This window comes from Fictibacillus sp. 26RED30, from assembly GCF_015903845.1.
Lineage (GTDB): Bacteria > Bacillota > Bacilli > Bacillales > Fictibacillaceae > Fictibacillus > Fictibacillus phosphorivorans.
In genome coordinates this window covers 921,757-1,844,502 of the sequence record NZ_JACZDV010000001.1, presented here as the reverse complement: position 1 = coordinate 1,844,502, position 922,746 = coordinate 921,757, and the positions used below count along the sequence as shown (strand labels likewise).

Annotated in this window: 951 protein-coding genes, 9 tRNA genes, 2 other RNA genes, 8 pseudogenes, 11 riboswitches and 5 other annotated features (2 of these 986 cut by a window edge); of the genes and pseudogenes, 398 read left to right on the top strand and 572 right to left on the bottom strand. The window is 38.6% G+C overall.

Annotated features, from left to right (window positions below):
* The 118 genes from smc to hfq form a co-directional block, all read left to right on the top strand.
* On the top strand, positions 1-2,480 hold the 3' portion of the coding sequence (smc, locus tag IHV11_RS09400) for a chromosome segregation protein SMC (protein WP_197194967.1). The gene continues 1,087 nt to the left of window position 1, outside the view; only the last 2,480 of its 3,567 coding nucleotides appear in the window; its start codon lies off the left edge, out of view; its stop codon occupies positions 2,478-2,480.
* Between the two features lie 14 nt (positions 2,481-2,494).
* On the top strand, positions 2,495-3,475 hold the full coding sequence (gene ftsY / locus IHV11_RS09395) for a signal recognition particle-docking protein FtsY (RefSeq protein ID WP_197194452.1): 981 nt from the start codon (positions 2,495-2,497) through the stop codon (positions 3,473-3,475).
* A 250-nt stretch (positions 3,476-3,725) separates the two neighbouring features.
* Positions 3,726-4,049: a putative DNA-binding protein gene (locus tag IHV11_RS09390; RefSeq protein WP_066393591.1), complete on the top strand. Its 324-nt coding sequence runs from the start codon at positions 3,726-3,728 to the stop codon at positions 4,047-4,049.
* A gap of 15 nt (positions 4,050-4,064) precedes the next feature.
* Positions 4,065-5,411, top strand: coding sequence for a signal recognition particle protein (ffh, locus tag IHV11_RS09385; protein ID WP_197194451.1), 1,347 nt, complete (start codon positions 4,065-4,067; stop codon positions 5,409-5,411).
* 82 nt (positions 5,412-5,493) lie between these two features.
* Positions 5,494-5,766, top strand: a complete 273-nt coding sequence (gene rpsP / locus IHV11_RS09380) for a 30S ribosomal protein S16 (protein ID WP_066393596.1) — start codon at positions 5,494-5,496, stop codon at positions 5,764-5,766.
* 21 nt (positions 5,767-5,787) lie between these two features.
* On the top strand, positions 5,788-6,015 hold the full coding sequence (locus IHV11_RS09375; RefSeq protein WP_066393598.1) for a KH domain-containing protein: 228 nt from the start codon (positions 5,788-5,790) through the stop codon (positions 6,013-6,015).
* Positions 6,016-6,420: 405 nt separating this feature from the next.
* Positions 6,421-6,936 carry a ribosome maturation factor RimM gene (gene rimM / locus IHV11_RS09370; protein WP_197127701.1) on the top strand — a complete coding sequence of 172 codons (516 nt, stop codon included), beginning with the start codon at positions 6,421-6,423 and terminating at the stop codon, positions 6,934-6,936.
* The gene (gene trmD / locus IHV11_RS09365; RefSeq protein ID WP_197194450.1) at positions 6,936-7,676 is read left to right on the top strand and encodes a tRNA (guanosine(37)-N1)-methyltransferase TrmD; all 741 of its coding nucleotides are present in this window, start codon (positions 6,936-6,938) and stop codon (positions 7,674-7,676) included. Before rimM ends, trmD begins: the two co-directional genes overlap by 1 nt.
* A 113-nt stretch (positions 7,677-7,789) precedes the next feature.
* Complete coding sequence (rplS, locus tag IHV11_RS09360; protein WP_066393605.1) at positions 7,790-8,131, top strand: 50S ribosomal protein L19; 342 nt, start codon at positions 7,790-7,792, stop codon at positions 8,129-8,131.
* A gap of 84 nt (positions 8,132-8,215) precedes the next feature.
* Positions 8,216-8,767, top strand: a complete 552-nt coding sequence (gene lepB / locus IHV11_RS09355) for a signal peptidase I (RefSeq protein ID WP_144700811.1) — start codon at positions 8,216-8,218, stop codon at positions 8,765-8,767.
* An 11-nt stretch (positions 8,768-8,778) separates the two neighbouring features.
* Positions 8,779-9,642 carry a ribosome biogenesis GTPase YlqF gene (gene ylqF / locus IHV11_RS09350; RefSeq protein ID WP_197191167.1) on the top strand — a complete coding sequence of 288 codons (864 nt, stop codon included), beginning with the start codon at positions 8,779-8,781 and terminating at the stop codon, positions 9,640-9,642.
* A 391-nt stretch (positions 9,643-10,033) separates the two neighbouring features.
* Positions 10,034-10,819, top strand: coding sequence for a ribonuclease HII (locus tag IHV11_RS09345; protein ID WP_305069355.1), 786 nt, complete (start codon positions 10,034-10,036; stop codon positions 10,817-10,819).
* The gene (locus IHV11_RS09340) at positions 10,812-12,278 is read left to right on the top strand and encodes a hypothetical protein (protein ID WP_197194448.1); all 1,467 of its coding nucleotides are present in this window, start codon (positions 10,812-10,814) and stop codon (positions 12,276-12,278) included. The genes IHV11_RS09345 and IHV11_RS09340 overlap by 8 nt, the downstream gene beginning before the upstream one ends.
* A complete protein-coding gene (locus IHV11_RS09335; protein WP_197194447.1) occupies positions 12,275-12,550 on the top strand; it encodes an EscU/YscU/HrcU family type III secretion system export apparatus switch protein in 276 nt (91 codons plus the stop codon). The genes IHV11_RS09340 and IHV11_RS09335 overlap by 4 nt, the downstream gene beginning before the upstream one ends.
* Before the next feature lie 46 nt (positions 12,551-12,596).
* On the top strand, positions 12,597-12,755 hold the full coding sequence (locus IHV11_RS09330) for a small, acid-soluble spore protein, alpha/beta type (RefSeq protein ID WP_197127707.1): 159 nt from the start codon (positions 12,597-12,599) through the stop codon (positions 12,753-12,755).
* Positions 12,756-12,956: 201 nt separating this feature from the next.
* A complete protein-coding gene (gene sucC / locus IHV11_RS09325) occupies positions 12,957-14,117 on the top strand; it encodes an ADP-forming succinate--CoA ligase subunit beta (protein ID WP_137789680.1) in 1,161 nt (386 codons plus the stop codon).
* A 34-nt stretch (positions 14,118-14,151) separates the two neighbouring features.
* Positions 14,152-15,066 (top strand): succinate--CoA ligase subunit alpha, encoded by a 915-nt coding sequence (gene sucD, locus IHV11_RS09320; RefSeq protein ID WP_153238551.1) that lies wholly within the window; start codon positions 14,152-14,154, stop codon positions 15,064-15,066.
* Positions 15,067-15,144: 78 nt separating this feature from the next.
* On the top strand, positions 15,145-16,011 hold the full coding sequence (gene dprA / locus IHV11_RS09315) for a DNA-processing protein DprA (protein ID WP_197194446.1): 867 nt from the start codon (positions 15,145-15,147) through the stop codon (positions 16,009-16,011).
* Positions 16,012-16,110: 99 nt separating this feature from the next.
* Positions 16,111-18,186: a type I DNA topoisomerase gene (topA, locus tag IHV11_RS09310; protein WP_197194445.1), complete on the top strand. Its 2,076-nt coding sequence runs from the start codon at positions 16,111-16,113 to the stop codon at positions 18,184-18,186.
* 13 nt (positions 18,187-18,199) lie between these two features.
* Positions 18,200-19,504: an FADH(2)-oxidizing methylenetetrahydrofolate--tRNA-(uracil(54)-C(5))-methyltransferase TrmFO gene (gene trmFO / locus IHV11_RS09305; RefSeq protein WP_197194444.1), complete on the top strand. Its 1,305-nt coding sequence runs from the start codon at positions 18,200-18,202 to the stop codon at positions 19,502-19,504.
* A gap of 61 nt (positions 19,505-19,565) precedes the next feature.
* Positions 19,566-20,471 (top strand): tyrosine recombinase XerC, encoded by a 906-nt coding sequence (gene xerC, locus IHV11_RS09300; protein WP_197194966.1) that lies wholly within the window; start codon positions 19,566-19,568, stop codon positions 20,469-20,471.
* 24 nt (positions 20,472-20,495) lie between these two features.
* Entirely contained in the window at positions 20,496-21,035 is a 540-nt protein-coding gene (gene hslV / locus IHV11_RS09295) for an ATP-dependent protease subunit HslV (protein ID WP_137789675.1), read from the top strand.
* A gap of 22 nt (positions 21,036-21,057) precedes the next feature.
* Positions 21,058-22,452, top strand: a complete 1,395-nt coding sequence (gene hslU / locus IHV11_RS09290; protein ID WP_197127712.1) for an HslU--HslV peptidase ATPase subunit — start codon at positions 21,058-21,060, stop codon at positions 22,450-22,452.
* 24 nt (positions 22,453-22,476) lie between these two features.
* Entirely contained in the window at positions 22,477-23,256 is a 780-nt protein-coding gene (gene codY / locus IHV11_RS09285) for a GTP-sensing pleiotropic transcriptional regulator CodY (protein ID WP_197127713.1), read from the top strand.
* 451 nt (positions 23,257-23,707) lie between these two features.
* Positions 23,708-24,094, top strand: a complete 387-nt coding sequence (flgB, locus tag IHV11_RS09280) for a flagellar basal body rod protein FlgB (RefSeq protein WP_197194443.1) — start codon at positions 23,708-23,710, stop codon at positions 24,092-24,094.
* Positions 24,095-24,096: 2 nt separating this feature from the next.
* Entirely contained in the window at positions 24,097-24,543 is a 447-nt protein-coding gene (gene flgC / locus IHV11_RS09275) for a flagellar basal body rod protein FlgC (RefSeq protein WP_197191161.1), read from the top strand.
* Positions 24,544-24,555: 12 nt separating this feature from the next.
* On the top strand, positions 24,556-24,858 hold the full coding sequence (gene fliE / locus IHV11_RS09270) for a flagellar hook-basal body complex protein FliE (protein ID WP_231618137.1): 303 nt from the start codon (positions 24,556-24,558) through the stop codon (positions 24,856-24,858).
* Positions 24,859-24,939: 81 nt separating this feature from the next.
* A complete protein-coding gene (gene fliF / locus IHV11_RS09265) occupies positions 24,940-26,532 on the top strand; it encodes a flagellar basal-body MS-ring/collar protein FliF (RefSeq protein WP_197194442.1) in 1,593 nt (530 codons plus the stop codon).
* Positions 26,533-26,546: 14 nt separating this feature from the next.
* Complete coding sequence (gene fliG, locus IHV11_RS09260) at positions 26,547-27,560, top strand: flagellar motor switch protein FliG (RefSeq protein ID WP_197194441.1); 1,014 nt, start codon at positions 26,547-26,549, stop codon at positions 27,558-27,560.
* Positions 27,553-28,350 (top strand): flagellar assembly protein FliH, encoded by a 798-nt coding sequence (gene fliH / locus IHV11_RS09255; RefSeq protein WP_197194440.1) that lies wholly within the window; start codon positions 27,553-27,555, stop codon positions 28,348-28,350. Before fliG ends, fliH begins: the two co-directional genes overlap by 8 nt.
* The gene (gene fliI, locus IHV11_RS09250) at positions 28,347-29,663 is read left to right on the top strand and encodes a flagellar protein export ATPase FliI (RefSeq protein ID WP_197194439.1); all 1,317 of its coding nucleotides are present in this window, start codon (positions 28,347-28,349) and stop codon (positions 29,661-29,663) included. The genes fliH and fliI overlap by 4 nt, the downstream gene beginning before the upstream one ends.
* Positions 29,663-30,100: a flagellar export protein FliJ gene (fliJ, locus tag IHV11_RS09245; protein ID WP_197194438.1), complete on the top strand. Its 438-nt coding sequence runs from the start codon at positions 29,663-29,665 to the stop codon at positions 30,098-30,100. The genes fliI and fliJ overlap by 1 nt, the downstream gene beginning before the upstream one ends.
* A 14-nt stretch (positions 30,101-30,114) precedes the next feature.
* Positions 30,115-30,681 (top strand): MotE family protein, encoded by a 567-nt coding sequence (locus IHV11_RS09240; RefSeq protein ID WP_197194437.1) that lies wholly within the window; start codon positions 30,115-30,117, stop codon positions 30,679-30,681.
* A gap of 16 nt (positions 30,682-30,697) precedes the next feature.
* Complete coding sequence (locus IHV11_RS09235; protein ID WP_197194436.1) at positions 30,698-31,864, top strand: flagellar hook-length control protein FliK; 1,167 nt, start codon at positions 30,698-30,700, stop codon at positions 31,862-31,864.
* Between the two features lie 6 nt (positions 31,865-31,870).
* Positions 31,871-32,323 (top strand): flagellar hook assembly protein FlgD, encoded by a 453-nt coding sequence (flgD, locus tag IHV11_RS09230; protein WP_197194435.1) that lies wholly within the window; start codon positions 31,871-31,873, stop codon positions 32,321-32,323.
* A gap of 12 nt (positions 32,324-32,335) precedes the next feature.
* Entirely contained in the window at positions 32,336-32,710 is a 375-nt protein-coding gene (locus IHV11_RS09225) for a TIGR02530 family flagellar biosynthesis protein (protein ID WP_197194434.1), read from the top strand.
* Positions 32,711-32,793: 83 nt separating this feature from the next.
* Positions 32,794-33,657, top strand: a complete 864-nt coding sequence (gene flgG, locus IHV11_RS09220; protein ID WP_197194433.1) for a flagellar basal body rod protein FlgG — start codon at positions 32,794-32,796, stop codon at positions 33,655-33,657.
* Positions 33,658-33,705: 48 nt separating this feature from the next.
* A complete protein-coding gene (locus IHV11_RS09215; protein ID WP_197127726.1) occupies positions 33,706-33,918 on the top strand; it encodes a flagellar FlbD family protein in 213 nt (70 codons plus the stop codon).
* The gene (fliL, locus tag IHV11_RS09210; protein WP_197191152.1) at positions 33,919-34,347 is read left to right on the top strand and encodes a flagellar basal body-associated protein FliL; all 429 of its coding nucleotides are present in this window, start codon (positions 33,919-33,921) and stop codon (positions 34,345-34,347) included. It abuts the gene before it with no gap.
* Positions 34,348-34,381: 34 nt separating this feature from the next.
* Complete coding sequence (fliM, locus tag IHV11_RS09205; RefSeq protein ID WP_137789658.1) at positions 34,382-35,374, top strand: flagellar motor switch protein FliM; 993 nt, start codon at positions 34,382-34,384, stop codon at positions 35,372-35,374.
* The gene (fliY, locus tag IHV11_RS09200) at positions 35,368-36,504 is read left to right on the top strand and encodes a flagellar motor switch phosphatase FliY (RefSeq protein ID WP_197194432.1); all 1,137 of its coding nucleotides are present in this window, start codon (positions 35,368-35,370) and stop codon (positions 36,502-36,504) included. Before fliM ends, fliY begins: the two co-directional genes overlap by 7 nt.
* A gap of 18 nt (positions 36,505-36,522) precedes the next feature.
* Positions 36,523-36,885: a response regulator gene (locus IHV11_RS09195; RefSeq protein WP_197127729.1), complete on the top strand. Its 363-nt coding sequence runs from the start codon at positions 36,523-36,525 to the stop codon at positions 36,883-36,885.
* 7 nt (positions 36,886-36,892) lie between these two features.
* Positions 36,893-37,564 carry a flagellar biosynthetic protein FliO gene (locus tag IHV11_RS09190; RefSeq protein WP_197194431.1) on the top strand — a complete coding sequence of 224 codons (672 nt, stop codon included), beginning with the start codon at positions 36,893-36,895 and terminating at the stop codon, positions 37,562-37,564.
* Complete coding sequence (fliP, locus tag IHV11_RS09185) at positions 37,557-38,237, top strand: flagellar type III secretion system pore protein FliP (protein ID WP_137789655.1); 681 nt, start codon at positions 37,557-37,559, stop codon at positions 38,235-38,237. The genes IHV11_RS09190 and fliP overlap by 8 nt, the downstream gene beginning before the upstream one ends.
* Positions 38,238-38,250: 13 nt before the next feature.
* Positions 38,251-38,520 (top strand): flagellar biosynthesis protein FliQ, encoded by a 270-nt coding sequence (fliQ, locus tag IHV11_RS09180; protein WP_066393686.1) that lies wholly within the window; start codon positions 38,251-38,253, stop codon positions 38,518-38,520.
* A gap of 4 nt (positions 38,521-38,524) precedes the next feature.
* On the top strand, positions 38,525-39,298 hold the full coding sequence (fliR, locus tag IHV11_RS09175) for a flagellar biosynthetic protein FliR (RefSeq protein WP_197194430.1): 774 nt from the start codon (positions 38,525-38,527) through the stop codon (positions 39,296-39,298).
* Positions 39,299-39,302: 4 nt separating this feature from the next.
* Positions 39,303-40,382 carry a flagellar biosynthesis protein FlhB gene (gene flhB / locus IHV11_RS09170; RefSeq protein WP_197194965.1) on the top strand — a complete coding sequence of 360 codons (1,080 nt, stop codon included), beginning with the start codon at positions 39,303-39,305 and terminating at the stop codon, positions 40,380-40,382.
* A gap of 23 nt (positions 40,383-40,405) precedes the next feature.
* Positions 40,406-42,439, top strand: coding sequence for a flagellar biosynthesis protein FlhA (gene flhA, locus IHV11_RS09165; RefSeq protein WP_197127732.1), 2,034 nt, complete (start codon positions 40,406-40,408; stop codon positions 42,437-42,439).
* Positions 42,439-43,560, top strand: coding sequence for a flagellar biosynthesis protein FlhF (gene flhF / locus IHV11_RS09160; RefSeq protein WP_197194429.1), 1,122 nt, complete (start codon positions 42,439-42,441; stop codon positions 43,558-43,560). Before flhA ends, flhF begins: the two co-directional genes overlap by 1 nt.
* Entirely contained in the window at positions 43,553-44,410 is an 858-nt protein-coding gene (locus IHV11_RS09155; RefSeq protein ID WP_197194428.1) for a MinD/ParA family protein, read from the top strand. The genes flhF and IHV11_RS09155 overlap by 8 nt, the downstream gene beginning before the upstream one ends.
* Before the next feature lie 7 nt (positions 44,411-44,417).
* Positions 44,418-45,464 carry a protein-glutamate methylesterase/protein-glutamine glutaminase gene (locus IHV11_RS09150; RefSeq protein WP_197194427.1) on the top strand — a complete coding sequence of 349 codons (1,047 nt, stop codon included), beginning with the start codon at positions 44,418-44,420 and terminating at the stop codon, positions 45,462-45,464.
* A gap of 18 nt (positions 45,465-45,482) precedes the next feature.
* Complete coding sequence (locus IHV11_RS09145; RefSeq protein ID WP_197194426.1) at positions 45,483-47,489, top strand: chemotaxis protein CheA; 2,007 nt, start codon at positions 45,483-45,485, stop codon at positions 47,487-47,489.
* An 11-nt stretch (positions 47,490-47,500) separates the two neighbouring features.
* Positions 47,501-47,965, top strand: a complete 465-nt coding sequence (locus IHV11_RS09140; protein ID WP_231618138.1) for a chemotaxis protein CheW — start codon at positions 47,501-47,503, stop codon at positions 47,963-47,965.
* A 1-nt stretch (position 47,966) separates the two neighbouring features.
* Positions 47,967-48,599, top strand: a complete 633-nt coding sequence (locus IHV11_RS09135; RefSeq protein ID WP_197194425.1) for a chemotaxis protein CheC — start codon at positions 47,967-47,969, stop codon at positions 48,597-48,599.
* Entirely contained in the window at positions 48,592-49,080 is a 489-nt protein-coding gene (locus IHV11_RS09130; protein WP_197194424.1) for a chemotaxis protein CheD, read from the top strand. Before IHV11_RS09135 ends, IHV11_RS09130 begins: the two co-directional genes overlap by 8 nt.
* A gap of 30 nt (positions 49,081-49,110) precedes the next feature.
* On the top strand, positions 49,111-49,875 hold the full coding sequence (locus tag IHV11_RS09125; RefSeq protein ID WP_197127739.1) for a FliA/WhiG family RNA polymerase sigma factor: 765 nt from the start codon (positions 49,111-49,113) through the stop codon (positions 49,873-49,875).
* An 11-nt stretch (positions 49,876-49,886) separates the two neighbouring features.
* Complete coding sequence (locus tag IHV11_RS09120; protein WP_197194423.1) at positions 49,887-51,227, top strand: DUF342 domain-containing protein; 1,341 nt, start codon at positions 49,887-49,889, stop codon at positions 51,225-51,227.
* Between the two features lie 18 nt (positions 51,228-51,245).
* Positions 51,246-51,515, top strand: a complete 270-nt coding sequence (locus tag IHV11_RS09115; protein WP_197194422.1) for a hypothetical protein — start codon at positions 51,246-51,248, stop codon at positions 51,513-51,515.
* 10 nt (positions 51,516-51,525) lie between these two features.
* Positions 51,526-51,948, top strand: coding sequence for a DUF6115 domain-containing protein (locus IHV11_RS09110; RefSeq protein ID WP_197194421.1), 423 nt, complete (start codon positions 51,526-51,528; stop codon positions 51,946-51,948).
* A 157-nt stretch (positions 51,949-52,105) separates the two neighbouring features.
* Positions 52,106-52,831 (top strand): 30S ribosomal protein S2, encoded by a 726-nt coding sequence (gene rpsB / locus IHV11_RS09105; protein WP_137789641.1) that lies wholly within the window; start codon positions 52,106-52,108, stop codon positions 52,829-52,831.
* A 102-nt stretch (positions 52,832-52,933) separates the two neighbouring features.
* The gene (tsf, locus tag IHV11_RS09100; protein WP_197127743.1) at positions 52,934-53,812 is read left to right on the top strand and encodes a translation elongation factor Ts; all 879 of its coding nucleotides are present in this window, start codon (positions 52,934-52,936) and stop codon (positions 53,810-53,812) included.
* 343 nt (positions 53,813-54,155) lie between these two features.
* Positions 54,156-54,881: a UMP kinase gene (gene pyrH, locus IHV11_RS09095; protein WP_066393724.1), complete on the top strand. Its 726-nt coding sequence runs from the start codon at positions 54,156-54,158 to the stop codon at positions 54,879-54,881.
* Positions 54,881-55,438: a ribosome recycling factor gene (frr, locus tag IHV11_RS09090; RefSeq protein ID WP_197194420.1), complete on the top strand. Its 558-nt coding sequence runs from the start codon at positions 54,881-54,883 to the stop codon at positions 55,436-55,438. Before pyrH ends, frr begins: the two co-directional genes overlap by 1 nt.
* Before the next feature lie 169 nt (positions 55,439-55,607).
* Positions 55,608-56,363, top strand: a complete 756-nt coding sequence (locus tag IHV11_RS09085; RefSeq protein WP_197194419.1) for an isoprenyl transferase — start codon at positions 55,608-55,610, stop codon at positions 56,361-56,363.
* Between the two features lie 13 nt (positions 56,364-56,376).
* Positions 56,377-57,165, top strand: a complete 789-nt coding sequence (locus IHV11_RS09080; RefSeq protein WP_197194418.1) for a phosphatidate cytidylyltransferase — start codon at positions 56,377-56,379, stop codon at positions 57,163-57,165.
* 16 nt (positions 57,166-57,181) lie between these two features.
* On the top strand, positions 57,182-58,339 hold the full coding sequence (gene dxr, locus IHV11_RS09075) for a 1-deoxy-D-xylulose-5-phosphate reductoisomerase (protein WP_197194417.1): 1,158 nt from the start codon (positions 57,182-57,184) through the stop codon (positions 58,337-58,339).
* A 5-nt stretch (positions 58,340-58,344) separates the two neighbouring features.
* Positions 58,345-59,607, top strand: a complete 1,263-nt coding sequence (gene rseP / locus IHV11_RS09070; RefSeq protein WP_197194416.1) for an RIP metalloprotease RseP — start codon at positions 58,345-58,347, stop codon at positions 59,605-59,607.
* 27 nt (positions 59,608-59,634) lie between these two features.
* Positions 59,635-61,347 (top strand): proline--tRNA ligase, encoded by a 1,713-nt coding sequence (locus IHV11_RS09065; RefSeq protein ID WP_197194415.1) that lies wholly within the window; start codon positions 59,635-59,637, stop codon positions 61,345-61,347.
* A gap of 218 nt (positions 61,348-61,565) precedes the next feature.
* A complete protein-coding gene (locus IHV11_RS09060) occupies positions 61,566-65,867 on the top strand; it encodes a PolC-type DNA polymerase III (protein ID WP_197194414.1) in 4,302 nt (1,433 codons plus the stop codon).
* Positions 65,868-66,023: 156 nt separating this feature from the next.
* Positions 66,024-66,494, top strand: a complete 471-nt coding sequence (rimP, locus tag IHV11_RS09055; protein ID WP_197127750.1) for a ribosome maturation factor RimP — start codon at positions 66,024-66,026, stop codon at positions 66,492-66,494.
* A 19-nt stretch (positions 66,495-66,513) separates the two neighbouring features.
* Positions 66,514-67,617 (top strand): transcription termination factor NusA, encoded by a 1,104-nt coding sequence (gene nusA / locus IHV11_RS09050; RefSeq protein ID WP_066393741.1) that lies wholly within the window; start codon positions 66,514-66,516, stop codon positions 67,615-67,617.
* A gap of 20 nt (positions 67,618-67,637) precedes the next feature.
* Positions 67,638-67,904 carry an RNase P modulator RnpM gene (rnpM, locus tag IHV11_RS09045; protein ID WP_197127751.1) on the top strand — a complete coding sequence of 89 codons (267 nt, stop codon included), beginning with the start codon at positions 67,638-67,640 and terminating at the stop codon, positions 67,902-67,904.
* Entirely contained in the window at positions 67,901-68,206 is a 306-nt protein-coding gene (locus IHV11_RS09040; protein WP_197127752.1) for a YlxQ family RNA-binding protein, read from the top strand. The genes rnpM and IHV11_RS09040 overlap by 4 nt, the downstream gene beginning before the upstream one ends.
* 15 nt (positions 68,207-68,221) lie before the next feature.
* A complete protein-coding gene (gene infB / locus IHV11_RS09035; RefSeq protein WP_197194413.1) occupies positions 68,222-70,546 on the top strand; it encodes a translation initiation factor IF-2 in 2,325 nt (774 codons plus the stop codon).
* Positions 70,543-70,821, top strand: coding sequence for a DUF503 domain-containing protein (locus IHV11_RS09030; RefSeq protein ID WP_197194412.1), 279 nt, complete (start codon positions 70,543-70,545; stop codon positions 70,819-70,821). The genes infB and IHV11_RS09030 overlap by 4 nt, the downstream gene beginning before the upstream one ends.
* A gap of 31 nt (positions 70,822-70,852) precedes the next feature.
* Positions 70,853-71,236, top strand: coding sequence for a 30S ribosome-binding factor RbfA (rbfA, locus tag IHV11_RS09025; protein WP_066393771.1), 384 nt, complete (start codon positions 70,853-70,855; stop codon positions 71,234-71,236).
* 82 nt (positions 71,237-71,318) lie between these two features.
* A complete protein-coding gene (truB, locus tag IHV11_RS09020) occupies positions 71,319-72,230 on the top strand; it encodes a tRNA pseudouridine(55) synthase TruB (protein WP_197194411.1) in 912 nt (303 codons plus the stop codon).
* 25 nt (positions 72,231-72,255) lie between these two features.
* On the top strand, positions 72,256-73,194 hold the full coding sequence (gene ribF, locus IHV11_RS09015) for a riboflavin biosynthesis protein RibF (protein ID WP_197127756.1): 939 nt from the start codon (positions 72,256-72,258) through the stop codon (positions 73,192-73,194).
* A 139-nt stretch (positions 73,195-73,333) separates the two neighbouring features.
* Positions 73,334-73,603, top strand: a complete 270-nt coding sequence (gene rpsO, locus IHV11_RS09010) for a 30S ribosomal protein S15 (protein WP_066240919.1) — start codon at positions 73,334-73,336, stop codon at positions 73,601-73,603.
* Positions 73,604-73,796: 193 nt separating this feature from the next.
* Positions 73,797-75,911, top strand: a complete 2,115-nt coding sequence (pnp, locus tag IHV11_RS09005) for a polyribonucleotide nucleotidyltransferase (protein ID WP_197127757.1) — start codon at positions 73,797-73,799, stop codon at positions 75,909-75,911.
* Positions 75,912-76,111: 200 nt separating this feature from the next.
* Positions 76,112-77,086, top strand: a complete 975-nt coding sequence (locus IHV11_RS09000; RefSeq protein ID WP_197191130.1) for a polysaccharide deacetylase family protein — start codon at positions 76,112-76,114, stop codon at positions 77,084-77,086.
* A 76-nt stretch (positions 77,087-77,162) separates the two neighbouring features.
* Complete coding sequence (locus IHV11_RS08995) at positions 77,163-78,404, top strand: M16 family metallopeptidase (RefSeq protein ID WP_197127759.1); 1,242 nt, start codon at positions 77,163-77,165, stop codon at positions 78,402-78,404.
* A 305-nt stretch (positions 78,405-78,709) separates the two neighbouring features.
* Positions 78,710-79,600, top strand: a complete 891-nt coding sequence (gene dpaA / locus IHV11_RS08990) for a dipicolinic acid synthetase subunit A (protein ID WP_197194410.1) — start codon at positions 78,710-78,712, stop codon at positions 79,598-79,600.
* A gap of 5 nt (positions 79,601-79,605) precedes the next feature.
* Positions 79,606-80,199, top strand: coding sequence for a dipicolinate synthase subunit B (dpaB, locus tag IHV11_RS08985; RefSeq protein WP_197127761.1), 594 nt, complete (start codon positions 79,606-79,608; stop codon positions 80,197-80,199).
* Positions 80,200-80,352: 153 nt separating this feature from the next.
* Positions 80,353-81,396, top strand: a complete 1,044-nt coding sequence (gene asd, locus IHV11_RS08980; RefSeq protein WP_197127762.1) for an aspartate-semialdehyde dehydrogenase — start codon at positions 80,353-80,355, stop codon at positions 81,394-81,396.
* A gap of 21 nt (positions 81,397-81,417) precedes the next feature.
* On the top strand, positions 81,418-82,683 hold the full coding sequence (gene dapG, locus IHV11_RS08975) for an aspartate kinase (RefSeq protein WP_197127763.1): 1,266 nt from the start codon (positions 81,418-81,420) through the stop codon (positions 82,681-82,683).
* Positions 82,684-82,695: 12 nt separating this feature from the next.
* Entirely contained in the window at positions 82,696-83,565 is an 870-nt protein-coding gene (gene dapA / locus IHV11_RS08970) for a 4-hydroxy-tetrahydrodipicolinate synthase (protein WP_197194409.1), read from the top strand.
* A 495-nt stretch (positions 83,566-84,060) separates the two neighbouring features.
* Positions 84,061-85,728, top strand: coding sequence for a ribonuclease J (locus IHV11_RS08965; protein WP_197127765.1), 1,668 nt, complete (start codon positions 84,061-84,063; stop codon positions 85,726-85,728).
* 91 nt (positions 85,729-85,819) lie between these two features.
* Complete coding sequence (locus tag IHV11_RS08960; RefSeq protein ID WP_197127766.1) at positions 85,820-86,563, top strand: ClpP family protease; 744 nt, start codon at positions 85,820-85,822, stop codon at positions 86,561-86,563.
* Positions 86,560-86,769 carry a YlzJ-like family protein gene (locus IHV11_RS08955; RefSeq protein ID WP_197194408.1) on the top strand — a complete coding sequence of 70 codons (210 nt, stop codon included), beginning with the start codon at positions 86,560-86,562 and terminating at the stop codon, positions 86,767-86,769. The genes IHV11_RS08960 and IHV11_RS08955 overlap by 4 nt, the downstream gene beginning before the upstream one ends.
* Before the next feature lie 119 nt (positions 86,770-86,888).
* Complete coding sequence (locus tag IHV11_RS08950) at positions 86,889-89,249, top strand: DNA translocase FtsK (RefSeq protein ID WP_197194407.1); 2,361 nt, start codon at positions 86,889-86,891, stop codon at positions 89,247-89,249.
* A gap of 196 nt (positions 89,250-89,445) precedes the next feature.
* On the top strand, positions 89,446-90,171 hold the full coding sequence (locus IHV11_RS08945) for a GntR family transcriptional regulator (protein WP_197194406.1): 726 nt from the start codon (positions 89,446-89,448) through the stop codon (positions 90,169-90,171).
* Between the two features lie 90 nt (positions 90,172-90,261).
* A complete protein-coding gene (locus IHV11_RS08940) occupies positions 90,262-91,329 on the top strand; it encodes a BMP family lipoprotein (RefSeq protein ID WP_305069354.1) in 1,068 nt (355 codons plus the stop codon).
* Positions 91,330-91,411: 82 nt separating this feature from the next.
* Complete coding sequence (locus IHV11_RS08935) at positions 91,412-92,938, top strand: ABC transporter ATP-binding protein (protein WP_197191126.1); 1,527 nt, start codon at positions 91,412-91,414, stop codon at positions 92,936-92,938.
* Positions 92,928-93,980, top strand: coding sequence for an ABC transporter permease (locus IHV11_RS08930; protein WP_197191125.1), 1,053 nt, complete (start codon positions 92,928-92,930; stop codon positions 93,978-93,980). The genes IHV11_RS08935 and IHV11_RS08930 overlap by 11 nt, the downstream gene beginning before the upstream one ends.
* Positions 93,980-94,942: an ABC transporter permease gene (locus IHV11_RS08925; protein WP_197127772.1), complete on the top strand. Its 963-nt coding sequence runs from the start codon at positions 93,980-93,982 to the stop codon at positions 94,940-94,942. The genes IHV11_RS08930 and IHV11_RS08925 overlap by 1 nt, the downstream gene beginning before the upstream one ends.
* 113 nt (positions 94,943-95,055) lie before the next feature.
* Complete coding sequence (yfmF, locus tag IHV11_RS08920) at positions 95,056-96,360, top strand: EF-P 5-aminopentanol modification-associated protein YfmF (RefSeq protein ID WP_231620215.1); 1,305 nt, start codon at positions 95,056-95,058, stop codon at positions 96,358-96,360.
* Entirely contained in the window at positions 96,341-97,630 is a 1,290-nt protein-coding gene (gene yfmH / locus IHV11_RS08915; RefSeq protein WP_197194405.1) for an EF-P 5-aminopentanol modification-associated protein YfmH, read from the top strand. Before yfmF ends, yfmH begins: the two co-directional genes overlap by 20 nt.
* A gap of 61 nt (positions 97,631-97,691) precedes the next feature.
* Positions 97,692-98,417: an elongation factor P 5-aminopentanone reductase gene (gene ymfI, locus IHV11_RS08910; RefSeq protein ID WP_197194404.1), complete on the top strand. Its 726-nt coding sequence runs from the start codon at positions 97,692-97,694 to the stop codon at positions 98,415-98,417.
* A gap of 69 nt (positions 98,418-98,486) precedes the next feature.
* On the top strand, positions 98,487-98,744 hold the full coding sequence (locus tag IHV11_RS08905; RefSeq protein WP_066393818.1) for a DUF3243 domain-containing protein: 258 nt from the start codon (positions 98,487-98,489) through the stop codon (positions 98,742-98,744).
* A 134-nt stretch (positions 98,745-98,878) separates the two neighbouring features.
* A complete protein-coding gene (locus tag IHV11_RS08900; protein ID WP_066393823.1) occupies positions 98,879-99,655 on the top strand; it encodes a DUF3388 domain-containing protein in 777 nt (258 codons plus the stop codon).
* A gap of 18 nt (positions 99,656-99,673) precedes the next feature.
* Positions 99,674-100,540, top strand: coding sequence for a helix-turn-helix domain-containing protein (locus IHV11_RS08895; protein ID WP_197127775.1), 867 nt, complete (start codon positions 99,674-99,676; stop codon positions 100,538-100,540).
* 42 nt (positions 100,541-100,582) lie between these two features.
* Positions 100,583-101,161: a CDP-diacylglycerol--glycerol-3-phosphate 3-phosphatidyltransferase gene (gene pgsA / locus IHV11_RS08890; RefSeq protein ID WP_066393829.1), complete on the top strand. Its 579-nt coding sequence runs from the start codon at positions 100,583-100,585 to the stop codon at positions 101,159-101,161.
* 154 nt (positions 101,162-101,315) lie between these two features.
* Complete coding sequence (locus IHV11_RS08885) at positions 101,316-102,557, top strand: competence/damage-inducible protein A (RefSeq protein ID WP_197194403.1); 1,242 nt, start codon at positions 101,316-101,318, stop codon at positions 102,555-102,557.
* 127 nt (positions 102,558-102,684) lie between these two features.
* On the top strand, positions 102,685-103,731 hold the full coding sequence (recA, locus tag IHV11_RS08880) for a recombinase RecA (RefSeq protein ID WP_197127777.1): 1,047 nt from the start codon (positions 102,685-102,687) through the stop codon (positions 103,729-103,731).
* 404 nt (positions 103,732-104,135) lie between these two features.
* Complete coding sequence (gene rny / locus IHV11_RS08875) at positions 104,136-105,701, top strand: ribonuclease Y (protein ID WP_197127778.1); 1,566 nt, start codon at positions 104,136-104,138, stop codon at positions 105,699-105,701.
* 340 nt (positions 105,702-106,041) lie between these two features.
* Positions 106,042-106,302 (top strand): stage V sporulation protein SpoVS, encoded by a 261-nt coding sequence (gene spoVS, locus IHV11_RS08870; RefSeq protein ID WP_010193268.1) that lies wholly within the window; start codon positions 106,042-106,044, stop codon positions 106,300-106,302.
* Positions 106,303-106,657: 355 nt separating this feature from the next.
* Positions 106,658-108,400, top strand: a complete 1,743-nt coding sequence (locus IHV11_RS08865; protein WP_197194402.1) for a 2-oxoacid:acceptor oxidoreductase subunit alpha — start codon at positions 106,658-106,660, stop codon at positions 108,398-108,400.
* A gap of 1 nt (position 108,401) precedes the next feature.
* The gene (locus IHV11_RS08860; protein WP_197194401.1) at positions 108,402-109,268 is read left to right on the top strand and encodes a 2-oxoacid:ferredoxin oxidoreductase subunit beta; all 867 of its coding nucleotides are present in this window, start codon (positions 108,402-108,404) and stop codon (positions 109,266-109,268) included.
* Between the two features lie 179 nt (positions 109,269-109,447).
* A complete protein-coding gene (gene tdh / locus IHV11_RS08855; RefSeq protein WP_370568645.1) occupies positions 109,448-110,488 on the top strand; it encodes an L-threonine 3-dehydrogenase in 1,041 nt (346 codons plus the stop codon).
* Positions 110,489-110,512: 24 nt separating this feature from the next.
* Entirely contained in the window at positions 110,513-111,688 is a 1,176-nt protein-coding gene (locus IHV11_RS08850) for a glycine C-acetyltransferase (RefSeq protein WP_197194963.1), read from the top strand.
* 229 nt (positions 111,689-111,917) lie between these two features.
* The gene (miaB, locus tag IHV11_RS08845) at positions 111,918-113,438 is read left to right on the top strand and encodes a tRNA (N6-isopentenyl adenosine(37)-C2)-methylthiotransferase MiaB (RefSeq protein WP_197194400.1); all 1,521 of its coding nucleotides are present in this window, start codon (positions 111,918-111,920) and stop codon (positions 113,436-113,438) included.
* Entirely contained in the window at positions 113,438-113,872 is a 435-nt protein-coding gene (locus tag IHV11_RS08840; protein ID WP_197127782.1) for a RicAFT regulatory complex protein RicA family protein, read from the top strand. Before miaB ends, IHV11_RS08840 begins: the two co-directional genes overlap by 1 nt.
* Positions 113,873-114,330: 458 nt before the next feature.
* Positions 114,331-114,903 (top strand): outer spore coat protein CotE, encoded by a 573-nt coding sequence (gene cotE, locus IHV11_RS08835; RefSeq protein ID WP_144700658.1) that lies wholly within the window; start codon positions 114,331-114,333, stop codon positions 114,901-114,903.
* Between the two features lie 104 nt (positions 114,904-115,007).
* Positions 115,008-117,596, top strand: coding sequence for a DNA mismatch repair protein MutS (gene mutS / locus IHV11_RS08830; RefSeq protein WP_197194399.1), 2,589 nt, complete (start codon positions 115,008-115,010; stop codon positions 117,594-117,596).
* A gap of 14 nt (positions 117,597-117,610) precedes the next feature.
* On the top strand, positions 117,611-119,485 hold the full coding sequence (gene mutL / locus IHV11_RS08825; protein WP_197194398.1) for a DNA mismatch repair endonuclease MutL: 1,875 nt from the start codon (positions 117,611-117,613) through the stop codon (positions 119,483-119,485).
* Positions 119,486-119,494: 9 nt separating this feature from the next.
* A complete protein-coding gene (gene miaA, locus IHV11_RS08820; protein WP_305069353.1) occupies positions 119,495-120,445 on the top strand; it encodes a tRNA (adenosine(37)-N6)-dimethylallyltransferase MiaA in 951 nt (316 codons plus the stop codon).
* 31 nt (positions 120,446-120,476) lie between these two features.
* The gene (hfq, locus tag IHV11_RS08815) at positions 120,477-120,713 is read left to right on the top strand and encodes an RNA chaperone Hfq (protein ID WP_066393852.1); all 237 of its coding nucleotides are present in this window, start codon (positions 120,477-120,479) and stop codon (positions 120,711-120,713) included.
* A 62-nt stretch (positions 120,714-120,775) separates the two neighbouring features.
* Here the strand turns inward: hfq and IHV11_RS08810 are convergent, their stop codons facing one another.
* The gene (locus IHV11_RS08810) at positions 120,776-121,753 is read right to left on the bottom strand and encodes a tyrosine-type recombinase/integrase (protein WP_197194396.1); all 978 of its coding nucleotides are present in this window, start codon (positions 121,751-121,753) and stop codon (positions 120,776-120,778) included.
* Between the two features lie 102 nt (positions 121,754-121,855).
* Here IHV11_RS08810 and IHV11_RS08805 point away from each other — a divergent pair, with 102 nt between their 5' ends.
* A complete protein-coding gene (locus IHV11_RS08805) occupies positions 121,856-122,434 on the top strand; it encodes a YhcN/YlaJ family sporulation lipoprotein (protein ID WP_197194395.1) in 579 nt (192 codons plus the stop codon).
* Positions 122,435-122,561: 127 nt separating this feature from the next.
* On the opposite strand, the gene IHV11_RS08800 is transcribed toward IHV11_RS08805, so the two are convergent.
* Complete coding sequence (locus IHV11_RS08800) at positions 122,562-123,185, bottom strand: YitT family protein (RefSeq protein WP_197194394.1); 624 nt, start codon at positions 123,183-123,185, stop codon at positions 122,562-122,564.
* Positions 123,186-123,459: 274 nt separating this feature from the next.
* Here IHV11_RS08800 and spoVK point away from each other — a divergent pair, with 274 nt between their 5' ends.
* The 5 genes from spoVK (at position 123,460) to glnA (ending at position 128,928) form a co-directional block, all read left to right on the top strand.
* Positions 123,460-124,413, top strand: coding sequence for a stage V sporulation protein K (gene spoVK / locus IHV11_RS08795; RefSeq protein WP_197194393.1), 954 nt, complete (start codon positions 123,460-123,462; stop codon positions 124,411-124,413).
* Positions 124,414-124,452: 39 nt separating this feature from the next.
* Positions 124,453-125,709 carry a GTPase HflX gene (gene hflX, locus IHV11_RS08790; RefSeq protein ID WP_197191112.1) on the top strand — a complete coding sequence of 419 codons (1,257 nt, stop codon included), beginning with the start codon at positions 124,453-124,455 and terminating at the stop codon, positions 125,707-125,709.
* A 1-nt stretch (position 125,710) separates the two neighbouring features.
* Positions 125,711-126,979, top strand: a complete 1,269-nt coding sequence (locus IHV11_RS08785) for an aminotransferase class I/II-fold pyridoxal phosphate-dependent enzyme (RefSeq protein WP_197194392.1) — start codon at positions 125,711-125,713, stop codon at positions 126,977-126,979.
* Between the two features lie 139 nt (positions 126,980-127,118).
* Entirely contained in the window at positions 127,119-127,520 is a 402-nt protein-coding gene (locus IHV11_RS08780; RefSeq protein WP_066393870.1) for a MerR family transcriptional regulator, read from the top strand.
* A gap of 73 nt (positions 127,521-127,593) precedes the next feature.
* Positions 127,594-128,928 carry a type I glutamate--ammonia ligase gene (gene glnA / locus IHV11_RS08775; protein ID WP_191753558.1) on the top strand — a complete coding sequence of 445 codons (1,335 nt, stop codon included), beginning with the start codon at positions 127,594-127,596 and terminating at the stop codon, positions 128,926-128,928.
* Positions 128,929-128,969: 41 nt separating this feature from the next.
* On the opposite strand, the gene IHV11_RS08770 is transcribed toward glnA, so the two are convergent.
* Positions 128,970-129,809 (bottom strand): LysR family transcriptional regulator, encoded by an 840-nt coding sequence (locus IHV11_RS08770; RefSeq protein ID WP_197194391.1) that lies wholly within the window; start codon positions 129,807-129,809, stop codon positions 128,970-128,972.
* 103 nt (positions 129,810-129,912) lie between these two features.
* On the opposite strand from IHV11_RS08770, the gene IHV11_RS08765 reads away from it, so the two are divergent.
* Both IHV11_RS08765 and IHV11_RS08760 read left to right on the top strand, forming a co-directional pair.
* The gene (locus IHV11_RS08765) at positions 129,913-130,755 is read left to right on the top strand and encodes a sulfite exporter TauE/SafE family protein (protein WP_197194390.1); all 843 of its coding nucleotides are present in this window, start codon (positions 129,913-129,915) and stop codon (positions 130,753-130,755) included.
* Between the two features lie 92 nt (positions 130,756-130,847).
* A complete protein-coding gene (locus tag IHV11_RS08760; protein ID WP_197194389.1) occupies positions 130,848-131,144 on the top strand; it encodes a rhodanese-like domain-containing protein in 297 nt (98 codons plus the stop codon).
* Between the two features lie 56 nt (positions 131,145-131,200).
* On the opposite strand, the pseudogene IHV11_RS08755 reads toward IHV11_RS08760, so the two are convergent.
* Positions 131,201-131,710: pseudogene (locus IHV11_RS08755) on the bottom strand (hypothetical protein); the annotation flags it as partial.
* Positions 131,711-132,152: 442 nt separating this feature from the next.
* The gene (gene lexA / locus IHV11_RS08750; protein ID WP_197127797.1) at positions 132,153-132,767 is read right to left on the bottom strand and encodes a transcriptional repressor LexA; all 615 of its coding nucleotides are present in this window, start codon (positions 132,765-132,767) and stop codon (positions 132,153-132,155) included.
* A gap of 160 nt (positions 132,768-132,927) precedes the next feature.
* Here lexA and yneA point away from each other — a divergent pair, with 160 nt between their 5' ends.
* The 14 genes from yneA (at position 132,928) to IHV11_RS08680 (ending at position 145,495) form a co-directional block, all read left to right on the top strand.
* Complete coding sequence (gene yneA, locus IHV11_RS08745; RefSeq protein WP_144700632.1) at positions 132,928-133,194, top strand: cell division suppressor protein YneA; 267 nt, start codon at positions 132,928-132,930, stop codon at positions 133,192-133,194.
* Between the two features lie 18 nt (positions 133,195-133,212).
* Positions 133,213-133,857, top strand: a complete 645-nt coding sequence (locus IHV11_RS08740) for a YneB family resolvase-like protein (RefSeq protein ID WP_197194387.1) — start codon at positions 133,213-133,215, stop codon at positions 133,855-133,857.
* A 60-nt stretch (positions 133,858-133,917) separates the two neighbouring features.
* Complete coding sequence (locus tag IHV11_RS08735; protein WP_197127799.1) at positions 133,918-134,157, top strand: DUF896 domain-containing protein; 240 nt, start codon at positions 133,918-133,920, stop codon at positions 134,155-134,157.
* A 104-nt stretch (positions 134,158-134,261) separates the two neighbouring features.
* Entirely contained in the window at positions 134,262-134,546 is a 285-nt protein-coding gene (locus tag IHV11_RS08730) for a HesB/YadR/YfhF family protein (protein ID WP_197127800.1), read from the top strand.
* Positions 134,547-134,719: 173 nt separating this feature from the next.
* The gene (gene tkt, locus IHV11_RS08725; RefSeq protein WP_370568644.1) at positions 134,720-136,723 is read left to right on the top strand and encodes a transketolase; all 2,004 of its coding nucleotides are present in this window, start codon (positions 134,720-134,722) and stop codon (positions 136,721-136,723) included.
* Between the two features lie 151 nt (positions 136,724-136,874).
* Positions 136,875-137,315 carry a sporulation inhibitor of replication protein SirA gene (sirA, locus tag IHV11_RS08720; RefSeq protein WP_197194385.1) on the top strand — a complete coding sequence of 147 codons (441 nt, stop codon included), beginning with the start codon at positions 136,875-136,877 and terminating at the stop codon, positions 137,313-137,315.
* Positions 137,316-137,392: 77 nt separating this feature from the next.
* Entirely contained in the window at positions 137,393-137,611 is a 219-nt protein-coding gene (locus IHV11_RS08715) for a YneF family protein (RefSeq protein ID WP_066241071.1), read from the top strand.
* 88 nt (positions 137,612-137,699) lie between these two features.
* Complete coding sequence (gene mnmH / locus IHV11_RS08710) at positions 137,700-138,746, top strand: tRNA 2-selenouridine(34) synthase MnmH (RefSeq protein WP_197194384.1); 1,047 nt, start codon at positions 137,700-137,702, stop codon at positions 138,744-138,746.
* Positions 138,747-138,884: 138 nt separating this feature from the next.
* Positions 138,885-140,636, top strand: coding sequence for an ABC transporter transmembrane domain-containing protein (locus IHV11_RS08705; protein ID WP_197194383.1), 1,752 nt, complete (start codon positions 138,885-138,887; stop codon positions 140,634-140,636).
* Positions 140,633-142,435 carry an ABC transporter ATP-binding protein gene (locus IHV11_RS08700; RefSeq protein ID WP_370568643.1) on the top strand — a complete coding sequence of 601 codons (1,803 nt, stop codon included), beginning with the start codon at positions 140,633-140,635 and terminating at the stop codon, positions 142,433-142,435. Before IHV11_RS08705 ends, IHV11_RS08700 begins: the two co-directional genes overlap by 4 nt.
* Before the next feature lie 448 nt (positions 142,436-142,883).
* Positions 142,884-143,729 carry a M15 family metallopeptidase gene (locus IHV11_RS08695; RefSeq protein ID WP_231620214.1) on the top strand — a complete coding sequence of 282 codons (846 nt, stop codon included), beginning with the start codon at positions 142,884-142,886 and terminating at the stop codon, positions 143,727-143,729.
* Between the two features lie 105 nt (positions 143,730-143,834).
* On the top strand, positions 143,835-144,545 hold the full coding sequence (locus IHV11_RS08690) for a cytochrome c biogenesis CcdA family protein (protein ID WP_197127827.1): 711 nt from the start codon (positions 143,835-143,837) through the stop codon (positions 144,543-144,545).
* A 24-nt stretch (positions 144,546-144,569) separates the two neighbouring features.
* Complete coding sequence (locus IHV11_RS08685) at positions 144,570-145,028, top strand: Na(+)/H(+) antiporter subunit B (RefSeq protein ID WP_260858765.1); 459 nt, start codon at positions 144,570-144,572, stop codon at positions 145,026-145,028.
* 2 nt (positions 145,029-145,030) lie between these two features.
* Positions 145,031-145,495, top strand: a complete 465-nt coding sequence (locus IHV11_RS08680) for a CcdC family protein (protein WP_197127828.1) — start codon at positions 145,031-145,033, stop codon at positions 145,493-145,495.
* Positions 145,496-145,539: 44 nt separating this feature from the next.
* On the opposite strand, the gene IHV11_RS08675 is transcribed toward IHV11_RS08680, so the two are convergent.
* Together IHV11_RS08675 and IHV11_RS08670 are read right to left on the bottom strand one after the other, a co-directional pair.
* Positions 145,540-145,965: a DUF2621 domain-containing protein gene (locus tag IHV11_RS08675; protein ID WP_191753544.1), complete on the bottom strand. Its 426-nt coding sequence runs from the start codon at positions 145,963-145,965 to the stop codon at positions 145,540-145,542.
* 28 nt (positions 145,966-145,993) lie between these two features.
* A tRNA-Sec gene (locus IHV11_RS08670) sits at positions 145,994-146,090 on the bottom strand.
* Positions 146,091-146,491: 401 nt separating this feature from the next.
* Here IHV11_RS08670 and selB point away from each other — a divergent pair.
* Genes selB through phnC form a run of 5 tightly spaced genes read left to right on the top strand, consistent with a single transcriptional unit; the run spans position 146,492 to position 151,812 of the window.
* Entirely contained in the window at positions 146,492-148,384 is a 1,893-nt protein-coding gene (gene selB, locus IHV11_RS08665; protein ID WP_197194382.1) for a selenocysteine-specific translation elongation factor, read from the top strand.
* Complete coding sequence (locus IHV11_RS08660) at positions 148,385-149,380, top strand: glycosyltransferase (protein WP_197194381.1); 996 nt, start codon at positions 148,385-148,387, stop codon at positions 149,378-149,380. It begins immediately after the preceding gene.
* Between the two features lie 21 nt (positions 149,381-149,401).
* The gene (gene phnD, locus IHV11_RS08655; protein ID WP_197194960.1) at positions 149,402-150,295 is read left to right on the top strand and encodes a phosphate/phosphite/phosphonate ABC transporter substrate-binding protein; all 894 of its coding nucleotides are present in this window, start codon (positions 149,402-149,404) and stop codon (positions 150,293-150,295) included.
* A 9-nt stretch (positions 150,296-150,304) separates the two neighbouring features.
* Positions 150,305-151,063: a phosphonate ABC transporter, permease protein PhnE gene (gene phnE / locus IHV11_RS08650; protein ID WP_197127831.1), complete on the top strand. Its 759-nt coding sequence runs from the start codon at positions 150,305-150,307 to the stop codon at positions 151,061-151,063.
* Positions 151,064-151,071: 8 nt separating this feature from the next.
* Positions 151,072-151,812, top strand: coding sequence for a phosphonate ABC transporter ATP-binding protein (gene phnC / locus IHV11_RS08645; RefSeq protein ID WP_197191102.1), 741 nt, complete (start codon positions 151,072-151,074; stop codon positions 151,810-151,812).
* Between the two features lie 35 nt (positions 151,813-151,847).
* Here the strand turns inward: phnC and selD are convergent, their stop codons facing one another.
* Positions 151,848-152,903, bottom strand: coding sequence for a selenide, water dikinase SelD (gene selD / locus IHV11_RS08640; RefSeq protein ID WP_197194380.1), 1,056 nt, complete (start codon positions 152,901-152,903; stop codon positions 151,848-151,850).
* A 93-nt stretch (positions 152,904-152,996) separates the two neighbouring features.
* Between selD and IHV11_RS21380 the strand changes: the two genes are divergently transcribed.
* Together IHV11_RS21380 and selA are read left to right on the top strand one after the other, a co-directional pair.
* The gene (locus IHV11_RS21380; RefSeq protein ID WP_305069352.1) at positions 152,997-153,233 is read left to right on the top strand and encodes an Rdx family protein; all 237 of its coding nucleotides are present in this window, start codon (positions 152,997-152,999) and stop codon (positions 153,231-153,233) included.
* A 50-nt stretch (positions 153,234-153,283) separates the two neighbouring features.
* Positions 153,284-154,663, top strand: coding sequence for an L-seryl-tRNA(Sec) selenium transferase (gene selA, locus IHV11_RS08630; protein ID WP_231620213.1), 1,380 nt, complete (start codon positions 153,284-153,286; stop codon positions 154,661-154,663).
* A 46-nt stretch (positions 154,664-154,709) separates the two neighbouring features.
* On the opposite strand, the gene IHV11_RS08625 is transcribed toward selA, so the two are convergent.
* Positions 154,710-154,850, bottom strand: coding sequence for a small acid-soluble spore protein P (locus IHV11_RS08625; protein WP_137789571.1), 141 nt, complete (start codon positions 154,848-154,850; stop codon positions 154,710-154,712).
* 240 nt (positions 154,851-155,090) lie between these two features.
* Here IHV11_RS08625 and IHV11_RS08620 point away from each other — a divergent pair, with 240 nt between their 5' ends.
* A complete protein-coding gene (locus IHV11_RS08620) occupies positions 155,091-155,348 on the top strand; it encodes a hypothetical protein (RefSeq protein ID WP_144700594.1) in 258 nt (85 codons plus the stop codon).
* On the opposite strand, the gene sspO is transcribed toward IHV11_RS08620, so the two are convergent.
* Together sspO and IHV11_RS08610 are read right to left on the bottom strand one after the other, a co-directional pair.
* Positions 155,345-155,515, bottom strand: coding sequence for a small acid-soluble spore protein O (sspO, locus tag IHV11_RS08615; RefSeq protein ID WP_197194379.1), 171 nt, complete (start codon positions 155,513-155,515; stop codon positions 155,345-155,347). The genes IHV11_RS08620 and sspO overlap by 4 nt on opposite strands.
* An 81-nt stretch (positions 155,516-155,596) precedes the next feature.
* A complete protein-coding gene (locus IHV11_RS08610; protein ID WP_197194378.1) occupies positions 155,597-155,785 on the bottom strand; it encodes a DUF378 domain-containing protein in 189 nt (62 codons plus the stop codon).
* 283 nt (positions 155,786-156,068) lie between these two features.
* Between IHV11_RS08610 and acnA the strand changes: the two genes are divergently transcribed.
* A complete protein-coding gene (gene acnA, locus IHV11_RS08605; RefSeq protein ID WP_197191100.1) occupies positions 156,069-158,795 on the top strand; it encodes an aconitate hydratase AcnA in 2,727 nt (908 codons plus the stop codon).
* A 41-nt stretch (positions 158,796-158,836) separates the two neighbouring features.
* Here the strand turns inward: acnA and IHV11_RS08600 are convergent, their stop codons facing one another.
* Positions 158,837-158,965 carry an FbpB family small basic protein gene (locus tag IHV11_RS08600; RefSeq protein WP_197127837.1) on the bottom strand — a complete coding sequence of 43 codons (129 nt, stop codon included), beginning with the start codon at positions 158,963-158,965 and terminating at the stop codon, positions 158,837-158,839.
* A 147-nt stretch (positions 158,966-159,112) separates the two neighbouring features.
* On the opposite strand from IHV11_RS08600, the gene IHV11_RS08595 reads away from it, so the two are divergent.
* The 5 genes from IHV11_RS08595 to IHV11_RS08575 all read left to right on the top strand — a co-directional run bounded on the left by IHV11_RS08595 (position 159,113) and on the right by IHV11_RS08575 (position 160,983).
* A complete protein-coding gene (locus tag IHV11_RS08595; protein WP_153238475.1) occupies positions 159,113-159,256 on the top strand; it encodes an acid-soluble spore protein N in 144 nt (47 codons plus the stop codon).
* Between the two features lie 107 nt (positions 159,257-159,363).
* Positions 159,364-159,873 carry a hypothetical protein gene (locus IHV11_RS08590; RefSeq protein ID WP_066393947.1) on the top strand — a complete coding sequence of 170 codons (510 nt, stop codon included), beginning with the start codon at positions 159,364-159,366 and terminating at the stop codon, positions 159,871-159,873.
* A gap of 68 nt (positions 159,874-159,941) precedes the next feature.
* Positions 159,942-160,178, top strand: a complete 237-nt coding sequence (gene tlp / locus IHV11_RS08585) for a small acid-soluble spore protein Tlp (RefSeq protein ID WP_066393949.1) — start codon at positions 159,942-159,944, stop codon at positions 160,176-160,178.
* 86 nt (positions 160,179-160,264) lie between these two features.
* Positions 160,265-160,687 carry an acyl-CoA thioesterase gene (locus IHV11_RS08580; RefSeq protein ID WP_197194377.1) on the top strand — a complete coding sequence of 141 codons (423 nt, stop codon included), beginning with the start codon at positions 160,265-160,267 and terminating at the stop codon, positions 160,685-160,687.
* Complete coding sequence (locus IHV11_RS08575) at positions 160,687-160,983, top strand: hypothetical protein (protein WP_137789564.1); 297 nt, start codon at positions 160,687-160,689, stop codon at positions 160,981-160,983. The genes IHV11_RS08580 and IHV11_RS08575 overlap by 1 nt, the downstream gene beginning before the upstream one ends.
* Position 160,984: 1 nt before the next feature.
* Here the strand turns inward: IHV11_RS08575 and IHV11_RS08570 are convergent, their stop codons facing one another.
* On the bottom strand, positions 160,985-161,278 hold the full coding sequence (locus IHV11_RS08570) for a HesB/YadR/YfhF family protein (protein ID WP_231620212.1): 294 nt from the start codon (positions 161,276-161,278) through the stop codon (positions 160,985-160,987).
* Between the two features lie 99 nt (positions 161,279-161,377).
* On the opposite strand from IHV11_RS08570, the gene IHV11_RS08565 reads away from it, so the two are divergent.
* Positions 161,378-162,004, top strand: coding sequence for a uracil-DNA glycosylase family protein (locus IHV11_RS08565; RefSeq protein ID WP_197194376.1), 627 nt, complete (start codon positions 161,378-161,380; stop codon positions 162,002-162,004).
* 10 nt (positions 162,005-162,014) lie between these two features.
* On the opposite strand, the gene IHV11_RS08560 is transcribed toward IHV11_RS08565, so the two are convergent.
* Positions 162,015-163,427 carry a Na+/H+ antiporter NhaC family protein gene (locus tag IHV11_RS08560; protein ID WP_197194375.1) on the bottom strand — a complete coding sequence of 471 codons (1,413 nt, stop codon included), beginning with the start codon at positions 163,425-163,427 and terminating at the stop codon, positions 162,015-162,017.
* 472 nt (positions 163,428-163,899) lie between these two features.
* On the opposite strand from IHV11_RS08560, the gene IHV11_RS08555 reads away from it, so the two are divergent.
* The 4 genes from IHV11_RS08555 to IHV11_RS08540 all read left to right on the top strand — a co-directional run bounded on the left by IHV11_RS08555 (position 163,900) and on the right by IHV11_RS08540 (position 170,326).
* Positions 163,900-165,438, top strand: coding sequence for a DEAD/DEAH box helicase (locus IHV11_RS08555; RefSeq protein WP_197194374.1), 1,539 nt, complete (start codon positions 163,900-163,902; stop codon positions 165,436-165,438).
* Positions 165,439-165,587: 149 nt separating this feature from the next.
* A complete protein-coding gene (locus tag IHV11_RS08550; RefSeq protein WP_197194373.1) occupies positions 165,588-166,088 on the top strand; it encodes a metallophosphoesterase family protein in 501 nt (166 codons plus the stop codon).
* A 67-nt stretch (positions 166,089-166,155) separates the two neighbouring features.
* Positions 166,156-166,704 (top strand): GNAT family N-acetyltransferase, encoded by a 549-nt coding sequence (locus IHV11_RS08545; protein WP_197127843.1) that lies wholly within the window; start codon positions 166,156-166,158, stop codon positions 166,702-166,704.
* 100 nt (positions 166,705-166,804) lie between these two features.
* Positions 166,805-170,326, top strand: a complete 3,522-nt coding sequence (locus tag IHV11_RS08540; protein WP_197194372.1) for a dynamin family protein — start codon at positions 166,805-166,807, stop codon at positions 170,324-170,326.
* Positions 170,327-170,481: 155 nt separating this feature from the next.
* Here the strand turns inward: IHV11_RS08540 and IHV11_RS08535 are convergent, their stop codons facing one another.
* Together IHV11_RS08535 and IHV11_RS08530 are read right to left on the bottom strand one after the other, a co-directional pair.
* A complete protein-coding gene (locus IHV11_RS08535) occupies positions 170,482-171,936 on the bottom strand; it encodes a UDP-N-acetylmuramoyl-L-alanyl-D-glutamate--2,6-diaminopimelate ligase (RefSeq protein ID WP_197194371.1) in 1,455 nt (484 codons plus the stop codon).
* Between the two features lie 128 nt (positions 171,937-172,064).
* Complete coding sequence (locus IHV11_RS08530; RefSeq protein WP_197194370.1) at positions 172,065-173,222, bottom strand: aminotransferase A; 1,158 nt, start codon at positions 173,220-173,222, stop codon at positions 172,065-172,067.
* Positions 173,223-173,383: 161 nt separating this feature from the next.
* Between IHV11_RS08530 and IHV11_RS08525 the strand changes: the two genes are divergently transcribed.
* Positions 173,384-174,643, top strand: a complete 1,260-nt coding sequence (locus IHV11_RS08525) for an MFS transporter (protein WP_197194369.1) — start codon at positions 173,384-173,386, stop codon at positions 174,641-174,643.
* Between the two features lie 59 nt (positions 174,644-174,702).
* Here IHV11_RS08525 and IHV11_RS08520 read toward each other — a convergent pair whose 3' ends face one another.
* Together IHV11_RS08520 and zwf are read right to left on the bottom strand one after the other, a co-directional pair.
* The gene (locus IHV11_RS08520; RefSeq protein ID WP_197127848.1) at positions 174,703-175,314 is read right to left on the bottom strand and encodes a cyclase family protein; all 612 of its coding nucleotides are present in this window, start codon (positions 175,312-175,314) and stop codon (positions 174,703-174,705) included.
* A 3-nt stretch (positions 175,315-175,317) separates the two neighbouring features.
* Positions 175,318-176,820, bottom strand: a complete 1,503-nt coding sequence (gene zwf, locus IHV11_RS08515; protein ID WP_197191091.1) for a glucose-6-phosphate dehydrogenase — start codon at positions 176,818-176,820, stop codon at positions 175,318-175,320.
* 94 nt (positions 176,821-176,914) lie between these two features.
* On the opposite strand from zwf, the gene IHV11_RS08510 reads away from it, so the two are divergent.
* The 14 genes from IHV11_RS08510 to IHV11_RS08445 all read left to right on the top strand — a co-directional run bounded on the left by IHV11_RS08510 (position 176,915) and on the right by IHV11_RS08445 (position 192,267).
* Entirely contained in the window at positions 176,915-177,754 is an 840-nt protein-coding gene (locus IHV11_RS08510) for a sulfurtransferase (protein WP_197194368.1), read from the top strand.
* A 42-nt stretch (positions 177,755-177,796) separates the two neighbouring features.
* Positions 177,797-178,627 (top strand): PHP domain-containing protein, encoded by an 831-nt coding sequence (locus IHV11_RS08505; protein WP_231620211.1) that lies wholly within the window; start codon positions 177,797-177,799, stop codon positions 178,625-178,627.
* A 70-nt stretch (positions 178,628-178,697) separates the two neighbouring features.
* Entirely contained in the window at positions 178,698-179,294 is a 597-nt protein-coding gene (locus IHV11_RS08500; protein WP_197194366.1) for a trimeric intracellular cation channel family protein, read from the top strand.
* A gap of 236 nt (positions 179,295-179,530) precedes the next feature.
* A complete protein-coding gene (gene ablB, locus IHV11_RS08495) occupies positions 179,531-180,385 on the top strand; it encodes a putative beta-lysine N-acetyltransferase (protein WP_197194365.1) in 855 nt (284 codons plus the stop codon).
* Between the two features lie 46 nt (positions 180,386-180,431).
* On the top strand, positions 180,432-181,838 hold the full coding sequence (locus tag IHV11_RS08490; protein WP_370568642.1) for a sigma-54 interaction domain-containing protein: 1,407 nt from the start codon (positions 180,432-180,434) through the stop codon (positions 181,836-181,838).
* A 168-nt stretch (positions 181,839-182,006) separates the two neighbouring features.
* Entirely contained in the window at positions 182,007-183,434 is a 1,428-nt protein-coding gene (gene ablA, locus IHV11_RS08485) for a lysine 2,3-aminomutase (RefSeq protein ID WP_197127852.1), read from the top strand.
* 13 nt (positions 183,435-183,447) lie between these two features.
* Entirely contained in the window at positions 183,448-183,720 is a 273-nt protein-coding gene (locus tag IHV11_RS08480; RefSeq protein WP_197127853.1) for a YokU family protein, read from the top strand.
* A 173-nt stretch (positions 183,721-183,893) separates the two neighbouring features.
* Positions 183,894-185,261: an aspartate aminotransferase family protein gene (locus tag IHV11_RS08475; protein ID WP_197194364.1), complete on the top strand. Its 1,368-nt coding sequence runs from the start codon at positions 183,894-183,896 to the stop codon at positions 185,259-185,261.
* A 14-nt stretch (positions 185,262-185,275) separates the two neighbouring features.
* Positions 185,276-186,007, top strand: coding sequence for a CoA transferase subunit A (locus IHV11_RS08470; RefSeq protein ID WP_197127855.1), 732 nt, complete (start codon positions 185,276-185,278; stop codon positions 186,005-186,007).
* Positions 185,950-186,612 (top strand): 3-oxoacid CoA-transferase subunit B, encoded by a 663-nt coding sequence (locus IHV11_RS08465; RefSeq protein WP_197127856.1) that lies wholly within the window; start codon positions 185,950-185,952, stop codon positions 186,610-186,612. The genes IHV11_RS08470 and IHV11_RS08465 overlap by 58 nt, the downstream gene beginning before the upstream one ends.
* Before the next feature lie 19 nt (positions 186,613-186,631).
* On the top strand, positions 186,632-187,894 hold the full coding sequence (locus IHV11_RS08460) for a peptidase (protein ID WP_197194363.1): 1,263 nt from the start codon (positions 186,632-186,634) through the stop codon (positions 187,892-187,894).
* Positions 187,891-189,198, top strand: a complete 1,308-nt coding sequence (gene gabT / locus IHV11_RS08455) for a 4-aminobutyrate--2-oxoglutarate transaminase (protein ID WP_197127858.1) — start codon at positions 187,891-187,893, stop codon at positions 189,196-189,198. The genes IHV11_RS08460 and gabT overlap by 4 nt, the downstream gene beginning before the upstream one ends.
* Positions 189,199-189,339: 141 nt before the next feature.
* Positions 189,340-190,794, top strand: a complete 1,455-nt coding sequence (locus IHV11_RS08450) for a hypothetical protein (RefSeq protein WP_197194362.1) — start codon at positions 189,340-189,342, stop codon at positions 190,792-190,794.
* Between the two features lie 36 nt (positions 190,795-190,830).
* Entirely contained in the window at positions 190,831-192,267 is a 1,437-nt protein-coding gene (locus IHV11_RS08445; protein ID WP_197194361.1) for a hypothetical protein, read from the top strand.
* Positions 192,268-192,305: 38 nt separating this feature from the next.
* Here IHV11_RS08445 and IHV11_RS08440 read toward each other — a convergent pair whose 3' ends face one another.
* On the bottom strand, positions 192,306-192,557 hold the full coding sequence (locus IHV11_RS08440; protein ID WP_197191082.1) for a DNA alkylation repair protein: 252 nt from the start codon (positions 192,555-192,557) through the stop codon (positions 192,306-192,308).
* A 106-nt stretch (positions 192,558-192,663) separates the two neighbouring features.
* Between IHV11_RS08440 and IHV11_RS08435 the strand changes: the two genes are divergently transcribed.
* The 3 genes from IHV11_RS08435 to IHV11_RS08425 all read left to right on the top strand — a co-directional run bounded on the left by IHV11_RS08435 (position 192,664) and on the right by IHV11_RS08425 (position 193,989).
* Complete coding sequence (locus tag IHV11_RS08435; RefSeq protein WP_197127861.1) at positions 192,664-192,804, top strand: hypothetical protein; 141 nt, start codon at positions 192,664-192,666, stop codon at positions 192,802-192,804.
* Between the two features lie 30 nt (positions 192,805-192,834).
* Positions 192,835-193,019: non-coding RNA, 6S RNA (gene ssrS, locus IHV11_RS08430), on the top strand.
* 82 nt (positions 193,020-193,101) lie between these two features.
* On the top strand, positions 193,102-193,989 hold the full coding sequence (locus IHV11_RS08425) for a 5'-3' exonuclease (RefSeq protein ID WP_197127862.1): 888 nt from the start codon (positions 193,102-193,104) through the stop codon (positions 193,987-193,989).
* Here IHV11_RS08425 and IHV11_RS08420 read toward each other — a convergent pair.
* Together IHV11_RS08420 and IHV11_RS08415 are read right to left on the bottom strand one after the other, a co-directional pair.
* Positions 193,986-194,915 carry a DMT family transporter gene (locus IHV11_RS08420; RefSeq protein ID WP_197194360.1) on the bottom strand — a complete coding sequence of 310 codons (930 nt, stop codon included), beginning with the start codon at positions 194,913-194,915 and terminating at the stop codon, positions 193,986-193,988. The two genes, IHV11_RS08425 and IHV11_RS08420, sit on opposite strands and share 4 nt — an antisense overlap.
* Positions 194,908-195,315: a reverse transcriptase-like protein gene (locus tag IHV11_RS08415; RefSeq protein WP_197194359.1), complete on the bottom strand. Its 408-nt coding sequence runs from the start codon at positions 195,313-195,315 to the stop codon at positions 194,908-194,910. The genes IHV11_RS08420 and IHV11_RS08415 overlap by 8 nt, the downstream gene beginning before the upstream one ends.
* Positions 195,316-195,385: 70 nt before the next feature.
* Here IHV11_RS08415 and IHV11_RS08410 point away from each other — a divergent pair, with 70 nt between their 5' ends.
* The 3 genes from IHV11_RS08410 to IHV11_RS08400 are packed head-to-tail and all read left to right on the top strand — an operon-like array spanning position 195,386 to position 197,053.
* Positions 195,386-196,054 (top strand): reverse transcriptase-like protein, encoded by a 669-nt coding sequence (locus IHV11_RS08410; protein WP_197194358.1) that lies wholly within the window; start codon positions 195,386-195,388, stop codon positions 196,052-196,054.
* 52 nt (positions 196,055-196,106) lie between these two features.
* Entirely contained in the window at positions 196,107-196,406 is a 300-nt protein-coding gene (locus tag IHV11_RS08405; protein ID WP_197127866.1) for a DUF6123 family protein, read from the top strand.
* Positions 196,407-196,408: 2 nt separating this feature from the next.
* The gene (locus IHV11_RS08400; protein WP_197194357.1) at positions 196,409-197,053 is read left to right on the top strand and encodes an HD domain-containing protein; all 645 of its coding nucleotides are present in this window, start codon (positions 196,409-196,411) and stop codon (positions 197,051-197,053) included.
* A 172-nt stretch (positions 197,054-197,225) separates the two neighbouring features.
* On the opposite strand, the gene IHV11_RS08395 is transcribed toward IHV11_RS08400, so the two are convergent.
* Entirely contained in the window at positions 197,226-197,552 is a 327-nt protein-coding gene (locus IHV11_RS08395; protein WP_137789531.1) for a 2Fe-2S iron-sulfur cluster-binding protein, read from the bottom strand.
* Positions 197,553-197,731: 179 nt separating this feature from the next.
* Here IHV11_RS08395 and IHV11_RS08390 point away from each other — a divergent pair, with 179 nt between their 5' ends.
* The 4 genes from IHV11_RS08390 (at position 197,732) to IHV11_RS08375 (ending at position 202,167) form a co-directional block, all read left to right on the top strand.
* A complete protein-coding gene (locus tag IHV11_RS08390; protein WP_197194356.1) occupies positions 197,732-199,420 on the top strand; it encodes a formate--tetrahydrofolate ligase in 1,689 nt (562 codons plus the stop codon).
* A 54-nt stretch (positions 199,421-199,474) separates the two neighbouring features.
* Complete coding sequence (locus IHV11_RS08385) at positions 199,475-199,624, top strand: YycC family protein (RefSeq protein WP_082861366.1); 150 nt, start codon at positions 199,475-199,477, stop codon at positions 199,622-199,624.
* A 79-nt stretch (positions 199,625-199,703) separates the two neighbouring features.
* Positions 199,704-200,564 (top strand): CvfB family protein, encoded by an 861-nt coding sequence (locus IHV11_RS08380; protein WP_197194355.1) that lies wholly within the window; start codon positions 199,704-199,706, stop codon positions 200,562-200,564.
* A gap of 184 nt (positions 200,565-200,748) precedes the next feature.
* Positions 200,749-202,167: an amino acid permease gene (locus tag IHV11_RS08375; protein ID WP_197194956.1), complete on the top strand. Its 1,419-nt coding sequence runs from the start codon at positions 200,749-200,751 to the stop codon at positions 202,165-202,167.
* A 205-nt stretch (positions 202,168-202,372) separates the two neighbouring features.
* On the opposite strand, the gene IHV11_RS08370 is transcribed toward IHV11_RS08375, so the two are convergent.
* Together IHV11_RS08370 and IHV11_RS08365 are read right to left on the bottom strand one after the other, a co-directional pair.
* Positions 202,373-203,914, bottom strand: a complete 1,542-nt coding sequence (locus IHV11_RS08370) for a solute symporter family protein (RefSeq protein WP_197127870.1) — start codon at positions 203,912-203,914, stop codon at positions 202,373-202,375.
* On the bottom strand, positions 203,911-204,246 hold the full coding sequence (locus IHV11_RS08365; protein ID WP_197194354.1) for a DUF485 domain-containing protein: 336 nt from the start codon (positions 204,244-204,246) through the stop codon (positions 203,911-203,913). Before IHV11_RS08365 ends, IHV11_RS08370 begins: the two co-directional genes overlap by 4 nt.
* A 209-nt stretch (positions 204,247-204,455) precedes the next feature.
* Here IHV11_RS08365 and IHV11_RS08360 point away from each other — a divergent pair, with 209 nt between their 5' ends.
* Together IHV11_RS08360 and IHV11_RS21195 are read left to right on the top strand one after the other, a co-directional pair.
* Positions 204,456-205,136: an MgtC/SapB family protein gene (locus IHV11_RS08360; RefSeq protein WP_197127872.1), complete on the top strand. Its 681-nt coding sequence runs from the start codon at positions 204,456-204,458 to the stop codon at positions 205,134-205,136.
* Between the two features lie 319 nt (positions 205,137-205,455).
* Positions 205,456-205,644 (top strand): isochorismatase family protein, encoded by a 189-nt coding sequence (locus IHV11_RS21195; protein ID WP_231620209.1) that lies wholly within the window; start codon positions 205,456-205,458, stop codon positions 205,642-205,644.
* A 30-nt stretch (positions 205,645-205,674) separates the two neighbouring features.
* On the opposite strand, the gene IHV11_RS08350 is transcribed toward IHV11_RS21195, so the two are convergent.
* On the bottom strand, positions 205,675-206,739 hold the full coding sequence (locus IHV11_RS08350; protein WP_197194353.1) for an SDR family oxidoreductase: 1,065 nt from the start codon (positions 206,737-206,739) through the stop codon (positions 205,675-205,677).
* Between the two features lie 60 nt (positions 206,740-206,799).
* Between IHV11_RS08350 and IHV11_RS08345 the strand changes: the two genes are divergently transcribed.
* Positions 206,800-207,471 (top strand): NAD(P)H-binding protein, encoded by a 672-nt coding sequence (locus tag IHV11_RS08345; RefSeq protein ID WP_197194352.1) that lies wholly within the window; start codon positions 206,800-206,802, stop codon positions 207,469-207,471.
* Positions 207,472-207,531: 60 nt separating this feature from the next.
* The gene (locus IHV11_RS08340) at positions 207,532-207,960 is read left to right on the top strand and encodes a BrxA/BrxB family bacilliredoxin (RefSeq protein ID WP_197127875.1); all 429 of its coding nucleotides are present in this window, start codon (positions 207,532-207,534) and stop codon (positions 207,958-207,960) included.
* Positions 207,961-208,123: 163 nt separating this feature from the next.
* On the opposite strand, the pseudogene IHV11_RS08335 reads toward IHV11_RS08340, so the two are convergent.
* The 3 genes and pseudogenes from IHV11_RS08335 to IHV11_RS08325 all read right to left on the bottom strand — a co-directional run.
* Positions 208,124-208,237 (bottom strand): annotated as a pseudogene (locus tag IHV11_RS08335) (YjcZ family sporulation protein); the annotation flags it as partial.
* Positions 208,238-208,546: 309 nt separating this feature from the next.
* The gene (plsY, locus tag IHV11_RS08330) at positions 208,547-209,134 is read right to left on the bottom strand and encodes a glycerol-3-phosphate 1-O-acyltransferase PlsY (protein ID WP_197194351.1); all 588 of its coding nucleotides are present in this window, start codon (positions 209,132-209,134) and stop codon (positions 208,547-208,549) included.
* Between the two features lie 89 nt (positions 209,135-209,223).
* Entirely contained in the window at positions 209,224-211,410 is a 2,187-nt protein-coding gene (locus IHV11_RS08325; RefSeq protein ID WP_197194350.1) for an MMPL family transporter, read from the bottom strand.
* 145 nt (positions 211,411-211,555) lie between these two features.
* Between IHV11_RS08325 and IHV11_RS08320 the strand changes: the two genes are divergently transcribed.
* Entirely contained in the window at positions 211,556-212,320 is a 765-nt protein-coding gene (locus tag IHV11_RS08320; protein ID WP_197194349.1) for a class I SAM-dependent methyltransferase, read from the top strand.
* A gap of 33 nt (positions 212,321-212,353) precedes the next feature.
* A complete protein-coding gene (ltaE, locus tag IHV11_RS08315) occupies positions 212,354-213,376 on the top strand; it encodes a low-specificity L-threonine aldolase (RefSeq protein WP_197194348.1) in 1,023 nt (340 codons plus the stop codon).
* Positions 213,377-213,594: 218 nt separating this feature from the next.
* On the opposite strand, the gene IHV11_RS08310 is transcribed toward ltaE, so the two are convergent.
* Together IHV11_RS08310 and IHV11_RS08305 are read right to left on the bottom strand one after the other, a co-directional pair.
* Complete coding sequence (locus tag IHV11_RS08310; RefSeq protein ID WP_197194347.1) at positions 213,595-215,049, bottom strand: amidase family protein; 1,455 nt, start codon at positions 215,047-215,049, stop codon at positions 213,595-213,597.
* Between the two features lie 139 nt (positions 215,050-215,188).
* Entirely contained in the window at positions 215,189-215,929 is a 741-nt protein-coding gene (locus IHV11_RS08305; protein WP_197194346.1) for a DUF6081 family protein, read from the bottom strand.
* A gap of 188 nt (positions 215,930-216,117) precedes the next feature.
* On the opposite strand from IHV11_RS08305, the gene IHV11_RS08300 reads away from it, so the two are divergent.
* The 11 genes from IHV11_RS08300 (at position 216,118) to IHV11_RS08250 (ending at position 223,084) form a co-directional block, all read left to right on the top strand.
* Positions 216,118-216,402: a hypothetical protein gene (locus IHV11_RS08300; protein ID WP_191753483.1), complete on the top strand. Its 285-nt coding sequence runs from the start codon at positions 216,118-216,120 to the stop codon at positions 216,400-216,402.
* 99 nt (positions 216,403-216,501) lie between these two features.
* The gene (locus IHV11_RS08295) at positions 216,502-216,876 is read left to right on the top strand and encodes a DUF2203 domain-containing protein (protein WP_197194345.1); all 375 of its coding nucleotides are present in this window, start codon (positions 216,502-216,504) and stop codon (positions 216,874-216,876) included.
* Positions 216,877-216,955: 79 nt separating this feature from the next.
* Positions 216,956-217,030, top strand: a tRNA-Arg gene (locus IHV11_RS08290).
* Positions 217,031-217,165: 135 nt separating this feature from the next.
* A complete protein-coding gene (locus IHV11_RS08285; protein WP_197128236.1) occupies positions 217,166-218,074 on the top strand; it encodes a rhodanese-related sulfurtransferase in 909 nt (302 codons plus the stop codon).
* A gap of 129 nt (positions 218,075-218,203) precedes the next feature.
* Positions 218,204-218,524 carry a hypothetical protein gene (locus tag IHV11_RS08280; protein WP_197194344.1) on the top strand — a complete coding sequence of 107 codons (321 nt, stop codon included), beginning with the start codon at positions 218,204-218,206 and terminating at the stop codon, positions 218,522-218,524.
* On the top strand, positions 218,517-218,891 hold the full coding sequence (locus IHV11_RS08275) for a kinase-associated lipoprotein B (RefSeq protein ID WP_197194343.1): 375 nt from the start codon (positions 218,517-218,519) through the stop codon (positions 218,889-218,891). Before IHV11_RS08280 ends, IHV11_RS08275 begins: the two co-directional genes overlap by 8 nt.
* A 53-nt stretch (positions 218,892-218,944) precedes the next feature.
* Positions 218,945-219,766 (top strand): ammonia-dependent NAD(+) synthetase, encoded by an 822-nt coding sequence (gene nadE, locus IHV11_RS08270; RefSeq protein ID WP_197194342.1) that lies wholly within the window; start codon positions 218,945-218,947, stop codon positions 219,764-219,766.
* A gap of 90 nt (positions 219,767-219,856) precedes the next feature.
* Entirely contained in the window at positions 219,857-220,108 is a 252-nt protein-coding gene (locus tag IHV11_RS08265) for a hypothetical protein (protein WP_137789510.1), read from the top strand.
* Positions 220,109-220,318: 210 nt separating this feature from the next.
* Entirely contained in the window at positions 220,319-221,185 is an 867-nt protein-coding gene (gene dat / locus IHV11_RS08260) for a D-amino-acid transaminase (RefSeq protein WP_197194341.1), read from the top strand.
* Between the two features lie 21 nt (positions 221,186-221,206).
* Positions 221,207-221,779, top strand: a complete 573-nt coding sequence (locus tag IHV11_RS08255; RefSeq protein ID WP_197191068.1) for a DUF502 domain-containing protein — start codon at positions 221,207-221,209, stop codon at positions 221,777-221,779.
* Between the two features lie 90 nt (positions 221,780-221,869).
* Positions 221,870-223,084 carry a DUF2515 family protein gene (locus IHV11_RS08250; RefSeq protein WP_197194340.1) on the top strand — a complete coding sequence of 405 codons (1,215 nt, stop codon included), beginning with the start codon at positions 221,870-221,872 and terminating at the stop codon, positions 223,082-223,084.
* A gap of 9 nt (positions 223,085-223,093) precedes the next feature.
* On the opposite strand, the gene IHV11_RS08245 is transcribed toward IHV11_RS08250, so the two are convergent.
* Positions 223,094-223,492, bottom strand: coding sequence for a hypothetical protein (locus IHV11_RS08245; RefSeq protein ID WP_197194339.1), 399 nt, complete (start codon positions 223,490-223,492; stop codon positions 223,094-223,096).
* Positions 223,493-223,651: 159 nt separating this feature from the next.
* Here IHV11_RS08245 and IHV11_RS08240 point away from each other — a divergent pair, with 159 nt between their 5' ends.
* On the top strand, positions 223,652-224,308 hold the full coding sequence (locus IHV11_RS08240) for a GDSL-type esterase/lipase family protein (protein WP_197194338.1): 657 nt from the start codon (positions 223,652-223,654) through the stop codon (positions 224,306-224,308).
* A 133-nt stretch (positions 224,309-224,441) separates the two neighbouring features.
* Here IHV11_RS08240 and proC (IHV11_RS08235) read toward each other — a convergent pair whose 3' ends face one another.
* Positions 224,442-225,281, bottom strand: a complete 840-nt coding sequence (proC, locus tag IHV11_RS08235; RefSeq protein WP_197194337.1) for a pyrroline-5-carboxylate reductase — start codon at positions 225,279-225,281, stop codon at positions 224,442-224,444.
* A 135-nt stretch (positions 225,282-225,416) separates the two neighbouring features.
* Between proC (IHV11_RS08235) and IHV11_RS08230 the strand changes: the two genes are divergently transcribed.
* Positions 225,417-225,824: a group-specific protein gene (locus IHV11_RS08230; RefSeq protein WP_197194336.1), complete on the top strand. Its 408-nt coding sequence runs from the start codon at positions 225,417-225,419 to the stop codon at positions 225,822-225,824.
* Here IHV11_RS08230 and IHV11_RS08225 read toward each other — a convergent pair.
* Entirely contained in the window at positions 225,806-226,630 is an 825-nt protein-coding gene (locus IHV11_RS08225; protein WP_197194335.1) for a GDSL-type esterase/lipase family protein, read from the bottom strand. The genes IHV11_RS08230 and IHV11_RS08225 overlap by 19 nt on opposite strands.
* 90 nt (positions 226,631-226,720) lie before the next feature.
* Between IHV11_RS08225 and IHV11_RS08220 the strand changes: the two genes are divergently transcribed.
* Positions 226,721-227,665, top strand: a complete 945-nt coding sequence (locus IHV11_RS08220) for a DMT family transporter (RefSeq protein WP_197194334.1) — start codon at positions 226,721-226,723, stop codon at positions 227,663-227,665.
* A 73-nt stretch (positions 227,666-227,738) separates the two neighbouring features.
* Positions 227,739-228,701 carry a peptide-methionine (S)-S-oxide reductase MsrA gene (msrA, locus tag IHV11_RS08215; protein WP_197194333.1) on the top strand — a complete coding sequence of 321 codons (963 nt, stop codon included), beginning with the start codon at positions 227,739-227,741 and terminating at the stop codon, positions 228,699-228,701.
* 17 nt (positions 228,702-228,718) lie between these two features.
* On the opposite strand, the gene IHV11_RS08210 is transcribed toward msrA (IHV11_RS08215), so the two are convergent.
* The gene (locus IHV11_RS08210) at positions 228,719-230,080 is read right to left on the bottom strand and encodes an MATE family efflux transporter (protein WP_197194332.1); all 1,362 of its coding nucleotides are present in this window, start codon (positions 230,078-230,080) and stop codon (positions 228,719-228,721) included.
* 87 nt (positions 230,081-230,167) lie between these two features.
* Here IHV11_RS08210 and IHV11_RS08205 point away from each other — a divergent pair, with 87 nt between their 5' ends.
* The 6 genes from IHV11_RS08205 (at position 230,168) to IHV11_RS08180 (ending at position 239,107) form a co-directional block, all read left to right on the top strand.
* Complete coding sequence (locus IHV11_RS08205) at positions 230,168-230,449, top strand: hypothetical protein (protein WP_197127898.1); 282 nt, start codon at positions 230,168-230,170, stop codon at positions 230,447-230,449.
* Between the two features lie 47 nt (positions 230,450-230,496).
* Positions 230,497-230,701: a binding site (T-box leader), on the top strand.
* Positions 230,702-230,747: 46 nt separating this feature from the next.
* On the top strand, positions 230,748-232,430 hold the full coding sequence (argS, locus tag IHV11_RS08200) for an arginine--tRNA ligase (protein WP_197194331.1): 1,683 nt from the start codon (positions 230,748-230,750) through the stop codon (positions 232,428-232,430).
* Between the two features lie 103 nt (positions 232,431-232,533).
* Positions 232,534-233,469 (top strand): EamA family transporter RarD, encoded by a 936-nt coding sequence (gene rarD / locus IHV11_RS08195; RefSeq protein WP_197194330.1) that lies wholly within the window; start codon positions 232,534-232,536, stop codon positions 233,467-233,469.
* 171 nt (positions 233,470-233,640) lie between these two features.
* Entirely contained in the window at positions 233,641-236,496 is a 2,856-nt protein-coding gene (locus IHV11_RS08190; RefSeq protein ID WP_197194329.1) for a 2-oxoglutarate dehydrogenase E1 component, read from the top strand.
* A complete protein-coding gene (gene odhB / locus IHV11_RS08185) occupies positions 236,489-237,763 on the top strand; it encodes a 2-oxoglutarate dehydrogenase complex dihydrolipoyllysine-residue succinyltransferase (RefSeq protein ID WP_197194328.1) in 1,275 nt (424 codons plus the stop codon). Before IHV11_RS08190 ends, odhB begins: the two co-directional genes overlap by 8 nt.
* A 372-nt stretch (positions 237,764-238,135) precedes the next feature.
* Positions 238,136-239,107, top strand: coding sequence for a nuclease-related domain-containing protein (locus IHV11_RS08180; protein WP_197194327.1), 972 nt, complete (start codon positions 238,136-238,138; stop codon positions 239,105-239,107).
* A gap of 207 nt (positions 239,108-239,314) precedes the next feature.
* Here the strand turns inward: IHV11_RS08180 and IHV11_RS08175 are convergent, their stop codons facing one another.
* Positions 239,315-240,277 carry a quinone oxidoreductase family protein gene (locus IHV11_RS08175; protein ID WP_197194326.1) on the bottom strand — a complete coding sequence of 321 codons (963 nt, stop codon included), beginning with the start codon at positions 240,275-240,277 and terminating at the stop codon, positions 239,315-239,317.
* Positions 240,278-240,432: 155 nt separating this feature from the next.
* On the opposite strand from IHV11_RS08175, the gene IHV11_RS08170 reads away from it, so the two are divergent.
* The gene (locus IHV11_RS08170; RefSeq protein WP_197194325.1) at positions 240,433-240,633 is read left to right on the top strand and encodes a DUF6501 family protein; all 201 of its coding nucleotides are present in this window, start codon (positions 240,433-240,435) and stop codon (positions 240,631-240,633) included.
* A 56-nt stretch (positions 240,634-240,689) separates the two neighbouring features.
* Here the strand turns inward: IHV11_RS08170 and IHV11_RS08165 are convergent, their stop codons facing one another.
* On the bottom strand, positions 240,690-241,769 hold the full coding sequence (locus IHV11_RS08165; RefSeq protein ID WP_197127905.1) for a bifunctional 3-deoxy-7-phosphoheptulonate synthase/chorismate mutase: 1,080 nt from the start codon (positions 241,767-241,769) through the stop codon (positions 240,690-240,692).
* A gap of 315 nt (positions 241,770-242,084) precedes the next feature.
* Positions 242,085-242,293, top strand: a binding site (T-box leader).
* Positions 242,294-242,446: 153 nt separating this feature from the next.
* On the opposite strand from IHV11_RS08165, the gene aroC reads away from it, so the two are divergent.
* From aroC to aroA, 4 genes are read left to right on the top strand one after another with little or no spacing between them, the layout of a single operon-like run.
* Positions 242,447-243,616: a chorismate synthase gene (gene aroC, locus IHV11_RS08160; protein WP_197194324.1), complete on the top strand. Its 1,170-nt coding sequence runs from the start codon at positions 242,447-242,449 to the stop codon at positions 243,614-243,616.
* The gene (gene aroB / locus IHV11_RS08155; protein ID WP_197191053.1) at positions 243,617-244,690 is read left to right on the top strand and encodes a 3-dehydroquinate synthase; all 1,074 of its coding nucleotides are present in this window, start codon (positions 243,617-243,619) and stop codon (positions 244,688-244,690) included. It begins immediately after the preceding gene.
* A 16-nt stretch (positions 244,691-244,706) separates the two neighbouring features.
* Positions 244,707-245,804 (top strand): prephenate dehydrogenase, encoded by a 1,098-nt coding sequence (locus tag IHV11_RS08150; RefSeq protein WP_197194323.1) that lies wholly within the window; start codon positions 244,707-244,709, stop codon positions 245,802-245,804.
* Between the two features lie 14 nt (positions 245,805-245,818).
* Entirely contained in the window at positions 245,819-247,102 is a 1,284-nt protein-coding gene (aroA, locus tag IHV11_RS08145) for a 3-phosphoshikimate 1-carboxyvinyltransferase (protein WP_197194322.1), read from the top strand.
* A gap of 44 nt (positions 247,103-247,146) precedes the next feature.
* Here the strand turns inward: aroA and cbpA are convergent, their stop codons facing one another.
* Positions 247,147-247,797 (bottom strand): cyclic di-AMP binding protein CbpA, encoded by a 651-nt coding sequence (cbpA, locus tag IHV11_RS08140; protein WP_197194321.1) that lies wholly within the window; start codon positions 247,795-247,797, stop codon positions 247,147-247,149.
* A gap of 164 nt (positions 247,798-247,961) precedes the next feature.
* Between cbpA and IHV11_RS21375 the strand changes: the two genes are divergently transcribed.
* The 7 genes from IHV11_RS21375 to IHV11_RS08110 all read left to right on the top strand — a co-directional run bounded on the left by IHV11_RS21375 (position 247,962) and on the right by IHV11_RS08110 (position 256,748).
* Positions 247,962-248,084 (top strand): hypothetical protein, encoded by a 123-nt coding sequence (locus IHV11_RS21375; RefSeq protein WP_255520073.1) that lies wholly within the window; start codon positions 247,962-247,964, stop codon positions 248,082-248,084.
* Between the two features lie 108 nt (positions 248,085-248,192).
* Positions 248,193-249,812 carry a ribosomal protection-like ABC-F family protein gene (gene abc-f / locus IHV11_RS08135; protein WP_197194320.1) on the top strand — a complete coding sequence of 540 codons (1,620 nt, stop codon included), beginning with the start codon at positions 248,193-248,195 and terminating at the stop codon, positions 249,810-249,812.
* 342 nt (positions 249,813-250,154) lie between these two features.
* Positions 250,155-251,696, top strand: a complete 1,542-nt coding sequence (locus tag IHV11_RS08130; protein WP_197194319.1) for an FAD-dependent oxidoreductase — start codon at positions 250,155-250,157, stop codon at positions 251,694-251,696.
* A gap of 221 nt (positions 251,697-251,917) precedes the next feature.
* A complete protein-coding gene (locus IHV11_RS08125) occupies positions 251,918-253,657 on the top strand; it encodes an ABC transporter ATP-binding protein (RefSeq protein WP_197194318.1) in 1,740 nt (579 codons plus the stop codon).
* Positions 253,654-255,432 carry an ABC transporter ATP-binding protein gene (locus IHV11_RS08120; protein WP_197194317.1) on the top strand — a complete coding sequence of 593 codons (1,779 nt, stop codon included), beginning with the start codon at positions 253,654-253,656 and terminating at the stop codon, positions 255,430-255,432. Before IHV11_RS08125 ends, IHV11_RS08120 begins: the two co-directional genes overlap by 4 nt.
* Positions 255,433-255,528: 96 nt before the next feature.
* Positions 255,529-256,284: a TspO/MBR family protein gene (locus IHV11_RS08115; RefSeq protein ID WP_197194316.1), complete on the top strand. Its 756-nt coding sequence runs from the start codon at positions 255,529-255,531 to the stop codon at positions 256,282-256,284.
* A gap of 23 nt (positions 256,285-256,307) precedes the next feature.
* Complete coding sequence (locus IHV11_RS08110) at positions 256,308-256,748, top strand: hypothetical protein (RefSeq protein WP_197194315.1); 441 nt, start codon at positions 256,308-256,310, stop codon at positions 256,746-256,748.
* A gap of 49 nt (positions 256,749-256,797) precedes the next feature.
* Here the strand turns inward: IHV11_RS08110 and IHV11_RS08105 are convergent, their stop codons facing one another.
* Positions 256,798-258,126 carry an oligosaccharide flippase family protein gene (locus IHV11_RS08105; protein ID WP_197194314.1) on the bottom strand — a complete coding sequence of 443 codons (1,329 nt, stop codon included), beginning with the start codon at positions 258,124-258,126 and terminating at the stop codon, positions 256,798-256,800.
* A gap of 128 nt (positions 258,127-258,254) precedes the next feature.
* On the opposite strand from IHV11_RS08105, the gene IHV11_RS21475 reads away from it, so the two are divergent.
* From IHV11_RS21475 to IHV11_RS08070, 7 genes and pseudogenes are all read left to right on the top strand, one after another.
* Positions 258,255-259,526 carry a M24 family metallopeptidase gene (locus IHV11_RS21475; RefSeq protein WP_197194313.1) on the top strand — a complete coding sequence of 424 codons (1,272 nt, stop codon included), beginning with the start codon at positions 258,255-258,257 and terminating at the stop codon, positions 259,524-259,526.
* An 85-nt stretch (positions 259,527-259,611) separates the two neighbouring features.
* Complete coding sequence (locus IHV11_RS08095) at positions 259,612-260,109, top strand: hypothetical protein (RefSeq protein ID WP_197194312.1); 498 nt, start codon at positions 259,612-259,614, stop codon at positions 260,107-260,109.
* 163 nt (positions 260,110-260,272) lie between these two features.
* Positions 260,273-261,478: a GTP-binding protein gene (locus IHV11_RS08090; RefSeq protein WP_197194311.1), complete on the top strand. Its 1,206-nt coding sequence runs from the start codon at positions 260,273-260,275 to the stop codon at positions 261,476-261,478.
* Between the two features lie 177 nt (positions 261,479-261,655).
* Entirely contained in the window at positions 261,656-262,399 is a 744-nt protein-coding gene (locus IHV11_RS08085) for a CBS domain-containing protein (RefSeq protein WP_231620208.1), read from the top strand.
* A 116-nt stretch (positions 262,400-262,515) separates the two neighbouring features.
* The gene (gene fdhF, locus IHV11_RS08080; RefSeq protein WP_197194310.1) at positions 262,516-265,500 is read left to right on the top strand and encodes a formate dehydrogenase subunit alpha; all 2,985 of its coding nucleotides are present in this window, start codon (positions 262,516-262,518) and stop codon (positions 265,498-265,500) included.
* Positions 265,493-266,038 (top strand): annotated as a pseudogene (locus IHV11_RS08075) (DUF1641 domain-containing protein). The gene fdhF and the pseudogene IHV11_RS08075 overlap by 8 nt, the downstream one beginning before the upstream one ends.
* A gap of 22 nt (positions 266,039-266,060) precedes the next feature.
* Positions 266,061-267,320, top strand: coding sequence for an L-lactate MFS transporter (locus IHV11_RS08070; protein WP_197194309.1), 1,260 nt, complete (start codon positions 266,061-266,063; stop codon positions 267,318-267,320).
* Positions 267,321-267,444: 124 nt separating this feature from the next.
* Here IHV11_RS08070 and IHV11_RS08065 read toward each other — a convergent pair whose 3' ends face one another.
* Positions 267,445-268,347, bottom strand: a complete 903-nt coding sequence (locus IHV11_RS08065) for a LysR family transcriptional regulator (RefSeq protein ID WP_197194308.1) — start codon at positions 268,345-268,347, stop codon at positions 267,445-267,447.
* 139 nt (positions 268,348-268,486) lie between these two features.
* Here IHV11_RS08065 and gltB point away from each other — a divergent pair, with 139 nt between their 5' ends.
* The 7 genes from gltB to IHV11_RS08030 all read left to right on the top strand — a co-directional run bounded on the left by gltB (position 268,487) and on the right by IHV11_RS08030 (position 279,444).
* Positions 268,487-273,043 carry a glutamate synthase large subunit gene (gene gltB / locus IHV11_RS08060; protein ID WP_197194307.1) on the top strand — a complete coding sequence of 1,519 codons (4,557 nt, stop codon included), beginning with the start codon at positions 268,487-268,489 and terminating at the stop codon, positions 273,041-273,043.
* A 25-nt stretch (positions 273,044-273,068) separates the two neighbouring features.
* Positions 273,069-274,547: a glutamate synthase subunit beta gene (locus IHV11_RS08055; protein WP_197194306.1), complete on the top strand. Its 1,479-nt coding sequence runs from the start codon at positions 273,069-273,071 to the stop codon at positions 274,545-274,547.
* A 105-nt stretch (positions 274,548-274,652) separates the two neighbouring features.
* The gene (locus IHV11_RS08050) at positions 274,653-275,582 is read left to right on the top strand and encodes a manganese-dependent inorganic pyrophosphatase (protein ID WP_197191037.1); all 930 of its coding nucleotides are present in this window, start codon (positions 274,653-274,655) and stop codon (positions 275,580-275,582) included.
* Between the two features lie 135 nt (positions 275,583-275,717).
* Positions 275,718-275,825: riboswitch (TPP riboswitch) on the top strand.
* 85 nt (positions 275,826-275,910) lie between these two features.
* Positions 275,911-276,615 (top strand): thiaminase II, encoded by a 705-nt coding sequence (gene tenA, locus IHV11_RS08045; protein ID WP_197194305.1) that lies wholly within the window; start codon positions 275,911-275,913, stop codon positions 276,613-276,615.
* Position 276,616: 1 nt separating this feature from the next.
* Positions 276,617-277,198: an ECF transporter S component gene (locus tag IHV11_RS08040; protein WP_197194304.1), complete on the top strand. Its 582-nt coding sequence runs from the start codon at positions 276,617-276,619 to the stop codon at positions 277,196-277,198.
* 13 nt (positions 277,199-277,211) lie between these two features.
* Positions 277,212-278,663, top strand: coding sequence for an ABC transporter ATP-binding protein (locus IHV11_RS08035; protein WP_197194303.1), 1,452 nt, complete (start codon positions 277,212-277,214; stop codon positions 278,661-278,663).
* Complete coding sequence (locus IHV11_RS08030) at positions 278,647-279,444, top strand: energy-coupling factor transporter transmembrane component T family protein (protein WP_197194302.1); 798 nt, start codon at positions 278,647-278,649, stop codon at positions 279,442-279,444. Before IHV11_RS08035 ends, IHV11_RS08030 begins: the two co-directional genes overlap by 17 nt.
* A gap of 29 nt (positions 279,445-279,473) precedes the next feature.
* Here IHV11_RS08030 and IHV11_RS08025 read toward each other — a convergent pair whose 3' ends face one another.
* Positions 279,474-279,773 carry a hypothetical protein gene (locus tag IHV11_RS08025; protein ID WP_197194301.1) on the bottom strand — a complete coding sequence of 100 codons (300 nt, stop codon included), beginning with the start codon at positions 279,771-279,773 and terminating at the stop codon, positions 279,474-279,476.
* An 89-nt stretch (positions 279,774-279,862) separates the two neighbouring features.
* A complete protein-coding gene (locus tag IHV11_RS08020; RefSeq protein ID WP_197194300.1) occupies positions 279,863-280,471 on the bottom strand; it encodes a DUF2238 domain-containing protein in 609 nt (202 codons plus the stop codon).
* Between the two features lie 97 nt (positions 280,472-280,568).
* Here IHV11_RS08020 and IHV11_RS08015 point away from each other — a divergent pair, with 97 nt between their 5' ends.
* The 3 genes from IHV11_RS08015 to IHV11_RS08005 are packed head-to-tail and all read left to right on the top strand — an operon-like array spanning position 280,569 to position 282,530.
* A complete protein-coding gene (locus IHV11_RS08015; RefSeq protein ID WP_197194299.1) occupies positions 280,569-281,444 on the top strand; it encodes a chemotaxis protein in 876 nt (291 codons plus the stop codon).
* 41 nt (positions 281,445-281,485) lie between these two features.
* Positions 281,486-282,052, top strand: a complete 567-nt coding sequence (locus IHV11_RS08010) for a DUF6944 family repetitive protein (RefSeq protein WP_197194298.1) — start codon at positions 281,486-281,488, stop codon at positions 282,050-282,052.
* Positions 282,053-282,065: 13 nt separating this feature from the next.
* Entirely contained in the window at positions 282,066-282,530 is a 465-nt protein-coding gene (locus IHV11_RS08005) for an aminoacyl-tRNA deacylase (RefSeq protein WP_312035118.1), read from the top strand.
* Between the two features lie 83 nt (positions 282,531-282,613).
* Here IHV11_RS08005 and IHV11_RS08000 read toward each other — a convergent pair whose 3' ends face one another.
* The gene (locus tag IHV11_RS08000; RefSeq protein ID WP_197194297.1) at positions 282,614-283,714 is read right to left on the bottom strand and encodes an AbrB family transcriptional regulator; all 1,101 of its coding nucleotides are present in this window, start codon (positions 283,712-283,714) and stop codon (positions 282,614-282,616) included.
* A gap of 473 nt (positions 283,715-284,187) precedes the next feature.
* Here IHV11_RS08000 and aac(6') point away from each other — a divergent pair, with 473 nt between their 5' ends.
* The 4 genes from aac(6') (at position 284,188) to IHV11_RS07980 (ending at position 287,932) form a co-directional block, all read left to right on the top strand.
* The gene (gene aac(6'), locus IHV11_RS07995) at positions 284,188-284,631 is read left to right on the top strand and encodes an aminoglycoside 6'-N-acetyltransferase (RefSeq protein WP_197194296.1); all 444 of its coding nucleotides are present in this window, start codon (positions 284,188-284,190) and stop codon (positions 284,629-284,631) included.
* Between the two features lie 189 nt (positions 284,632-284,820).
* Positions 284,821-285,396 carry a hypothetical protein gene (locus IHV11_RS07990; RefSeq protein WP_197194295.1) on the top strand — a complete coding sequence of 192 codons (576 nt, stop codon included), beginning with the start codon at positions 284,821-284,823 and terminating at the stop codon, positions 285,394-285,396.
* A 480-nt stretch (positions 285,397-285,876) separates the two neighbouring features.
* Complete coding sequence (locus IHV11_RS07985; protein WP_197127938.1) at positions 285,877-286,638, top strand: MerR family transcriptional regulator; 762 nt, start codon at positions 285,877-285,879, stop codon at positions 286,636-286,638.
* 118 nt (positions 286,639-286,756) lie between these two features.
* Complete coding sequence (locus IHV11_RS07980) at positions 286,757-287,932, top strand: alanyl-tRNA editing protein (protein WP_197194294.1); 1,176 nt, start codon at positions 286,757-286,759, stop codon at positions 287,930-287,932.
* A 126-nt stretch (positions 287,933-288,058) separates the two neighbouring features.
* Here the strand turns inward: IHV11_RS07980 and IHV11_RS07975 are convergent, their stop codons facing one another.
* Complete coding sequence (locus IHV11_RS07975; protein WP_197194293.1) at positions 288,059-289,459, bottom strand: hypothetical protein; 1,401 nt, start codon at positions 289,457-289,459, stop codon at positions 288,059-288,061.
* Between the two features lie 235 nt (positions 289,460-289,694).
* On the opposite strand from IHV11_RS07975, the gene IHV11_RS07970 reads away from it, so the two are divergent.
* The 9 genes from IHV11_RS07970 to IHV11_RS07930 all read left to right on the top strand — a co-directional run bounded on the left by IHV11_RS07970 (position 289,695) and on the right by IHV11_RS07930 (position 301,894).
* Positions 289,695-293,015 carry a hypothetical protein gene (locus IHV11_RS07970; RefSeq protein ID WP_197194292.1) on the top strand — a complete coding sequence of 1,107 codons (3,321 nt, stop codon included), beginning with the start codon at positions 289,695-289,697 and terminating at the stop codon, positions 293,013-293,015.
* Positions 293,016-293,077: 62 nt separating this feature from the next.
* Entirely contained in the window at positions 293,078-294,295 is a 1,218-nt protein-coding gene (locus IHV11_RS07965) for an MFS transporter (protein ID WP_197128238.1), read from the top strand.
* A gap of 375 nt (positions 294,296-294,670) precedes the next feature.
* Positions 294,671-295,489, top strand: a complete 819-nt coding sequence (gene speD / locus IHV11_RS07960; protein ID WP_197191027.1) for an adenosylmethionine decarboxylase — start codon at positions 294,671-294,673, stop codon at positions 295,487-295,489.
* A 166-nt stretch (positions 295,490-295,655) separates the two neighbouring features.
* Complete coding sequence (locus IHV11_RS07955) at positions 295,656-296,666, top strand: Bug family tripartite tricarboxylate transporter substrate binding protein (RefSeq protein WP_197194953.1); 1,011 nt, start codon at positions 295,656-295,658, stop codon at positions 296,664-296,666.
* Positions 296,667-296,723: 57 nt separating this feature from the next.
* Positions 296,724-297,185: a tripartite tricarboxylate transporter TctB family protein gene (locus tag IHV11_RS07950; RefSeq protein WP_197194291.1), complete on the top strand. Its 462-nt coding sequence runs from the start codon at positions 296,724-296,726 to the stop codon at positions 297,183-297,185.
* An 11-nt stretch (positions 297,186-297,196) separates the two neighbouring features.
* Positions 297,197-298,723 carry a tripartite tricarboxylate transporter permease gene (locus IHV11_RS07945; RefSeq protein ID WP_197194952.1) on the top strand — a complete coding sequence of 509 codons (1,527 nt, stop codon included), beginning with the start codon at positions 297,197-297,199 and terminating at the stop codon, positions 298,721-298,723.
* 65 nt (positions 298,724-298,788) lie between these two features.
* The gene (locus IHV11_RS07940) at positions 298,789-300,360 is read left to right on the top strand and encodes an ATP-binding protein (RefSeq protein WP_197194290.1); all 1,572 of its coding nucleotides are present in this window, start codon (positions 298,789-298,791) and stop codon (positions 300,358-300,360) included.
* Positions 300,361-300,372: 12 nt separating this feature from the next.
* Positions 300,373-301,062 (top strand): response regulator, encoded by a 690-nt coding sequence (locus tag IHV11_RS07935; RefSeq protein WP_197194289.1) that lies wholly within the window; start codon positions 300,373-300,375, stop codon positions 301,060-301,062.
* A 115-nt stretch (positions 301,063-301,177) separates the two neighbouring features.
* Positions 301,178-301,894, top strand: coding sequence for a YebC/PmpR family DNA-binding transcriptional regulator (locus IHV11_RS07930; protein WP_197194288.1), 717 nt, complete (start codon positions 301,178-301,180; stop codon positions 301,892-301,894).
* A 79-nt stretch (positions 301,895-301,973) separates the two neighbouring features.
* On the opposite strand, the gene IHV11_RS07925 is transcribed toward IHV11_RS07930, so the two are convergent.
* Together IHV11_RS07925 and IHV11_RS07920 are read right to left on the bottom strand one after the other, a co-directional pair.
* The gene (locus tag IHV11_RS07925; RefSeq protein ID WP_197194287.1) at positions 301,974-302,381 is read right to left on the bottom strand and encodes a disulfide oxidoreductase; all 408 of its coding nucleotides are present in this window, start codon (positions 302,379-302,381) and stop codon (positions 301,974-301,976) included.
* A 2-nt stretch (positions 302,382-302,383) separates the two neighbouring features.
* On the bottom strand, positions 302,384-303,103 hold the full coding sequence (locus IHV11_RS07920) for a DsbA family protein (protein ID WP_197194286.1): 720 nt from the start codon (positions 303,101-303,103) through the stop codon (positions 302,384-302,386).
* 231 nt (positions 303,104-303,334) lie between these two features.
* Here IHV11_RS07920 and IHV11_RS07915 point away from each other — a divergent pair, with 231 nt between their 5' ends.
* The 5 genes from IHV11_RS07915 to IHV11_RS07895 all read left to right on the top strand — a co-directional run bounded on the left by IHV11_RS07915 (position 303,335) and on the right by IHV11_RS07895 (position 308,378).
* On the top strand, positions 303,335-304,669 hold the full coding sequence (locus IHV11_RS07915; RefSeq protein WP_197194285.1) for a processed acidic surface protein: 1,335 nt from the start codon (positions 303,335-303,337) through the stop codon (positions 304,667-304,669).
* The gene (locus tag IHV11_RS07910) at positions 304,669-305,289 is read left to right on the top strand and encodes a class D sortase (protein ID WP_197194284.1); all 621 of its coding nucleotides are present in this window, start codon (positions 304,669-304,671) and stop codon (positions 305,287-305,289) included. Before IHV11_RS07915 ends, IHV11_RS07910 begins: the two co-directional genes overlap by 1 nt.
* Positions 305,290-305,471: 182 nt before the next feature.
* The gene (locus IHV11_RS07905) at positions 305,472-306,188 is read left to right on the top strand and encodes a GDSL-type esterase/lipase family protein (RefSeq protein WP_197194283.1); all 717 of its coding nucleotides are present in this window, start codon (positions 305,472-305,474) and stop codon (positions 306,186-306,188) included.
* 62 nt (positions 306,189-306,250) lie between these two features.
* A riboswitch (purine riboswitch) is annotated at positions 306,251-306,352 on the top strand.
* A gap of 134 nt (positions 306,353-306,486) precedes the next feature.
* The gene (locus tag IHV11_RS07900; protein WP_197194282.1) at positions 306,487-307,077 is read left to right on the top strand and encodes a xanthine phosphoribosyltransferase; all 591 of its coding nucleotides are present in this window, start codon (positions 306,487-306,489) and stop codon (positions 307,075-307,077) included.
* Entirely contained in the window at positions 307,074-308,378 is a 1,305-nt protein-coding gene (locus IHV11_RS07895) for a nucleobase:cation symporter-2 family protein (protein WP_197194281.1), read from the top strand. The genes IHV11_RS07900 and IHV11_RS07895 overlap by 4 nt, the downstream gene beginning before the upstream one ends.
* Here the strand turns inward: IHV11_RS07895 and IHV11_RS07890 are convergent.
* Positions 308,345-308,593 (bottom strand): hypothetical protein, encoded by a 249-nt coding sequence (locus IHV11_RS07890; RefSeq protein WP_197194280.1) that lies wholly within the window; start codon positions 308,591-308,593, stop codon positions 308,345-308,347. The genes IHV11_RS07895 and IHV11_RS07890 overlap by 34 nt on opposite strands.
* Positions 308,594-308,954: 361 nt before the next feature.
* Between IHV11_RS07890 and IHV11_RS07885 the strand changes: the two genes are divergently transcribed.
* The 4 genes from IHV11_RS07885 to IHV11_RS07870 all read left to right on the top strand — a co-directional run bounded on the left by IHV11_RS07885 (position 308,955) and on the right by IHV11_RS07870 (position 313,800).
* Positions 308,955-310,952, top strand: coding sequence for a bifunctional 2',3'-cyclic-nucleotide 2'-phosphodiesterase/3'-nucleotidase (locus tag IHV11_RS07885; RefSeq protein ID WP_370568639.1), 1,998 nt, complete (start codon positions 308,955-308,957; stop codon positions 310,950-310,952).
* 168 nt (positions 310,953-311,120) lie between these two features.
* Complete coding sequence (locus IHV11_RS07880; protein WP_197194279.1) at positions 311,121-311,546, top strand: VOC family protein; 426 nt, start codon at positions 311,121-311,123, stop codon at positions 311,544-311,546.
* Positions 311,547-311,770: 224 nt separating this feature from the next.
* Positions 311,771-313,156 carry an aldehyde dehydrogenase gene (locus tag IHV11_RS07875; RefSeq protein WP_197194950.1) on the top strand — a complete coding sequence of 462 codons (1,386 nt, stop codon included), beginning with the start codon at positions 311,771-311,773 and terminating at the stop codon, positions 313,154-313,156.
* A 215-nt stretch (positions 313,157-313,371) separates the two neighbouring features.
* Entirely contained in the window at positions 313,372-313,800 is a 429-nt protein-coding gene (locus IHV11_RS07870) for an LAGLIDADG family homing endonuclease (RefSeq protein ID WP_197194278.1), read from the top strand.
* Positions 313,801-313,953: 153 nt separating this feature from the next.
* Here the strand turns inward: IHV11_RS07870 and IHV11_RS07865 are convergent, their stop codons facing one another.
* Positions 313,954-314,598 (bottom strand): hypothetical protein, encoded by a 645-nt coding sequence (locus IHV11_RS07865; protein WP_197194277.1) that lies wholly within the window; start codon positions 314,596-314,598, stop codon positions 313,954-313,956.
* Positions 314,599-314,761: 163 nt separating this feature from the next.
* Here IHV11_RS07865 and IHV11_RS07860 point away from each other — a divergent pair, with 163 nt between their 5' ends.
* The gene (locus tag IHV11_RS07860) at positions 314,762-316,024 is read left to right on the top strand and encodes a YeeE/YedE family protein (protein WP_197194276.1); all 1,263 of its coding nucleotides are present in this window, start codon (positions 314,762-314,764) and stop codon (positions 316,022-316,024) included.
* 44 nt (positions 316,025-316,068) lie between these two features.
* Here the strand turns inward: IHV11_RS07860 and IHV11_RS07855 are convergent, their stop codons facing one another.
* The 12 genes from IHV11_RS07855 to IHV11_RS21180 all read right to left on the bottom strand — a co-directional run bounded on the left by IHV11_RS07855 (position 316,069) and on the right by IHV11_RS21180 (position 329,467).
* On the bottom strand, positions 316,069-316,875 hold the full coding sequence (locus IHV11_RS07855) for a serine hydrolase (RefSeq protein ID WP_197194275.1): 807 nt from the start codon (positions 316,873-316,875) through the stop codon (positions 316,069-316,071).
* Between the two features lie 287 nt (positions 316,876-317,162).
* Positions 317,163-320,615 carry a methionine synthase gene (gene metH, locus IHV11_RS07850; protein ID WP_197194274.1) on the bottom strand — a complete coding sequence of 1,151 codons (3,453 nt, stop codon included), beginning with the start codon at positions 320,613-320,615 and terminating at the stop codon, positions 317,163-317,165.
* Positions 320,608-322,458 (bottom strand): bifunctional homocysteine S-methyltransferase/methylenetetrahydrofolate reductase, encoded by a 1,851-nt coding sequence (locus IHV11_RS07845; protein WP_197194273.1) that lies wholly within the window; start codon positions 322,456-322,458, stop codon positions 320,608-320,610. Before IHV11_RS07845 ends, metH begins: the two co-directional genes overlap by 8 nt.
* A gap of 64 nt (positions 322,459-322,522) precedes the next feature.
* Positions 322,523-322,637: riboswitch (SAM riboswitch) on the bottom strand.
* A 1-nt stretch (position 322,638) separates the two neighbouring features.
* The gene (locus IHV11_RS07840) at positions 322,639-323,277 is read right to left on the bottom strand and encodes an NAD(P)-binding protein (protein WP_197194272.1); all 639 of its coding nucleotides are present in this window, start codon (positions 323,275-323,277) and stop codon (positions 322,639-322,641) included.
* Positions 323,278-323,292: 15 nt separating this feature from the next.
* Positions 323,293-324,045, bottom strand: a complete 753-nt coding sequence (locus IHV11_RS07835; RefSeq protein WP_197194271.1) for a sirohydrochlorin chelatase — start codon at positions 324,043-324,045, stop codon at positions 323,293-323,295.
* Complete coding sequence (gene cobA / locus IHV11_RS07830; protein ID WP_197194270.1) at positions 324,046-324,831, bottom strand: uroporphyrinogen-III C-methyltransferase; 786 nt, start codon at positions 324,829-324,831, stop codon at positions 324,046-324,048. It abuts the gene before it with no gap.
* 12 nt (positions 324,832-324,843) lie between these two features.
* Positions 324,844-325,065 (bottom strand): DUF3906 family protein, encoded by a 222-nt coding sequence (locus IHV11_RS07825; protein ID WP_197194269.1) that lies wholly within the window; start codon positions 325,063-325,065, stop codon positions 324,844-324,846.
* Between the two features lie 14 nt (positions 325,066-325,079).
* A complete protein-coding gene (locus IHV11_RS07820) occupies positions 325,080-326,708 on the bottom strand; it encodes a nitrite/sulfite reductase (RefSeq protein ID WP_197194268.1) in 1,629 nt (542 codons plus the stop codon).
* 24 nt (positions 326,709-326,732) lie between these two features.
* On the bottom strand, positions 326,733-327,332 hold the full coding sequence (gene cysC / locus IHV11_RS07815; RefSeq protein WP_197194267.1) for an adenylyl-sulfate kinase: 600 nt from the start codon (positions 327,330-327,332) through the stop codon (positions 326,733-326,735).
* A complete protein-coding gene (sat, locus tag IHV11_RS07810; RefSeq protein WP_197194266.1) occupies positions 327,298-328,494 on the bottom strand; it encodes a sulfate adenylyltransferase in 1,197 nt (398 codons plus the stop codon). Before sat ends, cysC begins: the two co-directional genes overlap by 35 nt.
* Before the next feature lie 26 nt (positions 328,495-328,520).
* Positions 328,521-329,228: a phosphoadenylyl-sulfate reductase gene (locus IHV11_RS07805; RefSeq protein WP_197194265.1), complete on the bottom strand. Its 708-nt coding sequence runs from the start codon at positions 329,226-329,228 to the stop codon at positions 328,521-328,523.
* 95 nt (positions 329,229-329,323) lie between these two features.
* A complete protein-coding gene (locus IHV11_RS21180; protein WP_286166257.1) occupies positions 329,324-329,467 on the bottom strand; it encodes a YezD family protein in 144 nt (47 codons plus the stop codon).
* Positions 329,468-329,719: 252 nt separating this feature from the next.
* A riboswitch (SAM riboswitch) is annotated at positions 329,720-329,824 on the bottom strand.
* Positions 329,825-330,036: 212 nt separating this feature from the next.
* Here IHV11_RS21180 and IHV11_RS07795 point away from each other — a divergent pair.
* The 6 genes from IHV11_RS07795 (at position 330,037) to IHV11_RS07770 (ending at position 337,362) form a co-directional block, all read left to right on the top strand.
* Positions 330,037-330,936: a sulfite exporter TauE/SafE family protein gene (locus IHV11_RS07795; protein ID WP_197194264.1), complete on the top strand. Its 900-nt coding sequence runs from the start codon at positions 330,037-330,039 to the stop codon at positions 330,934-330,936.
* 42 nt (positions 330,937-330,978) lie between these two features.
* Positions 330,979-331,083, top strand: a riboswitch (SAM riboswitch).
* A gap of 116 nt (positions 331,084-331,199) precedes the next feature.
* Positions 331,200-332,513 carry a homocysteine synthase gene (locus IHV11_RS07790; protein WP_197194263.1) on the top strand — a complete coding sequence of 438 codons (1,314 nt, stop codon included), beginning with the start codon at positions 331,200-331,202 and terminating at the stop codon, positions 332,511-332,513.
* Positions 332,514-332,700: 187 nt separating this feature from the next.
* Positions 332,701-333,489 carry a polysaccharide deacetylase family protein gene (locus tag IHV11_RS07785; RefSeq protein ID WP_197194262.1) on the top strand — a complete coding sequence of 263 codons (789 nt, stop codon included), beginning with the start codon at positions 332,701-332,703 and terminating at the stop codon, positions 333,487-333,489.
* A gap of 195 nt (positions 333,490-333,684) precedes the next feature.
* Complete coding sequence (locus IHV11_RS07780) at positions 333,685-334,416, top strand: GntR family transcriptional regulator (protein WP_197194261.1); 732 nt, start codon at positions 333,685-333,687, stop codon at positions 334,414-334,416.
* Positions 334,417-334,459: 43 nt separating this feature from the next.
* Complete coding sequence (gene gntK / locus IHV11_RS07775; RefSeq protein WP_197194949.1) at positions 334,460-335,998, top strand: gluconokinase; 1,539 nt, start codon at positions 334,460-334,462, stop codon at positions 335,996-335,998.
* A gap of 17 nt (positions 335,999-336,015) precedes the next feature.
* The gene (locus IHV11_RS07770; RefSeq protein ID WP_197194260.1) at positions 336,016-337,362 is read left to right on the top strand and encodes a GntP family permease; all 1,347 of its coding nucleotides are present in this window, start codon (positions 336,016-336,018) and stop codon (positions 337,360-337,362) included.
* A 74-nt stretch (positions 337,363-337,436) separates the two neighbouring features.
* Here IHV11_RS07770 and IHV11_RS07765 read toward each other — a convergent pair whose 3' ends face one another.
* Both IHV11_RS07765 and IHV11_RS07760 read right to left on the bottom strand, forming a co-directional pair.
* Complete coding sequence (locus tag IHV11_RS07765; protein ID WP_197194259.1) at positions 337,437-338,501, bottom strand: P1 family peptidase; 1,065 nt, start codon at positions 338,499-338,501, stop codon at positions 337,437-337,439.
* Positions 338,502-338,522: 21 nt separating this feature from the next.
* Entirely contained in the window at positions 338,523-338,891 is a 369-nt protein-coding gene (locus IHV11_RS07760; RefSeq protein WP_197194258.1) for a MerR family transcriptional regulator, read from the bottom strand.
* Between the two features lie 108 nt (positions 338,892-338,999).
* Here IHV11_RS07760 and IHV11_RS07755 point away from each other — a divergent pair, with 108 nt between their 5' ends.
* From IHV11_RS07755 to IHV11_RS07745, 3 genes are all read left to right on the top strand, one after another.
* Complete coding sequence (locus IHV11_RS07755) at positions 339,000-339,761, top strand: SDR family NAD(P)-dependent oxidoreductase (protein WP_197194257.1); 762 nt, start codon at positions 339,000-339,002, stop codon at positions 339,759-339,761.
* Between the two features lie 69 nt (positions 339,762-339,830).
* Positions 339,831-340,010 carry a hypothetical protein gene (locus IHV11_RS07750; RefSeq protein ID WP_197194256.1) on the top strand — a complete coding sequence of 60 codons (180 nt, stop codon included), beginning with the start codon at positions 339,831-339,833 and terminating at the stop codon, positions 340,008-340,010.
* Between the two features lie 129 nt (positions 340,011-340,139).
* On the top strand, positions 340,140-340,847 hold the full coding sequence (locus tag IHV11_RS07745; RefSeq protein ID WP_197194255.1) for a DUF421 domain-containing protein: 708 nt from the start codon (positions 340,140-340,142) through the stop codon (positions 340,845-340,847).
* A gap of 81 nt (positions 340,848-340,928) precedes the next feature.
* Here the strand turns inward: IHV11_RS07745 and msrA (IHV11_RS07740) are convergent, their stop codons facing one another.
* On the bottom strand, positions 340,929-341,453 hold the full coding sequence (gene msrA / locus IHV11_RS07740) for a peptide-methionine (S)-S-oxide reductase MsrA (RefSeq protein WP_197194254.1): 525 nt from the start codon (positions 341,451-341,453) through the stop codon (positions 340,929-340,931).
* Positions 341,454-341,602: 149 nt separating this feature from the next.
* Here msrA (IHV11_RS07740) and IHV11_RS07735 point away from each other — a divergent pair, with 149 nt between their 5' ends.
* Positions 341,603-343,435: a terpene cyclase/mutase family protein gene (locus IHV11_RS07735; RefSeq protein WP_197194253.1), complete on the top strand. Its 1,833-nt coding sequence runs from the start codon at positions 341,603-341,605 to the stop codon at positions 343,433-343,435.
* Here IHV11_RS07735 and IHV11_RS07730 read toward each other — a convergent pair.
* The 3 genes from IHV11_RS07730 to IHV11_RS07720 all read right to left on the bottom strand — a co-directional run bounded on the left by IHV11_RS07730 (position 343,429) and on the right by IHV11_RS07720 (position 347,402).
* Entirely contained in the window at positions 343,429-344,544 is a 1,116-nt protein-coding gene (locus IHV11_RS07730) for a GerAB/ArcD/ProY family transporter (RefSeq protein ID WP_197194252.1), read from the bottom strand. The two genes, IHV11_RS07735 and IHV11_RS07730, sit on opposite strands and share 7 nt — an antisense overlap.
* Positions 344,545-344,691: 147 nt before the next feature.
* Entirely contained in the window at positions 344,692-345,903 is a 1,212-nt protein-coding gene (locus IHV11_RS07725; protein WP_197194251.1) for a Ger(x)C family spore germination protein, read from the bottom strand.
* On the bottom strand, positions 345,900-347,402 hold the full coding sequence (locus tag IHV11_RS07720) for a spore germination protein (RefSeq protein WP_197190985.1): 1,503 nt from the start codon (positions 347,400-347,402) through the stop codon (positions 345,900-345,902). Before IHV11_RS07720 ends, IHV11_RS07725 begins: the two co-directional genes overlap by 4 nt.
* Positions 347,403-347,630: 228 nt before the next feature.
* On the opposite strand from IHV11_RS07720, the gene IHV11_RS07715 reads away from it, so the two are divergent.
* Both IHV11_RS07715 and IHV11_RS07710 read left to right on the top strand, forming a co-directional pair.
* Positions 347,631-348,329: a GntR family transcriptional regulator gene (locus tag IHV11_RS07715; RefSeq protein WP_197194250.1), complete on the top strand. Its 699-nt coding sequence runs from the start codon at positions 347,631-347,633 to the stop codon at positions 348,327-348,329.
* On the top strand, positions 348,319-348,942 hold the full coding sequence (locus IHV11_RS07710; RefSeq protein WP_231620207.1) for a sterol desaturase family protein: 624 nt from the start codon (positions 348,319-348,321) through the stop codon (positions 348,940-348,942). Before IHV11_RS07715 ends, IHV11_RS07710 begins: the two co-directional genes overlap by 11 nt.
* 52 nt (positions 348,943-348,994) lie before the next feature.
* Here IHV11_RS07710 and IHV11_RS07705 read toward each other — a convergent pair whose 3' ends face one another.
* The 17 genes from IHV11_RS07705 to IHV11_RS07625 all read right to left on the bottom strand — a co-directional run bounded on the left by IHV11_RS07705 (position 348,995) and on the right by IHV11_RS07625 (position 368,182).
* Entirely contained in the window at positions 348,995-349,552 is a 558-nt protein-coding gene (locus tag IHV11_RS07705) for a cysteine dioxygenase (protein ID WP_197194248.1), read from the bottom strand.
* 140 nt (positions 349,553-349,692) lie between these two features.
* Entirely contained in the window at positions 349,693-351,186 is a 1,494-nt protein-coding gene (locus IHV11_RS07700; RefSeq protein ID WP_197194247.1) for an amidase, read from the bottom strand.
* A gap of 84 nt (positions 351,187-351,270) precedes the next feature.
* Positions 351,271-351,504, bottom strand: a complete 234-nt coding sequence (locus tag IHV11_RS07695) for a hypothetical protein (protein ID WP_197194246.1) — start codon at positions 351,502-351,504, stop codon at positions 351,271-351,273.
* A 200-nt stretch (positions 351,505-351,704) separates the two neighbouring features.
* Positions 351,705-352,529, bottom strand: coding sequence for an EcsC family protein (locus tag IHV11_RS07690; protein ID WP_197194245.1), 825 nt, complete (start codon positions 352,527-352,529; stop codon positions 351,705-351,707).
* Positions 352,530-352,642: 113 nt separating this feature from the next.
* Entirely contained in the window at positions 352,643-353,158 is a 516-nt protein-coding gene (locus IHV11_RS07685) for a type 1 glutamine amidotransferase domain-containing protein (RefSeq protein ID WP_197128004.1), read from the bottom strand.
* An 83-nt stretch (positions 353,159-353,241) separates the two neighbouring features.
* Positions 353,242-353,748 carry a metal-dependent hydrolase gene (locus IHV11_RS07680; protein ID WP_197194244.1) on the bottom strand — a complete coding sequence of 169 codons (507 nt, stop codon included), beginning with the start codon at positions 353,746-353,748 and terminating at the stop codon, positions 353,242-353,244.
* A 305-nt stretch (positions 353,749-354,053) separates the two neighbouring features.
* A complete protein-coding gene (gene parC, locus IHV11_RS07675; protein ID WP_197194243.1) occupies positions 354,054-356,498 on the bottom strand; it encodes a DNA topoisomerase IV subunit A in 2,445 nt (814 codons plus the stop codon).
* Between the two features lie 13 nt (positions 356,499-356,511).
* Positions 356,512-358,452: a DNA topoisomerase IV subunit B gene (gene parE / locus IHV11_RS07670; protein ID WP_197128244.1), complete on the bottom strand. Its 1,941-nt coding sequence runs from the start codon at positions 358,450-358,452 to the stop codon at positions 356,512-356,514.
* Between the two features lie 227 nt (positions 358,453-358,679).
* Positions 358,680-359,087, bottom strand: a complete 408-nt coding sequence (locus IHV11_RS07665) for a CoA-binding protein (protein WP_197128007.1) — start codon at positions 359,085-359,087, stop codon at positions 358,680-358,682.
* Between the two features lie 189 nt (positions 359,088-359,276).
* A complete protein-coding gene (locus IHV11_RS07660) occupies positions 359,277-360,797 on the bottom strand; it encodes a carboxypeptidase M32 (RefSeq protein WP_197194242.1) in 1,521 nt (506 codons plus the stop codon).
* A 95-nt stretch (positions 360,798-360,892) separates the two neighbouring features.
* Entirely contained in the window at positions 360,893-361,072 is a 180-nt protein-coding gene (locus IHV11_RS07655) for a hypothetical protein (protein ID WP_197128009.1), read from the bottom strand.
* 442 nt (positions 361,073-361,514) lie between these two features.
* The gene (locus tag IHV11_RS07650) at positions 361,515-362,663 is read right to left on the bottom strand and encodes a THUMP domain-containing class I SAM-dependent RNA methyltransferase (RefSeq protein WP_153238330.1); all 1,149 of its coding nucleotides are present in this window, start codon (positions 362,661-362,663) and stop codon (positions 361,515-361,517) included.
* Between the two features lie 134 nt (positions 362,664-362,797).
* Positions 362,798-363,206: RNase P RNA component class B (gene rnpB, locus IHV11_RS07645), an RNA gene on the bottom strand.
* A gap of 75 nt (positions 363,207-363,281) precedes the next feature.
* Entirely contained in the window at positions 363,282-363,596 is a 315-nt protein-coding gene (gene gpsB / locus IHV11_RS07640; protein ID WP_197128011.1) for a cell division regulator GpsB, read from the bottom strand.
* Positions 363,597-363,678: 82 nt separating this feature from the next.
* Positions 363,679-364,239 (bottom strand): DUF1273 domain-containing protein, encoded by a 561-nt coding sequence (locus IHV11_RS07635; protein WP_197194241.1) that lies wholly within the window; start codon positions 364,237-364,239, stop codon positions 363,679-363,681.
* 411 nt (positions 364,240-364,650) lie between these two features.
* Positions 364,651-365,916 carry a ribonuclease H-like domain-containing protein gene (locus IHV11_RS07630; RefSeq protein ID WP_197194240.1) on the bottom strand — a complete coding sequence of 422 codons (1,266 nt, stop codon included), beginning with the start codon at positions 365,914-365,916 and terminating at the stop codon, positions 364,651-364,653.
* Complete coding sequence (locus IHV11_RS07625; RefSeq protein WP_197194239.1) at positions 365,900-368,182, bottom strand: DEAD/DEAH box helicase; 2,283 nt, start codon at positions 368,180-368,182, stop codon at positions 365,900-365,902. Before IHV11_RS07625 ends, IHV11_RS07630 begins: the two co-directional genes overlap by 17 nt.
* 372 nt (positions 368,183-368,554) lie before the next feature.
* On the opposite strand from IHV11_RS07625, the gene IHV11_RS07620 reads away from it, so the two are divergent.
* The gene (locus tag IHV11_RS07620) at positions 368,555-368,926 is read left to right on the top strand and encodes a cyclic-phosphate processing receiver domain-containing protein (RefSeq protein ID WP_197194238.1); all 372 of its coding nucleotides are present in this window, start codon (positions 368,555-368,557) and stop codon (positions 368,924-368,926) included.
* Between the two features lie 33 nt (positions 368,927-368,959).
* Here IHV11_RS07620 and IHV11_RS07615 read toward each other — a convergent pair whose 3' ends face one another.
* From IHV11_RS07615 to IHV11_RS07595, 5 genes are all read right to left on the bottom strand, one after another.
* On the bottom strand, positions 368,960-369,763 hold the full coding sequence (locus tag IHV11_RS07615; protein ID WP_197194237.1) for a protein phosphatase 2C domain-containing protein: 804 nt from the start codon (positions 369,761-369,763) through the stop codon (positions 368,960-368,962).
* A complete protein-coding gene (locus tag IHV11_RS07610; protein ID WP_197194236.1) occupies positions 369,756-370,211 on the bottom strand; it encodes an HIT family protein in 456 nt (151 codons plus the stop codon). Before IHV11_RS07610 ends, IHV11_RS07615 begins: the two co-directional genes overlap by 8 nt.
* A gap of 40 nt (positions 370,212-370,251) precedes the next feature.
* Positions 370,252-370,471: a binding site (T-box leader), on the bottom strand.
* 191 nt (positions 370,472-370,662) lie between these two features.
* On the bottom strand, positions 370,663-370,905 hold the full coding sequence (locus IHV11_RS07605; RefSeq protein WP_197194235.1) for a hypothetical protein: 243 nt from the start codon (positions 370,903-370,905) through the stop codon (positions 370,663-370,665).
* Positions 370,889-371,419: a GNAT family N-acetyltransferase gene (locus IHV11_RS07600; RefSeq protein ID WP_197194234.1), complete on the bottom strand. Its 531-nt coding sequence runs from the start codon at positions 371,417-371,419 to the stop codon at positions 370,889-370,891. Before IHV11_RS07600 ends, IHV11_RS07605 begins: the two co-directional genes overlap by 17 nt.
* 214 nt (positions 371,420-371,633) lie before the next feature.
* Entirely contained in the window at positions 371,634-373,823 is a 2,190-nt protein-coding gene (locus IHV11_RS07595; protein WP_370568637.1) for an FUSC family protein, read from the bottom strand.
* Positions 373,824-374,104: 281 nt separating this feature from the next.
* Here IHV11_RS07595 and IHV11_RS07590 point away from each other — a divergent pair, with 281 nt between their 5' ends.
* Positions 374,105-375,442, top strand: coding sequence for an FAD-binding oxidoreductase (locus tag IHV11_RS07590; protein ID WP_197194233.1), 1,338 nt, complete (start codon positions 374,105-374,107; stop codon positions 375,440-375,442).
* Positions 375,443-375,682: 240 nt separating this feature from the next.
* Positions 375,683-376,240 (top strand): aminoglycoside 6-adenylyltransferase, encoded by a 558-nt coding sequence (locus IHV11_RS07585; protein WP_197194232.1) that lies wholly within the window; start codon positions 375,683-375,685, stop codon positions 376,238-376,240.
* A 236-nt stretch (positions 376,241-376,476) separates the two neighbouring features.
* On the opposite strand, the gene IHV11_RS07580 is transcribed toward IHV11_RS07585, so the two are convergent.
* Genes IHV11_RS07580 through IHV11_RS07570 form a run of 3 tightly spaced genes read right to left on the bottom strand, consistent with a single transcriptional unit; the run spans position 376,477 to position 377,674 of the window.
* Positions 376,477-377,103, bottom strand: a complete 627-nt coding sequence (locus IHV11_RS07580; RefSeq protein ID WP_312035115.1) for a pyridoxamine 5'-phosphate oxidase family protein — start codon at positions 377,101-377,103, stop codon at positions 376,477-376,479.
* A gap of 15 nt (positions 377,104-377,118) precedes the next feature.
* Positions 377,119-377,409, bottom strand: a complete 291-nt coding sequence (locus IHV11_RS07575; RefSeq protein WP_231620206.1) for a hypothetical protein — start codon at positions 377,407-377,409, stop codon at positions 377,119-377,121.
* A gap of 22 nt (positions 377,410-377,431) precedes the next feature.
* Positions 377,432-377,674, bottom strand: coding sequence for a zinc ribbon domain-containing protein (locus IHV11_RS07570; protein WP_197128025.1), 243 nt, complete (start codon positions 377,672-377,674; stop codon positions 377,432-377,434).
* A 172-nt stretch (positions 377,675-377,846) separates the two neighbouring features.
* Here IHV11_RS07570 and IHV11_RS07565 point away from each other — a divergent pair, with 172 nt between their 5' ends.
* Complete coding sequence (locus IHV11_RS07565; protein ID WP_066394515.1) at positions 377,847-378,167, top strand: hypothetical protein; 321 nt, start codon at positions 377,847-377,849, stop codon at positions 378,165-378,167.
* Between the two features lie 266 nt (positions 378,168-378,433).
* On the opposite strand, the gene IHV11_RS07560 is transcribed toward IHV11_RS07565, so the two are convergent.
* Positions 378,434-379,699, bottom strand: a complete 1,266-nt coding sequence (locus tag IHV11_RS07560) for an MDR family MFS transporter (protein WP_197194231.1) — start codon at positions 379,697-379,699, stop codon at positions 378,434-378,436.
* A 100-nt stretch (positions 379,700-379,799) separates the two neighbouring features.
* On the opposite strand from IHV11_RS07560, the gene IHV11_RS07555 reads away from it, so the two are divergent.
* On the top strand, positions 379,800-381,452 hold the full coding sequence (locus IHV11_RS07555; protein WP_197194230.1) for an ABC transporter substrate-binding protein: 1,653 nt from the start codon (positions 379,800-379,802) through the stop codon (positions 381,450-381,452).
* 48 nt (positions 381,453-381,500) lie between these two features.
* Here IHV11_RS07555 and IHV11_RS07550 read toward each other — a convergent pair whose 3' ends face one another.
* The 5 genes from IHV11_RS07550 to IHV11_RS07530 form a co-directional block, all read right to left on the bottom strand.
* Positions 381,501-381,806 (bottom strand): hypothetical protein, encoded by a 306-nt coding sequence (locus IHV11_RS07550; RefSeq protein ID WP_197194229.1) that lies wholly within the window; start codon positions 381,804-381,806, stop codon positions 381,501-381,503.
* Positions 381,791-382,834 carry an anti-sigma factor gene (locus tag IHV11_RS07545; RefSeq protein ID WP_197194228.1) on the bottom strand — a complete coding sequence of 348 codons (1,044 nt, stop codon included), beginning with the start codon at positions 382,832-382,834 and terminating at the stop codon, positions 381,791-381,793. The genes IHV11_RS07550 and IHV11_RS07545 overlap by 16 nt, the downstream gene beginning before the upstream one ends.
* On the bottom strand, positions 382,818-383,324 hold the full coding sequence (locus IHV11_RS07540; protein ID WP_197194227.1) for a sigma-70 family RNA polymerase sigma factor: 507 nt from the start codon (positions 383,322-383,324) through the stop codon (positions 382,818-382,820). The genes IHV11_RS07545 and IHV11_RS07540 overlap by 17 nt, the downstream gene beginning before the upstream one ends.
* 82 nt (positions 383,325-383,406) lie before the next feature.
* Positions 383,407-383,886, bottom strand: coding sequence for a DUF5662 family protein (locus tag IHV11_RS07535; protein WP_231620205.1), 480 nt, complete (start codon positions 383,884-383,886; stop codon positions 383,407-383,409).
* Between the two features lie 183 nt (positions 383,887-384,069).
* Positions 384,070-384,360, bottom strand: a complete 291-nt coding sequence (locus IHV11_RS07530) for a hypothetical protein (protein ID WP_197194226.1) — start codon at positions 384,358-384,360, stop codon at positions 384,070-384,072.
* A gap of 150 nt (positions 384,361-384,510) precedes the next feature.
* Between IHV11_RS07530 and IHV11_RS07525 the strand changes: the two genes are divergently transcribed.
* Entirely contained in the window at positions 384,511-385,422 is a 912-nt protein-coding gene (locus IHV11_RS07525) for an NAD(P)-dependent alcohol dehydrogenase (protein WP_197128031.1), read from the top strand.
* Between the two features lie 22 nt (positions 385,423-385,444).
* On the opposite strand, the gene IHV11_RS07520 is transcribed toward IHV11_RS07525, so the two are convergent.
* Together IHV11_RS07520 and IHV11_RS07515 are read right to left on the bottom strand one after the other, a co-directional pair.
* Positions 385,445-386,365: an aminoglycoside phosphotransferase family protein gene (locus IHV11_RS07520; RefSeq protein ID WP_197194225.1), complete on the bottom strand. Its 921-nt coding sequence runs from the start codon at positions 386,363-386,365 to the stop codon at positions 385,445-385,447.
* Positions 386,366-386,376: 11 nt separating this feature from the next.
* Positions 386,377-387,153, bottom strand: a complete 777-nt coding sequence (locus tag IHV11_RS07515) for a serine hydrolase (protein ID WP_197194224.1) — start codon at positions 387,151-387,153, stop codon at positions 386,377-386,379.
* 153 nt (positions 387,154-387,306) lie between these two features.
* Between IHV11_RS07515 and IHV11_RS07510 the strand changes: the two genes are divergently transcribed.
* Positions 387,307-388,242, top strand: a complete 936-nt coding sequence (locus IHV11_RS07510) for an RNA polymerase sigma factor (RefSeq protein ID WP_197194223.1) — start codon at positions 387,307-387,309, stop codon at positions 388,240-388,242.
* A gap of 116 nt (positions 388,243-388,358) precedes the next feature.
* Here the strand turns inward: IHV11_RS07510 and IHV11_RS07505 are convergent, their stop codons facing one another.
* The 6 genes from IHV11_RS07505 to IHV11_RS07480 are packed head-to-tail and all read right to left on the bottom strand — an operon-like array spanning position 388,359 to position 392,789.
* Entirely contained in the window at positions 388,359-388,547 is a 189-nt protein-coding gene (locus tag IHV11_RS07505) for a hypothetical protein (protein ID WP_197194222.1), read from the bottom strand.
* A 58-nt stretch (positions 388,548-388,605) separates the two neighbouring features.
* A complete protein-coding gene (locus IHV11_RS07500) occupies positions 388,606-389,856 on the bottom strand; it encodes an ABC transporter permease (protein WP_197194221.1) in 1,251 nt (416 codons plus the stop codon).
* Entirely contained in the window at positions 389,849-390,778 is a 930-nt protein-coding gene (locus IHV11_RS07495; RefSeq protein WP_197194220.1) for an ABC transporter ATP-binding protein, read from the bottom strand. Before IHV11_RS07495 ends, IHV11_RS07500 begins: the two co-directional genes overlap by 8 nt.
* A 6-nt stretch (positions 390,779-390,784) precedes the next feature.
* Positions 390,785-391,639: an ATP-binding cassette domain-containing protein gene (locus tag IHV11_RS07490; protein ID WP_197194219.1), complete on the bottom strand. Its 855-nt coding sequence runs from the start codon at positions 391,637-391,639 to the stop codon at positions 390,785-390,787.
* On the bottom strand, positions 391,636-392,043 hold the full coding sequence (locus IHV11_RS07485; protein ID WP_197194218.1) for a GntR family transcriptional regulator: 408 nt from the start codon (positions 392,041-392,043) through the stop codon (positions 391,636-391,638). The genes IHV11_RS07490 and IHV11_RS07485 overlap by 4 nt, the downstream gene beginning before the upstream one ends.
* Positions 392,044-392,063: 20 nt before the next feature.
* Positions 392,064-392,789, bottom strand: a complete 726-nt coding sequence (locus IHV11_RS07480) for a hypothetical protein (protein WP_197194217.1) — start codon at positions 392,787-392,789, stop codon at positions 392,064-392,066.
* A gap of 209 nt (positions 392,790-392,998) precedes the next feature.
* Between IHV11_RS07480 and IHV11_RS07475 the strand changes: the two genes are divergently transcribed.
* Positions 392,999-393,463, top strand: coding sequence for an SRPBCC family protein (locus IHV11_RS07475; RefSeq protein ID WP_197194216.1), 465 nt, complete (start codon positions 392,999-393,001; stop codon positions 393,461-393,463).
* Between the two features lie 31 nt (positions 393,464-393,494).
* Here IHV11_RS07475 and IHV11_RS07470 read toward each other — a convergent pair whose 3' ends face one another.
* The 13 genes from IHV11_RS07470 to IHV11_RS07410 form a co-directional block, all read right to left on the bottom strand.
* A complete protein-coding gene (locus tag IHV11_RS07470; protein ID WP_197194215.1) occupies positions 393,495-394,055 on the bottom strand; it encodes an AAA family ATPase in 561 nt (186 codons plus the stop codon).
* A gap of 148 nt (positions 394,056-394,203) precedes the next feature.
* A complete protein-coding gene (locus IHV11_RS07465; protein WP_197194214.1) occupies positions 394,204-395,115 on the bottom strand; it encodes an alpha/beta fold hydrolase in 912 nt (303 codons plus the stop codon).
* A 33-nt stretch (positions 395,116-395,148) separates the two neighbouring features.
* A complete protein-coding gene (locus IHV11_RS07460) occupies positions 395,149-396,078 on the bottom strand; it encodes a GNAT family N-acetyltransferase (protein WP_197194213.1) in 930 nt (309 codons plus the stop codon).
* Between the two features lie 36 nt (positions 396,079-396,114).
* Positions 396,115-396,309: a DNA-binding protein gene (locus IHV11_RS07455; protein ID WP_197194212.1), complete on the bottom strand. Its 195-nt coding sequence runs from the start codon at positions 396,307-396,309 to the stop codon at positions 396,115-396,117.
* A gap of 35 nt (positions 396,310-396,344) precedes the next feature.
* A complete protein-coding gene (locus IHV11_RS07450; protein WP_197194211.1) occupies positions 396,345-396,692 on the bottom strand; it encodes a DUF3147 family protein in 348 nt (115 codons plus the stop codon).
* Positions 396,683-397,099: a MarR family winged helix-turn-helix transcriptional regulator gene (locus IHV11_RS07445; RefSeq protein ID WP_312035196.1), complete on the bottom strand. Its 417-nt coding sequence runs from the start codon at positions 397,097-397,099 to the stop codon at positions 396,683-396,685. Before IHV11_RS07445 ends, IHV11_RS07450 begins: the two co-directional genes overlap by 10 nt.
* A 61-nt stretch (positions 397,100-397,160) precedes the next feature.
* Positions 397,161-397,406: a hypothetical protein gene (locus IHV11_RS07440; protein WP_197194210.1), complete on the bottom strand. Its 246-nt coding sequence runs from the start codon at positions 397,404-397,406 to the stop codon at positions 397,161-397,163.
* Positions 397,407-397,531: 125 nt separating this feature from the next.
* Positions 397,532-397,798 (bottom strand): DUF4176 domain-containing protein, encoded by a 267-nt coding sequence (locus IHV11_RS07435; protein ID WP_197194209.1) that lies wholly within the window; start codon positions 397,796-397,798, stop codon positions 397,532-397,534.
* A gap of 94 nt (positions 397,799-397,892) precedes the next feature.
* Entirely contained in the window at positions 397,893-398,603 is a 711-nt protein-coding gene (locus tag IHV11_RS07430; protein ID WP_197194208.1) for a hypothetical protein, read from the bottom strand.
* A 20-nt stretch (positions 398,604-398,623) separates the two neighbouring features.
* Complete coding sequence (locus tag IHV11_RS07425) at positions 398,624-399,991, bottom strand: LXG domain-containing protein (protein WP_197194207.1); 1,368 nt, start codon at positions 399,989-399,991, stop codon at positions 398,624-398,626.
* 17 nt (positions 399,992-400,008) lie between these two features.
* Entirely contained in the window at positions 400,009-400,284 is a 276-nt protein-coding gene (locus IHV11_RS07420) for a YwqI/YxiC family protein (protein ID WP_197194206.1), read from the bottom strand.
* 23 nt (positions 400,285-400,307) lie between these two features.
* A complete protein-coding gene (locus tag IHV11_RS07415; protein ID WP_197194205.1) occupies positions 400,308-400,658 on the bottom strand; it encodes a YwqH-like family protein in 351 nt (116 codons plus the stop codon).
* A gap of 167 nt (positions 400,659-400,825) precedes the next feature.
* On the bottom strand, positions 400,826-401,083 hold the full coding sequence (locus IHV11_RS07410; protein WP_197194204.1) for a hypothetical protein: 258 nt from the start codon (positions 401,081-401,083) through the stop codon (positions 400,826-400,828).
* Positions 401,084-401,211: 128 nt separating this feature from the next.
* Between IHV11_RS07410 and IHV11_RS07405 the strand changes: the two genes are divergently transcribed.
* The 4 genes from IHV11_RS07405 (at position 401,212) to cyoE (ending at position 403,617) form a co-directional block, all read left to right on the top strand.
* Positions 401,212-401,529 carry an ArsR/SmtB family transcription factor gene (locus IHV11_RS07405; protein ID WP_197128055.1) on the top strand — a complete coding sequence of 106 codons (318 nt, stop codon included), beginning with the start codon at positions 401,212-401,214 and terminating at the stop codon, positions 401,527-401,529.
* A 63-nt stretch (positions 401,530-401,592) separates the two neighbouring features.
* Complete coding sequence (locus IHV11_RS07400; RefSeq protein ID WP_197190942.1) at positions 401,593-402,021, top strand: DMT family transporter; 429 nt, start codon at positions 401,593-401,595, stop codon at positions 402,019-402,021.
* Between the two features lie 18 nt (positions 402,022-402,039).
* Complete coding sequence (locus IHV11_RS07395; RefSeq protein ID WP_197194203.1) at positions 402,040-402,507, top strand: DMT family transporter; 468 nt, start codon at positions 402,040-402,042, stop codon at positions 402,505-402,507.
* 195 nt (positions 402,508-402,702) lie between these two features.
* A complete protein-coding gene (gene cyoE, locus IHV11_RS07390) occupies positions 402,703-403,617 on the top strand; it encodes a heme o synthase (protein ID WP_191753318.1) in 915 nt (304 codons plus the stop codon).
* Positions 403,618-403,908: 291 nt separating this feature from the next.
* On the opposite strand, the gene IHV11_RS07385 is transcribed toward cyoE, so the two are convergent.
* Positions 403,909-405,150, bottom strand: coding sequence for an MFS transporter (locus IHV11_RS07385; RefSeq protein ID WP_197194202.1), 1,242 nt, complete (start codon positions 405,148-405,150; stop codon positions 403,909-403,911).
* A gap of 167 nt (positions 405,151-405,317) precedes the next feature.
* Between IHV11_RS07385 and IHV11_RS07380 the strand changes: the two genes are divergently transcribed.
* A complete protein-coding gene (locus tag IHV11_RS07380) occupies positions 405,318-405,746 on the top strand; it encodes a MarR family winged helix-turn-helix transcriptional regulator (protein WP_197128060.1) in 429 nt (142 codons plus the stop codon).
* A gap of 38 nt (positions 405,747-405,784) precedes the next feature.
* Here the strand turns inward: IHV11_RS07380 and IHV11_RS07375 are convergent, their stop codons facing one another.
* From IHV11_RS07375 to IHV11_RS07360, 4 genes are all read right to left on the bottom strand, one after another.
* Positions 405,785-406,648: a 5'-methylthioadenosine/S-adenosylhomocysteine nucleosidase gene (locus tag IHV11_RS07375; protein WP_197194201.1), complete on the bottom strand. Its 864-nt coding sequence runs from the start codon at positions 406,646-406,648 to the stop codon at positions 405,785-405,787.
* A gap of 169 nt (positions 406,649-406,817) precedes the next feature.
* Positions 406,818-406,921, bottom strand: a riboswitch (purine riboswitch).
* A gap of 60 nt (positions 406,922-406,981) precedes the next feature.
* A complete protein-coding gene (locus IHV11_RS07370) occupies positions 406,982-407,542 on the bottom strand; it encodes a GNAT family N-acetyltransferase (RefSeq protein WP_197194200.1) in 561 nt (186 codons plus the stop codon).
* Between the two features lie 18 nt (positions 407,543-407,560).
* Positions 407,561-408,031, bottom strand: coding sequence for an HIT family protein (locus tag IHV11_RS07365; protein ID WP_197194199.1), 471 nt, complete (start codon positions 408,029-408,031; stop codon positions 407,561-407,563).
* A 45-nt stretch (positions 408,032-408,076) separates the two neighbouring features.
* Complete coding sequence (locus tag IHV11_RS07360; protein WP_197194943.1) at positions 408,077-408,523, bottom strand: NUDIX hydrolase; 447 nt, start codon at positions 408,521-408,523, stop codon at positions 408,077-408,079.
* 116 nt (positions 408,524-408,639) lie between these two features.
* Between IHV11_RS07360 and IHV11_RS07355 the strand changes: the two genes are divergently transcribed.
* Both IHV11_RS07355 and IHV11_RS07350 read left to right on the top strand, forming a co-directional pair.
* Positions 408,640-409,725, top strand: a complete 1,086-nt coding sequence (locus tag IHV11_RS07355) for a nitric oxide synthase oxygenase (protein WP_197194942.1) — start codon at positions 408,640-408,642, stop codon at positions 409,723-409,725.
* A gap of 111 nt (positions 409,726-409,836) precedes the next feature.
* Positions 409,837-410,760 (top strand): S66 peptidase family protein, encoded by a 924-nt coding sequence (locus IHV11_RS07350; protein ID WP_197194198.1) that lies wholly within the window; start codon positions 409,837-409,839, stop codon positions 410,758-410,760.
* Between the two features lie 168 nt (positions 410,761-410,928).
* Here IHV11_RS07350 and IHV11_RS07345 read toward each other — a convergent pair whose 3' ends face one another.
* Positions 410,929-411,636, bottom strand: coding sequence for a GNAT family N-acetyltransferase (locus IHV11_RS07345; protein ID WP_197194197.1), 708 nt, complete (start codon positions 411,634-411,636; stop codon positions 410,929-410,931).
* A 201-nt stretch (positions 411,637-411,837) separates the two neighbouring features.
* On the opposite strand from IHV11_RS07345, the gene IHV11_RS07340 reads away from it, so the two are divergent.
* Together IHV11_RS07340 and IHV11_RS07335 are read left to right on the top strand one after the other, a co-directional pair.
* On the top strand, positions 411,838-412,707 hold the full coding sequence (locus tag IHV11_RS07340; RefSeq protein ID WP_197194196.1) for an EAL domain-containing protein: 870 nt from the start codon (positions 411,838-411,840) through the stop codon (positions 412,705-412,707).
* Positions 412,708-412,710: 3 nt separating this feature from the next.
* Positions 412,711-413,649, top strand: coding sequence for a diguanylate cyclase domain-containing protein (locus IHV11_RS07335; protein WP_197194195.1), 939 nt, complete (start codon positions 412,711-412,713; stop codon positions 413,647-413,649).
* Positions 413,650-413,683: 34 nt separating this feature from the next.
* Here the strand turns inward: IHV11_RS07335 and tyrS are convergent, their stop codons facing one another.
* From tyrS to IHV11_RS07320, 3 genes are all read right to left on the bottom strand, one after another.
* On the bottom strand, positions 413,684-414,931 hold the full coding sequence (gene tyrS, locus IHV11_RS07330; protein ID WP_197194194.1) for a tyrosine--tRNA ligase: 1,248 nt from the start codon (positions 414,929-414,931) through the stop codon (positions 413,684-413,686).
* 72 nt (positions 414,932-415,003) lie between these two features.
* Positions 415,004-415,231: a binding site (T-box leader), on the bottom strand.
* Between the two features lie 9 nt (positions 415,232-415,240).
* Positions 415,241-415,753, bottom strand: coding sequence for a MarR family transcriptional regulator (locus tag IHV11_RS07325; protein ID WP_370568667.1), 513 nt, complete (start codon positions 415,751-415,753; stop codon positions 415,241-415,243).
* A gap of 87 nt (positions 415,754-415,840) precedes the next feature.
* The gene (locus IHV11_RS07320) at positions 415,841-416,938 is read right to left on the bottom strand and encodes a DUF3626 domain-containing protein (protein ID WP_197194193.1); all 1,098 of its coding nucleotides are present in this window, start codon (positions 416,936-416,938) and stop codon (positions 415,841-415,843) included.
* A 119-nt stretch (positions 416,939-417,057) separates the two neighbouring features.
* Between IHV11_RS07320 and IHV11_RS07315 the strand changes: the two genes are divergently transcribed.
* Positions 417,058-417,621 (top strand): hypothetical protein, encoded by a 564-nt coding sequence (locus IHV11_RS07315; RefSeq protein WP_197194192.1) that lies wholly within the window; start codon positions 417,058-417,060, stop codon positions 417,619-417,621.
* Between the two features lie 139 nt (positions 417,622-417,760).
* On the opposite strand, the gene modB is transcribed toward IHV11_RS07315, so the two are convergent.
* From modB to IHV11_RS07300, 3 genes are all read right to left on the bottom strand, one after another.
* Positions 417,761-418,417, bottom strand: a complete 657-nt coding sequence (gene modB, locus IHV11_RS07310) for a molybdate ABC transporter permease subunit (RefSeq protein WP_197194191.1) — start codon at positions 418,415-418,417, stop codon at positions 417,761-417,763.
* Between the two features lie 315 nt (positions 418,418-418,732).
* Positions 418,733-419,554, bottom strand: coding sequence for a MetQ/NlpA family ABC transporter substrate-binding protein (locus IHV11_RS07305; RefSeq protein ID WP_197194190.1), 822 nt, complete (start codon positions 419,552-419,554; stop codon positions 418,733-418,735).
* A 126-nt stretch (positions 419,555-419,680) separates the two neighbouring features.
* Positions 419,681-419,797, bottom strand: a riboswitch (SAM riboswitch).
* Between the two features lie 47 nt (positions 419,798-419,844).
* A complete protein-coding gene (locus IHV11_RS07300; RefSeq protein ID WP_197194189.1) occupies positions 419,845-420,651 on the bottom strand; it encodes an alpha/beta hydrolase in 807 nt (268 codons plus the stop codon).
* Between the two features lie 108 nt (positions 420,652-420,759).
* Positions 420,760-420,876, bottom strand: a riboswitch (SAM riboswitch).
* 160 nt (positions 420,877-421,036) lie between these two features.
* Here IHV11_RS07300 and IHV11_RS07295 point away from each other — a divergent pair.
* Genes IHV11_RS07295 through IHV11_RS07285 form a run of 3 tightly spaced genes read left to right on the top strand, consistent with a single transcriptional unit; the run spans position 421,037 to position 424,731 of the window.
* On the top strand, positions 421,037-422,548 hold the full coding sequence (locus IHV11_RS07295; RefSeq protein ID WP_197194188.1) for a spore germination protein: 1,512 nt from the start codon (positions 421,037-421,039) through the stop codon (positions 422,546-422,548).
* 16 nt (positions 422,549-422,564) lie between these two features.
* A complete protein-coding gene (locus tag IHV11_RS07290) occupies positions 422,565-423,659 on the top strand; it encodes a GerAB/ArcD/ProY family transporter (RefSeq protein WP_197194187.1) in 1,095 nt (364 codons plus the stop codon).
* Positions 423,652-424,731 carry a Ger(x)C family spore germination protein gene (locus IHV11_RS07285; protein WP_197194186.1) on the top strand — a complete coding sequence of 360 codons (1,080 nt, stop codon included), beginning with the start codon at positions 423,652-423,654 and terminating at the stop codon, positions 424,729-424,731. The genes IHV11_RS07290 and IHV11_RS07285 overlap by 8 nt, the downstream gene beginning before the upstream one ends.
* A 292-nt stretch (positions 424,732-425,023) precedes the next feature.
* Here the strand turns inward: IHV11_RS07285 and IHV11_RS07280 are convergent, their stop codons facing one another.
* Positions 425,024-425,521 (bottom strand): hypothetical protein, encoded by a 498-nt coding sequence (locus tag IHV11_RS07280; RefSeq protein WP_197194185.1) that lies wholly within the window; start codon positions 425,519-425,521, stop codon positions 425,024-425,026.
* 161 nt (positions 425,522-425,682) lie between these two features.
* Positions 425,683-427,071, bottom strand: coding sequence for a bifunctional metallophosphatase/5'-nucleotidase (locus IHV11_RS07275; RefSeq protein ID WP_197194184.1), 1,389 nt, complete (start codon positions 427,069-427,071; stop codon positions 425,683-425,685).
* 88 nt (positions 427,072-427,159) lie between these two features.
* On the opposite strand from IHV11_RS07275, the gene IHV11_RS07270 reads away from it, so the two are divergent.
* From IHV11_RS07270 to IHV11_RS07260, 3 genes are read left to right on the top strand one after another with little or no spacing between them, the layout of a single operon-like run.
* Positions 427,160-427,708: a GNAT family N-acetyltransferase gene (locus IHV11_RS07270; RefSeq protein WP_197194183.1), complete on the top strand. Its 549-nt coding sequence runs from the start codon at positions 427,160-427,162 to the stop codon at positions 427,706-427,708.
* A 4-nt stretch (positions 427,709-427,712) separates the two neighbouring features.
* A complete protein-coding gene (locus IHV11_RS07265; RefSeq protein ID WP_197194182.1) occupies positions 427,713-427,916 on the top strand; it encodes a hypothetical protein in 204 nt (67 codons plus the stop codon).
* Entirely contained in the window at positions 427,895-428,449 is a 555-nt protein-coding gene (locus IHV11_RS07260; RefSeq protein ID WP_197194181.1) for an NUDIX hydrolase, read from the top strand. The genes IHV11_RS07265 and IHV11_RS07260 overlap by 22 nt, the downstream gene beginning before the upstream one ends.
* 31 nt (positions 428,450-428,480) lie before the next feature.
* Here IHV11_RS07260 and IHV11_RS07255 read toward each other — a convergent pair whose 3' ends face one another.
* The 6 genes from IHV11_RS07255 to IHV11_RS07230 form a co-directional block, all read right to left on the bottom strand.
* Positions 428,481-429,263 (bottom strand): class I SAM-dependent methyltransferase, encoded by a 783-nt coding sequence (locus IHV11_RS07255; protein ID WP_197194180.1) that lies wholly within the window; start codon positions 429,261-429,263, stop codon positions 428,481-428,483.
* Between the two features lie 206 nt (positions 429,264-429,469).
* Positions 429,470-431,014: a malate:quinone oxidoreductase gene (locus IHV11_RS07250; protein WP_197194941.1), complete on the bottom strand. Its 1,545-nt coding sequence runs from the start codon at positions 431,012-431,014 to the stop codon at positions 429,470-429,472.
* Positions 431,015-431,364: 350 nt separating this feature from the next.
* Positions 431,365-431,907, bottom strand: a complete 543-nt coding sequence (locus IHV11_RS07245; RefSeq protein WP_197194179.1) for a competence protein ComK — start codon at positions 431,905-431,907, stop codon at positions 431,365-431,367.
* A 272-nt stretch (positions 431,908-432,179) separates the two neighbouring features.
* Positions 432,180-442,592, bottom strand: coding sequence for a carboxypeptidase regulatory-like domain-containing protein (locus tag IHV11_RS07240; RefSeq protein ID WP_197194178.1), 10,413 nt, complete (start codon positions 442,590-442,592; stop codon positions 432,180-432,182).
* A gap of 153 nt (positions 442,593-442,745) precedes the next feature.
* On the bottom strand, positions 442,746-443,276 hold the full coding sequence (locus IHV11_RS07235; protein WP_197194177.1) for a GNAT family N-acetyltransferase: 531 nt from the start codon (positions 443,274-443,276) through the stop codon (positions 442,746-442,748).
* 26 nt (positions 443,277-443,302) lie between these two features.
* Positions 443,303-444,127, bottom strand: coding sequence for an MBL fold metallo-hydrolase (locus tag IHV11_RS07230; RefSeq protein WP_197194176.1), 825 nt, complete (start codon positions 444,125-444,127; stop codon positions 443,303-443,305).
* A gap of 270 nt (positions 444,128-444,397) precedes the next feature.
* On the opposite strand from IHV11_RS07230, the gene IHV11_RS07225 reads away from it, so the two are divergent.
* Together IHV11_RS07225 and IHV11_RS21370 are read left to right on the top strand one after the other, a co-directional pair.
* Positions 444,398-445,477, top strand: coding sequence for a tetratricopeptide repeat protein (locus IHV11_RS07225; RefSeq protein ID WP_197194175.1), 1,080 nt, complete (start codon positions 444,398-444,400; stop codon positions 445,475-445,477).
* The gene (locus IHV11_RS21370; RefSeq protein WP_255547278.1) at positions 445,474-445,602 is read left to right on the top strand and encodes a hypothetical protein; all 129 of its coding nucleotides are present in this window, start codon (positions 445,474-445,476) and stop codon (positions 445,600-445,602) included. Before IHV11_RS07225 ends, IHV11_RS21370 begins: the two co-directional genes overlap by 4 nt.
* Positions 445,603-445,707: 105 nt before the next feature.
* On the opposite strand, the gene IHV11_RS07220 is transcribed toward IHV11_RS21370, so the two are convergent.
* The 6 genes from IHV11_RS07220 to IHV11_RS07195 all read right to left on the bottom strand — a co-directional run bounded on the left by IHV11_RS07220 (position 445,708) and on the right by IHV11_RS07195 (position 449,848).
* Entirely contained in the window at positions 445,708-446,181 is a 474-nt protein-coding gene (locus IHV11_RS07220; RefSeq protein WP_197194940.1) for a GNAT family N-acetyltransferase, read from the bottom strand.
* A 549-nt stretch (positions 446,182-446,730) separates the two neighbouring features.
* The gene (locus tag IHV11_RS07215; RefSeq protein WP_197194174.1) at positions 446,731-447,969 is read right to left on the bottom strand and encodes an ATP-binding protein; all 1,239 of its coding nucleotides are present in this window, start codon (positions 447,967-447,969) and stop codon (positions 446,731-446,733) included.
* Positions 447,970-448,133: 164 nt separating this feature from the next.
* Positions 448,134-448,538, bottom strand: a complete 405-nt coding sequence (locus IHV11_RS07210; RefSeq protein WP_197194173.1) for an NUDIX hydrolase — start codon at positions 448,536-448,538, stop codon at positions 448,134-448,136.
* Between the two features lie 67 nt (positions 448,539-448,605).
* Entirely contained in the window at positions 448,606-448,920 is a 315-nt protein-coding gene (locus IHV11_RS07205) for a DMT family transporter (protein WP_137789314.1), read from the bottom strand.
* A complete protein-coding gene (locus IHV11_RS07200; RefSeq protein ID WP_197194172.1) occupies positions 448,920-449,261 on the bottom strand; it encodes a DMT family transporter in 342 nt (113 codons plus the stop codon). The genes IHV11_RS07205 and IHV11_RS07200 overlap by 1 nt, the downstream gene beginning before the upstream one ends.
* Positions 449,261-449,848: a TetR/AcrR family transcriptional regulator gene (locus IHV11_RS07195; RefSeq protein ID WP_197194171.1), complete on the bottom strand. Its 588-nt coding sequence runs from the start codon at positions 449,846-449,848 to the stop codon at positions 449,261-449,263. Before IHV11_RS07195 ends, IHV11_RS07200 begins: the two co-directional genes overlap by 1 nt.
* Positions 449,849-450,000: 152 nt before the next feature.
* Between IHV11_RS07195 and IHV11_RS07190 the strand changes: the two genes are divergently transcribed.
* Positions 450,001-451,182, top strand: coding sequence for an FtsW/RodA/SpoVE family cell cycle protein (locus IHV11_RS07190; protein WP_197194170.1), 1,182 nt, complete (start codon positions 450,001-450,003; stop codon positions 451,180-451,182).
* Between the two features lie 73 nt (positions 451,183-451,255).
* On the opposite strand, the gene IHV11_RS07185 is transcribed toward IHV11_RS07190, so the two are convergent.
* The 9 genes from IHV11_RS07185 to IHV11_RS07150 form a co-directional block, all read right to left on the bottom strand.
* Positions 451,256-452,413 (bottom strand): DUF418 domain-containing protein, encoded by a 1,158-nt coding sequence (locus IHV11_RS07185; protein ID WP_231620203.1) that lies wholly within the window; start codon positions 452,411-452,413, stop codon positions 451,256-451,258.
* A 26-nt stretch (positions 452,414-452,439) separates the two neighbouring features.
* Positions 452,440-452,892, bottom strand: coding sequence for a helix-turn-helix domain-containing protein (locus IHV11_RS07180; RefSeq protein WP_197194169.1), 453 nt, complete (start codon positions 452,890-452,892; stop codon positions 452,440-452,442).
* 358 nt (positions 452,893-453,250) lie between these two features.
* Positions 453,251-453,385, bottom strand: a complete 135-nt coding sequence (locus tag IHV11_RS21365) for a hypothetical protein (protein ID WP_255547276.1) — start codon at positions 453,383-453,385, stop codon at positions 453,251-453,253.
* On the bottom strand, positions 453,382-455,583 hold the full coding sequence (locus tag IHV11_RS07175) for a histidine kinase dimerization/phospho-acceptor domain-containing protein (protein WP_197194168.1): 2,202 nt from the start codon (positions 455,581-455,583) through the stop codon (positions 453,382-453,384). Before IHV11_RS07175 ends, IHV11_RS21365 begins: the two co-directional genes overlap by 4 nt.
* A complete protein-coding gene (locus tag IHV11_RS07170; protein ID WP_197194167.1) occupies positions 455,561-456,253 on the bottom strand; it encodes a response regulator transcription factor in 693 nt (230 codons plus the stop codon). The genes IHV11_RS07175 and IHV11_RS07170 overlap by 23 nt, the downstream gene beginning before the upstream one ends.
* Before the next feature lie 194 nt (positions 456,254-456,447).
* On the bottom strand, positions 456,448-456,876 hold the full coding sequence (locus IHV11_RS07165) for an SRPBCC family protein (RefSeq protein ID WP_197194166.1): 429 nt from the start codon (positions 456,874-456,876) through the stop codon (positions 456,448-456,450).
* A 151-nt stretch (positions 456,877-457,027) separates the two neighbouring features.
* Positions 457,028-458,389 (bottom strand): ABC transporter substrate-binding protein, encoded by a 1,362-nt coding sequence (locus IHV11_RS07160; RefSeq protein WP_197194165.1) that lies wholly within the window; start codon positions 458,387-458,389, stop codon positions 457,028-457,030.
* Positions 458,390-458,424: 35 nt separating this feature from the next.
* Positions 458,425-459,603, bottom strand: coding sequence for a Gfo/Idh/MocA family protein (locus IHV11_RS07155; protein WP_197194164.1), 1,179 nt, complete (start codon positions 459,601-459,603; stop codon positions 458,425-458,427).
* Between the two features lie 4 nt (positions 459,604-459,607).
* Complete coding sequence (locus IHV11_RS07150; protein WP_197194163.1) at positions 459,608-460,393, bottom strand: sugar phosphate isomerase/epimerase family protein; 786 nt, start codon at positions 460,391-460,393, stop codon at positions 459,608-459,610.
* Positions 460,394-460,664: 271 nt separating this feature from the next.
* Here IHV11_RS07150 and IHV11_RS07145 point away from each other — a divergent pair, with 271 nt between their 5' ends.
* A complete protein-coding gene (locus IHV11_RS07145; RefSeq protein WP_197194162.1) occupies positions 460,665-461,441 on the top strand; it encodes a helix-turn-helix domain-containing protein in 777 nt (258 codons plus the stop codon).
* Positions 461,442-461,534: 93 nt separating this feature from the next.
* Here the strand turns inward: IHV11_RS07145 and IHV11_RS07140 are convergent, their stop codons facing one another.
* Both IHV11_RS07140 and IHV11_RS07135 read right to left on the bottom strand, forming a co-directional pair.
* Entirely contained in the window at positions 461,535-461,906 is a 372-nt protein-coding gene (locus tag IHV11_RS07140; protein WP_197194161.1) for an iron chaperone, read from the bottom strand.
* A gap of 186 nt (positions 461,907-462,092) precedes the next feature.
* Positions 462,093-462,953 carry a zinc-ribbon domain-containing protein gene (locus IHV11_RS07135; protein ID WP_197194160.1) on the bottom strand — a complete coding sequence of 287 codons (861 nt, stop codon included), beginning with the start codon at positions 462,951-462,953 and terminating at the stop codon, positions 462,093-462,095.
* Between the two features lie 255 nt (positions 462,954-463,208).
* On the opposite strand from IHV11_RS07135, the gene IHV11_RS07130 reads away from it, so the two are divergent.
* Positions 463,209-464,753, top strand: a complete 1,545-nt coding sequence (locus IHV11_RS07130; RefSeq protein WP_197194159.1) for a hypothetical protein — start codon at positions 463,209-463,211, stop codon at positions 464,751-464,753.
* Positions 464,754-464,829: 76 nt separating this feature from the next.
* On the opposite strand, the gene IHV11_RS07125 is transcribed toward IHV11_RS07130, so the two are convergent.
* The 16 genes from IHV11_RS07125 to IHV11_RS07055 form a co-directional block, all read right to left on the bottom strand.
* The gene (locus tag IHV11_RS07125; RefSeq protein ID WP_197194158.1) at positions 464,830-466,866 is read right to left on the bottom strand and encodes a molybdopterin-dependent oxidoreductase; all 2,037 of its coding nucleotides are present in this window, start codon (positions 466,864-466,866) and stop codon (positions 464,830-464,832) included.
* Between the two features lie 60 nt (positions 466,867-466,926).
* The gene (locus tag IHV11_RS07120) at positions 466,927-467,349 is read right to left on the bottom strand and encodes a VOC family protein (protein ID WP_197194157.1); all 423 of its coding nucleotides are present in this window, start codon (positions 467,347-467,349) and stop codon (positions 466,927-466,929) included.
* A gap of 71 nt (positions 467,350-467,420) precedes the next feature.
* Positions 467,421-468,179, bottom strand: a complete 759-nt coding sequence (locus tag IHV11_RS07115) for a kanamycin nucleotidyltransferase C-terminal domain-containing protein (protein ID WP_197194156.1) — start codon at positions 468,177-468,179, stop codon at positions 467,421-467,423.
* A 24-nt stretch (positions 468,180-468,203) separates the two neighbouring features.
* On the bottom strand, positions 468,204-468,956 hold the full coding sequence (locus tag IHV11_RS07110; protein ID WP_197194155.1) for a class I SAM-dependent methyltransferase: 753 nt from the start codon (positions 468,954-468,956) through the stop codon (positions 468,204-468,206).
* Between the two features lie 484 nt (positions 468,957-469,440).
* Complete coding sequence (locus IHV11_RS07105) at positions 469,441-470,220, bottom strand: TerC family protein (protein WP_197128107.1); 780 nt, start codon at positions 470,218-470,220, stop codon at positions 469,441-469,443.
* A 303-nt stretch (positions 470,221-470,523) separates the two neighbouring features.
* Positions 470,524-471,105: a PepSY domain-containing protein gene (locus IHV11_RS07100; protein ID WP_197194154.1), complete on the bottom strand. Its 582-nt coding sequence runs from the start codon at positions 471,103-471,105 to the stop codon at positions 470,524-470,526.
* Positions 471,106-471,245: 140 nt separating this feature from the next.
* On the bottom strand, positions 471,246-471,953 hold the full coding sequence (locus IHV11_RS07095) for a PepSY domain-containing protein (RefSeq protein WP_197194153.1): 708 nt from the start codon (positions 471,951-471,953) through the stop codon (positions 471,246-471,248).
* A 77-nt stretch (positions 471,954-472,030) separates the two neighbouring features.
* The gene (locus IHV11_RS07090; RefSeq protein ID WP_197194152.1) at positions 472,031-473,395 is read right to left on the bottom strand and encodes a sensor histidine kinase; all 1,365 of its coding nucleotides are present in this window, start codon (positions 473,393-473,395) and stop codon (positions 472,031-472,033) included.
* Between the two features lie 3 nt (positions 473,396-473,398).
* Positions 473,399-474,088: a response regulator transcription factor gene (locus tag IHV11_RS07085; RefSeq protein ID WP_197194151.1), complete on the bottom strand. Its 690-nt coding sequence runs from the start codon at positions 474,086-474,088 to the stop codon at positions 473,399-473,401.
* 177 nt (positions 474,089-474,265) lie between these two features.
* On the bottom strand, positions 474,266-474,778 hold the full coding sequence (locus IHV11_RS07080) for a DUF2199 domain-containing protein (RefSeq protein ID WP_197194150.1): 513 nt from the start codon (positions 474,776-474,778) through the stop codon (positions 474,266-474,268).
* Between the two features lie 33 nt (positions 474,779-474,811).
* Positions 474,812-475,570, bottom strand: coding sequence for a DUF695 domain-containing protein (locus IHV11_RS07075; RefSeq protein ID WP_197194149.1), 759 nt, complete (start codon positions 475,568-475,570; stop codon positions 474,812-474,814).
* Positions 475,571-475,626: 56 nt separating this feature from the next.
* The gene (locus tag IHV11_RS07070) at positions 475,627-476,322 is read right to left on the bottom strand and encodes an HAD family hydrolase (RefSeq protein WP_197194148.1); all 696 of its coding nucleotides are present in this window, start codon (positions 476,320-476,322) and stop codon (positions 475,627-475,629) included.
* Between the two features lie 40 nt (positions 476,323-476,362).
* Positions 476,363-477,022: a GAP family protein gene (locus IHV11_RS07065; protein WP_231620202.1), complete on the bottom strand. Its 660-nt coding sequence runs from the start codon at positions 477,020-477,022 to the stop codon at positions 476,363-476,365.
* A 9-nt stretch (positions 477,023-477,031) separates the two neighbouring features.
* Positions 477,032-477,790 (bottom strand): MerR family transcriptional regulator, encoded by a 759-nt coding sequence (locus IHV11_RS07060; protein ID WP_197194146.1) that lies wholly within the window; start codon positions 477,788-477,790, stop codon positions 477,032-477,034.
* A gap of 29 nt (positions 477,791-477,819) precedes the next feature.
* On the bottom strand, positions 477,820-477,954 hold the full coding sequence (locus IHV11_RS21360) for a hypothetical protein (protein WP_255520076.1): 135 nt from the start codon (positions 477,952-477,954) through the stop codon (positions 477,820-477,822).
* Between the two features lie 141 nt (positions 477,955-478,095).
* Complete coding sequence (locus IHV11_RS07055) at positions 478,096-478,566, bottom strand: DUF4188 domain-containing protein (protein ID WP_370568666.1); 471 nt, start codon at positions 478,564-478,566, stop codon at positions 478,096-478,098.
* 143 nt (positions 478,567-478,709) lie between these two features.
* Here IHV11_RS07055 and IHV11_RS07050 point away from each other — a divergent pair, with 143 nt between their 5' ends.
* From IHV11_RS07050 to IHV11_RS07040, 3 genes are all read left to right on the top strand, one after another.
* Positions 478,710-479,609, top strand: coding sequence for a M23 family metallopeptidase (locus IHV11_RS07050; RefSeq protein WP_197194144.1), 900 nt, complete (start codon positions 478,710-478,712; stop codon positions 479,607-479,609).
* Between the two features lie 206 nt (positions 479,610-479,815).
* Entirely contained in the window at positions 479,816-480,100 is a 285-nt protein-coding gene (locus IHV11_RS07045; protein WP_197128116.1) for an AbrB/MazE/SpoVT family DNA-binding domain-containing protein, read from the top strand.
* Between the two features lie 265 nt (positions 480,101-480,365).
* Positions 480,366-481,214, top strand: coding sequence for a mechanosensitive ion channel family protein (locus IHV11_RS07040; protein WP_197194143.1), 849 nt, complete (start codon positions 480,366-480,368; stop codon positions 481,212-481,214).
* 60 nt (positions 481,215-481,274) lie between these two features.
* Here the strand turns inward: IHV11_RS07040 and IHV11_RS07035 are convergent, their stop codons facing one another.
* Positions 481,275-481,811 (bottom strand): GNAT family N-acetyltransferase, encoded by a 537-nt coding sequence (locus tag IHV11_RS07035; RefSeq protein ID WP_197194142.1) that lies wholly within the window; start codon positions 481,809-481,811, stop codon positions 481,275-481,277.
* 167 nt (positions 481,812-481,978) lie between these two features.
* Between IHV11_RS07035 and IHV11_RS07030 the strand changes: the two genes are divergently transcribed.
* The 4 genes from IHV11_RS07030 (at position 481,979) to IHV11_RS07015 (ending at position 484,504) form a co-directional block, all read left to right on the top strand.
* Positions 481,979-482,188, top strand: coding sequence for a hypothetical protein (locus tag IHV11_RS07030; protein ID WP_197194141.1), 210 nt, complete (start codon positions 481,979-481,981; stop codon positions 482,186-482,188).
* Between the two features lie 98 nt (positions 482,189-482,286).
* Complete coding sequence (locus IHV11_RS07025) at positions 482,287-482,550, top strand: hypothetical protein (protein WP_197128120.1); 264 nt, start codon at positions 482,287-482,289, stop codon at positions 482,548-482,550.
* 390 nt (positions 482,551-482,940) lie between these two features.
* A complete protein-coding gene (locus IHV11_RS07020; protein ID WP_197194140.1) occupies positions 482,941-483,375 on the top strand; it encodes a GNAT family N-acetyltransferase in 435 nt (144 codons plus the stop codon).
* A gap of 181 nt (positions 483,376-483,556) precedes the next feature.
* Positions 483,557-484,504: a nucleoside hydrolase gene (locus tag IHV11_RS07015; protein ID WP_197194139.1), complete on the top strand. Its 948-nt coding sequence runs from the start codon at positions 483,557-483,559 to the stop codon at positions 484,502-484,504.
* A 74-nt stretch (positions 484,505-484,578) separates the two neighbouring features.
* Here IHV11_RS07015 and IHV11_RS07010 read toward each other — a convergent pair whose 3' ends face one another.
* The 9 genes from IHV11_RS07010 to IHV11_RS06970 form a co-directional block, all read right to left on the bottom strand.
* Positions 484,579-485,688: a Ger(x)C family spore germination protein gene (locus IHV11_RS07010; protein WP_197194138.1), complete on the bottom strand. Its 1,110-nt coding sequence runs from the start codon at positions 485,686-485,688 to the stop codon at positions 484,579-484,581.
* Entirely contained in the window at positions 485,685-486,794 is a 1,110-nt protein-coding gene (locus IHV11_RS07005; RefSeq protein ID WP_197194137.1) for a GerAB/ArcD/ProY family transporter, read from the bottom strand. The genes IHV11_RS07010 and IHV11_RS07005 overlap by 4 nt, the downstream gene beginning before the upstream one ends.
* A 15-nt stretch (positions 486,795-486,809) precedes the next feature.
* On the bottom strand, positions 486,810-488,321 hold the full coding sequence (locus tag IHV11_RS07000) for a spore germination protein (RefSeq protein WP_197194136.1): 1,512 nt from the start codon (positions 488,319-488,321) through the stop codon (positions 486,810-486,812).
* Between the two features lie 257 nt (positions 488,322-488,578).
* Entirely contained in the window at positions 488,579-489,424 is an 846-nt protein-coding gene (locus tag IHV11_RS06995) for a nucleotidyltransferase domain-containing protein (RefSeq protein WP_197194135.1), read from the bottom strand.
* 301 nt (positions 489,425-489,725) lie between these two features.
* The gene (locus IHV11_RS06990; RefSeq protein ID WP_197194134.1) at positions 489,726-490,475 is read right to left on the bottom strand and encodes a sulfotransferase domain-containing protein; all 750 of its coding nucleotides are present in this window, start codon (positions 490,473-490,475) and stop codon (positions 489,726-489,728) included.
* Between the two features lie 244 nt (positions 490,476-490,719).
* Positions 490,720-491,685, bottom strand: coding sequence for an arsenic resistance protein (locus IHV11_RS06985; protein ID WP_197194133.1), 966 nt, complete (start codon positions 491,683-491,685; stop codon positions 490,720-490,722).
* Between the two features lie 156 nt (positions 491,686-491,841).
* Positions 491,842-492,084, bottom strand: coding sequence for a hypothetical protein (locus IHV11_RS06980; RefSeq protein WP_197130069.1), 243 nt, complete (start codon positions 492,082-492,084; stop codon positions 491,842-491,844).
* Positions 492,085-492,139: 55 nt separating this feature from the next.
* Positions 492,140-492,781 (bottom strand): HNH endonuclease family protein, encoded by a 642-nt coding sequence (locus tag IHV11_RS06975; RefSeq protein WP_197194132.1) that lies wholly within the window; start codon positions 492,779-492,781, stop codon positions 492,140-492,142.
* A gap of 193 nt (positions 492,782-492,974) precedes the next feature.
* Positions 492,975-494,171, bottom strand: coding sequence for a metallophosphoesterase (locus tag IHV11_RS06970; protein ID WP_197194131.1), 1,197 nt, complete (start codon positions 494,169-494,171; stop codon positions 492,975-492,977).
* A 204-nt stretch (positions 494,172-494,375) separates the two neighbouring features.
* Between IHV11_RS06970 and IHV11_RS06965 the strand changes: the two genes are divergently transcribed.
* From IHV11_RS06965 to IHV11_RS06945, 5 genes are all read left to right on the top strand, one after another.
* Positions 494,376-495,260, top strand: coding sequence for a DUF4240 domain-containing protein (locus IHV11_RS06965; RefSeq protein WP_197194130.1), 885 nt, complete (start codon positions 494,376-494,378; stop codon positions 495,258-495,260).
* Between the two features lie 495 nt (positions 495,261-495,755).
* The gene (locus IHV11_RS06960) at positions 495,756-496,058 is read left to right on the top strand and encodes a hypothetical protein (protein WP_197194129.1); all 303 of its coding nucleotides are present in this window, start codon (positions 495,756-495,758) and stop codon (positions 496,056-496,058) included.
* Between the two features lie 337 nt (positions 496,059-496,395).
* Positions 496,396-498,270, top strand: a complete 1,875-nt coding sequence (locus IHV11_RS06955) for a bacteriocin maturation protein (RefSeq protein ID WP_197194128.1) — start codon at positions 496,396-496,398, stop codon at positions 498,268-498,270.
* Entirely contained in the window at positions 498,267-500,207 is a 1,941-nt protein-coding gene (locus tag IHV11_RS06950; protein ID WP_197194127.1) for a TOMM precursor leader peptide-binding protein, read from the top strand. Before IHV11_RS06955 ends, IHV11_RS06950 begins: the two co-directional genes overlap by 4 nt.
* Before the next feature lie 34 nt (positions 500,208-500,241).
* Positions 500,242-501,789, top strand: coding sequence for a SagB family peptide dehydrogenase (locus tag IHV11_RS06945; RefSeq protein ID WP_197194126.1), 1,548 nt, complete (start codon positions 500,242-500,244; stop codon positions 501,787-501,789).
* Between the two features lie 41 nt (positions 501,790-501,830).
* On the opposite strand, the gene IHV11_RS06940 is transcribed toward IHV11_RS06945, so the two are convergent.
* The 11 genes from IHV11_RS06940 to IHV11_RS21355 form a co-directional block, all read right to left on the bottom strand.
* Positions 501,831-503,006, bottom strand: coding sequence for a hypothetical protein (locus IHV11_RS06940; RefSeq protein ID WP_197194125.1), 1,176 nt, complete (start codon positions 503,004-503,006; stop codon positions 501,831-501,833).
* A gap of 156 nt (positions 503,007-503,162) precedes the next feature.
* A complete protein-coding gene (locus IHV11_RS06935; protein WP_197194124.1) occupies positions 503,163-503,813 on the bottom strand; it encodes an SdpI family protein in 651 nt (216 codons plus the stop codon).
* Positions 503,810-504,082 carry an autorepressor SdpR family transcription factor gene (locus tag IHV11_RS06930; protein ID WP_066394788.1) on the bottom strand — a complete coding sequence of 91 codons (273 nt, stop codon included), beginning with the start codon at positions 504,080-504,082 and terminating at the stop codon, positions 503,810-503,812. The genes IHV11_RS06935 and IHV11_RS06930 overlap by 4 nt, the downstream gene beginning before the upstream one ends.
* A 177-nt stretch (positions 504,083-504,259) precedes the next feature.
* Positions 504,260-504,727: a DinB family protein gene (locus IHV11_RS06925; RefSeq protein ID WP_197194123.1), complete on the bottom strand. Its 468-nt coding sequence runs from the start codon at positions 504,725-504,727 to the stop codon at positions 504,260-504,262.
* Positions 504,728-504,740: 13 nt separating this feature from the next.
* Entirely contained in the window at positions 504,741-505,238 is a 498-nt protein-coding gene (locus IHV11_RS06920) for a DinB family protein (RefSeq protein ID WP_197194122.1), read from the bottom strand.
* Positions 505,239-505,386: 148 nt separating this feature from the next.
* The gene (locus IHV11_RS06915; protein ID WP_197194121.1) at positions 505,387-506,559 is read right to left on the bottom strand and encodes an aminotransferase; all 1,173 of its coding nucleotides are present in this window, start codon (positions 506,557-506,559) and stop codon (positions 505,387-505,389) included.
* The gene (locus IHV11_RS06910; RefSeq protein ID WP_144699764.1) at positions 506,556-507,050 is read right to left on the bottom strand and encodes an Lrp/AsnC family transcriptional regulator; all 495 of its coding nucleotides are present in this window, start codon (positions 507,048-507,050) and stop codon (positions 506,556-506,558) included. Before IHV11_RS06910 ends, IHV11_RS06915 begins: the two co-directional genes overlap by 4 nt.
* Before the next feature lie 167 nt (positions 507,051-507,217).
* Entirely contained in the window at positions 507,218-507,862 is a 645-nt protein-coding gene (catA, locus tag IHV11_RS06905) for a type A chloramphenicol O-acetyltransferase (RefSeq protein ID WP_197194120.1), read from the bottom strand.
* Between the two features lie 97 nt (positions 507,863-507,959).
* Entirely contained in the window at positions 507,960-508,430 is a 471-nt protein-coding gene (locus IHV11_RS06900; RefSeq protein ID WP_197194119.1) for a hypothetical protein, read from the bottom strand.
* 207 nt (positions 508,431-508,637) lie between these two features.
* The gene (locus tag IHV11_RS06895) at positions 508,638-509,045 is read right to left on the bottom strand and encodes a DUF4871 domain-containing protein (protein ID WP_197194118.1); all 408 of its coding nucleotides are present in this window, start codon (positions 509,043-509,045) and stop codon (positions 508,638-508,640) included.
* Positions 509,046-509,146: 101 nt separating this feature from the next.
* Entirely contained in the window at positions 509,147-509,287 is a 141-nt protein-coding gene (locus IHV11_RS21355; protein ID WP_255547403.1) for an NUDIX hydrolase, read from the bottom strand.
* Between the two features lie 136 nt (positions 509,288-509,423).
* On the opposite strand from IHV11_RS21355, the gene bla reads away from it, so the two are divergent.
* Positions 509,424-510,350 (top strand): class A beta-lactamase, encoded by a 927-nt coding sequence (bla, locus tag IHV11_RS06885; RefSeq protein ID WP_197194117.1) that lies wholly within the window; start codon positions 509,424-509,426, stop codon positions 510,348-510,350.
* Positions 510,351-510,660: 310 nt separating this feature from the next.
* On the opposite strand, the gene IHV11_RS06880 is transcribed toward bla, so the two are convergent.
* From IHV11_RS06880 to IHV11_RS21350, 7 genes are all read right to left on the bottom strand, one after another.
* Positions 510,661-511,248, bottom strand: coding sequence for a DUF1349 domain-containing protein (locus tag IHV11_RS06880; protein ID WP_197194116.1), 588 nt, complete (start codon positions 511,246-511,248; stop codon positions 510,661-510,663).
* Positions 511,249-511,381: 133 nt separating this feature from the next.
* Complete coding sequence (locus tag IHV11_RS06875) at positions 511,382-511,825, bottom strand: YybH family protein (RefSeq protein ID WP_197194115.1); 444 nt, start codon at positions 511,823-511,825, stop codon at positions 511,382-511,384.
* A 157-nt stretch (positions 511,826-511,982) separates the two neighbouring features.
* Positions 511,983-512,846 carry a phosphotransferase family protein gene (locus IHV11_RS06870; protein WP_197194114.1) on the bottom strand — a complete coding sequence of 288 codons (864 nt, stop codon included), beginning with the start codon at positions 512,844-512,846 and terminating at the stop codon, positions 511,983-511,985.
* A gap of 51 nt (positions 512,847-512,897) precedes the next feature.
* Positions 512,898-513,413: a GrpB family protein gene (locus IHV11_RS06865; RefSeq protein ID WP_197194113.1), complete on the bottom strand. Its 516-nt coding sequence runs from the start codon at positions 513,411-513,413 to the stop codon at positions 512,898-512,900.
* A gap of 177 nt (positions 513,414-513,590) precedes the next feature.
* Positions 513,591-513,938 (bottom strand): DUF2178 domain-containing protein, encoded by a 348-nt coding sequence (locus tag IHV11_RS06860; RefSeq protein ID WP_197194112.1) that lies wholly within the window; start codon positions 513,936-513,938, stop codon positions 513,591-513,593.
* Entirely contained in the window at positions 513,928-514,167 is a 240-nt protein-coding gene (locus IHV11_RS06855; protein ID WP_144699746.1) for a helix-turn-helix transcriptional regulator, read from the bottom strand. The genes IHV11_RS06860 and IHV11_RS06855 overlap by 11 nt, the downstream gene beginning before the upstream one ends.
* A gap of 308 nt (positions 514,168-514,475) precedes the next feature.
* Positions 514,476-514,727, bottom strand: coding sequence for a transporter associated domain-containing protein (locus IHV11_RS21350; protein WP_197194111.1), 252 nt, complete (start codon positions 514,725-514,727; stop codon positions 514,476-514,478).
* Positions 514,728-515,020: 293 nt separating this feature from the next.
* Here IHV11_RS21350 and IHV11_RS06845 point away from each other — a divergent pair, with 293 nt between their 5' ends.
* From IHV11_RS06845 to IHV11_RS06830, 4 genes are all read left to right on the top strand, one after another.
* A complete protein-coding gene (locus IHV11_RS06845; protein WP_197194110.1) occupies positions 515,021-515,971 on the top strand; it encodes a response regulator transcription factor in 951 nt (316 codons plus the stop codon).
* 154 nt (positions 515,972-516,125) lie between these two features.
* Positions 516,126-516,974 (top strand): ABC transporter ATP-binding protein, encoded by an 849-nt coding sequence (locus IHV11_RS06840; RefSeq protein WP_197194109.1) that lies wholly within the window; start codon positions 516,126-516,128, stop codon positions 516,972-516,974.
* A complete protein-coding gene (locus tag IHV11_RS06835; RefSeq protein WP_197194108.1) occupies positions 516,974-517,666 on the top strand; it encodes an ABC transporter permease in 693 nt (230 codons plus the stop codon). The genes IHV11_RS06840 and IHV11_RS06835 overlap by 1 nt, the downstream gene beginning before the upstream one ends.
* A 302-nt stretch (positions 517,667-517,968) precedes the next feature.
* On the top strand, positions 517,969-518,166 hold the full coding sequence (locus IHV11_RS06830) for a DUF6440 family protein (protein ID WP_144699736.1): 198 nt from the start codon (positions 517,969-517,971) through the stop codon (positions 518,164-518,166).
* Positions 518,167-518,564: 398 nt separating this feature from the next.
* On the opposite strand, the gene IHV11_RS06825 is transcribed toward IHV11_RS06830, so the two are convergent.
* The 15 genes from IHV11_RS06825 to map form a co-directional block, all read right to left on the bottom strand.
* Positions 518,565-519,389 carry an MBL fold metallo-hydrolase gene (locus IHV11_RS06825; protein WP_197194107.1) on the bottom strand — a complete coding sequence of 275 codons (825 nt, stop codon included), beginning with the start codon at positions 519,387-519,389 and terminating at the stop codon, positions 518,565-518,567.
* Positions 519,390-519,542: 153 nt separating this feature from the next.
* Positions 519,543-519,998: a DUF3278 domain-containing protein gene (locus IHV11_RS06820; RefSeq protein ID WP_197194106.1), complete on the bottom strand. Its 456-nt coding sequence runs from the start codon at positions 519,996-519,998 to the stop codon at positions 519,543-519,545.
* Complete coding sequence (locus IHV11_RS06815) at positions 519,998-520,195, bottom strand: helix-turn-helix transcriptional regulator (protein WP_197194105.1); 198 nt, start codon at positions 520,193-520,195, stop codon at positions 519,998-520,000. Before IHV11_RS06815 ends, IHV11_RS06820 begins: the two co-directional genes overlap by 1 nt.
* A 331-nt stretch (positions 520,196-520,526) precedes the next feature.
* Positions 520,527-520,943 carry an NAD(+)--rifampin ADP-ribosyltransferase gene (arr, locus tag IHV11_RS06810; protein ID WP_197194104.1) on the bottom strand — a complete coding sequence of 139 codons (417 nt, stop codon included), beginning with the start codon at positions 520,941-520,943 and terminating at the stop codon, positions 520,527-520,529.
* Positions 520,944-521,179: 236 nt separating this feature from the next.
* Positions 521,180-521,329, bottom strand: a complete 150-nt coding sequence (locus IHV11_RS06805) for a hypothetical protein (protein WP_197194103.1) — start codon at positions 521,327-521,329, stop codon at positions 521,180-521,182.
* 138 nt (positions 521,330-521,467) lie between these two features.
* Positions 521,468-521,842 (bottom strand): YciI family protein, encoded by a 375-nt coding sequence (locus IHV11_RS06800; RefSeq protein ID WP_197194102.1) that lies wholly within the window; start codon positions 521,840-521,842, stop codon positions 521,468-521,470.
* A 188-nt stretch (positions 521,843-522,030) separates the two neighbouring features.
* Positions 522,031-522,318: a hypothetical protein gene (locus tag IHV11_RS06795; RefSeq protein ID WP_197194101.1), complete on the bottom strand. Its 288-nt coding sequence runs from the start codon at positions 522,316-522,318 to the stop codon at positions 522,031-522,033.
* Positions 522,319-522,560: 242 nt separating this feature from the next.
* The gene (locus IHV11_RS06790; protein ID WP_197194100.1) at positions 522,561-523,190 is read right to left on the bottom strand and encodes a type 1 glutamine amidotransferase family protein; all 630 of its coding nucleotides are present in this window, start codon (positions 523,188-523,190) and stop codon (positions 522,561-522,563) included.
* A 76-nt stretch (positions 523,191-523,266) separates the two neighbouring features.
* Entirely contained in the window at positions 523,267-524,229 is a 963-nt protein-coding gene (locus IHV11_RS06785; RefSeq protein WP_197194099.1) for a helix-turn-helix transcriptional regulator, read from the bottom strand.
* A 216-nt stretch (positions 524,230-524,445) separates the two neighbouring features.
* Positions 524,446-525,240: an SDR family NAD(P)-dependent oxidoreductase gene (locus IHV11_RS06780; protein ID WP_197194098.1), complete on the bottom strand. Its 795-nt coding sequence runs from the start codon at positions 525,238-525,240 to the stop codon at positions 524,446-524,448.
* A gap of 3 nt (positions 525,241-525,243) precedes the next feature.
* Positions 525,244-526,311, bottom strand: coding sequence for an AraC family transcriptional regulator (locus IHV11_RS06775; RefSeq protein WP_197194097.1), 1,068 nt, complete (start codon positions 526,309-526,311; stop codon positions 525,244-525,246).
* Between the two features lie 319 nt (positions 526,312-526,630).
* Entirely contained in the window at positions 526,631-527,623 is a 993-nt protein-coding gene (locus tag IHV11_RS06770) for a Gfo/Idh/MocA family protein (RefSeq protein ID WP_197194096.1), read from the bottom strand.
* Between the two features lie 165 nt (positions 527,624-527,788).
* Complete coding sequence (locus tag IHV11_RS06765; RefSeq protein WP_197194095.1) at positions 527,789-528,232, bottom strand: GNAT family N-acetyltransferase; 444 nt, start codon at positions 528,230-528,232, stop codon at positions 527,789-527,791.
* 663 nt (positions 528,233-528,895) lie between these two features.
* Positions 528,896-529,459 carry a GNAT family N-acetyltransferase gene (locus tag IHV11_RS06760; RefSeq protein ID WP_197194094.1) on the bottom strand — a complete coding sequence of 188 codons (564 nt, stop codon included), beginning with the start codon at positions 529,457-529,459 and terminating at the stop codon, positions 528,896-528,898.
* A 251-nt stretch (positions 529,460-529,710) separates the two neighbouring features.
* Complete coding sequence (gene map / locus IHV11_RS06755; protein WP_197194093.1) at positions 529,711-530,451, bottom strand: type I methionyl aminopeptidase; 741 nt, start codon at positions 530,449-530,451, stop codon at positions 529,711-529,713.
* A gap of 264 nt (positions 530,452-530,715) precedes the next feature.
* On the opposite strand from map, the gene IHV11_RS06750 reads away from it, so the two are divergent.
* Together IHV11_RS06750 and IHV11_RS06745 are read left to right on the top strand one after the other, a co-directional pair.
* Complete coding sequence (locus tag IHV11_RS06750) at positions 530,716-531,558, top strand: sialate O-acetylesterase (RefSeq protein ID WP_197194092.1); 843 nt, start codon at positions 530,716-530,718, stop codon at positions 531,556-531,558.
* The gene (locus IHV11_RS06745) at positions 531,555-532,094 is read left to right on the top strand and encodes a PadR family transcriptional regulator (protein WP_197194091.1); all 540 of its coding nucleotides are present in this window, start codon (positions 531,555-531,557) and stop codon (positions 532,092-532,094) included. The genes IHV11_RS06750 and IHV11_RS06745 overlap by 4 nt, the downstream gene beginning before the upstream one ends.
* Before the next feature lie 91 nt (positions 532,095-532,185).
* On the opposite strand, the gene IHV11_RS06740 is transcribed toward IHV11_RS06745, so the two are convergent.
* From IHV11_RS06740 to IHV11_RS06720, 5 genes are read right to left on the bottom strand one after another with little or no spacing between them, the layout of a single operon-like run.
* Positions 532,186-532,656: an NUDIX domain-containing protein gene (locus IHV11_RS06740; protein ID WP_197194090.1), complete on the bottom strand. Its 471-nt coding sequence runs from the start codon at positions 532,654-532,656 to the stop codon at positions 532,186-532,188.
* 2 nt (positions 532,657-532,658) lie between these two features.
* Positions 532,659-533,282, bottom strand: a complete 624-nt coding sequence (locus tag IHV11_RS06735; RefSeq protein WP_197194089.1) for a nucleotidyltransferase domain-containing protein — start codon at positions 533,280-533,282, stop codon at positions 532,659-532,661.
* A 12-nt stretch (positions 533,283-533,294) separates the two neighbouring features.
* A complete protein-coding gene (locus tag IHV11_RS06730; RefSeq protein ID WP_197194088.1) occupies positions 533,295-533,792 on the bottom strand; it encodes an HIT family protein in 498 nt (165 codons plus the stop codon).
* Positions 533,793-533,817: 25 nt separating this feature from the next.
* On the bottom strand, positions 533,818-534,678 hold the full coding sequence (locus IHV11_RS06725; protein ID WP_197194087.1) for an alpha/beta fold hydrolase: 861 nt from the start codon (positions 534,676-534,678) through the stop codon (positions 533,818-533,820).
* Positions 534,679-534,716: 38 nt separating this feature from the next.
* Positions 534,717-535,370 (bottom strand): DUF1801 domain-containing protein, encoded by a 654-nt coding sequence (locus tag IHV11_RS06720; RefSeq protein WP_197194086.1) that lies wholly within the window; start codon positions 535,368-535,370, stop codon positions 534,717-534,719.
* A gap of 267 nt (positions 535,371-535,637) precedes the next feature.
* On the opposite strand from IHV11_RS06720, the gene IHV11_RS06715 reads away from it, so the two are divergent.
* Positions 535,638-536,168 carry a GNAT family N-acetyltransferase gene (locus tag IHV11_RS06715; RefSeq protein WP_197194085.1) on the top strand — a complete coding sequence of 177 codons (531 nt, stop codon included), beginning with the start codon at positions 535,638-535,640 and terminating at the stop codon, positions 536,166-536,168.
* 363 nt (positions 536,169-536,531) lie between these two features.
* On the opposite strand, the gene IHV11_RS06710 is transcribed toward IHV11_RS06715, so the two are convergent.
* The 3 genes from IHV11_RS06710 to IHV11_RS06700 all read right to left on the bottom strand — a co-directional run bounded on the left by IHV11_RS06710 (position 536,532) and on the right by IHV11_RS06700 (position 538,058).
* Entirely contained in the window at positions 536,532-536,744 is a 213-nt protein-coding gene (locus IHV11_RS06710) for a cyclase (RefSeq protein WP_197194084.1), read from the bottom strand.
* 31 nt (positions 536,745-536,775) lie between these two features.
* Entirely contained in the window at positions 536,776-537,030 is a 255-nt protein-coding gene (locus IHV11_RS21170; RefSeq protein WP_225218974.1) for a hypothetical protein, read from the bottom strand.
* Positions 537,031-537,608: 578 nt separating this feature from the next.
* Entirely contained in the window at positions 537,609-538,058 is a 450-nt protein-coding gene (locus tag IHV11_RS06700) for a hypothetical protein (protein ID WP_197194083.1), read from the bottom strand.
* Between the two features lie 125 nt (positions 538,059-538,183).
* Between IHV11_RS06700 and IHV11_RS06695 the strand changes: the two genes are divergently transcribed.
* The 3 genes from IHV11_RS06695 to IHV11_RS06685 all read left to right on the top strand — a co-directional run bounded on the left by IHV11_RS06695 (position 538,184) and on the right by IHV11_RS06685 (position 539,521).
* Positions 538,184-538,492 carry a hypothetical protein gene (locus IHV11_RS06695; protein WP_197194082.1) on the top strand — a complete coding sequence of 103 codons (309 nt, stop codon included), beginning with the start codon at positions 538,184-538,186 and terminating at the stop codon, positions 538,490-538,492.
* 153 nt (positions 538,493-538,645) lie between these two features.
* Entirely contained in the window at positions 538,646-538,960 is a 315-nt protein-coding gene (locus IHV11_RS06690) for an ArsR/SmtB family transcription factor (protein ID WP_137789207.1), read from the top strand.
* A 39-nt stretch (positions 538,961-538,999) separates the two neighbouring features.
* On the top strand, positions 539,000-539,521 hold the full coding sequence (locus IHV11_RS06685) for an SRPBCC domain-containing protein (RefSeq protein ID WP_197194081.1): 522 nt from the start codon (positions 539,000-539,002) through the stop codon (positions 539,519-539,521).
* Between the two features lie 18 nt (positions 539,522-539,539).
* On the opposite strand, the gene IHV11_RS06680 is transcribed toward IHV11_RS06685, so the two are convergent.
* From IHV11_RS06680 to IHV11_RS06670, 3 genes are all read right to left on the bottom strand, one after another.
* Entirely contained in the window at positions 539,540-540,028 is a 489-nt protein-coding gene (locus tag IHV11_RS06680; protein WP_197194080.1) for a hypothetical protein, read from the bottom strand.
* 154 nt (positions 540,029-540,182) lie between these two features.
* The gene (locus tag IHV11_RS06675; RefSeq protein WP_197194079.1) at positions 540,183-540,659 is read right to left on the bottom strand and encodes a hypothetical protein; all 477 of its coding nucleotides are present in this window, start codon (positions 540,657-540,659) and stop codon (positions 540,183-540,185) included.
* Between the two features lie 106 nt (positions 540,660-540,765).
* Positions 540,766-541,509 carry a slipin family protein gene (locus tag IHV11_RS06670; protein WP_197194078.1) on the bottom strand — a complete coding sequence of 248 codons (744 nt, stop codon included), beginning with the start codon at positions 541,507-541,509 and terminating at the stop codon, positions 540,766-540,768.
* A 347-nt stretch (positions 541,510-541,856) separates the two neighbouring features.
* Between IHV11_RS06670 and IHV11_RS06665 the strand changes: the two genes are divergently transcribed.
* On the top strand, positions 541,857-542,090 hold the full coding sequence (locus IHV11_RS06665) for a hypothetical protein (protein WP_197194077.1): 234 nt from the start codon (positions 541,857-541,859) through the stop codon (positions 542,088-542,090).
* A gap of 14 nt (positions 542,091-542,104) precedes the next feature.
* Here the strand turns inward: IHV11_RS06665 and IHV11_RS06660 are convergent, their stop codons facing one another.
* Positions 542,105-542,665 (bottom strand): GNAT family N-acetyltransferase, encoded by a 561-nt coding sequence (locus IHV11_RS06660; protein ID WP_197194076.1) that lies wholly within the window; start codon positions 542,663-542,665, stop codon positions 542,105-542,107.
* 111 nt (positions 542,666-542,776) lie between these two features.
* On the opposite strand from IHV11_RS06660, the pseudogene IHV11_RS06655 reads away from it, so the two are divergent.
* A pseudogene (locus IHV11_RS06655) lies at positions 542,777-543,690 on the top strand (IS1595 family transposase); the annotation flags it as partial.
* 123 nt (positions 543,691-543,813) lie between these two features.
* The gene (locus IHV11_RS06650) at positions 543,814-544,095 is read left to right on the top strand and encodes a hypothetical protein (RefSeq protein ID WP_197130221.1); all 282 of its coding nucleotides are present in this window, start codon (positions 543,814-543,816) and stop codon (positions 544,093-544,095) included.
* A gap of 355 nt (positions 544,096-544,450) precedes the next feature.
* Here the strand turns inward: IHV11_RS06650 and IHV11_RS06645 are convergent, their stop codons facing one another.
* From IHV11_RS06645 to IHV11_RS06620, 6 genes are read right to left on the bottom strand one after another with little or no spacing between them, the layout of a single operon-like run.
* Entirely contained in the window at positions 544,451-544,849 is a 399-nt protein-coding gene (locus IHV11_RS06645) for a DUF4279 domain-containing protein (protein ID WP_197194075.1), read from the bottom strand.
* 33 nt (positions 544,850-544,882) lie between these two features.
* Positions 544,883-545,386 carry a DinB family protein gene (locus IHV11_RS06640; protein ID WP_197194074.1) on the bottom strand — a complete coding sequence of 168 codons (504 nt, stop codon included), beginning with the start codon at positions 545,384-545,386 and terminating at the stop codon, positions 544,883-544,885.
* Positions 545,387-545,443: 57 nt separating this feature from the next.
* Entirely contained in the window at positions 545,444-546,712 is a 1,269-nt protein-coding gene (locus tag IHV11_RS06635; RefSeq protein WP_197194073.1) for a hypothetical protein, read from the bottom strand.
* Positions 546,712-546,936 carry a hypothetical protein gene (locus IHV11_RS06630; protein ID WP_197194072.1) on the bottom strand — a complete coding sequence of 75 codons (225 nt, stop codon included), beginning with the start codon at positions 546,934-546,936 and terminating at the stop codon, positions 546,712-546,714. The genes IHV11_RS06635 and IHV11_RS06630 overlap by 1 nt, the downstream gene beginning before the upstream one ends.
* Before the next feature lie 21 nt (positions 546,937-546,957).
* Positions 546,958-547,266, bottom strand: coding sequence for a hypothetical protein (locus IHV11_RS06625; protein ID WP_197194071.1), 309 nt, complete (start codon positions 547,264-547,266; stop codon positions 546,958-546,960).
* Between the two features lie 26 nt (positions 547,267-547,292).
* Positions 547,293-548,123: a nucleotidyltransferase domain-containing protein gene (locus IHV11_RS06620; protein WP_197194070.1), complete on the bottom strand. Its 831-nt coding sequence runs from the start codon at positions 548,121-548,123 to the stop codon at positions 547,293-547,295.
* Positions 548,124-548,274: 151 nt separating this feature from the next.
* Between IHV11_RS06620 and IHV11_RS06615 the strand changes: the two genes are divergently transcribed.
* On the top strand, positions 548,275-548,694 hold the full coding sequence (locus tag IHV11_RS06615; protein WP_370568635.1) for an SRPBCC family protein: 420 nt from the start codon (positions 548,275-548,277) through the stop codon (positions 548,692-548,694).
* Positions 548,695-549,021 (top strand): ArsR/SmtB family transcription factor, encoded by a 327-nt coding sequence (locus IHV11_RS06610; protein ID WP_197194068.1) that lies wholly within the window; start codon positions 548,695-548,697, stop codon positions 549,019-549,021.
* Between the two features lie 983 nt (positions 549,022-550,004).
* On the opposite strand, the gene IHV11_RS06605 is transcribed toward IHV11_RS06610, so the two are convergent.
* Positions 550,005-550,148 (bottom strand): recombinase family protein, encoded by a 144-nt coding sequence (locus IHV11_RS06605; protein WP_197194067.1) that lies wholly within the window; start codon positions 550,146-550,148, stop codon positions 550,005-550,007.
* A 359-nt stretch (positions 550,149-550,507) separates the two neighbouring features.
* Between IHV11_RS06605 and IHV11_RS06600 the strand changes: the two genes are divergently transcribed.
* Positions 550,508-550,873 (top strand): BC1872 family protein, encoded by a 366-nt coding sequence (locus IHV11_RS06600; RefSeq protein ID WP_197194066.1) that lies wholly within the window; start codon positions 550,508-550,510, stop codon positions 550,871-550,873.
* Between the two features lie 29 nt (positions 550,874-550,902).
* Here IHV11_RS06600 and IHV11_RS06595 read toward each other — a convergent pair whose 3' ends face one another.
* The 15 genes and pseudogenes from IHV11_RS06595 to IHV11_RS06525 all read right to left on the bottom strand — a co-directional run bounded on the left by IHV11_RS06595 (position 550,903) and on the right by IHV11_RS06525 (position 575,170).
* The gene (locus IHV11_RS06595; RefSeq protein ID WP_197194065.1) at positions 550,903-553,530 is read right to left on the bottom strand and encodes an AAA family ATPase; all 2,628 of its coding nucleotides are present in this window, start codon (positions 553,528-553,530) and stop codon (positions 550,903-550,905) included.
* A 12-nt stretch (positions 553,531-553,542) separates the two neighbouring features.
* Positions 553,543-554,109, bottom strand: coding sequence for a hypothetical protein (locus IHV11_RS06590; protein WP_197194064.1), 567 nt, complete (start codon positions 554,107-554,109; stop codon positions 553,543-553,545).
* Positions 554,110-554,111: 2 nt separating this feature from the next.
* Entirely contained in the window at positions 554,112-555,629 is a 1,518-nt protein-coding gene (locus IHV11_RS06585) for a hypothetical protein (protein ID WP_197194063.1), read from the bottom strand.
* 683 nt (positions 555,630-556,312) lie between these two features.
* Positions 556,313-556,600 (bottom strand): hypothetical protein, encoded by a 288-nt coding sequence (locus IHV11_RS06580; protein WP_197194062.1) that lies wholly within the window; start codon positions 556,598-556,600, stop codon positions 556,313-556,315.
* 432 nt (positions 556,601-557,032) lie between these two features.
* Positions 557,033-560,116, bottom strand: a complete 3,084-nt coding sequence (locus IHV11_RS06575; protein WP_197194061.1) for a type I restriction endonuclease subunit R — start codon at positions 560,114-560,116, stop codon at positions 557,033-557,035.
* Between the two features lie 14 nt (positions 560,117-560,130).
* A complete protein-coding gene (locus IHV11_RS21470; protein ID WP_370568634.1) occupies positions 560,131-561,375 on the bottom strand; it encodes a restriction endonuclease subunit S in 1,245 nt (414 codons plus the stop codon).
* Positions 561,372-563,936 carry a type I restriction-modification system subunit M gene (locus tag IHV11_RS06565; RefSeq protein WP_197194060.1) on the bottom strand — a complete coding sequence of 855 codons (2,565 nt, stop codon included), beginning with the start codon at positions 563,934-563,936 and terminating at the stop codon, positions 561,372-561,374. Before IHV11_RS06565 ends, IHV11_RS21470 begins: the two co-directional genes overlap by 4 nt.
* Positions 563,937-564,401: 465 nt before the next feature.
* Positions 564,402-564,551 carry a hypothetical protein gene (locus IHV11_RS06560; protein ID WP_197194059.1) on the bottom strand — a complete coding sequence of 50 codons (150 nt, stop codon included), beginning with the start codon at positions 564,549-564,551 and terminating at the stop codon, positions 564,402-564,404.
* 79 nt (positions 564,552-564,630) lie between these two features.
* Positions 564,631-564,952, bottom strand: a pseudogene (locus IHV11_RS06555) (nucleoside triphosphate pyrophosphohydrolase).
* 59 nt (positions 564,953-565,011) lie between these two features.
* Positions 565,012-567,495, bottom strand: a complete 2,484-nt coding sequence (locus IHV11_RS06550; protein ID WP_197194058.1) for a restriction endonuclease-like protein — start codon at positions 567,493-567,495, stop codon at positions 565,012-565,014.
* Positions 567,464-569,512, bottom strand: coding sequence for an McrB family protein (locus tag IHV11_RS06545; protein WP_197194057.1), 2,049 nt, complete (start codon positions 569,510-569,512; stop codon positions 567,464-567,466). Before IHV11_RS06545 ends, IHV11_RS06550 begins: the two co-directional genes overlap by 32 nt.
* Positions 569,513-569,631: 119 nt before the next feature.
* On the bottom strand, positions 569,632-570,138 hold the full coding sequence (locus IHV11_RS06540) for a hypothetical protein (RefSeq protein ID WP_197194056.1): 507 nt from the start codon (positions 570,136-570,138) through the stop codon (positions 569,632-569,634).
* An 11-nt stretch (positions 570,139-570,149) separates the two neighbouring features.
* Positions 570,150-571,625, bottom strand: coding sequence for a DUF2357 domain-containing protein (locus IHV11_RS06535; protein ID WP_197194055.1), 1,476 nt, complete (start codon positions 571,623-571,625; stop codon positions 570,150-570,152).
* Positions 571,600-574,209 (bottom strand): McrB family protein, encoded by a 2,610-nt coding sequence (locus tag IHV11_RS06530; protein ID WP_197194054.1) that lies wholly within the window; start codon positions 574,207-574,209, stop codon positions 571,600-571,602. The genes IHV11_RS06535 and IHV11_RS06530 overlap by 26 nt, the downstream gene beginning before the upstream one ends.
* A 154-nt stretch (positions 574,210-574,363) precedes the next feature.
* Positions 574,364-575,170, bottom strand: coding sequence for an alpha/beta fold hydrolase (locus IHV11_RS06525; protein ID WP_197194053.1), 807 nt, complete (start codon positions 575,168-575,170; stop codon positions 574,364-574,366).
* 97 nt (positions 575,171-575,267) lie between these two features.
* Between IHV11_RS06525 and IHV11_RS06520 the strand changes: the two genes are divergently transcribed.
* Positions 575,268-575,483: a hypothetical protein gene (locus IHV11_RS06520; protein ID WP_197194052.1), complete on the top strand. Its 216-nt coding sequence runs from the start codon at positions 575,268-575,270 to the stop codon at positions 575,481-575,483.
* Between the two features lie 42 nt (positions 575,484-575,525).
* Entirely contained in the window at positions 575,526-575,720 is a 195-nt protein-coding gene (locus tag IHV11_RS06515; RefSeq protein ID WP_197194051.1) for a hypothetical protein, read from the top strand.
* Positions 575,721-575,795: 75 nt separating this feature from the next.
* Here IHV11_RS06515 and mutM read toward each other — a convergent pair whose 3' ends face one another.
* The 8 genes and pseudogenes from mutM to IHV11_RS06475 all read right to left on the bottom strand — a co-directional run bounded on the left by mutM (position 575,796) and on the right by IHV11_RS06475 (position 581,401).
* The gene (gene mutM / locus IHV11_RS06510) at positions 575,796-576,599 is read right to left on the bottom strand and encodes a DNA-formamidopyrimidine glycosylase (RefSeq protein WP_197194050.1); all 804 of its coding nucleotides are present in this window, start codon (positions 576,597-576,599) and stop codon (positions 575,796-575,798) included.
* 111 nt (positions 576,600-576,710) lie between these two features.
* Positions 576,711-577,502, bottom strand: a complete 792-nt coding sequence (locus tag IHV11_RS06505) for a phosphotransferase (RefSeq protein ID WP_197194049.1) — start codon at positions 577,500-577,502, stop codon at positions 576,711-576,713.
* 45 nt (positions 577,503-577,547) lie between these two features.
* On the bottom strand, positions 577,548-577,991 hold the full coding sequence (locus tag IHV11_RS06500) for an SRPBCC family protein (RefSeq protein WP_197194048.1): 444 nt from the start codon (positions 577,989-577,991) through the stop codon (positions 577,548-577,550).
* 43 nt (positions 577,992-578,034) lie between these two features.
* A pseudogene (locus IHV11_RS06495) lies at positions 578,035-578,535 on the bottom strand (GNAT family N-acetyltransferase); the annotation flags it as partial.
* A gap of 80 nt (positions 578,536-578,615) precedes the next feature.
* On the bottom strand, positions 578,616-579,101 hold the full coding sequence (locus IHV11_RS06490; RefSeq protein WP_197194046.1) for a hypothetical protein: 486 nt from the start codon (positions 579,099-579,101) through the stop codon (positions 578,616-578,618).
* 238 nt (positions 579,102-579,339) lie between these two features.
* A complete protein-coding gene (locus tag IHV11_RS06485; protein WP_370568633.1) occupies positions 579,340-579,858 on the bottom strand; it encodes a DinB family protein in 519 nt (172 codons plus the stop codon).
* 175 nt (positions 579,859-580,033) lie between these two features.
* Entirely contained in the window at positions 580,034-580,903 is an 870-nt protein-coding gene (locus tag IHV11_RS06480; protein ID WP_197194045.1) for a GNAT family N-acetyltransferase, read from the bottom strand.
* Positions 580,904-581,038: 135 nt separating this feature from the next.
* Positions 581,039-581,401, bottom strand: a complete 363-nt coding sequence (locus tag IHV11_RS06475) for a hypothetical protein (RefSeq protein ID WP_197194044.1) — start codon at positions 581,399-581,401, stop codon at positions 581,039-581,041.
* Between the two features lie 115 nt (positions 581,402-581,516).
* Here IHV11_RS06475 and IHV11_RS06470 point away from each other — a divergent pair, with 115 nt between their 5' ends.
* Together IHV11_RS06470 and IHV11_RS06465 are read left to right on the top strand one after the other, a co-directional pair.
* Positions 581,517-582,314 carry a helix-turn-helix domain-containing protein gene (locus IHV11_RS06470; protein ID WP_197194043.1) on the top strand — a complete coding sequence of 266 codons (798 nt, stop codon included), beginning with the start codon at positions 581,517-581,519 and terminating at the stop codon, positions 582,312-582,314.
* 106 nt (positions 582,315-582,420) lie between these two features.
* On the top strand, positions 582,421-582,636 hold the full coding sequence (locus tag IHV11_RS06465; protein ID WP_197194042.1) for a hypothetical protein: 216 nt from the start codon (positions 582,421-582,423) through the stop codon (positions 582,634-582,636).
* 86 nt (positions 582,637-582,722) lie between these two features.
* Here the strand turns inward: IHV11_RS06465 and IHV11_RS06460 are convergent, their stop codons facing one another.
* From IHV11_RS06460 to IHV11_RS06450, 3 genes are all read right to left on the bottom strand, one after another.
* Complete coding sequence (locus IHV11_RS06460; protein WP_197194041.1) at positions 582,723-583,040, bottom strand: hypothetical protein; 318 nt, start codon at positions 583,038-583,040, stop codon at positions 582,723-582,725.
* Between the two features lie 163 nt (positions 583,041-583,203).
* A complete protein-coding gene (locus tag IHV11_RS06455) occupies positions 583,204-583,752 on the bottom strand; it encodes a GrpB family protein (protein ID WP_370568632.1) in 549 nt (182 codons plus the stop codon).
* 157 nt (positions 583,753-583,909) lie between these two features.
* On the bottom strand, positions 583,910-584,821 hold the full coding sequence (locus IHV11_RS06450) for an SDR family oxidoreductase (RefSeq protein WP_197194039.1): 912 nt from the start codon (positions 584,819-584,821) through the stop codon (positions 583,910-583,912).
* An 86-nt stretch (positions 584,822-584,907) separates the two neighbouring features.
* Here IHV11_RS06450 and IHV11_RS06445 point away from each other — a divergent pair, with 86 nt between their 5' ends.
* Both IHV11_RS06445 and IHV11_RS06440 read left to right on the top strand, forming a co-directional pair.
* Complete coding sequence (locus tag IHV11_RS06445) at positions 584,908-585,864, top strand: helix-turn-helix transcriptional regulator (RefSeq protein ID WP_197194038.1); 957 nt, start codon at positions 584,908-584,910, stop codon at positions 585,862-585,864.
* 220 nt (positions 585,865-586,084) lie between these two features.
* Complete coding sequence (locus IHV11_RS06440; RefSeq protein WP_231620201.1) at positions 586,085-586,777, top strand: CPBP family intramembrane glutamic endopeptidase; 693 nt, start codon at positions 586,085-586,087, stop codon at positions 586,775-586,777.
* 51 nt (positions 586,778-586,828) lie between these two features.
* On the opposite strand, the gene IHV11_RS06435 is transcribed toward IHV11_RS06440, so the two are convergent.
* From IHV11_RS06435 to IHV11_RS06375, 13 genes are all read right to left on the bottom strand, one after another.
* Positions 586,829-587,176 (bottom strand): hypothetical protein, encoded by a 348-nt coding sequence (locus IHV11_RS06435; RefSeq protein ID WP_197194037.1) that lies wholly within the window; start codon positions 587,174-587,176, stop codon positions 586,829-586,831.
* Between the two features lie 327 nt (positions 587,177-587,503).
* Positions 587,504-587,899 carry a GNAT family N-acetyltransferase gene (locus IHV11_RS06430; protein ID WP_197194036.1) on the bottom strand — a complete coding sequence of 132 codons (396 nt, stop codon included), beginning with the start codon at positions 587,897-587,899 and terminating at the stop codon, positions 587,504-587,506.
* Positions 587,900-588,217: 318 nt separating this feature from the next.
* On the bottom strand, positions 588,218-590,173 hold the full coding sequence (locus IHV11_RS06425) for an ATP-dependent nuclease (RefSeq protein WP_197194035.1): 1,956 nt from the start codon (positions 590,171-590,173) through the stop codon (positions 588,218-588,220).
* Positions 590,174-590,273: 100 nt separating this feature from the next.
* Positions 590,274-591,056 carry a nucleotidyltransferase domain-containing protein gene (locus IHV11_RS06420; RefSeq protein WP_197194034.1) on the bottom strand — a complete coding sequence of 261 codons (783 nt, stop codon included), beginning with the start codon at positions 591,054-591,056 and terminating at the stop codon, positions 590,274-590,276.
* Between the two features lie 654 nt (positions 591,057-591,710).
* On the bottom strand, positions 591,711-592,181 hold the full coding sequence (locus IHV11_RS06415) for a DinB family protein (RefSeq protein ID WP_066395369.1): 471 nt from the start codon (positions 592,179-592,181) through the stop codon (positions 591,711-591,713).
* Positions 592,182-592,231: 50 nt separating this feature from the next.
* Complete coding sequence (locus tag IHV11_RS06410; protein WP_197194033.1) at positions 592,232-592,873, bottom strand: CPBP family intramembrane glutamic endopeptidase; 642 nt, start codon at positions 592,871-592,873, stop codon at positions 592,232-592,234.
* 310 nt (positions 592,874-593,183) lie between these two features.
* Positions 593,184-594,074, bottom strand: coding sequence for an alpha/beta fold hydrolase (locus IHV11_RS06405; RefSeq protein WP_197194032.1), 891 nt, complete (start codon positions 594,072-594,074; stop codon positions 593,184-593,186).
* Positions 594,075-594,463: 389 nt separating this feature from the next.
* Positions 594,464-595,312: a tryptophan 2,3-dioxygenase gene (gene kynA, locus IHV11_RS06400; RefSeq protein WP_066395379.1), complete on the bottom strand. Its 849-nt coding sequence runs from the start codon at positions 595,310-595,312 to the stop codon at positions 594,464-594,466.
* 140 nt (positions 595,313-595,452) lie between these two features.
* Positions 595,453-595,641 carry an alpha/beta-type small acid-soluble spore protein gene (locus IHV11_RS06395; RefSeq protein WP_066395381.1) on the bottom strand — a complete coding sequence of 63 codons (189 nt, stop codon included), beginning with the start codon at positions 595,639-595,641 and terminating at the stop codon, positions 595,453-595,455.
* Positions 595,642-595,768: 127 nt separating this feature from the next.
* Positions 595,769-595,957 carry a hypothetical protein gene (locus IHV11_RS06390; RefSeq protein ID WP_066395384.1) on the bottom strand — a complete coding sequence of 63 codons (189 nt, stop codon included), beginning with the start codon at positions 595,955-595,957 and terminating at the stop codon, positions 595,769-595,771.
* A 65-nt stretch (positions 595,958-596,022) separates the two neighbouring features.
* A complete protein-coding gene (locus tag IHV11_RS06385) occupies positions 596,023-596,649 on the bottom strand; it encodes a phosphatase PAP2 family protein (protein ID WP_197194031.1) in 627 nt (208 codons plus the stop codon).
* Between the two features lie 257 nt (positions 596,650-596,906).
* Positions 596,907-597,824, bottom strand: a complete 918-nt coding sequence (locus IHV11_RS06380; protein WP_066395389.1) for a rhodanese-related sulfurtransferase — start codon at positions 597,822-597,824, stop codon at positions 596,907-596,909.
* A 90-nt stretch (positions 597,825-597,914) separates the two neighbouring features.
* On the bottom strand, positions 597,915-598,403 hold the full coding sequence (locus tag IHV11_RS06375; protein ID WP_197194030.1) for an ankyrin repeat domain-containing protein: 489 nt from the start codon (positions 598,401-598,403) through the stop codon (positions 597,915-597,917).
* A gap of 177 nt (positions 598,404-598,580) precedes the next feature.
* On the opposite strand from IHV11_RS06375, the gene IHV11_RS06370 reads away from it, so the two are divergent.
* On the top strand, positions 598,581-599,360 hold the full coding sequence (locus IHV11_RS06370) for a LysM peptidoglycan-binding domain-containing protein (protein ID WP_231620200.1): 780 nt from the start codon (positions 598,581-598,583) through the stop codon (positions 599,358-599,360).
* Positions 599,361-599,416: 56 nt separating this feature from the next.
* On the opposite strand, the gene IHV11_RS06365 is transcribed toward IHV11_RS06370, so the two are convergent.
* The 10 genes from IHV11_RS06365 to IHV11_RS06320 form a co-directional block, all read right to left on the bottom strand.
* Entirely contained in the window at positions 599,417-599,950 is a 534-nt protein-coding gene (locus tag IHV11_RS06365) for an AAA family ATPase (RefSeq protein ID WP_197194935.1), read from the bottom strand.
* A gap of 22 nt (positions 599,951-599,972) precedes the next feature.
* On the bottom strand, positions 599,973-600,245 hold the full coding sequence (locus IHV11_RS06360; RefSeq protein WP_066395396.1) for an AbrB/MazE/SpoVT family DNA-binding domain-containing protein: 273 nt from the start codon (positions 600,243-600,245) through the stop codon (positions 599,973-599,975).
* 202 nt (positions 600,246-600,447) lie between these two features.
* Entirely contained in the window at positions 600,448-601,218 is a 771-nt protein-coding gene (locus IHV11_RS06355; RefSeq protein ID WP_197194934.1) for a class I SAM-dependent methyltransferase, read from the bottom strand.
* Between the two features lie 25 nt (positions 601,219-601,243).
* Positions 601,244-601,732, bottom strand: coding sequence for a DinB family protein (locus tag IHV11_RS06350; protein ID WP_197194029.1), 489 nt, complete (start codon positions 601,730-601,732; stop codon positions 601,244-601,246).
* Between the two features lie 130 nt (positions 601,733-601,862).
* Entirely contained in the window at positions 601,863-602,546 is a 684-nt protein-coding gene (locus IHV11_RS06345) for an N-acetylmuramoyl-L-alanine amidase family protein (RefSeq protein ID WP_197194028.1), read from the bottom strand.
* A 585-nt stretch (positions 602,547-603,131) separates the two neighbouring features.
* Complete coding sequence (locus IHV11_RS06340; protein WP_197194027.1) at positions 603,132-605,387, bottom strand: FkbM family methyltransferase; 2,256 nt, start codon at positions 605,385-605,387, stop codon at positions 603,132-603,134.
* Entirely contained in the window at positions 605,384-606,469 is a 1,086-nt protein-coding gene (locus IHV11_RS06335; RefSeq protein ID WP_197194026.1) for a glycosyltransferase, read from the bottom strand. Before IHV11_RS06335 ends, IHV11_RS06340 begins: the two co-directional genes overlap by 4 nt.
* A gap of 9 nt (positions 606,470-606,478) precedes the next feature.
* Positions 606,479-608,683 carry a collagen-like triple helix repeat-containing protein gene (locus IHV11_RS06330; RefSeq protein WP_425589497.1) on the bottom strand — a complete coding sequence of 735 codons (2,205 nt, stop codon included), beginning with the start codon at positions 608,681-608,683 and terminating at the stop codon, positions 606,479-606,481.
* Between the two features lie 201 nt (positions 608,684-608,884).
* Positions 608,885-609,439, bottom strand: coding sequence for an MEDS domain-containing protein (locus IHV11_RS06325; protein ID WP_197194025.1), 555 nt, complete (start codon positions 609,437-609,439; stop codon positions 608,885-608,887).
* 444 nt (positions 609,440-609,883) lie between these two features.
* Positions 609,884-611,095 (bottom strand): hypothetical protein, encoded by a 1,212-nt coding sequence (locus IHV11_RS06320; RefSeq protein WP_197194024.1) that lies wholly within the window; start codon positions 611,093-611,095, stop codon positions 609,884-609,886.
* 17 nt (positions 611,096-611,112) lie between these two features.
* Here IHV11_RS06320 and IHV11_RS06315 point away from each other — a divergent pair, with 17 nt between their 5' ends.
* Entirely contained in the window at positions 611,113-611,442 is a 330-nt protein-coding gene (locus IHV11_RS06315) for an SGNH/GDSL hydrolase family protein (protein ID WP_197194932.1), read from the top strand.
* A 33-nt stretch (positions 611,443-611,475) separates the two neighbouring features.
* Here IHV11_RS06315 and IHV11_RS06310 read toward each other — a convergent pair whose 3' ends face one another.
* Both IHV11_RS06310 and IHV11_RS06305 read right to left on the bottom strand, forming a co-directional pair.
* On the bottom strand, positions 611,476-612,348 hold the full coding sequence (locus IHV11_RS06310; RefSeq protein WP_197194023.1) for a helix-turn-helix transcriptional regulator: 873 nt from the start codon (positions 612,346-612,348) through the stop codon (positions 611,476-611,478).
* A gap of 180 nt (positions 612,349-612,528) precedes the next feature.
* Entirely contained in the window at positions 612,529-613,002 is a 474-nt protein-coding gene (locus IHV11_RS06305) for a YjdJ family protein (protein ID WP_197194022.1), read from the bottom strand.
* 187 nt (positions 613,003-613,189) lie between these two features.
* On the opposite strand from IHV11_RS06305, the gene IHV11_RS06300 reads away from it, so the two are divergent.
* Positions 613,190-613,447 carry a hypothetical protein gene (locus IHV11_RS06300; RefSeq protein ID WP_197194021.1) on the top strand — a complete coding sequence of 86 codons (258 nt, stop codon included), beginning with the start codon at positions 613,190-613,192 and terminating at the stop codon, positions 613,445-613,447.
* A 45-nt stretch (positions 613,448-613,492) separates the two neighbouring features.
* On the opposite strand, the gene IHV11_RS06295 is transcribed toward IHV11_RS06300, so the two are convergent.
* Complete coding sequence (locus IHV11_RS06295; protein WP_197194020.1) at positions 613,493-613,930, bottom strand: VOC family protein; 438 nt, start codon at positions 613,928-613,930, stop codon at positions 613,493-613,495.
* Between the two features lie 276 nt (positions 613,931-614,206).
* On the opposite strand from IHV11_RS06295, the gene IHV11_RS06290 reads away from it, so the two are divergent.
* The gene (locus tag IHV11_RS06290; protein ID WP_197194019.1) at positions 614,207-614,860 is read left to right on the top strand and encodes a M23 family metallopeptidase; all 654 of its coding nucleotides are present in this window, start codon (positions 614,207-614,209) and stop codon (positions 614,858-614,860) included.
* Between the two features lie 54 nt (positions 614,861-614,914).
* On the opposite strand, the gene IHV11_RS06285 is transcribed toward IHV11_RS06290, so the two are convergent.
* From IHV11_RS06285 to IHV11_RS06235, 11 genes are all read right to left on the bottom strand, one after another.
* A complete protein-coding gene (locus IHV11_RS06285; protein ID WP_197191615.1) occupies positions 614,915-615,664 on the bottom strand; it encodes an ABC transporter permease in 750 nt (249 codons plus the stop codon).
* Positions 615,665-616,426 (bottom strand): ABC transporter ATP-binding protein, encoded by a 762-nt coding sequence (locus IHV11_RS06280; protein ID WP_197194018.1) that lies wholly within the window; start codon positions 616,424-616,426, stop codon positions 615,665-615,667.
* A gap of 119 nt (positions 616,427-616,545) precedes the next feature.
* Positions 616,546-616,887: a DUF1048 domain-containing protein gene (locus tag IHV11_RS06275; RefSeq protein WP_197191613.1), complete on the bottom strand. Its 342-nt coding sequence runs from the start codon at positions 616,885-616,887 to the stop codon at positions 616,546-616,548.
* Between the two features lie 58 nt (positions 616,888-616,945).
* Positions 616,946-617,266 carry a PadR family transcriptional regulator gene (locus IHV11_RS06270; RefSeq protein WP_137789129.1) on the bottom strand — a complete coding sequence of 107 codons (321 nt, stop codon included), beginning with the start codon at positions 617,264-617,266 and terminating at the stop codon, positions 616,946-616,948.
* Positions 617,267-617,530: 264 nt separating this feature from the next.
* A complete protein-coding gene (gene topB / locus IHV11_RS06265) occupies positions 617,531-619,714 on the bottom strand; it encodes a type IA DNA topoisomerase (protein WP_197194017.1) in 2,184 nt (727 codons plus the stop codon).
* Positions 619,715-619,782: 68 nt separating this feature from the next.
* Entirely contained in the window at positions 619,783-620,427 is a 645-nt protein-coding gene (locus tag IHV11_RS06260) for a nucleotidyltransferase domain-containing protein (RefSeq protein ID WP_197194016.1), read from the bottom strand.
* 16 nt (positions 620,428-620,443) lie between these two features.
* Positions 620,444-620,716, bottom strand: a complete 273-nt coding sequence (locus IHV11_RS06255) for a hypothetical protein (protein ID WP_197194015.1) — start codon at positions 620,714-620,716, stop codon at positions 620,444-620,446.
* Positions 620,717-620,785: 69 nt separating this feature from the next.
* Positions 620,786-621,169 (bottom strand): hypothetical protein, encoded by a 384-nt coding sequence (locus tag IHV11_RS06250; RefSeq protein WP_197194014.1) that lies wholly within the window; start codon positions 621,167-621,169, stop codon positions 620,786-620,788.
* 32 nt (positions 621,170-621,201) lie between these two features.
* The gene (locus tag IHV11_RS06245; protein WP_197194013.1) at positions 621,202-621,729 is read right to left on the bottom strand and encodes an AAA family ATPase; all 528 of its coding nucleotides are present in this window, start codon (positions 621,727-621,729) and stop codon (positions 621,202-621,204) included.
* A gap of 291 nt (positions 621,730-622,020) precedes the next feature.
* Positions 622,021-622,719, bottom strand: a complete 699-nt coding sequence (locus IHV11_RS06240; protein ID WP_197194012.1) for a DUF2711 family protein — start codon at positions 622,717-622,719, stop codon at positions 622,021-622,023.
* A gap of 182 nt (positions 622,720-622,901) precedes the next feature.
* Positions 622,902-623,294 carry a GNAT family N-acetyltransferase gene (locus IHV11_RS06235; protein ID WP_197194931.1) on the bottom strand — a complete coding sequence of 131 codons (393 nt, stop codon included), beginning with the start codon at positions 623,292-623,294 and terminating at the stop codon, positions 622,902-622,904.
* Between the two features lie 205 nt (positions 623,295-623,499).
* Between IHV11_RS06235 and IHV11_RS06230 the strand changes: the two genes are divergently transcribed.
* The gene (locus tag IHV11_RS06230) at positions 623,500-624,129 is read left to right on the top strand and encodes a class I SAM-dependent methyltransferase (RefSeq protein WP_197194011.1); all 630 of its coding nucleotides are present in this window, start codon (positions 623,500-623,502) and stop codon (positions 624,127-624,129) included.
* Between the two features lie 77 nt (positions 624,130-624,206).
* Here IHV11_RS06230 and IHV11_RS06225 read toward each other — a convergent pair whose 3' ends face one another.
* The gene (locus IHV11_RS06225; RefSeq protein ID WP_197194010.1) at positions 624,207-624,767 is read right to left on the bottom strand and encodes an undecaprenyl-diphosphatase; all 561 of its coding nucleotides are present in this window, start codon (positions 624,765-624,767) and stop codon (positions 624,207-624,209) included.
* Positions 624,768-625,141: 374 nt separating this feature from the next.
* Positions 625,142-625,333, bottom strand: coding sequence for a DUF1272 domain-containing protein (locus IHV11_RS06220; protein ID WP_197194930.1), 192 nt, complete (start codon positions 625,331-625,333; stop codon positions 625,142-625,144).
* A 170-nt stretch (positions 625,334-625,503) separates the two neighbouring features.
* Between IHV11_RS06220 and IHV11_RS06215 the strand changes: the two genes are divergently transcribed.
* A complete protein-coding gene (locus IHV11_RS06215; RefSeq protein ID WP_197194009.1) occupies positions 625,504-625,926 on the top strand; it encodes an Lrp/AsnC family transcriptional regulator in 423 nt (140 codons plus the stop codon).
* 134 nt (positions 625,927-626,060) lie between these two features.
* On the opposite strand, the gene IHV11_RS06210 is transcribed toward IHV11_RS06215, so the two are convergent.
* Together IHV11_RS06210 and IHV11_RS06205 are read right to left on the bottom strand one after the other, a co-directional pair.
* Positions 626,061-626,681: a chloramphenicol phosphotransferase CPT family protein gene (locus IHV11_RS06210; RefSeq protein ID WP_197194008.1), complete on the bottom strand. Its 621-nt coding sequence runs from the start codon at positions 626,679-626,681 to the stop codon at positions 626,061-626,063.
* Between the two features lie 56 nt (positions 626,682-626,737).
* On the bottom strand, positions 626,738-627,412 hold the full coding sequence (locus IHV11_RS06205) for a GntR family transcriptional regulator (RefSeq protein ID WP_197194007.1): 675 nt from the start codon (positions 627,410-627,412) through the stop codon (positions 626,738-626,740).
* A gap of 141 nt (positions 627,413-627,553) precedes the next feature.
* Between IHV11_RS06205 and IHV11_RS06200 the strand changes: the two genes are divergently transcribed.
* The 3 genes from IHV11_RS06200 to IHV11_RS21150 all read left to right on the top strand — a co-directional run bounded on the left by IHV11_RS06200 (position 627,554) and on the right by IHV11_RS21150 (position 629,289).
* On the top strand, positions 627,554-628,387 hold the full coding sequence (locus IHV11_RS06200; protein WP_197191591.1) for a YitT family protein: 834 nt from the start codon (positions 627,554-627,556) through the stop codon (positions 628,385-628,387).
* A gap of 249 nt (positions 628,388-628,636) precedes the next feature.
* Positions 628,637-628,933 carry a hypothetical protein gene (locus IHV11_RS21155; protein WP_231620197.1) on the top strand — a complete coding sequence of 99 codons (297 nt, stop codon included), beginning with the start codon at positions 628,637-628,639 and terminating at the stop codon, positions 628,931-628,933.
* Positions 628,918-629,289 (top strand): ElyC/SanA/YdcF family protein, encoded by a 372-nt coding sequence (locus IHV11_RS21150; RefSeq protein ID WP_370568665.1) that lies wholly within the window; start codon positions 628,918-628,920, stop codon positions 629,287-629,289. The genes IHV11_RS21155 and IHV11_RS21150 overlap by 16 nt, the downstream gene beginning before the upstream one ends.
* A 110-nt stretch (positions 629,290-629,399) precedes the next feature.
* Here the strand turns inward: IHV11_RS21150 and IHV11_RS06190 are convergent, their stop codons facing one another.
* The 5 genes from IHV11_RS06190 to IHV11_RS06170 form a co-directional block, all read right to left on the bottom strand.
* The gene (locus IHV11_RS06190; RefSeq protein ID WP_197194006.1) at positions 629,400-630,179 is read right to left on the bottom strand and encodes a TVP38/TMEM64 family protein; all 780 of its coding nucleotides are present in this window, start codon (positions 630,177-630,179) and stop codon (positions 629,400-629,402) included.
* A 135-nt stretch (positions 630,180-630,314) separates the two neighbouring features.
* A complete protein-coding gene (locus IHV11_RS06185) occupies positions 630,315-631,397 on the bottom strand; it encodes a sensor histidine kinase (RefSeq protein WP_197194005.1) in 1,083 nt (360 codons plus the stop codon).
* Positions 631,394-632,080, bottom strand: a complete 687-nt coding sequence (locus IHV11_RS06180) for a response regulator transcription factor (protein ID WP_197194004.1) — start codon at positions 632,078-632,080, stop codon at positions 631,394-631,396. The genes IHV11_RS06185 and IHV11_RS06180 overlap by 4 nt, the downstream gene beginning before the upstream one ends.
* On the bottom strand, positions 632,070-632,660 hold the full coding sequence (locus IHV11_RS06175; protein WP_197194003.1) for a class I SAM-dependent methyltransferase: 591 nt from the start codon (positions 632,658-632,660) through the stop codon (positions 632,070-632,072). Before IHV11_RS06175 ends, IHV11_RS06180 begins: the two co-directional genes overlap by 11 nt.
* A gap of 147 nt (positions 632,661-632,807) precedes the next feature.
* Positions 632,808-633,302, bottom strand: a complete 495-nt coding sequence (locus IHV11_RS06170) for a DinB family protein (RefSeq protein WP_197194002.1) — start codon at positions 633,300-633,302, stop codon at positions 632,808-632,810.
* 149 nt (positions 633,303-633,451) lie between these two features.
* Between IHV11_RS06170 and IHV11_RS06165 the strand changes: the two genes are divergently transcribed.
* Positions 633,452-633,802: a hypothetical protein gene (locus tag IHV11_RS06165; RefSeq protein WP_197194001.1), complete on the top strand. Its 351-nt coding sequence runs from the start codon at positions 633,452-633,454 to the stop codon at positions 633,800-633,802.
* Positions 633,803-633,857: 55 nt separating this feature from the next.
* Here IHV11_RS06165 and IHV11_RS06160 read toward each other — a convergent pair whose 3' ends face one another.
* Positions 633,858-634,613, bottom strand: coding sequence for an alpha/beta hydrolase (locus IHV11_RS06160; protein ID WP_197194000.1), 756 nt, complete (start codon positions 634,611-634,613; stop codon positions 633,858-633,860).
* A 392-nt stretch (positions 634,614-635,005) separates the two neighbouring features.
* Between IHV11_RS06160 and IHV11_RS06155 the strand changes: the two genes are divergently transcribed.
* Positions 635,006-635,812 carry a YwqG family protein gene (locus tag IHV11_RS06155; protein ID WP_197193999.1) on the top strand — a complete coding sequence of 269 codons (807 nt, stop codon included), beginning with the start codon at positions 635,006-635,008 and terminating at the stop codon, positions 635,810-635,812.
* 43 nt (positions 635,813-635,855) lie between these two features.
* Here the strand turns inward: IHV11_RS06155 and IHV11_RS06150 are convergent, their stop codons facing one another.
* The 12 genes from IHV11_RS06150 to IHV11_RS06095 all read right to left on the bottom strand — a co-directional run bounded on the left by IHV11_RS06150 (position 635,856) and on the right by IHV11_RS06095 (position 649,405).
* Positions 635,856-636,323 carry a hypothetical protein gene (locus tag IHV11_RS06150; protein WP_197193998.1) on the bottom strand — a complete coding sequence of 156 codons (468 nt, stop codon included), beginning with the start codon at positions 636,321-636,323 and terminating at the stop codon, positions 635,856-635,858.
* A 31-nt stretch (positions 636,324-636,354) separates the two neighbouring features.
* On the bottom strand, positions 636,355-636,978 hold the full coding sequence (locus IHV11_RS06145; RefSeq protein WP_197193997.1) for a permease prefix domain 1-containing protein: 624 nt from the start codon (positions 636,976-636,978) through the stop codon (positions 636,355-636,357).
* Positions 636,975-637,301 carry a PadR family transcriptional regulator gene (locus IHV11_RS06140; RefSeq protein WP_197191580.1) on the bottom strand — a complete coding sequence of 109 codons (327 nt, stop codon included), beginning with the start codon at positions 637,299-637,301 and terminating at the stop codon, positions 636,975-636,977. The genes IHV11_RS06145 and IHV11_RS06140 overlap by 4 nt, the downstream gene beginning before the upstream one ends.
* Before the next feature lie 125 nt (positions 637,302-637,426).
* Positions 637,427-638,764, bottom strand: a complete 1,338-nt coding sequence (locus IHV11_RS06135; RefSeq protein ID WP_197193996.1) for an MATE family efflux transporter — start codon at positions 638,762-638,764, stop codon at positions 637,427-637,429.
* A 66-nt stretch (positions 638,765-638,830) separates the two neighbouring features.
* Complete coding sequence (locus IHV11_RS06130; protein ID WP_197193995.1) at positions 638,831-639,601, bottom strand: ABC transporter ATP-binding protein; 771 nt, start codon at positions 639,599-639,601, stop codon at positions 638,831-638,833.
* Positions 639,588-640,595 carry an ABC transporter ATP-binding protein gene (locus IHV11_RS06125; protein WP_197193994.1) on the bottom strand — a complete coding sequence of 336 codons (1,008 nt, stop codon included), beginning with the start codon at positions 640,593-640,595 and terminating at the stop codon, positions 639,588-639,590. The genes IHV11_RS06130 and IHV11_RS06125 overlap by 14 nt, the downstream gene beginning before the upstream one ends.
* Before the next feature lie 14 nt (positions 640,596-640,609).
* Positions 640,610-641,467 (bottom strand): nickel transporter permease, encoded by an 858-nt coding sequence (gene nikC / locus IHV11_RS06120; RefSeq protein WP_197193993.1) that lies wholly within the window; start codon positions 641,465-641,467, stop codon positions 640,610-640,612.
* On the bottom strand, positions 641,464-642,402 hold the full coding sequence (gene nikB / locus IHV11_RS06115) for a nickel ABC transporter permease (RefSeq protein ID WP_370568664.1): 939 nt from the start codon (positions 642,400-642,402) through the stop codon (positions 641,464-641,466). Before nikB ends, nikC begins: the two co-directional genes overlap by 4 nt.
* Before the next feature lie 4 nt (positions 642,403-642,406).
* Positions 642,407-643,954, bottom strand: a complete 1,548-nt coding sequence (gene nikA, locus IHV11_RS06110) for a nickel ABC transporter substrate-binding protein (RefSeq protein ID WP_197193992.1) — start codon at positions 643,952-643,954, stop codon at positions 642,407-642,409.
* 365 nt (positions 643,955-644,319) lie between these two features.
* On the bottom strand, positions 644,320-644,874 hold the full coding sequence (locus tag IHV11_RS06105) for a hypothetical protein (protein ID WP_197193991.1): 555 nt from the start codon (positions 644,872-644,874) through the stop codon (positions 644,320-644,322).
* A gap of 554 nt (positions 644,875-645,428) precedes the next feature.
* Positions 645,429-648,029, bottom strand: coding sequence for a polynucleotide kinase-phosphatase (locus tag IHV11_RS06100; RefSeq protein ID WP_197194928.1), 2,601 nt, complete (start codon positions 648,027-648,029; stop codon positions 645,429-645,431).
* 2 nt (positions 648,030-648,031) lie between these two features.
* Complete coding sequence (locus IHV11_RS06095) at positions 648,032-649,405, bottom strand: 3' terminal RNA ribose 2'-O-methyltransferase Hen1 (RefSeq protein WP_197193990.1); 1,374 nt, start codon at positions 649,403-649,405, stop codon at positions 648,032-648,034.
* Positions 649,406-649,639: 234 nt separating this feature from the next.
* Between IHV11_RS06095 and IHV11_RS06090 the strand changes: the two genes are divergently transcribed.
* Together IHV11_RS06090 and IHV11_RS06085 are read left to right on the top strand one after the other, a co-directional pair.
* Positions 649,640-649,981, top strand: coding sequence for a hypothetical protein (locus tag IHV11_RS06090; RefSeq protein ID WP_197193989.1), 342 nt, complete (start codon positions 649,640-649,642; stop codon positions 649,979-649,981).
* Between the two features lie 266 nt (positions 649,982-650,247).
* Complete coding sequence (locus IHV11_RS06085) at positions 650,248-650,901, top strand: cupin domain-containing protein (RefSeq protein ID WP_197193988.1); 654 nt, start codon at positions 650,248-650,250, stop codon at positions 650,899-650,901.
* 292 nt (positions 650,902-651,193) lie between these two features.
* Here IHV11_RS06085 and IHV11_RS06080 read toward each other — a convergent pair whose 3' ends face one another.
* From IHV11_RS06080 to IHV11_RS06055, 6 genes are all read right to left on the bottom strand, one after another.
* Positions 651,194-651,361, bottom strand: coding sequence for a hypothetical protein (locus IHV11_RS06080; protein WP_197193987.1), 168 nt, complete (start codon positions 651,359-651,361; stop codon positions 651,194-651,196).
* 515 nt (positions 651,362-651,876) lie between these two features.
* Complete coding sequence (locus tag IHV11_RS06075; RefSeq protein ID WP_197193986.1) at positions 651,877-652,173, bottom strand: YciI family protein; 297 nt, start codon at positions 652,171-652,173, stop codon at positions 651,877-651,879.
* Between the two features lie 61 nt (positions 652,174-652,234).
* Positions 652,235-653,452 (bottom strand): DEAD/DEAH box helicase, encoded by a 1,218-nt coding sequence (locus IHV11_RS06070; protein ID WP_197193985.1) that lies wholly within the window; start codon positions 653,450-653,452, stop codon positions 652,235-652,237.
* The gene (locus tag IHV11_RS06065; RefSeq protein ID WP_197193984.1) at positions 653,449-653,988 is read right to left on the bottom strand and encodes a hypothetical protein; all 540 of its coding nucleotides are present in this window, start codon (positions 653,986-653,988) and stop codon (positions 653,449-653,451) included. The genes IHV11_RS06070 and IHV11_RS06065 overlap by 4 nt, the downstream gene beginning before the upstream one ends.
* Positions 653,989-654,039: 51 nt before the next feature.
* Entirely contained in the window at positions 654,040-654,408 is a 369-nt protein-coding gene (locus tag IHV11_RS06060) for a YppE family protein (protein ID WP_197191568.1), read from the bottom strand.
* 266 nt (positions 654,409-654,674) lie between these two features.
* On the bottom strand, positions 654,675-655,190 hold the full coding sequence (locus IHV11_RS06055) for a MerR family transcriptional regulator (RefSeq protein ID WP_197193983.1): 516 nt from the start codon (positions 655,188-655,190) through the stop codon (positions 654,675-654,677).
* A gap of 213 nt (positions 655,191-655,403) precedes the next feature.
* Between IHV11_RS06055 and IHV11_RS06050 the strand changes: the two genes are divergently transcribed.
* Positions 655,404-655,544 carry a hypothetical protein gene (locus IHV11_RS06050; protein ID WP_197130538.1) on the top strand — a complete coding sequence of 47 codons (141 nt, stop codon included), beginning with the start codon at positions 655,404-655,406 and terminating at the stop codon, positions 655,542-655,544.
* 34 nt (positions 655,545-655,578) lie between these two features.
* On the opposite strand, the gene IHV11_RS06045 is transcribed toward IHV11_RS06050, so the two are convergent.
* On the bottom strand, positions 655,579-656,535 hold the full coding sequence (locus IHV11_RS06045; RefSeq protein WP_370568631.1) for a DUF2515 family protein: 957 nt from the start codon (positions 656,533-656,535) through the stop codon (positions 655,579-655,581).
* 131 nt (positions 656,536-656,666) lie between these two features.
* Between IHV11_RS06045 and IHV11_RS06040 the strand changes: the two genes are divergently transcribed.
* From IHV11_RS06040 to IHV11_RS06030, 3 genes are all read left to right on the top strand, one after another.
* Complete coding sequence (locus tag IHV11_RS06040; RefSeq protein ID WP_197193982.1) at positions 656,667-656,912, top strand: glutaredoxin family protein; 246 nt, start codon at positions 656,667-656,669, stop codon at positions 656,910-656,912.
* A gap of 69 nt (positions 656,913-656,981) precedes the next feature.
* The gene (gene recU, locus IHV11_RS06035) at positions 656,982-657,587 is read left to right on the top strand and encodes a Holliday junction resolvase RecU (RefSeq protein ID WP_197193981.1); all 606 of its coding nucleotides are present in this window, start codon (positions 656,982-656,984) and stop codon (positions 657,585-657,587) included.
* Positions 657,588-657,664: 77 nt separating this feature from the next.
* Positions 657,665-660,286 (top strand): transglycosylase domain-containing protein, encoded by a 2,622-nt coding sequence (locus IHV11_RS06030; RefSeq protein WP_197193980.1) that lies wholly within the window; start codon positions 657,665-657,667, stop codon positions 660,284-660,286.
* Between the two features lie 44 nt (positions 660,287-660,330).
* Here the strand turns inward: IHV11_RS06030 and IHV11_RS06025 are convergent, their stop codons facing one another.
* The 23 genes and pseudogenes from IHV11_RS06025 to IHV11_RS05920 all read right to left on the bottom strand — a co-directional run bounded on the left by IHV11_RS06025 (position 660,331) and on the right by IHV11_RS05920 (position 682,935).
* Complete coding sequence (locus tag IHV11_RS06025; RefSeq protein WP_197193979.1) at positions 660,331-661,593, bottom strand: glycosyl hydrolase family 18 protein; 1,263 nt, start codon at positions 661,591-661,593, stop codon at positions 660,331-660,333.
* A 56-nt stretch (positions 661,594-661,649) separates the two neighbouring features.
* On the bottom strand, positions 661,650-661,991 hold the full coding sequence (locus tag IHV11_RS06020) for a YpoC family protein (RefSeq protein ID WP_197193978.1): 342 nt from the start codon (positions 661,989-661,991) through the stop codon (positions 661,650-661,652).
* A gap of 77 nt (positions 661,992-662,068) precedes the next feature.
* Entirely contained in the window at positions 662,069-662,530 is a 462-nt protein-coding gene (locus tag IHV11_RS21145) for a peptidoglycan-binding domain-containing protein (protein ID WP_312035241.1), read from the bottom strand.
* Between the two features lie 81 nt (positions 662,531-662,611).
* Positions 662,612-663,112: pseudogene (locus IHV11_RS21140) on the bottom strand (peptidoglycan recognition protein family protein); the annotation flags it as partial.
* A 194-nt stretch (positions 663,113-663,306) separates the two neighbouring features.
* The gene (gene nth, locus IHV11_RS06010; protein ID WP_197191563.1) at positions 663,307-663,981 is read right to left on the bottom strand and encodes an endonuclease III; all 675 of its coding nucleotides are present in this window, start codon (positions 663,979-663,981) and stop codon (positions 663,307-663,309) included.
* A gap of 62 nt (positions 663,982-664,043) precedes the next feature.
* Positions 664,044-664,757, bottom strand: a complete 714-nt coding sequence (locus tag IHV11_RS06005) for a DnaD domain-containing protein (protein WP_197130564.1) — start codon at positions 664,755-664,757, stop codon at positions 664,044-664,046.
* A 326-nt stretch (positions 664,758-665,083) separates the two neighbouring features.
* Positions 665,084-666,376, bottom strand: a complete 1,293-nt coding sequence (gene asnS, locus IHV11_RS06000) for an asparagine--tRNA ligase (RefSeq protein ID WP_197193976.1) — start codon at positions 666,374-666,376, stop codon at positions 665,084-665,086.
* Positions 666,377-666,452: 76 nt separating this feature from the next.
* Positions 666,453-667,637, bottom strand: a complete 1,185-nt coding sequence (locus IHV11_RS05995; RefSeq protein WP_197193975.1) for a pyridoxal phosphate-dependent aminotransferase — start codon at positions 667,635-667,637, stop codon at positions 666,453-666,455.
* 37 nt (positions 667,638-667,674) lie between these two features.
* Entirely contained in the window at positions 667,675-668,160 is a 486-nt protein-coding gene (locus IHV11_RS05990; RefSeq protein WP_197193974.1) for a DUF5590 domain-containing protein, read from the bottom strand.
* 12 nt (positions 668,161-668,172) lie between these two features.
* Entirely contained in the window at positions 668,173-668,343 is a 171-nt protein-coding gene (locus tag IHV11_RS05985) for a YpmA family protein (protein WP_082861427.1), read from the bottom strand.
* Between the two features lie 199 nt (positions 668,344-668,542).
* Positions 668,543-671,080 (bottom strand): cyanophycinase, encoded by a 2,538-nt coding sequence (locus IHV11_RS05980; protein ID WP_197193973.1) that lies wholly within the window; start codon positions 671,078-671,080, stop codon positions 668,543-668,545.
* Positions 671,081-671,376: 296 nt separating this feature from the next.
* Positions 671,377-671,649 (bottom strand): annotated as a pseudogene (locus tag IHV11_RS21465) (GNAT family N-acetyltransferase); the annotation flags it as partial.
* A gap of 301 nt (positions 671,650-671,950) precedes the next feature.
* A complete protein-coding gene (gene dinG / locus IHV11_RS05970) occupies positions 671,951-674,758 on the bottom strand; it encodes an ATP-dependent DNA helicase DinG (protein ID WP_197193971.1) in 2,808 nt (935 codons plus the stop codon).
* Positions 674,759-674,798: 40 nt separating this feature from the next.
* Complete coding sequence (panD, locus tag IHV11_RS05965) at positions 674,799-675,182, bottom strand: aspartate 1-decarboxylase (RefSeq protein WP_066395605.1); 384 nt, start codon at positions 675,180-675,182, stop codon at positions 674,799-674,801.
* Positions 675,167-676,051 (bottom strand): pantoate--beta-alanine ligase, encoded by an 885-nt coding sequence (gene panC / locus IHV11_RS05960; RefSeq protein WP_197193970.1) that lies wholly within the window; start codon positions 676,049-676,051, stop codon positions 675,167-675,169. The genes panD and panC overlap by 16 nt, the downstream gene beginning before the upstream one ends.
* A complete protein-coding gene (gene panB, locus IHV11_RS05955) occupies positions 676,048-676,887 on the bottom strand; it encodes a 3-methyl-2-oxobutanoate hydroxymethyltransferase (protein ID WP_197194926.1) in 840 nt (279 codons plus the stop codon). The genes panC and panB overlap by 4 nt, the downstream gene beginning before the upstream one ends.
* Positions 676,888-677,374: 487 nt before the next feature.
* Positions 677,375-678,361 (bottom strand): biotin--[acetyl-CoA-carboxylase] ligase, encoded by a 987-nt coding sequence (locus IHV11_RS05950; protein WP_197193969.1) that lies wholly within the window; start codon positions 678,359-678,361, stop codon positions 677,375-677,377.
* Positions 678,349-679,530 carry a CCA tRNA nucleotidyltransferase gene (locus IHV11_RS05945; RefSeq protein WP_197193968.1) on the bottom strand — a complete coding sequence of 394 codons (1,182 nt, stop codon included), beginning with the start codon at positions 679,528-679,530 and terminating at the stop codon, positions 678,349-678,351. Before IHV11_RS05945 ends, IHV11_RS05950 begins: the two co-directional genes overlap by 13 nt.
* Positions 679,527-680,666: an N-acetyl-alpha-D-glucosaminyl L-malate synthase BshA gene (bshA, locus tag IHV11_RS05940; protein ID WP_197193967.1), complete on the bottom strand. Its 1,140-nt coding sequence runs from the start codon at positions 680,664-680,666 to the stop codon at positions 679,527-679,529. The genes IHV11_RS05945 and bshA overlap by 4 nt, the downstream gene beginning before the upstream one ends.
* A gap of 11 nt (positions 680,667-680,677) precedes the next feature.
* Positions 680,678-681,370 (bottom strand): bacillithiol biosynthesis deacetylase BshB1, encoded by a 693-nt coding sequence (bshB1, locus tag IHV11_RS05935; RefSeq protein ID WP_197193966.1) that lies wholly within the window; start codon positions 681,368-681,370, stop codon positions 680,678-680,680.
* Entirely contained in the window at positions 681,367-681,783 is a 417-nt protein-coding gene (mgsA, locus tag IHV11_RS05930) for a methylglyoxal synthase (protein WP_197193965.1), read from the bottom strand. The genes bshB1 and mgsA overlap by 4 nt, the downstream gene beginning before the upstream one ends.
* 11 nt (positions 681,784-681,794) lie before the next feature.
* Positions 681,795-682,598 (bottom strand): 4-hydroxy-tetrahydrodipicolinate reductase, encoded by an 804-nt coding sequence (dapB, locus tag IHV11_RS05925; protein ID WP_197193964.1) that lies wholly within the window; start codon positions 682,596-682,598, stop codon positions 681,795-681,797.
* Positions 682,591-682,935, bottom strand: coding sequence for a nucleotide pyrophosphohydrolase (locus IHV11_RS05920; RefSeq protein ID WP_137789064.1), 345 nt, complete (start codon positions 682,933-682,935; stop codon positions 682,591-682,593). Before IHV11_RS05920 ends, dapB begins: the two co-directional genes overlap by 8 nt.
* Before the next feature lie 142 nt (positions 682,936-683,077).
* On the opposite strand from IHV11_RS05920, the gene IHV11_RS05915 reads away from it, so the two are divergent.
* Positions 683,078-683,950, top strand: coding sequence for a YitT family protein (locus IHV11_RS05915; RefSeq protein WP_197130611.1), 873 nt, complete (start codon positions 683,078-683,080; stop codon positions 683,948-683,950).
* Positions 683,951-683,998: 48 nt separating this feature from the next.
* Here IHV11_RS05915 and IHV11_RS05910 read toward each other — a convergent pair whose 3' ends face one another.
* From IHV11_RS05910 to prsW, 43 genes are all read right to left on the bottom strand, one after another.
* Complete coding sequence (locus IHV11_RS05910; protein ID WP_137789062.1) at positions 683,999-684,679, bottom strand: zinc metallopeptidase; 681 nt, start codon at positions 684,677-684,679, stop codon at positions 683,999-684,001.
* A gap of 93 nt (positions 684,680-684,772) precedes the next feature.
* A complete protein-coding gene (locus tag IHV11_RS05905; protein WP_197193963.1) occupies positions 684,773-685,567 on the bottom strand; it encodes a sporulation protein YpjB in 795 nt (264 codons plus the stop codon).
* 85 nt (positions 685,568-685,652) lie between these two features.
* A complete protein-coding gene (locus IHV11_RS05900; protein ID WP_197130618.1) occupies positions 685,653-686,219 on the bottom strand; it encodes a DUF1405 domain-containing protein in 567 nt (188 codons plus the stop codon).
* Positions 686,220-686,299: 80 nt separating this feature from the next.
* Positions 686,300-687,067 carry a menaquinol-cytochrome c reductase cytochrome b/c subunit gene (locus tag IHV11_RS05895; protein WP_197130621.1) on the bottom strand — a complete coding sequence of 256 codons (768 nt, stop codon included), beginning with the start codon at positions 687,065-687,067 and terminating at the stop codon, positions 686,300-686,302.
* Positions 687,068-687,115: 48 nt separating this feature from the next.
* The gene (gene qcrB / locus IHV11_RS05890) at positions 687,116-687,787 is read right to left on the bottom strand and encodes a menaquinol-cytochrome c reductase cytochrome b subunit (protein WP_066241815.1); all 672 of its coding nucleotides are present in this window, start codon (positions 687,785-687,787) and stop codon (positions 687,116-687,118) included.
* Between the two features lie 3 nt (positions 687,788-687,790).
* Complete coding sequence (locus tag IHV11_RS05885) at positions 687,791-688,294, bottom strand: ubiquinol-cytochrome c reductase iron-sulfur subunit (RefSeq protein WP_137789058.1); 504 nt, start codon at positions 688,292-688,294, stop codon at positions 687,791-687,793.
* A 119-nt stretch (positions 688,295-688,413) separates the two neighbouring features.
* Positions 688,414-688,878 carry a YpiF family protein gene (locus tag IHV11_RS05880; RefSeq protein WP_197193962.1) on the bottom strand — a complete coding sequence of 155 codons (465 nt, stop codon included), beginning with the start codon at positions 688,876-688,878 and terminating at the stop codon, positions 688,414-688,416.
* Between the two features lie 308 nt (positions 688,879-689,186).
* Positions 689,187-689,738, bottom strand: a complete 552-nt coding sequence (locus tag IHV11_RS05875) for a ReoY family proteolytic degradation factor (protein WP_197130627.1) — start codon at positions 689,736-689,738, stop codon at positions 689,187-689,189.
* A 90-nt stretch (positions 689,739-689,828) separates the two neighbouring features.
* The gene (locus IHV11_RS05870) at positions 689,829-691,082 is read right to left on the bottom strand and encodes a tetratricopeptide repeat protein (protein WP_197193961.1); all 1,254 of its coding nucleotides are present in this window, start codon (positions 691,080-691,082) and stop codon (positions 689,829-689,831) included.
* A gap of 37 nt (positions 691,083-691,119) precedes the next feature.
* Positions 691,120-691,992: a hypothetical protein gene (locus tag IHV11_RS05865; RefSeq protein WP_197193960.1), complete on the bottom strand. Its 873-nt coding sequence runs from the start codon at positions 691,990-691,992 to the stop codon at positions 691,120-691,122.
* A 261-nt stretch (positions 691,993-692,253) separates the two neighbouring features.
* A complete protein-coding gene (gene hisC / locus IHV11_RS05860) occupies positions 692,254-693,360 on the bottom strand; it encodes a histidinol-phosphate transaminase (protein WP_197193959.1) in 1,107 nt (368 codons plus the stop codon).
* A 14-nt stretch (positions 693,361-693,374) separates the two neighbouring features.
* Positions 693,375-694,181, bottom strand: coding sequence for a tryptophan synthase subunit alpha (trpA, locus tag IHV11_RS05855; RefSeq protein ID WP_197193958.1), 807 nt, complete (start codon positions 694,179-694,181; stop codon positions 693,375-693,377).
* A gap of 2 nt (positions 694,182-694,183) precedes the next feature.
* Positions 694,184-695,383: a tryptophan synthase subunit beta gene (gene trpB, locus IHV11_RS05850; protein ID WP_197193957.1), complete on the bottom strand. Its 1,200-nt coding sequence runs from the start codon at positions 695,381-695,383 to the stop codon at positions 694,184-694,186.
* Positions 695,380-696,012, bottom strand: coding sequence for a phosphoribosylanthranilate isomerase (locus IHV11_RS05845; RefSeq protein WP_197193956.1), 633 nt, complete (start codon positions 696,010-696,012; stop codon positions 695,380-695,382). Before IHV11_RS05845 ends, trpB begins: the two co-directional genes overlap by 4 nt.
* The gene (gene trpC / locus IHV11_RS05840; RefSeq protein WP_197193955.1) at positions 695,996-696,772 is read right to left on the bottom strand and encodes an indole-3-glycerol phosphate synthase TrpC; all 777 of its coding nucleotides are present in this window, start codon (positions 696,770-696,772) and stop codon (positions 695,996-695,998) included. Before trpC ends, IHV11_RS05845 begins: the two co-directional genes overlap by 17 nt.
* Positions 696,762-697,790 carry an anthranilate phosphoribosyltransferase gene (gene trpD / locus IHV11_RS05835; RefSeq protein ID WP_197193954.1) on the bottom strand — a complete coding sequence of 343 codons (1,029 nt, stop codon included), beginning with the start codon at positions 697,788-697,790 and terminating at the stop codon, positions 696,762-696,764. The genes trpC and trpD overlap by 11 nt, the downstream gene beginning before the upstream one ends.
* Before the next feature lie 367 nt (positions 697,791-698,157).
* On the bottom strand, positions 698,158-698,937 hold the full coding sequence (locus IHV11_RS05830; RefSeq protein ID WP_197193953.1) for a CheR family methyltransferase: 780 nt from the start codon (positions 698,935-698,937) through the stop codon (positions 698,158-698,160).
* 334 nt (positions 698,938-699,271) lie between these two features.
* On the bottom strand, positions 699,272-699,715 hold the full coding sequence (ndk, locus tag IHV11_RS05825; RefSeq protein ID WP_197130658.1) for a nucleoside-diphosphate kinase: 444 nt from the start codon (positions 699,713-699,715) through the stop codon (positions 699,272-699,274).
* A gap of 84 nt (positions 699,716-699,799) precedes the next feature.
* The gene (locus tag IHV11_RS05820; protein WP_197193952.1) at positions 699,800-700,765 is read right to left on the bottom strand and encodes a polyprenyl synthetase family protein; all 966 of its coding nucleotides are present in this window, start codon (positions 700,763-700,765) and stop codon (positions 699,800-699,802) included.
* 22 nt (positions 700,766-700,787) lie between these two features.
* Positions 700,788-701,615, bottom strand: coding sequence for a menaquinone biosynthetic enzyme MqnA/MqnD family protein (locus tag IHV11_RS05815; protein WP_197193951.1), 828 nt, complete (start codon positions 701,613-701,615; stop codon positions 700,788-700,790).
* A 6-nt stretch (positions 701,616-701,621) separates the two neighbouring features.
* A complete protein-coding gene (locus IHV11_RS05810) occupies positions 701,622-702,212 on the bottom strand; it encodes a UbiX family flavin prenyltransferase (RefSeq protein WP_197130668.1) in 591 nt (196 codons plus the stop codon).
* Positions 702,209-703,042: a UbiA-like polyprenyltransferase gene (locus tag IHV11_RS05805; protein WP_231620281.1), complete on the bottom strand. Its 834-nt coding sequence runs from the start codon at positions 703,040-703,042 to the stop codon at positions 702,209-702,211. The genes IHV11_RS05810 and IHV11_RS05805 overlap by 4 nt, the downstream gene beginning before the upstream one ends.
* A 46-nt stretch (positions 703,043-703,088) precedes the next feature.
* Positions 703,089-703,793 carry a demethylmenaquinone methyltransferase gene (locus IHV11_RS05800; protein ID WP_197193949.1) on the bottom strand — a complete coding sequence of 235 codons (705 nt, stop codon included), beginning with the start codon at positions 703,791-703,793 and terminating at the stop codon, positions 703,089-703,091.
* Between the two features lie 4 nt (positions 703,794-703,797).
* Positions 703,798-704,511 (bottom strand): heptaprenyl diphosphate synthase component 1, encoded by a 714-nt coding sequence (locus IHV11_RS05795; RefSeq protein ID WP_197193948.1) that lies wholly within the window; start codon positions 704,509-704,511, stop codon positions 703,798-703,800.
* Between the two features lie 150 nt (positions 704,512-704,661).
* A complete protein-coding gene (gene mtrB / locus IHV11_RS05790) occupies positions 704,662-704,880 on the bottom strand; it encodes a trp RNA-binding attenuation protein MtrB (RefSeq protein ID WP_188402039.1) in 219 nt (72 codons plus the stop codon).
* A 12-nt stretch (positions 704,881-704,892) separates the two neighbouring features.
* Complete coding sequence (gene folE / locus IHV11_RS05785; RefSeq protein ID WP_197130680.1) at positions 704,893-705,459, bottom strand: GTP cyclohydrolase I FolE; 567 nt, start codon at positions 705,457-705,459, stop codon at positions 704,893-704,895.
* 318 nt (positions 705,460-705,777) lie between these two features.
* On the bottom strand, positions 705,778-706,050 hold the full coding sequence (locus IHV11_RS05780; RefSeq protein ID WP_197130683.1) for an HU family DNA-binding protein: 273 nt from the start codon (positions 706,048-706,050) through the stop codon (positions 705,778-705,780).
* A gap of 378 nt (positions 706,051-706,428) precedes the next feature.
* Entirely contained in the window at positions 706,429-707,907 is a 1,479-nt protein-coding gene (gene spoIVA / locus IHV11_RS05775) for a stage IV sporulation protein A (protein ID WP_137789039.1), read from the bottom strand.
* 261 nt (positions 707,908-708,168) lie between these two features.
* Positions 708,169-708,879 (bottom strand): hypothetical protein, encoded by a 711-nt coding sequence (locus tag IHV11_RS05770; RefSeq protein WP_197130686.1) that lies wholly within the window; start codon positions 708,877-708,879, stop codon positions 708,169-708,171.
* 14 nt (positions 708,880-708,893) lie between these two features.
* Positions 708,894-709,094 (bottom strand): DUF2768 domain-containing protein, encoded by a 201-nt coding sequence (locus IHV11_RS05765; RefSeq protein WP_197130689.1) that lies wholly within the window; start codon positions 709,092-709,094, stop codon positions 708,894-708,896.
* 271 nt (positions 709,095-709,365) lie between these two features.
* Positions 709,366-709,626 (bottom strand): stage VI sporulation protein F, encoded by a 261-nt coding sequence (locus tag IHV11_RS05760; RefSeq protein ID WP_066395705.1) that lies wholly within the window; start codon positions 709,624-709,626, stop codon positions 709,366-709,368.
* A gap of 120 nt (positions 709,627-709,746) precedes the next feature.
* Positions 709,747-710,772: an NAD(P)H-dependent glycerol-3-phosphate dehydrogenase gene (locus IHV11_RS05755; protein WP_197191550.1), complete on the bottom strand. Its 1,026-nt coding sequence runs from the start codon at positions 710,770-710,772 to the stop codon at positions 709,747-709,749.
* 18 nt (positions 710,773-710,790) lie between these two features.
* Positions 710,791-711,372: a glycerol-3-phosphate 1-O-acyltransferase PlsY gene (gene plsY, locus IHV11_RS05750; protein WP_197193947.1), complete on the bottom strand. Its 582-nt coding sequence runs from the start codon at positions 711,370-711,372 to the stop codon at positions 710,791-710,793.
* A 6-nt stretch (positions 711,373-711,378) separates the two neighbouring features.
* Complete coding sequence (der, locus tag IHV11_RS05745; protein WP_066395717.1) at positions 711,379-712,692, bottom strand: ribosome biogenesis GTPase Der; 1,314 nt, start codon at positions 712,690-712,692, stop codon at positions 711,379-711,381.
* A gap of 133 nt (positions 712,693-712,825) precedes the next feature.
* Positions 712,826-713,428: a YphA family membrane protein gene (locus IHV11_RS05740; RefSeq protein ID WP_197193946.1), complete on the bottom strand. Its 603-nt coding sequence runs from the start codon at positions 713,426-713,428 to the stop codon at positions 712,826-712,828.
* 101 nt (positions 713,429-713,529) lie between these two features.
* Positions 713,530-714,669 (bottom strand): 30S ribosomal protein S1, encoded by a 1,140-nt coding sequence (gene rpsA, locus IHV11_RS05735; protein ID WP_197130697.1) that lies wholly within the window; start codon positions 714,667-714,669, stop codon positions 713,530-713,532.
* A 297-nt stretch (positions 714,670-714,966) separates the two neighbouring features.
* Positions 714,967-715,548: a lysophospholipid acyltransferase family protein gene (locus IHV11_RS05730; RefSeq protein ID WP_197130700.1), complete on the bottom strand. Its 582-nt coding sequence runs from the start codon at positions 715,546-715,548 to the stop codon at positions 714,967-714,969.
* Between the two features lies 1 nt (position 715,549).
* Positions 715,550-716,224: a (d)CMP kinase gene (gene cmk, locus IHV11_RS05725; protein WP_197193945.1), complete on the bottom strand. Its 675-nt coding sequence runs from the start codon at positions 716,222-716,224 to the stop codon at positions 715,550-715,552.
* Positions 716,225-716,358: 134 nt separating this feature from the next.
* Complete coding sequence (locus IHV11_RS05720) at positions 716,359-716,535, bottom strand: DUF5359 family protein (RefSeq protein WP_171005421.1); 177 nt, start codon at positions 716,533-716,535, stop codon at positions 716,359-716,361.
* Between the two features lie 58 nt (positions 716,536-716,593).
* Positions 716,594-717,256 (bottom strand): flagellar brake protein, encoded by a 663-nt coding sequence (locus IHV11_RS05715; RefSeq protein ID WP_197193944.1) that lies wholly within the window; start codon positions 717,254-717,256, stop codon positions 716,594-716,596.
* Between the two features lie 319 nt (positions 717,257-717,575).
* Positions 717,576-718,925: a germination protein YpeB gene (gene ypeB / locus IHV11_RS05710; RefSeq protein WP_197130709.1), complete on the bottom strand. Its 1,350-nt coding sequence runs from the start codon at positions 718,923-718,925 to the stop codon at positions 717,576-717,578.
* A 17-nt stretch (positions 718,926-718,942) separates the two neighbouring features.
* Entirely contained in the window at positions 718,943-719,824 is an 882-nt protein-coding gene (gene sleB / locus IHV11_RS05705; protein ID WP_197130712.1) for a spore cortex-lytic enzyme, read from the bottom strand.
* A gap of 244 nt (positions 719,825-720,068) precedes the next feature.
* On the bottom strand, positions 720,069-720,749 hold the full coding sequence (gene prsW, locus IHV11_RS05700; protein WP_197130715.1) for a glutamic-type intramembrane protease PrsW: 681 nt from the start codon (positions 720,747-720,749) through the stop codon (positions 720,069-720,071).
* 91 nt (positions 720,750-720,840) lie between these two features.
* On the opposite strand from prsW, the gene IHV11_RS05695 reads away from it, so the two are divergent.
* Positions 720,841-721,809, top strand: a complete 969-nt coding sequence (locus tag IHV11_RS05695) for an asparaginase (RefSeq protein WP_197193943.1) — start codon at positions 720,841-720,843, stop codon at positions 721,807-721,809.
* Between the two features lie 93 nt (positions 721,810-721,902).
* Here the strand turns inward: IHV11_RS05695 and IHV11_RS05690 are convergent, their stop codons facing one another.
* From IHV11_RS05690 to IHV11_RS05665, 6 genes are all read right to left on the bottom strand, one after another.
* The gene (locus tag IHV11_RS05690; protein WP_197193942.1) at positions 721,903-722,904 is read right to left on the bottom strand and encodes a YpdA family putative bacillithiol disulfide reductase; all 1,002 of its coding nucleotides are present in this window, start codon (positions 722,902-722,904) and stop codon (positions 721,903-721,905) included.
* Positions 722,905-722,998: 94 nt separating this feature from the next.
* The gene (locus IHV11_RS05685; protein ID WP_197130725.1) at positions 722,999-724,282 is read right to left on the bottom strand and encodes a Glu/Leu/Phe/Val family dehydrogenase; all 1,284 of its coding nucleotides are present in this window, start codon (positions 724,280-724,282) and stop codon (positions 722,999-723,001) included.
* 260 nt (positions 724,283-724,542) lie between these two features.
* Positions 724,543-725,460, bottom strand: a complete 918-nt coding sequence (locus tag IHV11_RS05680) for a D-alanine--D-alanine ligase family protein (protein WP_197193941.1) — start codon at positions 725,458-725,460, stop codon at positions 724,543-724,545.
* Positions 725,461-725,835: 375 nt separating this feature from the next.
* Entirely contained in the window at positions 725,836-726,426 is a 591-nt protein-coding gene (locus tag IHV11_RS05675) for a genetic competence negative regulator (protein ID WP_137789023.1), read from the bottom strand.
* A 99-nt stretch (positions 726,427-726,525) separates the two neighbouring features.
* Positions 726,526-727,434, bottom strand: a complete 909-nt coding sequence (locus IHV11_RS05670; RefSeq protein ID WP_197193940.1) for a MerR family transcriptional regulator — start codon at positions 727,432-727,434, stop codon at positions 726,526-726,528.
* A gap of 65 nt (positions 727,435-727,499) precedes the next feature.
* On the bottom strand, positions 727,500-728,252 hold the full coding sequence (locus IHV11_RS05665) for a metallophosphoesterase (protein WP_197193939.1): 753 nt from the start codon (positions 728,250-728,252) through the stop codon (positions 727,500-727,502).
* Between the two features lie 175 nt (positions 728,253-728,427).
* Here IHV11_RS05665 and IHV11_RS05660 point away from each other — a divergent pair, with 175 nt between their 5' ends.
* Positions 728,428-728,643: a hypothetical protein gene (locus IHV11_RS05660; protein WP_197193938.1), complete on the top strand. Its 216-nt coding sequence runs from the start codon at positions 728,428-728,430 to the stop codon at positions 728,641-728,643.
* A gap of 6 nt (positions 728,644-728,649) precedes the next feature.
* Here the strand turns inward: IHV11_RS05660 and IHV11_RS05655 are convergent, their stop codons facing one another.
* The 5 genes from IHV11_RS05655 to IHV11_RS05635 form a co-directional block, all read right to left on the bottom strand.
* Positions 728,650-729,102, bottom strand: a complete 453-nt coding sequence (locus IHV11_RS05655; protein WP_197130739.1) for a DUF2663 family protein — start codon at positions 729,100-729,102, stop codon at positions 728,650-728,652.
* A 193-nt stretch (positions 729,103-729,295) separates the two neighbouring features.
* Entirely contained in the window at positions 729,296-729,607 is a 312-nt protein-coding gene (locus IHV11_RS05650) for a hypothetical protein (RefSeq protein WP_197193937.1), read from the bottom strand.
* The gene (locus IHV11_RS05645) at positions 729,594-730,226 is read right to left on the bottom strand and encodes a CPBP family intramembrane glutamic endopeptidase (protein ID WP_197193936.1); all 633 of its coding nucleotides are present in this window, start codon (positions 730,224-730,226) and stop codon (positions 729,594-729,596) included. Before IHV11_RS05645 ends, IHV11_RS05650 begins: the two co-directional genes overlap by 14 nt.
* Positions 730,227-730,229: 3 nt before the next feature.
* On the bottom strand, positions 730,230-731,729 hold the full coding sequence (locus IHV11_RS05640) for a RecQ family ATP-dependent DNA helicase (protein ID WP_197193935.1): 1,500 nt from the start codon (positions 731,727-731,729) through the stop codon (positions 730,230-730,232).
* Positions 731,707-732,699 (bottom strand): helix-turn-helix domain-containing protein, encoded by a 993-nt coding sequence (locus tag IHV11_RS05635; protein ID WP_197193934.1) that lies wholly within the window; start codon positions 732,697-732,699, stop codon positions 731,707-731,709. The genes IHV11_RS05640 and IHV11_RS05635 overlap by 23 nt, the downstream gene beginning before the upstream one ends.
* A gap of 305 nt (positions 732,700-733,004) precedes the next feature.
* Between IHV11_RS05635 and IHV11_RS05630 the strand changes: the two genes are divergently transcribed.
* The gene (locus IHV11_RS05630; protein ID WP_137789014.1) at positions 733,005-733,253 is read left to right on the top strand and encodes a ferredoxin; all 249 of its coding nucleotides are present in this window, start codon (positions 733,005-733,007) and stop codon (positions 733,251-733,253) included.
* A 192-nt stretch (positions 733,254-733,445) separates the two neighbouring features.
* Positions 733,446-735,020: a phosphoglycerate dehydrogenase gene (gene serA / locus IHV11_RS05625; RefSeq protein ID WP_197193933.1), complete on the top strand. Its 1,575-nt coding sequence runs from the start codon at positions 733,446-733,448 to the stop codon at positions 735,018-735,020.
* A 121-nt stretch (positions 735,021-735,141) separates the two neighbouring features.
* Here serA and IHV11_RS05620 read toward each other — a convergent pair whose 3' ends face one another.
* Entirely contained in the window at positions 735,142-735,954 is an 813-nt protein-coding gene (locus IHV11_RS05620; protein ID WP_197193932.1) for a histidinol-phosphatase, read from the bottom strand.
* 379 nt (positions 735,955-736,333) lie between these two features.
* Here IHV11_RS05620 and IHV11_RS05615 point away from each other — a divergent pair, with 379 nt between their 5' ends.
* Positions 736,334-736,564: a hypothetical protein gene (locus tag IHV11_RS05615; protein WP_197193931.1), complete on the top strand. Its 231-nt coding sequence runs from the start codon at positions 736,334-736,336 to the stop codon at positions 736,562-736,564.
* A 99-nt stretch (positions 736,565-736,663) separates the two neighbouring features.
* On the opposite strand, the gene IHV11_RS05610 is transcribed toward IHV11_RS05615, so the two are convergent.
* The 16 genes from IHV11_RS05610 to IHV11_RS05535 all read right to left on the bottom strand — a co-directional run bounded on the left by IHV11_RS05610 (position 736,664) and on the right by IHV11_RS05535 (position 751,273).
* On the bottom strand, positions 736,664-737,194 hold the full coding sequence (locus IHV11_RS05610) for an ECF transporter S component (RefSeq protein WP_197130761.1): 531 nt from the start codon (positions 737,192-737,194) through the stop codon (positions 736,664-736,666).
* Positions 737,187-737,588 (bottom strand): DUF4430 domain-containing protein, encoded by a 402-nt coding sequence (locus IHV11_RS21460; RefSeq protein ID WP_197193930.1) that lies wholly within the window; start codon positions 737,586-737,588, stop codon positions 737,187-737,189. Before IHV11_RS21460 ends, IHV11_RS05610 begins: the two co-directional genes overlap by 8 nt.
* A gap of 160 nt (positions 737,589-737,748) precedes the next feature.
* Positions 737,749-737,932, bottom strand: a riboswitch (cobalamin riboswitch).
* 113 nt (positions 737,933-738,045) lie between these two features.
* Positions 738,046-739,845 (bottom strand): ATP-binding protein, encoded by a 1,800-nt coding sequence (locus IHV11_RS05600; RefSeq protein ID WP_197193929.1) that lies wholly within the window; start codon positions 739,843-739,845, stop codon positions 738,046-738,048.
* Positions 739,842-740,558, bottom strand: a complete 717-nt coding sequence (locus tag IHV11_RS05595; protein WP_066395787.1) for a response regulator transcription factor — start codon at positions 740,556-740,558, stop codon at positions 739,842-739,844. The genes IHV11_RS05600 and IHV11_RS05595 overlap by 4 nt, the downstream gene beginning before the upstream one ends.
* Positions 740,559-741,035: 477 nt before the next feature.
* Positions 741,036-742,220, bottom strand: coding sequence for a c-type cytochrome biogenesis protein CcsB (ccsB, locus tag IHV11_RS05590; protein ID WP_197194925.1), 1,185 nt, complete (start codon positions 742,218-742,220; stop codon positions 741,036-741,038).
* Positions 742,221-742,245: 25 nt separating this feature from the next.
* Complete coding sequence (gene resB, locus IHV11_RS05585; protein ID WP_197194924.1) at positions 742,246-743,850, bottom strand: cytochrome c biogenesis protein ResB; 1,605 nt, start codon at positions 743,848-743,850, stop codon at positions 742,246-742,248.
* Positions 743,851-743,862: 12 nt separating this feature from the next.
* Entirely contained in the window at positions 743,863-744,387 is a 525-nt protein-coding gene (gene resA, locus IHV11_RS05580) for a thiol-disulfide oxidoreductase ResA (RefSeq protein ID WP_305069359.1), read from the bottom strand.
* Between the two features lie 54 nt (positions 744,388-744,441).
* Complete coding sequence (locus tag IHV11_RS05575) at positions 744,442-745,188, bottom strand: pseudouridine synthase (RefSeq protein ID WP_197130779.1); 747 nt, start codon at positions 745,186-745,188, stop codon at positions 744,442-744,444.
* 93 nt (positions 745,189-745,281) lie between these two features.
* Positions 745,282-745,815: a spore maturation protein gene (locus IHV11_RS05570; protein WP_066395796.1), complete on the bottom strand. Its 534-nt coding sequence runs from the start codon at positions 745,813-745,815 to the stop codon at positions 745,282-745,284.
* On the bottom strand, positions 745,816-746,409 hold the full coding sequence (locus IHV11_RS05565) for a nucleoside recognition domain-containing protein (protein WP_191753936.1): 594 nt from the start codon (positions 746,407-746,409) through the stop codon (positions 745,816-745,818).
* Entirely contained in the window at positions 746,403-747,578 is a 1,176-nt protein-coding gene (locus IHV11_RS05560; protein ID WP_197193927.1) for a D-alanyl-D-alanine carboxypeptidase family protein, read from the bottom strand. The genes IHV11_RS05565 and IHV11_RS05560 overlap by 7 nt, the downstream gene beginning before the upstream one ends.
* A gap of 79 nt (positions 747,579-747,657) precedes the next feature.
* A complete protein-coding gene (locus tag IHV11_RS05555; protein ID WP_197193926.1) occupies positions 747,658-748,212 on the bottom strand; it encodes an isoprenylcysteine carboxyl methyltransferase family protein in 555 nt (184 codons plus the stop codon).
* A complete protein-coding gene (locus IHV11_RS05550) occupies positions 748,213-749,289 on the bottom strand; it encodes a type III polyketide synthase (RefSeq protein WP_197193925.1) in 1,077 nt (358 codons plus the stop codon).
* A gap of 254 nt (positions 749,290-749,543) precedes the next feature.
* The gene (locus tag IHV11_RS05545; protein WP_370568663.1) at positions 749,544-749,891 is read right to left on the bottom strand and encodes a hypothetical protein; all 348 of its coding nucleotides are present in this window, start codon (positions 749,889-749,891) and stop codon (positions 749,544-749,546) included.
* Between the two features lie 41 nt (positions 749,892-749,932).
* Entirely contained in the window at positions 749,933-750,523 is a 591-nt protein-coding gene (scpB, locus tag IHV11_RS05540) for an SMC-Scp complex subunit ScpB (RefSeq protein ID WP_191753931.1), read from the bottom strand.
* A 6-nt stretch (positions 750,524-750,529) separates the two neighbouring features.
* Positions 750,530-751,273: a segregation/condensation protein A gene (locus tag IHV11_RS05535; protein WP_197193923.1), complete on the bottom strand. Its 744-nt coding sequence runs from the start codon at positions 751,271-751,273 to the stop codon at positions 750,530-750,532.
* A gap of 134 nt (positions 751,274-751,407) precedes the next feature.
* Between IHV11_RS05535 and IHV11_RS05530 the strand changes: the two genes are divergently transcribed.
* Positions 751,408-751,920, top strand: coding sequence for a DUF309 domain-containing protein (locus IHV11_RS05530; RefSeq protein WP_197193922.1), 513 nt, complete (start codon positions 751,408-751,410; stop codon positions 751,918-751,920).
* Between the two features lie 56 nt (positions 751,921-751,976).
* Here the strand turns inward: IHV11_RS05530 and IHV11_RS05525 are convergent, their stop codons facing one another.
* The 22 genes from IHV11_RS05525 to IHV11_RS05420 all read right to left on the bottom strand — a co-directional run bounded on the left by IHV11_RS05525 (position 751,977) and on the right by IHV11_RS05420 (position 771,072).
* Positions 751,977-752,411 (bottom strand): peptidylprolyl isomerase, encoded by a 435-nt coding sequence (locus IHV11_RS05525; RefSeq protein WP_066395813.1) that lies wholly within the window; start codon positions 752,409-752,411, stop codon positions 751,977-751,979.
* Positions 752,412-752,480: 69 nt separating this feature from the next.
* Positions 752,481-753,803: a diaminopimelate decarboxylase gene (gene lysA / locus IHV11_RS05520; protein ID WP_197193921.1), complete on the bottom strand. Its 1,323-nt coding sequence runs from the start codon at positions 753,801-753,803 to the stop codon at positions 752,481-752,483.
* Positions 753,804-753,897: 94 nt separating this feature from the next.
* Positions 753,898-754,074: riboswitch (Lysine riboswitch) on the bottom strand.
* 59 nt (positions 754,075-754,133) lie between these two features.
* Complete coding sequence (locus tag IHV11_RS05515; RefSeq protein ID WP_137788997.1) at positions 754,134-755,609, bottom strand: spore germination protein; 1,476 nt, start codon at positions 755,607-755,609, stop codon at positions 754,134-754,136.
* A complete protein-coding gene (locus tag IHV11_RS05510) occupies positions 755,590-756,168 on the bottom strand; it encodes a stage V sporulation protein AE (RefSeq protein WP_197193920.1) in 579 nt (192 codons plus the stop codon). The genes IHV11_RS05515 and IHV11_RS05510 overlap by 20 nt, the downstream gene beginning before the upstream one ends.
* A 4-nt stretch (positions 756,169-756,172) precedes the next feature.
* Positions 756,173-756,523: a stage V sporulation protein AE gene (gene spoVAE / locus IHV11_RS05505; RefSeq protein ID WP_197130805.1), complete on the bottom strand. Its 351-nt coding sequence runs from the start codon at positions 756,521-756,523 to the stop codon at positions 756,173-756,175.
* A 1-nt stretch (position 756,524) separates the two neighbouring features.
* Complete coding sequence (spoVAD, locus tag IHV11_RS05500; RefSeq protein ID WP_144699277.1) at positions 756,525-757,541, bottom strand: stage V sporulation protein AD; 1,017 nt, start codon at positions 757,539-757,541, stop codon at positions 756,525-756,527.
* Between the two features lie 11 nt (positions 757,542-757,552).
* Positions 757,553-758,008 carry a stage V sporulation protein AC gene (gene spoVAC, locus IHV11_RS05495; protein WP_197130807.1) on the bottom strand — a complete coding sequence of 152 codons (456 nt, stop codon included), beginning with the start codon at positions 758,006-758,008 and terminating at the stop codon, positions 757,553-757,555.
* A 15-nt stretch (positions 758,009-758,023) separates the two neighbouring features.
* The gene (locus tag IHV11_RS05490) at positions 758,024-758,446 is read right to left on the bottom strand and encodes a stage V sporulation protein AB (protein WP_197193919.1); all 423 of its coding nucleotides are present in this window, start codon (positions 758,444-758,446) and stop codon (positions 758,024-758,026) included.
* Positions 758,436-759,056: a stage V sporulation protein AA gene (locus tag IHV11_RS05485; RefSeq protein WP_197193918.1), complete on the bottom strand. Its 621-nt coding sequence runs from the start codon at positions 759,054-759,056 to the stop codon at positions 758,436-758,438. The genes IHV11_RS05490 and IHV11_RS05485 overlap by 11 nt, the downstream gene beginning before the upstream one ends.
* Before the next feature lie 1,137 nt (positions 759,057-760,193).
* Positions 760,194-760,952 (bottom strand): RNA polymerase sporulation sigma factor SigF, encoded by a 759-nt coding sequence (gene sigF / locus IHV11_RS05480; protein ID WP_197130815.1) that lies wholly within the window; start codon positions 760,950-760,952, stop codon positions 760,194-760,196.
* A 12-nt stretch (positions 760,953-760,964) separates the two neighbouring features.
* Entirely contained in the window at positions 760,965-761,405 is a 441-nt protein-coding gene (spoIIAB, locus tag IHV11_RS05475) for an anti-sigma F factor (protein WP_066395840.1), read from the bottom strand.
* Position 761,406: 1 nt separating this feature from the next.
* On the bottom strand, positions 761,407-761,757 hold the full coding sequence (gene spoIIAA / locus IHV11_RS05470) for an anti-sigma F factor antagonist (RefSeq protein ID WP_197130817.1): 351 nt from the start codon (positions 761,755-761,757) through the stop codon (positions 761,407-761,409).
* Between the two features lie 115 nt (positions 761,758-761,872).
* The gene (locus IHV11_RS05465; RefSeq protein ID WP_197130819.1) at positions 761,873-763,045 is read right to left on the bottom strand and encodes a D-alanyl-D-alanine carboxypeptidase family protein; all 1,173 of its coding nucleotides are present in this window, start codon (positions 763,043-763,045) and stop codon (positions 761,873-761,875) included.
* A gap of 136 nt (positions 763,046-763,181) precedes the next feature.
* Positions 763,182-764,486 (bottom strand): pyrimidine-nucleoside phosphorylase, encoded by a 1,305-nt coding sequence (locus tag IHV11_RS05460; protein WP_197193917.1) that lies wholly within the window; start codon positions 764,484-764,486, stop codon positions 763,182-763,184.
* 88 nt (positions 764,487-764,574) lie between these two features.
* On the bottom strand, positions 764,575-765,387 hold the full coding sequence (locus tag IHV11_RS05455; RefSeq protein WP_197191522.1) for a purine-nucleoside phosphorylase: 813 nt from the start codon (positions 765,385-765,387) through the stop codon (positions 764,575-764,577).
* A 24-nt stretch (positions 765,388-765,411) separates the two neighbouring features.
* On the bottom strand, positions 765,412-766,596 hold the full coding sequence (gene deoB, locus IHV11_RS05450; RefSeq protein WP_197193916.1) for a phosphopentomutase: 1,185 nt from the start codon (positions 766,594-766,596) through the stop codon (positions 765,412-765,414).
* A gap of 113 nt (positions 766,597-766,709) precedes the next feature.
* A complete protein-coding gene (gene xerD, locus IHV11_RS05445; protein WP_197130831.1) occupies positions 766,710-767,600 on the bottom strand; it encodes a site-specific tyrosine recombinase XerD in 891 nt (296 codons plus the stop codon).
* Between the two features lie 11 nt (positions 767,601-767,611).
* Complete coding sequence (locus IHV11_RS05440) at positions 767,612-767,842, bottom strand: YqzK family protein (RefSeq protein WP_370568628.1); 231 nt, start codon at positions 767,840-767,842, stop codon at positions 767,612-767,614.
* 203 nt (positions 767,843-768,045) lie between these two features.
* Positions 768,046-768,516 carry a Fur family transcriptional regulator gene (locus IHV11_RS05435; protein ID WP_144699257.1) on the bottom strand — a complete coding sequence of 157 codons (471 nt, stop codon included), beginning with the start codon at positions 768,514-768,516 and terminating at the stop codon, positions 768,046-768,048.
* A gap of 120 nt (positions 768,517-768,636) precedes the next feature.
* Positions 768,637-769,272, bottom strand: coding sequence for a stage II sporulation protein M (gene spoIIM, locus IHV11_RS05430; protein ID WP_066395870.1), 636 nt, complete (start codon positions 769,270-769,272; stop codon positions 768,637-768,639).
* Positions 769,273-769,334: 62 nt separating this feature from the next.
* The gene (locus tag IHV11_RS05425; protein WP_197194923.1) at positions 769,335-770,501 is read right to left on the bottom strand and encodes an endonuclease Q family protein; all 1,167 of its coding nucleotides are present in this window, start codon (positions 770,499-770,501) and stop codon (positions 769,335-769,337) included.
* Positions 770,502-770,523: 22 nt separating this feature from the next.
* A complete protein-coding gene (locus IHV11_RS05420; RefSeq protein ID WP_197193915.1) occupies positions 770,524-771,072 on the bottom strand; it encodes an NUDIX hydrolase in 549 nt (182 codons plus the stop codon).
* A 98-nt stretch (positions 771,073-771,170) separates the two neighbouring features.
* Between IHV11_RS05420 and mciZ the strand changes: the two genes are divergently transcribed.
* Positions 771,171-771,305 (top strand): Z-ring formation inhibitor MciZ, encoded by a 135-nt coding sequence (gene mciZ / locus IHV11_RS05415; RefSeq protein ID WP_066395881.1) that lies wholly within the window; start codon positions 771,171-771,173, stop codon positions 771,303-771,305.
* Between the two features lie 127 nt (positions 771,306-771,432).
* Positions 771,433-772,344 (top strand): aldo/keto reductase, encoded by a 912-nt coding sequence (locus IHV11_RS05410; protein WP_197193914.1) that lies wholly within the window; start codon positions 771,433-771,435, stop codon positions 772,342-772,344.
* A 49-nt stretch (positions 772,345-772,393) separates the two neighbouring features.
* On the opposite strand, the gene IHV11_RS05405 is transcribed toward IHV11_RS05410, so the two are convergent.
* The 4 genes from IHV11_RS05405 to IHV11_RS05390 all read right to left on the bottom strand — a co-directional run bounded on the left by IHV11_RS05405 (position 772,394) and on the right by IHV11_RS05390 (position 776,254).
* Entirely contained in the window at positions 772,394-773,563 is a 1,170-nt protein-coding gene (locus tag IHV11_RS05405; protein WP_197193913.1) for a thiolase family protein, read from the bottom strand.
* 84 nt (positions 773,564-773,647) lie between these two features.
* Positions 773,648-774,301, bottom strand: coding sequence for a CoA transferase subunit B (locus tag IHV11_RS05400; protein ID WP_197193912.1), 654 nt, complete (start codon positions 774,299-774,301; stop codon positions 773,648-773,650).
* Positions 774,302-774,317: 16 nt separating this feature from the next.
* On the bottom strand, positions 774,318-775,010 hold the full coding sequence (locus IHV11_RS05395; RefSeq protein WP_197130847.1) for a CoA transferase subunit A: 693 nt from the start codon (positions 775,008-775,010) through the stop codon (positions 774,318-774,320).
* A 44-nt stretch (positions 775,011-775,054) separates the two neighbouring features.
* Positions 775,055-776,254, bottom strand: coding sequence for an acetyl-CoA C-acetyltransferase (locus IHV11_RS05390; protein ID WP_197193911.1), 1,200 nt, complete (start codon positions 776,252-776,254; stop codon positions 775,055-775,057).
* 146 nt (positions 776,255-776,400) lie between these two features.
* Here IHV11_RS05390 and IHV11_RS05385 point away from each other — a divergent pair, with 146 nt between their 5' ends.
* Positions 776,401-777,306 carry a hydroxymethylglutaryl-CoA lyase gene (locus IHV11_RS05385; protein ID WP_197193910.1) on the top strand — a complete coding sequence of 302 codons (906 nt, stop codon included), beginning with the start codon at positions 776,401-776,403 and terminating at the stop codon, positions 777,304-777,306.
* 20 nt (positions 777,307-777,326) lie between these two features.
* Here the strand turns inward: IHV11_RS05385 and IHV11_RS05380 are convergent, their stop codons facing one another.
* Entirely contained in the window at positions 777,327-777,665 is a 339-nt protein-coding gene (locus tag IHV11_RS05380; RefSeq protein ID WP_197130853.1) for an iron-sulfur cluster biosynthesis family protein, read from the bottom strand.
* On the bottom strand, positions 777,666-778,217 hold the full coding sequence (locus IHV11_RS05375) for a PadR family transcriptional regulator (RefSeq protein ID WP_197130855.1): 552 nt from the start codon (positions 778,215-778,217) through the stop codon (positions 777,666-777,668). It abuts the gene before it with no gap.
* Between the two features lie 164 nt (positions 778,218-778,381).
* Here IHV11_RS05375 and IHV11_RS05370 point away from each other — a divergent pair, with 164 nt between their 5' ends.
* Positions 778,382-781,546: an efflux RND transporter permease subunit gene (locus tag IHV11_RS05370; protein WP_197193909.1), complete on the top strand. Its 3,165-nt coding sequence runs from the start codon at positions 778,382-778,384 to the stop codon at positions 781,544-781,546.
* Here IHV11_RS05370 and IHV11_RS05365 read toward each other — a convergent pair.
* Positions 781,535-782,032 (bottom strand): hypothetical protein, encoded by a 498-nt coding sequence (locus IHV11_RS05365; protein ID WP_197193908.1) that lies wholly within the window; start codon positions 782,030-782,032, stop codon positions 781,535-781,537. The two genes, IHV11_RS05370 and IHV11_RS05365, sit on opposite strands and share 12 nt — an antisense overlap.
* 201 nt (positions 782,033-782,233) lie before the next feature.
* Here IHV11_RS05365 and IHV11_RS05360 point away from each other — a divergent pair, with 201 nt between their 5' ends.
* Positions 782,234-782,497 (top strand): hypothetical protein, encoded by a 264-nt coding sequence (locus IHV11_RS05360; RefSeq protein WP_197193907.1) that lies wholly within the window; start codon positions 782,234-782,236, stop codon positions 782,495-782,497.
* A gap of 3 nt (positions 782,498-782,500) precedes the next feature.
* On the opposite strand, the gene IHV11_RS05355 is transcribed toward IHV11_RS05360, so the two are convergent.
* Positions 782,501-783,154 (bottom strand): TVP38/TMEM64 family protein, encoded by a 654-nt coding sequence (locus IHV11_RS05355; RefSeq protein WP_197193906.1) that lies wholly within the window; start codon positions 783,152-783,154, stop codon positions 782,501-782,503.
* 93 nt (positions 783,155-783,247) lie between these two features.
* Between IHV11_RS05355 and IHV11_RS05350 the strand changes: the two genes are divergently transcribed.
* Positions 783,248-783,496 carry an HPr family phosphocarrier protein gene (locus IHV11_RS05350; protein WP_197130872.1) on the top strand — a complete coding sequence of 83 codons (249 nt, stop codon included), beginning with the start codon at positions 783,248-783,250 and terminating at the stop codon, positions 783,494-783,496.
* 275 nt (positions 783,497-783,771) lie between these two features.
* Here IHV11_RS05350 and IHV11_RS05345 read toward each other — a convergent pair whose 3' ends face one another.
* A complete protein-coding gene (locus IHV11_RS05345) occupies positions 783,772-785,181 on the bottom strand; it encodes an N-acetylmuramoyl-L-alanine amidase (RefSeq protein ID WP_197193905.1) in 1,410 nt (469 codons plus the stop codon).
* Between the two features lie 146 nt (positions 785,182-785,327).
* On the opposite strand from IHV11_RS05345, the gene IHV11_RS05340 reads away from it, so the two are divergent.
* Entirely contained in the window at positions 785,328-786,059 is a 732-nt protein-coding gene (locus tag IHV11_RS05340) for a ZIP family metal transporter (protein WP_137788969.1), read from the top strand.
* A gap of 67 nt (positions 786,060-786,126) precedes the next feature.
* On the opposite strand, the gene IHV11_RS05335 is transcribed toward IHV11_RS05340, so the two are convergent.
* Both IHV11_RS05335 and IHV11_RS05330 read right to left on the bottom strand, forming a co-directional pair.
* Entirely contained in the window at positions 786,127-786,456 is a 330-nt protein-coding gene (locus IHV11_RS05335; RefSeq protein ID WP_197193904.1) for a YolD-like family protein, read from the bottom strand.
* A 15-nt stretch (positions 786,457-786,471) separates the two neighbouring features.
* Entirely contained in the window at positions 786,472-787,728 is a 1,257-nt protein-coding gene (locus tag IHV11_RS05330; protein ID WP_137788967.1) for a DNA polymerase thumb domain-containing protein, read from the bottom strand.
* A gap of 164 nt (positions 787,729-787,892) precedes the next feature.
* On the opposite strand from IHV11_RS05330, the gene IHV11_RS05325 reads away from it, so the two are divergent.
* On the top strand, positions 787,893-788,093 hold the full coding sequence (locus tag IHV11_RS05325) for a YqzH family protein (RefSeq protein ID WP_197193903.1): 201 nt from the start codon (positions 787,893-787,895) through the stop codon (positions 788,091-788,093).
* 247 nt (positions 788,094-788,340) lie between these two features.
* On the opposite strand, the gene IHV11_RS05320 is transcribed toward IHV11_RS05325, so the two are convergent.
* Positions 788,341-789,132, bottom strand: coding sequence for an SDR family NAD(P)-dependent oxidoreductase (locus tag IHV11_RS05320; protein WP_197193902.1), 792 nt, complete (start codon positions 789,130-789,132; stop codon positions 788,341-788,343).
* Positions 789,129-790,106, bottom strand: a complete 978-nt coding sequence (locus tag IHV11_RS05315; RefSeq protein ID WP_197193901.1) for an MBL fold metallo-hydrolase — start codon at positions 790,104-790,106, stop codon at positions 789,129-789,131. Before IHV11_RS05315 ends, IHV11_RS05320 begins: the two co-directional genes overlap by 4 nt.
* 96 nt (positions 790,107-790,202) lie before the next feature.
* Positions 790,203-790,412: a binding site (T-box leader), on the top strand.
* An 89-nt stretch (positions 790,413-790,501) separates the two neighbouring features.
* On the opposite strand from IHV11_RS05315, the gene proC (IHV11_RS05310) reads away from it, so the two are divergent.
* Positions 790,502-791,281 (top strand): pyrroline-5-carboxylate reductase, encoded by a 780-nt coding sequence (gene proC, locus IHV11_RS05310; RefSeq protein WP_231620277.1) that lies wholly within the window; start codon positions 790,502-790,504, stop codon positions 791,279-791,281.
* 4 nt (positions 791,282-791,285) lie between these two features.
* Here the strand turns inward: proC (IHV11_RS05310) and IHV11_RS05305 are convergent, their stop codons facing one another.
* The gene (locus IHV11_RS05305; protein ID WP_231620194.1) at positions 791,286-791,627 is read right to left on the bottom strand and encodes a DUF3889 domain-containing protein; all 342 of its coding nucleotides are present in this window, start codon (positions 791,625-791,627) and stop codon (positions 791,286-791,288) included.
* Between the two features lie 138 nt (positions 791,628-791,765).
* On the opposite strand from IHV11_RS05305, the gene IHV11_RS05300 reads away from it, so the two are divergent.
* From IHV11_RS05300 to namA, 3 genes are all read left to right on the top strand, one after another.
* Positions 791,766-791,945, top strand: coding sequence for a hypothetical protein (locus IHV11_RS05300; protein WP_144699210.1), 180 nt, complete (start codon positions 791,766-791,768; stop codon positions 791,943-791,945).
* Between the two features lie 624 nt (positions 791,946-792,569).
* Entirely contained in the window at positions 792,570-793,364 is a 795-nt protein-coding gene (locus IHV11_RS05295; RefSeq protein WP_197193899.1) for a glycerophosphodiester phosphodiesterase, read from the top strand.
* 42 nt (positions 793,365-793,406) lie between these two features.
* Entirely contained in the window at positions 793,407-794,423 is a 1,017-nt protein-coding gene (namA, locus tag IHV11_RS05290) for an NADPH dehydrogenase NamA (RefSeq protein ID WP_197194921.1), read from the top strand.
* 42 nt (positions 794,424-794,465) lie between these two features.
* On the opposite strand, the gene IHV11_RS05285 is transcribed toward namA, so the two are convergent.
* The 7 genes from IHV11_RS05285 to IHV11_RS05255 all read right to left on the bottom strand — a co-directional run bounded on the left by IHV11_RS05285 (position 794,466) and on the right by IHV11_RS05255 (position 802,324).
* Positions 794,466-795,125, bottom strand: a complete 660-nt coding sequence (locus tag IHV11_RS05285; protein WP_197193898.1) for a phosphatase PAP2 family protein — start codon at positions 795,123-795,125, stop codon at positions 794,466-794,468.
* Between the two features lie 17 nt (positions 795,126-795,142).
* Entirely contained in the window at positions 795,143-796,318 is a 1,176-nt protein-coding gene (locus IHV11_RS05280; protein ID WP_312035225.1) for a DNA polymerase IV, read from the bottom strand.
* Positions 796,319-796,419: 101 nt separating this feature from the next.
* Complete coding sequence (locus tag IHV11_RS05275; protein WP_197193897.1) at positions 796,420-796,917, bottom strand: MarR family transcriptional regulator; 498 nt, start codon at positions 796,915-796,917, stop codon at positions 796,420-796,422.
* Positions 796,918-797,112: 195 nt separating this feature from the next.
* On the bottom strand, positions 797,113-798,243 hold the full coding sequence (locus IHV11_RS05270; protein WP_197130906.1) for a M20/M25/M40 family metallo-hydrolase: 1,131 nt from the start codon (positions 798,241-798,243) through the stop codon (positions 797,113-797,115).
* A gap of 18 nt (positions 798,244-798,261) precedes the next feature.
* Entirely contained in the window at positions 798,262-799,809 is a 1,548-nt protein-coding gene (locus IHV11_RS05265) for an acyl-CoA carboxylase subunit beta (protein WP_197193896.1), read from the bottom strand.
* Positions 799,809-800,660 carry a methylmalonyl-CoA epimerase gene (gene mce / locus IHV11_RS05260; RefSeq protein ID WP_197193895.1) on the bottom strand — a complete coding sequence of 284 codons (852 nt, stop codon included), beginning with the start codon at positions 800,658-800,660 and terminating at the stop codon, positions 799,809-799,811. Before mce ends, IHV11_RS05265 begins: the two co-directional genes overlap by 1 nt.
* Before the next feature lie 23 nt (positions 800,661-800,683).
* The gene (locus IHV11_RS05255; protein WP_197193894.1) at positions 800,684-802,324 is read right to left on the bottom strand and encodes an acyl-CoA mutase large subunit family protein; all 1,641 of its coding nucleotides are present in this window, start codon (positions 802,322-802,324) and stop codon (positions 800,684-800,686) included.
* A 186-nt stretch (positions 802,325-802,510) separates the two neighbouring features.
* Here IHV11_RS05255 and prli42 point away from each other — a divergent pair, with 186 nt between their 5' ends.
* Positions 802,511-802,603 carry a stressosome-associated protein Prli42 gene (gene prli42 / locus IHV11_RS21455; RefSeq protein WP_197130929.1) on the top strand — a complete coding sequence of 31 codons (93 nt, stop codon included), beginning with the start codon at positions 802,511-802,513 and terminating at the stop codon, positions 802,601-802,603.
* Between the two features lie 43 nt (positions 802,604-802,646).
* Here prli42 and IHV11_RS05245 read toward each other — a convergent pair whose 3' ends face one another.
* From IHV11_RS05245 to IHV11_RS05225, 5 genes are all read right to left on the bottom strand, one after another.
* Positions 802,647-803,138, bottom strand: a complete 492-nt coding sequence (locus tag IHV11_RS05245) for a L,D-transpeptidase (RefSeq protein WP_197193893.1) — start codon at positions 803,136-803,138, stop codon at positions 802,647-802,649.
* A 308-nt stretch (positions 803,139-803,446) separates the two neighbouring features.
* Positions 803,447-804,394 (bottom strand): aromatic acid exporter family protein, encoded by a 948-nt coding sequence (locus IHV11_RS05240; protein ID WP_197193892.1) that lies wholly within the window; start codon positions 804,392-804,394, stop codon positions 803,447-803,449.
* A gap of 112 nt (positions 804,395-804,506) precedes the next feature.
* On the bottom strand, positions 804,507-805,220 hold the full coding sequence (locus IHV11_RS05235; protein WP_197193891.1) for an amino acid ABC transporter ATP-binding protein: 714 nt from the start codon (positions 805,218-805,220) through the stop codon (positions 804,507-804,509).
* Complete coding sequence (locus IHV11_RS05230) at positions 805,213-805,872, bottom strand: amino acid ABC transporter permease (RefSeq protein WP_197193890.1); 660 nt, start codon at positions 805,870-805,872, stop codon at positions 805,213-805,215. Before IHV11_RS05230 ends, IHV11_RS05235 begins: the two co-directional genes overlap by 8 nt.
* Positions 805,873-805,890: 18 nt before the next feature.
* The gene (locus tag IHV11_RS05225) at positions 805,891-806,676 is read right to left on the bottom strand and encodes a transporter substrate-binding domain-containing protein (RefSeq protein ID WP_197193889.1); all 786 of its coding nucleotides are present in this window, start codon (positions 806,674-806,676) and stop codon (positions 805,891-805,893) included.
* A 131-nt stretch (positions 806,677-806,807) separates the two neighbouring features.
* Here IHV11_RS05225 and IHV11_RS05220 point away from each other — a divergent pair, with 131 nt between their 5' ends.
* A complete protein-coding gene (locus tag IHV11_RS05220; protein WP_197193888.1) occupies positions 806,808-807,233 on the top strand; it encodes an NUDIX domain-containing protein in 426 nt (141 codons plus the stop codon).
* Positions 807,234-807,387: 154 nt separating this feature from the next.
* On the opposite strand, the gene IHV11_RS05215 is transcribed toward IHV11_RS05220, so the two are convergent.
* From IHV11_RS05215 to IHV11_RS05175, 9 genes are all read right to left on the bottom strand, one after another.
* Positions 807,388-807,816 (bottom strand): BrxA/BrxB family bacilliredoxin, encoded by a 429-nt coding sequence (locus IHV11_RS05215; RefSeq protein WP_144699187.1) that lies wholly within the window; start codon positions 807,814-807,816, stop codon positions 807,388-807,390.
* Between the two features lie 165 nt (positions 807,817-807,981).
* Positions 807,982-809,325, bottom strand: a complete 1,344-nt coding sequence (locus IHV11_RS05210; RefSeq protein WP_197193887.1) for a dihydrolipoamide acetyltransferase family protein — start codon at positions 809,323-809,325, stop codon at positions 807,982-807,984.
* Between the two features lie 18 nt (positions 809,326-809,343).
* Positions 809,344-810,327: an alpha-ketoacid dehydrogenase subunit beta gene (locus tag IHV11_RS05205; RefSeq protein WP_197130948.1), complete on the bottom strand. Its 984-nt coding sequence runs from the start codon at positions 810,325-810,327 to the stop codon at positions 809,344-809,346.
* Positions 810,328-810,342: 15 nt separating this feature from the next.
* Positions 810,343-811,335, bottom strand: coding sequence for a thiamine pyrophosphate-dependent dehydrogenase E1 component subunit alpha (locus IHV11_RS05200; RefSeq protein WP_197193886.1), 993 nt, complete (start codon positions 811,333-811,335; stop codon positions 810,343-810,345).
* 13 nt (positions 811,336-811,348) lie between these two features.
* Positions 811,349-812,770: a dihydrolipoyl dehydrogenase gene (gene lpdA, locus IHV11_RS05195; RefSeq protein WP_197193885.1), complete on the bottom strand. Its 1,422-nt coding sequence runs from the start codon at positions 812,768-812,770 to the stop codon at positions 811,349-811,351.
* 25 nt (positions 812,771-812,795) lie between these two features.
* Positions 812,796-813,908: a butyrate kinase gene (buk, locus tag IHV11_RS05190; protein WP_197193884.1), complete on the bottom strand. Its 1,113-nt coding sequence runs from the start codon at positions 813,906-813,908 to the stop codon at positions 812,796-812,798.
* A 27-nt stretch (positions 813,909-813,935) separates the two neighbouring features.
* Positions 813,936-815,036, bottom strand: a complete 1,101-nt coding sequence (gene bcd / locus IHV11_RS05185) for a branched-chain amino acid dehydrogenase (protein ID WP_197130956.1) — start codon at positions 815,034-815,036, stop codon at positions 813,936-813,938.
* Positions 815,037-815,055: 19 nt separating this feature from the next.
* On the bottom strand, positions 815,056-815,961 hold the full coding sequence (yqiS, locus tag IHV11_RS05180) for a phosphate butyryltransferase (RefSeq protein WP_197193883.1): 906 nt from the start codon (positions 815,959-815,961) through the stop codon (positions 815,056-815,058).
* Between the two features lie 131 nt (positions 815,962-816,092).
* A complete protein-coding gene (locus IHV11_RS05175; RefSeq protein WP_231620192.1) occupies positions 816,093-818,150 on the bottom strand; it encodes a sigma-54 interaction domain-containing protein in 2,058 nt (685 codons plus the stop codon).
* 144 nt (positions 818,151-818,294) lie between these two features.
* Here IHV11_RS05175 and IHV11_RS05170 point away from each other — a divergent pair, with 144 nt between their 5' ends.
* Positions 818,295-818,531 (top strand): DUF2627 domain-containing protein, encoded by a 237-nt coding sequence (locus tag IHV11_RS05170; RefSeq protein ID WP_197130963.1) that lies wholly within the window; start codon positions 818,295-818,297, stop codon positions 818,529-818,531.
* Positions 818,532-818,575: 44 nt separating this feature from the next.
* Here IHV11_RS05170 and spo0A read toward each other — a convergent pair whose 3' ends face one another.
* From spo0A to IHV11_RS05035, 27 genes are all read right to left on the bottom strand, one after another.
* Positions 818,576-819,379 (bottom strand): sporulation transcription factor Spo0A, encoded by an 804-nt coding sequence (spo0A, locus tag IHV11_RS05165; protein WP_197131204.1) that lies wholly within the window; start codon positions 819,377-819,379, stop codon positions 818,576-818,578.
* 481 nt (positions 819,380-819,860) lie between these two features.
* Positions 819,861-821,147, bottom strand: a complete 1,287-nt coding sequence (gene spoIVB, locus IHV11_RS05160; RefSeq protein ID WP_197191797.1) for a SpoIVB peptidase — start codon at positions 821,145-821,147, stop codon at positions 819,861-819,863.
* Positions 821,148-821,281: 134 nt separating this feature from the next.
* Positions 821,282-822,979, bottom strand: a complete 1,698-nt coding sequence (gene recN, locus IHV11_RS05155) for a DNA repair protein RecN (protein ID WP_197193881.1) — start codon at positions 822,977-822,979, stop codon at positions 821,282-821,284.
* 24 nt (positions 822,980-823,003) lie between these two features.
* Complete coding sequence (gene ahrC / locus IHV11_RS05150) at positions 823,004-823,453, bottom strand: transcriptional regulator AhrC/ArgR (protein WP_144699169.1); 450 nt, start codon at positions 823,451-823,453, stop codon at positions 823,004-823,006.
* A gap of 105 nt (positions 823,454-823,558) precedes the next feature.
* Positions 823,559-824,377, bottom strand: a complete 819-nt coding sequence (locus IHV11_RS05145) for a TlyA family RNA methyltransferase (RefSeq protein WP_197193880.1) — start codon at positions 824,375-824,377, stop codon at positions 823,559-823,561.
* Positions 824,374-826,272, bottom strand: coding sequence for a 1-deoxy-D-xylulose-5-phosphate synthase (gene dxs / locus IHV11_RS05140; RefSeq protein WP_197130972.1), 1,899 nt, complete (start codon positions 826,270-826,272; stop codon positions 824,374-824,376). The genes IHV11_RS05145 and dxs overlap by 4 nt, the downstream gene beginning before the upstream one ends.
* 20 nt (positions 826,273-826,292) lie before the next feature.
* Positions 826,293-826,889, bottom strand: a complete 597-nt coding sequence (locus IHV11_RS05135) for a hypothetical protein (protein ID WP_137788937.1) — start codon at positions 826,887-826,889, stop codon at positions 826,293-826,295.
* Positions 826,890-827,584: 695 nt separating this feature from the next.
* The gene (locus tag IHV11_RS05130) at positions 827,585-828,466 is read right to left on the bottom strand and encodes a polyprenyl synthetase family protein (protein ID WP_370568627.1); all 882 of its coding nucleotides are present in this window, start codon (positions 828,464-828,466) and stop codon (positions 827,585-827,587) included.
* A complete protein-coding gene (locus tag IHV11_RS05125; protein WP_197193879.1) occupies positions 828,463-828,702 on the bottom strand; it encodes an exodeoxyribonuclease VII small subunit in 240 nt (79 codons plus the stop codon). Before IHV11_RS05125 ends, IHV11_RS05130 begins: the two co-directional genes overlap by 4 nt.
* Positions 828,695-830,056, bottom strand: a complete 1,362-nt coding sequence (gene xseA, locus IHV11_RS05120) for an exodeoxyribonuclease VII large subunit (RefSeq protein WP_197193878.1) — start codon at positions 830,054-830,056, stop codon at positions 828,695-828,697. The genes IHV11_RS05125 and xseA overlap by 8 nt, the downstream gene beginning before the upstream one ends.
* Complete coding sequence (folD, locus tag IHV11_RS05115) at positions 830,056-830,919, bottom strand: bifunctional methylenetetrahydrofolate dehydrogenase/methenyltetrahydrofolate cyclohydrolase FolD (protein WP_197193877.1); 864 nt, start codon at positions 830,917-830,919, stop codon at positions 830,056-830,058. The genes xseA and folD overlap by 1 nt, the downstream gene beginning before the upstream one ends.
* Before the next feature lie 40 nt (positions 830,920-830,959).
* Entirely contained in the window at positions 830,960-831,355 is a 396-nt protein-coding gene (gene nusB / locus IHV11_RS05110) for a transcription antitermination factor NusB (protein WP_197130985.1), read from the bottom strand.
* 617 nt (positions 831,356-831,972) lie between these two features.
* Complete coding sequence (locus IHV11_RS05105; RefSeq protein WP_137788933.1) at positions 831,973-832,380, bottom strand: Asp23/Gls24 family envelope stress response protein; 408 nt, start codon at positions 832,378-832,380, stop codon at positions 831,973-831,975.
* Between the two features lie 19 nt (positions 832,381-832,399).
* Positions 832,400-833,758, bottom strand: coding sequence for an acetyl-CoA carboxylase biotin carboxylase subunit (gene accC / locus IHV11_RS05100; RefSeq protein WP_191753868.1), 1,359 nt, complete (start codon positions 833,756-833,758; stop codon positions 832,400-832,402).
* A 12-nt stretch (positions 833,759-833,770) separates the two neighbouring features.
* Complete coding sequence (gene accB / locus IHV11_RS05095) at positions 833,771-834,274, bottom strand: acetyl-CoA carboxylase biotin carboxyl carrier protein (protein ID WP_191753867.1); 504 nt, start codon at positions 834,272-834,274, stop codon at positions 833,771-833,773.
* Between the two features lie 315 nt (positions 834,275-834,589).
* On the bottom strand, positions 834,590-835,102 hold the full coding sequence (locus tag IHV11_RS05090) for a SpoIIIAH-like family protein (RefSeq protein ID WP_191753866.1): 513 nt from the start codon (positions 835,100-835,102) through the stop codon (positions 834,590-834,592).
* A 4-nt stretch (positions 835,103-835,106) separates the two neighbouring features.
* Positions 835,107-835,748 (bottom strand): stage III sporulation protein AG, encoded by a 642-nt coding sequence (gene spoIIIAG, locus IHV11_RS05085; RefSeq protein WP_191753865.1) that lies wholly within the window; start codon positions 835,746-835,748, stop codon positions 835,107-835,109.
* A complete protein-coding gene (gene spoIIIAF / locus IHV11_RS05080) occupies positions 835,745-836,371 on the bottom strand; it encodes a stage III sporulation protein AF (RefSeq protein ID WP_197193876.1) in 627 nt (208 codons plus the stop codon). Before spoIIIAF ends, spoIIIAG begins: the two co-directional genes overlap by 4 nt.
* A 10-nt stretch (positions 836,372-836,381) precedes the next feature.
* Positions 836,382-837,566 (bottom strand): stage III sporulation protein AE, encoded by a 1,185-nt coding sequence (gene spoIIIAE / locus IHV11_RS05075; protein WP_197193875.1) that lies wholly within the window; start codon positions 837,564-837,566, stop codon positions 836,382-836,384.
* Between the two features lie 17 nt (positions 837,567-837,583).
* Positions 837,584-837,973 (bottom strand): stage III sporulation protein AD, encoded by a 390-nt coding sequence (spoIIIAD, locus tag IHV11_RS05070; RefSeq protein WP_066396033.1) that lies wholly within the window; start codon positions 837,971-837,973, stop codon positions 837,584-837,586.
* A gap of 13 nt (positions 837,974-837,986) precedes the next feature.
* The gene (spoIIIAC, locus tag IHV11_RS05065; RefSeq protein WP_066290831.1) at positions 837,987-838,193 is read right to left on the bottom strand and encodes a stage III sporulation protein AC; all 207 of its coding nucleotides are present in this window, start codon (positions 838,191-838,193) and stop codon (positions 837,987-837,989) included.
* A gap of 16 nt (positions 838,194-838,209) precedes the next feature.
* Positions 838,210-838,722, bottom strand: coding sequence for a stage III sporulation protein SpoIIIAB (gene spoIIIAB / locus IHV11_RS05060; RefSeq protein WP_197194918.1), 513 nt, complete (start codon positions 838,720-838,722; stop codon positions 838,210-838,212).
* A complete protein-coding gene (gene spoIIIAA, locus IHV11_RS05055; RefSeq protein WP_197193874.1) occupies positions 838,722-839,651 on the bottom strand; it encodes a stage III sporulation protein AA in 930 nt (309 codons plus the stop codon). Before spoIIIAA ends, spoIIIAB begins: the two co-directional genes overlap by 1 nt.
* A gap of 555 nt (positions 839,652-840,206) precedes the next feature.
* Positions 840,207-840,764, bottom strand: a complete 558-nt coding sequence (gene efp, locus IHV11_RS05050) for an elongation factor P (protein ID WP_066396040.1) — start codon at positions 840,762-840,764, stop codon at positions 840,207-840,209.
* A gap of 22 nt (positions 840,765-840,786) precedes the next feature.
* Positions 840,787-841,860 (bottom strand): M24 family metallopeptidase, encoded by a 1,074-nt coding sequence (locus IHV11_RS05045; RefSeq protein WP_197193873.1) that lies wholly within the window; start codon positions 841,858-841,860, stop codon positions 840,787-840,789.
* Positions 841,857-842,309, bottom strand: a complete 453-nt coding sequence (gene aroQ, locus IHV11_RS05040) for a type II 3-dehydroquinate dehydratase (protein WP_197193872.1) — start codon at positions 842,307-842,309, stop codon at positions 841,857-841,859. The genes IHV11_RS05045 and aroQ overlap by 4 nt, the downstream gene beginning before the upstream one ends.
* 77 nt (positions 842,310-842,386) lie before the next feature.
* Positions 842,387-842,902 (bottom strand): YqhR family membrane protein, encoded by a 516-nt coding sequence (locus IHV11_RS05035; protein ID WP_197193871.1) that lies wholly within the window; start codon positions 842,900-842,902, stop codon positions 842,387-842,389.
* A 187-nt stretch (positions 842,903-843,089) separates the two neighbouring features.
* Between IHV11_RS05035 and IHV11_RS05030 the strand changes: the two genes are divergently transcribed.
* On the top strand, positions 843,090-844,034 hold the full coding sequence (locus IHV11_RS05030) for a DUF1385 domain-containing protein (RefSeq protein WP_197131007.1): 945 nt from the start codon (positions 843,090-843,092) through the stop codon (positions 844,032-844,034).
* Between the two features lie 19 nt (positions 844,035-844,053).
* Positions 844,054-844,428: an SA1362 family protein gene (locus tag IHV11_RS05025; protein ID WP_197131009.1), complete on the top strand. Its 375-nt coding sequence runs from the start codon at positions 844,054-844,056 to the stop codon at positions 844,426-844,428.
* Between the two features lie 3 nt (positions 844,429-844,431).
* Here IHV11_RS05025 and IHV11_RS05020 read toward each other — a convergent pair whose 3' ends face one another.
* From IHV11_RS05020 to IHV11_RS05000, 5 genes are all read right to left on the bottom strand, one after another.
* Positions 844,432-845,361, bottom strand: coding sequence for a patatin-like phospholipase family protein (locus IHV11_RS05020; protein ID WP_197131011.1), 930 nt, complete (start codon positions 845,359-845,361; stop codon positions 844,432-844,434).
* Positions 845,362-845,656: 295 nt separating this feature from the next.
* On the bottom strand, positions 845,657-846,073 hold the full coding sequence (gene mntR / locus IHV11_RS05015; RefSeq protein ID WP_197194917.1) for a transcriptional regulator MntR: 417 nt from the start codon (positions 846,071-846,073) through the stop codon (positions 845,657-845,659).
* Between the two features lie 111 nt (positions 846,074-846,184).
* Positions 846,185-847,222: a spore photoproduct lyase gene (gene splB, locus IHV11_RS05010; RefSeq protein WP_197131013.1), complete on the bottom strand. Its 1,038-nt coding sequence runs from the start codon at positions 847,220-847,222 to the stop codon at positions 846,185-846,187.
* A gap of 102 nt (positions 847,223-847,324) precedes the next feature.
* Complete coding sequence (locus IHV11_RS05005; protein ID WP_197193870.1) at positions 847,325-849,886, bottom strand: vitamin B12-dependent ribonucleotide reductase; 2,562 nt, start codon at positions 849,884-849,886, stop codon at positions 847,325-847,327.
* Positions 849,887-850,248: 362 nt separating this feature from the next.
* Positions 850,249-851,085, bottom strand: a complete 837-nt coding sequence (locus IHV11_RS05000) for a lipoate--protein ligase family protein (protein WP_197193869.1) — start codon at positions 851,083-851,085, stop codon at positions 850,249-850,251.
* A 149-nt stretch (positions 851,086-851,234) separates the two neighbouring features.
* Here IHV11_RS05000 and IHV11_RS04995 point away from each other — a divergent pair, with 149 nt between their 5' ends.
* A complete protein-coding gene (locus IHV11_RS04995) occupies positions 851,235-851,612 on the top strand; it encodes a rhodanese-like domain-containing protein (protein WP_144699128.1) in 378 nt (125 codons plus the stop codon).
* Positions 851,613-851,659: 47 nt separating this feature from the next.
* Here IHV11_RS04995 and gcvPB read toward each other — a convergent pair whose 3' ends face one another.
* Genes gcvPB through gcvT form a run of 3 tightly spaced genes read right to left on the bottom strand, consistent with a single transcriptional unit; the run spans position 851,660 to position 855,585 of the window.
* On the bottom strand, positions 851,660-853,123 hold the full coding sequence (gcvPB, locus tag IHV11_RS04990; RefSeq protein WP_197193868.1) for an aminomethyl-transferring glycine dehydrogenase subunit GcvPB: 1,464 nt from the start codon (positions 853,121-853,123) through the stop codon (positions 851,660-851,662).
* Positions 853,099-854,463 carry an aminomethyl-transferring glycine dehydrogenase subunit GcvPA gene (gene gcvPA / locus IHV11_RS04985; RefSeq protein WP_197193867.1) on the bottom strand — a complete coding sequence of 455 codons (1,365 nt, stop codon included), beginning with the start codon at positions 854,461-854,463 and terminating at the stop codon, positions 853,099-853,101. The genes gcvPB and gcvPA overlap by 25 nt, the downstream gene beginning before the upstream one ends.
* Positions 854,464-854,484: 21 nt before the next feature.
* Positions 854,485-855,585: a glycine cleavage system aminomethyltransferase GcvT gene (gene gcvT / locus IHV11_RS04980; protein ID WP_197193866.1), complete on the bottom strand. Its 1,101-nt coding sequence runs from the start codon at positions 855,583-855,585 to the stop codon at positions 854,485-854,487.
* A 175-nt stretch (positions 855,586-855,760) separates the two neighbouring features.
* Positions 855,761-855,846: riboswitch (glycine riboswitch) on the bottom strand.
* A 117-nt stretch (positions 855,847-855,963) separates the two neighbouring features.
* On the opposite strand from gcvT, the gene IHV11_RS04975 reads away from it, so the two are divergent.
* Complete coding sequence (locus IHV11_RS04975; protein ID WP_197193865.1) at positions 855,964-857,661, top strand: DEAD/DEAH box helicase; 1,698 nt, start codon at positions 855,964-855,966, stop codon at positions 857,659-857,661.
* Complete coding sequence (locus IHV11_RS04970; RefSeq protein ID WP_197193864.1) at positions 857,630-858,406, top strand: YqhG family protein; 777 nt, start codon at positions 857,630-857,632, stop codon at positions 858,404-858,406. The genes IHV11_RS04975 and IHV11_RS04970 overlap by 32 nt, the downstream gene beginning before the upstream one ends.
* A gap of 46 nt (positions 858,407-858,452) precedes the next feature.
* Here IHV11_RS04970 and IHV11_RS04965 read toward each other — a convergent pair whose 3' ends face one another.
* Genes IHV11_RS04965 through comGA form a run of 9 tightly spaced genes read right to left on the bottom strand, consistent with a single transcriptional unit; the run spans position 858,453 to position 863,173 of the window.
* Positions 858,453-858,641 (bottom strand): YqzE family protein, encoded by a 189-nt coding sequence (locus IHV11_RS04965; RefSeq protein WP_197131034.1) that lies wholly within the window; start codon positions 858,639-858,641, stop codon positions 858,453-858,455.
* Positions 858,642-858,687: 46 nt separating this feature from the next.
* Entirely contained in the window at positions 858,688-859,206 is a 519-nt protein-coding gene (locus tag IHV11_RS04960) for a shikimate kinase (RefSeq protein ID WP_197193863.1), read from the bottom strand.
* Between the two features lie 2 nt (positions 859,207-859,208).
* Positions 859,209-859,583: a competence type IV pilus minor pilin ComGG gene (gene comGG / locus IHV11_RS04955; RefSeq protein WP_197193862.1), complete on the bottom strand. Its 375-nt coding sequence runs from the start codon at positions 859,581-859,583 to the stop codon at positions 859,209-859,211.
* A complete protein-coding gene (locus IHV11_RS21345; protein WP_197193861.1) occupies positions 859,576-860,016 on the bottom strand; it encodes a competence type IV pilus minor pilin ComGF in 441 nt (146 codons plus the stop codon). The genes comGG and IHV11_RS21345 overlap by 8 nt, the downstream gene beginning before the upstream one ends.
* Positions 860,000-860,332 carry a hypothetical protein gene (locus IHV11_RS04945; protein ID WP_197193860.1) on the bottom strand — a complete coding sequence of 111 codons (333 nt, stop codon included), beginning with the start codon at positions 860,330-860,332 and terminating at the stop codon, positions 860,000-860,002. Before IHV11_RS04945 ends, IHV11_RS21345 begins: the two co-directional genes overlap by 17 nt.
* Positions 860,316-860,774 (bottom strand): competence type IV pilus minor pilin ComGD, encoded by a 459-nt coding sequence (gene comGD, locus IHV11_RS04940; protein WP_197193859.1) that lies wholly within the window; start codon positions 860,772-860,774, stop codon positions 860,316-860,318. The genes IHV11_RS04945 and comGD overlap by 17 nt, the downstream gene beginning before the upstream one ends.
* Complete coding sequence (gene comGC, locus IHV11_RS04935; protein WP_197193858.1) at positions 860,771-861,073, bottom strand: competence type IV pilus major pilin ComGC; 303 nt, start codon at positions 861,071-861,073, stop codon at positions 860,771-860,773. The genes comGD and comGC overlap by 4 nt, the downstream gene beginning before the upstream one ends.
* An 11-nt stretch (positions 861,074-861,084) precedes the next feature.
* Positions 861,085-862,116, bottom strand: coding sequence for a competence type IV pilus assembly protein ComGB (comGB, locus tag IHV11_RS04930; RefSeq protein WP_197193857.1), 1,032 nt, complete (start codon positions 862,114-862,116; stop codon positions 861,085-861,087).
* Positions 862,067-863,173, bottom strand: coding sequence for a competence type IV pilus ATPase ComGA (gene comGA / locus IHV11_RS04925; RefSeq protein WP_197193856.1), 1,107 nt, complete (start codon positions 863,171-863,173; stop codon positions 862,067-862,069). The genes comGB and comGA overlap by 50 nt, the downstream gene beginning before the upstream one ends.
* A gap of 124 nt (positions 863,174-863,297) precedes the next feature.
* Between comGA and IHV11_RS04920 the strand changes: the two genes are divergently transcribed.
* A tRNA-Gln gene (locus tag IHV11_RS04920) sits at positions 863,298-863,372 on the top strand.
* A 38-nt stretch (positions 863,373-863,410) separates the two neighbouring features.
* Here IHV11_RS04920 and IHV11_RS04915 read toward each other — a convergent pair.
* Positions 863,411-863,800, bottom strand: a complete 390-nt coding sequence (locus tag IHV11_RS04915; protein WP_197131060.1) for a Spx/MgsR family RNA polymerase-binding regulatory protein — start codon at positions 863,798-863,800, stop codon at positions 863,411-863,413.
* A 185-nt stretch (positions 863,801-863,985) separates the two neighbouring features.
* On the opposite strand from IHV11_RS04915, the gene IHV11_RS04910 reads away from it, so the two are divergent.
* Positions 863,986-864,234, top strand: a complete 249-nt coding sequence (locus tag IHV11_RS04910) for a DUF2626 domain-containing protein (RefSeq protein WP_066242314.1) — start codon at positions 863,986-863,988, stop codon at positions 864,232-864,234.
* Between the two features lie 36 nt (positions 864,235-864,270).
* Here IHV11_RS04910 and IHV11_RS04905 read toward each other — a convergent pair whose 3' ends face one another.
* Together IHV11_RS04905 and IHV11_RS04900 are read right to left on the bottom strand one after the other, a co-directional pair.
* Positions 864,271-865,356 (bottom strand): SAM-dependent methyltransferase, encoded by a 1,086-nt coding sequence (locus tag IHV11_RS04905; RefSeq protein WP_197193855.1) that lies wholly within the window; start codon positions 865,354-865,356, stop codon positions 864,271-864,273.
* Positions 865,357-865,358: 2 nt separating this feature from the next.
* Complete coding sequence (locus IHV11_RS04900; RefSeq protein ID WP_197193854.1) at positions 865,359-865,991, bottom strand: MBL fold metallo-hydrolase; 633 nt, start codon at positions 865,989-865,991, stop codon at positions 865,359-865,361.
* 73 nt (positions 865,992-866,064) lie between these two features.
* Between IHV11_RS04900 and IHV11_RS04895 the strand changes: the two genes are divergently transcribed.
* Positions 866,065-866,493, top strand: coding sequence for a hypothetical protein (locus IHV11_RS04895; protein WP_197193853.1), 429 nt, complete (start codon positions 866,065-866,067; stop codon positions 866,491-866,493).
* A gap of 86 nt (positions 866,494-866,579) precedes the next feature.
* Complete coding sequence (locus tag IHV11_RS04890) at positions 866,580-866,765, top strand: DUF2759 domain-containing protein (protein WP_066242324.1); 186 nt, start codon at positions 866,580-866,582, stop codon at positions 866,763-866,765.
* A gap of 77 nt (positions 866,766-866,842) precedes the next feature.
* Here the strand turns inward: IHV11_RS04890 and IHV11_RS04885 are convergent, their stop codons facing one another.
* The 6 genes from IHV11_RS04885 to IHV11_RS04860 form a co-directional block, all read right to left on the bottom strand.
* Positions 866,843-868,036, bottom strand: coding sequence for a M14 family metallopeptidase (locus IHV11_RS04885; protein ID WP_197193852.1), 1,194 nt, complete (start codon positions 868,034-868,036; stop codon positions 866,843-866,845).
* A gap of 101 nt (positions 868,037-868,137) precedes the next feature.
* Positions 868,138-870,051 carry an LTA synthase family protein gene (locus tag IHV11_RS04880; protein WP_231620189.1) on the bottom strand — a complete coding sequence of 638 codons (1,914 nt, stop codon included), beginning with the start codon at positions 870,049-870,051 and terminating at the stop codon, positions 868,138-868,140.
* A gap of 480 nt (positions 870,052-870,531) precedes the next feature.
* Complete coding sequence (locus IHV11_RS04875; protein WP_197193851.1) at positions 870,532-871,491, bottom strand: ROK family glucokinase; 960 nt, start codon at positions 871,489-871,491, stop codon at positions 870,532-870,534.
* Between the two features lie 13 nt (positions 871,492-871,504).
* Positions 871,505-871,696: a YqgQ family protein gene (locus tag IHV11_RS04870; protein ID WP_197193850.1), complete on the bottom strand. Its 192-nt coding sequence runs from the start codon at positions 871,694-871,696 to the stop codon at positions 871,505-871,507.
* Positions 871,697-871,807: 111 nt separating this feature from the next.
* On the bottom strand, positions 871,808-873,271 hold the full coding sequence (locus tag IHV11_RS04865) for a spore germination protein (RefSeq protein WP_197193849.1): 1,464 nt from the start codon (positions 873,269-873,271) through the stop codon (positions 871,808-871,810).
* A gap of 158 nt (positions 873,272-873,429) precedes the next feature.
* Entirely contained in the window at positions 873,430-874,473 is a 1,044-nt protein-coding gene (locus tag IHV11_RS04860; RefSeq protein ID WP_197193848.1) for a M42 family metallopeptidase, read from the bottom strand.
* 115 nt (positions 874,474-874,588) lie between these two features.
* Between IHV11_RS04860 and IHV11_RS04855 the strand changes: the two genes are divergently transcribed.
* Positions 874,589-875,452 (top strand): hypothetical protein, encoded by an 864-nt coding sequence (locus IHV11_RS04855; RefSeq protein ID WP_197193847.1) that lies wholly within the window; start codon positions 874,589-874,591, stop codon positions 875,450-875,452.
* On the opposite strand, the gene IHV11_RS04850 is transcribed toward IHV11_RS04855, so the two are convergent.
* The 10 genes from IHV11_RS04850 to IHV11_RS04805 all read right to left on the bottom strand — a co-directional run bounded on the left by IHV11_RS04850 (position 875,412) and on the right by IHV11_RS04805 (position 886,520).
* Positions 875,412-876,158: an HAD family hydrolase gene (locus tag IHV11_RS04850; protein WP_231620271.1), complete on the bottom strand. Its 747-nt coding sequence runs from the start codon at positions 876,156-876,158 to the stop codon at positions 875,412-875,414. The two genes, IHV11_RS04855 and IHV11_RS04850, sit on opposite strands and share 41 nt — an antisense overlap.
* 2 nt (positions 876,159-876,160) lie before the next feature.
* Positions 876,161-876,337 carry a hypothetical protein gene (locus tag IHV11_RS04845; protein WP_197131220.1) on the bottom strand — a complete coding sequence of 59 codons (177 nt, stop codon included), beginning with the start codon at positions 876,335-876,337 and terminating at the stop codon, positions 876,161-876,163.
* A gap of 43 nt (positions 876,338-876,380) precedes the next feature.
* Positions 876,381-876,986: a molybdenum cofactor guanylyltransferase gene (locus IHV11_RS04840; protein ID WP_197193845.1), complete on the bottom strand. Its 606-nt coding sequence runs from the start codon at positions 876,984-876,986 to the stop codon at positions 876,381-876,383.
* Complete coding sequence (locus IHV11_RS04835) at positions 876,971-877,756, bottom strand: DUF92 domain-containing protein (RefSeq protein ID WP_197193844.1); 786 nt, start codon at positions 877,754-877,756, stop codon at positions 876,971-876,973. The genes IHV11_RS04840 and IHV11_RS04835 overlap by 16 nt, the downstream gene beginning before the upstream one ends.
* A complete protein-coding gene (locus IHV11_RS04830; protein ID WP_197193843.1) occupies positions 877,757-878,314 on the bottom strand; it encodes a 5-formyltetrahydrofolate cyclo-ligase in 558 nt (185 codons plus the stop codon).
* A gap of 108 nt (positions 878,315-878,422) precedes the next feature.
* Positions 878,423-878,572, bottom strand: a complete 150-nt coding sequence (rpmG, locus tag IHV11_RS04825; RefSeq protein WP_066242361.1) for a 50S ribosomal protein L33 — start codon at positions 878,570-878,572, stop codon at positions 878,423-878,425.
* 99 nt (positions 878,573-878,671) lie between these two features.
* On the bottom strand, positions 878,672-880,654 hold the full coding sequence (locus IHV11_RS04820) for a glycoside hydrolase family 15 protein (RefSeq protein WP_197193842.1): 1,983 nt from the start codon (positions 880,652-880,654) through the stop codon (positions 878,672-878,674).
* A 3-nt stretch (positions 880,655-880,657) separates the two neighbouring features.
* Complete coding sequence (locus tag IHV11_RS04815; RefSeq protein WP_197193841.1) at positions 880,658-883,069, bottom strand: sugar phosphate nucleotidyltransferase; 2,412 nt, start codon at positions 883,067-883,069, stop codon at positions 880,658-880,660.
* Positions 883,069-885,867, bottom strand: coding sequence for a 1,4-alpha-glucan branching protein domain-containing protein (locus tag IHV11_RS04810; RefSeq protein WP_197193840.1), 2,799 nt, complete (start codon positions 885,865-885,867; stop codon positions 883,069-883,071). Before IHV11_RS04810 ends, IHV11_RS04815 begins: the two co-directional genes overlap by 1 nt.
* 11 nt (positions 885,868-885,878) lie before the next feature.
* Positions 885,879-886,520, bottom strand: a complete 642-nt coding sequence (locus IHV11_RS04805) for a DUF4912 domain-containing protein (RefSeq protein ID WP_197193839.1) — start codon at positions 886,518-886,520, stop codon at positions 885,879-885,881.
* A 374-nt stretch (positions 886,521-886,894) separates the two neighbouring features.
* Here IHV11_RS04805 and IHV11_RS04800 point away from each other — a divergent pair, with 374 nt between their 5' ends.
* Both IHV11_RS04800 and IHV11_RS04795 read left to right on the top strand, forming a co-directional pair.
* Positions 886,895-887,086: a hypothetical protein gene (locus tag IHV11_RS04800; RefSeq protein ID WP_066396184.1), complete on the top strand. Its 192-nt coding sequence runs from the start codon at positions 886,895-886,897 to the stop codon at positions 887,084-887,086.
* Between the two features lie 19 nt (positions 887,087-887,105).
* The gene (locus IHV11_RS04795) at positions 887,106-887,570 is read left to right on the top strand and encodes a hypothetical protein (protein WP_197131127.1); all 465 of its coding nucleotides are present in this window, start codon (positions 887,106-887,108) and stop codon (positions 887,568-887,570) included.
* A 283-nt stretch (positions 887,571-887,853) separates the two neighbouring features.
* Here IHV11_RS04795 and phoU read toward each other — a convergent pair whose 3' ends face one another.
* The 7 genes from phoU to IHV11_RS04760 form a co-directional block, all read right to left on the bottom strand.
* Positions 887,854-888,513, bottom strand: coding sequence for a phosphate signaling complex protein PhoU (gene phoU / locus IHV11_RS04790; protein WP_191753821.1), 660 nt, complete (start codon positions 888,511-888,513; stop codon positions 887,854-887,856).
* A gap of 24 nt (positions 888,514-888,537) precedes the next feature.
* Positions 888,538-889,323 carry a phosphate ABC transporter ATP-binding protein PstB gene (pstB, locus tag IHV11_RS04785; protein ID WP_370568662.1) on the bottom strand — a complete coding sequence of 262 codons (786 nt, stop codon included), beginning with the start codon at positions 889,321-889,323 and terminating at the stop codon, positions 888,538-888,540.
* Positions 889,324-889,369: 46 nt separating this feature from the next.
* On the bottom strand, positions 889,370-890,248 hold the full coding sequence (gene pstA / locus IHV11_RS04780; RefSeq protein WP_191753819.1) for a phosphate ABC transporter permease PstA: 879 nt from the start codon (positions 890,246-890,248) through the stop codon (positions 889,370-889,372).
* Entirely contained in the window at positions 890,248-891,204 is a 957-nt protein-coding gene (pstC, locus tag IHV11_RS04775) for a phosphate ABC transporter permease subunit PstC (RefSeq protein WP_370568626.1), read from the bottom strand. The genes pstA and pstC overlap by 1 nt, the downstream gene beginning before the upstream one ends.
* Positions 891,205-891,310: 106 nt before the next feature.
* On the bottom strand, positions 891,311-892,270 hold the full coding sequence (locus IHV11_RS04770) for a PstS family phosphate ABC transporter substrate-binding protein (protein ID WP_197193837.1): 960 nt from the start codon (positions 892,268-892,270) through the stop codon (positions 891,311-891,313).
* A 233-nt stretch (positions 892,271-892,503) separates the two neighbouring features.
* Complete coding sequence (locus tag IHV11_RS04765; protein ID WP_197193836.1) at positions 892,504-894,555, bottom strand: penicillin-binding transpeptidase domain-containing protein; 2,052 nt, start codon at positions 894,553-894,555, stop codon at positions 892,504-892,506.
* Positions 894,556-894,675: 120 nt separating this feature from the next.
* Positions 894,676-895,953, bottom strand: a complete 1,278-nt coding sequence (locus IHV11_RS04760; protein WP_197193835.1) for an MFS transporter — start codon at positions 895,951-895,953, stop codon at positions 894,676-894,678.
* Between the two features lie 232 nt (positions 895,954-896,185).
* On the opposite strand from IHV11_RS04760, the gene IHV11_RS04755 reads away from it, so the two are divergent.
* Positions 896,186-896,446 (top strand): hypothetical protein, encoded by a 261-nt coding sequence (locus IHV11_RS04755; RefSeq protein ID WP_197193834.1) that lies wholly within the window; start codon positions 896,186-896,188, stop codon positions 896,444-896,446.
* On the opposite strand, the gene IHV11_RS04750 is transcribed toward IHV11_RS04755, so the two are convergent.
* From IHV11_RS04750 to IHV11_RS04710, 9 genes are all read right to left on the bottom strand, one after another.
* Positions 896,447-897,058 carry a superoxide dismutase gene (locus tag IHV11_RS04750; RefSeq protein ID WP_197133120.1) on the bottom strand — a complete coding sequence of 204 codons (612 nt, stop codon included), beginning with the start codon at positions 897,056-897,058 and terminating at the stop codon, positions 896,447-896,449.
* A 217-nt stretch (positions 897,059-897,275) separates the two neighbouring features.
* Positions 897,276-897,351, bottom strand: a tRNA-Phe gene (locus tag IHV11_RS04745).
* Between the two features lie 143 nt (positions 897,352-897,494).
* Positions 897,495-897,587 (bottom strand) — tRNA-Ser (locus tag IHV11_RS04740).
* A 7-nt stretch (positions 897,588-897,594) separates the two neighbouring features.
* Positions 897,595-897,671 (bottom strand) — tRNA-Ile (locus IHV11_RS04735).
* A gap of 26 nt (positions 897,672-897,697) precedes the next feature.
* Positions 897,698-897,773 (bottom strand) — tRNA-His (locus IHV11_RS04730).
* A 22-nt stretch (positions 897,774-897,795) separates the two neighbouring features.
* A tRNA-Met gene (locus IHV11_RS04725) sits at positions 897,796-897,872 on the bottom strand.
* A 4-nt stretch (positions 897,873-897,876) separates the two neighbouring features.
* A tRNA-Asn gene (locus IHV11_RS04720) sits at positions 897,877-897,951 on the bottom strand.
* A gap of 153 nt (positions 897,952-898,104) precedes the next feature.
* On the bottom strand, positions 898,105-898,587 hold the full coding sequence (locus tag IHV11_RS04715; RefSeq protein ID WP_197193833.1) for a DUF456 domain-containing protein: 483 nt from the start codon (positions 898,585-898,587) through the stop codon (positions 898,105-898,107).
* Between the two features lie 74 nt (positions 898,588-898,661).
* Positions 898,662-900,266: a Na/Pi cotransporter family protein gene (locus tag IHV11_RS04710; protein WP_197133413.1), complete on the bottom strand. Its 1,605-nt coding sequence runs from the start codon at positions 900,264-900,266 to the stop codon at positions 898,662-898,664.
* 190 nt (positions 900,267-900,456) lie between these two features.
* Between IHV11_RS04710 and IHV11_RS04705 the strand changes: the two genes are divergently transcribed.
* Positions 900,457-900,996 (top strand): DUF1189 family protein, encoded by a 540-nt coding sequence (locus IHV11_RS04705; RefSeq protein ID WP_197193832.1) that lies wholly within the window; start codon positions 900,457-900,459, stop codon positions 900,994-900,996.
* 33 nt (positions 900,997-901,029) lie between these two features.
* On the opposite strand, the gene IHV11_RS04700 is transcribed toward IHV11_RS04705, so the two are convergent.
* Positions 901,030-901,905 carry a DUF1002 domain-containing protein gene (locus tag IHV11_RS04700; RefSeq protein WP_197133126.1) on the bottom strand — a complete coding sequence of 292 codons (876 nt, stop codon included), beginning with the start codon at positions 901,903-901,905 and terminating at the stop codon, positions 901,030-901,032.
* 168 nt (positions 901,906-902,073) lie between these two features.
* Between IHV11_RS04700 and IHV11_RS04695 the strand changes: the two genes are divergently transcribed.
* Positions 902,074-902,397, top strand: a complete 324-nt coding sequence (locus tag IHV11_RS04695; RefSeq protein ID WP_197133128.1) for a LysM peptidoglycan-binding domain-containing protein — start codon at positions 902,074-902,076, stop codon at positions 902,395-902,397.
* 101 nt (positions 902,398-902,498) lie between these two features.
* Positions 902,499-903,617 carry a flavodoxin-dependent (E)-4-hydroxy-3-methylbut-2-enyl-diphosphate synthase gene (ispG, locus tag IHV11_RS04690; protein ID WP_197193831.1) on the top strand — a complete coding sequence of 373 codons (1,119 nt, stop codon included), beginning with the start codon at positions 902,499-902,501 and terminating at the stop codon, positions 903,615-903,617.
* A gap of 437 nt (positions 903,618-904,054) precedes the next feature.
* On the opposite strand, the gene IHV11_RS04685 is transcribed toward ispG, so the two are convergent.
* The 9 genes from IHV11_RS04685 to IHV11_RS04645 form a co-directional block, all read right to left on the bottom strand.
* Positions 904,055-904,435: a DUF4190 domain-containing protein gene (locus tag IHV11_RS04685; protein WP_197193830.1), complete on the bottom strand. Its 381-nt coding sequence runs from the start codon at positions 904,433-904,435 to the stop codon at positions 904,055-904,057.
* Between the two features lie 115 nt (positions 904,436-904,550).
* Positions 904,551-904,763, bottom strand: coding sequence for a DUF1540 domain-containing protein (locus IHV11_RS04680; RefSeq protein ID WP_144699038.1), 213 nt, complete (start codon positions 904,761-904,763; stop codon positions 904,551-904,553).
* 70 nt (positions 904,764-904,833) lie between these two features.
* The gene (locus IHV11_RS04675; protein WP_197194915.1) at positions 904,834-905,247 is read right to left on the bottom strand and encodes a Fur family transcriptional regulator; all 414 of its coding nucleotides are present in this window, start codon (positions 905,245-905,247) and stop codon (positions 904,834-904,836) included.
* Positions 905,248-905,255: 8 nt separating this feature from the next.
* The gene (locus tag IHV11_RS04670; RefSeq protein WP_197193829.1) at positions 905,256-906,104 is read right to left on the bottom strand and encodes a metal ABC transporter permease; all 849 of its coding nucleotides are present in this window, start codon (positions 906,102-906,104) and stop codon (positions 905,256-905,258) included.
* Positions 906,105-906,116: 12 nt separating this feature from the next.
* Positions 906,117-906,893 (bottom strand): metal ABC transporter ATP-binding protein, encoded by a 777-nt coding sequence (locus IHV11_RS04665; RefSeq protein WP_197133138.1) that lies wholly within the window; start codon positions 906,891-906,893, stop codon positions 906,117-906,119.
* A gap of 121 nt (positions 906,894-907,014) precedes the next feature.
* A complete protein-coding gene (locus tag IHV11_RS04660; protein ID WP_197193828.1) occupies positions 907,015-907,668 on the bottom strand; it encodes an HAD family hydrolase in 654 nt (217 codons plus the stop codon).
* A gap of 102 nt (positions 907,669-907,770) precedes the next feature.
* Positions 907,771-908,691 carry a metal ABC transporter substrate-binding protein gene (locus tag IHV11_RS04655; RefSeq protein ID WP_197193827.1) on the bottom strand — a complete coding sequence of 307 codons (921 nt, stop codon included), beginning with the start codon at positions 908,689-908,691 and terminating at the stop codon, positions 907,771-907,773.
* A 13-nt stretch (positions 908,692-908,704) separates the two neighbouring features.
* Positions 908,705-909,577, bottom strand: a complete 873-nt coding sequence (locus IHV11_RS04650) for a metal ABC transporter permease (RefSeq protein WP_144699028.1) — start codon at positions 909,575-909,577, stop codon at positions 908,705-908,707.
* Positions 909,574-910,323, bottom strand: coding sequence for a metal ABC transporter ATP-binding protein (locus IHV11_RS04645; protein ID WP_197193826.1), 750 nt, complete (start codon positions 910,321-910,323; stop codon positions 909,574-909,576). Before IHV11_RS04645 ends, IHV11_RS04650 begins: the two co-directional genes overlap by 4 nt.
* Before the next feature lie 291 nt (positions 910,324-910,614).
* On the opposite strand from IHV11_RS04645, the gene IHV11_RS04640 reads away from it, so the two are divergent.
* Together IHV11_RS04640 and IHV11_RS04635 are read left to right on the top strand one after the other, a co-directional pair.
* Positions 910,615-911,874 carry an NCS2 family permease gene (locus IHV11_RS04640; RefSeq protein ID WP_197133148.1) on the top strand — a complete coding sequence of 420 codons (1,260 nt, stop codon included), beginning with the start codon at positions 910,615-910,617 and terminating at the stop codon, positions 911,872-911,874.
* Between the two features lie 100 nt (positions 911,875-911,974).
* Entirely contained in the window at positions 911,975-912,235 is a 261-nt protein-coding gene (locus tag IHV11_RS04635) for a DUF2624 domain-containing protein (protein WP_066396234.1), read from the top strand.
* Between the two features lie 56 nt (positions 912,236-912,291).
* Here IHV11_RS04635 and IHV11_RS04630 read toward each other — a convergent pair whose 3' ends face one another.
* Together IHV11_RS04630 and IHV11_RS04625 are read right to left on the bottom strand one after the other, a co-directional pair.
* Complete coding sequence (locus IHV11_RS04630; RefSeq protein ID WP_197193825.1) at positions 912,292-913,185, bottom strand: deoxyribonuclease IV; 894 nt, start codon at positions 913,183-913,185, stop codon at positions 912,292-912,294.
* Between the two features lie 23 nt (positions 913,186-913,208).
* A complete protein-coding gene (locus tag IHV11_RS04625; protein ID WP_066396238.1) occupies positions 913,209-914,492 on the bottom strand; it encodes a DEAD/DEAH box helicase in 1,284 nt (427 codons plus the stop codon).
* A 175-nt stretch (positions 914,493-914,667) separates the two neighbouring features.
* On the opposite strand from IHV11_RS04625, the gene vrrA reads away from it, so the two are divergent.
* Positions 914,668-915,294, top strand: coding sequence for a VrrA/YqfQ family protein (gene vrrA, locus IHV11_RS04620; RefSeq protein ID WP_197193824.1), 627 nt, complete (start codon positions 914,668-914,670; stop codon positions 915,292-915,294).
* A gap of 117 nt (positions 915,295-915,411) precedes the next feature.
* Positions 915,412-916,359, top strand: a complete 948-nt coding sequence (locus IHV11_RS04615) for a 4-hydroxy-3-methylbut-2-enyl diphosphate reductase (RefSeq protein ID WP_197193823.1) — start codon at positions 915,412-915,414, stop codon at positions 916,357-916,359.
* Positions 916,360-916,416: 57 nt separating this feature from the next.
* Here the strand turns inward: IHV11_RS04615 and IHV11_RS04610 are convergent, their stop codons facing one another.
* From IHV11_RS04610 to rpoD, 6 genes are all read right to left on the bottom strand, one after another.
* Positions 916,417-917,538, bottom strand: coding sequence for a Nif3-like dinuclear metal center hexameric protein (locus IHV11_RS04610; RefSeq protein ID WP_197193822.1), 1,122 nt, complete (start codon positions 917,536-917,538; stop codon positions 916,417-916,419).
* A complete protein-coding gene (locus IHV11_RS04605; RefSeq protein ID WP_197193821.1) occupies positions 917,535-918,236 on the bottom strand; it encodes a tRNA (adenine(22)-N(1))-methyltransferase in 702 nt (233 codons plus the stop codon). The genes IHV11_RS04610 and IHV11_RS04605 overlap by 4 nt, the downstream gene beginning before the upstream one ends.
* 182 nt (positions 918,237-918,418) lie before the next feature.
* Positions 918,419-918,763 carry a cytochrome c550 gene (gene cccA, locus IHV11_RS04600; protein WP_066237583.1) on the bottom strand — a complete coding sequence of 115 codons (345 nt, stop codon included), beginning with the start codon at positions 918,761-918,763 and terminating at the stop codon, positions 918,419-918,421.
* 240 nt (positions 918,764-919,003) lie between these two features.
* On the bottom strand, positions 919,004-920,617 hold the full coding sequence (locus IHV11_RS04595; RefSeq protein ID WP_197193820.1) for an AMP-binding protein: 1,614 nt from the start codon (positions 920,615-920,617) through the stop codon (positions 919,004-919,006).
* A 33-nt stretch (positions 920,618-920,650) separates the two neighbouring features.
* Complete coding sequence (locus IHV11_RS04590) at positions 920,651-921,790, bottom strand: acyl-CoA dehydrogenase family protein (RefSeq protein WP_197193819.1); 1,140 nt, start codon at positions 921,788-921,790, stop codon at positions 920,651-920,653.
* A gap of 253 nt (positions 921,791-922,043) precedes the next feature.
* Positions 922,044-922,746 carry the 3' portion of an RNA polymerase sigma factor RpoD gene (rpoD, locus tag IHV11_RS04585; RefSeq protein ID WP_066396256.1) on the bottom strand. It continues 428 nt past the right edge of the window, so only the last 703 of its 1,131 coding nucleotides appear in the window; its start codon lies off the right edge, out of view — the gene reads right to left on this strand; it ends in the stop codon at positions 922,044-922,046.

The following is a 922,746-nucleotide window of genomic DNA, read 5'->3' as shown; positions in this document are numbered from 1 at the left end:
AGGAAGGACGATTGTCTGTTCTCGAGATGGACGTTGAAGCAGAACTAGAAAAATTAAAAAGTGATTATTTCGAGCGCTTGAACGAACAAACAACGATTAAGAACGAGATGCGTTATTTAGAGGATCAGGCTAGACAGCAGAGCTCAAAGAGCACTCGTTTAGATGAAGAGAATACTAAATACCTGGACCAAAGAGAAAGATTAAAAGAAACAAGAAGAAACGCTGAAGCTGCTTATCAAGCAGCTGAAACGCAATTGAAAACAAAGCAAGAAGAATATCAAACATTAAAATCAGAAATATCGATCGAGGATCAGGAAACAAGAACACTTCAAGATAAATTGTATCAAGCGTATCAGTTTATTCAGCAGTTCAAATCTAAAAAAGAGATGCTTGAATCGATGCAGGACGAATACGCAGGTTTCATGCAAGGAGTTAAAGAGGTTTTAAAAGCGAAAGATACAAAGCTTACTGGTATTGAAGGTGCAGTAGCTGAGCTTTTATCGGTACCTTCAGAAGTTGAAACGGCGATTGAAACGGCTCTAGGCGCTTCTATGCAGCATATTGTTGTAGATCATGAACAAAATGCCATGAAAGCCATTCAATATTTGAAGCAAACGAGAGCAGGAAGAGCCACTTTCTTACCTTTAAATGTAATTAAACCGCGACAGATCTCTAGTGCAGATGCTCACCAAGCAAGCTCTATCGAATCATTTGTAGGGATTGCTGCGAACCTTGTTACGTTTGATGCTAAATATCAAAATATAGTGGGCAATCTATTAGGAAATATTATCATTGCCAAAGATCTAGCTGGTGCGAACAAGATTGCAAAGCAAGTGAACTATCGTTATCGAATCGTTACTCTTGAAGGAGATGTCGTGTCTCCTGGAGGTTCCATGTCTGGAGGAAGTCTGAAACAAAAAAGCAACTCTCTACTGAGCAGACAAAGAGAGATTGATTCTCTTACGGATAAAGTGGGGACAATGGAGAAGCAAACTCTTCAACTAGAGGAAAAAGTAAATGAATTACGATCTAAAGTAACCAAGAAGAAAGAAATACTTGAATCCCTTCAAACGGAAGGAGAGCTCTTAAGAGAACAAGAACAAGAGCTGAAAGCCTCTTTACGAGAAGTTGAAATGGAAGAGAAGAGTTTAAACGATAGACTTCAGCTTTATGATCGCGAAAAGAATTCCTATGAATCTGAAAGATCGGCTGCAGATAGTCGTCTCACTGATCTTCAAAAGAAACTTGATCTTGCTTTGAAGTCTGGGAAAGAACTTGAAAAGACGATTGCTGATCTGACAGAGAAAAAGAAAAGTAATCAGAGCTCAAAAGAAGAACTCAGAGAAGCACTAACACGATTGAAGATTAAAGCAGCCGAACTCGAACAACAGGTTGCCAATCAGCGTGAAAAGTGCTTAAGAATTCAAGAAGATTTTCACGAAGTGGAAGTTAAGAGCAAAGAAACAGAAGAAGATTATTGGCTTCTTGAGGAAGAGATGAACTCAAGCTCTTCTGGTGAAGATTCTCTTGATGAACAGATTCAACAGAGAAGACATGAAAAGAACAATGCATTGAAATTAATTGCAGAACGAAGAAAAGAAAGAACAGATTCTTTCAGATCGATCGAAAGTATGGAGATTGGACTAAAAGAGGCAAAAAGGCAATATAAGCAACTTCATGATGGACTTAGAACAGAAGAAGTTAGTATTAATCGTCTCGATGTTGAACTAGAATCAAGACTTACTCATCTTAGAGAAGAATATGGACTTTCATATGAAGGTGCGAAGCTTAAGCATCGATTGGAGATACCGCTACAAGACGCAAAACGAAAAGTAAAGCTGATCAAAATGGCGATCGAAGAGCTCGGGGCAGTAAATATTGGTGCGATCGAAGAATACGACAGAGTTAGCCAGCGCTTTGATTTTCTTACAGAACAAAGAAACGACCTAATAGAAGCAAAGGATACCCTTTATGGCGTGATCTCTGAAATGGACGAAGAGATGAAGAACCGTTTTGAAGAAACATTTACTTCTATTCGTTCCCATTTTGGTGTAATTTTTAAAGAGTTGTTTGGTGGTGGTCGAGCTGACCTCGTTTTAACTCAGCCAGATGATATGCTATTAACAGGTGTAGACATCATGGCGCAGCCACCTGGCAAGAAGTTGCAGCAACTAGGCCTATTATCTGGTGGAGAACGAGCCTTAACTGCTATTGCCTTACTGTTTGCAATTCTGAAAGTCAGACCTGTTCCGTTCTGTATTTTAGACGAAGTTGAAGCAGCACTTGATGATGCGAACGTAAATCGTTTCGCTAAATTTTTACGAGCATTTAGTAAAGAGACACAATTTATCGTTGTTACGCATCGTAAAGGTACAATGGAAGAAGCGGATGTACTTTATGGAGTCACCATGCAGGAGTCTGGGGTCTCAAAGCTTGTTTCCGTAAGACTTGAAGAAACAAAAGAACTTGTAACATCATAGGGAGGAAATTGATAGTGAGTTTTTTGAAACGATTAAAAGAAAAATTTTCAACACAGCAATCTGAGGAATCATCTGAAAAGTTTAAAAGTGGACTAGAGAAGACTAGGAACTCTTTTTCTTTTAAAGTTAACGATCTACTCAAGAGATTTAGAAAAGTAGATGAAGAATTCTTTGAAGAGTTAGAGGAGATCTTGATCGGAGCAGATGTTGGGGTTCATACCGTTCTTGATATAATTGATCAGCTTAAAGATGTTGCACGAACTAAAAACATTCAAAATCCAATGGAGCTTCGATCAGCGATCACTGAGAAATTAGCTGAAATGCTTCAAAAAGAAGAAAGCGATAATAAACTGAACTTACAGACTGATGGAATGACAGTTATTCTTTTCGTAGGAGTGAACGGTGTTGGTAAAACAACAACGATCGGAAAACTTGCTCATCAGTTGAAGACCGATGGTAAGAAAGTTATTCTAGCGGCCGGAGATACTTTCCGTGCAGGTGCGATCGATCAGCTTGAAGTATGGGGAGAACGCGCTGGAGTTGATGTGATCAAACACCATGAAGGAGCGGACCCTGCAGCAGTCATATATGATAGCATCCAAGCTGCTAAGTCTCGGAAAGCGGATGTATTGCTTTGTGATACCGCTGGAAGACTTCAAAATAAAGTGAATTTGATGAACGAGCTTTCGAAAGTTAAACGTGTCATAGAACGTGAGATTCCTGGTGCTCCTCATGAAGTTTTGCTTGTTGTTGATGCTACAACAGGTCAGAATGCAATGAATCAGGCAAAAACATTCGGTCAATCAACCGATGTAACGGGCTTAGTTTTAACTAAACTTGATGGAACGGCAAAAGGCGGGATCGTTTTAGCAATCCGTCACGAACTAGATATTCCAGTCAAGTTTGTGGGACTTGGTGAGAAGATTGATGATCTGCAGGAGTTTGATGCTGATCAGTTTGTATATGGTTTATTTGCAGGAACAGAAGAAGAATAAAATTTACCGCCTTTTAGCTCTATTTAGAGCTAAAAGGCTTTTTTAAAGATATTAAAATGTTGCACAAGCTGGAATTGGTCAATATTTAAATGGATTTAGTCAATATAAAGCCAAATCTAGTCAATATAGATTCAAAACTCTTTTAGTACTAAATCAATTCCTCTCTGTTAAGAAAAAAACTTGACATCTAAAACCATGGGTTGTATAGTAATCACGTAAAGGCATTTCACTTAACAAGGGTTGTGGAAAAATGCTAGATAAAACAATGAGAATTAATTATCTATTTGATTTTTACCAAGCATTATTAACCCCTAAACAGAAGAATTATATGGGTTTGTACTATTTGGACGATTATTCTCTCGGTGAAATTGCTGAACAATATAATGTCAGCCGCCAGGCCGTTTATGATAATATTAAACGGACAGAGGCGATGCTGGAAGAATATGAAGAAAAGTTAGGGCTTTTTGCAAAGTTTCAGGAACGTGATCAGTTGCTGTCATCTTTAAGAGAGCTTCTGAATTCTGAACCTGATAACGTAATTGCAATTATCGATCGCCTTGAAAATATGGAATAGGAGGCGTTCAGTGAGATGGCATTTGAAGGTTTAGCCGACCGTCTTCAGAACACTTTACAAAAAATTCGTGGAAAAGGGAAAGTAAATGAAGCGGATGTAAAGGAAATGATGAGGGAAGTACGCCTTGCTCTTCTTGAGGCGGACGTTAACTTTAAAGTAGTAAAAGATTTTGTGAAAAAAGTATCTGAACGTGCTGTTGGTCAAGAAGTATTAAAAAGTCTGACACCAGGACAGCAAGTAGTAAAAGTTGTTAACGATGAACTGACAACCCTCATGGGTGGGGAACAAAGCAAGATTGCCGTTTCCAACCGACCACCAACTGTTATTATGATGGTTGGTCTGCAAGGTGCTGGTAAAACAACAACAACAGGAAAGCTTGCAAATCATTTACGCAAAAAGCAAAATCGCAAACCGCTACTGGCCGCAGCTGACATCTACCGTCCTGCTGCGATCAAGCAATTAGAAACAGTAGGAAAGCAATTGGATCTTCCTGTGTTTCAGATGGGAGATCAAATAAGTCCTGTCAAAATTGCTGAATCAGCTATCGCAAAAGCAAAAGAAGATCATCACGATTATGTCATTATTGATACAGCGGGGCGTTTACACATTGATGAAACGCTGATGGATGAGTTGAAGCAGGTAAAAGAAATTTCAAAACCTGATGAGATCTTCTTAGTTGTAGATGCAATGACTGGTCAAGATGCTGTGAATGTAGCAGAGAGCTTTAACGAAGCGTTAGGAATCACTGGTGTTGTCTTAACCAAACTTGATGGAGATACACGTGGTGGTGCGGCACTTTCAATTAAAGCTGTTACAGGTCTTCCTATTAAATTTGTAGGTCTTGGTGAAAAGATGGATGCTTTAGAGCCTTTCCATCCAGATCGTATGGCTTCAAGAATTTTAGGAATGGGTGACATGCTTACTCTTATCGAAAAGGCACAAACCTCAGTAGATGAAGAGAAAGCGCGCGACCTTCAGAAGAAGATGCGTGATATGTCGTTCACGTTCGATGATTTTCTTGATCAAATGGGACAGGTGAGAAATCTTGGACCGCTTGATGAAGTACTTGGCATGCTACCAGGTGCGAACAAGATGAAAGGCCTCAAGAACGTTCAGATCGATGAAAAACAGATCGGTCACGTTGAAGCCATTATCCGTTCGATGACTCTTTCTGAAAGAGAACAGCCTGACATCATAAATGCCAGCCGTAAGCGCCGCATCGCTAAAGGAAGCGGTAGAACGGTGCAAGAAGTAAATCGCCTCATCAAACAATTCGAGGACATGAAGAAAATGATGAAACAAATGTCCGGAATGATGAATGGCAAAAAGAAAAAAGGTGGATTTAAATTCCCTTTTATGTAAACTGAATTTTCAGGTTTACAAACCTGTCAATTTATACTATTATATTATTTTGTGTGAACTATTTTCGGAGGTGCAAGTTATAATGGCAGTAAAAATTCGTTTAAAACGTATGGGTGCTAAGAAAGCTCCTTTTTATCGTGTAGTAGTAGCAGATTCTCGTTCTCCTCGTGATGGACGTTTCATCGAAGAGATTGGAACTTATAACCCAGTTGCTAACCCAGCTGAAGTTAAAATCAACGAAGAAAAAGCTCTTGAGTGGATGACAAACGGTGCGAAACCATCTGATACAGTTCGTAACCTATTCTCAAAAGCTGGTCTTATGGAGAAATTCCATAACGCGAAAAACCAAAAATAATTTTGACGAAGGGGAACAGATATGACAGAGTTGATCGAATCAATTGTGAAAGCTCTAGTTGATCACCCAGATGAAGTTAGCGTCAAAGAGGTTCAAGAAGGACACCGACTTGTTTATCAATTAACTGTTAACCAGACAGATATGGGGAAAGTTATTGGGAAGCAAGGAAGAGTGGCTAAAGCGATTCGAACGGTTGTGAATGCAGCTGGAACGAATCAAAATAAAAGGATTTCAATCGAAATCGTCTAAAAAGGATGAGGGAAACCTCTTCCTTTTTTATTTATTAAAATACTTAAATAACTTTAGATATTCAAGAAATTATGTTCAACAAAGTTTCGTAACGATTTATTAAAAGGCTATTTTCTAAAGGACTGTTGCTTTTAATTCTTTTTTATTGTCTTCTTTGAATAGGTGATTGGAGTGGAAGGTGCGAGACTCCTGCGGGACAGGCGGGCAGGTGAGACACTTAAGAGTGAAACGAACAAATGTGGCTCACCGCCTGTCCCGCGGAAAGCGAGCACCTGGAACGGAAATCAACTACTTTCAAGGGCAACAAAGTGCGAAAATGACCTATAAAAAGTATACATATCGAGTTTTATGCTAAAATTTAGATTATAAGTAACTGATTAATTTGTACGGAGGTAGTGTATCAATATGGAAAATGAATGGCTGAACGTAGGTAAGATAGTAAATACACATGGAATTAGAGGAGAAGTCAGAGTGATCTCAAGAACTGATTTTCCTGAAGAACGCTATAAGATCGGAAACACATTATATGTAGATATGGGATCAGATCATATACCTGTAAAGATTGAAACGCATAGAAAACATAAGCAATTTGACCTTTTAACGTTTGAAAATCTTCATAACATCAATGATGTTGAACGTTTTAAAGGCAATCTTCTTAAAGTGCCTAAAGAACAGTCTGTTTCGTTAGATGAAGGAGAGTTTTTCTATCATGATATCATCGGTTGCTCAGTTTTCACGGTTGAAGGTGAAGAACTAGGAAAAGTAAAAGAAATATTGTCTCCTGGAGCAAACGATGTTTGGGTGGTTAAGAGAAAAGGATTTGGATCAGATATTCTTATCCCTTACATTCCTTCTGTTGTTAAATCTGTGGATGTGAAAGAGTCAAAGATTGTTATTGAGCCATTAGAAGGATTATTCTAATGAAAATAGATGTCTTAAGCCTTTTTCCAGAAATGTTTTCAGGCGTTTTTGGTCAATCGATCTTAAAAAAGGCGCAGGAAAAGAATGCACTAGAACTTCGAGTGATCGATTTCCGTGAGTTCTCAACGAACAAACATCGTAATGTAGATGACTACCCATACGGAGGAGGAGCAGGCATGGTCCTTACTCCACAGCCTTTGTTTGATGCGGTTGATCATCTAACGAAAGAGGCAACTGTAAAACCTAGAATCATCCTTCTATGTCCTCAAGGTGAAACGTTTACTCAAGGAAAAGCAGAAGAGTTGGCTGAAGAAGAACATCTTATTTTCTTGTGCGGTCATTATGAAGGTTATGATGAACGTGTTAGGAAACACCTTGTAACGGATGAGATTTCAATCGGTGACTATGTGTTAACCGGTGGAGAGCTTGGTGCAATGGTCGTTATAGATGCTGTTGGGAGATTGCTTCCTAATGTTCTAGGAAAAGAAGCCTCACACCAAGAGGACTCATTCAGCACAGGTTTGTTAGAACATCCTCAGTATACGAGACCTGCAGATTTTCGAGGTATGAGAGTTCCTGATGTTCTGATGTCAGGAAACCATAAGAACATTGAAACATGGCGCAAAAAAGAGTCTTTAAGAAGGACGTATGAACGTAGACCTGACTTGCTTGAAAAAATCAAGTTAACAAAAGAAGAAGAAATTTGGCTTAATGAGATAAAAGATAATAAAACAACTTGAACACTGTTTGAGTTATATGGTATTATATTATTTGTGGCTTATGCCCGTTTAATCCGGTGTTCCGCTGCTTTATCATTTAGCAAGAACATCCATGGGAAGGGAGGCAATAAACTATGCAACAGCTTATTGCAGATCTAGCGAAAGATCAATTAAAAGATTTACCAAAATTCCGTTCAGGTGACACTGTTCGTGTACACGTGAAAGTAATCGAGGGTACTCGTGAGCGTATCCAGCTTTTTGAAGGTGTAGTTATCAAGAAGCGTGGATCAGGAATTTCTGAAACGTTTACTGTTCGTAAAATTTCTTACGGTGTAGGAGTGGAGCGTGCGTTCCCATTACATTCACCGAAGATCGCGAACCTTGAAGTAGTTCGTCGTGGTAAAGTTCGTCGTGCGAAGCTATACTACCTACGTGCACTTCGCGGTAAAGCAGCTCGTATTAAAGAAATTCGCTAATAATTCTCGAAAGGAGCTTGACTTATTCAAGCTCCTTTTTCCATATTATAAGTAAGGAATTTCTAGAGATGGTGAGGATTAAGAATGGCACGTACAAAAAACGAAACGTGGGAATGGATTAAAGCATTAGCGGCAGCCTTATTATTAGCAGGAATCATTAGATTTTTCCTCTTCGCACCCGTCGTGGTGGATGGACAATCAATGATGCCAACTCTGCACAACGGAGATCGTCTGATCGTTAACAAGTTTTCCTATGTTATTGGCGATCCAAAAAGATTCGATATTGTAGTCTTCCATGCAACCGAAGAAAAGGATTACATAAAAAGAGTAATCGGGTTACCTGGAGATACGGTCGAATATAAAGATGACACCCTATATGTAAATGGTAAACAGGTAAAAGAAGAATATTTAGAAGCGTATAAAAAGAAAACAAAAGATGGAAACTTCACTTATGATTTTAAGTTACTCGAAGTAACGGGTAAGCAAAAGGTTCCTCAAGGTCAGCTATTTGTATTAGGTGACAATCGAAGAAATTCTCAAGACAGCCGAAATATTGGAACTGTGGATGATGATACAATCTTAGGAAAAGCATCTTTCCGTTTCTGGCCGTTGAAGGATATTGGATTTGTAAAGTAGGGTGAGATAACATGACCATTCAATGGTTTCCTGGACATATGGCCAAAGCGCGCCGGGAGATAACTGAAAAACTCAAAATGATCGATGTCGTATTTGAGTTAGTGGATGCTAGAATTCCTCTAGCTTCTAGAAATCCTATGATCGATGAAATTCTTGGACAGAAACCTCGAATTGTTCTTTTGAACAAAGCAGATCTGGCTGATCCAAAAGTAACATCGATGTGGGAAAGTTATTTTTCAGAAAAAGGAATTCCCTCTCTTGCTATTAACTCGCAAGATGGTAAAGGGATTAAAAAAATAGAACCGCTTGCTCACGAGCTAGTAAAAGAAAAGTTCGATAAGATGAGAGCAAAGGGAATCGTTAAACCACGTGCGGTTAGAGCACTTATTGTCGGCATACCTAACGTTGGTAAGTCCACGATCATCAACCGTATGGCGGGTAAGAACATTGCTGTAACAGGTGACAAGCCTGGTGTAACAAAAAAACAGCAATGGATCAAAGCGGGTAAGACATTAGAATTATTAGATACTCCAGGGATATTGTGGCCGAAATTTGAAGACCAAACAATTGGTTTGAAATTAGCGGTTACAGGAGCTATTAAAGAAACGCTCTTTGATTTTACTGAAGTAGTGTTGTATGCGATCAAGTATTTAAAAGAGCACTATGAAGAGCGTCTAGTGGAACGATACAAGTTGTCTGAGATTCCAGATGATTCGCTGCCTCTTTTCGAAGAAATCGGAAAGAAACGTGGCTGTATGATGAGTGGCGGAGAAGTGGATCTTGAAAAGACCGCTGAGATTGTTCTACGAGATCTTCGTGCAGAAAAGCTAGGGCGCTTGTCGTATGAGCGACCAAATGAGTTTGAAATTAAATAGTGTAAACCGAACAGGCGCTGATGAAAGTGCCTGTTTTAAAATTATAAAGGCTTTCTAAAAGTTTTTCTAAAGACAAAATTGTTTTTTTTGGAAGTGGTTGATTTCCATTTCAGGTTGCTCGCTTTCTGGGGGGCGTGCGGCACCTATGCTTTCTTGGAAAAATATTTGCTCCTCCGTCTACAAACAATGCTACTGAAGTGGGCTTCCTCGTCGCATGCCTTGCAAGATGTTATTCATGCAGAAGGCACGCTGATCCCACAGGAGTCTCGCACCTTGTACTCCTATCAACTTGTCAATGATGCCAATGAAGAATAAACAATCTAATATGAAACACCTTCTAAAAAGAACTTATATATAAACCGATATTACATATATAAAGAGCGTGATGAACATGAAACTGTCGATAAAAGAATGGGAACTAAAATTAAAAGCTTGTGAAGATACTGAGTTGGTATCTCAACTGAGCATCCTCTCTGAAGATGAAAGAGTAGGTGCAAAAAAATTATTCCAATCTTTCTCGAAACGTTTAGAGCGAGAAGAAGCTGAGAGAACAAGACTGAAATTAATGCATACTTACGAAGAGCAATGCCAAAGACAGGGTAAAACTTTGATCGCGGGTGTAGATGAAGTCGGCCGTGGACCGTTAGCTGGTCCCGTCGTGGCTGCTGCGGTTATTTTACCTTTAGGGTATATGCTACCAGGGGTCAATGATTCTAAAAAATTGTCCGAGAAAAAAAGAGATGCCCTTTATGAGATCATTTTGAAGGATGCGATTTCTTACTGTGTCCATTTCGTGCAACCTGATCAGATCGACGCGATCAACATATATCAAGCATCTAAGTTAGCGATGACAGAAGCTGTGTGCTCGCTAAATGTTACTCCAGATCAGCTATTAATTGATGCTATGGAAGTCCCATTAGCGATCGATCAATTGAAAATCATTAAAGGGGATGAGAAGAGTATTTCTATCGCGGCTGCATCAATCGTTGCAAAAGTTGCAAGAGACCGCTATATGAAGGTGCTAGATGAAAAATATCCTCAATATGGATTTCAATCAAATATGGGTTATGGAACGAAGGATCATTTAAAAGCCCTTCAGCAGTATGGGCCAACAGAGATTCATCGTAAATCATTTAGTCCGGTAGGAGAACTTATTAAAATTACAGGAAGTGATTAACCTGTTACAATTCAACCAAATTCATGGTAAATCGTTAACTCCGGCTAGAACAATGGATCAGCCATTGTTGTTAAAGCTTAATCAATTTATAACTGCTAAGATTTTAGAAATCTTCCCTGATCAATCAGCGAAGGTTCTTTATAATGGGTCAACACTTCATGCCAAATTAGAAGCGCCATTAATCAAAGGAGATAACTATCTATTTGAAGTGTCAGAGAAAAACAATACGATCTATTTGAAAAAGGTAGATACGGATCCAGTTAAGTCTACTTCAGAACAGATTTTATCGAGATGGAGCCTTCCGGCATCCGATATAAACAAAAAAGCAGTTGAATTTGCGATCATAGAAAAGTTACCTCTATTAAAAGAGAACATAAAAACCGTTTCCGAGGTTATGAAATTCACAAACGAGTTGCCACTACATGAAAAAAAAGCAGTAGTTCAGCGTATGATGGAGCTTCAATTGCCTCCTAAGCAAGAGATCGTTCAAGCAGTTGCTTTCAGTTTAAAAAGCCATGCAGGATCAAGTAATGAATTCAAACAGCTCTATGAGGCTCTCATGCCCTTTATTCATAAAGATAAAGCTGTTTCGAAAACCATAGAGTTATTACAAGAACTCTATGCATTTAAAGGTAACGAGTCAAGTAAGCAACAGGCTGTAATTCAAGATAGAGTGCGAAGTATGGATTTAAAAAACACAGCAGACATCGTTATGCCGTTGAATGGAAAACTTCCAGATCCATTAAAGGTTCAGACAACAAGTATATATGACGTGCAAGAAAATCTACCAACACAATTAAAAGACGATGTAATGAAGGTTTCTAAAGAAACAAATCTGAACCCATCAGAAGAATTTATTACAGCCGCAAAAAAGTGGTTGATTAAATCTGGTCTACTGCATGAAAAAAACATTTTATTAGACCCGATACAACTAAAACAAACGGAAACGCTAAAGTCACAACTATTGAACCTGCATCAGAACGCTGACCGCATAGAGCTGCCTGAGATCATACAGCAAAAAACAGAACAAGCCTTAAATAAACTTACAGGTCAACAGTTACAGAATATACAAAGCAACGAGAACATGCAGCAATTTATCCTTCATTTTCCGTTTAATGGATCGGAAAATCCGAAAGAGATGACCGTTCGCTGGGAAAGCAAAAAGCAAGATGGAAAAGGAATCGATCCAGACCATTGTAGGATGCTTTTTTGGTTAGAGATGAAGCATCTAAAAGATGTAGCTGTAGATGTGCATATTCAAAACAGAATCGTTTCATTAAAAGTGTACAATTCGCACCCAGCTATCGAAAAATTTTCAGAACCGTTATTGAACACGTTAAAGATTAGTATGAAGAACATGAATTATACACTAACAACCGTAACATTCAGTTCTCAAAATAAGAAGATAAAAAATACCGAAACTTCTATTTCATACAAAGGATTGGATCTGAGAATATGAGTGAAAGTAAAAAAGAAGCTGTGGCGTTAAAGTATAGTCCTCTTGAATCTAACTCGCCTGTCGTTATCGCAAAGGGTAAGGGCGAAACAGCCGAGCGTATACTAAGATCAGCTGAAAATCATGATATTCCTATTCAGGAAGATCCGTCTCTTGTCCACTTATTATCGAAGCTAGAGATCGAGGAGAGTATACCTGAAGAATTGTATGAAGTGGTCGCTGAACTGTTTGCTTTTATTTATAAATTAGATAAAGAAGCAGGGGAAACTACATAAATATAATTGAAACGGGGCATTCCTATCTTTAAAGGAGTGTGTTTTAATGCCTAGAAATAAATTAGTCGTACAGCAATCCGAACAACTAGTGAACCAATTTAAAGAAGAGATGGCTGAAGAGTTTGGGATGTATCGTTCAGTAGCCGAATCTGAAGCGATAACACCAAAAATAATCAAGAAACAGAAAAACGAAAAAAACAAATGAAAAGAGAAAGTGTTTTCGTTCCTAAAGGGGACGAAAAAGCGATGAAACCAAAGTCATTTTATAGTGATTTTGGTTTTTTATTTTGTCTAAAAAGGTGTATGCGCTTGCAATTTTCTGAAGAATAGTAGACATAATAGACTAGGTCTTATACAATGATAACGGTACTTTAAGTTTTCACCATGATAGGAGGATGGAGAGTAAATGAATATCCACGAATACCAAGGTAAAGAGATACTTAGAAAATATGGTGTGGCTGTTCCAAACGGGAAAGTAGCATTTACCGTTGAAGAAGCAGTAGAAGCTGCTAATGAGCTGGGGAGCACTGTATCTGTTGTTAAAGCACAGATCCACGCAGGTGGCCGCGGTAAAGCAGGTGGCGTAAAAGTCGCTAAAAATATCGATGAAGTGCGTACATACGCAAATGAAATTTTAGGAAAAGTTCTTGTAACTCATCAAACAGGTCCAGAAGGTAAAGAAGTTAAGCGCTTACTTATCGAAGAGGGCTGTGATATTAAGAAAGAATACTATATCGGTCTTGTATTAGATCGTGCAACATCTAGTGTTGTTATGATGGGATCTGAAGAAGGCGGAACTGAAATTGAAGAAGTGGCTGAAAAGACACCTGAAAAAATCTTCAAAGAAGTAATCGATCCAGCGATCGGCCTTCAAGCATTCCAAGCAAGAAGACTTGCTTATAACATCAACATCCCTACTGAATTAGTAGGAAAAGCAGTGAAATTCATGATTGGTCTATATACGGCTTTCGTTGAAAAAGACTGTTCAATCGCAGAAATTAATCCATTAGTTGTAACAGGTGACGGAAATGTTATGGCACTTGATGCAAAGATGAACTTTGATTCTAATGCTTTATACCGTCACAAAGACATCTTAGAATACAGAGATCTTGAAGAAGAAGATGCAAAAGAAATCGAAGCATCTAAATACGATCTTAGCTATATTTCTCTTGATGGAAATATTGGATGCATGGTTAATGGTGCTGGACTTGCTATGGCAACGATGGATATCATTAAACATTACGGCGGCGACCCGGCTAACTTCCTTGACGTTGGGGGCGGCGCGACTACTGAGAAGGTAACAGAAGCATTCAAGATCATTCTTTCTGACCAAAACGTTAAAGGGATCTTTGTTAACATTTTCGGTGGAATTATGAAATGTGATATCATCGCGAACGGGGTTGTTGAAGCAACGAAACAAGTTGGTCTTGAGTTACCTCTTGTTGTGCGTTTAGAAGGTACTAACGTTGATCTTGGTAAAAAGATTCTTAAAGAATCTGGTCTAAACATTACAGCTGCAGATTCTATGGCTGATGGTGCAGAAAAGATCGTAGCTTTAGTTAAGTAATAGAGAAAACATCGTAGGAAGGATGGATTGATGCATGAGCATTTTTATTAATAAAGATACAAAAGTTATCGTTCAAGGTATTACAGGTTCTGTTGGTCTTTTTCATACAAAACAAATGCTTGAATATGGTACGAAAATTGTAGGCGGTGTTACACCTGGTAAAGGTGGTACTGAAGTTGAAGGTCTTCCTGTTTTCAACACGGTTGTTGATGCAGTTAAAGAAACGGGAGCTAACGCTTCTGTCATCTATGTTCCGCCTGCATTTGCTGCAGAAGCGATCATTGAAGCTGTTGACGCTGAACTTGATCTAGCAATCTGTATTACTGAAGGTATTCCAGTATTGGATATGGTAAAAGTTAAGCGTTATATGGAAGGCAAGAAGACACGTCTAGTTGGTCCGAACTGCCCGGGTGTAATCACTCCTGAAGAATGTAAGATCGGTATCATGCCAGGCTATATCCATACAAAAGGTCATGTTGGCGTAGTGTCACGTTCTGGAACATTAACTTATGAAGCTGTACACCAGCTTACAGAGCGTGGAATCGGTCAATCTACTGCAGTTGGTATCGGTGGTGACCCAGTCAATGGAACAGACTTTATCGACGTATTAAAGGCATTTAACGAAGATGAGGACACATATGCTGTAATCATGATCGGTGAGATTGGTGGAACAGCAGAAGAAGAAGCTGCTGAATGGGTAAAGGCGAACATGACTAAACCTGTAGTAGGATTCATCGGTGGTCAAACAGCACCTCCAGGAAAACGTATGGGGCACGCTGGTGCGATCATCTCTGGTGGTAAAGGTACGGCAGATGAGAAAATCAAAACGATGAAAGCTTGTGGAATTAAAGTTGCAGCAACACCATCTGTTATGGGTGAGACTTTAGTTGAAGCTTTAAAAGAAAACGATCTATATGATCGCTGTGTAACAAACAAAGCAAAAGCGTAATAACGATTACAACGTGAAAAGCTCCCAGATCGGGAGCTTTTTATTTACATTGAATGGTTTCATGAGGAGGAATAAAGTTTGGATAAAGAACGCTTAATTTTTCTTCATCATTGCGAAGGACTCACTTGGAATCAATTAAGATCAATAGTTGTTGCTGATCCTGAACTAAAATCTGTTTTTTTAATGGACATTCGCAGGTTGAAAATGTCGTATGGTTTGAGTGAACTGACGGCAAAGCGTCTCTATCATCACATGAAACAAAATAATAGTACATACATAATGAAGAATCTAGTAAAACGATCTATTTCAGCTGTAACGATATTCGATGGAAATTACCCTCCGCTATTAAAGAACATTTATGACCCGCCATGGGTTCTTTATGGACAAGGCGATTGGACGGTCCTAAATCGGGATAAAATGATTAGTGTGGTCGGCACTCGAAATCCTAGCAGCCATGGAAAACAAGCATTACGAAAGGTTCTTAGTCCTTTAATTGATGATAGATGGGTCGTGATCAGCGGATTGGCTAAAGGAATCGACACGTTCGCTCATGAGTTAAGTATACAAAAGAATTCTTTGACTGCAGCTGTTCTGGGCTCAGGGTTATTACAGGTCTATCCGAATGAAAATAGAGAACTCGCACATAAAATAAGTGAGCAAGGAATTGTATTATCAGAGTTTTCACCACACGTTTCACCAAAACGCTGGCATTTTCCGTTGCGTAACCGTATAATAAGCGGTCTCACCCGTGCAACGCTTGTTGCTGAAGCAAGAACAAAGAGTGGTTCGTTGATTACAGCTGATCAAGCACTCGAGCAAGGAAGAGATGTGTTTGCGATTCCAGGATCGATTTTAGAAGAGTGTGCGAACGGGACCAATTTTTTGATTCAAAATGGAGCAAAATTGGTCATGAGTGCAGAAGATATTCAAAATGAAAGTTTCTAACCGTTTTCATTTAAATGAGGAAACAGTTTGACAAATGCAGATACATTATTTAATAATAGGGAAGATTTCACTAAACCCTTAAAGGGGGATAAACTGTAAATGGAAAAATATTTAGTCATTGTTGAGTCTCCCGCAAAAGCAAAGACAATAAAAAAGTATCTAGGGAGCAAATATGACGTTAAAGCATCTATGGGACATGTTCGTGATCTTCCCAGAAGCCAGACTGGCGTAGATGTAGAAGCAAACTATGAACCGAAATACATTACGATTCGTGGTAAAGGTCCAATTTTAAAAGACTTAAAAACTGCAGCGAAAAAAGCGAAACGCATTTTTCTCGCAGCTGACCCGGATCGCGAAGGTGAAGCAATTGCATGGCATCTTGCTCACAGTTTGGACATGGATTTAGATTCTGAATGTAGAGTTGTGTTTAATGAGATTACTAAAAATGCGATAAAAGACTCTTTTAAACGACCAAGAAAGATCAATATGGACTTAGTTGATGCGCAGCAAGCAAGAAGGGTGCTAGACAGACTAGTAGGATACAAAGTCAGTCCATTATTATGGAAGAAAATAAAAAAAGGATTGAGCGCTGGCCGTGTACAAACGGTGGCGGTTCGATTGATCGTTGAACGTGAGAAAGAAATAGAAGCTTTCCAACCGGAAGAGTATTGGAAGATTAAAGGAACCTTCAGTGCTTCTGGAGAGGAATTTGAAGCTCAGTTTCATGGAGTCGGCGGCAAGAAAAAAGATCTATCAAATGAAGAAGAAGTAAACGATATTCTAAAGACGATAAAAGGCAAACAATTTAAGATTGATTCTGTTCAGAAGAAAGAAAGACGCAGAAATCCTTCACCACCTTTTATCACTTCTTCACTACAACAGGAAGCGGCTAGAAAATTAAACTTCCGTGCTAAAAAGACAATGATGCTCGCACAACAATTATATGAAGGAATTGATCTAGGAAAAGAAGGTACAGTCGGTCTGATCACTTATATGCGTACAGACTCTACACGTATTTCAGATACAGCTAAAACCGAAGCTGCTGAATTCATAGAGAAAGAATATGGAGAGCAGTTCGTCAACAAATCAAGAGTGGAAAAGAAATCTGGTAAGAACGCTCAAGATGCCCATGAAGCGATTCGTCCTACTTCTGTTATGTATCATCCACGAGATTTGAAAACTTACCTTTCAAGAGATCAACTCAGATTATATAAATTAATCTTCGAACGATTCTTAGCAAGCCAAATGGCATCAGCAGTTCTTGATACGATGACAGTGGATCTAGAGAACAATGGAATCTACTTCCGTGCGACAGGATCTAAAGTTAAGTTTCCTGGTTTCATGAAAGTCTATGTTGAAGGCAACGATGATGGAAAAAAAGAAGAAGATCGTATTCTTCCAGATGTTCAAGAAGGCATGAAAGTAGAAAAGAAAGAACTTGAACCAACTCAGCATTTTACGCAGCCTCCTCCACGTTATACAGAAGCTAGGCTTGTTCGTACGATGGAAGAACTGGGTATAGGCAGACCGTCAACATATGCACCAACACTTGATACCATTCAAAAACGTGGATATGTAGCTCTCGATGAAAAGAAGTTTGTTCCAACAGAACTGGGTGGTCTTGTATTAGAGATGACATTGGAATTCTTTCCTGAAGTATTCAACGTTGAATTTACCGCTAAGATGGAAAGCGATCTTGACGAAGTAGAAGACGGAAAAGAGAACTGGATCAGAATCATCGATGACTTCTACAAAGGCTTTGAAAAGAAGCTTAAGATTGCAGAAGAAGAGATGCAAAAAGTAGAGATTAAAGATGAGCCAGCCGGTGAAGACTGTGAGAAATGTGGACATGAGATGGTCTATAAGATGGGACGCTTTGGAAAGTTTATGGCTTGTTCAAACTTCCCAGATTGCCGAAACACGAAACCAATCGTGAAAGATATCGGTGTTACGTGTCCGACCTGTCATGAAGGAACAATCGTAGAGCGGAAGAGTAAGAAAAAAAGACTGTTCTATGGATGTAACCGTTATCCAGATTGTGAATTCGTTTCTTGGGACAAACCTATTGCCAGAACATGTCCGAAGTGTAATAGTATGTTAGTAGAAAAGAAAACGAAAAAAGGCAAAGTCGTACAATGTGTATCTTGCGATTATGCTGAAGAGGAAGCAAAGTAAGGAGTTTATCTTCATGAATCAACATGTAAACGTAATCGGAGCAGGTCTTGCTGGCAGTGAAGCAGCTTGGCAGATCGCTAGCCGAGGAATTCAAGTAAAATTATACGAGATGAGACCGGTTAGACAAACGCCGGCTCATCATACAGAGAAGTTTGCAGAACTAGTGTGTTCGAACTCACTTCGTGCTAATACACTTACAAACGCTGTTGGTGTACTAAAAGAAGAGATGAGAAAATTAGATTCTGTTATTATTTCATCAGCAGATGATTGTGCTGTTCCAGCTGGTGGAGCTCTGGCGGTTGACCGTCATGAATTTGCTAGCCTTGTAACAGAGCGGGTAAAGAACCATCCAAATGTAGAAGTAATTACTGAAGAAGTAACAGAGATTCCAGAAGGTCCGACCATTATTGCGACAGGACCTTTAACTTCTGATAACTTATCAAAATCGCTAAACTCGTTAACGGGTGAAGAGTACCTCTATTTTTACGATGCAGCTGCTCCGATCATCGAAGTAGACAGCATCGACATGGACAAGGTGTACTTAAAGTCTCGTTACGACAAAGGCGAAGCAGCTTATTTAAACTGTCCGATGACAGAAGAAGAGTTTGACCGTTTTTATGAAGCATTGATCACTTCAGAAACAGTCCCTTTAAAAGAATTCGAAAAAGAGATCTTTTTCGAAGGATGTATGCCAGTTGAAGTAATGGCTAAAAGAGGAAAGAAGACATTATTGTTCGGACCGATGAAGCCTGTTGGCCTCGAGGATCCGAAAACAGGAAAGATTCCTTATGCAGTTGTTCAATTACGTCAAGATAACAGTGCAGGAACTTTATATAATATCGTAGGTTTCCAAACACATCTAAAATGGGGACCACAAAAAGAGCTTCTAAGACTGATTCCAGGCTTAGAGAATGCTGAAGTAGTACGTTACGGTGTAATGCATAGGAATACATTCCTGAACTCGCCACGCCTCTTAGAAGAGACGTATCAGTTAAAAGCAAGAAAAGATCTTTTCTTTGCAGGTCAGATGACTGGAGTAGAAGGGTACGTTGAAAGTGCCGCTTCAGGATTGATCGCTGGAATCAATGCAGCGAAGCTGATAAAAGGCGAAGAACTGGCTGTATTCCCGAAAGAAACAGCGATTGGAAGCATGGCGTATTATATTACAACGGCTAACCCAGATAATTTTCAGCCGATGAATGCTAATTTTGGCCTTCTCCCACCTCTTGAAAAGAGAATCAAAAACAAACAAGAACGCAATATAGCTCTAGCTGAAAGAGCACTAGAAACTATTCAGAATTTTATAACAAATTTGTGAACATGTATTGATTTAGCCCCTAAATTGTGTTACGATTTAGGGGCTTTGTGAGGTGTATGAAATGGTATCAGAAAGCCAACATGTGGTGGATTTCTTGAATTATTTAATGATCGAGAAGAACTGTTCACCTTATACGATTGAACACTATGAAAAAGACATTAATGATTTTACTTCTTTTTTGAAACAGCAAGCAATCGAAGGATTCGCTGCTGTTTCTTATGTTTTAGTCAGGCAATATTTAGTGACGCTTCATGAGAAGAAGTATGCTCGAAATACGGTAGCAAGAAAGATATCGGCGCTGAGAAGTTTTTATCGTTTTTTGAACCGCGAAAAAATCGTTGAAGAACATAACCCTTTCGCAATGGCATCACTCCCTAAAAAAGCAAGAATGCTTCCTCAATTTCTTTATGAAAAAGAGTTGGAGAGGCTTTTTAATGTGTCTGATGTTACAACACCCATGGGACAGAGAAATCAAGCAATCCTCGAAATACTGTACGGAACTGGAATGCGTGTCAGTGAATTGTGTAAGATGCAGTTGAAGGATCTTGATTTGAATGTAGAGATAGCGCTTGTTAAAGGAAAAGGAAAAAAAGAAAGATATGTACCGATCGGATCGTTTGCAAGAGAATCTCTTGCAAAGTATATACAGAACGGCCGCAACTTGCTGCTTGAAAAAACAGAAAAGAAGTCGCATGCATTATTTTTAAACTATAAAGGGGAACCTTTAACCGCGAGAGGCGTAAGAACTATATTAAATAAACTAATTGAGGAATCTTCCCTTACCATACATATCAGCCCGCATGTTTTGCGGCACACGTTTGCAACGCACATGCTGAATGAAGGTGCAGATCTAAGAGCAGTACAGGAACTTTTAGGGCACTCAAACCTTTCCTCTACACAAGTTTATACACACGTTTCAAAAAGTCATTTAAAAAAAATCTATAATAATGCGCATCCTCGAGCATAAAAACAAAAAGGGAGGGATTTTTCAATGTCAACATTTCATGCTACTACAATTTTTGCGATTCAGCATAACGGCAAATCCGCTATGACTGGAGATGGTCAGGTTACGTTCGGCAACGCAGTTGTAATGAAACATACAGCCAAGAAGGTTAGAAAGCTGTTTGGAGGAAAAGTGCTTGCCGGATTTGCAGGATCGGTTGCAGATGCATTTACGCTTTATGAAAAGTTTGAGAGCAAGTTAGAAGAATATAGCGGAAATCTGCAGCGCGCTTCAGTAGAGATGGCTAAAGAATGGAGAACGGATCAAGTTCTAAGAAAACTTGAAGCTCTGCTTATCGTAATGAACGAAGAGCATATGTTATTGATTTCAGGTACTGGTGAAGTAATTGAGCCGGATGACGGGATTCTCGCGATTGGATCAGGTGGCAACTACGCTCTGGCTGCTGGTCGGGCACTGAAGAATCATGCACCTGAACTCTCTGCAAAAGAAATCGCTCTTGCATCTTTAAAGACTGCTGGCGAAATTTGTGTTTACACAAACACAGAGATTGTTTTAGAAGAATTGTAAAAAAAGTAAAGGAGCGGTTGCAATGAACAGTCAATTAACTCCAAGGCAGATTGTTGAAAAGTTAGATCAGTATATTATAGGTCAAAATGATGCAAAGAAAGCTGTCGCTGTTGCGCTTCGAAATCGTTATAGAAGAAGTTTGCTCGACGACAAGCTGCGTGATGAAGTTTCACCTAAAAATATACTGATGATCGGACCTACGGGTGTAGGAAAGACAGAGATTGCTAGAAGATTAGCAAAGCTAGCACAAGCTCCTTTCATTAAACTAGAAGCAACTAAATTTACTGAAGTTGGTTATGTAGGACGTGACGTTGATTCGATGGTTCGTGACCTAGTAGAAACTTCAGTAAGACTCGTAAAAGAGCTAAAGATGAATGATGTAAAAGACAAAGCTGAGCAAAATGCCAATAAGAGACTGGTAGAGCTTTTAGTTCCTGGTAAAAAAACAGAAACGAGCTTCAAAAACCCGCTAGAGATGTTCTTTGGTGGCGGTAATGGAGAACAAGAGCAAAAACCACAGCAAGACGATGTTGCGGATCTTAGACAGAGACGAAATCAAATGGCGCAGAAGCTGGCGCTCGGTGAGATGGAGGATCATCTTGTTTCGGTAGAAGTTGAAGAACAGAATCCTTCGATGCTAGACATGTTCCAAGGTTCAGGTCTCGAACAAGTAGGTATGAACATGCAAGACATGATCGGCGGTCTTATGCCGAAGAAAAAGAAAAAACGAAAACTCACTGTTCGAGAAGCTCGTAAAGTATTGACGCAAGATGAAGCGGCAAAGCTAATCGATATGGACGATGTTACGAGTGAAGCAGTTTACAAGACCGAACAAACAGGTATTATATTTATAGATGAGATCGATAAGATTGCAGGAAAGAACCAAAACTCTGCGGATGTGAGCCGTGAAGGTGTACAGCGAGACATCCTTCCGATCGTTGAAGGTTCTACGGTAATGACGAAATATGGTTCGATTAAGACGGATCATATACTGTTTATTGCAGCTGGAGCTTTTCATATTTCTAAGCCATCTGATCTCATTCCAGAGCTACAAGGAAGATTTCCGATCCGAGTTGAACTAAATAGCTTGTCTGTTGAGGATTTTACACGTATATTAATAGAGCCTGATAATGCGATCATAAAACAGTATAAAGCTCTATTAAGTACGGAAGGTATAAATGTTGAATTTTCTGACGATGCTATTGCTAAGATTGCAAGCATTGCTTATGAAGTGAATCAAGACACCGATAATATCGGTGCACGAAGACTTCATACCATATTAGAACGCTTATTAGAGGATCTATCTTTTGAAGCGCCTGATATCAGCTTAGATCAAATTACCATTACACCCGAGTATGTAGAAGAAAAACTGGCTAACATCGCAAAGAACAAGGATCTGAGCCAATATATATTATAGGATGCAGTAGGAGGAAGAAATACAATGAATTTATTGAACAAAGCAAGAAGTATCAACTCGATGCTTCAACAAACAGGTGGTAAACAAGTAAACTTTAAAGAGATGGCTGAAACACTAAGTACGGTGATTGAAGCAAATATTTTCGTAGTCAGCCGTCGCGGTAAACTGTTAGGCCTCGCTCTTAAACAAGAAATTGAGAACGAGCGTATGAAGAAGATGATCGAGGATCGTCAATTCCCTACAGATTACACGAAGAATCTTTTTAACATTACAGAATCACTTTCGAATATTGATATAGAGAGCGATTATACGGCGTTTCCAGTTGAAAACAAAGATTTGTTCTCTACAGGATTAACTACGATTGTTCCAATCGTAGGTGGCGGTGAAAGACTAGGAACTCTTATCCTTTCTAGACTATCTACAGCGTTCGAAGAAGATGATCTAGTTCTAGCAGAGTATGGTGCTACAGTAGTTGGAATGGAGATCCTTCGTGAGAAAGCAGAAGAGATCGAAGAGGAAGCTCGTAACAAAGCAGTTGTTCAAATGGCGATCAGTTCACTATCATACAGTGAGCTTGAAGCGATCGAACACATTTTTGAAGAATTAGAAGGAAACGAAGGATTGCTTGTAGCAAGTAAGATTGCAGACAGAGTGGGAATTACACGATCTGTTATCGTCAATGCACTTCGTAAATTAGAGAGTGCTGGTGTAATTGAATCACGTTCTCTAGGTATGAAAGGTACGTATATCAAAGTGTTGAACGACAAATTCTTGCTTGAACTCGAAAAGCTTAAAACTTCATAACAATGAACGATAAAAAACCAGTTCTGAAAAATCAGAGCTGGTTTTTTTGTTGAATAAAATTATCTGTCTACTAGATACATGTAAAAGGTAGGATTTTTTTGTTTTAGTTGTTCTTTTTAGAGAGCAGTGAGACAAGTGAGTATCTTTATAGAAAACATACAAATTCTTTATCCATTTTTATTATCCATGTAAAGGTATTGTGTTAAATTGTAAATAATTGTCGAGTTGGTCAAATATGGTAAAGAGGTACCAAAAACCGTATAAATATAGGGATTTTCTTACTAGTTTTAATTTTGGGTATAAAGTCACGGTCGAAATATAGTCCTTTCTATCGAAAAAAGTCAGTTTGGGAAAAAATACATAGACACTTTTTGGATATATCCCTTAAAATATGATAGTGAGGTAAGATTTAACATAATATGAAACTTCTATAGTAAAAAAGAGGGAAGTGGTGAACTTGTTCTCTGGCTCAGTCTTGAAAAACTTAGAAATGGCATTAGATGGATCTGCATTAAAACAAAAGACCATTTCAAATAACTTGGCTAATGTGGACACACCTGGATATAAAACAAAAGAAACTGTTTTTAGCCAGGAATTCAAAAAAAGCTTGCAAGCACATCGAACAGATCAGCGACATTTTTCATTCGGTAATGAATCATCAACTTCTTTTAGTGTTAAAGAAAAAACGAATACTGTGATGAATCATAACGGAAATAATGTAGATGTAGATAAAGAGATGGCTGAATTAGCGAAGAATCAGCTTTATTATCAGACACTTGTACAGCGGATTAATGGAAAGTTTAATTCGATTAAGATGGTTGTTAAAGGTGGGAGATAAATATGGGAGTTTTTGATGCAATGAATGTATCGGCATCCGGCTTAACCGCTCAACGGCTTAGGATGGATGTTGCTTCCTCTAATATGGCGAATGTCGATTCGACACGTGGAGAATTTAAGAATGGTGTGTGGGAACCTTATCGACGCAAAATGGTCGTATTAGGTTCAGGCGAATCTAGCTTTAAGAACATGTTTAATAAAGCAGTGAATAACGGAAAAATGTCTGGCGTTAAAGTCAATGGAGTAATCAATGATCAAACTCCATTTAAAACGGTTTATCAACCTGAACATCCTGATGCTAACGAAGAAGGATTTGTTCGACTTCCAAATGTAGATCCACTAAAAGAAATGGTCGACTTAATGAGTGCTACTCGATCTTATGAAGCAAATGTTACTGCATTAAACGCAGCAAAAGGAATGTACTTAAAAGCATTAGAAATTGGCCGTTAGGGGTGTTAAAACATGGACAAAATTTCAATGAGTTCACTTCAGAATATTAGTAACCCTACATCATCAGTTGCAAAAGTGACACCATATGAAGCTCAAGAAGACTTTAAAAGCTATCTTAAGGGAGCTTTAGATACGCTGAGTGAAACACAAGCACAATCTAATCAAGCTACTCAAGGTTTGATGAACGGGAACATGGATAATCTTCACCAAGTTATGATCACTGCCGAAAAAGCAAGTGTAACGATGCAAACGACTCTTGAGATTCGTAATAAAGTTGTTGAGGCCTACCAAGAAATTATGAGGATGCAGGTATAGGCTCTGTTATATGATTCGATATTAGCATTCGATTTTGGGGGTAGCTTTTAAAAATTTTTATTGCGTTTATCGGGGGAAAAAATGAAAGAAAAATGGAAAAACATCATCAAGCAAACTACAGAGCGGTTTAAAACTCGTTCCAATGTACAAAAGGGATTTATTCTCGGAGGAATCTTTCTAATTATCGCAGCTTTTATCTTTGTAACCATCATGATGTCATCACCGAACCTTGTTCCTTTGTATTCAAATCTTTCCCCTCAGGAAGCTGGTCAAATACAAGAGAATTTAAATAGCAAAGGTGTGGCAAATGAAGTACAAGATGGCGGGAAAACAATATTAGTTCCTGAAGAACAAGTAAACAACCTTCAAGTGCAGCTTGCTGCAGAAGGATTGCCTGAAAGCGGGAATATTGATTTTTCATATTTTGGTGAGAAATCAGGATTTGGAATAACAGACAAAGAGTTTGGTGTTTTAGAAAGAGAAGCGACACAGACCGAGATTGCTAGTTTAATAAAGAGCATAAACGGGGTTGAAGATGCGAGCGTTATGATAACACTTCCTGAAAGCAGTGTTTGGGTGAATCAGGAAGAAGAGAAGGCATCAGCTTCTGTTGTCCTATCTTTAGGAGCGGGAGCCAAATTAGATGAAGATCAAGTAAAAGCTCTTTATCACCTTGTCTCAAAGAGTGTAAGTAATCTACCTATGGAAAATATCGTCATTACGGATCAATACTTTAATTATTATGATTTAAATTCTGTGAACTCTAGTTCTTCAGCTTCTAAATATGAGGAACAGAGAAAGATTAAACAAGATGTTGAAAGAGATTTACAACGAAGAGTTCAACAGATGTTATCAACGATCATGGGACAAGGAAAAGTGGTTGCTACTGTTACTACAGATATTGACTTTACGGAGGAAAAACGTGAAGAAAACATTGTAGAACCCGTTGACAAAGAGAACATGAAAGGCATTGAAGTAAGCGTAGAACGAATAAGAGAGACGTTTACAGGAGAAGGTGCAGGAGAAGGCGGAGTTGGAGGAACGGGTGATCAAGAGGTACCTACCTATCCAGGTTCAGCTGCAGGCTCAAACGGTGACTATGAAAAAGTTGAAGAACGTATCAATAACGAAGTCAACAAAATTCGTAAAGAAATCGTGGAAAGTCCTTACGAGATAAGAGATCTAGGTATTCAAGTCATGGTAGAGCCACCGACTCCAAACAAACCAGAATCGTTACCACAAGAACGATTAGATGATATTGAACAAATTTTGAGTGCGATCGTTAGAACAAGTATCTCAAAAGATATAAATGAAACATTATCAGAAGATGATATACAAGAAAAAATCTTTGTATCTGCTCAGCCGTTCAACGGTAAGCAAGAAGCAACTGCCGTTAAGACCGGAATTCCAGTATGGATCTATATTGTTGGTGGAATCTTGTTAATCGTTATCCTTCTATTAATCTTCTTGCTTACTCGAAAAAGAAGAAGAGAGACGGAAAGCAAGATTGAAGAGTTTGAGATGGATGAACCACAAGAGTCGTACTATGTACCTGATGTAAACCAAGAAAAAGGGTCAGAGGGGACAGTTCGTAAGGAACAATTAGAAAGAATGGCAAAAGAAAAGCCAGAAGAATTCGCTAAGCTAGTAAGAACATGGCTATCAGAAGAGTAAGGAGGTAACGGTCGATGGCAAAAGGTATGAAAGAACTATCAGGTAAAGAGAAAGCGGCAATCCTCGTTATCTCTTTAGGACCTGATGTGGCTGCGCAAGTATATAAACATTTAAGTGAAGAAGAGATTGAGAGATTAACACTTCAAATCTCACAAGTTAGAAAAGTAGATTCAACGTTAAAAGATGATATTATCACACAATTTCATCAGCTAGCTCTTGCTCAAGATTATATTACCCAAGGTGGAATCGGCTACGCGAAGACGGTACTTGAGAAAGCGATAGGTAAAGATGAAGCGATGCAGATCATCAATCGTTTAACTTCGACTTTACAAGTAAGACCATTTGACTTTGCTCGAAAAGCAGATCCAGGTCAAATATTAAACTTTATTCAAAACGAGCACCCGCAAACGATTGCTCTGATCTTATCATATTTGGATTCTTCTCAAGCTGGACAGATACTTTCTGAACTTCCACAAGAGATGCAAGCAGATATTGCTAAAAGAATTGCATTAATGGATCGAACATCACCTGAAGTGATCAATGAAGTGGAGCAGATTTTAGAAAGAAAGTTATCTGCTACTGTTACACAAGATTTCACACAAGCTGGTGGAGTTGAAGCTGTTGTTGAAGTGTTGAACGGTGTAGACCGGAGCACGGAACGAACAATTCTGGATGCGCTTGAAATCCAAGATCCGGAGTTAGCGGAAGAGATCAAGAAAAGAATGTTCGTGTTCGAAGATATCGTTACCCTTGATAACCGTGCGATTCAAAGAGTTATACGTGAAGTGCAAAACGAAGATCTACTTCTTGCTTTACGTGCATCAAGCGAGGAAGTAAAAGAAGTGATGTTCAATAACATGTCACAGCGTATGGCAGAGAATTTTAAGGAAGAAATGGAGTTTATGGGTCCTGTTAGACTTCGTGATGTAGAAGAAGCTCAGTCTAGAATCGTTGGAACCATTAGAAGACTTGAAGAAGCCGGAGAGCTCGTGATCGCTCGAGGCGGAGGAGATGATGTGATTGTCTAAAGTCATAAAATCTTTTCAAGATCACAAAGAAAAAGCGGAAAAAAATGAAATAGTGATCGGTATTCAAGCACTTTCATTATTTAACACGAGAAACCATGCAAGTTTAGAAGATGAGGATGAAGAGACAAAGGTCATCCGTTTAAAAAATCAAGCGTATACCTTGCTAGAAGAAGCAAAGAGCGAAGCAGCTTCTATAACAAAGGAAGTAGAAGAATATAAGGCTGCGCAAATCAAAAGCTTAGCTGAAGAAGAGGCCGCTTGGAAGTTGAAATTAGAAAGTGCTTATGAACAGGCGAAGAATGAAGGATACGATGCTGGCTTTCAAAGTGGTTTAGAACGAGGCCATGAAAGCTGGGCTTCGCAATTAAATGAAGTAAAAAGCTTTATGGATACGTTAAGAAACGACTATCATGACATCCTGAGTGAAGCAGAGCCACAGATGGTTATCCTTGCTATGGCAGCTGCTGAGAAAATCTTAGGAAAAAAGCTACAAGAAGCACCTGAAACTTGGATTGCTATCGTAAAGCAACTTGTAAAAGAAGCTCGAGAGTTTGAAGAGATAAAGCTCTATGTTCCACCACAATGGTTCGAACTTACGCAAAACTATCGTGAGGAACTAAAGAACATGCTTCAATCGACAGCGACTCTTTTCATCTATCCAGACGAGAACTTAACTGAGAATGGTGCAGTAATCGAGTTTCCGTTTGGAAAGATCGACGCAACACTAGACGTTCAGTTAAAAGAGATCAGAGAAAAACTGCTAGAACAACTTGAGGTGTCAGATCAATGAACGTGGAACACATGATCGACTCCCTTCAATCACTAGATTCATATAAAAGATATGGAAAAGTGATCAGGGTAGTTGGGCTAATGATCGAATCAAAAGGACCTAAAACGTCAATCGGTGATGTCTGTTATATACACACTGGGAACAACAAGCAAAGAATTAAAGCAGAAGTAGTTGGCTTTCAGGAAGAGAATGTCTTGTTGATGCCATTTACATATGTGAAAAATATTGCAGTTGGCAGTTTGGTAGAAGCAACACATCGAGCGTTGGAAATAAAGGTTGGACCTTCTTTGATCGGAAAAGTACTTGATGGTATGGGTGTTCCTTTAGATGGCTCTCCTCTGCCTCGCGGGTTGTTTCGCTATCCTTCAGAGAACGAGCCGCCGAATCCGATGGAAAGACCAAGAATTCATGAAAGCATTCAGCTAGGTATTCGGTCGATCGATAGTTTGTTGACGGTCGGGAAAGGCCAGCGGGTAGGTATTTTTGCCGGAAGTGGAGTGGGTAAGAGTACGTTGCTTGGTATGGTGGCACGTAATTCGACTGCTGACCTGAATGTTATCGCTCTAATCGGTGAACGAGGACGCGAAGTTCTTGATTTTATTGAACGAGATCTAGGTGAAGAAGGTTTAAAGCGATCCATTGTAATCGTTGCGACTTCAGATCAACCGGCTTTAATGCGGATAAAAGGTGCATTGACGGCAACGAGTATCGCAGAATATTTTCGAGACCAAGGCAAGAACGTCATGTTGATGATGGATTCTGTAACGCGTGTTGCTATGGCGCAACGTGAGATCGGTTTAGCTGTTGGTGAGCCGCCAACAACAAAGGGATACACACCAAGCGTATTTGCAGTTCTTCCAAAATTATTAGAACGTTCTGGAACGAATAAGAATGGAACGATTACAGCATTTTACACGGTTTTAGTAGATGGAGATGATTTCAACGAGCCGATCTCAGATACTGTTCGAGGAATTCTAGATGGACACTTTATCTTAGATCGAAACTTAGCAAATAAAGGGCAGTTTCCTGCTGTAAATATTCTAAAGAGTATTAGCAGGGTTATGAATGATATCGTTCCAAAAGAGCATCGACAAGCTGCTGAACGACTTCGAGAACTTTTGTCTTCCTACTTCGAAGCAGAAGACTTGATCAGCATTGGCGCATATAAGAGGGGATCCTCTAAATCAGTGGATGAAGCGATTCAGATGTACCCTAACATTCTAGCGTTTTTGAAGCAGCAAGTAGATGAAGATGTTAGTTATGAACAAGCTCTTGAGCGGCTGTTGATTGAATTTGGAAAGGATGAACGTTGATGTCATTTCATTTTTCTATGGAAAAAGTTTTGTCTGTTAAACAAAAGGAGAAAGAATCGATTGAACAAGAATTAGGAGAAGCTGTACAAGCGTTCGAGAGCATCGCAGAAGAGATATACAGCCTCCTTAAGAGGAAAGAAGACATTGAGAACCAATCGAATTATACCTTTCAGCAGAGAATCATAGTAAATGATCTTCAGAATACACAGCGTTTTCTTTTATCCATGACAAACAAGATCAAAGAATTACAGCCGATATTACAAAGAGCAAGAGAAAGAATGCAAGTTATCCAGCAAAGATTATTACAGCAGACGATTGAAGTGAAAAAATACGAAAAGCTAAAAGAAAGACAACTCAGCGCATATAAAGTGGAAGTTGCTTCTTATGAGAATAAGCAGAACGACGAATTTTCTGTATTGCGTTTTGCGAAGTCATAAAATCAGGTGATCAGATGAAACAGAACGAAAAATCCAACAGAATGGTTTGGTTTTTATTAGTAGTCTTCGTACCTTTCGTTTTTGCACTTACTGTATTCGGTATCGTTCTGTCGTTCATGGGAGTGGACGTATGGGAAGAGGCAAAAAATACGAGTAAAAACATGCCTATAATTAAGAATATTTTTAGCGAAAAGTCCGAAGTAGCTGTAACAAACAATGGACAAGAGAAACAGTGGAAATCAAAGTTCGATGAGCAAGAAGATTACATCAAAATACTATCTGCTGATCTGCAAAAGAAAGAAAAAGAAGTCACGGATTTAAAGAGTAATATTGCACTATTAGAAAAGCAAGTAGAAGATGCAGAAACTAGTGAGAAAGAAGAAGAGAATGAACAATTAAAGAAATTATATGAAGCAATGTCAGCAAAAGATGCTGCGGCCGTAATGTCAGAGATGAACAATAATCAAATCATGGGCATCTTAATGCTTTTACAATCGGAAACACAAGCTGCGATCCTTGCCAAACTTGATGCAAAACGTGCAGCAGAGCTTACGGTACTCATGGCAAACAAGTCTCTATAAAAGGAGGTGTAAAAACATGCAAATAATGATTTCGCAGCCAGCTGTTTCAGGAGCACAGACATCACAAATATCAGTTTCTTCGGAAAAAGGAAACAATATGGATTCTCTCTTTTTTCAATTGCTAGCATCTTCTGGCGCAGAGAGTGAACAGCTTCCTGAAGGTTTAGGAGATATGATCGCAAGTGTCTTAGGAAGCATTGAGGGGCTTGACTGGAATGCTGACCTACTGAATAACGAGACCGTTCAATCATTATTAAACGAACTGCCACCAGAAATGAAGGAAGTTATTGAAAACCTTCTTGAGAATGAGATCGATTTCTCACACCTTGCAGTAAACCCCACTCCTGAGATGAAACTAGCGATCTTATTGCAGGTTGCTTTTAACGATGAGGCAGGTCCATTATCTCAAAAAGACCAGAAGCAAATGGCAGATATTATAGGACGATGGTTTCCAGGAGTGAAGCTAGATCAAAAAGATTCAATACCAAAACAAACAGAGCAGATCTTTGGAGAGATAAAAAAGCTTTTGAATGACTCAACAAGTAATGATAAGAATGCTTTCATGAAAGTCTTTGAAACCTTATCAGCCGAGAAAAAGGTAAAAAGCTTTGCAGATCATGCATTTCAACGGTTCGTCCCGACAAAATCAATCGAACCAAATGTTTCAGCTCCAAAGGAACTGCAAACCGTTCAAGCTCCACTTTCTCCTATAGAACAATGGACGTTGAAGGTTCCTGCTACAGGAGGAGAAGGACAAAAAGAACAATTTGTTCGTGAGGTTCAACAGATTATTTCAAGAGGAAAGCTGGTCGTTACAGAAACTGGATTTACGAAGATGCAGATTCGTTTAACACCTGAACATCTCGGTAACATCGAGATCCAGCTTATCCAAAAACACGGTGAGATCACTGCAAAGATCATCGCATCTAGTCAAGGTGCAAAGGATGCTTTAGATAGTCAGCTCACGCAATTGAAACAAGCTTTCACTAGTCAAGATATAGACTTTGAAAAGATTGATGTCTTTCTAAACGGAGACGAACAGTCCTTTGATTTCCGTGATCAAAGTAATCAAGAATTTGAAGATCAACAGCAAACAGATGAGAGTATGTCTGAGGAAGATCTATCAGAACATCTATCATTTGATGAACAATTATCACAATTGGTATTAAACGAAAAGGTGTGATGAGTCATGACCAAGATCTCTGAAGATCTTATGCTTTCTAACTATCAAGCAAAAACAAAGCAAACGGGTTCAAATATTCTTGGAAAAGATGATTTTCTAAAGATTTTAATTACACAGCTTCAAAACCAAGATCCTACAAGTCCTATGCAAGACCGAGAGTTTATCGCACAGATGGCAAGCTTTTCATCACTAGAACAGATGACAAACATGAACCAAACGATGCAGCAGTTCTTATCGTTTCAAACAGAATCTTCCTTGTTACAGCAAAGCGAGATGATCGGTAAACAAGTAACGTACGAAACCGAAACAGTAGATGAAGAAGGTAACAAAAAGGTAGAGGAAAAAGAAGGTCTAGTTAAATCTGTGTTATTTGAAAAAGGATCTGTCATGTTGGAAATGAGTGATGGAACAAAGATCACAAGTTACCAAGTGATCAAAATAACTGATCAGGCAAAGTAAGGAGTGGATAACATGAGCGAACGTATCCACGCTCATCAATTGTACCAGCCGATCCTTTACCCGAATCATCGACAGCAGAAAAAAGTAGATCAATCTTTTCAGTCAGTTCTTCATAAAGAGCTTGAAAACCAACTAACCGTTAGTAAACACGCTCAAAAAAGATTGCAAGATAGAAATATTACGATATCAGAAACAAGCTGGAACAAGATAAGTGAAAAGGTGATTGAAGCTGGGCAAAAAGGCATTAAAGACTCGTTAGTGATCATGAAAAATGTCACTCTTGTCGTAAATGCTCCCAATCAAACCGTAATAACAGCGTTAGATCGAAGCGAAAGTACATCTCAGATCTTTACAAACATCAATGGTGCCATCGTCATAGACGAATAAACGAGCTGGACCTTTACAGGAGGCTCACAAAACTGCCGAATGACAGACGCAGTTAATAAACCAAGTAAGGGAGATAAAAACAAATGTTACGTTCTATGTATTCAGGAATCAGTGGTATGAAAAATTTTCAGGTGAAGCTTGATGTAATCGGTAATAACATCGCAAACGTAAATACGTACGGATTTAAGAAAGGCCGTACAACTTTTAAAGATCTTGTGAGTCAGCAGATTGCTGGGGCAGCAGCTCCTGGCCTTAATCGTGGAGGAGTCAATCCGAAACAAGTTGGCTTAGGATCACAATTATCTTCAATTGACACAGTCCATACACAAGGAAGTTTGCAAACAACTGGCAGACCACTAGATTTAGGGATTTCAGGTGATGGTTTCTTTTTGCTAAGTGATGGGGTTAATGATTATTTAACAAGAGCTGGAAATTTTTATATGGATTCAGAAGGTACTTTAGTAAACTCGGACGGTTTGAAAGTCTTTGGATACCAAGTAGATGAAGATAATCAATTCATAGTTAATGATGGAAAGTTTAGCGTTGGAGAAATGAAAATACCTACAGATGCTAAAAGTTTCAGTATTGGACCGGATGGACAGGTTACTTATATTTCAGATGCTTCAAGTACACCTTTATTAGCTGGACAAATAATCCTGGCAAAATTCCCTAATACCGGTGGACTTGAAAAAGCAGGTGGTAATCTTTATAGAGAAACTACTAACTCAGGGACTATTAGAAATGATATGGATGAATATGTTAATATTTCACCTCCTGGAACGGATGGTGCTGGTGAAGTTGTAGCTGGTGCACTTGAAATGTCCAACGTAGACTTATCTGAAGAGTTCACGGAAATGATTGTTGCACAGCGTGGGTTTCAAGCGAATACAAGAATCATTACAACATCTGATGAGATCCTTCAAGAGCTTGTGAACTTAAAACGTTAACGTGAAGGGAGGCAGGGGTGAGCAGGAAAAGGCTCAGCTCCGAAACTCATGATTTCTTTAACTCAGTTAAACGGGAATACGTTTACGCTGAATGCGATCTATATCGAACAGATCCAATCGTTTCCCGATACGACGATCACTTTAACAACAGGCAAAAAGTATGTTGTTAAAGAAAGTGAAGAACAGGTTGCTCAATTGATATCAACTTTTTATAGAAATATTAATTTGCTGCCACTAAGTCAGAAAAAGGAGGGTCTGTAATTGGGAAAAAATAAAGCGGTAACGATCATGCTCTCTATGCTTGTAGCGATCGGTTTAATCGGTGCAGCAGGATATTACGGGTTTAAGCAGTTCTCACCTAAGACCGAAGCTTCAGAACCTACAGCAGAAGAGCTGGACAAGCTGATGGTCGAAACCAATGAAATGACAACCAATCTTGCAGATCAGTCTTATGTAAAGATTCAGTTCAAGATTCAAGCGGATAATGAAGATGCAAAACACGAACTTGAGAAAAGATTGTTTCAAGTAAACAATCTTATCATCTATGAGATCTCGAACAAGAAAACAGAAGAACTATCTGGGCAACAAGGATTGATATCCTTAGAGGACAAGTTGAAAACAGAGATTAATAAGGTTATGCAAGATGGGAAAGTAGTCAGAGTCTACACAACTCAAAAGATCATACAATAATTCACTAAAAACGGCATGAAAAGAGGTGAGACTCTTGGTTGATGTTTTGTCACAAAACGAAATAGATGCTCTTCTCTCCGCCCTTTCCACTGGAGAGATGGATGCAGAAGAGCTTAAAAAGGAAGAGTCAGAGAATAAGGTTAAAGTTTACGATTTTAAAAGAGCCCTTCGTTTTTCGAAAGAGCAGATCCGCAGTTTAACGAGATTGCATGAGAACTTTGCAAGACTCTTAACGACTTATTTTTCGGCACAGCTCAGAACTTACGTCCAGATAGGAGTAGCGTCTGTTGATCAGCTACCATATGAGGAATTTATTCGTTCTGTTCCGAAGATGACTTTATTGAATGTGTTTGAAGCACATCCGTTTGAAGGGCGCATCTTAATGGAAGTAAACCCGAATATCGCATATGCCATGCTTGATAGAGTGATGGGCGGCAGCGGGGCAGGGATGAATAAGATCGAGAATTTAACTGAGATTGAGACACGAATCATGAATCAGTTATTTGAAAACACACTTGATAGTTTTAAAGAGGCTTGGACAAGTGTGATCGAACTGGAGCCGTTCATGCTCGATTTGGAAGTGAATCCACAATTTTTACAGATGGTTTCTCCGAACGAAACGGTTGTCGTCATCTCGTTAAACACGACGATTGGTGAAACGAGCGGAATGATTAATATTTGCCTTCCGCATGTTGTCATAGAGCCGATCATACCAAAGCTATCTGTTCATCATTGGATGCAGAATAAAAAGAAGACAAGAATTCCGGGAGAAACTGAATTTATTGAACAAAAAATTAAGAACGCCTTTTTGCCTTTTAAGGTTGAGCTAGGATCTTCAGACATGTCAATAGAAGAGTTTCTGAACTTATCTATTGGTGACTGTATTGAACTTGATCAAAGGATCAACCAACCACTCGTGATTAAAGTAGAAAACAATCCTAAGTTCTACGGTCAACCCGGAAAAGTGAAGAAAAAGCTAGCCGTTCAAATTATCGAAACCATTAAGGAGGATGAGGATCAATGGTAAGTGGAGATATGCTTTCACAAGACGAAATTGATGCTTTGCTGAATGGTGGAAGTCCTTCCTCGTCCGGAGCGACCGAAACCGAAGAATACCTATCATCGATCGAACGAGATGCGTTAGGTGAGATCGGAAACATCTCATTTGGAAGTGCTGCAACAGCACTATCCACCCTGTTAAATCAAAAGGTAGATATTACGACGCCACAAGTAACAGTCGTAAAACGCACCGAGTTAAAAGATGAGTTTCCGATTCCGCATGTTGCGGTACAAGTTACATACACAGAAGGCATCGAAGGAGCAAACTTGTTAGTGATCCGTAAGACGGATGCACAGATCATTGCAGATTTGATGCTTGGTGGTGAGGGTACTAATCCTTCTCCTGATTTTGGAGAACTGCAATTAAGTGCTGTTGGTGAAGCGATGAATCAGATGATGGGATCCGCTTCAACATCGATGTCTACGATCTTTAATAAAAAGGTAGACATATCGCCGCCAAAGATTGATTTTCTGGATGTTGAATCAAACACGAGTTTGATTCCTGATGAAGAGATTTTAGTAAAAGTTTCTTTCAGACTTAAAGTGGGTGAACTGATCGATTCAAATATCATGCAGCTGATTGATGCTGAGTTCTCAAAGGACCTTGTACATAAGCTAATGAATCCTGAACCTGTTGTTGAAAATGAGTCGGTTGCCGATTATGTCCCTCATGAAGAAGTGGCACCGACATCTCCACCGGTAGAACATTACCAAGAACGCGTTCATAGTGAGCCAAGAAGTGAGCCTCAGCCTGTCTATCAATCGCAGATGAGAGACGTTTCCATTCAGCCGGCAAGTTTTTCGGACTTTGGAGATTATGAGACGAATCAAAGAGATACAAAAAACCTAGACATGTTGTTAGACATTCCGCTTCAAGTCACAGTGGAGCTAGGAAGAACAAAGAAAACAATCAAAGATATTTTGGAGATGTCTCAAGGTTCGATCGTAGAGCTCGATAAACTAGCTGGTGAACCAGTGGATATCTTTGTTAACCATAAGATGATCGCAAAAGGCGAGGTCGTTGTTATTGATGAAAATTTCGGAGTCCGCGTAACAGAGATTTTAAGCCAGCGTGATCGTTTAGAAAAATTGAAATAATTATCGGAGGTAAGTGAAATGGGAGAGCGTATTTTAGTTGTTGATGATGCAGCATTTATGAGAATGATGATCAAGGATATCTTAGTTAAGAATGGATTCGATGTTGTCGGTGAAGCGGCTGACGGTGCACAAGCGATCGAGAAATTTCAAGAGTTAAAACCAGATCTAGTTACGATGGATATTACGATGCCTGAAATGGACGGCATATCAGCTTTAAAAGAGATCAAAAAAACAAACCCTGATGCAAAAATTATCATGTGTTCAGCCATGGGACAGCAAGCGATGGTAATCGATGCGATCCAAGCTGGGGCAAAAGACTTTATCGTTAAGCCCTTTGCAGCTGACCGTGTAATTGAAGCGATCAAGAAGACTTTAGGCTAAGCGTTTCATGTATCGATGGTTAATTAGTTTTTTTGCAGCAGTTTGTCTCTCGCTTGTACCGATTAGTGTACAAGCGGAAGGCAGCAGTTCAGGGAAAAGTGTTTATGACACCATAAATAACTCAGATCAAAAGGGCGAGAAGGAAAAAGCACCAGAAGAAACTAGCCCTGTGAATGCTAAGAGCGAAAGCACATTTATGATGCTCGTCAAGCTCGTGTTTATGCTTGGAATTGTTCTAGCGATCTTATTTTTTGTTTTACGATTTATTCAAAGAAAATCTGTTAGTTTTCAAGACGGTAAAAATCTTCAGTCTTTAGGAGGAATCGGAATCGGACAGAACCGTTCTGTGCAACTCATCAAAACAGGTAATTCTGTCTTGGTAGTAGGTGTTGGAGATTCGGTAACACTTCTAAAAGAGATTACCAATGAAGATGAAGTTCAGATGATGCTCGATCAGCGTCCATCCCAAAACGTTTCAACGATGACGAACCAATTGAAACAAAAATGGCTGAAAAGTAGAACCGAAGAGTCAAGTAAGACTTCCAATGAAACAAGACCAGCAGATACTAAAGATCATACGCAATCTTTTAAGACTATGCTTCAATCGATTGTTCAAGATAAGAAGAATCAGCAAAAAGATCTTCAGAGAGTACTTGAGAAAGGGAAACATCATGAATGAATTTATTCCTGGATTAGACTTGGATTTTATAAATAATAGCGATCCAGCGAACATGGAAACTACCATTCAGCTGTTGCTGCTCTTAACGGTCCTTTCGCTTGCTCCAAGTATTTTAATACTTATGACTTGTTTTACGAGGATCATTATCGTTCTGTCATTTGTTAGAACTTCACTGGCAACGCAGCAGATGCCACCTAACCAAGTTCTGATTGGGATTGCTTTGTTCTTAACTTTTTTTATCATGGCGCCAGTGATGCATGAAGTAAACAAAGAGGCGGTTCAGCCATTAGTAAAAGGTGAGATTTCTCAGGAGGAAGCCTTTGATAAAGGAAGTCTTCCCATCAAAGAGTTTATGGCTAAGCATACACGACAAAAAGATCTTATGCTGTTTATGGAATATTCAGGTGCTAAGAAACCGGAAAGTATTAAAGATATTCCTTTAACGACTCTTGTTCCAGCGTTTGCGATTAGTGAATTAAAGACAGCTTTTCAAATTGGATTCATGATTTTTGTACCTTTTTTGATCATTGATATGGTCGTTGCGTCTATTTTAATGGCTATGGGGATGATGATGCTGCCACCCGTGATGATATCACTGCCATTTAAGATCTTATTATTCGTACTGGTTGATGGCTGGTACCTCATCGTTAAATCATTGCTATTAAGCTATTAAGGCAGGTGTAAACATGGATTCTCAATTTGTAATTTCTTTAGCTGAAAAAGGGGTATACATGACCTTGCTTTTGTGCGGTCCGCTTATGCTATTAGCCCTGATTGTAGGTTTGATCGTCAGTATTTTTCAAGCAACAACACAGATTCAGGAACAAACACTCGCATTTATACCAAAGATTGTTGCCGTTTTAGTAGGACTCGTGTTTTTCGGACCTTGGATGCTTTCACAAATATTAGGTTTCACATCAAATATCTTTCAAAATTTACACACTTATATAGGATGATAAAATGGTAGATTTAGCTGCTTTCCCTGCTTTTTTATTAATCCTAACTAGAGTATCGGCATTTTTCTTAACAATTCCTGTGTTTTCTAATAAAAATTTACCTGTTATGCATAAAATCGGATTATCCCTATTTTTATCGTGGATCATGTTGTACGCGATTGACCCAAAACCGATTCCGTTAGATGGTTCATTTTTTCTGTTAATCATTAAAGAAGCGATGGTAGGACTATCCATCGGATTTATTGCAGCGATTGTTTTCTACGCAATTCAAGTAGCGGGTGGATTTATTGATCTTCAGATGGGTTTTGCGATAGCGAACGTGTTTGATCCGCAGACAGGCATTCAGACTCCTTTGATGGGTAGATATCTGTATACGTTTGCTATTCTTTTCTTGTTAGCTACCGATGCTCATCACATGTTACTCGATGGAATCTTTTATAGTTATCAATTTTTACCGCTTGATTCAACCATATCTAATTTTGGAGATGGCGGGATTACGAGATTTGTAATAAGTGTGTTCTCAGGTATGTTCTTAGTTGCTCTGCAGATGGCGATTCCGATCGTAGGCACGTTGTTTTTAGCAGATCTAGCACTTGGGATCGTAGCAAGAACCGTTCCTCAGATGAACATTTTTGTTATTGGTCTGCCAGTGAAAATATTAATTGCTCTTGTGTTGTTTTTAGTAGTAATGCCCGCATTCTTCGTATCTGTTCAGATGCTGGTCGATCAGATGCGTGACAGCATGATTAACTTATTGGAATTGTTGGGAGCGGCTTAAGTTGATGAGATATCCAATTACTTTACAATACTTTTCAGGAGAAAAAACAGAAAAAGCAACACCGAAAAAAAGGCAGGAGAGCAGGAAAAAAGGTCAAGTAGCCAAAAGCGCTGACATCAACGCTGCACTTGTACTGTTTGCATCAGTTATGTTTCTTTCCTTTATGGGAAGCTGGATGGGTCAGAGGTTGCTTCATCTCTTCGCATATAGTTTAGATAAGAAACTTCTTTATAACGTAACTGAATCGAGTATTCCTAAACTATTTTGGGAGCTTTCGCTTGAAGTCGCGATCATCATAGCTCCCGTAATGATTGCGGCTATGATAGCCGGTGTCTTAGGAAACTATTTGCAAGTTGGCTTTTTGTTATCAACAGAAGCGATTCAGATGAAACTCGAACGAATCAATCCTTTATCTGGATTTAAGAGGATCTACTCGGTGCGTGCATTAGTAGAGCTATCAAAATCAATACTTAAGATTCTACTTATAGGTGGAGTGACATTTTTTATCCTTTGGAGTGAACGTGATATCTATTTAAGAATGAGCCTAGTGAGTATTGAATCTTCACTACCTGTCTTTGGAGGACTTGCTGTCAAGATGGGTTTTGCGGCTTCACTCGTTTTACTTTTTCTTGCGTTTCTTGACTATATGTACCAAAAATACGATTTTGAAAAAAATATTAGGATGTCGAAACAAGATATCAAAGATGAATACAAAAAATCTGAAGGTGATCCAAAGATTAAAGGGAAGATCAAGGAAAAACAAAGGCAGATGGCTATGAGGCGAATGATGCAAGAAGTGCCTAAAGCAGATGTGATCATCACAAATCCTACACACTATGCGATCTGCTTAAAGTATGACGACAACAACATGGCTGCTCCCGTTGTTGTGGCAAAGGGAGTAGATCTTATCGCTCAACGCATCAAAGAAATCGCAAAAGAGCATAACGTAGCGGTTGTAGAAAACAAGCCTCTAGCAAGAACGCTGTACGCCCGCGTTGAGATCGGGCATGTGATTCCTGAAGATCTTTTTAAAGCAGTAGCTGAAATTTTAGCCTTCGTATACCGTGTAAAGAAAAAAGCGTAAGGAATGAATAGGAGAGTTAACAGATGAAAGCTAGAGACATGAGTGTTTTAGCGGGCGTTATTCTCATTATCGCCATGCTCGTCATACCAATGCCAACGTTTATGTTGGACTTCTTAATCATAACAAATATATCTCTGGCACTTTTAATCATATTGATTGCCATGAATACAACACAGCCTCTCCAATTTTCTATATTTCCGTCATTGTTATTGTTAGTGACGCTTTTCAGACTTGGGCTAAACGTTTCGACAACGAGGAGTATCCTTTCAACCGGAGATGCAGGAAACGTTGTACATACTTTCGGTGAATTTGTAGTTGGTGGAAATATTCTTGTTGGTATCGTTGTATTTTTCATTCTAATCATCATTCAATTTATCGTAATTACGAAAGGATCTGAACGTGTATCAGAAGTAGCGGCAAGATTTACACTTGATGCGATGCCTGGTAAGCAGATGAGTATCGATGCAGACTTAAACGCTGGCATGATTTCAGATCGGGAAGCGAAAGAAAGACGTGAAACGATTGAACGCGAAGCAGATTTTTATGGAGCGATGGATGGTGCGAGTAAATTTGTAAAAGGTGATGCTATAGCAGGTATAATCATCGTTTTGATCAATATGTTGTTCGGAATCATCATCGGAATGCTTCAGATGGGTCTAAGTTTTGGTGAGAGTGCAGAATTGTTTACAAGAATGACGGTTGGTGATGGATTAGTATCTCAGATCCCTGCGCTAATCATTTCAACAGCGACAGGAATTATTGTTACTCGTGCGGCCTCAGAAGGAAATTTAGGGTTTGATATCAGTAAACAATTGCTTGCATATCCTATCATGCTATTTGTTGCTGGCGGCACCATCATCATGCTTGGCTTGTTCACACCGATCAATGACTTTTTCACGATTACGATCGGAGGAATTTTAGCAATCGGTGGCTATCTTCTATTAAAAGCAGAACGTGAACAAAAAGTAAAAGAAGAAGTGGTGGAAGAGGATATTCAGACAGAACAGCTGAAAAGCCCTGAATCTGTTGTGAACCTTCTACAGATCGACCCGATTGAATTTGAATTCGGCTACAGCCTTATTCCGTTAGCAGACACTTCGCAAGGCGGTGACCTGTTGGATAGGATTGTTATGATCAGAAGGCAGCTTGCATTAGAACTTGGAATGATCGTACCGGTCGTTCGAATTCGTGACAACATTCAGCTTCAGCCGAATGAATACAGAATTAAAATAAAAGGAAGCCAAGTCGCAAAAGGTGAGCTGCTGTTGGATCATTATTTAGCGATGAGCCCAGGTATCGACGATGAAGAGGTGCAAGGTATCGAAACGATGGAACCAGCTTTTGGTCTACCAGCTATTTGGATCGGTGAAGAGATGAAAGAGCGAGCTGAATACTCAGGATATACAGTCGTAGATCCGCCGTCAGTCGTCTCGACGCATTTAACAGAAGTGATCAAGAAGCACGCACACGAATTGATTGGCAGACAAGAAACGAAACAACTTGTAGATCACTTAAAAGAATCGTATCCAGCGATCGTGGAAGAGGTAACTCCAGATGCTCTTACCATCGGAGAGGTTCAAAAAGTGTTATCAAAACTTTTACGAGAACGAATCTCAATTCGAAACTTAGCGGTAATTTTTGAAACGTTAGCTGATTTTGCAAAAATGACAAAAGATACAGATCTATTAACAGAGTATGTAAGACAAGGCTTATCCAGACAGATCTCAAAAAGCTATAGTAATGAAAATGAGCCTCTGCATGTTATCACACTTGGCGGCTCGGTGGAAAAGAAGATAGCTGATGCAGTTCAGCAAACCGAACACGGGAATTATCTGTCTTTAGATCCGCAAGATTCTCAAGTGATCTTTGACAGCATTACTACTGAACTTGAATCTGGGCGGGGTTTTGACCAATCTGTTGTTCTCTTATGTTCACCGGCTGTAAGAATGTATGTAAGACAACTCATTGAACGTTATCTTCCTGATGTCGCGGTTTTATCATACAACGAATTGGAACCTGAGCTCGAAGTGAAAAGTGTAGGGGTGGTGAACATCTGATGAAAGTGAAGAAATATACAGCGCAGAACTTGCCGGAAGCTATGAAATTAGTTAGAGCGGATCTGGGCAGTGGTGCAGTCATTTTAAATACAAGAGAGGTTCAAGTTGGCGGCTTCTTCGGATTTTTCACAAAGAAGAACGTTGAAATTTTCGCTGGATTGGATCAAGACGTAGATTATCATCCAACAAAGAACACTAACAAGAATAATGTGAAAGAAAAGCAACCTGTGTTCCAAGAAGAGGAGCTGACAAAGGAAATTCGTCAGCTGAAGAAGATGGTTCACTCTTTGACGGTACAATCAAAATCTGCAGATGATGCAGCTCCATTCATTAAAGAATGGGAAAATTTTCTTTTAAGTCAAGAAGTAGACTTAACAATAATCGAAGAACTCATCCCTTCTTTATCAAATAAATACGAAAGTCTCGATGAAATGGAGCGAGACAGCTATGACTGGAATACATGGATCAGCAGCTATTTAAGCGCAAGAATGGCTAAAAGCGAATTTGGCGGCTTTCATTATGAAACAAAATTCTTAAACTTAATCGGACCTACCGGTGTTGGTAAAACAACCACCATAGCAAAGATTGGAGCAAAAGCGGTTTTAAAAGACGGAAAAAAAGTAGCGTTTATTACAACTGATACGTATCGTATTGCAGCTATCGACCAACTAAAAACGTACGCTGAAATATTAAACATACCATGTGAAGTCGCTTATACTGCTGATGATTTTAAGAAGGCTAAGGAGAAGTTTGGAGATTATGATCTAGTCCTCGTAGATTCGGCAGGCAGAAACTTCTTAAATCGTTTTTACATCGAAGAATTGCAACGTATCATTCATTTTGATAAAGATATGAAAAACTATCTCGTTCTTTCTTTAACTTCAAAATACCGGGATATGGAGACGATTTATAGTCAGTTTAAGAGTCTGCCGGTTCATAAGGTGATATTTACGAAGAAAGATGAAACGACGACGTACGGTTCATTATTGAATCTTGCAATCTTAAACAGTGTACCGATCGGATATGTTACGAATGGCCAGAACGTACCTGATGACATGTTTGAGGCTGACGCGGATGAACTTGTTCAGGCTCTAGTAAAGGAAAAGCTACTTCATGCTTGATCAAGCGATAAGTCTTCGTAAACAATTAATCTCTGCCTCATTAAACAGTGCAAGAGTTATCTCTGTAGTCAGTGGTAAAGGTGGAGTGGGTAAAACGAACGTCACGGTGAATCTTGCTCTTTCCTTGGTTGAAATGGAAAAACGTGTGTTAGTACTAGATCTTGACATAGGTATGGGAAATGTAGATTTGATTCTAGGCAGAAGATCTGACAAGCATATGATGGATATGCTGCAGAATCAATTATCCGTATGGGAGATCATCGAAGAGGGTAAAGACGGACTTCATACGATTGCCGGCGGAAGGAATTTCGGTTCGCTTACAAGCATAACGGATGACATGTTGGTACATTTTATGAAGCAACTGGAAGAATTAGAGAGGTTTTATGACTTTATTTTTTTAGACATGGGTGCAGGTGCAACAGAAACAGCTTTAAAATTTGTACTTTCCAGTCATGAGATATTGGTGATAGCTACACCTGAGATCACTTCACTAACAGATGCATATTCTATGATGAAATTCATTTATATGAAAGATAAGGACCTGCCCTTTTACTTGGTCATCAATCGATATGAAAATGTGAGAGAAGGAAAAGAAACGGTTGAAAAGTTAAGTCATGTTTGTAAACAGTTTTTGCAAAAAGAGCTGATCTGTTTAGGTAAGATACCGATGGATCAGGATGTATTACATGCTGTAAAAAAACAGATTCCCTTTTCTATTCATAAACCTTCATCAATAGCATCCAGAGCTGTATTTCAGCTAGCGGAAACCTATGTTGGTACAGTAAAACAGCAAGAAGTATCTTATAAGTCTTTCATCGGTAAGCTAAAGTCATTTTTCAGAGAAAGGTAGATGCTGCATGAAACAGATCAGAGTGCTAATTGTGGATGATTCTGCCTTTATGAGGAAGCTGATCAAAGAGTTCTTAAGCGAAGATCCTAGAATTTTGGTGATCGATACAGCAAGAAATGGACAAGAAGCAGTTGAAAAAACACTAAAAATAAAACCAGACGTGATAACGATGGATGTTGAGATGCCCATTTTAAATGGGATCGACGCAGCGAGAACGATTATGAAGAGTTTTCCTGTTCCAATCATCATGTTATCTAGCACAACAAAAGTCGGTGCAGAAAATACGATTCTAGCTATGGAAGCAGGAGCTATTGATTTTATCGCTAAGCCATCAGGAGCAATATCCTTAGATTTACATAAGGTAAAGACTAGTTTGATAGAAAAAGTGATCGCTTCCTCTAAAGCGAATATTGTAACAAAAAAAGCACTGTTGCCTTATACACTTGAAAACAAAGCGCCTAAAAGATCAAACAGAATTGATCATAGAGAGAAGCTAGTCTTAATAGGTACATCTACAGGGGGCCCAAGAGCTTTACAACAAGTGATTACTAAGCTACCTATAGACCTGGATGCACCTGTTGTTGTCGTACAACATATGCCAGCAGGATTTACGAGATCATTAGCAGATCGATTGAATTCACTATCAGACATCTTTGTAAAAGAGGCTGAGCATCATGAACGGCTACAAAAAGGTCATGTTTATATCGCACCCGGCGGTTTTCATGTACGACTATACGAAAAAATGGGACGGTTATATGTTTCGTTAGATAGTGATGCTCCAGTAGGAGGTCATCGACCAGCGGTTAATGTACTTTTCAGTTCAGCCTGCAAGCTTAAAAACTATCAAAAGGTCGCTGTCATCATGACTGGAATGGGCTCCGACGGTACAAATGGAATCGTAGACTTAAAAGAAGCTGGTTCAACCGTAGTTATTGCGGAAGCTGAAGAATCTTGCATCGTTTATGGAATGCCAAAAGCCGCGGTTCTCACTAAAAAAGTAGATGAAGTTGTTCATTTAGAGTCAATTGGATTAGCTATTCAGAACCATTTGTAAATTAGGAGGAATTATACGATGGAAATGACACAATATCTTGACATATTCATTGAGGAAAGCAAAGAGCATTTACAATCTATTAATCAACAAGTGCTACTGCTGGAGAAAAGACCAGGAGAGCTTACAATCGTAAATGAGATATTTCGTTCTGCTCATACGTTAAAAGGAATGTCAGCTACGATGGGTTATGAGGATCTGGCCAATCTTACGCACTGTATGGAAAATGTTCTTGATGCGATTCGAAATAACAAAATAGAAGTTTCATCTTCTGTCCTAGATGTTCTATTCGCGTCGCTTGATCATTTAGAAGCGATGGTTGTGGAGATTTCAGAAGGTGGAAGCGGTAAACGTGATGTGACGAAGACAGTGAGAGATTTAGAGGCACTTGAAAAGGGAGAAGCTCCGAAGATGATTCAAGCTGAATCAAAAAAGGAAGCAGAGTCGTTACATGCTTATGATCAATATGAAAAGCAGATTATCATTCAATCAAAAGAACAAGGATTTAATGCTTACGAGCTTTCGATCTCATTAAGGGACGACTGTATCTTAAAAGCTGCAAGAGTATATATGGTCTTCGAAGTGATCGAACAGATCGGTGAGATCATAAAAACAATGCCAGCAGTAGACATGCTTGAAACAGAACAATTCGGAACTCATTTTACTCTTTCCATCCTCACGAAAGAGTCTGCCGAAAACGTAAAGGAACGTATCTTAAAAGTGTCTGAGGTAGATGTAGTAGAAGTGGTTGACATTCAAGCAGATAAACTCAACATCTCGTCAAACACTGAGAGCGACAAGAATGATAAATTAGAGCCACAAGAAGTGAAACTAGAAGATAAAAAAAGCGAACCTCAACAAACCTCAATTTCAGGAAGCAGCGGAAAAACGATTCGTGTCAATATTGAAAGGCTCGATCAACTCATGAACTTGTTTGAGGAACTCGTTATTGACCGAGGACGGCTTGAAGAGATATCGAAATCATTAAAAAGCATGGAACTCAATGAAACGGTTGAACGAATGTCTCGTGTTTCAGGAGACCTTCAAAATATTATCCTGACGATGAGAATGGTACCGGTAGAACAAGTTTTCAATCGCTTTCCAAGGATGATCAGAGGATTAGCGAAAGATCTCGGTAAAAAAGTAAACCTTGAGATCGTAGGTGCTGAGACTGAGCTTGATCGAACCGTAATCGATGAGATCGGTGATCCGCTTGTTCATCTACTTCGAAACTCAATTGACCATGGCATCGAAAACCCAGGGGAACGCTCTTCTAGAGGCAAAAATGAAACGGGGACCATCTATTTAAGAGCATTTCATAGCGGAAATCATGTGTTTATAGAGATTCAAGATGATGGAGCGGGTATAAATAAGCAAAAGGTATTGAGTAAGGGGATTGAAAATGGGGTCATCACGAAAGAAATGTCTGAAAATTTGACCGATAAACAGTGTTTTGAATTATTGTTCGCTTCAGGCTTTTCTACAGCCGATGTTGTTTCTGACATTTCAGGCCGTGGAGTGGGATTAGATGTTGTGAAGAATAAGATTGAATCGTTAGGTGGTTCTATCGCTGTCGATTCAACCGAAGGCTCTGGGACGATTTTTTCCATACAGCTTCCTCTTACTTTATCAATCATGTCAGTTATGCTCGTTGAAATAAGTCGTGAGAAATATGCGATTCCACTATCATCTATTATTGAAACGGCCATTATTAAGAAAGAAGATATTCTTTCAGCTCATAATCAGAAAGTGATTGATTTTAGAGGTAAAGTCGTACCGCTTGTAAACATGAAGGACATTTTTGAAGTCCCTGGTTCAACTGAAGCCAGTCAGCACGTTCCTGTAGTGGTAGTGAGAAAAGGTGACAAGATGGCAGCATTAGTCGTTGATTCGTTTATTGGACAGCAAGAAATTGTCTTGAAATCACTTGGTCAGTATTTGACATCTGTATTTGCTATCTCTGGTGCAACGATTCTAGGAGATGGACAAGTAGCATTAATTCTCGATTGCAATGCACTCATAAAATAAGGTGGTTAATCATGATGAATGAAGAAAAAGTGATCATATTTCAATTAAAAGATGAAGAATATGCAGTTCCTGTTCAGCACGTAAAATCGATTGAAAGAATGCAACCGATTACGAGAATTCCAAGAACAGTTTCTTTCGTAAAAGGGGTAATTAACTTAAGAGGAGTCGTTACTCCCATTATCGATCTGCGTTCACGATTCGAAATTGAAGAAGTAAGTCATACGGATACAACTCGCATCATCATTGTTTCAGTAGGTTCCATTGAAGCTGGACTGATTGTCGATGCAGCAAACGATGTAATCGATCTGGATAAAGAGTCGATCGAGCCTCCTCCTGAAGTAGTAGGTGGTGTAGATGCAGAGTATATCCATGGGGTTGCGAAGATTGAAAAGCGACTATTGATCTTGCTCGACCTTGTGAAGGTGTTGAATCCAGAAAAGTTGGATGTTCAACCTACAAAGGAGAGTATCCTTTAAGATGGATTTTTTAAGAATTCAGCCAATTCATCTGGATGTCTTACGAGAGATCGGAAACATTGGAGCAGGACATGCAGCCACAGCCTTATCAACGATGCTGAACAAAGCTGTTGATATGAAAGTTCCTTCAGTAAACGTGATCTCATTTGAAGAGATATCTGAGATGGTTGGCGGAGCAGAGAACGTTGTGGCATCTGTTTTCTTGAGAATCGTTGGCGATGCTCCTGGATGTATGTTCTTCATGCTTCCAGTTGAGCAAGCTGAGCAGCTTTTAGAAGACTTATTAATCGGCCAGACAGTGAAGTTAACAAACGGAGAAGAATCTGACATCTCATTATCTGCTCTTCAGGAAGTGGGAAACATTCTATCAGGCTCATATCTAACATCGTTCTCTGATTTCACAGGGTTGAATTTACAGCCATCAGTACCTGCAACAAGTATTGATATGGCAGGGGCGATCTTGAGTTTTGGACTTTTCGAAATTTCCACTGTGAGCGATTATGCCATTGTTATTGATACTGCTTTTACAGATATAGAAAGACAAGACGAGGTAAAAGGTCACTTCTTCTTATTGCCTGATCCTCTTTCCTTTTCAAAAATTTTTGAAGCATTAGGAGTTCCGTTGGATGAGTGAAATCATAAAAGTGGGAATCGCTGATATAAACATCGTTTCCCCTCCAAACACAATTAGAACAACAGGTCTTGGTTCATGTGTGGGCATTATACTTTTCGATCAAGTAAAAAAAATGGCAGGGATGGCGCATATCATGCTTCCGGATTCGTCTTTATCAAAAACTCCTACATTGAATGAAGGAAAGTATGCGGATACAGCAATCAAGAGTTTATACGACATGCTGATCAAGAGTGGTGCTAACGGAAAAGCGCTAAAAGCAAAAATTGCTGGCGGCGCGCAGATGTTTAAGTTCTCATCCGGAAGTGAAATGATGCGAATCGGCCCAAGAAACGTAGAACGTGTCAAAGAAGAGTTGTCTGCTCTGAAAATTCCTTTACTAGCAAGTGATGTAGGAGGCTCGAGTGGCAGGACCATTGAGTTCAATCCAGAGAACACATTACTAACGATTAAAACAGTTAATGCAGGAACGAAAGTAATTTAGAAGTTCACAAAAAAAACGAGGAGGATTACCATGACGGAGCCATCTTTAGTAGAAGAACAATCTTGCTGGGAAAAGTGGAACACTAGTCGTGATCGAGAAGCAGGTGACGAACTGATGCGTGCATATTTACCACTTGTCAATTATCATGTACAACGTATATCGGTTGGTTTGCCGAAAAGTGTTAACAAAGATGAACTCCGATCCCTCGGTATGCTAGGGTTATACGATGCTCTAAAAAAGTTTGAGCCTGAAAGAGACCTGAAATTTGATACATACGCATCATTTCGAGTTCGTGGTGCTATTTTGGACGGCTTAAGAAGAGAAGATTGGCTGCCAAGAAGTTTAAGAGAAAAAACGAAAAAAGTTGAAGCTGCCATTGAGAGGTTAGAACAAGAAAATCTGCGTTCTGTAAGCGCGAAAGAAGTTGCTGATGAATTAGGATACTCAGAAAATGAAGTAACAACCGTAATGTCTGAAAGTTTTCTTGCTAATGTATTATCGATCGATGAAGAGAATAAAGAAACAGAAAGTCGTGAAAAAGTAAGTTATACAATTGAAGATAAAAAAGCGATTACACCTGAAAATAGTTTGTTGCAAGAAGAACTTCATGGCGAACTTGCATTAGTGATCAAGGAATTATCTGAAAAAGAGCAGCTTGTAGTGAGTTTGTTCTACTTTGAAGAATTAACATTGACTGAAATCGGTCAAGTACTTGGTCTATCGACATCCAGAATATCTCAAATACACTCAAAAGCACTCTTTAGAATTCGACAGGTTCTACAACGATATATGTAAGGGGTAGGGATATGGATCAATGGTTTCATATTAAATATGAAGATAATGAAACGCAGGCTCTTTTATTAAAAAAAGAAGTTGAAATCCCATCTGGAGAAGTCACATTTTCGAGTCTTTTAGCTTGGATCGAATCAAAAGGTATACGACATGGAATTCGAAATGAAGTATTGAGTTTGATAGCAGAGAATCTAGATACATTTATTTTCCCGGCTGAAATCGCAAAAGGAAAACAACCGAAGGACGGAGAACCTGCAAGACTTATACCGTCTATCTCAAATGAGAAAGTTGTTACGATCAACGAAAATGCGAAGCTGGATTTTAAACGACTTTTTACAATTCCAACAGCTGAGTTCGGAGAGATCCTAGCAAGAAAAGTAAATGCTACAGAAGGCATCGCAGGAATAAGTGTTTTCGGAAAAGTGCTACCTGCAAAAAACGGAAATGATCTGCTAGTGAAAAATGGTATGAACACCGTATTTAACGAATCAGAGCAATGCGTTTATGCTTCAGCAAGCGGGGAAGTAACCTTTCAAAAGAACAGAGTAAATATTTATCCCGTTTATCGAGTGGATGGAGATGTTTCCTTAAAAACTGGTCATATAGATTTTGTTGGAAATGTTCATATAACGGGCGATGTTCCTTCCGGATTTAAAATATCAGCAAAAGGTGATGTGAGGATCGAAGGAGTCGTAGAAGCAGCAGATATCACTACAGACGGAAACGTTGTTATCGGTGGTGGTGTCTTAGGCCAAGGTAAAGGAACGATCCGTTGTGGGGGAGACTTTACTTCACTGTATATTAGTCAAGGAAATGTCTACGCCAATGGAAATATAATGGTAGCTCAAACGATTCTACACAGTCATTGTGAGGCAGAATTGACTGTTACATGTACAAGCGGAAAAGGGAATATATCGGGTGGTACATGTATTGCTGGGAACGGAATATCAGCGATTGATATAGGCAATGAAACGTACTCCAAAACGCTATTACACATAAAAACAAATGCTAAAATGGAGAACGATATCGTAAAATACGAACAAAAAATTCTTGAACTGCAAACAAATTTAGAGAAATTAAATCATTTAAAGACTGTGTTGATTCAGAAAAATTCAGAACGACAAACGATTAATCGTATCATTAATACAATCTCTCAAGCGAAACACGAAATCGTTGACCTACAAAAGAAAATCCAAAGATGTAAAAGTTCTTCAAACTCATCTATAAATATTAAAGGCACGCTTCACCCTAATGTTGAGATCTGTATTGGAAAATACAAACGAAAAATTCAATCTCCATTTAATGCTGCAAAAGTATTTATAGAAGAGAAAGAAATTGTTGTTCACTCCCTATAAGAATTGGATGTGGATGCTGTGAGTCTGAAATTAATAGAGCTTCAAGTTGCAATTCCAAGAACAGTTGATGCGTCAAAAGCAAGTCTGGATCTAATGAACAGAGGACTTCTGCAACAACAGCAGACCACAGAAGAAATACGTAAGAAAGACAAGAATGAATCGAAACGGGTCAATCAGAAAGAAGCTGCTGAGGCAGGCTTGTTTCAATCAAATCACCAGCAAGAAAAGACGAGTTCAAGAAGTCAGAGTCATCCTTATAAAGGAAAGAAAATTGATTATACAGGTTAGGATGAATGTGATGTACGCCTTAGTTTTTCTAAGTTTATTATTAAATGTAATCTGTCTTTATGCTGTTATTAATTTGCGCAAAAAACTACAGCAGCAGAGTGACTCAAATGACACAAGAATAAGTGAAGAGGTAGAAGAACTTCTGGAGTTGTTCTCAGAAGATATGAAGCTTGAAAATGAACGTTTGCATAAGATGATTTTAAAATTCACAGAAGAGCAACAGCAGAAAGATCATTCGACAGTGATTAATGAGACTTCTTCAGTCGAATCTGAAGAGACCCAAATTGACAATACTTCTCTAGAGGATCACTTATCTAAAGATACGAACGAAGTATTAATATTAGCTCAAGAAGGATATAATGCTGAAGAAATTGCAAAAATGCTGCAAAGAGGTAAAGGCGAAGTAGAGTTACTTTTAAAATTTTATCGATAACAAGCAAAAAGACTTGCAGAAATTGCACGAAACATGTTATATTATTTCTCGGTGTTAATCACACACGTTTGCGGATTTGAGTAATGTGGTGCTGACTAAGTCAGTTATTGCTCAAAGGTGAAACAAACGGAGGTAAACAAACCTAGGAGGTGCCATTATGGCAGTAATTTCAATGAAACAATTGTTAGAAGCTGGTGTACACTTTGGTCATCAGACTCGCCGTTGGAATCCGAAAATGTCTCGTTACATTTTCACAGAAAGAAACGGTATCTACATCATCGATCTTCAAAAGACAGTAAAGAAAGTTGAAGAGTGCTACAATGTTATGCGTAACATCGCAGCTGATGGTGGAAAGATCCTTTTCGTAGGAACTAAGAAACAAGCTCAAGATTCAGTAAAGGAAGAAGCTGAACGTTCTGACATGTACTACATCAACCAACGTTGGTTAGGTGGAACATTAACAAACTTCGGTACAATCCGCAAGCGTATCAACCGCTTAAAAGATCTTGAAAAAATGCAAGAAGACGGTACTTTTGAAGTACTTCCTAAGAAAGAAGTTATTCTTCTTAAAAAGGAAATGGATCGTCTTGAAAAATTCCTAGGCGGAATTAAAGACATGAACAAGCTTCCTGACGCATTATTCGTAGTTGACCCTCGTAAAGAGCGCATTGCGATTGCAGAAGCTCGTAAATTAAACATCCCGATCATTGCTATCGTTGATACGAACTGTGATCCGGACGAAGTTGATCACGTTATCCCTGGTAACGATGATGCAATTCGTGCAGTTAAACTTCTTACTGGTAAGATGGCAGATGCTATCATCGAAGCTAACCAAGGCGGAGAAGAAGTAGCAGAAGCAGCTGAAGAAGAAACTACTGCTTAATTAAATGGAATGCTCAAGGGTGGTAGAGGGGATGACCCTTTATCACCCTTTTTATGTAAAAGCACAACTAGCACTACATATCCCATAAGGAGGCAAAAAAACATGGCTATTACAGCACAAATGGTTAAAGAATTGCGTGAGAAAACTGGCGCAGGTATGATGGATTGTAAGAAAGCATTAACTGAAACAGATGGTAACATGGAGGCAGCAATTGATTACCTTCGTGAAAAAGGGATCGCGAAAGCTGCTAAGAAAGCTGACCGTATCGCTGCAGAAGGTTTAACTTCTGTAATCGTTGAAGGGAACAAAGCAGTAATCCTTGAAGTAAACTCTGAAACAGATTTCGTTGCAAAAAACGAAAACTTCAAAAACTTAATCGCTGAACTTGGTAACCACTTGTTGGCTACAGAGCCTGCTTCTGTTGAAGATGCATTGGCTTCTGAGTTTAACGGAACTACTGTAAATGACTACATCAACGCTGCAATTGCAAAAATCGGTGAAAAACTAACTCTTCGTCGTTTCGAAATCTTGAAAAAAGACGACAATGCAGCATTCGGCGCATACCTACACATGGGTGGTCGTATTGGAGTTCTTTCAGTTGTTGAAGGGACTACAGAAGAAGAAGTTGCCAAAGACGTTTCTATGCACGTTGCAGCAGTAAACCCTAAATACATCTCTCGTGACGAAGTTAGTGAAGAAGAAGTATCACGTGAGCGTAAAGTGTTAACTGAACAAGCACTTAACGAAGGAAAGCCTGAAAACATCGTAGCTAAAATGGTAGAAGGACGTCTTGGTAAATACTTCGAAGATATTTGCTTAAACGACCAATCTTTCATTAAAGATCCAGACCAAAAAGTAGGTAAATATGTAGCTTCCAAAGGTGCTACTGTTAAAGCCTTCATTCGCTTTGAAGTAGGAGAAGGTCTTGAAAAGCGTGAAGACAACTTCGCTGAAGAAGTAATGTCTCAAGTTAAAAAGTAAGCACAGTTTGAAAAAGAGGGGAGCACGTTGTGTTCCTCTTTTTTTACAGAAATAACCTTGGTTTTTCAATGGCTATACTTTCAAATGTTTTTCTTTAAAAGTTTCTACAGAACATCATTGCAAGTTGATTGGAGTGTAAGGTGCGAGACTCCTGGGGGATCAGCGGGACAGGTGAGACACCTAATGGCACAAAGTGCCAAGGTAGCTCACCGCACGCCCCCTGGAAAGCGAGCACCTGAAACGGAAATCAACCACTTTTAGAAAGCGACGGAGCTTTTCATTAACTAGTTAACAGCCAGAATGAACCAGGTAAATACATTTTTTTTAGGTGATGGAGGGACAAATGACTACTTCAAAATATAAACGAGTCGTCTTGAAATTAAGCGGAGAAGCATTAGCAGGTGAACAAACTTCTGGAATCGATCCAAAAATCGTTCAGTCAATTGCTGAACAAGTAAAAGAAATCGTTGAACTCGACGTAGAAGTTGCTGTAGTTGTAGGCGGCGGAAACCTATGGCGCGGTAAGACGGGTAGTGAGATGGGAATGGACCGTGCCTCAGCAGATTATATGGGCATGCTTGCTACAGTTATGAATTCATTAGCTCTTCAAGACAGTCTTGAAAACATCGGGGTTCAAACAAGAGTACAAACATCCATAGAAATGCGTCAGGTTGCAGAACCTTATATCAGAAGAAAAGCCATTCGTCACCTTGAAAAAAAGCGCGTTGTCATATTTGCAGCAGGAACGGGTAACCCGTATTTCTCAACCGATACGACAGCAGCACTAAGAGCAGCAGAAATTGAAGCAGAAGTTATCTTGATGGCTAAGAACAACGTGGATGGCGTGTATTCTGCAGATCCGAAGTTGGATGAGAATGCAGTGAAGTATACGACATTATCTTATCTTGATCTTTTAAAAGACGGACTTGCTGTAATGGATACTACAGCTTCGTCACTATGTATGGACAATGACATCCCGTTAGTTGTTTTCTCGATCATGGAAGAAGGAAACATCAAACGAGCAGTTGCCGGAGAAAAAATTGGAACCGTTATAAGGGGGAGAAACTAATGGCAAAAGAAGTTTTAACTCAAGCAGAAGAAAAGATGCAAAAAGCAATCGGAGCTCTAAGACGCGAATATTCAACACTTCGTGCAGGTAGAGCAAATCCTTCTCTATTAGACCGAGTACAAGTTGATTACTACGGAACTCAAACACCAATCAATCAATTAGCAGGTGTAACCACTCCAGAAGCTAGACTTTTAGTTATTCAGCCTTACGACAAATCTGCAATGGCAGATATCGAAAAGGCGATCCTAAAGTCTGATCTTGGTCTAACACCTTCTAACGATGGGCAAGTGATTCGTATTGCGATTCCAGCTCTAACAGAAGAGCGTAGAAAAGAATTAGTTAAACTTGTTAAGAAGTTTGCTGAAGAAGCGAAAGTAGCTTTAAGAAACGTTCGCCGCGATGCGAATGATGATTTGAAGAAACTTGAAAAAGAAGCTGAGATTACAGAAGATGAACTTCGCCGTTATAACGATGATGTTCAAAAGCTTACTGATAGATACACAGCTGAAGCTGATTCTGTAAGTTCTGCTAAAGAAAAAGAAATCATGGAAGTATAAAGCTTTTCCATGTACAATTAAATATAAAAAGCCCTCTATAAAAGGGGGCTTTTTTATTAGACAATATCGCCATTTTGCTAGATTTAAATTGATAAGTGGCGATAGGCATTAGGAGAAAATCTCTTAAAGAGGTTGATTCTATGAAGTCTAAGAAGATGGAGGCTTATACATGCTTGACAAGCTTTTCTTTAAGAAAAAAAGTCCAGAGAATCATAAATTTAAAGAAGAAAACATCCCTAAACATGTAGCTATTATTATGGATGGTAATGGTCGGTGGGCAAGGAAACGCGCGATGCCACGAATTGCCGGACATCATGAAGGGATGAAAACAGTTCGGAAAATCGTTAAAGAAGCGAATAAGATTGGGATTGAAGTGCTGACCCTTTATGCGTTTTCAACTGAAAATTGGAAACGGCCACGTGAAGAAGTCGACTTTTTAATGAAGCTTCCTGGAGAATTTTTAAATACTTTTCTTCCAGATTTGATTAAAGAGAACGTACAAGTGCGAATAATGGGTAAAAAAGAGTTATTGCCCCTTCATACTGTTAAAGCAGTAGATGAGGCGATTAACAAGACGAAGAACAATACAGGGTTAATCTTAAACTTCGCTCTTAATTATGGCAGTCGTGATGAGATTACAGCTGCAGTAAAAGCATTGGCTTCTGAAGTTAAACAAGGAAGATTAGAGCCTTCAGATATTGATGATTCTATGATCGAGCAGCATTTAATGACGCATGATCTAAAGGACCCTGATTTATTGATTCGTACAAGCGGTGAAGTTCGATTAAGTAACTTTATGCTATGGCAGCTTGCGTATTCTGAATTTTGGTTTACTGAAGTGTTATGGCCAGATTTTTCTGAGGAGCATTTAAGAGAAGCTGTATCACAATTTGCCGGACGAGGCAGGCGGTATGGCGGTGTTTAATTAAGGAGGACTTATGAAACAACGGATAATAACAGGTGTAATCGCAGCCGTTTTATTTATAGGGATTACCCTTTATGGAAGCTGGCCGTTCTCACTATTAATACTATTGCTAACTGGGATTGGCATGTTTGAATTATTACGTATGAAAGGGATGGAGCGAAGTTTCGTCGGGGGAATCGGCTATCTTTTAGCAGTCTTGGTGGCATTGCCAGAAGATTGGATGAGTTCATTAGAACCCTTTACTAAAACTGATGCCATTATACTTGCAGTTCTTCTGCTGCTAGTCGTAACGGTCATACAAAAGAACAATACAGATTACAATCATATTTCTTTTGTACTATTTAGTTCTATTTATGTAGGATTTGGCTTTTTCTATTTACTAGAAACGAGAATATTAGAGGACGGTGTCCAGCTACTATTCTTGATACTATTCATGATTTGGGCGACTGACTCTGGAGCATATTTTGTTGGGAAATCGATTGGAAAGCGAAAACTTTGGCCGGTTATCTCCCCAAACAAAACGATAGAAGGTGCAGTTGGCGGAATCTTCTTTAGTATTGTTGTAGGGGTGATCAGCTATTTCACTTCTTTCGTTGATATGTCGATATTTAATATTCTACTTATCTCACTTGTCGTAGGCATATTTGGTCAGATTGGTGACTTGGCAGAATCGGCATTCAAACGAATCTACGATGTAAAAGATTCTGGTACTTTACTTCCTGGTCATGGTGGGATATTAGATAGACTAGACAGTGCGTTGTTTGTATTCCCGTTGCTTCACGTGCTTCATTTGATAGGATAACGCTAGGAGGTATTGTATGAAATCAGTTAGTTTACTTGGTGCAACAGGTTCGATCGGCATTCAGACCTTAGATGTGATCGCCTCTCATCCACAAAAGTTCAAATTAAGTTCGATGTCTGTAGGTAAGAATATTGAGGCTGCTGAAAAAATCATACAGAAATTCCATCCTGAAATTTGTGCCGTTCAAAACGAAGAAGATGCAAAAGTACTTCGGTCTAAGGTGAGTTCATCAACAAAAGTTGTCTCAGGGATGGATGGATTGATTGAAGCCGCGGTTTCTACTGATTCAACGGTTGTTGTGAACGCAGTAATCGGTAGTGTAGGCTTACTTCCTACATTAAAAGCAATCGAAGCAAAAAAAACGATCGCTTTAGCTAATAAAGAAACACTTGTGACAGCAGGTCACCTTGTTATGGAAAAAGCGAAAAAACACAACGTACCTATTCTTCCGGTCGATTCAGAACATTCAGCGATCTATCAGTGTTTAAACGGTGAAGACCCAAACCGTGTAGAGAAGTTGATATTGACTGCTTCTGGTGGAAGTTTTAGAGACCGAACTCGTGAAGAATTAAAAAACGTTACAGTGCAGGAAGCTTTAAATCATCCAAACTGGTCTATGGGTGCAAAAATCACGATTGATTCCGCAACAATGATGAATAAAGGGTTAGAAGTTATTGAAGCTCACTGGTTATTTTCCTTTGATTATTCGAAAATAGACGTCATTTTACATAAGGAAAGTATCATACACTCTATGGTAGAGTTTGTTGATACAAGCATTATCGCTCATTTGGGACAACCAGATATGAGAGTGCCGATACAGTACGCTCTTACATATCCCGATCGGCTTGAATTAATAAACGGGAAAAGGTTAAACTTATGGGAAGTTGGGAAGTTACATTTTCAAGAAATGGATTACGACCGGTTCAGATGTTTAAAACTTGCTTTTCAAGCAGGTAAGGCTGGAGGCTTGATGCCGACGGTTTTAAATGCTGCGAACGAAAAAGCGGTTGAGCTATTCTTGAATGGTCATATCTCGTTTCTTGAGATTGAAGAGATGATTGAACGTGCTATGCAAGAGTTGTCTAATGTCAGTACGCCAGACCTTGAGACAATACAAGAAACAGATAATAGGACTCGTCAATATGTGGAGTCACTACTTAGTAAAGGCAGGTAATGGGAATGAACACTGTGATAGCCATTATCATCATTTTAGGTGCTTTAATTTTCTTTCATGAACTCGGACATCTATTGCTAGCAAAACGTGCAGGCATCTTGTGTCGTGAGTTTGCAATTGGATTCGGCCCAAAAGTGTTTGCCTTCAAGAAAGGGGAAACGGTCTATACGATCCGTCTTTTACCACTTGGAGGGTTCGTGCGCATGGCTGGAGAAGATCCAGAAGGTATTGAACTTAAGGCAGGTCACAGAGTTGGTTTGATCTTCAACCAAGCAGAAGAAGTGGAGAAGATCGTTGTAAATCACCGTGATAAGTATCCGGTTCAAAAGACGATCACCATTGAAAAAGCTGATCTAGAACGCGAATTGTATTTAACAGGTTTTGAAAATGAAGACTCTGGATCTTCGACTTACAAAGTTAAAGAAGATGCATTATTTGTAGCAGATCACCAAGAGATGCAAATCGCACCTTATAATCGACAGTTTGGATCAAAGACGATCATGCAGAGAACACTTGCTATCTTTGCTGGTCCAGCTATGAACTTTCTACTTGCTTTTGTGATCTTGGTTGTATTCTCACTCATGCAAGGTATACCGACAAATGAATCAAGACTTGGTACCCTTCAAGAAGGAGCGGGCGCTGAGAAAGCCGGTTTAGTAAAAGGGGATAAAATTATTGCGGTTCAGGGCGAAAAGATGGACGACTGGAAAGAGTTAGTTTCCGTGATCCAAGAAAATCCTGGCGAAAAGTTAATGTTTACGATAAACCGTGATGGTGAAGAAAGAGTGGTTCCTGTTACGCTTGGCTCTCGCAAAGGTGCTGATGATAAGAACGAAGGATTTATTGGAGCACATCCATATACTGAATCCTCTTTTGTTGGTTCATTAGAATATGGAGCTAAACAAACATGGTTTATGACAACAGCTATATTTACGGGTCTCGGACAGCTTATTACTGGTCAGCATGGAATCGACCAACTTTCGGGGCCGCTTGGAATCTATGAATATACAGATCAAGCTGCTAAAGCTGGTGTTTATATGCTACTTCAGTGGGCAGCTATACTAAGTGTAAACTTAGGAATCTTTAACTTGTTGCCTTTACCGGCACTTGACGGAGGACGCCTTTTATTCTTAGGTGTTGAAGCATTGAGAGGAAAACCGATCGATCCACAAAAAGAAGGAATGGTTCATTTTATCGGATTTGCCTTTTTGATGCTATTGATGCTTGTTGTAACATGGAATGATATACAGAAAATTTTTCTTGGTTAATCAGGGATGATTTGAGGAGTAGAGATAATGAGACAAAGTCAATTGTTTATGCCAACATTAAGAGAAGTTCCTGCAGATGCAGACGTGAAAAGTCACCAGCTCTTATTAAGAGCTGGCTTTATACGTCAGAATGCTGCCGGCATTTACTCATTTCTACCTTTGGGGAAAAAGGTTCTTCAAAAAGTAGAGAATATTGTACGAGAAGAAATGAATCGTGCTGGTTCACAAGAGATGATGATGCCAGCACTGCAGCTTGCTGAACTTTGGCAAGAAAGTGGCCGATGGTATAGCTACGGTCCTGAACTAATGAGACTAAAGGACCGACACGAGCGTGATTTTGCTCTTGGAGCTACACATGAAGAAGTGATCACGAGTATCGTTCGAGATGAAGTGAAATCATATAAGAAGCTTCCTCTTAATCTATATCAAATTCAAACGAAGTTCAGAGACGAAAAGCGTCCACGTTTCGGCTTGCTTCGTGGAAGAGAGTTCATCATGAAAGATGCCTATTCTTTCCATGATAAGCAAGAAAGTCTAGATGATACGTATGAAGCGATGAAAGATGCCTACTCCGCTATCTTTAGCCGCTGCGGACTAAACTTCCGAGCGGTTTTAGCAGACTCAGGCGCAATCGGTGGTAAAGATAATCATGAGTTCATGGTCTTATCAGAAATCGGTGAAGATTTGATCGCGTATTCAACGGATTCAGATTTTGCAGCGAACATCGAGATGGCTCCTGTTGTAATACGTGAGGAACGTTCACCTGAAACACTTATGGAGCTTGAGAAAGTAGAAACAAAACAAGCAAAAACAATTCAGGAAGTTTCAGAGCTATTAAAGGTTACACCATCAAAAGTTATGAAATCTTTGCTTTATATCGCTGACGAACAACCTGTATTAGTGTTAGTCCGAGGAGATCATGAGGTTAATGAGATCAAGCTTAAGAATGTGCTTTCTGCTAAAGAAGTAGAATTAGCTTCAGCGGAAGAAACAAAAAAATGGTTGAACGCGGAACACGGATCTATCGGACCGGTCAACTTGTCAAAAGACGTTAAAATCATCGCAGATCAAACAGTCCCTTATATGGTTAACGCAGTTTGTGGCGCAAATGAAACAGGCTACCATTATACGAATGTTAATCCAAATAGAGATTTTGAGTTTAATGAAACAGCTGATCTTCGTTTTGTTGTGGAAGGTGATCTGTCACCTGATGGTAAAGGAACAATCGTTTTTGCAAAAGGAATTGAAGTCGGTCATGTGTTCAAACTTGGTAAAGTATACAGTGAGCCAATGAAAGCATCTTACTTAGACGAAAATGGCAAGAATCAGATTATGTCAATGGGTTGTTACGGGATAGGTGTCTCTCGTACATTAGCTGCAGTAGCTGAAGAAAACAATGACGAAAAAGGTTTAATCTGGCCGTTATCACTAACCCCGTTCGATGTTCATTTAATTGCTGTCAACAGTAAGAATGCCGAACAAGCAGCACTTTCAGATGAATTGTATATTCAAATCAAGAACGATGGTTTTGATTGCTTATATGATGACCGCCCTGAACGTGCTGGTGTGAAATTTACAGATAGCGACCTTATCGGATTGCCAATTCGTGTTATGGTTGGCAAGCGTGCTTCAGAAGGAATCGTTGAAGTAAAGATTCGTAAGAGCGGAGAATCTTTCGAAGTTCCAGTTTCTGAACTTAGCGATTTTATGAAAAAAGAGTGGGACAAACTTAAGAAATAATGCGAAGTTTGTGTTAATCTAAAAAACTAATAGAGGAGGTGCCTCTCATACAAGAGGTGCCTTTCTCTTTGTACTTTACGAATAGGGATCTAATCTTTATGATGATATTCGAGGCTGAAAGATTTATAGCTATAGTATAATAAATAAAGACACGTATAAAAAAATACGTAGGTTAGTCATGTGAAAACATAATTAAACCCCTTTAAAAGGAGGTTCGTATGAGCGGAAATGATCAGCAGATCAGACAAGAAAGGCTATCGCTTCTTCTAGAACAACTAGGTATGCCCCTTGAGATGAAAGCCGGTTTTTCGGAAGGAACGATCGAAAAACTTACGATAGATAAAGCAAATAGAAGCTGGCATTTTATTATAGGCCTCCTGCGCCCATTAACGCCGGACAGCTATGCTTGGTTTAGTGCCAGCCTTCGCCAAACTTTTCAACATATTGCTACAGTGTCTTTTTCTATTCAAACGAAGGAGAGTTTTCAAGCAGAAGAACTTCTTGGTTTTTGGCCGTTGTGCAAAGAAAAGTTAGTAGAGACAGCGGCACCGAGTCTAGGAAGCATGCTTTCTACACAAGATCCTATTGCCGAAGGAAATTTTTTGTGTCTGACCGTAAGAAATGATGCGGAAGAAGCACTGGTGCAGAGAAAGCTATCTCCTGTTATCAAAGAGATGTACAGTCAGTTTGGTTTCCATTCTGTAATGGTAAAAACAGAGATTAAACACTCTGAAGAAGATTTTCAAAAGTTTATCGAACAGAGAAAACAAGAAGATCAGAATAAAGTAATGGAAGCTTTAGTTGAAAAAGAAAAAGCTGCCAATCGATCTGAAGGTCCTGCAGCAAGAACAGATATTATGATCGGATATTCGATCAAGGATGATCCTGTTCCGATTCAAACGATTCAAGATGAAGAAAGACGCATAACGATCCAAGGTTACGTCTTTCATTCCGAAACGAGAGAGCTTAGAAGCGGACGTACGCTTTTAACGTTTAAAATTACCGATTACACGGATTCTCTACTCATTAAAATTTTCTCTCGAGACAAAGAAGATATCCCTATCCTACAAGGTATTCAAAAGGGAATGTGGTTAAAAGTTCGAGGCGGAATACAAAATGATACGTTTGTAAGAGATCTGGTCATGATCGCTAACGATATTAATGAGATCAAACCTGAATTCAGAAAAGATTTAGCGGAAGAAGACAACAAACGTGTTGAGCTTCACCTTCACACACCAATGAGTCAGATGGACGCGATATCCTCTGTCTCCTCTTTAGTGGGACAAGCGAAAAAATGGGGCCATCCAGCTATCGCGATAACTGATCATGCTGGTGTTCAGTCCTTTCCAGAAGCTTATAATGCAGGAAAGAAAAACGGAATCAAAATCCTGTATGGACTTGAAGCAAATCTTGTAGATGATGGTGTACCGATCGCATATAACGAGGCGCCGAGAAAATTAACGGATGAAACATACATTGTCTTTGACGTTGAGACGACAGGTTTATCAGCCGTTTATAATAAAATCATTGAACTCGCAGCTGTGAAGATACGTGGTGGAGAGATCATTGATCGTTTTGAAAGGTTCGCGAATCCTCATGAATCTCTATCTCAAACAACGATCGAATTAACTGGAATTACAGATGATATGGTCGAGAACGCACCTGAGATTGAAGAAGTGCTTCGTGATTTTCATGCTTTTATGGGTGATGATATCCTAGTAGCGCATAACGCGAGCTTTGACATGGGGTTCTTGAACGAAGGTTTACGAAAGATAGGATTAGGCGAAGCGAAGAATCCTGTTATTGATACACTTGAATTGGCAAGATTTCTGCTGCCGCAATTAAAGAATCATAGATTGAACACGCTTTGTAAAAGGTTCGATATCGAACTTACTCAGCATCACCGAGCCATCTATGATGCAGAAGCAACCGGATATCTGCTATGGAAACTGTTAAAAGAGACGTTTGAAAAAGAAATCTTCTATCACGACCGTTTGAACGATAACATGGGGCAAGGTGGATTTCAGCGATCAAGACCGTTTCATTGTACGCTCTTAGCCGCAACCCAAGAAGGTCTAAAGAACTTATACAAGCTCGTTTCTGAGTCACACCTATCTTATTTTTATCGAACACCACGTATCCCTAGATCACGATTAAGTAAACTTCGAGAAGGTATACTCGTCGGTTCAGCTTGTGATAAAGGTGAAGTGTTTGAAGGTATGATGCAAAAACCGATCGAAGAAGTTGAAAAGATCGCGGAGTTTTATGATTACTTAGAAGTTCAGCCGCCAAGTAACTATTATCATCTTATCGAAAGAGAATTAGTCGCAGATGAGATGAACTTAAGAGAGATCCTTTCTAATATCGTTCAGCTTGGAGAGAAATTGAACAAACCGGTTGTTGCAACAGGAAACGTTCATTATTTAAACCCTGAAGATGCGATCTATCGAAAGATCTTGATCTCTTCTCAAGGTGGAGCGAATCCTCTAAACAGACAAACTCTTCCAGATGTTCATTTTAGAACAACGGATGAGATGTTAGACCTGTTCTCTTTTTTAGGTGAGGAAAAAGCGCAAAAAGTAGTTTGTGAAAATACGAGACAGATCGCTGACATGATACAGGAGATCAAACCTATCCCTGATGATCTATATACTCCGAAGATCGAGGGCGCAGATGACGAAGTACGCTCGATGAGTTATAACAGAGCTAAAAGTATCTATGGAGAGAACCTTCCTGAGTTAGTTGAAAAGAGACTGGAAAAAGAATTAAAGAGTATTATCGGACACGGGTTTGCGGTTATTTACTTGATCTCACATAAACTTGTAAAGAAGTCCTTGATCGATGGATATCTTGTAGGATCGCGTGGATCGGTCGGTTCGTCGTTTGTTGCGACAATGACTGAGATTACTGAAGTGAACCCACTGCCTCCACATTATGTTTGTCCGAAATGTAAAGAATCCCATTTCTTTAATGATGGTTCCGTAGGATCCGGTTATGACCTTCCAGATAAAGAATGTCCAACATGCGAAGTGCTTTATATAAAAGATGGACAAGATATACCGTTTGAAACGTTCCTTGGATTTAAAGGAGATAAAGTACCGGATATCGATTTGAACTTCTCTGGTGAATATCAGCCTAGAGCGCATAATTACACGAAAGAACTGTTTGGTGAAGATTATGTGTATCGTGCAGGTACGATTGGTACGGTAGCTGAAAAAACGGCTTACGGTTATGTAAAAGGGTACGCAGGAGACAATAACTTAACGATTCGATCTGCAGAAGTGGATCGCCTCGTATCTGGATGTACAGGAGTAAAGAGAACTACAGGTCAGCATCCGGGTGGAATCATTGTTGTTCCAGATTATATGGATATTTATGATTTTTGTCCTGTTCAGTTCCCAGCTGACGATAGTGGTTCAGAATGGAAGACGACTCATTTTGATTTTCACTCGATTCACGATAACTTATTGAAACTTGATATACTAGGGCACGATGATCCAACTGTTATCCGGATGCTTCAAGATTTAAGCGGTATTGATCCGAAGACCATTCCTGCATCGGATCCAGAAGTAATGAAAATCTTCTCAGGCCCAGAAGTATTAGGCGTGTCAGAAGAACAGATCATGTGTAAAACAGGTACTTTAGGAATTCCGGAGTTTGGAACAAAGTTCGTAAGACAGATGCTTGAAGAAACAAAACCAAGTACTTTTTCTGAACTTGTACAGATTTCAGGACTCTCTCATGGTACTGACGTATGGCTGAACAATGCCAACGAACTGATCGCTAACGGCACTTGTGTGCTAAAAGACGTTATCGGATGTCGTGATGATATAATGGTCTATCTGATCTATAAAGGCCTTGAGCCATCACTTGCATTTAAGATCATGGAAAGTGTACGTAAAGGAAAAGGTCTGCCGGATGAGTGGATCGAAGAGATGAAGAAGAACGATGTACCTGATTGGTATATTGGTTCATGCTTGAAGATCAAGTACATGTTCCCTAAAGCCCATGCAGCAGCATACGTGTTGATGGCCGTTCGTATCGCATATTTTAAAGTTCGCTATCCAATTTGGTTCTATGCGGCATATTTCACCGTAAGAGCGGATGATTTTGATGTGGAGTCTATGATCAGAGGATCTAAAGCATTACGAACAAAGATTGAAGAGATCTCAGCTAAAGGTCTTGATGCTTCTACAAAAGAGAAGAACTTGCAAACGGTTCTAGAACTCGCACTTGAGATGTGTGAAAGAGGGCTATCATTCCAGAAGATCGATCTGTATCGATCGAGCGCAACAGACTTCCTAGTAGAAGGGGATACATTAATACCACCCTTCAATTCAATCGCAGGCTTAGGTACAAATGCAGCATTAAACATTGTAAAAGCAAGAGAACAAGGTGAATTTCTTTCTAAGGAAGATCTTCAGCAGCGTGCGAAGTTATCTAAGACCATTATTGAGTACTTAGATGACCAAGGATGTTTAGAAGGAATGCCTGATGCAAACCAGCTTTCGCTCTTTTAACAAGGGCTTTCTGAAGGCTAGATAAGTTGCAGTATTTTATTGGTTATGGTATAGTATTTTTGGAAATACTGTTGAATGAATAACTGTCGGCGAAAGAGTGGGGCTCCCCACTCTTTCGTTACGTTTTGAGGTCATTCAGTAAGAAGGAGGGCAGCAATGAGTCAGAAGATTACAGAGCTCACAACAGAGCTTGTAACCCCAATCGTTGAAAAACTAGGACTTGAACTTGTTGACGTTGAATTTGTTAAAGAGGGTAAAAACTGGTTTCTCCGTGTATATATCGATTCCACGGATGGGATTGATATTGAGGAATGCGGGACTGTCAGTGAACAATTAAGTGAAAAATTAGATGAACTTGATCCGATCGAACAGCCCTACTTTTTAGAAGTATCTTCTCCAGGTGTTGAAAGACCGCTAAAGAAGCCTGAAGATGTAAAAAATGCTATCGGCAAAAATGTAAACATTAAACTTTATGAGCCATTAAACGGCGAAAAAGTATATGAAGGACTTTTAAAAGACTTTGACGGTGAAACGCTGTTCATGGAGATTAGAGTGAAAACGCAAGTGAAAAAGGTAGAGTTACCTTATGCTAAAGTGGCCAATGCCCGTCTTGCGGTTGTTTTTTAATGAAGAGGGGAGAAGAAAAATGAGTACCGAGCTTTTGGATGCACTTACATTGTTAGAAAAGGAAAAAGGGATTAGTAAAGAAGTAATTATTGAAGCAATTGAAGCAGCCCTTATTTCTGCGTACAAGCGCAATTTTCATCAAGCGCAAAATGTTCGTGTTGATTTTAACAGAGACACAGGAAGTATCCGTGTTTTTTCAAGAAAAAATGTGGTTGAAGAAGTTGAGGACGATCGTCAAGAGATCTCAGTGGCAGAAGCTCAAGCGATCAACCCTGGCTATGAATTAGAAGATATCGTAGAAGAAGAAGTTACACCAAAAGATTTTGGTCGTATTGCTGCTCAAACAGCTAAACAAGTAGTTACACAGCGCGTACGTGAAGCAGAGCGCGGGATCATCTTCTCAGAATTTATTGATCGTGAAGAAGATATCATCACGGGAATCGTTCAACGACAAGACCACCGTTATATGTATGTCAGCCTAGGCAGAGTGGAAGCTCTTCTTCCTGCTGCTGAACAGATGCCTGGTGAATCTCATACCACGAACGACCGCATCAAAGTGTACATTACTAAAGTAGAAAAGACGACAAAAGGTCCTCAAATACTAGTATCAAGAACTCACCCAGGTCTTTTAAAACGCTTATTCGAGCTTGAAGTGCCAGAGATCTATGATGGTACGGTTGAGATTAAATCGATCGCTCGTGAAGCGGGTGACCGTTCAAAGATTGCCGTTCATGCTGCTGATCCAGAAGTAGATCCGGTTGGTTCTTGTGTTGGACAAAAAGGTGCACGAGTCCAAACAATCGTAAACGAATTGAACGGTGAAAAGATCGATATCGTTCGATGGAGTGAAGATCCAGTCGTATATGTTGCAAATTCACTTAGCCCAGCTAAAGTTCTAGAAGTACAAGTGAATGAAGAAGAAAAGATGACAACGGTTATCGTTCCAGACTATCAACTTTCGTTAGCGATTGGTAAACGTGGCCAAAATGCGCGTCTAGCTGCAAAGTTAACAGGTTGGAAGATTGATATTAAAAGTGAAACAGAAGCAATAGAATCAGGTGTGTACGATCCATCAAACGCTCGCAGTGATTTTTTTGAAGATACTGATGAGGATGAAGAGTAAGAAAAGACGAGGTGGAGACAATGAAAACACGTAAAATTCCGATGAGAAAATGCGTAGCCTGTCAAGAGATGAAGGCTAAAAAAGAATTAACACGTATTGTCCGCTCACCAGAAGGAGAAGTCTCGGTCGACACGACGGGGAAAAAATCCGGAAGAGGAGCCTACCTTTGTCATGAACCAGCTTGTATTGAACAAGCAAAAAAGAAAAAGGTTCTTGAGTCACATCTCAAAACAAAGATTCCAGCTGATCTATTTGAACAGCTAGAAAAAGGAAGTCATACATCTTGAAACCAACTCCTTGGGCAAACTTTCTTGGAATAGCAGCTCGAGCCGGTAAAGTCATTTCCGGCGAAGAACTAGTTGTGAAAAGCATCCAAAAGCAAAACGCCAAAATTGTTCTGCTATCAAAAGATGCTTCTGATAATACAAAGAAAAAAGTTACCGATAAGTGCCTTTACTACAAAATAGATCTTGCTTGGATAGAAGATCGCAATATTTTAGGCAGGGCAATCGGTAAGGAGCAACGAGTTGTAGTTGCTGTAAATGATCAAGGATTTTCTAAGAAATTAAAGGAACTTCTTGATCACTAACTCGGGGGTGAACATATGAGTAAAATCCGCGTATATGAATATGCGAAACAGAAAAATGTTCAAAGTAAAGACATTATTGAAAAGCTTAAAACGATGGATGTCCACGTTGCGAATCATATGTCTATGATTGATCAGGCAGCTCTTAAAAAATTGGATGAAGCATATCGTCCAAAGTCTAACAAAGATCAACCAAAATCAACAAATCAAAATCAACTCCCTAAATCAGATGTGAAAAATAGCAACCCTGGTAATGACACCAAATCTAATAAAAAGGAAGTTCAAAAAGAGAGTAATATGAAAATAAAAAAAGAGAACAATAACTCGTCACAAGCTAAAGGACCAAAGTCCACTAATACTAACAGCCAAAACAATCAAAACAAAACTAGCAACAGCAATCAGAACAAAAGCACTAACAGCAACCAAAACAAGAGCAGTAACAGCAATTCAAACAACAAGAATAACAACAACAGAAACCAAAACAACAATAGAAACAACAACAACAACAAGAACAACAACAATCGCAACAAGCAAAACAGAGGCGGCGGAAACCAGCAACAACAAGCTCCTCAAAAGAAAGTACTAGAAACGCCAAGTAAGATTACGTTTACTGATTCACTACAAGTTGGTGAACTTGCTAAAAAGTTGAACAAAGATACTTCTGAGATTATTAAAAAGTTAATGGGTCTTGGAATCATGGCAACGATCAATCAAGAGCTTGATAAAGAAGCGATTGAATTGATCGCAGCTGACTACGATGTAGAAGTAGAAGAAGAAATCATCGTTGATGAGACTGAATTCGAAAACTACGAAATCGTAGATGAAGAAAAAGATCTTCAAGTTCGTCCGCCAGTCGTTACGATCATGGGTCACGTTGACCACGGTAAAACAACGCTTCTTGATGCGATCCGTAACACGAAGGTGACTGCAGGCGAAGCGGGTGGTATCACACAGCATATCGGTGCATATCAAATTACGAACAACGGAAAACAAATTACGTTCCTAGATACTCCTGGACATGCTGCGTTTACAACGATGCGTGCTCGTGGAGCTCAAGTAACGGATATCACGATTCTTGTTGTAGCTGCTGATGACGGTGTTATGCCTCAAACAGTTGAAGCGATCAACCACGCAAAAGCAGCAGAAGTTCCAATCATCGTTGCTGTAAACAAAATGGATAAAGAATCTGCTAACCCAGATCGTGTTATGCAAGAACTAACTGAGCACGGACTTGTTTCTGAAGCATGGGGTGGAGATACGATCTTCGTAAACGTTTCTGCGATTAAAGGTGACGGAATTGACGATCTGCTTGAAATGATCAACCTTGTTTCTGAAGTTGAAGAATTAAAAGCAAATCCAAACCGTACAGCAATTGGAACTGTGATTGAAGCACAGCTTGATAAGGGCCGTGGTTCTGTTGCAACTCTTCTTGTTCAATCAGGTACGTTAAACGTTGGAGATCCAATCGTAGTTGGACACACATTTGGTCGTGTTCGTGCGATGGTGAACGATCTTGGACGTAGAGTTAAAACGGTAGGACCTTCAACACCTGTTGAAATTACTGGATTGAATGATGTTCCACAAGCCGGAGATCAGTTCATGGTCTTCGCTGATGAGAAAAAAGCTCGTCAAGTTGGTGAATCTCGCTTCAAAAAACAGCAGGATGCACAGCGTAAAGAGTCTTCTAAACTAAACCTTGATGACCTCTTTAATCAAATTAAAGAAGGTGACATCAAAGAAATTAATGTTATCATCAAAGGTGATGTTCAAGGTTCTGTTGAGGCACTTGCAGGTTCATTACAAAAAATCGATGTTGAAGGCGTAAAAGTTAAAATCATCCACTCTGGTGTTGGAGCGATCAACGAGTATGACATCATGCTTGCTTCTGCTTCAAACGCAATCGTGATTGGTTTCAACGTTCGTCCTGATAATGGTGCGAAACGTACGGCTGACGCTGAAAAAGTCGATGTTCGTCTGCATAGAATTATCTACAACGTAATCGAAGAGATCGAATCAGCGATGAAAGGGATGCTTGATCCGGAATTCGAAGAAAAAGTTATCGGGCAAGTTGAAGTTCGTACGACTTTCAAAGTTTCTAAAGTGGGTACGATCGCTGGATGTTACGTTACGGAAGGTAAGATCACAAGAGATTCCACAGTTCGCTTGATTCGTGACGGCGTAGTATCTTACGAAGGTAAGATCGATGCACTTAAACGTTTTAAAGACGATGCTAAAGAAGTATCTGCTGGATACGAATGTGGAATCACGTTAGAAAAGTTCAATGATATTAAAGAGGGCGACATCATTGAAGCTTATATCATGGAAGAAATTAAAGTAAAATGATCGGGTTCTTAACGGTTGAGTTTTTCATCTATGAAGCACAGTCGTTAAAAGATAAACGTTCAGTTGTTCAAAAAGCGGTAAACAGGCTGCGTCAACGATTAAATATAGCTGTATCTGAAACAGATCATCAAGATTTGTGGCAGCGGGCAGAGATAAGTATGGTTACCGTTTCTTCGGACAAAATAATAGCAGAAAAAGAATTGCAAAGAGCACTTGCGATTATTACATCTATTTCTGAGTTGGAAGTTACACGTTCAAACATCGAGTGGCTGTAACGCAAGTGGCAAGAAACGGGGTGTAGTAAAAATGGGCACAATCCGTTCCAATCGTATTGGGGAACAGATGAAAAAAGAGCTTAGTGACATTATAGGCCGAAAAATCAAAGACCCCCGCGTAGGTTTTGTGACCGTTACGGCGGTAGATGTAACAGGTGATTTACAGCAGGCTACTGTTTATGTTTCTGTGTTTGGTGATGCCGATCAAAAGGAACAAACATTACGAAGCTTAGCGAAAGCAACAGGTTTTATTCGTACAGAAATCGGAAAACGCATCCGCATGCGTAAAACACCAGACATCTTTTTTAAATTTGATGAATCTCTAAATTATGGAAGCAAGATCGAAAGTCTTTTGTCTGATATCAAACGTGAGGATGAAGAAGACGAAGAAAATGAAGAGCATCCGAAGCCATAATAGCAAATGGATAGGCAATTAATTTTGTCTATCCATTTTTTGCTTATTAAAAAGAGATAATGTGATCAAAGGAGAAGCTTTTATGAGTGCAAGACAAGGAATTTTGGCATTGAAAAAACCTGCTGGTATGACATCACATGATTGCGTGGCAAAGATACGAAGAATCTTTTCAACGAAAAAAGTGGGTCACACAGGTACATTAGATCCTGAGGTGACAGGAGTTCTTCCTATATGTATAGGGAGAGCGACGAAGGTCGCAGAGTACATGTCAGACTATGGCAAGGAATATATAGGTGAAGTCACTTTAGGATACTCTACAGAAACAGAAGATGCTCACGGTGAAAAAGTACTAGAGAAGCAAGTAGAAAAAGATATCTCATTTTCTGATATAAAAGACATTTTAAAGGCTTTACAAGGAGAGATTGAACAGGTTCCTCCGATGTATTCAGCGGTTAAAGTAAACGGAAAGAAACTTTATGAATATGCGAGACAAGGACTCACTGTTGAACGCCCGAAACGAAATGTGACCATCCATGAACTCGAATTAATTGACGATGGTGACGTTTTAAGTAAAGATCAACCTGTATTTTCATTTAGAGTACGATGTTCTAAAGGTACATACGTGAGGACGCTTGCTGTTGAGATCGGTGAGAGACTTGGATATCCTGCACACATGTCATCTTTGATCAGAACAGCATCAGGACCTTTTTCTATTGAAGACTGCGTAACATTTGAGCAGCTTGAAAGCGGAGAGACGCCATTAGAAGATTACTTGTTTCCACTTGAAAAAGGAATCTCTCACTTTCCTAAATGGACAGTTTCAGAAGAGCTGTTGTTCAAGATAAAAAATGGTTCTGTGCTTGAAGCACCAAAAGATTTGGTACAAAGCCCGTTTGGTGTTTATAATGAAGAAGGAAAATGTCTAGCCTTATATGAGCTTCATCCTTCAAAACCAGGTTTAATAAAACCGGTTAAAGTGTTAGCCATTGATTAATGAAAGAAGTTAGTAGGTGAGTTTTTTGGAAACGATTGTTATAAGTCATCCGCATCATTTTCAACAAGATGACCTTCCACCAACTTTTTTGGCTCTAGGTTATTTTGACGGAATTCATGTAGGACACCAACGTGTGATCAACACCGCAGTAGAACTTGCTAAGAAGAACAACGCTGTTCCTGCTGTTATGAGCTTTCACCCGCACCCGTCTGTCGTGTTAGGCAAGAGTGATCATAATTGGACATACATCACACCTCTTGAAGAAAAAAAGAAGATTCTAGAGGAGATGGGTGTAGAAAGATTTTATCTTGTGAAATTTGATCATGTTTTTGCGGGTCTAGATACGCAGGAGTTTGTTGATCAGTATGTGATTGGTTTGAATGTGGTCCATGTTGTTACCGGTTTTGATTTTTCATATGGAAAGTATGGAAAAGGTAATGTTGAAACTTTAGTGAAAGAATCTAACGGTCAATTTGGGCAGACTGTTATTGAAAAGATCGAAAAAGATGGTCAAAAAATAAGCTCCACATTGATTCGAAACCATCTTAAAGAAGGTCTAGTCGATGAGCTTCAGCCTTACCTTGGTAGAAGGTATACACTCACCGGCACAGTGATACATGGCGATAAACGTGGTCGGACGATAGGATTTCCAACAGCGAACCTAGACACCGATCAATATTCATTGCCAAAAGTAGGAGTTTACGCAGTAGAAGTTATCATCGATAATAAGAGTTATTTCGCGATGGCGAACGTAGGGTACAAACCTACATTTAAAGATGATCAAAAAAAACCATCTCTCGAAGTTCATATCTTCGATTTCAACAAAGAGATATATGGGGAAGATGTTCGAATCACTTGGTTGAAGAGAATTCGTGATGAGAAGAAATTTAGCGGAATAGACGAACTTATTGCCCAGCTTCATGCTGATAAAAGCAGAACATTTGAAATCATACAGTCCCTGTAATAAAAAACTTGCATTTATTCTATAAAAAGTCTATGATAATAACTGTACATTTTAATGTGCATATAACCATTGCTTGGCAAATCGAGTCACCGACGTTTGCTCGGTAATTGGTGTTTCTATTATTAAGGAGGTGAAAAGGATGGCTATTACTCAAGAGCGTAAGAACGAACTAATCAGCGAGTATAAGGTACATGATACGGACACTGGATCTCCAGAAGTTCAAATCGCTATCCTTACTGAACAAATCAATGAGTTGAATGATCACTTGCGTACACACAAGAAAGATCACCACTCACGTCGTGGTCTATTGAAAATGGTTGGTAAGCGTCGTAACTTGTTAACGTACCTACGTAACAAGGACATCACGCGTTACCGCGAATTGATCGGAAGACTTGGATTACGTCGTTAATCCAGCAAAGCGGGATATATTTCCCGCTTTTTTTATTGCAAGCATTCATCCATAAACGGCACTAAACATGTTATTCTTGGTATGTATGAGTAAATTCTTTCGAGTTTTTCTTTTTAGGAAGGACTACGTTAGGATATAATAGAACCATAATATGATAGGATTTTTCTAAGTGTTGAGAGGAGTACCAAGTAAAATGGATCAACAAAAAAGAACTTTTACAATGGACTGGGCGGGTAGAACGCTTACGTTCGAAATTGGAGAATTAGCAAAACAAGCGAACGGTGCTGTAATGGTCAGATATGGCGATACTGCAGTACTTTCAACAGCTGTTGCATCAAAACAGCCTAAAAATCTTAGCTTCTTTCCGCTGACAGTAAACTACGAAGAGCGTTTATATGCAGTAGGTAAAATCCCAGGTGGATTTATTAAACGTGAAGGACGACCAAGCGAAAAAGCGGTATTAGCGAGTCGTTTAATCGACCGCCCTATCCGTCCTTTATTCGCAGATGGGTTCCGTAACGAAGTACAAGTTGTCAGCACAGTAATGAGTGTGGATCAAAACTGTTCTTCAGAAATGGCTGCAATGATTGGGTCATCACTTGCGTTGTCTATTTCTGATATTCCTTTTGAAGGACCGATCGCTGGAGTAACAGTTGGTCGAATCGAAGGCAAATTTGTGATTAATCCAACGGTTGAACAAAATGAAAAGAGTGATATTCAACTAATTGTGGCAGGTACTAAACATGCCATCAACATGGTTGAGGCTGGTGCAGAAGAAGTTTCTGAAGAAGTTATGCTTGAAGCGATCATGTTCGGTCACGAAGAGATCAAACGCTTAATCGCTTTCCAAGAAGAGATTGTTTCTGAAATCGGTAAAGAAAAGATGGAGATCGTTCTTCATGAGCTAGATAAAGATGTGGAACAAGAAGTTCGTGAATTTGTTGGAAACGATGTGAAAGAAGCAGTTAAAGTTGTTGAAAAGCATGCTCGTCAAGAAGCTTTAGACGCTGTAAGTGCAAACGTCGCTTCTCGTTACGAAGAAGATGAAGATAAAGCCAGCGAAGCTAAAGAGGTTTTACATAAACTCATCAAAGAAGAAGTGAGACGCTTGATCCTTAAGGAGAAAGTACGTCCGGATGGAAGGAAGACAGATGAAATCCGTCAACTTTCTTCAAAAGTCGGCATCTTAGCAAGAACGCATGGTTCGGGTCTATTTACACGTGGACAAACTCAAGCCCTCAGCATCTGTACGTTAGGAGCTCTTGGCGACGTTCAAGTTCTAGATGGTCTAGGTGTAGAAGAATCAAAACGATTCATGCACCAATATAACTTCCCTCCATTCAGTGTGGGTGAGACAGGATTTATGCGCGGACCAGGTAGACGTGAGATCGGACATGGTGCACTAGGTGAGCGTGCTTTAGAGCAAGTGATTCCGAACGAAGAAGAGTTCCCATACACGATCCGTCTTGTTTCAGAAGTATTAGAGTCAAATGGTTCTACATCGCAAGCAAGTATTTGTGCAAGTACGCTTGCATTGATGGATGCTGGTGTTCCGATCAAAGCTCCAGTTGCTGGTATCGCTATGGGTCTGATTTCAGACGGTGAAGATGTAACGGTTCTAACAGATATTCAAGGTATGGAAGATCATCTTGGAGATATGGACTTTAAAGTGGCAGGAACTCCGAACGGTATCACTGCTCTTCAAATGGATATTAAAATTTCAGGTATCAACCGTGAAATTCTTCAAGAAGCTTTAACTCAAGCAAAAGAAGGACGTATGATCATTCTGAAGTCTATGCTCGCTACACTTTCAGAATCTCGTACACAACTTTCTCAATATGCACCTAAGATCTTAACGATGAAGATCAACCCAGATAAGATCCGTGATGTAATCGGTCCAAGCGGGAAAATCATCAATAAGATCATCGAAGAAACGGGTGTTAAGATTGATATCGAGCAAGATGGTACAGTCTTCATCGCTTCAACTGACGAATCTATGAACAAAAAAGCGAAGAAGATCATTGAAGATATTGTTCGTGAAGTTCAAGTTGGAGAATACTACATGGGTAAAGTTAAACGTATTGAAAAGTTTGGTGCGTTTGTAGAACTATTCAGCGGCAAAGATGGACTCGTTCATATCTCTGAACTTGCTGAAGAACGTGTAGGAAAAGTTGAAGATGTTGTGAAGCTCGGTGACGAGATCATGGTTAAAGTTATGGAGATCGATAATCAAGGTCGCGTAAACTTATCTCGCAAAGTTGTGTTGAAAGAAGAAAAAGCAAAGAACGAACAGCAGCAAAACGTATAATATAGGAAGTAAAAAGACTGCACCAAAAACGGATACCTCTGTATCCGGTTGGTCAGTCTTTTTTTTTGTTTATTTTTCAATGTGATTTGAATATAAACTTGATAATTCATCCATACTAAATCTCTCTTCCCTACGAGAATCGTATAAACGTTCTAACCTGTCCAACACATACATACCTTGATTACAGGGAGGGAGTTTACGTGAAAAATAAAATTCTTCAATGGTCATTAGTAGTATTTGTTATCACTGCGATAGCGTTTTCGTTGCATAATCCATTTACGAGCACCTATATCGAAAGTTTGAAGGCTCAGAGCACAGCCGTTTCACAAATGGAGTCTAATTCAATCTATCAGCAGATCAAAGAAAAAGCGAAGGAGCTAAATCGTCCTCCTAAAAATGCAGAGATCGATCCAGTCTGGAAAGCCACTCCCGGTTATAATGGCATTGTTGTTGACATGGAAGCATCCTTTAAAGCGATGAAGAAAGCAAATAAATTTGATGAGAATAAACTTGTTATAAAGCAAATAAATCCAAGTGTTCATCTTGAAAACCTTCCTGCATCTCCGATCTATAGAGGTAATCCAGAGAAGCCTATGGTTACACTGTTAGTGAACGTAGCATGGGGTAATGAGTACCTGCCTGGTATGCTTCAGACGATGAAAAAGAATAATGTGAAGTCAACGTATTTTCTAGATGGGTCTTGGGTGAAAAAGAACCCGTCACTCGCGAAAATGATTGCAGAAGAAAAACATGAGATCGGTAATCACGCTTACTCTCATCCGGATTTAAAAAAGATGACCAATTCACGGATTACAGAGGAACTCAAGCAGACCAACGAAGTGATACATGCAACACTAGACATCCATCCAAAATGGTTTGCGCCTCCAAGTGGAAGTTTTCGAAACGACGTTGTGCAGATCGCCTCAGAGATGGATATGAAAACGATACTTTGGACGGTTGATACGATCGATTGGAGAAAGCCTAATCCTGACGAAATGGTAAGCAGAGTTCTTAGCAAAGTACATCCTGGTGCAATGATTCTAATGCACCCAACAGAATCATCTTCAGCTGGTCTAGATAAATTAATTAAAGGAATAAAAGAAAAAGGATACAGCATCGGAACGGTGTCAGATTTGATGGATGAGAAGAGATTAGTCCCTAAAACCATCAAGTAAAGTTGTGTACGTGTTATGATAATGGTATATTGTTCCTATGATTAGTGGAACAACTGACAGCTAGGGGGAAACAAGTTTGATTAACAGATATACATGCTCAAACGGCGTGCGAATTGTTTTGGAAAACATTCCAACAGTACGCTCTGTTGCGATCGGTGTATGGATCGGCACAGGCTCCAGATTTGAAAACACAAAAAATAACGGAATCTCGCATTTTCTGGAGCATATGTTCTTCAAAGGTACAAAGACAAGAACAGCACGAGAAATTGCAGAATCTTTTGATAGCATCGGTGGACAAGTGAATGCTTTCACTTCAAAAGAATACACATGTTATTATGCAAAAGTTCTTGATACGCATTCACCATATGCTCTTGAAGTACTAGCAGATATGTTTTTTAACTCAACCTTTGACGAAGGAGAGTTATTAAAAGAAAAGAATGTTGTGTTAGAAGAAATTAAAATGTATGAAGATACACCAGATGATATTGTTCACGATATGTTGAGCCGTGCTAGCTTTCAAAACCACGAACTCGGATTTCCTATATTAGGAACGGAAGAAACATTGAACACGTTTACAGGGAATACACTTCGAGATTATATGGATACTCATTACGTTCCGGAAGAAGTAGTCATCTCTGTCGCAGGAAACGTTGATGAATCTTTCATAAAGGAAGTTGAAAAATGGTTCGGTGACTACAAAACAAGTGGAGTTATTAAACCAGTAATTGAAACGCCGGTTTTCTATCCAGAGAAACTTTCTCGTAAGAAAGAAACAGAACAAGCACATCTATGTCTTGGTTTTCCAGGACTTTCTCTTAAAGATAAACGCAGCTACAGTTTGATCATCCTCAATAACATTTTTGGATCAAGCATGTCTAGCCGCTTGTTTCAAGAAGTAAGGGAGCAGAAGGGATTAGCTTATTCGGTGTTCTCTTACCATTCAGCGTTTCAGGATAATGGGATCTTTACTATTTATGGAGGAACAGCTCCACATCAATTAGATGAGCTGTATGATACGGTCTTAAATATAGTTGATGATTTAAAAGAGAACGGAATTACTGACAAAGAGCTGAAAAACTCTAAAGAACAGATAAAAGGAAACTTGATGCTGAGTCTTGAGAGCACGAATAGCAGAATGAGCCGCAATGGAAAACATGAGCTCATCTTAGGTTATCATCGTACCCTTGATGATATGGTCGAATCGATCGATAAAGTGTCCAAAGACGATGTGGACACGTTGGTTCAGTCTATCTTTAGTGAAGGATGTTCAGCATCTCTAGTGAGTCCAAATGGAGAACTTCCAAAAGGACTTCAATAGCATACAGTTATTCTTAAAAAACCCGGAGTTCATCCGGGTTTTTTGCGTTTTCAAAAAACCTCTTTAAAAATGGGCTAAACGTTTCCTAAAATGCCCCAAACATAGGAGTTGCTCGTGAATATAATGATGTTGATTGAAAACTTATGATCGTGTTACTTAGCGTATTGAAATGATGACTTTAAATATTAGTTTTACCGTTGTACAGAAAGTCTTTCTGTAACCAGATAGGCGGGGTGTTCATATGATGTTGAGCGTGGATAGCAATCCCCTGCAAGAAATGGAACAACGGAGAAAGGGGAGAAAGAATGTTAACGGATTTGCATATCGCAGTTTTTGGCGGCGATGCGAGACAGTTAGAAGTTATTCGGAAACTAACAGAACTGGATGCGATACTTACACTTATCGGTTATGACCAACTTGATCACGGATTCACTGGGGCTTCAAAAATGAATATAGATGAAGTAGATTTCTCAAAGTTAGACAGTATCATTCTGCCTGTGAGTGGAACAGGACTGCAAGGGGAGATCGATACCATTTTCTCTAATAAAAAAATGATTCTAACAGAAGATCATCTTAAAAAGACGAAAGACCACTGCCAAGTATTTTCAGGGATCAGCAACTCTTATTTAGATGGTATTACAACAAACAGCAACAGAAAACTAACGAAGTTGTTTGAAAGAGATGATGTTGCGATCTATAACAGCATTCCTACTGTTGAAGGAACGATCATGATGGTCATCCAACACACAGATATAACCATCCATCAATCTAATACGGTTGTTTTAGGCTTTGGACGTGTAGGAATGAGCGTTGCAAGAACTTTCCAAGCATTAGGGGCACGCGTAAAAGTAGGAGCGAGAAAATCTGAACATATGGCTAGGATCTCAGAAATGGGAATGATTCCGTTTCATTTAGATGATCTAAAAAATGAGGTCTTTGAAACGGATGTTTGCATCAACACGATTCCTACACAGATTGTTAATGCTGATGTAATCTCAAAGTTTCCTTCACATACATTAGTTGTTGATCTGGCTTCAAAGCCTGGAGGCACTGACTTTAGGTATGCAGAAAAACGAGGGATTAAAGCACTTCTTGCACCTGGACTGCCAGGAATTGTTGCACCTAAAACAGCGGGTAAGATCGTTGCAAACGTACTTTCGCAGCTCTTAATCAATGAATTTAAGCGGAAGGGGTAATTATAATGGATTTTAAAGGTAAACATATTGGTTTTGGTTTAACGGGATCTCATTGTACGTATGATGCCGTATTTCCACAGATTCAAAAGCTAGTAGAGCTCGGGGCGAATGTTTCTCCATTCTTTACACATACCGTAGGGCACACGTCTACACGTTTTGGAGAAGAAGGAGAATGGGTGGAAAAGATTAAACAGATCACAGGAAATGATCCAGTGGATTCCATCGTAAAGGCTGAACCATTTGGACCGAAAACACCACTAGATTGTATGGTTATTGCTCCGTTGACCGGAAATTCGATAAGCAAGTTTGCTAATGCTATGACAGATTCTCCTGTATTGATGGGAGCAAAAGCAACACTTCGTAACCAAAAACCGGTTGTTCTCGGAATATCGACAAACGATGGTCTTGGATTGAACGGTGTAAATATCATGAGGTTGATGGCGACAAAGAACATCTATTTTATTCCGTTCAGTCAAGATGATCCAGTCAAAAAGCAAAATTCATTAGTCGCTCACATGGATACCCTTATTGAAACAATTGAGCTAGCCATACAAGGGAAACAGCTCCAGCCCGTTCTTAGGGTAAGAGATTTAGGGTAATAGATTGAAACAACAGAAGAAAATCCGTTCATAACCTCAAAGTTTATGATAAAATATGATAAATTATATGGATTAACTAGGAGAAACTAAAACTTTGAGTTTCTCCTTCTGTTGTAGATTGCTTACCTTAAACAATAAAGGAGTTAATAAAGTATGAGCCAAAAATCATTTCATGTAGCTGTAGTAGGAGCAACTGGCGCAGTTGGCCAGCAGATGTTAAACACGTTAAGTGAAAAAAATTTTCCAATAAAGAAACTATCCCTTCTTGCAAGTAAACGTTCAGCAGGACAGGTCATTTCCTTTAATGGAGAATCTCATACGATTCAAGAAGCAACACCAGAGGCATTTGAAGGTGTAGATCTTGCTTTGTTCTCTGCTGGAGGTTCAGTTTCAAAAGCTCTTGCACACGAAGCGGTGAAAAGAGGAGCAATCGTTGTAGACAACACGAGCGCATTCAGGATGGATCCGAACGTACCACTCGTCGTACCAGAGGTAAACGAACAAGATCTTTTAAAACATAATGGAATTATTGCAAATCCGAACTGTTCGACCATACAGATGGTCGTTGCTCTTCAGCCTCTTCACGAAAAGTTCGGTCTTAAAAAAGTAATTGTTTCTACTTATCAAGCTGTTTCAGGAGCAGGAGCAAAAGCAGTTGAGGAATTAAAAGAACAATCAAGAGCGATTCTAAACGATGAATCTTTCGAGGCGTCTATCATGCCTTGTGCTTCAGACAAAAAGCACTATCAGATCGCTTTCAACGCGGTTCCACAAATTGATAAATTTGAAGAGAACGGCTATACATTTGAAGAGTTGAAAATGATGAACGAAACAAAAAAGATTATGCACTTAGAAAATCTAGAGATCGCAGCAACGTGTGTGCGATTACCTGTTGAGACAGGACACTCAGAATCTTTGTATGCAGAATTTGAGAATGGCAACCCTACCGTTCAAGAAATAAGAGAACTATTAAAAACATCTCCAGGCATCACGCTTCAGGATCAGCCTGAAGAACAGATCTACCCTATGCCTGCAATAGCTGCAGGTCTGCCTGATGTTTTTGTTGGCAGAATACGTAAAGACTTAGACCGTGATAACGCCTATCACATGTGGGTAGTATCAGATAACTTACTTAAAGGTGCTGCATATAACTCCGTTCAAATCGCAGAGAGCTTAATCAAATTAGATCTGCTTTAATTTTATAAAGAAGGTGCATTCATGAAGATAATCGTTCAAAAATTTGGGGGAACTTCTTTAAAAGATGACACAGGACGTGTTGAAGCGATCCGTCATATTAAAAATGCTGTAGAAGAAGGCTATAAAGTGGTTTGTGTCGTTTCAGCAATGGGACGTTTCGGTGATCCTTACGCTACTGATACTTTATTAAGCCTTGTAGGGGATAAAAATAAGATTTCTAACAGAGAACAAGACCTCTTGTTGTCTTGCGGAGAAATCATTTCATCAGTTGTATTCTCTGGAATGTTAAATACAACAGGTCTTTCATCTGTAGCCTTAACAGGTCCACAAGCAGGCTTTAGAACCAATGATGACTTCTCAAATGCTAGAATTATAGATATGAAAGTAGATCGGATAAAGTCAGAACTTGAACATCATCAAGTAGTAGTTGTTGCAGGTTTTCAAGGCCAATCTAAAACTGGAGATATCGCAACACTTGGTAGAGGTGGAAGTGACACGAGTGCTTCGGCATTAGGAGCTGCTTTAGAAGCTGAGTTTATTGATATTTTTACAGATGTAGAAGGGGTAATGACTGCTGACCCTAGACTTGTTAAAGATGCAAGACCGCTATCCGTCGTAACATATGCTGAAATCTGCAACATGGCTTATCAAGGAGCAAAGGTCATTCATCCACGTGCTGTAGAGATCGCCATGCAAGCCAAGATCCCGTTAAGAATTCGTTCAACCTATTCAGATCTTCCAGGAACCCTTGTTACATCAGCCGTAAAGGGACCTGCTGGTAAAGACGTTCAGGAATCGATCATCACGGGTATTGCACATGTTTCAAACATTACTCAAATTAAAGTGTATGCCAACGATGGTCAGTATGACCTTCATACAAAAGTGTTCAAAGCCATGGCCCAAGAACAAATTTCAGTAGACTTTATCAACATCAGTCCAAAAGGTGTCGTATATACGATCATGGAAGACAAGACGGATATGGCTTTAGCAAAATTAAAAGATCTTGGATACGAACCTGAAGTGAACCGTGATTGTGCTAAAGTATCAGCAGTGGGAGCTGGCATCGCAGGAACGCCAGGGGTTACAGCAGCTATCGTAGAATCATTATCTAGCAGGAACATACAAATCTTACAATCTGCTGATTCGCATACGACGATCTGGGTGCTGGTTAAGAAAGCAGATCTGATTGAATCGGTAAATGCTCTTCATTCCGCTTTTCGTTTGAATGAGGAAGGAATATCTGCGAACTTACAAGAAATTGTACAGCAGCAGTTTAATGAGTATTGAGGAGTGAAGTAAATGAATTTTGGTAGTATTAGCACTGCGATGGTAACGCCTTTTGACAGCAAAGGGAACATCGATTTTGGCAGAACGACGAAACTGGTTAACCATCTGCTTAACAATGGAACGGATAGTCTAGTAGTAGCTGGGACTACCGGAGAGTCTGCGACTTTGACTACAGAAGAAAAAATAGCGCTTTTTAAACATGTTGTAAAAGTAGTCGATGGCAGAGTACCTGTGGTTGCAGGAACAGGAAGTAACAATACGAAAGCATCCATTGATCTTTCAAAAAAAGCTGAAGAAATCGGTGTGGATGCAATTATGATCGTAGCACCGTATTATAATAAACCAAGTCAAGAGGGTATCATCGCTCATTATAAAGCAATTGCAAGTGCAATCAGCCTTCCAATCATGGCGTATAACATACCGGGAAGATCAGTAATTACATTTTCGGTTGAAACCGTGCTTCGACTAGCTGAAGTACCGAACATTGTTGCATTAAAAGATGCAGGCGGAAATTTAGATACAATGAGTGAAGTTATTGAGAATACTCCGGACGACTTTGTTGTTTACAGCGGTGACGACGGTCTAACCCTTCCTTCTTTAGCAATAGGAAGTGCGGGAATCGTTTCAGTGGCTTCACATGTGATCGGTAACGAGATGCAAACGATGATTAAAGCGTTTAGCAATGGCGAAAATAAAGAAGCTGCTCGTATTCACCGAAAGTTGCTCCAGGTTATGCAGGAGCTCTTTAAAGCACCGAGTCCCGCTCCTGTAAAAACAGCGCTACAATTAAGAGGGCTTGATGTTGGTGGAGTCAGATTGCCGTTATTACCTTTAAATCAATCTGAAAGAGAAGCACTCTCAAACAGATTAAACAGCTTGTAAAACAGTAAAACAGGGCTTCGCATGTGATTTATATGCGCTGCCCTTTTTTGATGTTTCCGCATTTTGTCGAAAATCGGTTAAATAATTTTATCCGTGAAATTATTGGCTCTATATGTGAATATATTTTGATTTAACATGAAAATAAAATGGATTACCGTGAAATTATTTAACTTTGCGATTTCCACAAACAAAACGAACGCTTCAATCTAGATCAAACAGCGGCAACGGCTCCCATGTAAAACAAAAAAGCCCTGATTCAATCAAGAAACATCGAATCAGAGACTTAATTCTATCATTATTGATCGTACTGCCAGCTGGTGTCTAAATACAGAAAAACTTAGTCCAAAGTTTCAATACTATTACGTACAACGATAACCTTATTTTTATTTGTCTTTTGCTCAGTCTTGTTTTGTATTCCTCTCATAGAGTATAATGTTTTTAAGTGACGTGATCGGGAAATATTTTTTTACATACAACATAGGAGGAATATACACATTGTCAAAACAAAATAGAGATAAAATTAAAGTTTTTGCCTTGGGCGGAGTCGGTGAGATCGGCAAAAACATGTATGTAGTGGATACAGGTGAGGAAATTTTTGTTATGGACTCAGGTCTTATGTTCCCTCAAGAGGAAATGCTTGGAATCGACATCGTCATACCAGATGTGACCTACTTGAAGGAAAACCTGGAGCGTGTGACTGGAATCTTCTTAACTCATGCCCATGAAGACCATATCGGTGGCCTTCCATATGTCTTAAGACAAGTACCTGTACCTGTTTATGGAACGCGTTTGACATTAGGACTAGTAGAAGCAAAATTAAAAGAAGCGGGACTTTTGCGCTCCACAGAATTAAATATGATTGAAACGAACCAAAAGCTTTCATTCAACAGTGCGAAGGTAAGTTTCTTCCACGTAAATCACAGTATTCCAGATGCAGTAGGAATTGCAATTCACACGTCACAGGGAATTATTGCAAATACTGGTGATTTTAAGATCGATCATACACCGATCGATGGACAGCATACCGAATTTGGGAAGATTTCAAGCCTAGCTGAAGAAGGAGTACTGTGTCTGCTTTCAGACAGTACGAATGCAGAACGACCAGGATCTACAGGTCCAGAAGCACAAGTTGGACAAGAGATCCTTGATGTATTCCAAGCGGCAAAGGGAAGAATCATCATTGCTTCCTTCGCTTCAAATGTACATCGTGTTCAGCAAGTAATGAACGCAGCTGCCAAAACAAACAGAAAAGTAGCTGTTAACGGAAGAAGTATGGTAAAAGTTGTTGATATTGCATCACAGCTAGGTTATTTGACGATTGAAAAAGATCTGTTAGTTACGATCGATCAAGCAAACGATTACAGCGATGAAAAGGTTGTCATCTTAACAACAGGAAGCCAAGGCGAATCAATGGCGGCGTTGTCTAGAATGGCGCAAAAATCACATAAACAGATCGCACTTCGACCTTCAGATACAGTCGTTATTGCCGCTACCCCGATACCTGGCAATGAAACTTCTGTCGCGAAGATGGTTGATAAACTGATGCGTACAGGAGCAGATGTTATCTTTGGCCAGAAGAAGGTTCATGTATCAGGACACGGTAGTGCTGAGGAGCTTAAGTTCATGCTCAGTATGATGAGACCTAAATATTTTATGCCGGTTCACGGTGAATATAAGATGCAAAAAGCGCATCAAAAATTAGCGATTGAAGTTGGAGTTGAAAAAGACAACATTTTTATCGTTGATAAAGGTGAAGTGGTGGAGTTCGCTAACGGATTCGCGCAAAAAACCGGAAAAGTGCCTTCAGGAAACGTATTAGTAGATGGACTCGGTGTAGGAGATATCGGAAACATCGTGCTTCGTGACCGTAAACTTTTATCACAAGATGGAATCTTAGTCGTTGTCGTTACGATCAGCAAAGATTCACATAAGCTGATCTCAGGACCTGAGATCATCTCAAGAGGATTTGTATATGTTCGTGAAAGTGAAGCTCTTCTTCACGAAGCAAATACAAAAGTTCGTGATGTACTTGAAAAGTGCATGAACGAAAATATGAAAGAATGGTCTAGTCTGAAATCAAACGTCAGAGATACATTAAGTCAGTATCTATTTGAAAAAACCAAGAGAAGACCAATGATCATGCCGATTATTATGGAAATTTAACCCGCTGATAAAGCGGGTTTTTATTTTTTTCTCATATGAATGGAAATTACGCCCATACTAAGAAGAACCTAACTTAGAAGGGGTATGAATTATGGATCAGACACCAGAAACAGAAGCACCACAAACAGATGCACCATCAAAGAAAGATGAAAGCTCAGGACTTATTCAGAAGATACAGTCGCTAGGACAGACGAACGTTCCCACAATGGAAGGCTCAAGCATACATTGTTTGACGATTGTAGGTCAGATCGAAGGACATATGCAGCTTCCTCCTAACAACAAAGCGACCAAATACGAACATTTGATTCCGCAATTAGTAGCCATTGAACAGAATCATAAGATCGAAGGGCTACTTGTAATCTTGAACACAGTTGGTGGAGATGTGGAAGCTGGCCTTGCTATCTCTGAGATGATCGCTTCTCTTTCAAAGCCTAGTGTATCCCTCGTATTAGGAGGAGGACATTCCATAGGAGTTCCAATAGCGGTAAGCGCTAATTATTCGTTCATCGCACCAACGGCTACCATGACGATCCATCCGGTTCGATTAACAGGTCTGGTCATTGGGGTACCGCAAACGTTTGAGTATTTAGATAAGATGCAGGACCGTGTGATCTCTTTCGTAACGAGCCATTCCGATATCACGGAAGAGCGATTTAAAGAACTGATGTTTTCTAAAGGGAACCTGACACGAGATATCGGTACGAATGTCATTGGAACAGATGCGGTGAGTGATGGACTCATAAACGCAGTAGGCGGAGTGGGGCAAGCGATCAAGAAGTTGAATGAGTTGATCGAAGCGAACAAAAAAGAAGAGGATAAAGGGTTGCCACAATGATCTGGTATACGATGCAGCCTTTTGAATTGATGTTTCCGGAAGAAGGAAACGAACATTCGGCGCAGAATGTAATACTTTATAATGATGTCCCTGTCCTCGTAGAACGTATCGGTGATGAGAAAAGAATCGTTCAGATCATGAGCACAGACCCTTCTCATTTTTTACTAGAAGACTGTCAACCTGGAATGGTGCTGCGAAATTTTTAAAAAAGTCATCTAAGAATTATGCTATACTATCTTAAAGCAGCCTTCTGATTTGCAGGGCTGCTTTTCTTTCTATTTTTGTTCATACATACATAATATTGCATGCTAGTGAGGTGAAAAAAATGGCAAAAAACAAAAAAAAGAAAGCTAAAAATAAAGGCAGATGGAAAGAGCAGCTGACGTTTGAGATTGCAGGGCTCACCATCCTCGCATTATCATCTCTAGCACTTGCTAAGATGGGTAATGTAGGAATGGCATTTGTTCATCTACTGCGATTCTTTAGTGGAGAATGGTACGGTATACTTCTGCTTGCTTGTATATTATTATCTTTTTATTTGATATGGAAAAGAAGCTGGCCGGTCTTGGTATCCAAAAAATTAACAGGTGTGTATATACTCTTCTTCTCATTTCTAGTATTGAGCCACCTAACTTTGTTTGAACATTTAACGAACGGTGGGGAATGGAAAGACGCTTCTGTTATAAGAAACACTTGGGATCTTTATTGGATGCAGCTTCAAGGGGAAACCTCAACCAACGATATTGGCGGGGGACTTGTAGGAGCTATCGGTTTTGCTCTATTTTATTTTTTGTTTGGAGCTGGAGGAACAAAGCTTGTCATCTTCTTTTTAATAATAGGGAGCCTTTTGTTGATCTCGGGTAAATCGTTATCCGTTCTTCTTCAGAAACTAGTCGATACATCCAGTTCAGCAACTTCTAAAATGAAAGAATACTTACAAGAAAAGAAAACGTCACTTGCTGAAGAAAGAACAAAAAAAATAAAAGAAAAGAAAAATTTAACGCCGGCAACTGTAGATGATGAAGAAGATACAGAAGAGATCATCATCTCTGAAGATCCAGTAATTGAAGATTTTACAAAAAGGGTTCAACAAACAGAGAGCGGCGTTCAGTTGAAATTTGCTCCTCAGGTGTACGGTGAGAATGAAGAAAAAGAAGATGAAAAGGATGCTAGAGGGTCTGAAGATGAGCCGACACCTTCACCTTTACCTGTTAATTTTGGTGATGAAGTAATCCAGAACGAACATTATCAGCTTCCGACGATGAAACATCTTAGAACGCCTCAAAATAGTGGTCAGCACAAAGACAAGCAATATGCTGCAAGCAAGAGCAATGCGAAGAAACTTGAAAAAACGTTTGAAAGCTTTGGGGTAAAAGCAAAAGTTCTTAAAGTTCACCTGGGACCCGCCGTTACAAAGTATGAAGTGTACCCAGATGTAGGTGTTAAAGTAAGTAAGATTGTGAATTTATCAGATGACTTAGCTCTTGCATTAGCAGCAAAAGATATTCGGATCGAAGCACCGATACCAGGAAAATCAGCTGTTGGAATCGAGGTGCCCAATCAGGAGATCTCGATGGTGACATTAAGAGAAGTGCTTGAGGCACCACAATTTTCTGGACAACAATCACCACTCGCTATCGGTCTAGGAAGAGATATCTCTGGTGAACCGATCATCGCAGATCTTTCTAAGATGCCTCACTTACTTGTGGCAGGAGCAACCGGAAGCGGTAAAAGTGTGTGTGTAAACGGCATTATTACGAGTATTCTAATGAGAGCTAAACCACACGAAGTGAAAATGATGATGATTGATCCAAAGATGGTGGAATTGAATATGTATAACGGAATACCACATCTCTTGGCGCCAGTCGTCACTGAACCGAAGAAGGCAGCTCAAGCATTAAAAAGAGTGGTCTCTGAGATGGAGCGTAGGTATGAACTATTTTCCCATAGCGGTACACGAAACATCGAAGGTTACAATGAATCGATAAGAAAACAAAATGCTAAAGGTGATGCAAAACAGCCTTTTTTACCTTATATCGTAGTTATAGTTGATGAACTAGCTGATTTGATGATGGTTGCTTCAGGTGACGTAGAGGATGCGATCACTCGTCTTGCTCAGATGGCTCGAGCAGCAGGGATTCACTTAATTATTGCAACCCAGCGTCCGTCTGTGGATGTAATAACAGGTGTTATTAAAGCGAACATTCCGTCACGAATTGCGTTTAGTGTTTCTTCACAAACTGACTCTAGAACGATACTTGATATGGGAGGGGCAGAGAAGCTTTTAGGGAGAGGAGATATGTTGTTCTTCCCTTCAGGAGCATCAAAACCCGTTCGCGTTCAAGGGGCGTTTCTATCAGATGAAGAAGTAGAAGCGATCGTAGATCACTGTGTGACACAGCAAAGAGCTCAATACCAAGCAGAGATGATTCCTACTGAAGAAGCAGAACCTGCGGTCATGGAGTCTGAAGATGACCTGTTTGGTGATGCTGTAAGATTAGTCGTTGATATGCAGACAGCTTCAGTTTCTATGCTTCAAAGAAGATTTCGCATCGGTTATTCAAGGGCGGCAAGATTAATCGACTCGATGGAATCGAAAGGAATCGTAGGACCCTATGAAGGATCCAAACCTCGTGAAGTGCTGATATCTGCTATGCCGGACGAAAAAGAAGCTTCTAGTTCATAGGTCATAGGAAAACGGGCTCATACGGGCTCGTTTTCCTTTTCTGTTGGAATTTAATTCAATTTATGTAAAATACAAAGAACACCTATTAAAAATTTGTAAAAATAGTATTTATTTATAGAAATAAAAATGGTATAGTAATGTCGATTCTACTAATAATTTGTCATACGTCGAACAACTTAGTTAAGGTGGTTTTGGAATGTCAATAAAGGCTGACCATCGCTTGTTATATATAAAAGTGATTGAAAAGTTAAAAAAAGATATTGAAGAAGGTATTTATAAAGAAGGAGAAAAACTTCCTTCTGAGTTTGAACTATCAAAACAGCTTGGAATCTCAAGAGCTACACTGCGTGAGGCGCTTCGTATTTTAGAAGATGAAAACGTACTCATTCGAAAACATGGTGTGGGTACTTTTGTAAGAACTCGTGCTTTGTTCTCATCTGGCATTGAAGAACTTTACAGTGTGACCGATATGATAGAAAGAGGCGGCAAACGTGCTGGGACTATTTTCCTAAAGTCGCAGATGACTGACGTTACAGAAGAACTGCTTAGCAAGTTTAACAATTCATTGCCTGAAGGACTCATGATGATGGAGCGTGTCCGTACGGCAGATGGTGAACCAGTCGTTTTTTGTATAGATCATATGCCAGCGCACCTTTTCCCTGCAAAAGGATTGCACGATTATGAGTCATTCTTAGAGATGTTGGAAAAAGAAACGGGTAGACGTGTTATGTATGCGGTAACAAACATTGAACCGATCGGATATCACGAAAGAGTTTCTGAAATATTGGAAAGCGATGAACGCGTTCCACTCCTCATCTTAAAACAAATGCATTACGATCAATTTGATGAACCTGTACTCTATTCTTGCAACTATTTTAGATCTGATAAGTTTTTGTTCTCTGTTTTAAGAAAGCGCTTATAGTTAAAGTCTTTTTTAGGGGGTGATCGGTACTTTATTTTGCAGCATTGGTTTTAGTCATTAAAATGAAAACACTTACAGGGGGAAAATGACTTGAAAAAGAAATTAGGATTAATGGTAACTGCAATGTTAACTGCCGGTACGATTCTTGCCGGATGTGGATCTTCTGATGACGGGAAGTCTTCTGGCGGAGGAGAGAAAAAAGACTTTAAAGTAGCGATGGTAACAGACACTGGCGGTGTAGACGATAAGTCTTTCAACCAGTCAGCTTGGGAAGGTCTAACAAAGTTCGGTAAAGATAATAGTTTAGAAGAGAGCAAAGGATACAAGTACTTGCAATCTACTGCACAAAGTGATTATAAGCCGAACCTAAACTCACTTATTCGTCAAAAATACGATGTAGTTTTTGGAATCGGATTCTTGATGGGAACTGATGTAGAAACAGTAGCGAAACAACAGCCTGATGCAAAACTTGCAATCGTTGATATGGTTGTTAAAGGTGATAACGTAGCGAATATTACTTTCTCTGAACATGAAGGTTCGTTCTTAGTAGGTCTAGTTGCTGGTATGCAATCTAAATCGAACAAAGTAGGATTCGTTGGTGGTGTTAACAGTGAACTGATCAAGAAGTTTGAAAATGGATTTAAAGCGGGAGTTCTAACAGCGAACCCTAAAGCTGAAGTTCTTGTTCAATATGCAGAAGACTTCAACAAAGCTGAAAAAGGACAACAGATCGCGAACACGTTCTATCAACAAGGTGCTGATGTAATCTATCATGCTGCTGGTGGAACAGGTATGGGTGTGTTCACTGAAGCGAAGAACCGTAAGAAAAACGGTGAAGATGTTTGGGTAATCGGAGTTGACCGTGACCAACACGAAGAAGGTATGCCTGAGAACGTAACACTTACTTCAATGGTAAAACGTGTAGACCAAGCAGTTTACGAAGTTTCTGAACAAGCGATGAACGGTAAGTTCCCAGGTGGGAAAATCGTAGAATTCGGTCTTAAAGAAGATGGAGTAGGTATCGCTCCAACTCAAGAGAACGTTGAAGAGAAATCACTTCAATCTGTAGAAGATTTCAAAAAGAAAATCATCGCTGGCGAAGTGAAAGTTCCTAAGACAGACGCTGAATTTGAAGAGTTCAAGAAGAACTTAAAATAATTCAAGTGAAACAAGTTAAATAATTGGCCAGGACTTGGCATAAGCCAAGTCCTTCCTTATGCAATAAGGGGGGAGCAAGAATATGGAATATGTAATCGATATGCGTAACATCCGAAAAGAATTCCCTGGAATCGTCGCGAATGATAACATCACGCTTCAAGTAAAAAAAGGGGAGATCCATGCATTACTAGGAGAGAATGGTGCAGGAAAATCAACGTTAATGAATGTTTTGTTCGGTCTTTACGAACCTGAACAAGGGGAGATCTTCGTAAAAGGAAATAAAGTGGTGAACAATGATCCGAATATTGCCAACTCGCTTGGTATTGGGATGGTTCATCAGCACTTTATGCTCGTTGATAAGTTTACTGTTACCGAAAATATCATTCTTGGAAAAGAACCTACTAAAGGCGGAAGAGTGGATTTACAAACAGCTGCAAAAGAAGTACAAGCTCTTTCAGATCAATATGGACTTCGTGTAGATCCTAACGCAAAGATTGAAAATATCTCAGTTGGTATGCAGCAACGTGTAGAAATTTTGAAAACGCTTTATAGAGGAGCGGATATTCTCATTTTTGATGAGCCGACTGCCGTGTTAACACCTCAAGAAATCGTAGAACTTATTCAAATCATGAAAAAGCTTGTTAATGAAGGCAAGTCTATCATCCTTATCACTCATAAATTAAAAGAGATCATGGAAGTTTGTGACCGCTGTACGGTTATAAGAAGAGGGAGAGGCGTTGGTACGGTAGACGTTAGCGATTCTAACCCTGATTCTTTGGCAGCGATGATGGTTGGTCGTGAAGTAAACTTTAAAGTTGAAAAAAATGATGCTGTTCCTAAAGAGGCTGTATTGAAGATTAAAGATCTTGTCGTTCAGGATAGCAGAAAAGTGCCTGCGGTTAACGGCCTGAACTTGACGGTTCATGCTGGGGAGATTGTTGGAATCGCTGGAGTTGACGGAAACGGACAATCTGAACTATTAGAAGCAATCACAGGTCTTCATAAAGTTCACGAAGGATCTATACATCTGCGTGATAAAGAGATTACGAATAAGTCTCCTCGAAATGTTACAGAGAACGGTCTGAGTCATATTCCGCAAGATAGGCATAAACATGGACTTGTATTGGACTTTTCAGTAGGAGAGAACATGGTACTCCAAACGTATTATCAAAAGCCATATTCTAAGTCTGGAATTTTAAACTTTAAACCGATTTTTGATAAAGCGAAAAAGTTGATCGAAGAATACGATGTTCGTACACCTGATGCTTATACGCCAGCACGTGCACTATCCGGTGGAAATCAGCAAAAAGCGATCATCGCTAGAGAAGTTGACCGTGATCCGGACTTTTTGATCGCCGCTCAGCCAACTCGAGGTCTTGATGTTGGGGCGATTGAATTCATTCATTCCAAGCTGATCGAACAAAGGGATAATGGAAAAGCGGTTCTGCTTGTTTCTTTTGAGTTGGAAGAGATCATCAACGTGAGTGACCGAATCGCAGTGATGTATGAAGGAAAGATCGTTGCGATCGTAAATCCGAAAGAAACAACAGAACAAGAACTGGGTCTACTGATGGCTGGAGGAAAGAGAGGTACCGTTCATGCAGAATAATACAAAAAAAATAAAATTTATAGTGCCTCTTATTTCTGTATTTCTAGGTCTATTGATTGGTGGCATCATCATGCTGATCAGCGGATATAAGCCGATTGAAGCTTATGTAGCGCTTTTTCAAGGTATTTTTGGTGGATCATATTATATAGGTGAAACAATTAGGCAGATGTCACCTCTTATCTTGTCAGGACTTGCTGTTGCATTTGCGTTTAGAACCGGATTATTTAATATCGGAGTAGAAGGACAGCTTTTAGTCGGTTGGTTAGCTGCTGTTTATGTAGGGATTTTTGTTGATGCCCCAGCGATCATTCATATTCCTCTCGCTGTACTTGCTGCAGGTGTTGCCGGTGCATTATGGGGATCTGTTCCTGGTATTTTAAAAGCGCGCTTTAAAGTTCATGAGGTTATTACAACGATTATGATGAACTATATCGCACTTTATAGCACAAATGAAATCATCCGTAATTTTATGCTTGCTCCGGGTGAGCGAACGGAGAACGTAAAAGAATCCGCTTCTCTTGCTTCACCGTTTTTACAAAGTATTACTGAATACTCGACATTGCATTTTGGAATCATTGTAGCGATCGTTGCAGCAGTAATCATGTGGTTCTTATTATGGAGAACAACATTAGGTTATGAACTACGTGCTGTAGGTTTCAATCAGCATGCATCTCAGTACGCTGGAATCAACGTTTCGAAAAACATCGTTCTATCCATGGCGATCTCAGGAGCATTCGCAGGGATTGCAGGAAGTATGGAAGGATTAGGTACGTATCAATACATGACGATCAATGCCGGATTTACCGGTGTAGGATTTGATGGGATCGCCGTTGCACTTTTAGGTGCGAACAGTGCGATCGGTGTTATTTTAGGTGCTGCACTATTCGGCGGATTAAAGATTGGTGCCCTGAACATGCAAGCTATAGCAGGTGTTCCAACTGAACTTGTAGGTGTTGTAATTGCTCTAATCATCTTCTTTGTAGCGTGCAGCTATCTTGTTCATTGGTTGATGAACCGTGTGAACAGAGGAGGTAAGATCTGATGAGTTTTATGGATATTCTAGCACTAATCATACCTGCTGCAATCGTGTCTGCTGCTCCTTTAATCTTTACCGCTCTAGGTGGCGTTTTTAGTGAAAGGTCTGGAGTTGTAAATATCGGATTAGAAGGTCTCATGCTTTTTGGTGCTTTTACAGGAGCCGTAACGATCTATTACGGAGAACAGTTCGGATTAGATGGTGCAGCACCATGGGTCAGTTTTGTTGTAGCTATGATCGTAGGAGCACTATTTGCATCTATTCATGCCGTTGCAAGTATCTCGTTAAAAGCGGACCAAGTTGTTAGTGGAGTTGCAATCAACTTCTTGGCAGCGGGACTCGCGATCTTCTTAACGAAAAAAATCTTTAATGCAGGACAAACACCTGTTATTTCAGAACGTATCTCAAAAAGTGACATTCCGTTCTTATCAGATATTCCGATAATCGGTAAACTATTTTTCTCAAATGCGTATCTGACTTCTTATCTAGCAGTATTTGTAGCTTTAATCGTGTGGTATGTTCTTTACAAAACCCCATTTGGTCTTCGCCTTCGTTCAGTAGGTGAACACCCGATGGCAGCAGATACGATGGGAATCAACGTTAAAAAGATGCGTTATGTCGGAGTTCTGTTGAGTGGAGCTCTAGCTGGTCTAGGTGGAGCTGTTTATGTAGCTTCTATCTCAGGTAACTTCACACACTCTACGATCACAGGACAAGGCTTCATGGCTCTAGCTGCCATGATCTTTGGTAAATGGCATCCACTTGGAGCTTTAGGAGCTGCTTTATTCTTCGGACTAGCACAAGCGATCAGCATCTCTGGAGCACAGATTCCAGGTCTTCAAGATATTCCAAAAGTATTCTTGCTGATCGCACCATACGTTCTCACGATACTAGCTTTAGCTGGACTTGTAGGACGTGCGGATGCGCCGAAAGCTCTTGGTACACCTTACGAAAAAGGAAAAAGGTAACAAAAAAGTCCGCCATTCGGTGGACTTTTTTTGTTTTACAAGGAGGAATGTCATGTCAGGTATCGAAAATGGGTAAACTAGGATGTAGACATAATGAAAGGGGTACTTATTCAATGGGAATTGTTAATCATAAAAAAACCAATCTCCACGGCATGACTGTACATACGATCGAAACCAAAAAGTATAAGACAACATCGTTCATACTTCAGGTAAAAGAACCGATCAACGAAAAGAATGTAACAAAGCGAGCTCTGCTTGCTTATGTTTTACAGAGCGGAACGAAGGATTTTCCTTCTTCAAAAGAGCTGAGAAGTGCTTTGGATGATCTTTATGGAGCTACATTGAATGCTGATCTTTCTAAAAAAGGTGAGAATCAAGTGATCAGTATTCGGATGGAGGTAGCGAACGAGAAATTTTTATCCAATTCAGAACCTGTTCTAGATAAAGCCTTCCATCTATTATCTCAAGTTCTTCTAGCCCCACCTTTAGAAGGTGATGTGTTTAAAGAGGGAATCGTAAAAAAAGAAAAGCGCAGTCTGAAACAACAGATCGAATCGATCTATGATGACAAGATGCGTTATGCAAATAAACGACTGTTAGAAGAGATGTATGACACAGAGCCATACCGGTTAAATGTGTATGGAAACGGTGATGAAGTGGATTCGATCTCATCCAAAGAACTTTTTGATTATTATCAAGAAGTGATTAGAAACGATAAGATCGATCTTTATGTGATCGGTGATATTTCAACAGATGAGATGGTTGAGAAAGTTAGTAAGCATTTTCGTTTTTCAAAAGATAGAAAAGAAGATGAGACTAAAGCGGTGAATGCTAGAGATGAAAAAAGAATCTCTGAAGTTAAAGAAATCTTTGAAGAACAGGATGTACAACAAGGAAAGCTGCACATGGGTTATCGCACGTATACCACTTATGCAGATGATGATTATTTCGCTCTACAAGTGTTTAACGGTATTTTCGGCGGTTTTTCTCATTCCAAGTTGTTCATGAACGTTCGTGAAAAAGAAAGTTTGGCTTATTATGCAGCTTCTCGGTTCGAGAGCCATAAAGGAGCTGTTTTTGTTATGAGCGGAATTGAGACTGCCAATTACGAAAAAGCTGTAAAAATCATTAAAGAACAACATGAAGAAATGAAAAAGGGTAATATCACGGACTCTGAATTTGAACAGACGAAAGCGATGATCAACAACCAAGTGTTAGAGACGATCGACCATCCGATCGGTCTATCGGAAGTACTATATCATAATGTTGTTGCAGGGACAGATCGCTCCATCGAAGAGTGGATGGAAGGAATAAAGAAAGTAACAAAAGACGATGTGGTTGCAGTAGCAAAAAAAGTAACACTTGATACGATTTTCTTCTTGAAGGGAGCTGGCACGAATGGGAATGAAAACGTTTGATCAATTAGATGAAACGCTACACTATGAAGAACTGCCGAACGGGTTAAAGGTATATGTTCTTGAAAAGAAAGGATTTAACAAGACATACGCTACGTTTACAACTCATTACGGATCGGTGGATAATCACTTTAAACCATTGGGTAAAGATGAAAATGTCAAAGTTCCTGATGGAATCGCACATTTTCTGGAGCACAAACTTTTTGAAAAAGAGCATGGAGATGTTTTTCAAGATTTTAGTAAACAAGGTGCATCTGCCAACGCGTTCACGACATTTAACAGAACCGCTTATCTGTTTTCAACAACCGGTGATGTGAAGAAGAACTTAACCACTTTGATCGACTTCGTACAAGAACCATATTTTACAGAAAAGACGGTCGAGAAAGAAAAAGGAATCATCGGTCAAGAGATCAGAATGTACGATGATAACCCGGATTGGCGCGTTTATTTTGGCCTGATAGAAAATATGTATCACCATCATCCGGTCAAGATCGATATCGCTGGAACAGAAAAATCCATCGCTAAGATTACAAAAGATGATCTTTATGAATGTTATGAGACGTTTTATCACCCTAGCAACATGATTCTTTTTATCGTAGGGCCAATAGATGCTAAAGAAATTTTGAATTTCGTTAAAGACAATCAATCACAAAAATCGTTTAAGGAAAAAGAACACATCGAAAGATTTTTTGATGAGGAGCCACAAACGGTCGCAAAATCAAAGAAAGTCATCGAGATGACGGTGCAGACGCCGAAATGCTATATGGGTTATAAAGAAGCTACTCCTAATCGCCAAGGAAAAGAGTTGATGAAACATGAACTAAGTGTCAACCTTCTTCTAGAAATGATGTTCGGGAAAAGCTCGCCGAATTATGAAACATTGTATGAAGAAGGGTTGATCGACCAGACGTTCTCTTTTGATTACACAGAAGAAAATGGATTTGGATTCAGCATGCTCGGAGGAGACACTCGTTCTCCAGATGGATTTGTTGAAAGAATCTCTGGGATGGTTGAAGCCTTTAAACAACAGTCGATCGATGAAGATTCATTTAATCGTGCTCGTAAAAAGAAGATCGGTGCTTTTTTAAGATCATTGAACTCACCGGAGTTTATTGCAAATCAGTTCACTCGCTATGCGTTCAATGAAATGGACCTTTTTGATGTGATTCCGGTTTTCGAATCACTTACAGTTCCCGATGTTGAAGAAGTCTTACAGAATCACTTTAAAAAAGAAGCAATGACCGTTTGCCAAGTTCAAAAAAAGAAGTCATAATAAATGAAAAAAAACATCCTGCTGAGGTAGGGTGTTTTTTTAGAGCAATGAGGGATTAACATTGAAAAATGCGCTTGTCACAGGAGCATCCGGAGCTATCGGGAGCGAGATCAGCCATATGTTGGCATCAAATGGTTGTGGATTATACCTTCACTACAACACCAATCTAAGTGCAGCAGAAAAGCTGCAGAAAGAATTAAAAGATAAATACGGAGTACCTGTCTTTATCGTGTCTGCTGACCTGTCCAAAGCAGAAGGACCAAAAGCATTGTTGGCTCAAATTCAAGAGCCCATCGATGTGTTCGTTTTTAATTGTGGTTCTGCTCAATTTGGTCTACTCACTGATTTTACTGAACAATCCATAACAGAGACGATGCAGTTGCACCTTTTAAGTGCGATCTCACTAACAAAAGCCATTGTTCCTAACATGATTCAGAAAAAATCAGGAAAGATCGTCATGATCTCTTCTGTTTGGGGAGAAGTAGGTGCTGCGTGTGAAACTGTATACTCTGCTGCAAAAGGCGGATTAAATACGTTTGTTAAAGCACTGTCAAAAGAATTAGCTCCTAGTCACATTCAAGTGAATGGTGTTTCTCCTGGGGTCATCTCGACGCCAATGATGGATCAGTTTTCAGACGAGGAGAAGCGTATGTTAACTGAGGACATACCTGCAGGACGTTTTGGAGAACCACGTGAAGTTGCTCATGCTGTTGAATTTTTAATGAGCGAAAAAGCAGACTATATCTCAGGTCACATCCTTTCTATAAACGGATCGTGGTTTACTTAAAAAAACATGTATAAAAAGAGTGAAACTAAGAGATATTAATGCTGTATCAACCTTGAAGGAGGAGACAGCATGTCTGTATTAGACAACTTTGGTCAATGGAAAGATTTCTTGGCAGAGCGTTTAAATCACGCGGAACACGAAGGTATGAACCACGATACGATCTCGAACTTAGCAACGGAGATCGGTGGATACTTAGCGAACCACGTTGAACCAAAAAACGAGGAAGAAAAAGTTCTTGCCGATCTTTGGAAAGTGGCTGATGAAAACGAAAGACACGCCATCGCTAACATGATGGTAAAGCTAGTTCAAAACGACGGTAGCCGCTAAATGGTGAAGGATGTTAAGAATTTTTTCTTAACATCCTTTTATTTTGCTTTCATAATAAATTGAAATCATTTATTATTAGAAACAAGAATAGATGTAGAATTTTGTTTCATTTTGAAAGAATAAGGAGATGAATTATGGGAGAGCAAGAATGGTATTTAGAGTATGAGATACATAAAAACCGGCCGGGTCTCCTAGGGGATATATCTTCCTTATTAGGTATGCTTGGAATTAACATCGTCACGATTAACGGTGTTGATAACGAGCGACGTGGAATGCTTCTGATCATTGATAACGAAGAAAAGATCAACCGGCTTCAATCGATCTTAGATTCAATGGATAACATTACAGTAACCAAGTTTCGAAAACCGAAGCTTCGCGATCGTCTCGCTGTAAGACACGGCAGATATATTGAACGCGACGCTGACGATAAGAAAACGTTTCGTTTTATTAGAGATGAACTTGGTATATTAGTTGACTTTTTAGCTGAATTATATAAAGTTGAAGGACATAAATTAATCGGCGTTAGAGGCATGCCGCGTGTGGGGAAAACTGAGAGTATCGTTGCATCCAGTGTTTGTGCGAATAAACGTTGGGTCTTTATTTCATCGACGTTATTGCGTCAGACCGTTAGGAGTATGCTAGCGGATGATGAATACGATTCTGACCACGTTTTTATTATTGATGGTGCAGTCTCAGCACGTAATATGAATGATAAGCATTGGCAGCTCATACGAGAGATCATGAGGCTTCCTGCAGCGAAAGTTGTGGAACATCCTGATCTTTTTGTTCAGCAAACGGAATATACACTTGATGATTTTGACTACATTATCGAGCTAAAAAGTCATCGTGATGAAGAAATTACATATGAAGCTCTGAAACAAGATCAAACAGGATTCGGAAATTTAGAATGACGTAAGTAGGTGGGAAGGTTGACAGAACTCGGTAAGTTATTAAAAGAAAAACGTGAAGAAAAAGGAATGTCACTCGAAGAACTTCAAACAGCGACAAAGATACAAAAACGATATCTAGTAGCGATTGAAGAAGGAAAGTATGAAGTACTTCCTGGATCGTTTTATGCTCGAGCGTTTATTAAAAATTATTGTGAAGCTGTAGGTTTGCATTATGAGACCATCTTTGATGAATATTCTCATGAGATTCCAAAATCGGCAAAAGAACCGACAACAGAGTTCGAACCCCGTTCAAAAAGAGAGAGATCCGGAGTATCAGAAGACCATTCACTTTTAAAGAGATTGATCCCAATCATACTTATTGGAATCTTAATCGTGGTTGTTCTCTTTGTCGTTTGGAAGCTTCTTCCTGATGGGAATGATCAAGCTAAAAGCGGGAATGATGCGCCAGGTGTTTTATTAGACGCAGATGAAAACAAACCACAGAAAAAAGAAGAAACAAAAAAAGACAAAGAAGATTCTACTGAAGAAAAAGATTCTGAAGCTCCAAAAGAAGAAGTGAAACAACAAACGTTAACAAAGCTTGAAACGATCGGAAAAGTAACGACTTATGATCTGAAAGATACGGATAAACTCGTTGTAGAGCTTAGCGCAAATGGTCCTAGTTACGTAGGTATTCAAGATGAGACGAAGAAAAGCTATTTCGATAACCAGATGAAAAAGGGTCAAACAGAAACTTTTGATCTATCTTCTGCAAAAGAGGTAACACTAAATATTGGCGCGTCTCATGTAACATCTATTAAGATCAATGGGGAAGCATTCACATATCCTGTCCCTGCTACTGATCTGATCCATCAAAAAATCGTGATTCGTAAGGCTCAACAATAGTTATAACAAAATTGATTTTGACCGTATTTTGGAGGAATTTCATTGAACTTACCTAATAAGATTACCATTTCTAGAATTTTTTTAATTCCACTCTTTATGATCGTTCTTTTAGGCGATTTTGATTGGGGAGTCTGGAAAATTGCTGGTGAAGAATTGCCTGTCACTCATTTTGTTGCTGCGCTGATCTTTATCTTTGCATCCAGCACCGATTGGGTTGACGGCTATTATGCACGAAAATATAATCTCGTTACGAATTTGGGGAAATTCTTGGACCCACTAGCAGACAAGCTACTCGTTTCGGCTGCACTTGTAGGATTAGTTGAACTTGGAGCTGCACCTGCATGGATGGTTATCGTTATCCTTAGCCGAGAGTTTGCTGTTACAGGCATCCGTGCTGTTGCTTCAGCAGAAGGCGAGGTCATTGCAGCAGGACAGATGGGCAAGCTGAAGATGTGGATTCAAATTATTGCGATCTCCGCGTTGTTGCTTCATAATCTTCCATTTGCATGGATCGGATTACCATTTGCAACGATCAGTCTTTGGGCAGCAACACTCATTACCTTATATTCTGGCTGGGAGTATTTCGTGAACAGCAAACATATTCTATTAAAATCAAAGTAATCCAGAATGAAGAAAAAACAGGAGCAGATAACTCCTGTTTTTTTATTAGCTGTAGTAGAAATTGCAGAAAACATGAAGAAAAGATAGAGAATCTTAGAATAGTTAAAGTTGAATGATGTGATATCAGAGAATACAATCAGGGAGCGTGTATGAGTTGAACGCAGAAATCATAGCAGTTGGCAGTGAACTTTTATTAGGACAGATCGCAAACACGAATGCTCAATTTATTTCAAAAGGACTGGCTGACATCGGAGTGAACGTCTTTTATCACTCAGTAGCAGGTGATAATCAAAACCGTCTCTCATCTGTCATTCAAACAGCTAGGACAAGATCCGATCTGATCATCTTTACTGGAGGTCTTGGACCAACAAAAGACGATCTTACTAAAGAAACAATCGCAAAACTGTTTCAGAAGGAATTGGTTCATGACGAAGCTGCGTTAGAGTATATAACCAATTATTTTGTTCAAACCAATCGAGAGATGACACCTAACAATAAGAAGCAAGCCCTCATAATAGAAGGATCTGTCGTCTTGCCAAACGATAACGGTATGGCGCCTGGAATGGCGTTTACTCATGTTAACAACACGTGTATACTCCTACCTGGACCACCTAGTGAGATGAGACCGATGTTTAACAACTATGTTATTCCTTATCTTTATTCTAAGATGGATGTACAGACTAAGTTTCATTCGCGGGTATTAAAGTTTTTTGGTATTGGAGAATCGGTCTTAGAAACGAAGCTTCAAGATTTGATTGAAAAACAAAGCAATCCTACTATTGCGCCGTTAGCATCTGAACATGAAGTTACGATTCGGCTTACTGCAGCTCACCCTTCGGAAACTGAGGCGAAGAGACTGCTAGATGAAGTAGAACAAGAGGTATTAAGTCGTACAGGTTCCTATTTTTATGGATATAACGATGAAACGCTAGAGAGTCAAACTTTCGACCTTCTTCTAAATAATCAGCTGACGATTGCTTCGGCAGAGAGCTTAACTGGAGGACTATTCAGCAAGATCATCACTGATTTTCCTGGTGCTTCTGCCGTTTTTCAGGGAGGGGTCGTTGTTTATTCAAACGCATTAAAACAATCGATGCTTAAAGTACCTCATAACTTGATCACAGATCATGGTGTTGTTAGCTCAGAATGTGCAGAGTGGATGGCAGAGGAGATTAGAAAGCAGTCAAAGACTGACATCGGCATCAGCTTTACTGGTGTTGCGGGTCCTGATGCACAAGAAGACAAGCCTGCAGGAACAGTGTTCATCGGAATTTCAATTGGGAATCAAACCTATTCTTATTCAATAAAACTTGCAGGATCAAGAAAAGGGATTCGTGAAAGAGCAGTAAAGCATGGATTTCGCTATTTAAATCAATTGGTCAAAGAAGGACAATAAAAAAATCGAATAAATGTTCGTAAAATGATTGGCAAATGAACAAAAAAGAGATATGATAGAGAAGTAGCAAGTAACAGAATTAATGAAACAAAAAATACATGTAAAATGAATTTGAGGAGTGAATTGAATGAGCGATAGAAAAGCAGCTTTAGATATGGCTCTACGCCAAATTGAAAAGCAGTTCGGTAAAGGTTCTATTATGAAATTGGGTGAACAAACCGAACAGCGAATTTCAACAGTATCCAGTGGATCGATCACTTTGGACATCGCACTTGGAATCGGTGGATATCCTCGCGGAAGAATTATCGAAGTTTACGGTCCTGAATCATCAGGTAAAACTACTGTTGCCCTTCATGCCATCGCAGAAGTTCAACGTAATGGTGGACAAGCTGCATTTATTGATGCAGAGCATGCGCTTGATCCTGAATATGCACAAAAGCTAGGCGTGAATATCGATGAGCTCTTGTTGTCTCAGCCTGATACAGGTGAACAAGCACTAGAGATCGCTGAAGCTCTTGTAAGAAGTGGAGCAGTAGATATTTTAATTATTGACTCCGTTGCTGCCCTTGTTCCTAAAGCTGAGATTGAAGGGGAAATGGGAGATTCTCACGTTGGTCTTCAAGCTCGTCTTATGTCCCAAGCACTTCGTAAACTTTCGGGTGCCATTAATAAATCGAAAACCATCGCAGTATTTATCAACCAAATTCGTGAAAAAGTTGGCGTTATGTTCGGAAACCCTGAAACGACACCAGGGGGAAGAGCGCTTAAATTCTACTCATCCGTTCGTTTGGAAGTACGTCGTGCTGAACAGTTGAAACAAGGTCAGGATGTTGTTGGTAATAAAACAAAGATTAAAGTTGTAAAAAATAAAGTTGCTCCTCCGTTTAGAACGGCTGAAGTGGATATTATGTACGGAGAAGGAATTTCATATCAAGGTGAGATTCTCGATATCGGTTCGGACATTGATATCGTTCAAAAGAGTGGTGCTTGGTATTCTTACGAAGGCGAACGTTTAGGTCAAGGACGTGAGAACTCTAAGCAATTCCTTAAAGAAAACCCTGAGATTGCATCAGCAATCGTTGCAGAGATCCGCAACTATTATCAGCTAGAAGGCAAAGCAACAGCTGAAGTAGAAGCTCCTTCAGCAGAAGAAGAGTTTGAGTTAACAGAATAGTCAAGCGTGAAGACTGGTCAAGTGCGACCGGTCTTTTTTCTTTAAACGGATCATTTTTAAGAGAATGGTTGCTTAAAACGATATATTTTCATAGCGGAGCGACGAGCAAAAGTTGGAGATGGAGGTGAACTCCTTTTCGAGTGTAACAATGTAACTACAGCAATAATAAAGAATATTGCAGGCAAAATATGCTCCTTGCTATTTTTAAGTCAACCAATTATTATAGAAGATTGACTCTCTTGACAAGCCTTTGGCACACCTATAAAATGAAGATATATTTTGATTTCTTATGAAATTAAAAGATATGTATAGAATTTGTACGACATGAATGGTGCACAGCACATGTAAGACGATTGACGCCAAAAATGCAGTATGAAAAGCAGAAAGCAAGAGGAGGTGGGAATATGCCAAGTTTAGCAGTATTCATCTCCAGTTTGCTTGTCTCACTAGGTGTCGGTGCTATTGTCGGATATCTTGTTAGGAAATCAATTGCTGAAGCGAAGATTTCAAGCGCAGAACGAGCAGCTGCGCAAATTGTTGAAGATGCAAAGCGCGATGCTGACGCCAGCAAGAAAGAAGCGCTGTTAGAAGCAAAAGATGAAATCCATAAGCTACGTACCGAAGCTGAACGCGAAATTCGCGAACGTCGAAACGAGCTTCAAAAACAAGAACATCGATTGGTTCAAAAAGAAGAGATCCTAGACAGAAAAAGTGAAACTCTTGACAAAAAAGAGGAATCTTTAGAGCGACGTGAGGAGTCTCTCACCAAAAAACAGCGACAAATTGAAGAGATTGAAAGCAAAGTGGAGGAATTGCTGAAAGAACAACAGCGAGAGCTTGAGCGCATTTCCAGCATTACCAGGGATGAAGCCCGCCAAATTATCATGACGGAAACTGAGAACGAGATGACACATGAGTTGGCTATGATGGTAAAAGAGATGGAAAACCGTGCTAAAGAAGAAGCGGACAAGAAAGCAAAAGAAATTCTTTCCCTAGCTATCCAACGCTGTGCAGCCGATCACGTAGCAGAAACTACAGTTTCTGTAGTAAACCTTCCTAACGATGAAATGAAGGGAAGAATTATTGGACGTGAAGGGCGAAACATCAGGACGTTAGAAACGTTAACTGGAATTGACTTAATTATTGATGATACTCCAGAAGCCGTTATTCTGTCTGGATTTGATCCGATCCGCCGTGAAATTGCACGGATGGCTTTGGACAAGCTTGTACAGGATGGAAGAATTCACCCTGCACGAATTGAAGAGATGGTTGAAAAATCACGTCGAGAAGTGGATGAGTATATCCGCGAAGTAGGAGAGCAGACAACGTTCGAAGTTGGTGTTCACGGACTTCATCCTGATTTGATTAAAATTCTTGGACGTTTGAAGTATCGTACAAGTTACGGTCAAAACGTACTAAAACACTCAACTGAAGTGGCTTACTTAGCTGGATTAATGGCAGCTGAAGTAGGAGAAGACGTTCATCTTGCAAGACGAGCTGGTTTGCTTCATGACATTGGTAAGGCGATTGATCATGAAGTTGAAGGCAGTCACGTTGACATTGGTGTGGAACTTGCTACGAAGTACAAGGAACACCCAGTAGTCATCAACAGCATTGCGTCTCACCACGGAGACACTGAAGCAACTTCGATCATAGCTACTCTAGTTGCGGCAGCAGATGCACTTTCTGCAGCAAGACCAGGAGCACGCCGTGAAACACTTGAAACGTATATACGCAGACTTGAAAAGTTAGAAGAGATTTCAGAATCATTTGATGGTGTTGAAAAATCTTTTGCGATACAAGCAGGCCGTGAGATACGTATCATGGTTAAACCGGATCTGATCGATGATGTAGCATCATACCGACTAGCACGTGATATTACGAAAAAGATTGAAAGTGAACTGGATTATCCAGGACACATCAAAGTTACAGTCATTCGTGAGACTCGAGCAGTTGAATACGCAAAATAAACAAACAAAGCGGTGGGAGAACAATCCCATCGCTTTTTTATATGAAGAAATTTCGTAACTAGTAGAAGGTGTGGAATTTGAGCAGGAGTAAACCGAGAATCGCTCACATAAAAAGCTGTATATGAATACAATGAATCGCAGTTTTTTTCCGAAAAAACCACATTATGGTTTGAAAGAAGTTTGTTAAGGGTACTAGAATACCGGGGTTTATTCATAGGGCAGCTGCTTTAACAAAACAACAAAATAGAGAGAGTAAGCACAATTTTGTTTCGGCAGGAATACAAGCCTTAATCAATGAATATAGTAGAACAGGTATCTATCCTGAAGGAGGTTCAAAACAATGGAAATATTAAAAGTTTCAGCAAAATCCAACCCCAACTCTGTAGCTGGTGCACTTGCTGGTGTTCTCCGGGAACGTGGAGGCGCTGAAATTCAGGCAATCGGAGCAGGTGCATTAAACCAAGCTGTTAAAGCAGTAGCTATCGCACGAGGGTTCGTAGCACCGAGCGGAGTTGACCTCATTTGTATTCCAGCATTTACAGATATCTTAATCGATGGGGAAGAAAGAACGGCCATTAAATTAATTGTTGAACCGCGCTAATTAAAGTGAAACCTGCTTGCTCGTTCGATAGAGCAAGCAGGTTTTTAGTTTTGTAGACTTATTTTCATTTTGTAAGGGATGCCGAGAATCGTAGAAGGAAATGCGGAAACAAATCTAGAATTTATACAGAACAGCATCTTAATTAAAGCGTTTTCATTTATTTACTTTTTTTGTAATAGTTTGAATTATACTAGGCGAATACTTGCATTTTTATGAAGTTAAGTCTAGAATTGTAGACGTTTAGTACATAATTTAAGTAAACGTGATAATGCGCGTTCAACACAACATGAAACCATACTAAATCAAACTATTGATTGAAAAAATTAACGTTTGGGTTACTGAAAGGGTGGAGTACATGATTGATCAACTTTCTTGGAAAGTTGGCGGACAGCAAGGTGAAGGAATTGATAGTACAGGTGAAATTTTTGCGATGGCACTCAACCGCCAAGGCTACTATCTGTATAGCTATCGACACTTTTCTTCCAGAATTAAAGGCGGTCATACCAACAATAAAATTCGTGTAAGCACGAGTGAAACCCGTTCGATCTCTGATGATCTTGATATTTTAATAGCATTCGATCAAGAAACAATTGATGTGAATGTACATGAACTTCGCGATGGAGGAGTTGTGATTGGAGATTCAAAATTCAATCCTACTGTTCCTGAGGACCTTAATGTTAGATTATATGCTGTACCATTTACAGAGATTGCAAGTGAACTTGGCACATCTCTAATGAAAAACATGGTAGCGATCGGAGCGACGAGCGCTGTTTTAGGTCTTCCTGTAGAAAGCTATTTAGAAGTTGTAGAAGAGATTTTTGCTCGTAAAGGAGCAAAAGTAGTCGAAAAGAATATGGAAGCTATCCAAAAAGGCGCTGATCGTTTCAATGAATTATCAGGTGGTCAAATTGATGGATTCCAATTAAATAAAGCGGATGGCAAGAAGAGAATGTTCATGATAGGAAACGATGCGATCGCTTTAGGATTCGTGGCAGGAGGCGTACGTTTCATGTCCGCTTATCCGATCACGCCGGCATCTGAGATCATGGAATACCTGATTAAAAAACTGCCTGAGTTTGGCGGGACTGTCATTCAAACAGAAGATGAGATTGCCGCTTGTACGATGGCGATCGGAGCGAACTATGCAGGTGTTCGTACAATTACATCATCAGCAGGACCAGGTCTATCTTTAATGATGGAAGCGTTAGGTCTATCTGGGATGACAGAAGTTCCTTTAGTTGTCGTAGATACACAGCGTGGAGGTCCATCAACAGGACTGCCTACAAAACAAGAACAATCTGATTTGATGGCGATGATCTATGGTACTCATGGTGAGATTCCAAAAGTGGTTATGGCACCAAGTACGGTTGAAGAAGCCTTCTATGATGCTGTTGAGGCGTTAAATATTGCAGAAGAATATCAGATTCCTGTTATCTTACTGACAGATCTTCAACTTTCTCTAGGGAAGCAATCGGTAGAGCCGTTAGATTATAGCCGAGTAGAGATTCGTCGCGGTAAGCTTGATCCGAAAGAAGAGCTACCTGATACGGATGATAAAGATGGGTACTTTAAGCGCTATGAAGTAACAGAAGACGGTATTTCTCCTCGTGTAATACCAGGTATGAAGAATGGTATCCACCATGTAACAGGTGTTGAGCATGATGAGACAGGAAAGCCTTCTGAAGTAGCAGCTAACCGTCAAAAGCAGATGGATAAACGTTTACGTAAACTTCAAAATCTGAGTTTTAACGTTCCGGTTGTCAAACAGGCCCCTCATGAAGAAGCAGATATCCTTTTAGTCGGGTTCAATTCAACAAGAGGAGTTATCGAAGAAGCGATCCCTCGTTTAGAAGCAGATGGATTAAAAGTCAATCATGCTCATATTAGATTGATTCATCCGTTCCCTGCCGATGAGATGAGATCAATGATCGACAAAGCAAAGAACGTAATTGTAGTCGAGAACAATGCGACAGGACAGCTGGCGAACATTTTAAAGATGAATGTTGGACAGCATGAGAAGATTAAAAACTTGTTAAAATATGATGGGAATCCTTTCTTGCCATCAGAAGTTGTCATGAAATGCAAGGAGCTGGTTTAATATGGCTACATTTAAAGATTTTCGTAACAGCATCAAACCGAACTGGTGTCCAGGATGTGGAGATTTTTCTGTACAGGCGGCTATTCAAAGAGCAGCTGCAAATGTAGGTTTAGAACCAGATAATCTAGCTGTAGTATCAGGAATCGGCTGTTCAGGACGTATTTCAGGGTATATCAAGTCTTATGGTTTTCATGGTATTCACGGCCGCTCATTGCCAATCGCACAAGGTGTTAAGATGGCAAACCGTGATCTGACTGTTATTGCTTCAGGTGGAGACGGAGATGGGTTCGCGATCGGAATGGGTCATACCGTACATGCGATCAGAAGAAACATCGATATTACTTATATTGTTATGGACAACCAGATTTATGGTTTAACAAAAGGACAAACATCACCTCGATCTGATGTTGGTTTTAAAACGAAGAGTACGCCAGAAGGATCTGTAGAGTCAGCGATCGGCGTTATGGAACTTGCTTTAACGGCTGGTGCTACGTTTGTGGCTCAAAGTTTCTCAACAGACCTAAAAGAATTAACTTCGATTATCGAAGCTGGGATCAATCATAAAGGGTTCTCGTTGATCAATGTATTCTCTCCATGTGTTACTTACAATAAAGTAAACACATATGATTGGTTTAAAGAGCATCTCGTATCCTTAGGCACGATCGAAGACTATGATTCTTCAAACCGTATGATGGCTATGCAGACATTGATGGAAAACAAAGGTCTTGTAAAAGGGATCATCTATCAAGACAAGCTAAAGCCTTCATACCAAGATCTGGCTCATGGATACAGCAAGGAAGCACTTGCGAAGGTAGACTTGAATTTACCTGAGGAAAAGTTCAATCAATTGATGTCAGAATTCATGTAAGACCGAGCCCTTCTCCTAAAATTAGGAGAGGGGTTTTTTTCTAAATAAAAAAATTTCCACAATTTTTTTTGGTATCTGCGATTGTCCACGTGAAATGGACACTGCTCTTTACCTTGTTGTTCAATCCATGTACAATTATTATGGATATGATATTTAAGGTTTTAGTGAGGGGTGTTTCTGTGCAAGGAAAAATGAAAGCAATTGTTAAGCATCATGCGGGTTATGGAGCTAGATTAGAAACAGTAGATATTCCTGAAATCAACGAGAGTGAAGTATTAATCAAAGTTAAAGCGACTTCAATCTGTGGAACAGATGTCCATATTTACACATGGGATGAGTGGTCACAGAGTCGTGTGAAAACGCCATATGTATTTGGACATGAGTTTTCAGGGGTTGTTGAAAAAGTTGGAAGCGCTGTTACGAATGTATCTGTTGGAGATCATGTATCAGCTGAAACACATATAGTCTGTCATTCTTGTCCACAATGTTTAAAAGGACAGTTTCACATCTGTAAGAACACGAAGATCATCGGTGTCGATACGCACGGGTGTTTTGCAGAGTATGTAGCAATGCCATCTGAGAACATCTGGAAAAACGATCCTAAGATGCCATTTGAACATGGATCGATTCAAGAGCCGATGGGAAATGCTGTTCATACTGTTTTAGCTGGTGATGTTGCTGGAAAAACAGTGGCTGTCATCGGATGCGGACCGATCGGTGTCATGGCGGTTAACGTTGCTAAAGCGGCGGGTGCAAGCCAGGTGATCGCTATCGATTTGAATGATTATCGTCTAGATCTTGCTAAAAAGATAGGTGCGACAGAAGTGATCAATCCAAAATCGATCGACCCTGTTGAAAGAGTAATGGAACTAACAGATGGTAATGGTGTGGATGTTGTTTGTGAGATGAGCGGTCATCCTGTTGCAATTGACCAAGGTTTTAAAATGATTACAAACGGCGGTCGCGTTTCTATTTTAAGTCTGCCTGTTAAACCTGTTGAGATCGATCTAACAAACGATGTTGTGTTTAAAGGAGTTACCGTACAAGGGATCACAGGAAGAAAAATGTATGAAACATGGCAACAAGTCTCAGGACTTTTACAGTCAGGAAGCATGCACCCAGAAGCAATCATTACTCACACACTTCCACTTGAAAAGTTTGAAGAAGGCTTTGATTTAATGATAAAGGGGAATTGCGGGAAAGTAGTACTTATTCCTTAAAATCGAAAGGGGCTTAAACACGTGATGAAAGGTTTTGAATACCTACAAGAAGAATTGGACCATATGAAAGAAGAAGGTACGTTTAGAAAGCTTGTACCACTAGAATCAGAGCAAGGTTCTAAAGTTGTGATCAACGGAAAAGAAGTGATTCAGCTTTCTTCCAACAATTACTTAGGACTTACAAGTCACCCTAAAATGAAAGAAGCAGCCCTACAAGCTGTAGAAGAATTTGGCGTTGGTACGGGCTCTGTGCGTACGATTGCTGGAACTCTTTCCATGCATGAAGAATTTGAAAAAAAATTAGCTGAATTCAAACACACAGAAGCATGTCTTGTCTTCCAATCTGGTTTTTCAACGAACCAAGGAATTCTTTCTGCTATATTAACAGATCAAGACGTCGTTATTTCTGATGAGTTAAACCATGCATCGATTATTGATGGTATTCGTTTAACGAAAGCAAAAAGAAGAATCTACAAGCACGTTGATCTAGAAGATTTAGAAGCGGCTTTAAAAGAGACACAACAGTTTAGAAAAAGAATCGTCGTAACAGACGGGGTTTTCTCTATGGATGGAAACATTGCACCACTTCCTGGAATCGTAGAATTAGCTGAGAAGTACGATGCACTCGTAATGGTAGACGATGCTCATGCGAGTGGTGTACTAGGAACGAACGGTCGCGGTACGATCGATCATTTTAACTTAAACGGTCGTGTTCACATTCAAGTAGGAACATTAAGTAAAGCAATTGGTGTGCTAGGTGGCTATATTGCGAGTACGCAAACGTTAAGAGACTACCTGATTCATAAAGGTCGTCCGTTCTTGTTTAGCACATCACATCCGCCAGCAGTAATCGCAGCAAGTTCAGCGGCGATCGACGTTTTAGAAGAAGAGCCAGAACATATGGAAAGACTATGGGAGAACACGAAGTTCTTTAAAGCGGGATTAAAAGAACTAGGATTCAATACAGGAGTTAGTGAGACACCTATCACACCAGTTTTAGTAGGTGATGATGCCCTTGCACACAAACTTTCAGATACTTTATTGAAGTATGGTGTATTCGCTCAAGGTATCGCTTTCCCAACAGTAGCTAAAGGAAAAGCTCGCGTAAGAACAATCGTAACAGCTCAGCATACGAAAGAAGAACTACAAGCTGCGTTAGATGCATTTGAAAAAGCAGGAAAAGAATTAAATATCATTTAAATACGTGTAAAGTTGACTTTAAAGGCGCATCAGGAAGCTTTTGGAGTCAACTTTTTTATTGACCCTATCAAACGGCTTCTTTTGAAAACCATAATTTTATTATGTAAACTAAAACGATTACAAGTTTAACTATAATCCAATTTTTGATATAATGTTACAGTTGGATGAAAAACTAGATTTAAGATGAACGGATTACCAAGCAGTAAAGGCAATAAGGAGTGAAGATGTCTTGGATATTACGAAAGACAATCAAAAAGTGAAGACGAACGAAAAAGAAAGAGACTACTCACAATACTTTCAATCTACGTATGCACCGCCTTCCTTAAAAGACGCGAAAAAGCGTGGTAAAGAGCAAGTACAAATATTAAAAGATTTTTCTATTCCGGAAAATTTAAAAAATATTGGTGTGGGTAAAAAGTTCTATATTCGTACGTATGGCTGTCAGATGAACGAGCATGATACAGAGGTTATGGCAGGAATTCTGAATGAAATGGGTTATGAAATCACTTATTCTACTGAAGATGCCGATGTGATCCTTCTTAACACTTGTGCCATTCGAGAAAATGCAGAGAACAAAGTGTTCGGTGAACTGGGACATTTAAAACATACGAAAGCGAACAACCCTAATCTACTTCTTGGAGTATGTGGCTGTATGTCACAAGAAGAATCTGTTGTTAACCGTATTCTTTCCACGTACCCTCAAGTTGATATGATCTTTGGTACTCATAACATTCATCGTCTGCCTCAAATCATCGAGAACGCATTATTCTCAAAAGAGATGGTAGTTGAAGTTTGGTCTAAAGAAGGGGATATCGTCGAGAACCTTCCAAGAAAGCGTAAAGGGAACGTTAAAGGCTGGGTCAACATTATGTACGGCTGCGACAAATTCTGTACATATTGTATTGTTCCTTACACGCGAGGAAAAGAAAGAAGCCGTTATCCTCAAGATATCATCGAAGAAGTAAGACAGCTTGCGAGAGAAGGATATAAAGAAGTAACGCTTCTCGGTCAGAACGTGAATGCATACGGCAAAGATTTTGAAGATCTAGAGTATGGTCTTGGCGATCTAATGGATGAGATCCGTAAGATCGATATTCCAAGACTGCGTTTTACAACAAGTCATCCACGAGATTTTGATGATCGGTTAATTGAAGTACTAGCTAAAGGCGGTAACATTGTAGATCATGTGCATCTGCCTGTCCAACACGGAAACAGCGAAGTACTCAAATTAATGGCTCGTAAATATACACGTGAACATTATTTAGAGCTTGTAAACAAGATCAAAGTTGCAATGCCGAATGTAGCATTAACTACGGATATTATTGTTGGGTTTCCAAATGAGACGGAAGAACAATTCCAAGAGACTTTATCTCTAGTAAAAGAAGTGCAGTATGATGCTGCTTACACGTTTATCTATTCCCCTCGTGAAGGCACTCCAGCTGCAAAGATGCAAGACAATGTTCCGATGGAAGTGAAACGAGAACGTCTGCAAAGACTGAACTCCATGCTGAATGATATCTCATTAGAAAAGAACAAAGCATATATCGGTAAAGTCGTAGAAGTGCTTGTTGAAGGAGAAAGTAAAAAGAATCCTGATGTACTAACAGGTCACACAGGTTCCAACAAAGTAGTAAACTTTAAAGCTCCTAAGCACTTAATAGGTGAAATCGTCAAAGTTCAGATTACCGATGCTAAAACATGGAACCTTGGCGGCGATTGGGTAGAAGAAAAATCAGAGGTGGTAGGCTAATGAGCACATATACGAAAGAAGAAATCTTGGGAAAAGCTAAAGAACTGGCTAAAATGATCGCAACGACTGATGAAGTAGAATTCTTCAAAAAAGCAGAAGCTCAGATCAATACAAATTCAAATGTAGCAAGATTGATGGGACAGATTAAGAATCTTCAAAAACAAGCTGTTAATCTTCAACATTATCAAAAACATGAAGCATCGAGAGAAGTAGAAGAAAAGATTGATGCACTGATGGCTGAGCTTGATAGCATTCCAGTCGTACAAGAGTTCAAACAATCTCAAAGTGATGTGAATGATATCTTACAGATGGTTTCACATACGATCTCTAACAAAGTAACAGATGAGATCATTGAATCTACTGGCGGGGACCTTTTAAAAGGGACTACTGGTTCTCAAGAAGGCTGTTCTCCAGGCGGCTGCGGCTGTCACTAACCAGAAACACGATGTCTTTTGTAGACATCGTGTTTTTATTTGAGATTCATTCCAGTTTATTGGGTGTTTCGCACATACCCATAGAGGTATCAGGTTCCTTCAATCCAGAAGTTTTGGTATGCAATCCAAAAGTTTCTGCTGTTTATCCACGAGATTTGGCTCTCAATCCAAAAGTTTTCCCCATTTATCCACGAGTCTACAAACCTCGACAAATTCCGCATTGCGTTTTAGACTCACATACCCGTAAAGAGAGTATCCTAGAGGGATAATCAACCACTTGCAAAAGCAATAAAAACGCGAAAATAATTTCACGTACCGTCCACCACATATAATATTTTGAGAACATTGGACAACAAACGCCCATATACTTAGACTAATTGTGTTTCAAATAAATGAAGACACAATAGGCATCCGCCCAGCATATACTGTATGGAGATTGGTAGAGGAGGGATTCATGTATGTCAAGACGCGTAGAACAAGAGTTGACTTACAGAGAAATCATCACAAAAGCGGTCTGCGGCAAAGGGAGAAAATTTTCTCAAGCAACGCATACCATTGCACCGAGTCATCGTCCGAGCAGCATTTTAGGATGCTGGATCATCAACCATGCATATAAACCGAAGCGGAATGGTGAAGCAGTAGATGTAGAGGGAAGCTATGATATCAACGTGTGGTATTCATACAATGATAATACTCGTACGGAAGTCGTAACAGAGACCATTCATTTTGTAGATAAAGTGGATCTCAGTGTAAGAGATAAGAATGCGTTAGGCAATCAATATGAAGTTACGTGCCGTGCACTTCAAGAACCCAATACGTTAGAAGCGACGATCTCTCCGAACGGAAATAAAGTGATTGTTCAAGTAGAAAGAGAGTTCGTTTGTGAAATTATCGGAGAAACAAAAGTTTGTGTATATGTGAATCCGGACGGTTTTGATGATGTAGAGACAAGAGATTGGGAATATGATGTAGAAGATGAGAATTTTGAAGACCTGGATCCGAACTTTTTAATAGGTGATTTGGAAGAATAGAAAACGGGGAGAGAGCTTCCCGTTTTTTTCATGCAGAGAAAACGATAGATGCTGTGAATTATGTTATAATAGCGACATTGAAATGTTATGAAAAAGGTGAAATTATGGCTCAATATACTCCAATGATACAACAATATTTATCAATCAAGGCAGCTCATCAGGATGCCTTTTTATTTTTCCGTCTAGGAGATTTTTATGAAATGTTTTTTGAGGATGCTGTTCGAGCATCTCAAATCCTTGAAATTACACTAACAAGCAGAGATGGTGGCTCTCAAGATCGAATTCCGATGTGTGGGATACCTTATCATTCGTCAGCAGGTTATATAAAAACATTAGTTGAGAACGGACATAGAGTAGCGATCTGTGAACAAGTAGAAGATCCTAAACTATCTGTTGGGGTAGTGAAACGTGAAGTCATCCAGATTATTACGCCAGGAACGGTTATTGATGACCACCTTCTTCAAGATAGAGAGAACAATTTTCTTGTATCGATAGAAAAAGAAAACGATTCTTATGGATACGTTCTTTGTGATCTTTCAACAGGTGAGTTGAAGGGATATACATATGACGGAAATCAGTTATCGTTCATTCAATTACTTTTAAGTCACGGTGTAAAAGAGATTGTTGGAAACAAAGAATTGTATGATGCTTGGACGCACACAGTTACACAGACAGGACAAGCTTCCGTTTCTATCCAGGAAGAGAGTTCTATAGATAGTCAGTTTAATCAACTTGTTCAGACGATCTCTGATCCAATCTTATTACGTGCTTCAGGACGGTTGTTCAACTATCTATCTCATACGCAAAAACGATCTTTCCACCATATAAAAGCTGTTGAATTTCAGCAGAACGATAAAAGAATGAAGCTTGATGCCTTTTCAAAACGGAATTTAGAATTAACAGAATCAATCCGAGCAAAAGGAAAAAAAGGTTCACTATTATGGCTGTTAGATGCCACGATGACAGCAATGGGTGCTAGAAAGCTTAAACAATGGGTGGAAGAGCCGTTGTTCGTAAAAGAAACGATTGAGAAGCGGCTTCAGCTCGTTGAAAACTTAATCGGAGAATTCTTTATTCGTGAAGAGATCAAAGAACAATTGAAGTCTGTTTATGATATGGAACGATTGATAGCCAAAATATCTTATGGAAACGCTAGTCCAAGAGATCTTGTACAATTGAAAAGATCTCTGTTCAGTGTTCCGGTCTTAAAAGAAAAGATCAAGAGTATTGAAGGGAAATACGCACTCGAGCTTCATGCGAAGATGAGTGAACATAGAACACTCAGAGACTATTTAGATTCTGCTATTCATGATGATGCACCCATTCAAATTAAAGAAGGTGGTCTGATCAAAGCAGGTTACAATGAGCAGCTGGATCAATATAAAGACGCGAGCAGCAACGGTAAAGCCTGGATTGCTTCTCTTGAGCAACAAGAAAAAGCAGCTTCAGGTATTAAGTCTTTAAAAATCGGTTTTAACAAGATCTTTGGTTATTATATCGAGGTTACAAAATCTAATCTTTCACAAGTACCAGATCGTTATGAAAGAAAACAGACACTTGCGAATGCTGAAAGATATGTTACTCCAGAACTGAAAGAAAAAGAAAGAATCATCTTAGAAGCGGAAGAGAAAATCTCAGGATTAGAATATACACTCTTTTTGGAAGTGAGAGAGTATGTAAAACAATTCATTCCAGGGCTTCAAGAGCTTGCATCAGCCATTTCTGAACTAGATGTCATGCAATCTTTTGCTGCAATCAGTGAGCAGTACCGTTATGTAAGACCGATAGTATCAGAGGATGGAATCGTTAATATTGTGAACGGCAGACATCCGGTTGTAGAAAAAGTCATGGATGCCCAAGAATACGTACCTAACGACATCGTTCTAAATAATGATAGAAATATGCTCCTTATAACGGGTCCAAACATGGCAGGTAAGAGTACGTATATGCGCCAGTTGGCGCTTACAGCGGTCATGATGCAGATCGGCTGCTTTGTTCCAGCAGATCGTGCTGAGCTTCCAATGTTTGATCAGATCTTTACGCGGATTGGAGCGGCTGACGATCTAGTAGGAGGACAAAGTACGTTCATGGTCGAGATGCTCGAGACGAACTTTGCTCTTACGAGTGCAACTGAGAACAGTTTGATCCTTTTAGATGAGATCGGACGAGGGACTTCCACATATGATGGGATGGCATTAGCGCAATCAATCATTGAATTCATTCATGAGAAAATAGCTGCCAAAACGTTATTCTCTACTCATTATCATGAACTTACTGTCTTAGAAGAGTCTCTTCAATCTCTAAAAAATGTGTTTGTAAGTGCAGTTGAAGAGAATGGAAGTCTCGTATTTTTGCATAAAGTCATTGATGGACAAGCAGATAAAAGTTTTGGTATACAAGTGGCAGAACTCGCTGAACTACCCGAACCAGTGATCTCTAGAGCAAAAACAATTTTACAAACCTATGAAAATCAAGAAAAACGAGAGGCGCTTCCCATTCAAGAAGTTTCAGTGACCAGGGAAGAGGATCTTCAAGAAAGTCAGTTGAGTCTTTTTGTAGAAAAAAAAGAGACGAATAGAAGAGACAATAAAGAGCAAGAGTTGATCAAAGAGTTAAGAAATTTAAACGTATTAGAGATGACTCCTCTTGATGCGATGAACGCGTTATACAAACTGCAAAAAAAAGTAAGATAAAGGAGGCGTGACGAATGGGCAAAATTGTACAACTAGATGAACATCTTTCCAATAAAATCGCTGCTGGTGAAGTTGTTGAACGCCCAGCCTCTGTCGTTAAAGAGCTTGTTGAAAATTCAATCGATGCGAACGCGACTAGAATAGAGATCGAAGTTGAAGAAGGTGGGTTATCACTCATTCGTGTACTAGATAACGGGGACGGAATCGAGCCGGAGGATTGCGTGCTCGCTTTTAACCGCCATGCAACGAGTAAGATTAAAAGTGAGCAAGATTTAATCCACATTCGTACCATGGGGTTTAGAGGAGAAGCATTACCGAGTATATCCTCTGTTTCTCAAGTCGAACTGAAATCATCAACGGGTGACGGACCAGGTGCTTACTTGTTTATCGAGAATGGTAAAATCATAAAACAGCAGCAGACAAATAGCAGAAAAGGCACAGACTTTACTGTTCGTAACTTATTCTATAACACACCAGCCAGATTGAAGCATGTTAAGACCATTCAGACGGAACTAGGCACGATCAGTGATCTAGTGAACAGACTGGCACTTGCTAACCCAGATGTTTCTTTTCGTTTAAAGCATAACGGAAAAGAGCTTTTGCACACTTCTGGCAACGGAAACCTTCTGCAGATCATTGCTTCTGTTTATGGGATACAAACTGCCAAAAACATGATCTCAGTCTCATTTTCTTCATTAGATTATGAAGTAAGGGGATATATAGCAAAACCAGAGATGAACCGAGCTTCACGTCAGTATATGTCCTTCTTTATGAACGGAAGATATATTAAGAACTATGCACTATCAAAAGCTGTACAGAATGCTTATCATACGTTCCTGCCGATCGGTCGCTTTCCGATCGCTATCTTATCGGTTAAGATGGATCCGACAATTATTGATGTCAACGTTCATCCTTCAAAACATGAAGCAAGGTTGAGTAAAGAAACTGAACTGGTTCAGCTTATTGAAAACGAACTCAGAAAAGTGATCAGAAATCAGCAGTTGATCCCTGATGTTCAGTTTAAGAAAAAAGAACAAAGACAGAATGATCGAGAAGAACAACCTTCATTTTCTTTTGATTATCAAAGGAAAAAGGAAGAAGTTCAAACCGACGTAACTGCAAATTTAGAAACGACTCTAAGTGCCAACCGTTCAATTATTGAATCTGATGCTGTTCCTTCTCATATTAGAGAGGCATCGCATCCAGTTATCGAGAATGAGGATCTTCCGGTGGAATCATTTCATCCCGAAATGAATCAAGCACCAGAATCCGTAGAGCAAGAACATATTGAAGATGAGTCAATTGATAAAATTCCCGTTATGTATCCGATCGGACAGATGCATGGTACGTATATCATTGCTCAAAATGAGAAGGGATTATATCTAATCGATCAGCATGCTGCCCAAGAACGCATTAAATATGAGTATTTCAGAAAAAAGGTGGGGCAAGTGGATCGAGAAACTCAACTGTTAGCAGTTCCATATACCTTTGAATTTACAGCGAGTGAATCTGCCTTTCTAGAGAGTCACTTAGAGACTCTCAGCGAAGTGGGTCTGTTTTTAGAAACCTTTGGACAGAATACTTTTATCGTTAGAGAGCATCCACAATGGTTTCCGAACGGATATGAAAAAGAGATCATACTCGATATCATCCAGCAGGTACTCGATGATAAAAAAATCAATATCGAGAAATTAAGAGAAGATGCAGCGATCATGATGTCATGTAAAGGATCTATCAAAGCGAACCATCATTTAAGGAACGATGAAATTTTTGCTTTATTAGAATCTCTTCGAACTTCAAGAGATCCTTATACTTGTCCACACGGCAGACCAATAACGATCCATCTATCAACGTATGAACTTGAGAAGATGTTCAAAAGAGTGATGTAGGAGTTAATGATGAAAGATAAATTAGTTGTGATCGTAGGCCCAACGGCTGTTGGGAAAACAAGAACCAGTATCGAACTTGCTAAGGCGATCGATGGTGAGATCATTAGCGGGGACTCTATGCAGATCTATAGAGGTCTCGACATAGGTACAGCAAAGATTACGGAGGAAGAGAAAGAAGGGATCCCTCATTATCTTATTGATATCAAAGATCCTAAGGAAGCATTCTCAGTTGCTGAGTTCCAAAATTTAGCTAGAGAACGAATATCAGATATAAATAGAAGAGGTAAGATTCCGATTATTGTTGGTGGTACGGGGTTGTACGTAAGGGCTGTTACTCATCACTATGAATTTTCTGATGCGAACCGAAATAACGAGATGCGTAATGAACTTCAAAAAAAGGCAGAGATCGAAGGGCCAGAGGCATTGCACGCTGAACTACTAGAAGTCGACCCGGAGCGTGCTAAAGAAATTCATCCGAACAATGTACAACGTGTAATAAGGGCGCTTGAAATTTACTATACAACAGGAAATGCTCCTTCTATTGAACAAGGAAAGAAAAAGAGTGATGAGGAATCGCTTTATCAGCTAGCTTTAGTTGGATTGACGATGGATAGAGAGCACTTATACAAACGAATAAACGAGCGAGTGGACCTTATGGTTCAACAAGGGGTTCTTAACGAAGCGAAGATGCTTTTTGAACAAGACATTACGAATAGTCTGGCAGCTAAAGCGATAGGCTACAAAGAGTTTTTTCCATATCTTTCAGGGGAAAGTACTTTAGAAGAAGCGATCACCTTGTTAAAAAGAGACTCAAGGCGATACGCAAAAAGACAATTCACATGGTTTCGCAACCAGATGGATGTAGAATGGTTTAGTATGGACGAAGATCCCTTTCACAAAAAATTTCAAGAAATTCAGCACTTTGTTGAAGGGAAATTAGAAATTTCCGAGAATGTATAAGGGTAATGCCCAAAGAGGAGGATCTGTTCACATGAAGCAATCAATCAATTTACAGGATCATTACTTAAACCAATTACGTCGCGAAAACATTTATGTGACCGTATATTTGCTGAATGGTTTTCAGCTTAAAGGTTTAGTAAAGGGGTTTGACAACTTTACGGTTGTACTAGAGGCAGAAGGAAAACAGCACCTCATTTACAAGCATGCCATTTCAACGTTCACCCCACATCGAAATGTCGATTTGTCTTCTGCAAATACAAATGAATAAAAAATACTCCCTGTTGACCTTTAAGAGGTCGATAGGGAGTTTTTAATGTCTACATATTCGTCTTATTGCTTTACTTCAGCTGCTTCTAAGTAAGCTTCATAGCGGTTTAAAGTAAGATTTGATTTTAATCCGAACCACAATTGAACATCTTCTTCATCTTTTCCTTCTTTTAAAAGATTTAAAATGGCTGTTCTTCTTAAGTGTTGAGAACTGATCCCTTCTCTTAGTCCAGAACGACGGACCTCTTGTCTCAGCATCTTCTGTATAGCGATAACAGTTAACGGTTTTGGCTCATACTTCCCATAATCAAATCGATACGTTCCTCTCTGGTAATCAAACGCGATAAAGAAACGATCTGAAGAATAAACCCTTGGTCGAATAACTTCAGGAATCTTTTCCTTGTATTCATATAATAATTGTTGTGTCTCATCATCAAGAGCGATCAGTCTTGTTTCTTTTTTGTTGATCACTGTTAATTCATGCTGTGTGAAATGAACATGTTTCATTTCAATATTCGTGATTTCCTGTAGTGTAATGCCATACCGATAAAGAAGTGAAAGGATGGCTTCATTTCTTTTGATCAACAGGTGCCTATATTTTTGTTGTTTCTCCGTTAGTCCCTCATAAGAAGAGAGAGTTTGGAAAAGGGTCTTGTATTCCTCATCCGAAATAAAGTCATCATCTGTAAATTGAGTGTCTTCTTTAAGGGTTTGCTCCAGTTCATTAAAAGGATTAGATGAAATTTTTCTATTGGCATGCAGATAGAAAAATAGACTTTTTATAACTGTGAAAACTCGTTTGCTTGTGGCAGTTCGATATTCTCTCTGATCTGAAAGAAAAAGAAAATATTCTTTTAGCGTCAACGTATCTAGGCTTTGTATCACTCGTAAGTCATCTGTTTTCTTAATAACTCGAACCCATGCAAAAAAATCTAAAAGATCATAATAATAACGCTTTATCGTACTCTTTGTTCTATCTTTTTTCTGTAAGTGCACAATAAATGAATCGGCATATTCGGGTAAGTGTGGATAATCTTCCATAATTGCCTCCTATAACCTCTTTTTCCCATTATAACAAAGGGTGTTTTTTTTGCATATTTCTACAAAGTCCAAAGGAAACTATAGAAAAAAGGATGGTTAAATATGCGGAAATTAGGAGTGCTCGTTCTATCTTCAGTTTTCATTTTTAGTGCTTGTTCAGGCAAAACCGGTTCAGGAGATGAAACTCTAGATACAGAGCAAGTGAAATATGATTCATCAGAAAGAAAACCAAACACACAGATAGATTCACCATTAGTCGTTGAAAAGTCTGATGAAGTTCATCAATCAAAGGATCTTGTGCAGCTTGCGGAAAAAATAAACGGAGTAGATCAGGCGTATGTCATTGTAAGTGGTATATATACACTAGTTGGCATCGTTCCGAATGAGCCTGTTTCACCGGGGAAAGAAAACGATCAACTAAGAAGAGAAGTTTATAATGGAATTAAGGGTAATGCACATGGAAGGAATGCAGCGATCACAACGGACCCTGATAGGATAGAGCAAATAAAGAAACTTGGAAACACTGCGTCACATAGTAAACATGATTCAAAAAGTGGAGTCTATAATGAGCTAGGGATATTAATTGGGAAAATTAAGCCGTTAAAAGGGCAGTCGAAATCAACCGAGAGGCAAGAAATGCACGAAGAAAAGAACCGCACGCGGGATGACCTCTACGAATAAAAGCTTTTATTTCCTAAGCAAGCGCAGAAAATGACAACAATAGACATTTATTTACATAATAGTTACTATGTAAACAAATGGTATTTAGAGGAATAAAAAAAGCATTCTCCTATTGAGGAGAGTGCTTTTAACTATTTTGAAGTGTTTCTGTATCAGTTGATCGATAAACAGCTTCTGATGGCTTAAATGTGCTTTTTAATTTTCCAGTTAAGAAGGAGGCTATAGTTATTGCAATGATGGATATCAGAGCGTTTCTAAAACCAAACATGACTACAGCAGATGACACGATAATAAAATCTGTAACAAACAAGGAGATTCCTCGATTTATATTAGATTTTTGCTCTAAATACAGAGCTAGAATATGTATGCCACCTAATGATGCTCCTGAATTCAATACAAAACTTACGCCTATACCTATCAAACTTCCGGCAATGATCGCAGCAGCAATCGGCGAGATTAGCGGAAGAGCAAGATAATCCATGAGATCTGATATGGCTGAAATGAGGATGATGCAAAGAAACGTTAAAAGTGAGAAATTCCATCCCAATTTTTTTATTGATAAAATAAAGAAAGGTAGGTTCACAATAAGGAATAGAATGCCCCATGTCCAATTCGTCATAAATGAAACCAAAGTTGCGATGCCTGCAGTTCCACCGAACGTTAAAGTGTGTATGTTTAGTAATTTTATCCCGATCGCTGTTAAAAACAGCCCGATCAAGATATACAAGCTTTTCTGTAGTTTTATATGCATGATTTCTTCTTCCATTCAATTCGTACTTTTTTCACATTATTTAACATAACACGGAAATACTGCATACTTGAGTATTTTTATTCATCTGAAAATAGAAAACGCTTACAAATACTTTGATATTTAATCATTGTAAAAACAAGGCTTGTCTTTGTAGTAGATCATAAGACTACAACATAAATTGATAACAGTGGATCAAGAAATAATATAGGCATCTGTCACGGAAACAAATCTTGTTGCGTATAATGATTTGACTGGCAAAGTGAGGTGGTTCCTTTTGAATGAACCTATTGCGATAAAAAAGCAAAGGCAGATCAATATCGTTTTGAATCAAACGAATGAAAAATCAAAGATTGATGATGGAGCTGCACTAGCAGGAAAAAAAGAGAAGACAATTGAAAAGCACCAACCGTTAATAAAGATGGAAAAAGATTTGAACCGTTTAGTCGGAATGGATGACTTGAAATTTCATGTTAAAGAGATCTATGCATGGCTTCATATTAATAAATGCCGTCAAGAATTAGGATTAAAAGCTGAGAAACAAGCTCTTCATATGTTATTCAAAGGAAACCCAGGTACTGGAAAAACCACGGTAGCTAGAAAATTAGGCACTTTGTTTCATGAGATGAAAGTACTCTCAAAAGGTCATCTGATCGAAGCAGAGCGCGCTGATCTTGTTGGTGAATATATTGGGCATACTGCCCAAAAAACGCGAGAGCTCTTAAAGAAGGCAAGCGGTGGGATATTGTTCATAGATGAAGCCTATTCCTTAGGCCGCGGAGGAGAAAAAGACTTTGGGAAAGAGGCCATTGATACACTCGTAAAAGCTATGGAAGACCAGCAACACGATTTTATACTCATTTTGGCAGGTTATCCTAAAGAAATGGATCGTTTCTTAAAACTCAATCCGGGTTTACCTTCTAGGTTTCCAATTGTTATATCGTTTCCTGATTATTCGGTCGAAGAATTAATGGAAATTGCTAAAAGAATGATTACAGAAAGGGAATACATGCTGACAAGAGATTGTGAATGGAAACTAAAAAGTCATATCGAACGGATAAAGAGCAGCAATCCCGGATCATTTTCAAATGGAAGATACATTCGTAATATGGTTGAAAAAGCGGTCAGAAGGCAATCAGTAAGGCTACTGAACGAAACGAATCAAGACAGAAGAGCGTTGATGACGATTCAAAGTGATGACCTTGTGCTAGAAGAACGGGATTCGATTTGATATGATGAGAGGAGACTATGGAAAGCAGGGATCGCAAATTTGAACAAAAACAAAGATTCAGTTCATGAAAAAGCGATACTCGTCGGATGTCAGCTTCCACGGCAGAACGACGAGCGTTTTTTTTATTCAATGGAAGAATTAAAATCTTTAACAAAAACAGCTCAAGGGACTGTGTGCGCTGTTGTTACACAAAAAAGAGACCGATATGATTCAGCTACTTTTATTGGTAAAGGTAAAGTAGAGGAAATTATCACCCTTGAAGAAGAACTTGAAGCAGATATCATTATTTTTAACAGTGAATTATCTCCTTCTCAAGTTCGCAATTTATCATCGCATTTCAACGCAAGAGTCATTGATCGAACACAACTGATATTGGATATCTTTGCGCAAAGAGCGAAGACGAGAGAAGGGAAGCTTCAAGTAGAACTCGCTCAGCTTGAATACTTACTGCCCCGTTTATCAGGTATCGGCGCCAGTCTTTCGAGGTTAGGTGGGGGAATCGGAACACGTGGTCCTGGTGAGACCAAACTCGAAAAAGATAGACGTCATATTCGGTTTCGTATACATGAGCTTAAAACACAGATCAATTCTGTTGTAAGTCATAGAGAAAGATATAGAGAACGCCGCAAACATCAAGGCGCTTTTCAAGCAGCACTTGTTGGTTATACGAACGCGGGGAAATCGACGATCTTTAACAAATTAGCAGAAGCTGATAGTTATGAAGAAGATCAATTATTTGCGACGTTAGATCCGTTGACTCGAAAAGTAAAACTAAAAAGCGGGTTTCAGATGCTGTTAACAGATACGGTAGGCTTCATTCAAGATCTACCAACATCATTGATCGCGGCCTTCAGGTCAACTTTAGAAGAAGCGGCAGAAGCAAATCTTCTTATTCATGTGATCGACGGTTCTAGTGAGGATCGCATTCAACATGAACAAACGGTTAAACGTATTTTAAGCGAGTTGAAGGCATCTCATATACCGATGCTTACGGTTTATAATAAAAAAGACCAGTTCAAAGACGATTTCATTCCAGAGAATCCGTCCATTTCCATTTCTGCATTAGAGAATAAGGATATCTCTTCATTACTTGAAACGATTGAAAAAGAAGTGATGAAGCAGATGACATACTATGAAGTTAAAGTTTTAGCACATGACGGTAAGCTTCTATCACAACTGCGTGGAGAAACCATACTTATCACACAAGAATTCAATAAAGAAGAATTGGTCTATGAATGCAAGGGATACGCGTTATCTTCCTCTTCCATTCCGTCCATCAGCAACAAAGGAGAATAACATGTATTCACAGTTTCAAAATGAAGACGTACTTAAAAAAACTACTGAAAAAGTAACAGAACGAATTGCAGAACAACATAAACTGATCGATGAGAAAAGTGCATTTAATCAGTTAAAGGTGTTGAGAGCCTTTCAAAATAATCAAGTAGGAGATCACCATTTTCATCCTTCAACAGGATATGGATACGATGATACGGGTCGTGATACTCTCGAAAAGGTATATGCGGATGTTTTTGGAGCAGAGGCTGCAATCGTTAGGCCACAAATCATCTCTGGTACTCATGCGATCACTCTGTCTTTATTCGGAATGCTCCGTCCTGGAGATGAACTCCTCTATATCACGGGTAAACCTTATGATACACTCGAAGAAATCGTAGGGATCAGGGGAACAGGTGAAGGGTCCTTAAAAGATTACAACATTTCGTATCAACATATAGATCTGACTTCTGAAGGAGCGATTAACTTTACAGAAGTCCAACGTGCGATTTCGGAAAAAACGAAAGTGATCGGAATTCAACGCTCAAAAGGTTATGCAGATCGTCCATCTTTTACAGTGAATGAAATAGAAGAAATGATATCTTTCGTAAAAGAAATCAAATCAGATGTGATCGTATTTGTGGATAATTGTTATGGAGAGTTTGTTGAAGAAAGAGAACCGATCGAAGCAGGAGCCGATGTAATTGCAGGTTCCTTGATTAAAAATCCTGGTGGTGGTCTTGCTAAAACAGGTGGCTATATCGCTGGAAAAGAGAACTTGATCGACAGGATCTCTTACCGATTAACTTCCCCTGGAATCGGCCGTGAAGCAGGAGCGTCGCTTTACAGTCTTCAAGAGATGTATCAAGGATTTTTTCTTGCGCCTCATGTAACGGCACAAGCATTGAAAGGAGCGGTGTTTACAGCTGCTTTCTTAGAAGAATTAGGAATGGAAACGCGTCCTTCATATGATGCAAAGAGAACAGATCTTATCCAATCTGTAGTCTTTAATGACCGCGAGCGTATGATCAAATTCTGTCAAGCGATTCAAAAGGCATCACCGATCAACTCATATGCGATTCCATACCCTGATTATATGCCTGGTTATGAAGACGATGTAATCATGGCAGCGGGTACTTTTATTCAAGGTGCAAGCATCGAGCTAACAGCTGATGGCCCGATCCGTCCGCCGTATATTGCATTCGTGCAGGGTGGGCTAACGTATGAACATGTTAAGATTGCCGTTTTATCAGCTGTCGATGAACTTTTAACACAAGGGCTTATCAATAAATAAAAAACAAATCATAAAAAGACATTAAAAAAGAGGCGATCTGCCTCTTTTTTATATTGATGTTAATTTTTCTAACATTAGGATTGACATGTGAGCTTTTGTGACATAAGATATAAAAAGAAGTTGAAAGGAGGTAGGCAATATGAACGATATGAATCGTAGGAACTTACCTTTGTTCCCCATCAGCATCGTCATGCAGCTGACTGAACTATCAGCTCGTCAGATTCGTTATTACGAAGAGCATGATCTTATTCATCCTGCACGAACTGAAGGGAACCGTCGTTTATTCTCATTTAATGATGTTGATAAACTTCTTGAGATCAAAGCACTACTTGAACAAGGTGTGAATTTAGCCGGTATCAAACGAGTCTTTGAGCTAAATGAACAGGCAGCAGAATTAATTAAGAACCAGCCGAATGTGCAAGGTGTTCAACAAATTTCCGAATCTGCGCTTCATCGCAGGTTAAAAAGGGAATTGATTCATGCTGGCAGACATGGAAAAACCTCATTGATTCAAGGAGAACTATCCAGGTTTTTTCATTAAAATCATTTAATAATACTTACGATGTGAACAATCGCCATATTTAGGCGCTTTATATTTAAAGGAGGAGAAAGATTTGTCTAAGTACACTAAAGAAGATATCTTAAGAATGGTAAAAGAAGAAAACGTAAGATTTATCCGTTTGCAATTTACTGATTTATTGGGTGTTATCAAAAATGTTGAGATACCGATTGGTCAACTTGAAAAAGCTTTAGAGAACAAGATGATGTTTGACGGATCTTCTATTGAAGGATTCGTTCGAATAGAAGAATCAGATATGAATCTTTATCCTGATTTAGATACATTCATGATCTTCCCATGGACTTCTGAAAAAGGCAAAGTTGCACGTTTGATCTGTGACATTTTCATGCCTGACGGAAATCCGTTTGATGGAGATCCTCGTGGAATCTTAAAGCGCGTATTAAAAGAGATGGAAGACCTAGGTTTCTCTGATTTCAATATTGGACCTGAACCAGAATTCTTCTTATTTAAGAATGACGAGAAGGGTGAGCCGACTCTAGAACTAAACGATAAAGGTGGATATTTTGACTTAGCTCCAACTGACCTTGGTGAAAACTGCCGTAGAGATATCGTTTTAGAACTTGAAGATATGGGCTTTGAAATCGAAGCTTCTCACCATGAAGTAGCACCTGGACAGCATGAGATCGATTTTAAATATGCTGATGCAGTAAGCACTTGTGATAACATTCAAACGTTTAAGTTAGCTGTAAAAACAATCGCACGTAAACATGGTCTTCATGCAACATTCATGGCTAAACCATTGTTCGGTGTGAACGGATCAGGTATGCACGCAAATATGTCTCTATTCAAAGATGGAGAAAATGTGTTCTATGATGCGAAATCTGAAACAGGATTAAGCGAAACAGCAATGCATTTCCTAGCAGGTATCTTAAAGCATGCACAAGATTTTACAGCGATCACGAACCCGACAGTAAACTCTTATAAGCGACTTGTACCTGGTTACGAAGCGCCTTGTTACGTTGCATGGTCTATGCAAAACAGAAGCCCGCTTATTCGTATTCCAGCTTCTCGCGGCATCAGTACTCGTATTGAGGTAAGAAGCGTTGACCCAACGGCTAACCCTTATCTTGCAATGGCAGTATTACTTGCAGCAGGTCTTGATGGAATCAAGAACAAGCTAAACGCTCCAAAGCCAATCGATAGAAACATCTATGTGATGGATAAAGAAGAGCGTGAAGCAGAAGGAATCAAAGATCTTCCAGCAACATTAAAAGAAGCCCTAACTCTATTCAGCAAAAACGAAGTTCTAACAACAGCTCTTGGAGCACATGCTACAGAGCACTTCATTGAAGCGAAAGAGATCGAGTGGGATATGTTCCGTACACAAGTTCACCCTTGGGAACGCGAACAATATATGAGCATGTACTAAAAGGATTACCCCTGATATCATTATCAGGGGTTTTTTTATTCTTAAGAAAATTTCCGAAGTAGCTTCAATACTTCTGAGTAAATGGTCCCTGAGGCGTACTCTTCAGCATATACCGCATAAAAGGGACGATAAACAACATGTGGATCGAGTGGGACAAGCTTTCCTTCTGATACTTCATCCTTAACCATCCAATAGGATAGAAATCCAATCCCGAGTCCTCTAACAGCTAACTGTTTAATCAAATAATGACTGCTTGCTTCAATGATCTCCGTCGGTTCAATTCTTTCGGAACGCAGAAGTTGATCAGCATATTCCCTTGTACCAGATCCTTTCTCTCTAAGAATAAGTGGAGAGTTTTCAATAGACATTTTATGCTGTGCATAAAAGCGCAGCTCATCTCTGCTGACTACTTCTACCTGAAAAGGATCTAATCCACTTGTTCCTTCAACTAGAGCTATATCAATCTTCTTCTTTTGTAATTCCACGACTATTTGTTCGTGATTATGAATCATGAGCTTTAGACGGATAAATGGATAGAGTAACTTTATCTTCTTTACGAAGTCTGGTAATAATACGTCGCTTACGGTATGTGTTGCTCCGATTCGGAGTAGAATTTCTTCATTTTTTTCTTTTATTGATTCAATCGTTCTTGAAATTTCTAACATTTTCTTACCTTGTTCGAATACTTGTACCCCAGCGTTTGTTAATTCAAAAGATTGATTCATTCCAGACCTTTGAATAAGCTTCAATCCTAAATAATCCTCTAGCTTTCTGATGTGTACGCTTATCGTGGGTTGAGATAGGTTTAGAAATTCGCTTGTTTTTGTAAAATGTTTTAGGTGAGCAAGTGTCACAAAACTTCTGATCCAATCTAATTGCATAATGAAACCTCCATTAAGAATCGTAATGGTTCCAATGATATTTATTCATTTTTATTATAAATAAACTGAAGTTACAATGAAAGGAGGAAGGAAGTGTTATTAAATGGAGTGGCTTTTGTTTATTATTGGTGGAGCAGCAATCGGTGTTATCTCCGGTTTTTTTGGGATTGGCGGGGGAATTATACTGACTCCTGTCCTTTTAGTACTTGGTTACGAACCTAGCGGAGCCATTATACTCTCTTTAATGTTGACATTGGGCTCAACAGTTACGGGCACGCTATCTCACATAAAAATGAAAAATGTAAACATTCGTTTGGTGTGTATACTTGGATTATTCGGGGTAATAGGGGCTGTTACAACTGTGCCATTCGTACATTGGCTCGAAAAAATAAATGGAGCATCAACGGTTATTTCAACTGTATATGTTCTGATCTTGAGCTGGTTCGCATTTCAATTTTTAACTAATAGTCATTCTGTCAGAAATGAGAGAGGAAGGTCTTGGATCCCTTTAATTGGTTTGTTTACAGGAATCATCTCATCACTCATGGGCGTTAGTGGGGGTTTCGTGATGACACCCTTACTTATAAAGAAAGTTGGTATTGAACTCAATAAAGCAATTGGTACAAGTATTGCAGCAGCTTCGTTTATTGTTATCTCTGGAATCGGATCTTATGTGTATGGAGGAGCAGAAATGGATTATCGCCACGGTTTGCTACTGATCGTCGGAGCGCTCATTGGCACTCCATTTGGTATCTTCAATTTGAAGAAGTTTTCTGAAGATATGGTGAAAGAAATGCTTGCTGTCTTTTATATTGTAGTCGCATTGAGTGTAGTTTTTAAAATGTTATCTTTAACGATATTATCTCTTGGACTGTTACTCACAGCGGTAGGACTATTCTTTATCGTACTATTGTATAACAAAGTTTCTCGATTATTAAGAGCTTAATGAGATTGGCTTCTGACATTTGGAAGAAAGGAACACCTTGGCAATATACCCCTCAGGGTATATTGCGGTCACATGTATAGGAGGAATAGAGAGTGAAACAGTTAACGGCTAAAGAACTTGAGAAAAAATTAAAAGTAGGGCAATCTCTTCATATGATTGATGTTCGTGAAACATCTGAAGTGAAAGAAGGAAAAATACCAACAACCATGAATATCGCACTAGGTTTGTTAGAGTTTCGTATACATGAATTGGACAAATCTAAAGAGTACGTATTAGTTTGTCGTTCTGGAGGTAGAAGCAGTCGGGCATATACGCTTCTTCAAAGCTACGGTTTTAATGTGATCAATATGGTATGCGGTATGGAAGCATGGGAAGGGAACACCGAATAACTTTATACTACTTAGAAACAAAACCCCTGACAGCATAGAAGTCAGGGGTTTTAAAATCATTTGATCTCGATAGCGGATGCAATATTGTTCCAGTCAGATGCCATGTTTGCAGTCTTACCATACCAATCAGAGTGCTTAAATAAGACTCCTTTTCCATAGCCTTGTGATGAAGTATGCTGCCAGAGCGTGGTCGAGTAGCTTGATGAAGGTGATGCAGTGCTTAGTGATGAGATTCTATCATTCCAGCTTGAAGGGAGGTTCTTAAAACCGTCTCTCCAATAAATGTAGGCGCCACCTTTGTTCTTGTTCTCATAAAAGTCTGTACAACAAGCACCTGTACCCATCGTATCGATTTTCTTTTGCTCTTTAAGCTTGTCCTTTTCGATATAGGCATTTAATTCTTTCATGTTTGTGAATCCATATGCCAACCAATCGCCGCTCTTATTCTGTTTTGGAAGTACCATAGTCACTTTGATGTGATCATCTAGTAGTTTAAAAGCATTAGATTCGACAGCTTTACCATCCACATTCACGTAGTCAAATGACTTAATCGTATTCTCTTTTTCTGCATATGTCTTAGGTGAAAATACTACTGCGGCAAGAGCAAAACAAATCATATAAAGATATAGTTTTTTTCGCATTATTCTCACTCCCATTATTCGTAATTTTTTATTCTGAAATAATTATACTTGTCCTCCCTTCGATCACCTCCTATCAATTCATACGATTGTTATTAAAATGATTAAAGTTAAACGAAGAGCAAAGGAGTTTTGGCCGCGTTACATTGCCAATTTAAACTATTTAGGTATAATATGTAAATGGATAAAAAGACTTAATATTCAGTCAATTAATAGTGCCTATCCTTCATTAGTCGAGTACCTGAGTGCCTATGAATGATCTTTTAAAAGTATTATTAATCTATGAATTAGTAAAGTAATAGGACGAAAAAAAGAAGTATCTAGTCAATTAGATACTTCTTCTAAGGAAAATTCAGAATTGAGGATTAGATTAATGAATACTTCGGTATACGCCGATTACTTTACCTAAAATCGTACAGCTCTGTAAGATGATCGGTTCCATCGAAGAATTTTCAGGTTGCAAGCGGATATGGTTTCTTTCTTTGAAGAATCTTTTTACAGTCGCTTCATCTTCATCAGTCATAGCTACGATGATATCTCCATTATTTGCTGTAGGCTGCTGTTTTACAACAACTAAGTCCCTATTGAAAATTCCTGCTTCAATCATACTATCACCAACAACTGATAACATGAATACGTTCTCGTCCCCAACAACGTGCTCAGGTAGAGGGAAGTATTCTTCTACGTTCTCAACTGCACTGATTGGAAGACCTGCCGTAACTTTACCGATCACAGGGATTGAAACAGAACGAACAGAAGGGATGTTGTCTTCTAAACCTAATACTTCAATTGCTCTTGGCTTTGTTGGATCTCGCCTTATAAGCCCCTTTTTTTCAAGTCTTGCTAAATGTCCGTGAACGGTAGAGCTTGATGCAAGGCCAACTGCCTCTCCGATTTCACGAACTGAAGGCGGATACCCTTTTTGTGATACTTCCTCTTTTATGAAAGCCAATATATCCAATTGTCGTCTGGATAATTTAGTCATTTTTTAGCACCTCACCGAATTTTTTATCTATAAAAAGTATATCATGGAGAATTAAGAGATACAAACATAAGTTCGAAAAAATAGTTGACACCGAACAAACGTTCCAGTTATTATGAATGTAAGAGATGCGAACAAACGTTTGTTGAAAGGGGATATCACAATGAAACAAGGGACAATGCATGTTATTGTATTTTTAGGGTTGTTAGGTGGTATATTTTTTACGTTATCAAATCTTGCCTCACAAGAAGCTCAATATATCGAAGTAACCATACAGGAGGGAGACTCACTGTGGAGTCTTTCTGAAGAGTATAATGCAAAGCATCATTATTCCAATTGGGAGTTTATACAATGGGTCGAAAAGAAGAACAGTGTAAATGCTGCAGCTGTTTTTCCAGGACAGAAAGTAATCATACCAGTCAATAAATAAAAAAGCGGGTTTTAAACAATGAAAGCAATCATATACTCCAGAGTTAGTACAGATAAAGATGAACAAATGACTTCATTAGAAAGACAAGAAGCGGAACTAAAGAAGTTAGCACTACAATTTAAATTTGAAGTTGTGAATTGTTACCGTGAAAAAGCAAGTGGTTTCTCTCTAGATCGAGAAGAGTTGCTAAATATATTAGATCTTGCAAGGGATGGAGAGTTTCAGTGCCTTCTTGTACAAGATGATACTCGTTTAGGCAGAGGAAAAGCTAAGATGGCTTTACTTCATCAGTTGATCAAATACAACATTAAAGTTTATACGCTCTCTAATAACGGAGAATACACATTAACAGAAGCGGACGAAATGGTGCTTGATATTGTGTCTACTGTAGAAGAATACCAACGAAAGCTTCATAATATGAAGATCAAGCGTGGAATGAGAAAAGCTGTTAAAGAAGGATATAAACCTCAAAAGAATTTAAAAAATCAAACTGGTGGTGGCAGAGACAAAAAGGAAGTGCCAATCTCTGAAATCGTACGATTAAAGAACATGAAGCTTACATTTCATGACATCGCTTTAACGCTTAGAGGGCTGGGCTTTGATGTGTCTAAAGCAACAGTACATAGAAGATACAAAGAACATGTGGAAAATACAGATAACTAGAAATTCCTTTCATTCTGCTGTAGGATAGAGTGAAGAATGCTTTAAAAAGGAGTTTTTACTATGTTATCTAAAGATAAGATGCAACGTATAAATGAACTGTCTAGAAAATCTAAACAATCAGATTTAACATCAGCAGAAAAAGCTGAACAAAAAAAACTACGAGAAGAATATTTACAAGTTTTCCGTAAATCCTTCGTTCAAGATTTGCATGGTATGACCTTTGTTGATCCGAACGGTGATGATGTAACACCTGAAAAATTAAAACGAAGTAAAGATAATAAAAATAACCTCAAACATTAATAAGAAATGCCTATTTACTCACTGTAAATAGGCATTTTTTTCTGTTGCAATCTATACATATTAGTATATACTGTTATATAACAACTTTGAAAGGGGAGAATATTTTGACTTTTTCAATTACAAGTGCAGCTGCGAACCTTTATAAGGATATTGCTTTAGAAGCGTCAGAGGCTTTAAGACTTTTCGTAAAATATGCAGGAAGTGGTGACTCGGGAGGTTTTTCCCTTGGTGTGACAGCTGATGTGCCTGAAGAGAACGATTACATTCAAGAGATTGAAGGTCTTCGATTTTTTGTTCGAAACGAAGATAAATGGTTCGTTGAGAATATGAAACTTGATTATGATGAAAATACGGATCATTTTTCATGTCACTTACCAGGTCTCGCATAATAAAATTTAACCGCCTGTTCTAATACAACGAAAAAGTTGTAGGATAACAGGCGGTTTTTGTATGTTTTCATGAGTAGATGGTAAAATAACTATAGTTAAAAATGTGTTTGTCTTGTCTAATTGCATTTGAACGTTTATTATGAAAGTCAAAACTGTTTAGTACATATGAAGGGATGATTTTTTTGTCACGAACTATTGATGAATTAGCAATTAATACAATAAGAACACTTTCTATCGACAGCATAGAAAAAGCGAACTCAGGGCATCCAGGTATGCCGATGGGTGCTGCGCCTATGGCATATAGCTTATGGTCTAAATTCATGAACCATAATCCTGCAAATCCTGAATGGTTCAACCGTGACCGTTTTGTACTATCAGCAGGACATGGATCGATGTTGTTATATAGCTTGCTACATTTGAGTGGATATGGTTTAACAATTGATGATCTGAAGAATTTCAGACAATGGGGAAGTAAGACTCCAGGTCACCCAGAATTCGGTCATACGGTTGGTGTTGAAGCAACAACTGGCCCGCTTGGTCAAGGGATTGCGATGGCTGTAGGTATGGCTATGGCTGAGCGTCACTTAGCTGCAAAATATAACCGTGATGGACATGAAGTGATCGATCACTTTACTTATTCTATCTGTGGTGATGGAGACCTTATGGAGGGTGTTTCTGCTGAAGCAGCTTCACTTGCAGGTCATCTTGCGCTTGGTAGAATGATCGTACTTTACGATTCAAATGATATTTCTTTGGATGGTGACCTTCATCACTCATTCTCTGAAAGTGTAAAACAAAGATTTGAAGCTTATGGCTGGCAAGTTCTTTATGTGGAAGATGGAACAGATCTTGATGAGATCGAAAAAGCACTATCAGAAGCGCGTGAAGAACTTAACAAGCCTACTCTTATTGAAGTGAAGACTGTAATCGGACATGGTTCACCAAATAAATCAGGAAAATCTGCTTCTCATGGAGCGCCGCTAGGTAAAGATGAGATCTTACTAACAAAAGAAGCGTACAAATGGACGTTTGAGCAAGATTTCCATGTTCCTGAAGAAGTACAATCACACTTTGAACAACTGAAGAGTGAAGGACAAACAAAAGAAGAAGAGTGGAACAAGCAATTCGATGCTTATGCAAAAGCTTATCCAGAATTAGCTAACGAGCTTCAAGAAGCGATTAAAGGAAATCTTCCTGAGAATTGGGACAAGGACCTTCCTGACTATGACAAGGCTATAGCTACTCGTTCATCTTCAGGTAAGGCGATCAATGCTCTAGCTAAGAGTGTGCCATCATTATTTGGTGGATCTGCTGACTTAGCAGGATCAAATAAAACACTTATTGAAGGCGAAAATAATTTCAGTCGCAACGATTACAGCGGACGTAACATCTGGTTTGGTGTTCGTGAGTTCGCTATGGGAGCAGCACTGAACGGAATGGCTCTGCATGGCGGACTGAATGTGTTCGGTGGAACATTCTTTGTGTTCTCTGATTATGTAAGACCTGCTATTCGATTATCTGCTCTAATGGGGCTTCCTGTAACGTATGTATTAACGCATGACAGTGTAATGGTAGGAGAAGATGGTCCAACTCATGAACCAGTTGAGCAACTTGCTTCTCTTCGTGCGATGCCAAATCTTAACGTGATTCGTCCCGCTGATGGATATGAGTCAAACGCAGCTTGGAAGTTAGCGCTTGAGAGCAAGAACCAGCCGACTGCATTGGTATTAAGCCGTCATGACCTACCGATCTTAAAGAACACAAAAGAGAATGCTTATGAAGGTGTTAAGCGAGGAGCTTATGTTGTTTCGCCAGCTGAAGCTGATGCAGATGTATTGCTTCTTTCTGCAGGATCTGAAGTTAGTGTTGCAGTTGCTGCACAAGAACTACTTCAAAAAGAAGGAATTTCAGCTTCAGTCGTTTCTATGCCATCTTGGGAAAGTTTTGATAAGCAAGATAACGACTATAAAGAATCTGTACTTCCAAAGAATATTACGAAGCGTTTAGCGATTGAAATGGGGGCTTCACTCGGTTGGCATAAATATGTTGGCCTTGAAGGAGATACGCTAACAATCGATACGTTTGGTGCATCTGCTCCTGGAGAAGTCATTCAAAAAGAATTCGGATTTACTCCAGAGAACATCGTAAAACGTGTTAAAGACATGTTAAATAAATAAAAAAATTCGCATGAATAAGGAGGTTTCCGAGAGGAAACCTCCTTTTCTTACTGATTCGACAAAAGTAGTTAGAATCTGCACACCTTTTTAGACAAGCTTCTTTACGTATATTGTATATACTTTTAGAAAATGATCGGAGAGGAGCTTGTTCATGAGAGAATTTTATATCTATTTAATCACAAAAGAAGTTGCTCATTCCTATTATGGCAAGGAAAATAAGCTGTTTCAGTTGTTTTTCGAAGAACAGCGCTCAAATGGCTTATCTAAAACTATCCTACAAAAGCAGATCAGTTACATAACCTCTCTATTATCTGTTTCTCAACTAGAAAAACACTTTTGGAACCATTTAAGTGGTACACAGGAATGGCGTTCAGAAGGAGAAACATATTCTTTATCTTGCAAAGATAGCATCGTGAGAATAGAACTCACTGATCAATATATCCACCTTTACAGTATCGGAAACTTTGAAGCAGAAACGATTATATTTGAGGCGCTTCGCCAATATGAACCTTACTTTCTTGCGATGGACTATGGTGAAAGAAAATTTGGATGGCTTTCACCGTTTAAATTGAACATGGTCTATGCCACTTAATTCTCTTTCAATCTTGTATGTGTAGGTAAACTTGTAGTAAACTAGTTCTAGACAACATGAAGGAGGAAGTATTAACAATGGGTACTGGTATGATAATCCTTGTGTGTGCACTCTCACTGATTGCAGGTGTTGCGATCGGATTTTTTATTGCCCGCAAGTATATGATGAGTTATTTACAAAAAAATCCACCGATTAATGAAAATATGTTGCGTGTGATGATGATGCAGATGGGGCAAAAGCCTTCACAGAAGAAAATTAATCAAATGATGCAGGCTATGAACAAGCAGATGAAGTAAGAGTTGGACAAGCACCCTGATGAATAATCGGGTGCTTGTTTTCGTTCTCTTTACAAATAGCGTTATGTATCAATAAAGGATGATGGCAATGAACAACGTTGAGACGATTTCCATAGATGAGATAGATGCAAATCATTATTTGCTTTTTGATGTAAGATCTCCGAAAGAATTTGAAGAGTACCATATTCCTGGTGCGTTTAATGTGAGTATATTTTCAAATGAGGAAAGAGCAGAAATAGGTACGTTGTACAAACAGGAAAGTAAAGAAGCTGCGATGGAGCGTGGACTGCAAGTTGTTGCACCCAAACTTCCGTCTTTATATAATCAGATAAATTCCCAAAGTAAAGAAAATCCTGAAAAACAGGTTGTTATCTATTGCGCAAGAGGTGGATTTCGTTCAAGGAGTATCGCTCAAACGATGAACATGATGGGGATAAAGACCCTACAGCTCGATGGAGGCATACGGTCGTATAGAAAGAAGATTGATGCTTTTTTTAGAGAGATGGAGGCTGAACCAAGAAAGATCATCGTACTTGAAGGTCATACTGGTACGATGAAAACGAAACTACTGAAACAACTGCAAGAAGAAGGATATCCAGTACTGAACCTTGAAGAAATGGCAGGACATAAAGGCTCGATTTTCGGAAAGATCGGAGAACACCCCTCTTCGCAGAAGAAGTTTGAATCAAGACTTTATGAACAACTTCAGAAGTCGGAGAAATCTACAGCGATTATTATTGAATCAGAGAGTAAACGTATTGGGAGAGTAGTCGTTCCCAATTTTCTGTTAGAAGGTAAATACAGCGGTGTTCGAATTCATGTGGAGCTACCTTTTCATTTAAGGGTTAAATATATTTGTAATGTGTACGAGCCGCTTCTGCATAAAGATGAGATTATTGAAGCGGTCAATAAGCTGTCAAAAAGAATTCCCACAGCAATCATGTTAGACATTCAAGAAAACCTGAAAACGTTAAATTATGAAAATGTAGTATCACTGCTTCTTGAGAATTATTATGATCCTAAATATGATTACGCACAACAGCAATATGAAAGTGAGTGCATCAAACTGAATAGTGATTCCTATCAAGGCGTCTATACAAAAGTAAAGAACGTATTAGATCAGTATTTGCGCTAAAAAATCTAAATCAGTTACAGATGATTTCAAAAAGACCCTTTTAATGGGGTCTATTTTTGTGAAACTTTTTCCTTTTCGGAATTTTCATATATTGGTAAACTAGAATTGTTTTGATATAGAAACAAGGGGGAACGGGCGTTGAAGGTTTTTCTGCAGTTAATGTGGTATTTTAAACAAGAAAAGTGGCGGTATATAGGCGGAATCATAATGCTTGCCTTCGTGTCACTTGGATTATTGGTCCCTCCAAAAGTGGTCGGGCTCATTGTCGATCATATTGAAGAAGGTACGATAACCGAAGAGATCTTATGGAAATATGCTGCAGTTTTAATCAGCATTGCGATAGGTATCTATGTTCTTCGGTATATCTGGAGAATATTAATCTTCGGTTCAGCTGTTAAATTGGCGATGTTACTAAGAAATAGGCTGTACGAGCATTTTACAAAAAAATCACAAGAATTCTATCAAAAGAGACGTGTAGGAGACTTGATGGCTCATTCTACGAACGATCTTCAGGCTATTCAACAGACTGCTGGGGATGGCGTTTTAACGCTAGTAGATTCATTGATGATGGGTGGTTTTACATTAATCGCAATGGCAACAACGATCAGTTGGAAATTAACACTTGTCAGTCTTCTGCCCTTACCAATTATGGCGTGGGCAACAAACAAATATGGTACGATGCTGCACAAAAGGTTTCATAGTGCACAAGAAGCATTCTCAACTTTGAACGATAAAGTGCAAGAAAGTATTTCTGGTACGAGGGTAATTAAAGCTTTTGGTCAAGAAAAAGATGATATTGACAGCTTTTCGGATCTCTCGAAAGATGCAGTTAGGAAAAATATGGATGTTGCTCGTATTGATTCTTTGTTCGACCCTACTATATCTCTGATCATTGGATTCTCCTTTTTTCTAGCGGTCGGTTATGGATCGATTCTCGTAACGCGTAATGAACTAACAATAGGAGAACTTGTTTCATTTACTAGTTATCTCGGATTGTTAATATGGCCGATGCTTGCATTTGGCTGGTTGTTTAATATTGTAGAGCGAGGAAGAGCTTCTTATGATCGTGTAGAATCACTTCTTGCTGTAAAAGAAGAGATTGAAGACAATGGTTCAATCGAAAACAGTCCCAAAGGTGATATTTCATTTCAATTAAAGCAATTTTCATACACTACAGGTGCTTCTGTTTTAAGTGATATCCACTTTACTTTAAAACGAGGTCAGACTCTTGGGGTCGTCGGAAAGACAGGTAGCGGTAAAACAACACTATGCAAGTTATTGCTGCGAGAATTTCAATTAAGATCAAACGACTTTATTTTAGATAATCACGATATTTGTGAGTACAAATTGGATGCGTTACGAAGTTCGATCGGTTATGTACCACAGGACCATTTTTTATTTTCAGCTACCATTGCAGAAAATATTGCTTTTTCAAAAGTCGATTCACCTTTTTCAGAAATAAAAGAAGCGGCAGAGCTTGCCTCGATTCATAAAGACATTTCTCAGTTTAAATATGGATATGAAACAGTAGTAGGTGAGAGGGGAGTCACACTTTCAGGAGGACAAAAGCAAAGGATCTCAATTGCAAGGGCATTGATAAAAAGTCCAGAAATGTTAATTCTAGACGACTCCCTTTCTGCAGTTGATGCTAAAACAGAGGAATCCATCCTTCAGCAATTAAAGAACAAACGGCAAAATCAAACGACGATTATAACTGCTCATAGACTATCATCTATCGCGCATTGCGATCTAATCATCGTTTTGGAAAATGGAACAATCCTACAACGAGGTACTCATCACAGCTTGTTGAACGAAGATGGATGGTACAAAGAAACATATGAAAAACAAGCTTTGGAAATGCTGATTTCACAGGGAGGTGTGAACAAATGAGTGCCGAACAAGAACCTACACTCGATGAATTGCAGCAAATGAAGCAGTGGACTGTTTTTAAAAGACTCATGTCTTATACAAAACCACACAAAAAACGTTTGGCATTCGCCTTCTTTTTGTTATTAGTCGCAACAGCAGCTGAATTAACGGGTCCAATTCTCGTTAAAACGTTCATCGACGATTTTGTCACACCTCGAAATTTTGAACAAAGAGCTTTGGTGATACTCGCTACAGGATACATTGGATTAATCGTAATATCAGCGGTTGTAAACTATGTTCAATTTGTTTTGTTCCAATCTGTAGCACTTGACATTATTCAAACTCTGCGGATCCAAGTGTATACAAAGGTCCATTCATTAGGATTAAAATTCTTTGATCGCACACCAGTAGGAAGCTTAGTTTCACGGATTACGAACGACACAGAAGCAGTTAAAGATCTTTATGTAAGTGTACTCTCGACGTTTGTTCAAAATATCGTATTCTTATTTGGTATCTTTGGATTCATGTTCTATTTGAATGTCAAACTTGCACTATTCTGTTTGTGTATCTTGCCGTTCATTGTTTTGATCATGTGGCTGTATCGTAAATATAGTTCCAGGTCGTTTTATGACATGAGAGAAAAACTTAGCCAGTTGAATGCAAAATTAAATGAATCTCTTCAAGGGATGTCCATCGTACAAGCGTTCAACCAGCAAAAAAGGCTTCGAAAAGAGTTTGCAAAAATCAATCAAGAACATAATGATGCACAGTTCAGAAATATAAAATACAACGGTTTGTTGCTGAGACCTGCCGTTGATCTTGTTTATATGCTTGCATTGTTGATGATCCTTTCCTTTTTTGGCATCAAATCATTTAATTCTCCTGTTGAGATCGGTGTGATTTATGCTTTTATCAATTATCTGGATCGCTTTTTTGAACCAGTTAATATGATGATGATGCGCCTTTCTATTTTTCAGCAAGCTATCGTATCAGCAGGACGCGTATTTACAGTCATGGATGAAGAAGAGTTTGCACCGGTGAAGAAAGGGAATACGGTTCCGGCGATTTCAAGAGGTAAGATTGAATTTAAAGATGTTTCATTTTCTTATGATGGAGAGCAGGAAGTTCTTAAAGGGATCTCTTTCACTGCAGAGCCCGGTCAAACAGTGGCTCTTGTCGGTCATACCGGAAGCGGTAAGAGCTCGATCATCAATTTGCTCATGCGCTTTTATGAAGTGAATAAAGGTCAGATTTTGATCGATGACATTCCTTTATCAAACTACGAAAACAATGAGTTAAGAAACAAGATGGGACTCGTTTTGCAAGATCCCTTTTTATTTGTTGGCGATATTATGCAAAACGTAAGGTTATACGACAAAACCATTACGGACGAAGATGTAATGAATGCAGCAAGATTTGTTCAGGCATCATCATTTATCGAAAAACTTCCTGAGGGTTATCAAACAGAGTTAGGAGAAAGAGGGGCAACCTTTTCAAGTGGACAAAGACAACTGATCTCTTTTGCGCGAACGATGGCTTTCTCACCTAAGATCTTGATACTCGACGAAGCGACAGCAAACATCGATACAGAGACCGAAGAAGAGATACAAGAAGCTCTTCATAAAATGCGCAGCGGCAGAACGACAATTGCTATTGCACACAGACTATCCACGATACAAGACGCAGAACTCATTCTTGTGTTGCATAAAGGGGAAATTGTTGAAAGAGGGACTCACCAAGAACTATTAAGACATCGAGGTTTGTATCATAAGATGTTCCTATTGCAACATGGAAAAGATTCTATGAACGATGTAGGTTAACATACTTAATGGTTTATGTATTATGTGACAGTTCTTCTTAAAAAAGAGAACTGTCTATTTTTATGTTGTTTTCTAACAAAGCAGCTTACTAAAGAGGATATCGGTGTAATCTCATGTGATTACGCCTTTATTAGCGGTGCTCCTAAGCGTTGTACAAGTGGAAAGAGATCAATCACAGGTGAAAACATACAATTTACCGGCGAATGCGTAATAAATAAAATAACACGTACCGTAAAACGAGGAACCTGGAACCAGAATCAACTGCTCTCTCCATAATTTTTGCGAAATAAAGCATTTGTTACTATCTACCATATAAAATGTCCCTATTTTTTACTTTAATTTTTCGAAAATATGAACTTCTGTTTTAAGTGATTGACTTATTTGCAAATTATCCTATTATAAGATAGCATACACGTACAGACAAACTGAATAAAAGGATGAGAATGCTTTGAAGAAATATGTATTACCATCAATGTTGATCGGCAGCATGGTTGTCCTTTCAGCATGTAAGCCAGTTGACTGGGCAGAAAAGAAATGGAATGCTGCCTTTAATGAAGAGAGCTCTGAAGAGAACGAAAAACAGATTTCGAACGAGCAGACTACACCAAAACCAAATGATGAAAACAAAAATGAAAATCCTGTTGAACAACCTTCAACGGAGGTTGATCTGCCGTGGCTAGAAGAAACGGTAACGGTATCTGGTGACGGGAAAGCGGTGGTACAGAATCTAGACGATCTTTTAATCGTTGCGAACAAGGAAAGAAACCTACCCGATAATTATGAACCGAAAGATTTAGTTACACCAAATGTTCCGTTTCCTTTTAAAGAGGATCTACCTAAGAAAAAATTAAGAAAAGAGGCCGCTCTTTCTTTAGAAGTATTGTTTAAGGCAGCTGAAGAGGACGGTCTCGAGTTGCTAGCACAATCCGGGTATCGCTCTTATGATACGCAAGTGTCTATCTTCGCCTTTAATGCTGAGCAAAAAGGGGAAGAAGTAGCGAACAAAACGAGCTCCAAGCCAGGTCAGAGTGAACATCAGACTGGATTATCAATGGATGTTACATCACAAGAAGTGAACTTTGAACTTGTAGAAGCCTTTGGCGAGACAAAAGAAGGAAAATGGCTAGCAGATAATGCTCATAAGTATGGATTCATCATCAGATATCTGAAAGGGAAAGAAGATATTACTGGATATCAATATGAACCTTGGCATCTCCGATATGTTGGGGTAGATCATGCCAAAGCAATTCACGAGCAGGACATCACGCTCGAAGAGTATTTACAAAAACCATAAACATCTCTGACAGCTTTTTTCTAAGCTGTCTTTCTTTATGTTTGAACAAAATGGGTATTCCCTTTAATATAGAGAGAGAACTGTAAAAAAGGGGCTTACTAAAAAATGACCGATCTTAATATTCTGCTTGCTTTTGGAGCTGGCTTGCTCTCCTTTATTTCACCTTGCTGTTTACCATTGTATCCTGCTTTTCTATCTTACATAACTGGGATCTCTGTTCAGGAACTTAAAGAAGAAAACGCCATGCTAAGAAAAACGGCGCTTCTACATACTACATTTTTCTTAATAGGATTTTCGATCATATTTATTTTCCTTGGTCTATCGACTACGATAATCGGTGATCTATTCGTACAATATCAAACACTGTTAAGGCAAATTGGAGCTATTGTAATCATCTTTTTTGGTCTTGTCGTGATGGGATTCATAACTCCTACATTTTTGATGAAGGATAAGAAGGTAAGGTTTCAATCTCGTCCTACTGGTTATCTAGGTTCCGTGTTGATCGGTATTGGTTTTGCAGCAGGATGGACACCTTGTATGGGTCCCATTCTTGCAGGTGTTATTGCGCTTGGGGTGTCAAATCCGGCAGCATCTATGACGTATATGGTCGCGTATGTTTTAGGATTTGCTGTTCCTTTCTTTGTTTTAAGCTTCTTTTTGGATAAACTAAAGGTAATAAAAAAGTTCAACCGTCAGTTTATGTTGGTAGGAGGGACTCTTATGGTTGTTATGGGAATCCTTCTATACTTTGATTGGCTGACACAATTAACGTCATTTCTAACAAACCGTGTGTTTGGAGGATTCAAAGGTTTTTAAGAGTAATATGGAAAGGGGATATACATCATGCATTCACGATCGAATGACCTTATCTTAAAAACAACAACAAATATCATTGTTTTTGTTATTCTAGCTTTTTCAATTAACATGCTTTTTTCAGGGCATAATGCTCCAGGTGGAGGATTTATCGGAGGATTAATGGGAGCGGGAGCATTTCTTCTTCTCTATGTTTCCTACGGGTTACAACCTGTACATAGAATATTGCCGATAAACTTTACGTACATGATCGCAGCTGGTTTATTGATCGCCATTCTCACCGGCGCAGGTTCCTTTGTTTTAGGTGTACCGTTTTTGAGTCACAGTTTTGGCTATTTTCAACTCCCTTTGTTAGGGAAAACAGAGCTTGCTACAGCGATGCTTTTTGATTTAGGTGTATATTTGACAGTAATCGGAGTTACGATGACCATTATCCTCTCAATTGCAGAAGATAAGATCGAGAAAGAAGTAGGGGAAGGGAACTAACCGTGTTTTTTATTGCGAGTACATGCTTTGCCATTATTATGGCAGTGATTATTTTTAATTTTCGAATGAAAGAAACAAGAGAACCGGTTACCACAAAAAAGATCATCATTCCCCCGTTAGCTATGAGCACAGGCTTTCTTCAGTTCGTGATTCCTGCTTTTCATATCACATGGACGGAAGCAGGGGAGGCGTTCTTAGTAGGTATCATGTTTTCGATATTTCTTATCATGACAAGTAAATTCGAAATTAAAGGTGATCATGTTTACTTGGTTCGATCGAAAGCCTTTATCTTTATCATTATCGGATTGTTTGCCATCCGTTTAGCTTTAAAATGGTATATTGGTTCTACAATATCTATTTTTGAAACAAGTTCGTTATTCTTCATCGTTGCGTTTGGGATGATCTTACCGTGGAGACTTGCCATGCTTGTTTTGTTCAATAAAAAGAAAAATGAGATCGCATTATAACATAGAGAAGAGAACCCCCTGAATCCTTAGATTCAGGGGGTTCTTTATGCGAGTAAAGAATGATAAGGTTTAATGTCGATGTTTTTCTTTTTTAAAGTCTTAATCAGCCATTTGTGGTCTCTTTTTGGAGTTGCGATAATATAGCCGCGAATGATTAAGTCTTGTGACATAGAACTTGCTTTTTCTTGTAATGCTAACTCACCGATCTTGCCAGCGATCTTCTCTTTAGCTACATCCCTAAAGAGTTCAGGGACCGGGGCTACCAATTCATTGAGAAGCTTTTTCTGATCATCCGTCCAAAGATGAATGGTTTGGTTGATGTAATGTTCTTGCCAATCTAAAATCGATTTTCCATCTTCTTTTGGAAGACGTTTTAAGAACTTACGGAACATAAAATATCCACCGATCGCAAACATTGTAAATAAAAAAACGGACCATAACACGATAAAAGTGATGAACCATCCAGACAATGCGTCCACCTCATATGTATAATTTTTTTGGCGGGACCATGTGGGAATCGAACCCACCGGAGACGGCACGCGCCTCCCAAAAGGTTTTGAAGACCCAGGCAAGCACCAGCTACACATCTGGCCCCAAATAGAATCTCTAGCTCGCTATTGCATTATACAGCATTTTACCACGTTAGGACAAGGCTTGTGAATTATTACATACGATAGGGGAGTGTAGGTTTGTCGAACGATGGAAAAGAACGACTGTAACAGAGAGGATAATGAACTATAACAGCTTTCCGCTATAACAGATCATTTTCTCCACTATAACAGTTCGCCCTGTGGACAAGTGTGAATAACTTGTTCTGTGGATAACCTGTGGGTATACAGGCGTGAATAAATATACATCCGTTTATGGCGACTTGGGAAATAATATTGATCAGGCAAACTTCGCTATTTTTCAACAATGAATAAGGCGTTATCCTTGTTTTTTACATCTCCTTTTCATAAAGTGTAGAAGAGTATGTACATATAGGTGGTTAAACATATGACGATTAAATATTATACGATCGGAATGGCAGGACACATCGATCATGGAAAAACGACGCTTACTAAAGCTTTAAGTGGAATCGACACAGACACGCTCAAAGAAGAAAAAGCTCGCAAGATAACGATTGAACCAGGGTTTGCACCTTTTCCGTTAACGAAGGATCTGCATACTTCCATCGTGGATGTACCAGGGCATGAAAAGCTCATCCGTCAAATGATCGCTGGTGTAGCAGGAATTGATCTTGTTCTCCTTGTAATCGCAGGAGATGAAGGAGTGATGCCTCAAACGAGAGAACACTTTGAAATTCTTTCCTTCTTAGGCATTGAAAAGGGAATCATCGTTGTTACGAAGTCAGATATGATTGATGACGAGATGCGTTTGTTAGTTGAAGAAGACATTTTGGAACTTACAAACTCATCGGTGTTTGAACATTTTCCAATACATTTTGTAGACAGTGTTTCTTCTGCTGGAATAGACCAGTTGAAGAGTGAAATCATTAATCTCTTAAAAGACACACCTGTTAGATCTTCACAAGGCGCTTTTCGCATGCCGATCGATCATATCTTTACCGTGAAAGGACAAGGGACTGTTATAAGAGGTACTGTCTATGAAGGTGAAGTACAGGAAGGTGATGAACTTTTTGTTCAGCCTGGGAACGTTAAAGTGAAGATTCGAAAACTTCAAGTGCATAAACAAGAAGTTCATTCCGCTAGAGCCGGTCAAAGAGCAGCGATAAATCTTTCAGGAGGTTCTAAAGCGGATTGGAAAAGAGGGCATGTTCTAGTAGAACCGAATGTCTATTCGACCACGAACACTATCGATCTCGTATTATCAACGGGTGAAGGGTGGAAAGGGAAGTTGAAACAGCGCTCTTCCGTGAAGTTTTATAGTGGTACGTCGGAAGTGATGGGTAAACTCGTCCTTTTTGACCGAAATGAGTTAGATGTCAATGAAGATCAAATATATTGTCAAGTTCGATTAGATCAAGAGGTCGTAACAAAACGAGGTGATCGTTTCATCTTAAGACGGCCGACTCCTGAGGAAACGATCGGAGGAGGAGAGGTTATCGACCCGAACGGATCTGTTTATAGATTTGGAACGGAGACGATCGAACGATTGAGGAGTAAACATGAAGGAACTCCAAATGAGCGGGTCCTACAGTTGCTTAATAAAGTAGGATCGATGACAGAAGGAGAACTTACGAGCTCGAGTGGAATGGATGATGAAGTTCTTCAACACACGTTGGATGAACTAATAAGTGAGGGTTCTGTAGCTCGAATGCAAAATTATTTGGTTGCTGATTCTAAGGTAAAGCATATAAAATCTAGCATCATGAACAAACTTCAAAACTTCCATAGTGAGTATAGTTTAAGGCAAGGTATTCCAAAGGCAGAAATTGTTCAATCGTTCCAAAATGAAGTAAATCCGAAAATAGTTAACACGCTTCTTGAAAAATGGATAACAGATTCAACCGTTTCGATCACAGACCATTTTGTTCATTTATCACATTTCAAACCGCATTATCCACAAAAATGGGCGAAAAGAATGGCGAATGTTCTTGTCACCTTGGAAGAAGCACAGCTCGAGCCGGATGACCTACAGAACATCTATAACGCTCAACAACTTCCAGAACCTCTTTATCATGAGTTTAAGTACTTTTTGATTAAATCCAATGAAGTGGTATTGCTGTATGATGAAGTGATGTTGAGTAAAAAGGCATTTGATTCAGCAGTTGAACACTTGCGAATCAATACGGATTCAACGTTTTCCGTGCAGGATGCTAAAGCGGTTCTTCATACATCAAGAAAGTTCTTAATACCGATCTTGGAATGTATGGATTCAAAAGGGTATACGATGCGGGAATCTAATGTTAGGAAATGGGTGCAATAATTGAGAGTCGTCTTTTTCACTCCGTATTATAAACAAAATCGTGGAAATTCTACTACGGCCAAACGATTAGAACATGGATTGTCTGAGAAAGTTGAGTTTTCTTTATTTCCATATGAAGAAATTGGTGTTAATCCTGCTCTTTTTGAATGGATGGAGAAAGCGGATATCTATCACATCCTTCATTTTTCTAGATTCGTTCAATGGGCTGAAAAAAATGATGTTACGTTGGATAAACCTTATATCGTTACTTCTGGAGGAACAGATCTCAACCACTCGCTAGAAGAAGACGAAAAAAGGTATCTTCCTCTGTTGCGTGAAGCGAAAGCAATCACAGTTTTTACTCAAAAAGCTAAACAATTGCTCGTCGAAGACTATGGACTAAGTGATCATTCAATCTATGTAATACCTCAAAGTATTTATTTACCTTCTATTGAAAATAAGAATGAAGCGTTCACTTTGCCTGATGGAAAGCCTAAACTGTTACTGCCAGCTGGAATTCGCCCAGTTAAGGATGTTCTTTTTGCATTGCGGAGTATGATTAAATTATCTAGCGATTATCCTGATCTCACCTTTTTAATAGTAGGACCCAACTTAGATTCTGAAGAATTTAAAAAAATGAAAGAAGCAGAAAACAAGTATGATTGGCTGTATTATATACCAGAAGTAGAGCTCGGTCAGATGAAAATGCTTTATGAATGGGGAGATGTTGTATTGAATACATCGATCTCAGAAGGACAGTCGACAGCATTATTAGAAGCGATGAGTTTTAAGAAGCCTATAATCGCAAGGGAAAACGTTGGAAACTCTAGCATCATACAACACGGAAATAACGGATTGGTGTTTCAATCTCATGAAGAATTATACCAATCTATAAAGATTGTGATATCAGATCAAGAATTTTATAAACAACTTAGTGATAGAGGGTTTCAAACCATAGAAGAGAAGCACACTATTAAAAAAGAAATAGCTTCATACATGGAACTATATAAAAAATAATAGAAAAAAGGAGAGAATATGATGAAAAAACTTAGTTTGTTGCTGCTGACTATGATCTTACTCTTATCAGCTTGCGGAACGAATAACGATGATAAGAAGAATGCAAAATCGAATAAAGATGAGGTCTTTACGATTGGGGTAATCCCAGCCCAAACGGAAGGTGAGATGAAGGGGGCACTTGATAAACTTCAGAAAGTGCTTAGTAAGAAGATGGACAGAGAAGTTAAGATCACATCTTATCCGGATTACAACGGTGTTGTTGAGGCGATGAACTATGATAAGATCGACATGGCTTATTTCGGACCTCTTACATACGTTGTTGCTCATGAAGAAAGTGGAGCTAAAGCGATCGTAACACAATTGATCAAAGGTGAACCATTCTATTATTCTTATTTGATCACCCATAAAGACAACAAATATTCAAACCTTGAGGATATGGTATCTGATGCTAAGAACGTAAAGTTTGCTTTTGGTGATCCATCCTCAACTTCGGGCTCTTTGATTCCGAGTATCAAACTAAAAGATGAAGGCATCTATAGAAGTGAATCTGATAGTGATTTTAATAATGTTAGGTTTACCGGTTCTCATGATGCAACCGCTCTTGCTGTTCAAAACAAACAAGTGGATGTTGGTGCGATCGACAGCGCGATATACGATAAATTAATCGAAGAAGGAACGATCGACGGAGATCAGTTTAAAGTGATCTGGAAGTCAGAGAAATTGTTCCAATATCCTTGGGCTGTATCTAAAAGTACAGATGAGAAAACGATGAAAAAACTTCAAGAGATCTTTTTAGATATTAAAGATAAAGAAATTTTGGATGCTTTTGGCGCAACTGGATTTACGAAGGCCGCAAATAAGAATTACGAAAGTATCCGAAAAGCGGCTATTAAAGAGGGTACCATTCAAGAATAGAGGGGAACCATGGTTTGGTTTAAGAGGAGCCAATTATTAATCATATTATGCTTAACAATACTCGTGTTAGGTAGCATGAAGTTAACGGAGTTTGATCTTTCGAAATTTAGTGACTTTCAGAATATGGGTGACTTTTTGTCGAAATGGTTTCCGATGAACACAGAGAGTCTACCATATCTGTTTCAAGAAAGTTTATTAACGATCGCTATCGCATTTTTGGGGAGCTTATTCGGATTAATCATCGCACTTCCGTTAAGCTTTATCGCCGCTCGAAACACGAGTAGAAATCGTTTTGTATATTCAATGACACGTTTCTTACTTAGCTTCTTACGATCAGTTCCTGAATTCGTGTTCGGCTTAATTCTTTTAACAACGCTCGGACTAGGACCATTTCCTGCTGTTATCGCCATCGTCTTGCATAACATCGGGGTATTAGGTAAGTTGATTTCTGAACTGATCGAGGCGGCAGATAAGGGTCCGATCGAAGCGATGTCGGCGGTTGGAGCAAGTAAGTGGATCGGAAATCTATTTGCAGTGCTACCACAAATATGGCCGAATGTACTGTCTCAATTCTTTTACAGATTTGAAGTAGCTATACGTACTTCACTCATCTTAGGTCTTATTGGTGGTGGGGGAATCGGACAACAGTTGTTTATTCATTTTAAAACGTTTCAATATCAGCTAGTCTCTGTTGACGTTCTACTCATCATGATCATGGTGATCTTGGTGGATTATATTGGCGGAAAAATTCGGGAAAAGGTTATTTAGGTGATAACATGATTGAATTTGAGAATGTATCTGTCACATATCCTGGTGCTAAAGAACCTGCTTTAACAGATGTAAATATTACTTTCCAAAAAGGGGAGTTCGTTTGTGTACTAGGTAGAAGCGGTGCAGGTAAATCAACGTTTATAAGATGTATTAACGGTCTGCAGCCTGTTTCTGAGGGTTATGTGAAATGGGGAGATAAAACGTTGAGTGAGATGACTCACAAAGAAACGTTAGAAGTCCGGCGTAAAACAGGTATGATCTTTCAGCATTTTAACTTAATACCGAGGATGAGTGTGGTTCAGAACATCTTAACAGGTCTTTTCGGATACAAAAAATCTTATGAAAATCTGTTAGGTTTGTTTAAACCCACTGATCGATTGCAAGCTCTAGAAGCTATTGAACAAGTTGAGCTAACGGTTGAACCAACAAGAAGAGTGGAGAAGTTAAGCGGTGGACAAAAACAAAGAGTTGCGATCGCGCGAGCACTCGTGCAGAACCCTAAAGTGTTTTTGGGAGACGAACCTGTCGCAAGCTTAGATCCTGGAACAGCTGAAAGGATTTTTCAACTATTAAAAGAAACACATGTAAAACGAAATCTCGTATCAATCATTAATGTGCATGATGTGGTTCTTGCAAAAAAATTCGCCACAAGAATTATTGCGCTAAAAAACGGAAAGCTAGTTTTTGACGGTGCACCTAAAGATTTTGATGAAACCGTGTACGCGGAGATTTATAACCATCTATAAAAAACAAAAAACTCCGATGTCGGAGTTTTTTGTTTTTAATTGGCTTTGATCGGTTTTTCAGAGATCTCATGAACACGACCGACGATACTTGCGTCACCTATACCTTTATCGTGAAGTCTCTTAAGATATTCTGCAGCTTCTTCTTCAGAAAGACTCACGAGTAAACCGCCAGAAGTCACAGCATCACATAAAATCCATTGCTGCCACTCATAAAGTTCATTGCCATAGAGTACATCATCTTTTATCCAGCGATGATTTGCTTTAGTACCACCAGGCACGATTCCTTCTTGCGCAAGCTCTGTGGTACCTGGTAAAAGAGGTACACTGTGATAATCAATCTCGATGGTAATATCTCCTGTTCCTTTTGCCATCTCAGTCGCATGACCGAGAAGGCCGAAACCTGTTACATCGGTTACAGCGTTTGGAAATAGACCTTCCAAGCATTCTGCTGCTGTTTTATTCAATGTGGCCATCGTTTTGCTGACTAACTGAAGCTGATCGTCAGTAAGCTTGTCTTTTTTAATAGCAGTGGTTTGAATACCGACACCGATAGGTTTTGTTAATACAAGAACATCTCCAGGTCTTGCTCCTACATTTTTATATACTTTAGAAGGATGTACGAGTCCTGTGACGGACAGACCAAACTTAGGTTCAGAATCATCGATCGAGTGTCCTCCAACAAGCACCGCACCTGCTTCCTTCACTTTGTCAGCTGCTCCTTTTAGAATCTCGGCGAGCACATCATGACCAAGTGTGTTGATCGGAAAGCCTACAATATTCATTACTGTTGTAGGGTGTCCCCCCATCGCATAAACGTCACTTAGTGAATTAGCAGCGGCGATTTGTCCGAACATATATGGATCATCTACAATAGGTGTGAAAAAGTCGACTGTCTGGATCATGGCAAGGTCATCAGTTAACTTATAGACACCTGCATCGTCTGAAGTATCTAAACCAACTAAAAGGTTAGGGTCATATTCGCGTTTTGGTAGATGACGCAAAACTTGCGCCAGGTCTTCTGGACCAATTTTACAGCCTCAACCACCTTTTGAGGAAAGGTGAGTGAGCTTTACTTTATCTTCGCTTGTCATAATTTAACGACACCTCCTTTTGTTAGTATAAACATTATTTTTGTGATTTGCCTAAGGATATACTAAAATAGTCTTAAAAAAGGAGGATGTATTATGAAAGTATCTATTGAATTCTGCATGATGTGAAACTTTGCACCAAAAGCCGCGAGTCTCGCGGAAGACCTGTTCAACCATTTTCGATCTAAAGTTTCATCGCTTGAACTGATTCCAAGTTCTGGCGGAGTTTTTGAAGTTATTGTTGATGGTGATAAGATTTATTCAAAAAAAGAGACCGGAGAATTTCCGGATCACGACCTGATCATTCAACACTTAGAAAAATTAAAGGCTTAACAACGATAGCCTCCTTAAGGAGATCGTTGATACCTTAAGGAGGCTTCATTTTGTCAAAATCAGATTTATTAAGGCAGCTTCCTGCCGTGCATGAGGCAGTGAAAGATATCAGTTCTGAAGTGAATGGCAAACCGGAAAAGGAAATAACACGAGCTGTTCAAGATGCAATCAATCATTGGCGAGAGTATATTTTTAAACACCCCCAAGCTATTGACTTGAAAACTGATATCAGAATACTTGTTTTGAATTCAGCAAGGGCAGAATTAGCTCATCCTAAAGATCAGATTCGTTCACTGATCAATGCTAGCGGAATCGTTATCCATACAAATCTTGGTCGCTCTAGACTCAGTGAAAAAAGCGTAGCGCGGATGAGTGAAACAGCAAGAATGTATTCGAATTTAGAATATAACTTGGAGGAAGGGAAAAGAGGCTCTAGGCATGATCTAACAGAGGAGCTAATTAAGCAAGTGACAGGATCAGAAGCAGCAATGGTCGTGAACAATAATGCTGCAGCCGTTTATTTAGTTCTCAAAGCACTAGCAAAAAATAAAGAAGTCATTGTTTCAAGAGGTGAACTTGTAGAGATCGGAGGCTCATTTCGTGTTTCTTCTATAATGGAAGAAAGTGGTGCGGAGCTGCGGGAAGTTGGAACTACGAATAAAACACATTTTTTTGATTATGAACGAGCGATAACGGATAAAACCGGTATGATCATGAAGGTTCACACAAGTAATTTCAAGGTGATTGGGTTCACAAAAGAAGTTTCTTCTAGCGAGTTGATGCAGTTGAAAAAGAATCACCCGGAACTGATTGTATATGAAGATCTGGGAAGTGGTGCACTCTATCCTTTTCAGTCCGTTGGAATAGGTGATGAACCCTTAATCTCCTCTGTTATCAACAAAGGTATAGATGTTGTTTCTTTTAGCGGAGATAAACTTTTGGGAGGCCCACAAGCTGGGATTATTGCAGGGAAAAAGGAAATCATCGGCATATTAAAGAAACATCAACTAGCTCGCGTTTTAAGAGTGGATAAATTTACGATCGCAGCCTTAAACGAAACGTTGCAGGCGTATTTAAACGAAGAATATTCAACGATTCCTACAGTTAGAGATATTTTAAAAACTCCTGAAGAGATCAGAGAGATAGTATGGAGACTAAAAAGAAAGGTAGAAGATCATTCTTCTTTAACAATCAGAATTCTGGAAGATTTCTCTCAAGTTGGGGGAGGGACGATGCCAGATGTGAAGTTGCCAACTTTTTGTCTTGGTATTAAACACTCTAAAGGTGCAGATTACTTAGCAAGAGCTTTTCGGAACTATCAGACCCCTATTATCGTGAGGATCAAAGAGGAAGAAGTACTATTGGATCTTAGAACGATTTCAGAAGAAGAGCTTTTGACACTTGAAGATGCGATACGTTCAATCGACTAAGAAAAGGGACTGACAGAGAATCTGTCAGTCCTTTATGTTTTTTGTATTATCTGCCTTCTCCAGAGTTTTGTCCTGTATGATTACGCTGCTTCACTTTTTTAGAACCACTCATAGGAGCTGGTTGTCCAGGGTTTTCCCCTTTTGGCGCGTTCTTTCGAATATCTTTAAACGTATTATGCTCTCCCATTATAAGCCTCCTTTTTTTATCCGGCGCCTTGAAAGCAGTTGATTTCCGCTTCAGGTGCTCGCTTTCCGGGGGGCGGGCGGTGAGCCACTGATCCCCCAGGAGTCTCACACCTTACACTCCAACCAACTTGTCAAGATGTCTTTCGTATGGACACCTTAATCAACAACAGAAAGCAATTTATTGAATAATTCTAGATAAAATTGGAACGTTAAAGGTATATCAAAACAAAGGATGGTAATTATGCCCTATCATAAAAACAAGCAACAAGCATACCAAGCTGCTGAGCAAGGTTATCACCATGCAATGGATATCTCAAAAACATTGGACGCGTCAAATAGTGAATATGGTGTTTTTTATTCTCATTTTATGACCGAAAACGAAAAGGCTTGTCAACAAATACAGAACGCAATGGAAACAGCTTCTGAACATCAACAGCCTCAGTTAGAGAGCTTTCTAAATGAGCTTCAACAGCTTCAGAGCCAGTTTCCAAAACCTTAATGTCGTTTTTTCGTTTTCTTATTGTTTTGACGCTCAGCTTCACTTAACTTTTCATTAGGTAAGGATAATGCCTCATTACCGAATTCGGTATCATACCCAGCACCTTTACCTTGAGCTTTTGCTGCATTCATCCCAGGTCGCGAGTGGTTAGCTTTATTTCTTCCCATTTGTTTGTCACCTCCGATAACTTTAGTTTGTGCAAAATCAAAAAGAAGAAGCACTCCAAAAAAAGGAGTGCTTCTTTACATTCAAGATTTATATTTACTGAGCAAGAGCCAGACGCCAGAAAGTCCGATCAAACTGTATAAAACTTTTGTCACTGTGGTAGCGCTTCCAAAAATTTCTGTAACAACGTTTGTATCAAAAAGTCCGATCGCTCCCCAGTTTAATGCTCCGATCAACACGAGTAACGCAGCAAGTTTTTTTAACCATTCCATCCTGTTTCCCTCCGATCTATTGAAGAGTGGTTTTTAAGCGGAAAACAAAAAGAAGTATTACGTAAATTACTATATGCGAGCAAAAGAATGATGGTGATATTCACACCATAAGTAAAACTTATGTCGATTGATAACCATTAACTATTTTACTTATGAAAGGGTTTTACGTATGATAATAGAGGGAAAAAAAGATTCTGTGTGATTGACTGTGAAATTGAACACATTTTTTCGACAATTTTTCTCATAATCGTGTATGATTGTTAGTGAAGGGAGAGAGTGGAACATGAAAAGAAATGATGTATTTAATGCCCGTTCTACTTTTGATGTGAACGGTAAGGAATATAGCTATTACCGTTTAGGAGCGTTAGAAGAAGCGGGAATTGGTAATGTATCGAAATTACCCTACTCTGTAAAAGTATTATTGGAATCTGTATTAAGACAATTTGATGGAAAAGTAATTAACAAAGAACACGTTGAAAATCTTGCAAAGTGGGGCACGAGTGAACTAAAAGATATCGATGTTCCTTTTAAGCCTTCACGTGTTATTCTTCAGGATTTTACAGGAGTACCAGCTGTTGTTGACTTAGCTTCTCTTCGTAAAGCAATGAAGGATATGGGTGGAGACCCTTCTCAGATCAACCCTGAAATTCCAGTTGATCTTGTAGTTGACCACTCTGTACAAGTTGATAAGGCAGGTACTGAAGACTCACTTGCTTTCAACATGAACCTTGAATTTGCTCGAAATGAAGAACGTTACAAACTCTTGAGCTGGGCTCAATCTGCGTTTGACAACTACCGTGCTGTACCTCCTGCAACAGGAATCGTCCACCAAGTTAACTTAGAGTACTTGGCGCCTGTAGTCCTTACGAGCGAATCTGAAGGTGAAACAATCGCATTCCCTGATTCATTAGTAGGTACTGATTCTCATACAACAATGATCAACGGTCTTGGTGTATTAGGATGGGGTGTCGGTGGGATTGAAGCAGAAGCAGGCATGTTAGGACAGCCTTCTTACTTCCCAGTTCCAGAAGTAATCGGTGTTAAATTAACGGGAACGCTTCCAAACGGAACGACTGCAACTGACCTAGCACTTAAAGTAACGCAAGTATTGCGTGAAAAGAAGGTAGTTGGAAAGTTCGTAGAATTCTTCGGGCCAGGACTAGCTGATATGCCGCTTGCAGACCGTGCTACGGTTTCAAACATGGCTCCTGAATATGGAGCAACTTGTGGTTTCTTCCCAGTTGACGAAGAAGCATTAAACTATCTTCGCCTGACAGGTAGAACAGAAGATCAAATTCAGCTTGTAGAAGCGTATTGCAAAGCAAACGGATTGTTCTACACAGCAGGAGATGCTGATCCTGAATTTACAGACGTAGTCGAAATCAATCTTTCTGAAATCGAACCAAACTTGTCAGGACCAAAACGCCCACAAGATTTGATTCCTTTATCTCAGATGAAAGAAAGCTTTAATAAAGCGCTTGTAGCTCCACAAGGAAATGCAGGGTTCGGACTAACAGCTGATGAGATCAACAAAGAAGTTACTGTTAAGCATCCGAACAACGAAACTTCGACGATGAAGACTGGTGCTGTTGCGATCGCTGCAATCACAAGCTGTACGAATACTTCTAATCCTTACGTAATGTTAGGTGCTGGATTAGTTGCTAAGAAAGCGATTGAAAAAGGCTTAAAAGTTCCTGGCTATGTAAAAACATCATTAGCTCCAGGTTCTAAAGTTGTTACACGTTATTTAGAAGAAGCAGGCTTAATGAGCTATATGGATCAGTTAGGGTTCAATCTTGTTGGTTACGGCTGTACAACATGTATCGGTAACTCAGGTCCTTTGGCGCTTGAAGTTGAAAATGCGATCTCTAAGAACGATCTTACTGTAACTTCAGTCCTTTCAGGTAATAGAAACTTTGAAGGACGTATCCACCCGCTTGTAAAAGCTAACTACTTAGCTTCTCCACCGTTAGTAGTAGCGTATGCACTAGCTGGAACTGTAGATTTCAACCTTCAATCTGATTCTTTCGGAACAGACAAAGAGGGCAACGAAGTTTACTTTAAAGATATCTGGCCTTCATCAGAAGAGATCAATGAAGCGATGAAGAAAGCAGTTACTCCAGAATTGTTCAAAAAGGAATACGAGCGTGTATTTGATGAGAACGAACGCTGGAACGAACTGAAGACTTCAGCTGACCAACTATATGGTTTTGATACATCATCAACATACATTCAAAACCCTCCGTTCTTTGAAGAGCTTTCTGCAGAACTTAAAGAGATCCAACCGCTTAAAGATCTTAAGCTTATCGCTAAATTCGGAGATTCTGTTACGACTGACCACATTTCTCCAGCTGGTGCGATCGGAAAAGATACTCCTGCAGGAAGATACTTGATTCAAAATGGTGTTGAGCCACGTGACTTTAACTCTTACGGTTCTCGTCGTGGTAACCATGAAGTAATGATGCGTGGTACGTTTGCGAATATCCGTATTCGTAATGCTGTAGCTCCTGGTACTGAAGGTGGCTGGACAACTTTCTGGCCTACTAACCAAGTGATGAGCATTTATGATGCTGCGATGAAATACAAAGAGAATGGTACGGGTCTTATGGTAATCGCAGGAAAAGATTACGGAATGGGATCTTCTCGTGATTGGGCAGCAAAAGGTACTACTTTACTAGGAATTCAAACTGTACTTGCTGAAAGCTTCGAACGTATCCACCGTTCAAACCTTGTGTTGATGGGTGTACTTCCTCTTCAATTCAAAGATGGTGAGAGTGCTGAGACGTTTGGACTTACAGGAAAAGAATCATTCACGGTTTCAGTAGATGAAACGGTTAAACCGCGTGATCTTGTTCAAGTTAAAGCAGTTTTTGAAGATGGAACAGAAAAAACATTTGAAGTTGTAGCTCGTTTTGACAGCGAAGTTGAAATTGAGTACTACCGTCACGGTGGTATCCTTCCAATGGTGCTTCGTAACAAGCTTGCTCATTCTTCTCAAACGCAAAACTAATAAAAAAATCCTTTGCCAATATCTTTAGGCAAAGGATTTTTTTATGCTTTTTTCGTATGTTTTTCGTCGAGTTTGATCTCGAGTTGTTCAATATAGGACTCATCTTTCAACAATTGTCTTTTGTTCTCGTTCACGAGCTCTCTGAAATTCATTTTTCTATTTTTCCTCATCACGGCACCTCTTTATTGGGATAGTACCAATATAGCCAAGATAAAATCGAAATAATCAGACTTCAAAAAAATAATTGCCACTTTACTTATGAATAGTTGATTTTGATTAATGGAAAAGTATAAAGAAGACGAAAGGAGGTTGGACCTTTGAGTAATCCAAAACGTTTTCCAGAAGACTTCGTACCAAATCATATTGGCACTCAGCCGCGTGAGAGCAACAGTAATAATGGAAAAAAGATGGCTAATAAGTCGCGCGATCATGCAGATTATGTACCACCTAAAGGAAAATAACAGGTTCCCTTGTAAAAATTACCTCTCCATAATTTTTCTTTTGACTCCCATATACGAAAGATTTTGTCGAAAAAGTGTATGTAGTGAAAGAATTAGGAGGGGTACGTTTGATCACGGCATCTGTCAAACCATTACCTGTATCACATAACAAAGATGATCAGGATTATTTATATCGTCAGTTAGAGATTGAAATGCAGCGATTAGGGCATCTTGTTCCTTTTCGTGAAGAGTTGAACTGGGATAAAGAAATTACAACGATGGAACTAGGAAATGTAGAAACGCTAGAAAAGTTAAAAAAAGCCGCAGCAAAAAATGATGGGGTATTTTTGTTCTATGCCAAGCTTACAAAAGGAACCGTTTATCAGCATATTATCCTGCATCCGAACACGGAAGGATTCTATCTTCCGTTTCGATTTGAAGAACCATTTCAAATAACAGTGAAAAATAAAAAATATTGGATTGGTTCATCGATTAGGCTCGCCGAAGAGTTAGCATGGCTTGAGATTACGATGAAAAATCTTGAAGATGATAGTGTAGTGGAATATTGGAAATACCTGTCTGAACTATGTCAATCCAGCGTTCAAAACATGAGTCCGATCTTATTACAAAAAAATTAAAGAATAATCCCATTGGTGATTAGTACAAACTATGATGGTACGAACTTTTTTTACAAAGGAGAATCATCATGAACAAACCAAACCGAGACGATAGAAGCAATAACGTTGAACGATTAGAACAAATGGTTCAGAACACAGAACAAAATATTTCTGAAGCTAATCAGACTGCGGCTAACACAGAACTGACTGCAAGCCAAAAAGAGCAGATCAAAGAGAAGAATCAACATAGACAAGAATCCATAGAGCAGTTTCAAAATGAGATTCAAGAAGAAAAGGCTTATAGAGAAGGTAACGACCTTCAATAAGAGAAAGACCGGCATATTGCTGGTCTTTTTTTTCATTTTCTACTAAAGTGTTAAGAAAAGACAACACGAAGGGAAACAGATTATTTATGAAATTTGTTGAAAATAGCGTTGATGTTAGATATGCGGAAACAGATCAGATGGGTGTCGTGTATCATGCAAATTATTTGGTATGGTTTGAAATTGGAAGAACAAAGTTGATTGAACATTTGGGGTTTAAATATGCAGACATGGAAAAGGAAGGTATACTTTCTCCCGTAACAGATATTCAAGCTTCGTATAAAAGGCCATTAACTTATGGACAAAAAGCCCATATTAAAACAGCTGTAAAAGAATATTCAGGAATCAAGGTTGTTTATTATTATGAGATCTTTAACGATCAAAAAGAGCTATGTGTTATAGGCGAATCCACTCATGTTTGTGTAAAAAAAGAAAATTTTCGACCGATCTCTATTAAAAAATATTTTCCTGATTGGCATGAAGCCTACGTAGAAATGAGCTCAGCAGAATAATGGCTTTCGGAATAAAGCGTGCTGACTTAAAAAGATGGAAAGATGAAGTAGAAATGGGTAACATCGCATTTCTCACCCATTTTTGGTATGATTCACGATTTCCAACAGCAAAGAGTGTAACAAAAGTAGGTTGTAACGATCGGAAAAGATTATCTGAGTGGGGAAGAACTTACGGTTTAAAGGAAGAGTGGATTCATGAACGAGATGCTTACCCCCATTTTGACCTTATCGGGGATAAGCAAGTAGAGATCATGAAAAGAGAAGGAAGAATCCAGGAACTTCAAAAGTTCATATAGCCTAGTTTTTGTTCTCGTTAAAATCGTATTTAATTTCTCCATCCGTAATGGAAACCGTTAGATCGTTTCCGTCAAAGAACCATTCATCTTCTTGCTCGATGAAGAATTTATGATTTTCTACAACGATTTCAGCAGCAGGATGTTTTGGTGTATCTTTTGTAAGTCCTAATGAAAAGCCGTCTTGAACCGTGCTGCATCCTCCAAGGCGAACGAAAAAACGGATGGATTCGTCCGATGATGCTTGTAGGTCATTGATCACATAATTTGCAGTATCTTCATTCATAATGATTTTCAAAGTATATTCACTCCTTAAGAATGTCTTTAAAGTAATGATGATATTGTGGCACACGAATAAAGAAAGCACAATTATTTACGATTGAAGGAGGCAGATTTGGTGGACATTCATTCATTTTTTGAAGAAGCATCAGAACGATATCGTGTTCAAGATTTAATTTCTGAACATACGAATATGATATTTATTTTAGAATCGCCTCATAAAGAGGAAATCAAATTTGGAGTACCTTTGGCCGGTCTCTCAGGCAGATCGATGGCAAAAGAATTATTTGCAGTCGAAGATAGTCCTCCAATGGGAAAGGTGTTAAAACAGTACATAGACGAAAAAAAGAAGACGGTATTTGGAATCGTTAATGTTTGTCCGTTTCCTTTGCAAGGTGCTGCATTTCCCGATCATACTTTTGTCAACAGATATAGAGATGAGATTAAAGTCGCTGAAGCAGTAAGAACGAGTTCGGTAAAAGTCTATAAAGACGAAGCGAGAGCTCATTTCGATCAATTGCTATTAAACCAATTCGAAAGTAGGTTAACCTCACTGCTTAAAGAAAACACGGTCATCGTTCCATGCGGAAGATTTGCAGAAAAATACGTTAACAAACTGTCTAACAAAGAGAGGTTAACCATTATAGAGGGTGTACCACACCCTTCTTATCATTCATGGTCTCGAGATCGCTATCAAGAAGTGATAGATAAAGTAAGAGAAGAAGGAAAAAAAAGAACCTCCTAAATCAGGAGGTTCAAATGAAGAATACAGTTGCTCCGTATAGTACCGCTGTTATGCCAGCAGCAATTAGTGCAGGTTTTAACTTGTATCGTGCATAGGTGATAACAGATAGGTTTAAAATACGGGCAATCGTATTCGTATCATCACTTAACGGTGAAGCGAATGCTCCGAATGTCCCACTTGCAAAGACCGCTCCAATCACAAGCGGCAGAGAAACATCTGCCACTCCTGCCATTGATACACCTAGAGGCATTAATATTCCCCACGTACCCCAGGCAGATCCGATAAAATAGGAGACGGCACAACCGAAGATAAACAGCAATGGTACGATAACTGATCCAGGGATCCATCCTGCGTATCGTGTTACAAAAGCAGAGAAACCAAGTTCTTCAGTAACAGACGATAAGCCCCAAACAACAGCTAACAGCACGATAACACTCATTAATTCGTTGCCACCGAAAATAAATCCATTCAGCAGATCACCCGTTTTCATTTTTTGAAATCGTAGAAAAAGAAACGTGAATATGGTTGTAAACAACAGAGCGATCAGCATCGCATCCATAACGTCTGCTGAAATGAAAGCCTCAAAAAAACTACCTTTCGTTTTTTTGTAACCATCCCACCATGTTAACAATAGAGTAAGGAAGACGACTAAGATGAGCGGAATGAGTAAGTTCAATGGTTTGTTCGGAAGTTCTCTATTAACGGCAGGATCACAACTATGCCAGTCGTCCTCTTCACTTTCTCCAACATCTTTAGGATCTGTTTCTTCTGTTGATTTTGAATGGTGAAAGAAGCTGAGGTATACCCCTACGATGATCATGACAAAAGAGAAAAAATTAAACGGGATGCTTTGTATAAAAAGAGAGTATGGATCTGCGTTAATGTTTTCGTTTTTCAACGAGATATCTACAATAGAAGTCATGTATCCAACAAAAGCGGTAGCGATTGGTATCAACACAATGATGGGAGTTGCTGTTGTTTCAATGACAAAGCCGAGCTCTTGGGTAGACATCTTTACCTTTTTTAAAAGAGCTCTCATAATCGGAGCAATCGTGACGAAACGAAAACTTGGAGCAGCAAAAGTGCCGATCGTAGACACATAAGTAAGCAACAAAGCCCCTTTTTTTGTTTCGATCCTGTTAGAAGCTTCTTCTACAAAGCCTTTGATTCCACCAGAAAGTTTAATCATGGAAATGAGTCCGGAAAAAGCATACAAAAACACTAATATTTTTATGTTTTTAGGGTCTACAAGCCCTTTGACTAGAAATTGGACCATCTTCTCTAGACCACCCACAATAGTTGGGTGGAGAAGGTATGAGCCGGTCAAAAGACCAGCGATCAAACCTGGGAGAACTTGTTTAGTCTTGATAGCTATAGGGATTACCACTAAGAACGGAATAACAGAAACCCAATTTTGATCCATGAGAGGTCCTTCTTTCATACAAGAGATAATACTGTTAGCGTGTGATGCTTTTTAAAATTTATTCTTTATTAACAAAAGAAAAGACGTTTCATCTAAAACCCCATTGGTTAGAATAATAGCGTCGAAGTGAAACATCACATGTTTAAAGAGTGGGGTGAATAAACTTTAAACACCACTTCTAAATGTAAAGAGTTGCATTTATTAGGTTTACGTGATAAGTTTAACAACGGAATATATATGGACGGAACAAGTTTGAATTACGGATAGCCTTGTAACTATTAACGTTTAATTTTTACGCATATTCACATGGCTAAGCATTTCCCATCAATATGTTATAAGGAAATGCTATTTTATGTGCAAATCATGATGTATTTTGAAAAAACAAATTGGCCGGCAGCTTAACATTACAAACCATGCCGGATCCACGAGGTTATCGTAAAACCTTTTTCGTCACAGAAAAGGAGATAGAACATTGACAACATTTCAAGAACTAGGACTAAGTCCTGAGTTGCTTCAATCCATTAATAATATGGGATTTGAGGAAGCAACACCGATTCAGCGTGATACCATTCCAACAGCACTTAAGGGGACTGACCTTATTGGCCAGGCACAAACAGGGACTGGTAAGACAGCTGCGTTTGGTATACCGCTAATCGAAAAAATGGATACTAGATCACGATTCGTTCAAGGAATCGTATTAGCTCCAACTCGTGAGTTAGCTGTTCAAGTAGCAGAAGAACTCAACAAAATCGGTCAATTTAAAGGGATTAAAACATTGCCGATTTATGGTGGACAATCCATTGTTCGACAAATTAAAGCATTAAAAAATGGTCCACACATCGTAGTAGGTACACCAGGACGTGTGCAAGACCACATCAATAGAAAAACATTAAAGCTTGATAGCGTTCATACAGTTGTGCTTGATGAAGCGGATGAAATGCTTAACATGGGATTCGTTGAAGACATTGAAAAGATCTTAGAAAACGTTCCTACAGAACGTCACACGATGCTTTTCTCTGCAACAATGCCTAAGCAGATTCAAAACTTGGCTGCTAAATTCATGAAGGATGTTTTGCTTATTAAAGTAAAAGCTTCTGAAATGACAGTTAAGAACATTGAGCAAGAATATGTTGAAGTAAAAGAACGTCAAAAGTTTGATGCGCTATGCCGTTTCATGGATATTCACTCTCCAGAGCTTGCGATCGTTTTCGGACGTACGAAGCGTCGTGTAGATGAATTGTCTGAAGCATTAAGCAAACGTGGATATTCAGCTGAAGGAATTCACGGTGACCTTCCGCAAGCAAAACGTGACAAAGTGTTACGTGCGTTTAAGAACAACACGATCGAAGTTCTTGTTGCAACTGACGTAGCTGCTCGTGGTCTTGACATCTCTGGTGTTTCTCACGTTTATAACTTCGATATTCCTCAAGATCCAGAAAGCTATGTTCACCGTATTGGACGTACTGGCCGTGCAGGAAAAACAGGTTATGCATTAACATTTATCACGCCGCGTGAAATCGATCACCTATACACGATCGAAAAAATCACAAAGCGTAAAATGGTAAAACGTGCGATTCCTTCTGTTTCAGAAGCAATGGAAGGACAACAGCAAATCACGCTTGAAAAGCTGATGGAAGTTGTTGAGCAAGATAACTTTAACGGTTATAAGCAAACAGCAGTTGAGTTACTAGAAGAGAACGATTCTGTTACACTTTTAGCTGCAGCGCTTAAGCTTCTTACAAAAGAACCTGATATGACTCCGATCAATCTTACAGATGAGCCGCCACTATCAGTTAAAAAGAGACGTCCTAATAATCGTTTCTCTGATCGTAGACGTTCTGGAGGAGGCCCTAAAAGAGAGGGTGGAGGCGGAAGAGATAATCGCCGTTCTGGATACTCTAAAGGCGAGCGCAGTGGTTCTCGCGATGGTGGAAACCGCAGTAGCAGCGGCAGCCGTGATCAATCGTATCGTTCACAAAAACGTGTTCGTGAAGATTTCAAAAACAGATAAGACTTTAGGAAGCAAGGGAGAAGTTTTCCCTTGCTTTTTTTTTGTATTGGACCAAAGCTATGATTAAATTAATAATATAATGTTTCTATTTCACAGCAAAAAACACTGATTTCAAACTAACAGCTCATAATGAAGGAGAATGATGGGATTTGAAAAAAATATTAATCATTTCTGATACCCACATGCCTAAAAAAGGAACGGCGTTTCCTGAACCCATTCTAGATATATTAAGCAAGCATATCGATTACATATTTCATGCAGGAGACTGGACGGCGAAATCTGTATACGAAGAACTTAAAACGTTTGCACCTGTTTATTCAGTGAAAGGTAACGTAGATCAGGATAGCTGGAGTAGTACTCTTCCTGATAAAGTACTTGTAGATATTGAGAATGTGAAGGTTGCGATGGTTCATGGTCATCTTGGAAAGGGAAGATCGACACCTGAACGTGCATACAGGGAATGTCAAAGAGATGGAGCTGATCTGATCATATTCGGTCATTCCCACATTCCTTTTCATGAAGAAAAAGGTGATAGTATACTTTTTAATCCCGGTTCGCCAACAGATAAAAGAAGGCAGAAACAATTCTCGTTTGGTATTGTTGAGATTGATCAATCAACCATTATACTCACTCATCATTATTTTTCCTGATGAATGACAACCTGTAAAGAAGACATAATAATACAATCACAACACAACACTTGGAGGAATAAAAATCATGCCGAATGGGGATAACTTCTTCTTTACAGCGAAAAATGGTGAAGAGATCACCTTAAGACCCGTAGAAGAAAAAGATGCAGCAGATATTACTCGACACGTAGAAGCAATCGTAAAAGCAGGTAGATATCTTCAAAAAGAGGAGCCTCATTCAGTTGAAGAAGAGGTTGAGTTTATTCTTGATGTTAAGCGTAAGGGTAATTTGTACACAGCGGTCGAACGAAACGGAAAGGTAGTAGGTATAGCTAGAGTACTAAAAGGTGAACTTCAAATGAAAAGACACACCGGTGTCTTTAGAACTTGGATTCATCCCGAGGCTCAAGGTCTAGGAATAGGAAAAGAACTGCTGGCTCATACGTTAAGGTGGGGTGAGAAAAATAACCTACATAAGATATGGCTTACTGTTTTCTCCGGAAACGAGAAGGCAGTAAAGGTTTATGAGAAAGCCGGTTTTATTATAGAAGGGAAACAAAAAGATCAGGTGATCATAGAAGGTGAGTTTGAAGATGAATACTTCATGGCGTATTTTTTTAGATCTACTTCAAAATAAACTCAATCGGATTCCAAGAGAATAGATAATCAATGGTGAAATCGCTATCATATATATGGTAAAGTGGATAGTGATACAGTATTGAAGACAGGTGGATACGATGAAGTCAACTGAAAAAGAATTATTGATAACAGAAAAACAAAGATTGATCGGTTTATATGAAGCATTCCAAAAAATGAACAATCGAAAAGAAGAAGAACAATTAAGCAAACTATTCCTTAAAGTAGCGAAGGAAGAGTTTGCTATAGCTTTTTGCGGCCATTTTTCTGCAGGAAAATCAAGCTTGATCAATGCACTTTCTCAAACAGGAATTCTTCCATCCTCTCCAATTCCTACAAGTGCAAACATCGTCAAAATGGTCAAGGGAGAGGAAAAAGCGGTTGTTCAGCTCAAAAGTAAAGAAGTGGTTACTTTTGAGCATCCTTATGACGTAAATGAAATAAAAGAACTATGTAAAGATGCCGAACTAGTTGAGGCGATCGAGATCTATTACGGCGGTAATGAAGAGGATACAGAGAATATAGCATACTACGACACACCAGGAATCGATTCTACAGATCCGCTCCATAAAAAAGCGACTGAAAACGTTGTCTATTTAGCTGATCTGATCTTTTATGTAATGGACTATAACCATATACTCTCTGAGACGAACATAGCATTCATTTCATCTTTGATTCAGAGAGGAAAAGATGTCCGCCTAATCGTTAACCAAATTGATAAGCATCGTGAAGAAGAGTTGAAGTTTACAGCTTTTAAAGAAAACGTTTTTGACTCTTTTCAATCTCATGGAATACCGAAAGAACATATCTTTTTCACAAGTGTTAAGAAACAAAATGTTGCTCATAATGACCTAACTGCTCTTATGGCTTATATCAAAAGAATCGAGCAAAACAAAGATGCTCTTCTATTAAAACAAGTGAATAATCAGCTTCAGCATTTTGTGCATGACTATGTAGAAAGAACAGAAGAAGGTATAGCAACTATTGATGTTGTAAGTCAGAGATTAGCTTCTTTTTCTAAAGAACATGAAGATCTTTTAAAACGACTATCACAGAAAGAACAGGTTATCATCGAAAAAGAGGAAAGTGTTAAGAACCAACTTGTTAACATTTTAGAATCTGCGCAATTAATGCCCTATGAGACAAGAGAAAGCGCAGGCTTGTTTATCGAATCTGCTAAAAAAGACTTTAAAGTAGGGATTTTCTTCTCTAAACAAAAAACAGAACAAGAACGAAACGATCGAACAAAAGATTTATCAGAAAAACTACAAAAGTCGATCGACGCTCATATCAACTGGCATGCGCAAAACTATGTAAGCACTCTTCAAAAAGAAGTGGACCATAACCTCCCAGATTGGGAACCTGTTAAAGTAAATAAAGAAATGTTACATTCATTCGTTACACCAGGTCTTTCAGCTCAAGGGCAAGGTCTTTTAAACTATTGCAACAACATTTCAAATGAAGTGAAAAGACTAGCCCGTCACCAGATTACAAATTGTATAAATTCTGTAAAAGCATGTTTAAATATAAAAGTTGGCCGTGAGTTATCCAACTTAAAAGAAGAGTTGAATAGGTTAGAGGATGAGATAAAAACGCTGCAGCAGGAAAAAGAGATCGCAGAAAATTGGGATGAGCAAAAACATGAACTTCATGAGATACTGTATGCTGATTTATCGGGTGATCGATCTGTATATGAATTTGAAAGAAAGTTTCTTGCTGAATTTCAGCCTTTATCTATCGAGATGTTTAAGAAAAAGTTTGAAAAAGAACCAATTGAAAACTTGAAGGAGCAATATGAAGAGGAACATAACGTTACGTTACATTCAAGTAATGATTCTCTCTTGAAAGAAACCGAAAAGTTATCAATAGCCGCTTCTATACTAAAGCCGATCAGAGGACTTTCACACTTAGCGTCAGAGATGGAAGAGCTGCAGAAGAGACTAGATAAGCGATCGTTTACGATGGTTCTCTTTGGTGCGTTTTCAGCTGGTAAATCATCGTTTGCCAACGCTTTATTCGGTGAAAGTATTCTACCTTCCTCACCAAACCCTACGACAGCTGCAATTAATGAGATACGATGCCCAGATCGTGATCACCACCATGGTTCGATCATGATTGAGATGAAGAGTGAAGAAGAACTAAAACAAGAGCTTAACAATGTCTTAAAAACAACAGATAAAGAATTGAACGATTTATTGGATTCATCAGACAAGGAACTGGCTTCATACAAAGCAGGCTACGCATGGGCGAGAGAACAGCTAGGCAATGTACTAAATAAAGAAATTTCTGAGATTGGCGAATATGCTGCAGATGAAACAAAAGCTTGTTTCATTAAAAAAATCACGATTTATTACAGCTGTCCGTTAACAGAAAAAGGTCTTGTGCTCGTTGATACACCAGGAGCTAACTCGATTCATTCTCGCCATACTGAAGTCGCGTTTGAATACATGAAGCATGCAGATATCATCATTTATCTTACGTACTTTAACCATGCATTTTCATATGCAGACCGCGAATTTTTGATCCAGTTAGGAAGAATTAAAGATACTTTTTCATCAGATAAGATGTTCTTTGCGATCAATGCTGCCGATCTAGCTGAAACGGAAGAAGACAAGAACGATGTCGTACATCATGTGAAGAGCAATCTTCTGACATTTGGTATCCGAAATCCAAGATTATTTCCGGTTTCTAGTAAAAACGAACTGATTCCTAGTAAGCGTGCAGAAAGTGGTTTTGATGCATTTTCATCTAGCTTAACTCATTACATCGAACATGAGTTAGAAAACGCAATGATCAAGAGTGCAAGATCATCTTTAAAACACGCAAGCGCGGTCATAGAAAATATGATCAAAGAAACAGTTCAAAGAATGGAGAAAGAAGACGAGTATTTAGAAAGTCTTCAAAAGAGAGAGAACACGTTAGTTGATTTCAGTAATGATTACATTAGTATATCGAAAAAACAATTTCTGCAAGAACAAAAAGAACTTCTCTATTATATAAAACAGCGTGTATTGATTCGTTATCATGATTTTTATAAAGAAACGATCCATCCAGCTGCGGTTCAAAATTCTAAGAATGCGTTAGCTGAATGTATAAGAGAACTTCACGCAAAGATCTCACACGATTTGCACCAAGAATTTAAAGCCTGTTCATTACGATTAGATCATTGGATACAAAAAGAGATGAAAGATAAAATGGAGCATCTGATCTCTAAAGCAGCTCAAGAAGGTGTGAGTTTACAGGAGAGAACTGAAACAGGGAATCAATTTAAAACACCATCCTTTTCCTTAGATTTTGAAAATAAGGATGAAACGAAACTTAAGAAATGGTTATCATATTTTAAAAATCCGAAGCAGTTCTTTGAACAAAGTGGTTCGAACGAGCTGAAAAATCATCTTGTGGATGAGATAGATCATGAAGTGGAGAATTGGTTGGTAGAAGCTGATAAAAAGCTTACACAGCATTATGAAGATGTGTTAGTTAACACAGAAAAAGAAGCAAAGACTTACATTGTAAATCAGGTAGTTTCCTACTTTGAAGAATTGAAAAAGCCTGGCGATCTAGAGGCAAAAATTCAAGAATTAAATCAATCTTTATCAAAGTTTGAACAACTTGAAGAATAATCTTAACATGTACTCGATAGCTTCGTGGAAAGCAAGCACTTGGAACGAAGACCAACTACATCCCAATGCAACTAAGATTTCAAAAAGACTTTTTAAAAATAAGAACAGCATCCTCATTGATGAGGATGCTGTTCTTTTATAAGGATTGCTATTTTTTATATGAAAGTCGGTTTGTTTAAAGTCTGATACAGCTCTACAGAAGCAAGATCAGAGGTTGAAGGATGGTTGTAAGCTTCTTTATACTTTTCAGGTCCCTTACCCGTTATGATTACTACTGAGTTTGCTGGAGCTTCTTTTAGAGCAAAGAATATAGCATCAGTCCGATCTCCTATGATTACAGGTTGGTGAGAAGATCTAGGGATCGCTTCTTTTGTTTCTAGAAGAAGTTGATCACGATCTATACCGTTCAAATCATCTACCGTTAAGACAGTCTTAGTACTGTACTCTAAAGAGATCTTAATCATATCAGTCCGTTTTGTTAGATCTCTGTTTCCTCTAAATCCAAATACATGATAAAGAGGTCTGTCTCCCGCTTTTTTACTCGCTGCTTCAAGCACTTGAGAGACTCCATCAGGTGTATGCGCATAATCCACGATCACTTCTGTCCCGTTATGAAGTGTGATCTCTTCAAAGCGACCAGGGATTCCACCGAAGCTTTTTAGATATTCAACAGAGTTTTTTATAGGAATCCCATAATCTAAAGCAGCGGCGATCGCGGCAGTCGTGTTAAGGGCGTTATATTCTCCTGGTAATGGTAACGAAACGGTTACCTGTAGTGTTTCATGTACAAGGTTAAAAGAATCTATTCCGACGTCTTCAATATAAAAATCATCAGACTTTCGTTTACCATAGGTCCAAATCTGCAAGTCATTTTCTGACCGCAGTTCATCCCGTAACCGCTTGCCGTATTCACCTTCACTGCAGATGATTGCCGTTCCTCTATTCTTCAAATATGAAAATAATTTAGATTTACAGAGGAAATATGATTCCATCGTTCCATGATAATCAAGATGATCGTGAGTTAAATTGAGAAAGATCGCTTGATCATACGTAATCCCATCAATCCTATTCTGTTCGATCCCATGTGAACTCACTTCCATAACAACTACATCATCATTACTTTCTAAGAGCATCTTCTGTAGAGTAACAGGATCTGGTGTCGTGTGTGAACTTTTCACAATTTCAGAATTGATATAATGATATACCGTACCGAGAAGAGCGGAAGTCATACCGTGAACATGGAGGATATGCTGTAATAAAAAGGATGTTGTTGTTTTTCCGTTCGTTCCTGTAATACCCGTCATCTTATGTTTCTTATAGGGCTCTTCATAGAAGTAGGAAGCAGCTAGACTTAATAAACGCTTCGTTTCTTCAGCGTAAATATAAACACCAGGACCGATGTTCTCATCATATTCACCGATCACAGCTGCTGCACCATTATCAAACGCCTCTTGTATGTACTGATTGCCATCAGCTTGAACACCTGAGATCGCAAAAAACAAGTTTCCGGGCTTAACTTTTTTAGAGTGGGATGTAATGCCGGTGATCTCTAGGTCATCCTCAATGATAGATCGTATAGATAAGTGACTTAATATAGCTTTTAACTTCACAAAAACGCATCCTTTGAATAAATTAATTTTAGTTTTTTTCTAATTTAAGTTCTTATTCAGGAACTTTAAATTAACCGTAATATGTTTATGTTAACTTATTCGAAAAAACTGCCCAGTTTGAGGGCAGTTTACGTAAGGGAATTTATAAAGTTTTCTATGCCATCCATACCTTTTTTTAACTGTTCTAGCGAAGCCGCATAGGAGATTCGTACATATCCTTCTCCGATAACTGTAAAAGCATCACCTGGTACTACAGCCACTTCTTGTTCTTGTAAAAGCTTTAAAGCAAAATCATAAGAGGAGAGTCCATATTTTTTTATCGAAATAAAGAGATAAAATGCCCCATTTGGTTTTTCGAACGTTAACCCCATCTCGTGAAGTCGATCGTAACAATAATCTAACCGTTCTTTGTAAGCGTTACGCATATCGAACGCGTCATTCTTGCCTTCCGTTAATGCCCGGATCGCAGCGGCTTGAGAAATGGTTGAAGCACATGTGACATTATACTGATGAACTTTCAAAACATGCTGCATGAGATTACTTGGTCCGAAAAGCAATCCGATTCTCCAACCGGTCATGCTGTGTGACTTTGAAAGTCCGTTGATAACAAATGTTTTTTCACGCATGCCTTCATAGTTCGCGATCGATCGATGTTCACCTTCATATTTTAGTTCGCTATAGATCTCATCAGATATTACAAAGATTTCTTTATTAGAAAAATAGTGAGCAAGAGCCTGTAAATCATGATCCTCTAAAACAATACCTGTCGGATTAGAAGGAGAGGGAATGATGATGGCTTTCGTCTTTTTTGTTATATGTTTTTCAATTAGTTCGGGCGTCACTTTAAAACTTGTTTGTGTTGTATCAATATAGATAGTATTCGCACCGCAAAGGGTAATTACGGGTTCATAACCAGGATAGATGGGAGCAGGAAGAAGAACATCATCACCTTCACTTAAGATGGTTCGCAAGGTTATGTCGATCGCTTCACTCGCCCCGGCTGTTACGATTATTTCTGAAGCAGGATCATAATGAAGAGAATATTTTTCTTGTAAGAAAGAAGAGGCAGCTTCTCTTAGCTCTATATACCCTGCGTTATGAGAATATACCGTTTGATTATTATGTATCGCTCTTATCGCAGCTTCTTTTACATGCATAGGAGTTGGAAAGTCAGGTTGTCCTAATGTTAATGAGATCGCGTTAGGGAACTTAGAAACTTCATTAAAGAATTTACGAATTCCTGAAATTTGAATGTCTTTAGCTTTGCTGTTTAATAAATGTTCCACAAAAATTAACTTCCTTTCTACATTTCGCACCGATTAACAAATGAAACGTTGCCATTAGTGTAGCTTTATTTGGTTTCTAGAGTCAATGGGTGGATTTTCTTGTATGGTTTTATGACTTTTTACAATACTAAAGATGTAATAGTACGGTTTTGGAGGAAATTATGGAAGCAAAGAAAAAGTGGGACTTACTTGCACTCGCATCCATTCCCCTTGTTATGACTTTGGGGAATTCTATGCTGATACCCGTTTTGCCTGAGATCGGAAAAGAACTTAACATCAGCTCTTTTCAAGTTTCTTTAATCATTACGGTGTATTCGATCGTTGCCATCTTGTTGATTCCGATCGCTGGATATCTGTCTGACCGTTTTGGCCGTAAAAAAGTAATCATTCCTAGTCTTTTTATTGCTGGAATCGGAGGTTTGATCTGTGGCTGGGCTGCATGGCAATCCGATCATGCGTTTACTTTTATACTTATCGGAAGGTTTTTTCAAGGTGTTGGCTCTTCAGGTGCAGCACCCGTTGTCCTACCATTAGTAGGAGATATGTTTAAAGATGAAAAGGAAGTCAGTTCTGGCTTAGGGTTGATCGAAACATCCAATACAGTCGGAAAAGTATTAAGTCCTATCCTAGGGGCATTTCTTGCAACAATCGTATGGTTTTTACCGTTTTGGCTGATTCCTGTGTTTTGTGTTCTCTCTATTTTGTTAGTCATGTTCTTAGTCAAAGTCCCAAAGAAGGAACAAGAACAACAACCTTTTAAAGAATATCTTAAAAACGTAAAGAAAATTTTTCATAACGAAGGAAGATGGCTGTTCGCCATATTCTTAATCGGTGGCATTATCATGTTTGTCCTGTTTGGTATCTTGTTTTATCTATCGACCATATTAGAAGAGAAATATGGTGTGAAGGGTGTTATGAAAGGATTAGTAATCGCTGTACCGTTATTAGCACTTTCCATAGCCTCCTTTATTGCAGGAAAGAAGATCAAACAAAATAAAATCGTCATGAAGTGGTGTACGTTTATCTCTATGGCGTTGTTAGGCGGGTCAGTCTTTTTAATCACGTTTACAGAGAACGTCTATTTTCTTTTAGGTGCTCTATTTGTGGCTGGTATAGGGATTGGTGCTGCTCTACCGAGTTTAGATGCCCTTATTACAGAAGGAATTGAAAAAGAGGCGAGAGGGACGATAACCTCGATCTATAGTTCGATGAGGTTTGTTGGTGTCGCGCTCGGACCTCCCATCTATGCTATCTTGATGAAACAGTCACATGAAATTGTTTTCTACACTTCCGCAGGTGTGAGTATGGTTGGTGCGATAGCTGCATTTTTTGCTATCAAGCCAGAAAAGGAAAAGGGTGGGGGAGACGAAGAGAAAAAAGACCCTAAACCAACGCAACCATTAAAACCTGCTTTAGAATAGAAAAAAAAGTAAAAAAAACAAGGGCATTGCATGAAAATATATGCAAGCCCTTGTTTTTATTATTGTTCAATGAGTACGATTCTTGCAGGTGATGCATCTAGCCCTCTTATTTTAAGAGGAGCAGCCACCATTAAATATTCACCTTCAGGAACGTCCTTTAACTGAAGTCCTTCTATAATAATGATGTTGTTTTGGAAAAGCTGTTTATGAGTTGGGTGATTTTCTTGTGCTCTCTCTACACCTAAAGCGTCGATTCCAACACCTGCTACACCGATTTCAGCCAATACTTTAGCAGCATCACTGTTAACGTAGATAAATTCAAAATTGAATTCTGTGTCCCAGGAATTTTTTGTTTTAAATAGGACAAAATCATCTTTTTGAATATCTTTATCAGCCAGATCTTCAGCGGAAATGAAACCTGTGGAACTTGTAAGGTCGATTACTTTAGCTTTACGAACGAGTTTTTCGATCGGAAGGGTTTCAATCGTATCTCCACCAGGAACCATGTGCAGAGGAGCATCCACATGTGTTCCTGTATGAACATCCATAGAAATACGTGTTTCGGTTACATGACCATTTTGTGCTGTGTTGAACTCTGGTTGTTTTTCAGGCTTGTTTTTATAGACTGGCATTCCTTCAAAAATCGGTAACGAAACATCAAATATTTTCATGTACTAACATTCCTCTCTAACTTTTGTAGGTTCCCACCAAGAATGCCCATCAGCTTTTAAAAGTTCGTCTGCTTCGATGGGTCCCATGCTGCCTGATGGATAATTTGTGATCGGAGCTCCTGTTCCTTCAGCCCAAGATTTTGTGATGCGGTCAATAAAATCCCAGCTGAGTGCAACTTCGTCCCATCGTGTGAAATAAGTGGAATTACCTAGAAGACAATCGTGCAGAAGCTTCTCGTATGCTTCAGGTGAATTCATTTCTGCCGTATTATTGTTGTTGTAAGTCATATCGATCGGTAAGAGATCAGGAGTATCACCTTTTGGTTTGGCATTAAGTGTAAGGCTAACACCTTCATCTGGTTGAACATGAATTCTTAATAAGTTAGGCTGATAATTTTCTGTGTTGGCATGATAGAGTGCCATCGGACCTTGTTTAAATTGAATGACGATCTCAGTAGATTTCACAGCCATGCGCTTACCTGTTCTGATGTAGAATGGGACGCCTGTCCAACGGAAATTATCAATAAATAGCTTAGCTGCTACAAATGTTTCAGTCTTAGACTCAGGGTCAACATTATCTTCGTTCAAATAACGAGGTACTTGTTTTCCATTCATCGTTCCTTCAGAATATTGTCCGCGGATCACATTCTTCTTCACTTCTTCTTCATTAAAGAAGCGGAGGGATCGAAGAACTTTTACTTTTTCGTCCCGAATATGTTCAGGTTTCAGTTCACCTGGTGGTTCCATTGCAACCATCATGACCATCTGTAGCATATGGTTTTGAACCATATCAAGTAGAGCGCCCGATTTTTCATAATAAGCGGCTCGATCTTCAACACCTAGTGTTTCACTCGATGTAATCTGAACAGAGTCAATATACTTGTTGTTCCAGATGGATTCAAAGATCGCATTTCCAAAACGGATCACTTGTATGTTTTGAACCATCTCTTTTCCAAGATAGTGGTCGATACGGTAAATATCATTTTCATTAAAACTTTGTTGAATCTCTTCGTTCAATTTTGTCGCAGAAGGCAAGTCATTACCGAATGGTTTTTCGATTACGATTCGCTGCCAGCCCTCAGTGTTCGTGATTCCTTCTGACTTTAAGAAAGTAGGAATCGTTCCGAAGAACCTTGGTGCCATCGCAAGATAGTACAGGCGGTTTCCGTTTGTTTGATAATCTCTATCAAGTACGTTCAATAGTTCTTCGAGCTCGTGATAGCTCGCTTCACTCGATACATCCATCTTTAGGTAATAAAAATGAGATGCAAACTTTTCTACGATTTGTTGATCTGCACCTTGTGCATGTTCATGAATAGCAGATATAACTTCAGTTTGAAACTCTTCGTGAGAGAATTCTTTTCTTGAAACACCTACAACAGAAAAGTTCTCTTTCATATGTCCCTTTTGATACAATTGATAAAGAGCAGGGAAGAGTTTTCTGTGTGCAAGGTCACCAGTCGCTCCGAACAAAACGATGGATGCGTTAGGAATACTATGTATCATCTGTACGTCACTTCTTTCTATCTTTTCTAATAGTTACAGCTTTCCCTAGATGTAGTTAAAATAACGAACTACTTCATAAAACAGGAGGTCAAATATGTCGAATTTCGTAAGTCCTGAATGGGTGAACCAAAAAGTGAACAGTGCTGATATCGTGATCTTTGATTGCAGATTCTCACTAGCTGAACCCTTAAAGGGTTATGAACTGTATAAGAACGATCACATCGAAGGTGCCATTTATGCTGATCTTGAGCAACATCTCTCAAGCACCGTATCAACCCATGGTGGCCGTCATCCATTACCTTCCGTAAACATACTATCACAATTTTTTAGCCGTTGTGGAGTTGACCAAGAAAAAATTGTCGTCGCCTATGATGATCAATCAGGCAGCATGGCTGCAAGACTTTGGTGGATCTTGAAATACTTAGGGCACGATCACGTATATGTCATGCAAGGCGGCTATACACACTATAAAGAAAAAGGATATGTCATCTCAAGTAAAATGCCTGTCGAAAAACCTGCACATTTTACACCAAAAGTAAGAGATGAAATGTTAAGGAATAAAGATGACGTCATTCATGAAATGAACAATAAGGATACTCTTATCATAGATGCACGAGAACCAAAACGATTTAAAGGAGAGATCGAGCCTATCGATCATAAGGCAGGGCATATACCGAGTGCCAGAAACATACCTTGGGAAAGTCATATGCAAAAGCCTGGTTGGTGGAAAAGCCGGCAAGAACTAGAAGCGAAGTATAGTGGAATGAATGAATGCAAACCTGTTATTGTATATTGCGGTTCTGGTGTAACGGCCTGCGTTAACATACTGGCTATGGATGAAGCGGGTATCACGAATAAAGCTTTATATGCTGGCAGCTGGAGTGATTGGATCAGCTATGATGAAAATCCAATCATAAAAGAAGTCACCAAATAAAATTTCACGTACCGTAATTAAAAATGTTTTTAGGAGATGAAAATGAAACAAAGCGATTTACATACACATACCACTGCATCTGACGGGACTTTTACTCCTGCTGAAAATATTAGGCGAGCGGTTGAAAAAGGTCTTGGCGCGATAGCGATCACAGATCATGATACAGTCAATGGAATTCATGACGCGATGTTGGAAGCTAAAAAGTATGAAGGTTTTACTTGTATACCAGGCATTGAGATAAGTACGTTATACGACGGCCAAGATATTCATATGTTAGGCTATTTTATTGACTATGAAGATGTTGATTTTTTAAAAGCATTAAGCAAGCTCACTTCTGTCAGAGATAAAAGAAATAGAATGATCCTTGAAAATTTAAACAACCTTGGAATCCACGTAAAGGAATCTGAGTTAGAAGCGAAAAGACATGGCAAAGGAAATGTAGGAAGAGGGCACATTGCAGAGATTCTAATGGAAAAAGGGATCGTAAAATCTCTTCCTGAAGCTTTTGAAAAGTATTTAGGAAAAGGAAAACCTGCTTACGCTTCAACTGACCGCATCTCTCCGATCGAAGCGATTCAAATGATCAAGAAAGCTAAGGGAGTTCCTGTACTAGCTCATCCTGGCATTTACGGAGCAGATGAACTCATTCCAATCTTAAGAGAGAAAGGATTGGTTGGACTTGAGTATAATCACCCTGATCATACGAGAAAGCAAGTTGCCTTTTATGAAGATCTAGCAGATAAACACTCCTTAATAAAAACAGCAGGTAGTGATTTTCATGGGTTCCGTAACGGAGAAGTTTTTCATGGAGACCTTGGCAGCTGTTCTGTCCCGATCAGCACGATAGATGTTTTGAGAAGTTTTAGAAAATAATGCTTGCCAGTCGGCCGAGAACCTTATAAGATTCAATACGGAACATATTGATTGGAGAGGAAGAAAGGGTTTGACTTGGGATTTATTAAACATCATTGGAACGATCGCATTTGCCATTTCAGGTGCATTAGTTGCAATGGAAGAAGATTATGATATTCTAGGCGTATTTATTTTAGGGCTCGTCACGGCATTTGGTGGAGGAATATTGCGTAATGTATTGATCGGTCTCCCTGTAGATTCGATTTGGGAGCAAGGGCTTCTTTTAAAATCAGCACTTGCCTCTATGGGGATCGTATTCTTTATGCCAGAGAGCATGATTCAATTTTCAAAGAGGAGCCTTCACTTTTTTGATGCAATCGGCCTTTCAGCATTTGCGATTCAAGGTGCGATCGCTGCTTCAAGCATGAATCATCCTATAAGTGCGGTTATCGTTGCCGCAATCTTAACAGGCATTGGAGGCGGAATGATTCGTGACGTGTTGGCTGGTCGAAAGCCGGTCGTATTGCGTGAAGAAATATATGCAGTATGGGCTTTATTAGGCGGTTTAGTCGTTGGCCTTAACATAGTGAACAGCACAGTGGAATATATGATTCTTTTTGTTTCTTTAGTTGTATTTAGAATGTTGTCACTCAAACTGAATTGGAGACTTCCACATAGAGCTTTGTGATTTGATTTTATGGTTTTTTAAAAGAGTGAATCAGCAAGAGGCTCACAGCACGCCCTATGGAATCCGAGCAAGTGTGAACGGAAAATCAACTCCTGTCAAAGCATCAAATATACGAAAACAACCTAAATTTAATAACCTTTGATCTTAACCACCCTATAGAGAGGGTGGTTTTTTGTGCAGGAATTTAAGCATTTATTATGGAAATTATGAAACAGGAAGTTATAGGAGGCGAAGCAATGAAGACTATATATTACGAGAACAGAAAAATCAAAGAGACTCATTTTATCGCAGATACATGTTTTGATTATTATAGCGAACGCTTAAGAGCAGATGATTATCGAGGTAACGTAACTCTATTTGCAGAATGGCTTGAAGAAGAATCGCAAAAGAATAATTTTCATAAAATCATTGTAAAATCCAAAGTAGATGATGTCTCTTATTGGCAGGAGCTTGGCTATGTGAACGAAGGTGAGTTTAAAGGTTACTTTAATGGTGGATCAGCATTCGCAATGTGCAAATACTTAAAAAAAGAAAGAAGAAACAGTGAGTACTGGGTGGACGAAGATCGCATTTTAAGTGATGTCATAAAGATACCAAAAGGGGCAAAAAATCTTCCTTTACCGAGCAACTATTTGTTAAGGATGGCTGACATTCAGGATGCAAAGTCCCTAGCAGAGCTTTATGGAGAAGTGTTTGAAGTGTATCCAACACCTATGAACGATGCAGAGTATGTAAGGAAGATGATCGAATCGGGTACTCTTTTTTGTGTAATTGAGCATGAAAATAGAATCGTCAGTGCTGCTTCTGCAGATGTGAACGAAACGTATAACAACGCGGAGATAACAGATTGTGCAACAACACCCGAGCACCGAAAGTTTGGTCTTATGAAGCATTTGATCGACCAGCTTGAAAAAGAGTTGTTTCAAAGAAACATCTATTGTTCTTATTCGATCGCTAGAGCGCTATCTTTTGGAATGAATGCTGTGTTTCATCAAAAAAGCTATGAATATAAAGGAAGGCTCGCGAACAACTGTAAGATTTTTGATAAATACGAGGATATGAACATTTGGGTAAAGGATTTATCAGTATGAGTGCCGAATTTTAGGCATAAGTGACAAAAATTAAGCACTCTTGGTGGTGATCACTTTGATATCTAAATCATTAGAAACGGCAGAAACTCTAAATGCTATTTTAAAGACGATTGATGAAGGAATTCATGTCGTGGATGCAGATGGAATCACTATTTTTTATAATTCAGTAGCGGCTGCATTAGATGGATTAACAACAGATGAGGTTCATCATCATCATGTACTTGATGCGTTTCCATCTCTAACAAAGGAAACGAGCACACTACTCAAAGTAATTGAAACAGGTAAACCCATCTATAATGAACATCAATCCTACACGAATCGCAAAGGTAAACAGATCGATACGGTGAATTCTACGCTGCCACTTTGGTTGAATGGAGAACTGGTCGGGGCTGTAGAGGTAGCGAAAGATCTATCGAAAATAAAAGTGCTTTCTGAACAGCTGATCGATCTGCAAAAAAAGATGAAAGTTAAGAAAAAAACAAATAAAGATCAACCTTTTGCTGCTTATCATTTTTCTGATATCATCACGAACGATTTCGAGCTAAAAGAGGTTAAACTACAATGTAACCAAGCTTCTCAAACCAACTCGCCGATCATGTTATTTGGAGAAACAGGTACAGGTAAAGAGATGTTTGTTCAAGCGATACACAATTCTTCTCAACGTGCTTCCCATCCTTTTGTCGTTCAAAACTGCGCTGCGATTCCAGGGCCACTGCTTGAAGGGATCTTATTCGGTACGACTAAAGGCAGCTTTACAGGTGCCATTGATCGGCCAGGAGTGTTTGAATTAGCAGATGGAGGCACTTTATTCTTAGATGAACTCAATTCGATGCCTGTTGAACTACAAGCAAAGCTCTTGAGGGTCGTTCAAGAAGGAGTAGTAGAGCGAATAGGAAGTCATGTTTCTCGAAGCGTGGATGTTAGGATTATTTCTGCGTTAAACGAACGGCCTGACGTTTGTATGGATAAAGGAAAGCTGCGAAGGGACCTTTATTATCGATTGAATGTTGTTTATTTTGAACTCCCACCTTTAAGGGATAGAAAAAGAGATATTGCTTACTTAGTGAATCATTTTATCAACCACTTTAATCTTAAGTTCGGCAAAAAGGTAAGAGGATTCACACCTGAAGCTGAAAAGCTCATACAACGTTATTCCTGGCCAGGTAATGTTCGAGAACTCAAGCATGCGATTGAGCACTGTATGAATTTTGCTGAAGATGATTCATTAATCGAGGCTTCATTACTTCCGAAACATGTAACGATCAATAATGAACCTGTAGTAGCAATAAGACAAGAATTAACAACCATACCTTCATTGAGACAGGCGCTAGGAGATTATGAGAAACAAATCATTGAGATGGCACTCCAACATACTTCTGGCAATATTCTTCAAGCTGCAAAAATTCTAGGAGTACCGAGACAAACCCTGCAATATAAAATAAAACAAAAATGAACTGCCGAATTTTCGGCAGTTCATTTTTGTTTTATTCCTCTCAATTAAAGGCCCACATTGAAAGGAGTATGCATAAACTATAGTATTAATCGTTATATTCTGAAATTTCTGTAACTTGGCACGCTTCTTGCATGAAATAATAGTGTAGAAATAAAGGAGGTCATTAGAATGCCTGTAGTGAATGGATTATTCAAACCGAAGAAACATTGGAGTGAATTTGAATTATGGAAAGATGTCACAGAAGAGCAATGGAATGATTGGCTGTGGCAGCTTACTAACACCATCAGAAATTTAAAAGATCTTAAGAGCATCATTAACTTGACGCCTGAAGAAGAAGAAGGCGTCAAAATTTCCACGATGACGATACCTTTAAACATTACACCTTATTATGCATGGCTCATGGACCAAGATGACCCTAGATGTCCGATTCGTATGCAGTCCGTTCCGATCGGTAAGGAAATCTTAAAGACGAAATACGACTTGGAAGATCCTTTGCACGAAGATGAAGATTCGCCTGTTCCAGGTCTTACACATCGCTATCCTGACCGTGTTCTTTTTCTTGTAACGAATCAGTGCTCCATGTATTGCCGTTATTGTACGAGAAGACGTTTTTCTGGGCAGATCGGTATGGGTGTACCAAAGAAACAATTGGATGCAGCCATTAATTATATTAGAAATAATCCACAAGTTAGAGATTGTTTGATCTCAGGCGGCGACGGATTATTAATTAATGACAACATCTTAGAATATATATTAAAGAACTTAAGAGAAATTCCTCATCTAGAGATCATTAGGATCGGCACACGTGCTCCGGTAGTTTTTCCGCAAAGAATTACAGAGAATTTATGCAACATCTTAAAGAAGTATCACCCGGTTTGGTTAAACACTCATTTCAACACCTCTATCGAGATTACGGAAGAGTCTAAAAGAGCGTGTGAAATGCTCGCGAATGCTGGGGTCCCTGTAGGCAATCAATCTGTTATTCTCGCAGGGATCAATGATAGTGTTCCTATCATGAAAAAGCTGATGCATGATCTCGTTAAGATTAGAGTCAGACCATACTATATCTATCAATGTGATCTATCTGAAGGTATCGGACATTTCCGTGCACCTGTTTCAAAAGGTTTAGAGATTATTGAAGGGTTGCGAGGTCATACGTCTGGTTATGCTGTTCCGACGTTCGTGGTAGATGCTCCTGGAGGCGGAGGGAAAATAGCTGTTCAGCCAAACTATCTTATCTCTCAATCACCAGAAAAAGTAGTGCTACGTAACTTTGAAGGAGTGATTACCTCTTATCCTGAGCCTCAAAACTATCAAGCTGGCAGAGCGGATGCTTATTTCAATGAAGTGATGGGAACAGATCACATCAAACCTGCGATTGGAGTTTCGGCGCTCATGAGCGATGAAGCGTTCAACCTTGTTCCTAAAGGATTAAAACGCCTTGAACGAAGAGAAAATTATGATACGAATCCGGAGCATAGTTCATTAAAAGATAAGCGTGATAAACGTGATGAATTGAAAGAGAAAAAATATAAGTTTGAACAGACAAAAGACGAAGGAATTTCAGCGACTACTGAAGAACAAAGAAATGCATAGAGAGGAGGATAACATGAAGTGCTTATGGTGTGAGAGTGAAGAAGCAGAGCAGGCAGGATTAACAGGGTATTGGGAACTGCCGGATGGTTCAAGAGCCGTTCAAATAACTGTAATCCCTTCTGTATCCTGTTCTTCTTGTGGTATGGAATATCAAGAGGATCATATTGTAGATGAGATTGAAGATCAACTCATGTTAATAGATACAAAGAAGATAGATTCAAAGATTTCCTATTCAGAATTAATGAGCATACCGAGGTTTTTAAAGAAAAATTATTTTAAGTTGTAACATCAGTAGAGTAAGGAAATATCTTTTTTATATGGTTGTTTTCGCAAACTTTGTTGCTATTGGAAGTTGATCTCCGTTTCAGGCTGTTCGCTAAACTTTTTGATAGAGACTGTGAAAATAGCTTTAAATAAAGATATTTCCTTTTTAACCCTCATGAGGAAGGAGCCTTTTTTATGAGAAAATCACATCTCATCAAACCGGTTCTAGGAAGCGATTATCCTGTTATCAGTCATGGTAAAGGAATCTATTTATACGATAAAGACGGTAAGCAATATATTGATGGATCGTCAGGTGCGATCACATGTAATATCGGTCACGGTGTTCATGAAGTTGCAGAAGCGATGTGGAATCAAGCAAATCATGTATCATTCGTATACCGTTCGCAGTTTACGAGTGAATCAGCAGAACATCTAGCAGAAAAACTAGCACATTATGCGCCAGGTGATTTAAATTCTGTATTCTTTGTTAATAGTGGATCAGAAGCAACCGAGACAGCACTTAAGGTTGCTATTCAGTATTTTCAAGAACAAGGAAACATGACGAAAACAAAAGTCATATCCCGATGGACCAGTTATCATGGAATTACATTAGGAGCACTATCGATGTCCGGTCATAAATTAAGGCGACAACGATTCACGTCATTGCTTGAAGATTTTCCTGCTGCACACCCACCTTATTGTTTTCAGTGTCCATTAAAAGAGACGTATCCTAGTTGCGGAGTAAAATGTGCAGATGACTTAGAGGTTTCCATTCAAGCGATAGGGCCAGATCAGATCGCTGCATTTATAGCGGAACCGATCATCGGTGCTTCAGGAGGAGCCATAGTACCACCAGACGAATACTTCGGAAAAATAAGAGAGATCTGTGATAAATATAATATTTTATTGATAGCAGATGAAGTGATGACAGGTATGGGGCGTACCGGAAAAATGTTTGCGATGGATCATTGGGATGTAACTCCTGACATTATTGCGATAGGAAAAGGCATGAGTGCAGGCTATACACCGATGGCGGCAACCATCGTGTCAGACCGTATTATGAACGTCATCGAATCGGGAAGTAAAGTTATTATGAGTGGACACACGTTTAGCGCAAATCCACAATCAGCTGCGGTTTGCCTTGCTGTTATCGATTATATGGAAAGAAATAGACTTCAGGAAAATGCAGAAGCTATGGGCCAATATCTGATTAATCATCTGCAACGTCTTCAGTGGAAGTACCCGTTAATAGGTGATGTAAGAGGCAAGGGTTTATTATGTGGCATTGAATTTGTTAAGGATCCGATCACAAGAGAACCTTTTGAGATCACTTCAAAAGTTACAGACCGGCTATTATCCATCTGTTTTGACAACGGACTGCTCGTTTACCCGGCAGTAGGTGGAGTAACAGGGTTTTCAGGAGACTCTATTTTAATCTCCCCACCATTGAACGTTACGAAGGAACAGATTACGGATATCATGGAGATCCTAGATCAATCCATCGGAGAACTGACCAAAGAGCTTATTACAGAAGGTTTATATATTACTGAAGCGACCAGTTGAAAGAGGTGTTGTGAATGGCCAAAGGTGTAGATAAACAAATTACACTTGAAAGTGCTTCTGCCTATTTTCGTAATGGCATGTCACTAATGGTCGGTGGTTTTGGAGGAGTAGGTGCTCCTCCTACACTTGTTAATCTGATATTGGAAAAGAATATTAACGATATCTTTCTTATTAGTAACGATACAGGTTTTCCTTGGATCGGACCCGGGAAGCTGATTACGGAAAAAAGGGTGAAGAAATTAATCGCTTCTCATATAGGCTCAAATCCTGAAGCGGGTAAACAGATGCAAGAAGGTTCATTAGAAGTGCAATTTGTTCCGCAGGGCACTCTCGCTGAAAAAATACGAGCTGGTGGTATGGGGCTTGGCGGTATATTGGTCGATGTTGGTCTTGGAACGGTTGTTGAAGTGAACAAAGAGAAAGTTAGTGTAAACAACAAAGAATATATGATCGAACCCGCTTTAATTGCAGATGTGTCGATCGTATATGCAAAAAAAGCCGATCGTTATGGAAACCTTATCTATGATAAGAGTGCGAGAAATACGAATCCACTCGTGGCTACAGCCGGACAGATAACGATCGCAGAAGTAGAAGAGATCGTGCCGGTAGGCTCCCTTGACCCGGAAGAGATCGTCACGCCAGGTGTCTTTATTGACTATATCATTCAGAGTAAAGGAGTGGACTGGAAATGGGTCTGGGAATTGAAACAAGGCACAGGATCGCAAGAAGGGCAGCCCTCGAAATAAGTTATGGAATGATCGTTAATCTTGGCATCGGTATTCCCACTCTCGTTGCAGATTATATTGAAAATGACCTACATATCATGCTGCACACGGAGAACGGTATCTTAGGTATGGGTGGGTCACCAGAAGCAGGAAGTGAGGATGGTAACTTATCCAATGCAGGGGGATATCCCGTTTCCATTCACCCAGGTGCCTCTTATTTTGATAGCGCTACTGCGTTTGGAATCATTAGAAAAGGATTACTTGATGTAACGATACTAGGAGCTCTAGAAGTAAGTGAACGTGGTGATATTGCCAATTGGATCGTACCAGGAAAGCGGGTTCCTGGAATGGGTGGTGCGATCGATCTTGCCCAAAAAGCAAAGAAAGTCATCATCTTAATGAACCACACCGATAAGTATGGAAATCCTAAGATTGTGAGAAACTGTTCACTTCCGCTTACTGTCAAGGAAGGCGCAGACATGATCATCACAGAGAAAGCAGTTTTTCATTGTGAAGATGGAAAGCTAGTTCTTCGTGAGATCATGAGTCCTTATACGTTAGAGGATGTTATCCAGACAACAGGTGCTTCTATCGTTGTAGATGAACACATTTCTGTTTTCCAATGAGAAGTTAGGGAGGTAAAACATGTTAGTTAAAGAAAAACTCTCAAACTGGTTGATGAACGAACAAGAAAACGCTATTCATTTTTTACAAAAGAAGGTTCAAGAAGCGAGCACTACTGGAAATGAAACGGGTGTACAAAAATTGATCGCAAAAAAACTCGAGGAAATTGGACTCGAGGTGGATATGTGGTATCCGGATGGTGAAGAATTAGCGAGCCATCCCAATTTTTGTGCAAGCCGAACAGATTTCAGTACAAGTCCTAACGTTGTTGGGATCTGGCGGGGAAAAGGAAACGGGCGTTCACTTGTTCTAAACGGTCATGTTGATGTCGTCCCAGAAGGTGATCTGAACCAATGGAACGACCATCCTTACAGTGGGAAAATAATAGATGGCAAACTTTACGGCAGAGGTTCAACAGATATGAAAGGTGGAAACCTCTCCCTTTTACTAGCCATTCAAGCACTTAAAGAAACCGGGATCCAATTACAAGGCGATTTATTTTTTCATAGTGTAATAGAAGAAGAGAGTGGCGGTGCAGGTACGCTTGCTGCGGTACTACGCGGGTACAAAGCAGACGCAGCTATTATTCCAGAACCTACTAATATGAAGATCTTTCCTGCTCAACAAGGTTCTATGTGGTTCCGGTTAACCGTGAAAGGGAAAGCAGCACACGGCGGAACTCGTTATGAAGGAGTTAGTGCTATCGAAAAAGCGGTAGTCGTACTAGATGCTATTAAACAATTGGAAATCATCAGAAATGATAGAGTGACAGATCCTCTATACAAGGATATTCCTATTCCCGTCCCGATCAATGTAGGGAAGATCTCAGGAGGTAACTGGCCATCATCCGTTCCAGATACAGTTGAAGTTGAAGGAAGGATTGGCGTTGCTCCTAATGAAACATTGGAAGAAGTAAAAAACGAACTAGAGAGCTATCTATCCAATCTTTCTGATCCGTGGCTAGAAGAGCATAAGATCTCTGTTGAATGGTTCGGTGCACAGTGGCTGCCAGGATTGATTGAAACTCATCATCCCCTCATGAACATGCTCTCAAAGAATTATGAAGATGTAGTTGGAGATCAACCCATTATCGAAGCGTCCCCGTGGGGAACGGATGGTGGCTTATTATCTCATGTCGGCGATACTCCGGCGATCGTGTTCGGGCCAGGCGTTACTTCGGTCGCCCATTATCCGAACGAATATATTGAGATTTCTAAGATCATGGAAGCAGCTGAAATCATAGCTTTAACAATCTATGACTGGTGTGGAGGCGAGAATGGATGAAGAAATCAGAAGAGCTATTAAAACGAAAAGAATTAAACGTCCCAAGGGGCCCTTTTAATACGGTCTTAAATTTTGTGGATCATGCTAGCGGAAGTATGATGGTTGATGTTGATGGTAACGAATATATTGATTTTGCTGGAGCGATCGGAACGTTAAACGTCGGTCATTGTCCGCCTAGAGTAGTGGAAGCCCTAAAAAACCAAATAGAAAAATACATCCATCCATGTTTTCACGTGATGATGTACGAACCTTACGTTCAGCTAGCAGAAAAACTAAACGAAATCACACCAGGAGACCATCATAAAAAAACGTTCTTTTTGAACAGTGGTGCAGAAGCTGTAGAAAACGCGGTTAAAATCGCAAGAAAATATACGGGCAGAAAAGCCATCATCTCATTTGAACGAGGATTTCACGGCAGGACGTTGCTCGCCATGAGTTTAACAAGCAAAGTAAAACCATATAAGTTTGAGTTTGGACCTTTTGCGCCAGAAACATATAAGATGCCCTATCCATATTATTACCGAGAAGACCGTAACGTTGAAGAAACGGATAAAGCGATCTTAAAGAAATTCGAAGACTTTTTCTTAGGAGAGGTTCCACCTGAGGAAATTGCAGCGATCATCTTTGAACCCGTTCAAGGTGAAGGAGGATTCGTTATTCCTTCTAAAACGTTCGTTAAAGGTCTTCGCGAGATTTGTGATAAATACAATATCCTGTTAATCGCCGATGAGATACAAACTGGATTTGGCCGTACAGGAAAAATGTTTGCGATGGAACACTTTGATGTTGTCCCAGATCTCATGACCTTGTCAAAATCGATAGCGGCTGGCCTGCCGATCTCAGCTGTAACAGGCAGAGCGGAAATCATGGATGCACCAGCTCCTGGTGAGATCGGGGGTACCTATGGAGGAAGCCCATTAGGATGCGTTGCTGCGTTAGAGGTCATCTCCATGATTGAAGAAGAAGGATTGTTGACAAGAGCAAATCAGATTGGTGAAATGATCACCAATACCTTTTCAAAATGGAGAGACCAATACGAATTTATCGGTGATGTCAGAGGTATAGGAGCCATGTGTGCGCTTGAGATCGTCAAAGATAAAGTGACGAAAACGCCCGACCCAGATCGTGCGAAAAAAATCATTGCACTTTGTAACCAAAATGGGGTAGCCATTATGGGGGCTGGCCTTTACAGTAACGTTATCCGTATTCTTTCTCCACTTGTAATCTCTGATGAACAGCTTCTTAAAGGCTTGAACGTGATTGAGAAACAGCTCGCAAAGGTAAGTGAAATGGTATCGTCATAAATACGGATTGTAACCTCGTCTCTTCAGACGAGGTTACTTTATTATTTCAAAGGTTTTTTTCAAATTAATGGATATTAACGGAATGGAAATTCGGAAAATTATGCTAATATGATGGTATAGATACAAAAGGGGCTGTACGATTTGCAAATCATAAAAAAATTAATGATTGGTTCTGTCTTAATTGGAGGATTCGTTGTTTATACACAGTACGAAAAAAGTGTTGAACCAACTTGGACAGTAAATAAGGAACAATTTTCGGTCGTAAACTCATTCAAAGATGGAATGAAAAGAGAATATATTAAGTTCGATGAATTAGAGATGATAGATAGATACGGTTTTCTTAAAAAGGTAAACAAGACAGTGACCCTAAAAGAATCGTATCGAACGTTAAAGATCGAAAAGATTTGGAATATGAATGGTCGTATGTATCTGTTATACAGTGTGGATGTAAAAGAGAGAGATAAGGACGAGTATAATATACCACGGCTCTCTGTTAATAACATGCAGTTTCAAACAAAAGAGGGTAAGGAGCTCGTCCTCAAGGCTGGTGAAGAGATGGGTCAGCCAGGTACAAGGGACGAAGGGTTCGTTTATAAGCATCGTTTATACCGTTCCATGATGCTGATGCCTAGTATGTTCGATTCTTCAGAGAACGATTGGTCGATCGTATCAAAAGCTAACGTCGTTCGGCTACAGGATCTTACGATTTCTTCTAAAAACAATGGGGTAGACTCGATTGAGGATATTGCGTTAACGTTGCCCTCAGATGATCCTTACACAAAAGTATTGAAAAGTGAGCCGATCGATCAAACGTTTATATATGAATATAACAAAAAAGTAAAGATTAAATCAATAGATGCTTTACTTTATGAACAGAGACTAAGCGTAGAAATCCCGAATGATGAAAGTTTAATTGGATTTGCGAGCAAAGACAATAAATTACAAGACCAACCTTTGGCATATGGGATTTTAGGAACTAATAAAAACGGGTTTTACATTCCCATCTATGATATGACAGGTGATGTTAACAAGAAAAAAGAAAGGTCTGTCACGTTTACTTCTTCTGTACATAAAGATTCTCGTTCATTCTCATGGACAATTCCAAAGAAAGATATTGAAACGTTTTTAGCGACTAAAAATCAACCGGTATTAAAAAACCAAGAAATCTTAAAGATTGTTAATACGATTATAGTTTATGAAGGGATGACCATGTATGAGGGGAGCCCAAGGATAAGGTTGAGCATATTCGCTGATTCTAGTCAGCTTTTACAACACCTGCGCCTTATTCCTGATCATTATTATAGTGATGCCGAAGTACCTGACGATTATGAACGGGTGTATAAAAACAATACTATCTCGATTTCAGATGAGAAGAAAACGAGAATCAATAACTTTGAAGTGCATAGTTCAGAAGAAAAAAATAAAGCTACCTACTATATCACGTTTTATAACAAAGAAGAGATGGAAAATGGTGAGATGAAACCAATCATGATTCCTGAGAGTGACTTGACGATCACGATATCGAATCTCTCTTATTTAAAGCCCCTTAAAAATCCGGTGAACATTAAGTATAAGAACATCATGATCGTGAACTGATTATACCGATGAATGTGGTAAAGGAGATAGGTTACTTTGAGCACCAAGCGAAATAAGATCATCATTGGGCTTTTGTTATTAATTGGATTTGTTATATACACGCAATATGAAAAAAATGCAGAGCCAACATGGCAAGTTAACGATGAAAATTTTCTTGTGATGAAAGACTGGGAAGAACTAATGGATGCAGAGAAATCAAAATTTAGTGACCTTAAGTTTGCCGATCATTTCAAGTTATTAAAAAATAGTCAGATCTCTATTCCGTTAGCGAATAATCAGCGGAAGTTCCAGGTTGAAAGAACATATAGCTTCGGGCAACAGCTGTACATACTATACAGTGTAGACCTTGTAGAACGGGATAAAGAGGAGAGTGATATTCCTCGATTATCGTTTAATCAAGTTGAGGTCACATCCAAGAAGGGAAAAACTTTTCAATTTCCTATCGATATTTATGAAGGAGAAGGCGCGATCGGTGGTGTTGTGTACAAGCATAAATTGTACCGGTCCATGACGATACATATCCAATACGATAAAGTTGAAACGGATGAAGAGTGGAAAGAGGTTCTTAGCAGTGAGACGGTTAAGCTGCTTAACCCAACATTCACTTCGAACAAAGGAAAGACGAAAATCGATAACTTAACTTTTAAAATCAAGCCTCATAATGTCTTTGACGTACCGCCTGTTCTGGCTACCGAAACGATTGATAAATCCATAGAGCTTTTCAATGACCAAAAGATTCATTTAGATGCGTTTGAAGTCTATCAAATGGGATCTAGAATCAATTTGGATTCAAAGGTTGATCAGGATCTTGTTTCTCTATTTGGAACCATTGAAAATGGACAGAGTCTTTACACGTTACATACAGATATCACAGAAAATGAAGATTCAGATTACTATCTGGAAACGTATTCAGCTCTAGATGAACTTCTTAATATGAATGATTCAGATTCTTTAAGATTGTCGTTTACGCACTCCGTTCATAGAACGGACAAATCGTATGCATTTTCAGTATCTAAACAAGATCTAGTGCAATTTGCCAGCAATCCTGAAAAAGATATTAAGAAAAATGAAGTGATCGCTGACGACACTGATTTTAAAGTGGTTTACAGAGGAATTGAAAATGATGTTTCCAATAACGAAAAAGGAATTCGGTTTTCTATAGAAAGCAAAGTAGAGAATGTAGGACACGACGAATATCTTTATTTTCAACCCAACTATAATGAGAATAGGATCCAAAACCAAGAACGTTTTATGAACAACCTCGTCACGATCAAAAATTCATCAGGAGAAACACTGCAAAATTTTGATGTGATGGGAACTTACGATAGTGAGCAATCGGGGTTCTTATTATTTTTTCATGACGGACTTCCGAAAGGTGACCTCACCGTTACTCTTTCAAAAATAGCAAAAATTCACCCTTTAAAAGAAAAGGTAGAAGTTCCTTTAAAACTTCCTGGACTTAATAAAAAGTAGAAAAAAGACTGCCGCAATGCTAAACGGCAGTCTTTTTTCTACGCTCTCGGATTACTTTGAGCACGTTTGATATACATCTCTTCTTCTCCAACAATTCCACATGCGCCACACTGAATCAATCGTTCTGAACCTTTATACGGAAGATGAAACATATCTAACTCGCCATCAACGTATTGCTGAACAACATCACCAGTGGATGGATCTAGCTTAACAGCTACAGGATTTTGTTCGATCACGTTAAAACGCGTTCTGTTCGTCTTGCAGTTTGGACATAAATAAGGATTTGCCATTTAACGAAACCCTCCTTTTTAGTCTTAAGTTAACCAGTCAAGGAAATATTATGTAAGTTATATTTTTATTTTCTTTAGCCATAGTAAGAAAAAGGAGGGATACATTATGGGTAAACAGAAAAAAGCCAACGCTAATGCACAGCGTAACAACAACGTGAAAGAAAATGGTGCAGAACACCAAACCGAATTTGCGTCTTATGCTGAGATGGAAGTGGAAAAGATGCATCACGGCAAAAAAACAAAATGATTTTACTTCTTAAGTAACTGGTAGTATAATAAAATTCTGCGATGTTCGTGGCTTTTCCATGTCTTTAACCTATGTGCTAATGACGGGAATCCAATATGATCTGTCAGACAGTCAAGCCTAGCATTCGACTTGGAAGGCTGTAACGGCAGCTGCGGATACCCACCTGAGAGATCAGGTTCCAAAGGCATATAAAGTCACGGCAGAGCGGATTTTACTTAAACGACAACAAGCGTATTTTACATCACATGTAAAATGCGCTTTTTTCATAACATATTTCTACCGGGGGATAAAAAGAAGATGGAAAAGAAAGAAGTATTACTGTTAATTGATGGATTTAATCTGCTTAGCAGATGTTATTTTGCAACAGCTTATGGAAAAGAAATGCATGATCTTCCTCGAAACTCAAAAGGGCAGTTTACGAATGCCATACGTGTTACCATTCAGAAACTGCTTATGCTCGTTCGAGATCATGAGCCTTCTCACATTGTAGTAGCTTGGGATGTTAAACGTGATGAGACACTCCGAAGAGAAAAGTTTGCTGATTACAAAGGAACAAGAAACGAGTTGCCTGAGCCTCTTATCCAGCAATTTGAGACACTTGTTCAACTTTTTGATAACATCGGAATCACGCAGCTTACGATTCCTAGATATGAAGCGGATGATATCATCGGTACACTGGCGTATCGCTGGAGAAACGAACGTGACGGAGAATGTATCATCTACAGCAACGACCGCGATCTTTTACAGCTTCTATGCGAGAAGACTTCACAGCTTATTACAGTAAAAAGAGATGAGCTGAAGTATACACTGAATCACTTCCAAGAAGAGTATGGAATCACACCTGCACAGTGGATTGATGTGAAAGCTTTATTAGGTGATAAGAGTGATAATATTCCTGGAGTAGCGGGAGTTGGTGATAAAGCGGCACTTCCACTCATACAACAATATGGTGCTGTTGAATCAATTTATGAAAATTTTGAGACTCTAGACCCTAGATATAAGAGGTATCTGAAGAAACTTGAAGCAGGGCGCGAGATGGCTGTTCTTAGCAAAGATTTATGTACGATTTTTACAGATGTTCCTGAAGTAGTCGACAGAGACTTAGAAGAATGCAGATATACTTTAGATAAACAGAGTGTTCGAAGCGCATTAGAAGAATTAGAGATTCAAATAAGAGTGGGTTAAGTAAGATCCCACTCTTTTTGTTTGCGTTTTATCAACTTTTTATTGAACCGTATTTCAGATAAAATCATGCCGAGTAAAATCAACCCGCATCCTAACAATGATTTTGAACCCAGTCGTTCATTCAGCATGATATAAGCAGTAAGTGCCGCAAAAACAGGTTCCATCGCAAAGATTAAAGCCACTCGTGCAGGCGTTGTAAACGATTGAAAGTGTGTTTGAGCCAAAAAAGCTAGAGCAGTTGCAAAGAATGAGGTGATCAAGAGAGCACTGATTACTTCCGGCTGTTGAACCAGCTTGGCCGTGAACATCTGCTGCCAATCTTCCATCATGATTGCAGTTATAAAACTAAATAGAGCAACGGTCAAAAGTTGGATAATCGTTAGACATATAGCGTTGTATGATGAAGCAAACTTTCCTGTGAACACGATATGAAGAGCAAATGAAATAGCACATAATAGTACATAACCATCGCCAGTGTTCAACGAGAGGCTGTTGTGGATCGTTAATAAATATAAACCGATTACAGCTAATAGAGAGCTAATCCCTACTTGCCAATTCAGTTTGTTCTTTAACAATAAATAGCTGAGCAAAGGCACCAAGACAACACTTAATCCTGTTATGAACCCAGCTTTTGAAGATGTGGTATATAACAATCCGACAGTTTGAAAACCGTACCCTAAAAATAGCCAAAAGCCAAGTATGATACCGCTGATCCATATACTTCTGTCTGTAAAATGACTGAGTGACGAACGGTTAAACAAGAAGATAATTAGCAATAATGTTATGGCGGCAATGGAAAAACGCACGCTGTTAAATGAATAAGGTTCTAAAAATGCAATCGCTTTCTGGACGATAACGAAAGTCGAACCCCAGATCAAAGCTACAAGAAGTAGATTGAAGTCGGCAAACCAAGTCTTTCTAAACATCTGACGGTCTCTTGTTTAATTGAATGGCTTGTCGTGCAAGTTCGTCTGCGATCTTATTTTGCTTTGAAGGAATCCACTTAATAAAGAACAGATCCAATTGCTCTGAAAGCTCTAGAGCTTCTTCTAAAAGTTTTGTATAGCGTTTATCTTTAGCAAATTTTTTATCCACAGCGCTCTCAACTGCTTGAGAGTCTGTGCGGAACGATACGATTCTCCAATCATGTTCAATACATAATTCCAAACCATGTATGAGAGCTCTAAATTCTGCTTCATGGTTACTCATCGTACCAATTGGAAAGCGATACGAATGTGTAGTGCCGTTTCCGACTTTTACATATATGCCAGCACCGGAAAGTCCGGGATCACCTGCACTTGCACCATCAATGTATATCTCTATCAATTCTTTCTCTCCTCTATATGATTATATTCGTATTATAAAGGACTTTATAAAAAACAAAAAGGAGATTACTATGAACTTCTCAATCGAGTATATGTATAAACATCCAAAATCCCCCTTTAAGGTTCGATTTGTTTCTGACCCTATGCCGCTAACTGAAGCCCTTTTTACAGCAACTGATTTGGAGAAGACCGGAAGAGTGTCTGAATTGGTTTTCGTCGATACAAAAGATGTAACTTGGACGAAGAAAGAGCTGACTAAATTAACGCAAGTCAAAAAAGAAGAACCAAAAGATATCTCTATTTATTTCGATGGAGGTTTTAAGTCGGAAACGGGAACTAGTGGTCAAGGCATTATAATTCATTTTTCTCAAAACGGTATAACCTATCGTATTAAAAAGAATGCAAGTCTAACCAATATTGAATCGAATAATGAATCGGAGTATGCTGCATTGTGGATTGCTGTAAAAGAACTTGAAGAACTTGGCGTCCAATATGAAGAAGTTAGGATTCAAGGAGATTCGAAGGTTGTCATCGAGCAGCTCAAAGGGGAATGGCCATGTTATGAAACGAACCTCCAGAACTGGGCAGATAAAATCGAAACACTATTGAAGAAACTTCAGATCGAACCTGTTTATGAATGGGTGGCTAGAAACAAGAACAAAGATGCAGATCATCTCGTAACACAAGCATTGAACGGAAAAATCATAAGAGCTAAGAAAGAAGTCATTGATAATTCCTAAATATAACTGGTACAATTTACTAGAATCTTTTGATTTTGGGGTTGAGGTAGACATGAATGAGAACGTTCTAGACGACTATATAGCATTATTAGCTTCAAAAGGGTTTCGTCTAAGTGATGGAGACCTTCATTTTGTAGATTTCGGGAGACATTACACGGACGCAAGTGAACCTCAAGTGAAAATAGCATTAGAAGTCACATTAATTAAACAGTTATCGTTTGACGGAAGTTACTTTATTGCAGTACTAGAGTCATTAGTTAACGAAAATATCACCTCAAAGCAAAAAGCGTATGAACTACTAGACCGGTTACAAACCAACAACGAAAGAAAACATTCTTGTACAGTGGGGTAAGCATGAAAGAGAAAATGATCGAACAAACAGAGTCGTTTGTAAAAGATAAGTTAAGAGATGAGAGCAGTGGTCATGATTGGTATCACATCTATCGCGTTAAAAATTTAGCTCTGAACATTGCAGAAAAAGAAGGTGCAGACCATTTTGTTTGTGTGATGGCTGCACTTTTACACGACATAGCTGACGAAAAAATTGCTGGAACTGAAGAAGAAGGTCTAAAAGAAGTGAAACAATGGTTAGAATCCATTTCCGTGGAAAAAGCATACATCACGCATATTATGACAATCATCTCTACGATGTCATTTAAAGGCGGTAGTGGAAAAGAGATGGAATCGATTGAGGGTAAGGTCGTACAGGATGCCGACCGTTTAGACGCGATTGGAGCGATCGGAATCGGAAGAACATTCGCGTATTCCGGAGCAAAAGGACAATTAATGTATGACCCTGCGATTCCTGTTCGAGAGACGATGACAAAAGAGCAGTATCGGAATGAAAGAAGTACAGCTATTAATCACTTCTACGAAAAGTTGTTAAAATTAAAGCATGGGATGAATACTCCTTATGCAAAAAAACTAGCAGATGACCGGCATGCCTTTCTAGAAAACTTTCTAGAGCAGTTTCTTGAAGAGTGGGAAGGCAAAAAGTGAGTAAGTAAGTTTTCTATGAAAATGGTTGATTTCCGCTTCGATCAACTTTCATAGGAAGAGAATATAAACATTCAAAATCAACAATCTTAGTTTAGGTTGTCATTTTATAGTGAATGATCTGTATTAAAAAAAGGCCAAAATAATGGCCTTTTTTAGTTATTTAGAATGTAGACTAACACTCTTCTGCTGGTCGTGGCCCAGCGTCTAGTCCTTCTGATGTTACTGTAAGAACAGGATTGATCGATGCATCTTCACTCACACAAATCTGGCAAGATAATCTTACATTACCAGATAGACCCTTCGTAGCGATAATATTCGCTTCATTCTCACCGATCGGTCCTAGATCTCCTGACAATACTTCCACTCGGCATGTTGTACATTTCGCTTTGCCTCCACAGCGGTGGAGAATGTCAATTCCGTTGTCTTCAAGTGCATTTACAAGTTTTTTGCCATTTTCAATCTCATATGTACCAAATCCACGCACATCAATTTTTGCCATTTTACCTGCCTCCTTAAAATTAACACTTAGTATTTCTTTCCATTCTTATTATACGATAACCTCTTAGCAAGTAAACTACATGATTAGAAGTTGTAATAGAAAAACTAATCGCATCACATACTTGTTTCATATACAATAGAGAGTGGAGTCTATTACATATGATGGAGGGTTAAATCAACATGCTAGAAAAGGTTACGTTCAAAAGTGATATCGAGATTGCCCAATCAGCGAAAATGCTTCGAATCGAAGAAATTGTAGGACAACTAGGAATTGAAGAAGATGATTGGGAGCCTTATGGAAGATACAAAGGAAAGCTATCATTAGATCTGTTTCAAAAACTTCAGAATGTTGAAGATGGAAAAGTCGTCTTAGTAACAGCAATTAGTCCAACACCAGCTGGAGAGGGCAAGTCTACGGTAACCGTGGGGCTTGGACAAGCACTCAATCGTGTTGGAAAGAAAACGATTATCGCTTTACGTGAACCATCACTTGGCCCTAGCATGGGTATTAAAGGTGGTGCAGCAGGCGGAGGATACTCTCAAGTGATGCCGATGGAAGATATTAATCTTCACTTCACAGGAGACCTGCATGCCATAACAACTGCTAATAACGCATTAGCAGCATTAATCGATAACCATATACACCAAGGAAATGAATTGAACATAGATCCGCGCCGTATCGTTTGGAAGCGTGCATTAGATATGAATGATCGAGCATTAAGAAAGATCGTCATCGGCTTAGGCGGACCCGTTCAAGGTGTTCCTCGAGAGGATGGATTCGATATTACGGTTGCATCAGAAGTGATGGCGATCTTCTGTTTGGCAAATGACCTCGAAGACTTGAAAATGAGACTTTCTAAGATGGTAGTGGCGTTTGATTACGACAATCAACCCGTTACCGCCGGACATCTGAATGCTCATGGAGCACTTACATTACTTTTAAAAGATGCGATTCGCCCGAATATCGTACAAACATTAGAAAACACGCCTGCACTTGTACATGGTGGCCCTTTTGCAAACATTGCTCATGGATGTAACAGTGTTATCGCGACAAAATTGGCATCTAAACTCGGTGAGATGGTCGTAACAGAAGCTGGATTCGGCGCTGACCTTGGAGCGGAGAAGTTCTTAGATATTAAAGCGCGATATGCGGGTATCCATCCAAGTGCAGTTGTTATTGTTGCTACAGTAAGAGCACTTAAGATGCATGGAGGTCTTGCAAAAGAATATTTGAAGAACCCGGACTTAGATGCTCTTCAAAAAGGGATGCCTAACCTCGAGAAACATTTAGAAACATTGAAAGAATTTGGGGTACCTGTTGTTGTTGCGATCAACAAATTTGTGACGGACACGGACGAAGAGGTCGCTTTCATAAAAGATTGGTGCAATAGAAAAGGTGTTGCTGCCGAAGAAGCTGATGTTTGGGCTAAAGGCGGACAAGGTGGAGAGGCATTGGCGAATAGAGTATTAGAGACGATTGAAACTGAAGAGAATAATTACAAACCTCTTTATGAACTGAACGTTTCTTTACAGGAAAAAATAGAGACGATCTGTAAAAAAGTGTACGGAGCAGGAGAAGTACAGTTCTCACCCAAAGCTGTAAAGCAAATGAAGCAGTACACTGATTTCGGATGGGATCAATTGCCTGTATGTATGGCTAAGACTCAATATTCATTCTCAGATGATCCAAAAAAACTCGGTCGTCCAGAAAACTTTACGATTACGATCAGAGAACTTAAACCGTCGATTGGAGCTGGGTTCATCGTTGCTCTTACAGGTGATGTCATGACGATGCCAGGACTTCCAAAAGTACCTGCAGCAAACAACATGGATGTATCAGAAGACGGGAAAGCAGTAGGACTATTTTAAGAAATAGTGTAAAGTATCCTTATAAACTGCTATACTTCTGTAGGAGGGATGCATATGAAACCATTACAACTTTCAGCTGATACTGCGGTGAAATTAGCAAAAGCGCTAAACGTGCCTCTTGAACAGTTGATGCATATGCCTCAGCATATTTTAGTAAAAAAGCTGATGGAATTGGAAGCATCCAAAGAAAATAAGGATGAATAATTAAGAACAAGAAGGCGAAAACCTACTATGTAGGTTTTTTCTTTTTTATTATCTATCTTTTAAAAAAAGGAATGAAAATATGGATACAAAAAAACCTGGTTTAGTGTATACACTTAAAGTTGTTCGGATTTCTGACCTAGGCTATGTTTTAGATCTTGAAGATGGCAAAGAAGTACTTTTACATCGATCTGAAGCAAAAAGCAAACATGAAGAAGAAAACATGGTAGAAGTCTTTTTATATCAAGATCATGAAGGAAGACTGGCTGCGACAGAAACTATTCCAAAAGTTCGTCTCGATTCATTAGCTTGGCTAGAAGTAGCAGGTGTGAATCGGAAGTTAGGGGTATTTCTTCATATCGGCATTAAGAAAGATATTCTCTTATCAAAAGACGATCTTCCAGAATCATGGGATGAATGGCCGCATCTTGGCGACCGTGTATATTCAGGCATGAAATTAGATAAAAAAGGCCGGATCTTTGCTGACTTAGCTACAGAAGAAGAGATGGTAGAACAAGCAGAAGCGGCAACAGAAGAAATGTTTAATCAGCAAACTTCAGGATATGTTTATAAGATTAATGAAGCGGGTGTACTTCTGTTCACTGAGTCACAGCACATCGGATTCATTCATAACGATGAATTAAAGGTTAAGCCTCGTCTTGGGCAGAAGCTCGGAGCTCGTGTAGCGTTCGTTCGAGAAGATGGAAGAATGAACTTATCGATGAGAGCTAGAAAAGAAATTGCCTATAGTGAGGATTCTGAACGCATCTATCAATATTTAAGAGAAAACAAAGGACAGATGCCTCTAACAGATAAGTCATCTCCAGAAGAGATCAAAGAGACTTTTCAGATGAGTAAAGCTGCATTCAAACGAGCTCTTGGTAAACTTATGAAAGAAGAAAAAATCGTTCAAGAAGACGGAAAAACATATCTTCAAATCTAAGGGGGAAAGGCCTGATGATCAGGCTTTTTTTCTTTTTGATGGGTATTTTCTATATCTATGCTTATATTTTTTAGCACTAATTTTTTATTTTCGATTCTTACTTTTCATATAGCCTTTCTAATCCATATAACAACAGGATTTGCAATGTCCTTCATTGGGTAAAATAAGCCTAGAGGAAGGTGGAATTACTTTGAAAAGAAATCTGGGCTTTTGGGTTTTAACAGCGCTTGTAGTAGGAAATATGGTAGGATCGGGTATTTTCATGTTGCCACGATCATTAGCAGAAGTAGCTAGTCCATCTGGTGTATTAACAGCCTGGCTGATTACAGGTTTTGGTGTATTGATGACAGCTCTTGTATTCGGAAATTTGAGTTTAAGAAAGCCAGAGTTAAATGGAGGGCCACAAAACTATGCGAAAGCTTTGTTCAAACAAGATTCGCAATCATCACTATTAGCCGGGTACCTTGTAAGCTGGGGATATTGGGTAGCTAATTGGTCAGGTAATGTGGCGATCATCACTACGTTTGCAAGTTATCTTTCTACCTTTTTCCCTGTTATGACGAACGGAACAATTTTATTTACTGTGATGGGTACATCTGTGAAACTAGGAGGAGTCATCACCTTTATTATCTGTTCCATTCTTTTATGGAGCGTTCACTTTTTGATTCTTAACGGCATTGAGGGAGCAGGGAAGGTAAACTTTATTGCTACTTTGGCTAAAGTTTTAGGATTCTTACTATTTATACTAGCATGTCTATTTGCGTTCCAAAGCAGCAATCTCGTCCCTTTTTATGAGCCGATCGAGAGTGAAGGCGGTGTTACTTCTGGTTTTCTATCGCAGATAAATAATGCTGCAATCGCAACATTATGGGCATTTGTAGGAGTAGAATCTGCAGTTGTTTTTGCAACGCGTGCTAAAAAGAAAAGCGATGTAAAAAAAGCGACGATCCTAGGACTTTTAATAGCACTTGCTTTATATCTAAGTATTACATTGCTAGTTATGGGAACACTGCAGCAAGAGGAATTGATCAATTCTCAAAAACCTCTAGTTGATTCGTTAATGGCAGCTATTGGGCCTTCTGGAAGTATGATCATGGCTGCTTTAGGAGTGATCTCATTATTGGGAGCAACTGTAGGTTGGGTTTTACTTTCTGCAGAGGTCCCTTTTCAGGCAGCACAGCAACGAATGTTTATAACAAACTTTTTGAAAGAAAACAAAAAAGGCGCACCCGTTTTCTCTCTTTGGATCACGAACCTATGCACACAGCTTTTCTTGTTTTCTGTGATTTCTCAATCGATGGCATCAGCTTTTGATTTTATGATCTTTATAGCAACATTAGCTTTTCTAGTACCATATTTGTTCGCGTCTCTTTACCAGTTGAAGCTCGTTATGAGAGGAGAGACGTATGAAAAATCAGGAAGAAATCGAACAACAGATGGGATCATTGCAGCAGTAGCTGCCATTTATTCGTTGTGGGTCATCTACGCTGGTACCGCAGATATCAAAACGTTCTTGTTCGGAATCGCTTTACTGGCATCAGGGATCTTATTTTATCCCTTTGTTCCAAAACAAACTGATTCCATCAAAAAACCGGCTGATTAATAGCCGGTTTTTTTATAGCTCTTTGTACAAGATTGTTGCCTTTTAGTTTTTTGATTGAAGTGGAGGATGCGAGACTCCTGTGGGACAGGCCGGCAGGTGAGACACTTATACGGAAACGTACGAATGTGGCTCACCGCCTGCCCCATCTGAAACGGAAATCAATACTTTCAATAGCAACAATGAATCCAAAAACAGCCTTTTATCATCAAGCACCTTTACGAAGGCCGGACCCTGTATTTGCTTTTACTAAAATTTCATTAAACTTATCAACGTCTGATGGTTTAGTAAGCAACGTTCCGATGATAGCGCCTAAGAACCCTAATGGTATGGAAACAATCCCTGGGTTAGCAAGTGGAAAGATGGCTTCCCCCGTAAGAATTGCTGCTCCTTCTACAGGAGACCATACACTTGGCGAGATCATAACCAAAACAAGTGAACTAATGAGTCCTACTAGCATTCCCGTCACGGCTCCTGCTGTATTAAAGCGCTTCCAAAAAATCGTTAAAAGAATGATAGGAAGGTTCGCACTAGCTGCTACAGCAAAGGCGAGAGAGACTAAGAAAGCGACATTTAATTTTTGTGCGAATAATGCCAGTATGATGGAGATGATCGCTACCCCTACTGAAGCCCATTTTGCGGCTTTCATCTGTTCTTTTTCTGTTGCATGACCTTTTCTGATGATATGTGTATAAAAGTCATGAGCAAAAGCAGAAGCAGCTGACAAAACCAAACCAGCTACGACAGCTAGGATAGTAGCGAACGCAACAGCAGAAACAAATGCAAAAAGAAATTCTCCTCCAAGTACTTCTGCTAACAGTGGAGCTGCCATATTTCCAGCTGCATTTGCAGCAACGATCTGATCTTGTCCTACAAAAGCTGCAGCACCAAATCCTAAAAAGATCGTCATGATGTAAAAAGCGCCAATCAACCAAGTCGCGTAAACAACCGATTTTCTAGCAGTAGGAGCATCTTTTACCGTAAAGAAACGGATAAGTATATGAGGAAGTCCGGCAGTCCCTAAGACAAGTGCTAAGTTTAAAGAGATCGTATCAAGCGGATCTTTGAACTTATTACCAGGGTTCAAGAACGATTCGCCTAGTGGGGTGGCGTTTTTAACTTGATTGAACATCTCAGTAAAGCTGAAACCAAATTTTGCGAACACCATGACAGAGATGATAAACGTACCAAGCATCAATAGAATGGCTTTTACGATTTGTACCCATGATGTGGCTGTCATACCACCGAATACCACATAAACAGTCATCAATACGCCTACGATAAGTACCGAATATATGTACTCAATCCCTAATAATAGTTTGATAAGAGCACCAGCACCTACTAATTGAGCGACCATATAGAATGTTGAGATCGCCATCGTATTCAAGGCCGCAACACCACGAACCTTTTTATCATTAAACCTTGCAGCAATCATATCAGCCATCGTATATTTCCCTAGATTACGAAGAGGCTCAGCTACTAAGAACAGCACGACCAGATACGCCACAAGAAAACCGATGCTATAAAAGAAGCCATCAAACCCAGATAATGCGATCGTGCCCGCAATACCGAGGAATGAAGCGGCCGACATATAATCTCCGGCGATTGCAAGACCATTCTGCATCCCGGTCAATCCACCGTCAGCTGTGTAGAAGTCACTAGTTGTTTTTGTTTTCTTTGAAGCAAAATAGGTTATGACTAAAGTAAGAGCAACGATTCCTAGAAACAAAGAAAATGCTGTACCATTCATGAGGAAGCCTCCTTGTCCATATCGGCTATCACTTTTTCAGCGAGTTCGTCAAAGCGCTTGGCCCGTTTTGTATAAATCATACACAGAGCCCACGTCATGATAAACTGAGCGAAAGCAAAGATCCAAGCCCAGGTAATATCGCCGATCGCATTCTGATTCAGTACATTTGTATAAGCAGTTAGGATGGGAAGGCTGAAATAAAACAGTAAAAAAAACACGGTCATTGGAAGGATGAAACGTTTTTTCTCAGCCATTAATTGCTGAAACCGATTCGTTTTAACGATTTCACTGTACCTTGAATGTTCGTAATTTTGCTGTTTTTTTGGTAACAATGCTTTTCCTCCTCTTATTAAAATGAATGAAGTTAGTTCTCCATACCCCCTTTTACTGAATAATCTTTATTTTCTGATAAAATCAATTTCTATTATATACGGAGCAACGTCATGATTCAACGGGAATCGTTCTTGAAGTTAGAAGGATTTAATGGGATGATTTGCGTATTATTAAAAGAGGGCAAAAACAGGAGAGAGGTGTAAACATCATGAGTCTTGTCTTAGTGAAACTTGGAATGTCGGCATTCTTCGGGTTGATTATCGGTATAGAGAGGGAGTTGAAGAACAAACCCGTAGGTCTCAAAACGAGCCTTGTAATCTCCATCAGCAGTTGTTTGCTCACGATTGTTAGCATAGAATCTGCTAGACAATTTTCACTTCTATCTGGCCAAACAGTCATGGACCCTATGCGTTTAGCCGCTCAGATTGTTAGTGGGATTGGTTTTCTTGGAGCTGGTGTTATTTTAAGAAGAAGCAACGATGTCATTTCAGGACTAACAACTGCTGCTATGATATGGGGCGCATCTGGATTAGGAATTGCAGCAGGAGCTGGTTTTTATAAAGAGGCTGCTGCAGGTGCGTTTTTAATTCTTATCAGTGTGGAACTGATTCCTCTAATCATGAAATGGATCGGTCCAAAAGCATTAAGGCAGATTGACATCAAGTTAAAATTAGTCGTCAACCCAGATACGATAATGAGTGATGTTATGAAAGAGATCAATGAACTGAAAGTGAAGATCGTTAATGTTCGAATTAAGGACCTTGAGAATGACTACAAAAAAATGGAGATGGCAGCTTCCATCTACGAAAAAAGGTACACTACAGATCTTTATGATGATGTGAAAAAGATTGATGGTATCCGTAGTGTGGAAATTGAAACACTTGGTTGATCAGAGGATCTTTTAAAAGAATGATGATAAATTAACGTGTGTGGCAGACCCGGTCAGGAGATTCAATGTCGAGTTATAGAGTGAAAAGAACAGTTTCTGCAGGAAGAAGATTACGTTGTATTCTCAAATGATATACATGAAGAAACGATCGTTATGAACCTGAAAGTAAACTGTTTCCTCCTCTTATGGTGAATTGAACAAAGTATATGTTGATAATCATAAAGACGAAGCAATCAGATTCATGGTTAGATAAGACGAGGTACAGCGCATTTGCTGGAACCGAATTGGAGATTAAAGAAAAGGGATACAAGGGCTGCATTTGACAGGAGTTTTTACAGATATATGTGCACTACTTACTGCTGTGGATGCTTACAATAGAGGCTTCACGCTTGTCGTTCACGAAGACGCACTTTTAAAGTTTTTGCGCGTCTGGTCACGAATGGGACTATCCCACTTTAAAGATACACTTAGTGCAAGTGTTGTCAGTAAGAATCATAATTCAGTATAAGAAAAAGGGTGACGAAGCACGTCACCCTTTTTAGTGTCTTATTAAATTTTTATCTTTAGCATTGTTTTTATAATAGTGAACCATTGATCCTACATACTCTTCAAATGTCCGACAAAAGATGCCTGACCCTTCCAAGTCTTTTACGAGTTGTGAAGTATCATATATAGCATCATGAGAAAAATAAGAAAGGGTTTCAAGTGGAACACCAAGCCACTTGGAAATGTATGAAATGGATAAGCAACGTTCAGCTACTTTCCGGTTTAACGTCCAGCTTGGCTTTTTTCCTGATAGCTCTTGGCATAAAAGAGTATATGCTTTTTGTATGGAGGGTGAATCGGGACTAAGCACATGATACGTTTTGGATTCACCTATACGATCGTGCATGAGGAATAGAGAAGCCTCAATAATGAAATCCACTGGAACAAGGTGGATCTTAGAAGATGTTTTTCCTATATAGGGAATTGGGAACATAGCTAGCCGTTTTATAAACTGCATCATAAAATAAGGACCATCAAACTTAAGAGTTTCCCCTGTTTTTGAATCACCCACAATAATACCAGGTCGGATGATTGTAATCGGTAGTTGGTCCATCATATCACGAACAAGCACTTCAGCTTCGTGTTTTGTCTGTTCATAATAGTTACGAAAACGATTAGGCATGCTTATGTCATTCTCCAAGATCAATCCTTTTTCATCCCCAGAAACGTAAGCAGTACTGAAATAACAAAAACGCTTTAGGTTAGGACATTTACTAACAAAAGTTAGGACGTTTTTTGTACCGATCACATTGCAGAGATGTGCAGGTTCATAAGCAATGGTCAGATCATAAAGAGCCGCAAGATGTACAGAATGTGTAACACGTTCATAAAGTTCTACGATCATGTTAGAAGATAGTCCGAGATCTTGTTTTGTAATATCTCCTTCTATCAGAAAAACGTTATCGAGTTGTGGTGCTAATTTTCGTTCAGCTAGTTCACGTTCATGCTTTAGAATTAATAAATAGAACGTAGAAGAAGGGTACTTTTTTTGAAGAGCATCTACAAGCTTTGAAGCTATAAATCCAGGGTAACCGGTAATAAAATAAGTATGGTTCATCCATATACACCTCAGCTCATGGTAAGATAAGTTTATTAGCAGCAGAAAGGACCGTATGACATGAATAAGAAAACAGTAATTATAGCAGGCTCAAGCGGATTAGTAGGAAAAGAAGTTGTGAAGCAATTATTGACAGATCCTATGTGTAAAGAGATCATTCTGCTTGTTAGAAAGTCATCTGATATAAAGCATGAAAAGATAAAAGAAGTTATTTTTGATTTTACAGCAGCTGATTACGAGCTAGAACAAACAGAAGCGGATGTTATGTTCATCTGTATCGGAACGACGATGAATAAAGTAAAATCTAAGAAAGCATTTGAAGAAGTAGACCTACATATTCCAATTAAACTTGGAAGACTTGCTCATACGTTAAATATACAGCATGTTTCTGTAATTTCAGCTATGGGTGCTCATGCAAACTCTACGTTTTTTTACAATCGAGTAAAAGGTAGCATGGAATCTCAGTTGATCTCAATGAGCATTCCAACTTTGACGATTGTTAGACCGTCTTTATTAATAGGGGCTCGGGAAGAGTTTAGGTTGGGAGAAAGATTTGCTGAAAAATTATATAAAGCTCTACCCTTTATATATCCTAATAAATATGAACCTATTGAAGCAAGTTCTGTTGCAAGAGCAATGATAAAAGAAGCTTTCAACGCTCATAACGAAACAGTGAAAATTCTAGAGAACAAGAAGATTCATGAGATAAGCAGAAACATTTTAAAAAGATAGACGGTTTACGTTATAATAACATTGTATGTAAATGAATCGTTTTCAGGAGGAATATATAATATGAATGCTTATGAAGAATATATGAAACAGATGGCTCAGCCGATGAGAGACGAACTAACACGTGCTGGATTTGAAGAATTAAAAACACCAGAAGAAGTGAATTATTTTATGCAAGAAACAGAAGGTACAGCACTAGTTGTTATCAACTCTGTTTGTGGATGTGCTGCTGGTCTTGCTCGTCCAGTCGCTGTTGCATCTATCAATCATACGGTAAAACCTGACCAATTTGTAACGGTTTTCGCTGGCCAAGATAAAGAAGCGACAGCTCAAATGAGAGAGTTTTTTGGAGAGATCCCACCATCTTCACCGTCGATGGCTGTATTAAAGGATGGAAAAGTCGTTCATTTTATTCATCGTCATAACATTGAAAATCATGCACCTGAAGAGATTCTTGAGAATCTTCTCGGAGCATATGATGAGCATTGTTAATTTACTAGGTCTAGTATAAATGGATTTTTGAACATAAGAAAGAGAGAAGCTGATCTGCTTCTCTCTTTCTTTTTTAAAATATGATGACTTAATGAGATGAGGATGAAGATGAAGATGAAGATTCGTCACATTCGTATTCTTCTTCTTCTTTACAATGAAACGCAGTAGCACCGATAATGATCAACAGGATGAATAGAACAACAATAATTAAAAAGCCGCAACCGTGTCCATAGCCACCATAGCCTCCGCCATGATAATCACCATGATGAATCGGCATGTTCGCTACCGGCTTCATGTTCATGTTCATATTGTCACCATAAGGCATATTCATTTTTTTATTTTCCATTTCAGTCCCTCCAAATATTTAAGTCTAGGTCAACGTCACATTACACCATATGACCGAAACACATAAACGGACACGGACAAATGCGGAGTTTTTAGTGAAATCGCCTGTACTTTTTTAGGAGAAGAGCCTATTTTTCGACTTTTATCAGAAAACCATATGAAAAGGGTATGAAGTAAACCTTGTCCATGTAAATCAAAATGGAATAAAAAAAAGAACCGTCCTTTTTTAAAAGAACGATTCCTAGATCCATTTAACTTTTGGCTCAGTTTTCTTAGCGATCCGTACAATGTTTTGTCTATGCCGATAGACTAAAAACAGTGTAAAACCGATCAAGATATACGTAGTCAGCAAATCACCTGCTATGAAGAAGCTTAGTATTACAGAACCAACTCCAGCCATGATGGATGACAGAGAAACGTATTTACTTATGTATAATGTCAAAAAGAAAGTGAACAAGACGAGTACAAACAATAACGGTTGAGCGAATAATAAAACGCCCCCAGAAGTAGCAACTGCTTTGCCACCTTTGAATTTTGCGAACACAGGATAACAATGCCCGATTACAGCAGGTACTCCTGCGATGAGAGGATGAAGGTCAACATCCAGCAATATCGGTAGACTCGCAGCCAGTGTTCCTTTTAAAACATCTGCTGCAGAAACAATAAATCCAGCTTTCTTTCCTAGTGTTCTAAATGTGTTCGTACCGCCTAAGTTACCGCTTCCATGTTCTCTAATGTCTATGCCGTATCCTATTTTTCCAACTAAGAGTGCAAAGGGGATCGAGCCGAGTAAATAAGAAAGTAAAAGAATAATGATGATTTCAAACATATGAACACCCCTTAAATATGAGACTTGCTAATCTTATTATAGGATATAATGTACGGTTTTCCCACAATTACTTTTAAAAACGGCATCCCTTAAGAAAGGGTGCCGCTTTTATTTTTCTCTTTTTTCTTTATGAATGGCATCCACCAATTCCAGTCTCCTAGCAGTTTCATGAGCGAAGGAACGAAGACCATCCTCACGATGGTTGCATCAATAAATATGGCGAGTGCAATCGCTATACCAATCTGTTTCACAGGCATAACATTTGTAAAAGCAAATGATCCTGTGATTACGATCATGATTGCTGCAGCAGATGTAATGATCTTAGATGTGGAAGTTAATCCGAGTAACGTAGCACGATCATTATCGCCTGTCTCTTCATAGATCTCTTGTATTCTAGAGATCAAGAAGACTTCGTAATCCATACTGAGTCCAAAAACGATTCCAAAAGTGAAGACGGGAATCATCAGTCCGATATCAACAGGTTCCATAATGACACCGCTTTGGAAGATCCAAACAAGGATGCCGAATGTAGCGGATAAGCTAAGCATGTTCATAAAGATCGCTTTTATCGGAATAAAAACGGATCGGAATGCGATCATGAGAATGAAGAGTGTCGTAACAAGAACAATAGCTAACCCATAAGGCGCTTTTTCTATGATCTCATCAAAAATCTCCTGATTAAACTTCGTAACTCCACCGATTGTTATGGACAGACCTTCATGTTCTTTTTCCCATTTTTTAACGAACTGTTTCGCGTCATCACCTGTCACATCAACTGATAAATAAGCTTTAATAACTGCAGTATCTTCATTGATAAAAGGTTTCAGAACAGGGGAAAACTGCTGTTTGCCTTGATCGGTCTGCAGAGCTTGAAAGAGCTCTGACCCGTTTAATTGATCTGTGTAAGTGAAAACAGATTCGGTTTTATTTACTTCTTTTTCACTTTGAAGATCTTTTGTTAGTTTTTCAAGAGCTACGAGTGAACCTTCGTCTGTAAGAAATGATTTCTTAGATTCAGCTACTAATGTTACGGGATATAACTCATCTTCGCCGAACGTTTTTTCGAATTTTTCAAACGCAAGTCTTGATTCGTAATCTGGTGGCAGTGCGTCCGCTTCTGGTATGGAAAGTTTCATGTCTTTCACGGGTGTAACAGATAAACCGAGTGCAAGAGCGGCGACTACAGCCATGATGATAGGTCGTTTCATAACAAAAGCAGCAAAGGTATGCCAAACCGATTTACTGTTCTCTTTTGTCTTAAATAATTTTAAAGCGTTCACTCGCTGTCCTAGAACTGCTAACATGGCCGGTAAGAACGTAATAGCATTTAGAACCGAGAGGACGACAACAACCATGCCCCCGATCGCAACGGTTTTAAAAATATCAATATCGATCAACAGCATGCCGGATAGTCCTAAGAACACACATAAACCTGAAAAGGCAATAGAACGGCCAGCCGTTTGTACAGAAATTATAGTAGCCTTTTCGATACCGCGATGAAGCTCTTCACGAAAACGGTTGACTAGTAAAAGAGCAAAGTCTATTCCTAACGCAAGACCGATCATTGGAACAACATTAAGTAAAAAAATGCTCACATTGGTTGTCTGTCCGTAAAAATAGAGAAGGCCAAGTGAACTTGCAACTGAGATCAAACCGACAATGATTGGTAAACCTGCTGCGATTAAACCGCCGAAAGCGAGGAGAAGAATGATTAGAGCCGCAGGTATTCCGATCGCCTCTGCTCTAGCGAGATCATGTTGGCTTGCAGTATTCATATCTTCAGCAATTACGGGTCCACCTGTTAAAGAAACAGAGATATCTTTGTCTTCTGGCAACCGATCTCTTATTTGATCAATAGACGTTTTAAGGTCTCCAAAACTTTTATCAAACTGAACAGAAGCAAAAGAAACGTTCTCTTTAATCGTTTTGTCAGGAACATCATAAGGACTTTGAATAGCAACAACGTCTTGGACGCCGTCCATTTTCTTGATCGCGCTCAATACAAAAGCCTTATACTCAGGATCTTCAGGAGCATATTTTTTAGAATCAAAGACAAGCATCACTGAGGATTTTGGCTGATCAAACTTATCCTGAAGAATATTTTCTACTTTTGCGAAAGATCCATCCATTTCAAACCCGCTGCCGCTTAAGATCGAAGGAAGTTTAACAGCATAAAAGCCTAAGAGAATGGTAGTTAGAACCCAAAATGTTATAATAAGCTTACGAAAACGGTATGTAATATTTCCTAAGGTTTGAAACGATAAACCCTTTTTCATTATTGGAGCCTCCTCATACTTCTATCTTCCCATATTTTAGGTTTGTTCCATGAGATATGCAAATGATACGTGATTCTACTTGCAGGTTTATAGGAGACAAAGGATTAATAGGAATCGTACATAATAAAACAGACAGGTGAAAACAATGATCATTACGACAGCTGGTAAAAATGCAACACGATTAAAAAACAAAGCGCAAGAAGTTGCCGTCTCGATTGACGGGATGTTTGTGGATAGAGATGGCCACTCTATCTCTTCAATCATTAGTAAATATAATGACCATGTTCTTATGATCGGAGTGGACAAAATCTCGTATCATCCAAAAGACGACAGCACACCGTTCTTTTTTCATCCGAATTCTTCTATGTTTCGCGTTAAACAGATTCTTCGAGGAGAGAAAGATGCTTTTATAGAAGCGTCGCTGCTCAAAGAGGGAATGAAAATCTTAGATTGCACGTTGGGACTAGCATCTGATGCGATCGTTGCTAGTTTGGTAACGGGTAGAAGAGGGGCTGTAGTTGGAGTTGAGAGCAGTAGAGCCATTTCATTTGTCGTGAAGAGCGGTCTTCAAGTGTGGGAGTCCAACTCTAAAGAAATGAATGATGCGATGAGAAGAATTGATGTGGTACATGAAAATCATTATGATTTTCTAAAAAAACAGCACGACAACAGTTTTGATGTGGTCTATTTTGATCCGATGTTTGAATCCACAATCTCATCTCCTGGGATACAGGGATTAAAGAGCAGCGCGGATTACGGAGTGCTTACCGACACAATCATTAAAGAAGCAAAAAGAGTAGCGTCCGAACGAGTCGTGATGAAAGATAATAAAAGCAGTACGAAGTTTAACGACTTGGGATTTTCTGTGATTAAACGAAATGCTAGTTTTTTATATGGTGTGATTGAATGATAAAAGATACGAAAAATCCGGATGAGGTGGAGTATGATTGATCTTAGAAGTGATACGTTAACACAACCTACTAAAGAAATGAGAGACGCTATCTACACGGCTGCAGTTGGTGATGATGTTTATGGAGAAGATCCAACAATAAATAAGCTTGAGAAGCTTGCCGCTGAGATCACTGGAAAAGAAGCTGCTTTGTTTGTAACAAGCGGAACACAAGGAAATCAATTGGCGGTGCTTGCTCAATGTTCACCCGGAGATGAGATCATCGTTGAATCAGAGTCTCATATATTCTTCTATGAAGGAGCAGCTATCTCTGCATTAGCAGGTGTCCAGCCAAGAGTTATAAGAGGTGTTCGAGGAGAGATGGATCCTGCTTTAGTTAAACAAGCGATTCGTTCTGATGATATCCATTTTCCAGATACATCGCTGATTTGTCTCGAGAATACACATAACCGTTCAGGTGGATCTGTTGTTTCGTTAGATAACATGAAAAGCATATATGATGTGGCTAGAGATGCAGGTATTCCTGTTCACATCGATGGGGCGAGACTTTTTAATTCGGTTGTTGCAACGAACAAGAAGGTGAAGGATTTTACCCAATATTGTGATTCCGTTCAGTTCTGCTTATCTAAAGGATTAGGGTCACCAGTAGGTTCTATTCTGGCAGGAGAACGGAGATTTATCGATAAAGCCCGTAAGTGGAGAAAACGTCTAGGCGGGGGAATGAGACAAGCTGGTTTCTTAGCGGCTAGTGGAATCATTTCATTAACAAAAATGGTCGACCGATTAGCTGAAGATCATGATAAAGCACGAAAGTTAGCAGGTGCCATCGAAAATATGAACGGACTTGCATTAGTGAATAGACCTGATACTAATATAGTAATCGTCAATATTGAAAAAACAAAACAGAGAAATGAAGAGTTTTTAGAAAGACTAAAACAAGAGGGAGTTCTTGCCGTATCGTTCGGTGAAGGTCAGATCCGGTTAACAACGCATTATGATGTTAGTGATGCAGATATCGATCATGCAATCTCTGCATTAAAAGTAGTAGTAGGGTAATATAACGTATAGTTTTAACTGAAAAATGAGCTGAAAATAGAAGGATGAGCCTCTTCAAGAAGGCTCATCCTTTGTTTTGTTAAGGCAATCTTATGTAAGTTTTGTCGCTTTTGGAAGTAGTTGATCTCCATTCCAATCAATAAACAAAGGAAAAGCGACAATCATTTAGAAAAGAGAGTTTTAAAAAACCATGCTTGCGAATAAATCATTCGTGTCTATTAAAATACTACAGGAACTCTCTTGTGAGAAATCTGTTCGAAGACATAAGCTGTATGTATCAATTTTTTCTCGGAGTATGCTTCTCCAGTAAAGATAACACTAAGTGGTAACCCATCATCATCAAACCCAGAAGGAACTGAAATGGAAGGATATCCTGCTTTGGCAGGAATAGCATACCATACGTCATTTGGACTGATGAGAGTCGTTAAGTTATGTTTTTCAATAACAAGATCTATTCCACTATTTTGCGTCATCTCAAGATCGTTTAATCTCGCTTTAAGATATTCTGGACTCGTTAATGTTCCTTCAGTCATATTGCTATCTAACAACAGCTCTTGGTTGTGCTTTAAACACTTTTCCTTATTCTGTACATTAAAATCTATGACATCAGATAAAGAGGAGATCTTAATCTCTGATGAAACAGAACGTAAATAATGGTTAAGACCATTCTTGAACTCGTGTAAGAGCACTTTATAATCTGATTCATTATTCTCTAAAGGTGAGATCTGATCTAAATAAATAATTTCCCCACCTTCATCCTCAATGAGCTTTAGTGCTTCATCGAAGACTGACCTTTGTGTATGATTTAAATGCTTTATGCAAAATTCGTAAGAAACACCAAATCGTTTGCCTTTTAAAGTGGCTTGTTCTAATCCTTCTATATAGTTACAATGCTGTGGAGCGGACAATGTTGCAGCATCTAGTGGATCATTTCCCTGTATAGCTTCAAGGAGAATCGCAGCATCTTTAACATTTCGTGCCATGGGACCAGCCGTGTCTTGACTGATTGAAATCGGAATGATACCTGATCGAGAGACTAAACCAACAGTTGGTTTGATCCCAACGATATTATTATTTCCAGCGGGACATAGGATAGAGCCTGAAGTTTCAGTTCCAATGCTAAGTGCAGCAAAATTACTGGCGACAGCAGCAGCTGAGCCTGAACTAGATCCACTCACATCCAATACTCCTGGTCCATATGGATTAAGTACTTGTCCTCCTCGTGAACTAAAACCGTTAGGCATATCATATGCCATGAAGTTAGCCCACTCCGTCATATTTGATTTTCCGATGATGACTGCACCAGCATCTCTCAACTTCTTAACGACAAAAGCATCACTTTTGGCATAATGGTTCTCTAAAGCCAGAGAACCTGCACTCGTATGCATCTGATCGGCAGTGTCGATGTTATCTTTAATGATGACAGGAACACCGTGTAGAGGTCCTCGAACTTTCCCGTTCTGTCTTTCAAAATCCAAACTTTTCGCAATGAATAATACATCAGGGTTGATCTCTAATACGGAGTTGATCATAGGTCCTTGTTTATCGTAGTTAGAGATACGATCAAGATAAAACATGACCAGTTCAACTGATGTTAAGTCACCGTTCTCAAAATAATGCTGTACCTTTTCAAGTGTGATCTCATTTAAATCCAACACAATATTTTGTGACATTTTGCCGCTTCCTCTCTTAATTACTCAATACTTATTATATAAAACTGTCGCAAAAAAAGGAATTTTCAAAGTATTTATAGAATAAATAAAAAAAGGCCCGCATCATGCAGACCTTTAAAGGATTTAGCCGATTTCTGTATTATTCACTTATCAATACTTTCATAGGTGACCATTCACCGATAATCCCTTGACCATGAAGGGATGTACTTCCTTCAGAAGATAGGTCTTTTTCAGTCATAAGTCCTAGTGCTACCGTGAACTCATTGAATTTGATCGGCACGTGTTTTTCGGTTCGAACAATATTTCCGTTCACAGAGAATATAACTTCATCACCTGAACGATTGTATGTGATTTGGTATTCGTTCCATTCTCTTTGATTAAATTCTTGTTCTTCTTTAAAGATACAAAAGTATCTTGTTTTATCTGTCTCAGGTACGGAAACACCTGGAAATGGGAGTACGGCATAGACGCTAGCGTATTTATCGTTACCTGCAAAGAAATCAAGTGCTGCTCCTGTCGTAAAATCTAATAAGTTTACAGAAGCAAAACCATCATACAGGTCATTTGCATTCGTTCCGATCGGACGTGAACGCATCTTCCACTGAAAGGTGACTGTTCCGTCTTGTGGCACTTTGATCGGTTCATTTGAATAATACATGTGTTTTGCATTATCTAAGAACTGAACAGAAGGGTGGGATTTAGTGAAAGGATTTACTCTCACATACAGTTCGTCATTTCGAACGATAACGACTGCCTCAGGCTCTCTAAACTCGTGGAAGGATCCATCTGGAAGAGGGAAACCTCCGATCCTCCATGTTTCGGATTCAGACAGTATAGAATGGAAATTACCAAGTATGATTTCATTTTGATGTTTTTTCATTAAACACAGCTCCTAGTTAATTGCTTATAAACATATTTAATCAAATTAAGATTGATGAGGCAAATGCAAGCTTTTCTATTAATACCCGTCCAAAAAAAACTAGTTTTCTAGGATGGACAAGTATAATTCAGAAAAAACTGAATAATAATGGTATTAAGAGCTCGCAAATTAAAGGGAGGGTGTTCTCTATGAAAACGGTATCTCAAATTAATTTACGAAAAGAAAAGGAAAAAACGTTCTCAAGCGATGATAGAATCATGTTGTTTATAACAAAGTTCCATCTAAAATCAAAACGGGATAAATGGTTGACATTAAGGCTTCTGCTTAGAAGAGGATCTGTGGATTTAGTTGAGCAAATATTAATCAGCTCAGAATACAGAAGAGATTTTCCAGAATTACTTGAAGATGAAACAGTTAGAGATTTTTATTTAGACTTAAAAAATCCTAAGAAAGAAATATGTCTTACCGTGTAACCTTTTGGTGACCCAAAAGGTTTTCTTCTTGTCATTTTTGTGTGCAAAGTATTTATCATTTGATATAATACGAACAAGAAGATGAAGGAGTCCGATGTAATGAAGCGCTATACATTAGAAGAAGCCAACCAATTGCTTCCAGTCCTCTCAAAAGAGTTTGATTCTCTGCATAACTTACAAAGAGAGTTTGACTTGTGGTATGAATCCTTTCAGCAAGTCGAACCTCAGTTGAATGCAGAAGAAAAAGCTGCTTGGGAAAAAAGAATTCAATTCATGGAACTTGAAGCTGAAATGTTTATCTCAAATATTTTGTCTCATGGTGTATGGTTTGAAGATGTTTTTTCTTCTACACTCCATTTCCCAGCTATTTTAAATGGAGAAAAAGGTGTATTTAAATGGCATCCAGAAGAACCGGTCATTACTGTTTATGAGAGTATTGAAGAAAAAATGGATCTGCTTCATTTGGTAAATTAAGGTTTGTTTATTTAATTCATGTAAAAAACACTTGTTTTATTCTTTGAAAAAGCTTATGATATTATTCGTGACGTAATTAGCGCCTATAGTGAAATGGATATCACACGAGATTTCGGCTCTCGTATTCTGGGTTCGAATCCTGGTGGGCGCGCCACTTCCAATTAAATATCTCGAATATCGGTTAGACCGGTACTCACCACGGGGAAGGCTATTGGGACCGGTGGTTTTTTATTTGGCGTCGCAAAAATAAACTAACGTTGCAGGTTGGTGATTAATTGTGTCAGAAAAAATGAGAGTACTATTGTATTACAAGTATGTTCCGATCGATGATCCAGAGAGCTATAAAGACGAACATTTAAAGTTCTGTAAAGATCTAGGTCTTTTAGGAAGAATCATCGTTGCTCCTGAGGGAATCAATGGAACTGTGTCAGGAACGTATGAACAGACTCAAATCTATATGGATCATCTAAAAGCGGATCCGCGATTTGAAGATATTGTTTTTAAAATAGATGAAGTAGAAGAACATACATTTAAGAAGATGTTTGTTCGCCATAAGAAGGAACTAGTAACGTGGCGCTTTGAAGATGATGTTGACCCTAACCAGTTATCAGGTAAACGTTTATCTCCAAAAGAATTTTACGAAGCGCTCCAAGATGAAGATGTAATCGTAATTGATGGTCGTAACGATTATGAATATGAGATCGGACACTTTCGTGGTGCCATCCGTCCTGATGTAAAAGCTTCAAGAGACTTTCCAAAATGGGTACGCGAAAATATTAGCGAGTTTAAAGATAAAAAAGTGTTAACGTACTGTACAGGTGGAATCCGCTGTGAAAAGTTCTCAGGCTTTCTTCTTCAAGAAGGTTTTCAAGATGTATCACAGCTTGAAGGCGGAATCGTAACGTACGGTAAAGATGATGAAGTCCAAGGAAAGCTTTGGGACGGCAAACTTTATGTGTTTGATGAACGTATCTCTGTTCCCGTTAACCGTACAGAAGAAGATGTAGTGATCGCTACATGTTATTATTGCGGAAAAACAGAAGACCGTTACGTGAACTGTGCAAACCCAGAATGTAATAAACAACATGTTTGCTGTACGGAGTGTGAAGTGAAGCATAAGCGTTCTTGTTCGAAAGAATGTTTAGATCACCCGCGTAACCGATATGAGACAGAACAAAAAGAACAACAAACTGTTTAAGCTACAAAGCCAGTGATAATGCTGGCTTTTTTTATTTTCGTGTTTTAAAGTTAACGGTATATAGATGACTTTTTTATTCAAAATGGAATGCAAAAACAGCGTAAAAGAGTGATTAAAGAGGTGACAGAGATGAATAATAAAGCAAACGATGTTTCTGAACAAGTGATAAGTAATTATCAAAAAGATGAAGGTATGATGATCATCATTTACGCTCAATGGTGTGTGAATAACAAGCTTGATCCTAAAGATGTTTATCTTAAAGCGTATCCAGATCAAAGTAATAATGAGTATGTAATGCATATGCTAGAGCAAACTGTGCCGATAGAAGAAGCCGAGCATATCCCTCATGATACTGTACTACAAGTTTTATCGTTATTCGGCAATGAAGACCTTGCCTTTGTAGTGTCTAATGAAATCAATGCGATGAAGGAGACAAAAAGGGATGAATAATGAAAACCTTGTACTCGCAAGTTATAAAACCGGGCAGTATATAGGAAAAGCAGGAGAAGAGCGTAACCAGATGGTGTTATTTGAAGTTTTGGCAGTAAAACACCACCCTTGGCAAGGTGATCTTCATAACCCTAAACAAGCGGATGTCCCATTTTTCCAAGAAAGAAGAGCGTTAAGTTATGGAGAGAAAACATGGGTGCCAGTTCATACGATCAAAAGCTACGATGGTGAACTTCCCTCCTACAAAGAATCTTTAAAACATGCCTTAAATCAGTACATAGACAAGTTAGAAGGGGACGGTAGTCCTTGGGCAAAACGCTCTTTGGACTGTTTATTTTCATTAAAAAAAGACTATAAGCTTGATTAAAAGTGGATAGACAGTGGAAAGAAGATATTATAGACCAAAAGGTGGCGATAGAATTGGAACTTCAAAAACAGATTATTTCAGAGTTGAAAGTGGAACCAAAAATTGATGTAAAGAAAGAGATTAAATCCAGAATTCAATTTTTAAAGGACTATGTAAAAAAATCTGGTGCAAAAGGGTATGTTCTTGGCATCAGTGGTGGACAAGACTCAAGTCTTGCTGGTAAATTAGCTCAGATTGCTATGAACGAACTAAAGGATGAAACGGGAGAAACATATACTTTTGTAGCGGTTAGACTTCCATATGGCGTACAAAAAGATGAAGAAGATGCTCAGCGTGCTCTAAAATTCATCGAGCCAGATGTATCTTTAACCGTAGATATAAAACAGGCTGTTGATGCTTCAATGAGTGCCTTTACAAAGGCAACTGAAAAAGAACTTTCTAACTTTCTAAAAGGGAACACGAAAGCACGCGAAAGAATGAAAGTTCAATATGACATTGCAGGCGCTTATCAATGTTTGGTCATCGGTACAGATCATGCAGCAGAAGCGATAACTGGCTTCTTTACAAAACATGGTGACGGAGCATGCGACCTCGTTCCATTGTACGGATTAAATAAAAGACAAGGAAGAGAGCTGTTAAAAGAACTAGGCGCAGAAGAACGACTATATTTAAAAGTTCCTACAGCTGATCTTGAAGACGACAAGCCGCTGATTCCTGATGAAACAGCACTCGGAGTAACATATGAAGAAATCGATGACTATCTGGAAGGAAAGGAAGTTTCTACGTCATCTAAAGAAAAAATTGAAAAAAGATACATCCAGACGATGCATAAGAGAAACCATCCTGCATCCGTTCACGATACGTGGTGGAAGTAAGAGTAGAGCACCTGGGAAACCAGGTGTTTTTGTTTTGCCGCTTTTAGGTTATACTTGTTCTTGGAATAAAGGGGAAGGGGATACATAACTTTGAGTAAAACGGCTAAGATCATCATCTCATTAGGTATCGTATTTTTAGCATATTTTGTTTATGATACTATTAATCGCGAGAACGAAAGAAAAGATCGATTAAATGTTATCGACGAGCATTTTAAGAAACCTTTTAAGATTGAGGAAGAGTTGAAAGAACAGTATGATAATGACTTCTTGATCGAAATGGACAAGGAACTATATATCGTTACAGTAGAGGATCATAAAGTTGTTAAAACAGTAAAGCAATAATGAGAATGAAACCGCTTATAAAAGCGGTTTTTTGTATGATTTCTTGTATGATGTTTTTAACCTGGAAATCGAGCAACCTGTATTGAAATTCAACGATCTTCAAAGCAACAGTGAATACTTACAAAGTGACACTTGAAGGCATCCACTTTTTCATTTAAAGTAGATGAAAGCTCAACTGTATACATATTATAGTGATGGGGTGGTAAAATCATGGAAAATTCATACGTTTTATATCATGATCAAATTATTAAAGACGGATCGATACCAGTTGATCCCGAAGACAGAGGCTACCTTTTCGGAGATGGAATCTATGAAGTGGTATTTGTTTATGACAAAAAACCTTTTGCGTTTAAAGAGCATTTCGCGAGGTTTGAACAAAGTGCAAAGAAACTTGAACTAGCAATGCCCTATGATGTTTCTACGTTTAAAAAGCTTACAGATGAACTAATCAGTAAGAACAACATTGAGAATGGAATGGTCTACATTCAGATGACTCGTGGAGTCGCACCCAGAAATCATCTTTATGAAAGAAATATGCAAAGTGTTGTAACAGGTTTTGCAAAATCCGTTTCACTTGAAAACATTGCGAAATCTCAAGCAAGTGGAATCAGCACGTATCTAACAGAAGATATCCGTTGGTTGCGCTGTGACATTAAAAGTTTAAACCTACTTGGCAATGTGATGGCAAAACGGAAAGCTGCAGATTTTGACTGTCAAGAAGCGATTCAGCACAGAGATGGAACAGTAACAGAAGGGTCTTCATCCAACGTATTTATCGTAAAAAATGGAACATTGAAAACACATCCAAGTACAAATCTGATCTTAAATGGTATCACTCGACAAATCGTGATTACATTAGCACTAGAAAATGGCATCTCCGTTTTAGAAGAAGCATTCTCTGTAGATGACCTTTTAAACGCAGACGAGGTTTTCATTACAAGTACAACGATGGAAGTAACACCAGTGACCAAACTTGTAGGCTCAGAGAATCAAACATACGACATTGGTCCTGTAACACTTAAACTGCAAGACCACTTTAAGAGACAGATAAAAAAGAATACTTCTGTCGTTAACTAGTCTTAAATTGTAGGGGAAAATATGAAAAAAATACTCAAGTACTTTATAAATGGACTGCTGACCATCCTTCCGATCGTGTTAGCTGTTTATCTGATATATAAGATTTTTGGATTTTTAGACAGCATCCTTGGTAACTTATTAAAAGATGTTCTAAAAGAAGATTATATACCAGGCATTGGACTTATCACTACGCTTGTACTGATTACTGTCTTGGGTTGGATGTCTACTCAATATGTATCAGGAAAGTTATTTAGTCTTATCGATCGCGTGCTAGAGAAGACACCTTTTGTTAAGACGATTTATTCTGTGATAAAAGATACGATTCACTCTCTTTTTGGAGAGAAAAGATCTTTTTCCAAAGTTGTGCTGATTGAATATCCTGAACTGAATGTAAAAAGTGTGGGTTTTGTTACGACTGAAGATGTAAGTAGTTTAAGTGATGAGTTGAGAGATCACGTTGCGGTTTACATCCCTCAAACGTTTCAGATTGCAGGTTTCACTTTTTTAGTACCAAAAGACAAGATCAAAGTTCTTGATGTAAAACCTGAAGATGCCATGAAGTTTTTATTATCTGGTGGCGTCGCAACTAAATAAAATAGTCGATGAACAAACACCCTTGTAACGGAAAGGGTGTTTTTCGTTTGCTTTTTTCATACATTGAAAGAAAAGGAGGGTGTTAAGCTGATGACATCAAAACGGTTATTTACAAAATTAACACTCATCCCGTTCGAAATGGTCATTAATGCCTTTCCCTTTTTTCAAAGAGAAAAAGTAATCTGGCAACTCAGTAAAGAGCAGAGGATGTTGCTACAAGATGAATGGAAAAGAATAAAAAGAAGAAACGGAGAAGTTAAGATAAATCTTCAAAGCAATAGCAAAGAGTTAGTTCGAAGAATCAAAGCAGAGACGAAACGCTATAACAAAAATAATGTCACACGTACCACAGCTTATTTAACGTTCTATAATAAACATCCTGAGATCTCATGGTCATTTTTAGCTCATATGGTTTCTAGAAACGCTGGATATTTTATGAGTGATCTTAAAGGAGAGTTCTTACCACACATTCTTGAAGAAACATTTCTAACAAAATTGTACGATATGCTTGAAAAAGGAAACAGTATGATTTTTGAGGATGCTTATCCTCAACTGCTTTTATACGAAGAGAGTAAAAGAACAGGAATATCTCTGTTTCATCTAAGTCATCATTTCAACATTTCTCCTTTTATTGAAGGCGTTTGGGAGATTTATATACGCCAAGAAGATCAGGGCTTTTTACTTCCTGTCGCACAGATTATTAATGAACAAAGTCATATTGAAAAAGCACTTGTTCAAACAGAAGAATATAAAGAATTATTAAATTCTATCACATATCGTCTACAAGAATGGCTGAAGCTTTCGCAAATATTGTTTCCTACATGGCCGTTGAAACAATCAATTGGAAGAAACATGAACCATTTTAAGAACCTTGATGAAAGAATTCGGTTGGGGCAAAATTTATACTCCACATTATTTCAAACACAGTTTGCAACGAACATACACAGGTTTGCGAATGCTATTCCTCATACGGGATCGCGATGTGATTATGATCACAATAGTTTTACTGCTATCTATCCTTCTCCGGATAAGTTTCCTAAAGAAAAGCTCTCTTTTTTCAAAGTGAAAAATAACACGAAAATATATAGTCCATTTCTTCTAGATGTATGGAAGCACAACTGTAGTGGACCTTATCTTGGTTCGAATTGGTTTGTAGATGAAGAGTATGTATTAAAGAAGATGAAGTTAGTGAATAAGCCTTCTCCCTCCACATGGATGACGTATTGGTCTGGTCTACACAAAATAGAGTCTGTGTTTCTCTTTAATCGATATTATAAGATGCTCAAAAAAAATAGAAACCTTTGATAAAGGCTTCTATTTAAAGAAGGAAAGGATGTTACCCATTTGCTGTGCAAGCCCCATCACTTGATTTGCTCCGCCCATCATTTTTCCGAAGTTAAGTCCAGATCCTTGATTGTTCGGCATCATACCCATTGAATTTTGATTACCTTGACTCTGCTGTTGGTTAAATGGCATACCTTGCATCATTGGATGTGGCATCGCACCAGGTGGCATCATTGGCATCATATATGGCATGAATGGCTGTTGAGTTAATCCTTGTGAATATTGCTGCTGTGGCATAGAAGCTGGAGCTGCTGGAGCGTATGGCGGTCTGCCGGGTACCGTTTGGCTATTTGCATATCCCTTTGCAGTTGGTGTAGTAAAAGGGTCGTATCCGCCATATGGGAACATTCTTACAGATTTCTCTTTCAAAAAAAATCACCTCATAATAGTTTCTATATATGTATATTCAACGAATGAAAAAGGGACATAACCCTTTTATGGAAGTGATGAAAACGCCCTGTCCAAATTTAAAACACATCATATTTTAATAATAGAAATGTGTGCTTTGAAAAGGAGGATAAGGGATTTATGTCTGATGAACATACTTCATATGAATGGTTGTTAACAGCGATCGGTGATTCCTTAACTGTTGGAGTAGGAGCACCGGTGTTCGGTAAAGGATATGTTGGAAGATTTGTAAACTTCACACAAATCACTTTTGATAAGCACATCTTAGTAAAAAACTTCGCAGTAACGGGTACAACTTCCGAAGAAATATTAAATTCCTTAAGTGATAAAGAGATCAAAAGGTCGATTAAGGATTCTAAAATCATATTAATCACAGCTGGTGGTAACGATCTTATTCAAGCGGCTTTTAAATATATGTTTACGAAAGAAGAGGAATTGATCTATCATGCTTTAGAAAATTGCAAAAAAAATCTAAACAAAATTTTTAAGAAGATCTATAAATTAAAAAGAAATTCAACAGAGCCGTTTATCATCAGAATATGCACGTTGTATAACCCGTACTTTAAATGGAGTAAAGCCATGCAATGGGTCAACATGTTTAACGATTTGATCAAGAGCTATGAGAAGATGCCATATGTGAAAGTAGCAGATCTATACAGTGTCTTTATGGGAAGAGAGAGTGAGCTCGTCTGTTTTGATACGATTCATCCAAACAAAAAAGGCTATCAAGTCATAGCCGTTTCACTGTTTGATTTAGGTTTTCCTGAAATCGAGTAATGAAATATTCCGCACTCATTTAATAAAATTTCACGTACCGTAAGCGTATTCTATTTTAAAAAAATAAAAACCAGTCACTAAACTAAAAAAGAGGAGCTGCCACAATAATGACAGCTCTTCTCCGGAATTTCATTTACATAACAGGAACTTTTTCAAATTCTTTTCTAAGTGATCTGGAACGTTTTGCAGCATGTTCCACTGCTTTTTCAATGGCAACACCACCGCCATTTTCTGCAAGTGCATCAAGTCCTGCCGCAGTCGTGCCGTTTGGTGAAGTCACTTTCTTTCTTAGTTCAGCTGGAGAGTCATCGGACTCCATAACCATCTTACTTGCACCATAAAGAGTCTGAGCCGCAATATCACGTGCTAATTCGCGATCAAGACCGTTTTCCACAGCGACATCTTCCATATGTTCAAGCAAGTAATAAAAATACGCAGGTCCACTACCGGCTATTCCAGTGAAAACATCCATCTGTTTCTCAGATATAATTTTCACTTTGCCAATAGCTTTCGACAATTCTTGAGCTAAATCCAAATCTTCATTTTTTACATACTTACCGGCACTAATACCTGTAATGGATTCACCAATCATACTCGATGTATTAGGCATGACACGAATGATAGGTAAAGATCTGTCTAGGATCTCCTCTATATACGTTGTTGAAATTCCGGCAAGAACGGATAAAATGACATGGTGATCTTGAAGTGCGGGTCGAAGTTGTTGAAGAACTTCTTCCGCTTGTTTTGGTTTTACCGCAAGAATAATCACGTCTGTGTTCGTTAATGAGAGTTCTTGAACTGAAGTTGTCGTAATGTTATATCTGTTCGTTAGTTCTAATCTTCTGTTTTCATTCGTGTGGTTCGCGGCTATGATTTGATCAGGAGAAATTTTGGCTTTGTTGATCAATCCTGATATCATTGCTTCTGCCATTGAACCTGCACCAATAAAAGTAATATTTCTGTATTTTAACATGCAACCCCTCTTTCAATGATTTTACTTATATATAAAGTACTATGTTAACATGTTCACAAATAGATGCAAGTCGTTATATCCATTTCCACTGGATTGTAATATGATTTTTACATAAGAAACAAAGGAGGAGCTTGAATGAAATTTTATGTGGCTTCGGGATTTCAAAATATAGAACGTGTAAAAAAGTTAGGTAAAGATCTGCAAAATAAACTTCATTGGCAGCTTACATATGATTGGACTGTTAACGATAGAGCAGAGACGAAAGAAGATCTGGCTGAAATAGGAATAAAAGAATATGAAGCAGTCATGGAAGCTGATATAACAATCGTGATCTTACCTGGTGGGAAAGGGTGTCATACTGAACTGGGTATTGCTTTAGGGAATAAGAAAATCGTTGTTTTGTACGATCCGGAAGGTGTGTTGCAAAAATTATCTGAAGCAACTACATTTTATTTTCTACCACAGATTATACATTGGAATGGGGTAGTAGAAGAACTGCCTGCATTGGGCAGCTCTTCTGAACCTTATCGAGCCTCTTTATAAGATTGATTTTGAAATGTTGTAACGGTTTTGGCAGCGATCCGATCGTATCCTTCTTCATTTGGATGGATGGAATCGTACAACCATTTATCCATATCGTCTGTTCGAAGAGCATCGCTAACGGGAACTACCAAAGCTGGCTTGTGTGAAAGTGCTGTTTCGTATGCGATTAAATTCCAATCATTCAATAGTTTTTCCGTCGCTGGGTAATATTTTTGTTCAGCATTAACAACGTTATACAGTTCATTCAACACTATTATTGCGTTAGGATTATGTTTTCTGATGTTTTCGAAAATATCATTTAAGTTTTGCTTATAATCAGATTTAACATCATCGTAACTTTGTATAGCTTTTAGTGGACCTTGTTTCTTTGCAATTTGTACGAGGTCATTACCGCCAATATTTATTGAAATGATGTCTGCTTTCTCTACAGATTGCTGAACAGCTGGAATGTCCAGTTGATTCAGTAAGCCTTTACTCGTAAAACCAGAAACACCTTGATTTTCGAGAATAAAGGTTTTTTCTGTTAAGTCCTGCAGGTTGTCATTCACTTTGTTAGCGAAACCACCTTGCTCAGAGCCTCTTCCTTCAGCTACTGAATCGCCTAGCACGAGGTGATTCAAAGTGGATTTTGGAGAATTCTTTAGATATTGAAGATAAGTGATTTGTTTCGAATCTGATGAATCACTTTGATCGATCACAGATTCTTTCTTGATCTGGTTTATCTTATATTGCGGATAATAATACCACCCGGCTGCACTTATGACTAATAGCAAAGCAAACAAGGAGATGATATATCTTTTTTTCATATATATCCTCCTGTAACATATTTTTTTAAAAATAAAAGTATTAGTTATAGATAATATCATAAATATGCCTAGAAAGTGAAAGGTGACCACTTGAATAATAATTCACTAAAGATACCTGTATTTATTCCATTAGTAATTGGGATCATCGCAATATCGTTTTCTTCTATTTTTGTTAAATGGTCAGATGCACCTGTTTCTGTTCAAGGAATGTATCGATTATTATTTACATTGATCTTGATGTTTCCATTTGTTTGGAAACAAGTTCGTTTTTTGAAAAAAATGACTTGGCAAGAAGGTTTTTTGTTATTTTTATCAGGAACCTTTCTAGCTCTTCATTTCTTGTTTTGGATGGGATCTTTGAAATTAACTACCGTTGCAAGCTCTACGATACTGCTTTCTTTACAGCCTGTTTTTGTAATGATAGGAGCATACATAGCGTTTCGAGAAAGAACTTCAAAGGCAGCAATCATTGGGATGGTTGTTGCGATCGTTGGGGCTATTATGATTGGTTGGGGAGATATTGGCATCTCAATAAAACATATTCAAGGAGATGTTTTATCTATTTTAGGAACGATTGTAGTTGCAGCTCATATGCTGATCGGTCAAAAGCTTCTAAGAACATTTCCTGCTACACTTTATAGTTTTTCTGTATTTTTTGTAGCTGTCATTGTTTTTGGAATCTATAATTTGACTTTGTCTATACCGATGACTGGGTATCCTGAGAAAGAATGGGGGATCTTTGTACTGCTTGCCATCATACCAACTGTATTTGGACATGTATTGTTCAATTGGCTATTAAAATATGTAACAGCTGCTACGATATCAATGGCAATCTTAGGTGAACCAGTTGGGGCAACTTTGTTAGCTTACCTATTTCTTGATGAATCACTAACTCTTTCCCAATGGAGTGGTGGTGCTGTCGTGTTAGCGGGTCTGTATTACTTCTTGCAAAATACGCGAAAACAAAATAGGCGTTCAACTCCTGCACCGATCAAGCCACCAGTAACATCAGGTCCAATTGTAAAAAAAGGGTAAGAGCCTTTTTCTATGCTTTTTATGGGCATTCTTATATGATGAAACAAACAGATGAAAAAAGGAGATTGATCTCATGAGTAACTATACGAAAGCTACTTTTGCTGGAGGATGCTTTTGGTGTATGGTCACACCATTTGAAGAGTGGCCAGGCATTATTTCTGTAGAATCAGGCTATACAGGTGGTCACAAAGAAAATCCAACTTATAAGGAAGTCTGCAGTGAAACAACGGGCCATTTTGAAGCCGTTCAAATCACATTTGATCCATCCATCATTACCTATGAAAAAATAGTCTCAGTTTTTTGGAAACAAATTGATCCTACTGATGCTGGCGGACAATTTTACGATCGTGGAGATTCGTACCGTACTGCCATTTTTTATCATGATGAAGAACAAAAAACGGTTGCTGAAAAATCAAAAAAGGAATTAGAAGAGAGCGGTCGATTCGACAAGCCGATCGCAACTTTAATTTTACCTGCTGATACGTTTTATTCTGCTGAAGAATATCACCAGGATTATCATAAAAAGAATCCTTTTCATTACAAACGCTATCGCCAAGGCTCAGGGCGAGATGCCTTTATCAAATCACACTGGGTAGATAGTGGGCAAAAAGAAGAAATACTAAAAACCCTTAATCCTATGCAATATAACGTTACACAAAAAGATGCAACAGAACCTCCTTTTCAAAATAAATTTTGGAACCATACAGAAGAAGGGATCTACGTGGATATCGTTTCTGGGGAGCCTCTTTTCAGTTCATTAGACAAATTTGATAGCAGCTGTGGCTGGCCTAGTTTTACAAAACCTGTCCGTTCATCTACTGTCGAAGAAAAAGAAGATTTATCTCACGGTATGATCAGGACGGAAGTAAGAAGTAAGGATGCAGATTCTCACTTAGGACATGTTTTCACAGATGGTCCAAGAGATCAAGGTGGATTAAGATATTGCATCAATTCTGCAGCACTTCGTTTTATTCCTAAGAACGAACTAAAAGAAAAAGGATATGGAGAATACCTCACTCTGTTCGAACAAAAATAAACCAGCCTTGAGCTGGTTTATTTTTGTTCAGAAGAGGAATAAGAATGTGATTGTATATATTTTAATCGAGCAAATAAAATGATAGCGCCAGCTGAAAGACCAGATATCAATCCGATCCAATACCCATATGCACCAAGCGACGTAAAATTAGCTAGGTAGTATCCAACCGGTAGACCGAGCACCCAGTATGAGATAAATGAAAGCATAAAGGTGACATTTACATCTTTATAGCCTCTTAGTGCACCTTGAATTGGAGCGCCTATAGCGTCAGCTAGTTGGAAGAACACCGCATACCATAAGAACGAAGTCGTAAGTTGAATGACTTCTGGTTCTTTTGAATAGATTCTCGCTACTTGTTCATCGAACACCATTAAGAGACCAGAGAGAATTAGGGCAAAGCCAACAGCCGTAACGATTCCTATATAGCTATACTGTGCGGCATCCTTAAAGCGTTTCGCGCCTACTTCATAACCAACTGCAATCGTGAGTGCAAAAGAGATACTCAAAGGCAGCATATATAAGAATGAAGCAAAGTTTAGTGCAGCTTGGTGAGCAGCGATTGTTATCGTGTTGAAATCACTCATTAAAAGTGTAACAGCAGCAAATATACTTACTTCAAAGAAGATGGCAAGACCAATCGGAACGCCGATCTTCAACTGTTCTTTCCAAGCAGTTAAAGAAGGTTTATAGAACGTTCGAAACAGTTTATATCTTCTGAACGGGTTCATGTTAACAACGATCATAACGGTTATAATCGAGGTTACCCAATACGTTATTGCTGTTGCCACACCAGCACCTACACCACCTAATTCGGGAAAACCACCTTTACCGAATATGAATAAGTAGTTAAAGATAGCATTTACGGGTAATCCAATCAGTGTGATAAACATCGTAATTCTAGTCTGACCTAAAGCGTCGATGAAAGATCGAAGTGCACCGTATAAAAACAGCGGCATGATGCCGAACGATAATGCGATTAAATAGCCTCTTGCAACATTTTCTACTTCTTTTTCGAGAGTCATCGCACCTAAAATTGGATCTAACACAACTGATCCTAATGCAACAACGATGACTGAAATTACGACCGACAAGTAAACAGCTTGCATGACGGACCGGGGCACATTTTTTGTATTCTTAGCTCCTTCAAGCTGTGAAACAATAGGTGTTAATGCCATTAAGATACCATTTAGTCCAGTGAAGATCGGAACCCATAAACTCGATCCGATAGCTACACCTGCTAGTTGATCAGCACCTGAACGGCCGCTCATTACCGTATCTAAGAAATTCATGGCATATAAGCCTAACTGAGTGATCAATACAGGGATCACCAGTACTAAGAAATTTTTATATTTACTTCTTAACGAATACGTCTGTATCATCTGCATACTTCCTTTAGTAGTTAAACTGTCAATTCGAGACAATGAATTATATCATAAAACATAACTAATATACGTGAAGGAGAAACTATGAGTGTTCAATTTCTTTTTGAAGTTCAATCTGTTCTGCCAGGAGAGCAAAGCAACGAAAAAATTGTACTGGTTTCAACAGAGCTTTTATATAGAAGCAGTGGAGAAACAATCTATACAGGTGTAATACCGGTTAGAGTAACTGAGCATGGAGTGTTTGTATCGGTCCCAGCAGTTACAGCTGCCTTCAACTCAAAGTATTTACGAACGGAAACGTTATTTCGGTTAAAACGATACATTAAACGAATGAGAGATTACTTGGATTTTGATAAAAAGGAATAAGTTGACTTTTTGCTTTCACCTTCATATAATATGAAAAACAATATGTCAGAACATTTATGAAAAAGAGAGTAGTCTGTAAGGATGTTATATAGCGAGCAAGGGATTGGTGTAAGCCTTGCACAACTTTCAGACGAAGCGCACTTTGGAAATGTTTGCTTGAAAACGAAGTAGAGCAAACCGGGACTTCCCGTTAACAAGTCAAGTGGCCTTTAGGCAATGAGAGTGGTACCGCGGTTAATATCCGTCTCTTCTATTAATTTAGAAGAGGCGGATTTTTTTATTTTAGGGAGGTAAAAGAATGAACGGTAAAAAAGTATTTGCAGCTTATTTAAAAGAAAAGATTGGTAGTGAACTATCTTTCGAAGAAATTGATTCCGCTATTGAAAAACCTAAACAAATTCAACAAGGTGATCTAGCATTTCCTTGTTTTCAATTAGCTAAGATCTATAAGAAGTCTCCAAATGAAATCGCAACAACGTTAGCTGGTGGAACGAGTCAAGATGCGTTTGAGAAAATAGAAGTTGTTGGAGGCTACGTGAATGCTTTTTTAAATAAAAAAGTAGCTGCTGTATCGCTGTTAACTCAAATATTAAAGGAGAAAAACAACTATGCAAATCATAGTTTTGGTAATGAAAAGACAATCGTTATCGATCTTTCTTCTCCTAATATTGCAAAGCCTTTCTCAATGGGACACTTGCGTTCAACAGTAATTGGTTCCTCAATAGCCGCGATCAGTGAAAAATGTGGGTACACGACAGTTAAAATTAATTATATAGGTGATTGGGGTACACAATTTGGCAAATTAATCTGTGCGTACTTAAAGTGGGGGTTGGAAAATAAGGTAAAAGATAATCCGATCGGAGAGCTGACTAAACTTTACGTTCGCTTTCATGAAGAAGCTGAAAAAGATCCTTCGTTAAATGATGAAGGGAGAATGTGGTTTAAGAAATTAGAAGATAATGATCCCAAAGCAAAAGAATTATGGATCTGGTTTAAAGAAGCATCCTTAGACGCATTTCAGAACATCTATAAATTATTGGATGTCCATTTCGATTCTTATAACGGTGAAGCGTTCTTTAACGATAAGATGGAAGCTTCCGTAAAAGCCCTGCAAGAAAAGAATTTGTTGGAACTCTCTGATGGTGCCCAGGTTGTAAGAGTAGGTGAAGATCTACCACCGTGTTTGATCAAAAAAACGGACGGCGCCACTCTGTATGCTACACGTGACATTACTGCTGCCATCTATAGAAAGAAGACCTATGACTTTGACGAGGCATTCTATGTTGTCGGACACGAACAATCTCTACATTTTGAACAAGTGAAACGCGTATTGAAAAAGCTTGGACACGATTGGGCTGATCACATGCATCATGTTCCTTTCGGGCTTATTTTACAGAATGGTAAAAAGATGAGTACACGAAAAGGAAGAACTGTACTATTAGAAACTGTTATCTTAGAAGCCGTGCAGTTAGCAGAACAAAATATTAGAAGTAAAAATCCTGAACTCCAAGATTTACAGAATGTCGCACGTCAAGTAGGGGTAGGCGCGGTTATTTTTCATGATTTAAAAAATGAGAAAGGAAACGATGTGGAATTCTCGCTTGATGCGATGCTTAAATTTGAGGGTGACACGGGACCGTATGTGCAGTATACAACTGCTCGAATACAAACATTATTAAATAAAGGGAATTTTAACGGAAGTGTTCCGAATGAGTTGTCCATCGAATTAGAAAGCTGGGAGATTCTATCTGTATTAAATGAATTCCCTGAAGTTGTTGAACAGGCATTTCGCAGAAAAGAACCATCTGCTATTTCGAAATATGTCTTAAAGTTATCTCATAAATTTAATCACTACTATGCAAATGTGAAAATATTAAACACTAAAGAAACGCCGGAACGACTTGCGTTATGTGCAGCAGTTCAGATCGTCCTGAAAGAAGGGTTACGATTATTAGGCGTTCAAACACCGAATAAAATGTAAAGTTACCCGTTATTTGTTGCGAAGTTTATTTAGTAGCAAATCATCTAGAATCCGTTATATAATCTTATAACTTCATATAAATTATGGGATCGAGGAACGGACAATGAAATTAAATGAACATACGAAGGGTATATGGTATGCCGCTTTTTCTTATTTAATATGGGGATTCCTTCCACTGTATTGGAAACCACTTCAATCAGCAGGATCCGTTGAGATTTTAGCACACCGCATCTTATGGTCTTTTCTTTTAATGATCGCTGTAATGTTCTTATTAAATAAGAAAAACGCTCTTACAAGAGATGTAAAAGTGCTCTTTGGTAATAAGAAACAATTTCTATCTGTATTTACCGCTTCACTATTAATAAGCGGGAATTGGGTCATGTATATTTGGGCCGTCAATACAGACCATGTTGTTGAAGCTAGCTTAGGCTATTATATTAATCCACTTGTTAGTGTAATTCTGGGCATGCTTGTATTGAAAGAAAAATTAAACAGCTGGCAGCTCGTATCCTTTGTATTAGCCGCATGTGGAGTTTTTCTATTAACGTGGCAACATGGAGAGTTCCCTTGGGTAGCTGTTTCTCTAGCTCTTTCGTTCGGCCTGTATGGACTTGTAAAAAAACTTGGGAGTTTTGACTCGTTAACGGGCTTAACATTTGAGACGATGTTTGTCTTTCCATTAGCTTTCATTTATTTGATCTATCTTCAATGGAACGGGGAGGCGTCATTTATTTCTGGAGGCACTTCTACGACACTACTTTTATGGGGAGCTGGACTTGTGACTGCAGTACCATTACTTTGCTTTGCGCAAGGTGTAAAGCGGATCTCTATGACGATGATCGGTTTTCTACAATACATTGCTCCCACTATCATGCTCGTATTAGGTGTATTTTTGTATCATGAAACATTTAGTCAGATTCATGTCATTTCATTTACCTTGATATGGATCGCGCTCCTTATTTTTACGGTCAGCAAAACAATATGGGCAAATTATCTCATAAATCGTAAAAAACAAAATTCACTTTCTGCGAAAATATAGTATAATGGCAATGACCATTGTTACAGTTGAAACCTTATCAATGATAAGGTTCTTTTCATTCATTGTTTGAGAGCGCTTTAAATAGGGAAAAATTCAATGGCGAGAAATGATGAATCACCTGTTAACAGCAACAGCACAATACTTACAAAGGGAAGCAGGAGGGAACAAAAGATGAGTCATCAACGTTCCAAATCAGAAAATCCTTGGCAGGGACTAAGTGGACCAAATATGGCCTACATCCTTGAACTATATGATCAATATAGTGTGGATCCGGAATCTGTTGACAGTTCATTCAAAGAGAAATTTGATGCTTGGGGGCCTCCGATTGAGGACTCTGTATCAAATCAACGTACTGCACAGAGTTTTGATGGATTGGATTTCGAGAAATTAGCAGCTGCATTAAAATTAGCAGAAAACATTCGCACTTACGGTCACTTAGCAGCTAACTTATACCCAGTAGGGGAATTTCCGAAAGACAACCACCATATTGACCCGAAAGAATTTAACTTAACAAAAGAAGATTTGAAAGCGATACCACCTTCCTTTATTTGGAAAGAAGCGCCATCAAGCGTTAAAGACGGCTATCAAGCGATCCAAATGCTTCAGGAAGTGTATACGAAAACAATCGCTTATGAATTCAGTCATGTACATGAGACTGAAGAACGCCAATGGTTAAACACCATGGTTGAAACTAGCCAACACTATCCTAAATTTTCGGCTGAAGATAAGAAGAACCTTTTAACACGACTGAGTGAAGTTGAAGGATTTGAGAAATTTCTTCATAAGACATTCGTTGGACAAAAGCGTTTCTCTATCGAAGGCGTTGATATGCTGGTACCGATGCTTGATGAAGCAGCTAAAGAAGGATGCCGTGACGGAGCAGAACATGCTCTGATCGGAATGGCACACCGTGGGCGTCTGAACGTACTTGCTCACGTTCTTGGCAAACCTTATGAATTAATTTTCTCAGAATTTCATCATTCTCCAAACAAGGAGCTAATTCCTTCTGAAGGTTCAAGAGGAATTAACTTTGGATGGACTGGAGATGTAAAGTACCACCTGGGTGCAAGCCGATTAGTTGAAACAGATCAATCTCATAAAATTAAAATCTCACTTGCTAATAACCCAAGTCACTTAGAGTATGTAGATCCAGTTGTTGAAGGATATACAAGAGCAGCTCAGGAAACGCGTGATAAGAAAGGTTATCCAGTGCAAGATACTTCTAAAGCATTTGCGATCCTAATTCATGGTGATGCTGCTTTTCCGGGTGAAGGAATCGTTGCTGAAACATTGAACTTAAGTCGCCTTAGAGGGTATCAGACGGGTGGAACACTTCATATCATCGCAAACAATTTAGTAGGTTTTACAACAGATAGCGGTGATTCTCGTTCAACGAAATATGCGAGTGACCTTGCTAAAGGTTTTGAGATCCCGATCATTCACGTTAATGCAGATGATCCAGAAGCATGTATTGCAGCTGTACATCTTGCTTATGAATATCGTAAAAAGTTCCAAAAAGATGTTCTGATCGATCTGATCGGATATCGTCGATTCGGTCACAATGAAATGGACGATCCATCTGCAACACAGCCTAGATTGTATAAACATGTAAACAGTCATCCGACCGTTCGTGACGTTTATGCAAAACAGCTTGTTAAAGAAGGAGTGCTTTCTGAAGAAGAAGTAAAATCCATCGAAGATGATGTTTTAACAAAACATCAGACTGAATATGAAAAAGTTCAAGGTCGCAAAGAAAAATTCAAATTGGAAGACACAAGACTTCCTGATCCGTTATCGAAAGCACTTCCTGATATCGATACCACAATTTCAGTTAGTGATCTTCAAGAACTTACAGAAAACATGCTGAAGTTCCCAGAAGACTTTAATGTATATCCGAAGATCAAGAGAATCCTCGAACGCAGACGCAAGTCTTTCCAAGGGGAAAAGATCGATTGGGGTATGGCTGAATCATTAGCATTCGCTTCTATTCTTAAAGATGGAACGCCGATTCGTATTACAGGGCAAGACTCTGAGCGTGGTACGTTCGCGCAAAGACACCTTGTATTAAACGATAGTGAGAGCGGAAAGAAGTTTTCTCCATTGCATGCCATGGATGACATCGATGTTTCGTTTGCGATTCATAACAGTCCACTGTCAGAATCATCAGTTGTTGGTTTTGAGTACGGTTATAATGTATTTGCACCTGAAACGCTTGTTATTTGGGAAGCACAATACGGAGATTTTGCAAACGTTGCACAAGTTCTGTTCGATCAGTTCTTATCAGCAGGTCGTGCGAAGTGGGGACAAAAATCAGGTATGGTGATGCTTCTTCCTCACGGATATGAAGGTCAAGGACCTGAGCATTCAAGTGCACGTCTAGAAAGATTCTTACAGTTAGGTGCAGAAAATAACTGGACAGTTGCTAACGTAAGTACTGCGTCACAGTACTTCCATTTGCTACGACGTCAAGCTAAGCTTCTATCAATGGATGAAGTTCGTCCGTTAGTCGTTATGACACCTAAGAGCTTGCTGCGTGACACGAAAGTAGCATCCATGGCGGAAGCTTTTGAAAGTGACCACTTTATGCCATTGTTACAACAACCTGGTCTAGGCAAAGAAAAAGACAAAGTGAAGAAAATCTTGCTTTGCTCTGGTAAGATTGCGATCGATCTTGAAAAAGCTCTTGAACAAGATCAAGTAGCAAGAACGGAAATGCATATCGTTCGTGTTGAACAGATCTATCCGTTCCCAGAAGAAGAGATGAATGCACTATTAAAAGAGTATCCAAACGTTGAAGACTTGATCTGGGTGCAAGAAGAGCCGAAAAACATGGGATCGTGGTTATACATCGAACCAAAACTTCGTGCTGTAGCACCAAAAGCTCACGTTTCTTATATTGGACGTCAAGAACGTTCGAGTACGGCTGGTGGGGAACCAGACATCTATAAAAAAGAACAAGAACAAATCATCCAAACATCATTAGCACTAGACATTCAATCGCGAGAGGGAGGCCGTGAACATGTTTGACGTTAAAGTTCCGGAGTTAGCCGAATCAATTTCAGAAGGTACAGTAGCACAATGGCTTAAAAAAGAAGGCGACACAGTTGTTAAAGGTGAAGATCTAGTAGAGCTTGAAACTGATAAAGTAAACATTGAAATCAGTGCTGAGCGAGATGGCGTTTTAAAAAATATTAAAGTTGAACCAGGTGACACTGTAGCCGTTGGGGATATCATCGCTTCCATCGTTGAAGGCGGAGCTTCTGAGTCTGCAGAACCTGCAGCAGAAGAAAAGACGGAAGAAAAAGCTGCTCCAACTCAACAAAAACAAGAGCCAGTCGTTGAAAAAGACGCGGCTGAAGAAGAACTGAAAGCTTCTGATCGCCCGATCGCATCTCCTGCAGCTCGCAAGCTTGCTCGTGAGAAAGGCATCGATCTATCTGAAGTGAATGCTCGCGATCCTCTAGGACGCGTTCGCACGGAAGATGTAAAACGTCATGTTGAAGGTGGAAGCACAGAAAAAGCTGCTCCGGCATCTAAGCCAGCAGCAGCAGCTTCTAAACCAGCTGCTTCTGTTGAAGCGGTAAATCCTGAGAAACCTGTAGAGCGCGTGAAGATGTCCCGCAGACGTCAAACGATCGCTAAGCGTTTAGTTGAAGCTCAACAAACAGCAGCGATGCTTACAACGTTTAATGAAGTTGATATGACGGCGATCAACGAAGTTCGTGCTCGCCGTAAGGACAAGTTCTATGAGCAAAACGGAGTTAAACTAGGATACATGTCATTCTTCACGAAAGCTGTTGTCGGAGCACTGAAAAAGTTCCCTGCCATCAATGCTGAGATTCAAGGCGATGAAATGGTTCTTAAGAAGTTCTACGATATCGGAATCGCAGTTGGAGCAGAAGAAGGACTAGTTGTACCAGTTGTTCGCAACGCTGATCGTCTAAGCTTCGCTGGTATCGAAAAAGAAATCGGAAACTTAGCTGAGAAGGCACGTTCTAAAAAGCTATCATTAGAAGACCTTCAAGGTGGATCATTTACAATCACGAACGGCGGAATCTTCGGATCGATGCTTTCAACACCAATCTTGAACGCACCTCAAGTTGGTATCCTTGGAATGCATACAATCCAATGGAGACCAGTAGCGATCGATAAAGAGCGTATGGAAAACCGTCCAATGATGTACATCGCACTTTCTTATGATCACCGTATTGTAGATGGAAAAGAAGCGGTAAGCTTCTTAACAACGATTAAATCACTTCTGGAAGATCCAGAATCACTTCTTTTAGAAGGTTAATGTTTAGTAACGTAATGATGATATGGAACACCCCCTGCTTGCAGGGGGTGTTTTTTTGGTGGGTTTGAATAGAGGATAGGTCGTTAGTGCGGTGTGTGAGGTTAGCGAGTGTTTTGCAGGGAAGGTTGGCTGGATTTGTCGAATGGCCTTTATTTTTGATTTTCGGCTTAATTGTGGTTGGTGTCAGCTTAATTGGTAGGCTAAACGACTTAATGAAAGTCTTTTTTTGACTTAATTTTTTCAATTTAGACTTAATTGTGCACAACCTAAATTCCGAGCAAAAAATTATTCATCAAACCATTGCTGAAAATAAAGGTTTTTTATCAATTTTTATCGAATGACATATGTACTAAAATAGCTAGAGGTGATACCTTGATAAAAAAACCACGTACCAAGCCCCTGAAACTATTAAAATTAGACGCCATCTTACAAAGATTAGTACACAATCATCTGAAACACGGTGAATTACAAATTGAATTTGCTAGATATTCAGCAGGTTATAGAGGTGAAGTGGCATTAGATTATTTTTTGCACGATTTAGATGAGAATTCATACCTCATTTTTCATGACTTGCGACTTCCAAGAGATAAAGAAAAAAAGTACTACTTTCAGATTGACTGTCTGATTCTTCATTCTTCGTTTTGCGTTTTGCTCGAAGTTAAAAATCTCTCAGGCGATCTATATTTTGATCATCACTTCGATCAGATGAAAAGAACGAAAAATGGAATAGATGAAACATTTCCTGATCCAGTAAACCAGGTCCAACAACAAAAATCATATCTGGATAGCTGGTTCACAAGAAATCAGTTGCCTAAAATCCCGCTTTATTCCCTCGTTGTTCTAACAAATCCTAAATCTTTTATTACGCTATCACCGCATTATGGCAAGAAAGCGGCCCATATTATTCGAGCTAAGGGTCTAGCTAATAAAGTTCAAGACTTTTCAGCCATCCATCAAGAAATCCTCTCAAAGAAAGACCTCTCAAAACTTACTACAAAGCTATTAAAGCAACACGAAAAGCATAATCCAGACGTATTAAAAACATATAACATCAAGAAAACAGATCTTATTACTGGAGTCTTTTGTCCAGACTGCAATCAAGTTCCTATGCGACGAGAGAGAAGTACTTGGGTTTGTACTAAGTGCAATGAAAAGTCCAAAGATGCTCATATAAGAGCAATCCAAGACTACGCACTGATCTTTGATGAGCCAGTTAAGAACAAAACGTTAAGACGTTTTTTACACATCGATTCTTCTACATGTATGAAAAATCTTCTAAAATCCATGAATCTTACCCCGAGCGGACCTACTAATTCAGCAAAGTACCAACTTCCGATTCCTTAATATCTCTACTGAAATAAAATTATTTCAATCTAATAAAAAGCAAAGATAAAAACCTACTATTATAACTTTCTATATCACTTGCAAAATGCAAATAAAAATAGTTGTAAATTACATTCATTGCAGCAATTATAAATTTGCATTTTACAACCAATACGCAAAAAAGGCAGCTGCAACATGCAGCCACCTAAATCACACACCAATATTTGATTAAGGTATCAACAAAATCTTCCCTGTACTCTTTCTACTCTCCAAATACTCATGAGCTTTTGCTCCATCACGTAAAGAGAAAGGTGTTTCATTAATTTTTACATCTCCATCCTTAATCCATTCAAACAGCTCGCTTGAACGTTTTACACGTTCTTCGTGAGAGGTTAGAACGTTCCACAAGTCGCCTCCGGTCAACGTCTTAGAAGTATCCATGAGCATGCGGGGATCAATGGACACAGGGTCGCCGCCAGCCATACCAAAGAATACTACAGTTCCGCCAATCCTTGTAACTTCGAAACTGTCCATTATCGTAGAACCAACTGACTCGTAAACAACGTCTACACCTTTGCCAGATGTTTCAGTCAACACGCTTTCTGTCCAATTATCATTATACAAGAATACTGAATCCGCTCCTGCTTCAAAAGCGACCTGACGTTTTTCTTCTGAAGATGTTAGACCAATAACTTTTCCGCCAAGCAACTTGATGATCTGAATCAATAGCTGTCCAACACCGCCAGCGGAAGCATGAACCAATGCAACATGACCTTGTTTAATCGAAAAACTGTCTCTAGTCAGATAGTGTGCAGTCAACCCTTGTAACAAAAGAGAGGCTGCTGCTTCAAAGGAAACACCTTCTGGAATGGGTATTGCTTTTTCATTAGGGACAACGACCAGTTCAGCGTTTGCAGCGGGTACATCTGCGAATGCGATACGATCTCCAACAGAAACACCATTAACAGCACTGCCAACTTCTTTAACGATCCCTGCTCCTTCATAACCTAGAATGTAAGGAGGCTTTCCTTCTAGATGATAATTGCCTTTTCTTCTATAAACATCAGCGAAGTTTAAGCCAATGGCTTTCATTTCTACCAAAATGTCTTGGTCACCAATAACTGGATTTTTAATTTCACGATAGTCTAAAACCTCCGGACCACCGAATGAGTCAAAAACTAATGCTTTCATATATGTAGATCTCCATTCTAATAATTATCTTCCTTATCATATTAACCGAAACAATCTGTGAAATACTAGGAAAGGAGCTCTAGAAAATGAATTTGACAGATAAGGCAGGGCACATTATGATTTAACAAAAGAATTTCTTAAAGGAGAGAGACTTCATGATTCATTTAGAGTGGGCGAACAGAGAAACAATTCGCGAGATCAAATGCGTACATACAGATGCAGAAAAATATATGGTTAACCGTGCTTTAACTGCCGGCAAAACATATGAACTAAAAAATGAAACAGAGGAATTTTATTTTGTAGTAGATAACACAGGGAAAATAGGCGGATACTACAAAGAATATTTCGAAGGCTAAGCCAAAAAGCGACCAAAGAATAAGCCTGACTCATTGAGCCAGGCTTATTCTATCTATTAAGAATGAATCTTCTTTTTTTCCTTGTTTAATAGAGCATCCATGAATTCATGGAATTCTGGAATGTTCATCTGTTGTGCTGAATCTGATAGCGCTACTGCTGGGTCAGGATGTACTTCAGCCATAACTGCATCGGCTCCGATCGCCATTGCCGCTTTAGCAGCAGGGAGGAGAAGGTCTTTTCGGCCCGTTGAGTGTGTTACGTCCACAACTACCGGGAGATGCGTTTCTTTTTTAAGAATAGGTACCGCTGAAATATCGAGTGTGTTACGAGTTGCTCTCTCGTAAGTACGAATACCGCGTTCACATAGAATAACTTGTGAGTTACCTTGAGCCAAGATGTATTCTGCAGCGTACATGAATTCTTCAATCGTCGCAGCTAACCCACGCTTCAGCAATACTGGTTTGTTCACAGATCCAGCTGCTTTCAATAGATCAAAATTCTGCATGTTACGTGCGCCGATCTGAATCACATCAACATAATCTAGCGCCATCTCAATATCGTTCGGATTAAGAATTTCACTTACAACAGCGAGCTGATGTTCATCTGCTGCTTTACGAAGAATCTTTAATCCTTCAAGTCCAAGACCTTGGAAGTCGTAAGGAGACGTACGCGGTTTGAATGCGCCACCTCGGATTAGTGTTAATCCTTTTTCTGCAATGACTTCTGCTACTTGCTTCACTTGTTCGTAGCTTTCTACCGCACAAGGACCCATGATGAAGTGGGGATTACCATCACCAATCTTTTCACCTTTTACATTTACGATCGTATCTTCAGGTTTCTTTTTACGAGATACGAGTAATGCTTTTCGGTTATCATCTTTTTGGAGCTCCAAGCTCGCTTTGAAGATTTGCTTGAAGATGTGCTGTACCGTTGATGTTTCGAACGGACCATCGTTATGAGAAGCAATCAGATCTAATAGCTCTCTTTCTCTTACAGGATCAAACCGTTTAACTCCTTGCATTTCCTTAAGCTTTCCAATTTGTTGTGCAACATTACCTCGTTCATTTAAAAGTTCTAAAATTTTTAAAGAAATATCATCCATCTGTTTGCGTAAGTCTGCTAATTCGTTTGACATGTGTGGTTCCTCCCCATATTTATACTACTGTCATTAGTTCCTATATCGCGGCCGCTCATAGGCTTATATATATACATCGTTACATAGACACTTTCGCGCTTTAAAGCGTGTGTCTCATAAAGTATTGTTTGTAACTTTAAAGGGATTTCAAAAGAATGTCAAGTACTTACACAAAAAAAGATAAAAATTATTTTTCAGCCTGTTTTACAAGCTTTTTGACATATAGATGAAGGTAATGTAAATTTTAAGAAAAATGAATGAATTTCCTTTACAACAGCGCTTCAACGTGCTAAAACTGTTTATAACTTTATAAAACAAATCGCAATGAAAGAACAGCAGTAGTGAAATGGTTCCCTGTTATTAGAGAGCTGATGGTGGTGCAAATCAGTACATAGCCTTTCACGAATTACAATTCTTGAGCATGCTTTGAAAAAGGCCGGAAAAATTTCCGTTAACAAAATGAAGGTGGCAAAGATATATTCTTTGCTGTCAGGGTGGTACCGCGATGATAATTCGTCCCTGCTTATTAGCAGGGATTTTTTTGTACTATCAGAACTATTTTTACAAGTGCAATAAGTAAAAAAGGGAAATGTTATGTACAACTAAGGCTGACTCAAAGATAAACGGTTCAGCAAAGATTTTTCTATAAATAAACAGGCAAACGGGAGGAATAGAACATGAGATATTTAACAGCAGGGGAGTCACACGGCCCTCAACTCACAACAATCATTGAAGGTGTACCAGCAGGTTTGCCTCTAGTAGCAGAAGATATTAACGAAGAACTAGCTAGACGTCAAAAAGGGCATGGGCGCGGACGTCGAATGCAGATTGAGAAAGATCAGGTTCAGATCGTAAGTGGTGTACGTCACGGAGTAACGCTCGGCTCGCCGATCACACTCATTGTTGAAAACAAAGACTTTACTCATTGGACGAAGATCATGGGTGCTGAACCTCTCGAAGACGACAACGCAGAAGTGAAACGTGTTATCTCTAGACCTCGACCGGGTCATGCAGATCTAAACGGTGCTATCAAATACAATCATCGAGATATGAGAAACGTGCTAGAACGTTCTTCAGCCCGAGAAACAACTGTAAGAGTTGCAGCAGGTGCTGTTGCGAAAAAGGTCCTTAAAGAACTTGGTGTTGAAGTTGGAGGACATGTGTTAGAACTAGGTGGTGTAATAGCTGAGAATACTTCCTATGAATCGTTAGAAGAACTTCGTGAAAAAACGGAGGTTTCACCTGTTAGATGTTTCGATAAAAATGTTGAAAAGACGATGATGGATGCCATCGATTCGGCAAAAGAAAACGGAGACTCGATCGGTGGGGTTGTAGAAGTAATCGTAGAAGGTATGCCAGTAGGCGTTGGAAGCTACACCCATTATGATAATAAACTCGATGCAAAATTAGCAGCAGCTATTATGAGTATCAATGCATTTAAAGGTGCTGAGATCGGTATTGGTTTTGAAGCAGCACGAAAACCTGGAAGTGAAGTGCATGATGAGATTGTTTGGGATATCGAACGTGGTTATACAAGAAGAACAAACAACGCAGGAGGCTTTGAGGGAGGAATGACGACCGGAATGCCAGTTGTTGTCCGTGGTGTGATGAAGCCGATTCCTACTCTATACAAGCCGCTAAACAGTGTGGATATTGAAACAAAAGAAGTCTTCGCCGCAAGCATTGAACGCTCTGACAGCTGTGCAGTTCCTGCAGCAAGTGTTGTAGCAGAATCTGTAGTTGCTTGGGAGCTTGCAAGTGCCCTAGTCAATCAATTTGGACAAGATAACATGGAAGTGATTAAGAAAAACATCGTGCAGCACCAAGAACGTGCAAGGGTGTTTTAAATGAACACGATACACATAACAACACCTTCAAAGAACTACCCGGTTTTTATTGGTGAAAAAGTAATTGATCAGCTTAAAGTAGTTCTTGAAAATCTGAATCCTTCACCTAAGAACCTATTGATCATAACAGATGAAAACGTTGGAGCCCTCTATTTAGAAACCGTACAAAAAGTGATCGGTGATGCATTCACTCATGAAACGATACAAATTCAGGCTGGTGATGATCAAAAGTCTTTTGAGAATTATATGGCTTGCCAAAGTTTTGCTCTAACTAAAGAACTCGACCGGTCATCTGTTGTTATTGCGCTTGGAGGCGGTATGATCGGAGACCTTGCTGGATTTGTCGCAGGAACCTATATGAGAGGAATTCGCTTTGTTCAAATCCCGACTTCTATACTCGCACATGATAGTGCAGTAGGTGGGAAAACGGGTATCAATCACCCTGAAGGTAAGAACATGATCGGGGTATTTCATCAACCTGAAGCGGTGATTTATTCCACAGACTTCTTGACTACCTTACCACTTAACGAAAAAAGATCTGGCTTTGCGGAGGTCGTAAAACACGCATTGATTGCTGATGAAAATCTATATCGTTCGTTAAGAGAAAACGTTAAAACCATTGATGATCTAAAAGGTGACTGTCTACAGCAAGCTCTTATAAAAGGCATCGAAATAAAAAATGCGATCGTCACACAAGACGAGAAAGAAAAAGGAATTCGGGCATATTTGAACTTTGGTCATACACTCGGCCATGCTATAGAAGGAGAGCTTCAATACAAAGGCATCACTCATGGTGAAGCAGTTGCATTAGGTATGCTATTTGCACTTTCACTAAACGAGGGCACAGAAAATTTAGGAAAAGAACTAAAACTGTGGTTAACATCTTTAGGTTATCCGTCATTTCCTAAGCATTTATCTTCTTCCTCATTAATCAATCGTATGAAAAAAGATAAGAAAGCTGAAAAGGGCATGATTCAAATGGTGCTGCTGAACGGTTTCGGTAAGCCCTATTTGTCACCTTTTACTTCAGAAGAATTAGAGCGTAAATTATCTTCTTTTATAGGAGAGATTTAAAAAGGAGTATGACTACATGAAGAACGTCTTACTAATAGGGGTTGGATTGATTGGTGGTTCAATCGCTCTTTCTATCAAACAAGAACACGAAGCAACAATCTATGGGTACGACGTTTATGCTGACAACAGTGTAAAGGCAGCAGAAATAGGCGTAATTGACGAAGCTGTTACAGACTTTACTGGGATTGCCCCAATAGCAGATCTAATCATAATTGCAACACCTGTTGAAGCAACGTTGCAGGTGATGGAGAAACTAGCTATCATTTCACCTGTAATTAAAGCGTTAGTTATGGACGTTGGAAGCACAAAAAAATCGATTATGAATAAAGCAGAGGAAATGGCCGTTTCTGGCATTCGTTTTATTGGTGGTCACCCTATGGCTGGATCGCACAAAACAGGAGTGGAAAGTGCAAAGGTACATCTGTTGGAAAATGCCTTTTATTTTTTGACACCAAACTCCTTAACTACTGAAGTAGATATCGATGAAGCAAAGACATGGTTAAAAGGGACAAGAGCAAAATTTCTCGTTACTGACCCAGATGAACATGATTTTCTTACTGGAATCATAAGTCACTTTCCGCATCTTGTCGCCTCAAGCCTTGTGAGGATTGCGCAAAATCATGCGAAGGAAAAACCGTTGATTCAGCAACTTGCAGCAGGAGGGTTTCGAGACATTACGCGTATTGCTTCAAGCTCTCCTAAAATGTGGAGTGATATTGTCAGTCAAAATAAGTCACATCTTCTTAAACTATTAAATGAGTGGAAAAATGAGATGGATACGGTGATTGAGTTCGTTGAAAAGGGAGATGAATCGGAACTCTATGATTACTTTGAAGGTGCAAAATCATTCCGAGATTCCTTACCTGTTCGGTCAAAAGGTGCGATTCATCCGTTTTCAGATCTATATGTGGATATCCTCGATAAAGTAGGTGCTTTATCTCACATTACTGCACTTCTGGCACAATCAAAAATTAGTATTATTAATTTGAGTATTTTAGAAGTAAGAGAAGGACTCAACGGAGTACTTCGATTGAGCTTCCAAGATGATAATGATCGAGACCAAGCACAAGACATTCTACAGAATGAGAATTATTTAACTCAAATTACTTTATAAGGAGGCACTATTCTATGACAAAACAATTGCAACCCATTCAACGACTAAAGGGATCTATTAAAGTGCCTGGAGACAAATCTATTTCACATCGAGCAGTCATGTTTGGGTCCATTGCAGAGGGTCGGACGACAATTGATGGTTTTTTAACAGGTGAAGACTGCTTAAGTACTATTTCTTGTTTCAAGAAACTCGGCGTTTCAATTCTACAAGAAGGTGAAAAAGTAACAGTAGAAGGAAAAGGACTTACTGGATTAACACCACCTTCAGAAGATTTGTACGTAGGGAATTCGGGTACTACGATTAGGCTGATGCTAGGCATTCTTGCAAACACACCTTTTGAATCGATCTTAACAGGTGATGATTCGATCGCAAAAAGACCAATGAATCGTGTTACCAAGCCTTTAAAAGAAATGGGAGCTACGATTGATGGGAATGATTTAGGAAACAAGGTTCCACTTCACATTAAAGGTGGCGAAACAAGAGGTATACATTACACCTCTCCGATCGCTAGTGCTCAAGTAAAATCGGCTATTATTCTAGCAGGATTAGATGGAGAAGGAACCACTTCTGTAAAAGAACCCTTCAAATCGAGAGACCATACAGAACGCATGCTAAAAGCGTTTGGAGTAGAAGTCGAAACGGATGAACTATCTGTTTCGGTCGCAGGTGGCCAGAAGTTAAAAGGAACTCATATTGAAGTACCAGGTGATATTTCTTCAGCCGCCTTCTTTTTAGTGGCAGGTGCGGTCGTTCCAAACAGTGAGATTACACTAAAAAAAGTAGGGTTAAACCCAACTCGTACTGGAATATTAGATGTGCTGAAAAATATGGGGGCAGATATAGCCTACCAAAATAAAAATGATGAAGCTTCAGAACCTTTTGGAGATTTAGTCATCAAAAGCTCTGCCTTAAAAGGAACGATTATTGAAGGCGATCTTATTCCTCGACTGATCGATGAAATCCCAATCATAGCTCTAGCCGCAACTCAAGCGGAAGGAACGACGATTATAAAAGATGCACATGAACTTCGAGTGAAAGAAACAGATCGAATTGAGACCGTAGTGAACGAGCTTAAGAAAATGGGTGCAGATATTGAAGCAACAGAAGACGGTATGATCATCCACGGTAAGTCTTCATTACATGGAGCATCTGTACAAAGCTACGGTGATCACAGAATCGGAATGATGTTAAGTGTGGCCGCTTGTATCGCAGAAGGTGAAACAACACTTGCAAACAGTGAAGCAATAGCTGTTTCGTATCCTTCATTCTTTGAACAACTGAATGATCTTACAAAGTAAAGAAAAAAACGTTCCCAGTCATGAAAAGGGAACGTTTTTTTATATTATTGAACACTTGAAAATGTTCTTAGATCTTCAATGTCTGCCACCTTGAATCCATTCGCTTCTACTCGGTGAACAAGTTCATCGATCTCATCACGCGATACACTTTCATTGAAAGTGATAACAACTCTGCGAAGAAATTGCTTACCCGCGTCTTGGGTGAAAACACCTTCAATATTGTATTCTTCATGAATAGCTGTAAATAGCTTTCTTAACGAACCTTTTCCTTCTGTGGTTGAAACCGTTAAAGAATAACCACCTTTCTTAATGCCATAAGAATCTTCTAGTATATCCATTACTTTTGAGTGAGTAATGATTCCTAAGAAGTTATGATCATCATCGACCACAGCCATAAAAGGTAAGCGTCTAATCGTGAAGAGCACTTTGAAATAAGCTGTATTCTCATGAATAAAAGCATCTTTCTCCTCTACAATTCTACTAACATGGTCTTTCACTGATCCAACATTATCAATAATATAATCAGATGTAGTCTCTTTAAAAAGAAGACCTACAAATTTTTGTTCTGATTCATCCAAAACGGGTATGCAGCGATACCCTGATTGGATAATAGTATATCGAGCTTCGCTGATTGACATGTTCTCTGTTACATACGTTACTTTAGATTTAGTTAGATAGTTGGATTTTACTTTCATAAGACACACCCTTTTCAGAATAATATAAATATTTAAAACTATTTCGACAAAAAAAGCAAATAACCTTTCTTTTTACTCAACTTTATTACTAATTGCATATTAAGCAATAATACCATATACTATTACTAGAATATTTAATAAATTTTTAAAAGGAGGTGTAAGGCATGCTTAAAGGTGTACAAATGTTTAACTGGTTGGTTGTTTTCCGTGCAATTACTTATGTATTTTCTAAAATTGGCGGAGTCTGTCCATTTTCAGTTAAAACATTAAAGTACATCACAAAGTAACCTTACCCTATCCTTTTTTATTGTTAGTAACCATGGGCAGGTATGTTGCTCATGGTTTTTTTGTATACAAAAAAGGGCAGTGGCATTGGATTAAAAGGAGAAAATGAAATGATAATATGCACTGTTCATAAAGTTAAGAAAATGTATGGCGGAAATGAGATACTAAAAAACATATCTTTTGAAATTCACGAACAAGACCGAGTAGGTATAGTCGGACAAAATGGTTCAGGAAAAACGACTCTGTTTAAGCTGCTAAGCGGAATTGACCATCCGGACTCAGGTTCTATAGCCATCAGGAAGGATGCGGAAATCGGATATTTGGAACAACTTCCTGAGCATACGGAGAATATGAGGGTATATGATGTGGTTTCTGCAGCCTTTCAAGAAATCAATGAAATCGAACTTAAAATTCAACATGTTAATGCATTGTTAAGTGATCCAGATCAAACACACCGATTAGACAAAAATTTGAATAAGCTCTACAGACTGCAAGAAGAATTTGAAGAGCTTGGTGGTTATGCGATTGAGTCGAAGATAAATGGCGTTCTGGCTGGTTTAGGTCTAACTCAACTCTCTCAACACCTTTTTAAGCAACTTAGTGGAGGAGAACAAACGAAGGTCGGTCTAGCATGTTTGTTATTAAAAGAGCCTGAGCTTTTACTCTTAGACGAACCTACCAATCATCTTGACATCGAAACAATGAATTGGTTAGAAAATTATCTTCAAAAATATAAGGGTTCCGTTATTATTATCAGTCATGATCGCTACTTTTTAGATAGAGTTACATCAAAGACGATTGATATAGAAGATGGTGAATGTACCTTATATCATCAAAGTTACTCAGGTTTTCTCAAAGAAAAAGAGAATAACCTTCTTCTAGAATTTGAGAAATATGAAGAACAGCAAAAGAAAGTTAAAAAGATTAAAGAGTCGATCAAACAACTAAGAGATTGGGGAGCACGTTCAGGAAATGAAAAATTCTTCAAAAGAGCGAGGAACATGGAGAAAGCCCTTCATCGAATACAGAGTATGAAACGCCCTAAACTGGAACGTAAAAAAGCAGCTTTCGAATTTTCAGTAAACAAAAGAAGTGGCCAAGATGTAGCGGTAATAAAAGGGCTTAGTAAAGAAATCGAAGGTCGCTCCATATTATGTAATTTCGAATTGCAGATACGATATGGTGAGAAAGTAGCCCTCGTTGGTAAAAACGGTTCTGGAAAAACAACACTGCTAGAGACCTTGCAAACTCTTGAAAACTGCAGCGGCACGATAAAGCTTGGACCGTCCGTTTCAATCGGTTACCTTTCTCAAAAAGGCCTTATTGCTGAATCAACTCAATCCGTACTGGATATCTTCAGAGAAAAAGTACCGATGGAAGAAGGAGAAGCTCGGCATCACTTAGCAAAGTTTTTGTTTTACGGCGCATCCGTTTATAAAAAAGGAAATGAACTTAGCGGTGGAGAACGAACACGACTCAGACTTGCACAGCTTGTTTATGAAGGATTTAATTTCTTAATACTCGATGAACCGACAAACCATTTAGATATTGATTCACGTGAAGCCTTAGAACTAGCACTAGAAGAGTTTAATGGAACGATTCTATCAGTCTCACACGATCGATACTTTATGAACAAACTCTTTGAACGTACCATTTGGTTAGAAGAGGGAACCCTAGAGAGTTATAGTGGAAATTTTGATTATGCACTTGAAAAGCGGTTAAGTATTTAATTTCAACTTTTCTACTGATAAACAGGTTATTTTAAATAGCCTGTTTCTTTTTGGTTATATTTTGTTGTTTTTATAGTGTTGGTTTTCGTTCAAGGGGCGTGAACTCGAGGGGCTAGCCACTGCAACTAGACAGGTGAGACACTTATACGTGAAACGTACGAATGTGGCTCACCGCCTGCCCCGTGGAAAGCGAACAACCTGGAACGGAAATCAACTACTTCCAAAATATTCGAAAAACATTCCTTTAGAAAAGAGCCTTCTTTTATTCATTTTCTACTGATTGTTCTTTCAATGTATGGGGAATAATGGTGAGAAAACGTGTCTAAACAGGAGGGATATCTTATGAGTAACTATGAAAATAACATGCCGCAGTTTCCAGAACCGATTTGGAGGCAGCAATTAAATCTACCTACATACTCTGTATTGAATGAAGATAATCAAACGGAAGTAGTTGTTGTAGGAGCGGGGATAAGCGGTATTACTACAGCTTATCTTCTAGCGAAAGAAGGCAAAAAGGTTACACTGATTGAGGCAGGTAAAGTGATTAATGGAACAACTGGTCATACGACAGCAAAGATCACTTCTCAACATGATGTTATCTATGATCACCTTATTTCACATATAGGGTTAGAAAGAGCACGTCAGTATTATGAATCAAATGAACAAGCTAAACAGTTTATTGAGAATCTTGTTAAACAAAACAATATTCATTGTAACTTTGAGAAACACGATGCATTTCTATATGCTAACACTGAGGAAGGAATCAAAAAGCTTAACAAAGAAGCTGATGCTTATCAACAGTTAGAGATCGATGGTGAGTTGGTCGAACAAATTCCATTTAACATACCGCATAAAAAAGCACTTGTTATGAGAAATCAAGCGCATTTTCACCCTGTAAAATATTTAGCAGCGTTATTACAAGAAATGGAGTCGCTAGGTGTTGAGGTCTACGAAAACACGACAGCAACAGATATTATAGAAGAGAAACACAAAAAAGCTGTTGTGCAAACAAGTAACGGACACAAAATTACTGCCGACTTTGTAGCTTGTTGCACACATTTTCCGTTTTTTGATGGATTGGGTTTTTATTTTACAAGAATGATGTCAGAGCGTTCATATGTATTGGCTGTAAAAACACAAGATACATTTCCAAATGGGATGTATATGGGAGTAGATCAAACCTCATTTTCCTATCGGTCTATCTTACAAGATGGAGAAAAGATCGTACTGCTTAGTGGAGAAAGTCATCAGACTGGACAAGGAATCCCGACTCATCAGCACTATGAGGCTTTATTAAAGGAAGCAAAAAAATCGTTAAACTTAGATAGGGTACTTTATCGCTGGTCTGCTCAGGATTTAATCACACTAGATAAAATTCCGTTCATCGGAAAGCTTACGCATAAGCATGATCACATTCTTGTGGCTACAGGTTACAAAAAGTGGGGAATGACGACAGGCACACTTGCTGCTTTAATCATTAGAGATCATATCTTGGGTAGGAAGAATGCATTTGCTGAACTCTACAAGCCCCAAAGATTTCAAGCTGATCCCTCTGATATTAAACAGTTTATCAAGGAAAACGCAGATGTTGCTAAGCATTTTGTTTCTGGGAAGCTAGACAAACCGTCAAAACATCCAAGAAGTTTAAATAAAGATGAGGGTTGTGCCGTAACGGTTGACGGAGAGAGATGTGGGGCTTATCGAGATCAAAACGGAGAACTTCATATCGTAGATACGACTTGTACACATCTTGGTTGTGAGACAGAGTGGAACAGCGGTGATCGAACATGGGATTGTCCTTGTCATGGTTCGCGTTTTTCATACGATGGTTCAGTCGTTGAAGGGCCAGCGAAAAAGCCTCTCAAACGTGTAGAACTACAATAAACGAACAAGAATGACTTATTAAAGTGCTTATTTGCTTTAATAAGTTGTTTTTTTGGTTAAACATTAAATTTGAATAAAAATCTTTCATGTTTAATATAGTGCTAACTAAATATCAATGAATTTATTCTTATATTTTCAAAAAAATAACAAGTAAAAATAATGAAAATTTTATGAATTTAGTATAAAATAAAGTGCTTGAAAGCGAGAGGGGGAAATGAAATATGAAGCTTTTAAGAGAAACATTAAAGCACTTTAAGCCTTATTGGAGGGGACTTCTTCTTGCTTTGATCTGTTCGTTGATCGGTGGCGCATTTACGGTAATCCCACCCATACTAGCAGGAAAGCTTGTTGATGAAATTCTGCCGAATGAGATGACGGATATGATCGGTTGGTTAGTCGCAGGGGTTCTTTTCTCGTTTTTATTTAAGGTGATATTTGAATCCTTACAAGAATTTATTCAAATTCAGATCGGTTTAGATGTTATCACAGATATGCAGATGCGTGCATTTGGACGATTGCATAAAACACCGATGTCATTCTTCACGACTACACCTCGTGGAGATATGCTATATCGTCTCACTCACGACGTAGAAGCTGTACAGAACTTAAATAATACGGTCGTACCTCGATTCGTACAACAAGTAGTGAGTGCGGTCGCGGCCTTTATTGCAGTGTTTGCTCTATACTGGCCAGTAGCTATCGTTATGTTCTGTGTATTCGCTATCTATCTGTACCCATCATTTAAACTCGGAACGACTATGAGAAAAATGAGTGCTGTTCAGAGGGATATGCGTGCAGATATTTATCACCACCTTCAAGAAAGCATCGAATCAACAAGACTAGTTCGTACTTTTCAAACACAAGAAAGAGAAATACATACACAAGATAAAAAGCTAACAGATTGGAAGGATTATTCCATACGTGCTGCTTTGATCGGAAAAGTAAACTGGCGTCTTGGTAATCTATTCAATATTGCTACACCCGGAGTAGTAATGCTTGTTGGAGGAATGGCGGTCTGGAATAATACCATTTCGGTTGGAACACTTGTTGCTTGTTTAGGGTTTATTCCTACGATGTTTTTTCCCATTCGTTCACTCGCTGAGAACGCATTGATCATTCAGCAGGCTATCCCTGCTCTTCAACGAATCTATGAATATTTTGACTTACCTAAAGAACATGAAGATGACCTACCAAACATGCAACCGATTCGTGGAGATATTGATGTTGATAATCTTTGGTTTCGTTATCCAGGTAAAGAAGAATATGTGTTAAAAGGCGTTTCACTGAATATGAGAGCTGGGCAACATATTGGAATCGTTGGTACGAGCGGCGGTGGAAAATCAACGCTTATTCAATTGCTGCTTGGTCTTTATGAACCCGAAGCTGGTTCTATTGAAATCGACCAACAAAACCTGTTTGAGTTCAACAGAAATTCTTTTCGTCAGCAAGTAGGAGTCGTCTCTCAGGAAACGTTTCTTCTTAACAACACACTGAGGATGAACTTATTATATGGAAGAAAAGATGCAACACAAGCCGATTTAGATGCGGCATGTGATGCTTCAGGACTTACAGATTTTGTAGCAGCCTTACCAGAAGGCTATGAAACAATCGTTGGTGAGCGTGGACTTAAGCTTTCTGGTGGACAAAGACAACGCGTTGCTCTTGCAAGAGCTATTCTTCGACATCCTGCTCTATTAATCTTTGATGAAGCAACTTCTTCACTCGATGGGGAAACAGAAGAACGCGTTCAGTCTGCTCTTGATGAACTCATACCAGGCAGAACGACAATCACGATTGCACACCGGCTGATCACCGTTAGGGATGCAGATAGAATCGTACTCCTAGACAAAGGTGTAGTAGCAGAATCGGGTACTCATGATGAACTTCTTGCAGAGCGAGGACAATATTACGAACTTTATATGGCGCAATACAGTGAATTAGAAAAGGAGAGAGCGATATGAGCCAAACGAATACGAAACAAAAAAATCGAGATGGCAGACGCGTTCTAGCCTTTTTAAAACCACATAAAAAATGGGTATTTGCTGATGCGTTTGTTATCGCTATATCTCAAGTATTTTCCGCGCTAATTCCGACGCTTGCACTCGGTTGGCTTGTGGATAAAATTCTACCAGGTGAGTCCAATCAACTATTATGGGGATTGATGTGGCTATTGATCTTTGCCGCAGTTGCTGATTTAATCCTGATGGTTATCGATGAGTATTTTTGTCACCAGGTCGCGAAGACCGTAACGAACTGGCAAAAGTTAAGACTGTTTAAACATCTGCAGAACTTACCTTTTTCCTTTTATCAAAACAACCAATCTGGTGAGATGATGGCTCGTGTTTCTGATGATCCGGATACACTCCATAATTTCTTGGCTTGGGAAGGATCAACCTTTATGGCATCTGTGCAAGGTGTTATTTTATACAGCATCGTACTTTTGTGGATTCATCCTTATTTAATGATTACGAGTGTTGTGTTAGGTGTTATCTTTTATTTAACGTCAAACGCTGTCGGTCAACGCACACGACAATCTTCGGCGAATGCCAGAAAAGAAGCTTCTCGTTATCTTGAGAGACTTCGTGAGTCTGTAACCGGTATCAATCTTTCACGGGTTTTGGGCGTTTCCGATGGTGAGGTTTCAAGTGTTGCTGAGATTAGAAAATCATTCATAAAAGAATCTCGTCATGAATTAAAAGCAAGGATGCAATCCATCGTGGTAATCGGAAGCTACAATGGACTTGCATTAGCAGTCGTTTATGGTCTTAGCGCATACTTAATCTGGAACGATAAATTAACAGCTGGTCAGATGCTTACTGCTGCAGGTCTTGTGGCAATTGCTGCTAATGAGATGCAGAGAATGTTAAGAAACTGGCTTTCAGTAAGAAGGACCGGTCCTGCATTAGATCGCTCTGAACTTTTACTCAGCCAAGAAGTATCAAGTGCTGAAACAGAAAAAGGATTTATTCCACAACAAATTGAAGGGGAAATTGAATTTAGGGATATAGCATTCGGTTATCCTGAAAAAGACGATAAAGTTTTAAAAGGGTTATCATTTTCCGTAAAATCCGGAGAAGCAGTAGCACTTGTAGGGCCGAGCGGATCTGGTAAATCGACTGTAGTAGATCTATTGTTGCGATTGTATGAGCCTGAGAGTGGTTCCATCTTTATTGACGGAAAAAACGTATCAAAAATTGATGCAGGGTGGCTTCGTTCACAAGTTGCGATCGTTTCACAAGATGTACAGCTTCGAAATGGTTCTTTAGCTGATAACTTACGAATCGCCAATCCTGAAGCAACTGATGATGAATTGATAAGTGCGCTAAAAGACAGCGGTCTAGGTGAATTCTTACTTACTCTTCCGGATGGACTCAACACGCTAGTTGGAGAAAGAGGGAGTCTATTATCAGGAGGACAGAAGCAAAGGCTTTCATTAGCAAGAGCTCTTGTAAAAGATGCGTCTATTTTAGTTCTTGATGAAGCGAGCTCTGCCTTAGATCCCATCACAGAAGTACAAGTCAACGAAGCGATCAATAAAAGAAAATCAAAACAAACGCTCATTATTATTTCGCATAGACTTTCAACCGTCTTAGCTGCCAATCGAATTATTGTCTTAGAAAACGGAGTAATGATCGAGGACGGAGTTCATGATGAGTTGTTGAAGTCTGATAATGGCGTATACAGCAGGTTGTTTAAACGTGAAGCGGATATTGGGACACAAGCATTTAGCAGTTAAGAATGGTAAGGTAATCTAACTTAGATTGCCTTTTCCTCATAATTCCACTCTAATTTGGGTATATATGAAACTATATATCCAAAGGAGGGAACCTTCATGTCAGCAACAATTAGAGCTTTTCTGAATATCGCAGCACTCGCCGCAGTAATCTTTGTTAATTATTTGGCCAATGCATTACCTTTGAATGGAAGAACAACCGGAGAGTTATCAGCAAAGTACAATGTGTTGATCACTCCAGCAGGTTATGTATTTTCCATATGGGGACTCATATATTTGCTATTAACGTTCTGGGTGATCATTCAAGTGCTGCCTAAGAACAGAAATGAGACCGTGTATAGAAGCATCGGCTTATGGTTCGTTTTGAACTGTATCTTAAATTGTGCATGGATATTTGTTTGGCATTATGAACTTCTAGGTTTATCTTGGATTGTGATGATCGGTCTCTTATTGTCACTCATCATGATCTATACGAAGATCCAAAATCAAGATAACAAGTCTTCGTTCGTTCGACTTCCATTCTCGGTCTATCTAGGATGGATCAGTGTGGCAACAATCGTAAATACAGCGGTCGTGTTAAAGTATGGCGGTTGGAATGGTTTTGGACTTTCATCTGTTACTTGGACCGTGATCATGCTTATTGTTGGTACGGGATTGGCGATCTTTTTTACGATTCAAAACAAAGATATCATTTATCCGCTCGTCTTTGTTTGGGCTTTTATCGGAATAGGTGTTAGACATAAGGGTGAGATAGACGTTCTCACTTATACGAGTTTTTCACTAGCTATTTTACTTTTGATCTTTATAATTTGGAGAGCTGTCACTAGAAAAAATGGAGAAACAGCAATGAAATAGGAACTTCAGAGGGAGAGTTACGAATGGTTAAGTTATCGATGCCGGTAGGTTTGTTGATGGAGTCAGCATTAGCAGGTGGTGTTTCGGGGGAAAGACTACTAGAAGTGATTGAAACTAAGGATTACGAAGCACTCCGTCATGTTGGGAAAGAAGAATCAAGCTGGACTTTCTTTTTTGAGTTTGCAGAACAAAACCGGGAAACTGTTGTTTCTGCGATTACATCGGGTTATACCTTTAAATTTATAACAATTAGGGGATTGTTGAACTTATTGCAGACCAAATATAAACTGAAAGAAAACGACGACTTTTTAATGAATGAATCTGGTATAGACATGAACCTCTCAGATGAACAACTCGATTTTCTTCGTTCTCGAATACCTTCACAATGGGTCTTCAAAAAACAAGAACAATCACAGTACTGTGTTCAGGCTTATTTAGCACAAACCATTTCAACAAGTGTGTAGTTAAGACTAAAGCGCTTAAGCGAGAAACATATCCCGCTTAAGCGCTTTTTTAATCTTGATAGTTATTTCTTGCACTTAACCACGTGTTGATTCCGATCGCTTTACATACTGAGAAGTAATGAAGAAGCATCAATAGCACGGATCCTGCATTCATTCCAATGATGATGCCATGCATCCCTAATGATGGTTGTGACCCTAACATGTACATAAGGACAAACGATAACGTTGTTGCCCAAACCGACTGAACAAATGCTGTTGTAATTAAGCCTAGACCGATCAGATAAGCTTGGAGAGGTATTAGGAAAAATGTAAATAAAAAACTAGGCCACAACAATTCTAAATACGTAGCTGCCGATTGCGAATGAAAGAACATTAAGGTAAGTTTTTCTGAAAACATTAAGAAGATGGCAACGGCCGGAAACCCATATAATGCAGTTATGCCCATCACACGAATAAGAAGGCTTTTTAATTTTTCTACATCTTTTTTAGCCGTAGCTTCTGAAACTGTGGGGATTAAGACGACTAAAAGGGAGTGAGCAATAAATGCTGGGAAGAAGCCGATTGATATTGCTACTCCTGCTAATAAACCAAACTCTTCTGTTGCGGCAACTCCTGAAAACCCTGCAAGTGACAGTGAATATTTGATCAAAAACGGCTGTATGGCGTTTGTAACAGCATGAAACAGACGTAAGCCGGTTGTAGGAATGGTTACAGCCATAAGGCTCCTAGTCACTTCGTTTGATGAAAGATGTTCATTGTTGTGATTTTGCATTCTTTTGTATTGAATTAAATAAGCCGTGAAGAGATAGACGAAAACGATGAGTTCACTGCCTACAAAAGTTGCTAGGGCTATAAGGATTGCCGTTTCATTATCAAACGAGAACAATTGATAGATGCCTGTTAATAAGATGAGCTGAGCCAATTTTCGAAATAAGTTTGAGAATGCCAGTTTGCCCATCTGTTGTTTACCCATAAAGAACCCTCTAGCAATAGATGTTAGGGAGATTAAAGGGATTAAAATGACCATAAGCCATCTAACTAAAGGATGATAACTATTGAATACGGGTATGAAAGGCAGGATCACTAAAGCGAGTACAATCATAGCTACAGTCAACAATATCGTCATCTTTGTAGCATGTTTCAACATGCTATAGTGTTGTTTCTCCTCTTTTTCTGCAACGAACTTTGAAATGGAGATCGGTAATTCCAAACTCGCTACAATTATGATTAAAATGACCGTTGGAAAGATCGACATATAATGCCCGAGTCCTAATTCACCTAGTTCTCTTGCTAACACCATGTTCACAATGAATTCTAGACTTTCACCAACTAATGCAGCAGCAGCAAGCAGCAATACTCCTCTAAAAAATATATTCATACGATGAGTGCATCTCCTTGTACACGTTGTCCTTTTATTCATATGCAAAAAAAAGGAAACAAGACCTCGAAGGACTTTAAACATTGAAAGAGAAAGATAAGCATATAGCAGAACAAGGAGAGATTATTGTGACATTACATACAGAACAAAATGTAAATCAAATTCTATCATTATCAGAACAAGAAAAGATTATGGATCAGTGGCTTTTTGAAAGGTTAGAGCATTTATTGCCTTTTTTAATGAAGAAGCATAACGTTGATATGTGGGTAACAATCGGCAAAGAATACAAGGAAGATCCACTAGGGAAGACTTTCTTTCCATCTGCGATCGATAGTTCAAGAAGGCTAACCATACTTGCATTTGTTAAGGATATCCATTCTGACGAAATTAAACGGTTTGTTATCTCTTCAAACAAAAACTTCGAACCTTTTTACTCATGCTTCCCAGTGAGAGAAAGTGAAGACTCTTTTACCGGTTTAAAACGATTGGTTGATAAATACGACCCTGAATCCATAGCAATTAATACTTCATTTCATTATGCTTTTTGTGATGGATTAAGTTACTCAAATTATGAGGAATTAGTGAAAGTCTTAGGGAAGCGACATAAAGAAAAACTGATGTCATCTGAATCCATTGCAATTGACTGGTTTCAAACAAGGACAGAGTCTGAACTTAATTCGTATAAAACATTAGAAGGGATAACAAAAGAAATTGTGAAACAAACGTTTACGAACGAACTGATCAAACCTCATGTAACCTCAACAAAGGAAATAGTTGGGTGGATCAGACAATACGTTAGAGACTTAGGGTTGAAAACATCCTTCTATCCTACTGTAGATATTCAAAGAAAAGATGGATCTTCAGACAGATTGGAAGACGTTATACGTCCAGGCGATATTCTACATCTTGACTTTGGCATAGAATATCTAGGTCTTTGCACAGATACACAACAATTAGCTTATGTTCTTAGAGATAACGAAAAAGAACCTCCTGCAGGGCTAATAAACGCATTAAGTGAGGCGAACAAATTTGAAGATTTTTTCTTTGAAGAAAGTAAAGTAGGAATGACGGGTAATGAAGTTTTTTTAAGTGTACTAAAAAAAGCAAAACTAAATCATATGGACGCCATGCTTTATTCACATCCGATCGGCTATCATTGTCATGGAGCAGGACCGATTATCGGACTGTATGATAAACAAGAATATATTCCTGTTCGGGGAGAGCTAAGGATTGAAAATAACACATGCTATGCACTAGAATTTAACATTAGACATTTCATACCTGAATGGAACAAAGCTGTTCCGATCTATCTAGAAGAGACGGTTTGTTTTATAGAAGGAAAAATGCAATTTTTTACAGGCAGGCAAACAGAATTTTATTTAATCGAGCCTAAGTGGTAATAAAATACATTTGAAATATCTATTCACCTCTAGTACAATGAGAAACTGTGTGTTTCAGCTTGTTGTAGGGGAGAGATTAGATTAAATGCTATTGCTTGGACAAGAACAAGACAAAGAAACAAAACTCGATCGCAACGAACTCGAGTTTCAATTATTGCGTATGCAGAACGATATGAAGCAAATTGCTAAAAGTTATGATGTGATCGGTGTGGATCAAACAAAGGACGATAACCTTGTGATCGTATATAAATCTGAACAATTGGATCAATGTAAAATTATGATTAATGACTGTGAATCAAGGTATGATGGATGGGACTTTTCAATTGATGCAGTTTATGAAGATGGAAACACTCTGCATATTGGTGATATTAAAGGACCTGCTAACAAAGGTTACGGCTCAATCTGTATGCATTATTTGAAAGAGACGGCATCAGATAAGAATATTCCAACAATCAAAGGCGATATTGCAAAAAGAGATTGGGGACATGTTGAGCGGCTTATTCATTTTTATGAGAAGCATAATTTTGCTATTGAACTTGATCCAGAAAACAAATGCGGAAAAATTGAATGGAACGATTTTTAAGAAAAAGACGTGTATCGTAGTGAACACACGTCTTTTTTTTTGTGCTTTTTTATTCATAAACATGAGAAAAATAAGAACGTAAGCATTTAAGCCTTGACTTGTTTTGTAACCTGATTTACGATATTAATCGTAATCATTACGATTTAAAAGGAGTTTTTAATACATGTTACATACACTGACAAAACGAGTTCCAGTTACCGTGTTGAGTGGATTTTTAGGAGCAGGTAAAACTACATTAATGAACCATGTCTTATCAAATAGAGACGGATTAAAAGTTGCTGTTATCGTTAATGACATGAGTGAGATCAATATTGATGCTGCATTGATAAAAAATGAGACGCAGTTATCTAGAACAGAAGAAAAGCTCGTTGAGATGACAAATGGCTGTATTTGCTGCACCCTAAGAGAGGATCTACTGATAGAAGTAGAAAGAATCGTAAAAAACGGTGATATTGATTATATTCTCATAGAATCAACGGGTATAAGTGAGCCGATTCCAGTTGCACAAACTTTCACTTATTTAGACGAAGAATCAGGTGTTGATCTTGCTTCTTTATGCAAGTTGGATACGATGGTAACAGTAGTTGATGGAAATCGATTCTGGAACGATTTTGCATCTGGAGAAAGCTTATGGGATCGACAAGCAGCATTAGATGAGACCGATACGAGAGAAGTGGTAGACCTGATAATTGATCAGATAGAATTTTGTGATGTTTTAGTTTTAAATAAGTGTGATCTATTGGAGAAAGAGGACCGAGAAGAACTCAAAAGAGTATTGAAAAAATTACAACCACAAGCAAAACTAATTGAAACAGAATACGGTAAAGTAGATCCTAAAGATATTCTATCTACAGGGCTGTTTGATTTCGAGAAGGCAAGTGAATCTGCAGGATGGATGAAGGAGCTTGAAACAGATCATATTCCAGAAACCGATGAGTATGGAATCTCTTCTTTTGTATACCGAAAGAAAAGACCTTTTCACCCAGCAAGACTTTTTACTTTTTTAGAGAATTGGCCAGCTGAAATTGTTCGAGCAAAAGGATTTATTTGGGTAGCCTCTCGAAACGATTGGGCAATTTTGTTAAGTCAAGCAGGTACGAGTATTATCTTCCAGCCAGCAGGTCAATGGGTGGCAGCACTGCCGAAAGAAGAACAAGAAGAAATAGTAGAAGAAGAAAAGAGTCATAATCCAAACTGGGATGAAGAATATGGTGATCGAATTACTGAACTAGTGTTTATAGGAATTGATTATAACAAAGAACAACTGTTAGAACAGTTAGATCATTGCTTATTAACTGACTCTGAAATGAATAACGAAGATTGGGGAGAGTTTAAAGACCCGTTACCTAGTTTTCCTGAAAGTGAATAATATTAACAAACGAATCCATCCTGGGTTCGTTTTTATTCTGCTCAAAACTCTTTAAAGGATTAACATAATGTTAGCATGAGCATTCTCCATAACTTTACATATTGACTAGAAATTTTAGTTTAAAGTTGTTAAAAAAATGGGTAGTAAAATGGTATTGATAGATAGAAGGAGAGATCGATGATGACCGTCACTCATATAAAATCCAATACAGAAAACAGTCTTTCTGAACGATTTGAAATTGCTTTTAATCAGATACACAAATGTTTAATCGACAAAGTTAAAGATACGAAAGATGATCGGTTTAAAAACCTGGTGGAAACAGGAATGAAAAAGCATTCTCTTATCAGATCTTTTTATAATGAGCTGGGTCAGTTCGCGAAGCTTAGAAATGCTATAGTCCATGAAAAAGTTGATCATGATTTTTACATTGCTGAACCTCATTTAGAGATCGTAGAGAGAATAGAGAAAATAGCGGGTTATTTTATGAAACCTGAAACAGCGCTGAACATTGCAACAAAAAAGGTCCATCATTTTAAAGAAAGTGACCGTCTTGAAGATGTTTTAAGCTGTATTAGAAAAACATCGTATTCACGTTTTCCTATTTATAATGAAAAAGGAGAGTACCTTTGGCTTTTAACGGCTACATACTTATTGAATTGGTTAACTGACCGGCTTGCCGATCAAGTAATCGATCTAAACAATGCAAGAATATCAGATATTGCAGACAATGAGCAAAAACAGCTAGTTGCTTTTATTTCTAAAACTTCTAGTATTTTTAAAGCAGAAGAGATCTTTGAAAGCATCCATAAGGAAGGGAAAAAGCTTGAGGCAATCATTATTACTTTAAATGGAAGTGAGAATGAAAAGCCATTAGGGATTTTTACTTCTTATGATCTTATTGAAATTGATTTAGATGACTAAACAAGGAGGCACTCATAAAGAGTGTCTCTTTATCTGTCAAGGAATGAAAAAAAAAGCATTTGTTTAAGGAAATAACGATTAGGGAAACGGATGTTTGAGATGTCAGAATGTTTTGTATGTTTATCTTAGGAAAGGGTGAAGGTCATTTGAAAGATTTAACGATTAGAATAAACGGAACAAAAAGAAGTGCTAGTAGTGGAGAAACCGTATTAAATCTGCTAGATGGATCTCCGGATCAAATCCCTCATGTTTGTTATCATCCGAGCCTAGGACCAATTGAAACCTGTGATACATGTATCGTTAAAGTGAATGGTGAGTTTGTTAGAGCGTGTTCCACGACAGTTAATGACGGAGATGACATTGATACAAATTCTGATGAGGTAAGAGAAGCTCAAGTGATCGGAATGGATAGAATTCTTTTTAATCATGAGTTATATTGTACAGTTTGTGATTATAACAATGGCGGTTGTGAAGTACATAACACGGTTAAAGAAATGAAGATCAACCACCAGAGCATTCCTTTTGAACACAAGCCATATGAAGTAGATAACTCAAACCCATTTTATAGATACGATCCTGATCAATGCATATTGTGTGGGCGATGTGTAGAAGCTTGTCAAGATGTACAAGTAACAGAGACACTCACAATAGATTGGGAACGAGAGCGGCCAAGAGTAATTTGGGATAAAGATGTACCGATCAATGAATCTTCATGTGTATCATGTGGTCATTGCTCTACAGTTTGCCCATGTAATGCCATGATGGAAAAAGGCATGGAGGGTGAAACGGGTTATATGACGGGAATTAATCGAGAGACACTCCGTCCGATGATTGAGATCACAAAAGGCGTTGAGACGGGTTATGGATCCATACTCGCTATCTCCGATATGGAAGCTGCGATGAGAGAACAAAGAATAAAGAAAACAAAAACCGTTTGCACTTACTGCGGCGTGGGATGTAGTTTTGATGTGTGGACAAAAGGAAGAGAAATATTAAAAGTAGATCCACAGATTGATGCACCGGCAAACGGGATATCCACGTGTATTAAAGGAAAATTTGGTTGGGATTTCGTTAACAGTGAAGAACGATTGACCAAACCTTTAATTCGTGAAGGTGATGTGTTTAGGGAAGCCACTTGGGACGAAGCGTATAACTTAATCGCTTCTAAATTTACTGAGATTAAGGAGAAGAATGGCGCGCAAGCATTAACGTTTATTAGTTCATCTAAATGTACGAATGAAGAATCCTATTTGATGCAAAAGTTGGCACGTAGTGTTATAGGAACAAATAATATCGATAATTGTTCGCGTTATTGTCAGACTCCTGCCACTATGGGACTATTTCGAACTGTAGGTCATGGTGGGGATTCGGGTTCTATTAAGGATATTGAAAAGTCAGAGCTTGTTATCGTGATCGGCTCGAACACATCAGAATCTCATCCCGTCTTGGCGACGCGTGTTAAGCGATCACATAAACTACACAACCAAAAACTAATCGTTGCTGACCTTCGAAAGCATGAGATGGCTGAGCGTGCTGACCTATTTATTCAGCCACGGGCTGGTTCGGATCTCGTGTGGCTCTCTGCCGTTACGAAGTATATTTTGGATGAAGGATTAGCGGATCATGATTTTTTGCAAAACCATGTGAATGGATTAGATGATTTTAGGGAAAACCTTGAAAAATTCACATTAAAATATGCAGAAAGAGTAACAGGACTTTCTGGAGATATCCTTATCCAGTTAGCAAAAACCATTTCACAATCAAAAAGTGTTTGTGTTCTCTGGGCAATGGGAGTTACTCAACATACGGGTGGAAGTGATACGAGTACCGCCATATCCAATTTACTTTTAGTAACAGGAAACTATGGACGAGAAGGTGTAGGCTCTTATCCATTACGGGGACATAACAATGTTCAAGGAGCCAGTGACTTCGGTAGCATGCCAGATCGTTTTCCATCATATGAGAAAGTGGCAGACATCAAGGTAAGAGAAAAGTATGAGAATGCGTGGGGTGTAAAGATTCCAGAAGATCCTGGTCTTAATAATCATGAAATGGTACAAGGCATCCATGATGGACATGTAAAAGCGATGTATTTAAAAGGGGAAGACATGGGAATCGTTGACTCAAACATAAACCATGTTCATGCTGCTTATGAGAAACTAGATTTTTTTGTGGTTCAAGATTTATTTCTTACAAGAACGGCTCAGTTTGCTGACGTTGTCTTACCAGCAAGTCCAAGCCTCGAAAAAGAAGGTACTTTTACAAACACGGAGAGAAGAATACAACGATTGTATCAGGTGCTAGAGCCACTTGGAGATTCTAAACCAGATTGGGAGATAATCCGTGATATCGCAAATCGACTTGGTGCTGGATGGGATTACAAACATCCGAGTGACATTATGGAAGAAGCTGCTCAACTAGCGCCGCTATTTGCCGGAGTATCTTATGAAAGATTAGAAGGGTACAAAAGTCTTCAATGGCCAGTGGCTGAGGATGGAACAGATACACCTATTCTTTTCAAAGATGGATTTCCGTTTGAAGATAAGAAAGCGCGACTTTTTCCAGTAAATTGGACAGAGCCAGTAGAATTCGGTGAAGAATATGATATTCATGTTAACAATGGACGCCTTTTAGAACATTTTCATGAGGGAAATATGACATATCAGTCAGAAGGCATTACATCCAAGACGCCTAACACTTTTCTTGAGATCTCACCTGAACTAGCTGAAGATCGAGGAATAAAGGATGGTACACTAGTAAGATTATCTTCACCGTATGGAAATGTAAAAGTGCATTGTTTAATAACGGATCGTGTTAAAGGTAAAGAAGTATATCTTCCTATGAACGATAGCGGAGAAGCGGCTATTAATCTACTTACGAGCAGTTATTCAGATAAAGATACAGATACACCCGCATACAAAGAGACAAGTGCAAAACTTGAGATCTTGATGGAAGAGGGTGTGAATCCGTTGCCAAAAACAAATTTCAGGTATGGCAATCCACAACCTCAAGTAGGAGTTAACGTAAAGAAGAAATGGGCAAGAAAGGATTATATTTTCCCAGGCGATGCTGTGAAAAAGGAGAGAAACCAACATGGCTAAAGCGATTAAAAACGTTCTAAAACAAACGATAACAGCTGAAGAGAAACGCTCTAATGACCTCCGAGAAGTAGAAGATGCTCTTATTCAGAACAAGACCGCGATTCTACAAACACTAGAGATCATGAACCATATGAACGAAAAAGGAATTCTCCCTCTTTTAAATGGTTTGTTCGGACAAGGTGATAAGGTGATGGATATTGCTGTGAAAGCCATGGACAAGCCTGAGAACACAAACACATTAAAGAATCTTCTCTTGCTCTTAGGAACTTTAGGTATGATCAATGTAAAGCAGCTTGAACCTTTCCTATTAAAAATTGATGCAGGGATTGCCTGAGTGGCTGAATACAAAGATACGGATGAAAAAACAAGCTACTTCGATTTAGTACGTTCTCTAAAAGATCCAGAGATCAACAAAGCAGTTACCATTCTCATGCAGTTCTTAAAAGGCATGGGCCAAGAAACAGAACACTATGAAAAAACAACAGGAGAAACACCTGAAAAACGGGTGAATCAGAGCAAGGAGAAAACCTTAGAATAAAACGTGTAGAGGAGTAGAACGGATGGCTAAAAAAGTAAAAAACCGTTGGTTGATTGCTGCAGCTGCTGTAGGTATACACATATCGATCGGGTCTGTTTATTCATGGAGTGTATTCACAAATCCACTCCGAGAAAAACACAATTGGGGGCTAAGTGAAATCTCTTTAACATTTAGTATCGCAATCTTGTTTCTAGGATTATCAGCTGCTTTTATGGGGCATTTTGTTGAACGGCATGGACCTCGTAAATCTGGTATCATAGCCTCAGTTTGTTTTGGTGCCGGTCTATTAGGTTCAGGCTTTGCTGATCAAATAAATTCTATTTATCTGCTCTACTTTTTTTACGGTGCCTTAGGTGGGATAGGACTTGGCATTGGCTATATTACACCTGTCTCTTCACTTGTAAAATGGTTTCCTGATCGGAGAGGATTAGCAACAGGTCTTGCAATTATGGGGTTTGGTTTTGCATCACTTATTGCTAGTCCTGTTATCGCAAGGCTGATATCAGGTATAGGAATTTCGAATACCTTTTACTTATTAGGTGCTGTTTATTTTACAATCATGTTTCTTTCTTCATTATATCTTACACCCCCTCCAAAAGATTGGCAGCCACATGGCATGAACGAAAATAGTAAGAAAGAAGAAAGTAACTCAAAAGATCTTGCGCAGTTAACTGCTAATGAAGCGGTTAAGACGATTCGTTTTTGGGCTTTATGGGGAATGTTATTCATAAATGTTACATGTGGTATCGCCATTATTTCTGTAGCATCTCCAATGGCACAAGATATTGCAAATCTAAGTGCTGCCTCAGCAGCCACGATGGTTGGAATCATGGGGTTGTTTAACGGTTTTGGCAGAATTGGTTGGGCGTCGATTTCAGATTATATCGGTCGCCCGAACGTTTACACCACGTTTTTCGTGATACAAACGGTAGCGTTCGTACTTTTACCGAATGTTACGAATGCCTTTTTCTTTCAGTTACTTCTATATTTAATCCTTACCTGTTATGGTGGAGGTTTTGCTTCCATACCAGCATATATTGGTGATCTGTTTGGCACGAAGCAGCTTGGGGCAATTCATGGCTATATTTTAACCGCATGGGCAGCGGCAGGACTAGTAGGTCCTTTAGTTGTTTCGTGGATACGTGAATCTACTAACAGTTATTCCTTGACTCTGTATATCTTTACAGGTGCCTTTGTTATAGCGCTTGCCATCTCGCTGCTTATCCGCATCAACATTCGGAACATTAGAAAAGAAAACAGTCAATCTCATGTAGCTAGTTGATGTTAAAAGAATAAGATTTAGAAAAAGCTTGGCACTTTTTTGCCAAGCTTTTTGTGATAACTTTTATATTAATTTATCAAGAAAAACTAAGCTCTAATCCTCAACTTCTAGATATAGCATAAATCTATTGATATTGCTCTAAAACAGAGAAGAACTTAATCACAAATTCAAAGAACACTTGTTCAGCAGGAGCTAGTTCACGACTTCGAGGCGTAATGATTCCCACCGTGCGTTTTACATCTGGTATTTCAATCGGTATCTTCACTGTATACCGTGGTTTCGTTTCATAAAAGGAACTATCGGGTAAAAGGGTAACACCCATACCAGCTGTAACTAGTCCTTTAATCGCATCTAGATCTTCACCCTCACATGCGATTTTAGGAACGAAGCCTGATTCTTTGCAAGCATTAACTACTACATCTCGTAAAATATACCCATCCGGAAATAGAACAAATTCATCATTTCGTAAATCGCTCAATAATAAACTTCGTTTTTCGGCTAAAAGGTGCTGTTCGGGTAATAGTGCTGATATTCTTTCAGTAAAAAGAATATGTCCTTCCAAATCAGGATCGTTTGTAGGTACTGGTCCTAAGAAAGCGAGATCAATATCACCGCTCTTAACACTTTCTGTAAGAAATCTGTAAGACCCTTGCCTTAAATGAAAGGCGATATTGGGATGTTCCCGTTTAAAGGCTGAAACGACTGTTGGCAGAAGGTGTCCTGCAAGACTAGTAGGGAATCCAATCTTAATCGTCCCTCTTTCGGGATCTAAGTACTCATCAATTTGTTTTTTTGCATGGTCTATCGCTTTCATTGCAGTTTTTGCATGAATTAAGAATAACTTCCCAACAGGAGAAAGTTTAATATTTCGACCTTCTCTTTCAAACAACTCTACGCCTAATTCGGATTCTAAATTTGCGATCTGTCGACTTACTGCAGATTGCGCAACATGCAAAGCAATCGCTGCTTCCGAAACATGTTCTCGTTCTGCAACTTCAATAAAATACTGTAATTGTCTGATTTCCATGCCTTGTCACAACCAATCATTCTCAATTTGAGATCGTTTTAATCTAAATTATATATTGTTTCGATTAATTATAAAACCTAAACTAAATGAAAGAAAGTTTCGAATATTTCAAGTTGAAAAACTTAAGGGGGAGTTCAAAATGACCTTTAGTCAATTTCCAGAACCACAAGGTTTATATAATCCGAAGAACGAACATGACGCTTGTGGAATTGGTCTATATGCTCATTTAAAAGGGCATGCTACCCATGAAATTGTTGAAAAAGGACTTCATATGCTATGCCAGCTTGACCACCGTGGAGGACAAGGAAGTGATCCTTTAACGGGAGATGGAGCCGGCTTAATGACAAAGATACCGCATGATTTTTTTACAAAGGTTACTGACTTTGATCTTCCTGAAAAAGGACGGTATGGTGTAGGGATGATCTTTTTCCCTAACGATATAGCAGCTCAACAGAAATTAGAAAATCAAATCAACCACTTTATTAATCAAGAAGGCCAAAAACTTTTAGGCTGGAGAACAGTACCTGTAAATGTTGAAACAATCGGAAAAAAGGCTCAAGAAACTTGCCCTTTAATCAAACAAGTTTTTGTCGCTTGTAATGATACTTATTCTGAAGATTTAGCTTTTGAAAGAAAATTATTTGTGATAAGAAAACAAGCAGAGCATTGGGCAAGAGAAGAAGGACTTCAAACGTATTTTGCAAGTTTATCTTCACAAACCATCGTTTATAAGGGGCTTTTAACACCTGAACAAGTAGATGCCTTTTATTACGATCTACAAGATACGGATTTTGTGTCCCCATTCGCTTTAGTGCATTCCCGTTTTAGCACAAATACGTTTCCGACGTGGGAACGTGCTCATCCGAATCGATACATTATCCATAACGGAGAAATCAACACCCTACAAGGCAACATGAACTGGATGAAGGCACGAGAGAAACAATTTGTTTCAGAAGCTTTTGGGGAAGATATCGAAAAACTGCTTCCTATTCTTGATGCAGATGGCAGTGATTCTTCGATCCTTGATCAAGCCTTTGAATTTTTTGTACTGGCTGGGAGAAAACCTTCACATACGGCGATGATGCTTATCCCAGAACCATGGAGTGAGAACCCTCATCTGGAAGAAGAGAGAAAAGCTTTTTATGAGTATCATAGTTGTTTAATGGAGCCATGGGATGGACCGACAGCAATCTCGTTTACAGACGGTAAACAAATTGGCGCGATACTCGATCGAAATGGCCTTCGTCCAGCGAGGTATTATGTAACGAAGGATGATTATATTATCTTCTCTTCTGAGGTTGGAGTTATTGATGTTGAAGAAGAGAATGTTCTTTATAAAGAGCGACTAAGTCCTGGTAGAATGCTTTTGATTGATCTCGAAGAAGGACGTATCATCACGGACAATGAGATCAAAACGGAAATGGCAAGTAAGGAACCATACGAACTATGGCTTACAAATGGGCTTCATCACCTAGATCAAGATAGCGAAGAGACGGAGATCATAGTAGAAAATGTAAGAAGGAAGCAAAGAGCTTTTGGATATACGTATGAAGATATTCATAAATATTTAATTCCTGTCATTACTGAAGGAAAAGATCCGATCGGTTCTATGGGTAATGATACACCTTTAGCAGTTCTGTCCGATAATCCTCAATCACTATTCAATTATTTCAAGCAGCTCTTTGCGCAAGTTACGAATCCACCGATCGATGCTATTCGTGAGAAGATTGTTACTTCAACGATGACGCTGCTTGGGGCTGAAGGAAATCTCTTACATCCAGGACCGCAGAATGCTAAAAGAATTCAATTGAATTCTCCTGTGTTAACAACGAATGAGTTTAATCAAATCACAGACAACATGATTTATGAATTCAAAACAACTGTTCTACAGACTTTATTTTCGGAAGATTTGGAACTCGGTTTAATAAACTTGTTTAAAAGTGCAGAAGAAGCGATACAAGATGGAGCAACTTTATTAGTTTTGTCAGACAGAGAAATGAGTGAATCTTCTATTCCGATTCCTGTTTTACTTGCTGTTAGTTCTCTACATCATCATCTCGTAAAAGAAGGATTGCGCACCAAAGTAAGTTTGGTGGTTGAATCAGGTGAAGTTAGAGAAGTTCATCATTTTGCAGCGCTCATTGGATACGGTGCAGATGCTATCTATCCATATTTAACTTATAAAACATTTGAAGAAGCGATTCTTGATGAACATATTAAACTTTCGTTATCAGAGACAGTCAAAACCTATAAACAAGGAATAACAGATGGCATCGTTAAAGTGATGTCAAAAATGGGTATTTCAACCGTTCAAAGCTATAGAGGCGCTCAAATTTTTGAAGCAGTCGGAATCGGCAAAGAAGTGATCGATCGATATTTTCCAGCTACGGCTTCTCAAATCGATGGAATCACGTTAGCTGAGATTGAAAAAGAGGCTACCCTTAGACATCAACAAGGCTTTAAAGAGACCATTGATGACACTTTAGATTCAGGTAGTGACTTTCAATGGAGGAATACTGGTGAACATCATGCTTTTAATCCAAAAACGATTCATACCCTTCAATGGGCTTGTCGGAAGAATGATTATTCACTTTTTAAAACGTTTTCAAAATTGGCAGATGACGAGAGAACAACTTTCTTAAGAAACTTATTCTCATTTGCTCCTGAAACAAAATCTATACCACTCCATGAAGTTGAACCTGTAGAAGAGATTGTAAAGCGCTTCAAAACTGGTGCTATGTCTTTCGGTTCTCTCAGTCAAGAAGCACATGAGTCTCTTGCTATAGCAATGAACCGTCTAGGCGGAAAAAGCAATAGTGGTGAAGGCGGAGAAGATCCAGCGCGTTTTGTTCCAGATGAACTTGGCAATAACCGAAGAAGCAGCATTAAACAAGTTGCTTCAGGTAGATTCGGTGTGAAAAGCCACTATCTTGTAAATGCAGATGAACTGCAGATCAAGATGGCACAAGGAGCTAAACCAGGTGAAGGTGGACAGTTGCCTGGCAATAAGGTCTATCCTTGGGTAGCAGATGTCCGTGGATCAACGCCAGGAGTAGGTCTGATCTCCCCGCCGCCACATCATGATATCTATTCGATCGAGGATATGGCCCAATTGATCCATGACCTTAAGAACGCTAATCGCGAAGCAAGAATTAGTGTTAAGCTTGTGGCGAAATCCGGTGTTGGAACGATAGCTGCCGGTGTTGCAAAAGGCGCAGCTGATGTAATCGTTATAAGTGGTTATGACGGTGGAACTGGAGCTTCACCGAAGACAAGTATCAAACATACTGGACTTCCTTGGGAGTTAGGACTTGCTGAAACACATCAAACGTTGATGCTTAATGGACTTCGTGAACGTGTCACCCTCGAGACAGACGGGAAGTTGATGACAGGTAAAGATGTTGTGCTTGCAGCATTGTTAGGCGCTGAGGAATATGGTTTTGCTACAGCACCACTCGTTGTATTAGGTTGTATCATGATGCGTGCTTGTCATCTTGATACATGTCCAGTAGGTGTAGCTACACAGAATCCCGAATTAAGAAAAAAATATATGGGTGACCCAGATCATGTTGTCAATTACATGAGATTCGTGGCTGAAGAAATTCGTGAGATCATGGCTGAACTCGGTTTCCGTACGATGGAGGAAATGGTCGGGCGCACTGACGTTTTAACAGTTGGAGATCGTGCGAAAAATCACTGGAAAGCGAAGCATCTCGACTTATCAAAGCTTCTTTATCAAGCAGACGGTATTCGTACGAAACAGACTTCTCAAAATCATAAGATTGATCAATCACTCGATATGAATGAGATCTTACCGAAACTGCAGTCTGCCTTAGAAACGAAGAAGGCTGTTTCATTCAACCTTCCAATTAAGAACACGAATCGTGTAGCAGGTACGATTGCTGGTAGTGAAATAACGAAACGATTTGGTGAAGAAGGTCTTGCTGAAGATACTGTAACGCTTAACTTTAGCGGATCTGCTGGACAAAGCTTTGGAGCATTCGTGCCACGAGGCATGACTCTCTATCTGAACGGCGACAGTAATGACTATTTTGGAAAAGGCTTATCAGGAGGCAAATTGATTGTTGCACCTCCTAAAATGGCTGAATATTTAGCTGATGATAATGTCATCTTAGGAAATGTTGCTTTTTATGGAGCAACGAGTGGTGAAGCTTACATTAACGGCTTAGCTGGAGAAAGATTTGCAGTTAGAAACAGTGGGGCTAACATTGTTGTCGAAGGAATCGGAGACCATGGCTGTGAATATATGACTGGTGGTCGAGTAGTTGTCCTAGGAGATGTTGGAAAGAATTTTGGAGCAGGTATGAGTGGAGGTATCGCTTATATCTACACACATCAGCCTCTTTTATTAAAACAATTGTGTAATAAAGAAGGTATTGAGTTTGAAAGATTAATGGATTCTGAAGAAACAGAAACAGTCAAGCAGATGATTATTAATCATTTTTCATACACTCAAAGTAAAAAAGCTTCAGCAATCCTTCAAAACTGGAAAGTGGAACAGTCACATTTTGTGAAAGTCATTCCACATGATTACAAAGAAATGATTAAGAAAATAGAAGAAGAGAAAATAGCTGGATATTCCGAAGATGAAGCGATTATGAACGCTTTTGAAGCAGGTTCAAGCGCAGCGAAAGCAAGTGGCAGACCTGGACCGACAAAATTAATCCTGAAATAAATTGAGATGAGAGGAGAGATTTTACATGGGAAAACCAACCGGATTTTTGGAATACCCGAGAGAAGAAACGATAGAGAGAAAGCCTCTCCAACGTCTTAAGGATTGGAAAGAGTATACAAAAAAACAACCAGAAGATATGTTAAAAAGGCAAGGCGCTAGATGCATGGATTGTGGTACACCTTTTTGTCATATTGGTATCGAGATTAATGGGGCTGCTGCAGGCTGCCCTATTAACAACCTGATACCTGAGTGGAATGATTTGGTTTATCGCGGAAAATGGAAAGAAGCGCTTGATCGTTTGATGAAAACAAACAATTTTCCTGAATTCACAGGACGGGTTTGTCCTGCTCCTTGTGAAGGATCATGTACAGTTGAATTAGCTGGACCTGCTGTAACCATAAAGAACATTGAAAAAGCAATTATTGATAAAGGGTTTGAAAACGGCTGGATCCAACCTAGGATTCCAGAAAGAAGAACAGGAAAAAAAGTAGCTATTGTAGGTTCAGGACCAGCTGGACTTGCTGCTGCTGACCAGCTGAACCAAGCGGGGCATTCTGTTACCGTTTATGAGAGAGCAGACAAAGCGGGCGGATTGTTAACGTATGGAATTCCCAATATGAAGTTGGATAAAGATGTTGTGGAAAGAAGAATCAAATTATTAAGACAAGAGGGTATTGATTTTATTCTTAACACAGAGGTGGGAAAAGATGTTACCTCTGAGGAACTAAAGATTCAATATGATTCTATAATTCTATGTACAGGTGCACAGAAACAAAGAGATTTAACTCTTCAAGGAAGAGAAGCTGATGGTGTTCATTTTGCTATGAACTATTTAACACAAGCAACGAAGAGGCTGTTGAACATCGAAGTTTCTGAACCACTTATTGATGCAGAAGGTAAGAATGTAATCGTAATTGGTGGTGGCGATACTGGTGCTGACTGTGTGGCAACGGCTCTTCGACAAAAGTGTAAGAGTGTAGTTCAATTTGGTAAGCACCCTAAACTTCCTGATGTGCGCAGTGATGCAAACATGTGGCCAGAGCAACCTAACATTTTCACAATGGATTATGCCTATGAAGAAGCTACTGCTCAATATGGACATGATCCAAGAGAGTACTCCGTTCAAACGAAAAAAATCGTATCAGATCATAATGGTCGATTAAAAGAACTTCATACGATTCAGATGAAAAGAACATCAGATGATGCAGGAAATATGGTTTTTGAAGAAATTCCTGGATCTGAAAAAATCTGGCCAGCTGATCTTGTTTTCATCGCGATCGGTTTTGAGGGTACAGAACTGCCAGTCTTAAAAGAATTTGGTGTTGAAGTTAAACATAACAAAGTAGATGCTGAACATGGTGACTATAGAACAAATGTAGATGGAGTATTTGCAGCAGGTGATTCTAGACGTGGTCAAAGTTTAATCGTTTGGGCGATCCAAGAAGGACGTGATTGTGCACGTCAAGTGGATCTATCGTTGATGGGAAGTACGATTTTGCCTTAATACTTTTTTCCATGCTACAATAAACTCCAAAAGCCAAAAGCTTTTTATATATGATAAAATAGGGCTTAGGCTAAAACAATTCTTTTATTTATAAGGAGTAGACGCATGGAAAAAGTACTTATTTTTGGACATAAAAATCCAGATACTGACACGATTACATCAGCTCTCGTTTACGCTGACTTGAAGACTAAATTAGGACAAAACGTAGAAGCTATTCGCCTAGGTGAGATCAATGGTGAAACACAATATGCATTAGATTATTTTAAAGCTGAACTTCCTCGTTTAGTTGAACATGTTTCTGCTGAAGCAAACGCGGTAATCTTAGTTGACCATAATGAACGTCAACAAAGTGCAAATGACATTGACAAAGTAAGAGTATTAGAAGTTATTGACCATCATCGTATCGCGAATTTTGAAACAAGCGATCCTTTATACTATCGTGCTGAACCTGTTGGCTGTACAGCTACAATCTTAAACAAGATGTACAAAGAGAAAGGCGTTCAAGTTGAGAAAAACATTGCCGGACTTATGCTTTCTGCCATTATTTCTGACTCATTGTTGTTTAAATCACCTACTTGTACAGAAGAAGATGTTGCCGCAGCACGCGAGCTTGCTGAAATTGCTGGTGTAGATGCGGAAAAGTACGGTCTAGAAATGCTAAAAGCAGGTGCTGACTTAAGTGATAAATCTGTTGAAGAATTGATTTCACTTGATGCTAAAGAATTTAACATTGGTGAAAACAAAATTGAAGTTGCTCAAGTGAATACGGTTGATGCTAGCGATGTACTAAAGCATCAAGAAGACTTGGAATCAGCGATTACTAAAGTGATTGCTGACAAAGGTCTAGACCTGTTCATGTTTGTTGTAACAGATATTTTAACAAATGATTCGACAGCGTTAGCTCTTGGTAAGAGATCACAATCTGTTGAAGAAGCTTATAACGTTAAATTAGAAAACAATACAGCCATCCTTAAAGGTGTTGTTTCTCGTAAAAAACAAATCGTACCTGTTTTAACAGAAGCGATGAGCAAATAAATGAAGATTTTAAAGGGTAATGCCATACTACGGCTTTGCCCTTTTACTTTGTTATACAAAGGTCGTGTTTCTTAAAAATAGTTGACAATCTAAAAGAGACTGCTATCATTTAAGACAGAAACCAACTATATAAAAACGAACCACTAGGGGTGCCTTTTATAAGGCTGAGATCAAAGTGCGACTTTGAGACTCTTAGAACCTGATCTGGATTATACCAGCGTAGGGAAGTGGTGTTGCGGAGTCTTTATTCCTGTTTTGAATTCTCCATATACAACCACTTTCTTAGCTGAGAGTGGTTTTTTTGTTGGATAAAACAAGGAGGATTCATATGAACACATTTACTGATATCTTGCGAGAAAGAGCGGCTTCTATTTGGGAAGCGAACCTTCAACATCCATTTGTGAAGGGAATTGCAGATGGTGACCTTTCTTTAGAACGCTTCAGGTACTATGTATTACAAGATTCGTATTATTTATCTCATTTTGCAAGAATACAAGCGATGGGGGCTGCAAGAGCTGAGGATTTGTATACGACTTCTAGAATGGCAGCACATGCACAAGGTACAAATGACGCGGAGTTAGGACTTCATGAGACATTTATGAAACAGCTTGGAGTGACAGAAGAAGAACTAGCTGATTTTGAACCTGCTCCCACTGCTTACCATTATACATCTCACCTTTACCGAGTTGCAGAGTCTGGAAGTTTGGGAGAAATTATCGCAGCCATTCTGCCTTGTTATTGGATCTATCAAGAGATTGGTGAAACATTCAAAGGGGCGACACCACAAGAACCCATCTATCAAGAGTGGATCGCTGCATATGGCGGTGAATGGTTCACAGAACTTGTACAAGAGCAGATTGATAGACTGAATCAATTGGCTGAAAAAGCAAGCGATGTGGAGAGAAATAAGATGATTCAACATTTCTTGATCAGTTGTCAGTATGAGTATTCCTTCTGGGAGATGGCTTATACATTGGAAAAATGGACGATTCCATTCAGCCTGACCACGTCGACGATCGGGAGTGAAGGGTAGTATGCAAAAGGGGTTAAAGTTAACGGATATCCTTGTAACAATCGTAATCTCTATCGCATTTGGCATACTGTATAAGATTTGGGGACCTCTGTATTATGCCGTAAAACCGTTTGGCCTTCACATCGATCAGTTGATATATGGGATGTGGTTCATGGCGGCGACAGTTGCATTCCTAATCATTCGAAAGCCTGGAGTTGCCCTATTGGCTGAAATTGCTGCTTCTTCAGGAGAATTTTTGATGGGTTCTGAATTTGGACTTGAAGTGTTACTATACGGACTCATTCAAGGATTGTTTGCAGAATTTATCCTATTCGCATTTCGTTATAAACGATTTGACCTTTTCATCATCTCACTTGCTGCACTAGGTTCATGTACAGGATCTTTAATCATGGACTTTTACAAAGGATATATCGGTGATCTTTCAACATGGAATCTAACATTATTTATCGTATTTAGAATAATCGGTTCTATCTTGTTTACAGGATTGTTTGCCGTTTCTATCGCAAAAGCTTTAGAGGCTACAGGTGTGACGAATTTAGTACGATCTTCGTCAAAAAAGGATCATGAAGCGTTAGATCAATAACTGAGGTGGTTGGATGACAAGCGTAACTTCTGTGAGAAATCTGAGATTAAAGTTTCCAGGCGAATCAAAAATGCTGTTTAGAGATATGAGTTTGTCTATTAATCGTGGTGAAAAAGTGCTTCTTCTTGGCACCTCCGGATGTGGCAAATCCACATTGTTGCAGGTTCTTTCTGGACTAGTACCACGAACAATTGATATTCCTATGAAATGTGATGACATACAAATCCCTGATCAATGGGGATTTGTATTTCAAGATCCTGATACTCAGTTCTGTATGCCCTATGTTGATGAAGAATTAGCATTTGTTCTTGAGAACTTGGAAGTGCCTCGTGAAGAGATGTCTAGCAAGATTTGTTCTTTATTAAAAGAGGTTGGTCTTGAGCTTGAGAACATTCATACACCGATTCAACATCTATCTGGTGGGATGAAGCAACGATTAGCGATTGCATCTGTATTAGCACTGAAACCAGATGTCATATTTTTAGATGAACCGACTGCTTTTATTGATGAAAAGGGTACAGAACAAATTTGGGAAACGGTAAAAAGAATATGGAAAGATAAGACGTTGATCATTGTTGAACATAAAATTGAGAAAATCCTAGATTTCGCTGATCGTCTCATTGTATTTACTCCAGATGGAGAAATTCTTGCTGATGGAAACACTTCAATGGTCTTTACTCATTATAAGGAAAAGATCAAAGAGTTTGGAATTTGGTACCCTGGTGCATGGGATGATTATAAACGAGAACCAATCATGAATAACAAGAAAGAACTACCAAACACCATGAAGTTACAGATTTTCAAAGGATATCGAAACAAAGAAGTTAAGATCGTGGTAGATCACTTAGTAGTCCATTCAGGAGAATGGGTCACAATAATGGGTGAAAACGGAGCAGGAAAGAGTTCATTATTATTGGCTCTGATGCAGCTCATAAAAACATCTGGAGACTATTTTATCAATGATGTACCTATTCGAAAAACGAAAGACATCTCTGGACTTCTTTACCTCGTATTTCAGAACCCTGAATATCAATTTTTAACAAATTCAGTTCATGATGAAATAACCTATGGATTAAAAAACGACCAAGAAATTGAATCCGATGTAAAAGAGATACTCTCTTCTCTGGAGTTGACAAGCAAAAAGGAGCAGCATCCTTATCAATTATCTGTTGGTCAGAAGAGACGTCTAAGTGTGGCCACTGCTTTTTTACAAAAACCAAATATTTTGCTTCTTGATGAACCAACTTTTGGTCAGGACTCTTTAAACACGTTTAAGATTTTGGAAATGATCGAACAAGAGCGTCAAAAAGGAACGATCATTCTCATGGTCACACATGATCATCATATTACCGAACGTTTTGCAACACGGTTATGGGAGGTACAGAACGGTAGAATTGTAACTGATCTTCAACTCAATAAAGGTGGTAACGTACAGAGGGGGATTCTGCATGAATTCATTATTTAGTGGGAAGTACACTTGGTTACACAGCATAAATCCATCTCTAAAACTACTAACAATATTGGGTCTGTTCATATTAGCCATCAACATTCATTATCTTAACTTCATGGTCGGTTTTTCTTGCGTGATCTTAACATTGTTTATATTTGGTACAGGATATTCTTATAAGCAATTACTCTTACTATCTCTGCCCTTTTTGTTTGTTTTTCTATCAACTTCTTCTTCCATGATTCTATTTGGAAAGGGAGAAACGATCTTGTTTAAATGGGCATATATTCAAATATCAGAGGAGAGTTTGATAAGAGGCATTCATTTAGGATTTAGAGCTTTATCATTTGCGATACTTGGATTGATATTTGCTTTAACTACCAAACCAGTTATGCTGTTTTATTCTCTCATGCAACAACTTAAACTGCCACCGAAGTTTGCTTATAGCTTCATGGCAGCCATTCGATTAATCCCTATCATGATTGAGGAATACCAAATTATTATCAATGCTCAAAGAGTTAGAGGAATCGAACAAAAAAATCACTTGCTTAAAAAAATAGAGAGGCTAGCGATTCCTTTATTATCACAAAGCATTCGTAGAGCTTATCGTATAGCCGTTTCAATGGAAGCAAAACGATTTCAATCGAACAGAAAAAGGACCTTTTATTATGAGGTCGGTTTTTCAAGAAATGATCTAATATTCTTATGCTATTTTCTTGTTCTGATAGGACTCGCCTATCTCCTTTCTAACCACTATCCATTCCTACCAAACACGGATGTGAGATATTTATCTGATTGAGAGACTGAAACTATATTCCTTCAGTCTCTTTATTTCATTAAGATGATGTTATCATTTTGTTTCATCAGCACGGTATGTCTGCCTTCTTTTATCTTCATATATATAGCGTTAGATACACGAAGCTTCTTACCATTCTCAAAGAAAACCATGTAATGTGGTTCTGTTACGAATGAATCTCCAATGCTAATTACTTTATCCGTTCTTTCCTTTTTAACGATGAAACCTCGATACTCACTTATATTAAACTCATCCTTTAAATAACCAGACCATGCAAAGAACAACAGAAACCCCGCAATAAATGTACAAACGGTCGAGCTTACTTTTTGCATTTTCTCACCTCAGTTTTGTTTATGACGAAAAAAAGAAAACAATAGAAGGGTTTGCATCAAATTGATCTAATACTAATGAAACAATAAAATTACCTTTTTTCTTTTTTAATCAACTTGTTATGCCATGAAGTGAGCAATAGCAATGCGAGGAGTGAACCGAGTAGCGTAAGTGACATATCCCATTGAGCATCCCAAATATCTCCTTGAGCACCAACAAAGTCTTTTGTTTCACGTTTTGCTATCTTGCCCGCGATCCATTCAACAATTTCATAGAGTGCTGCTATTGCCAACGTAATACTTATTGCAATAAATTGGACCCATTTTCCTAAACGCAAAGGTGTATTTAAAAGCAGAATCTCGCGTATAACAATCGCCAACAAACCTTTCATAAAGTGGCCAAAGCGATCATAGTGATTGCGGTTCAAATCATAGTGCTGCTGCAGCCAATCGAAAAAGGGAACGTCATCATAGGTATAATGTCCACCTATGAATGTCAAAATCGATAATAAAGCAATGATGCAATATGTAAGAGAAGTGAACCTTAGTTTTTTATAAAGGAAGAAAACGAAGATTATAGCGATAACAGATGGAGCAACTTCTAGTATCCATATTGGATAATGTGCAGGTTTAATAAGTGACCACAGAAAAAAGAAGAAAGCGATGATTAATAGAACCACATGGATTTTGTTAACTTTCATGATCTATCCCTCACAATCTAACATTAGTATTGATATGAAGTTAGAAACGTATTCTTTTGTTGCGTAAAAACAATTTTAAATAAGGATGTGATACATCATGACTAAAAAAATCGCAGTGGCTATTCTTCATGGAATCGGTAATCAAAACGAGGATTTTTCAGATTTGTTTATTGAAGTGCTTACTAAAAGATTCTCTCAACAGATTAAACCTTTTTATGCAACTCCTGAAAAAGAACTGATCATCCAACCTATATACTGGGGAAGTGTTTTTAACGAAAGGGAATCACACTTGTGGCAAAGACTTAATAAAGAAGACAATTTAGATTTTAAGCAGTTAAGACAGTTTGTCATCCACTTTTTTGGTGATGCCATTGCCTACCAGCCTGTAGCCGATCACAATCCGAACTATATTAAAGTACATGAGGTATATGCTAGGGGACTTCGAAAATTAAGTGAAGTGGCTGGTGAAGATGCACCACTCTTTGTCATTGCACATAGTTTAGGTACCGTGATTTCGAGTAATTATTTTTATGATCTACAATTCATTTCTGAAGAAATATCTGAAGATGTCTTGCGAAACATGAAAAAGACTCCTTTAGAAAAAGGCGAGACTCTAACCAGCTTTTATACATTAGGAAGTCCATTGGCGTTATGGGGTCTCAGGTATGCAGATTTCGATAAGCCCATACAAGTTCCATCGCCACATCTAAAGGATCATTACCCTGAGATTCAAGGAAAATGGGTAAATATGTACGATAAAGATGACGTGTTCGGTTATCCTCTGAAAACGATCAATGACTCTTATGATCGAGCAATTGCTGTTGAGAAAGAAATAAATAGCGGCGGCATTATAAGTAGTTCTACACCACTCTCTCACAATAATTACTTTAAAACGAATGAAGTCATCAATGACATTGGTGATGATTTAGCTGAAATATGGAAGCAGTTAAATTTAGCACCTCAGCGAAAATAACGTTTCTTCTCGTCCACGAATACATTAAAACATCTTATTAAATGGACGGTTGCCGAATGGATAATCAGCAAAAACAACAAATTGGCGGTGTTATACAGGCAATTGGAACAGTCATTTCGGCGATTGCCAACACGCCGATTTCGGTCTTTAGTGATCAGTTTCAGGAAGATCTTGATTTAATAGGAAATGTTCTGCAAGCTACTGGAAATGGTTTAATTGCTGATGGACAAATCCCGTTTACCCTCAAGAGAATCGGAAATGAAGTCCAAGCCATTGGAAATACGACGGTAATCGCAGGTATGGTCTTACCATTAGAAGATGATACTTCTCAAGTCTTGAATATTAAAGGGAACTTACTTCAAGCATTTGGGGCAGGGATTGTTCTAGGTGTTGAATACGACAACGAACTAGGCGATTCACCCTCGAATCAGGGGATAACCATTATTTCAAATTTACTTCAAGTTTCTGGAAACTCATTACAGGCATTAGGTGGGAAATTTGAACTTGACCATCCGAATGAAGATAAAAGCTATAGTGAATCCTTAATATTTGCAGGAAGTTGGATCCAGGCTGCCGGTGCCGTGATTTCAGCGTTACCACGTCAGTAAAGGGGAGATACAAGTGGAGGAATTTCATAGTACTATTAATCGTTTTATAACCGAGAATAATATAGATGGCATTCATATGGTTTTAAGGGAATCATGTCATTCTGTACAGGATGCTGCTAGAGCAATAAATGTATCCCAACATGATTTCGTAAAAAACATTTGTCTTTTAGATAATAAAGAACAGCTCATCTTAGCCATTGTGAAAGGTGAAGACCGGGTGAGCACCACACGTGTTGGAAAGGCTCTGAATATTGAACGCCCTCGTCTCGCAACAGAGGATGAAATATTAGCTCATACTGGATTTCCTGCAGGAGGAGTCCCGTCATTTGGATTTAAAGCCATTTTTTTAGTTGATCCAAAAGTAACGGAGCTTTCATACATATACACGGGAGGCGGCTCTCAGTTGTCATTGATAAAAGTAGAAACAAATAGTATGTTACAAGCAAACAAAGGACAAGTCATTCGAATTAGAAAATAAAAAATCTTAATAATCCCCGAAAAAAAAAACAAACATCCCATCATTCATCTATGGGATGTTTAAGTCTTTAATAAAGTGAAATATTAATCATTTTTTGAGATCATATGATGCATTTGAGCGCGCAATACCCATTTTAAGAGAGGAGGTACTGCAAAAAAGATAAAAAGAATTCGGAAAAGTTGATAACCTGTAATCATCGTAACATCCGCTTTCAGCTCATGTCCGATAATCCCCATCTGATCAGCTCCCCCAGGTGCCATACTCAGGAAACTAGTGATGAAAGAAAAGTTAAATTGATACATCAGCAAAAAACTTAGAAGAAGTGCGAAACTTACCAACATGATTCCGCTGATCAAGGCTATTGGAATCATACTAGCTTTTTTTCTAAGCTTTTCAGGCTTCAATAATAATCCAATATAGCCCCCGATTAAAAATTGAGAAACATCGAGTATTGAAGCGGGAAGAGGAGGTCCTTTGAAACCAACTATATTTAAAGCAGCAATTCCTAGAATTGGACCAAGCAGAAAAGCTGTAGGTAGTTTTATTTTTTTTCCTAACAGTGCCATTCCAACTGAAAATAGTCCAAATAGAATAATCTGTGGAAAAAAGGCAGAAGAGGTTCCTTCCGAGATCACATCAGGAATAGTAGCAGAACTTCCTGAGGAAAAAATGGGACTGAAAATCAGAAAGGGAACAGCGAATATGATAACGATGAGACGTGTCACTTGAAAAAACGTAACGGTTGTAATATCAATTCCCTTAGTCTCTTCTGCAAAAGTAATAATTTGTGATAGACCACCAGGAATTGAACTGGTAAGTGCAGTCGGGAAATTGATCGAGGTAGTACGAGATATTATAAAAGCCATCCCTGAACAGATTAATAATAATAAGATCGTCATGAATGCCATGGATGGCAAGTGAGTAATCATAAGTTTTAACGTATCTTTTGTAAACGTTAAACCGATTGAATATCCTACGATGATTAAACCCGTATTTCTTAAAAAAACTGGCCAGTATAACTGGGTCCAACTTAGTTGATTTACAATCAATACAGCAGTCATAGTTCCTAAAAGCCAAGGTATTGGCAAACTGAATCTGTTGAATAAGAGACCACCTACTAACGCGATACTCAATGTTACTAAAAGTTGAAAACTCTTATGTTGATTTAAACTATTATACTTCATTGCAAAACCTTCTTATTATGTTTGCTTGTGTAAACTAACAAACTTCTTTATTTGTTCAAATCTATACATATACTTTGCGATCCACTTCTTACAAACCAAATAGGATCTTTGGTAGATGGGATTTTGAATGAAAGTATAAAAAAATGTGAAAATAAAAACTGGCCAACCCATCATGAGACCAATCAATAATACAAGGCACTCCATGGATATCCTTACTCTACTTATTGAAAATCCAGCACTTGAACCGTAATGGCGAAGATTAATTACCCTATAAAAAAAGAATAGATTAATAGCATACTTCACCATAAACTCCTCTTTACCAAAATAACCCTATAATTATCTTTGACTATAAAGTAATTTGAGAAAAAATGAAAAGAAGTTGCTTACTTTTTATCGCTTTATAAAAATGAAGGATTTCACATATGCATTTGTCGAAATAAGAATGTCTAACAAATATAACAGGAGTATTGAATATGGAATACATTAAAGAAGCAAAGGAACACGATCTTGATTCATTGACTGAATTAGCTTTAGCATTATGGCCAGATATTGAATTCATTGATCTGAGAAAAGAATTCAAACAACTTCTAAATTCTGATAAGGATAAAGTGATTGTATATTTAATGCATGCTAAACTCATTGCATTTATTCATATTTCCGTTAGAAGTGATTATGTCGAAGGATCTAAAGACAGTCTAACAGGGTTTATTGAAGGCATTTATGTAAAACCAGAGTATAGAAAGAAGGGCATATCAAAAAAATTAATAGAAAAAGGAGAAAGCTGGTTAAAGACAAAAGGTTGCAGTCAGATAGGTTCAGATATTGAACAGTCCAATGACACGAGTTATCACTTTCATAAAAGTGTAGGTTTTAAAGAAGTGAATCGTTTGATTGCTTTCATTAAAGAGATAGAGTGAGTGTAACAGGCATAAGTATGAATAAAGGGTTTCTTAAGGCACATCTCTGTGTCTTTTTTATTTGGAGAGAAACGAAAGTATATATCGAATTAAAAAGGTTAAACCTGTTAATCAATGATATTTTAAGAAAAGTTGTAGGTTGTTTTAGTCAATTACTGTTTGAGATTGATTTCGTGAGGTGACAATAGTTTGAAACGAAAAATTCTGCTTATTATAAGTACTACCTATGCCATATTTATGGCTTACCTATGTTTTTATTATTTTTCAAAAGGTGAGACACACAGTTATCAGGTGGCATTCGGTGGTATATTCTGCGGGCTAATTCCATTATGTTTAATTCTATTCACTAAGATTAAATTCAATATGCCTATTATGATATCATACTTTGCTTTTTTGTTTGCATCGCAGTATTTAGGATCTATCTTAGATTTCTATCGGTTAGGGTGGTGGGATACCTTCTTACACCTTTTAAGTGGAACATTACTAGCTTTTGTAGCCATTGCCCTTTATGAGAGGATGACGCACCAAGAAGCTAGGAAAGAGATTTCTTATTGGCTAGTTTTTTTATTTGTTCTGTCTTTTTCTGTATTTGGTGGGGTGGTTTGGGAGATCTATGAATTCAGTATGGATCAATTCTTTGGAATGAGCTTACAAGGCGGAGGGAATTTTGACACCATGGTGGATTTACTTGCCGATACGGCTGGAGCAATCGTAATTGCAATAATTGCTGCTTTTAGGATGAAAAAAAGGTTTAACATGTCATAAAAAGTTTTACGCATATTAATTAGATAATATGCGTTTTTCACCATGGTATAAACGGTTTGTAAATTAAGAGATGTTTTTCAGCCAACTAATTAATCTTATAATCTCAAAAGGTCTATACCAAGTGATGATAAAAATCACAAGTATAGAGAGAGCAAGGGTTATGAATTTTGTGTTTCCATTTTCATTTAGAAAAAATGCTGTAAAACATAGCATAGCCCCAAGCAGGATAATGAGAAATCCCCCTAGAACCTTCCATTCAGAATAACCTATAAAATCTCCATTAAAAATAATTTAAAGTCCTAACATTAGAAAGACCAGTGACCACGTACTACTTTTTTTCATGGCATTTACCTCCAATCTCATTTTACCATTTTATGGGTAAGGGTGATATTCTTATTAAAATAAAAAAATAAATGAAAAGCCCATTGACCTTCACGTGGCGTAAAGGTGTAGAGTTAAATGTGTCAGGAGGTGATCACATTGGAATACACCATACAAAAGCTTGGCCAACTAGCAGGAGTAAGCACCAGAACATTAAGATATTATGATGAGATAGATATTCTTAAGCCGGCAAGAATAAACTCGTCAGGATATCGAATTTATGGTAAAGCAGAGGTGGATCGATTACAGCAGATTTTGTTTTATAAAGAGCTCGACCTCCCGCTTCATCAAATTAAAGAAATCATCACATCGCAAAGCTTCTCACCAGCTGAAGCACTTCGTGAACACCGTGAAAAACTCCTGAACAAACGAGAACAGTTAGACCGTCTGATATTAAATGTAGAGCAGACGATCGCTGCGAACGAAGGGAGAATAACGATGAAAGATAAAGAGAAGTTTGAAGGATTTAAAAAACAGATGGTTGAAGAAAACGAACAAAAATTCGGTAAAGAAATCCGTGATAAATATGGAGATCAAGTTGTTGATCAATCAAATAAGAAAGTATTGAATATGACTCAAAGTGAGCATGACAAAGCTACACAACTTGCAGAGAAAATTCACACGGTACTTGCGGAAGCATTCAAAACAGGAGACCCTGCTGGTGATTCAGCGCAAGAAGCAGCTGAGCTTCATAAGGAGTGGTTGATGTTGTACTGGCACGAATATAGCAAAGAAGCACATGCGAATCTTGCGCAGATGTATGTGGACGACGAACGTTTCACTGCCTATTATGATAAAGAACAGCCAGGAACCGCTGCATTTTTACGAGATGCTATCCACATTTATACAGATTACAAATAAATATTAAAATGTTACACCATCTCTAAGGGAGGAAACCATCTTGGTTTTCTTCTTTTTGTTTTATTCATCTCTTCAATTCGTTAAACTATGAATAATGAGTAAGAAGGGATGAACAGTTATGACTAAAAAATTATATTATTCTTCGCCATATACAACAAATTGGGAAACAACTGTAAAAACAACTTTTGAGAAAAACGGAGAATTTTTTGTGATCTTAGAAAGTACCGCTTTTTATCCTACCGGTGGTGGTCAACCATTTGATACAGGTATGATTGGCGGAAATGATGTACTCGATGTTTTTCTCGAAAATGAAGAAGTGATACATAAGGTGAGGAGTCTGCCTGAAACTTCCTCAGTAACCTGTGAGTTAGACTGGGATAGAAGATTAGATCATATGCAGCATCATACCGGACAACATCTATTATCTGCTGTTTGTTACTCTTTATATCAAGCACGTACCATTAGTTTTCATTTAGGTTCTGAAATCGCAACGATTGATATTGAAACAGACACACTGAGTCAACATCAAATGGATACCATAGAAAAAGCCGTTAATCAGGAGATTTATAAAAACAGAACAGTACATACATACTTCGTTTCCGATCAAGAGCTTCAACAATTGCCGCTATTAAAGATGCCGAAAGTGAAAGAGAACATTCGAATTGTTCAAATTGAAGGTATTGAGCATAATGCATGTGGTGGTACTCATGTTCGTTCAACCGGTGAGATTGGAATCATCAAACTTTTGAAAGCCGAAAAACAAAAAGGTGCCACACGATTGTATTTTAAATGTGGTCAGCGTGCACTAGTAGACTACAATGAAGCGTTAAAACTGCTTACGATGATCTCAGGCAAGTTTAATACGGGTCGAGATGAAGTGATGAACCGTCTTGAAAAATGGGAGAACAATCAAAAGGAATTAGAATTGGAGAACAGACGACTAAAAGAGGAGAACAATCATTTTCTAAGTAAAGAACTGATTTCTAAAGCAAGAGCAGGATTACTCATACATGTTTTTGAAGATAAAAGCTTTAATGATACAAAAGAGCTTGCAATAAAAATAGTGAGTGAGGAACCGTTATTGATCTTACTTGCTTCCTCATTAGAAAATCGTATCATCTTTATGCATGAAGGCTCTACTCATATTTCTTGCGGTAGTTTTTTAAAAGAAAACCTTAGCTCTTTTAATGGTAAGGGCGGCGGAAATGATAAATCTGCTCAAGCTGGATTTGGTTTACAAGAGGACATGATTCGTTTTATTGAATTCGTACAGGAGACTTTTAAAAATAATTAAGTATTCATTGATACTCTTTGAAGATAGTTGAATTCCACTTCAACCAAGTTACACAAGAAAAGAAATAAACATCCAAAAGCAACAAAAAGAGGAGGAGGCAACCAGCCCACTCCTCTTTTTCTACAATCAAATCAAAAAGATCGCCACGATGGTAGTTACAACTAATCCTATAAAAACAGGTTTGATGTTTCTTCTAGCGAGTTCAAATGGATCAACTCCGCAGATTGCAGCAGCTGGAATTAACGCCCAAGGGACGAGTGTACCTCCGCCGACCCAGATTGCCGAGATCTGACCAAGTGCTGTTAATGTTGCTGCTCCGGCTCCTATTGCGGTACCAAATATGTTTGCGACCGATCCTGCCAGTGAGATTCCTGAAAATCCTGAGCCATCGAGGCCGGTAATAGCCCCCACAGTAGTTAGTGTTATTGCCCCTACCTCTTTACTTAAAGGGACCACTGACGCAAGTGCTACACCTAAATCGTTAACGATTCCGTGAGATGTCTTTGGAAGGAAATCACCGATAATCTTAGCAAACCCTGAATCACCTAGATAAAAAAAGGCAGCGATCGGAATGACTGGACCAAACACTCTAAATCCAAACTGGAAACCATCAATCATATAAGAAGTTGTTTTCTCTAATCCTTTGTTCTTATGGCTGACCATCGTAATGAAAAGCAGAATCAATACAGAGGTTCCGCCAATAAGTGCAGTTGCATCTCCACCTTGAAGATTAAAAATGGACATCGCGGCTACATCCAGTGCAAACATGACAGGGATAAAGAGAGCAAAGAATTGTTTTTGCTTACTCGATAGCAAATTTAATTCCTGCTCATTTGAATTTTTTATTGGGTTAGCAGTAAGCCCTGTATTTGCGTTTAACTTCCCTGATTTCAAGTCCCGCTTTAAAAAGTAGAAAGCCGCTACTGTCGTTACAAGACCCATAACAAACACGAGTGGGAAACTCGCATGAATAACTTCACTTACTGGCAAACCTGCGGCATCAGCGGTTAGTTTAGGTGCTGCCTGAATGATGAAATCTCCGGATAGAGCAATACCATGGCCAAACAGGTTCATAGCCATAGCTACGCCAAGTGCAGGAAGACCAACCCGAATGGCAACGGGAAGAAGCACAGCACCCATGAGCGCCACTGCAGGTGATGGCCAGAAAAACCAAGAAATAATCATCATTAGAATACCTATCGTCCAATAAGCGAGTCCGGGTGTTCTAATGAGTTTTGAAAATGGAGAGATCATCACATCATTAATGCCTGTTGAAGTTAGAACTCTACTCATCGCAACGATTATGGATATTACAAGTATTGTAGGCAGAAGCTCAGTGATCGCATAAATAAAACTATTAAAAATACTGCTGACAGAACCCGTTAATGAACCAGTCGCAGTAATAGAGATTAAGAAGATACCGAGAATACTTATTAATGTAGTATCGCGTCTCTTAACCATAAAACCAATGATTAAACCGATAAAAACAACATAAATCCAATGCAGCGCTGTTAGTTCAACGCCCATCTGTATTCCTCCCCTTGAAATGGGTATTTAGCCCTTTCGTGATGTAATACAGAGTATGATGAGAAAGAAAAGGGTGTGAGGAGAACTTTTTCACTAGTAGTTGTTAGTGACACATAAAGGTAATTAATGTAAAATAATGACGTTGATACAGAAGTTAAGAAAGAGGTAACTACATGTTATCTCTTTTCTTTTTGTTACATACATTCAACAAAGGAGAAGATTAGGGGGCCGTATGATGGACCAGTCCAGATTCATAAAAGATCTAAACGAATTAAGAGAAGGAGGGTATGTAAAAAAGAAGGATTATTTAAACGTGCTTGATGGCTATTACAGATATAGAGAAGATATTAGAAATAAAGAAATCAATGAATCGATTTTACATACAGCAGAAGTTACGAATGATGAACCTAAACAAAATCCACAGCCAATAAAAACAATAACTCCACCACCAACAAAGCCGAAAGTGGTAATCACACCTGAACAGAGAAGAGAAAGAAATATTACAACCATTATGGCAGCGGGAGTGATTCTGCTTTTATTAGGAGGACTTACTCTAGCCACAAGCAACTGGGATGTTTTTAGCTCGATTACGAAAACAATGTTAGTTGGAGGGATTGCCTTATTATTTGGTGGCCTAGGCGTACTTTCGGAAAAAATACTTCAGATTAGAAAAACGGCGTTTACGTTCTTTGTTTTATTTGGTCTGTTTATTCCGATTACCGTACTCTCAGCGGGTTACTTTGAATTGTTTGGGAGTTGGCTCAGTTTTTATGGCGAGGGAAGATATATTCTAGGCGTTATGGCGGCTGTCGTCTGTACTCCAATCTATTATTATTTCGGGCAGTATTTTAAATCCAAGCTATTCAGCTGGCTTACTTATGTTGCGATCGCAATTGGATATGCGTATTTAATCCTATCGTTTGGATTAACCAAAGAAGCATTTTATTTTGTTTACGCATTAGGAAATGTAGGATTTATACTTTTATATCATTTCAAAAAAGCAAACCAATCGATATTTCTTCAAATCTTGCCTTTGTTTATACAAGCGAACCTGATACTATCGACGTTGTTCATTTTAATTCTATTTGAGAATCAACTTTATCAAAGTTTCAATATTATCTTAACCGCTGCATTATATTTGTCGATGAGGATGGTCAATCAAAGAAAAGAGTATGAGCTTTTCTTTATCGGGTTTATCACGTACGGACTTTATCAATTGATTCAAAACTCTTTGTTGATAGAATATCGTTTGTTTTTGATCGTCCTTATACCGATTATATTCGTAGTAGTTGCTAATTTTTCAGATGCTGGATTAAAAAAATATTATCAGCTTGCAAATGGTGCAATCTCTATACTTGCTTTTCTATATATAACCGTTGAAGGCGTGCTATTGTCTGTAGGAGAAGGCAGTGTGTGGTTGTTATTCGGGTATCTTGTTTTAGCAGGTAACTTTATATTCTTAAGCTACAACTCTACGTTTTTCTTCTTTAAATATTTGGCACCGTTCTACCTATTCTGTGCGTTTATGGAAGTGTATCATATGATGGGTGATCGCTTTGAAGATTATTTGACGCTAGCAATCGGTATCTCAAGCGCATTATCTTATTCGATCGGACAGTATCTCAAACCACTGAGCAGAACAAGCCTGTTTGTGGGCGGTGGAGGATTACTTATTAGCTTTCTATTATCATTGGAACTTGCTCACTATGGGCAAGGAAGTATGATTTCTGTCATTCTAACGATACTAACTGTTCGTCATTTTTTAATCGAGAATGGAAAAGAAAGAATGGTAGCCACTTGGCTGGTACCCATTTTCACTTTTTTTACATTCTGCCTTTTTGGGATGAAGTACTTGCCCTCACCGACATTATCATACTCTTTACTTCTTGGAAGTGTCGTCACTTTAATTGTCTATCTGTGGCAAAGAAAGCAGAAGCAGCTTGCAACTTCATTTGTATCCATTACAACCATAATGACGACTGTGAATTTTCTGGTCATCTTAGTCGAAAGTGATTTTACGTGGATAAAGATTTCATCGTCCATATTTCTAATGATAGTGTTATGGTTTTTCACTAAACATTTTAATTGGGCGCTCGGGTTCTCTGGTATTCAGATTTCCTTATTCTTTGCACTAAGTTATGTTGCAGAACTATTTGGAGTTTCATTAGGTACTGAGGAATCCGTTTATACGTTCATCATCATTTCCTATTTGTTATTAATGAGTAGCGAGGTATTCCAGAAGATCGACTCAAGCAGTGAATATCCAACGAAGGCTGTTTCTCACTTCATTACTTTACACATAGGTATTTATACTTTACTCGTAACAACTGTAGCAGTATCGTTCATACTACTTGCAACAGTGTATGGAGTTTACCTGTTTCGTTCTCGTAAGGAATATGAGATCAGATATAATCTTTACGTTAGTTTGATATTTTTAGCTATTGGTTTCCAATACTTTATTAGAGCATGGCTCACTCATGAAGGTCCTGTTGTTTACAGCATACTTCTAGCTGGTTTCTATTTTGTTGTTAACAATGAATGGAGAAAGCGATTAAGAGCTTTCATTGTACCTTTTTCTGTTATTTTCTTAGGAGAGTATATAACGATTAGAGGGTCTGATGAGGCGTTTCTTATTATCCATGCAGCAGTATTAGTCGGGTTTATAGTGTTCTATCAATCGTTAGAAAAATACTGGAAATACGCATCAGTATTCTTGTTGATCTACTTCATGATAGATTTAGAGGAATGGTTGTTAATAAATCGAATAACCAATGAAATGTATTCAATTGCTTGGTTTACCTCAGGCATACTCATTTCACTGGCAGGTATGTATTTCTATAAAAAGCTATACAGCCAATCTGATTTTCTTCAATTTGACTTCTTTGCAGTTTTTGGAATGATTTCTGTACTTATTGGATTGGTGCAATCGGAAAATTTCGTAACAACGTTTGGTCTGGTCATACTTGCTATTCTTTTCTATGCTCAAGGAAATCGATTATTGGATGTTCTGATCGGAAAGAGAATACTCCAAACGTGTTCCAGCTTGCTTGTCCTGTTCTCTTATTATTCACTTCTTGATCAATTTGAGATACCAGTTATTATTCAAACTGAACTCATTGTACTTCCATGGATCTTATTAAGTTATGTGATCACAAGAAAAATGTGGGGAATATCGGAACAAATAGCTAACCTTGTTCAATATGTTTTGCTTGGTGTAATAGGGATAACATTGATGATTGATGCGATAGAGAGCTATAAAGTTATGGATGCGATCATACTTGGTACATTATCATTTGCTAGTATCATTTATGGATTTATCTCAAAGCAAAAAAGTTATTTCTTTACTGGATTGATCGTATTACTTCTGAATGTTTTGGTCCAAACTCGCCCATATTGGGGGAACATGCCATGGTGGGTATACTTATTGTTAACAGGTATCCTGCTTATAGGTTTTGCTAGTTTTAATGAGTTCAAGAAACAAAAAGGAATTGATTCTCCACCATTAAAGGATATAATTTTAAATAAATGGAAACATTGGTTTGGAGAGTGGAAATAACTTCTCTTCGAATAAGGAGGATTAATAAAGTGGAACAAGATCAAAACAAACCCAAGATCACAATGGGTATGCTTTTTCAAAACAAAGTCATTCGTACCATTCTTTTTTCGGTACTCTTTTTACAGATAGGGATATGGGTTCGTAACTATTCGATTCTATTGTACGTGATAGAAAAAACGAACGAAAATCCAATCGCGGTATCTTTAATATCTGTAGCAGAGTTCGCTCCAATCTTTTTGTTTTCTTTCATAGGAGGAACATTCGCTGATAGATGGAAACCCAAAAAGACGATGATTTGGTGTGATCTATTAAGCGCTGTATCTATCTTTGTCGTATTATTAACGCTGCTTTTTGGAAGCTGGAAAGTCATATTCTTTGCAACACTCGTTTCATCGATCTTGTCTCAATTTTCTCAGCCATCAGGTATGAAGTTATTTAAGATACATGTACCTGAGGAGATGGTTCAGTTAGGGATGTCAATGTATCAAACACTTTTTGCTGTATTTATGATTCTAGGACCTATTCTCGGGACTTACGTATACCAGCAATTTGGTATTACAGCTGCGATAGCAATTATGGGAATCGCGTTCGTATTGTCTGCCGTAATTCTTCTATTACTTCCTCCTGATGAAGAAGTAGAAAAAACGGAAGAGAAACCATCCATTTGGTTAGAGATGAAAGAAGGTTTCAGCTATGTGCTCAACAGACGTTCTTTAACTTTACTAGGTGCATGTTTCGCCGTAGCGGGATTAGCTTTAGGTTTGACACAGCCGTTAACCGTTTTCTTAGTTACAGAGCAACTTGGTCTTCCAAAAGAAGAACTTCAATGGCTCATGGCTGCATTCGGTACTGGAATGATCTTAGGTGGAGGTTTAACCATCGGAATCGCGAGCAAAGTAAAGCCACAATTATTATTGGCTTTAGGAATGGGAGCAAGTGCGATCGGATTTATGATTATGGGATTCTCCGAACATTTTTGGTTAACCTTATCTGCCGAGTTCATAAGTGGTCTTTTCATGCCATGTGTTCACATTGGTATTAATACACTAATTCTCCAGAATACAGAAGCAAAATTTATAGGTCGTGTGAACGGAATATTAAATCCACTATTTATGGGTGCAATGGTTCTTACGATGTCCATTACCGGTTGGCTAAAAGAAACATTTTCACTTGTATTGATGTTTGAAGGGGCAGCACTTCTTTTTGCTATCGGTATATTAACGATGCTACCACTTATTCGACAAAAAGTTGTTCCAGTGGCTGAAGTTGAGAAAGCCTAAATGTAAAAATCCTCAAAAGCTATCTAAGCTTTTGAGGATTTTTTTATGCTTCTTGTAACCTTTAGCTGAATCGGAAAGAGGTGTGTGTCGATAGACGTCGAGGATTGTAAACTCGCGGATAAACAGCAAAAACTCGTGGATTGATGTAAGAATCTTTTGGATTTACACCCTGAACTCGTGGATTGAGAGTCAAAACTTTTGGATTCACCACTTACATGCTTAATTTACGGCTAGAAACAAACCATCACACAGCACTGTTGACGCTTTTTCAACCTCATACTGTTTTTCAAATCATTTAAATGGGTATTATAGATATATTTCCATCATTGTTGTAATGAATATTGAATGTCTAAAAATATAAGGGGAATCTAACATATGTCTATCTCACCAGATCAACGAATAACATTACACGGATTCAATAATCTTACTAAATCACTTAGCTTTAATCTGTATGATGTTTGTTATACGAAAACAAGAGAAGAGCGAGAAGCTTACCTTGAGTATATTGATGAGCAATACAACGCGGAAAGGCTTACGAATATTTTGCAAACTGTCTCCGATACGATTGGAGCTCATGTGCTTAATATAGCGAAACAAGATTATGTACCCCAAGGAGCCAGTGTTACAGTACTTGTTTCAGAAGGACCCATTGTTGAAGTACCTACTGATACATTTGATGAGAATTCCACAGCCATGCCTGAGTCTGTTGTGATGCAGCTTGATAAGAGTCACTTAACGGTCCATACATATCCAGAGTTTCATCCAGAAGAAGGAATCAGTACGTTTAGAGCGGATATAGATGTTTCTACTTGTGGAGAAATCTCGCCGCTTAAAGCACTTAATCATCTTATAAATTCATTTGATATGGATATTGTGACGATGGATTATCGAGTTAGAGGATTTACGAGAGATATTAAAGGTCACAAGCTATTCATTGATCATGATATCAATTCGATACAAAACTATCTTTCTTCTGATATTAAAGAGACATATACAATGATTGATACAAATATTTATCAAGAGAATATCTTTCATACAAAGTGCAAACTAAAGAATTTTGAACTCAATAACTATCTTTTCGGTTATACAAAGGATGAAATTGATAGTGAAACTCAAAAACACATCACAGGTTTAATCAATGCTGAGATGGACGAGATCTTTTACGGAAGAAACATTAACTCATCTAAACGTTAATAGCTTATAGGAAAATGGACCACTAAGAGAGTCTTAGTGGTCTTTTTTGCGTGAACAATATGAACAAAATGCATTTTATGCTGTTAAACTTCCATTTGAAAATCTGAATGTTAGGATTATGAAAAGTAAATGAAAGCGCTAACATTAAAAAAGGGATGTGAACATGATGAAAACAAAGAAATGGAAAAAATGGCTTGTAGCAGGCGTTATCTTATCTTCACTTACAGCTTGTAGTACGTCTGGGTCAAATGCTGGAGAATCCGATTATCCGAAAAAACCCATAACAGTGGTTGCTCCGTCGGGTGCTGGGGGTGGTTGGGATTTAACTGCGCGCTCACTGACCAAAATTCTAGGTGAAACGAAAACCGTTGATCAAACGATGACTGTTGAAAACAAACCTGGTGGAGGTGGAGCTGTCTATCTTGCAGAATTTGCAACACAACATAAAAAAGATGATTACAAGCTTTATGTTAACTCTCCGCCAATCTTGATCAATAACTTGAAAAAAGAGGGTAATAGTCCATACGGTTTTAAGGATACAACACCTCTTGCACAATTAACAAAAGACTTTGGAGCCATTGTTGTTAAAGAAGATTCTAAATACAACAATCTAAAAGAACTAATGGACGCTGTTAAAAAAGATCCAAAGTCTGTCACAGCAGCTGGTGGATCCGCACCAGGATCCATGGACCATCTCGTAGCTGTTCTACCTGCTTACAAATCTGACATTGATCCTAAAACAGTCAAGTATGTTTCATACGATGGCGGTGGTGAGGCGATTGCTGCCCTATTGGGAGGAAATGCAGATTATATTGCAACTGATGCTTCTGCGGTAGGTGAATATTTAAAAGCTGGGAAAGTAAAAGTGCTTGGTATTTCTTCAACGGAACGATTAAAAGGTGACCTGGCAGATGTTCCGACATTTAAGGAAGCTGGAATCGATGCAGAATTCACGATTTGGAGAGGTGTCTTCGGACCGAAAGAGATGTCTGATAGTGCAGTGTCATATTGGGATAAAACATTAAAGAAATTAAATGAAAGTAAAGAATGGCAGGACGAGCTAGAACGAAACGGTTGGGAATCAGAATTTAAGGATGGCAAAGAATTTGAAACCTTCTTAAAAGATCAAGAGAAGCAAGTTGAAGACCTTTTAAAATCACTAGGAATGAATAAATAGTTATGACATGGAGAAGTATTTGTGCTTCTCCTTTTTTCAAACAAGGAGGGAAGTACTTTGCAAACAGGAAAATTTGATCGTTATGCAAGCATCTTATTTGCTTTACTTGGAGCAGCTTTTTTAATTGAAAGTCGCAACATTTCGAAAAGTGCTTATGGAAGTGAAGTCGGACCTAACGTTTTTCCCTTTCTTTTAGGACTTATTCTTATCTTACTAAGCGTTAAACTCTTTCTTGAATCGTTTAAAAATATACAAAAAGAAAAAAAGAACAAAGAAAGCTTACAGATAAAAAGATTTATCATTATCTTGACCGCAAGTCTTCTGTACGCAGGTTTCATCGAAACACTTGGTTATATCTTAAGTACTTTCTTATTTTTGTTTGTTTCCTTTCAAGCGATGGAAAGAGGAAGTTGGATAAAAAATGGAGTCATTGCTTTGGCATTCTCATTCTTTGTTTATTATTTATTTGTTGTTGTTTTGAAAGGCTCGTTGCCTGGAATGCCAATTTGGTTTAGTTAGGAGGATTAATGATGGGTGTTATGGATTTTTTAATGCAAGGATTTCAGACGGCCATTCAGCCGCAAAATATATTCTTTGCTTTTATCGGAGTATTAATTGGAACGGCAGTAGGGGTTTTACCAGGAATTGGACCGATGAGTGGTGTTGCACTCTTAATTCCTGTAACCGCTACTTTCACGAGCGGAATGGATCCTTCGGCAGCTGCTACAAGTTCTATCATTCTTTTAGCGGGTGTTTATTATGGAGCCATGTACGGTGGATCTACTACATCCATTCTATTAAACACACCTGGTGAATCTTCATCTGTTGTTACAACGCTTGATGGTTATCAAATGGCTCGGCAAGGCAGAGCAGGAGCTGCACTATCGATCGCAGCTATCGGTTCTTTCTTTGCCGGAATTGTTTCCATCATCGGATTGGTATTATTAGCAGACCCGCTTTCAGAGATGGCATTGAAATTCGGACCTGCAGAGTATTTCTCTTTAATGCTGTTAGGCCTCGCCGCAGTTAGTGGCTTGGCGGGAGGATCGATCACGAAGGCATGGATGATGACCGTAACCGGCCTTTTGATTGCAACGATCGGAATCGATGCGGTCTCTGGCGTTGCTCGATTCACCTATGATATTCCTGTTCTATTTGGAGGTCTTGAATTTTTAACGGTTGCTGTTGGCCTCTTTGCATTAGGTGAGGTATTTAAGACGGTTCTGCATAAGGAAGAAGAGGCTGAAAAGGTGGCGAAAGTTGGGAGAGTTATCCCTTCTAGAGCAGATCTAAAAGAAAGTGCCGGACCGATTGCCCGAGGTTCTTTTTTAGGATTCTTTATTGGTGTCTTACCAGGCGCAGGCGCAACACTTGCTTCTTTCTTCTCATATATCGCTGAAAAGAAGATAAGTAAAAATCCTGAAAAGTTTGGTAAAGGAGCGATTGCTGGAGTTGCCGCTCCTGAGTCAGCCAATAACGCAGCTTCAGGAGGAGCAATGATTCCATTATTAACACTCGGAATTCCGGGATCTGGAACGACAGCGATTCTTATGGGAGCTCTAATCATGTATAACGTTCAGCCAGGTCCTTTATTATTTAGTGATCACCCGGACGTAGCATGGGGGTTAATCGCTTCGATGTTTATCGGAAACTTGATGCTTCTCATCCTTAACATGCCGCTTGTTAAGGTTTTTGCGAAAATCATTGAAACACCAGCTAAATACTTGCTGCCTATTATTATTGCTATCTCTGTCTTTGGTGTTTACGCTGTACAAGTAACCACTTTCGATCTGTTTTTATTGATCGGCTTTGGACTTGCTGGATATCTTTTAGCACAGAATGACTATCCGATTGCTCCTCTTGTACTCGGCTTAGTATTAGGACCAATGATTGAAAACAACATGAGACGCGCATTAACAACATCAAACGGTGATTTTATGGTATTTGTTCAACAACCCATTTCTGCATTTTTCTTGGTTTGCGCGGTATTATGGATTCTCGTTCCATTCTTTCTGCGATTAAAAGGAAAAAATGTTGTTGTGAACGTTGAAGGATAAGAGTTGATACGTAGAGAAGACTTTCTATTCTAAGAAAGTCTTTTCTATTTTTACGGAGGGAAACTATGAAACTGCAAACAAAATTAATTCTCATCAGCTGTTCCCTAATTTTTATTGTGGTCACGATTTTAGCACTTATCTTTCAGAATATGTTTGAAGACACGATGAAGAGTCAAATTGGGGAGAGGGCACTAAGTGTTTCTTATGCAGTAAGTAACAATCCACTTGTTATTGATGCGTTTGAAAGTGATGATCCCTCTAAATTGATCCAGCCTTATGCAGAGAAAATCAGAAAGAAAACAAGGGCTCATTACATCGTAGTTGGAAACAAAGAAGGTGTTCGTTATTCACACCCCATCATAGAACGAATCGGTAAGAAGATGGTTGGTGGTGACAACCAAAAAGCTCTATCTGGTGAACCGAGTATCACTGAAGCAACAGGCTCACTTGGTCCAGCTGTACGAGGAAAATCACCCGTTATAAATAATGACGGCGAAATCATTGGATTGGTATCAGTGGGTTTTCTAACTGATCAGATCAAAAAGGACATTTGGCCGTATAAAATAAAAATAATCATTATAGGTACGATTACTTTGTTGCTAGGAACACTCGGTTCTGTACTGATTGCAAAAGGAGTAAAAAGAGCCACCCATGGATTAGAACCAAAAGAGATCGGATTGTTATACAAAGAAAAAAGCGCGATCTTGGAAGCGATTAGAGAAGGGGTCATTGCTGTTAATCGAGAAGGTGAAATAACCCTTGCCAATCACACTGCACTTCAGATGCTACAAACAGAAAGTGAGAGGTTATTAGGTGAAAATGTGTTAAAAGCTATTCCGAATACAAGATTACTTGATGTTATTGCTTCTGGAAGAAATGAATTTGACGAACAGATGAAACTCGGAAACACGAAAGTTATCGTGAATCGTATTCCAATACTAGATGATCATAATCAAGTCATTGGGGCGGTAGCGACATTTAGAAACAGAGATGAGCTTTATCGATTAAGTGAAGAACTCGCGCAAGTGAAAAGCTATAGTGAAGGCTTAAGAGCTCAAACTCATGAATTCTCAAATAAACTGTATTTAATATCCGGACTTATTCAACTGGGTTCTTATCAGGAGGCACAAGATATTATTACAAAAGAATCAAATGTTCATCATCATTTTACACAATTTATTATGAAGCATATTTCTGATCCTTATATAGGCGGTCTATTAATTGGTAAGTTCAATAGTTCGAATGAGCTAAGAGTAGAATTTTCGATTGATCCTTCAAGTCACCTAAAAGATATTCCAGACTCGATCGACAGACAATTACTAGTTACGATCATAGGTAATCTAATAGATAATAGCATGGAAGCTGTAATAGAGTCAGGAACATATGACCCAATAGTAACAATCAATCTTTCTGATTTTGGAGAACAGCTGATCATTGAAATTGAAGATAATGGAGAAGGAATTCCTGAAGATATCGCTAATATGTTATATAAAAAGGGATTCTCTACAAAAGGACAGGATCGCGGCTATGGTTTATATCTAATCAACCAAGCTGTGGAAGTATTAGACGGTCATATCTTTTTTGAGAGAACAAAAGCGGGAACAACGCTTTTCACTGTAATAATCCCAAAAGAATAGAGGAAAGACATCATGAGTTCATGGGAAGTTTTTATCGTTGAAGACGACATTCGAATTGCCGAGATCAACAAAAAATTCGTTGAAAAAGTAGAAGGTTTTTCGGTATGTGGCATAGCATTAAACGAGGAAGAGGCAAAAGAACAGATTTCGATTTTAAGACCTGACTTAGTAATCTTAGATATTTATTTTCCAGATATGAATGGACTAGATCTACTAAGATGGATTAGGAGTGAATTTCGAGGGATCGAAGTCATCATGGTAACAGCGGCAACAGAGGTGAAAACGCTAAAGGTTGCTCTTGAAGATGGGATTTTTGATTACATAGTAAAGCCCGTCATCTTTCAGCGGTTTAAAGATACTTTATTACAATTTACCGATTATAAGCGATCTATCTCTCAACTGTCAGCGGATAAAGAAGTCAATCAAAATATGATCGATTCTTTATTAAAACGCGAGAAGGTCGAGATAGAACCATACTTACTCCCTAAAGGAATCGATCCTATTACACTTGAAAAGATCTTGTCCATATTGATGCACCATCAAAAAGGCTTTACTGCAGAAGATCTTGGACAGCGTACCGGAGTTAGTCGAACAACGGCAAGGAGATACCTTGAATACCTCGTTTCAGAACAAAAAGCAAAAGCGGACATCACTTATGGGGGTGTAGGCAGACCAGAAAGAATCTATAAATATGGACTATAGTATAGAGCGACCTGTTTATCGGGTTGCTTTTGTTTTGATTCTTATACTACTAAAAATTAGTTAAGTTGATGTATAATGTTCTACATAGATTTAAAGTTGAAAGAGAGTGAACAATATGGGACGTAAATGGAATAATATTAAAGAGAAAAAAGCATCAAAAGACGCAAATACGAGCCGTATTTATGCAAAGTTCGGTCGTGAAATCTATGTGGCTGCAAAACAAGGAGAGCCTGATCCAGAATCCAATCAGTCTTTAAAAGTCGTTTTAGAACGAGCAAAAACATATAGCGTTCCTAAAAACATCATCGACCGTGCGATTGAAAAAGCGAAAGGCGGATCCGATGAGAACTATGACGAGCTTCGTTATGAAGGTTTTGGTCCGAACGGATCGATGATTATAGTGGATACCTTGACGAATAATGTAAATCGTACAGTAGCGGAAGTTCGTTCTGCTTTTAATAAAAATAATGGAAACATGGGTGTTTCTGGTGCAGTATCATACATGTTCGATGCAACCGCTGTAATTGGTCTAGAAGGAAAGTCTGCTGATGACGTATTGGAGCTGTTGATGAAAGCAGACCTAGATGTTCGAGATGTAATCGAAGAGGATGAATCTGTTATTGTTTATGCTGAACCTGATCAGTTTCATGCTGTACAAGAAGCATTTAAGAATGTGGGTATTACAGAGTTTTCAGTAGCAGAACTAACGATGCTCGCACAAAACGATGTGGAACTCACTGAAGAATCACAAAGTCAATTTGAGAAATTGATCGATGCTTTAGAAGATCTAGAAGACGTGCAGCAAGTGTATCATAACGTTGATTTACAATAATTCTATATAAATGAAGGGTCAGTTCCTATTACAGGACTGGCTCTTTTTTATTGTCAGAGCAAAAAGAAAAAGCAACCGATTAATTCGATTGCTTTCTCATCCATAACATACAGATCGTGATGATCGTAAATCCAACGAACGAAAGGAGTGGAATCGTGATGAATCCTAGCCAGTTGATATACTGACCTGAACATGGAACACCAGATGTACACACTTCAAAAGCTTTTAGTGCAGGAATTTTTTGAAGAGCATAATGATAGCCTGAAACGATGATGCCCAAAATGGATAAAGGAAGGACATAACGTGTGACTTTATGATCTTGTTGATAAAAGGCAACACCTAGAAGAATGACTAATGGATACATCAAAATGCGTTGATACCAGCAAAAATTACATGGAACAAACTTCATGACTTCACTAAAAAACAGACTTCCTACCATGGAAACGATCGAAGCAAGCCAAGCGATCAATAAAGGTTTATTACCCACCTTTATTTACTCTCCTTTGAAGCATCATCAACCATTTCCTTTAAATCTTCTAAAGAGGTACCTTCAAACTTTTTACCATTTACAAACAATGTTGGCGTACTCGTTACACCAAGGTCATTTACAAGTGCTTCATCTGTTTTCAGCGCTTTTTCATTGTCCTTGTTCTCCCATGTTTCAGTAACTTTCTTAACATCTTCTTCTGAAGTTACTTCACCAAGTGTTTCTGTTAAGAATTTCTCTGTAAAGATGTCCTGTCGTTCTAGACTCTGATCGTCAGGTTGCTTTTCATATAGCGTCTTATGAAACTTCCAAAACGTTTCATTTCCTAATTCCTTATAAACAGATTCCGCAAATATAGCTGAGCGTTCAGAATCTACATTAATAAACGGATAGTTTAAAAAATAAAATTTCACTTTTCCTGTTTGAATCAGTTCTTTATCAATAAGCGGGAAGAATGACTCATTAAAGTTTTTACATGCGGGACACTTGTAATCTCCAAATTCAACAATGTTAACTGTCGCATCTTTCTCACCTAAGTAAGGCTGGTTTTCATAGGATATATCAGCTGTGGACGTATCATTATTATCAAGTGCACCGCTGAACAGAAAAATGATCAATCCTAGAGTCAAAATACCAATCGTCCAAAAAAGCCAAACAGGAGAAGAGTTGTTCTTTTTCTTTGAGCTGTTTACATAAGCCTTATTCTTTTTTTGTTTACCCATTGTTCACCTCGTAGAATTTTTACTAAATAAAAAGAAGTTACTTTTATCGTAAACAAAGTTGACGGTATTTACAATGAAGAAATATCGAACATTATGTTTTTATGTCTTTTTGATTATGCATAGCACCTTAAGGTTACAAAAACTAATTCTAAAAAAACTTGTATGCAAAAGCAGATTTTGGCAGTATAATTTTCTAGAAATTATATTAAACTAGTTTTCTGGGGGTCAGGGATGAAAAAGGTTGTAACTTTCTTATTGGCTATTACGATTAGCCTCGGCATCTTGCCGTTGTCAGCGTTCGCAATAAATGCAAACGACAAAGAGTATAAAGCGTTCTTACAAGAGATTGGTTGGAACTCAAAGGATTTTGTTGCTTATCTAGACAGTAAAGAGTGGGCATTAAGAGATTTTGATTCTGTCGATGAACTTGGTACACCCTTATCAGAAAAAGGTGTTCAAGCAGTGTTAAAAGAGTTTGCCATCAGTCGTGATAGACTCAATGAACTTCTTGTTGAATATGGAAATATAGAAGAAGGACAAGACGTTCTTGACGGAACTTATATTATCTTTGAAGAGGAATTGTTTGAGGAAGTTGATTTTATGATCGGCACACCTATAGATGACATTAATCTTCAAAAGTTATTAAGTGATTACGATTTAAAATCCATTGAAGAACTGGATGCTTTATTAAAAGAGAACGATGATTCACGTGACAACTATGAATATATCGAACACCTAGAATGGTCTGTTGATTATTATATCAATGGAGATGATTGGGAAGGAACTCTTATTAATGATGAAAATCTTCAACAATTATTAAGAGATTACAACTTAGCTTCTCTTGCGGAACTGGACGCTTTATTAAAAGAAAATGATGATGCAAGAGAAAATTACGAATACATTGAAGATCTTGAAGGAGCCGTTGATTTCTATATAAATGGCGATGACTATATGGGTGATGATATCGAGGATCTATTTACAGAGATTGGTTTAACAGAGGAAGAAATAGAGAAGCTTTTAACTCATATGGAAACTCTTAATTGGGAAGATCCAGCATTTCTTGATCAAATGATGGTACTTGCAGAAAGAATGATGGCATTTGATGATTTTGAAACTGCAGACGAACTTACTTCTGAACAAGTTGCTGAACTATTATCCATCTTTTCTGAGATGAAGCAGCTGTTACAACTTGAAACAAAATACTATCTAATTGTAGATGGACAAAAACAAGCTGTGTCGATGGATACATTGATGACGATGGAAACGACAAATGGAAATGATCTTATCATGGAAATTTATAATCTAAATGGTGAGTTATTAGCTGATATTCGTATCACAGCTGAAATGTTTGGCTCTGAAATGATTCAAGAAACAGGTAAAGATATTCAAAAAGTTGAAAAGATTGTCTCTGCAACTCCGACTAAAGCGAGTCCACCTGTAAAAACAGTGAAAGGCGGAAAACTTCCAACAACCGCAACAAACCATTTAGAGAATACTTTAATGGGTCTAGGTATTTTAGCAGCAGGAATATTCTTATTTAGAAGATTTCGGGTAAAAGGGATCTAATGAAAACGAGAAGTAGCATTCGAACGACACTTCTTATTTTTTCACTTGTTTTAATATTGCTTGGTTTTTGGTTTAGTACTACAAACGCTTATACATTTATTAAAGGATACATGCTCTTTCAAACGAGCCAGACAGGAAAGAGTTCAGAAAAGCCATCCAAAATACACATGAAGCATTCTGATCAGGAGGAAACACTCTATTCGGTAAGACCGAAAAAAGGTGAGAATATTGGTAACCTACTCATACCAAAATTAAATGCTACACTTCCTATTTTTCATGGAACAGATGAAGAAGAATTAGAAAGAGGTGTTGGTCATTTCGAGAAAAGTGTATTACCAGGAGAACAAGACAATGCTGTTCTATCTGGACACCGAGATACTGTTTTTCGAAAGCTTGGTGAAGTAGGAAAGGGGGATACGCTGATTGTGAAAACGTCAGCGGGAACCTTTACCTATAAAATTCGGAATGTGCGTATCGTAGACAAAGATGACAGAACTGTAATTGTACCTAAACCAAGAGCAACATTAACTGTTTCAACGTGCTATCCCTTTAATTTTATTGGTGCATCACCTGAGCGCTATATTCTTGTAGCAGATTTGATATCACAAAAGTTAACATAATCTACTTAGACAACATGAACTATTTATGTTGTCTTTTTTTAGTCCATTTTGCAAGAAGTGTGTACATCTTTTGTTTAAAAGTTAATTAAAACAGGTATGGATACCAATAATCCCAAAGGGTCTAAAGAAATCCCCCCTGATACATACTTAGAATAAACAACTAGAAAGTCGGAGGTTGAAACATGAAGAAAATATCATTGATTGTAGCAGCGTGTATGATTGTCGTGTTAGGCGTTGCTTTTGGCGTATACTCCTTTAACTCAAAAGAAATGGAAGTAACGGCTCTTGGAGATTCACTCGCTTACGGATTAGGTGATACAAAGGATAATGGGTATATAGGAGATGTGGAAGAGCGGTATGAAGAAGATTTAAACAAACACCTCGTTGTACATGACTTTGGAGTTCCAAATGATACCAGCACAGATCTACTTAAGCGGCTGAGTAATCCTGAGATAGCAAAAACAGCTAAAAGCTCAGATGTGATTTTTATAAATATAGGTACGAATGATTTTTTGAAAAGTACGGATTTATTGACCAAATTTAACAAAGAAGAGCTAGCAGCCAACGAGGATATCTATAAAGAAAATTTGAACCAAATCATTCAAAATCTACAAAATCAAGAGTACCCGAAGACCATTTATATATTAGGTATCTATAACCCTAAAGCTGAATGGAGTGATATGTCTGTCGTTAACGAAGCCGTATCAAATTGGAATCAATCCACAATAGAAGTTACGAAGAAAAATAAAAATACTGCTTATATACGCACTGATGACCTTTTTATCGACAAAAATAAACGTAATTATTTCTCGGACAAACTTCATCCTAACGAAAAGGGCTATGCGTTAATCGGAAAAAGAGTTTACGAAACCATCCGACAAAGTACGGATTATAAATAAGTCACTTCATTAAAGTAAAGTCACATAAAGAGGTTTTCATTTTCAGACCTTTATCGTATAATGTGAGTTAACTTCATAAAGCTCGTATAATCGCAGGGATATGGCCTGCAAGTTTCTACCAAGCCCCCGTTAAGGGTTTGACTACGAGTGACGCAAACTTTCCATGCATTTTGTATTTCAAGATGTATTGGGCTATTTATGTGTTCCGATTTTGTTATACCGGAGAATTGCTTCACTCGATCAGAGAGAAGGAGTTCTCCGGTTTTTTGTATTTAATAAAAAAGTTTGAGGTGGAAAAATGAATTTTTTAGAAAAGAAAATTTGTGATGAAGGTATTGTTTTATCCTCGTCCGTTTTAAAAGTAGACTCGTTTTTGAATCATCAGATTGATCCTGAACTCATGGTTCAAATTGGTAATGAATTAGCGGATCGTTTTATCAGTGAAGGAATAACAAAAATAGTAACGATCGAATCGTCCGGTATAGCACCTGCTGTTTTCGCAGGATTAAAACTTTCCGTTCCTGTTGTTTTTGCTCGTAAAAAGAAATCGTTAACCTTAACAGAAGGACTATTAACATCAAGTGTTTATTCTTTCACAAAACAAGAGCAGAACGAGATTTCCGTTGCAAAGAAATTTATCCAACCAGGTGACAAAGTGCTGATCATCGATGACTTTTTAGCACACGGTGAAGCAGCTCTTGGTCTGGTAGAACTGGTTAACCAAGCAGATGCTACAATAGCCGGTTTTGGGATCGTAATCGAAAAATCGTTTCAAGTCGGTCGTCAAAAACTTGAGGAAAAAGGATATCGTGTTGAATCGATCGCAAGAGTTAAAGAAATGAACACAAATGGGATAACGTTCATCCAATCTGAGGTGATGTCTTCATGAAGAAGGGTAAAGTGGTTTCTCTAGGTATACAACACGTTCTAGCAATGTATGCAGGAGCGGTTATCGTACCACTAATCGTAGGAAGTGCTTTAAAATTATCTCCTGAACAACTAGCTTATTTAGTTGCCATCGATCTTCTAACATGTGGATTAGCTACTCTTATACAAGTTTGGCAGAATCGTTTCTTTGGAGTAGGTCTTCCTGTTGTTTTAGGTTGTACGTTTACAGCTGTAGGGCCAATGATTGCGATTGGTGGACAGTATGGGATGAGTGCCATTTATGGTTCTATTATTGCGGCAGGTTTGTTCGTTGTTATTTTTGCTGGAGCGTTCGGAAAAATTCTTAAGCTGTTTCCTCCAATCGTTACCGGCACCGTAGTTACGATAATTGGAATAACTTTAATTCCAGTCGCGATCAAAGACATGGCGGGTGGAGCGGGAAGCGAAAACTTTGGCTCACCACAAAACTTAATTCTTTCTTTTGGCGTTTTAGCATTCATCCTTCTTTTATATCGTTTTTCTAAAGGGTTCATTCGATCCGTATCTATTCTAATAGGTCTAATTGCCGGAACTGTTGCTTCATCATTTCTCGGTTTAGTGAATTTCACACCAGTCATGGAGGCCTCATGGGTTCATATGCCAAAACCCTTTTATTTTGGAGTTCCAACCTTTGAAATTGGTGCGATCATCACAATGATTTTAGTTGCAATCGTAAGTTTGATTGAGTCTACAGGGGTGTTTATGGCTTTAGGTAAGATATGTGATAGAGATTTAACACCGAAAGACTTAACAAAAGGATATCGAGGGGAAGGACTTGCTATTATATTAGGTGGAATCTTTAACGCATTTCCTTATACGACCTATTCACAGAACGTCGGACTTGTTCAGTTATCTGGCGTTAAAGCAAAGCAGGTGATATATGTTGCAGGAGGTATGTTAATCTTCCTAGGTTTGATGCCAAAAGTTGCTGCACTTACAACATTAATCCCAACAGCCGTTATGGGCGGAGCGATGGTTGCCATGTTTGGGATGGTGTTTGCATCAGGTATCAAAATGCTCAGTGAAGTAAACCTTGCCAAACAAGAAAATCTTCTCATTATTGCTTGTTCCGTAGGTATGGGATTAGGCGTAACGGTTGAACCTGAACTTTTCAAAAGTCTTCCTGAGAGTATTCAGATTCTCACAGAAAATGGAATCGTAGCTGGAAGTTTGATGGCTGTTACATTAAATCTTTTATTTAACACCAAGTCTAAAAAAGTGATCGTTTCTCACGTGCAAAAAAGCCAGAAGGAAGCGGTATAAACGAAGAAGCGGCTATGATCCTCACTGAAACCAGTGGATGATAGCCGCTTTTTATGTTTGATGTGGTCTAATTTTTCCTTTTTCGATTTTGTTCTCTTCGATGTCATCAAATTATACATCTCGGGATGTGCAAAAGCACTTCTTTCCAGAATAGGATTTCGTTTACCTGCACGAACGCGTTTTTCTCTCATTTTCTTTGCTTTTGATTTTGCCATTTTCTTCATTCCTTTCAATTCACTAGATGGAAGTTAATGGATGATACAAAATTACTATACTATATTTATACGATGAAAAGATACACGTTGTGTAGAAATGCACAGAATCTTGAAAAAACAAGCTAGCATTATCAGAAAAGGAAGATTATAATCTTCCTTGGGACCAAAATGTTAGGATTTTCGGATAATTCAAGTAAGTTGCTTTGAAATAGCTTTTGTTTTTCGCCTCATCCACAGCTGATTGAAGTGGAAGATGCTTCTAAAGGCACGTAACTACAGGAGGCATATATTCGAAGTAGCAGACGATCCTCCTTGATCTGACCAGTTAGTCTCAATCATATGAAATAAAGGGGTTATTGTTGTGAATAAAAATGTTAAGAAAGTAGCTTCACTTACTTTAGCTATCAGTCTATTAAGTTCACCTTTAGCTGGCCAAGCCATCGCTAAAATGCCAGCAAAACACAAAAGTAAAGTTAACCTCAGAATCATGGAAACAACAGATATTCATACAAACCTACTTAACTTCGATTATTACAAAAATGCAGCATCTGAAAACGTTGGGCTAGCAAAGACAGCTACACTTGTTAAAACAGCTCGAGAAGATTTAAAGTACAGTCAGAACAGTGTGTTAGTTGATAACGGAGACCTCATTCAAGGTACACCACTCGGCACATATAAAGCAAAGATCGCTCCATTAAAAGACGGGGAAGTTCATCCGGCCATCGCAGCTATGAATCTAATGGATTATGATATGGCAACACTCGGTAACCATGAGTTCAATTACGGCCTCGACTTTTTAGCAGAAACGTACGATGATGCTAACTTTCCTTTTGTAAACGCTAACGTGTACGTGGATGATCATGATAATAATCCTAAAAATGATGTAAACAAATACTCACCATACAAAATTGTAAAGAAATTCGTTAGAGATGAATACGGCGGACCGAAGCTTTTGAAAATTGGTTATATTGGTTTCGTGCCACCACAGATTAACGAATGGGATAAATCACACCTTGATGGGAAAGTAATTACGAAGAATATCATTGAAAGTGCAGAAAAGTTTATCCCGCAGATGAAGAAAAAAGGTGCAGATATTATCATCGCACAAGCTCACTCTGGCTTTAACGGAAGTGAAGCGAACACAGAAGATGTTATCTATTCCCTCAGCAAAGTAAAAGGGATCAGTGCCATCACATTCTCACATACACATAAAATATTCCCAGCAGCTGATGAGAAATCATTAGATGCGTTATTTAAAGATGCTAAGGGCAATGTTCTTCCTGGGATTGATAATGCGAAAGGTACGATTAACGGTGTGCCAGCTGTACAAGCAGGATATGGCGGAGGATCACTTGGTCTGATCGACTTAACCCTTCAACAAGATCGTGGAAGATGGAAAGTCGTTTCTTCTCAGTCTTCAGTTAGAAGTGCAGCTACCGTTAAACCAGACGAAAAAGTGGTGAAGACTGTAAAAAATGTACATGATGCAACGATCAAGTACGTAAACACACCAATCGGTTCAACGACAGACGATATTCATAGCTTCTTTGCACTCGTTCAAGATGACCCATCTGTTCAAGTCGTAACGAATGCTCAGAAATGGTACGTAGAAAAATACATCTCGTTAAACAAACCAGAATACAAAGATATTCAAATTCTTTCCGTTGGAGCACCATTTAAAGCAGGAAGAAATGGCGTTAGTGAATTTACTGAGATTCAAAAAGGACCACTAACGATTCGCAGTGCAGGTGACCTCTACCTTTATGACAACACGTTAAAAGCACTTAAAGTAAAAGGATCTGTTGTAAAAGAGTGGTTAGAAATGTCCGCTGGTAAATTTAAGACGATCGATCCTAACAAAACAGAAGCACAAGAACTCTTAGATGCAGGTTTCCCTGTTTATAACTTTGACGTAATCGACGGTGTTAATTATCAAGTCGATGTAACAAAAGCTCCTAAGTATGATAAAAACGGAGCAGTGATTAACGCTAATAGCAATCGTATCGTAAATCTATCGTACGACGGAAAAGCAGTTGATCCTAACCAAGATTTCATCGTAGTAACAAACAATTACAGAGCGGGTGGCGGCGGAAACTTCCCAGGTGTAAAAGGCAGCGAATATATAGTTGACTCTGCTGATGAGAACCGTCAGATCTTAATGGATTACATTACAGAGATGAAAGAGATCACGCCAACTGCGGACAACAACTGGTCGATTGCTCCGATTAGTGGAAATGCTAACGTAACGTTCTTATCGTCACCGAACGGTCAAAAATATACGAGTGAGACAGGTAAGATTCAATATACGAACAAAACAGACGCAAACGGATTTGGAATTTATAGTATTGATCTAAAATAAAGAAGAGGAAAGAGAGCCTAAATGGTTCTCTTTTTTTATATGGAAAAGAAGGTGTAAATCAGTTTTAGTAGAAATATAAAAATTGTAGCAAAGATAAATAAAGTTTGATACAATAAAAACGAACAAATGTTCTTGTGTCGAAAAAATGAGACGATGAGGTGCTAAAAAATGATTGTAGCAGTGAATCCTTATGTAGTAACAAATGGAAACGGAAAAGAAGCAGTAGAGTTTTATGTAGACGCTTTTAACGCAGAGCTTATCTCACTTCAAACGTTCGGAGAGATGCCAGAGGATCCTAATCATCCACTTCCAGAAGAAGCAAAGGACCGCGTAATGAACGCTCAATTTAAAGTAGGCGATACTGTTATGATGCTTTCTGATAATTTTCCAGGGATGCCTTATACGATTGGAAATCAAGTAACCATCGCGATTCAAATCGATTCAGTGGATTCATCCAAACAAGTTTTTGAGAAACTCTCTAAAGAGGGTAAAGTTACAATGCCTTTACAAGAAACATTCTGGAGTCCATCATATGGCCAAGTAACAGATAAATATGGTGTAGAGTGGCAAGTTTCTGCAATTCCTCAAGACTAAATACAAATTAAGCAGACCCTTTCTTTTACATGGAGAGGGTCTTTTTGTTTAGTTCTCTTTTTTAAAGGTTATTTTAGTAATGTATCATTATAATAAATGAGAAAGTCAAAATGATTGACTACCTATCATAAACATATTATAGTGATTTCACTAATACATGTTCATAAGTTTAAACACTTAATTTTATGTTGTAGGAGGCGTAAAGCTTGAATCAGCCAAACACGATGAAAGATAGCACAAAGGAATCAATTGATAAACTTGTACATGCTCAAAGAACTTACTTTCGAAGCGGCGTAACTCGATCATATGATTTCCGTATGAAAGCTTTAAACAACCTTTCAAAGCTTGTTAGAAACAACGAAGCGAAGATTCTTCATGCATTAAAGACAGATTTAAATAAATCTGAAGCAGAAGCCTATACAACGGAGATCGGCTTTTTATTAGAAGAGATTCGTCACACTCAAAAACATCTCAAAAAATGGATGGAACCTAAAAAAGTAAAAACAGCAAAAACCCATATTGGCTCAAAAGGGTATACCATCGCCGAACCTTATGGCGTCACATTAATCATCGCACCCTGGAACTATCCATTCCAACTGCAACTTGCTCCATTAATCGGTGCTATCGCAGCTGGTAATACGGCTATTTTAAAACCATCCGAACTTACGCCACAAACGTCAAAACTATTGGATGAATTGATCAAAGAATACTATCATCCTGACTTTATTGCAGTCGTAGAAGGCGGAGTTGAAACCAATCAGATCTTGCTCGATCAACCATTGGATTATATATTCTTCACAGGCAGCGTACCTGTAGGTAAAATTGTGATGGAAGCAGCAAGTAAGAGACTTATTCCTATCACATTAGAATTAGGTGGCAAGAGTCCTTGTATTGTAGATGAAACAGCAGACCTTAAGCTTGCTGCGAAGCGAATAGCGTTCGGTAAGTTCACGAACGCTGGACAAACATGTATAGCACCAGACTATATCTATCTACACAAAAACATACGTCAACCATTCATTGAGACATTTAAAGAAGTAATCAAAGAATTTTACGGAGAAAACCCACTGCAAAACGAAGAATTTGGTAAGATCGTAAATGATCGTCATTTCAATCGTTTAAAAGGTTACTTATCAGAAGGAGAAATACTTTTCGGTGGTCGATACGATGAAATCAGTGAAAAGATTGAACCAACTTTAATAGCACCATCTGACACTTCTTCACCTGTTATGACTGATGAAATCTTTGGACCCATCTTTCCAGTCATGGAATATGAAAACATCGATGAAGTGATTGAATTTGTTGTAGAACGTCCAAAACCACTCGCACTATACCTTTTTACAATTAACAAAGAGACTGAAGAAAAAGTAGTGAGTAACATCTCATTTGGTGGTGGATCGATCAACGATACATTGATGCACATCGCCACACCATATCTGCCGTTTGGTGGAGTAGGAGAGAGCGGGATTGGAAGTTATCATGGTGAGTCCAGTTTCGTTGCGTTTTCTCATAACAAAAGTGTGCTCAATCAAACGAATAAATTCGACTTTAGTTTTCGATATCCGAACGCAAAACTCGGCTTGAAAATCATTAAAAAGTTAATGAAATAAAGCTTATTTCTAGACGCTATCATTTGAGATAGCGTCTTTTTTGTGGGCAAAAGTGCCAAATACTCGACTGGAGAACAAGTGTTCGGTTTGATAAAAGTAAGTGAATAAAGGAGTTGATTGGCATGCGGAAAAAGAAATGCACCATGAGTATTCATACCATTATTGAACGTTTTCAGAGTGGAATGACCAGCAATTAGATCCCATTAGAGGCAAATGTGACAGCAAGATATATCAATAGTGTTCTGCAACAACATAACGGGGAAAGACAACCACACAGCAGTTGGTTGAGACGAAGATTACTTCAAAACATGGTCAGCATCTATGGCAATGTACCTGAGAAGTATTTAAGTCATTTTGTTAGGCGTTTCTTTGATGGTGATGGGAATACTAGTTATCAAAGAAAGATAATAACGTTAGTTGGTGGATCAGAAAAATTTAAGACGTCATTTAAGCTAATACTTGAACGATACGACTTTGAACCAGTGTTTAAAAAAACCAGCAATCACAACTATAGAATTTTTATCTCTGCAGAAAGTATCAATAAAAGTATCAATAACCTTAAAGAACATAAAAAACCAACAACCCTTTTTTGTGTGAACAAGAGAGAGATAGATGTATTTTATTTTCGTAATTTGTTAACATAATATCTATTCTCGGCAACTATGTAAAACATAATGAAACAAGTCTCAAAACCAAAGATTACTTAAGATAGTGAGACAAAAACGAAAAAATTTCAGATGTTAAGCTATGTAAATTGCTACATCTTAAAATCAACTTCTAGACGCAGCAAAATTTTATTATCTTATTCTATACTGCGAATTACTCTGACCACCAAATAAACTACTTTTCTTACATTGATGAATGCTTGATTCGATACAACAGTTCGATGACTCTTCTCTAAACCCTTCAATGGTTGGTGTCGGTGTAATAAACAATGATGCTGTATTGATTGTAATCGTCCCTGCAGAAATTAGCGGTGTAATTGATCGTAAGATGATTGAAACTGATTCACCTGGCATCAATCTCACATTCAGCCCTAACTCCAAATTTGTATTCGCTGAAAATCCTGCTGGTGAAGCGGCTGGAAAGAATTGAGTTGACGTTGAATCTGCAATTACCCTCCCTGTGCTCGTAACAAGTTCGAATAAAAGTGTATTTGCCACTCCAGTTGTAGTTGTAACTGTGGAACTAATTAAATATGCTATGTCATAGACACCGCCTGTTGTAGTTTGTAAACCTGAAGCTACACCGTTTCTCAAAAATTCAATACCAGTTGTCGTTACTGCATCATCAAGTGTTATTAGTATTGGAAAAGTTGTAGTCGTTGTTGTTAACGGTTGGAAAGATATTTCTTTTACTGCGATTCCAGAACCAAGTCCTGCTCTATTCAAATCATCGCATGAAAAACAGTCATTATGAAAGTGATTTCTTCTTTTAGCCATTTTGCAGTCTCCCTTCATCCCTATTCATATTATTTAATGAAAGATCTCACTTTTTCGACATGGACAATAGTGGAATAAATCGAAATAACTTTTCATATTTATGGATTCATAGTATAATGCTTTAAATCCGACATAACTCATAGGATTTGGAGGTTTTATAGTTATGGAACAAAAAGAGACTTATCTTTCATCAAATAAACAACGAGTGTTTCAACCTACTACTGTTGTTGCGAAATTACAGCCTATGCAAAGGACTTACGTAATTTTTGGAGTCCTTGCAGCAATGATTTTGCTTTTTTTTACAGTTCAAGTTGCGAACTGGACACAAGGTAGCCTTTTTATAATTGGGTTAGCGCTTGGTGGAGCATTGCTATATGCACGATTCGGCTTTACTTCAGCATTTCGTAGATTGGTATCAGTCGGCAACGTTCAAGGACTTCAAGCACATATGCTGATGCTTGCCGTTGCAACCACATTATTCGCAATCATTTTAAGCACAGGTTTTAGTTTTACTGGTACAGATCCTAAAGGATACGTTTCACCTGTTGGTGTAAGTGTAATCTTTGGTGCCTTTTTGTTTGGTATTGGTATGCAACTTGGAAATGGCTGTGCATCTGGTACGCTTTATTCATTAGGCGGTGGCTCTTCATCAATGGTTTTGACTCTACTTTCCTTTATTGCAGGCTCATTATTGGGAGCTTATCATTTTACATTTTGGATGGAAGAAACACCATCATTCAAGCCGATTTCCCTTGCAGAAACAACTGGTTTTGGATACTTTGGTGCTTGGATACTTCAGATGGCACTATTTGCATTGATCTATTGGATTACAATATTAATCTCTAAAAAGAAAAATCCTCCAATGATGAAGCCTCTTCCTACTACTGTTGGTTGGAAAAAGATTCTTCGTGGATCTTGGCCGTTGTTTACTGCTGCAATTGTTCTGGCTTTACTTAATGCTTTAGTATTAACGATCAGAGGAAATCCTTGGGGTATTACATCAGCATTTGCACTATGGGGCGGCAAATTCTTAATGGAAACTGGCGTGGATGTTTCCAGCTGGGGTTATTTTGCTGGACCTAATGGTGAAGCTCTTACTAAGAGTGTTCTCACTGATTCTACGAGTGTTCTTAATTTCGGTATCATGCTAGGCGCGTTTATCTCGGCATCATTTCAAGGAACTTTTAAGCCTGGAAAAATCAAGCCAGGAGTAGCCGGTGCTTCTATTGTTGGTGGTCTATTAATGGGATATGGCGCAAGATTAGCTTTCGGTTGCAATATTGGGGCATACTTTGGTGGCATTGCATCATTTAGTCTTCATGGCTGGGTCTGGGCTGTAATGGCGATGTTCGGCACCTTTTTAGCACTGTTTATTAGACCTTTATTCGGATTGAAGAATCCTAAATCTACAGATTCAATCTGTTAATATAGAAAAAGCTAATGGATTACAAGCATCCATTAGCTTTTTTCTTATCTTGAAACCTCGAATAGTAGTTGTCCGATTTTCCCCATAATCCGCTTAGATTCAGTTCGATTTGGAACGTTTTTACTCAATATAGAAATTGCGTATGTACGACCTGGAAAATAGAATAATCCTACATTATGTTCCACCCCTGAAACATAGCCTGTCTTGTGAGCTGCTTCCCAATTCGGAATCATTCCAATTGCACCTTCTTCATTTGGAAGTAAACTCGGAAGTAAATCATTCATCTTCTGTTGTTTAAGAATCTTGATCATCCTGTCACATGCATTCATGGAAACAACTCTACCTGATGCTAAATGGATTAAAAACTGATTTATTTCATTCGGTGTTATAACGTTGAATTCACCAGGTTTTCTGTCGGGTGAAATTTGCAGCTTGTGATTCAGTTGGCTCGTTTTGAATCCCCATCCTGTCATATGTAATGCTATGTTTTCTATACCTACTAAATCAATCAAGACATTAGTTGCAGTATTATCACTTTCAATAATCATTAGCACAAGTAGATCATAAATTGTCCATTCCATACCTGCAGATAAATGCTTCAAAATACCATCGCCAGGTACAAAGTCTTCTTCATGAATTTGAATTTTATCCTTTAAACGGCACTTTCCTTCATATGCGTGTGCAAAAACAGCAGCCATGATAGGAACCTTTATAATACTAGCAGCATAGAAGGATTCATTTTCTTGAAAAGCAAAACTCTCTTTTGTTTTAAGATCATACAAAGAACAACCATACATCCCTTTGCCAGAAGATAATAATTCAGATAATGACTGTTCGATTTGATTAATCATACCCGCTTCCCCGCTTTCTTCAACACGCGTTCTTTTAATTTATACCCATATGAATTTTTAAAAAAAGTCTCATTTGCAAAATTCGGAATCAAAAATAGACTGAGAGCGTTACGAGTTCAATGTTTTGTTAACAAAAAATACATAGAAGGAGCGATAATCTTGAAGAAACAGATTTGTATTGTCGGAAGCGGCACCTCTGGTTTACAGCTCGCTTATGCTCTTAGAGATACGTTCTAGACTAGTTATGACTATGTAAAGCACCTGAAACTTCAATCAGGTGCTTTATTCTAACTTAACACATTAAAATACCGTGCTTCAGGATGAGCAAAAACAATCGCAGAAACAGATGCTTCCGGATCCATCATGCACCCATCCGTCAGTTGAATACCAATATCTTCTGGCTGTATCAGTTTAAATAACTTTTGCTGATCTTCTAGTTCTGGACAAGCCGGGTAACCGAATGAAAACCTTTGTCCCTGATAACGAGCGGAAAATCGTTCTCTCATTGTAAAATCTACCGAGTCAGGAAAGCCCCAGCGATCTCGCATCTGTTGGTGAACAAGTTCGGCGAACCCTTCTGCTGTTTCTAAAGCTAAAGCTTGTAGTGCGTGACTCTCAAGAAATCGTCCTTCTTTCTTATATTCTGCAGCAAGTTCACGAATACCTGTACCTGCTGTAACTGAAAAGAATCCAACATAGTCCATTTTCCCGCTTTCTTTTGACCGTAAATAATCTGCAATGCAAAGATAAGGCTCTTTGTTTTGTCTTGGGAATTCAAAAGTTTCTATGACTGTTCTTTGATCAATTGGATCATAGATCAGAATCTTTTCTCCATCACTTTGTGCTGGAAAGAATTGATATAGAGCTGAAGGTTGAATCAAATTCTTTTCTTTCGCTTCTTTTAACAGAAGATCAATCAATGATTTCATTTCAAGGGTCCGCTCGTCCTTTTCTTGTAGCAATCTAGTTATTTTACCTTTTATGCCAAGATGATGTCCGAGCAACATCTGTAGATTGATATAAGGCTGAATATGTGAGAGTGAGTAGTTTTTTAAAATGTGTCTTTCCGTATCGTTCGGAACAAAAACGGGAGCAGTTCTTGAAACCTTTGATCGGACTCTAACAGCAGTTGCAACCCCTGCAGAGCTTTCATTGATTTCAGAGTTTAGAGCTATTGTTTTTTTTCTCTCCGCAAACTCCACAGCCAGTCGATCGAACTCTTTTGGGGTTTGAATCTGATTTGCAATTGAGAGACCTTCCATCGCATCTTTTGCATAAAGAACCATTCCTTCGTATTCCTTCGATATCTTCGTGTCTGTAAACTTTCTTGATAATGCAGCACCGCCAACCAAAATAGGTGTTGAAATGTTCGCTTCTTTCATATCGTTTGCCGTTAACACCATCTGTTGAGCAGATTTTACAAGCAATCCTGAAAGTCCGATAATATTTGGTTGTTCTTTTTTGATTGCTTCAATTAACGTTTGAGACGTTACCTTTATCCCTAGGTCTACCACCTTAAATCCATTGTTACTTAGAATGATGTCTACAAGGTTTTTACCGATGTCATGAACATCACCCTTAACTGTCGCAAGTAACACTTTTCCTTTTGAAGCAGATTCATCATTCGTTTCCATGTAAGGTTCCAAATAAGCAACGGATGCTTTCATGACTTCTGCACTTTGCAGGACTTCTGCAACGATTAACTGGTTCTCATTGAATAGTCTTCCCACTTCTTTCATGCCATCCATTAATGGTCCATTGATGATGCTTAATGGAGTAGCATACTTTTGTAGTGCGATCTCTAAGTCTGGAATTAATCCTTCCTTCGTCCCCTCTAAAATATAATAGTGTAGTCGCTCTTCTAAACTCATATCAGGCAGCTTAGATTTTGTTTCTTTCTTCTTTCCTCTATAAAAGTCTGTAAAAACAGATAATGCTTTTTCTGTTGTTCGAAATAATAGATTTTCTGCCATCTCAATTTCTTCCGGTGCAATGGAAGCAAAACGTTCAAGCTTTTCGGTATTTACGATGGCATAATCGAGTCCCGCTTGTGTGCAATGATAAAGATATACAGCATTTAATACTTCACGGCCGACCGGTGGCAATCCAAATGATACGTTACTGACTCCTAAAATCGTTAAGCATTGTGGAAAATACTCCTTGATCATTCGAATTCCTTCAACTGTTGCATTGGCGGAGCCGATATACTGTTCATCACCCGTTCCAACGGGAAAAACGAGAGGGTCGAATATGATGTCTGAAGGTGAAACGTTATAGTTATTCACTAAAAGGTCATACGATCTCTTAGCGATTTCCAGTTTCCGTTCTGCAGATATACCCATACCTGTTTCATCTATCGTTCCGACAACGACTGCCGCTCCATATTTATGAAGAAGCGGGATTACCTTCTCAAACCGTTCTTCACCGTCTTCTAAATTAATAGAATTGATGATGGCTTTACCTTGTGAATACTTTAACGCTAGCTCGATAACATCTTCATCCGTTGAATCGAAAACAAAGGGAATTTTAACCTTCTTAACCGCTTCTTTCATAAACGCTTCCATGTCGCATAATTCATCCCGGTCAGGGTCAGCTAAACAAACGTCGAGTACATGAGCACCGCCTTTTACTTGAGCCCTTGCAATTTCAGCCGCTTCTTCAAATTCCCCTTCAGCAATCAACCGTTTAAATTTACGAGATCCGATAACATTTGTTCTTTCTCCTACCATAATCGGTCTTAACGTCGGATCATCATAGATGAATGGTTCAATTCCTGAAACCATATGAGTTTCGTTTACTTGCAGGTCACGTGGTTGATAGTTCTTCATAGCTTTTGATAATGCTTTAATATGAGCAGGTGTAGTACCGCAGCAACCACCCACCACATTCAGCCATCCTTTTTCTGCAAACCCAGATAATTTAGTAGCCAATGAGTCTGGTGTTTCATGATAATTTCCTTCTTCATCTGGTAGTCCTGCATTCGGATAACAGCTCACTGCTGATGTAGACAGACTTGATAGAGAGCGAATGTGATCTTGCATGAATTCAGGCCCTGTTGCGCAGTTCAACCCAACGGCAAGAGGATTCATGTGTTTTAACGATATATAAAAAGCCTCAATCGACTGTCCAGCAAGTGTGGTTCCCATCGGTTCAATCGTTCCAGAAACCATCAGTGGGATTCTTTTTCCCGTTTGTTCAATAGCTTGCTCGATCCCTAAAAAGCCAGCTTTTACATTCAGCATATCTTGGCTTGTCTCTAAGAGAAGAAGATCTGCACCTCCGTCAATCAATCCTCGTGCTTGTTCGGCATATGCATCTCTTAACAGATCAAACGTCGTACCGCCCGTAACACTGAGCGTTTTTGTGGTCGGTCCGAGTGAACCGGCAACAAAACGCGGCCACTTTTCTGTTGAAACAGTATCAGCGGCTTTCCTTGCTATTTCTGCTCCAAGCTTATTGATCTCGTATGCTCTATATCCTAGTTCGTATTCATCCAGTACAAGATTCGTGCCCCCGAATGTATTCGTTTCAATGATATCAGCGCCCGCCTCAAGATATTTATAATGAATGGATTCGATAACATCAGGTGCCGTTACATTTAGATACTCATTACAACCGTCATAAGCTTCACCGCCAAAATCTTCTGGAGTGAGTTCCGCTTCTTGAAGCATCGTTCCCATCGCACCATCCATGATTAAGATCTTTGATTTTAGCTGTTTTTCTATTGATGACTTAGGCATTCTGTGACCTCCTGGTTAAAAGTGATGGATGGTTAGCTCGTGCATATTGTGCTAATTCTACGGTTAGCTCGTACCGCATAAATGGTGTGATCAGATAGATGCCGTTAAAGAGTTCCATAGCTGTGTCTAATAACGACTTGGCAATCAATAAGCCTTCTTCGCACGCCTGTTGTGGATCATCTTTATACTTGCCCATGCGATCACGTACAGAATCAGAAAGTTTGATGCCAGGAACTTCATGGTGAAGAAACTCTGCGTTTCGTGAAGAGGTTAACGGCATGATTCCAATATAGATCGGTTTATCAATGTGCTTTGTAGCCTCATACGTTTCAATTAGTCTTTGCTCTGAAAAAACAGGCTGGCTGATAAAGTAATCTGCGCCATATGCGATTTTCTTCTCTAACCGCTCAACGGCTTTATCCATGGACCGGATGTTTGGGTTAAAAGCCGCTCCGACCGTAAAGGATGTTTTTTCGCCAAGTTCTTTCCCTGATAGAGATAATCCTTTATTAAACTGCTTGATGAGCTTGATCAGTTCAAATGAAGTGACATCATATACAGACGACGCACCTGGGAAATCTCCGACGCTTGCGGGATCTCCAGTTACAGCTAGTATTTCATGAATCCCATGCGTGTGAAGCCCCATCAAATGAGACTGAAGACCGATTAAATTTCTATCGCGGCACGTAATATGAACGAGCGGACGAAGGTTAAGTTGGGACTGCACAATGGACCCTAGTGCAGAGTTACAAACACGGGGTGAAGCAAGCGAGTTATCAGCGAGGGTAAGTGCATCGATTCCCGCTTCTTTTAACGCCTTTGCTCCTTCCATAAAACGTGACGTATCTAATTTACGTGGTGGATCTAGTTCAACAATAATGGATTGCTTCTTCTTTACTACTTCACTTAATGGTACATATTTCGATTTTGATGCTGTCTGTATGACAACTTTTCGCTTTCTTTGTTTCACTTCTTTTTCTGTTACAGGTTCTAAGTTTTTAAGTTCACTAGAGAAGGCATGTATATGAGCAGGCGTCGTACCACAACATCCGCCTAGTAGACGAACTCCTTGCTGCCTGAACAAACGGGCACATTCTTTAAAATAGTCAGCGTCCCCCTCATAATTAAAACGGCCATCTGTATAAGAAGGAAGCGATGCATTAGGAAACGCTGAAAGAATTGCCTTATTTGGTAATGCAACTTCTTCAAGCGTCATCAGCATGTGATAAGGCCCTAGACGACAGTTTAATCCCACAACATCAGCACCAATGTTCTCTAAAGAGGTCAAAGCTTCTGAAATGGGAGTGCGGTCCTGCATAAAGCCGACTTCCTGTAATGACACTTGAGCAATAATCGGAAGTGATGTTTCTTTTCTAGCAATTTGTAAAACCGTTTCTAATTCTTCAAGGTCATAATAGGTTTCTAATTGGATGCCATCTACATTCTCCATCAACAAACAATACAGCTGCTCGCGAAAACTGCGCTTGATCTCATCAAGAGAAATGCTATTTGGTTTTATACCGCGTATGCCACCGATCGTACCTACAACATATTCTTTATGAGCAGCTTTTCTGGCGATCTGAACAGCCGCTTTATTAATCTCTTTTACGTGATCTTGAAGCCCATAGCGTTCGAGCTTTGAATAGTTCGCTGCATACGTATTGGTTTGAATGATATCAGCACCTGCATCTAAATAAGCACGATGGATATTATAGATCTGCTCTTCTTGAGAAAGATTTAACTCTTCGTAACAAAAGTCGGATCCGTACGAATACAGAAGGGTTCCCATCGCCCCATCACCGATTAATATCTTGTTTTGTTTTAAGTCTGTGATTAAACTCATGACAGCCTCCTATATAAAAAATAAAAAGCCTTCTATAAAAGAAGACTTTTTGAGCGTCGGGGTCTTCTTATCTTTACAAGTTCAAGAATTGAACTTGCAGGAATTAGCACCTTTTCAGCTAGTAGCTGCTGGTTGCTGAGGTTTCATAGGGCCGCTCCCTCTACCTCTCTTGATAAGGATTTATTCATTTATTGGTTCGTTTACTAAATTGCGATCTATTTTCTTTATTAATTCCTGTTTATACGCGCGTTGCTTTTCTTCGTTATATAAAAAGGACCGATCTGTTAGCTTTGTTAATAAGTCTTTTCGATTTTTTTCCGGATATTCCTTCTTAATGATAGATCTACATTGAAATAAAAAATCTAAATACGTTTCATAGTCTTCACTGTATTTTTGTTGAAGCTCTTTTTTTATCGATTTAGATAAACTTGGACTAGCTCCAGAAGTAGAAACTGATAAAATGAGTTTCCCTCTCTTTACGACACTAGGAACAATAAAGTTACCCAGGTCTGGTTGGTCAACAACATTCACAAGCTGTTTCGAAGTTGTTTGTTCTGCAATCCAAGAATTCATCTCTTTACTATTGGTTGCAGCAATGATTAGAAACGCTTCTTCCAAATCTGCACGTTCCACTTCTCTTTCGATCCAAGTCAGCTTTCGTTCAGCATGCCATTCTTGAATTTCTTTAACAGCTGCTGGGCTGATTACTGTAATTATTGCCTCTTCATTCAATAAATCATTAATTTTACGATGTGCTACTAGACCACCGCCAGCTACTACAACCGTTCTACCAGACAAATTTATGTGAATAGGATACATAGCATTCCTCTCTTTTTAAGAACATGCATACTTCTTTGTTTCAAGTGTTTCATGGATACGCGTGAGTAAAACGTCTTTAAGGATAGGATGGTAGCCAAGGGTGTCACAAAGAGCTACGTTTTGTGTGGTCTGCTGCTGATAGCGAGTTATCGTATGTTTCATCCCATTTATTAATAGTCCTGAAAATAGAAGATAAGGCACAACGATAACCTGCTCATATGATTCGCTACTACTCCAGAGTGCTTCCTCAAAGCTTGGTTCTGAACCAGTTAGAAAACAAGCTTGAATACTAGGAATTCCATAATGATTTTGAACGTTAGATGCTATTGCTTCTAGGTCCCGCTTTACATCTTGATCGGTGCTACCTCTGCCCACTAGAAGGACATGTGAATTTTTTCTTAACGTAACTGCGCTTTTGATGATCTTCTCCCATAACAAATGGGAAATGGCTTCATGTACACCGAAAGGGCGTCCGTAATTCACTTCAACTTCTGGATATGTAGCCTGCAGTTGCTGAAGTTCTTTCGGTATGTCTTTTTTTATATGGTTCGCACTTAATAAGAACACAGGAATGACAGAGATGCTTGTTGCTCCTTTTTCTATACAGGTTTCAAACCCTTGAGCGATAGAGGGTTCACTAAGCTCTAGAAAACAAATCTCCTTAATGGACACATCAACTTGAGCCATACAGAGTCTCACAAATTCTTCTGCTTCCATACGTCCTTTTTCCAATCTTGTACCGTGACAGATAAAGAGCAATGCCTTCATTTACAATGCCTCTCTAACGTCAGCAAGCTTATTCCGTTCATCGTTCAGCTGTTCAAACCATTTCAGTTCACTGCGAAGACGAACGACCTCACCAACAATGATCATACTGGGATTCTCAATATGTTCTCTAACCACAATATCTTCAATCGTATCGAGTGTACCTGTAACGGTTCGTTGACTTTCTAAGGAACCCCATTGAACGAGAGCAACGGGTGTTTCTTTACTTTTTCCGTTTTTCGTTAACTGTTCGCAAATATAACCTAGGTTGCCCACTCCCATATAGATCGCTAACGTATCAATACCGTTCGCTAGACTTTCCCATTTCAGTTCATCTTCTTCGCCTTTTTTGCGATGACCTGTAACGACTGCATAGCTTGAAGCGATGTTTCGATGTGTAACAGGTATGCCCGCATAAGCTGGTGCTGCAATCCCTGATGTTATCCCTGGAATGACCTCAAACGGTATGCGACTTCTGGCAAGTGTTTCTGCTTCTTCTCCTCCTCTTCCAAACACGAAGGGATCGCCACCTTTTAGGCGAGTTACTACTTTTCCTTTCTGAGCGTGTTTAACTAAGAAACTGTTGATCGTCTCTTGCTTCATGAAATGGTAGTTTGGCAGTTTACCGCAATAAATTAAATCGCAATCGTTTTTTGCATAAGAGAGCAGTTCTTTGTTTACTAATCGATCATATAAAATGACATCCGCTTCCTGTATACAACGCAAACCTTTTACGGTTATCAACCCTGGATCTCCCGGACCAGCTCCGACAAGATACACTTTTCCCATCATCATCACTCCTTAAGAATTTAATATTGTTTCACGTTCATAGAGCACAAATCCGTTCCCTGTACGAATACGTTTCTTTTCATAAAGAGAGATCTCATCAACTTCAGGCTGTTTCAAAAAGTACTTCTCGAGCTCGATGTCAACCAACTGAAAAGCCTGTTCGTCTGTTGAAGCGGCTATCACAACAGGAATAACCTCTGATTTCAAAATCACTTCAAAACGGTATAAATACATAGAAAGACCCCCTTTTATGAGACTTTTTCTTCTAACTCTTCTGCGATTCGGTCCAGTTCTATTTGAAGCTGTTGAAGTCCCATTCGGTCTATATAGTCAAAAAAGCTTTCGGATGGAAGTTTCTTTTCTTTAAATCCAGTAAGGAATCGTAAAAGTACCTCGTCAAGTGAATCTGCATGAAACTTTCCTTTTAGCTTTTCATTAAACTTTCCTCCATCATCAAGTGTGCCACCCACATAAATCTCAAAGGCTTGAACCATCTTCTTCTCTTTCGTTTTTAACAATACACCTTGAAGACCAATATCAGCGATCTGACGCTGTCCGCAAGAGTTAGGGCAACCTACCATATGAATGCGAACGGGAACATCGAGTGCTATTTTTTGATCAAGGTTCTCAGCAATTTTACGCATCCTTTCTTTCGTTTCAACGAGTGCTAAGTTGCAGTACTCGATCCCTGTACAAGAGACGGAATGTCCTATAAAAGAAAGAGGCTGAGTAGTAATGCGTTTGAAAATGCCTTCTTTTAAAAGCAAGTCGACGTTTTCGTGTTTCACATTCGGAATAATTAAGTTTTGAGAATTCACCGTTCGAATTTCACCGTTTCCGTAGTTCTTAGCAATTTCAGCAAGCTCTAAAACTTCATCAGCATGAAGTCGACCAACAGGTACGTTAAAGCCGATATAACTTAATCCGTCTTGCTTTTGAGGATGAACACCATAGAAGTAACCGCCGTTCCATGTTTTAAGAGCATCTCTTCCTTTAGAGTGAAGCGGTCCGGTATATTCTAATAGCTTTTCTTTGAATTTATCTGGTCCCCAATCTGCCATTAAGAATTTCAGGCGTGCAAGGTGCCGTTTTTCCCGATAACCGTAGTCACGGAAAATCGTAGTAATTGCGATCGAAACTTCTTTGACCTGATGCGGCTCAATAAACACATCAAGGGGCTGTGCTAAGAATGGTCTAGATGAAAGACCGCCGCCTATCTTTATGTGAAAGCCAGGAATCTCTTTATCTTCTATTTCCTTAAAAGCTGGAGTAAAGGCCACACAGTTGATCTCAGCATGGGCACTATTGTTCACATTTGAACTAATGGACATTTTGTATTTTCTCGGCAAATTAGAGAAATCTTCATTATGCTGAAAGAACTCATAAACTTCCTTTACAATTTCAGTGGTATCGAAGAGTTCGTGTGGATCGATGCCCGCGATTGGGTTCCCCATGATGTTTCGCGTAATGTCCCCGCATGCACCTGCGCTCGACAACCCAACTGCTTCTAACCGATTAAAGATATCTGGAAACTGTTCAATCGTCAGCCAGTGAAATTGAATGGCCTGTCGTGTCGTGATATCGAATACGTCTCTTCCGTAATCTTTGCAAATATGAGCCAATGCTTTTACTTGTTCATAACTTAAAATGCCAGATGGAACATTGACTCTCATCATAAAATAGCCATCTTCTTTAGGACGCTGCAAATAGAGTCCTGCCCACTTGAAACTATCCCATTCTTCTTTCGGGATAGAGGAGAAGCCATTTTCTGCGTAATAAGGAATATCTTCAAATATTTTTAAGCCGTCTTTTACGAGCTTTTTTTGTTCGGTCTTATTAATCTTCGGATTTTCTGCCCACGTCTTTTGATATGCCATTCTCTCATTCTCCTTTTTATTTAGTTAAATCAGCTTCCTTTTTTCCAGAAGATTTAAGATGCTCTCTACAATCTCAGAAACGCTTTGTTCGTTAGTATATATGGTGAAATCTGGTGAAATTGGTTCTTCATAAGGTGAATCAATTCCAGTAAAGTCAGGAATTTCACCTTTTCTCGCTTTGCTATATAAACCTTTTGGATCTCTTTTTTCACATTCTTCAATCGGACATGAAACGAAAATTTCTATAAATTCCTCTTCTGAAACGATTCTTTTCGCCATTTCCCGATCTTGTATAAAGGGAGAGATAAAAGCTGTAAGTACGACCGTTCCGTTATCTACAAAAAGCTTTGATACTTCAGAAATGCGTCGTATGTTTTCACTTCGATCATCATCAGAGAATGAAAGATCGCGGTTTAATCCGTTTCGAATGTTATCTCCATCCAATACATAGTTTCTTATGTTTTGATCATACAGCTTTTGCGCCAATGCATTAGCTACCGTTGATTTTCCTGATCCTGAAAGTCCTGTAAACCAAAGTACAAAACTTGAATGGTTGTTTTGTTTTCGTCTTGCTTCTTTTGAAATTGAACTATCGTGCCAAATGATATTGTGCGGATTGCTCATTTGAATCTCCTATTCTATGATTTGCATCATTTCGATTTAGTCCATTTATTAATACCTCTACTACTTCTTTTCGGCTGAACGTACTAGGTGGAAGTTCTCCATTACGAAGAAGCTCTCTTACCTTAGTTCCAGATAAGATGACATGTTCTTCCGTTGGGTGTGGACATGTTTTCGAAGAAGCCATACCTTCGCATTTATTGCAATAAAAGCTATGTTCAAAAAACAACGTTTGGATGCCGATCTCATCTTCTGTAAACTGTGAAAAGATCTCTTGTGCTTCATACGTTCCGTAATAATTTCCTACGCCAGCATGATCACGACCTACGATAAAGTGTGTGCAGCCGTAATTTTTTCTGACGATCGCATGAAAAATGGCTTCACGAGGACCTGCATATCTCATCGCTGCAGGAAATACAGCAAGAAACACGCGGTCGATAGGATAATAGTTTTTTAGAAGAACATGATAGCTTTCCATTCGAACATCAGCTGGTATATCATCAGACTTTGTTTCCCCTACGAGCGGGTTTAAGAAGAGTCCGTCTACAATTTCAAGTGCGGCTTTTTGAATATATTCATGAGCACGGTGAACGGGATTTCTCGTTTGAAAACCTACTATGGTGCTCCAACCTAGTTCGTTAAATCGTTTTCTCGTTTCACTCGGATCGAGATGATACTCTTGAAACAAATTTTTCTTAATACGTCTAACTAGTGTAATCTCGCCACCTACATAAACAGAATGTCGTTCGAACAGCTTCTTAACTCCTGGATGATTTTGGTCGGATGTCTTATAAACTCGCTCTGCTTCAATTTGTTTAACAGGAGTATAAACATCACCTACTTTAAGAATCCCGTAGGTTACACCATCGTATGTTAAACGAACTTCTTCACCTCTTATAAGTGTTGATGCTGTATCAGAATCTACCGGTAACGTGATGGGCAAGCTCCAAACCGTTCCATCGCTGAGCCTTATATCGTGGACAACGGATTGATAATCTTTTTGGTTTAAAAATCCTGTTAAAGGACTATAAGCTCCAATCGCGATCAATTCAAGATCGCTGAGTGCAGTTGCATCAAGAATAATTTCTTTTTTAAGGTTGTGATGTGGTGTATCAGGCAGGAACTGAGTGATTAATTGCCCTCCATGTGGTTGAATCGTACTCATAAAGTCTCTCTCCTCCTAGTATTTCTCTATTTATTCTCGTGAAGCCCACATTCTAGTTTTCCTGTACCTGACCATCGACCGGCACGAAGGTCGTCTGCGTTAACAGCTGCCTGTGTACATGGCTCGCAGCCTATACTTGGATACCCATTGTCGTGTAGTTTGTTATACGGCAAGTCATGTTTATGTGCATACCGCCATATATCCTTCCACGTCCAATGAATGAGCGGACAAATCTTGATGCTTTTAAATCGCCCGTCCCGATTAACAAATTGCGTGTTCTGGCGGGTAGGTGACTGTTCACGGCGTAGACCTGAAAGCCAGGCTGTTACTCCGTTTAGTTCTTCTTCTAAAGGAATCACTTTTCGAATCGTGCAGCATTGATTAGGATTTAATTTCCAAAGCTCTTCACCGTGCTTACTCGCCTGTTCTTCAAGAGATAAAGCCGGTGTTTTCAATTTGATGCGAAGAGAAGGATATCTTTTCTTCGCTTCTTCAATCACTTCATACGTTTCTAGAAAATGCAGATGGGTATCAAGGAAAACAATTTGAGCATCCGGCTTTACTTGATGAACAAGATCCACTAAGACGCTTCCTTCAATTCCGAAGCTGCACGCATAAACCAGATCATCTTCATACGTTTCATAAGCCCACTTCAAAGCATGCAGCGCGCCTTTTGTGGGGTTTTCACTATCAAAATCACGGGTTTTTTCGTCCCATGTTTCGTACGTTAACAATCTGCTACCCCCTTTTCGCCATAAAAAAAGCGGCTTTAACGTTTTTAGGGCTTTGCCCATTCGTTAAAACCGCCTCTAGTTTTCTAGTCAGCGAATTATTTAATTCTTACCTTCTCGTTCTTTTCAAGCTGTATCACTTTTCCATCTTGAACGACTAAAGTGATTGATCCAAATTTAATACTGCTCAGCATTTGTTGAAGCTGAGGAAGAAAATCGTTTGCACTATTTTCGTTCGCCACTCCACTGCCTCCCTTTCTAACATTCATATCTTTTAAAGGCTCTTTCCTAAAATTGTTGTTTTCTAAGTCTTACTTTTTTCTTCTTTGACTTTTGATTGAAGTGGAAGATGCGATACTCCTGTGGCTCACCGCCTGCCCCACGGAAAGCGAGTATCTGCAACGGAAATCAACTCTTTCAAAAGCAACAATGAATATGAAAACAACAATAAAAAAACCTTCCCATTTCGGAAAGATAGTGGAGGTAAACATATTACCTTATCTTCCAAAATGTAAATACATTCTGCTGGAGTTAGCACCTTACAAACGCAGGTTGCCGGGTTTCATCGGGCCAGTTCCCTTCACCACTCTGGATAAGAGTTTAAATTTTATAAAATCATAACATATCTGAAGTGGATATCAAGACCTATTTTTTCATTTTTCTATTTTTAAAAAAAATTAAACAAACAGTTGACTTTTTATGTTTTTGAATCATATAGTAATAACTAAAATTTAATCCGTATCGCTGATCGGAAAACCGAAGGCTCTTAACACTACTTGTTAAGGGCCTTTTTATTTTGAGGAGGAAAAGTATGAAAAAGTTGATTGTATTAGCTCTAATTGGTCTTTTTGCACAGTTAATTGATGGATCACTCGGTATGGCTTATGGGGTTACATCTACATCTTTGCTCTTAGTAGCTGGAATTGCTCCTGCAGCTGCATCTGCGTCCGTACATCTTGCCGAAGTCGTAACCACTGCCGCATCCGGCGCTTCACACATTAAATTCGGAAATGTTGATCGGCAAGTTGTTACTCGATTAATTTTGCCGGGTTCGATCGGAGCATTTGTAGGTGCTTGTTTTTTAAGCAACCTTCCTGGAGATCTAATAAAGCCGTATATCTCTATCTTTTTAATTATCCTCGGTATATATATCTTATATCGTTTTCTGTTTAAACTTGGAGAGAAGAAAGCGAAAGTAAATGGTAAACCTTTTACAAAGAAACAGCTTATTCCACTTGGATTAGTAGCTGGTTTTTTAGATGCTACAGGTGGAGGAGGCTGGGGTCCGGTCACCACTCCAGTCCTAATGGCAAAACAAGACATGAAAACCAGGAAGGTAATCGGTTCTGTAGATACTAGCGAATTTGCTGTAGCTGTATCTGCTTCAATTGGATTTTTCATCGCACTCGGCTGGGAACAAGTTGAATGGCTATGGGTTGGTGCATTGATGCTAGGAGGAGTGATTGCGGCTCCTATTGCTGCATGGCTAGTTCGTCTCATTCCTTCTCACATATTAGGGGTACTAGTTGGTGGATTAATTATTATCACCAATACCCGCACCCTTCTTCATACTCTAGGCGTTTCACATAACATGTTGTTTTCGATCTACTTTGTTCTTGTTGCTTTTTGGGCAGTAGGGATTATCTATGCGGTAAAAAGCAATTCAGAAAATAAAAATCCGGAATTTTTAAAAAATTCAGTTGACTATTGAGAATGACCTATGTATTATAAATCTTAATTCAATATTCAAATCTTCTTATCCAGAGAGGCTGAGGGACTGACCCTATGATGCCCGGCAACCAGCGGAAACGCATGGTGCTAATTTCAGCAGAACAATGAATGTTCTGAAAGATGAGACTTCGATCGGGTGAAATCATCGGGACCTCTTCTTTTGGAAGAGGTCTTTTTTTCTGGGATAAGTTGAAACTGAATGCGATTGGATACAAAAAAATGACGTTGAGGAGAGATTTGAAAATGACTGATCAAAATGCAAAAAGACAGTATGGGTTTGAAACGATTTCTTTACATGAAGGTCAAAAAGTTGATCCGACTACAGGAGCTCGTGCTGTTCCGATCTACCAGACCACTTCCTATCAATTCAATTCAACAGAGCACGCAGCGAACTTATTTGCCCTAAAAGAGTTCGGAAACATATATACGCGTTTGATGAATCCAACGCAAGATGCGTTTGAACAGACCATTGCAAAACTTGAAGGTGGTGTTGGTGCTCTTGCTCTTGCTTCCGGCCAGGCTGCCATTACAAATGCTATATTCAATATCGCTGGCTCTGGTGATGAAATCGTCGCTTCCACCTCTCTATATGGTGGAACGTATAACCTGTTCTCTGTCACTCTCCCCAAGCTCGGCATCCAGACACAATTCGCTGAAATTGATAATCTTCAATCGTTTAAAGACGCTATTACAGAAAAAACAAAAGCCGTATACATTGAGACCATCGGGAATCCAAAAATCGATGTAGCCGACATTCAAGCGATTGCTGACATCGCACATGACGCAGGAGTTCCTCTTATTGTAGATAATACGTTGGCTACGCCTTACCTTTGTCGCCCGATCGAACATGGAGCGGATATCGTTGTTCATTCTGCAACAAAGTTCATCGGAGGACATGGTACTTCAGTAGGTGGAGTTATCGTCGATTCTGGAAAATTTGATTGGAGCAATGGGAAATTCCCAGGCTTGACTGAGCCAGATTCAAGTTATAAAGGAATTGTGTATACGGATGCATTTGGTCCACTTGCTTATATTCTAAAAGCACGTGTTCAGCTGCTTCGAGATCTAGGTTCGTCTATCGCACCGTTCAACTCCTTTCTATTTATTCAAGGATTGGAAACACTTGCTCTTCGTATAGAACGTCATGTTGAAAATACATTGAAAGTAGCGAAGTTCCTAGAGAGTCATCCATCGGTCGATTGGGTAAATTACGCAGGGCTTCCAAGCAGCCCTTACTATGAACTTGCCCAAAAATACCTCCCTAAAGGCGCGGGTGCAATTTTAACATTCGGGGTTAAAGGCGGTGTAGACGAAGGTAAAAAGTTGATCGAAAATGTTAGCATCTTCTCTCACCTGGCAAACGTGGGAGATTCAAAATCATTGATCATCCATCCAGCTAGCACCACTCATCAACAACTCTCTGAAGAAGAACAAAGAAAATCAGGCGTAAGTCCAGAACTAATCCGTCTTTCGATCGGAATTGAAACAGTAGATGATCTAATATATGACTTAGATCACGCATTAAAAGCGATCTCACTTTCTCCAAGTGGATTGTAGATTACAACGATTAAGCTGTTCAAGAAATCCTTTGAGCAGCTTTTTTGTTGCCAAGACTCTTCTCCTGTTAGCGAGCACCTTAGACGGAAATCAGCTTTATGAACAAACTTGTATACAGATACAGCTTTGTCATAAATCAGTTTCTCCTTACAAATACTATTGGTAACAAATTTTAGAATGAGGGCTCATGATGTCTACCATTGTAAAAATGATTGTTTCCATGTTTTTATGTCACATTCTTTTTTTCGGACCAAAAGTCAATGCAGGTGTAGTAAATCGTTTTGAAGTAGAGAAATATGGAGATGTAATCTGGGAAGTCCCTTCAAAAAAGAAACAAGTTGCGATTACATTTGACGATGGACCAGACCCCGTATACACCACTCAGATCTTAGATGTTCTTAAAAAGGAAGGTGTTCATGCAACATTCTTTCTTATTGGAAAGCGGGTTGAGAAGTATCCAGAAATCGTGAAAAGAGAGCTAAAAGAAGGACATGAAATCGGCAACCATACGTATAATCACCCTAGTTTCCACACCATTTCAAGGCATAAAGTTGTGGTTGAAACAAGAAAGACCGAGCACCTTCTCGATCCTGCTCATCATTCAGATTACATAAAATTGTTTCGACCTCCAGGCGGAACTGTTACAGAGAACAGTTTAAAAGTCTTAAAAAAAGAAGGATACAAAGTTATCCTATGGTCTTGGCATCAAGATCCCCGTGATTGGACAAATCCAGGATCTGAAAGGATCGCCAGACACATCCTAACGAATTTAAAAAACGGAGATATTATCCTTTTGCATGATTCTGGCGGTAATCGCAGTCAAACGGTTGCTGCATTAAAGATTATCCTTCCTAAGCTTAAGGAAATGGGTTATGAAATTGTAACGGTTGATGAACTATTAAAAATGCACCCACGATACAATGAGTTCCACGAAACTGAAGTGAAGAAAGAAGAAGCCCCGTTATTAATCGAATAAAGAGTGAAAAGAACAAATTTTATGATTATATTGTTCTTTTCTTTTTTATTTAAACCTCCCTACTGCTCACTTTGTTCAGACGCTTGCTCACTATTTGTTTTTAACATTAAATAAAAGCGCTTGCATTTTATAATCACTGTACTATAATACTACTTGTATACAAGTATACTCGTTCTACAAAAGGAGGTTATTAAGTTGAACGATTCTATGGAATTTCTTTATCCTGAAAAGTGGCTTTCCAAAGCTTCTACTGGGGAACGTGTCGCATGTGAACTAAGAATGAGGATTATCTCGGGACTCATTGAAAGCGGTACCACTCTTTCTGAAAATAAATTAGCTGCTGAGTATAATGTAAGCCGCTCTCCTATACGAGAAGCACTTAAGGTTCTATCGAATGAAAACTTAATTCGTTTAGAGCGAATGGGTGCAGTTGTGGTCGGCTTAACTGAAAAAGAAATTGAAGAAATTTATGATGTTCGACTTCTTATTGAGACGTTCGTGTTTGAACGACTTGTTAAAAACGACACGGCTCACGTTGTTAAAGAACTTACAAAAATTTTTGAGATGATGCAGATTGCAATTAAGTACAAAGATGCTGATGAGTTCGCTCTTCAGGATGTCTTGTTTCATGAAACAATTATTCGTTCTATCAACCATTCGTACATCACGATGATCTGGAACAATACTAAACCAGTTATGGAAAGCTTCATCTTATTATCCATGCGCATGCATTTCAATGAAAAGTACGATGACCTTTCTCGAATCATGAAAAACCATGAACTCTATATTGATGCGATTTCATCAAAAAATAGAGAAATTATGATTCAATCGCTGCACCAAAATTTTGATGATGTTCAAGGAAAAGTAGATGATTTATGGATGTCACAACAAATGCTATCGAAAGCATGGGAGCAAGAAAAGGAGTAAATAAATGATGGATATCGACGGTTCACAACATAGAAAAAGCTATATGGTAGGAGTCGACATCGGAACTACAAGTACTAAAGCAGTGTTGTTTAATGAAAACGGTGAAATTCTTTCACAAGAAAACATTGGGTACCCGCTTCACACGCCTGATATTTCTACAGCGGTACAAGATCCAGAAGAAATTTTCCGAACGGTTTTGCAAACCCTTACAAATGTTATCGAACGTTCTTCTATTCCATCCAGCGCTATTTCGTTCATTTCATTTAGCAGTGCCATGCACAGCGTGATTGCAATGGATGAAGATGATCAGCCCTTAACACCTTGTATCACTTGGGCAGATAATCGCAGTGAAGCTTTTGCACGAAAAATAAAAACACAATGTAACGGACATGAGATTTATAAACGAACAGGCACTCCTATCCATCCGATGAGTCCATTAAGTAAAATCGCTTGGATTGTAAATGATCAGCCTGAAATCGCAGCAAGAGCAAAAAAATATATAGGGATTAAAGAATTCATCTTTCAGCGCCTATTTAACGAATATGTTGTTGATCATTCTCTAGCCTCAGCGATGGGGATGATGAATCTGAAAAAGCTGGATTGGGATGAAGAATCTTTACGTGTCGCAGGAATTAATCGTAATCAATTATCAACCCTAGTCCCTACAACAACGATCTTCAATGATTGTCATCAAGATATAGCCAAGCAGATCGGAATCGAACCGAAAACAGCATTTATTATTGGAGCAAGTGATGGCGTGCTGTCAAACCTGGGTGTAGATGCGATCGGTAAAGGCGAAATAGCCGTAACTATTGGTACGAGTGGGGCGATACGTACAATCATTGATCAGCCAAAGACTGATGAGAAAGGCAGAATTTTTTGCTACGCACTAACAGAGAATCACTGGGTCATCGGTGGGCCAGTTAACAACGGCGGTGTTGTCCTGCGCTGGATACGAGATGAATTCGCAGCTTCAGAACTTGAAACAGCAAAGCGTCTAGGAATAGATCCTTATGAAATTTTAACTAAGATAGCAGAACGTGTGCGACCTGGAGCTGATGGTTTACTGTTTCACCCTTATCTCGCTGGTGAACGTGCTCCACTTTGGAATTCAGATGTTCGAGGATCATTCTTCGGTCTAACGTTGTCTCATAAGAAAGAACATATGATTAGAGCCGCACTTGAAGGAGTGATCTATAACCTTTATACCGTGTATCTAGCATTGATTGAATGTATGGATAAACCTGTAAGCCGAATCCAAGCGACTGGAGGCTTTGCTCGATCAGAAACATGGCGTCAGATGATGTCAGACATTTTTGATACAGAGGTAGCGGTGCCAGAGGTTTACGAAAGTTCTTGTTTAGGTGCATGTATTCTAGGGTTATATGCAACAGGAAAAATAGAATCGTTTGAAGCGGCTTCAGATATGATTGGAAGTACTCACAATCACACTCCAAATCAAGAAGCGGTTAAAGAATATAGAGAATTGTTACCCATCTTTATCAGTCTATCTAGAAAACTAGAAGAAGATTATTCACGTATTGCAGCGTATCAAAGAAGTTTAATCACTAGAGAAAATTAATATCAGGGGGATCTATCATGCCATTATTTATTGTAGCTTGTGGAATTTTAGCATTGTTATTATTGATCATGTATTTCAAATTAAACACATTCATTTCTTTAATCATCGTATCTTTCGGTGTTGCATTAGCACTAGGTATGCCACTTGGTGAAATTGTAAAATCAATTGAAGCTGGTTTAGGTGGAACACTCGGACACCTGGCATTAATTTTCGGTCTAGGTGCCATGCTAGGTAAACTAATTGCTGATGCCGGCGGTGCTCAGCGGATTGCTATCACACTCATTGAGAAATTCGGTGAAAAGAAAATTCAATGGGCGATTGTTGTTGCTTCTTTCATTATTGGTATCGCTTTATTCTTTGAAGTAGGTCTTGTTCTATTAATTCCGATCGTTTTTGCCATTTCAAAACAATTACGCGTTTCCATTCTTTATCTAGGTATTCCAATGGTAGCAGCTCTTTCAGTAACACACGGATTCTTACCTCCTCACCCGGGGCCAACGGTAATTGCAGGAGAATTTGGTGCTAATATTGGTGAAGTATTGCTTTATGGTTTTATTATTGCAATCCCTACTGTAATTCTTGCAGGACCAGTATTTACAAAGATTGCAAAAAAGATTGTTCCTGACTCATTCAACAAAACAGGAAATATTGCTTCACTAGGTGAACAGAAAGTATTTAAATTAGAAGATACACCTTCATTTGGTATCTCAGTGTTTACAGCGATGCTTCCAGTTATTTTAATGTCTATCGCTACTGTAATCACACTTGTTCAGAACACGATGGGTATTGCAGACTCAAAGACATTTGAAGTGATTCGCTTTGTTGGTGACGCATCTACTTCCATGCTGATCTCATTACTTGTAGCTGTTTATACGATGGGATTAGCTAGAAATATACCGATTAAAACAGTTATGGATTCATGTACGACAGCTATCACTCATATCGGAATGATGCTATTAATCATCGGTGGAGGCGGAGCCTTCAAACAAGTATTGATCAACGGTGGCGTTGGCGATTATGTAGCTGAGTTGTTCAAAGACACTACGTTCTCCCCGATTTTACTAGCATGGATTATCGCAGCCATCCTTCGAATTTCGTTAGGATCTGCAACAGTAGCTGCATTAACAACAGCGGGTCTAGTCATCCCATTATTAGGTCAAACCGATGTTAACCTTGCGTTAGTTGTCCTTGCAACAGGAGCTGGTAGTTTAATAGCATCACACGTGAATGATGCAGGTTTCTGGATGTTCAAAGAGTATTTTGGCTTAAGTATGAAAGAAACGTTTGCAACATGGACTTTATTAGAAACCATTATCTCAGTGGCTGGATTAGGTTTCATCCTTCTATTAAATCTATTTGTATAACAAATGTAAGAAATCCCTATCGAATGATATTCGATAGGGATTTCTTTATGTATTGTGCGTTTAAGCTTTAATTATCATTCCGATAATTGTATATCGAATTCTTCTAGAAGATCTTTGAACGCTGGCCGTTCATTCCCGTCTCGGCCTTTGACATGTGTAGCTGTTACTATGGAGTTTAACACTGCTTCTTCTACAGCTTCTCCAACAGCACGAAATGCTAGATCCATATCTTCTTCATGTATCGTTGGAATCATAGTAATCTGATTCGGTTTATTATGAGGAATCTTAGTTGCTGTTGAAAAACCAATCACCACTTCCCCGCTGCCGTGCGTAATAATCGAACCCGTTCTTGACAAACCTGTCACAGATCTCTTAATAATTCGGTTCAGTTGTCTTTCAGAAACGGGTAGATCTGTAGCTACGATAATCATGACAGATCCTTTGTCCTTTTCTTCCCACGATTTTAGTAAAGCTTCCTTTAATTCTTGTCCGATAGCTCTACCGTTTATCAGCAGGTCGCTTAATATGCCGAAGTTTGACAATACAAGTACGCCAATCGTAAACGTTTCGTTGTCGATTGAAAAACATCTTGAAGACGTACCGATTCCACCTTTTAAGGAATAGCAAAGCATTCCCGCTCCCGCTCCAACACTGCCTTCCTTTACTTCCTTTCCGGCATTTTCTATAGCTTTTACGACATGATCTCTTTTTACAAATTGTGCTCTTACATCATTCAAAAACATGTCATTACATTCACCAACGATAGGGTTTACTGTACCTGTTATCTGGCCAATCTCAGGATTCTTATCTAACATATATTGAATTAAGGCATCTGCGGCGGTTCCTATACTCAACGTGTTAGTCAGTATGATAGGAGTTTCTAACACCCCTAGTTCTTTCATCTGAATGGTTCCCATCGTTTTCCCGAATCCATTGATCACATGACTCGAAGCGATAAGTTTGTCCATAAATGTATTTCCGTCATGAGGAATGATGCTAGTAACCCCTGTTTGCATATTCCCTTCGCTTAGCGTTACATGCCCTACTGTAACTCCTTCAACATCTGTAATTGAGTTAAAAGCCCCGGTTTCTATCTTACCAATCTTCACCCCGAAATCTCTAATCCGTTTCTGTGTCATGTAAGTAGCACCTCCTTATGTTTAGTTGAAATCTTGATTACGAAGATATTCTTCATATGCTGATATCTTTTTACGCAACATATCATCAATTTCCATTAATACTTGTACCTGATTCTTAACATGATCTTGGTGATTTTTTAATAATTTCAACCTCTTATGAGTAGTTTGATCACCCTGTAAAAATAAAGAAGCATATTCCTGAATCTGAGCAAGCGGCATTTTCGTTTCTTTAAGTTTGATAACAAAACGCAGCCATTGAACATGGTATTCAGAGTAACGTCGATCACCACGAACTGTTCGTTCTGGTGTGATGATCTTTTCTTTCTCATAAAATCGCAGTGTATGTGTTGATACGTTAAGAAGTTTAGCTACTTCTCCAATAGAATACATATTAATCACCCCAACAGTTATCTAGTTCCTTGACTTAGAGTTTACTCTAATCAGTATAATAAAACACAAGAGGAATTACCAAATGAATAAATTTGAGGAGTGATTTTAATGAAATACACAGTAATTACGGGAGCGAGCTCTGGAATTGGATACGAAACGGCACTTGGATTTGCTGCTAGAGGTAAGAATTTAATTATTGCAGCTCGGAGAACAGAAGAATTAGAGCAACTTAGAGCAAACGTATTGTCTATGTATCCAGATCTTGACGTTGTTGTTTACACAGTTGATCTATCAATAACCGCTAAAGTACATGATTTCTACGGAAGTCTAAAGGAATATGAGATTGAAACTTGGATTAACAATGCTGGATTTGGGAACTTCGCTTCAGTTGGTGAGCAAAATTTAGATAAAATTGAAACGATGATTCATTTAAATATTGAAGCATTAACCGTTCTTTCTTCTCTTTATGTTAGAGATTATGCTGAGGTTGAAGGTACACAGCTTATCAACATATCTTCTGGCGGAGGCTACACGATTGTTGCAGACGCTGTAACATATTGTGCATCCAAATTTTATGTGAGTGCCTTTACAGAAGGACTTGCACAGGAATTAAAGAGTAAAGGACAAGCCATGCAAGCAAAAGTATTGGCTCCAGCTGCTACTGAGACAGAATTTGCAAAGCGTTCCATGGATCTCGAAGACTTTCAGTATGAAGGAACTGTCCCAAAATTTCATACAAGTAAAGAGATGGCTGAATTCTTACTGAATTTATACGATAGTGAGAAAATAGTTGGTATCGTTGATGGTGAGACCTATGAATTCCACTTAAAAGACCCAATCTATCCGTATGCAGCTAGACAAAGAAAATAGTCGTACCACCTCTATATTATGATAGACTGAATCAAGAAGATTAAGAAGTCTCCTGTTGGAGGTATGCACATGTATTCAAGCGAGATAAGAAAAAAGAACCATGATCGAAAAAATGTAAATACTACTTTAAGCCATTCGTTATACACTGAGATTAAGATATTAGCTAAAAAACTTGATAAACCAGCGAATGAACTTATTGAAGAAGGTATGGTTCATGTGTTGAATCAGTATAAGAAGAACAAGAAGTAAACACGAAAACGCACAGGTTTTATACTGTGCGTTTTTTTACCTTTTAGTGAACTAATCGACTTAAATTACAACAAGTTGGATAAAAAGATAATATAGTTTTTAAATTGTAGTTTCTGGGATGTGACCAACGTGAATCCTTATGTTGATGTAATTTTTCGATCTATAATTGCCTTTTTTTCTATATTTTTTGCTGCTCGTATTTTAGGCAAACAAACCGTTTCAAGAATGACGATCTTTGATTTTATCGCTGTCGTCACGCTCGGATCTGTCACTGCAAACTTAGCATTTGCCTTAGAAGTAAAAGCGCGTTATATCTTTCTCGTGTTCTTCATCTTTGTTCTTCTGATCTATCTTTCTGCATTTCTTTCCTTAAAGAGTAAAAGAGCTCGCAAATACGTAGCAGGAGATCCGACTGTCGTTATTGAGAACGGAAAAATATTAGAGCATAATATGAGAAAAATGCGTTACACCCTTGATTATTTAAATCAGCAGCTTAGGCAAAAAGATATTTTCTCTATAGACGATGTAGACTACGCACTCGTTGAGAATAACGGACTTCTCTCTGTAAAGAAAAAAGAAGCGCACCTTGCTGTCACCCGTAAAGACTTACATATCTTTAAAGAAGAAGTGAAGCTCCCCATCGAGTTGATGATGGATGGTGAGATCCTACTGAACAACTTAAAAGAAAATAACATCTCTAAAGAATGGCTGTTCTCGGAACTCAAGAAACGTAATCTTACAATTGAAAGTGTAGTTTATGCACTACTTACTAGCAGCAATAAACTGTATATAGATATCCATGATGATAAGCTATATTCTCCTATGGATGTTGAGTAATTCTCTCCATACGCCCTTTGTATAAAATAGAGATTCTAATAAAAGTCGCTTTAAAGTTTACATAATAATATTACAGTCCTCTTACTTCCAATTCTGCTCAATGAAAGTGTCTCTGCCTGAAGTTTCGCGCTCTTCTTTATAAGCTTTTGGGTTTTTCTTGTAAAAATCTTGATGATATTCTTCAGCTTCATAAAACACGCTTGCTGGTAAAATTTCTGTTACGATCGGCTTTTTAAACTTTCCGCTTTCTTCTAAATTCTTTAAAGATTGTTCGGCAAGTTCTCTTTGTTCTTCCGTATGATAAAAGATCGCCGTTCTATATTGTGTTCCACGGTCGATAAACTGTCCTTCATCATCCGTTGGATCAATTTGCGGCCAATACAGATCTAACAATTTTTGATACGGAAAAACCTCCGGATTAAATGTGATTTGAACCGCTTCACGATGCCCGGTCTCACCTGTTTTAATCTGTTCATAGGTTGGGTTGTTAAGTTCTCCACCTGTGTAACCAGATACGATACCATGAATGCCAGGTAGCTCATCGAACGGTTTAACCATACACCAAAAGCAACCCCCTGCGAATGTTGCGAGCTGTTTATTACTCAAACTAATTCCTCCTAAAAACAAAAACTCAATTCATAAAAAGATTTTATCGTGATAGACGAAAAAAGAACAGTGATTGCACTTACCTGTTCATAGGATAACCTATATACGACATACACTGTAAGCACTATGGATAAAGTGCGGTGAGGAATTTGAATTTTAAAGAAATTGAATCTGAAATTTATAAACGGTGTAATGAGCTTCTTTCCCTCCAAAAAACGGATGGAACTTGGCGTTTTTGTTTTGAGAATTCTGTGATCACAGATGCGTATATGCTCATTTTATTACGAACCATAGACTACAAAAATGAAAACCTTATTAAAAGGATAGCCGATCGAATCCTTTCCAAGCAGTCTCACGATGGATTATGGCGTGTATATCCTGATGAGGAACCGGCGAATTTGTCAGCAACGATCCAAGCCTATACAGCTCTTTTGTATTCAAAGCCCCACATACACACTGAAGAACCACTTCAGACCGCCAAACAATTCATTATAAATAATGGTGGATTAAAAAATGCTGACCTTTTAACAAAAGTCTTTTTAGCTATGAACGGTTTATATCACTGGCCAGAGCTACCAATCGATCCAGCCATTCTCTTTTCCCTGCCTCTTACTTCTCCCATTAACCGTTATGATATCAGCAGCTATGCTAGAGCCCACTTTGCTCCTGTTCTGTTAATGATTGAAGGTAAAAAGAAACTAACTTCAAGCTACACACCTGATCTATCAGTATCATTAGGAAAATCAGATCAAGGTTCCAACATTGAAGATTGGATAAATCTGTTCTCCTTGTTGAACATTAGAGACTCATACATGAAAACGAAGAAAGAAAATATACTTTCATACATTCAAAACCATATCGAACCTGATGGAACACTTCTTAGTTATGGGTTAACCACTATTTTCATGGTGTACGGTCTGCTTTCAGAAGGATTTGATACATCATCACCGGTTATTCAAAACGCTCTGAACGGGTTGATGAATATGTTTTGTGAGGTAGATGATACGTTGCATCTGCAGAATTCACCATCCACTACATGGGATACGTCTCTCATGCTTTATACATTGCTTGAAGCGGGTGTTCCACATACAAACGCCTCTGTATTAAAAGGAGCAAGATTTCTACTTACACAACAGCAGAATAAATATGGTGATTGGTCTGTTCATAATCCAGATGCAATCCCAGGAGGCTGGGGCTTTTCTATAGGTAATACACAGCACCCAGATCTAGATGATACTCAAGTGTCACTCCGTACTATTGCACAATACTGTCGTACCCACTCTTCTTATTATTCAAGCTATGAAAAAGGGCTTGGATGGCTTCTATCTATGCAGAACGATGATGGGGGATGGGCAGCCTTTGAAAAGAATACAAATCGTTATCTAATCGGAAGCCTACCCATAAAGCACGCAAAAGACGCTCTAGTTGATCCATCCACTCCAGATATTACAGGCAGGACTTTAGAGTTCTTAGGAAATTACCATGGCTTGAATCAAGATCATCTCTCAATAACAAAAGGTGTGAACTGGCTACGAGCCAATCAAGAATTAGATGGTTCATGGTATGGACGATGGGGAGTTTGTTATATTTATGGGACATGGGCTGCCGTTACAGGTTTAATCGCCTGTGGCGTTCACAAAAATGATAAAGAAATTCAAAAAGCGAAAAACTGGTTGCTATCGATTCAAAATGAAGATGGAGGTTGGGGCGAGTCTTGTGAGAGTGATACGAAGAGAATGTATGTTAGCCTAAACAAAAGTACACACTCTCAAACAGCTTGGGCGCTTAACACATTAACGGCTATCTCGGACCAGCCTAATCTCAGTATGAAAAAAGCTGTTAATTGGTTTCTAACTAAAAAGAAAGTAGCCAGCTATCCAACAGGAGCCGGCTTACCTGGCGCTTTTTATATCCATTACCACAGTTATGATAAAATCTGGCCGTTACTTGCACTTTCTCACTATTATAGAAAATACTATTGAGTGGAATCATCTGCATGCTGATCCATATTCTTATCCTTCTTTCGCAAAATACCTAAACCTAACACAACAAGTAAAATCAGATATAAAGTAAACCACCATAGCGTCCAGTTTCGCCCTACAAAATCGGTAAATTCCATTGTATTCGTGTGGATATGGTTACTCAACGCCCATATTAATAATCCGGCTGGAAGTAAAAAGGGATGATAGTTCGGAAACTTAGATAGATGCTGTAATCCCTTTAGTGCTGTAAATAGACAAATGACAATCTTAACAAGAATTCCAAATATCCATACAACACCAATGATGACCTCTACCCTCTCAAAAATATTGATGATTGAAATATCTCTCATCAACTCATAAGTAGGATAACTTTGCCGTTTAACCATATAAGCTCCTTCAACACCTACAGCAATAAATACGGTTAAGATAAGAGCTAATCCTCCAAACAAGATTCCTCCCAGATAGTTTTTGGAGAGTTTTTCTTTGTTTTTCACATATGTGAGAACACTTCCTAAAAGAATGATCTCGATGAATGGAAATCCAGTCGTCGTGTATGCACCTTGCGAGATTTTTAACATCCCTTGTTCGAAAAAAGGCTGCAAGTGTGAAAATCTGAATTGATTCGTAGTAAGGGCTAACGAACAAATGAAAAAAAGAATCATAAATGGAGTTAAAAACTCATTTACACGACCAATGTTATTTAATCCATAAAAGCAGGAATATGCTGCAAGTAGAATAATCATAATCTGAAAAGTCCATGGACTTGACTCTGGTATAACATTTGAGATCATAAAGTTACTAAGGTTTCTAACCACATATGAAGCTAAATGTAGAGCATAAAAGATGATGATAATATTTAATATCGTGCCAACTACCTTACCTCCAGCTACTTCGGTGATACGAAAAATAGAGCGAAACTGGTACCGTTTCAGAATCAATATCCAAATAATGTTTAAGGTCAAACCGATAATTACCGCAAATATCATAGAAATCCATGCATCCTGTGCAGAGAAAAAAGCGGTTAAGTTAGGTGCCATTAATAAGGAACTACCCATTATAAAACTGATTACGATTAAAACAAGCTGCCATCGATTTATAGTATGGTTCATGTTTATCCTCCAAACATCAGTTTATATAGTGGTGAATATATAGCATTGATCCATTTTGAAAAAGGAAGCCATTGACTATTGGAGAGGAATGTTGCCACATTCAACATTGAGAAGATCCAAAAAGTCGTAAGTGTAATACGATAGGGTTTATTTTTGCTCATGAATGGTTTCCACCCTCGCTCCTACAGATTCAAGTTTTATGGATACATTTGTTTCTAGTTCCACATCGGAAAACTCTTCTTTCCAATTTTCTTTGTATTTCTTCCAGACTTCAGGATGTTTATTATAGAGTAACTTTCCTAATCCAAAAACATCCGTCTTTTCTTTTTGTGCCTTTTTCACAGTGCTTTTTATATGACGTGCTAGTTCCTCGTTCACTCTTCTTTCCATTTCAATAAGGGTTTTTGGATCACCAATATCGACTGCACATGTCACTTCTTGTAGAATGGCTTTCCCTTTTACATCTACTACATATTTCAAATTACCATTTGTGTAATGAACCTTTGTTTTAGAGTCAACGTCTTTTACCATGAATCCTACGTTACCTTTCTGACTATCACATTTGTGACTCAAAATAAAGATATCCTTTACTCTTTGATTGATAATAGACCAACCTCTCGTTTGATCATTGTTCAACCAGGTCACCATTTTTTCTTTGTTGAAGACAGCCAGTCCAGTAATTCGATAAGTTTTATCATTTGCATTTATATTTTCTAAATTGGATGTTTCGCTTTGACTATCATTTAACTGAACGATTTCTACGCCTTGAAGGACCGGATCCCTAAATTCTCCATATCGCCAACGTACGACATCTTTCTCCTTAATTCCATCTGATATACCAGTAGAAGTGGCAGCTAAGCGCACTCTATTCTTTAATGATTCACCAGGGTTCTTAAAGATTGGCGTATAAATAGAGAGAATATTTTTGGCAGTCGAATTTTTTGCAACAAACATGATGAGATTATCCCGAACTTCATGGTTTCGCTCCATAAAATCAAATAATGGAGCTAACCCTTCGGTCCTTGCATATTTTTCACCAATAATGACACTTGTAATATGTGAAAAAAGCAATTTCCGAGGTAAAATGTTTCTTCCTTTTTCAACAGCATCATAAAGGGTCTCACCTGAAACTGTATACGTGTAAACCGATCCCCCCGATCCTCCTGATGGTGCACCCCCTTGCCCACCTGCTGTGCCTCCTGGATTCACCACTTGAAAATGAACGATCGTTTTATTCTTTTTATAGTCCACACCAATAGAGGATACAATTAGGAGTTCATTAAGCTCTACTCGACCAGCACATCCAGATAGTATCAATGAGAATGAGATGATTACAGCAACTATATTCCATCTCCTCATGATTTTTTTACCCATTTTCTATGCAGTTTCGTTTGTGTCCACCATAAAGGTAGACGGAGTAGGCTGTCTTTTTGTTTTCCCGATTGAAACGGCGCTAACGGTGAGAAGTAAGGTTTTCCCATGGACGTTAGCGAACATAGGTGGATCAGTAGACCAATCATGAAAAAAATCATTCCAAAAATGCCTGTTGTTGCTGCTAAAATCATTAGTACGAACCTTAGCAAACGTGCAGCACCACTAAATCCATAATAAGGTGAGACGAAGCTTGAAATTGCTGTCAATGAAACGACAATTACGATAGCTGGGGAAACAAGTCCTGCGGCTACAGCAGATTCACCGATTACAATCGCTCCTACAATTGAAACAGCAGAACCAATTGGACGGGGCATTCGAATACCGGCTTCACGCAAGATTTCAAAGATTGTTTCCATAACAAGTGCTTCAACGAATGCTGGAAACGGTACACCTTCTCTTTGAGCGGCTAAACTGACTAGAAGATTAGTGGGAACCAACTCTTGATGAAAGGTAGTAACAGCAATATATGCCGCCGGAAGTGCTAATGATATCATGAAAGAAATCACCCGAATCACACGAATAAAGCTTGAAAGATCAAAGTGATGGTAATAATCTTCAGCCGCTTGGAAAAAAGATATAAAGGTTGTTGGTGTGATAAGGACAAATGGTGTACCCTCGAACATGATTACAACGTTACCTTCAGATAGAGCTGCAGCTGCTACATCTGGTCGTTCTGTAGATTGAAAGGTAGGAAACGGAGAGTATCCGTTCTCATCGATTAATTCTTCAAGCATTCCACTTTCGAATATTTTGTCAGTGTTTAGATTCGATACCCTTTTTATCACTTCTTGTAAGACTTCTTGATCGACCTGGCTTTCTAGATAGGAAACTAAAATTGTTGTTTTCGTTATTTTTCCTACTTCAAACGGCTTAAAGCGTAAAGTAGGGTTTGAGATTCGGCGTCTCAGCAAGGTTGTATTGGTCTGAAGCGTTTCAATAAATCCTTCACGTGGACCTCTTACCATTGTTTGTGCTTCAGGTTCTTCTACACCCCGTGTCTCCCACGTTTCAAGGGGAATAGAGTATGCCTCTGTCATCCCATCTACAAAAATAATGACCTGGCCTTTTAAGACAGGGGTTATGATCAAATCGAAATGAGGACATGGACTTATCATTGCGGAAACTTCTGTTTGATGAATAAGTTCTTTCGGTTGTAACGTTTTATTTGCTAGTTGTGTGCGTTTTATAGGCTCAATAATGGATAATTCAAGTTGTTGTTTGTTGATCAATCCTTCGATGTAACAAATGCCAAAAGGAATAGGCATCTCTAAAAACTCTACGATTTTTACATCGATACTCTCTCCTAGAATGTTCTTGATCTCTGCTACATTCGTCTTTAGATCAGAGGATACATGAAGATGGTCATAATTTTCAGTTGATGAAGAGGAATCGTGACGTTTTCTTTTGAAAAATTGCTGGCTCATCTCTTTCCCTCCTTCTAAATCATTGATGTTCTCAGCTTTTGTAACTGCCTTCTGTTTTATACAGTTTAGGTAAATCGCAAGACACACAAACCACCTGCATCTAAGGACAGGTGGTTTGTGGAATCATGATTGATTTTGAATAATGTCATGAAAATCAACTGCATTCATATATTTGGTAAGACCAGCATCAATAATTGGTATTACCATAAGAATGAGGTGTAACTTGCCATGAAGAAGCGTTCTTCTGAAATGATCGGCCAACAAATCATCCAATCCATTCTACAAGGAAAAATAGAAATTCATGAATCAATCCCTTCTGAAAGAGATTTATCATCGATTTACAATGTAGGAAGACCAACAATTAGAGAGGCTTTGCAGCGATTAGAGCGGGATGGCTGGATCGTTTTTCATAAGGGACTGCCAGCCACGGTAAATGAATATTGGAAACAAGGAAACTTAATGACGATCGTTACCATTCTTCAACTGCAAGACGAAATTCCTGATGAATTTATTGTGTATATGCTTGAACTTAGGGTTTCTTTAACCCCAACATATATAAAAGATGCGGTTAAACATAACCGAGTAAAACTAATATCTTTGTTTTCATCTCTGGATGAATTGAAAGATGAACCAGCTTCATATGCTCTTTTTGATTATCATCTGCAGCAAGATATGGCTCAATTATCTCCTAACCCGATCTATTGCCTAATCCTGAATAGCTTTAAAGATGTTTATTACAGAATGGCACTCCAATACTTCGATGATTCCTCTTCTCGATCGTTATCTAAACAGTATTACGTAGTCCTGTTAGAATCAATATTAATCGGTGACATTGAAGGAACTGAAAAATTAACGCAATCCATGATGGAAGATAGTCTAAGTCTTTGGAAGAAAAAGATGAATGGAGGAAAGAACAATGAAGAGTAAACGAATATATCGAGATTTTTTCTTGCATTTTGATATAGTAGTTATGATGATTATTTTCTTCTTAATAACCAGCTTTCTGTTTACGATGAACCTTACGACAACAGTTCTACTTTTCTTTCCACTAGGTATTTTGATTTACATGTTCAGCGAATATCTCACGCATCGTTTTTTCTTTCATATTAAAGCACCTAAAAATACAATTCTGTTCAAATTAATAAAGAGATTACACTATGATCATCATAAAAAGCCAAATGAATTAAAGTTGTTATTCCTGCCAATTTGGTATAGCATCCCTAGCCTCTTTCTTTTATCTACCCTCTTTTTTCTCTTCACACAAGCAATTCAGTACACCTTGTCTTTTTCTATCGGTCTTTTATTTATGTTTTTCGTCTATGAATGGAAACATTATGTGGCTCATAGGCCGCTGAAGCCGAAAACCAAGTTTGGCAGATGGATTAAGAAGACACATACTTTGCATCATTATAAAAACGAGAACTATTGGTACGGCGTTTCAACTCCCTTTATCGATGTATTGTTTGGGACGTTAAAGGATGAAAAAGAGGTGGAATTGAGCGATACTGCTAAAGACTTAGAAAAAAGAAGTAAAGAGTGAATAGAAAAAGTCCAATTAAACTTTTCCTTTAATTGGACTTCGTATCTGTTACTCAAGAATTCAACTGTACCTCTTTTAACTTTTGTCGCTGCTCATCTGGCCACCATGCTCCGCAATCATCAGAGACGACACACACTGAACATTTTTCAAGATCATATACTTTCATACCACTAATGGGTGGCGAATAGAGGTGGAGTGTGACAAGAGCGCTACTTTCTTCAGCCTTCATCTTATGGATTCCTCTTTTAGGTGCGTAGAAAATCTGGTCTTTAGTATGAGTCGATGTAAATAATTCAGAAGGCAACCCATTTTCACTAATCTCATAAACAGTATTTTTGGAAGAACCACTAAGCACTTTGATCCAACCTTGAGAAGAACCGTGATCATGCGGAGCACACTCTAATTGTGACCAATTCATTACCAATAATTCTACATCTTCGTTCTGATATAACAGCTTTCTATAATACGGTTTACTCTCTGAAATTTTAAGTTCAGTTTGAACATCCTCTAGCTCTATATTTAAAGAAATCAACGCTGTCTTGAGATCTTCCTTTGAAGGATCGCTTAATGAATCGAGTATGGTCAATGACTTTTGAATCGTTCTCACCATGTTACCTCCTTCGATAATTTATTAAGAATGAAAGATAGCGAAGAACTCCTCTTATTGTATGAACATGTACTTGCCACTTATGTGAATGATAGTAAATTTTGTTCGCTAATAAAAAAATCGCCTAGCAGGTGCTAGACGATTTAAAATAAAGGATTTTGACGCACATCTATCCAATGTTCCGATTGTTCAAGCTCTCCAGCTAATTGCAGCAACAAATTCTCATGACCTCTTGCCGCAATGACCTGCACTCCTATCGGTAGTCCATCTTCTGTACGATGCATCGGAACGGACATAGCCGGTTGTCCAGTCAGATTAGCCAACTGAGTGAAAGGAGTTCTAGCTAGATTTTTTCGAGCAATCTGATCTACGATTCCTGCCTTTTTTAATAACCCACCAAGACCGATTCTACTAACAGTACGAATAAGAAACTGTTCAGAAGCGCTTGGCTGAAGTTCTCCAATCATAGCCGGGGGAAAAGCCGTCGTAGGCGTTATGTAAAGATCATAAGTTTCATGAAAGGTCTCCATCTGGAGAGCTGCAATATCCCATTCTCTAATACTGAGCACAAATTCTTCTGCGGAAGTTGCTTTTCCTAGCAAACCAAGCAGCCAAGTAGAAGGTTCTACATCTCGGTAAGTCACTTTCCGGCCAAGAATACTTTCTAGAGACGTCAAAGTAGCCGCCGTTTCACCAAAGTACATATTTAAATAACTTTTTGCTAGCTTTTCCCCATCAACAGGAGCATCAACTTCTTCCACATCGTGCCCCATAGACTCTAATATTCTCGCAGAATTAAGCACTGCATCTCGACATTCAGGATGAACTTCTGTTTTGATCGGCGATGTAACAGAAAAAGCAATTCTTAACTTCCCATCAATTGGAGTACTAGCAGCATCTAGGAAACTGCCTTTATATTTTGGAGTATAAAAGGCACCTGCTTTCTCATGACCATGCAATTGATCCAGCATGGCAGCACTGTCTCTAACGGTTCGTGTTAGGACGTGTTCAGCTGACGCTCCTTGCCAGGAACGGCCTAAGTTAGGACCGACGGGGGTTCTTCCTCTTGTTGGTTTTAATCCAAACAAACCACAATAAGATGCTGGAATTCGAATGGAACCACCTCCATCATTAGCACCGGCAAAAGGAACCATACCAGAGGCGACAGCTGCTGCTGAACCTCCACTTGAACCGCCAGGCGTATGTTTCAGATTCCATGGATTCCGGGTTGGACCGTATTGAACGGGTTCGGTATAAGCGACTAACGCAAACTCCGGAACGTTCGTCTGGCCGACTAATACAACGCCAGCTTTTTTTAATCTTCGTACATATTCAGAATCTATCTTTGACCGGTAAGAAAAGAAAGCTTTCGAGCCAGCAGTAATCGGTTCACCTTCAACCTCTTGTGAAATATTTTTTAACAGCGTAGGTACACCTGAAAACGGTCCACTTTGTTCATTGTCAGCCATCACCCGTGCCTTTTCATACATCGTATTTATAACAGCATTTATTTTTGGATTTAGAGTATCAATCCTTTTGATGGACTCTTCAAGCAGTTCAATCGGCTTGACTTCTTTTTTTCTAACTAACTCTGCAAGCCCTAATCCATCATAATCTTTGTAATTGAACCCTTTCATCTACTTCACTCCTGAACTTTGATGAGTATGACTTAAAAATCATTGTTTAATAGAATTTGTGCATCTCAAGGAATTGAAGTCATGTCATGCTTTACGTTCATTACCCCTTTTGAAATTACCGGTTATTTTAGCCATAATCAGCTGTTCTGCCATTTCGCTGTCTGCTGCTTTTATTCTATTTAAAAACTTTTCTGCTTCCTTTCCTTTAAGAATTTTCACTTGTTTTCCGTAGTAATCTAAAAATACGTTGTGATCTTTTGTTTCTCGATAACTAAAAGGTTTTTCTTCTAATCGATTTCTTTTATCAATATGTTCCACGTTTCCTTGTCACCTTCTTGAGTTCTATTATTTACATATATTTCTTATGTGTATTACATGTATTTTCAACATACACGTTCATTAGTCCTTCTAAACTGAAATTCGATTCTCTATGGTTTGTATAAAAGATGACCAGACTACAAAAAAAGGACATTTTCTAACGTAGTAGAAAAATGTCCTTTCCGTATATTTCACTTTTACTAATTTTGCGATTCAACGATAGGATTAGAAGCAGAATTTAGTCGTTCTACAATCCTTCTCTTTTGGTAAAGCATGGTTCCTGTTTCTGCAAGATCACTGATCATTGAACGATTGGCAAATGCTCCAAATATAATTCCTGCTATAGGTACCATCTGAAACAGCTTTTTCCAACCAAATGACTCTGTAAATGTTAATGTGACCTCTCTCCATCCTTGTATTTGAGAAACGACTTCTCTTGATTTCATTTCATCCTTACTGATTGCAGCAAGTTCATTAAGAATCGCTTCTTTACCTACATAATCAGAAGTAGAAAATTGGAGGCATTTTAAGATATAGACTCGTTCTTCTTTATTATTTGGATCATATCCGTGTATGATCGCGATTTCTTGTAAAGTTTTTAAAGAGATTGCTAATATAGCAGGTATATCAATCGCTAGTGTGAAGATACCTCCAATTCCAGTACTGGCTCCTTGTAGAGTTGCAGCACTTTTTCGTTTGTTTGCAAGCTCCAAGGAAACGTTCTTCATTTCTTCAACGGGTATGTTTTTAAAGTCTGCTAAATCATGTATCGATCTACCTGTTTGTTTTTCGAAGAACTGAAAAACCGATTGCTCTTTAGATAGATATTGACCACCGTTTTGTATGTATCCACCAATCTCATCAAGCAGTGTTCCAATCTTATTTTGAATAAATTTTGGTGTCACTTTATCTACCAGCTTAAACGGCAGGCGAGTAATTCGCTCCCAGAACCATAACCCTTTTTGATCTTTTTCCCATTTCTCGATCTGTTGAAGTTCTTTTAATAAATACTCTTTCGATTCCATCGTTCTTCATCCTATCTATATGTTCATACCTATTGTACGCTGTGTGCTAGATTTAGTTTCAACATTGAAAAACCGTCTAGAAGCTATTTCTAGACGGTTCATCTTGTATTAGCTTATTGTTGCAGGGCTTTTAATGACTCTCGAATAAAGGCAGGAATATCATCTGGTTGGCGGCTCGTTACAAGATTACCTCCACAAACGACAACCTCTTCATCCTTAACTGTTGCTCCAGCGTTTTTTAGATCAACATGAATGGACTTAAATCCGGTAATGCTTCTTCCGTTTAGAACCTCTGCAGAAATCAAGAGCTGCGGACCATGACAGATTGCAAATACAGGCTTCCCTTCATCAGCAAAATGTTTCGTAAACTGAACGAATTCGTCATCACCTCTTAAAATATCAGGCGAAAATCCACCGGGAATGAAAAGCGCATCATAATCATTAGGTGACACTTCTGAAATTGCGGCATTTGTCGTTACTTGAGCTTCCTTTTGTTTTCCTTCAAGTGTTGCCCCTTTTTCTGAGCCGATAACGGTTACCTCATGGCCAGCTTCTCGAAAAGCTTTTGCCGGTTCCGTATATTCTACATCTTCAAACATGTTTGCGAGTACTGTTGCAATTTTAGCCATTACTTAACCACTCCTCATTTTTTGTATACAATTGTTGTATTACCATTGAGGAAGTAAATTAAACCCTTTTTTAAGTTCTAGCTTTAAAACAGGGACACAATATATAGATGAATCATCAAGACAGCGGCTAATAATCCGAGTAATGACGCTATGTTCGTTTCTGTTCTTGAGCCTGTTTTCGTGTAGAAAGGAAAACGAAAGCGAATAGGTAGCGGATAAAGAAGTTGAATACCCCTAGATGTCGCAGCATCTAGAATAAGATGCGAAAGTACTCCTACTACCAAGCCGATGCTTAAACTTTCTTCATAACGCCAATCTATCCATTGTGGCAACAAAAATAATACTAAAATCATCATCCAGCTATGAGTAATCGTACGATGCCCGAATGTCTTAGAAATTGTTCTTGATAAAAAAACGGTTTTCTTCCCTAAATATGATCCTGGATGACAAAGATCTGGAAGCAAGCTGCCAAAAACAGCCGCACCAAAAAAAGTCAATTCATGCTGCAGAGTCTCTGGAGGCAAATCAGTTAAAGCCTTATAAAGGGCCCCTGCAACAACGCCTCCAAGTAAATGTGTGTTGCTCTTCATGTTATGTATCTCTCATTTCTCTCGTTGTGTCGTTTCCCTTACTGTTTTATCTTCTTCATTTACTAATTATAGAGGGTTCTTATTTACATGATTTTTAATTCTTGACTTCTTTGATAAGTTGATTGGAGTGCAAGGTGCGAGACTCCTATGGGACGAGCGGTCAGGTGGAGACTCCTAAAGGCGCAAAGCGGCAGGAGGCTCACCGCACGCCCCATGGAAAGCGAGTATCCTGGAACGGAAATCAACTACTTTCATGAACTACAAAGAATTAATACATTCAAAAAAGAAGAAAAGAGCAGCAAGCGCTACTCTTTTGTTTGTTCGGTTGAAACCAATGATTTGATTCTCGTTATAGGCCCTGTTTCTCCGGTATCCACTACGAACGAACCATTGTTATAACGATCAGCTGGTTTGTAATTCAATGTAGAAATTGTCTCAACTTTACCTGAGCTTGTTTCTAGTACAAACTGTACTCCATCTGCTGTAATTAACTTCATACCCACGATTCGATGAGGGTTCGATTTTAACTCCCTCACCATCACAAGACCACGTTTAGCACGCGATGTTCTTTCAAATTCTGAAATCTTCATCTTTTTAAGTGCACCACGCTGTGTAGCAATAACAACTTGTGCCTTCTCAGGGTCTTCTGGTAGTGCAAATCCACTAACCACATGGTCCCCAGCTTTTAAATTTATGCCTTTAACGCCAGACGCTCTTTGTCCAACGATTGAGATCTCATCTTCAGCAAACCATAATCCTAGTCCAAAATGTGTCGCAATGAAAACATCTTGCACTCCGTTTGTTAACGAAACGTCTACGACTTCATCATCTGCTTTTAGCTTAACGGCCATCAGTGGACGGTTATAACGTGTCGCTTTGTAAGACTTGAGTTCTGTTTTCTTCGCCATACCCTGCTTAGTAAAGAAGATTAGATATTGATTCTCTGCAAACTCTTTAATCGGGTATGCTTTAATCAGTTTTTCATCTTTATCTAGGCCAACAAGACTTGCTAAGTGCTGCCCCATGTCTTTCCAGCGGATCTCAGGCATCTCGTACACAGGCAGGTAAACGTAGTTTCCTTTGTTCGTGAACATAAGTAGCGTTTCTGTTGTGTTGAGCTGAGACGCCATTAGAAGTGAATCGGTATCCTTCATGCCTGGCGGTTCACCGTTAGAAGCACTGTATGAACGAACACTAGAGCGTTTTACATAGCCGTCTTCTGTAACAGTCACCATGACATCTTCAGACGGAATCATGACTTCCATGTCGATCTTGATCTCTTCAATTTCCGCTTCAATGATTGTTCGGCGTGGATCAGCGTATTTCTTCTGAACCTCGGCCATCTCTTTTTTGATAACGTTAAACAGCTTTTTCTCGCTGTCTAATAGTGAACGAAGATACGTAATTTTTTTCGCTAATTCCTCAGCTTCCGATTGAAGCGTCGTGATATCTGTATTCGTTAAACGATAAAGCTGTAACGTAACGATCGCTTCAGCTTGTAGTTCTGTAAACTGAAATTTTTCAATGATGTTGTCTTTGGCGTTTCGTTTATCTTTAGAAGCACGGATCGTTTCAATTACTTCGTCTAAGATGGAAATCGCTTTAATTAAACCTTCAACAATATGTGAACGTTCTTCCGCTTTTCTTAGGTCATATCGTGTTCTTCGAGTAACAACTTCTTTTTGATGCTGAATGTAAGAATGAAGAATCGCCTTCAAACCCATCAGCTTCGGTGTCTTATTATGAATCGCTACCATGTTGTAATTATAGGAGACTTGAAGATCCGTATTTTTAAAGAAATAGTTTAGAATTCCTTCTGCATTACCGTCCTTACGAAGCTCGATTACGATTCTTAGACCCGTTCGATCTGTCTCATCGCGTATTTCAGCGATACCATCTACTTTTTTATCTAAACGCAACTCATCCATGCGCTTAACAAGGTTCGCTTTGTTCACTTCAAAAGGAACTTCAGTAATGACGATCTGCTGACGACCGCCTTTTAAGCTCTCGATCTCCGTTTTTGCACGAATGACAAAGCGACCTTTTCCTGTTTCAAACGCCTTCTTAATGCCATCTAGACCTTGAACGATTCCGCCTGTTGGGAAATCTGGCCCTTTAATCACGGTCATTAATTCCTCAAGAGAAACATCCGGGTTATCGATCTGCATCGTAACTGCATCGATTACTTCACCAAGGTGATGTGGTGGAATATCAGTCGCATAACCAGCAGAGATCCCTGTTGATCCATTGACTAATAGATTCGGATAACGGCTTGGTAATACGACCGGTTCTTCGGTTGTATCATCAAAGTTTGGTGCGAATTCTACTGTCTCTTTATCAATATCACGGAGTAGCTCAGAAGCGATAGCTGATAGCCTCGCCTCTGTATAACGCATAGCAGCTGCAGGGTCTCCATCGATACTACCGTTGTTACCGTGCATCTGAATAAGCACATTTCTTACTTTCCAGTCTTGACTCATACGGACCATTGCTTCATAAACGGAAGAATCACCATGTGGGTGATAGTTACCGATTACGTTTCCGACCGTTTTTGCTGATTTTCTGTATGGTTTTTCGTTCGTGTTTCCTTCTGCGAACATCGCATATAAAATACGGCGCTGAACGGGCTTCAGGCCGTCTCTTGCATCAGGTAATGCACGCTCCTGAATGATGTATTTACTGTATCTTCCGAAGCGGTCGCCGATTACGTCTTCTAACGGCAGCTCTCTAAATTTCTCAAGCAGTGACAATCTTTAAACCTCCTCAGAATGCTGACAAGTTCTCGTTATCTAGTATGTTAGTTTCTTCGTTTATGCCAAACGCAACGTGTTCTTCGATCCACTTTCGTCGCGGTTCTACTTTATCTCCCATTAGGACAGATACACGTTTTTCAGCACGGGCAGCGTCATCAATTCTTACTCGGATCAACGTACGTGTGTCAGGATCCATCGTAGTTTCCCATAATTGGTCAGCATTCATCTCACCTAGACCTTTATAGCGCTGGATGATATAGCCTTTTCCGATCTTTTTCTGCGCTTCTCTAAGCTCGTCTTCATCCCAAGCATATTCGATGACTTCTTTCTTACCAGTCCCTTTGCTTACTTTGTAAAGTGGAGGAAGTGCGATGAACACTTTTCCTTCTTCAATAAGCGGCTTCATGTATCGATAGAAAAAAGTGAGTAATAAAACTTGAATGTGTGCACCATCTGTATCTGCATCAGTCATGATTACAATCTTATCGTAGTTCACATCTTTTAAAGTAAAATCAGAGCCCACTCCAGCTCCAATCGCATGAATGATTGTGTTGATTTCTTCGTTCTTGAAGATATCAGCAAGCTTTGCTTTTTCTGTGTTGATTACTTTTCCTCGTAGTGGAAGGATCGCCTGGAATTTACGGTCTCGCCCTTGCTTAGCTGAACCTCCTGCAGAATCACCCTCTACAAGATAAAGTTCATTTCGTTCAGGATTCTTTGATGTAGCTGGAGTTAATTTACCGCTTAACATCGAATCCTTACGTTTGTTCTTTTTACCGTTACGAGCATCTTCACGTGCTTTTCGTGCTGCTTCACGTGCTTGTGCGGCTTTAATACTTTTACGTATGAGCATTTCACTAATTGCAGGATTTTCCTCAAGGAAATACGCTAACTTAACCGCTACGACCGCATCCACAGCAGAACGTGCTTCACTCGTTCCTAGTTTACTCTTCGTTTGCCCTTCAAATTGCAGAAATTCTTCAGGAATACGAACGGAAACAACAGCTGTTAAACCTTCGCGGATATCAGATCCATCTAAGTTTTTATCTTTTTCTTTTAACATGTTCGTTTTTCGAGCGTATTCATTAATGCTTCGAGTAATAGCCGTTTTCGCACCGGATTCGTGCGTTCCGCCATCTTTTGTTCGAACGTTATTTACGAACGATAATACGTTTTCTGCATAACCATCGTTATATTGAAAAGCAAAATCCACTTCGATCTCATTTTGTATGCCTTCAAAACTCACAACCGTGTGAAGAGAGTCTTTATCTTCGTTCAAGTATTTTACGAATGCTTCAAGACCTGTATCGAACTGAAACTCGTCTTTTTCACCGTTACGCGCATCTTCAAGTACGATCTTGATCCCTTTTAACAGGAATGCGGCTTCTCGTAATCGTTCGCTTAATGTTTCATAGTTATAGTTGATCGTAGAAAACATGGTCGGGTCTGGTTTAAAGTGTACGGTTGTTCCAGACTTACGCGTATTCCCGATCACTTCAAGGGTTGTTACAGGTTTTCCGCCATTCTCAAAACGCTGGCGATAAGTCTTTCCGTCACGATGGATCGTTACTTCCAACCATTCAGATAGTGCGTTTACAACAGAAGCACCTACACCATGCAATCCTCCAGATGTTTTGTATCCCCCTTGACCAAACTTTCCACCAGCATGAAGAACAGTAAAGATGATTTCTGGTGTTGGTTTGCCAAGTTTGTGCATACCTGTAGGCATTCCTCGGCCATCATCCGATACCGACACACTATTGTCTTTGTGAATTTTCACATGTATGTAATCACCGAATCCGCCTAATGCTTCGTCAACGGCGTTATCTACAATTTCATATACGAGGTGATGCAATCCTCTAGCATCCGTACTTCCAATATACATACCTGGACGTTTTCGAACGGCTTCTAAACCTTCGAGCACCTGTATGGCATCATCGTTATACTCCATTAATGACTTATTACTAGCCAAGTTGTGTTGCTCCTTTCACGTTGCTGCAGTACTACTATAATAGCAGAACGTTTGTTTCTATACTACTGTTGTCTGTATATTCTCCTCTTATTTCTCGGTATATCGACTGAAAACCTTTAGTGTCGAAAAGAATATTTTTCTAATAAAAAGTGACTACACAAGATAAGCATGGGAAAACCACCCGTATGATTGCGGGTGGTTCATTACTACCGTATCATAGCATGTTCCACTTTAATGCACTTATCCATAATATAAGGAATCGTCGCACTTTGCAAAATCTCTTCTGCTTCTGCACTATAAAGACCGAGCTGTGCCCAAAAGAAACCAGCTTTTATTTTCGCAGCAGAACGTGCAACTTCAGGCAAATATTCACTGCGTCTAAACACGTTAACAATATCTACATGCCCCTCGATTTCTTCGAGCGTCGCAAACGCCTTTTGCCCTAAAACCTCTCTGACATTAGGATTTACAGGGATAATCTCGTAACCGGCATTCTGCATATATTCTGAAACCATATAAGATGTGCGAAAGGGTTGATCAGATAGACCGACTACAGCAATGCGTTTTCTTAATTTTAACAGGTTTTGGATATCTTGTGTCGTTGCAGCTCCCATCTTTATGTCCTCCTAGTGTCTTTTTATATAGTTTTAGACAAATTATGTAGAAATGAAACCTTTTCAAAAAGAAAACTTGGCAGACGCCAAGTTATTCAAGACAGCCTTAGTTGAACTTATACTATCGTACTAAGTGAAAAAAACCGGCAATCTCGAATCTTGTTTTCGAGAACCGCCGGCTATAATTCATTATTTCTCTAAGCGGTAAATATCACTATACTTCTTTTCGAAGTAAGCGATCAGATGATCTGGGTTTAGACCCTCACCTGTTACGTCTTTTAAGATTTCAATAGGCTTCTTCATCTTTCCGTACTGATGCACATTTTTTGTTAACCATTCTTTGATCGGAAGAAGGTTTCCAGACTCCATAAGTGCATCGAAATCAGGAATGTCGTTTACCATCGCATTTTTAAGCTGTGCTGCATAAATGTATCCAAGAGCATAGGACGGGAAGTAACCAAAGCTTCCGCCTGACCAGTGTACATCTTGAAGCACTCCTTCCGCATCGTTCTTAGGCGTAACACCGATATATTCTTGCATCTTTTCATTCCAGATGCGCGGAAGGTCTTTTACTTCGATTTCGTCGTTAAACAAGCCTTTTTCGATTTCATAACGAACGATAACATGCAGTGGATATGTCATCTCATCAGCTTCAATACGAATGAGCGAAGGCTCGACAACGTTAATAGAGCGGTAGAAATCTTCAAGCTCTACTCCGTTAAACTGTGCACCCGAAACCGTCTTTAACATGTTGTATTGATTTTTCCAGAATCCAAAGTGACGACCGACAAAGTTCTCCCAGAACAGAGACTGAGACTCGTGAATGCCCATAGATGTTCCAGTAGCAAGTGGTGTTCCAACGAGTTCATCTGATATGTTTTGCTCATAAAGTGCGTGTCCACCTTCATGAATGGTTCCGAATACAGCCGTACGGAAGTCATTTTCCATATACTTCGTTGTTACTCGAACGTCTCCCGGGTTTAATCCGATTGCGAACGGGTGAACCGTTTCATCCAAACGACCAGAATCAAAGTCATAACCCATGTCTTTTAGAACATGCATACTGAATTCTTTTTGCTTTTCTTTCGGGAAATGTTCGAATAAGAACTTCGTATCTGGCTGTCCTGCTTCTGTAACTTTTTGAAGAAGAGGTACGATTCGATCACGAAGTTTAGAGAACGTCTCATCTAAGATTTCTACTGTAACACCAGGCTCATACATATCTAAGAGTGTGTTATATTTATTTCCTTCATAGCCCCAATAGCCGATGAACTTCTTATTATAATCAACAAGTTTTTCTAAGTATGGCTGGAATAAGGAGAAGTCTGAAGCGTTCTTCGCTTCTTCCCAGACCGTTTCTGCTTTTGATTGTAAAATGACATACTCTTTAAATTCTGCAGGAGGAATCTTGGCATTACGCTCGTAATCTTTTTTTACTTCCTCTAGCGTCTTCTTCGTAACATCAGAAAGAGAGTCTTGTATTTCAGCTTTAGAAAGTTCTTCGATATAACTCTTCATTTCTTCAGAAGTAGACATCGCAAAAACATCCGAAGATAATGTCCCGATTACTTCAGAACGTTGCTCGACCCCTTTTTTAGGTGCGCCTGTACGAAGGTCCCAATACATGAGGCCGATGGCTTCATTGATGTGTACCATTTTTTTCACATAATCTAAGAATTCTTTTTCAACAGTTACTTTTGTTTGCGTCATTTGCTATTCCATCCCTTCACGGTTTCATAAAAAACATACCGCTATATGAATTCGTGACGCAATAAAAAAGTCCTGCTGGTCGATTTTATTTTTTTCTAAAAATCTTCTTTAAAAAGTTCTGCATACGTTGCAAAAGAAGGATCAATATTGTTTGCGTGACCAATTGATTGATGTAGGACACTTTGAATTTCGGCTTTATGATGATCTTCCAGGTGTGGTTGTATGTTCTGTAATGCCTTTTGAATGCTATCTAAATGGCTGAATTGTGTGTACATAATATAACCTGCCTTCGTTTTATGGTTAGGCATAGTATGTACGTGTATAAGAGGTCTTTAAACTTTGTTTCTGTAATTGGTGATGATCAATGTAGTAGTGAGTATGTATTGTGTTATTTAATTTCGGTTTAAAATTGCTATTTCCTAATGTTTTTTTTAATAAAAATTATTAAATTCGTACGGTACGTGAAATTATAATAGTTTTATTGCTATTAAGGTGTATGATTCACAAAAAAAGGCTGACTCGATCAAAAAAGTCAGCCTTCCTTATTGGTTTGGGCGGTAGAATCCAAAAGTTTTGTCCTTGAATCCACAAATTTTGTAGCTCAATCCACGAGTTTTGCTTCTCAATCCACAAATTTTCAACTTTTATCCGCGAGTCTACAATTTTCGACGCTCGCGGCTACCCATACCATATATGCATGTATTTAAAACACACTCATCAACTCTGGTGCTGTCTAGGTGGACGTTTTCCAAAGTATTGATAATAGTCCGTCTTCAAATCACCGTTGTACAGCTTACGCTTCTTCGTTGCTGAACGGCCATAATATTCTTCAAACTTTTCATTCGAAGTAATCACATACACACTCCATGTATCATACGGTTTCATCGCCATGCCTAGGTCGCGATACATTTGTGCTACTTCTTCTCTCTCACCTAGTCGCTCTCCGTAAGGCGGGTTCGTCACAAGACAACCGTAATCTTTTCTAGTCGTGAAATCGCGGACTTGCATCTGTTTAAACGTGATAAAATCATCGAATCCAGCTTCGTTAGCATTATTCTTAGATAGTTCGATCATCTTATGATCAATATCAGAACCTTGAATCTCAAGAGGTAGATCATATTTTGCAACATCTTGAGCCTCACCGACTGCCTCATACCAAACCTTTTTATCGATCCAGTTCCATTTTTCTGAAGCGAACTCGCGATTTAAACCAGGCGCGATGTTTTGGCCGATCATCGCAGCTTCTATCGGCAATGTGCCTGAACCACAAAATGGATCAGCGAAAGGCTTGTCTGGCGTCCAATTCGTTAGCATAATAAGAGCTGCAGCCATCGTTTCTTTAATCGGCGCACCTGAATGCAGCTCACGGTATCCACGCTTGTGTAGACCTGTACCACTCGTATCAAGAGTTAATGTCGCGATATCCTTATGAATCGCCACCTCGATACGATACAATGCTCCGTCCTCCGGGAACCATGTTTTACGGTTATACGCCGTTTTCAAGTTATCTACTACTGCTTTCTTTACGATTGCTTGGCAGTCGGATACAGAAAATAGCTTTGATTTTACGGACCGGCCGATTACAGGGAACTCTCCATCTTCAGGAATAAAATCAGCCCAAGGAAGTGCCTTCGTTTGCTCAAAAAGTTCATCAAACGTCTCTACTTTAAACTCACCAACCACTAATTTTACGCGATCTGCCGTTCTTAACCATAAGTTAGCTTTTACTAAAGTTTTCTCATCACCATCAAAATAAACTTTCCCGTTTTCAACTTTCACATTCTCAAAACCTAGCGCGCGAACTTCATTGGCTACAAGAGCCTCTAATCCCATAGCTGCTGTTGCCAGCAGTCTTAATTGTGTCATAATATGAACTCCTTAATCTTCATCGATTTCTATAGTAATAAGTATACCCTTATTTGAGGACACTTTTTTATGTAAATAGAAAAAGCCCCGGTAAACGGGGCCCTCATTCAGCTTTAATTTAGGTACCAATAACGTTCTGTAAGCCATGTTCTGTTCCTTAGTACTACAAACGGCTGGTAGCCTCGTACACCGGTGGTAATCATCTATCTACAAAAAGCCTTGGCTTCTTGTTCTCCCAATCGTTCAATTCCGAAATGGGAAACTCCCCTACCATAATTTGGGTTTCTCGCTCGTGGGGTTTACCTCGTTCCACTCCCTTTGTTTCCATCGGGACTACGTCACTGTGGCACTTTCAAGGTATTAACACCATATCCGAAGACTTAGGTGCGTTCCCTGCCGTTAGTCCAGTAAGCTTTATACAAGCAAACCAATCTACCCTGGCTTATTTTTTGGCCAGGCACGATCATTACGGTCATCTCAGATCCGTGCGAGCATGGACTTTCCTCTAAACCAGAAGATCTGATCCAGCGATTACCCGAACGCTATTGATTTAAGTTTTAAAAGCAAGATTCATTATAGCATGCTGAATGGATAAAAACAAATGGATAATAACTGGAATCAATCGTACAATTTACTGCCAAAAACATGTTTTTCCAAGTTAGACAAACGCTGAAGAATATCGGAGTTCGTCGTGCTTGAAGTTACTGAAGACATTCTGCGTGTTTGCTGATGATCAGTAGTATTTTGAGCTTCTTTACGCAGTCGATTGTTTTCTTGTACAACTGCATCATACTCTTTTTGGAAATTTTCATAATCCTTAATAATAAGATCTAAGAATTTGTCTACTTCGTCTTGATCATAGCCACGAAAGCCTTGTTTAAAGTCTTTTTCCAAAATTTCTTTCGCCGTTAAATGAAAACGCTGTTCACTCATGTGAATCACCTCACACAAAGATTCTAAAATTATTTTTTCACTACCTGACCTAAATGTCAATTTTTTTCGACTTTAGATTCATTTATTCATTACGATTGTATTGTTCCTCTTGTACAAGAACATCCAAGTCATAAGGAGTAATATAAAATATTTCGTACGAATTGTCCATCTCCTGCTTTTGTTTAGCTGCCTGTAAATAATACTTCGGCGAACCGTCTTTTTCTTCGTCGTATAAAAGCAACACGCCATCGCTTTTTTGCACAAGAAATTGATTTTTAACACGAAGCTGCCCTGGCGACTCGTATGGCTTTCGGCTGACCGAATCAACAAAATCGGCACCAGCTAAAATTTCATGATATTTTTCTTGAACGTTTTCTTTCCAACGAGCTTCTTGCTCTAAGAACGGCGTAAGAACTGCAAGTTTTAGATCGGGGTATTCCGCTTGAAGATCAAACACCACTTCTGCAGCCCACATTTCAACACCAGGCTGCCCACTGATGATCACCCATTCAAGTCCTTCATCAAGAAGCGAGACTAACTTTTGTCCAATCGCTTTCTTTATATAGTATACCCCTTCATGTTTGTCACTAAAAATCCCCAGTTCATGAGCTTTGTAGCCACTGACAAGCAGTGTTTGAAGCATGTGAAAATACCTCCTATTAATGAAAAACACCCGGCTCTGTCTATAGCCGGGGCTTCATTAAAAGTTTTGTGTTGTGTGACTGATTTGATTGCCAATCATTACTGTTAACCCGACGATTACAAAAAATAGAACAACAATCCACTGCTTCACGTACCATCTCTCCATAGCTTAAAATATATATTTCCCTATCCCTATTCCCGGTTATTTCGCGAAAACAATCGAACCGTCAGGAAATATGACGAAAACCTAGCAGAAATATAAGGTTTCATGACGTTTTTTGCGCTTACCCGGGGAATAAAAAAAGGGGGAATTTATTTTCTTAAGATCATTTTCATGTCCTCTTATATTCTACAAAAAACAATGCCGTTTGAGAAGAGATATTTTGCAGGAATTCATAAATTTGACGAATTTTTACGAATATTGGATGACTCGTTGTTCTAATCGTTCGATTCTTTTCAAAAAACGCTGTTTTTCCTGTTCTTCTTTCCTCTTTGTTAACCTTTTCTTGCCTTTCCACCTTGAATAGGCCATAACAGCAAAATGAAGAGCTTTATCGTAATCTTTTTGTATGTGCTCAAAATACTTAGAAAGTTCAACAGCTGGCTCTTCATCTAAATGATCTTCTTCAAGCAATTCCAACCAATACTGAACAGATATTTCTATCTCATTACACTTTTTGTTTAGAGCAGCTAATGATTTTTTTGATTGAGATGTATGTGAATTTCCCGTTTTTAGAACCTCGTTATAAAGAGACATCGCTTGTTCTTGTTCGTTTAAAGCTTCAAACCATCTCGCAGATTCATACGTTTCTTTTTCGGTACGAAAACCATTACCTGTCACAATCCCAGACATATGAGTATATAGCGTGATGAGCGAAAGAACATCCCACTCGTTGTGCTGAAAAACTCCTTCAAGGAGCGAAGGATCTCCTTCATTGCAATATTGAAAATAGAGCATGGGCGCTAGGTAACCAGGTGTATCATGAATCCGATTCACGCCAAGTATCTCTTTTTCCACTACAGAAAGCTTAACCGCAGGTAACGTATCTTTCCAAAGCCTCCTAGCGCCATGAAGAAGATCAAAGTGACCAAACTCTGGCAATGAAGGTACAAAATCACGAATTAAAGTATGCCGCGTTTTCACTTGTGGCCAATCAAAGGATTTTCCGTTATACGTTACTAGATTCCTCAGTTCTTTCACATGATTTAAAAAGTAATGATAAAGAGCAACTTCAGATCCTGGTCCTGGTAGGAAGAACTGGTGCACTAAAACGTGATCTCCCTTGATCTGACTCATACCGAGCATAAAGATTGTATTCCCAGCTCCACCACTTAAACCAGTTGTTTCTGTATCAAAGAACAAAAGGTCAGAGGCTTCTAAATCCCTTGCATGTAAAGGGTGCTCCGCATCAATATCCTGCCATTTCGACACAGCGTCCAAAACGTCAGAAAACCGATAACGCCCCCACTTTGTGTCGAGAGGATATTCTACTTTTCGGATGATGCAATAATCCTCTTCGAAAAAATAAGCTGACGCCCCAAATTTCTCCCAATAATCCGCATGATCAATCCTTTTACCTGATGAATCCTCAAGTGGTTGCTTGCTCTGTACAGGAGGCGTTGAAACCGGATTTACCATATGTTTTTTTAGCCGATTTAGTTTATTTTGAATCGACATGCTCTGTCGCTCCTTTAATTTGAGAAATCAGCTTTACAGCTAGATTCTTGCTGTTATTTCCTTCTTCTAATGTACCCGTGCAAGACGGACAGCCACTTTCGCAAGGACAACGTTGTATCATAGAGAGCGCTTGGTCAAGAACAGTATCCCAAGAGCCATACACTTTTTCACTCAGACCTATTCCCCCTGGGTATCGATCGTAAATAAAGATTGTAGGCTGTTGATTATGTACCGCTTTAACTTGCGGTACAACATGAAGATCATTTGCATCACACATAACAAATAATGGAGCGACATGCCGCAGTACGTGTGCGATTCCAAGGAGGCCCGCTTCGAGTTTCTCTTCACTTAAATCGTTATTTTCAAACGTTAGCCAAGTGGCAGAAGTGTGCAACTCTTCTTCCGGAAGATGAATGGGTCCTGACCCAATATTGTCATGTGTTTCAAATTTAATCTTTTTAAAGATGGTTGCCTTTGCGACTACCATAACATCACCGTAGGCTTTTGCATTTTGCTCATCTGTCGTTTCTTTGTCTACTTCTAGTACATTTAGCGATACAGCAAGGTTTGCATCTGTAAAGTAATCAACATCCACTTCCCGAACAAAGGCTTTCTTTTCTTCATAATCGAGCTTCTCAACCTGATATTGTGTACCTTGATGAAGGTAGATCGCCTCTTCGTGAAGAAGTGTCATCGAACTAAAGCGATCCATCTCGCCAATCACTTTCACGTCAGCGACATTACTTTGATCGATGATCACAACGTTCTCCTGTGATGCAGAGCGAAGTGAAATGTTATGAGCAGGAAAGGAATCATTCATCCAGTAAAAATGCTTTCCTCTTTTATGGAGCACTTGCTCATCAACTAAAAATTCTAAAACATCCTGTATCTCTTGATCACCAAATTTCTCATTCTCTTGAAACGGAAGTTCATACGATGCGCATTTTAGATGATCCACTAAAATAATGAGATTATCAGGATTCATACGAGCAGACTCTGGTGATCGTTCAAAAAAGTAATCTGGATGCTGTATCACATATTGATCGAGTGGTGAGGAAGAAGCAACCATGATCACAACGCTCTCATCCTGACGTCGCCCCGCACGTCCAGCTTGTTGCCACGCACTAGCGATGGATCCTGGATAACCTGTCAAAATACAAGCGTGAAGCTGACCTATATCTACGCCTAGTTCTAATGCATTTGTTGAAACGACTCCCATGATGTCTCCGTTACGAAGTCCTTTTTCAATGGCGCGTCGCTGTTTAGGAAGATATCCCCCTCTATAACCTTGTATGGACTTTGTACCAAACTCTTTTTTTACAAGTTCTTGCAAGTAAGTAAGCAATATTTCCACTCGTACACGACTGCGTGCGAAAACGATCGTTTGAATATGGTTTTCTAGAAATAGCTTAGCAAGATTTCTAGCTTCAAGTGTGGCGCTTCGCCTTACGTTTAACGGTTTATTCACAACGGGCGGATTATAAAAGAGAAAATGCTTACGACCAGCTGGTGCTCCGTTGTTGTTGATCAGAGTCATCGGGTTTCCAGTAAGTTGCTCTGCCAACTCTTTTGGATTCGCAATAGTTGCAGATGTGCAGATAAAAATGGGATCACTACCATAAAAGTTACAGATCCTTTTCAGTCGACGTATCACATTTGCGACATGACTTCCGAAAACGCCTCGATATGTATGTAACTCATCTACCACTACATATTTCAGATTTTCAAAAAGCGATACCCATTTTGTGTGATGAGGAAGAACAGCAGCATGAAGCATATCGGGATTCGTCATAACAATGTTTCCCGCTTTTCTGACCACTTGTCGAATATTTGCTGGAGTATCCCCATCATACGTATAACTTTTTATATCCAAACCCATCTCATCAATCAGTTCGTTCATCTCTGACTTCTGATCTTGTGCCAGAGCTTTTGTTGGAAAAAGATACAAAGCTCTTGCCTCGGGATTATTAGCGACCTCCTGTAAAACAGGAAGGTTATAGCAGAGCGTTTTTCCAGACGCGGTAGGTGTAACAGCTACAAAGCTTTCACCACGTAAAGCAGCTTCATAGGCAGATAATTGGTGAATATATAAGGAAGAAATCCCTCTTTTAGAAAGAGCAGATTGAATAGTTGGATGCAAAGAGTCAGGAAGTGGCACTGAAACCGCCTCTCGTGGCTCGATAGTTTTCCATTGAACAATTTGTTTGGCTAGTTCTGGCTCTCGTAAAACGTCCATAACTTGCTGGATTGATTTTTTTCGAAACATGTTTACCACCTCACTTCTATTTTAACGAATATCTGTTCGTAATGAAACAGAGACTTAAAGGGAATGTTCAAGTCTTAATTGAGGCATTTCAACAAATTTGTATAATTTCAAATTTTATTTGTTAATTTTTGATAAAAAATAGACTTTTCTTGAAGGAAAATAGAAAATGATGAAGAATTTAATACTTTAATATTTCATAAGCATAAATATTTAAATAACGTTTATTGTAACGTAGTAAAGAATTAGTTTAGATTTCATAATCCCCCATGTAAAACTTGTTTTGGAATAATGTGTTATAATTAATATATTAAAATAACTTAGGGCCTTTGACTTTTCTTAGTCACCCTCCGTTAAGGAAGGGAGTTCAAGAAAATGAAAAAGATTAGTGTTTTTATGGATGATTATCGGAGCCCACCTGAAGGATATGTCTTCGTTGAAACAATAGATGAATGTATGCATCTTCTGAGGAACCATGATATTGAACACTTATCATTGGATCATGATTTACTGAGCAGAACGAGAAACGGCATGATGCTTGTACAGATGATGGTTAATGAAAAGTTATTTGCGAACCGAATAACCATACACTCTGCCAACTCTGTTGGAGGCAAGAACATGTACAACTGCCTTAAACAAGCTCAAAAAGACTCAATCATGCCCCACACCATTATCGTTTCCTTACGCCCACTCCCACTAAAATATATCCCGCCACGCGTGCTTCAGCATTATATTGATATCAAATAATAAATCCCAACACTAGAATAGGAGGAAACAGCTTTACAGATCACTTGGCAAACTAGCTGTTTCCTCTATATCAACAGACCATGCAATGATGGTCGTGCTATCTCTTACATTATTTCTTCTTATTTCATCTAATAGGAATCGAACGCCTTCTCCCATACTGTTATCGCTCAATACTTTTTGTACCTCTCCAGCATCTTCAAATGCTACACCCGGACATTCAGTCAGCCCATCCGTCGTCATGAAAATTTGGTTAAGTCCCTTTCTCATTTCTTTCTTACCTGAGCTATAACAAGGTACTGGAAGTTCAAATGTGTTCACTTCACCGACCCACTCATAAAAACTACGCTGAACAAGCTGTCTTTCACCTAGTGCAATCAGCTCAGGATGGAATAGATGAAGAATACAATCGCCAATTGAGAACCACCACAAATATTTTCCTTTTCGAACAACGATCAGACATGCCGTTTCACCTGTTGTTTTTCGACAAGAATCCATAAAATCAGGATCTTGAAAGATATTAAGTATAAGATAATCTAGCTTTTTAAGAGCTGCACTTGCAGATTCAGAGAGAACAGACTTAATTTCATTCTCATTCTTTTCAAAGTGATTTAGAACCAGTTCAACACTTTGTGCTGTTTTATGACCATCAAGTACCATTGTAAACTCCCAGTTTTCTGCTTCGTTCGCCCACACTAAGCATCCATCTTCATTTTTATATGAACCTGCTTTAGAATTACCTCCGAACCTGCCCAAGGTTACGTTTTGTACTTCTGTTATATCTAATTCATCTATAAATGTTTTATCGCTTCCAACCCACTTCATATTAGGACTATTCATCACTATTCTCCTCCAAATAATTTCTCACTCGTTGACAAACTTTTACTATATCTTCATTCATTCCAAACGGAGCATCTGCCCAACTATAGACTTCATTCGGTCCCCAGTACTCTTCTGGTGTATTTGGATAACGTGGAACGATGTGCATATGAAGATGTGCAACAGAATTACCTGATACGAGTGCATAAATGTGCTCAGCATTTTCTGTTTCTTTCACTGCTTTGCTCACTTGAGCCATGATCTGGTCGAATGCATTAGCTTCTTCAATCGTCAGATCACCAAGACCTGGTGCGTGTCGTTTCAAATCGATCATGATATGCCCTAGGTAAGAAGGGCGAACACCTTTATCGATATGGCCCACATAAACATAATCATCTTCAAATATTTTTACACCAACTGTATCAATAGTGCCTTTATGTTTGTCACAAATAAAACAATCCTTACTCATTGCTATCTCCCCCTTAATACAAAAAAGCCTATCATCTCGATAAAGAGACGATAGGCTTTTCCTAACGTGGTACCACTCTTCTTTGTTTGCAAAGAATCCATGCAAACCTCAGAACCTGATTACGGGGGTTAATCGTACAGACTTCATTTTAGTCTGTCCACTCCTAGGCGAGTTCAGGATATATGTTGACTGCATTGCACCCAATCAGCAGCTCTCTAAACAACAAATAGATCCTTACTACTCCTAATCATCACGTTTAAACGATGGAAAACTTTTACTAATGATAAGATGATTAGAAATTTCTGTCAAGTCTGTCTTTTCTGATTTTATGTAAGCTGTTAGTGATGAATTGAATTTTCACAATTCCCTAATGTATTGATGAAAATAATAGATGTACGGATTATCTTTGTCCTGGATTCCTTTGACTCTAGAAACCTCTTTCCAATCACTTTCATTGATTTAAAGTTAAGATTACGTCTTCTTTTAGAATCCACGTTGCTTGCTTTTCACTTAATTCCTTAAATGCATGATTCCATCCATCAATCGATTCTTCATAGCCAAAATCATAAACATCCTTGCCTCTAATTTCCCGAGCTGTGTATTTAGACGAAATTACATCCTCTATACCTTTGATAGAAAAGGTACTCCAACTTTTAATAAATTCTTTGTAAAACTGATTAAAAGTTTCTCTCATCTTTCCTCCTAAAAAGGGGTTTCATATATTTACTATGATTATCAAACTCACCTATATATTCAAATCCATTTTCAACATAAAACTGGTTTAGTTTAATATTATTTGCAACACAATCTAACTTGATATACTCTCTACCATGTTCAACATTCGCTTGAATCCAATTCACAATTTCTTTACCAATCCCCTTGTTCATAAAAGACGGACGCACAGCTAATCGGTGTATATAGAGAGAAGCATGGACTTCATCATTACCGAATATATGCTCGTCCCACTCTGTTTGTTCTGGTGATAAGGTAAATGTAGCAACCAGTTGTTCATTCCATGTAACCTTGTATGTATGGTTTCTCTGAATTGCACGTTTGATCTCTGTATCTTCACCACCATCGAGCAAAAATCTCCATTGATCAATATTTCTATCTTTTAACCATTGTGCACAATCTTTTAATAGACTCATAATTATTTGCAGATCTTCTCGAGATGCTCTTTGAATATCTATTGATTTCAACGATTTCATTAATATTCTACCTCCTATCTATGCTCAAAATAACTTCTTTATCTTTTATGTGAATCCTTCAAGAATCCTCATGAATAATGAAAAGCAGCAACTCTAAAAGTTGCTGCTCGGTTCAATAACACATTATAGCTTACCTATACCAAACCTGACTCAAACGTTTTATTATCAAACATCAACGCAAACTTGTTGTCAGCTTTATCTTTTTTTTCATCCATTACATATTTCGATTTTGGTTCTCTATTACTCCTCCCAACTCATTCCCTAACTCAACAATGGATTGGTTGATGCGCCATATATAATAGAGGTGATGAATTAAATCACGCTGAGATTGCTTACGGCTAGGCGCAAGTCGCTCGAACTTCTCTCGTTCTTCTTCTAAAGTTTGAAGAACAAATTCACCTTCATTCTCTGTTACAAGATTAGATAATGAATCAATATTGTTCTTTATTTTCGTCTCGATTTGAATAAAACCTTCGAGCAGTTCTTCAGGATAATCAAATCCTTTTCTGTAAGCAGAAGCGACCAAATGTTTTGCGTAATAATTGATAGCAGCTAACCTCGTCATCCAACTTACCATATCAGCGTAAATCGGTGATCCTGGGCGTTGGAGAAAAGATTGCGCTTCATCCCTGATCGCCTGAAGTTTTAAATCCAGCTTAAACGCACTTTCGGACAAATTCTTAACATTTACATCTTCTCTAAATCCTCTCACGTACTCTGTCACAAAAGGAGCAAGTTCTTCTAAGAAATCGTTGATCGATTCAGCAACTTTTACTTTCGTTTTTTTCGGAAAGATCAAATATGAGACAGCTAACGCTATGGATGCCCCTGCAATCGTATCAAGAACTCTGGATCCAATCAGTGAAAACGTAATGCCACCTAATAAAAGATCGTACATAAAAGCGATCAACATAGTGATAAACACACTCATCAATGTGTACGAAACCGTCATTAAATAGAAGGCTAGAAAAACAACCACAAAAAGAAAGATGACTTCCAAAACGGTCTGTCCGGAAAGAAGTTTAGCAAGGACAAAACCGATAACTGCACCTATGATCGTGCCTAAAGAACGCTGATATCCTTTCGTATAAATCCGTCCGATGGACTCTGTCCCAAGTAGTACGACAAATGCTGTAAGAAGAACCCAATATGGCTGTGCAGGTGAGATCATCAAACCTACCATAATAGATAGAATTGCTGCTACGAGTGCTTGATATGCCTTTTTAGTAGACGGCTTTAACGCTTTGTCCTCTGTTTTCGTATCTTCTTCGCCCACTTTATCGACGGTCTCTTCTTCTTTTTTATCTTCCGATTGAGAATAGAGAGATTGCTGTATCGTTACAGCACCCTCTATCACGTGATTAGCGATCGATTCAATTCGTCGGATAAGATAGATCCACCCTTGTGGAGGTGCTTCTCGTTCAAAAAGTTTCATGATTAATATGCGAAGTTGCTGAACCGATTTTTCAGCAGGAAGAATATTTTGCTCTTTCACATGTGGAGCGAGTACTTCGACTTCACGAACAGCAACCGTCACAGCAATGAGAAGTTGCTTAATCTCATCAACTTGAAGAGCATCTGCCTTTTTCAATCCTCGTACCGAATCCACTAACGTTTCAATCAACATACCCGTATCAAACACGTAAAGCCGAAGTTGACTTGGTAAGAGACCTGGCCATATTTTTTTTACATCATGCTCGGTGATATAACCAGAAACAATTAGTGCATATTCTCTTAACTTGGAAACGTTCTTCTCTAATTCTTCCTTACGTTTTAGGCTTGATTCTTTATCTTGCATCGCTTCGATCAGGAGGTTAAGAGTCAGGTTGCTTTGTATATGAAACGAATGAATACTTCGTTTTAAATTTTTCGCCGTATCTTGAAACAAGAAGAAATTAAGGATAAAGGCATAAGCTACACCGATCCATATTCCAACATAAAACCAAGGCAGCTGGTCACTGGATAACTTTAAAACAGAGGAAAAATAAACGGTCATAAAGAAGATCATGAACAAGGAAAAATAACGTGTACCAAATCTTGAGAAATAAAAACTGCTAAAGACACTTAACACTAAAACTGCATCTATGTAATACGCATTGTTTGCGACAAGAGAACCAATTGTAATGCCCAACATAGCAGAAACTCCGAGCCATAGCGTGGTTATTCGCATCTCTTGTTTTGTATCATCCATAACGACCATGATGCCCATCAGCCCAAGCATACCGGAAACAATAGCTGGTGTGATGCGTCCAGAGTGACCGGTGTATCGCATGATAAGAAGGGTCGTGAATACAGCAAGAATTAAACTAGCAGTCGCCCTTCCTGCTTTTTGCAACCGCACATATCCAGGGTCAGCTGCTACCATTTTCGCTAACCAATGGTGCTTATTATATATTCGTTGCACGGTTCCCCTCCTTTTCTAAAAACTATAATTGAAAATGATATCATGTAGATATTTTTTCACCAAATGAACTGCCTTAATAAACCCATTACAGATATCTAATTCTATTTATAGCATTCCCTTATTCATCACTTTTTTTAACTTACTATCTATACTTTTTGCTAAGACAATCCTCATACGAGTGTTTTTGACTGAGCTCGGCTTAATAAAAGGTTTTAACCGACTATTCATTTCCTGCATACATTTATATAACTACAAATATGTCTTTGTCAGGAGTGGAATTAATGGGATCTACAGAGTTAACAGGAAGAATAATCTTTAAAGGTGACCCTGGCTATAAGGAAGCCGTTCGAAACTGGAACCCTTATGTCAACACATATCCTCTTGTATTCGTATTCGCACAAAATGCATGTGACGTCAGTAATGCAATTAAATGGGCTCGAGAGAACGATGTTCCTTTAAGGGTTAGGAGTGGCCGACATGCTCTAGACAAAGAGTTCAATGTTGTAAAGGGTGGAATCGTTATCGACACAGGTGATATGAATAAAGTGCACTTAGATAAAAAAAGGGGAATTGCTACTGTTCAACCTGGAATTCGAGTCGGACCTCTTGTAAAAGGTCTTGCTAAAGAAGGTTTTATGGCGGTGTTTGGCGATAGTCCGACTGTTGGAATCGGTGGTATAACAACCGGTGGAGGATTCGGATTACTCTCACGTACAATTGGTGTAATATCTGATAACCTTCTTGCACTTGAGACCGTTGATGCAAAAGGACGGATTCTTAAAGCTAGTCCAACTTGCAACGAAGACTTGTTTTGGGCTTCTAGAGGAGGCGGTGGTGGTACGTTTGGCTACAATACCGAATATACGTTTAAAGTGCATCGTGCACCTGAAACCGCAACGGTCTTTAACATTATTTGGCCTTGGGAACAACTCGAAACTGTATTCGAAGCATGGCAGAATTTAATGCCGTTTGTAGATTCACGATTAGGCAGTTATATAGAGATCTATAGCAAAGTAAATGGATTATGTCAGGTAACCGGCCTTTTCTTAGGTTCAAGACCTGAATTGATTCAAATCATACAACCTTTACTTAATGCTGGGACACCTTCGGAAGTAGTCATAGAAACGCTCTTCTACCCAGATTGTATTGATTTCCTTGACCCACCTGAGCCACCTTATGCTGATCAAAACTTTAAATTCTCATCTTCTTGGGCGACTAATCTTTGGCCAGAAGAACCGATTAAGGTAATGAAACAGTTTTTAGAAGAAGCACCTGGAACAGAATCTAATTTCTATTTTACCAATTGGGGCGGTGCGATAAGCAGCGTGCCTAAAGACAAAACAGCCTTCTATTGGCGAGATCCTTTGTTTTACACAGAATGGAACGCAACATGGGTTGATAAATCTGAAGAAGCGAGTAGTCTTGCATCAGTCGAATCTGTGCGTCAGCAGTTAAAACCTTATACAATAGGTTCTTATGTAAACGTCCCAGATGAAAACATTCAGAACTTCGGAAAAGCTTATTGGGCAACAAACTTTGCTAGGCTGCAAAGAGTAAAAACAAAATATGATCCTGAGAATGTATTTAACCATCCTCAGAGTGTCCCACCACTTTTTTAAAAATTAACAATAGCAATAGTTATCCGTTATTTTGATGATCGGGTAACTATTGTTTTTTTACTTGGCTGGTTTCGTAAACTCTTTTGGAAGTTGTTCATTTCCGTTACAGGTACTTTCTACGCAAATCAACGATTAAAGTAGACGCAATAATCTTTAGGAAAATATTAATTTCATAAAAAATAAAATAGCATTTTACAAATTATGTTAACATGTAAAGACAGAAATAATGCGAGGTGTCATATGTATACGCCAACAGAGAGAGATTCTTATTTTCAGCGTACGATCGATATGTTAAATGTTCTACCAATGGTTGAAGGTGTTGTTCAATTAGGTTCAGGTGTAAAGGGTTATAAAGACGAATTCTCAGATATTGATTTAATGGTAGCTTCGTCCACTGAGGATGAAGTCATTGGAGCGAAAGAGAATATTCAACAATTTTACAAAGGTTTGAAACCCGTTATCATCAAAGAGAAGCAGTTTTCAAAAAATATTTATCTATTGATTGTTATTCTAGAAAACTCGTTGGAATTCAATGTTTCAATTCTTCCGAGGAATTTATTAAGTGTAAGATCTCCGTTGTGGAGAGTAGTTTTGGACAAAACAGGCTTCGTCTCTGAGAAGATGGAAAAAGAGGATCGTACTTTTTCAAACAAAACGGTAAAGTATGCTACTTTCGAAGATCCTGTTTTTGAATTTGTTTATTGTTACATAAGATTAGACAAAGAGTTGAAGCGCAAGAATCTCGTATATGCACTAAAGATGCTAGAGTCGATGAGAGATTATACGTTAATCGTATAGGCATTAAATGAGGATAAAAAACTTCATCAGTTTAAAGCTTACGACTCGCTAAAAAGTGACTTTTTAGAGAAATATCTTTCAACTTATCCAAAAGATATTACGTTTGACAATTTGGTTGAATCCGCTTCTTTATTAAAAGAATTGTTTATACATACCGTAACGCAGAGTTCAATATATACACTAGATGATTCATTACTTGAGTTGTTAAAACCAAAGAATAACGTTTAAACTTTTAACTAGTAAAGCTTGTTCTTATAGCCTTCTATTAAGTCATTTGCAATTCTGTCTTCTGTCATTTCCGGCAGATTGACGTGAGCCGCTAAGATCTTAGCAGCCTTCGGAAGGGACTCTTTCTTTGCCCAACTTTCCGGGTTCCAAAGTCCAGATCGCTTAAAAGCTTTACCGCAGTGCATGTAGCATTGCTCTACTTTTACAAGAATTCCAAGACTCGGAACTTTTCTGCCCACTGCCATATTTACGAGTACTTCTTCATCCTTAATTATAAAAGCTTCTCCGTTGATCCGAAGCGTCTCATCCATTCCCGGTATTAGAAAAAGTAAGCCTACTTTCGGATTTGAAAGAATATTAAACATTGAATCTACTCGCTTATTCCCTGGTCGATCTGGAATAACGAGGTGATGATCGTCCATTACATATACAAATCCAGGTTCATCTCCTCTTGGAGAACTATCACAATTCCCCTCATGATCTGATGTAGCAATGGTAACAAACGGTGAATGGGCAATAAAGTCTTTGCAGTGTTCATCAATCTTAGAAATAACTTTATTCTGCCCTCTAAGACTTGGAGTTCCGAGCATAAGCCTTAGTTCCTCTTGGCTTTTCACATAATTTAAAGTTTTCACTTTCGTTTCATCCCCTTATTTTCTAAGAGCATCCGCTGCTAGATGTGCATCTGCTTTCTTGACGTAAATGTCGTATTGCGTGTTATCAATGATTGACCGTTCTCTATCACCAAATGCCTGCCCCGGTATCCTCACTTTATATGGCACACCATCTGCTTTGAGCTTAGCTGTAACATTAAAATAGTTTTCCTGACCAAACGCAGTATAGATGAGATTCATGTTACGGTAACGATGCTTTTGAACAAGAGAACCCACAATGATTCCGCCCAGCACGATTAAAAGAAAAACCCATCCAAAAACTGGCATGCACATCACCTCTTAAGAGTTGTTATCCGAATAAAAGATCCAGTACAGACCCCAACTGCCCTTTTTTTCCTTCAAGAACATTAGGATCATACACCTCTACAAATCCACAATTTTTACATGACACGAATAAAAAGTGGTTGTGCTGAATGTCGAGAAATTTACTTAAACCCGAACCAGTCATGGCTAGTTCTTTTGTTCTGCAGCGCGAATGGCTACACTTGTTACATTTAAATCTGCTCTTAATCGCTTCTTCTACTCTGCTCATTTAAACAAATCCTTTCTGCTCATTACTTACATGGTTAAATCAATAATAGGTTGATGGAAAAATTTAGTCAACGAGTGAAAATACCCCCATAAATGAATGGTTCTCTCTTAATAGTGTATAGAGTACATAAAAAAGAAATGACAGAAGCACGAACACTGTAAGGAGGCAAAACATGGAGCCGTATGTAAAGGATGCTCTGCTTGAATGGAAAGATGAGATTGAGCAACAAAAGAAAGAAATAGACGAAGAATACGAAAAAGTCAAAACAGAACTTCAACTCTATTCTTATAAATTTGGAATCACCAAACAAGTCATCCAATCAACGATCAATGAAGAAATGATCAAGAACATCAAGAAAACTTATCAAGAGCCTTTTGAGGAAAAGTACAATGAATTGAAGCAACAGCTGAAAAAGCTTGAAGAGAAACGCAGCGTTTTCAACATGTTTGTAGAAAAGATCGAGATCGCTTCTGTAAAAGAATCCAATTCATAAAAAATCGAAGCTTGGAATGAATTCCAAGCTTCTTTTTCTATTCTTAATCTCAAGGCGCTTGTCAAAGTGTGCCGAAAATCGGATAAATAATTTTATAAACGGAATTAACTTGAATTACCTCGTATTTATTGTAATTTACCTCGTAATTATTTGTTCTTACCTCGTAATTATTTGTTCTTACCTCGTAATAAATGATAGATGTACATACAAATCAAACATAGATTGATTTTGTTCAATTGTGGTGGACGTCATGTATTTAACTATGCTTATTTTACAACTTGAGCTATTACCTCTTTTTTCACAGCTTTTTCTGTTACCTTTTCTCTCAAAAAAAGTCCAGAATACATGAAGAACGCACCGATCATGATAACTACTCCCATATATACACTCATCATTACTGGTACTAAAAACGCGCCAAGGATGATCGTCGAACGAGCTAGCATATCTGCTCCACTGAATGAAACATTCGCAAAGGCAGAGTAAGATCCTCTTTTATCGCTAGGGATCATGTTAGCTTTTTCCGCTTCTTTAATCGGAGAGTAGATCAACTCACCCATTGTAGCAATTACATTAAATAGAAGGAGAACATACCAAGCGTTCGCTGACGTAACGGTCACGTAACCGATCCCATATAACAACAACCCAATCAATAAGGCATTCTTCTTAGAAAAACGATCCATAATTCGGTTGATCAAGAACGTGAAACAAACAACCATCAACATATTTTGAATGTTAAGCATACTGAGCATGCGAACCCCAGTGATCTCAAAGTTACCAATATGAAAAGATTCGAATGTTTCAGCCAAACGAATACCAATATAGCTATTTAGTGTAAATTCTGCAGAAAAGATAAATGTTCCACCAATCACCACTTTAACAAATGCTGAATCTTTTAAAGCCACTCTGTAGTTTTGAAACAAGTCCAGAAACACATTCTCGTGTGTTTTTTCCAGAAAACCATTGAACTCATCACGCAGCCAAATTCCATAAGCAATAGGGATGCTGATTGACGTAACGGTCAACATCACGAAAAGTTCAATCTGATGACTCACATAGAGCAATCCACCTAAAGCGGCTCCTATCGCCATTGACAAGTTAATCATCCAATAATCAAGCGTGTATACTTCTTTCCTATTTTCAGGAGTTGTCGAATCCATGATGATCGCATGCATGGCAGGTCTGCCTAAGCTGCTCGTAATGATGAATCCTATATAAGCGATCGCGAAGAGCAGAATCCAATTTTGATCAGGAAGTAAGCTAACGGTCATGAGTAAAAACATGATTGCATTTAAGCAAGAAGTCGTCATCAACACTTTCTTTCTTGGAAAACGATCGGATATGTAGCCACCAATTAAATTTACAACAAATCCGATGACAACCGTTAAAATTAAAAATGTTCCTGCCCAAACTTTGCCCTTTTCAGTAGCAAAGAATAAGGCCATAAATGGCATGACGGCCGATGAAACGGCACGATTAAAGAACGATGTGATCAACCGTACTTTAATATTTTGGGGGTATTCTCTCCATCCCATATTGTCCCCTCCTTCTCTGTATTGTAATATTAAACTAGACTACAAATGATAAAAATGGACAATTAAATAAAACATGTCTACTTTTAAACTGGAGGAGAACATGGATAACAAACTTCTCATTTTATGGAGATACTTTCCATCAGGTCATATACGATCAGAAGAGATTGCTGAAGTACTTCAGATCAGTCAAAAGCAAACTACCCGATATTTAAAGAAATGGAACGATGAAGGATGGTTAACTTTTACTCCAGGTCGAGGAAGAGGAAATGTTTCACGACTACAATGGTTGAAGAATATCGAAGAAAACTTTGAAGATGAAGTTCTTCTCAAGTTGGATCATGAACCGGTTGAAATCAGCAGTAAATATTTGATGTATGATTGGTCAACGGATACGAAGATAAGATTGATGAACAAATTTCATACCCAATTTGGTTTCGTACAGAAAGCGAAAGACAAACTCGTCGTTCCAAAGCGCTTTCCGTTTAGAACTCTACACCCTTTAGATGCAGCAGATGCACATAGCGCAAATATGGTATCAAATGTATTTAACCGACTCGTATCTTTAACCGATCAAGGAGATATCCTACCTGAACTTGCTCACAGCTGGGATGTTTCACCTACGAAACTACGACTTTATTTAAGAAAAGACGTCTGCTTTCACGACGGATCTGTTCTAACAGCAGCAGATGTAATCAACTGTTTAGAGAAACTAAGATTTCATGAGCAAAACAGAGAGTTATGGACACCGATAGAGGATATTGTTTCTAAAGCGCCACTCGTGGTCGATATTCTGTACCCTGGAGGCTGCAGCTATATTCTTCCATTGTTAAGCACAATGACTTCGAGTATATACAAAGAAAGCAAAGGAAGAATATATGGAACTGGAGGGTTCTTAGTCGAAGTGGACACCGACCAAAAAACAACGCTTGTCGCTTTTAAAGACCATTTTCAAGAGCGGCCATTACTCGATGCGGTTGAATTCGTAAAAGTTCCGAAAGATTTTCCGATAGTTTATCACTCATCTTTAGAACCTGATCATCATGAAACCTTTCAAGTAGAGAGTGATTCGGGATTTGGAGTACTTATCATGAATGCTTATCGTAAAGGGTCACAAATAGCTAAAACAGAAGTACGCCAATACATCCACCACATTGTCGCTATGAATCGTCATAGAATACCAGAGTATGAGGCAAGAGCCATTCCAAACGACAACAGCTGCATGATTGGAAATCGTCTACCCTATTCGATACCTAAAGCAGTCAGGCCCGAATTTACAGAGCCTCTCATTATTAGGGTAGCGGAGCATACAGAAGAAGTTTCCAGATGGCTTCTTGACACGTTTGCACAATATGACATCCCAGTTAAAGTTATAAAAGTATCGTTTGAAGACGCTATTTTTAATAAACAACTAACTGACCAAACAGACATGTTTATACATGGTGAAATTTTCGAGTTGAATCAAGATCTATCTTTCTATTTCTTCTTAACAAATGGGTTTGCTCCATTGCCTTTAATTTTAGGGAAAAACAAGAGGTGGCAAAAACGCCTTTCTCAATATGTTCATACACCATTTGAGAATTGGACCGATTTGAATATTGCAGTCGAAAAAGAACTTATTGATGAAGCCATTATGATTCCACTTTATTATCAAAAAAGGTATATTCCTTTTTCAACTGAATTGATGAACGTGAACATCAAGCATTTCGGATATGTTGATTTTTCTAAACTATGGTTACGGCCTACAATGGATTAGTAAAAGAAAAAAGGATCTGAGTTTTCAGATCCTTTCCCACACTGTAATTTATGGTTTAGCGTTTATGGTCCACGATAATCCAAACATCAATCCAATAAATATGGGGATAAAAAGATTGATTCCTATTCCCCACCAAGCGAACTGTTTGGAACAATTCTTCGTAAACAATCCGACTACACCTAAGAAAACACCAAGAAAAGGTAAATGAAATAGAAATAAGTCAGGTATATCCATTGTTTCTATTAATAACCCAATATTTAAAACGGCTAGAGCGAGTAAGCCAATGATAAAAGAAATAAATCCTGTTAAAGTCTGCAGTTTTCTTTTACTTTTTTTCTTTATTTCCAATTCCATAATTTTACCTCCCCTACATTTATTGCTCGGACTTCTTTCACTTGTTCTAATTTTCTTAACTCTGGAACAGGTCCTGTTACTACTGCTCCATAAATGAGAATGCCTTTGTCTTCCACATACTTACGGCGATCTTGTATTTCAAGAGATTTTATCTGTGATACAATTTCAGCCGTTTGTTCATTTTTCTCTAATAATTTTAATATATCAAGAAATACTTCCTCATTCGTTTGATCCCCGTCAAAAGGTGACCAAGTTGTTGTATCGACCTGTGCTGGATAGCCAATTGGTGTGATCGGAACACCTTCTTTATCCAGCTGCTTTGCTTCTAATCCAGTATCAACTGCTAACCATCGTACCTCCATTTCTTTCGGTAAAGCTTTTTCAATTTCATTAGGCTTCATTAATTCTGAAAACGAAAGGTAAGCTTCGGCAACTGTACCGTCGGGAAGGTTATTCAACACATCTTCTGCTTCAATTGTATTGAATGAAATCATTGCATCGGGATGATACATCTTCTGGCTATCCTTCACCACATCAATTCCATAACCCATCGGAGGAAGCTGCTCTAAGAATGATATTTTATCAGGAAATTTCGGCTTTTCTAATCCGAAATATACATCCACCTTCTCAGCTAAATAATCTTCACTGCCAATACGCTTAAACGTATCAAAGGTCACATTCATGGAAAACAAACCAATCTCACTTTCTATTTCCATCTCTTCTAAACTGACATTTGGTTCAGTTACATAAATTGCCTTCCCTACTACATCGATCATCGTGTTTGCTTTACCACCAATGCCATAATACAAGTAAGTGATTAATGTCATGATGGGTAACATTAGAAGTAAGATTGCCAGGCTAATCATAACGGTTGCATTTCGAGCTGTATTTGCCCCCACTCGAATAATCTCTCTTTGCTCTTCTTCAGAAAGAGATGGTGACGTATGAATGTCGTTTTTCGTTTTCATCATGTAAGCTTTATATAAACTTTCATCTTTATTTTGATCCTGTTTATGCTCGTCGCTCATCTAGGTTCATCCTTTCCTTAACACGTTCCACTAGCTTTTTTCTACCTCTTGAAATTTGGCTTTTTAATGTGTTCAGCTTTATGTTTAAAATCTCAGCTGCTTCTTGATAACTAAGTTCATTCAAATCGCACAACAGAACAGCTTGTTCTTCAATCTCTTTTAAACACTTTAAATCCTCCATTAATAATAAAAATGATTCCTTTTCTAGCATCTTACTTTCTGGTGTATTTTCTCTCATATCTACATTTTCTTTAACCTCATCCGTAACAATCGTTTTTTTATTCTTTCTTTGGTGATCGATAAATGCATGATACGCAACTTTAAACAACCAAGCTTTAATGTTGTTAATCTCATAGTCTGCCAAGGTTAGATAAGCTCGGTAAAATGCTTCTTGCACCAAATCCTCCGCAACATGGTGATTTTTCGAAAGAGAGTACAAATAGCGGTACAGGTCATTCATATAGTGTTTATATACATCCTCCAGTTCCACAACCGCTCCCCCTTTCAAATCAACCACGTTTTAACCATAAAAAAAGTTGCAATATTTTACAATTATTTTCAATAAAAAATACTCAGATTGATTTCTGAGCATTCTCGGGTTTCAACTTTTCAATTATTTGTGCACATTCTTTCCTTGTGTCAGGATGTAGAATTACACGATCCGTTAAAAGATTGGCGATCAAGCGATCCGAAATGGTGGGTCCTGATCGTTTTCTTCCCCATCTTCTTGAGAAAGATTTGTAATCACAGATCATCTCGTATACATACTTTCGGGGAATCGGAACCGCTTCTTTTTTAAGCTGATCTACCACCCAATAATTCCAATGATGTTTATTGTGATGTTGATGATGAAGCCAAGCATATTGCCATTCCACTTCACTGGGCTTCTCATCTGAATAAAATTTCTTAGCATATGTAAAAAACTCAGCTGGATGAAGTTTAGATAGATCATGTGTAAATGCTTGAACATAAAGTCCTAACTTCCAGCATTCTATAAAGACATTCAATTTATGTTCAACAATATAAAGAAGATATTTTCCGTATGCCGGCATGATTTTTCACCCACTAATTGAATAATTTACTCCCATAAAATAGAATCAGCGTAAAAATAATAACTTCAATCATTACAAGTCCAGTTCGTTTCAATGGTGTTCCTTTGTACTTCATTCTTTCAAACAAATATTGTATGAACACAATTGCAATTGCCGTGAAAAAACTATTAAAAAGTGTTAATTTCATAGCGGATTTTCAAACATATTCACTACGAATACAAATACAAAAATTGTAACGAATGTGTAGCGGCTTCCTATAACTATGTTTTTATCTCCAAGGATCTTTTCAAAGAGTTCGTCAAGTATTCGATACAAGGTCCCACTTCCTAAAATGAAAATGAAAAAGTTAAGGGGCTCATCCCAAATACGTTCAAAATCCACAAATTGAATAATCGTTAAGATCACAATAAGTCCACAAAGCTCTCCGACATTGTTTTTGGATCGTTTAAAGAAAAAATGTTTCAGTGACTTCATAAGCTGTCCTCCGTTTATGTCTATAATCTGCGATTCATATTTCATTCCTTAAAAAACTCATTTTTCCTTCTTATACCTTCAAACTTATAAAGCATTTTTAATTCAATCATCAACATAAGATGAATAAACGAATTTAACAGGAGGTTCACTATGAAAGCTGTATTATGTCTGAAGTATGGTACGCCAGAAGTACTTAGCCTACAACAAGTTCCAAAACCATCGCCTAAAGAAAACGAGATACTGATCAAAATCCATGCTACTACCGTAACAACTGGGGACGTCAGAGTTCGTGGCTTTAATAGTCCTCTATTATATTGGCTTCCGATGCGCTTATTCCTTGGTATACGAAAACCGAGAAAACCGATTTTAGGAGTTGAATTAGCAGGAGTTGTAGAAGAAGTCGGCCAACGTGTTACTCGGTTTAAAAAAGGAGATGACGTGTATGCCATGACCGGAATGCGATTTGGCGCACATGCAGAGTATATTTGCCTCCCTGAAGACGGAATTGTCACACATAAACCACAGAATGTAACTTTTGAAGAAGCCGCTGCCATTCCCTTTGGAGGGACTACAGCGCTGCATTTTTTAAGAAAAGGGAAGATTCAAAGCGGACAAAAGGTTCTGATTTATGGTGCCTCTGGAGCTGTAGGAACAGCCGCTGTCCAACTTGCCAAGTTTTTTGATACTGAAGTAACAGCTGTGTGCGGTTCAACCAATCTAGAACTGGTTAAATCATTAGGAGCTGATCATGTCGTAGATTATACAAGAGAGGATTTTACAAAATCGGATAAAAAATACGATATCATTTTTGACGCTGTAGGAAAAACATCAACGTCTAAAAGTCAAAATGCATTAACAGCTAACGGTAAATTCGTAACCGTTGATGGGCAAGGTATTGCAAAAGAGCGTACAGAAGATCTAGAATTCTTAAAGAAACGAATTGAATCTGGTCAAATGATACCCGTCATCGATCGTTATTATAAGCTAGACCAAATTTCAGAAGCTCATGAGTATGTTGAAACTGGCCGTAAGAAAGGTAACGTTGTCATCAGAGTGGTTTAAAACCAAAAACGCACTTCTCAATCTAGAGAAGTGCGTCTTTATGTATGTATTTACTCACTAAGTTTTTGAAGATCTGAATGGTATTTAAAAAGCTGTCCTGCATTTGATCATCTTCAATTGTCCAACAAGTAGCTAACACAGCATGTGAATAGGCTCTTAACAAAACTCGTTCTTTATTCAGATTCAATACATCTACAAAAATATCAATTCGTTTTTCTATTATCTCTTCCACTCCATGTTCAGGTAACTTATTCAGCAAATATTGAACAACCTCATATTCTCGGTCTCCGATTAAACCCTTTGGATCGATCGCAGTCCAAGAATCTCCATTTGCTAGTATATTGTAGTGGTGAAGATCGCCATGAAGTAAATATGTCTTCTCTATAGAAGTGTTTAATCCTTCAGTAATAAATAAAGCCTCTTCAATGGTTGCTTTTGAAACAGGTAGATAACTGTTGTAATTTTGATAGATTCGTTTCAAACTATTTTTACGATCAAGAACAGTCGGAAGGTTAGAATCAACTGGGGCAGGAATCATTAACTTCTTCATCACATTGGCAGCAATTATTGTAGCCTCATCATCATCTTCTATTTCTGCTAAAGTTTGTCCTGGCTGTATTCGTTCAAGAATCATAGTGCCTCGTTCCTTCTCAAACACTAACACTTTAACTGTACTTTCACCATACAAAAGTTGAAGTGCGCGTAATTCCGCTTCGAATTCTTTCTGATCGATCACAATTTTTATAACCACTTCACTTCCATCACTCCTTAAAGCCGGAGCAACGAAATTGTATGAAAGATTGAAAGTCTGTTGGATGTGAAGATCATAGTTTTTTTCGCAGTCAGCGAGCATCTCTTCAAAATGTCTTAACCATTCACTAGCCTTTTCTCCATGAACACCTGTAATCTGTTTAATGAATGTATCAGGAAGTTTGTAACTCATCACATCTCTCCTTATGTCATCTGTTCTTTTCTTTGTTTGGTGTATTCGTGGTACAACAACTTCATAGACTCTACTATTCTTTCATCAGATAAAGTGTTTGAATAACGATTCGGGATATCATTAACTCCTAGTACATAGAGCAACGGATATTGCTGGAATTCTCCTAAAATTCCTATATCCACCACTAAATTCTCTAAACCACCGCTCATGTGATTCAACATATGGTTTGGAATTCCGTCAAGGTGATCTTGTGGACGAACTAGACCGTTCATTACTGGTAACCACAATTGAGGTTCAGCGTGATATCCTTTATATATCGCTTTTAATATATGAAGCACTTCACCGATTTCTCCGCTATTTTCAAGATCGCGGGGATTTGAAGTGAGATTGAAGTGATTGTACTCTCGACTAAGCTCTGCATTTATCTTCTTCCACCCTCCACAGTAATTCACAATGCTATCAGCAGCTTTACTATCGTGACATGTGATCATCACTTCAACGAGATTACCTAAAGACAAAGACAGTATACCTTGAAAATGTGGAAATAATATGGCACTGTTCTCCTCTTTATCGAGTTGAAAATCCTCAATTAAGTCATTCCAATGAAACAAGCCTCTCTCCACCCATTTTGTTACGCAATATCCAATTACTACTTTTGCGGCCGAAGCTAGTGAAACAATCAAGTTAGAATTAAATGAACATACAACTTCTTGCAGTTTCGTTGAATAGATGATTATGCCTACTTGATCGGATTCAACAGTCTTTAGTGATGTTACAACTCTTTCCATATCTATTACTCCTTCCATTACATTTGTAATTTATATCCAATTGAACCATACCATAATTGAATTTTTCTGTAAAAAATTTAAAAGAAGCGTATAATTTTCTATATTAAATTCGTTTTACATAGTGAACGGCAAAAAAGGAGGGAATTTTTTAAAATGTCTCAAACAACAAAAACACTTCAAGAGCAATCAAATGAAATAAGACAAAGACTTGATGAAGAAATATGTAATATTAGTGAACCTTTATGGAACTATTGCAGATATCTTACGGGTTCACCATGGGATGGTGAAGACTTGTATCAAGAAACGATACTAAAAGTACTTGGTGGTCTTTTTACAAGATGGCATCCTACTAACTTAAAATCCTATGTATTTCGCATCGCAACCAACACTTGGATCGACCAGTGTCGAAAAGAAAAAAGAACACTCGGCGAACTACAGGAAAACAATGAAGCTTTTGAAGAATTGTCGGACAATCTGGAGTTAGAAGAAGCTCTAGTAAAATTAGATGCCCTTTTTTCCCCACGACAAACAGCAGTGTTTCTTCTTTTGGAGATCTTTCGCTTTCAAGCTGATGAAGTTGCGAGTATCGTAAAAACAACGCCTGGCGCTGTTTATGCTTCAGTGAGAAGAATGAAATATAAATTACAGACCAATAGAGATCATTCGATTAAACCGAAGCTTGAAAATTCACCTCAACAATCAAAGACGATACAAGCCTATTTGAAGGCATTTAATCATGGTGATCTAAAAGGGGTGCTATCTCTTATAAGTGATCAAGCACATTACGAAGCATCATTAGGTTTCCTAGAAGTAAACAAAGAGGAAATCATAAATGGGTCACTTTCATACGGCTTACCTGGACATCATGCTATTGAATGTAAGCTATGGGGTAAACATGTCATTGTGGTATTGGCTGAAACGGATCAAGGTCAGCTTGTACACGATATTCAATATCAAGAAGTCGAAAATAACAAGATTGTTTACCACAGAAGCTTCTTTTTTAGAAAAGAGTTCATTGTGGCTGCCTCAAAAGAATTGGGATACAAGCCACAATTAAATAAGCCTCCTCTTAACTGGGAAGAGAAATGATACATTTCGAAAGAATGCTCTTTTAGTTAAAAAACTAAATATGCAACCAAAAAGAAACTTGAAGTTCAAAAAAATGTGACTGGTATGTCCAGTCACACAAAGTTTAATAGATTTAATTAGGAAACAATCTCACACTTTAATGTATTTCGATTCACTTGGATATATTCACCTGTAGTTTTATTCATTACTTGTGACACTTGATTGGTGTGTGTAATTTCACACCAATCATTTTGTATATCTACCATTATTTTTAATTGAACATCAGCATCTCCATACTTCAAACCGCTATAAGATAATTTTGTCATCAAGCATAACTCCTTTCTTATTTTTTGTTAATTTAATGAGTCTTCATCAATAAACGGTCTAGTAGCGCAGCCACTTCCAAATCTCACTTGGTGTCGCATTTTTTCCATAAAGTAAAATACCTGTCTTAAACACTTTTCCAGCTGTTTTCATCAACAGCCAAATACTAGCTAATAAGATAACTAATGCAATAATGATCTCAACCCACGGCCATTCATCCAATAAGGATAGGCGAAGGATAAGGATGCTTGGAGATGTAAGTGGAAAATATGTGGCAACTTGAGCAATGATTCCGCTCGGGTTTGCCAAAATAGGGCCGAGAAATATAAGCGGAAGAAACGGCAGCATCATGACGATTCCTTGAAAATTGCTTGTAGCTGTCATATCTTCAACCGTTGCACCAATACCAACGAAAATAGCGGCAAACATCAAGTAACCGGCAATAGAGATCGCTAGCAAGAGCAATAGTTCCGGTACAAAGAGATACTCCATGACTGGTAGCTCATATCTCCATGCTGCAATCGGAACAACGAGTAATAGCCAAGTTCCTACTTGAACAAGTCCTAATATGAAATAACCGATGATTTTCCCTTGCATTAAGTCTCCAGGTGTTACGGAGGATAATACAATCTCAGCTACTTTTTCCTTCTTTTCTTGAGAGGCACTCTGGAAGATCATCATACCTGTCATAACGATTGAAAAAAGGACGATACCAGCAAATGCTCCTGGGATGATGCGTTCCATTGAGCTGTTATCCGCACTCTGTTTATCTGACGGATTTAGAGAGCCTGAATCAGTTAGTGTTGAAGCTTGTTCTGACCTAATCTCAATTCCTTTTATTATCGATTGAACGACTTCAGGAGAAAGGTTAAGCTGATCAAATTTCACCTGACGCAGTGGCTCTTGTAGAAACTGCACTTCACTTGAAAAGGTGTCAGGCATTTCATTACTTGTGAAAACCTTCACTTCTCCTGTTTTTACCGCATTATCTGTCAATGCCACATAAGCTTGGTTTTCGGATGATTCTATCTCTTTGAGTATCTTTTTTGAATCACCTGTCACTTCTTCCATCTTCCAAGATAAATCTTGAGACTTAACCAATGAATTAATATCATCGAAAAGGTTCAGTTCATCCTTCAAATATACTGTAACGTTCTCTGAATCAGGTTCTCCTTCCAACTTTTCGAGGAGTGTCGGAAAACCAGCAAACACGATAAATAATAGCGGTGTCAAGAGGAGTGAAATAATAAAAGATTTATTTTTCATGTTCCGCTTAAGTTCCCACTTAGCTACTTTCCAGCTGTTACGCATACTTCACACCTTCTTTCACAATTATGTTTTTATCTGAAGCGATATCAATAAAAATCTCATGCAAAGATACACGATCGATTATTAATTCATACACATTCAACTCTATTGGCAGCTCTCTAAGCCAGATCGGGATGTGTACGTCTTGCTCTAAGTAAAGAATCGATCGATCCTCTTTACTTTCAACGCGATGAACAGAGGGGATATTACTCAACAATTCTTCAGGGTTGTCACCAATAATCGTACATTTGAAGTTTGCGTATTCCCTCTTTACATCTTCCATCTCACCATAGATCACTTTCTTGCCTCGATGTATCATAAATAATCGATCACATAATTCTTCGACCATGTTCATCTGATGAGATGACAGGAGAATTGCTGTGCCATTGGCTGCAAGTTCTTTAATTTCTTCTTTAAATACTTCTTGACTTACAGGATCAAGACCTGAAAATGGTTCATCTAAAATAAGCAGTTCTGGTTCGTGAATAATCGCCGCAATCAATTGAACTTTTTGCCCCATCCCTTTTGAAAGCTCTTCTACCTTTGTGTTCTCTTTACCAGCAAGTCCGAATTTTTCTAAATACTCCAAAGCACGTTTCTTCGCCTTTTTTTGTGGATAGTCTTTAAGTTCGGCGAAATAAAGCAAGATATCCATCACATTTACGTTTTTATATAAACCTCTTTCCTCAGGCAAATAGCCTATCTTATGACGAGGAATCTCAGAATTTCCATGAAAATGAATAGATCCTTCGTCTGGAAACATAATGCCCATAATGTTCCGGATCGTTGTAGATTTCCCAGCACCATTCGGCCCAAGAATCCCCATGATTTCACCACGATGTACTTCAAAAGAGATATCAGAAATAATTCTCTTATCTTTAAACGATTTCCCTAATCGCTCTACTTTCAATATGCGCTCATTCATCTTCTCTTACCTCCCCATTAGCATGTAAGTAATAATTTCTTCTACTTCTAAAACCTCTGATTGCATAATTTTTATTTCATTTTTCTTCAAGAATGTGTCTGTTTGATCTACATTATTAGAAATGAGCAAACGATCGTTCAAACGGTCGATCTCACCAGGAATCTTTTCAATCCCTAACCCATTTTCAAACCAATAGCGCTTGTATCGGTACACTAATTCTTCTTTTTCGTATTTACCTAATACTTTGCCTTCGTTCATGATCACGATATAATCTGCTAACTTCTTAATATCATCAACTTGGTGGGTAGCAATAACGATCGCTCTCTCATCTCTTTCCATCCAATCCACAAGAATGTTCATTAATTTTTGTTTTGAAGGAATATCCATATTGGCAGTGGGTTCATCTAAGATTAAAAGTTTTGTGTTCTTAGAGAGAGCTAAAACAATGTTAAGTTTTTGCTGCATGCCTTTAGACATTTTTCCAAAATGTTTATTAAGATCGATTTCAAAAGTTCTTACAAGATTCATAAACATTTCTTGATCCCAGTTTTTATACCAAGGTGCCATTAAATCTCTTAGATGATTTCCAGTTAACAAATCACAACCTAGAACAGATTGTGGTTGATATGCAACATCTTGTTTCCAATGTTCACTGGTCTTTATATTTGTTCCAAAATGCAACAGAAGGCCGTTGTCCGGTTTAACGAGGTTCATCATCATTTTTATGAGAGTGCTTTTCCCTGCACCGTTGTTGCCAATTAGTGCCGTAATCGTACCGAGTTCAATATCTAGATCTATTGGACCCACTGTGAAATCATCTACTGTTTTCTCTACTCTTTCAATTTGTGTACATAGCTTCATTCACTACCACCTCGATCGTTATCTTTAAGTCTTGCTAGCACTTCTTCAAACACTGATCGAATTTCATCTACTGAGTAATTGTGTCGAAGAGCGGTCTCTACACCTTTTTCAATCGCTTCAGAAACAGATGATACAGCTAATTTCTCCATCTTTTTTACCTCCACTTCAGCAACGAAAGTTCCCTTCCCTTGCGTTGTTTTGATAAAGCCTTCGTACTCTAAATCTTGATAAGCACGCCGAGTAGTAATGACACTGATCTCTAAATCTTTTGAAAGTGCTCGAATGGAAGGAAGAGGTGAACCTGCTGGTAACTTACCACTAACAATTAGTGCTTTAATTTGTCCTTCTATCTGGTGATAGATGGGAACCCTGGAATCTCTAGAAAGCTTAATAGGAAGTTCCATTAAAATGCTTCCTCCCTTCTTTACTGAAAATAATCCAATTTATTCATGTGTTTTTTCATATATCTCATCCAAAATGCAACACTTGCACCAGCTGCGATGACGGATATCAAAGATGAAACAATGGGCCATTTGCTTGCAAGCACAATGGTGAGTCCAACTAATCCGTAACTCGAGAGATAAGGAACAGCAAATAATATTAACGAGAAGCTTCCCAATAAAACAACTGCGTAAAACGCCATCTTCACGTTCGTGACTTTATCTCCTGAATCACTTGCCGGATATACACTTCCATAACAAATGCCAAAGCTAAGCCAGATGAGTGAAAATGCTATAAACTCAAGAGGCGGTAACGTTTGTCGCAATTCAGGAGCAAAGCTATACATGATCACTAATACTGCTAGATGGAACGGAAGTGAGTAAATAAAATAAATAATAAATCGGCTTCTTACCACAATCTCTCTTGGAATAGGAAGTTGGTTAAGAAAGACTGTAAAAGGTTGTGCCCACATATTGTCAGAAAGTTTTTGGTATTGATATTCCTTTGGTTTAGCCCATATGGCTGCAACACCAAAAGTAAGTAAAAAGAAAATATCATACAGCATAAAGTGCTCTTCTAAGTAAGAACCAATAGACATCGTCAAGAAAAACGAATATGGCGCTAATAAAAAAAGTAAAAATAAAATACTTTTCTTTGAATGTATTAATTCAAATTTTGATAGCCGAAATGCTTGTTGCCATCGGTTCATAAACATCATCCACCTTTTTGTAACTGTTATAGTGTTTATATCTATATACACACTATATAACATTGGTGATCATTTTACCACACTAATTACAAAAGATTATGTGAATCATTGTAAATAAAACTCTATAGAAGCGTTGTTCCTAATGACTAATTCTTCTATAATAAAATGTAATAAAACCATGGAGAAACGTATTAAGAAAAGGAGAATATATGAATAAATCTATTAAAACGAATCCTGTCGTACGTACAGAAATGCTTATTAGGAAACCAGCTAACCTCGTATTTGAAGCTTTTATAGAGCCTGACATCACCACAAAATTCTGGTTCACTAAAAGCAGTGGAAGACTATCAGAAGGAAAAAAAGTCTTGTGGGAATGGGAAATGTACGGAGTTTCCGACGAGATTTTAGTTAAAGAATTAGAAACAAATAAACGCATTTTAATTGAATCTTCCAATGGAACAACAGTGGAGTGGTCATTTACTTCTCGCAACAATAATGAAACTATGGTTAACATCACAAATGCTGGTTTTACCGGTGATGGTGATGAGGTACTAAACCATGCCATTGATGCAATGGGAGGATATACAATGGTATTGTGTGGGCTAAAAGCGTATTTGGAACACGGCATCCAATTAAACCTAGTGGCAGATAAAGCACCAGATTTTCACGTATAAGCAGCAAAAAAGGACCTCTTAGGTCCTTTTTTTATAAGTTAAATGTATATTTTATTTGTTCAGCTACTTCATCAGGGTTTAAATTTTCGTTGTTAATTCGCAGATAATTTTCTCTTTTTAACTCTCCCTCTTCAGAGTTCAAACGGTACTTTTCCATCGATGTCTTTACATCATTTTCCGACCACTTAATATTTCTTTTAGAAGGTTTATGGTCTAACCTATGAGAAGTCGTGTTTCTCTTAAGTCTTGTCTCTAGATCAGATTCAAGTTCGACAAAATAGATCTCTGCTCCTTCCTTCTCAAACACCTGGCACACACCTTCAACAAACTCCCAATCTTCCTTATAATTAAACGCCCATACATATGTAAATATCATTCCATACTGATCACTCTTCGCATATGTTTGAAAAATCTCTGAACGAAACAATTTCACCAGTCTTCTTCCCTCATCAGAACCATATTCAAAAAACGGTGTAACAAGATCGATCGTCATGTGATTATGAAAAAGCTTTAATTTTGTGACTTTCTCTAACTCATGCCCAACAGTCATCTTCCCAACCGCTTGCGGGCCAAATAATAATACGAGTTTCATCTCTTCACCTCTATATGTTAAATGTTTATTCTCTAGTTACACAAAAGAATGAAAAACACCTCTTCTTCAAAACAGCTTAGAAGACGTATTTTAAAAAGGCCGTTAAATTTAAAAGAAAGACCAGCTACGAAACATGGTCTTTCTAATCCTAAGATTGCAGATAATCTATGATAACTTCCTTAAACTTTTCTGACTCCTCGTAATGAGGAGTGTGACCACTTTCTTCAAAGATTAATATTTCTCCGTTAATAGCATCTCGCTCGAACACCTCAAAATGCTTTTCACACGTACAAGCATCATATTTTCCAACGAGTAACAACACCGGATTTTCAACAAACTTTATGTCATCTAACAAAGAATCAAATATCTTGCCTTCTTCTCTTAACAAATTGTAGTGGTGCTCTGAACGGTCATAGAATTCGTCCCATTCTTCCTCAGAATAAAATGAATAATAATCCGTTGGGTTATTATGATTATGCCGATAGATCTCCATACGGTTCTCACCTAACTCATCACTCAACTTCATATATTCTTCTGTTAATTCACGAATGGTATGATTCCCCTCAGCAAGTAACAAACCTTTCTCGTATAGTTCGTGTTTGCCATACTTTTTTAGTAAATGTGCAGTCTTTCTGATAAGACTTCTCGATGTTAGTTCAAAATCAAAAGTTGGTCCCTCGAAAATCACTTTTTCTATAGATTCAGGATGTTGCCGAACATAAGCTAGAGCTAAAAATCCACCAAATGAATGACCAATAAGTGACCACTTTTTTATATGTAAAAGTTCTCGAAGAGCTTCACAGTCATCGATTAAATCTTGAAAGCCAAAGGGTTCATTCTTTTCTATGTTTTCAGACCGACAAACTCCTCTTTGGTCTATTAAAATTAGATTGAAATGCTTTCCTAATCTTTCAGCTTGATGAAAAGAAAAATCATGACATCCTTCCCCAGGACCTCCATGAAGATAAAGGATAGCTGGTTTATCATCAGTACCGTAACGTTCTACATATAATTTTTTGCCTCTAATTTCAAATTCTTGACCGTTTAGTTGCTCTATCATTTCTTCATCGCCTTTCTTTGATTCATGAAGTTCTTAATGTTTACTAGATTGATAGTACAAGTGAAGCAAATCTTCTACAGGAATGTTATCTATCTTCATACCGGTAATATCACTTTTTTCAATTTCAACATGTTTAAGGTCACAATTTACTAGTTTGGAACCAGTAAGATCGCATCTGTTAAATAGAAGAGGATTCCCTTTGTCACCAAGATTTGTGTCTATGAATTGGGCACCACTTAACGTCACGTAAATGAATTCACTATCAGATAAATTCAAATCGGCAAACATTGTATTTCTATAGTTAATATTTTGAAACTTTGAACGACTTAGATTGCAATTGCTCATATGTATTTGACTTACGTTACTGTTGCTTATCGAACAACATTCCATCGTAACTTGGTAATATTCAGAATGACTTAGATCAGAGTTTTCATATTGATGATGAGATAAGGTTTGATTTTTCATCATACTCTCATGTTGAAACGGCTGCTTAATATGTTTTACAAAACAAAACTCTTCTTCACCTTCAAAGGTCACAACATACCCCATCTTTTTATAAAAGTAATGGTTATTCAGCTGTCTACTCGACGTCTCAAGATCCCAAGCTCTTACATAAGGAAATTCTTTTTCAATTAAGTTTATAACTAAAGAACCAATCCCTTTACCTTGGTAATCTGGATCAATAAAAATTCGATCAATCCTGCCGTATGACTTTCCTGAGATGGTGGCTATGATTCCTCCAACAAGAATACCATCGTACATTACTTTGAAATATTCTAATTCTCTAATCATATATTTAGTCATTTCAACAGATGTGTATCCTGGTGGCTGTATATTGAAGTCGATGGTATCTAGATGCGTAAGCCATTTTTCTGCTTCGCCATCAAACGTTTTTTTCATAATGGCAGTTAACTGTACTGCATCGCTAATTGTTGCTTTTACGAGTGTAGTCTGATCTAACATGTAAGCGTTCTCCTTTATATGTATAAAAACACTGTGTTATTTCTTAAAAGACAGTCCTCTTTCATGCAGTGCAGCAAGAAGTTGTCCCATCGCTTTCGGACCTATTCCGTGTAATTTCTTAAGATCTGATTCCCTCCAATCTGTAAGTTGCTCGATTGAAGATATGCCTGCAGATGTCAAAGCTCTTTCAGCGGGTTTTCCTAATTTTGTGGGGAGATTTGTATTTTGCATACTTTCACCTCTTTACGGAATTAAATGTCTGGTAATCAGATAATCGTTTTTATGAACTTTATAGCTACCTCTTGAAGCAAAATACATAGAAACCAACCGCTTATACCTAAACCTAAACAGGTGATTAATGATAATGAGTGCTTTAATGAAATATATACAATCACTAATAAAACGGCAGTCGCCGGAAATCCCCATAGAACGCCAAGAGCAAATTTGCTTAACGCTTTGGTTGGCTCTCCTTGTACATAAAGCCAAATGATGCTTAACAAACTGACAAGTGGAAGAGCAGCCACCACCCCACCAAAACTAGGAAACCTTCTAGCAATTTCGGTAACAGCTGCTATAACTCCTGCAGAAATTAAAATTTTCATAACTACATACATGATTTTGCACGCTCACTTAGGAGTTTGAATGCCTTTGAGATTAACTCCTTTTCAACTTCATCCATACTACTAAAAATATGATTCAACTTTTCTTCATCAAGACTCGTGTTCTCATGAAGTACGATTGTGCCACAATCGGTTAACCGAAGAATGACTTTTCTTTCATCCTCCTGATCACGTTTCTTTTCTATATAATTTTTCTGAATCATCCGCTTTACATGCTCAGACGCGGTATTGTGAGAGATATCGAGATGAGTCGCTACATCATTTACAACTACCCTCTCTTTTTTATCAATCAATTGTAGAATCCGTACCATTTGATGAGTTATTTTCTCACCATGTGGATAATGTAAATGAAAATAGATGTCTGTCCAATATTGATTTAACTTTGACGGACTAAACAAGATAAGCACCTCTTTTTACATCGTTTATTAAGATTACATCTTATAACACGATATAAAAGAAGGGTTATATTACTCCGATGAAAGATAAAACTCCAAAAATAAAGATAACTAAGAACAAACCGATACCGCTGAATGCAGTTGAACGCCAGAAACCTTTCGTACTAATGAAAGCTGTTATAAATGCTAAAAGTACCCCGACTAAAAGGATGATAAAACCAATTTCACTTAATCGGTTCTCAATGACGAATTGTAAAATAAGTAAGGTGGTTAAAAGGATTAGTATAGATGCGATGCCCATATGTTTTCTCATTAATTAGGTCACCTTTCGTTTATTTTCACTAAACCAATGTCGGTTTTCATAAAGAAATAATTCTTAAATAAATAATAATAGATCATTCAAATACATGAATGATCTAATTCTAGTATTATCAACTATTAATTTACTGAGTTTAATACTAATTGAAATTCTTGTTCCTCTTCATTCTCATATCCTCTAAAAATAATTTCTTCAATATCTGAATGGTTAAAAACATATGTATGTTCTTCATTGATGTGTCCCTCAGGATAAGGAACAGAAATATAATCATATTGTTCTTCTTTTTCATCAATAACAAGTTGTTTTCTGCCATAAATCATTAATTTTTTATTTCCACCTGTAAGTAATACTATTGATCCATTAGGTAAAAGGTTTTGTATTTTCATTAACTTATCTCCTTAGCTATTAAATCTATCTAGACTATGCCACTATATTCATAATTTAAGAGATTATATGTGAAGGTAAAATTGAAGTTTAATATCAGATTTTTTTTGCATTTAATTTTGAAGTCTTTAGCTTTGACAGCTTCACTAAGTGTATATTTGATTTCATAAACAAGTATCTATGGAAAAACTTCACTGAAATATCTGTAAAAAATATCAAAAGCCCTGAGTACATAATTACCATATAAGTATGAAGCAAAACAGATGATTGGTTCAGTAGAATATGAACAATTATATATCCAGCTGGTACTGACCAATTTAGTGCTTTCTTCGAGATCAAACTGTTTTTATTCTTTTTAACATCCATTTGAATAGTGGAGAACTTTTTATTTTTTTGATAAATGAAAACGAGAATTAAAAAAACATATGAAACAAATGAAATTACGTAATATAAAGGAGTATTAATATTTAATAACCAATAACTCATTTTTTGGGTTAGAACGAAATAGCAGAACGATCCTACAGCACCTAAAAATCCTAAATATAGCAAACTCTCAAATTCAGTTTCAGATGTTTTTTTGATTAATAACCGTATTGCCCAAACATTAATAAGGAGAATTAAGGGAAGGGTTACAAATAACACCTCCTCAATATACGGGAAAAGTAAGGGCATAATAATAACTAAATCAAGCCCAATAAACGTGAATGCCCCTATTATTTGTTTTATTTGAAATGATGCAAAGAATGTTAAATGTTCTTTGAATGCATCAGGTAAATTTCTAAATTTAATGTTTTCATCAATTTTCAACCCCAAAACCACCTAATAATTTATTTGAACCAACTAGCAATTGTTTTGACGCCTTTTTGAACTCCATCTTTTATTTTATCAGAAGCACTTTTTTTATCTTTTCCTGTTTTTATTCCTTCAAACGCAAAAGTTATAGCCGAAGAAATAATTAGACCAGCAGCTGCAGCCACAAGTACCGTTCCACCAGAAGCAACTACTGCAGAAACAAAAACTGCGCCTGTGCCCAGTGATACTGCACCAAGACCTACATCTACACCAGCATCACCTACAATTTTAGATGTTGATTCATCGTTCTTTATATTTTCATATGCATTTTCAGTAGTTGTTATACCCACTCCTAACCATGAAAGTCCACCCTTCATAGTGCTTTTTACTATAGATCCTGGCTTAACATGTTTAGCTATCTCAGGTGTATTTCCTCTTTTTATTTGTGAATCAATCCAATTTTTATGATATTTTTTACCTTTAATATTCTCTACTTTTCCATTTTTTACGTGAAAGTTATCATTATGTTTTGAAATACCGAACCCTTTTACTTGAGTATTATAAGCAGACTTCGCAAACGCTGCTCCTTCTGTTAAAGTTCCAAACGCATTACCTGCGGAATTTACAGGAGCAGATAAATCAAGTACTGCCCTTGGATCATCACCTGGTAGTTCCTTTTCCCACCACTCTAATTCTTTATCTTTTACTGGATTTTTAAGCTTTGATTCTTTTGATTTTGAATTTCCATTCCCTACTTCAGATTTATTCTGGCTCCACAATTGACCAGGTTTATAACTAGCTAGACTTAGTTGACCGCTTTGAAACATTGATTGAATTTGTTCAATGAATTGGTTCATTTTAAGTATTTGTTGTTCAATAGAACTAAGAGCATTGGTTTGCATTAAGTCAAACTCTACTAATTTCTCTATTGTTTGAATAGATGATCTGTTAGCCTCTTCTACTTGATTCACAAACTCTAATTCGTTTAGCCTAGGAAGAAAGACGATATCACTTACACTTTGCATGCTTTGATTGGCATCTTGAGTTAATTCAATTGTATTTTCTTTTACTTTCCGCAAGCCGTTTGTTAACTCATTTTCTAAAAAACTTTGCCTGATAAATGCATTAGGTGAAGCGTCTAGAGATGTTAACGCACTTTCAATATTCTTTAATGTGTTTCCGTAGTTCGTTAAACATGAAATACAAAAGGTAAGAAATGGCTCATGACAATCTTGGAAGAATGCCCTAATTGAGGTACCTCCTTTTCCTTTTAAAGAATCTTCTAAAGAAACAAGTTCATTTATTGCTGATTGAATTTGTCTTAACTGATCTGTAAAACTAGACAAGTTTAAATCTAACTCATGTACCCCTTTGTACAGGGAATCTGCATCAAGCGTTTTCATTAATTTCCATATCCTCCTTACCTTTGTATCATAGTTGTTACTAGTACCTCATCGGTCTCTTGCATCATTTTTACAGATTTTTGAGTACCTTCTAAATTCTTAATAATTAATTGTTGATAAGTTATTAAAGTTTGTTGGAGAATAAGATTTAAGCTATTTAATTTGTCTATTGAATCTAAAACATTTCCTTCTCCAGTAGATGTAGGTATATTGGGCCGAAATGATTGAACAGCAGATTGTATTTTGGACAAAGACTCTTCAACATCACTATATTTAATTCTGATTTCACCCAAGGTAATCACTCCTTTAGAATACGTTAGCTTTTTATAATAGTTTGTTTAGCAGCAGAAATTGAATCCTGAATAGATTTAATCTCAGATTGAATATCCATTATTTTGTTACTAATTGCATTAAAAACAGATTCAAATTGATTATTTTCCATATCTTCGTACTCTATCAACATCCTATTTTCTCGAATATCCTCAAATTGATTTGCTAGCATTCCAGTCCAAGTTACAGAAGATAATTCAGGATTTAAACAGTGGTATTTATCATTCTGAAATGCTTGTTGATATTGTTGCATTTCACTTTGACATCTAATCAAGCGTTCCAACTGTTCCTCTTTAATCCTTAACGAACTATATAGGGATGATAAATAAGCATCCATGAAATTTCACCGCCTTACATTAAATATTGATATAGGCACTATATCACAATTAATTGGATATTTTTTCTACTTTTACAAATACCCTTCAAAATTAGGACTTTAAACCTTATTTCAATATTTTTCTAGTAGTAAGAACGTTTTAATTTCAAGTGTGATTATGAATACACTTAAACTTGTTCAACTTTTCTTAAGTATTTAGTAAAATAAGCACCTAACAGTAAAAGAACAACCGAAGTTCCCCAGCTCCATATCCCAAGGAAATCAAACCAGTAGGCTAAAAGATTAACTATCGCGATTAAGAAAAAACAGATTGATGTTAATGCTGTCCTCAGACCTGTAATTCCTTGATCTCGCCTTTGCCGTATGACGTATGTAATGGAGAATATCAACGTTATGAGGATAAGAACGGATAAAATGGATTCCATCTTTACTTCCCTCCTATTTGGTTTCTACTTAATAATACGATTCATATTTCCGATATGTTTCATTTTTTCCAATTTTCAGGAGTGTTAACAAATTGACATATCGAGAAAAACCGATTAGAGTTTAAAACATGAACAATCCAATCGATGTATTTAAGGCGCTTTCCAACGACATTCGTCTCGATATTCTGAAATGGCTCAAAGATCCACATCAACACTTTGATAAACCTACTGCTCATCTATCAAAAACGATTAATGAGAAAGGCGGTATTTGTGTGGGAGATATACAGGAAAAAGCGAATCTTTCGCAATCCACTGTATCCCAATATTTATCGATGATGCAGAAAGCTGGTTTGCTGGAATCAGATCGTCACGGCAAATGGACGTACTATCGGAGAAATGAAAAAAACATACAAGAGTTAGCCACCTATTTAAAAGAAGAATTATAGGTTCTTCTTTTTTTGTTTTTATATCGATAATTTTAAATATGTAAATATGAAGGAGTTTTGTTTATGAAAATATGGACTTATCTTTTAGCATTACTTGCTGGTGTTTCGCTAAGTGTTGAAGGGGCGATATACGGCGAGCTTGGAAAAACAATCGGAAAATTAGAAAGCAGCTTTTACAACTTTTTTGTTGGTGCCATTATACTTGGAATCGTCGTTCTGTTCTTAGGTAAAGGTTCTCTAAGCTATACGTTTCAAGCTCCTAAATGGGAACTTTCTGGAGGAGTTCTAGGTACCATCTATCTGACAATCTTAATCATAGCGATACCGATTGTTGGTGTAGGCATTGCTATGATTTCTGTTATCATCGGTCAGATTGCTATGAGTATACTTATCGAGCACAAGGGCTGGTTAGGGAGTTCAAAGGCTTCCGTTAACAAAGAAAAACTTATTGCAGTATCGCTCATGACCATCTCACTGCTGCTCATTTTTTAAGAAAGAAGGGATATCAACATGAACATATTAATACTTCTTGGATCAGTCATAGGCGGTGTGCTCCTTAGTGCTCAATCCTCTATTAATGGAGCATTTAGCAGAAAATCCGGTACGTACGAAGCTGCGTTTTTAACATTTTTCTCAGGTGCACTCCTTCTAGCCATTCTTATTCTTTTCTTTGGTGAAGGTAACATCTTAAAGGTCTTTGAAGCGCCTAAGTGGCAGCTTGCAGCCGTTTGGTTCGGAGTTGGTTACTTATTTTTAACAGTAGTTTCTGTACCACGCATTGGTGTCATCGCTACTAACATTGGTACCGTCATTGGACAGCTTACCGCGGGTATGGTTATCGACCATTTTGGATTTTTTGGAGGACTATCCGTTCCCTTCACTTGGGAACGCATGCTCGCGATTCTTTTGATGTTCATTGCACTTCGTTTTATATATATCGGTAATAAAAAGCAAAGTAATGAAACGATGCGATTATAAGCTACGTAAGCGTTTGTATCACATTTCTATCACATAAACCTCACAGAACGTTCACAAAACCGTTGTGTAAAGTGTCTTGAGGTGTTCTATTATTTGAACTGGGAATTCATTTAGTGCTTTAATAGAAGTGGATTTAAGGTTACACTATATGGATAATATAGAGAGAGAATTATTGTGAAGATGGTGTCTTATAGTATGGAAAAAACGTTGAAAGTAGAAAAACAAAAACGGTCAGCGATTCTGTCACAAACTGTGAAAACGGGAATCATTAAATCTAACCTCGTTCCTATGTTTGCCGGACTTACGCTGGCATTATATACGTACGATATCGATCCTGGCACTAAGTTACTTGATGTTGTATTCGCATTGATCGGAACCATTTTAGTAATAGGTGCAGCTGGTACGTTAAATAATGTATATGACCGCGATATTGATGCAATCATGGAGAGAACGAAGAGCAGACCTACGGTTACTGGTGAGATCGATACAAAATTTGCGATTACACTCGCTGGCATTATGGCTGTGCTTGGTATTATCGCTCTAGCGTTCACCACACCGCTTGCGGCATTACTAGGTTTCTTAGGTCTTTTCTTTTATGTCGTTCCTTATACGATGTGGACGAAACGAAGAACGATTTATAACACTGAGGTAGGCAGTATTTCAGGTGCGATGCCTCCCCTTATTGGTTGGGCAGCAATGACAGGGACGCTTGCACACCCCGCGATTGCCGCACTGTTCATCATTCAGGTCATCTGGCAGATGCCTCACTTTTATGCCATCGCCATTCGCCGACACGATGAATATAAGGCAGCTCGTATACCGATGCTCCCTGTTGTAAAAGGTGTTAAAAGAACCTATACACAAACAAACATCTATCTAGTGTTATTAAGTTTAACGAGCTTTTTGTTCCTGCCATTAAGCTTAGGGTTAACGCTAGTTGCTCTTCTTATGAACGTGGGTTGGCTCGTATTGAGCATCTATGGCTACAAAAAAAACAAGGATTCTGAGAAATGGGCAAAGCTGCTCTTTATCTATTCTCTAATCCACATGACGATCCTGTTTTCAACAGTCATCGTCTACTCGTTGGTTGGTATTTTTATATTAAATTAGAAAAAAGGTTCGGAATTGCTCCGTACCTTTTTCATTTGTTGGTCCTCTTATTTTGACTGAGCTGTAAGTGCTTGGAAACGACCATTAAAGTCGAATGGTGTCGAGGATTGTAGACTAGAGAATAAACTGCATAAACTTTTGGATTCAGGACCAAAACTCGAGGATAAACTGCACAAACTTTTGGATTCAGAATCAAAACTCGTGGATTAATCCCTTAAACTCCTGGATTCGTTTATCCACCACATAAAAGCCTGCTCCAACTATTGGAGCAGGCTTTTTCGCTACTATTTTTTAATGCGCCGTATCCATTCGATCTACATGCGCTAGATGTTTGTAGTTCCAACCGATGAAGATGATTGATAAAAACACGAAACCAGCAGCTACATAAAACGGTAGATGTGGATTGAAGATCTCTGCTAGTTTTGCCGCCGTGTAAGGAGAGATCGCCGCTCCTAAAAACCGCAAAAAGCTATACGCTGCAGATGCTGTCGATCGCTCAACAGGTGCTGCTTCCATAACAGCTGTTGTAATTAAGGTATTCGTATTCCCCAAAATTGCTCCAGCAAAAACGATCGCTGAAATGATAACCCATTGAGTCGAAGTGAATAATCCCATAATTACAAGGTCAGCCACAAATAAGAACAGCATGATTGCCATAGATTTTACCGTTCCAAATGTTCTTTCTAGCTTTGGTGCCATAAATACGGATGTGATCGCTAGCAAAGTTCCCCAACCTAAGAACACATAACCTAGTCCCTTCGGATGTAACCCTAGAACAAATGGTGCGTAAGCCATGATCGTGAAAAAACCAATGTTATACAGTGCCGCAACGATTCCGAGTACTAAGAGCGAACGATGCTTCATCGCTTTAAACGGAGCAGATAACGGTGTTTTTTTCTTTTTCACAGCTAACTGCGCATTCGGTTTAGGCATCAATACCAACAGTATCATGAATGCAAGAATCATAAGAGTCGAAACTCCTATGAAAGGCGATCTCCACGAAATACTACCTAAGGTACCTCCGAGTAGAGGTCCGATTGAGATTCCTAAACCAACCGCTGCTTCATACAAAATAATAGCCTTAGCAGTACCGCTGTTCGAAAGGGATACGATCGCAGCTAATGCAGTTGCTACAAACAGAGCATTACCTAATCCCCAACCTGCACGAAGACCAACTAGTGTCCATATGTTATCAGCAAATCCTCCTAGTGCGGATACTGTCGCAATAATGAAGACCCCTGCCAAGAGAGTTCCTTTATTGCCAAGTCTAGAAGACACGCTACTCGTTATAAGCATGGCAAAAGCCATCACTGCATTATAACTCGTATAAAGTAACGTCACTTCACTTGGTGATGCTTGAAGATTTTCAGCGATAGAAGGTAAAACAGGATTGACCAATCCCATCCCCATGAAAGCTGTTATACAAGCGAAAAAAACAGCCCATACGGAAATCGGCTGATGAAATAAACTTTGTTTATCAAGCGTAACTCCTGAAACCTTAGCGCCGCCAACACTTTGTGTGCTTGATGACATTCTCACATCTCCTTTTCAATTTTATTATGACTACAATTTATTGTATAATACAACTATATGATTGTATAATACAACTACTTTGCTGTCAAACCCACATCCTGTTGTTGAAACATGTTCTAATCGGTTATTATGTTGATAGAGTTTTGAATGTAAAGGTGGCAAATACGATGAAGAATCCCATACTTGAAAAGATCGAACTTGAGATGGCCGTGCTTGTAAGGCGCGTCACTTCGATCACATCCAAAAATAAAATCGGTAATCTTGACAGATCAGCCTATCTCCTTCTGCATCAACTGTCTGTTCATGGCCCTCTTGGAGTTAAGACGCTCGCTGATAACTTGCAGCTAGATACCTCTACAGTCAGTAGACAAGCTGCTTCACTTGAGAAAAAAGGATATGTGTACAAAGTTCCAGATCATGTGGATCGTCGTGCTTACTTTCTACAGTTAACAGAATCAGGGACTGTAGATTTTAATGAGTATAAAAAAGCTCGGCTTGATCGTTTTGAAGTACTTACAGTTGATTGGACGGAGGAAGAACGCAAACAGTTTGGTCATCTCCTAAAAAAATTTAATAAGGCTATTTTAGAAAAATAAACCCCGCTAAAGCATGTTTAGCGGGGTTTTCCTTATCCTTATTTACCTTTTTTCATGGAGATGTATTCTTTTACAACTTCATAAACATAGTCTTGATTAGCAGCTGCTGTTGTAGGATCGTATTGGCCACCGTTGGTTTTATTGTTGGAAAGGACACGGATACCGAGGAATGCCACATCATAAGCTTTTGAGATTTGTGCTGCTGATGCACCTTCCATCTCTTCAACAGAAGTTCCAAAGTTCTCATGGAACCATTTGATACGGTCAACTTCATTGTTCCAAACGTCTGCAGAACCGATCGTACCCTCTACAACTTTTCCTTTTGTATACTTATCTTTCACTGCGTGAGCAGCTTTTAACAGCTTTGCATCACCTTCAAAGAAACGTGCTTTTTCCGCATTCGGATCTTCCCCAGCACTACCTTCTGATGCCATCAAGTCCATAGGAATCCATGATGTAGGGTGTATCCCTTCATTCGCTTCTTTATGAGGTGTCTTTAAAGACCCAAGATTTACCGTTCTTTTTCCTAATACGATATCAAATACGTTTAAGCTTGGATCATGTCCACCAGATGTACCTTGATTGATGATAGCTGCAGGTTTATATTTTTCGATTGCAATAGCAGTAGCTGCTGCTGTGTTTTCCATACCCTTACCTGTTTTGGCCACAATTACCGGATAGTTATTCAGTGTTCCTTTATAGAAAACAAAGTTCCCAGACGTTTCTTCTTTAACGTTCTTTAAGCGCTTTGCAAAATTCTCAGCCTCAATCGGCATTGGTCCTTGAATGATGATCGGACGTTTTACTTTTCCTTTTCCGGATGCTGTTTGGTTGAAATTAAACCCAGCTAATGCAGATAAAAATAAAACTGCTGCGATTGCTAATAATCCGTATTTCTTCATTGTATATTACCCTCCAGATGTCACGGATTACACGTATATACGCAATAAAAATAGCCTAGAGAATGTAGATATGTTCTACCTCTAGACCGACAGAGTCAAAGTATCATTAAGCAAAGGAAATTTGCTAAATCAATGGCTGGCATACTTATTTTTTATAAGTATAACTACTCAACCTGTTACTTCAACTCGTAGTCCAGTTCTTTCATTGGGAACCGGGTAGAAACACTCAGACCATATTACCGAGCATATACGAGTAATTCGTTTTTATGTATGTTACTTTGATAATATAACAATAATTCGTTTCGTTTTCAACATAAAACTTAACATTTTTAATCATAATTTAATTAATGTTCGGATTTCATCTTCTTTAAGCAATGAATAGATGAGAAGATCATCAAATTTGCCACACGTAAATTCATAATGTCTGAGCAATCCTTCTTTAACAAAACCTATATTCTCTACTAGTTTTTGTGATGGGAAATTATCAGGTTCAATCAGTGCTTCAATCCTTTCCAGTTCCATGTGTTGAAATCCATGTATAACAACAGCTTGCAACGCTTCTTGTGCAATACCCTTACCCCAATATTCTCTATTCAGTTCAAATCCAACTTCTGTTCGAAAATGCTTTTGTGTCCTATTTAGAAATCCACAGCTTCCAATGATTGTATCTGAACTTTTTAACGTGATTCCCCACCTTATCCCTGTTTTTGCTTCTAAAATTGATTGATACCATTCTATTTCTCCATGTACATCCTCGACTGTTTGGTAAGGTTCGAGGCCCATATGATTTACAACTTCAGAGTCCGATAGATAAGAAAACATATCCTTCGCATCATCCAGAGTTACCTTCCTTAAGATCAAGCGGTTCGTTTCAATTATAGGATGATCACTCATGTCATTCATGTCCTTTCTTTAACGAATTGTCACAGAAATCAATTTGCTTAGTTCGGCATACAAACGGTTCTTCATTTCTTCCAACTCATCTTGAGACGGTCTTATTTCATCTGCAAACATCTCTTCTCTATCTACCCACCATACAGGACCTTTAACAGGTGAGTCGTTTTCTCTTCGAGGAAACAAATGCCAGTGAAGATGTGAATCACCATTTCCTAATAATTCATAGTTTAGTTTTTCAGCATTAAACGCGTTATAAACCGCTTCAGCTACTAAACTCATCTCATTTAAGAATGTCTTCTTCATATCTGACTCTAAAAAATGCAGTTCTGTCTTATGTTGTTTTGAAAGAAATAGCGTATACCCTTTAAAATATTGATGATCTCCAATCACGACGAAACCTGTCTCTAGCTCTGCTACAAAATAAGGATTTGTTCTGTTATTGATCATCTCAATCCGTTCACATATTAAACAACCTGTATGAGTCATTCTTATGACCTCCTTCAACTTTCATAGTTTAACATAATTTTCCTTTTAACTGTTTATTTTGTTTAATCTTGTATGTAGTTCCCATAGCGCCGTTTTGTTGCTATCCCACTTTAAAGCGGAGACAGCTTCTTCATAGCTAACCCATTTGTAGGCAGTGTGTTCTTTCGATAGATTCAATTTCTGATCATAGACTTCTAAACCAAATGAATACTCAGGTATAACGAACACTTCTTCACCCCAAAGAAAGTGACCTACTACGTGTTCTACTGGCAAAGAAGTTTTTGAATCTAAATGGATTAACCCGCAATCTTCACCTAGACCTGTTTCTTCAAAGGCTTCTCTCCTTGCAGACTGTTCAGGGGTTTCACCCATTTCCCCGCCACCAGCAATCGCTTGCCAGTAACCCATATCTGAACGTTGTAAAATTGCATATTCAATATCAAGTTCTCTAAATACAAAAGGAATAACCAAAACCTGGTAAGGCGCTCTCATTCCCATCAACTCTCCTCCTGCATGTTCTATTTTTGTAACACTTACAAGCGGTAATTCTTCGAAAACTAGGCTATTATAATAATACACTTATTTTTGTTGGGGGCTTTATTTTGGAAATGAATCTTTTACAAGAAGCAACAGAATTTATCACTTCCTGTTATCAGGAATTAAATAGAACGCAGATTGAGATTGATGATCGAATTTCAGAAATCGCACAAGAAATTGAGTTAATAGGTACATACAGTCACTTAGCATTTGAAATTGATTACGGCGCAAAAGTAGCGTGGAGAAACAGCAATCGATGTATCGGAAGATTGTTTTGGGACCAGATGACCACGTTCGATCAAAGACATGTTGAAACAGAAGAAGAAATCTTTATGGCAATCGTAGAGCACATGAACTATGCGACTAACCATGGACGAATTCGGCCAACAATAACCATTTTTCCTCCCCAAACTAAGAAACACCATGTCCGAATATGGAATCATCAATTGATTCGATATGCTGGGTATCAGACAGAAGCTGGAATTATTGGAGATCCATCATCTGTTGAATTTACTGAAAAGTGCATAGAGCTCGGTTGGGAACCCAAATACGGAAAATTTGATATCTTGCCCATTGTAATTCAAGTAAATGATAACGTTCCTAAGTTATTTGAACTTCCAAAGTCTTCAACGCTAGAAGTAGAGATACGTCACCCTGAATTTGAATGGTTTCAAGATCTTCAACTAAAATGGTACGGTGTTCCCCTCATTTCAGATATGGCTTTAGAGATTGGCGGGCTCCGTTACACGGCAGCTCCTTTCAATGGATGGTATATGGGGACAGAGATCGGTGCAAGAAATCTAGCTGATGAAGATCGTTACAATATGCTTCCACAGATTGCTTCATGCATGGGCATAGATACGAAAAGTTCGATCTCTTTATGGAAAGATAAAGCGCTTGTGGAGTTAAACATTGCAGTGCTTCATTCCTTCCGAGAAGATGGTGTTAGTATCGTAGATCACCATACGGCAGCTCAACAGTTCAAAAAGTTCGAAGAAAAAGAGTCAGAGAGTGGCCGAAATGTAACGGGTAACTGGGCGTGGCTCATTCCACCTATGAGTCCTGCAACAACTCACATTTTTCATAAACCTTACAAAAATGATATCGTAAAACCCAATTATTTTTACCAGCCTAAACCGTATTCGAAAGAAAAATAGACGATATAACAAAACGTTCAGAACGTGTTTTCTGGACGTTTTTTCATACGATTTGCTAATACCCAATATAATAGCTTATAGGATTTCGGTTCTCCGAAAGGAGCTGTTAGGATGTCGATCAAACCGCAGCAATTAAAGCAAGGCGATACTATTGGAATTGTAACATTGGGTAGCCCGCTCGAAGCGAACATTATTAATCAAGGAATCACAATGTTAAAAAATATGGGTTTTCAGGTGATTGTAGGAGACTATGTATACGCGACGAATGGTTTCTTGTCAGGAACCCCACAGCAACGTGCTTCAGATTTGATGAAGATGTTTCAGAACGATCAGGTGAAAATGATTCTTCCAACGCGAGGTGGTGTGGGAGTAGCAGGCATTCTACCCTATCTCGATTACAATATTATCAGAACCAATCCAAAGATCATCTCAGGTTACAGTGATATAACCATTCTCATAAATGTGCTGTATCAACTATCGGATCTCGTTACGTTTCAAAGCTTGATGCTCTTAGATTTTCGTTCCGGTACTCCTTCTTATAATTTCAATCAATTCTTTAATAGCATCACCCGAACAACTGCACCATGGCAGATCATGAATCCATCAAATATTCCGCTTGTAAGTAAAGTTGCAGGCAACGTTACAGGAGTTATTGTAGGTGGAAACCTAACATCGTTCGTAGATTGTTTAGGCACACCTTATGAAATTGACACAAAGGGTAAAATATTATTTCTTGAAGAAACTCACGAGCCCGTAAACACCGTCTATAGATATTTAAGCCACTTAAAGCTCGCAGGTAAATTTGAAGATTGTATCGGAATCATCATAGGAGAATGTACAAAATGTGAACCTGCATATGGAGTAACATTTGAAAATGTAATCGATGAATTTCTTGTTCCACTCGGCAAACCACTCATGACCAATATAACAAGTGCTCACGGCTATTATAAAGCGGCGATTCCACTAGGTGTAAATGTGAACATGAATACAGTGAATCGTACTTTGACTGTTATGGAGCCGACGGTTATTCAATAAATAAATTTCTCATTCTTAGGCTTATTACTTGAATGAGTAGATTGAACTTATTTAATATCCTCCAACTATTTGAATATAGTTTTTTAAAAAACACAAGGCTACTCCTCGACAGAAAGTAGCCTTGTGTTTAATTGTTTTATCAATTGCTAGAGAAAACACTCCCTCATTTCAATCACAAAACAAATCATGTTTCTCCAAATTCATCTTCCTGTATGAACGAGTTAGAACCTCTTTTGCAATACCATTACCATGATGATACTTTTCCACATACATAGCTTTAACTATTCGTTTCACTTCAGACTTCGATATTTCTTGTTCTGTTCGCTGTTTCATGAATAAATGAAGAGGTACATCTACGCCATCATCATGTATAGGTGGCTGAAAATACAGAAAATCCTCCACTTTATAAAAGCCGTTTTTTATAAAGAAGTTCGTTCGTTTTACGCAGTCTTCCTTTTCTTTTTCGCTGTGTACCATCTCTTCTGTCTCAGTCTCAAGAACGATTGCTTTTAATGTCTCATTTCCAGCATGAATACTATCTTGTTGTAGAACGTCTTCAATCTTTTGAAGAGATTTTGCTCCTAACCCTTTACTTCTTATTTGAGGATTTGTTACTAGATACACGATAAATCCTGCATTTACGTCAGCTAAATAGTGAGCTGTAACTATACTAATTAGCTCTCCATTTAGATATCCCGCAATCAAATGATAGTTATTGAGTTTTTGTGTTTCAGCATATCTTAAACTTTGCAAAAATACTGATTCAGTTTCCCTAACTTCTATCGGAAATGAATGGTTATAAAAAGAAAGTGTATCTTTTAATTCCTTCGAATGTTGATTTGTGATTTCTCGCCAAGTAATCTCTATTTTAAACAACCGCCTTTATTTGACTTATGTACTTATTCTCAATATTTTACCAAAAGTACATCGTTATGAAGTATTACATGTTTTCAAGTCAAGAATTTACAATACCTTTATAAACTATCTGCTTTTTTCATACTATAACGGACTAGTACAAATGACACAAAAATCAAAGCGCAATAAGGTGAAAAAACATGTCTAAGCCTATCGAAATTATTGCATTACTTAACATTTCTAAAAAAGCACGGAAAAAAATTATATAATGAGTCTAATAAATATTGGGCATTAAGATATGCATTAAACGAACATTCGATTGAAACGTACTTTCAGCCTATCCTATGTTTAAGAACAGGACAAACATTAGGTTTTGAAATTCTTAATCGTCCTGTAAATATAAACGCGTTTACAAATACCGAAGAATTTTATGATTTTGTCGGAAAGAGCGGTGAAGTGTTTTCTATTGAAACGTTTATTAGACGACTATCATTTAAACGTATTGCAGATCAAGTTAGCGCTGAACCGTTCTACAATAAAAAAATGATATTTATTAATGTTCATCCTCAAGTATTAGCTGATCCTTCTTACCGGACAGGAGAAACATTAGAAATATTAACGAAATATAACTTTAAACCTGAACAAATCGTACTTGAATTAACGGAAAAAGAAGCGGTTACGGACTATCCTCAGTTCGTAAAGGTTATTCAACATTATAAACAGCAAGGGTTTCGTATAGCACTTGATGATGCTGGTACAGGCTATAACAGCTTAAAGACCATTTTGTATGTGAAACCTGACTTTATTAAACTTGATAAATCTCTTATTAGAGGTATTCATTCCCAGATTACACAACAGCATCTTGTAAAGCTTCTGCTCGATTATGCTTACAACTCTGGAACAAAAGTGATCGCCGAGGGAATCGAGACTAATGACGAACTAATTTATTTACAAAAGGCAGGCGTACATATTGGACAAGGATATCACCTTGGAAAACCTTTAGGGACTTTACTGAATGGTTCTCTTCCGCAATATGGTTTACAAAATGTTAGCCTTTTAAAAACAAAGTTAAAAACCGTTAATAGGAGATAGCAGATGATTACCTATATAGGGAACATTATAGAAAACGCACCGATTGTTAATCCTGAGACAAAAAGCTCGGAGATTGATCAACTTTTTAAGGAACATCCAAACTATGACGGAATTGTTGTTTCAGATCAAAAAGTTCCAATTGGCTTAGTCACCCGTTCACAATTCTACCAAAAGTTAGGCACGCTCTACGGATTTAATGTATATATGGATAGACCTATCAAGCTGATCATGAATCCTAATCCTTTAATAGTTGATTTTTTTACACCTCTCACTGAAGTTAGTAGTTTAGCCATGCAACGAAATCAAGAACAATTATACGATAACGTGATCGTCACTCAAGACAGCGAACTGCTGGGCATAGTAAGCATTCGACATTTGCTCACGCAATTAGCTGATATTCAAGCAAAGATTGCATCATATTTAAACCCATTAACTGGTTTGCCCGGAAACAAACTTATTGATGAGAAACTTGCTAAACTTATAGAAGCAGAAGCATTTACATTATTGTATATTGATCTGGATTTTTTTAAAGCTTTTAATGATACGTACGGGTTCCAAGAAGGAGACCGAATGATTCAAAAGACTGCATCGATCATTAAAAAGGTATTATCAAAAGAAAACGCATTTGTAGGACATATTGGGGGGGATGACTTTATTGCGATGCTCCCCCACCATGCATACATCATGGCTTGTGAAGAACTCATAACAGCTTTTAACGATGCACGTCAATCCTTTTACAATGAAAGAGATTGGGACTCTGGATTTGTCTTTGCCGAAAATCGAAACGGTGTAAAAGAAAATATTCCACTTGTCTCGCTTTCTATTGCTGTTATATCAAACGAAAAAGAAGTTTTTAAATCTGTAGATGAAATCATTAATATAGCAACTACTTTAAAAAAGAATTGTAAGCAGTTACATTATAGTTGCTATATCTGCAATTAGTGAAAAAGGGGACAACTTTATGTTGCCCTTTTATTTATCCTCTGCTAATCTGTACAAACTTTCGCTTACCAACTTGAACAATTAGTCCATCCGATATAGCGACGAGTAAATTAGAATTCTCCACCTTTACACGATTAATCTTAACCCCATGATTAGTAATCATTCGACGAGCTTCACTTTTTGATGAAAGTAGTTTTAATTCCACGATTAAATCAATTACAGAGATCTTATCAGCTCCTGTCCATGTCACAACCGGAATCTCATCAGGCAGCGTTCCTTGCTGAAAAACAGTAATGAAATTTTGTTCAGCTGCGCTGGCTGCATTTTCACCATGGTACATCCGGACGATCGTTCGAGCAAGAAGCATCTTTGCATCTCGAGGGTGAAGCTTCCCACTAGCAACATCTGACTTTATTGTATCAATCTCTTCTTTGTCTAAGTCCGTTACGAGTTCGAAGTACTTGACCATCAGCGTATCTGGAATGGACATCGACTTTCCGTACATTTCATTGGGAGCTTCATCAATACCAATATAGTTTCTCTTGGATTTAGACATTTTTTCAACGCCATCTAAACCTTCTAAGAGGGGCATAAGCATAGCAACCTGCTTTTCTTTTCCAAATTTCTCTTGGTAGTGTCTTCCCATTAAAATATTGAAGTGCTGATCCGTTCCACCTAATTCAATATCACATTCCAACATAACAGAATCGTACCCTTGCATGAGCGGGTAGAAGAATTCATGCAGCGAGATCGGCTTACCTGTTGAGATCCGCTCATCAAAATCATCCCGCTCCAACAGTCTTGCCACTGTAATTTTACCAGCAAGGTTTATTACATCTTCAAAATTCAGCTTAGAAAGCCATTTAGAATTGTAGTGCAGCTCTACTTTTTCCATATCTATGATTTTTCCAAACTGTTCGAAGTATGTTTTCGCGTTGTGCTCCACTTCTTCTGTTGTCAATTGTTTTCTCGCAACAGACTTTCCTGTAGGGTCACCGATTTTTCCTGTAAAATCTCCAATGATCAATTGAATGACATGACCGTTTTGTTGAAACTGTCTTAACTTATTCAACACCACTGTGTGACCAAGATGTACATCTGGTGCTGAAGGATCAAGTCCAAGTTTAATTTTCAGTGGACGATTCTCTAAAATGGACTTCGCCACTTTTGTTTCTAACTCTTCGGTAGGGATTATATCCTGAACGCCTTGCTTATAGATTGCCATTTGCTTCTTCACTTCATTTTGCTGTTGCTCTGTTAGTTGTTCTAAAACCGGAATCATCCTTTTTTCCTCCTCTAATAATTGTAAAAACTTAATTCTCAAGAAATTATAAAAAGACCACATCCCTATAACACAAGGGACGTGGTCTAAATTCACACGCGGTACCACCCTAATTGAAGAACAAATATTCTTCCACTCAAGTTAAATAACGGTTTCCCGTTCTTCGTCTGTTTCTAATATAAGTGACGAAGAAAGCTCTTGGAAATGTAATTCACATGATCTTTGTACTGATTCACACCAACCACCAGCTCTCTAAAACAGGGAGATCATTGCTACTGCGTTTCCTGTCGTCGCATTTTTTTATTAAATTTAAAAGTCGTTCTCTCGAATAACTCTTCTTAGCAAGCCTGAGATTAATTTCTGCTCTTCAACGGACAAGGAAGAAACGACTTCAACCTCACCTTCATGAAACCTTGGATACAGTTCCTCCATCACTTTTCTGCCTTTATCAGTCAGAACAACACACGTGATGCGTCGATCGCGATTATCCACCTTACGAAAGCATAATTCTTTTCTTTCCAATGTATTCGTAATGTTACTTATGGTTGCTTTTGAAACTCCAGCGGATAATGCTAGTTTTTTTGTTTCAACGGATTCCCATATCCACAGATCATACAGAATAGAAAATGACGTCCAAGATAACCCATGCTTTGCTAATACTTCTCGCTCCATCTTATTACGCAATCCTTGAGCAGCTCGATACAGATTTGTAACCACTGTAATAGAGTGCAGATTGAGTGATTCGATCGGTGCTTTAGTCAATTGATTGATGGTGTCCTTCTCTTCCGGCAACAATTCACCGTACTCATCAAAAGAATAGATATGATCCACTCCTTATCAATTTTCATAATCGTTAGCATTGAAACGATAGTAACAGATAAGAATAGTAAATGCAAGATGTTATTCAATTCAAACTGATTTTCTTTTACTAGAGGGTTTTCCATACTTCACCAGCACATGCCATAGAAGTTTAAGCTCTTGTACTATTTCTTTCTGCGTTCCTCTGTCGCTCCATGTCACTGGATTTCTCATTAAATCCATTACAGCTTCACCTATAAGATGTGCATCAATCATTTGATTTTTAGCGATTCTTTTTGCTAAGGACGGCATTTCAGATCCTCGAAAATCTGAAGGAACATGATCTACAGCCAATTGAAATCCAGAATGATAATAAAGCTTTATATCATATTTTGCACAAAGACTTGTAAGCGTAACTCCGACCTTTGTTCCAATAAATGAAGGGTCTGCAACAAGTATGTCTACATCTTCTTTTAATATAAGATCACCGTGAACTTGTGCTTCGATATAATGATTTAAATTTCGATACACTTGTTTTTTAGCTGGGTCTTCAAACGGTAATTTTATTTTTTGAAAAAGATGCTGGACTAATGAACCTATCATAAGATTTGATTCTCCGAGCGCATAATCTCTCGTGAAGATTTCCTCAAATAACGCTGCAAGTATCATATCGAACTCTCTAATAGTTCCTTTTTCTTTTGGATTTTGATGAGAATCAAGGTATGTAAAAGTAGCTCGCTTTGAAACTTCAGGCTTGAGTAAGAAGTAGCACGAACCAAACCGTGGTGCTGGCCCATCGGCATGCATCATAATGTTTAACGCACCATATTTTGCTCGCTCATTAAGGGTCGTTCCTTTTATCTGGTAAGCTCCTCCAAATAATTGTTCTTCCCACCGATCACGCAAACCTCCGGGATAGGCAGATACACTTCCGTTTGAAAGCAACGTTTCAAACTGACTTTTGTATATTCCTTCTTGATGTAAGGCTTCGGCAATACAATTCATTGAAGAGTTTGGCCGATCCGGATGAAAGTGAAGAGCGATTCGGGCATGCTCTTTAACTTTTTGGACTGCCTTATGAAAGACTTCAGTGGTTATGTTAGACATTCTTAATAAATGTTGAATCGTTGCTTGAGCATCGTCCTTATGTCTTGCAGCATAACTCTCAACATAATCTATTGCAGATTGTTGGGCACCAGTTAATTTCATATAATAATCTCCGTTTCCATCTGTAAATGATGTTATTCAAGAACCAATGAAGTGACTCTTCACGCTCATGAATAGTGGTTTAGCTTTAAGGAATATATTTTATAAAGGAGAGGATCATTATGGGTTATCGAAAAAAGAAAAGAATTACAGGATCTCGAAGCTTTAGGACCCCGAGTACAATTCCTCTCATCATACTTTTGGTGATTCTGCTATTCTCTGCTATAAGTTTATTTTTATCTTCGACAGTATTTCAAGATCACCTTGTTCTGACGGAGCTTTTCCTTTTTTTGGCTATGTCTCTGCTATCATTATTTATTGGCGTTGTTGCCAGTTATTCAAGAATACACAACTGGATAGAACGCCTACTTATTCCGGTTGTAATCATTGGAACCATTGCAGCTGCGATTGCTTTTGCACACACCGTATTTCAACTCTACGAAGATATTGGTGACTATGAAGCTAGAAAATTCAACGTGGTAGAAGGAATTCCTTCCTCTTTAACGTATGGCTCGAAAAATGGTCCTGACTATGTCTCTTCCATAATGATTGATAATAAAAAAATTAATGTAGCACATTTGAATATCAAGGCTAAGACTTACAAAGATCATTTCAAAGGCAAATCCATTCGATTGAAATATCTTTCTCATAGTAAGTTTGCGGTAAGTATAGAAAAAAGCGAATAAGTACATCACATGGGATGAGAGCCTTAAAAAAACACAGCCCTCTTTAGAGAAGCTGTGTTTTCATCATTCACTTGCTGTGAGGAGAATGGTTTTATACCAATGTGTGTTGTTTCAAAATCATTGCATATCCTTTTTCATGCTAAGTTCTTATGCGATTTACAGCGACTAACATTAAAAATGATATACCAATAACACTTCCTACCCACATCCATGCAAGATCCATATTTCCTGATTCGATCGCGATATAGATTGCGGTGGATATCGTTTGTGTTTTTCCAGGTATGTTTCCGGCAAACATTAATGTTGCACCAAACTCACCTAGTGCGCGAGCAAAACTTAGAATAGCACCTGATGTGATAGCTCTAACAGATAATGGAACAGAGATTTTTCGCAATACATCCCACTCATTAGCTCCATCTACTCGCGCTGCGTTTTCGATGTCTGCGTCAATAGATTCAAACCCGGCTTTTGCGGATTGATACATGAGTGGAAATGCCACAACTGCAGACGCAATAACGGCTGCCCACCATGTAAACATGATCGGCTGATTAAAGAGCCACTCTACAAGCTGTCCCCCGGGACCATTTCGACCGAACAAAACGATTAACAAGAAACCTATCACCGTTGGGGGTAGTACGAGCGGAAGTAGAAATATTGTTTCGATTAACGTTTTCCCTTTAAACTTCTGGTGAGCCATGATCCTTCCGAAAAATAAGCCGGCTAGGATCACAATCAGTGAAGCTGTCACCGCTATGCCAAGTGATAATTTGACCGGTGACCAAAAATCTATTGCCATTTCCTTTTCCACCCGCTTATTCCATTGATTTATATGTTGTATTCATCTGTCTTCATCATATCATATCGCTCATTGCTGGTGATGAAAGATGCTGATATTGTCGAATGACCTTTATTTTTGAGTTTAGACTTAATTCATGTCTAGTTTGACTTAATCAATGATCAGAACGACTTAATTTTTCTGAGTAAGACTTAATTTTTCTTATTTAGACTTAATTTTCAAAAAAAATGCTCATCGGATGCCTTAAAAACATCTGTAAATGAAAAAAGCTGCTTAGATGAGTGGATTTCACCCATCTAGTCAGCTAATTCATCCTTATTCTTTAACAGCTAGCACTGAACCTTTGTACTCTTTATCAATAAAATCGGTAATTTCTTTTGAATGAAGCACTTCTAACAACGTTTTGATAGATTTCTTCTCTTTGTCGCCATCACGAACTGTGATGATATTCGCAAATGGTGAATCGGATCCTTCAAGTGCGATTGAATCTTTCTTCGGGTTCAAATCTGCATCAATCGCATAGTTAGTGTTAATGACGATCGCATCGCCTTCATCGTTCTCATAAGCTTTTGTTAAAAGACCAGGATCAATATCTGCTACAAATTCTAGGTTTTTTGGATTTTCTACAATGTCGCTTATCTGTGCTTCATACCCTTTTCCTTCTTTTAGTTTGATTAGTCCTTCTGCTTCAAAAATTGAAAGGATACGACCGTGCTCAGCAATTGAATTGCTTAGAATTACTTTCCCACCATTTGGAATGTCTTTTAATGATTTATGTCTTTTTGAGTAAACACCCATCGGCTCTAAGTGAACAGCTCCGGCGTTTTCAAATTTATACTTCGGATTATCTTTCACTTGCTGAGTTAAATATGGAATGTGCTGAAAATAGTTTGCATCTATTTCTTTTTCATAAAGTGATTTATTCGGTAAGATATAGTCTTGGAATTTCACAATTTCTAATTCTATGCCCTTTTCCTCTAAAAGCGGCTTCGCTTCTTCTAATATTTCAGCATGCGGTACATTTGATGCTCCAACTACTAGCTTTTCTGTTTTTTCTCCACCACTTGTAGATGAGCCACAAGCTGCTAATACGAATACTGCCAAACTTGCGAGTAATACTTGGATGATTCTTTTCATGTTCTGATCCCCTATCCATTAGTTTCTATATATTCTTTGATAAAAGCTCTTGTAAGAGGTGGTAAAAAAAACCTCCTGATCTCATAAAAGAGACAGAAGGCTTTTCGAAAAAAATTTCCGATTATCCTCTCATCTCTCAGTGTGACCACTGTTAGATTTAGCACCGTTTTCATGTTGGCTGTTCAACATGAATGGTTGCCGGGCTTCATAGGGCTAATTCCCTCCACCTGCTCTCAATAAGAGTATTCCTATCAAATTACTTTGTATTATTACAGGTATTCAAAGGAAAGTCAAACACTTTTTTTCAAATTATTCTGAACAGATTCTTTATCGTTTTTTAACAACCATTCAGAAGTAGATCTTATGAGAAGATCAAAATGCTTAATGGAAGAATACGTATGATTTGCGCCTTCGATTAGTTCCATAGATTTTGACCCGCCTTTAACCTTCTTTGATTCTTTATAATAGACCGAACAGTAATCTGAAGGAATTACTGGGTCACCCGTTCCATGAATAAATAATGCGCTTCCTCTAAACTTTTTGATAGCTTCTAATGGGGAGAAAGCTTGAAGAGAAAGTAAAAATTCTTCCGTTATGGCATATCCTAAATGATCAATTACAGGATGCTCACCATTGTAACCAACGATTTCTTTGATATCAGCAAAGGGATTCCCTACAGCGGACCAAGTGATCACATTATTAATTCTTTCATCATCCGCTGCCGTGCAAACCGCAACAGCCCCACCTAAACTATGTCCGATTAGTGTTATGGCATGCTCATTAATACATGTCAGTTTGCTTCCAAATGAAATTGCTTCTTTCGTCTGATCAATAAAACAAGCAAACTCATTATCTCCATATTCCCCTTCACTCTCACCGCAGCCAGCATAATCAAACCTCAGTACAGCAAACCCATGTTTAACAAGTGCTTGAGCTGTTTTTACAAACAGACGGTCTACTCCAATTCGTGTACTCGTAAAACCGTGGCAAATGATGATCAAAGGGAACTTCTTTTCACCTTCAACGCTCCATTTAGGAAAATGAATAGTGTAAGCCAATTTTCTCCCTTTCCACGATATACAATCCGACGTAACCATATCACCCACTCCTTTTTTCTCTATTGAAATTCACTTATCAAGCATCATAGACGAAAAAAAACCGTGTTCACTTAGAGAACACGGTTCCATACTTAAAATCCGTTCGTTCTCTCATCTCTCAGCAAAACTGCTGTTAGATTTAGCACCGTTTCGGTCAAAACAAAGTTCATCCGATGGTTGCCGGGCTTCATAGGGCTAATTCCCTCCACCTGCTCTTAATAAGAGTTTGGTTATTAATTTAATGATAATCATAGGCTAATTGTTAATGGTTGTCAATGTTATATACCATAACGGCACATTCAACCTTACAGAATATATTTATGTACCTAGGAAATGCTAAACAAATGTAGTAGTTTCACGACGTAATAACGAACGGGTGATATCAATGATATTTTTTAAGAAGAAAAAGAAAAAACAACAAGAATCAAATAGCGTTTCTACAAAAGATTCATTGACATTCCCAGAGCTTATGAAAAAGCTAACGGCTTCCGCTGACTTTTCTACCGTTAAGCAATCATCACTCAGCACATTTTATATCTCTTATTATAAAACCCTTGTAAATCCTGAATTTGTTCATCGTGATTTATTACCGTATATAACAGAAATCCCTCTTAAAAACTTAGACGATATTCAGAAGCATCTACCGTTAGATGGAATGGTCAAAACGAATGATGTTCATGACATCGCGAACAAAGTAACAGCAGGCTTCATTCTCATTCAAATGAACAAAGACGACCCTGAAGGTTTGCTCGTTCCGAGTCTATCAACTGAAAACAGACAGATCTCGATTCCTGAAACTGAATTTAGCGTTGTTGGCCCAAAGGAAGCATTCGTTGAATCATTAGATACCAACCTAAATTTAATTCGCAAACGACTTCCCATTCCAGAATTTACAGTAAAAGAAGTTAGGGTTGGAAAACTTTCAAAAACGAGAGTAGCAATTATCTACATCGACGGAATCGCTGATGAAGAAAATGTGAATACCGCTATTCAGCGTGTTAACGATATCGAATACGACCATGTCGTAGATAGTTCTTATATCAATCAAATGATTTCAGACAACGAGAACTCTCCTTTTCCACAGCTCATCGATACAGAACGACCAGATCGAGTGGCGAGTGTTCTATCTGAAGGAAAAGTGGCGATTATGGCTGACGGATCACCACATGCATTGACTGGTCCAACAACGATCGTAGAGTTCTTTTCGGCATTTGAAGATTATTTTCTCAATTGGACGCTCGCTTCTGTTATTCGATTGATCAGATTGATGGCGGTTATGTTCTCTGTGTTATCTTCGCCGCTTTATGTAGCTGTTTTAACGTTTCATTATGAGATGATTCCAGAAAACCTTCTAGCTACACTTGTGGCTTCACGTAACGATATTCCGTTCCCGCCTATATTAGAAGCTATCGTACTAGAGCTTTCGATTGAATTACTTCGTGAAGCTGGTGCGAGATTACCATCTAAAGTCGGCCAAACGATCGGTATCGTTGGAGGTATCGTTATCGGAACGGCAGCGGTTCAAGCTGGTTTAACAAGTAACGTTCTGTTGATTATTGTAGCTCTAGCCGCACTCGCTTCTTTTACAACACCTGTGTATCAGATGAGTAACACGATTCGATTACTTCGCTTTCCTTTTTTATTATTTGCACAGTTCTTAGGTCTACTTGGTGTTGCGATCTGTTTTGCATTTATTGTTTCACATCTATTAAAGCTTACTTCTCTCGGAAGACCTTACATCGCACCCCTATATCCACTTCGTGCAAATGACTTAAAAGATGCACTAATACGAATGCCGTTCAGTATGCAAAATAGCCGTCCGTCTTTATTAAGACCACAAGATAAGGCAAGAATGAATAAAAAACGCGCAACAGCAAAGCATGACATAGAGGACTAAAAAATGAGGGGTATGTATGTCTCAGATCAGTGTAAACAAACAGATATCACCTTACATGGCTTTTTATATGGTTACAACGATGCAGATTGGAGTAGGTATTCTGGGGTTCGAGCGTTATATCGCTAAATCAGCAGGACATGATGCATGGATTTCTGTAATCATTGGAGGTCTTTCATTTAATGTGTTGATCTGGATGATCTATCGTCTCCTTACGAAAGAGAACGCTGATATAATTGGCGTACATAGAAACTTATTCGGTAGATGGATCGGCGGTGCGTTAAGCTTTCTTCTCTTGATTTATTTTAGTTCAACGATTCTAACAGTACTTAGGACGTATATTGAAGTGATTCAAATCTGGGTGTTTCCTGAGCTGAATACGGCTGTTATAGCCATCATCCTCTTAGGATTAGCTTATTCGTATGTTATTGGAGGAATCCGCGTTGTCGCAGGATTATCCGTACTAGGCTTTTTTATCACCCTCCCTCTATTTTTATTAAAATATTACGCACTTAAAAACGCACACTATACAAATCTTTTACCTATTTTAGATCATTCATTTAGCGACCTCATGGCTGCTACTAAAGGAGTTACTCTTGATTATTTAGGATTCGAGCTCATACTGTTGTATTTACCTTTTTTAAAACAACCTGAAAAATCACAAAAGTGGGCTCACTTAGGAAATCTATTTACCATGTTCACTTACCTCATTACTGTATTCGTATCTTTTGTCTATTTTAATCAAGAACAACTTCAACATACGATTTGGGCGACACTAACACTATGGAAAATTGTAGACCTCCCATTCGCCCAGCGATTCGAATATGCCGGTATCGCTCTTTGGCTTTTCGTCGTTCTTCCTAACATCTGTATAGGTTTGTGGTCTGTAAGCCGCGGAATTCATCGTTTATATAAGATCAAACAAAAAAGTGCGCTGCGCACAATGCTTTTCGTTATTTTCATATGTTGCATCTTAGTCGTTGATCGCCAACAAGTAGACATACTAAATACGAAAGTTTCTCAAGTTGGTTTTTATATTCTCTATGCTTATATACCGTTTTTATTTGTGATCCAGCTGATTTCAGGAAAAGTGAGGAAAACAAAAAATGGCTAAAAAGAAGCTTCTCATTATCTTCACATTAATGCTATTAACTGGCTGCTTTCCAAGCAAAAAAATCCTAGAAGATGTTCAACTCGTATCAGCAGTTGGATATGATTATAAATCGAATAACCAAGTAGAGTTGAACGGGATGGTAGCCATTCCACAGCGAGGAGAAGATGTTCCTCCAATTTCTCAAGTGTTTACAGCAACTACGAATACGAGCAAGATGGCAAGAGCTCTAGAACAAGCTGAATCTCCAAAACCATTTGAGATCGGTCGCTTAGAAATTGCTCTATATAACGACCGATTAGCTGAAAAAGGCATATATGATCTAGTTGACACACTTCAGCGTGATCCTTCCTTAGGTCGAGACCTATATTTAGCAGTCGTTAAAGGAAGTACGAAAACATTGTTAAAAGAGCAGTATCCGCTTAGTGAAACGCCATCTAAGTATTTGCTCCAGCTTCTAAATCAAAATATGAACGCGAACATACCAAAGTCAAATCTACATGATTTTTTGTATACGTATTACGGAAAAGGCATGGATCCCAACTTGCCACTCTTGGAAATGCAGGGGGATCGAATACGAGTAAAAGGTACAGCCCTCTTAAAAGACGACAAAATGGTCGGGCAACTGAAGCTCGAAGATTCCTTTCTCTTAAAGCTGCTGATGGAACCTTTTGAAAAAGGCATCTATGAAGTGAAATTTAAAAACGATCAATTCTTTACGATTCAAAATTTGTCATCTAAAGTAGAATATCGTTTTAAAGACGTGAAACGATCTCCATCCGTAGACATTTTCGTTAAAATAAAAGGACGCGTAAGTGAAGCGCCGAAGATTCCTGTAAGCGATCCGTCACTCATCGAACAACTAGAAAGAGCAACCGAGAAAGCAATGGATAGGCGAACCAACAAGATTGTAGATAAACTTCAAAAATTGAATGTAGATACGATCGGTTTAGGCGATTTAGCGAGGAGCAGAACAAGAGGATTTGATTTTAAACGGTGGGATGAACAGTACCCTGACATTCCGATCAACGTTAAGGTGAAGGTGGAAATTACTCAGGCAGGGATTACAGAGTAACGTTGTTAATGTTATCGTTCATTTCTTGAGTGGGGAAATGGCTGTTTTTATCGAAAATCGTTTAAAAAATTTTATCCGTGAATATATAGTGTTTATCCGTGAATATATTGGCGTTTACCGTGAAATTATTTCCAATTACCGTGGATATATGATTGACAACTATCAAAGTGTTTTTATCGTGTGCACATTTCTTGCTGATGTCTGCTTCATATGGACATCACGATATAAAATAAAAAGCTTTTATTCAACATATTAGTTTAGTTGAATAAAAGCTTTTTTTAATTAATCAATATTAACTCCCTGCTCCTGCTCCTGCAGAAGATTGGTTGCGTTTCTCGATCGCGTTGACTCCCATTACAACAACGATTAGCTCTTCTGTTAATAAAGCATCTGAGTTGTTTTTCAACTCATAAGCAGGAGCTTGGAAAAATCCATTCACTTTTTTGAAAATCGCAACTTCCATCTTATTTTCATCTAAGATGGTATATTCTTTTGAAAAAGCGGGAGCTTCAATTTCATATGTATGGCCATTCGTAATATACCGAAAACGTTTGGAGAAGAATGCAAATACAGATTTTACCACACCTAATTCCTTACCGCCCGATTGCTTAACGACCCACTTTCCTGATAATAAAAGAAAGCTACCTTCAACGATTACCCTTCCAGATTCATTCTCGATACTCACGCCTGAAGAAAAGACGCTTTTTAGATCGAGAACTCCTCGTTTCTGTTGCTCTGCATTGTAAATATCCGTTCTGCCTGACGAGAAAAAGGTATCTTTAAAATACACACATCTTTACATAACAGCCACCCCGCTTCAATATCGATCTTATTTTTGTTGTTCCTCTAACTGCTGAAGTCGTTTTTCAATTTTCTTTCGCTTTTCTATTTCTTGAAACACAAAAATGAAGGCTGTTGCAGCCATTAAAAAAGTTAACCATTCCATCTTGATCACCTCTTAATCTTAAGTAGTTCTTTAATCCTTATTTCATAAGCGCGATTTACAAATTCGGGCTTGATCGCATACATTTTAATCACTTCTTTGATCTCTTCTGGTCGGTAGAACTCATTTCGGTTGTAGGCTAGTGAAGGATAGCCTGATCCACGCTGAAGATAATCTGAAGATGCAACGGAATACCATCTTTCTTTCTCTATTGGTTCACCGCCAATCCTCATTTCGACCACTTTCAATCCATCATAAACCACTTTTGCACCTGAAATATGCAGTCTCCCTATATACTTCCCTCTGAAGCCAGGCCCTCTTCCATCTAATAAGCAGTGTTGAACATCAAGTGATTGTTGAATGGCTTCCAATATGTATTTACCTTGAATCTCGAAGGAAGTTGGATTTAAGGGAGATGGACAGATCTCAATCAAATTTTTATAAGAAACGTAAGAAAAGATTCCTGCGTTAACAATGCCACTGTTTATCAAGCCTATATCAGTATTCAGCATGTCTTTTAAACCATCTGCGATAATGTTTGTGATCGGATTCTCACCGATCACATCGTGCCATAACGGTTCATCAATCGTATATAATGGTTTTCCTAGGATCTCGATTGCTGTTTCTTTATTTCTCTTAAGAATAGTTACAATTTCTTCATCTGGCTTGGAATCTTTTGTGCTATATACGGCAGATTGTAAGAGGGTTTTATGTGATTTCTTCACTTCAATTTCTAATACACCAATATGTTCACCAAAGTTTCCAGCACTTACGATGAATGTGTCATTAACAACCTTCGCTTCTTGATAGAGAACATGATCATGTGAGGACACGATTACATCAATGCCAGAAATCTCTTTTGCTAGATCCATATCCGCTACCGTTCCGACATGATTCAGAAGGATGCACAGATCGTACTTTCCTCGATTACGCTCCAACTCTTCTGCAATGGCGATGATATAGTTTTCACTATGAAACCCTAATCCTTCATTAAAAGCACCTAAGTCAGGTGATGCGCCAGTTACGAAAATTCGAAGTCCATTTTTAGAAAGGACTACACTCGAACGAACACCAGGAATCGTAGTCTCGTCTTTTCTAAATAGGTTGTTGCTGAGAAACGGAACGGAACTTTGAACAGCCATATGTTCTAACGTCTCTACCCCATTAAACATTTCATTGTTGCCGATCGTTAATGCATCATAGCCAACTGCATCTAGAAGTTCGACCGCGGCCATTCCTCTTGTTCCTTGTAGTTCAATACTTTTAAAATCTGCAAAATCACCTGCATCAACTAGTATAGTGTTTTCGTCTTTATGTTGATTAATTAACGTTGCTGCTTTCGCAAAGTTATCAAAATGACTGTGAAGATCGTTCGTATGTATGATTTTTAATTTCATAAATCCCCCAAAATTATATAAGATTACCTTTACAAATAATGGTATCATAAAATAAAAAGTAAATGTTCAAAAAATACGGAGGAATTGAATGTCATATCAAGATAACGATTTAAAGATTCGCCCGATTACTAACGAAGACCTTCCAAGACTTTGGGAACTGATATATAAAGACAAAGCACCTGAATGGAAAAAATGGGACGCTCCATATTTTGAGCACAAGCAAATTCCTTTTGATGAATTTATGTGGAACAAAGATCACTATGTCAATCACGATCAGCGCTGGGCGATTGAAGTGGCTGGTGAGTTGATCGGAACAGTGAGTTACTATTGGGAACACGAGCCCTCCCACTGGTTAGAGATGGGCATCGGTATCTACAATCCTATCTATTGGAGCGGTGGATATGGAACAAGAGCTATTATTCTGTGGATCAATCATCTGTTTAACTCGCTACCACTCGTCCGTGTTGGTTACACAACATGGTCAGGAAATGAGCGTATGATTAAAGTTGGCGAAAAGCTTGGCATGAAAATGGAAGGCAGAATGAGAAAGTGTCGCTATTATAACGGAGAATATTATGACTCGATTCGGATGGGAATTCTGCGAGAAGAGTGGGAGTCAACCACATTAGGAGGATAAGAGCATGGAGATTCTATTAGCGCTATCAAGTTGTTTCATTTTATTTTTCGTGATTTATCTAGCCGTGAGGACTGCAATTAATGACTCCAAAAATCTTACTTTAATAAGAAATGAGCTGTCTACAATAAAAAAGGAGTTAGAATCGTTACGCAAGCACGCTGCAAACCATGAGGAGGGACAAAATTTTTGGCAAAATGGAAAACCATAACATCAGATTATATCTACAAAACGCCGTTTGGTCATTTAAGAAATGACAGTTGTGAACTGCCTAACGGGCAGAAAATCGATAACTATTATGTTCATGAGTATCCAAATTGGGTAAATGCATTTGTGCTAACTAAAAATAAACAGATCGTACTTGTAGAACAATACCGTCATCCAGGTAAAGATTTCTTTTTAGAAGTTCCAGCTGGAAAAGTCGAACAAGGTGAATCCTTTGAGGAAGGCATTATCAGAGAGGTTCAAGAGGAAACAGGTTTTACTTCTCTTAACAAACCAATTGTACTTGGAGAATTCATGGTGAACCCTGCTACCCAAACCAACAAGGTTATAACATTTCTAATCTTGGATGCTTTCCAGTCTTCTTCTCAAAACTTAGATAAAAATGAAGATTTAACGCTTAAGCTGATCCCTTTTCATGAGATGGAAGGATTAATAGAAGAAAAAAAAATTACACAGTTGTTTACAATAAGTGCTTATTTTTTAGCAAAGAATTACCTTTCCAAAGAAAAACTAGCTTAGTAATATTACATCTAAGCTAGTCCTCTTTTCTTTATTCAACCTTCATTTTTACAGCACGTGTTGCAACGAAACTTTTAATATAGGTATCAATTGGTCTTCTTCCACCAAAGTCATCTTCATATAATCCAGTAATCACAAAACCTGCATCAATCTGTCCTTGTATTTGATCCTCTAAGGTATGCCCGAATTCTATCGTATCATCAGACATAAGATAGTCAGACTTCTCTTTCTCAGTCATAGAATCGAGCGTTGAATATGGAATCCTGTTACATACGACTAGATTTCCCTTTTGATCTTCTTCATCATCAAAAATAAACAACAATGGATTTGTAAAACCCGATATGAGTACCCCTCTATCTTTTAACACACGTGATGCTTCTTTCCATACAGGAGAAATATCCTCTACAAATACATTTGCCACTGGATGAACGATCAAGTCAAACTCCCCTTCACTAAACATGGAGAGATCACACATATCTCCTTGGATTGCCGTCAGACTCAAATTATTTGCTTTTGCTACCATCTCATCATTTTCTAACTGTTTCTTTGAGATATCCATTACAGTAACGTCTGCACCTGCGGCAGCTAACACGGGGCCTTGTTGTCCGCCTCCAGAAGCGAGACAGAGAACCTTTAGTCCTTTCAACGATTCCGGAAACCAACGTCTAGGAACTGGTTTTTCTGTTGTAACGGTAATACGCCAATCTCCTAACTTACTTCTGTCAATTATGTCCTTAGATACAGCCTTCGTATAGCTCACACCATCTTCAACTTTTTTGTCCCAAGCTTTGCTATTGTGTTTCACGGTATTCATCTTTAAATCTCCTACTCTCTGTATAGTCATAGTAAACATTCCATAATAAGGTATTAAACTCCTTCATTAGACATAAATGAACAGCCGTCTAATGGCAAAAAAAAGAGCCTATAAAATTAATGGCTCTTTTTGGAGTACTATTTAAAAACTTGGAAAAAAGAAGCACTTGAAATGGAAATTAACCGATTTCAAGTACATAAATAATCCTAAATCTTTTCTTGTAACACTGTAGCATCTATATGCGAAAAGTCCGCTAAGGTAGGTTCTTTCGTATCAAGTTTAAGAGAACGGGCTGTAAAAGCATGAACTTTCTTCAACAAATCAGGATTGTTCATTAATCGCTGACCATAAGAAGGAATCATCTCTTTGATCTTTGGTTCCCATTTACCAATCTCTTGCGGGAAGCATTTGTTTAATACCTCTAACATAACGTGAACAGCTGTTGAAGCTCCAGGTGATGCGCCGAGTAATGCAGCGATCGAACCATCAGCTGCCGTAATAACTTCCGTACCAAACTGAAGCGTTCCCTTACCACCAGTTTCAGTATCTTTAATTACCTGAACACGTTGCCCTGCTACGACGAGATCCCAATCTTCACTCTTAGCAGTTGGGATGAACTCTCTTAGTTCTTCCATACGCTGTTCTTTTGACAATAATACTTGTTGAATCAAGTATTTGGTTAATGACATTTCTTTAGCACCAGCTGCCAACATAGTCAACACGTTATTTGGTTTTACTGAAGTCACTAAATCGAGCATCGACCCTGTTTTTAAAAATTTTGGTGAAAAGCCAGCAAACGGTCCAAAAAGCAAAGATTTTTTATTGTCGATATACCTTGTATCAAGGTGAGGAACAGACATCGGTGGAGCACCGACTTTAGCTTTTCCGTAAACTTTCGCGTGTTGCTGCTCAATCACATCTGGATTTTTACATACCATAAAGATTCCGCTTACCGGAAATCCACCGATATGCTTTCCTTCAGGAATACCGGATTTTTGGAGCAAATGAAGGCTTCCACCACCACCGCCGATAAACACAAACTTCGCTGTATGGCGTTCAATTGAACCTGTGTTATGATTTTTCACCTTCAGTTCCCATAAGTCATCGGGCGTACGCTTCAGGTTTTCTACACTGTGTTTGTATTTAACATCTACATTCTTATTTTGAAGATGACTAAATAACATACGAGTAAGAGAACCAAAATTAACATCCGTTCCTGTATCAATCTTTGTAGCAGCGATACTTTCGTCTAACGAACGTCCTTCCATGATTAGTGGAATCCATTCCATCAATTTCTCTGGAGAATCCGAGAATTCCATCCCTTGAAAAAGAGGATTCTCTGTTAGCGCTTCCATTCGTTTCTTTAAAAACTGAACGTTATTTTTACCTTGAACCATACTCATATGTGGCAATGGCATGATGAAGTCTTCTGGATTATGAATCAACTTTTGATCAACAAGGTAGGACCAAAACTGCATTGACACTTGAAACTGTTCATTAATTTCAATAGCTTTCGATATATCGATAGATCCATCCGGTTTTTCCGATGTGTAATTTAGTTCACAAAGTGCAGCATGCCCAGTCCCAGCATTGTTCCACTCGTTTGAACTTTCCTCTCCTGCTTTATCAAGTTTCTCAAATACTTTAATTTTCATTTCTGGAGCTATTTCTTTTAAGATCGTTCCTAATGTAGCACTCATGATTCCAGCGCCAATTAAAAGGACGTCTGTGTTCGTTTCTCTGTTGCTCATCATTATCAACCTTTTCACCTAAAATTTACAGAAAAAAGCCATCGTCTCATGTATAAGAAGAGACAACTTGGTTACTGCTTTTCCTGTTTCCATGAAAACCATATCAACTAGTATTGCTAAAATTCAAGTCTTTAATATCTTTATTATATGATAATTATAAATTATTTGAAAGCCGATAAATAGTGATAATTATATGAATAGTGTGCCCAAACTCTCTAACCATCAGAGTTTATATGGGATTTCAGGAAAATTTTTAACAGTAGATCACTTACTAATATATGTAACTTTAACTTTTTCGCATATCAAAAAACGCCTGAATTACTTCATCAGGCGCTCACGCTTAAAATGATTTAAGTAAAGAGTAAATCACTGTTTTTCAATCCTATTTCACTATCCTTTTCTAGACTTCGGTTCGTTCGAGTTATTAGTACACTTCTGTAATGAGCGGCTCGATGGAGTTTCCCTTTTAGGGATGTGGAGGTACTTTCAATAGGTAGATCCATTCCGTTTGAAAAAATGACTCTAACCTTTTTTCGGTCAATGGATACAATATCATCAATGTGTGGCTGTGAGAGCCAGATGCAGGAGTCTTTTCGTGGTGATTTCGTGGGAAAGAAGAATATATCAAGTTTCGTGTCAATCATGATCGGAGGGAAGCACATCCTTCCTAATATGATCTGTGTTGCATCTTTCTTGCCATCGTATGTACTTCCATAATAAGGACAGGAATCTTTGATGATTCGAAAAGGCTTTTTCTCTACAAGAAAGACAGCATCTTCTTCATAAATTTCTGCGCATACCCTTCCCCATTGATTAATAAATGGATGAATAGCAATGGTCCTATTCGTAATTAAATACTTTTCCACTTTCTCGTGCACAATTCTACGCTTCATTCAATACCTCCTCAATATTTTAATCCCCATGGAAATGAAAGACAGTACAAATGCCCCTAGTATTTATACTGCATAGTAATATTTTACCATTTAAATATGTAACTATCTATATATTTAGCGAATTTTGTCAAAATATTTTGTTAATTTATACACAGGGGTTGCATGATTGATGAATTCATCTATTTTAACTGAAGAGGTTAAAAAAAAGGAACTCCACAAAAGGAAGTTCCCTTCAAAAACAATTTCATGTTGATAACTTACTTTATATTATCTCAATCGATAAATCGGATTAAATCAATACAGGAAAGATCAAAAGTGATAAACCTTCTGATAGTTCCTTCTTGTACCTCTGCCTCATAAGAAAATGTAGCACAATTATTGTTTGAATCAATACGCACTAAAGTAAATAGTGTTGGTGATGTTAAGCTGTCTAAAGATAACGGTTTACCTCCGATTAAAATTAAGAATTGTGCTTCACCAAACGGAGGAACCGGATTTGGAGTCGTTGAAATAAGTGAAATTGGAATAAGTAGTTCTTCCCCCTCTCGCACATTTACAGCCACCGAAAACGGTTCAAACCCGTTTGCAACAACACGCAGTTCATAAGAGCCAGAAGGAATGCCTGTTATTGAAAATACTCCTGCATCATTAGAGATTACTTCCCTAACCAAAACCCCTCTTAGATCAAACAACTGTATGACCGCTCCACTAACTGGCCGACCTGTTCGACGATCAGATACTTGACCCGAAATATCTCCATCCCCTCCAGGACTTAAAGCAAAGTCAACACCTGTTAAACGCTCTCCCTCTGCAAGGGAAATAATAAGTGTTTCTTGCTGAAACCCTTGGGCATCCACTGTTATTACAAATCTTCCTGAACCAAGATTACTAATGAAATACGTTCCATCATTACCCGTTCTCGCACTTCCTGCAAGAGCACCATTTTCATCAAATACATTTATTTCAGCATTTGGTAATGGTCCATTTCCTAAAATGATGACTGTACCCGTTATTGAAGAAGCTTGACGTTGACCAGGTAATGCAAAATTCTGCTCAACAGTTGTATTAACAGGCAGTACCGATAGTCTGCTATCTGTACCATATCCTAATGCAGATGCTCGTAACGTATAAGAGCCATTACTCAATCCAGGAATCGTGTAAAAACCGTCGATGTTTGTTAAGGCTACCGCTACCGGGCGTCCATTAACTGCTAAAGCATTAACTTCAGCATTTAGTAAACTTCCTTCAACTGGACCGCTTATTTGATCAAATGTTTCTACAATCGCCCCTACAATCGGCTGTCCTGTACCTGCATCCGTAACAAAGCCGGTAAACAAACTTGGGACTGCAACTAAATTAAAGTTCACAACGCTTTGAACATTGGGAACAGCCGTAAAATCCAGTACGCTGCTTCTATAATCTGCATTGATGGCAGCAAGGCTAAAATCACCTGGTAAAAGACCTTCTATTAAATAATTTCCATCATTGTCTGTCTGTACCTCTGCAATCACAACACCGTTATTGTCCGCTAAACGAAGCAAGGTATTAACGAGAGGCTGTGAATCGCCAGCATTTCGAACCGTTCCTCTAACACTTGAAGTAACAGCTGCCAATTGAAGATCTGCGAAAGTCGTGTCTCCAGGGATAACCGAAATTTCAGCAGAGTCGTTTCCAAACCCTTGTTTAGTAGAAATAATCGTGTAGTTTCCGTTTCTCACTTGGCTAAAACGATATCTACCTTGTTCGTCAGTAAGCGTTGAGGCAACGACTGGACCTGACGGACTTATTAAACGAAGTTCAACACTAGCTCTAGCTATAAAAGAACCTGACCCTTCATTTGTAACGAAACCTTCTACACTGCCCGGTTCAAAAGCTAATGGTAAATTCGTAATCGTAGTCTCATTCGCTACAATAAAAACACTTAGTGAACGCTGTTCAAAACCGCGTGCACTCACGATCATTGTATAAATCCCAGGCCTCAAGTCCAAAACTCTATAAGCACCATCTGACTGCGTTAGAACAGTAGTAACAACGGCTCGAGTGGCATCCAGGATTTGCACCACTGCCCCAGCAATTGAAACACCATTGAAATCGGAGATCGTTCCTAATAGTTTACCTGTATCCAAAGTAAGAGCCAGAGTGACCTCTGTAGTGGTACCATTCACAATAATTCCGCCTTGTGAAAGACTTCCATAGCCCCCCTTGATAGTTGAAATAACTATCGTGCCTTCTTCCAAGTTCTGCTGAATAAATACACCGTTTTGGTCAGTTATACCCGAAGTAATAGGTATACCTGTTTCGTTAAAAATGTTCGTTATAACTCCTGATATCGGATTGTTAGTTGCAGCATCAATGACCCTAATGGTAACCGTACCTCCAAGAGCAATAAGTTGGAGATCAAGAGAAACCTCTTCTCCTCCATTAATTGTTACAGCAAAAGTAGCTGCATTATAACCTTCAGCTGTAACAGTAACAAAATAATTACCTTCAGGAACTTCTGGAATAACATAGGTTCCGTTTGATTGTGCTAGTACGGTAGTTACTAAACTGTTATTGAGATCAAAAAAATTAATTTTAATACTTTGTTGAGTGATGAGATTCCCATCCTCATCTGTAACCGTTCCAAAAATGCTGCCATAAAGACTTGATAAAAATAGATTCGTAGTTGTTACTATGTTACTGCTCACAACTGCTCCAACTGACGATACAGCGTATCCTGAGAGATTTGCAGTCACTTGGTAAGAGTTTGGCTTCAGACTTCTAAAGCTAAAGCTACCATTCTGTTCAGTAACGGTAGATGCGATAATAATATTGTTTAACAGGACGTTCATTACAACCCCTGGTAAACTAATTCCACTTTCATCAGTAACGATTCCTGTTATAGCTCCAGGTTCAGGGATCAGATTTATTGAAACGTTTAGTGTCTCCCCTGGTGTAATGGTTATCCCTTCTGTTTCACTTTGGAAGTCAAGTGCCACAATCGTTAAGGCATATGTTCCAACAGGTAGATTTCCAATAAAGAACGTCCCATCATCATTTGAGACAGCAAATCCGACAACCGTTCCATTCACATCGATAACCTTAATACTTGCTCCACCTATTACACCATTTGGACCATTAACTGTACCTGTTAATACCCCTGGATTAGATAGTAAGAAGCCATCAACTGTAGTTGTTTCATTCGCTTGAATCGTTGCTCCAGCTGAAAACGTATTATAGTTAGGTGTTGTCATGGATACGGTATATTGCCCTGGAGAAAGTCCGTTAATCACATACACACCTGCATTATTTGTAACTGCTCTGCCAGCAGGCTGAACACTCGTTCCAAAAAACAACTGAACGATCGCTCCAACGTTCAATATACCTGTTTCTTGATCTATTATTGTTCCAGTTAGAATTCCTGGAAGTGCAGTGAGCTCAATATCAACAATTTGTGTTTGACCAGGATCCACCGAAAAGCCAACTGTATTCGTTTCATAATCCGGATTAGAAGTTCCTAACGAATAGATGCCTGATACAAAATTCTCGATTAAATACATTCCTTGATCATCTGTTTGAACTTCTGCTAGTTCTGCACCCGTTTCATCAATTAATCTAATAACCGTATTGATAAGTGGAATGACAACGTCTTGAGCCGATATAGTAGTTGACAAACTCTCATTTTGAATGATCCTTGCAGAAATGGTGCCTCGAACATTCGAGAGACTTGGTGTAAGAGCAAAGTTCTGAAATGTTGTTAAGCCATTTTCAATAAGAACAGAGCCTGTCACGGTTCCAAAATTTTCTTTTGTAATGGTTAAAGTGAAAGTTCCTACTGTTATTAATCCAGAGCTATAATTACCATTACTATCTGTTAAAAGCGTATTGATTACAGGACCGAATGGTGAAATTGCCCTAATCTCAATAGAAGCTCCAATTAATGGATCACCTGTTGCTGAATTTGTAACGTTACCTGAGATGATTCCACCTTCTGGAATAAGGATAATATCCACAACAGTTTCTTGGTCGGGTAAAACAACACCACTGCCAATTCCTATTCCCGTTCCATTTCCTTTAGCAGTTACCGTATACTGGCCTTCAACCAAATTATCAACCTCGTAAGAGCCATTTCCATTCGTAATAACCGTTGAAATGGGTGTGTTTTTTCGATCTAATATCTGAACGGTGGTATTGCCAAGCGGTGTACCATTGGGATTTTTTATCGTTCCAATGATTGTGCCAGGATCCGGCTGCAGGTTAAGGGTTACATTTGATAGAGACAAAGAATTGATTATGACTCCAATGGACGCTGCACCATATCCATTTGCTATTGCACGAATATTTAGTGGACCAGTTTGGAGGTTACCTAGTCTAAAAAATCCGTTCTGGTCTGTTGTAATCGTTGCAACAAGAATGCCACTCACATCAGATACTTCAATGAAACTTCCTGATATCGGTAAACCTGTTACAACATCTTGAATAACGCCCTCCAAAGCACCACGATCTTCTGTAAGCGGGACTAATAGATTTGTTGTTTCCCCGTTCACTACGCTTGCACCTATTGTTGCTGTTTGATATCCGTCTGCTATTACGTTCACTTGATACGTTCCTGCTGATAAGTTCTGAAATGCAAAGCTTCCATCTGAGAGAGCGATCAGCGTCTGCAGCAATACACCACCATCATTGAGAAGTCGAATAGAGATTGTTCTATCTGAAATCGGATTTCCCGATTGATCAGTAACAGTTCCAGCAATCGATCCTCCTACTTCCGACAATTCAAAAGATACCGCAGAAGTTTGATTCGGTAGTACAATAACTCCGATTTGATCCTGTATATAATAAGGTGAACTTGCAATAACGGTATACGTTCCAGGTGACAGAAGGATGGATGTAAAGCTACCCGCAGTGTCTGAATTGGTTGATATAATTGGAATTCCTTCAGGTGTAAGAATAGAAATGAGGATGCCTGGTAATCCTCCTCCCGTTTCTGCACTTACTATTGTCCCAAAGATCAATCCTCCTACCGGGGTTAAGATCACATTTAGACCCGTCAGCTGCTCTCCCGGCTGCAACGAAACTCCGGCAGTCGATGATGAATAATTTTCTACTCCAGCAATTACTGTATAAGACCCTTCTGGCAAGTTTCCGATAACATAGTTTCCTTCAAAATCTGTGATTCCGTTTCCAATTTCACTATCATTTTCATCAACCACTCTTACACTAGCATTCGATAAAGGTATTCCATTACCATCAGTTACTGTTCCTGAAATCGATGCTGGATCAGGCACTAAAGCGACCTGTACATTAGTTGTAGCATTCGAAGTTACGATTACACCTGTAGAGCGAATACTATAGTTTAGCTGAAAAGCGTTTACCGTATATGATCTTGGTGCCACGCCTTCTATTAAGAAGTCCCCTGCTGCACCTGTCGTTCTTCTTGCTATTGGTGTAACACCACTTGGTGCATACACTTCTACCTGTGCACCAACGAGTGGCGCAAGAGTTTGTTCATCGAGAATCACCCCTGAAATTTGACCCGGTTCTGGAACTAAGCTGATATTAGCTGTTAGTGTCTCGCCTGGTCCGGCATTAATCGAAACTTGCCGTCTCTGGTAATCAGGGATAATAGCAGTAACTAGATATTGTCCTTCCGTAAAACCTAGTATTCTATAAAATCCGTTAGAGTCGGTGTTAACAACTCGAACAGTAAAACCGTACACATCTAAAAGCCTTACTGAAACATTAACTAACAGATCACCAGAATCTGAAGTGATCGTACCTTCAACTGTAGCTGGGAACGGTTCAAGTGCAAAATCAACGACTCTCGTATCGTTTGGAGGTACAAAAACTGAGGCACTCGATGATCCATAGCCGTCGTCAGTAAAAGCAACTATAGTATATGGGCCAGAATACACACCTTGCGTTACATAATTGCCTTGCTGATCCGTTACAGTATTCGCAATAACGGGGCCAGTTGGTGATAAATAACGGACTTGAACCATGACTTGAGAAATCGGAAGCCCTGTTACGGCGTCTGTGATGGTTCCCGAAACAGTCCCAGGTTCAGGCGTTAAAATAAAGCTCAAGGAAGTTGTTTCATCAGGTAAAACGGTAAATGTTGCACTCTGACTCGAATAACCATCAGCACTAACGATCGCACGATACGTGTCAGGTGACAGATCGGCAAATATAAATTGACCGAAACTATCCGAGACTCCTTTTCGATCTAGTGGCTTTCCTGAAGATGAAACGATAATGATGGCATTAGATAATGGATCTCCTGTTAACTGATTTGTGACATACCCTGTAACCGCTCCTGGGTTTTGAGTTAATGAAATCGCAATGTTAAACCCAGTGATCGGCACAGTAACCGTAATAATCTCATTTCCATAATTCACTGCATTAACATTTAACAGATAAATTCCCGGTGCAATCGAGTCGAACGTGAAAGTGCCATCGATACCTGGATACTGCTTTGCCACAAACATGCCTGTATTATTTGTTAAAGTAACAGAAACGGCAGTACCACTGATCGGATTTCCAGTTGCAGAATCTGCTATGGATCCTGTTAGTGTTGTAAGAATTTGCGATAATGGTATTGTAGTAATGCTTACTGCACTGCTATTAACGATAACTGCTGTCATATTTGGAGAATAACCGTCTAATTCTGCACTTACAAAATATGTGCCAATCGACAGTTCAGGAATTTGAAACGTACCATCAGTGTGTGCAATTAAAGCTTGCAGCAATTCACCGCTAGCTCCAAACAATTTTAATTGAATATTGTCTCCAGACAGCGGATTCCCATCTTCGTCAGTCACTTGCCCTGAAATGCTTCCTACAGTACTTGTTAATCGAATATCAGCTCCCGCAGTCTCATCACTTTGGACGATCACACCTGTAATTTCTGTAGAGTAGTTTTGTGCAGATGAAGTAACAGCATAGGAACCAGGAACAAAATTCCGGAGTAAAAAGTTACCGAATTGATCAGTTGTTGAAAAACGAACCAAAATTCCAAGACTATCACGCACAAGTATAGCCGCACCTGGAATTGGTGCACCTGTTATTAAATCTGAAACCGTTCCAGAGATAGAACCACGGATCGTCACTAACTCAAAATTCAGCGCAGTGATGTCCTGACCTGGGGCGACCGCAACGTTCCCAGTCGCGTTTGCATAGCCCCCTGCTCGTATGACGACTGCATAAGAACCTGCGGGAATATTGCTGAGCGTGTAATTTCCATCAGCATCTGTTGTTCCATTTCCAATAGGTGTTTCATTTACATCGAGAAGAGAAACGGTACCGTTAGCTACCGGCGTACCAAGATCAGAAATTAACGTACCTGAAACAGTTCCAGGATTCGGTTGGATCGATAAAGAGATGTTCGTTGTTTGACCAGAAACCACAAAGGCTCCCGTACTTCCAACTGAATAATTTAGTGCAACAGCTTTTACAATATAGTTACCCGGAGCCAAACTCTGAAACAAAAAGTTTCCTTCCGGAGTAGCTGCAACTGTGTTTACGAACTGGTTATCCATTGTGTACAGCTGAAGCACAAGTCCTTCAGCGGCAGGAGCTACTATTCCTGTAATAGTCCCAGGATTAGGTTGAAGTTCAAAGTCAACAAACTTAGTTAATCCAGCGGGAACAACTACACCTATAATCCTAGTTTCATATCCTTCTGCAACTGCAGTAAGTGAATAAACTCCTCCAGGCAATCCAAGCGAAATGAACGTTCCATCCGCACTCGTTAAGGCTGAATCAACAAATGCTCCTAGTGTGTTGCTGATATTAATAGTTGCACCAACTACCGGCTGACCTGAAAGAGAATCGATTAATCTGCCCGTAACAAACCCCGGAGACGGAACAAGGCTAATCGTGATAGAAGAAACGTTTCCAGGTGATAACGTAACTGATGCAGAGGAAGTTTGGAAACTTTCTGCAGCAACGATGACTGTATATGTGCTCGGCATTAAATCTTCAACTATGAACACACCATCATTGTCTGAAAAAGTTGTATTTATGATAAGACCGTTAGCATCCAGCAGCTGCACTTCTACGGATGCACCTGCAAGAGGATCTCCAGTCTCACTATTAATAACCGTTCCCGAGATAGAAGAAGGATTTGGCATTAATGAGAAATTAACAACAGAAGTCACACCAGCTGTAATGATTGCTCCACTTAAGTTTGTTTGATAATCAATAATATTTGCTGTAACAACATAGCTTCCAGGGAGCAATTCACCAATCACATAATTTCCATTTGTATCTGTTACAACTCTAGAGATAAGCACATCAGAATCTGCATTTTTCACAAGTATGACTGCACCCGGAAGAATGTTTCCTTCGTTATCAAGTACATTTCCTGTAAGCAAACCAAAAATAGGCTGAAGTTCTGTGCTGATCGTTGTTGTTTCATTATCCTGAATAACAGCACCAAGCGTAACCGGTGAAAACCCGTCTGCTCCAACAATAACGGTATATCGATCTGGTGCTAACCCACTTATCGTATAATTTCCATTGCTGTCAGTAATGGTCTTCGCTACCACGATGTTATTGAGAACGACATCCACTGAAGCACCACTAATTGTACTTCCACCTGAAGAAACATCACCTGTTAGAACACCTGCTAGTCTTCTAAGTGTGACATCTACCGTTGTAGTTTGATCAGACTGAACATACGTACCGATCGTTTTTGTACCATGACCATCAGAAGAAAAGGTGATTACATACGTACCGGGAGCTAGAGAATCTACTGAGAATTGTCCGTTTACATCAGTTGTTACAGAGGCATCCGTAATTCCAGAGCTGTTTACAACTTTTAGACTTGCACCTGGAAGTGGAACACCGCTATCTTCATCAATGACTGTTCCGATGATTGAACCTGGATTTGCTAATAGATTCACATCTACTACCACAGTTTGACCGGCACTCACCGAGAAACCGACAACAAATGTTTGAAAAGCAGGTGCACTCACGCGTAATCTGTAAGAACCTGGTGCAAGACGATTTATTGTGTACTGTCCTGCCCCATTCGTCGTTGCGATTGCCACGGCGATCCCTGTACCGCTAAGAGCTTCAACTATTGCACCAGCTATAGGTCCTCCACTTCCTGTTATCGATCCACTTACCGTTCCAGGATTCGGCTGCAGTACAAAGTTTGCTATCGTTGTCTGATTAGATGGCACATTTTGCCCAATTGTTGCAGCCTGAAAATTATTAGCAGAGACCGTGAGTGTATAATGCCCTGGGATTACAGCTCCAAATGTGTAAGCTCCTGTTGGAGAAGTTGTTACACTTGCAATAACTGTACCAAGGTTATCTGATAACAAGACGGTCGCTCCACTAACAGCAGAACCTGCGTTTGAGGTAACCGTTCCTTGAAGAATTCCTGGAATAGCTACAAGGACAGGATTGATGACCGTTATCGTGCCAGATTGAATAACCACCGATTGCGCCAAGGTCGTGTAATTTGCTTTTGAGAATTCAATCGTATAAGTACCTGGTGCTATATTCGTAAGACTATACTTTCCGAATAGATCTGTTTGCGTAACGGCCACTTGTGTTTGACCCATTAAAAGTCTTACAGTTGCAGCATTTACTGGCTGAGCGTTTGAACTATCCAGTAACGTACCTGCAGCTCCACCTGTTGCTTGAACATTTACGGAAATAGAGGCAGAAGCAGGGGGCAGATCTCCTCCAGTAAAGCTATCTATACCTGTTGCCCGTACTGTATTAAGTGCTTTCGTTCCTGCTGTATAAAAGATTCCATTCTGTGCAAACTGAAGAGTCGCACTAGCGCCAGGAGCGATATTACCAACGGACCACGTAAGTGTTTTCGTTGAAGAGTTGTATGCTGTTGTCCCTTGCGAAACACTAAGAACTGAAAAGAGTGACACTACATCTAATGAAACAATATCAGTTACATTAATGATATTTGCAGCACTTTTTCCTGTATTCGTTAAGGTAATTCTTCCCGTCCACTCCCCAACCTGACCGGCTAAAGGTGATTGTGGTCCTGAAAGCAGTACTTTTGAAACCTGCAGGTTAGCTCGGACATTACCGGAATTTATTGTAACTGGATTGGAAAGTGCATTTTGAAATTGAAATTCCTCTGATTCACGTAAAGAGTCTTTATTGTAGTTGTTGTTATTTGAAGCAGTAAAAGCGACCATCCGTACAGAACTTAGAGCAGTAATACCGAGCAAGGAGAAAAATGTAGAAGCTGGAACTAGAAAATCGATAAAATAGTTTTGTGTATTATCCAATGTAGAGTCAGCCTGAACGACCCGTGCGACGTCAAAATTGATGATGGACCGAGAGTAGTTTGGATTCCCTTTACCATCCGTCCCTTCAGCAGGATCACTCCAAGAGTTCACTTGTTTAGTTGTGTTCTGAACCAAATTCACTCTTTTATTTAAACCATTAACTGCAAGAAGCCAGTCATAAGTCCCCGCTACGCCGGTCGTATTTAACAAAACACCCCATGCAAAGTTTGCAAAAGCGGTTTTGGCGCTATTTCTTGGATCTGATCGTACACGCATTCTAAAGTACACATTGATTTCATCATAAGCGAAGTAAAAGGAAGGAAAACTGGCACTCCCTACGATGTCTGTTCCTGCAGGAGAGATATCACGTATCACATCTGCATAAGGAACACCGCCTACAGTAATGGCAGTAAACTGACTATTTGTGGGAAAAGACATCCCAACACCTCCGGCAAAAAATTAACATCGATTTAATATACGCGGAGAAACCTTGCAATGATTACCATTTTTTTCAATAGCGTATCTTCACACGAAAAAAGAAGCTATTCAAAGAATCAGCTTCTCATAGTTTTAGATTGGATTCATATCACATTATTTAACTAACTTATACATCAACACATCATCCACATACTCGTCGTTGCTAAACTTAAACTCTCTTATCTTTCGCCCTTCCTCTATGAATCCAAGTTTTTTATACAATTCTATTGCCCTAGTATTGGTAGAGAACGTCGCTAACGTAACCTTTTCAATGACCGGATGTTTTTCGGCCCAAGATAATAGCTCGTGAATCAATAGCTTGCCAATCCCTTTATTTCTAAATTCTTTACGAAGCATGATGGCAAATGAGCCAGTGTGGTGCATTCTCATTCTTTCTTGTGACCGAAAAACGATCCATCCAACCACATTGTTTTCATATTCTGCCACAAGCATCGTCTCACGTTCATGCTCAAGAATGTTTCGTATCCATTCTTCATGATCTTCTGTTGCCTTATTAAATTCTTTAGATACCGCAATAAAATAATTCTGTTCAGAAATTACTTCACGTTGAATCTGAAGAATAGCTTCTGCATCCTCAACACGGACAGTCCTGATGTTTGATTTCATTTCTTGTTTAGTCGACATCGTGTTAACCTCTTTTTCTTAAATAATTATGAGTTGATGACATGATTCTCATTCATGATGGAATGAACAATATGGATAGAATCCCACTCACCGCGAGAAAATTTGATGATAGGGAATCTTCTAGGAAACAGTTTTTGACGAATTTCTTCAGGGCTATCCCCTTTATGATGTAATGTTAATACTTGATTCTGTATACCTAATAGGTAGTCGAGCTTTCGTTGTAGTGCCCTTCTTCCGTCTGGAATAAAACCTGCATGATTACAAAACACTTCCTGAAAATCATATGTTAAAACACGTTCCAATGATTGAATAATGGACGGTATGCTCTCTTCTTCGAGAACCACTTTAGTCTTTTCCATTACATATAGGTCACCTGTGAAAAGCTGCCCTGTCTCACGGTTAAGAAATGCATGATGATCCATTGCATGACCAGGAGTAGGTATTACATGCCAACGTGCATTCCTAGATTGAAATTCACTTGGCATCATTTGCGCATGAAATGGTTTTCTTCTTCCCCAAAAGAACTGCCTATATATGGGGTAATGTGCTCGTTTACCGCAATAATCAATTGTTTTTTCATCTAAATAGATTGGGACTTTCTTCGTTTTTTCAATATAACTAGCACAACCTGTATGATCTTCGTGAAAGTGCGTTATGAATACGTGATCGAAATCAGCTTGATCAATAAAAGGTTTGAAGTATTGATGTAAAGATTGCGCGCCAGTATCAATTAATACACCATCAACAAGAAAACTATATACATTCAGAGAGACGCCTTGAAAACGCACCTGTCCATTTAGATAAGTAACATTGTGAATGTCTCCAGATTGAGATGATTTTTTTAAAAACAAAACTTCCAACTCCTCGCACTCTCTTTTTCTATCGTTACTATTTAGACTCTATGAACTTTAATTCCATAAAAGCCATTATAGTCCTTCCACCCTCATAATCATGTTTTCATTAAACGAAACAATAAGGTATCCACTACAGTGTCAGATTATTGGGAAAATTGATGAAAAAGATGTCACTTAATGCTACCCTCTAGCACGGAATTTTCCCAAGTTTTATTTTTCCATTTTATGTTAGATTTAAATTACAAGTCTTATAGAAAGGAGTTTTCCATGAACGTCGGAACTAGAGAGCCCATCACACAGTCACTCGAGCGGTGGCATACAGCCATTCGGACAAATGACATACAACAATCAGAGAGTATACATAACGAGATTAAGAGTGAGATCTCACAGATCAAAGACCCGTCTACACAATTGTATTATCAATTGTTAAACAGCCGTTACTTGATCCTGAAGAAAGAGCTAACTTCTGCACACGCCATTTTAGATACGCTAAATGATGTTCATTTAAATCGAACAGATATTTTTGGGTACTATATGAACTTAATTACCGGAATGCTATTAACAGCTGAAGGAAATTATGAAGTAGCAGAATTGCGTTTTATCAGGGCATTTAACTTATTAAATGTATTAAGCAGCATGACGGATGATATCGTGCGAGCAGACTTTTATCATAAAGCTGCTGTTCTGTATTATCACATTCGTCAGCCACTCACTGCTCTGGATTATGCAAACGAAGCTTTGAAAACGTTATCTGAAGCGGAAGATTTCGAACTGCTTCAATCCGGTTGTGAAAATATTCTGGGTCTTGCTTCTCTATCTTTGAAACAATATGGGAAAGCAGAAGAACATTTTCTGTGCGCACTTGATCTCGCTAAACGCATTGATCAGTCATATACTTCACTGATCAAATACAATATTGGTTATCTGTATGCTGAACAAAACATGTCCGAACTGGCAGTACGCTATTTGTTAGAGGTATTTGAAGAAGAAGAAGCCTTTTATAAGACACACTTCTTATTGTCTCGAGAATTCTATCGATTGAATATTGAAGAAAAAGCGATACCTTTCTACAATAAAGGAATCGAGCTCGCGAATGAAGAATATTTGCATCACTTCAAAATTCTGAACGCCTTAAATCAGGCAACAGATATAAACGAGCTTGAACGTATTGTTAAAGAAGGAAATGACTATTTTAAACAACACGAACTCTTTGGTTTCGTAGAAGATTATGCTGGAGAACTTGCACAGGTCTTCTTCAACAAAGAGAACCACAATAAAGCTAGTTATTATTTTAAAGAGTCTTACGAAGCAAAACGCGCTTTACAAAAAAAGGAGGCACTAAAATGAAAAAATTCGCTGCAGGTATTATCATCACTTCACTAGCACTAACGGCTATATTTGTTGGACTATCCACAAATTCAGTTGAGCAAGCTGAGCATGGCAGAACGTTCTCCCTTTCTCAAAAATTATAAAACAAGCTGTTAACAAAAAAACGATCAGAGGTTTTCTGATCGTTTTTTTGTGTTGCCGAAATGGGAATGAAAAGCATCTTAATTCAAAACCCTAGAGTAGTTCAATCACTTAAGATTTTTAGTCATTTTAAAATTAATTAAGGAAACACCTTTGCGTACTACACTTTGAGGACAAACTACTTGGTAGCCTCGCTGTTCAAAGAAAGGTTTAGCTGTAATACTGGCATAAGTATCCAAACACACTAAATCTAATTTCCTTGCTTCAGATTCTATCAAATTAACTAATGTCGTAGCTATACCTTGCCGTTGGTAATGCTTATGAACATACAGTCTATCTAAATGTCCACTATATGTTAAATCGCAAAAGCCAACAATTTTATCCTTATTCTTAGCTACAAAAGTTATGTTTTGACTCAATGATTCCTTCCACGATTCCACTTTAGATTCTAATTCATCAAAGGATACCCAAGCATACAACTCTAGTGAAGAATAATCTTTGGCATTTACGGTATGTACAGTTTCATAAAACAGATTGATGATCTCCTCTGTATCAGTTTCCTTGTATTTTACAATTTTCAATTTCATCTACACACCTCTGTGGGGTAAACGTTATTCCTTTATTCACAATTCCTTAATCCAAACCGTTCCCATAGTGCCAATCCATGTAAGGAAAGGTATGGATAGACTTATTAACGCATCATACCATATAATTACTTTATCTCTTCTTTTTAATATCCTATCAGTAATAAAATACAAGACAGCGGCCATTAGACTATACCAAAGCAAGATTAACCCGAAAATCATATGCAATGCGCCAGAAATAATGAGTTCTGCGTTTTTATTTTCAGATTTAGTTGAAATAAATTCACCAACTTTATCACTAATTACAGAAGTTATTACACCATAGATTAATATTGCGGGAAAACTATACATCATATAAACAGGGATTATTCCAATACTAGCAAATACATAACTTAGAACTGAATTGAATCATTCATCTCCAAAGGGATTAGGCATAGAGAACCCTAAAATGATGGCATAAATCGTACCTGACAAAGAAGCCGCTACTAATTTTCTTTGTAAAATAACTTTTGTCTCCTCTTCCATTGAAAATTTTACTGCGCAACATCACTTAGATGGTAGTTTAATTGTAAATGTTGTTCCTTTTTTCAACTCGCTATGAATTGTAATTTTTCCTCCCATCTGTTTTACAATTTGGTGGCAAACAGTTAAACCCAGTCCTGTTCCTTTTTCTTTAGTAGAGTAATACGGACTGCCTAGTTTTTTTAATTGTTCTTTAGACATGCCTACGCCGTTATCTTTAATTTCGATACAAACAAAATTGTTTATATCTTTATAGGCCAATATCCTAATTTCGCCTTTCGACTTAATTGCTTCAATAGCATTCTTGATGATGTTGATCAATACTTGTTGAATCTCCAATTTAAGTCCTTCAATTTTAAGAGAGGATTCTACGTGTTGGGCAATATGTATACTGTTCAAAATGGCATAAGAGTGCATCACATCAATTGATTGTTGAATAGTTGATGTGAGATCGATGGTTTCATATTGATCTGTTTGAGGTTTAGCCAACGCCAAATACTGATTGATAATTTCCTGTGCCCGATCCAATTCTTCAATCGAGATACTTATGTACATCTGCTGTTCCTTCGTTAAATCTTCTTTTTGCATAAGTTGCATAAACCCTCGTACGGAAGTCATGGGGTTTCTAATTTCGTGAGCAACTGAAGCAGCAAGCTGACTGACGACATTCATTTTTTCCGTTCGAAGAAGCTCTTGTCTCAATTCCATCTGCTCTTTCATATTCTCAATTAAGTGCACAACTGCAATTAACGTTGCCAATACGATAAGCGAAGAACTCAACTCGAAAAAGAGTTCCTGCTCATCCCCATTTATTAGTAGTGAGATTCCTCTAGTAATGGGTATCAATGAATAGAATAAACTAATTACGGTAACCTTGCCTTTGATACCGTAGCGATGAAAAAGCTTTGTAATGGGCAATAACAATAAGCAGAGCACCATGTAGTTTCCTAGCAAAATAGCTAGATTCTGATCAGTGAAGTAACCCACCATAATAAGTGCTAAAAGACTCGAAAACCCCACCCTTTTTCCTCCGTATAAGAAGGACAAAATAATAGCAACCGATTTAAAGTCGTACTTATAGATTTCAGAATAAACGACTGGCTGACTCATCGTGAAAACTAAAATGATCAGCATAAGCAGAAAGAACTTCGAAGTAATTCGTTTTCGTTCGTCATCTCTTTCATTAAAGAATACTTGATAAATAAGGATGGTAAAAAGTATGAAGACCACGTGTAAGCACATGCTTTGGATAGACTCTAACATTCTGTTCCCTACTTCCTAAATTTACCTGACTAACATGATTTTCGACAACTTTTAAGCATATCCTTGTCAAAAAGACGAATTTTCTAGGTATTAGTATCTATTACTTCATAATAAAAAGCACTTCTCCCGCTAAGAAGAAATGCTCTAATATATAATCATCAGCATTAGAAAGCTCTACTGTATACCTGCCCCTTAAAACGCATTGCGTCCTCAGCTCGAACTCGCTGACTCTCACTTAATTCTGTTAGATCGGCCCATCTTAGGGCAGAGTGTTCGGAGCTAAGAACGATCTCGTCATCATCTGAAATCACACATCGGAATATTGCTGCATGTGTGTTAATTGAACGGTGATAATACAACCCTGTTAAAACAGGATCGATTACATTAATCCCAAGCTCTTCTCTACACTCACGAAACAATGCCTGATGTATCGTTTCACCAGGGTCGACAGCACCTCCAGGCAAACTCCAACCTTTGTTACCGTAAGTTCGTTTTAACAAAAGCACCTTATTCTCTGCATTAAATACCATAGCATGAGAACCAAATCGAAACGTATCATGAATTCCCAAGGTAATCCCTCTTCTACTTAAAATGTATTGCGAGTTATATTCTACTTAAGAACACAGATATCCTTCCTTAGCTAATGAGTTTAAGTCCAACTGCGGCACTGAGTACCATTGCCATAAAAAGAATTCTTAATCCGTTTTTTGATTCACCATAAAACAAAATTCCTACGAGTCCAGAACCTACTGTACCGATCCCTGTCCAGATTGCATACGCTGTACCCATAGGCAAAGATTGCATAGCGAGACTCAACAGAAGAAAACTGCTGCTGAACCCTAGAACAAGAACAAGAAAAGATAGGATGTTTCTCTTCTTAGCAACAAGGTTCATGCCTGTTACACCAACTACTTCAAATAGACCTGCAAACACCAGAAAGATCCAGCCCATTATTGAACCCCTCCTTCTGATATCGGTTCACCTGTCACTAATTTAAGTCCCATTACTCCTACTAGAAGAACGAGAATGAGTATAATTTTCAGTATTCTAAACGGTTCACCGAATACAAGCATTTCCATCAAAACTGTTCCACTTGCTCCTAATCCCGTGAATACGGCATACACTGTACCTACAGGAAGATGTTTGGTTGCTAAGATGAGTAGCGAAAAGGAAAAGATAATAGCGATCGTTGTTCCCGACCACGTCAAAAAATCATAAGAATGCTTTAAGCCGATTACCCAACACACTTCAAACACTGAACCTATTAATACATAAGCCCAAGCACGATTCATTACAATTCACCACTTTCTATACTAATACCACGCCAGAACACGGACCACGATTGTTTAGACCTTTTTTGCAGACGTTCTGGAATACCATAGATTAATTCAACTAGAAGTCCGTCTAACATTGTAAGAAATGCTAGAGCTGCAGTTTCCGGAGTAACATCGTGTCTCAACTCATCCGAATATTGTTCAAAAAGTGCAGTAAATAAACTTTCCAAACGATCAACAAACTTATTACTTCCAGCTTTTATCACTTCTTCATGCTTCACTGGCGGATAAAAAGACGTTCGCATAAAAAATTTCATATTATTGTTTTTCTCAAATCGCTCTAAATACTCCGTTAAAAATTTGGACAAAACTTCTCTTAATTGAAGAGATTCCTGATCTTCAATAAATTGTTTTACAAAATCAATTTCACAGTCTGTTGCTTCATGAAACGTTTGTATATAGAGATCATCCTTACTCTTAAAGTGAGTGTAGATCGATTGTTTTTTTATTCCCACTTCGTTTGCGATTACAGATAAAGAAGCACCTTCATACCCTAGTTGGGCAAACTGAATGAGTGCAGTTTGTTTCAATTGATCATATGTCATTGTTTAACCACCTTCCGAACGGTCGTAAGGTAATCTTATCACACTATTTTTTGAAGTCAACATATCGAAATGACTTAATCTTGTATCAACCCATCCAAAATGTGGTATCATTATTTTTGGTAAAATAATGAAAACAGGAAGAAGTGCGGTACATGGAGACTCCAAAAAGTAAAACTTTTATAGATAAATTGGATTATGGAATTCTATTTATACTCTTCTTACTAGCAATTATTAGCTTTATGTTCATATATAGCGGCCAACAGTCTGGTCAATATAACGGTAATTTTGTTCCTAAACAGATTTTCTGGTACACCTTAAGTACCATTTTAATGCTAGCTATAGCGCGCTTAGATTTTGAGCAGCTTAAAAGAATGTCTTGGTATTTTTATGGCATCGTATTATTTTTTATTGTGATGTTAATTTTCGCACCAGAAAGTATAGCAAAACCGATTAACGGCTCAAAAGCGTGGTATCAATTACCTTTTCTTGGCTCTTTTCAGCCATCTGAATTCATGAAGATTGCTTTGATCTTAGTTCTTAGTAATATCGTTGAATCACATAATTATCAATATATTCAACGTACGATTAAATCGGATCTGTATCTCATCTACAAAATGGGACTAGCTAGTCTTGCCCCGATTGTATTTGTCGCCATCCAGCCCGATTCCGGAATGATTATGCTCTACCTATCCATCATTCTGTCCATCATCTTCATATCAGGTGTTAGCTGGAAGATTATTTTGACCGTTATTTCACTGCCATCTATCGTCATAACAGCATTAATCGTCATCTATTTTAAATTTAATGACTTTTTTCAGACGAAACTGCTCGTCTTACTTCTTCCTCACCAAAGAAGTAGAATAAATGGCTGGTTAAATCCATTTGAATACACAGACCAAGGGTATCAAACGAAACAAGCCATTACAGCGATCGGTTCAGGTTGGTATTCTGGTAAAGGCTGGATGGAAGGTATCATGTATGTACCTGAAGCACATACAGACTTCATCTTTTCCATTATTGGCGAAGATACTGGTTTTCTAGGGACATCCATCGTAGTCAGTCTGTTTTTCTTATTAATCTACAAAATTGTGATATTAGGTGTGAAGTCAAACTATTCTTTTGGCGGATATATGTGTTCAGGGATAATTGGACTTCTTTCTTTTCAAATCTTTCAGAATGTGGGAATGAATATAGGGTTGTTGCCGGTAACAGGAGTCACCCTCCCGTTCTTAAGTTATGGAGGGAGTTCGTTATTATCCAATATGATGTTAATGGGGATCGTACTTGGAGTAAGTGTGCAAACGAATCGTTATATGTTTGAGATTGATCAATAAGATATATAAACAACGACGAGTAGAATTAATCTAGTCGTCGTTGTTTTTGAGATATTCTTCGTAATATTTGTTACTATCTGTAGACAAGATAGCGAATGAGGGTTTCGAGTGGTCCATTCAGCTGATATTTTTCCAAGAGAGAAGCCATGTATATACCCGTTAACCATATCAAAAAGGCAAGCCCAGTCACACTAATGATGCTTAATTCTCCTCCTAAACCAAAAGCGGCTGGTGATAGTAAGAGCACTAATAATGTTTCGTTCAAGACGTAAAATGTAAGCGAGCGTTTTCCTAGAGCAATGAGTGAATTTGTTAAGAGACCCTGCTTTTTAATTTGGCTGCCAAACAGCCCAAATAACGCTGCATATCCAAAACCACCTGCAATACCTGTAATAATTTGAAAGCCGTAAATGTTTCCTGCTGTAAATAAACTTGGTTTCCATACTTCATCAATCAGTACTAATGGGATCGAACCTATTAACGATATTGAGATTCCCACTAAAGTAATCATTTTTAATTCTCTTGTATATTTATGTGACTCTGTTAAAAGTCGTATTCTTCCCATCCAAATCCCTATAAGTACAGAAGGAAGGATTGGGAAAAGGAAATGAATAAGAACAGGAATAGTCGGAAAATAGATGATAGTTTCCAAAAACAACTGACTATATGACTGATCTGAAGAAAATTCATTGCCAAATCCGTAACTACCTATTTCCTTTAGGAAAAAGCCCCAAATGACCGGTATATAAAGAATAAAGACTATGGTCAAAGAAACAGTAACCTTTGCTAAGACCTTGTTATTATACATAAGTAGTCTACTCGTGAGTAAACCAGCAATTCCATAAGCCATTAAAATATCTTGCCCACCAACAACTACTGCTAATACGATTCCAAACAAGATTAAATATAATGAGCGTCGGTTAATCGTCTTCCTTGCTATGTTGGACGACTTTCCTTTCGATAATTGACTTTCGTACATCATGACCATTCCATAACCAAACAACACTGCAAATAATGGCCGTGCACGATTATCAATAAAAAGCTCACCTGCGGAATTAAAAATACTCTCAAGAGCACTCAAACTATCAGGACGACTCATGACTCCTGGATCAGATTCATATAAAAATAAAGGAGCATGAGCCAAAACGATCAATAAAAGCATAAATCCTCTTGCTACATCCAAGGAGATCGCTCTCTTTTTTTCCGCATTAGATTGGGTATGTGGATTCATTTTTTCCAAACCCTACTTTCTAATATTTATTCCACCTTATATCTTTCTTTAACGATTCCGGATCCAATTCCTCCACCAACCATGAATAGCAAAGGTCCAAAGTTCCACAGAAATTTCCCTCCAGGCAATGAAGAATCTACATTTGTAAATTTATTAAGACCTAGAAATCCTAGTTTAATGATTAACAAGCTAACACCGAGTAAGAACACTACATCAAACAGAAACTTTAATTTAGGATGAGCTAGTTGTTTACTATCTTTTATCACTTTCTCTTTTAGTTCTTCATCCGTTCTAAGTAATTCATCAATCGTTACTTCAAACAGATCACTTAGCTTTATGATAACTTCAATGCTCGGATAATTTTGTCCGTTCTCCCATTTTGAAACAGATTGCCTGCTCACAAACAGCTTTTCTGCTAATTCTTCCTGAGACCAGCCTCTCGCCTTCCTCACGCTTTTCAATTTCTCACCAAAAACCATCGATAGTAGCCACCTTTTTGTATGTATAGACTCATTATTGTGAATTTATGGTCAAAAAGTAAAGATAACTTTAGTTGCATAGATGCGCAACTCCTAGTTGCATAGTGAAATCTCCCTGTTTATGGCCGAAAAGATGTGAATATCGCATTCTTAATCCATACCACACGGGGTATGTTTACACTTAATTCTAGAAGTTTTGGAAATAATTCTAGAAATTTCGGATATATTCCGGCGAGTTTTTAACATATATCTGCGAGTCGACATTTCTGACAACAACACACTTCTATAATACCCTCACATCATTATGCGAACAAACATAATAAAAAGCACTCCTCCATTTGAAGAAGTGCTAACCAACCTACTCACTTGTTTGAAGTATCTCAGTTACTTTAACCGATTCTTTCAATTTAGGACTACCCGCGTTATCCGCAAATCCAAAAATACTAAACAACACAATCGTCATACCAAGTAAGAATTTCTTGTTTATTTTCATCTTTTCACCGCGTCCAGTTCAATTGTCGCTTTAAACAGATCACCATCAACGTCGATGTCCATGCTGCCCTCATGAAGATCTACAATGGATTTTGCGATGGCGAGACCGAGGCCAGAGCCATCTGTATGACGTGATGTGTCTCCGCGTTTGAATCGTTCAAATAATTCTTCAAAGTTACCGCCTAGTTCGTACTTCGAGACATTCTTGAATGAAACGACGACCTTTTGATTTTCTTCTGTAACGGATATATATACTCTTGTATTGTCCATAGAATACTTTAAGACGTTGCCGATCAAATTCTCAAATACACGCCACATTTTTTGACCATCCACATGAGCCAAGATCGGATCATTAGGAGTTGCTACTCTAAAAGTTAGTGACGATTCTTTAATGGTTTCACTGTATTCAGCCATGGCTTGTTGGAGCAACTGGACGATATCTATTTTATCTTTAATCAGTTCCAGATTCCCGCTAGCCATCTTAGATACTTCAAACAGATCGTCAATCAGAACCTTTAGACGCTTCGACTTGCGATCTATAATTTCTAAATAAGCATTTTGATCCTCTTTTGTTACTTCTTGTGACTTTAAGAGTTCCGTATACGTAATGATTGATGTCAAAGGAGTTCTTAGGTCATGACTGACATTCGTGATCAGCTCCGTTTTGAGCCTCTCACTTTTTGCTTCAGCTCGTTTTGAAGTTTTCACACCGTGCTTGAGTAAGTTTAAGTTTCCAGCTAAAATGGCTAGTGCTGATTTTCCCTTGTGAGGAAGATCTTGTTCCATTTGTCCTGCCGCAAGCTCATTCGTATGCTGGATGATTCTGTTAAAGTACCCGATTCTTTTAAAAAGGTAGATTAACACAGGTACAGTAAAGAATAAAAACAGGATGAAATAAACGATGAAAGCCATGGGATGAAAGAATACGACTGCAGCACCGAAACCTGACAAGAAAATAACGATAAGTAGCAGCATGATTTGTATTGCAACACTTCTATTGTAAAAAGCGTCAGAAATTAATCGGTGAAACCATTGGGCTGACTTTGAGATAAACGCATCTCGATATAACTGTTTGTTTCTCACATCACGGTAGATCCAAGTCGTTTGGATAAGAGTGATACTCACCATAAGCGCTGTGACCAAAAATTCGAATAGACCGTCACTATACATGAATGAGAATACCAAATTATCATAGTTTTGTGCGTTCATAACAATTGCCATGATTGCAAAAAACAAACTTAACAATAAGAAACCTAACCGAATATCAATAGGCACTTTGCGATAAATCTTTACTTTGTCTGATGAAGTAACCATCTGTAGTGGATGAAGTCTTCTGCCCCATAAAAACACAAGGAATAGAATCACAATACTGCAGATTGATATCATGTAAAACACCGTTTGTCTCTTCTCAAAATCATCTACTTGTTTTTGTAACCAACTTCCTTGTCCAGGAAGAGTAATGATGCCCTGAAGTGTTTTTGACTTTTGAGGAAAATATTCGTAATGATATTCTATGAAAGTATCTGGCCCACTAATACGTAGGTTGCCGTTTTCGGATGATGAAGAGTATTCTTTTGTGAACAAATTTGATTGACCTTTAAGATCTTCAGGACGATCTGCTGTCGGGAGATTTGTATACACATCTTTTGTATTCATATCCACCAAATAGTAGTTGAAACCCAAAAGGTTAGGATCATAATCAGAAATATAACTTTGTCTTTCTTTAACAAGTGTCTCTACTTCTTTTTCTTTTTCCTTCACGATCTTAGCTTTGATATGATCGTCACTTTTGAAGTTCTCCATGATATCTTTAACTTTTGCATCTCTTTGTTCTTCATAAAGTTTAACAACATCATCGTTCTTAGCAGCCTTCGCTTCATCAATCTGGTCTTCATACTGACTTTTGATATCGGCTATTTGCTCTGATAGACTTCCATAGCGCGTGCGATGTTCTTCAATCTCTTCTTTAGAAACTTTTATATTGTCCTTAAGCTCATCTTCAGAAAGATAATTGATTTCAGAAATACTTATATAATTGATAAATTCCTCAAATTGTGAGTTGAATTCTTCTGTTTGAAAATAATCCTTTTTAAAATACCAATGACCATTTTCTAAGATCGAAATGATTCCACTTAACCCAAAAGTCAACAACATGATCCAAACAACCCACTTGCTTCTATTTTTCCATTTTGTATCCAATTCCCCATACCACCTTTAAATATCTAGGATTTTTCGGATCGATCTCAATCTTTTCTCTAATCTTTCGGATATGAACAGCCACTGTGTTTTCAGCATTGTAACTTGGTTCTTTCCAAACTCGCTCATATATGTCATTAATGGAAAAAACTCTTCCAGGATAAGACATGAGCAACTCCACAATCTTGTATTCGATCGGAGTTAATTTTACTGAGTCCCCGTTTATGGCGACTTCCTTTGCTTCCTTATCAAGTGTTAAACCATTCAGATTAACTAGATTTGTCTTTCCCTCATATGTACCAAGAGTCACATAACGCCTTAGCTGTGATTTAACACGAGCGATCAGTTCTAAAGGATTGAACGGCTTTGTTACATAATCATCAGCACCGATCTGCAGTCCAAGTACTTTATCTGTATCTTCACTCTTTGCACTTAAGATAATAATCGGTATGTTTTTTTGTTCTCGTATTTTAAAGGTGGTCGAGATACCATCTAATTTTGGCATCATAATATCCATGACAATTAGATGGATCGGATGTTCGTCTAATTTCTCTATTGCTTCAATGCCATCTCCAGCTTGAACAACTGTGATTCCTTCATTTTTCAGATAGATCTCTATCGCATCTCGAATTTCTTTTTCATCATCTACAACAAGTACGTTAAATTCATTCATTTTCTCACACTCCCTTCTGCATTATAGCATGGCATATATTTGAAATTATCTTTATTCTACACAGCAATCCTTTACATTTAGTTAGCAAAAATCTTAAGACTTTCTTAAGACTCACAAGGTTCCATTATTCAAAAGATAGGCAAACAAAAAAGCGCAATTCTATTTAAAGAAATGCACTCTCTTTTAAAACACTATTAGTTTTGAGCTTCACTGTATCTTTTAAAATTATCCATGAAGGCTTGCCATCCAGCTTCTTGCATCTCAACTGGATTCGTCGCTTCGGCTTCAAATGTTTCAACGACTTTCGTCACATTTTCTAAACCGACAAAAGTAATCGTAACTTTTCTTCCATCATCTAGCGTATAAGCAATATATTCATTTGTTTTGACTTCATCATACTTCCCGCTAAAATCAAATCCAAAGCTGCCATCTTTTGCTTCCATTCTGGTAAGAAACCTTCCGCCATCTCTCAAATCGTTTTCCGCTTTTGGTGCGTGCCACTCGTCAGAAGCAAAGCTCCAACCTGTAATATGCTGTGGTTCCGTCCAATATTTCCAAACTTCTGCAACTGGTTTGTTCACGGTTGTTTCCACCGTGATGGTTACTTTATTGCTTGTTTCCATAACATAAACCACCTTTCCGTCTCTCACTTTTTATAGTTTATACCCCATTCTAATTACCTGATGCTCAAACCTATTTCAACAAAAAGATGCATTTCCCTGCTTCAAGAAATGCATCAAAAACGAAAGTTCCTAACGTATAGATGATCTTTTATTATTCAATGGCTTTCTTAGCTTCTACATACTTTGCATTAGCAAGGTTATTAATCTGTGAAAGATAATCTTCTAACTTAATTTCACCTTTAATCGATGCTTCAAGAAGACTATGAATATTTGCGTTTGGTTGCTCTGAAATACTTACCCCTGTTGGAGCTTCCCACCGTGACTGAACGTAGCCAGGTACTGCTTTTACAGGTTCAATGATAGCATTATCCAAGTTATCAAACGATGAACGAACGCCAGGAAGGTCTTGTAGTTCAAAATAGGCATCCAGCACATCTTGATCTGTTGTAACCGGCACACCATTTAGTACTTTCCCTTTTTCTGCAGCAATATCAATTCGTTTCAGATATCCTTCTTTTCCAAACGACATCCATTTTGAAAAGATATAAGCTTCTTTTGGGTGTTTCGTATTTTTTGATATTCCCATATAATCATTTGCGACAACGGTTCTTCCGCCGGGAATTCCAATAAAATCATAATCAAAATCAAGGTTTTCCTCAAAAGCAGTCAATGCCCATGTACCATCCCAGATTACACCCATATTTCCTGATGCCCAAACCTCTCCTGCATTACTTCCATCGAAATTACTTTTTTGTTCCTCTGTTAACGATTCATAAGCATAATCGTTCGTAACGATATCTTTTGCTATTTTTTGACCTTCTTTGAATTCAGTGCTGTCCAAATGATATCCTTCTTCAGTGTAAGTATACCAACCAAGTGTCTTACTTACTGCTGCAGGATACCAGTCAAGGATTGCCATTGGGTTATTAATACCCACCTTGCCTTTACTGATATTTGTTATACGTTTTACAGAATCAACGAACTCATTTATGTTTGCACCACTTTCTGGCGCATCCAAATTAGCGTCATTAAACATGTCTTTATTAACGTAATATCCTAAAAATTGCTGGCCTGCTGGTAGTGCGAATAGAGTGTCACCGTATGTTGCAGCCTTTCTTACAGCCTCAGGGACTTTTGCAAGATCAGCATCATCAGCTGACAATTTAGAAAGATCTAATAACCAGTCATTTGCTACACCTGGAGGAATTTCAGACAGCATGAATACATCAGGCATTTCATTTGCGCTTGCCGCAGCTGCTAACCCATCATTCCATTTATCATTAGGTATCGACTCAACTAATTTTATCTCGATGTTTGAATATTTTTCTTCAAACGCTTTGATCATGAGTCTTTCTATATTTTGTTCTTTTTCTGTCCCTAATCCCCAACTTGCATAAGAAATGGTTACCTTTTTGCCGTCCGCATCATTACTTTTTCCATCTTCGCTCGATGCGTTACATCCAAACAACATTGTAATCATTAAAATACTTATGGCTAATTTAAGACCTTTCATGAACACACCTCATTTCTAGTATTCTTCTTAAACGATTAACTTAATTGCTCCTGATTTATTTTGTAATCGCTTACATTTTCAGTTTTAGGTATAGGGTGAAGCATTGTTGATTTAGACATTTTAATAACTTCATCAGCCGTCACTTCTCGCTCTAATGAATCTGATAAGTAGATTCCTTCACTGATTAACATTGTTTGAAGTGCAATCTCAGCGGTCGGCAGCAGTTCCACTCTTCCTTGAAGCGCGGCGATCCAATGATCTTGTGAGGAGTCATAGGCATCCGGATTCTCTTGAAGTTGATGCCATCTATAATTCGCCGCACCTAGATCGAATGTAGCATCCATATCCATGTCACTCATCGTAGTATGATAGCTTAATGGCGTGTTTATTCCGTTTACTTGTCCGTGAAGGGATAGTCCACCTTTATTCCCTACTAAACTGCTTCCTCCCAATCCATTCAAATGAATCGCCCAGGATTCGATAATATCAAGTGTTAGACCCCCATCGAACCGAACAAATCCTAAACCAAGCTCTTCAACATCAAATCCACTTATCATTTTACGTTTTTCATCCATATCCATTTCTTGATACGTTTTACCTGTAATTGTTTTAACAGAAGGTATATTCATTAAATACAGCAATTGGGATATTCGATATACACCCATATCAAACAACGCTCCACCTGATGCCTTCTCTTTTTGATTAAATTCTTTCGTACCATATCCGTCAACAAACGGTCTACCTCGTCTTCTAAATCCGGTAGAACGAGCATGATACAGTCTGCCAAGCTTTCCTTCATCTATTAACATCTTTGCGGCTTTCGTTTCGATCCCATAGAGAAAGCTTAGTTGAACATGCAGTTGTTTACCGCATTCTTTTGCAGTATCAATCATTTTCTTACCATCCTTGTAAGAGCCTGCAATCGGTTTTTCACAGTATACATGCTTACCAGCTCTTAATGCTTCGATCGTAATCCCCGCATGTAAATTATTATGCAGACAAACATCAACTGCATCCAGATCTTCACGTGCTAACAGCTCTCGATAATCACTGTACGTGTCAGGAATATTGAACTTTTCCGCTACTTGTTTGAGTTCAATTTCATCAATATCACATGCGGCAACGATTTCTGCACCAGATATCTTTTCATAGTTTTCTAGATGAACTTTACCAATCATGCCAACGCCAATAATACCGATTCGCACTTTTTTCATAACCTTATACCTCTACTTTCTTGTGCTCGGCAGATATTAGATTTCTCCACGTATTACGAGCGGTAGCTAATTGCCATTCCACTTGACTGTATTCATTTTCTCCTGAGTGATGTTCGATGCCAAGATATCCTTGATACCCAACATCTTGCAGAATCTTGATCTTCTCTTCACAGTCAGGTATGACCCAAGCTGCTAAATGTGTATGAAAGGCATATTTTGCACAAAGTCGATCGCCGTTCTCTTTATCCACATCCCAATTATCAAAGTGCAGAAGGATACCAAATGAAGGATGATCAACTGCCTCATAAACTTTTTTAATGTTTTCAGGATCCCTTGATGCTCCCCAATGGTTTTCAGGCCCTACTTTAAAACCGCCATTCTGTGCTATTTTTGCATATTCTTGATAACGGTTCACTGTATACTCAAATTGTTCATCTGTCATTTTCAAATCTCTTCCACCCATATCGATTCTAACGGTACGTGCTCCTAAAATTTCAGCAGCTCGCAGATTTTTTAGAGCGTTCTGGTACCACTGCTCTTTAGCATTTGGATCTGGGTCCCATACCTCTGCACAGTCAACGCAAAGATTGGCAAGGGATAATTCCTTCTCATCCATCGCTTCTTTTATTTTCATGAGATAATCCTCATCATAACTAGTTAACATCATGTTCCAAATATCAGCTGAGTTCAGGTGATAACGATATTTGACACTTTCTAAATATCCAAAAAGATCTATTTTCCCTTGATTAAATAAGCCATTAAATGAATACGAAGCAACTGTATATTTCATAATGCCCTCCCGTTTAATTCAAGATTCTTGTAAAATGGAATTTGGATAATTCAAAACTCAATTTAAAAAATACCTTATACTACTTACCTTTCAGATTCACCTGAACAGTTAATGGTTTATTAACGCACGTAAATGTATTCGCCTCACCCCGCTTGATTATAGATATTTTCTGATTATTTTGATAATATCAATATTGAAGCTACTAATGGAATTAACAAAACCCTATCCATTTGTATAATTCACCAGTAATTTTTTCATTGGAGTTGAATATATGGAAATTCAAGGCGTTTATCATGACGTTAATCCTACTTGGAGGATCGGAAAAGACCGTGGATGCGCAACACTTGTTTATGTTACACAAGGTAAAGTGATGTATTGGATCGATGGAGTCAGTGTGGAATTGGTTAAAGGTGAGATCCTGTATATTCCATCTGGTGTAGATCGCGCATGGGAAAACCACGCCGATGAGAGTCACCAAAAATACACAGTGGTTTTTTTATGGGAAAGTGAAAATCTGCGGAAAATCTTGCACTATACAACTAAGAATGAGATGTATCGTTATAAGACTTTTAACACCCCTTATTTTGAACAAAGATTTTCATCACTTTTTACACAAATCCTGTTGAAGAAACCTTATTTTGAATGGATGGCAAGGTGTATATTGTCAGAATTACTCACTCAAATCGCGCAAGAATCATCTGAAGTAAGAACGGCTCCTTCAAAAGAGCGGATTGCAAACGAGATACAAGAATTTATTCTCCGCAACTTTAGAAGTAATATAACCATTGATGACTTGAGTTCACTTGCAGGTGTAACCCCTAACTACGTATCAGGGATCTTTAAGGAAGTAGTGGGAAGTACACCCATACAATACTTACACCAATTAAGAATTAACACATCCTTACATCTACTACAAAATACACAGATGACAATCAGTGAAATCGCTGAATATCTTGGGTACTGTGATCAATCGTATTTTAATAGGATGTTTAAAAAATGGATGGGGGTAACGCCGAGCAAGTATAATCATCATTACGTAATAAGTTGAAAAACGTATTCTGGTCTGCAAATGGTTAGGGTAAACTCCAGAGAGATTTTTTCAAATAAAAAAAGCATGACTCTGACATCATGCTTTCGATCGTTACTCACGCCAAAATTTCGTATATTCTGCTTTGTCCTGTATATTAAACGCTATTATATCCTCAAGCAGCTTATAATTCACTTCATCTTTCCAGCGAATACGAAACAAGCCCTTTGTTGAGCTATAACCAGACTCTTTGATACTCTCGGCAAACCGCACCATAGCTATTTCTTCAGGAGCAATGCTCATGTGTTGCTTTGCCATTGAGATACCGATTATAAATGTGCCATGATCGGTATACATCGGTGTGTTCCACTTGAATTGCGGTTCTAGATTAGGAAATTTTTGAGAGATCCACTCCAAAACCTCCTCCATTCGGTGTCTATGATCGGGGTTATCAATTCCAGCTAGGTATTGCGAAAAGATTTCCATGTAATATCTCCTTATCACTGATAAAATTTACAGAGTCTCATTACTTAACAGTTTATATGAAGATTCCTTGATAGTAAAACGCCTGTCTATTGGTTATCTGTAAAGAAACATGGCTGTTGATATACATATCGACTTTTTTTTAATCGGTAGGAATAGCTGCTCACAATTGTTACAATTTTTATTTCATTAAGAAGAACAAGAATTACAACCTACGCCCTTCACACGATCCTTCACCCTTGCTGTGTATTCGTCACCACATCTCTTACATCGCCACCAAACATTATTGTATGACGTAACGGAGACATCTCTAGGTGTTTTATGAACCCCGAACATTGTACCATTACGATCTGGATGCCATTCTGCTGCAATTTCAGGATACATATTGAATAGTGATTGCTCGATTTTCACACACTCTGGACATCGCGATTTATTTTTAATTCTTTTACGAATTCTCTCTCGCCAAACATGTCCTTTTTCGCATACCCATGCCACTTCCTCGTTTGAGTTATACACGACATCATGTGGACTTTTTCCATTGTTCACTGTAGACCATTCTTTTACAAGTTCAGGGTGGATCGTCGCCAAACAGTTCTTTTCATACGCTTTTTTGTCTGAACAATACACACATACACTTTTAGGATTATGTACTCGATCAATCACGGTTTCTTCCCACTCATGTCCTCTTTTGCAAATCCACCATCTACGAGGCCAATCTTCCTTGCTGTCAACATCTGCAGTGGTTAGATTTTTATTCAGAGTAAGATGCCATTGCTGACAGAGCTCAGGATCTGCGTCTGCTAAAGTCTCTTTTGAAATCTCATCAAACTGATACGATCTTTTTAATGCTCTTTCTTCTCTTACACAATCTGAGCACTCCAAGTTCTTTTTATATCGCTCGCGAATAGTCGCTCCCCATTCATGACCTTTTGAACAGATCCACCATATGTACTCATAGCTTCCAAAACTAGTTTGGCTAGGTTCAATACCTCGATTTTTTGTAGGATGCCATTGTAATAAAAGCTTATCCGGTAACATAAGTTGCTTCAAATTTCTCAACCCTTTCTCTACAAATCCACTAATTATAAAGGACTATAATTAAACACTTACAATAGTTAATTATACCTATTAATTCAGTTTGTGAACTTGGGAAAATGATAGTTAAAAAGACCTTATAAACTAAGGTAAACAGTTGTTTTTTTCCCAACATTGGAAGGATTCTGCATCTTACTGAGATATTGACCTATACACAAATTAAAATTCATCATACACTAAAGTGCCATTAATTTAGAAAGGAAAGTTCTGATGACTAACAAAGAGCATTGCATATGTGCGTGTTTGAAAGAGATAACTAGTGGACGAAGTATAATTGTTGTTACTGATCGAGGAGGTCTTTTTAATCTAACTTTTACAGATGTTATCAATCATTGCGTTAGAGGAATTGATCCATTAGGAAGACCACAAATAATTGATTGCGAGTGTATCGCTGGAATAGATCTAAGACCAAGTACAGGTGGGAACTTAACTCTTCAATCTGAAGCAGTAATTGTTTGTAATGGTTTTATTAGTGGAACAGTTTCGTGTAATGGCATTCCATTAGCAGGAGTACCTGTTACTTTTACCGATGATGTCGCTGCTGGTTTAACATATACGCCAAATCCAGCAATCACAAACTCATTGGGAAGAATTCTTGTAGAAGTTAATATTCCAGAAGGTACCGCTGAAATTCCCGCTAATATTATTGGTACAACTGTTATAAATGGTGAGACCATTTCGGCTATAGACAATTGCATGGTCATGTGCCCTTCCTCACAATGTTCAATCGAATTAACTTCATCTGGTGAGAGCTTCGATTGTACAGGTAACGTTTTTGCAGTAGTTACTTGTGGAGGTGTGCCAGTTGAAGGTGTTACAGTAGACTTTCTAAGTGATAATCCCAACTTCACGCTCAATCCACCATCCGATGTGACTGACTCTCAAGGAGATGTCGCTGCAGGTATAAACATCGCTCCTAATACACCTTCCCAAACTGCGAATATTACAGCTTCAGCAACAGTAGGAACTCAAACATTAAGCACAACAATATTGGTTTCTGGCCAATGTGCGAATACTTGTGCTCTAACATTATCAGCAGCTTCTGAGATTGATTGTACTGGTGTACTAACTGGTACTATATTATGCGGCGGTGTACCTCAATCAGGTGTAACTGTGTCCTTTATACAGTTTCCTGAAGCTGTTGCTACTATTCCTGCAGCAACCACAGATGCTTCAGGAAATTTCACGACCAACATAACCGTTCCACCTGGTACTGCTTTAACTTCAACCATAGTGACTGGTTCAGCAACTATCGGGATTCAAACGGTCTCATCATCTATTGACATTGATTTTAGTTGTCGTGCAACAAATTGTCCATGTAAGTTCAGACTTGGTGTACGAGGATCTAGTGCCCCAGCTACTGCAAATGTAGTGAATCAAGGCGTTCCTTCAACTGTGACCGGTAGCATAAATGTAACAGCGAACCAATGTTATGGTAGAGGTGAAAGATGTGATCCGACGGTTGACAACTTTAGTATCTCATTCTCAGGAACAACGTTTACTTTCAACTTAGCTCAAGGTAGAAGAATTCGTTTCACTTGTATCGGTGAAAGAGCAGCGACTCTAGAAGGAACAGCTATTGCTACAGGATCTTCTACCATTCAAGGGCTCTTTGACGTTTTCATCGGGTTCACTCGTTCAGGCAGCACAGCAACGTGGAACATCCTTGCTACCAATCAAGCTGGCGATTCCTTCAGTACTACCTTTACATCCGGTATCTCATCAGAAACAGAGATTGAAGATTGTGATGATTAAATTCACTCTTTAATAAAGTCGAAAGCTCTTCTTCAATAGTGAAGAAGAGCTTTCTGAATTTTATACAGTCTTGTTATCAGAGTTTATTAACGCTAACTCTTCCAGAAAAGAAGGTTGCTCCCCCACCCATATCTGCTATGCGATCAGGGGTTAGAGAATTGACTAGATGTTTCGTATCTTCATCTGCTCCCCAAAGACCTTGAGTAACGGCAACACCTCGTAGAACATTATCACCAACGCTCGCTTTTAGTACACATTCTCCTTGCTCATTCCACACTCGTACCTTATCGCTATCTTTTACTCCTGCCAGATCAGCGTCAAACTGATTCATAACAATTACAGGTTCTTTTTCAAGTCGCACATGTTTGTCTTGATTTGCAAACGTTGAGTTTAAAAAATTATGGTTCGGTGCTGCAATAAATTGAAGAGGATGGTCAGAATTATTACTCAAAGGGATATATGTCGGCAGCGCTGGATAGCCGTCCTGTTTCATCTTCTCAGAATATAGTTCTATTTTTCCGCTCGGTGTTGGGAGCTTAGTTGGAAATTCCACCTCTGCCTTTACATATTGTTTTTTACTCAATACGTCAAAATTTATTCTTTGAATATAGGGATTCTCTGTTGAATCTAATGCTTGGTCAATTAGTTCTTCTTCTGTATCATCAAATGCCGTATCTGAAAAATCCATGCCTTTAGCAAGTAATCGAAACACCTCTACATTAGACTTCGATTCTCCGTAAACTTCAATCACAGGCTGTTGAAGCTGAATGTAATGGTGCCAGTACGACGTGTAAAAATCTGTATTCTCAAAAGAAGACGTAGCTGGTAATACAATGTCTGCATACAATGCCGTCTCTGTTAAAAACAAATCATGTACCACCGTAAATAGGTCTTCTCGTTCTAATCCTTTACGAACCTTATTCCCTGCAGGTGCAACCACAGCAGGATTCGTCCCATATACAAAAAGTGATTTGATGGGAGGATCTAAAGCAAGCAATGCTTCTCCAAGCAGATTCATGTTTATCACACGTGTATTCTTTTTTTGCTGCAGATCAGGTCGTTGAAGGTTAGCAGTGTTGAACGCAAGATAAGCCGAATTTCCTTTGATCGCCCCTCCACCTTTAACGGCCCATTGACCTGTTAAAGCCGGCAGACAAGATACCGTTCTCACAAACATACCGCCATTATCGTGATGCTGTGGACCGTTTCCAATCCGTAGAAACGCAGGAGACGTTTGGCCATACATCCGAGCAAGCTTTAGTATATCCTCTACAGGTATTCCCGTGATGCTTGAAACTGTAATAGGGTCATATTGTTCAACATGTTCACGGAGCTCTTCAGATCCAACGGTGTACTGTTTCAAAAATGAATGATCCACCATGTTCTCAGCAAATAGAATATGCATCAAGCCTAATGCAAGAGCCGTATCGGTTCCTGGTAAAATAGGGATGAACCAGTCTGCAAATTTAGCAGTTTGGTTTTTATGGACGTCAATGACGACAATCTTCGCTCCATTTTGTTTACGTGCTTGTTGTGCAAGTGATACTTGATGCATATTCGTACTAACAGCGTTAATACCCCAGAAAATGAACAGTTTGGAATGAACCGTATCTTCAGGATCAATTCCATAGCTGCCGCCCATCGTATACTTGTAACCGGCTGCCCCTGCTGAGTTACAGATGCTTCGATCAAGCTCTGAAGCTCCTAGTCTATGAAAAAAACGACGGTCCATTCCTTCAGCAGCAAGATTACCCATATTCCCATAAAAGCTATAAGGTAGAATGCTCTCGGCTCCGTCTTTTTGAAGCAAGTCCTTCCATCGCGCGGTGATGGTGTTAATGGCTTCATCCCAGCTTATTTGTTCAAAATGTCCTTCACCTTTCGCTCCAACACGCTTCATCGGATATTTTAAACGCTTTTCATCATATAATCGTTCAGTCATATTTCGAACTTTATTACAAATAAAGCCCTTCGTGACCGGATGGTCCGGATCACCTTCCACTTTTACAATTTTTCCGTTTTCTTTATGGAGGAGCAACCCACACTGATCGGGACAGTCTAAAGAACAGACCGATGGAAAAATACCGTTGGGACTATCTACAAAACTGGTCATATGTGTTCTCCTTTCCAAGATGTCAGATTCATTTTATTCCTTCATTTCAACATTAAATTTTCAATCTGAAATTTCAAAATCAGGGTTCCAAACGACTTCCCACAAGTGTCCATCTGGATCTTGAAAGTGACCAGAATATCCACCCCAAAACGTTTCGTGAGCTGGATCTGTTATGATGGCTCCTGCACGTTCCGCTTCTTTCATGACCTTATCAACCTCTGCTATACTTCCAACATTATGACCGAGAGTAAATTCAGTAGGGTTTGGTTTTCCACCTGAAACCTTAGACTCATGTGCCAAATCTTTGCGGTTCCAAATGGCAAGCTTTAATCCCTGTTGCAAATCAAAGAAAGCTACAGCTCCATTCTCAAACTCTTTACCTATAATACCTTTAGTCGAGAACCCTAAACCATCTCGATAAAACTGTAGCGATCTCTCTAAGTTTTCAACGCCTAACGTAATGACCGTAACTCGTGGTTTCATCGTCTCATCTCCATTGAAATTTCCTTTTATCTATAAGAATCTTGCGTTAAACATATTAAAAAAGCAGTCATTTATAAGAATGATAAACGATCCTCTTTAAGGCTTATACCATGCATTTCTGCCCATTCAGCTGTAGAGCTCCATAAGTCACCAACAAAGCTTTTTAGTTTTTGTACATCTGTATGTAAGGATAATACTTCTTTAATGTTCATTTCATAATGGTTCGGCAAACTAGGCAGTTTAAATGATTCTTCGTACATGGATCTGCTCGATAAGAATTTGTGATTGTTTTTTAATCCAACCAACATGGTTGCCCAATAGGCGATTTGGCGTGCCTCGTGTGCTGCAATGATAATGTCTGTATCCTTTAAAGTAAAGACTTTATATACATGTTCATACATATCCGCAAGAGCATCTTTCATTAAAACATTGAAATTTGTATGCAACTCAGTTTCCACAGCTAATTTTTTTAGCGAATCATATAGATTTGTCGAATCATAAATGATTTTACACGTGAACAATACATCACCTTTAACGCACCATTCATAGTCTATGCTTCTGGCTTTAGAATGAATTTTCTCAACCGTATTAAAACTAATACCGACGAACATTCCTTTATAAAAGAAAGGGTACCATTCACTTTCTTTGCCCTTTACTACCACTCGTAACTCCAAGTCAGACTGGGGACGATCGGTTCCCTTAGCTGTTGATCCTTCAACCGCGACAGAAATCAAACGTTCTCCATACTTTCTTAATAGCGTTTCAAAGATCTCATTTGCAACATGTATTCTATTCTCTGTAGTAAATTCTTGAGGTTTCCATCTAGTCATTGGTGAACTCCTTTGAAATGCTTTTTACTTTTTTGACGCTTTTATAATAAATGTGGCTGGAACAAGGTTTGCTTTTTGAGTGGAATACCATCTGGACGGATTCTCCGAGGGCTCTTCAGGTAAGTAAACATCATCTATTACTTTTTCTATCATAAAACCTGCTTCGATTAAAGCATTTATGTAGGTGCTTAATTTTCTATGATGAATGACAGCTAAATTCTGCCAACCTTCATTATATTCCGGGCCTTCATTCACATAAGATTTGTTAAATATGAACGTAGACTGTTCCTCTTCGTATTTTAATCGATCATGAAGAGGATGTTCCCAGCTGAAAATTAAAACGCCGCCTGGTTTAAGATAATTATAAATATTTGCGAACGTAAGACTTAATTTTGTTGTCCCGCCCAAAGCATAGATCGAATAAACAATATCGAAATAATTGCTTGGTAATCCCAGGTTCTCCTCCATAGGTGATTCTATCAATGTAACCTCTACTTGTTGATCGTGTAAAAGGTTTCTAGCTGTCTCAATCTGCTTCGTACACATATCTAGTCCCCATAATTCTTTGGCACCTTCTCTACCCATATATTGCAGTGAATGGCCACTACCACACCCTATATCCAACACCTTCTTACCTTTTATTGAGCCAAATAACTTTAGTTGCTCTTCATTAAAAGCAAAAGGTCCGTATTCTGGAAGTGCCGTTCTACCAAAAAAGCGTTCGGCTGATACCTCCCACCTTTGTTTATTCATTTTTAAAATTTCAGTTGCTTCCAAAAGTTCCACTTCCTTTAATGTGTGTTTTTTCGATTATTCATCGTTTCTTTAGTAGTAGCTGATGGTTAATCATTGTATTGAACATCTAGCACCAGCTGATTTAATCTCCCCGCAATTTTTAGGTTGTTTTTAACTCCATAAAATCACGGTTGGGAATACAAAACCAAGCGCGAAGCATATAACTGCTGCAAATTTTGTTTGCCTGATGGTGCGATGATTATTTAATTTCAAATAATAAAAATAGGACAAGGTAAAATAAAAACACATCACCATTGATAAAACAGAAATAATTAAGAATACATTACTTGCAATTAAACTCATTTTCTCTACACCCCTAAATCAAATACCATTTCTATTTTTACAACACTATAATTTCCATATAAAAAAGTGCATTCCTTCTATGAATGCACTTTGACTGAAATATGTTTGATTAAGATAAAAAAACAGTGTACACATATAAAATGGTACACCACATTGAACCTTATTAATTTGAAGAATCAGTTACGTTACCGGACTTTTTCGCAGGTGCAAACCATCCGATTACTGCAATACCCACTAACACACCATAGAAGATAATCGTCCAAACCGTACTATGTGGAAAATCGTGATCTAATACTCCAATATCATTATGAGCAAGTGTAATGACCGCAAGTTTTACACCTACCCATGCAACGATCGCATAAGCTGTTGTTTCTAAAGCTGGTCGTTGATCTAGTAACTGAACAAACCAAGTTGCTGCATACTTAATTAAGATCAGACCCGCAATTCCTCCGAGAACAACAACTATGAATTGTCCACCATCCATACCACCGAAGTCGCCAAGAGGTGAATCTGGAAGTCCTAGTGCCAATGCAACGGCTGCTAGAATTGAATCGATTGCAAACGCCAAATCAGCGATAGCGATCTTACCAACTGTTGGCCAGAAACCTTTTCCTTTTGCTTCTTCTTCTACTTCTTCTTGGATCTTCTCATTCTCTTTACCGAATTTAGCTTGTATTACATGCTTTAATCCGAGGTATAAAAGATAAGCTGCTCCGATCGCCTGTATCTGCCAAACGTTCGCGATGAATGAAATGGCAAAAAGTGCACCAAATCTGAAAACGAACGCCATAAGAATCCCATAACTAATGGCCCGTTTCTTCTCATCCTCAGGTAAATGTTTTGCGATAACCGCTAGTACAAGGGCATTGTCAGCAGATAACAAACCTTCTAGTCCAATTAATATCAATAATGCCCAGCCGTACTCTAACCAAATTGAATCCATCCATGAATCTCCTTTCAAATCATACAAATAATATGTAATATCCATAGAATGACCATTTTAGTCGCAAGATACTCTTCGAGAATATACTTGCACTACTAGGAACAACTCTATACTTACAAGATTATATATTATTTTTTAGATTTTTACCTTATTTAAGCGAATTTAAAACTTAACAAAGTTAGATATTTAAAGGGTTTATCTTGTTTTTTCCTCATGGGTCTTTCCACTGAAAAACAGAGAGGATTTGCTCAAATACTCAAAAAACGAGGTGCCTAAACTAGGCAACCTCGTTTACTATGGTGATTAATTGTTATCATTCTTATCAACGACAGCTTCACCTGTTACAGCATCTACGTTAACGTCTACATCCTTACCGTCTTTTTGAATCTCAAACTCGTAAACATAATCATCATCAAGACTCATTTCTTTTATAGTTCCTGATACTTTCTTCAGTGCAATGGACTGCGCTTGTTCAGAAGTGATTTTAATTTTTGCAGGATCTATCTGATCATCGCGATCCGAGCTATCATTGTCATCACCACTATTGTTATCGTCATCACCATCATCGTCGTTGTCATCTTGATCTTTCATACCTTCTTCAATTTTAGAGATCTTACCGGTTTCAGCCGCAATATCAAGATCGTATTCCTTGTCTCCGTTATGAACCTCAATCTCATACTTGTCTTTTAGACCATCTCGATCAAGTTCCATCTCTGCAATTGTTCCGCCCTTTGTTTTTTCTAAAGCGATTTCTTTTGCTTGTTTCTCTGAAATTACATTCTTAGCAGCAAACGCGCTAGGTGTGTTTTCTACATAAATATATGTTCCTACTCCAATACCACCGACTAATACTGTACCTGCAATAATTTTTGTTAGTTTTTTCATTTGTTGTTTCCTCCTTGTTTTTAACTATAACCATATAATAGACAGGTAAAATGAGAACAAAGAGAAGAGAAGATTAGAAAACGATGAGAAAAGCTGGTGTTTTTCTCAAAAAAATAAGAACGCTCTAGATTAGAGCATTCTTAGTCATTATCTTTTGTTTCCATCGTTACAGAGTTTACCTCACCCGAAAACGCATTTATGATTACTTGTGCTTCTTTCGTTTTCGTTTCAATCTCAACTTCATAAACGATCACACCGTCTTCATCATCTAACTCAATATCTGTGATGGTCCCTTTTACTTCTTTTATGGCGATTTGTTTGGCATCTTCTTCTGTTATTTTTGTGTTCGGCTCAGCCGGTTCATCTCCAGATTCAACCTCGTTTTTACTCTTGATATCCCCAGTGTTCCCGTTAATTTCTAAACGATATGTTTTCCCTTCATTCTGGACAGAAACAAGATAGACTTTGTTTTCTTCATTAAATTCAGCAGACATCACTTCACCGTGGTTGGCAGCTATTTTTTCTGCTTCATCCTTTGTAATACGTTTTCCTGGAGATTCTTCATCTTCGGTTCGATTCATGTCGAGAATTTCTCCAGAAACCGCATCAGACCAGATCACATATACACCTTGTTCACTTTTCAACACTGTTTTGTATTGCCGTGTATCTTCTCTATTCGTTAATTCTGTAGATAGAATCTCTCCTGGATATTTTGCGCTTACGATTTGGTTCATTTTCTCTTTTTCTAATGTACTACCTTGGTTTCCGTTCACCCACTCTCTTGTTCCGAAGACAAGAAGGAGAATAACGACTATTATTCCAGAAATCATAGCTGTTTTTTTGTTCATACGTATTCCCCCTTTACATGAATTTTCTCATGTAAGAATGAAAGCTCCATAAGAATCAGATGAGAAAGTGATGAGAATTAACTCTGTTTCACAGGAATCTCCATTGTAACCGTTGTTCCCTTTCCTTCTTCACTCACCAGATGAAGCTTCCCTTGGTGAGCAGAAACGATTTGTTTCGCGATGGAAAGTCCTAGCCCTGCTCCACCTGTATCACGGCTCCTAGCTTGATCTACTCGAAAGAATCGATCATAGACTTTTTCGAGATTTTCTTTAGGAATGCCGATTCCATAGTCTGTTACGGAGATACTGACAGAGTTTCCTTGTTTGGTTAACTCCACTTCAATTGACTTCGAGCTATACTTAATGGCGTTATCTAAAAGGATGATAAGAACTTGCTTAAGTTTTAATGAATCACACTCTATATGGATTTCATTTATGTTGGATTGAACATGTATTTCACGTTCGTACGCCTTGTTCATATTCTTAGTTGCATTTTTAGCCATTTCAACCAAATCGGTTTGTTCAAGTTTCAGATCCACTTGCGATTCATCCCTTGCAAGAATTAGCATCTGCTGGGTTAACTCTTTCATCCGAATGGATTCTGAGTGAATCGCTTCTACAGCTTCTTCTAAAATTTCTGGCCGACTTCCTCCCCAGCGCTTCAGCATTTTCGCATAGCTTTCAATTACAGTAAGCGGCGTTCTCAGTTCATGTGAAGCATCAGATACGAACTGTTCTTGCTTTTTGTAGTTGTTTTCAAGAAGGTCCATCATATGGTTAAAGGTTCTTGCCATCTTATTCAGTTCATCATTCGATTTCTTATTGATCGTGATCCGCTTATACGTCCCACGCTTCTGGTTTTCTTCCATTGTTCGCGTTAAGTTGCTGATCGGTACTAAGATCAACCGGCTCAAGAATCGCCCTCCTATGTAAGAGGGAATTAAAATGAGTAATGAAGCTAGGATTAAAACGATTCTTAAAATCTGCATTGTGTTTGGAATGGATGTTTCTCTTTCGATCAACTGTAAAGAAACAACCTCCCCGTCCGTCCAAATAACCGGGTGTTGAGAAACCGTAAATACCATTCCATCTAACTTCTTAACATCACTGTATTGATTAGATCTATAGATCGGTTTGATTTCCTGAACCTTATCGTCATCAGTAATTCTTGATGAAGTAGCAGTTACACGGTTATCACCAGTTATAATTCGAATCATTGAATCTGCAGGAAGGTAGGCACGCAAAAGCTGTGTCATGTTCATTTTTGCCTCAGAAGACGTTTTAACCGCTTCCGTTAAGCTCTCCATTCTTGTCTCTGAACCTTCTAAAGCATTATCATATAGATTCTTTTGAAACAATAGATAAATGCCACTATTAGTGATAAGTAGAATGATTAAAAGCCATACCGTTGAAAACAAGGTTATCCGATTTTTTATGTTCATGGGTTACTCCTTCATCGTGTAGCCTACTCCACGAATCGTATGAATATAGGGGTGCGAGAAAGTAGAATCAATCTTCTTTCGCAGATAACGTATGTAAACATCTACAACATTGGTATCGCCATAATAATCATAACCCCATACCTTAGATAAGATCTGGTCACGGTTCAACACCTGGTTTTTATTTCGCATCAAGAAAACAAGAAGATCAAACTCCCTTGGTGTTAACTCAATTAAGGAAGAATCACGCTTAACGTCCCTTGTTTTTAAATCAACGGTCAGTTCACCTAGCTCAAACATTTCGCTTTCTTGATCTTCTGTGTAGTGTTGATTCATGCGAAGAAATGCACGGATTCTAGCTAACAGTTCTTCAATTTCAAATGGTTTAGTCACATAATCGTTTGCCCCAAGATCAAGTCCACTCACTTTATCTGGCAAGGCATCTCTGGCCGTTAATAAAATGATTGGAATATGACTCCCTGTCGCTCTGATTCTTCTAAGAACCTCCAAACCACTTAGCTCAGGCAGCATAACATCAAGTAGGATTAGATCCCACTTACCAGATTTAAACTTTTCTAATCCTTCCATGCCCGTCGTAGCTGTTTCGGTTTCGTATCCTTCGTGTTCTAGTTCAAGTTGAATGATTCTTGCTATCTTTTTCTCATCTTCAACAATCAGAATTTTTTCAGCGCTCATCGTTGTTCCTCCCAAGAAAGAAGCTTGTTAGCATTATTATAAAGGAAGTTTGTAGTAAGTCCACGAATGATTCCCTTTTATATGGAACGTAATGAATCGACGAGTTCCAAAAAAAAAAAGAGACCCAATGAATAAATTTATCAGATCTCTTACATAAACTTCTCTATAGACTTACTTTCATAGTTCGCAAAGAAATTGAGCAATTTCTTTAACCCGATCCATTGTAATTCCTTGTACTTGCTCAATCGATAACGGGTGATCAGTAGGCTCGAGCTCAATAAAAGGTCGCATATTTTGTGAGCGGGTATGTACATTCGTTTTTAAATTTACCGTTTCAGGATACATGGGAAGATGTGTAGATAACCACCCAAACATCGGATCCAGTTCTTTACTATTTGGGTCATCCCATTGCTCTAAAGTACGTTCAAAGTTTTCTTTACTAAGTGACACCCATACACCCCATACAAAGAGTTCAGTAGATCCAATAATGGGAATCTCAATACAACCTCTTATGAAGAAATGTTCACCGTCCATTACACAAAAATCATTAGTAAGTTCAAAATGCTTTTTTCTCTCTTTTATTGTAGCTTCTTCATAATATACAGGTGCTTTAATTCCATAATTTAAGGGAAGTTCATCATGATATTTTCCACAACATGTGCATTGGTATCCGCTAACTAAATCTGTCATCAGATTGCTCCTCAATTAAGATAACTTAAGATCTTACTTTTTAAGAACAACAGGAGATTCCCACCCGTCATATTCACCATTATGTTTCTGAGATATTTCGATAATTAGATTTGTTACACAATCGATCAAGTCGTAATCTACACCGTCTTCTCGAGAGATTTTGATGTTAAATGTTCCTTCTTCATTCTTTTCTTGTTCGAAATCCTCCGTTTTAAATCCTTCTTTAATAATGTCTTGTTCAAATGCTTTTAAATCTTTTAATGTACGAAACTCAATCCAATGCTGAATCTCTCTGAGTCGTTCTAGATCGTCATTTTCTTGCTCAAGCAATTCCACTAAATCACGGTTACTCATCTGTTGAAGATGAAATTCATTTGGATAAAGGAATTCGTAATAAAATGACCACGGTTCCTCTTCTTCTATACTTGAGATTTCCGTTTCGTATTTATTATTATCAAAAATAGCGAATGTCAGTTTATCTATAATTTTGATCTGTTTTTCTTTTTTAGCGTAATAGAAGAATTCTCGTGTTCCATTCGTAGTTAATCGTCCAACTTGAATGATATCTTTATCATACAATTTTTCCATCAAATCGTATTCAAGCTCACCAAGTAATTCATCTTCTAATTCTTCAGGGAAACCTAACTCAGTAGGGGACTTAATAGTAAGTTTTACTGTAAACAACCAATTGTATTTCTTAATATTAATTTCTTCAGTTACATCCAAATCAACAACAAATGAAGCAAGATTCCCATCCAATTCATCGATATAAAAATTCCAGTTATCAGACATGTGATGACTCCTCCTTTTCTTAAGTATACGAAGGGCTAATATTTCTATCTATAGTTCTATTTTCCTGATGAAATCTGGTATTCACCTAATCTATTACATTCCTGAATAACTAAAGGAATTTCCAACAAACCATCCACTATATAATCTGCTTCAACATCTTCCCAATGAGCATCTCTCTTCCAAATCCCTTTCATCCCAACATCTTGCGCAGCTTTTACATCATTCTCAGGATGATCACCTACAAAAATAGCCTCATTAGGAGATACTTGTAGTTGCTTTAAGGCTACATTAAAAATTCGAGGATCTGGTTTCTTTATCCCTTCCCATTCAGATATTAATATCACCTCAAAATATTCTTTGATTCCTAACGCATTTATATTATCAATCTGAAATTGTCCAAATCCGTTTGAAATAATTCCCAGCTTGAAGTTATTACGTTTTAAATCCTCTAACATTTCAATAAGATGAGGAAATGGAAGGCAGTGGTTCTTAAATTCATTTATGTAATCAGAAAGAAGATCTTCCCACGAAGGTTCAGGTAATGAAAATTCATAAACGATCTGCTGATATACTTTATCTTTCCAAACATATCCTCGGTTATCTAATTCTATAAATCGTTTAACATACATGTCCTTCGTTACATAACCTTTTAGCTGCGGAAATCTGTTGTATTGTTCTTCAATAAATAGTTTCACAGACTCATCACGATCTAATAGTGTACCATCTAAATCAAACATAGCAGCTTTTATCATTTGTAGCAGACACTCCCCTAGAATCATTTTTTCACATTGTTTATAAATAATCCAAACTATTAAAAATCAGTATGATTCCAACGATACACATGATCCATGAAAGAGCTGAACCAGAATTCTTAACCAGGCTTTCACGTAGATTTTTTAAAGGTTTATCCATCCATCTACCAAACAAAAGATAAATGAAATACAACAAGAGCGGTGGCAATACCATGATTAAATTGTATCCAGCTAATATAGAAACCCATTCCATACTTGAAAGATTAGTAGTAGATAAAATACTGATCGCTGCAAAGTAAGGAAAAGCGGTTCCTACTTCAATAAGTGAAGTTGACAACCCAAGGATTATGATAGAAATCAAACGTTTAGACTTTGGAGTAGGCAGATCCGCATTTTTCTTTGGGGGAACATAAAAACTAGCAATAAACAAAATTACCCCAATGAGAAAGATAATCCAGCTTATGGTTTGATTTTGAAAAATGTTAGAGACACTTTCAAGCAAAGTTGATATTCCTAACATGAGTGAAACACCGACTAAAAAATAAAAACCAGCAACGGTTACTAGGTAGAAGAAAATACGGGATGTTCGTTTCTCTTTCTCGTTTAATAGGAGATATACCGTAACCCCTATTGTCGCAGGACTTAGCATATCTAATACAGCTAACCCACCAATTAAAAGAAGTAGATCTACAGTCACCAAATTCCTCCTCTATTCAGAATGAGCCTCAGACTTTTTCGTTATAAATATTTCATAAGCGGAGTTCATAAATTGAAGTAGATCTTGATCAATGGGATATAACCCCAGTTTTTCTGATTCTGTTTCTGACATCCTCATTTCCCATAATTTATCTATGAATTCCTTTTCACCATCAAATGCTTCTAGTCTCTTTTCTTCCATTCTTCTTATAATGTTTTGAACCTTAGGAGAACTTGGGTCTGTATGTACAAACCGTTTTAACTGCCCAATAAGAGCAATCCATTCTAAAGAATCTGCGTTGTCGCTAGTCATGTTTGGAACCTTATCCCAAAGCTTTAATTCTCTTTCTTTAAACAATGATTTTCTATATTTCTGCTGAAGTTCTTTATTGCTATTGGCTAATTGCATGACCTTTTGTATGGCAATCTCATTATTCTCACCTTCAATTGCCATGCCATGTATTAATTCCCGTAGCGCACTCTCCATTTTGTTTAAGTTTTCTTGCTCTTGTTTTATATAAGAAAGTTGATTTCTTAGGCTATCTGACCAATCCCAGTCACTCGAATTCAGCATGTTCTTAATCTCGTTCAAACGAAATCCAATCTTTTTCATGAATTGAATCTGTTGCAACTTCTTTAAATCACCATTGCTATATAGACGATGTCCGCCTTCCGTTTTGGATGTTGAATGTAATAATCCTATCTGATCGTAGTGCCGCAGAGTTCTGACTGTGACCCCTGTCATCTCACTTACCTTATGAATGTGCAGCAATTGATAAACCTACCTCTCAAGATCTATTGTTATTTTATAAAAGTGTTCAGCAAGTAACCTGCTCCTAAACCAATGAGAACACCAGCAAACGCTTGATCTATAATTAAACCAACTCCAGCTCCGATAATGACACATCCATAGATAACAACATCTTCACGTTTCATCTCATCATCCTTTTAATGTAAGTCGTTATCTATTAGTATACAAAATGACGTTACGTCAGTTTCAAGTGCTAATCAGCATTTATTTCATAATGTGTGGAGAAATTAAAAAAGATCTATCAACTGAGGATAGATCGACTAACACTAAACGTTCATTCTCTCTCTTGCAGATTGACTCTCTTTCGTTACAGCAGCTAATGAATAAGCTTTTCCGAGTCCAATGCTTGGCATATTGTTATAGATGGCTTCAGCCCCACGATTTACAATTTTATAGCTTTCGTGGAATATGCCAACACTGCCATCGTTACCAATTTTCTTGTTGAATTCTTTCCATGCTACTAAGTGCGTTTTACTATGTGCATAAGCTTCGAGTTGATCAAAGCTTCTCCAATATTGAATGAGTGTTACTCTTCTCCAACTAAAATGAAATTCTGTATGTAGGAAGCCGATCTCTGGGTTTTGATACAATTCTCTTATCATCGGTCCCATTGCTTTAAATACAGGTATCCACTTAGAAAATGAAAGCAACTTATTCACTCGCATACCTATTACAAAAACGACAAAGTCTCCTTCCACTACTGCCACATGTCTACCCTTATGAATTATTGCCACAATCTTTATCCCCTTTATAATCCATTTACTTTAAATTAACATTAAATGGAATCTAATGTTAGAATAAATTCATACAATTAAAGTGGATTTTTTGTACCGGAAAGTAAAGGATTGACCACATATTATGAAAAGGATGAGTGGCAAATATGAAGAATACACCTTCAAGCATTACGGGTGAAACATTTGGGGCTAGCTTTTTAAAAGGCGATTTCCAAACGATCTATGAACAAACTTTAAGGAACTTCAAAGAAATGGTTACGTTAGAACAATTTATTGATTTATCGTCTTCGTTTAATTTAGATGTCCAATACTACACTCTTGAAAACAATACACTTCTTACCAATCATCTAAGGCACTTTTTATGGGTAGACAACGAAAGAGAAAAAGCGATCAGTGTTGTTTTTGATGAAGAAAATATCATCCATGGTATTCTACTTGCACCATTTATCACCTTCCCTGAAACGGACGACGAACTAACTAAAAACACTTACATGATGCCAATAAATGAAGAATGGTTTGTTTTTTGGGGAGGTGCTAACCAATTTATCAATTATCACTATGAGGTTGAAGAACAACGCTATGCTTACGATCTCGTCATTGTTAAAGATGGACAATCTTTTAAAGACGCACCAACATCCAATGATAATTTTTACGCGTTTAATAAAGAAGTAATTGCTCCACTTGAAGGAAGAGTTGTAAAAGTAGTAAACTCTATCGATGATAATATTCCAGAGAAAACGAATGCTTCTAAACCTGAGGGGAACTATGTGATCATTCAACATGCAAACGATGAGTATAGCCTGATTGCTCATTTTAAACAGTATTCAATCGTAGTTGAGGAAGATCAAGTTATCAAACAAGGTCAATTGCTTGGATTATGCGGAAATTCCGGAAACTCTTCTGAGGCTCATATTCATTTCCAGGTCATGAACTCACGCGATCATAACAAAGGTAAATCTATTCGAATTCGGTTTCATGGTGATTATGAACCGATACAAGGAAATCTTGTTACCCCTATACAACGGTACTCTGCTACACAGAAATAGATTCTTGATATAAGGAAGTGGATGGATTTTCAAACATCCACTTTTTTGCATTATAAAAGCAATATTGCTCCTCATTTCAATTACCAATACACTTTCTTCATAATCAATTAATATTGAACATTATAGAGATATTATGGTAACATTTATAAAAATAAACAAATAAGTATAAGTATACATAATTTGGAATTTATTTAAGGGGTGACACGATGTCAGTTGTACTAAATAAATTTTACGACAACAAGAAAGGATATTTTCACCTCCCTGTTGTATGGCGAGAAGAATTTCAGTTTCAAATTGGAGAAAAAGTAGGCGTAGATGTTGAAGACGGAAGAATTATCATTGATAAGACAAATGCAAGACGGTTTACTCCAATAATCGGAGTCAAAGGAAGACTTACAATTCCGATTGAAATTAGACAAGAATTAAAAAGCCATACGTATCAATTAATCGCGATACAAGAAACCGAACAGTTTGTTTTAATACCAGCATAGTAAAAGCTACATCGCTAAAATAGGATCGTAAAAAGTACATAGGAATACAAAACGGTTTCTATTATTGAAATCGTTTTTAGTTTGAACTATTTTGTAAACAAATTATACTAATTAACCCGTGAGTAACATTTTTGAAGTTTTGTATATCAACTATTCAATGATTGACCTTTCTCTCATTAAGTTTTAAAATCCGTTCACCAACGGAAAATAATTTTGCTTATTATCCGCATTCTATTGGTATAGTGTAAGAGTGGGAGTTGAAAGAATGTTTAACTTAGAATTGTTTAACAAGTTACCTGTGAAAATTTTAATTGTAGCCGTTTTAATTGTAGTAACCGCTTATTTTATCCGGAAATCTGTTCAGCTTTTCTTTGACAAGACGAGTTTTCTAGATGAAAACCGTGAAGAAACGTTAATGCATTTTACAGATCAAGTTCTGAAAGTCATCGGTTTGGTGTTCTTCTTCATTTATGTCCTAAGCCATTTCTATGATCTAACTAGACTCGTTACTGGTTCGGTCGTTGTAGCCGGTGCCCTGGCATTGATCTTCCAGCATATTATCCGTGATTATATTATGGGACTTGCTTATCTGTTTGAGAGACAGATCAACCTTGGCGATTATGTCATCATCAACGGCAACAGACAAGGGAAAATAGAAGAGATCAGCATGCGTCACCTCAAGATTCGTCAATACGACGGTTATGTCTATACCGTTTCCTACGGAAGTATCAATGAACTTCAGAACGGAAACCGTGGCATGCGCCGTGTGAACGAAAGTCTTATTCTAAACTATAGACAAAACCCTGACGAGGCTTTTAAAGTGATGGAAGAAGTCGCAAGAACGTGCAACGAGAAATATAGTGATTACCTCTTAAAGGATTTGAACGGTGAACCCGTTGAGGGTTTTAAGTTCAACCAAATTACCGAATTAAATGTAGATTATAAAGGACACCGATATTCACTTTCTGGTCTCGTAAAGGAAGCTTATTTTGTGGATGCAAGTAAGCGAGTAAGGTATGAATTAGCACTTGCCGCATATGTAAATCAGTTGGCGATGGCCGAGAACGGTGAAATGGAATTGGATAAACGCACCGATTCCCAAGCATCTCATTAAGAAAAAAGTTTAATGAATGCAGGCTTTAAGGATTGCTGCCTGCATTCATACCTATTAAATTTATATATCCTCATCATTAATAATGGCAAGTACCTGATGATCTTCCCACCTGCCATTAATCTTCACATTTTTCTTAGAAACTCCTTCTTTATGAAATCCGTTTTTCATTAATAATTTGATTGAGCCGATATTGTGAGGCATCACTTCTGCTTCTAGACGATGGAGTTTAAGCTCTTTAAACGCAAAGTCTATTATAAGCGGAAGAGCTTCTGTCATGTAACCTTTACCGTTATGAACCTTATCAAGAGAATAACCTACCATTCCTTTTTGCGCAGGTCCTCTTTCAATCTTGAAAAGACCAATCTGTCCGATTAGTTCATGAGTTTCATGAAGAAAAATTCCAAAAGAGTACCCAACGCCGCTTTCTCTTCGTTCCTTAATTTCTTTTAAGCGTCTTTCTTGCCCATCTAACGAATAAAAATCTGAATCCCGCTCTGGTGCGTATTGTTGAAAAAATTCTTTGTTCCTCCTTTCAATATCAAATAAAGATTGTAGATTAATTATTGTTAGAGGCTTAATATATATGTTCTTCATCATGTATCCCCCATGCTTGGTAGTTACCTTATTTACGTTCAACTTAGCTTAAATAAATCCTCTTAGTTTGAAGTAGACGCTTCGATGTTTAACACATGTACAAAATATGTAGAAGTTTAATTAAAGTAATGATAAATTATTATAAACATAAAGACTCTATAGGAGAGACAATGATGACTACAAAATTAAATACGTGGATACTAAAACAGAATCTAGATCTACAATGGCTGCAAGAAGCTAGTAAGTTTCCTTCCTATCAAGTGCAGAAACTGTTAAATGACCCCCTCTACAAACCAGACGGTACTACGATGAGAATTGTACTAAGCATTGTAAAAAAGAAAGAGGACTCAGCGAAATTAAGTGATTTTTGGGATGTTTAAATAAATTTCTAACACATTTTAAGTAAAATAGTGACTTGTCTAGATCATTTTACCCTTCAACTGCATCTACTAAAGTATGAAATGTAGGAGGTGCTATCTTGGGTAAAGACAAGCATTGTAAGAAAAAGAAGAAAAAAGTAATCTGTTGTGATCCTGTTTATATCATTGAGGATTCATATACAGAGAAAGAAGTTACTTTCGTTCATCCGATCATTCGTGTAAAACGTGAACACATTAAGTATGTTCGCCGTGACGTGTATGAGGAGAAAGTAATCAACGAAGTAATCGATCCTGGTTCTCCAACTAAATGCGATTGCAATAAAAAACACAAAAAATGTAAGAAAAAAAGCAAAAAGAAGTAATTTCAAAGTATCATTACTCTTTCTGAATGGAACCCCCGACATTATGTTTCGGGGGTTTTGCTTTGTTTTGAGATAGAAGTTTTTACGGTACGTGTTTTTATCATTCTTACACGTTCGCCGATAAATGAGTTGTTACCACCTGTAAAATCGTCTCCACCACCTACGTTGTACAAAACTTCACCGGCAAATGAATCTTAACCACCTAGGCGTTGGAGCTGACCACCTGAAATGGCACAAGTCACATAAAATAGGCATTAGTATGCTACACTCTCCTATGAAATGACTCACTAAAAATTCATTTTCTATAGATATAAGTAATTCTTGATTTGATATACTGTTAACGTACATAAAATTCGAATTTTCTATCAATTATAGGAGTTGAGAGAACAAATGAATGATAATTTTAAGGTGATTGTTGGTGAAGGTAATGCAGAGTTAGATCAACGACTTTCTGATGAATTAGATAAAGTGAACGCTGCAGCTACGGCTGGCATCTCTCCTGCTCGGGAGTTGACGGTACAAATTGTAGATAGTCATGGTCAGCTTGCAGCCGGTATGAGTGGATGGACTTGGGGCGTAGCTGCTGGTATCGCGATGACATGGGTCCGTGAAGATGTGAGAAAAGACGGTCTTGGCACAAAATTGCTACATGATTTTGAACAAGAAGCTCTTGAACGAGGTTGTACACACGTATTTACTACTTCCTTCACATTTCAAGCACCTGGTTTCTATGAACGACATGGCTATGAAGAACTGTTTCGTTGGGAAGGACTACCGACTCCAAATGCGGCAGACATTCATTTTCGCAAGGAACTTAACCCTTAGTAGCTGTAACGGTGATAAGTAAAACCTAAAACGATATTCCTACCTACATCCCCTATTACCTGCAACAATTTAGTTGAAGATGATTCTTTTAGTCATTTAGGTACATGCTCCAGAATACTTTCAGAGTAGCTTGTTTTTTTCATAAAGTTAACTTTCTGAATTATTTTAAAGGGGCGGTAGTATGTATAACGTTTTACTGTTCTGTGATCCAGGAATCGATGATTCTCTTGCGATTATGTACGCACTGTTAAATCCTAAAGTAAATGTTGTAGGAATCGTTTCGAGCTATGGAAATGTACCACAACAACAAGCCATACAAAATGTTGCTTATCTTCTACAGCTAGCTGGTAGAGAGGATATTCCAATCATTGCTGGTGCAAGAAGTCCGCTTAGTGGTGAGATCGCAATCTTTTATCCGGAAATCCACGGTGAAGAAGGTCTTGGACCGATACGCCCACCAGACACCGTTCAAAGAGAAGTCGTAAATTTTGACGAAATCTTCAAGATTATAAATAACTATGCTCATAATATTTTCATTGTGGATGTTGGAAGGTCTACCTCATTGGCCATTGCTTTCTTATTAGGAGGAGAAGAACAATTACGTAAAGTACGTGCCATCTATAGTATGGGGGGTGCCTTTTTAGTTCCAGGGAACGTAACATCATTAGCCGAAGCAAATTTTCATGGAGATGCGATCGCAGCCAACTTAATCCTTGACAAAGGAAGAAATGTATATATCACTCCATTGAATGTTACGAACTATGCGATTATCAAACCTGAGAATATCGTTCAGATTACCTCTCAACCGTTCAATTCTTTCTCTCACTTAATAAAACCTATATTTGATTATTATAACGATGCATATAAAAAGTTAGACCCTAGCCTTTCCGGTAGTCCGTTGCATGATGTGTTTACTATTTTTGCTTTAGTTAATCCACAACAAATTAGGTATGTTAACCGGGAAGCTTCCGTTTCAATCAATTTTGATAATACAAAAGGAGTAAGTATGGCTGATTTCAGACCAAGGTCTACAGAAGAAACTACTGAAGCTACAGACTTTATTGCCATCTCATTTAATTATCAAGCATTTGTAGAAGATTTTATTCAAGTTATGACATCTAAGAGATAATGGTGTTAATGAGTAGAACATGAGGATGTCCTCATACTTCTGTTAACATCCTCCCTTTCCACACACTAGAATATTTATTCAGTAATACCTGTACGAACTAGTCTAAAATCTACCTTCATAGTATAAGTCATGTTCTTGTATTTTTCGTGCCATTTCCCTTTTGATAAGTCTGCGTGACGAACAGAACTTCTATATACTTCGCCAAATCCAAAAATATCTGAGTTACGTTTTTGAGAATATGTAATAACTTTTTTTGCCTCTTTCTTAATCTTATTGTTTAAGGCTTTTTCAAGTTGTTTCACGTTTCTTGGTATTGTCAGATCGATATCACCTTGAATCTCGAGCAACCGTGCTTTTATGTTCAGTTTCAGATCGAATTGTGGTATATTTTTATCTTTTAGGCTGAGATCTCTTGAGCTTACGATCATATCAATGACAGTTGTAACTTTTTGTTCTTTTCCGTTTTCATCCTTCATTTCAAACGAAAGCTCAATACTGCCAGCATGATACTGATCTCGTATTAGTTTCACATAAAAACTATCATCAGGAGAAAGCTTTCCGACGATCTTGTCGTTCCTCATAATTGCATTTCCGGTAACGCGAATTAACTCTCCATCTCTTTTTAAAATAGGCAAAACTGGATCAATTCCATCTGAATAATAACTTTGCTGCACTTCTTGAAGAGTAGAATTCGAAATCTGCTCTTTATCTGTTAGCTGTTCAATCTGATTAAACAACTGCTGTCCTACGTCTGGAATGTTATGGTATTCATGTTTCAATAAATCCTTAGTTGAACCTTCAACGATGGCAAGGTAGGTAAGGTCACTGATGGAAGGGTCTCTCGCAAGTGTGTCAACATATGGTTTAATCCCTCTTTTTGCTATCTCTTCATTGTAGAGAGCCACACGGAGCTGCCCAGATTGTAATTCTTTAGATGTTTTCAGGTTCGCGTTCAACCTTCCGCCTTTACTTGTCAAACCTTCACTTGAAATAACATCGATATTTCTTACAGCTTCTGGATCGATCTGTAACACAACCATTGTCGACCTTATATTGTTGTTCCCTGCTAAATCATAGCCTACTGTAGTAATTAATCCGATATCTTCTAAAATCTTGCGGTCCGCACATCCAGTAAGGAGTATGAAGATCCATAATATTATTATGTAAATTTTAAGACGCTTCATGTTCCTATCCCCTTATTGAAAACCTTCTTTTTTAGCCAAGCAAAGGAAAACAAAATAAATGGGTAGCAAGCCACAACGAAAAAAGCACACTTGGCAAAGAGATCATTTAGATGGTTGACTTGTGTTCTTGTTATAATTAGCTGTACAGAGATAATAACGATTAGAGAAAATAGCCAAACGCTTCTCTTAATTGAAACTTTGAATACCCTCTCCATTCCACGACAAGCAGACCACATATAGAAGATCAGATTAGGCAGGATAATGAGCATCCAAAATGTAATCGCTACATATTCGAACCGTTCGATGAAAGGCAGTCGCACAATTTTAAACAATGACAAAGTTGCCCATACTGTTTTCTCTAACTGAACTCCGTTAAAATAAGTAATGGCTACAATCATTAACGCTGTATAGATGAACGTGGTAAATAAGATGCCTAGCTGTGCAAATTTCATAACCTTCTTCTTTTCTTTTAAATACGGATAGATTATATAAAGGATCTCATATCCTAGGACTGTAAAAGTCATGTTATATGCACCTTTTAACAAACTGATAAGATCGGCTTCAAACATTGGAAGCAAATGATCAATTCGCGCAAATTTTATCGGATAACTAATAAAGAGCAACAACCATAGAGATAGAATAACGCTAAAAAAGGAAATGCCGATTATGCCTCGAACTCCAGAATTAATGCCATATGTAACGAGAATCAGCATGGACATAGATAGAAACCATAATGGAAGCTCTGGGAAAATCCATGCTTGAATAACTTCAATATAGTTTCGCAAGACCACAAAAAAGCTAAGAAGTGAGTAAAAAATGTAAAAACAGTTCAAAACTTTACCGATCAGAATTCCAAATACATCGTGTTGAATTCCATAAAGATCAGTGGAACCATACAACTCTAAGGTCTTAATAATGATGAAGACTAGAAGGCTCGTCGCAACCCCAGAAATAAGAACGGAAATCCAAGCATCCTGTTGGGCATCTCTATAGATGATACGTTGAAATCCTTGAAGGCCAACACCAACCTGAGTCGTATGAATGATAAAGAAGACTAGGAACGCGTTAACCAATTGGTTTGGCTTCATCTTAAGGATAACTTCCATGCTAGGCACTCCTTTCTATTTAACTTTATCCGGGTTATACTTATTTCTGTTTTGTGGCCTTGCTAATTGTGGCCGCCGAAAGGTAAATTTGATAGGCAAACGAACAATACTATCTAGCCAGTCAGCGAATCTTGGCGGGTAAAACGGTGCTAAGTACGGACTTTCCAATGTCGTTAGTCTTAAAAGATGTATAAGAATAATACAGAATCCAAACATAATTCCATAAAAACCCCAAAAACCAGCAAGAAATAGTAGTGGAAAACGAATAATTCGAATTAAGCTTCCCATCGTATAACTTGGTGTAGTAAAAGACGCCAAAGCACTAAGGGCAACGATAATAATCAAAATGTTGCTCGTAAAACCAGCCTGGACTGCTGCTGTTCCAATAACAATACCTCCCACGATACCCATTGTCTGTCCAACTTTCGTGGGTAAACGGGCTCCTGCTTCACGTAATAGTTCAATGATAAATTCAAGAAGTACCGCTTCAAATAATGGAGGAAATGGTACTCGTGATCTGGATTCTCCTAATGGTACTAAAAGGGCTTGTGGAATAACTTCATAATGAAAGGAGAGAGCTGCAACGTATAGCGCTGTAAAAAATACGGATAAAAGCATTGCAATAATACGTAATAACCTAATAAAACTAGCGATTGGCCATCTTACGTTATAGTCTTCTCTACTTTCAAAAAACTCTATAAACGATAATGGACAAAGAATTGCCATCGTACTTCCCTCTACCAAGATAGCTAACTTCCCATTAAGTAATCCATCACATATACGGTCTGGTCTCTCAGTTAATAACATTTGAGGGAAGATGGATAACGCATTATCACTAATTAACTGGTTTAATACCGCACTATCTAATAAACCATCCACATCAATAGATTTTATTTTTTCCTTAAACCTTGTGACCATAGCCTGTGAAGCAAGGCCATCTATATAAAGTAACGACACTTCCGTATTCGTCCTAGCGCCTATTACAAATCGTTCATTATGAAGATCAGTTGTTGTAATATAACGTCTGATTAGAGATATATTAGTAGCTAATGACTCGTTAAATCCAATTTGTGGTCCTACTACCTGTGACTCATTTTCAGGTTTACTTAGAGAACGATTATTATCTGTAGGAATGTTAATTAACAATAATGTGCTTGTTTGATCAATATGTATTCCCACACTACCTTTGAGTATCGACAGCATTCCGTTTTTCATACTATAAGACTTTTGTATTTCTGAAACTGCAATTTCCGTTATTACGTTCTTTTCTGTGTAGACCTGTACATTTTTTAAGTGTCCAATTATATTCTGATTAAGTTCTTTTATATTTACTTGAGTATCGATATAGATAATGGTCAGGTTTGAAATTTTAAGCGTTTTAAAATCTGCTGAATAATGTAATTTTTGTTGAATTATTTTTAGAAACTCTACAGAATCGAGTGGTATATCTGATGAAGTATTCGTTTCTTGTGACTCAACAAATGGTTTTTCTTGAAGTAACTTCTTGATCTCTCTTTTTCTAAACATAACCTCACCTCGACCATTAGTTTCAACACAAAAGTTTATAATATACTTTAGAAAAATTGAAAATCAATCTGCACATATTATTCAGCATTACTTCTTTTCTCATACAAACTAAAGAGAAATAGGATTTTACAAATTTGTTACATAATGAACTACAAATAAAAAAAGCATTGCAGAAAGCAATACTCCCATTTTTAAAAGTTTTCTTATCTAGAGCAAGAAAGAACACCTAGCTACTTAGTTAGGTGTTGGAGGGTACTTTATTTTAATTTGTGCTGAATCAAGGTCTCTACCTCTTGCACAATTTTCTTGAATTTTTCCGCTTCAACATACAAATTATCTTGTTTATTAGTAATTGATTCAAAAATATCATTAATGCGAACTTCAAGATTCTCAGGAGTATATCTAAAGCGACTAGCTAACTTGATAGCTCCTTTTTCATTTATAAGAAACGTTTCATTCAGAGCAAATAACACTTGAGTTAAACAAGAGGCACATCGAAAAAAGCAACCTGAGATATACGAAAGGTCATTAATAACGAAACCTTTCTTAGCATTTTCTATTGAGAAATTTGCTTCCCAAAAATACTGATTAATAATCGCTTTCTTTAGTCCTTTTGGATAAGGAACGGTATAAGACTTTAGCTTCTCTATTTTTTCATAGGGGTCCCATAAAGGTTTGCAAATGGCTATCTCTCCAAAGTAAATAGAATTTTGAAAGCCGTGTGGATGCCCAGGTTGATAATCTATTGAGATATTCCCAGCCATACAATCTTCAACAACGGTAGAAACCTTGTTTAGATCCCGATATAAAAAATCCACCGGCATATTATTCACCTTTAACCAACCACCACCATTGATCCAAGGTCCCCATCCTCCAATTGGAGTAACTAAACCTTCTCTATGGAAGTCATCAATTTCTGAAGCAATTTCATTTAGTTTTTTAATATCAAACGAATCAGTCGAACGATAATAGATTCCAATATCTATATCTGAAGCTTGAGTATGAGTGTCCTTCGCTCTAGATCCGCCGAGAACAATCGCTTCTACTCCTGGCACTTCCTTCACATGGTCTACAATATCTTTAATGATCAAGTTTGTACTCATTTTTCACACTCCTATAAACAAACTTGAAATAGCAATATGATTATTTAAACGAGGATAACTACATCAATTTAATTCTTGAACTTTAATTCTTAGCACTTTACTTTTTCAATATAGCTTTCTATAATCCTTTCAAAGTCGTGATTTGAACAGCGAAACACAAAAACATGCCTTCTTGCTAAAATAATTGCACATGAAGAAATGATCTTGACCTAAATAACCAACACATAAACAAAAAATCAGCTAGCAAATATAGCCTAGCTGACTGGTTGCATAATTTTTGATTTGTTATTGAGGTAATTACTTACCAAAGTAAATCTGGTTCATATCCTAATTCAATGAGTAATTGGCCAGCATTTCCCTTAAATGCAAGGGTAATCTCTTCGTCAAATTCCTCTTTCCAGTTGCCAATCGTTCCTTTTCTAAACGTAGCGGAGTCTTGAGTTGATATGTTTTCTTTTGCACGTTTAATTACGGTATGATCGATGTTCTCTTTATCCTCTCCTGTAACAAACTGAACGATCTTCTGAACCGATTCGTCTAATGAATCTTCACTCCTTAATAGATCTTCAAACTTAATGGATAGTACGTTAGGTGCAGATAACCATCCTTTAAATTCAGAAAACCAATCGTGAATATCCTGATGACCCAATTCAGGAATTCCTCTTATGATCGATAGCATTCGTTCTTTTTTGGACAGCTGCTTTTTCTTGAAATATTGATGAAGTGGAGCATTTACCTTCTCAATATAATAATTATAAGAGACCACAACATCTCGCAAGTCTCGATATAGAAAAATCTGCTTCATATTGAGATCTTGTAGAAGACTTGCCCATGATGCGGAATAATAAATATGCCCTGACAAAAACTCATTATCGCTTAGTTTCTCTAACTCGCGCTGATGTTCAGCCAATTGTGCAGAAACTCCTTCGTAAAGATGCAGGTTTTGATCAAATGTTATTGAGTGAATACCTGTTAATATTTGAAACATAAGATGTGTTCCACTTTTTGGAAACGAATTAAAGAAAAAAGGACTTATTGTTTTTTTATTCATTTTTTACGATCACCTTTTCTATTTACATGACATGCTTATATATCTTATTCGTTCGTCTCTTAAACGCTTGTACAGCTGCCTGATATCTCATACTTCTATGCATAAAAAATAATTTTATACATACATACACTTTTACCGTTCAACGTACGAAAGATATATAGCAAGACCTTAACCCCTAATTGTTAGCAAGATGAAACCATGGAAAAGGCAGGGATACGCTCCCTGCCTTTTTTCTGTGCACCTTTTATTTAGGTTCTCTTAAAATCCATTTTGGCACTATTTTAATGTAGATTAATTCTCCAATCAGCTCAACAATCGTTTGCGTCACAATCACTGCCGCCACTAATGTTCTCCAAGACTCTGGTAACGCAAGCGCTAACGGAAGAACGACAAGAGAATTTCTTGTTCCCATGCTGAAGATTAGTGCTCTTCCTGAACCTATTTCTAAAGTGAATACACGTGCGATAACGCGAGAAACCACTGGCATGATGATTAAGAATAATAGATAAATTGGTACTACTTGAACGATACTATTAAAATCATTGTAGACTTTTCCTATTTGTGATGCGACTATGACAATCAAGACAAGAGCCATAAACGGGACGGGTAACCATGCTGTCAGGTTTAATGCTTTATCACCTATGGTCTGTTTTTTCGCCCATAGTTGTGTTAGAACCGCTAATAATAAAGGCACCACGATCAATAAGAAAAAGGCTTCTAAAAATGGTCCCATCTGTACGACTGACATCACCTTTTTACCCATAAATAACCATAGATAAAGAGGAAGCAGCACCATCTGGACAACAAACAAAATAGGTGTTGCCGCTAGCATTAGTTTTTCGTTTCCTTTTCCGAGCTGAGTAAAGACGATGACATAATCAATACACGGAGTAAGAAGAACTAAGCAAATCCCCAATACGATTGGTGCAGGCTGTTGGAAAATGGAAATTAGACCCCATACTATGATAGGTACGATTACGAAATTTCCGATTAGCAAAGCTATCATAAATCTGACGTTTGAAACAGCTTCTCTTATCTTTAAAAAAGGAATTTGGGCGAACATCCCGTACATGAGGATAGCGATTAGTGGAGAGATTGTCCATTGAAGTCCAGCTCCGAAATTTTCAAAGGTAAGACCGGTAAAGCCACCTATTAGTAAAGATGTACCGTAAATCCATATTTGTTGATTTTCTAGACCTTCCCTCGTCATGTAATATCTCCTTCTATTCCAAAACTTCGTCGTACAGTTTATGTAAATTACATTCAATAACTTTTAAATTATTAATATACCATTTCCATTATCAATAAAAAAGAACCGCCTCATTTAAAGACGGTTCTACGAATACAAATCAATTGATTAAAATTACTAAGCACGTTCCAGCACTTTAGCCAGCATACGGTGAATAACCTCGTGATCTCGTGGATCATGCAATTGATACTCTTCACCAGGTAGTGTATACCACTCTGCTGCCCCCGCGTATGTGATAGCGAGGTTCAGAATACCTTGTTCATTGCAGCTTGTCTTAAGCTCGAGCTCTCCGCTGATCACACCCACCTCTGTAGTCATTACGCCATGAGTTGCCGTAAAGACTGTTGATTTCTCTTCCATTGGAGCAGCTCCTTTCTAGAAAACAAGTTGGTACATTGTTTATACTCTAAATTGATTAATACGTGCAAGTATTAAGCATGCTTTGAAGTTGTGTTTTTTCCGCTGATTGAAGATTTAAGCCCCAGTTGTACTTTGTTTGAATCCACCATTTTGCGTATCCACATCCAGCTGCAGTACGAGTAGGCTTCCATGTTGATGGATCTTGGTCACCTTTTGATCGATTGGAGCTCGCCGTTACGGCAATAAGTTGAGGTCCTGTAAGATCATTTGCAAAAGCCTCACGTCTGTCAGTCGTCCAGTTGCTTGCTCCTGAACGCCAAGCCTCTGCTAATGGCACAACATGATCAATATCAAGATCAGATGGATTCGTAATCGTTACACCGTCGTAATAGCTGTACCAACTGCCTGATGTTACTGGACAATTCCCGCTAAAAGAGTCTGCATCACGCTTAAGAACAACTTGACGTGTATCACATCCTCCACCTTGACTAGACCAGTGTGGAAATAAATCGCGAGAATAGCCAGTCATTGAACCTTCTGTTTTAACCACTAATGCGTTCAACTGAGATTGTGCAGCAGGTTTAGTAGGCGTTCCTGGCGGTAGCGCCCAAGCCTTTTGGTTATCATCAGATGATACGACAACAAAAGACATCACCAGAGTAAAAATAAACGAACACAACATCGATTTCTTCAACATGCTTAAATCCTCCAATATGTAGTTTTTTGAATCGTTATAATTTTATAACATATTTGTTTGAAGTGGTATTTGATATTTTGCAATTAAACATAATCTAGACCTTAGATATAGGTGGATAGTCTGGATTTTCTACGGCAATTTCACTCACGAAAAGCATTATAGTAAAATATAATTATCTCTTTGTGTTATTCCACTATTGCATCGCAGGCTGTTTTTCTCCTGGTAAAGGAGCCGGTTCCATGCTTTGGTCGTTTGGCGATAAGTCAATTCCATAATCTTTTGCAAACACCATGTGTGTCTCTTTAAGAACGTTTTCGTGATTCAGATCCAAGTTAAAGACACGCGCTCCACGGAGGCGGTTCTTCTCTGCCCCAGGAAGTCCGTACGCTCCAAATCCAGCGCTTCCGCCATAACCTAGCATAATGCCATAATAGTTTCCGGCATATGTGTTAATGTGGTCATGTCCACAAAAGACTCCTTTTACATCACCACGATGCTGCAACGCTGAGAATAATCCAGAGTTGATCGGACCCGGACACTCATCTTCATTTCTCTCACCTGTAATCTGATGTTTGATTTTAGCTCGAGTATGATCAGCTTCTGTTCGGCCATCTACACTCGAATACCACATATAACGGTGCTCCCAAAGCGGAATGTGAATGAACATGAGAGAAGGCACCTTGAATCCAAAACGGTTTTCGATCTTTTGAGATGTTTCGTTGTACCAATTGACTTGGTCAAAACGAACCCAGTCCCATGTTGGATAACCTTCAAAATCTTGGCCCGCAATCTCTTTTGGCGCGTATCTTCCACTATCCATCAACCAGAAATTAAAAGCGGGCTTCTTCCCTTTCGTGTCCCAAACAAGAAGGTTCATGTTCCCAGTTCCTGTGATGTGCTTCGCTCCCTTCTCGTTCACATTGTGTTTATAAGATTGGTAGAATGCTAGCATCTTACTCTCATCCACACCGCTTTTCGGAGTAGAATCTTCATCATGATTTCCGAATGTAATGGCCCACTTAATGCCTCTCTTCTCCATCGGCCCAGCAACGTTGTTCATCGCTTGTTTCATTTCGAGTTCTGTGTCACATCCACCGGTGATTACATCTCCGTTCAATACAACAAAATCAGGCTTCTCAGCATCTAACACTTTTTCCATCAGCTCAATCGTACGTCGGTCGATGCGCTCATCATCTTGCGTATCGTTAAACTGAACGACCTTGAAAGTCCCATTGGAATGAAACTTTAACACCTTCTCTTCCTTTCGATCTGCATGGGCTTTTTCAGTGAATAAGTTGGATGTATCACCGAGCGAACCTAGTGTTAATGCCAACGTGCTCGCTCCACCTATCTTAATAAAATCACGACGATTCACTTGTTTAGAACTCATTTTGCTACCCCTCCGTATTATGTATGTTGGATTGTTTGTTACAAGATTAAGGGTAGCAAGGCTATTTTTAGGTAGTGTTTGATTGGTGTAAATGTTGTGTGAGAGTAATGGTTGAGAGATTTTACAATTTTGGGCCCCCACAAAATTGAAGAAATGGATATATAATAGGCTTAACAATAAAATGTGTTTCATTTGGAGGTTTGTATGTATAAATCTAATAAAAATGTTCCGATTTCTGTGGGCAATGTTTATGCCGTCAAGTTGCCTGATGGCCGATATGGAGCATTCAGAATTATTGATAAACAAAATCGATCTACAACTCTCGTAACCACTCCTTATATTAGTGATAGACTTCCTAACATTGATGATGAAAAATTAAAACAAACGCTAGTCCAAAATCGATTTTTCTTTGATGGGCAAAAGGCGGGATCGATTGTTGATGGTAAACCACCTAAAGAGTTAATTTTTATTGGTAATATTCAGATGAAAGAAGAACGCCGCTTTCCCAGTTATAGTGGCGTTTGGGATAAAGAAACGGGAATAGAAGCTTATTATGAATGGCGCTGGGAACATGATCGAGAAAACTTTGAAAAAGAGATGCAGGAAGATGAAGAACGAATGGCGAGAGAATCACACGCTAAAGTTCAAGTACCCAAGAAAATGATGAGTGAAGAAATGTTTTGGTCTATCATCTCTTTAGTAGATGATGAAGATATAGAAGCTGCCATTCAGAAGTTAGCAGGACTAGGTGTACGGAATATTAAGCAGTTTGAAGAAACCTTGTCTTATAAACTCTTTCAATTAGATACAGAAGAACACGCACGAAACATTGGAGTTTATTCCTATAAGGACGAAAATAAGCATTTTTCGGTTGATTTATTTTTATACTTTCGATGCGCTGTCATTACCAAAGGTAGAGACTTTTATGAATTGGTATTACAGAACCCTATACATATGCCTGAAAACGATACGTGTGAGCCCTTACTAGATCTAGCTTCTGAAGCGTATGAGCTTCGCACCGGTAAAGACTTCGAATATGAAACCGGTTGTGATTATGAAACATTCTCCAATTGCAAGGGTTGGGAATAGCGTGACTAAGTTCTTTAGATTAGGGGTATACTCCATGCAAAATTTGTCGAGATTTAGCAACTCGTCGATAAACGATTGAAACTTGTGGAATTATTATTCAAACTCGTGGAATTATTGACGAAATTTATGGATTAACGCTATATATTTCTTGAATAAAGTGGTTGAATACCCTATATGGTATGTATTATTGCTAAGAACAAGCCACTAAAATGGAGCATAATGACACATTTTCTTCTAGTTACAACTCACTGTTCTCTTTCAAACGCAAAAAGTGACTTTCTGCAACTCTTTTTCTCAAAAATAATCGTTCACCATCCCATTATAATGATATATCTTAGCTCTCGGCCTGTGTTTAACCTCAAACACAGGCTGTTTCTATTTCCAGCACCCAATCCTGTAACGGTGGACAGACTGTATCCATATTTTATTATGAGGAATTTGAGCAGAGATTCTCTACTCGTTCTAGATCTGACAAAAAACAAGGAGGTGTTTGTATTGGACAATAAACACCAATGGAATTTGGATGGATTAAGTACTGGAGACTTTCAAGTTAGTGGCGGTCAGCCACATCATCCCCAAGAACAGCAAGCACAAGACCCTCGTCTTATCGTTCCAGGCTGTGTAATCGGAATCTGTTTTAACTTTTGTGGAGGTTGCGCAGGTTGCGTCGGATGCGCTGGGTGCGGCGGTTGTGCTGGTCGTTGTGGAGGCTGTGGCGGTTGCGGAGGCTGCGCAGGACGTTGTGGTGGTTGCGGTGGACGCTGTGGCGGTTGCGGCGGACGTTGCGGAGGCAGATAATCAGATAAATGCATTGTTCGAAGAAATTTCAGGGGGCTTTGCTCAAGTTTTTGAGCATCAGTCCTCTATTTAATTTTTCACACCCCTACAATCACGATTTCGTCTACCTCAAGTGAACAATTCCTACAAATGTATTTCTCAAATGACACACATACATATATTCACAGTAATTCAAAATAATTTCACGGTAATCCGCAATATATTCACGGTAAATAACTATTTATTCACGGTAATTGGTTTTATATTCACGTTACTCAATTACTTATTAATCATATGACATAACGGACAAGCAGAATCCATAGGTATAGATGATGAGCATTAGGTTAGGAGGGGTATTATGCCAGGTGTCACTCTCTCGATGTGTTTGAAAATCAACCGGGACACGTTCGTCTATCCACAAAATAACGGCGGCGTTTATCTCCGTAATAACGTGACTTCTATACAAATGGACGGAAATACGATCGAGCAATGGCTGCAAAAATTAATTCCTATGTTAGATGGTAACCGGTCCATGGAGGAAATTACGGACGGGCTGCCTGATGCATATAAAGAGCAAGTCTTTAAGATCGCTGAAGTGTTACACAAAAATGGTTTTGTTCGCGATACAAGTCAGGACCTTCCACATCAGCTACCTCCTGCTCTTTTAGAAAAATATGCTTCACAGATTGAATTTATTGATCACCTTAGCCACTCTGGAGCGCATCGTTTTCAAAACTATCGTGATTCAAAAGTCGCTCTAATAGGCGGTGGTCCACTTCTCACTTCTCTCACAGCTTCACTTTTACAATCAGGACTTCCTGCTTTCACAATATTTCACGATATGGTAAACCAAGCTGAAACTAAATTACTGCAAGAACAAATAAAGGCTGCAAAAAAGCATGAGCCCGAACCTTCCATCACCTTTTTACCATTCAATGAAAACAACTGTAAAGAAGATCTATCAAACGTTAATTATGTACTTTATGCAAACGAAGATGAGAACAGAGATGATCTTCTATTAGTCCAAAACATATGCAGGGAACAATCGATATCATTTCTACCTATTACATTACAAAACAATCAAGCTTTTGTAGGTCCTTTTGTCTTATCAGATTCTGCAGCATGCTGGAAAACAGCTTCTTTACGCTTAAACAAAAAACGCAGCGAGGGAAACAAATCCATATCATCGCGAACAGCTTCAAGCCTGCTTGCGAACGTTGCTGTTTTTATGCTGTTCAAAAAGATAACCGGCGTACAGGAAAATTCCGAAAACTCCGTCTATCAACTGAACGTGGAAACCTTAGAAGGAAGCTGGCATCCGGTTTCTCCTCACCCTTTCATAAACAAAAAAATGAAGGTTGATCAGATCGATGACCCTCTCTTGTTTTTAAAACATTCACCCAACCGAGAACTTGATCTGCACTCATTGTTTTATCAAATTACATCAAGGGAAACCGGACTATTCCGCTTGTTTGAAGAAGAAGATCTATCCCAGCTTCCACTGTCACAGTGCAGAGTAAAAGTGGCAGACCCATACGGTGAAAGTGAACCAGAACTCATCACAGCCTCAGGCAGAACACACGAAGATGCCCGACTAGAAGCAGGTTTGTCTGGACTTGAAACGTATGTGAAGAAGTTATTTCATCATTCTCCCGATAAAATGAGTGTTGGTACCGCCCGGTCTGCAGCAGAAGGAATGTGTAGAGCACTGCAAAACAAGCTACAAGAAATCTTCATGAAGTCTCATAACAAAATGCAAGTCTCTGCAGAAATTGATCCGAGATCCATTCAAGATTCATACTCCACATTTTTGATTGGAGCACTATCAACTCTTAGTGATGAAATCAAGCTCTTTTTAGGAAAGAAAGTTCATGGTTTTCCAGTGGTATGGGTTCAGCAGCGTGGTGAATGTTTCGGCTCTATCGGTCTAGATGAGAATCGTGCATTACAAAACGTACTTCAAGGAGCTCTTATGGATCGGCAAAATAACGAAGAAATTTCATGTAAGAAATGCATAAAGTCATCAGCTACCATTTCAACCACCGCACTTCAAACGATTACCCTTTCAGAAACAAAAGAAGTACCACTAACAGAAACATTAGCATCAGCTCTACAAACGTTAAAAAGCAACAATTGCATTGCAACGTTTTACACACTACATGCAGAACCCATTTTGAACGAAAATACTTCTGGCATGTTTGGAATCACACTCTCTTCGGAGGTTCAATCATGACTCAAAAAATCATTTTAATCGGAAATGGTAGTCTAGCTAATAAAGTTTACCAACAATTGTATGAAGCCTGTCACATCTCTCGTTTTAAAATGGTAGAAGATGCAGAAATCAATAATGAAAAACTAGCATTAGTCCTTCATGATAGCTGGAATCCGGCTCAGCATGTTAAAGCAGAAGAATTGTTCCGAAACAGCAATATTCCATGGTTGCGAGGATTTGTATTCTTTGGTGAAGCACATGTTGGTCCACTCGTTCAGCCAGATCAACCAGGCTGCTCACAATGCGCGGATCTACGTTTTTTCATGACCGGTCAAGATCGTAGAGAACATTTTCACATGAAAGACTATCAATGTTCAAAAGAAGAATTACCGCGAGATGTTTGGGCTACTAATCTCGCAATCAACCAGACAGCTGCCCTCATTTGTGATGAGGTCGAGCGTCTCATGCATGTTGGTACTCCTCTCACCTATGAACACGTATACTTGATGAACCTACAAACGTTCAAACTATCTAAGCATTTCTTTTTACCAGATCCGTATTGTGAAACATGTGGTGACATACTACTTGATACCGATGATCATGCTAAGGTTTCTCTTCAATCTAGTCCGAAAATCTCTCGAGACGTTTATCGTTGCCGTTCGATAGATGACCTTCAAAACGTATTAAGTCAAGATTATTTAGATAATCGTACGGGTCTTCTCAACTTTAAAAGATATGACTTGATCTCACCTTTCGCCGACACTGTTGTAAACCTGCCTTTGCTCTCTGGTAATGAACTAAATGCCGGCAGGACACATTCGTATGTGCATAGTGAACAAGCGGGTATTTTAGAAGGACTTGAGCGGTATTGTGGTTATGCGCCACGAGGAAAACGAACAATCGTTTACGAACCATACAACAAAGTGAAAAATGTAGCAATGAATCCCCTATCCATCGGAACTCATGCACAGAAACAATACAGTCAGCACCATTTTCCATTTCAACCGTTTGATTCAGACCGACCGATCCACTGGGTGTGGGGATATTCCTTATCTGAAGATCGCCCTGCATTAGTGCCTGAAACGTTCGCCTATTACAGCATGGGTGGTGGAGAAGGCTTCGTTTATGAGACTTCAAATGGCTGTGCAGTTGGTGGTAGTTTAGAAGAAGCCATTCTTTATGGCATCTTCGAGATCGTGGAACGCGATGCGTTTCTTATGACGTGGTACGGTGAACTGCCGATTCCGCGTCTTGACATGAAATCAATTAATGACGCAGAGCTTCAGCTCATGGTTCAACGCATCCTCCATGTGACAGGGTTTGAGGTTCAATTATTTAATGCTACTACTGAAAACGGAATTCCAAGCATTTGGGCGATGGCAAAGAATACGAAGAACGATGGCTTAAATCTGCTCTGTGCAGCTGGCGCCCATCTGGATCCACTTAGAGCAGCCAAAGGTGCTGTTCAAGAGCTTTCTGGCATGCTTCTTAATATGGAAGAAAGCTTTCTGAAAGACCGTAAGAAATACGAAAAGATGTATAAAGACTCTAGTCTAGTTCGTCATATGGAAGATCACTCGATGGTGTACGGCTTAAAGGAAGCAGAGAAACGGTTATATTTTTTACTAGATAAGCGGAAGGTGCGTGACTTTGAAGAAGAGTTCAAACCGGTTCGTCAAACTGACGATCTTTTAGAGGACCTAAATAGTGTGCTGAAAATCTTTAAGAAACTAAACCTTGAAGTTATTGTGGTTGATCAAACCGGACCTGAATTACAGAGAAACGGTCTTCATTGTGTAAAAGTTATCATACCTGGCATGCTGCCGATGACGTTTGGCCATCATCTCACTCGATTACAAGGATTAGACCGCGTTCTCACGGTACCGATGAAGCTTGGATATGTGAAACAACCGTTATCACCGGACGAACTGAATCCGCACCCTCACCCGTTTCCTTAAAACTGTACGATAGAAAGAAAGGGGCATTGTACACATGAACCTCGATAAGTTTTTATACAACCTTCATTACGAGACCGCTAAGATCACGCCTCCCGATTGGGAAGTGAACTGGGAAGATGCCCCGCTTCCCTATAAACTGTACACAACAGATCTACCTGAAGTTGAATTAACCAGAAATTTTTCTGACACACACTCACCTAGTACTCATCCAACGCTAGCTGATCTAAGTCAATTTCTTTGGTATTCCTATGCAATTACGCAATTGAGTGAGTCGTATCTTTCCATGGATTCAGTGGAAACGTGGATGACTTATCGCCGCTACGTTCCTTCTGGAGGTGCACTTTATCCGAGTGAAGTTTATCTGTATTTGAAGCTCCAAGAAATACCTACTGGTATCTATCATTACAATGCTGCACATCATTCGTTAATTTGTTTGCGTGAAGGCAACTTTGATGAGTATTTGGATCATGCTTTAGGAAATCGCTGCGATATGTCGAAATGTTTTGCAGCTGTATTTGTATCGACTTTTTTTTGGAAGAACTTCTTTAAATATCACAACTTCTCTTACCGTCTTCAAGGACTGGACGCAGGCTTTTTGCTCGGCCAGATGTTAGAAGTCGGAAAACGTAAGAACTTTGCGACTGGCGTTTATTATCAATTTTTAGATGGAGCTATCAATCATCTACTTGGGGTTCATGAGGATGAAGAAAGTGTGTATGCCGTTCTGCCTCTCTCCATAGACAACGAAATGAAATGGTTTGAGGATATAAAAAACGTTCAAATTACCTCAGCAAAACTATGTGAAGAGCTTGAGACCATACATCATCAACGTTACATGAAGTCAAAGGTTGTTCGCCCTTATCCAATGCTGCTTAAAATGAATCAGGCTTGTATGTTGTATGCTTTAACTAATGATAAAAAGCGTCCGATCAATAATGATTCTTCTCTTCTTGTAAAAGTACCGCAAACCAACGATTTAATTCATTCGTTCTCAAAAGCATGCAAAGATCGATATTCCCCAGGACAAGATTTTGTATTAAAACCACTACAGTTCGAAACTCTTTCAAACCTTTTAAATGACCTTACTTTAATGAGTCACTATAGGAATGATATTGATCAAGATCTTTCACTTTTAACGTCCCGTGTTTCCCTTCGCTTTACTTCATATGGTGTAGTTGGACTTTCTAATGGTATGTATGAAGTCTGTAATTCTACTCATGAGATAAAGCAGATCTCACACGGAGATTATCGGACGACTCAACAAGATGGACTGCTTTCCGATTTTGTGAACATGGCGCAGATCCCGCTTTCGTTTAATTTTAGCGGCAGCAACAACCACTACCAGGAACTGTACGGTTATCGAGGGCATCGAATTCAGCATATGGAAACGGGTATCTTAGCTCATAAACTACTACTCGCTTCCTCTCTACAAAGCATGAACGGTCATCCTGTTCTCGGGTTTGATGTTCCTTGGTATGATGAGTTGTTTCAACTAAGAAAATATGAAAGCACGAGTTTACTACAGATTCCAATTGGTTACCACCGGCCGCTAGCAAGATTACAAAGTCGTTTGGATATGTAAAAGCCTGTGGCTATGAGGCCACAGGCTTTAATTTTGTGTATTTAAAGTTGATTTGGACATACCGTACCAATTGCAATACCAAATGGTTCTAATCCTACTGTTACGTTACCAATCACTGTATTTGTCGTAATATCAATAATAGAAACAGTGTTACTTCCAGCTTGGTTATTCGTCACGTAACCAATCCTTCCGTCCGGAGTAATCGCTATATTTGCAGAAACATCCAATAGTGGACTAGTGATAATAGTTGTTTCAATTTTCAGAGCTGTATCAATAACTGAAACGGATGGATCACTTAAATTAACAACATAAGCACTGGTTCCATCAGGGGTAATCGCTACTCCAAAAGGAAAACTAGTACCTGGCACTAATCCAACCGGGATGATGATTTCATTAAGTGTGGTTGTGTTAACTGCCGAAACAGTACCCTCAAAACTATTCGTAACATAGACTTCTGTACCATCTGGAGTCACTGCTACACCAAAAGCACCCGCAGGCGGTGTATTACCAAGAGTAAGTACTGTCTGTGTGGTAGTCACAAGGTCAACGATAGAGAGTGTTCCTTGAGTTTGATCTGTTACATAAGCCGTTAAGCCATCTGGAGATATAGCGATGTTAACAGGTGTGCTAGCGAGGTTTCCAACTGGAAAGACATTAGTTATCGTGTTCGTTAAGGTATTGATTTCGGTTAGTGTTCCATCATTTACATTCGTTACATATGCCGTAGTACCGTCCGGAGTAACGGCGACTCCTGATGGACTTGGTACATTTATCGTTTGGATCACATTATTCGTGAGTGTATCAATAACTGAAACCGTGTTACTATTTAAATTCGTTACATAAGCTCTTCTCCCATTAGGTGTCAATGCAACAAAGACAGGAAATTCCCCCACTGAAATTGTATCGATCGTTGTATTTGTTGCTGTATCTACAACAGAAACGGTATTGTCCCCGGTATTGGTTACATAAGCTAGCACACGGCAAGCAAGTGGAGGAACAGGACTTAGGAAAACACCAGCTACACAATCACAGCTGACAACGAATACTCTTCCATCTCGTAAAAATCCAGAGATACATCCTGAATTTTTATCAAACGTTTGAAAAGTTAACTGAATTGGTACCGCTGTATTTTTCAGAAGGATGGAAATCACCTTACCAGCCTTTAGTTGTTCGAATATACCGCATGTACAATCATCTTGATTTTCATGGAAATCCATCTTTCTTCTCCTTTTGTGACGATTATTGAATCCGTACATTTATTGCTATAGTTTATGCATGTACCTCTTGGCTTGTTTGGGTGACAAAAAAGGACACCTACGTGAGGTGTCCGATGACAAAAAAGGACACCTACGTGAGGTGTCCGATCAAAATTTTTAGTTGTTATCTACATTCTTATACCGATTGAAAAAAACATAAGAAGCAATGGTTGCGATGAGAACCGTTGATAGAACCACAACGAGCATACCCGTAAATTTATAAATGCCTGGCAAGAAAGATATTGCAACAAGCAAAATTCCTGCCATTACAAAGAGCTTCCCACTAAGTTGGTGTGTTTTTCTCCACGTCTTCTCGTTCGCAAGCGTCCACGGTGTGCGTACCCCGATAAAGTAGTTATGTTTGATTCTCGGCAAGTAGTTTCCAAGTACGATAAAAAGTAACCCGATACCTAAATTCACGACTAGTGAAATGTCTATATTAACACCTAAACCATAGCTTATGGTCATGGATTGGAGAAGTAAGAAGAACACGTTCATAATCGTAATAAAAATCGTATAACTGCTAGAAAATTTCTTGTAGTTTTCTTTCTTCGGATCAATTCTTGGCATGAAGATAAACAACGCCATCAAAACAATCATTAAAAGTGGCGGAAAGAATGCAGCATATTGCTTATCCCAATATCCATCCACCTCACCATGGATGTTCCAATGCATTGGCATTTGATCAGGCAGGTAAGGATATGCGAATACACCGATCAGTACACTAAGTGCAATAAGAAAGTAACTCCATCCATACTTTTTCATCATTTTTCCTCCTTCGTTGTAAATGTGAAATACCAGCTCATTAATTCATGAAACACCGTTGTGTTCAAAGAATAATAAATATGCTGTCCTCTTCTCTCATCATCAATTAGCGAAGCATGCTTTAAAATTTTCAAGTGATGAGACACACTCGGTTTTTGCATGTCAAAATGTGAAGCGATCTCTCCTGCTGTTAGTTCATCTTCTTTTAACAGCGTTAAGATCTGTCTTCGGGTTGGGTCGGATAATGCTTTAAATGCTTCATTAAGAGACATCTTGTCACCTCAGGATGATTTCCCATTATTAGATATTTAGATAAATGTCTAACTATCTAATTACATAATATGTTTATTCTGCCTTTGTGTCAATCATTTCAGTAAAATGTGTTCAATAAAAATAAGCACATTTATTAGTTAAATAAATGTGCCTGCTTCAAGGAATATTCTTCTGATTTAACGATGGGATGGCCAAGATCCCTGCATTTTTCTCAACAGCATAATTTGACCAGTATGATAGGCATCATGAAGAAAGATATCAATGAGATCACTTTCTAATCCGCTCTCTTTTAAATCTTCAGAACTCATCTCACTTAGTAATCCTTTGAGCTTGTTGTGTACGTTTTCTGCGCGATTGGTGGTAAGATACCAGTCATCATCGTCTTCTGTTTGTTTGGTGATAAAAAAGGTATCGTTTCCATCAATTCGCGTCCATTCTTGTCCTTCCAACGTGGCAACAAGTCGTTCTTTGTAATAAATGAGATGATTGACGTTCTCCCAGATGGATTTCGTTGCTTCGCCCGGCGGTCTAAAGCTAGCTTGCTTAGCCGTTAATCCTTCTATAGCTGGTTTGAGCGGCGCGTACCAGCTCTCTTTGTCAAACGTGGAATCTAACACTTTTAGTAAGAATTCGGCTCTGCTCAAGTTACTAAGCCTCCTAATGATTTGTCGGATTCTTTATCATCGGCTCTAAGAGATCTGTATCTGGCGGAGCGTATCCTAATTGCCTGCCGATCTTCACAATCTGTCCTTTGTGATGAAATTCATGAGTCATCGTGTGAGTAAATAACCACAAAGCCGTAAAGTCTGCTTGACTTCCATTTCTAAACGTCACTTCTACCGTTTGATCCCAATTGTCTTCGAATTTGTCGAGAAATTCATAGACCAACTCATCTGTTTTTCTGAAAAGCTCACGCATCTCTTGAACGTTATGTATGGACTCGGGCGTAATATCAGGAAGTGATTTTCCAAGAGCACGATCACCGAGCCATCCTTGGTAACAACCCGCTACATGAGCATGTAGGCTTAGAATAGATTCACCACTGAAAGTTTCAAGTTTCTTTGCATAGTCGGTTGGGGATAACGTCTCGCAATATTGAAAAAGAGTCTCTCTCGTTAAACGTACCCAGTCATATTGAGTTCTGAACAAATTCATACTCTCATCTCCTCTTTTTGAACTCACGAGTACTTCCCCATCTTTATGTAGATTTCCTTCTTGTATGGTATAAAAATATTCAACATTAAACTATTTTAAAAAAAGATGCATTCCTTGTGCTAGGAATGCATCATCAATAAAAAAAGGCTTATAACGTTTGTAAAAACCTGTCAATCCGGCGCATCGCTTCTTCCAGCTTTTGAACAGAGGTCGCATAGGAACAGCGAACATGCCCCTCTCCGCTTTCGCCAAAAACACTACCGGGTACAACAGCAACTTGCTCTTTCATCAGGAGCTGTTCTGCAAACTCTTCAGATGACAGTCCTGTCTTTTCAATCGAAGGGAATACATAAAAAGCACCACCTGGAACATGGCACGATAAACCCATCTCCTCTAAAGCATGAATGACCAAACTGCGGCGCTGTCTATAGCTTTCTTTCATTTTCACGACATCCTTCTGCCCGTTAACGAGAGCTTCAAGAGCAGCATGTTGAGCCATTGTAGGAGCGCACATCATCGTATACTGATGTATTTTTAACATGGCTTGCAAGATTGCTTTAGGACCGCAGGCAAAGCCTAACCGCCAGCCAGTCATCGCAAAGGCTTTTGAAAATCCAGAAATTAAAATCGTTCGGTCCCGCATATTTTTCACAGCAGGAAAACTTGTATACGGTTCATCGTACGTAAGCTCAGCATATATTTCATCTGAAATAACGAGCAAATCATGCTTCTCCACTACCTCCGCTATACGTTCCAAATCGCCTTTTGACAGCACAGTGCCTGTTGGATTATTCGGACTGCACAACATAAGCACTTTCGTTTTGTCAGTGATCGCCTCTTCGATTTGCTCTGGCTGAAGCTTGAAATCATCCTCGCTGTACGTATTTACAGGGACAGGGACTCCGCCAGCCAATGTTACTGTTGGTGCATAGGAAACAAAGCTTGGCTCAACAACAATAACTTCCTCACCAGGGTTAAGAACTGCACGCAATGCTATATCAATCGCCTGTGAAGCACCGACAGTAACGACTATTTCATCTTCAGCACTATACGTAACACCAAACCGTCGTTTCATATAACGAGAAATCTCTTTTCGGAGCTCAAACAATCCTGCATTGGCTGTATAAGCCGTATAGCCTTGTTCTAACGAGTGATAACTTGCTTCGATCACATTCCATGGTGTAACGAAATCCGGCTCACCGACACCAAGGGAAATAACGTTTTCCATAGAAGATGCAAGGTCAAAGAAACGACGGATACCAGACGGCTGTATGGATTGCACAGTATTTGATAAATATTTCGAAGTAGGTTCAGTGATCATGGCGACACCACAATTCGTTTATCCTCATCATTATCACTAAATACAAGCCCGTCATGTTTGTATTTTTTTAGAATGAAATGAGTGGTTGTTGAGATGACTGAATCAATAGTCGAGAGTTTTTCCGATACAAATCGTCCGACTTCCGCCATTGTTTTCCCTTCGATCGATACTGACAAATCGTAAACGCCGGACATGAGATATACCGCTTTAACTTCAGGAAAACGGTAAATTCGCTCCGCCACTTTATCAAAGCCAACACCTCGTTTTGGTGTGACCTTTACATCAATCATAGCTGTTACAGCACCGTCTTCGGTACCTTTCGTCCAGTCAATAATGGCGGAATAGCCTAGAATCACTTTTTCTTTTTCAAGCTTTTCTAGTATTTGTTTAGTTTCATCCTCTGTTATTCCCATTAACTTTGCGATCGTACCTGTTTCAAGACGTCCGTTTTTTTCTATGAGTTGCAATAATTCGCGTTCTGTAGAATTCAAATCAATCACTCGCTTTTAGTAGATTATGCTGACCATTATAACAAACCCTCTACGTTAATCCACTTGGAAATTAATTAATAAATGGATATCTGTTAGATTTTCTAGTTACGATACAAATACTCCGTATCATACATTGTAGCTCTGTAACGCTTTTACCCTGGTTCTATTTAAAGCCATTCATAGCAATCGTCAGCTAAATGCTGTAACTCTTCTATGAAAAAACTAGCGTGATATCCGTCACATACCGCATGGTGCACTTGTAAAGATAATGGAAGCAATATTGTCGAATCCTGTTTAAAATATTTTCCACTTGTTATAATCGGTAACAAATAACTGTTCCCCTCATTTATGTTCAAGTTGAATCCAGTAAAGCTAACCCAAGGAATCATGGATATCGGAAATGAATTTGGTGGTTCATTCTGTTTCGTGAATAACCCCTTTATGCTAGAATATCGCTCTATATCATCATTATAGTTTTTGTAAAAACGATCAAAATGATTGGAATACTCTGTCCAAATGCTCGAGAACGATTTGTTATCACTATGAAAGATTGTATAGCTCGGCAGCATCTCTTCCCAATAACCTAGTGTTCCATCCTTAAAACAGGTGCGGAATTCTTTATGAGAATTAACAACTTTGCTGACCATGAAAAGGAAAGTCGGATAAAATTTAATGCCTTTTTTCTGAACCTGTTTTAGTAACCTTGTAATGTTAACATTTGCAGTTAAGCTAAAGGTGCATTTTTGACGTAAATAATGTTCAAAATACGGAGTTCTATCCCAATTCTCTTTATTGATTGCATGAAATGTCATGTATTTCGCCTCCTGAAATATTTTTTTAAGTTTCAGGAGGCTTACTTATCTGCTTTCACCATTTTTCTCACCTCTCAAATTTCATTTAGTGCACTAGTTATTTTACTTTAATATTAGCAACGAACTCTGTATCTCCTTGATCAGAATCAAAGTCTATTTCTAGCACATAATTACCTTTTTCTTTAGGGAAAAAGAAAGTTTTGTCAGCTTCACTTAGCATGTCAAGATCTTCACCTTTTCGAGCTACCACCCCAATTCTCACTCCCGAATATGGATTCATTCCTTCGATCTCATTTTGTTCAATGATTAAAAATCCGCTACTTCCAGGTTTAACGGAAATTTGCTTTTCTTTTGCAGCAAGTTCTTTTAAATTTATGTATTCTTTATCATATTCACCTTCAGTAAAGTTCCACTTTCGATTTCCTTCTTTAAGTTTATATAGCTCATCGCCCACCTGAAGAAATGCTTCTGGAGGACTTTCATAATACTTTTCACCAATACAGCCTGTTAACAAAAAAGGAGCAAGAAGCAGTGTTGCTAGAAAGGTTACGTTTTTGGATTTATTCATATTTAATATTTCCTTCCCTTACTAACCTTGAACAGTAATGAATTATTAGAAAGTATTTTTCTTTACCTAAACCGTTTAAAACGATTAAAAAGTTTGTAACTACGAAGTCAAGTTCCTTTAATGATTCTGTACATATGTTTAACAACATTCAATAAAAAATGCACTTCTCCTTCTTGAAGAAATGCACACGCAGTGGAATATAATTCGTTAATTACTATGCACTTTAACATAAACTGAACCAAACAATTTATCATCAACGTACGCATTCAACTTCCACATCCCTGAATGAGGCAGTGACATCATCGAAGGGATATGTGCATCAGCTCCATTGTTTGATCCGCCTACAACTGAATCTACAAGAGACACTTCTTCATCTGTTTTTTGTGATGTGGCAATAACTTTAAACGGCTTACCAGGTAAGTCTTCAGATCCCCACAAATGCCACATATACTTCTGCTCTTTGTTAGGGAAAAATCTAGTGACTTCTGAGTCATCGTAAATAAAACCTATCTTATCTTTTTCACCAATCATCGTATAACTACCAGATTCAAATAAGGTACTTTCTTTCCAACTATCTTGATTACATGCCACGAGGACTAAGATACATATAATCATAAAAATGACTTTTTGCAGATAAGATTCCCCCTATCTTATAAAATGAGTTAAGCAGATTTCCTTTTCTACTTCTGTTGAATAAGTTCTATAAAATAGGGAAATTATCCTTCACGAAGAAATGCACCTGGAAGGTAGGGTATTAAATTATCTGCTGTATCTATGTTCATCCATTTTGTTTCACGGATAACTGCTTGTTCCAAAGTCTCTCCTTTTTCCACAGCACCGCCTGGTAGAGTAACCATATAAAACTCGAACATTCTTATTGTTCTAGTTTTCAATACTTAAGTTTGATTACAATTTATGTTCATTGTTGATATATTAGTTATCATAGATTTATTATTTGAAAGAAAATACCTAATAGAAAGAGGTTGAATTTTTATGAAATCGTTGAGCAACATATTTCGTTCATCTACTTTTAGAAAAATTGTCCCTGTTCTATTTCTTTCTAGTGCAACTCTTGTAGGTTCAATCAGTCATGTTGATGCCAAAGCAACAAGACCCGATGAACAAGGAATTGCAAATCATCATGTTTTTTCCAAGCTTGAGAAAAAATTTGATGCGAAACTTGGAATCTATGCATTGGATACTGGTACCAACCAAACCGTAAACTATCATCCAGATGAACGTTTTGCTTATACATCTACTCATAAGGCTCTAGCTGTAGGAGCACTATTACAACAGAAATCAATAGAAGACCTTAATCATACAATTACCTATACACGTGAAGATCTCGTTACTTATAGTCCGATTACCGAAAAGCATGTTGATACCGGGATGACTCTTAAAGAGCTTTCGGATGCTTCTCTTCGATACAGTGACAATACTGCTGGAAACCTTATACTTAAACAACTGGGGGGACCGACTGGATTTAAAAAATCACTGGAGGAAATTGGTGATTATGTTACCTACCCTAAACGCTATGAACCTGATTTAAATGAAGTTAATCCAGGTGAGATTCACGATACAAGTACACCAAGAGCTCTTGCTACTAGTCTTCAAGCCTATGCACTGGGAGATATACTCCCAACAGAAAAACGCGAACTATTAATAGATTGGATGAAGAGAAATACTACTGGAGATGCCTTAATTCGAGCAGGAGTGCCAAAAAGGTGGGAAGTAGCTGATAAGACTGGGGCAGGATCATATGGTACGCGAAATGACATTGCGATCATTTGGCCGCCAAAAAGAGACCCTATTGTTCTTGCTGTACTTTCCAGTCGTGATCAAAAAGATGCTGATTATAACGACAAGCTTATTGCTGAAGCAACTAAAGAAGTAATAAAGATTCTCAAAGTCAAAAAATAACAAGGGTTACAACCAAAAGATGAAGTAGATAAGCGCTCTAAAAAATGCAGGATAACTTATATCTTGCATTTTTCTTTGCTCGTTTAAACAGTGTTTTACGAATAGAAGAATTGATTTGACTTTCAAATATTATTTGGTTTGCTTCACTTTCTGCTTTGTCTTATTCTTATTTAATCAGTTAAGTACGGTGGTAAAATTAGCTGTAAGATTCGCATCAAATTTGCTCTTTTACAAATCGCCTAAGCATATTGAGTGAATAAATAAAAGTCCCAGGCAACCGCTGAAAATTCTTATTAAATGATTTGCTTTTCTATTCATGCTTTTGCCATAAACACTCCGATATTTTTATCTTAGAAAATTCAGCTGTAAAGCTAGATTGTTCAGGACTACACGCATAAATACCAATATTTACTGTGTAATCTGCAGAGAATAGATGAAAGATTCGCATTTGCTTATAGTGTTTACCATCATAGGAACACTCAATGCAAAAATCACTCTCACGACGGCTTAATCTGTAATACATGTGTTTTTGTTTTGCAGGAATATCAGTAGTTGCCCAATCGGAATATCCATTGTTTGTAACGACACTACCAAGACGTTGAAAATTTTCATTTTCATATTCAATAGAAGCTTTGAACCAGTTATCACTTGATTGATATATAATAACGCCACATTGGTCAAAACGCCTTTTAGAATTAAAATCAGTACGCACTGTGAATGTAAAATACCTATCTTGAACGGGTAATAGTAAAGCAGGAGCATTATCATTTTGAAAACCATAATAAGTCCGTTGCCATAAATCCGTATGAGGTTCTGTTGTAATGGTTATATCGTTATCTCGAATCTCAAATTTATTAGGTTTAGAGATCCATTTATTATTTTCTCCAATAAAATTCATTATGCACCTCCTTGGAGTAATGATTGTCTTGTCTAACTCTTCGGTTTAAGAATATAAGACAGTGTTCCATTCTGAATGAGCTACTTGATCTAAAACGGTAGGAGCCGTGTAATCATTTGTACGCTCTTGGTTACTATTCTCTTAGGTTAAAGATACCTTTTCCCGTATTCATATCTATTGGCAACGATGAATGTTCGTGTGTTATGACCCAAGACTCATTTATTTTTTTTAAGCCGAATGTAAATCGGTTTGTCATTTGACGTAGTTTCTCACCAGATTGTTCGCTGTAGGCGACGAACGAAACGGCACAATGAACAAATGCAACACTCGTATTTTCCTCAATGGTTACTTCATTAATATCTACTTTTAATAAGTTTCCGTCTTCACTCAAACTATTAAACCACATCACCACATTCTCTCTCCATGAAGAAATACCTTTACACTCCCAGTTTCCCCAGCAATCATAGATATGTACATCAGCAGCATAGGTAGATAGAAATTGATCAACATCTTTTTCATATACAGCAGATTTGTAATTTTCAAGAACGTCCTGAACTTTACTGATTCCAGTAATCATATAACTCATCTCCTTCATAAGTCTTTATAATTATAACTACCCTTACTTGCTACTAAATTGTACGAATAGTACCTGATTACTTTTTGACTGGATTAACGCAACCGAATGTTTAGTAGGTAAGGATTATATCAAATTTGTCATAAAGTGACAGTATGTCTTAGTGATACTCTTTTATTCCGTTTTCAAATGCACGAGTATCGTTATTTATTAAACCATGCAACGCTTCTTGTAAAGCAAATGTGCTCTTATAAAATTTGACACGTTTAGCTATTTCTGAACCGTTTGGATAAAGATCAATACATTTGTTAAAGAAATTCTCACCGTAACTCGATAGTATTCCTGCAAAATCATAGGCAGGATCACCAATACGAGTACTACCAAAGTCTATTATTCCTGATATTTCACAGTTATTGGGGTTCCATAAGATATTCGAAGCTCCAAAATCTCCATGAATGAGGGTTGTTTTTAAATGTTCTTCATTATTAAGGAAACTCTCAAATGAATAAATGATATCCTTTTGAGCTTTTTCATTGATAAATGGAAAGAGCTTGTTCTGTATATTGTAAAATAGTTCTTTCATTTCTTCATAAGGGTTATGATCTATTAATTCTAGATCGCTATGCAACTTCTCTTTTGTTATGGAATGCATTTCAATTAGAAATGTTACGAGTTGTTTTGCAAGTTTTATTGAATCCACTTTATCAACTTTAACTAAATGTTCATTCCAAAAAGGATCACCTTCAATACGTTCATAACCAGTAAATACTTTTCCAGGTTCTAATAGTTCAAATGACTGATATTTTGGACATGGAATTGGGATTGATGTAGTGCCACTAATATGTTCTAAGATTTTCGTTTCTTCTTTTAAATTTACAATTCCTTTATTGTACTTGGGAAATCTGAATACAAGAGAATTGTTTATTATGAACACATCGTTATTTTGACCAATATCATTGAGATAAACATCTTCAATATTAAGTTCAGGATAAACTTCTTGAATACGTTCAATATAATCATTCATTGGTATACTCCTTGTTTTTCAACCTTACACATGATAGTGGAAGAAAGAATCTTAGTTTTCTTTCCAAATAACCGCTTTCTTAATTAACTCATCAACAAATTTCTCTTTAACTTCTTGATATTTATGTGTATCATCAGGGAACTGTTTTGCCAACACCTTCTTAAGATCTCCGTATTTTCTTGCTTCTTCTGGATTGTGGTTTAGGTAATCTTTGAATGTTAAATGTGTTTTAATGTTTTTATTTCCAAGCTGAAAAATATGGATGTGATGAGATCTTTTAAGTTTCCCTTTTGTAAAATATCTTCTACCTGTTATTCCATGTTCATTTCTTGAATCATATCCTAAAGACAACATTTCCTCATTGAATAAATGAACCTTCTCGATATCTTTGACGACGATTAAGATATCAATGATTGGTTTTGCATAACCAACTGAGGGTAATGAAGTACTACCTATATGATAAATTTCAATCAGCTCATCTTTAAATATTTCTCTAAGTTTACTTTCTTCTTTTAAATATGCGTACTTCCATTCTTCTGTCCATGAAAGTATTTCAGTCTTTCTCACCAGCATTTACTCCTCCCGTATAAACAAGCACCCTTCCTATTCCCATGCCTCTGTAATTTTTATAATACGACATTTAATGATAGTTTCCTTTCCCACAATCTAGTCAAGTTATGAAAGAAACCATTTAGCCACAAAAAAAACGCAACAAATTTCGTTGCGAGCTTCAACTATTTTTTACTAAAAATCCCTCTTATATTGAACCGCTAAATATATACCACTTGCTAAAATGGCTAACGCGTATTTGTATAAGAAGAAGATGTTCGCCATATATTCTGTAGGAAAAACAATGTCACATAGAATGATCGTCATCAGCATAAAGTAACTGCTCTTCAAATGAATATTTTTTGTGCGTTCATCTTCATTACCCATCTTTTTATAGAACACATAAGCTAATACGATACTAGCCATCAATAATAAAAAACCAATTCCTAAGAGGATGTTCCAATTATCAGTAGACTGTTCCGCCCATGACTTCAAAGGGTAAAAAGCTGCACCAGGGATATCTGAGATCGACTTAATTTCCATTTTCATCATTTCCTTTCATATAAGTAAAAACATCGTTTACATCAACTTTAAAGAATTCGGCAATTCGAAAAGCTAACAACAGAGTGGGTACATAATTTCCCTTTTCCATTACAAAAATGGTTTGTTTGGAGACCCCGACTTTTTCTGCTAATTCTTGCTGTGACAATCTGGCAAGTACGCGATATTCATAAACCTTATTTGAAATGGAATCACCAAAATCTTTCTTCATGACATCACCTCTTGGTCCAATTATAAACTAATTTCTTACAAAAAGTAAAGTAAACTTATACTTTGTTTTAAATTACTTTTATTTTTAATCAAATTACTTTGAATTTATTGATAATCTCTATCATAAAAACCCTGAAAGAAACATTAGTACATTAAGTTATATATTTTTATGTGATTTTCCATGTATCCATATAAAGTACGCCTAACTTCATTTGCCGTAAGTTGAAATAGATGTTGATTAATTACCCACAACAACGAAAAAAGGCTGTGGTTTATTTAACCACAACCTTTTAAATAACACTATCTTGTTTATCTATCTTGTCCAAGGAGCATTTTAATGCCCTCTAGTGATTTAACATGATAGCCTTCAAGTTCCAGGATCTTAAAGCAGTAATTTTCTACGACTGCCTCGTCTCCCATTGCAATGTCCATGTTTTCTGATTGAATCCATCCACCAATCATATCTACATAATCATCACTCAGATGGAGACCAAAAAGGTCATTCACCTCACTGAACAATACCTTACCATGAAGAACGGTCTTATTTGACCAGATTGACACGCAGAAATATATTCTTCTAGGTTTCGCATTACAAGGAGTTGTGTCTTTTTCAGAATGGTCGGTAAGTGAATATGAAGAAAAGGCTTTCCTTTTGAAATAGATTGAGTATTTAATTTCCAGTGAGTAGAATTAAGAGATGCGGCAATCATGACTGCTATGAAGCTAAAAAATGTAATCTATGTGCTAATTCCTCCTATATTATCAAACTTCTAAATGATAATGTTATGAGGGAATGATAATGTTTAAACCATCTTACGAAAATGTAATTAAAAGTAATAGAAAGGATGAGAAAAATGGCATGTTTTACAATCGATGAACAAGTGATTAATGGCGAGTCGCTTCCCTTATTTTCCCTTACCGTCAACGATTCCGAGGCAACATCAGTTTACAGTGATGTTGATGTGCAGGCTAAGTTGGTGAAAATCCTACGCAGCAATACTAGCATCCCCGTTCTTGATCTACAGGAGGGGTTATACATGCGCCTGTCAGTAGAAGACAATATCGCTTTTTTTAAAAAATGGTTCGAATGTAAAATGCCATTACCTCAAATTCTGGTGGAGTTTGAACTGCATACATGTGCAAAGAAAGCTTTGGACAAATGCTCCGAATCTGAAATTCGACGAGTATACTTTGCTAAATATTTTATAAGCGGATACAAGAAAATGGCATTCCTGGAGCCGATACACGGTGTTGATGTTATAACAGTTAATACGTTTATTAATATGCTTCAAAAAATAAAGCATCTACAGATACCTGTGCTTATTTTAGTATCCAGCATGGAACATGCAGTTTTACTTGGAGATAGTGTGTACAAGCTTCAACAAAATGGGTTGCAAGAAGTTGAAGTTGATGAAATGGCCACATTACAGCCTGAAATGGAAAGTTCCAGAGAACCAGTTGTTGCAAATCTATTCAAAATTTCTGCACGGGTAGGAGATAAAATTATTCTATTTGATCCGACAGAGATCGATTATATTGAAAGTCAGGATGGAAAGACAATGATTATTATTAATGAGGAATCTTTTGCGATGGAATACACACTGGCTGAAGTAGACAAGAAATTAGAGGTTTTCGGTTTTTATCGTTGTCACCGGTCCTACATAGTAAATCTGCAAAAGGTACGTGAGATTATTACATGGTCAAAAAACACGTATTCACTCAGAATTAGCAATAAGGTTCAGTCAACTATTCCCCTGTCTCGTTCTAAAATTCAAGATATCCAGGAAAAATTAATCCTCAAATAGACACAGTTCACCATAACTAGAAGGTCTTTTTAAAAATACTTTAACTCGATATAGGTACAGTTCAATCTCCTTTTCGTACATTTCAGCTTGATATGACTGCACTCAGTAATTCACTCCATTACGATGAAGGAAATCGTTGAAAGGAGTGTTTTAGTTGGAACATGTCATTGAAGTAAAAGGAATGAGGAAAATTTTTGGTGCACATACCGCCATTAAAAAAGTGAGTTTTAATGTGAAGCAAGGAGAGATTTTCGGATTTCTTGGTCCAAGTGGATCCGGTAAAACAACGACTGTTAAAGTATTGACCGGAGAGCTGAAACAAACTGTTGGTGATGTTAAAGTACTTGGTATTGATTCAGCAAATTTTGGAACGCCAGAGTTCAAATCTCAGGTCGGAATATTATCAGATAACAGCTCGTTATATGAGCGACTGACGATCTATGATAATCTGAAATTATTTTGTAAATTATATCGTGCACCACTGAAGCAAATCGATGTGGTACTGCGAGAAGTTAATTTGCATGATGAACGATCCAAAACAGTTTCGATGTTGTCAAAAGGAATGAAACAGCGTGTACTGCTGGCCAAAGCACTTATTCACAATCCTAAACTGGTATTTCTAGATGAACCAACATCTGCGCTGGATCCTGGAAATATGGCACATATTCACCGTGGACTTCAAAAGCTGAATGAAGCAGGTACAACCATTTTCTTGACTACTCATAATATGGAGGAAGCGACTGAGTTATGTGACCGGGTTGCGTTTTTGCATAATGGAGAACTGCAGGAATTAGACAGCCCGAATTCACTCCGCTATAAATATTCCACGCACGCATTTCATGTGGAAACCTTTAAAGGCAATCGGTTGGTTATCAGTAATCAACCGGATAAGGCAGAGCAAATCAGGGAACTGATCGCAAATGGAGAAGTTAAAACCATGCATACGGATAATCCGACACTTGGTCAGATCTTTCTAAAAGTTACTGGAAAGGAGTTAGAATAATGAGTGTTCAACGGATACTTGCAATTTTTGAAAAAGACATAAAAGATTTCCCCAAGAATATGGCGCTGTTGATGTTGCCAGTAAGTAATGCGTTACTCGCATTCATTTACTCCCTAACTTTTGACGGAGAACTTCCAATTAAACTTCTATATGTAATTATTGGGGCAACTTTATCAATGGTTACTTCAGGCATCATGATGAGCATGATAGCCGAAGAAAATGAGAAGAACACAATGAGAGGTTTGATACAATCTCCTGCTTCGCTATTAGATATCATTATTGGGAAAAGTCTTGTTACAGGGATCATCACAGTTATTTCCCTAATGGTTTCACTAATGATCGTGGGCATTGAACCGTTTTTGAACTTCAGGGCGATCATTGGACTAATCTTGTTGTTCCTATTCTTTCTTTTGTTAGGTATCGGAATTGGACTATTTTCAAAATCGCTTGCAGCCACATCCGGTTATCTGATGCCAGTCATGTTCCTGTTTGGTTTCACGCCAATGATTGCTACATTTCAGTTTGCGGAAGACAGTATGATAGTTAGAGTCACTAATACGTTTCCCATCATGCAAGCAATCGAATTGTACCAAAAAAGCTTTTGGCTACCATTATGTATAATCGCTATATGGATAATCGGAGCAGCATTGTTTACGTATGTTTGTTTTCGAAAAGTCATGACGGATGACTAATTGGGTAAGTTTGGCTGGTTATCGTTATTCATACATTTACGTTCAGATCAGTACAATTCAGCTCCAAATATGTACATTAGAGCTTGTTATGACTAAATTATTGTTTAATCCATTGTAAGGTTGATACAACACAATTTAATGGAGGTGTTCTGAAAAAAGTATTTATGAACAATTAGGAGTTGTAAAAGGTAACAGCGGGTATATGAAGTATTAACGGTCTAAACGAATTTGACTGCTTTTGCTAGTTTACTGAACGCACGTGACAGGTGAGTATCGGATAATTAATTCAGGGAGTGATAATCATGTTCGGAAAAAAAAATGACAATGATAAAAGATTTGTTGAAAAATCCGTGCAACATTATCAGTACGGAATGATCTTAGTGCTCGTCGATACAGCAACAAATGTCCATTACCTGCATACCTGGTCTGCACAGGGAACTTCCCTTACACCATTATTAGACGAAAATGGTGATGTGGTTATAGAAAAGGATTCCAATTAATGTTTTCACCGTGAGATCACAGAGACCTGGGCAAAACCCGGCATAAAATGTCCCCTAACCATAAAATGTTACGTTACATATCGCAAACACTAATAATGTAAGCTTAAACGTCTAACAAATTGTACAACGACCTGTTAGACGTTTTTGAACAAATTTATTAATAAATTGAAAAAAAATAAAGAATAAATTAAGGAAAAAATTACATTTAAAGCAAAATTTTCATTAACCTGAGCTTCCAAAGTCTATTTATTTTTAACATTTTCCACCTTTTTTCCTAGCGGAAGACTTGCCTAGTAGGATTATTTGATACAATCTATAACAAATTTGGAAAACTATCTTTTTGTTAGGTGATAAGGTACAAGCATCGTTCAACTTCCTGAGAGCGGTATTGGAAAAAATTAAGTTTGGAACAACACCCCATTTAGCGCATCAACGTACCTCTTCGCTGATCGTTGAACGGCCTCTGCAGCATCTTCTTTGATCACTCGGTTAAAAGCATCATAGATACGATTAAAGTTTAGTTCTTCCATCCGCTGAGCGATCCTCTCAACCGTAGCACCTGGTAAAGGAATAAAGTTTGGATAACTATACATAAAACTGACCCAATCCCGGTCCGCTACAATACGTACAATATCACCACAAAGAAGAACACCTTGTTGTTGGTTCCCTTCTTTCCATTCAAGGATGGTGCCCCCCTTAAAATGACCACCGATTCTCTGAAGAACGATTCCTTCACTTAGTTCGAGTGTGTCACCCGACCAGAACACGATTCTTTCACTCGACCTCGTTACCCACTTCTTATCATCTTCGTGAATATAAAGAGCAGCATCAAATGTTTCAGCCCATTCCACTTGAGTGGAATAATAATGAGGATGTGATAGTGCGATCGCATCAATTCCACCGAGCTGCTGAATCGCTTCAATCGTACCTTCATCTATGTAAGTCACACAATCCCATAACACGTTATACCCCTTGCCCTTTACGAGGTATGCCGTCTGGCCGATTCCAAAACTTGGACTCGTCTGAACCCGATACAGATTCTCTTCTTCAACACTAACTTCTGTTTTATAGTTGCCGCTTTCCACCATCGCTTCTAATGTTGTCCACGATTGCCCTTTTGAGCTCACATACTGTCTTTCTTCCTTACAGATGGAACATGACGATGGTTCATGTAATGTTGCTTCATATTGAACCCCACACGTCTTACAAATATAGTTATGCACGATATTTCCCCCTTCTATCTCTCTAACTCAAATTATAATAACTGAAGGAAATAATTAGAAATTTTATGCTTGTAAATAGGATCACAACAAGAAAAAAACCTTACGAAAACATAATCTCGTAAGGTTAAAAAACGCTAATCATTCAAAAGTAATTTATAGTAGTTCCTTATTCTTCAGATAGGATCGCTTTAATGAAATATAAGAAGATAAAAACTTTACTACACTAACACTTACTAACAACCCCGATATTTCTATCCATTTGTTCAAACTCGTAGGTACACCAATAAATAATAGATAGATTGTTAAAAAGATAGCAATAAAACCAACCGTTTTCATGATTGTAGCTTTTAACTCTTTTTTGTAGGCTCTCTCCGTTGAAATATCTGTGTATTCAATGCCAGATAAGATATATCTGCCCGACACATAAAAAAGGAAGATACCCATAGCTACTAGTAAGATTGTTTGTGCATCCAGATGTAAAGACTTGTTAGCAATAAGCATGACAAAAAGGGAAAGAAAAAGAAGGATTGCACCTTCAGAGAAAAAATATAACATCTTTCTTTCTTTGTATTCATCATCTGGTAGTAAAAAGGATATCCAAGATTTCATTACGCATCAACCTCCCAAAATAATTCATCCAACGTTTTCTGCAGTTCTATAGCTATTGCAATACATAACTGAAGACTAGGGTTAAACTCGCCCTTTTCTATAAGACCGATCGTTTGTCTAGTCACACCAACTTTTCTTGCTAATTGTTCCTGAGTGATGGCCGCATTCATTCTAGTTATTTTAACGTTATTCTTCATTTCTCACCCCAGCTGGATGTTAGATATAGTTTACATATGCAATTTATATATTACATACGATATAAGAAAAAGTCAATTTTTATCATAAATTTAACAAATTAATTTGAAAAAAGAGTATCCTTGAATACAGCTATCCTGCGAACGTCTTCTATAACATTAAATTCTTAAAAAATATTTCTTTCCTACGGATTTGATGAATATTAAACCCTTGAACACAAACATCCTCACCTTATCAGTGAGGATGCCAGAACGTAGAACAAACCGCTTTACAATTTTAGTTATAATGGGATTTGTCTACATATTGAATTTGGTTAATAAGATTAAAAAGTGGTTAATCATATATAACATTTTTACCTTGTTCAGTTAAAGTCTTCAAGTGAGTAAGCATTTGATTGATTTCTTGATCTGAATGTCTTTCCCATGATTTTAATTCAGCTATGATTCTCAAAGGCGATTTAGATCTGTAGGATCTTGTTGGGTTACCGGGGAATCTTTTATCGGTCACGTTCGGATCATTTTCAAATTCACCTAGTGGTTCTACGATATAGATTCTCTCTTTCGATTGAGATTTTGCTAATTCAGCTCCCCATTTAGCAGCATCTAATGTAGCGGTAAAATAAATATAGTTAGATTTTTTGTCTTGGTAATTTGATTGGTATAACGGTTCTAATTGGTCTCCAATTTTCAGCTCTGCTTTAGTACCATGAAAGAAAGGACCTTTATCTAATACTTCTTTTTTATCATTCATCCATAGACACCTCTAACTTTTTTTAATTTGTTTACAACAGTATATGGGTAAATACCTAGAAAGAGTAGTCTATTAATTATCTAGAATTCGAAGTATAATTAAAGTAGAAAGAGTGATATTGCGTTTTTAAGATGCCCACTAGTATTACTCTTCTTAGAGAATTCACGTTTCTACAGAAAAAATACATAAAATAAAAAACATAGGAAGCATATAATCTTCCTATGTTTTCATTCCTATTATTTATCTGTTTGTTTTTGCTTCTTTTTCAAAAACTCCATGCGTAGTTTTTCAAGATGCTTCTTTTTATCAAACCTGGCAGGCGTCTGTTTCTCATGAAACTTTGTCACCGCTACCTGAGCTTTGTCATCCAATTGATATCTTCCCAAAATGTTCACCTACTTTTTCATCTTCAATCATCTTATATACTATACCTTAGTTTGCTAAAAGAAACCTTATAATTATTTGGAAACAAATCAACTAGGAAAGATTATTGTGTCATCATTGAATATAAAATTCTATCCAATTCATTTATTGTTTTTAAAATAATGCACAGGACGAATTTCTATGCGCCAGCCGAATTCTTCCCCCTTGCTCACTTGAGTTGTTGGATGTAAAGAAGCAAGTTGGATTGCCTCATCCATGTTTTCTGCTTCAAAAATGAAAATACTTCCTATCATTTCTTTAGTTTCTGTATATGGCCCATCTGTTACGATTATCTTGCCGTCTACACGGCGCAAGCTTTTAGACTCTGTGTCAAGACCGGCATCAAGCAAAACCTCACCGCTATTATAAAAATTCTCAATGTGTGGTTGACATTCACTCATAATAGCTTCAATCTCTGTCCTTGGACGTGCATCCATCTTTTCAGGGTTGTAATAGCCCATACATAAAAATATCATGATCCTCTCTCCTCGATTACTCAAAATTTTGTATACACTCATACGACGATCAACAATCTGTATAATCGACAAGATGTTAAATTTTTTTTAAAAAAACCTTTAATCTCTTATTTCAATAAAACAGAGCGCATTCCTTTAGTTAAAGAAATGCACTTGATTGCAGAGATTTTTTAATGGAGGCTTTCTTTTTATTTTGGAGCCAATAAAATTCTTTCATCTTTCTGTTCAATAATGATCTGAAAGGTATTACAGATCAACTTCTGCCTTAATGCGTAAGGAATGGTAAGATATCCTTTATTGGAAATTATCTGTTTAAATTCTCTTTTTAAAGACTTATCAATGACAAGTATAGAATTATGATAACAATCGATTCCTATTTCTAAACCATTATGAATGTTAAACTCTTCTCTCCAAATAACCGGTATGTACAGGTATCCTTTCTTATTTTCATAGACCTTATTTGTGTATATAACCAAGATGACACCCCCGTGATTCCTGAAAACCATCATACTTCATTTCACTACAGCAGTGAATGGGTCATGAGAATTAAAAAGTCACAGGAAAAAAAGTAGAGACTTAATCATAATTACAAATGAATGTATTTAGAATGACACTCCTAAATAAGACGTATCTCTAGGTCTTACCGTATTCCTTTATAAAAATTATATTCTTGAAAGTTTTCATGCAGTCCTATCCTACAGTAATCTTACAAACTCAACTATTCCATAGAGTTCATTAACTGAAAAAAGTATTCAGGCTCTTGAGTCTTATTGAGCTTATACCACGATTGTAAGGTATTCGGTGTAAATACATCTAATTTATTAATCACTTCCCTCGCAAATTCGAGAGGAGCTACCCCAGATGCCGTAACTAAATTCTCATCAACAACTGCTGATCCCTCCTCATATAACTTTTCTCCCCTATAATTCGGACAGACCATTTTCAAGTAGTCTAAGTTATTACTAGTATGCTTTCTCATATCTAGGTATCCCTTATTCGCAAGTGCTATTGTTGCACCACAAATTGCCGCAACAATCGTACCCTGCTGTAAAGCATCGCCTGTTTTTTCCATGATGGGTTGATGAATAACTTCTCCCCATGTATTTCCCCCAGGTAAAATTAAAAGGTCTTTACTCTTTAGGCTGCACTCCTCTATTGATATATCTGGTTGTATACTTAGTCCACCCATCGTAGTGATCTTTTCTTTATCAGCCCCTACAGTTACTACGTTTAAAGGTGCTGTATCTTTTTTAAAGTACCTCCCTGTGTGTAGCTCAGCAATCAAATAACCATACTCCCAATCTGACATGGTATTACATACATATAAATAAACGCTTCTTGTTTCCATCCCATAACACTCCTCATCACATGTAATATAGACAATTATAAAATAACTTCCCTGACAGCTAACGTCAGGGAAGTTATCATACTTGATGAAAGTTTATTAGATCTGACAGGACCTCAATAATCCTTTTCTTAAGACTTATAGGCTCAATCACTCCAATAGATGTACCGTATGGCAAAAGCATGTGAGGAACATATGTATGTAATATATCTTCTTCCAGAAGAAATGTTGCTTGATTTGATGATTGACTCTGTAAATAATGTCCCAAAAACCAATGTTGGCAAATATCTCCCAAGGCATTTGTACTCCCATTAATAACTAAAGTGGTGCTCTTATCTTTATCTTTAAGAGTTGGAAGTAGATTTTTCATAAAAAAGTCAGAAGCTGAAAAATCTTCTGGCCGAATAAACTTGTCTTCGGTTTGAATGAGCCTTTCGATTCGATCTATTCTAAAACTACGGACTTCCTTCCTACGATGACAAAAGCCAATCACATACCATTTCCTATTCCAATAGATGATTCTGTATGGATCGATCAATCTATCACTTGATTGGTTCTCTTTACTGTTTTGGTAGGTAATCTTTACGGAGTACTCATCAGCTACTGAAGTCTCCAACTCCTTTAACGTAGATTCTGCAGAGAACGAAGGTAAGTGGCTGATTACTTCTAGACTTGATAAATGTTGGTTTCTTTTTGTTTCCTGTTCTTGATTTGAGTATTTACCTAGTTTGGATACGGCTCTATTTAGTGCTTCACCTCCATAATAGCCCGCTTCACCTGCAAAAACGGCTGCGTGAAACAGTGACGTCTGCTCTTCAATATCAAAGAAAAGAGGAGCCTCTATAAATTGGTTCAATAGAGAGTATCCACCGTTATGTCCCGAATCTGAAATGATAGGTACACCACTTGTTGAAAGGGTATCAATGTATCGATACACCGTCCTAATATTGAGCTCTAACTTCTCTGAGATTTGTTTGGCAGTGACTTTTTCACTTGACCGAAGCATCCATAAAACGGCTAACATATTGTCGATTTTAGGCATAAGAAAACTCCACTTCTTCATAAAACATATTCTATAGATCCAATCTCTAGTATAGCTCATCACAAAAGGATACTTTCTGTATTTAGTGTTCTTTTTTAGTGTGATTTCTACATTTTTAAGATTAGCAATATACCTTTAACAGAGCTTAATAATAAAGAAGAGTTTGCAGACATATAGGTGTCTGCAAACTCACAGAATTACTTTTAGTTATAGAAATTAAAAAATAGTTGGTACCATTCCCCCATCCATACGTATGGGAGCTCCTTTAAACGCTGATGCATAAGGACTACATACAAATGTAGTTAGTCTACCTATTTCAGCAGGTCTGATAAATCGCTGTATTTCAGATTGAGGTAGGTTTGTAGTCATAAATTCTTTCTCTTTCTCTGAAAAATTCATGTCTTCATTTGGGTAGATCCCTTCAATGATTTGATATACATTTTCAGAGAGCGTTGGTCCTGGCATAATTGTATTAACTGTAACTTCTGTTCCTTTTGTTAATTTAGATAAGCTTTTTGACAATGATAATAGCATTGATTTTGTTGTACAATACTGAGGCATTTGTCCTGAAGGCATCATTGCTTCTTCACTCGCAATGAAGATAATGCGGCCATAATCATTGTTCAGCATTTTAGGTAAATAAAATTTAGATAATCCATTTGCAGCAAGAAAATTAGTGCGGAAATATTTTTCCCATACTTCATCGTCTACATCCTCATATTGCATGATTTCATAAATCCCCATATTGTTAACCAAAATATCAATATTGGGATATTTTTCAAACAAAGCTTCTCTCTGTTGAATATCCACTAAATCAGCTGTAGCATTTTGAGGAGATGTAGCTGGGAAATCTGATTTAATTTCATTTACAACTCGTTCTACCTCTTCATAAGTTCGTCCATTAATTAGTACATGAACACCTTCTCTAGCAAGTTCAATGGCAATTGCTTTACCGATCCCTTTCGTTGACCCAGTAACTAATGCTGTTTTATTGTGTAATTTCATATCCACAATTCATTTCTCCCCTGTTTTTACTTCGTGTGAAAAATTATATTCTTTAAGATAGTGCCTATTTAACGAGTGTGTACCTAGATGTTCATTACGCCAATTTGAAGGAGTATCACCTTCCCAAAGGCGAAAGGCACGGTAGAACGAGTTCTGGTCTTCATATCCAATCAGGAATGCCACTTCCTTAATATCGAGCGAGGGATCTGCCAAGTACTCTCTTGCCTGTTCGTGTCGCACTTGTGTCAACAGATGATTGAAGTTCGTCCCTTCTTCAGACAGTCTGCGCTGCAAGGTTCGATCACTCATCCCCAATTCGCTAGCCACAGTCTGAATGTCAGGTCGCCCCCCTGTTAAGCTCCGTTTTGTAATCCACTTAACCATCCCGGTGATTGAGCGACTGCGTTGCTGCTCGTTCAACGATTGGTCCAGTACGGGAGTCAGAATCTCCAATAACTCCGAGTTGTAAGAAGCAAAAGGAAGATCTAGATCTTCTCTATGTAACTTCAACCTGTTACAATTTGCACCGATCTGAATACGGCAGCCAAAGTAAGCTTCAAGTACCTGCACATCGCCCATAGCTTGTGTAAATTCGACGGACCTCGGCGTTAATGGTTTACCAGTGCCGCGGCGTCCTAGCTCCAGAAGAAATGCTAGCGTAATACCAACCAGCAGGGGCGGACCAGGTTGATCGATATCCAACCAATCCAATTCGATTGTACAGTTCTCACCTTCCTCGATGATACGTAAACTTTCAGGGGGGCAAAGTTGTTTGTACCTGGCCATTCGCTTTAGAGCGTCACGGTAGTCACGAGCGTGGTAAGTAGCTAATACGCTAGGTGGGTAATGCGCTGTTTCAAAACCGCTCATAAGCTCGATAATTCCTTTTGCATTGTCATCAATGAGATCGGAATAAGCTTGCCAGATCGCCAAATATTGGGCGGTGGTGACATCTGGTTCAGTAATAATGGTGAGCGGAAGTCGTGCTTTTCTAACCACATCGTGGGAGGCAATCCCCAATTGATTTAATCCTGTCCAAAATCCTGCCGGGATTTTTATTCGAGAATGAGACGTCATACATATAGGTCCTCCCTATTACTATTTACACAATCACTATTATTGGATATGACTAGCAGTACAGTTAATACATTACCTATCCAATGTCACTCTGTAACTAGCAAAGAACGACATTTTACTTGCTGATTACGTCGAATAAGTAGTGTTAGTATTATGTAGGATAACTTCCGTTGTATAGACTCCATAAAAACACCACACCCATTAGAGTTTTTATTATTAACATTTTCAACAAATAGTAAGTTCTTAAAATCTTAAATGATAAATGTTGGACCTTTAAAGCCTTCAACCCTTTCTTCTGACTCATTGACTTTCTTTCAACCTAAACCAATTCAGCTAGGATATGATCACAGAGTAGCATCGTACGAACATTATCACGTCCACTCGAACATGCTTCTCTATCATTTTGACAACTCTCTATAAAATGAGCCATTTCTCCAACAAAACCACGCAAATAAAGATCCCTGTAACCTCCAGACATGGGAGATGCTGAAGGTGTAAATACGGTATCATTCTCTGCAAGTGATTTCCAAGGTAGTTGGTCAAAGGACTGAGATTTATGGACAGTAAGTGTATGAACTTCATCTGCAATTGCAAATCCGTTATCGAATGTTACTGTCACATTTTCGCTTTCCCTTGACCAAGCTGTCATTCCTGTAAAATAAAGGCTACCCACGACTCCATTTTCAAATTTTAATGAAATACTCTGAGAGATAAATTCACTGTTACTGTTTTTAAAACCTGTTATTTGAACAACTTCACCAAACAAAAAACGGACTAGATCAACAATATGTATAGCAGCGAGCTTCATAAACTGCTCTTCGTCTTTACAAAAAGGGGTGCTGTCTACAGCAAATCTTGCTTGAAAAGAACGAGCTTGACCAAGGGTAGCACTATTGATTAATTCTTTTAACTTCTGATAACAAGGCGCATAACGTTTCATAAATCCTACCATTAATATGACCCCTGCTTCCTCAGCAGCATTCGCGATTTCCTCAGCTTCATCAGCATTCATTCCAAGGGGTTTATCCACATAAACATTTTTCCCCGCTCTAATACAGTCCATGACTAAAGAGATATGATCTTCAGGTTGAGCGACTACTACAACGCCATCACACTCTTCGGAATTGAGCATAACTTTATAATCATCATACGGTGTTCCATTGCTTCCGAAGCGTCGAAGTGCATCTTTCGAACGATTAAGATTCCTTGTAGAAATGGCTTGAATTTCCGCTCCAGCTTCAATAGCAGATGGATAAATATTTGTAGATGCATGGAACCCCGCACCTATAAAACAAAGGTTAGCTTTCTTCACTTTTCTTACTCCTCTTTATTCAAATTTATATGAAATTTGATCTTACCAAAATAGGGTTATTCGGCACACAGTAGGCTATGCTCATGTAAATTTAGCACCTGTTTAATGAATTAAAAAACCACAAAACCTTACCCGTTTTTGAAGTAAACAGATATCGTAAACAAATTATAAATCCTTCTTTATAACGATTCTATTCTCATTTATGGTGTAGTTATTTTTGAGATAAAACGCTTCTGCAAGTCCTCCATTAGCTGTTAATAAATAAAGGCTTGAAATGTCTCTTTTCTTTAATTCATCTTCTAAATACAGAAGGAGTTTCGAACCGTAACCTTTGCCTTGGCTCTGATTACTAATACAAAATTCAGCCAAATAAAAAGTTAACCCTTCATACGATTGTTTACTATTTCCGGCAATGAATCCTATTAAAGCATCGTTTTCATATAATAAATAGCCAAGACATTTAGGTGTATGCATTAAATCCGTTAGTCTTTCTTTAGCATCTCGATCTGTCCAGGTCTCATTCCATGGTTCTTTGTTAAAAACATTAATATATAATTCAACACATTGTTCTATTCTATCAAATGTCATTTGTACAATTGTTTCAGTCATCAAAATCTCTCCCATTGACGATATGTACATTTTATAACCTAATCAGAAATCCTTTTTGTTCTCTTGAATCTAATACAAATGCACCCATTAATACAAAAAGCTCCCTATAATATAGTAAACATAAGTTAAATAACTAATTATGACTAAGGAAATGGAGCTGAGATTTATTAAACTTGAATACCCCATATTTTTAAAAATACGGTAGAGTAAATAGAATGAACATAGAATAATAAATTGTAAAATCAATGTTATATAAATATAAGTATATAAAGTCTCTCCAATCCCAATAAAAATCCCTGTACCCACTAAAAAAATGCCTGATAATCCAATTATCCCAACCATATTATTTAGAGTACTTCTTTTAAATTCTACTATTTGAGCTGGAATCAATGCTATTCCTAACACCATGAAACTTATCAAAATATGAAGTATGAATACTAACAACATTATATCCCCTGTCTTCTTCCAAACATCATTTTACATCCTAATTGACTCTTTAACATATCTTGATTTTTCAGGGATTTGTACTATCAATATCCTTTTATCCCGTTTTCAAATACAGCATTATCGTTATTTATTAAACCATTCAGTGTTTCATGTAAAGCAAATGTACTCTTAAAAAATGTAACACGTATAGATATCTCTGAACCGTCCTTTTTATCATTACGTGTTAAGGTAATCTTCTTGAAGAAGCCCATAGACAGCACAATCCTTATAATGATTCTTGGCATTGCGGATCATATGTTTAATCGTACCTTCTTGTTCCATCCCTACTTTCTCCATAATCCTTCCTGATGCCGGGTTGTCAGTATTATGAGCTGCAGAAATTTTGTGGATATTCATATCCCTAAATCCAAATTCAATAACAGCTTTCAAAGCTTCAGTTCCATACCCTTTGTTCCACCATTGATAGCCCATTAAATATCCAACATCACAATTTTCAGTTAACTGATCAAAATTGAATAGATCAATCGCTCCGATTAATTTACCGTTTTCTTTCAGTTCCATACCCCAATAACAAAATTCTTGAGAATCATAGTTACTTACGACTTCTTTTACTCTCTCAATTGTTTCAGATAGAGACTTGTGTGCTCCTTTAATTAAATTATCCATTACTCGATCGTCTGAAAGCCAATGGTCAAAAATACTTTCCGCATCTTCAAGTACTATTCTTCTTAAAATTAATCGATCCGTTTCAATTGTTGGTGTTCCTAAAAAATTGATCACTTGCTCACCTTACCCTAATCTTTTCTATTTTCTAATACGATTGCTGAATAACGTAATAAGTTCAAGATGCTCATATTTAAATCCTTTCTTATTCAACGATCTGACTCTCAAAAACGAGAAAGTTTAACCTTCTACATAAAAAAACACACTGTTTTTTGAGAATAACAGTGTGTTGAGAGTGCAATTCTAGTTGTAAGCTAACATTTTAGAAAATCTTAAAATCATTTGAATTTAGAACATCATTGCTCGAATTAAAGTGTAATAATAATCGGGCCATCTTTAGTAAGGATAATTGTATGTTCTACTTGTGCTACATAGCTTTCTTCAGTAGCATAGGTCCAACCGTCTTCTTTTTGGTAAACTTCTTCTTCCAACGTTGATATAAATGGTTCGAATGCGATAACCATCCCATCCTTTAATAATTCATGATCCCATGGATCGTTATAGTTTAAAATATGGTCTGGTTCTTCATGTATTCTTCGTCCCACACCGTGTCCTGTAAGGTTTTTGATAACCGTGAATCCATGCTGTTTCGCTGTTTCATATACTGCTTTTCCGATTCTGCTTTTTTTGGAACCAGGTTTAGCTTTCTTAAGACCTGCTTCAAATGCCTTTTTCGCAACATCGCATAATCTCGTTAATACTTCATCTCCTTGTCCTACTACAAATGAGATTCCAGTATCAGCGAAATAACCGTTCTTTGAAGCAGACACATCAATATTTACAAGGTCGCCTTCTTGAATAACCCGATCACCTGGAATACCATGGGCCACTTCATCATTAATACTGATACACGTAAACCCAGGAAAGTCATATTCACCTTTAGGAGCTGAAACTGCACCGGCTTTTTCTAATAGTTCTCCGGCTAAATCATCAAGTTCTTTCGTCGTTATACCTGGAATGGTTCTTTGTACTAATTCATCTCTAACTGAGGCAATAATTCTGCCAATTTCCTTCAAACCACTAAAATCTTCTTCTGTTTTTGCAATCATTTTTATCCTACCTTATTATTTTTTATCATTATTCAAAACATATTGTTTATAGTAACTCTACTTTCTCAAAAAATTATACGCATGTAAATTATTTGATACTCCCTTATACGCTTAATAACAAAATGTACCTAGTGTTAGACGCGGATTTACTTACTGGCAGTTTCTACATTAAAATGACTAGCAGTAAAGTTGACGATAGTCTAATTAGGCCTTATTATAATATACAAGTCTAATTAGACTATTATGTAAAGGAATGAAGATGAAATGATTAAATCTTTTTTAATGTTAGGGCAATCAAATATGGCAGGTCGAGGCTTCTTGCATGAGGTAAAACCTATCTATAATGAAAAAATAAAAATGCTGCGCAACGGACAGTGGCAAATGATGACAGAACCCATTAATTATGACCGTCCTGTTGCTGGTGTAAGTCTAGCTGCATCCTTTGCAGAGGCGTTTGCAAAAGCCAACCCGAATGAACAAATTGGTTTGATACCTTGTGCAGAAGGTGGCAGTTCCTTGGACGATTGGCATCCACAAGGTACTCTTTTTCAACATGCCTTGTCTGAAGCCCGATTTGCTCTGGAAAGCAGTCAAATTTGTGGCATACTTTGGCATCAAGGTGAAAGTGATAGCCATAATTCTCTACATGAAACGTATTACGAAAAGCTATCTCTGATCATTGAAACTTTACGTAAAGAATTAAACCTTCAACATGTTCCATTAATGATTGGTGAGCTTGGGAATTTTTTAGGAAAAACAGGTTTTGGAAAGTACTCATCAGAGTTTCAAGAGATCAACAAACAATTACGGCGGTTTGCTCATGAGCAGCAAAATTGTTATTTTGTATCGGCAGAAGGCTTAACTCCCAATCCGGATGGAATTCATTTAAACGCAGTTTCCCAACGAAAATTCGGTTTTCGCTATTACGCTGCATTTTCGAGAAAGTCTCATATCTTAGAGCCTCTTTCGGATGAGGATCAATCTCTAAACATAAACAATAACTATTCGAAAACGGAACAAATTTATATTCATAGTATGGATTTAGCTCTAGGTAAAATCACATACGCTGAATTTGAGTCAAATATGGCGGTGGTGATGCAATCTTGATTCCCTTACTAATCCTTGGCTTACTTATACAAAACCCTGGCGCTCATGGATACGAACTATTAAGTTTAATGGAAAAGCGACATTATCAATATATTGTTAACTTTACGAAAGGATCCTTTTATTACAATTTGCAACAACTTGAAGAAAAAGGTTGGATTGAACAAACACAACACATACGTCCGAACAACGGTCGTGACATTCACACCTTTAAAATCACGTCTTTAGGCTTAGAAGAATTTGATCAATTAATGATCAAATATGGAACGAAATCCGAGTATGTAAAATTACCAATCTATGGGACGTTACTATTTACAGATGTATTCGATACAAATAAGTTATTAGAATGTATCCAATCTCAGATTGATCAGACTAAAGCCAGAATTGCTCTCCTTGATGAATACTTAGCAAACCATAAGGAACTACCTGGAAAGATTGATTACTTTCGCCGTATGAACGAAAATTCTCGTTCTCACCATTTAGTAAACTTAGAATGGTTTCAAGAAATAAAGTCAGACATAGAGAAAGCTTCTGTATAGATGAAACTAAAATCACCCATCCAAATTTTTAATTAAAAATGGATGGGTGATTTTTAGTAATCTAGCCATGAGCTGATGACAATGATTCTAATCATCGTCTTCCAGCCATACACTCTACTATTTTCAGGTCTAGTGCATCCACTCTACCAATCTGTTCTTTCATATCCCAAAGCATGATCATTGTTGTTTCTGCATTCTCTACAAACGGCTGCAATTGTGCGACCTCAGAAAAATACACAGGATTTCCTTTAATAGATCCATTCCCTACAAGTTTTGAAGTAACTAAACCTACTAAACTCAGTCCTGTCACACTTTGTCCTGTTTCTTCATATAGCTCTCTAATGGCACATTCTTTTGGTGTTTCACCCACTTCTCTTTTTCCTGCTGGCAGCTCCCACTGTCGCCGTAAAGAGTTAAAGCCCATAAGGAATTTGCCCTCACATTTAATTACAGCAAACGATCCTGAAAGTGGACCGAAATCCTCAAGCTTTTCTTCCGTCACGTAAATAAAATCCACAAACTCATACCCGTTAGGATCTCTAGACTCGTAAACTACTTTCACTTTTACAACTCACAAAGGTAATCTAATAATTCTTTAGAACTTATATCCTTTGCATCCGTTGATAATGCACGATTAAAAAGATCAAAAGCTTTAGGATCGTTCTCTTTTAAGCATTGAAAAGATACTTTAGGACCTAAAAACCATTCACCTTTCAATTCAAAATAGATCTCTAAACTGTCTTTAAGCATCCAATGAAAGCGATAGTTTCCTTCTAAATCATTTTTGGCAGATCTTACATGCATCTTTTTCAGCCAACTTTTTAAGAAGTCCTTCTCATCTTGAGTTAATAGTTTTGGTCCCTTCTCAAACGCACTTTGAATGGTAGCTAAAAACTCTTCCGCTAAACCTTTCTTGTTAATCCAAATTTCTCCCTTATGTACACGTAGAAACGGTTCAGCCTGCTTCATTTTTTCAGTAGGATAAATCCACGCATCTAACTGCTTACCCTCGATAAATTCAACTTCATTCGTATCCTCGGTAACGGAATCAGAAAAGCAGATAAGATCCACATCGCTTTCTTCTGTATAATCTCCACGACTATACGAACCGTACAAAATGATGGTGTGGCAATCATACTTCTTCAATATATAAGCTTCAATTTCTTTTAAATCGCTATGTGTATTCATGAATGTCATCCTTTATATTCTTTGTTTTTTGTATGTGTTTTGTGTTTGAAACCATGCTCTAAGTTTTGCTGCATAACCCGCACGTTCCTCTGGATCGCTAAGACTACCGTGCGTCAGATATAGATGATCGTTAAAATACCGAGGGTACACATGCAGGTGATAATGCCAAACATCCTGACTTCCACCTGGTTCGTTATGCTGCCTGGTAGATATGCCATCACACGCGTAGCAATCTTTCAGAGCATAAGACACTTGCTTAGCCACTTTATGAATGTGAGCGGCGATGTCGAGTGGCAGATCAAAGATATTTTCATAATGACGGTTAGGAATGATAATCACATGGCCTTGGTTATTCGGCCACCATAATGTTGCGATGAGCGCTGTTACATATTCATCCTGATAAATAATATCTTGTTGCTTGCTCTGAACCAGTTTGTTATTGGGGTCCTCAACCCCTTGAACTACTAAACAAAAAGGACAGATATAGTCGGGCGGCATATGTGTGTACATTACAACTCTCTCCTAAGCGATTACACTAGATTTTCATTTCAACAAACTTGTCCATGAACTTCTGAATTTCTTCTTTAAACAAACGTGATTCCTCAAGAAAAGGATAGTGATTACTTTCGTTGAAACGAACAAAAGTAGATTGAAGGATCGCCTCATTCATTTCCTCCGAAAACGCTATAGGACACTGAACGTCATGCACTCCGCCCATAATTAAAGTAGGAGTCGTTATGTTATGTAGTTGCCTGGTCACATCGTATATCATTTCTTCTCTAATAAAAAAATTCATGCGAGTTGCTGACATTTTTTTCGTGATTGGTAAGGAGAAATACTCGTCATACTTTTCTGGTTTGTAAAGTGAAAGCTTTGTTCGTTCTTTAGAGATGGTAGCTCTTTCGCCCGGTGATAAATCTGGATTCTTAAGTGTTTCAATGAGTTGTTGCATGTAATCAAACTTCGGGTGCTCACCATGATAAATACAAGCGGGAGAAGAATTTGCATATTTTCTCGCAGCCGATCCGACGATAATTAAAGACGAAAGGGATGAAGAAAAGTGGATACCGTATAACAATCCAATCATGCCACCAGTTGAGTGACCAGCAAATGTCCAAACAGAGATACCTAACGCTTCTCTAATAGCTTCTAAATCATATACAGCGTCAAACATGCTCAACTCGTGAGGATGAATAGCTTTTGAAGTATTCCCCGCTTCTTTTAGGTTAACTAAATACACTTGATAACGGTCTGTAAAAGAGTCCGCAAAATAATCACCAGAATCGTTAAACTCCGAATAATGGTGAGTCACACAGACTGGTTGACCCTCACCTTTTATAAATAATTCAAATGTTCCTCTTGATGTAGGTACTAATTTCGTCTGCCACTTAGACATTCCATAGCTCCTTCACTTTTACAGATTTCTTAGCTTTATTATCGAATACTTTTATGTGAGCCGTCGCAATTAGGCATTCGTTTGGATAGCCCGCACGTGCAATCATTTAACCCTTTTCCATCAAGGATCTGGTCCATATATTTTTCGATGCGAGCTTCTCGCGTTTTAGACTGTTTTGCTTCAGCAAAATACCGAATATAAGCTTTTTGTCTACCTGGTGTTAAAGCATCGAAAGCTTCTTTTAAATCTGAGATCTCATCCATTTTATTTTGGAATTCAACGGGTATAGAATAATCCGCTGTTTTCTTCAATTGCACTTCTAACCCCGATTTTTCTACTTCAATCGCTTCATGAATATAAGCTTTGAGCGTACTTTCTAAATCAAGGATCTCTTTAACATTCGTAAATCGAATTTGACGCGCTGATTGTACATTTTCTGTTTGTTGAATCAGAATCTTCTTTTCGTCTTTCAACAAAACGCCTTTATGAAACAATAGAGCACAATATTCTTTAAATCCATGAATTAAAACAACATTCTTGTTATTTACCGTATAACACGGGTGCATCCACTTAAAGTCTTCAGTGAGGCCGCAGTCTAATACGATTCTTCGTAACTGTTCAAACTCTTCTTTCCACGATTTTGCTTCCATCAAAAATTCATCAACTTTAGGATTCAACATACTTTTTGGCATAGAGCAGCCCCCTAATCATTTTTATATTTGATCAACTTCTATCATTTCTATGAAAATACAATAATTCCTTTTGAAAAAGCTAACTTCATTAACAATCTCTCAGAGTTGACGCAAGATCAATAACTTAATACGTTAGAACATATTTCAGATGGAGGTTTTTGTTTGATCAACTTATGTTTAGAGCTGAGTAAGTAAACCTTCTTCCCTATGAAGAAGGTGCCATTTATAGAAAATAAGCGTGTATTAGAAAAGATGAGGAGACTATAAATGGATATAAAAATTCGCATTGAACGCACGGAAGATTATAGAAAGACGGAAGAAGTCGTTAGAAGTGCATTTGAACCAGAGGAATTTAGTGATGAGAAAGAACATCTACTAGTAAACCGGATTAGGAAGACAGAAGCATTCGTACCTGAACTTTCTTTAGTTGCTGAAAACAACAAACAAGAGATCATTGGGCATGTTCTGCTTTCAAAGGTTAAGATTGTTAATGATAAACAGGTCGTTGAATCACTAGCACTAGCACCCGTTTCTGTTGTTCCCGACTATCAAAATAAAGGCATTGGGAGTCAACTTATTAAAGCAGCCCTAACGTCTGCCAAGAACTTAGGCTATCAGTCAGTTATCGTTTTAGGTCATCAAGATTATTATCCGAAGTTTGGATTCAAAAAGGCTAGCACATGGAGAATTAAAGATCCCTTTGATGTTCCTGATGAAGTGTTTATGGCTCTTGAGTTAACAGAGAATTCTCTGGCTCATGTGCATGGCGTTGTACACTATTCAGAGGCATTTTCGTAATAATTGGATATATTCAAATAACAACAAAAAACGACCATAGTGTGGTCGTTTTCTATTGCCTTTGAGAAGTAAATCAAACTTGCAAATATTGTTGCAATAAGAATTGGAATTAATAACCCTTTTTCTAATGTAGGGTCTAATGTCCAACCAAGAGCTTCTGTAATGTACAAATACAGTAACACAAATAAAACGGACAAATAATGAAAAAAATACCCAAAGAGGAAATTAAACACACCAGTTAGAGAAAATCCTAAGATTTTATTCACCTTCCTATAGAGTTATCCTAAAGTCATCTGTTCGTTTGTGGAATCAGAGACATCACTTCGCTTTACATTGGCAAACATGAATCCTTGTAATCATTAATCACAATTTCCGTTTATGCTTTTCCTCAATAATCTTCTTATTCAAGATTCGCACTTCCCCCACCATCAAAAGTCTCATATCCTCCACGATATATTTGGCCAGCTCTTCATCTGAAATATTATCTCCATGGAGATCCAGACGAAATTCCTGTCCTTGTAATCCTCCACCATTGGTAAAATCAATTTCGAAATCAAATTGAACACGTTTATCCATCTGTTAGCACCTCGCCATAATTTTGTACGATTCATTTAAATAACGACAAAAGGAAAACGGTGATCATCCCCACACTCATCGTTCCAATGAAGAAATAACCGAGTATACGGATAGGCAGTGGTAGCCCCTGGAGATTTACCTTTGAAAGATTCTTAGTTGGATAGCCCTCGATCTTTCCATAGTGTTCCATGGCATCGTTAAATGGCACTTCACTATGTTTAGGATTAGCATGCTGTTCAAGACGCTTATCTACACGTTTTTTCACTCTATCCATTTCTTCATCCATTGAAATACCCCCTAGCATATCTTCTAATTTCCATATGCTATTCTCTATTCCTTCTATAGTAATTTTAATAGATTCAACAAATGTACAAACCAATAAGACAAGCTAACATATGATATAAGGAATAGAGATTTTAGTCTTTATTCTTTTCTCAACATGAGATAGATGGGGGTGTCTTCTTTGAGAAGTTTCATTAGTATTTTAGATGGCTTATTGGCTTGCAAGAAAGCACGTAAGAGCAAGAAAAACAAAAAGCGAATCGGTTAATCAATGAGCTGCCTTTCAGGGCGGCTTTTCATATTACAAAACACAACTACATACATTTTTTCGTACAGGTTTAATTGCCCTTTCTTTAAGGGAAACATAGTTTTATCACGATTTTAGGGGGCACGATTCATGAAAGATCAAATCAAAAAAGTACTCAGCAATCCAAAAGTGCAAAAAGGAATTAAAGACAAAGTCGTTCCTTTAGTTAAAAAAGAAATGGAAAAAAGGAAGAAGAAATAAAAACGTTAAAAGTCTATACAAGTAACCCATCCATAGCAGACATTGATGGGTTACTTTTTTGTTGTACCAATTCTTCACTTAACTTTAATAAAAAATACTTGTGAGGAAGATCCTCTTTTCCAAGTTCCGTTCGTACTAATAGCATAAGTGCCACTTTCGCTTGGAGCCACATAAATATCTCCATCTAGTAAAGTCACCGTTTTAAAATCAGACTCCCCCTTGGTCCATACATTTACTTCTTTTGATACTTTAATCGGTTTGCGTTTATACGATATAGAAATCTTTTCGCCTGGTGACACGGAAACAGCTTTTATTTCATTCATCATAAATGGCTCGGCATAATCTACACACGCACCACTTAAAAATCCATCCCAGCAATAAGTGCTTTGCTGAGTTGGAATCGTGACATTTGTCTCTGTTTTAGCGCTTGCTGATGGAGGCTTTGCGTTCATGATGTAATACGTAAAGAAACTCGTGATTAATAAAAATGCCAGCACAAGAGCAAGAACCCCTTTTTTGTTCATCCTAAAACCCCCTATTTTAAAAACTCTATATACAAGTAGGCGTTATAAAACTGTAATTGGTTTCATCAGGTTTATCATGATTGCTCTTGATTTATTCCTAATATCAAATATAAGGAGGATGCGATTTGAAACAAGCCCTTTATGTAGTATGCATCTACTTCATTATATGTTTATTTCTTCTTCCCTTTCTTACATTTAAAAATTGGGTATTACTCACATCAACCCTTCTTCTTTTAGCATTCATAGTAGGCTATACAACATTTAGAATAAGAAACTGGTGGATCTCGTTTACAATTACAGCAGCATTAGTTACTTTGTACGTATATCTGATTAACAGTAACTCGTCTATGAAAATTCCTGTGCATATTGTTTTAATTATCGGCCTGATTTACTTAATTATTGGTGTTAGCAAGCAGCTTCGAAACAAGGATTGACTTATAAAAACCAATCTCCAACTAGTTGTTGAACAGTACTTCGCTGCTCAATATGTAGCATATGACTTGCTTCATGTCGAAAAGTTCTTTCAAATATTCCTTTACAAGAATATTCCTTGTGAGTTATATTGTATAGGAAAGGAGGAACAGTTTATGGGCGAGAAACTAACAACTTTGCATGCACTTGCCGAGCCCAATCGCTTTCACATTGTTGAGCTTTTGAGAGTTGGTCCTCTCACTGTAGGAGAAATTGCCGACAGCCTCAAGCTGCGCCAACCGCAGGTATCAAAGCATCTACGTGTACTTAGTGATTCTGGACTTGTTGAGGTTCAACCTATTGCGAATCGTCGAATCTATAAACTGCAGTCACAACCTTTCTTAGAACTAGAAGAATGGCTTGATACCTTTCGAAACATTTGGGAAGATCGGTTCGACCGCTTAGATGAATATTTAAAAGACATGAAATAAACGATATTTGGCACTACATAAATGAAGGAGGAATTATTAATGACTGTTGAAAATAAAACGAATCAATTAACTTCTAAAGTAGAAGGAAATGTACTGGTGTTAGAACGTACCTTTAATGCACCTCGCGAACTTGTGTTTAAAGCTTTTTCTGAAGAAGAACATTTGAAGCGCTGGTGGGCTCCTGGTGGCTGGACAATGTCGATCAAACAGTTCGAATTCCGTCCTGAAGGCGTTTGGCATTATTGCATGAAATGTACAGATGAGAGTCAAGAATACTTCGGACACGAATCTTGGGGCAGAGCTGTATTTCATGAAATCGTCGCACCAGAGAAAATCAAGAGCGTAGACGCGTTTTCAGATGCTGAAGGTAATGTTTCTGAAGAATTGCCTCAAACCGAAGTAACATTAACATTTGTTTCAGAAGGCAACCAAACAAAACTGATCAACCGTGCAGAATATGCATCTGATGATGATGTGAAGACAGTTCTAGACATGGGTATGCTCGAAGGCGTGACGATGACTTGGAACCAGCTGGAAGAATTATTAGCAGAGATGAAATAAGTAATGAAGCGAAGAAAGCTAACTGCTTTTTTCGCTTTTTCCTTTACTTAACACCTTAAACGACTCAAACTCACTTAAAAATTCATAGATTTCGTTACGAACTTCCTCTACATCTCCATAATAACCGCCAACCGCTAAATCCCATGAAGTTGTTACATTTATTATTGAAACTTCCAAATCATCACAGCTCTCTGGATTGTGACCAACAAGACGATACATATATGTACATATTTGCGTTACATCACTTGTTTGAAGTAGTTCATCATTAAGTAGACTTAGAATTCCTTGAATTGGAAGCGCCTCATCACACTCTCCTTTTACATCGGTTAACTTTGAACATACCGAAGCTATTGTTGCATTATTAGATAACGAGATTTCAAGAATTTCGTATGGAGGTTGATCCAACTTCTCTATTAATTGATCGGCCCATTCGATGACATTTTTTACTCGAAAGAAGCCGATAAAGAGACCTAAACGATAGATTTCAGCTTGAACTTTAATTTCCATAAAAACTCCTATGTCACTTAATATTTTTCATTGATCTCTTTCAACAACTTTATAATCTCTTCATTTTGTTTATTGTTCTTTCTAAGTTGCACATCAATGCCCAGCAAAGTAAACACCACGATAACTATGATTGCAATTACGGTCATATACATTTTTAGTTCACGGTATCTTTCATGCATTTTAACATCTGTTGGATTGCGCCAAGGTGATATGCAGAGTGCGCCAACGAACCTACTAATTCATTTGCCAAGTCTTCTGTCCAATGGATATGATCGATCTTTTCTAAAAGACGTTGGTATTCATTCCTCAATCCTTCTTGAATGGAATGCCAGTCGTCTTCGCTAACTGCTTGAATCTCCCAGCTTTTATTCCAATCCATTGTAGGAAATGTTCCTTCATACAACCATTCATTGGTTCCCCACATATGGTATCGAACATGATCGGTATGAGCGGCAAGTGTTGTTCCATAGATTTGTTTGGATGCATCAGCAGCAGTTAGTTGAGATAAAACTCCAATTATGCCTGAGTCTGGTCTAGTATTTGTAAACCAGCTTACGGTCACTGGTTTTTGTGGTCCATCAAATGCTTCTTGTAACATCTTTTTCAATCCCGCTTCTAACGGATGATTCATCCTAACCACTCCTCACGTAATCTACTTACTCTTTCCATAAAAAAGTGCACTTCTCCTTCTAGAAGAAATGCACGTTCTTTGTTACGCGTTGGTTTGCTCTTTAATGCTATGTGTTACTATTCGCCATATCGACTACAAACGTATTGCCTTTCGAGTTCTCAATCGTGTTCATCAGGCGAAGTTTTGCTAATTCTGGATTGTTCTCCAGCATTTTAGCCGTGTTCGCTAGACTTCTTAACGTTGCTGCTTCTCCTCTTGCTCTCTCCAGTGAGGATTGCGCTTCTTTTTTAGCTTTGATCACTTCAAGAAACGCTTTTTTTAGTTCAGCAGATAACATAATATCTTTTATGTCTACTGAGAGAATGGATAATCCAGCAAATGCGTTTTCAACAAGAAGTTCTTGAAGCGAATCATTCACTTCATTTCGCTTGCTCAACAGGTCATCTAATTCTAACGAAGAAACAACATCACGTAGTTTGAGCTGCACGTTCATGTACACATGCTCTTCATAATCTTCATATTCAGAGATCAGAATTTGTGGATCAGTAATTTGATATTTTACAGCAACACTAATCTTTACACTAAGTTGATCAGCCGTTAATAACTCTTGCCCGTTCAGCTGCATAATCGTCGGTCTCATATCAAAAACCATGATCTCTGTTGATGCTGGAGAATACTTATGCTTTCCCGGACCTACAATCTCCTGAAAAGCCCCATATTTAAACTTCACACCACGTTCATACTCGTACACCGTTACCGAAGCAAAAAAATTCTTGATGATCGATAGAATGGCAAAAACAACAATAAACACAAACCCAATGACTACAAGATATTCTAAAAATGATTCCATCCCAATTCCCCTTATTTTAAATACGTATGAAACCACCCAGCAGACATGGAGAGAACAATGGAGGTCTTACCTGCAAAATTGTTCAATCCTAAGCCTGTGAATGGCTTCATTTAGGGCTTCGAACCCAAAACCGGTTCCACAGCGGTATACCAGTTGCCAAAGAATGAGAAAGCCGATCAGCAACACTGTTTAAAGATTTTAAACGGAGGCTTTGCATTTCTCTAAGAACTAAATTATATCAAGATATTTAGGAAAAAAGTACATCATTTAGAAAATATTGTTCTTTAAATACTAAATGGAAAAGCTAATAGTTTAAATATGGAAAGTTGGTGAGAGGAGGAAAAAGAATGGACAATTGGGTGTTTGTGTTCTTGGCAAAGATCATTGGAGGGATTATTGACTTTATTGCTCTCATGTTTTTGTTAAGTTTGGGAGGAGCATCAATGCATACAGCCTTCTTTATCGGAATTTTTCTGTTTGTTCAGCTTAGTTTTATCACGACAATTCTATTTCAACTTCTGCACAGAGTTAAGAATTTGGAGACTCAGCAGATGAATCAGAGTGAGCACCAAAAAAGCTGATTATTCATGAATAATCAGCTTAAGTAGTCTTCTCGAAGTATTCCATACACCGCACAGTCCTTATACTGATTCTTCGCATTGCGAATCATGTGACGGATTACGCCTTCTTGTTTCATTCCTACTTTAATCATTATCCTTCCAGAAGCAGGATTGTCAGTGTTATGTGCAGCTGAGATTTTATGGATGTCCATATGACGAAAACCATACTCTACTACAGCTTTTAGCGCCTCGGTTCCATATCCATGATTCCACCACTTGAACCCAAGCGAATAGCTTACCTCACAGTTATCTGTCGAGCTATCAAAACCGTACAGATCAATTTCTCCAATCAGTTCACCTGATTTTTTCAACTCGATGCCCCAATAACAAAATTCCTTATTTTCATACTGAATTACAATCTTTTTCACACGCTCTTCTGTTTGAGCAATACTCGTTTGAGCTGCGTTCACTCGATTGTCTGCTACCCGTTCGTCTGAAAGCCAATGATCAAATACGCTTTGAGTGTCGGATTGTTTTAAAGGACGTAGAAGTAATCGGTCTGTATCTATTAGGGGAGTTCCTGAGTAGTTAATCATTTATACACCTCTATTCAATCCATACTCCAGCTTTCATCTTCTGAAACCAATCCTGCATCTAATCTTCAGGCATGAATACTGTGTTCAAATCTAATATTTTTAATTTTTTGGACTGCCTCGTCTTCAACAGGGAACGCTTTGCAAGAGATTTATGAACGCAAAAACAAACAAGGATATACCTGCCCTCACTGCCTATTCCAAGCACGTTGTCAGATTTTGCAAATACACTACCATTGTAGATGGAGTGAAGTAAAGAAACAACGTTATCGCTGTAAATCCTGCGCTACCACTTTCATCGATTTAACCACCACTGCACTTTATAGAACCCGTCGCCTAAACAAGTGGATAAAGTTTATTAAATGTATGATTGATGGTTACTCTTTACGTATCAGCCGAGATGGTTAAAGGTGTAACCCACGTCACGTTGTTTTACTGGAGACATAAGTTATTATCAGCACTAAAGCAAATTGAAGTAGCGGATTTTCAAGGTATCGTTGAAATGGACGAGACCTATTTCCTGTACTCTTAAAAAGGGCAAAAGAAAATTGCAGGAAGAAAACCTCGTAAACGTGGCGGAACAGCAAAGAAACGTGGTATCAGCAAGAAATAGGTCTGTGTTTTAGTAGCAAGGAACCGTGACAAAAATACAGTTACAACAACCCTGTGTATAGGCAGAATAAAAAAAGAGCAATTGGATAAAGCCATTGGTCAAAAACTGTCATCCCAAAATGTATTATGTACAGACTCTTGGAGAGCTTTCAGAACCTACGCTAATGACAAAGGAATGACCATTTATCAGTTCAAATCAGATGGCAAAGTCCCCACAAAGGGTCTCTATCATATCCAAAACGTCAACAATTATCACAACAGACTTAAAGGGTGAATACAGCGCTTTAACAGCGTGGCAACCAAGTATCTCGATAATTACCTTGTGTTGTTCCAGGTACTTGAGAGTATTCATCATCAACTGAACGAAGTGACAGTCAATGATATGATAATTAGGGAATTTAATTCCAATTGTCTAAACCTATGATAAACTTAGGTTGTCTATGTTCAAGAAATAATCATATGTCTTATTCAACTAACGATGCAGTTTAGTTGAATGCAAGTTAATTACAGTTATTAGATTTCTTCAAGAGGTGAATGAGTTGAGAATTATTAAAGTAATATTTGGGACTATTGGAAGTGTAATCTTAGGCTTAATATTTATGGGAGGATTAGATTTAGACGATATAAGATTTCAAAGAAATCTACGAAAGTTAAAAAAAGAGAGTTGGTTTAAGGAACTTAGTGATAATGGTTGGTATTATGAACGGATATTTCAAAATGAAGTAGTACGAGAATACTTACTCCAGGATAAGATAGTAGAAAAACTAAAGAACGATGTGCAAGAAAGAAATTATTTAATATCGATAATCAAGACATCTTAGTTAAATTAACAGCTGCATAAGCCTTAAAAAACAACGAAAAGAATTTCCGTATATATGGAAATTCTTTTATCATAGTAAATAACAACATTAAACTTTAACATAGCCAATTTTTTAAATATATTCGTATTGGCTAAGTATAAATCCCACTGACACTCAATATCTCTGGCTATGAAGAAGGTAAGATCTCCTTTTTCGTCTAGATCTTCTTCTTCCCACGCCATCGTTAAGTTATCGCACCATTTCGCAAGTTCGTATTGAGAATACTCACTCTTCTTCTCTCAGAAATCATTTAATAGCTGTTTCAAATTTTCATACGAATACTGGAGATTAATTATGGTCTCATTCCAATTACAGTTCATACAAGGTCCACCTCGATCTCTGCTCCGATGTTTGACGCGAATGTGAGGATGTCTTTTTCTAAATACAAAGCAGGAGCTTGCCCGTTTACCATTGCGATTACAATATAGATTTTACTCGCTAAGCCAAACTCCGCTTGTAATTCATTAATGACAGAGCATTTATCTCTCAACTGATTCATAACTTGCTGTAGCTGCTCATTTACATCGAGCGAGTTTTGGTAGTCCGTCCCATAATCCCAGCTTGTTTCTTTCCTGCGTATCGAAGAATTGGCTGAAGTGAGATCTCCCTTTTTATAGCTATTTGTTGGTGTGACCTCGAGTCTTCTCGTCACTTCATTTATAGAAAAGTCAACGCCAAAAAGGGAGAAGTACACTTTCACTTGTGTTTCGTTCATAGCATCTCCTAGCAATAAGTTTCTTGTTTCTATTTAAAGCGGCGGATTCTTTACACCTAGGTGGATCCAGTCTTCTTTCGGTGGGCCATAAACCCCATAAGGCTTAACTCCCGCTTGACGCATTAAGATTGTTACTTGTCCACGATGGTGAACAATGTGCTTGATGAGTCCCATCAGAATCTGAGCATTTGATTCCTCTCTACCGAAGGCCGTTTGCACTTCTTTCAAGCTTTCGTCTGTCCATTGCTCTTCAATGGCTTTCGTTGCAGCTGAACTTAAATCTTTAAAGGTGTCAGCAATCTCTTTTGCTGATGTTGGAACCTCTTCTGTATGATTTACTTCATCTGTTTTCAAACCAAAATGAGCTAAGTACTCTGGAATGTTAGTCGTTAGATGCCACGCGATTCTCCCTAACGTACGTCCTTCTGGATAAACTTTTTGTTGCAACGATTCATCGGTTAACCCATCTAACACTTTTTGCGTTAGCGTTGCTTCGCGATTCCATTCTCGAATAAAGTCTGCAATGGTTATATACATATGTAAGACCTCCATTTTCTGTATGATATAAACCTTAACCTGGTGAGAAAATAGAACTTATCCTAATTCATCCAACAAAACGACTTCACCTGATTCAGCGTTCACTCCATGATGACAGTCCAATTTCCCACATAGAATATACTGCTTCTCTTCATCGTCATACACATAAAAAGGCTTAAGCTCAAACAAACCTTTTAACTTCTCGTACGCTTCTTCTTGTGTCACGGTCACATCGCGTGATTCTTCAAAGGAATGATACATCTCTAACATGAACTGGTTATCGATGTAGTTCACAACATCCATGGTGTTTGGATCAAGGAGTATTGAAAGTTTTCTTTCAAACACACGTGTTTCATGTTGGTCTATTCTGAGTGTTGCAATCAAGTATTTTTTGTCACGATGCAGATTTGTCAGACGCCATTTCCCTGAGTCCTCAGGATACTCCTGACGTAACAAACGTTCTACCGCCTGCACACACTTCTTCTCATCTTCCTCCGTAATAGGTAAGGTGGTTGGAGAAGGCGTGCACGAAAAAGCTTCATTCACCGTAATCTCTTCTTGCAAATCAATTTCTTTACGCTCAAATGCTCCAGAGATCGGTTCATCCCACTCCAAAATGTGATTCACTTTTTTTGAAGTCCCGCCATCTTGAAGCATTTCAAACGGTTTAGTAGACTGATCTTCGTTTTTTATGTAGATCTCTTCCACCGCATACACGGCAAATAACTTCTTTTGTTCAAACGACGGAAATTCTATTCCTTTTACTTGTTCCTTAGCAATGTGTTCCGCTTGTTTTAATGAAAGATTATAGGTTTCACGTATTACTTGATCATCTGTAGGAAACTCTCCATGAACCGAAAAGAAGGTCAGCTGTCGGTTGGCATTCCATTTCACTTCGATGTAGCCAGACGGTGAGACTGGAATACCGTCTATCATAGCGCTAAATTCTATTTCATCTTCTGTTTCGTTATGTAGTTGGAACTGCTCGTTATATGTCAATCCTGTTTCTTGTTCGATCCACTTAATGACTTCCTCTGTTCCACTATTAAATGTGATTCCATCTTGTGCATAGGTCTCACCCATAACAAAGATAGCGGTCTCCAATTTTCCAGTGTTAATGTTGTATTCAATTATCGCTGTACCTTCTGGATTAGAACCATCTTCATCGGACTCCGTTCCATTCGGAAACCACTCTAAACAAAGTTTGTAACTCGTTTCGTTGAAGTGGTTCACGTCCCGCCATAGACTATGGTGATATAAATAGTAGTTTCCTAGTCCGAACGTTGTTTGGGCTTGATCGACAAATGCTTGTATTCTACTATCCACTACTCGCGCTCCTTTGGTGATTCATCGCCAAGTTGTCCCATGACGATGAATAAGATCCAGACCCCAAGAACGACCACAACTCCGTAACCTACATAGTACAAAACTGTGTTTATAAACCAGATTAAGGCGTTAAATGGACCAAAACGTTCCAGGTCCACGAAGCTCAGTGACATAAACCCAAGTCCGACTAGAAATCCATAAAGCATTTGCTGCAGTCTGTTCATCGGAATCCCTCCTCATTCACCTTACTTCTTTTCTAAATAGATGTACTCATCCACTGTGTTCATGGCAGAAGAGGCTTTCAAGATCTTCATGCCCTTTAAACGGCTGCCGCACTGAAAATGAACCGTGTCATCGGCACCGATCTGAATTCTGTGTGTTGCGCTCTCCACCCAGTCGATCTGCATCTTCACGATATACTCGCCAGGAGGTACGTCCAGTTGTTTCGTTTCTCCGTCTTTGATCTGTTCTGTCTTGCTCTCGTTCAGGTAAATATCAAACTTTCTCATCTTGTTCATGAACTGACTGTCTCTCTTAAATACTAACTTTGCCATTCTCATCCCATCCTTTTCTATGTACCTTACAAGTTATTACATTCTCTTATTATATACTTCATATAATTCAAGGCGTCATTTCTTCTCTTCCTCATAGAGCCGTAGCGCGAGAACTTATTACCGTTTCGGATGCGCAGTGCTTCTCGGATGATTTGATGAAACTCTTCAGGTACAGTTTGGAGTGCGTATTCACCAGCACCCGCTTTTGAAGTAATGTCTTTCTCTCTCAACGAATAATAAAGACGCGTCACCCCAAGTACACCCCACTCGATCATGTTTCCACTCATATATAATCCTATATATTGAAGTGACGGAAAACGTTCACAATTTCTCACCCAGTTCAGCCAATAACCGTTAATGTTCTCGACCAAGTTTGATTTCAATTCTGTCCAATCTACAGATAGATTGTATGTTTCGATCGGCAGTCCATAAACGACGATGCCATATGTCTGAAGTTGATATGCGTCGATCCAATTACGGTGAAAAGGTCGATAGGATTGAAGCTTTCCTTTATTAAAATAAGGACATGAACAATTACGGTTGTTTTCACTCTCTAGATCTTCTCGCGTCAAATACATGCCATCTAGGCTTGGCTTCGCATGCTCTTTTCTCATCTCATGGTGAATTTCTTTTAATTTCTCAACATCTGATTGTGTTAGCTTTTCTTTTGTAACTCCGTAAAAGTCGATGTCACTTAATCCTTCTCGATATGCTCCAATGGAAACAGAGCCGAATAGATAAAGTGACTCTAACTTGTTAGGCAGCTTCTTCTCTATTTTTTTAAAATAAGAATTCAATACTTCCTTTACTTCTTTAGGTATACGTTTTGGTTCATTTCTTGTTTGCGTTTGGGTCATACCGTTAGCCTCTTTTCATGAACACGTTGTATTCCTATATTTTAGCATATTTATCCAATCGTCTCAGAATGAATTGACATACAACCAAAAGGTGTTATATTATAAACGCACAACCAAATGGTTACATATTCAGTTTAGGAGATGAATGCTTGTGTCAACACTACCAGATATTAAACAAACCGCAACCTTTAACGCACCGATTCAAAAAGTGTGGGATTCAGTATCGACATCAGAAGGCATGTCAGCGTGGTTCATGCCAAATGACTTTAAAGCAGAAGAAGGTCATGAGTTTCACATCCAGTCCCCTTTTGGCCCTTCACCGTGTAAAGTGCTCGTGATCGATGAACCGCACAAGCTATCCTTTGCATGGGACACAGACGGCTGGGTCGTGACGTTTCTGTTAGAGGAAAGAGGAGATCAGACAGAATTCACATTGATCCACAGCGGCTGGAAAGAAGAAGACGCGATCGTTGGGAAAGCGAATCAAAAAGCGCAGGATGTGCGTGATCGCATGAACGGCGGATGGGTTGGTATTGTGAACGAGAGACTGAAAAAGGTCGTTGAGGGTTAAGTGGCAGCACCAGCAGAAAAACACGATGTCTTTAAAGCAATTGCCGATCCGACGAGGCGTGAAGTATTAAGGCTGCTTTCTGAAAATGAACGACCAATCTCAGAGATTGCGGATCACTTTGAGATGAGCCGAACAGCAGTGACGAAGCATCTGCAGGTTTTAACGGAGGCTGAACTCATATCCGGTAGAAAAGAAGGTCGGGAAAAGATTTATCAGATGCATCCAGAGCCATTAACTGAAGTGAAAGAGTGGCTGTCTTATTATGAGAAGTTTTGGGGTAATAAGTTGGCTATGTTGAAGCATCTTGTTGAGGGTGAAAATAAATAAAAGTAATAATATAACAAAAGGGCTAGAGAGAAATATGGAACGTTTGTTACATGGAATGTAGATGAAGGCTGGAATTGCATAATTAAATAATTACATTAGACCCCTAACTTTAAAATAGTTAGGGGTTGTAATGGTTTTCAAATGATGGACATGTGTACATATACTATGTGTTTTTTATGTACAATTAAATACTAAAACCCTATAAAATTAATACTTCTTAAAAATAAACGTGTATTAAAATATATGAAATTTTTTACTTTCGTGGGTAATTTGTGGGTGTTTTTGTGGGTGGAAATGTAACTGACATTACACATCGTTCTTATTCAACAATCGCACCCGATTGAGGAGTAACTTAAAATGTAAGAGTAGAAAATATACAAATGTCACTGTGTTATTAAAAATGTAAGAAAAAATCTAACCACCCTGTCTTTTCTTCTTATAAAATTCAACGCACTACTAATGACATTCTCTAGTTTATTAGGTATGTACTCAACCACGATTTTGGTATTACTTGTTATTTACTATGCCTATACTAATTTCTTTTAGAAACATATTCTAAAGAAACAAGTATTTTAAAGAAAAGAATAAATATGAAAGGATAAGTATTATTAAAGTTCATAGAAAACGACTACCAATCATATATTTGCGAATATTTAAAAAACGTTCAGCACGGAGAAATAATTAATTTATTGCTTAAGGGAGCTTCAACAACTCTCTCAATCACTTTTAATAAGTTAAATAGTTCTAAAGCTTTTGTAATAGACGAAGTTAGTACAGGTGGATCGGTCATTATAAGTTGCGGTTGTATAGCAGGTATACATGTTGGTTCTACTATTACGCCAATTGCATGTAGACCATGTACAATTTCTGGAACTGGTAGTGCTTATCCTGCAACTGATGTACTTTATACCTATAGTGCTAACCTTAATTGTACATGTAATGTAATGTCGCCCATATTGCAACGTTTCTCTTCCGCAGGAATATTACATCAACGAACATCCTCTATCAACATACTCGATCACTTCATCAGTCTGTGCTTTCTTCCTGCATTCCTTGATTTGATCCTCCAGACTCAATCCCTTCTTCACCTGCTCTTCTGTACTCACCCTTGCATAGAACGCAATCATTGAGCTTCTCCTTTCTGTATTTATCCTTAAGATAAGAGTAGCAATATTACCGAATTTTTTCAGCAGAGTTACCTTCAATGATTTTGATATGCATCCCGCATCACCTCAATTCAAGGTATGCGTATAGGGCTTGGTTGCTTTAATAATAGATTTTCATTTAAGCACTCCCTTAAATGAAATAAATTGAATCAGTACTTCTATTAATTGATTATTTAGCTTCTAGTTATTAGAAATTGTAAACGACAAATATTTACGGCACTTTGGAATAACAGTCAAGCATCCTTCATAAATTGTTTTTAAAACAAAGTCCCCATGTATTAATTGTATATATAAGAGAATAATAAAAGTAGGTGGTAATTTTGAGATATATTTGGTCAAATATGAGTAGATATGAAAAGGATAAGCTTATAGCGGAAAAAGTCTTAAAGTTTAGTTGTTTTTCAAAAGAGACAGATATTCAATGGTATGATAGACATCATAAAATGGGCTTCTGGAATTATTCATCTAATCTTAAAAACACTTGTGAACTCTTAGATATTCTTTCTAATCAAGGAATACAATCTATAATTTTTGTTGAAAGCCCAAATAATTTTTTTTGTAAATTTTTTACAAAAGAAGTGACAGATAATGATTTTTCATTTGATTCATTTGAATTAGGAGTTACTTTACAAGACGCCATCTGTTTGGCTGCATTGAAATTTATAAAAATTAATGTAATTAATTAATTAAAAAAAAGAGCTTCATAGGCTCTTTTTTAGGTTTGCACTTGATATTCACCATAATTACTAAAGTGTAAATGTGTTATATTTACACCAAATGTTTTCATTTTATGTTGAATTAACTTTTCTAAGTTTTCATCACATGTCGTTATAAAAATTTGATCGAAGAACCCAATTCCATTATCTTCTGATTTCAGTTCACTTCTCAATAAATCCACAAAAGATAATATATTTAGATCATCCATCGTTTGAATTGGATCATCCATAAAGTAACAACGGAATGGTAAATTCTTTTGTCCCATCGCTATAGTTAAGAAAATTGATATGGAGACAATAGATAATTGTCCCGCACTTAAGGCATTTGCAACAAAAATCTCAGACTCTTCATCAAAAGTTGCACTTAATGAGACTTTGTGATTTACCAGTCCCTCACTAATAAGATTAATACTATCTATATTTGTGTGCCTATTTAATCTCTTAAAAATTTTTTTTAGTGGGCCGTTTATTTGTTGAACAATTTCATTATTATACTTTGTTTGAAGAATTTTCAAATCACGCAATGTTTTTTTGAAAAAAATATGTTGTGCTTCTAGTGACCTCAATCCTATGTTTTCACTTTGAACCCTTTCTTTTAATTTATTTACATTTTCAGATAGTTGTTTAATTTTATCATTTTGGGAAATTACCCTGAGAATATCTTTTAAAATTCCCATCCTTAAAACGATAGTATCTATTTGAATATTATCTTCTAAAAAAATATCCTTATTTATAAAATCTATGTCATGTAGTTGGTTCTCCCAAAAGTCTTTGTAAGCAGTAAAAATCTTTCTTTTCTCGGTAAAATCCATTACTTTGTATTCCTCAATACTCATGTCTGAACTTTTTACTATCTTACTTGGGATTCCTTCAAGAAGATTATGTTGATTTAATAGTCCATTTAAGATACTTCTTTCAAGTGATTCAGCAGTAGAGTTCGTTACTAGTTTTTCCGCAAGTTTCACTTCAAAATTCAATAATATTTGTAAATTAATTTTCTCGTGATCCAATTTATACTGATTTAAAATAATAAAAAATGTCTTATATGAATTGTAGGAATTCATTAATTGCTGAATTTCGTCTTTTTTTGTCTCGTGATTTTTTATTAGTTCTTGGATTAAAGAATTATATCCATTTTGAAAATCTTGCTGTATATTAAAAAGTTCTTTTTGAATAATAGCTCTATCATTTTCATGTTGGCCAATTGTCTCTCTAGCAATTATACCAACTTCCAAATTCTCATTCGAAAAGTCATCACTGCCACAAAGAGGACAATTCTTGTGATTCTTTTTTTTTAACTCTTGAAATCCATCAATATGATCAATAATTGTTCGAAGGGCTTGAATGGCTTTGTTCTGAGTCTGGTAAAATTCAAGTTTTTCGTTAAGGATTTTTCCCCTCTCATAAAGCGAAAAAAATATATCAATTTCTTTACTATATTTGGCTTCATATTCTGCAAATGATTTTAAAGTCTCTGTAAGAGATTTTAAATTTTGTATATTTGGGTTCTTTAATTTTTGAAAATTAACTAATTTAGCATTTATATCTGAGAACTCATATTCAAGAATTTGTGTTTTAATATTTTTTATTTTATTAATTTCTTCTTCATTTAAAATATACGGAGTTAATACATTCTCCCTAAACATGTCCAATCTAATTTGATTAGATAAATATACAATAAATTCTTTCACGGAAAGATATATTGATTTTGTTTCAGTTACTACCTTCAGTTTTTCAAGATTTGTTATTTGTTGGTTAATCTGTTCATTTCGTTCATCCATATTTGAGATAGAATAAAGATAACTTGCAGTTTGTTCATTTGAATATAATTTTTTTTCGGGATAATCAATTAATCGAGTATCCAATCCAGTTATGGTTTTTTGATTTTCTAACAAGACAGAAAGTTTATCTTCCTCAATTTTTAATTCATCAAGTTTTGTTTGTTGTAAATTGCTTTTTTCTTTAATCTCGGTATCAAATTCATTAATAATGCCCGGTACAACTACTTTTTTTTGTTTGCTTTTTTCCTGATATCCCTCTAAATTTTTGATTAAAGTATCTAATTCTTCTGTCCCACCAAAAAATTGTGCGAATAATTCAACAAAATCATTTCTTCCTTTTTCATACACACGGATATTTTTCTCATAGGAACTTATATGTCTCTCATAGAAGGTTTTAGCTATATTTATACCCAGTACATCATCGATTGTTTCTGCCCCATCAACCTTAACTTCGTTTATCGTAACTTCAAAAGGAGGCTTCCCAAGGGATAATCCATTAGACTCAAATCTATCATTAAACCTTCTTGTCATTACAACATTTTGATTATTAAACTCTGCTTCTATAGAAACGACAGTATCCTCTGTAGTTCCATTGTATTTAAGTATTCCCTTTTGCATCTTTAAAGTACCTTCATGACGGAGCTTATACTCTTTTTCTAATCTTTTTATAGTCCCTGTTAAGCACCATTCAATAGAATCTAAAAAGGATGTTTTTCCGTAACCATTCGGTCCTCCGAGAAGAATTAATCCTTGCTTGTTCGAATTATTATTAAAAAACTCAAATTTTTGATCTTTATAACCACGAAAATTTGTTATGGTAACTTTCATTATGTAAAAGTTTGCCATTCTTCCCATCCTTTATTGTTGAATACTAGCCAAATTTTTAATTCTTGAGAAATCAGTTTGATCTTTCATTAATTCTTCATAGAGATTTTCAGGTACTATCTTCTGAATTTCTCTTAGTATCCCATTGTATCCTTTTACATCAATATCTAATTGAATTGATGAAAAGGGTAACATGATAAGTTCATCTTCAAATGAAGAATTTTCAATATCAAGAAAAAAACGACGACAATAATACTTTATTCTTTCGTATCTGATAATTGCATTACTTGTTTCTGAAAGTCGATCCCCTTCCTTAATTTTTAAAGGGCATGCCAAAACAAGGTTAATGTTATACCTTATTGGTGTATTAGGTAGGTAACCAATCAAGCCAATAATTTTACTTTCAAACATTTTTAACTCTTCTTCTTTAAAAATATGGTCATTAAAAATAACTATATATGCTTCACTTTCATCCTGATTAATAAAAATATCTTGGAATTCTGTTTTTATTAATAGTTTATTTACGTATGAGTCACTTTCAAAAGTACCAATTTTTTTAAAGTCGTATAGATAAAAGAAATCTTCTATTTTTTGTTTCATAATTAAGAATCACCTCTTACGCAACCATTTGTAAAAACATTTTGTACTAATTCTGTTTTAGTGTACTTATTAATTCCTAAACAATTAAGACACTGAATATGAAATATATCATCTGGATAACAAGGAGTGGGTTCTGTGTTTATTTGGGTTATGTCATGTTGGTAGTAAAATGTTTGCGAAGCTCTTATATGGTTATCTTCTTCACCGATTTTCATATACCAAATACCAGGCTTATTTTCGTAATTTACAAACCGTTGAATTAAATCTCCTAATGTACTCATTCCATCTATAGAAGTCCTTCCAAGGATTGCTCCATTGATTCTTTTTTCATCAGGATAAGTAAATAACCAAATCTCACTTGTTATTTTAATCCATTTGTTTAAAATAATTATTCCTTTGTTCTCTTTATGGTGGAAGAACATAATTTTTGCTAACTTCATAATATAAGCCTGCAAAGAATCTTTATTACCTAAAAATAATTCAAATTCATCATTAGAATTACAATGATAATCAACCTTAAAACTATTTGAAATAATTGTATTTAAAAGAGTTCGTCTGTTTTTCTCAATACGTAATTTTGAAATTAGAAATTTTTCTATTTTATGAAGTATAGTTTCATATATATATATTTCATTTTGTGTTAATTCTGACACACTCCTAAATACAGGTATTATAGGAGTCTTTATACCCTTAAGAATAAGTTCGATAATTTCCTCCAATAAAGTAAAAATCTTAAATAAATAATATTCTTTATTAACATTCACCCTAGTGTTAATAAAATAGTTATCTAGTTTGCTTTGAGTTATCCAATCACCTTTAATCCCCTTATCCATAAGGAAACTTAAAGCTGCTCCATACATAAACTCCTTTTCTGAATATTCAGATCTGTAAGAACTATAATTTCGCACAAGAAGATTTTGGATTTTTTCAATAATTTCTACTCTATCTTTAGTTTTTTTAAATGATAGTACTTTAATAAACTCTTTTCTTAAATTAGTACTATTTAACCCATTTTCTTCATCAAGTATTTTCTTATATACTTTGTCTTGTTTATCAGTACTTTTTACGGCATTTTTATTAAGACCTTCAGAGAATATATTTATTGGACTTTTATTGTCTGGTGATTTATCATGATGAAAAACTGTAAAATGAATTTTTTCATCAGAATTAGTGTTATGCTTATTAAAAAGCAAAAAATTGTAATATAGCCATAGAACTGCCTCTTCATATTCAGCAGCCCCAGCATATCCTGAATGATATTTGATTTGTGCTAGCTTAAGATGTTTTATATTATCAATACAATAATATTTCAAATAATCTTCTATTTTTTCAATGAAAAAAGAACCCTTATTTTCAATTCTTTCGTTATCAAATGCATCATCAATAGATCCGTCTTCCAGAATATGAAGAAGTGCCAATTCAAATTGAAATAAATAACCTGTAAAAGATGGTATTGCTTCTCTATTTCTTGAGTAACTGGCAATTTGATCTATAATAATTGGTTTATTTGATTCAACCATTTGTAATCTCCTAATTAGGCATGTTATTTCTACATTTTACCACAATACTTGTAATATTTTTTCTGATATTCAATAAACTAGTATAAGAATTTATTCAAATAACTAATTCATTATTTTACACATTTAATAATGTATATTAGGAGTAATAATTAATAAATCATAAATAGTAGTCAAAGGGTGGGTAATTAGCTGTTCAATGTCATTTCTTCCATTAAACTATAAATAATAAAACCCCTGATACCAATAATCTCAAGGGTTTAAAGATTTTTGTAAAGACTCATAAACTGTATGCGTTTTCATGGTGAAATTGTGTGCGGAACACATTCCACCCTTTTTTTCCTTTTTATTATGTGTCAAAAATGCTTTTAAATCAGCTTTTATACTTTTCGCGTATTTAAGATATTTCATATCTTTTTAAATTTTTTTGGTCCGATTTTGGTCGAGATTTTGGTCTAACTAAATAAGGGATAATACAGATAGGATTTAAAAAAATGTAACGATTTTTTTCTGTGAATCTTCAACGGTTTTTCTCGCTAATCTCATATGTCCCCCCATACTAATACTAAAAATTTATTTGTCTCATTTATTTTCAATTAACTTCAAACATGCACTTCTCCTTCTTGAAGAAATGCACCCTTTTGTTGAAGATTTTATTACTAAGAAACTATTTTTCAAAGTCTCTTCTAAAACAAATCTGGTCTTCTTTGTGAAAAGTAATACGGACGACTTTCTATAAAATCAACCGCTTTATAACCACTTAAGACTTTAGTTGTCCTATCTTCAAATCGTTCATTTTCCTTGCCATCAAAGATTTTGCCTGTAGTAATTGTCGTTACCTCAATAATCCTACCGGATACACTCATTTCTATTTGATGATTATTTTTTCCGTAACCACTGTATGGTTGATACGTATGACTTATACCATCAAATTCTCCTGCTTCAAGGGCAGCTAAAACCTCTTCTCTTTTCATTTGACCGTTCCTTTCTGCCACCAATGCTTCTAATAATAATTATGTTTGCACACCAATTATTCATTATAACCTTCACTATATATTAACATAAATAACCAATTCCCCCACTAACTTTTATTCAAGATAATGGCCCGTTTCTTAAAAAAACAAATTAAAAAAGTGGATTTGCACGAAATCGGCACTCGGTTAATTTAGACGTAAAAAAACCTTGGTATATTTCTTATATATCAAGGCTTTTGAGACATTATCCGATCGAACCTTCCATCTCGAACTTGATTAATTGAGGTGTTCATAATGTGTCTTATGTTTGAAAAACGTTGATTTATCAACGTTTTTCAAATTTCCTTTTCAAAGCTTTTTAAGGTTTTTCAAAATCAATTGGCACGCGGATATTCGATTTTGATACAGGAATTATTAAAAACATTCAATCACTTAATTATATCTATGCTTTATCTCAGCAATCAGCTTTGGAAGCTTTTCAGTTAATGTCATTATATGTCTTAACCTATTGCCAGCCGTTTGATTGGTTGCTTTATCAAAATCAATACTACTAATGAGCTCATTGATGTATGGTACAGTATCTGGCTGTGAAGGGGAATATGAGCTAACTGATTTTTCAAGCAGCTTGCTATCTAGTCCCCACTCCGAAGAGAAATCATTCACTGCTTTTTGCATTTGATTTGCTTTCCATATTTCAAATGCCTCATCAAAATTCATACCACTAGATAAATTTCCTGGTACCAACTCAGTATCGACAAACTCTCTTAATAATTGGGCTTGTTCATTATCTCCCATATTACTTAATTCTTGAATTTGTTGATAGATGATACGGAGTGTTTCACTATCTACTGTTTGCACGCCATTCGATGAGGTGATTTTTGAATCGATTAAACTAAGAATATGATCCGCATCGATTACTTGGGTACCTGCTAATTTTGTTTTACCGACAAGAATATTGACAGGTGACGGCAGGGGAGGAGTGCCAGGCTGCCAGGTTAAGTTTTTAAACGCACCGACATATTGCAACCACGTATGCTCGTCAATTCCAAAGGCACTATCATTCCATTTATATTCGTAGTATTGTTCCACCTGGTTTAACTGCTCAGCGGCATCTTTGAAAGCAAGTAGGAATGCTTCTTTTTTCTTCTCATCATGTTCAATCGTTTGCCAATCTGTGGGGTCAGGTAAAGTTGGCACCAATTCAGCAATTTTTATTTCAAACTTCTTTACGGATGTCTCATAGGGTTCTACAATGGCTTTGCTACTCTTGCCACCACTTCCATACAATTTCAAAGCTTGATTTACTATTTCTTCAGTAATTCGAGGGTACTGGAAGTTAATAATCGTACCGAATTCTTTAGTTGGACCAAACACACGATTTGTTCGTGAGTAGGCCTGAATTAAACCTTGAAGTTCAAGTGATCGGTCAACATAAAGCGTGTTCAGACGTTTAGAGTCGTAACCTGTCAGAAGTTGGGCTGCCACTATCACGAGGTCTATATTCTTAGGATTTCTTCCACTTCCACCCCGAGTAGCACGTTCCACAATGTCTTCAAAGTAAGCATCCTCGCCGTGTTTTTTATCACCGGCAATAAACGAAATACCTGTAAATGCAGCGTAGTCCTTAAACATATCTTTTACAATTTTGGGATCTAATGTTGTAGGGTCATTTTCGTTACCGAAACTAAATGTCATAGCCACATTTAAATTTTCCCCGCGTGCTGTCAGTTGTTTTTTGAATTCGTCATAATAAGCCATGACACGATTTTTATAAGCAACTGTCAAAATCGCATTAAATTCCCTTCCTTGCGATTGTGATTCCCAGTTATTCAGAATCTCTTCTACAACGCGTGGAATATGTGTTTCATCTTGATATGTAAGCAGCTCTCTTTTTATTGCTTGCCTTTCTACGTCGGCTTCGGATAATTCTTGAACTTGGCGTTCGATTTCTCTATCAGTCAAATCAGGACGTTCTTCTTTCATTTTCTCAACAAGTTGCTCTCTTAAATCTTCATAGCTTTTAAATTCCCCAGTGTTGATATAGTCAACGTGGAATCCTAATACGTTTTTATCTGCGATTGCTTCATCAATCGTATATTCATGCAACTTTGGGCCAAACAGCTTTTCGGTTGTATTGATGATCTCACTTTTTTCGTTGATTTTACCTTTAATCTTATTTTCATCAAATAGAGGTGTGCCTGTAAAGCCATAGAAGAGACCATTTTTCTTGAAATAGCTCTTTATGGTTCCCATCATTTGCCCCATTGTCGTACGATGGGCTTCATCGATAATAAAAACAATTTTCTTATCTGCTAAACTAGCATCATGCGCTTCTTCCATTTCTTTAACTAGGGAATTCAGTTTGAATGTTGTCGTTACCACAATGCCATTTTGGACAGACTTCAGTTTCTTTTTTAGCTGGTAGGTGAATTTCGTTTCATCAACGGAAACTGATTCGTAAACAGCGTATGCTTTAAACTTTTCACGGGTATTTTTATCCAGCTCACGCCGATCAACAAGGAAAACGACTTTATCAAATCCTGCTCTCGTCGATAAAAACAAAGCCGTTTTAAAACTTGTTATCGTTTTTCCAGAACCCGTCGTGTGCCATACAAATCCACCATGGGGCAATTTATCTTTATTGTCCCAACCGAATGCTGCGCCTTCTACAGCCTGCAGAGCATGTACTTGATAAGGACGCATGAGCATATGTCTTCTGTTTTCTTCCAGACGGTCTTCGTCAATGACTAAGTAATCTCCTACCATTTGATGCGCCATGGGAATCATTAAAAATTGTCCTATCACTTTTTCCCAAGCATTTACAACATTGTTTTCTTTATCTGCCCAATGGAAGACAAAACTAAGGTTAAAGTCTTCAGCTGATTTAGGTGTAGCGAAATAGCGAGTAGCGATTTCAGAAGTGATTACCATCATCTGCGAAAAAGCCATGAAGTTATGACTGTACTCAACGTCACGATAATAGCGCAAAAACTGCCCATATGCTTCATCCAGCGTTTTGTCCGTACGTTTTTGTTCAATATTGATGAGAGGCAAGCCGTTAATTAGTAAGACGATATCAAAACGGTTGTTATTTGGCGTCAGTACTTCTCTAGCAATCCGATAGCTTGAATCTCCACCGCGTACTTCCGCTTTTTTAAAAATTGTCAACGTGATTTGTTTTCTTGTGATATTGGGATTGTCATCGCGGTAAATACCGTCAATCTTGCCTTTTGATTCTTCAATGGCTAATATTTTTGCGGCCTCATAGCTGTTATTGATTTGATGGACTTTTGACATGACTTGATTGAACTCATTATCCGTCAATTCGACGCCTTCAAGCTGGTCAGCATTGATACAATTAAGTTCTTTACGCCAATGTCTAACTAAATCAGCAACGGTAACTTTCTGCTTATTGCCGTTTAAAAAGTCAGGCGCTTCCCATTTATATTTTTGTAGTTCCTTAACATAGTTCTCTTGGAATAATTTCTCAGAAGCACTTTTTGGTGCATTGCTCATGACTTTCTCCCCCTCTAAACAAACATTTCATTTAGATATGCCTTTTTAAGGTTTTGCAGTTTTTTTAGTTTGCGTTGATGAAGGGTGATGAGGTGGTCTAGTTGTAAGAAAAATTCCCCTATACGCTTCTGCTCATGTAAGCTTGGAGCTTTAAATTCATACGCGTTTAACTCGTCACGATTAATTTTCGGCATACCTGAGCGCATTGACACCGATACCGAATACTTGTAAAAACGTCGCGTCTGTAGTAGAGCGAATAAAAAGGTTTGGTCAAGTCCATTTTTTGTGTTCAGTACATAAGTATCCGCACTCGCAAGCCCTTCAAATGGGGCAAAAATGTACTTTCCTAGTTGTGGATTTATCTTCCCATAAATGATATCTCCTTTATTGAAATGGAACTTTCCGCTAATTAAGTTATCCTCTTTAACGGTTTTTACATTGTCGTATATTCGTCCACTGAATGATTCAATATTGCCCGGACCAACGTGTAGCAGCTTATCATATTTCCCCGATTTCGGGTCCACCATATTAGTTGATATATCAACCATGTTTACCCATTTATGCTGATCCCAAGCTTGAGTAAATCCTGCAAATCTCCGTTTAGGTTTGCACTCCCCTTCAATAGGAAACATTTCCGAAAGATAAGCAGATTTTAAGGCTTTTGTCTTTTCTAACTTACGTTCCTGAAGAACGATAGTGTGATCTAAGATTTTTAAAAATTTACCGATTTTTTTTTGTTCTTCAATTTGAGGAATACTCACCTCAAATTCTTTCATTTCAGAAGCTAGAATATGTTTTATGGTATTCCCTGTAGTTATGCTTTCTAATTTTCGTTTTGCTTCTTTTGTTTGGAATTGAAAGTTTAAAAAATATGGGTCTGCCTGGTCTTTATACTCCTGAAACATAATAAGTGCATGAGCAGCCGTTTCGTCAAATTCCTCTGTTATTACGGCTGTATGACCCACATGCCCTGATTGTACCATTACTAAGTCACCTGCATGCAACCACTTATCTTTCTGTTTTTCGTAAAATTTATCGTTTATAAAAATTTCTGTTGACCTATTAATTTGTCCGTTTTTTACATTATTAGATTGAAGATAAAAATTACCAGAATTCACATAATATGGAGTAGCTGTTCCAACGAAAGCGTTCCTGATTTTCTTAAAGATAGAGTCTAACTTTCGAGTTTCCCAAGCGAGAGAATTTTTAAATTCTATAAATCTTCTTTTTGGAATTAAATTTATATGTTGTTCAGTCACGATTCCACCACCAAATTACTCACCAAGACTTCAAATGCCAATTCTAAATTGCGACTTTCCTCATCAATCACTGACAGCGTATCAGCATAGCGATTATGCAATATGTGTAACGTATCTAATTCCTTTTGAAGTGGTAGTTTTATTAAATGAACCAAAGTGTCCACTGTATTGCCAAACCACTTTTCATACATCAAGTTGTCGATTTCATCGTTTGTCAAAGTTAAAATCCGTTCTTGTACAGCTTCTTTTAGTGCTTTTTCATCTACTTTCACTTCTTTACTGAGTGTTGATTTATCTGCATGTAGCTGTTCAACAATTTTCAGATAGTTATATTCACTTGTTCCCTTGCTCGCTTTTTTCAACTCTGTTTTGATCAACTTGTTATCAAAAGATTCACCGGCTTCATTCAACGTATCGCCTAATGCATTGGCTTCATCACTGTCTTCTACTTTAGCAGCTTCAACTAAATCAGACAGCTCAATTTCAATTTCTTGAATGCGTGTTTTCTTTGTTTCAATTTCTTCTAGCTCATCACTGTATAAATGTTTAGCAATCAACTCATTTGGCACGATACTGCCGATCCAGCCATCTTGCTCGACACGTTTTTTATTGCCAGTTCCTTTCGTTACCATATTTGGTTCACGTGTGCGTCCGGTCGTATAAAAATCACTTAATGCAATGATTTCCGTATCATGGGACAATGCATTCTTCCATATTTCAGCGACAATTTGATAGCCATCATACACATCAATATTGTTGAACGTTGACAAAATCGCTTTTATTTCATCGAGCATGTCATTCATTAACTGGGATGATTTACTGATATTATCTACATTTCGTATGGTATCGAAATATTTATTAATAAAGGATGCTGCTTTTCCTTCGATTTCTTTTGATTTTTCAATAACGCGTGAATCGTTGAAGACCCTATGAGAAATCTCCTCAACCGGTTTCAATAACTCAACATAGCCTTCCCGGATTTCCTTGAAGGATTGTCCCATAATATCTGGCACTGAAGACTGCAAAACCTTCAAATCATCAATATTCTTTTGAGGAATCCCACCAAGTAAGTGTGCATCTACGTCTTGCGGAATTTCTTCATCTATCGCTTCAATATAACGAGGAATGTTCATATTGTATTGATTTTTGAGAACATCCTCTCGTTTTACCAATTGGCTATAACCCTTTTCTTCTCTACGTTCAACGTACGTATCTACAATTTTAGCAATATCTTTCTCAAGTAGAACATTTTGTTTCCCTACTTTAGTAAAGCCACGAGAAGCGTCTATAACAAGTACAGGCTCACCAGTTTCACGGTTTTTCTTCAATATTATTATGGCTACAGGAATTCCTGTATTAGTAAATAAGTTACTTGGCAGGCCGATAATGGTATCTATGTAGTTTTTCTCGAGCAAACGTTCTCGAATTTCCCCTTCTGTGGAACCTCGGAAGAGCACACCATGAGGCAACACAATCGCCATTGTTCCATTTTGTCCTAAGTGGAATAGTCCATGTAAGAGGAAAGCAAAATCTCCTTTGGAGTCTGGTGGCAATGCACCAGCGACTTCGAAACGAGGATCACTGACCTTCAGTCCTGCTTTGTTCCAGTTCTTAGCAGAATAGGGTGGATTCATAACAACCGCATCAAACTGTACACCTTCATTTGGACGCTCTGGATCTTCTGGCCAGTCTTGAGAAAGCGTATCACCATTCTTTATAGTCATCTTTTCTGGACGCACACCATGGAGCAATAAATTCATACGAGTTAGGTTATAGGTCGCTGTATTCTTTTCCTGTCCGTAATAACTTAAATCCTTTTGAACATCTTCATCTAAATGTTTCTTAACCGTTAAAAGTAACGAGCCAGAACCGACAGTTGGGTCATAGATTGATTTTATATCAGCCGTTTTCGCTACAATTTGTGCCATAACTTCACTGACTTGTCGAGGGGTATAGAACTCCCCTGCTTTTTTCCCTGACTCCATTGCAAACTGACCGATGAGATATTCATACGCGTCACCCAGTACATCGCCTTTTTGTAATGCAACCATATTCAAGTCTGCAAATAACAAAATCAATGCTTTAATATTTTTGCTGCGTTCGTTTAAGTTACTACCTAATGCCGTATCCGTTAAATCCAGCGTAGAACTTGAGAACAATCCTTTGAAGTCATTCGTATCACTGGAGACGGCAATCGTACGTTCGAAGTTATTCAAGCTATCCGTTACTTTTTGAACTTCAAAATCTCCAGAATTGATATCTTTTATCCAAGTTTGATAAAGATACTCAGGCGAAACATAATAACCGAGCACATTTTGAATCATTTTATTTAGCTGTTCTCCGTATTCTGCTTGTGCTTTTGTATATTCCTCTACCAATTCAGATTGAGTCATTTTCTCTAAACCACTGGTAATTTTAAATGTTTCTAAAGTTTTATCACTCAAAAACTTATAGAACATTAATCCAAGCATGTAATCTTTATAACGGCTGGCGTCCATTGAACCACGCAGTTCGTTAGCGCCGTCCCATAATCTACTTTTAATTTCTTCTGAAGTAATCACTTTGTATCCCCCATTGAACTTTCTGACAAATTCTTTGTATTGTGTTGGTATTTTTCATTACCTCTATCAATACTTCTTTTCTATTATAGCAGTCTATTGATATACCCGACTGCTAAAGCAAATTGGCTATAAGGTTCCCCAACCTGTCCTTAGGTTGGGTGGTGTCCAATAACGGCATATACAACATCACAATGAATGCCTCTAAATTTTGGTAACGTCATTCCACTCATGCAGCATCTTTTTTATTCTATCAAAATCGTTCGTTAAAATGGATGAAAAACCGCGTACGTTTGCAAATAATTTTCTAACTTAAACGAACGCATAAAAAAGCAGATTTGGAACAAAAAAGAACCGTATGTAAAAGTGTACATTTTCATACACTTAATAACCCCTTTTCAAAGTGGTCTTTGAAAAAGAGTTATTTGTACTTTACTATTTTCTTTCCCATTCATTACTCTTAATTAGTTAATCTTTACCTTGCATGTCTTCATTTTTATTTTCTTTTTCATTTAATGTACAGTTATCACAAACAGGAAGTGTGTTCATCTCTTTTAAGATAATCCAGTCAGTTGTATGGAGTTTAACACCACATTTTATGCATTTTTTGGTTTTCATTTTCGCCTTTCATCCTTTCTTTCAAAATGAAGCGCAAGTACTTCTTCATAGTGATTGATGGCAAACAGTTTAATGGATTTCATTCGACATCAATCAGGAAGATACGGTCATGAAATCCTCCGCGTTTCTCTGCTTTGTCTTGTCTGACTTTTTCAACTTCATAAAAATCTACATCATGAACCTGGGCGAGTGCGTACATTAATTCAAGAAGATCAGCCAGTTCTTTCCACTGCATCTCTATTGTTAACAATTGCTGTATACTCATCAAGTTCTTCATAACATTTTTTCTTAATCTCTTTTATATATTCTTCTTCAGTTAGAATTCTAGTATTAAAAGTATATCCGTTTTTTGAGATAATTTCAGGAATACCGTCACGAACAAGCTTGTTGTAAGTCGGCACAGTAATTACCCCTTTATATTTTTGTATAAATCATTAGTAATATTGAACCACTCTAAAATTTAGTTTGCTTTTAAAATATTAATTACTTCTTTAAACAATCTATTAGGATTAAGTAAGAAGTCTTCTCTATCTATTGATTTTAATTGCATACTTGCAACACGTTGCACTATTATTTCATGTTTACCTACTGAAACTAATATCTCACCTGATTGTATTTGAACAATTTCTGATGCCTGATCAACATGTGTGTGGTTCAAATTAATCTTAGGATTGTTTGTTAATCTACGCATTGTTTTCCAAACCGCTAACTCATCTTTACTTTTCATATAAAGTTCAGGTAATTCTCTAGCTTCTTTCAAAGCATTTAATGTAGTTAGCATATATGAAGATATACCATAACCAACCGGTTTAATTACTTGCTTTAATTCTTTCCAAACGATCACTGTAAATGTAACGAATTGTTCACTATCATTAGGCGGACTGAACTTGATGTCATCAATCTTGCCATAATATCTTACTCCGTTATTTTTTGATGCTTTATTTGATAGATACAAGGCAATATGCTTTGCCTCTTGCCACCCTTTTTTTAAGTCTTTCACAGCGATCTTAAACGTTTTTTGTTGGATACAATCCGTAAAAACTTTCTCATCACTTACTAATCCAACCAGTACGGTCTCATCTAATGAAGACTTCCACCGATCTAATGTACCTCTTGGTAATATACCTTCTTCTTGAATCTCTTCTGGACTTTTTTCAATGAGGTGTTCTACAAATTGCTCAACTAATCTTGTTGCATTTGGTAAAAAAGGCAATCCACCGATATTAACGGTCTCAATACTTTTATAAAATGCATGCTGCTCATATAATTCTTCTTCAAACCATGGAAATAAAACATATGCCCCAAAGGCTGTTCGTTCATATGGTCCTTCATGCTGAACAACTAGCGCATCCCGGTATCGATGCATCGTGTTAATGTCATCCTCCATCGGACCGGGGCTCTTATATCGTTTTCCGTAATAACTATCTTCAACTGCAAAATCAATACGATACTTGGCATCAAAGATATAGTTATAGCTGTAATCCTTTCCTTTCTTCTGAATGCTCAGCATCGTATCGGGTTTTTGTGTAATCGTTGGAAGGTGCTTTTCTTCCTTTTGATATTGGAGAATAATCTTCTCTCCTGTATGTGGGTGTTGATACACACGTTTAGAAGAATTACTGCCGTCGAGGTTCACAAACAAACCTTCTCGATTCACCTTCACCACGTCTTGAGATAAGAGTACATATTTCTTATCCAATAGAGCACCAAGCTTAAGATATGTCCAATACTCATAAAGTTGAGCTACATCTTTAACTGACATTTTATAGATTTGGCCATGTAGTTCTAATCCACGGGAAAGTAAAACATAGATTTGAAAAGCTTCTCTATATCCTGGTGCCATCTGAATGACTAAACTCATTACTGAACGATCCAACTTACTAATGGTTTTCCAAAATGGATTTTTAATTCTTTGATGTAGAAGTTTTGGCATGTCTATTATCGCCTTAACCACTTCTTGATCTGGTTCTGATTTGTATCTACCACTTGGAGCTTCTACCTTTTTACACAGATCCTTCAGTTTATCTTCAATTCGAATCATCAACCACTTAATAAGACGATTTTCCATCGTATCAAATGAGTGCTCTTTTTTAATCTGCCAGCCTTCAAAAGGCATAAGTTGTTTGTTCTCAAACTGAATACCCTTTGGAACCTCTTGAAACAATGAAGCTTTTTTTCTAAGCTGGTTTCGACCATATGAGTCCATCTTTTTTAATTGATCCCCTCTCACCTTTTGATGAGTGGTAATCAGTTGATGATGCGGTTGTTGTTCAATTCTTTTGATTGCCTGAAGAAAGGACCTAAAATGATGTTGAAGTAACCGATAAAATTCAGCAGCACTTGCTTCTCCCTCTACCCTAGTCCTCGCACCAAGATACGTTTTCCGTAAAAAGTGAAACGCTAGATTATAGATTTCTTCATTCACTTCATCTAGGAGCTTTCGATAATCTTCTTTATAATCAAGCTTTGAAGGAAAGATTTCAAAAGTTACAGACAATAAGGTTTTGCCTTCCATACGAATTTCAAAAGAAGACAACCCGACTTCATTTTGAAATTGCAGACTTCCCATCAGAACCTGCTTAGGACCCACGGGCACACTGCTCACAGCGTTTCTTAAAAGATGATGTTCGTGATAGAACTCTAACTCTGAATCTATTTTTGATGTAACGATAATTTGATAGTTTCCATTTTCAAAAAAGATAGGTCTAAACGTTGAGCGAGCTGCTAACACTTTTTGGTCTACATCGAAAACTTTGACAGACTGAATCGACTTTCCCTCAGCCTTAAACTCCATCGTTTCGTTCTGCAGTTTCTTCTTATATTGAGACAACCCTTCAAACCGCTGATGATAAGGTTTTCCCTTCATAAAAAGAGTAAATTCATCCGTTTCGATTAGAACGAGTTCAACATCCTCACGAACCAATCCAGAAGGAAGTGAAGCCATCTAGCTGATACCTCCTAATCATATCCACAATCTTTTGTGCAGACTTAGGATATATTGCTTTATCGAATTCAGGTAGGACATCTGTATCATAGACCTGATTCGTGCAAATCATATATAGTCCCTTAAGAGTATCCCATACACGTTCATCACTCCCTGAAATACGAGGAAGTATCTTCTGAAGAATTGATTGATCCATAGTTTCTTTAAATGTCAGTAAGTTGTCTTTCTCGCTATAAATCACATAAAAACATATTTCATCTCGTACTCGATAACCGACCTGTGCACCAATACCTTCAAGTTGTTTGTTAATATCGACTAAAACTTCTGTTACCTTTTTGATTAGCGTTATGTTATCTTTGTATGCATCTTTTAAATGCAAGAAGTCCCCCGCCAATGACTGATTTTCGATATACAAAGGTTCCTGTTCTTCAAGATCCTCTAAGAAAGCAAAGTGATCTAATTGAACTCTATTAAACTCAATCGTATTCGCACGGTCCAACACCTTTTTGCTAAAAGGATGTGTCGTCTCGTCCATGTTTACAGTTCCAACAATATAAACATTTGAAGGGAGAATGATGTCTCTACCATCCACCTCAAAAGGTAATACCGGTGTCGTTATAATCTCTCCATTTTCCCGTCGCCGACTTTCCATTACACTTAATAGATCACTGAAGTAATATTCTACTCGGGCTAAATTCATTTCATCAAGTAAAACAAAGAAAGGTTTGGTCGGATCATCCATTGCTCTTTCCAGAACAGAAGTTAATGGACCTTTCTTAAAGTCACCCTTAATATCTACATAGCCTAATAGATCAGAACCATCACTCCAATCAGGCCGAACGGGAATTAAGGTGAACTGACCATTTCTATCTGTAGCCCCTAAACTCTCAGCAAACCATTGAACCATTTTTGTTTTACCTGTACCAGATATTCCGGAGAGTATGACAAAAGGTTTTGTTTTTAATGATAAGTAAAAATTAACAACTTCTTCCTTCTTATAGAAAAAACCTTTGCTCTGTATAAAAGAATGTATGTGATTTGTTACATTCATACCGTTTATATCACTTAGTCCTTTTTCTACAATTGAATCTTTATCTAAAAATGCATTTTTAATTTCCATTGGAAAACCCTCTCCAAACATTGAATACAACTGATTAGCAAAGCTTTTTGAAACAGAGTAAAAGTAACCTTGTTTGATGTCGCCATGCTTATCAAAAGGACCTTTTTCTTCAATTCTCCAACCTGCAGGTATTTCTATTTTCGGAATTGGTTTATTTAAATCGAAATAATTAACTTTTAATAGATTTCCATCAACTTGCCATTCATCAGTTTGTATTTCCTTTGGTTTAGCATGCTGTTCAGCTTCTTTACTTACAATTCCAAGACATCTGATGTGCATGTTGCTGTACACAAAAACAATATCACCTTTTTTTGCTTTTAATAAATCTGTGTGGTGGGCTAATGGCGAACCATTTTTTGCTCTTTGTGGTGCCCATAGATAACTTCCACTTCTCTCTTGATTATGGGTTTTCCCCTGGTTTACCCACCAGAAATTATTGCTAGATATTCTCTTAAATGGATCTAATTCTATTGTATATACAAAAGGATTCTCTGTTTTATAAAATTCAATATATTCTGCTTGATCCATCGGGACATGAATCTGTTGTTTTTCGTTCTCTAATTTTCTTTCTCTTATGTATTCATAGCTTTTGTTAAACGTAGTAAGGAGAACTTGTTTTAATTCGGCATTATTGTCGTACCTTATTTGTAAAGAATCTACACTAACACCTTTTCTATCAACATTTGTTAACTGAGCATCATATACTTCATCATCTAGAATTAACTTAATTCTATATTTTTCTCCTCTATTAACATGAGTTCCATGATTTGCTTCCTCAAAGTCTTCATGAAACTCAATCGGTATATGGGATCCATTACTAAATATTGACCAGTCAATTTTTTTTCTTGCAATCATTTGTGAATGTGGCTTTGACCAACTTCTCTTTTCTTTTATCATCATTAACTCCTGATGTATTATCATCAAAGATAATTATTTTTTTATGAATTTTAGGTTTTAGACAATGCTTTAAATCCACCGTTTTTTTGTAGAGTCAAATCAACTTAATTAAATTCATACTATTCTTCTAACCACGTTGTAAAAAAACTCCAATCTCTTACGGTTCCATCTTTATTTAATAAACCAAGGTAAATACCATCACCCTTACCAACTTGCCAAATGGCATGGGCAGTATTATCTTTTTCAGAAATTCCACTGCTCTTTATGTAATCAAAAAAGATGTTTTTACCTGGTCCATAATTCTCAGCAACATAAGCAATCAAGTAAATGTCCACACAACTTGCACCCAATTCCTTTGGGTGTAAACTCAAAATATGAGATTTAAGTAATGGAATACCTTCTTCATCAGAGACAGTTAACAAGTCAGCTTTAATTTTATCAATATGGTATGATTGATAACTTCTTTTTGCCCACTGTTTTAATTGCCCATAATTTCCATTTACCATTACAAGCTTTTTAAGCAAGTTTTTAAGATTACATACTGTAGGAATAATGTTAGTACGTATACTCCTGCCACGAATATTATCAGGTAGTGTATATACAATTATATCTTTTTTGATATCCATGCTCTGCCCTCCTAAATTGAGTACCTATCATGTTCTTCGGTTACTCCAGGCATCATCTTTACCGCCCCCATCTTGTATCGTTTATGAAAATAATCAGCATAATATCTGAGTTCTTCCCCTGACTCCTGGAACGGAGTCATGATATATACTTCTTCTACTACTTTTTCATCCGTAAAGATGTTTTTAATCCCATCCCTGTACTTGTGCATTTCACTTAATGCGGTCCCAATGTTATTCGGTACACGATATTTCGGATCAAAGATAAATAGCTTTTCCCCTCGTTGGATGACAATGTCGGGAATCATCCTTTGGGTAAAGGTATAGAAAAGTGCCTTCGTGTTATCTACAACATGTTCTGGATTTCGATACTGAAACACACGCTGGAATGAAATGATGTCACCGTTTTTTAGTTTAACGGTACTCTCTTTGTTTTCCGCTAACGAAAGAAAGATTCCGTCTGATGTAGTTTTATAAAGCTGTGATGAATCAGCCAGTTCCCCGTTCTGTCTTGCTTGTTTGATTAACTTCATGTAGCACCACATCTCATATACTTGAAACGTATCTTTTAATGGTATGTGATACTCAAATCCAATTTCATATTTCTGGTGCTGATACAGTTTTTCAAACCATACGTACCATTTTCGGTAGATCGGATGCTTTCTCAACCGTTGGGTGATGGTCACCTGGCCGTTATGAGGTTTGACATCAATCAAGAATGAATGGTTCAGCCAGTACAATACCTTGTTTCTTAGTTTCTCTGCTTCCCCTTTTAAGACACCATCCGCATAATCACGATATTGGGAGAGCAGATGTCTTAGTTCAAGAAGCTGTTTTTTTACTAACCGATTTTCATACATGTCGTTCGTTTCCTGCCGTTTAGATGTCCACACTTTTTTAGGGACAAACTGCTCTGTCCGACCATGGTTTCGTTCCAGCCAGAGTGACGTTGATGTATGAACTTGCTGAATCCTTTCACGGTTCGTCATAAAGTTTTCTTGCTTAAGAACAGATAATGGATTGCTATTGATCTTTTGAAACAGCATGGATAACTCGTGAAAGCTTCTTTTAATGTACGACCATTGTGTCCAAGACAGCGTACGTTCTCTTCCAATCGTATTGAACCCTTTATCCAGGCCGCTGTAATCAAAACAAACCGCCGCTTCCTCAAGGATCTCTCTCAGCATGATCTCATACTGCTCCGTTGTCATCTTTCTTTCGTCGGTGTAGATGTATGTTTTTAGATGAGTTCCGTTGATTTCAATAGTTGCTTCACCTGATTGAAAGGGTGTCTGCAGCGTCCCTCTAACTCCAGATTCATTTGGAACATACGGAAGTGGCATCCCGTTAAACAAGATAACGGGATTGCTTTTGCCCTCCAGTTTCCACTCATAAGAAGTGGCTTCTCGTAAAAATATTTCTTCAAGCGTCAGCCAGCCTTCTTCATGACTTTGAATGTAGAACTTAACGCCAGAACTGGGTTGCTCCATAACGCTCCAGCTCCTTTTCCATTCTCAAGATATGACCATATGATTGAGATTTTTCACCGAAGTGACCTTGGAATTTAGTTTTCAGTGTTGCAAGCAATTCAGCCATCCGCTCGTCACCTCTTAATTTTGGAAGCATCTTCTCACTGATCACCCGGTCGAGTGCTGGCATTGAACCAAGACTGAACTCCTCATCCAGTTCTTTATTCCTCACCAGTTTCTGGATCATCTCGTTCATTGTTCTGTAGCCAAAATGAAGATCAAAGGATTTTAAATCATTGTGAATGTCACAAAGAATATCATATTCATTGCTGACCATTAATTTAACCGACTGATCAAGTGTTGACCAGTAATGATCAAAATCAACATCTGATAGTGTCATCACAAAAGCACGGTCAAGGACTTTATCCGACAAGCTGTGAGTCGTCTCGTCCACGTTGATCGTTCCCAACACATACACATTTGGCGGAATGTTAATCTTTTGTGAAATATCCGTAACATCTTCCCGGTTATGAAGCAGAATTTCTTTCCGTGACTCAACAGCACTTAGATAGTCACTCAAGTAATATTCCACACGAGCTAAGTTCATCTCGTCTAGTACGATAAAGTGAGGCTTGTCCCGTTCCTTTTGAGCTGAGATTAATACCTGAAGGAACTCTGTCATCACATACTTTTTCTCGAAAGAACTGTAGTATCCAAATAAAGCTGTCGCATCCATCCAGTCTGGACGAACGGGAATAATCGTCAAATAAGGATTCTCAGATTCATAATCAAGTCCATAAACAGCATTTGCGTACAAACGGCAAAGCTGCGTTTTACCCGTACCAGAAATGCCATTTAAAATAACAAAGTGCTTGTCATCCAACGCTGTAAGGTTCAAATGGAAGTCACGGATGATATCAATTGAAAAAGTGAACTGGCTGTTTGCTATCGTTTCATGAATGTCTCTAAATGAGAAGTTGCTGACAAACTTTACTTTTATAATTTCTTCTGATTCATCTTCATTCGGATCAAGTCTATCCGGATTAGTATCCGGTAGCTCTAATCTCTCACTCACATAAGCAAATAGTAAACTTGCTGTAACAAGTTCTTTTTTTATCGCACGAATTTCTTTATTAAACGACTTGGTTTCGTTGTTATATGTTCCTACATAATAAGAATTTCCTTCTGTTTCAAAACCATGTTTATTTAAAAGCACCATCGCTTTTTTACTCAGCTCTGTATTATCTGAGTGCCGAGTTGTAAAAACTTTTTTAATCCACCACTCTGCTTCATCCTTAAGTACAAGATCTCTTACGTTCGAGTAAATATGATCATGACCTTCAATTGCTACACAAATTACTTGATTCGGTGAAATGGTTTCATCAATTTCGTAAAATATGATAAAACCTTTTGTAATTAATTGGTCCTGATCATGGATAGAAAACGCTTGTCTTCTAGCCTTAGATTTAAAATTATCTACTTCCCCAAAAATAAGAGAATAGGAATGCTCTAACAACTGAATAGTATCTTCGCTATATCCCTCATTTATAAATAGATCTAAAAGCTCATTACCTTGTTTGTCCCACTCTTTTTCCTCCAATAATTTCTCTTTAATAAATCCTGTATTTCCCCACACGTTTAACAAACGAATTTCCAATTCCTTTTGTGAAATTTGACCGTGAAGAGACAGCTCCGTCCCAAAGTGATAGTAAGGACGTTTTCTTTGTTTTCTAAAAGTAGTAAAAACAGGTTTAAAATCAGTTCTGGATACTTGTTCTTTTTTGAACCAATCTGATTGAAAATAAATATAAACATCCTCAGACAAATGCTGAATGGCCGGCATCAATCGATCGACTCTCATCAAATACCACATCGGGAGAAAAGTAGAATCAACTGAAATATAAAGCTTTTGGTCAACACCGTTCAATTCTAGTGTTAACAAGTTTACCTCTTGTTCTCCTATTTTTTCGTTAAGAGCGATGTAATATTTTTTCCCTATTTTTGTATTCTTTTTTTGTTCAGACAATTTTGGATTTTTTGAATCATGATATGTAGTAGTTAAAGTAACAGAATAATCTTTAATTACCCTGTTTTCTGTAAGTAAATTATTATCACGGCAAAAACGCTCAAAAAATGCTTTTATCTCAGGATGAATAGTATCTAAAACGGTCCGACACCTGTTAGTAGTGTCTGCCTCATTAAAAATAGTTTGATAGGCTGAAAGATTAAAAATACCTGTAACCGTTTCATTCATTACCTCTCCACTTCCTCTTTTATTCGAATTTCTATATTTATTTTCATAAATTTCTGGGTATTGATCTCTATCTTTTTCCCAGCCCCTATTTTCTTTGAAATGGCACATGGTAACATCGGATAATCTGTATTCATCGTTGTATGCTTGGAGTAGTTCCATGGCTTTTTTCTTGGCATCGTTTAAACTGTTTGCTTCTGTTTCTCTAACAATGCTTTCACGATCAATCACATAAACTTTATATGGCTCATTTCGTAAGTTTGCAGTTAACACATAATAACGAGTTTTTTCTTTTCCTAGACGGTATCTATCGCTTCTAAAACTTTGGTCCAATTCCTGATTCAGGGACATCATATAATTTCTCTCCTTTTAACCAACTGTTTCTTAAAGTGTACCAAAAAAAGACAGAACCTCAGTCTTGGAATGATTTTTCAATTCAAAGTCCTGAATTTAAGATTAGATGGCACAATTTCGGTTAGAACGATCTTAGCCATATTAAACAGGATGCTTAATATAACCTATCCAACCACTCACTAATATGTACATACAACAGTCCACCCTGCTCAATCTGCAAATTATGCCCCGCAACATCCAATACCGAAAACGTAGCCCTAGGATACTTATTAAGTAATTTATAAACATCCTTATAACCCGTAACATGGTCCTGCCTACCTGTTATAAACACACAGGGCTTCTCAAACACTTCTTGGTCGATATTAAATGAGTATCCATAAGCTCCTGAGATTTTCTCTAAGAACGCTGAATCTGCGATTTTCAATCCAACGACTACTTCCTCCCTGTACCTTTTCCACGTGTATTCGTTTAACTTCACATGAATGCCTTTGAAATCTTCTCTTTCTTCTTCTGTTAGTGTGGCTAGGAATTCGTGATCAACTTCAATGTTTGTTTGTTCTGGCAATGTTCGGTCACTGTGGTTGGGTAGGATCATCGGACAGATGAATGCTGCACCCATTACACGCTGTGGCATTTTCGCGATGATACCTCTCATCATATAACCACCATATGATTGACCGGCTAGTAAGAACTGCTGATCTGGTAATAATGTATCAATGAACTGGATGACTGCTTGTAGCATTTCATCCGAGTTTTGAATCGTTTCATAGTCTTTCGTCTTCCCCATTCCTGGCAAGTCGATATAGATACGTCTGTAATCTTCTCTCTCTTGAAAGATGGGTTCCATGCAGCCTTTCATCAGGCGGTGATCAGGTGAGAACCCATGAATCATTACGATCGGTGTTCCACTTCCGTATTCTTCATAATAGATGCTGGCTTTCTGTACTTGGCAATAAGACATATTTCAACACTCCTTCTCTATAAAGGGGGTTCTCTGTTATTAAAGGAATACCTTCTATTTAGGATATAAACGAATATTATATAGGTGTTGTGTTAAAATGGAAAAAGAAAATACACGGGGAGGGCTATCTCTGAAGAACTATTTGATTCGATTGTTATTTGGAGTATTGACTGGCTTCGTTACGTATGGAATTCTAGTAATGTTTGATTTATATGACGGTGAACGTTCAAACCTGATCATCATTCTCTTAGGAATAGCTGGTGGATGGTTTGGGTGGTATGTGTATCGTAATTGGACCACTAAAAAACATTGAATGTAAGCAAGTGAAAGATAAAGAATTGAAGGAGCGTTTTGTTTGAAAGCTTATTTTATCCGGTTAGCGTTTAGCATCATGTCGATGGTCATTATTTATGGGATATTCTTTTTATTAGGATGGCACACGAAGAACTTTGCACCTTTCATCATCCTCCCACTTGGTTTAGCTGGTGGATATGGTGCGTTGTATGTGTATAAAATGATTCAAGAGGCAAAATCAAAGGAACAACTGTAAAGAATAAGGACAGGTCGGAAGTCATCGTCACTTCTAACCTGTCCTTTTCTATTATGAATTGATAGAGAGTATTATTTACTTCTGACAGTTCGGACAAAAATACGACTTATGTGAAGAATGATCCACTCTCTCAATCCTTCCTCCACATCTCGGACACTTCTCCCCTTCTCGCTCATAAACATAAGTGTTCTCGTTATACTTCCCTGTCTGCTGATCACCTTCGTACATCGGAAAATCCATATATCCCCCAAATTGAACGGCCCTTGAAAGAACAGGTTTGATACTTTCATACAAACGGTTTTTCTCCTTATCAGAAAGGTCACTCGCTTTTCGTAACGGATGTAACCTAGCTTGAAAGCAAATTTCATCGGAATAACAGTTTCCGATTCCAGCTATAAAGGATTGGTCGACTAACAAAGGTTTCAGCGCACCTTTTTTCCGTTCTAACCTCTGTAAAAATTCATCCCGCTGCATTTCAAAAGGTTCTGGACCCAGATCACTCAGTTTTTCGTCTAGTTCATTCTGATTCAGTACATGTAGATATCCGAGTCGAAGACCAATAAAATTCAGTTGCAGCTCTCCAAAGGACAGAATAATTTGTTTCGTTCGATCCGGACTGTTTTTTGACGTTCCAAGAAACATCAGTCCTCCAAGCATCAAATGAAGCAGCAGAAACTTTCCTGAACTTAGCTCAAAGATCAGATGTTTTGCTCTTCTTTTAACGAAAGTGATATTGGATCCTTTTACAGCATCAATAAAGGATTGAACCCCGGTGTTGATTGACTTTTCTCTGTTGATTTCTACATTGGTTATCGGCTTATGTATGATATTATGATTTAAAAACTCGCGATACGTTTCCATCTCTGGTAACTCAGGCAATGGTTCCAACTCCTTCAATCCTGGTCTCTCTTGTTAGTATTATGTGTGTTGGATAAATTATGTAAATAAAAAAAGCCTGTCAAAATGACCTGCTTTGTCTTATCCAACTATTTATGTCCAATCATTCCTGTGTTTACGAATAAACTCAATGTCCTCTAGATAATGGTCCAGATGCCCTTCGTCTATCATTTTTTGAAAAGCTAAGTCACCTTCACTCGCTTTTCTTTCTATGGTTCTGCACAACCCTTTTAACCTGAGCTGCACCATCTCCAAATAATTGGGGTCCACTTCCTCACCATACCCCTCAAAAAACAATTGAACTCTCTCTTTCATTTGTTCTGCATGCTGGCTACGATTGTAATTTACCGTTGTACCTGTTTCATCTAAATAAAATCTGCTTAAAGGCACGCACGTGTAAAGCGTATAAGCGATGTCCCAAAGTCTTGGACCAGGACCTGCTACATCAAAATCAATAATGCCAAAAGGTCGTTCTTGATCAAAAATAATGTTATAAATGGCGAAATCATTATGACAAAGCACTTCATAAGGCTGAGGTGTGTGATCGATCGGATACCAACCTTCTTCTAACGGAAAATCACTTACCGCATCATGATAAAGTCGAAGCATGTTAGCTATATCTTTTAGCACTTCATTTGACCACATATATTTCTTTAAGGGATAATTCCCCGCTTCCCCTTCAATAAAGGAAAGGATCTCTCTCCCTTTTTCATCAATACCTAGAAACTTTGGTGCATACCTATATCCTTTGTTTTCTAGGTGCTTCAATAGCTTGTGAATCTTGCCGCTATTGTGTTTCAGATCTCGTCGGACCGTATTTCCTAGACGAATTACGTTTGAAACATTTCCTCCAGTTAGTAATTCTTCTTTTTCAAAGTTAGACATTTACTACGCCCCCGTTGTATAGAAAAGTGCATTTTTATGGATGAATTACAAGTCCTGCTTATAAACGACTCCATACTCTAAGTAAACTTTTAATAAGGTCAACGCTTCTCCCCAACCAGCCGCACATCCAATGCAAGCACTTAAGTCTTTCTCGGAATTCGTATAACCAGATTCATTAAGGGTTACCATTGTACCGTCTCTATAGGGTTCAAGATTAATGGTTACCGTTGAACTTTGTTCTCCTGGTGACCATTGGAACACAAATTTCTGGTTTGGAATTGCTTCAAGTATTCTACCTCCATCTTCAATCGTTACATGTTCACTACCGAAGTTTGTCCACCTCATGCGAATTTCTCCAGTCCCATCTGGATTGATCTCTAAAGAAGTGTCGTCCGTAAACCAAGCATTCCAACCTTGTGCTGTTGAAATAGTATGATACACATCTTCTAATGGTACTTTCATATAGGTTTTATGGTTGATTTCTGGCATTTTCTCTACCCTCCGTACTCTTGGCATCTTTGGAATTCTTCTGAAGTTCTCGAACGCTCCAAACAATCTCTCCGTCCTCGTCCCAGGTACTATGGTGTCGTTCAAAACCAAGCTTTTCTAGCACACGAAAGGATGCAGCATTCCAAGCGCGTACTGTCGACCAAAGCTTGCTACGGCCTGTAGCAACGGCAGCATCTACGATTACGGATGCCGCTTCAGTCGCATAACCATTACCGTGAACTCTTCGGAACAACTCGTATGCAATTTCCGGTTCTTCAAGCGACGAACGGCCAATAATTAACCCACAGTATCCGATATAATCACCTTCATCTCGACGTCGAATAGTGAGTAAGGCAATCCCGCTTTCTGATGCTCGGTTTCGTAAAATGGTGATATTTTCATGAGCAGTTTCCATAGTCGGCATCCCTTTCCCCCGTTCGGCAACGAGTTCCCTATACCAAGGGGCATCCGAATCCTTCCAAAGACTCAGGATCAATCGATCAGTTTCAATCTCTAACATTATTGGTTTAAATTTAGCTGTCATCTTAGGTGCAACCTCCTAGACTGATAGTTTTAATCTATGAATGATCCACCGCGTACTTGTTTACTTTTGCCATCTCAGAACTACTTAACATCAATTACAAATGTGTACGATACTTCACCATTAGACCATTTACCTAATACCTCATAGATGTACCTACCTTTACTTGACGGAACAGATAAATGATTGTTTTTTAATATAACTTCTTTATCTCTATCGTTTTGATACCAATGATAAACGGAAATCTTAGGATGATCTTGAATCTCGATATGAATGTTAGCGTTCGGTTTCACACCGATGGCATTAAAAGCAAAAGCAATCTGGGATGGTGATGCCGCATCCGTTGTTACAGCTTCGGTTTCTGATCCTTTTTTTCTTTCCCATTTATAATTTCCTGATTTCATTTCATACTTATTTCCGTTAACATTAACGAATCCCTTCATAGCTGGAGGGAAGTCATCATTCATAAGATTTGCTGCTTGCTGACCATTTCCATCTGTCGAAATCGAGCAACCAGTTATGCAGAATGAGAATATTATTATTGCTATTATTAGATGTAATAATTTCAAATACAGTCCTCTTTGAGATTTGACGTTATAAGAAAATACACGTGATTTTTCGATTGGAATATATTAAAAGCCATTGTTTTGGAAGAGTAATTTCGGTAAATATAAGACTATAATGAAAATGAAAGCGATTATTATCATAAACCAAAATATCTTATTCGTACTCACCTTTATAAACCTTCTTTCTATTACTAGAATTACTATGTCGTCAAAGACTCATAAATGCTCATTGGACTACTCTTTACCCAATGTTTGAGCATAATGCAAGTTTTTGATCGAGTTCATACTTCTGACGCAGATGATGACGAAAATGCATGCCGACAAGAGATAACCACTCTTGTGCATTCAGCCACCCAAATCCACCATGCTTCATTCTGCAGTTGGGGTTTATATCTTCAACTTTCATTTCCAAGTCTTTCATTCTATTCATCAATTGATCGAGCTCTAACAAAATCGCTTCTTTACTTTTAGTATTGTCTGGCGGGGCATCTAGTTCTTCAGGTAATTTAATTTTAATAGGAGGAAATCCACCAATGTTAAATAGATATTCTCCGAATTCGGATTTACCCTGATGTTGCTCTTCAACTGCTTTCTCACAATCTTCTACACTATCAAGATATTCATGAGCTACTACAATCAGATGGTCATACATTTGACCAAGTGACCAAACCCCTTGTTCAGGTATAAACTTGAGCTGTTCGTTTGAATAGTTCTGTAAAAAGCTTTTGTAAGTTGCGATTAACTTCAGATCACTCATCATAAGAACCTCCGTTTCATACAAATAACGATTTTTTATTTTAATAATCTTTTAAGGTACTTTAATAGTCTTATTCTTAACTTCAATAAAAAGAGCACTTCTCCTTCTTGAAGAAATGCTCCGTTTGTTTGTGTCCTTACTATTTCCATGGAAAGATATTTTGACTTTCAAAATTTTTTTATCCAAATACTTGAGCAGCAATTGCATATAACTCTTGGTTCCTGTTTGGCATTGTGCTTGAATTCTTCATCATTATGGGAGGCACATTAACTTTTTTAAAACCACATGTATGTAAGAAAGTCATAAAATCATGATGACCTGATGGCACATCAATCCTAAGCTTTCCATGATGGTTGCTCGCTAACTCTTTCATGATAGAAGCGGCTGTTTTAAAGTCTGGTGCTACAATCGGTCCTACAATTAGATTTATAGGGCCTTGTACAGATAGACCAAAACCAATAATATGGCTGTTTTGATTTTTCACAACGATACATTGTTTACATTGTTCAATTCGATTGAGCAGAAATTTGCTTCTCTGATCACCAAAGGCTGCAGCGTCTAGTTCCATCATTTGATGAAAATCCTCTACTTTATAAGTCTCTAATGTAAATTCATTACTAACTTCAAGCGCTTCGGAGAAAAAATTTTCACACAAAAACTTATGTACAACATCAACCGTTCTAAAGCCTAAGCTTTCATATAACGGTTTCCCTTCATCCGTTGAAATTAGCATGATGGATGTCTCTTTAGACACGCTAGCCATACATTGTTGAGTGACTGCCTTTCCTAATCCGAGGCCCCTATAATCTGAATGTACGATGACCATACCGATTGAGGCTAGATTTGTATCGTATGGAATGATTGCAGCACTTGAAACGATTTTACCTTCAGGAGTTTTATGTCCATAGATCTTACCTGATGACAGAATCGTTTTTATTTCGTTTTCATCATAGTCCCATCCGACAGATGAAGAAAGCTCCATTAGACTTGAAACATCATTATTGTTAAATTGCTCTACTTTTAATACAACTCGATCTTCCGTATACATGGAGTAGCCCCCTATTGTAGTTGTACCCTTATTATAGATGATAATCGTTTGGGATCGACAAGGATTATAATTCGTACATAACGAAAAAACCGAACTTGCTGTAAGTCACCACAAGCTCGATTCTTTTCTTTTTTGCTATTTACTCTCTAACTGATATTCCATCTTTACATCACGGTATGATGACAACGTGTATTGCGTTTGGTAGATAAACTTGTCTGTATTCGTACTGTGCGTGAGAGGATGATAACTTAACGTCCATCCGTATAGATGCGAAGTTTCAGATAGCGGCTCACTACGAAGTGCATCCAGTTCTTTCTGTTCATTCACTTCAAATACCGCAAACCCGCCAAGTGGCTTAGTCGCAAAATGCTCATGGTAGATGATCTTACCGAACTCTTGATTACTTATCCAATTGTTTAATGAACGATTCGCCTCAATCGCTCTTGTCCCTACTGGCGCAAAGCCATATACAAGATAACACCTTGACTTAAAACTCATGTGAATCCCTCCTCTATCCTTCATTATGGATAAGCGAAGAAAGGAATTCATTGCATATCGTGCTCAATCTTACCGCAACTTTTGATAGTATATAAGATGGAAGGATGTGGAGTCGTTGGGATTTCATCTTAAGCTCGATCATATCAAGATTCTATACATCGAAGGCTCGAATTGGGGAGACCAACCTCATTACCATAAAGATGTTTATCAAATCTCTGTGCCGCTTACAGGAGAGATGATTACAGACCTGAACCAAACAACATTAGCACTGAAAGAAGGAGAGGCAATCGTCACGAATCCTCTATCCCTTCACGCTCATCAGTTTGATAATGTTCCATCTTCAATGTTTTTGATCGGATTAGATCGTAAATCACTAAACGCTTGGAACAATGTAAATTTAACAGAAGAGATCACTTTTATAGAGAAGCAAACAATCTCTCCAAATGTTATCAAGAAACAAGTGAAACAGTGGTTTGATCGATATCTCTTTCAAAGTCATGAAGATACGTGTAAGAAAGACATAGAGAACGAGGCATTTCATTTTTTTACGTCCATTTTTAGAGGAAGTCATTCAACAGCTATGAAACACCAGAGCAATGGCCATTATATGACTCATGTACTCGACTATATTCATACAAACTATCATGAAACCATTTCTGTAGATACGCTCGCATTAATCGCGAACCAAAGTAAATATCACTTTATGCGAAGCTTTAAAAACTATACGCATCTCTCTCCTCATCAATATCTTATAAGAACGAGAATTGAGCGAAGTAAAGAATTACTCACAACAACTACTCGATCCATTTTAGATATCAGCTATGAAGTTGGATTTAACAACCCTAGTCAGTTTCACCGAAATTTTGTGAATGTTATAGGCTGCTCGCCGCTACAGTTTAGGATGAATCATTAGGCAACTCTTTATTTTCCAGTTAAAACTTTCTCGCTTGATTGACTATAATTGATTACTTTACTATTAGAATTTCCACTCATTAAGCTCAATAAGGAGATGTATTAGAATGGAGATTATATTGGACAACTTAGTCGAAGCCAAGCGTCAACTAGACTCAACGATTCACAAACTAAAAGAAACCGTTAAAACGCTAGAAGGGAAAGAAAATCCAAACCGGTATAAGTCTCAGATCACCTTAGCGCAAAGACGTATAGAAGCGTTCGAACTGTCTGTGTTCCTCATTGACAGAGAAATTCGTGATCATAGCAAAAATAGCAAATAATCTTCTGCAACAAAAAAGGACCTTAGTGAAAAGGCCCCTTTTTGTTTCTTCAGTGTTTGTTCGTTGTCTTTTTAAAATCTTCGCTTCTACTGAGCAGTTCCATTGTCTAATCGATTGCGTAATGCACAGTTTGGAGCTTCTGAAACCATTCGAACACTTTCTACCCTGTTTCTACAGAGCTTTCTCCAAGCGCTGTCGTTTCGGTATTTAGCCCAATTGCATCTGCTACACATTTCTCCTCTTGACTGACCTTCAGTTTGACGAAGTTTTACTTTTTTGTGACAGCCACATTCATGATGGTGACGTTCAACGCGGTGGTGACATCCACATTCACGATGTTGACGTTCCACAGGCTTGTTACACCCACAAGAATGATGACCTGAATTATTTCCAATCCAACCCATAACTAATTCCCCCTTAGTTCCCGAAGGTATACCTTCGATTATGATATTCTATGAAATCCATCTAAAAGTGCTTGTACACCTATCACAGTGCCTATTCGATCATGCTATATAAATGCAAAAAAAGGCGTTAATCCACTTTGGATGAACGCCCTCTATATAACGGTTAGGATAAATAGTTGTTTAAGACCTTGTTAATAAATTCTGTTTTTCCTTCTGTATATCTTTCACGGTCATTATTATAGTCTTGTGCTAAGTGACTTTTTAAAACTGCGTATTCATTTACAAGGTGTGGATTAGCTCTTAACTTATCTCTGAATGTAAGTAATTGATCCCATCGTTCTTCTCCTTCTAACATTAGATGTAAATGTGCTACTCGTTTGTCGTGTTCCACCTTCACAAAGAATCTTCGCCAAGGCTGCTTGTCTAATTCTGGAGGTACATAATGCCAATCGTGTGCGTTTAGCTTTTCCGCAATTCTATTGATAAACTCCAATGAAGGGATCGTAGCCATTAGATCGATAATTGGTTTTGCTGGCAAGTTAAGTATAGATGTACTTCCAATATGTTCGACCTGGTTAACACCAAATGCTGAAAGTAGATTGGCAAGGTCTTCTCTCTCCCGAATACCTTTTTCCTTCCAGTTAGAATCTGGTTTTTTTACCTCAATTTTTTCATAAGCCCACACTGGAATGTTTTCATTATCATTACCCATATTCAAACCACCTCTTATATGCCTTTACAATAGTGCTTCTTTTTATAATAAGTTCCATATAAAAAAGCGTTAATCCTTCTCGAATTAACGCACATATATCTATGCAGTTTGCTAAATAATGCTCAGTTCATCTACAGTAAGAAAAGCTCACTGTCTTTTACTTATACCCCTCAACATTAGCTGGCTTTCCTGCCTCGACGACTTCTACCAAATATCGAAAACAATCAGGCTGTGAGCCATCTAAATCATAAAAGTCATATTTCTTAGCGAGGTCTCCGCTAGAGAATGATTGTCCATTTAGTTCATGGCGGTTCTCATCCATCGCTAATGCAGCTACGGCTCGTCCAACATAACGAGGTGTTTCAGATATGGCAAAATGCGCATCTTTTTTAATTCCATCTTGCCAATTTTCTTCTGTCACCCCAAATACTTCAAGCATGATTTCTGAACGCATCCAGCCAGGTGACACAGAAATCGCTGTACACTTATACGGTGACAGTTCGTGTGACAGCGCTTTTGCCATTCGGTTAACTGACGTTTTTGCTAAATCGTAAAACATGGACACTCTGTAATTATTCTCATTGTATTCTTTAGTCCCATCTGTCATTTCGATCACAAGTCCCCCTTCGTTCTTAATCAACAAGGGAAGCGCGTAATGACTAGTTATGAGATGAGTATCTACAGCGAGTCGTAGCATGCGTAATCCTTTTTCAAGGGAATGCTGCCAAACAGGTGTACTCCATTCAATTAAATTTTCTCCACCCCAAATATCGTTCACTAGAATATCTAATCTACCTTGTTCCTTTTCAATACGTTTTACTAACGCTTCAACCTGTTCTGCAACAAGATGATCCACTTGAACCGGGATCCCAATGCCACCTAATTCATTTACCAATTCTGCCGTTTCTTCAATGGTTTCTGGACGGTTGTATTCTGAAACTTCCTTACGTGTCGTTCTGCCCGTGATATAGACTGTCGCTCCTGTAGCTCCCAACTCCATCGCAATCCCGCGTCCTGCTCCTCGTGTTCCTCCAGCTACTAGTGCAATTTTTCCTTCTAAAGGTTTCATTTGTATTCACTCCCTTTTTGATCTATCTTTAGTTTAACCTTTAAAGTTGACATCCAATGTCATATTAAAAATACAGGAGTAAATATATGAGAGCAGACCGTTTGATCAGCATCTTATTGCTGCTTCAGAATCATGGAAAGATGACAACAAAGGCATTAGCCAGCGAATTAGAAGTAACAGAGCGAACGATTCACCGTGACATGGAAGCGTTAAGTGTTGCAGGAATTCCTGTACTAGCCGATCGAGGCAAACACGGTGGATGGCGGCTTGTGGATCAGTACAGAACACGCTTAACTGGATTGAAAGACAGCGAATTAAAAACGTTGTTTCTTTCCCCTTCTTTTCAGCTTCTAAGTGATCTTGGCTATACAAAAGACTGGAAAGAAGCACGGCAAAAGCTGTTAGCCGCTCTTCCAAACACACTACAATCACAAGCGGATAACTTATGGAACAGAATCCATATTGATATAGATCCTTGGAAACAATCCAAACACGAATCGATTGCACTTAATCAGCTACAGCAAGCACTATGGGAAGATCGTAAAATACGTATTGCTTACGAAAAAGCAAACAAGGATTCATCAGAGAGAATCTTAGAACCATTAGGGCTCGTCGCAAAAGGACGTACATGGTACCTGATTTCGGTATCGAATCAAGAGATCAAGAATTTTAGAGTATCAAGAATAAAGTCTGTAGAGTTGTTAAATGAAACATTCATCAGACCAGCTGATTTTCAACTTGCTGATTTCTGGGCTGAATCGAAACAGAATTTTGTTCGAAATTTACCTGTTTTCGAAGTTGAAGTTGAAGCATCTCCATCAATTATAGAACGCTTATCCTTTAGCGGTCGCTTTGCACAAGTTGTGAGTATGGATTCACCGAATGAAAACGGATGGTTTCCCGTAAAACTGACCTTTGATACAAAGCACGAAGCTGCATCTTATATCATTGGTTTTGGTGATCAGATGAAAATTATTTCTCCCTCCTCATTGATAGAATCGGTAAAAGTAATCGGAGAGTCTGTACTATCGCTTTATAATTAGTCTCTCCGTAAATAGGTATCTCTTCCAAATAAGAAATTGAATTGTTAAATTTAGGAAGGTTTTTCGACGAAAAATGTAGAAATATATGTACTTGGAGATCTTGTTTGTATTGATAAAGGAGAGATTCGTTATACAACTCGTGAAAATTAATTATGCACTCATTTCTTTAACATGCTTATTTTTTCTAGGCATTATCTTTTTTTCGTACAGGATGTTCAGTTTGGGAATCCTTTCAGTTTTATCATTGTGTTTAATCTATAGAATCAACTTTAAGTATCGACCGACCTTATCCCTCTTCGTCTTCTTTTTGTCTGGGTTTGTATTATTCATTTTAGGAAATGACGTAATCGCTCAGTTGGGGATTTCTAAAGAAGCAAAGATTGTGCTAAATCGGAGCCTCTTATTCGTTCTAATACTAGGAACCGTTATCTCTATTAGAAGGAATAAACAAGGTGTAAATCTTTATACCGTGATGCCACACGGGAATAATCGAATCGAATTTCCTAATCATACCATTAAGACTTTAACCTTTTTAGGGTTTGGTTTATTAGGATCCTTGACCATATTCTTACCCCTCCTTTTTATGGAGAGTACAAGTTTTTCGCAATCTCTTCTTATCTTTGCACTGGTCTTTTCTCTGATTAATGCTGTTTTGGAGGAATTACTTTGGAGAGGGCTATTGTTATCATCTTTAAAAAAGTACGTTTCAACCTTTTATGCCGTTCTCGTTACTAGCATCGGGTTTGGGCTGTTACACCTATCCATCGGCATTCCTATTCTAATGAGTCTATCCTTTTCATTTGGAGGGCTATTTTATGCTTTGGTGGTGTTAAAGACAAAGAGTATCTATCCCGCGATCCTGTTTCATTTTGTCATAAACATAGGGATGGTTCTTAACGGTTGGATTTTGTAATTCTCAAAAATTTTATAAAGAGTACCCAGCTTGCGGCACTCTTCTCATAAGCTATCTACTTGTTTCATTAAATGCATATTTATAGAGGGTTCTGAAATAGACGAAGAGAAAGATCAAAACCACTAATGAAGCAAATATGAATTCATCATTTGAATGAATTCGCATGTATTTCTCTTTCGAAACCAATAACATGAAGCCCATCGTGTAGAGAAGGTCAAATACAAAGAAAATTCTCCAAAAGCTCTTTCGAAAGATTTCTTTTTTGTAAACATATCCGTAGATACCTAAAAGACCTATCACAGTTATGATCAGATTCATTAACTCACGGAAATTGCTCATATCAATCCACAGAAAATTATAGGTGGAAATCAACAAGAAAAACCAAAAGTATATCTTCAAACATGCACCTCTTTCTTCAGGTTCTAGAGAGATTATCCATCATATACTTTTTGCGGCGTTTTGGTTCATGTGTTTAAATAATTGGTTGTTTTATTGATACATCAATAAAACGAAAAAAAAAATACATCCTCTTTACTTGTAAGGTTCTCTTTTTGAGGTGAAAATCGTACTTCGTAAGCCCATTTGCAGATGAAATAAATAGCATAAAAAAAGACCAGGTTTTGTCTGGTCATTTAGCTTTTTTCAATATTAACGTTTTATAGTTCATTAAAAAGGCACATCTCCTTACTAAAGAGATGCACCCGATTTGTTGATGACCCTACATTTTTATTTCTTGTGCATCACTAATTGAGATTTACTATATTTGAAGTTATTCTTTTCGTAAAACGGAATTAAATTTTCTTCACAAAACAAGCTAATAACGTCAATGTGTGAAAGTTCCTTTAACAACTTTGATACAAGTTTTGTTCCAATCCCTGATTTTTGATAATCCTTATGTATCACAACATCTTCTATGTAAGCTCTAAATTTATCATCTGATACAGCTCTTGCAAAGCCTATGAGAATGTTATTTCTCCAAGCACCAACTGAGATTACTTGTTTTAACATTATTTCAATATCTTCTTCATTTCTTTCTTCCCACCAACCAGCATTACTATATAGCGTAATAAGCTCAGTAGCTTTTATTGGTTTTTCCGAAAAACTGATTACTTCAACTTTCATTTAAATAACCTCTATTCTACTTTCCTAGTATTATACCTACTATATATAATTGTTTTTATCAACAATCCTGCACGTTTGTTCACTAAGTTTAATAAAGAAGTTCACTTCTCTTTCATGAAGAAATGCACCCGATCGTAATATAAGGTTAGCTAGAATTTCTGGTTGACCTTTTTTTATTTGGTTTTATGATAGCGGTAGTCGGGGTATAACGTAGCACCCGTGGGACTGATCCCGTCAATAAAACTGTTCACCTCCTACTTGTATAAACATGTTTCAGGCTGGTTGGGACCAGTAAGATCCCGTTCTGTTATATAAATATTATTTACTCACCTGCAAATATCCACACTCAATAGCTATACAATCAACAATCTCTTCTAAAACAAGGATGACTTCCTTCATCCGTGTTTCCTTAAGAAACTCAATAGAACATTTCTCTAATACATAAGATATAGGCTCTTCTTTTTGTTCCCACATTTCTATAAGCTTTAGCCTAGTCGTTTTAAAGTTATCTTGATTCGTAAAAGAAGTTTTTATTATATGTTCAATAGCATGCTCAGGTTTACCCAGGTTTGAAAACATTATTTTAGGTTTGTAATTTTTTCTGAAATTTGATTTAGAAGTTTGATTATTTTTAAGTTTGTGGATTTCTTCTGTGTACTTTATAAAATACACCTCACATAATTCTAGTAAATCTTCTTCATTTAGATCTGGAAATACACTATGTAATAATGAAGGGTGTAAGAAATAAGATTCAATTGCGTATTCTTTAAGGATTTTAAACTGTTTCTCATCTATATTTAACCCATTGGATAATCCACTTTCCATAAGAAGCTTTGTTCTATCCTCTACGTTTTCTCCGTCTGAATCGGTAATAACCCAGAATGGAGTTTTAACAGAATCTTTATGAAGGATTTTGGCATTAGCGTAAAAACTCATTTTATCGAAACCGTCTGTTTGAATAATGTCAATTTCCTTTTCACTAAAGTTTTCACTAAATCCTTTAACAATTGCGATTTTATTAATTAATCCTTTAAAAAATATATAATCGTCTTTGCCTTCAACAAATATTACAGCATTCTTATTCAAAATATCGGATGTCTGTATACCTAATTCATCAATCAAAATATCTGCAGTAGCATTTACTAGTTGACTAACACCTATATCTTTACTAACACAATGTACACTTTCTTTATTTATTTTACTTACAATAATAGGGGAGTGAGTAGTTAACAATACCTGGTTGTTTTCACTGATTTCAGTCAGGGTATTAATCATTTTTCTCTGTAAAGAAGGGTGTAAATAAACTTCAGGCTCTTCTATTAATAGTATAAAGTCACTATGGCTATTAATTTTAATATACGTTTGTAGAATAGATAGGATCATCATACTTTGCAGCCCTGTTCCACAAGATAAAATATCAATTTCTCTTTCTGGGAGCTCTTTATCAATTAATACCGTCTTATACTTAAAATCGAATTTAAAGGTGTTATCAATCTTTACTTTTACTGATAAAGATTCTGTATTAATCGCTTGTTGAAAATTTTTTGTAATGTCTTCTGATAAGAATTCACACTTTACTTCTTCTTTTTCCGATATTAGGGACTTAATCTCCTCATATGATAATTTTTTTTCAATCTGAGGCAGTACAATAAAGTCCTCTGAATCACTGCCGTCTTGTAGCAAAGAAATTAATTCTTTCATATTTGATTTTGTTCCAGCCGTTGTTTCCTTATCAGGTGTCCTAATTGCAGAAATAACTTTTATCGGAGGAATAAATTTAAACAAATCTCCTTTTACTATTACATGGGTATGGTTAATTTTATATACGCTATTGCCGTTCTTTGGACTACTAAAATGAATTGTGAAATCATGTTGATCTGGATAACTGAGTTGTAATTTCTCAATCGTCTCTTTAAATTTTTTCTCTCTGGCTTGCTCAAGCTTTTTTAATTCTTTCTCTATCTTTGTGTGATCACCAGCCAATCCTTTTATCTTTAACTGTGTTTTATTTCTCATGGAGGTATAATTAAAAAATCTCTCAATATCAGATTCCGTTATTTCATTAAATGTTAGAATAATTTCTATGTCATCGTCTTTACCCATATGATAATTATCTATACCAATACTCTTTTCACCATAGAAACATTGAATACTATCTAAAATAGCAGATTTACCATAATTATTTTTTCCTACAATTGCTGTTAATTCAGTAACATCAAGATTGATGTGTTTTATGGATTTGTAATTTTTCAGCTCCACCTTACTAAGCTTCATTCCAATTCCCCCATTTATCATTTTTATAAGCTATCCTTTTATTATCAAACATTAACGCTTTCTTTAATATTTAATATATGTTTAATCGAAAGAAGACTATTTAGTTCCAAACCTCTTCCAGTGTTTTTCTAAAAAGTAAATCTAGCTGAGGTGTAAGGTTTAAAGTATCAATTTTCAAGGTTTTAGTAAATTCACGAAGATTGTTGATTTCATTATTTAAAAAATTGTTAATCTCATCTATTCTAGGTTCTAAGTTTAATTCCTCACCATTCACTTTCCTATTTAATAGAGTCTTAATTTCATTCTTTAAATTCCCCTCTGGAACAATTTCCAGTAAGGTTGAAAATTCTAATGGTGGAAATTCATTAAAAGTTGCTATCCACCTTGCAGCTAATACAGGTCTAAGAACATAGAAATATTTTTTAATTTTAACTTCTTCACCCTGTAAGAATTCACGAAAATTATTTCCCGCCATATTTAGATAGTGATGAATACATGAATGGGTAGCAAAAACATCATTGCTAATTATCTTCATTTGATCAATGGTTGAAAAAGCCTGATAGTATACTATTGATGAATGTAGCCACTCCATTAATGGGGGATTGGACTTTCTAAATAATTTTAAAGCTTTCGTCAATTCCCAACCGGTAATATCAAGCAAGTGGTTAATTGGAAGTTCAATGACATCTCTTTTTGTTCCTATTCCGATTGGATCAATAGTTAAATAATCATCTTTCTTATGAACATAAATAAACCGTACGTCATAATCACTGTCTTTTGATGGGAACTTCCATGCCCTGCTTCCTGATTCACATGCATAGAGAATCTTGACGTTGTAATCTTCCTCAATTTTTTTCAAAGATTCTAGAATTATATCTTTCAATGGTATCCCTCAATCCTCATAGCGCTGTAATATATGTTAATTTTTTTCTCGAATTCCATATTTAAACTACTGTTAATTGTTTCAAATTTATTTAATTTAAGCAATCACTTATTCCACAATCTATCCCGATTGTTTAATAGTGGTTAAAAATGCTTTTTATTAAGCGGAACATCATTCTTGGAATAAAAGTTAAGATATTCCATAGCAATTCAAATAATAATTCACTTGTAATTTCCCTTAACAACCCTCTAATAGATCTCCTGTATCTGCCTTTGCTCATATTCATACTTCTCCTACTACATATGTCATTTTCTTACCTTTATCCACTCGTATTTATTCCACGCAGCACATTCTTAACATAATGATATATTCGATTTTACCGTCTTTTAATCCTTTTCCGCTAAAAATGGCAAGTCAAATGACAAGTGAATTTCCATACCAAAGTGACAATAGTTATTGCACTATTGCTAAAATACGTGCGAATTGGGGGCTAATTAGGTGAGAAAAGCGGTTTTTTATCAAAACCCTTATATATCAAGAAAAAATCGCAACGAATTAAGTTGCGATTTAAAGTGCTAATTACTATGCGAATTGAATTGTTTTTTCTTATTTTCTCCCTCAAAAGAGAATTCGTTACTCTTTATCCCTCTATCTTTAATCCCATACTCTTATTCGAGGGACATTTGCTGACCTTAAGTAATCCAATAATTGCCCAGTATGAACAGACTCATGATAAGCGATCCTTAGCAGCATATCTCCGAGATCTCGAATATAGCCTGATTCTGAACGATCGATTTTTATCTCTGATAAATCTTCTTCAGAAAATGATTGTACGGTATGTATAAAATCATTTCGGTATGGTTCGGCAAATATCAATTCGTTTTTCACAGTGGTATATGGTTTGTTTTCAAAGGGAGATTCAAAGCTTTCTAAACTACCTCTATTCTTAATGGCCAAGTGATAATAATGCTCACTTTCTAAGACATGGCGTATCATTTCTAAACAACTCATTGCTTCAGAGTCGGGTCTCCAATGAAGCTTTTCTTGAGGAATAGATGTCCAAACTTTAATACTCCTTCTTCTTACTTCATTCAAATTTAAGATAAGCAGATTGATAGAATTCATTAAAGTTCCTCCTATGTACAGTGGTATAACAATTATAAACGTTTATCTTTCTAAAATATAAAAAAAGATATGAGTATAACACTAAACACATTTGCTATAAAATGTGAGATCGTACTTATCCAAGCATTGTTCGTTTTATGAAAAATAATGCCATAAATGACACTGTTGATGAAAATGAAGAAAATATCATAACTGACCACAACAGCACTACCAACTGCGAAATGGCCGAACGAGAATATGATTGAAGTCAAAATGATCGTGGGAATGATAGGTATATACTTACTTAATTGATTTTGGAAAAACGCACGCCACGCAATTTCTTCCCCTAATGCTAAAACAGCAAGTTGTAAGACGAGTAACAATAGTTTATCAAATGAGATTACAAACTCTGTTCTACTATGAATATGGTCAATGAATTCTGGTAGGAAAAGCGCTGCTAAAGTAAAGCAAATGATGTTCATCACTAAAGGTAAAGCAATCCAAAACCATATTGCTTTCTGTTTTACATATGTACGTATCGCTTTAATGTCTAACCCATCAGAATCTCTCTTACCCAATTTTCTATGGATAAAGAAAAACGTAATACCCACAATTACTGATAACCCTGCAATACTAACCCCAACAAGATTAGAAAATGAAACAATCGTCATTAGGATTAATCCCACAACAACCATACTTCTCTTTAAATTCAAATTTTTGCTCTCCTATCCCTTCTTCCTTTATATACAAACTATCCTTTAAAACGGATTGCATAAATGGAAAAAATTTGATAATACGAGCGTAACATAGTTAACATTCATTGTGAACGATTAACCTTCCATATCACTTCCATGGTCGGTTCTTAAAGATAACTTCAATATAGGAATCTACGTTAACCTAGCCAGTTATTGTTATAAGCAATAACTCCTAGAATGGCACCTATACATCCTCCAAAAATGGCCGCTACTATCTGCTTTTTCAAGTTGTTTCCCCCAATCTACTCATGTCTATCGTTGAAGCCTGTTAGGACTTAAAAACGGATTCTTTAAAGCTAGTTAAAATGGACTTCCAAACTTCGTCACTTTCAGTTAAAAAATGTCCAGCCTCTTCTAGATAATGGGTTTCTACTTGAGGAATTTTGTTAGCCAAGTTTCTCACCTCAATGAAAGATGAAAATGTATCTTTCTCTCCATGCCAAACGATTACTGGAGTAGTTAACTTCTCTACTTTAAAACCCCAGTCTTTCGTTAATAATTTGCTCTCATCGATTACTCCATCTACTCCTTGTCGGTAAGCTTCCTTAGAATGGAGCACTCCATTTTCAAGAACTTCATCCCTTTGAAGCATATTGTTATCCCAATCTGAGAGATAAGAACCACCTTTTCTCAAATTTTTTATGTACAACTCTGGCTTCTGATCGATCAATTTTTTCTTTGATTTTTCTAATTGCTTAAGTAACCACGGACAGTACTTCGTCATATAAAAACCGATTCGATTCTCTTTTGACATCGTTGTTGGAGGTTTTCCATTTTCAAATGGTGTTGCCGTACCAACCAACATACACACCTCAACTTGGTTGGGAAGTGCATACGTAACAGCTGCAGCAAATGCTCCGCCTCCTGAAACACCTAATACGGAGAAATTTTCTAACTCTAAATGCTTTGCTAGTTCTTCCATATCTTGAGCATAATCAAGTAGTTTAAAATGATGTTTCTTATCTGAAAGACCGTACCCAGGACGATCAGTAGCAATCAAAAAAATTCCTAATTCTTTAGCGATTGAATCATCTTCTGTAAACCACACTCTTGACCCTGGCGTTCCATGAAATAAGAATAATGGAATACCTTTTAGGTCTCCATATAGGGAATATCCTAATTGTCTTCCGTCAGATAAAACCATGATGTTTTCATTCATAGAGAATCTCCCTTATCATGAGCTATTTTAGAAGTTTGAAAATAAGAGAACGTAGTCTTCTATGTCTTAAGTTTAACATTGCGTTTTGTAAGTTTAATCCATTATTGTGTCTTTTTATGTAATTTTTTATTACATTTTATGTTAAAGGTTTATACAAAAAGGAACGGAGGGGAATTGTTATAAAATTGGTGATGCTCTCATTACTAACTTTCGTAATCGTATTTCTAATAAATTGGTTCTGGACTGAGCAAAGTTTTATCTTGAAACCACTTGTTATAGGCGTGGTTTGTGGTGGAATTTTTTATGTTATTGAAAAGATATTTAAAAAGAAAAATACTAGTAAAGAAAAAAAGCGTACTGTGTAAACAGCACGCTTTTTTCGAAAATGGTTAAATACTCGTACGAAGATCCCAAAGCTCTGGGAAGAAGCGTTGATCTAATACTTTCTTAAGATAGTTCACGCCTGAAGATCCCCCTGTTCCTACTTTAAAGCCTATGATGCGTTCTACGGTCTTCATATGTCGGAAACGCCACTGCTGCAACCAATCTTCAATATCTACAAGCTTTTCAGCTAATTCATACAGATCCCAATACTTCTCAACATTTCGGTACACTTCTAGCCAAGCTGCTTCTACCGATGCGTTATATTCATAACGCTTCGTCACATCACGGTTCAGTACTTCGTCGTCGATGTGTAGTCCGGCTTTCGCGAGTGCCTGAATGGAAACGTCGTACAAACTTGGTGTGTGAAGTGCAGCTGTTAGCTGTTCGTGAAGGTCAGCGTCTTTTTTGTAGATTTCCAAAATGTGCGGTGTCTTATAACCGAGTGCAAATTCAATCATGCGATATTGATACGATTGAAAGCCTGATGCTTGTCCAAGCTTATCGCGAAACTCCATATATTCTGCTGGCGTCAGAGTTGAAAGTACATCCCATGATTCGATGATCTGGGACTGAATCTTAGAAACTCGCGCAAGCATTTTAAACGCTGAATGAAGGTTTCCATCTTCAATGGAAGAAATCGCTGAACGCGTTTCGTGAAGAATGAGCTTCATCCAAAGCTCTGACACTTGGTGGATAATAATAAACAACATTTCATCATGATGACCGGATAGCCTTTTCTGACCTGACAAGATCTTATCTAGGTTCAGGTACTCGCCATAGGTCATTGAATTGATAAAGTCCGTGTGAAGTCCCTTTTCTGTTTCTTTGCTGTCCAATTTTTTCTGCTCTGTCATTGAAATCCACTCCCCCGACAAATTACTAGTATGTCACCGCTTTCATTATACATGATTCTTGTGGAAGGAACGGATCATATTTAGACAAAAAAATAAAACCCGGAACGAATTCCGGGTTTTTCTTACAAGGAGGTTACTGATTAACGAAGTCCGCCTAGCGCTTGAGCTACAAGACGCTTAGTGATTTCGCCACCTACTGATCCGTTTGCACGAGAAGTTGTGTCTGGTCCAAGATGTACTCCGAACTCAGCAGCGATCTCTTGTTTCATTGCGTCAAGAGCTCCTTGTGCTCCAGGAACCACGATTTGGTTGCTGTTATTACGTGCCATGCGATTTCCCTCCTTTGGGATAATATGTACGAAAAACTTATTTGTTTTCCGTTAAATGTAGTATGGGTTAAATCTGAAAACCTATTCATAGAAATATAAATTTTTTCAAAAAAAAAACAAGAACTCGTCATAAGTCCTTGTTCTTCAGCTCTTGGCTTAACAAATCTTCTTCTATTAATTGTGCTCTCTTTAACTCTTTTGCAGAATGTTTCTTAAAAAAGACTACCGTTCTCCAAGCAAAAATCGTAAAGAGAGCAAGCGTAATCAAAGCCGGTATGTACTCAAGTTTGTTCTCTGGAAATACGATTGGTAACATATCTTTGCACCCTTTCGGTAAACAATTACGTCTTATTATACCAAATACGAACAATAATTGATATGTTATACAGCTGTATTTGTGTTGTTTCTGTTAACGCTTTCTAATTGTTTCGCACTTTTATCGGTAAGTTTGCTAAGTACGATTACCGTAACAATACCGAGCGCAAACCCTGCTAAGATATCAGATGGATAATGAACACCGACATAAACACGGGTTAATCCGAGTAAGAAAGGAAGGATAACACCTACAACTAAGATCCAGCGCTTTTGAAACCTTTGGTAGACAAGAACCGCTGCAAACAAATAAAACGTTGTCCCTACCATGGCGTTACCACTCGGAAAACTAAATCCGTCTTCTTCAAGAAGGCGGAAATCTAACGGCCGTTCTCTCTGAAACATGGATTTCACTAGCAAGTTCAAACCATAAGAAACCAGAATACTTCCGATCAGTAACAAGCTGTTTCTCCATTTTTTCATTATGAAAAGAATAATTGCACCTAGTAAACAGAGTCCAGCGAGCACTTTGGCGTCCCCTACGTGAGTGAAGGCTAGTACGATTTCATTTAACCAATCTCTTCGGAAATTTAAAACAAGCTCTCTTAAACTCGAATCGAACGTTGTTATGAAACTTGAGCTGTAAAACGAAAGACTGACAAAGATTAAAATACATAAACTCAAAGTTTTTTTCATTATTATTCCCCCTACATCTCATATTACTTCATGTCATCCAATATTAGGAATAACAATTCGGGGGATTACGGATAAAAATTAATTTACTACGTAATTAATTCATATTACCTCGTATAAAAATCCGATTACTACGTAATTAATTGAGATTACTACGTAATTCTTTATCTCTGTTTCCCTGAAACGTACATATCAACCATTTTCCTCCTGGAGAGTACACTCATATTTATCAACTCACTCTTAAAACAGAAAAAGTCCTCCTACAAAGGAGAACTTTCTGCTTCACATTCTTTGATATAACGATTCCACGGATGTTCCCTGCATTCTGTGCTGCACGAGCGTTTATGTTCATGCTCACACTCTTCACACATCAACAGATGCGCGTTGCATTCTGGATTTCCGCATTTCACATAACGTTCTTCGGGGTTTCCGCAATGATAACACTTACCCACTACAACCTCTTCCCCTGTTCGGTTAACCGGTACAGAGATCCGCTCATCAAACACATAACACTTTCCGTCCCATAACTTACCTTTGGCTTCTTCATCATAGCCGTAGGATATGATTCCGCCTTCAAGCTGAGATACGTCCTTGAATCCTTCTTTGACCAGGAAACCTGAAAACTTTTCACAACGTATACCGCCTGTACAGTAAGTAAGAACTTTTTTATCTTTAAACTGACTGAAGTTCTCTCTCACCCATTGCGGCAGCTCGCGGAATGTTTCTACGTCCGGTCTGATCGCATTCTTAAAATGGCCAAGGTCGTATTCGTATGTGTTACGGGCATCTAAGATTACCACATCTTCTGATTCCATCGCTTCGAGCCACTCTTTTGGAGAAAGATGTTTACCTGTAAGTTCGTTTGGATTCACATCGTCTTCTAAACTTAAGTGGACGAGCTCTGGACGAACGCGAACCTTCATCTTTTTGAAGGCATGTTCGTTCGATCCTTCTATTTTGAAAACCGTATCCGCAAAACGAGGGTCATTTTTCATGAACTGCATGTATGATTCGGTTTGCTCTACCGTTCCTGAAACGGTTCCGTTGATTCCTTCATTCGCTACAAGAATTCTGCCCTTTAACCCGATCTCCTTACATAGAGCGAGATGTTCTTCTTTAAATGCTTCAGGGTCTTCGATTGTTACGTATTTATAATACAATAATACTTGAAAGTCCATGATTACCACCTACTTATACTTCTTAAAAAACTACCTTACCTATAATAACAAATTATGAGAAAAAGAAAAATACAGGACGGGTCCTGTATTTTAGATTTTATTCAGTGTGCTGTTTCTCAAAATTTCAGCGGCTTCATGCGCTTCTTCATCTTCGGCCAATTCAAGCGCTGTTTTTCCATCTTCTTTGGCTAGGTAAGGATCTGCTCCTTTTTCAATAAAGTAAGCGATCATCTCAGGATCGTTATGCTGAGCAGCTTGATGGAGAATGGTCCATCCTCCGCTCTGCTTTTCGTTAATATCCGCTCCATGCGATAGAAGAAGACTCATCATCTCTTGACGATTTTTCATATTGGCCGCAGCGGCATGTAGAGGCGTGTTCGCCATATTGTTTCCTGATTTCACTTGAACATCCGCTCCGTGATCAAGTAACAGTCTCACAATCTCCAAATGGCCAAAATGAGCCGCTAGATGAAGTGATGACCATCCTTCACTGAGTTCGTTTATGTTTGTTTCTTCGTTTTTCAAAAGTTTTTCAACCACTGTTATATTCCCATCCATTGCTGCTTGGTGCAGATTCATAATATCCACCCTTTCTGATTGTTGTTAAACGACTACTTCGCCTTCCTGACACAAAAACCCTTTCCTATACAATTATTTACAAAATTTTTCTCTCATTCCCAGTTGTTTCGTGGTCAAAATTATGTGAACATTTAAATAGGGAAAGTCGTTGGAGGAACTGGATATACGGGGGATATTATGCGTTTAAAAATATTATCTTTTTCATTGGCTGCTTTTCTGGCAATGACAACAGCAGCACATGCTTCAACACCATATACGGTTCAACAAAATGACACACTGTGGAAGATTGCACAGCACCAAAATGTAAGCGTATCAAATGTAATCGGAATGAATCAGTTGAGTAGCCATAACATCTATCCTGGTCAAACGCTATACATTCCATCCTCTTCAAATCTCCACAAAGTAGTACTTGGAGAGACACTTAACAAAATCGCTTCGGCGTCAAATGTTAGTTTATGGGCAATTCAACAGGCAAACCCACAGATCAAAGAGATCAACTGGGTTTACCCTGGTCAAGTGATCGAGCTGCCAGCTTCTGTTGCTAAACAACAGTCAGCACCTAAATCCGCAGCTCCTGCACAACCTTCTGTCGGTTCTACTGCTACACAAGTTTCACAGCTTGTAAATGCAGAGCGTCAAAAAGCCGGCCTTGCCCCATTAACACTTGATGCTGAACTCAGCAATGTAGCTTTAGCAAAAGCTAAAGACATGATTCAGAATAACTATTTTGATCACAACTCACCGACTTACGGATCTCCGTTTGACATGATGCGCAGCTTTGGAATCGATTACACAGCTGCAGGTGAGAACATTGCAAAAGGACAAACTTCACCACAAGCTGTTATGACAGACTGGATGAACAGTCCTGGTCACCGCCAAAACATTTTAAGCTCTAACTACGACTCTATCGGAGTTGGTTATTTTGAGGGAGCTTGGGTACAATTATTTAAAAAATAAGGATCTTCCGCACGACTTTCCACAACTAACATGCAGCTTTTCTGGCCGCATGTTTTTTATATGTGTTTGAATCGATTATCTGTTTCGATCTCACGGACGACATGTTGTATGTCATGAGGAGTAAGGAGACTTGTATGAAGAAGATGTTTTTGATTTAGCCCTGACTGTAAGAACTCATCAAAAAGAATCAAACATCTTTCGCCCATTCGTTCTTCTTCAATTCGCAAGGCATCCCTTTTTACCAATGTATCCTTATCTGCCCAAAGAACTACGTATTTGATCGTAACAGCGAAATCTCTTAGCTGATTGCTTAACCATTCAGCATCCTTTGGAAAGATGATGTAATCGATAACAACGTCACTTCCATATCGAACAAAGTTTCTTGTAAGATGAAGGATGTTATGCCAGATCAAATCATGCTCCCGCTCACTTTCCCAAGGTTTCTCTCTACCGTTTCTGTGCATATGACTGATATCATCGCCTGATAGATAGGCACTATGAGTTAAACGATTTACCAGTTCCGTTGATGTTGTTGATTTGCCGACTCCTGCCGGCCCTGATAGGAGATAAACGGTTCTTCCATTTTCCATTGTCACTGGTGTTCCTCCACACTTAGACCATCAATTCTAATTCTTCTAAAAGTGCTTTTGCACCATTCGGACTGAGTACGAACTTTCCGCCAGCATAGGCTGTATTGTCATCAGTTATTTCTCCTGTAATCACACAAGAGTTATTCGGTATGTATTTCTTTAAAATAATACGGTCGTCTTCTACAAAAATCTCAATGCCATCTCTAATATCTAAATCCATCATTCGACGCAACTCAATTGGAATTACAATTCTTCCTAACTCATCCACTTTTCTAACAATCCCCGTACTTTTCATTTATTCTACCTTCCCTTTCCATCCAATCGGATTACTACAATCTGCGCATTCGTTCGCACTTGGTAAATTATGTTTTACATCAGTGAAATAATCATCTCAAAAACTTCTATAAATAGGAAGGGGATTTGGGTTGGGTTAATTTAATGAGTAGAAAGAACTGATTTAGTCAAAAAAATGAAAGCATCAGGCTATTTTATTTTTGTCATGAGACTATCCACCTAAAAATATCCGTTAAAAAAAGCTTCCAATCAACTTGCTGAAAGCTTTCATACTTATTTTTCCTTACAACAAACGTTATGGCATTCGTTGCAAGAACAACAGGTTTTTGATTGCGCACGATTTCGTAACTTAAAGGATTCACAACTGTTTTTAGGATTTCCCAGTTAGAATATGTATCTCTAAGCAACTTCGTCATATCGTTCGTATTCATGTTAATTTCCATAAAGACATCAATTGATTTTTGAGTTTCAACATCTGTCTCTGTGACCTCAGAGTTTACAATCAAACAATTAATTCCTCCCGTTCGAGTTCCCCTCTCCATTCGTTGAAGAACATCTTTTAGAGATTCTACAGAATCTACATGTTCCAGGCTGGATACAGCTACAATAAGGTCATATGTATTTTCTTTGATTTCATATGTACTTATATCGGCCTTAATGGGTGTGACATGATCAATAACTTTAAACTCTTGACTATATTGTTCTAATTTCCTTAAAGCAGAGTCGAGAATATCAACGCAATCCACTGAAACACCTTGGTCTTTCAATACCTGAATCAATGGAATACTATTTCTTCCCACACCAGAGCCTAAATCTAATATTTGAATATTTTTTAAATCACTTAATAAAGGAACGATTTCCATCACTGTTCTTACAGGTTTATAAAGCCACGAACCTTTTTCAAACAGCTTATAGTGATCATAACAATAATCATGATATTCTTTTTCTTCTTGACGAATTCTTTCTAATTTAATTACTCACTAGCTCCTTCATATGTATTCAATCTCTCGTCCTCAATACATCTGTATTCGGTGGTTCGTATCCCATTTGTCTTATCATCGCCATGATTTGTCCTTTGTGATGATATTCGTGGGTAACAACATGCACGATAAGCTTTTGTGGAGTTAAGGAAATGATTTCATTAGACTCTCTCCAAGGAATCGTTTGTTCAATAGCAACCTCCATTTTCGTTGCGAATGATTGGAGAACATCATTTACATACGTATCCGCTTGATCAAAGAGTTCTATGATTTCCTCAATGCCCATTGTTGGAAGCATATCTTTTGGTGTGATCGGATTTTTTGTTTTTAAAAGCACATAGGAGCCCAACCAAGCATGATAACAGTTCGCGACATGAACAAGAGTATCACGCACACTCTCCCAACCGAACCCCAATTCACTAGTAAAATCCTTAGCATCCATTCTTCTACAAAAATTTAAAAGAGTTTCTCTATTTTCTTTCACCCATTCGTATTCGTTCTGGTTCATAAACATCACCTTTTGCATTAGTATGGTAAAACTAATTCCTTAATGACCTCTTAAATCCTTCTTACTAGATACAAAACTGCAAAAAAAATACACTTCTTGAAAGCAAAGAAATGCATGGCGTTATCTATTATTATTTTACTCGTAAAACCTGACCCGGATAGATGCTATAGTTATTATCAAGGTTGTTCCATGTTTTGATCTGCTCCACGGTACTTCCATATTGCTGACTAAGAGCATAGACCGTATCTCCACTCACCACTGTATGATAAGTTGCTTTTTTAGGAAGGTTAAAGCATTTCACGATCCCATTAACGTGTCCACGCGCAATACTCTCAATAAATGATGTCGTTTTCAACTTACTCGCATCATTTACATTATCTATGAAACCATTCTCTGTTAATAGTGAAGGCATATTCGATTCACGCAATACATGAAAGTTTGCTGTCATCTGTCCCCGATCGCTGAAATTTACGACTTTCAAAATTTCGGCATGCAAATGATCTTGATACGTTGTTGTTGGTGCTGTAGAACCTGGATAGATGTAATCTTCATACCCTGTTCCACCGCCAGCATTCGTGTGAACGGATAAGAAAAAATCAGCTCCCCAAGCGTTTGCAGCATCTGTTCGTTCTGTTAATGACTTTGTTACATCAGACGTTCTGCTCATTAGGATTGAAACATTGTTATACTCTGCAAGTAAAATATCTCTGATTCGTATTCCTATTTTTAAAGTCAGTGCTTTTTCTGTGAGGTTATTGCCAACCCCTCCCGGATCAGTGCCTCCATGACCCGGATCGATAAAGATTTTCACCATTTTCATCACCCCTATTATTCATCATATGTGGAATCTATGAAATGGTTTGTATATTTACTAGAGTCTTCTAAAAAATTTCATAGAAAGGTAACACACAAACGCCTTTTGTTCCATAGTGTCCAATCATATAGAGTACTTCTCTCATAATCTACTACATAGAGAGCAAAACTTCTCTATATCATGCATTACAAGGATATGGGGTGTCTTTTATGCGTAATTTCTTAAGTCTATTAGACGGATTATTTGCTGATAAAAAAATCCGCAAGACTCCACAAGATAAAAAAAGAATTGGCTAAAAACCAATAGCCTAACTTCAGTTGAAGTTAGGCTTTACTTACATAACATTTCATTCTGATTTTCATCTTGAACAAAGTGTCCTGCCACGATTATATATTTCAATGGGGATAAACCCCAATATCTTTTTTTACCAATTGTGCTTTGTCTCTTGTCCCATATCAAGAATTGTTTGACCCAACAAATGGTATAAAAGAAGGCTTCTAAGATTCCCCCTCTTGGCAAACAAAAAACGACTCTTGTAAGAAAGTCGTTTTTGTATCGTCTATTATTTTGACATTAGTTAAATATCTAACAAATCTTATCCTTTAACTGGAGAGGTACAAAAACGTAATCGTCCATAAATTCTTCTGAACTTTCTTCTTCATAACGTGCTATTTTACCATTCCAAAAGTTCACTTTATAGATTTCATAGCTTGGAAGGAGCTTTGATATATCTTGAATACTCTTTTTATCATTATTATGGTGTTCAAGAGTGATAACGGGTCGCGATGTATTAATAAGATCAAGCGCACCTTCGATGACTTGATATTCATGTCCTTGTGTATCGATCTTTATGAGCTTTACTTTGGATTTCGTTTCTAAATCTAAAAACGCATCAAGCGTAGTTGTTGGAACTTGAACAGTCGTATAGTCTTTTCCTATCCCATCATAATAGTCAATGGCTGACATCCCTCTGTTGTAGTTATTACGGTTTTGCATATGAAAGTTGATATGCCCAACAGAATTCCCTACAGCTAACTGATGAGCACTAACATTTGAAAAAGCATTTATCTCGATGTTTTGTTGAAGTTGCTCAAATATTTCGGGATGGGGTTCGAAACATATACAATCTATGTTCGAATCAAGACTAGCAGCATGTAGTGCATGATAGCCGATATTAGCCCCAACATCCAAAAAGATACCTCCATCTTTCAGATATTTTTTTAGAGTTTTCATCATGAAAGGTTCCCAGTTCCCATTATTCTGAAGGGTTTCTTCGATAAACCCTGGAAGATGAAGGTTCATTAGAAAAGATTCCTGATTATCGTTTTTTAACTCAATCTGTACAGCAGTTTGATTATTGTGGATGTTTAAAACGTTTTCTAATAATTCTTTATTCGTAGAAAGATTTGCATAATCAGGGTTATGTTTTCTCGCTTCTTCGTTATGATGATACGCTTTTTCATAGGATCCTAATCGGTAATAACAAACACACAGTTGGACATGAGGTAGCCATGTCCAACATGCTTCATAATGCAGCATGCCTTTCTTTTTTGGTAACGCTAGTTCTGTTGCACGTGTATACCAAAACACAGCTTGATCTAACTTGTTATCTTGTAAGAAACCATAACCGAGTCGACAACAGATCTCTGCACGTGGTTTATCATACTGAAAAGAGCGGTAACCATACTCCCTTTCTTTCTCACCTTCTGCACGTTGATGATAGATATCAGCCATTTCATTACAGATAAAAACTTTTACGTCCGGCTCTACATGGTTTGATTCTAATAGTCTTTCATACAGAGTGATGGCTTGATCAAATTCCTTAGTGCTTTTAAAATAGTTAGCGGCCGGTAGGAGGTGTTCCGTTATTCTTTCATCATCCTTTTGATTCTCAGATTGTTGAATGACTTCTTTATAAAGAGAGAGATAATTCTCTGTCATGTGCCCTACTGTAAAATATTTTGATACGTATTCTCTCAAACCAGATGCGTCAGAACGAACGGGCAGATGCGTGATCATCTCATCAGTGTTCTTACAGATCTGTGAAGGATAACCGTTCATCACTTCAGAAACAGCTCCGTTATCAAGCGCAATCACTGGAGTACCACAGGCCATCGCTTCCACCATCACGAGCCCGAAAGGTTCTTCCCATGACGTAGGAAAGACAAGACATTCCGCTTCTCTCAAGAGCTTCAGTCGATACTCTCCTCCAACTTCTCCAACATATTCGACATGAGGTAGCTTATTGATTCGAGGTTCCACTTCGTTCAAGAAGTACTCCGTGTTAAAAACAGGACCTGCTATCTTCATTCGTCTCTTTGTCTTTTCAGCTATCTCTAATGCATGGTGGATACCTTTATGAGCGCTGATCACGCCAAGAAAAAGGAGATAGTCTTCCTTTTCTTTTTGAAAGGGATACTCGTTTAGGTCGATACCATTATACACGTAATATCCCTTACCCTTTCCGACATGTTCGAGTGCTCGCTTACTAAGATAGACAGGATGTTCCACATCATTTTTCAAACTGTCATGGATGGTACAAACAGTAGGTACAGTCAGTTTCAATTTTCCGATCACGGAGAGATGGGTGTGATCATGGATGATATCTACTTTTTGAGGAAGCGTTTGTTTAACAAACGTTGCTATATGTTCAGGTCTACCTGGTTCGTGATGATATGGAATCAGCTGAGCACTTGTCGCGCTTCCTTCTCTCGCGTATAAATAAACTTCGTGCCCCCTTTTTACACTCTCTTCGACTAAAGCGTATATCATGCGCTCGATGCCACCATAGTTAAGAGGCGGCACTGGGTAAAAATCAGGCGCAACATGTACGATTCTCAAATCTTCACCTCCACTCTTTTCTTTTGTTGTAGAAGCTTTCTGTTATAAAGCATGTGTTCATCGGTAGGTCGGTATTTAAGAGCTTGTTCATTATGTTTATAAGACTTTTCAAACTCTCCAACATGGTAATAACATATACACAACTGAAGATGAGGAAACCAAGTCCAACAGGCTTCTTGTAAAAAACCTAAATGATCGATAGGCTTATCCAATTCGGTAGCAAGCTTAAACCAATAGCAAGCTTGTTCATAGTTCTTTTGCTTTAAGAATATAGAACCTAATCGACAGCATATCTCTGCACGAGGCAAGTCATACTCGAACGAGTGCATAGCGAATGTACATGCCTTGTCATATTCTTCTTTTATCATGTATATCTCACTCAATCGGTAACACGCAGAAATGATATCTTCACTCCAACCCTTTTTTTCTTCTATGAACCTTTCATAAATCTTCAACGCTTTATCAAAATGTTGATTGTCCATCAACTCGTTACCAAAATAGTAAAGATCACGAGGAGAGAAAGACTCTCCTCGCTTCTCTCTGTTCTCAAAGATAGCTAGATTCCTCCCAGAATGAGCGTGTTTCCTCGTATGTGTTACCACAATATCTGAGTTTATGATTTGACCGTTCACTTCTAAATACTCATGAACGGGTCCAACCCATCGAAAGTTTTTATCTCGTTTGACGAGTCGGTTACGTCTGAGACTCGTTGTTACATTTCCAAACTCATCAAACGCATAGTGATAGATCATTGTTACAGCATCAACATTTTCTAATAACGCTTCTTTTAACCTTGCTAACTTATCATGGTCTGCTTTTAGTAGAACGTCATCCGCATCAAGCCACAGGATGTAATCACTCGTGGCTTGAGCAAATGCAAAGTTACGTGCAGCTGAAAAATCATCGATCCACTGAAAGTCATAAACAAGTGGAGTAAATGAGCTCGCAACCTTCTTTGTGTCGTCTGTTGAACCTGTATCTACAACTATTATCTCATCACAAAGTTTATAGACTGATTTAAGACATTGTTTTAGTGTGTGTTCTTCATTTCTTACGATCATACAGAGACTAATAGTACACATAACAACCTCCTAGATATTGGTGTTAAGAAAAACTGTGTATGCGGCACTGTTAGCTGCTATAGGATTTGCGTACAATGAAATAGCATCTGTTCTAGACACAACATTACCAGGAGTGACAGTCGTCCAACTAACTGAACCTGGACCTACAACATAGGGACTTCCATTAGAAACAAAGATTGGCTGCGCTCCTATATCAGTTGGTCGTATCGAAAATATGACGGTTCCCCCTGTAGCGGCAGTTATGTTTAACGTGACTCTCGAGATTATGTTACCAGCGGCAGGTACCACTGCATTGTTGATAACATCAAAACAGATTTCAAAGATGTAAGTTCCAATTTGAATATTATTAGAGTTTAGTGAAGCTGTAAAAGCAACAACAGATCCTGAACCTGCAGTGACATAAGGTATCGCTTGAGACAATGCTCCTGGAGAACCCGCTAAACGTTGAAATCCATTGTTTGCACCTGTAAAGGTTATAGGTTTTGTTGATGTAGTAGCGACTGGACCGGTAGAACCTGTCGCCCCGGTTGGGCCAGTCGGTCCTGTTGGACCCGTCGGACCGGTTGGACCGGTTGGACCTTGAGCACCGGTTGGACCGGTAGCCCCTTGTTGGCCGATCGGACCTTGTGCGCCTTGAGGGCCGGTTGGACCTGTTGGGCCCGTTGGACCGAGGTCTCCTGTCGGGCCTCTGTCTCCTGTTGGCCCTTGTGCACCTTGTGGACCTGTCGGGCCAATATCCCCTGTCGGACCTCTATCGCCAGTCGGACCTTGTGGACCCAAAGGACCCGTCGGACCTGGATCTCCTGTCGGACCCCTATCACCTGTCGGACCTTGTGGACCCAAAGGACCCGTCGGACCAAGAGCTCCTGTTGGGCCTTGCTGTCCGATGGGGCCGGTTGGACCCGTTTCTCCTGTTGGGCCGGTTAGCCCTGTCGGACCAATGGCACCTGTTGGACCAGTTACACCGGTTGGTCCTTGTGGACCGAGTGCTCCTGTTGCCCCTTGCGGTCCTATTGCACCTGTCGGACCTTGTGCACCGGTCGCTCCTTGTGGACCTGTCGGACCTGAAAGACCTTGAGGACCAGTCGGTCCAGTCTCTCCTGCACCAGTTGGACCGGTCGGACCGGTCGGACCCGTGTCTCCAGTTGGACCAGGGGGCCCGCCTGAAGGACCGGTCGGACCTGTTGGACCAGTCGGTCCTCCTGCGGGACCGGTTGGACCGGTTGGACCGGTTGCGCCTTCAGCTCCGTTTACACCAGCAGGTCCTGTCGGGCCAGTGATACCAATTCCTGGTGATCCTGTAGGTCCGGTCGGACCAAGTGCACCGGTCGCCCCCTGGGGACCAGTGGCTCCTTGTGGACCCAATTCTCCTGTTGGGCCAGTGGGTCCTGCAATTCCTTGAGGTCCGGTCGGACCTTGTTGCCCTTGAGGGCCGATCAAACCTTGCTCACCTTGCGGCCCCTGCTGTCCGGTTGGCCCTTGCACACCTATCGGACCGGTAGGACCGAGAGGTCCTGTCGGGCCAGGATCTCCTGTCGGGCCTAAATCTCCTGTTGGCCCCTGTAATCCTACAGGTCCTGTCGGACCAGGATCTCCTGTCGGGCCTAAATCTCCTGTTGGTCCTTGTAAACCTACTGGCCCTGTCGGACCAGGATCTCCTGTCGGACCTAAATCTCCTGTTGGTCCTTGTAGACCTTGAGGTCCGATTAAACCTTGAGGTCCTGTTGGTCCTGTTAATCCGATCGGACCTGTAGCTCCTTGTTCACCTATAGGACCGGTAGCACCAATCGGCCCTTGTGGACCTTGAATTCCAGGAGGTCCTGTTGGACCTGTAGGACCAGTAGGCCCTGTGGGTCCGCCTGCTGGACCTGTAGGACCTGTCGGACCCGTCAAACCTTGTATAATCGTAGGACAACAACATGAATCTTCAGCAATATTTTCCTGCATCTCTTTGATCTGATTAGAGATTGCGCTTGGAATAAGCGGATCCCAAAAGAGACCAGTAAATCGATAGAATGTCTTGGTACTAATATCTAAAAATAAACTTCCTACCTCGGCTTTAATAGGTCTATCTTTTAATCTTCCTTCTTGAATGAGAGGAGTTCCTCCACCATTGAGAATATAAGGCTTCGAATCAATTTGCGATTGTAAGAATTCTGTTAAATGACTCTCACCTTTATTAGTGCCTCTATCTTTTCGTTTCTTAGAAGTCATAAAGAACCCTCCCATTAAACCATGCTCAAATTACCTGTCATAATAAGATATTAACCTCAACTTATATTATGATTAAAATAGATCAAACTGACTTAACATAGGTGTCCAAATGAATATAGAAGTGACATATAATATTTTTTATCTCAATAAAAAGACCAACCTCATAAATAAGGTTAGTCGTAGATGTTATTCTGTTGTTCTCTAAGGTTTTACAATCTTATTTTCTCTTATGTATATATCATGTATTGAAGCCAAACTCTCTAATGTTTTATGACTCAATCGATCTTCATCATAAGCACAAATTGAGATAACACTCATGGTTTTTAGTAATTGATCAATTCTTCTTTCATAAGTGATCAAATCTTTGTTCGATAAGTCTTTACCCCATTCAACATGACCCCAAGTCACAATACGTTCACCCTTTTCTACATGAGGACGTACTTTATCTTGAAAATGGTTATAAATGGAATCAGGATTAAAACTTTCTTGTTCATAGTAAAAATCAAACGTATTCTCTCGCTTTAGATTTAAGAGCTTTTGATCAGATACTGATTTTTTTAACTTTTTTAAAATCTTAGGGTAAATCCTGTCGTTTTCGACGAGAAGTACCTGTGTACCTTTATTTAATTCCTCGCTCAAATAATCTGCAGCCATGTGAACATAATGATCAACTTGGTTAAAAACAATAAGGATATGAGCGTTTTCAGATTCAAAGTGATTGATTTCATCTGTTAAGTTCAACTTCTTATCTTTCAAAAAACATTCCTCCCGTTATGAAATTTATCTAAAGTTAGAAGAAAATTTTTAATCATTAATCTTGGAGATACTCTGATTTCCCCTTATTATACCTCTAACATAAACCATTAGATTCTAAAGCATTATTGCGCTTTAATGCATTGAATGTTCCTAATAATAACATAATCAATTAGAACTCCGCTTAATTAACAAACCATTTTAAAACTCTCTGGATAAAACTATAAAGCTGTATAGCGTGAATTAAGAGCATTTGATAATACTTTTTCTCACCGCTCATGCCAGGTTAAAGCACTTTAATCTATTAATATAAAAAAATCCCCAGGAGCAGTACCCTGGGGTTGGTGTTTGTCGTTCAATTAATTTGTGTCATATCGATTCGTAAATTCGTATTAGTTTAATTTTAATTAATCCTATAGGTGAGAATACACTATTCAACTATATCCATTAAAATTGCGTTCCACAACCTCCAATGTCTGTTTGTGGAGTAACTGCAGAAGTAAAGGTTGTACTGAATGAATCTCCTGCTGTATTAGTGGCCAAAATGTTCCAAGTAGCCGTGTTGCCTGATTGTGTGTATCCTATGAATACATCAAATAGACCTTGCAACGTCGAATTACCAGAGGCAACTGCCTCTCCCTCAAGTGTGGCTCCTGTTTCACCTATACACGATATACGAATTCTTCTTCCTTGTATAAGGTTAAACGTGAAGCTGCCACCTGAAAATGTAATGCTAAAGTTATCTACTGCAGGATTACATCCTGGTGCTGCAATATAACATTGAACCGCAGAGACATTGATGGTACCTGACACAGTAGAAGGTACTCCCCCGTTCACAATATTGGCTGTGGCTGGTGCGCCTGTTCCAGCAACGCCTAATTGGAACTTACAAGGACATACTTCTTCTTCTGGGCAACTAAAATTAATATCAATAGAATCAGCCGTTGTTTGCCCTCCTACAGTAGCAGAAGCGGTCACGATTGTTGATGTCGGTGCGGTACCTACAGGAACGGTCACATTCGTTGTAAACGTTCCATTTGCTAAAGTAATCGTCGGTGGAATGGTTGCTACCCCTACAGGGAATTGTGTAAATGTGATTGGTATTCCTGCTTGCGGTACTCCTCCGCAGGTAAGCGTACCAGAAATGGTTCCAGTACAATTAATCTCTGGCGCAGCAGTAAGCGTCAAGGTACAGTTACTTGGACAGGAACCTGTTACGGTAACGGAAGCATTCAACACTTGTGCACCAATCGTAGCGGTTGCGGTTATGACCGCTGACTCAATATCGACAGTACCAGCTGCTATATTAACACCCGTACCTACGTCTCCCTGTGAATCAGAAATGTCTGTGGCAGGATTCAACGTAAAATCTGGGTTGCTACTACTAAAGATAACCGTAACTCCTTCAATTGGCTTACCTCCACAAGTTACAACTCCAAATACACTTCCTGTACAGTTAAAAGGTGTTCCAGAGGAGAAAAGTTCCAATGTACATAGTGCTGAAGGACACATTACCATCGACGTATCCGTTGTGGAAATCGTTCTACCGTTTACTACAGTAGAAGCTGAAATTACAACGTCTGTTTCAGGCGTACCCACTGGAACATCTACTTCAACACTAAAGTTACCAAACGAGTCGGTAACGACTAGCCGATCCATCTACTGCACAACAAGGCATTGATACAGCGAGTTCGAATTTAGATGTGATTCTTGAAACGATCAACGAACTAAATCCCCATGTAAAAGTGTATGTTATGGGCTATTACAATCCTTTTTCTTATTACCCAGATGAAGTTCAAAATTTCCTTGTTCCTCTTTCAGATTCTTTAAATCATGAGATCGAAACTAGAGCTATTGAAAACGGTGATCGATACGTCACGACAGCTCAAGCCATTGATTCTAAATTTGAGAAGTATATGCCTAATCCTGAGGATAACCATTTAAATGTAAAAGGATATGAGGCGATTGCTAAAGAGTTTTGGAAGATAATAAAGAAAGATGATTAAGAAAAGACTCGTCTATGACGAGTCTTTTCAAAGTTATTCATCGAAACCAAGATTTAGAGGTTCTTCCGGTAAGTTTTCAGAACCCATCATATTCGTTGAAGGTTCGGATTCATCTACTTCTTCAAACTTAAACCCATCTGCCCATACTTTCCCTTGTCCCGCTAGCAGCACTCCAAAATGCATCGAAGCACTTTCCGCAGGAACATCTAGTACCACTTTATAATAGTTCCAATCGGAAGTTCCCGTAATCGAGCGGTTATCCATATTATCAAATTGAACAACATCACCTGATTGATTATCGATACGAAACCAAGCACCACATTTTGTAACTTCTTCTGTTTTTAAATAACAAGACATCTTCATTCTTTTTCCTCTGAATCGGTCGGCCGCAACACTCTGCATCATCGTACCAAATTGACCTTCATCCATATCCCCTGTCGCATATAGCAGGCCTGATTTAGTCCCCGTATGGAAAACTTTATCATCCGTTTCCATGCGATAATCACCAGGATGCGAACCGCTTAACATCCATCCTTTTACTGTCGTTGTTTGGCTCATTTCATTTTCCTCCATCCCACTAATAGTTCTCATCAGTTTTCGATACTTTCCAGGTGGCATGTTGTACAGTTCTTTAAATGAACGTGTAAACGCTTCTTGTGATTGAAACTGTAATGAAAATGCGATGTGTATAATGGACTCATCCGAATAGAGAAGGTACATCGCCGCTATCGCTAACCGACGCTTCCGAATATAATCACTGATCGTTTGACCCGTTTCTTTTTTAAAAATCCGCGATAGATGAAATTTTGAATAACCCACCTCATTGGCATAATGTTCGAGGAACCAGTCATCTTGCAAATGTTCCTCAATGTAACGAATGGTCTCCTTCGTGACTTCACTGTACATCTTGCTCACCTCACTATTATCATAATAGAAGGAGAAACTGAATTTTTGATATTATTTGCTAACCTAACTATATTTTCCATCAATTAAATGGCAAAGCCAAATTAATTAGTTCTCTAATCGATAATAAAAAATGCACTTCCTCTTGTTGGGGAAATGCATCCATTTCATGTTTATTTATGTTTAATATACCTCTTGATTATTAGAGGTGAATTTCATCCTCAATTTTAATGCAACCATGCTACTGGATATTCCAGTTAACAGAAACAGCCAAGTAAACCATACCAGTCCCACAGTCGGAGATCTAAACGTTAACGAACTAGCCACAAATAATGTAAGACCGAGTATCATGAAAAACAAGCTCAGTTTGTTTGTGTGATTTCTTAAAAGCCATGTAGCAAGTACTACAAGGATATACAGTAAACTGATTGTCATGAGTATTGGAAATAGAGGTTTAAATTTTGCGGCGTAAATGAAATGATCAAATCCTGATATCTCAGAGACGTTTGTTACCGTTCCGTGCTGCCATTTTGAAAAAATAGCCGAGTACTTCCATTCCCACCATGTATCTCTTAATTCACTTCCTTCATACCATGCTGAAAACGTTGAAAAAAGAAACACAATAACTGCGAAAACTAATTGAATAACATATGACATAAGTAGATTTCCTCTCGCTTGATAATGCACCTTATTTTACCATGAGAAACCATTCGTTGCTTACTACTATTTGACTAAATTTTACTCTAAGGCAAATTAATTCTTGAAAGACAGTAAATTTCTCACCATAAACATACATTATATGGTAATTTAGTAACATATACCATAAACAGAGGTGCAACCACTTATGAAAAAGTACATGGGGTTATTTGCAATAATCATTTTTATAGTGAGTTTGATTCCAACTTGGCTTGGAAAGTACATTGGATTCTTTGCAGCTTTTTATGCATGGTTTGCACTTTGGGGCTATATTGTTGCCTGGATCTTAACACTTTTCTCTAGTAAAGGGAAATGGAAAACGGCTAGTATTTTGACGCTAACCTTATCTGGATTAATCGTGATAATCACTGTTTTTTTCTTAATCGTAACTTGGAATAAACCCTAACCTAACGAGTTACAATAGACCAAATTATTAGTCTGGTCTTTTAAATTACACGATTTGCTCCGCTAACTCTAGAATAATCCCCTCTGGACCACGAACATAGCAAAGTCTGTAGCTGTCTTCATATTGCTCAATCTCACTAAAAGTCTCTATGCCTTTCTCTTTCAAAATGGCAACAATAGCCTCAAGATCCTTAACTGCAAAGCAGATATGTCGAATGCCTAGCGTATTTGGAGAGTGTAGTTGTGGGTGAGATTCATCTGCAGGCGTATAATATTTGACGAGCTCTAACCAAGTGTGACCGTCAGGCATTCCTAGTCCTACACAACTCGTTTTAACATTTTTTAGTCCAACGATCCTGTCCAACTGGTCTCCCTCAAGTTCCCATTCTGCTTTTACTTCAAGACCTATATTAAGGAAAAAAGCTTTCGCTTCTAAAAGATTGTTTACATTTATACTCACATGATCGATTCTACTAACCTTCATAATTCATTCCTCCGATGTTCATTCTGGCTAATAAGATATATTCGATTGTACTACTCTTAAACCTTCCTTTTTGAAGCTTTTTACACTCAATGCTCCCCATCCTATTCTAAAATACTTATCTAGTTAAATAGATACGCACAAAAACTACTAAAAATAGGTCATGTTAATAGACTTCTGTAGTAAGACCTTATCATTTTTTCTCGATGTCCCCGAAACTCGTATACATTTTTCCTTTTCTGCATTATATTGGAACACATTAAGAGGAGGAGAGTTTTTATGAAAAAGTTTATCAGTCTATTTTCTGTGCTTGTTTTTTCACTCGTGCTCGTTGTTCCATCATTTGCGTCGGCAGCCCAAAAGTTGATTCAACCGATCAACAACGCTTATATCACGGCCGGGTACTTGAATACTAACTATCAGAAGAAATTTGGTTTCAAACATTATGGATGGGACTTAACATCCTCTAACAGCAGCAGAGCGGTTTGGGCGAGTGGAACGGGTAAAGTCTTAGCAACAGGCTACGATAACGTTTTAGGAAACACCGTCATTGTGAAATATCCTGCATCTTACATCCATTCAACGAAAGCAACGAAAGATCTTGTGTTCCGTTATAATCACTTAGCTTCAATTGCTGTATCTAAAGGGCAGAGTGTTACAAAAGATACACGATTAGGGAACTATGGTAATACAGGATTGTATTCAACTGGGCCACACCTTCACTTTGAAATTGATACAGATACGACTTATTATCAATATTCTCCAACGTTAGGATCAAGTTCTAATATTATAAAAGCAGGTACAGCTAGCACGGTGTTATCTCCTAGAAATGTTCTATATACCAAAGTTTCTAGTCCAGATAACCAAAGCATTTACATCATTGGAGATGGCTATCAATCTTCCTCTGAAGATGACCTTCCTTTTAAAAACTAATAGCAAAAGAGGCAAAGCAACTATCGCTTTGTCTCTTTTTATTGTTCACTTCATTTATCCCAACTGTCGTTTGAACTTTTTACTAGCAAAGAAGTAAGCAACCACCATAATTCCGATACACCAAGTAAGCGCAATCCAAATATCATTTCCAACTGGTCCCTCATACAATAGAGCACGAATCGCGTTCACAATAGATGTTACGGGTTGGTTTTCAGCAAAGATCCGCACGACCTTAGGCATCGTTTCTGTTGGTACGAATGCTGAACTGATAAAGGGTAAGAAAACGAGCGGGTACGAATAAGCTGTTGCTCCTTCCATTGAGCTTGCTGTTAAACCCGGAATAACGGCGAGCCATGTTAGCGCTAGCGTAAATAGTCCAAGTATTCCGGCTACAGACAGCCAATCTAGAAGTCCTGCGTTAGAACGAAAACCCATCAGCAAGGCGACAAGGATTACAATCAAAATCGTAAGGGCATTAGAAACCAGTGATGTTAAAACATGTGCCCACAATACGGACGATCTTTTGATTGGCATGGTAATGAAACGTGCCATTAATCCGCTCTTCACATCTGTAAACAGCCGAACAGAGGTATAAGCCACACCTGATGCGATCGCCATCAGCAAGATGCCTGGTAATAAGTAATTCACATAGTTGTCTGTCCCTGCCTCAATCGCTCCACCAAATACATAAACAAACAATAGCATCATCATAATCGGGGTAATAGCCACCGTGATAATCGTATCCGGACTTCGCATAATATTACGCATTAATCGACCTAATAAAGTTCCTGTTATACTTTTCATTTACACACTCTCCTTTTTACCGATGATGTTGAGGAAAATATCCTCTAGTGATGGCTGCTTCTCAACATACTCCACTTTCGCTTTCGGGAACATCTTTTTTAGTTCTTGCAGCGTACCGGTCTTGATGATTTTCCCACCATGTAATATCGCGATACGATCTGCGAGCTGCTCGGCTTCTTCCAAGTATTGTGTGGTCAGTAATATCGTCGTTCCACCATTGGCAAGTTCTTCTACAGTATTCCAAACTTCAATACGTGCTTCAGGATCAAGTCCTGTTGTTGGTTCGTCAAGAAAAATAACGTCCGGTGTTCCAATCAGACTCATGGCAATATCAAGCCTTCGTTTCATACCCCCAGAATATTGGTCACTCCGTTTGTTCGCAGCTTCCGTTAAGCTGAATCTTGCAAGTAAATGATCTGCGACTTCACCTGGATTGTTAACACCTCTTAATTTAGCAATCATCATAAGGTTTTCACGCCCAGTAAGCATTCCGTCTAAGGCTGCAAACTGTCCTGTTAAACTAATGCTCTGACGAACTCCATCGGTTTGACGATCGACATCATATCCACAGATTATCGCTTCCCCTTCATCCGCTTTCATCAATGTGGAAAGAATGTTGACGATCGTCGTCTTCCCCGCTCCATTTGATCCTAACAAAGCGAAGATTTCTCCCCTATTCACCTCTAAATCTACTCCTTTTAAAACTTCCTTATCTTTGAAAGACTTTTTTAAGCCTTTTATAGAAATCGCTGTTACATTCATGTTTTTCCTCCTAATAAATTATGATTTCACTATTCAGTAACACTGATAATAAGTGTTACTTAGTACCGAGCAAAAAAATAACTGAATAGTTCACAGTACATTCTATTCAGCCATAAATGTTACTCTTTTCCTAATTCTTTCTGAATACTTTGGTTAAGATCTTCACGATATTTAGCAAAATAGGTTTTGGCGTTTGCTACAAGTTCATCTGCGAACGATGCCACGTCTTCCCCTGTAATGTCTAGCACTGGTCTCCCTTGCGCTGCTCCTGCTTCAAACAGATCAATCAACTCATACTGGATGTGTAGCATATCCATTCCGTTTCCAGATGAAAAGTTCCACATATACGTTTGAATCTTTTTAAATACAAACTGATAATCCTCTGGAAGAGCTTCAACACGCGCCATCATCATTTTGTATTCTTTCTTATCACCGATCATCTTTTTAATCCATTCCAACATATTTCTTTCCTCCTTTTTATTCCTTTCATTCATCATACTACCGAAACACTTTATGAGTTTATTGTGATTTCAATACATTAATCTTTGAAGATACGAAATCCCATTTTCGCCAGAATGACTCTAGTTCCTGTCTGCCAGCTTCATTCAGCGTGTAAAACTTTCGAGGCGGCCCCATATCTGACGGCTTCTTAACGATGTCTACTAATTTCTTCTTTTCCAATCGGACGAGGATCGTGTATACCGTACCCTCCACCACTTCTGTAAATCCTAGATCGTTTAAGCGGCGTGTAATTTCATAGCCATAGGTCTCATGACGGCTGATAATTTCCAACACGCAGCCTTCAAGTGAACCTTTAAGCATTTCTGTTAAATTTTCGATGTCAAAAGCCTCCTTTATTTCATCTGACCTATAATAAGTATGACTTAGTACCGTTGTAAAAAAATTTGAAATCACTATTACTATTTAGTATTACTTATTACCTCTACATTGTATGACTGAGTACCGAAAATGTCAACTGTTTTCCAAAAATAATTCTTACTTGCTATAAAAGACTCGTCTCAGACGAGTCTTCGAATGATGATGAACACAAGAGAAATTGAAAGTAGGAATATTCTTTCTACCTCTCCTAAACCAAATCAATCTTTACTTCTTTACAAACTGATTATTAGCAAACTCAAAACCTATCGTGAAATCATCTTTCAAAATGAGCATCGCACTGAACTTTTTCTTTTCTTTTGCTTTTGGCTTAAAGCCCTTTACAAGACTTGTTTTTCCTTTTGTGCACAGATCTTTCACTTGTTTTTCTGTGATCGTTTTACCAAGTAATTTCCCTGGAAAAGTTTGTTTGCAACCATTAGCATGTTCGGAGCATCTATAATAGGAACGACTTACGCTGATTTTTCCTTTTTTACATCTAGGACAAGTAGCAATCGGTTTCTGACTTACATTCTTCACTCCATCAATACTCTGCTGGATAGGTGCTGCATTCAATTGACCAGGTACTTCTTCGATCAATTTATTAAGAAACTTTGCGATACTTCCCAAAAAAGCTTGAGGTGTTCCATTTCCGTTACCGATTTTCTTTAAATAGGTTTCCCATTTAGCGGTCATGGATGGACTGGAAAGCAGATTGCCTTCTATAGACTGACATAGAATTTTTCCTTTTTCAGTAATATGGACAATGTTCTTTTTCACTTCAATGTATTGGTGTTTTTTAATGGTTTCAATGATTCCGCTTCGTGTTGCTTCTGTACCTAAGCCTTCTACTTCTTTCAATATTTCCATTTCTTCTTCATTCTCGACTGACTTACCACACGTTTTCATCATCGAGATGAGTTGACCTTCTGTATAAGGTTTTGGAGGGGTAGTCATCCCTTCCTTCATTTTGACAATACTTTTCACTTCCTCCCCTTTTTCAAGTTTGGGAAGAGCTTGTGGTGCGTTTTCATCTTTCTTAGCATTTGTATTTTCTTTTTCTTTAGATCCGTAGTTAAATAGTTCTTTCCACCCTTTGCTGATCTCTGTTTTTCCTACAGAATCGAAGTCTAAACCGTTCACGCTCGTTGTTACTTTTGTCTCTTCGTATACATAGTCGTGATGAAACATGGCAAGCGTCGTGTTTAACACTTCAAAGTAAATGTTCTTTTCTTCAATGGATAACCCTTGAATCTTGGCACGTGTTGGAATCTGTTTTGTTGGAATAATCGCATAGTGCTCCTGTACCTTGGATCCGTCTACATATCTTTTACTAGGTCGTTTAGATGCTGCAGCAAAACGATTCTCTATGAGACCTTGATAGGTCTCAAGGTTCGCCGATAGATACGCAAACTCATTCTCTGTAATGTATTGAGTGTCTGTCCTTGGATACGATAAGATTTTTTTATCGTACAATTTTTGAACCGTATCCAAGACCTTCTTCGGGCTGTATTTCCATCTTCTGTTCGCTGTTGCCTGCAATGTTGAGAGGGCATGCAACTTTGGAGATTTTATTCGCATTTCCTTTTTTGAAACAGCTTTAATAATACCCGTATCTTTGCCGGTAATCTTGTGCTTTTCTAGCAGCTGTTGGACTTCTTCTTGTTTTTCACTTTTAATTTTCGCTTTGCCTCTATACTTTCCGTTTGCGGCCGTAAAGTTCCCTTCAATCTCATAAAAAGGTTTCGGCACAAAATTCTCAATCTCGAGGTGCCTCTGGTAGATCAAGTACGTTGTTGGCGACTGCACCCTACCAATGCTTAAGCTATCCGTGAATCCCTTTTGCTGTAAAAGTAACGTATAAAGGCGACTTCCGTTCATGCCAACGAGCCAATCAGAAATCTGACGTGTTTTGGCTTCAGCATAAAGCAATAGATCCTTCTCATTATCATGAAGGTTAGAAAATCCTTTACGAACCTCATCGACTTCTAGAGAGTTAATCCACAGTCGTCTAATGGTTTTGCCTCTCACACCTGTCATATGGTAGATCGAATAAAAGATGTTCGAACCTTCACGATCCACATCACATCCGTTAATGACGATATCCGCTTCTTTGAATAAGCGTTTTACCGCGTTAAACTGTTCATACTTTCCCGTAGCTACCTTGAATTCATATCGTTCAGGTAAGATTGGTAGAGAAGACAAACGCCACGTTCCCCATTCAGACTTATATTCTTTAGGTTGCTTCAGCTCAACCAAATGACCAATTCCCCATGTAATTGTCGCGCCACTTGGAAAGATGCTGCATGGATTTAATTCAATAAACGTTTTATCTTTTTTCTTTACCGTAAAGGCGTCTGCATACGCCTTCGCTTGTGATGGTTTTTCTGCTAAAATAACGATTTTACTCATAGGGCTTCACCTTTTTACTGAAAATTTTACTTGCAGAAAAAGAAAATAAGGGAAGCGATACACCACCCTTACTCTCGTTTCATATTTTGCGAGCTTTCTATGTACACATTTATTCGTTCAATCCATGGATGAACATTCGGGTACTGAATGGTCAAGGAATCTCTTAGCCATTCTCTACTTACATCATCCAACGTTGGCAAGACATTCTCTAAATCTAGTTGATCTTTTTCCCTAATCAACGAACTTCCACCCTTATAAAGAAGCTGAATTTCTGGTTTTATGTATGGGACTCCCTCAGAAGTTTTCAAGTCAATATCCGTTAGCTCTCTTCTTATTGTACCATTTCGTTTATAAATCCAATAATCATCCTTATAATCTATAATCATCACTTGAAAAGCCCATGTGGATTCTTCCTTTTTCTTGAACCATAAATTATCAAATTGGGAATCTAGCTTTTCGTTCATGTTCCAAGGTATTAACTTTCCTTTAAATGCTTTGTATCCTTCCCAGTCAGCGGACAGATACTTCTGTAGAAGTAGGTGTTCGGATCTCAGAATTAGGACATCAATATCATCATGTTCTCGTGTAATTCTATTTAGATGCAAATCCAACGCCCATCCACCAGCAATCCACCAGTGTAGTGACATCTGATCAAAAATACATTGTATCTCTTTCACAGAAAGTGGTTTCCAGATTTCTTTGATCTCGCTCATTTTCACCTCAAGATTTTTAAGGATTTTTATAAACCGATTTAATTCTAGTATATAACCATAGTAACAAAACTGTAATTAGCGCACTTTCGCAAGCTTTTACGATTAATACAAAAATGATGCGACCAAGGTCTTCAAGTTCATCAAAGCCAAAGTATTGGAGTTCGAATCCAAAAATAACTTCATTTAATATCATTAAAATCATCACAATTGGAAATAAACGTCCAAAATTTCCTTTAACATACTTTGACATTCTTAACTCTATGATATTCCCCCCCATTCTGTATATCAATGGAACTTCTTCTTATTAGAAGATATATGGCATCCCAAAATACAAACCTTTTCGACCGTTTCGTTGTTCCTAGCCCAGGTGATTAGTGATTCTACCAGAACTCTTCCAACGCCGTGTTCGATATTGGGGTAAGACGGTCATTGCAAAAGAACCTTGATGCGCAATTTTTTCCTTGTTTCCATTTCTAAAATCAATGGCACCCACAAGCTCGTTTTCATATTCAGCCACTAGTTTTATATAATTCTGGTTTGTGGAGTAATGTTCTAGTTCACTTTGCATATCTTCAAGACTTAACTTCTTGAGATCTTCAGCAGTACTTAACATGTAAGGAGCATCGACCAATGCTTTTGATGCAGCCATTAACATCACTTCCGCATCTTTTACAGAAGCCTCCCTTACTGTTACGGTTTTTCCGCTTTTGGTTTTATAAACGTTACCATGAGTTGATAACATACGAACGCTCCCTTTTAAATGCAATGTTAGATTTAATTTACGACTACAATTTCCCCTTCATCACTAGGGACTTCAAAACCATTAATGTAAGAGTTCAAAAGCTCATCTGAAATCGGGAAAGAATTCGCATCAAAGCGCTGGTTACGTAATTTTAATCGCTTCCGTAACTCATCCGGATGAACTTTTAAATAGACAAGCTTCCATTTACCGCCAGACTCCTCAATAAGCATCTTATATTTGTTTCTTCTTAATCGATCCCAGAAACTGAAGTCAATAACTACTTGTTGTTTATCGTGAATTAACTGAATTAATCGTTTGCGTAATTTACTTTCTGCGTCTTTTCTGTATTCCTCGAACTTATCCATTGGGAAGTCAATTCCCCATCGACCATTGGTAGACCAAATTTCCTCGTCAATTGAAAGACGTACAAATCCATTTTTCTCTAACCGTTGTGAGAAGGTAGTTTTACCTGATCCAGCCACACCACACATCATCACCACTAAAGGAGTTTCAGTACTTTGTTCATGATAGAGTAGATCAAAGTTAAAATTTTTGAACATATAACGGTTCCCCCACATTTTTGTGTAGATATATATTCCTTATGTAATTCTTATTCTTGTTCATAATTCCTGTTTATACAGTCTAGTTTAACGTTATAATTATTTCTAATTAAAACTTTGAGACGGAATTGATTAATTAATACAAAAAGGAGAGCTATTCAACAACTCTCCTTTATAGTCTTTAATTGTCACTGAGATATTAAAATTTTCTTTTTCAATTCTAATTAGATGGATTTAATTTAAAATACCAAATGACTTTTAGGCTTTTCTTTAAAGTTATTTTGTAAAATGCTAATCAGACAAACTCCAGTATATATCCGTTTTCTCAGTACAATAAAATCCTTCTAAATTAGATAAATTAACTAGACGCTCCACTGTAACACGATCTGAACACAATAATGAAAAGTGACTGTCCCAATGCGTAGTTATCAAAATATGATTATCATGAGTAAAAAGATTTTTTCCTCTTTCAAGCATATCGTTATCGTCTATCAAATCATCGATATATTCCAATTTACGTTCTGTACAAAATTCATCCCCGAACCAAATCCAGTCGTGTCCCAATTTTTTTATAGAGTGGAGCAAAGTATTCATAATGAAATCTGGAAATAATCCCTCCGTAGGTACAACAATTTTATTTTTCTGACAAGCTTCTAAGATTAACTTACCTGCCTTTTTATCTTGATATTCGCTTTTTAAGCCTAGAATATTTGTCCTAAGTCCAGTATCAAGTTGTTTTATACTTTTTAATCCTGCTAAAAACATAAATCTTTCCCAGTTAACCATTTCGCAATTATCCCTAATCTCATTCTTACTTGGGTAATCTTCTGGATTAAATAACTCGTATGCAATTGATTTGGGTTTAATAAAGGGATGATAAAATATAAAAACTTCATCAAATATATCTTTGTAAAATTCTTTAATTGGCATATCTTCTTGGGCACAAACTGCATATCTATGGGGTTTAGGGAAAATACTTTTTTCATTCATTATGTTTCACCTTTCCATTTATTTTTCTTAGATTGCGTATATGCAATTCTAGTTTTACTACAATGTATACCTTCGTTTGCTCACTTTAAATGAACCTAAATTTTTCTATTAAAATGAAAATTTGTACTATCTATTATTGTAATGAATTTCACAAAGTCATGGTTGTTGCTACTAAAAAGGATCTACTTCTGATTTACTCTCCACTCATACTGAATATCTGGCAGATTTTCTTCATTCTCATGGCCTCTTCCAATAATCTTGAAACCATTCTTCTCATAAAAACGTTGTGCATTCTTGTTTACTTCAAATGTGTATAGAGTTAACTTTCCGCTGGAGTAATCCTTTGCTCGTTGAAGCAATGCATAACCTATGCCCGATTTTTGATAATCATGGTGAACATACAGTTGGTTTATTTCCGTTTGATTATATGTAATCACTCCAACAACATTTTCATCAACCATCGCTAGTTCGACGACAAACTCTTTCGTTAAAATACTATTCAGAAAGTACACATGACTTTCAAAACTATGAGACTCTTTTACACCTATTGCCTCGAGTTTACTATCACGCCACATTTTAACGGTTTGTTCAGCAAAATCAGATGAATAGGTTATGATATTAACATTTAGACTCTTCACGCTAATCTGTCCCTTCAATAAGGATTTCACTCTTCCCAATTATAAAGTTAAAAATGGATTTTAAACAGGATTAAGAGGGTTCACCTAGAGCTTAAGGGAATAAGAAGAAAGATGTTTTAAATAAGTGTTAAAGGAGAAAATGATGAAATTACTTCATTCGGTAAAAGAGTATATAGATCGTCATTACGAAACGCCAAAGGGATTGATTGGTACATATATCGTAGAAAAGATGGTCAGACAGCATAAACCTGAAACAGAGTGGACAATAGGACAATTAGAACTTGAAGAACAAGACAAAGTGTTGGAACTTGGTTGTGGTGCCGGCTATGCGATACAAATGATCACAGGAAAATATGGTGTTGGGGAAATTGTAGGATTAGATCTGTCTTCAACTGCGATTCGATCGGCTGCGGCACGAAATCAAAAAGAAATCAATAATAATAAAAGAGCTAGACTAGTCCAAGCAAATTTCAACAACCTTCCTTTTAGTGACGATACGTTCACTAAGTTGTATAGTATTCAAACCATTTATTTTTGGAGTGAAGTCGATACCATCATTTCAGAAATTTATAGAGTACTTCGGCCTGGTGGATTGGTAGTTATTACTTTTTCTAATGGTAAAGATAATGAAACTTGGGAAAGTGTGAAGGAAGTCTCAGGTAATCAAGTGATGCCGTTAATGATGAATATTGGATTTAAGAATGTTTCTTTAGTGAGAGGACCTGATTCTAGGGGTTTTCATACAGTCTCTATCAAAGGTACAAAGGTGTAAAACATTTTTACTTAAGATTGTTTGAATTGAAACTTATACCAGACGTCAAAATGACAGATTGGCATCTGGTATTTTTTTTATATCTTACAGTTAAAAATAGGTCTTCTAAGCAATACAGCTATTGGTTTCATTTTCATAATTAATAAATGGGTAGCAAGTGCGATTAGTATCCCGTTCAATGCTCCAGCCACTACATCAAATGGATAATGAACACCTACCCAAACCCTTGAAAACGTGATCAAGATAGCAAACATAAACCATACGTACCTATACCTTAACGTAACCAACATTAAAGTGACGGCAATTGAGATTGCAGATGATGCATGATCACTAGGAAAAGAAGAGTTAGCCGTATGCTCTACCAATTGGACGATGTCATGTGAGATAAACGGCCTCTCTCTATACATGAACAATTCAATCAGTCGATTTACTGAGTAAGATAATGAAAATGCAACCAACACTTGAAATACGATTATCCTGTCACTCTTTTTATTTCTCCACCACAGCATGATCAATAATAAAACAAATGCATACTGAACGTATTCCGCAAAGAAAATCATGAAATTGTCAATTAGCGGATAGCTTGAAACGATTTTGTTAATGAACATAAACCACTTATAATCTGTTTCTAGAATCATATTCCCTCCTATAATTAAAATCTTTCTTTTAAGAATAAGGAAAGTTGTAAGGTTTTCATATGATTCCTCTCTAACAGATTTATGGAATTTGCAGAATTTTTCTAAGCTATGATTTTAAAACAAAAAAAACAGCCATATAGGCTGCCATTCGTTTATTTCGTTTGTGAAGGTGTAGATATTAGTTGAGATATGTATCCGTTCAAATCAAAATCTTTGTTCCCTGCATACTCGCTTAGTTTCACAGTCGTCATTAGCATTTTAGTTCCTCCTAAAATGAGTTTATTGTTATTAGTATTATTACCAAACTCGTAACCTATTAAACGCATTTTAGTAAATATTTTTTAGATTTGCTTGATTGTGATATATAAGCAGCCTCATTTACTTAATAAACAACTTATTATTTGTGACCCCGCTTTTGGACGTCTAACGAGTTCCCCACTACAGTTCATGCAAATATGATTCATCTCTGTTGTGCATGTTGGGCAATACGTACATTCATGGACACAAATGTAAGCATCCGACTTTTCATGAAGCTCTACAGAACATTTTTCACATTGCATTCTCATCTCTAACATATTATTTCTATCCCCTTTTTGTTGTAATTATCTCTTACATATATTATATTTTTCCCAGAACTGTTTTAACATGGAATATTAACGCTATTTCTTATGAATTTCTTTGAAAACATCGGAAAAAGAATGAATGCTCCTAAATTTTTAAAGTCGAGGAGAAAGATATGGACGAAATTGATAAAGAGATCCTTTTACATTTGCAGCAAGATGCTCGAGTATCGATTACGGCATTAGGTAAAAAAGTTGGTCTTTCAAATCCTGCCGTTAATGAACGAGTTAAGAAGCTTGAGGATAAGCAGATTATTGAGGGTTATAAGGCAATTATTAATCCTGAAAAAATGAATAAACCGGTCATGGCTTTTATCTTATACGACAATACGAAATGCAAGCAGTTTGTTGATTTCTGTAAAGATCACCGTGATGTGATCGAATGTCACCGCCTAGCTGGACAGTATAACTATCTGATTAAAATCGTTACCCATTCCGTACAATCCTTGGAAAGTTTCATAGATGAATCCATGTCATTTGGACAACCTTCTACGTTAATCAGACTTTCATCACCCGTTTCGGATAAATCCTTAAGTTAGATAATAGGAATTGGAAAACCCAAAAAAGACTGAAACATAAGGTTACTAAACATCCCTTTGATCAGTCTTTTCTATATTTTCGTATGATGATTTTCAGTAACTTTTATTGAAAATGGCTTGTTAGGTAATTGTTCTTAATTATCACTCCGTATTTTTTGAAGAGCTATAGGGGGAGAACCTTCATAAACCCTTTGATGAACTTGAGCTGCACATTCTTCTGGAGTATATAAGGAAGTATCCACCTCTAAATCATATATACCAGGAATATGAACAAGTTTCTGCCAGAGTTCTATGGGGCTTGGTATCTTTCCTTCAGGTGTATAGCCTTTTTGCCAGGTTTCTATCCGTCGTTTCATCACAGTTTCAATTGGACAGCGCACACCAATCAACCATGCTGGTGTCCCGTTAAGAATCTGTGCAGCTTGCTGAAGAATGTTATGCTCTACAGAATAACCATCATGATGACCAACATCCACTATGACATTCAAGCCTTCACGACTGAAAGCTACAATTGATTTGTACATAGCAAGATACATTTTCTGTATGAATGGTTCCAAATCGGGCCTTTCCCCACCTGGTCTTAAACCTATGCTTGGTTGAAATTTCTCAGGTGTCATATCCATGATACGGTCCACCCCAATATTCATCCATACACCTTCAAATTCATTTTGAATCACTGAGGCAATGCTCGATTTCCCTGATCGAGGCGTACCATTTAGGATAATAATTTTCCCCTCTATTTCTGTTTGATCCATACAAAATCTCCTTTTGTCTTTGATCAAGTCATTCAAAGCCAAGGTTTGCTCCCTATTTAAAACAACGTTGTAAGAGACTGATAATTTAGTTTATCCTGCTGAAGCTTGGTTAAACTGTTATCAAGATGCTGCAGAAGTAAAGCTCGTAAGTTTTCTTCTTCTCCCTTTTCAATGTATTGGATCATTCGCTCGTGTTCAAGGATGTCTAGTTCTTCATTGTTAGAGTCTTCATTAAAGACATCATAAAGCACCATATAAATGGTGATCTGACTCAAAATTTTGTTCATAAATTCAATTAAATACCTGTTTCCACTTGCTGTTGCTAAGACTAGATGAAAAGCATTGTTTTTCTCTTGATACGGAACGATCTTTCTTTCTATAAAAGCGGTCTTCATTTCAATAAGAAGTTGTTTAAGTTGTTCAACGTCATCCGAGCCAAGATTGGAGAACCCTTTCTGAATCGACATTTCCTCAAGCGTTTTTCTCATCTCAAACGCTTGAATCATTTCTTCGATCGTTGGTTGAACGATGAATGCTCCTTTGTTTGGAATAACATTCACTAACCCTTCTGATTTCAGCTTCATGATTGCACTTCGAATTGGCGTCCTGCTCGCATTGACCTTCTCAGCAATGGCACTTTCAAATAACTGGTTACCTGGTGCAATTTGTCTATTCAAGATTGCGTTCTTTATTAAGTGATAAACTCTTTGTTCTACTGTTTCTTTACGCATTTTAAAATTACCTGCCTAACCGTTCTTTTGCCTTATTCTAACATAGATCTAAATAATTGAACAAAATTGTAGAACAATCTTGTTCGAAGGAATTCGTTATGATATATTATCCTAGGTATTCAGGTTGAACGGAGTGATAATATGAACCATACAGGAAAAGAAATTACATTAATTATTATAGGATCCCTGTTCTTTGCACTAGGGGTAAATTGGTTCGCCATCCCAAACGAATTAGGTGAGGGCGGCGTTACCGGTATTTCGATGACTCTATATTATGTATTAGGCTGGTCACCAGGTCTTACAAACTTTATTATGAACGGTTTCCTTTTAGCCATAGGTTATAAAGTCTTAAATAAACGAGTGACATGGTATACGATGGTTGCTATCTTCTTTACCTCTCTATTTATTCATTTAACAGAAGGTATGGGTAACCCTGTTGACATTATGCTTGGCACTGTTTTTGCAGGTGTATTCATCGGAATCGGGTTGGGGCTCGTGTTGCGTTCAGGCGGAACAACAGGTGGCTCGACCATCATTGCACGAATGCTGAATCAGCATTTCGGCTGGGGTGTAAGTACGACTATGTTTGTTTTTGATATTCTGGTCGTTATTGGTTCCGCATTTGTCATCGGGATCGAAAATACGATGTACACAGGAATTTCCATTTATATTAGTACAAAGATTTTGGACTACTTAATTGATGGTTTTGATACTAGAAAAGCTGTTACGATCATTTCTGAAAACACGGACGAAATTGCTAAGAAAGTAAGCGATGAGATGGATCGTGGCGTTACCATTATTAATGCAAGAGGTCATTACTCAAACGAAGCTAAAGATATTTTATACGTTGTGATCAATAAACAAGAGCTATTTCTGTTAAAGAAGATGATCCAGCGTGTTGACGAAAAAGCATTTGTTGTAGTCCACGATGTAAGAGATGTGTTTGGAGAAGGATTTACTTTTCCTAAAACTTAGGATGCACTCTTTGTAAAAGTATACAAAAAGGTCGATTCATCTCTTTGAATCGGCCTTTTGATTTTTAAAGCTCTTTTTTATAGTCCTTTATTCCCCTCTCTATATGACCCTTCAAAAGATATTATTTCATAACTCATTCGTTCACAAAATAGCAAAAACATGCACAAACAAGAAAAAAATCTTGCAAAAACCCTCATGTGTAATATATTGTTAAATATAGAATTATAATCTAATTGGAGGAGTTCAAGTATGAATCCTATTATTCCTAAAGAACCCATTATTCCAGATTTAACTAAAATTGACGTTGAGCTATTGACTGCTATTACTTTTGGAAAAGAGGTAAGAACTCAAAAATGTGATGCCCTTTTTGTATTTAGTGGCACTCACAGTGGGCATTGGGAAAAAGCTATTGAAGCTTATCATCGTAACTACATAGAAACAATTATTGTTACTGGCGGAAGAAGTTTAACAGGTATTCCCATCCCCATTGGGAAGGCAATACAGATCGCGAAGTCTCTGAGGCACAAGTTATTGTCTCTTTTTTAAAAAGTGCAGGAATACCTTCACACAATATATTTATTGAAGAAAAATCTACTAACTCTCTTGAAAATGTTATATGCGCTAAGGAAGTTTTTGACTTTATCAAGATTCAATCGTTAATGGTGGTTTGTAAAAGTCATGCTACAGGCAGACAAATAAGGACCTTAAAAAAGCATTTACCAAATCAAATTGAGTACATTCCTTTTACATTCAATACTGTTTACAAAGGAACCGAAGTGAACAGAGACAATTGGATGGAAACAGAAATAGGAAGAAAGCGTGTATGGGGAGAATATTTACGGATTAACCATTATGGAATTAAAGGAGATATTCTTCCTTTGGATGTATGTCTGATAGATTAAATCTAGTTTGATACGGAATAGTAATAAAGCTCGGTGTATTGGTGTACGCGAGCTTTATTACTTTAATTGATCCAGCTCGCTTTCAGCGGAGCGGGCAATACACACATAAGTTAAAATAGATCCGTCACTCTTAAAGAATAAGCCAACGAGAATGTAGTAACAAGCTTTGCTAATACAGCAATCATTATAAAGCGTCTTGTTTTAACACCGCTCACTCCAGCACCAACACAAATGATTTCATCTGGCAACACAGGAACGATGAACAACGAAACGATGATCCACATTTCATTCTTCTTAACAAAACGATGATATTGATCTAATTGTTTTTCATTTACTAATCGTTGCACCATCTTCATTCCAAAAGTTCGAGATAAATAAAACATCGTTAGAATCCCTAACACAGCGCCTATAAATCCTAAGATAAAAGCGGTGAAAGGGCCTAGAGTAGCACTTCCTGCTACGACAGTTACGATTTCAGGAACTGGCAAGATAATGGGTTGAGCATAACACACAGAAAAATAGATAAGCTTGGCAAGTTCCATGTTCTCGTTTAGGATCGTCTCTAACCCTTTGTTATCAAGAGTAACAATTAAGCTACTCAAACCATATGTGAGAAAAACGGCTGTCATTAATAGGCTATACACAATCGAAACCGTCTTCATTTTTCCGAAAAATGTGTCCCACTTCAAACTATAAGATGCTATTAGAAGGAAGATAACACTACACCCAATGATTAGAAAAATTGTTTTATATGATGGTTCAAATGTAGCTAACGATTGAGAAAGAACATAAATGGAAACTAACAGTATTCCTAAATGTGTTATAAAGCCATACCTATCTGGATTAACGATTTTATATAAAAACGTACTTCGTTGCATTTTTAAATTCAATGAACATCCAACCCCTTTTCTTTCTGTTACATTTATTATGTAAAACAAATCTTAAGAAAAGCTTAGGAATATTCTTAACGATTCTTAACTTTTTCCAACGAAAAAAGCTTATGAAGCATGCTTCATAAGCTTTGATCAAATTGGAAGTTTGATAATAATCGTAAGCCAGCCATCCATATACTCCGCTCGAATATGACCGTCATGAAGTTCTACAATCCTTTTTGAAATAGCAAGTCCAAGTCCCGTTCCTTCACGCTCGCTTCTGGCTTTGTCTCCTACTAGAAAACGTTCAAATAATTGATTAATATCTTGTACATCTGGTCTTTCTGTTTGATTGGACAGCCTAAATTCAGCATAATTGGATTGTATGTCAAAGGTAGCTTTGACAATAGAAGGTTTCGTGCTGTACTTTATGGCATTCATAAAAAGATTGTCAAAAACACGGACCATTTTTTCAATATCTATAGAAGTTAGAACTTCATCTTCTGGTATCTTCTTTACAACAGTTAGGTCTTCCTTTTCAAAGATCGGAACGTATTCCCCGATCAATTGTTCTAATAAACCTGTCATGTCTACATCTTTAATGTCTAATTTTACATCTGGACTTGTTAAACGAGTATATTCAAAAAGCTCATTAATAAGAGCTTCAAGCTGCTTTGATTTTGAGTAAGTCGTATCATGATAATCTTTTAGTTGATTTTCACCAGAATAATTCCCCTTTCGCAACAAGTCCAAATACCCTATGATGGATGTTAAAGGGGAACGCAAATCATGGGATATATTTGTAATCAATTCATTTTTCGCTATCTCAAGTTGTCTTTCATATTCAAACTTACTTGATAATTCCTTAGACATACTATTAACATCTTCGGCAAGCTTGCTTAATTCATCGTTTCCTTCCATTTCAATCGTCAATCCCAATTTTCCGTTGGCGATTTCATTAATACTTTCTGTAATACGCTTTATATAAAGTATTTTGTTCCGTATCAATGCTAAGAAGGTAACAATAAAAGAAAAAATAACAAAAGTAAAAATCAGAAAAACGATAACATTATAAGTAGTTGCACCAATATCTTCAATCGTAAGATATTGAAGATTAAAGAAATGCAAAATAATTTGAGAGATAATAATCATAACCACAGTCGATACAAAAAAGCTAACAGCAACTGCTGCAAGAAGTTTTACAAGTAATGATATTTTAATCCGCTTTATTCTCATATTTTATAGCCGACTCCCCAAACCGTTTTAATATAGATGGGTCTCTTCGGATCTTCTTCAAGTTTTTCTCTTATCTTTGTTATATGAACCATGACAGTACTGTCTGACTTATAGAATTCTTCTTGCCACACCGCTTCATATATCTTCTCGATGCTCATAACGATGCCTTTATTGAGGGCAAGCAGCTCTAAAATAGAGAACTCTTTCGGTGTGAGTCTGACATCTTTCCCTCTCACCCATACTTGACGGGTTTCTGTATTGATCTTCAGATCTCCAATCTCAATGAACTCCCTACTTGAATCAGTATCCTGGTTGTATTTTCGATATCTTCTGAGCTGGGATTTCACACGTGCCATTAACTCCAAAGGATTAAACGGTTTGGATAAGTAATCATCTGCACCTGCAGCAAGACCTTGAATCTTGTCCATATCTTCAGACTTAGCAGAGAGCATAATAATCGGCATATTTCTCTCCTGCCTTATTCTCATACACGCTTCGATCCCATCCATCTCAGGCATCATAATATCTAATATGATAAGATCAAAATCCTTCTTCTCCAATTGTTCTAACGCATCTATTGCATTTTCCGACTGAAGTGTATACATTCCTTCATTTTCTAAATAAACGGAAATCAAATTCCGAATATCATTATCATCATCAACGATTAAGACTCTAGATTGCATAAGTCCCCTCCATCATTTCTTCTTCTAATGAACAACATAATACCATAGCAGGTGGGACATTTCGTATCTCAATACTTACATCCACTTTTGAAAAGAACTGTTCAATATATGCTTTCATTACGTTTGAATATTGAAACGTAACAAACTTTCCATTCTTTCTTAACACTTTTGAAGTTTTAAACAGGATCTCATTTGAAACGGTCTTTGGTAAGCTCGCAAAGAGAAGTCCTGATATGACGTAATCTACAAATGGAATACCGCATTTTTCAAGGTACCAGTCAACCTTTTCAGCTGATCCATTGTATATGTAGAGATTATCCACCTCTTTGTATTTCTGTACAAGTATTTTGTAGAATTCCTCATTGCTTTCAAATAAGATGATAATCGTTTTAGGCTTACGATTTTGTAGCAGCTTTTCGGTAAAAACACCCGTACCCGGTCCGTATTCTAAAATGTATCTTGCCTGCTCAAAATTGATACGCTGCACCATCTTATCAGCTAGGTAACTTGAACTTGGAAGAATGGCTCCTACTGATCGGGGATTACTTATATACTGTGCTAAAAAGGACAAAAATTTCACAATTATTCACTCCGATTGTTTGAATGTATAGTCATTCTATAATTCAAACCTAAAGAATTAAGAGGAATAATCCTTAAGAATTCTTAAGTTTAAGGCATAAAAAAACTGCATCCCCATTATGGTTGAGATGCAGCCATATTTCTTTTATTATTTTGCTTCTACCGTGTCAACTTTCCAACTTTTCTGCAGCTTTCGAATCATGATAATCTGTCCGATGTGGTACGCATTGTGTGTTGCAGCATTCCCAATGAGTTCCCACCATTTTGCAGAGACGGGAAATCCATTTACTTCCCGCTCTACTTTCTCTTCTGACAAAAGACCTTGCCATCTCAAAAGAACATCCAGAAGTTCTTCTTTTAAATGTGAAAAACTTTGATTTTCTGGAATCACAAAACTTTTGTCATTATCCCCAATGGAAGGCACTGCTTGTACATGAGACTCATCGTAACGGGTTTGCCACGTCTTATTCCAATAAAGGAGATGCTGAACAATTTCAGCGATACTGTGACAGTCTTTGTTCGGTTTCCAAAAAGCTTCATCTTCCGAAAGATTTTCTACTGATTCATTAAATGGCAGATACCAACTAGCATCGTTGGCATTGGCTAACAGTTGATCTGCTAAAAGATGTTTTACATGAACCATACGTTTCACTCTCCTACCTATTTGACTAACTGTTTTCATTTAAATCTATACGATTTATTCTAGTTACTCCGTTTCTTTCCTTTATGGTTATTAATGATTATTATAGATTAGGAAACAAAACTAACAGAACGTTTGATGGAGTGTTGCATATGGAATGTTGTTGCGAAAATATGAAAATCTATGAACTAAAATTAGAAGCTGATGTTGATACTGATCCTGTTTTGTGTAATCGGTGCGGTTGTAATCTAGAACTTGATGAACTGCCTATTTCTTTAGAACTAAAAGAGAAGTTACGAGATTGGGCTATTCAATACGGAGAATGGATCGATTGGGATAACGATAAATTACGTGAAAATGGTCTAGACCTCGAAACAGAGCATAATCAAATGGGTCAATCTCTTTCATCAAAAATACAGAAAGAGCTCAAAGGCACCTACACCGTTCTTTTCTCTCCATCTCATTCTGCAATCCTTTATATGAATAAAGAATCTCAGTTATAAACACAAAGAAAACCCGAATTGTTGCTGGCGGTTCGGGTTTGTTTTTTTGATTGACTTATGCATTTACTTTATTTCGTATTTTGTCTATGAATTTAAGTGATTCATCAATAATAAGTTGTTGGTCGTTGTCGAGTGTAGCAACATGGTAGCTATTTTTTAAATGGATGACATGTTTATCTCGAGATGAAATGAAATCATAGATGATTTGAGAGTTATTAGGTGGAACAACATGATCTTCTGTCGAAACAAAAATTAAGGCGGGACATGTGACAGTATGAAGATTTTCTTTAACTTTTTTCATTAACAATACAATTTCTTTTAGTGATTGAACCGGAGTTTTGTCGTACGCAAGTTCTTTCACATCCGGATTCTTTAAGTCTGAACCGATGGCGTCTAGAAATCGCTGGTTGGAATGTTGCATGTTTTCCATGTCTTGGATGTCGATTGCTGCATTGATTGGAATAATCGCTTTAATATCAGGATATGTTTCTGCAACGTATAATGTAAGTGTTCCTCCCATAGAGAGACCCGTTACAAAAATGGTGTCACAACGTTCTTTTAACCATTGGTAACCTTCTTCAATAGAAGCAATCCAATCATGATATGTAGTCTTTTCCATATCCTCATAATGGGTACCATGCCCCTTCAGCCTTGGACCACATACGGTATATCCTGCCTTTGCGTATGCCTCTCCCAGAGGACGCATACTTTGCGTAGAACCAGTAAAACCATGAGAAATCAATATTCCCACCTTGTTGCCTTCAAAATAAAAAGGTTGAGCTTCAGCCATTACAGAATGCTTCTCTGTCATACGAATCCCTCCATTTCACTACAACTTACCCTATTCATTCAAGGAAGTAACACCATTACCTGCAAAAATCCCCCTAAGTTGTTTAGCTTTTGTTTTCATGATTCTTTGGTTTTGACCAATCTAAAATGAAGACAACGATTACATAAAGCAAGGGTATAATGAGATTCTCTAACAATTGCAGTTCTTTATATCTGTAAAAGTCAAAACTAATTAATGTTAAATAAATCGGTACAGAATAAAATAAATATTTTTGGACTCTCCCCATCTTCACACCTCTAATATATATTTATGCTTCATTTCGACTTACTTAAATGCCTATATATAACTATATATTTTTATTGTAATACGATTACTGGAAACTTACACTTAAAAGAAAAGGAGAATATTACACTATGACTTTATCACTTCCAAAAGCATTAGAACCTTATAGAAGCGACATCGAGAAAACGGTTGTTCCTTTTGTTTCAATACAAGCTACACGTCAGTCCACCTCATTAAAAGACAGCAAAATCGGAGGATCTCCTTACTTGCCTGAAGGAGTCTCTTATCCTTTAGATTCTTCCGGATTACCAATGGCTCTTTTCTGCCAACTTAATTTTGAGGAAATCCCTCACCTCGAACACTTCCCAACGACTGGGATTTTGCAATTCTATCTTTCTAAAAATGATGATGTGATGGGTATGGATTTTGATAACCCGACTAATCAAAGTAACTTCCGCGTCATCTATCATGAGAATTTTGAACAGCCTCAAGCATCAGGCTCTTTTACTACAGAAGATTTCAAAGAGGATCACCTTCCTTTTAAGGGGGAATACCATTTATCTTTTTCTATATCAAAGGAAGCATTAGGTGTAAGTGATTTTCAGTTTGAAGAAAGTTATGAATCTATTGATATGGATCAGGTAACAGGTGAAGAGAATATGTGGGGAGAAGAAACGCTATATGACCTTTTTTGTGAACTTGTTGAGAACATGGGCCACAAAATAGGGGGATACGCATACTTTACGCAAACAGACCCACGTGATTATGGAACCCAATTTGATGATTACCGAATTACTTTGCTTCAGATTGATACAGATGACGAAGGTGAGAATGACATCATGTGGGGAGATGCAGGTGTAGGCAACTTTTTTATTACGAAAGAAGATTTAAGAAATAAGGACTTTTCTCGCGTTCTATTCAACTGGGATTGTCATTAACAGAAAAAAGGGCAACTTGGTGGTTGCCCTTTTCTTTTAGAAGCTACTTCAGGACGATATTTCCCACATACTCTGAACTCCCATTTTTTGTACTGAAATCAACAACTAATACATAATGACCAGGATCATTCGTAAAGGAAAATGAATGATCGTTTGGAGTTAAGGACGTTAACTCTATTTTCTTATCACCTTGCCATAATGATACTTCGATCGTCTCATTCGTGTATTCTCCGCCATCTTCTTTGTTTTCTAGTAAGATTAATTCAGCTGATTGGTTAGGCGAAACCTTGATTTCTTTTTGTTCACTAGCTAGCGTTAAAGGGTTCTCTACTTTATTCTTAAACTCCTTGTCTTCTGTCTTCCAATTAACATTTGCTTTCTTTAAAGAATATACGTCTTCGTTAACACTAAGTCTTATCTCTGGTGGTCCGGCATCATAGTCTTCTCCAATACAAGCAGTTAATAAAACAATAAAAAAGATTCCTGCTATCACATTTAAGTATCGTCTCATAATACGCCTACTCCTTCTCCTAAACTGCCGTTTAGATTGATCGTTTAAAGAGTTGATTGAAAATTTGTCTAGCTATCACATAGCAAAAGGCACCAATTGGAACAACCAACAGATCAACCCATATTCCATTCTGATATTGTTCTGGGTTCTGAAAGTAAGCTAAAAACATGATCCCACCGATAAAAATTGAGGGAGTAAAAAAGAATACCCATGGATTCATTATGTACTTCATCTTCACTGAACTTAATTGTATGGCTTCATAAATTAGTTCAGCCATCCCAGCTATGAAGAAAATAATAAAGAACCCCTCTAAAACACTGGATAAAGGTGCTGTGTTATCGGCTCCTGGATTGTAATGCTCCATGATCATATAAGAAAGCACACAAAAAACGAGGGTAACGAATACGGTGTTCCAGAGAAAACGTGAAATCTTATAAAAGGGATATACTGCTATTTTCATTTCCCAATTCATTTTTTTCTCGTTTCCGAATGCCTTTATTGCAATCTGTAACGATTCTTGCTCAGAGTATCCCTTTATCATCAACTCATTCATGTGATCATTTAGGTGCTGTATCATCTCTTCTCGGATGTCCTCTTTCTCTTCTAACGGTAGACCTTCTACAATTACATCGATATATTGATCTAAATTTTTCATAACAAGCCCTCCAACGTTTTATCCATAAGCTCATTAATTTGTTTCCAATCTTTTCGCTTTTCCGTTAGAATTTTTCGTCCAGTTGATGTTAAAGAATAATATTTACGCCGATTACCATCAGGTCCGTGTTTCCAATAAGAAGTCACACACTCTTTTTTCTCTAACCTTTTTAAAGCAGGATAAAGGGTTCCCTCGTTCATGGAGAATTCTTCGTTACTTAATATTCGTAAATTCCTTGTCATTTCGTAGCCATAACTATCTCGATCAACTAATAGTGAAAGAAGCAATATTTCTATGCTCCCCTTCAATAGTTCTTTATCCATGTTCAACCTCCAATATTTTCTAATTATATTGTAATACGATGTACATCGTATTACAAGGGTGTAATAAAAAGAAACAGGGCATTGTTATTAGTGCCCCGTGTTTTGTTTATTTGTCCTTTAATTTGTTAAAATTCTTTACTCTCTCCACTATAGCGAATTTCATGAAATCCTATTTTCCTCGTTAACTTTGGCACATGTAAAATTAAGAACAACGATCGAGCAAAACTGAAGAGAATAAAAGCTAACCATAATCCATGATTATCTATACGTGCTGCTAAGAAAAGAGAAATTAAGAAAACGAGTAATGCTAGAATCATAGTATTACGTAATGAAGAGGCTTCTGTTGCTCCTACAAAAATTCCATGAAGTACGACTCCAAAGCTGGAGACGAGCGGAAAACATACGATCCAAGCTTCGTACGTACCTACTTCATGAAGTACTTCAGGTATCGAGGTGAACATTTGGTGTATCTGATCATTGAATAAGTAATATACACTTGAAATGATGAGTGATGAGATAACTGCCCATTGAAAAGTGAGTCTTATCGTTGTTTGATAAAGTGTCTTATCGTTAGAACCTATTGCTCTTCCTGTTAATATACTTGAAGCATTGGCAAATCCATCATACATATATGCCATGATGAAATGAATCTGTATCAATATTGCGTTTGCCGCAAGGATCTCTGTACCGAACGTGCCTCCCTTTGCCGTAAAAACATTAAACACAATTAATAAGCATAATGTTCGAATGAATAAATCCCTGTTCATCCTCATCATTTTTTTATAAGAAGATAGATCGATTGATTTTATTTGGAGAATCTTTTTACGTTGCTTTGCGGGAATCGCTTTCCAAACAATAACAAGACCGATTACGAAAGTAGAGACCTCCGAAATCAATGTAGCCGCTGCAACCCCTACAACACTCCATGAGAAGACTTTAACAAATAGAATATCAAGTACAATGTTCGTTACGTTCATGTACATTTGAAGGAACAAGGTCTTCTTAATCATAGCCAGTCCCATCATCCATCCTATGATTACATAATTGAGCAGTCCGAATGGTACACCCCATATACGAATCGCAAAATAATCTGTTGCTAAAGACTGAACGACTGGATCTTTTGTCAACAGCGGTAGAAACTGTTCTTTTATCGGATATTGGAGTGCTACTAAAATTGCGCTTATGCTCAGTGCCAAGAGCAAAGGTCTACTGAGTGATCGTAAAATTTCTTCCTCATTCTTTGTTCCATGCGCTTGTGCAGCAAATCCAGATGTACTCACTCTTAAGAATCCAAACAGCCAATACATCGTATTAAAGATAATCGTGCCGACTGCCACTCCAGCTATGTAAGAGGAATCATCCAGCTGTCCAACAACAGCCGTATCAACTGCACCAAGGAGAGGAGTCGTGATGGTTGTAAGAATCAGCGGTAGTGCCAATCCTAAGTATTTCGAATGATTCAATAAAGTTCATCCTCCTAAAATAAATAAAACCAGCACTTTGTTTAAACAAGTGTTGGTTCTCTTACATTACTGGTCTTGTTCCATACTCATCTCTACTAGCATTTTTGTATAAGGATGACGAGCTGTGGAAAAAAGTTCTCTAGTTAAAAATGCATCAACTAAGATACCATCCTTTAATACCACGATTCGTTCGCACATGAATTGGACAGCAGCGATATCATGCGAGATGAATAGAAAAGAGAGGTTCAAGTCTCGCTGTAACTTCTTTAACAGGTTGAGGACTTGTGCTTGTACAGAAACATCCAGACTTGAAGTAGGTTCATCGCAAACCAGCAGATCTGGTTCTAAGCTAATTCCCCTCGCTACGGCTATTCTTTGTTTTTGACCACCACTTAGTTGGTGTGGATACCTCTCCAGAAGTTCAGGTGACAGGCCGACTTTTTGAAACAAGACTTCGGCTATCTTCTTACGATCATGTCTTACTTCTTTTAAAAATGAAGGGATAACGTCTGGAAAATTTTCTAACGGTTCAACCACAGACTTCCACACTGGAAGCTTAGGATTTAATGACCCTACAGGATCTTGAAACACGATTTGAAGGTGACGCCTGAGTTTTTTCAAAGCTTGTCCGTTTAACGTGTGAAGGTTACTCCCTCTAAAATAGACATCTCCTTGATCAGGTTTCTTTAGCCCTAAAATGATCTTACCAAGAGTACTCTTACCACTGCCACTCTCTCCAATGATCCCTATGCTATCACCAGCATTAACGTAGAGTGAAATATCACGTAAAGCTGGTTTTGAGTGATACGTCTTCGAGATTGAATTAACGTGTAACATATCGTTCTTCCCTTTCTGCATTCACCAGATGACAGGCAGCCGAATGGTCTGTTCCTAAGCTACTCATTGGCACTATATTGCTGCAGGATTCCATAACACTCGGACATCTTTTCGAAAAAGGACAGCCCTCTTCAGCTATTAATCCAGGTTCACCAAGCATAGCCGTCAATTCATGTTGAATATGCTTATTCAATCTGAGCCTCGACTGAAGTAATAGATTCGTATAAGGATGAATAGGATTTGCCACTATAGCACTCGTTTTTCCTATTTCTACAATTTGTCCACCGTACATAACGCCAACTGTTTGCGTCCGGTTAATAATATGTTTCAAATCGTGTGAGATTAGGAGAATTGAGCAATTCAACTCTTCTTTAAGTTCAGACAGGAGATCTAGAATTCTTTCTCCGGTTAACACATCTAGAGCAGTTGTTGGTTCATCTGCAATGATCAGTTTCGGCTGAAACATTATGGCTGATGCGATAGAAGCTCTCTGCAATTGTCCGCCACTAAGTTCATCAGGAAAACTGTTAAATACACGTTCTGCAGGTAAGTGGACTTTGTTCAGCCAATGAATAGCCACTTTCTTTGCTTCTTTTCTACTCATGTCTGTGTGACACCTTATAATCTCAATAAATTGCTTTCCAACTTTTATGAATGGAGTGAAAAAGCTTTGATAGTTTTGTGAGAGGTAAGCAATATCACGACCGCGAATATTTCTTAGCTCTTTTTCACTTAACGACGTGATCTCTGATTGACCATATATAACAGATCCGCTTGTAACTTCCAGAGACTTAGAAAGCATTCCCAAAATCACGGTTGCCGTCAAACTTTTTCCACTTCCGCTTTCTCCGACTAAGCCAAATATTTCACCTTGAGGAATAGAAAAATTTAGATTGCGGATTAACTTTTCCCTGCTGTTGCGCACAGTCACTGAAAGATTCTCCACAACGAGCAGATTATTCTCATTTGAAGTTGTCGGTTTGTTCTCAAACATTGCAACCCTCCTCTCTATCGACTTTTAACATCCCATTTGTCTCGCAATCCTTCACCCATCAAGTTAAATGCTAATACTACAAAAAAGATGGCTAAACCTGGGTAGATCATTAATTCTGGCGCACTCTGAAAATAAGGTCTTCCATCATTTAACATTGCTCCCCATTCTGGAGCTGGTGGCTGCGCACCTAATCCAAGGTAAGATAAGGAAGAGATTGTAAGGATCACTTTTCCGATATCAAGGGTAGCAAGGACAAGTACAGGAGAAACAATTTGCGGAAACATATGTCTTCTGATAATCTTCCAGCTAGAACTTCCCCCAACTTTTGCAGCTAGAACATAATCTTTGTTTCGTTCAGTGATTACGATACTTCTTACGACCCTTGTATAAGCAATCCACTTAACAAAAACAATCGAAATCATAAGATTCGTCAAACTTGGTCCTAAGAATCCAGCGATCGCTATCGCTAAAATAAATTCTGGAAGAGCAAGTATACCATCCGCTAAACGCATAAACACTGTATCCAATCGACCACCGATATAACCGATTAAGAGACCGATTGGAATTCCGATTAGTGCAACAGTCACTACAACAAGAGCCGTTATACCAAGTGTTGACTGGGCACCGACTATGAGTCTTGAAAATATACATCTTCCCAAATGGTCAGTTCCAAAAGGGTAAACGCTACTCGGCGGAGCAAGTCGTTCAGACATATTCGCTGTGAAGGGATCATTTGGAACGATAAACGGTCCAATTAATGTGATCAAAATGATGATCATAAAAAATATGATCCCACACTGAATCAGTAAGTTTTGATTTTTAAAGAAAAATGGGATTTGATTTATTCTAGGCATCTGAATATTCATCTTCATAATGCCTCCTCTTTTCGTTTCATTCTTGGATCGATCACATAATAAGATAAATCAACTAAGAGATTTGTTAGTACAACAAATACTCCAGTTAATAAAACATATCCTTGGATAACCGGATAGTCTCGGTTAAATATAGCGTCAACGGCAAGACTTCCTAATCCTGGCCAAGAAAATAAAATTTCAACTACTACTGCTCCACCTAAGAAACTACCTAAACTTAAGCCGAAAATGGTCAGAACAGGGAGAACAGCAGCTCTAAACGCATGCAACCATAGAATCCTCCACTCTTTGACACCTCTTGCTCTTGCTGCGTAAATATAGTCCTCAGACAAACTTTGCAAAAGGCCTGCTCGAAGCAGCCTTGCGTAAACTACTGCAAATGTAAATCCTAATGTAAAGGCAGGTAAGATGATTTGAGAATAGGACCCTATTCCTGACGAAGGTAGAACACCTAATTTAAACGCAAAGAGATAGATTAAAATGAGCCCGAGCCAAAAATTAGGTATCGATGCTCCGATTAATGCTAAAATCCGACTTAATTGGTCAGGCCATTTGTTAACATATTTTGCAGACCATACGCCAAGAGGAACGGTAATGCAAAGCATGATAGTCATTGCAAAAAATGTAAGTTCCGCAGTAATGGGTATGCGCGTTAACAGTTCTTCAATAACTGGTTTCCCAGACATGTATGATTTTCCTAGATCAAGCTGCATGAGGTTGAACATCCATTTGCCATATTGTACATACAGAGGCTGATCAAAGCCAAGCTTATTTCTAAGCTCAGCTTGATCTTCTTCTGTTACTACCATCTCATCGGCATTTAGAATGGTAAGAACCGGATCACCTGGTGCCAACTTCATTAATGTGAACGTAAATAGGGATAGAATGAATAAAACAACAACCAGCTGAGTAACCCTATTCTTTATAATCGTAATCACATTATTTCACATCCATATTGTGTGTTAGAATATAATACTCCTCTGCTGTAGGCTCCCAGTTCACAATGCGTTTGTTCATTCCAATAATGATATTTGGATAAACGGCATAGCTATGGGCAACTTCTTTGTTGATTACCTTAGACGCATCTTGTGTCAGCTTTGTACGCTCATCTAGATCTGTCGTTCTATTTAACTTTTCAATTAGAGTGTTAAGTTCAGGAATGTTGATCTTCCCAACATTTAACGCTCCTGTTTCTGTGAAAGCAGTGTTAAAGAAGTAGCTTCCGTCTCCTCTTGGAGAGGTATTGTTACTATAAATCGCTAGATCCCAATCCTTGTTCTCAACTAGATGCGTATCTGCATTTTCAACTGTTTTTATATCGATTTTGATTCCTGCTTTACTTGCGTCAGATTGAAGTAGCTGCGCGATTAGAGGCAGTTCTGGACGAGCTTTATACGTAACTAGTTCAAGAGTTAGCGGTTTACCGTCTTTCTCCATTAAACCTTCTGCATTCTCTTTGTAGCCCGCTTGAGTTAAAAGGCTTTTAGCTTTTTCCACGTTCAATTCTGAAACTTCTTCATCTAGCCCAAACGGCAATGTACTGTTAAATGGACCGTTAGCTTCAAGACCGTGTCCTACCATGATGTCATTTACAACACTCTTGCGATCGATCAAGAGGTCTAGAGCTTGTCTAACCTTTAAATCTTTAACATTTTTACTTTGACTGTTATATAGAACAAAATGCGCTCGTAGTCCAGGAATGGATTCAACTCTCAATTTATTATCCTTTTCTATCGTATCTAGACTTTCGGCAGGGAGATTGTACACAACATCAGCTTCTTTTGACTGTAGGGCAAGTGCTCTTACGTTAGCGTCTTCATTAAACTTTATTTTGGCTGAGTCCAGTTTCGGTTCTCCAGCCCAATAGTCTTTGTTTTTTTCAACTTCAACAAATTGATTGGATTTAAATTCTTTTACTTTAAATGGACCTGTACCGATTGGGTTATTTCTAAACGCTTCTTCTCCATCCTTCTTGGCTGCTTCCATGTTTACAATTGATGTATAAGGATTTACAAGTTCGGATGGAAGTGCAGGATAGGGCTCTGTCGTATGGATCGTAAGTGCTTGTCCATCTGCTTCCATAGATTTAATCTTGAGAGAATCACCTAACGATTCGTTCGCTTCAATACTTCTTTCTAATGATTGTTTGACAGATTCAGCATCAAGTTTTTTACCATCTTGAAATTTTACATCATCTCGAATTTCAAATACCCACTTCTCGTTATCTGTTGTTTCCCATCTTTCAGCTAGCCAGCCTTCAATATTCGATTTATCATCCAGTTTTAATAACGTTTCAGTAAGTCCAGCACGAATAGGAATAAAGCCAGTATGCGGATCTAAGTTAGCTGCTTTAAAACTGAAAATCATATTAACGTTCTTTTCTTTTTCTTCTTGTTTTTCTGAGCTATTTTGTGTGGTTGAACAACCAGCCATGAATACAAGAACCAAACATAACATTCCTACTAAAATATTCTTATAATTTCTCATTCATTTACCTTCCTTGCCTGTTAGATTATAATCGTAATCATTACGGTTTAAATATAAAAAAAAATAATGGTTAAAATTTATTGAAAGATGCAATACCTATGTATTAAGTAAACTGGAATACTAAAAAAACGAAGTAATCATAAAATCTACTACACCCTTATACGAGGTGTTCTTTATGCTCGCCCTTCTGTTCCTTGTTAATTGCTACCCCCTCACTCCCACTTAATCGTCATCATTACGATTTACATATCGAATTCTATCATTTATTAAATTTGTCGTCAATCTCTGAACGAATAAAACTATAAAAAACCCATCAGTGATGGGTTTAAGAGATTTGTATGAGCATATAGAGTGGATATGACGATTTAAGATCCAGATGACTTACTTCCCGAACCAAAGCCTGAACCTGATTGAGAACCGGTTGATGAAGGAGATGTTGTCACGTTCGTACTCGGCTTTGTTGCTGGTTTAACGGTTGAAGGAGCAGTTGTAGCTGGTTTCGTAAAGGTAACTTTTCCTGCAGGTTTCACTTTGGATGTATTCGCTAACAAGAATATCCACCATGGAAAAGAGCTTTCATTAGCATAATAGTTGGATTCCAGAGTAGATTCTCCGTTTTCATAGACATCATCTAAGAAAATGATAAGCTCATCCTCTTGATATTCCAGTCCGTTTTCTTCTATATAATTCTCCATTGCTTCTAAGTCCATATCTGGATATTGAGATTGCAAATGATCTAGTTCAATCTCCTCTTCAACAGCATCATCATAGGTTGGCTCTTCCGAATAAGAGGTTGAGTAAGTTTCATCTTCAGTGTAAGTTGATTCATCTTGAACCGCTATATCTTCTCTAGAACTGCAGGCACTTAATGCAACAGCTGCAGACAATATGCCTCCAATAAGCTTTTTTGTCTTTGTCATTGTGGTTATCCCCTTTTTCGTATGGTCCTCAATGAGATAATGAGGAGTGTACCCCTATTTGAAGTAAAAGCGCACGATTTGAATTCCTTCATTTATAACCTTAGCTCGCCAATTTTAGACAACTTCTCTTTATACCATATAATTATGTTTTTTCTCTTCAACACTTCGTCAATTATCCAAAAGAATAAAGAACAAAGTATAGATTGCGTGAAGAATATATTCCATACTATATTTTCCAAATCATATCCGTGTTCTCCTATTTGAATGAATATTAAGAATATCAACCCAAAAAGAATGTGAAAAATACCTGATAATAAAAGTTTAAAAGTTGGATGAACCCATCTAATCATGTAATCAGACAATATGGAAGAAAATGAACCATATAAGATAACTATTGGTATTATATAAAACGCTATAAATACACTAAAATCCACACCTATAATCGCAAAATTCAATAAGGTTATAAAGAAACTAGTTGTCAGAGCAGCTATTCCTTTTCTTATAAGAATTATTTTTCCTCCATTCGTCTAAATCGATTAGTCTAGGTAGCTTTTTTATAATCTTGGATCGATTGAATCTGCTTCTAATGCAATAGTAGCAAGAACACACTCATGAATTCTTTCAATGGAATCCTCTTTTACAAATCTATTTATTCCTTCCATTCCAAGTGCAAATTCCATTAAAGCAAATTTTTGTTTCTTAGTTACGTTACGCTGTTTAAGACGTTTAAGATTTTCGGGAAGCAAGTAGTCCATGCCATAAATGATATGAAGATATTTTCGCCCACGGACCTTAATAGCAGGCTGAAGAATTGAGCCCTTAACATTCTTAGTAATAAAAAATTCAGGTTTAACCACAAATCCTTCATGGCCTTCTTCAGTCATCTCTTCCCACCAACGAATGGCATCCTTTTGGGAAGCTTCATCACTTACGATTTTATATTCTGTTTCGATAAACAAATCAGATATTGTACTAAGTTCCTTGTTCATTTCCATATGCCATGAATGTGGCATGTTAAAGAATGTCTTATGACTGTGAGCTAATACATGAAAAGGTGCAATCTGTATGCCATCAAGTCCATTTGTATTCCAACAATACTTTTGAAATACTTCTCTAAAAGTTAGAGCGTTACTCAATCTCTTATCGGTTTCCAAAATCCAAGATTCTACATCTCTTCCTTGTTCTAAAGCAGAACCTAAGCTTTCTTTTAGCTTACTACGGTCCATAATAGCTGCGTCTGCTACATGTGCGTATTGAGAACTTATGAGTTCATTAGCTTTTAAATTCCAAGGAAGAATCTCTGCATCCAAAAGTACAAAGTCTGTATCATACTTTTCAAAATATCCACTTTCTATCAAGCCTTTGTTTAACCTTTTTAAGATTTCTGCTTGTGTTTCCTTAGAAAAGAAAGGCCTTCCGTTTCGGGTATAGATCGTCCCTAAAGTCTGTCTTTCTACATACTTTTCTGCTGCCTCGTTATCCTTAAAGAGCAATAAAATTCCTCTGCTACCCATGTGCTTTTTTTGTACTACCATCGTTTCTATTCCGTTCGTACGATAATAGTCAAACGCTTCTGCTGGATGCTCCAAATAATCTTCTAGTTTCGAAGGTTCTGGTGTCGGACTCATGGTCGGTGGAATATAAATTAATTCCTCAATTGGTACAGTAAAGTGAGATACTGAATCAATCGCCGACTTGACTACTCCATCCTTTACTTTAATTTGACCAAAATGCTCTGTTAATACGGAATAACCTTTAATAAATCTTGCTATGTTTGGAGGATTTAATCGCATAGATTTCCATGCGGAAAGCGGATTATCAACCATATCAGAATAATCTTGTTTGGCTTTACTCGATACAAATCGTTTTTCTGGATACCTGAAAGCAGTCAGTGAGCCACCAAATACTACTCCTTGATCAATATTAATCGTATTATTAATCACTAAAGGCTGCACTTTAGGATCATGTCCCCAAATTATTAATTCTTTACTTTGATGTCCAGTAAACCAATCTTTACGAACAGGTTTTAAGTTGTCATCTGAATGAGCCGTATCTCCATAACGACAGAAATCTGAAACGGTAAATGATTGCTTTCCGATGTATTCATCTTTTATTCCTGCATGAGCAGCAACTGCAACTCTTATGCCATTCTTTTTGAACACATAATGAGAAGGGGCGCTTAATAAGAATTCTTTAAGTTCTGTTTTTAGTATGTTCGCCTTTTCGATTCCATGTGTACTCGCATATTGATCAAATTCTTCTGCAACTTTTTCATCGCCATGAGATAATGTTACGCTTCTGCCACCTAGCCATCTTGCAATCTTCCAACCGTGGTTGCTGTCTATCATATATGCTACGCCAGCATCTACATGTTTTTTGAAGAAAATCATACTCTCAATTGATTTAGGTCCCCTGCTCATCACATCACCGACAGACACGAACTTTCTTCCTTCAGGATGGATGAATAAATCGTCACCGTTCGGCTCATAACCTAAAGAATTTAATAATTCGAGCAGTTCATCATAACAAGCATGAACATCACCAATAAAATCAATTCCTCTATCAATATCGACTTCTATAGGATTTGTGTATCTAGTAAGCAATAACTCTTTAATTTCATTATGTTTAACGAAGTACTCATGGTGAAAACCTTCTTTTTTTATAAATCTCTTATTCTTAGAAAAAACTTGGACTTGTTGCTTAATCCTTTTCTTCCCTCTAGGATTATCCCTGCGTTCATCTCTTAACATTAATTCATCTATAGGAGTATCCAATACAATCGCTACTGAAGGAACATGATTTTTTTTGGCCAACTCAATATATTTCAACCGATCATCAGAGTAGAGGTGAGTCGCATCAATTATCGTTAGCTTGTTTAGAGATGCTCTTGCTTCGATAATAGAGTCCATAGATTGAAAAGCTTTTTGTGAGAGAGTCTGATATGTATTCATTAATACATCTGCTTCATCTTTTGGACGATTTCCCCATTCTATAAAGTCAGTATCTCCTATGAGTAAACGAAATTGGTCTGAACTTACAACTTCTGACGCTTTAATCAAGCCTTGCTCGATCCAATTATTCATAAGTGTTGTTTTACCACTGTTTGAAGGTCCAATTAGTAAAACGATTCCGGCACAAGGTAACTGTATCTTCATACTCACTTGATCCCTTCCTCCTTTCTTGTAAACGTACACATCTGTGTAGGAAATCCATGCTCTTTATGCTCATCACCTATCCCCTCAATTTGAAGGGAATACGGGTATTCTTCAGACCAATTCTCACACCATTGATTAAACTCTTTCCTTGACCACTCAAATCGGTGATCTTTATGGCGAATTGCTTCGTTCATATCATATACGGTGTTGTAATCACGATTTGGCGTTGTAATGACTAGTGTACTTGGTTGATATTCTCTGAAGATGTTCTTCATAATACTTGGTAAGCGGAACTCATCGATATGTTCAATAACTTCACATAATACCATAACGTCTTTTCCTCGCAGCCTCTCATCGTAGTAGAATAAGGAGCCAAGTACAGGAGTTGGAATTACAAATGAACGATCTTTTTCTATCTTTTCAAATCGTTGTAATGCCCTTAATTGTGCAGTTTCCGAAGGTTCAACTGATAGGATTTCTTTTATGCCATGTAATGTGGCTAATCGAACGGAAAGTTTGCCTTCTCCAGAACCCAAATCTACTATTCTTTCTTTTGATTTCAAATGTTTTACCTTATCAGTTATTGCATCATAACGAAGTTCGTTCAATCTCACTTTTGGTGTTTCAAATTGAACACTCTCTTTTTTCTCTTTTACTACAACAGTTGGTACGTTGACTTTTTTTATCACATCTTTAAAACGAAGAGAACGTTCAACAATATGATCTTTTAAAGGATGATTCTCTAACCAACCTTCACCATAATTATTTAATTTCTCAATCTCTCTTTCATCAATAAAGTAGTGCTTAAAATTATCTAGAACAGGTATAATGACAAACAAATGACGAAGTGCATATTGAACAGTCATGTACCCATTTAGATGTATGTATCTTGCAGGCTTTGTTCGATTCATTTCAAACTCATAATTTGAAACAAGCTCTTCAATTTCTACTGAATATCCTAGAGGTTCAAATAAGTTTTTGATCATTTGATTTGAATAATCAGTAGCTACTGGACCAAAACCTAATTTCATGTCAAATTTATGATCCACCCAACTTATGAATTCTTCTTTCGGCTTTCCGTTCAATGCAGTTCCCAAAGCAGAACGTATATAGGAGCAAAACAAACTGCTCACTACAAATTCTCTATCATTTATATATTGAGTAATATCATAATGACTTGGACTATTCCTAACTAGTTCTATCGGATCCGGTGTAACAAATATATGTGCTTCCGCTTCGTTTTCATTGGAAGAAGCAAACACTAACCTAACTCGGTTACCTTTTTCGTCTCGATCATATATGTTATTAGGATTCTTTGCTAACAATCGGGATAAATATTCAGAACCTTCTCCCTGTACTTTCAAACTTAGTTGCATAATTCTTTTACCCCCTTCATTCATTTCATTGAAATATTATCCTTTCTATTTTAGCATGTAGTTTCTACTTTTTTACAAATGCAAAAGATATAAAAATAGATAAATTCCATAATATGTTATAATTTAATTCAATACATGGTGAACTTATTGATGATGCGTAAACTATGTGATTATCATACATACATTATGAGAACAGCACATACCGATATTTGTTAAACAGAACGGAGGCTTAGTTTGGATTTAATATTTATTACTCTTTTTCTGCTAGGATTATTGTTTATCATTCTTGGATGGTATCGTAAACGGAACGAACAAACTAAACATTATACTTGGCTTAGCTACATTTCTATTGGGCTATCAATCACATTAATTCTGTTGATGTACAATTTAAAGGGAGCGGTTTTAGCTTTCTCAATGGCAATAGGTTCACCCATTGCCTTTGTATTTAGCTTAGTTTCACTTTTTAAGAAGAATGAAAAGATATTGCTAGCTTCTATTGGATTACTAATATCAATAATTTTGACTGGTATCGTTACACTTGCTGGAATATTTATATTTACACCTGGAAAACCGTAAAGTTTTACATTAACGATAGGACTTCCAAAGATAGAAGCTTCCGTTTAAGTTCCATCAATCTTCGCTGCAAAAAAACAAGTACTTTTTTCTCTTAGAAGGAAAGTTTTTTAGGAGGTAAAACGTATCAGAGGGATATGTGTATTGATGAAGGCACTGATAGAAAGAACATGTGACCATAGTGCATTTTAATAAAAACACCCAATTATTTGTGTTTGCATACCATACTTACAAAGTTGGCAAACGCCTAAGAAGAGGTGAAGCATCTTATGGTTTCATATATGGATTACACATCTCCCTCTACTCAATTTACGTTTGATGTAAATACGAGTCCACTGTTCAAAAAAGACAGCCAAAATTATATCAATATATTGGGTATTAACCAGTTGAACACATTAGAGAACATGTCATTATTAGACATCTTTATGAGTACGAGCAATGTAGTTGAGCCTCATTATCATCAGAATGCGGCTGAACTTGTCTACTGTATTTCTGGCTCTGTTCTTGTATCGATCCTGAATCCATTTACTAAACAGTTATTGAACTTCAAGATCACTCCAGGCCAAGTAGCTAACGTCCCTCAAGGCTGGTGGCACTATGAAATTGCTTTAGAAGATAACACTCATATTCTCGCAATTTTTAATGCACCGACTCCACAAGTTATTCTTGGTTCAGATATATTGAAATTCACACCTGCCAACGTTATGGCGCATACGTATTGTCTCAATGAGGATCAATGGAGGGAAACCGTAGCTCCTGTTCAACCTTCAACTTATATAGGGCCGTACACGAACTGTCAGCGCAACGTTGAATATACCTATCCGCAAAGTTATCACCAAACTTATCAGCAGATGCAGTATGTTCAACAACATCCTGAAACTCCGTACGTTCAGCCTTATCGGAATGTTTGGTGGGGGGGATAAAAGGACAGCAAACCGCCCAGTATGTAACTGGTCGGTTTACTGTGTTTTCATAGGTATTTTTAAAATTCTATTTTGTTGATCGACTGCTTTCTGGAGGTTCTTGCATACATAAATGTTTAATATCGCTATGCTTAACTCTAGATTTCAAACCCTTCTTTTTATTATGTTTATCAACCAAAACAGCTAAAACAATGATAATAGTCAACGGGATTAAAAAGTATAACCAAAACATGAGTCGACTTCCTTTCTCTATTTGCTTCTCAGATTATAAGACTGTTGAAATGATGTAAGATTAGTCATCTTTTGCACGAATAACAATATTGCCATACCTCACAAATCGCTTTAAAGAATTATCTTTGGAAGGTTTTTCTTGGTCTAAATAAAATTCACGTCTTCCATTTATAACGAACAATATGAATAATAGTGTGATACCCGCAAGCCCCAAGAAGAACCAAAACATAACACTCCACCTTTCTTACATAAAAAAAGTCATTATCAGAGGATGTTATTATAATTATATTAAATTTACTTAATTTTACAATTACTAATGGTAAAATAAGGTTGTTTTTATTAAAAAATTATTGGGGGTTATGTTCGAAGTATGGAAATAATGTACTTAGGTCTCTTTTTAACTCTATTTTTATATATCGGAGTCCCTATTCTTGTCTTAATATTTCTCATTAAAGTTGTGGATTGGCAAATAGAGCAGATTCGTCAACGTAAGTTAAGGTATGAGTATTATGAAAAGAAAAGTCAAAAAGAAAAAAGGAATCTTGATTGATTTCCTTTTTTCTAGCTTCTACATTATTTTTAGGTTCGTTTAACTCGCTGTTTTGCCATGATAGTCAACCAATTTCATTACATTTAAAACGATGGTAAAGAGAAAAAGAGCTGCTGAAGCTATAAACAATATTCTTTAGGAAAAAGCATAAAAAACACTGTAACCAACCGATGGTTACAGTGCTAAGAAGTATGTTATTTCTTCATTAGTGACACACGAAAAGGATACAGTTTTGCTGTCATGATCTTCCCCTTGACTGCTGGATCATTTTCCATGAATTCTTGCGCTTCTTCTTCGTTCGTATTTTGAAGAATAACAACACCAAACGAGGCATCCAGACATGGTCCAGCCAATACCAATTTCCCCTTCTCTAACAAATCTTGAAGGTACAGAAAATGAGATTGAAGCTTTTCTTGTTCCTCTAGTGTTTGATTTTCCATTAAATCTGCTCTAACTGGCTTTATCTGATATAAAAATTCAGTGATTTCCAAATGTATCTCTCCCCTTTAGAGAAAGAATTCTATCGGTTTATGAAAAATCCTTTAATTGCAACTATCTTCTTTTTTTAGATCCTTCAGACTTTCTCTGCATGTTTTTCTCGTTTTTTGGAGCAGTTCGTTTAGTTGATGGTCCTTTATTAGTACCTTCTTCTACGATGACTTGTCCTTTTTCAAGCAGCTGCTTTTGAAGAGGTACGTTCATCTTCGCAGTCCATTTTTTCACAGAAGTTAGTTCTGCTTTCGTTACTAGAGAAACGACTGTACCTTCTTTTCCCATTCGCCCTGTTCTTCCAGATCGGTGGACGTATTGCTTTACGTCTTCTGGCATTTCAAAATGAACAACGTGTGTAACGTCAGGAATATCTAATCCACGTGTCGCAACATCTGTTGTTAGAAGAACAGGAATCTTTCCATTCTTAAAGTCGTTGATCACTTTTTGACGATCTTGTTTAGTTGAGTTACCCGCCAATACACCTAGCTTGATCTTCTTGTACTCAAGTTTTGTTGCGAACTCATCCATCTTCATCGAACTATTGATGAAGACCATCGCTTTAATTCCAGGAGTATGACGAATAAGTTTGCGCAAGTTTTCGACTTTATCACGGTAATCAGACACCATGAACGTATGCGTGACTTCGCTCTTTACTAAGTCTTTTTCTACTTTAACGATAACTGGTGCTACTGCTAATTTTCTTGACCAGTCTTCTGTCTTGTTATTGATCGTAGCGGATACGAATACAAGCTGACGGTCTTTTAAAGTAGCTGCGATTACTTGTTCAACGTCTCCGTTAAATCCAGCTTCAATAATGTGATCCGCTTCATCGATCACAATGGTTTTTACTTCATGCACTTTAAGTTTTTTATTTTGGATCAATTCTTTTACTCGCCCAGGAGTACCTACGATAAATTGTGGTTTCTTTTTCAATTTATCTAACTGACGCTGCATGTTTGCTCCACCAATGAGAGATGCCCCGCTTAGTCCGCTGTTTTCGGTGAACTTCTGACATACATCGTATATTTGCATCGCTAGTTCTCGTGTTGGTGCTAAAAAGAGAACTTGAGCATTCTTTACTTCTGGGTTTAGCTTTGATAGTGCTGGTAATGCATAAGCAAGAGTCTTACCCGTTCCAGTTGGTGATTCAATGATTAGGTCTTTGTTTTCTAGCTGTTCAGGTATTGCTCGTTCTTGAATATCTGTAAATGCTGAAAATCCGCTTTTGTTCCAAGCGTTTTGGATAAATTCCGGAAAGTTTTGTAGCGATTGTGTCATTTTTTATACCCCTTAAAATATTCATTCATTTCTTTCATAGACGAAATTAATTGTTCAAGTACGGATGAAATTCGCTCAGGTTCTTCTTCAGCAACCGGTTTCTGCAATTGTATAGAAATCGTGTTGGTAAATACATGTCTTGGTTGTCCATATATATAAGTAAGTTTTTGCTGAATGTCACCTTTTAAATCTCCGCTTCCCCATTTTTTCAGTATGGATTGAAGTTGTTTGCAATCTGTTTCAATTTCATAAACGGGAGTCTTAATCACACAGGATAATTTACTGCCTGCTCCTTCAGGATTATCGTTTAACTTCTCCATAGCCAGGTCTTCTAGATTTGAAGTTAAGGAAATCGTCCCTCTCATAGATTCCCCGATTGCAGAAACAACAAAATCAATACAATAACTTCTTTCGATGATTGCTTGATCCATTAAATCTTTACGATTAATGATTTCAATTTCTCTTGAAAAATCAAGGTCGTACACAGCTCCTTCGAGCACAACCTTTAGATTATCATAAACAGATGGATGATACATCTTGTTCTCTCCCTAATTTTTAAAAACAATATTTTAGTACGGTACGTGAAATTATTGATTCTCGTTTTCCGCCATTTGATTTTTCATCTGGTTCAATACATAGAGAACAGATTTCACCATCTCTGTGATCCGTTTGTCTTTCATTTTCTTTTGAAAGACATAAACGCCTAAATAGCCGATATTTTCAGCAGCGGTCTTGATCTGAATCGGGTATAGATATTTGGGTTTGTTGGCGATCACCCAATCCCTTGCGAGCGGCTCCCAGTCTTTCACGCGAAAATGGATGCGATCGGCAAAAGGTTTGACCTCTGTAAAAAAGTCCGCTTCCGTTTCTCTCGTTTTCGTTTCTGTTTTATAAATATGAAATGCTTCATCTATATCAGCGATTAGTTTTGTCGTTAATGTATATAAATGGTCCATTAAAAAAGTCCCCCCATTCTTTATATCCTACCAAAGAATGAAGAGACTTACACTTTTTGATTTGTTTTTCGGTCTTTTTTGTAGCAGAGAGCTAGCTTTGTATGTTGTTTGCTACTTTGAAAGTTGATAGGAGTGAAAGGTGCGAGACTCCTGTGGGACGAGCGGTCAGGTGAGACACTTAGAGGCGCAAAGCGGCAAGTGGCTCACCGGTCGCCCCACGGAAAGCGAGCATCCTGTAACGGAAATCAACTTCCCTCATATACATTCTATAGCGTAAACAAACTGACAAACCAGTTCTTCTTTGATTTTTCTTTTACATATAGTCGCTCTTCTGGATAATCTTGCTTCAGAAGTGCGACTTCAAGATCTTGCAGGCGTGCTTCCATGTTCTCCATCTTTTTGATCAGTTCTTCAAGCTCTGTTGCGTGCTGCAGCATCTGATAGGAAACGACTCCATCTGCTTTTTCTTCCACTTTCTTTTCCAGTGCCTCTATCGCTTTATTCAAACGATTGAATTTATCTTCAAATTGGGTTGGTAGTTCCATTGATTGCTCTGTAGACTGAATAGACTGAACTTGTATGTCACTCATCAAAAGTCCGTTATCGAGCTGAGCTTTAATCTCTTTTAACTGCTCGATGTCGTCTTGCTTAAATAGATAATGACCATGCTCATTCTTGTCACATTGTATGTTAAAATGTCTGACCCAACGCTGAACTGTTGTTGGATTCACCCCAAGTTCTTCAGAGACCGTTTTGGTTTTCATCAACACCATTTCCATCATGAATCCCTCCCCGTTTTCTTGTGTGTACTATTTTCTAGCATCCTCACTTCATCCCCTTCACACCTGACAAAACTAGTTTTCATTCGGCAAAGAAAGTGGAATACAACGGAATCATTACAATTTCGACACTCAATTTGTTGATTGTTTGTATAATCAGTCGCAACAACTCCAAAACTAAGAGCAGTTCAGGTGATTTAAAAAGGAGGTGCCTACATGAACCAAGACAGCAAACAGCAAAAACAGCAGGATCAGTACACGAACCAAGAAGAAACAGGTACTCAAAAAAGAGAGCAAAAGAACAGCACTGGCTATGGTGACAAAAAGCTGAACGGCCCTGATATCCCTAGCACATAAATCAGTAAAGACGGCTCAAAAAAGCCGTCTTCTTTTATGCATGCAAGATCCACTCTTTCAAGAGGATTCCTATTTTTAGCTGCCTTTGCTTTTGTTTGTACCAATCTGTTAACAAAATGGAATGCAATGGTTTTACAGGTTCATAAAATTTTTCAGTGTTCATTTTCTTTCGGTACCAATCTCCTGTGTTCGACCGGTTATGCTCGATGATCGGAAACGCAAGTCTCAAGAACGGAGTCTCTCGTTTTTTGTCGGGATAGATGTAGGTTTCAAAATCATGTCTAGATCCGGTGTGAGTGACTTTATCAGCAAAAGAAAGAATCTCTTCACTCCACTTTGATTCAAACAAAATGGTATATAGTTTTTTTCCGGTTTCGATCCTATTTTTCGTCTTTTTAAATCCATGGACGGATATTCCAATCACTTCCCCACTCTCAACAGGAAAAAGCACGGTACTAAAATGCATAAAATCTTGAAAGAGAAACGGTACCTTTGAAAAGATCCTCTTCTTATAGAACCCATCCTCTATAACTGGCTTTTCGATCACGTGTTGTTCATTAATGATTAAAGACGTGCAAATTCGCTTCAAATCTTTCTCTTTCCAGAATTTTTCCCATTCATGAACCATAAATGTAGAAACACCAAAGTATTTGAGCAGATGAAAATATGGCTGATTTTTACTTTTCGAATACTCATAGATCAAAAGCTGCGGGTAAGCATCTTGAAAGATCAGCCAGTTAGCCCGTTCATATGTTAGAAATAGATGCTTTCTAGTATCCCTAGACAACATTCTAGGCAACCAGTCCCCTTTTAAGTCACACATGCTGTAACCTGCATTTCTCGAAACAAGACTTGCGAGCATCGCCCACCTTACTTCAGGGTTATGTTTATAAAATGTGGCATAGCTTACGGTACGTGAAATATTGTCACGATTTTGTGAATTCGTACGTTTCAAAATTTGTTGAATGATATCGTCATTATGCTGTACCACGTTCTTCCTCCATGCTTTTTGTCCTATTTTCTATCGTTCGCTTTCGTGTTATAAAATATTTGTGTCATATAAGAAAAAAGAGTAAACTAATGGTTATGAAAGATGTATTTGGAAAAAGGAGGCATAGACCTTTGGCGAAGACAGTAATACTTTATACACAAGAAACGTGCCCTCCATGCTTTGCAGAAAAAGAGTGGCTAAAAGCAAACGAGATTCCTTTTGAAGAACGAGATATTCGTAAAAACGATGCCTATATGAAAGAAGTGATCGACCTCGGCGCTTCTGCAACTCCTGTTACCGTTATTGAAACGGAGGACACAAAAGAAGTTGTCATGGGTTTTGTAGAAGAAGAGCTTTCTCGACTACTAAAAAAGTAAACATCCATCGGCTATGTGTATCGTTTTTTTCATGCGCATAGCCATCTTTCGTTGTAAAGGAGATGAATCATGGGTACCTTTCATTATCCAAACGGTAAAAGAGTGACTTCTATCGTGAAAAAACAATCTTCATCTTCTATTAAAAAGGATATTTCGTACAGCAACAGAGGAATGTCGTTAGAAGATGATATCAATCAGAGCAACGAATATTATCTTTTAACCAATCAAGCGATCATCCATAAGAAACCTACTCCGGTTCAGATCGTAAATGTAGAATATCCAAAACGATCTGCCGCTGTCATTCGTGAAGCATACTTTAAACTCGCTTCCACGACAGATTACAATGGGGTGTATAAAGGAAGATACATTGACTTTGAGGCAAAAGAAACAAAGAATAAGACGAGCTTCCCACTAAAGAACTTTCATGAACATCAGTTACTTCATATGCAGCACATCTTAGATCATGGTGGAATCTCGTTCGTCATCCTTCGTTTCTCTGCAACAGATGAGAGCTATTTATTCGACAGTTCTCACTTGATCACGTTTTGGAACGAACAGAGAGAAGGCAGAAAATCCATTCCGAAGGGTGAAATCGAGGAAAAAGGACATTCTATAAATATCGGGTATCAACCTCGGCTCCATTATTTACAAGTGGTAGATTCTGTCTATTTCTAGTCGTTCATAAATTGTCAAATGTCGTCGAATAATTGAACGTGTTCATTTTTTTATGAAGTTGAAAGGTTGGTAAAACAATGTCAAAAGATTACCGAAGCCGCATGGAACGCAGACAATCTAGTGATGGTTCCAAACCGGCAACTAAAACAAAAATTAAGAAACCTAGACGAGGACGTAACTGGAAGAAGACTCTGTTGATCCTTGCTCTTATATTAGGTGTTCTAGGACTGTTAACGATCGGCGTTATTGCCGCGACCTCTCCTAAATTAGATCCTAAGAAACTAGAAACACCAGTATCCTCTAAGATTATGGATATGAACGACGAAGAAGCAGCGCTCGTCGCAGGTGATGAAAAACGAATTCGTGTTAAAATCAACGAAATTCCAGAGCATGTACAAAATGCTTTTATCGCAACAGAAGATGTTCGTTTCCGTGAACATAGTGGTATTGACGTACGACGTATCGCAGGTGCCGCTTTCGCTAACGTTAGAGAAGGTTTTGGAGCAGAAGGTGCGAGTACGATTTCTCAGCAGGTTATTAAGAATACTGTTTTAACGAATGAAAAATCTCTTACACGAAAGATTCGTGAAGCATACCTTTCCGTTCAATTAGAACAGAAGTATTCTAAAGATCAAATTTTAGAGATGTATCTAAACAAAATTTTCTTTGGAAATAGAGCATTCGGAATCGCAACAGCATCAAAAGTATATTTTGACAAGGAAGTTGGCGAGCTTGAAGTGCAAGAAGCAGCTCTATTAGCTGGTCTACCAAAGGCACCAAGTTACTACAACCCGCTTGTAAATCCAAAAGAAGCTGAACATCGCCGTAACGTTGTTTTGAACCTAATGGCTCAGCATAAATTTATTACAAAAGAAGAAGCGGAAAAAGCGAAGAGCATCCCAGTAAAAGATATGATCGATGAAGGAAGTTTAAAAACCGAATCACGTCCATATGATGCTTATATCAAACAAGTAATTGATGATTTAAAAGATATTGAAGGACTTGAAGAAGCAGATATCTACTCATCTGGACTTAAAATCTATACGAACTTAGACACGAAAGCACAGCAAACGACTGAAGACGTATTAAGAGCTAAATTAGAGAATGAAAACAAAGTTCTTCAATCAGGTGTTGCTTTACTAGACACAAAGACAGGCGCCATTCGGGCAGTAGGAAGTGGCCGTGGAGATGAATTAAGTAACTATTTCTCTTCTAAAATAACTCGTCAGCCTGGTTCAACGATCAAACCGATCTTAGACTATGGTCCTGCGATCGAGAACAAAAAATGGAACACGGGTTATATCTTAAAAGATGAACCAGTAGAACTGAAAGACATCACGATCAACAACTTTAATGACCGAAACGTTGGCGACATCTCGATGCGTCAAGCGCTCGTAGAATCAAAAAACACGACTGCAGTTCGTGCGTTCCAAGAAGTTGGAGCTGAAGAAGCAACCGATTTTGCGAACAAGTTAGGATTTGACTTAGATCCTGACACTACGTATCCATCTTATGCAATTGGCGGTTTTGAAAAAGGTATCTCCCCTCTTACACTGGCTGGTGCTTATACATCATTCGGTAACGGAGGTATCTATTCAAAACCGACAACGATTCGTAAGGTTGAATTCCCTGATGGCCGCGTGATCGAAGTAGATTCAGAACCAAAAGCGGCTATGAAAGATTACACCGCATATATGATCACTGATATGCTAAAGGATGTTATGGATAGAGGTACTGGTCGTGAAGCAAACGTTAGCGGACTTAACTTAGCTGGTAAGACTGGTACGACAAACTATTCTAAAGACGACCGAAATAAATACGGCCTCCCTGATGGGGCAACGAAAGATGCTTGGATGGCCGGCTATACCCCTAGCTATACGGCTGCGGTATGGACTGGTTATGCAGATATGAAAGACGGTCTCTATCTTAACGACAATGAAGCGGATTATTCGAAGCAGATCTTCCGTGATATCATGAGCGAGTTAGATCATAAGAACACCGACTTCAAGAAGCCTAAATCCGTAACAGAAGTTGCGATGGAAAAAGGAACAGGTAAACGCGCAAGTGAGTTCACACCTGATTCTGAGAAAATCATCGAGCTTTTCGTTAAAGGATCTGACCTTCCTGGGATTAGTGATAGCTATGAAAAACCTTCTTCAATAGAGGGATTAGAAGCGAAATACAAAGAAGATAAAAACGAGATCGAAGTTAAATGGAAATATGGCAAGAAAAAAGGTGTAACGTTTAGAGTTCTTGCAAGCTATAACGATGGACCTATGCAGGAACGTGCAACGATCAACGATACGAAGTTCGTTGTTCCAGCACCTGCTCCTGGTAAATATTCGTTCCAAGTCATAGCAATCGATAGTGAGAACAACACAGAAAGTGACCCTGCTGGAACTTCGATTACGATCGAAGGCCCTGAAGGTGAAGAACCACCACCTGGTGAGGGTGAAGGTGAAGAGCCTGGTACCCCTCCTGGAGAAGAGCCTGGTACTGAGCCGCCAACAGAAGGCGAACCTGGTACTCCTCCAGATCAAGGAGGCGGTGAAGGTGATCAGCCGGGCACACCTCCAGGACAAGAGCCTGGAACTGAGCCACCAACAGAAGGTGAACCTGGTACAACCCCTACACCTCCTGGACAAGAGGGAAACAGACAACAAAACGGTGGAGGGCTCATCCCTCCTCTCAATCAATAAAGATTAAAAAATCCGTCAGCTGATTTTAGCTGGCGGATTTTTCTCTATTTGATGTTATATCGATCGATCAAATAGTTCCAAAATACAGGATAACCAAACGAAAGGTTCCAAAAGCTCACTCCTGCAAAGCCGTATTGGTCGACCACATCAAACTTGGCTCTCATGCTTCGAAGATCTTCAAACCATACCACATGCTCTTTTTTCTGTTTATCCCAATAACGGTAATATGGAGCTTCATCTTTTCTGGAGTATTTAATCGCAGCCTGCCGCTTTCCTGCAAGTTGTGTAGCTTGAACCGGATTCAATGCTTTCGCAAACTCACCACCCGGTTTATACGGTAACGTCCAATCATAGCCGTAGAGATTGATGCCCATCAGGATTTTCTTTGGATCGATCACACTCACTGCATAGTCGAGCACCTTTTTTACAGATGGAAGCGGACTGACGGCCATCGGCGGTCCCCCGCTATATCCCCACTCGTACGTCATCAGAATCACATAATCGACGATCTCACCGTGTGCTTTGTAATCATGCGATTCGTACCACTCTCCTTCTTGTGTGCCTGAGATCTTTGGTGCTACCGCGGTCATGACGATGAAATTTTCTTGATGCATCTTCTCTGTGAGCGTTCTTAGGAACTGATTGTATGCTTCTTTGTTTTGTTTACCTAAGAACTCAAAGTCCACCGAGATGCCTTCATACCCTTTTTGCTTCATGATTCGTAAGGATTCGTTTATTACTTTATCAGTAATCTCTTTTTTCGTTAGAATCGCTGTTCCGACTTCTTCACTAAACTCTCCGTCTTTTATGTTGGTGATCGCCATGATCGGGCGCACGTTTTTATTTTTAGCATCTTTTAAGAACTCGGAATCATTTAGTGGTTTGAATATGCCTTTCTCGTTCACTTCATAGCTAAAAAGCGTAATGTACGTCAGCGCTCTTGCGGCCGCATCAAAATTGGCTTGGGCTTTCGGATTAGGTTCTGCAAACGCGTTCGTGACGATCGTTTTCTTCGTACGCTGTGGAACGTTCAGTTGCATTCCTGGCCGGAGGTTGCTGTCTGTTACACCGGGATTTGCCTGCTGAAGCTGTGCGACAGATATACCGATCCTGTTTCCGATCTCCTCTAATGAATCACCAGGCTGAACGGTATACGTAAACGGTGTTGGAATAAAAAGTGTCTGTCCTACTGTTAGCACGTCTTTTTCTGACAATCTGTTAACCGTAGCGAGCTCCTGCCACGGCAATTTATAGTACTGCGAAAGTCTCCAAAGAGAATCGCCCCGTTTCACCACATGAATCTGCATGATACCCCTCCTAAAAAACGTCTCATGTCATCATCATATGTCCAAGTGTCTTGTCCTTATGTACTGCGCTTTTTTAATATGACACTTTTCTTTTCCCACTCAGAAAATAACTCACTGAGTTGTATGTAAGATTGATAGTGATCCGGCTGATCTTCAATGAACGTAAGCCGCTCGATCGCATTCACAGGTAAGTGCTTAAATTCCTTTAAATCGTTTTTATAATTCATCAAAACATCAGGCTGCACGCCATTTCCCATATAGATCGTTTTCAAAAGCTGTTGTAAGAAGTATTTCATTGGTTCTTTTGCTTGTTGTTTGTTACGATTCTTAAAGTGTAACGCAATTTCTTTTGACTTCTCTTTCCACTCTATAAAAATGTTTTCTATTTTCTCATTCATTTAGAACGCCTCCGCTTTTTATCCAAAAAAAAGAGCTTATCAAAAGATAATCTCTTATCTAAAGTTATTGTACCTCTTTAAAAGAGTGTATTCCAAGTGGCTTGTCCGACGATTCCATCTACAGCTAAACCTTTTCTTTTTTGATAAGCTTTTACTGCAGATTCCGTTTGTGCGCCAAAGATGCCATCCGCCGTAATATTTAATGCACGTTGTATTCGGCTTACATTGCTTGAGTCAGTTGAACCTCTTTTGATGACATAGCCCGGATACGGTACAACAGCGCTTCCGTTAGAACTTCCAGGCTTTGGTTTTGTCGGCTGTGATGGTTTTGCCGGCTGCTTTAACACAGCATCTAACTTATTTAACGTGTTCGGTCCAGCGATTCCATCAACTGCTAGTTTGTATTTTCTTTGGAAAGCTCTCACGGCGTTTTCTGTATTTGGACCATATATCCCATCTGCTACAAGCGAGTAACCCGCTCGTTTTAGTTTGTTCTGCAGATCTCTAACTCTTTGACCAGTGTCACCACTTCTTAAAATACTAGTGTTAGCTCCTGGTATTGGTTTTGGTGTAGGTTTTGGTGCTGGTGTTGGGATTGCTTGATTGGATATGGAATTCTCTACATCTTTTAGGAACTGATTATATGTGATTCCATACCGATTCAATGCGTTATCTGGATCTGTTCTTCGCCCTGGATCTAATTGTTTGTGGCTTGCTATCTTTTCTTGTGGTCTCCAGTTATATCTTTTACAAAGATAACCCCAGAACCAGACGTAACGTTTATACGCCTCTTGAAAATTGATGTCGCCTCCCCAGCAGAGTTCCACGCCGATCGCTGCATCATTCGATTCTCGACCAAAACGCAGGTTGTCCAATCGTGTTCCATATTGAACATGATACGCTTTTTCATCGAGCGGTATGATCACAAGGATCTCTTTATCATCTATAAAAACATGTGCACTCGCACTCGGTTGTTGGTTGTTAAAATAGTTTCGGTTGTTTCGGGCGGAAGTCCCAGGGTTTCCCGTATCGTGAGCGACTCCGAAGAATGGCCCGTCAAGCTTCGTACCCGGTCTTGCATTACCTAACTTAATATAGTCATATGTGATTGAATATGACACAAAAACATCACTCCTTTCTATATGGTATGTAGAAAGAAAGTGATTGCTTGTACATATGGGATTATTTATGCAGATTTTCATACGATTTGTTGGTTGAGGGGGAAATTCGGCTGCTTAGTCCTTGTGGCATGGATGTGATGTTTTCTAATGACAATATAAAAAACCGTAACTACACTGGTGGTTACGGTTCTAAGCTATCTTTTTTGTGACAGCTTCTTCTTCTCTTTTTGGTTCATCCGCTTCTTACCTTCTCGGCAGATGGAGAGGAGTGGACACTCTGGGCAGTTTGGATTTTGTGCTTTGCAGTGATATCTTCCAAAAAAGATCAAACGGTGATGAGTTGCGCCCCAAAGCGATTTTGGAATCTTCTTCATCAATGTTTCTTCTACCTGCAGAACAGAGTCTTTCCATTTACAAATGCCTAGCCTCTTCGAAACCCGTTCAACGTGCGTATCAACAGCGATAGCAGGAACGCCATATGCTACAGACACTACCACGTTTGCTGTTTTTCGCCCTACCCCCGGCAGCTTCGTCAGTTCATCTCGATCTTTCGGGATCTCTCCTCCGTATTCGTTCAAAACGAGTTCACTCAACTTTTGAATGTTCTTCGCCTTGTTTCGGTATAGACCGATCGATCTGATATCATCCTGCAGCTCTTCTATCGTTACGTCCAAATAATCTTGCGGCGTCTTATATTTTTCAAAAAGCTTCGGTGTGACTTTATTAACGAGCGCATCTGTACATTGAGCAGACAGCAGCACCGCGATCGTAAGCTCGAATGGGTTCGAGTGATGAAGTTCGCAATGAGCGTCCGGAAACATATCCTCGATCTGCTCTAAGCAAAATTGAATCTGTGCTTTGTTTAACACGTGTACGTTACCTCCTGTTATAAAAAAAGAAAGACCTTAGAATAATAAGGCCTTTTCATGTATTACGATTCCAGCCAGTTGTATTGGGGTCGTTTGATACCTGTATCGTTTCTCGGTTGTTCTTGTTTACCTGTTCTTTGCAGTTGTCTCACTCTGAATTTTTCACCGTACGTTTTTGCAGCTTCAGGACTGTTAATGCCGTTCTTCTTCCATTCGAATAAAATACGATCAATATATCGGAAGTTCAGCTTTCCAGATAAAACGGACTCTTTTAATGCAGAGAGAATTAATTCTGGAGACTGTTGATCCTCGTCCATCCAAATTTTAAGCGTTTCAAGCTCCATTGGAGATAAAGGACGACCGAACTCTTTTTCAAAACGAACAAACACGTTCTGTTCCTGATGCTCCTTATGTACCTCTTTTTGGACCTGCTCTTCTTCTTTTAAACTTTGAAGAAGTCTGTTCCAAAGCGGCTGAAGCGTATAAGCCTCAAAATAGACGCCTTTTTCTTTATCTTCGAACTGATCCATGCCGAGCACGCCTCTGCCGATCAACGACCGCAGCATAGCAGACACTTCATCACTTGAAGCTGACATCCGTTCAGATAGCTCAACAGGAGTCGGAAAGTAGTTTCCTGATTCTATAAAAACATGAAGCTGTATAAACAACATGCATTCGTTATCGGATAGGCCGATCTTTTTGTACGTTTTGATTAACATATTAGGGATGCTGACCGATCCTTCAGCCATCCATCGTTCAAATAAATTACCGTTCATCACTAAAACACCTCTTGCTACATTATAGCATATAAAACTCGCTTTTTTATTTTCGCTGTACTGGTGAATGTTGAGAAAAAAGTAGTTTTGGACGTGATGAGCTAAGACTAGGAGCTTGTCGAAATTTGCAGAACCGCCTTTATTTTCTTTTTTTGACTTAATTGGTTCCGATTTTAACTTAATTTTTTCATTTTAGACTTAATCGCGTCCGAAAACGACTTAATTCTTCCTCAAAACGACTTAATTGCACGTTTTTCCCCACACTTAAAACACCACCTAAAACAATAAAAAAATCTCCCCGCATAACAGGGAGATTTTAAAGATTATTAAGGATATAGACGGTTCAATAGACGTGGGAATGGAATCGTTTCACGAACGTGCTCCGCTCCAGAGATCCATGCTACTGTACGCTCTAATCCAAGACCGAATCCTGAATGAGGAACGCTTCCGTATTTTCTAAGTTCTAGGTACCATTTGTAAGCATCATCTGTTAATCCGTGCTCTTCATAACGCTGCTCCATAAGCGCAAGGTCGTCGATACGTTGGCTTCCACCGATGATCTCTCCATATCCTTCTGGAGCGATTAAGTCTGCACAAAGTACAACATCTTCACGGTTCGGGTCTGGCTTCATGTAGAACGCTTTGATGTCTTTCGGATAGTTTGTGATGAAAACTGGTTTATCGAAGCTTTCCGCGATCGCTGTTTCGTGCGGCGCACCGAAGTCATCTCCCCAGTCGATATCGTCAAACCCTTTTTCTTTTAGCATCTTGATTGCATCGTCATAAGAAACGCGAGGGAAAGGCGCTTTTACGTTCTCTAGTTTAGAGATGTCACGTCCAAGTGTCTTCAACTCGTTCTCACAGCGTGAGATCACAGATTGAACGATGTGTGAGATGAACTGCTCTTGAATCTCAAGAGATTCTTCGTGTTCAACGAAAGCCATCTCAGGCTCGATCATCCAGAACTCGATCAAGTGACGGCGAGTCTTCGATTTTTCTGCGCGGAAAGTCGGACCGAACGAGTACACTTTTCCAAGTGCCATCGCTGCCGCTTCCATGTAAAGTTGTCCACTTTGTGAAAGATACGCATCTTCTTCAAAGTACTTCGTATGGAACAAGGATGTTGTTCCTTCAGCAGAACTTCCTGTAAGGATCGGAGGATCTACTTTTGCAAAATCGTTGTTATAGAAGAACTCGTTCACCGCATGAATGATCTCGTTACGGATCTTTAAGATCGCGTGCTGACGCTTAGAACGGATCCAAAGGTGACGGTGGTCCATCAAGAACTCTGTTCCGTGTTCTTTCGGTGTGATCGGGTAGTCTACCGCTTGATGAAGCACTTCAACATCTGTTACTTCAAGTTCTACACCAAGAGCTGAACGCTCGTCTTCTTTAACCGTACCCGTTACGTAAAGACTGGATTCTTGCGTAAGTCCTTTTGCTTTTGCAAAGATCTCATCACCAACTTCACTCTTTACGACAACTCCTTGCACGAATCCAGATCCATCGCGAAGCTGTAAGAAAGCGATCTTACCTGAAGAACGCTTATTAGAGAGCCAAGCACCGATCTTTACGGTCTCGCCTACGTGTTCACTAAGCTTTTTAATCGTTGTTTTCACTACATGTACCTCCACTGTACGTTATCAAATATCTACCAAAAAAAATTATGAAGGAGAACTTTCTAAAAATCAATCATTACTTGCGTTTTGAGTTGATAAAACGTTCGATGCGATCCAACGCTTCCATGATCGTATCAAGGCTCGTTGCATAAGAAAGTCTCACGTTATCTGGCGCACCAAATCCTGAACCTGGAACTAACGCCACTTTTTCTTCTTCTAAAAGAGCTTCTACCCACTCATCAACAGAGTTAAATCCTGTCATACTTACCGCTTCTGTTGCGTTCGGGAACAGATAGAACGCACCGTTCGGTTTTACACATGTGATGCCAGGAATCGTAATCAGACGGTCGTACACTTTGTTCATACGCTCTTCAAACGCTTGACGCATCTCTTCAACCGGTTCTTGTGTACCGTTATAAGCTGCAAGTGCGCCGTGCTGAGATGTTGTTGTCGGATTTGATGTACTATGGCTGTCTAGGTTCGTCATCGCTTTGATGATCTTAGCGTCACCTGCTGCAAAACCGATTCTCCAGCCTGTCATCGCATGTGATTTAGAGAGACCGTTGATGATGATCGTCTGTTTCTTCAGTTCAGGTGATAGTTCAGCGATCGACGTGTGCTTCACTCCGCCATAAACGAGCTTTTCATAGATTTCATCAGACACGATCAACACATCATGCTCTAGACAAACTTCACCGATTGCGCGCAATTCATCTGCTGAATACAGAGATCCGGTCGGATTGCTTGGTGAGTTTAGAATCAGTGCCTTCGTTTGTTCTGTGATCGATTTTTTTAAGTCTTCTGCCGTGATCTTGAAACCATTCTCTTCTTTTCCTTCTAAGTAAACTGGCGTCCCGTCTGCAAGTTTCACCTGTTCAGGGTAGCTCACCCAATACGGAATCGGGATGATCACTTCGTCTCCTTCATCAATGATCGCTTGGAACAGAGAATACAACGAATGTTTCGCTCCTGTACTAACGATGATCTCAGACGTTTCATACGTTAATCCTTGATCTTGCTTCAACTTGTTCACGATTGCTTTTTTCAATGATAAAAGTCCACCAGAAGCCGTATATTTTGTGTGTCCTTCTTTCATAGACTCATAAGCCGCTTCAATAATATGTATCGGTGTATTAAAGTCAGGTTCACCTGCACCTAGTGCGATTACATCGTGCCCTTCTGCCTTTAATTGGTTTGCTTTTGCTGTGATTGCCAGAGTTGTTGAAGGAGTTAATGCCTCCACACGTTTTGCAAGCTTCATACTACTAAATCCCTCCACTTTTTTATTCAACTGATTTCTATTGATCTGATTCTTTCAGACGATAGATCTCGTATCGCTCACCTGTTTCAAAATAACCGTAAAAATACGTGTAGCGATCCTTCGTGTCATAATAGACCACTTCCCACAATGGAATGCCATCTTCCATGCCTAAACGGCTGTCGACGATTGTCTTCGCATCGTGGTTCTGTTTCACATAATTCAGGATCTGTTTCTCTGAAAGCCCTTCTTTCGCGTTCAAAGAGGTTACCTTTTTGTCTTTATCGACCCAGACGATCTTGTTTGTGCCTTTTTTGTTCTTGCCTTCTACTACATAATACGTCTCGTTCTTATAAAAGTGATCCACATTCGTAATAGAAACTAGATCCTCTTCTTTCTTTGCGATCTCAACCGCTTCTGCTTCTTTCTTAGCGGGCTTTGCTTGAACACCATTAAAAAGATAATAAGCTTGCCAGCTTGCTAAGATTAGAATGCCAATAACAACAAGTATCCACTTTTTTCCCATATTTAAGCCTTCCTATGTGCGATAGATCGTAAAAATCATCTTATTTTTATTATCGTCATCTAACGCGAGCCCAAACATTAAATCTTGATGCTTTAATGTTTTGTTCAGTTCAGATACTACTTTATACAAGTCACTCGACTTGTCCACCTTTAGCGTCGAAAGAACTTCAATTTTGCTTTCCACGGTTCTTCCTCCTCTGACATCAATCTTTTCCTTGTTTACTATAGCAGAAAATCAGCGAAAAAGGTACTTTAGAATCCTTTAATAAGAAGGAAAAGTGACTTTGATTTCTGCTAACTTTGTAAACTAGCTTCCTAAATCAAGAGGTAAACAAAAATAAACCGACCATATATAAAATATGGTCGGTCACAAATAGAAAGTATCATTTTTTTGAATGGATTTTTACATTTACCGGAGTTATATCAAGATTTACATTCACGAAAGAATAATCGTCTTTCTGTCCGTCCGTATATCCCCAATAACCTTCTGTTTCATCAGTCTTACTAAAATTTAACTCAAATCCTCTTCCGTTATTAAAACTGTAGCTTTTTACATTCTCCGCTCCAGCATTATCAACTAGATTGTAAGAGATGAATTTGTTTAACACGCCGTGACCACTCAATACACCAGAATGAGGCGGAACGATATGTTCGTAATACTCGTAACCTTTCGTGCTTTCTTTCTTCTCGTTAATGGTTATGTTCTTCGTTTTTAGATCGAGCAAGTCTCCCTGATTGATCCACGATAGTTTAATATTCTTGAATTGACTTTGACCAAGATCTGGACTTTTTAGCTGTTGAGACATATCGACTAACGTTACGCCACCTCTTCCAACAACCTCAGCTTTTTTCTCTTCGTTATATATGACAAGAGCGGTGTCTTCATCTATACCATATGATAAATTCTTAGGTTCACCTTTTTCATCTGCTACCGCGATCAAGCGTCCAAGACGTGCTTTGTTATCAAAGTGCTGATCAATGATGCCGTGTTCAAAAAAACCGAGCCCTCGTTCTAGATAACCTGGTCCTCCCTCTTGTTGCAGCATTCCGTCATACGTATTCGTAAATCCGGATGCTAGTGTATCATGACTGCCTCCACCGGCAATCATTACTTCACTCATTATCGCTGCCCCAGCACTCGTCCCACCAAGCACTGCTCCGTTTCTATACGTCTTCCAGATCGCGTTCAATACTTTTGAATTTGTTCCGTTCTTGTTCAATAACGAAGCTGTGATCTTTGTCTGATCTCCACCTACAAACCAAATCGCATCTAATTCCTCAACATTTTCTGCGAGTTCTTGATCGTTCTTATTTAAATCAGCCCATTTTGATTCATCGTCCGGTGTTTTTTTGTCGTCAGTTACAGCGAGTGGAAGAATCTCTATATTTTCTGAAGGCATCCCGAATCGGACGAGGTCTTCTTTAAACGCCTTAGATGAAGATAAACTTGAGCTTGCAGCAGGTATGATCCCAACTCTGGAATCTTCTTTTTGTTTTGCAAGATCAATGAACTTATTATATACGTCAAAATTACTGCTTCCTAAAGAACCTCCAGCAATCAACAGGTTTCCTTTAATCGGTTTCGAGCGATCGATGATTGGTGGTATAAACGAAGACTTTTTGTACTCAGTAAACGCATTCGTATTCTTTTTGAAACTTACCCTTTTAGGGGCTACGTCGAAGGCAACGTTTGTAAATGAATAGTCATCTTTATGTCCGTCCTTATAACCCCAATAACCTTTTGTGTTTTCCGTTTTTCTAAAAGTAAGCTGAAATCCTTCACCTTTAGAATCGTACAAATAACTTTTCACAGTATCAGTTGTCCTATTATCGATCAGAGAATACGAGAGATATTCTTTCAACCTTCCGTAAGAAGTAAAAACTCCTGTTGCATCAAGTGGCTTGAATTCGTAGTACTCATATTCGTTCGTCTCATCTTTATGGTCGCTAATGAAAAATTCTTTAGTAGAAACATTTAAGGTATCACCAGACACGAGATGGCTGATATAAACATCTTGAAAATGAGCTTTATCAGAATCAGTCACCTTCACTTTACTAACATCAACAACAGATACACCGCTTCTACCGACGATCTTGACTGTTTTTTGTTTGTTGTTCACGATAAGAGCTGTATCTTCATCTACACCATAAGCAAATTGTTTCTTTGATTTTTCTTTTAGAGCTGTCATCACCAATCTACCAAGACGTGCACGTTCATCAAAATGCTGATCTACGATGCCATACTTAAAGAATCCGAGCCCTTTTTCAAGATGCACGGGTTCGTATTCCTTACTTGAATTCAGTTTGCTCTTCCTAACAAATTCATTGTTTAGTGCACCTAAGCTGTCACCACCTGTAATCATCACTTCGCTCATAACGGCTGCTCCAGCGCTCGTACCTCCAATGACACCGCCTTCTTTATACATCTTCCAAATCCCGTCTAATGCTTTCGTCCGATGCCCGTTCGATTTAACTAATGTATCTGTAATTCGAAGCTGATCTCCACCAACAAACCAGATTGCACTATAATTCTCAATCTTTTTGGCTATTTTTTTGTTGTTTGCGTTTTTTTTCCATTTCGATTCATCTTCTGGTGTACCGCTGAAATCTCGATTTGCTAGAGGAACGATCTCGATCTGATGTTCATGTAAACCATATGTAATGAGATCTGCTTTAAAGCTTTGTGAAGATTTTAAGGAACTACTTGCTGCAGGTATGATTCCGATTTTTGCCTTCTTCTTCCCACCAGCTAAAGTGATAAATTCGTTATACACTTCCTTATTGCTATTGCCTAATGCTCCACCCGCAATCACGAGGTTCCCTTTCCAATCCTCCTTGTTTTTAGCGAAGCTCATTGATGGTAGCGTCAGTGATAAACCAAGCGTCATGGCCAACGTCACAGACATCCATTTTTTGTTCAAGATATTAGTTCTCCTCCATTCACATTGATCTATCTCTTTAAAAAAACAGCTCTTTAAAGAAGATCTATCATAATTTTGAAAATTCAATATTCTTATTGCAAGATACGTGCCAAAAAAAGATAGCTTGTCTTTCAACAAATTAGCGATGAATCAAACTGATTTGGTTATTATTAGGATTTATAAAACACCATAAAACACCCAAATGTACTTATGAAAACTAAACTTGTGTACGATTTTGTTTTCAAATAAAAAATCACCTCTTTTAGAAAGAGGTGACTGCTTTTAAAAGTTAATAGCTACAAATACTTTTTAAAACCTTTACTGACCGATCCATCAAAGCCTTCTCTTTCAAAAAACTGATGAGCTCTGTCTCGCTTTGTGCTACTCAAGAGCATGATTCTGTGACAGTCCATCGAACGGCAATAATCTTCAGCATGTTGTAAAAGTTTTCTCCCTATATTCCTACCACGAAAACACTCATGTACGATAATATTTTCAATCACTCCATATGGACGAAAACCATGCAAGGCTTGAAGGCATATGTTTAACGTCATCGTTCCCAATAATCCTTCATCATCTTCTTAAACAAACAAAAAATTGTAGTGAGCCTTCTTGATCACTTCAATCTGTTCTTCTCTGACATTCATCTTTTTACTTTTTGGCACTAACATTCAGTAAAGTTCGAACAATTCATCTTTATCCCTTTTTTCAGCCTCACGAATCATACAGGATACTCCTTCTATACATTTATGATGTATTTGATTCGTTAAAGGGAGAAAGATGTCCTCCTATCCTCACCTTTTTTGCATGAAACAAAAATGGAGGGTAAAGAAAAAAAGAAGAAGCAAAAAACCTGCTTCTTCTTTCAGCTTATTCCATCCACTCATCCAGTTCTGACACGAGTTCATCGATCGGTTTGATCGATACCGGTAGTTTTGGCAGCGATTGAATGAAGGATTTTCCGTATCTCGTCTCGATCATTCTTCGGTCGAACACGAATACGGCTCCTTTATCTCGGCTGCTTCTTACCAATCGGCCGAATCCTTGCTTAAAACGAATGATCGCTTGCGGAAGGGAAAGATCATAGAACGGATTTCCGCCTTCTACTTTCAACTTCTCGCTTTTCGCGGCCATCACAGGCTGATCTGGCGGTGTAAACGGCAATCGTATAATCACGAGGCAGGAAAGATCATCACCCGGAATATCGATTCCCTCCCAAAAACTGTTCGTCCCAAACAGGATGCTGTTATCAAAACGCTGGAAGTTCTTTGTAAGACGCGCCCGGCTTCCAGAGTCAACGCCTTGCGCGATCAATACGAACTCTTCGGCATCCATCAAGCTTTTGAACGCTCCGTGTGTCTCTCGCAACATCTCGTAAGAAGTGAACAGAACGAGCATACGCCCTTTCGTTACTTTTGCGATCTCGTAGAGAGAAGACGAGATTTTTTTAACGAACGTTTTCTGATCCACTTCATTAATGAGCGGAATGTCTGTAGGCACCATCAACTTCGCTTGTTTTTCATATTGAAACGGTGAAGGCAGCTGTGCGCTGATCGGACCAAAGTCTAATAGTCCAAGCCTCTCACTCAAGTAACGGAAACTGTTCTTTACACTCATCGTCGCAGAAGTGAGTACAACCGAGCTCTTCTTACCAAAGAACTTATCAGCTAGAATCTGATCGATTTCAACAGGCTTCGCAAAGAGTGTAACCGCATGTCTTGGTCCTTTTGACTCTGCTTCCATCCAATACACTTCTTCAGATAACGGACAAGTCAATAAGTGATGAAGATCTGTCATCTCGTCCTGCAGATCGTTTAAGATGCCTTCTAGGTCGACTAAGAAACCTTTTTGCTGAACCGTTAGATGTTCTTCGTATTGATCAAAGCTCTTCAAAACACGTTTTACAGGCTTCACAAGATCACCCATAAACTGACGTGCCCGTGCTTCCATCTCTAGAACTGGTTCCCAAGCGGCAGCCTCGATATCTTCTTTCGTATAACGAAGCGTTAATTTCGTCAACTCAGTTGAGCGAGACGATTTGGCTTTGCGTAGACAGATCGTCTTAATCTGCTTGAAGATCTCATCAAGCTCGTTCTTCACATCAGAAAATAGTGAATCCCAATTAGCAAGATGATGTTCGTATTTTGGAACTTCAAGAAGATCACAGATCTCTCTGAACGTATTCATCATGCCATCTCCATCCGTCTGAGATAGACGGTCTAGGAGCTTAACGAATGAAAAATAATCTGTTTCTTTTCCAAAATGATCGCTTACGACTTCTTCCACATGGTGAGCCTCATCCAAGACCACTTCTTTATATGCTGGCAACAGTTGATTATCAGACTTCAAGTCGGTAAACAACAACGCATGATTCGTGATCACAAGGTCTGATTCATGAGCGGCTCTTCGCTGCTTGTGATAATAACATCTGGAGAACCAAGGACATCTATGGTTCAAGCAAGAATTGGCATCACTTTTAACCGTGTTCCAAAACAGCTTTCCGCCTGACGCCATCGACAGCTCTTCTACGTCGCCCGTCTCTGTTTCTGTTAGCCAGACGATCAGTTGTGCTTTTGTGAAGTTCATATCGTAATTATCATCGTGATGATCCATTAGCGTATGTTCAAATTTTCTTAAACACAGATAATGGTTTCTTCCTTTAAGAAGAGTCGCTGTAAAATCAAAAGGCATAATTCTTTTCAACAGCGGAACATCGCGTTCTAACAGCTGTTGCTGAAGCTGGACGGTATGTGTAGAAACGACAAGCGGTCGGTCTTTTTCCTTCGCATGCCGAATACCCGGTATGAGATATCCGAGCGATTTTCCTACACCCGTTCCCGCCTCTATCACAAGGTGCTGATTGGTATGAAGTGCTTCGTCAACGAGTTCGACCATTCTCTGCTGACTTTTCCGCACTTCGTAATGCTGCATATGTTGCTGAAGCTGATCATGAACCTCTTCATCTTTAAACTCTGTAAAATCATCATCTGAAGATTGTACAAAATCCGGTCTCTTTTTTAGAGCGAGTTTTCGGAAAAAATCAAACGTCTCTTCATCTGCTAAAAAAGCTGACTTCTCCGCGATCATATCACCTACGATGCTTTCTAAAGAACTCTGCAGTTTCTTTAGAAAAGGTGTGAGCCTCTCGAGTGTTGCGAGTGGGAGATTTTCTAGCTTTTCTAATAGATGAATCAAGAGTCTTGCAGTTACTTCTGCATCACTGTCAGCTTGATGCGGGTTAAGGTGTTCTAATCCTAAATAATCAGCAAGCATCCCTAGCTGGTAGCCATCTGCTCCTAAAAGAAGCAGTCTTGACATCTCAACTGTATCGATCAGCGGCATGGATAGCCGCGAATAGCCAGCATGGTCGAGTTCACCTTGCAGAAACGAATAATCAAACATCACATTATGGGCAACAAAATAAGCTCCTTCTAACATCTGAAGGAGCTTTGGTGCCACTTCTTCAAACAACGGGGCATCTTTCACCATTTCATCGTTGATGCCCGTCAATTGCTCAATAAATGGGGGGATGGGAACGCCTGGCTGGATGAACGTAGAGAATCTGTCCGTTATCTTTCCTGCCTCAACGGCGACCGCACCGATCTGGATAATTCGGTCTCCTTTTGCTGCTGAATTTCCTGTTGTTTCAAAATCGATAACGACAAATCGCCGTGTCATAGCCTTCACCTCATTCCCCTGTGGCTTGTTTTATATCGAATTAATAAATAGTAGCCTCAGGTTCAACTCCGAGCATCTCTTGTACACGATTGTTCTTATCCATAATCGCAACTTTCGGTACATGATGTCTTGCTTCGGTCTCATCATACATTCCGTAGGAAATAACAATAACAACATCCCCTTCTTGCACGAGACGTGCTGCAGCGCCATTTAAGCACATCACACCAGAACCTCGTTTTCCAGGGATAATATACGTTTCAAAACGTGCGCCATTATTATTATTTACAATTTGAACTTTTTCGTTCGGAATCATATCAACAGCATCCAAAATATCTTCATCGATCGTGATGCTGCCAACATAGTTTAAATTAGATTCAGTCACCGTAGCACGGTGGATCTTACCCTTCATTAACGTACGGAACATGTTTCTTCCTCGCTTTCTAGTCTACTTAAAATGTTGTCTAAGATGACATTATCAATCAAACGCGCTTTGCTGAACTTTACAGCTACAGCAATGATCAACTTTTTTGATTCTGGTGTAGGAGGAAGAAGTTCAGGATACGAAAGAATCTTGCAATAATCTACAATACCGCTCGTATGTTCCTCCAAGTATTTTATCATCTTTTGTTCGGTCTCACCACTATCACCCTCTAAAAGCCATTTTTTCGCTTTTACAAGAGATTCACTCAGATGAGCCGCTTCTTTTCTTTCCGTGTCATTGAGATACACGTTTCTAGAACTCATCGCAAGACCGTCAGCCTCACGCTTTGTCTCACACCCGATCACTTTTATTGGGAAGTTAAAGTCTTCAACAAGACCTTCAATGACAGCTACTTGCTGCGCATCTTTCAACCCAAAATAAGCGAAATCTGGAGACACGATATGAAACAGCTTTGTGAGTACTGTCGCCACACCATCGAAGTGTCCTACTCGACTTTCCCCACAAAGCGCATCCACTCGTTTGTTTACAGAAACAGTTACGACGGATTCGTGAGGGTACATCTCTTTCGTATCCGGAAAAAATAATACATCTGCTCCAGCTTTCAATGCCAATTTCTGATCACGATCAAGGTCACGAGGATATCTGTCAAAATCTTCGTTCGGTCCAAATTGCAGCGGATTAACAAAGATACTGACAACAATCACATCAGATTCTTTCTTCGCGCGTTCGATCAGTGATAGATGGCCGTCATGAAGATAGCCCATCGTTGGTACGAATCCTATCACTTTTCCCGCTCTTTTTTCTTCAGAGATCCATTTTTGCATGTCTTTAATAGAATTGATCTGTTTCACGATTGAACTCCTCCGTACAGAGAATGAAGCGTTTCAGCCTTCATATTAAAACTGTGGCTTTCTTCCGGAAATTGCTGTTTTCTTACGTCTTCTTTATATTGTAAAAGTCCTTCTACCATAACATCCTTCACGTTTCCGTACGTTTTCACAAACTTCGGTACATGGTGAAAACCATAGCCGATCATATCGTGGTAGACGAGGACCTGCCCATCTGTATGTTTACCTGCACCTATTCCGATAACAGGAATTCTTAGTTTTTTTGTTACGATCTCAGCCAACTGCTGCGGAACACATTCCAAAACGATCGCGAACGCACCAGCTTTTTCAAGCAACAAACTCTCTTCGATGAGTCGCTCTGCATCTCTTTCTTCCTTTCCTTGAACACCATAACCGCCCATCACACCTACCATCTGAGGTGTTAGACCAAGGTGTCCCATGACAGGAACTCCAGCGTCAGTCAACCGTTCAACCGTCTGAACAATCTGTTTTCCGCCTTCTACTTTGACTGCAGAAGCACCGCTTTCTTGAAGAATTCTACGCGCGTTGTTCAGCGTTTCATCAATCGAGCCGTGATACGTCATAAACGGCATATCCGTCACGATAAACGTGTTCGGCGCGCCGCGCTTTACCGCTTTTGTATGATGGATCATATCTTCCATCGTAACAGGTATCGTTGAATCATAGCCAAGCACGACCATGCCAAGAGAATCTCCGACTAACAAAAGATCCATCTCCGCTTTTTCACAGATAACCCCAGTCGGGTAATCATAAGCCGTTACCATCGTGATCTTTTCGCCATCTCTCTTCATCTTAAGAAAACTTTTCGTCGTTTTCATCATAAAGCCTCCCTGTTTTTTGTTAGGCTTTTTCCATAAGCAGTTGTTTTTAAATTTTTTGTTATTGTTAAGTTCTTTCTAAAGATTATTGCTATTTGAAACTTAATCCTCATTGCAAGTTGATTGTAGCGGAAGGTTGCCGACTCCTGCGGGACGAGCGGACAGGTGAGACCCTTAATGGCGCGAAGCGGCAAGGGGCTCACCGGTCGCCCCGCGGAAAGCGAGCAACCTGAAGCGGAAATCAACATCTCTCAAAAACAACAGTGCATTACAGAAATTGCCTCTAACAGGGCCAGAAGTGCAAAAAACCTTCTTTCCAATAGAGGAAGAAGGCATAGGAAAAATCCTAGACTTTTATTGTTTGCTCCCTCTGTCCCGGTCCTAAATTTGGATCTAGGCAGATATAAGGTTTGTGGTCAAAACTAGACAAGATTAGTGCAGTTCCACATGGATACCGCCTACAACTTTATTTTATCACGGACTTTCCTCAAGTAGAAGGAAATTCGATATCTGCTGAATAGATGGAGTGTACGACACCATTGTCATCTTCTAAAAGCAAAACACCTTCTTCAGTGATTCCTTTGGCATAACCCGTGATCGCCCCTGTTATGGATCTTGCTGTAATTCGTTTACCTAAACTGAACGCACGGGATTCCCATAATAGCTTGATAACACCAAACCCGTTTTCAAGATATTGATGGTACAAAGCTTCGATCTCTTGAAGAAGAACCCCAACCACTTCAGCTCGCTTGAATGATTGCCCGCTTTCAATCGCTAGACTTGTAGCGATCTCGCTGATCTCATCTGAAAAGTGCTGTCGTTCTTGATTCACATTGATCCCGATCCCAACAATTACCGAGTGAATAGAATCTGCTTCTGCTTGTAGTTCTGTTAAGATGCCAGCTGACTTTTTACCGCTGATCAAAATGTCGTTCGGCCATTTAATCGCTGCTTCAATGCCTGATACTTTTTCGATCGCTTTTGAGACAGCTACCGCGATAAGCAATGTAAGCTGAGGCGCTTTTTGAAGTGGAATGTTAGGCTTTAAGATCAAGCTCATCCAAACTCCTGTCCCCTTAGGAGATTGCCACGCTCTCCCTAGCCGTCCTCTGCCACCGGTCTGTTCGTCAGCGAGTACGATGCTTCCTTCGACCGCGCCATCTCTAGCAAGAGCATGTGCGATCTCTTGTGTACTTTTTACAGATTCTCTGTACGTAATCTTCTTTCCGAATGTGCCGTCACCCGTAAATAATGACACTTCTTCAGCAGTTACAGCATCAGGAGACGTGATCAAACGGTATCCTCTCTTCTGAACGGCTTCGATCGTGTAGCCGTTCTTACGAAGTTCTGAAATGTGTTTCCAGATCGCGGTTCTCGAACAATCCAGCCTGTTGCTGATCTCTTGACCTGAAACAAACTTTCCTTCTTGTTCTGTAAGCATGTGCAACAGTGCTTCTTTCATCATGGCTCCCACCTTTTTACCCAATCCTTTAGTACGGATGAGCTGAGGGCTAGTTCTCCCTCAACGATTTTTTTCTCCATCTCTTCTAAAAGCTTCCCCAACCAAATTCCAGGTTTTCGTTGTGTGATCTCTGATATTTCCTTACCGTCTAGTGGAATATCTTTTCTAGATGTGATCGGAATCTCGCTATATCGCTGTTTAAGTTGAGCGCTTTCTTCATCATAATCTTTCTTTTCGATCGCACTTTTTAACGTGATGCTTGATAATGCCGTCTCCAAGCCAAAACGGTACAAATCCATCTTGCTCCAGGAAGTAATACGATAGGCGGACATAAGCTCACCTACTTTTTTAATCATGTGATTTGGAAGTTTCCAGATCTTCAAAAATCCTCTAACATCACTCACATCAGATAACAGCAGGATAGCTGTCCATCTTTGTTCGTCAGATTCTAAATCGTTCCAATCAAAGTCCATAAACTGACCATTCTGTTTTTCTTGCATCATAGTAGGCATGTGATCTAAAACAAAGGATTCTTTCATAAACTTCAGTGCAATGCCCGCTTGTACACCTTGAAGCAGTTTGATGAACTCGATCGCAATTCGTTCTGTTGAAATACGACGAAGCAAGTATGCTTGATCTTTGATCGCACGCTTCGTTTCTGCTTCAATCGTCATGTTATATACACTCATGAACCGGCAAGCTCTCATGATACGAAGAGGATCTTCTGAAAAGCGCAGATTCGGATCTCCGACAGTCCGAATCTGCTCTCTCTTAAGATCTTCACGTCCGCCAAAGTGATCGATCAACTGAAAAGATGTATCCAGAGCCATCGCATTGAACGTAAAATCTCTTCTTGAGAGGTCTTCTTTTAGATCATCAACAAACCATACTTTTGATGGCCTTCTATAATCCCTATATTCATCTTCTTTTCTAAACGTTGTGACTTCATAAGATACAGATTCGTGTCTTACGATAACAGTTCCATGTTCGATACCGACCGGAATGGTCTTTGGAAAGATTCTTTGTACGTCTTCTGGTCTTGCCGAGCTCGCGATATCGATATCTTTGATCGGACGGTCGAGCAAGTGATCTCGCACACAGCCTCCAACAAAATAAGCTTTGTACCCTTTTTCTTCCAACCGTTTTAATACCGGTAAGGCATTTTGGAACATTTCGTTCATACCGTACGATCCTCTACTAAGGAATAATAAATATCTTCATAGATGGAGACGATTTTGTCAGATAAGAAGTTTTCTTTTACATGTCTTACCGAATTTTCTCTGAACGCCATTAGCTTTTCTTCATCCTGTAACAGTGCGAGCGCTTTTTGTGCTACCGATTCTGGATCACCTAGCTCCACCATATAACCAGTCTCGCCATCGACGATCACTTCCGGTATTCCACCAATATTAGTTCCAATAACAGGTACACCACATGCCATCGCTTCTAGCAGTACGAGTCCAAAGCTTTCTTTTTCAGATAGTAGCAACTTTAGATCACAGATCGAGAACAATTCACCGACATTCTCTTGTTTTCCTAAGAACAGCACATCCTCTTCAATATCCAGCTCACGTACGAGTTCGCATGCCGTTGTAAGTTCTGGACCATTTCCGATCAATAACAGTTTTGAAGATAGTTCTTTTCGAATGAGAGCAAAGGATTTGATCACATCTTCTAATCTTTTTACTTTTCTAAAATTAGAGATATGAACGATGACTTTTTCATTCTCTTCAATGCCGTATGTTTGTCTCAATTCAGCATTATTGCTTCTTCTGTAATACACTCTTTCATCTACAAAGTTATGTACAGGAATGATGTCTTTGTTGATATTTAAAAGCTCTAGCGTATCTGCTTTCAGCTGATGAGAAACAGATGTAACCACATCCGATTTCTCAATACCGAACTTGATCATCTCACTTAGTGAAGGATCGTATCCGAGTACTGTAATATCAGTTCCGTGTAGGGTTGTAACGATCTTCATCTCATCGTTGAGCATCTGTTTTGCTAACACCGCACAAACGGCATGTGGCACGGCGTAATGTACATGAAGAAGGTCAAGCTTTTCTCTTTTCGCTACTTCTGCCATCTTGCTAGCTAAAGCAAGATCATAAGGCGGATATTTGAAAACTGAATAATGGTTCACTTCAACTTCATGAAAGAAGATATTCGGATAGAATTTTCCTAAACGAAAAGGAACACTTGATGTAATAAAATGAATCTCATGTCCTTTTTCTGCTAATAGTTTTCCTAGTTCTGTTGCAACCACTCCTGATCCGCCTACGGTCGGATAACAAGTGATGCCGATTTTTAACGTCATAGACTTTCTCCTTATAAATGGTTAGTTATATAAGTTTGTTCTGGAATGAACCCTTCTGCATAACTCACACCAGCTTCAAGACCAAACAGTTTGTCACGGGATTCTACACGTTCGATGTACCCGTTCGTTAGGGGTGTATCGATACTTTCTAGCGTTTTTACAAACTGAGATGGATAAGCTTTCAATGCTTCGATCTTTGCATTGTATGACTCTGTTACGTTAACAAAGAGTTGTGGTCTCTCCACACTGTTGATCATGTAATAAAATATATTTTTTACTTTGTGTGCAGGCAGATGTTTTGGATCTTGAATATTTTTTATTCCGGCAGAAAAGACGGCTTCTTTTACGAGACGTGCACAGTTTGCGTGATCTGGATGACGATCGATCCAATAGGGAGCAAACACAAATTGAGGTTTATGCTCTCGAATAACTGAAACCAGTTTTAAAATATATTCTTCCTGCATATATAGGCCGCGGTCAGGTAACTGTAGGTTACTTCTTGTTCTTACTCCTAAAAGTTCAGCTGCTCTTTCAGCCTCTTTTTTCCGGATGTCGACGGTGCCGTTCGATGACAGTTCTGCTTCTGTTAAGTCACAGATGATCACGTCACGACCTCTCTCAGTTTCTGCTTTAATCGTAGCTCCCATGCCGATTTCTACATCATCTGCATGAGCGCCAAAGGCAAGCCAGCTTTCAACGGTCATTTTTTCTCTGACTCTCTTTCATCTATTATTTTTCTCCAATCCAGATCTCCTCGTTCGAGTGATCGAATAAAAAGTTCTGCTGAAGCCAAGTTTGTTGCGAGCGGAATCTGATATACATCACATAAACGCATCAGTGCAGATACATCAGGCTCATGAGGCTGTGCAGTCAACGGATCTCTGAAAAACAGTACAAGATCAAGATCATTTTCTGCGATCAATGCTCCGATCTGCTGATCGCCGCCTAAAGGACCAGATTGGAATCGTTTGATATCAAGCCCCGTCGCTTCATTTATTTTAAATCCCGTCGTTCCTGTCGCAAACAGGGTATGTTTTTTTAGGATCGGAGCATATGCGACGGTAAAATTAATCATATCGTTCTTTTTCTTATCGTGCGCAATAAGAGCTATCTTCATAGTATCCCCTCTTATTCCATAATATTTTCAAGGCCGTATACAAGACCTTCAATGTTCATAACACTTTCTACCGCTAATCGTACACCAGGCATGAAAGACGCTCTGTTCATAGAATCATGACGGATCGTTAAGACTTGACCCTCACCACCGAAGATGACTTCTTGATGCGCGACCAGTCCAGGTAATCTTACACTATGAATACGGATTCCTTCTAGTTCTGCGCCTCGTGCTCCTTTAAGGTCCTCTTTTTCATCAGGATGACCTTGTTTCTTTTCGTCTCGCACTTCTGTTATTAGTTGTGCTGTTTTTAATGCTGTTCCTGACGGCGCATCCAACTTTTGATCGTGATGCTTTTCAATGATCTCGATATCCGGAAGGTATTTCGCTGCCATTTGAGAGAACTTCATCATTAAAATGGCACCGATCGCAAAGTTTGGTGCGATGATGGCACCTGTTTGTTTTTCTTCAGCCAACGCTGTTAGACGTTCGAGATCTTCATTGGAAAAGCCTGTCGTTCCAATTACCGTGCGAAGACCATGGTTAAGCGCCAACTCAAGATGCTTTTTGCCGATATCCGGACGCGTGAGATCTACAACGACATCTGCTTTTACAGCAGCAAGGCAGTTTTCCATATCATCATATACGGGTGCCTCCATAGATTGCGGTGCACCTGAAAGATCTTTTACTTGAAGACCGTCATTCTTTGAATCTACAGCTGCCACAAGGTCAAAATGAGGAGTTTCCTCGATCATCTTCAACGCTTCTTGTCCCATCTTTCCTCGAGGTCCAGCAAGTATGATACGAATATTACTCATGAGTAGTCTCTCCTTCTTTTTTAGTCCATCTGTCTTTGTCTCGTGTTTCAAACTTATTCATTACTGTTTTTAACGCATCGTCAAGATCTATATCGAGGGAATTTGCCAGACAGATCAACACAAAGAACATATCTCCAAGTTCTTCTTCGACCGTCTTTTTATCCTCTGTTGATTTCTTCGGTTTCTCTCCATAGTGATGATTCACTTCACGGGCAAGCTCACCTAATTCTTCTGTTAATCGTGCGAGCATAGCTAAAGGACTGAAATAGCCTTCTTTAAACTGTGATATGTATTGATCTACAACGTCCTGACTCTCTTTTAATGTACGATTGGCCATGATGTTGACACTCCTCATTCAATATTAGTCTTCTTTATGTTATCGGTATTTTTTCTGTTTGACAAATTTCATGAAATTTCGCTTATAATAGGAAGGCATGACTAAAAACAACCTTAGTATCTTTGTAGAAAGTAGGCCTCATATGACTTATCCAATCAAACTAAAAAATATTTTATTTATCTTACTTGGTGCTGCCATCTTTTCGTTCGGAATCGTCCACTTTAATATGACGAACAATTTGGCCGAAGGTGGTTTTACAGGGATCACGCTTATTCTCTATTTTCTTTTCTCGATCGATCCTTCTTATTCTAACCTGGCACTCAACATTCCATTGTTTTTTGTTGGTTGGAAGTTGCTTGGCAGAAACGCCTTCATCTATACGATAATTGGAACCGTTGCCGTATCGGTGTTTCTGTTTATCTTCCAGCGTTTCTCTTTTGTTACGATCAACCTAAAAGAAGATATGACACTTGCTGCTTTGTTTGCAGGGGTATTTATCGGAGTCGGGCTAGGAATCATCTTCCGCTTTGGTGGAACGACAGGCGGAGTGGATATCATCGCGAGACTCGGTCATAAATTTCTAGGCTGGAGCATGGGTAAAACGATGTTCATCTTTGATTTCGTTGTTATCGTTGTCTCGTTAGTATATTTAAACTATAAAGAAGCGATGTACACACTCCTTGCTGTTTTCATCGGGGCACGTGTAATCGACTTTATGCAAGAAGGTGCTTATGCTGGTAAAGCGGTCATGATCTTTTCGGATAAGAATACCGAGATCGCAGCAGACATCATCAAAGAATTAGACCGTGGCGCAACCATCTTAAACGGTAAAGGTTCTTTTACAGGAAATATCCGGGAAGTACTTTACTGCGTGATCGCTAAGAACGAGATCGTCCGCATCAAGCAAGTGATAGAGCGCATTGATCCCCATGCATTTGTTACTGTAAATGATGTTCATGAAGTCATCGGAGAAGGTTTCACTTTAGATGCTGATAAGAATCCAATAGGCAGATAGAAAAAAAGCTCCCGATAAAGTATCGGGAGCTTTACTGTTCATTTAGAATTAGTCGTCTTGGTTCATCCCTAAGAACATGAAGATGAATCGTGCTAGCTCGAGTAATGCTACAAGAGCACCAGCTACATACGTTAAGGCAGCAGCGTTCAGTACTTTACGTGCTCCGCGCTCTTCGTTGTTGCGAATCAGACCTGTTGAAACGATCTGGTCCATGGCACGAGAGCTTGCATTAAACTCAACTGGCAGTGTTACGAATTGGAACAATACAGCTACTGACATGAAAATGATTCCTAGAAGGAACATATTCATTGAGCTTAAAAGCATACCGCCTAGAATCAATAGAAACGAAAAGTTAGATCCGATGTTAGCTACAGGAACTAGAGCATGTCTGAAGCGTAAGAATGCATATCCTTCAGCATCTTGAATCGCATGCCCTACTTCATGGGCTGCAACGGCTGCACCTGCAATCGAACTTCCGTAATAGTTATCTTCAGATAAACGAACAACTTTGCTGCGAGGGTCGTAATGATCAGATAGCATCCCTCTAACTGGCTCTACTTGAACACTGTAGAGTCCGTTTTGGTCTAAAATCTCTCTTGCTACTTCTGCACCTGTCTTTCCTGTGCTGTTACTCACCTTCGAATACTTTTTGTACGTGCTTTTCACTCGCATCTGAGCCCAGATTGGAACGATAAGCAAAATTGCGAAGTAGATTAAAAATCCACCCATCGTTGGCATTCCTCCATATAAAAAGCTTTTGATACTCACATTTTACGTTTTCAGCTCACAGTTTGTCAAAGAAAACGCATGACTCATGACCTACTAACGTTTATCCGGCACTCTCAATCCATCTTGCTGATCACCTTTGTATTTTCTCCATCCTACGTAAGCTAGTGTTGATGATATGATTCCACCAATTGAAAATATTAGCCAAAAGAGCGATGGCTCTGAGTTATCTTTTTTTGCGAAGAACAGTGCTTCAAAATCAGCAGCCGCTGTCTCAAGCTGTTTTTGATGAGCAGGATCCGTAAGAATCTGACTGCGGTTCGTATCAACGTAAGAAACATGTTCATCGAGCTTTTCTAGATCTTCATCTTTCAGGTCAACCATTAAAGCTGGTCTGACCGTTTCGTAACGTTCAAGTAAAAGATTGGCTGCTTGATGAAACGCCACCGAATCATCTTCACTGATTCCTTTTTCCATCGTGATAAAAGGCTCGAGCATCATCAGCCCTGTTTTTTTCCATAACGGTTCATAATCGGTCTGAAGGGCATCTACTAATAAACGAACTTCGGTAAGCTTGTTTAGCTTTTTTTCCTTCGACCACTCGGGATTCTGAAGAGAAGATACAGCATCTCTGAACGTGTATTCTACGAGACGCTTCTGTTCAGGTCTTAAGGACAAGACTTCTTCTATATGAGTGATATTAGCTGATGTAAACTGCAGCACGCCAGCTGCTTCTTCATATCGTTCTATCTTACCAAGCTCCCAGATCTCACTCGTAAGCTCATTTATCTCAGACCATTCCTTCGTCTCTGTATGATTTGATGCAAATGCTGGCATAGCAAGTCCAAATACCATACAAAGAACCATCAATGCCCATCCAAACCTTCTCATCCGTTGTCCCTCCTGTACCCTTATACTTAAAACGTATGAGAGCTGGGACAAGGATAGACCTATTAATAAGGAATTGGAACGTGTTCTACGCTTTTCTCATCTTCCAAACAATGAAGATGGATAACGCAGATAACCAAAAGGTCAAGTATCCGATCATGTCTTGATACGGATCAAGAATGTCATATCGCGGCATCATATCAAACACGTAGTCGATGATTTCGTTATGAAATAGAACGAGTGCAGCAAGCGTTACATGCCAACCCTTGATCTTATAAAATGGAGCGTATAACAGACCTTGAACCGCCATACCGAGGTGTGAAAAGATAAGCATGTAGTTTATAAGATCCAAAGGCGTTCCAACAAAAGCACCACCAAGATTCATCCCCACTGCCCATATGCCATACTTAAAAAGCGTCGCAACGGCCAATGCCTCGATCACTCCATGCTGCTTATCCCTCAAAAACCCGATGATGACAAAGACAAAAAACAGAGATGCTGTTGGACTATCGGGTACGAACGGCAAAAAGTACCACGGTGTTTCTTGAAGCTGATAGAGGTACCAATAGTAACCGTAGATCGTGCCTAGTATGTTGATTAAAAGAAGTGCTAGTAAGAACATTCGATCCATGATGATCGCTCGAATCCAGGCCATAACCACATACTCCTTTATCATTACTGTCTTTCGAATTCATTCAGAAAAAAGCCGGCCCATACCGAGCCGGCTTCAAACATTTACTTCTGTTCTAGTTTTGAGATGAATTCTGCTAATTGTTTTAGCTCATCATCAGAACCTTTAAACGCATTCGGCGGCATGCCTGGTGGCTTACCTTCTTTTGCGATTTTCATGATTTCTTCAGGCTTCAAACCTGTTCCGATCAATGATGGTCCTGATGCTCCACCTGATAACGTGTTACCGTGACAACCTACGCAGCTCTGCTTTTGGTAGATCTTGTAGCCAGGGTCGTTTTCATCAAAACTTACATCAACGATCTTACCTTGAGTCTTCGCTTTTTCCCAATCGTGTGTCACAACAGATTCCCATGTTAGATATGTAACAGAGATCAAACCTAATAACATTAATCCAGTTGCGATCGGACGTTTAGAAGGACGTCGCTCCAACCCTTTGTCCAGGAATGGCGCAAGCATTAACGCACCAAATGCTAGACCCGGTATAATAACAGTACCGATAAGAACATAATCCCCTGCCGCATACTTGTACTTCAGAAGCTGGTATAAAAATAGGAAGTACCAGTCTGGTAGAGGAATATATCCAGCATCGGTAGGATCTGCTTTTTTCTCCAAAGGAGATTCATGGACAATTGTTAGGATAAGGTATCCGATCAAGAATACAGCTCCTACCATCCATTCTTTTAAAAGAAAGTTTGGCCAGAACGCTTCCGTTTTTCCTGGAAACTCCGAATAATCTTTTGGAATATTCGGCTTGCGCTCAGCAGGGACACGAGAGTCACCGACAAACTTCATTCCTTTACCGCGATGCATATATTTCCCTCCTTTGCTCTTATGAAACTTTAAATCTTATGTTTGTTCTTACAACGGTCCGGAAATACCTTGTTTACGGATCATTAAGAAATGGGCACCCATCAAGCCTAATAATGCTGCAGGAAGGAAGAATACGTGAATCGCAAAGAATCGCGTAAGCGTCTGTGCTCCGATAATCTCTCCACCGGCAAGGAATGTCTTTGCGATCGGACCAACAACAGGAATCGTCATAGCGATCTCAATTCCTACCTTAGTCGCAAATAGCGCTTTCATATCCCAAGGTAATAGATAACCTGTAAAACCTAAACCTAACATAACAAAGAAAATAAGTACTCCAACAACCCAGTTTAATTCTCTTGGCTTCTTATAAGCTCCCTGGAAAAATACGCGCAATGTATGTAGAAACATCATTACGATAACAAGGCTCGCGCCCCAGTGGTGCATTCCGCGTACGATCACTCCAAATGCCACTTCATTTTGCAGGTAATATACGGATTCCCAAGCATTCACGATATCAGGCACATAGTACATCGTTAAAAACATACCTGAAAGAATTTGGATAACCGTGATGAAGAAAGTTAATCCACCGAAACAGTAAACAAACGCAGAAAAATGATGTGCGGGGTTTACGTGTTCAGGTACTTCATGGTCTGCAACATCTCTCCAAAGCGGCGTAATATCCAGGCGCTCATCTACCCAGTCATAAATCTTTTGTAGCATTCATTACGCCCCCTTTCTTGGTTTTGCCTTTCCTAAATAAAGCTTTCCATCTTTCACCTGGCTGTCATATACATCAAGTGGTGCAAGAGGTGCAGTTCCCTTAACATTCGTTCCATCCTTCGTATAACGGCCTAAGTGGCAAGGACAGAAGAACTGGTTAGGGTGCGATGGATCTGTATTCCAGTCTACCGTACAACCTAGATGTTTACAGATTGGAGAAAGTGCGATAAAATCACCATTCTTCGCTTTATAAACCCAGGCAGATTGAGTGACATCAGACTCGTACCAGCCATCTTTTTGTTTGATTTTAAAATCGAAACGCTTTGGTTCGTTCGCAATCTCTTCCACGCTCGTAACCGCTACCAATTCTTGATCTGTTCCCTCTTTCAAAATCGGATCAAGGGCGAAACGGACCATTGGCATAAGCATGCCGGCAGCCATAAATCCACCTACGCCAGTTAATGTGTAGTTTAAGAACTGACGTCTTGAAATATCTTCCTTTGACATTGTTTTCCCCCCCTTATGCTGTAAATGACGGTCCATCCGGACTTTTACACACATATTACTAGGACATAAACATGATAGCTTATGTTGTCTTTTAATGTCAATATGACATGTGGTAAATATTACGAATTTATACTCCTCTGCCAATCGTTGAAAATAAGCTGAAACAACGGTTTTACCTGCTCTTTTATCACTTCTAATTTATACTTCTCGTCCATTGTTTCTAGCGGCAGAGCGGGTACCCAAAACAATTGTCCCGAAAGTTGCTGTTCGAATTCCTTCCAATACACATCGCTAGTCATCAGAAAGATATGTTTGAAATGGCCGGAATTTTTTACGTGCTCTAAGAAACTAGTTAATCGTTCAAGAGCCCCTTCATTTTTTACGTATGTAAAATTAGGGGACAAAAACAACCTGCCATGCAGCTGACGCTCGATCTCTGACGTTAGCAATTCTGTATACTCGGACATCGTCACACTCGATTTGAAGTCGTGAGAGAAGCTGACTGGTGTTAACGGAATCAGTATCGAATCTACATACTCACCAGATTTTAAGAATACATCTGCGTCTTTTGTTTTCCATTTCATAAAAAAATCTCCTTACTTGGTATGTACTGCTTCTTATCGTACCATATTTCTCTCTAGCATAATGTGGTTGGCTAAGAAAATAGGTAGATTTGTAGATGTCGAAATAAATCTAAGTTTGTCGACTTGCGGATAAAGTGATCAAACTTTTGGATTGCAGGCTAAAACTTCTGGATTCAAAGCCTGATTTCGTGGATTGGGTGCAATATTCCATGGTCAAGATTTAAAAATATTGCGCGCACACGTTAGCACACAAGCCACATAGCCCACAAAAAAGACGACCCTTTTTCTTAAGAGTCGTCTTCACACAACTAGGATGGCTGTTTTTCTAAACTTTTTAGTTCATTGGTCCATTTTGTAAAACTATCATAATCCTTTTGGTCTAGTGCTGCATCGATCTTCGCCATAATATCATTCTTGCGGTAGGTTTCAATCGACTTCTCTAAGACCATTTCCGCCCAGATGCCGTATTTTTTGTCCATAGACATGTTCTGTGGCAAGTGTGGATTCTCTTCTAATACAGAAGCGTACTCGGGCGTCAGACGTGATGCGTTAAAATTAAGCTCAAGATAGATCTCTTCTTCTTGGTTCAAGCGGATGTCGTGAAATGATTTTTCGGCATCAGTCGTTAGAACATTTTGCTTGTAAAAACGGAACGGAACTCCGTCTGTGCATTGAGTTGACATGATTATGGCCTTTGGACAATATTCAGCTTTCTCTACAAAATGTACCTTCTCCATCAGTTGGTCATCACTAACTAAATAGTTTAATAACCAAACACATTCGCGCTTCTTTAACTGATAATGATTAAGGAACCATTTGATAAAATCCTTTTTTTCAAGGACCGAAACGGTGCTGCTCATTGCAATCCCCCCATCATTCAAAAACACGTCATCTTGATAATAAATATATTCTCTCACTGCTCGTAAAATCCTTCTTCACTTCAGAAAGTTTTAAAAATCTTCCAATCGATTTAAAACGTCTTCAATATCGTCTCGTTCTGGGCTTTTGTTCAACAGATTCTGCAGAATAGATTTTGCTTTCTTCTGGTCGCCTTCCTCGATGAGGAAATAAGCATATTCTTCTAAGAACACCGGGTCCTCAGTAAATAACAGAGATGCTTTTTCGTACCATTTTGCGGCTTCATTATAATCTTCAGTTTCTTTGTTTGCTGTAGCGAGATGCCAATACATGAGCGGTATCTCCTCTTTTGTTTCAGCAAGTGATTTGTAGAGACTGAGCAGATCATCAAATCGTTCTTCAGAAATGTACTGATCTCCTAACCGCAATAACGGTTCTATACGTGTAGGATTGAGTTCAAGTGCTTGTTTCACCCACTGTTCTCCTTGATCAGGATTGTGCAGTTTATAAGCTAACCTTGCAGCTTGAAGATAGATATTCTCGTTATGTTCATCTCTCTTTAACCCTTCAGAGATTACGTCATATGCTTCTGTTAGTGCTCCTTCTTCTTCATATGCTTCAGATAGTACACTATAAAGGGTTGTATAATCAGGATCCATGTCTTTTAGTTCCTCAAGACTTGCGATCGCTTCTTTAAACTCACCTGCTTTAAAAGCAGTTACTCCATGACCAAACAAACTGTAAAGGTCTTTATGGTGATCCAGACCTTTTCTGTAGTATGGAAGTGATTCCTCAAACTTACCTGCTCTGCTTAGTGCTTCGGCATATCTTAATGTAACATCTTCTATTTCAGCTTTTTCGTCGATCGCTACTTTTAATAGTGGCAAACTTGAATCAAATTTACCTTGCCTTAAATAAAAATCACCTAGAGCATAAGCGAGTACAGGATGTTTCTGGTCCTTTTGATGCGCTTCTGTCAACTTACGTTCTGCTACTTCTGTCAGTCCAAGACTTTCATAAAGATCAGCTTGAAGGATGAGTGCTCTTAAATATTCGTCATCTTCTTCTGTTACTTGGTCCAAATACTCGATCGCTTTCTCATCCATGCCTTCATCTAAGCAACATTCTGCAATGGATACGAGCAACTCTCCATCTCCAGGGTATTTTTCTAGCAACTCATTAAAAAGGTTCATCGCTTCTGTTGTATGACCCCAGTTCAAGTAAACTTCTGCGATTTCAAATTTTTCTGGGTCGCCTGCTTTTTGTTTTAGTTTATCTAATAAGCTCATCCCTTTTTCGACGTCACCATGTTCGACAAGCCTTATTGCATCTTGGATTTCGTTCACTAATAAAACTCCCTTATCCCTTGTATTCTTGTGACTATTATACACGAGATATAAGAGATTCTCCAAAACGACGCGGCTTTACTACAATAATTTCTTTTCCATATCCCTGGTGCTTCTCTGGAACATTCTCTGAAAAGACGATTGTGCCTCTTACGATTACAGCCTGTAACGTATCATTCAAACCATCCGTACGGTAAATACAATAGTCTGCATCACTGCCAGCGAACAGACCGCCTTTTACAGGGTATAGACCAAGCATCTTTAAACTAGGCAACGAGATCGGTTCTGCTTCACTCAAATCATGAAAAAGTGTTGGAATTTGATGTTTAATAGATAGCTCGTTCCATTTTCTTTGCCACGTTTTTTTCAACTTCTGATCCATGTCTGATGGAAAGGTTGGGAAGATCACTGTTCCATAACTAAAATTTGCTTCACTGATCCTCTCCCAGATCACATGTGTTAACTGAGTAAAATCTTTACAGATCAACTCGATGAACGGAATTCTCTGCTTTCGGCAAAAACTTATCATTTGTGGAGTGATTTTTTCTGGAGACATGCTAAGACCCATACAATAGTCTATCGAACTGGATATTAATAAGTGCCTCGTTCGTTTCAGCTCTGTTTCAGCTTCATGTAAGTAGCTGACTTCAGCAGATGTTAGAAGAGTGGTCGTACCCATTCTAACTCGTTCACCCAGATTCTGCCTTACCTTTTCAATAGGCAATCTATTTAATGACATAAGAGGACTGATATGCCCAGGAATCATCTTTAAACCATGCATAGACATCTTCATCACATTCATTCTAAGAGGGCCCTGTGAGACGTAGGAGATTTTTTGAGAGTCTACTAGATAGGAAAGAACAGTATCTGTACCGAGCGATTGCAGCGGGCGCTCAATAATATATCGCATAGCTCGCCTCCTTTTTTTCTCTATAGGACAAGTTATGATAGAAACGAGATTTTTATGATAGAAAATATAGTGGAAATAAAAAATGAGGACAAAAAAAGTCCTGACATGTAAGCGCTGTCAGGAAAGTATAATATGGATAGGAGTGGAGAGAAACCATATTACATTCATTATAAATAGAGCTTATTTAAAATGCAACACTTTTTTGAAAATTATGAAAATAGCCCGATATTAGCAAAAACGATCGGGCTATTTTAAGAGACCTTATTTGTTTACTTTCTCTACAACAGAGTCAATATACGTTCCTAAATGTTCGATGATCTCTTTGTTTTGTTCTTCTTCACCGACTGTGATTCGTATCATAGTAGGAAACCCTAATGCACTTCCTGATCGAACAATATATCCTTTACGCAAAAGATAATCAAACGCTTTATCTGCATCAGATTTTACGTCGATCAGGATAAAGTTTGCTTCAGAAGGATAGTACAACAGTCCTTTATCATCACAAAATGCATAAAACAGTTCAAGACTTTTCCTGTTTTTCTCTTTACATTCTCTAATGAACGTATCATCTTCCAATGCTCCGATCGCAGCAACTTGAGCGATTCTAGATGTGTTGAAAGGTTCTCTAGCTGGCTCGATATACTGGATGATGGAAGATGCAGCGACTCCATATCCAATTCGAAGCGCAGCTAGTCCATGGGCTTTTGAGAACGTTCTTAAGATCACTAGATTACTGTACTTCTCCAAGTAATCTAGCGTGTTTGGATAATCAGCAGCTGATACATATTCGTAATAAGCTTCGTCACTTACTACAATCACGTCTGACGGTACTTTTTCCATAAAGCTTACAAACTCTGACTCCGGAATATAGTTTCCAGTCGGGTTGTTCGGGTTGCAAAGCCAGACGATTCTCGTATTTTGATCGATCGCTTCAAGCATTGCATCTAGATCATGATTGCCTTCGTTCAACTGAACCTCTCTCACTTCAGCTCCTTCAATAACAGCATTATGTCTGTATTGTGGAAAAGTAGGAGCTGCCATCACGGTATTGGTTTCAGGAGATAGATACGCACGACAAAGAATTTGTACCACTTCATCTGACCCGTTTCCAAAAATGATCTGGTCTTGTTTCACTTGAAGTTGGTTTGAGAGTTTTTCTCTAAGCTCAGCTGAATAACCGTCAGGATATACATGAAGCTGTGAGAGCTCCTCTCTTATCTTTTCTTTCGCAAGATCCGAACATCCATAAGGGTTCTCGTTTGAAGCGAGTTTTACGATTTTCTCTAGTCCTAGTTCACGCTTCACTTCTTCTACTGGTTTACCTGGTTTGTAAGGTTTTAAAGATAACAACTGCTGTTTCGGCTGCATTTTCCCACTCCTTTTTAACGACTATAGACAGGCAGCAAAGACTCAATATACGATTTAAACGTTTTAATCGCTTCCTCCCTATTCGTTAGCAGGTCACTCTCTAGTTCCTCGATCTTTTTGACGATCGCACTGCCTACGATGAACCCATCACTGCTGCCATCAAACTGCTGGATCTGTTCTCGCGTAGACAGTCCGAATCCTACTAAGACAGGAACACGGCTGTTTCGTTTCGCGGCTTTTAAGAAATCATCCAGTCCCGCTCTAAACTCACTTCTAACTCCTGTCACACCTAATGAAGAGATACAATACAAAAAGCCTTCTGCCTCTCTGCTGAGTTTTGCAAGCTTTTCTTCACGGGTTGTAGGTGAAACGAGCGAGATGAGAGCAAGGTTATGCTCTGAACACATTTCTTGTAGATATCCGCTTTCTTCATACGGCAGATCAGGCACTAAAACCCCGTCCACACCGCTGTTCTCTGCTAACTTCAGGAAACGATTTTCTCCTAATTGTAACAAAAGATTATAATAAGTAAAGATAATTACCGGAATCTTCAATCCTCTCTCACGAAGCTTAGCAACGAGCTTTACGGTTTTTTCAAGATTCATATTTTGTGCCAAACCTCGCATACCTGCCCTCTGAATGACAGGTCCATCCGCCAATGGATCTGAGTACGGAACACCTAGCTCGAGCGCATAAGCTCCACACTCTTCTAGGGCTAAGGACAGTTCGATCGTTGCTTCTTCACATGGATCTCCAGCCATGATGTACGGAGTGAAACGATAATCTGAAGAATGTTGAAAGACTTTCCATCTCTTGTTCATCTTTATTCGCCCCCTTCTTCAAATTCCATCAGAGTATGAACATCTTTGTCGCCTCTTCCTGATAAACAGACGACTACATGCTGATCTTTTCGCATTTTTTTTGCGAGCTTCAGACTATAAGCTACGGCATGAGCACTCTCTAGCGCACATAGGATTCCTTCGTTCTCACATAAAAGCTTTAAGGCCTGTAATGCTTCTTCATCTGTTACTGCTTCATACGTTACTCTTTTTGTCTCATGAAGGTAGGCGTGTTCCGGTCCTATTCCCGGATAATCGAGACCTGCTGAGATCGAGTATGGTTCTGTGATCTGTCCTTCGCTCGTTTGAAGAAGCTTCGTCAATGAACCGTGAATCACTCCATTTGAGCCTTTAGATAATGTGGCCGCATGTTGTGCCGTCTCTACACCCATCCCTGCTGCCTCTATACCGTATAGTGGAACCTCTTTCTCGATAAAGGGTGCGAACATGCCGATCGCATTACTGCCGCCTCCTACACAAGCTACAACAGCATCTGGAAGCTTCTCGTAATGAATCTCTTTAAATTGACTCTCTGTTTCATGACCGATAACTTGCTGAAATTGTTTGACCATCTTCGGATATGGATACGGTCCTACAGCAGAACCGATGAGATAAAATGTATCTTCTACCGCAGCAACCCATTCTCGGATCGCTTCATTGGTAGCATCTTTTAACGTTTGGCTGCCGCTCGTGACCTCGATCACTTCTGCACCTAACAGCTTCATGCGAAAAACATTTAGTGCTTGTCTTCTTATATCTTCTTTTCCCATATAAACTTTACAAGATAATCCGTACTTGGCTGCAACGGTCGCTGCTGCTACACCATGCTGACCCGCTCCGGTCTCAGCGATGATCTTTTTCTTTCCCATCCTTACTGCTAAGAGCGCCTGGCCGATTGCGTTATTGATCTTGTGGGCTCCTGTATGGTTCAGGTCTTCTCTCTTTAAATAGATCGATGCTCCGCCATTGTACTCACTGAGACGATCTGCTCTTGTTAAGGGAGTCGGACGGCCTGAATAGATCGCTAGTTCTTTTTGAAAAAGCTCATTAAATTCTTTATCCTGTATGGCTTCATCGAAAGCCGTCTCTAACTCTTCAAGTGCAAACATGATCGTTTCTGGGACGTATTTCCCACCGAACACACCGTATCTTCCTCTATGATCAGGTACTGTAGCTGTAGTCATCTCATTATCATCCTTTCAAGAGTTTCTATTCTTTTTAAGCTTTTTCTTCCGTTTTCTTCGATACCACCACTTAGATCGATTCCGTGCGGATGAAGTCTTATTAGTTCCGAAACATTATCTGGTCGGATTCCGCCAGCTATGAAACACGTTACTCCTATCCTCTCTGCTGTTCTCATCATGTTAGGAACTTCTTCCCAAGAAAAAGGAATACCTGTACCTCCGAACTGCCCTTTAGCTACTGAGTCTACGATAAGACTATCTGCTGCTTTTCCATATAAATCCATTTCATTTAAAACGTGTTCACTAAAAGGTAGTGCCTTATAGATTTCTTTGTTGCAATGAACTCTTATTTCCTTGAGCTGTTCAACCGTTTCAGTACCGTGACATTGGATGATGTCTATCGGAACCGTGCTGATAACTTCTTTGATTCGTTGTAGGGTTGCGTTTTGAAAAACGCCCACGAGCTTTTTAGGTTTTCCATACTTCTCAATCCAGCTGTTCACTATCGTAGGATCGACTTTTCTTTTACTTTCAGCGAATATGAACCCGATCAGATCTGCTTTTGTTCCAATGAGCAGCTTATAGTCCTCTTCAGACTGACAGCCACAATATTTAATTTGAACAGTCATGATAAAGCTCTCTGATCTTAGTTTCTATCGAGTCCGCTCTCATCAATGTTTCTCCGATCAACATTCCGTTCACTCGGTGATCGAATAGGCTTTTAACATCTGAAGCTGTTTTGATGCCACTCTCACTGATAACAAGAGTTTCTTCCTTTATAGACGAAAGAAGAGAAAATGTATGCTGGATATCTGTTGTGAACGTCTTAAGATCACGGTTGTTTATTCCGATCATCGAAGGGTTGCAAACGTCGTAAACTTGCTGGATCTCACTCTTTGAATGAACTTCGACCAAACACTCTAGCCCGCATTCTGTTGCTAGTGCATGAAGTTTCTCTAACCGTTCACTTGGTAAGCAAGCTGCAATGAGTAGAATCGCATCCGCTCCATTCTCAACGCTCTCAATGATCTGCTTTTCATCTATGATGAAATCCTTTCTTAAAAGAGGCAGCGAGACATGATTACGAATATCTTTTAAATATTGAAGGTCTCCTTGAAAGAACTCCGTGTCCGTTAAGACGGATAAGCAAGATGCGCCAGCTTTTTCATATTCAACAGCGATCTCTACAGGGTTGAAATCTTCTTTTATGATTCCTTTTGATGGTGAAGCTTTTTTCACTTCAGCGATCAACGCTGGTCTTTTAAAAGAGTTTGCAAGTGTATAAGCAAAAGGTCGATGATCTTTATCGGTAAAATCCAGTTCACCTTTCTTGAATGAAGGGAGAACGGCTATTTCTTTTTCTTTTTGTTTCAATATTTTAGTTAACATGTGCACTCGCCTCTTCCTTCGTCATTTCTTCAAGATGATAATATGCTGATTTTGATCGTAGACACTGTTTGATGATTTCCACTCCGTCTCGAATACTTGAGACTCGTTTTGATGCAAACAGAGCTGCAGCTGCATTTAGGATGACGATATTACGAGCTGATTCATTTCCTGCACCTTGTAGGATGGAACGAATGAGCTCAGCACTTTCTTGTTTGTTCTTTACCGTTAACTCACATAGATTTCCTCGGTTTAATCCTGCTTCCTCAGGTGTGTAGGTAAACGTTACAACTGTGTTGTTCTCAACTAAAAACATCCGTGTATCACCTGTGATCGAGCATTCATCCAAGCCTTCTTTACCTGTAACAATCAATGCTCTTTTGATCCCGAGCTTATTAATCACTTCGGCGAGCTTTTCAGCAACTTCCTCATTGCTTGCTCCGATCAGCTGATACGTCGGTGCCATCGGATTTAACAGTGGCCCGATACAATTGAAGATCGTTCGAAAAGGGAGTTGCCCCCTCAACGAAGCAACCTTTTTTAGTGCCGGATGAAAATATGGTGCGTGCAAGAATGCTATGTCGTGTTTATTCAGTTGCGAATTGGCTTCAAAGTGGTTACTTGACGCTTGAATGCCTAGAGCTTCTAGCACATCTGAGCTTCCACTTTTTGAAGTGACTGCTTTGTTGCCATGCTTCGCTACTTTTATCCCTAAGGAAGCGAGTATGATACTGACAGCGGTGGATATGTTAAAAGTCGATGCTCCATCACCACCGGTACCACAAGTGTCCATCAGTTCATGGTGTTGTGAGGATTCAGCCTTTCTTGAGAGCTTTCTGATCGCTTTAACAAAACCAACGATCTCATCTACCGTCTCACCGCGAAAGCTCATGATACTTAAAACAGAACTTGCTTGAGCATCTGTAACATCACCACTCGCTAATTTCTCCATAAAATAAAAAGCTTCATTTTCTGTTAATGTTTCGTGTTTCATTATTTTTTGAATGATATTTGAAATCATATGAACACCCCTTAATCGTTTTGGTTGTTTTGTCTACAATCAAAAACGTTCAAGGCGGAATTGGAAAGGATATGATCATATCTGCACCTCCGTTAAATACGGAGAATGAGGAGGATATAAGAGGTCGATCTATAAAGGAACATGTACATGCTTCTTATGAAGCATACAAAAAAGCCATGCAGAAATAACCCGCATGGCATATGTACATATCCATTCTCGGCTCTGCTCCACTCAAACTCTCTCAACTTGTCTCAACTATGCTCTAAACTCTAAACTAAAAGGCACGATTACATGTGCTCTAAACTTATCAGTTACATTAAACTATTGTAGGAAATCTGTCAACAGATTTACAGAGTTACAATTTTTTTTACTTAAGTTTTCTATAAAAGAACGGTTCTACTGATTCCAAGTCGTATAATCCAGGATTGAAGATCTGCTCGGTACTTCCCACGAATAGAACACCGCCTTTTCGAAGCGCTTTGCTGAATTTTTGATACAAAACCGTTTTTGCTTCTTCCGTAAAATAAATCATCACATTTCGGCAAACGATGAGATCAAAATCAGATTCAAAACGATCTGAAAGCAGATTCTGCTTCTTAAATGTTACTTGTTTTTTGATAGAATCTGAAACGCTTATACCAAGTTCCTCTTTTGTTGTATGTCGTGCTATTTTGTCACTCGGAACATCTTTGATCGCTTTTTCAAAATAAAACCCTTTTTTTGCTTGGTCTAACACTTGTTGATCTAGATCTGTTGCAAGTATTGAAAACCTTGATAAGCCCTTCTTATAATCGGACAACAGCATCGATAGGCTGTATGGCTCTTCTCCTGTCGAGCAGGCGGCACTCCATACTTTTAAAGATGACCTGTCTTCAACTAACAATGGAATGATTTTTTTCTCGAGCACATCCCATCGAGCAGGATTTCGGTAAAACTCAGAAACGTTAATTGTCATGCGGTCTAAAAACTCAAGAAGCAAATCTGGATTTTTTGTGAGTGCTCGAAAATAGTCTGCAAATGTTGTAAATGATCGCTTGTCTCTCAGTGCAAGCAGTCTGCGTTTCATTTGCGCTTCTTTGTACAAGGAAAGGTCTATTCCTGTTTGGTCATTAATGTTCTGTTTAAAGCTTTCATAGTCCGGGTCCATATGTCTCTCTCCAATTCCACTGCCATGCATATTTAATCTCTACACATATATATCGGAAGCTGATACGGATTTTTGCATACTAGATGAATGAACATTACAGATGGCTGGTGCATTTATATTATTATTTTATCCGTGGGAAGTTGTCGATTTTTGTAAATTATAGTCGACTTGTCATTATAATAGGTGAATTGGTGAAATTAGATTGCAAATCGGTCAAATTATTACGAAGAGAGGTAAAATTAATAATGAATCTTGGCAAACTCATAGTTAAAGGTCCTCAAAATAAAAAAACCGGCGCGGCGGCCGGTTAAAACGCTTTCATTTCCATGTAAAATTAAATCCAAACTGCAACTGCTTTATCATAAGAAACAAGTTCTTCTTCTTTGAAGAAAAGACCGATCTCACGGACAGCGCTTTCAGCAGAGTCAGAACCGTGGATGATATTGTTGCTTACTTGAACAGCATAGTCTCCGCGGATTGAACCAGGAGCCGCTTCTGATGGGTTTGTTTTGCCCATCATGTTACGAGCTGTAAGAATAACGTCCTTACCTTCCCAAACCATAGCAAATACTGGACCAGATGTAATAAACTCAACTAGTTCGCCGAAGAACGGACGCTCTTTGTGCTCACCATAATGTTCTTTTGCAAGATCTTCAGAAATGTTCATTAGTTTAGCACCAACAAGTTGAAAACCTTTCTTTTCAAAACGGGATACGATTTCTCCGATTAACGCACGTTGAACACCATCAGGTTTTACCATTAAAAACGTTTTTTCCATGCATTCCCTCTCCTATCATCTATGTATATGTGGGACAAGTTCCCCAGAGAAATCGTACCAAAAATTTTAAAAATTAGCAATCACTCAAAATTTTCGACCAGCGATATAATCTGCTACTTTTAACAAACTATCTCTGGCATCCGTTTCTGGCAAAGACTCGGCAGCCAATTTAGCGCGCTTTAAATATTTATCAGATATCTTCGTCGCGTAATCAATCCCGCCTAACTCTTTGATATCTTTTAACAGTTCAGCTAGTTGAGCAGGCTCTTTTGTTTCATAATAAGCATCCAGCTTTTCTTTCATGTTTGGATACTGATAGATCGTGTACAGCACAGGCAATGTTAAGTTTCCTTGCTTCAGATCACTGCCCGCTGGTTTTCCGAGCTGCTTTTCAGAAGCGGTAAAGTCTAAAATATCATCCGTAATCTGAAAAGCCATGCCGACAGAGAAACCAAAATCATACAGCTTCTTTTGAAGAGAGACATCCGCTTTAGAAGTAATCGCTCCAAGCTGACAGCTCAGCGCAATTAGAAGTGCGGTTTTCCGTTTGATCCGTTTGAAGTACCTTCTAATGTTTTGATCCGTATCATACTGTTCGTTGATCTGCTCGATCTCACCGAGACACATCTCTTTCATTCCTTGGGCCAAGATTTGATGCGCACGTGGTATTTCGATCTCAGTCATTAGTTTTAAGGCGGATGCGAAAATAAAATCGCCCGTATACATGGCAATCTTATTATCGTATTTTGCTTTTACTGTTTTTCTTCCACGTCTCATATCTGCATCATCCACTACATCATCATGTACGAGTGAAGCCATATGGATCAGTTCAAGAGCTGCAGCCGGCTTTTTCACTTGCTGAATGTTATACGTGCCGAACTGAGCGGAAAGCAGAACAAATACAGGGCGGATTCTCTTTCCCCCTGCTTTTAAAAGTTCAGCTCCTGCCGTATGAATCTGTGTCTGATCGGAACGAACGGATTCTACGAGCTGATCTTCAATCTGCTGCAAGTCTTTTTTTAGAAATGAGTATAAGTCCTTTAACTTCACTTTTGTTTCACCCTATCGCCCGTTACTTATACGAATATTTAATGATAGAGGGCATTGTTTTTAACAATCCGCACTCTACAGCTAGCTGAAAATAAAGGTTGAGTCCCTTTTCATGTTCGCCACTAAATTGATAATTTAATCCACTAAAATAAGAATTCCAGAACTGAAAAGTGCCTCCGTGTTCTGCTATCACTCGCTTGATGACTGGAACAAAATTTTCTTCCTGACATCTTTCTTTGCTCTCTATCATACTTCTTCCCACATACGACAATAGAGCACCTTGTTCGGTTTCCATTTCATTTCGATACGCCATCACAGCAAAGATCATAGGCAAACCTGTCTGTTGGTACCAGATCTCCCCAAGGTCGTATACATGATAAGATCCTCGCTTACGGTATGCGCTAATCGCATCGTCTCCAATCAAAAGACACGCATCATATGCGTTCAGCATCTCTTCAAAATTCGGTGTTTCTATCTGGTAAGTAACCTCAACACCATAAAAACGGTCTAAGATGATTTTTAATAGAGCGACCGATGTTTCTGAGCTAGAGGTTAAGGCGATCCTTTTACCGTTCAACTCTTCGATCTTATACTTTGAAAAAAGAAAGATAGAATTTACTTTTCCGAACGAAGAAACAGAAAGGTCTGGAACTAAGCTGTAATTCAGAGCGTTCTTTCCGTATGAAAACGAAGAGATGCCTCCGATATCGACCAGCTGTTTCTCCATTAAAGCGTTTACTCTAGATGGAACTGCCTGCGTTATAGTCGCACCTTGATCCATCAGTCTTTCTCTATCTAAATAAAAATAAAGGGGTATGATGTTCGTGTAGCTGATTTCCCCGATGTTCATAATCTATCAGTCTCCCCAGCGTGTAAACAATTCGTGATGTACGCCTAAGTTATCTAGTACTTTACCTACCAAGAAGTTCACAAGATCATCCATAGACTTCGGCAAGTGGTAAAAACCAGGCATCGCAGGAACAATCTTTCCTCCTGCTTCTGTTACTTTCAGCATGTTTTCAAGATGAATCTTATGAAGTGGTGTCTCTCTAGGCACTAATATCAGTTTTCTGCTCTCTTTTAGCATAACATCTGCCGTACGTTCTAAGAGGTTTCCTGATGCACCATGAGCGATTCCTGAAAGAGTTCCCATCGAACATGGAATGATGACCATTCCGTCGTTCTGATACGAACCGCTTGCGATCGGCGCGTTAAAGTCACGAAGGGTGTGATAATGAAAACGTTCTTTACCGTATGAAGCAAAGTTTTCTTCTATACAGCGTTCACGGTCTTCTGTATCCCATAATAACTCTTCTCTAAACACTTGCCAGCCTGCTTCAGTGACAACAAGATGTAGTTTGTGTCCGCTTTTTAATATCTCTTGAGCGAGTCTTACGCCGTAAACAGCTCCACTCGCTCCTGTAATTCCAATTGTAAAAGTTTTCATATCAACAAATCTCCTACTGAAAAGATAAACATGACCACACTCAATACACCGTTCATCGTAAAGAAAGCCACATCCAGTTTAGACAGATCATGAGGCTTAACGAGTGAGTGCTCATAGACCATGATCGCACCAGAGATGAACACACCTAAGTAGTAGATCCAGCCCATTCCTGATACAACGCCAAGTGAAACAAAAGCTATGAAACTAGCAACGTGCAGCCATCTAGCAGTCATCAGACCATTAGCGATACCAAAAGCAGATGGAATGGAATACAGACCGTGTGACTTATCATATTCAGCATCTTGTGTGGCATAGATCACATCAAAACCTGCTGTCCAAAACAATACACCAACAAATAGCAAAAAGGCTTCGGGACTAAGTGTTCCTGTTGCTCCGACCCAACCTCCGAGTGGTGCGATCGCGATCGTAACCCCTAAGACGATATGGCACAAATACGTAAAACGTTTTGTATAGGAATAGATAACAAGAAAAAAGACAGCAAGCGGCAAAAGCTTAACGGATAGAGCGTTTAATTGGTACGCACTAACGAACAACAAAGCTAGTGAGACGAGAATAAAAAGGTATACTTCGCCTCTTTTTAAAAGCTTTGCTGGTATCGCTCTTGTTTTCGTTCTAGGATTCGCTCCATCAATCTCTGAATCTATCGCACGGTTCAGTGCCATAGCAGAACTTCGTGCACCAACCATAGCAATAGTGATCCAAATCCATTCCATCAGTGACGGAACTGATCCCTCTTCAACGAGGTTTCCCATTATTGCTCCAAGAAATGCAAAGGGTAGAGCAAAGATGGTATGTTCAAATTTTATCATTTCTAAAATAATTTTAATTTTATTCCACACACTGCAACGCTCTCTTCTATTGCTGTTTTTTCCCTGTATGCATGGCAGCAGCGCCTAAAGCATACGATTTGACCTCAACATTCGACAAACCCGCTTGTTTAAAAAGTTCTTTCAGTTCTTCTTTTGTTAAAAATGCTTCTGTAGATTCTTGAAGCCATGCGTATTCCTGATAGCTTTTAGCGAACAACTTGCCGAATACAGGCATGATATACGTAAAGTAAAACTTAAAAAGCTGCTTGAACACAGGAACCGTCGGATGAGAAGTCTCGAGACAGACTACTCTCCCGCCTGGCTTTACAACGCGTGCCATCTCTTTAAGCGTCTGAAGATAATCAGGTACGTTTCTTAGGCCAAACCCGATTGTAACAAAATCAAAGCTGTTATCTTCAAACGGAAGCTCCATCGCATTGCCATGGATGAAGCTGACTCCAGGAGATCGGCGCTTCTTCAGCTTTTCAATCCCGACATTAAGCATGTTCTGACTAAAATCTAGCCCCACTACTTTCCCCGAAGTCCCAACTTCTTCGGCAAGAGCGAATGTCCATTCACCTGTTCCGCAACAAACGTCTAAACAATGGTTTCCAGGCTGTACTTTCATTCTTTTCATCGTATCTTTACGCCATTTACTATGCTGTTTAAAAGAGATCAAGTCGTTCATGTAATCATACTGATCAGAAATCTTTTCAAACACAGAGTGAACCCGTTCTTCTTTGCTCAACATCGGATTAACCCTCTCCTAACATTAAGTCATTTTTACTAGCATCTTCCATGCTGTATCCTTCTCTATGAAACAACAGAGGCATTTCAACCGCTTTATTCTTAATTTCCGTCTCACATGTTTTAAGGAAGGTCAATTGGTCTTCACTTAATCTTCTTCTCGTGTCCATATTCTGATAGCGTGACACCAGAAGGTATCTTTCAATAAAAGGTATATATGTATGAAGGCCGAGCGATTCTGCTGCTTTTGTAAAAAGAAGACTGTCGATCTTTTGTACAGCTTTTAAATATTCTACACTCGTAATAGAAAACTTGTCCCTACTCTGAATATGAAGATCTGCCTTCTGTTCGTTAATTTCTTGAACAGCACTCGACAGTTTTTGAATCAGATCTAAATTTTCACAGTGAGATAAAAGCAAGTAATATAGACTGCTAAAATAGTCGCCAGATAAAACGACTAGCTGACGTTTCTTTTTATTCTCGGTGATGTTCTCTTCTAAAATGTCATCATGACGGTCCAAAGCAGCTTGCATGAGAGTAATCGAACTAAAATACTCTGCTTCTACAGCTTCATCCAATTCAAGTTCACGCAACAGACAGTACGTGATGAATACTTTGGATTCATTAAAGACTGGAGGTTGAAGAAATCTATCCACATAACCGTGCTGCATCAATAAAAGTGTATGCTGTTTTAAACGTTGAATTTGTTCCATGGTGTTCATCAAATCCCTCCAATGACACAGCAAAATTGTGCTTTCTTATTATAACATAGTCGCCAAAATTATTAGGATTCAACCTCTTTAAAAGACATAAAGAAAACTAGGCTTATCTCTAGCCCAGCTTTTTGGCACGTATACCGCCGAAAGTAATCCTTACGATTCTGTATCTACTTCTCCGTGTTTTGTGTAGATCACTGCTTTTCCTCTAACTTTTACAGCTGAAGTATGCTCGGTAAACTGAGCGATCATCACTTCACCTTTATCAAGCTTTTCAGAATGGTGAAATCTTGTTTCTGTACCACGAGTTAAGCCGATTACGTTTACGCCGTTCTCTTTTGCTTTGATCACGAAAAAATCGAAATCTGATTTCATGAAGTTACCTCCTTAGTTTCTGATTAAACTTAGTACTTCTGCACGAGCAGCAGGATCTTTTTCAAAAACACCGCGTACCGCTGAAGTAACCGTCATAGAGCCCGGTTTTTTAACACCACGCATCGTCATGCACATATGCTCTGCTTCAATAACCACGATCACACCATGAGGTTCTAAAGTCTCGAGCAAGCTGTTCGCAATCGTCGAAGTAATTCTTTCTTGTAGTTGAGGTCGTTTTGTAACAGCTTCAACAGCTCTAGCCAGCTTGCTTAAGCCTGTTACTTTTCCTCCTTTAGGTATGTAACCGATATGCGCTTTCCCGAAGAAAGGAACAAGGTGATGCTCACACATGGAGTAGAAAGGAATGTCTTTTACAAGCACTAACTCTTCATGATCTTCGCCAAAAATAGTAGCAAAGTGCTCTTTTGGATCTTGATTTAATCCTTGGAATACTTCTTCATACATTTTCGCAACACGTTTTGGTGTATCTATTAAACCCTCTCTCTCAGGGTCTTCACCTATAGCTTCTAATATCATTTTTACAGCTAACTCAATTTTTTCTTTTTGAACTTCTGCCACGCCGGTTGTCCTCCAATTCCATTAACACAATAGAAAAATTTTAGCATAACGAAGAAAGAATAGCAAAAGGAGAAAACCCTTACGCCATGTGAGAAGCGGATCTGATCGAATAGCAAGGTTTGAATTGGATGAAGGGTGATTCTTTGAGTGAATTGTTGATGAAATTGAATTGTTGCCGATATATTTTGATTGTTGCCGATATATTCAAATTCTTGCCGATATAATCTCATTCTTGCCGATATATCTTTCCCTTCTTACATTCCATATAAAAAAGACCGTGAAAGATTCACGGTCTTTTTAAGTTGCCCTATGTATCAATTATTTAACAGCGTCCTTAAGGGCTTTCCCTGGTTTGAAAGCAGGAACTTTGCTAGCAGAGATCTCGATCTCTTGACCAGTTTGTGGGTTGCGGCCTTTACGAGCTGCACGCTCACGAACTTCAAAGTTACCAAATCCGATAAGTTGAACCTTATCACCGCCTTGTAGAGTACCAGTGATTGCTTCGAAAACAGCGTCAACTGCTTTAGATGCATCTTTCTTAGAAAGCTCAGCTTGCTCAGATACTGCATTGATTAGATCAGTCTTGTTCATTCCATTCACCTCCTCTCAAGGATATATTCACCAACATTCAACTTTTAAATCATGATTCATTTATTTATGTAAAATACAAGATTTTACTAATTATATCTGTAACAAGCCTTATATTATACGATTACATACAGAAATTCAATCTTTTTTAGGCGTTTTTCGCTATTCAACCCTTAAAATTCCTTATTTTTTGACCTTTTTTTACAAAAAATCGGCACGACCGAGGTAATAAAGTCACTCCCTTAACACAGGTCATTTGTGCTAGTAACATAACAATCAAATACTCCGAGTTAGGCTTACCCACTTCAATACCCCCATATAGAGAAGCAGAAAGAAGTTATGATCACAAAAAAAAGACTCCTGGTTATAGGAGTCCCTAAGTTATAAAATAATGGCAATCAAACCGCCTGAACCTTCATTTATAATACGTTCCAATGTCTCTTTTAATTTATATCTTGCATTCTCTGGCATGAGTGAGATCTTGCCTTGAATCCCTTCTCTTACGATAGAGTTTAGCGATCTTCCAAAGATATCAGAATTCCAGATTGATAGCGGATCTTCTTCAAAGTCTTGCATCAAGTATCTCAGCATCTCTTCACTTTGTTTTTCCGTACCAATAATCGGAGCGAACTCTGATTCTACATCTACTTTAATCATATGAATAGATGGTGCGATCGCCTTAAGTCTTACACCGAATCTAGATCCTTGACGGATGATCTCTGGCTCATCGAGGCTCATATCAGTAATCGCTGGCGCCGCTATTCCATACCCTGTTTGCTTAACCATTCGGAGAGCATCTGCCACTTGATCGTATTCAGTCTTAGCGTATGCAAATTCTTGCATCAGCTGAAGCAGGTGGTCTTTTCCTCGAATCTCGACTCCAACCACTTCTTTTAAGATCTGATCGTATAGGTAATCAGGTGCGAACAAGTCGATCTCAGCGATCCCTTGCCCCATTTCGATTCCCGCAAGTCTTGCGTCATCGATAAAATCATAATCCGCGAAGAACCCAACAACTTTATCTACATCACGCAGACGTTTGATGTCTTGAACCGTTTCTCTTACTGCTTCTTCATAGCTTTCACGCAGCCAATGGTTCTCACGTAGGACCATCACCCAGCTAGGAAGGTTAACATTGACCTCAAGCACCGGAAACTCGTATAACGCTTCTCTTAACACATTGTTAATATCATGCTCCGTCATCGCTTCAACACTCATCGCGAGTACAGGAATATCATATTTTTCACAAAGCTCGTTACGAAGTCTTTGCGTATCTGGATGGTGTGGCTGCGTGGAGTTGATCAGCATGATAAACGGCTTTCCAACTTCTTTCAGCTCTTCAACCACTCGTTCTTCTGATTCCACATAATCATATCTTGGAATCTCACCGATCGTTCCATCTGTCGTAACAACTACTCCGAGAGTGGAGTGCTCTTGAATGACTTTTCGAGTACCGATTTCTGCCGCTTCATGAAACGGAATCGGCTCATCGTACCAAGGCGTATGAATCATTCTTGGGCCGTTTTCATCTTCGTACCCTTTTGCACTTGGCACCGCATAACCTACTGAATCAACAAGACGTATGTTAACATCAAGCCCATCACCTACATTGATCTTCACAGCATTGTTTGGAACAAATTTGGGCTCAGTGGTCATAATGGTGCGTCCAGCTGCACTCTGTGGTAGTTCATCTTGAGCACGTTGGCGTTCTGCTTCATTATCAATGTTCGGCAGCACCACAAGCTCCATAAATTTCTTAATAAATGTGGACTTCCCTGTTCTTACTGCTCCTACTACACCCAAGTAGATATCTCCGCCTGTCCGTTCGGCGATATCTTTGAAAATATCGATTTTCTCCATTCGTTTCCCTCCCGATCCAAATAAAGTTCCGGATGCTAGTCTTGGACAATACATCGTATGATTTTGTCCTATTGATTATGACAAAGGAACGGAAATTTTTATTGGATCCTCGCTTTTCTCGGTTGTATAGTTCCATAAAAACGGGAGGGCGCACTATAGTGCCTACCGATGAAACTATAAAGCTTGTTTCGTTAAAAGGATTTCCAAAAAAAATCTCTCCGCCTTTTCTATGAATGTATTAGAAAAAGGGAGAGTTCATGCCTATTTTATTAAAAAAATAGGTTTATTATTTTCAACTGTATAGGGAACTGAATAGACAGGCACAAAAAACGAATGAACCGCTAATAGATGGCGTATGTCTTCGTGTTTATCTAATTCGTTCTGGTAGCTGGATATCGCTGAATTTAAATCTTTTCTATAATCTATAAAAATCTTTGCATCGCCATTGACCATCAATGGCAGTTTCTTGCCTGTAAAAGGACTCGTGACATAGGGATCTTCTTTAAAACCTAACTTCTTATAATCAAGAGTATGCCTGCCTTGTGCTTCTATCTTTTTAAATGGCGGATAGTCATGTTCAGCCATATAGATATTTAAAGCGACTTGAATATCTTGAACCTTATCTGTTAAAACAAGGTCTGCAAGCTTGACCGTCGGCTTAGTCTCTACATCGATCAACACGTACTGAAAGGTTCCACCCTTTTCAAAAGCATTACCTGGAGGTTCTTGCATATATTTTGGAACTAGTTTATTAAAGTCGATCAAGTATTTTTGATAGATATCTGTATCTGCCTCTTTTGTCTTGATCGGCAGAACACCTGTATCTTTTTGAAAACTCTCAACAGCTTGCTGAACCGCTGTAATCTGATCTTGATAAGGTACTCGATTTTGTGTTTTTCTTTCTTCCGGATATAAGCATCCTGAAAGTGTAAATAACATTAAACATAAAGGAATCCACCATTTTTTAGACATCTAGACTTCCTCCTCTACCCTTGTACAGGTCCGCTGAACACAACGATGATGATTAGAATACCTGCAACGATCATGCAGATCCAAGCGAATAACGAAACGACCGTCTGAAATATCCCTTTTAATTTCGCTCGACTAAACATGATAGAGAAAACAGCTACAAACATTAAACCGATGGCTGATAGCGCCACCCACATTTTTAACAAACCTTCACTCATATGTATCCTCCTTGTCCACAGCGTACATTATAGCATAATTCTTGGTATTTCCTTTACTTTTTCGGAAGTTGGAATTTTGTAAGGAAAGCGAGCAACCTGGAACGGAAATCAACTACCTTCAAAACATCAAAGAAACAACCAATCTAAACCAAAAAATCATACAAAAAAACACCCGGGCATGACCGGGTGTTCGACTAAATACTTCCTGTACTGAAGGAACACTCCCATGATTTAGGTGCTTTATCCACTTTATACATTTTTTAAATTCGATCTACTTACCTTCAAACATTTTAGATAATGTTGCCAAGTCAAGAGGGATGTTATTGTTAAGAACAGCTTGAACGATCTGATCTTCTTTTTGTTTTGAGACTGCTACACCAGCCATAGAAGATACTTGGGAAATCAGCATACGAATCGTGCGCTCGTCACGAAGATTTGACCCGCTTACGGATTGAGCAAGTTTAAAAATATCATCCTTTTTCACACTTGTTTTCTTCTCGATCTTATCAAAAAAGTGTTGTTCACGTTCCACCTGAAGTCCTCCTCCCACTTCCTTTTCACCCTTATCGTATGCAAGGAGATGGGAAGCGTGAAAGAAAAAAAGGCGATTGCCTAAATTTTTTTAGACAATCGCCTATTTGACGGAGTGTTTTTAGCTCTTTAAAGAAGATACATCTTCCACTTCATGTGTGCGAGAACGCTGCATCAGATCGTCAACAGCTTGCTTTGCACCCTTACCGTTAAACAATACATCGTACAGCACTTGTGTGATCGGCATCTCCACTTCTTCCCTCTTACTCAATTCGTATGCGGCTTGAGTGGTTCTAACGCCTTCAACGACCATGCCCATATTTTCAAGAACGTCTTCAAGCTTCATACCTTTTCCAAGCATGTTGCCAGCGCGCCAGTTACGGCTATGAACACTCGTACAAGTTACGATCAAATCTCCAATGCCAGTAAGACCAGAGAATGTAAGAGGATTTGCACCCATATGTGTACCCAGTCGAGCGATCTCAGCTAGACCCCTCGTGATTAAAGCCGCCTTCGCGTTATCTCCATAGCCTAATCCATCAGAAAGTCCAGCACCTAGAGCGATGATGTTCTTTAATGCACCACCAAGCTCAACACCGACCACATCAGGGTTTGTGTAGACACGGAAATTTTGATTAATGAACAGATCTTGTACTTTTTCAGCAGATTCCATGTTTACAGAAGATACCGTAACAGTCGTCGGCTGCCTTAAAGAAACCTCTTCGGCATGACTTGGACCTGAAAGTACGACTACAGAATCCAAAACAGTCTCAGGAAGCTCTTCTTCAATGATTTCAGAAATACGTTTATATGTACCAGGTTCGATGCCTTTAGAAGCATGAACGATTGTTACCGGTGAAATCAGTTCGTTCTTTAATTGACCGAGTACTTCTCTCATCGCTTTTGTTGGGGTGACGAGTACGATCGTATCTGCATCTTTCACACATTCGTTCAACTGAGTTGTTGCTTGTATGTTTTCAGGCAGTTCAACTCCAGGCAAATATTTTTCATTCTTATGTTTGTTGTTGATCTCACTGACTTGATCCTCTCTACGTCCCCAAAGAGAAACGTTATGACCGTTGTCAGCCAAAACGATGGCAAGAGCAGTACCCCAGCTTCCAGCACCTAAAACAGCAACATTACCCATACATGTCACACTCCACTATTAAATTTTACTTTCATTCCCACTCCAAATCCTTGCTATATTTCCACGATGCTTCCAGATTGAAACAATTGAAAGGACAAAGCTCGCCAATACTGCTTCAAGAGACAGATTAAATTGGTACAACATAAAGAAAGGAGTAAGAATTAAAAAAACAATAGAACCTAATGAAACAAATCTGGATATCCAAATGGTTATGATAGCGATAACACCAGCTATGAGTGAAGGCAAGAAAGCAATTGCAGCAAAAACACCGATCGCTGTAGCCACGCCTTTCCCGCCTTTAAATCCATAAAAGACGGGATAGTTGTGACCGATTACGGCTACTAATCCACATAAAACTGCGATCAAGGAAGAATTAGTAAACCACAAAGCAACTAATACAACCAAGATACCTTTTAGACAGTCTAAAAGCAGTACTGCGATCGCGGGTTTTTTGCCCAACACTCTTAACGTATTCGTAGCACCTGCGTTACCGCTACCATGATTTCTTATGTCTTCATTTCTCAATACTTTAGTCAGCAAATAACTGAAACTAATACTTCCGATCAAGTAAGAAACAACGAAGAGTACAAACATCGTCATGAAAGATTAATCGTTTTTCTTTCTAGCAAAGATTTTGATCGGAGTTCCAACAAAACCAAATGTTTCACGAATACGGTTCTCGAGAAAACGTTTATAGGAGAAGTGGAAAAGTTCTGGATCATTAACAAAGATAACAAACGTTGGTGGTTTTGACGCCACTTGTGTCGCATAGTTGATCTTCAGTCTTTTTCCGTTATCCATCGGTGCAGGGTTCATCGCAACAGCATCCATGATCACTTCATTTAAGATGTTCGTTTGGACGCGAAGCGAGTGATTCTCAGCCACTTGATTGATGACAGGATACAGCTGATGAAGACGCTGCTTCGTTAAGGCAGATACGAAAACGATCGGTGCGTATGATAGATATAAGAAATGATCACGAATCTTCTGTTCGAACTTTTGCATCGTCTTATCGTCTTTTTCAACAGCATCCCACTTGTTTACGACGATCACTACCGCTTTACCGGCTTCATGTGCAAAACCAGCTACCTTTTTATCTTGTTCGATGATTCCTTCTTCAGCGTCGATGACCATAAGGACAACGTCGGAACGTTCGATCGCTTTCATCGCACGCATTACACTATATTTTTCAGTCGTCTCATATACTTTTCCGCGCTTTCTCATACCAGCCGTATCGATGATCACGTACTTCTGATCTTCACGCTCAAAACTAGAATCGATCGCATCTCTTGTTGTTCCTGCAATATTACTAACAATAACTCGTTCTTTACCTAAGATCGCATTCACAAGAGAAGATTTCCCTACGTTCGGTCGCCCGATTAAAGAGAAGTAGATCGTATCATCTTCTTTTTCCTCAGCTACTGTTTCAGGGAAATGGCTAACCACTTGATCTAAAAGATCGCCAAGACCGATACCATGTGTACCTGACACACCGATTGGTTCACCCATTCCTAAGCTATAGAACTCATACAACAATTCTTTACGTTCGGGGTTATCGATCTTATTCACACCTAATACAACAGGCTTTTTGGAACGAAATAGCATCTTAGCTACTTCTTCATCAGCAGCTGTAATTCCATTCATTCCATCAACGAGAAATAGAATAACATCCGCTTCTTCAATAGCGAGTTCTGCTTGCTCTTTCATCTGACTCATAAATGGTGCATCACTAATCTCGATACCACCCGTATCAATCAAGTTGAATTCTGTGTTCAACCACTCAGCAGAGCTATAAATACGGTCACGCGTTACACCTGGCATATCTTCTACGATCGAAATACGATCTCCGGCAATTCTGTTAAAAATAGTAGATTTCCCTACGTTCGGTCTTCCTACTATGGCTAAAACTGGTTTCGTCATCTAGACACTTCCCTTTTTTCCTGATCAAGTCAATCATCAAATTTTCTTTTTTATATGCTCGTTCATTTTCTTGTAATTAGACAAGTCCACTTATTTTAGCAAATTACTTGTGGTTTAGACAACTGATTCTCTTCTAAATCTGCTTAGCTGAAGTAACCCTTTTAAAAGCTGTTCGTCTTATTTTTTTGAACATATCTACCAATACTACCATAAATAAGAGCATCATAGAAGTTGAGGCAAACAAATCCATCACATATAGAGATCCGATTTCAACTTTGCCAACGAGTCTAAGAATGATGAACTGATAAGCAGCATCACCAATAAAAAGACCGATGGCGATCAGACTGAAGTGATCTTTCTTCGATCTTGCTAACGTAATCACTAGAAGTGTTAGGAATATAAGAATCATTAATTCTTTGCTTACAAAGAGTTTAGCTGGATCGTATAAAGCAAAAAGTTCGATCGAAACAAAGGCTGTAGCCACTATAAAACTGCTAGTAACGAAAAAAAAGATCTGATGACTATTTTTGATCACATGAACAAATGCCATCATTAAGAAGAACACAAATGCAGCATTCATGCTTCCAATTGAAAGATGTATGTTGACACCTGACAAAATAATTCCTAACAACGTCATAAAAACACATTGATTTCTTAATTGTCCCTTCTTCATGAGAAAGGTTGAAACTATCCAGCCCATCCACATGAACCAATAAAAAAGTATGCCATCGTTCATCTCATTCACCTCGATAGCATTATTGCCAGAATATGTACCCTTTTAATCGCAAGAAAAAAAGCTCTCGATGAGAATCATCGAGAGCTGTAACTTCATATGTCTTATTTGTAACCTTTTAGCTGATCACCGATCATATCCGCTAATGAAAAACCTTTTTCTTCTTTAGGAAGGTTTTCTTTCAGGTTCGCTTTTTCCTTTTCATCTTGAACAGCTTTCATGCTAAGGCTCATTCGCTTATCTTGACTGTTCACTTCAAGAACTTTTACAGAAACTTGCTGACCTTCTTTAACAACCTCACTCGGATTTCCGATATGACGGTTCGCTAGTTCTGAAATGTGAACCAGCCCTTCAATGCCAGGTGCTACTTCTACAAACGCACCAAACGTAACGATGCGTTTTACAGTACCTTCAATAACACTTCCTGCTTGAATGGAAGAACTTGCTTCTTCCCACGGTCCAGGCTGAGTTTCTTTGATGGACAATGAAATTCTGTCATTATCACGATCAACAGATAGAACTTTTACTTTCACCGTCTCACCTTCGCTAAGAACTTCTGAAGGATTATCAACACGGCTGTGTGAAAGCTGTGAAACATGGACTAACCCATCAACACCACCGATATCTACGAATGCACCGAAGTCTGTTAAACGCTGTACTTTACCTTCAATGATTTCTCCAGGTGCTAAACGGTCTAAGATTTCTTGTTTCTTCGCTACCGCTGTTTCTTCCGTTACGGCACGGTGAGATAAGATAACTCGCCCTTTCTCAGCATCAAGTTCTACGATTTTCACAGAAAGCGATTTTCCTTTATAATCCGAAAAGTCTTCTACAAAGTGAGACTCGACCATAGAAGCTGGGATGAACGCTCGAACGCCAAGATCTACTACTAGTCCACCTTTTACTACATCATGAACGACGACTTCAAACGTTTCCTTAGAGTTAAACTTTTCTTCAAGTTCGCTCCAAGATTTCTCAGTGTCCACTGCTTTCTTTGACACAAGAAGTTTGTCTTCCGTGTGAGAAAGTACTTTAACAGTGATTCTATCTCCTTCATTCAACACGTCACTTACCTTTTCAATGAAAAGACTTGAAACTTCATTAATCGGTAAAAACGCGTCTTGCTTAGCGCTGATATCCACTAACGCGTGCTTGTCTTCCACTTTTAGTACAGTACCTTTAATGATTTCACCTTTTTCAGCCATGGTAGCATTTGTTAAACTTGTGCTCATTTCGTCTGTCATGTTCGTGACCTCCTCAAAAATTAGAAAAGTAATTTATTGAACTTTCGGTATGAAAGAACATTAACATCGATCATGGAGTTGTTTTTGCAAAAGTAGCACTGTTGAAAGTATGATTTCCGTTTCAGGTCGCTCGCTTTCCTGGGGGTGTGCGGTGAGCCTCCTAGCGCTATGCGCTTTTAGGAGTCTCACCTGGCCCACTGATCCCCTAGGAGTCTCGCACCTTACACTTCAATCATTATTCAAAGAAGTTTACAAAACAACTCAAAGTTCATCTTTAAAGATAAGTAAGTAATTTATTTATTCATGCTCTTTTTTTAACTGAGCTATATTTTTCATTATAAGCTCTGTCGCTTCTTTTGCGGAAGCTTTTTGCTCCCGAAAATGTGTAAAGTCGATCGGTTTGCCGAATACGACTTTTAGTTTTTTGCCTTTTTGATATTCTCCAACGATTGCACAAGGAACGATGTGTGCCTGTGATTTAAGAGCAAAGAAACCTGCCCCTGCAAGACCTTCTCCGATTTCTCCCGTCTTTGAGCGGGTTCCTTCTGGAAACAACCCTACCACTTTTCCTTCTTTTAAAAGATTCATTCCTGTTTTTAATGCCGTTTTGTCACTCATCCCGCGTTTTACAGGAAAAGCGTTGATTTTTGGAAGGATATGTTTTAAAACCGGTACAGAAAAGAGCTCTGCTTTAGCCATAAAATGCACGTCTCGTGGTGAAGCTACCCCTACAAGCGGCGGATCGTAGTTGTGGATATGGTTGGTACATAAAAGCACGCCACCTGTTTTCGGCATGTTTTCTGCTCCAACGATCTCTGGCTTATATGTTCCTTTGAAATATGTCCCACATAGCCATTTTCCGAAAGAATAAAGCATCATTTTACAAAGCCCTTTCTTTTGCATAATGAAGAATGCTTGAAACTACCTCTTCGATCGTCATACTTGTTGTGTCCAGTTCAATAGCATCTTCTGCTTTTCTTAATGGAGCAACTTCTCTCTCGCTGTCACGTTTATCTCTTAGTGCAATCTCACTTTTTAAGAGTTCAAAATCAGCTTCAAACCCTTTTGCCATATTTTCTTCATAACGTCTCTTAGCTCTTTCTTCTACAGAAGCGATCAAGAAGATCTTCAGCTCAGCATTCGGCATAACGTGAGTGCCAATATCACGGCCATCCATGACAACTCCGCCAGATTCAGCTAAGAGCTGCTGTCTTTTTACCATTTCAGTACGCACTTCTTGCTGTCTAGCAACAAACGATACATTATTGGTCACTTCACTTGTTCTGATCTCTTCTGAAACATCTTTTCCATCAAGAAGAACAGCTTGTCCTTGCTCTGTGATCACTAATATAATATCTGTATCGTTCAAAACGATTTCTAGTTCTCGTCCATCATTAAGGTCTGCTCCTTTTAAAAGAGCTTTATACGTTAATGCCCTATACATGGCACCCGTGTCAATGTAAATGAAAGAAAGACGTTCAGCTACTTGCTTCGCTACCGTACTTTTTCCTGCTCCAGCCGGTCCATCAATGGCGATCGATAATAATTTTTTCATGTTTCCTCCTACCCCATACCTATGACAATGCATACATAGCAATAAAAAGCAGGTGAGTTTCCCCTGCTTTTTTTTCTGTGTATAAATCTGAATACATCAGACTTAATCTATATGTATATTACCATACATGGTGTTTAACGGTCTATGGTTTCCAAAGTCGGTTGTTGGTCGTTCTTGATGACTCCTTCGTAATAGATACTCTTGTTTGTATATAACTTAAAGGATGGGATCTCAAGTAAAAACTGCGCGGCCACCAGTAAAATAAAATGAACAACGGCAAGTTGGATCAATATCCGTTCAAATCGTTTCATGAATTCGCCACCTTCTTTTCGGGAGTATTTTTCCCCAAAAGAAAAGATCTATGCACTTCTAAAGACTAACGCTCTCTTTTTTCTTCATAAGAAGCTGCTGTTCAAAACAGAATCGAATAATATGCTGTCGGTCTCTTTGCGCAATTTCCCCGAATTGAAGGGAAGCTTTCTGTCGTCCGCCCGCTCCATCAAATACTCTTAAAACTGTGCAGTCTAGATCTAGATACAGTTTTTCTCCAGATTGCATAGGAAAAACCACAAGACAGTTCAACTGGTCTTCGCTCTTAACCGAATGAACAACCGGAAGAGAAAGAAGCATCCCTCCTGCACTCAGATCGAGAATCACAGAGTTAAAAGGTGGATAAGCATCATTTTGGTTGACAACCGACGTGTCTATCATCGTTTCTACCCTTACAAATTCTCTTCGTTGAATCTTATGTATCTCTTCTTCTTTCGGAGAAGTGATCATCAATACTGGAATATTTTCGATCTTTCTACCTAATAGCTCTGTTCGAAACGTATAGACGTTCCTCTCTTTATCCACAAAAGATGCTTTAAACTGTGTTCCATCAAAGAAATATTCGGTACGGTTTGTTTTTTCGTTACTCGGATAATCAATATATAGATGATCCTCTTTGACATCATACACTTTGCAGCGATATTTATCTTTTTTGTCGGAAAACAACGGCTCTAAATATAACGGTTCACCCACTGTAATCATAAAACTTCCCCCATACATTGCTTTCTGATCTTTCTACCTTATTATGACAGTTTCAAAATAAAAGAAAAAGCAAAATTTCAAGTTGCGAAATTTTGCTTTTTAAACATTCGATCAATCTGTAATAGTTGTAAGTAGTTGATTTCCACTCCAGGCTGCTCGCTTTCCGGGGGGGCGTGCGGTGAGCCTCCTCGGCGCTCCGCACCCTTAGGAGTCTCACCTGTCCCGCTGATCCCCCAGGAGTCTCGCACCTTCCGTTCCAATCAACTTGTCAACGAAGCAATTAACACAAACCTTTGTTCACGATACCCATAATTCTCTTTTAGATATCGTTATAAGATGGCTCTGCTTCTTTAAGCTTTCTTACTTCTTCTTCGTTTCCGTTCTCTGCGTTAATGAAGACGCGGAATGTATCGTCACCTAAGATCCCTAGGAATTCGTAGCAATACACTTCTTCGTTAATATCGTTTCGAATCAATGCTTTGCTTGTTTCTTTCACTTGGAACTTAGGGTTAAGATTTGTTCTTGCTTCTTGTTCAGAAATCTTAAACGTCGGGGTTCTCTTGTCTACGTGTGCAAGAAGGAAGTCTGTGCCTTCGTACCCCATGATGTCTCCATTATCTAACGCTACCTTTACAGATACGGTTTCCGGATAGATCCTTACTCCGTTATCTAGTCGAGCATATGTGAACACTCCGATGTTATCGTATTGATCACTCGTTACCATCTCCATCTGACTTTCCATATGTTTTTTCAGGAAGTCTTCTGCTTGAAGCATCGCTTCATTCAGTGAGATTTTTGGTTTCCCTACATTACGGTCGTAAAGTACATACAGTGGATAACCACCCTTTTTCGTGAGATCCATGTATGTTGTACCTTTTGTATCTGGGTTGTATAGCGTTAACGAGTAAGCATCATACTTTGCATCTTTTCCCGTGCTTTCAATTGTAATCTTCACGTTTTTCTTCAATTGGAAAAAATCGACTGCAATCTTTTTAGCTTCTTCTTTTGTAATCTTTTTACCTTTTAACTGACTAAGGTCGCGATCTTTCATTTTCTCCATGTTTGAAACTTCAGTTCCAAAGTCTACATCAGAATAACCTTCGACCGATTTGTCAACCGTCTTAAATCCGTCGATAATCGTGTTATCCTCTGGCTGTTTGTTTGTAGCGAGAGCCATCTCTACATCCATCCAACGCAAGTTGTTCTTTTGAGCTAACGATTCTGTTTTTCTTAACTCGTTTTGTATTTCGGTTGAATTTGCGTACAACTCTTTTAGCGTATTATATTCTTTATCACTTAGCGGATTCTTATCTAAATCACGAACTGCTGCTCGATAACTGAACTCGCCCATCTTTGTTAAAAACTCTTCCGTCTTGTTAAATGGTAGTAGAGTTAACGGTAGTTGACCTACATCATTATGAGCTTCTGATGTTAACCTCCACACTTGTGCTAAAGCTGGAGAAAGCTGATTTCTTGTATTCATCGCGATTGTTTCGCCAATCTTGTCATGAAGTGAATCCATATGGAAGTTCAGATCATGAAAAGCACGTTGATAATTGTTCTCGGCTTGCAAAAGTACAGCATTCTTTTCTTGATGTTCACTGTAGCCCCAATAGCCTGTTCCTGCTACAGCAACGAACAACAGTACAATTAGGATTGTGCGTATCATATCAGTTCACCCCTTTATTAGTTACAGAAAATGTGCTTTCCGATTTTTTTGATTTGAGGACGAGTCCATATCCAGCCTGATGTAGCTGTATCAGGGTTAAAATAATATTCTGCTTCACCTGTTGGGTCCCAACCGTTCAATGCGTCCATTACTGCTTTTTTTGCTTGTTTATTTGGCGTAAGATAAATTTGACCATCCGCTACAGCTGTGAATGCGCCCGGTTCGAATATCACACCAGATACTGTGTTAGGAAATGAAGCACTGTTCACTCGGTTGATAATAACCGCTGCTACTGCGACTTGACCGATGTATGGCTCACCACGTGATTCTCCATAAACAGCATTCGCCATTAAGTTCACATCGTTCTGTGAATAACCATCTGGTGTATTCTTTGCCGGTTTAACTTGAGCAGGCTTCGCTTTAGCTTGACCCGTTCCTTTTGTGCCTTTAGCAGTTCCAGCTTTTGGCGTTCCGCTTTTAGCAGAACCCCCTTTTGCTTCTCCACTCTTCGCACTTTTCTTCTCACCACCGTAATATGAGAACTTCTTACCTTTATCAATCTGCTTATTTACCCAAGCTTTATCGTATTTAGAAGCTTTAGCTAACTTGTTCTTTGTCGTACCACCTGCTAAGCCATCAATCGGCAGGCCGAACTCATATTGGAAGTTTCGTAATGCCCAATACGTTCTCCATCCAAATACTCCATCGATGTTCCCTGTGTAAAAACCTAAATATTGAAGCCGTGACTGAAGTTCTACAACATCTTCACCCGTTGCCCCTACTTGTACGACTTGGTTTGAAAATGCGTGTGCATTGTTCTGACCAAATCCAGCTAATAGGCCAAAACAAAGGGCAATCGCAATAAATGCTCCCTTTATGTAAGCTGAATTTCTTTTCATGAGAAAGTAAGCCTCCTGTGATTTAATCTCCAATTTTCGTGTTATAGAGATATCATTTGTAATCTGTTTTTTTTTATTCAGCTTTTCAAAGACTCATGGTTCACAATAAAGAAAACTTGGCTGTCGCCAAGCTCTTCAGGTCTACCTTAGTTGCACTTATACTATCTACCTTAACTTGTTGCAACGTCGAATGACATCGTGCTAACAAGGTATACTTTCTGATAGTGAAATAAAAGAAGACCGATTATACACCGGTCTTCGCATCTGGATTTCTATATGGAGTTAAAGCAGTATTAGCGATTCTTACTTTACGAAGAGCGAACCACCATAGGAAGATCATAAATGGAAACATATAAAAGAAAATATATTTTGTGCTGGATAATAAAAGGAAGTTGAATGTACCGTGCAACACAATCGGCAAGAGAAGTGAAAGAGTGAGATAGATCTTCTTCTTTCTTCCTGACGAGAATTTCCCTTTTCCTAAATAAAAGCCCATGATCACTCCGAATAAGGCATGACCACTTACAGGCAGAAGCGCTCGGACTAATGCTTCTTCGATTCCGAACGTATATAGGTAAAAGATGTTTTCTAATGAAGCGAACCCTAATGATAATGCTGTAGCGTATACGATTCCATCATACGGTTCGTTGAACTCTTCATGCAGATATGCGCCATAGAACACTAAGAACCATTTGAAGAATTCTTCTAGTGTACCACTAACAAAAAATGCTTCAACAAAGGAAGGAACGTTCATCTCTTCCGTAATTCCAAACTGAATAACCATGATCGGAAAGACGAGAAGAACGCCAAATATATATACTTTGACGACCAATGATAACGGTTCGGTCTCATATTTATCTTTTAGATAAAAAAAGGATAATAGAGCAATAGCCGGAGCCACCGCTGCAGAAATTACAGCTAGCATGTCCTGCCTCTTTTCTACTGTTTTTTTATATCGTAACATGATATTTTAAGAAGTGGAATAGCGAACACGAAGAATAAGGAGGGCGGTAATTTTGAAAAAGATTTTATTAATTCATACTGGCGGCACCATCGCTATGGAAGAAAACAAATCCACAGGCGGTGTTAATACGAAAGAAACACACCCATTAGAGGCGACTCTAAGAGAACTGTCTGACTTAGCAGAAATTACGGTCAAAGATTATGTGAACTTGCCATCTCCTCATATCACTCCTACCCATATGCTGGAGTTAGCGCAATTTATTACCACACACACGAATTCTGATCAGTTTGATGGAATCGTCATCACTCACGGTACAGATACGCTCGAAGAAACAGCCTATGTATTAGATCTTGTACTGCAGACTACAATCTCAGTAATCGTTACAGGTGCTATGCGTTCAAGTAACGAACACGGTTCAGATGGTCCTTACAATCTGATCTCCTCTGTACGAGTTGCCTGTGAAGATCAATCATTAGGCAAAGGAACACTTGTTGTGTTTAACGACGAGATACACGCTGCAAAAAATGTTACAAAGACGCATACTAGCAACATCGCGACATTTCAAAGTCCTCAATATGGACCGATCGGTATCGTAACAAAACGAGGTGTTCTTTTCCATCACACACCGATTCGTTCAGACTTCTTTCATGTGAAGAATTTTTCAAAGAACGTCGTATTACTTAAAGCATATGCAGGTATGGACGGCAATTTGATCAAAGCTGCCACAAACTCAGCAGATGGCGTTGTAATCGAAGCATTAGGTCAAGGCAACTTACCTCCAGCAACAGTGCCTGCAATAAAAGAACTTATATCTAATGGAATACCTGTCGTACTTGTATCAAGATGTTTCAATGGAATAGCACAAGACATTTATTCTTATGAGGGTGGAGGAAAACACTTAAAAGAAATTGGTGCGATCTTCTCAAACGGTTTAAACGGACAAAAAGCAAGATTAAAACTAATGATTGCCCTTGAAAACACGAGTGAGCAAGATCAGTTGCAAAGACTATTTCTGCAATAACGTAAATTTTTTATAAAAGTCTGAGGTTTTAATCATTAAAATAAATCCCAATTTATTCCATACGAACATACAAAAGAACCGACAACTCAAACGTTATCGGTTCTTTTTTCTGTTCTCTATCGTTTCAGCGATCACTTCACCGTGAAATCTTCCATTTTCGATAAAAATCTCATTCGCATTGTTACCTGCAGCAATAACACCTGCGATAAAAAGTCCTTCGACATTTGTTTCCATCGTTTCTTGAGAAAATGATGGACGGCCGGTTTCTTCATCGATCCCAACACCCATCTTTGATAGAAACGAGTGATCGGGATGATAGCCAATCATGGCAAACAGACCTTGAAACGGATAATATGTTTGAGACTCGTTGTCCCCTTTCGTCACATACAAGCCGTCTTCTGTTATTTTGTTTACACAGGCATCAAAAGTCATCTTAATACTGCCTGACTTTACACATGCTTCAAATTCTGGGAGTACCCATGGTTTGATGCTAGGTGAATAAGTACTTCCTCTGTAGAAGACGTGAGGACGCGCTCCTGATTTTTGGAGTTCTAGTGCGGCATCGATGGCAGAATTTTTCCCGCCGATCACAGCAACATCTAGATCATAGTAAGGATGGCCTTCTTTGAAATAATGATGAACATGAGGCAAGTCTTCTCCCTCGATGTTCAATTGATTTGGGTTATCATAATATCCAGTTGCGATGATGACATATTTGGCATCGTAACTAATCGTTTCATCTTTACGATTGATTGTTTGGATCTTAAACGTTCCATCAGATTGTTTGGTGACCGATTTTGCTTTTTCAAACGTTCGAACTTGAAGATGATTTCTCTTGACCACTTCACGATAATACGTTAGAGCGTGAATCCTCCTCGGTTTTCTTTGTTCATGAACGAAAGGAAAGTTACCGATCTCGAGTTTTTCACTTGAACTAAAAAATGTCTGATGTGTTGGATATTGATAGATGGTGTTAACTACGTTTCCCTTTTCAATTACACAATACGAGATCCCTTTTTTCTGTAGTGCAAGAGCTGCTGCCAATCCGCAGGGTCCTCCACCAATAATACATACGTCTATATTCACTTTTTTCATCACTCCAAAAGACACTGATATTCATTTTCTTAGCATGCCAAAAAAAATCTCCTATCATCATATGATAGGAGATTTGGTATGAGTTTGCAAAAATTTAAATCCAGCCTCTGAAGCGTGAAGCTTCAGCCATCTTACGAACACCAACCATATAAGCGGCTAGTCTCATGTTTACTTTTCTGTTCATGGCTGTTGTATAAACTGTCTCAAACGACTTTACCATTACTCGTTCAAGCTTTTCTTCAACTTCTTCTTCTGTCCAGTAATAACCTTGGTTGTTTTGTACCCACTCAAAGTAAGATACGGTTACTCCACCAGCACTTGCTAATACGTCTGGAACTAATAGAATACCTCTTTCAGATAAGATTCTAGTCGCTTCAAGTGTAGTTGGCCCGTTCGCTGCTTCAACAACGATCGAAGCTTTGATCTGGTGTGCATTCTTTTCAGTAATTTGATTCTCAATTGCTGCAGGTACTAAAATATCACAGTCAAGCTCTAAAAGCTCTTGATTTGTTATCGTATCTTTGAAAAGCTTTGTTACTGTTCCAAAGCTATCACGACGCTCGAGCAGATAATCGATATCTAACCCTTCTGGATCAAACAGACCACCATACGCATCCGAGATCGCGATTACTTTTGCACCAGCATCATGCATGAATTTAGCAAGGAAGCTTCCAGCGTTACCGAATCCTTGAACGACTACACGAGCACCTTCAAGCTGGATACCTTTTTTTGCTGCTGCTTCACGGATACAGATCGTAACACCTTTAGCAGTTGCTGTTTCACGGCCATGAGATCCACCAAGAACAAGTGGTTTCCCTGTGATAAATCCAGGAGAATCAAATTCTCTAATTCTGCTGTATTCGTCCATCATCCAAGCCATGATCTGTGAGTTTGTAAATACGTCTGGAGCTGGAATATCTTTAGTCGGTCCTACTAACTGACTGATCGCTCTTACATAGCCACGGCTTAATCTTTCAAGTTCTCTGAATGACATTGTACGCGGATCACAAATGATTCCGCCTTTTCCTCCACCGTATGGCAGATCTACAATTCCTGCTTTTAAGCTCATCCAGATTGATAGCGCTTTTACTTCTGTTTCTGATACATTCGGATGAAAACGAACGCCGCCCTTAGTTGGACCAACAGCATCATTATGCTGGGCACGATATCCTGTAAAAATCTTAGTACTTCCGTCATCCATCTTAACCGGGATTCGAACTGTCAACATACGAATCGGTTCTTTTAATAACTCATAAACTTCGGAAGAGTATCCTAATTTATCGAGCGCATCCGCGATTACGGATTGCGTGGATTGGAGTACATTGTCATTTTCGTGTTGGTTGTCGGATTTTTGGTCTGTGTTATTTTGGGCTGTCATTTGTTTACCTCCCATATTCGTCACCTCTAGAGTTTAGTCAAGCTTCATCGTCAGTATACACCTTTGCATAAGCAAAGAGAAGAGAAAATTAGTGATTTTCACCTAAAAAGTAAACGCTTTCTTAAGTCACATACTGTTGAGAAAATAGCTAATTTTCTGCCAATATACCTACACGGCATGTCCACTGCCTTTATTATGTACTCCCCACCCCGTTTAAGAGGTGGAGACCACATTCGTTTCTATTCTCACAAAATCAGATGTTACTTTTTTAAAGATAGCTCGATTAATTTTTCAATCATTGAAGGATAGTCCATTCCGATCTCTTTAGCCGCATCTGGAAACAGACTTGTCGGCGTCATACCTGGTAATGTGTTTACTTCCAAGATAACAGGTTCTGAACCGTCATGCGGAACAATAAAATCAACACGCGAATACACTTCGCAGCCTAAAACTTCGTGAGCAAGTACGGCTTGTTTTTGCAATTTTGCCGTTGTGCTCTCATCAAGTCTTGCAGGAACATAGTGGATACTTCCACCTTCTGCATACTTAGATTCATAATCATAATAAGCATTCTTTGGCTCGATCTCGACAACAGGAAGTGCTTTGTAGTTGTTATGTTCCCCCATAACGGCTACGGTAACCTCTTTGCCGCTTACAAATTGTTCAACGAGAATCGTATCATCATGCAAAAATGCTTCAGCGATTCCTTTTAAAAGTTCATCATGATTTTGAGCGATCGTTAATCCGATAGTTGATCCTTCTCTATTCGGTTTTACTACAGCAGGAAAATCAAAAGACAGCTCCAATTGCTTCTCATCATACGATTTTCTATAAAGAACTTTCTCTTTAGCGATATTGATGTCAGCATCTTTGAAGAACTGTTTGGATTTCGCCTTATCCATAGCGATTCCTGATGCTAAAGCACCTGATCCTACGTATGGAATCCCCATCATATCTAAAAGACCTTGCAACCTTCCATCTTCTCCATACTTTCCATGAAGTCCTAGAAATACAACATCAGCTTCAAGTTCTAACAAATCTTTAAGTCGCGAAGGGTGAAAGTCAATCCCAATTACTTCATGACCTTTGCTTTCAAGCGCAGAGATGATCTGCTTTCCTGTTGATAAGGATACTTCTCTCTCAGCAGAAACACCGCCATATAATACTGCTATTTTCATCTTAATGGTCACTCCTAGCCCAAAAGTTTATGTATACATTATATTCCCTGCCGTCATATCGGTTCAGTGGATGTGAAAAATATTAATAATCATAACACGTTTTGTCTCTAAATTCACAATGATATATACATGACATTCTCGTTTATGTTCAATCTATATGCTGTTTGAGTTTTCATGACTGTTTTTGTTTAAATTACAGCTGTTGATAGTGGTTAATTTCCGCTCCAGGTTGTTCGCTTTCCATGGGGCGAAAATCTTGCGCTCCAATCAACTTGCATTGGAGAGGAAAAAATACCGAGTAGTCAACAGTATTTTAGATAAGCTTTTCACAAAAATAAATAAGGACGCAAAAATTTGCGCCCCTCTTTTTTGCAGTTACTTAAAATAACGGTACAGTTCGCTTATTGCATCGGACTTCATTAATTCTTTTCCATACTCAATAACTCTATAGCTCGTAATCGTCGAGGAGCTTCCGAACTCAGCAAGAAGAGCAATGAACAGATCCAGGTCTACTGGATGGACCTCATCTTCTTCAAACTTTAAGTAGAAGTGATTATTAAACGAATACAGAGTACCACCTTTAATCTCTAAAGAATGAAGGCGTTTCGCAAGTAATATAACGTCTTCGAAAGACGAAAACTCGTAGAAAATCTCATCGTTCTCATCTAATGTGACTTGCATCTCTATATAATCTTCATCATATTCTTCTTCAAGTTCATACTCGTTTATTCCTTTTGTAACTATTACGACCATGCCTTGAGCTGGAAGTGAAAAAACTTCAACCGCAATAGGACCATCAGCTTTGAATCCTACCTCATCATCAGCCTCAGTCATCATGTCACGGAAAAGCTGATGAACTTTTGGGATATCCTGCCATATTTCTTCCTTGGAAATACCACGTTCATTCAAATCATCAAAAGTTAGGAAGATTTTTATTTTGTTATAGGTTAACCGTTCTACCCGCATCTCTGGTCCCCCTTACGATCGGCGCTATTATGTCTTAATATCAATATATGAGTTTGCAAAAAGTTGGTGATAAACATCCAACAAATTATAAAACCTATGTTAATTTTTCAGCTTCTGAGCAATCCAGTCGTCCCATTCTAACTTCGTATTACCAATTAAGAATGATTCGTATTTCTCCTGCATTTCTGAAGAGATATGATTGATCGCTGCGCCTCCAACACCAATTGAAGTATTCGGAAATTCTTGTCCCAAGCTTTCTGCCCACTCCAAGGTTTTCTTAGAGTTTTCAGCGATTGTACATGAGAAAAATACCATCTTAGGTTCTACTTCTTTCATCACAACCTCAAAGTCTCTTTTTGGTATTCCATGTCCTAAGTATATAACTTCGAACCCTTTTCTTCTTAAAAACAGTGTAAACATCAGAAGCCCTAGTTCATGCTCTTCATCTAATCCACACGCAGCAATAACCTTTGGTAAATATGGATCAGATGGAAGCCATTGAATAAGTTGTCCAATCTTACTGCGTAAAAAGGATGAAGTAAAATGTTCGTGTGCAACCGTAATTTTCTGTTCTTCCCAAAGGTGTCCTACGTGTACTAATAATGTACCCAAAATATCAATAATGACTTTTTCCAAATTATACATGCTGAAGGCTTGGCTCAAAAGATCGTTTGCTTTCTTTTCTTGAAAGGATAATAGAGCATCTAATATTAAATTACCCATTTCAGCTGCACGATCCGTATTTTCAATAGAAAAAGGAGCTGCTTCTTTATAAAGTTCCCCGTTTTGGGCAACGTCAACCGCTTGACTGATCGTAAAACCTTGATTCACTTTATTCACTAGCCATTTCAGTATGTATACTTGCTCGTCGGTGTAAAGGCGATGGCCAGCTTCATTTCGGTTTGGCTTTACGATTGAATAGCGTCTTTCCCAAGCTCTTAATGTTCCTGCTTGAATGCCGAGCATCTTCGAAACCGCTTTAATGTTATATTTCCCTTCACTAGGCATCCGTTCTTCCTCCAATAAATAGGTTAAGAAGAGTATATCGAATAAAACGTTGTGATGTAAACTTTTTACCGTGTTAGAGTTATCAAATGTGTTTGACTTGGTGCACATAAACGTAAAGGTAAATGTGTAGCTCCATAGCCGTTACTCACTAATAGGATATGTGTCAATTCATGATACCATCCGCCTCTTTTCGCTATGCCAAGCGGCCCAATGCGAATTTGTCCTCCATGAGTGTGTCCCGTTAAGACAAGCTGGATGTTATCGGCACTGCTAATACGTTTTGAAATATCAGGATTATGGCTGATTAAAATTCTGCATGAAGATTCGCATTCTTTAAGCGCATCTTCAAGAGAGGCAAAACCTAACGATGTATCATTTACTCCTACCAAATCGATGACATCATCATTTCTTTTTATACTGAAGTTAGCATTGTCTAAAATCGTTGCACCTTCATTTGCAATCGTTGAAGCCAATTGTTTCGTATCCACATCGTAATCATTGTTTCCCCATACAAAGTAAACAGGACCGATTGCTGAAAGGCGCTTGATATTATCTTCTACCTTCTTCATTGAAACTCCTTTTTCAACGAGGTCCCCACCGATTACAACAAGATCTGCTTTTTCTGATTCTTGTATGATCTTTTCTGAGATTACCCGTTTATGAACATCTGATATAAAAAAGATCTTTAAATTTTCAAATGACTTTGGCAGTTTATCAATTTTGATTGAATCATGAATGACACGATTTCGATGTGCTTCAATATACATATAAAGTAATAGCCCTATACCAGCTACGATGAATAAATAAAAAAAGATCATTGTGCCCTCCTGATCTGGATTTAAATGATCATATCATATTTTTTATAACCGTCCTATGCAGAAAGGGTACGATGTTAATTTTTTGAATATTTAAAAAGATTTGTTGAAAAAATTGTAAATTTCACGTATGATTAATTTACATGATTAACCAAAATAAGAGGAGAGGAAAAACATCATGACATTAACTAAATTGAAAAATAAATCTCTCGTGACAGACCCGGAGCTGTCTTATAGCATGCGACTCGGACTTCCAATCGAAGTTTATTGTACGGAAAAACACGAAACACTTGCATTCGGAAGAATCGATCATTTTTGTGATTTGACAGTCGTTATTCAAGGTCAGCGCCACGATCGAGAATCTTGTTTATTTTTTGGCTGTCCCTGCCAGTGAATCTCTTTATTTGTGAAGAATATTTATATTGTATTCTTGTTTCATAAATTCGAAAACAACATGCCTCTGGTTCCATTGTTCCTCATCACTCCACCATTCTTCATTACGATCTATAAAATCTTTTCTGATCGCTTCAAAATCGTCGTCAGCTTTTTTGTACTTCTTTTTCATCCAGATCATGTAGAAGCTCGCAAAAATAATAAAACCTGTACAGATCCATACCATTTCATCTGAGAATAACAACGTTAATGGATTTGAAAACCTTGAGGCTGTTGGAAGCTTATAGTAGTAAAGGTAAACGAAGGTTGCTAGTACAACAAAAATCATCGATAATCCCCATTGGTTGATGGCTTTTTTCCACTTGTCTTTCTCAGCTTTTCTATCAACAAGCTGTGCTAGCACAATACTCGTTAGTTCATTAACAAAGGGCTTTATCTTCCAGTGATTTAGAGCATTCATCAGCATAACCTCCTGTACACATAACTATGCCTATACAAGCAGATTCATGCTTTTAAAAAATAGCTTTTCCCTTTGTTTAGCCCTTGAAATTTTTGGTTGGAACAACGACACCAACATTCTTTTTTAAGAGGAGCCCTTGAAAGGTTATTTGTAACAAAAAAAGACCGTCTGGATATTCAGAGCCAGACGGTCTTTATTCTTCGATCTCTACTTGCTCAACACCTTCTCGATCTTCACTTTGAACTGGAATATAAAGGTCTTTTGACCACAATTTATAAGTTAGTGTAATTCCGATCAAAAGAATAAAAGCTGCTAAGAGTAATCGAGTGACTAAAAAAGTTGTTTTTCTCTTTTCTTTGTTAGCGTTTTTTTGTTTTTTTTCATCGTCTCTCTTTTTCCCGTGTACTTCACTTCTTGAAGGCAAAGAATGAGCATGTTGAACAGAAGCGATCGTATTGTCTGCTGTTTTGTTTCTTAAACTTTCTGCTTGGTCATTCTTCATCATCCCGATCCACACTCCCATTCTCGCTGTCTGTGATATGGTTGTTGCTCTTGTTTTGATTAGCTATCCAGCACCCTGAAATAAAGTCGATTAAGAAATGAGCTAAAAAAGGCACCCAGATGTTATCTGTCATCTCATAGATCATACCTAGCCAAAAGCTTAATCCACATACGATACTAAAAAGAACAGGTTTTTTTATATACCGAACATGCAGTACAGCGAAAATCATACTGGTTAAAAACAGCCCTAATAACGATTGTAGGACTCCTCGAAACAACCACTCTTCAGCAAAAGCAATGATTCCTGTGAGGAAAAAGATGTGTATGTAAGAGAGAGAGCCGAATATTTTATCGTTGATTCCACCATCATCTAATGATTCCTCGGACAACCTCTTCTTTAACTGAATCGATAAAAAAGGAAGAAAAAATCCTGTACCAAGTGCAAGCAGCCATTCGTTTACTGAAAGATCAAGGTCGTTTAGCACCCAAGGAAATGAAACATTAAAGAAGAATGCAAGAGCTAACGCAGCTATCATAAATAAACTTTGTGAAAAATAAACGTTCAACAAAAGTTCTTTCGGTGTAATCTGATCGATCCAATTGTTTTTTACAGATTTCCTCATCCTTTAGTTGTACACTTCCTGTCTTAAAAGTCGTTTTAGTTCATCTTCCCATAATTCATAAGAAGTGTTAAATGACGCTTGTTTTCCATAAAAATGCGAAAGACCTGTTTCACAATGACCGCAGCACATTGAATTTGGTTCAGGTACGGGTTCCCCGAAATATTTCAGCAGTCCACTTCGTTTACATTCATTATTCGTTGCCCACTTTTCAATCGCCTTTAATGATTCTATTTTATCAGCTTTTCTACTCTCAATCGTGAATTTTATTTTTGAAATCAACGCATTTTTTTCGTGGACATCAAGATTCTCTTTATGTAGAACGCCTGCTTTTTTCAAGTGATATTCCATGAATCTTTGACCCGTTTCAGAGAGTCCAACAAGTTTCAGTTTTTCTGCATACGTATTCCCTCTTAACTGAATGTGGTCGGAAAACAAATAATCAACTTGTACAGAATCAGGCAGTTCTTGATCAATAAAATGGTATGGTATCTCAAGATCAGCTGGATGATACAATAGGACGGCAACAGATGGTTCCGTGTCTCTGCCAGCTCTGCCGATTTCCTGAATATAGCCTTCTATCGTAGACGGTGTGTGAAAATGAATTACAAATCTGATGTCCGATTTATTAATTCCCATTCCAAAAGCATTCGTACAAACAATGATGTTCAGCTGGGACTCTAAAAACTGCTTTTGTACAAGAAGTCTTTCATCAGCATTCATGCCTCCATGATAAAAAGCGACCCCTTCTATTTCATGATCTTGAAATCTTTTTACAAGCAGTTCTGCAGCATTCCTTGTATTCGTATAAATAATGCCTGGTCCTTTAAGCTGCTGAACTAGATTTACCGCTCGCCCCACTTTTTGATCATGATCATCAAAGCATTCAACAAAGATAGATATGTTCGGACGGTTCACACTATGAATATGTATCTCTGCATTTTTCATGTCTAGGTGATGAAGGATATCGTTCTGTACTTTATGTGTTGCCGTTGCTGTTAATGCGAGGCAAATAGGATCCCCCATCGCTTTCTTCATATCAGCTAACTCTAAATAAAATGGACGAAACTCATGACCCCATTGTGAGATACAATGGGCTTCATCTACTACGAATAACGACCAACTAACTGACAACAGAATAGAACGGATGTAAGAGTTTTGAATGATTTCAGGACTCACAAAAACAAACTGATAGTCTTGTATTCTTTTTAATATGGATTGTTTCTCACTTTGATCTAAAAAGCTGTTGAGAGCGATCGTCCTCTTAAAACCAGCTTGTTTAAACTGATCTACTTGGTCTTCCATCAATGACACCAAAGGAGAAATGATGAGTGCTCTTCCTTTTAAAAGATGTGCGGCCATCTGATAGATTAATGTTTTTCCTGTTCCAGTCGGCAGCATACCTAACACATCATGACCTGAAAGCAAGTCAGTTATGATCTCTTTTTGTCCAGATCTAAACGATGAAAATCCGTATAACTCTTTAAGCGCTGCTTCCAGTTGCATGTTTTCCACCCTCTTTTGCGAGTACTAGCCTGATTTGAAAATACGAAAGATGAGGAAAGGCATCTTTAAACGGCCGAAGCTTTGTTTCATTCGTCTTACTGTAATATTCTTTCACTTTCAAAAACTCTGTATCACTAATGTAAGGGGTAATCGAAAAATCTTGCACTTCTCTTGCGATCTCTACGAGATGATCTTCTAGAGTACTCAATTTCAGATTTCTAACGATCATGATCTCCTCTAGAGGTTTATTGTTATTTAGCATTTTAAAAGTTAAAGATGCTGATCTAGTTAATGCCGGAGCTTCAGTAAATGAGCCTATTAGAGAGTGCAACATCGGAAAATTCATCTTTTCACTAGCTATCTTGTGTATGAAAGCGTGCAAAATCGCCCTGAAACGGAGTACAGTCTCTTCTTGACTCATGCCCTTTATCCGAGATAATTGCTCGAAGGTACTTCCGATCCTATTGTAGCCAGACAGTTTCTTAACAAATAGATCAGCAATTTGATTATCATGTTCTAACAACACTCGAGATAATTCACGATAAAGTTTTTCCGCTTGAATTTTTCTCTCTGACTCTGATTTAGGAAACACAGATTTAACTTTTTGTATCACCGAGAAGTCCCTTACGACTGGTGAATAACTAAAATGACCATATAGAGCATTGGAGAGAGCTTGTACATATAACGTGATAGCTTGCCAGCATGTAGACTCTATCGATGCATATTTTAATCCATTTAAATGATTTAAGAATGATAATCTATCATTCTCACGCACAAGAAGTTGTTCACCCTTTTCAGTAAGGGTGTAAACATGATCTTCAGATTCCTTCATATATTCTTCATTTATCAGGCTTTCGATTGATTCAGTAAAAGTGTCATAGGCCATCCCCTTGAAAGCGGCATAATAACGTTCTATACCAAACCATTGACTGTCTGACAAAGATTGCGCCGTTTTCTTACCTGTCAGCATATAATAGACGCCTGAGCTTTTTCTACTACCATTTACTTTTCGAAAGATATCTAATAAAACGACATGACAAATATCTATAATAAATCACCACACTTTATCATATAATCTATCTTATCAGATTTAAGGAAATTTAAGAGTAAAAGTGTTATATTAAGAGGAAGATTGGGAATAAAAGATATGACGAGGTCCTAATTTTCTATTGAAATGTAGAGGGATACTTATTACAATATGATTAGTAGACCCTTAATTTAAAATGGCTAAATATGTAAGTCGGTATTTTTTCAATTCCTTAGGAGGTATTCATTATGCCAAAGTATACGATTGTTGACAAAGAAACTTGTATCGCATGTGGAGCATGCGGAGCTGCAGCACCAGACATTTACGATTATGACGACGAAGGAATTGCGTTTGTAACTCTAGACGATAACCAAGGAATCGTTGAAATTCCAGATGTATTGTTAGAAGATATGCAAGATGCGTTCGAAGGCTGTCCTACAGATTCCATCAAAGTATCTGAAGAGTCATTCGATGGTGATGCATTAAAATTCGAATAGTTGTAATCTTACCAGGAACCCTCTTTCATTAGAGGGTTTTTATTTATTTTATTAAGGATGATTCTCATTGTCAATTAGTTTTCTTCTTTTTTGAAACCGCTATCTTAAAAATCATAGTTGTACCTATCGTCAGAATGTGATAAATTATCAAAATATTGATGCTATTCATAAAGATAGACAAGGGGTGGAACTGTGACAGCAACCGTATTAGTCTGTGATGGAATAACAAGTGAAGGTGTTGAACCGTTAGTAAAACTTGAAGGTGTTGAGCTGATCTTCGGAAAACTTGATGAAGTTACTCAACCAGAAAACATTCAAGGAATCATGGTAAGAAGTGCTACAAAGATTACTGAAGATGTATTGAATCAGCTGCCCGCACTTCAAATCATTGCACGAGCTGGAGTTGGAGTAGATAATATCGATCTGAACGCAGCGACAAAAAGAGGTGTGCTCGTCGTTAATGCACCTGAAGGAAACACCATTTCAACTGCAGAACACACTTGGGCCATGATGATGGCATTAGTCCGCAACATTCCACAAGCCAATCAATCTGTAAAACAAGGTGAATGGAACCGCAAAAAGTATACGGGCCAAGAACTCTATCAAAAAACGCTCGGTATCGTCGGAATGGGTAGAATCGGCTCTGAACTTGCAAAGCGCGCGAAAAGTTTCTCCATGAACGTACTTGTTTTTGACCCTTATTTTCCGAAAGAAAAACAAAAAGAACTATCCGTTACTTCTGTTGATCTCGATACGTTAATCCAGCAGAGTGACGTCATCACCGTTCATACCCCGCTTACAAAAGATACCCATAAACTATTAAATCTTGATAACTTAAAATACGCTAAAAAAGGTGCGTTTATCTTAAACTGTGCACGTGGAGGCATCATCGATGAGGAAGCTCTTCTACACTACTTAGATAACGAACATCTATCTGGCTGCGCTCTTGACGTTTTCGAACAAGAACCTCCCGTTAGTCGCTCTTTAGTCGATCATCCTAAAGTGATCGTTACACCTCATATCGCTGCATCCACCGTACAAGCACAAAAGAATGTAGCTTACATGGCGAGCGATGAGATCCGATCTCATTTTTTACATCAACCTTTAAAACACGCTGTTAACTTTCCTTCTTTATCAAAAGATACGTATGAGAAGCTGATTGCTTATTATGACTTCTCAAATCTTCTTGGTTCGTTTACGACTCAATTCTTTAAAGAACCTGTTTCAGAGATTTCGATCGGTTATGGCGGATCATTATCGGAAACCGATACAACATCACTTACTCGCAGCTTTTTGTGTGGCTTCTTAAAAACAAGATTAGACCGGCCGGTAAACGATGTAAACAGCATGGTGGCTGCAAAGGAACAAGGAATCGTAATCGGTGAAAAACATGGGACAGATGATCATGGTTATCCAAATATCATTCATGTAAAGGTTACAGGTCTGAACACAACGTTCACTCTTTCTGCGACACTTGTTAAAGGCTTTGGTGGCCGAATCATTAAATTGAACGGGTATACGGTTGATTTTGTACCACAAGGATCTCTTCTTTACATCGAACATCGTGACACACCAGGTATTATCGGAAAAGTAGGAGCTTTTTTAGGAGAACGCAACATAAATATCGCAACGATGCACGTTGGCCGAAAATCAGCTGGCGGTGAAGCCATGATGGTTCTTACCTTTGACACCCAGCTTCCAGAATCTACTCAGAAGGAACTCAGAAGCATTGAGGATCTTCTTGTGTGCAAACCTTTAGATCTATAGAAAAGCAAAAAGCTCTGCAATTCATGATGATATACTCCCCTTACAGTAAACAGATTTTTATTTTTAATCTGTCTACCTTTAGGGGAGCATATCAGAATGCAGAGCTTTCTTTATGTGTTTATTATCCTAAATCTACTTCTTTTCTCTCCCCATCCTGAAAAGTCATCAGCTTTCTGTAACCGATCTCTTTTGCAAGCTTTATAGTCGCCTCATAATTCTCTCCAACTTGGTGCGGTTCATGAGCATCTGAAGAGAGTACGATCGGTATCCCCTTTTTATAGCAAAGAGACAGAAGTTCAGGTTCTGGATAGATTCGTCCTACAGGTTTTCTTAGACCTGCAGATGAGATCTCTACACATGTTTTTGAGTCTTTTAACGCATCTGTAATGCGCTCATACTGTTCTAAAAGAAATTCTTGATCAGTCGGAACATATTTAAAGATCTTGACTAGATCGATATGTCCAACAATATCAAATAGGTTTGATTCTGCAAGTGTTACAATTTGATCATAATACGAACGATACGTTTCATAAAGATCACGACGGTCCCATTCTTTTCGGTATTCTGCAAGGTCTATCCCAAAATCATCGACCCAATGCACAGATCCGACCACGTAATCGAATGGATAGGATTTTATAAATGCCTCCATCTCAGCATGCCGTCCCGGCGTATAATCCATTTCAATCGACATGCGGACGTCCATTCCTAACTGATCTGCACGCTTAAACAGATCTACATAATCGTCCATCTTGTAATAACGTCTTTCTTCCATCCATGGTTTTGATACGATGTTTTTTGTTTCATAAAAGTGATAAGCGTGTTCAGAGATCCCAAACTCTTGTATTCCCTTCTCTTTTGCGGTGTCTACAAATTGTTTTAAATAATCGATCGTCAATGTCCCTTTTTCGAGATGAGAATGGTAATCTGTTAGCATATTAATCTCCTTTTTAAAACGTTTTACCATATGTACCATGAAATCCTTGTTCGTTCAAGTGTTTATGCTCCCAACTTCCCTCCTATAAATAAGACGCTTAAGCACATCATCAAAAAAATCACAGCAAAAAAACGGTTCAGATAGTCTCGCATTTTGTCCTCCTAGGTAAAAGTAAATCAACTTTATCATCCTATTCAGCTTTTCAACTTTTTGAACCGGTTTTTAAAGAAAAGGCTCAACTAAAATTCGTTGTTGATTTTTCGCTTGGGAACTTACTAAATCTACTCTATAAACATCATTCTTATCTAATGAGGCAGGATAATGAACTCGAATAAAGAAGTTTGATAAAGAAAATAACTACAAAAGGGATGTAGAGCATATGGACATACTACTCTGGATAACGATTGGTTTTATAACAATTGGATTTGTTGTTCTTACTTCTATGAAAAAAGATATGGAAAGTAAGCTCGCGTTTATAACAGGAAAAATGGAAAACGAGGAAACTTCAGCAAAAGCTAAAACCATCATTTGGTGGATCGTAAGTGCCACAGCTTGGGGAATAGTGAGTATACTTCTTATTGTTTGGTGTTTTCATCATAACTTTGGGTAATTGTTAGCTTCTATACAGAATATCACGAAACAGAACTTCCAAATAATACGAAGTTCTGTTTTTTTCAACATTAAACTTTAAGAGAGCTAAAAAAGCTCCCTATTCAAAGGCAGCTTTTTGACTTCCATCTTTATTAATATAATTTTCCATCACATAGAGAAGTGGTTTGTAAAGTACGATGAAGAACACCACGTTACCAATCGCATGATTTAGATCAAATGGGAGGCTCGCCAAGTAATACGGCCAGAATTTCTGCATGATGATTCCACCAAAGAGAACAGACATGATGAAACCAAACAAAAAGCCACAGAATCCTGCATAGATCGGGAGCAACAGCCAAGGTATGTTATGTCTGTATTTGCCTAGATATGCGCTCATAACGGCTATCAATCCCCAGGCAAACATCTGACCGAACGTCCACAGACCATGCCCTAGAAAAAGATTTGTTGTTATCGTGCTTAATATAGCAAGTAACAACCCTTGCACAGGACCGAGTACGAATGAAGCAAGAATGAGTATCGTCGTATTCGGCTGAACATTGGGTATCATTGAGAAGGTGATTCTGCCTACTGTTAATATAGCAGCAAGTAAGGCAATGATCGTAATTCGTTTGACTGTCAGCTTATTCATATTTGTGAAGATCAAATTCTACGACATCGCCAGGTTTTAACGTAATATCCTTAGCACCCTTCATCGCTTCTTCACCGTTTACAGAAAAGAACCAAGATGTTTTGTCCTGTTCGCTTCCAGCCACTCCTTCAATACTGCTGATAAATGCACCATCGTATTGTGTTTCAATCTTAAAGTTATCTTGCATCACGTCCATGATTGTCGCATCTTTTGCGATATCGACTTTCTTTTCCGTAACTTTTTCTTTACCGTTCTCTTTTGTGATCTGAACCGTTACTTGTTCTTTCTTCGTTTCTTCTTGTTTCGGCTGATCAGCCGTTTCCTTCGTTTCAGTCGTTCCACAGCCTACTAACATCATCATCATTGTTGCTAATACTAAAAGTAATTTTTTCACGATTGACCTCTTTCTGTTATAAAAACGTTTTGTTTGGTCCTACAACTTACTTTACGCAACTAAAAAAATCCCCTTCGGCTACGAAGGAGATTAATAGTATACAGGCAGAAAACAGCAACCGGCCCCGGTACTGTTAAACACCCCCCTATCCTCGTAGGTCATGTCATGTAACAAACAGGCAGGTCTCCTGGCTCTTGATCATCGTCTCCTAACGCCTTCCCGTTTTCACAGTGGCGAAACTATAGGATTCTCACAATTACAGTGGCGGGACCGCAACGGAATCTAACCGTTTTCCCTATTAAGCTCGTCCAATAAAGGACTGCACCTGTTTAACACGTATGAAATTTTATGAAATCACAATTCCTATTATAAACATATTGGAGAAATTTGTGAAATCCTTTTTTAATAACTGCTTTTGTTCCTTATGAAACAAGATTAATCGGGACGTATTGCTAATTTATTTCAACGTTCGCGGAATTACGAAAGAAAATGTTGTACCTTCATTATTCTTACTATGAACGCTAATCTGACCACCATGTGCTTCTACGATGTTTCTTGCAATAGCAAGGCCAAGGCCAGTTCCACCTGATTTTCCTCTTGTTCTTGCTTTATCACCTTTATAAAAGCGTTCGAAAACAAATGGCAGATCTTCCTCTTTAATTCCTGTTCCATTGTCTTTAACGAAAAACTTCACGTTCTGATCGCTCACTTCTACAGTCAGGTTAACAAATCCACCTTGAGAAGTATGACGAATAGCATTATCGATTAAATTGGTTAAGACTTGCTCAATCCGGTCTGGATCGATATCCATTTCACCTTCAAGACTTTGGTGATTACCTTTAAATTCTAAACTTAATTGAATCTCTCGGTCTTTAGCAGGACCTTGGAACTTCCGGACGATTCTTTCTGCAAAAGGAATGATCGGAAGAGAGCTGTAGTGAAGCTTCATATGACCGGCTTCTAATCTCGCTAGATCGAGAAGTTCGTTAACAAGTCTTCCCATCCGTTTCGATTCGTCTAAGATGATTCCTGCTAGCTCTTTCTTCTCTTCTTCAGATTCTGCAATATCATCTACGATCGCTTCACTATATCCTTGCAGCATAGCGATCGGCGTCTTTAATTCATGTGAAACGTTCGCAACAAAGTCTTCTCTAAGCTTGTCCATTCGTCGTTCTTCTGTCATATCACGAAGTACAGCTACTGCTCCACGAATCATAGATTGGTCATATAGTGGTGTCATAACGACGACCCACGAGCGGCCTTGTATCGCGATCTCTGTCATCTGTTCACTCTCAAGTGCAACAACTTGCCCAAAGAGCTGTTTGACCGTCTCAGGAACGTTTCCGTTGACCTCTGTCTTCATGCCTGATTCGTAATAAAATGCCTGTAGGAATCGATCAGCAGGAGGATTCGTAACCAGTATGTTCATTTTTCTATCAAAGGTGATCACACCATCAGCCATCGAACTTAAAACACTTGTTAACTGTTCTTTTTCTTGATTCAATGCTGTGATATTGTTTTTTAACTGTCTGCCCATACGGTTAAACGTCATGCCAAGTTCGCCGATCTCATCATGCGTTAAAATCGGCACTTTCATATCAAATTCACCTTTTGCTACAGAGGTGGCTGCTTCTCTCATCCTTCTTAGTGGTGCCGTAATTCGAGTAGATAAGAAAAACGCAAAGATCGTAGTTAAGATGATCGCGATCCCCGCTGCTAAAAAGATGAGATACTTTGTATGATTCGTTGTTTTTTCCACATTCTCGATGGATTGATAGACGTAAACGGCTCCTGCATTTTCTCCGGATCCATAAGGTTCACCGTAGATGATCATCGTTTGCATCGTCTCATCATTTTTATTCAGAACGGGAAAATCTCCGTTTACGTAGATCTTTTTTTCACTCTCTGCGACAGTAGATAACTGATCATTCTCTTTGAAAACAGAAACTGGGATATAAGGTGCATCATCGTAAGAATTCTTAGACATAAAGGATTCCTGATTTTCGTCTATGATCATGATAGACATGGAATATGCTTCAGCCATTTCACTTGTGATGCGTATTGCTTCTTCCTTGTTCTCATCGCTTTCCATAATCAACATCACTCGATCAGCCATCTTCGTTAATTGATCTTTGGCTTGATCATCGTAAAACGATTCAAAGAACTGCGTAAGAAGAATGGTGAGCAGGGTTAAAACGACCGAGACTAATAAAAGTATCGTTATCCAAAGTTTACCAACTACACTTCTCCAGATCATTCATTCCCAACCTCAAATTTATAACCCACTCCCCAAACGGTCGCGATCATGGATGCTGCATCCGGTGAGACTTTGTTAAGCTTTTCTCTAAGTCTTTTCACATGTGTGTCAACTGTTCTAAGATCACCAAAGAATTCATAGTTCCAAACATCTTTTAGCAATTGTTCGCGCGCATAGACTTTATCTGGAGTCTTCGCTAAGTAGTACAACAACTCATATTCTTTCGGTGTTAAGTTGACTTCTTTTCCGCCAGCTGTTACACGGTGAGCATCGTGATCGATCGTAAGGTGCTTAAACACAACAACGTTCTTTGCAACCGTTTCGGTTTGAAGAAACTTCGTCGGTGACGACCTTCTCAACAGTGCTTTTACACGAAGGATGACTTCTCTTGGACTGAACGGCTTCGCGATGTAATCGTCCGTACCTGCTTCGAATCCTTCTATGCGGTTAAGCTCTTCTCCTTTAGCTGTCAACATGATTACAGGAGTCGCTTTCTTTTCTCTTAACTTTTCACAAACCTCAATGCCATCCATACCAGGAAGCATAAGGTCGAGCAATATGAGATCAAAATTGATGGATACTGCCATCTGTAGCGCATCCTCACCGTTTTCGGCTTCATGAACTTCGTAGTTCTCTCGCTCTAGATACATCGTTAATAGTTTTCGAATTCTTTCTTCATCATCAACAACTAGAATTTTAGCTTCTGTATCCATATTCAATCCTCCACATAAAATCAGTTAAACTAGATTTTTTCCTGTCTCTATCATACATGAAACCAAGTACACTAAACAAACCGGACATGCTGTCTATCTATTTTCTTTCATTTAGGGTTGGTTTTGAATAAAACTTATTCAGTAGTTGATTTCCGTTACAGATGCTCGCTTTCCACGGGGCGAACGGTGTTCAAAGAAGTACGTGTGCTCCTGCGTCTACCAGCAAAGCCTATCGAAGCGAGATTTCTCGTCGCATGCCTTACCAGAAGAAATTGCAGGTAGCTGGCACGCTACGCGACCTTAGGAGTCTCCACCTGGCCGTTCGTCCCGTAGGAGTCTCGCATCTTCCACTACAATAAACTTATCAATGAAGTAAATAAAATGATTAAAACAACAATTCTTAAAGGTCATTATGTAGTTGATCACGTTCGTCTCTTATAAAAAAGTCTCTCTAATGAAAGAGAGACTTTAAAATCTTTAAGCGTATGAATGCAATCCTACAAGAACAAGGTTTACCGCGATCAAGTTAAATGTGATGATCCAGAACCCTAGCACACAAAGCCATGCAGACTTTTCTCCGTGCCAGCCCCTTGATAGTCGTAAATGAAGAAAAGCGGCATAGAACAAGAACGTGATAAGAGCCCAAACTTCTTTTGGATCCCATCCCCAGAATCTCGACCAAGCTTGTTGAGCCCATATCATAGCAAAGATTAGTGCTCCGAGTGTAAAGATAGGAAAGCCGATCGCAACTGCTCGGTAGCTGATCTCATCCAGAAGATCTGGTTTCATCTTAACTTTTGTCTGAAGAGCTGCTGCTATTCTTTTTCTTAAAATCAGACGAAGTAAGCCATAAAGGATTCCTCCTGCTAAGAGAGACCAAATGAACGTATTCAACTTAACAGAAGCGTCAACACCGTTCATCCAAGATGGCGTTGAGAATAGTGGTCCAAACGAATCGTCCAGTTGCTCTCCGTTACTTGGACCTGCAATGGCAGGCATATCATAGACGACTTTAACTGCCTGATTGTTATCACCCATCATTTCAAATGTCGTTTCATATCCAGCACCTTTAAAACCGACCGAAACAAAGATGAATCCAACAACCGCAATCAAACTGTAAAGAATGATCTCTAACCATAAAGTCTTTTTAGACGAGATGGTCTGATCAACTGTACGAATTAAATAAATGAGTCCTGATACGAAAGAGATCGCAAGGATTCCCTCTCCGAGCGCCGCTGTTGTAACATGGATCTTCAGCCAGTCACTTTGAAGGGCAGGAATAAGCGGAGAGATATCTCTTGGAAACATACTGGCATACGCGATAACAAGAACAGCTATAGGCATCGCGAAAACGCCTAGACCGTTCGTTCGATAGATGATGTATAGAATAATGAATGCAAGTACCATCATCATGCCAAAAAAGGTAGTGAACTCAAACAAGTTACTTACAGGGGCATGTCCACTTGCCATCCACCTTGTAATAAAATAGCCTAGTTGAGCTGCAAATCCTACACATGAACTTATGAACCCTATTTTTCCCCACTTTTTTGTATGAACAGCATCTTTTCCTTTTTTATCTGAAATAGACATTGCAAAGAATAGAGTAGAGAACAAGTAAATAATAAATGCACTATATAAAAGTGTACTGCTGATTTCAGCCATCATTAACCCTCCCGCTTGAACAGCATTACTTTGAAGCTGTTTCTTTTTCTTCTAAAGGTGTGAGATTGGTCTTATCAGACAGAAATTCCACATCTTTTTTCAAGCCATACCAGTTCTTATTCGTATGAGCGGCAGCCCATACCTCACCTGCATTTTGTTTGATCCAAATTCTTCTATAGTTCCAATATAAACCTTGTGTAACACCTATCATAAAGATGATTCCACCAAGCGCGATAATCCAAAGTGTATGGTCTTTTCGGACTGTAAGCGCCGTTAAATCTTTCGTTTCTATACCAGCGAATGACATTTTAAACTGGTTCTCACCAGAATCTATGTTTTTCTGAATCCCAACAAACGCTTTTTCTCCGTCAGGTGTTTTTGGAGAATACATGGAGAAAACAAACGCTGGATTATCAGGCAAATTATTAACGGTTGATGGCTGGTTCTGGTCGTTTAAGACGAAGTTCGGAAAGTATTCTTCAATCTTAACTTTATAACCTTTCCCAAGGTCATACTCTTTTTTCGGGTCGTGAAGATCTACTGTTAACTTACCAAACTTGTTACCCGTTGCTTTTTCTTCAAGTTCGAAACTCATCTTGTAAAACTCGTTAAGCTTAAAATCCGTTTGATAAAGAGCAAACGAGTCGAACTTAAACGGTTCATTCACTCGGATTTCACCATTCTTAACTTTTACAAGCTCTGGCTCTGCTCCGATCGTATGGTTCTCTTTTGTTTTATAGAGAGTTACGTTACTTTGATAATTTTTTGCGACTTCTCCATCAACAGAGCTTAGCGCACTATTAAACTTCTTTTCTTCCTTATCATACATCTCAAGAATGAAATCATTGTTCTCCAGATAATATTGCCCATCTTCGGTTGAAGTGCCAGGGATAGAAGCTTTCTCCCCTTCTCGAACCCATAATATATCGTCAACATACATACCTGGAAAGAATCGAAGCATCGCACCTGTTAAAAAGATAATCAGTCCAACATGGTTTACATAAGCACCCCATCTCGAAAACCGTCCCTTTTCCGCAAAAAGGTTACCATCCTCTTCTCGAACTTTATAACGCAGAGATTCTAACGTGTACTTGATCTCATCAAGTTCGACATCATTGCTTTTTGAGAACAAACGCTGATTCTTCATGAATTGATCATGTCGCGTGACTCTTTGTGTCTTTAATGCTTTATAGAGTGGTATACCACGATCAAGACTGGCAATAATGATGGATAGACCTAGCATTCCTAGAAGAAGAATGAACCACCATGATCCATAAAGGTTATGAAACCCTAACAAATAATAGATAAGTCCAAACGTTCCGTATTCGCTTTCATAATGATTGGCAGGATCAACATTAGGAGGTATGAACGTTTCCTGCGGAAAAATGGTTCCGATTGCCGCTGCTACTAAAATAATAACAATGAGCCAAACTCCGACTTTAACAGACGAAAAGAAGTTCCAAATCTTATCCACAAACGTTTGTTTATAGGTTTGAGATCGTCTAGCACTTCCTTCATACCTCATGCTTGATAGTACTTCAACATCTTGCTTCAACGGTTTACCGCAGGCTTGACAAAGACTTGTTCCGTATGGGTTAGAGTGGCCGCATTCACATGTTATCGTTTGCATCATTTCACCCCGTTACGGCTTTATTTTTTCCATAAAGGAAATAATTTTTTTCTCTGATAATGACTCACTCGTCCGTTCAACTACTTTTCCGTTCTTATCAATCAAAATGGTAGTCGGAATCGGTCCTATACCGAATGCTTTTGTTACTTCTCTTTGCTTGTCCATAGGAACAGGAAAGCTCATACGATAGCGATCAACAAAATTTTTAACGGATACGTTCGTTTCACTGACGTTTACTGCCAATATTTCTACATCTTGTTCTTTGTATTTTTCATACTGCCGTTGCATATAAGGCATCTCTCGTTCACACGGTTTACACCACGTTCCCCAGAAATTCAAGAAAACACCTTTACCACGGTAATCTTCTAACTCTACTTGTTTGCCATTCAGATCGGTTAGTACAAAATTTGGAGCCGTATCGCCTTTACTTATGTATGTACCTGACTCTTCATTCATACTGTTGTAAATCGTGTAACCGACCGCAACAACTAAAATGGCAAGCAGAGCAGAGCGAAACCACAACCTATTTTTTTTCAACATCCATCCGCTCCTTTAAGCCGCTTCCATTTTACTATAACTTGAAAAAAAAGCCTATCTACGGCTTTTTTTTGACGTTTGTGTGACAGCCAGATTTCTTAGCTGTTTGATTTCATGTGGAGTAAGTTCTCTGAACTCACCAGGATTCAGGCCTTTAAGATCTAAATAGCCGTATCTTTCACGCTTTAATTTCATGACAGGTGATCCGATCGCTTCTAACATACGCTTGACTTGACGGTTCTTTCCTTCATGAATCGTAAGCTCGATGATAGCAGTTCCCTTTTTCTTATCGATCGATGTTACTTTCACTTTCGCAGGAGCAGTCATTCCGTCCTCTAAGCGAATTCCTCGTTCGAGTTGCTTGATTCTCTCTCTTGAAGGAATTCCTTTTACTTTCGCAATGTACACTTTATCAAGCTGATAGCGTGGATGCATAAGTACGTTCGCAAACTCACCATCGTTCGTCATGATGATCGCGCCTGTCGTATCATAATCCAATCTTCCAACAGGGAATACACGCTGTTCGATAATATCTCTAAAATAATCAGCTACTACTTTTCTTCCCTTATCATCAGAAACCGCCGTAATCACACCAGAAGGTTTATACATCAAAAAATAAACGGGTTGTTCCCGTTGAATTTGAATCTCATTCACTTCAATCTTATCTTTTGTACCTACTTTTGTGCCGAGTTCGGTCACTACATTTCCGTTCACTTTCACTTTGCCTTCACGAATTAACTCTTCCGCTTTTCTTCTGGAAGTTACGCCGCTTTGGGCAATTACTTTTTGCAATCGTTCCATGATTTCACCTCATGTCTCATCATACCTTCATTATTCGTAATTCTCAACCTCAGTAAACGTAAAAAAGAGCCATAACGGCTCTTTTTTGTCGAATTATGAATAAAACAATAGGGAGATTACAGCTATAGATGCTAAAAATCCAATCAGATCGGCTAATAATCCTACTTTTAACGCGTATTTCATCTTTTTTATACCAACCGCCCCAAAATAAACAGTCAATACATAAAACGTTGTGTCAGTACTTCCTTGTATCGTAGAAGCAAGTCTTCCGATAAACGAATCAGGACCGTGTGTTGCAATTAAATCTGATGTCATCCCAAGAGCGCCAGTTCCTGAAATCGTCCTCATAAGCCCTAGCGGAACCACCTCTGCTGGAATATGAAACAATGAAAATAGCGGACGCATCGCCATCATGACATAATCCAAAGCTCCAGATGCGCGAAATACCGAAATGGCAACAAGCATGCCGACTAAAAAAGGGATAATGTTAATCGCAATCGAGAAACCTTCTTTTCCACCCTCCACAAAGGTCTCATATGTTGGCACTTTTTTATAAGTGCCATATAAAAGGATAAAACCGATCAAAAATGGGATAAACCATATGGAAAAGGATTGAACGATCGACATCTATTTCCCTCCCTTAGGTAAAGAGCGGTAATAATAATATCGATCTATTAATATAGCACCCACCGTTGAAATCGCAGTCGCGATTAATGTCGGCGCAACTATATCAGTGGGCGACGCCGAGTTATAGCTCATCCTGATCGCGATAATCGTAGTGGGGATGAGCGTTATGCTTGATGTATTTATCGCAAGTAGCGTGATCATCGATCGACTGGCTTCATTTTTTCCGCCATTTAATATTTTTAGCTGTTCCATCGCTTTAATTCCCATTGGTGTTGCAGCATTTCCGAGTCCAAGCAGGTTAGCTGCCATATTCGAAAGAATGTACCCTTGAGCAGGGTGATCCTTTGGAATATCTGGGAAGAGCCGTTTAACGATCGGACGAAACAACACAGCTAACACTTCCAATAAACCGCCTTTCTCTGCGATCTTCATGATTCCTAACCAGAATACTAAAATACTAATCATACCAAAGCTTAAAGTGACTGCTTCTTTCGCACTCGTAAAAATCGCTTCGTTTACTTTATCCATCGTGCCGTTGATTCCTGCCACAATGAAGCCTATTACCATCATTCCTACCCAGATGTAATTCACCATAGGCGATTGTCTTCCTTAGCTATAAAGAATAACTTGTTGAATATGCTTTTAAATGACGACCAAAGACCTCCCTGATCAGGTTTGATCAATGCTTTGCCATCATAATAAAGAGGAAGATCAGCAATTCTCGTTTCCTTTAAATCTACGAAATACCTACCAACAGGTTTAGGAACTTTTTCTTTTTCCCACTTGCCCGACTTCGGAAGTTCATACAACTGGATGGAAGAAGAGATCTGCCCGATCTCTTCTTTCAATAAAGGGTAAGTGAACGTTCGAGCCGCTTCTACTTTTCCTTTGTATCCTTTATCTTTGATGCCGGAAATTTCGCCTTCTTTGATCAGTTCTGTCATCTTAAACGAATGAAATCCCCACTCAAACAAATTTCGATGATCGTCCCAGTCGTTAGGATCGTTTAGTGTAACAGCGATCAGTTCCATTCCGTCTTTTTCTGCAGTTGATACTAAGGTTCGTTTTGCACGTTTTGTATATCCGGTTTTGCCGCCAGTAGAATACTCATAAAGCTTTAACATCTTATTCTTATTCCGCCACACTCTATCCCATTTTTCACCGGTTTGTTCCGATCTGTAAACCTTCGTTGATGACACGTCTTTAAACGTATCATTGTTCATGGCATACTTCGTTAATATGGCCATATCATAAGCGGTAGAATAATGATCTTCATGTGTGTCGAGTCCATGTGGATTTCTAAAACGTGTATGTTTCATTCCGATCTCTTCTGCTTTTTGATTCATCAAATAGGAAAAGCCATCTAAACTTCCTCCTACATGCTCAGCGATTGCAACTGCTGAATCATTTCCAGACCGAAGCATCAATCCATAGACTAAATCTTTTAGTGGGATCTTCTCTCCTGGCTTCAAGTATAGAGATGATCCTTCTGTTCGCGATGCAGCTTCCGTAATGGTAACCGTATCATTCATCTTTCCTGATTCTATTGCAAGGATAGCGGTCATGATCTTCGTGATACTTGCTATTCTCATCGGCCGATGTTCATTACGACCATACAATACTCTTCCAGATGATTGCTCCATCAACACAGCAGCATTTGCTGACACACCGGGTTCAGCTTTTGCTTCTTGCGGGAATGCAGCAAGGATAAGCATACAGATCATAAACAGGAGCAGTGGTTTTCGTTTTAGTGTTTGTTTCATTCATAATCCCGCCCTTTACGTGTTTTGTAAAAGTTTATGCAAACAAGGACAGGTTATGAATGGGATTTACTTCCGCTAATTATTGGGAAGGAAAAAAACGCTGTTTTTGACCATGGCTTTTTTCGTAGTCTGTCAGTTCCATGAGAGCTTTTTCTTCAGCAGGTATCCGCACCCTTAACATGAAGATATTTAATATAGTGAAAAGGATAGCTGTAAAATAAGCACCAAAAATTAGTGGCATGACTAAGAGCTCCAAAGAGACAATCGTATAATTGGGATGTCTCATAAAACGATATGGACCTTTAGCTACTACATTCGCACCAGGTAATAGAATAATCTTCGTATTCCAAAACTCTCCTAAAGACGATATCGCCCATACACGAATCACTTGTGCCATTAAAAACAGAAGAAATGGAACAATCCACCAGCTAGGCGGCTGTGCGTTAAACACGTATACTTCTAAAAAGAAAACAACAAAGAACGCAACGTGCATAGACACCATCCACTTATAGTGATCACTCCCTGCTTCTACTGCGCCTTTACTCAAAAGCTTCTTTTCGTTAGATTTAGCGATCCTTACTTCTGCTAATCTCTGTATGATAAGAAAACCCCAAAATAGAAGAAACCAGTTCATCTATTTCCTCCATTCCACTAAAAGAAGTTCAGAAGAAAAACCTGGCCCTAATGCGGCCATCACACCTAGATCTCCTTCTTCTTTTGCAGTTTGCATAAAGTTTTTCAAGACATAGAAAACAGTGGCAGATGACATATTTCCATTTTCCCTCAATACATCTCTTGAGATATCTGTTTTCGATAACGGAATCCCGAGCGCATCCACGTATGCTTGTAAGACTTTCTTTCCTCCAGGATGAGCGATGAAATGTTTAATCTGTTCTCCTACAAGCTGATTTCGGTTTAAGAACTCATCAACGTTCGGTTTGAGCCACGTTCGGATAACGTTTGGAATATCTCTTGAAAAGACAACATACAAACCTGTGTCCTTTACTTCCCACCCCATCACATCTTCAGAATGAGGCTTCAATGTAGACATCGTATCTTTTATGTAAGGTGATATTTCTGATGTTTTGCCAGTATCGGACTCATCACCGCAGATTAGCGCACAAGCAACTCCATCGGCAAACAAGGATGTTCCTACTAAATTGCTCTTAGAAAGATCTTCGTGCTGAAATGTTAGTGAACAAAGTTCTACACTTAGAACGAGGACGTTTGATTTTGGATATGCTTTACAATAATCGTAAGCTCTAGAAAAACCTGATGCACCACCAGCACATCCTAATCCCCAGATTGGAATCCTCTTTGTATGTGATGAAAATGGGAGGATGTTCATGATTCTAGCTTCTATACTTGGAGTTGACAACCCAGAACTCGAGATGAAGAAGATGGCATCAATATCTTCATAGGACACGTTTAGGCTTTGATCAGACAAGACCTTTTCGATACATTCTGCTCCTAAATTTGTTGCAAAGTCTATGTATAAATCATTTTTCTCTTGAAAACTTCTTTTTTCCTTAAACCAATCTATAGGCATCGCGAAATAGCGTGACTCGATCTCACCATTCTGAAATACTTTGAGCAATCGTTCGATATCTGAGAACACTTCTTGAAATAGGTTTCTTGCAAAATCCATTGTTTGATCTTGAGAAAGTTTATGAGGGGGATTTATAGTTTCCACTGCTGCTATTCTTGGCAATTGATCTCTCTCCTTCGGCTGCATATCCTTTTTAGTAATTTACCCTTAAATTGCCTTTTAAAACGGTGACTTAAAAGATTACTCTGTTTTTCGAGTAAACTTTTAAGTTGTTGGAAGTAGTTGATTTCCACTTCAGGATCTTACTTTTCATGCCACTTTGCGCCCCTCTTGTGGCAGCATTAAGCTTCACTTAACTTGCATAGGAAGAAAAAAATAAAAACAAAAAAACAGCCTAAAATGAATTATAAGGCTGTTTACTTTGTTATTTGTTTTAAAGTATTGAGATGTGAACTTAGCAACTCTTCGTTTGGTTGGATGAAGAGTTTTTTAAATTCTTCATAGTTGTTGATATAGCTCCGTTTGCGCTTTTGGTATGCCGGGTCCTTAAGCAATGCGGTGAGTGCTGCAATCTCTGTTATCTTATAGAAGCTCAAGTAATCTTTCCAAAAGTCATGATGTGTTAATTCCTCTTGAAGTTTCTCTTCAAAATATCGTACATAAAGAAGATGAAAAGTTTGCATTTTTCCGTTACATTCATAGGTTACTTCTGAACGGTTAAAAAAATCCTCAGATGTATTCGGCTTTTCTTTTTCTAACTCCATACCATCAATATGTTGAATCAACAATGCATGACTCCCCCTTGTTATTCGTCAGTAGATAGTGATTCCTGAAATTTTGAAAAGAACAGGTCTGCTTCTTGTTCTACATTCTCTTCCTGAATGTTCTCAGGAAGAGGAGGCAGCTCTTTTACACTTTGCAAACCAAAATGTTCTAGGAATGCTTTTGTTGTACCATATAATATTGCGCGTCCCGTTCCTTCTGCTCTTCCAACTTCTTTTACTAATCCTTTAGCAGATAGTGTCTGTAACGGTTTCTCCGTTTTTACTCCTCTTACTTCTTCAATCTCTGACCTAGTAATCGGCTGTTTATAGGCAATGATCGCTAGTGTTTCAAGAGCAGCTTGAGAGAGTGTCGCATGACCAGGCGTTTCAACAAGACGCTCATAAAAGGCCGCATGTTCCGGTTTTGTTACAAATTGAAGGGATCCCGCATATTCAACAATAGACATCCCTCTTTCTGATGAAGCATAACTTTGTTTCAACTCTTCGATGATGGGATCAAGTTCTTTGCTGTCGATCTCCAACACTTGAGCGATTTGTTTTCTGTCGATTCCTTCATCACCACTGACAAAAAGCAAACCCTCTACAATCGCTTTATATTCATTTCGTTCCAAATCGTATTACTCCTCTAACATCGTTATATAAATTTCACTAAAATGATCTTGTTGTTCGCAATTTATTGATTTAACTTTCATAAGTTCTAATATTGCAAGAAATGTAACAACAACATGTTCCCTAGTACTCTTATCAAAAAGGTCTGTGAACTTTTTTCGTCCTCCTACTAAAAGAAGAGAGGATTTTATTTGTTCCATTCTTTTTTCGATCGGAATCTCTTGCCGTTCGATTGTCGTTTGTTTCGGTGCTCGCGTGACCTTTTCTTGAAAGACTTTTTGCATCGCCTGCAACATATCATACAGCGTTACGTTGGTCACCTGTTTTGCCGATTCTTCTTTCTCAAACTGTGAGAGGTCGACAGGCTGCCGTGTGTATATTAAGCTTCTTGCTGATTCTCTTTCTTTAAGTTCATCAGCAGCATGCTTGTACTTTCTATATTCAACGAGTCTTCTTACTAATTCATCTCTTGGGTCTTCTTCCATCTCGAGTTCCATCTGATTCTCAAAAAGCTCTTCTTCATGCTTCGGTAGCAGCATCTTACTTTTAATGGCAAGAAGAGTAGCTGCCATAACTAAAAATTCACTTGCTACGTCCAGTTTTAGTTCTTTCATCGTATGTATATATTGAAGGTATTGCTCAGTTATGATGGCTACCGGGATATCATAAATATCCACTTCGTAGGTTTGAATCAAATGAAGCAGTAAGTCGAGCGGACCTTCAAATCCATCAAGCTTCACACTATATTGCATAACATTTCCCCAGTTTTTCAGCGATTTTGTATTATAAAATTATATCATATTTTGCGTGGTACGCGGCTTGTTTTTATTCATGCTATGCATATGGTAAACTTAAAGTCGAGCTTATTAAGGGGCGTGAACGACTAGTGACTTATCCAAAACCATGGATTGAATACTTGGTGCATTTTCATAGAGATCAAGATTACTTTGAGTGTCACGAAGTGCTTGAGGAGCATTGGAAGGACGAGGGCATGAAAGGAGATCTGTGGCCTGGACTGATCCAGCTTGCAGTGGCTCTTTATCACCATCGGCGTGGCAACAATAATGGAGCTAAACGAATGATCTTGAGTTGTAGAGTGAAGCTGCAAAAAGAAGAAGCAGCACTGAAAGAACTCGGAATAGAAGTTGAACCTTTTTTTGAACTACTCGATAAAAGTATACAAAAAGTCGAGCAACAGCAACCTTTTGAGTCGATAGCTCTTCCACTGTCAACTGATCTATTGAACGTATGTTTATTAAAAGCTGGTGTGACTGAAGAAGAGTGGTCTTTATCATCCAGAGTGGATGAAAACATCGTTCATAAGCACTCTTTAAGAGACCGATCTACGGTTATTGATGAACGAAATAGACAAAAACTCATGAAAAACAGAAATGTATAATTGCCAAAAACATAAAAAAAGCTTCGGAGTAATCCGGAGCTTTTCTTATTTGGAACTTATTCTTCCCAAACTTTAACTTCTTTCATTACATCGCCTTGTTTAATGCGAAGTACTGTTTCCAAACCTTCTGTAACTTGTCCAAAAACAGTATGAACACCGTTCAAGTGCGGTTGTGGCTCGTGTACGATAAAGAATTGGCTTCCACCTGTATCGCGGCCAGCATGCGCCATTGAAAGAGACCCCGCTACGTGCTTATGTGGGTTCCCTTCTGTTTCACAAGGAATAGAATAACCAGGGCCGCCAGCTCCAGTTCCTGTTGGATCTCCACCTTGAGCTACAAATCCAGGGATAACACGGTGGAACGTTACACCGTTGTAAAAGCCTTCGTTTGCAAGTTTTTCAAAGTTTTCTACTGTTCCAGGTGCTTCTTCTTGGTACAGATCAAATACAATTTTTTCGCCGTTTTCAAATTCAATTGAACCTTTTTTCATAAAAAACAGGCCTCCTTCTACTTCATTCAACTACCATTGTACGGTTAAATGTCTGCTCCGTAAACTAATTTACACAAAAACATTCGTTTTTAATGGAACATCATTCTTGATGAGGTCTTCATATGTTTCCCGCTTCACTACAAGCTGTTCTTCACCGTTCTCTACAAACACAACAGCTGGCCGCTGAATGCGATTATAATTGCTCGCCATACTATAACCGTAAGCTCCCGTACATGAAACGGCTAATAAGTCGTTATCACAAACTTCAGGAAGTTCAATATCCCAGATTAACATGTCGCCACTCTCACAGCATTTTCCTGCGATCGAAACAGTTTGTGTTGGTTCTTCGTTCATCTTATTCGCTACGAATGCTTCATATTTAGCTTGATAGAGTGCAGGACGAATGTTATCTGTCATCCCACCATCAATGGACACATAATGCCTAACTCCTTCGATCTCTTTTTGAGACCCGATCGAATAGATCGTCGTACCCGCATCACCTACGAGTGAACGTCCTGGTTCAATCCAAAGTTCAGGCAGATCTTTCCCTTCAAAGTGAATCATCTGTTTCTTCACTTCTTCAATCATGGCCGTAACGTATTGTTCAGGAGAAAGCGGTGTATCCTCTGACGTATATTGAATACCGAACCCACCTCCAAGATTTACGACACTTGGAAAATAGTTAAAGTTTTCTTCCCACTTTTTAAAATGCCTGAACAACTTTTCAATCGCCAGAGTGAATCCTTCTGTTTCAAAGATTTGAGATCCAATATGACAATGAATCCCCAAAACGCGAAAGCCTTCAAATGCAAGTACTTCTTGAAGTGCTCTGTCTCCTTGACCATTCCCTAAATCAAATCCAAACTTAGAATCTTCCTGACCTGTTATGATGTAATCATGGGTATGGGCTTCAATTCCTGGAGTTAAACGCAGTAAGATGTCTACTTTTTTGCTAAGCTTGCTGCTCAGCATTTTTAATAAGGAGATCTCATGAAAGTTATCTACTACAATACAACCGACTCCAGCTGTAAGTGCAAATTCTAATTCTGATAAGCTCTTGTTGTTTCCATGAAAATGAATTCTTTCAGGTGGGAATTCAGCTTGAAGTGCCGTATAAAGTTCTCCACCTGAAACTACATCCAGACTTAATCCTTCCTGTTCGATAAGCTGAAACATGGCGATGGAAGAAAAGGCTTTTGAGGCATATGCTACTTGATACCCTACCCCATTTTCCTCGAATGCTTTTTTAAAGCCTCTTGCTCTATTTTTTATCAAGGACAAATCATACAAATATAGCGGTGTTCCGTATTTTTTCGCTAGATCTACCGTATCTAAACCACCGATCCATAGATGTTGATTATCTCCAATTTTTGATGTTCCGTGTAAATTCACAAAAAATCCCCTCTCGTTGTTGATAGAGAATTCAATCCCGACAAATACAAAAGACAGCCGCAACTAAGGCAGGCTGTCAAAAACCGTACCCTCATGTCGGAATAGCTCTCCACTACAGTTGTAGTGACAGTCCGTTGCTTATTCAGCAACGGCCCAGCATAAAAAGAGATGGAACTCTTTTTACACTTCGGCAAATTGACCTTTCAACATATTTCATCGTCATCCATGAACTCCATATGCTACTCATTCGTTTTGCGCCTCTACCTCATATGAGGCATATTTAATTAGTTATGAATTTAACACAATTTTCAACAATCAGCAAGGGACAGATTAATTAGTTGGCTGTTTTTTGGTGTTCTGCGGATGTACAATGCTAGGTCGAACTTTTGATAGCGGAACAGCTATTCGAACGACAATCTGTAAAAACGCTTTTGGATTAAACGGTAAGAGCGGCCACAAGTAAGGTGTGTTCAAATTTTTGATCGTTGCCATATAGAGAACCAACAATGTGAATCCGATAATAAATCCTGGTACTTTAAACAACATAACCATCGCAATCAAGAAAAGCCGCAGGACTTTATTTGCGATACTCAGCTCATAACTTGGTGTGGAGAAGGATCCGATCGCTGCTATCGCAACATATAGAATAACTTCAGGCACGAATAATCCTACATCTATTGCGATCTGCCCGATCAATACGGCTGCGATCAGACCCATGGCGGTCGATAGTGCACTCGGTGTATGGATGGCCGCTAGCCTTAATATATCAATCCCGATCTCCGCGAAGATAATCTGGAGAAACAGTGGGATGTTCGTGTGTTTATTCGGGCCGATAAAATCAATGAAAGGCGGTAATAATTGCTCTTCCATCGAAAACAAAAGCCACATCGGTACTAAGAATACTGAAGCCATCATGCCTGTAAAACGGGTCCATCTTAAAAAAGCACCTATAAATGGAGTCTGCCTAAACTCTTCTGCATGCTGTACGTGATGAAAGAGTGTAGTAGGTGTGATGATAACACTTGGCGATGTATCTGTGATGATTAATACATGACCTTCCATCAAATGCTGTGCAGCAACATCTGGTCTTTCTGTATACCGGACTAAGGGAAACGGATTCCAACCTTGTTTTACAATAAACTCTTCGATCGTCTTATCTGCCATTGGAATCCCGTCGATCTCAATAGAGTTAAGCTCTTTTCTAATAAGGTCAACGAGACCGGGATCTGCCACATCTTGAATATAAGCGAGACATACATCCGTTTTAGAGCGTTCACCCACTTGAAGAATTTCGTGTCGTAATCGTTCATCTCGTATACGTCTTCTTGTAAGAGCAGTATTGATAATAATATTTTCCGTGTATCCATCACGGGCTCCCCTCACCACTTTCTCAATGTCCGGCTCTTCTGGTGATCTTCCTGGATAACTTCTTACATCCACAACAAATGCTTCTTCTTCTCCGTCAATGAATATAACGATCAGACCTGAAAGCATACGGTCTACAGCTTCATCTAACGATTTCGTAATCTCTACTTGCTGATGTGCGAGATGATTATGTACAAGATCTTTTACTTTACTCGGCGCGCGATGACCATGATCCATATCCATTAGTTCGCGGTAGATCATGATGATGAACTCACTGTCGCAAAGTCCCGTACAATAATACAGCTGAAGTTCCTTTTTTAAGACAAAGATCTTTCTGACACCAACATCAAAACTCACACCAATACCCAAACGCTCTTTTAAAAACCTTTCCGTATCTTCAATGTTCTTACTAATCGGTGTTTTATTTTTTTCGGTTGCCAATTGATTCGCTCCTTTCTAAAATAAGTTGAATCGCTTTTACTGTAATCGGAGCTCCCTTTTCAACAGAATCAAAGCCTGCCATTTTTCCGATATCCCCGACACCGACTACGAAAGGAAGGTTTAATTCATCGAGGATATAGACGGTGTCTCCGTTAATCCTGCCTGTTTCAAGATCTGGAATTCCACTCTTATCAATACCGAACTCTGTTAGTTCTCCATATCGATCCATAGAACAGTGAACTTTTGTCCATTCTGTAAAATGCGTTTTGGAAGCTACGGCTACAGCACCAATCACATCAATATCTTTCTGCTGATGAATATATCTCATCGCTTGTTCTCCTGGACCTTCTCCTTTAAAACCACAGTCATCAAACATTACAAGTACAGGGTCATGTGGTGTTTTTCGGATCATCTCTACAAGTTCTATACCGCTTTTTCGTGTTGGATTTCCCCATGATTGTGATATACAGCGTCCTCCAACTTGTTTAGCCGCATGCTCTACGACTCGTAGTGCATACAGATCTCCATCCGTTATGAAAATGACCCGTTTTTTCACCATATGATCACCCCTTAGGTTCAAAGATGACTGCTACTAAAAATCCAAACAGAACAGCAGATGAGATTCCTGCAGATGTTAACTCAAAGATTCCCATGGCGATTCCGATAAAGCCATGTTCCTCTGCTGATGCCATTGCTCCGTGCAAAAGAGAGTGACCAAAACTGGTAATGGGAACAGTAGCTCCAGCTCCTGCAAATTTGATCAAGTTATCATAGATACCAAAAGCATCAAGAAGTGCTCCAATTACTACAAAGGAAGTTGTTACATGAGCCGGTGTCAGCTTCATTACATCCATCATCAGCTGGCCTACAACACAAATTGCTCCACCTACTAAAAACGCCCAAAAAAACTCCATCTTATTGTCCTCCTTCCGCTCGCTCTAAAACCACGCCGTGAGCAACCGTTGGAATACTTTCTTTTTGCTGAACCATTACGGGGTTTAATAATGCACCCGTTGCGACCATCAAGACTTTCTTTAGATTGCCTTTTCGAATCTCGTCTAAGATATATCCGTACGTAACGACGGCAGAACACGCACAGCCACTTCCTCCTGCAAAAACCTGTTGTCCGCTTCGATAGATCATCAATCCGCAATCTCGATGATTGTCAGACACATCATACCCTTGCTCTTTTAATAACATCTTAACGATCGGTGCACCGACTCCAGAAAGATCCCCTGTAGCGATTAAATCGTACTCATCAGGTTGAACATCCATCTCTTTAAAATGTGCCGCGATCGTGTCTGCAGCTGCAGGAGCCATCGCTGATCCCATATCAAAAGGATCTTTGATTCCTAAGTCCACTACTTTTCCAACAGTTGCCGATGTGATCTTTATATCTGAGACCTCTTTACTCACAAGTGCAGCACCTGCACCTGTTACGGTAAACGTAGCTGTATCTGGCTTTTGCCCACCGTACTCAGTAGGATATCTAAACTGTCTTTCAGCAGTAGCATTGTGTGAGCTTACTGCAGCTACAATTCGATTCGCATACCCGCCATCTACTAAAGCTGCACCTAATGCTAAAGACTCCATCGAAGTTGAACATGCACCAAACACACCAAGGAACGGTATTCCGTTTCCTCTAGCCGTGTAGTTTGACGAAACGATTTGGTTTAACAAGTCACCTGCCAACAAAAAGTTGATATCTTCTGGCTTCATCTTTACTTTGTGCAAACAAGCATTGATCGCATCTTCCATCAACTGACGTTCAGCAAGTTCCCAATTCTTTTGTCCGCAGTGAAGGTTGTTATACGTTTTATCAAAATAGCTGCCTAAAGGTCCTTCGCTTTCCATCGGACCTACTGCTGTGCCGGCCGCATTTAAGTAAATGTTATTTGCAAATTTCCATGTTTGTCTTCCTAATAAATTCATGCCTTCACTCCTTATGTCAAGTGCTGAAAGATGTAGCGGATCATACCGAAAATATAGGCAGATACAGCTCCAAATACGATAACAGCTCCAGCTAATTTGAAGAGATTTGTAGCCACTCCGAGTACTAAACCTTCACTTTTATGTTCTAATGCCGCACTCGTAACGGCGTTAGCGAATCCTGTTACCGGAACGACAGAACCTGCTCCAGCGAACTGACCGATCTTATCGTATACTCCGAGTCCTGTTAATAGTGCTGCGATTAGAATGAGCGTTGCAACCGTCGGATTTCCCGCTGTTTCTTGCGTGAAGTTAAAGTAAGTCATGTAGAACATTTGAATCGCTTGACCGATCGTGCAGATGATCCCACCTATTAAAAATGCTTTTAAACAATTTAAAACATACGGAGGTTTCGGCTGTATCGATTTAATTTTTTCGGCATATGCCTGCTGTTCTTCTTTTGTTGCCATCGTACAATCACATCCTTAATGATTAATGTAGTACATCCAATGAAACAAAGATCCTGAGATTTTCCCAAGTACAATTGCCATTAATATAATGATGATTTTCTCTCCAAATCCAACTCTTTTCGCAAGAATCGGGAGTACATTCAATACTTCTGTTAACGCTGCGGCTAACATCCCAACAAAGATCCCCATAAATAAACCGATCGGTATAAGAAAGAAAGCAGAAAACCCAATTGAAGCGTTCCTTAGATTCATCCAACCGCCGATCACAGCACCTAAAATAATGCTTAACTCATAACCTCTAATATATCGATACGTTTTAGAGAGCTGCATCAGCCTTGGCACGATTCCAAGAACAGTGATTAAAGCCACAAGACCAGAGCCTACTGTGATTCCACCGCCAAAACCGATAAAAGCAATGAGCAATACTTTAATTCCCATTGATCTTTTTCTCTGTTTCTTTGTTTTCATGAACGATCACGTACTGATCGAGGTCTTGTTGATAATTAAACATCTCAACTTCCAACGGGCTTGGTTCTTCATTAAGTCTTTTTCGGAAAAGATGGTTAAAGAAAAGAATCATGCCTAGACCAAGACCGAACGAATATGGAATCTGAAGTAATAGGGGCTGCTCTTTATAATGCCCCGTTATAAGAAAATAGATTTTTTGGTGAACAAGTTGCATGCTTACATCTTCATGAAAATTCATGATCGCGAGTGCCGAGCCTGTAAAAAGTAGAAGCCACACCAAGACAAAATACACTGGTGCCAGCTTTTTTTGTTGCATCTGAATCTCTAGAATCGATTGTGCAGGTCCGATAGTTTGAACATCTAATCCAGGGTTTTTCTTTTGAATCGTAGCGATCACACGCATGACATCGATCACAATCAAATGCTTATCTTCAGGGGTTACTTCGTGGATAATATATCCCTTAATGGCTTCTTCTAATTCATCAGATGCTACAATCTGTGCAACTTCTCCGATCGTGACTTTCTGATGCTGAATCACCTGTACACGTTGACGCATACGCAGGTATACGGTTTTATCCAATTTTCACTTCACCTCTTTCTAAGCGCATTTGTGTTTAGTATGCGATGATGGAATTCTTATCATGCTTCACATGTAACAGCATCCAAAAACTACCACAAAAAAACGTTTAGTGGTTTTTGGATGTTTTTGAAAGTGGTTGATTTCCGTTTCAGGTGCTCCCTTTCCGCGGGGCGACCGGTGAGCCACTTGCCGCTTCGCGCCTCTAAGTGTCTCACCTGTCTAGTTACAGTGGCTAGCCCCTCGAGATCAAAAGCTAAACGGTCAAGAAGGCAAAATGCGCCTTCATAGCCCATTCAGCTTTTGCTTGTCGGGGCTGAATGAGCCACTTTCACTTTTGAACTGACCGCTCGTCCCGCAGGAGTCTCGCACCTTACACTCAAATCAACCTAATCAGCGAAGTTTAGGTAACACTAAGGATGTTGGAAATTTAGTTTAAAAGTCATAACATAAGTACAGAAGACTCTTGGTGAAATTTGCGTGAAAAAGGCTTTTAAAGCAATTTGCTTTTAGAATTTTTCTTTTTCACTTCTTTACAAGTTGATTGGATGTTTTCTGCAAGGCAAGTGTGACGAGGATGCTCTTCACTTCGGAAGGATTACCTTTTTAGAGAGAGGAATAAGAATAGAATCTTGAAGCGGACAAGACAGTCTAAAAAGTAAAAGTTGCTCCTTAAGAACCGACATGCAAAATTGGCCGGGAATATGAATGCGCAGTTTGCCTTCTTAACTGTTCACCATTAATCACGAAAAGGCTAAAACTGGTGGCGACTGTTAGGACGGATAGCGGTTTGAACGAAGCCTCTTGATGTAACGTCGGAATAAAATCCTTTTCTAAGCATTTTGTTTTTAGTTGCTTTTTTCTACTTCATTGAAAGTTGATTGGAGCGGAAGGTTGCCGACTCCTATGGGACGAGCGTGCAGGTGGAGACTCCTAACGGCGCGTAGCGTGCCAGCCACTCTGCAAATTCTTCTCGTAAGGCATGCGACGAGGAAGCTCGCTTCGATAGGATTTTCTTGTAGACGCAGGAGCACATATACTTCTTCGAACACCGTTCGCCCCATGGAAAGCGTGCAACCTGGAGCGGAAATCAACTAATCTTACAAGTTCTTGAAAAAAACAAAAAACCAGATAGGACGTTTAAGTCTCCATCTGGTTTTTCATAAATAATAATATTTTCTTTTCTAGCCTGGATACCTGTACTTGAGATATGGCCAGCCGGTCGGCCACTTCAGATTGTGTTTGATCTTTAAAATATCTTAAATAAACAATCAGCCGCTCTCTCTCATCAAGTTTATCCATAATATCTTTTAACGCGATCTTATCAAACCACTTATTATCCGAGTGATCGGAGATTTGGTCTAGTAACGTAATGGGATCACCGTCGTTCTCATAAACAGTTTCATGAATCGACTGTGGTGCTCGTACAGCATCCTGAGCCATGATTACATCTTCTACTGCGATCTCTAGAAATTCTGCTACTTCTGAAATGGTAGGTGTTCTCCCAAGTGATTTAGATAGCTCGTCTTTTGCTTTACGCACTTTGTTACCGGTCTCTTTTAATGATCTGCTGACTTTAACCGTTCCATCATCCCTGATGAACCGCTGTATCTCACCGATGATCATAGGCACTGCATAGGTAGAGAACCTAACATCATAAGAAAGATCAAATTTATCAACAGATTTTAATAGCCCGATAGAGCCGATTTGAAAAAGGTCATCTGCTTCATAACCTCTGTTTAAAAAGCGCTGAACCACAGACCAGACAAGCCGCATGTTCTTTTCAACGATCGTATCACGGGCTGACTGATCTCCTTCCTGACTCTGTTTGATCAATCGCTTAATCTCTTCATCCTTAAGAAACGGTTCACTTTTGCTGCCTTTCACCTCGACATCCATAGACATACTCCCTTAATTACACATTGCTTTATTTTTGGTCAAGTATTTTGTCAAATGAATCGTAGTGCCGTAAGACGGTTCTGAGATGACTTCTACACTATCCATAAAATTCTCCATGATCGTAAAACCCATTCCTGAGCGTTCTAGTTCTGGCTTGGACGTATATAGCGGCTGTCTTGCTTGATCAAGATCACGAATTCCCAAACCTTCGTCACGGATCGTAAGGTGGATCGTATCCTCCTCGATAGCTGCTTCAATATAAACCATTCCAGTTGCTTTGTTTTCGTATCCGTGAATGATCGCGTTCGTCACCGCTTCAGATACAACGGTTTTGATCTCTGTCAGTTCATCAACTGTTGGGTCGATCTGAGCGATAAACGCAGCAACCGTCACACGTGCGAAGGATTCATTCTGACTTAACGCTGAAAACTGAATCTTCATCTCATTTCTCATTTTAAGCCACCCCCAAAGCCTGAAGGGCAAGCTCTTCATCTTCTTCAAGCTTGATAATCTTAAACAGTCCTGACATCTCAAAAAGTCGTTTTACCGCTGGAGATATGGCGCATACCACCATCTCACCATTCTGACTTTTGATCTGCTTATAACGCCCTAGTATAACGCCTAAACCTGAACTATCCATGAAACTCAAACCTTCTAAATTTAAGACAATATGGTTTACCGTATGCTTCCTCAAATAATCTTCCACTTGTGACCGAAGCATGTCCGCAGTATGGTGATCAAGTTCTCCATCTAAGCGGATGCATAATACGGTGTGTTTAAGTTCCAAATTGACAGCTAATCCCACGCTATCCTCTCCTTCTTTTTTGGATAACGTGAATTTTCTATAAAAAATGACGAATTCCTTCACTCTTGACAAAACTAGTGGGAATTCGCCTATAACTGTCAAGAAATCATTAAAGTCATGAGGATTTTGACATTTGTCCTGCTGTTCGTTTGAAAAGTTTCCACCAAGATGCTTTTTTTACCGTCTCTGAAGCTAACACAGGACTTTCTGTTATCAGCTTGTTCCCGTTATATATTTTTAAAGAACCGATCTGCTGTCCCTTTTTTACAGGTAATTTCAAATCTTTATCTACATTTACTTCAGTTTTCACTTTTTTCGCTGTCTCACCCTTCTTCAATAACAGTGAAATGTGTTCTGAAGTAACAACAGGAAGTTTAGACTTTTCCGCTTTTTGTACTTTAACTTCTTTTACAATCTCATGTCTTGCATAAAGCTTTTTCGTTGAAAACTGTGTAAAAGCGTAGTCAAGCATCGAAGTAACTTGAGCATTTCTGTCTTTAGGAGAAGGTGCTCCCATAACAACAGCGATGACTCTCATCCCGTTCTTGTTAGCAGTGGCTGTTAAACAATATTTTGCTTCGTTCGTGAAGCCCGTTTTCAACCCATCTACCCCTGGATAGAACTTAACAAGTCTGTTCGTATTAACAAGCCAAAATTTCTTTTCTGTTTCTTCTCTTAAATAATCTTCATAAAGTCCTGTGAACTTTGTAACTTCCTCATGCTTAAGAAGTTCTTTTCCCATAAGGGCCATATCATGAGCAGACGTATAATGACCTGCAGCAGGAAGCCCTGTAGGATTTTTAAAGAACGTATCGTTTAAACCGAGTTGTTTCGCTTTATCGTTCATACGATCTACAAAGGATTCAACAGATCCAGCGATATGTTCTGCCATAGCCACTGAAGCATCGTTCGCACTTCCGATTGCTATTCCTTTCACCATGTCTTCTACTCGCATCTCTTCACCTGGTTCAAGGAAGATTTGAGATCCTCCCATGCTTGCCGCATATTCACTTACACGAATCTTATCATTCCAGCTGATCTTGCCTTTATCGATGGCTTCCATGATTAATATCATCGTCATGATTTTGGTCATGCTCGCTGGCGGCAGCTTCTCATGGCTATTCTTTTCGAATAGCACACTCCCACTATCTTGCTCCATTAAAATGGCCGAGTGGCTCTGTTCTGCAAGCTTTATTTTTTCTTTTGCTTTTTCTGCTGCCTCCGCTTTTGGGATTGAAAAAGAAGCCAACAAACAAATACTTAGTAGACCTGAAATAACGCCTTTCATACAGTTCCCTCCATTCATATAGTATTATTTTTTCCATATTTTTTCACTTTATACCGGATCTTCCAACCATTTCGAAGTTCGAGAAAACAAAAAAATGACCCTAGAGTACTAACTCTTGGGTCATTTTTGGTATTCATTATTTCTTAATCTCTTTATAAACAAGTGGTGGAGCTTCTACAGCATCTTTCGAAATCGTATAAGCCTCACGGATTTTCTTCTTCACTTCTTCTACATTCTCAGTATTGCTGTAAATGGTTACAAGTGAATCACCTTTAGAAACTTGGTCACCGACTTTTTTGTTAAGCATTAATCCGACAGCTAGATCGATCTCAGATTCTTTCGTAGCGCGACCTGCACCTAAGATCATTGCCGCCGTACCAATCTCATCTGCAACAATTTCAGAAACATAGCCTTCTTCATCTGCAGCTAACTCAAATGTATGTGCAGCTTGTGGCATTCTTTCTGGATGATCAACCACTGATTCGTCTCCACCTTGAGCTTTTAGGAACACTTTTAATGTTTCAAGTGCTTTTCCAGAAGCGATTACTTCTTTTAGCATCTCACGTGCTTGCTCGAGTGAATCTGCTTTTTTCGCAAGATACACCATGTGAGAACCTAAAGTTAAGCAAAGTTCTTCAAGGTCTTTTGGTCCTTGACCATTAAGCGTATCGATTGCTTCCTTGATCTCTAAAGCATTTCCGATCGCAAGACCTAGAGGCTGGCTCATATCAGAGATAACAGCCATCGTGTTACGTCCTACTGCATTACCAATTTTCACCATTGCGTTAGCGAGTTCTTCTGCTTCTTCTGGTGTTTTCATGAATGCTCCCGCACCTGTTTTTACATCAAGGACGATTGCATCAGCACCAGCTGCGATTTTTTTACTCATGATCGAGCTCGCGATCAATGGGATAGAGTTAACTGTTGCCGTTACGTCACGAAGACCATACAGCTTTTTATCAGCTGGTGTCAGATTTCCGCTTTGTCCGATAACAGCAAGTTTATTTTTATTTACAAGGTCAATAAATTCTTGGTTGTCGATCTCAACGTGGAAACCAGGTACAGCTTCCAATTTGTCGATCGTTCCACCTGTATGGCCAAGCCCTCTTCCCGACATTTTCGCTACAGGTACATCAAGTGCAGCAACTAATGGAGCTAGAACAAGAGTCGTTGTATCACCAACACCACCCGTTGAGTGCTTGTCTACTTTAATCCCTTCGATCGCAGAAAGGTCAATCTGATCACCTGACTCTACCATCGCCATCGTTAAATGCGCGCGCTCTTCAGTTGTCATATCTTTAAAGTATACAGCCATTGCAAATGCAGACATTTGATAGTCCGGAATATCACCATTTGTATAATTTTGAATAATAAAATCGATCTCCGCTTTTGTTAGTTCTTTTCCATCACGCTTTTTTTGAATTAAATCAACCATTCTCATGTTAATAGCACCACTTTCTTATCACTTCATATGAACATATTTTTAAAAGTTAAATTAAATACTTCGGACTTCACGCAGAGACTGTCTGCTAGATTTCCTTAACGATCCCTTTAACTAAAGAAAGGAAATTGGATTTTACCATCTCCGTAGTCTCCATAACCTCATCATGTGTTAACGGCTGATCTAAGATTCCTGCTGCCATATTCGAAATACACGAAATTCCAAGTACTTTCATTCCAGCATGACGTGCGATGATCACTTCTGGAACCGTAGACATTCCTACAGCATCTGCTCCCCAAACACGAAGCATTCTTACTTCTGCTGGCGTTTCGTATGAAGGACCGGTGTTACCTGCGTAAACCCCTTCTTTTAATGAGATGTTTAAGTCTTTTGCTACACCACGTGCAACGTCCTGTAGAGACAACGTGTAAGCTTCACTCATATCTGGAAAACGAACGCCAAACGAATCATCATTAGCACCGATTAACGGATTGTTACCAAAGTTATTGATATGATCTGTGATCAGCATAAGGTCCCCAGCTTCGAAATCCTTGTTAACACCGCCTGCAGCGTTCGTTACAACGATTGTTTCAACACCGATCAATTTCATCACACGAACTGGAAACGTTACTTTTTCCATCGAGTATCCTTCGTAATAATGAAAACGCCCTTGCATCGCTACTACTTGTTTTCCAGCAAGCTCACCAATAACAAGCTGTCCAGCGTGACCTTCTACAGTCGATACAGGAAATTCAGGAATATCTGAGTATGGTATTATAACTGGGTTTTGAATTTCTTCCGCAAGGATTCCTAGACCAGAGCCTAAGATCAAACCTATTTTTGGAGTAGAAGTAAGTTTTGATTGAATAAAATCTGCAGATGTCTGTAATTGTTTTGACATGTTCATTTCCCCCTTAACTTAACCTTAAAGTTGATTTAAAAAGCTTTGACCGATACTTGGTTTTTTCACATCATAAATCTCAGCGATGGTCGCACCAATATCAGCGAACGTGTTCCCTACATTAAGTTCTTTACCTTCTTTAATTCCTTTGTAATACACCATTAAAGGCACATATTCACGCGTGTGATCTGTACCATGATGAACAGGATCGTTTCCATGGTCAGCTGTGATGATAAGCAGATCGTCTTCTTTTAGCTTTTCAAGTACCTCTGGCAATCGAGCATCAAATTCTTCTAATGCCTGACCATATCCTTTTGGATCTCTTCTATGTCCGAACAATGCATCAAAATCAACCAAGTTCAAAAAGTTTAGACCTGTAAAGTCTTCATCCATCGACTTCACAAGCTTGTCCATCCCATCCATGTTCGATTTCGTACGAATGGCTTTCGTCACACCTTCACCGTCAAAGATATCAGAGATCTTACCTAGTGCGATGCTGTCGTATCCTGCGTCTTCTAACTCGTTCATAACCGTTCTTCCGAAAGGTTTTAGGGCATAGTCGTGACGGTTAGACGTTCTTTCAAATGCTCCTGGTTCACCTTTAAACGGACGAGCAATGATTCTTCCTAACATATACTTACCTTCACGTGTCATTTCTCTCGCCGTTTCGCAGATTTCATATAATTCTTCTAGCGGAACGACATCCTCATGAGCTGCAATCTGCAACACAGAGTCAGCAGACGTATAAACGATCAACTTTCCTGTTTTCACATGCTCTTCTCCGAGCTCAGTAATAATTTCAGTACCTGACGCAGCTTTGTTCCCTAGAATTCCTCTACCCCATTTTTCGGTAAGCATATCAATCAACTCATCAGGAAAGCCATCCGGAAACGTTTGAAAAGGTTCTTTTATGTGAAGACCCATGATCTCCCAATGTCCCGTCATCGTATCTTTACCATTTGAAAGTTCAGGAAGTTTCGCATAATGTCCGATTGGGTTCGTTGCTTTCTGAATTCCTTCCATCGTCGAATCAATGTTTCCAAGGCCTAGCTTTTCCATGTTTGGAACGTTGAGGCCGTTCATCTCACGTGCGATGTGCCCTAGCGTGTGAGCTCCTTTATCTCCGAATTTTTCTGCATCTGGCGCTTCACCAATTCCTACAGAATCCATTACGACTAAAAATGTTCTCTTAAAACGTGATTGTTTCATTTTGTCCTCCTGAAATTCGTACATTCACTTTATTTACTATTTCCTTATAGCAGAAACAACAAACAAATTCTTGATGATGTCAGAAGTCTGACATCTTATCAAAAAAAGAAAGCTCACGCCCTCGGATGGAAGGCGGAGTATACATCTTTTAATCTTGTTTTCGTTACATGGGTATAAATTTGTGTTGTGGAAATATCAGCATGTCCTAACATCTCTTGCACTGCACGCAGATCCGCTCCGTTTTCTAATAGATGTGTTGCGAACGAATGACGAAGTGTATGCGGTGTAAGTTCCTTCTCGATATGAGCTTTTCTTGCTAGTTGCTTTAATATCTTCCAAAATCCCTGGCGAGACAAACGATTTCCGTGATGATTCAAAAAGAGTGCATCTGTCTTCTTGCCTTTTAACATGATTGAACGTCCATTTTGCAGATATCGTTCGATTGCTGTTTGGGCCATCTTTCCTAAAGGGATGATTCTTTCTTTGTTCCCTTTGCCTATACAGCGGATGAATCCCATATCTAAATGGACATCTCCTATATTAAGCTGCACAAGTTCTGAAACTCGAATGCCAGTTGCATACAAAAGCTCGAGCATGCCCTTATCTCTTTGTGAGAATGGATCGTTCGCAGCAGGTGTGTCTAACAGTGCTTCAACCTCATCTGTAGATAGAACTTTCGGAAGCTTCCGCTCTGTTTTAGGTGTTTCAATATGTACAGAAGGATCTTGATTAGAGACCTTCTCTCTTAAAAGAAACTGGTGAAAAGACCGAATAGACGCAATGTTGCGCGCTAGCGTCGTGGAAGCCTTACCATTCTCTTTTAAAAATAAAAGATATCCCATTATATGATTACGGTCAATCTCATGAATAGTTTCAAGAGATTCGACTTTTTCGAGATACCGTACATATTGAGTTAAATCTCTCTTATAGGAGTCGATTGTGTTCTTTGAGAGGGCTCGTTCTACAATAATGTATTGAAGAAAATCCTGAACATGATCGTTCACTCTACCCCTCCTTACTCACCGGTCTGATAAAAATAAAAAAGTCTTTTTACAGCGTTTGAGTCCTTATCAGAACTCAAGTTAAAGACTTTAACAGCTTTACCTTTTGGTTCGTCATATCTATGATAGTTTTCATATTCTTGATTGATCCAAAGCAAACCGAAATAAAACACGAGCGTGCAAATTGAAAAAGCAAAGAACACCTTTGTTGTATTCCAAACCATTTTCATCCAGGAAATCATCATGTCCACCCCTGTCCTCATATAGTACAGGTTATGCCCACATGTTCCCCGATTATACATAAAAGTTGAATCTACACATCATACGTTACCCGATTCTTGGGACTTTGTAAATATTCTTTGCCTAATATCTTCTAAATGAGTATTAATTCTTCTTAGATAATAGTTCCCGATTTCAATGCTATAGAGCAAAATACAAAAAGGAAGCGCTACTCTTCGCTTCCTTCACCTTCATTATTATCCTTAGGATGACATCTGTGACAGATTCCATGAAATGTCAGTCTGTGATCTTTAATTTTAAAATTCCAGCCTTCTTCAACTACTTTTTCCACATCGCCAAGAAGGTCTTCTTGTATTTCGTCCACCGCTCCACATTCGATACAAACGAGATGATGATGAAAATGATCAGCACCTTCTGTTCTAAGATCGTAACGGGATACCCCATCCCCAAAGTTAATCTTATCGACTACCTTAAGTTCGGTTAAGAGTTCCAGAGTACGGTAAACGGTCGCCAAACCAATCTCTGGCGCCTTTTCTTTTACGAGCAGATAAACATCTTCCGCACTTAAATGATCTTCTTCGTTTTCGAGGAGGACTCTCACGGTCGCCTCACGCTGTGGAGTCAGCTTATAACTTTGTGAATGCAGCTGTTTTTTGATACGGTCGATTCTGCTTTCCATACCCTTTTCCTCCTTATGTATGCACAAGATAATTATAAGCAAGGAGAAAAAAGTTGTCAATTTAAAGTCATTTTAATTAACGATTTAAACTTATTATAAACAAATAATTATTCTTTCTAGTTATATTGACCATTTGATTACTTGTTCCATAAGGGCTGGAGTAAAAAATGCTTCCATCGTTGAAGCAAGCAATACCATGACACCTACACCCGCTACCAATAATGTATATCTTAATAGCTGAGGCAAAAAGGGCATGTGGTGCCTTTTAAAGGCAAGTTGACGGATCATTTTAAAAGAAAAAGCAACTGCAGCGACTGTTACGATAATAAAAGCAGGTATTAATAGTACGTTTTGTGGGAGAACAGATACAAATGATAATAAAAAACCGTACCATCCCATTTGATTCACTAAGAATCCTACTGTAAAACCGATTACTACCCCTTTTAAGAACAGCATAACTAAAATAACAGGCAGCCCGATTACAGATAAACCTAGAATCCACATGAGACCCATATATTTTAAATAATGGCCAAAGCTTTGAAAGAACATGTCTGTTTTGCTCGTAAAGCCACCTTCAGCAGCTTGAACAAAAAAACGTGATAAATACGTGTATAAATCTTGTTTTTGATTCAGACTCAACGAATTAACGATGATTGCCCCAAAAATGACACCCATTAAAAAGAGAACACCAACAAACGCATACAACGTTTTATTTTCTTCAAGATGCCGCTGCATGTAATAGCGCGCACTCTCCATATGTAAGCCTCCTCCACCGAATCTCTTAATCCTATTCTATGAATCAGGGGAGAAGGTATGTCTTATTTTTTACTTTTACTAGGATGATTGAGAATTACTTTTCCGTAAGTTCCGCCTCCACCTATTTGGACAGAGAGTTCTCCATTTCTAGCAGATAGGATCTGTTCTGCTATAGCTGGTTTAACAATTTCCTCCAGCTGACTTTGGGTAGAAGAATGTATGATATCCATGTCTGTTCCAATCGCTTCACGGAGTTTCACTAAAGATTTTGGACCTAATCCTGGTATGAACTCGAGCGGTATCTGATGAATATACGGGGGTCTGTTTACTTTACTTGTTCTTGTACCTTGAAGTTCATTGATCCGGTCGTTGACTCCCTTTATGAACTTCTTACTTCCACATTTAACGCAATTCACACTGTTTAGTGGGTATACCTCAAAACATGTTTCACAAACCGAATTATAGTATTTACCGAGATAAGGATTGAGACCATAATTTGCAATGATCTCTCTACCATTTTTTCCTTGAAGAGCCATTTTAAATTCTTTAAACGATGGTTTCTTTAAGGAGAGCATTTGATATTCACGGGCGATTTTCTCTAATGAATGGGCATCAGAATTGGTTAAGAAGGTGAATGGAGAAAGCTCTTCAAGCCGAGATGCCATCTCGGTATTTGAACTTAAACCTAGTTCAACACCATCTATCAAAGCTGGATCTAACACTTCCGTTAGAGAAGAATCTACTCCTTTTCCGTATAAACTTTTGAACGGAGTAAAAATATGGGCTGGAATAAATAACCCACCAGCGTTCTTCACAAACTCCTGAAGTTCAAGAGCACTGCCGTACATCCGTTGAGAACTTAGATGGATGTTCTTCATTCGAGGAGTTAGCCATGCACTTAACCTCTCCATCGTAGCAAGACTCGGCATATATACAAGAACGTGGATCGGCCCTTTACAATGTTCATCGTTTATCTCAATCTCGGCCCCTGGTATTAGTGTTAATCCATCAATCGATAAGCCGCCTTCTTCGAGCTCTTGTAAGTAACCATTTTGTTCAAGTTCTTTTAATTCCTGAAGGACTTCAGGCGAATGACAATCGATGATTCCTATGACATCCATACCTTTTACATGTTTGGCTACGCGTAAAATATTGCGAAGTGTCAGAGATCTTGAACCTGTAATCTTGATCGCTTTTCCTGTTTGAGATGCTCCGATGTGAATATGCATATCTGCAAAGAACGGCAGAAGTTTATTTTTTGACTGCACGGTTTAACTCCATATACATGACACTGTAAGCTGTTTTTGCATCATGAATTTTTTCTTGTTTCATCAATTCTTTCGCTTCATCTACGCTTATTTCAAGTACGTTTAAGAATTCATCTTCATCTGTCATCTGGTCACCTTGTTTTGTAAGACTGTTCGTATAGTAGAGGTGAATCAGTTCATCTGCAAATCCTGGAGAGGTGTAGAAAGAGCCGATGGACTCCATAGATTCGCAAGTAAAGCCCGTTTCTTCTAACAACTCACGCTTGGCGCATTCTAATGGATCTTCTCCTTTTTCAAGCTTACCTGCTGGAATTTCAATGATCGTCTTTTCGAGTGGTTTTCGGAACTGCTCTACCATTAACATTTTACCTTCATCTGTTACGGCTAGTACCGCTACTGCTCCAGGGTGTTTAACAATCTCTCGTTTCCCTATCTTCTTATTAGGTAGTTCTACTTCTTCTATATATAGATCAATGATTTTACCGCTGTATACCTGTTCTTTGCTTACCGTTTTTTCGTATAAGTTTTCCATATTCCACACTCCAATGGTCTATTTATCTTCTTTTCTACATAAAGTCTATCATACTTTGGAATACTGCATTTAATAGGACGATAAGGGAGGCATAGCAGATGAAGATATATCTTCAACCTAAAGGGATCACGCTTGTGGGCAAGGCTTGGCAGATCAAATATATGCTACAAAATTATAGTAAGCAGCATGAACTTGTTCAAGACTGGATCAACGCCACTTCTCCGAAAAAATAAACGCACCTTGACGGCTGACGATGTGAATTTTTATTCGCATCTTTTTTTGTGCGGAGTTTTTTCTTTTTTCAGGTCATTATGATAGGTTTAGAACAGAAACAAATTGAATGAAGTTGAGGTGAAAAGGATGAAAAAAAGAAGACTAGGTTCTTCTGATCTGTATGTGAGTGAACTGAGCTTAGGATGTATGTCACTTGCTCCCGAGCTAGGAAACGAGAACGAGAAAATCGTGAAGACTGCGCTTGATCATGGTATTAACTATTTTGACACAGCCGATTTATACGGGTTTGGGTGGAATGAAGAGTTTATTGGCAAAACACTAAAAGATGTTCGACAAGACATCATTCTTGCTACAAAAGGCGGAAATGATTGGAGTCAACCTGGAGACGGTTGGAAGTGGAATCCTTCGAAAACTTATATTAAATCTGCGTTAAAGGATAGCCTGAAACGTCTGCAAACTGATTATATCGATCTTTACCAGCTTCACGGAGGGACGATTGATGATCCTCTAGATGAAACGATCGAGGCTTTTGATGAACTCGTGTCTGAAGGATATATCCGTTATTACGGTATTTCATCTATACGGCCGAACACGATCAACTATTTTGCAGAGCACTCGAATATTCAAAACATCATGATGCAATACAGTTTGTTGGATAGACGTCCTGAAGAACTGTTTCCTTTTCTCGCGTCAAAGGATATAAGTGTTATCGCAAGAGGGCCTGTTGCAAAAGGGTGGTTGAGTGAAAAAGCATTTCAAAAGAGTGCTGATGGCAAGTTTCTTCATCATACCGGCGCTGACATACAAAAACAGATCGAGAAATCTAAAGATGTCTTAGGTGATAAAAACATCACTCATGCAGCTTTGCAATATGTGTTGAACCAAAAGCCAGTGGCAACGGCAGCTGCTGGTGCAAGCTCTGTTGAACAACTTTTAGAAAATATCAAAACCTTTGAATCTCCACCATTAAGTGAAGCTGAGTCAGAGTCATTGCGCTCTATTTTTCCTGCTGAAATCTACGAAACGCACCGAGCATAATCCAATAGAAAAAGTCCCGTTGCAGCGATATCGCTTCACGGGACTTTTTTTATACTAGTTTTAGTAACATCGCAATTCCTTGCCCACCGCCAATACAAAGGCTCGCTATTCCATATTTTTCTTGACGTTGTTTCATTTCATAACTCAATGTAAGCAACAGCCTTGCACCACTTGCACCTACAGGGTGACCGAGTGCAATTGCTCCTCCATTCACGTTCGTTTTTTCGCGGTCTAATTGTAGTTCTTTTTCAACAGCTAAGTATTGAGAACTAAACGCTTCGTTGATTTCAAACAAACCAATGTCATCGATGGAAAGAGCTGTTTTTTGCAGCAGTTTCTGAATCGCAGGTACAGGACCAATTCCCATCACCGATGGATCGACGCCTGTTACTGCCCACGAAACGATCTCTACTAGCGGTTTTAAACCTTTCTCTTTGACCGATTTTTCGTGAGCAAGAATAAGCGACACGGCGCCATCGTTAATAGAAGAAGAATTCCCTGCTGTAACTGTTCCGTCTTTTTGAAAAGATGGCCTCAATTCGCCAAGCAAAGAAACAGATGTTTCAGGTTTGATCCCTTCATCCTCTGTAAAAAGAGCTCCGTTTTTTAGTGGTACTGAAACGATTTCTTTTGTAAATCTTCCACTCTCTCTTGCTTCAGCCGCTTTTCTATGACTGAGACTTGCAAACTCATCTTGCTCTCCTCGTGTAATGGAATATTGATCAGCTAAATTTTCAGCTGTAATACCCATGCCACACCCAATGTATTCATCACTCAACGTCTGAAGTAGCATATCATCAAACGTGATTGGGCCAAACTTTTGATTATGAAACCGGTGGTGAAAAGAAACGTGTGGCGACTGTGACATATTTTCAATGCCTCCAGAAAGCGCGATTCCTTCTTCCTGATCACGTAGGTTCTGCATCGCTGAAACGACTGCTTGCAATCCAGATCCACATAAGCGGTTGACGAGCATGGCAGGGACGTCTGCTGGCACTCCTGCTCTTAAAGCAGTATGTCGCGCTACATATGCGGCATTCTTGCTCGAATGAATAACATTACCATAAACTACATCCGTTATATCTGCTGGAGAAATGTTGGCACGTTTCATCGCCTCTAGAGCAGATATCTCACCTAAGTCTGTTGGACTCACACCGGTCAAGGATTTTCCATATGATCCGAACGGCGTTCTAGCCCCATCTATAATATAGATAGCCATGTGATTGCACCTCATTATTTAAAAGATTAAGAACTTTGTATGGATCATAAACTTTATCGTGCATGGCATATAGTGAAGAATTTATTAATAAGCGTTTAGCTTAACATCCTCTGCAACAGATAGTTTTGCCTCTGTGGAATTTACTACATCCTCAACAGAATATCCGTCTGCTACTTCTCTTAACACGAGACCTTTATCAGATACATCCATAACAGCACGGTCTGTAATGATCCGTTCTACAACACCTTTTCCTGTTAGAGGAAGCTGACATTGTTTTAAGATCTTACTGTCACCCGCTTTGTTCACATGTTCCATGATGACAATTATTTTCTTTGCTCCATGCACAAGATCCATCGCCCCACCCATTCCTTTGATCATCTTTCCTGGAATCATCCAGTTGGCTAGATCTCCGTTCTCTGAAACTTCCATTCCGCCTAATATTGCGATATCAATGTGACCGCCGCGAATCATCGCAAAAGATTCAGAACTGTCAAAGTAAGAAGCACCTTTAATTGCTGTTACGGTTTCTTTCCCTGCATTGATCAGATCGGGATCAACTTCACTTTCAAGCGGGTAAGGACCGATCCCTAAAAGTCCGTTCTCTGACTGTAGAACGACTTCTTTATTATCGGAAATAAAATTGGCAACCATCGTTGGCATTCCGATCCCTAAATTTACATAAAATCCCGATTCGATCTCTTTTTCAGCTCTTTTAGCAATTCTTTCTCTAATATTCATAATGGTCTCCCTCCTCTTACCCTTGTTTTACAGTTAGTCGTTCAATGCGTTTTTCCTGTGTTCCGACAATCAACTTTTGAACATATACTCCTGGTGTATGTATGTAATCTGGGTGCAGATCACCGATCTCAACAATCTCTTCTACTTCAGCAATCGTCACTTTTCCTGCCGCCGCAATCATCGGATTAAAGTTACGAGCTGTTTTGTTATAGATCAGGTTTCCTGCTTTATCTCCTTTTGCTGCGCGAATCAAGCTGAAGTCAGCTACAATTCCCTCTTCAAGCAGATATTCCTTATCGTTAAACGTACGTGTTTCTTTTCCTTCAGCAATTGGTGTTCCTACTCCAGCAGGTGTGTAGAACGCTGGAATTCCTGCACCGCCTGCCCTAATTCTTTCAGCAAGTGTACCTTGTGGAATCAAGTCTACTTCTATCTCACCTGATAATACTTGTCTCTCAAACTCTTTGTTTTCACCTACGTAAGAACCTACCATCTTTTTGATCTGTTTGTTTTTTAGTAAGAGGCCAAGACCCCAGTCGTCCACTCCACAATTGTTCGAAATGACGGTAAGATCTTTCGTTCCTTTTTCTACTAGTGCTAAGATTAAGTTTTCAGGAATTCCAACAAGTCCGAACCCCCCTACTAAAAGGGTAGATCCATCTTTTATATCTGCTACAGCTTCAATTGCTGAGTTCAATATTGGTTTCATTTTTCTCTCTCCTTTTCATACGATCATTGTCTTTAATCATTCATTTATTTTTCTTCGTTCTCAAAAACCGATGCTACCCCTTGGCCACCACCAATACAGAGCGTTGCAAGACCACGTTTTGCATTTCTTCGTTTCATCTCATGAAGCAATGTCACGACAATCCTTGCTCCACTTGCTCCGATGGGATGCCCGAGTGCGATCGCTCCACCGTTCACATTCAATTTTTCTTTATCAAATTCAAGATCCTTGCCAACAGCTAACGATTGACTCGCAAATGCTTCATTTGCCTCAACAAGGTCAAAGTCATTCATGCTTAACTCAGTCTTCTTTAACACTTTCTTAACGGCTTCCACTGGTCCGATACCCATCACTTCTGGTGCAACACCCGCGCTCGCGTTGGCTTTTACGACGGCAATCGGTTTTAGTCCTAGTTCTTCGGCTTTCTTTCTGCTCATCACAACAAGTGCTGCTGCACCATCATTGATGCCTGACGCATTACCCGCCGTAACCATGCCATCTTTCTTGAATGCCGGGCGAAGTTTTCCTAACTTTTCAGCCGTCGAACTCGGCTTCGGATATTCATCTGTATCAACTATAAGCGGATCACCTTTACGTTGAGGAATCTCAACCGGTGTGATCTCGTCATTAAATTTCCCTTGTTCTTGAGCTTGTGCACATTTTCTTTGGCTTTCCGCTGCGAACTCATCTAGCTCTTCACGAGACAATGAGTGGGTCTCACATAGATTTTCCGCTGTAATTCCCATATGATAATCACCAAATGCACACCATAATCCGTCTTGAATCATGGAATCTACCATAGGAGCGTTACCCATTCGAAGTCCATCCCTTGCTCCGTTCAAAAGATAAGGAGCTTGGCTCATGTTTTCCATCCCGCCGCAAACGATAATATCTGCTTCATCCAGCCAGATTGCTTGACACGCTAGATGAATAGCCTTAAGACCTGAACCGCATACTTTATTAATGGTCATACTCGATACTTCATTCGGCAATCCAGCTTTAATGGCTGCTTGTCGGGCTGGGTTCTGTCCGAGGCCTGCTTGCAGAACATTTCCCATGATGACTTCATCTACTGAATCATGTGGGATACCCGCTTTTTTTAATGCATCTTTAATCGCGATAGCTCCTAAATCTGTTGCGGCAACCGTTTTGAAACTTCCCATAAAGCTTCCGATCGGCGTTCTGACAGCGCTTACAACTACAGCATCTCTCTCCCTTGAAACCATGACTAGTCTCCTCCTTGTAGATCTCTTTTTAAATTTCTGAAAATTCCTTTTTATCATACCATAACAAGTTAAATGTGTTGCAACAGACGATTTTTTTTAGTTAAAATAACATTAGGAAAACGTTTTCAAGAAAGGGGTTTACATTAGTGGACTTACCTGAACGAGTTACGCTTATAGAAGTCGGGCCGCGAGATGGCCTTCAGAACGAGAAAAATTTAATACCTGCAAAGAATAAGATAGAATTCATTTCACTACTAAAGAATGCAGGTTTTCAAGAGATGGAGCTCACCTCGTTCGTTTCACCGAAATGGGTTCCTCAAATGCAAGATGCATCTGTGATTATCGATAGATGCCTTGACGATCAACGAAACTTTGTCCTCGCCCCAAACCAAAAAGGAATCGACTTAGCTGTTGAATCTGGAGTGAAACATATTGCGGTGTTTGTCGGTGTCAGTGACACGTTCAACAAGAAGAATATTAACAAATCTACAGAAGACAGCATGAATGAATTAAGACCTCTGATTCAAGATTTAAAGCGCAGAGGATTTTTTGTCAGGGCTTGTATCTCTACCAGTTTTTATTGCCCGTTCGAAGGAAAGATCGATGAACAGGATGTTTTAAAAATTTGCATGGAATTTGAGGAGATGGGTGTTGATGAACTGAGTGTGGCAGACACAATCGGTATGGCTAATCCATCAGAATGCTTTGAACTGTTTACCCTTTTAAAACATCATCTGAGGGGTACTACACTTCTAACCGCTCATTTTCACGATACGAGAGGAATGGCTCTCGCAAACATTTTTGCGAGTCTTCAAGCTGGCATCGACCGCTTCGACACTTCAGCAGGAGGCCTTGGCGGATGTCCATTTGCACCCGGAGCTTCAGGCAACGTAGCATCTGAAGACGTTGTTTACATGCTTTCTCAAATGGGAATATCAACAGGTATTAACCTTGATAAACTGCTTGAAGCAGCAGCTTACATATCTCCTCATCTTTCAAAATCTGTTTCAAGCAAGCAGTTTCAACTGTTAAAGAACGTTCCTCAGCATTAACAAAACAAAACACGGGCTTCTTACATGCCCGTGTTTTGTTTCGTTCTATCGTAAAATTTCATTGAAGGATTCAGCATCTCTCCAGGGCTTTTTAATGAAAAGTGGTTGCCTGTTGGAGCATCGATCGTCATCTTTTCAGCAAAGAAAACTGCTGTATTGTACTCCATGAAAAGATCTGGACCATTCGTCTCAATTTTTGTATCGTTTTCTTCTGTTTGATCAACTAGTACTAGGGCAGCTACACCACTCACAACGCAGCCGCAACCTTCTGTATCATGTTTGAGTTTTAAATAACCTGCATTACCTTGCATCTTTTTTTCCAAACGCTCTAATGCTGTGTCAGTAAATACGATTTCCATTTATTTTTCTAACTCACCCTTCTTTTTTAATTCTTTTATTGCCCAATTACACCAGGACAACCAGCTTTCCATGTATCGTATGGCAAATTCAATAGTTAGATATTCACCCAACTCATTCTCTTTGTACGTACCGTTCGGAAAATGATCGTCTAACCATTGCTTTGTCATCTCTAAACCCATTTTATGATGATTCTTACTCGTCTCTAAAAAGTTTATCGCTTTGTCTGTAGGGATAAAATGAAACATAGATACCCTTAACAACAGATCGTCTTTAAGCTTTGGTGCATTTACAGGTTTATTCAGCATCCATTCTAGCAACTGTTCAAAACCTTTATCCGTAATCGCATATATCTTCTTATCTGGATAATCACTTTGCTGTACGGTCTTAGATTGTGTGAGTCCTTCTTCTTCCATTTTTAAAAGTTCTCTATAGATCTGCGTGTGATGGGCTGTCCAAAAATGAATAACTGTTTCTTTAAATTGCTGTGTTAACTCGTAACCTGTTGCTTCATTTTTCGCCAATAAACCTAACAGCGCATACCTTAACGCCATGTGATACCCTTCTTTCTTTCTGTACTGTTTTGCATTGTAACACATTTTTCACAATTTTTTTATCCTTAATACTTGATATAAATCTTATACAGCTATTATATTATAGATAAACATATGTGAAAATACACATATGCAAAATAAAAACATACGTAGGAGAGGAAACAATGAACTGGTTAACACGATTTAGTTTAAAAAATCCAGTAGCAATATTCATCTTTTCATTTTTACTCATTGTTGGTGGAGTCTTCTCGTTCACGAATTTAAAAGTGGACCTACTCCCAAATGTTGAGTTTCCACAACTGACCGTTCAAACCGTTTATCCAGGAGCATCTCCTGAAGATGTGAACGAGCAAGTAACAGACAAACTAGAAACTCAACTGAAGCAAGTAGAGGATGTAAAAACCGTTAAGAGTTCTTCAAACGAAAGTATATCTATCATTAGTATGGATTTCCCTTTCACCGCAAATATGGATGAAGTAGAAGATCAAGTCAAATCCATTATTTCAGAAACGGATCTTCCTGAAGATGTAGAACCAGAGGTAAGTCGTTTTTCATTTGGAACCATTCCTATCTACAATATTTCTCTATTCCCTGAAAAAGAAGGAGAAAACATTCAAGCATTCGTTAATGACGAATTGGTTCCAGAACTTAAAAAGATTCAAGGTGTCAACAACGTATCTGTAGGCGGCGTTAAAGAAACATTCGTCTCGATCACTCTTGATAAAGAAAAAGCAAAAGAATCCGGCATCACCTTAAACGCCGTTAAAGAGGCGATTAACAGCCGTGACCTTTCATTCCCTGCTGGTACCGTAACCGATGACTCGATTACAGTCCCAGTTCGTGTTGAAGAAGTCGTCGATACGGTTGCTGAGCTTAAGGAGATTACCATTTCCTCAAGTCAAGGCGCACCTGCACAATCTCCAGGTGGAGCTGGCGGAGGAGGACCTGGTGAAGCAGGTCAACCAGGAGCTGGAGGCGGTGCTCCAGGCGGACAAAGCGCACCTGGTGGAGCACAAGCACCTCAAGCACCAGCAAGCTTAAAGCTTGGTGATCTTGCTGAAGTTAAGGAAACAGATGATGTTAGTGAGATTACAAGATATAACCAAAAAGCTTCACTCTCTATGGCCGTAACAAAGAAACAAGATGCAAATACGGTCGAGGTCGCTGACAAAGTGCTAGAAGTCCTGAACAAAAATAAATATGATGATAAGTTAGATTATGCTGTTGGTTTCGGCCAGGCAGAAGGTATTAAAGATTCTGTAAACACACTTGTTAAAGAAGGATTGTTTGGAGCATTATTCGCTTCATTAGCAGTACTTATATTCCTTCGAAACTTTAGAGCAACAATCATTGCGATCATCTCGATCCCGCTTTCACTGCTCGTGTCAGCTATCTTCCTAGACCGTCTTGATATCACATTAAATATTATGACACTCGGCGGAATGGCAGTTGCCGTCGGACGCGTTGTAGATGATAGTATCGTGGTTATCGAGAATATCTTTAGAAGAATCCGTAAAACGGATGGTGATTACGACCGTGATGAGCTGATCATTGACTCTACACGCGAAATCTTAAAAGCAATCGTATCTTCTACGATTACAACCGTTGTAGTATTCTTGCCGCTTGGTCTTGTCGGTGGTATTACAGGTGAGTTCTTCTTACCGTTTGCTTTAACCGTTGTATTTGCATTATTAGCATCACTGATCGTTGCTGTTACAATCGTACCTATATTAGCAAAATATGCATTTAAAACCGTTAAACCAGAAAAGAACGATGGTCCATTGCAACGTGGTTATGAAAAACTGATCAAAGCCTCATTGAACCATAAAATTCTAGTTCTTTTCACTTCATTCATTCTTTTAGGCGGATCTTTCTTCCTTGCAACAAAGCTTGGAATGGTGTTCCTGCCGAATGAAGAACAAAAAACATTAACGATTAACGTTGAATTACCTGCAAGTACAAATGTAACAAAGACGAACGAAGTGTCTTTAGAAGTTGAAGAGTACCTCTCTAAGCGCGGTACGATTGAAGATGTAACAGCTGGTATCGGTTCTCGTGATTTCCAAACCGGTCTTAAGCGTCAAAATGTTGCCAACTATTTTGTTAACCTCAAAAAAGAAGCAAACATTGATACAGAATTAAAAGAGCTAGAAAAAGATATTAAAGAAATCACAGACGAAAAAGCAGAAGGAACCGTAATCAGCTTGCAGGAAGTTTCAAGCGGCGGGCCTCCAGCTAATAACGAAGTCAATATTGATCTATATTCAAACAACTTAGAGGATCTGCAGAAAGCAGCAAGTGAAGTTGAAGAGTACATGAAGACGATTGATTCGATCAAGTATGTATCAAACAACTTTAAAGATACACAAAAACAATGGGCTGTTGACATTGATACCGAAAAAGCAGCTGAAAAAGGCGTATCAGGCTTCGCTATTCTAGGAGCAGTCTCAGATGTAACAAAACCCGTTGAGGTAGGAGAACTTACATTAGACGGCGATCAAAAGAATGTGAAAGTCGAATATGACGAAGCAGTTAAATCTCTTGATGAGATCAAGGATCTAACTGTATTTGGTTCATCTGGTCCGGTTAAAATCTCAGACGTTGCCGAGGTAACTGAGAAAGACACAGTAACTGGAATCCAAAAGCTTGATGGTAAGATTTATGCGCAAGTCTCTGCACAAGTAAAAGGAGACAACGTTCAAAAAGTAACACAAGACGTTATTAAAGGCGTTGAAGATAATGTAGACCTTCCTTCTTCTGTATCTACAGAAGGTGGCGGAGGAAGCGAAGAAACGATGGATACGTTCAAAGATCTTGGCCTTGCGATGCTAGTCGCGATCGGTCTCGTTTACTTAACGATGTTGATCACATTTGGTCGAGCACGCATTCCGTTCATCATCCTTTCTTCCCTCATATTCGTTCCTGTTGGAGCAATCGGAGGATTATACTTGATCGACGAACCATTGTCTGTGAGTGCGATGATCGGAATACTCATGCTGATCGGTATCGTTACGACGAATGCGATCGTATTGGTAGACCGCATCGGACAAAACCGTGAGATTAAAGGTATGCCAGTTCGCGAGGCGCTATTAGAAGCTGGTAAAACTCGTTTACGTCCGATATTAATGACAGCATTTGCGACAATTGCAGCATTAATTCCACTTGCATTAACAACGTCGTCAGGAACACTGATCTCTAAAGGATTAGCGATCGTTGTAATTGGTGGTCTAACGACTTCTACACTATTAACATTGATCATCGTACCTGTTCTATATGAGTTATTCTTTAGAAGACAGGCGAAGCGTGAAAAAGCTAAATTAAATTCCTAAACAAAAAGAGTACAGCCCGGGTTTTACTTCCGGCTGTACTCTTTTTTGCTTTATGTAAGAGCTGCAAAATAATATTTGGCATCCCACTGAGGATTGTACAAAAAATTCGTAAGCCATATAGCACTTGTATACAGCATATATACCGAACAGTGCAACGATCCCCATGAGTTCCCTCTTTTTTTTCGCAACCTTTTTATACAAGATATACCCTATCATTCCAATAAAGAGCAGATATAAAATATAGATAATTAAGGAGAATTTTTGTACGCTTATCTCATTAACGGCTTCCCTAAATTGATCTAGCTCTCTTTGATTATTTTTATCCTCTTTAAGCTCACTCTGCTTTTTGCCGTCACCTATACTCCAAGTCAATGTTTCACCATCTGCTTTTATGTTGTAATGAAAGTCCCCTGCCTTTTTCTCAGCAACTATCTGTGGTGAAGCAAAAACACAAGTTTGGGACAGATTTAAAAGAAAAACAATCATGACAAAAAGCTTAAATGAAATTCGCAATCAAACTCCCTCCCATTTGTAGTCCGCTTCCCTTTATTAAAGAATTACACTTCTTTATTCTAAAGCACTACATACTTTTCCATCATTTTGCACATCGGGACTATAGACCTTGTTTCGGCCACTCTACTTATGGGAAATATATCAGCAATCATCTCATACAGGAGGCTTCAGATTATGAAACAAATCTGCTCTCAAAAAGTAATCGTTACCGCTAAATATACAGTGAGTAAAGCCATTGAGATTATGCATTCTGCTAAGAGACTTAATAGCCAGCTATTTTTAAGTAAAGATGGTATTACCATTCATGCCACAGGATTATCACAGCTCGTAGCATTCTTTTTGACGTTAAAAGAAGGAGATTCTTTTCTTTATATCGTTGAAGGTGCTGATGCTGAGTCAGCGATGAGTCTGATCTTACCTCCAGAGCAAACTTCTTAATTTCTACAACCCTACCTTTGCCTTCATCTTCTTCTTAAATATCATGGGTAGACTGACAAGGACAAATAAAAGAGTAGTGCCAATCCAAACAACTTTTTTGCTTCCAGACGTCATGGAGGTACCTAAGTACGTGTAAGCAATTGTTCCAGGAATGATTCCTATTGCTGTAGCGATCGCATAGTCTCTAAACTTTACCTTTGTTAATGACGTTAAGTAACTTACTAAATCGAAATTCAATACCGGAAGCAACCTTAACAATAGAACAAATCGAATGCCTTCTCTTTCAATCTTGTTGCGTACTTTTTCGTAGTTTTCGTTTTTCCATTGTTTATTTTTCTTAAAACGGCCAAGGCGGTTGATCGCGAAATACGTTAGGAGTCCTCCTCCTAGCGATCCGAGATATGTATACAGACATCCCCAATAAAAACCAAACGACAAACCGCTTGTTATGGCAAATATGGAAGATGGAAATAACACAAAAGGCCTCACTGTATAAAGGACAACAAAGATAAAAGGTGCGATCCATCCCCACTGTACGATCCAATTTCTAAATTCTTCAGGACTAAATCCCTTATAATTCTTTTGCAGCCAGAGAAATAAAATGATTAAGCCAGCAACCAATAACGTAAGATATAGCCACTTTTTTGTAGGTTTCATGTTTCCTCCATGTGAAAGTTTCATTTAGTAAGCATTTTTCCTTCTTATGCACATATCCATACATAGTGTGATTGGCAAAGGAGGTCATCTATTATGATTGTAAAAGCAACTCGGCCTATTTATGCAGAGCGTGCTGCTAAACTTGTTGAACTAACAGGCAGTTTTACAGAATCTATCTATTTGCAAAAAGGAGACCGAACAGCTGACGGAAAAAGCTTTCTCGGTATCATTGCGTTGTCTATCTATCCAGAGGATTTTGTTGAAATTATTTGCGATCCACCTAATACTGAGCTAAAAGAAAAGATACTTTCATCTGGACTTTTTGCAAGCTGTAAGTCTTAATCTTATTGCTCTTATTATTATCTTATTACACCGAACTCCTCTTTGGCTATTTCTTCCTGACTTATAAACTGTAAATGGCCAACTGAGTGAGTTAGAGGCAACTAAAAACACCTATTTTGTGGTGACGTGATCTGCGCACCTCAATAGGATGCATGCTTTTTCGCGTACACATGATTAGGATGATTATGTAATTAAATAAAGGCTTTGCATGAAATTCAACCCCATGCGAAGCCTTATTTTTCCTGTTTAAGAAAACTCGTGAAGAAAATGGCTTTTTATAATTCGTTCAACGTTGCATTTAGAGAGTTAATTCTTGTTTGAAGTGGTATTTTCGCTTCATTTAGCATCTTTTTGTAAATTTCCAATATCTTAGTACTGTACGTTGTACCTGGTATGGCCCATTTGCCGTTCAGCTGCGCCCAAGTCACAGCACTACCTCTTTGGACATATTGAAACCTAGGATCAACAAGAGGATATTGTGAAGGTAGAGGCTGTGTAGACGTATAAGCAAACAAGTGCTGGATGTGTGCTAGACCGCCTTCTTGAGGCGTCTTAAACACAGCCGATTCGTTCTTACCTGTCGCACCGATTCCTGCATAGTTATTCTGAGAAGCCTTGACGTTACCTTCAAACCGGAAGTACCCTGTTTCTTGAATAGCCTGAGCGAATGCTACATCCCCTCTGATTCCGTACACTTGTCCGATCTGAACATAAAGAGCAGCTACAGATGGCGCGTTCGGATTGACTTTCTTTACAAACCGATCCATCTCTTCTGCAGATAACATCGATGAGCCTTGTATCGTTAGGCCCTTTGGAGGCTCTGGATTTGGTTTTGGTGGTTGTGGACTTGGTTTTGGCGGTTCCTCGACTAGGGGCGGCTCATTTGTATTTTTCTCTATCACATAAGCATCTGCAACACCCTCTGAACGAATCTTTTTAGCGAAATTTTCTGCATATTCTCTTTTCTGAAAAGCTCCAGCTTGAACTCTGTAATAGGTTTTGCTTCCGCTTTTTATTTCATCAATAAAGGCAGTTATGTTTTGTTTAGCCAGGAGTGAAACCCGAGCAACAGCATTCTCTTTTTGTTCGAACGCGCCTGCAATCACATTGAAGATTTGTGTTTGTGTGATCTGTACCTGTTTTTTTGGAAGAGAAAGACCTTGTGCGATTCCTTTTGCAACTGCTGTAGACACGTCATTTTGAAAATCTTCTCGTTGTAAAAGAGCTAAATTTTTCTCATTATCCATGAAAAGTACTTCTAATAAGACAGCAGACTTTTTCGTTTCACGAAGCACGTGAAAATCAGCCTGTTTTTGCCCTCTGTCTCGCACACCGTACTTACTCATTACAGCCGCGACTGATGCATGCAAAACACCTTGTATCCTTTTCGTCTCAACACCTGCACGCAGATGCACATAGCTTTCGAAGCCTTCTCCTCCACCAATGTTTTGGTGTATGGACACAAACAGCTCTGCATTCTTGCTGTTTGCTACATTCGTTCTTTCTTCTAATGATACAGTTGTATCAACCGTTCGAGTCATGATGACCGTCACTTCATAGTTGCTTTGAAGATTAGCTTGTATCTTTTTGGCGATTGCCAGATTATATACTTTCTCAAAATGCTCTTTATTTACCGCTCCTGGATCATTACCTCCATGGCCCGGGTCAATGATTATGACTTTCAAATTGTCACCTTCTTATTTGTCCGTTAGAAGCGCTTTTTAACAATGAAAATGGCGCTTACTTCTATTAAAAAGGATTTGGCGGTATACTAAAAGAGCCATATGACTATTTTTATAAAATTGGATATTTGACTAAGGTGGGTAACAGAATGGAAGCTGCTTTATTTGGAAGTGTTTTATCTGCATTAGCAACCGGTTTTGGTGCACTACCTGTTCTTTTCTGGTCTCAGGTAACACACCGGTTCCGCGACATACTGCTTGCTCTTACCGCAGGTATCATGGTCGCTGCTTCAACGTTCAGCTTGATTCCTCAAGCTCTTGAACTATCAAACTTAACGGTACTTACGATCGGTATTACACTCGGTACTTTAACACTCTTACTTTTAGAAAGGTTCGTCCCTCACGTTGATCTTGACCATTCTAAGATTTTTAAGGGCATCGATGCTAAAGCGTTTCTTGTTATTGCTGCGATCACGTTGCACAACCTGCCTGAAGGTCTTTCTGTTGGGGTCAGTTATGCTAGTGAGAATACTGGCCTTGGCGGTTTGATCGCATTTGCGATCGGACTTCAAAACGCACCAGAGGGTCTGTTAGTAGCCCTTTTTCTCATTCATCAAAATATGAATCGATTTAAGGCTTTCCTCATTGCCACATTAACGGGTGCTGTTGAAATTGTTACGGCTTTGCTTGGGTATGTGCTCACTTCTTATGTAGAGAACCTTGTACCTTATGGCCTTTCCTTTGCAGCCGGTGCCATGCTTTTTATCGTCTACAAAGAACTCATTCCTGAAAGCCATGGTGATGGTCACGCTCGATCCGCTACATTATCATTTATTGCCGGGCTCTTGATCATGATTTACTTAACGCAAATCTTTGGATAATAAACAGCAAAAACTTTCTTCAGCGTTAGTTTTTGCTGTTTTTTTTGCGTCTATATTTCTTATGTGTCTATGCGTATTCAACATCCATAATGTCAGTCACTTTTAAGATATGCATCCTTTTCTCTTCATCGAGCACCCTTAACTCTTTTTTATATTCGTCTATATAATGCACATGGCCTAAAAGCATGAGCGCCCTGCCTTTTTCAAAATACGTAAACTTTAGCGCTTGGTTCTCTTCCATCGCAACACAGATTATCTCATTGAATTCTTCGTACTTTTGTTCATCTAATTCTGGCTTTCTTCCATAGTCTAGACCGTCCTGATGCTCTCTTAACATTTTCACGTGCTCAGGCAGCATCATCGCTGTCCACTTTATATTTCCTCTGTCACGAATCACCGTTCTTCCGCCCCCTTATGCCTTATGTCCACCTAAAAGTCGGCTTCTGTATAATGCTGTTCCTCCTTTTGTGTAAGAAACAGCCCGCAGAAGAGAGTTGGAGCCGTATTTTTGCCGAATATCATCCATAACATAGCCGATCTTTCTTTTCTTTGGATGGTCTAGAGAAAACAAAGTAAGCTGTGTTTCTGTATCTTCACAGACGTTAGAAAGAGCGATTGAAATCTTACGCACCGTCTCTCCCCGATAAAAGGTTTGCAGAAGCTCTAGACACACTTCATACAGCTCCATCGTAATGTTAGATGGCTGATCGATCGATTTAGAACGATGAAAGCCACCGCCACCCTCATCTTTGCTGTATCCTAATCCAAAGCTGATCGTCCGCCCTGCTTTTCTTGCTCTTCTCGCACGTCTTGCCACTTCTTCACACATTTCCAAAATGACATGTTTGATCTCCGTTATATCCGTATAATCCCGAAGTAAAATCTGGCTTTTTCCGTAGCTGACCTGGCCTTGCATGATGGGCGCACCGATTTCAGACAGATCGATGCCCCATGCATGATGATAGAGTTGATTTCCCATGATCCCGAATTTTTTCTCTAAAAGTTCGAGCGGATAATGCGCGAGGTCACCGACTGTTACAATCCCCATCCTGTTTAAAGTCCGCTCTACTCTTGATCCGATTCCCCACATCTGGCTTAATGGGGATAGAGGCCATAGCTTCTGTTCTACATCTTCATACCCCCACTGCGCCACTCCTTTTTTCTTCGCTTCAAGATCGAGACAAAGCTTCGACATGAGCATGTTCGGGCCAATTCCGATCGCACACGGCAATCCAAATTCTCGCCAGATATCACGTCGAATTCTCTCAGCAAGTTCTTGTGCGCTTCCCCACAACCTTTCTGTTCCGTCAGCTTGAAGAAAACTTTCATCCACGCTATATGTGTGGATTGACTCTGGTGGAACATATCGGTGCAGCATCTTCGTGATCTCCATCGATCTTTCTAGGAAATAAGCCATCTGCGCATTTACAACGATAATGTTTTTATTTTTTGGAATCTCAAACAGCCGGTTGCCTGTGCGAATACCAAAATCAGCCTTCAGCCTCGGTGATGCTGCAAGCACAACGCTTCCTTGTCTTTCCGTATCCCCTACTACTGCCAAATGACATGTCAGCGGATTTAACCCTAAGCGAACAGCAGCACAGCTTGCATAAAAACTTTTCATATCCATACATAAGATGGTGCGCTTAGGCATTTCATCATAGTTCATTCGACATACCCCTTTCATCAATTAGCGAACATCTGTTCTTTATATGTATACCCATTTTAACCGAATGTATGTTCTTATAACAATGGTAATTTTTTCAGCAAATTTTGCAGATTGACGTTTTCGAGCCAAAAGTCTAGGATTTATAAGGAAAGTCAGGTGAAGAAATGAACCGCATATTGATAAGAAAAATGATCAAACGATCGTTGAAGGATTATTTATGGGAAGAAGAAAATTGTACATTAACAGATGAAGAATGGAGAAATCTCGAAGAAGAAGTATTGCGCCAGATGCAAGAGGAAGATCAAAATGAGGCAATTTACAGCATCATTCAGGACGTTGTGTATGCCTATTTTACAAATAAATAAGCAGGTTCCGTCTTTTAGTGAGGGAACCTGCTTATTTTTGATGCTGGTGTGAGAAGTTTGGGCTGTGATCAATGAGGTTTTAAGTGGCAATCCACGAGTTTTGGGCTCCAATCCACGAGTTTCGAGCCCCAATCCACGAGTTTCGAGCTCCAATCCACGAGTTTCGAGCTCCAATCCACGAGTTCCATCATCAGCTCCAAAAGTCTTATAACTCTTCATTTTGTTTACATAATAAAATTATTGTAACTTACTTTTGTCGAAACGATTTTCCACCTAGTGTTTCAATCAATTTTGGCATGACTTGATACATCGTACTTCCAACGTTCATCCACCATGGGAGGTTGATCTCACGAACTGGACGCTCCATTGCTTTAACAATTTTGTCTGAGACATGCGAAGGCTGGAGCATCAGTTTTTGAACGTTTTTAACGTAATTGCCAGACTGATCAGCAAGTGTAAAGAAGTTGGTCGCGATCGGTCCAGGGTTGATGGTGGTCACGTCTATCCCTTTGTGTGCGACTTCCAAACGCAACCCGTTTGAGAATCCTAACACAGCATGTTTCGTTGCTGCGTACACGCTGGATTTTGGCGTTGAGATCTTACCGGCCTGAGAAGCAATATTCACGATATGACCACTTCCTCTTTGAAGCATATGAGGCAGAACAGCTCTCGTACAAGCCATCAGCCCCAGAACGTTCGTTGAAAACATTCCTTCGATATTTTTCCATGGCGAATCCACAAACTCTTCAAAAATGCCGTAACCCGCGTTATTCACTAAAATATGTATGTTTTGATGTTCACTAAGGATCGTTGAAAAAACTTCCTCAACGCTGTCTGTGTTCGAAACATCTAAAATATAATAAGGCGCTGTTACATTCGTAGCTTTTAAGATCGCTTCCTGTACCACTTTTAGCTGATCTTCTCTTCTTGCAGTAAGGATGGGCGTTGCTCCTTTTTTAGCCACATCCATAGCAAGGTGAGCGCCGAGTCCTCCTGATGCTCCTGTTATCAAGACCACTTTATTTTGTAATGTACTCATCTTCTAACTCCTGTTCTGCGATAATGTGATATCTTGTTCTCTTCCTCTACTCGCACTCTTCCTTCTGATTGAAGCAGATCGAGGTGTCCCACAACTTCAGATACTACTAATCCGAGTTGCTTTTCATATAATTTTGGAAATAGACGTCGACACAGTTCAAAAACGGTTAACGGCTCATCGCTCAACAGATGTTCAAGCGTCTTTGCACGCTCGGTATGATCGTGTAAGCGTTTTGTGATCAACTGTGCTGCATTCGTAAAAGGCTCGCCGTGTCCAGGGTATACTGTTTTTAAGTTCAGCGTGTATAGGTATTGCAATGTCTCTCGGTATTGAAGCAAGGTTCTTGGCCGCTCGGTTTCGTTCAAAGCCGGCGGTTCTAATAGGGCATTAGACGAAATATGAGGCAACAGCACATCCCCGCCGATTAAGATACCGTCTTTTTCATGATAGAGAGAAAGATGGTCTGGAGCATGTCCGGGCGTCTTTAAAAAGATGAATCCCTCGTGACCAGGCACTTCATCACCAGGTAAAGGCAGGGTGTCTGGAACAAACGCGCTTGAGAACGTACGATACTTTCGCAGCTTTAAAAGTTCTATTCTTCCAAGAGTATCTGGCACTCCAAAAGAATGATAGAGGTCGGTATAAAACGTTTCTCCCTGTTCAATAAATTTACGGTCGCCACTAACATAAGGAACGGCTTCTCTAAGCATGAGGGTCGGAACACCACTCTCTTGGATCTCTTTTGATAGACCTGCATGATCAGGGTGGTAGTGCGTGCAGATATAATAATCTAAATCTTTAAAAGTGAGCCCATGATCCTTAAGGATAGAGAGAAGCTGTTGTCTGCTTTCTTCGGTTTTTGCTCCGGAATCAACAAGCGTAACCGCATCACTTTTTAGGAGGACACAGTTTACAGGACCTACATCAAATGGTGTAGGAAGCGTAATCGGGATAATTGCTGTTTTTTGAGTCATCTTTTCCTCCAAATAAAATAACTAGTTGACATACATATAGAAATCATAGCATAATGTTTTTTAAAATATAAAAGAAATGCCAATTATGGCCAATAAATAAATGCGTTGAAAGGGATTAGTACGTAATCTCCTCCGTTTAGAGAGTGGAATCCATAGGCTGCAAGATTTCACCGTACAGGAATTACAGAACCTGCCCTGGAGCAGTCTGGAGAAATCTGGCGCAGTTCTGCGATAAAGACATCTTGAGCGGGCAAGCAATCATGCCAACAAAGGTGGTACCACGGATCACTCCCATCCGTCCTTTATATTTAGGACTGGGAGTTTTTTTATACTCAAAATTCTGGGAGGGATCACCCGTGGGAACAGAAAAAATAACGTTTATTGGTGCCGGATCGATGGCTGAGGCCATTATGGAAGGATTGATCAAAAAAGAGAAATGGCAAGCTGATTTGATCACGATAAAAAACCGAAGCAATACACAACGTGTAAACGAGCTACAAGTTAAATACGGTGTAGTACCCGCTTCAACGATAGAAGAAGCGATCACTGGTGCAGAGATTATTATTCTTGCGGTAAAACCAAAGGATGCGCACAATGCGGTTAACACCATCAAGCCGTTTGTTAAGGGCCATCAACTGATCATTTCTGTTATGGCTGGCATATCCACTGAAACGCTAACAAATTGGCTTCATCTTAACAACCCTGTAATGAGAGCGATGCCAAACACCTCCGCATCGATCGGATATTCTGCTACTGCACTCTCCTCAGGGATCTATGCAGAGCCATTTCATATTGAAAAATCTCTCGAGCTGTTTGAGACGATCGGAACGGTTACTCTTGTCCCTGAAGAAAAACTTCATATCGTTACTGGCCTCTCTGGAAGTGGTCCAGCGTATGTTTACTATATCGCTGAAGCCATGCAAAAAGCGGCTGAAGAATTAAATCTTTCTGAAGAAGAAGCAAAGACTTTAATCTCTCAAACGCTTTTAGGTGCATCTCTTATGCTTAAACAAACAACAGATTCGCCAATCGAGCTTAGAAGAAAAGTAACCAGTCCTGGCGGCACGACTGAGGCAGGAATCGGTAAACTGGACCAACACGGAGTCCAAGACGCTTTTTTAGCTTGCATCAAAAAAGCAGTGCAACGATCAGAGGAATTAGGAAGAATGAACTGATTTGTTAACGGGCTGTCTCTTGAAAGGAAATACCCTTAAATACACCGTTCGGAGTTAACGTAATCGTTATAATGACTCCTTTTTCTGAAGCATCTTTCCTGATCCACAGCTTAAATCTTTCGACAATATCTTCATTTTGAGCAGTCGTTCGCCCAACATATAAATAATCTACGATATCATAATCGGGGTAGCGTTTCCCTGTTTCGAAAACAGCGAGTCTGCCCCATTTTGCATAAGCAGGTTCTTGTACCCTTGGACTTTCTGCAGAGACCGTAAACGAAAGTGAACTACATACTAGAAAACTGGCCATGATCCAGCAGAATAACTTAAGAAAAATCTTCATCATACCAACTCCTTTTCGTTATTTTGCACCAATTCTCTAGTTTTCTCTGCAGAAATTGACGATTAGAAAAAATTGACAAGCCCTTTACTTACTCTTTATCATCTAAGTAGAAGCTAGAGCTAGATTTAGGGAGGGATTTGTGTGACCGAAGTTGAAATTTCCCAAAGATACCTTGAATTGCGCGTTCAGTTTGAAAAGTTTACGAAACGATCTCTTACTGACAAAGAGCTTGTTTTTATCCACTGGCTGACAGAAAAAGGAGCCACTGTGGAAGAACACAACAGAGAAGAAAAAAAGAAGCGTTCTAGACGCAGAAAATAACTCACCCTTCCTCTTCAAACAGGAAGGGTTTCTTTCATTCTGTCTATAACTCTGTTCCTTATGAAAGTGGTTGATTTCCGTTTCAGGTGCTCCCTTTCCGCGGGGCGACCGGTGAGCCACTTGCCGCTTCGCGCCTCTAAGTGTCTCACCTGACCGCTCGTCCCGCAGGAGTCTCGCACCCTACACTCCAATCAACCTAAATCAGGGATGGGTATAGTTAATGTTTGAGGCACTTAGGAATCTAAGATTGTAAGTCAAAACTAAAGTACAATAACTTAAAAGAACACTCTTGATAAAATGGTTGAATAGCAGGCATTTTTCTTTTTCCTCTTCTTCATGCGAGGTGATTGAAGCGATAGATACCGGCTTATAGGACGAGCGGTCAGTTCGAAATGTGGAATTCGTTCAACTTTTGACCTCTAGAGGCTAGCCACTGCAACTAAACAGGTGGAGACTTCTAAGGGCGCGTAGCGGCAGAGACTCATCGCCTGCTCCTTGGAAAGCGAGCATCTGGAACTATCAAAAGGGACAAAGCTTAAAAAAAGCACGAAGCCTTTCATTTTATCTCCGTTTTCATTTACCTTATACTGTCTATATCTTTTTTTATGAAGGGAGCTTACATTCTTGACCTATATATTTGCTCATAGAGGATCTAGCAAGGATTGTCCTGAAAACACGATGGCTGCATTCAAAAAAGCATTTAAAGATGGCGCTGATGGAATCGAACTCGATGTACAGCTTTCTAAAGATGGTATACCCGTCATCATCCATGATGAGAAGATAGATCGAACGACTAATGGAAAAGGTTATGTTGTTGATAACACCTATGATGAATTATCACAATTAGATGCGGGCAGCTGGTTTTCAAAAAAATTCAATAAAGAATCCATTCCTTCTCTTCAACTATTTTTAGAATGGATAACACCACTCCCCATGTTGCTTAATATCGAATTAAAAAACAATATCGTAGAATACAACGGTCTCGAGGAAAAGGTACTTCAATTGTTGCATCACTATGGGATGATGGATCGAACTGTGATCTCGTCATTCAATCATTATAGTTTAGTCAAAATCAGAAGATTGAACAATTATGTACAGACGGCTCCTCTATACTCTTCTGGATTGTTTGAGCCGTGGGAGTATGTGAAAGCCGTTTGTTCACAAAGTGCGCATCCGAACTATAAATCTCTTCACCCTTACATCATGAAGGGCTTTAAAAGAAATAATATTCCTGTTCGTCCCTATACGGTTAACAGTCAGAAATGGATGAAGTATTTTTTTGAGTGGGGAGCAGAAGCAATCATAACTGACTATCCGATCCTGGCAAGAGAACTGTTAACAGCCTTCCACCACATTCCAAGAGCAGATTTCTTCAAAAATAGTGATCAAACGTTTTACAATGAGAAAGAAAAGTTATGATGCTAAAAAAGCTTGTTCTCAAAGAAAAAGGAGTTGTTTCATATTCAACCGTTATTGTTTCAACCATTGACCATCCGTGACGTAACGTTAAAGAATCGGATCGTCATGTCACCTATGTGCATGTACTCTTGTTATGAACAAGATGGGATTGTGACCCCTTGGCATGTGACTCATTACACGTCTAGAGCAACGGGTCAGACCGGGCTGATCATGACCGAAGCAGCATCAGTAAGCCCTCAAGGAAGAATAAGTGCTGAAGACTTAGGAATCTGGGATGACAGCCATGTAGAAGGTCTGTCTCAACTTGTTTCGTCTATTCAGGAAAACGGCTCAAAAGCAGCGATTCAAATCGCCCATGCAGGACGCAAGGCTATGATAGACGGACCGATCATCGCCCCCTCTGCTATCGCGTTTTCTGAAAAAATGAAGACACCAGAAGAAATGTCACTTCAGCAGATCGAAGAGACAGTTAATCAATTTCGAAGCGCAGCAAAAAGAGCGAAAACTGCAGGATTTGATGTAATTGAGATTCATGGAGCGCATGGATATTTGATCAATGAGTTCCTCTCCCCTCTGTCTAACAGAAGAAATGATTCTTATGGAGGCAGCCAAGAAAATCGCTATCGATTCTTACAAGAGATCATTGCTGCTGTCAGATTAGAATGGGAAGGCCCGCTGTTTGTTCGCATTTCAGCGAATGATTATCACCCAGAAGGAAATACACCAGAAGATTTTGTAACCTATTCGAAGTGGATGAAAGAAGACGGGGTCGATCTTATCGACTGTAGTTCAGGTGCTGTTGTACCAGCGAAGATTCCGACTTTCCCTGGTTATCAAGTTTCTTTTGCAGACAAGATTAAAAACGAAGCTGAAATCGCAACAGCAGCTGTTGGCTTGATCACAACAGGCAGACAGGCGGAAGAAATCTTACAAAACAAGCGAGCTGATCTTATCTTTATCGGCCGAGAGTTTTTGAAAGATCCGTATTGGCCGCGATCAGCTGCACAAGATCTTGGAACAGAGATCGAAAGTCCAAAACAATATGAACGTGGTTGGTAAGAACGATGATAGAAAGCTGGCTCTTTAATGAGCCAGCTTTTTCTATTCATATGACACATTCTTCTTGAAAAAGTAGTTCAGCCCCTTATACAGTAAAACACAGATTAAGAGCCAGGTTCCTCCAGCCGCGAAACCACCTAGAACATCTGTAGGATAATGAACTCCTAAATACACTCTGCTAAAACCGACTGATCCAATAAAAAGAATCGTAACAGCATATATAAATTTACGATATCTGTACAAAAACGAATAGTTTTGTACGAGAAGATAAGAAAGCAGACCAAAAAAAGCGATGGAGATCATTGCATGTCCGCTAGGAAAGCTATAACCCGTGATCTCAATAACTCGATCGTACATTGGTCTGTCCCTCTCAAACCATTCTTTGAACCATTGATTTTCAAAGCGGATTCCGACAAGACAAACGCCTAACACGAACGGTTCTATCCATTTTCTTTCACCGATCAACCAGATTACAGCAAAAAAGAAAAAGATGGCGAATTGATAGGGTCTCGAAGCGATGTTCGTCAAGAACGTAAAGCTATCATTTAAAGCAGGTTGATGGATAACAGACACATTTTTCATCGCCCAAACATCAAGAACTTCTACTCTTGATTGTTCGTAGATTGATGCAAACAGAATAAAAAGCCCGAGGCAAAGAGCAGTTAACATCACTGTTCTCATCACGCTATTTTTAAATCTCATGAAATGATCAGCTCCTGTTACTTTTTTCCCTTTTTTATGATGCCTTCTCCATGCTTTCTTTCGATCGATGATAATACATCATGAAGCAGAGCGTCTTTTTCGTTCTTTTCGACAGAGAACAGATCAAGCTGATAAGTCGCTTGATCTTTCTCCACTACTTCTGTAGCAGTTATGCCCAATAAACGAACAGGTTCCTGATTCCAATGTCTGCGAAAGAGTTCGACCGCTGTTTTTTGGATATCTATTGCATGCTGTGTTCCGTTCGCGAGCATTTTACTTCTCGTGATCGTTTTCCGATCGCTGTAGCGAATAGTGATCGCAATCGTTAGCGCTACATACCCTTTTGTTTTAAGCCGAGACGATACTTTTTCCGCAAGCTTTTTAAAAACAGGCTCTGTTTCCTTAACAGAGATAAGGTCTTCACTCAATGTCGTAGAACTGCCGATCGACCGATAATCACTTGCCGCACTAGGATCAACTGGACGCGTATCGATACCGTTTGCTCGTTCTTTCATCTTTATACCATTGATGCCAAAACGATGCTTCAGTTCATAATCTACGGCATCTGCGAGATCTTTTATTGTCATGATGCCGTATTTATTTAACTTTTCTTCGGTCTTCTTACCGATTCCGTGCATCTCTCCCACTTTCAGCGGCCATAACTTTTCACTGAGATCTCTCTTTCTAAGTACAGTGATCCCGAGCGGTTTCTTCATATCTGAAGCTGTTTTAGCTAAAAATTTATTCGGACCGATTCCGATAGATGATGGCAAGTTCAGCTCATTCAACAATCTTGATTGAATCTCTTTTGCCATTTCAAGTGGTTCTTGGCAGTCTGTTACATCCATGTAGCCTTCATCGATGGAAACAGGCTCTACCTTTTCTGTATATTCCTGCAGAAGCTGAAACATGCGTGATGAATACATTTTGTATGTTTCAAAGTTTGGTGGAACAACCACCAGATTAGGACAAAGTTTTCTAGCTTGCCAAAGAGGCATCGTTGTTCTTACGCCTTTTTCCCTCGCTTCATAACTACAAGTTACGATGATTCCTTTTCGTTCTTCTACATTACCGGCTACCGCAACGGGCTTTCCTCGAAGATCAGGGTTTTCAGCCATTTCGACTGAAGCATAGAAGCTGTTCATGTCCACATGAAATATGATTCTTCTTTTAGACCCAGGAGACTGATACACATGAACACTCCCTTTATCAAAACTTATCTATTAGTATATGTTAGAACAGCGTTTAAAAACAAAAGGAACGACGGTCTATACAAAAGAAAAAGACAAGGTATCTACCTTGTCTTGTGAAGCCGTTTTCCAGTATCCTCTACCCAATCAACAAATTCTTCACCATGAAAATGTTTGTTTAAATCTTTATGTAATTGAACCAGATCTCGATAGAAGTCCTTTTTACTTTCATCTTCCATCCACTTTTGAAGAAAGCCATAGATTTGGCAGTTAAAGCTCGTGGACTCTTTATGTTTTACCAATCCTTCATCTGTTAAATAAACATAAGATATTCGGCGGTCATCATTCTTTTTCTCTAGTCTCACATAGCCTTTATCTTTTAGTCGTTTGATCACTTGCATCACTGTAGATACATCCCACAATCCGTAATAAGCGATCTTAGAGATCGTAATGTCTTGTTCTAGTGAAACGATCCATAAAATATGTTGTTCAGCTTGAGTTAACCCAATGGCTTTTGCAGCTTTCTGCCAATCTTCTTCTAAAACTTTATACACGCCACGCATATAATTTACCATCATATGCATGTCAGATAGTTGACTCATCCCATTTCCTCCCCCGAAATAAGATTCTTTTAAATTACCAATATTTTCATTTACATGATAAAAATATCTTACATAAATCATAAAGTGACTGTCAACTTTTTGCGACATTTTGTTATAAAGAGCAACAAAAACAGGCAACAAGGCCTATTAAACAATAAAAACTTGGCGAAAATCCGCCAAGTTTCGTCATTTTTCTTATTCGCCTGCTGTTATTCCGATGACTGCAAGTACCATTTCTGCCGTCTTCGTCAATTCCTCAATCGGCATTCTTTCATTCGTTGTGTGAATCTCTTCATACCCTACAGCTAGATTTACGGTTGGAATACCGTGACCCGCGATAATGTTCGCATCACTTCCACCACCACTGTGAAGAAGTCTATGTGGGCGTCCGATCTTCTCAGCTGCTTTTTTGGCAACTTCTACAACATGATCACCTTCACCAAATTTGAATCCAGGATACATTACTTCGATTTCAACTTCTGCACGTCCGCCTAATTCTGCAGCAGCTGATTCATACGCTTCTTTCATTTTTGCTGTTTGAACTTCCATTTTCTCGTTGATTAATGAACGCGCTTCAGCTAGTACGAAAACAGTGTCACAAACGATATTCGTTTGCTCTCCTGTACCTCCACCATGAAAATGGCCGATGTTTGCTGTCGTTTCTTCATCAATTCTGCCAAGTGGCATGCGAGCGATCGCTTTAGCTGCAATCGTGATAGCTGAAACGCCTTTTTCAGGAGCAACACCTGCATGTGCCGATTTTCCATAGATTTTCGCTCGAACTTTAGCCTGTGTAGGAGCAGCTACAATAATATCTCCAACAGGACCATCACTGTCTAGGGCAAAACCGTATTTAGCTGTGATTTTTGACGCATCCATTGCCTTTGCACCAACCAAGCCAGATTCCTCTCCTACCGTAATGATAAATTGAATATCACCGTGAGAGATATTCTCTTCTTTTAGTACTTTAATCGCTTCAAACATAGCAGCAAGACCTGCTTTGTCATCCGCTCCAAGAATCGTAGTTCCATCTGTTACTACATATCCATCTTTTATTGAAGGTTTGATCCCGTTACCTGGAGTAACTGTATCCATATGAGAAGTGAAATAGATCGTGTCAACGCCTTCTTTATTTCCTTTTAACGTACAGATTAAATTTCCTGCTGCGTGCTCTGTCGTTGATTCAGCATCATCTTCATAAACTTCAACACCAAGCTCTTCAAATTTCTTTTTAAGAACGATTGATATCTCTTTCTCGTGTCTAGTCTCAGAGTCAATTTGAACAAGCTCTAAAAATTCGTTTAACAAACGGTCTGCATTTACCATTTATGTATCCCTCGCTTTTTATAGTGGTATGTTTCCATGCTTTTTGTAAGGTCTGTCTTCACTCTTGTTGCGCAGCATGTCAAGCGCCTGAATACACTTGATTCTCGTATCTCTCGGATCAATAACATCATCTACCATCCCGTTTGCTGCAGCGATATAAGGGTTAGCGAACTTCGTACGATACTCTTCGATCTTCGCGGCCCTTGTCGCTTCAGGATCTTCGCTTCGTTCGATCTCTTTGGCGAAGATGATATTCGCAGCTCCTTGTGGCCCCATAACAGCGATCTCAGCATTCGGCCATGCAAATACTAAATCTGCTCCGATAGATTTACTGTTTAAAGCTACATATGCACCGCCATATGCTTTTCGAAGAATGATTGTTATCTTTGGAACAGTCGCTTCTGAGTACGCATAAAGAATCTTTGCTCCATGACGGATAATACCGCCATGCTCTTGTTTTACCCCTGGAAAGAATCCTGTTACATCCTCAAACGTGATGATCGGAATATTGAAAGAGTCACATAAACGGATAAAACGCGATGCTTTATCTGAAGAATCAATGTCTAGTCCTCCAGCCATGACTTTTGGCTGATTACATACTAATCCTATCACTTCACCCTTTATCCTGGCAAAACCTACAACTATATTTCTTGCAAATTGAGCATGAACTTCCATGAATGAGTCCTTATCCACCACTTCTTGGATAACCGTTCTTACATCATAGGGCCTAGTTGAATCAAATGGGATGATCTCTGTTAGTTCAGGGCGATCATCCTCTTCATCTCCCCAAGGTAAGACTGGCGTTCTCTCTTTATTATTCTGCGGAAGGTAAGAGATTAAACGTCTAACATCTTCTAACACTTCTGATTCAGATGGTGCTGTAAAATGTGCGTTCCCACTCTTAGATCCATGAACTTCAGCACCACCTAGATCTTCCGAAGAAATCTTTTCCCCTGTTACAGTCTCGATTACTTTTGGTCCTGTAATAAACATCTGACTTGTCTTTTCCACCATAAACACAAAATCAGTGATCGCAGGGGAATACACCGCTCCTCCTGCACAAGGTCCCATAATAACGGATATTTGTGGAATCACGCCTGAATAGATGCTGTTTCGATAAAAGATATGGCCATAGCCATCAAGCGACATGACACCTTCTTGTATACGCGCACCTCCTGAATCGTTCAAACCGATAAAAGGAGTTCCGTTCTTAGCTGCAAGATCCATAACTGCAGCGATTTTTTTCGCGTGCATCTCTCCAAGAGCTCCGCCAAATACCGTAAAATCTTGAGCGAACAGATAAATAGGACGGCCATGAATCTTTCCGTAGCCCGTTACTACACCTTCTCCTGGTGCTTTCATCCCAGAAAGGCCAAAGTCATGTGAACGGTGCTCCATGAAAGGATTCAGTTCAACAAACGTACCTTCATCTAGTAAAAGATCGATGCGTTCTCGTGCCGTTAACTTTCCGCGATCATGCTGCTTATCGATGCGGTCATCACCGCCGCCTAATTCAATCTCTGTTTTCTTTTCATAAAGCTCATTAATCTTGTCATAGATGTCCATTATTTTGCTTCCTCCTTACTTTTCGTCTTCTCACAAAGCTCAAACAAAACCTTATGTGTAGAAGAAGGATGCATGAAGGCAACTGAAGCCCCACCTGCGCCAGGAACAGCAGCGTCATGTATCATCTTGATCCCGTTTGATTTCATCTCATCAATGCGGTCTTGTATGTTTGTAACGCCAAGAGCAACGTGATGTACACCTTGCCCCCGCTTTTCAATAAACTGTGCGATAGGACTTTCTAAAGTTAAGGCTTCAAGCAGTTCTAACCTCGTCTCTCCGATCTTTATAAAAGCTACTTTCACTTTTTGTGAAGGAACTTCCTCAATCGCTTCAAGTGTTAATCCTAGAACATTCACATAAAACGGGAGCGCTTCATCTAAAGATTTTACAGCGATTCCAATATGATCAATCCGTTCTGGCGCTACTCCTGAAAACACCTCTTCTGTAATCCCATCACGTTCATATACCGCTTGTTCGATAAATTTGGCTGTTTCGATCGTCGGAGTTCCTGGCGTGAAAACTTTTTGTATGCCTTTGGATTCTAAGAAAGGAATGTCTTCCCATGGAATTACCCCACCACCGACAACGATAATATCATCTGCTCCTTTTTCATGAAGAAGTCTCATCACTTCTGGAAAAAGTTCGTTATGTGCGCCTGACAGACAAGATAAACCGATCGCATCCACGTCTTCTTGGACAGCGGCAGCAGCTATTTGTTCTGGTGTTTGTCTTAACCCCGTATAAATGACTTCCATTCCATAATCTCTTAGTGCTTGAGAAACAACAAGAGCTCCTCGGTCATGTCCGTCGAGTCCTGGTTTTGCAATTAAAACACGAATTGTTTTCTTCATCGTTTCTCCACTCCTCTCTATTTTTAGACGCCTGTGTACTCTCCAAATTCTTCTCGAAGCACACCGCATATTTCTCCGATCGTACAATATGATTTCACGCACTCAACGATGATCGGCATTAAGTTATCATCACCTTTAGCTGCAGCACGTAATGAATCCAACTGAGCGCTCACTCGGTTTTGATCTCTCTTTGCTTTCAGTGTTTGCAGCTTTTCTTTCTGTTTCTCTCCTAAAGTCGGATCAACTCTTAATAATTCGGGCTGAGGTTCATTTTCAATACTAAATTTGTTCATGCCGACGATGATTTCTTGGCCATTCTCGATCTTTTTTTGTGTTTCATAGGACGTATGGTGGATCTCCCGCTGCATGTATCCTTGTTCAACCGCTGCAACCGCGCCACCCATCTGATTGATCTTTTCAATATATTCGTTTGCTTTTCGTTCCAGCTCATCTGTTAAATGTTCGACATAATAAGAACCCGCAAGTGGATCTACGGTATCTGCCACACCTGTCTCATGAGCTAAGATCTGCTGAGTACGAAGAGCGATTCGAGCCGAATCTTCTGTAGGAAGAGCAAGTGCTTCATCTCTTGAGTTCGTATGAAGGCTCTGCGTTCCTCCTAGGACGGCTGATAGTGCTTGCGTTGTAACACGTACGATATTGTTATCCGGTTGCTGCGCAGTTAGGGTCGAGCCACCTGTTTGGGTATGAAAACGAAGCTGCCATGACTTCGGATTCTTAGCCCCATAGTGTTCTCTCATGAGCTTAGCCCACATTCTACGAGCTGCTCTGAACTTCGCAACTTCCTCAAAGAACTGGTTATGAGCGTTGAAGAAAAAAGCTAACCGCGGAGCAAAATCATCAATCTTCAACCCGGATTCTATCGCAGCATCCACATATGCGAGCCCATTTGCGATCGTAAAAGCAAGTTCTTGTGCGGCATTCGCTCCAGCTTCTCGAATGTGATAACCAGATATGCTGATCGTATTCCACTTTGGTACAAATTCCTGACAATAGCCGAAGATATCTGTAATCAATCGCATTGAAGGCTTTGGAGGAAAAATATATGTACCACGTGCGATGTATTCTTTTAAGATATCATTCTGTATCGTTCCTGAGAGCTTTTCTGGACCTACTCCCTGCTTCTCAGCAACAGCGATATACATAGCGAGCAGGACAGAGGCCGGTGCGTTGATCGTCATCGAAGTACTTACCTTATCGAGCGGAATATCTTTTAAAAGTGCTTCCATGTCTTCGATGGAGTCTATCGCTACCCCCACTTTTCCTACTTCCCCTCGGGACATTGAGTGATCAGAGTCATACCCGATCTGTGTAGGAAGGTCGAATGCTACAGAAAGCCCGGTTTGCCCTTGATCAAGTAGATAGCGAAAACGTTTATTCGTTTCTTCAGCAGAACCAAACCCTGCGTATTGTCTCATCGTCCAGAACCTTGCACGATACATGGTAGATTGAGAACCACGCGTGTATGGATACTCTCCTGGAAGCCCTAGTGATTCCATCGGATAATGCTCTTCCTCTGTACCATACAGCCTTTCAACCTCTATATCAGATGAAGTATGAAACCTCTCTTTTCGTTCGGGAAATCTATTCATTGATTGTTCGGTCTTTTCTTGCCACTCTTTTATACGCTGTTGTTTGTCCATTAGAAGCCTCCTGTTTAACAAAGAAAAATAGTCTCAACATAACATCTTTCGTTTTGTAAGCGCTTTTTCCTGCTTGATAGCGCAAATTTTCGACTAAATTTGCAAATTGGTATCTTAGGATTTCTTGTTTCTGCCCTCCAAACAAGATACAATTAAGATGGAAATGTTTATAGGAGGGTAAAGGCTTTGAATCAAAAATTAATAAAAACGATTGTCTATGTAATGATTATTTGTCTCGTTCTAAGCAGTCTTTTAACAGGAGTCGCTTTTTTCTTATAAAAACGTTAACCCCCAGTTCTCTTGAACTGGGGGTTTTACATGATTACTGTTTTATAATCTCATCAAAGCTTTTTTGTGAGTGGATCACTTTTATCTTTGTGCCTATCTTTAGTTTGCTATAAAGCTTCTGAACATCTTTTTCATACATACGAATACATCCTGCCGTAACATATCTTCCGATGGCGGATGGATTATTATTTCCATGTATTCCAAAGGTGCGACCGTCCGTTCCGTTTGCGTCAAAACCGATCCATCGTGTGCCGAGTGGATTCGTTTTATCGCCACCTGGAATATCTTTTTTTCGATAATAAGGATCCACAGCTTTTACCGTGATTGTAAACTCGCCTTCTGGCGTTAGTTCTTTCGACTTTCCTGTTGCTACTTTGTAGATTTCTTTAATGGTCCCATCTTCAACGTATGCAAGTCTGTTGGATGTTTTGTTAATGATTAAATAAGGGTCTCCTAAGGCATGTGCGTCTCCGATCGGCCATATTGGTGAAAATAACAAGATAAAAGCTAATATGAGTTTTCCCATCTTTATCACCCTGTCATTTTTTACTTAGTATTTGTAAATGCAGGGGAAGTCATGAGCTGCTTTTTTGTTTTTTTCTTTTAGCAGATGAGGGTAGTCGATCTCCGTTTCAGGTGCTCGCTTTCCGGGGGGCGTGCGGTGAGCCTCTTAGCGCTCTGCGCTATCAAGAGTCTCACCTGCCCCGCTGATCCCCCAGGAGTCTCGCACCTTACACTCCGATCGACTTTTCAATGAAGAGAAGTAAAAAAAGATGACAATGTCTATGTTGAAAGTGAAACAGGAATGAAAATAATACAATCAAAACTTTGCGTTTACTTCTTAAATTTACTTTTGATGATCAAGTAATCCTCAATGTCTTGGAGTAGCTGATAGAGTTTTGAGCGTGTTTCGAATTCGTCTCTGTCTTTTGGAAGATGCATCTCCCGGAATTCTTGTCTCATGTTTTCTAGTTCATCTAAAAACAAAACGGCTGTATTTCCTGGGTGAACAGCAGCGCTTAGGCGCTCGAAGAAGCTGCCTAGTTTTTCACACTGAACATATGTTTTATCGATGGAAGAAATGATCGGTAGCATTCGCTGAATGATCTCAAACTGTTTTTCTCTCATCTTAAAGTAGTGATAATACTGGTTTTCGTACCGTAGAAAATGATTTTCAATGTCACGAAAGGCAATGCTTTTTGCGTTAGAGATAAGATCTGCACATTCTGTAATCTCTTTACCGTCCCACTCGTGTTTATCATGTGCTAAATATAGATGAAATTCATGAAAAATGATCTTGTATCTTTTTTCGAGTTCCTTCTGCATGTTTAACAGTATTTTTTCCACCGAAGGCATGTAGAGATTCATGATTAGTCCCATTCCTATACCAATTACGATGATACTAAATTCGTTGAGCACGATTTCCCATGTGATTTTTTGAAGAGTGTATAAATGAAGGATGATAACTGACGATGTGATGATGCCTTCCTTCAGGTTTAGGGATACGAGTGTTGGAATGAATAGGATCAAAAGAATGGTTAGTGCGTAAGGATGATAGCCGATAAGTGAGAAGATCGCACTCGCAAATCCTATTCCGAGTATACAAGCGGCAAACCTTTCCCATGAAGAGATGATCGAGCGCTTCTTCGTAATCTTTATACAAAGAATAGTGAGTATACCAGCAGACGTATAAAAGTCTAACCCTAGCCACTCTGCTAAGGCGATAGCAAGACCTGCTCCGATTGCAGTCTTTACTGTTCGATAGCCAATTGTAAATTTCATAAAATGAATGCCTTCTTTCTCATCTCGTTCTGCATCTTATTCCATTATTCCATACTTCAATGAAATTCAAAAAACGAAAAAGGACTTCAGCTAAGAAGTCCTTTTTTAAGCATTATAGCACTTTTTCTAAGAAAGCTTTAGCTCGATCTGTTTTCGGATTTTCAAAGAAAATAGCTGGCACTTGATCTTCTACTAATTTCCCATCATCCATGAACAGAACACGATCGGCAACTTCTTTTGCAAAGCCCATCTCATGTGTCACAATGACCATCGTCATGCCAAGCTTGACGAGGTTCTTCATTACTTGAAGCACTTCTTTTACCATCTCTGGATCTAGAGCTGAAGTTGGTTCATCAAAAAGCATAACTTCAGGTTTCATAGCAAGTGCTCTCGCTATGGCCACACGCTGTTTTTGTCCGCCAGAAAGGTTAGATGGATAGCTGTTCGCTTTATCACTCAATCCAACGGTTTTAAGGAGATCTAAAGCCTCTCTCTCAGCTTCACTTTTCGAAATCTTTAATACTTGCTGCGGTGCGAATGTAACATTCTCTAAAACGGTTAGATGAGGAAAAAGATTGAAATGCTGAAACACCATTCCTACCTTTTTACGAAGATGAAGTTCCATCGCGTTAATATCCTTACCTTCTACCAAAATCGAACCTTCATCGTGTGTTTCTAACAGATTCAAACAACGGAGAAACGTAGACTTACCTGAACCTGAAGGCCCGATCACAGCTATAACTTCTCCCTTTTTAATTGAAGTCGTTATTCCTTTTAATACTTCGTTCTTTCCGAAATTCTTTTTCAAACCTTGAACATCAATCACTCTTAGCAAGCCTCCTCTCCATAACTCGACCAGCCAACGTTAACATCATTACTAATAGATAATAGACAAGACCCGCTAATAACAAGGGTTCAAAAAAGCGATAGTTGCTTGCCCCTACGATTTGAGCCCGTCTCATAATATCAAGCGCTCCGATAACGGATACAATCGCCGATTCTTTTGTTAACGTAATAAATTCGTTCATTAATGCCGGTAAAATATTCTTAAAGGCTTGTGGCAGAATGATCTTCAACATCATCGTGCGGTATGGAACACCTAAAGCCATGGCAGCTTCTTTCTGTCCTTTGTCGACTGCATTGATACCTGCACGAATAATTTCTGATATATATGCGGCAGAATTAAGAGCAAATGTTAATACCCCTGCTGAAAATGCGCCAATATCGACTCCTGTCAGCTGAGGTACAGCATAATAGATCAATAGCATCTGAAGAATTAATGGCGTTCCTCTAAAGACCGAAGTATATGCATCTGCAAACCATCTTAAGACTTTGATCTTACCTATTTTGAAAAGGGAAAGTACGGTTCCCCATAAAAATCCAAGTACTAACGATACCGCCACGAACTGCAACGTAACCCATATCCCGTATAAAATATACGGAATAGAAGGCACGAGCTGGGCAAAATCCAAGTTCATGCCTACCACTCTCTTTCTCTATTTTTTAACACCGAACCACTTTTCAACAAGCTTGTCCAATGTACCGTCTTCTTTCATCTTCTTTAATTCTGCATTAAACTCTTTTGTTAGCTCACTATCTTTAGGAAAAGCGATAGCCGATCCTGCAGCGTCTGTATTTGGCAATGCGAATGAGGAAAGGTCTTTATTTTTCTTCAAAAATTCGTAAGCTACTGCATCTTCAATAATTGCAGCATCTACACGGTTTGATTTCATCTCTTGAACCAATTCTGTAACTTTGTTTCGCTGAACAACCTCGAATGTATGATCCTTTAATAATTTATCTGCTTCTTTTTCTTGAATGGAAGCCAATTGAACGCCAATCGTTTTGTCTTCAAGATCTTCTACGCTTTTAATCGCTTTATCCTTTGTAACGATCAATTGTTGAGCTGCATAATATTCATCTGAAAAGTCTACCGTCTTTTTACGTTCTTCATTAGGTGTCATACCGGCGATTACAAAGTCAGCTTTGCCGCTGTCTAATGCAGGAATCAACCCGTTAAAGTCCATGTCCTTTATCTCAACTTTATAACCAAGTTTTTTAGCGATATGATTCGCTACATCGATATCAAAGCCTACGATTTCTCCACCTTTTGCTGTTTCCACGTATTCATATGGAGGATAATCAGCAGAGGTTGCCATCACTAACGTCTTCTCTGACGCATCGCTCCCCGTACTTGTAGAACTCTTTTCTTCAACCGCACCACATCCCGCCAACAACGCGAGTACTATGATAAAATAAATGCTAAAAAGATTTCGTTTCATTTGTAGTTCCCCCTGTATAAAACATTTATATTTATTCGTTAAAATGAATATTAACACATAAATATGCAAAATTAAGTATTTTAATAATTCTGAATGTATTTATATGCATTCTGCTAAGGTGGTTGGTTATTTTGCAATTTGGTGAAAAGATGAAGGATGTTAGTTATCGTAGACGAGAAGCTGTGTATGCTGTAGTCGCGGATGATAATAAAAATATTGCCGTTATGGTTCAGAATGGAAAAGGATTCTTACCGGGAGGCGGCATAGAAACTGGAGAAAATCAAATAGTCTGTTTGAAAAGAGAAATTATCGAGGAGACAGGCTATACATTTAAGATGGGGAACTTTTTGGGAAATGCAAAGCAATATTTTAGAACGAGACAAGGGGAACATCTATTGAATGATGGGTATTTTTATACAGGTTCCTTTGGAGAGTATGCAAATGAGCCATTAGATCAAGATCATGAGTTAGTGTGGATGAATATGGATCAAGCTGAGGAGCTATTATTTCATTCGTCTCATGTGTGGGCTGTGAAAAAGAGGCTTGGGCTCGTTTAAGTGAGAGTCATTGTGATAGATGAGTGTTCATTCAATGATCGATCATAAATCTCTGGAATCGATCATAAACTCTATGCTCGACCCCCTTCTTAAGAGCAAGAAAAAAAGCTGGCTCCATTTCGAGCCAGCTTTCGTCCATTCATACTTCTTATTCCTACTTACAATATGTTTCAAATGCACTTCTCAGCTTGTTTACGACTTCCATCGGTTCGTGACCTTCAATCTCATGACGTTCTACCATCATTTGGATCTCTCCATCTTTTAATAGTGCAAAAGAGGGAGATGATGGCGGATAGCCTGTAAAATAAGAACGCGCTGTCTCTGTTGCTTCTTTATCTTGTCCAGCAAAAACCGTAACAAGATGGTCTGGGCGAACGTCTTGTTTTACCGAATATGAAGCCGAAGGGCGTGCGATTCCTCCAGCACAGCCACAAACGGAATTAATCATAACAAGTGTTGTACCTTCTTTTTTAAAAGCTTCTTCAACATCTTCTGGTTTAAATAGCTGCGTATAGCCAGCCTCTACCATTTCTTTACGAGCCGTCTCTACTACATCATTAAAAAGATTAAATTGAAAATTCATTCGTATTCAGCTCCTTTCTTTCTTATTGTACTCAATTTCTGACATATAAAAAAGAAAAATGCCGTAACATGTACGGCACTTTTCTTAGGGGGTTATGGGGTTTGGAGGTGTTGATAGTTATCTCTACCCGCAATAAAACCCGCATAAACCTAAAAAATACATATTTTAATAAATGGATGTGTTTTCTTTTGTCATACCCTCTAAACGTGCTTTTACCGAAGCTAAGAAGCGTCCGCAAACGAGACCGTCGAGGACCCGATGATCAAGAGAAAGACAAAGATTAACCATATCACGCACAGCGATCATTCCATTGTTCATAACAACTGGACGCTTAACGATCGATTCTACTGAAAGGATAGCAGCTTGCGGATAGTTGATGATCGGCGTTGACATCACAGACCCGAAAGAACCTGTGTTATTTACGGTGAACGTTCCGCCTTTCATATCGTCACCAGCTAATTTATTCGTTCTTACTTTATCAGCTAGTTCTTTAACATCGCGTGCGATTCCTTTGATAGACTTTTCATCCGCGTGTTTGATGACAGGTACATACAATGCATCATCTGTTGCAACTGCAATGGAGATGTTGATGTCCTTTTTCTGAATGATCTTATCTCCTGCCCACATGGAGTTGATCTGTGGGAATTCTTTTAGTGATTCTACAACAGCCTTGATAAAGAAAGGCAAGAACGTAAGATTGTATCCTTCTTTTGTTTTAAAATCACCTTTTACAGAATTACGATATTCTACTAAGTTGGTTACATCCACTTCTACCATCGTCCATGCGTGAGGTGCTTCGTGCTTTGAGCGGACCATGTTTTGAGCGATCGCTTTACGGATACCCGATACCGGGATCTCAATATCACCAGGCATTGTATCAATAGCAACAGGCTTTAATGCTGGCGCAGATTGTTGTTGCGGTTGAGCCGTTTCTTGAGAACCAGAAGAAACAGGTGCTGCAGAAGAAACATCTTCTGTAGCTGGCTTGTTACCTTTTGTAGGAATCTCACCGGAATCAATGATTCTCTGAAGATCTTTTCGAGTGATCCTTCCGCTTTGTCCTGATCCCTCTACTTGGTCTAAATCAATGTCATGTTCAGATGCCATACGTACCACTGCAGGTGAAAAACGCCCTCTCGCCGCTCGATCAACGTTTGAAGCAGGCTTACTAGCACTCGTACTCGAAGAAGCTGTAGGTGTTGAAACCGTTTCTGCAGTCTTCTCTTCTTTAGAAGATGAAGCTGCAGGTGCACTTTCCTCGCCTTCTCCTTCTGTTTCGATATAACAGATCAACTCGCCAACAGAAAGAGTGTCTCCTTCGCCAGCAACTAGCTCTTTTATCGTTCCAGAAAAAGATGATGGAACTTCTGCGTTTACTTTATCTGTCATAACTTCTGCTAGTGGATCGTATTTTTTTACCGTATCACCCGGCTGAACAAGCCATTTACTGATCGTACCTTCTGTTACACTTTCCCCTAATTGGGGCATTGTAATTTTTTCTGTAGCCATTAAAGTCCCCTCCTATTGTTAAAATGCCGCAAGATCTCTCATGGCTTTTTCTACTTTGTCAGGATTCACCATAAAGTGCTTTTCCATCGTTGGTGCATATGGCATCGCTGGTACATCTGGTCCAGCTAAACGTTGAACAGGTGCATCTAATTCGAACAAGCAATTTTCAGCAATAATCGCAGAAACTTCACTCATGATGCTTCCTTCTTTATTGTCTTCTGTTACTAGAAGCACTTTACCTGTTTTGGAAGCTGCCTCGATGATCGCTTCCTTATCCAATGGATAAACGGTACGAAGATCGAGAATATGAGCTGAAATTCCGTCTTTTTCTAACTTCTCAGCCGCTTGAAGAGCAAAGTGTACACAAAGTCCGTATGTAATAACGGTAATATCTTCACCTTCACGTTTCACATCTGCTTTTCCGATAGGCAATGTATATTCTTCAGTTGGTACTTCACCTTTAATCAGTCGGTAAGCACGTTTATGTTCAAAGAAAAGAACAGGGTCTTCATCACGGATAGCAGACTTCAAAAGACCTTTTACATCATAAGGCGTAGAAGGCATAACAATCTTTAAGCCTGGTACGTTAGCGAATAGTGCTTCAACCGATTGTGAGTGATAAAGTGCACCATGGACACCACCGCCATATGGAGCACGAATCGTGATCGGGCACGTCCAATCATTGTTTGAACGATAGCGGATCTTTGCAGCTTCAGAAACAATCTGGTTAACGGCTGGCATGATAAAGTCAGCAAACTGCATCTCTGCGATCGGGCGCATACCATACATCGCCGCACCGATCCCTACTCCTGCAATAGCAGATTCTGCGAGAGGAGCGTCGATCACTCTCTCTTCACCAAACTCTTCAATCAACCCAGTCGTTGCACGGAAAACTCCTCCGCGTACACCAACATCTTCACCTACTACAAATACTCGCTTATCGCGTTGCATCTCTTCGCGAATGGCTTGTGTTACAGCATCAATATATGAAATTACCGGCATCTTCGTTTTCCCCCTTTACTCTGCGTATACATGAAGAAGTGCGCTTTCAGGATCAGCATATTTTGCGTTCTCTGCATAATCTGTAGCTTCATCCACTTCTTTTTGAATCTCATCAGTGATCTGTTTTTCTAATTCTTCTGTTAAGATACTATTCTCTTTTAAGTAAGCAGCAAATGTATGAATCGGATCTTTTGCTTTCGCTTCTTCAACCTCTTCACGCGTTCTGTACGCACGATCATCATCATCTGATGAGTGAGGCGTTAAGCGATACGCTACTGTCTCAACTAAAGTAGGGCCTTCACCGCGTCGACCGCGATCAGCAGCTTCTTTAACAGCTTCATAAACAGCGAGTGGGTCATTCCCATCCACTGTTACTCCTGGCATTCCGTAACCGATCGCACGGTCAGAAACGTTCACACACGCGAGCTGTTTTGAGATTGGAACCGAAATCGCGTATTTGTTGTTTTCACACATAAAGATAACAGGAAGTTTATGAACAGAAGCAAAGTTTGCTCCTTCATGGAAATCTCCCTGGTTTGAAGATCCTTCACCAAACGTTGTGAACGTTACTAGGTCTTTGCCTTCCATTCTTCCACCAAGTGCGATTCCAACAGCATGAGGAACTTGAGTTGTTACAGGCGAAGAACCTGTTACGATACGAAGCTTTTTAGAACCAAAATGCCCTGGCATCTGTCGACCGCCGCTGTTAGGGTCTTCTGCTTTTGCAAAACCAGAAAGCATTAGATCTTTCGCTGTCATACCAAACTGTAAAACAACACCCATGTCACGGTAGTACGGCAACACAAAATCTTTCTCATTATCTAAAGCCATCGCTGCACCAACTTGGGCTGCTTCTTGACCCTGGCACGAAATAACGAAAGGAATTTTTCCAGCGCGGTTTAATAGCCACATACGCTCATCAATTTTTCTTGCTAATAACATCGTTCTATACATATGGATTACATCTTCATTGGTTAAGCCTAATTGTTCATGACGTAATTCTGCCATTTGTTTTACCTCCTTAGAAATGGATCGCTTTTCCTTCAACAGCCAACGCTGCTTCACCAAATACTTCTGATAGAGATGGATGTGGATGGATGGTATGAGCCATCTCCCACGGTGTTGCGTCTAAAACTTTCGCTAAGCCGGCTTCAGAGATCATATCCGTTACGTGAGGTCCGATCATATGAACGCCTAAAAGGTCATCGTTGTCTTTATTTGCAACGATCTTAACAAACCCATCACTTTCACCATATACAAGAGCTTTTCCAATCGCTTTAAAAGGAAACTTGCCCACTTTTACGTTATAGCCTTGATCTTTAGCTTGTTTCTCAGTAAGACCGACACTTGCCATCTCTGGACTTGAATAGATACATTTTGAAATATTATCATAGTTGATCGGCTCAGGTTGCAGGTTAGACAAGTGTTCTACTGCCGTGATCCCCTCGTGGGATGCAACATGCGCGAGTTGAAGTCCTCCGATTACATCTCCGATCGCATAAATGTGGCTCTCTGCGGTTTGGAAGTATTCATTCGTCTGAATGTATCCGTTTTCAACTTTTATGATGGTATTTTCTAAACCGATACCTTCTGTGTTCGCCATGCGTCCAACAGAAACGAGCATCTTCTCGGCACTAAATTGTTTTGTCTCGCCTTTATGTTCAGCTGAAATCATTACGCTTTCGCCTTTTTCTAATGTATCAGGAAGGACTTTTGCACTTGTTACGAGCTTGATCCCTTTTTTCTTGAGAACTCGCGCAGCCTCTTTCGAAATCTCTTCGTCTTCTGTCGGTACGATTCTGTCAGCATATTCTAGTACTGTTACTTCCACTCCAAGATCATTGAGCATAGACGCCCATTCAATCCCGATTACTCCACCGCCGACGATGATGATTGATGATGGCAAGTTCTCCATCTCAAGTGCTTCATCACTAGACATAACAAGATCACCGTCGATCTCTAATCCTGGTAATGAACGTGGTCTAGACCCTGTTGCAACAATTACGTTCTGCGGAATTAGAATCTCATTTTCTGTACCATCATTAAACTCAACTGATATTGTACCTGGCATCGGAGAAAAGATGGATGGCCCTAGGATACGTCCGATTCCTTCATAGACTTCGATCTTTCCTTTTTTCATCAAACTTTGTACACCCATGTGTAGTTGATTTACGATGGATTGCTTACGTTCTTGCATCTTGGAAAAGTTCAAGCCGATTCCTTCAATCTCAACACCAAAGTCTGCAGCTTTTTTGGCTGTTTTGTATACTTCAGCACTTCTTAATAAAGCTTTACTCGGTATACATCCTCTATGTAAGCAAGTACCTCCAAGCTTTCCTTTTTCAACAACTGCAACGGTTTTTCCTAATTGAGCAGCTCGGATGGCAGCTACATAGCCGCCAGTCCCTCCGCCCAATATGACCAAATCAAAGTCTTTTGACATCGCTCATATCTCCTTTTGCTGTTAGTTAATCCAGTGACACTTTAGCAATCGTTTTTCCTTTAGGATAAACCTTTGCTGTTTCTTCTTCTCTTAATACACGAAGGCCACCTTCTGCTAACGCTTGAAGCTCATTCTCTCCCGGCTGAATGATACAATCAGAAATCCATTCAACTCGGTCTGTTATCTTCTTAACAAATTCTTTTCCGAATGCGAGACCGCCTGTTAAGATGATCGCATCAACTTGTCCATAAAGAACGGTACTTGCTGATCCGATCTCTTTTGCGACTTGATAAGCCATCGCGTCATAGATAAGCTCGGCTTTTTTGTCACCGTTCTCGATTCTTTCTTCAACGGTCCTGGCATCGTTTGTTCCAAGATAGGCAACAAGACCACCTTGTCCAACAAGCTTCTTCATCACTTCTTCTGCGTAATATTCACCAGAGAAGCAGAGTGATACCAAATCACCTATCGGAACAGTGCCTGCACGTTCAGGAGAGAACGGTCCCTCTCCATGCAGTCCGTTGTTTACATCGATCACTCTGCCATCCTTGTGGACACCTACCGTGATTCCTCCGCCCATGTGAACGACAATAAGACGAAGAGCTTCATAAGATTTATTCAACTGTTTCGCAACACGACGCGCAACAGCCTTTTGATTCAACGCGTGAAAAATACTCTTTCTTTCCATTTCAGGAACACCCGAAATTCTTGCGATCTCATCCATCTCATCGACAACAACTGGATCTACGATAAAAGATGGGATATTCAGACCTTCTGCTATTTCAAATGCTAAGATTCCACCTAAATTCGACGCGTGTTCACCAGCGTAACCATTTTTCAGATCCTTTAGCATCGGTTCATTAACGCTGTACGTGCCACCTTCGATCGGTCTTAACAAACCGCCTCTGCCGACTACACAACTCAGTTTTGAAATATTGATGCCTTCGTAGTCTAAAGCTTCTAAGATCGTTTCTTTTCTAAAAGTGTACTGATCAATAACAGAATCAAACGAATGGATAGTTTCTGTATCATGACGGATCGTTTTTTCAAATACTGGCCGTTCGTTATCGAAAATTCCAATCTTAGTAGAGGTTGACCCCGGATTGATCACTAGTATGCGAAATTCTTTTTGATGCACGTTTCAAACCTCCATTGATACGAACTCTTAACGAGATCGGTTAGACAAGATATGTCTTTCATTTAATAAGAACTGACTTCTAGACATTCTCATGCGTTCGATACGCTCTTCTGCAAGTCGATCTGCTGCGAGATATGTTGGAATGTTATCACGTTTAGAGATCTCGATAACACTCGCGATGTTGTCATAGATCGTTTCTACTTTTTTCATAGCACGGTCGCGGTTATAGCCGTTAAGCTCATCTGCTACGTTAATAACTCCACCAGCGTTGATTACATAATCTGGCGCATAAACGATTCCCATCTCATGGATAGCATCACCGTGACGCGTTTCTTTAAGTTGGTTGTTTGCAGCTCCTGCAATAACTTTTGCTTTAATCTGTGGAATCGTATCATCGTTAATAATTGCTCCTAGTGCACAAGGAGCAAAGATATCGCAATCTACGCTGTAGATCTCATCGATTTCAACAGCTTTTGCGCCAAAATCTTCAACTGCACGTTGCACAGCTTCTTTATTGATATCTGTAACGATCAAAGATGCGCCTTCTTCGTGAAGGTGTTTACATAGTGTATAAGCAACATGTCCAACACCTTGAACAGCGATAACTTTTCCTTCTAGAGAGTCTGTACCAAACGCTTCCATTGCGGCCGCCTTCATACCACGATATACACCGTAAGCTGTTACTGGTGATGGATTACCGCTTGAACCGAAAGCAGGTGATACACCCGTAACGTATTGTGTTTCTTGGTAGATTAGGTCCATGTCTTCAACCGTTGTACCTACATCTTCTGCTGTAATATATCGTCCATTAAGTCCTTGAATATAACGACCGAACGCACGGAACATTTCTTCATTTTTGTCTTTCTTTGGATCACCGATGATTACTGTTTTTCCACCGCCAAGATTCAATCCTGCAGCTGCGTTCTTATAAGTCATGCCTTTAGCAAGTCTAAGTGCATCTTCAATCGCTGCATCTTCTGTCTCGTATGTCCACATTCTTGTTCCGCCTAGTGCAGGACCTAGTGTCGTATCGTGAATACAGATAATTGCTTTTAGTCCAGATTGTTTATCTTGGCAGATCACCATTTGCTCATAATCGTAAGTTTCCATATATTTAAAAATTTCCATTGTGTTTTCCTCCTAAGATTTAATTATCAGTGATGACTGAGTTTACAGCTAAAGCGATTGAATAATATTTACTTTCTGCTGAATCAGCTCTAGATGTTAAAACGATCGGCGCTTTAGCACCACAGATCACAGCTCCAACTTTCGCCCGAGCAAAATAGATCAGCGATTTATACAGTGCATTTCCCGTTTCGATATTTGGAACGAGAAGGATGTCTGCATCACCTGCCACACTCCCTGTAATTCCTTTGTGAGCTGCAGCTTCCTTCGAAATTGCATTATCTAAAGCCAAAGGACCTTCAACGATACCGCCTGTAATTTGCCCTCGAAGATTCATAACAGTAAGACTCGCTGCATCCAAGGTGGCTTGCATAGCAGGATTAACGTTCTCAACAGCTGCAAGCACAGCCGCTTTAGGAACTTTCACACCAGTGCGAGCCGCAAGATCGATAGCATTTTGTAGAATCTGTACTTTTTGATTAAGATCAGGCTCTATGTTCATGGCAGCATCTGTAATAAAGATCAATTTTTCAAATCCTTCTACTTCGAATGCCGCAACATGTGATAATACTTTGCCTGTACGAAGACCAAATTCTTTATTTAAGACTGCTTTTAAAAGAGCAGAAGTTGAGATAAGCCCTTTCATCAAAATATCAGCGTCTCCATCATGAACAGCTTTAACCGCATTTAAAGCAGCCGAAGATGTATCTGTAGCTACAACTTTTATTCCATCCAACGGAACATCCGCATTTCTTTCTAACCAATCAGAAATTTTGTTACCGTTTCCAAACAGAATAAAATGGGCGAGCCCTTCTTTATATGATTTCAGTATGCTTTCCAAAACCTCCTGATCCCCAGCTTCTGCCACTGCGATGACTGGTTTCTCTTGTTGATTTTTGGCTTGGCTCACCAAGTTTTGTAAACGCATGCTATCCCCCCTTGTTGACCGCTTTATTAACTATGCAATTTTCATGCCAACTTTTAAATGAAGTTAAAATGTAGTTATCACGTATTAACTATGCAATAAACTGCAAATACATTGCAATATTTTGCGTGAAATTATTTGCGTAGTTTTTCATCAAGATTATATTTTTCTAATTTATAATAAAAATTCCTAAGTGAGATACCCAGTGATTTAGCCGTCTTCGTCTTGTTGCCACGAAACCTCTCTATAGCTTCTGTTAAAATCTGTTTTTCAAACGCATCGATTTGTTCAGCTAAAGTCTTCTCATCATCAGTCGTATCGGTCATAATTTGCAGATGGACGTCCTCTTTATTCGATGGTTCTAAAGATAATAAAGAAATATGACTACGGTTGATCTGTGAATCCGTATGGCTCATATGAATGATCGCTCTGCCTAATACGTTTTCAAGCTCTCTAACATTTCCCGGCCAATGATACGCTAGTAAAAAGTCTTCAGCATCCTTGCTGATAAAATCAATGTTTCTTCCATAGTCTTGATTTAACTTCTGAAGAAGGTGATAAGCTAAAAGCAATATATCATTGTTTCTTGCTCTTAATGGTGGAATATAGATTGGCATTCTGTTCAATCTGTAGTACAAATCCTGCCTGAACGTGCCATCAGCGATCATTTTTTCAAGGTTAACATTGGTTGCTGCGATGACACGCACATTGATCGGAATCGCTTTTGTCCCACCTACACGTCTGATTTCATTTTCTTGCAGTACGCGCAAAAGTTTTGCTTGTGTGTTCTGCGACAACTCTCCCACTTCATCTAAAAAGATACTTCCACCATTCGATTCTTCAAAGAGTCCCCTTTTTCCGCCTCTTAATGCACCCGAAAAAGCACCTTCTTCGTAACCAAACAGTTCGCTTTCTAACAAAGATTCTGATAGCGCTGCACAGTTGACACGTATAAACTTATTAAACTTTCTGCTGCTTGCATTATGTATCGCATGAGCAAAAAGCTCTTTTCCTGTTCCAGATTCCCCACGAAGAAGAACGGTCGCTGGTGTAGAAGCTGCAAGCTTAGCCTGATCGATCGCAAAACTCATCTCTTCTGATGTACCAATGATATCTTCGAACGAATATTTCGCTTCAAGTGTTCGAATGATTTGTCTCGCCCTGTTCAGTTCTTCTGTAAGTCCTTTAATTTCTGAAACATCATGAATTACTCCTACACTGCCTTTTAGTAGACCATCCACAATAACAGGTGCAACGTTAACAATCACATCTTTTCGGTTCGGTCCTACTCTTAAACGAGCACCTCTCACAGGCTTGCGTGTCTTAAGAACTTGCATATGAATACTTTCACCTTCAGAAATATCAGTTGTTGCAGGTTTCCCGATCACTTGCTCTGCAGTGTAACCTGTGAGCTTCGTGTAAGCAGGATTGATCATAATGCCTTTTCCTTCTTCGTCGACAACAGATATAGCTTCTTCCGAAGAATGGATGATAGCCCTTAACATCGTCTGTATGCTTTTTAAATTCGTTACTTCTTCTGCCAAGTCAACGATTTCTGTAATATCTTTAAAGACGGCAAAAGCACCAAGCTTTCGACCTTCATGATTTAAGATAGGTGTTCGTGTTGTATATATTTTCGTACCATTAGCTAAAATTTGTTCTTGATTTACTTCTTCTATGCCTGAGTCCATAACTCGCGGAAGCTGGCTGTTCGGCATTACTTCTAGTATTGATTTTCCTACAGCTTGCTCTTTCGATAAACCTGTCATTTTTTCAGCACTTTTGTTAAATATAGTAATCGTTAAATCTTGATCAATAACGATCATGCCATCGTGTGTATTGTCTAATATCGTTTTAAGCTGTTGCAAGTGCCCGATGTCTTTTATATTTTTTGTTTCGTTAGGACTTGATAACAGAAATCGAAATTGAGATGTAGTCAATTTTCCTGACGTAGGATACTTATTCTCATATAACCAATCTGCGCTTTCTTTAAGAGAAGCCGAATAAACAATTACGTCAATCTCTTCATTCGGTGCTGAAGTATATGTAAATACCGGGATGTTATCCAATCTGGTCGGCAACGATTGAAGAGGTCCTTGCAAAATAGCTGCAAGTTCAAAAATTTCAGATCGATTGATCTGTTGAACCAAATCAAATTCTTCTTGCGCTGCCAGCAATACGATCCTTTGCAACAATTAGCCCACCTTTTTATTATAACATGCAATATTTTTCACAAGTTTATCATAGCTCACTATGAAAGGGTTTGCAAACTTATTTTGCATCGACAATAATTTTAACTTTATGTACAATAAGACAAGTAGAGGAGTGAATTCTTCATGAGCAGATATGCAGCTTTGGTAATCGTATTAATTCCTGGAATCATGGCCGTGATGGGCATCAAATGGATGAGAGACACTTTATTTGGAGTTTTGCAGTTTCCGTTTCCATTCTTATGGCTACAATTTATCGCTGGTTTGTTAAGCTTCTTAGCTGGCTTAACTTTTGTAGGTGGATTCATCTTTTACAGAGACCGTAAAAGAAATAAAGTTCAGTTAAAATACAGAAAAAAATAACCATCTCTCAACCTTGAGAGATGGTTATTTTTATAAATAAGTACTTATGCCATTACCTTATGTTCGATACGAAGCTTATCAGCGACCATCGCGATGAACTCTGAATTTGTAGGCTTCGCTTTTGACATGGATACTGTGTAGCCGAACAAGGATGAAATGCTATCGATGTTTCCACGACTCCATGCTACTTCGATCGCATGGCGTATAGCACGTTCAACACGGCTTGATGTTGTATTGAATTTTTTTGCGATATCTGGATATAGAACCTTTGTGATCGATCCTAATAATTCAATGTCATTGTATACCATTGAGATCGCTTCTCTTAAGTACATGTATCCCTTAATATGAGCAGGAACTCCGATTTCATGAATGATACTAGTGATACTCGCATCCAAATTGCGTGGTTTATTGTTGATTGTTGATTGGAAGTTGTTTCGATTATTTCCGGACGCACGCTGTACAGTTGTCTTTTCTGCTCCACAGATCTGACGGATCTGACTCGCTAGATTGTCCATATCGAATGGTTTTAAGATAAAGTATGAAGCACCTAAGTCTACGGCTTTTTTCGTAACATCTTCCTGACCAAACGCCGTTAACATGATAACATTCGGCTGAGGCAGATCATCGCTAGCTCTGATCTTCTCAAGCACTGCTAATCCATCTAGATGAGGCATGATAATATCTAGAACTAAAACATCAGGATCTTTATTCTCTAAAACGGACAAACATTCTTGACCGTTATACGCTACCCCGATTACCTCCATATCATCTTGACTTGAAAGATACTCCCTCAAAAGACTAATCAGTTCACGGTTATCATCAGCTAGACAAACTTTAATTTTTTGCACCATTATTTCCTCCCCATCCAACAATTTCTTGTTTTTCCCAATGTAATATTTCAACAATAAATCTTAAATCCCTTTATTTTGTTTTAAATTTTTTAAAATTATTTTGTTTTTGTAGCAGATATAGCTGTTATCTTCAATTTACTTTGAATTTCGACAGTTATTGTATTTTCCACAAGTATATTTGTCGAATTTTCTTTATATCCCTCATTATACAAAATTTTCATAGGATTGTCTAAATTATCTAAAAGTAAAAAGCACTATGCTCAAACCTAATGAAAGTAGTAGGCGAGGATTTCAGGTTCAGGTTACAGGTTCACCGAGGCGGCCTGCCGGCGCTAGGAGCCTTTAATGCCACACCTGCCCACTCGGCTCAGTCTTAGTAAGTAGCATTCTGCTTCAACTCGTTTTGAAAGAATACTGGATGAACTTACAATCCAGATAAAAATAAAAAAAACCGGTAAAAAATTCTACCGGTTTCGAGTTAACTCGCCTGTTTTGTTTCTTTATAGATATTGACTCCGGCTTCATCAAGCATCCACTCGATATGAACACCGTAACCTGATGTTGGATCATTTACAAACACATGGGTGACTGCTCCAATAATTCTTCCATTCTGAATGATTGGACTGCCACTCATTCCTTGAACGATCCCACCTGTAATCTTCAAAAGTTCAGGATCTGTAATCTTAATGACCATTCCTTTTGTAGCAGGAAATTTTTGCGGAACAGAACTTACTACATCAACGTCAAATTCTCGTACCTTTGAACCGTTAACAACAGTAAGTATCTTCGCCGGACCTTCTTTTACTTGATGTGAAAGGGCGATTGGCAACGGTTTATTCCAGTCCCCATTCGATAATTTATCATTTAATTTTCCAAAAATCCCAAATGGGCTGTTTTTAGATATATCCCCTAAAACTCTTTGGTCATTGGAAAAACGCGCTAGCTTTTCTCCTGGGTGACCATTCGACCCTTTTTCAATGGAAGTAACGGTAGAACCAAGGATTTCTCCGTTGTTTACCTTTATAGGTTTTTTCGTATCCATATCTGAAATCACGTGACCGAGTGCACCATACTTAAATGACGCAGGATCAAAAAACGTTAGTGTACCCACACCGGCTGCTGAATCTCGAATGTATAGTCCTATACGATAGGACTGGTCATTCTTGTCCTGCAGAGGAGTAAGTGTCTTATGAAACGTCTTACCATCTCGAATGATGGTTACATCTAAAGGATTTCGCGTTTCCCCTGATTGTTTAACAAATGGGCTTACATCTCCCATTTTTTTAATATTTTTTCCGTTGATTTTGGTAATAATATCTCCTACTTGAATATCGGCTATTTCACCTGGAGATTGTTTTCCTGCTGTTGTATTTACGAGATGATGCCCAACAATCAATACCCCGAGAGTATTTAACTTAACTCCTATTGATTGTCCACCAGGCACAACCTTAAGATCAGACAAAACTTTTACATTCATCTTTTTTATAGGAAAACTTGCTGCTTCGAGAGTTGCCATGCTATCACCGTTTGTTTTGGCTTGTATCGAAACTTTATGTTCTCTTTTCATTGCAGTCGTATAAACACTTGTTTCTTCCTGCTTCATGTTTGTTCCAACAGGAAGGGCTTGCATGACATGCTGTCCTTCAAAAAAGGTAATCGATTCCGGCAGTGCTACATACTCACGCACAGGAGACAAAAAACCGATTCCCACTAAACTTCCAAGGAGAATAACGCCGATCATTCGCCGAAGTAAATCCTTATACATCATACACTCTCCTCGCTCCAAGCTCACACCCTCACCATGGCTGTACCTTTAATTTAGCCTACGGACCTTGAGTTTATAACCAAGAAAAAAGAAAAAGCTATTCCTTAAATGGATAGCTTTTTCATGAATAAAGTTTATGATGTCTTTTTGATGGAAGCTGCAAGCTCTAACAATTCCTGAGCATGCTGCCTTGTAAGATCTGTAATCTCAACACCTGAGATCATTCTGCCTATTTCATTTACTTTTTCATCCGTTTTTAAGGTAAGAACCTTTGTGACGGTTCTACCTTGCAATGTATCTTTAGAGATGTGGAGATGCGTATCAGACATTGCAGCAACTTGTGGAAGGTGAGAAATACAAAGCACTTGCGAACCAACAGAAACTCTGTAAATCTTTTCCGCTATCGCTTGAGCCACTCGCCCAGAAACTCCAGTATCTACTTCATCAAATATAATAGCGGTAATTCCTTGATTTTCTGAAAAAATGGTTTTGAGTGCTAGTATGATCCTAGAAAGTTCTCCGCCAGACGCCACTTTAGATAACGGTTTAAGCGGCTCGCCAGGATTCGGAGAGATATAAAATTCTACAGCATCCAGTCCTGTTCTCAAAAATTGATTATCCTCAATTCGCTTCATCACGACTTCGAACTTGGTTTTTTCCATATAAAGTTCTTTTAGCTGTTGCTGAATGCTGTTTTTTAAAACTTTTGCTGTCTCTGCTCTTTTTTTAGTGAGCTTCTTCCCTGAGATCTCAAGTTTAGCAATAAGCTTATCCTGCTTCTTTTTGAGTTCTTCGATATGATTATCTTTATTTTGAATAAGTTCTAACTCTTTTTTAATCTTTTCACTATAATGGATCATTTCTTTTACAGAAGAACCATATTTTCGTTTAAGCTTACTCAATTCATCGAGACGCGACTCAATGCTGTTGAGCCTTTCCGGATTGTATTCTAATGAATCAAACATATCCCGAATCTTATATGTAAGCTCCTCAAGGACATAGAAGCTGTTGCCAAATTGCTCTTCGTCAGCTTTTAATGATTCATCAAGTGCTGCGACTTGCGAGAAATCAGCTAGCGCACTTGAGACTAACTCCAGTGCCTTACCTTCACCATAAAGATTATGGTATGCATCCTGAAGAGAGCCATGAATTCTTTCGAAATTCGAAAGCATACGTTTTTCTTCTTCTAGCTTAACATCCTCATCAGGAATGAGATTGCTACCTGCAATTTCTTGATATTGATATTCGAGGAGATCTATTCTTTGTGCGATCTCTTGTTCATTCCGAGAAAGCTCAGAAAGCTGTTTATTGATTTCTTTATAGTCCTTAAATGTTGCTTCATAGGCAGTTAATTCTTTTTTAAAATCCTTGTCACCAAAACTATCGAGTAAAAAAAGATGTTTATCAGGCTGCATTAAATATTGCGTTTCATGCTGTCCATGAATATCTACTAATGCCTGTCCGATCTCTTTAAGAACAGACAGTGTAACAAGCTTTCCGTTTACTCTGCAAATGCTTTTTCCGCTCTCCGTTATATCCCTTTTAAGCACAACCATCTCATCTTCATCCGAAATCGCAATCCCAAATTCCTCACATTTATCATACACACGATGACCTGGATGAATATGGAACAAGCCTTCTATCTCAGCTTTTTGAGTGCCATAACGCACAAACTCTGTAGAACCGCGGCCGCCGATCAAAAGTCCGATCGCATCAATGATGATGGATTTTCCTGCACCTGTTTCACCTGTTAATACGGTTAATCCTTTTTTAAAAGAAACACTCAAAGAATCAATAATAGCAAAATTACGAATACTTAATTCTGCCAGCAATTACATCACACCTTATTTTAAAAATTACAGCATATCTAAAAAGCGCTGCGAAACATCTGAACTAACTTCTTTAGAACGACAAATAATTAAGATTGTATCATCGCCACAGATCGTTCCCATTAAATCTTCCCAATCTAGCTTATCAATTAACGCACCAATTGCATTTGCGTTACCCGGAAGTGTCTTCATAATGATTAGATGGTCTGCGTAATCAATACTGATAAAGCTGTCAGTCAGCGTTCTTTTTAATTTTTGCAGTGGGTTGAACCTTTGGTCAGCCGGAAGACTGTATTTATAGCGACCGTCGTTCATCGGCACTTTCACAAGATGCAGTTCTTTAATATCACGCGAGACAGTTGCTTGCGTTACATTAAAGTTTGCTTTCTTGAGCAGTTCCACTAAATCGTCTTGTGTCTCAATATCATGGTTGCTGATCATTTCACGTATTTTAATATGTCGTTGTCCTTTATTCACTCGTGATTCCACCTCAATTTACACTGTCACATTCTGCCTTTATCTTATACTATTGTGCATAGGATGTAAATTTTTCATTAATAGAATAAAAAAAGAGCGAGAAATTTATTCCCGCTCTTTCTTCAATGTTTCATGAGCAGACTTAACAACTTCTTCAATATCTTCTGAAGTTATTGTTCGAAAGTCCTCATTGTTCACTTTTCCATGCATTAAAAACTCAATGTTGCCATCCCCACCAGTAATAGGTGAAAAGGACAATGCAACTGGATTAATCCCTGTTTTGCGGGCAAAGTCAGTAATCTCTTCTATCACACGTTTATGAACTTTCGAATCTCTGACGATTCCCTTTTTCCCGACTTCTTCACGCCCTGCTTCAAACTGTGGCTTGATCAAAGCGATCACATCTCCAGTTGGCATAAGCTGAGTAAGCACAGGAAGTATGATTCGAAGAGAAATGAACGAAACGTCTATCGTTGCAAAGTGAGGAATGCCCTGTTGAAGCTGATCAGGGGTTACATACCTAAAGTTTGTTCTTTCCATCACAGCTACTCTAGAATCATTTCTTAATTTCCAAGCGAGTTGGTTGTAGCCAACATCGATCGCATAAATATAAGATGCGCCATTTTGAAGTGCACAATCAGTAAAACCGCCTGTTGAAGCTCCAATATCCATCCCAATCTTTTCTTTAACATCAAAATCAAAGATCTGAAGTGCTTTTTCAAGCTTAAGTCCGCCTCTTCCTACATAAGGAATGACATCTCCTTTAACTTGAAGAGGCGCATCTTGTTCTATCTTTTCTCCTGGCTTATCCATCCGGTTCGTTCCTGAATACACAAGACCTGCCATAACTGATCGTTTGGCTTTCTCTCGTGTTTCACAAAGTCCTCGATTGACAAGCAGTACATCTACCCGTTCTTTTTTCATGTAAGAAGACCCTTTTCTGCCTTTCTTTTAACAAGTGCTTTCACACGCTCAACAAGATCAGGTGTTGTAATACCGATCTCCTCTAACAGTTTCGTTACGCTGCCATGCTCGATAAAGCAGTCTGGTATACCCATGCGATCGATGATAACACTTGCCTGATTATCAGATGCATGCTCTAATACCGCACTTCCGAATCCACCTTGAAGGACAGCTTCTTCCAGCGTCAGAATAGGCATATTTTCCGCATAAAGTTCTTTTAGCATTTTTGAGTCAAGCGGTTTGATAAAACGAGCGTTGATCACACGCGCTGACACACCTGATTTCGCCAGGATCTCCCAAGCTTCAAGTGCCATTGGAATCGTCGTTCCAAACGTAAGAATCGCAACATCGTCTCCATCTTTCAGCACTTCCCATGAACCAATCGGGATATTTTCAAACTCTTCATCCATCGGTACTCCTGAACCGTTACCTCTAGGGAATCTGATCGCAATCGGACCATCTTCATATTTAAGAGCAGAGTAAACCATATGCTGAAGCTCATTTTCATCTTTCCCCATCATTAATACCATATTTGGAATATGACGCAAGAAAGCAATATCAAATACACCTTGGTGCGTTTCTCCATCAGCACCAACTAGACCAGATCTGTCTATTGTGAAAACAACATTCAAATTCTGTCTCGCTACATCATGAACAACTTGGTCGTAACCTCGCTGCAAGAACGTAGAATAGATCGATAGGACCGGCTTCATATTCTGCGTCGCAAGCCCAGCTGCCATAGTTGTTGCATGCTGTTCTGCAATACCAACGTCAAACAAACGATCAGGAAACGCTTTTCCGTAATCAGTGAGCTTTGAGCCAATGGTCATCGCAGGCGTTATCACTGCGATTCGATCATCTTTATGCGAGAGCGTCTCAAGTGTTTTACTGACCACACCGCTGTAAGATGGTCCAATCTGCTGCGGTTTGATCTGCTCACCTGATTCAATCTTATAAGGGCCTACACCATGCCAGCTATCCTTTTTATCACTTTCAGCCGGCTCATACCCTTTTCCTTTTTTCGTAAGAACATGGATGATTACTGGACCTTCAGTCTTTTTGGCATATGTTAGATTCTCGATCAGGTCATCTACATCATGACCATCTACTGGTCCTAAATAGGTGTAGCCTAATTCCTCAAAAAACATGCCTGATACTAACAGATACTTCAAGCTATCCTTTACACGTTCGGCTGTGGCAGCCAGTTTCCCGCCAAACGCAGGTATCTTACGGATCAATGATTCTAGCTCATCTTTTGCTTTATTGTATTTTCTAGCTGTTCTCATGCGTCCTAAAACGTTGTGAAGAGCCCCTACATTTGGCGCGATAGACATCTCGTTGTCGTTTAGTACTACGATTAAGTCTTTCTTTTCATGACCGATATGGTTCAGCGCTTCTAAAGCCATTCCGCCTGTTAGAGCACCATCACCAATGACCGCAAGAACTTTATCATCTGTTTTCTTAAGATCTCTAGCGATCGCCATTCCCATAGCGGCAGAAAGTGATGTAGAACTGTGTCCTGTTTCCCACACATCATGTTCGCTTTCAATCCTTTTAGGAAAACCACAGAGACCCTTATACTGACGTAGTGTATCAAACTGAGATGCTCTTCCCGTAAGGATTTTGTGTACATAAGCTTGATGACCTACATCCCAAATAAACTTGTCTTTAGGACTGTCAAATACTTTGTGCATAGCAAGTGTAAGTTCTACTACTCCAAGGTTAGGACCAAGGTGGCCTCCTCTAACTGAAAGTTTTTCAATTAGAAAAGAACGGATTTCAGCCGCTAATTTATTTAATTGTTCAGTTTCGTACGTTTTTAAAAACTGAGGATCTTGAATTTCTTCCAGGTTCATGGAATATGCCTCTCTTTCCATTAGCGCCTTTTCTTCTCTCTTTTAGCAGGCGATAGCAGTTTAATTCTTAATTTTTCCTCTAAAAAATATAATAAACGCCCAACCTGAAAAATAATAAAGGTTGAGTGGTTGATCGCATATGACTTTCCTAACGCTTTACCTCCTACCGTGAGTGCAGCCACTACACTCGTGAAGACGATCGAGATCAAATACTCAGAGTTCGATCCAGACCTATTCCCCATAGAGAGTGTAAGTTCTACTACAACTGCAGCAGATGCTGTTCCGCTAACGATTCCAGAGATATCACCGATAACATCGTTACAAAAATTCGCTACACGATCTGCGTTTCTTGTAATGATTATAGCATGTCTTGCTCCAGGAACCTTCTCAGAAGCCATCGCGTGAAACGGAACTTCTTTCGCAGCTGTGGATGCTACCCCTACTATATCAAAAAGAACCCCGGTTAATACGATTAGAAAGACGATTCCCATCCCTAACGCCCACGAAACTCCATTTAACATGAAAGAGGATATAACTGTAAAAATAGCCGCTAACACAAGAGTGATAACGGCAATGCTTGTACTCCATTTGAGTGTTTTAGAAAAGGAATGCTTCATGCATAACTCCTCACTTTTTGGTCACTTTATGTAATAGGGAGTGGTCACCTTATTAAGTAAAGACTGCGGCTTAGGTCCAGTAGGTTTTCCCAGAAGAGTACGAAATGTCGCCATATTCGCGGTTTCCCTTTACTCTCTTCTTAACGCTGTCACCAAACGTTAGACTAGATTACCACTTAGTCCGCACTATAATCCCTAAAAGGTGTCAGGGCAGAACAGTCTAGGAGTTTTCCTCAACAGCCTCGCGCACATTCCCTAGCCTCTTTTGCAGAGAAGATTTCATATGGTATAAAGCTCATAATCAGCGGCCAACCGATACAGGCTTTTCACACCATAATCCCCTCAAGCTCCACTCAAGGCAGGCTACGCTGCTCGCCTTCTTTTCCTGTGAACAAGAAAAAAAGCTAAGCAGGTTCAAACCCCATTTCGCAGTAAGGTCTTTTGAACACAAACCGCAAATATGGGGGCCTCCGCGGAAGAAGGGTCCTCGCCCACATGCCATTGTGGATCGCCCTTCAACCTTAACTCCCAGCGATGACCCAAGGCTGGGCGCCTCAAGCCAATGCAAGGAACTTCATCGATGTGCCCTTTGGCGGATTTTTAGGCCCGCCTTCAGGAATGGGGGGCTGACTAGAATACTGCACCACTCCAAAGCAAATAATATCATATCATACTTCCAATTTTGCAACAATCTCTTAGTGGTTTCTTTTTATAATGTAGTCAGCGATGGACGCTAATATGCCTGTATTTCCGTTGATTTTGTTTAAATGTTCCAAAGAAATATGTATATGATTTTCCATTTCTTTCTTTGCACCAATAAGTCCAAGAATCTTAGGATAAGTAGTTTTTAAATTAGCCTCATCACTTCCAACGGGTTTACCTATTTCTTCTTGATTACCTGTTACATCAAGGATGTCATCTTGAATCTGAAAAGCAATTCCGATATGTCGTGCATAGTTTGTCAGGTGCATTAGTTCTTCATTAGAAGCTCCCGCTGCAATTCCACCCATGATTACTGAACATTCGAGCATTTTACCTGTCTTCTTTTCATGAATGCTTTCTAACTCCGATAACGTGAGGTCTCTGTTCTCTCCCTCTATGTCTTCTACTTGACCGCCGACCATACCTGTTGCTCCAGCAGCTTTTGATAAAACTGCGATCATTTGAACTTTTTGGTCAGATGTTAAAGAAGAGTTGTTTGTAATCAAGTTAAAGCTCTCGGTTAATAAAGCATCTCCTGCTAAAATCGCTTGAGCCTCACCAAAGACTTTATGGTTCGTGAGTTTTCCTCTTCTATAATCATCATTGTCCATAGAAGGAAGGTCATCATGAATTAAAGAATACGTGTGAATAAATTCAATGGAACAAACAACATCCTCTATTTCTGCTGTATTCTTTTCAAAAGATTCCATAACGGCAAGAGCTAGGATCGGACGTATTCGCTTTCCACCTGCAGAAATGGAATATAGCATCGATTTTTTTAATGTTTCTGGAGCATCTAGCTTGTTTAAGTATTCAACCATCTGTTCTTCAACCAATGATTTTTTATCTCGAAGATATTGTTCAAACGCTATCAATGATCTTCCTCCTGAATCGCGAATGGTTCTTCTTTTCCGTCTTCATGCAGAATCGTATCCATCTTCTTCTCAACATTCTGTAATTTCGTATGACATAATTTTGAGAGCTTCATCCCTTGTTGATACAGATCGATACTTTCTTCTAAAGGAACATCTCCCTGTTCAAGCTTTTCAACGATTTCTTCAAGCTGTATCATTGCTTCTTCAAATGTGAGTTTGCTTCTTTTTTCAGTCATTCGTAAAAGACGCCTCCGTTCCAGTGATGTGACAATCAATCTGTCCATCTTTTAACTTTATCGTTAGTGCATCTCCAGCCTTTACCTGTGATACGGACTTAACCAATTCGTCTTTTCCTTGTTTATAAGTTAAGCTGTACCCTCTATCCATTACAGCTAGAGGATTAAGGGAAGAGAGCCTAGAAATCTTGTTTGAAAAATCCCTCTGGTGCTGCCTTACGTGACGATTTGTTTCTTTTAGCAATGTCTTATGCAGAGAAACAACTCTTTCGTTTGCCTTCTGAAGCTGACCACTTGGTGAAAACAAAAAAAGCTGACGTTTAACCTGTGAGAGATGATTCTGATGCTGATCAACAAAGCTTCCAACTGTACGTTTCAATTGATCCATACACCTATCGAGTTCTTGCTCTTTTTGTTTTATCAATTGCGTAGGGTATTTAAAAGCGTACGATTTTTGAAGGCGTGATAGATGCTGTTGATGACCGGCAACAAACTCATTCATCACTCTTTTCAGACGAACATTTCTTTGAAATAATCTATCTTTCAATTCATCTAGATGAGGCACAGCCATCTCAGCCGCAGCTGTTGGTGTTGGTGCTCTTAGATCAGCTACAAAGTCTGCAATCGTAAAATCTGTTTCATGCCCCACAGCAGAAATGATCGGCAGATGTGATTGAAAGATCGCTCTTGCTACACTTTCTTCATTAAACGCCCATAGCTCTTCGATCGAGCCTCCACCACGTCCTACGATTAGGACATCTGATTCATTCAAAGCATTCGCTCGTTCAATCGCCCGAACGATGGATGGAGCAGCGCCTGGACCTTGAACAAGAACTGGATATACAGTAACAGAAGCAAGTGGAAATCTTCGTTTTATAGTAGTCACGATATCCCTCACCGCAGCTCCTGTTGGTGAAGTGATCACGCCTATCGTCGAAGGGAATTTAGGCAGCGGCTTTTTATGCATTGGATCAAAAAGCCCTTGTTGTTCTAACGTATTCTTAAGGTTCTCATACGCTAGAAACAAGTTACCAACACCGTCTTGCTGCATCGTTCTGACATACAGCTGGTATTGTCCTTGAGGTTCGTATACAGAGAATGAACCTTGAATTAATACATTCATTCCTTCTTCAGGTTTAAAGTTTAAATGTCTGTTGTTTCCTGCAAACATGACCGCAGAAACTCTGCTGTTTGCATCTTTCAACGTAAAATACAAATGTCCCCTGCTATGGAGCTTAACATTGGATAGCTCACCTTTAACCCAAACATCTTGTAAGTTACCGTCATTTTCAAATAGCCTCTTAATATACCGGGTTACAGCCGATATTGGAACATACCGATTGTTGTTCTGCATTAATGTACTTCCTTTAGCTTCTTTCTCCATTTTGAAGCAAGAACCGTATTGTTCATTAACATCGTGATCGTCATAGGACCGACGCCTCCCGGAACAGGAGTGATATGTTTCGCTTTAGGCTTAATAGCCTCATAGTCCACATCCCCACAAAGCTTTCCGTTCTCCTTACGATTAACACCTACATCAATGACAACCGTACCTGCTTTAACCATATCTTCTGTAATAAGGTTCGGTTTTCCTACCGCCGCAATTAAAATATCGGCTTGTAATGTTTGTTCACGAAGATTTTTTGTTCTAGAGTGACAAAACGTTACCGTTGCGTTTTCTTGCAAGAAAAGCTGCCCAGCTGGCTTTCCAACAAGGTTGCTTCTTCCTACAACCACAACATGTTTGCCTGAAATATCTTCACCGGTTTGTTTGACCATCTCTAAAATTCCAAGAGGAGTACAAGGTATGAATGCTTGCTCGTCTCCTGCATGCATTCTTCCGATATTAATCGGATGAAACCCGTCTACATCTTTTTCAGGCAGAATCGCCTCAATTACTTTTGATTCACTTATATGTGAAGGAAGGGGAAGTTGTACGAGAATCCCATCAATTTGTTCGTCATTGTTAAACGCTTGAATGTATTGCAATAATTCATTCTCAGAAATAGTTTCGGGAAGCTCAGTCAATACGGAATGCATACCGAGCTCTTTACACGTTCTTTCTTTTGCTAGTACATATGAACGAGACGCTGGGTGATCGCCTACTAGAATAACAGCTAAACCTGGAACAATTCCGTCTTGTTTAAGGTCTTGGATCTCTTTTGCAAGTTTCTCTCTGATCTCTCTCGCAATCTGTTTTCCGTCTAACACAGCCATTCTAAAGTCCCCCTCAAAAGTAGTTGTTTGATTTATTTAATTAGTTATTGTTAATATCTTTGATTATTTTTCCTAGGACTCCGTTTACGAAACGTCCTGCTTCTTCACCGCCAAAGATTTTTGCTGTTTCGATCGCTTCATTCAAAGTTACGTTCTTAGGAACCTCTTCCATGAACAGCCATTCGTAAGCTGCCATCTGAAGAACGACACGTTCCACATTTGCTAGTCTTGAAAAGCTCCATTTTTCTAAATAAGGCGTAAGAAAACGCTCGATTTCTTCTTTCTTTTCAACCGTACCATGAACCATCTGTGTTAAGAATTCGTCTGATGGCTCTCCTTCTAAAACATGCTCCATAGCTTCACTAGCTGAGATGTCACTTACTTCAATTTGAAAAAGCGATTGAAATGCCTTTTCTCTGGCAAGTCTGCGTTTCATAATCCGACTTCCTTTCTATTTGCGAACAATTTCTATCTAGCATAATACCATAATGTTAGGACTCGTTACAATCCGAACAATGGACTTACTAACCCTTCCGAACATTCAGTTTTTTTCAATCTGTTAAGGGTCAAATAGTTAAAAAAGTAAATACTGATGTATTATAATTCATTGTTGCTTTGAAGGGAGTTGATTTCCTTTCCAGATGCTCGCTTTCCGCGGGGCAGACGGTGAGCCACATTTGTACGTTTCCGTATTAGTGTCTCACCTGCCCGCCTGTCCTAGCCTAGAGTCTCGCATCTTCCACTCCAATCAACAGTCAAAGAAGAAAAAGATAAAAAGATTCCCACTCAATACCAAGTGGGGTATCTAAGCTGTTTATTCAGTAATTTGAAGAGATAATTCTAGCAATTCCGGGCTAAATCCGGCGAGTTTGAACAATAATTCGGCGAGATTTCCCCATATAGCTGCGAGTCGACATACTCGATTAAAATTGCGCTACTAATACCCCGCCCCATAACATCAACGAGTTAACTCAACTTCATCAAACTATTCACTCGTAATAAACAACAAGAAAAAAGACCAAAGGGCAAGTAGAACCTCACCCTTTGATCTTTTTAATAATCTACTTCTGGTGCTTCATTCTGTTTTTCTTTTGAATCAAATTGAACACCAACTACGAATACGTTGATATCCGTTGCTTCTAGTGCTGTCATGTCTAGAAGCGCTTGTCTGATATAATCTTGAATTTTTTGAGCTACATCTGGAATCGCAACTCCATATTTCATTGATACGTATACATCAATAGAAATACCTGCTTCTGAAAGTTCTACTTTAACGCCTTTGCCATGCGTTTTCTTTCCAAGTCGCTCTACTACACCACTTGCAAAGCTGCCTCTCATGGAAGCGACACCTTCAACATCTGAAGCTGCAATACTTGCAATAACTTCGATAACCTCAGGTGAGATCTCCACTTTTCCTAATTCTGATGAGTAACTTTCCATTTCAAATGATAGTTCGTTCATCACTTAAACACCTCCGTACTTATTCGCTTTTTGAAGTTAAATCATGATTTTCTAAAAACTTTGTATTAAAGTCACCATTCACAAAAGTCTCATGGTTTAACAGACGCAGGTGGAACGGAATGGTCGTATGAATTCCTTCGATAACAAACTCGCTTAGTGCACGCTTCATACGGTCGATTGCTTCTTGTCTAGTATTTCCGTAAGTTATAACTTTAGCAATCATAGAATCATAAAATGGTGGAATCGTATAGCCAGGGTAAACAGCAGAATCAATTCGAACACCTAAACCGCCTGGTGGAAGGTACATTTCAATCTTTCCAGCAGAAGGCATAAAGTTTTTCTCAGGATTCTCTGCATTAATTCTGCATTCGATCGACCAGCCATCAAACTCGATATCTTCTTGTTTGTATCGCAATCTCTCACCTGAAGCTACTTTGATCTGTTCCTTGATTAGATCAATTCCCGTTACCATCTCAGTTACAGGATGTTCTACTTGGATTCTAGTATTCATCTCCATGAAATAGAAGTCACCTGTATTATGATCAAAGATAAATTCTACTGTACCAGCGCCAGAATATTGAACGGCTTCAGCTGCTTTTACTGCTGCATCACCCATCTCTTGGCGTTTAGATGGGGAAATAGCTGGAGATGGTGTCTCCTCTAAAAGCTTTTGAAGACGTCTTTGGATACTGCAGTCTCTTTCTCCCAAGTGAATAACATTCCCATGGTTATCTGCAAGCACCTGTATCTCAACATGTCGGAAATCTTCAATGTATTTTTCAATATACACACCTGGGTTACCAAAAGCAGTTGCTGCTTCTTGCTGAGTGATCGCAATGCCTTTTAAAAGTTCCGTTTCATTCTTAGCTACGCGGATCCCCTTACCCCCACCGCCTGCTGTTGCTTTAATAATTACAGGATACCCAATTTTATTGCTGAGTTCAATGGCTTCTTCTTTGTCCCTAATAATCCCGTCAGAACCCGGTACGATAGGAACTCCGGCATCCGCCATCGTTGCTCTCGCAACATCCTTAATACCCATCTTGTTGATCGCTTCAGCACTCGGACCAACAAACGTTACATTGCATTCTCTGCATAGTTCTGCAAAGTCAGCGTTCTCTGCCAAGAATCCATATCCAGGATGAATGGCTTCTGAGCCAGTTAGTGTCGCAACGCTCATTATGTTAGTAAAGTTCAGATAACTATCTTTTGAAGCAGTCGGTCCGATACAATAAGCCTCATCTGCCAAACGGACATGCAAGGCATCTTTATCGGCTTCTGAATAAACGGCTACTGTTTCAACACCAAGTTCTTTGCATGCGCGAATAATCCTTACAGCAATCTCACCACGGTTTGCTACTAATAGCTTTTTAATCATAGACATACCCTCCTATTCTGCTTTCACAAGGAACAGAGGTTGTCCGTATTCTACTAATTGTCCGTTCTCAACTAGTACTTTTACGATTTCACCATTCACTTCAGATTCAATCTCATTGAATAATTTCATCGCTTCGATAATACAAACGATGCTATCTTTTGAAACTTTATCTCCCGGCTTAACAAAGGCTTCTACATCTGGAGATGAAGCAGAATAGAACGTTCCTACCATAGGAGAAACTACCTTATGTAAGTTAGCATCTTCGTCTGCCTGTTTTGTTTCTTGTTTAACTTCTGTATTTTCCTTAACTGTTTCAGCTGCTGGAGCCTGTTCTTTTACAGGTGGCGCTTGAGTGACTACGGGCTGAGAAACAACTTCTTCTGCTCCATAAGAAACTACTGATCCACTGTCCTTTTTAAGAACAATCTTAGAACCATCATTTTCGTATTTGAATTCATTGATGCTTGATTTGTCAATAAGTTTAATCAATTCACGAATTTCTTGTATTTTTAGCATGATCTCTACTCCTTTTAACAATCCTATCCAGTTTAGATTTTTTTATTTAGCACCTTCTATTGTGACTAGGTCTTAACACATGTAATATACCACATTTCTTTTTTCGTGGATACATTAGAATCATTTTTCAAGTTAATAGTACACGATTACACCTTACATTGTAAGCGTTTACGGTTACTCTTCACTTTTTTCTATCATTTCCCCTCAAAAAGAAATGCAAACTTGAATGATGCTATAAGTTTCTATCCAATATATCATGAAACCTCAAAAAGAAAAAAGCCGGAATTTCCGGCTTTCCTACTCTTTTACGCTTATTTATTTGGACGCATGATATTCAACCGCTACTGTTTTCCCGCTACCAAGGTGTTCGTTTGCAACATTCATAATCTCAACAACTTCTTTTTTCGATAGTTTATCAGCTTTTACGATCACTTTGATCTCATTGTTCATCGTGCTCACTAAAGCATCATTGAATCCCATCGATTTGATCAATGTTTCTACTGTTGATTCTTGCATAGTAAGTGACTGAAGCTCTGTCATCTTTGCCCAAGCATCAGCTTGAACCTCAGCTGAAGCGTCCTCAGAACCGGCAACGGCTACATAATCAGCACTCATCTCATCACGAACTTCATCTCGCTCTAGGCGAAGGGCAGTAAACACATCGTCGTTTGCAACACCTGACACAGTCGCTTCTTTACCAGACTTCTTTCCTGCCTCCAAATAAGCAAGATCATCCGTTCCACCAGGTGCTGTAATATAATACACAGACAACACAATGATTAAGCTAAGCATAGTCAGAAGCCAAACAGTTTGTTTTTTCAATAACATTTGTTTATTCCCCCTCAGGATTTTTTGGTCCTACAAAAATTTGGTCACTACCTATATCAAAAACTTTTTTAACGAGCTCTATGATCATAGACTTTGTCTGGATGTTCTCTGCACCTTGCGCCAATATAGCCACACCTTTTATCTTTGGTTTTTCTGTTGTGACAATGATCGGCTCTTCTCTGCCGTCATTTGAGATAATTACTACTTTTTCATCTATCTTTTGATCTTCTATCGTTCTCTTACCGCCATTTTTATCATTTTCCGATGTAGTCTGGCTCTGTGTGCTATCATCTGTAACGAACTCTTTCCTCTCAGTTGTGGAAAGTTCTACCATGACGGAAACTTTGCCAACTCCTTGCATCTGTTCTAATAGATCTTTCAGTTCGTTAGAATAAAGGTCTTCATACGTTTTGATATTTTTGTCTGTTACTTCTTTAGCTTGTTTAAAAACCGCCTCGGATTTAACCTTCGTTTCTGGCACTAGCCCGTTTAATGAACTTTTTTGAGCAGGGGAGTCTATCATCTTGCTAATAAACATAAGAGAAATTCCCAATAGAAGTAAGACAAGTAAGTACTTTTGTTTATTCCCTGCTTTATCACTCAGCTGCAGCCGTTTTTTTATCTGTTCCCAAAATGAACGTTTCATTGGGATAACTCCTCTCCCCCTTCCAAATGTACATCAACTTGGTCTGCATCCAGCTGCCATTGATCGGCTAGAAACTGGATAACTTCGCTTGAAACCAGTGGTTCGAGAGATTCTTTTCTCTCTCGACCAGAAACACTTACATCCACTTCTGATACTTCAGAGATTCTTGCTTGATCGTGATACTTTGTTAGTACCACTTTGGCACCCCTAATATCTTCAGCATCCAACGGCTCTTTACCGATTTCCGTTTGAATTTGAAGATCGACTATCTCTAACTCATAAGTCTGTTTCAACTCCTCTTGAACTTGTTTTTTCATTGGGACAGCCATTTGCTCTAATATATATGCACGTTGTGCGGATTGTATTTCACTTTTATTCTCTTCTATTGAATTTTTTATTTCGTCTTCTTTCGCAGGTGCTGGTAGATCCATAGCGAGAAACACTTGATCCAGATCTGAATTTATTAGTTTGAACAGTGGCGAGAGCATGGCAAGCAGGATGAGCAATCCTACCACCATCTTGATATAATTTTGAAATTGATTACCGGGTAACAACAGCTCGATGACTCCAGCCAATAGTACAAGAATGATAATATTGGTTATCCATTCGGTTAAGAATGCCATGACTCACCTCCTATCTGACCATCAGTGTAACGTTGCCAGCTGCGATTATAATCGTTATCGCTAAAAAGAACATGATCGAGACCGTCATAAGGGCAGCAAAGATAAACATGACACTCTTACCGATGATGCCTAATGATTCAACGATCGGCCCACCGCCTAAAGGCTGAAGGAGGGCTGCAGCCATGCTATATATAAAAGCTAGTATTAAAACTTTGATGGCAGGAAAGATAGCCAGTAGTAGCAATAAGAGTGCTCCTATTATGCCTACCGAGTTTTTAAGTAAGATAGAAGCGCTCATAACTGTATCTGTCGCATCTGTAAACATACGTCCGACAACCGGAATAAAATTTCCTGTGATGAATTTTGCGGTCTTGATCGTAATGCCATCTGCCACTGCCGCTGTTGCACCTTGCACGCTCATGACACCAAGGAATACCGTGAAAAAAAAGGCGAGCGCTCCCATGCTCACATTTCGCAAAAGCTTGGCCAACTGAGTAACTTTGTGATGCTCTGACATCGTAGAAACGATGCTTAATAGTGCAGATAAAAAAAGAAGCGGCAATACAAAATTCTTTATTAATAGACCGCTTGTATTTACCAAAAACAAGATAACCGGATGAAAAAAGGCGACTGAAGCAATGCTTCCTACAGTTGCCATCAAGGCAAGAAGAAGGGGTATAAGTGCAATCATGAAACTTAACATGTTATCGATCGCTTCTGTTGCATAAGAGATCGCAACATGAAAACTGTTTAAAGCTAAAATGATTAAGACCATATAAATAATTCCATATGCCACTTTTGAAATAGCAGATCGATCAAAAGCGTTCTGGATGGATTGCAGCAACATGCTGAAAACAGTGAGCAAAATTAAGGTTCCAAGCAGTTTTCCGTGAACAGCAAGTTCGTGAAACATAAACTTTAAAAGTCCGATCATGTAGCCTTTTATAGAAAAATCTTTTTCTCCTTTTACAAATTCAAGGAAGGTTCCTTTTTGGCTTTCTGGCAAGAATCCTCCGTATTCACGGGAGATGCTATCCCAATATTGTTTGATTTCATCTAGCTGCATGGAGGAAACTTGTTGATCTACTATTTTTGAAGTGATCGAGCTCGCTGATGCGGATTCTATGGGGCCAAATAGGATGAAGGAAAAGATTATGAGTAGAAGTAGACTTGTCCGCACCATCACTTTCTGCATCTTTATAACCCGCTTTCTTATTTCGGTATAAGCGTCAGAACGGTTTCAATAATTACTGTTAGAATAGGTATCGCCATCACGAGAATCAGTATCTTGCCACCTAGTTCAATCTTAGATGCTATCGCTCCCTGCCCCGCATCTCGTGTGATCTGTGCTCCAAACTCAGCAATATAAGCAATGCCTATTATCTTTAATAACGTTTCAACATAGACCATGTTTACGTTAGCGTTTATGGCGAGTCGTTGAAGCATCGTAAGAATTTGTCCGATCTTATCGATCAAGAATAAAAAGATTCCTGCTCCAACCATGAGTGTGACCAAAAAAGCAAAATTCGCTTTTTGTTCTTTAAGGACTAAGGCTAAGAAAGCAGCAACTAGCCCAAAACCAACAATTTGGATAATTTCCAATCTGGCCCCCTCCTTAATTCTGAAACAAAAAGACGCCTTTTACCTTCTGAAATAAATCATCTAAAAGAGTGATGACCATAAAAAGGGCAACAACAAAACCTAAAAGAGTGACCCAGTGAGCATAGTCCTCTTTTCCAATCATCTTTAAAACGGTATGAAGCATCGCAACGATTATGCCAAGCCCCGCAATCTGAAACACTGCGTTTACATCCAATCCCATTTGTGAAACCTCCTTGTTACATTAAGAGAATAACGATTAAAAGTCCCATTAATACCCCAAGACTTTTACACATTTTTTCATAACGTTCTTGTATGTCTCTTGCTTCTTTTTCTTCACGATTAAGGTGAGCTAACGTCAACTGAATCTGCTTCTGCTGATGCTCTTTGTCATGCCTGCCAAGCGTTGCCCCAAACTGGCGAAGCACTTCGATCTCACCCATCTTAAAAGAGGTTTCCTTGGCCAGAACAGCTAACTGAAGATCCCAGGCTTCTTGCACCGATAGCTCGCCTTCTGCTAAACGGTCTGATATGGTGAGAAAAAAAGTGGACAATGGTTCTTTTAATGGCTTTCCAATATGCAGAAACGCCTCATGAAGAGGAGTAGATCCGTACATGATCTCGGCCTCCAAGGCTTGTAGCGTTACTTTTAATTCTCTTAACTTCTTTGGCCGTTCTCTTACCCGATTTGCCCATTCAAAACCAAAGATCGTTGTGGCTGAAAGAATAGCGATCGCACCGATCCAACTCATCATGCTGCACCACCAGATGATCTGTAGATCACGTTTAATGCTCCGTCATAGATTCTCTGAATGGTTCCCGGTCCTTTATCACGGCTCAAAATTACATACCTTTCAAACAAAGAAAGATCTCCTAAAGGTTTCATCACAGGTCGTTTCAGCGCATCTTCTATAGAGCTGCCATGTGCGGTAAAAATCATTTGAACACCCGCATGCATCGCTTCTAGTATCGCTTCACCGTCTTCTTTTCGTCCGATTTCATCAACGATCATGACTTGAGGACTCATCGAACGGATGAGCATCATCATCCCTTCTGCTTTCGGACATGCATCAAGAACATCTACACGCCTTCCAAGGGTATGCTGAGGAACACCTTTTATAGCACCCGCTATTTCAGAACGCTCATCTACAATTCCCACTTTAAAAGAAGGGATATTTTTTTGCTGAATGCCACAACTAACAAGTCTCGCAATATCTCTTAATAAAGTGGTTTTCCCGGTTTGCGGCGGACCGATCAGCAAAGTATTGAGCCATTTTTTTTGGTAGAGATATGAAATTAACGGTTCTGCGATTCCAATCTTCTCTCTTGCAACTCTCACGTTAAACGAACTAATATCTTTAATGGCTTTTACGAATCCATGTTCAGTGATCACTTTCCCTGCTAGTCCTACACGATGACCGCCTGAGATTGTGATATAACCTCTTTTTAGCTCCTCTTCAAGCGCGTAGAGAGAGTGCTGACTTAACCTGTTGAGCAATACTTGTGATTCTTCTGCCGTGATTGGGCCCTCAGTCGGATAGATCGGTTTACCGGAACAAAGGATTTCCATCGGTTGTCCAATTCGAACCCTGATCTCTTCAACAGATTGAAGGACAGATGGTGGCAGTTTTCTTAGCGTATGCTGTAGTTTATCTGGAAAAAGTCTAAAGATCGTCTCCATGACCGATTTCTCCTTTAAGAGGCTAGTACTATAAACGTATGGCAGACATGTAAGCTTTATGCCAATAAAGGTAGGCTTAAGATTAGGAGTAGAGGTAGAGGGTGCTTTTGATAGATTGTTAGTAAATATTACTGAGGAATCCATTCTTTATTCTTTATAGTGAAACTTTTCAATGAGAGGCAGTGTTATCTGATGATATTTAGCTATTCCAATCAGATTATTGCTGTTTTAATGCAGCGAACCAAATCAGTGAGCCCTTTACTCTAAAAACGGTGTTTCAGCTAATACAGAGGGGGGTATTTTTTATAAAACTCCTTAAAATACTTGTATACATTCCAGAAATTTCGGACTTGATTCCACGAGTTTTGTGATTGATTCCACGAGTTTTTGCCATATATCCGCGAGTCTACATGATCCGACGATTAACAGATGGCAGATACCCTCAACCCGATCAAACTTTTTATCCAGTTCGTTGCATACTACATCACACCTGTAAACTGCTTATCACATAAAAAAACCTCACTCCACAATGGAATGAGGTTTCAAAGTTATAGACTATGCACGAGAAACGTAAGCTGCATTTCTTGTATCGATGATCAGCTTGTCCCCTTGGTTTACGAAGAAAGGAACTTGTACGATCAAGCCTGTTTCAAGCGTTGCTGGCTTAGTTCCACCAGAAGCTGTGTCTCCTTTAATACCAGGCTCAGTCTCTGCTACTACTAGTTCAACTGTGTTTGGAAGTTCAACACCAATCGTCTCACCTTGGTATGTCATGATATGAACGGTCATGTTTTCAAGCAAGTACTTCAACTCGTATTCGATTTGAGAAGCTTGAAGTTCAATTTGCTCATAAGATTCGTTATCCATGAACGTGTGAGTATCTCCTGATGCATATAAGTATTGCATCTTACGGTTTTCGATATGAGCTTTTGCTACTTTTTCTCCACCGCGGAAAGTTTTTTCCTGGATACCACCTGTGCGAAGATTACGTAGTTTAGAGCGAACAAAAGCCGCACCTTTTCCTGGCTTTACGTGTTGGAACTCAAGAACTTGCCAGATCCCATTGTCAACCTCAATCGTTAATCCTGTTTTAAAATCGTTTACTGAAATCATGTTTTTATCCTCCTGAAATACCTTAACTTAACGTTAAAAGGGTTTTAGTAGAGTAGGTAAGTGATTCATTGCCATCTTTTGTAATGAGTGCATCGTCTTCAATTCGAACTCCGCCCAAACCTGAGATATAAATACCTGGTTCTACTGTCACAAGCATTCCCGGTTCAAGTATCGTGTCAGACTTCATAGATAGAGCTGGACCTTCATGAACATCCAAACCAATTCCATGTCCTGTAGAATGCCCGAAGTAATCACCATACCCTTTTGAAGCGATGTAATCCCGTGTTAACGCATCTGCATCCTTACCTGTCATTCCTGGTTTAATGCCTTTCATACCTAGCATCTGTGCATCATATACGACTTGGTAGATCTCTTTAAGCTCATCCGAAACATTTCCGATGGCTACAGTACGAGTGATATCCGAACAATAACCTTTGTAGTATGCTCCAAAATCCAAGGTTACCAATTCACCCGTTTCAATCTTCTTATCCGAAGCAACACCATGTGGAAGTGCTGATCGATAGCCTGAAGCCACAATAATATCAAACGATGAAGAGATGGCTCCATTTTTTCTCATGAAGAATTCTAATTCATTTGATACTTCCCGCTCCGTAAGTCCCGGGCGAATATACTCGATAATATGTGAAAAAGCGGCATCGGCAATAGATGCTGCATCCTTTACTATCTTAATCTCTGATTCATCCTTAATCAAGCGCAACTTTTCCACAAGACCAGATACTGGAACAAGTTCAGTCGTATTGTCATCTAATTGTTTCTCATATGTACGATATGTAGAGTATGTAACATGGTCTTGCTCGAAACCAAGCTTACGCACAGAAAGCTCCTTCGTTAACTTTGCAACCTCTTGCGGAATCGGATCAGTGTGCATGACAACACGATAACCTTCTGCTTGTTCTGCTGCTTGAGTCTTATATCTGAAATCAGTTACTAAAATCGCTTCGTCTTTCGTGATCAAAAGCACGCCTGAACTTCCTTTGAAACCACTTAGATAAAATCGATTTGAAGAAGATGTAACTAAAAGTGCGTCAATATCAAACGTATCAAATAATTGCCTTGCCCGTTCTACACGATTCATAACGTATCCCCTTTAAGTTGATTATGAAAAACTTGTAGTGCTAATTTATAGCTATCAAAACCAAACCCTGAAATCTGTCCGATCGTAACTGGAGCAATAACAGATTCACGTCGAAATTCCTCTCGAGCATGAACATTTGATAAATGGACTTCGATTACGGGTACATCCACACTGGCAATTGCGTCTCTGATCGCATAACTATAATGAGTATAGGCACCTGCATTTAGAACGATTCCGCTAAACTCACCTTCAGCTCTGTGAATGATATCAATGATATCTCCTTCATTATTGCTCTGTTTAAACGAGATATCCAGAAGCAGTTCTTTCGATAAAGAAACAAGTTCCCCCTCTAGATCTTCCAATGTATGCGCGCCATATATGCCAGGCTCCCGTTTTCCCAATCTGTTTAAGTTCGGTCCGTTTATAACAAGAAAGTTTCTGTTTTTCACCTGAAACACCTAGCCTTTGCATAAAAAAATAGAATGTTCATAAAACATTCTATCATAGCGTTTGATCATTTGAATAGTTACGAACTTTGTGTAGATTCCTTGTTTCCCTGGGACTGGCCATGACGTTCACTGTATTCAAACGAGATCGAGTACCCTACAAAAACGCCATATAATATATAGATGCACAGCGTCGTTGTAATCGTATTCTTACCTATCGTGTTCATAGGTTCCAATCCTGGAAAAATCGGATGAAGCAAGAAAAAGACAATCCCCCACAGCGCAACACCGAAAAGGATGCCAGCCCACATGGATTTGATCTTAGCAAACGCATAGCGATATGCAATGGCAACTAAAATCGAAAGTAAAGCTATGATTAAAATACTGATTAGTTGACCTATCCACTCGGTTTTCCACTTACCAAGTGCCCATGGCACTAAAACAAGGGCAGGACCAACTTTTGAGAAATTTAAGTAGTAGGCGATAAATCCGAAAGAAGCCCAGATCAAGCCTCCAAAGAAACCAACACCAACGACTCTGCTCATGAATGAAGATTGAGATTCTTGTTTATTTTGTTCTAGTTTTGAATCGCTCATTAACGACCACCTCCAACACTACTAGTATGTCCACAAAACCACTGCCCAAACTTCTCACACTCCAACCAATCATATTCCGTGTAAAACATGTATAAAATGGGAAAAATACAATCATCCTTTGTGGAGGAATATCCCGCTTTCCTGTAGAATAGAAAGTACCTACAAAACTTTAGGCTGGGGGTTCAACATGACAAAAGAGAAAAAGCCCGCTTACGGCGGCCAGGCCGTATTAGAAGGGGTTATGTTTGCCGGAAAGCACACATATGTAACGGCAATTCGGAGAAATGATGATACGATCGAGTATTTCGAACTTAAGAAAAAACCTTCTCCAGTACTATCAAAATTAAAGAAGATTCCTTTCTTAAGAGGATTCATAGCCATTATTGAAGCAAGTATGAACGGTACACAGCATTTAAATTTTTCAGCTGAGCGATTTGGTGTTAATCCCGGTGAAGAAGAAAAAGAGGAAGAAGAAAAGCCATCTAAATTCGCTTTTTTCTTTTCTTTAGCCATTATCGGTGTCTTATCTTTTCTTTTCGGAAAATTTGTTTTTACGCTCGTACCTGTTTTTTTAGCAGAAGCTTTTCGTTTTATCGTGCCTGGGCACCTTGGTCAGAATCTGTTAGAAGGTCTGTTCAAGTTTATCTTTTTATTAAGCTACATCTATTTCGTTTCTTTAACACCTGCGATCAAGAGGGTATTCATGTATCACGGAGCTGAACATAAGGTAATCAACACATACGAAGCGGGAGACGAGCTTACGGTTGAAAATGTTAAGAAGCATTCGCGGCTGCATTACCGTTGCGGAAGCAGTTTTATTCTATTTACGGTGATCGTCGGTATGTTTATCTATTATTTCTTTCCATCAGATCCGCTGTGGCTAAGAATTTTATGCAGACTTGCGCTTATTCCTGTGGTTTTAGGGGTATCTTTTGAAGTATTACAGTTAACAAATAAACTAAGAGATGTTCCTGTTCTTCGTTATCTAGGTTATCCAGGCTTATGGCTTCAACTCTTAACTACGAAAGAACCTGATGAAAAACAAATCGAAGTTTCTATAATTTCTTTTAATGAAATGTTACGTCGTGACGCATCCTATGAAAGTGAACTAAACGCAAGTAGAATCGTTTAATCATAAGGAGGTGAACCTGTTGCAACAGAATAATAGAAGATTGCATCCTATCATTTGGTTTGTTATTTCACTGGCTGTTGTCGGAATTCTTTATCAACTAGTCACTTCACCTCGCCAATTATTTACAACCATTCTGATCGGAGCAGCAGTGGTCGCCGTGTTTTACTTTATCTTTCGCAGAACCTCATCGGGTGTAAACGGCAAGTATAGAAAAGCAGTCAAGCAATCTCAAAAACGCTATGGCACGAATCAGAAACCGGCTAAGGCTGCCTCTCCGTTGTTTCCGAGCAAAAAGACTGCAAAGAGTTCCGCTCAGAGAAAGAAAACACGTGAACATCACTTAACCGTGATCGAAGGGAAAAAGAACAAGAAAAAAAATCGAGCCTCCTTTTAAGGATTAGGCTCGATTTTTATATGCTGGATTTGGATACCTCTTACTCGCAATCCAGTTTTGTAAAAATTGTTCAGCACGATCATGACCAAACGTATAAAGTTCATTCTTCGCTTCTGATGACAATTGAAAATCGATGACGGATACATGCTTTACAGGCATAAAGATAATATCTCGTGCGTCGTGTGAATCAATGTATCGGTTATCATGCGCTTGCATCATCGTTTCAAACAACGCTTTAAATAGCTGAACTGCATTTTTTACATTGTGAGTTGGAATATGATCATTGAGGTACGAACTCAATTGAAATCCTAACACCGGCCGAACGGGCACCCTATCTTTTCTTTGAAAAAGCCACATCGGAAAGTTACTCAAAACCCCTCCATCAACAATAAAACTCTTTTGCCCAACACGATTGAAAAGTTTGATCGGGTAAAAGAAATAAGGCAGACTGCAACTCATCCTAACCGCTCGTGCCACCGGAAAGCGCTCTGGCAATAATCCGTATTCCTCGAGATCATCTGGCAGTACAATCAGCCTTCCTCGAGAAATATCAGATGCAATAATCTTAAGACTGCCATATGGAATATCAGCAAACGTAACAATTCCTCGTGCGGCTAATAGAGAAGCTACCCAGTTCTCCAAATAATCTCCCTTAAAAAGACCAAGTTTCCAATAAAGCTTCAACCAGTTCATAAAAGGTACAGGCACAATTGTTTTACTTGTATCAAGAAATTTTCTAAAGTCTAATTTATCAATAATATCTTTCATTTCGCCCGCCGTATAGCCTGCCTTGATCAAAGCAGCCATCAATGCCCCTGCACTTGTCCCAGCTACCCTTTCAAAACTGAGGCCACGATTCTCAGCTGCTTCAACAGCACCAATCAACGAAAGCGCCTTGATGCCTCCACCTGAAAACACACCATCAATTCGCATAAACATCTCCTCCACTACTATCCTAATCAGCAGAAGATGTCCTTTATAACCGATTCTTCAAAATAAAGTCTTTTGTCATACCTTTGATTTGTCGGTGTAGGTTAAAAGATTAGATTTACTGTCCACTTCACAAAAAATACTGTCGGGTTTTCTTCATTTACTGTCCACTCTTAGAAGAATACTGTCCACTTTTTAAATATTACTGTCCACTTCTTACAAAATACTGTCCACTTGTGTTTCCACACACACATACCGCACCACACAAAAAATCCAAAATAAAAAACAACCATAAAATTTATGATTGTTCTTGTTCTTCATTCTTCGCTTGAACTTCTCTTAATTGCTTTACCCTTTTATCGTCTTCTTCAAAAAACTGAACAAGATCTCCAATTCGATCAATAGCATTCCAACTTAAATGATGTTCAATACCCTCAACATCCTGGTAGATGTTCTCTTGGTCGACCCCAATAACTTTTAAGAATTCTTCAAGTAACTCATGTCTGTAAACTAAACGTTTTCCGAGTTTTTTTCCGTTCGGTGTTAGAACGAAGCCTCTGTATTTTTCATAAACGACGTACTTGCCTTTGTCGAGCTTTTGAATCATCTTGGTTACTGAAGAGGGATGCACTTCTAGGTTCTCAGCAAGATCTGATACCCTGGCATAGCCTTTCTCTTCAATTAGGGCATAGATGCGTTCTATATAATCTTCCATACTTGGGGTTGGCGGCAAATTGTTCACTCCCTATACTAAACCAGCTTGGTCTCTATAAAAAGGATACTATAGAATGGTAAGCGTGACAAGGGAAGGTGCCACTGCATTTTATCAAGTAAAATATTCAATCTTCGCTTGCGGAAACATCGTATGAATATAATTTTCTACCGTTTCACGCAGTCTTGTCGCCTGATCATCTTGATAAACATATTTTCCGATTCCATATCTTCCCCACTTATATTTTCTTTCTTCTTCATTCATCTCAAGCTTTGATTTTGGATAGTTTTTTTCAATAACGCGTTTTGCAGGTTTCGTAAAACGGTGCTGAATCAGCTCAAACGTAAGATCGTTCGTAAGGTGCTTTGGAATTTTCGCTTCTAGAATATCAAAGAGTTCTTTATAGCCTTCTTCCCAATCTTTATGAAGATAAAGAGGTGCCACAATAAATCCTAACGGATACCCTGCTTCTGCCACTTTTATAGCGGCGTTGATACGCTCCTCAAGCGGACTTGTTCCAAGTTCGAAATTCTTAATCACATAATGTGAATTTACGCTAAAACGGAAACGCGTCCTACCCTGGTGTTTTGCATCAAGTAAATGGTCCACGTGATGATACTTCGTTGTAAAACGAAGCCTTCCAAGATCTGTTGCACCAAAAAATTCAATCGCTCTTTTCAAATTATGAGTAAGATGATCGATGCCTACAATATCGGATGTACATGAAGCTTCGAATCGCGTGATCTCAGGCGCTCGTTCTTGCATATACTTTTCAGCCTGGGCAAAAATCTCATCCGTATTCACATAAGTTCGTAGATACGGCTTGCTGCCGAGTGTCGTCTGTAGATAACAATAATGACAATGTCCCATGCATCCCGTTGCAAGAGGAATCGCGTATTCTGCAGATGGTTTAGATGTATCAAACTTCAACGTTTTTCTGATACCTACAACGAGCGTTGATTTTGCCGTTCTATATTTCTGAAAATCATTGTCTCCTGGCAGATCACGAATTTGGTTATGTGATGTTGTTTCTCTGATCTCAACTTCTAGCTTACTAAAACGGTCGTACAGTTCTTTACCTAACGGATACTCTAGTGCACGCGGTTCGAAATAGATCAACTGCGGCATAAACGGTTTATTGGCACCAGCCATAGTCATACACCCCACAATTTTTTTCACAAATGATGGAGTTAGTATGTGCTAATAACACCAAAAGAAAAGGGAAGGAACATTTCCAGTTCCTTCCCTCCATTCTTATAATCCGCATTTTAATTGAGCGTTACAATTCGTACACGTGTTACAGCCACCGATTTCTTTCACTTTCCCTTTTCGGCATACCGGGCAAGTGTTACCCACTTCGTTACCTATGGTTACATCTGTAGAACGAAGGTCAGTAATCGTATCTAAAATAACAACTTTGCTTTTTTCTTCTTCCATACCTAGATCAATCTCAGTTTGTTCGAAAGTCTCTTCTGCTTTTAGTGTAAGAACTTGTGAGTCACGGCTTCCATCAACGTACACCGTACCACCTTTTGCTCCACCCTTATAAAGACGTTCGTAAACTTTTTGAACTTGATCAACCGTGTAACCTTTAGGAGCGTTTACTGTTTTTGAGATCGAGCTATCAACCCAACGCTGGATGACACATTGTGTATCTGCATGTGCTTCTGGTGCAAGCTCCATCGCGGCAACAAACCACTCAGGAAGCTCATTTTCGTTCGCTTCTGGATTGCTGTCTAAATACTCCTTAACGATATCAGCTTTCACTTCGATAAACTTCCCAAGACGACCACTGCGGAAGTATGAGAAAGAGAAGTAAGGCTCTAATCCTGTGGAGACGCCAACCATGGTTCCTGTGGATCCAGTTGGAGCAACCGTTAACAAGTGAGAGTTTCTAATCCCATAATTTAAGATGTCTTCACGAATATCCTCAGGAAGCTTTTTCATATAACCTGTTTCAGCAAATCGTTTACGCAACTCGTTAGTCGTTTCATCTGAATCGCCTTCTAAGAACGGGAAGCTTCCCTTCTCTTTAGCAAGTTCGATTGAAGTGCGGTAAGCCGTTACGGCAATCGTCTCGAAAATTTGATCAACAAGCTTGTTTCCTTCTTCAGATCCGTAAACAGTCTCGCAATAGATCAAAAGGTCATGAAGCCCCATAACTCCCAGCCCTACTCGACGTTCGCCTAAAGCTTGGACGCGGTTAGGTTCTAAGAAGTATGGTGTTGCATCAATTACGTTGTCCTGCATACGTACGCCAACTTCAACCGTTTGTTTTAGCTTTTCAAAGTCCACCGTTTTGTTTACTTTGTCAGCCATGTTTCCAAGGTTAACTGCAGCAAGGTTGCAGACACTGTACGGTGCAAGTGGTTGTTCTCCACATGGATTTGTTGCTACAACTTTTTGTCCATAAGCGGTAGCGTTCGTCATGTCATTTGCGTTATCAATAAAGAAAATACCTGGCTCAGCAGAGTATGTTGCGCAAATGTTAATCAGGTTCCACAGCTCACGCGCTTGAATTCGTTTGTAAACGCGAATACCATAGCCTTTCTCTTCCCAAACACGAACATCTCCGACTTCATGCCACTCGTTGTTGTAAGCTTCCATTTCTTCTGGCGTGTAAGCTTCAACGCTAGGAAAACGCAACAGATACTCAGAGTCATTTTCTACTGCTTCCATGAATTCTTTTGTGATTGTAACTGAGATATTCGCACCAGTTAAGAACTCAGAATTATGAACGCTATACGTTCCTCCGTCGCGAAGCATTGTCTCAGCATCGCGTAGAACGTCGGAGTCAAATCCGCCTGTTCCTGGAATATCTTTATAGCGAAGGATTCCTTCGTACATCGCTTTTTGAGCTGGTGTCAGCGGTGTGAATTTTAATTTATCTTGTGCAACTTGTTTGATTTTCTCGTCGTTCGTATTTTCAATCAAGTAACGTAAAATGCGAGGATTTTGCATCTTAGAAATAATGAAATCGATAATGTCAGGGTGCCAGTCGGCCAGCATGATCATCTGTGCTCCCCTGCGACTTCCTCCCTGCTCGACCAGATGCGTTAACTTCGCGATGTCATCCAACCAGGATACAGATCCAGAGGATTTTCCGTTTACGCCTCTTGCTAGTGCGTTCTTCGGTCGAAGTGTAGATCCGTTTGTCCCAACTCCGCCTCCGCGACTCATGATCTCCATAACTTGCTTACGGTGATCTGAGATGCCTTCACGCGAATCTTTTACATACGGCATCACGTAACAGTTGAAATACGTTACATCTGTTTCTGCGCCTGCGCCATATAAAACGCGGCCAGCGGGTACAAAATTCATCTCTGAAAGCTCTTTGTAAAACTTTTGAAATGATTCTTGGCGCTTTTCTTCCGTCGTTTCCACAGATGCTAAGCCTGTAGCATTTCTTAGTGCGATCTGCTCGTAGTAAACTTCTAACGGCTTGTCCATCACATCTAGTGAACGTGTGATCAAACCAGATTCAGCTTCTTCCGGCTTCTCTAGTACAGCTTTAAACTCATCTTCAACCAATACAACTGCATTTTTATCGTCCCAATTGACAGATTGAATATAGCCTAGCCCTCTTGCCGGAAATTTCGGATCCTCTTTTACCGTTAATACTACAAAATCACCTGGTTTTAACGTTTTCTTCTCTGTGTCTTTAAAGCTGTATCGGTCCAGCATCACCAGCCGAGAAACACCTTTATGTGTTGTTTTCATCGTAGAAGTTACGGGGTGTACTTGTGGAAATTGAGCTATATCACTGTTGAGAGCGTCAATGTTAATACCCTTTTTAACAGTTGCGACTGTGTCCATATTTCTCCTCCTCTATATAAATCACATACGGATGCATATCTATATCTTGTATGTATAAGTTCTACCCTTATACTATATATACGTAAACCTCATGTCAAAGAAAAAAAATTGTCAAACTTAAAATCATGAGGATTTTACAGCAATTCCTTGATTCTTGTAAATTTATGATGATTTTATTAATGAATTGGCTTTATTCTAGATTTGTATAATTTGGTAGTTTTGAAAAGCCGTACAAACTCTTGGTTTTCAAAAATTCCTGCTATTTTCCAAAAAAAATTAATATCTTGACATCTTTTTTTCAGATCTTTACAGAGCAAAAATAAAAAATCGAGATCTCTTTTTGAGATTTCGATTTTTTACTATTATCGTCTGAACGTCCAATCGTCGTTTCGATAACGAGTCTCGGCTATGTGTTCAACCTCTGCCCACTGATCTTCTGTAAGTGTGTATGGTACAAGATTTACGTTCAAACCGTCCTCGAAGCCTTTTTTAAAGGCAATCTTCGCGTCTTCAATTGTAACAGGAACATCCAGCAGTGCATTGACTGCTACTGCTTTTTTCTTAAATGCGGTTTGCATTCTTTCTCGTAATCTGTCGCTAGAATACTTAAACAGATCGAACAGTTTGTCTTCATCTAGGTCCAAAAGAATCGATCCGTGTTGCAGGATCACACCTTTTTGCCTCGTTTGAGCACTTCCCGCTACTTTTCTTCCTTCTACGACTAATTCATACCACGAAGGAGCGTCAAAGCAAACTGCTGACCGGGGATTCTTCAACCCTTCACGCTCTTCTTCTGTTTTCGGAACAGCGAAGTAAGCATCTAAGCCTAAACCTTGAAACCCTTCTTTGATTCCTTCTGAGATCACCCGATAAGCTTCGGTTACACTTTGTGGCATATCTTTGTGTGATTCAGATACGATGACGCTATATGTGAGTTCTTGATCATGAAGAACTCCGCGACCACCTGTTGGACGCCTCACAAAGCCCAGTCCATATTTTTTTACAGCATCAAGGTTAATCTCTTTTTCTACTTTTTGAAAGTATCCAATGGATAATGTAGCTGGATTCCATCCGTAAAAGCGGATAACAGGTGGAATCTTTCCTTCACTGTGCCAAGTTAGAAGTGCTTCGTCCATTGCCATATTAATTGCAGGTTCGCAATTTCCAGAATCGATATAATACCAGTTTTCTTTTTCCACGTTTTTCGTCTCCCTGCCATTCATTCGTAACTAGTGTACCAAATTCGGCGATTGTGTCAAAACAATCGCTTAAAGTCAGATTTTTCTTTTGCCTATAGAGCCGCGCACCGCTATAATTGTGGTAGATTGTTTAAAGGAGTGCAAGCGTTATGGGATGGATAGTTTTAGCAGGTATTGTAGTAGCTTTATTGGCGTATGTAATTGGTATGGGGCTTTATCAAAAGAGATTTTTAACTACATTAAACGAGGAAGAGTTTAAAGCAGGTTATCGAAAAGCACAACTGATCGATGTTCGTGAGCCTGAAGAGTTTAAAAAAGGACATATCCTAGGAGCACGTAACATTCCTCTTTCTCAAATGAGACAGCGCTTAAAAGAAGTGCGCAGCGATCAGCCTGTTTATCTATATTGTGAAAGTGGATTCAGAAGTGCTCGTGCAGCCAATTTTCTTAAGAAGAAAAAATATGGCCAGCTTCATCACCTACATGGCGGCTTCCGCAAATGGACTGGCCGTGTAAAATCAAACTAATATTAAAAGCAGCTCAGGAAAATTTCCAGAGCTGCTTTTTTGTATGTTTAAACTTGTTTTGAATATTTTAAGATTGGCTTTCTTGCGGCTGTTGCTTCATCCAGTCGTTTAACAACGGTAGTATGAGGAGCTTCTTGAACCAATTCAGGTGTTTCTTCTGCTTCTTTGGAAATCTGAATCATCTTCTCGATAAATTCATCGAGTGTTTCTTTTGATTCCGTTTCTGTCGGCTCGATCATGATCGCTTCTTCTACACTTAACGGGAAGTAGATCGTTGGCGGGTGATAGCCAAAGTCTAAGAGACGTTTTGCGATATCAAGTGTTCTCACGCCAAGTTTTTTCTGGCGGCGTCCAGATAATACGAACTCATGTTTACAGTGCTGCGTAAACGGTAGATCGAAATGAGGCTCAAGTCGGCGCATCATATAGTTAGCATTTAATACAGCATTCTCAGATACTTGTCTCAAACCATCTGGCCCCATCGTCATGATGTACGTAAACGCACGTACATTAATGCCGAAGTTACCATAAAATGGCTTCACTCTTCCGATCGATTGCGGGCGATCATATTCAAACTTATAAAGATCGTCCTCTTTAACGAGAACTGGTTTTGGCAAGAATGGGATCAGATCTTCCTTAACTCCTACTGGTCCTGATCCAGGTCCACCACCACCGTGAGGTCCTGTAAATGTCTTATGAAGATTTAAGTGAACAACGTCAAAGCCCATGTCTCCAGGTCGAGCAAATCCTAATATCGCATTTGCGTTAGCTCCATCATAGTATAGCTTTCCGCCAGCTTCATGGACGATCTTTGCCATTTCTAGAATATGCTCTTCGAAAAGACCAAGCGTATTCGGATTTGTAAGCATAAGAGCCGCAACATCTTGATCGACTACTCGTTTCAAATCTTCTAGATCAACAAGTCCGCGCTCATCGGACTTCACCGTGATCGATTCAAAACCAGCAACCGTTGCAGACGCCGGATTCGTTCCGTGTGCTGAATCAGGAACGATTACTTTTGTACGATTGAAGTCACCATTTGCTTCATGGTAAGCACGGATCATCATAAGACCTGTCCATTCACCATGGGCACCTGCTGCTGGTTGAAGCGTCACTTCATCCATTCCTGTGATCTCAGCAAGCGATGTTTGCAAGCGGTACATCATCTCCATCGCACCTTGCACCGTCTCTTCATCTTGGAGAGGGTGGATATGTGCGAATCCAGGGAATCGTGCTACATCTTCATTAATCTTGGGATTGTATTTCATCGTACATGAACCTAGTGGATAGAAACCAGAATCCACACCATGGTTACGATTAGATAATGCAGTATAATGACGAACGATTTGAAGCTCTGACACTTCAGGAAGATCCGCTTCTTCCGTACGCAAATAATCGGAAGGGATGATAGATTCTACGTTAATCTCTGGAACGTCAAGTTCAGGGATGCTGTACCCTACTCGACCTGGTTTAGACAATTCAAAAATTAATGACTGATGTTCTGTACGCATGCTAATCCCTCCAATACATTTGCAAGCTGATCGATCTCTTCTTTAGTTCTCATTTCGGTAACCGCTAGAAGCATATGGTTCTTCAGTTCTGAATACGAAAGACCCAAATCATATCCGCCGATGATACCAGATTCTAATAATTTTGCATTTACTTCTTTAGCTGTACATTTTAACTCAATAACAAACTCGTTAAAGAAAGGTCCTGTGAAAGCTGTTTTGAATCCTTTTTCCTCAAGAACTTTTTTCGCATAGTGAGCTTTTTGTATATTTTGGTGCGCTACTTCTTTTACACCTTGTTTTCCAAGTGCCGTCATAGCAATAGAAGCAGCCAGTGCATTAAGCGCTTGGTTCGAACAGATGTTACTCGTCGCTTTATCACGTCTGATATGCTGTTCTCTCGCTTGAAGAGTAAGAACGAATCCGCGTTTCCCGTCTTCATCAACCGTTTGACCGACCAAACGGCCAGGGACTTTACGCATTAATTTTGTTGTTACAGCAAAATATCCACAGTGTGGTCCACCAAAACCTTGTGCGATCCCAAACGGCTGTGCATCACCGACTACGATATCCGCGCCGAACTTACCAGGAGGAGTTAAAGCGCCCAATGCCAAAGGATTTGAAGAAACTACAAACATTCCTTTTGCGCTGTGCACGATTTCTTCTATGCCTTTTAACGGTTCGATCTGACCGAAGAAGTTCGGATATTGAACGATCACACATGCTGTCTGTTCATCAACTTCAGCACGCAATGCATTTAATGAGGTAACACCATCTTCTGTATCCACTTCTACTACTTCAAGATGCTGCCCTTTTGCATACGTGTGCAAAACGGCACGTGATTCGGGATGTACGGATTTGGATACAACGATTTTCTTTCTGCGTGTCTGAGCTGCTGATAATAATCCAGCCTCCGCAAGTGAAGTTCCACCATCATACATGGAAGAATTCGCAACATCCATACCTGTCAACTCACAGATCATCGTTTGAAATTCAAAGATTGCTTGAAGTTCTCCTTGAGAGATCTCAGGCTGGTATGGCGTGTAAGCCGTGTAGAACTCTGAACGAAGAAGCATATGGTTCACGATCGATGGAGTGTAATGATCATACACACCTGCTCCTAGAAATGAAGCATGATCTTTTGTATTCTTGTTTAATGCAGCCAAGCGGCCCATCTCTTTAACTAGTTGAGGTTCTGACAAAGCTTCCTCGATTTGTAAGCGTCCATTAAATCGAACTTCTTCCGGAATATCCTGAAAAAGATCTTCTGTCGTTTCGATTCCAATCGTTTCAAGCATTTCCTTTTTGTCTTGATCAGTCATCGGCAAATAGCGGAACGTCATGGTTTCTCCCCCTTAAATGTCTTATTTTCCTCGTTTATAAAATGGTGAAGCGACTACTTTTGCTTTTAAACGTTTTTGACGAATCTGTACTTCTACCTCTGTACCAAGCTCCGTGAAATCCTTTTCTAGAAGAGCAAGTCCTAGATTCTTCTTCAATGTTGGCGACTGTGTCCCCGTAGTAACTTCTCCGATCTTCACATCACCTTTAAATACCTCATAATGTGATCGCGGTATACCTTTATCGATCATTTCAATACCAACTAGCTTACGTGGTGCGCCATTCTTCTTTTGATCTGCTAGAATTTCTTTTCCAATAAAATCTGCTTCTTTATCTGTTTTTACAGCGAATCCGATACCAGCTTCTATCGGAGTAATTTCTTTTGTAAGTTCTTGACCGTATAGCGCAAGTTTTGCTTCAAAGCGCAACGTGTCACGTGCACCAAGTCCTGCAGGGAGCAATCCATCTTCCTGACCTGCTTCAAGAACAGATCTCCACAATTTTTCAGCATGTTCCGTTTTTAAATAGATCTCAAAGCCATCTTCTCCTGTGTAGCCAGTTCGAGACACAAGAGCAGATATTCCCGCTAGTGAAACATCTTCTTTAAAACGGAAGAATCCGATCTCAGAAAGATTTGTATCCGTAAGTTTTTGAAGAATTCCTTCTGCTTTTGGCCCTTGAATAGCGAGTTGCGCATATTCAGGAGAAACATTCACGAGTTCTACACCTTCAGGCTTCTTGCTCATAAGCCATTCGAAATCTTTTTCAATATTTGAGGCATTCACAACGAGCAAGTAATCGTTTTCATCTCTTTTATAGATTAAAAGGTCATCTACTGTACCGCCGTTTTCATAGCACATAGCCGTATACTGCGCTTGGCCGTTTTGAAGTTTTGAAACATCATTGGTCATTGTATATTGCAGAAACGATAAGGCATTTGGTCCTCGAACATCAAATTCTCCCATGTGAGATACATCGAATAAACCAGCTTTCGTTCTAACAGCTTCGTGTTCCTCTTTGATACTTGAGAACTGAACAGGCAACTCCCAACCACCAAAATCAATTACTTTTCCACCGTGTTCTTTGTACGTCTCAAATAACGGTGTTCGTAACAATGTAGCCATGTGAATTCCTCCTTTTTCATACTTAAAAATTTTCGGACTTTTCTGGACAAAAAAAGGACAGAAAGACCCCTTAAAAATGGGATCCTCTGTCCTGCAACCTGTAAGTTTCTCAAAAAAATCTTTTGAGTTTCTTCGTTGGTGGCTTTCATCTATTAAAAAGCACTCTCCAGAGATGCGTCTAGCAAGAGTCTTTTTGCCTGAGAGTTTCACAATTGTTTGCTCCTTCGGCGCCGCTAACGCAGTCTCTCCTCTTACTTTCATTCGCGAGTATGTTATTGTCCAAGGTCGCACATACTATTACTATGTTTACTACATTATTATCCTATCATTTTTACAAAAGGAATGGCAACGAACTTTTTTAAAGAAAGGAAATCCGTTATGAAAATCGACGTTCAGTTTCAGCGAGAATGGCATGATGACTTTTTAAAGCGTGTGGAAGAAGATGGACCTTGGGCCAATTGGGAATTATATAACTTAGCTCTTGAAGCCGAACACCACTTAGCAATTCCTGATTTTCTCGGTCTTCAAGCTCCAGATCACCTCCCACAGATGACTTTTTTGCCTCATCAGCTGGACGTTGCGACTACCGTTATTGAACAGATGAACGGAAAAGCAATCTTGGCAGATGAAGTAGGGTTAGGAAAAACGATTGAAGCAGGTTTGATTCTAAAAGAGTACATGATACGCCGGCTCGCTAAGAAAATTTTGATTCTCGTTCCAGCTTCACTCGTAATTCAATGGACGAACGAGTTGAATCAAAAGTTTTTTATTCCTGCAATCGCTCAAAAAAAAGCTTATGTATGGGAGCAATGCGATGTAGTGGTATCTTCTATTGATACGGCAAAACGCGCACCGCATCGTGACATCGTTCTTAATCAAGACTATGATCTAGTTATCATCGATGAAGCACACAAATTAAAGAACAAGAAAACGAAAAACTATGAATTTGTACAGTTATTAAAAAAGAAGTTCTGCTTATTATTAACGGCAACTCCCGTACAAAACAGAGTTGAGGAGATTTTTAATCTTGTATCTTTATTAAAGCCTGGCCATCTAGGAAACCGAGAGAACTTTGACAAAGATTACAAAGAAGATAAATATTCACTTAAAAATGAAGAAAAGCTGAAGCAGCTCGTAAATAAGGTGATGGTCCGTAACCGCCGAGAAGAGACTGGGCTGAAATGGCCGAAGCGTCTTGTTCAAACCATTCCTATTACATTATCAAAAACAGAACGTGACCTATACGATGAAATCTCTCAACTAAAAAAAGACTCTTACTTTGACAGAAGTAAATTTTCTATCGTCACTCTGCAGCGGGAAGCATGCAGTTCGCGGGAAGCTGTTTTTCTAACTTTGAAAAACATGCTTCAAAAGGATGTTTCAAACTCGTTAATGGAGCAGCGAGTCTTAGAGCTAATGAAAAAAATTGAACTTGTTGATCAAAACTCTAAAGCTCTAAAAGCATTAGAACTCATTCAATCGATTGATTCTAAGGTTATCATTTTTACAGAATATCGTGCGACACAACTTTATTTACAGTGGTTTTTACAGCAGCATGGCATCTCTTCTGTACCGTTTCGAGGCGGATTTAAGCGAAGTAAAAAGGACTGGATGACGCAACTCTTTCGAACAAGAGCACAAGTGTTGATCGCAACGGAAGCCGGTGGTGAAGGAATCAACCTTCAGTTCTGTCAACATATCATCAACTACGATCTTCCGTGGAACCCTATGAGGATTGAGCAGCGGATCGGACGTATCCACCGGATCGGTCAGCAAGGTGACGTTCATATCTATAATTTCGCCACTCAGAATACGATTGAAGAACACATCTTAAACTTGCTGTATAACAAGATCAACCTATTTGAAAGTGTTATTGGGGAGCTCGATGAAATTTTAACGAAATTTGAGATCAAGAACATCGAACGCCATATCGCAGACATCATGAATACGTCTGAAAGTGAAGGTGAGATTCGCGTTAAGATGGATAATCTTGCTTCCTTGATCAACCTTGATGGCGGAATCAAACAGAAAGGATGGGAAGAGCATGCAGCAGCACGAGATACATCGCTTTCTTGAGCGATACTTTGATGCGAACGAATGCAGAATTCAAGAGAAAAACTTTAGTTACATGAAAGTTCAATTGACAACTGAACTTGATAAAGTTTTAATGAACCGTCCGTTCTACTGGCACTATCTCGAAAAAACCGGGGGCACCCCGAATCCGATGACACTGACTTTAGTGACGGGTCAACAACAAGCACCTGATGGAAAAGGTGAATTTATCCACTTTGGTTCGCCGAGACTTCATCAGATTTTTGGTTCTACGAAGAAGCTCGCTTCATTCATTCGGCTGTATGAATCTGTTCCTCAACAAGGAGCACAGGTTCCCCTGCAACCATGGCTATGCTTAAACGTTAAAGTTACGTATCAATGTGATCAGAAAAAAGATCAAGTACTATCATATGGCATACAACTAATCAACGGAACCATTGAAGATCATTTTCATCAACGTCTTCAAAAGATGCTGCTAACGAAAAGAATACCCGATTTTTGTTATACGCTCTCTCCTTTTATTAAGCCTCAGAGTGCGATAAAAAGATTGGAAAACAAAATTCAGGAAGTCATTGATGTAGATGTTCACACATGGGCCGAGGATGCCAAAAAAAGATGGAATGAAGATCTAGAACTACTAGAGAGTTTCTATGAAGATTCTTTAACGAAACCTGAAGCCTATCATATTGAAAAAGAAGCGCTTCGCACCCAATATGAACCACAGATTATCGTGGAGATCATTAATGGTGGACTTTTCTATCTTGCATAAAAAATAAGAACCGGGAACTGTATCCCGGCTCTTCCTTTTTCCAGCCTTATTTTTTTCTCTTTCTACGAAACACTAGTCCAAGTCCCATCGGAACAACTCCAAATAAGTAAGTTAATAAAGGCTCACGCTCATTCTTTTTCGTGATACGCCTTTCCTTTCTTACTGATTTTGGCTCGTCTAAGTATTTAACGACTCTCTGTGTAAGGAACTTAATAACATCTGATCCTGCGGCCATTGACAAAACTCCTTTATTGAAGCAATCACTTCTTAGTTTTGGCCAATTATTGTGTATTTAAACGGCTTAACTTTTCTAAAATTTGTTCGCATACTTCTTCCGTTGTTAATTGATCTGTGACGATCTCGATATCACTTTTTTCATAATGTGAACTTCTATTGTTAAAAAGTTTCTGTACCTCTTCTTTTGAAGAAGTTAAAAGGATCGGCCTCTTGTTTCTCTCTTCTTCTTTCATCAACCTACTCCAAAGTACTGGAAAGCTAGTCTTTAAATAGATGACGATTCCATTGTTCTTCATATACGTTAAGTTTTCTTCTCTTACGACCGCACCGCCTCCTGTCATAACAACAGCATGTTGTACGGGCAGTTGTCGAATAGCAAGAGACTCGTAATTACGAAACGCTTCTTCCCCTTCATTTTTAAATATTTCTTTTATCGTTTGTCCGCGATCTTTTTCAACCGTTGAATCGACATCATAAGGAGGAACCTCTAACCGTTTTGAAAGCTGCTTCCCTACAGATGTTTTTCCACATCCCATGAAACCGACTAAATATATGGTGTTCAAATTTAACCCTCCACCCATTTTGTAACACTTTTCTGGGTTACATTATAATACACTTTTACCCTTTTTGTAGACTGGCGAATTGTAACAGCTTCAATCATGAACATCACTTCATCAACAGATATTTGCGTGACAATCATCTTTAGTGTCCCCTCGTTCACACTTAGGCTACGTTCTGACGGATAGACCGCCGGACCTTCTACCCAAACAAGTGCTCGATCAACACCTTGCTGAATCAATCGAATTTGTCTAAGATGCTCTTCTTGCATAAAAACAAACTGTCGTTCTGAAGCAACTTTTTCGGTTAGAAAACTAAAGAAAATTAACATGATAAAGCAAAGAGTTAAGATTAACGGATAAACCATTCCTCTCTCATTCATAACCAATTCTCCGAAAACCACGACGAACTTGATTTCCTTCCTTATCATTCAATGTAACGTTAATAAAACTACCATTTATTTCTTCTACTTTCATCTCTTGAATATTCTGCACCCAAACTTCGTGACCTAATCCATTAACTTGTTTTCGAATAAGAGAATGATAACGTGTGAAACTGATCACTTCACCTGTTGATAAAGTAATAAACAATGCGTTGTTCTTCACCTCAACTGTTGCTGCTTCTCTTATTTCCTTTCCGATCATTGAAAAAAATAATGCTGTTTCTTCAGACTGAACAGATTGCGGATGTTTTTGTAGGTGCGTTAATAACAGTGAAATTACCAAAGCAGTTACGATCAATACACCTAGAGCAATTAATGATTCTACAAGCGTATAGCCGTTTTTGTCCGCGGTGATTTCAGAATGAACTCGCACACGCGGTATACTCTTTTTTGTTAGAACCTCTGAACGAAATACAAGTTTTGTATTCATCCGTCACACCTTTTCGTGTTTTTAGCTTATATTCTGTTCCATCAACTAACCACTCACGCTCATCTGTCTCATGCCTAGTGATGCTTCTCATTGCAGCAGCATGATCCGCTTCTGTCATCGCATATAATAGTTGCTCTGATGTTTGTTGTTCTTGATACGATATATATAGGAAAGGTAAACAGATCGAAAACACTACTGAGATCAACAAAACACCAAACATAGCTTCAATAAGTAAATAACCATTATTGTTTTTCAACATAAAATTTTCCTTTACCCAATTGAAAAACCATCTTATATGAAGTATTAGCAGAGTGGATGTAAATTGTCCCAGCACGACTGATGTTTCCATTCTGGTTAAATTGAACAGCTAATAACATCGAATAGCTCTCAAACCAGATGTGCTTTGGAAAAATCTTTTTTTCAGGTTTTTTACTGCCGTTTCCTCGTATCTCATATATATGGTTCTCATTATCGATCGATAAGTTATAGATTCGATTCTCATTTACCGCTTTTTGCTGCATGTGAACGATGTCCTTTTGAAACGTTCGTATAAAGTATTCGGTCTCTCGATTCCTTTGAAAACTACCATACGAGGGATACGCAACAGCACTGATTGTTGCGATGATCACAAGTACGATCATCATCTCGATCAAACTAAATCCTAATTGACTTTTCTTTATGTGCTTTAGCCCTTCATTCACTCCTCACTGCTCACAGTTACGACTCCATTACTATCGATCAGTAAAGGTTTTTTGTCTGGACATGTTACCGTATCAATATATCCCCCATCATGAAGTTCATCAATTGTAGGCAGAGTATTTTTTTCTGCCTCAAACGCTCCAACTTGTCCCTGCACAAGATCGATGGTCGCTTCACAGCCTAATGATTTTACGAGACTGTTGTTCTTCGTCATACTCGGTAAGGCGATAAGCATCAATACTGAAATGATCAAGAGCACGATCATCATTTCAATTAAAGTAAATCCTTTTTCATTTTTCATATTCTTCCTCCTCATAATGCTTCCATGAGTGTAAACATAGGCAATAACATAGAGGCAAACATAAGTAAGACAAAAACTCCAATCCCAGCGAATAGAATAGGCTGTATCTTTTGCAATGACATGTAGATCTTTTCTTCTAACTCCTTAAAGATCCATTCGCCATACGAAATTAATTCTCTCCCAAGTTCACCATGAGCTAATCCAAAGCGAACGATATCAGCTAGTTCTTTCGTGAAATATGACTTCGCAAGCAAAAGATCAGTAAGTTCAGTTCCATTCAAGAGACCTTTCTGAAGCCTCTGACTTTCTTCCTTATAAAAACCTTTGTTTAAGTGATCCTCCATAACAAGAAGAGCGTCCGAAACGGATAAACCACTTTGCAGCATCGAGCCGAAGTTCACACTAAAAAAATGAGTATTCAATAAAACAAGAAAATTTCTTAAGATTGGAATTCGCAAGAGTAGATCCATCTGTGTAGAAGGCTTTGCTTTCTTTCTCAAAACGATAATAACAATCCATAAAGTGAGGCATAAAGACAGGAAGCATATTCCAAAAAGTGGTATAAACCCTAAAAAAGTAAGCATCCATGTAGTAAACATCGGAGTTTTGACTTCTAACGATGAAAATAGGATTGAAAATTGAGGAAATAAGAATTGATAAAACACAATCCCAATCCACGCTGTGAGGAATAGAAGAAAGAGAGGATATCTGATGGCTTTGTTCAAACGTGTACGCCATTCAGCTTTTTTGTTCATAAAAGTCCCGTTCTCCATGAGACTTCTTGTCAAGTTGCCGTTCGCACTGTTTATCGATAACGAACTTACTACTTGCTTTGGCAATTGTAGCGGTGAAAAGATTTCGATAACCGAATTTCCAGAAGCAAGGATCTCGAGCATATCATCCACTACTTCTTGCTTACTTTGTGGAAGCTGTGACCTGACGAGTTCGATGCTCTTGTTAATGGTGTAGCCTTGATCCAACAAAAAGCCAAGCTTATAAAGAAACGTCCCTTGCGAAGCCCGTTTCCAGCCCCTTCTTATCACTTTTTGTTTCTCCTCCCATCCATCTTTCATAGCTCTCTTTTGTTACATAACCTGCTGCAAAGGCATGATTAAAGGAAAAAGAGAGATTTTTATAAGTAGGCATGTCAACGCTAACCTTACTTAAAGAAGATAATAATTCTTGATTACAAAGCATCTCGTAGATTCCTGCTCTTCTATATGTTCTGAATTTAAAACAAAAATCAACGCAATCGTCTCCACAAAAAGGACACGGTATTGAAATCAGTCGCTGAGATACAATACCCATCAATGTTTGTTGCAGTTCAGTTTCTTGAATGCCAAATTCTCGAAGACGCTCAATACACCCGATACAATCTGCAGCATGCATCGTAGACAGCACAAGGTGTCCCGTCAATGATGCACGAATAACAAGTCTTGCAGTCGATTCGTCTCTGATCTCACCGATCATGATCACATCGGGGTCATGCCTCAACAATGACTTGAAACCTTCACCATATGTCAGACCTGCTTTTTCATTAATTTCCATCTGCAGAAACGAATCTACTTTCCGTTCTACGGGATCTTCAAGAGTTACTACTTGCCGTTTATAATTTTTCTGAAGGTGATGAAGCAAAGAATATAAGATGGTGGTCTTACCGGATCCGGTTGGGCCAGAGAACAATAGTAGACCGCTGGAACGTTTAATAAGGGATAAAAGTTTTTGGAACACGTGAGGAAAAAGTGATAGTTCTTGAAGAGTTAGTGTTTCTTGCTGAGGAAGTAATCGAATGACGAGTGATTCATTAAACGCGGATGGTATAGATGAAAAACGAAGATGTACATTTACATTATTGATCAAAACGTCCATTGAACCGCTCTGTGGCTTGCGATGTTCGCCAATGTCCATTCTTGCAGAATATTTAAAATGAGCGAGTACCCTGATATACTCTTCTTGAGAAAGCTTTCTGTGTTCGATCAGCCGATCATCTATACGAAATTGAACGATCCCCCCTTTTTTTATCGGTATAAAATGAATGTCTGTTGCTTTCTGAACTACGGACTCATGAAGGATTGAATTGCCTAACAGCTTAATCGGCAAGTGGTATCATCTCCCTTTTATTTGGATTGGTATATTAATTCTGTCATAAAAAGACAATTCCTGCATTTTTTAAAAAAATGAATGCATATAAATTTCGACAGAGCTCATACTAGTATTGTTACATTGGGCTATAGCCAAGCGGTAAGGCAACGGACTTTGACTCCGTCATGCGTTGATTCGAATCCAGCTAGCCCAGCCAAAAAAAATAACACTCTTTAAAAGCAAAGAGTGCTATATTCAGGACACATGACTAGAGATGTGTTCTTTTTCTTTTGTTGAACATAATTTTTTCATATCTCCAGGACTATACCCCGCAATGAGCTGTTTTCCGTCTGTCACTAATGGCCGCTTCAACAGTTTTGGATTTTTACTCAATAGCGTTAATAGTTCATTGGTTGAAAGATCATAGATATCAACATCTAGTGATTTAAATGACTGACTTCTTTTAGCCAGGATATCTTCTGTTCCATACTTTGTAAGTTTCAATAGCTCTCTAAGTTCTTCAACCGTTGGCGTTTCTTTAAATAGGTGTCTTTCATCAAACGATACTTTATTTTGCTTAAGCCACATTTTTGCTTTACGGCACGACGTGCAGCTTGGGTATGTGTAGAATGTTATTGAACTCATAAGACTCACTCCTTTTGGTTTACATTACCTTTAAAAGAGGCATAATAAACCAAAAAACAGCTAATATTCATGAATTATCTTTTAATTGTGTATTTATCCGCTTACAATTGGCATTTACAAGTGAGTGGAAACTCATATATAATACTAAAGGATACAAGTATTGGCGAAAAAAGGAGGGGATACATATGTCAAGAATGTATAAGGTTTTAGGCTTTTGGACTGGAATCATCGGAGTCATGGCTTATTTAGGCGATATGCAAGACATGGCGTTATTGTTCTTAGGACAAACGATTATGTTCGTTTCTTTAGGGTATTTGAACTTATCTGAGCGTATGTATATTTATATCTTTGGTGCTTATTTAACTGTTTTCTTTGTTGGTTTTACATACTGGTCAACGTTTATGATGACTCCTGGCGCTGGCGGAGGACATTAATCAGTTCTCTAAAAGTAGCTACAAAAAAGCAGACCGTTACGATACGGTCTGCTTTTTTTGTTGTATAACTTGGAATCCGTTCGCTAGTGTGTGATCGAGTAGGAATGAACGTATGGCCCGATTTCTCTTATGTTCGATTGAGAACGGATCAAGACTTTGTGTATCCTTTAACAAGGATAATAGTCCTTCCTCTAATAAGAAATCTCCTTGATTCTTTAAACGTAATGTAGTTACTTCAGAATCTTCACCTGCTTTTATCACTTGTTCCCAATCTATGTGAAACGTAATATCCATCATCCCGGGAAATGCTAACGGATTGTTTTGTATTTGATGACGATAATAGCCCCTTATACTTCCTTCTTTTAAATGTGTAGTGTTCCACTCTTCCCCAATCAATCCATAATCAACAAAAAACAAGCAAGATTCTTTTTCTATCCATTCGTAAATGGTTTTTAGCCAATTAAGCATGGAAAAGGAAACTTCAAGTTCATTTGTTTTGTCTCTAAAAGAAAAGATTTCATCCAATTTCTTTTGTAATGATGAATTTTCCAGTTGCCGATAAACAAAACATAGATTTTCAGTGTTTTTGTGAAAAGAGACTCCTTTTTCATACCATTCTTCATTTTTTCGTTTAAAGATCCGAAGTGGAAACGCATCAAGAACTTCATTTGCAAATATAATTCCTTTGAATGATGGGTATCGCTGTATAAGTTCATCCAATGAACAAAGAATCGTAATTGGAAATCCAGCCAACTTCTTTTCCAATAAGCTTGCGTGATACGGACTCGGTTCTACAATGACATATGACACGTGTTCGATTGATCGTAAAGACCAACTCTCTTGAACTTGCCGAGCAAAATGACCGCTTCCTCCCCCAAACTCCACGACGATTGGATCGAGATTATTATCAGCGATCGTACGTACAAATAAATCTGCCCATACTTTAGCAAATACGTCTGAAACAAGGCTAGCTGTATAAAAATCCCCGTTTTTACCGATCTTCACGTTCTGTTTCATGTAATAACCCTCTATCGGATGATACAGGGCATGTCCCATGAACTCTTCCATTGTTATCCATTCATCTGTTTCTAATTTTTTTTGCAGGAAACTCGTGCGTAACACGATTAAAACCCGCTTAAAAATGGATTCGAATCCATTTCCATTCCCACTGTTGTTTCAGGGCCATGACCTGATAAAACGACCGTTTCTTCTGGCAGATTAAGCAGCTTTTCATGAATGCTATTGATCAAGACATCCTGATCCCCACCATGAAGATCTGTTCTTCCAATACTTCCTGCAAACAATGCATCACCTGAAAAAACAGCACCACTGCTTTTATGATAATACGAAACACTTCCCGGCGAATGACCTGGAGTCGTTAGTACCTCGAATGAAAAACTTCTGATCTTCAAGGTATTATCTTGATTCGTTAAAATGTGGCTTGCTGGCTTTGCTGTAATGCTCTGACCAAAATATTTTGATCCATTCTTTTTTATGTCACTCAACCAATCTGCTTCTTTTTTATGAACATACAACGGTATATTATATTTTTCACGGACGTCATCGACAGCCCCGATATGATCAAAATGAGCATGCGTTAATAAAACAGCTAAAGGTCTAACCTTTAATGACTCTAATGCTTGTATGATCCTTCTACCTTCACTTCCCGGATCGATGACTATAGCTTCGTTCTGATTGTTATAGATAATATATGTATTCTCTTGTACAGGTCCTACCGTTAACTTTTTCCACTTCATTGTTTATAGCCTCCAATTGCAAGTTATTACTTTCTATCTTACACTAAAACAAACATTATTTCGGAGGAAACACATGAAAGTATTTTTCGGATACGAAAATATGGATACGCCCGATCCTGTTTCTATGCATGATCAACATGAAGATCTGATCATTACTTCTCAAAAAGATGATGAACTTTTTGAGGCAATACCTCTCCTTTCAATCAAACCTTTAAGAACCACTCTTTTATTTGAGGATTATGGGTTTACATCTGACTCAAATCAAACGTATCTTTATCTTGATATGATAAGTATCTTTTATATCAAAGAAGGGGAAGAGCAAGAGAAGACAATGTTTTTATTTCAAACAGAAGAAGAATTAATTGCAGAAATCATACATAAAAACGATAGATTTTTTGTTGTTGGAAGCCAGCATGAACTCCTTGTAAAAAAGTGGGCTTCTGCCTATAAACTAACAATTGAGTTCATTTTGTTCCAAAGTGCACTCGACAAACCAGAATAAAACAAGTAAAATAATACAAGGTTATACCTGTGTGAAAGCGTTATACATAGGATTGGTATTACTCCAGAGCAAGGGGGCACAGAATAATGGGATTAGCCATTATATTCGGCTTAGTAGCTATTTTAGCTGCATTGGGATTATTGCGTTCGTTAAAAATTAAAAATTTAATGGCAGCAGGTTTTGCCTTTTTAACGTTTGCAGTTTTTGGCTGGTTTACAGTCATGACTGTTCTGGACGTTTTAGTAGGCAGCGGCGGCTCTACAGGCCATTAAAAAGCTAAAAAACCATCAGAATTCCCTTTCTGATGGTTTTTTCTTTCTTTTAAGCTTGTGCAGCCCCTCGTCCTGCCTTACATGTAAAGAGCGGCCAACAGGATCCCTCTTGTATCTTCATAGATCGTATCGAACTGTCGTAAAGGAAGTGGGTTAATCCCTATTCCGAGCTCGATGGTGAATCCGGGTTTCCTGTATTCCTGAATAAACCAATCTTTGTATCCTGCATAACTATCCACATATCTAATCGCTTTATACCCACTAACCCTCTCAAATTCACTTGCGATCTCTCCTGATATCGGCATAGGTTCTTCCCCTTCAAAACCCCAGTATAATTCTTTTCCCTGTGTATGAAGGGCTACCACTCGATCAAATTGATGCTTTTCAGTAACCTCTGCCATCACAATTGCTTCTGGTTCACTTAATGGAGCGGTACCAGGATAATCCCTTGGTGCAGGAGAAGTTGGTTTTCTCACTTGTTCAAGCTCCCATCTTGCAGGAAATTGATTATTAAGGTCTACCCCTCGAATATTCGCTTTCCACCCAGAGAAATCTTTGCTTCCTTTATTTAATTTTAAAACAACCTCTTTCCATTCTGAGTTCTCAGGGAGACCATTCAAAACGAGGTCGACTCCATCTGGATCGACCATAGGAACCGCGTAAAGTGTAGTATCTCGATATAAGTCCATAGCTTTGTATCCATTCAATACTTTATCTGTTGATAGTGCAGCTGCATATTCATTAATAAACCTCATCAGAACTCCGGAAGTAATCCATTCGTTTCCATGAAACGAACCGTTAATATGCACTTTCTTTTTTCCATTTCCTATTACAAGCATCTCTATCGGTTTATCGAGAACAGATTTACCAATCTCCTGTTTTTTTATGAATGGATAAACGTTAAGAAGTTTACTTATATCATGATTTAGTGCAGCTGTATTGTATTTCCTCTGACATTTTATAGATGGATACGGCAGCACTCTCGGAATATTGATGATGTCCTTCGTAAATATTTCCTTCGGTTTCACAGTTGGATTAACTAAATATAATGCATCCAGAGGAATATCATATTTATCTGCTATTGAAAAAAAAGTGTCACCATTTTTAATCTTATATTTTTCTAAGAACATTCCAGGGATCTCTATACTCTCCCCTGCGATCATGCTTGCTGCTGTTACGTTAGGATTAGAGTCTTTAATCAACACGTAAGGGATAGATAATAGACGTGAATAATACCAGAATGAATCGCCGTTACGCATGACAATTTCCAAACAGAGCCCTCCCTTTAAACCTTCCTCTTAAAGATGTATGTTCGCACAAAGCAGTTATGCAATAAAAAAGCACTCAACCGAAGTTGAGTGCTTCTAAATCTTTATTGTTTTTGCTTTTCTTCTTGTTTAACAGCTTTATCTTTTGCTTTATCTTTATCGTAGAACCTTAATAGATCTCCATAAATGATACGGTCTGACATATCAAGTTCAGTCTTAGCGCGTTCACTGTATGGCTCACAAGCATTGTTTTCACCTTCAACAGGTTCTCCTGTTGCTTTGTCATAACACTTACCATCAGTGAACACATTATCTTTAGTGATATAAGAATTGTCACGAAGGACAGCGAAATCTTCTCTGTCTTTAGAGAATAAATCTGAACCTAGCTGAATGTCACCTTTCGTATCAATTCCTAACAAGTGAAGGATCGTTGGTTTAAGGTCGATCTGTCCTCCAACTGTATCCATTGTTTTTCCTTTTTCACCTGGCATATGAACGATTAAAGGTACTTTTTGCAATTGAGTAGATTCAAAAGGAGTAATTTCTTTTCCTAAGAATTGACCCATTGCATCATTATGGTTTTCAGATATACCATAATGATCGCCATACATGATAAAGATCGAATCTTCATAAAGACCAGCTTCTTTAACATCAGCGAAGAATTCTTTTAAAGCTTCGTCTGTATAACGGACAGTTGTAAAGTAACGGTTAACTGTTCCATCGCTAGACGTCCACTCTGGAATCATTTCATCTTCCTCTTCTAATGTGAACGGGAAGTGGTTTGTTAACGTAATATATTTCGTATAGAACGGTTTGTTCATCGCTTGCATCTCTTTAAGGTGTGGAATGGATTGTTTAAAGAAATCTTTATCCTTTAACCCCCACCCGATTGAGTTCTCAGGAGTTACCTCGAAATCTTTTAATGAGTAATAACGGTCGTAACCGAAATTATCATACATGATATCACGGTTCCAGAAACTTTTGTTGTTAGCATGCTGTACGGATGAATAGTAACCTTGCTCTTTTAAAATTTCTGGTGTTGCATTGTATTGGTTCTGAGAATGAGTAAAGAAAACTGCTCCACTTGGTAGTGGATATAAAGAGTTATCTAATAAAAACTCTGAGTCAGACGTTTTACCTTGCCCTGTTTGGTGATAGAAGTTCGGGAAGTAATAACTGTCTTTGATCAGATCATTCATAAATGGTGTAATCTCTTTACCGTTAACAGACTCATTAATGACAAAGTTCTGTGTTGATTCAACTGAAATGACAAAAACGTTCTTGCCTTTCGCTTTACCAAACATCTCAGGGTTTGGTTCTTTGTAATTTGCACGCGAATAGTTCTCGATATCTGTAATTTCACTTCCATCAGCAAATGCACGCTGTGCTTTTGCTTTAGATTGGATGATGGAATCGTAGATATGGTAGTTATATGAACCAATGTTTTTAATCAACATTTCACGGTCAAAAGTACGTGTTAACAATTGCGGTCTTTCCGTCTCTGCTATACCAACGTTCACGATAAATAATACGATTGCCGCTGCAAAAGTAATCGTGATCTGCTTGCGTGAAGCACGTGCAGGTCGGTAATCAGCTCGTCTCATGAAATAAGCCAAAATAACGATGTCAATGAATACCAATAAATCAGTAGGTTGTATCAATTCAAATACACTATTACCTAAGTCTCCCATGTTGCTCGTTTGGAATAAGACTGGAATGGTGATAAAGTCATTAAAGAAACGATAGAACACCATATTGGCATACATCACAAAACTCATGATCGCACTGACTGCAACAATCATTCTTCTGTGTGTTCTTCCTTTAAAGTAAAGCGTTATACCTAAGAAAAGAACAATAGAACTGATCGGGTTAATAAAAAGAATTAACTCTTGAACTTTGTTGTCCATTGGCAGTTCAAATGCGGTTTTATAAATGATAAATGTTTTAATCCATAATAAAGCAATTGCGATAAAGAAAAATCTATATTCAGCAAAAGCTTGTTTCATTTTTTCTTTCATATGTTCTCTGACCTCCTCAATCAAAAAGAACTCTCGTTTTCATTTTTCCCTATTAACTATCTCTCTTTGCATCCGGTACGCATTGATCTTAAGAATGTAAATTCATCTTTTACAAATTTACAAAACCTTAATCAAAGGATTACATAAAGAGTATATTAAATGGTTTCACACAAGAATTCAATACCCTAACGTACTATTTCAAGATTCTGACAAATAGGACAACAAAACTATATTAGTTTTACCCCTTTTTTAAATCCATAAACCATTAGACGAACTTGACTCAAAAAAGTTTCAAAAAAATGAAAACGAACCGCGGTGAAGCGGTTCGCTGTTTAAACAACTTTTTTAATATTTTCCTATGTTAGCCGTTGAACTGATTTCTTTTACAAAGGACTGTATAGAAAAAATTTCCTTCTATTTACCTACAAGCCCTCCATTTAAAATCCAAATTTAATTAACTGCCATTTACACAAGGATTAATTAGCGATTATGTTTAGCTAACCAAGCTCCTCCGATTACACCAGCATCGTTGCCTAGTGTAGCCACTTTCATTTCAGCGCCCTCTCTAACTCTCTTGAGTGCAAAATGATTAAATTTCTGCTCTAAACGCTCCATTAAAGTATGACCTGCTTTAGAGACTCCTCCACCAATAACGATCTTACCTGGGTTAATGCTGTTTGCAAGGTTTGCTATCACTAATCCTAAATGAAATGTCACTTCTTCCAACGTGTCGATCGCTACTTGATCTCCCTTTTCAGCAGCTGCTACAACATCTTTAGCTTTTATATCACCCTTTTGCTCTAATAATGTATGAAGAGAGGAAGAGGTGTCTTGAAGAGCTTTTTCTTTGGATATGCGTGAGATACCTGTTGCTGAAGCTATCGTTTCTATGCAGCCCGTACGACCGCAGTTACATGGTGCTCCACCATTTGGTATAGCGGTTATATGCCCAATCTCACCAGCCATACCATTTGTTCCGTGCATAATATGTCCGTTTACGATAATTCCGCCGCCGACTCCAGTACCTAATGTAACCATCAGTAAGTTGCCTTCACCATCACCTGCACCACGCCACATTTCTCCGATTGCAGCGATGTTAGCGTCATTATCTACGATGACAGAAAGGCCTGTCGCATTTTCTAGCTCTTCTTTTAACGGATAATCTCTCCACCCGATATTTACGGCATGGAAGATGAATCCTGTTTTCATATCAATGAAACCAGGAGCCCCCATACCAATCGCCTCAAGCTTTTCTTTTGGTTGTGATAAGTCTTTTAGCTTTAGATGGATGGATTCAGTAATATCTGTGACGATATGCTTTCCATCTTCACTAATATTTGTAGGGATTTCCCACTTCTCTACAATATGACCGTCTAACGTTACAAAAGCGATTTTGATTGTCGTTCCACCTAAATCAACACCAACTAGCCATTTCTCCATCTTGTCTCATCCTCTATTGTAATTTATTGTGTGCTGCTCGAATAATGATGATCGCATGCTTGAATTCGTTTACATCAATGAGTTTTTGTTCGTAGAGTTCTCTGACTTCTTCTTGGATCAATTCTAAATCAGCTATCTTGTTTCCTGTATATATGAAGGTTCCAAACCTTTTTAATAGCTGTTGAACATCATACATTGTTTTCATTATTATCACCTTTGTCATTATAACAAATAGTATAAGGAAAAATGCAAGCCTTTGCACAGAATTTATATACAAAAAAACAGCTGTACATGGCAGCTGTCTTTTTAATATCCATTAACGATCAGGATCTTTCGGATGTAATACGATTGGTCTTCTGTTCTTTAAAGGCATAGGAATCCTTAAGATCACATCTCGGATGGCTTTTGGGTTAAAAGGAATGAACGGCCAGAGATAAGGGATGTGAAAGGACTTAAACGATACAAAGAACAATACGGCTAATGTAAAGCCTATAATATATCCTGGTACACCTAACAATGCGGTTAATCCTAATAGAGAGAGTCTTAATAAACGATTTGCTAAGCTGAGCTCATACGTTGGAGTAGCAAATGTCCCTATTGCAGCTATTGCGATATAGAGAACTACTTCATTTACAAATAGACCTGCTTCAATCGCTACTTGTCCAACTACAATAGCTGAGACCAATCCTAGACCAGTCGATACAGATGTCGGTGTATGAATGGTAGCCATCCTGAGCATATCCATACCCAATTCGATGATCACAAACTGCAAGAATAAGGGAACAACCCCAATCTCTTCAGGACCTATAAATGATAAATTTACAGGTAGTAGTTCTTTATGCACAGAAAACAAATACCACAATGGCAATAAAAAGATCGATATCCACACAGCTAAAAATCGAACAAACCTTAAATATGCACCAACGACTGGTTTCTGCCTGTATTCTTCTGCATGCTGCAGATGATGCCAGAATGTTGTTGGGGTGATCAAGACAGAAGGAGAGCCATCTACATAAACCAAAACATGTCCTTCAAATAAGTGGACCGCAGCAGTATCAGGTCGTTCTGTATACCTCACTAACGGATATGGATTGAGGTGACGGCCACAAATAAATTCTTCAACTGTTTTCTCACTCATCGGAAGTCCATCCGTATCAATTTTTTTCAATGAGTCTTTAATACGTTCAACGATATGGGGATCTGCAATATCATCTATATATGAAATACATACATCTGTCTTCGATCGCCTGCCTATACTCATGTACTCCATGCGGAGTGAACGATCACGAACTCTTCTTCTCGTAAGTGCGGTATTGAATACGATCGTTTCAACAAAACCATCTCTTGCCCCTCTAACAACGCGCTCAACATCCGGTTCTTCAGGTCCTCTAACCGGGTATGTTCTAGCATCAATTTGAAGGATTTCCGAAACACCTTCAACGATAAGAACTGTGGGTCCACTTAATACCCAATCGATTCCTTGATTCAGATCATCTGACGTTGAGATTTCTATATAAGGCAGATACGTCTTCATCAGCTTTACAAGTGGATCCGGATCTAATTGACCAGGCTCGAGATCAGCAAGCAGCTTCATTAAATAATGAAGAATATCATCTTTAACGAATCCATCAACCATAAATAAGGCCATTCTTCTTCCGGCATATTCTAAGTCAAGATGAATACAATCAAAACTTATGTCAACGCCTAGTTGATTTTTCATATACTGAACGTTTTCATCAAAACTAGGTGAAAGAGGTTGTTTTTTTGGCAGATATGACATTTTTTTTCATCACTCCTCTGCCTATCATCTTTCACTTTATTTTTCTGTTTCATACCTTGGTCAACAACGATTACTCTAAACTTCTTCATAACTTCATTTCAGTGGCAATGAGTAGATTTAAAAAGAAAAACCCTTAGCTAAGGCTAAGGGTTTGCAGACTAAACTAGAGGCGACTTCAAATATGCGTGAATAAGCTCTGCTGTATTTTTTAATGACTTGATATGTGTACGCTCAAAAGCATGAGATGCATCAATCCCAGGGCCGATAAGACCATGCACAATATCGGCGCCAGCACGAATGGCTGCTGTTGCATCTGAACCATAATAAGGATAGATATCAACTTTATATCCGATATCATGTTTTTCTGCTAAATCTACAAGATGTTTTCTTAACCCATGATGGTAAGGTCCCCCAGAGTCTTTTGCACAGATACTTACGGTAAATTCATCTGTTGCCTGACCGTCACCGATCGCACCCATGTCTACCGCTAAATACTCGACTGTATCAGTTGGAATGTTCGAATTACCACCATATCCGATCTCTTCATTGTTACTGATCAAAAAATGGGTCGTGTAAGGCAGCTTAATGGAATTGACCTTGATCTGTTTGATTACATACATCAAGATCGCAACACTCGCTTTATCATCTAGATGACGAGACTTCACAAATCCACTATCCAATTGTTCGAATCTAGGCTGGAAAGATACAAAATCTCCTACTGAGATTCCCGCTTCTTCAACATCTTTCTTAGAATGAAACTCCTCATCTACTCGAACGACCATGTTCTTCTCATCCCGTTTTAATTCGTTCATTCCTTTATATACGTGTGCGGCTGTCTGATGCATCATAATCGTGCCGCTAAACGTTTTTCCTGAGTTTGTATGTATAGAGCAATATTCACCTTCAATGGTATTCCAATAAAATCCTCCGATTAGGTCTAATTTTAGACGCCCATCGCTTTTAATCTCTTTCACCATAGCACCCAAAGTATCTACATGTGCGGTCAACAGGCGGTGTTTTGAATCATCCTCACCTCGAATGGTAGCAATCACAGCACCTTTGTTCGTTGTTTTAAATGACACCTGATTTTTTTCTAAGAATGATTTCATAAAATCGATTGCAGCTTCTGTATTCCCAGACGGGCTTGGGATATGTACAAGTTCTTTAATGTAACTCACGATCTCATTTGTTTGTATTTCCATGACTCTAACCCCTCTCGTTTAACCCCTTCATACTTTTCTTGAACTCGAGCCTTCTAAATTGGACAGGATTGCATAAAATTTAGGAACAAGTTGTCCGAAAGGGAGGCTGATTTGTATGAAGTGGAGAATTTCAATTTATCTGTTAATTATTATACTTGTAATAGGTATCATCTACCAGCCGTTTGTAAAAAAAGAAGCACGTGAAAGCATTACATTCTTTCCGATAGATAACGCTTTTTCTTTTAAGGAAGCAGACTCGGAGCTTTCATTCGTTAGAGGAACCACTTCAAACTATGACTTGCTTTGGAAGGTAAACTCGGAGACTTCTGAACGTGTTTATCTGAGGCAAGATATTGCAATGATTTTCGAGAACGGAAGACTTAACAACAAGATGACAGAATGGAAAACATCTGCTTCAAAGATTGACCTTGAAAAAGACATTATAAGTTCGATACCGGGGCTATGGGAAGCCATCTCCTTTCATCAAGGTGAAATACATCTTAGTGAAGAGAAATACCGTTCTGTACAGAGAATGAGTAAGGATTATTTATATGCAGCAAAACTAGATCAATCGTTCTCAAGTTTTCAAGTCCCTAAGGATACCACTGAGCGGAAAGCTAAAAATGAACTCGATGAAAAAACAAATAAATTTCTGCAGCAAACACTCACACAAACTACAAACTTCTATCAGATTGATATCAACGAATATAGCGTGATCTCATTAGTATCGTTAACAGATTATAACAGCAAACCACTACCTGGGTTCTCTCCATCCAAAAGTCAGGAGATTATAGGGAAGCTTTGGGAAGGATTATATAAAAATTACTTTTTAGGCATTACTACAAAAAATGGACAAAGAGTAAGTCCGATCGGAAGTTCGATGCCTTTCATCTTAATCAGTAAAGATAAAAAATATTTATTTGTTTTATTTCAGACAACTAACGGAGAGAACATCCAGCTGATTCAATATATCTCATGATGACTTCTATTAATTCACAGCTAGAGTAACAGTTATGATGAGGATTACTCTCATTCGTAATAGTAAATTTCAACGGATTCCACCATATAGCAGTCCACTCAGCTTGAATGGCTGGAACCATATCTAATGAATAAGAATCACCAACATAGTATAAGGCGCTTGCTTCCGTTTTCTTCTTTACAAGATGGAAAATCTCAGGACTAGGTTTAGCCACTTTTATTTCCGATGAAATATAGATGTGTTTTTCGGGAATATCAAGTTGCAGTTGCTTTATTTTGTTTCTTTGAACGAAAGCACTTCCGTTAGAGATGATTCCGTACGTGATTTTATAACGAGTTAAGACTTTGAAAATATCCTTTATCCATGAATAAGGTTCTACAAATAAATGTACATTCTTTTCAAACAGCTGTTGAAATTGCTGTATTTCTTTCTTACTAAAATTTCTTAACCCTGCTGCACGTAATGAAGATAATAGGCGTTTACTTTGATATTCTTCTCGAGTGATCCATTCTTTTTCATACGCCTCCCAATAAAAATCACAAAAAGTCTTATAACAAGTGAACCATTTTTCTTCTAACTTCTTATCTGCGTTATCCACAGAAGTAATGCTACGAAATGCAAATAAAGAAGCCTTCTTAAAGGAGGCTTCATAATCGAACAGCGTATTGTCTAAATCAAAGAAGAATGCTGCTTTTTCCGATTGCATGGTCAAATGATTTCATCCATCATTTTAGATCGCAACCCTGGAAATGACATAGCACTGCCAACTAAGAAACGACGAATAAACGGATTACCAAGAGCGCTATTCATCAAACGGTATCTCATTCTGTAACCGAGTACAATAGCAAGGAATATCAAAAAGCTTTTAATCACAAATCCTTTCATGTGAAAACCTCCTTGCTACTACTTTCTGTTTGGAATGCACTTTTTATTCGTCCCCTAGATTTAAAAGATCTTCTTTCGTATTAACATTCTTGAAAAAGCATGCTTCTTCTTCTTGTACTTCTATATATTTTGTGTGTTTACGGTCTAATAAGGATAAAACCTTTAAGTTTTCCTTCATTAAGTTCTCTTTCATTTGATGAAGACATGATCTCTTGTATACGCCGTTAAGTGGAAACACTTTTCCGTTCAAAACCGGGATGATGCAATCATACTCCGGATGCTCAGTAGCAAATTCCATCCATTTTCCATACATATCGCTGCTCATTCTAGGCATGTCGCAAGGGGTAACCAAATAATAATCTCCCTTTCTTTTCATCATCGCACTGTATATTCCCGCTAAAGGACCTTTTCCTTTAAAAGATTCAACATCGGCAATTAGTTCTGTGGCATAAGGATGGCAGTGCTCTAACTTCTCTATCCATTCTTCACGAACAACAGCTACGAGCTCATCTGAATGTGGAGCGATTGCATTCATCGCTTTTTCAAAAAAAGTGGTAACTCCCCATTTAGCGAACAATTTTGGACTACCAAACCTTCTAGATTCACCGCCTGCAAGAACAACCCCTATAACTTTCAACTTAGGAACCATATGTATAAACCTCCCGCAATCAGACCTCCAATAATCGTAGAGGAAAAATTCACAAGATTGTTTGTAAAAAAGGCATATCCAAATACTTTTACCGTCTTGGCACCACAATGAGCGCTGCTTTCGGTTTCTCTTTTACAAATGGAACAAACATACTTTTGTTCAAACCAAGCCCCGAAAAGGGTATCTGCTACGTTTCCTAAAAATCCAGAAATCGCAATACACATCAGGATCGTAATCGATGTGTCGTAAAGAAAATAAAAGCTAAAGCCAATTAATAATGCTCCTGTCGCTGCTGCAATTGTACCTAGACTTGATACTGCACCTGATAAACCAGGTTCAACCTTTTTCCATTCTTTAATATGAAACGGTCTTCGCTTCGATAGGACACCTATCTCTGAAGCCCATGTATCTGCTGTAGCTGTCGCAAAGGTAGCCGCAAACACAATATGCCATAACGGATCTGAAAGCGTCAGTTGACCTATTGCTGCAAGTAGAGCTGCTCCACCATTAGCAAGTACTTGCCAAGCAGACCTTCCCTTTTTGTCTTCGATGTGTAATGCGTCTTGATCCTGTTTTTTGTCTTTCTTCCATTTCGTTAAAAGTGTAGAAGTTATGAAAAAGAGACCGAGTATAATCAAACCTTGCCATCCAAAAGCCTTATTGATAATTACTCCCAATATAAACGCTGTTAAACTGCCTGCAATCGTTAGCCATTTGAATAAAGCTGACATGATGGAAAGAAGAGCGATACCTACTAGTATGATCATCATCTACCGAAATCGACCATCTTCCGTAATAACCGTATCCACAGGGATATCATAGTTTTCATGTGGAAGAGAATTCGTAGTCTGTAAGGTGTAAGCAATTGAAAGTTTAGAACCATCATAAGATTGTAAGTAGCGATCGAAATATCCGCCACCGTAACCAATTCTGTACCCTTCTCTATCAAATACAAGACCTGGCACGATGATCATGTTCAGTTGAGACGGCACTATGCACGGAGTAACATCTACTTTAGGTTCGTATAGATCCATATATACATTTTCTAGTTCTTCATATGAACGTATCTCTCTGAACTCCATCTGTTTATGTTTAGAGTAGCACTTAGGGACGCCGACAATCTTTCCTTCAGTCCATGCTTGGTTTATGATGTAAGACGTATCAAGCTCAAATGTTCTAGAAACGGTGATACCGATACAATTTGCCTTCTGCCATTCGTCCGTTTGAAATAAAAGATTAGATATCGCTTCGCTTTTTACTTTTCTTTCTTCTTTTCCCATTAACAGCAATAATTGTTTTAACTTCTTTCGCCATTGTGATTTATCCATATATTAAACACCTCTATAACGTGATGTATTTATCTTATCATGAGTCTGATTGCATGAAAAAACGCCTGATCCCTCATTTGCATGGGTCTCAGGCGCTTCTACGTGAAATTACTTTGTTTCACGGTGAACTGTGTATTTCTTTAAACGCGGGCTGTATTTTTTAAGCTCTAAACGGTCTGGATTCGTACGCTTGTTTTTTGTAGTGATGTAGTTACGATCACCAGTTTCAGTACAAGCTAAAGTAATGTTTACACGCATTGTTGTTTCCCTCCACATCTTTACCAAAGTACATTTTCATGGTTACTAACAGTCATATTCTCTATTAAACCATACCATAACATGATAACAAATTCTTTTCTAACGAGCAAGTGAGTTTTGTGAAAGTTTCTCATAGACTTTGGTATATTCTTTGAGAACATCTATAAATGTAGCATGCGACCATGTGAGAGGAGCCACTGACAAAGCCTCTCCAGTAAACGGATGCAGTTGTTCAGGTAAGACACCTGTAGAAAAACTATGTTCGTGAACCCAACGTAAAATTTCATGAGGACGTTCTAGGTCTTGAAGTGATTTCGCACATTGAACATGCCATTTTGCTAGCCATAGCGTACAGATCAACCATGGATTCCCAGGCGCTCTTGTCATATCGTGTGTTTGCTGAAAGTAATAGTCATTGGTGTATCTCGCAATTCCGCCTACACCTGACTTAATGCTTAACTCTTCATTCATCTGCTGCATCGTTCGGACGATTCGTTCATCATCGGCAGGATATACACCGAACGCAAAGAGAGCATACATGCTAGATTCCATCGTGAAATCTTTTTTATAGGCGTTATCATCCAACAGATAGATACCTCTTAAAAACCTTCCTGAACTCTCATCATACAAATGCTTTTCCATTCCAGCTTTTATTCGGTCTGCACCCTTCTTATACCTCTCCGCTCGGTCATCTTCACCGAATAGCGTCGCAAAAGAATAAGCAGCCATAAGACCCCCATATACAGAGCTTGCTGTAAAGGTAAAGATCCCTCTTCTTTCTTCCCAAAGATCATAAGAAGGCAACGGAAGGTCAAGCTCTTCTTGCATATATTGAAGCAAAAATCTCGCACTCGGACGGACTAATGACCGATAGAGAGATTGAGCAAACTCAATATCTCCTGTTTCTTTATAATGTTCCCAAAATGCCCACAGTACGAGCGCTGTTTCATCTTCTTGAATCGGCAACTGACTCGACCCTTCTTTATCGATCATTGGATGCCAAGATGATCCGATCGAACCGTCGGGGTTATATTTATGATGAAGATATCCTTCTTTTGTTAAAACATCTGCACATCTGCGATAGAAGTTCTTCACCATTCCATGAAAACCCGCTTTTGCGACAGCGGCTGCTATCAGTGCCCCGTCTCTCGGCCACATGTAACTATAATGGTCGCGGTTATAATGCTGAATATCAGAATCATTGGCCGCTATGATATAACCATTCTCATTGGTTTGTGTCCGAATGATCAGTAAGCTTCTGTTATATAGATCAAGAAGTTCATCAGAGAGGTTGCACGGATTGATCTTTGTTTTATTTACCCATCTCCTCCAATACACATCGATCTTATCTAAAGTTAAAGATGGACCGATCTCCATGAGGTAATCGTAGAGTGAAAACACTTCCTCTCTACTTTTCCCAACGGTTAGAGCATAGTGCACGTCTCCTTTTCCGTGTGGTGGAACAATGCCTTGTACGGAAAACGTACTATCCACTGATCCTTGCGCGATCGGGTTTACATGAAGGTGACCATCTTCTGCATCTCTCCATGTTCCTTCAGCACTTAAAAAACGTTTGACCCCTGTTGTGTACTGGTCGATCCCCTTCTGATCGAATGAACCTGCAAACAAAAAGTAACGATTCTTCTTATAGTGGATGATCACAGATTTTTCAGGATCAAAGTAAGCTGTGTCTCCCACTTCATTCTCATAGATAGTTAGATCTTGGTGGAAGAAAAGTTTGATCCTTTTTTCTTCATTTGATTCGTTTAAAACGGTGATTCTCCGCATGAACATATTCTCTCTTTGATGCACGGCATCTTCAATCTTGAGCGTTATGCCTTCTTTTGCGTTCTTTGCGTACGATAGTGTAACGAGCGAGTCTAAATGATAACCGGGCTCGATCACCCATTCTTTTGAGGAAAGCCAAGAAAAGGAGCCATTGATACTGGCTCCTAGACGGTTAACATGCCCCTGTACATGATTTTGCTGACCGACGTAAGGAAAATAGATGTCTCTGATCTGCAAAGATTCATCTAAATTGATCAATAATTTTCCGTTTCCTAAAACCAAATGTCTTGGCATCTGTTACACCTGCTGATACAACTGTATTTTTTCAATATATTGCGATGCCGCTTGTTTCGCTTGTTCAGGATCCGTATTCTGAGAATACACTGTGAAAACAGGCTGCTCTACGTCTGGAAGGATAAGCGTCCAGCCACCTTCAGGATGGAAAACCTTAATACCATCAAGCAATTCCACATTGTTATCACGGATATCTTCCATCAGCCTGCGCATCACGCGGCCTTTCTTATCTTTTGGACAAGGTACATATTCTCGTAGCATATGAACATCTGGAAGCATCTTTACGAGTTCAGATAATGTGATCTTCTGCATCGCCATGATCTCTAAAATATGAACAAATGCGTATTGAGCATCGTATTGGTAATTAAGGACCCCATCCCCTACTTCCATGATAGAACGTGGGTTAGCTTTCGTTCTGATCAACTTTCCTTTTAAACGTTCGGCGATGGAATCTAGCGCAGATGATCCATACACAGGAATAGCCATCTCTTTTTGCTTACCTTGAGAAAATGCTGTGAAAACATAGAGAGCAAGCATGGTCTCTTCATCTAACACTTCACCAGTCTCCGTAATGAGACGCAATGTTTCACCCGCTTCTCCGATCAAAACTCCGATATTGGCATTTGTTACTCTTACAAAAGATGCCATTTCCTCTGGTTTCGTTTGATATGGCGCGGTAAGGATCTCACAGTTCAATCGATTATAAAGGTTAGGAATAAAGTTCAGATAAGGCTGGTGGTTGTAATTCACCACAACTCTAAACTTTGCTTCTTGAATACCCTTTTCTTGTATTTCTTCTAAAAGCGCGGAAATATAATCTTCATGTTTGTTCGCCTGTACAGCACCTTTTCCAATACGATCAAATGATGCACGTCTATAATCTTCCTGCCAATATGCATTCTCGATCTTTCTTTCAAGATCTGAATGTATCGGAAGTCCTTTTTTATCATAGAATTCGATCATCAGTTGTTTCTCTCCCGTAGGATTAGAGAACCTTACGTAAACACCGCCTTCTAAGCGTTCTTCTTCGATAGAGAAACGGACAACTGGTGCGACAGTAGGACTAATATCAAGCGTGTGCACCCCGGAAGAATGAAGTCCTTGTATAAAAGATTGTTTAATCATAACTGAAAAGTCATGCGAATCACTTGCGATGATGATCTGTGATCCATAAGGAAGAACAGCTCCATAAGCTGATGCCAGTCTTGCGATATAATCTGGTGTGATCTCCACGTTAGCGATCCCAGAAACTCCTCTAGATCCAAACAAAGATTTTGTAGCTTTTTTACCCCATACGATCGAGGTGTGAACAAGCGCTTCTTCAAAGATCTCTTTTTCTGGCCAGATCTTAACATCTGGCTTTAGCGTCGCATTTTTACCTATCGTACAATGGTTACCTACTACAGCATGTTCAAAGATAGACGCGTCTTTCTCCACTTTCGTACCGTTCGCGATAGTTGCTCCTCTTAATTCACACTGATCTCCTACAAAAACATCGTTCCATAACACCGTTTTCTTTAAAGAACTTCCTGAGCTTACTACGCTATTCTTTCCAACAACTGATAGCTTTCCGATATGAGAGCCCTTCCTGATCACGGCTCCATCTGCAATGCTGACAGGAGCCTCGATCACAGCTCCATCTTCAATAAAAACATTCTCACCAATCCAGACACCTGGCTCTTTTTCTTCTCCCGCAAAAGGAAGATCCACCAAGCCGTTCAACATATCGTAATGGGATTGGCGATACTGCTGAAGGCTTCCAATATCAGACCAATATCCCTCCGCTTGATAACCAAACAAATTTTTATCTTCTTTCATTAATAGCGGAAACAAATCCTTGCTAAAATCTACCGGAACATCTTTCTCGATAAAATTAAATACTTCTGGTTCAAGTACATAGATACCCGTATTCACAGTATCACTAAAAACTTCATTCCAGCTTGGCTTTTCAAGAAATCGAATGATCTTTCCTTCTTGATTGGTCATGATCACACCATATTCTAATGGTGAATCAACTTGCTTCATGAAGATCGTTGCGAGTGAATCGTTATCTTCATGAAATTGGATACCTTTTTCAAGGTTAAAGTCCGTTAACGCATCGCCGGAGATCACGATAAAACGCTCATCAAGAAATTCTTCAGCATTTTTAATGGACCCAGCAGTTCCTAATGGAGAATCTTCAACAAAATAATGAAGGTTCACACCAAAATCACGACCATCACCAAAATAGTTTTTGATTGCGTCTGGTAAGTAATGAACGGTAACGGCGATATCTGTAATCCCAAATTTCTTAAGAAGTTCGATCCCATACTCCATTACGGGTTTGTGAAGCATCGGCACCATTGGTTTTGGCATATTGCATGTAAGAGGTCTTAAACGTGTCCCTTTTCCACCAGCCATAATTACACCCTTCATTAAACGATACCTCCCACTTTTGATGTTTGATTTTGTTTAGTCATATAGAGTTCTGCAGTCTTTTCAGCAATTGAATCCCAGCTGAAAACGGTTCTAGCTATTTCCTCTCCATTCTTAGCGATGTCTTGGCAGCGTTCACGGTTTCTTATGATATATTCTATAGCCCACACAATACTCTCTGGATCGTTAGGATATACTTTTAACCCTGTCTTTTCATGATCAATAATTTCTCTTAAACCTCCCGTATCAGAAACGATAGTCAGCTTCCCTGCAGCCATCCCTTCGAGCGCAACAATACCGAACGGTTCATAATGACTCGGGAAAAGAGCGGCATCAGCTTTTGCAAAATATTCATTTCTTTCCTCATCGCTTACGAATCCTGCTAGATGTACATAGTCTTCTAAGCTCTTCTGCCTGATCATTTCTTTTAGTTCATCCATTAAAGGACCTTTTCCAGCTATTACAAATTTGATGTGTTTGCCAGAATTCCTTAGTATATCTGCCGCTTCGATAATCGTTTGGAACCCTTTTTCTTTTACAAGCCTGCCAACCGAGAAAAGAAGAAGTTCATGGTCGTCGTGATTCCTTTCAATAGAAGGACTAGATTTAAAAGTGATCTGATCTGGATCTATACCGTTTGGCAGTATGGTTACCTTCTGTTCCGGTATGCTAAAAACCCCTGTTAACTCATTTTTCATATAGTCACTGCAGACGATCAAATGATCAGATCCATCCATAAGCTCCCATTCCTTCTGATTGATCTCGTATTGGAGGGGAGAAGTTATCCCGTTGTTCCTGCCATGTTCTGTTGCATGAATGGTAGTGATCAAAGGAATGTTCAGTTCTTTTTTAATGGCTAGTGCCGAAACTGAAACGAGCCAATCATGTGCATGAATGCAATCAAAGTCAATCTTATTTGCGAGAGCCAGCGCTTGTTCAGTGATGGCCATGTTCAAACTTCCTGTCCAATGGAAAAACGACTCAAAATTCGGCTGCTTCCCAGCAACTCGGTATACATGTACACCATTATTCACCTCGTGTTCGGGATATCCCGGAACAGAAGAGGTAATAACATATACCTCTGATCCTTGCTCGACCAATTTTCTTGATAGATCAAATACATGCCTTGCTAATCCACCTACTACCATAGGAGGGAATTCCCATGAAAGTATTAATATTTTCTTCTTGTCAGCTTTTCGTTCGCTATAGTGGGACGCCACGTACTCATCATGTTTATTCTTAAAAAAGTGCCACAAATCGTTTGTAAGCATGAAGGGGTATTGGTTTTCAAACTCTGCTATTTCATTTGGATGATATGTTTTATTTTCAATCGATCGATCTAGTTCATGAAACCTCTCGATATGCTCTTGAAACCTTGACTTTGCATATTCTGCAGCACTGTTACCTTCAATGATAAATGCCCAGTCAGAGCTTGCAGCTAGCATCCATTCACGAACCATCTGATCTGCATATCGTTCAACAACGATGTTTGGTTCATCATGTGAAAGACGTGCCGCGAGCTGGACCAGCTTTCTTTCACAATGATGCAGATGTCTATACATCCAAGCATTTGATTCGTTCAGCCATACTTCACCTGTTTGGTTTCTGCCCCATGTTGAAAAGCATGGTCTTACAGTCTCTAAATCTTGATAATGTCTTGTTATAAATTCTTGAGGTGTGATCCACGTGATGTTTTGTTCTGTTGAAACTTTCATGGATTGAAGTAAAAATTCTGGTCCTTCAAACCACCAATGTCCAAATAGCTCTGCATCAAATGGTGCAGTTATTAGTTGAGGAGGGTAAGATTGTTCGTTGGTATGTAGATATTCTGTAATGCGATGACAAAAATCATAAGCATGACTCTGCACTTTATTTAATGCCCATTCTCTTTGGTACCAGTCTTTGTTCTCCGTTTTCCCAGTTATTCTCCAATACTTTAAACCCGTATCGACTCGAATTCCTTCAGGATGGATGAAGCTCTTTATATATTCATTGTCCCTCTCATAGGCGACGTCTCGATAAAACTCTCGATAATCAAAATCGCCTGGATAGCCGACAGAAGAATTCCAAATTGTTTCAGAGATACATTGGTTTCGCGAGAACAATGCCACCCCATGCGGAGAGTAAACAGGAGCTCCGATACCTTTAGATGGAACGGGCTTACTTCTGAGTAGAGTTTCTTCATCTACAAAAGTAAATTGAATACCTGCATCTGCTAACGCGATATCTACTCCGGGAGAGTAAGCACATTCTGGCAGCCAAAACCCTTTAGGCTTTTCACCAAAATACTTTTCAAAGGTTTGAACGCCTGCAAAGATTTGAGCTTTAACTCCTTGTTCAGTTTGAACATAGGGAAGGAATGCGTGGGTTGCAGAGGAAGTGATGCAATTAACCTTCCCAAGTTTCATATAGCGTTTAAAAGCATCTGTCACTTTACAATCGAATTCTTGATACGTTTCCATGATTCTTTTATATCGTTCTTCGTAAAACCCGATAATCTTTTCTTCTTCCGTATTTGAAGAATGTTTTTTTTCTTTTTTAACAAGTTTTATCGTAAGGTCTAAATGTTCTAAATAACGTTTTTGAATGACTGGATCGTTTAATAACTCCAACAAAGGCGGTGAGAACGATAAGGTCCAAGACAAGGCTTCAGGCTGATCTTCGAGTACCCATAACAACGGGATATATGTCTCAGTAAGTGCCTCAAATACCCATCTTTCCTCTAATCGATTCGCTTCTTTATGTCTCACATAAGGAAGGTGAGCGTGCAAGACTAATGAAAAATACCCGTTAGACATGTTTTACTCTCCTATCTGATTTTTTGATAATATGAATAGGTTGAAAAGTTCTCTAGCCATTCAGGCTCATCAACAATTTGATGTTTCCATCTGTCAATCTTCTCATCATGCAAACTGTTATAGAGTGCAGGACTCGTCTCAGCAGGATTTGATCTTAACAGAGTAAAAAAACTTCCATCAAACGTGCGAGTACCAATATCAACGATATATGTTCTACCAGGTTCCAAGGATTGAAGAAACCAATTGTTAGTCATCGGAGGAAGTTCAACCTCAAACGTTCGATGAGCATTGTGGCCGAAAAAATCAATGTCCGTTACGTCATAAATCTTTAGTACTGAAGGAAGTTCTTCCCAATTTGTGCGAAAATGATGTTCAGCCATCTGTTTTGTTGATTCAGAAAAACTCCAATAAACATACAAGCTATCAGGGGTCCTTGGCATCAGATGAACATTAGCCTCTTCATATTCAAAAGGCATCGTCCACTTCTCTTCTTTAAGAACGGGCTGAGATGGAAGTTCATGGTGCGATGGTGTTTGCTGCTGCCGGTATTTGTTCCAGCGATACTGAACCTTTCCTAAAGACATGTTCATTCTTTGAGCGATCTCTTGAAGGGTTAAACCGTTCTCCTTTAGTTTGACAATATCTTCGATCAAGTTCATCACCTCATCCTAATTAATTATTCTATAAAATGTTTATTTATTACCATATTTTTTATAATCGTATCACTGGATATTTTTATATACAATGTGTCAAAAAAGTCGAAAAATGGCGCTTCCTTACCCCACTTGAGATTTCCGAATATGTAAAGTTTTTGTAACCGGTTTATCTCTCTGATAATTCTGTCTATTTGACAAAGTAAGACAAAAAACGTCGTTTTCATTTCCCTCATTTTCATACCAGTATGGATTTAAATGAGAAAATAGTCGAATTGTAGCAATTTGTGTAAACTTTTGCGAAAAACCCTATACCACAGCAGAATACTATGTTATAAAAGTAAAGGGTATAGCTTTAAATTAGGGAGGATATTATGGAGTTTGCTATTTTTGGATTGTTACTAGTTGGTGTTATTCTTTTGATTCTTTCCTTTAGAAAAAACAAGGAAGCATCAGTTGAAACACAGCTCGAGAACTTTACTATTCAGTTAATGAAAGAGATCTATCAAATAAAAAAGAAATTAAAAGTTCTTGAAGATGAAATGATGATTAATGATAAGAACTAATTTGTGAGGGGTAATGAGTATGACAAGCAAAAACCTTCGCGGATTTTCAGCAGGTATTATCCTTTCAACAGGAATTTTGGCTGGTTTTTATTATACGGCTGATGCTGATAAAACTTCTGAACTAACAGAAGAATCGGTAGCTCAATATCTTTCTGAAAAAGGCGAATTAGCAATTTCAAAGGAAGAGTATACTTCACTTAAAGACACTGAAACCGTTGCGGCTCCGGTTGCAAAAGAAGAACCTAAAACCGCGCCTCCAAAAGAGGAAGAAAAGGTGTATCAGATGACTTTAACAATCACTCAAGGAATGAGTACTGGAGAAGTATGTGATCTTCTACAAAAAGAAAACATCATTAAGAATAGCGATGAATTCTTAAAATATTTACGTACGAACAATTTAGAAGGTGCAGTAAGAGCTGAATCTCATCAAGTAAACAGCAAGATGAGTTTCGATGAGATCGCTAAAGAAATAACAAGTTCATAATTCTACATAATATAACAAAGGCTGTTTTTGTAAGCTTTGTTGCTTTTGAAAGTTTGATTTCCGTTCCAGGCTGCTCGCTTTCCAATGGGCAGGCGGTGAGCCACATTCGTACGTTTCACTCTTAAGTGTCTCACCTGCCCGCCTGTCCCGTAGGAGTCTCACACCTTGCACTACAATCAATTGTCAAAGGTGACAAGGAGTTCAAAGCAACAATCTTTTATAAAAGAGCAGCAATAAAAAAAGCGAGCACTGAAGTGATCAGTGCTCGCTTTTTTTTATTTGTTTAATCGTTTAAACCGTATCTTTTTCCTTTTACTAAAAAGATAATGCTCTCTGCAATATTTGTAGCGTGGTCAGCAGTACGTTCAATATACCTGCACACAAACAGAAGCTGACTGATCTGAGAAAGATGTTCAGGATTTTTTGTCATAAGCTCTAATAGTTCTTTAATGATTTTCCCGTATGTTTCATCTACTTCATCATCAAGTTCCGCTAGTTGCTTCGCTAGAGCTACATCTTCTTCCACATATGCTTTTGTAGCTGTTGTCAGCATAGCGATCGCATGATGTGCCATCTTTGGAAGCTCTTCTAATGGTTTGATGAGCTCTTGTTTTCCAATTCGAATTGTAGACTTCGCAATATTAACGGCAAAGTCAGCCATTCTTTCAATATCAGACGAGATTTTAATGGCAGCAATGATTCGTCTAAGGTCAGATGCTACAGGTGCTTGTTTAGCGATCAATAGAATGGCCATGTCGTTGATTTCATCTTCAAGGACATTGATTCGATTATCATTTTCAATAATCTGTAGGGCTTTATCGAGATCTTGATTCTTTAATGCTTCAACAGAAAGCTCTAATGCTTCCTCTGCCAATTTAGAAATCTGTACGATCGCTTGTTTCATCTCTTCTAACTGAAGCTGAAAATTTTCACGAACAACCATTTATCTCACTCCTATTTTCTTTAATTAACCGAATCGTCCTGTAATATAATCTTCTGTTCGCTTATCTGATGGATTCGAGAACAATGTGCTCGTATCTGTATATTCCACTACTTCTCCATTTAAGAAGAATGCCGTGCGATCAGATATACGAGCTGCTTGTTGCATGTTATGTGTCACGATAACAATGCTGTAATCTTTCTTAAGTTCTTGAACCAGTTCTTCCACTTTTAGAGTAGAGATCGGATCAAGTGCAGAAGTAGGTTCATCCATAAGAATAACATCTGGTTCGATCGCTAAGCATCTTGCAATACATAGACGCTGTTGTTGACCCCCTGATAAGCCATATGCGTTCTCATGCAGACGATCTTTTACTTCGTCCCAGATCGCGGCACCTCTTAAGCTTTTCTCAACTACCTCATCTAATACTTTTTTATTCTTGATCCCGTGAATACGAGGGCCGTAAGCAACATTCTCATAAATAGACTTAGGAAACGGATTTGGTTTTTGGAACACCATACCCACTTGTGTACGAAGTTCTTCAACACCATATTTAGGAGTGAAAATATTCTTCTCACGATAAACAATTTCCCCGGACATACGGACGATGGGAACCATTTCCACCATTCTGTTCAACGTTTTAATAAATGTCGACTTTCCGCAGCCTGATGGCCCGATGATTGCTGTAACCTGCTTTTCTGGAATATCAAATTTAATATCTTTTAAGGCATGATCCTGTCCATACCATAAATTTAGATTATTGATCTTAAAAACAGGTGTGAAATCCTGTTCTTTTTCATTTTTTTGTACCATTTGTTTGTTGATTGTAATATCCATGTTCTCGTCCTCCTACTCTCTATTAGAAGCGTTTATGAAACTTATTTCGGATTAATACTGCGATTGAATTCATGATCAGCAAGATGATCAGTAATATAATAATCCCACTCGCTGCGAGCATATGGAAATCTTCTTGCGGTCTGCTCGTCCAATTGTAAAGCTGAATCGGTAACACTGTGAACTGCGAGAAGATGTTTTCTGGAACAAATGCTACATAAGCTAATGCACCTAGTACCAATAGTGGTGCAGTCTCACCAACAGCACGTGATAAAGCTAGGATCGTTCCTGTCAAAATCCCAGGAAGCGCTGCAGGGAATACAATTCTTCTGATTGTCTGCCATTTTGTAGCACCCATCCCGAAAGAAGCTTCTCGAATTTCTCTCGGCACAGTTCGAATCGCTTCTTGTGAAGCAACAACGATTACAGGAAGAATTAATAGGCTCATCGTCAAACCACCTGCAAGTACACTTGATCCTAAGCCAAGAAGACGAACGAAAATCGTTAGACCTAATAATCCGAATACAATTGATGGTACACCTGCTAAATTTGAAATATTTATCTGAACAAATTTTGTAAAAGCGTTCTTTTTCGCATATTCTTCAAGATAGATTGCGGTTCCGACACCCAGGATAAAAGAAACCGGTGCAGTTACAGCCATTACCCAAATAGTACCGAGTAGCGCAGCCCATATACCTGCACGTTCAGGCATTCTCGATGCAAAATTCGTAATGAAATCCAAGCTTAGATATGGTAAGCCTTCTGATAAGATTCTGTAGATCAATACTCCTAATACGAGTAAAGAAAAACAAGTTGCAAGTATAAAAAGGAATTTAGCAAAACCGTTTGCTGCTAATCTCGTTCCCATTCTTTTTTTAACAGATTCTTTATTGATTAATGGCATTAATATTCCTCCCTAAACTTGCGGGAAATGAATTGAGCAAGTAGATTCATGATTAATGTAAATACGAACAACGTCATACCTACAGCATAGATACTATAATAGATCGTCGTACCATAGCCCGTGTCCCCTTGGCTGACCTGAACGATATAAGCGGTCATCGTTTGGATCGACTCTGTTACGTTAATATCTGCTGTTGGTCTAGAACCCCCTGCAATGGTAACAATCATCGTTTCACCGATCGCTCTTGAGATTCCTAGTACGAACGATGCAATAACTCCCGAGAGTGCCGCCGGAAGTACCACTTTCATTGCCACTTCAAAACGTGTTGCACCAAGAGCCAACGCACCTTCTCTCATAGAGTTCGGAACAGCATTCATCGCATCTTCAGACAATGAAGCAATCATCGGAATAATCATGATTCCTACTACAATCCCTGGACTTAGTGCATTAAAGATTGAAATTCCGCCTGGAATGATTTTATCCAATAAAGGTGTAACGAAAGTCAGAGCAAAGAATCCATAAACAATTGTAGGGATTCCAGCTAAAACTTCTAAGATAGGTTTAATGATTTTTCTTGTTTTTGCTGATGCGTATTCACTTAAATATATAGCTGCAGCAAGACCTATCGGGATAGCAACAACCATAGCAATAGCTGTAACGGTCAATGTACCCATGATAAGAGCAATGATCCCGAAGTCTGCATTTTCGTCAGATGTAAAAGGAAACCATCGAGTATTAGTAAAGAACTCAACAATTGAGATTCGGTTAAAAAATGTAAAAGTTTCTGTTAACAATGTAAAGACAATACCTATTGTTGTAAAGATAGATATGATTGCACAGATTAGAAATATTTTTGGAACTACCTTTTCCATTACCGCCGATTGACTTCTTGAAGACTTATTCTCCTGAATCATAGAGCGGATTGATTTTTGGTTTGTTTTATCTCTGGACACCAACAAGACCTCCTATAATTCGACAATACTAAACAGGTGAAAGGTGAGGAGATTCCTCGCTCCTCACCCTTGTTTATGATTCTTATTCCTCTATTTCAATAAAGGACAATTATTTACCTGCAAGCTCATCTAGCTTTTTCATTTGCTCTTCGTATTTTTCCTTTGGAAGAGAAACGTATCCGATTGTATCAGATGATGCTAGCTCTCCTGCATTCTCTAGAGCAAATTTCACATACTCATAAACCGCTTCGTTATCTTTTAATGATTTGTTATTAACATAAGTGAACAATGGTCGAGAAAGTGGAGCATATTCTCCAGATTCAATTGTTTCAGGAGTTGGCTCAATTGGGCCGTTGCCTCCATCAATCGGAACTGCTTTTAACTTATCTTTATTCGCTTGATAATATGCATAACCGAAGAATCCGATCGCATCTTTAGAACCTGATACACCTTGAACGAGTACATTATCGTCCTCTGAAAGCTGTGCATCACGACGCATAGGCTCTTCTTCAAGGATTACTTCGTTCCAGTAGTCGTAAGTACCAGAATCAGTTCCTGGAGAGAAAACTTCAATTTTTTTGTTAGGCCATCCTTCACGTACATCAGCCCATGTTTTTGCTGCATCTTTTTCAAGGTAAATCTTTTTAAGTTCATCCACTGTAAGGTGGTCGATAAAGTCATTATCTTTACTTACAACTACAGATAATCCGTCTTTTGCAAGTTCAAATTCTGTAAATTCAATTCCTTTTTCCGACGCTGCTGTTTTTTCTTCTTCTTTAATTGGACGAGAAGCATTGGAAAGATCTAGCTCACCACGCACAAACTTTTCGAACCCGCCGCCAGAACCAGAAACTCCAACTGGTGCTTGCACATCAGGATTTGCAGCTTGGAACTCTTCAGAAACAGCTTCCATGATCGGGAATACTGTGGAAGATCCATCAATTTTAATCTTTCCGCTAAGATCTCCGCCGCCAGCTGCTCCATCTTCACTCTTGTTTCCACATGCTGCTGCGAAAACTAGGATTAGCGACATTACTGCCAAAAGGTACACAGACTTCATCTTGTTCATCTTGATAGGTCCCCCTAAAATATGATTATTTCGTCTTATCATGTTAGAGAAGTTTTTCTCAGGTCATGACCCCTTTTTAAAAGCTTGTTTCTTTCTTACATGTTCTACAATAAACCTTCAATGTGAAGTACGTTTTAATGAATTGTAAAGGTATTGTTAAGACTGGTTTATCCATGAATATGTTCTTAGTCTTTGCTATCGGATTTAATCTATACAAAAAAACCACGCATCAATTAGCGTGGTTCTTCTTGTTTTTCTTCTATAGGATCAGACTTTGTTGGTATCCCTTCTTTTTTCATAGCGAAGTATGCATCTAAAGCACCTTCAGCTATTTCACTATTCGTATTTCCTTCTTTAATATCGGGAACAACAACAGCAAATGCTATTTCTGGATTTTCATAAGGGGCATAACCGATTAAAGTTTTGTTAACGATTCCGGTAGCTTTATCGATCTCAGCGGTCCCTGTTTTTCCTGCTGGGTTATAATCTTTGTTCTTAAACTTCCAAGCTGCGGTACCGTTATTGCCATGCATCACTTCATAAAATCCTTTTTGTACAACCTTAATCTGACTCGGTGACATCTCAATCTTGTTTAACACATTAGGCTCAAAACGGTACTGAAGTTTTCCAAGTTTATTCGGATCAACAGATGGCTCTCTCACCTCTTTCAAGAGGTGCGGTTGCATCCTTAACCCTCCGTTCGCAATGGTTGAAACATATTGAGCCATCTGCATCGGTGTGTACGTATCAAACTGTCCGATAGAGAAGAACATCGCTTGTGATAGTTCACGGCTCATTCCCGTATTATACCCGGTCGCTTCAGAAGGAAGATCAATTCCAGTTGGGACACCAAGCCCGAACTGGCTATATGAGTTCCTTAAGATTTCAAACGCTTCTTGAACTTTATTTTCATTAAATCGCTTGTTTGAATAATCGTAACCTGCAAGTTTCATGGCAATATGCCACATGTATACGTTAGATGAGCGCTCTAATGCTTCTACAGCATCAACCGGTCCCATACTTTCATGTGATTTTAAAGATCGTCCATCTCCAAATGTAAGTGGTGCATCATTTATTACCGTATTTGGTGAAACGACACCTTGTTGTAAGCCTGTAAGTACGGTGGCTCCTTTAACGGTCGAGCCCATCGCATAAGAATGATATACGTTACCAAAAGGAATGTCTTTAAACTTTCCTGTCTTTCGGTCATATTCTTTTGCGGCCATTGAGAGGATCGCACCTGTATTCGGATCCATCATTACAACATAGGCACTGTCTAATTTACTGTTGTCGTATGCGTTTTTACCTCGAATCGCGTCTTTTAATTTATCTTCAATGACTTTCTCGACTTCTTGTTGAAGACTCATGTCTACTGTTAATACAAGATCGCTACCTCTTGCTCCCTCTTCCTCAACTGGATCTCCTACTGGGTTTCCTTTTTTATCGGTTACGTATTTAATCTTCGTTTTCGTACCGCGGAGCAATGATTCGTATTGTTCTTCAAGAAAACTAGTTCCGACCATATCATTACGATCGTTTCCTCGAGAAGTATAATAATCCATTCTTGATTTCGGAATTTGCTTTACTTGGCCAAATATATCACGAAATGAATTATTAAATGGATAAGAACGTTCAGCATCCGGCTTAATATCCACACCTTCTAACTCAGGTAAGTGTTCACTGACGGTGGCAATTTCTTTTTCGGTTGCGCCAATCTTTATACGCTGTGGAGATAGTGTATAGCCTCGGTCCATCTCACTTTTTATAGCCAGCACTTCAAGTTCTTTTTCAGAAAATGAGTTGATATCCTCTTCTGTCACTTTTTCTAGCATAAGATCGTATAGCTCTTCCGGAGGTGTATCTTTCTTTTCCTCTTTCGAGATTCTTGATTCAACTTGCTTTTCGTTCAAAAAAATAAAATAGTCTTTTTTGTCTCGCTCCGTCAACTCTTCTGTTCCTTTTTCGATGAGATCTGCAAGCTTCTGTGCCAACTGATGTCTTTCATCAACATCTGCTTCTTGTGTTCTCGTATATGTAATAGAGAAAACTGGTTCATTATCAACAACTACGCGGTAATTAGCATCAAGCATCTTTCCACGCGGAGCATCCAATTTTGTTGTAACATTTTCTGTTAAATAGGCTGTACGCTGATATTCCTCTCCTTTAACAATCTGTACATAGCCAAGACGGAGAACTAGAACAGAAAAGAGAAAAAAGACAGAGATAAATAAGGCATTGATACGAATCGGAACATGATTTTTTTTCTTTTTATCTTTTGTTTTCATAATATTGTAAATCTCCCTTTAAAACAGCACAGACACCTTAAAAAAGGTGTCTAATGTGAACCGGTAATTATATCTACATAATAATAGTATCCTTACCAAGGTAATTATGTCAAAAGATAATCATTGTTTATTTGTGTTGTTACCATCTTGTTGAGTCTCAGCGATCTCAATCGTTTTTGAAGAGTTAAATATGGGGAACGAAACTTTTCTTAAACAAAAATAAATCATAAAGTGTCCAGCACCTAGAACAGGAAGTAATAATGGAATGCCTTTTTCTTCAGATAGAAGGTGTACTACGATGATAAACGTTAGAATAGAAACGATTCTTCCTGCATTTAGATACATTTCACGAACAACAATATATTCAATCCTTTTTTCGTGTATACCACGGCATTTTCCAATAATATCGTAAGTTAATGACACATAAGGCACTAACAACAAAGGATAAGCGATCGATACTGATACTCCATATATAATGAGAAGTGTAAATGAAATAGGAAATAGCAGCATGAATGGGGATACGAATAAGAGCAGCCCTCCTCCAAATATCGCCTTCATACGATTTTTGGGATTCAAGTAATGTGATACACAATAATATCCGATAAACGAAACAAAAGATTGGATGAAACCATACGTTCCAAGAGCAAATTCACTTTTAGAAGCCGTGTAAACCCAAATGACGATTAAGAAAATAAAAGTACCTTCCCGAAATCCTTGAAAAAAGTGTGCTCTTAATAGTTGCAACCAAGCTTTATCGTGCTTACGTTCTTGCAAAACTTTTCTGATACCGTACAGACCGTCTGCTGTTCTCCTCTTTAAAAAAAAACTGATGACAACGGCTATCAAAAATAAAACCATCGAAATACTGAATATGGTTTCATACCCCAGATGTTTGTCCATCCTAGTAATGATATAACCTGCACTCAGTGGTCCGATCATTCCTGATATTGAATTTAAAACGCCTAAATATCCATTAAAAAAGTCTCGAGTCTCGGGTTCTGTAACCTCAAGAGTCAGAACATTAAACGCGAGCCAGTAAAATCCTAACCCGAATCCTAACATGGCTCCTAATAAAATGATGTAGTTACTTGCCATCGAACCCATCAAAAGGACTCCTATATAAAACAAAGCAAGGATGAAAACTCCAATCCTTAATACGATGACGCGATCGATCTTTTTCGCAAACCAACCAGCAAAATAGAACGCTATTGGCTGCATTACAACAATAGAAAGGTTATAACAGGCAATATCGGTGATCTTTCCCGATTGTTTCCACAGAAATATGTTAACAAATGTATTAGATAGAGCCGTACTTAACGTAAACAATCCACCTACAAATAACAGTAAAAACAAATCCCTAGGGTATTGGTCGGTATCCATGATTTTTTTGATTCTCATGTTTTCGCCCCCTTACATTTCGTCGTTAGTGTCTTTCAAGACGATAGGAGCTATTCACTTTTAAAGAAATTGGATTTTATTGCAAAGTTGTTTTCATATACTTTGATGCTTGTTAAAAGTAGTTGATCTCCACTCTCAGTTGACTATAGGTCGCATAGTAAGTGAAAAAGAAACATTCAAATGCAACAAAACTTTTAAACAACAAGTTTTTGCAAAGAAGGAGTGAACGAATTTGTTTGAGTATTGGATATATGATCTTGTTGATGAACAACTCTTGATTCAAACCTTACAGAGTTCTAAGGATAAAAATACAGATCAGCGTCTACTTTGGTACTTTCAATCCAAAAATGTATTTGTTGTTCAGTCCACTGTACCCTTTGGTGATGGCAACTTCACCCTAGATGAATTACTAGTAACATTATCTGATCATTATGAAATTCACGATAAAGGCATAATAAAAAGCCACTGGCATGCCAGTGGCTTAGTTACTTAATTATTTTGCTTCGTTGTAACGCTTTTCAACTTCATCCCAGTTTACAACGTTCCAGAACGCTGAAATGTAATCAGGACGCTTGTTTTGATATTTTAAATAATAAGCGTGCTCCCACACATCAAGTCCAAGGATAGGTGTCTTTCCGTCCATAACTGGAGTATCTTGGTTTGGAGTGCTTGTTACTTCAAGCTCTCCATTGTTTACTACTAGCCAAGCCCAACCAGAACCGAATCTTGTCTTCCCAGCGTTTGCAAACTCTTCTTTAAATGCATCAAGACTTCCAAATTTGTTGTTGATCTTGTCAGCAAGTTCGCCAGAAGGTGTGTTCGCTCCACCTGGTGCGATCACTTCCCAGAATAAGCTATGGTTTGCGTGTCCACCGCCATTGTTTCTAACAGCGTTTTGAATGCTTTGCGGAAGAGCATCTAAATTAGTTAAAAGATCCTCTAAGCTTTTGTTCTCGAATTCAGCTTGTCCTTCAAGAGCAGCGTTTAAGTTATCAACGTATGTTTTGTGGTGGCGACCGTGGTGGATCTCCATTGTTTCTTTGTCAATATGCGGTTCAAGTGCACTTGTTTCATAAGGTAATGCAGGCAGTTCAAATTTAGCCATGTTCATTTCCTCCTCATAATATGTAAAATTTTTTATGTTCATTTTCAAGAGTTACTTGAAAAGTGAAACCAGTTAATCAACTTTCTTGTTTAGAAAGTATTCAACATGTTTACCTTATCAAATTTAGAATGAACTTTCAATTCTTAAACACTGTACCCTTTTTAAACATAAAAAAACCTTACGACACGCTTATCGTAAGGTTGATGTTATATGTATATGGTGGCTCGAGACGGAATCGAACCGCCGACACGAGGATTTTCAGTCCTCTGCTCTACCGACTGAGCTATCGAGCCAAAAATTTTTCTAAACCAAAATTTTTGGTTTTTATATAATTACTGTGTCTCTTCCTCTACACGATTCTTTTCGGGTGTATCCGTCGAGACAACTCGCAGCATACTCGTGCTGTAACGCTCGTAGCTATCGAGCCAATATGTAATGGAGGAGGTAGAGGGATTCGAACCCCCGCGGGTCGTTAAACCCCTGTCGGTTTTCAAGACCGATCCCTTCAGCCGGACTTGGGTATACCTCCTCGATTATGGTGGACCCTGTAGGACTCGAACCTACGACCAATCGGTTATGAGCCGACCGCTCTGACCAACTGAGCTAAGGGTCCATTTGGAAAAAGTTATGTAAATATTATGGGGCGGACGAGGGGAATCGAACCCCCGAATGTCGGAACCACAATCCGATGCGTTAACCACTTCGCCACGACCGCCATCGTGAGTAAAAAAACATTTTGGTAGCGGCGGAGGGAGTCGAACCCACGACCTCACGGGTATGAACCGTACGCTCTAGCCAGCTGAGCTACACCGCCAAAATGGCTCCACAGGTAGGACTCGAACCTACGACCGATCGGTTAACAGCCGATAGCTCTACCACTGAGCTACTGTGGAATAACGTCTTAACGTTTGTTAAGGACAAGAACTACTATAGCACGATTTTTCATTTAAAGTCAATAACATTTTTAAAATTCATCTAAACGAACACTTGTGCTTTTTCAGAACAAAAATAATATAGCATGGTGGTACATAATTAGCAAGAGCGTATTATAAGACTTGGAAATAAAAATAACCAATCATAATGGCTTGCGTAAGCACTTTTATAAGTGTGGTACCTACAAAGGCAAGAACAGTCCCTATCCCTATTGATACAGCGGCTTTAAGTCCTTTCTTTTGAAAAAGAAGCTCTGCTAATACTGCGCCTATAAAAGGCCCGATCAAGATACCAGCGACCGGTATAACAAATGGTCCTGCGATCAAACCGATCGTACTTCCCCATAGAGCTGCCTTTGAACCGCCTTTTTTCTTCACTGCGTATGCATTTCCTACATAGTCAATGACAAATAAACTGATAAACAATAACACTTGAACAATGATGAAGAATGGTGCGAACGGTTCGAACGAAAACGCAAATCCATAGATGATAAAGCCTGCCGCAAGAAATAATACACCCGGTAAGATGGGATAGATTAACGCTACAAAGCTAATGGCAAAAGCTAGACCTATGATAATCCAATATAAAATATCCATATGTACTTCTCCTTTATATTCTAAAAAACACTAACTAAAAAAACCAAGAGGCTAAAAAGCCTCTTGGTTTCATTTTACTTCTCTAATACTGCTTCTGCAATGTTAACAGCATGGTCGCCTATTCTTTCAAGGTTGCTGATGATATCAACGAAGACGATACCAGCATTTCCATCACACTGGCCTTCATTCATACGCATGATGTGTTGCTTACGAAGTGTACGCTCCATCTTATCGATTTTGTCTTCTAAGCTTAAGACTTCCTTAGCAAGTTCAACATTACCTTCTTCAAGTGCCTTTACCGCTTTATCAACAGTAGAAACCGTTAACGTAAACATTTCATCAAGGTCCTTTTTGGCCGTATCTGTTAAACGTACATTGTTTCGTAATTGATAGTCCACAAGCTCAATAATATTCTCCATATGATCTCCGATACGCTCTATATCACGAGAAGTATCTAATAGCATCGAGTGTTCGTTCGATTCTTGTGGAGTTAATGGATGAGCAGACAATTTGACCAAGTATGCTGTGATTTGGCGATCTAAGTTGTTAATCGCTTCTTCATATTGCAAGGCAAGGTCTGCATTCTTCTTATCTTTTTCGTTCAAATATGTGATTGCTTCTTTTAATCCGTTCTGTGAATAGTTAGCCATTCGAATGATCTCTTGTTTAGCTTGTCTAATCGCTAATGATGGCGCTGTTTCTAAGACGATTTCATCGAGATGTTTTGCTTTGTATTCAATAAGAACATCTTCGCCTTTTATTAACTTTGTAACGATGTAAGCTAATGCTCCAATAAACCAGAATTGGATAAGAACATTAGTCACATTAAATGTTCCATGCGCAAAGGCTATCTGCATAGCAGGTTCTAAATCTAACTTTGTTGATAGAAATTCAATATAGTGTCTGAATGGAACAAGTAAGATTAAGAAGATCAATGTTCCAAGTAAGTTAAAGATAACATGTGTCAGAGCAGCACGTCTTGCTGCAACAGTCGTACCAATCGCCGCAAGTATAGCTGTAATTGTTGTTCCGACATTATCACCGAACAACACAGGCAGTGCAGCTTTAAGATCAATCATATCTTGAGAATAAAGTTCTTGTAAAATCCCGATTGTTGCACTTGATGATTGTACAATTACCGTAAATAACGTCCCAATTACTACACCAAGGATCGGATTATCACTCATAGAAACAGTTAAATCTTGAAATGATTGAAGACTGCGCAGTGGCTTCATACCATCTCCCATTAGTTCAAGACCTAGGAATAGTGCTCCAAAACCAAATGTGATCTGTCCAAAATAATTGTATTTAGGATTCTTAAAGAAGAATATTAAGATCGAACCAACAGCAATGATTGGCAGTGCGTATTCTCCTACATCGATACCGATAATAAATGATGTAATCGTAGTACCGATATTGGCACCCATGATGACACCAATAGCCTGGCGTAATGTTAAGAAACCAGCATTCACTAGTCCTACAGTAAGAACAGTCGTACCCGAACTACTTTGAATTAATACTGTTACGAATATCCCCGCTAAAACTCCCATAAAAGGATTTGTTGTTAATTTATCAAGTATTTCTCGTAATCGGTCTCCTGCAGAGTTTTGAAGGCCATCTCCCATGTACTTAATACCAAATAAGAAGATCCCCAGTCCTCCGATAAATTGAAATAACATTTCTTGATAATTCAATGTTTACAGCTCCTTATTAACTATCTTTTATCAACCTACGCCATTATCTCTATTTGTATTGTTTGTGTAAATAAAAATAGAGCATTTGTAACATTACCTTTACAATTGATGCATATTGTCGAAAGTTCTTGGTTCATGTAAACTAATTATGCTAACAATTAAAGGAGCTTCTCACATGAAATTACATATTCGCTTTGTTAAAAGTTTGTGGTCATTCAAATCTATCGCAAACTTCCGTTTCTTAGGGGTCGGCAGTACCATCATGTATGTTTTATTGTTGACACTGTTATGTATGATACCTGTTTTTAGCTTATTTTTAGTGAGTCTTATGTCTAAAAATAATCCTTTGAACAATTTTGAGAGTTATGGTTTGAATCCTGATCAAATGCAGAATTTCGCATCAACATTGGATGGCGTTTTCCCAATCATTGTAGCTGTCATATATATAGTGATGTATGTTCTCTTTTCAGGAATCTTATTTTCTGGCGCTTCTATACTAGCTGCTTTCGTTCTTCCTGTTGCAAAGCTCCTCAAGAGAAGACAGTCATACAGACATCTTTGGGTACTATCTTGTTACTCCATCACCATTCCATCGGTATTACTAACGGTCCTTTTCTTTGTAAACGTACATATCCCCTATTCATTTTTGTGGTTTTGGATGTTAGCTTTTCTCATTTGTGTTCTCTCTATAACAAAGATTCCAAGAAAAAAATAAAAAAGCGGCTTTCCGCCGCTTTTTTTTTAAGTTCTATTTAAACAGTGATCTGATCGCATCAATGATAGCCATAAAGAAATCAATTATCTTTTGGAAGAAAGACTGCGTTTCCTCATCTTTTAAGAAATCCCCAAGATTGTTACTGATGTCCTTTAAGCCATTTTGAACTTGATCCCAATCGATATTTAGATCTTTCATCTTATTGAACAACGCAAGCAACCCGTTTAGTTCTTCTTGTGTAAGTTCAATCCCCATGTCTTTCGCGACTTTTTCAATCAAAGCACGCAGATCTTCTTCTGATTGTACCGGGTTTTTCGCAATTTCTTCTTTGACACGTGTCATCAGCTCAGTGGCTTCTTTCGTTCCGATTCTCTCACCAAGTTCTGCAGTCTTTACCATCTCTTCATTCGCAACTTGTTTTTGAGCTTCTGGAATCTCAATCTGCGCTGTAGACTCGTACGCTTTTATGATACCTGTTAAAGCAGCTGTTCCTGAAACTTTAAATGGTGCTGTTACATAGATCTCCGCATCTGTCACACCTGCAGTTGTTAAAGCGTTCATATACATTTCTTCTGTTACCCAATTGATATTATTTGTCTTGACCGACAACCCTTGGTCTTTATCACCAATTGTAATCTTTGTCGACGAGATCGCTTTTGATCCGATTTGTGCTTTTGAAATATAGTTACCTAAGTATTGATGTTCTTCTTCGTTTGTAACAACCACAGATTCTACATCAGCAGGAACGTCCATTTCTTTTAAAAGTTCGTTTTTTTGTTCTTCTGTTAAGTTCTCACCTAACGTAACGATTATGTCGCCAGGTACAGCATCAGCATACATTGTTAATGGAGCAATAAATAGCGCTGCAGTCATTATAGATAGCAGTGCAAGGATTTTCGCTTTTTTCATTACTTTCACCTCTCCAATCGGTACAACTACAAAGATACGCAGAAATTCAATTTTTCTGTCCTTTCGCCTTTCCATTTTACACCATGCTCAAGAAAGAAGTCACTTTAAACTTGTCATAAAGAAAATGGACAAGCATATAGTAACATATGCGAAAGGATAGGGATTTTTATGAAACGATTCATAAGGGTTTGTGTGATCATGCTTGTTTTATATGTGGTAGCCTATGATCTGAAAATCGGGACACTCCCTCAGTCAAGTCCTGCCAACGCAGAAATACATACAGAAAAGAAACAAGATAAGAACAAACAAACTTTCAAAACGTATGAAGTAACACCTGGAGATACGTTAATTTCTGTTGTAGAGAAACTTAATTCTAATAAAAATTATTCCATTGTATCCATGATCAAAGATTTCAAATCATTAAACCCTGGAGTCAATCCAGAGAGTATACAATTAGGTAAATCCTACAAATTCCCTTTATATTCTAAGTGAGTGAGATAACATTACTTGTCAAAACAAAATGTTCCCTGCTAAAATGAACTGATGATAGGACAGAATAATACTGTCAATTTGAAAAAAGGAGCGATTCACCGATGAGTGAAATCACCCACCGTTCTAAAACAAGACCTGTAAAAGTAGGAAACTTAACAATAGGTGGTACTGATCAGGTTATTGTACAAAGTATGACAACAACAAAGACACATGATGTTGAGGCTACAGTAGCTGAAATTTTACGTTTGGAAGAAGCGGGCTGCCAAGTGGTACGTGTTGCATGTCCTGATATGCGAGCGGCAGAAGCAATCGCAGACATAAAGAAGAGAATTAATATTCCACTAGTTGTAGACATTCATTTTGATTATAAGCTTGCGCTAAAAGCCATCGAAGGTGGAGCAGACAAGATTAGAATCAATCCTGGTAATATCGGTCGTCGCGAAAAGGTTGAAGCTGTAGTAAAAGCTGCAAAAGCTAAAGGAATTCCGATTCGAATCGGCGTTAACGCGGGCTCACTTGAGAAGAAATATCTTGAGAAGTACGGTTATCCTACTGCCGATGGTATGGTCGAGAGTGCTCTGCACCACATTAAAATTCTAGAGGATCTTGATTTTCATGATATTATCGTTTCCATGAAAGCATCTGATGTTAACCTGGCTATCGAAGCTTATGAAAAAGCTGCAAAAGCCTTTGATTATCCTTTACACCTTGGGATCACAGAATCAGGTACACTTTTTGCGGGTACTGTAAAAAGTGCTGCAGGACTAGGTGCTATCCTTCATAAAGGAATTGGTAACACAGTTCGTATCTCGCTAAGCGCAGACCCTGTTGAAGAAGTTAAGGTTGCACGCGAACTATTGAAATCTTTCGGCCTTCTTTCGGATGCTGCCACATTGATTTCTTGTCCGACTTGCGGCCGTATCGAGATCGATCTTATCTCAATCGCTAACGAAGTTGAGGAATATATCTCGAACGTACGTGCACCGATCAAAGTTGCTGTTCTCGGTTGTGCCGTAAACGGACCTGGAGAGGCTCGTGAAGCGGATATCGGAATTGCTGGAGCTCGTGGTGAAGGATTGTTATTCCGACACGGAGAAATCATAAGGAAGATCCCAGAAGATCAGTTATTAGATGAACTGAAGAAAGAAGTCGACATTTTAGCAAAAGCACATGAAGAGAAGTTAAAAGCTGAAGCTGAAGCTGCAGCTCAGCAAGTATAAATTTTAAAAAGCTCCCACCTTTGGGAGCTTTTTTCTATTGCTATAATCGATCTTTCCTTTTTCAAAAAACTGTTTTCGTATACATTGGTGTTTCCTGAAAGTAGTTGATTTCCGCTACAGGTTGCAAGCTTTCCATGGGGCGTACGGTAAGCCTCCTGTCTAGTTGCAGTGGCTAGCTCCTCGAGGTCAAAAGTTAAACGGTTTTTGAAGAGCAAAGTACCACTTCTAAGTCCATTTACCTTTTGCTTGTCGTTGCTAAACGATTCACTTAAGAGTGAAACGAACGAATGTGGCTCACCACCTGCCCCGCGGAAAGCGAGCATCTGAAACGAAAATCAATTACTTCTTCAAGCTACAAACTACTCAAACTGTTTTTTCAAGCGCCTTATTCCCAAAAAAAGAAGAAGCGGTTAGCTTCTCCTTTGCTCCTTTTTCCTTTAAAAGAATGGTGCAAAAAACAACGAAATGATAATCGATACGACTCCTATTCCGATCGCCCAATTACCAAGCGAATGTGCACCTTGTCTTCTGGCAATGAATCCGACAATAATACCCGCTGCCCCAAACAACACAGGAAGTATGAACAAAGATAAAACAGATAGGATGATCGCGATGATTCCAGTCGCTTTACCTCCAGCTCTTTCCCGTGAATCTTCGTGCTCATGTCTGTGATCGTCGTCTCGATCTGAATAACGAGGTCTCTCGTTTTCAGGTAACGTCATATCACTTCTTACAGGAACCGGTACAGCCTCCGCAGCCATCTCTTCACGAAATGCTGCTTCGTTATTAATAGTACGTTCATCTCTTTCGTATACCATGATGATTCCCCCTCTTATCGTGTTAAGGAGCGTTCTTATTATGGCTTTAAAGTAACATTTTCATAGATGTTAGTTTATGGGCATTGAAAAAGAGGCCCGCTTTTGGCCTCTTTGTTTAATGTTTTGCTTTAAACGTATGACAACATGTTTCAGCTGTATCGTGAGCAGCATCTTTATGAGCTGCATCACCATGGAGGCTACCGTCTGCACTCATGTCAATAGACATGTTTGCATGCTTGTCGATCTCAACAAGAATGGCATCTGCTACACAATTGTTACCTTCCCCCCAATACGTACAATTCGATACATTACATTTTACTTCAGGCATAAAAAAAACCTCCTTTCACCTTAGCTTGGCTAAATAAAAGGAGATACATACTTGAATACATATAAAAAGTTTAATTTTTGCATGTTTCACAATAACCATAGATCTCAAACTTATGACCCGTGACATCAAAACCGTTCAATTCACTGTCTAACACTTCCATCGGGCACGTATGAATAGACTTCGTACTTCCACATGTAAGGCAGATTAAGTGATGATGATGTTCATTATGTGAACACGTAAACCGAAACTTCTTCTCACCTTCCCACTCTGTTTCTTCAAGTAATTCTAATTCGACGAAGGTGGTTAAATTTCGATAGATCGTATCAAAGCTAAGCCCAGGGTACTTGTCCTTAAGTGCTTCTTGGACTTCCTTAGCTGTAAGATATCTCTTTTCACGAGCAAATAATGAAAGAAGATCTTTTCTTTTTTCCGTATACTTATACCCTTTCTTCTTTAAAAGCTCCATTGCTTGTTCAATCGTCATCGCAAATTTCACAAGTGACCCACCTTTCTGGAACCTGTAAATTTTTTATAAAAAATACTTAAGCACAAAATGACAACCAAGCATAAAACAATCGTTCCGCCTGATGCAAGATCTAGGTAGTATGACAAAAACATGCCAGAGATTACTGATATCTCACCAAAAAGAACGGAGAGCCAAATCGCCTGTTTAAATCCTTTTGCGATCCGTATGCTTGCAGCAACGGGTAATGTCATAAGTGCTGATACTAATAGAATGCCTACGATCTTCATAGATGCAGCAATGACTAAAGCTGATATCGCCATAAAAGCAACCAAGATCCAATTGCTTCGAATTCCAGATAGCTTTCCTTGTTCTTCATCGAAAGATAAGACAAATAATTCTTTGTACATAAAAAACACGAACAAAAGAACAACAACAAGAATAGCAAAAACCGTCCAAACATCTGATCGCTTAACTGCAATAATACTGCCGAAGAGGTAGTTGAACAGATCTGTGTTAAAACCATCTGCCATTGAGATAAAGATGACACTCAGACCGATTCCAGCTGACATGATAATAGGTATAGCAAGCTCCTCATAATGCTTGTACACTTTTCTAAGTTGTTCAATAAATATGGCTCCACCTACCGAGAAAGCCATCCCCATGTAGATGGGATTAGCGGCAGCAAAAAAGGAAGACCATTTTCCTAACAGCAAATTGGCAGCAATACCCGCTAAGGTGATGTGGGACAAAGCATCTGCGATTAACGCTTGCCGTCTTACCACAATAAAAACCCCTAATACAGGAGCAAGCAAACCAACCATAATTCCTGTTAAGAAGGCATTTTGTAAAAATTCATATTTTAAAAACGGTAACATGTGTTCCTCCCCTTACTCGTGACCATGATCATGGTGAAGCACATGAACATGATGACCATAAAAAGCAGACATATTTTCAGAAGAGCTTTCCTCAAACTCTTTCGTATTTCCATGAAAATGAATCTGTTTATTCAAACAAGCTACATCCGTAACATAATTCGTCATGACACCAACATCATGAGTTACTAAAACTAGAGTCATGTTATTCTCACGGTGCAGTTCTTTCAGCATCTTATAAAAAGAATCTGATGATTCAGTGTCGACTCCAACGGTAGGCTCATCTAATATCAATAGTTCCGGATCACTGACTAAAGCTCGCGCGATAAAGATACGCTGTTGCTGACCTCCGGATAACTCACCTATGTTCTGGTGGGCATACTGATCCATGTTCACTGATCTTAACGCTTCCCACACCTTGTTCTTATCTGAAGCTTTTAAGAATCTAAACAATCCCACTTTACCGAAAAGCCCCATCGATACAACTTCAAACGCTGTTGCCGGAAAAGCTGTATTAAAGCTATTCGCTTTTTGTGAAACATACCCTACTTTGTCCCAGTCATTAAATTTATTTACTTTTTCCCCAAATAGATAAACGTTTCCTTCTTGAGGCTTCTGAAGACCTAATATACATTTGATTAGTGTGGATTTACCTGAACCATTCGGACCTACCAGTCCAAGAAAAGATCCTTTTTTTATCTCCATCGTTACATGCTGGAGAACATTTTTATCGCCATAATGAAATGATAGATCATCTACACGAATGGCTATCGATTCTATATTGTTATTCATGAGTAACCTCCGTGAGAAATTAAAAATAAGTAGTAATGAGTACGATTTAAACTGTCTCATAGTATACACGAATTATGAACAAAGTAAAACAACATGCTCTGTGAGCATGCTTATACACGTTTTATTCCATTCCTTTTATGAGGTTCCTAACACTGTGCAATAAATCTTTTGGTCTGATGATTTGATCTGCTTCTTTTAGATACTTTTCATCAAGAGTCGTTTCAATAGCTAAGCAATATGCTCCTGCCCTTTTGGCAGATTGTATACCAAGTGGTGCGTTTTCGATAACTAGCCACTCTGATGGCTTGAAGGAATATCGCTCCATAGCTAATAGATAAGGTTCAGGAGATGGTTTCCCTTCTTTTACATCATCTCCAGTAACAATTATATCAAAAGTCACAGGAAGTTTACTTAACACTTCAAAAACAAATTCTTTTCTACTCCCTGTAACGACAGCAATAGGAATCTGCTCCTTACTTAAGGCTCTAAGCGTAGATACAGTTTCTTCTATAAAATCATATTGAGCATGTTTCTTAAAGTAATCTCTTTTTTGTACATATATATCTTCAATCATCTCTTTGTTAACATCAACATTAGAATATTCAAAAACATCTTTAATCGTATTTTTTCCTGGCATTCCTTCTCTTAAGTAAAAGACCAACTCTTCATGATCATAGCCATTTTCATTGAATGCATGACGCCACGCTTCAACATGGTGACGCATCGTGTCTACAATCACACCATCCATATCAAAACAGACTGCTTTTATATTCATACCTTTTTCCACCTTTATTGCAAACTTCACTCTATGTATTATAAAGCATTGTTTAATAAAAACAAAAAGAAGCTGAATCATTTTCAGCTTCTTCATAATGTTTTATTTTAATCCCTCAATAATGGTTTCTGTATTCCATTCCATCATTTTTTTGTAAGTGTCTCCATCTTTACCAGGCTTACCTAGAGAATCGGTAAACACTTTTCCTTTAATAGGTATTCCTGTTTCTTTTGAGACAGTTTCCATACTTCTAGCGTCAACACTTGTTTCAACGAACAGAGCTGGAACGTTTCTTTCTTTTAGAAAATCGACCAAGCTCTTAATCTGCTGTGGTGAACCTTGATTTTCAGAATTAATCTCCCAAACATAAGCCGTTTCCATATTGTAGGCTTCTCCAAAATATTTGAATGCACCTTCACTCGTAGTAAGTACACGTTTCTCTTTAGGAATCTTGTTTAATTCTGAAATGGTTTTGTCATGAAGAGCTTTTAGTTCACCAATATATTTTTCAGCGTTACTTTGATAGTACTCTTTGTTTTCTGGATCTTCTTTCATCAATGCATCTCGAATGTTTTCAACATACTTGATTCCATTCTCAATATTCATCCATGCATGTGGATCATATTGTTTTTCAAGACCTTTAGATTCCAGATGAATCGCATCTACCCCTTCACTAACACGGTAAACTGGTGCATCTTTGCCATCTTTATCAGCTGTTTTCATTAGTTTGTCAAACCAAGAATTTCCTTCTTCGAGATTAAGCCCATTGTAGAATACTGCATCTGCATCCGTTGTTTTTAAAACATCTTCTGGAAGCGGATCATACTCATGTGGATTCGAACCAATAGGTGCTAAACTATGAACTTCTACCTTGTCTCCTCCTACATTCTTAACTAAGTCATAGATGATAGAATAAGTAGCTACGACTTTTACCTTTTCTGAATCTTTTTCACCAGCACTGCATCCTGCTGCAGCCGCTAATAATGCCCCTGCTAAAAAGAGCTTTGATATTCTTTTAAACATACAATCATCCTCCCTATTTCTCTAACAGCTCTAGTCTGTTTTTTCTAGATTTGTGCGCTTTCCAAACGATTCCTTGTGATGGGGAAAAGAAGAACGCTAGTGCAAACAGAAAAGCTGAAACTAAAACGATCGTTGCACCTGATGCCAAGTTATACGTAAAGCTGAAATATAAGCCGAACACCGAAGAAATAACACCTATTAATGCAGACAGATAAATCATCACAGATAATCGATTGGTTAAGAGATAAGCCGTCGCTGCTGGTGTTATCAGCATCGCAACTACTAAAACAATCCCTACCGTTTGCAGCGATGCTACCGTGACCATTGTTAACACTGCCATTAAACAATAATGAATCCATTTGTTTGGCAATCCATAGCTTTGTGCCATTGTTGGATCAAATGTTGAAACGAGGAGCTCTTTGTAAAACAAGACGACAAGACCGATTACTAGTACCCCGATTCCAAGTGTGATCCACATGTCACTCATTCGTACTGCAAGAACGTTACCGAAAAGAATGTGATACAGGTCTGCAGAGCTTTTCATCATCGTAATAATCACGATTCCTACAGCAAACATACTGGTGAACATAATTCCAATCGCCATATCATGTTTGATTCTGCTGTTCTGGCTCACATATCCAATTCCGATTGCTGTAAGAACACCAGTAATAACGGCACCGAAGAAAAAGTTGATTCCTAGCATGTAACTGATCGCAACACCAGGCAACACGGCATGTGAGATCGCATCCCCCATTAAGGCCATGCCTCTTAAAATAATGAAGCATCCAACGATCCCACAAATAATACCTACAACTACTGAGGTAAATAACGCTTTTTGTAAAAATTCATATTGAAATAACGCTTGAAAGAATTCAAAAATACTCATGATGTCACATTCACTCCTTTAGGCTGAAGAAATGAGAACTGATTGGCGTAAGCTTTTGTGATCACCTCTGGCCGAAGAACTTCTTCAGATGCTCCATATTGAATCATATTTTTATTCAAAAGCAGTAAGTGATCGAAATAGGACTCAGCTTTACTCAAATCATGATGTACGACCAAAATGGTTTTTCCCTCTTTTTTCAGATCTCTCAGAATATGAATAATCGTTTCTTCACTCGCAACATCTATTCCAACGAATGGTTCATCAAGAAAGAACAACTCTGCTTTTTGAGCCAGCGCCCTTGCAAGGAATACCCTTTGTTGCTGCCCACCTGATAGTTCTCCGATCTGCCGATTACTGAACGTTTCCATACCTACCGTCTTCAAACATTCATAAGCCCACTCTCTATCACTTTTTGAAGGACGCTTGAATAACCCTAGTTTTGGATACGTTCCAAGCAGGACTACGTCAAATACTGTGATCGGAAAATCCCAATCGATATCTGAACGCTGCGGAACATATGCGATTTTTTTTCTCCATTTTTTAAGCGACTCTCCAAATATAGAAACATCACCTTTATCTTTTGGTATTAAGTTTAAAGCGGCTTTCATCATAGTTGATTTACCAGCACCGTTCGGTCCGATGATTCCCACTAAACTCCCTTGATTCACGGCGAATGATATATCCTTAACTACTTGGTTTCCTAAGTATGAGACATATAAATGATTGATTTTTAATGCCTGTATCATGGAAAAAGACCTCCTTTTTCATTCAGTAACTTTTTTTGCCCAAGCGCAACTTTAATATAAAAAAATAATCCCTTCACAATTGTATGAAATGAATAGAAGGAAAGTGAATATTTTCGGAAGAAGAAAATGTTTCCTGTAGGCAACTTTTTTACTTAAGTCAAATTATATAGTGTGAACACAAGATTGTAAACGATTTTCTCTAGCCATATTTCTACATTTGCTATATAATCAACTCTGGCAGGAAACTGCTGGGTGGGAGAGGGATGTTTTTAAGATTTAAGGAAGGAACAAATGGAACAAAATCAAGTTTCACTAAAGAAAGAAGTGCTTGCAGGGATCACCTCATTTTTCACCATCGCTTATATTATTGTCGTTAATCCGCTAATATTAGCAGATGCTGGGATGCCATATGAGGGGGTAGTTCTCGCTACGATCCTAACTTCTGTAGTTGGATGTCTGATCATGGGGCTGTATGCAAAGGCTCCGATCGTATTAACGCCGGGCATGGGGGTAAACGCGTTCTTCACGTATACCATCGTGCAAGGTATGAATTTAAGTTGGCAGGAAGCTCTTGCTGCTGTCGTGATGTCTGGGATATTCTTTTTAATCGCAGCTTCGACACCTTTAAAGGATATACTTTCAAAAAGTATACCTCAATCATTGAAACATAGCATTACAGTAGGAATCGGGTTATTCTTAACGTTTATTGGATTACAAAAAGGCGGAATCATCGAAGCGAGCTCCGCAACTTTTGTAAAGTTAGGACATTTAGATCGTCCTGATGCTATCCTAACGGTAATTGGTCTTTCGGTCACACTGGCATTGTTTCTAAAAAACGTTAAAGGAAGTTTTTTAATCGGGATTGCTTTAACTACTCTTATTGGATTCTTTATGGGTCATACACAAGAAGTTAAAGGCATGTCTGAAGGATTTTCCTTTAAGCCGTTTGGTGAATTGTTATTCGCATTTGATTTTTCAGGGATAACAGAGCTCTCCTTTTGGATTGCAACGTTCTCATTAACCATGATCATCACATTCGAGAATATGGGATTGTTGTATGGCCTGTTACCTGATCAAGAAAAGTTTCCAAAAGCATTCCAAGCGAATGCTGCTTCATCTATCGTTTCCGGTTTATTTGGAACTAGTCCAACAATCTCAACGGTAGAGAGTGCATCTGGAATTCAAGAAGGCGGAAGAACAGGAATCACAAGTATTACAGTTGCTGTGTTGTTCTTTTTTTCCATGTTTGCAGCACCTTTCATCGCCTATATTCCTGATGGGGCTATCGCTCCTATTTTAATTATCATTGGCGGTTTGATGGTTCAGCAGATTCAGCATATTCCTTTTGCTGACTTTACAGAGATGTTTCCATCATTTCTTATTATTGCGCTGATACCTTTAACGTACAGCATCGTGGATGGCCTTGCATTTGGATTCATCGCATATCCGCTTGTTAAATGGATGTCAGGACAGAAGAAACAGGTTACAGCACCGATGTATGTAATCGCCTTTTTATTCTTTATGAATTTTATTCTTCATACAATTGTATAAAAATATAAACAAAAAGACTTTGGACAATATTCCAAAGTCTTTTTTTAGCACTTTCTTCCCTTCTCCCTCATACAATGAGAAAGTCGGGAGGGATTACTAAATGAATCCAATCATTGTTCATTTTGTAAATCAGAAACTTAATTCGATCAGTCCGAACGAACTGATCTCACTTGCCGCGCAATATCAGCTTCCCATTTCACAAAAAGAAGCCGTACAGATCGTAAACATATTGCGAAGGCAGACAATTGATATCAAAAATCTATCACAGCGTAAGATGATCATTGCTACCATCGCAAAAGAAGTTAGCCCTGAAAAAGCGAACTATATCCAATACTTAATTCAAACCTACATCGATAGGTAACACAAAAAAGCCGCACAGCTGTGCGGCTTTTAAGCTTTTTTACTCAGTCGAGAAATTTATGCGTTCAATAACTTGTTCTGAAGTTCTGGATCGAACGTTTTTGCTTTGATCATTTCGATCTCTAATTGATATGGGGGTTTTTTGTTATTTTTATCTGTACCAACATAAGGTGTTTCAAGAATTTTCGGGATTTCTTTCGTTTGCTCATGATGAACGATGTAATTTAAGGCATCAAACCCGATATGTCCAAAGCCAATGTTTTCATGTCTGTCTTTAGCAGCTCCCGTTACATTCTTGCTGTCATTTATGTGGAAAACTTTAATACGGTCGATTCCAATCAGCTTATCGAACTGATTCATTACTCCATCAAAATCATTAACGATATCATAACCCGCATCATGTGTATGACAAGTATCAAAGCAAACAGAAAGTTTTTCGTTGAGCGTTACACCATCAATAATCTGTGCAAGTTCTTCAAATGTTTTACCGCATTCAGATCCTTTACCTGCCATCGTCTCTAGTGCGATTTGAACATTCTGCTCTTTCGTTAATACTTCATTAAGGCCCTCGATGATTTTCTTAATTCCAATTTCTGAGCCTTCTCCAACATGTGCTCCTGGATGAAGGACGATCTGTTTTGCACCAAGTGCGTCAGTTCGTTCGATCTCTCTTCTTAAGAAATCGACCCCTAGCTCGAAAGTTTCCGGCTTCACAGCATTTCCGATGTTGATGATATAAGGTGCGTGAACTACAATGTCAACAATACCGTTCTCAATCATGTGTTTCGTTCCAGCTTCGATATTAAGGTCTTCAATTTTTTTTCGTCTCGTGTTTTGGGGTGCACCTGTATAGATCATAAATGTGTTGGCACCATATGAAACAGCTTCTTCACTCGCAGCGAGAAGCATTTTTTTACCGCTCATTGAAACGTGAGATCCTAGTTTAATCATATTTTCCCCTCTTCCCTAACCTACTACCTGATGTTTCTTCTTTTCTTTTTCATCAGTTTCTTTTTCTGCTCGTCCATCTTCTTCTTATAACCAGGCTTTACTTTGCGTGGTTTTGGAACATAAACGCCATCCTGCTCTTTTGCACCCGTACTTTTCTTGCTTGGCTTCACAGGTACCCATTCACCGTTCTTATATTGTTCGATGTGGAAAATGATCTTTTTCTCTTTTAATTTTTGAACAGAATGCTGATCTGTTTGCTCGTAAAGAGATGCACAGATTCCGGACATTCCTGCACGGCCCGTTCTTCCTGCTCTATGAATGTAGAAATCAAGATCTTTCGGGAACTCATAGTTGATGATGTGGCTGACACCTTTGATGTCAATTCCTCGAGCTGCAAGATCAGTTGCTACTAAGAACTGAAACTCAGCTTTCTGAACACGTTTCATGATGCTTTTTCTTGTACGAGGCGGAATATCACCATGAAGACGTTCAACACTCATTCCTTCAGCACTCATAGCATCCGCGATCTCATCAACTGCTTTTTTTGTGTTAGCAAATATAATCGCAAAATATGGATTATAGTTTCTTGCTGTTTTGATCAGCGTAGGAAGTTTGTCATTGTGTTTTGCTTGAATAAGAACGTGCTTGATGTCCTTTGCTGTAATATGCTGTGGTTCAACGTGAACATGCTTAGGGTTCTGCATATATTTTTTCAAGAATGGCTGCAGTTTTTCTGGAACAGTGGCAGAGAACACCATCATTTGTAATTCGTTGGCCATACGAGAAGCGATCAGATCTACATCTTCAATAAAGCCCATATCTAGCATCTGATCGGCTTCATCAACTACGAGCATGTTCGCTGTAAAGACAACTAGCTCTTGAGCGTTTACCAAGTCTTTAATACGACCAGGAGTTCCAATCACTAATTGAGGAACTGTTTTCAGTTTTTCAGCCATACGTTTTCTATCCGTTCCACCAACGATTGCTTTTGCGCGGATTTGCTTATCCTCAGGCATATGCTCAGAGATCTTTAGAAACTCGTTGTAGATCTGTTGTGCTAATTCACGAGTAGGAGCTGTAATTACTGCTTGTACCTCGTCTTTTGTGATGTCTATTCTATGCATCAATGGCAGCAGGAAAGCAAATGTCTTTCCTGAACCTGTTTGCGATTGTCCGATCATGTCTTGTCCGTTGATTATTCCAGGAATTACACGCTCTTGAATATCAGTTGGTCTTTCAAATCCAATACCACTTAAAGCGGTCTGGAGCGATTCGTTTATTTTTAACCGTTCAAACGGAGATTTCATACGCTCACCTTTTCTTTTCAAATATAAATTCTTCACTTTTAGTATTATAGAGTAAGTTTTGCATTTAAGCCAACCATCCTGAAGATTAATAAGAAAACAGGGATAAATATCACACATGTTTTTCTTATTTCATATTCTATATATGAGCGTATTATTTTGGAAAGGAGGGGGAATTATGCAGCCTTTTTATAGATATCCAAATCAACCTCAGCATCCTATGCAGCCCTTTCAAGTAAATCCATATCTTCAAAACATGAATGGGATGAATGGTATGCCGCGTCAGATGGGTTCTGTCGACAGGTTCTTGGGGACGATTGGCAGCGGTGGAAGTATAACAGGTGGAACAAGTGTGTTTACGATGTTAAACAACGTGCAAAAGGTCTTAAAAGTCGCTGAGACGATGGGACCTATGATCAAACAATATGGTCCTGCAATGAGAAATCTGCCTTCCATCATGACAGCTCTTAAAGATTTCCAAAGCGGTTCGAGCTCAAAGGCAGAGAATGATACTGAGGCAGATACCTCCGAAAAACCGGAAAACACAGAACAAACGACTGACACCAATGAAAAAAGCGAAGCTAAGAAAAATGTTGTGAAGAAAAATGAAAAGAAAGAAAAAAGAAAACAAGAAACTGAAGAAAAGGTGGTTGTAGCTGGACCTAAGTCTACAAGTACATCCACACCGACCGAGACACCAACTGTTATTAAAAAAACGCCAAATGCTACAAAAACTATTCCAACAGCTCCAAAAACAAACGTACCTAAAGGCTACCACTTATCGGGGCCGAAACTATATGTATGAGTATAGTGTTTGAGTTCTTATGGTCTCTCCTTTATAATAAAAACATACAGAAGTAAATCTCCCAAGACAGCATAGATCTCTGTGCTGTCTTTTATATGGATAAAGGAGAGATCGAATATGGAAATCGTTAAAATATCTCCACGAGGATATTGTTATGGTGTTGTGGACGCGATGGTCATGGCTCGCCAAGCAGCTAATGATCCGACACTGCCTAGACCCATCTATATACTTGGTATGATTGTTCACAATAAACATGTGACAGATGCCTTTGAAGATGAAGGAATCATTACCCTCGATGGTGCGAACAGACTGGATATTATTAAAAATATTGAATCAGGCACGGTTATTTATACCGCTCATGGTGTTTCACCAGAAGTAAGACGGATCGCTCATGAAAAAGGCTTATATGAGATTGATGCTACATGTCCTGATGTTACAAAAACGCATGACCTCATTCGTGAAAAAGAAAAAGAAGGATATGAGATCATCTATATCGGTAAGAAGGGGCACCCTGAACCAGAAGGAGCGATTGGAATCGCACCTCATATCGTACATCTTGTAGAAAATACAGATGATCTAGATTCACTAAACGTGAACAGCGAAAAGATTCTCATTACAAATCAAACGACGATGAGTCAATGGGATGTAGCAGAACTCATCAAAAGATTGCTTATGAAATATCCTTCTGCGGAGGTTCATAAAGAGATCTGTTTAGCCACTCAGGTCAGACAAGAAGCTGTTGCGAACCAAGCAGGTGATTGTGATCTTGTTCTTGTAGTTGGTGACCCTAGAAGTAATAACTCAAATCGGTTAGCTCAAGTTTCAGAGGAAATTGCAGGAACAAAAGCATACCGAATTTCTGATGTATCTGAAATTGAGTTGAGTTGGTTAGAGGGTGTAAAGAAGGTAGGAATTACATCTGGCGCTTCCACACCAACTCCTATAACAAAAGAAGTGATCGATTTCCTAAAAAACTTTGACGATCAAAATGAAGAAACATGGAAAAAAGAACGTAAGGTAACACTTAATCGCATACTTCCAAAAGTTAAAGAGAAAAAGTCATAAAAAAGAAAAGTCGGGTATATCCCGGCTTTTCTTTTTTTGTAAGTGTATGAGTCTAGTCTACATAAAGGTAAAAGGATCTGTGATGATGTTTGATTCTACAACTTCAGTCTCATATTTGTTGGCATCTATTTTTTGTTCAAGTAATTCCTTGAGCTTCCTCTTCATGATCTGTTCGATATGATGTCCCGCGTCTACGATTGTAAGGCCTTCTTCTTGTGCATCATGTGCATTATGGTAATAGATATCTCCTGTTACTAATACATCTGCACCTTTATGAAGAGCTGGATAAATATATTTGTTTCCATCTCCTCCGACTACGGCTACTTTTCTTATCATAGATTTTTTTCCTTTAATAACACGAAGACTCGAAATTCCAAATGCATTTTTTACATGATCAACAAATTCTTGAAGGTTCATCTCTTCAGGAAGCTTTCCGATCTTTCCAATTCCAAGTTCTTCACCTTTGTTAAGTAGCGGATAGAGATCAAACGCTACCTCTTCATAAGGATGCGCTTTTCTCATCGCCGATACAACGGCTTTTTGAAGAGATTGTGGCATGATGGATTCGATCTTCACTTCTTCAACTTTTTCTAATCGCCCTTCTTTACCTATAAAGGGTGACGTTCCTTCTAGTGGAGTAAACGTGCCAGTTCCATCACTAGAAAACGAACAATGGCTGTAATTTCCGATATGACCAGCTCCAGCATTGCCAATGGCAAGTCTTACTTGTTCTTCATGTGTACGAGGTACAAACACAGATAACTTTACGAGTTGATCTTCATAAGTTGTAGACAACACCTCTGTGCTCATTAATTGCAATTGATCAGCCAACCATTCATTCACACCTAGCCTAGTAACATCCAAGTTCGTATGCGCTGCGTAAACCGTAATATCGTTCTTGATTAATTTTTCGATTACTTTTCCTTTTGATGTGCTGATATCAATCTTTTTCAATGGACGGTAAAGCAATGGATGATGAGCAATAATGAGATCTACTTTACCTTCAATCGCTTCATCTACTACACTTTCTAAAACATCAAGTGCGATCATCACTTTTTTTATAGGCTTGTTTAATGAACCAACTTGCAATCCGATAGGGTCACCTTCTACAGCCATCTTTTTAGGTGCGAACCCTTCTAATAGAGAAATGATGTATTGCCCGCTTGCACATTTACTCAAGAAATCCACTCCTCTGCGTGTTTAATGTTTCTTCTTAGTTCTTCTCTTTTTTCTTCTGCTGTTACTCCTGAACTATTTTCCATCTGAGTCAATATCGCATTCCATTGTTTGACTTCCCCAGCCCACTTTTCTTTAAACGCTTCGTTCTGATGTTTTAATAAAAATGGTCCGAATAATAATTCCGCTTCTTTATGTTCTGTATAAGGTTGTTCACCAGAACGTTCAGCTACAAGGATTTCGTAAATCTTACCATCTTCTTTTAAGATTTCTTCAGCGATTAATACCCAATCCTCTTTTAATAGCCACTTTCTCACTGTTTTTGATCCAATATTAGGTTGAAGAATAAGACGTTTTGCACACCCAAACTTATTCTTACCTTTTTCAAGTATAGATGTGATTAAAGACCCGCCCATGCCACAGATTGTGATAACTTCTGCTTCGTCTGGGTTCAGTACTGAAAGTCCATCACCTTTTCTTACTTCGATTACATCGGTCAAGTTATCTAGAACCACCTGTTCTTTCGCTGATAAATAAGGACCGTCAGTAATCTCACCTGCAATTCCTTTTTTTATCACTTTTTTCAGTCCTAAATAACAAGGAAGATAAGCGTGGTCAGAACCGATATCTGCTAAAATTGTGTTTTCAGGTACGTATGAAGCCACTCGCTCTAGTCGATTTGATAATTTTTCTGAATTCATTTTCATCACCGTTTCAATTAGTTTGTTCCTTTTAGTATTCTCAAACTTTTATCATTTTTTGTAAAGAAAGCCTGGTTGACCAAAAAGCATATATAAAAATACTATCGTCTTGTTCATAATTTACTTCTGAATGCACAAAGAAAAAAGCTTCCTGTTATTAATAACAAGAAGCTCTTCTTATTTTATTTTTTTTCTGCTAACCAATCAACTAATATTTTTGCTTCTTCACCTTTAACTAGCCCTGCTGGCATTCCAGATCCTTTACCGTTCTTCACGATATCTGCAATTTCTTCAGGCTTGTACTTGCCGCCAATCTTTTCCAGTGCAGGACCAACATTACCTTCTAAGTTCTGTCCATGACAAGAAGAACAGTTCTGCTTATAGATTGCTTCTGGATCCATAGCAGCCTTTTCTTTATCTTGACTAGCCGTATGAATTTTGTTGATACCATATCCGCCCATTGTAAGCATAAGAACAATTCCAATAACTCCAATAATGGCAAAAGGAATGAGTGGATTACGTTTCATGCAAATTCCTCCTTCATCTGTACACTACAAGTGTTGTGATCTTGATAAACTTAATATGTATAGTAAACAATCCATAACCTATTGTACTGTAAAAGCGTTTACTTGGGAAGTACAAACTCTATTTTTCCCAGTTTTGTCACAGCATTAACTTTTTAAACTTTTTTGCCTAACTTTTGTAGATTCAGTCATTTACTTCATGTGAGAAGGCACAAAAAAACAAAAAAGCCACACTACTGGTGGCTATTCATGCATAACTGAAAGTGCCTCAATCGCTTGTTCTCGAAGCTTAAATTTTTGTACTTTTCCAGAAGCCGTCATCGGATATTGATCAAGAAAGAGATAATATTCTGGAATCTTAAAGTGAGAAATCTTTCCTTTACAATAACTCTTCAATTCATCTTCAGAAAGTGTATGACCTTCTTTTAACTGGATGCATGCTGCTACTTTTTCTCCAAATTTTTTATCCGGAACACCAATCACTTGGACATCTAAAATGGAAGGATGAGAATAGAGAAACTCTTCGACTTCTCTCGGATATACGTTCTCACCGCCACGTATGATCATATCTTTTAGGCGGCCTGTAATTCTAAAGTAACCTTCTTTATCAACAGTCGCGAGATCTCCCGTATGAAGCCATCCATCTCTATCAATCGCTTCGTCCGTTGCTTCAGGCATCTTATAATAGCCTTTCATAACATGGTAACCTCTTGTACAAAGTTCTCCTTGTTCACCATGGTTCACTTCTTGATTTGTTATCGGATCGACCACTTTTGCTTCTACTTGAGAATGCTTCTTTCCAACCGTTTCTACTCTGCGCTCTATCGGATCATCTGTTCTCGTTTGCGTGATAACAGGGGATGACTCTGTTTGGCCGTAGGCAATCGTAATCTCGGACATTCCCATCTTCTCGATCACTTTCTTCATGACTTCAATCGGACAAGGTGACCCCGCCATGATTCCTGTCCGAAGTGTGCCTAGATCATAAGAATCAAAATCAGAAAGGTTCAGTTCTGCGATGAACATTGTAGGGACTCCATGCAACCCTGTACACTTTTCGTTTTGAACTGTCTCTAAAACTTCCTGTGGATCAAATTGCACGATTGGTACCATCGTAGCTCCCACTGAAACTGCTGCAAGGGTACCTAATACACAGCCGAAGCAATGAAAGAACGGTACAGGTATGCACAATCGATCTGCATTCGTTAAGTTCATGCTGTCCGCGATCTGCCTAGCGTTATTTACAATATTGTAATGAGTCAGCATGACCCCTTTCGGAAATCCTGTAGTACCTGACGTGTACTGCATATTGATGACGTCATCACAGTGAAGAGAGGCTTCTCTTATTTCAAGCTCTTCATCTGATATAACATTTCCTGCTTCCAACATATCTAAAAAAGTCTCATAAGAAGATGATTCCGCATCTAGTTGAATAAAATGTTTTAATACAGGAAATTCAGATGATCGGTCTCTCACAGAGTCCACCATATCTTTGTAAGATGTAGTACGGAATTGTTCGATAAAGAATAAAGCTTTTGCATCAGACTGCTTCAACAAGTAATCTAATTCAGAAGATTGATAATTCGTGTTGACCGTGACGAGAACAGCACCAGCACGTGCAGAACCGAACTGAAGCAGCAGCCACTCGGGTACATTGGTAGCCCAAACTGCTATATGATCTCCTTTTTCAATCCCCATAGCCATCAAGCCTTTGGCAACTTTAGTCGTTAATTCATAAAATTCTTGATAGGTGTAGCGAATTCCTAGTTTGCTGTAAACCATAGCTTCTTGATCCTTAAGTTCTAACGCTTGTTTTCTTAAACAATCCCCTACAGTTACTTTCATTAGTTCAGCCATAATTCACCCCATCGCTTGATCTCTTAATGAATGTTAGCAGCCAATTTCTCTTGCAATAACGATACGTTGGATTTCTGATGTACCTTCTCCAATCTCAAGAAGTTTAGCGTCTCTGAAATAACGTTCCACATGATAATCTCTCATGTAGCCGTTACCACCATGAATTTGAACAGATTCAGAACAAATCTGCATACATGCCTCTGATGCATATAATTTTGCCATCGAAGCTTCTTTTGAGAACTTCTTACCCTGGTCTTTAAGCCATGCCGCTTTGTATACCATTAATCTGGCAAGTTCAATCTTCATGGCCATATCTGCTAGCTTGAATTGAATAGCTTGGAACTTTGAAATCGATCTTCCAAATTGTTTGCGCTCTTTCGAATACGTTAGAGCCCTCTCGTAGGCCGCCTGTGCAATTCCAACAGCCATTGCTCCTATACCTATTCTTCCTCCATCCAATGTCACCAGGAACTGTTTAAAGCCGTCTCCGCGCTTTCCTAAAAGATTTTCTTCAGGCACTCTTACATCTTCCATAAAAAGTTCCGTAGTATTAGAAGAGTGAAGACCCATCTTCTCGTAATTATCGATAACACGGAATCCTTTAGCATCTGTAGGTACGATAATAGCTGAGATTTCTTTATCGTTACCATTTCTATCTGTAATAGCTGTTAATGCTAAGTGCTTAGCATAACTCGCATTTGTGATATAGCATTTTGAGCCATTAATCACCCATTCACCATTTTCCGTTTTCGCAGTTGTTTCTGTGCCACCTGCATCTGAACCCGCATTTGGTTCTGTTAATCCGAATGCTCCAAGAGAGTCTCCTGTACAGATTGGCGTTAGATACTTTTCTTTTTGTTCGTGAGTACCAAATAGATTTAATGGAGCTCCACCTAAAGAAACATGTGCAGAATATGTAATTCCAGTAGATCCACAAGCGCGGCTCAGCTCTTCTACAGCAATCGCAAAACTTATCGTATCAGCTCCGCCCCCACCGTATTCTTCGGGAAAAGGCAGACCCATCATTCCTAATTTAGAAAGCTTTTGAAAAATCTCTACCGGGAATTCTTTATTTTTATCTCTTGCTTCAGCACCCGGTGCTACCACTTCATCTGCAAATTCTCTCATCATTTTTTGAATCATCAACTGCTCTTCTGTTAATGTAAAATTCATGGTTGCATCCCACCTCTTAATAAATTTACGCCTCAAATTTGTATGCGCTTACATGTTTATTATAGATATAAAGGCTGAATTTTTACAAGATTTAAAGAATTTTTAATTTAATATTAAGGAGAATAAGCAAGCAACAAAAAGAATTTCGTAGAAAACAGTATCACAAAATGAGTTTTTGATGAGTTTGCATTGAGGTGGAATAATAAGTAAAATAAAAGAAATAAAAAAGCTTGCCCAGATTTGGGCAAACTTTCTATTCTAAAAAGTCTTTTAATCGTTTACTTCTGCTTGGATGGCGGAGTTTACGGAGTGCCTTTGCTTCAATCTGACGAATACGTTCACGCGTAACGCCAAACACTTTACCTACTTCTTCGAGGGTGCGAGTACGTCCGTCATCAAGCCCGAAACGCAGACGAAGAACATTTTCTTCTCGATCTGTTAGTGTATCAAGAACATCTTCAAGCTGTTCTTTTAATAGCTCATAGGCAGCAGCTTCTGAAGGTGCTAATGCATCCTGATCTTCAATGAAATCACCAAGATGAGAATCGTCTTCTTCACCAATAGGTGTTTCTAAAGAGACTGGCTCTTGAGCAATCTTCAGTATTTCACGAACCTTTTCTGGTGTTAGTTCCATTTCAGCACCGATCTCTTCTGGAGATGGCTCACGTCCAAGATCTTGAAGCAGCTGGCGTTGAACACGAATCAGTTTATTAATCGTCTCAACCATATGAACTGGAATACGAATTGTACGAGCTTGGTCAGCAATCGCACGCGTGATCGCCTGACGAATCCACCATGTTGCATACGTACTAAATTTAAATCCTTTATCATAGTCGAACTTTTCAACAGCTTTGATCAATCCCATGTTACCTTCTTGGATAAGATCAAGGAACAGCATTCCACGACCAACATAACGTTTTGCAATACTTACAACGAGTCGTAAGTTAGCTTCTGCA

Bases quoted from the DNA above. Each gene is read 5' to 3' on its own strand.
- dat (WP_197194341.1), top strand. From the start codon at position 220,319: ATGGAAAATTCATACGTTTTATATCATGATCAAATTATTAAAGACGGA.
- IHV11_RS07150 (WP_197194163.1), bottom strand. From the start codon at position 460,393: ATGAAATATACAGTTGCTTCGTATTCATTTAATGGCTTATTTAATCAA.
- IHV11_RS08325 (WP_197194350.1), bottom strand. From the start codon at position 211,410: ATGAAAAAGGGTTTATCGTTTCAAACCTTAGGAAATATTACATACCGT.
- IHV11_RS07980 (WP_197194294.1), top strand. From the start codon at position 286,757: ATGACTAAAAAATTATATTATTCTTCGCCATATACAACAAATTGGGAA.
- IHV11_RS04945 (WP_197193860.1), bottom strand. From the start codon at position 860,332: ATGTTGAAAAACAATAATGGTTATTTACTTATTGAAGCTATGTTTGGT.
- IHV11_RS09085 (WP_197194419.1), top strand. From the start codon at position 55,608: ATGCTTGACAAGCTTTTCTTTAAGAAAAAAAGTCCAGAGAATCATAAA.
- IHV11_RS04630 (WP_197193825.1), bottom strand. From the start codon at position 913,185: ATGATTAAACTAGGATCTCACGTTTCAATGAGCGGTAAAAAAATGCTT.
- IHV11_RS08935 (WP_197191126.1), top strand. From the start codon at position 91,412: ATGGAATATGTAATCGATATGCGTAACATCCGAAAAGAATTCCCTGGA.
- IHV11_RS07015 (WP_197194139.1), top strand. From the start codon at position 483,557: ATGTATAACGTTTTACTGTTCTGTGATCCAGGAATCGATGATTCTCTT.
- IHV11_RS07215 (WP_197194174.1), bottom strand. From the start codon at position 447,969: ATGTTAGAGTCTATCCAAAGCATGTGCTTACACGTGGTCTTCATACTT.
- IHV11_RS06025 (WP_197193979.1), bottom strand. From the start codon at position 661,593: ATGCAGATTCATGTGGTGAAACGGGGCGATTCTCTTTGGAGACTTTCG.
- flgD (WP_197194435.1), top strand. From the start codon at position 31,871: ATGACCAAGATCTCTGAAGATCTTATGCTTTCTAACTATCAAGCAAAA.
- IHV11_RS04700 (WP_197133126.1), bottom strand. From the start codon at position 901,905: ATGAAAAAAGCGAAAATCCTTGCACTGCTATCTATAATGACTGCAGCG.
- IHV11_RS06005 (WP_197130564.1), bottom strand. From the start codon at position 664,757: ATGAACGGTAATTTATTTGAACGATGGATGGCTGAAGGATCGGTCAGC.
- IHV11_RS09150 (WP_197194427.1), top strand. From the start codon at position 44,418: ATGAAACAGATCAGAGTGCTAATTGTGGATGATTCTGCCTTTATGAGG.
- IHV11_RS06830 (WP_144699736.1), top strand. From the start codon at position 517,969: ATGTTCGGAAAAAAAAATGACAATGATAAAAGATTTGTTGAAAAATCC.
- IHV11_RS05990 (WP_197193974.1), bottom strand. From the start codon at position 668,160: ATGGGAAAAAAGTGGATACTTGTTGTTATTGGCATTCTAATCTTAGCA.
- gcvPA (WP_197193867.1), bottom strand. From the start codon at position 854,463: ATGACGTTCCGCTATTTGCCGATGACTGATCAAGACAAAAAGGAAATG.
- IHV11_RS09065 (WP_197194415.1), top strand. From the start codon at position 59,635: ATGAGACAAAGTCAATTGTTTATGCCAACATTAAGAGAAGTTCCTGCA.
- IHV11_RS05340 (WP_137788969.1), top strand. From the start codon at position 785,328: ATGGAAGCTGCTTTATTTGGAAGTGTTTTATCTGCATTAGCAACCGGT.
- IHV11_RS06915 (WP_197194121.1), bottom strand. From the start codon at position 506,559: ATGATCACTGAACCTACTTCGAAATATTTATCAAATACTGTGCAATCC.
- IHV11_RS05635 (WP_197193934.1), bottom strand. From the start codon at position 732,699: ATGCTGACAGGTAAGAAAACGGCGCAATCTTTGTCAGACAGTCAATGG.
- recA (WP_197127777.1), top strand. From the start codon at position 102,685: ATGAGCGATAGAAAAGCAGCTTTAGATATGGCTCTACGCCAAATTGAA.
- IHV11_RS06520 (WP_197194052.1), top strand. From the start codon at position 575,268: ATGGAAAAAGAAAATACACGGGGAGGGCTATCTCTGAAGAACTATTTG.
- IHV11_RS08600 (WP_197127837.1), bottom strand. From the start codon at position 158,965: ATGAGGAAAAATAGAAAAATGAATTTCAGAGAGCTCGTGAACGAGAAC.
- IHV11_RS08435 (WP_197127861.1), top strand. From the start codon at position 192,664: ATGGGTAAACAGAAAAAAGCCAACGCTAATGCACAGCGTAACAACAAC.
- IHV11_RS05910 (WP_137789062.1), bottom strand. From the start codon at position 684,679: ATGGGTGGATTTTTAATCTACTTCGCAATTTTGCTTATCGTTCCAATC.
- IHV11_RS06545 (WP_197194057.1), bottom strand. From the start codon at position 569,512: ATGATAAAAGAAAAGAGAAGTTGGTCAAAGCCACATTCACAAATGATT.
- IHV11_RS05230 (WP_197193890.1), bottom strand. From the start codon at position 805,872: ATGAACTTGGATTTTGCCCAGCTCGTGCCTTCTATTCCGTATATTTTA.
- IHV11_RS08480 (WP_197127853.1), top strand. From the start codon at position 183,448: ATGAAGTGCTTATGGTGTGAGAGTGAAGAAGCAGAGCAGGCAGGATTA.
- IHV11_RS06080 (WP_197193987.1), bottom strand. From the start codon at position 651,361: ATGTTTTGGTTCTTCTTGGGGCTTGCGGGTATCACACTATTATTCATA.
- IHV11_RS06700 (WP_197194083.1), bottom strand. From the start codon at position 538,058: ATGAACAAAAAAGGGGTTCTTGCTCTTGTGCTGGCATTTTTATTAATC.
- efp (WP_066396040.1), bottom strand. From the start codon at position 840,764: ATGATTTCAGTAAACGATTTTAAAACAGGATTAACGATTGAGGTTGAC.
- spoIIIAE (WP_197193875.1), bottom strand. From the start codon at position 837,566: ATGCAGAAAGTGATGGTGCGGACAAGTCTACTTCTACTCATAATCTTT.
- cyoE (WP_191753318.1), top strand. From the start codon at position 402,703: ATGGAAAAAACGTTGAAAGTAGAAAAACAAAAACGGTCAGCGATTCTG.
- IHV11_RS07665 (WP_197128007.1), bottom strand. From the start codon at position 359,087: ATGGGAGCTGCAACGACACAAGATATCCAAAACCTGTTAAAATTAAGA.
- yfmF (WP_231620215.1), top strand. From the start codon at position 95,056: ATGGGAATTGTTAATCATAAAAAAACCAATCTCCACGGCATGACTGTA.
- gcvPB (WP_197193868.1), bottom strand. From the start codon at position 853,123: ATGCGTACAGAACATCAGTCATTAATTTTTGAATTGTCTAAACCAGGT.
- IHV11_RS09120 (WP_197194423.1), top strand. From the start codon at position 49,887: ATGGATCAATGGTTTCATATTAAATATGAAGATAATGAAACGCAGGCT.
- IHV11_RS08390 (WP_197194356.1), top strand. From the start codon at position 197,732: ATGCTAGAAAAGGTTACGTTCAAAAGTGATATCGAGATTGCCCAATCA.
- IHV11_RS09215 (WP_197127726.1), top strand. From the start codon at position 33,706: ATGATTTCTTTAACTCAGTTAAACGGGAATACGTTTACGCTGAATGCG.
- IHV11_RS05645 (WP_197193936.1), bottom strand. From the start codon at position 730,226: ATGAGGAAATCTGTAAAAAACAATTGGATCGATCAGATTACACCGAAA.
- phoU (WP_191753821.1), bottom strand. From the start codon at position 888,513: ATGGTTGTTCGTGAAAATTTTCAGCTTCAGTTAGAAGAGATGAAACAA.
- IHV11_RS08575 (WP_137789564.1), top strand. From the start codon at position 160,687: ATGGCTTTCGGAATAAAGCGTGCTGACTTAAAAAGATGGAAAGATGAA.
- IHV11_RS08085 (WP_231620208.1), top strand. From the start codon at position 261,656: ATGATGACCGTCACTCATATAAAATCCAATACAGAAAACAGTCTTTCT.
- IHV11_RS08095 (WP_197194312.1), top strand. From the start codon at position 259,612: ATGCTATTGCTTGGACAAGAACAAGACAAAGAAACAAAACTCGATCGC.
- IHV11_RS05215 (WP_144699187.1), bottom strand. From the start codon at position 807,816: ATGAATTTTCAATTTAATCTTTTTAATGATGTAGTAGAGACGGCTCGT.
- nikC (WP_197193993.1), bottom strand. From the start codon at position 641,467: ATGAAGATGAATATTCAGATGCCTAGAATAAATCAAATCCCATTTTTC.
- IHV11_RS08700 (WP_370568643.1), top strand. From the start codon at position 140,633: ATGAGTGCCGAACAAGAACCTACACTCGATGAATTGCAGCAAATGAAG.
- IHV11_RS06125 (WP_197193994.1), bottom strand. From the start codon at position 640,595: ATGTTTGAGAACAAACCGACAACTTCAAATGAGAATAATCTGCTCGTT.
- IHV11_RS06815 (WP_197194105.1), bottom strand. From the start codon at position 520,195: ATGAAGAATAACGTTAAAATAACTAGAATGAATGCGGCCATCACTCAG.
- IHV11_RS04595 (WP_197193820.1), bottom strand. From the start codon at position 920,617: ATGGCTGAACTAATGAAAGTAACTGTAGGGGATTGTTTAAGAAAACAA.
- IHV11_RS08860 (WP_197194401.1), top strand. From the start codon at position 108,402: ATGGCTACATTTAAAGATTTTCGTAACAGCATCAAACCGAACTGGTGT.
- IHV11_RS07795 (WP_197194264.1), top strand. From the start codon at position 330,037: ATGAAAAAGTTGATTGTATTAGCTCTAATTGGTCTTTTTGCACAGTTA.
- IHV11_RS05210 (WP_197193887.1), bottom strand. From the start codon at position 809,325: ATGGCTACAGAAAAAATTACAATGCCCCAATTAGGGGAAAGTGTAACA.
- IHV11_RS07255 (WP_197194180.1), bottom strand. From the start codon at position 429,263: ATGAATACCGTGAAACACAATAGCAAAGCTTGGGACAAAAAAGTTGAA.
- IHV11_RS06720 (WP_197194086.1), bottom strand. From the start codon at position 535,370: ATGCCAAAAAGTATGTTGAATCCTAAAGTTGATGAATTTTTGATGGAA.
- IHV11_RS08470 (WP_197127855.1), top strand. From the start codon at position 185,276: ATGGCCAAAGGTGTAGATAAACAAATTACACTTGAAAGTGCTTCTGCC.
- acnA (WP_197191100.1), top strand. From the start codon at position 156,069: ATGAAAAGAAATGATGTATTTAATGCCCGTTCTACTTTTGATGTGAAC.
- IHV11_RS05455 (WP_197191522.1), bottom strand. From the start codon at position 765,387: ATGTCAAAACAATTACAGACATCTGCAGATTTTATTCAATCAAAACTT.
- IHV11_RS07945 (WP_197194952.1), top strand. From the start codon at position 297,197: ATGGGTGTTATGGATTTTTTAATGCAAGGATTTCAGACGGCCATTCAG.
- IHV11_RS05090 (WP_191753866.1), bottom strand. From the start codon at position 835,102: ATGTTATTGAAAAAACAAACTGTTTGGCTTCTGACTATGCTTAGCTTA.
- IHV11_RS07545 (WP_197194228.1), bottom strand. From the start codon at position 382,834: ATGAGCGACGAGCATAAACAGGATCAAAATAAAGATGAAAGTTTATAT.
- IHV11_RS07605 (WP_197194235.1), bottom strand. From the start codon at position 370,905: ATGAGAGAAACTTTTAATCAGTTTTACAAAGAATTTATTAAAAGTTGG.
- IHV11_RS07585 (WP_197194232.1), top strand. From the start codon at position 375,683: ATGTATACGCCAACAGAGAGAGATTCTTATTTTCAGCGTACGATCGAT.
- IHV11_RS06375 (WP_197194030.1), bottom strand. From the start codon at position 598,403: ATGAATCTGCACCAAGCAGCAATGGATGGGAATATAACAGTGGTTGAA.
- IHV11_RS04760 (WP_197193835.1), bottom strand. From the start codon at position 895,953: ATGAGAATCAAAAAAATCATGGATACCGACCAATACCCTAGGGATTTG.
- IHV11_RS08210 (WP_197194332.1), bottom strand. From the start codon at position 230,080: ATGATACAGACGTATTCGTTAAGAAGTAAATATAAAAATTTCTTAGTA.
- deoB (WP_197193916.1), bottom strand. From the start codon at position 766,596: ATGAAACAATCACGTTTTAAGAGAACATTTTTAGTCGTAATGGATTCT.
- IHV11_RS05410 (WP_197193914.1), top strand. From the start codon at position 771,433: ATGAAAAAAAGAAGACTAGGTTCTTCTGATCTGTATGTGAGTGAACTG.
- IHV11_RS07275 (WP_197194184.1), bottom strand. From the start codon at position 427,071: ATGAAATTAAAAATCATACATACGAACGATCTTCACAGTCATTTTGAT.
- IHV11_RS06240 (WP_197194012.1), bottom strand. From the start codon at position 622,719: ATGAATGAAAAAAGTATTTTCCCTAAACCCCATAGATATGCAGTTTGT.
- miaA (WP_305069353.1), top strand. From the start codon at position 119,495: ATGAAAGATAAATTAGTTGTGATCGTAGGCCCAACGGCTGTTGGGAAA.
- IHV11_RS07490 (WP_197194219.1), bottom strand. From the start codon at position 391,639: ATGAAGCTATGTACACAAATTGAAAGAGTAGAGAAAACAGTAGATGAT.
- IHV11_RS06055 (WP_197193983.1), bottom strand. From the start codon at position 655,190: ATGATGGAAATGGTGTTGATGAAAACCAAAACGGTCTCTGAAGAACTT.
- IHV11_RS06020 (WP_197193978.1), bottom strand. From the start codon at position 661,991: ATGAATGAGAAAATAGAAAACATTTTTATAGAGTGGAAAGAGAAGTCA.
- IHV11_RS07005 (WP_197194137.1), bottom strand. From the start codon at position 486,794: ATGGAAGTTATCCTTAAGATGAAGCCAAACCAATTGGTTAACGCGTTC.
- IHV11_RS04640 (WP_197133148.1), top strand. From the start codon at position 910,615: ATGGAACAAAATCAAGTTTCACTAAAGAAAGAAGTGCTTGCAGGGATC.
- yqiS (WP_197193883.1), bottom strand. From the start codon at position 815,961: ATGCGTTTACAAAACTTGGTGAGCCAAGCCAAAAATCAACAAGAGAAA.
- gntK (WP_197194949.1), top strand. From the start codon at position 334,460: ATGGTAGGAGTCGACATCGGAACTACAAGTACTAAAGCAGTGTTGTTT.
- IHV11_RS06210 (WP_197194008.1), bottom strand. From the start codon at position 626,681: ATGGATCAAACAGAAATAGAGGGGAAAATTATTATCCTAAATGGTACG.
- IHV11_RS06060 (WP_197191568.1), bottom strand. From the start codon at position 654,408: ATGGACCATTTATATACATTAACGACAAAACTAATCGCTGATATAGAT.
- IHV11_RS08055 (WP_197194306.1), top strand. From the start codon at position 273,069: ATGGGAAAACCAACCGGATTTTTGGAATACCCGAGAGAAGAAACGATA.
- IHV11_RS21360 (WP_255520076.1), bottom strand. From the start codon at position 477,954: ATGAAACGTGAAGATGTTGTTATCTATGGATGTGTCATTATCGGAGCT.
- IHV11_RS05245 (WP_197193893.1), bottom strand. From the start codon at position 803,138: ATGGGAAAACTCATATTAGCTTTTATCTTGTTATTTTCACCAATATGG.
- IHV11_RS08440 (WP_197191082.1), bottom strand. From the start codon at position 192,557: ATGGCAAATCCTTATTTATGTCCAAACTGCAAGACGAACAGAACGCGT.
- IHV11_RS08010 (WP_197194298.1), top strand. From the start codon at position 281,486: ATGGACGGTTGCCGAATGGATAATCAGCAAAAACAACAAATTGGCGGT.
- dpaA (WP_197194410.1), top strand. From the start codon at position 78,710: ATGTTAACGGATTTGCATATCGCAGTTTTTGGCGGCGATGCGAGACAG.
- IHV11_RS06860 (WP_197194112.1), bottom strand. From the start codon at position 513,938: ATGGAAATTAAGTCGATCTCAGATATCCCTGGTGCAGCTTTTTACCCT.
- IHV11_RS06775 (WP_197194097.1), bottom strand. From the start codon at position 526,311: ATGACGTCTCATTCTCGAATAAAAATCCCGGCAGGATTTTGGACAGGA.
- IHV11_RS07295 (WP_197194188.1), top strand. From the start codon at position 421,037: ATGATATTTTTTAAGAAGAAAAAGAAAAAACAACAAGAATCAAATAGC.
- IHV11_RS05800 (WP_197193949.1), bottom strand. From the start codon at position 703,793: ATGTTGAGCAAAGAAGAACGGGTTCACTCTGTGTTTGAAAAGATTTCT.
- pnp (WP_197127757.1), top strand. From the start codon at position 73,797: ATGGATCAACAAAAAAGAACTTTTACAATGGACTGGGCGGGTAGAACG.
- IHV11_RS06485 (WP_370568633.1), bottom strand. From the start codon at position 579,858: ATGATGAGTGATCTGAAGTTAATCGCAACTTACAAAAGCTTTTTACAG.
- rimM (WP_197127701.1), top strand. From the start codon at position 6,421: ATGGAAAATGAATGGCTGAACGTAGGTAAGATAGTAAATACACATGGA.
- IHV11_RS06505 (WP_197194049.1), bottom strand. From the start codon at position 577,502: ATGTCTAACTTTGAAAAAGAAGAATTACTAACTGGAGGAAATGTTTCA.
- IHV11_RS04765 (WP_197193836.1), bottom strand. From the start codon at position 894,555: ATGAAAACAAAAGATAAAAAGAAAAAAAATCATGTTCCGATTCGTATC.
- IHV11_RS07660 (WP_197194242.1), bottom strand. From the start codon at position 360,797: ATGACGCAAACAAAAGTAACTGTTGAAAAAGAATTCTTAGATTATGTG.
- IHV11_RS08035 (WP_197194303.1), top strand. From the start codon at position 277,212: ATGACAAGCGTAACTTCTGTGAGAAATCTGAGATTAAAGTTTCCAGGC.
- IHV11_RS07000 (WP_197194136.1), bottom strand. From the start codon at position 488,321: ATGTTTAGAAAAAGAGAGATCAAGAAGTTACTTCAAGAAAAACCATTT.
- IHV11_RS05685 (WP_197130725.1), bottom strand. From the start codon at position 724,282: ATGACAGCCCAAAATAACACAGACCAAAAATCCGACAACCAACACGAA.
- trpA (WP_197193958.1), bottom strand. From the start codon at position 694,181: ATGAACAAGAGATGGAAAGTCTTTCAACATTCTTCAGATTATCGTTTC.
- nusA (WP_066393741.1), top strand. From the start codon at position 66,514: ATGAGTACCGAGCTTTTGGATGCACTTACATTGTTAGAAAAGGAAAAA.
- modB (WP_197194191.1), bottom strand. From the start codon at position 418,417: ATGGCAATAGATTTTTGGTCACCGGTCAAATTATCACTTGGCATAGCG.
- IHV11_RS07845 (WP_197194273.1), bottom strand. From the start codon at position 322,458: ATGAGTTTAATCACAGACTTAAAACAAAACAAGATATTAATCGGTGAT.
- IHV11_RS06630 (WP_197194072.1), bottom strand. From the start codon at position 546,936: ATGAACAGACTGCAGCAAATGCTTTATGGATTTCTAGTCGGACTTGGG.
- IHV11_RS05325 (WP_197193903.1), top strand. From the start codon at position 787,893: ATGAACCGCATATTGATAAGAAAAATGATCAAACGATCGTTGAAGGAT.
- IHV11_RS05275 (WP_197193897.1), bottom strand. From the start codon at position 796,917: ATGAGTCAACTATCTGACATGCATATGATGGTAAATTATATGCGTGGC.
- IHV11_RS05740 (WP_197193946.1), bottom strand. From the start codon at position 713,428: ATGAACGATGGCATACTTTTTTATTGGTTCATGTGGATGGGCTGGATA.
- IHV11_RS07975 (WP_197194293.1), bottom strand. From the start codon at position 289,459: ATGGGCGTTGAACTAACAGCGCTGCATTGGATTTATGTTGTTTTTATC.
- ypeB (WP_197130709.1), bottom strand. From the start codon at position 718,925: ATGATACGCACAATCCTAATTGTACTGTTGTTCGTTGCTGTAGCAGGA.
- IHV11_RS08395 (WP_137789531.1), bottom strand. From the start codon at position 197,552: ATGGCAAAAATTGATGTGCGTGGATTTGGTACATATGAGATTGAAAAT.
- IHV11_RS07700 (WP_197194247.1), bottom strand. From the start codon at position 351,186: ATGAAAGGGTTCAATTACAAAGATTATGATGGATTAGGGCTTGCAGAG.
- trpC (WP_197193955.1), bottom strand. From the start codon at position 696,772: ATGTTAACTAAAATATTGAAACAAAAAGAAAAAGAAATAGCCGTTCTC.
- spoIIIAF (WP_197193876.1), bottom strand. From the start codon at position 836,371: ATGGCATTCTTAACCGAATGGATAACCAATATTATCATTCTTGTACTA.
- IHV11_RS06990 (WP_197194134.1), bottom strand. From the start codon at position 490,475: ATGAATAAAAAAACAATAAGTCCTTTTTTCTTTAATTCGTTTCCAAAA.
- hfq (WP_066393852.1), top strand. From the start codon at position 120,477: ATGAAGCAATCAATCAATTTACAGGATCATTACTTAAACCAATTACGT.
- rimP (WP_197127750.1), top strand. From the start codon at position 66,024: ATGAGTCAGAAGATTACAGAGCTCACAACAGAGCTTGTAACCCCAATC.
- IHV11_RS06155 (WP_197193999.1), top strand. From the start codon at position 635,006: ATGACTTTATCACTTCCAAAAGCATTAGAACCTTATAGAAGCGACATC.
- IHV11_RS06750 (WP_197194092.1), top strand. From the start codon at position 530,716: ATGATTAAATCTTTTTTAATGTTAGGGCAATCAAATATGGCAGGTCGA.
- fliP (WP_137789655.1), top strand. From the start codon at position 37,557: ATGAATGAATTTATTCCTGGATTAGACTTGGATTTTATAAATAATAGC.
- IHV11_RS07760 (WP_197194258.1), bottom strand. From the start codon at position 338,891: ATGTATTCTATTGGAGAAGTAGCTAAACTTCTTAACGTATCAACACAT.
- IHV11_RS06145 (WP_197193997.1), bottom strand. From the start codon at position 636,978: ATGAAAAATTTAGATCAATATATCGATGTAATTGTAGAAGGTCTACCG.
- IHV11_RS07235 (WP_197194177.1), bottom strand. From the start codon at position 443,276: ATGTCGACTAAACAAGAAATGAAATCAAACATCAGGACTGTCCGTGTT.
- mutS (WP_197194399.1), top strand. From the start codon at position 115,008: ATGGCTCAATATACTCCAATGATACAACAATATTTATCAATCAAGGCA.
- IHV11_RS08905 (WP_066393818.1), top strand. From the start codon at position 98,487: ATGTCTGTATTAGACAACTTTGGTCAATGGAAAGATTTCTTGGCAGAG.
- IHV11_RS05265 (WP_197193896.1), bottom strand. From the start codon at position 799,809: ATGGACATCTATGACAAGATTAATGAGCTTTATGAAAAGAAAACAGAG.
- fliR (WP_197194430.1), top strand. From the start codon at position 38,525: ATGGTAGATTTAGCTGCTTTCCCTGCTTTTTTATTAATCCTAACTAGA.
- IHV11_RS07425 (WP_197194207.1), bottom strand. From the start codon at position 399,991: ATGAAAACGCTTGATGCAGATTCCCTGTACAAAGGGGTACATGAGTTA.
- nusB (WP_197130985.1), bottom strand. From the start codon at position 831,355: ATGAAACGCAGACTTGCCAGAGAAAAGGCATTTCAATCGCTTTTTCAA.
- IHV11_RS09335 (WP_197194447.1), top strand. From the start codon at position 12,275: ATGAGTGAAAGTAAAAAAGAAGCTGTGGCGTTAAAGTATAGTCCTCTT.
- IHV11_RS08810 (WP_197194396.1), bottom strand. From the start codon at position 121,753: ATGGAAGATTATCCACACTTACCCGAATATGCCGATTCATTTATTGTG.
- IHV11_RS06735 (WP_197194089.1), bottom strand. From the start codon at position 533,282: ATGAATACACATAGCGATTTAAAAGAAATTGAAGCTTATATATTGAAG.
- lexA (WP_197127797.1), bottom strand. From the start codon at position 132,767: ATGACTAAATTATCCAGACGACAATTGGATATATTGGCTTTCATAAAA.
- IHV11_RS05510 (WP_197193920.1), bottom strand. From the start codon at position 756,168: ATGGTGAAAAAACGGGTCATTTTCATAACGGATGGAGATCTGTATGCA.
- IHV11_RS05655 (WP_197130739.1), bottom strand. From the start codon at position 729,102: ATGAATGCTCTAAATCACTGGAAGATAAAGCCCTTTGTTAATGAACTA.
- IHV11_RS05720 (WP_171005421.1), bottom strand. From the start codon at position 716,535: ATGAAACGATTTGAACGGATATTGATCCAACTTGCCGTTGTTCATTTT.
- lpdA (WP_197193885.1), bottom strand. From the start codon at position 812,770: ATGTCAAAAGACTTTGATTTGGTCATATTGGGCGGAGGGACTGGCGGC.
- yneA (WP_144700632.1), top strand. From the start codon at position 132,928: ATGAAACAAGGGACAATGCATGTTATTGTATTTTTAGGGTTGTTAGGT.
- phnC (WP_197191102.1), top strand. From the start codon at position 151,072: ATGATTGAATTTGAGAATGTATCTGTCACATATCCTGGTGCTAAAGAA.
- IHV11_RS06405 (WP_197194032.1), bottom strand. From the start codon at position 594,074: ATGAATGAAAACATCATGGTTTTATCTGACGGAAGACAATTAGGATAT.
- IHV11_RS05560 (WP_197193927.1), bottom strand. From the start codon at position 747,578: ATGAAACAAACACTAAAACGAAAACCACTGCTCCTGTTTATGATCTGT.
- IHV11_RS07195 (WP_197194171.1), bottom strand. From the start codon at position 449,848: ATGACATATGATCAATTGAAACAAACTGCACTCATTCAGTTTGCCCAA.
- IHV11_RS07050 (WP_197194144.1), top strand. From the start codon at position 478,710: ATGAAGAATACACCTTCAAGCATTACGGGTGAAACATTTGGGGCTAGC.
- IHV11_RS04615 (WP_197193823.1), top strand. From the start codon at position 915,412: ATGGAAATCGTTAAAATATCTCCACGAGGATATTGTTATGGTGTTGTG.
- IHV11_RS08065 (WP_197194308.1), bottom strand. From the start codon at position 268,347: ATGGAAATCAGACAATTACAGTATTTTATTGAAGTTGCAGAACGAGAA.
- IHV11_RS08295 (WP_197194345.1), top strand. From the start codon at position 216,502: ATGAAGCGCTATACATTAGAAGAAGCCAACCAATTGCTTCCAGTCCTC.
- dxr (WP_197194417.1), top strand. From the start codon at position 57,182: ATGAAATCAGTTAGTTTACTTGGTGCAACAGGTTCGATCGGCATTCAG.
- IHV11_RS06855 (WP_144699746.1), bottom strand. From the start codon at position 514,167: ATGAAGAAAGATTTTGGTGATTCCATTTCAAATAAGGTTTATGAATAT.
- IHV11_RS04915 (WP_197131060.1), bottom strand. From the start codon at position 863,800: ATGAGTTCAATAACATTCTACACATACCCAAGCTGCACGTCGTGCCGT.
- IHV11_RS04850 (WP_231620271.1), bottom strand. From the start codon at position 876,158: ATGCAATCGGAAAAAGCAGCATTCTTCTTTGATTTAGACAATACGCTG.
- IHV11_RS05595 (WP_066395787.1), bottom strand. From the start codon at position 740,558: ATGGATACAGAAGCTAAAATTCTAGTTGTTGATGATGAAGAAAGAATT.
- IHV11_RS05675 (WP_137789023.1), bottom strand. From the start codon at position 726,426: ATGCGGGTAGAACGGTTAACCTATAACAAAATAAAAATCTTCCTAACT.
- IHV11_RS05755 (WP_197191550.1), bottom strand. From the start codon at position 710,772: ATGGGTAATGTTGCTGTTTTAGGTGCTGGAAGCTGGGGTACTGCTCTT.
- IHV11_RS07225 (WP_197194175.1), top strand. From the start codon at position 444,398: ATGAACGTCGGAACTAGAGAGCCCATCACACAGTCACTCGAGCGGTGG.
- IHV11_RS06940 (WP_197194125.1), bottom strand. From the start codon at position 503,006: ATGGATTTCCATGAAAATCAAGATGATTGTACATGCGGTATATTCGAA.
- IHV11_RS06185 (WP_197194005.1), bottom strand. From the start codon at position 631,397: ATGAGAATAAAGCGGATTAAAATATCATTACTTGTAAAACTTCTTGCA.
- IHV11_RS06095 (WP_197193990.1), bottom strand. From the start codon at position 649,405: ATGCAACTAAGTTTGAAAGTACAGGGAGAAGGTTCTGAATATTTATCC.
- infB (WP_197194413.1), top strand. From the start codon at position 68,222: ATGAGTAAAATCCGCGTATATGAATATGCGAAACAGAAAAATGTTCAA.
- ltaE (WP_197194348.1), top strand. From the start codon at position 212,354: ATGATTGATCTTAGAAGTGATACGTTAACACAACCTACTAAAGAAATG.
- IHV11_RS07200 (WP_197194172.1), bottom strand. From the start codon at position 449,261: ATGAATCGTGCTTGGGCTTATGTATTAATAGGTTCAGTGTTTGAAGTG.
- IHV11_RS09130 (WP_197194424.1), top strand. From the start codon at position 48,592: ATGAGTGAAATCATAAAAGTGGGAATCGCTGATATAAACATCGTTTCC.
- IHV11_RS07270 (WP_197194183.1), top strand. From the start codon at position 427,160: ATGTCATATCAAGATAACGATTTAAAGATTCGCCCGATTACTAACGAA.
- IHV11_RS07590 (WP_197194233.1), top strand. From the start codon at position 374,105: ATGGGATCTACAGAGTTAACAGGAAGAATAATCTTTAAAGGTGACCCT.
- IHV11_RS07535 (WP_231620205.1), bottom strand. From the start codon at position 383,886: ATGCCGGCATACGGAAAATATCTTCTTTATATTGTTGAACATAAATTG.
- IHV11_RS04995 (WP_144699128.1), top strand. From the start codon at position 851,235: ATGGGATGGATAGTTTTAGCAGGTATTGTAGTAGCTTTATTGGCGTAT.
- flgG (WP_197194433.1), top strand. From the start codon at position 32,794: ATGTTACGTTCTATGTATTCAGGAATCAGTGGTATGAAAAATTTTCAG.
- ccsB (WP_197194925.1), bottom strand. From the start codon at position 742,220: ATGGCTGAAATCAGCAGTACACTTTTATATAGTGCATTTATTATTTAC.
- IHV11_RS08020 (WP_197194300.1), bottom strand. From the start codon at position 280,471: ATGAAAGTTAACAAAATCCATGTGGTTCTATTAATCATCGCTTTCTTC.
- IHV11_RS06065 (WP_197193984.1), bottom strand. From the start codon at position 653,988: ATGTATCATCCATCTGTTTATGATAATCTAAAGGTTGTGCTCGAAGGA.
- IHV11_RS05795 (WP_197193948.1), bottom strand. From the start codon at position 704,511: ATGAACACCATGGAACAAATTCAACGTTTAAAACAGCATACACTTTTA.
- IHV11_RS07080 (WP_197194150.1), bottom strand. From the start codon at position 474,778: ATGACAGATTTAGTTAGCGGATACCAATGCACATGTTGTGGAAAATAT.
- IHV11_RS06590 (WP_197194064.1), bottom strand. From the start codon at position 554,109: ATGAAACAAAAAATAGAAGATTTCTTTTATCTATACGACTTTAAAAAA.
- IHV11_RS06790 (WP_197194100.1), bottom strand. From the start codon at position 523,190: ATGGAAACAAGAAGCGTTTATTTATATGTATGTAATACCATGTCAGAT.
- IHV11_RS07955 (WP_197194953.1), top strand. From the start codon at position 295,656: ATGAAAACAAAGAAATGGAAAAAATGGCTTGTAGCAGGCGTTATCTTA.
- IHV11_RS07875 (WP_197194950.1), top strand. From the start codon at position 311,771: ATGAAAGATAGCACAAAGGAATCAATTGATAAACTTGTACATGCTCAA.
- xseA (WP_197193878.1), bottom strand. From the start codon at position 830,056: ATGCAGAACAACAATCGGTATGTTCCAATATCGGCTGTAACCCGGTAT.
- IHV11_RS04855 (WP_197193847.1), top strand. From the start codon at position 874,589: ATGAAGTGGAGAATTTCAATTTATCTGTTAATTATTATACTTGTAATA.
- IHV11_RS07090 (WP_197194152.1), bottom strand. From the start codon at position 473,395: ATGAACATAAAAAATCGGATAACCTTGTTTTCAACGGTATGGCTTTTA.
- splB (WP_197131013.1), bottom strand. From the start codon at position 847,222: ATGGCTGGTGCCAATAAACCGTTTATGCCGCAGTTGATCTATTTCGAA.
- IHV11_RS08620 (WP_144700594.1), top strand. From the start codon at position 155,091: ATGCCCTATCATAAAAACAAGCAACAAGCATACCAAGCTGCTGAGCAA.
- plsY (WP_197194351.1), bottom strand. From the start codon at position 209,134: ATGTTTGAAATCATCATTATTCTTTTACTTTCTTATTTACTCGGCTCG.
- IHV11_RS08250 (WP_197194340.1), top strand. From the start codon at position 221,870: ATGACATCAAAACGGTTATTTACAAAATTAACACTCATCCCGTTCGAA.
- IHV11_RS08255 (WP_197191068.1), top strand. From the start codon at position 221,207: ATGAAAAAAATACTCAAGTACTTTATAAATGGACTGCTGACCATCCTT.
- proC (WP_197194337.1), bottom strand. From the start codon at position 225,281: ATGTTAAAATACAGAAATATTACTTTTATTGGTGCAGGTTCAATGGCA.
- IHV11_RS06450 (WP_197194039.1), bottom strand. From the start codon at position 584,821: ATGAAACCTTTAGAAGGAAAAATTGCACTAGTAGCTGGAGGAACACGA.
- IHV11_RS07755 (WP_197194257.1), top strand. From the start codon at position 339,000: ATGAAATACACAGTAATTACGGGAGCGAGCTCTGGAATTGGATACGAA.
- fliY (WP_197194432.1), top strand. From the start codon at position 35,368: ATGGTAAGTGGAGATATGCTTTCACAAGACGAAATTGATGCTTTGCTG.
- rbfA (WP_066393771.1), top strand. From the start codon at position 70,853: ATGGGCACAATCCGTTCCAATCGTATTGGGGAACAGATGAAAAAAGAG.
- IHV11_RS09135 (WP_197194425.1), top strand. From the start codon at position 47,967: ATGGATTTTTTAAGAATTCAGCCAATTCATCTGGATGTCTTACGAGAG.
- IHV11_RS07970 (WP_197194292.1), top strand. From the start codon at position 289,695: ATGGACCAGTCCAGATTCATAAAAGATCTAAACGAATTAAGAGAAGGA.
- pstB (WP_370568662.1), bottom strand. From the start codon at position 889,323: ATGGTACAAAAAAATGAAAAAGAACAGGATTTCACACCTGTTTTTAAG.
- IHV11_RS06140 (WP_197191580.1), bottom strand. From the start codon at position 637,301: ATGGATAAAGAACTATTGAAGGGGAGCATAGAAATATTGCTTCTTTCA.
- IHV11_RS04590 (WP_197193819.1), bottom strand. From the start codon at position 921,790: ATGAATTTTACATTAACAGAAGAGCAGTTGATGATTCAAAAAATGATG.
- bcd (WP_197130956.1), bottom strand. From the start codon at position 815,036: ATGGAAATTTTTAAATATATGGAAACTTACGATTATGAGCAAATGGTG.
- IHV11_RS07180 (WP_197194169.1), bottom strand. From the start codon at position 452,892: ATGGTTTTTGGTGAGAAATTGAAAAGCGTGAGGAAGGCGAGAGGCTGG.
- truB (WP_197194411.1), top strand. From the start codon at position 71,319: ATGAGTGCAAGACAAGGAATTTTGGCATTGAAAAAACCTGCTGGTATG.
- IHV11_RS08840 (WP_197127782.1), top strand. From the start codon at position 113,438: ATGAGCACATATACGAAAGAAGAAATCTTGGGAAAAGCTAAAGAACTG.
- cbpA (WP_197194321.1), bottom strand. From the start codon at position 247,797: ATGAAAGTAAAATCCAACTATCTAACTAAATCTAAAGTAACGTATGTA.
- IHV11_RS06385 (WP_197194031.1), bottom strand. From the start codon at position 596,649: ATGAAAAAAACTTTGAGTTTATGTATTTTAATCTTTGTCAGTCTTTCG.
- IHV11_RS06285 (WP_197191615.1), bottom strand. From the start codon at position 615,664: ATGAAAAGTATAACAGGAACTTTATTAGGTCGATTAATGCGTAATATT.
- IHV11_RS08110 (WP_197194315.1), top strand. From the start codon at position 256,308: ATGGTTAAGTTATCGATGCCGGTAGGTTTGTTGATGGAGTCAGCATTA.
- IHV11_RS06310 (WP_197194023.1), bottom strand. From the start codon at position 612,348: ATGTACAGTGAAGTCACGAAGGAGACCATTCGTTACATTGAGGAACAT.
- IHV11_RS06670 (WP_197194078.1), bottom strand. From the start codon at position 541,509: ATGGAATCATTTTTAGAATATCTTGTAGTCATTGGGTTTGTGTTTATT.
- sat (WP_197194266.1), bottom strand. From the start codon at position 328,494: ATGAGTACGATTCAACCACATGGAGGGCAATTAATCACTCAGTTCCTG.
- IHV11_RS07240 (WP_197194178.1), bottom strand. From the start codon at position 442,592: ATGTCTTTTCCCACAAATAGTCAGTTTACTGCCATTACTGTAGGCGGT.
- IHV11_RS06620 (WP_197194070.1), bottom strand. From the start codon at position 548,123: ATGACCCAAACGCAAACAAGAAATGAACCAAAACGTATACCTAAAGAA.
- IHV11_RS05670 (WP_197193940.1), bottom strand. From the start codon at position 727,434: ATGCCTAGTGAAGGGAAATATAACATTAAAGCGGTTTCGAAGATGCTC.
- IHV11_RS08175 (WP_197194326.1), bottom strand. From the start codon at position 240,277: ATGAAAGCATTAGTTTTTGACTCATTCGGTGGTCCGGAGGTTTTAGAC.
- IHV11_RS04895 (WP_197193853.1), top strand. From the start codon at position 866,065: ATGAAAGTATTTTTCGGATACGAAAATATGGATACGCCCGATCCTGTT.
- IHV11_RS04695 (WP_197133128.1), top strand. From the start codon at position 902,074: ATGAAACGATTCATAAGGGTTTGTGTGATCATGCTTGTTTTATATGTG.
- IHV11_RS07160 (WP_197194165.1), bottom strand. From the start codon at position 458,389: ATGAAAGGTCTTAAATTAGCCATAAGTATTTTAATGATTACAATGTTG.
- IHV11_RS07395 (WP_197194203.1), top strand. From the start codon at position 402,040: ATGAACATATTAATACTTCTTGGATCAGTCATAGGCGGTGTGCTCCTT.
- sucC (WP_137789680.1), top strand. From the start codon at position 12,957: ATGAATATCCACGAATACCAAGGTAAAGAGATACTTAGAAAATATGGT.
- IHV11_RS04800 (WP_066396184.1), top strand. From the start codon at position 886,895: ATGGAGTTTGCTATTTTTGGATTGTTACTAGTTGGTGTTATTCTTTTG.
- IHV11_RS04770 (WP_197193837.1), bottom strand. From the start codon at position 892,270: ATGAACAAGATGAAGTCTGTGTACCTTTTGGCAGTAATGTCGCTAATC.
- IHV11_RS04815 (WP_197193841.1), bottom strand. From the start codon at position 883,069: ATGAAGGGTGTAATTATGGCTGGTGGAAAAGGGACACGTTTAAGACCT.
- spoIVA (WP_137789039.1), bottom strand. From the start codon at position 707,907: ATGGAGAAAATCGATATTTTCAAAGATATCGCCGAACGGACAGGCGGA.
- IHV11_RS08115 (WP_197194316.1), top strand. From the start codon at position 255,529: ATGTCAGCAACAATTAGAGCTTTTCTGAATATCGCAGCACTCGCCGCA.
- IHV11_RS06680 (WP_197194080.1), bottom strand. From the start codon at position 540,028: ATGGAAATTAAAGTTCAAGCTGAAATCTATCGTTTAGGTCTCTTTATC.
- IHV11_RS05145 (WP_197193880.1), bottom strand. From the start codon at position 824,377: ATGAAAAAAGAACGGGTAGATGTACTGCTTGTCAATCGAGGACTTTGT.
- IHV11_RS07355 (WP_197194942.1), top strand. From the start codon at position 408,640: ATGAATCTTTTACAAGAAGCAACAGAATTTATCACTTCCTGTTATCAG.
- IHV11_RS06345 (WP_197194028.1), bottom strand. From the start codon at position 602,546: ATGGTGAAAATCTTTATCGATCCGGGTCATGGAGGCACTGATCCGGGA.
- phnD (WP_197194960.1), top strand. From the start codon at position 149,402: ATGAAAAAACTTAGTTTGTTGCTGCTGACTATGATCTTACTCTTATCA.
- IHV11_RS08380 (WP_197194355.1), top strand. From the start codon at position 199,704: ATGGATACAAAAAAACCTGGTTTAGTGTATACACTTAAAGTTGTTCGG.
- IHV11_RS04900 (WP_197193854.1), bottom strand. From the start codon at position 865,991: ATGAAGTGGAAAAAGTTAACGGTAGGACCTGTACAAGAGAATACATAT.
- IHV11_RS07285 (WP_197194186.1), top strand. From the start codon at position 423,652: ATGGCTAAAAAGAAGCTTCTCATTATCTTCACATTAATGCTATTAACT.
- spoIIIAG (WP_191753865.1), bottom strand. From the start codon at position 835,748: ATGAAACGTTCATTTTGGGAACAGATAAAAAAACGGCTGCAGCTGAGT.
- IHV11_RS04865 (WP_197193849.1), bottom strand. From the start codon at position 873,271: ATGTCATATCTGCCAAAAAAACAACCTCTTTCACCTAGTTTTGATGAA.
- IHV11_RS07615 (WP_197194237.1), bottom strand. From the start codon at position 369,763: ATGAATAGTCCTAATATGAAGTGGGTTGGAAGCGATAAAACATTTATA.
- IHV11_RS06845 (WP_197194110.1), top strand. From the start codon at position 515,021: ATGGCATGTTTTACAATCGATGAACAAGTGATTAATGGCGAGTCGCTT.
- ablB (WP_197194365.1), top strand. From the start codon at position 179,531: ATGAAGACTATATATTACGAGAACAGAAAAATCAAAGAGACTCATTTT.
- IHV11_RS07710 (WP_231620207.1), top strand. From the start codon at position 348,319: ATGAAGAGTAAACGAATATATCGAGATTTTTTCTTGCATTTTGATATA.
- IHV11_RS08370 (WP_197127870.1), bottom strand. From the start codon at position 203,914: ATGAATGGTACAGCATTTTCTTTGTTTCTAGGAATCGTTGCTCTTACT.
- IHV11_RS08805 (WP_197194395.1), top strand. From the start codon at position 121,856: ATGCGGAAATTAGGAGTGCTCGTTCTATCTTCAGTTTTCATTTTTAGT.
- dinG (WP_197193971.1), bottom strand. From the start codon at position 674,758: ATGACACGGCGATTTGTCGTTATCGATTTTGAAACAACAGGAAATTCA.
- IHV11_RS07485 (WP_197194218.1), bottom strand. From the start codon at position 392,043: ATGGAACTTCCTATTAAGCTTTCTAGAGATTCCAGGGTTCCCATCTAT.
- IHV11_RS08865 (WP_197194402.1), top strand. From the start codon at position 106,658: ATGATTGATCAACTTTCTTGGAAAGTTGGCGGACAGCAAGGTGAAGGA.
- IHV11_RS06625 (WP_197194071.1), bottom strand. From the start codon at position 547,266: ATGGCAAAGTTAGTATTTAAGAGAGACAGTCAGTTCATGAACAAGATG.
- map (WP_197194093.1), bottom strand. From the start codon at position 530,451: ATGATTGCAAAAACAGAAGAAGATTTTAGTGGTTTGAAGGAAATTGGC.
- IHV11_RS09145 (WP_197194426.1), top strand. From the start codon at position 45,483: ATGGAAATGACACAATATCTTGACATATTCATTGAGGAAAGCAAAGAG.
- IHV11_RS08545 (WP_197127843.1), top strand. From the start codon at position 166,156: ATGCCGAATGGGGATAACTTCTTCTTTACAGCGAAAAATGGTGAAGAG.
- IHV11_RS07010 (WP_197194138.1), bottom strand. From the start codon at position 485,688: ATGAAGCGTCTTAAAATTTACATAATAATATTATGGATCTTCATACTC.
- IHV11_RS04970 (WP_197193864.1), top strand. From the start codon at position 857,630: ATGCAGCAGCACGAGATACATCGCTTTCTTGAGCGATACTTTGATGCG.
- IHV11_RS07860 (WP_197194276.1), top strand. From the start codon at position 314,762: ATGGAACAAAAAGAGACTTATCTTTCATCAAATAAACAACGAGTGTTT.
- IHV11_RS06275 (WP_197191613.1), bottom strand. From the start codon at position 616,887: ATGTTGGAATGGATTAAAAAGATGATCGGTGATAAGAAAGAATACAAA.
- IHV11_RS06290 (WP_197194019.1), top strand. From the start codon at position 614,207: ATGAAAAAGTTTATCAGTCTATTTTCTGTGCTTGTTTTTTCACTCGTG.
- fdhF (WP_197194310.1), top strand. From the start codon at position 262,516: ATGTTTATCTTAGGAAAGGGTGAAGGTCATTTGAAAGATTTAACGATT.
- IHV11_RS05885 (WP_137789058.1), bottom strand. From the start codon at position 688,294: ATGTCAAAGGAAGATATTTCAAGACGTCAGTTCTTAAACTACACATTA.
- IHV11_RS05575 (WP_197130779.1), bottom strand. From the start codon at position 745,188: ATGGAACGATTGCAAAAAGTAATTGCCCAAAGCGGCGTAACTTCCAGA.
- IHV11_RS06875 (WP_197194115.1), bottom strand. From the start codon at position 511,825: ATGATTACTGGAATCAGTAAAGTTCAGGACGTTCTTGAAAATTACAAA.
- IHV11_RS07250 (WP_197194941.1), bottom strand. From the start codon at position 431,014: ATGAGCAACAGAGAAACGAACACAGACGTCCTTTTAATTGGCGCTGGA.
- IHV11_RS08780 (WP_066393870.1), top strand. From the start codon at position 127,119: ATGAACGATATGAATCGTAGGAACTTACCTTTGTTCCCCATCAGCATC.
- IHV11_RS07305 (WP_197194190.1), bottom strand. From the start codon at position 419,554: ATGAAAAGAATCATCCAAGTATTACTCGCAAGTTTGGCAGTATTCGTA.
- IHV11_RS05020 (WP_197131011.1), bottom strand. From the start codon at position 845,361: ATGCGAATTGATGGTGTGTTTTCAGGTGGAGGCATCAAGGCGCTTTCG.
- IHV11_RS06170 (WP_197194002.1), bottom strand. From the start codon at position 633,302: ATGGTTCATGTAAAACATCTTTTAGCAGATCAACTGTTAGCCAATGCC.
- spoIIAB (WP_066395840.1), bottom strand. From the start codon at position 761,405: ATGAGAAATGAGATGAAGATTCAGTTTTCAGCGTTAAGTCAGAATGAA.
- IHV11_RS06955 (WP_197194128.1), top strand. From the start codon at position 496,396: ATGCCAGGTGTCACTCTCTCGATGTGTTTGAAAATCAACCGGGACACG.
- IHV11_RS05920 (WP_137789064.1), bottom strand. From the start codon at position 682,935: ATGGCCAATCGTACATTAAAAGAGAGTCAGGACGTTGTAGATCAATAC.
- IHV11_RS04910 (WP_066242314.1), top strand. From the start codon at position 863,986: ATGTCAAGAATGTATAAGGTTTTAGGCTTTTGGACTGGAATCATCGGA.
- IHV11_RS05255 (WP_197193894.1), bottom strand. From the start codon at position 802,324: ATGGACAAACAACAGCGTATAAAAGAGTGGCAAGAAAAGACCGAACAA.
- IHV11_RS08225 (WP_197194335.1), bottom strand. From the start codon at position 226,630: ATGAAAAAAAGATATATCATCTCCTTGTTTGCTTTGCTATTAGTCATA.
- IHV11_RS08305 (WP_197194346.1), bottom strand. From the start codon at position 215,929: ATGAAAAAACATCAAAATGAAATCATACTTGGTAATTTCCATTCTATA.
- IHV11_RS04870 (WP_197193850.1), bottom strand. From the start codon at position 871,696: ATGAAAACAATGTATGATGTTCAACAGCTATTAAAAAGGTTTGGAACC.
- IHV11_RS05915 (WP_197130611.1), top strand. From the start codon at position 683,078: ATGACTTATCCAATCAAACTAAAAAATATTTTATTTATCTTACTTGGT.
- IHV11_RS05400 (WP_197193912.1), bottom strand. From the start codon at position 774,301: ATGAATATTAGAGAAAGAATTGCTAAAAGAGCTGAAAAAGAGATCGAA.
- IHV11_RS05355 (WP_197193906.1), bottom strand. From the start codon at position 783,154: ATGAAACCTACAAAAAAGTGGCTATATCTTACGTTATTGGTTGCTGGC.
- IHV11_RS05320 (WP_197193902.1), bottom strand. From the start codon at position 789,132: ATGAGTACATTACAAAATAAAGTGGTCTTGATAACAGGAGCATCAGGA.
- spoVS (WP_010193268.1), top strand. From the start codon at position 106,042: ATGGAAATATTAAAAGTTTCAGCAAAATCCAACCCCAACTCTGTAGCT.
- IHV11_RS09390 (WP_066393591.1), top strand. From the start codon at position 3,726: ATGCTAGATAAAACAATGAGAATTAATTATCTATTTGATTTTTACCAA.
- IHV11_RS07450 (WP_197194211.1), bottom strand. From the start codon at position 396,692: ATGTATGTAGTTATGAAAATTTTAATTTCTGCAGGAGTTATAGCAGCT.
- IHV11_RS07380 (WP_197128060.1), top strand. From the start codon at position 405,318: ATGAAGAATCCCATACTTGAAAAGATCGAACTTGAGATGGCCGTGCTT.
- IHV11_RS07650 (WP_153238330.1), bottom strand. From the start codon at position 362,663: ATGACACAATTAAGACTGCTGGCAACAGCAGCTATGGGATTAGAGGCT.
- IHV11_RS06525 (WP_197194053.1), bottom strand. From the start codon at position 575,170: ATGTCTTATTGCCAAGTACAGAAAGCCAGCATCTATTATGAAGAATAC.
- IHV11_RS05715 (WP_197193944.1), bottom strand. From the start codon at position 717,256: ATGATTACAGTGGGTGAACCGTTATATTTAGAGCCGTTGTTTTCCGAC.
- ndk (WP_197130658.1), bottom strand. From the start codon at position 699,715: ATGGAAAAAACGTTTTTAATGGTAAAACCTGATGGTGTTCAACGTGCG.
- IHV11_RS07475 (WP_197194216.1), top strand. From the start codon at position 392,999: ATGAATAAATCTATTAAAACGAATCCTGTCGTACGTACAGAAATGCTT.
- IHV11_RS05640 (WP_197193935.1), bottom strand. From the start codon at position 731,729: ATGCAACTGGAAGCAGCGCTTAAAGAGTTATACGGATTTTCATCGTTT.
- ffh (WP_197194451.1), top strand. From the start codon at position 4,065: ATGGCATTTGAAGGTTTAGCCGACCGTCTTCAGAACACTTTACAAAAA.
- gabT (WP_197127858.1), top strand. From the start codon at position 187,891: ATGAAGAAATCAGAAGAGCTATTAAAACGAAAAGAATTAAACGTCCCA.
- IHV11_RS07625 (WP_197194239.1), bottom strand. From the start codon at position 368,182: ATGTTTCGAAAAAAATCAATCCAGCAAGTTATGGACGTTTTACGAGAG.
- IHV11_RS07020 (WP_197194140.1), top strand. From the start codon at position 482,941: ATGAATGATAATTTTAAGGTGATTGTTGGTGAAGGTAATGCAGAGTTA.
- IHV11_RS08540 (WP_197194372.1), top strand. From the start codon at position 166,805: ATGAAGTCAACTGAAAAAGAATTATTGATAACAGAAAAACAAAGATTG.
- IHV11_RS07185 (WP_231620203.1), bottom strand. From the start codon at position 452,413: ATGAATCCACATACCCAATCTAATGCGGAAAAAAAGAGAGCGATCTCC.
- IHV11_RS04880 (WP_231620189.1), bottom strand. From the start codon at position 870,051: ATGAAAGAAAAAATGAAACAAGCTTTTGCTGAATATAGATTTTTCTTT.
- IHV11_RS08120 (WP_197194317.1), top strand. From the start codon at position 253,654: ATGAGCCAAACGAATACGAAACAAAAAAATCGAGATGGCAGACGCGTT.
- IHV11_RS08610 (WP_197194378.1), bottom strand. From the start codon at position 155,785: ATGGAATGGTTAAAAAAACTTGCTGCGTTACTCGTGTTGATCGGAGCA.
- IHV11_RS08690 (WP_197127827.1), top strand. From the start codon at position 143,835: ATGACCGATCTTAATATTCTGCTTGCTTTTGGAGCTGGCTTGCTCTCC.
- qcrB (WP_066241815.1), bottom strand. From the start codon at position 687,787: ATGCTACAAAAGATTTATGACTGGGTAGATGAGCGCCTGGATATTACG.
- IHV11_RS05395 (WP_197130847.1), bottom strand. From the start codon at position 775,010: ATGAAACCAATATTGAACTCAGCAATTGAAGCTGTAGCAGATATAAAA.
- mce (WP_197193895.1), bottom strand. From the start codon at position 800,660: ATGAAGAAAACAATTCGTGTTTTAATTGCAAAACCAGGACTCGACGGA.
- IHV11_RS07125 (WP_197194158.1), bottom strand. From the start codon at position 466,866: ATGACCAGTTTTGTAGATAGTCCCAACGGTATTTTTCCATCGGTCTGT.
- IHV11_RS08715 (WP_066241071.1), top strand. From the start codon at position 137,393: ATGGGTACTGGTATGATAATCCTTGTGTGTGCACTCTCACTGATTGCA.
- odhB (WP_197194328.1), top strand. From the start codon at position 236,489: ATGTTTGACGTTAAAGTTCCGGAGTTAGCCGAATCAATTTCAGAAGGT.
- aroC (WP_197194324.1), top strand. From the start codon at position 242,447: ATGAGATATTTAACAGCAGGGGAGTCACACGGCCCTCAACTCACAACA.
- IHV11_RS05365 (WP_197193908.1), bottom strand. From the start codon at position 782,032: ATGATTGTTTTTCTTTTAAATCTGTCCCAAACTTGTGTTTTTGCTTCA.
- IHV11_RS06535 (WP_197194055.1), bottom strand. From the start codon at position 571,625: ATGGAGCAACCCAGTTCTGGCGTTAAGTTCTACATTCAAAGTCATGAA.
- rpmG (WP_066242361.1), bottom strand. From the start codon at position 878,572: ATGCGTGTAAACATTACTTTAGCTTGTACTGAAACTGGTGATCGTAAC.
- dxs (WP_197130972.1), bottom strand. From the start codon at position 826,272: ATGAACCTGGAAGAAATTCAAGATCCTCAGTTTTTAAAAACGTACGAA.
- nikA (WP_197193992.1), bottom strand. From the start codon at position 643,954: ATGAGAAATTATAAGAATATTTTAGTAGGAATGTTATGTTTGGTTCTT.
- IHV11_RS05205 (WP_197130948.1), bottom strand. From the start codon at position 810,327: ATGCCGGTAATTTCATATATTGATGCTGTAACACAAGCCATTCGCGAA.
- IHV11_RS09110 (WP_197194421.1), top strand. From the start codon at position 51,526: ATGTACGCCTTAGTTTTTCTAAGTTTATTATTAAATGTAATCTGTCTT.
- gcvT (WP_197193866.1), bottom strand. From the start codon at position 855,585: ATGGCTACATTGTTACGAACACCGTTATTTGAGACGTACAAAGAACAC.
- trmD (WP_197194450.1), top strand. From the start codon at position 6,936: ATGAAAATAGATGTCTTAAGCCTTTTTCCAGAAATGTTTTCAGGCGTT.
- IHV11_RS08420 (WP_197194360.1), bottom strand. From the start codon at position 194,915: ATGTTTAGAAAGACTTGGTTTGCCGACTTCAATCTACTTCTTGTAGCT.
- IHV11_RS05350 (WP_197130872.1), top strand. From the start codon at position 783,248: ATGATTGTAAAAGCAACTCGGCCTATTTATGCAGAGCGTGCTGCTAAA.
- IHV11_RS21170 (WP_225218974.1), bottom strand. From the start codon at position 537,030: ATGGATGAAGAAATGGATAGAGTGAAAAAACGTGTAGATAAGCGTCTT.
- IHV11_RS05565 (WP_191753936.1), bottom strand. From the start codon at position 746,409: ATGGTGAATTACATCTGGGTAGGAATGATGGTAATAGGCTTCATTGTG.
- IHV11_RS05650 (WP_197193937.1), bottom strand. From the start codon at position 729,607: ATGATGAAGAATGACCAAGCAGAAAGTTTAAGAAACAAAACAGCAGAC.
- IHV11_RS07530 (WP_197194226.1), bottom strand. From the start codon at position 384,360: ATGAAGTCACTGAAACATTTTTTCTTTAAACGATCCAAAAACAATGTC.
- IHV11_RS07705 (WP_197194248.1), bottom strand. From the start codon at position 349,552: ATGGTGAGAACGATTCAAAAGTCATTGACCATACTCGATTCATTAAGC.
- IHV11_RS06500 (WP_197194048.1), bottom strand. From the start codon at position 577,991: ATGCCAGAAATCAACCATAAAACCTATATGAAAGTACCATTAGAAGAT.
- IHV11_RS04965 (WP_197131034.1), bottom strand. From the start codon at position 858,641: ATGGCCGCAGGATCAGATGTTATTAAGTTCCTTACACAGAGAGTCGTT.
- gltB (WP_197194307.1), top strand. From the start codon at position 268,487: ATGACCTTTAGTCAATTTCCAGAACCACAAGGTTTATATAATCCGAAG.
- tsf (WP_197127743.1), top strand. From the start codon at position 52,934: ATGGCTATTACAGCACAAATGGTTAAAGAATTGCGTGAGAAAACTGGC.
- IHV11_RS09375 (WP_066393598.1), top strand. From the start codon at position 5,788: ATGACAGAGTTGATCGAATCAATTGTGAAAGCTCTAGTTGATCACCCA.
- IHV11_RS06350 (WP_197194029.1), bottom strand. From the start codon at position 601,732: ATGAACCAGAACGAATACGAATGGGTGAAAGAAAATAGAGAAACTCTT.
- IHV11_RS06225 (WP_197194010.1), bottom strand. From the start codon at position 624,767: ATGATTCTAGAAACAGATTATAAGTGGTTTATGTTCATTAACAAAATC.
- IHV11_RS06640 (WP_197194074.1), bottom strand. From the start codon at position 545,386: ATGTATATAACCATTGCAGACTTTATTCGAGAATGGAATCGCGAAGCA.
- IHV11_RS08070 (WP_197194309.1), top strand. From the start codon at position 266,061: ATGGCTAAAAAAGTAAAAAACCGTTGGTTGATTGCTGCAGCTGCTGTA.
- rnpM (WP_197127751.1), top strand. From the start codon at position 67,638: ATGAAAACACGTAAAATTCCGATGAGAAAATGCGTAGCCTGTCAAGAG.
- IHV11_RS07825 (WP_197194269.1), bottom strand. From the start codon at position 325,065: ATGTATTTATACCGTTTTGAAGTGATTTTGAAATCAGAGGTTATTCCT.
- IHV11_RS07480 (WP_197194217.1), bottom strand. From the start codon at position 392,789: ATGAACCGATGGCAACAAGCATTTCGGCTATCAAAATTTGAATTAATA.
- mnmH (WP_197194384.1), top strand. From the start codon at position 137,700: ATGAACAACGTTGAGACGATTTCCATAGATGAGATAGATGCAAATCAT.
- IHV11_RS06970 (WP_197194131.1), bottom strand. From the start codon at position 494,171: ATGAGTTCTAAACAAGTGAATCGTCGTGATTTTATTAAGATAGGTGGA.
- IHV11_RS05525 (WP_066395813.1), bottom strand. From the start codon at position 752,411: ATGAAAAAAGGTTCAATTGAATTTGAAAACGGCGAAAAAATTGTATTT.
- IHV11_RS07690 (WP_197194245.1), bottom strand. From the start codon at position 352,529: ATGGAATCGAAAGAGTATTTATTAAAAGAACTTCAACAGATCGAGAAA.
- IHV11_RS06945 (WP_197194126.1), top strand. From the start codon at position 500,242: ATGAACCTCGATAAGTTTTTATACAACCTTCATTACGAGACCGCTAAG.
- IHV11_RS06935 (WP_197194124.1), bottom strand. From the start codon at position 503,813: ATGATGAAAAAGTATGGATGGAGTTACTTTCTTATTGCACTTAGTGTA.
- IHV11_RS07500 (WP_197194221.1), bottom strand. From the start codon at position 389,856: ATGCGTAACAGCTGGAAAGTAGCTAAGTGGGAACTTAAGCGGAACATG.
- IHV11_RS07095 (WP_197194153.1), bottom strand. From the start codon at position 471,953: ATGAACAAAAAAACAGCTATGATTTCTGGAATAATAGTCGTTATTCTC.
- IHV11_RS06245 (WP_197194013.1), bottom strand. From the start codon at position 621,729: ATGTTCAAAAATTTTAACTTTGATCTACTCTATCATGAACAAAGTACT.
- accC (WP_191753868.1), bottom strand. From the start codon at position 833,758: ATGATTAAAAAGCTATTAGTAGCAAACCGTGGTGAGATTGCTGTAAGG.
- IHV11_RS04810 (WP_197193840.1), bottom strand. From the start codon at position 885,867: ATGTCTAACGGGTATTTTTCATTAGTCTTGCACGCTCACCTTCCTTAT.
- IHV11_RS06900 (WP_197194119.1), bottom strand. From the start codon at position 508,430: ATGAATAAATCCAAAAACGTAACCTTTCTAGCAACACTGCTTCTTGCT.
- IHV11_RS06395 (WP_066395381.1), bottom strand. From the start codon at position 595,641: ATGGCACGTAATAACAGCAACCAAATCGTGGTTCCTGGAGCACAAGGA.
- IHV11_RS07470 (WP_197194215.1), bottom strand. From the start codon at position 394,055: ATGAAACTCGTATTATTATTTGGCCCGCAAGCGGTTGGGAAGATGACT.
- IHV11_RS05240 (WP_197193892.1), bottom strand. From the start codon at position 804,394: ATGAAATTTACAATTGGCTATCGAACAGTAAAGACTGCAATCGGAGCA.
- kynA (WP_066395379.1), bottom strand. From the start codon at position 595,312: ATGACAGAGCAGAAAAAATTGGACAGCAAAGAAACAGAAAAGGGACTT.
- IHV11_RS07120 (WP_197194157.1), bottom strand. From the start codon at position 467,349: ATGAAACCACGAGTTACGGTCATTACGTTAGGCGTTGAAAACTTAGAG.
- IHV11_RS07520 (WP_197194225.1), bottom strand. From the start codon at position 386,365: ATGAGTTACAAACTTCCTGATACATTCATTAAACAGATTACAGGTGTT.
- IHV11_RS08385 (WP_082861366.1), top strand. From the start codon at position 199,475: ATGAAACCATTACAACTTTCAGCTGATACTGCGGTGAAATTAGCAAAA.
- IHV11_RS21370 (WP_255547278.1), top strand. From the start codon at position 445,474: ATGAAAAAATTCGCTGCAGGTATTATCATCACTTCACTAGCACTAACG.
- dpaB (WP_197127761.1), top strand. From the start codon at position 79,606: ATGGATTTTAAAGGTAAACATATTGGTTTTGGTTTAACGGGATCTCAT.
- flhB (WP_197194965.1), top strand. From the start codon at position 39,303: ATGAGATATCCAATTACTTTACAATACTTTTCAGGAGAAAAAACAGAA.
- IHV11_RS07920 (WP_197194286.1), bottom strand. From the start codon at position 303,103: ATGGGTAAACAAAAAAAGAATAAGGCTTATGTAAACAGCTCAAAGAAA.
- IHV11_RS05880 (WP_197193962.1), bottom strand. From the start codon at position 688,878: ATGAAATGGAAAACAAAAGACGCAGATGTATTCTTAAAATCTGGTGAG.
- abc-f (WP_197194320.1), top strand. From the start codon at position 248,193: ATGATAATATGCACTGTTCATAAAGTTAAGAAAATGTATGGCGGAAAT.
- IHV11_RS08350 (WP_197194353.1), bottom strand. From the start codon at position 206,739: ATGAACCATACTTATTTTATTACCGGTTACCCTGGATTTATAGCTTCA.
- IHV11_RS04860 (WP_197193848.1), bottom strand. From the start codon at position 874,473: ATGGAAATACAAACAAATGAGATCGTGAGTTACATTAAAGAACTTGTA.
- IHV11_RS07415 (WP_197194205.1), bottom strand. From the start codon at position 400,658: ATGGATGCTTATTTATCATCCCTATATAGTTCGTTAAGGATTAAAGAG.
- IHV11_RS07935 (WP_197194289.1), top strand. From the start codon at position 300,373: ATGAGTTCATGGGAAGTTTTTATCGTTGAAGACGACATTCGAATTGCC.
- xerC (WP_197194966.1), top strand. From the start codon at position 19,566: ATGGTATCAGAAAGCCAACATGTGGTGGATTTCTTGAATTATTTAATG.
- phnE (WP_197127831.1), top strand. From the start codon at position 150,305: ATGGTTTGGTTTAAGAGGAGCCAATTATTAATCATATTATGCTTAACA.
- IHV11_RS06580 (WP_197194062.1), bottom strand. From the start codon at position 556,600: ATGAAAAGAGAAGAGGTTTTAGCTGCCCTTGAAGCAGGAGAATTTGAT.
- IHV11_RS07075 (WP_197194149.1), bottom strand. From the start codon at position 475,570: ATGTCTGATAACTGGAATTTTTATATCGATGAATTGGATGGGAATCTT.
- IHV11_RS09240 (WP_197194437.1), top strand. From the start codon at position 30,115: ATGAAACAGAACGAAAAATCCAACAGAATGGTTTGGTTTTTATTAGTA.
- rpsA (WP_197130697.1), bottom strand. From the start codon at position 714,669: ATGACAGACGAAATGAGCACAAGTTTAACAAATGCTACCATGGCTGAA.
- IHV11_RS07370 (WP_197194200.1), bottom strand. From the start codon at position 407,542: ATGAGTGATCATCCTATAATTGAAACGAACCGCTTGATCTTAAGGAAG.
- IHV11_RS06975 (WP_197194132.1), bottom strand. From the start codon at position 492,781: ATGTTGAAGAAATCGATGTTGTGTTCGTTTATTTTTACTCTGGTGATG.
- IHV11_RS08400 (WP_197194357.1), top strand. From the start codon at position 196,409: ATGAAAGAGAAAATGATCGAACAAACAGAGTCGTTTGTAAAAGATAAG.
- IHV11_RS06575 (WP_197194061.1), bottom strand. From the start codon at position 560,116: ATGAGCAATGCACCAAAAAGTGCTTCTGAGAAATTATTCCAAGAGAAC.
- proC (WP_231620277.1), top strand. From the start codon at position 790,502: ATGGCTGAGGCCATTATGGAAGGATTGATCAAAAAAGAGAAATGGCAA.
- IHV11_RS07170 (WP_197194167.1), bottom strand. From the start codon at position 456,253: ATGAATGAATTTAACGTACTTGTTGTAGATGATGAAAAAGAAATTCGA.
- IHV11_RS07335 (WP_197194195.1), top strand. From the start codon at position 412,711: ATGATTACCTATATAGGGAACATTATAGAAAACGCACCGATTGTTAAT.
- IHV11_RS07435 (WP_197194209.1), bottom strand. From the start codon at position 397,798: ATGAAAATACAAAACCTTTTACCTAATGGATCAATAGTATTACTTACA.
- IHV11_RS04875 (WP_197193851.1), bottom strand. From the start codon at position 871,491: ATGGAGAAATGGCTAGTTGGTGTTGATTTAGGTGGAACGACAATCAAA.
- IHV11_RS08275 (WP_197194343.1), top strand. From the start codon at position 218,517: ATGAATAATGAAAACCTTGTACTCGCAAGTTATAAAACCGGGCAGTAT.
- IHV11_RS05660 (WP_197193938.1), top strand. From the start codon at position 728,428: ATGACATTAACTAAATTGAAAAATAAATCTCTCGTGACAGACCCGGAG.
- IHV11_RS08240 (WP_197194338.1), top strand. From the start codon at position 223,652: ATGTCTGATGAACATACTTCATATGAATGGTTGTTAACAGCGATCGGT.
- cccA (WP_066237583.1), bottom strand. From the start codon at position 918,763: ATGAAACGTAATCCACTCATTCCTTTTGCCATTATTGGAGTTATTGGA.
- IHV11_RS08505 (WP_231620211.1), top strand. From the start codon at position 177,797: ATGAAACAAAGCGATTTACATACACATACCACTGCATCTGACGGGACT.
- IHV11_RS05390 (WP_197193911.1), bottom strand. From the start codon at position 776,254: ATGGTTTCAAGGGAGAGAGATGCTGTAGTTGTAAGCGCTGTCAGAACG.
- IHV11_RS06160 (WP_197194000.1), bottom strand. From the start codon at position 634,613: ATGACAGAGAAGCATTCTGTAATGGCTGAAGCTCAACCTTTTTATTTT.
- IHV11_RS05370 (WP_197193909.1), top strand. From the start codon at position 778,382: ATGAACTGGTTAACACGATTTAGTTTAAAAAATCCAGTAGCAATATTC.
- IHV11_RS05105 (WP_137788933.1), bottom strand. From the start codon at position 832,380: ATGAACGAACTATCATTTGAAATGGAAAGTTACTCATCAGAATTAGGA.
- IHV11_RS07555 (WP_197194230.1), top strand. From the start codon at position 379,800: ATGGATAACAAACTTCTCATTTTATGGAGATACTTTCCATCAGGTCAT.
- IHV11_RS06465 (WP_197194042.1), top strand. From the start codon at position 582,421: ATGGAGATTATATTGGACAACTTAGTCGAAGCCAAGCGTCAACTAGAC.
- rpsO (WP_066240919.1), top strand. From the start codon at position 73,334: ATGGCTATTACTCAAGAGCGTAAGAACGAACTAATCAGCGAGTATAAG.
- IHV11_RS07265 (WP_197194182.1), top strand. From the start codon at position 427,713: ATGGAGATTCTATTAGCGCTATCAAGTTGTTTCATTTTATTTTTCGTG.
- IHV11_RS06130 (WP_197193995.1), bottom strand. From the start codon at position 639,601: ATGTTACACGTTAATTCAATCTCGAAGACGTATCACTCAAAACCAGCT.
- IHV11_RS08190 (WP_197194329.1), top strand. From the start codon at position 233,641: ATGAGTCATCAACGTTCCAAATCAGAAAATCCTTGGCAGGGACTAAGT.
- IHV11_RS06320 (WP_197194024.1), bottom strand. From the start codon at position 611,095: ATGGATCGGCTAGTCGTTACCGACTCGTTTGGTAACTTTAGTGTTGAA.
- IHV11_RS04655 (WP_197193827.1), bottom strand. From the start codon at position 908,691: ATGTTTAAAAGAATATCAAAGCTCTTTTTAGCAGGGGCATTATTAGCG.
- IHV11_RS07835 (WP_197194271.1), bottom strand. From the start codon at position 324,045: ATGAAGGCATTGCTCTTTATCTGTCACGGTACAAGATTGGAAAAAGGA.
- IHV11_RS05805 (WP_231620281.1), bottom strand. From the start codon at position 703,042: ATGATAAAATTTGAACATACCATCTTTGCTCTACCCTTTGCATTTCTT.
- rseP (WP_197194416.1), top strand. From the start codon at position 58,345: ATGAACACTGTGATAGCCATTATCATCATTTTAGGTGCTTTAATTTTC.
- folD (WP_197193877.1), bottom strand. From the start codon at position 830,919: ATGGCTGTGTTAGACGGAAAACAGATTGCGAGAGAGATCAGAGAGAAA.
- IHV11_RS07165 (WP_197194166.1), bottom strand. From the start codon at position 456,876: ATGGAAACAAGCAATAAAGTAACCATCACGGTGGAAACAACCGTGAAC.
- IHV11_RS21155 (WP_231620197.1), top strand. From the start codon at position 628,637: ATGAATCCTATTATTCCTAAAGAACCCATTATTCCAGATTTAACTAAA.
- IHV11_RS06235 (WP_197194931.1), bottom strand. From the start codon at position 623,294: ATGTGGCGTGATAGTAAACTCGAGGCAATAGGTGTAAAAGAGTCTCAT.
- speD (WP_197191027.1), top strand. From the start codon at position 294,671: ATGTCTATCTCACCAGATCAACGAATAACATTACACGGATTCAATAAT.
- IHV11_RS09190 (WP_197194431.1), top strand. From the start codon at position 36,893: ATGTATCGATGGTTAATTAGTTTTTTTGCAGCAGTTTGTCTCTCGCTT.
- IHV11_RS05830 (WP_197193953.1), bottom strand. From the start codon at position 698,937: ATGGACCCGGACTATGAAAGCTTTAAACAGAACATTAATGACCAAACA.
- IHV11_RS08040 (WP_197194304.1), top strand. From the start codon at position 276,617: ATGCAAAAGGGGTTAAAGTTAACGGATATCCTTGTAACAATCGTAATC.
- tlp (WP_066393949.1), top strand. From the start codon at position 159,942: ATGAACAAACCAAACCGAGACGATAGAAGCAATAACGTTGAACGATTA.
- IHV11_RS06300 (WP_197194021.1), top strand. From the start codon at position 613,190: ATGAAAAAGTACATGGGGTTATTTGCAATAATCATTTTTATAGTGAGT.
- IHV11_RS05815 (WP_197193951.1), bottom strand. From the start codon at position 701,615: ATGAACATCGGGGAAATCAGCTACACGAACATCATACCCCTTTATTTT.
- IHV11_RS05360 (WP_197193907.1), top strand. From the start codon at position 782,234: ATGAAACAAATCTGCTCTCAAAAAGTAATCGTTACCGCTAAATATACA.
- IHV11_RS05770 (WP_197130686.1), bottom strand. From the start codon at position 708,879: ATGTCTAAAAAATGGTGGATTCCTTTATGTTTAATGTTATTTACACTT.
- spoIIIAC (WP_066290831.1), bottom strand. From the start codon at position 838,193: ATGGGATTGGATGTAAACGCAGTGTTTCAGATTGCGGGGCTTGGCATA.
- IHV11_RS05045 (WP_197193873.1), bottom strand. From the start codon at position 841,860: ATGAATCGTGTAGAACGGGCAAGGCAATTATTTGATACGTTTGATATT.
- yfmH (WP_197194405.1), top strand. From the start codon at position 96,341: ATGGGAATGAAAACGTTTGATCAATTAGATGAAACGCTACACTATGAA.
- IHV11_RS05285 (WP_197193898.1), bottom strand. From the start codon at position 795,125: ATGAGATTTAAAAATAGCGTGATGAGAACAGTGATGTTAACTGCTCTT.
- mntR (WP_197194917.1), bottom strand. From the start codon at position 846,073: ATGGAAGATTATATAGAACGCATCTATGCCCTAATTGAAGAGAAAGGC.
- ablA (WP_197127852.1), top strand. From the start codon at position 182,007: ATGCCTGTAGTGAATGGATTATTCAAACCGAAGAAACATTGGAGTGAA.
- IHV11_RS08360 (WP_197127872.1), top strand. From the start codon at position 204,456: ATGAGTCTTGTCTTAGTGAAACTTGGAATGTCGGCATTCTTCGGGTTG.
- comGC (WP_197193858.1), bottom strand. From the start codon at position 861,073: ATGAAAAATGAAAAAGGATTTACTTTAATTGAAATGATGATCGTGCTC.
- IHV11_RS08050 (WP_197191037.1), top strand. From the start codon at position 274,653: ATGGAAAAAGTACTTATTTTTGGACATAAAAATCCAGATACTGACACG.
- IHV11_RS06180 (WP_197194004.1), bottom strand. From the start codon at position 632,080: ATGCAATCTAGAGTCTTAATCGTTGATGATGATAATGATATTCGGAAT.
- IHV11_RS08460 (WP_197194363.1), top strand. From the start codon at position 186,632: ATGTTAGTTAAAGAAAAACTCTCAAACTGGTTGATGAACGAACAAGAA.
- IHV11_RS06370 (WP_231620200.1), top strand. From the start codon at position 598,581: ATGCGTTTAAAAATATTATCTTTTTCATTGGCTGCTTTTCTGGCAATG.
- IHV11_RS05690 (WP_197193942.1), bottom strand. From the start codon at position 722,904: ATGAAAAAAGTGAATATAGACGTATGTATTATTGGTGGAGGACCCTGC.
- IHV11_RS09140 (WP_231618138.1), top strand. From the start codon at position 47,501: ATGATGAATGAAGAAAAAGTGATCATATTTCAATTAAAAGATGAAGAA.
- spoVAD (WP_144699277.1), bottom strand. From the start codon at position 757,541: ATGAATTTATTAGGAAGACAAACATGGAAATTTGCAAATAACATTTAC.
- IHV11_RS06390 (WP_066395384.1), bottom strand. From the start codon at position 595,957: ATGTTACCAATCGTATTTCCAGAGAACAAACTTGAGTACATACCGGCT.
- IHV11_RS07360 (WP_197194943.1), bottom strand. From the start codon at position 408,523: ATGAGAGCGCCTTACCAGGTTTTGGTTATTCCTTTTGTATTTAGAGAA.
- IHV11_RS07205 (WP_137789314.1), bottom strand. From the start codon at position 448,920: ATGGGCTGGATCTTTCTGGTGTTTGCAGGTCTATTTGAAGTAGTTGGT.
- IHV11_RS06675 (WP_197194079.1), bottom strand. From the start codon at position 540,659: ATGAATCATCCGTTAGAAGCGGGATTGAAAAAGATGTTACAAGAAGCA.
- IHV11_RS07320 (WP_197194193.1), bottom strand. From the start codon at position 416,938: ATGAAATTAACTGGTGCCCAACAATCTGCAATAGATTATGTTGAGAGT.
- IHV11_RS07965 (WP_197128238.1), top strand. From the start codon at position 293,078: ATGGGTATGCTTTTTCAAAACAAAGTCATTCGTACCATTCTTTTTTCG.
- ylqF (WP_197191167.1), top strand. From the start codon at position 8,779: ATGACCATTCAATGGTTTCCTGGACATATGGCCAAAGCGCGCCGGGAG.
- IHV11_RS07630 (WP_197194240.1), bottom strand. From the start codon at position 365,916: ATGTCGATTCAAAATAAACTAAATCGGCTAAAAAAACATATGGTAAAT.
- IHV11_RS07895 (WP_197194281.1), top strand. From the start codon at position 307,074: ATGAAGAAGGGTAAAGTGGTTTCTCTAGGTATACAACACGTTCTAGCA.
- IHV11_RS06250 (WP_197194014.1), bottom strand. From the start codon at position 621,169: ATGTTATCAACTCATGGTAACGTTTATAAAACCAAAAGCGGAAAAACC.
- IHV11_RS07550 (WP_197194229.1), bottom strand. From the start codon at position 381,806: ATGGAATTGGAAATAAAGAAAAAAAGTAAAAGAAAACTGCAGACTTTA.
- panD (WP_066395605.1), bottom strand. From the start codon at position 675,182: ATGTTCCGTACGTTAATGAAGGGTAAGATCCACCGTGCTACGGTGACT.
- bshB1 (WP_197193966.1), bottom strand. From the start codon at position 681,370: ATGACCGTTGAAAGCTGGCTTGCCTTTGGCGCTCATGCAGATGATGTA.
- IHV11_RS06415 (WP_066395369.1), bottom strand. From the start codon at position 592,181: ATGAATTCTATCAATCTGCTTATCTTAAATTTGAATGAAGTAAGAAGA.
- IHV11_RS05225 (WP_197193889.1), bottom strand. From the start codon at position 806,676: ATGAAACGAAATCTTTTTAGCATTTATTTTATCATAGTACTCGCGTTG.
- IHV11_RS07770 (WP_197194260.1), top strand. From the start codon at position 336,016: ATGCCATTATTTATTGTAGCTTGTGGAATTTTAGCATTGTTATTATTG.
- IHV11_RS06980 (WP_197130069.1), bottom strand. From the start codon at position 492,084: ATGGAAGAGAAATCAACAGTCTTTACGGCAACTCATGGCGTAATGACT.
- IHV11_RS07725 (WP_197194251.1), bottom strand. From the start codon at position 345,903: ATGAGGAGATGGAATATAGTTGCTGTAATCATCTCATTCTCATTGATA.
- IHV11_RS06480 (WP_197194045.1), bottom strand. From the start codon at position 580,903: ATGTATACGGAAGATCGAGTTGTATTAAAAGTAGAGCAATTTAACAAT.
- IHV11_RS07565 (WP_066394515.1), top strand. From the start codon at position 377,847: ATGGAGCCGTATGTAAAGGATGCTCTGCTTGAATGGAAAGATGAGATT.
- IHV11_RS06365 (WP_197194935.1), bottom strand. From the start codon at position 599,950: ATGGAAAATGGAAGAACCGTTTATCTCCTATCAGGGCCGGCAGGAGTC.
- IHV11_RS05875 (WP_197130627.1), bottom strand. From the start codon at position 689,738: ATGAGCAGCACCGTTTCGGTCCTTGAAAAAAAGGATTTTATCAAATGG.
- mutL (WP_197194398.1), top strand. From the start codon at position 117,611: ATGGGCAAAATTGTACAACTAGATGAACATCTTTCCAATAAAATCGCT.
- IHV11_RS05900 (WP_197130618.1), bottom strand. From the start codon at position 686,219: ATGGCCTGGATTCGAGCGATCATCATGGATCGAATGTTCTTACTAGCA.
- IHV11_RS07035 (WP_197194142.1), bottom strand. From the start codon at position 481,811: ATGATGAAGAACATATATATTAAGCCTCTAACAATAATTAATCTACAA.
- arr (WP_197194104.1), bottom strand. From the start codon at position 520,943: ATGAATGATAAAAAAGAAGTATTAGATAAAGGTCCTTTCTTTCATGGT.
- IHV11_RS07560 (WP_197194231.1), bottom strand. From the start codon at position 379,699: ATGGGATGGAGAGAATACCCCCAAAATATTAAAGTACGGTTGATCACA.
- IHV11_RS06455 (WP_370568632.1), bottom strand. From the start codon at position 583,752: ATGGGTAATGATAATGAAAACATTCCAGTGTGGGCTTATGAAAAAATT.
- IHV11_RS08030 (WP_197194302.1), top strand. From the start codon at position 278,647: ATGAATTCATTATTTAGTGGGAAGTACACTTGGTTACACAGCATAAAT.
- IHV11_RS06550 (WP_197194058.1), bottom strand. From the start codon at position 567,495: ATGGCTTCACTTCCTTCTGGATTGGTTCGTGAGGATGTTGAACTCGTT.
- sucD (WP_153238551.1), top strand. From the start codon at position 14,152: ATGAGCATTTTTATTAATAAAGATACAAAAGTTATCGTTCAAGGTATT.
- IHV11_RS07930 (WP_197194288.1), top strand. From the start codon at position 301,178: ATGGGACGTAAATGGAATAATATTAAAGAGAAAAAAGCATCAAAAGAC.
- IHV11_RS06260 (WP_197194016.1), bottom strand. From the start codon at position 620,427: ATGAGCGAGATCAAAGAAATCTGGAAACCACTTTCTGTGAAAGAGATA.
- IHV11_RS06445 (WP_197194038.1), top strand. From the start codon at position 584,908: ATGAGAGCAGACCGTTTGATCAGCATCTTATTGCTGCTTCAGAATCAT.
- IHV11_RS07510 (WP_197194223.1), top strand. From the start codon at position 387,307: ATGTCTCAAACAACAAAAACACTTCAAGAGCAATCAAATGAAATAAGA.
- IHV11_RS08475 (WP_197194364.1), top strand. From the start codon at position 183,894: ATGAGAAAATCACATCTCATCAAACCGGTTCTAGGAAGCGATTATCCT.
- gpsB (WP_197128011.1), bottom strand. From the start codon at position 363,596: ATGAGTGAACAGCGTTTTCATTTAACGGCGAAAGAAATTTTGGAAAAA.
- panB (WP_197194926.1), bottom strand. From the start codon at position 676,887: ATGAAAACGACGAAAAGTTTTCTTAAGATGAAGAGAGATGGCGAAAAG.
- IHV11_RS08345 (WP_197194352.1), top strand. From the start codon at position 206,800: ATGAATAAGAAAACAGTAATTATAGCAGGCTCAAGCGGATTAGTAGGA.
- IHV11_RS09330 (WP_197127707.1), top strand. From the start codon at position 12,597: ATGCCTAGAAATAAATTAGTCGTACAGCAATCCGAACAACTAGTGAAC.
- IHV11_RS09030 (WP_197194412.1), top strand. From the start codon at position 70,543: ATGATCGGGTTCTTAACGGTTGAGTTTTTCATCTATGAAGCACAGTCG.
- IHV11_RS07085 (WP_197194151.1), bottom strand. From the start codon at position 474,088: ATGAGCGCTGAAAAAATTCTGATTGTTGAAGATGAGAAAAAGATAGCA.
- IHV11_RS07575 (WP_231620206.1), bottom strand. From the start codon at position 377,409: ATGCCAGTTTTTGGATGGGTTTTTCTTTTAATCGTGCTGGGCGGAATC.
- IHV11_RS21355 (WP_255547403.1), bottom strand. From the start codon at position 509,287: ATGGTTACTCTACCAGGCGGTGCTGTGGAAAAAGGAGAGACTTTGGAA.
- trmFO (WP_197194444.1), top strand. From the start codon at position 18,200: ATGAATCAACATGTAAACGTAATCGGAGCAGGTCTTGCTGGCAGTGAA.
- dapB (WP_197193964.1), bottom strand. From the start codon at position 682,598: ATGAGTAATATTCGTATCATACTTGCTGGACCTCGAGGAAAGATGGGA.
- mtrB (WP_188402039.1), bottom strand. From the start codon at position 704,880: ATGAAATCAGATTTCGATTTTTTCGTGATCAAAGCAAAAGAGAACGGC.
- IHV11_RS06430 (WP_197194036.1), bottom strand. From the start codon at position 587,899: ATGAAAGTTGAAGTAATCAGTTTTTCGGAAAAACCAATAAAAGCTACT.
- IHV11_RS07405 (WP_197128055.1), top strand. From the start codon at position 401,212: ATGAACAATCCAATCGATGTATTTAAGGCGCTTTCCAACGACATTCGT.
- IHV11_RS09225 (WP_197194434.1), top strand. From the start codon at position 32,336: ATGAGCGAACGTATCCACGCTCATCAATTGTACCAGCCGATCCTTTAC.
- trpB (WP_197193957.1), bottom strand. From the start codon at position 695,383: ATGACTACAGCTACAGTACCTGATCATAGAGGAAGATACGGTGTGTTC.
- metH (WP_197194274.1), bottom strand. From the start codon at position 320,615: ATGCCTAAGTCATCAATAGAAAAACAGCTAAAATCAAAGATCTTAATC.
- IHV11_RS08510 (WP_197194368.1), top strand. From the start codon at position 176,915: ATGTCGAATTTCGTAAGTCCTGAATGGGTGAACCAAAAAGTGAACAGT.
- selB (WP_197194382.1), top strand. From the start codon at position 146,492: ATGACGATTAAATATTATACGATCGGAATGGCAGGACACATCGATCAT.
- mgsA (WP_197193965.1), bottom strand. From the start codon at position 681,783: ATGAAGATAGCTCTTATTGCGCACGATAAGAAAAAGAACGATATGATT.
- parE (WP_197128244.1), bottom strand. From the start codon at position 358,452: ATGGAGTATAACGATGATGCCATACAGGTGCTCGAAGGTTTAGAAGCC.
- IHV11_RS06165 (WP_197194001.1), top strand. From the start codon at position 633,452: ATGGAATGTTGTTGCGAAAATATGAAAATCTATGAACTAAAATTAGAA.
- IHV11_RS06220 (WP_197194930.1), bottom strand. From the start codon at position 625,333: ATGAGAATGCAATGTGAAAAATGTTCTGTAGAGCTTCATGAAAAGTCG.
- IHV11_RS04685 (WP_197193830.1), bottom strand. From the start codon at position 904,435: ATGGTATACGAAAGAGATGAACGTACTATTAATAACGAAGCAGCATTT.
- IHV11_RS07505 (WP_197194222.1), bottom strand. From the start codon at position 388,547: ATGACAAAATTATCTTATAGCGGTTTGAAGTATGGAGATGCTGATGTT.
- IHV11_RS05005 (WP_197193870.1), bottom strand. From the start codon at position 849,886: ATGGACACAGTCGCAACTGTTAAAAAGGGTATTAACATTGACGCTCTC.
- IHV11_RS06985 (WP_197194133.1), bottom strand. From the start codon at position 491,685: ATGACGAGGGAAGGTCTAGAAAATCAACAAATATGGATTTACGGTACA.
- IHV11_RS05200 (WP_197193886.1), bottom strand. From the start codon at position 811,335: ATGGCAGAATTACGTCATGAACAATTAGGCTTAACCAATGAAGATGTA.
- IHV11_RS05865 (WP_197193960.1), bottom strand. From the start codon at position 691,992: ATGCGATATATTATTGAGCGCCCGCTGCAATCGCTCGGTACAGATACT.
- IHV11_RS07290 (WP_197194187.1), top strand. From the start codon at position 422,565: ATGTCTCAGATCAGTGTAAACAAACAGATATCACCTTACATGGCTTTT.
- IHV11_RS06230 (WP_197194011.1), top strand. From the start codon at position 623,500: ATGAAATTACTTCATTCGGTAAAAGAGTATATAGATCGTCATTACGAA.
- IHV11_RS05995 (WP_197193975.1), bottom strand. From the start codon at position 667,637: ATGAAGCTTGCAAAACGTGTGGAGGCATTAACTCCTTCAACAACTCTG.
- IHV11_RS05780 (WP_197130683.1), bottom strand. From the start codon at position 706,050: ATGAACAAGACTGATCTAATCAATGCAGTATCTGAGCAAGCTGAGCTT.
- IHV11_RS21365 (WP_255547276.1), bottom strand. From the start codon at position 453,385: ATGAAAATAAACAAGAAATTCTTACTTGGTATGACGATTGTGTTGTTT.
- IHV11_RS06965 (WP_197194130.1), top strand. From the start codon at position 494,376: ATGTATAAATCTAATAAAAATGTTCCGATTTCTGTGGGCAATGTTTAT.
- IHV11_RS06030 (WP_197193980.1), top strand. From the start codon at position 657,665: ATGTCAAAAGATTACCGAAGCCGCATGGAACGCAGACAATCTAGTGAT.
- IHV11_RS07790 (WP_197194263.1), top strand. From the start codon at position 331,200: ATGACTGATCAAAATGCAAAAAGACAGTATGGGTTTGAAACGATTTCT.
- IHV11_RS07910 (WP_197194284.1), top strand. From the start codon at position 304,669: ATGAAAACGAGAAGTAGCATTCGAACGACACTTCTTATTTTTTCACTT.
- rplS (WP_066393605.1), top strand. From the start codon at position 7,790: ATGCAACAGCTTATTGCAGATCTAGCGAAAGATCAATTAAAAGATTTA.
- IHV11_RS06215 (WP_197194009.1), top strand. From the start codon at position 625,504: ATGGACGAAATTGATAAAGAGATCCTTTTACATTTGCAGCAAGATGCT.
- IHV11_RS08300 (WP_191753483.1), top strand. From the start codon at position 216,118: ATGAAAACGGTATCTCAAATTAATTTACGAAAAGAAAAGGAAAAAACG.
- IHV11_RS08960 (WP_197127766.1), top strand. From the start codon at position 85,820: ATGGATCAGACACCAGAAACAGAAGCACCACAAACAGATGCACCATCA.
- IHV11_RS07940 (WP_197194290.1), top strand. From the start codon at position 298,789: ATGAAACTGCAAACAAAATTAATTCTCATCAGCTGTTCCCTAATTTTT.
- IHV11_RS04845 (WP_197131220.1), bottom strand. From the start codon at position 876,337: ATGAAAGGATTTGTGATTAAAAGCTTTTTGATATTCCTTGCTATTGTA.
- IHV11_RS07455 (WP_197194212.1), bottom strand. From the start codon at position 396,309: ATGCAAAATACAAATCTCCCCACAAAATTAGGAAAACCCGCTGAAAGA.
- topA (WP_197194445.1), top strand. From the start codon at position 16,111: ATGGAAAAATATTTAGTCATTGTTGAGTCTCCCGCAAAAGCAAAGACA.
- IHV11_RS07525 (WP_197128031.1), top strand. From the start codon at position 384,511: ATGAAAGCTGTATTATGTCTGAAGTATGGTACGCCAGAAGTACTTAGC.
- IHV11_RS05945 (WP_197193968.1), bottom strand. From the start codon at position 679,530: ATGAACGAAATGTTCCAAAATGCCTTACCGGTATTAAAACGGTTGGAA.
- IHV11_RS05125 (WP_197193879.1), bottom strand. From the start codon at position 828,702: ATGACTGAAAAAAGAAGCAAACTCACATTTGAAGAAGCAATGATACAG.
- IHV11_RS05030 (WP_197131007.1), top strand. From the start codon at position 843,090: ATGACAAAAGAGAAAAAGCCCGCTTACGGCGGCCAGGCCGTATTAGAA.
- hslU (WP_197127712.1), top strand. From the start codon at position 21,058: ATGAACAGTCAATTAACTCCAAGGCAGATTGTTGAAAAGTTAGATCAG.
- IHV11_RS08560 (WP_197194375.1), bottom strand. From the start codon at position 163,427: ATGGATCAAAATTGGGTTTCTGTTATTCCGTTCTTAGTGGTAATCCCT.
- IHV11_RS05570 (WP_066395796.1), bottom strand. From the start codon at position 745,815: ATGTCGATCGTTCAATCCTTTTCCATATGGTTTATCCCATTTTTGATC.
- IHV11_RS04635 (WP_066396234.1), top strand. From the start codon at position 911,975: ATGAATCCAATCATTGTTCATTTTGTAAATCAGAAACTTAATTCGATC.
- IHV11_RS07890 (WP_197194280.1), bottom strand. From the start codon at position 308,593: ATGGCAAAATCAAAAGCAAAGAAAATGAGAGAAAAACGCGTTCGTGCA.
- IHV11_RS21375 (WP_255520073.1), top strand. From the start codon at position 247,962: ATGCTTAAAGGTGTACAAATGTTTAACTGGTTGGTTGTTTTCCGTGCA.
- IHV11_RS07045 (WP_197128116.1), top strand. From the start codon at position 479,816: ATGTCAGTTGTACTAAATAAATTTTACGACAACAAGAAAGGATATTTT.
- IHV11_RS08770 (WP_197194391.1), bottom strand. From the start codon at position 129,809: ATGCAATTAGATTGGATCAGAAGTTTTGTGACACTTGCTCACCTAAAA.
- IHV11_RS06295 (WP_197194020.1), bottom strand. From the start codon at position 613,930: ATGAAGGTTAGTAGAATCGATCATGTGAGTATAAATGTAAACAATCTT.
- IHV11_RS07410 (WP_197194204.1), bottom strand. From the start codon at position 401,083: ATGGAATCCATTTTATCCGTTCTTATCCTCATAACGTTGATATTCTCC.
- IHV11_RS05845 (WP_197193956.1), bottom strand. From the start codon at position 696,012: ATGACTGTTCAAATTAAATATTGTGGCTGTCAGTCTGAAGAGGACTAT.
- IHV11_RS08015 (WP_197194299.1), top strand. From the start codon at position 280,569: ATGACTAAAAAAATCGCAGTGGCTATTCTTCATGGAATCGGTAATCAA.
- IHV11_RS05440 (WP_370568628.1), bottom strand. From the start codon at position 767,842: ATGATGATTTCCTGGATGAAAATGGTTTGGAATACAACAAAGGTGTTC.
- IHV11_RS05270 (WP_197130906.1), bottom strand. From the start codon at position 798,243: ATGGTAAATGCAGACCGTTTGTTAAACGAATTTTTAGAGCTTGTTCAA.
- cobA (WP_197194270.1), bottom strand. From the start codon at position 324,831: ATGGGAAAAGTGTATCTTGTCGGAGCTGGTCCGGGAGATCCAGGGTTG.
- IHV11_RS04645 (WP_197193826.1), bottom strand. From the start codon at position 910,323: ATGATACAGGCATTAAAAATCAATCATTTATATGTCTCATACTTAGGA.
- IHV11_RS07460 (WP_197194213.1), bottom strand. From the start codon at position 396,078: ATGTTAGATCAGACTACACTCGTAAAAGCAACAATTAGCGATGCAGTA.
- IHV11_RS08410 (WP_197194358.1), top strand. From the start codon at position 195,386: ATGAACTTCTCAATCGAGTATATGTATAAACATCCAAAATCCCCCTTT.
- IHV11_RS06070 (WP_197193985.1), bottom strand. From the start codon at position 653,452: ATGACACAATCGCTACAAAACTTTCCGGAATTTATCCAAAACGCTTGG.
- IHV11_RS08520 (WP_197127848.1), bottom strand. From the start codon at position 175,314: ATGAAAATATTTGATGTTTCGTTACCGATTTTTGAAGGAATGCCAGTC.
- cysC (WP_197194267.1), bottom strand. From the start codon at position 327,332: ATGAGCAATCCGCACAATATCATTTGGCACGATAGTTCAATTTCAAAA.
- frr (WP_197194420.1), top strand. From the start codon at position 54,881: ATGGCAAAAGAAGTTTTAACTCAAGCAGAAGAAAAGATGCAAAAAGCA.
- IHV11_RS08340 (WP_197127875.1), top strand. From the start codon at position 207,532: ATGAATGCTTATGAAGAATATATGAAACAGATGGCTCAGCCGATGAGA.
- IHV11_RS08000 (WP_197194297.1), bottom strand. From the start codon at position 283,714: ATGAAGTATAATAGTTTAAATCAACATAAGAGTTTTCAACTTTTAGTA.
- IHV11_RS05905 (WP_197193963.1), bottom strand. From the start codon at position 685,567: ATGAGAAGGTTTGGATGGGCATTGATGGTTCTTTGTATGGTATTTGGA.
- IHV11_RS08955 (WP_197194408.1), top strand. From the start codon at position 86,560: ATGATCTGGTATACGATGCAGCCTTTTGAATTGATGTTTCCGGAAGAA.
- IHV11_RS07130 (WP_197194159.1), top strand. From the start codon at position 463,209: ATGACTAACAAAGAGCATTGCATATGTGCGTGTTTGAAAGAGATAACT.
- IHV11_RS07900 (WP_197194282.1), top strand. From the start codon at position 306,487: ATGAATTTTTTAGAAAAGAAAATTTGTGATGAAGGTATTGTTTTATCC.
- IHV11_RS07880 (WP_197194279.1), top strand. From the start codon at position 311,121: ATGATTGTAGCAGTGAATCCTTATGTAGTAACAAATGGAAACGGAAAA.
- IHV11_RS05435 (WP_144699257.1), bottom strand. From the start codon at position 768,516: ATGGAAAGCAGAATCGACCGTATCAAAAAACAGCTGCATTCACAAAGT.
- IHV11_RS06645 (WP_197194075.1), bottom strand. From the start codon at position 544,849: ATGAACGAAACACAAGTGAAAGTGTACTTCTCCCTTTTTGGCGTTGAC.
- IHV11_RS06715 (WP_197194085.1), top strand. From the start codon at position 535,638: ATGGATATAAAAATTCGCATTGAACGCACGGAAGATTATAGAAAGACG.
- tyrS (WP_197194194.1), bottom strand. From the start codon at position 414,931: ATGATTCCGGTTTTAGAACAACTAACAGAGCAACAGCAAAATGAAGTG.
- IHV11_RS06425 (WP_197194035.1), bottom strand. From the start codon at position 590,173: ATGAAGCTTAGTAAGGTGGAGCTGAAAAATTACAAATCCATAAAACAC.
- IHV11_RS04665 (WP_197133138.1), bottom strand. From the start codon at position 906,893: ATGAATAACAATATAGAATCGATAGCCATTCGTGTAGATGATCTATCA.
- IHV11_RS08425 (WP_197127862.1), top strand. From the start codon at position 193,102: ATGGAAAAGAAAGAAGTATTACTGTTAATTGATGGATTTAATCTGCTT.
- IHV11_RS07765 (WP_197194259.1), bottom strand. From the start codon at position 338,501: ATGACACAGAAACGGATTAGAGATTTCGGGGTGAAGATTGGTAAGATA.
- IHV11_RS06475 (WP_197194044.1), bottom strand. From the start codon at position 581,401: ATGAGTTTTAAGTCAAGGTGTTATCTTGTATATGGCTTTGCGCCAGTA.
- IHV11_RS07720 (WP_197190985.1), bottom strand. From the start codon at position 347,402: ATGAGCCAGCAATTTTTCAAAAGAAAACGTCACGATTCCTCTTCATCA.
- aroB (WP_197191053.1), top strand. From the start codon at position 243,617: ATGAACACGATACACATAACAACACCTTCAAAGAACTACCCGGTTTTT.
- IHV11_RS05465 (WP_197130819.1), bottom strand. From the start codon at position 763,045: ATGAAAGGCGTTATTTCAGGTCTACTAAGTATTTGTTTGTTGGCTTCT.
- msrA (WP_197194333.1), top strand. From the start codon at position 227,739: ATGAGTAACTATACGAAAGCTACTTTTGCTGGAGGATGCTTTTGGTGT.
- IHV11_RS07145 (WP_197194162.1), top strand. From the start codon at position 460,665: ATGGAAATTCAAGGCGTTTATCATGACGTTAATCCTACTTGGAGGATC.
- IHV11_RS05035 (WP_197193871.1), bottom strand. From the start codon at position 842,902: ATGAGCGATTCAAAACTAGAACAAAATAAACAAGAATCTCAATCTTCA.
- dapA (WP_197194409.1), top strand. From the start codon at position 82,696: ATGAATTTTGGTAGTATTAGCACTGCGATGGTAACGCCTTTTGACAGC.
- IHV11_RS04835 (WP_197193844.1), bottom strand. From the start codon at position 877,756: ATGATGATCATACTAGTAGGTATCGCTCTTCTTTCCATCATGTCAGCT.
- IHV11_RS04680 (WP_144699038.1), bottom strand. From the start codon at position 904,763: ATGCCTGAAGTAAAATGTAATGTATCGAATTGTACGTATTGGGGGGAA.
- IHV11_RS06150 (WP_197193998.1), bottom strand. From the start codon at position 636,323: ATGAGACGATACTTAAATGTGATAGCAGGAATCTTTTTTATTGTTTTA.
- IHV11_RS08320 (WP_197194349.1), top strand. From the start codon at position 211,556: ATGATCATTACGACAGCTGGTAAAAATGCAACACGATTAAAAAACAAA.
- IHV11_RS06085 (WP_197193988.1), top strand. From the start codon at position 650,248: ATGGTTTCATATATGGATTACACATCTCCCTCTACTCAATTTACGTTT.
- IHV11_RS07190 (WP_197194170.1), top strand. From the start codon at position 450,001: ATGGAGACTCCAAAAAGTAAAACTTTTATAGATAAATTGGATTATGGA.
- IHV11_RS05555 (WP_197193926.1), bottom strand. From the start codon at position 748,212: ATGAACTGGTTTCTTCTATTTTGGGGTTTTCTTATCATACAGAGATTA.
- IHV11_RS08765 (WP_197194390.1), top strand. From the start codon at position 129,913: ATGGAGTGGCTTTTGTTTATTATTGGTGGAGCAGCAATCGGTGTTATC.
- IHV11_RS08090 (WP_197194311.1), top strand. From the start codon at position 260,273: ATGTTACATACACTGACAAAACGAGTTCCAGTTACCGTGTTGAGTGGA.
- IHV11_RS06765 (WP_197194095.1), bottom strand. From the start codon at position 528,232: ATGACTGAAACAATTGTACAAATGACATTTGATAGAATAGAACAATGT.
- IHV11_RS08800 (WP_197194394.1), bottom strand. From the start codon at position 123,185: ATGCATATAAAACTACAGAAAAGCTTGTATATCTTGATCGGGCTGTTT.
- IHV11_RS06460 (WP_197194041.1), bottom strand. From the start codon at position 583,040: ATGGGTTGGATTGGAAATAATTCAGGTCATCATTCTTGTGGGTGTAAC.
- IHV11_RS06800 (WP_197194102.1), bottom strand. From the start codon at position 521,842: ATGATATTTTTATGTATGGGCTATTACAACCCTGAAAAGATGGATGCA.
- trpD (WP_197193954.1), bottom strand. From the start codon at position 697,790: ATGATTTCAAATATCATTCAAAAAATAATGAAACACGAAACATTAACA.
- vrrA (WP_197193824.1), top strand. From the start codon at position 914,668: ATGCAGCCTTTTTATAGATATCCAAATCAACCTCAGCATCCTATGCAG.
- IHV11_RS05620 (WP_197193932.1), bottom strand. From the start codon at position 735,954: ATGCTAACAGATTACCATTCTCATCTCGAAAAAGGGACATTGACGATC.
- IHV11_RS08125 (WP_197194318.1), top strand. From the start codon at position 251,918: ATGAAGCTTTTAAGAGAAACATTAAAGCACTTTAAGCCTTATTGGAGG.
- IHV11_RS07685 (WP_197128004.1), bottom strand. From the start codon at position 353,158: ATGGCTAAAATTGCAACAGTACTCGCAAACATGTTTGAAGATGTAGAA.
- der (WP_066395717.1), bottom strand. From the start codon at position 712,692: ATGACGAAACCAGTTTTAGCCATAGTAGGAAGACCGAACGTAGGGAAA.
- IHV11_RS05460 (WP_197193917.1), bottom strand. From the start codon at position 764,486: ATGAGAATGGTTGATTTAATTCAAAAAAAGCGTGATGGAAAAGAACTA.
- IHV11_RS08465 (WP_197127856.1), top strand. From the start codon at position 185,950: ATGGGTCTGGGAATTGAAACAAGGCACAGGATCGCAAGAAGGGCAGCC.
- IHV11_RS07785 (WP_197194262.1), top strand. From the start codon at position 332,701: ATGATGTCTACCATTGTAAAAATGATTGTTTCCATGTTTTTATGTCAC.
- IHV11_RS08310 (WP_197194347.1), bottom strand. From the start codon at position 215,049: ATGTCACAAAATATTGTGTTGGATTTAAATGAGATCACACTTGAAAAG.
- IHV11_RS07105 (WP_197128107.1), bottom strand. From the start codon at position 470,220: ATGGATTCAATTTGGTTAGAGTACGGCTGGGCATTATTGATATTAATT.
- zwf (WP_197191091.1), bottom strand. From the start codon at position 176,820: ATGATACATAGTATTCCTAACGCATCCATCGTTTTGTTCGGAGCGACT.
- IHV11_RS06360 (WP_066395396.1), bottom strand. From the start codon at position 600,245: ATGAAAAGTACGGGGATTGTTAGAAAAGTGGATGAGTTAGGAAGAATT.
- flhF (WP_197194429.1), top strand. From the start codon at position 42,439: ATGAAAGTGAAGAAATATACAGCGCAGAACTTGCCGGAAGCTATGAAA.
- sigF (WP_197130815.1), bottom strand. From the start codon at position 760,952: ATGGATGTCGAGGTGAAAGGCAGCAAAAGTGAACCGTTTCTTAAGGAT.
- hslV (WP_137789675.1), top strand. From the start codon at position 20,496: ATGTCAACATTTCATGCTACTACAATTTTTGCGATTCAGCATAACGGC.
- IHV11_RS04705 (WP_197193832.1), top strand. From the start codon at position 900,457: ATGAAATTACATATTCGCTTTGTTAAAAGTTTGTGGTCATTCAAATCT.
- IHV11_RS09345 (WP_305069355.1), top strand. From the start codon at position 10,034: ATGAAACTGTCGATAAAAGAATGGGAACTAAAATTAAAAGCTTGTGAA.
- IHV11_RS06560 (WP_197194059.1), bottom strand. From the start codon at position 564,551: ATGAAAACCAAAAAATGCATAAAATGTGGTGTTAAACTCCATACAACT.
- IHV11_RS08230 (WP_197194336.1), top strand. From the start codon at position 225,417: ATGAAATTTTATGTGGCTTCGGGATTTCAAAATATAGAACGTGTAAAA.
- plsY (WP_197193947.1), bottom strand. From the start codon at position 711,372: ATGACGATGTTTGTACTCTTCGTTGTTTCTTACTTGATCGGAAGTATT.
- IHV11_RS07465 (WP_197194214.1), bottom strand. From the start codon at position 395,115: ATGATAGAGCAACTAAACGGTCAAGAATTTGAAATTAGAGGCAAAAAA.
- codY (WP_197127713.1), top strand. From the start codon at position 22,477: ATGAATTTATTGAACAAAGCAAGAAGTATCAACTCGATGCTTCAACAA.
- IHV11_RS05630 (WP_137789014.1), top strand. From the start codon at position 733,005: ATGCCAAAGTATACGATTGTTGACAAAGAAACTTGTATCGCATGTGGA.
- IHV11_RS04890 (WP_066242324.1), top strand. From the start codon at position 866,580: ATGGGATTAGCCATTATATTCGGCTTAGTAGCTATTTTAGCTGCATTG.
- IHV11_RS08285 (WP_197128236.1), top strand. From the start codon at position 217,166: ATGAGAGTACTATTGTATTACAAGTATGTTCCGATCGATGATCCAGAG.
- IHV11_RS05535 (WP_197193923.1), bottom strand. From the start codon at position 751,273: ATGCAATATAGTGTGAAGCTTGATGGATTTGAAGGTCCGCTCGACTTA.
- IHV11_RS04675 (WP_197194915.1), bottom strand. From the start codon at position 905,247: ATGACGATTGAACAAGCAATGGAGCTTTTAAAGAAGAAAGGGTATAAG.
- rpsB (WP_137789641.1), top strand. From the start codon at position 52,106: ATGGCAGTAATTTCAATGAAACAATTGTTAGAAGCTGGTGTACACTTT.
- tenA (WP_197194305.1), top strand. From the start codon at position 275,911: ATGAACACATTTACTGATATCTTGCGAGAAAGAGCGGCTTCTATTTGG.
- argS (WP_197194331.1), top strand. From the start codon at position 230,748: ATGAACGGTAAAAAAGTATTTGCAGCTTATTTAAAAGAAAAGATTGGT.
- IHV11_RS06880 (WP_197194116.1), bottom strand. From the start codon at position 511,248: ATGAATTTTATTGGAGAAAATAATAAATGGATCTCTAAACCTAATAAA.
- IHV11_RS07570 (WP_197128025.1), bottom strand. From the start codon at position 377,674: ATGAGCAGAGTAGAAGAAGCGATTAAGAGCAGATTTAAATGTAACAAG.
- IHV11_RS05730 (WP_197130700.1), bottom strand. From the start codon at position 715,548: ATGATGCTTTATTCTTTCGGAAAATGGCTATGTGGGACATATTTCAAA.
- aroA (WP_197194322.1), top strand. From the start codon at position 245,819: ATGACAAAACAATTGCAACCCATTCAACGACTAAAGGGATCTATTAAA.
- IHV11_RS08625 (WP_137789571.1), bottom strand. From the start codon at position 154,850: ATGGGAGAGCATAATACGTTTAAAGATATTCGAAAGAACGCGCCAAAA.
- IHV11_RS07635 (WP_197194241.1), bottom strand. From the start codon at position 364,239: ATGCTTCAAACACTGCTTGTCAGTGGCTACAAAGCTCATGAACTGGGG.
- IHV11_RS07730 (WP_197194252.1), bottom strand. From the start codon at position 344,544: ATGAACCATACTATAAATCGATGGCAGCTTGTTTTAATCGTAATCAGT.
- IHV11_RS07245 (WP_197194179.1), bottom strand. From the start codon at position 431,907: ATGAAGCGTAGAATTGTGCACGAGAAAGTGGAAAAGTATTTAATTACG.
- catA (WP_197194120.1), bottom strand. From the start codon at position 507,862: ATGACATTTCATGCAATCAATAAAGAGAATTGGGATAGAACTCCGTAT.
- IHV11_RS08735 (WP_197127799.1), top strand. From the start codon at position 133,918: ATGTTATCTAAAGATAAGATGCAACGTATAAATGAACTGTCTAGAAAA.
- IHV11_RS07495 (WP_197194220.1), bottom strand. From the start codon at position 390,778: ATGAATGAGCGCATATTGAAAGTAGAGCGATTAGGGAAATCGTTTAAA.
- IHV11_RS04710 (WP_197133413.1), bottom strand. From the start codon at position 900,266: ATGTTATTTCAATTTATCGGAGGACTGGGGATCTTCTTATTTGGTATT.
- IHV11_RS04605 (WP_197193821.1), bottom strand. From the start codon at position 918,236: ATGAATTCAGAAAAATTATCAAATCGACTAGAGCGAGTGGCTTCATAC.
- IHV11_RS08580 (WP_197194377.1), top strand. From the start codon at position 160,265: ATGAAATTTGTTGAAAATAGCGTTGATGTTAGATATGCGGAAACAGAT.
- IHV11_RS04625 (WP_066396238.1), bottom strand. From the start codon at position 914,492: ATGAAATCTCCGTTTGAACGGTTAAAAATAAACGAATCGCTCCAGACC.
- IHV11_RS06725 (WP_197194087.1), bottom strand. From the start codon at position 534,678: ATGTCTAAGTGGCAGACGAAATTAGTACCTACATCAAGAGGAACATTT.
- IHV11_RS05490 (WP_197193919.1), bottom strand. From the start codon at position 758,446: ATGGGAATTAAAGTATTGCTCATTGCTTTTATCGGTTTTGGCGGTGGA.
- IHV11_RS04795 (WP_197131127.1), top strand. From the start codon at position 887,106: ATGACAAGCAAAAACCTTCGCGGATTTTCAGCAGGTATTATCCTTTCA.
- IHV11_RS06530 (WP_197194054.1), bottom strand. From the start codon at position 574,209: ATGATGTCCCTGAATCAGGAATTGGACCAAAGTTTTAGAAGCGATAGA.
- IHV11_RS06895 (WP_197194118.1), bottom strand. From the start codon at position 509,045: ATGATTATATGTATCTTAGTCCTCGTGGCATGTAATCAAGATAGTTGG.
- IHV11_RS06930 (WP_066394788.1), bottom strand. From the start codon at position 504,082: ATGTCTCTTAATGAAGCATTTAAAGCATTATCCGACCCAACCCGAAGA.
- IHV11_RS06585 (WP_197194063.1), bottom strand. From the start codon at position 555,629: ATGGTTGAATCAAATAAACCAATTATTATAGATCAAATTGCCAGTTAC.
- IHV11_RS08405 (WP_197127866.1), top strand. From the start codon at position 196,107: ATGAATGAGAACGTTCTAGACGACTATATAGCATTATTAGCTTCAAAA.
- IHV11_RS07040 (WP_197194143.1), top strand. From the start codon at position 480,366: ATGTTTAACTTAGAATTGTTTAACAAGTTACCTGTGAAAATTTTAATT.
- IHV11_RS06820 (WP_197194106.1), bottom strand. From the start codon at position 519,998: ATGAAATCTTGGATATCCTTTTTACTACCAGATGATGAATACAAAGAA.
- IHV11_RS06950 (WP_197194127.1), top strand. From the start codon at position 498,267: ATGACTCAAAAAATCATTTTAATCGGAAATGGTAGTCTAGCTAATAAA.
- IHV11_RS06200 (WP_197191591.1), top strand. From the start codon at position 627,554: ATGAACCATACAGGAAAAGAAATTACATTAATTATTATAGGATCCCTG.
- recU (WP_197193981.1), top strand. From the start codon at position 656,982: ATGGGTACCTTTCATTATCCAAACGGTAAAAGAGTGACTTCTATCGTG.
- IHV11_RS08785 (WP_197194392.1), top strand. From the start codon at position 125,711: ATGTATTCACAGTTTCAAAATGAAGACGTACTTAAAAAAACTACTGAA.
- IHV11_RS06540 (WP_197194056.1), bottom strand. From the start codon at position 570,138: ATGGATATCAAAAAAGATATAATTGTATATACACTACCTGATAATATT.
- IHV11_RS05330 (WP_137788967.1), bottom strand. From the start codon at position 787,728: ATGAACTATGATGAAATGCCTAAGCGCACCATCTTATGTATGGATATG.
- IHV11_RS07865 (WP_197194277.1), bottom strand. From the start codon at position 314,598: ATGGCTAAAAGAAGAAATCACTTTCATAATGACTGTTTTTCATGCGAT.
- IHV11_RS07905 (WP_197194283.1), top strand. From the start codon at position 305,472: ATGAAGAAAATATCATTGATTGTAGCAGCGTGTATGATTGTCGTGTTA.
- IHV11_RS06330 (WP_425589497.1), bottom strand. From the start codon at position 608,683: ATGACTTCTAAGAAACGAAAAGATAGAGGCACTAATAAAGGTGAGAGT.
- ispG (WP_197193831.1), top strand. From the start codon at position 902,499: ATGAGTGAAATCACCCACCGTTCTAAAACAAGACCTGTAAAAGTAGGA.
- IHV11_RS05765 (WP_197130689.1), bottom strand. From the start codon at position 709,094: ATGAGTGAAGGTTTGTTAAAAATGTGGGTGGCGCTATCAGCCATCGGT.
- IHV11_RS08945 (WP_197194406.1), top strand. From the start codon at position 89,446: ATGTCAATAAAGGCTGACCATCGCTTGTTATATATAAAAGTGATTGAA.
- IHV11_RS06665 (WP_197194077.1), top strand. From the start codon at position 541,857: ATGGACAATTGGGTGTTTGTGTTCTTGGCAAAGATCATTGGAGGGATT.
- IHV11_RS05420 (WP_197193915.1), bottom strand. From the start codon at position 771,072: ATGGAAAACTTATACGAAAAAACGGTAAGCAAAGAACAGGTATACAGC.
- IHV11_RS05610 (WP_197130761.1), bottom strand. From the start codon at position 737,194: ATGAATAAGCTGACAGTCAAACGAATTACGATCATTGCCTTACTTGCT.
- IHV11_RS07375 (WP_197194201.1), bottom strand. From the start codon at position 406,648: ATGAAGAAATACGGATTATTAGCAATCGCAGCAGTTTTATTTTTATCT.
- cotE (WP_144700658.1), top strand. From the start codon at position 114,331: ATGTCAAGACGCGTAGAACAAGAGTTGACTTACAGAGAAATCATCACA.
- IHV11_RS07140 (WP_197194161.1), bottom strand. From the start codon at position 461,906: ATGGAAATCTTTTCGCAATACCTAGCTGGAATTGATAACCCCGATCAT.
- IHV11_RS08165 (WP_197127905.1), bottom strand. From the start codon at position 241,769: ATGTCAAACGAATTAGCAGACTTACGCAAACAGATGGATGATATTTCT.
- IHV11_RS05305 (WP_231620194.1), bottom strand. From the start codon at position 791,627: ATGATGAAGATTTTTCTTAAGTTATTCTGCTGGATCATGGCCAGTTTT.
- IHV11_RS06660 (WP_197194076.1), bottom strand. From the start codon at position 542,665: ATGATTAACTACTCAGGAACTCCCCTAATAGATACAGACCGATTACTT.
- IHV11_RS06995 (WP_197194135.1), bottom strand. From the start codon at position 489,424: ATGAGTACAAACTTGATCATTAAAGATATTGTAGACCATGTGAAGGAA.
- fliI (WP_197194439.1), top strand. From the start codon at position 28,347: ATGAACGTGGAACACATGATCGACTCCCTTCAATCACTAGATTCATAT.
- IHV11_RS09155 (WP_197194428.1), top strand. From the start codon at position 43,553: ATGCTTGATCAAGCGATAAGTCTTCGTAAACAATTAATCTCTGCCTCA.
- spoIIIAB (WP_197194918.1), bottom strand. From the start codon at position 838,722: ATGAGTTGGATCGGTGCGATCGCTATTCTTTCAGCCACAACGATCTTT.
- IHV11_RS07515 (WP_197194224.1), bottom strand. From the start codon at position 387,153: ATGGAAAGAGTTGTAACATCACTAAAGACTGTTGAATCCGATCAAGTA.
- IHV11_RS07030 (WP_197194141.1), top strand. From the start codon at position 481,979: ATGATGACTACAAAATTAAATACGTGGATACTAAAACAGAATCTAGAT.
- IHV11_RS04660 (WP_197193828.1), bottom strand. From the start codon at position 907,668: ATGAATATAAAAGCAGTCTGTTTTGATATGGATGGTGTGATTGTAGAC.
- IHV11_RS09125 (WP_197127739.1), top strand. From the start codon at position 49,111: ATGACGGAGCCATCTTTAGTAGAAGAACAATCTTGCTGGGAAAAGTGG.
- IHV11_RS08025 (WP_197194301.1), bottom strand. From the start codon at position 279,773: ATGCAAAAAGTAAGCTCGACCGTTTGTACATTTATTGCGGGGTTTCTG.
- IHV11_RS06380 (WP_066395389.1), bottom strand. From the start codon at position 597,824: ATGGACTTTCAAGTATTATTGTATTATAAATACGTAACAATCGAAGAC.
- spoIVB (WP_197191797.1), bottom strand. From the start codon at position 821,147: ATGTATAAGGATTTACTTCGGCGAATGATCGGCGTTATTCTCCTTGGA.
- IHV11_RS06205 (WP_197194007.1), bottom strand. From the start codon at position 627,412: ATGCGTAAAGAAACAGTAGAACAAAGAGTTTATCACTTAATAAAGAAC.
- IHV11_RS08130 (WP_197194319.1), top strand. From the start codon at position 250,155: ATGAGTAACTATGAAAATAACATGCCGCAGTTTCCAGAACCGATTTGG.
- resB (WP_197194924.1), bottom strand. From the start codon at position 743,850: ATGCAAACGATAACATGTGAATGCGGCCACTCTAACCCATACGGAACA.
- IHV11_RS08525 (WP_197194369.1), top strand. From the start codon at position 173,384: ATGGAAGCAAAGAAAAAGTGGGACTTACTTGCACTCGCATCCATTCCC.
- IHV11_RS07750 (WP_197194256.1), top strand. From the start codon at position 339,831: ATGTATTCAAGCGAGATAAGAAAAAAGAACCATGATCGAAAAAATGTA.
- lepB (WP_144700811.1), top strand. From the start codon at position 8,216: ATGGCACGTACAAAAAACGAAACGTGGGAATGGATTAAAGCATTAGCG.
- IHV11_RS07070 (WP_197194148.1), bottom strand. From the start codon at position 476,322: ATGATAAAAGCTGCTATGTTTGATTTAGATGGTACACTATTAGATCGT.
- sirA (WP_197194385.1), top strand. From the start codon at position 136,875: ATGAGAGAATTTTATATCTATTTAATCACAAAAGAAGTTGCTCATTCC.
- IHV11_RS06305 (WP_197194022.1), bottom strand. From the start codon at position 613,002: ATGTCATATGTTATTCAATTAGTTTTCGCAGTTATTGTGTTTCTTTTT.
- IHV11_RS04975 (WP_197193865.1), top strand. From the start codon at position 855,964: ATGAAAATCGACGTTCAGTTTCAGCGAGAATGGCATGATGACTTTTTA.
- IHV11_RS04670 (WP_197193829.1), bottom strand. From the start codon at position 906,104: ATGTTACCGTTTTTAAAATATGAATTTTTACAAAATGCCTTCTTAACA.
- IHV11_RS07840 (WP_197194272.1), bottom strand. From the start codon at position 323,277: ATGTATCCTATTCACATAAATTTGTCTGGTAGAACGGTTGTAGTAGCT.
- IHV11_RS05135 (WP_137788937.1), bottom strand. From the start codon at position 826,889: ATGAAGCATTCCTTTTCTAAAACACTCAAATGGAGTACAAGCATTGCC.
- IHV11_RS08740 (WP_197194387.1), top strand. From the start codon at position 133,213: ATGAAAGCAATCATATACTCCAGAGTTAGTACAGATAAAGATGAACAA.
- hisC (WP_197193959.1), bottom strand. From the start codon at position 693,360: ATGCAGCCGAAACAGCAGTTGTTATCTTTAAAACCTTACAAACCAGGT.
- IHV11_RS07610 (WP_197194236.1), bottom strand. From the start codon at position 370,211: ATGAGTAAGGATTGTTTTATTTGTGACAAACATAAAGGCACTATTGAT.
- IHV11_RS05680 (WP_197193941.1), bottom strand. From the start codon at position 725,460: ATGAAAATAGCAGTATTATATGGCGGTGTTTCTGCTGAGAGAGAAGTA.
- IHV11_RS07300 (WP_197194189.1), bottom strand. From the start codon at position 420,651: ATGGTTACGTCGGATTGTATATCGTGGAAAGGGAGAAAATTGGCTTAC.
- IHV11_RS07820 (WP_197194268.1), bottom strand. From the start codon at position 326,708: ATGGCATATCAAAAGACGTGGGCAGAAAATCCGAAGATTAATAAGACC.
- IHV11_RS04840 (WP_197193845.1), bottom strand. From the start codon at position 876,986: ATGGTTCCTAAGTTGAAAGTTATAGGGGTTGTTCTTGCAGGCGGTGAA.
- IHV11_RS05405 (WP_197193913.1), bottom strand. From the start codon at position 773,563: ATGGCTATCTATATTATAGATGGGGCTAGAACGCCGTTCGGATCATAT.
- IHV11_RS05380 (WP_197130853.1), bottom strand. From the start codon at position 777,665: ATGGAAATCGTATTTACTGACACAGCATTAGAGCGTTTGGAAAAAAAG.
- IHV11_RS07620 (WP_197194238.1), top strand. From the start codon at position 368,555: ATGAAAAAGATTAGTGTTTTTATGGATGATTATCGGAGCCCACCTGAA.
- IHV11_RS07315 (WP_197194192.1), top strand. From the start codon at position 417,058: ATGGGTTATCGAAAAAAGAAAAGAATTACAGGATCTCGAAGCTTTAGG.
- rny (WP_197127778.1), top strand. From the start codon at position 104,136: ATGCCAAGTTTAGCAGTATTCATCTCCAGTTTGCTTGTCTCACTAGGT.
- IHV11_RS08170 (WP_197194325.1), top strand. From the start codon at position 240,433: ATGATTCATTTAGAGTGGGCGAACAGAGAAACAATTCGCGAGATCAAA.
- pstA (WP_191753819.1), bottom strand. From the start codon at position 890,248: ATGCCATTAATCAATAAAGAATCTGTTAAAAAAAGAATGGGAACGAGA.
- IHV11_RS05315 (WP_197193901.1), bottom strand. From the start codon at position 790,106: ATGACTCAAAAAACAGCAATTATCCCGATTACGCTTCCTACACCATTT.
- asd (WP_197127762.1), top strand. From the start codon at position 80,353: ATGAGCCAAAAATCATTTCATGTAGCTGTAGTAGGAGCAACTGGCGCA.
- fliE (WP_231618137.1), top strand. From the start codon at position 24,556: ATGGACAAAATTTCAATGAGTTCACTTCAGAATATTAGTAACCCTACA.
- IHV11_RS06685 (WP_197194081.1), top strand. From the start codon at position 539,000: ATGACTGTTGAAAATAAAACGAATCAATTAACTTCTAAAGTAGAAGGA.
- flhA (WP_197127732.1), top strand. From the start codon at position 40,406: ATGAAAGCTAGAGACATGAGTGTTTTAGCGGGCGTTATTCTCATTATC.
- IHV11_RS09060 (WP_197194414.1), top strand. From the start codon at position 61,566: ATGAGCGGAAATGATCAGCAGATCAGACAAGAAAGGCTATCGCTTCTT.
- IHV11_RS07100 (WP_197194154.1), bottom strand. From the start codon at position 471,105: ATGAAAAAACTAACAAAAATTATTGCAGGTACAGTATTAGTCGGTGGT.
- pyrH (WP_066393724.1), top strand. From the start codon at position 54,156: ATGACTACTTCAAAATATAAACGAGTCGTCTTGAAATTAAGCGGAGAA.
- IHV11_RS06920 (WP_197194122.1), bottom strand. From the start codon at position 505,238: ATGAATTTGTTCAGAACTCAATATGACTGGGTACGTTTAACGAGAGAG.
- IHV11_RS04715 (WP_197193833.1), bottom strand. From the start codon at position 898,587: ATGGATATTTTATATTGGATTATCATAGGTCTAGCTTTTGCCATTAGC.
- IHV11_RS06335 (WP_197194026.1), bottom strand. From the start codon at position 606,469: ATGTGTACTATTAGTCTCTGTATGATCGTAAGAAATGAAGAACACACA.
- IHV11_RS07115 (WP_197194156.1), bottom strand. From the start codon at position 468,179: ATGACTAGATGGAAACCTCAAGAATTTACTACAGAGAATAGAATACAT.
- rarD (WP_197194330.1), top strand. From the start codon at position 232,534: ATGAAATTAAATGAACATACGAAGGGTATATGGTATGCCGCTTTTTCT.
- topB (WP_197194017.1), bottom strand. From the start codon at position 619,714: ATGAGTAAAATCGTTATTTTAGCAGAAAAACCATCACAAGCGAAGGCG.
- IHV11_RS06050 (WP_197130538.1), top strand. From the start codon at position 655,404: ATGAACCAAGACAGCAAACAGCAAAAACAGCAGGATCAGTACACGAAC.
- fliF (WP_197194442.1), top strand. From the start codon at position 24,940: ATGAAAGAAAAATGGAAAAACATCATCAAGCAAACTACAGAGCGGTTT.
- IHV11_RS07155 (WP_197194164.1), bottom strand. From the start codon at position 459,603: ATGAAAAAAGTGCGAATCGGTATTATTGGCGTTGGCATGATTGGTAAA.
- IHV11_RS05600 (WP_197193929.1), bottom strand. From the start codon at position 739,845: ATGATCTGGAGAAGTGTAGTTGGTAAACTTTGGATAACGATACTTTTA.
- IHV11_RS06835 (WP_197194108.1), top strand. From the start codon at position 516,974: ATGAGTGTTCAACGGATACTTGCAATTTTTGAAAAAGACATAAAAGAT.
- IHV11_RS06710 (WP_197194084.1), bottom strand. From the start codon at position 536,744: ATGGATAAACGTGTTCAATTTGATTTCGAAATTGATTTTACCAATGGT.
- IHV11_RS04750 (WP_197133120.1), bottom strand. From the start codon at position 897,058: ATGGCTAAATTTGAACTGCCTGCATTACCTTATGAAACAAGTGCACTT.
- IHV11_RS06105 (WP_197193991.1), bottom strand. From the start codon at position 644,874: ATGACAAAGACAAAAAAGCTTATTGGAGGCATATTGTCTGCAGCTGTT.
- IHV11_RS07600 (WP_197194234.1), bottom strand. From the start codon at position 371,419: ATGAAATCGTTGAAATCAATAGATATTCAAAGAGCATCTCGAGAAGAT.
- IHV11_RS07400 (WP_197190942.1), top strand. From the start codon at position 401,593: ATGAAAATATGGACTTATCTTTTAGCATTACTTGCTGGTGTTTCGCTA.
- IHV11_RS07715 (WP_197194250.1), top strand. From the start codon at position 347,631: ATGAAGAAGCGTTCTTCTGAAATGATCGGCCAACAAATCATCCAATCC.
- IHV11_RS08850 (WP_197194963.1), top strand. From the start codon at position 110,513: ATGAAAGGTTTTGAATACCTACAAGAAGAATTGGACCATATGAAAGAA.
- IHV11_RS05545 (WP_370568663.1), bottom strand. From the start codon at position 749,891: ATGGAGTTAGAAAAAGAAAAGCCGAATACATCTGAGGATTTTTTTAAC.
- IHV11_RS05810 (WP_197130668.1), bottom strand. From the start codon at position 702,212: ATGAAAACTTTTACAATTGGAATTACAGGAGCGAGTGGAGCTGTTTAC.
- IHV11_RS08150 (WP_197194323.1), top strand. From the start codon at position 244,707: ATGAAGAACGTCTTACTAATAGGGGTTGGATTGATTGGTGGTTCAATC.
- spoIIIAA (WP_197193874.1), bottom strand. From the start codon at position 839,651: ATGGAGACGATCTTTAGACTTTTTCCAGATAAACTACAGCATACGCTA.
- IHV11_RS05615 (WP_197193931.1), top strand. From the start codon at position 736,334: ATGGACATACTACTCTGGATAACGATTGGTTTTATAACAATTGGATTT.
- IHV11_RS07365 (WP_197194199.1), bottom strand. From the start codon at position 408,031: ATGACTCATACAGGTTGTTTAATATGTGAACGGATTGAGATGATCAAT.
- IHV11_RS07680 (WP_197194244.1), bottom strand. From the start codon at position 353,748: ATGAAGAGCAACACACATTTACTTGGAGGCGTTGTTGCAGGGGCCCTT.
- sspO (WP_197194379.1), bottom strand. From the start codon at position 155,515: ATGGGAAGAAATAAAGCTAACCACTCGCGACCTGGGATGAATGCAGCA.
- IHV11_RS08205 (WP_197127898.1), top strand. From the start codon at position 230,168: ATGAGTGTTCAATTTCTTTTTGAAGTTCAATCTGTTCTGCCAGGAGAG.
- IHV11_RS06595 (WP_197194065.1), bottom strand. From the start codon at position 553,530: ATGGCAAACTTTTACATAATGAAAGTTACCATAACAAATTTTCGTGGT.
- IHV11_RS05895 (WP_197130621.1), bottom strand. From the start codon at position 687,067: ATGCATCGCGGTAAAGGAATGAAGTTTGTCGGTGACTCTCGTGTCCCT.
- IHV11_RS06870 (WP_197194114.1), bottom strand. From the start codon at position 512,846: ATGAATGATTATATTGAACGTATTCAAGAAGTTTATCCTGAACTTAAT.
- cmk (WP_197193945.1), bottom strand. From the start codon at position 716,224: ATGAAAAAATTATTATCGATCGCCATTGATGGACCGGCTGGAGCAGGA.
- bla (WP_197194117.1), top strand. From the start codon at position 509,424: ATGAAATCGTTGAGCAACATATTTCGTTCATCTACTTTTAGAAAAATT.
- bshA (WP_197193967.1), bottom strand. From the start codon at position 680,666: ATGACGTTAAAAATCGGCATCACTTGTTATCCGACCGTAGGCGGATCA.
- IHV11_RS04820 (WP_197193842.1), bottom strand. From the start codon at position 880,654: ATGCCAAGACATTTGGTTTTAGGAAACGGAAAATTATTGATCAATTTA.
- dapG (WP_197127763.1), top strand. From the start codon at position 81,418: ATGAAGATAATCGTTCAAAAATTTGGGGGAACTTCTTTAAAAGATGAC.
- IHV11_RS05375 (WP_197130855.1), bottom strand. From the start codon at position 778,217: ATGGCGTTAAGGTATGCGCTGTTAGGTTTATTGGCGAAAAATGAAGCA.
- comGG (WP_197193862.1), bottom strand. From the start codon at position 859,583: ATGAATGAGAGAGGAATGGTTTATCCGTTAATCTTAACTCTTTGCTTT.
- IHV11_RS06605 (WP_197194067.1), bottom strand. From the start codon at position 550,148: ATGATTGCGTTCTATGCAAGGGTGAGTACAGAAGAGCAGGTGAAGAAG.
- accB (WP_191753867.1), bottom strand. From the start codon at position 834,274: ATGCTAAAAATACAAGAAATTCGTGAATTGATTAAACTTATTGACAAA.
- spoVAE (WP_197130805.1), bottom strand. From the start codon at position 756,523: ATGGAGTTTTTTTGGGCGTTTTTAGTAGGTGGAGCAATTTGTGTTGTA.
- IHV11_RS06785 (WP_197194099.1), bottom strand. From the start codon at position 524,229: ATGCCTAAAATCGACAATATGTTAGCCGTTTTATGGATGCTTCGGTCA.
- IHV11_RS04830 (WP_197193843.1), bottom strand. From the start codon at position 878,314: ATGGATAAATCACAATGGCGAAAGAAGTTAAAACAATTATTGCTGTTA.
- IHV11_RS06280 (WP_197194018.1), bottom strand. From the start codon at position 616,426: ATGAATGTAACAGCGATTTCTATAAAAGGCTTAAAAAAGTCTTTCAAA.
- flgC (WP_197191161.1), top strand. From the start codon at position 24,097: ATGGGAGTTTTTGATGCAATGAATGTATCGGCATCCGGCTTAACCGCT.
- spoVAC (WP_197130807.1), bottom strand. From the start codon at position 758,008: ATGGCAACAAAAGAAGAACAGCAGGCATATGCCGAAAAAATTAAATCG.
- IHV11_RS08925 (WP_197127772.1), top strand. From the start codon at position 93,980: ATGAGTTTTATGGATATTCTAGCACTAATCATACCTGCTGCAATCGTG.
- spoIIM (WP_066395870.1), bottom strand. From the start codon at position 769,272: ATGGAGAGTGCGCGCTATTACATGCAGCGGCATCTTGAAGAAAATAAA.
- IHV11_RS09080 (WP_197194418.1), top strand. From the start codon at position 56,377: ATGAAACAACGGATAATAACAGGTGTAATCGCAGCCGTTTTATTTATA.
- mciZ (WP_066395881.1), top strand. From the start codon at position 771,171: ATGAAGATATATCTTCAACCTAAAGGGATCACGCTTGTGGGCAAGGCT.
- fliG (WP_197194441.1), top strand. From the start codon at position 26,547: ATGGCAAAAGGTATGAAAGAACTATCAGGTAAAGAGAAAGCGGCAATC.
- IHV11_RS08105 (WP_197194314.1), bottom strand. From the start codon at position 258,126: ATGAATATATTTTTTAGAGGAGTATTGCTGCTTGCTGCTGCTGCATTA.
- fliJ (WP_197194438.1), top strand. From the start codon at position 29,663: ATGTCATTTCATTTTTCTATGGAAAAAGTTTTGTCTGTTAAACAAAAG.
- IHV11_RS07385 (WP_197194202.1), bottom strand. From the start codon at position 405,150: ATGTCATCAAGCACACAAAGTGTTGGCGGCGCTAAGGTTTCAGGAGTT.
- IHV11_RS09235 (WP_197194436.1), top strand. From the start codon at position 30,698: ATGCAAATAATGATTTCGCAGCCAGCTGTTTCAGGAGCACAGACATCA.
- IHV11_RS09195 (WP_197127729.1), top strand. From the start codon at position 36,523: ATGGGAGAGCGTATTTTAGTTGTTGATGATGCAGCATTTATGAGAATG.
- IHV11_RS06690 (WP_137789207.1), top strand. From the start codon at position 538,646: ATGGGCGAGAAACTAACAACTTTGCATGCACTTGCCGAGCCCAATCGC.
- IHV11_RS05170 (WP_197130963.1), top strand. From the start codon at position 818,295: ATGAGCAGATATGCAGCTTTGGTAATCGTATTAATTCCTGGAATCATG.
- prsW (WP_197130715.1), bottom strand. From the start codon at position 720,749: ATGCTAGCTGTAATTTCTGCAGCGGTGGCTCCGGCTATTGCTCTATTA.
- IHV11_RS07855 (WP_197194275.1), bottom strand. From the start codon at position 316,875: ATGATTAATCAAATCGAACAGTCATTATCTGAATTATTATCTTCTGGC.
- IHV11_RS05425 (WP_197194923.1), bottom strand. From the start codon at position 770,501: ATGCATATTCACATCGGAGCATCTCAAACAGGAAAAGCGATCAAGATT.
- IHV11_RS06100 (WP_197194928.1), bottom strand. From the start codon at position 648,029: ATGAAGATACAGTTACCTTGTGCCGGAATCGTTTTACTAATTGGACCT.
- IHV11_RS07440 (WP_197194210.1), bottom strand. From the start codon at position 397,406: ATGAGAAAACATATGGGCATCGCATCTATACTAATCCTTTTAACCACC.
- sleB (WP_197130712.1), bottom strand. From the start codon at position 719,824: ATGAAAAGAAATTCAGCTTACATAAAGGGAGCATTTATTGCGATTGCC.
- IHV11_RS07350 (WP_197194198.1), top strand. From the start codon at position 409,837: ATGTCGATCAAACCGCAGCAATTAAAGCAAGGCGATACTATTGGAATT.
- IHV11_RS08280 (WP_197194344.1), top strand. From the start codon at position 218,204: ATGAATAATAAAGCAAACGATGTTTCTGAACAAGTGATAAGTAATTAT.
- IHV11_RS07655 (WP_197128009.1), bottom strand. From the start codon at position 361,072: ATGTACACACAATTCAGCCATTTAGATAGCATTCAAAAGGCATTACAG.
- IHV11_RS06730 (WP_197194088.1), bottom strand. From the start codon at position 533,792: ATGTACACACATATGCCGCCCGACTATATCTGTCCTTTTTGTTTAGTA.
- IHV11_RS05665 (WP_197193939.1), bottom strand. From the start codon at position 728,252: ATGATCTTTTTTTATTTATTCATCGTAGCTGGTATAGGGCTATTACTT.
- IHV11_RS08930 (WP_197191125.1), top strand. From the start codon at position 92,928: ATGCAGAATAATACAAAAAAAATAAAATTTATAGTGCCTCTTATTTCT.
- fliQ (WP_066393686.1), top strand. From the start codon at position 38,251: ATGGATTCTCAATTTGTAATTTCTTTAGCTGAAAAAGGGGTATACATG.
- IHV11_RS07915 (WP_197194285.1), top strand. From the start codon at position 303,335: ATGAAAAAGGTTGTAACTTTCTTATTGGCTATTACGATTAGCCTCGGC.
- IHV11_RS04650 (WP_144699028.1), bottom strand. From the start codon at position 909,577: ATGAGTATTTTTGAATTCTTTCAAGCGTTATTTCAATATGAATTTTTA.
- IHV11_RS08900 (WP_066393823.1), top strand. From the start codon at position 98,879: ATGGGAGAGCAAGAATGGTATTTAGAGTATGAGATACATAAAAACCGG.
- rpsP (WP_066393596.1), top strand. From the start codon at position 5,494: ATGGCAGTAAAAATTCGTTTAAAACGTATGGGTGCTAAGAAAGCTCCT.
- IHV11_RS08950 (WP_197194407.1), top strand. From the start codon at position 86,889: ATGGCAAAAAACAAAAAAAAGAAAGCTAAAAATAAAGGCAGATGGAAA.
- tkt (WP_370568644.1), top strand. From the start codon at position 134,720: ATGATTTTTTTGTCACGAACTATTGATGAATTAGCAATTAATACAATA.